Source organism: Streptomyces scabiei 87.22, assembly GCF_000091305.1.
GTDB classification, from domain to species: Bacteria; Actinomycetota; Actinomycetes; order Streptomycetales; family Streptomycetaceae; genus Streptomyces; species Streptomyces scabiei.
The window spans coordinates 7,449,716-8,361,056 of record NC_013929.1 but is presented as its reverse complement, the minus strand read 5'-3'; the positions used below and the strand labels follow the sequence as shown (position 1 = coordinate 8,361,056).

Below are 911,341 nucleotides of genomic sequence, written 5' to 3'. Positions count from 1 at the left end.
AGCGGAGGATGGTCGCGGTCGCCACCGCCGCCGTCACCGCCTCGTGGCCCTTGTCCTCGTTCGAGCCCTCCAGGCCCGCGCGGTCCAGGGCCTGCTCCTCGGTGTCGCAGGTCAGTACGCCCATGCCGACGGGAACGCCGGTGTCGACGGAGACCTGGGTGAGACCCTGGGTGACGCCCTGGCACACGTACTCGAAGTGGGGCGTGCCGCCGCGGATGACGACGCCGAGGGCCACGATGGCGTCGTAGCCGCGGCCGGCGAGGACCTTGGCGACGACCGGGAGTTCCCAGCTGCCGGGGACCCGCAGGAGGGTCGGCTCGTCGATGCCCAGGTCGTGCAGGGCGCGCAGAGCGCCTTCGACGAGGCCGTCCATCACCTTCTCGTGCCACTGGGCCGCGATGACCGCGACGCGCAGGTCGCCGCAGTTGCGTACGGACAGTTCGGGTGCGCCCTTGCCGCTCACGTTGCTCCTTGATGCCTGTGGTTCCTGGGACTGTTGTTGCGTGGGTCGTTCGTGCCGCTGTTCGTTACTGGTTGCCGCAGGTGGACGCCGTCGCGGTGTCCAGCCAGGGCAGGTCGTGACCCATCCGGTCGCGCTTGGTACGCAGATAGCGGAGGTTGTGCTCGCCCGCGCGGACCGGCATCGGTTCGCGGTCGGTGACGCGCAGGCCGTGCCGGACGAGGGCGTCGGTCTTCTCGGGGTTGTTGGTCATCAGGCGCAGGCTGTGGACGCCCAGGTCCGCCAGGATCTGCGCGCCCGCGCCGTAGTCCCGGGCGTCGGCGGGCAGGCCCAGTTCCAGGTTGGCGTCGAGGGTGTCGCGGCCGCGTTCCTGCAGTTCGTACGCGCGCAGCTTGGACAGCAGTCCGATGCCGCGGCCCTCGTGGCCGCGCAGGTAGACGACGACGCCGCGGCCCTCGGCGGCGATGCGTTCGAGGGAGGTCTGCAGCTGGGGGCCGCAGTCGCAGCGCAGCGAGTGGAAGATGTCGCCGGTGAGGCATTCGGAGTGGACGCGGACCAGGACGTCCTCGCCGTCGCCGATCTCGCCGTGGACGAGGGCGACGTGCTCGACGCCGTCGGCGGTGGAGCGGTATCCGTGGGCCGTGAAGTCGCCGAAGGCCGTGGGGAGCCGGGTCTTCGCCTCGCGCCGGACGGTGGGCTCGGCGGAGCGGCGGTAGGTGATGAGGTCCTCGATGGAGATGATCGTCAGGCCGTGCTTGCGGGCGAACGGGATCAGTTCGGGCAGGCGCAGCATCCGGCCGTCCTCGCCGGCGATCTCGACGATCGCCCCGGCCGGGCGCAGACCGGCGAGACGGGCGAGGTCGACGGCGGCCTCGGTGTGGCCGTCGCGCACGAGCACCCCGCCGGTGCGGGCGCGCAGCGGGAAGATGTGGCCGGGGCGCACGAAGTCGCCCGGTTCGGCCGTGCCGCTCGCCAGGAGCTGGAGGGTGGTGGCGCGGTCGGCGGCGGAGATGCCGGTGGTGACGCCGTGCCGGGGGGCCGCGTCGACGGTGACGGTGAAGGCGGTGCGCATGGACTCGGTGTTCTGCTGCACCATCTGCGGCAGTTCGAGCCGGTCCAGCTCGTCCCCCTCCATGGGGGCGCAGATCATGCCCCGGCACTCGCTCATCATGAAGGCGATGATCTCGGGGGTGGCCTTCTCCGCGGCGATGACGAGGTCGCCCTCGTTCTCGCGGTCCTCGTCGTCGACGACGACGACCGGGCGGCCCGCCGCGATGTCGGCGATGGCCTGCTCGACGGGGTCGAGGGCGAAGTTCTCGATGTCGCTGGTGCTGTAGAGGATCGGCGCCGTGGTCATGCCGGGGCTCCTTCCAGAGCGGGCTTGCGGGAGCGCAGCCACCAGTCGCGCATGCCCCACAGGACGAGCGCGCCGTAGATGATGTAGACGAAACCGGAGAAGGCGTAGCCGTTGGCGAAGTTGAGCGGGACGCCCACCAGGTCGACCAGCAGCCAGGCGAACCAGAACTCGACCATGCCGCGCGCCTGGGCGTACATGGCGACGATGGTGCCGGTGAAGATGTACGCGTCCGGCCAGGGGTCCCAGGACAGGGTCGGGTACGCGGTGAAGATCCCGCCGACGGCGAGGGTGCCGAGCACGGCGCCGGCGATCAGGCCGCCGCGCTCGCGCCAGGTGGCGAACCGCGGGGTGATGGCGCCGTCCGCGGACTGCCCCTTCGTACGGTTCCACTGCCACCAGCCGTACGCGGCGACGGCCATGACGATGACCTGCTTGCCGGCGCTGCCGGTGAGGTGGCCGACGAAGGCGCCGAAGAGGACGAGGCCGGAGAGGAACTGCACGGGCCAGTTCCACAGGGAGCGGACCGCGCCGAGGGCGAGGGCGATCAGGCCGAGGATGTTGCCGATCATGTCCGACCAGAGGATCTGCTGGCCGAAGGCGGTGAAGGCGACGGTGTTCAGCGCGTTCACTGTCCCGCTCCCGGCGTGCCGGCCGTCCCGCGGTCGCCCAGCAGGCGCTCGACGTACTTGGCGATGACGTCGACCTCGAGGTTGACCGGGTCGCCGGGCTGCTTGCGGCCGAGCGTGGTCAGGTCGAGGGTGGTCGGGATGAGGCTGACCGTGAAGTGGTCGGGGCCGGCGTCGACGACGGTGAGGCTGATGCCGTCGACGGTGATGGAGCCCTTCTCGACGACGTACCGGGTGAGGTCCGCGGGGAGCGAGATCTTGACGATCTCCCAGTTCTCGGACGGCTTGCGCTCGATGACCTCGCCCGTGCCGTCGACGTGCCCCTGGACGATGTGGCCGCCGAGGCGGTCGCCGACGGCCATGGGGCGTTCGAGGTTGACGCGGGAGCCGACGGTGAGGGCGCCGAGGCTGGAGCGCTGCAGGCTCTCCGCCATGACGTCGGCGGTGAACCAGTCGTCCTCGTGCTCCACGACCGTGAGACAGACGCCGTTGACGGCGATGGAGTCGCCATGGCGCGCGCCCTCGGTGACGACGGGTCCGCGCAGTCGGAAGCGGGAGGAGTCGCCGAGCTTCTCGACGGCGGTGACCTCACCCAGCTCTTCGACGATTCCGGTGAACACTTCCCGGGTCCTCCTGCCTCATAGGGCACGGACTCCGGGGCTGTCGAAGACGACAGACATGAGCGGACAGCGGCACAGGGAGCGACGCCGTGTGAAGGCCCACCCCTGCGGGGGTAGGCCAAAAACAGACGGCAGCGCGCACGAATGCCCGCCCGCCGCGCACTGCCTCCCATCCGGACTTTAACCGTCGGTCCAGGAATTTCACCTGGTCAACCGGCCGCTGGAAGCGACCGGGTCGCGGACTGTAACCGCCGGTTCGGACTTTCACCGACCCCGGAGTGCGCTGCTTCTGGTACAGAGCCAGTGTGCCACGCCCGGTCGACGCCCATGCGGGTGAGAACTGTGGGGTGGCTCACAGGCCGTGTCGCTGGACTTCTTCGGCGACACCGGTACACCTCCGCATCTCCCTGACCAAGGGTCAACTTCCGCGCCGACGAACCCACTCGAAAGGGACGAGACCCATTGACCGGCTTGGTCTAGTCCTTTTAAAGTCTGCGGTCGCGGTACCCGCCCGGAACGGCCCGGCGACGGTGACGACGGCCCTTGCCCCGTCGCCGGGTCCCTCGGGGCACTCCCCCGCGGCGGGCACGCGCCTCCGACGGCACGCGCGGCCCGGCGAAGCCGGCCGTCACCGGGCGGGCGGCGCGAACACCTCGTCCTGGGCGGACTCGCGGGCCATGAGCAGCGCGCCGCGCAGCACGGCAGCCCCGCCGAGCCCGCTCGCGCGCACCTTGGTCGGCAACGGCGACATCGCCGCCAGCCGCCGCTCCACCCGGACGGCCAGTTCCTCCCCGCCGGCCTGTCCGACCTCGCCCCCGAGCACCACACAGCCGGGGTCGAGCACGGCGACGACGGAGGCCGCGCCGAGGGCGACACGGTCGGCCAGGGCGTCGAGGAAGGGCGCACGGGTGTCGCCGGGTACGGCTCGCCCGGCGGAGGTGCCGCCCGACAAAGGCCCGGCCGCCGCCCGTACCAGCGTCGCCGCGTGCGGCTCGCCCGGTACGGCCTCGGCGGTGAGACCGTGCGCCCCGGCCAGGGCCCCGACCGCCGCCGCGCCGGCCAGGGAGTGGAAGCCGCCCTCGCAGTCGGTGGCCGAGGGGAGCGTGGCCGGACCCGGCACCGGCAGGAAGCCGATCTCACCCGTGCCGCCGGAGGCGCCCCGGCGGAGGTGGCCGTCGAGGACGACGGCGGCGCCGGTGCCCAGGCCGAGCCAGAGCAGGACGAAGGTGTCGCGGTCGCGGGCGGCGCCGTCCCGCTGCTCCGCGAGAGCGGCGAGGTTGGTCTCGTTCTCGACGAGCACGCGGGCCGGCAGCCGTTCACCGAGGGCGGCGACCAGACGGCGGTGCCATGCGGGCAGGCCGCTGGAGTCGCGTAGTTCGCCCGTGGCCGGGTCGATCAGGCCGGGGGCGCCGACCACCACCGTGTGCAGCCGGTCGGCGCCCGCCTCCTTCGCGGCGCGCTCCACCAGGGCGACCGCCTGCTCCACGGCGGGCCCCGTGCCGGTGTCGTCCGCGATCGGGACCGACGCCCGCGCCAGCTCGCGGCCGAGCAGGTCGGCGACGACGACGGTGACGCCCTCGGTGCGCACATCGAGCGCGGCGAGGTGCGCACGGTCCGCGACGATGCCGTAGAGACGGGCGTTGGGCCCGCGCCGCTGCTCGCCCGACTCCCCCACGACCCCGATCAGCCCGGCGGCGGCGAGGCGCTCCACGAGGTCGGCGACCGTGGGCCGGGACAGACCCGTCAGCTCCTTCAACTGCCCGGCCGTCAGCGGTCCTTCCTGCTGCAGCAGCCGCAGGGCGAGCCGGTCGTTGATGGCTCGGGCGGTGCTGGGTGATGCGGGCATGCCGGGATCCTCCCAGATCTGCTGTGCCGCACGGCCGGTGGCCTCGGCGACCGCTCCCTATCTATCAGGCAGGGTTCCTGATAGTTTACTGCGCGCGGCGAAACGGGTGGGCGCGGGGCAGCGGGGAACCGGACGTCCGAGGGGCGGTCGCGCGGCGGACGGACCCGGATGCCGCCGTGCGCGCCGACGGCTCGGCGCATCGGGTGCACAGGGAGGCGGAGGAATGGGCGTGACGGTCTACGAGCAGCGCGAGGTGAGGCGGGCGCGGTACGCCGTGGCGGCCGTGTTCGCCGTGCACGGCGCCGTCACCGGCTCGTTCGCGACGCGCGTGCCGTGGATCCAGGACCACGCGGGGGTCAGCGCGGGCCGGCTGGGTCTCGCCCTCGCCTTCCCGGCGATCGGCGCGTCACTGGCGATGCCGCTCGCGGGCCGGATCAGTCACCGCTTCGGCGCCCGGACGGCGCTGCGCGGGCTGCTCTCCCTGTGGACGCTCGCCCTGGTCCTGCCGTCCCTGTCGCCGAACCTGTGGACGCTCTGCTTCGCGCTGTTCGTGTACGGCGCGTCGGCGGGCATGGCGGACGTGGCGATGAACGCGCTCGGCGTCGAGGTCGAGAGCCGTATCGGCAAGTCGATCATGTCGGGCCTGCACGGCATGTGGAGCGTGGGCGCCCTCGTGGGCTCGGCGGGCGGCACCCTCGCCGCCCACCTGGGCTCGGACGCCCGGCTGCACCACGGGCTGGCGGCGGCCGCGCTCACCCTTCTCGGCCTGGTCGCCTGCCGATGGGTACTGGATCTCCGGCCCACCGAGGACGAGGAGCCGCCGCCCCGGTTCGCGCTGCCTCCGAAGTCGGCGCTGCTGATCGGCGCGGTCGGGTTCTGCGCGGTGTTCGCGGAAGGGGCGGCGCTGGACTGGTCGGCGGTCTACCTGCGGGACCAGCTGGAGGCGTCGGCCGGACTCGCGGCAGCGTGCACCACCGGCTTCATGCTGACCATGGCGGTGGCCCGGCTCGTGGGCGACGCGGTCGTGAACCGTTTCGGCGCCGTCCGCACGGTGCGGGTGAGCGGCGCCCTGGCCGTGCTCGGCGGGCTCCTGATCGTCGTCTCGGACCAGCCGGCGGTGGCGATGGGCGGCTTCGCCCTGATGGGCCTCGGTATCGCGGTCGTCGTCCCGCTCTGCTTCGCCGCGGCCGGCCGCAGCGGGCCCAACCCCAGTCTGGCCATCGCGGGCGTCGCGACCATCACGTACACCTCCGGGCTGGTCGCGCCGAGCGCGATCGGTGGTCTGGCGGAACTGACCAGCCTGGTCGTGTCGTTCGGCCTGGTCACCGTGCTGGCGTGCGGGCTGGTCGCTTTCGCGGGGGTGCTGCGGGCCGGCGAGCGGCACCACCCCCGGGTACCCCGCACCGACTCGGCCGTCCTCGACCCGAAGCCCTGACACCGGCGCCGGAAACCGGCCTGGGCGGGCGCGGACGGAGCCGCTCCGGTGCGTCGCGTTACCCCGTTCCGGGGACGCGCCGGGCACGGCGGGGGCCGAGGCGGGCCCGGCCTGGGACCCTGCCCCCTATGGCGCAGTCGGAACAGTTCACCCCTGCCGTGGACGCAGTGGACACGGTCGTCTCCCGTATGCGCGCCCTGGACGCGGTCCTCCCCGCGCGGGACGGGATCGCCGTCTTCAACCGCGTCTACCTCACCGTCACGGAGGACATCGGCCGGCGGCTGGAGTCCGGTCACTTCCCGGACACGGAGGCAGCCGTCACCCTGGACGTGCTCTTCGCCGAACGCTATCTGCGGGTCGCCGAGGGCGAGCACGCACCCGCCTGCTGGCGGCCGTTGCTGCAGTTCCGGTGCCATCCCGGCGTACGGCCGCTGCAGTTCGCCCTCTGCGGCATCAACGCGCACATCGGGCACGATCTCGCGCTGGCCGTCGTGGACACCTGCCGCACGCTCGGCTGCGAACCCGCCGATCTGGAGGACGAGTTCGAGCATGTGGGCGATGTCCTCGTGTCGCTGGAGGAGCGTGTGCGCGAGGAGCTGATGCCCGGGCCGGACCTGCTCCAGATCGCCGATCCGCTCACCCATCTGCTGGGCGCGTGGAGCCTGGAACGCGCCCGCGAGGCCACCTGGTCGACGGCACGCGCCCTGTGGGCACTGCGCGGGCTCCCCGATCTCGCCGAGGAGTCCGCCCGGCGCCTGGACGCGGCGGTGGGCCTGACGGGCCGTCTGCTGCTGACCCCGCTGCCCGACTGCCCGTACCCGATGGCCTCCGACGGGCCCCGGGCGTACTGATCACGAGCGTGGTCGACGCCGGGCCTGGCGGGCGGGGTCCCCGTCCGGGTCGTCGGTATCCGCCTCGATCTGCAGTTCCTCCAGGACGGCCTTCCCCGTTCCGTCCGCGGACCAGCGGCGATGCCGCTCGTTCCAAGTACGGGTGACCCACAGGGCGTTCGGGCGGTACCGGCTCACGCCAGCCCATGTCGACGCGCGTACAGCGTAGCCGCCGCGCGGTCGCGGGAGCGGGTCTTGGCGAAGACGCGGTTGATGTGCGTCTTGACGGTGTTGCCGCTGAGGAAGAGCCGGTCGGCGATCTCGGCGTTGTTGAGGCCCTGAGCAATGAGCGTGAGGATCTCGGCCTCGCGGCGGGTCAGACCGTCCGGGAGTTTCCGCGCGGGCCGGTCGGACACGGCTGTGCCCGAAGCGGCGGCGAGGAGGGTTGCCTGCACCTGAGGGTGCAGTACGGACAGGCCGGCCGCCGCGCTGTGCAGGGTGGCCGCGATGTGCATGCGGTCGGCGTCCTTGGTCAGGTAACTGCGCGCGCCGGCCCGGAGTGCGTCGAGCACGGAACGGTCGTCCGCGTACGTGGTGAGGACGACGATGGCCACCTCCGGGTGTTCGGCCGTCAGCCGCCGAGTGGCCTCGATGCCGTCCATCACCGGCATGTGCAGGTCCAGCAGGACGGCATCGGGGCTCAACTCGGCCACCAGGTCGAGTACTTGCCGTCCGTCGGCCGCGGAGCCCACGACGTCGATGTCGGGGAGGAGGTCCAGCATCAGGGACAGTCCTTCGCGGACACTGGCCTGGTCGTCGGCGACGACGACACGCAGTGGGCGTCCGGTCTCCCGGGGTCGGTTCACCGCGGTACCCGTGCCGTGACCGTCCACAGCTCACCGGCCCCGCCGGGGCTCCGTGCTTCGACGGCACCCGTGGTGAGGGTTCCGCCGAGGAGCAGCAGACGTTCGCGCATGCCGGTCAGCCCGTAGCCGCCGTCGACGGTGGCGAAGCCGTCGTGGGATGTGCCGCCCAGCGGGTTGGTGATCTGCAGGGTCACGTCATGGTCCTCATAGGTCAGCGTGAGAGTGACGGGGCGGCGGGGCGCGTGTTTGGCCGCGTTGACGAGCGATTCCTGGGCCGTGCGGACCAGGGCGAGGGTCTGCTCCGGCGGCAGGGACGCAGGAGTGCCGTCCACCTGGAGGTCGACGGCGGCCGCGTGCCGCTGCCGGTGGGCGTCGGCCATCGCGGCCAGTTCCTCGTTCAGCGGCCGGGTGCCGGATCGCAGGGCGTGTACGGCACGCCGGGTCTCCTGCAGCCCTTCGGAGGCCAGCCGATGTGCCACCGCGAGTACGGCATCGGCGCGGGCCGGATCGGGTCGGGTCGGGTCGCGGTGTCGAGGGGCTCGGCGAGCAGCGCGCGGGCCGTCTGGATCTGGATGCTCAGGGCCCCCAGAGAGTGCGCCAGCACGTCGTGGATCTCGCGAGCGATACGGGTGCGCTCGTCGAGGACGGCGCCGCGCTCCTGCTGGGCGCGCAGCTCCCCGGCCTGGGCCAGCAGGACCGCGTTCTGCTCGGCCCGGACCCGGTACGAGCGACGGTTGAGGCCCGCCAGCAGTCCCACGGCCAGCATCAGCATGATCTCCAGTGCTGCGTGTCCGGCGGACCGGGTCAGGAGTGAGGTGGCGGTCACGGCGATGGCTCCCGCGGCGAACACCGTCCAGCCGACGGCCAGCCGGGGATCCGCGGCGGCGGCGATCACCGTCACGACGGCCAGACCGGCCATCCACATGATGCCGCTCTGCGCACTCACCACGCAGGACAGTACCGTGATGACACCGAGGACGACCGGTACCGCCCGGCGGCCGGCCGTGTGCCGCCGCTCCAGGACGGCCCACCCGACCATGAGGACCCCGCACAGGACGTACACGGTGACGGCGACCGGCAGCGCGACGGGGTCGAGCGAGGACTGGAGGAAGACGCCGACCCCCGCGGCGGCGAAGACTCCCGCTCTGATGAGCCAGGTCATGGCGAACAGCACATGCTCACGATATTCCTCCGCCGGACCGTCCCGAAGAAAGCGGATCACGACTGTCCACGTCGCCTCGAGGCCCCGGGGGATTGCGGGTCCCGGCCGCCCATGAACACCGAGCCGTCCTTCTCCGGAGCGAAGGGGATGCCGGACCGGTGCGCACGGAGGGTGACGACTGCGGCCTGGCCGAGCCGGTTGAGGCCGAGTGTCAGCAGAATCGGCTCGGTCGAGGCCGCGACGTGTGCTCCCGCCGCCCCTGCCATCAGCATCAGGGCGATCCGTGTCGCGATCAGGGCAGCCCACCACCAGAGCCCGCCCAGCGGCATCCGGCCCCAGAGGCCGCCGTCGCGGTGCTCCAGACGGAGCGTCGCGCCCTGGCCGATCCCGATCACGGCGGCACCGACAGCGCCGACGACGATGAACCCGATGTCGGCCCGGGTGACGTCCCCGCTCAGCGTTTTCGCCCCGATCGCCGTCAGAATGACAGGAAGCAGGATCACCCGCTTGCCCCGCAGCGGTTCCCCGAACAGTTGCCGCCCCACGACGTAGACGACGATCGCGACGACGGCCAGTGCTTCCAGCATGACGCAGATCTCCCTGGTGTTCCCCGGCGTGGACCGGATGCCCCGCCGGGATTCGACGTGAGGAAGCAACGCCGAACGGCACGTCACACCGCGGGGTGACGAACGGGGTGACATCGCGGGTGACGGATCTGCTCAGGGAAGGGGCCACCAGGTGCCGGAGGCCCAGTCGTGGTCGGCCCACAAGGACTGGAGCTGCGCCTAGTCCTCCGGGAGTTCGACGGGCGCGATCGCGTCGTAGACGTCTCCGGGTCCGGGGTTGGTGGTGTCGGTGGTGCCGCCGAAGTGGTGCATGACGCCCCAGACCGCGTTGAGCGCGGTCTGGATCGCGCCCTCGGCCCAGCCGGCCGTCCAGGAGATGTCGTCGCCGGCGAGGAAGATGCCCCGCTTGTCCTCGGGCAGCCGGTCCTGCATGAAGTGGGTGAACAGGCGCCGCTGGTAGCGGTAGTGGCCGGGCAGGTTCGCCTTGAAGGCGCCCATGAAGTAGGGCTCGTTCTCCCAGGAGACGGTCACCGGGCTGCCGATGATGTGGCTGCGGATGTCGACGTTGGGGTAGATCTCGCCGAGCGACTTCAGCATGACCTCCATCCGCTCGTTCGCGGACAGCGGCAGCCACTTGAGGCTGTCGTCGCACCAGGTGTAGGAGAGGCAGATGACGGCGGGCTTGTCCGGGCCGTCGTCGAGGAGGTACGTGCCGCGCGTCATACGGTCGGTGAGGGTCATCGACATGACGTCCCGGCCGGTGTGCTCGTCCTTGTCCAGCCAGAACGGCCGGTCGACGGGCACGAACAGCTTGCTGGACTCCATGTAGTGGGTCCGCTCGATCGCCGTCCAGTGGTCGATCGGGAAGAGCGAGTCGTCACAGGCGATCTTCGACAGCAGCATCCAGGACTGGGCGGTGAAGATCGCCGCCCGGTAGGTGCGGATGTCGCCGTTCGCGTCCGTCACCGTGATCCGGTTGCCGGCGGTCCGGTGCAGCCGGGTCACGGCGGGCCGCGGCTCACCGTCGACGTGCAGGGACCGCAGGGACGTCCCGTACGGCCAGTGCACGATCTTCTCCGGCTCGCGCTCCCACAGCCGCAGCGGGAGCTGCTGGCTGCCGCCGACGATGCCGCGGTGGTGGTCGTCGGCCTCGGTGTAGACGACCCGCAGGATCTCCAGGATGGAGTTGGGGAAGTCGGTGTCCCAGCCGCCCGTGCCGAAGCCGACCTGGCCGAAGATCTCGCGGTGGCGGAAGGACTTGAACGCCTCGGAGTCGCAGAGGAAGCCGTAGAAGGTCTGGTTGTCGAGCCGCTCGACGAGCTTCGCCCAGATCTCCCGGATGCGCGGCACGTCCCGCTCGCGCAGGGCGCGGTTCATGTCGGAGAAGTCGGCGCCCCCTTCGAGACAGGCGTTCCAGGCGGCGGCGACGTCCCGGTAGACCTGCGGCAGGTCGTCGATCGTCTCGGCGTAGTGGGACTCGCCCTTGAGGTCGACGACGGTCGAGGGCGTGGCCTCGGCCAGCGGGTTGGGGAAGGGCCGGGTCTCCAGACCGGCCAGGTCGATGTAGTGCTGGAGCGCGGTGGAGGACGGCGGGAAGCGCATCGCCCCCATCTCGGCGGTGAGCGAGGGGTCGCACCCGTCGAACCCGACGGTCCGCAGGCGCCCGCCGATCCGGTCGGCCTCGTACACGACCGGCTTGAGCCCCATCTTCATCAGCTCGTACGCCGCCACGATGCCGGACAGCCCGCCGCCGATCACCGCGACCTCGGCGCCGTGCTCGGTGGCGGGGATCTGGCCGAGCCCGGCCGGGTGGGCCAGGAAGTCGTCGTACGCGTACGGGAAGTCCGGACCGAACATGGTGATCGGCGGCTGCTGCTCGTCTGCGTGCTCGATGGCGTTGGGCACGGTGGACGTCATGGGGTACGAACTCCTAGCGGAAAAAGGGGTGTGCGGGCGGGGCGGGTCTCAGACGAGGGACCCGTACAGAGCGGGGCGCCGGTCCTGGAGGTAGGGGTTCGCCGCGCGTGAGGCCGCGAGGAAGGCCGGGTCGGCGTCGGCGAGGACGAGGTCCTCCTCGCGGCCGGCGCGGGTGCGGGCGACCCCGTCGGGACCGGCCAGCGTGGACAGCCCGACGAACTCGAACTCCCCTTCGCGGCCCACCCGGTTGACGTAGGCGACGTACATCTGGTTCTCGAAGGCCCGGACCGGGATCATGGACTCGGCGACGAACTGGAACGGATGCATCTGCGCCGTCGGCACCACCAGCAGGTCGGTTCCGGCGAGGGCGTGGGCGCGGACGTTCTCCGGGAACTCCACGTCGTAGCAGATCAGGAGCCCGACGCGGAGTCCGTTCAGTTCGGCCTGGACGACGGAGCGCCCGCCCGGCGTGAAGTGGTCGCGCTCGAAGCAGCCGAAGAGATGGGTCTTGCGGTAGTTCGCCAGCCGCTCGCCGTCGGCGGAGACGAGCTGCGCCGAGTTGAAGACCACGTCACCGGCACGCTCGGGATATCCGTACACGATCGCGACCCCGTGCCGCCCCGCGATCTCGGCGACCGCGTCGGCCGAGTCCCCGTCGGCGGTCTCGGCGAGCCTCGCGATGTCGTCACCGATCGCGTACCCGGTGAGGAACATCTCCGGCGCCACCACCAGCCCCGCCCCGGCGGCGGCCGCCCGCCCCGCGGCCTCGTCGAGCACCTTCAGGTTCCCGACGACCGAGCCGGGCCGGCCGGAGCTCTGGAGCAGGGCGGTACGCATGCGTGTTCCTCACCGGGACGAAGGGGGGTCGGGGGCCTGCCCGGGACGGTTCGGGGGCCACCTAGACCGTACGGTCGGCGCGCCGAGCCGGACAAGCGGCGGCCATTGCGCGCCGATGGGTGATTCGTTGCGTGCGGCCGGGCCCGCACGACGATTCGTTGCGCCGCCGAGAGAGGGCGTCACCCGCGTCCGTCAGGGCCGCGGGGGCCGCGCGATCAGCCACGCCGAACCGGCAGCCGCCCGCGCGTCCCCCGCCCCGCCCCCTACGCGCGTCTGCGCGCCACCAGCACACCCGCCGTCACGAGATACGGCACAGCGAGGACGGCGAACGAGACTCCGTGCCCGTACCCCGCACTCCCCAGTGCGGCGTACGCGGCGAAGACGGCGACCGTCGCCGTCTCGGTCCCTATGCTCGCGACGGATGTCACCGTCGCCCGCCGAGCCCCGTCGATCCGGTTCTGGAGCCGCGCGTCGGCGAGCACGTTGACCAGCTGGAAACCCCCGAAGGCGACCGCCACCAGCCCGATGCCGGCCGGGGTCCCCAGCAGCACCCCGACGGCCAGCGCGACCGCCGAGCCGGCGAGCACCACCCCCAGCCGTGCCGTGCCCCACCGCTCCCCCACGCCGGTCAGCAGGCTGCCGATCGCCGGCCCCACCCAGATCACCAGCAGCAGGTACGGCACCGTCTGCTCGGCCACCCCGGTGTCCCGGACCAGCAACGGCGTGTACTCGTCGAGTGCGCCCCAGACCGCCCCCACGGCCGGCACGAGAAGCAGTGCGCCCTGTACGGAACGGTCCCTGCGGACCTCGGTGAGCCCCGTCCGCAGGGTGGCGAGGGTGGAGGCGTGCTTCGGGCCCGGCACCGCCTCCCGGTGTTCGGGGAACCGCGTGGCCACCACCGAGGTCAGCACGCACACGAGCACGCTCGCGGCGCCCACGGCCGGATGGCCGCCGAGGTCGAGGACCGGTCCCGCCAGGCCCATCGCCGCCATCACGGCGACCATGCCGACCGCCTGGGCCCGGCCGATGACCCGCGCGTAGCGGTCGGCCGCGCCGAGCCGGTCCAGTTCGTCGTAGACCAGCGCCTCCAGCGCGCCGGAGCCGAGGGCGCCGCGCACGCCCCACAGGACGAAGCCGGCGGCGAAGGCCCCGTACGACGGGACGGCCACCCACAGGGTGAAGCCGACCGCGGTGAGCAGCGGGCCGAGCCACAGCAGCATCCGCCGGGAGACGCTGTCGGCCCAGGCGCCGGAGGGGACCTCCAGCACGATCGCGGTGATCGACCACAGGGCGAACAGGGAGGAGATCTGCCAGAGGGACAGTCCGGCGTCGCTGAACAGCAGCGCGTACACGGGGTAGAGCAGGACGAACTCGTCGAGGAACGCGTAGCCGTACAGCGTGGCCGTCAGCCGTCGGACACCGCTGGTCCGGGCACCGGGCACACGTGCGGGTGAGAGAGTCATGGGGCCTTCCCGAGGGGGCGGATCGGACGTCGTCGCTGCGGCGTCCGAGGCGGCCCTCGGGAGCGGGCACGGCTGGTGGATCAATGTCGCCAGGTCATGGCACCGATGTTAGTCCGGCGGGACCTTCCGGCCCACAGGAATATCGGAGGGCGTCATGTCCCGGCGGCGGTGACCGGCGCGAAGGTGGTGATCACCGCCGCGTGGTCCGACGGCCAGTCGTTGTCCTCGACGTCCGGCCAGGGGCGGGGGGTGCCGCTGACACAGGTCCGGGAGTCGAGGACCGTGAGGCCCCGGTGCAGGACGAAGTCGATGCGGTCCTGGGGCTCCGGCCGGCCGCTGCCGTCCTCGTGCTCGACGTGGATCGGCGACCAGGTGTGGCCCGGCTGCCGTACGGGGTCGGGGTGGGCCTCCCGGTAGGAGTCGCGCAGCCCTGCCGTCTCGGCGGCGAGGGTGACCGGCCAGTCGACGTCGGGCCGGTCCAGGTGGGACGGGCTGTTGAAGTCGCCCACGAGGACGACCGGCACGCTGCCGTCGATGCGCCGCAGGCAGTCCCGCAGCTGGGCGAGCCGCACCTCCTCGTGCGCGATCAGCTCGGCGGCCTCCAGCCCGTCGAAGGCGGCCTCGTAGGGTCCGTAGGGCTTGTAGTCCAGGTGGACCGTCCAGACGTCCACCTCGGCGCCGGAGCCGGTGCGGACCCGGACACCGGCCGCCCCGTAGAAGCCGACGTCCGGGTCGCCGAAGCGGGCCGTGATCGGGTGGCGGCTGATGATGCCGAGGTTGTCGCCCGCCTGGTGGTGGTACCAGCCGAGGGCGTCGGCGAGTTCGCGCGCCGCGGTGCCGTACGTCTCCTGGAGGCCGACCACGTCGGCGCCGGTCTCGGTGATGACCTCGAGCTGTTTGGCGCGATGGTCGCGGACCCTGGTGCCGCCGTGCCAGAGGTTCCAGGTCATCACGCGCAGGGCGGGTCCGTCGGGGTCGACCAGCCGGCGCAGGCTCGCCGGTGTCACGGACTCCAGGCTCTCCCGCACGGTCCGTCCCGGGGCCTCCTCGATCGGCGCGAGCGAGGGCACGGCGAGCACCACACAGCCCGCCGCCTCGGCCGAGGTGACTCCGGTGCGGGTGTCCTCGACGGCCACACAGGCGGCGGGCTCGACACCGAGGGCGCGGCAGGCGGCCAGGTAGGGGTCGGGGGCGGGCTTGGTGTGCTCGGTGTCGTCGGCGGTGACGGAGACGGCGAACAGGTCACGGCCGAGGGCGTCGATGACGGTGTCGGCGACGGCCCGCGGGGACGCGGTGACCAGGGCGGTGGGGACGCCCTCACGGACCAGGGCCCGCAGCAGCTCCAGCGCGCCCGGGCGGGGCACGATGCCGGTGCGGACCCGGTCGGCGAACTCCCGGTGCAGGTCGGCGGCGAGTCCGTCCGGCGCCGCGCCGGTGATCCCGGCGAGCCATGCGGCGGTGTACTCGACCGGACGGCCGAGGACGTCCGGCTGGTCGGCCTCGGTCAGTGCGCGCCCGAGGCCGGCGGCCACCTCCTCCACCGCGTCCCACCAGAGCCGCTCGGTGTCGACGAGCGTGCCGTCCATGTCGAACAGGGCGGCCTGGAGCGGCAGTCGGGACAAGGGTCTCCCTTTCCGTGGGGGTGTCGGGGTGTCGTCCGGCCGTGGGGGCCGGGCGGGGCCGGTCAGCGGGTGGTGCGGGCGGCGACCAGCACCGGGCGTTCGGGGAGGCTCACGGTGACGGCGGCGCCGGCGCCCACGCCGGCCGCCTCGTGGGTGGGCAGGTCGGCCTTGACCTCGGTGCCGTCGGCGAGCCGCACGGTGAGGCGGGTGGCGGCGCCGAGGAACGCGGTGGCGACCACCCGGGCGTCACCGGTGTCGTCGGCCCGCACCCCGACCGCCTCCGGCCGCAGGAGCACGTCCACCTCCGTGGCGGCCGGCGCGGCACCGTCCACGGGCAGCCGCCGGCCCAGCACCTCGACCGTCGTGCCGTCCAGCCGGCCCGGGATGCGGCTCATCGTGCCGACGAACTCGGCGACGAAGGCGGTGGCCGGGCGGCCGTACAACTCGACGGGCGCGGCGCACTGTTCGAGCCGCCCGGCGTGCATCACGGCGACCCGGTCGGCCATGGACAGCGCCTCCTCCTGGTCGTGCGTGACGAACAGAGTGGTGATGCCCAGTTCCTGCTGGAGCCGGCGGATCTCCTCGCGCAGCGTGAGCCGCACCTTGGCGTCGAGGGCGGAGAGCGGTTCGTCGAGCAGCAGCACGCGGGGGCGCAGGGCGAGCGCCCGGGCGAGGGCGACACGCTGCTGCTGGCCGCCGGAGAGCTGGTGGGGGTACTGGGCGCCCTTGTCGGCGAGGCCCACGAGGTCGAGCAACTCGGCCGCGCGGGACCGTCGTTCGGAGGTGCGCACCTTGCGCATGCGCAGCCCGAAGGCCACGTTGTCGAGTGCGCTGAGGTGCGGGAAGAGGCTGTACGACTGGAAGACCATCCCGGCGTCGCGCCGGTGGGCCGGGACGCGGGTGACGTCCTCGCCGTCGACGAGCACCTCGCCGGAGTCGGGGTGCTCGAAGCCGGCGAGCATCCGCAGCGCGGTGGTCTTGCCGCAGCCGGACGGGCCGAGCAGCGCGAGCAGTTCACCGGGCCGGACGGTCAGGTCGAGGCCGTCGAGGGCCACGGTCGTGCCGAACTGCCGCCGCAGGCCCCGGAATTCGACGGTGGCGGCGGTGTCGGTCGCTGTTTTCTCAAGCACGGTCATCGTTCATCCCCGGGAGGCGGAGGCGGTTGGGGTACGGCCGCCGAAGGAGGCGAGCGCGAGGAGCATGGCCCAGGTGACGAGCAGACTGAGCACCGAGACGGCGACGGAGAGCTGGGCCTGCGAGCCGCTGACGTTGACGATCCACACGGCGAACGGCCGGAAGCCCAGCAGCTGGGCGACGGTGAACTCGCCGAGCACGAGCGCCAGGGTGAGGAACGCGGAGTTGAGCAGCGCCCCGCGCAGATTGGGCAGGACGGCCCGCACCAGCGCCTGCGGCCAGCTCGCGCCGCAGCTGCGGGCGGCCTCGACGAGGGTGGGTACGTCCATGGCCCGCAGGCCCGCGTCGAGCGCCCGGTACACGAAGGGCAGCGCCATCACGACGTAGGCGAGGACCAGCACCACGGGGAAGTCGGGGTTCTGGATCGCCACGAAGGTCTGGAACAGCGGGGTACGGGAGAGGTGTTCGGGCCCCCACTTGAGCACGGTGCCGAGCCCGGCGACGAAGGCGATCGGCGGCACCACCAGCGGCAGGGAGCACACGACCTCCACGACGGGCCGCAGCTTCGGCGCGCCGAGCCGCAGCGCGACCATGGCGGGCACCATCAGCAGCAGGACGACGGCGATGGTCGCGGCGGCCAGCTCCAGCGAGAGCAGCAGGCTGCTGACGAAGCCGTCGGTGCCGAGGATCTGGCCGTAGGCGTCGAAGGTGATGCCCTCGCCCGGCACGTCGACCGTGAAGACCACGGAGGCGGCGAGCGGCACGAGGAAGTAGAGCCCGGCGAGGGCGAGGACGAGCGGGCGCCACAGGGCGGGGCGCCGGAGGGCCGGGCGCCCGGGGTTCAGGCCAGCCATCGGGCGCTCCGTCGTTGCAGGGGCAGGTACACGGCCATGACCAGCCCGGCGATCAGGACCATGTCGAGGCTGAGGGCGAGGGCCACGTTCTCCTGGCCGACGAGGACGTTGCCGGAGATGGCGTCGGCGATCTGCAGGGTGACCAGCGGGATGGAGCTGCCCACCATGGCGGCGGCGGTGGCGTACGCGGCGAAGGCGCTGCCGAAGAGCAGCACGAGTCCGCCGAGCAGCGAGGGTGCGAGCACGGGTAGGGCTACATGGATCCAGTACTGCAGGCCGGTGGCGCCGTTGTTCTGTGCGGCCTCGCGCCACTGGACGCGCAGTCCGTCGAGGGCGGGGGTGATGGTGAGGACCATGAGGGGGATGAGGAAGTACAGGTAGACGATGACCAGGCCCCAGAAGCTGTAGAGGTCCCAGCCCTTGTCGGTCAGACCCAGCCGCCTGGTCAGCACGCCGGCGTTGCCGAGCGTGGCGACGAAGGCGAAGGCGAGCGGGACCCCGCCGAAGTTGGCGAGCACCCCGGAGGCGGTGAGCACGGCCTCGCGCAGCGCCGGGAAGCGGGAGGTCACCACGGCCTGGGCGAGCGGCAGCCCGAGGAGGGCCGCGAGGCCGGCCGAGACGGCGGACAGCTTCACGCTGCCGAGCATGGCCGTGAGGTAGGCCCCCTGCACGGAGGCCGTCATGTTCGCCGTGCTGTACGAGGAGGCGCCCGTCGCCTGGTCCTTGACGGTGAAGGCGCCGTTGAGCATGGCGATCGCCGGCAGTCCGAAGGCGATCGCGACGAAGACCAGCAGCGGCAGCACGGCGAGCAGGCCCCCGGGGCGGGGCCGCCGCTTCACGGAAGCGGCGGCCACCAGTGCGGGGTCGGCCCCGGTGACGACGGCGGTCACCCGGAGACCGCCTTGGCCCAGCCCTGTCCGAGGACGTCCTTGGCCTTGGTCTGCTGGTCCTCGGTGGGGAACTCGGGGGTGCCCTCGACCTCGGGCAGCTTGTCCGCGGCCGCCTTGTCGAGCGTGCCGGCCTTCTCCATGGCGATCATCAGGGCGGGGCGGGCGTATCCGGCGAGCCACAGGTTCTGGCCCTCGGCGCTGTAGAGGTACTCCTGCCAGAGGCGGGCGGCGGCCGGGTGGGGCGCGTCCTTGTTGATGGCCTGGGAGTAGTACTGGGAGAACTTGCCGTCCGCGGGCACGACGACCTTCCAGTCGACGCCCTTGGACTTGAACTCGTCGGCGTACCCGGCGTTCAGGTAGTCCCAGTCGATACTGATGGGCGTCTCGCCCTTCTCGACGGTGGCCGGCGTCGACTCGACGGGCGTGTAGTTGCCGTTCTTCTTCAGCTTGGCGAAGAAGTCGAGGCCGGGCTGGATGTCGTCGAAGGATCCGCCGCTCGCCAGGGAGGCCGCCCAGACGCCGCCGAAGGCGGAGCCGGACTTGGTGGGGTTGCCGTTGAGGGCGACCTGTCCCTTGTACTGCGGCTTCAGCAGGTCGGCGAAGGTCTGCGGGCACTGCTTCACGCGCTTGGCGTCGCAGCCGATGGATATGTAGCCGCCGTAGTCGTTGTACCAGCGGGCCTTCGGGTCCTTCTGGACCTCGGGGATGTCGCCGAACGCGGCCACCTTGTAGGGGGCGAGAAGGCCCTGCTGGGCGGCGCTCAGCGCGAAGGAGCTGCCGAGGTCGAGCACGTCGGGCGCCCGGTCCTGTCCCTTGCGGGAGGTGACGGCGTTGATCTCGTCCTGGCTGGCCCCGTCCGGGTTCTCGACCTCGATCTTGATCCCGTACTTCTTCTGGAAGCCGTCGATCAGCGCGCCGTAGTTGGCCCAGTCGCGGGGCAGGGCGATCGCGTTGAGCTTGCCTTCCTTCTTGGCCGCCGCGACCAGCGCGTCCATGCCGCCGAAGTCCTTGGCCGAGGTCGCGGTGGCCGCGTTGACGCCGTCGTCGGTGGTCTTGGTCTCGGGGGCGGCGCCACAGGCGCTGAGGGTGAGTGCGGCGGCGACGGCGAGACCGCCGCCGATCACGGCGGTTCTTGTCAGGAAGAGGGTCACGAGCTCTCCAGGGGTGCGCGCGGCGGGACGATCTGGGTGGAGCACTTGTCTGAACAAGTTGGCCTCATTACGTCCGCGCTTCATATCACGCAGGTAAACTCCCGCGAAATACTCGTGCACGTTTTCCCGCACAATCGCTGCTCTTTGCCGGGGTCCGGCACTTCCTGGCTCCGCTCGCTAGGCTGGGCGCGCTGTGCACAGCCGGCGAAGGACGAGCGGAGGGGGACCATGGCGGCGCGACACGAGGAGATCGCCGAGGAGCTGCGACGGGCGATCGACCGTGAGGACCACACGGTCGGGAGTCTGCTGCCGCCGGAGACCGAACTCGCGGCCCGCTACGGCGTCTCGCGGGGCACCGTCCGGCAGGCGGTGGCGACCCTGACCGCCGAGGGTCTCATCGGCTCACGCCAGGGCGCCCGCCGCGTGGTCCTGGCCGGCCGCCGCAGCCAGAGTTTCGCGGAACTGCGCAGCTTCGCCCAGTGGGCGCGCGCGATGGGCCGCGAGGCGACGGGCCGGGTGATCTCCCAGGAGTACCGGACGGCCACCGCCGAGGACCGCGTACGCCTCCAGGTCGCCACCGGCGCCCGTGTCCTGCACGTGCTGCGGCTGCGCGGGCTCGACGGCCGGCCCGTCCTGCTGGAGCGCACGGTCTACGCCGACTGGATCTCCCCCGCCGTCGAGCCGATCGAGGCGGACTGCCCCTCGGTCACCCAGCGCCTGCTCGACGACACGGGCCTGGTCTTCGCCTACGGCGAGCACGTCATCGACGCCGTGGCCGCCGGCGCCCAGGACGCCGAGTTCCTGGCCGTGCGCCGCACCAGCCCGCTGCTGCGGGTCCGGCGCGTCACCACCACCCGCGAGGGCCGGCCGGTGGAGTGGTCCGACGACCGCTACCGCCCGGACTCGGTGAGTTTCAGTGTGCACAACTCGATAGGGAACAACGCCCTGGCGAGGAAGACCGCGGCCCCCTGAGGCCGGGCGGGCCCCTGAGACCGGGCGGGCCGCTCAGCCGGGCGCCCCGGAGGAGAACCGTCGCAGCAGCGGCGAGAGCACCAGCACCGACTTGGTCCGCTCGACGAACGGCTCTCCGGCGATCCGCTCCAGCACCCGCTCGAAGTGCCGCATGTCCGAGGCGAAGACCTGCACCACGGCATCGGCCTCACCGGTGACGGTCGAGGCCGCGACGACCTCCTGATAGCGCTCCAGCCCTCGCTGGATCGTCTCCGGCGAGGTGTTGCGCCTGCAGTAGATCTCGACGAACCCCTCGGTCTCCCACCCGAGCGCGGCGGGATCGACCCGGACCGTGAAGCCGGTGATCGCCCCGGTCGCCCGGAGCCGGTCCACCCGCCGTTTGACCGCGGGCGCGGACAGCCCGACGATACGGCCGATGTCGGAGAAGGAACGGCGGGCGTCCTCGGCGAGGGCGTGCACGATGCGTTCGTCGAGATGGTTCAGCACTGCGGGTGGATCACTTCTCTGGAGTCGACGGGGACGTGGACGGGGGAGCCGGCGGGGACGTGGGGTCGGCGGGGGCCGGGGCCGCAGCCAGACGCGAGCGCCGGTGGCCGTAACTGAAGTAGAACACGAGCCCGGCGGCCATCCAGACGCCGAAGACGACCCAGGTGACGGTGTCGAGGCTGCCCATCATCCAGACGCAGAACGCCAGTCCCAGCCCGGGCAGCACCGGCGACAGCGGCACGCGGAACGTCCGCGGCATCTCCGGCCGGGTCCGCCGCAGTATCACGACGGCCACGTTGACCAGCGCGAACGCGAACAGCGTCCCGATGCTCGTGGCGTCCGCGAGCTGTCCGAGCGGTATGGCGGCGGCGAGCACACCGCAGAACAGCGAGACGATCACGGTGTTGACGCGCGGCGTCCCGGTCCTCGGGTGCACGCGGGAGAACACCTTGGGCACCAGACCGTCCCGGGACATGGCGAACAGGATCCGGGTCTGCCCGTACAGCACGGTCAGCACCACACTGGCGATGGCGATGACGGCCCCGGCCGCCAGCAGCGTCCCCCAGAACGCGTCGCCGGTGACGTCCTTCATGATCCCGGCGAGGGCGGCCTCCGACTCGCCGAACGCCTTCCAGGGCCGCGCGCCGATCGCGACGGCGGCGACCAGCACGTACAGCGCGGTGACGATGAGCAGCGACAGCATGATCGCGCGCGGCAGGTCGCGCTGCGCGTCCTTCGCCTCCTCTCCGGCGGTCGAGGCCGCGTCGAACCCGATGTACGAGAAGAAGAGGGTCGCCCCGGCCGCACTGACCCCGGCCATGCCGAGCGGCATGAAGTTCTCGTAGTTGCCGGACCGGAAGCCCTGCACGCCGATGAGGCAGAACAGCAGCAGGGCGGCGATCTTCACCACGACCATGATCGTGTTGGCGCGTGCGGACTCCCGGGCCCCGCCCAGCAGGAACGCCATCGCGAGCAGGACGACGATCAGCGCGGGCAGGTTGAAGACGCCCCCGTCGCCGGGCGGCGCGGACAGCGCGTCCGGGATGGTGACACCGATCGTCCCGTCCAGCAGCTCGTTGAGGTACTCGCCCCAGCCGACCGCGACGGCCGCTACCGACACCCCGTACTCCAGCACCAGGCACCAGCCGCAGACCCAGGCCACCAGCTCGCCCATCGTTGCGTACGTGTACGAGTACGAGGACCCGGAGACCGGGATGGTGCCGGCCAGCTCCGCGTACGACAGGGCGGAGAACAGCGCGGTGAGACCGGCTATCACGAAGGAGACGGTGACGGCGGGCCCCGCCTTGGGCACGGCCTCGCCGAGGACGACGAAGATGCCGGTGCCGAGGGTGGCGCCGATGCTGATCATCGTCAGCTGCCACAGTCCGAGGGACCGCCGCAGCGATCCGCCCTCGCCCTGGCCGCCCTCCGCGACCAGGCGTTCCACGGGCTTGCGGCGCATCAGCCGCGCCCCGACGCCGCCGGACGGCGGGGCGGACCGATTCTCGTGGTGCGGGGGTGCGCCTTGGTCGAGCACGCGTGGCTCCTTCATCGCTGCCGGTCAGGGCGGGTGAGGACCGACAGCACCGGACAGCAGGGGGCCACCGAGCAGGAGGTCCCCGCCACGCCACGTACAGCGCCTGACCCTATGAGCCGGAGCTTCACGAGCGTAATGCGGCAACCTTGCGCGCCGACGCAAGATCATTGCGTTACTCGCGGGTGCGCGGAGCTTCGTTGCACGGCCGTCCGCGACCGTTGCGCCACGCCGACGGAGTCGCGGGCACGGGGCCGCATGAGGTATGCGGCCCCGTCACGTGGGCGCGACGAGCCCTAGCTCCAGCTGGCGTGCAGCGGCTTGCCCTCCGCGTACCCGGCCGCGCTCTGCACGCCCACGACGGCCCGCTGCGCGAACTCCTCCAGCGACCCGGCGCCCGCGTACGTGCAGGAGGACCGCACCCCCGCGATCACCGAGTCGATCAGGTCCTCGACCCCGGGCCGGGCCGGGTCCAGGAACATCCGCGACGTCGAGATGCCCTCCTCGAACAGCGCCTTGCGGGCCCGGTCGTAGGCCGACTCCTCGCTCGTACGGTTGCGCACGGCCCGCGCCGACGCCATGCCGAACGACTCCTTGTAGAGCCGCCCGCTCGCGTCCTGCTGCAGGTCGCCCGGCGACTCGTACGTCCCGGCGAACCAGGAGCCGACCATCACGTTGGACGCGCCCGCCGCCAGGGCCATGGCGACATCGCGCGGGTGCCGCACGCCTCCGTCGGCCCACACGTGCTTGCCGTACTTCTTCGCCTCGGCCGCGCACTCCAGGACCGCGGAGAACTGCGGCCGCCCGACCCCGGTCATCATGCGGGTGGTGCACATCGCGCCGGGACCGACACCGACCTTGACGATGTCCGCGCCGGCCTCGATCAGGTCCCGCACGCCCTCGGCGGCGACGATGTTGCCCGCCACGATGGGCACCCGGGGGTCGAGGTCGCGCACCAGCTTGATCGCGTTGATCATCGACTCCTGGTGGCCGTGCGCGGTGTCGATGACGAGCGTGTCGACGCCCGCGTCGAGCAGCTGCCTGGCCTTGCCCACGAAGTCGCCGTTGACCCCGATGGCGGCGGCGACGCGCAGCCTGCCGTGCGCGTCGACGGCGGGGGTGTAGAGCGTGGCGCGGAGCGCGCCCTTACGGGTGAGGATGCCGGCGAGACGGCCGTCCCCGTCGACGGCGGGCGCGTACCGGCGGTTGGCGGCGTCGAGCCGGTTGAAGGCCTCGCGCGGGTCGATGTCGGCGTCCAGGAGCAGCAGGTCCCGGGACATGACGACTTCGAGCTGGGTGAAGCGGTCGACGCCGGTCAGGTCCGCGTCGGTGACGACGCCGACGGGCCTGAGCGCCTCGTCGACGACGACGCCCGCGTTGTGCGCCCGCTTGGGCAGCAGGGCCAGCGCGTCGGCGACGGTCTGGTGCGGGTTCAGCACGATGGGGGTGTCGAGGACGAGGTGGCGGCTCTTGACCCAGGAGATGACGTCGGTGACGACCTCGTTGGGGATGTCCTGCGGGATGACCACGAGGCCGCCGCGGCGGGCGACCGTCTCGGCCATGCGGCGGCCGGCGATGGCGGTCATGTTGGCGACGACGAGCGGGATGGTGGTGCCCGTACCGTCCGGCGAGGCCAGGTCCACGCCCTGCCGCGACCCGACGGCGCTGCGGCTCGGGACCATGAAGACGTCGTCGTACGTCAGGTCGTAAGCGGGCTGGATGTCATTGAGGAAACGCACGTGCCGCACATCCCGGTCGATCAGAGGTGACCCCCTGACAGGACCGCCAGGGGGAAGAGCACGTACCTCATTGTCCCATGTCGGCGGGTGTGAACGCCCCCGACGGATCGTCCAGAGGGGCGGTGGCCGCTCTGGGAGGATCCTCCGAGAGCGAGCACGGTCCGGCGGCACGGGAGGCCGGTGCCGGGCCCGGCGGACGCCCCTTGCGCCCCCTGCGCCCCTGTGGATCACGGACCCCCGGGGCGGCCGGGCCGCGCCCGGGAACGCACGAGCGGCTGCCGCGCATCCCCGGTCGCACCACCCGGACCGGGCCGAGCGCCTCACCCCGTGAGCGACGGCAGGGCGCGCGGCCGGCGCTGTTCAGACGCCGTCGGGATCCGCCCGGTTGAGCGCCGGCCGGGGCGTCTGGCCGGCCGTCAGCAGGTAGTCCGCCGCCGAGGTGTCGGTGACGAGGCTGGTCACCAGACCCGACCGCAGCACCGCGTCGATCGCGGCGGCCTTGCGCTGCCCGCCCGCGATCGCGACGACCTCGGGGATACGGCGGAGCTGGTCGGCCTTGACCGTGATGCACCGCTCGCCCAGGTCCCGCCCGACGCGGCGGCCCTCGGCGTCGAAGAGGTGCGCGGACATCTCGGCGGCGACACCGAGCGAGGCGTAGTGGGCGCGCTCCTCGTCGCTGAGCATGTCGTGCACCGTGGAGATGCCCGCCTCCCACGAGCCGATCGAGACACAGGCGACGGTGACCTTGTCGAAGTACTCGAAGGCCCGCGCGATGCCGGTCTGGTGGCGCAGCGCGCTCGCGGTGGCCGCGTCGGGCAGCAGCATCGGCGCGTAGATGGGGTGGGCGTCGCCGCCCGACACCTGCGCGGCCCGCCGGACCGCCTCCACCGAGCCGCGCTCGGCGGTTCCGGCGTCGTACACCCCCGTCAGCTGCACGACCGTGCAGGGCGGCAGCCGGTCGAGGGCGGCCGCCATGTGGATGGTGGACCGGCCCCAGGCCAGGCCGAGGATGTCGCCCTCGTCCACCAGTTCGCCGAGCAGGTCCGCGGCGACCTCGCCGAGGTTCTCCGGGTCGGTCGTCTCCTCGGCCTCGGCCGGGGACTCGACGACCACGGCGTGCCGCAGGCCGTAGCGGGCGCGCAGCGCGTCGGAGCGCTCGGCGTCCAGTTCCGCGGGGACACGGATCTCGATGCGTACGAGATCCCGTTCGAGGGCGGTCTCCAGGACCCGGGCCACCTTGAAGCGGCTCACGCCGAACTCCTCGGCGATCTGGATCTTCGACTTGCCCTCTAGGTAGAAACGGCGGGCCATGGCCGCCGCCTGAACCAGCTCAGCGGGTCCCATCCGCATGGCTGACCGGCCCGCCGACATACCCGACACGGTCATCTCCTCACTGCTCTTCACACATGGATACGCCGTTCATCCTTGCAGATCCGACGTTTTCGATCAGCCCGAAGGAACGTCGTTCACGTTTCCTTGGCCCTCTATACGCACGACGTGCCACGATCGCCTCGGCGTTCGCACGGCCGTGCCCCCGCGGCTCAGTGGCCGCAGGCCCAGCCCGCGGCCGCCGTCGCGGCCTCCGCCTGCGCCCGCAGCGCACGCACCGCCTCGGCCGGGTCCTCCGCCCCGTACACCGCGGAACCGGCGACGAAGATGTCCGCGCCCGCCTCGGCGCAGCGCTCGACGGTGGAGGCGGAGACGCCGCCGTCGACCTGGAGCCACAGGTCGAGGCCGTGCTTGCTGATCAACTCGCGGGTCCGGCGGATCTTGGGGAGCATGATGTCGAGAAAGGCCTGGCCTCCGAAGCCCGGTTCGACCGTCATGATCAGCACCATGTCGAGTTCGGGCAGCAGGTCCTCGAACGGCTCGATCGGCGTGGCCGGCCTGAGCGCCATGGAGGCCCTGGCTCCCTTGGCCCGGATCTCACGGGCGAGCCGCACCGGTGCGGCGGCCGCCTCGACGTGGAAGGTGACGGAACCCGCACCCGCTTCCACGTACTGGGGCGCCCACCGATCGGGGGCCTCGATCATCAGATGACAGTCCAGCGGCGTCTGCGTCGCACGGGCCAGGGACTCTACGACCGGCACACCGAGCGTGAGGTTCGGCACGAAATGGTTGTCCATCACGTCCACATGGAGCCAGTCGGCGCCTTCGACCGCCTTCGCCTCGTCGGCGAGACGGGCGAAGTCGGCGGACAGGATGCTGGGGTTGATCTGCGCGGCCATGGGCCAAGCCTGCCATGTCCTCCGGGGGTTGCGGGCATCGGTCCGTCCCGGGGACCGTTGTTTTCCGGCTGCGGACCGTCGTCGGCCGCGCGTGCCCGCGCGGCGGAGCCGCAGATGTCACTGACCCGCGCCTCTCGCGGGGCGCTGTTCCGGAGGTCGGTATGACAGGGAACCGGGGAATCGGGCACCTCGTCTGCGGGCGGCGGGCCAAGTGGGTCGTGCTGGGACTGTGGCTGGTGGTGCTGTTCGTGGTCGCGCCCTTCGCCACGAAACTCACCGACGCACAGGACAACGACGCGGCCTCGTGGCTGCCCGGCTCGGCCGAGTCGACCCAGGTCCTGGAGATCTCCGAGGGCTTCCGGCCCGAACAGATCCCGGCGGTCGTCGTCTACGCCCGGGAGAGCGGTCTGACCGCCGAGGACCGGGCGGCGATCCAGGCGGACGTACGGGAGCTCAAGGGGCTCACCGCCCACGGGATCATCGGCGACCAGACCCGGGGGCCCGTCTACGACCGGGCCGTCGACCCGAGGGCGGCCCAGGTCCTCGTCCCGATCACGATGGACGAGAAGGGCTGGGAGCGGATCGCCCCGGCGGTCGACTCGATCCGGGACGAGGTGGGCGAGGGCGGTGACGGGCTCGCCGTGCACATCACCGGGCCGGGCGGTACGTCCGCCGACTTCTCCGAGGCGTTCGAGGGCATCGACTCCACCCTGCTGATGTCCGCGATGGCCGTCGTCATCGTGATGCTGCTGCTCACCTACCGCAGTCCGACCCTCATCCTGGTCCCCCTGCTGGGGGTCATCGCGGCCCTGTTCACGGCCCAGGCCCTGATCTACCTGCTGGCGCAGCACACCGGTCTGACCGTGAACGGTCAGAGTGCCGGCATCCTCACCGTCCTCGTCTTCGGCGCGGGCACCGACTACGCCCTGCTGCTGGTGGCCCGCTACCGCGAGGAGTTGCGCCGTCACGAGGACCGCCACGAGGCGATGGCCCTCGCCCTGCACCGGGCGGGGCCCGCGGTGCTGGCGTCCGGGGCGACGGTCGTGCTGAGCATGCTGGTGCTGCTGGCCGCCGAGATGAACTCCACGAGCGGTCTGGGCCCGGTGGCGGCCATCGGTGTCGCGGTCGCGCTGCTGGCGATGATGACGCTGTTCCCCGCCCTGCTGGTGATCTTCGGCCGCTGGATCTTCTGGCCGGTGATCCCGCACCTCGGCAGTGCCGATCCGACCGAGAGCGGTGTGTGGGCCCGGATGGGCCGCCGTTTCTCGCGCCGCCCGCGCACGGTCTGGGTCGCCACGGCCGCCGCCCTGGCCCTGTGCTCGCTGGGCCTGATCCAGCTGCGCGCGGAGGGCATCGGCAACGCGGACGCCTTCACCGGGAAACCGGACTCGATCGTCGGCCAGGAGGTCTCGGCACGCTACTTCCCGGCGGGCAGCGGCGACCCCCTGGTGATCGTCAGCAACCAGGCACAGGCCCGGGAGGTGGGCCGCGCGGTCGCGGATACCAAGGGCGTCGTGCCGGACTCGCTCGGCCTGCCGCCCGGCACGAAACCCGCCCACGAGGGCCGGGTCCTCTTCGAGGCCACCATGTCCGACCCCGCCGACAGCGAGGCCGCCAAGCAGACCGTGGAACGGGTCCGGGACGCCGTCCACGCGGTGCCGGACGCCGACGCCCAGGTGGGCGGCGGCACGGCGGCCCTGCTGGACATGGACGAGGCGACGACGCACGACAACATCCTGATCATCCCGCTGGTGCTGCTCGTGGTCCTGCTGATCCTCTGCGCCCTGCTCCGCGCCCTGATCGCACCGTTGCTGCTGATCGGGACGGTGATCCTGTCCTTCGCCGCCGCGCTGGGCATCAGCGCGCTCGCGTTCAGACACCTCTTCGACTACGCGGGCGAGTCGACCGACTTCCCGCTGTTCGTCTTCGTCTTCCTGGTCGCCCTGGGCATCGACTACAACATCTTCCTGACCACCCGCATCCGCGAGGAGGCCGCCCGCCAGGGCACCCGCAAGGCCGTGGTGACGGGCCTCGCGACGACCGGCGCGGTGATCACCTCGGCCGGCCTGGTCCTCGCCGGCACCTTCGCGGCCCTCGGCACGCTCCCCATGGTCGCCTTCGCCGAGATCGGCTTCGCGGTGGCCCTGGGCGTGCTCCTGGACACCTTCGTCGTACGGTCCGTCCTGGTCACCGCCCTGTTCCTGGACGTCGGCCCGAAGGTGTGGTGGCCCCACCGGCTCGCCCACGAGGACGGCGGGGCGCCGCCCCCGAAGGAACGCGTGGCTACGCGACCCGGCGGATGAGAGCCAGGTACATCGCGTCGGTCCCGTGCAGATGCGGCCAGAGCTGGATGTCGGGGCCCTCGCCCAGCGCCGGTACGCCCTCCAGCAGCGGCCGGGCGTCGATGAGGTCGGCCGCGTCGCCGTAGCTCTTGAGCACGTCGTCGACCACCGCGCGGGTCTCCGCGAGGTGGGGCGAGCAGGTCGCGTAGCCGACGACCCCGCCGACCCGTACGGAGTCCAGCGCGGTCCGCAGCAGCGCGCGCTGGAGCGGGGCGAACCCCTCCAGATCCTCGGGCCGCCGCCGCCAGCGGGCCTCGGGCCGCCGCCGCAGGGCACCCAGCCCCGTGCAGGGCACGTCCATCAGCACCCGGTCGAACGCGCCGGGCCGCCACGGCGGACGGGTGCCGTCGGCGGCGATCACCTGGTACGGGCCCGGGTTGCCGTGCAGCGCCTTCGCGACCAGCCCCGCCCGGTGCGGCTGCTTCTCGGAGGCGAGCAGGACGGCCCCGCGCTCGGCGGCGAGTGCGGCGAGCAGCGCGGCCTTGCCGCCGGGACCGGCGCACCCGTCGAGCCACGCCTTGTCGGGTCCCTCCAGCGGGGCGTTGGCGAGAGCGAGCGCCACGAGCTGACTGCCCTCGTCCTGCACCCCCGCGCGGCCCTCCCGTACGGCGTCCACGGCGCCCGGCTCACCGCCCTCGGAGAGCCGCACGGCGTAGGGCGACCAGCGCCCCGCCACCGCCGCCTCCTCGCGGAGCAGTTCCTCGGTGGTGGCCCGGCCGGGCCGGGCGACCAGGGTGACCTCGGGCCGCTCGTTGTCGGCCTCCAACAGATCCTCGATGCCGGCCCGCCCGCCGCCGAGGGAGTCCCAGAGCGCGGAGACCACCCAGCGGGGATGCGAGTGCACGACGGCGAGGTGGTCCTCGGGATCCTCGTCGTAGGGCGGTGCGACGCGCTCCAGCCAGCCGTCGAGGTCGTGCTGTGCGATCTTGCGCAGCACGGCGTTCACGAACTTGGCCCGGCCGTCGCCGAGCACGACCCGCGCGAGGTCCACCGAGGCGGAGACGGCGGCATGGGTGGGGATCCGCGTCCCCAGCAGCTGGTGCGCGCCGAGGCTCAGCACGTCGAGCACCGGTGGGTCGACCTCGCGCAGAGGCCGGTCCACGCAGCTCGCGATGACCGCGTCGTAGGTCCCCTGCCGGCGCAGCGTCCCGTAGACCAGCTCGGTCGCGAGCGCCGCGTCCCGCGCGTCGAACTTCTCGGGCCCCTCCTTCTGACGCGCCCGGCGCAGCAGGGGCGGCAGGACGAGGTTCGCGTACGCGTCCCGTTCGTCGACCGCCCGGAGCGCCTCGAAGGCCAGCATGCGGACGGGGTCCTTCTGAGGACGGCGGTACGGCTTGCCCGGCTTGCCCGGACGACGGGACTGCTCACTCACGAAAAAGGTGCTCCGGATATGGGTCGAGATGCCACGTCCAGCCTACGCCGGGGTGACGAACCGCCGGACGTCGGCCGGGCGCGGCCCGCGGACAGGAGGGTGGGCGGCGATGCCGGTCGCCGGCCCGGGGTTTCAGTCGCCTACGGTCTCACCGGCGTCGATCCGGGCCCCGCGCGCCCAGTCGGCGGCCCGCATCGGCTTCTTGCCCTGCGCCTGCACCCAGAGCAGCTCCACCGCGTACGACCCGGTCCCGACGTGGACGCTGTTCTTGCCGATGTCGAGCGCGCCCGGGGCGAGTCCGGTCCGCTCGGGCACCGGCGTCACGTGGACGAGCTTCAGCCGCTCACCGCGGAACGTCGTCCAGGCGCCCGGCGCGGGTGTGCAGCCGCGCACCACCCGGTCGACGCGCAACGCGGGCGCGGCCCAGTCGATCCGGGCATCCTCCACGGTGATCTTCGGCGCGTGGGTGATCCCGTCGGCGGGCTGCGGCACGGCCTTGAGGGTGCCGTCCTCGATCCCGTCCATCGTGGCGGCCAGCAGCCCGGACCCCGCGAAGGCGAGCCGGGTCAGCAGGTCGCCGCTCGTGTCCGTCGGCCGGATCTCCTCGGTGACCGTCCCGTACACCGGCCCGGAGTCGAGCCCCTCCTCGATGAGGAAGGTGGAGGCCCCGGTGATCTCGTCCCCCGCCATGATCGAGTGCTGCACGGGTGCGGCGCCCCGCCAGGCGGGCAGCAGGGAGAAGTGCAGATTGACCCACCCGTGGGCGGGCACGTCGAGGGCGATCCGGGGCAGCAGGGCACCGTAGGCGACGACGGGGCAGCAGTCGGGGGCGATCTCCCGCAGCCGCGCGAGGAAGTCCTCGTCCCGCGGCCGGGCCGGCTTCAGCACCTCGATGCCCGCCTCCTGCGCCCGCTGGGCCACCGGGCTCGCGACGAGCCGCCGCCCCCGTCCCGCGGGGGCGTCCGGCCGCGTCACGACCGCGGCCACCTCATGCCTCCCCGACGCGATCAACGCGTCCAGTGCGGGAACAGCGACCTCTGGGGTACCGGCGAAGACTAGCTTCATGGATGACTGACGGCCTCTCACACGTAAATTCGTCCGCCCCGCACACGACGCCGCACACGCGACGACGCGGGACAACGCCCCAGTCTATGGTCCGCGTCCGGGCCGTGGACGGCGGAGCACCCCGGCCGTCGGCGGCGGGGGCGCATCCCCGCCCGCGCGCCCCGCGCATATGCCGCCACGCCCCCACACCGTGACCAGCGGAGCGAATTCGCGTTGGTCAAGAAAGAGTTGACCACTACGGGCCGCAATCGCGGCACTGCCCCTTTTCACGCCGGTTCGAGAGGCTTGTTCATGGCCGACCACGCAACCCACGACGCCCAGGCTCGGGCCAGCCTGCACTTGCTGGTGCGGGACATCGAGCGGGTCCGCCGGCAGGTGGACGCACTGCGCACCCTCACCGCCCAGTTGGGCAACGTCTACCGCCCGCGCCGCTCCGGCCCCTCCACGGGCTTCGTCGTCTACGGACGCGCCCCCGCCCCGACCGTCCGCCTCGCCCAGGAGCTGCGGGACAGTGTCGAGACCCTGGTCACGGCCGCCGTGGACTTCGACCGCTCCCTCGGATTCTCGTGGGACGCGGTGGGCTCGGCCCTCGGCGTCACCAAGCAGGCCGTGCACCGCCGTTACGGCGCCCGGCGCGCGGCCGCCCAGGCCGCCGCGGAGGCGGAGCGGACGGGCGATCCCCAGGGCCCCCGCCCCGTCAACGTCGCCTCCGGCATCCCCACGGTCCCCGCGGCCCGCTCGATGCCTGCCCCGATCCCGGCCCCGATGCCCGCGCACATGCCGACCCAGCCGACAGCGGGCAGCCCCACCCTGCGCGAGGACGTCAGACCCACGGCCTTCCCCGGCCCGCGCAACGGCTGACCGACCCACTGCCTCCCGGCTCCCCGCCGGGAGGCAGCCCCGTGCCGGGTGGCACCACGCCGTCCCCAGTGCGCCCCACCCCGTTCAGCCGATGTCGGGCGGATCCACGCGAATTCGCACGCGCGCACTCTCGCTCACTCCCCGCGCCATCCGCGCCGCCTGAGCGGCCTTCAGCGCGGCGGCCAGCGCGGCCCCGCTCCCCGGCGGCACCCGGACCAGCGCCCGCTCCCACCGCTCCCCCGGCGTCGGCGCCCCCGCCCGCCGCGCCCTGCCCGAGTCCGGCCCCGGGGCGGGCCCGGCCCCGGAGACCGGTCCGGCCGTCGGCACGGGTCCCAGCACCTCGGCATCCGACGGCAGTTCGACCGCGGCCAGAAAGTCGACGACCGCCTCGGCGGTCCCGGACACGGCCGCCATCCGGGAGACCGGCGGGAACCCCAGCTCGGCCCGCTCGGCGAGTTCCCGCACGGCGTGCCCCACCGGATCCCACCGCACGAGCGCCTGGACCGGCCGCAGCGTCGGCTCGGCGACCACGACGACCGTGCCGCCCGCCCCCTGGTCCCGTACCAGCGCTGCGGCACCGATCCAGCGCCGCAGCGCGTCCTCTCCGGCCCGCAGATCGGGCCTGCCGAGCATGGCCCACCCGTCGAGCAGCAACGCGGCCGCGTACCCGCCCTCGGCGACGGGCTCGGCCCCCGGCGTACTCACGACCAGCGCGGGCGTCCCCGGCACGGTGTCCAGCACCTGCTCCCGCCCGGAGGTCCGTACGGGTACGGCCGGAAAGGCGCGCCCCAGTTCCTCGGCGGTCCGCCGCGCCCCCACGACCTGGGCCCGCAGCCGGTGGCCGCCGCACTCGGGGCAGTGCCAGCCGCCCTCCTCACGCCCGCACCACCCGCACACCAGTGCCCCGGCACCGTCCCGCGCCTCCAGCGGCCCCGCGCAGTGCCGGCACCGCGCGGGTTCGCGGCAGCGCGCGCAGGCCATCCGCGGCACATACCCCCGCCGGGGAACCTGTACGAGCACGGGCCCGTCCCTGAGGCCCTCGCGCGCGACCTGCCAGGCGAGGCTGGGCAGCCGCGCCGCCCGGGCCGCCTCGTCCCGCGCGAGATCGCCGTCCCCCACCGTCCGCACCAGCGGCGCGGCGGCCCGCACCCGCTCCCGCCCGGCCACGATCGGCGCGGCCCACCCGCTCTCCACGAGCTGGGCGGCCTCGACCGTACAGCTCCAGCTCCCCAGCAGGAAGGCGCACCTGTCCCGCGAGGACCGCAGCTCCAGCACCTCGCGCACATGCGGGAAGGGAGCGTTGTCGTCGCTGTGGCCGCTGTCGCCGTCGTCCCAGACCACGACCAGCCCCGGATCGCGCACGGGCGCGAACATGGCCGCCCGGGTCCCGACCACCGCCCGGACGGCCCCCCGCCGCACGGCCAGCCACTCCCGGTACCGCCGCTCCTGCCCGGCGTCGGCCGTCAGCAGCGCGTGCCGGCCCTCCCCCAGCAGCGCCCCGAGCGCCTCGTCCACCCGGGTCGCGGGCCGCCCCGCCGGTACGACGACGAGTGCCCCCCGCCCGGAGGCGAGCGTCGCCTGCACGGCCCGGGCGATCTCCTCGGCCCACTCCGGCCCCGGGAGCGCGGTCCACACCGCCCGCGGCGCGCCCCCGCCCGCCAGGGACCGGAGGAAGTCCGGGCCTCGCCCGTACCGCGCCCACGACCCGGGCTCGGGAGCGGCCGGGGGCGGCAGTGGCTCGCCCGACTCCACCGCCTCGGCCCGGGCGTGCCGAGGCGGGACGGCCAGCTGCAGCACGTCCGCGAGGCTTCCCGCGTACCGGTCCGCGACGGCCCGTGCGAGCCCCAGCAGCTCCGGGCTCAGCACCGGCTCCGGCGAGACGACCTGGGCGAGCGCGGCCAGCGCCCCGGGGTAGTCCGACTCGGCGACCCGCTCGACCAGGAACCCGTCGATCAGCGAGCCGCCCTCGCGCCGCCCTTCCCGGACGGTGCGCCCCCCGGCCCCGAACCGCACCCGGACCCGGACCCCGGGCCGGGCGACCTCGTCCAGCTCCTCCGGCACCGCGTAGTCGAAGTACCGGTCGAGATGGAGCACGCCCTTGTCGACCAGCACCCGGGCGACGGGCAGCTCCTTCGCCAGCGCCGCGCCCCGCCAGGTCCGCGGCTTGGCGCGCGGCGCCTTGGCCTTGCGCACCGCCTCCCGGACCAGCGCGAGCTGCTCAGGCCCCGCGTCCCCCGCCGCGCCGCCGTCCCTCGTCCCGTCCTCGCCGCTCACACCGGCATTCTTCCAAAGACCACTGACAACCGACGCCGCCCGCGATCATCGAGGCGCGATCACACACACGGCGAGGCCCGGCGCCCCCGAAGGGACACCGGGCCTCGCCGGAGAACGGAGGAACCGTGGGACCTACAGCCCCGCGGCCGTGCGCAGCGCCTCGACGCGGTCCGTGCGCTCCCAGGTGAACTCGGGCAGCTCACGGCCGAAGTGGCCGTACGCGGCGGTCTGGCCGTAGATCGGGCGCAGCAGGTCGAGGTCGCGGATGATGGCGGCCGGGCGGAGGTCGAAGACCTCGTCGATGGCCTTCTCGATCCGGTCGGTGTCGACCTTGGCGGTGCCGAAGGTCTCGACGAAGAGACCGACGGGCTCGGCCTTGCCGATGGCGTACGCCACCTGGACCTCGCAGCGGGAGGCGAGGCCGGCCGCGACGACGTTCTTGGCGACCCAGCGCATCGCGTACGCGGCGGAGCGGTCGACCTTGGACGGGTCCTTGCCGGAGAAGGCGCCGCCACCGTGGCGGGCCATGCCGCCGTACGTGTCGATGATGATCTTGCGGCCGGTGAGGCCGGCGTCGCCCATCGGGCCGCCGATCTCGAAGCGGCCGGTCGGGTTGACCAGCAGGCGGTAGCCCTCGGTCTCCAGCTTGATGCCGTCGTCCAGCAGGGCCTTCAGCTCCGGCTCCACCACGAACTCGCGAATGTCGGGGGCCAGCAGCGACTCCAGGTCGATGTCGCTCGCGTGCTGCGAGGAGACGACGACCGTGTCCAGGCGGACCGCCTTGTCACCGTCGTACTCGATGGTGACCTGGGTCTTTCCGTCGGGACGGAGGTAGGGGATCGTGCCGTTCTTGCGGACCTCGGACAGGCGCTTCGACAGCCGGTGCGCCAGGAAGATCGGCAGCGGCATCAGCGTCGGCGTCTCGTCCGTCGCGTAACCGAACATCAGGCCCTGGTCGCCGGCGCCCTGGCGGTCCAGCTCGTCCTCGTCGCCCTCGACCCGGTTCTCGTAGGCCGTGTCCACACCCTGCGCGATGTCCGGGGACTGCGAGCCGATCGACACCGACACACCGCAGGAGGCGCCGTCGAAGCCCTTCTTCGACGAGTCGTAGCCGATGTCCAGGATGGTGTCGCGCACCAGCTGGGCGATCGGCGCGTACGCCTTGGTCGTGACCTCGCCGGCCACGTGCACCAGGCCGGTCGTGATGAGCGTCTCCACCGCTACACGGGACGTGGGGTCCTCGCGCAGCAGCGCATCGAGAATGGCATCGCTGATCTGGTCAGCGATCTTGTCGGGGTGGCCCTCGGTCACGGACTCCGAGGTGAACAGACGACGGGACACAACGCTCCCTGGGGTTGCAGCGGCTGCTGGCTGATCATTGGCGGACGTGCTCGGGGGCTGCGCCCGGCGTCGTCCGAGAACAGTTTATCGGTCGGGCTCGGCCACCGGCCCACCTGTCTCGCCTCTCGGGAGCCTTGTGACCTGCGGCACGTGCATTCTGCCCAATGGCCGTAGCTGTCCGCCAGGGTCGCCACGCCCCAATGTGCGAGGTTCGAGGCAGACGTGACGCGAATGGCACTGTCAGCGGAGGCGGTCCGCGACCAGGTCCCACACCGTTTCGGCCAGGGCCTCCTTCGGGCCGTACGGCACCGGCGTCTCACTTCCGTCGGCTCCCAGCACCACGGCCTCGTTCTCCTCGGACCCGAAGGTCTTGCGCTCCCCCACCTCGTTCACCACCAGCAGGTCGCACCCCTTGCGTGCCAGTTTGGCGCGGCCGTTGGCAAGGACGTCGTCGGTCTCCGCGGCGAAGCCGACGACCACCTGACCGGGGCGGGGGCGGTCCGCCGAGATCTCCGCGAGGATGTCCGGATTACGCACCAGGACGAGGGGCGCGGGCTCCTGACCGTCCTTCTTCTTGATCTTCCCGGTGGCGTAGGTGTCGGGGCGGAAGTCGGCGACCGCCGCCGCCATCACCACGACGTCGGCGTCCGGCGCCGCCTTGAGCACCGCCTCGCGCAGCTGCACGGCCGTGCCGATCCGTACGACGTCCACGCCCGCGGGGTCCGGCAGTCCGGTGTTGGCCTCGATCAGGGTGACGCGGGCGCCCCGCGCGGCGGCGGTGCGGGCCAGGGCGTAGCCCTGTTTGCCGGAGGAGCGGTTGCCGAGGAAGCGGACCGGGTCGAGCGGCTCGCGGGTGCCGCCGGCGGTGACGACGACGTGCCGTCCGGCGAGGTCCGGCTCGGCGACGCCCCGGGCCAGCACCCGGCGGCAGACCTCGAAGATCTCCCCGGGGTCCGGGAGCCGGCCCTTGCCGGTGTCGGCGCCGGTCAGTCGGCCCACGGCGGGGTCGATGACGAGAGCGCCCCGGCGGCGCAGCGTCGCCACGTTCTCCTGGGTGGCCGGGTGTTCCCACATCTCGGTGTGCATGGCGGGGGCGAAGACGACGGGACACCGGGCGGTGAGCAGGGTGTTGGTGAGGAGGTCGTCGGCGAGGCCGTGGGCGGCCTTGGCCAGCATGTCGGCGGTCGCCGGGGCGACGACCACCAGGTCGGCGGCCTGGCCGATGCGGACGTGCGGCACCTCGTGGACGCTCTCCCAGACCTCGGTGGAGACCGGGTTGCCGGAGAGCGCGGACCAGGTCGCGGCGCCCACGAAGTGCAGCGCGGAGTCGGTCGGCACGACCCGGACGTCATGTCCGGACTCGGTCAGCCGACGCAGCAGTTCGCACGCCTTGTAGGCGGCGATCCCGCCGCTGACCCCCAGAACGACCTTCGGCTTGCCCACCGTGCCTCCCCGCACTCGGATGTGTACGCGCTCCATGACACACCACAGGCCCGACAGTCGCTCCCCCAGCTGACGCTGGGAGGTGCCCTCTGCCGGGCCTGTGGAAAAACCTACCGCGATCCGCTGATACGACTTACGCGGGGCCTTCGACGGCCTCGGACGTCAGCAGACCCGCGTTGATCTCGCGCAGGGCGATCGAGAGCGGCTTCTCGTGCACATGGGTGTCGACGAGAGGACCGACGTACTCGAGGAGACCCTCGCCGAGCTGCGAGTAGTACGCGTTGATCTGGCGAGCACGCTTGGCCGCGTAGATCACGAGGCTGTACTTCGAGTCGGTTGCCTCGAGGAGCTCGTCGATCGGCGGGTTGATGATGCCCTCGGGCGCGGAGATGGAAGAGGACACGCTCTACCTTCCGATGGATGGGAAAAGATCGGTCGTGATCACAGAAAACGGACAGAACCCGTGATCACACAACATCCACCAAGGCTAGCAGCTCGCGAGCCACGTCCTCGACGGAGGTGTTGACCAGGGTGACGTCGAACTCCGGCTCGGCCGCCAGCTCGATCTTGGCCGCCTCCAGGCGGCGTTCGATCACCTCGGGCGGTTCGGTGCCCCGCCCGGTGAGCCGGCGCACCAGCTCGTCCCAGGAGGGAGGCGCCAGGAAGACCAGCTGGGCGTCCGGCATGGTCTCGCGGACCTGCCGTGCGCCCTGGAGGTCGATCTCCAGCAGAACCGGCTCACCCTTCTCCAGGCGTTCGAGCACGGCGGCCCGGGGAGTGCCGTAGCGGTTGCCGGCGAACTCGGCCCACTCCAGCAGCTCGCCGTTGGCGATCAGCTTGTCCATCTCCTCGTCGGTGACGAAGAAGTAGTGGACTCCGTTCCGCTCACCGGGGCGCGGCTTGCGGGTCGTCGCCGACACCGAGAGCCAGACCTCGGGGTGCGCCTTGCGCATATGGGCGACGACCGTGCTCTTGCCGACCCCGGAGGGGCCGGAGAGCACGGTCAGCCGCGGACGTACGTCCGGGGGCTCGGGGGTCGTCCCCCGGAATGTTGCAGCCATGCAGCGATTATTCCAGCAATCCCGGAGTGCCCGGGACTCCCTTCCCGTCAGGGGACGGGATCAGGAACCGGTGCTGCCGAACTCACGCTCCAGGGAGGCGATCTGGTTGGAACCGAGGCCGCGGACACGACGGCTCTCGGAGATGCCCAGTCGCTCCATGATCTGCTTGGCGCGGACCTTGCCCACGCCCGGCAGGGACTCGAGCAGGGCGGAGACCTTCATCTTGCCGATGACGTCGTTCTCCTGGCCCTGCTTGATGACCTCGTGCAGGGAGGCGCCGGAGTGCTTGAGTCGATTCTTGACCTCGGCCCGCTCCCGGCGAGCCGCGGCGGCCTTTTCGAGCGCGGCTGCGCGCTGTTCAGGGGTAAGGGGCGGAAGAGCCACGCCTACGTCACCTCGGATGTCGAACTGTCGGATACGGACCGGTGAGGAACCTAGTCGCCCCTCACCTGGGGTGCCACGAGCAACACGCTTGCCCGTCGACCCTGCTCGGAGACTAGCGGCCAAGTCCGCCGGAGTCAGCGAGAACAGCGGAAAAGTCCTGGTCAGCCTCCATGGAGTCGGACATAAGCCGCATAATGCCCCGGATTTGAGAATGTATTCAGACTCAAGCCGTCCGGGAACCGCCTCCCGGCACTCATCGGAGGTCTCGGGCGGCGGCGGTCGCGGTGCGGATCTCGTCCGCGAAACGATCCGAGGCGTCACGCAGAGCGACGATGGCGGGACCGTGACGAAGGACACCCCGGCTGACGTTCGGGACGACCTGACGCACGGCGCTCCCGAAGACCGCCGGAAGATCGGCCGGGGTGGCTCCCTGGGCACCGATCCCGGGTGCCAGGAGGGGACCGCCGATGTTCAGGTCGTAGGACGAGAGGTCACCGAGCGTGGCGCCGACGACGGCGCCGAAGGACCCCAGCGGCGCCTCGCCGGCGTTCTCTGCCGCCAGGTGCGCCAGCATGGTCGCGCCCACGTTCCGTCCGTCGCCGCGCAGGGCGTGCTGGACCTCGCCGCCCTCCGGGTTCGAGGTGAGGGCCAGCACGAAGAGTCCGGCCCCGTTCTCGCGCGCCAGGGCCACGGCGGGCTTCAGGGAGCCGTAGCCGAGGTACGGCGAGACCGTCAGCGCGTCCGAGAACAGGGGCGCGTCCTTGTGCAGGAAGGTCTCGGCGTACGCGGCCATGGTGGAGCCGATGTCGCCCCGCTTGGCGTCCATGACGACCAGCGCGCCGGCGGACCGCGCCTCCTGGACGGACCTCTCCAGCACGGCGACGCCCCGGGACCCGAAGCGTTCGAAGAACGCGCTCTGCGGCTTGAGGACGGCCACCCGGTCCGCCAGGGCCTCGACGACCGTGCGGCTGAAGCGCTCCAGGCCCGCGATGTCGTCGTTCAGGCCCCAGTCGGCCAGCAGGGAGGCGTGCGGGTCGATGCCCACGCAGAGCGGCCCGCGCTCGTCCATGGACCGGCGCAGCCGTGCGCCGAAGGGCTCGGTCATACGGTCTTCCTCACGTCGGCGCCGACGGCGTCGGCGAGAGTGGCGTACGGGCTGGTGCGCAGGCGGGCGGCCAGGCCCTTGTGCACGGCGCGGGCCCAGAAGGGGCCCTCGTAGACGAAGGCGCTGTAGCCCTGGACCAGCGTGGCGCCCGCCAGGATGCGCTGCCAGGCGTCCTCGGCGTTCTCGACGCCGCCGACGCCCACCAGGGTGATCCGGTCGCCCACGCGCGCGTAGAGGCGGCGCAGGACCGCGAGGGAGCGGGCCTTGACGGGGGCGCCGGAGAGACCGCCCGTCTCCTTCACGAGGGCGGGGTCGGAGGTGAGGCCGAGGCCCTCGCGCGCGATAGTGGTGTTCGTGGCGATGATCCCGTCCAGGCCGAGTTCCACGGCGAGGTCGGCGACCGCGTCGACGTCCTCGTCGGCGAGGTCCGGCGCGATCTTCACCAGCAGCGGGACGCGGCGGGTGCGGACCGTGCGGTCGGCGGCCTCGCGCACGGCGGTGAGCAGCGGCCGCAGCGCCTCGGTGGCCTGGAGGTTGCGCAGGCCGGGCGTGTTGGGCGAGGAGACGTTGACGACGAGGTAGTCGGCGTACGCGGCGAGGCGCTCGGTGGACTTCACGTAGTCCTGCGCGGCCTCCTCCTCCGGGACGACCTTGGTCTTGCCGATGTTGACACCCACGACCGTCCTGAACACGGGCGTCCGGGAGGCCAGGCGGGCGGCGACGGCGAGGGAGCCCTCGTTGTTGAAGCCCATGCGGTTGATCAGGGCGCGGTCGGCGACCAGGCGGAACAGCCGCTGCTTGGGGTTGCCGGGCTGGGCCTCGCCGGTGACCGTGCCGATCTCGACGTGGTCGAAGCCGAGCATCGACATCCCGTCGACAGCGACGGCGTTCTTGTCGAACCCGGCGGCCAGCCCGAAGGGGCCGTGCATGCGCAGCCCGAACGCCTCGGTGCGCAGCTCCTCGTAGCGGGGCGCGAGCGCGGCGGCGACGAAGGTGCGCAGGACGGGGACGCGGGCGGCGAGGCGGATCCAGCGGAAGGCCAGGTGGTGGGCCTGCTCGGGATCCATCCGTCGGAAGACGAGCCGGAAGAAGATCTTGTACATGTTCCTGTCCTCGAAGGAGCGCCTCACGAAGAGGTCTCGCGAAGAGGGGGACACCGTTTCCGGTGTCCCCCTCAGGGCTGCTAGTCGCGGGCCGCGATCAGGTGTTCCGCGTGTTCCTGGAGCGAGCGCACGCCCACGTCGCCGTGGTTGAGCGCGTCGATGCCCTGGACGGCCGCGGCGAGCGCCTGGACCGTCGTCAGGCAGGGCACGGACCGGGCCACGGCCGCCGTACGGATGTCGTAGCCGTCGAGGCGGCCGCCGGTGCCGTACGGGGTGTTGACGATGAGGTCGACCTCGCCGTCGTGGATGAGCTGGACGATGGTCTTCTCGCCGTTCGGGCCGGTGCCCTCGGACTGCTTGCGCACGACGGTGGCGTTGATGCCGTTGCGCTTGAGGACCTCGGCCGTGCCGGACGTGGCGAGCAGTTCGAAGCCGTGCGCGACCAGCTCGCGCGCCGGGAAGATCATCGAACGCTTGTCGCGGTTGGCGACCGAGATGAACGCGCGGCCCTTGGTGGGCAGCGGCCCGTAGGCGCCGGCCTGCGACTTGGCGTACGCCGTGCCGAAGACCGAGTCGATGCCCATGACCTCGCCGGTGGAGCGCATCTCCGGGCCGAGGATGGTGTCGACGCCGCGCCCGTGGATGTCGCGGAAGCGCGACCAGGGCATCACGGCCTCCTTGACGGAGATCGGCGCGTCGAGCGGCAGCTCCCCGCCGTCGCCGTTGGCCGGAAGCAGTCCCTCCGTCCGCAGCTCGGCGATGGTCGCGCCCAGCGAGATCCGGGCGGCGGCCTTGGCCAGCGGCACCGCGGTCGCCTTCGAGGTGAAGGGGACGGTGCGGGAGGCGCGCGGGTTGGCCTCCAGGACGTAGAGGATGTCCCCGGCCATCGCGAACTGGATGTTGATCAGACCGCGTACGCCGACGCCCTTGGCGATCGCCTCGGTGGAGGCCCGCAGGCGCTTGATGTCGAAGCCGCCGAGGGTGATCGGGGGCAGGGCGCACGCCGAGTCGCCGGAGTGGATGCCGGCCTCCTCGATGTGCTCCATGACGCCGCCGAGGTACAGCTCGTGGCCGTCGTACAGGGCGTCCACGTCGATCTCGATGGCGTCGTCGAGGAAGCGGTCGACCAGGACCGGCCGGGAGGGGCTGATCTCGGTCGACTCGGCGATGTACGACTCCAGGCGGGCCTCGTCGTACACGATCTCCATGCCGCGTCCGCCGAGCACGTAGGACGGGCGGACGAGGACCGGGTAGCCGATCTCGTCGGCGATGGCCTTGGCGCCGGCGAAGGTGGTGGCCGTGCCGTGCTTCGGCGCGGGCAGGCCCGCCTCGGCGAGCACCTGGCCGAAGGCGCCGCGGTCCTCGGCGGCGTGGATGGCCTCCGGGGAGGTGCCGACGACGGGGACGCCGTTGTCCTTGAGCGCCTGCGACAGGCCCAGCGGGGTCTGGCCGCCGAGCTGGACGACGACACCCGCGATCGGCCCGGCCAGCGACTCGGCGTGCACGATCTCCAGCACGTCCTCCAGCGTCAGCGGCTCGAAGTACAGGCGGTCGGAGGTGTCGTAGTCGGTCGAGACGGTCTCCGGGTTGCAGTTGACCATCACGGTCTCGTAGCCCGCGTCGCTCAGCGCGAAGGAGGCGTGGACGCAGGAGTAGTCGAACTCGATGCCCTGGCCGATGCGGTTCGGGCCCGATCCGAGGATGATCACGGCCGGCTTCTCGCGCGGGGCGACCTCCGTCTCCTCGTCGTACGAGGAGTAGAAGTACGGCGTCCTCGCGGCGAACTCGGCGGCGCAGGTGTCGACCGTCTTGTAGACCGGGCGCACGCCCAGCGCGTGCCGCACCTCGCGCACGACGTCCTCGCGCAGCCCGCGGATCTCGGCGATCTGCTGGTCGGAGAAGCCGTGCCGCTTGGCCTCGGCCAGCAGCTCCGGGTCGAGCTTGTCGGCCTCGGCCAGCTCGTCCGCGATCTCCTTGATCAGGAAGAGCTGGTCGACGAACCACGGGTCGATCTTCGTGGCCTCGAAGACCTCCTCGGGCGTGGCGCCCGCGCGGACGGCCTGCATGACGGTGTTGATCCGGCCGTCGGTCGGCCGGACGGCCTCTTCGAGGAGGAGGGCCTTGTCGCCGGGCTCGCCGACGAAGGTGAACTGGCTGCCCTTCTTCTCCAGCGACCGCAGCGCCTTCTGCAGCGCCTCGGTGAAGTTGCGGCCGATCGCCATGGCCTCGCCGACCGACTTCATGGTCGTGGTCAGGGAGGAGTCCGCGGAGGGGAACTTCTCGAAGGCGAACCGCGGGGCCTTGACGACGACGTAGTCGAGCGTCGGCTCGAAGGAGGCCGGGGTCTGCTCGGTGATGTCGTTGGGGATCTCGTCGAGCGTGTAGCCGACGGCCAGCTTGGCGGCGATCTTGGCGATCGGGAAGCCGGTCGCCTTGGAGGCGAGGGCGGAGGACCGCGACACGCGCGGGTTCATCTCGATGACGATGACCCGGCCGTCCTCGGGGTTCACCGCGAACTGGATGTTGCAGCCGCCGGTGTCGACGCCGACCTCGCGGATGATCGCGATGCCGACGTCACGCAGCACCTGGTACTCGCGGTCGGTCAGGGTCATCGCGGGCGCGACCGTGATCGAGTCGCCGGTGTGCACGCCCATGGGGTCGAAGTTCTCGATGGAGCAGACGACCACGACGTTGTCGTTCTTGTCGCGCATCAGCTCCAGCTCGTACTCCTTCCAGCCGAGGATGGACTCCTCCAGGAGCACCTCGGTGGTCGGCGAGAGGGTGAGGCCCTGGCCGGCGATGCGGCGCAGTTCCTCCTCGTCGTGCGCGAAGCCGGAGCCGGCGCCGCCCATGGTGAAGGAGGGGCGGACGACGACGGGGTAGCCGCCGAGGGTGTCGACGCCCTTGATCACGTCGTCCATGGAATGGCAGATGACCGAGCGGGCGGACTCGCCGTGCCCGATCTTGGCACGGACGGCCTCGACGACGTCCTTGAAGAGGTCGCGGTCCTCGCCCTTGTTGATGGCCTCGACGTTGGCGCCGATCAGTTCGACGCCGTACTTCTCCAGCGTCCCGGCCTCGTGCAGCGAGATGGCCGTGTTGAGGGCCGTCTGACCGCCCAGGGTGGGCAGGAGCGTGTCGGGGCGCTCCTTGGCGATGATCTTCTCGACGAACTCCGGGGTGATCGGCTCGACGTAGGTGGCGTCGGCGATCTCCGGGTCGGTCATGATCGTCGCCGGGTTGGAGTTGACCAGGACGACGCGCAGGCCCTCGGCCTTGAGCACGCGGCACGCCTGGGTGCCGGAGTAGTCGAACTCGGCGGCCTGGCCGATGACGATCGGGCCGGAGCCGATGACCAGGACGGACTGGATATCGGTGCGCTTAGGCACGCTGGCCCTCCATCAGGGATACGAAGCGGTCGAACAGGTAGGCGGCGTCGTGCGGGCCCGCTGCCGCTTCGGGGTGGTACTGGACGCTGAAGGCCGGGCGGTCGAGGAGCTGGAGCCCCTCCACCACGTTGTCGTTGAGGCACACGTGGGAGACCTCGGCGCGGCCGAAGGGGGTCTCGGAGACCTGGTCGAGCGGAGCGTCGACGGCGAAGCCGTGGTTGTGCGCGGTGACCTCGACCTTGCCGGTCGTACGGTCCTGCACGGGCTGGTTGATGCCCCGGTGGCCGTACTTCAGCTTGTAGGTGCCGAAGCCGAGGGCGCGGCCGAGGATCTGGTTGCCGAAGCAGATGCCGAAGAGCGGGGTGGAGCGCTCCAGGACCGCCCGCATGACGGAGACGGCGTGGTCGGCGGTGGCGGGGTCGCCGGGGCCGTTGGAGAAGAAGACACCGTCGGGGTTCACGGCGTAGACGTCCTCGGCGGTCGCCGTGGCCGGCAGGACGTGCACCTCGATGCCGCGCTCGGCCATGCGGTGCGGGGTCATGCCCTTGATGCCGAGGTCCACGGCGGCGACGGTGAACTTCTTCGTGCCGATCGCGGGGACGACGTACGTCTCCTTGGTCGCGACCTCCGCGGAGAGGTTCGCGCCCTTCATCTCGGGGGCCTCGCGGACCTCGGTGAGCATGACGCCCTCGTCGGGCAGCGCGTTGCCGGAGAAGATGCCGACGCGCATCGCGCCGCGCTCGCGCAGGTGGCGGGTGAGGGCGCGGGTGTCGATGCCGGAGATGCCGACGACGCCCTGGGCGCGCAGTTCGTCGTCCAGGGAGCGGCGGGAGCGCCAGTTGGAGGGCACGCGCGCGGGGTCGCGGACGACGTAGCCGGAGACCCAGATCTTCCGGGACTCGGGGTCCTCGTCGTTGACGCCGGTGTTGCCGACGTGCGGGGCGGTCATGACGACCACCTGGCGGTGGTACGACGGGTCCGTGAGGGTCTCCTGGTAGCCGGTCATCCCGGTGGAGAACACGGCCTCGCCGAAGGTCACCCCCACGGCCCCGTAGGCACGGCCGCGGAAGATCCGGCCGTCCTCCAGGACGAGTACGGCGGGAACCCTGGTGGCTCCCCGGGTGGAGGTCGTCATCGTGCGCCTTCCGTTTCCGTCGTAGTGATCATCTGGTTCAGGGTCTCGACCCACTCGTTGTGCTCGGCCGCGCGGTCGGAGCGGAACCCGGAGTCGAGCAGCTTGCCGCCGTGCTCCCAGGTGACGACCAGCAGTCCGCCCTCGGTGAGGACCTTGCCGGCGATGCCCTTGTCGAGGCGGGCCTCGCGCAGGGCGCCGGCCGGCACGAAGAAGTCGGTCGCTCCCGGGCGGACGACGTCCAGGCCGGCGTCCGTCAGCGTCAGCTCGACCCGGCTGCGGGCGCCCAGGCCGTGCGCCACGATCCGGTCGAGCCACTGCCCGGCGGTGGTGGAGCCGTGGTACCGGCCGCTCATGCCCAGTCTGGCCTCGCCCGGCTCGTCCGGCGCGTCGGGCAGCTCGGGCAGATCGCCCTGGAGCGTGCCGCGCCAGCTCCAGCCCTCGCGCATCAGCCAGTAGACGAGCGCGACGAACAGGGCGAGTCCGACGACCCAGCCGATACGCGCGGCCCAGTCGGTGACCTCGGCCGATTCCTTCTCGGCGGCCAGCAGAATTACAGGTGTCACGTGAGCTTCCCGTCGACGAGCGTGGCCTTGCCCCGCAGCCACGTGTGCGTGACACGGCCCGGCAGCTCGCGGCCCTCGTAGGGGGTGTTGCGGCTGCGCGAGGCGAAGCCCGCGGGATCCACCGACCCACGGTATGCCGTGTCGACGAGCGTGAGGTTGGCGGGCTCACCTGCCGAGACGGGACGTCCGTGCCCGGCCGCCCCGCCGATCTTCGCGGGCTTGACCGACATACGGTCCGCGACGCCCGCCCAGTCGAGCAGACCGGTGGCGACCATCGTCTCCTGGACCACGGACAGCGCGGTCTCCAGGCCGACCATGCCCATGGCCGCGGCGGCCCACTCGCAGTCCTTGTCCTCGTGGGGGTGCGGGGCGTGGTCGGTGGCGACGATGTCGATCGTGCCGTCGGCGAGCGCCTCGCGCAGGGCCAGCACGTCGCGCTCGGTGCGCAGCGGCGGGTTGACCTTGTAGACCGGGTTGTAGGAGCGCACCAGCTCGTCGGTGAGGAGGAGGTGGTGCGGGGTGACCTCGGCGGTGACGTCGATGCCGCGGGACTTGGCCCAGCGGACGATCTCGACGGACCCGGCGGTCGACAGGTGGCAGATGTGGACGCGGGAGCCGACGTGCTCGGCGAGCAGGACATCCCGGGCGATGATCGATTCTTCGGCCACCGCGGGCCAGCCGCCGAGGCCCAGCTCGGCGGAGATGACGCCCTCGTTCATCTGGGCGCCCTCGGTCAGCCGGGGCTCCTGCGCGTGCTGGGCGACGACCCCGCCGAACGCCTTCACGTACTCCAGGGCCCGGCGCATGATCACCGCGTCGTCGACGCACTTGCCGTCGTCCGAGAAGACGGTGACCCCGGCGGCCGACTCGTGCATCGCGCCCAGCTCGGCGAGCTTCCTGCCCTCCAGGCCGACGGTGACGGCGCCGATGGGCTGGACGTCGCAGTAGCCGTGCTCCTGCCCGAGCCGGTAGACCTGCTCGACCACACCGGCCGTGTCGGCGACGGGGAAGGTGTTGGCCATGGCGAAGACGGCCGTGTAGCCGCCGGAGGCCGCCGCGCGCGTGCCGGTCAGCACGGTCTCGGAGTCCTCGCGGCCGGGCTCGCGCAGATGGGTGTGCAGGTCGACCAGGCCCGGCAGGAGCACCTGGCCGTCGGCCTCGACGACCTGGGCGTCCTCGGCGGACAGCCCGGTACCGATCTCCGCGATGATCTCGCCGTCGATCAGGACGTCCTGCGGCTCGCCGCCCAGCACCTTCGCACCACGGATCAGGATCTTGCTCATGGTCTTACTTCTCCTCGGTGGTGCGGGTGTGGGTGACGGCCGGTTCGTTGCCGCCGAGCAGCAGGTACAGCACGGCCATCCGGATGGAGACGCCGTTGGCGACCTGCTCGACGACGGTGCAGCGGTCGGAGTCGGCGACCTCGGCGGTGATCTCCATGCCGCGGACCATCGGGCCGGGGTGCATCACGATGGCGTGCTCGGGCATGCGGGCCATGCGGTCGCCGTCGAGGCCGTAGCGCCGCGAGTACTCGCGCTCGGTGGGGAAGAACGCCGCGTTCATCCGCTCCCGCTGGACGCGCAGCATCATCACCGCGTCGGACTTGGCGAGGGTGCTGTCGAGGTCGTAGCTGACCTCGCAGGGCCAGGTGTGGACGCCGACCGGCACCAGGGTGGGCGGGGCGACCAGGGTGACCTGGGCGCCGAGGGTGTGCAGCAGGTCCACGTTGGAGCGGGCGACCCGGCTGTGCAGGACGTCGCCGACGAGCGTGATGCGCTTGCCGGAGAGGTCCTGGCCGAGTCCGGCGTCCCGGCCGACGAGGCGGCGGCGCATGGTGAAGGCGTCCAGCAGGGCCTGGGTGGGGTGCTGGTGGGTGCCGTCGCCCGCGTTGATCACGGCGGCGTCGATCCAGCCGGAGGTCGCCAGCCGGTACGGGGCCCCCGAGGCGCCGTGCCGGATGACGACGGCGTCGACGCCCATGGCTTCGAGGGTCTGGGCGGTGTCCTTCAGGGACTCGCCCTTCGACACGCTCGATCCCTTGGCGGTGAAGTTGATGACGTCGGCGGACAGACGCTTCTCGGCTGCCTCGAAGGAGATCCGGGTGCGGGTGGAGTCCTCGAAGAAGAGGTTGACGATCGTCCGGCCGCGCAGGGTCGGCAGTTTCTTGATCGGCCGGTCGGCGACCCGGGCCATCTCCTCGGCGGTGTCGAGGATCAGGACGGCGTCGTCGCGGGTGAGGTCGGCGGCCGAGATGAGATGACGCTGCATCTTTCAGGCTCCGTAAGGCAGTTCGGGAGATTACGGGCAGTCAGGGGCATCGCGAAGGGACGTACGGCGCGGGGCCGTACGCGCGCGTGCTACTGCTGGGCGGTCCGCTTCGCACCGAGCAGGACGGTGTCCCGACCGTCTTCCTCGGCGAGCTGGACCTTGACCGTCTCCCGCAGCGACGTGGGGAGGTTCTTGCCGACGTAGTCGGCGCGGATGGGCAGTTCGCGGTGGCCGCGGTCGACGAGGACCGCGAGCTGGACGGCGCGCGGACGGCCGATGTCGTTCAGCGCGTCGAGTGCCGCGCGGATCGTCCGGCCGGAGAAGAGCACGTCGTCGACGAGGACGACCAGCCGGCCGTCGATGCCGTCACCGGGGATCTCGGTGCGGGCCAGCGCACGCGGCGGGTGCATGCGCAGGTCGTCGCGGTACATGGTGATGTCGAGCGAACCGACCGGGATCCTGCGGTCGGTGATCTCCTCCAGCTTGGCGGCGAGCCGCTGGGCGAGGAAGACACCGCGCGTCGGAATGCCGAGGAGCACCACGTCGTCGGCGCCCTTGGCGCGTTCGACGATCTCGTGGGCGATGCGGGTCAGTACGCGCGCGATGTCGGGGCCTTCGAGAACGGGCCTGGCATCGGACGTCTGCGCGTCCTGGCGGGGGTCTCCTTGCGGAGTCTCTTGCGTGTCCATATGAAACGGACCTCCTTCTCCGCCTCACGGGACGGACCTTAAAGGACGTCGGAATTGCGCCGTCCACGGTAGCAGGCCCTCGCATCGCCCCAGATCACCCCCCTGGCCCAACGGATCTCGGATACCACGGAAGAGTCGGTCCGGACCATTCGGCTTGACGGAGCAGAGTCACGCTGCGTAACCTCACAGTGAGTCACCAGCCTTCGTCCGGGGAGCTATATGTCCAGCGAATACGCCAAACAGCTCGGGGCCAAGCTCCGGGCCATCCGCACCCAGCAGGGCCTTTCCCTCCACGGTGTCGAGGAGAAGTCCCAGGGACGCTGGAAGGCGGTCGTGGTCGGTTCGTACGAGCGCGGCGACCGCGCCGTCACCGTGCAGCGCCTCGCGGAGCTGGCGGACTTCTACGGGGTCCCCGTGCAGGAGCTTCTTCCCGGTACGACCCCGGGCGGCGCCGCCGAGCCGCCGCCGAAGCTCGTGCTGGATCTTGAGCGCCTCGCCCACGTGCCGGCCGAGAAGGCGGGCCCGCTGCAGCGCTACGCTGCGACGATCCAGTCCCAGCGCGGCGACTACAACGGCAAGGTGCTCTCGATCCGCCAGGACGACCTGCGCACACTCGCCGTCATCTACGACCAGTCCCCCTCGGTCCTCACCGAGCAGCTGATCAGCTGGGGCGTCCTGGACGCGGACGCGCGCCGCGCGGTCACCCACGAGGACGCCTGACCCCTCCGGGCGGAGCCCAGCAGAAACGTGCCGCCGGGGTGGCCCGAACCAGTCGGTTCGGGCCACCCCGGCGGCTTTTCGCTTTCCCCGTTGTTCCTGCCTGCTCGACTGCCTACTCGGTTTCCCGGCGGAGCGAGGGCTTGAGGTCCTTCAGCCGGCCGAGCAGACCGTTCACGAAGGACGGCGAGTCGTCCGTGGAGAACTCCTTCGCCAGCTGCACCATCTCGTCCAGCACCACCGCGTCCGGGGTCGCGTCGACCCAGATCAGCTCGTACGCGCCGAGCCGCAGGATGTTGCGGTCGACGACCGGCATCCGGTCGAGCGTCCACCCCACCGAGTACTGCGCGATCAACTCGTCGATCCGCCTGGCGTGCTCCGAGTACCCCTCGACCAGCTGCATGGTGTACTCGCTGACCGGAGGCTGCCGGGTGTCGTTGTGGGCGTGCCGGATCCAGTCCGCGAGGACGGTCAGGACGTCGGCCCCGCGCTGGTCACCCTCGAAGAGGATCTGGAAGGCACGCTTGCGGGCCGTGTTACGGGCAGCCACGGTTAGCTGTTCACCCGGCCGAGGTAGTCGCTGGTGCGGGTGTCGACCTTGATCTTCTCGCCGGTGGTGATGAAGAGCGGCACCTGGATCTGGTGACCGGTCTCCAGGGTGGCGGGCTTGGTGCCACCGGTGGAGCGGTCGCCCTGGACGCCCGGCTCGGTCTCCTGGATCACGAGCTCGACGGCGGCCGGCAGCTCGACGAAGAGCACCTCGCCCTCGTGCTGCGCGACGGTGGCGGTGAAGCCCTCGATCAGGAAGTTGGCGGCGTCGCCGACGGCCTTGCGGTCGACCATGAGCTGGTCGTAGGTCTCCATGTCCATGAAGACGAAGTACTCGCCGTCCATGTAGGAGAACTGCATGTCGCGCTTGTCGACAGTGGCCGTCTCGACCTTGACGCCGGCGTTGAACGTCTTGTCGACGACCTTGCCGGAGAGCACGTTCTTGAGCTTGGTGCGCACGAAGGCCGGGCCCTTGCCGGGCTTGACGTGCTGGAACTCGACGACGGACCAGAGCTGGCCCCCGTCGAGCTTGAGCACCAGGCCGTTCTTGAGGTCGTTCGTGGAAGCCACGGTTGCGGAATCTCCTGGACTGACGTGGACGACCCCGGGCCACGCGCCCAGCCGATGAGCTAGAGCGCGAGCAGCTCCTTGGTCGTGATGGTGAGTAGCTCGGGTCCGCCGTCCGCCTCTGGGCGTACGACGAGCGTGTCATCGATCCGGACTCCGCCCCGGCCCGGGAGGTGGACCCCCGGTTCGACGGTGACCGGCACGCAAGCGTCCAGTTTACCCATGGCCGCGGGGGCCAACTGCGGGTCCTCGTGGATTTCGAGTCCGACCCCGTGCCCCGTCATCACCGGCAGCCCTTCTCCGTACCCCGCGGAGTCCAGGACCTGCCGAGCCGCGCGGTCCACCTCGCGGTAGGCCGCGCCGGGGGTCAGGGCTTCTCGTCCGGCCCGCTGGGCTGCGAAGACCAGGTCGTACAGCTCGATCTGCCAGTCGGCCGGAGAGGTGCCGATCACGAACGTACGGCCGATCTCGCAGCGGTAGCCGCGGTAGGTCGCCCCGAGACAGACGGAGAGGAAGTCGCCCTCCTCGACCCGGCGATCGGTGGGGCGGTGACCGGGCCGGCCGGAGTTCGGGCCGGCGGCGACGGAGGTGGCGAAGGCCGGACCGTCGGCTCCGTGGTCGACGAGCCGGCGCTCCAGTTCCAGGGCGAGGTGACGCTCGGTGCGGCCGACGAGGATCGATTCGAGCAGTTCGCCCAGCGCCTGGTCGGCGATCTCCGCGCCGATGCGCAGACAGGAGATCTCCTCCTCATCCTTGATCACCCTCAGCTGCTCCACCGCGCCGCCGAGGTCGGCGAGCCGCAGCCGGGGCGTGACGGAGCGGATGGCTCGGTGCCGGGCCATGGTGAGGTGGTGCTCCTCCAGGGCCAGACAGTCGGCGCCCAGGGCGGTGGCCAGGTCGGCGGCCGCGACCGCGGGGTCGCCACCGGGCCGCGGCAGCACCTGCACGCGTACGGCGTCGTCGGGCCGGCCCTCGCCGATCTCGCCGCTCGGCGGTGCCTCGCAGAGGAGGACGTCCTCCCTCCTGCCGAGCAGCAGCGCCGCGCCTCGCGGTGCCGCTCCGGCGAGGTAGCGCACGTTGGCGGGGCGGGTCACGAGTGCGGATTGGCTGCCGCCGGCCTGGCAGCGTTCTCTCAGCCGGGCTCTGCGGGCCGCGTAGACCTCAGACATGTCCCGAGCGTATGAGCTTCGCTGGGCGGGCGCTGGTTGGGCGGGGCCGAGTGGGGGCGCGGGGTGGGGGGCGGGGCGTGTGGGTGGGGTGGGAGGTTGAGTGCCGGCTGCGGGCTGGTGGGGGCTTGTCGCGCCGTTCCCCGCGCCCCTGGACGGCGTCGGGGCGGACCGGCGGGTGCTGGCTGAGCGGGGGCCAGTGGCCTCGTGGGCGGAGCAAGTGAGCCGGCCGCGCGTCGGTGGGGGGGTCGGTCGCGCCGTTCCCCGCGCCCCTGGACGGCGGCGGGGCGGACCGGCGGGTGCTGGCTGAGCGGGGGCCAGTGGCCTCGTGGGCGGAGCAAGTGAGCCGGCTGCACGTCGGTGGGGGGGTCGGTCGCGCCGTTCCCCGCGCCCCTGGACGGCGGCGAAGCGGACCGGCGGGTGCTGGCTGAGCGGGGGCCAGTGGCCTCGTGGGCGGAGCAAGTGAGCCGGCCGCGCGTCGGTGGGGGGCGGTCGCGCCGTTCCCCGCGCCCCTGGCGGGGGCGCATTCGGCGTCGTTCAGGTGGTTACCACTTGGGGGGGCTTGCTATCGATCGGGCCAGGACCTCGTCCAGGACTCGGGCCGTGGCCGGGACGTCCAGCTGGGAGTTGTCGATGATCGGGAGGCCCGAGCCGTACCAGCCCGCCATTCGGCCGTGGATGCGGGCGACCTCCTCGTCGGTGAGGCGGCGGTTGCCCGAGCGCTCGGCGTTGCGTTCCAGGACAATCTCCAGGCCCGGCAGGAGGACGACGGGCAGCAGCCCGGGGCCGACGTGCCGCTTCCAGCCGCCGAGGCCGACGACCGGGCGGTCGGGGAAGACGGCGTCGTCGAGGATGCAGGAGATGCCGTTGGCCAGGAAGTTCCGGGCGGAGAATCCGCAGGTACGGCGGGCGAGGCGGTACTGCGCCTCGGAGTTGTCGTTCCAGCCGGACTGGGGGTCCGCGAAGCCCGAGCGCACCCACTCCCGTACGTCGTCCAGGCTGATGTGCGCGGTGGGCACCCGGCGGTGGTCCGCCCAGTACTTGGCGACGCTGGTCTTGCCGGCTCCGGCGGGGCCGATGAGCAGCACCGCGAGCGTGGTGCTGGTGACGTCCGGCGCGCCGGTGGCGGGCGGCGGCATGGTGACCGGCCCGCCCGGCGGCAGTGGCACGTGTCCGGTGGTGGTGTCACGCGGCACCCCGGGGCTGCCGGTGAAGCCCGGTGCGGGCGGGGCGGCGGGGCCGGCGGGCGCGGCCGGTGGCGGGGCCATGGGCGCGGGCGGGGGCGGCGGCACCGGGCCCGGGTGACCGCCCGGGGGCATGGGATGCCGGGGCGGATGGGGGCCGGGGGCTCCCGGGTGAGGGGGGGCCGGGCGTCCCTGCGGGTTCGCGGCCGGCGGCCAGGGGGCCGCCGGGTCCTGCCCCGGCCGGTGGGGCGGCGGCAGCGGAGCTCCCACTGCGTCCTGCATCCGGTGCCACTCCGTCTCGTACAGTCACATCGACACTGGCGGGCGGGGCCTGTCGACCCCGCCCCTACCGAACGGTACCGTCCCCGGCCGTCGTTTGGTGAACGGCCGGGGACAGCCCGAAGTGCCCAAGTGGCCAGGGACACAAGGCGAATCGGGCAAGAGCGGCCCGAGTGGGTGTTACTGGCCCACTTCGCCGTAGGCGGCGAGGAGGATCGCCGGATCGGGCCCTTCCAGGACGGTCGGCTTGGCCAGGCCGTCCAGGACGATGAAGCGGAGCAGGTCCCCCCGCGACTTCTTGTCGACCTTCATGGTCTCCAGGAGCTTCGGCCACTGGTCGTAGCGGTAGTGCAGCGGCAGCCCGACCGCTTCGAGGACCGTGCGGTGGCGGTCGGCGGTCGCGTCGTCCAACCGGCCCGCCAGTCGGCCCAGTTCGGCGGCGAAGTGCATGCCCACGGACACGGCCGCGCCGTGCCGCCACTGGTAGCGCTCGTTCTTCTCGATCGCGTGGGCGAGCGTGTGCCCGTAGTTGAGGATCTCGCGGCGGCCGGACTCCTTGAGGTCGCCGGAGACGACCTCGGCCTTGACCCGGATCGACCGCTCGATCAGCTCCGAGGTGTGCGGCCCGGCCGGCGTGCGGGCCGCCTGCGGGTCGGACTCGACCAGGTCCAGGATCACCGGATCCGCGATGAACCCGGCCTTGATGATCTCGGCGAGCCCGGAGACGTAGTCGTTGACCGGCAGCGAGTCCAGCGCGGCAAGGTCGCACAGGACACCGGCCGGCGGGTGGAAGGAGCCGACCAGGTTCTTGCCCTCGGCGGTGTTGATGCCGGTCTTGCCGCCGACGGCCGCGTCCACCATGGCCAGGACGGTGGTGGGGACGGCGATCCAGCGGACGCCGCGCAGCCAGGTCGCCGCCACGAACCCGGCGAGGTCGGTGGTGGCGCCACCGCCGACGCCGACGATCACATCGGTACGGGTGAACCCGGACTGCCCCAGCGCCTTCCAGCAGTAGGCGGCGACCTCGGCGGTCTTGGCCTCCTCCGCGTTCGGCACCTGGATGGCCACGGTCTCGAAGCCCTGCCCGGCCAGATCGGCCCGCAGGGCCTCCCCGGTGTCCGCCAGCGCCTCGGGGTGGATCACGGCCACCCGCTTGACCCGGTTACCGATCAACCCGCCGAGTTCACCGAGGAGTTGACGCCCCACCAGGACCTCGTACGGCTCGGTGCCCGCCGTACCGCCGACCTGGATACGGGTCACTGTCTCGCTCATGCTTCCTTCAACTCCAGTGCGTCCAGCGCCGCTCGGGTGACTTCCTCGGGCGTACGGCCGTCGGTGGCGACGACAGCCGTGGCGACCTCCTCGTACAGGCTCCGCCGGGCGTCCATCAACTCCCGCCACTGCTTGCGGGGGTTGACGGCCAGCAGGGGGCGGGCGGCGTTGAGGCCGGTGCGCTTGACCGCCTCCTCGACATCCATGGAGAGGTAGACGACCCGTTGCCCGGACAACAGGGCGCGCGTGTCCGCGTCGAGGATCGCACCGCCACCGAGGGCCAGGACGCCGTCATGAGACGCGAGCGCCGTACGCACGGCCTGCTTCTCGATGGCGCGGAAGGCGGCCTCGCCCTCGTCGAGGAAGATCTCCGCGATCTCGCGGCCCTGCTCGGCCACGATGTCGTCGTCGGTGTCGCGGTAGGCGACACCGAGCCGCTCGGCGAGCAGCTGTCCGACGGTGGACTTGCCGACACCCATGGGGCCGACGAGAACCACCAGAGGCACCGGGCTCATCGGATCGCGAGGTGGTCGAGGTAGGAACGGACGTTGCGGGCGGTCTCGGCGACGCTGTCGCCGCCGAACTTCTCGGCCACCGCGTCGGCCAGCACCAGGGCCACCATCGCCTCGGCGACGATGCCGGCGGCCGGCACGGCGGAGACGTCGGAGCGCTGGTGGTGGGCCTGCGTGGCCTCACCGGTGGTGACGTCCACGGTCTGCAGGGCGCGCGGCACGGTCGCGATCGGCTTCATCGCGGCCCGGACCCGCAGCAGCTCACCGGTGGTGAGACCGCCCTCGGTGCCACCGGAACGGCCGGAGACGCGCCGGATGCCCTCGGGGGTGTTCACGATCTCGTCGTGCGCCTTGGAGCCGGGCACCCGCGCCAGCTCGAAGCCGTCGCCGATCTCGACGCCCTTGATCGCCTGGATGCCCATCAGCGCGCCGGCGAGGCGGGCGTCCAGCTTGCGGTCCCAGTGGACGTGCGAGCCGAGGCCCACGGGCACGCCGTACGCCAGGATCTCGACGACGCCGCCGAGGGTGTCGCCGTCCTTGTGGGCCTGGTCGATCTCCGCGACCATCGCCTTCGACGCGTCCGCGTCCAGGCAGCGCACGGGGTCCGCGTCCAGCTTCTCCACGTCGGCGGGCGTGGGGTACACGCCCTGCGGAGCCTTCGCGGCCGCCAGCTCCACGACGTGGCTGACGATCTCGATGCCGGTCGTCTCCTTGAGGTACGACCGGGCGACGGCGCCGAGGGCGACCCGGGCCGCGGTCTCCCGGGCGGAGGCCCGCTCCAGGATGGGCCGGGCCTCGTCGAAGCCGTACTTCTGCATGCCCGCCAGGTCGGCGTGACCGGGGCGGGGACGGGTTAGTGGGGCGTTACGGGCGAGGCCGGCGAGGATCTCCGGGTCGACCGGGTCGGCCGACATGACCTGCTCCCACTTCGGCCACTCGGTGTTGCCCACCATGATCGCCACCGGCGAGCCCATGGACAGTCCGTGCCGCACACCGCCGAGGAAGGTGACCTCGTCGCGCTCGAACTTCATCCGCGCCCCGCGCCCATAGCCCAGGCGTCGCCGGGCCAGGTGGTCCGCCACCAGCTCCGTGGTGATCGGCACGCCGGCGGGAAGACCCTCCAGCGTCGCGACGAGTGCGGGACCGTGGGACTCCCCCGCGGTCAGCCAGCGCAACCTGCTCAACGGTGCTCCTATGCTCGCGTCCGGTACTTGCGTCGTCCTGTCTGCGTGTACGCGTTTCCTCGCGTACGGCGACGGCTACCGGTGCGCGGCCCCGGCCCGCCGCCTCCGATCCTCCCACGTCCGGGGCGGGACCCCGGCCGCAGGTCCATCAGGCGGACGGCACGTACGGCGGTTCCTCGCCACCGGCCGCCCCCTCGGACCGGCCCTTCTCCGCGTGCCCGTAAAGCTTCAGCCGCGCTCGGCCAGCGCCCGTTCCCCGGCCCGCCTCATCGCGCTCACGGGAGCCGTTTTGCACCCGGTCATCTGCTCGACCTGCAGCACGGCCTGGTGCACCAGCAGATCGAGCCCGCTGACCACCGCCCCGCCGTACGCGGACCACCGCGCGGCCAGCTCCGTGGGCCAGGGGTGGTACAGCACGTCGAACAAGGTGGCCGGCATCTCCGGCACCGCACCGGACAGCGCGTCCGTCGCCCCGGCCGGGGTCGTGGCGATGACGAGGGGGGCGCTGAGCGCGCGCCCGCCCTCCGCCCAGTCCGCCGTACGCACCTCGACCTCCAGCCGCTCGCCCCACTGCCGCATCTCGGCGGCCCGGGCCTCGCTGCGGACGTACGCCACGACCTCACCGGTACAGATCCGGGCGAGCGCGGCCAGCGCGGAGGAGGCGGTGGCTCCCGCGCCGAGGACGGCCGCCGACTCCACCTGCTCGATGCCGCGCTCCCGCAGGGCGGCGACCATCCCGGGGATGTCGGTGTTGTCGCCGACCCGCCGCCCGTCCTCCGCGAACACCAGCGTGTTGACGGTCTCCACGGAGGCCGCCGTCTCGCTGATCTCGTCCAGCAGCGGAATGACCGCCCGCTTGAGCGGCATCGTCAGCGACAGCCCGGCCCACTCCGGCCCGAGCTGCTCGACGAAGCCGGGCAGCGCCTCCTCGTCGACCTCGAAACGGTCGTACGTCCGGTCGGTGAGCCCGAGTTCGGCGTACGCGGCCCGGTGCAGCACCGGCGACAGCGAGTGGGCGATCGGCGAACCGAGCACGGCGGCCCGGTACTTGGTGGAGGTGCGGCTCATCGTCCGTTCTGGGCTTCCTCGTACTTCTTGCGGTTCCTGTTGTGCTCTTCGTTGGTCACGGCGAACAGCGTCTCTTCCTTGCTGATCGACACGAAGTAGTACCAGTCGCCCTTGGCCGGCTTGAGTGCCGCCTTGATGGCCACTTCGCCCGGGTTGTCGATCGGGCCGGGCGGCAGACCTTTGATCTTGTACGTGTTGTACGGGTCGTTGATCTGCCGGAGCGAGTTGACCGAGCCCGTGGCCAGCTTGGACTCCCCGCGCAGGTAGTTCACGGTGGAGTCGAAGTCGAGCAGTCCGTAGGTCTCGGTGTTGTTCTTGTCGAGCCGGTTGTAGACGACCCTCGCGACCTTCTCGAAGTCCTTCCTGCTGAACCCTTCCGCCTGGACGAGGCTCGCCACGGTGAGCACCTGGAGCGGATTCTCCAGCTTCAGCCCCTTGGCCCTGCCCTCCAGGTCCATCGCCTCGTACTTCGCCTTGGCGAGGTCGACCATTTCCTTCAGGACGGCCTCGGGCTTCATGCCCTCGGCGACCGGATAGGTGGACGGGTAGAGGAATCCTTCCAGCGGATCCTTGATGTCCTTGTTGTCGTTCGCCCAGTCGGGGAGACCGAGGGTCTCCCACTTCTTTTCGGCGACGTCCTGAGTCGTGCCCTTGTCAAGACCCAATTCCTTGTCGATCTTGACGTAGACGACGTTGTTCCGCTCGCCTTCGGTGACTGTGAAATTGCTCTGGCTCTTCGGATCGAGCATCAGAGCGATGGCCTTTTCGGCGGACATCTCCTTTTTCAGGAGATAGACGCCCGCCTGGATCTGGTCCTTGTCGGGAAGCTGCGCCAGGGCGTTCGTGAAGGCATCCACACTCTTGACGACCCCAGCCCTCTTCAGTTTCTGTCCGATCGCCGAACCGAATTCACCCTTGTCGACCGTGATCGTCACGGTCTCGTTCGTACCGTCCCCCTCGTAGTCGGGGGTCTCGGCGAAACGGCTCTGGTAGAACTGATAGCCGAAGTAACTGACACCCGCGAAACCGCCGCCGAAGACCATGACGACCACCAGGCAGGCGCAACCGCTGCGGCGCTTCTTCCCGCCCTTGCCCGGCTTCCCGCCTTTGCCGGACTTACCGCCGCGGCCTTTCCGGTCCGCCCGGCTCCGGCCCTCGGACTCGTCGTCATCGTCGTCACCGCCACCGGCGAAGAACGCGTGCTCGCCCTGGTCCGGGCCGGGATCCCAGTCGGTCCGCTCGGCGGCCGGCTGCTCCTCGGGTTCGGGCGCGGGCTCCGGTGCGGGCGCGGGCGCTGCCGCGGATTCCGTCCCACGGCGTGAGGGCGGCTCCGGCGGCGGATACGCGTCCGGCGTGCCGTAGAAGTCCTGTTGGCCGCCGCCGTAGGCCATGGCCTGCTGCTGTGCCGCGTAGGGGTCGGCCGGGTCCGCGACGTAGGCGCCCTGTGTGTGCTGGTGTGTTCCGTCGTCCCAGCCGTTGTGGCCCGTGTGGTCGTACTGCTGCTGGCCGTGGCCGGCGTACTGCTGCTGATGCTGGTTCTGGTCGGCGTACTGCTGCGCGGGGTCGCCGTACTCCTGCTGGTACTGCTGCTGGGCATAGGCGTCCTGGTGGCCCTGATGGCCGTTGTTCCAGGCGGCGTTGCCGTTGTCGTACTGCTGCTGGTACTGCTGCTGCTCCGGGTAGTGCTGCTGCGGCCGGCCGCCGTAGGAGGACGGCTGGCCCTGGGCCTGCTGTCCGTCCCATCCGGCGTCCCCGTACAACGGGTCGTCCGGATGCCACGGTTCGGAGCCCGGGCCCCGGCCATACTCAGTCATCGATCCCCTAGAGCCGCGAGGCGGCGGTCACGCGGGGCCTGTGGCTCGGCGTTCGTCCCCGCCTCTTTTTGTGCGGTGGCTGTTCGAAGGCCACCGCATCGCGCGGAACGTTACCGTATCGCGATCAGATGACCACTTCGACGCCCTCGCCCGGAGCTTTACCTGACATCCGTTCGGATTCCAGCGCCTGTTGCAGGATGATCACCGCCGCCGCCTGGTCGATGACCGACCTGCCCTTCTTGGATTTCACTCCCGAAGCGCGCAGACCCTGACCGGCCGTCACCGTGGTCATCCTCTCGTCGAGGAGTCTGACCGGGACCGGCGCGATCATGCGGGCCAGTTCCTGGGCGAATCCCCGTACCTTGACTGCGGCGGGCCCCTCGCCCCCCTTGAGGGAGCGAGGGAGTCCGACGATTACTTCCATGGGTACGTACTCGTCGACGAGTTGTCTCAATCGCCGCTGGGCTGCGGGGACGTCGCGTCCGGGAACGGTCTCGACCGGGGTGGCGAGGATCCCGTCGGGGTCGCAGGAGGCGACCCCGATCCGGGCGTCGCCGACATCGAGCGCGAGCCGACGGCCGCGGCGCATGACCGGGCCGTCGTCCCCGCTCGTGTGATCGGTCGTGTTCACTTGGCCGTCTCGGCGACCAGGCGCTCCACCGCGTCCACGGCCTCGCCGATGGCGGCCGGGTTCTGGCCGCCGCCCTGGGCGACGTCCGGCTTGCCGCCACCGCCGCCGCCGAGGGTCTTGGCGGCCGTGCGGACCAGGTCGCCGGCCTTCAGGCCGCGCTCGCGGGCGGCCTCGTTGGTGGCGATGACCGTCAGCGGCTTGCCGTTCACGGCGGTGAAGAGGGCGACCACGGCGGCTCGGCCGCCCTGGATGCGTCCGCGCACGTCGAGCACCAGCTTGCGGAGGTCGTCGGCGGTGGTGCCGTCCGGGACCTGGCCGGTCACCACGGCGACGCCGGACACGTCCTTGGCGGACTCGGCGAGGCCCGCGGCGGCCTGCAGCACCTTCTCGGCGCGGAACTTCTCGATCTCCTTCTCGGCGTCCTTCAGCTTGCCGAGCATGGCCGAAACCTTCTCCGGGAGCTCCTCCGGACGGCCCTTGATCAGCTCCTGGAGCTGGGCGACGACCGTGTGCTCACGGGCGAGGAAGTTGTAGGCGTCCACGCCGACCAGGGCCTCGATCCGGCGCACGCCGGAGCCGATGGAGGACTCGCCGAGCAGCTTGACCAGGCCGAGCTGCGAGGTGTTGTGGACGTGCGTGCCGCCGCACAGCTCCTTGGAGAAGTCGCCGATGGTGACGACGCGGACCCGCTCGCCGTACTTCTCGCCGAACTCGGCGATGGCGCCCTGCTTCTTGGCCTCGTCGAGGCTCAGGATCTCCGCGTGGACGTCCAGGTCCCGGGAGAGCACCTCGTTGATCTTCTGCTCGACGTCGGTCATCACGGCCGTCGGCACGGCGGACGGCGAGCCGAAGTCGAAGCGGAAGCGGCCGGGCTGGTTCTCGGAACCGGCCTGGGCGGCCGTCGGGCCGAGGGCGTCGCGCAGGGCCTGGTGGGTGAGGTGGGTGGCCGAGTGGGCGCGGGCGATGGCGGTGCGGCGGCGTCCGTCGATCGAGGCCTGGGCCTTGGCGCCGACGGTCACCTCGCCGACCTGGACGACGCCCTTGTGGACGTAGACGCCCGGGACCGGCTTCTGGCAGTCGCGGATCTCGATGACGGCACCGGAGTCGACCCTGATCCGGCCGGTGTCGCCGATCTGGCCGCCGCCCTCGGCGTAGAAGGGGGTGCGGTCGAGGACGATCTCGACCTCGTCGCCCTCGGTGGCGGCGGGCGAGGAGAGCCCGTCGACGAGGATGCCGACGACCGTGGACTCGCCCTCGGTGTCCGAGTAGCCGATGAACTCGGTCTCCCCGGCGGCGTCGGCGATCTCGCGGTAGGCGCCGAGGTCGGCGTGGCCGGTCTTCTTGGCGCGGGCGTCGGCCTTGGCGCGGTCCCGCTGCTCCTTCATCAGGCGGCGGAAGCCGTCCTCGTCCACGGAGAGGCCCTGTTCGGCGGCCATCTCCAGGGTGAGGTCGATCGGGAAGCCCCAGGTGTCGTGGAGCAGGAACGCCTTGTCGCCGGAGAGGACCTGGCCGCCGGCCTGCTTGGTCTCGGTGACGGCGGTGTCGAGAATGTTGGTGCCGCCCTTGAGGGCCTTGAGGAAGGCGGCCTCCTCGGCGAGGGCCACCGTCTCGATGCGCTTGCGGTCGGTGACGAGCTCCGGGTACTGCTGCCCCATCATGCCGATGACGACGTCGATGAGGTCCTGGACGACCGGGCCGGTGGCACCGAGCAGGCGCATGTTGCGGATGGCGCGGCGCATGATGCGGCGCAGGACGTAGCCGCGGCCCTCGTTGCCCGGGGTGACGCCGTCGCCGATGAGCATCACGGCGGTGCGGATGTGGTCGGTGACCACGCGCAGGGAGACGTCGGAGGCGTGGGCGTCGCCGTAGCGGACACCGGTGATCTCGGTGGCCTTGTCGATGACGGCCATGGAGGTGTCGATCTCGTACAGGTTCTGCACGCCCTGCAGAATCATGGCGAGGCGCTCCAGGCCGAGGCCCGTGTCGATGTTCTTGCTGGGCAGCTCGCCGAGGATCTCGAAGTCCTCCTTGGAGGTGCCCTCACCGCGCTCGTACTGCATGAAGACCAGGTTCCAGATCTCCACGTACCGCTCGTCGTTGACGGCCGGGCCGCCCTCGACGCCGAACTCGGGGCCGCGGTCGTAGTTGATCTCGGAACAAGGGCCGCACGGGCCGGGAACGCCCATGGACCAGTAGTTGTCCTTCTTGCCGAGGCGCTGGATGCGCTCCTTCGGCACGCCGATCTGCTCGTGCCAGATGCGCTCGGCCTCGTCGTCGTCCTTGTAGACGGTGATCCAGAGCTTCTCGGGCTCCAGGCCGTAACCGCCCTTGTCCTGGGGGCTGGTGAGCAGCTCCCAGGCGTGCTGGATGGCGCCTTCCTTGAAGTAGTCGCCGAAGGAGAAGTTGCCGCACATCTGGAAGAACGTGCCGTGCCGGGTGGTCTTGCCGACCTCTTCGATGTCCGGCGTCCGGACGCACTTCTGCACGCTGGTGGCGCGGTCGAAGGAGGGCTTGACCTCACCGAGGAAGTACGGCTTGAAAGGGACCATGCCGGCGTTGACCAGGAGCAGAGTCGGGTCGTCCGCGATGAGCGACGCCGAAGGGACAACGGTGTGACCGCGCTCCTCGAAGAAGCTCAACCAGCGGCGACGAATCTCGGCCGACTCCATCAGTGGTCCTCATTCCGGTTGTGCGGGTACGACGAGCTGTCGACGTACCTCGGATTCCTGCTGTACTTCGGGGGGTTGCTGTTCTCGATGGCGACGACACGCCTCGGGGCGGGCAGTTCCGGGTGGCGGTCGGGATCGGCCTCGATGCCGAGTGCCTCGCCGAGTTCGGCCTCCCGCCGGGCCATGTTGTCGCGGACGTCGAGCGCGAAGCCGACCGCCCGGTCCTTGAGCCTGTGGCCCGCCTCGACCGCCTTGTGCGCGGCCTGGCCGGCGAGGTGCTCCGGGGTGAGCTGCTTGAGCTTGCGGTTGACCTTGGTGGTGGCCCACACTCCGGCGGCGACCCCTGTGGTGAACCAGAACGTACGGCGGAACATCGCTCGGTCAGTCCTTCTTTCCACGGGTGTCACGCCTGCTCCGGCGGGGGCCCGCGACGGTGCGTCCCACGATCACGGTACGACGCCGCTCCTCGGCGGACTCGCCCTCCCGGCGGCCGCCCATGGCCCGGCGTACGCCGTAGCCGAAGGCGGCGACCTTGACGAGGGGGCCGCCGAAGGTGGACGCGACGGTCGTGGAGAGCGCCGAGGCGTTCGACGTGACCTCCTGGACGTCCGACGCGATGGCGTCGACCCGCTCGATCTGGGTCTGCGCGGAACGCACCGCGGTGGACGCGTCGGCGAGGAGGGGGACGGCCTGGTCGGTCACGTCCGCGACGAGCTTGGTGGTCGCCCTGAGCGTCTGGGCCAGCCTCGCCAGCGCGACGGCGAGGAAGGAGACCAGGATCGCCCAGAAGACGGCCACCAGGATCCCGGCCACCTCTCCACCGGACACTGTCTGCACCCGCTCCCTGGAACATGCCTGAACGTCGGAAACTCGTGTCCCGAGCCTATCGCGCCGCAGCGATCGCTCAGTACCGCATTAATGCCTATCGGCACGCCCTCGGTGCCACTCCGCCACGGGAAGGCGAGAGCCCGCCGCCCCGCCCGCCACAAGGGCGGGGGGACGACGGGCTGACGCTCGGTGCGTGTGTCCTACGACCGTCGAAGACCCTGGGAGGGGATCAGCGGGCGTAGTACTCGACGACGAGCTGCTCGTCGCAGATGACCGGAACTTCCTTGCGGTTGGGCTCGCGGTCCAGGCGGAACGCCAGGGCCTTGAGGTTCACCTGCAGGTAGCGGGGGGTCTCACCGTCCGCGGCGAAGCCACCCTCGCGGGCGACCTCGAACAGCGGCTTCTGGCGGCTGCGCTCACGGACCATGACGACGTCGTCCGGCTTGACGCGGAAGGACGGCTTGTCGACCTTGTGGCCGTTGACCTCGATGTGGCCGTGGACGACCATCTGGCGGGCCTGGTAGATCGTGCGGGCGATGCCCGAACGCAGGACCAGGGCGTCGAGACGACGCTCCAGCTCGATGATCAGGGCCTCACCGGTCTTGCCCTGGACCTTGGAGGCACGCTCGTAGGCGCGGACGAGCTGACGCTCGGACACGTCGTACTGTGCGCGCAGACGCTGCTTCTCCAGCAGACGGACCTTGTAGTCCGAGTTCTGCTTGCGGCCGCGGCCGTGCTCACCCGGCGGGTAGGGGCGGGCCTCGAAGTACTTGACGGCCTTCGGGGTCAGCGCGATGCCGAGGGCACGCGACTTCTTGACCTTGGGGCGGGACTGGTTCGCCACTTCTTTTCCTTTTCCTTCAATTCGGCTGCCTCAGGGTTACGGGAGGTCGCATCCGCAGCCGGGGAATCCCGTCGGGTCCGCTCGGGACCTGTCGGGTAGCCGCTCCCCTGGTCTGGGCACATACGTGCAGCACACGAACGGCCCACCGACCGGTCCCGGAACTCCGAGTGGTGGTGGGCGGCCCGCGACACCTACGACGGTGCGCGACGCTCCTGGATCGTGAAGATCCGGCTGGATGTCCCGCCTGAGGCGCCGACCGGAGCCGGACACGGGACGCAGCACTGGGAGGAGTCTACAGGGGGTTCAGGACTGCTTCCGACCGAGGTTCTTCCTGGTCCACTCCACCGCGTCGGCGTACCGGGCCTCGGCTCCGTGCCTGGTCGGGGCGTAGTACTCCCGCCCCTGGATCTCGTCCGGCGCGTACTGCTGGGCGGCGATCCCTTCGGGGAGGTCGTGCGGGTACACGTATCCCTGGGCGTGGCCCAGTTTGGCCGCGCCCTTGTAGTGCCCGTCCCGCAGGTGCGGGGGCACGGGACCGGCCAGGCCTTTGCGCACGTCCTCCATGGCGGCGCCGATGGCCGTCGTGGCGGCGTTCGACTTCGGGGCCAGGGCGAGGGCGATGGTGGCGTGGCTGAGGGTGAGCGCGGCCTCGGGAAAGCCGATCATGGCGACGGCCTGGGCGGCGGCGACGGCTATGGGCAGGGCGTTCGGATCGGCCAGGCCGATGTCCTCGCTGGCGGAGATCATCAGCCGGCGGGCGATGAACCGGGGGTCCTCGCCGGCCTCGATCATCCTGGCCAGGTAGTGCAGCGCGGCGTCCACGTCCGAACCCCGGATGGACTTGATCAGGGCGCTGGCCACGTCGTAGTGCTGGTCGCCGTCGCGGTCGTACTTCACGGCGGCGCGGTCGACGGTCTCCTCCAGGGTCTGGAGACCGATCTCGCCCTCCCCCTTGTCCAGGGCGGCTCCGGCGGCGGCCTCCAGCGCGGTCAGTGCCCGGCGGGCGTCGCCGCCCGCGATCCGCAGCAGGTGCGCCTCGGTGTCCTCGGGGAGGGTGACGGCGCCCTTGAGGCCGCGCTCGTCGGTCAGCGCGCGCCGCAGCAGGCCGCGCAGGTCGTCGTCGGTGAGGGGTTCGAGGGTGAGGAGGAGGGAGCGGGACAGCAGGGGGGAGATCACCGAGAAGTACGGGTTCTCCGTGGTCGCCGCGATCAGGGTGACCCAGCGGTTCTCGACGGCCGGGAGCAGGGAGTCCTGCTGGGCCTTGCTGAAGCGGTGGATCTCGTCGAGGAAGAGGACGGTCTCCTTGCCGAAGCCGCCGGTGGCGCGGCGCGCGCCCTCGATGACCGCGCGGACCTCCTTGACCCCGGCGGTGATCGCGGAGAGCTCGACGAAACGCTTGTTGGTGGCCTTGGAGACCACGTACGCCAGGGTCGTCTTGCCGGTGCCGGGCGGGCCCCAGAGGATCACCGAGGAAGGGCCGGCCGGTCCGCCGCCGGACTCGCCGACCAGTCGGCGCAGGGGCGAGCCGGGCTTCAGCAGATGCTGCTGGCCCACGACCTCGTCGAGGGTGCGCGGACGCATCCGTACGGCCAGGGGGCTGGCGGCCGGGTCCTTCTCCTGGCGTTCTTCTGCGGCGGCGGTGAACAGATCGGGCTCCACACGCAAAACCCTATGTCACGCCACCGACAGTCCGGCCGGCCCGGCGGCCGCTCCCGGAGGAGCCGACGTCAGCTGGTCCAGAAGTCCCACCAGCGGGTCAGGATCAGCATGCCGATGATGCCGATGTGCATCACGGGCAGGACCCAGGTGAACTCGCCGAAGAAGCCCTTCAGCCAGCCGGGGGCGGGCAGGAAGCCGTTGCGGACGTTGGAGGAGGTGACGTACCAGAACATCAGGATCGTGGCGACCCAGGCGAGGCAGCACCACAGGCAGAGCGAGTTGATGTTGTACAGCGACTGGTACTGCAGCCAGGTCACGAAGCCGACGCCGAAGGCGGTGCCCGCGTTGAAGGTCAGCCAGTACCAGCGCGGGAAGGTGGCCCGGGCGAGCAGGCTCACACCGACACAGATGACGATGCCGTACGCGACGAGCCCGAGCATCGGGTTGGGGAACCCGAAGACGGACGCCTGGTCGCTCTTCATGATGTTGCCGCAGGAGACCACCGGGTTGAGACTGCAGCCCGGCGTGAAGTTCGGGTCCTCCAGCAGCTTGAACTTGTCGATCGTGATGACCCAGGACGCGAGCAGCCCGGCCGCGCCGGTGATCAGCAGCAGGATCGCGAAGGCGCGGCTGCCGCCCACCGTGCGAGGGGCCTCGGTGTGTGCGCGGTCGGTGGTCGAGACGTCCCTGACTGTCGTCTTGCTCATCACGTCGATTCCGTCGATTCCGTAGCGTCGAAGGGGCCGCTGGGGCACGGTCATTGTGCCGTACACCCTCGCGCCCGGACCGTTCGCTGGACATAAAAGTCGCCCCTGCCACCCGTACAGGGAGGCAGGGGCGACAAGGGTTCGACTCAGCCGAGCCGGGCCTCCAGTTCGGCCACGATCTCGTTCACGCCGACGGCGACCTGCTCACCGGACTCCATGTCCTTGAGCTGGACGACACCCTCGGCGAGGTCGCGCTCCCCGGCCACGACCGTGTAGCGCGCGCCGCTGCGGTTGGCGTTCTTCATCGCGCCCTTGAGGCCCTTGCCGCCGTAGGCGAAGTCGGCGGCGATGCCCACCTTGCGCAGTTCGGTGACCTTGGCGAAGAGCAGGCGGCGGGCCTCCTCGCCGAGCGGGACCGCGTACACGCTGGTGGTGGCGGGGAGTTCGAGTGCGACGCCCTCCGCCTCCAGGGCGAGGACCGTGCGGTCGACCCCGAGGGCCCAGCCGACGGACGGCAGGGCGGGGCCGCCGATCATCTCGGAGAGGCCGTCGTAGCGGCCGCCGCCGCCCACCGCGGACTGGGAGCCGAGACCGTCGTGGACGAACTCGAAGGTCGTACGGGTGTAGTAGTCGAGGCCGCGCACCAGCTTGAGGTCGTCCTCGAAGGCGACGCCCGCCGCGGTGATCAGCTCACGGACCTCCTCGTGGTACGCCTTGCAGGCGTCGCACAGGTAGTCACGCAGCAACGGGGCGTCCCCGAGCTGCTTCTGCACCGCCTCGCGCTTGTCGTCGAGGACGCGCAGGGGGTTGATGTCGGCCCGGCGCAGGGTGTCCTCGTCGAGGTCGAGGCCGCGCAGGAAGTCCTGGAGCGCGGCCCGGTAGACGGGACGGCACTCCTTGTCGCCCAGGCTGTTGAGCAGGATGCGGAAGTTCTGCAGGCCCAGCGAGCGGTACGCCTGGTCGGCCAGGATGATCAGCTCGGCGTCCAGCGCCGGGTCCTCGGCACCGATCGCCTCGGCGCCCACCTGGGAGAAGTGGCGGTAACGGCCCTTCTGGGGGCGCTCGTAGCGGTAGTACGAGCCGGAGTACCAGAGTTTGACCGGCAGGTTGCCCGTCTTGTGCAGGTTGGCCTCCAGCGCCGCGCGCAGCACGGAGGCGGTGCCCTCGGGGCGCAGGGCGAGCCGGTCGCCGCCCTTGGTCTCGAAGGCGTACATCTCCTTGGTCACGATGTCGGTGGACTCACCGACCCCGCGGGCGAACAGCTCGACGTTCTCGAAGCCGGGCGTCTCGATGTAGCCGTAGCCGGAGTCGCGCAGCGGGGCGGCGATGGCCTCGCGGACGGCCAGGTACGTGGCGCTGTCCGGCGGGATCAGGTCGTACGTGCCCTTGGGGGCCTGAAAGGTGCTCACGGGAGGTCTCTCGTCACATTCCTCGTCGTGGAGGGGTCGTCGGACCCGCTCCCTGGCCGCCGGCGGCCACCTGCCGCAGATACGGATTGGTGGCGCGCTCCTGGCCGATGGTCGTCTGGGGGCCGTGGCCGGACAGCACCACGGTCGAGTCGTCGAGCGGCAGGCACACACGCGCCAGCGAGTCGAGCATCTCGGCCATGTCACCGCCGGGCAGGTCGGTGCGTCCGACGGAGCCGGCGAACAGCAGATCCCCGGAGAAGAACACCGAGGGGATCTCCGTGTTCTCGGGCATCCGGAAGGTCACCGACCCCTTGGTATGGCCCGGCGCGTGCGAGACGGCCAGTTCCAGCCCGGCCAGCTCCAGCTTCGAGCCGTCGGTCAGCTCCCTGACGTCACCGGGCTCCCCCACGGTCAGCTCGCCCATGAGCGGCATGCCGATGGAACGGCCGAGCGCCTTCTCGGGGTCGCTCATCATGTACCGGTCCTCGGGGTGGATCCAGGCCGGCACGTCGTGCGCGCCGCACACCGGGACGACCGAGGCCACATGGTCGATGTGGCCGTGGGTGAGGACGACGGCGACGGGCTTGAGCCGATGCTTCTTCAGCGTCTCCTCGACTCCCTGGGTGGCCTGGTGGCCCGGGTCGATGATCACGCACTCCTCACCGGCGGCGGGGGCGACCAGATAACAGTTGGTCCCCCAGGCCCCGGCGGGGAACCCGGCAATGAGCACGATCGTCCTTCTTGTGGCCTACGAGGGTGGTGGGTTGCTGTGGATCAGAGCCTACCGGCGCTGCCGTTTCCTCAGCGAACCCATATACGGTACGGGTCACACGCAATCAGTCGACTCGACGGACGCGCGGCAGATCTGTCGGCGGACGAGACGTATGAGGAGAGAACCCCGTGGTCAGCCAGGATCAGCGGCGGCGTCAGCTCGCCCGGGAGAAGTTCTTGCGGCAGCAGCAGCGGCGTACGTCCGCGCGGCGCAAGGCCCATGTCCGCAACGCCGTGATCGCCTCGGTGCTCGGTGTGATCCTGGTGGGCAGCGTGGCGCTGTACACGACCGACGTGCTCAAGGGCGACGACAAGAAGGACAACGCGGGCGCGGAGGTGTCGCAGAGCCCCTCGCCGAGCCCCAGCAAGGCGCCGGATCCGTGCGAGAAGCCGGCCGCGGGCAAGGTGGAGAAGCTCACCTTCAAGAAGGAACCCGCGATCACGATCGACAAGACCGCGACGTACACGATGGATCTGCGGACGACCTGCGGTTCCATCCCCATAACGATGGACGCGGCGAAGGCCCCGCACACGGTCAACTCGTTCGACTTCCTGGTCAACAAGGGCTACCTGGACCACACCAAGTGCCACCGCCTGACGACGCAGGGCATCTACGTGCTGCAGTGCGGTGACCCGCAGGGCACCGGCATGGGCGGCCCCGGCTACACGATCCCGGACGAGAACCTCAAGGACCCGCGTCTGAAGGGCGACACGTACCCGGCGGGCACGGTCGCGATGGCCAACCAGTTCAACGGGCAGACGGGCGAGGGCAAGAACAGCGGCGGCAGCCAGTTCTTCCTGGTCTTCCAGGACAGTCCGCTTCCGGCCAACTACACACCGTTCGGCACCATCTCCAAGGCCGGGATGAAGGTCCTGACGAAGATCGCCAAGGCCGGTGAGAACACCGGCCAGGGTGATGGGACGCCCAATGCGACCGTCGTGATCAACAAGGCGACTGTCAAGAAGTCCTGACCACCGACGGTGAAATTTCGGTCGCGCGGGATGCGGACAGGCAACCCGCCGGTCGCCTATGTTGGCCGTGACGAAACTGTGGACGATGCCCGGGGGTGCTGAGGCCCCTTGCAGGCATCATGTGGAGGAGGCGCTGTGAGCAGCGACCCGTGGGGCCGCGTCGACGAGACGGGGACCGTGTACGTGCGTACGGCCGACGGCGAGCAGGTCGTCGGTTCCTGGCAGGCCGGCTCCCCCGAGGAAGCGCTGGCCTACTTCGAGCGCAAGTACGAGGGCTTGGTCGTCGAAATCGGCCTCCTCGAGAAGCGGGTGAAGACCACCGATCTGTCGGCGAAGGACGCATCGGTCGCGATCGACCACATCCGCGAGCAGGTGGACGCGCACCACGCGGTCGGCGACCTGGACGCGCTCAAGGTGCGGCTGGACAAGCTGGTCGAGACGGTCGACGCGCGCCGCGAGGAGCGCAAGCAGCAGCGGGCGAAGCAGTCCGACGAGGCCCGGCACGCCAAGGACGCCCTGGTCGCCGAGGCGGAGGAGCTGGCCCAGTCCGACCAGTGGCGCTCCGCCGGTGAGCGGCTGCGGGCGCTGGTGGACACCTGGAAGGGTCTGCCCCGGCTGGACCGCAAGTCCGACGACGAGCTCTGGCACCGCTTCTCGCACGCCCGCTCGGCGTTCTCCAAGCGTCGCAAGGCCCACTTCGCGCAGCTCGACGCACAGCGCGAGGACGCCCGCAAGACCAAGGAGAAGCTGGTCGCGGAGGCCGAAAGCCTGTCGAACTCGACGGACTGGGGTCCCACGGCGGCGCGCTACCGCGAGCTGATGGCCGACTGGAAGGCAGCGGGCCGCGCCCAGCGCGAGCACGAGGACGACCTGTGGAACCGCTTCCGCGGCGCCCAGGACGTCTTCTTCGCCGCCCGCAGCTCGGTGTTCGCCGAGCGGGACGCGGAGCAGTCGGAGAACCTGAAGCTCAAGGAGGAGCTGGCCGGGGAGGCGGAGAAGATCCTTCCGGTGACGGATCTGAAGTCGGCCCGTGCCGCGTTCCGCTCGCTCAACGAGCGCTGGGAGGCCATCGGCCATGTCCCGCGCGACGCCCGCCCGAAGGTCGAGGGCCGGATGCACGCCGTGGAGCGGGCCATCCAGGAGGCCGAGGAGGCGGAGTGGCGCCGGACCAACCCGGAGGCCCGCGCCCGTGCCGCCGGTCTCACGGGCCAGCTGCAGGCCGCCGTGGACAAGCTGCGCGGCCAGATCGAGGCGGCCCGCGCCCAGGGCAACAACGCCAAGGCAGACAAGCTCCAGCGTGAGCTGGACGGCCGTCAGGCCCTGCTGGACCAGGCGCTGAAGGGTCTGCAGGAGTTCGGCGGCTGACGCCTCCGACGGCAGGCATGTGAGAGGGGCTCCCGTACGGTCCGTACGGGAGCCCCTCTCACATGTGCGGTGCGGTGCCGTGCCTACGGCCGCCGCGCCGAGGTCACCCGGTACACGTCGTAGACGCCCTCGACGCCGCGTACGGCCTTCAGGACGTGGCCCAGGTGCTTCGGGTCGCCCATCTCGAAGGTGAACCGGGAGGTGGCGACGCGGTCGCGGGAGGTCTGCACGGCGGCCGACAGGATGTTGACGTGCTGGTCGGACAGGACGCGGGTGACGTCCGACAGCAGCCGGCTGCGGTCCAGGGCCTCGACCTGTATGGCCACCAGGAAGACCGAGGACTGGGTGGGCGCCCACTCGACCTCCAGGATCCGCTCCGGCTCGCGGGAGAGCGACTCGACGTTGACACAGTCGTTGCGGTGGACCGAGACGCCGCTGCCGCGGGTGACGAAGCCGATGATGGGGTCGCCGGGGACGGGGGTGCAGCAGCGGGCGAGCTTGACCCAGACGTCGTCGACGCCCTTGACCACGACACCGGGGTCGTTGCTGCCGCGGCGTTTGCGGCTGCGGCCCCGGGTGGGCGGTACGGACTCGTCGATCTCCTCGGTGGCCGCCTCCTCGCCGCCGAGCGCCTGGACGAGCTTCTGCACGACGCTCTGCGCGGAGACATGACCCTCGCCGATGGCCGCGTAGAGCGCGGAGATGTCGGGGTAGCGCATCTCGTGGGCGAGGGTGACGAGCGAGTCGCCGGTGAGGATGCGCTGGATCGGCAGGTTCTGCTTGCGCATCGCGCGGACGATGGCGTCCTTGCCCTGCTCGATGGCCTCGTCGCGCCGCTCCTTGGAGAACCAGGCCCGGATCTTGTTGCGGGCCCTCGGGGACTTGACGAAGTTCAGCCAGTCCCGGGACGGTCCGGCGCCGGCGGCCTTGGAGGTGAAGACCTCCACGAGGTCGCCGTTGTCCAGGGTCGACTCCAGCGGGACGAGCCGTCCGTTGACGCGGGCCCCTATGGTGCGGTGGCCGACCTCGGTGTGCACCGCGTAGGAGAAGTCCACGGGTGTCGCGCCGGCCGGCAGCGCTATCACGTCGCCCTTGGGCGTGAAGACGAAGACCTCGTTGCGGGACAGGTCGAAGCGCAGGGACTCCAGGAACTCGCCGGGGTCCTCGGTCTCCTTCTGCCAGTCCAGCAGCTGGCGCAGCCAGGCCATGTCGTTGAGGTGGTCGTCCTTGCCGGTGGTCCTCGGCTGGTCCGACCGCACCTTGGAGGCGCCGGCGACGGCCTCCTGCTTGTACTTCCAGTGCGCGGCGATGCCGTACTCGGCACGGCGGTGCATGTCGAACGTACGGATCTGGAGTTCGACGGGCTTGCCGTTGGGTCCGATGACCGTCGTGTGCAGCGACTGGTACATGTTGAACTTGGGCATCGCGATGTAGTCCTTGAACCGCCCCGGAACCGGGTTCCAGCGGGCGTGGACGGTGCCCAGGGCCGCGTAGCAGTCGCGGACCGTGTCCACCAGGACGCGGATGCCGACCAGGTCGTAGATCTCCGCGAAGTCGCGACCGCGGACGATCATCTTCTGGTAGACGCTGTAGTAGTGCTTGGGGCGGCCGGTGACGGTCGCCTTGATGCGGGCGGCCCGCAGGTCCTGCTGGACCTCGTCGGTCACTATGGCGAGGTATTCGTCGCGCTTCGGTGCCCGCTCGGCCACCAGCCGGACGATCTCGTCGTACATCTTGGGGTAGAGGATCGCGAAGGCGAGGTCCTCCAGTTCCCACTTGATGGTGTTCATGCCCAGGCGGTGGGCGAGGGGCGCGTAGATCTCCAGGGTCTCGCGCGCCTTCTTCTCCTGCTTCTCGCGCTTGAGGTAGCGCATGGTGCGCATGTTGTGCAGGCGGTCGGCGAGCTTGATGACCAGGACGCGCGGGTCCTTGGCCATGGCGACGACCATCTTGCGCACGGTCTCCGCCTGCGCGGCCTCGCCGAACTTGACCTTGTCCAGCTTGGTGACGCCGTCGACGAGCAGTGCGACCGAGTCGCCGAAGTCGCGGCGGAGCTGGTCGAGGCCGTACTCGGTGTCCTCGACCGTGTCGTGCAGCAGCCCGGCCATCAGGGTGGCCGGATCCATGCCCAGCTCGGCGAGGATGGTGGTGACGGCGAGCGGGTGGGTGATGTACGGGTCGCCGCTCTTGCGCTTCTGGCCGCGGTGCCAGCGCTCGGCGACCTGGTAGGCCTTCTCGATCTGGCGGAGCGTCGACGTCTCGATCTTCGCGTCGTTGCCGCGCACGATCCGCAGCAGTGGCTCCAGGACCGGGTTGTACGGGTTGGAGCGCTGCACGCCGAGGCGGGCGAGGCGCGCGCGTACGCGGTTGGAGGAGCCGGAGCGCGCGGGCTGGCCCGTGGCCGCGGGGCGGGGCGCGGGCGCCGGGCTCTCGGCCGGGTCCGGCTTGGGGCGCGAGGGGCCGGCGGCCTTGTCGGCGGGCGCGGACTGGGCGTGCTCGACCGGGCTCTGCGCGGACTTCGCCGTCGCGGGGGTCGCGGGCTCGGTCGCGTCCGGCGCGGGCTCGGCCGCGGGGCCCGAGGCGGACTCGGGCTTGGCGGCGGTCAGGTGCTGGGCCTCGTCTGCCAAGAGGGCTCCTCGTGCGCGATCCGGGTCCCCCGGTCAGGCTCCGGAGCACCCATGGTAGCGATCCCGCGTCCCGGGATCGCCTTCAGGCCACCGGGAGGGCTGTGTACTGGAGAAACACCAGAGGCGGGCCCCTGAATTCCAGGGGGCCCGCCTCTGTGGGATGCCGGGGTGGTCACGGGTGCCGGCCGGGTCCGCGGGACCCGGCGTCGGCGGTCGTGTCACCCTTCGGACACCGCGCCGGTCAGGCGACGGTGTCGTCCTCCTTGCAGTTCTTCGGCGTGTGGCCGGCCTTCGTGTTGCAGGCCTTGAGCGTCACCGGGGTGTTCTCCGTGAGGTTGCCGGTCTTCCAGTCACTGCAGTAGCCCGCGGGGTGGCCGGAGGTCGTGGAGGTACGGTCCCAGGTTCCGTTGCGGTTGACATCCAGCCAGACCGTCACGCCCCACCCGTCCTCCTTGGCGTCACAGGCCCGGATGGCATCGCCGGGGACGTCCCCGAACTCGCCGGGGTGGTCCACCGGGTCCTGGTTGAAGTTGCCCCAGTCCTTGAAGTCGTTGATCTTCACCGCGAGAAGAAGGCCCGTGCCCGCCTGGGCGGGGCTGGCCGCCGCGCCGAGGAAGGTGGCGGCGGCGATGGCGGTGATGATCGGCAGAGTGCGCAGGCGCATGAAATTTCCCCCTGTGTTCCGTGGCACGGGTCCGTCGGGGGAGCACGGAGGCACGCCTCGGTGAGACGCACTGTGTATGGCCGGCTGTTCCCCCTGCGCCGGGACCATGGTCATGTGGTCGGTGTGGCGCGTGATCATCCCACCGCAATGATCCGCACATGTCAATCATGATTCCCGAACGGGAACGATCTCCGCCGGCCGCCACCGTGCGCCCGTGCCCGCGTCGTGGCGGAGCATGGAGCGGAACGGCGAACGGTGCCTCCGTGACACGCCGTTGCCGGCGCGCCTCGGAGGCACCGTGGACGTACTCCCGGACCCGGTCCGCGTTCAGACCTGGATCAGCGACTCCAGCGGGGCGCCGGCCAGAGCGTGCTCCAGCCGTGCGCGGCCGCCCAGGAAGCCCAGCTCCATCAGCACCGCCACGCCCGCGACCTCGGCGCCCGCCCGCCGGATGAGCTGCAGGGACGCCTCGGCCGTGCCGCCGGTCGCGAGGACGTCGTCGATGACCATCACGCGGTCGCCCTCGATCAGGTCCTCGGCGTGCACCTCGATCTCGGCCGAGCCGTACTCCAGGTCGTACGCCTGGCTGAGCGTGGCCCCGGGGAGCTTGCCGGCCTTGCGTACGGGGATGAAGCCGACGCCCGCGCGGACGGCGGCCGGGGCGCCCAGGATGAAGCCCCGGGCCTCCAGGCCGACGATCTTCGTGGCGCCGTGCCGGAGGGTCAGCTCCGCCAGCGCGTCCGTCAGCGCGGTGAACGCCGCAGGGTCGGCGAGCAGCGGGGTGATGTCCTTGAACATCACCCCCGGCTCGGGGTGGTCGGCGACGTCACGGATGCGGCTGAGCAGCAGCTCCTTGATGTCGGTCATCGCCGCTTGCCGCCCCGGCCGCGGCTGCGGCCCCCGGACTGGGCGCGCGGGCCGACCACCGCGGGAGTGGCCTCCGCCTGCTCGTCGTCGTACGGTCCGTCGGCCGCCGGCTCCGGGCCGTCCTGCCCGGCCTGGGCCCGCTTGGCGAGGACGCGCTTCTTGAGGGCCTTCAGCTGCGGCTCGCGCTCCTTGAGGTCGGCGACGAGCGGCGTGGCGATGAAGATCGACGAGTACGCACCGGCCGCGAGGCCGACGAACAGCGACAGCGAGATGTCGTTGAGCATGCCCGCGCCGAGGACACCGCCACCGATGAACAGCAGACCGGCGACCGGCAGCAGCGCGACCACCGTGGTGTTGATCGACCGCACCAGGGTGCTGTTGATCGAACGGTTGGCGATCTCGGCGTACGTCCAGCGGGTCTGCTTGGTGATGTCCTTGGTCTGCTCCTTGAGGCTGTCGAAGACGACGACCGTGTCGTAGAGCGAGTAACCGAGGATCGTGAGCAGACCGATCACCGTGCCCGGCGTCACCTCGAAGCCGACGAGGGCGTAGATGCCGATCGTGATCGTGATGTCGTGGATCAGGGCGACGAACGCGGCGATGGCCATCCGCCACTCGAACGCGATCGCCAGATAGATCACCACGAGGACCAGGAAGATGACGAGGCCCTGCCAGGCCTTGCTTGCGATCTGGTCACCCCAGCTGGGGCCGACCAGTTCACCGGCGACGTCCTCCGGCTTCATGTTCATGTCGTCGGCCAGCTGCGCGGAGACCTTGTCGGCCTGGGCCGTCTCGATGCCCGAGATCTGGATGCGGAGGCTGCCCTCGCTGCCGGTGCCGAGCTTCTGGACGATCGCGTCGTGGCCGGACGCCGATTCCGCGTACTTCTCGGCCTGGGCGACCGAGATGCTCGTCTTCGGTGTGGTGAAGACGGCACCGCCCTGGAACTCGATACCCATCGACAGACCGCGGATCCCCAGGCCGGCGATGGCCGCGATGGTGATCAGGATGGATACGCCGTACCAGATCTTGCGGTGGCCGACGAAGTCGTAGCCGACCTCGCCGCGGTGGAGACGGGCTCCGAGGTCGCCGAGCTTCGACATCTCAGGCCTCCTTCGGGTCGGCGGGGACGGCGGGACGGCGGGTACGGCGCAGCGGGGGCCGGGCGCCCAGGCGCTGCGGATCGAGGCCGGACCACTTGTGGCCGCCACCGAAGAACTTCGTACGGGCCAGCAGTGTCAGCAGCGGCTTGGTGAAGAAGAAGACCACCACGACGTCGAGCACCGTGGTCAGGCCGAGCGTGAACGCGAAGCCCTGCACCTTGCCGACGGTGACCACGAAGAGCACCGCGGCGGAGAGGAACGACACGAAGTCGGAGACCAGGATGGTGCGCCGGGCACGCGGCCAGGCCCGCTCCACGGCGGGGCGCAGCGTGCGGCCCTCGCGGATCTCGTCCCGCACGCGTTCGAAGTACACGATGAACGAGTCCGCGGTGATACCGATGGCGACGATCGCGCCACAGACCGCGGGCAGGTTCAGCGCGAAGCCGATGGCCGGGCCGAGCAGTGCCATGAGCACGTACGTCAGTGCCGCCGAGATCAGCAGGGAGGCGATGGCGATGAGGGACAGGCCGCGGTAGTACACGATCAGGTAGATCATGACCAGGGCCAGACCGATCGCGCCGGCGATCAGGCCGGCGTGCAGCTGTTCACCGCCGAGCGCGGGGCTGACGGTGGTGACGCTCGCCGTCTTGAAGGTGAGCGGGAGGGCGCCGTACGACAGCATGTTGGAGAGGCTCTCGGCCTCCTGCTGGGTGAAGCTGCCGGAGATCTCGGCCTTGCCGCCGGTGATCGCGCTGGTCACCTGGGGATGCGAGACGACGTCGTCGTCGAGGACGATCGCGAACTGGTTCATCGGCGAGGTCTGGGCCGCCAGCGCCTTCGTGACCTCGGTGAACTTCTTGCCGCCGGCGTCGTTGAAGTCCATGACGACCTTCCAGCCGCCGCCGTTCTGGGTGTCGAGGACCGCCTGCGCCTTGGTGACGTCCGTGCCGTCGACGCCGACCGGGCCGAGGACGAACTTGCTCCAGGCGCCGTTGTCCTGACCGCACGCGATGATCGTGTCGGTCGTCTTGCCCTTGCCGAGCCCGGCGCGCTGCTTCGGGTCGGAGCAGTCGAGGGCGTTGTACCGGTCGATCAGGGCCTGCGTGGCCTTGTCGGGGGTCGGGCTCGGCGAGGCACCGCCGGTGGCCTTGGCGGACTCCGATGCCTTGGCCGAGCCGGAGGCGCTGGAGGACGGCGTGGGGTCGGCCTTCAGCGCGTCGGTCACCGCGCGGCCCTGCGAGGTGGCGGTGGCCGTCGGGGAGGAGGACCCGGGCGAGGTCGCCTTGTCCGGCTCATCGGCTGCCTTGTCACCGGAGGAGCTGGGCGAGGCGCTGCCGCTGGAGGACTTGCTCGGCGTGGGGCTCGGTGTCGGCGTGCCGCTGTCGGTCCGCAGCAGGGGACGGAAGTAGAGCTTCGCGGTGGTGCCGACCTGGTCCCGGGCCTCCTTGGAGTTCGTGCCCTTGGGAATGTTGACGATGATGTTGCGATCGCCCTGGGTCTGGACCTCGGCCTCGGAGACACCCAGACCGTTGACACGGCGGTTCATGATCTCGACCGCGGTGTCCATGTTGGTCTTGTTGATCGCCGATTCCTGGCCGCTCCTCGCCTCGAGCGTGATGCTCGTACCACCGGCGAGGTCGATGCCGAGACGCGGAGTGGTGTGTCCGGAGGCGAACATTCCCCCGGTGAGCGCCACTAGGGCGATCAGGATGAGGGCCAGCGCGCGCCCAGGCTTGCCCTGGGCGCTCGCGCTCCGGCCCTTCTTCGGTGCTGCCACCTTCTCGTACTCCCTCTCGGGCCGCCGTGCGGGGTCAGCGCGGCGGCGGCCATGACTGGTGTCGGGAGTCCGGGCGAAAACGGCACGTACCCGGGGCGCGGGCGGTTGTCGCTCGCGCTCCCGGGACGTGACTACTTCGCGTCGGACTCGCCGTCGGTCTTCTTCGGCTCTGCTTCGACGGACTTGGCGTCGTCGGCCTCGACCTCGTCGGCCTTGACCTCGTCGGCCTTCGCCTCGGCGGTGTCGTCGGCCGCGTCGTCGGACGCGTCCTTCTTGCCGAGGTCGATGGGCTTGTCGTCGGAAGCGGCGGAAGCGTCGTCGGAGGGCTCGTCGGTCTCGGTGAGGGAGGAGGCGTCGTCCGGGACGACGTCGGACTTCAGGTCGTGCTCGATGCCGTGGACGATGCGGTTGTACTCCTCGTCGGTGAGGACGGCACCGATGGAGTTCTTGGCGAACAGCAGCTCGACGCCCGGCCCGGCGTCGAGGAGGACCGTGTCCTCGCTGACCTCCTTGACCGTCGCGTACATACCCCCGATCGTGCGGACGCCGGAACCGGGCTGCATCTGGTTCCGCATGTCGGCGGCCTGCTGCTGCTTCTTCTTGGCCGATCGGGTCATCAGGATCATGGCCCCGATGAGCACGATGAACGGGAGGAGGGTCACGAGACTCACGGGTCGGAACTTCCTTCACACGACCGCGATGGCGAGCGGCCTGATGGTTGGGGGTGTGTGCGCTGCCGTCAAGGGCGGCATCGGCGGAGTCTAAGCGAGTCCACCGTGATGGAACAACGCACAGCATGTCACCGGGGTTCCATGCCGGGCGAGTACCGCGCCGTCACGAGAGGGTCACGCCCCGAACAGGTCCTGTTGTCCGTTTCCCCCGGTCGTACCGCGTGGCGGGGTGAGTCCGAGGTGGGCCCAGGCGGCGGGGGTCGCGACCCGGCCGCGGGGGGTCCGGGCGAGCAGTCCCTCCCGGACGAGGAAGGGCTCGGCCACCTCCTCCACGGTCTCACGCTCCTCCCCCACCGCGACCGCGAGCGTGGAGAGACCGACCGGTCCGCCGCCGAAGAGCTTGAGCAGGGCTTCGAGGACGCCCCGGTCCAGGCGGTCGAGGCCCCGGGCGTCCACCTCGTAGACGGCGAGGGCGGCCCCGGCGATGTCGCGGGTGATGAAGCCGTCGGCCTTGACCTGCGCGTAGTCCCGTACGCGGCGCAGCAGGCGGTTGGCGATACGGGGGGTGCCGCGGGAGCGGCCCGCGATCTCGGCGGCGCCGTCCGTGTCGATCTCGACGTCGAGGAGGTTCGCCGAGCGATGGATCACCCGCTCCAGCTCGGCGGGCTCGTAGAACTCCATGTGCGCGGTGAAGCCGAAGCGGTCGCGCAGCGGCGGGGGCAACAGTCCCGCGCGTGTGGTGGCGCCGACCAGGGTGAAGGGCGGCAGTTCGAGGGGGATGGCGGTGGCGCCGGGGCCCTTGCCGACGATCACGTCGACACGGAAGTCCTCCATCGCCATGTAGAGCATCTCCTCGGCGGGCCGGGACATGCGGTGGATCTCGTCGAGGAAGAGGACCTCGCCCTCCTGGAGGGAGGAGAGGATCGCGGCGAGGTCGCCGGCGTGCTGGATGGCGGGGCCGGAGGTGATCCGGATGGGGGCGCCCATCTCGGCCGCGATGATCATCGAGAGGGTGGTCTTGCCGAGGCCGGGGGCGCCGGAGAGCAGCACGTGGTCGGCGGTGGCACCTCGCGCGCGTGCGGCCCGCAGGACCAGGTCGAGCTGTTCACGGACCTTCTCCTGGCCGATGAACTCCCCCAGGTCCTTCGGGCGCAGGGCGGCCTCGACGGCCTGGTCCTCACGGTCGGCGACGGAGCCCACCAGCCTCTCGGCGGCGGTGTCGTCGGTCGTGTCGTCCCAGTTCATTGCGTGTGCCTCGTGGTCGTCGTCGCGGTCGGACGGTCGGAGCTGCGGTGCGCGGGCCGGCGGGCCCGGACGGCGGTGTTCAGCGCGTTCTGTTGAGGGTCTGGAGGGCGGCCTTCAGCAGCTGCCCGACCTGGGGCGTGCCCGGGGCGGCCTCCGCCTGGGGGGCCACGGCCGCCACGGCCTCGTCGGCCTCGCGGGTGGCGTAGCCGAGGCCGATCAGGGCGGCGTGCAGCTGGTCGCGCCACCCCTGGGTGACCGGGGTGCCGACCGCGGGAGCGCCCACGGGCTCACCGAGGCGGTCCTTCAGTTCCAGCAGCAGCTTCTGGGCGCCCCTCTTGCCGATGCCGGGAACGGCGATCAGTGCCTTCTCGTCAGCAGTGGCCACCGCCCGGCGGAGCGCGTCCGGGGTGTGCACCGCCAGCATCGCCTGGGCCAAGCGGGGTCCGACCCCGCTCGCGGTCTGCAGCAGTTCGAAGACCTGGCGCTCGTCGTCGTCCACGAAGCCGTAGAGGGTGAGCGAGTCCTCACGGACCACCAGGGACGTGGCCAGCTTGGCCTGCTGTCCCCTGCGCAGCCCGGAGAGAGTGTTGGGCGTGCACTGGACCGCGATGCCGATCCCGCCCACCTCGACCACCGCGGAGTCGGGGGCGAGGGCGGCGACCGGGCCGGAGACGAAGGCGATCATGGCGTACGGCCTTTCGAGGCGTGCAGGGCGACGGCCTGCTGGAGGCGGTTCTGCGCGGGGGCCCGCCAGATGTGGCAGATGGCGAGGGCGAGGGCGTCGGCGGCGTCCGCCGGTTTCGGGGGTGCGTCGAGCCGGAGGAGGCGGGTGACCATGGCGCCGACCTGGGCCTTGTCGGCCCGGCCGCTGCCGGTGACGGCGGCCTTGACCTCGCTGGGGGTGTGCAGGGCGACGGGGATGCCGCGGCGGGCGGCGCACAGCATGGCGACGGCGCTGGCCTGGGCGGTGCCCATGACCGTCCGGACGTTGTGCTGGCTGAACACCCGTTCCACGGCGACGCATTCGGGGCGGTGCTCGTCGAGCCACTGCTCGATACCCTGCTCGATCGCGACGAGGCGCCGGCCCAACTCGGCGTCGGGGGGCGTCCGTACGACCCCGACACCGAGCATGGTGAGCGGCCGTCCGGCGACTCCCTCGACGACGCCCACGCCGCACCGCGTGAGTCCGGGGTCCACCCCTAGTACGCGCACGCGCCCCCTCCCACTCCCTCGCCTGTTCGTGCAGGCTATCTGCTGCCACCGACAACGGCGGCGGGCCGGTGGGTGTGTCCCACCGGCCCGCCGGAGCTGCCGTGTCCGCGGAGCGTTACGCGTCGACCTTGGCCATCACGTCGTCGCTGACGTCGAAGTTGGCGAAGACGTTCTGGACGTCGTCGCTGTCCTCCAGGGCGTCGATCAGCTTGAAGATCTTCCGGGCGCCCTCCTCGTCCAGCTCGACCTGCATGGTCGGGACGAAGTTGGCCTCGGCGGAGTCGTAGTCGATGCCCGCCTCCTGGAGGGAGGTGCGGACCGCGACCATGTCGGTGGCCTCGCTGAGCACCTCGAAGGCCTCGCCCAGGTCGTTGACCTCCTCGGCGCCCGCGTCGAGCACGACCTCCAGGACGTCGTCCTCGGACAGCTCGCCCTTGGGGACGATGACGACGCCCTTGCGGTTGAAGAGGTACGAGACGGAACCCGGGTCGGCCATCGAGCCGCCGTTGCGGGTCATGGCGACGCGGACGTCGGAGGCGGCGCGGTTGCGGTTGTCGGTGAGGCACTCGATGAGCACGGCGACACCGTTCGGACCGTAGCCCTCGTACATGATCGTCTCGTAGTCGGCGCCGCCGGCCTCGAGGCCGCCGCCGCGCTTGACCGCGGAGTCGATGTTCTTGTTCGGGACCGACTGCTTCTTCGCCTTCTGGATGGCGTCGTACAGAGTCGGGTTGCCCTCGATGTCGACGCCGCCCATCCGGGCCGCGACCTCGATGTTCTTGATCAGCTTCGCGAAGAGCTTGCCGCGCTTGGCGTCGATCACGGCCTTCTTGTGCTTCGTCGTAGCCCATTTAGAGTGGCCGGACATCTGCCTGTCTCCTTCGCGTAACCCATCTCTGCAACGAACCCCAGAGATCCTACAAGGACTCCGCGGCCTTGTTCGCGCGCACCATCTCGACGAACAGCGCGTGCAGCCGGTGGTCGCCGGTCAGCTCCGGGTGGAAGGACGTGGCGAGGGCGTTGCCCTGGCGCACGGCGACGATGTGGCCCTCGTGCTCGGCCAGCACCTCCGTCCGGGCGCCCACGGACTCGACCCAGGGGGCGCGGATGAAGACGCCCTCCACGGGGGCGCCGTCCACGCCCTCGACGTCGACCGCCGCCTCGAAGGACTCGTTCTGACGGCCGAAGGCGTTGCGGCGCACGATCATGTCGATGCCGCCGATGGTCTCCTGGCCCGAGCGCGGGTCGAGGATCTTGTCGGCGAGCATGATCAGTCCGGCGCAGGTGCCGTAGACGGGCATGCCGTCGCGCACGCGCGCGCGGAGCGGCTCCATCACGCCGAACAGCACGGCCAGTTTGGAGATGGTGGTGGACTCGCCGCCGGGGACGACGAGGCCGTCCACCTCGGCGAGTTCCTCGGGGCGCCGCACCGGCCTGGCCACGGCGTCGGCCGCGGCCAGGGCGACGAGGTGCTCCCGTACGTCGCCCTGGAGAGCCAGGACGCCTATGACGGGGGTGTCGCTCATGGGTGCTTACCAGCCCCGGTTCGCGTAGCGCTCGGCCTCGGGGAGGGTGTCGCAGTTGATGCCGACCATGGCCTCGCCCAGGTTGCGGGAGGCGTCGGCGATGATCTTCGGGTCGTCGTAGAAGGTGGTGGCCTTCACGATGGCGGCGGCGCGCTTGGCCGGGTCGCCGGACTTGAAGATGCCGGAGCCGACGAAGACGCCCTCGGCGCCGAGCTGGCGCATCAGCGCGGCGTCGGCGGGGGTCGCCACGCCACCGGCGGAGAAGAGGACCACCGGCAGCTTGCCCAGCTCGGCGACCTCCTTGACCAGCTCGTACGGGGCGCGCAGCTCCTTGGCGGCGGCGTACAGCTCGTTGTTGTCGTAGCCGCGCAGGCGGGCGATCTCGTTCTTGATCTGGCGCAGGTGGCGGACGGCCTCGACGACGTTGCCGGTGCCGGCCTCGCCCTTGGAACGGATCATCGCGGCGCCCTCGGCGATGCGGCGCAGGGCCTCGCCCAGGTTGGTGGCGCCGCACACGAACGGGGTCGTGAACGCGAACTTGTCGCTGTGGTTGACCTCGTCGGCCGGGGTGAGGACCTCGGACTCGTCGATGTAGTCCACGCCGAGGGACTGCAGGACCTGGGCCTCGACGAAGTGGCCGATGCGGGACTTGGCCATGACCGGGATGGAGACGGCCTCGATGATGCCCTCGATCATGTCGGGGTCGGACATCCGGGCCACGCCGCCGTCCTTGCGGATGTCGGCAGGGACCCGCTCCAGGGCCATGACGGCGACGGCGCCCGCGTCCTCGGCGATCTTGGCCTGCTCGGGGGTGACGACGTCCATGATCACACCACCCTTGAGCTGCTCGGCCATGCCGCGCTTCACGCGGGCGGTGCCGGTCTCGGGGGTCTGGGCGGAGTTGGAGAGCGTGCTGGACACGGGTTTGACCTCGCTCGGGGGAAGCTCGGGGAAGGGTTTCTGCAATCCCCGAGGAAACGCGAGGGGAACAGGCCACTGCAAGGGCCAATGGGGAGGCGGTGGATCGTTTTGTGGGGGTGCGTCGTCGGGTGCGGGTGCGTGGGGGGTGCTCGCGCAGTTCCCCGCGCCCCTGAAAAGCCGGGGCTGCGCCCCGCGCTTTCCAGGCCCGCAGGGCCGTTGGCTTTCAGGCCCGCAGGGGCCTGGGCTTTCAGGGGCGCGGGGAACTGCGCGAGAAGCCCCACCGGAGCCGCACCCGCCGACGAACCTCGCACCCCGCCACCCTCAGGCGTCCGAAGACCTCACGAGGTCGCCCGGTCCGCCAGCGCCGCCGGCGGCTCGTCGTCCATCTCGAAGGCGAGCGGGAACGGGGCATGACCGGCGAGCCGGAACCACCGCACCTTGCGATGCCTGCGCAGCGCCCGTGCCGCCCGCACCGCGTCGTTGTGGAAGCGCCGCGCCATCGGCACCCGGCGCACGGCCTGGGCCAGTTCGTTCGCGGCGTCCTCCCCGCCCGGCGCCTCCCGCACCACCTCCACCTGCTGCGCGTCCGCGAACACGGCCCGCAGCGCCTGGCTCAGCTCGCTCTCGGCGACCTCGCGCTGCTCCTCCTCGGCCTGCCGGGCCGCGTGCGCCGCCTCGTAGAGGACGATCGAGGCGGCCGGGTCCAGCACCCCGGAGGTGGCCAGCTCCTGGGCGACCGACGCACGGCGCAGCAGCTGCGCGTCGAGCGCGGCGCGGGCGGCGTCGATGCGCGCGTGCAGTCGGTCGAGTCGTCCCGCGGTCCAGCTCAGATAGAGACCGATCGCGAAGAGGACGACGGCGATCCAGATGAGTGTCGAAGTCACGGGCGGCAAGGCTACTACCGGCGCCCGTCACCGCCGCGTACGACGTCGGCGCCCCGCGCCGGGCGCCGCGTGCTCAGTCCCGGGCCAGCCCCAACCGCGCTCGCAGTCCCCCTCGTTCGTCCGCCGCCACCGAGGCCGCCCCCTCCGTGACCGTCTCGTAGACGCCGAGGATGTCGGCCCCGACGGTGGACCAGTCGAAGCGCCGGACGTGGGCGCTGCCGCGGGCGCGGAGTTCGGCGCGGCGGTCCGGGTCGCCGAGCAGGCGTACGGCGGCCGTCGCGAGGGCGTCCGCGTCCTCGTTGGCGAAGAGCTCGCCCGCGTTGCCCTGGTCGAGGACCTGGGCGAAGGCGTCGAGGTCGGAGGCGAGGACGGGGGCGCCCGCGGACATGGCCTCGACGAGGATGATGCCGAAGCTCTCGCCCCCGGTGTTGGGGGCGACGTAGAGGTCGACGCTGCGCAGGAAGCGGGCCTTGTCCTCGTCGCTGACCATGCCGAGGAACTCGACGCGGGAGCGCAGCTCCTTCGGCAGCGTCTCCACCGCCTCCTCCTCGTCCCCGCGCCCGGCGACCAGCAGCCGGGTCTTCGGGCGCTCGGCGAAGATCCGCGGGAGCGCCTTCATCAGGACGGGCAGCCCCTTGCGGGGTTCGTCGATGCGGCCGACGAAGCCGAGGGTGTCGCCCTGCCACTCGGGCCGGGGCTTGGCGCGGGCGAAGAAGTCGACGTCGACGCCGTTCGGGATGACCACCGCGTCGCCGCCCAGGTGTTCGACCAGGGTGCGGCGGGCGTACTCGCTCACGGCGATCCGCGCGCTGATCTTCTCCAGCGCGGGCTGCAGGATCGGGTACGCCGCGATCATCGCCCGGGAGCGCGGGTTGGAGGTGTGGAAGGTGGCGACGATCGGGCCCTGCGCGGCCCAGCAGGCCAGCAGACCGAGCGAGGGGGAGGCCGGCTCGTGGATGTGGATCACGTCGAACGTGCCGTCGTGCAGCCAGCGCCGTACGCGCGCCGCCGACAGGAAACCGAAGTTCAGACGGGCCACCGAGCCGTTGTAGGGCACCGGGACCGCCCGGCCCGCCGAGACGACGTACGGCGGCAGCGGCGTGTCGTCGTCGGCGGGGGCGAGGACCGACACCTCGTGGCCGAGTCCGATGAGATGGTCGGCCAGGTCGCGGATGTGGAACTGGACTCCCCCGGGTACGTCCCAGGAGTACGGGCAGACGATCCCGATCCTCACGGGCGCCCCTTCTCGGATCCCGTGGCCTCGGAGCCGGCGTCGGGACCGGCCTCGGGGTTCTTCGCGGGGTCCAGGTCCGCGAGCCACAAGCGCTGGAGCATGTGCCAGTCCTCCGGGTGGTCGGCGATGCCGGTGGCGAAGGCGTCGGCCAGCGCCTGTGTCATGAGGGACGTCTTCTCGGCGCGGGTACCTGACTCGGGTACCTCGATGGGTGCGTGCACCTGTCCCCGCATCACCGGCGAGTCGTCGTACCAGAGTGTCACCGGCAGCAGCAGCGCGCCGGTCTGCTGGGCGAGGAGGGCCGGTCCGGCGGGCATCCGGGTGGGCTCGCCGAAGAAGCCGACCTCGACGCCGGACGCGGACAGGTCGCGGTCGGCGACCAGGCAGACGAGGCCGCCGTCGCGCAGCCGCCGGGCGAGGGTGCCGAAGGCGGAGCCGCCGCTGTGCGGCAGGACCTCCATGCCGAGGCCCTCGCGGTAGGCGACGAAGCGGTCGTAGAGCGTCTCGGGCCTGAGGCGTTCGGCGACCGTCGTGAACGGGGTCTTCAGCTCGGTGGTGACCCAGGCGCCGGCCAGGTCCCAGTTGGCGAGGTGCGGCAGGGCGAGTATGACGCCCCGGCCGGAGGCGAGGCCGTCGGTGAGGTGGTGCAGGTCCTTGGGCGTGAAACCGGTCCGGACGCGCTCCTCGCTCCAGGCCGGCAGCCGGAAGGACTCCATCCAGTAGCGCAGGTAGGAGCGCATGCCCGCGCGGGACAGCTCGGCGAGGCGCTCGGGGCTCGCGCCCGGCACCACGCGCGCGTAGTTGGCCTCCAGCCGGCGCACGAGAGGGCCGCGCCGCTTCCAGGTGGCGTCGGCGATCGTCCGGCCGAGGCGTACGGCGACGGGTTCCGGGAGCTTCTTGACGGTGGCCCAGCCGAGGCCGTACAGCCCGTCGGCCGCCCGCTCCCGCAGAGCGCTCACGGGGTCGCCTCGCTGTTGCGGGCGGCGTCCGGCGACTCCTGCGCGGGCGCGGCGACCGCCTCGGCCTCGGCCGCGGCCTCCGCCTCGGCCGACTCGCGACGGACGGTGACGACGCGCTGGATCAGGGTGACGAGACTGCCGACGGCGACGATCCACAGGGCGACGGGCAGCAGGACCTCGATGCCCGGCACACCGAACGCGTGCAGACCGGAGAGACCGGCCGCGACCAGCGAGATCACCAGGCGCTCGGCACGCTCCACCAGTCCGTTGACCGCCACCGGCAGCCCGATCGACTCACCGCGCGCCTTGGTGTACGACACGACCTGGCCGCTCGCCAGGCAGAAGATCGAGACGGCGCACAGCGCGAGGTCGTCGCCCTTGCCCGCGTACCAGAGGGCGAACCCACCGAAGATCGCGCCGTCGGCGACCCGGTCGAGCGTGGAGTCGAGGAACGCGCCCCAGCGGCTGGAGCGGCCCATCTGACGGGCCATGTTGCCGTCGACGAGGTCCGAGAAGACGAAGAGCGTGATGACGATCGTGCCCCAGAAGAACTCGCCCCGGGGGTAGAAGACCAACGCGCCCGCGATCACTCCGGCGGTGCCGATGAGGGTGACCGTGTCGGGGCTGACACCCCTGCGGATCAGAAACGCGGCGAACGGTGTGAGGACACGCGTGAAGAATGCACGCGCGTACTTGTTCAGCATGGCCTTCCCGAGGGTCGGTGTCGCCGCGTGGCCCCTGCTGGCCATCCGGCTGGCCCATCGTAGCCACGCGCGCGCGTGGCTGACCGTCGGGCACCGGCCCGCCGTGTCCCGGGGCCGTGGGGAGCGATCCCGTCCCCCGTATGGACGCGCGGTGACGCGAGTGGAAAGCTCGAAAGACACCGCGGGCGTCACCGGAGTCGACACCGCTGGGGTCCCCCGCCGACGAAGGTCCGGGGAGGATCCGCGTGTCCGCGCCCACAGTGACCTCACCGTGCACGGGAGGCAGACCATGGGCGACAAGGCGAACGCACATCCCGGAGCCGCCGGCAGGGCTACGGCGGCCGACCACCCCGCGTCCGTACGGAATGTGGTGCTGGTCGGCCACTCCGGTTCGGGCAAGACGACTCTGGTGGAGGCTCTCGCGCTGACGGCGGGGGCGGTGAACCGGGCGGGCCGTGTGGAGGACGGCGGCACCGTCTCCGACTACGACGAGATCGAACACCGGCAGCAACGCTCGGTGCAGCTCTCGCTCGTCCCCGTCGAATGGGGCGAGTACAAGATCAATCTGTTGGACACCCCCGGATACGCCGACTTCGTCGGGGAACTCAGGGCCGGTCTGCGAGCGGCGGACGCGGCCCTTTTCGTCGTCTCGGCCTCCGACGGCGTGGACGGCTCGACCCGCATGGTGTGGGAGGAGTGCGCGGCGGTCGGCATGCCCCGGGCGATCGTGGTGACCCACCTGGAGGCCGCGCGGGCGGACTTCGAGGAGATGACCCGTATCTGCGCGGAGACGTTCGGCGGGGACGACCCCGACGCCGTGCTGCCGCTCTATCTGCCGCTGCACGGCCCCCAGGGACCGGACGGGCACGCGCCCGTGACCGGGCTGACCGGTCTGCTGTCGCGGAAGCTGTTCGACTACTCCTCCGGTGAGCGCAAGGAGGCCGAGCCGGGCCCCGAGCAGCTGCCGGCCATCGAGGAGGCCCGCAACCGGCTCATCGAGGGGATCATCGCGGAGAGCGAGGACGAGACCCTCATGGACCGCTATCTCGGCGGTGAGGAGATCGACGTCACGACCCTCGTCGACGACCTGGAACGGGCCGTCGCCCGCGGAGTCTTCCATCCCGTGCTGGCCGCCGCCCCCGCCGCCGACGGCGCGCGACAGGGCCTCGGCACGGTCGAGCTGCTCGAACTGGTCACCGGCGGCTTCCCCACCCCCCTGGAGCGCGAGACGCCCGCCGTCACCACTCCCGAGGGCGCGCCCCGGGAGATCAAGGCGGCCTGCGACCCCGACGGCCCGCTGGTCGCCGAGGTCGTGAAGACCGCCAGCGACCCCTACGTGGGCCGTATCTCGCTGGTACGGGTCTTCTCCGGCACCCTGCGGCCCGACGCGACGGTGCACGTGTCCGGGCACGGGCTCGCCGACCGGGGGCACGAGGACCATGACGTCGACGAGCGGATCGGCGCCCTGTCCACGCCCTTCGGCAAGCAGCAGCGGACGCTCACGCACTGCATCGCGGGCGATCTGGCCTGTGTCGCGAAGCTGAGCCGCGCGGAGACCGGGGACACCCTGTCGGCCAAGGACGACCCGCTGCTCATGGAGCCGTGGGAGATGCCCGACCCCCTGCTCCCCCTCGCCATCCAGGCACACAGCAAGGCGGACGAGGACAAGCTCTCCCAGGGGCTGGCCCGGCTGGTCGCCGAGGACCCGACCATGCGGCTCGAACAGAACCAGGACACCCACCAGGTCGTCCTGTGGTGCCTGGGCGAGGCGCACGCGGACGTGGCCCTGGAACGGCTGCGCGGCCGGTACGGCGTCCAGGTCGACGTCGTACCGCACCGGGTCTCCCTGCGCGAGACGTTCGCCGACAGGTCGGCCGGGCGCGGCCGGCACGTGAAGCAGTCCGGCGGCCACGGGCAGTACGCGATCTGCGAGATCGAGGTGGAGCCGCTGCCCGGTGGCTCCGGCATCGAGTTCGTCGACAAGGTCGTCGGCGGAGCCGTGCCGAGGCAGTTCATCCCGTCCGTCGAGAAGGGGGTGCGGGCCCAGGCCGCCAAGGGCGTCGTGGCCGGCTATCCGCTCATCGACGTACGGATCACGCTGCGGGACGGCAAGGCCCACTCGGTGGACTCCTCGGACGCCGCGTTCCAGACGGCGGGCGCGCTGGCGCTGCGCGAGGCCGCGACGGACGCGAGGATCCATCTCCTGGAGCCGGTGGCCGAGGTGTCGGTGCTGGTCGGCGACTCGTACGTGGGCCCCGTGATGAGCGATCTGTCGGGGCGGCGCGGCCGCGTCGTCGGGACCGAGCAGGCGGGCGGCGGGCGCACCCTGGTCCGGGCCGAGGTACCGGAGATCGAGATCGACCGGTACGCCGTCGATCTGCGCTCCCTCTCCCACGGCACCGCGCGCTTCGGCCGCCGGTACACGCGGCACGAGCCGATGCCCTCCCACGTGGCCGAGAAGGTGCGCGAACAGATCAAGGAGCACTGACGGGCCGGGGCCGCGTCGAAGGTCCCGGTCCCCGGGGTTTGATCCGGGCATGAATCCGGCGGTGTGCCGGCGAACGGTTTCCGGCCGTTCTTCCGGCCGCCGTCGGCGGGACGGTCGTGGGGCCGCCGCCGGGCGATGACGGGAGAACACCGGTCCACGGTCGGCGGGTTCCGTGAATGTCCGTTCTCGCACCGCGCGGTGTCCGTCGCTGCGGATACGCTGATCACCTGATCGACAAGTATGGCTCGATCGGGCTCGGATCGGGCGATGACCTGATCAACAGGTGTGCGGAGCACGGAAGTCGGGAAGAGCCGCAGGAGCGAGTGTGCGGCGATGGGGGCGGCGGCGGTGGCGGACAATTTCGATTTCACTCCCGGGGCACAGGTGCCGCTGATGGGCACCGCGGGCCAGACGGCGGCCACGTACGCCCTGGCGTCCGCGGCCTACCGGGACAACGAGATCGCGGAGATCCTCAAGGCCAACAACGACTGGCACAAGTCCGCGGTCAAACCGGGCCGGAAGTGGGCGACCATCTTCCGGCCGAACCTCGGGGAGGCGTTCTCCCTCGCGGTGCGGGACCGGATGGTCGGCGCGGGCCGCAAACCCCTCATCCAGTCCTTCGGCATGGAGCCACAGGTCGTCGTCGAGCACTGCCTCGCGGCGAACAACATCCGCCGGGAGCGCGACAACTGGCTCTCGGCGGTGATGGTCCTGTGCGGCCTGCTCTTCCTGCCCGGCCTGCTGCTCTGGCTGCTCGTCTTCCAGATCCGATCGACGGTCGCCAAGCGCGACAAGCGCGCCGGCGCCCTCGGCACCACCCTGCTGGTCGCCGTGGGCGCCCTCGCCGTGATCTTCCTGCTCCGGATGCCGTTCGACGGGATCTGGGCCTGGTACGCGCGGGCCTGTGTGGTGCTGCCCGTGGCCGGCTGGTTCTGGGCCAAGCAGATCTGTGAGCGCGCCGCCGCAGACCTGCGGGACCGGTGGGCCGGCCTGCTGGCCGGCGGCGGGGTCGGCGCCAAGATCCCCGAGGCCGTGCCCGGCAGCCCCAACGAGACCAAGGCCGAGCAGCTGCGCAAGGAGCTGGCCCGGCTCAGCGCCGAGCAGCGGTCCAACCTCGTGTTCTACGCCGGGCCCAAGGGCATCCTCGGCATGGGCACCCGCTGGGGCGCCTGGCAGCTCGCCGAGGATCTCGTGCCGGCCGAGTCCGGCAAGGAGATCCACCCGTTCCGCAGCTGGGACGTCATACGCGCCATCCACGACCAGCTGCGCATGCTGGAGCGCACCCCCCTCAACACCGGTGGTTTCACGGCGCCCTCCATCAAGCACTGGGTCGTCAGCCCCATCGGCGAGGGTGCCGGCGCCGTGGCCCGCCCCGAGAGCACCGACGTGGACGCCTACCAGTTCAAGTCGCACGCGATACAGGAGATCTGCAACAAGCAGCACTTCGGCAGCGGCAACCGGCACTACCTGGGGGTCCAGTGGACGCTCTGGGACGGCCAGTTGATCATCACCATGATGGTCACGGTCACCGTGCTGCACCAGACGCTCCGCATCGAGGTGACCGGACACGCCCTGGGCCCGGTGCACGGTCTGTTCACGACCGGGCCGGCGGCCAAGGAGAAAGAGGTCCAGAAGTCGCTGAGGTTCTGGGAGACCCGCAAGGTGAAGCTCCCCCTCGTCGACGCGGACGAGGTCGTACGGCTCGCCGCGCGCGCCCCGCTGACCTGGTATCCGCCGCTGCTCAACTGGCTCGGCGGGTCCATCGGCCTGCCCGAGCCGTTCGGTCTGCGGCACGCCTGGGCCGACCAGCCCTGGCGGCACCGCTTCATGGCCGACGACGCGCTGCGCGCCGCCACGCCGGTGCTCCGCGTGGTGCACAACGCCGCGATCAAGGTCCTGAAGGACAACGGCGTGGACACCGAGAAGTTCGGCTCACGGGCCGGGTTCCTCAGCGGGGCGGTGCAGGACGTGTCGCCGCGGAAGGCGGACCTCTACGACGCGTGAGCGCTGCGCTGGCTTGGGCCGGGGGGTGCGTGGAGTGTGGGGCGCCGTATTCGTCCGCGGCCCGGTGGGGCTTCTCGCGCAGTTCCCCGCGCCCCTGAGAAGCAGGGGCTGCGCCCCTTGCTTCTCAGGCCCTACCCCCTGGCGGCTACGCCGTCGGCCATGCCTCCGCGAGCATCTTCCTGGTGTCGGCCAGGAGTTGGGGCAGGATGCGGGTGTGGCCGACGACCGGCATGAAGTTGGTGTCGCCGCCCCAGCGGGGAACGATGTGCTGGTGGAGGTGGGCGGCGATACCGGCGCCCGCGACCGTGCCCTGGTTCATGCCGATGTTGAACCCGTGCGCACCCGACGCGGCGCGCAGGGCGGTCATGGACTGCTTGGTCAGCTCGGCCAGCTCGGCGGTCTCCGGGCCGGTGAGGTCCGTGTAGTCGGCGACGTGGCGGTAGGGGACGACCATGAGGTGGCCGCCGTTGTACGGGTAGAGGTTGAGCACCGCGTACACATGCTCCCCGCGCCTGATGATCAGGCCGTCCTCGTCCGACTTCGCCGGGATCGTGCAGAACGGACAGCCGTCGTCGGCCCCAGGACCGGTCGGCTTGTTCTCACCCTGGATGTACGCCATCCGGTGGGGTGTCCACAGGCGCTGGAACGCGTCCTGCGTTCCCACTCCGATCTGCTGCTCCGGCTCACTCGTCATGCAGTGCAGCATATTGCTTCGCCCGTTCGCGGCGTGTCGGCGGGTACCGGAGCGGGACGGGCGGGGCCAAGCTGAGGCGATGGACCTCGACAGCCGCGCGCTCCGCTGGGAGCAGCGCACCGGACGCGTCCTCGCCGGAGCGTCGGCCCTCTTCCTCGGCTCGTACGCGGTACGGGTGCTCGCCCACGGCCTTCCCCAGGTCTGGCTCGACCTCTGTCTCGCGGTGACCATGGCGTGCTGGGCGGTCTTCGCCCTCGACTACGGCGTGCGCTGGCGGCTGAGCGGGCTGGGCCCGAGGTTCGTACGCGTCCACTGGCTGGACACCGTCGTACTGGTGCTGCCGCTGCTGCGGCCGCTGCGCGTCGTGCAGATCCACGACGCCGTTCAGCGTCACCACGAGCGGCCGCGGCTCTCCCTGCACGCGCGCGTGGCCGTCTACGCGGGCCTGTCGGTGACCCTGCTCGGCTTCACCGGTGCCCTCGCCGTCTACCAGCAGGAGCACGACGCACCGGGCGCGACGATCCTGACCTTCGGGGACGCCGTGTGGTGGACCTGCTCGACGCTCGCCACGGTCGGGTACGGGGACGTCACCCCCGTGACGCCGATGGGCCGGACGATCGCCGTGTTCCTGATGGCCTGCGGTCTCGCCCTGCTCGGCACGGTGACGGGGTCGTTCGGGTCGTGGCTGATCCAGGTGTTCGCGCGGGAGGACGAGGGGAGGCCCCCGGCGAGCTGAACTCTCCGGGGGCCTCCCTCGACCACGGGGCGCGGGTGCGCATCAGATCTGGACGCGGTCCTCCACGACCTTGGCGATCTTGGCGATGGCCTCCTCGACGGGGATGCCGTTCTCCTGGGAGCCGTCGCGGTAGCGGAAGGAGACGGCACCGGCGGCCATGTCCTCGTCACCGGCGATGACCATGAACGGCACCTTGGCCTTCTGGGCGTTGCGGATCTTCTTCTGCATGCGGTCGGAGGAGGCGTCGACGTCGACGCGCAGACCCTTCCTCTTCGCCTCGGCGGCAAACTTCTGCAGGTACTCCACGTGCGCGTCGCCGATCGGGATACCGACCGCCTGGACGGGCGCCAGCCAGGCCGGGAACGCGCCCGCGTAGTGCTCAAGGAGGACGGCGAAGAACCGCTCGATGGAGCCGAACAGGGCGCGGTGGATCATGACCGGGCGCTGCTTGGAGCCGTCCGGGCCGGTGTACTCCAGGTCGAAGCGCTCGGGCAGGTTGAAGTCGAGCTGCACGGTCGACATCTGCCAGGTGCGGCCGATCGCGTCCTTCACCTGGACGGAGATCTTCGGTCCGTAGAAGGCGGCGCCACCCGGGTCCGGGACCAGCAGCAGCCCCTGCTTCTCGGCCACCTGACGCAGTGTCTCCGTGGACTCCTCCCAGATCTCGTCCGAGCCGACGAACTTCTCCGGGTCCTTGGTCGACAGCTCCAGGTAGAAGTCGGTGAGGCCGTAGTCGCGGAGCAGGTTCAGGACGAAGGTGAGCGTCTTGTCGAGCTCCTCCGCCATCTGCTCCTTGGTGCAGTAGATGTGCGCGTCGTCCTGGGTGAAGCCCCGGGCGCGGGTCAGGCCGTGTACGACGCCCGACTTCTCGTACCGGTACACGGTCCCGAACTCGAAGAGGCGCAGCGGGAGTTCACGGTAGGAACGGCCGCGGGCGTCGAAGATCAGGTTGTGCATCGGGCAGTTCATGGGCTTGAGGTAGTAGTCCACGCCCTCGTCGAGCTGCATGGGCGGGTACATGCCGTCGGCGTACCAGTCCAGGTGACCCGAGGTCTCGAAGAGCTTCCCCTTCGTCGCGTGCGGGGTGTAGACGAACTCGTAGCCCTCCTCCTCGTGCCGGCGGCGCGAGTAGTCCTCCATCACCCGGCGGATGATGCCGCCCTTGGGGTGGAAGACGGCGAGGCCGGAGCCGATCTGGTCCGGGATGGAGAACAGGTCGAGTTCGTTGCCCAGCTTGCGGTGGTCGCGCTTCTCGGCCTCGGCGAGGAAGTCGAGGTGCGCCTTCAGCTCCTCCTTGGAGGGCCAGGCGGTGCCGTAGATGCGCTGGAGCATCGGGTTCTTCTCGCTGCCGCGCCAGTACGCGGCGGCGTTGCGCATCAGCTTGAACGCGGGGATGTTGCGGGTGGTGGGCAGGTGGGGGCCCCGGCAGAGGTCCTTCCAGCACAGGTCACCGGTCTTGGCGTCCAGGTTGTCGTAGATCGTCAGCTCGCCGGCGCCGACCTCGACGTCCGCGCCGTCGTCGGAGGAGGCGGAGCCCTTGAGGCCGATCAGCTCCAGCTTGTACGGCTCGTCCGCCAGCTCCTCGCGGGCGGCCTCGTCGGTGACGACGCGGCGCGAGAAGCGCTGGCCACGCCGCTGGATCTCCTGCATCTTCTTCTCGACGGCCTTGAGATCCTCGGGGGTGAACGGCTTCTCGACGTCGAAGTCGTAGTAGAACCCGTCCCGCACCGGCGGCCCGATGCCCAGCTTCGCCTCGGGGAACAGCTCCTGCACCGCCTGCGCCATCACGTGCGCGGTGGAGTGGCGCAGGATGTTCAGGCCGTCCTCGGAGGAGATCTCCACGGGCTCGACGGTCTCGCCGTCGCGCACCTCGTACGCGAGGTCCTTCAGCTCCCCGGCCACGCGTGCGGCGACGACGGTGCGCTCACCGGTGAAGAGATCGGCGGCCGTAGTGCCCGTCGTCACCACGCGCTCTTCCCGCTCGGAATCGCGTTGGATGATCACACGGACGTCGGACACCGGTCTCTCCTGCCTGAAGGGGACCACTTACGGATTTCCGTAGGTGGTCCCCGAATCGTACCGAGCCGGGGGTGCCCCCTGCGAAACGGTTAACGACGGAGGCCGTCAGTCCCCTCCGCACGCCTCCTCGAAGAAGGCCGTGATCTCCGCGGTCTCCTGCAGCGACTTCATCAGCCGGTCCCGCTCCGCCTCGTCGACCTGCACGGGCGCGATGCCGTCGGCGTCCGTGAGGCGCCGGAACCCGCCGCGGCTCTCCAGCCTCCCTCGCACCCGGACCGGCAGCCCCACGAGATGGGCCTGTCCCGCGATCCGGTACGACTCCTCGTCCAGGGTCATACGGACGTGCGGCACCTCGGCTCCGGCGAGGACCCGCAGCCGTACGGTGCCCTCGCCGCGCCCGGCGGACCGCCGCATCCGCACCACGGCCCCGGTGATCCGCACCGGCATCGAGGGCTCCGCCCGCAGATAGCGGGCCCCGGCCTCGCGCAGCACGGGCAGGTCGCCCGGGGAGAACTCGACGGGCTCGGCCGGTGACGCGCCGCCCTCGGGGACCCCGGCGGCCGGCGCCCAGTCGACGGCGACCCGGGCGCCCTCGGTGCCGCGGACGAGGGCGACGAGCGCCTCGGTCAGCTCATGGCTGACCCCGGCCTCGACGGCGCCGTCGAAGGCGTCCATGCCACCGGTCGCGCGCCGGTAGTCGATGGCCTCGCGGGCGGCGTAGAGAGCCTGGTGCAGGCGCAGGGCGAGGGGGCGGCCGGTGGCCACGGGGACGAAGGCGGTGAGGCGGCGGCCGCCGGGCGCGGCGCCGACGAGGACGCTGTCCAGGGAGGCGGCGGCGGGCAGCCGGTGCCGGGCGCCGTAGTACCCGGCACGCGCGCGGGTGGCCAGCGCGGCCGCGAGGAGCATCTGGCGGGCGGCCGAGCGGAGTTGGTCCTCGACCCCCCAGGAGGCGGTGCCCAGGGCGCCGGTCGGCACGTCCCGCCACCAGTGGATCTCGTCGCTGGGCACGGTGAGGGCGACCAGCACGTCCCGTGCGGCGGGTGACCCGCTGCGGGAGAGGGCCGTGAGGGCCTCGCCGAGCAGGTCGTCGCTGTCGGGGAAGGCCCGGTTCTCGGGCACGAGGAGGCTCATGCCGCGCCCGGCGGGCCCCGGCGGGGTCCAGCGGCCGTACCGGCCGGCGGCTCCGCCGCGCCGCTGCCAGCCGTGCCGGTGCAGCAGGGCGCCGAGGACGGCGGGGTCGACCTGGTCGGGGTCGGGCGGCCGGGTCCAGGTGGGCTCGACGGGGTGGGGGCGCACCGGGCGTGCGGGCTCCCCGAGGGGACGGCGTACGGGCGCGCCCTCCTGGTGGGGACGGGGCGTCCGGTCGTCGTCGATGGGGCCGTGGGTCACGGTCTGCCTCCGGTTCCGACCCGCGTCATGATCTCGCAGAGCGCTCGGTCGTCGAAGATGCGCGAGGTCGGTATGCGCACGGTGGTGCGCCGCCGGCCGGTGATCGGGTGTCCGGCGAGGTTGATCCAGTAGCAGCAGTGCCGCAGGTCGAGCCGGTCGTGGCCGGCGCGCAGCCACTGCTCCTGCGAGCGGGGGACGATCATCACGACCAGGATCTTGTGCACCGAGACGGGGGTGCGGGCCAGCTTCGCCAGGTGCTGGTTGTCGAGGGTGAAGGAGAAGAACCGGCCCGCCGGGTTGGGCGCGAGCTGGTAGGTGGCCTTGAGCTGCACCTTGATGGTGACCTCGTCGTCGACCGTGTGACCGGGCGAGCCGTGGCTGACGTGCCAGTCGATGCCGTTGTCCGGAAAGGGCTGGGAGAGCGAGCAGCCCGCCGCCGCGGCCACCGCGTGCAGATAGCCCACCTGCAGGGTCTCCATGCAGGCGGTGGTGGCGAGGGAGCCGCGGAGCGGTGCCGCGTGCTCGGGCAGCAGCCCGCCCCGCTCGGGCTGCGCAATGGCCATGACCAACAGCCTTCCAGTGCTGGTGTTTCCCCGTACCGAGCCGCTGAACTGCGCAGACCCGTACTTCTGTTGTCTCCTTCCGGCGTACGGCGCAAACAGCCCGGGTATCACCAAACTGGCAGAAGACGGGACGTCAGCTGCCGTGGGTGAACGAGGAGTTGTGGACACATGACGTGTTGGTACGAGGGGCCCTTGGCGGCGTTCGACACGGAGACCACGGGTGTGGACGTCGAGACCGACCGGATCGTGTCGGCGGCCGTGGTCGTCCAGGACGCGCCCGGCACCCGCCCCCGGGTGACCCGGTGGCTGGTGAACCCGGGCGTGCCGGTGCCCGCCGGGGCGACGGCGGTGCACGGGCTGACGGACGAGCGGTTGCAGCGCGACGGCCGGTGGCCGGCGCCGGTGATGGAGGAGATAGCCAGGGCGCTGGCGGAGCAGGCGGTGCGCGGCCGTCCGCTGGTCGTCATGAACGCGCCGTTCGATCTGACGCTGCTGGACCGTGAGTTGCGGCGGCACCGCGCCTCGTCGCTGGACCGCTGGTTCGAGGCGACGCCGTTGCGTGTTCTCGATCCCCGGGTCCTGGACAAGCATCTGGACCGCTACCGCAAGGGCCGGCGCACGCTCACCGACCTGTGCGCGCACTACGAGGTCGTGCTGGACGGCGCGCACGACGCGGGAGCGGACGCCCAGGCGGCGATGGACGTCGTCCGCGCGGTGGGGCGCCGTTTCGCGACCCGGCTGGCCCGCCTCTCCCCCGCCGAACTGCACACGCTGCAGGCCGTGTGGCACGCGGCGCAGGCCCGGGGGCTGCAGGCCTGGTTCGCGCGCAGCGGCTCGGAGGAGGCGGTCGACCCTGCGTGGCCGCTGCGTCCGGATCTGCCGGCGGCGGCATGAGAAAAGCCGGTCCGCGTCTGCGGACCGGCTCTACCCGGTGGGCGATACTGGGTTCGAACCAGTGACCTCTTCGGTGTGAACGAAGCGCTCTCCCACTGAGCTAATCGCCCGGGAACGGACTGAACAATACAGGTCCCGGCGGGTCTGGTTCAAACTGCTTGGCCAGGTGCCGTGAGGTACGCGAGGAGTCCTCGTCGTCCTGCCCGCATCATCAGGGCGTGGTTGGCGCGGAACACGGGCCGTCCCGGTACGGCCAGCCGTCTCAGCAGGGGTTTGGTGACGTCGACTTCCTGGTCGTAGCGGGCGAGGGTGCCGGGCCCGTCGGCGCCGACCGTCCAGCGGGCCCATCCGTTCAGGTCGCCGGTCATCTCGATCTCCAGGACGCCGGCCGCCGCGTCGCGCCGTACCGCCCGCGCGGTGAGGACGAGGGCGTACGGCACGACCGAGCGGATCCGGAGGGTTCCGGTGGTGTCGTCGATCCGCGTCACCTCGCGGACCTGCGGCCACCAGCGCGGATAGTCCTCCGGCCGCTGGAGCACGTCGTACACGGCGGCGGGCGGCACGGGCAGGTTCCAGTGACTGCGGAAGCGGTAGTGGCACCAGTCCATGGTCGGATTGTGCCCGGGCGGGGGTCCTTCGTGGGGGATCTGAGTACCTCGATGAGTACGCGCACTCATGTCGGGCCGCGTGACGCCGACCACACTCCGTGGCATGACGCACTTTCCGTCCCCGGCCGAGGAGCTGCGGGTCCTCGACGCCGAGCTGCGGCAGCTCGACGCCCGCCGCGCCTTCCTGCTGGCCCGCCGCGCGTGGCTGCTGAACGTCCTGTACGCGCCGACGGCCGCACCCACCGCTCCCTCCGTACCGCCCGTGCGGCGCCCCGAGACGACGGCGCCGAGCGTCCAGAACGTGCTGCTGATCCTCGGGGGCGTCCTGCTGACCGTCGCGGCGATCGCGTTCACGCTGGTCAGCTGGGGAGACATGGGAATCGCGGGCCGGGCTCTGGTTCTCGGCGCGGTGACCGTGGCCGCGCTCGGCACCCCGGTGCCGCTCTTGCGTCGCGGCCTGCGCTCGACCGCCGAGACGGTGTCCGGTCTCGGCCTCGCTCTGACGGTCCTGGACGCGTACGCCCTGCACGAGGTCGTGTTCACCGGGGCGGACGGCACGGGGTACGCGGCTGCCGCGTCGGCCGTGCTGGCGGTGATGTGGGCAGCGTACGGGCCGGTACTCGGCGCGCTGGTGCCCCGGGCCGCGGACACCGACTCGGCGATCACCCGCACCGTCCTCGGTCTGCCGCTCCCCCTCGCCCTCGTCGCCGCTCAACTTCCCTGTGTCCTCTGGTCGTTCGCGATGAACGCGGACGTGGAGACGGTCACGGCCGTGGTGCTGGTGACAGCGGCGGCCGACACCGCGATCGCGCTCCGCGTGTCCCTCAAGCCGGTACGGATCGTCGCCGTCGTGGGCGCGATCGGCTGGGGTGCCTGGGGTGTCCTGGCGGCCGGGTGGCTCTCGTGGGCCGCCGCCGGCCCGGGCGCTGCCGCCCGTGCGGCGGCGCTCCTCGCCCTCGCCGCGGCGATCGCCCTGACCACCGCCTGGCTCACCCCGAAGCCGGCCCCGGCCCTCGGCACCGCAGTCGCCGGAGGACTGCTCGCGGTGACGGGCCTCGGCGGCATCGCCCGCGCGGTCCTGCCCGACGTGTGGACGGTCCCGGGCTATCTGCTCTGCGGGATCGCCTTGTTGGCCACCGTACGGACGTCCGCTCCCGAGCCCGTACGTCGAGGCCTCGCCCACGCCTCCGCCGTCGTCCAGGCCCTCGCCCTGGCCACCGCGCTGCCGGTCGTGGCCATCGCGCTGCTCGGCCCGGTCAGCCGGCTGGAGCGCATCTGGTCCGGCGCGCCCGAGGACGCCCGCGCGGCGGTGACGCTCGACGTGCCGTGGCCCCCGAACGCGGCGACCGTGCCCCTCATGTTCGCCGTGGTCGCCGGAGTACTGGCTTTGACCGCGCGCACCGCCTCGTGGCGCACCCAGGCCCTGGTCAGTGCCTTCGTCCTCACCTGGGCGACGGCCCTGGTGCTCCCGGCGGTCCTCGAACTGCCGTACACGGCGGGGCTGGTGGCGCACGGCCTCGTGTGCTTGGCCACGCTCGCCTTCGCGGGCCTCGCACGGTCGACGGAAACCCCCCGGCTCCGGGCACCGCTGCCCCTCACCGGCGCGCTCCTGGCCCTCGTCACGTCCCTGAACCTCGCCCTCCAGTCCCTCGCCTCCGAACCGGTGACCCTCACCGTCCTCGCCGCCTCCACGGTCCTCTTCGCGGCGGCGGCATGGCGCACGGGCCTCGGCCCCCTCACCGCGCCCACCTCCCTCGTCCACGCCACCGCCCTGGCCTGCGCGACCGGCGCCTCGGTCGGCTGGGAGCCGCGCCACACGGCGCTGCTCGTCCTCACCGTCCCGGCCGTCTCGGCCCTGCTCGCGGCCCGCCTCGGCGACTCGCCCCTGACCGTCCCGGTCGAGGCGACCGGCGCCGCCGCCGGCCTGCTTGCCATCGGCCTGTCCGCCACGCACCCGCCCCTGCTGGCCCTGGCCCTCGCGCTCTGCGGAGTCATCGTCACGGGCACAGCCGTACGGCCGGACCGCCGCCGGCTCGGTCACGCGGCCACCGCGCTGTTCGTCCTGGCCGCCTGGGTGCGGCTGGCGGCCTGGGACGTCGGCTCACCGGAGGCGTACACCCTGCCGGTGACCGTCCCGGCCCTGCTCGTCGGCCATCTGCGCCGACGCCGGGACCTGGCCGTCTCGTCCTGGACGGCGTACGGCCCGGGGCTCGCCGTCACGCTCGTTCCGAGCCTCGTGGCGGCCTGGGGCGACACCCACTGGCTCCGCCCCCTGCTGCTGGGCACGGCCGCCCTGGCGGTCACCCTCCTCGGCGCCCGCCACCGCCTCCAGGCACCCCTCCTTCTCGGCGGCGCCACCCTCGCCCTGGTCACCCTGCACGAACTGGCCCCGTACCTCGCCCAGGTGGTCGACGCCCTCCCCCGTTGGGCGCCTCCCGCCCTGGCGGGCCTGCTCCTGCTGACGGCGGGCGCCACCTACGAACAACGCCTGCGCGACGCCCGCCGCGTACGGGACCTCCTGGGAAGGCTGAGCTGAGGCGCGCCCCGTCAGGGGCGCGGGGACCTGCGCGACCGGCCACAACGGTCCCGCAGTTCCCCACCCACCCCAGCCGCCCCGGACCTCCCGCTCAACCCAGCGGAGCGCTACGGCATCTTGTCGCCCACCAACGCCAGGTTCTGAATGGCCGCCAGCCCGTAGAGCGCCGTCGCGTTGGTCGACACCCACGCCGCCTCACTGCCCGGTACGAGCGCCGTCGGTCCCTCGATCTTCTTCGTGGTCCAGTCGGTCGACTCCTTGTAGTCCCAGGTGTCGGCGCTGTTGTAGAACTGCCGCCACGCACGGGCCGCGAGCTTGTCGTCCTTCAACTGCACGGCGGCGTAGGCGTCCTGGCGCGAGTGGCCCTGGAAAAGCAGCAGGGTGCCGAAGTTGGAGCCGTACCGCGCGGCCTGTTCCGCCTTGGTCGCGTTGAAGTAGCGGCAGTAGTCGAGCCAGGCCTCCTTGAACTTGGGCATCTCGATCTGGTCCAGGAGTTCGGCGCACATCTCGACCAGCCCGAACATGGCCGACAGGTGCGAGACCCCGACCACCGGCTTGTCCGCGACCGCGAACTTCCCGGTGTCCAGGTCGTACAGGCCGGTGCCCTGGACGAAGCCGTTGGGCTGGGCGGCGATGGTCTCCATGGTCGACAGGACGCGCGCCCGGGCCTTCTCCCACTTGGGGCCGCGCCGCTCCCACTCGGTCAGCCACGCGGAGACGAGCCCGGACCAGTCGGTGCCGAAGCCGATCGACAGCGCGTTGCGGTCGGGGGTGTAGGGCTCGGTGCGGATCTTGCGGATGGGGTCGAGGACGAGGAACGTCTCGTCGGAGTCGACGTTGGCGTGCATGAGGTCGCCTACGCGTTCGTCGGCGGTGAGGAAGTAGTAGTAGCGGCGGTACGTGGTGTTGGCGATCCGCTGCTGCTTGGCGCTGTCGGCGTAGTGCTGGACACCGTGGCGGGTGCCGAGTCCGGCCCACTTGCCCAGGTGGTAGACGTCGACCTCGCCGGTGTGGCGGGTCATGGCCTCGGCAAAGCGGAAGATGTCCGCGCGGCCGGAGCGCATGTACGCGAACCACAACCACAGGTCGGGCGAGAGTTCGGAGTTGTCCCAGGCGTAGCCGCCGATGTCGTAGCACCACTGGTGACGGCTGGGGTCGTAACTGTGCATGATGTCGCCGTAGTCCCAGAAGCCGTACCACCGGCGCATCTCCACCTGGTCCTTGTAGTAGGTGAAGAGGAAGTCGAGGTGGTCCTCGATCTTCGCCTTGGCGGCGGTGGACCGGTCGGGTTCGGCGAACAGCCCGCCGAAGACGCCCGCCTTGACGAGCTGCTTGGGCGGGGCGGCGAGCTGCGGAGGCGTGCGGACGGCCTCGACCTGCCGGGCCATGGCCTCGGCGCCCGGTGTGGACTCGTGGGCCCAGAAGAGGAGTTCGCTGGTGCGGGCGATGCCGTACGGGGTGCCGAAACCGGGCTCGTAGTCCTCGTAGGTGATGTTGAGGCCTTCGAGCTGCTCGGCGTAGGTGTCCTGTCCCATGCCGTCGTGGTAGAAGCGCAGGTCCATGGGCCGTGCCTCGGGCGACCAGAGCCAGAGGGTGACCTCGGCGGTGTCGGTCTGGGCGTCCCGGATGTCGAGCTGGGCGGGGAACTTCTCCCAGAAGTCCCGCAGGCCGAAGGCGAACCCGCCGGACGCGCCACCGACGTATCCGAAGCCGCTGGCCCGCCGGCCACCGCCGGCCGGGATCCAGCCGTGGCCCTTCCTGGTGCGCTTGCGGACACCGAAGCCGTCGGCGGACAGCTGCGAGAGCGTGTAGTCGCCCCACTCGGGGATGTACTGCAGGCGGGTCGTGACGCGCTGGTCCCAGGTGGACGGGTCGGGCAGCTTCTTCCCCTCGAACTGCGCGGTGCGCACCGCCGTCCCCGGGTCGCGCCGCAGCCCCGTGACGCCCTTGACCGCCTCGCGCAGCAGACCCGTGCCCTCGCCGCCGATACGGATGTGACGGTCGTACGCGGCGTCGCGCATCGGCACCTCGAAGCGGACGCCGATGCCCCGGACGAAGTCGCCGCCGGCCTTTCCGGCCTGCTGGTCGCCGTCGAAGGTGATGGTGTGCACCATGCGGAACGACTCGGCACCCGCGTAGAAGTACAGGCGGATCGAGAAGGGCAGCCAGCTGTGGCTTCCTCTGCGGTGCTTGCCGTCGATGCGGACCACGGCACGCACCGGGCCCTCCTGCTCGACCTCGACCTCGTCGATGAGGCTCTCGTAGCGCTGGGTCTTCTCCGTGCCCTGGTCGCCGTCCTCGACCTCGGGCTGGCGCAGCAGCACCAGACGGCCGCTGTGGGCGATCTCGGTGGAGCCGCGCAGCACGGACTTCACGAGGGTGGCTCCGGACTTGCCGATCTTGGCGGTGATGACGCCGGTCGACACGTCGATGGTGGTGGCGCGCTCGTCGACGGTGACCTTCTTCGCCGGCGCCGCGGGCGTGCCCGCCGCGAGGGTGAGCTTGCCGGAGCCGGCGCCCGCGCCCACCGCGTGCGCGGTCCACTTCACGGAGCCGTCGGGCCAGTAGCCGATCGGCCAGGACTGCACGGCGACGGCCTTGCCGTCCGCGTCCGTCAAAGAGAACGACTGTTCCTTGTCGTACGCTCCCTTGGGCCACGGCACCCCCACGGTGGAGCCGGGAGCGGCGCCGAGCCCGCCGTCCTCCAGCCAGTCCAGGGTCACCGGATCCGCCTTCGCCGCCTCGGCCAGGGGGGCGGCCTGCGCGTCGGCGCTCCCCAGCGCCCAGCTGAACTGCGCGGCGGCTCCTGCGACGGCGGCCGCCTTGAGAAGGGACCTGCGGTCGATCGGGGACATGGCCTTTCCTTTCCGTACGGGACGTCTTGCGTGCTGGTGGTCAGGGGCATGACAGAGAGAGGTACGACGCCTCCGGGACGTCGACCTGGACGGACGGCACCGCCCGCCGCGGTCAGCGGCGGCGGTACCGCTCCTCCACGGCTACGGCCGCCGCCGCGACGGCCCCGAGGACCGGGATCGCCAGCGGCGCGACGAACCAGGCGGAACAGACCACCACGGCCAGTCCGCCGACGAGCAGGAACGACCCGGCGGGGTCGAGCACGGTCCGCCGCCCGGCCGCACCGAGCAGCGCACGCCAGGTGGAGCCGGGCCGCCAGACCGCCGCCGCGCGCAGTCCGGCCACGACGGCGCCGATCAGCGCGAGGACACCGATCGCGCCGACCAGCGGCCCGCCCGGAAGACCGGCGCGGACGGCCCGGACGTCCACCCACACCGCCGCGAGTGCCGCCCATCCGGCGAGTCCGACCAGCCAGCCGCCGCGCGCCGCCGTCCGGAAGTCGGCCCAGAACTCCCGCCACCCGCCGCCCTCATGGGCCGTGCGGCGCCGGAGGTGCCGGGAGCCGGCGGCGAAAGCGGCCGGGTAGGTCAGCAGCGGCAGCGAGGCCAGCGCGATCCACACGCCGGTGAGCAGGCACTCGGCGAACAGCGCGAACCGTTCGGCGAGCACGGACTCCTCGCGGGGAGCGGCGGTCTTCGCCCGGGCACGGGTCTGGGCCATGGCCGGCTCACCTCAGCCCTTCAGGCCCGAGGTGGCCATGCCGTCGATCAGATAGCGCTGGAAGGCGAGGAAGAAGGCGAGCACCGGCAGCAGGGCCACCAGCGACATCGCGATCATGCCGCCGTAGTTGGCCACGCCGTCCTGGTCCACGAACATCTTCAGCCCGAGCGAGACGGTGTACTTGTCGGGCTCGTTCAGATAGATCAGCGGGCCCATGAAGTCGTTCCAGGAGTTGATGAACGTGAAGATCGCGCTGGTGATGAGCGCGGGCCGGCACAGCGGCAGCACGATCGACCAGTAGATCCGGAAGTGCCCGCAGCCGTCGAGCCGCGCCGCCTCGTCGAGCTCCTTGGGCAGGTTCCGCATGAACTGCACCATCAGGAAGACGAAGAACGCCTCCGTGGCCAGGTACTTCGGCAGCAGCAGCGGGGTGTAGGTGTTGATCAGCTCCATGTTGCGGAACAGCACGTACTGCGGGATCAGCAGCACGTGGTACGGCAGCAGCAGCGTGCCGATCATCAGCGTGAAGAGCAGGTTGCGACCGGCGAACCTGATCTTCGAGAAGGCGTACGCCGTCAGCGAGCAGGACACCAGGATCCCGATCACCGAACCCATGGCGAGCGTGAGCGAGTTGAGGAAGAACGTGGAGATCGGGATGTCGGCGATGCCGTCGGCGAGCCGGGTGTAGTTCTCGACGACCGGGTCGCTCGGCAGCAGGTCCAGACTGCCGACGATGTCCTCGCTCTTCTTGAGCGAGCCGCCGACGACCCAGATCACCGGGTAGAGAATCACCGCGAGGATGGCCAGCGACCCGAGGTGCCAGGCGAGGGAGCCGGGCAGCCTGCGCCGCAGGGCTCCCGTCCGCGAGGGTGCCGGGGCCGGGGTGATCTCGGTGGCCTGTGCACTCATCAGGCACCCTCCTCGTAGTGCACCCAGCGCTTCTGGGACCAGAACAGCACGGCCGTCACCAGGGCGACCGCGACCAGCAGCAACCAGGCCATCGCGGAGGCCAGACCCATCCGGCTGTTCTCGAAGCCCTGGACGTACAGATAACAGGTGTAGACCATCGAGCCGTCGGCCGGGCCGCAGGCGTTGCCGCCGGCCCCGCCGCCGACGATGTACGCCGAGCTGAAGATCTGGAACGAGTGGATCGTCTCCAGCAGGACGTTGAAGAAGAGGACCGGGGAGATCATCGGCAGGGTGATGTTCCAGAAGCGCCGCCAGGGGCCGGCTCCGTCGACCTCGGCGGCCTCGTACAGCTCACGCGGGACCTGCTTGAGACCGGCCAGGAAGATGACCATGGGGGCGCCGAACTGCCAGACGGTGAGCGCCACCAGGCTGTAGATGATCATCTCCGGGTCGCCGGTCCAGCCGCCGACGTCGATGCCGAAGATCTGCTGCGTACGGTCGACGATCGCGTCGTCGGAGAAGATGGCCTTCCAGACGATCGCGATGGACACGCTGGCGCCGATCAGCGACGGCGCGTAGAAGGCGGCCCGGTAGAAGGCCTGCCCGCGCCGCTTCTGGGCCAGGAGCAGTGCCACGCCGAGGGCCGCGATCAGCTTCAGGGGCGTGCCCACGGCGACGTACCAGAGGGTGACCCGCACCGAGTGGCGCCAGCGGGGGTCGGCGAACATCTCGGAGAAGTTGTCGAGGCCGATCCACCGGGGCGCGTCGAACAGGTTGTAGTCGGTGAAGGCGAAGTAGAGCGAGGCGATCATCGGCCCTGCCGTGAGCAGCAGGAATCCGGCGATCCAGGGGGACATGAAGAGATAGCCGGCCAGGTTCTCCCGGCGGCCCCGCCGCTTGAGCGCGGCGGGGCGGGGAGCCTTGGCCGGACGCTGCCGCGGCTCGGAGTCCCGGGTCGGGTCCTCCGTCGCAGGGGCGTGTGTCACGGCGGTTCCCATCAGCTGCCGAGAGCCGTCTTCGACTCGGTGAAGAACTGCTTGACGGCGTCGTCCACCGAACGCGTGCCCAGACCGAGCTCCTCGCCGATGCGCAGGAACGCGGCCTCGCAGATGTCCGCGCCGTTCGGGTGCGGGGTGATGGGCTCCAGGACACCGGCCGCGACGAGGGACTCCTCGTACGCGGCGATCGCCTTGTTGACCGGGTCGGTCGGCTGGAACGCGTCGTACTGGGCCTGCGTCGCGGGCACCCCGCGGTCGTAGCCCATGATCTTGGCGACCTCGGGCTCGTGCACCATGAAGTCGATGAACTGCGCGACCTCCTTGGGGTGCTGGGTGCGCTTGGAGGCGCTGAGCATGAGGGAGCCGAGGTACTGGCCGGTCTTCTTGCCGTCGGTGGTGGGGATGGGGGCCAGGCCGTACTCGCTCTTGCCCTCGGAGGTGTAACGGACGGTGAAGTTGTCCCAGGTGAACTCACCGGCGGCGAGTTCCGCGGCCACCGCCGACTTGGGCTTGATCTGCGCGACCTTCTTCGGGTCGGCGTAGAGGCCCTCCTTGATGCCCTTCCTGGCCTTCGTCCACCACTGCTTGAGATCCGCCTCGGTGAAGCCGAGTCCGTCCGCGGTGAAGAACGCCTTGCCGTTCTGGCGCAGGTAGAGGTCGTAGAGGTACATGACGCCGTACATGCCGCTGTCGCCGGCGCGTCCCGTCTTGTCGTGGATCTTCTTCATCGCCGCGTCGAAGTCGTCCCAGGTCCAGCCCTGCTCGGGCTTGATGCCGGACTTGGTGTAGACGGGCTTGTCGATCACCAGGGCCATCGAGTTGGACCCGACCGGGACGCCGAGCAGCTTTCCGTCGACCTCGCCGAACTTCTCCAGGCCCGCTCTGAAGCCCTCCAGCGACAGGTGGCCCGCCTCGACCTGAGGGCTGAGATCCAGCAGCACATTCTTCGCGTCGTATTTCCGCAGGAAACCGACGGCATTCTGGAACACGTCCGGCGGATTTCCACCGGACGCCTGGGTGTTGAACTTCTTCCAGAAGTCGGGATAGGGCTGGAAGTCGGTCTTGACCTTGATCTTCGGGTACTTCTTCTCGAATAGCGCGATGGTCTTCTTGATGCGTGCCGCGCGGTCCTCGGCGCCCCACCAGGCGTAACGGATCGTCACCGTTCCGTCCCCCGAGCCGCTGCCGCCGCCACAGGCCGTGGCGGTCGCCCCCAGCCCCGCGACGGCCAGTGAGGCTCCGGCCGCCTTGAGGACCGTCCGCCTCTCAACGTTCCTGTTCTGCTGCATGGTTGAGCCTCCCCGCGCCGTTGCGTCCGCGCCGTGAATCGTTTCAAGTAAGCGCTTGCTGGCACAAGGTACGGAGCCCCTCAGGAGACGTCAATGATTCGGACAGGAATTGATGGAAAGCGGTGTCACCAGAGCGCCGGGGACCACGAGGCCGCAGGTGACGGCGGGTCAATCGAAAGCGCAGGTCCGGGAGTTGCGGTCGACGGGCCGAACGCGGGGGCGCCCGAGAGGTCGCGAACGGAAGAGGCTGAAAGGAGTCAGTGGGGCGATTCCCGGGCCGCTGGGCGAACCGCCCGCGGACCAAGGCGGACCCGGCGACGACCACCGCGCGAGCAGGGGCGGGAGGGCACCGGATTCGGCCAAATCGAGGTGAAGCCGGAGACCTGCCTCGCACTCCGGGCGTCAGCCGGTCCCACCGGGCCCATGCCGGGACGTCGCCCGACGCTCACGCACGCGCCCGAATTCCCCCGGCCCGGCTCCCGGCTCCCGGCATCCGGCATCCGGCATCCGGCATCCGGCATCCGGCATCCGGCATCCGGCATCCGGCATCCGGCATCCGGCATCCGGCATCCGGCATCCGGCACGGTCGCACGACCACGAAAAGCGGCCCGGCCCACGTTTTCCGTGGACCGGGCCGCCATCATCCGGTGGGCGATACTGGGTTCGAACCAGTGACCTCTTCGGTGTGAACGAAGCGCTCTCCCACTGAGCTAATCGCCCGGACGCAAGAAGAACATTACCCCATGTCAGCGGGTGCCTCCGACCACGTTCCCCGGTCTCGCGCCGGCCCGTCCGCGCTCACTGGTCCTTGATGTTCCAGGGCATCTCGAAGCCGAACTTCCAGACGTAGAAACCGACCAGAACGGCCACGATCACCAGGCCGATCGTCGTCAGGATGATGTTGCGGCGCCGGACCTTCGGATCGAGGGCGCGCTGGGTGGCCTCGGAGACCTTCCGCTTGGTCCAGCGGAGCACCAGCTGGGCCCAGACGAACTCCGTCGCCCAGATCGCCATGCCGCCGAAGATCACGAGCCAGCCCGGGCCGGGCAGCGGGAGCATGATCACGCCCGCCACGACCACCGCGAGGCCGACGACGAAGACGGCCACCTGCCAGCTCATGTGCAGCATCCGCCGCGCCTTGACGAACTCCGGCGCCCGGGATCCGAGCGGCGCCTCGTCCTTGGCCATATCGGCCTCACCGTTCGCTACATCCGTGTCACTCTTCGTTCCGTCGGCCGCCACACCGGCCTCCCCCGTTCCGTGACTCCCCGTGTCCATACGGCCAAACCCTACCGGAGAGAAACCCGTCACCGGAATGGTCGTACCTACCGAAGACGGTCTCGGCCGGATGAGCTACCAAAAGCGACGCAAAACTCCCAGAGGGGTTTACAACGGCACCGTAGGTGGCATGTCGATTTCGCCGACGTGCGAATCCCCGAGCGCACACTGAGCGAAAGGCCTTGGCGCTTATGAACACCACGGTCAGCTGCGAGCTGCACCTGCGCCTCGTTGTGTCGAGCGAGTCCTCACTGCCCGTTCCCGCGGGACTGCGGTATGACACGGCCGATCCCTACGCCGTGCACGCCACCTTCCACACCGGAGCAGAGGAAACGGTCGAATGGGTGTTCGCCCGCGACCTCCTCGCCGAGGGCCTGCACCGGCCCACCGGCACCGGCGACGTCCGTGTCTGGCCGTCCCGCAGTCACGGCCAGGGCGTCGTGTGCATCGCCCTGAGCTCCCCGGAGGGCGAAGCCCTCCTCGAAGCCCCGGCGCGAGCCCTGGAGTCCTTCCTGAAGCGCACAGACGCCGCCGTGCCACCCGGCACGGAGCACCGGCACTTCGACCTCGATCAGGAGCTCTCGCACATCCTGGCCGAAAGCTAGGGCGAGACCCCCTCAGAGCCGCCCGGCGCCGTCCACTCGGGGAGACGGCTCGGGCTCGGACAACCGAATACGGCCCTGGGCCGACCCAACGGCGCCGTCGTCGCGGACCCCCGCGCGGCGGCGTCGCCATGCCGTCACCCTGTGCGACGGAATCCGGGTGCCCCAGGGCCTGCTCCCCCGCCTGCCCTCCTGGCCCGTTCCGCTCTGGGCAGAGCGCTCCCGGCCGGTCGGCACCGGCCCGCCGCCTCGCCGAGCGATTACCATCGGCCAGCATCGGCGGGCGCCCGCCCGACCCACGCAGGCCAGGGAGCGAAACGTGCTGATCACCCACGACACCCGGTGTTCCCTCGATGCCGTGGTGGATCTGGTGAACACCGTGCCGGACGACGAGACGGCGACCGACGGGCTCGCGACCGTCGCGGCGCTCGCCGAGTTCGTACGAAAGCACGACATCAGCGATGTCGGGGTGCTGTCCGAGTTCGACCTCGCGGCCGTGCGACGGGTTCGTGGCCGGTTCGCCGAGATCTTCGCGGCAGCCGACGCCGCCTCGGCCGCCTCGGTCATCAACGAGCTGATCGCCGCGGCGGGCACCACACCCCGCCTCACCGACCACGACGGCTACGAGTGGCACGTGCACTACTTCGCGCCCGGCGCGTCGCTCGCCGACCATCTCTCCGCCGACTGCGGCATGGCGCTGGCCTTCTTCGTGGTCGCCGGGGAGCAGGAGCGACTGCGGCGCTGCGAGGCCCCCGACTGCCGACGCGCCTTCGTCGACCTCTCCCGCAACCGCTCGCGCCGCTACTGCGACAGCCGTACCTGCGGAAACCGCCTGCATGTGGCCGCCTACCGGGCGCGCCGCAAGGAGGCGGCCGGCTGAACCGGCGGCCGTCCGCGCTACGGCCGGGGCCGGGTGAGGGCGGGACACGGGGACTGACGGAGCCCTCGACGGATGACGCCAGGGGCTCCGTTTACGGCTCAGAGCATCAGCAGATCGTGCAGTGACGCCATGAGCAGCAGGCAGCCGATCACCGCTAGGAAGATCATCAGCGGTGGCTGGGAGAGCGCGAAGAGACAACCTCGACGCTCCTCCGGTGGGGCGACAGTGTCGCTCTGTGTTGTGTCCAGCATCTCGCCGCGATGATGACGCAGCGGAGACCCCCCGCGCGATCAACCCACCCGGAATGACGGAGAGTTCGCCAATATCCACGAAGTGTGGAACGAACGTGATCACTTCGCGGTCGCCGCCCGACCTTCTGTGTCGTTTCAGTCAGCGGCCCCCGGCGGCCGGTACACCGGGCTCCTCCGGATCGGATTCCGTGCTTCGCCGGGTCAGATGCCGTGCTTCTTCAGGATCGCCTCGATGTCGCTGAAGTCGTCCCCCGCTGACCCGGCCGAACCGGTCGCCCGGGGTGCCGCGGCCGGACGGGCCGCCGGCCGCGTCCCCTGGCCCAGTGAGGGCGCCGAGGCCGCCGGGGCTATCGCTCCGGTGCGGGACGCCTTGGCCTCCTTGCGCTCCTTGCCCGGGGCTCCGCGGCGCCGCTCCACGGCGCGGGTGGTCATGAAAAGGAACCAGGCGGCGCCGAGCACTCCGAAGCCGGCCCAGGCGGTCGGGCTGAACGCGGTGTCGGCCAGCCATTCGACGACCCCGGTCATCACCAGACCGAGGGGCACGAGGGAGTAGGCCGCGATGCGGGCCGCCCTGAGGAAACGCTTCCGGTAGGCCGTGATCGCGGCGATGCCCAGGCCTGCCGCGGAGACGGCGGCACACACGGTCTCGGCAATCATCGGTCCTCCAGGCGGTGCGCGGTCGGATCGGTCTCGTGGCGTCCCTTCCATCCTGCACCGCCACGCGTCCGATATGCCATGGTCCGGGGAGACCTCAGGGACATCTCCGGGTCACCTCGGGGTCGGCCCCGGCTCCGGAGAGCTGGGAGACTGATCTCCATGAGCGACTCCTCCCCCGTCCCCACGGCCGTCGTCCTGGACGTCTGGTGCGAACTCCAGTGCCCCGACTGCGGCAGCGCCCTCGAAGACATCCGCGCGCTGCGGGCCCGCTACGGCGACCGGCTCGACGTGCGGTTGCGGCACTTCCCGCTGGAGAAGCACAAGCACGCCTTCGCGGCCGCGCAGGCCGCCGAGGAGGCCGCGGAGCAGGGCCGCGCGTGGCCGTACGTCGAGGCCGTGCTCGGCAGGGTCGAGGAGCTGGACCGGACCGGAGAACCGTTCCTCGTCGAGGTCGCCGGTGAACTCGGTCTGGACGCCGAGGAGTTCGACACCGCTCTCATCGACGGCCGGCACATCCTGATCGTCGACGCCGACCAGGCCGAGGGCAAGGCGATCGGTGTGACGGGCACACCCACGTACGTCATCGGCGGCGAGCGTCTCGACGGCGGCAAGAGCCAGGCGGGGCTGCGCGAGCGGATCGAGGAGATCGCCGACCGGCTGCTGGCCGGGGGCGCCTGACCCCGGGCCGGGCACTCGGCCGGGCACCCGACCGGGCCTCGGCGCCGAGCGCGCGGGGAAGCGCCCTACCGTCGCCCCGTCCGCTCTACCGTCGCCCCGCCCGCCGCTGGTCCGTCGTCGCCCCACCGCCTGGTCCGCCGTCCCTCGCGCGGCTTCCGGTGTGGTCGTCAGAGCAGGGGCTTGGACAGGTGGTGGGCCGTGGTCTCGTAGCCGAGGGAGTCGTAGAGGCATTCGGCCCGGGCGTTGCCCGCGAAGACGTTGAGCGCGATGGCGGTCTTCCCCGCCGCCACCGCCTGCGCCTCGGCCAGCAGCATGAGCGAACGGCCGTGCCCCCGTCCCCGGTGGGCGGCGTCCGCCTCCACGTCGTAGACGAACGCGGGGTCGTCGGCCGGCCGCAGCCACAGCGTGCCGACCCTCGTGCCCTCGTGCTCCAGCACGCTGCACAGGTTGTCCGCGGAGGCCACCCCCTGCGGCAGACACCGCACATAGTCCTCGGCGGCCCTGGCGTACGCCTCCTCCTCGGGCACGCCGCGGGTGATCAGGTCCTGGGCGTAGCCCTCCAGCCCGGCCGCCTTCCAGGGTTCGTACTCGGCCTCGGTCATGGGCCGGCCCCTGCTGCCCGCGGGCAGTTCGGGCGGGGTGTCGCCGAGGGGCTTGCGCATGGTCCGGTTGCGCAGGACGTAGCCGAGCGCCTGGGTCAGCCGCAGCGCGGGCCCGGCACCGGCCGGGACGGACGCCTCGATCCGCCGGCAGCCCCAGCCCCGGGCCACCTCCTCGGCGGCGAGCGCGGCGACCGTCGCTCTGCCGCGCCGCCGGTCCGGTTCGTCGATGCGCAGGTCCAGGATCCGGGCGGCCGAGGAGGCCGGGCCTGGACGCGTACCGAGGTGGATCTCGCCTGCGGGACGGCTGTTCACGCACACCTGGTAGCGGCGCGAACGGGAACCGTCGGCTGCGTGCTGGAGCGGCTCGATGGGCCGCAGGGTGGTGGTCATCAGGGGTGTTCTACCCGCCATCGCGCGTGGAGTCCGCCGAATATCCGCCGCGGCCTTCACTTCGGGGAGCGCAGGCTTCGGGGAGCGCAGGCTTCAGGGATCGAGATCGTCGCCGGACCGCTCGTCGAAGATCCGCATCGCCTTGGCCGTCACCGGGCCGGGCGCGGGGACGAGTTCGCGGGCGTCGACGCGGTGCACGGCCTGCACGTCGCGCAGGCTGGACGTCAGGAAGACCTCGTCGGCGCGGTCCAGGACGTCCAGCGGCAGGTCGGTCTCGCGGGCGCCGGTCCATTCGACGACCAGGGCCCGGGTGATGCCCGCGAGACAGCCGGAGGCGACCGGCGGGGTGTGGATCTCGCCGTCGAGGACGACGAAGACGTTGGAGCCCGTGCCCTCGCAGAGCCGTCCCACCGTGTTGGCGAACAGCGCCTCGGTGGCGCCCCGTTCGTGGGCGCGGGCGAGGGCCACGACGTTCTCGGCGTACGAGGTGGTCTTCAGGCCGGTGAGGGCGCCGCGCTCGTTGCGGGTCCACGGGACGGTGATCGCGGCGGTGGTGTCGGCGCGGCGGGCGGTCTCGCCGAGGGCCACGACCAGGGTCTGTCCGTGGTCGCCCCGGTCGGAGCCGAGCGGAGAGACACCACCGGTGTAGGTGATGCGGAGCCGGCCGAGGGCCACCGGGTTGGCCTCCACGACGGCCGAGCAGGCGCGGCGCACCTCGTCGAGGTCGGGCTCGGGCAGACCGAGTCCACGTGCCGAGAGGGCCAGACGGTCGAGATGGCGGGTCAGCGCGAAAGGCCGGCCGGCCACCGTCTTCGCGGTCTCGAAGACGCCGTCGCCCACGGTCAGTCCGTGATCGAGGACGGAGACACGGGCGGAGTCGATGTCCTGCAGTCCGCCGTCGAGCCAGATCTTCACGTAAGGGTCCTCCCACTCGCCTCGTACGTCCCCGACGCTACCGCGAGCAGCCTGGCCGCCTTCAGCTCGGTCTCCCGCCACTCCGCCTCGGGGTCCGACCCCCAGGTGATGCCCGCGCCCGTGCCGAAGCGCAGTTCGCCCGCCGCCCGGTCGATCCAGAAGGTGCGGATCCCGACCGCCAGCTCTCCCGTCCCCCGGTCGGCGTCGACCCAGCCGATGCCGCCGGTGTACGGGCCGCGCGGCGCGGTCTCCAGGGCGTCGATGATGCGCAGGGCGCTGGACTTCGGCGCGCCGGTGACGGAGCCGGGCGGGAAGGAGGCGGCGAGCAGCTCGGGCCAGCCGGCGCCGTCGCGCAGTTCGCCGCGCACCGTCGACACCAGGTGCACGAGGCCCGGGTGCTTCTCGACCACGCACAGGTCGGGCACGGTCACCGACCCGGTGGCGCAGACCTGCCCGATGTCGTTGCGGACCAGGTCGACGATCATGACGTTCTCGGCGCGGTCCTTGTCCAGGAGATCGGCCTCGGTGCGTCCGGTGCCCTTGATCGGGCCCGACGTGACGACCCGGCCGTCGCGGCGCAGGAAGAGTTCGGGCGAGGCGGTGGCGATCTCGACACCGTGACCCGGGAGGCGAATCGTTCCTGCGTAGGGGGCGGGATTGCCGCGGGCCAGCAGCGCGGTCAGGGCGTCCACGTCGGCGTCCGGGGTGACGGGCGCGGACAGCACCCGGCACAGGTTCGCCTGGTACACCTCTCCGGCGGCTATGTGCTCGCGGATCCGCCGGACCCCCGCCGTGTACGCGGCGCGGTCGAGGGACGTCGTCCAGTCACCGACGGCGGGCCCGCACCACTCCCCCGGCACCGGGGCCGGGGCGGGCTCCCGACGTACGTCACCGAAGCGCGCGCACACCAGACCGCCCTCGTAGTCCGCGCACACGGCCCAGAAGCCTGCGGAGTCCAGGGCGGCGGCGTCGCTGGTCACATCGGTGAGACCGGTGGCCACGAGGTCGCCGAAGCGGGCGAGGGGAAGGAGGTCGGACACGCAGTCGAGTCTAGGACGGGTGCCCTGCGGGCGGGCCCGGCCGGGTCTCGGACTGGACGCACCGCAGCACGCTGCACAAACGCGTTTTTGTGCTGGCCCCGGAATCCGCTAGAGTTCAACTCGTCGCCGGGTCGCGCAAGCGGACCGGAAACGACAAGCGGACGTAGCTCAGTTGGTAGAGCGCAACCTTGCCAAGGTTGAGGTCGCCAGTTCGAACCTGGTCGTCCGCTCGCAGGAACATGGGGGATCTTCCCGACCCCCGCACTCCTGGTGGAGTGGCCGAGAGGCGAGGCAACGGCCTGCAAAGCCGTCTACACGGGTTCAAATCCCGTCTCCACCTCCAAGGACGATTAGCTCAGCGGGAGAGCGCTTCCCTGACACGGAAGAGGTCACTGGTTCAATCCCAGTATCGTCCACTGAGGCCCGAGGGCTTCCGGAGCCGGACGGCTTCGACCCGCGCGATTAGCTCAGCGGGAGAGCGCTTCCCTGACACGGAAGAGGTCACTGGTTCAATCCCAGTATCGCGCACGCAGGATGCACCGCCCCCGGGCTGTGATCCCGAGGACGATTAGCTCAGCGGGAGAGCGCTTCCCTGACACGGAAGAGGTCACTGGTTCAATCCCAGTATCGTCCACACGCACCGAGCCCCCGGCCGTCTCGTACGGCCGGGGGCTTCGTCGTGCGGAGGGGCGCTGCGCACCCCCCGCCCGGCTCGGTCAGCTGGAGAACAGCATGTGGCCGAAGCCGCGGTTGTGGTGACCGTGACCGCCGTGGTGACCGCCGTGGTGGCCACCGTGCTGGGCTCCCCAGGCGGGAGCGTTGTGACCGCCGCCCGCGGGGTACTGCGGGGCGGCCGGCGGCGGGGGGACGGCCGGGCCGCCGCCCCACTGGCCCTCCATACGGGTCAGCGCCTCCAGCTCGCCGTAGTCGAGGAAGATCCCACGACAGCCGCTGCACTGCTCGATCTGGACGCCACTGCGGTTGTAGGTGTGCATCGGCGCATGGCACTTGGGACACTGCATGTGCATGGTTCGGGTCAACTCCTCGGCGATCGGTCCTGCTTCGCGTTACGCCTGGACAGACACTGTCCGGCTGCGGTCGGTTGCACCCTACTTCGGGAAAGGGCCGTCCAACTCCGGCGGGATGCCACTCATTCGGTCACATGCGTCCACAACGGACCGCTGGGCCTCGTCCAGGGGCCGGCCGGCCGCCGTGCACTTCGCGATCGCCAGCGCCGCGGTCTGCACGGTGAGTGCGCGGGCCGGTACGTCCAGTGCCGGCCAGGGGTCGTCGTGCGGAGGGACCGCCGGGCCGTCGGCCGACCGGTAGGCGCCCAGGAAGCGGGTCCAGTCCTCGGGCGGGAGGAGGCCGCAGGCGTACCAGGCCGCCGGGCGGGCCAGGTCCCAGGCGGGGACGCCCACGCCCAGGTCGTCGACGTCGATGAGGCGCCAGGCGCCCGTGCCCGCCGGATGCCGGACGAGCTGGCCGAGATGCAGATCGCCGTGGCAGAGCGTGGCCGTCCCGGACATCGGGGCCTCGGCCCTGGCCCAGGCGGGGAGAGCGTGCCAGGCGCGCAGCACGGAGGGCGTCGCGGGGTGATGCGGTGCGGCGGATACGAGGCGGGCGACGGCCTGGGCCGCCTTGACCGGGCCCCGCATCGGCGGCAGGCCCGCAGGTGGCGGCTGTCGGTGGAGGTGCGCGAGGAGCGTGGCCGCCGCCTCCCAGGGAGCGGCCTCCGGGGCCTCGGGGTCGACCGGGGTCCCGTACGGCCAGAACGTGACGAGGCGGTCGTGGAGGGCGGCCGGCGCGGGGGTGAGCGGGGCGAGAAGGGTGTCCGGGCGGGATGCGGCGACGGTCATGCGGAGTGCCAGGTGGGCGGGGTCGGTACCGGGGGCGTGCGCCTTGGCCACGGTGTCGCCGTGGCGGACGACGACGCCGTCGGCGCGTTCCGCGAGGACCGAGTCCGGGTGGGAGCACGGGGCGGCCCCTGGGTGCGCCCTGCCGCGCACCCTGGCCCTGAGGGCGGGGAGCACGTCGGCGTCGGCTGTGGCGGTCATGGGTCCCCCTGCTCAAGTACGGCGCTGCCCCGTGAGCCTACGGTTCGGGAGCGGTGCCCGGGCCGGGGGTGGGCGGGGTGGGCCTGCTCGGGTCGGCTCGGACGGCTCGGCTCGACCGGCCTGACTCGGCCGCGGTCGGCCCGGCTCGGCCGGATCGGCTCAGACGGATCGACTCGGTCGGCTTGGCTCGGCCCGGTCGGCTCGGCTTGGTCGGATCGGCTCGGCTCAAACGCATCGACTCGATCGGCTTGGCTCGGCCCGGTCGGCCCGGCTCGGTCGGATCGACTCAGACGGATCGGTTGGCTCGGTCGGCATGCATCGGCTCAGACGGATCGGCTCCGGTCGGCTCGGCCCGGTCGGCCCGGCTCGGCTCAGACGGAGCGACTCGGCACGGTCGACTCGGCTCAGACGCATCGACTCGGTCGGCTTGGCTCGGCCCGCTCGGCCCGGCTCGGTCGGATCGGCTCAGACGGATCGGTTGGCTCGGTCGGCATGCATCGGCTCAGACGGATCGGCTCCGGTCGGCTCGGCCCGGTCGGCCCGGCTCGGCTCAGACGGAGCGACTCGGCACGGTCGACTCGGCTCAGACGCATCGACTCGGTCGGGTCGGCGCGGATCGGCTGCGGTCGAGGTTTCGGCGGCTCGGCTCAGACGGATCGGTTGGCTCGGTCGGCATGCATCGGCTCAGACGGATCGGCTCCGGTCGGCTCGGCCCGGTCGGCCCGGCTCGGCTCAGACGGAGCGACTCGGCACGGTCGACTCGGCTCAGACGCATCGACTCGGTCGGGTCGGCGCGGATCGGCTGCGGTCGAGGTTTCGGCGGCTCGGCGGCGCAGTCGTCCTCACTCCGCCGTTCACGGGACCGTCCGCGTCGTGCCGTCCGCGGACCTGCCCGCGTCCGAGACCGGAAGCCGTGGCTGCGGGGCCGGTACCGGGCCGGCGGGGGAAGCGGGAAAGACAACGCCCGCGCAGCTCCCCAGCTGCGCGGGCGTCTTTTGCCGTCCGCCGCACCCCCGTCCCCACGGGGTTTCATGGATGGATGTCCCCGCCCGGACCGCTCTTCCGGGCCTGGGGTCGCCGCTCAGCGCCCCAGCATCACACCCACGGACGACGCCTGTGTGACCACTGCTTCCCAGCCGCCGAAGGCGTACACGAGCAGGGCCGCCAGAGGGAGGACCATCGCGGTCGCCACCAAGGGGTGGCGACGGCCCGGACGGCGGTCGGCGGTGAACATCCTGCGCTCCCGTGTGCGGATCGCGGTCCGCGGTGCCGTGTGGGCCATGGTCCCTCCTCTGACCTCGTCGGTCTTGACTTGTTGTTGGCAGCGGCGGGTGTCTGACCTCGGGGGACGAGTGCTGCACCCGCCGCTTGACCTCAAATCTAGGCGCGTGAGCGAACCCGGTCGTCATGCCCTCGTACCGATTGCCGGGCCTCCCGGAGGATGAGCGGAGACCCTCGGTGTACTCCCCAGGGTGGAGACGAGGTCCTAGGTCTCGGGGTCTTCCCGGAGGGGGTGTCCGGTCTGCCCCGTCTGTTACCCGTCCCGCTCCGCGGCGTCCTCGCGGGGCACCGGCTGCTCGACCAGCGCGAGGACCCGGTTCGCCATGAACCTGGCCGTCCGCACCACGGAGCCGTTCCGGGTGACTTCGCTCACTTCCACCACTCCTCGTCGTACCGCCGTCTCCACCCGGCGGCCCGCCCTGCTCGCGATCACCTCGTACGTGCGCGTCGTGTCCCCGGCGTCCACGACTATCTCCACTCGGTCACCCTTCACGGGTTCAATCCCCCTTCTGTGGTGGCTGGTTGGGATCAAGATGCGCCCAACACCGCCTCGAACTCCTGTTCCCTGACCACTCTTCAAGTTTCTCACCCGGCACTGACAATCCATCGGGTCGCGAGGGCGCGGCCTCTGCGCACGCCCGGCCGTGGAAACGTAAGCTGTGGCTCGTCAGACGGAACGGGCAGCGGGGATGAACATGGCGATGATGCGCCTGAGGCGCGAGGACCCGCGCGTCGTCGGCTCGTTCAGGATTCACAGACGGCTCGGCGCCGGGGGAATGGGCGTCGTCTACCTGGGCTCCGACCGGCGTGGACAGCGTGTCGCGCTCAAGGTCATCCGGCCGGATCTGGCGGAGGACCAGGAGTTCCGTTCGCGGTTCGCGCGCGAGGTTTCGGCGGCGCGGCGGATCAGGGGCGGGTGCACCGCCCGGCTGGTGGCCGCGGATCTGGACGCGGACCGGCCGTGGTTCGCCACACAGTACGTGCCGGGGCCCTCGCTGCACGACAAGGTCGCCGAGGAGGGGCCCATGTCGGCCGCCGACGTGGCCGCCGTCGGCGCCGCCCTCTCCGAGGGGCTCGTGGCCGTGCACGAGGCCGGTGTCGTCCACCGGGACCTCAAGCCGTCGAACATCCTGCTGTCCCCGAAGGGGCCGCGGATCATCGACTTCGGTATCGCGTGGGCGACCGGGGCCTCGACCCTGACCCATGTCGGTACGGCCGTGGGATCACCCGGCTTCCTGGCGCCCGAACAGGTGCGCGGGGCGGCCGTCACGCCGGCCACGGACGTCTTCTCGCTCGGCGCCACGCTCGCCTATGCGGCGACCTCCGACTCGCCCTTCGGACACGGCAGTTCGGAGGTCATGCTCTACCGGGTGGTGCACGAGGAGGCGCAGCTGCGCGGGGTGCCGGACGCACTCGCCCCCCTCGTCCGCGCCTGTCTGGCGAAGGATCCGGAGGAACGGCCGAGCACGCTGCAACTGTCGCTGCGGCTCAAGGAGATCGCCGCCCGTGAGGCGCAGGGCCTGTCCGATCTGCGGCCGCCCGCGCCCCGCACCGATCCGGACCGGGCCTCGGGACGGCTCGCGGAGCAGTACGTCGAACAGCGCACGCTGCGGCAGCCGCCGGACACCCGCCGGTCGCAGCCGGGGTCTCCGTCACCGCGAACGGGGGGCGGTTCCCGCACGGGCGGCGGGGTCGGCGGCGCGCGTACCGGCAGTGGGTCGCGGCCCGGTCCGCGGCCCGCGCCGTCGCGCGGCACGACCGGGTCCGGCAGGCGTCCCGCGCCCCGCAGTGGTGCGGGACGGCCGGGGCCGCGGACCAACGGGACCGGGCGGCGGCCCGCCAATCCGCGGTTGCTGCGGCAGCGTCTCTTCGTGTTCGTCGTCGTGACGTTGCTGGCCGCGCTGGGGATCGCCACGGCACAGGGGTGCCAGGGGCCCTCACGGGGGCTCGGCTTCGACGGGGGCCTCCGTTACGAGCGGTCGTTCCCGGAACCGCAGCACGACTGAGCGTCGCCGGGTGGCGGCCGCCCCGTCACCGGGGGCGTCGGCCGCCCGACGAGTCCGCCGGTTCAGGTGCGCGGACGGCCCGTCGCCACCGCGTAGAAGGCCACCGCCGCCGCCGCGCCCACGTTGAGGGAGTCGACTCCGTGGGCCATGGGGATGCGGACCCATTCGTCGGCGGACATCAGGGCCTTGGTGGAGAGGCCGTCCCCTTCTGCGCCCAGCATGAGGGCGACCCGGTCCATGCGGTGCGGGGCGGTCTCGTCGAGGGACTTCGCCTTCTCGTCCGGGGTGAGGGCGAGCAGGGTGAAACCGGCGTCGCGGACAGCGTCGAGACCCTTGGGCCAGGCCTCCAGGCGGGCGTAGGGCACGGAGAAGACCGCGCCCATGGAGACCTTGACGCTGCGGCGGTAGAGCGGGTCGGCGCAGTCCGGGGAGAGCAGGACCGCGTCCATGCCGAGGGCGGCGGCGGAGCGGAAGATCGCGCCGATGTTGGTGTGGTCGTTGACCGACTCCATGATGACGACCCGGCGGGCGGCGCCCAGGAGTTGGTCGGCCGTCGGCAGGGGCTTGCGCTGCATGGAGGCGAGAGCGCCCCGGTGCACGTGGTATCCGGTGACCTGTTCGGCGAGTTCGGGGCTGACCGCGTAGACGGGCGCCGGGAGTTCGTCGATGACGTCGCGCATGACGTCGACCCACTTCGCGGAGAGCAGCATCGAGCGCATCTCGTAGCCGGCTTCCTTGGCCCGTCTGATGACCTTCTCACCCTCGGCGATGAACAGGCCCTCGGCGGGTTCGCGCCGTCGGCGCAGCTCCACGTCGGTCAGGCCGGTGTAGTCGCGCAGGCGCGGGTCGTCGGGGTCGTCAACGGTGATGAGATCGGCCACAGGGTGATACTGCCTTGTCCTGGGTGTGGTGCCAACGGCTGGGGACGGGTCGGGTTACCGGTGGTTACGGTTCCGCTCCCGCACGGTCCGGGGTCGTCGCCCGGGTGTCACGCGTTCGTCCCGGGCCCCACCTTCACGACCTCGCCGATCACGATGACGGCCGGCGGCCTGACTCCCTGCGTACGCACCGTCGCGGCGACCGTGGCGAGCGTGGCGTCCACCCGGCGCTGCGCGGCCGTGGTGCCCTCCTGGACCAGGGCGACCGGGGTGTCGGGGGACTTGCCGTGCGCCACCAGGGTCTCGGCGATCCGGCCGATCTTGTCGACGCCCATCAGGATCACGAGGGTGCCGGTCAGCCGGGCGAGGGCGGGCCAGTCGACGAGCGAACGCTCGTCGTCGGGAGCCACATGGCCGCTGACCACGGTGAACTCATGGGCGACGCCCCGGTGGGTGACCGGGATGCCGGCGGCGCTCGGCACGGAGATCGAGCTGGAGATGCCGGGCACGACCGTGCACGGGATACCGGCCTCGGCGAGCGCGTGCAGTTCCTCCATGCCGCGGCCGAAGACGTACGGATCGCCGCCCTTGAGGCGCACGACCGACTTGCCCTGCTTGGCGTGCTCGATCAGCGCGTTGTTGATGGCCTCCTGGGCCATGAAACGGCCGTACGGGATCTTCGCCGCGTCGATCACCTCGACGTGCGGCGGGAGTTCGGCCAGGAGGTCGCGGGGGCCGAGGCGGTCGGCGATGACGACGTCGGCCTCGGCGAGGAGGCGGCGGCCGCGCACGGTGATCAGGTCCGGGTCGCCGGGGCCGCCGCCCACGAGGGAGACACCGGGGGTGCGGGTGCGGTGGTGAGGGGCCACGAGCGTGCCGTCGCGCAGACCCTCGACGACCGCGTCGCGGATCGCGGCGGTGTGGCGGGGGTCGCGCTCCTGGGCGTTGGCCGTGAGCACGGCGACCGTGACGCCCTCGCTGTGGCCGGTCGCCGGGGTCCAGGCGGTGGCCTCCTCCGCGCTGTCGGCGCGCACGCACCAGATGCGGTGACGCTCCGCCTCGGCGGACGCGCGCGCGTTCGCCACCGGGTCGCCGGTGGCGACCAGGACGTACCAGGCCTCGGCGAGGTCGCCCTCCGCGTACCGGCGCCTCTCCCAGGTCAGCTCGCCCGCGTCCGCCATCGCCTCGACGGAGGGGGTGGCGCTCGGGGACACCAGGACGATGTGGGCGCCGGCCGCGATGAGCGCGGGGAGGCGGCGTTGGGCGACCTGACCGCCGCCGATGACGACCACTCGGCGGCCGGTGAGGCGGAGGCCTACGGGGTAGGCGGGGTGTTCGGCCATGAGGGTGCGGCTCCTCGGGCTGGCGGCGTGCGAGGGGGGCCACTGCGGCTTTGGAGTAGGCCCTGACGTGCGGATTCTAAGGGGCGGACGGGGAGTGCGGCTCAACAGGTTCGCCGGCCGGACCGCGGAGCCGGGTGCGGGCCGGTGGGCGCGAGCGCCCTCCGGGTCCGTGGCGCACCCGGCGCCCGCTCCCTACTTCTCGGTCACCCCCGCTGAGTCGAACGTCGCCACCTCGTGCATCGCCCTGGCCGCGCTCTGGACGACCGGGAGGGCGAGGAGGGCGCCGGTGCCCTCGCCGAGGCGGAGGTCGAGGTCGACCAGGGGCCGCAGGCCCAGCTTCTGCAGTGCGGCCACATGGCCCGGCTCGGCACTGCGGTGGCCCGCGATGCAGGCGGCGAGGACCTCGGGGGCGATGGCCCGGGCCACGAGCGCGGCGGCGCCGGCGCTGACGCCGTCGAGGATCACCGGCGTCCGCAGGGAGGCGCCGCCGAGGAGCAGGCCGACGATGGCGGCGTGCTCGAAGCCGCCGATGGCCGCGAGGACGCCGATGGGGTCGGCGGGGTCGGGCTGGTGCAGCTCGATGGCCCGTCGCACGACCTCGGTCTTGCGGGCGAGGGTCTCGTCGTTGATACCGGTGCCCCGGCCCGTGACCTCGGCGGGGTCCGCGCCGGTGAAGACGGCGATCAGGGCGGCGGACGCCGTGGTGTTGGCGATGCCCATCTCGCCCGTGAGCAGCGCCTTGTTGCCGGCCGCGACCAGGTCGCGGGCGGTCTCGATGCCCACCTCGATGGCCTGCTTGGCCTCGTCGCGGGTCATCGCGGGGCCGGTGGTCATGTCGGACGTACCGGCGCGGACCTTGCGCGGCAGCAGCCCCGGCGTGGCCGGGAGGTCGCTCGCCACGCCCACGTCCACCACGCACACCTCGGCACCCACCTGGGCGGCGAAGGCGTTGCAGACCGCTCCCCCGCCGAGGAAGTTGGCGACCATCTGGGCCGTCACCTCCTGGGGCCAGGGAGTGACGCCCTGGGCGTGCACGCCGTGGTCGCCCGCGAAGATGGCGACGGCCGCGGGCTCCGGGATGGGCGGCGGGCACTGCCGGGACAGGCCCGACAGCTGCGCGGAGATGATCTCCAGCATGCCGAGGGCGCCCGCCGGCTTGGTCATGCGCTTCTGGCGCTCCCACGCCTCGCCGAGCGCCTTGGCGTCCAGCGGGCGGATACCGGCGACGGTCTCGGCCAGCAGGTCGTGCGGCTCGGCGCCGGGCAGGGCGCGGCGGCCGTACGTCTCCTCGTGGACGACCCAGGAGAGCGGGCGCCGCTTGGCCCAGCCCGCCTGCATCAGCTCGGGCTCCGCCGGGAACTCGTCGACGTAGCCGACGCACAGGTACGCCACGACCTCCAGGTGCTCCGGCAGCCCGAGCTCGCGGACCATCTCGCGCTCGTCGAAGAAGCTGACCCAGCCGACGCCGAGCCCCTCGGCGCGGGCCGCGAGCCAGAGGTTCTCGACCGCGAGCGCGGAGGAGTAGGGCGCCATCTGCGGCTGGGTGTGGCGGCCCAGGGTGTGGCGGCCGCCGCGGGTCGGGTCGGCGGTGACGACGATGTTCACCGGGGTGTCGAGGATCGCCTCGATCTTCAGTTCCTTGAACTGCTTCGCCCGGCCCTTCGGCAGCGACTTCGCGTACGCCTCGCGCTGACGCTGGGCGAGTTCGTGCATCGTGCGGCGCGTCTCGGCGGACCGGATGACGACGAAGTCCCAGGGCTGCGAGTGGCCGACGGAGGGCGCCGTGTGGGCGGCCTCCAGCACGCGGAGCAGGACGTCGTGCGGGATGGGGTCGCTGCGGAAGCCGTTGCGGATGTCGCGGCGCTCGCGCATGACCTTGAGGACGGCCTCGCGTTCGGCGTCGTCGTACGGCGGCGCGGCGGGGCCCGTGGGCTGCCGTGCCTCGTCCTCCTGCACGTCGGACACGGGAACGTCGTCGGGCGTCTCGTCCACCGGGTCCGTGCTCTCCTCCGCTGCCGCTTCCACTGCTTCGGCCTCGTGCGCCGCTTCGCCGTCCTCCTGGTCGGCGGCCCGGGTGGCCAGGTCCTCGGCGTTCTGGACCAGCTCGGGTTCCGCGTCCGCGCCGGCCGCCGCGAGCGACTGCGGTACGACGATCGTCTCGTCCTCGGAGTCCCGAGGACCGGGGACCGCGGGCCCGGCCGCCGCTTCCTCCTGCCCCTCGGCGGGCGGGAACTCGGTGACGGCGGGCGCCGACGACGGGGCCGGTGCCGTTCGAGGGGCGGCGGTCGGCAGGGAGCCGAGGAGGGGGACGAACGGTTCCGGCGGACGGACGGCACCGGTCTCCGGTGCGGGCTCCCGGGTCGCTTCGGCGAGCGGTGTGTCCGGCGCGGGCTCGGCCGGGGTCCGGACCACCGCACCCTGGGGGGCGGCGATCCCGGTGGTCACGGGGTGCGGCGCCTCGGCCGGGGAGGGCTCGGCGGTCGCGGCGGCGTCCACGGTCACGGGGACAGCGGTCTCGGGGTCCACGGTCGGCGGGTCGGCCGGTGCTTCGGCGGTCGCCTCGTCGGTGGGCCCGGACTGCGCCTGCGGCTCTCCCTCGGCGGGCTGCTCGTCGGCCGCGTTCACCTCGGTGACCTCGGGCTCGACGACGGCTTCGGCGGGGTCGGGCGTCGGTACGGCCTCCGGCTGCGGAGCAGCGCCGTCGGACGCGGCGGTCTGCTCGGCTGCGGCTTCCTCGGCCCGGCCCCCGTCCACGCTCCCGGCCAGCTCCTCTTCCTCGTCGGCTGCCTCGTCCGTCACTGCCTCGACCGGCTCGGTGGCCTGCGGGCCCTGTGCGGCGGCCTCGGCCTCCGGCTGCGTGGGCTCCAGCGGCCGGGCTTCCGCGGCCTCGGGCACGGGCTCCGCCTCGGGTTCCGGCGTCGGGGCCTGCTCCGCCTCGGCCTCCGGGGGCAGGGGTGGCTCCGCGACCGGGGTCGACGTCGCCTGCCCGGACTCCTGCGCGGGGGCGGGGGTGCTCTCGTCGTCCGACGCGGCGGGGGTCCCCGGCTCGTCGGTCCCGTCGGTCGCGTCGGCTTCGTCGGCCGGCGCCTGCTGCTCCGGGGCCGCAGGCCGCCCGGCATCGGCCGGGTCGGCCGTTCCGGCCTGCTCGGGCAGGGCGGGGTCGGCCAAGGGCAGCGCCTCGGCCTCGTCGGGCACGGCCGGAGCGGACGCGTCGACGGGGTCCGGGGTCTGCGCCTCGGGCTCCTGAGCGACCTGCGAGGCGTCCTGGGCCTCGGCGACGATCCCGGCCGGTACCGGCTCCGGGTCCCCGGCGGCGGGGCCGACGGGCTCGGGCTCCTGGGAGACCGGCGCCTCGGGTGCCTGCGCCTCGGGTGCCGTCTCCACGGGCTCGGGGTCCTGCTGGACCACCGCCTGGGGGGCCTCGACGGCCGGCTCGGTCTCCGGCACGGAAGGCTCCGCGGCAGCCTCGGGGGCAGCTTGCTGCTCCGCGCCCTGCGGCTCGGCCGTCTCCGGCATCTGTGCCTCGGCCGTCTCCGGCATCTGTGCCTCGGCCGTCTCAGGCATCTGTGCCTCGACGGCGACCGGCACGTCCCCGGGCTCCGGGGCGTGCGCCTGCGGCTCGGCCTCCTCGGCGACCACGGCTGCCTGCTCGACGACCGGTGCCCCGACCGCCTCCGGCGCCTGCGGCGCCTGCTCCTCGGCAACGGCCGGCGCTTCCTCGGCCTCCCCGGGGTGCGCCTGCGGCTCGACCGCCTCGGCCGTCTGCTCGACGGCCGGCGTCTCGACGGCCTCCGGCACCTGCGCCTCGACGGCGACCGGCGCTACACCGGCCTCCGGGGCATCCGGCTCCGGCGCGTCCGGCTGCGATGCGTTCGGCTCCGCCGCGTCCGCCTGCGGCTCGGCCGTCTCCGGGGCCTGGAACTGCGCCGCGACCGGCGTCCCCACTGCCTCCGGGTTCCGGAACTGGGCGGCCGCGGCCTCCTGCGCCAGGGCGTAGGCCGCGTCCTGGGCCTGGTGGAGAGCCTCGGCGTCCTGGATGTCCTCGGCCGGTGTCGTCTCGGCCACGGCCACGGAGAGCTGTGCCTCCTGCGGAACGACCGTTTCTGCGGCCGCTCCCCCGGGCGCCACCGCGGGGGTGGCCTGCGCGGGGGCGCCGACCCACTGCGACACGGGCTGCTGGGGCGCGTCGAGGTACTCCGGGCCGGGGTGGCGTACGGCGCTCGGCGGCACGGGGGCACCGGCCGGCCCGCGGTCGGCGAGGGAGCGGACCGGGCTGGCGGAGGCGTCGGGGGTCGGCGGACCGAGGTGCAGCGGGCGGCGGGCCACCGGCGGCTGCGGGACGGGGGTCGCGACGGGGGTACGGACGGCGCTCAGGTCGTGCGAGCCGCTGTCGCGGCCGGACATCTCGTGCGGGCCCGGCTCATGGACGGCGGGCTCGTGGACGACCTGGACGACGGGCTCGGGGGCGGGCGGGGGCATCTCGTTGCCCCACGCGCCCTGGGCGCCCGGCAGCAGGAGATCTTCGTCCTCGGCGGCGGTCTCGGAGAGGTAGGTGTACGCACCCGGCGCAGGGACGCCCGGCTGCTCCACCATGCCTGCGCTCTCCGGCAGTCCCTCGCCCGGGACCTGGCCGGTGTCGGTCATGCGTACCCCTCGCCCATCGGTTAGTGCCTCCATGCCAGCTGGCCCGGGAACGGCGCACCTACCGCCCCACTGTGGAGAACGAGCGTGCGTGCCCAGCGGCACGTGACGACCCGGCTGCATGTCGACAAAGCCATTGAAGGGCCATTGTCCCGGTCGTCCCCCCGTCGCGACAGCTTGATCCGCGACGGTCCACTGTGGACTGCGCCACGTTGCGCGTCCTCCCCGTTTCGCCGTACCACACACGCCCTCAAAACGGGCGTGCTTTTAGGACATTGACCGACGAAAGGCCGGATGTCGAAGTGCGGTACAACAGTCGGCCAGCCTACCGCGCCGGTACGACAACCGGATCACACGGAACGTTCGGGCAGAGTCCCGCTGAGCAGGAACGCGACGCTCCGCTCCCGTTCCGTCCAGGCCCTGGTATCGAGTTCCACGGACTGGACGAAGTCGCAGCGGACCTCGTACCCGTGCTCGGTCAGGTCCCGTCCGACGCGCTCGGCGGCGGGCCTGGTCAGGGCGTGGGTGACGATGCGCCGCGGGCGGCGGTCGGCCACGGCCGAGACCACCCGGGCTCCCCCGCCGCCGACGCGTACGACATCGGGTTCGGGCAGGTTCTCCAGGACGTGCGGGGCGGCTCCGTGCACCACCTGGAGCTGCACGCCGAAGCGGCGGGCGGCGAGGGTGGTCCGGCCGCAGGCTTCGGGGTCGTGGTCCACGGCGATCACGGCGGCGCCGCAGCGGGCTGCCTCGGTGGCGAAGGCACCGCTGCCGGAGCCGATGTCCCAGACGAGGTCGCCCACCCGGGGGCCCAGGCAGGCGAGTTGGGAGGAGCGCAGCAGTTCGGACTCGCCCTCGCCCAGGGCACCGCCGTAGACGGCGGAGGGCAGGGCCCAGCCGCGCGGTCCGGCGGCGGGGTCGCGCCCGGCGAGCCAGCCGCCGCCGGCGGCCGCGCCCGCGTGGCCGCCGATGACGATGACGAGGTTGGGGTCGCGCCAGGTACGGTCCACGGCCTTGTCGGAGCTGAGGACGGTGACCCGCTCGCGTTCCGTGCCGAGTTCCTCGCAGACGACGAAGGTGCGGTGGACACTGTCGAGGAGCAGGCCGAGTTCGGCGGGTCCGGCGCCGGGCGAAGTGAGGACGGCGACCTTGGTGTGGGCACGGCAGACGTTCACCGCGCGGCGCAGCGTACGGCGGTGGGCGACGACGACCTCCGCGTCGTCCCAGGGCATGCCCGCGCGGGCGAAGGCGGCGGCGACCGAGGAGACACCGGGGACGACCTCGACCTCCAGGCCGAACTCGGGGGACCGCAGGGTGCGGACGACACCGAAGTACCCCGGGTCGCCGTCGGCGAGGACGACCGCGGTTCCCCGGTGGCCGGCGATGCGGCGGGCGGCGAGGGCGACGCTGCCGAGGCGGATGCGTTCGGCGCGCGGGGGCACCTCGGGCAGTGCGAGATGGTGGGCCGCGCCGGCCACCAGCGTGGCGGCGGCGAGGGCGGAACGTGCCGCGGCGGTCAGGGGGGAGCCGTCCCAGCCGATCACCGTGACCCGGTCGGCCATCTTCGTCAGTCTCCAGAGGGTCTTCGCAGGTCGTCGGGAATGCCCGCACGGGGTGCGTCGAGACTACCCGGTGGCCCGGTGGGCTCCGGCGGCCGGGTTCGCGGCCCCGCGACGGCCGCGGGGGTTCAGTTCCAGTCCGAGTAGGCCCCGTAACCGCCGCTGTCGGCCAGTTCCTCGCTGACACCCTCGATGTCCTCCGGGAGGAGGCTCCAGACGATGAAGTCCGTACGGACCTCGGTCCAGCCGTCCTCGGCGGTGCGGGTGCGCGCTATACAGGCGTTGCGCAGGACGCCCTCGCTGATACAGCCGATCTTCTGCGCGACCTGCTGGGAGGCGGTGTTGTCGGCGGCCGTGCGCAGCTCGATGCGTTCGAACTTCTGCTCACGGAACAGCCATTGGGCGGTGGCGAGGGCGGCCTCGGAGGCATAGCCCTCGCCGCGCGCCCAGGGGGCGACGACGTACGAGAGTTCCGTCGCTCGTACGTGCCAGTCGGTCTTGGTCAGCCGGATGACGCCGACCAGGCGCTGGGTGAGGAACTCGGTGACCGCGAGGTCCAGGCCCCGTCCCGACGTGCGTTCGGTGGGCGCGTACCCGGTGATCCAGGTACGCGCCTCGCGTTCGGTGAAGGGCTGGGGGACATCGGTCCAGGCCATCACCTGCTCGTCGTTCATCATCTCGGTGAAGGCCTGGATGTCGTCCTCGTCGAACGGGCGCAGAACCAACCGATCCGTGTTGATGGAGATGTCGGGAAAGGTGCTCATCATGCGCCGCTCCGTAACCTTCGAAAACTTTGAGAGCCTGCCGAACTGCCCAGCATGCAGCATGAAAGCACTGAATCGCACCAGGGGGCCGACTCCCCGTGAGGGAGCGGCCCCGATGCGTGGCGATACGCCGTATACGTGCCGTCGGCACGGAAGGACGGGAGCGGGAGGGGACCCGGGTCAGAACGACGGGATGACGGAGCCGTTGCTCCACTTGTCCTCGATGAACTTCCGCACCTCGTCGGAGGTGAGGAGCTCCGCGAGCTTCTTCACGCGCGGGTCGTCCTCGTTGCCCTCCTTGACGGCGAGGAAGTTGCCGTTCGGGTTGCCCTTGGCGGGCTCGACGGCGAGGGCGTCGTCGGCGGGCGAGAGGTCGGCTTCGAGGGCGTAGTTGCCGTTGATCACCGCGGCGTCGACGTCGTCGAGGGAGCGCGGGGTCTGGGCCGCCTCCAGTTCCTTGAACTTCAGCTTCCTCGGGTTCGCGGTGATGTCGGCGGGGGTCGCGTCGGTGCCGGCCCCGTCCTTGAGCGTGATGATCCCGGCGGAGTCGAGGAGCTTGAGGGCGCGTGCCTCGTTGACCGTGTCGTTCGGGACGGCGACGGTCGCGCCGCTCTTGAGGTCGTCCTTGCTCTTGAGCTTGTTCGAGTAGAGGCCGAGGGGCTCCAGGTGCACGGTGACGACGGGCACGATGTGCGTGCCGTTCTTCTTGTTGTAGTCGTCGAGGTACGGCTGGTTCTGGAAGTAGTTGGCGTCGACGGAACCGTCCTGCGTGGCCGGGTTCTGCAGGACGTAGTCGCTGAACTCCTTGACCTCCAGATCCAGTCCGGCGTCCTTGGCCAGCTTGTCCTTCACGAAGTTGAGGATGTCGGCGTGCGGGGTGGGGCTGGCGGCGACGACCAGGGGGCCGCTCGTGTCGGACGCGTCGGTCTTGTCCGCGCCGCAGGCGGTGAGCCCGAGGGTGAGGGCCCCGGCGGCGAGTACGGCGGTGGTGAACTTGGCGGTGTTACGCACGAAAAGTGCCTTTCCTTTTGGGTGGAGCTGTCCCGTCGTGGGTGGGACGGGAAGTCTGCGGGTGCCCGAGCGCGGGCTAGACCTTGGTCATGTCCGCGGTGGCGGTTCCGGCCCCAAGCAGCCGGAGCCGGGGGGCCGCTCCGGAGCGGCCGCCGCGCCGGTGCAGGGCCCGGGCCGCGGAGTCGCCGGCGAACTGGATGACGGAGATGACGACCGCGAGGACCACCACGGTGATCCACATCAGCTCGGTCTCGAAGCGCTGGTAGCCGTACCGGATGGCGATGTCGCCGAGGCCGCCCGCGCCGACCGTGCCGGCCATGGCCGAGTAGCCGATGAGGGCGACGACGGTCGTGGTGGCCGAGGAGATCAGTGAGGGCAGGGACTCCGGGACGAGGACCCTGCGGACGACGGTCCAGGTGGTGCCGCCCATGGCCTGCACGGCCTCGACGAGCCCGTGGTCCACCTCTCGGACGGCCGTCTCGACCAGGCGCGCGAAGAACGGGACGGCGCCGATGGCGAGCGGCACGACGGCCGCCTCACGGCCGATGGTCGAGCCGGTGACCCAGCGGGTGAAGCCCATCAGCGCGACCATCAGGATGATGAAGGGCATCGAGCGGGCCACGTTCACGACCTGCCCGATGACCTTGTTGGCGAGGACGTTGCGCAGCAGCCCGTCCCGGTCCGTGAGGACGAGCAGGATGCCGAGCGGCAGACCGACGACGACCGCGACGAGCGTGGACCAGCCGACCATGTAGAGGGTGTCCCAACAGGCCTGCTCCAGCAGCGGCCGCATCTCGGACCAGGTCACTTGGCACCTTCCTTCACCAGGACGGGCTCCTGGCCCACGACGTCGATCTGGAGGCCCTGTTCGCGCAGGAAGCCGATCGGCACCACGTTGTCCTCGTAGCGGCCGGGCAGCTCGATGCGCATCCGGCCGACCTGGAGGCCGCCGACGGTGTCGATGGCGGCGCCGAGGATCGAGATGTCGATGTTGTAGGTGCGCGACAGCCGGGAGACGACGGGCTGGGTGGCCGCCTCGCCCTGGAAGGTGACGTCGACGACGGTGCGGTCCTCGCCGGTGGCGTCGCCGGTCACCGGGAAGAGGGCGGTGGCCAGTTCGGAACCGGGGGTCGCGAGGAGTTCGCTCACCGTGCCGGACTCGACGATGCGCCCGTTCTCCATCAGCGCGGCCGAGTCGCAGACCGACTTCACGACGTCCATCTCGTGGGTGATCAGCAGGACGGTCAGGCCGAGCTCGCGGTTGAGGTCGCGCAGCAGCGTCAGGATCGAGCGGGTGGTCTCCGGGTCGAGGGCGCTGGTGGCCTCGTCGGACAGGAGCACCTCGGGGTCGCCGGCGAGGGCGCGGGCGATGCCGACGCGCTGCTTCTGACCGCCGGAGAGCTGGGCCGGGTAGGACTTCGCCCGGTCGGCGAGCCCGACGAGGTCGAGGAGTTCGAGGGCCTTGCGGGAGCGCTCCTTGCCGGACCTGCCGAGGATCTCCAGGGGCAGCTCGACGTTGTCCTGGACCGTGCGGGTGGACAGCAGGTTGAAGTGCTGGAAGACCATGCCGATCCGGCTGCGCGCCCGCCGCAGCTCCTTGCCGGCACGGGGGCCGCGCCCGGCGAGGGCGGTGAGGTCCCGCCCGGCGACGGTGACGGTGCCGGCGGTGGGGCGCTCCAGCAGGTTGACGCAGCGGATGAGGGAGGACTTGCCGGCGCCGGACTGGCCGACGACGCCGTACACCTCGCCCTCGCGGACGTGGAGGTCGACGCCGTCGAGGGCGGTGACCTCACGGCCGCGCGAGCGGTAGACCTTGGTCAGGCCTGATGTCGTGATCACTGGGGTTTCCATCACTGTCGAGTACGCGGGGCAGGGGTGTGCCCGGGTACGGGAGGGAAGGCGTGCGCGGGCACAGGGGTCACGTACGGCGTTCAGCGACGCGTACGGACGTGCCGGGGGGTGGGGGCCTCTAGCAGGCGCACATTCGACACATACAACGAGCACCGGGCGTCATCGTCGCCTCGGTCGCAAGGGTGCGGCAGCTCGTCGTGGTCATGAGATCAGTAAAACAGATGTATGCGGCAGGTGAGAGCGGAGCGTCCGCGATACGGACAGCATTACCGGGAATACCAGCAGGTGGAGTGGAGTGGCGTCCACCCTGTGGGCATCCGTCGCTGTGGCCAAGGCCACGGTGCACGCCCGGCGGGCCTCCTGGGGCGGGGCCGGACGTGGCGGGGTTTTGCGCCGTAATAGGGTCGCGGCATGCTTGTTCCCCTGACGGTGACGACCGCCGTCGCCGCGCTTCTGCTCGCCGCCTGGTGCGGCTGGGCCGCGTACCGCGATCAGCCGACCAAGGACTGGCACTTCATCGGCATGGCCGTGGTGTCGGTGCTGGCCCTGGTGCAACTGGTCGTCGGGATCGTGCAGTTGGCGCGCGGGGAGAAGCCGGAGCAGGGAACCACGATCTTCGTCTCCTACCTGCTCGGAGCGTTCGCCTGCGTCCCGGTCACCGGGTTCATGTCCCTGGCGGAGCGCACCCGCTGGGGCAGCGTGACCGTCGCGGCCGGCGGTGTGGTGCTCGCCGTGCTGCAGGTGCGGCTCTACGACATCTGGGGAGGCTGACGTGAGCGCGACGGACGAAGTGCGGCAGGAGACGAAGCGGACGCGGCTGATCAGCGGACCGGGGATGCTGCTGGTCTGGCTGTACGGCGTGATGGTCGTCGGGGCCGTGTCGCGGTCCGCGGTGCAGATCTCCACCGAGTTCGCGCACGCACCGCTCGCGTACACGCTGTCCGCGGTGGCCGGGGTGGTCTACGGGTTCATCACGTACTCGCTGGTCCGGGGCGGGGAGTTCGCCCGGAAGGCGGCACGGGTGTGCTGTGCGGTGGAACTGGCGGGCGTGCTGATCGTGGGGACGTGGACGCTGGTGGAGCCGTCGGCGTTCCCGGACAGGACGGTGTGGTCGGACTACGGGATCGGCTACCTGTTCATCCCCGTGATCCTTCCGGTCACGGCGATGTACTGGCTGCGCAGGAGCGCGCGCCGGGAGGCGGCCGCCTGAGGGACCTCAGACGGCCGGAGAACCGTCGCGGCCGACGCCCTGCTTCCGCCCCCTTCCGGGGCCGCTGTCACGCCGTCGTCGCGTACGCCTCCGCGGGCTTCTCCAGCACCACCATCGGCACCCCGTCCCGGCCCTGGCTGGTCCCCACGGTCTCGTAGCCGACCCGGCGGTAGAGCCGCAGGTTGCCCTCGCTGCGGTGGCCCGCGCTGAGGCGGAACCTGGTGGCGCCGCGCTCTCCGGCGAGGGCCGACTCGGCGGCGCGCAACAGGCGCGCGCCGATGCCGTGGCCCTGGAGGCGCGGGTGGACGCAGAGCTTGCCGATGGCCGCGGTGCCGTCGGCGTCGAGGGCGCCGCGCACGGAGCCGACCACTTCGTCACCGAGCCTGGCCACGAACACGCAGTCCGAGGCGACCTCCTCGCGGACGGAGTCGAGGCTCTGGACGAGCGGGTCGATGCGGTAGTTGCCGTACAGGGCCGCCTCGCCCTGGAAGCACAGGTACTGCAGCCTGAAGATCTGCTCGGCGTCCTGCTCGGTCGCCACCGCGATGGTCACGCTCATGCCCATGTGTGCACGCCTCCCGCTCACCTGCTCACCCGATGTCCTTCACTCCTATCCCCGTGGTTCGTGTGCCGCAACCTCCGTGGCCAGCAATCGCCGAAGACATCCCAGACATCTGGAGCGTTCCGGGCCCAGGCTGCCCTGTGAGATACCCAACTCGCCCGCGATCTCGCGATAGGTGAGGTCGTTCGGGGACAGCAGGGCCGCGAGCAGCCGGGGGCAGCGCCCGGGGAGCCGGCGTACGGCCGCGTACAGCGCGCGGCGGCGGGCGGCGGTCAGGGCCTGGTGCTCGGGGCCGGGCGCGTGCTCGTCGGCGGGCTCGGCGGTGTAGGGCAGTTCACGCCGGGCCGTGCGGCGGCTGAGGCGCGCCTCGAAGCGGACGGCGCCGCGCAGCCAGCCCTCCGGGTCGGCGGGCGGGCCGTCGGCGTCGAGCCGTTCCAGCAGGCGCAGCCAGACCGCCTGCTCCAGGTCCCCCGCCTCGGCGCCGGCCGCGTGGGCCTCGGCCGACGCCTCCGCGGCCAGCAGGGGGCGGAGGACGGTCAGCAGGTCGTGTGTCATATGCCCCGGGACGCCACCGCCCCGGCAGGGGTTGCCGGGGCGGACGGAAGTCACCCCAATCGGGGCAGGGGGTTCATGTGTTGACGGCCGGGATTCCCCCGGCCGGCTCAGTCGCCCACGAAGTCCGCACGGGCCAGCAGGCCGGTGTCGGGGTTGTCGGTGAAGATGCCGTCGATGCCGGTGTCGAAGTACACCTTGAACGCGCCGAACGCGTCGCCGTAGGCGTTGGCGTCCGCGCCCCTGCGGAAGTTCGCGGGCAGGAAGGTGTTCTCGTTGCGCATGGTGTACGGGTGCAGGATCAGGCCCTTGGCATGCGCGTCCGCGACGAGGGTGGTGGGAGTCGTCAGGTTGCCGCCCGCGTCGCGCGGAATGACCAGGTCGAGCGTCGGGCCGATGCCGTTGGCGAAGGACGCGATCCAGGCGAGCCCGGCCGGCTTGACCAGGTCGGCGACCGTGCGCGGGTCACCGGCCTCGACGAAGTCCCAGGGGCGGGTGGCGGCGCCGGAGAGCAGGACGACCAGGGGGCTGTCCACCAGGCCGTTCAGGCGCTGGATGCTGCTCGGTTCGAACGACTGCAGGAAGACCGGCGAGTTCTTCTTGTGCCGGTCGTACTTGCGCAGCAGCGCGGCGAGCGGCTCCTCCAGGCCGAGGCCCAGCTTGCGGAAGTAGGTGGGGTGCTTGGTCTCCACGTGCAGCCAGACCCGCTCGCCCCGCTTCCTGCCCTCCTTCTCGGCCCAGCGCAGCACCTCCTCGAAGGTGGGGATCTCCCAGCGGCCGTCGTAGAGGGTGTTCCTCTGACGGTTGCCCGGGATGCGCTCCTTGGCGCGCAGGGTCTTCAGCTCGGCGAGGGTGAAGTCCTCGGTGAACCAGCCGGTGTACGTGACGCCGTCGACGACCTTCGTGGCCTTGCGGTCGGCGAACTCGGGGTGCGTCGCCACGTCGGTGGTGCCGGTGATGTCGTTCTCGTGACGGCACACGAGGTGGCCGTCCTTGGTGGGCACGAGGTCCTGCTCGATGACGTGCGCGCCCAGGTCGAGGGCGAGCTGGTACGAGCCGAGCGTGTGTTCCGGGCGGTAGCCGCTGGCGCCGCGGTGCCCGATGATCGTCGGCACGGGCAGTCTGCGGTATCCGCCGCCCGACTTCGCGCCCGACGCGGTCTCGGCGGCCGTGGCCGTGCCCGGCAGTCCGAGGACCGCTCCGCCCGCGCCGAGCATCGCGGCGCCGAGCAGCGCCCGTCGGCCCGCTCCGCGTCCCTGCTCGTTCGAGTCCTGCGACTGCCGCGACTCCTGCGTCCCCATGAACGGCTCCTCCACCGTGATGCCCTGCACCTGTCAAAGCGGGACGATCGTAGGTGTCCGGAGGTGACTGCCGGGAGACCTGGGACCGAACACGCGGAAGACGCCTCGTGTCGCACGAGTGGCGCAATTTGACGGGTCGTCCGTTCGCCGGCGCGACGTCCGTCACATGTTTCGGGGCCGTGACACGCCGCCACCCGGGCGTCACCGCAGGTAAAACAGCGTCAACACTTGGTATCCACTCGGTGAACCCGGTGTGCGACACCCCCGGAGCCGGGAGTATCGTCCTCACCTGCACATACTTGTACCGGAACGCTTGACATGGGAGGGCCTGTTGTCCCGCTTCGTGCTCATCAAGGCAGTGCTCGGACCGATCATGCGCCTGATGTTCCGCCCCCGGGTGGAGGGCGCCGAGCACATTCCGGGAGACGGGCCGGTGATCCTCGCCGGCAACCATCTGACCTTCATCGACTCGATGATCCTGCCGCTGGTCTGCGACCGGCAGGTCGTCTTCATCGGCAAGGACGAGTACGTCACCGGCAAGGGGATCAAGGGCCGGCTGATGGCCTGGTTCTTCACCGGCGTCGGCATGATCCCCGTCGACCGCGACGGCGGCCGGGGCGGTGTCGCGGCGCTGATGACCGGGCGGCGGGTGCTGGACGAGGGCCGGATGTTCGGCATCTACCCCGAGGGGACGCGGTCGCCCGACGGCCGTCTGTACCGGGGGCGCACGGGCATCGCCCGGCTGACGTTGATGACCGGGGCGCCGGTCGTGCCGTTCGCGATGATCGGGACGGACAAGATCCAGCCGGGCGGTGCGGGGCTGCCCCGGCCGCACCGGGTGACGGTGCGGTTCGGCGAGGCGATGGAGTTCTCCCGGTACGAGGGCATGGACCGGGACCGGTACGTACTGCGGGCGGTGACCGACTCGGTGATGGCCGAGGTGATGCGGTTGTCGGGGCAGGAGTATGTGGATATGTACGCGTCGAAGGCCAAGGAAGCGGCGTAGCTCCGCTGGTTGGGCGGGTGGGTGCGTGGGGGTGTCCGCTTCCTGGTCGGGTGCCGGTTGGTGGGGGTTTTCGCGCCGTTCCCCGCGCCCCTGAATGGGTGTTCGTTTGATGTCGGGTGACCGGTCGGGGGGGTTCTCGCGCCGTTCCCCGCGCCCCTGAATGGGTGTTCGTTCGATGTCGGGTGCCGGTTGGTGGGGGGTTCTCGCGCCGTTCCCCGCGCCCCTGGAAGGGGCGCGGGGTGCCGGTCAGGTGGGCTTTGGTACGTGTTGGGGGCGTAGGAGGAGCCAGGCTGTGGCTGCTGTTGCCAGGAGTACCGTCGCTCCTGCGCCCGCGGCCAGGGTCAGGCCGTCCACGAAGGCTTCCTGGGCCGCGGTGAGCATGTGCTGTGCCGTGTGCGGGGGCATGCTCGCCGCCGCCTCCACCGCTCCGCCCAGGGACTCGTGGGCCTCGGCCGGCGTGCCCGCCGGGGCCGTGAAGCCGCGGTACACGCCCGTCACGATCGAGCCCAGGACCGCGATACCGAGAGCGGCACCCAGCTCGTACGCCGTCTCCGAGACGGCCGAGGCCGCGCCCGCCTGCTCCTTCGGGACGCTGGAGAGGATGACGTCGGCGGTGACGGTGAAGGAAAGACCCGCGCCGACGCCGACGATCAGCAGGGCCGCGCCGATCAGGGGGTAGCCGGTGGTGCGGTCGACCAGCGTGAGCAGGGCGAGGGCGACGCCGATGGCCCCCAGACCGCCCGCGACCACGGAACGGACCGAGAAACGGCGGGCGGCGGCTCCGGCGATCAGGCCCGCGGCCACCGCGCCGACGGCCGCCGGCAGTTCCGCGAGGCCCGCCTCCAGTGGGCCCCGCCCCTGGACGAGTTGCAGGAACTGCGAGAGGAAGAAGACAAGGCCGGACAGGCCGAGGATGGTCAGCAGGTCGGCGAGGACCGCGCCGGAGAAGCCCCGGTCGCGGAACAGGCGCATGTCCAGCAGCGGATGCGGCAGCGTCAGCTGACGGCGGACGAAGAAGAACAGTCCGGCGAGGCCGAACACGCCCGCGGCGAGCGCGTTGCCGCCCAGGCCGTGGGAGGCGGTCTCCTTCACCGCGTACACGACACCGATCATGCCGACCAGCGACAGGCCGACGCTGAGCATGTCCCACGGGCCCGGGCTCGGGTGGCGGGACTCGGGGAGCAGCTTGATGCCGACGAGGACGAGGACGGCCATCACTGGCAGGTTGATCAGGAACACCGAACCCCACCAGAAGTGCTCCAGCAGGAACCCGCCGACGACGGGGCCGACCGCCGTGCCGGCGGACGCCGTGGCGCCCCAGATACCGATGGCGAGGCTGCGCTCGCGCGGGTCGTGGAAGAGGTTGCGGATCAGGGCGAGGGTGGCGGGCATCAGGGTGGCACCCGCGACACCGAGCAGGGCCCGCGCGACGATCATCGTCTCGGGCGAGGTCGCGTAGGCGTTGAGCACGGATATCGCGCCGAACGCCGTGGCCCCGACGAGCAGCAGCTTCTTGCGGCCGATCCGGTCGCCGAGGCTGCCGGCGGACACGAGCAGGCCCGCGATGACGAACGAGTAGACGTCACCGATCCACAGGAGCTGGTTGCCCGACGGCTGCAGATCCTCACTGATGTAGGGCGTCGCGAGACCGAGGACGGTCGCGTCGACGGCCACCAGCAGCACGGCGAGCACGAGGACGGAGAGTGCGAGCCAGCGGCCCGGCCTCTTCTCCGCCTCCGTCGCGCCGGCCGGCCGCAGGGTGCTGGTCATGATTCCTCTCTCGGTTGTGCGGGATGACGCAGAGCGCCGCCGAGCAGCAGCTCGGCGATCATGTGGGTGAAGTCCTTGGCGGCCACACGGCCGTCCGCGACGGCCCAGGCGCCGGAGGCCAGCAGGCCGTAGAGCGCCTCGGTGAGCCAGGCCGGGGTGAGGTCGATACGGAACTCGCCGGCCGCCTGGCCGCGGGCGAAGAGGGCCGCGATGCGGTCGTCGATCCGGGACCAGCCCTCGTGCTGCCCCTCCCCCTCGAACAGCTGCGCCTCGCTGTAGAGGAAGGCGAGGAGCCCGGCGGCCGGTTCGATCTCCCGCACGAGCCGTCGTACGGCCTCGGGTGCGGAGCCCTCGGCGGGACGGGCCGCGTCCAGGGCGGCCTCGCACTCCGCGATGCCGAGCGCCTCCAGCGCCCGTACGAGCGCGTCGCGCCCCGCGAAGTGGCGGTGCAACGTGGCCCGGCTGATCCCGGCGGCCTTGGCGACCTCGTCCATCGTCGCGGTGGATTTGCGGGTCAGCAGGGCGGCTGCACTGCGCAGCACGTGTTCACGATCGACGGCCATGAGACAACCATAACCCACGTGAGACATTCATGTCTCATAGGGGGCACGCATGTCTCATGGCCGTGGTTCAGGAGGTGTGGTCAGTGCCAGGGCAGCTGTGCGCGCCTGTCCCAGTAGGTCCGCGGGTCCTCGGCCAGACCGGCGAGGCCGGCCAGCTGCTCGTCGTCGAGGTCGACGACCGCCGCGTGCAGGTTGGAGGCGAGCTGGTTGGTGGTGGCGGCGCCGGACAGGACGACACCGGCCCACGGCTGCCGCAGCACCACCGCGAGGGCGACCGCGTCGCAGCCGAGACCCGTCCGCTCGGCGACGGCCCGGAGCGCGTCCGGGGCGTGCGGGCCCGCCAGCCTGCCGTTCGCCATGCCCTCCTTGACGATCACGGTCAGCCCGGCGTCGTGCGCCTCGGCGAGCGCGGGCGCGGCGGAGGTCTCCAGCGCGTTGTACGTCGACTGCACGGTACGGAACAGGGGTTCGCCGTCCACGGTCACCGTGAGGGCGGTGCGGATGGCCTCCGCCTGGGCCGGGCCGCTGGTGGAGAAGCCGATGGTGACGCCCTGGGCGGCGGCCTCCGCCAGCCGGGCGTGGAGTTCCTTGTCGGTGAGGGCCGGGCTGTCCGGGGTCACCGAGTGGATCTGGTAGAGGTCCAGCCGGTCGCCGAGGAGTTCGGCGCTCTCGGCGCGCTGTCGCTCGTACGTCCCGAGGCTGTGGTCCTTGACCTCGTGCCGCTCGGCGTCGGTGGTCCAGCCGGCGGTGTAGGTGTAGCCCCACTTGCTGCCGACGACGATGTCGTCCGGGCCGGGCCGGGCCCTCAGCCAGTCGGCGAGGAACTCCTCCGAGCGGCCGTACGAGCGGGCCGCGTCGAAGTAGCGGACGCCCTGGGCGTAGGCGGCGTCGAGGAGTTCGTGGGTGCGGGTGCGGAGGGCTTCGACGGTGCGGGTCTCCCCGAGGTCGGCGTCGCGGCCGAGGGTGATGTAGCCGGGGCGGGCGACTGCGGCGAGACCGAAGCCGATGTGGCAGGTGGGGGTGGTGGCTGCGGCCAGTCGGGCGAAGGGCATCGCGGGCTCCGTTCGGTCGGCTCCTGGAGGCTCCGACCAACCTAACTCGCGATGACCTTCGTCGTGCGGTGCGGGGGCTCGGGCTCCGGGGAGTTCTCGCCCCCGCCGCCCCTACCCGTCCCTCCCCCGCTCTCGGCTTCGCTCGAGCGGGAGGTGCCTCCATCCAGGGGCTGCGCCCCTTCGACCCCCCTCGCGCTCCGCGTGGGGTGGGGTGCGCATCTGCGCGTCCGGTGGGGGTTCTCGCGCAGTTCCCCGCGCCCCTTACGGGGCGCGCCTCCGCAGCCCCACGCCTGCCCCCGTCTCAGCTCTTCTTCGCGGTCGCCCACGCGTGCTGAGCGGCCACGTCCTGCTTGATGTCGGCCAGTTGGACCGCCACCGCGCTCGGGGCCGTGCCGCCCCGGCCGTTGCGGGAGGCCAGGGCGCCCGGGACGTTCAGGACGGTGCGGACCTCGGGTGTCAGGTGGGCCGAGATCTTGGCGAACTGCTCGTCCGTCAGGTCGTTCAGCTCCTTGTCCTCGGACTCGGCGACCTTGACGCACTCACCGGCGACCTCGTGGGCGACACGGAAGGGGACGCCCTGCTTGACGAGCCACTCGGCGACGTCGGTGGCGAGGGAGAAGCCGGCCGGGGCCAGTTCCTCCATGCGCTCGCGGTGGACGGTGAGCGTGGCCATCATGCCGGTGAAGGCGGGGAGCAGGATCTCCAGCTGGTCGATGGAGTCGAAGACCGGCTCCTTGTCCTCCTGGAGGTCGCGGTTGTAGGCCAGCGGCAGGGCCTTCAGCGTCGCCATCAGGCCGGTCAGGTTGCCGATCAGACGGCCGGACTTGCCCCGGGCCAGCTCCGCGATGTCCGGGTTCTTCTTCTGCGGCATGATCGACGAGCCCGTGGAGAAGGCGTCGTGGAGGGTCACGAAGGAGAACTCCTTCGTGTTCCAGATGATGACCTCCTCGGCGATCCGGGAGAGGTTCACGCCGATCATCGCGGTGATGAAGGCGAACTCGGCGACGAAGTCACGGGAGGCCGTGCCGTCGATGGAGTTCGCGGAGCTGCCGTGCTCGAAGCCCAGGTCCCTGGCCACCGCCTCCGGGTCCAGACCGAGGCTGCTGCCCGCGAGGGCGCCCGATCCGTAGGGGGAGACGGCCGTGCGCTCGTCCCACTGACGCAGCCGCTCCGCGTCCCGGGAGAGGGACTGGACATGGGCGAGCACGTGGTGGGCGAACAGGACCGGCTGGGCGTGCTGGAGGTGCGTACGGCCGGGCATCGCCACGTCCGGGTGGGCCTCCGCCAGACCGATCAGGGCCTCCTGCAGCTCGGCGATCAGACCGCCGACCGTACGGGCGTGGTCGCGCAGGTACATCCGGAAGAGGGTCGCGACCTGGTCGTTGCGGGACCGGCCGGCGCGCAGCTTGCCGCCCAGGTCGGGGCCCAGCCGCTCCAGGAGGCCGCGCTCCAGGGCGGTGTGCACGTCCTCGTCGGCGACCGTACCGACGAACTCGCCCGAGGCCACGTCCGCTTCCAGCCGGTCCAGGCCCGCGATCATGCGGGTCAGCTCGTCCTCGGTGAGCAGGCCCGCCTTGTGCAGCACACGCGCGTGGGCGCGGGAGCCCGCGATGTCGTACGGGGCCAGACGCCAGTCGAAGTGGACCGACGCGGACAGCTTCGCCAGGGCCTCCGCGGGACCGTCGGCGAAACGGGCGCCCCAGAGCCGTACGTCACCGCTGTTGCTGCTCACTCGCGTTGCTCCTCGATCTCCGCGTACTGCGCTGTTCGCTGTCATGCATGAGTATGCAGAACTCTGCATGAATCGTCAATCTGAGAGAACTTTGGGAGATGCGGAGAAAGCTTTGAACAAACGAAACCGCTTGCTCGTAACTCTCACCGAACGCAGGCGCCGCGTTAGTTCACACCGACCACACCCGACTCGAGTGAGGCATCCGCATGTCCAGGGCTCTTCCGAAGTACAACAAGCGTCGCGTAGGGATCATCGGCGGCGCCGCCGCGGTCGTGCTCTCCGGAGCGGTCATCGCGGGTTCCGCTCTTGCCGGTGAGGGTGCCAACAACAACGGGCAGGACGCCGCAGGGGCCGCCGGCCCCGGCACCATCTCCTGCCCGGCGGTCGAGGGCAGCCTGCCGGCGATCCCCGCCTCCGCGCAGGCCGAGGTCGACAGCAACCTGGCCCTACTGCAGACGCAGATCCAGGAGGCCAACAAGCGCCTCGTCGACACGGTCGGCCAGGGTGGTGCGAACTTCGTCCAGAACGCCATCCTCGGCCCGCTGGAGGACAAGCGCGTCGCCGCGCTGAACCGCATCGAGACCGCCATCGGCCGCGCCGCCGCCAAGCCCGAGGGCCTGGAGAAGCTCGCCCCCTGCCAGCTCAACCAGGGCGGCGCCGCCGGCGCCGGTGACCAGGCGGGCGCCGGTGCCGGAGCGGGTGCGGGTGCGGACGCCGGGGCCGGAGCGGGCAACGCCGGCGCCGGGAACGAAGCGGGTGCCCCGGGCACCATCTCCTGCCCGGCCGTCGAGGGCAGCCTCCCGGCCATCCCCGCCTCCGCCCAGGCCGAGGTCGACCGCAACCTCGCCCTCCTCGACACCCAGATCCAGGAAGCCAACAAGCGCCTCGTCGACACCGTCGGCCAGGGCGGCGCGAACTTCGTCAACAACGCCATCCTCGGCCCGCTGGAGGACAAGCGCGTCGCGACGCTGAACCGCATCGAGACCGCCATCGGCCGCGCCGCCGCCAAGCCCGAAGGCCTGGAGAAGCTCGCCCCCTGCCAGCTCAACCAGGGCGGCGCCGCCGGCGCCGGTGACCAGGCCGGCGCCGGTGACCAGGCGGGCGAGGAGGCCGGAGCCGGCACCGAGGCCGGTGCGGGCGAGGACGCGGGCAACGCCGGTAACGCGGGCAACGCGGGTGCCGAGAACAACGCGGGTGCCCCGGGCACCATCTCCTGCCCGGCCGTCGAGGGCAGCCTCCCGGCCATCCCCGCCTCCGCCCAGGCCGAGGTCGACCGCAACCTCGCCCTCCTCGACACCCAGATCCAGGAAGCCAACAAGCGCCTCGTCGACACCGTCGGCCAGGGCGGCGCGAACTTCGTCAACAACGCCATCCTCGGCCCGCTGGAGGACAAGCGCGTCGCCGCGCTGAACCGCATCGAGACCGCCATCGGCCGCGCCGCCGCCAAGCCCGAGGGCCTGGAGAAGCTCGCCCCCTGCCAGCTCAACCAGTAGTCCTCCGGCTCGGCCGGAGTGACCTCCTGCGCCCCTGATCGGGGGGCGGCAGGGGCCGTGGCCGCCCCGCGCGCCGGCCGGGGCGGCCACGGAAGACCCGGTTCCGGGTGGATCCCCACAAGGGGAACCACCCGGAATTCGCTTTCCCGCCCTCGGTCCGCATCCCCGACTTCGCGCCGACCCCTCGAAGAATTCCTTAGACAGGCGAAGTTTTTCCGTCAATAATCGTTAGACATGGGAAAGACTTACGAGCGCATCGACGGCCGCCTCCGTACCTTCATCGAGGCCCAGCCCCTCTTCTTCACCGCCTCGGCGCCCCTGTCGGCCGACGGCACGGTCAACCTCTCCCCCAAGGGCCTGCGCGGTTCGTTCGTGGTCCTCGACGAACTCACCGTCGCCTATCTGGACTTCGCGGGGTCCAACGCGGAGACGATCGCCCACCTGCGCGAGAACGGCCGGATCACCCTCATGTGGTGCGCCTTCCAGGGCCCGCCCACCATCGTGCGGGTGCACGGCACCGGGGAGGCCGTCTTCCGCGACGATCCGCGCTTCGCCGGGCTCCTGGCCCGCTTCCCCGGCATCGACCCCGCTCAGCACGGCCTGCGCGCCGTCATCGTGGTCCGGGCCGAGCGCATCCGCGACAGCTGCGGCTACGCCGTGCCGTTCATGGCGTACGAGGAGGACCGCGACCTGCACGGCAGGCGCTTCGCGCGCGAGGACGACGACTCGCTCAGCGCCTACTTCGGCTCCAAGGAGCACATAGCCACCAGCCTGGACGGCCTTCCCGGGCTGCCGCTGCCCCTGCCGCCCTCCGGCGGCTGAGGCTGGTCCGACGCGCGGGCGGCACGCGGGTGGCGCGGCCGTCCCCGCGCCACCGGTCCTGCCGCGCGGCGAGTTGTTCACGCGGTTGAACACACGGCACTCCCTGCACGTACGTGTGGGCCAAGGGTCCAGCCCACCACGGAGGAACCGTGTCCACGATCGCCGGAGGTCGCGCCGCGCGCCGCCAGACGATGCGCCGCATCCGACCTCGTCGTTCTCCCGCCGTCCCGCTGCTGATCGCCTTCTGGGCGGGCGCGGCGGCGGTGGTGTGGCTGTGGTGGGACAACACCGCGTCCATCGCGGACCAGGGCAGCAAGATGGTGAACGCCGGGCGGATCACGGGCCTGCTCGCCGGTTACCTGATGGCCCTGGTGGTGCTCCAGATGGCCCGGGTGCCCGCGCTGGAACGGCGGGTCGGCTCCGACCGGGTGGCCCGCTGGCACGCGATGACCGGCCGCTACACGCTCTGCCTGGTCGTCGCGCACGTCGTCCTCACGATGTACGGGTACGCCCTGCAGGCCGGCCTCACCCACACCGCGATCCTGCAGCAGACGATCGACTCGATCAACCAGCTGCCGGACATGGGCAAGGCGGCCATCGGCACCGGTCTGCTGGTGTTCATCGGGCTCATCTCGATCGGCCCGGTGCGCAAGCGGATCCCGTACGACCTCTGGTACCACACGCACCTGCTGACGTACGCGGCCACGTTCCTGACCTTCTGGCACCAGATCACCACCGGCAACGAGTTCGCCGCCACCCCCGCGGCGAAGACCGGCTGGTACGCGCTGTACGGCACGGTGACCGCCCTGGTCGTCTGGTACCGGATCATCTCCCCGGTCAAGCTGAACCTGAAGCACCGGCTGCGGGTCGAGGCGGTCATCGAGGAGTCGCCCGGCATCGTGTCGGTGCTGATGAGCGGACGCAAGCTGCACCGGATGGGAGCGGAGGCCGGGCAGTTCTTCCGCTGGCGGTTCCTCGCGCCGGGCATGCGGTTCAGCTCGCACCCGTATTCGCTGTCGGCGGCGCCCCGCCCGAACATGCTGCGCATCACGGTCAAGGCGATCGGCGACCACAGCTCGGCCCTGCGCGAACTGGAGCCCGGTGTCCGGGTGTGGGCTGAGGGCCCGTACGGGGCGCTCACGGCCGGCAAGCGCAGCAAGGGCAAGGTGCTGCTGGTGGCCGGCGGTGTGGGCATCACGCCGATGCGGGCCCTGTTCGAGACGCTGCCCGGCGCGGCCGGCGACCTGACGCTGCTCTACCGGGCCAACAGCACCCAGGACCTGGCCCTGTGGGACGAGCTGGCGCAGATCGCCGAGGAGCGCGGGGCGCGGCTGATGTACGCGGTGAACAGCCCGGAGGGCGAACGCCCGGACATCTCGCCGGACTCGCTGCGCCGCAAGATCCCGGACATCGAGAGCCACGACGTCTTCCTGTGCGGGCCGCCCGGCTTCGCGCAGGGCGTCTACGAGGCGCTGCGCGGTGCGGGTGTCCCGACCCGCCGTATCCACCACGAGTCGTTCGAGATGTGAGCGAGTCGGCCGGCCGAAGGGCGTGATCGCGTCCGGCCGTCCGTCCCCGCCGTCCGACCCCGGACCGGACCAGCCCAGGTCCGGGGACCGTCCCAGCGGCAGGTCATCAGGATCTGCCCACCCCGACTTTCTGGCCATGGGTTTCCCCACGGGTTCGCCCCACGGGTCTCCCCCGCGAGACTTCACACCTCAGGAGCTGAAGGAGCGATGAAGAAGAGCCACCCCATCCGGCGGACCCTGCTCGCCACCGCCGCCACCGTGTCCGGCATCGTGCTGCTGCTGTCGCTGAAGCCGGCCTCGGACGCCGGGTCGGTACAGGCAGGCGCGGCCGGGGGCGTCCCTTCGGCGCAGGGCGGGGTGGCGGCGGGCGCGCAGACCCTGACGGGTTCCGCCGTCGACACCGAGTACGGCCCCGTCCAGGTCCGGATCACCGTCGACGGCGGCAAGATCACCAAGGCCGAGGCGGTGCAGCAGCCCAGCGGCGGCCGTTCCACCCAGATCAGCGGCGACGCCATCCCCAAGCTGAACCAGGCGGCGATGACGGCGAGCAGCGCCGACATCGACGCCGTCTCGGGTGCCACCTACACCAGCGCCGGCTACAAGGAGTCCCTCCAGTCCGCCCTGGACCAGGCAGGCAAGGCGCAGGACTCGGGCGCCCAGGTGCTCACGGGGACGACCGTCCAGACCGACTACGGGCCGGTCCAGGTCCGGGTCACGGTCAGCGGCGGCAAGATCACCAAGGCCGAGGCCGTACAGGCGCCGAGCGGCGGCCGCTCCACGCAGATCACCGGCGACTCGGTGCCGAAGCTGAACCAGGCGGCCGTGGCGGCGGGCAGCGCCGACATCGACGCCGTCTCCGGCGCCACCTACACCAGCGCCGGCTACAAGGAGTCCCTCCAGTCCGCCCTCGACCAGGCCGGCAAGGCGCAGGACTCGGGCGGCGGCGAGGTCGAGGCGGGCGGCAAGGCGCAGGACGGGGGCGGCGACGCCGACAAGTCCGGGGCCGGGCAGGTGACGGGCACGCAGGTGCTCACGGGCTCCGCCGTCAAGACGGACTACGGGCCGGTCCAGGTCCGGGTCACGGTCACCGACGGCCGGATCACGAACGCCGAGGCGCTGCAGCAGCCCACCGGCGGCCGTTCCACCCAGATCAGCGGCACCGCCATCCCGCAGCTCAACAAGAACGCCGTCTCGGCGGGGAGCGCCGACATCGACGCCGTCTCCGGCGCCACGTACACCAGCGGCGGCTACAAGGAGTCCCTCCAGTCCGCACTGGACCAGGCAGGATGACCCCATGAGCGAACCCGTCGGAGCCCCCGCGCCCGCCCCGCTGCGGCACGTCGAGGAGGTCATGGGCACCGTCTTCTCGTTCGACGTGCGGGGAGGCGAGCCCGCCGCGGTCAGGGCGGCGCTGGACGAGGCGGTGGCCGGGCTCCACGCCGTGAACGAGGTGTTCAGCACCTACCGCGAGGACAGCCAGATCTCCCGGCTCGCGCGGGGCGAGGTGACGATCGAGGAGTGCGCTCCCGAGGTCGGCGAGGTGCTCGACCTGTGCGCCGAGGCCGAGCGGTCGAGCGGTGGCTGGTTCAGCGCCACGTACGAGGGCCGCTTCGACCCGACCGGGCTGGTGAAGGGGTGGGCCACCGAACGGGCGGCCCGGCTGCTGGTCGACGCCGGCGCGACCGGGGTGAACGTGAACGGGGGCGGTGACGTCCAGTTGTACGGCGTCCCCGGCCCGGAGCGGCCGTGGCGCGTCGGCGTGGCGGACCCGCTGCGGCCCGGGGGGCTCGCGGCCGTCGTCACCGCCGCCGGGGCGGACCGGCTGGCGGTGGCCACGTCCGGCACGGCCGAACGGGGCGCACACATCGTCGACCCCCGCACCAGGAAGTCCGCGGTGACCGACCTGGTCTCGGTGACGGTGGTGGCGCCCGGCCTCACCTGGGCCGACTGCTGGGCCACGGCCGCCTTCGCCATGGGCTCCCGCGAGGGCCTGGCGTGGCTGGAGTCACTGGAGGACACCGAGGCCCTGCTGATCACGGCGGGCGACGAGGTCCGCTGCACGGGCGGGCTGGCCGCGCGGCTGGGCTGAGCGGGGAGGCACCGGGCCGGGCCGACGCCGGCCGGGCTTCGCTCACCGGCGCTCACGGGGTGCCGCGCCCGCCTTCCCTCACTCCCGGCCTCGCCGAGCGGAAGATGCCCCGTCGGCCCGGCGGCACGGGTGGGCGGGGACACGGGAAACCGCGGGCCGCCAAAGGGGCGCGGGGAACTGCGCGACCGGCCGTGCGCCACCCGCACCCGGCGTCCCCTCGCGAACCCGCCTCCCCGTAGCCGCCCCGCCCCCCGGCGCGGGCCTCAGTGTCCGTTCTGGGCGAGCCTCAGCAGGTGGTCGGCCAGCGCCTGACCGCCCACGGGGTCCCGGCTGATCAGCATCAGTGTGTCGTCGCCCGCGATCGTCCCCAGGATGTCGTGCAGTTCGGCCTGGTCGATGGCCGAGGCCAGGAACTGGGCCGCGCCCGGCGGTGTCCGCAGCACCACCAGGTTCGCCGAGGCCTCGGCGGAGATCAGCAGCTCCGCGGAGAGCCGCCGCATCCGCTCCTCCTTCGCCGACCCCCCGAGCGGCGCCCGAGGGGTCCGGAATCCCCCCTCGCTCGGCACCGCGTAGATCAGGTCGCCGTCGGTGTTGCGGATCTTCACCGCGTTCAGCTCGTCCAGGTCCCGGCTGAGCGTCGCCTGGGTGACGCTCAGCCCGTCGTCGGACAGCAGCTTCGCCAACTGGCTCTGCGACCGCACGGGTTGCCGGTTGAGGATGTCCACGATCCGCCGGTGGCGTGCGGTGCGGGTCTGCGGCACGGCGGGCCCCGCCTGGTCGTGCTCCTGCGCCTGGCTCATCGTCGTCTCATTCTCCGGCTCGTCCGTCCCCGCTGGCTTCATGAGCCGCCCGTGCCGCGTCGAGGATGCCGGGCAGTGCCCGGAGGAGGGCGTCCACCTCCGCGTCCGCGACATTGAGCGCGGGCATCAGCCTCACGACATCGGGTGCGGGCGCGTTCACCAGGAAACCGGCGTCCTGTGCGGCCTGTTGCGCCAGTGGCGCGAGCGGCTCGGTGAGCACGATACCCAGCAGCAGGCCCGCGCCACGGACGTGGTCGATCATCGGGTCCCCGAGCGACTCGATCCCCTCGCGCAGCTTCTCGCCCTGCCGCTTGACGTTCTCCAGCAGCCCCTCCGCCCGGATGGTCTCCAGGACGGCGAGTCCGGCGGCGCAGGCGACCGGGTTGCCGCCGAAGGTGGTGCCGTGCTGTCCGGGCCGGAGCAGCTCGGCGGCCCGCCCGAAGGCGACGGTCGCGCCGATGGGCAGTCCGCCGCCGAGGCCCTTGGCGAGGGTGACGACGTCCGGCAGGACGCCCTCGTGCGCCTGGTACTCGAACCAGTGCCCGGTCCGGCCGACGCCGGTCTGCACCTCGTCGAGGACGAGCAGCGAGCCGGCCGCGGCCGTGATGGCCCGCGCCGCCTTCAGATAGCCGGCCGGCGGGACCACCACGCCCTTCTCGCCCTGCACGGGCTCGATGATGACGAGGGCCGTGTCCTCGGTGACGGCGGCGGCCAGAGCCTGCGCGTCGCCGAACGGGACGTGGGTGACGTCGCCGGGCAGCGGGTGGAAGCCGGTCTGTTTGCCGGGCTGGCCGGTCAGGGCGAGCGCGCCCATGGTGCGGCCGTGGAAGCCGCCCTCGGTCGCGACCATGTGGGTCCGCCCGGTGAGCCGGCCGATCTTGAAGGCGGCCTCGTTGGCCTCGGCGCCCGAGTTGCAGAAGAAGACCTTGCCGTCGCGGCCGAAGAGTTCGAGGAGCCGTTCGGCCAGGGCGACCGGCGGTTCGGCGACGAACAGGTTGGAGACATGGCCGAGGGAGGCGATCTGGGTGCTGACGGCCTCGACGACGGCCGGGTGGCCGTGGCCGAGCGCGTTGACCGCGATCCCGCCGACGTAGTCGACGTACTCCGTGCCGTCGGCGTCCCACACCTTGCTGCCGGCGCCGCGGACGAGCGAGAGCTTCGGGGTGCCGTAGTTGTCCATGAGCGACCCGCGCCACCGCTGGGTCAGCTCCTCGTTGGCGGTCATACGGCGTCCCCCTGTTCCGGGTCCGGCACGACCATCGTGCCGATGCCCTCGTCGGTGAAGATCTCCAGCAGGATCGAGTGCTGGACCCGGCCGTCGATGACACGGGCCGTCTGGACGCCGTTGCGTACGGCGTGCAGGCAGCCCTGCATCTTCGGCACCATGCCCGAGGACAGGTCCGGCAGCAGCTTCTCCAGCTGGGTGGCGGTGAGGCGGCTGATCACCTCGTCGCTGTTCGGCCAGTCCTCGTAGAGGCCCTCGACGTCCGTGAGGACCATGAGGGTTTCGGCGTCAAGAGCAGCAGCGAGTGCCGCAGCCGCCGTATCAGCATTGACGTTGTAGACATGTCCGTCGTCCTGGCTACGGGCGATCGACGAGACGACCGGGATGCGGCCGTCGGCGAGGAGTGCCTCGATCGCGCCCGTGTCGATCGCGGTGATCTCGCCCACCCGCCCGATGTCGATCAACTCTCCGTCGACCTCGGGCCGGTGCCTGGTGGCGGTGATGGTGTGCGCGTCCTCGCCGGTCAGTCCGACGGCGAGCGGTCCGTGCTGGTTGAGCAGGCCGACCAGTTCGCGCTGGACCTGCCCGGCGAGCACCATGCGGACGACGTCCATGGCGTCCTCGGTGGTGACGCGCAGGCCGGCCCTGAACTCGCTGACGATGCCGTGCCGGTCGAGGGCGGCACTGATCTGCGGGCCGCCGCCGTGCACGACGACGACGTCGAGCCCGGCGTGCCGCAGGAAGACGACGTCCTGGGCGAAGGCAGCCTTGAGGTCCTCGTCGACCATGGCGTTGCCGCCGAACTTGATGACGACCGTCTTGCCGTTGTGACGGGTCAGCCAGGGCAGCGCTTCGATGAGGATCTGGGCCTTGGGGAGGGCGGTGTGCTTCCGCGTGCCGCTCATGAGGAGTACGCGCTGTTCTCGTGGACGTAGTCCGCGGTGAGGTCGTTGGTCCAGATGGTGGCCGTCTCGGAGCCCGCGGCGAGGTCGGCGACGATGTGCACCTCGCGGTAGCGCATGTCGACCTTCTCGCGGTCCTCACCGACACCGCCGTTCTTGCAGACCCAGACGCCGTTGATGGCGACGTTGAGCCGGTCGGGCTCGAAGGCGGCGGACGTGGTGCCGATCGCGGAGAGGACCCGGCCCCAGTTGGGGTCCTCGCCGTGCAGGGCGCACTTGAGGAGGTTGTTGCGGGCGACGGAGCGGCCCACCTCGACGGCGTCGGCCTCGGTCGCGGCGTTCACGACCTCGATCCTGATGTCCTTGCTGGCGCCCTCGGCGTCCCGGATGAGCTGCTGTCCGAGGTCGTCGCAGACCTGGCGTACGGCTTCGGCGAACTCCGCGTACTCCGGGGTGACTCCGGCGGCGCCGGAGGCGAGCAGCAGCACGGTGTCGTTGGTGGACATGCAGCCGTCGGAGTCGACCCGGTCGAAGGTCGTGCGCGTCGCGGCGCGCAGGGCCCGGTCGAGGGCGTCGCTCTCCAGGTCGGCGTCGGTGGTGAGGACGACGAGCATGGTGGCGAGGCCGGGCGCGAGCATGCCGGCGCCCTTCGCCATCCCGCCGACCGTCCAGCCGTCCTGCGTCACGACGGCCGTCTTGTGCACGGTGTCGGTGGTCTTGATGGCGATGGCGGCCTTCTCACCGCCGTGCTCGGAGAGCTGGGCGACGGCCTTGTCGACGCCCCGCGTCAGCTTGTCCATGGGCAGGAGGACGCCGATGAGACCGGTGGAGCACACCGCGACCATCCCGGCCGCGTGACCGCCCAGGTCGTCATGTCCCGCCGAGTTGAGGGAATCGGCCACCTTCTCGGCGGTGGCGTGCGTGTCCTGGAAGCCCTTCGGACCCGTACAGGCGTTGGCTCCGCCGGAGTTGAGGACGACGGCGGAGACCTCGCCGCTCTTCAGCACCTGCTCGGACCAGAGAACCGGTGCCGCCTTGACACGGTTGGAGGTGAAGACGCCCGCGGCGGCGAGGCGGGGCCCGTGGTTGACCACGAGGGCCAGGTCCGGGTTTCCGTTCTCCTTGATCCCGGCGGCGATGCCCGCCGCTGTGAACCCCTTGGCTGCCGTCACGCTCACGGTGCGACTCCGATCGTCGAAAGCCCCGTCGTCTCGTGGAGTCCGAGGGCGATGTTCATGCTCTGGAGGGCGCCACCGGCGGTGCCCTTGGTGAGGTTGTCGATGGCGCTGATCGCGATGATGCGGCCCGCGGCCTCGTCGTACGCGACCTGGATCTGTACGGCGTTGGAACCGTGGACGGACGCCGTGGCGGGCCACTGCCCCTCGGGGAGCAGATGGAGGAACGGCTCGTCGGCGAAGGTCTTCTCGTAGGCGGTGCGCACGGAGTCGGCGGTGACGCCGGGCCTCGCCTTTGCGCTGCACGTGGCGAGGATGCCGCGGGACATCGGGGCGAGGGTCGGGGTGAAGGACACGGTGACCGGCTCGCCGGCGACTCCGGTGAGGTTCTGGGTCACCTCGGGCGTGTGCCGGTGTCCGCCGCCGACGCCGTACGGGGTCATGGATCCCATGACCTCGCTGCCGAGCAGGTGGGTCTTGGGTGCCTTGCCCGCGCCGGAGGTGCCGGAGGCGGCGACGATCACGGCCTCGTTCTCGGCGAGGCCCGCGGCGTAGGCCGGGAACAGCGCCAGGGTGACGGCCGTGGGGTAGCAACCGGGTACCGCGATGCGCTTGGACCCCTCCAGCGCGGCGCGGGCACCCGGAAGTTCGGGGAGGCCGTAGGGCCAGGTGCCGGCGTGGGGCGAGCCGTAGAAGCGCTCCCAGTCGGCGGGGTCCTTGAGCCGGAAGTCGGCGCCCATGTCGATGACGAGCACCTCCGGGCCGAGTTGCTCGGCCACGGCCGCGGACTGCCCGTGCGGCAGCGCGAGGAACACGACGTCGTGCCCGGCCAGGGCCTCGGGCGTCGTCTCCTGCAGCACCCGGTCGGCCAGGGGCAGCAGATGCGGCTGGAGCCCGCCCAGCCGTCGGCCCGCGTTCGAACTGCCGGTCAGCGCACCGATCTCCACTTCGGGGTGTGCGAGCAGCAGGCGCAGCACTTCGCCGCCCGCATAACCACTCGCTCCCGCCACCGCCACACGTACCGCCGCCATGGAATCCTCCTCCTGGATGGCATGACTATACGTTTCGCTGCACGTTTATGCAATCTTTGTGGAGGCGGTGCAGGGGTCTCGGCCGAAAAGCACGGGGTCCCACCCGGCCCGATACGGCATGGGCGCCCTCACCGGGCCCTGCATAGGATCGCCGCCATGGCTCTGCGACCTGTTCAGGTGAACATCAAGGCTGTGGACGATTCGGCGCTCGGCCGGTTCTGGGCGCGTGCGCTCGGCTGGGGTGTCTCCGGCTCGGGCTCGGGCGCGACCGCCGTCCAGCCCGCCGGCTTCGATTGGCGTGATCCGGTCGGCCTGGCTGTCGACGTCATCGCCGTACCGGAAGCCGGGTCGACGGCGAAGAACCGGATGCACCTCGATCTGGCCACCACCTCCGCGGCCCATCAGCGGGAGCTGGTCGATCGCCTGCTGGCTCTCGGTGCGAGGCCCGCCGACGTGGGTCAGGGCGAGGTGCCGTGGACGGTCCTCGCCGACCCGGAGGGGAACGAGTTCTGCGTGCTGGAACCCCGGGAGGTCTACCGCGACACCGGGCCGGTCGCCGCGGTGGTGGTCGACTGCGTGGATCCGCGGGCCATGGCGCGGTTCTGGGACGCGGCCACGGACTGGACCCTGCGCGAGGTGAGCGACGACAGTGCGGTGCTGCGTTCCGCCCAGGACGTCGGCCCGTATCTGGAGTTCCTCCGCACGCCCGGTGCGCGGACCGGGCAGGACCGAGTCCATCTCGACCTGCTGCGGTTCCCCGACGACGACCACGAGACAGAGACGGCCCGGCTGCGGGCCCTCGGCGCCACCGATCTCGACGTCGGCCAGGGCGAGGTGTCCTGGAGGTGCCTGGCGGACCCGGAGGGCCACCCGTTCTGCGTGCTGGCCCGCTCCTGACGCAGAAGGGCCTTAGGGCAGCAGTTCCTCCGCCAGCCTCCGCATCTCGGCCCGCGGGAGCGCGGGGTTGGCGGCCGCGGACTCCGCGACCTGCGGGTCGGGGTCGGCCAGCAGGGCCGTGACGGCCTGGGGCGGAAGGGCCGGATGGCCGGCGGCCAGGGGTTTCGCCCGCTCGTCCGCGAGACAGGCCAGCAGGGCCGGTGCCGTCGCACGGGAGTGGCGGGCGATCTCGCGCAGGGCCCTGCGGGCCGGAGGGCTGTGCCGGGACACGTGTTCCAGCAAGGAGGGCGTGGCGTCGGGGTTGGCGGCCACCCCGGCGACGACCCGGACACCGTGCCGGTCGACCATGGCCCGCAACCGCGCTTCACCGAGGCCGGGGTGCGCGGCGACGGCCGCGACGACCTTGGCGTCGCGGTCGTCGGCCAGTACGGCACCGATCCCGGCCGGCAGATCACGCCGTCGCGCCAGGAGCAAGCGGACGACCGGGTGCGGCGACCGCGCCAGCTCCTCCACCTCGGCGGGCGTGGCCGCGGCGATCCTCGGCAGCAGGGTGCCGCCGATCCGGGTGCCGGCGGCCACGCGGGTGAGCACGTCGAGCGGCACCCGCGGGTTGTGCGCGAGCGAGCGCCGCACCTCGGGGGAGGTGTCCTCGGCGAGTGTGCGCATCAGGGCGCCGTCGATCGCGGGGTTCCCGGCGAGGTCGGCGCGGACGCCCGGCATGGGGTCCTCGGCGAGCCGGGCATACGTCTCCGAGGGCAGACCGGGGCGGGCGGCGAGGGCCTGGCGCAGCACCATCGAGGGGTGTCCTGCGTGGCCCGCGACGGCGTGGGCCGGTGTGGCCGGGTTCTCCAGGGCTGCCCACAGGGTGTCCAGTGCGGTGGATTCGTGGGAGCCGTCGCAGGAGGCGCCCGGCCGCAGGTCGCAGTCGTCCCGCGGGCAGTCCGGGGCGTGGGTGAACGGCGGTTCGTCGCGGTCGCAGACCAGGCAGTGCCGCGCGGGCGGCAGCCCTTCGCCGCCGACGAGTGCCGCCAGCACCTCCGGCGGCGCCGACTCGTTGGCCGCCACGGCCAGGCGGACCTCGGCGTGCGGATGCCCGGCGAGCCGGGCGGCCACGTCCGGCGGGGCGCACAGGGCCAGCTCGACGACGACCCGTATGTCCTGATCGGCCGCGAGGGTCTCCACCACGTCGTCGGGCAGACCGGGGCAGGCGGCCAGCTTCTCCCGGTGTTCGGCCTCCGGATCCGCCGCGAGGAGCCGGGCCCACGCGGGGTCGCCGGCACCCTCGTCGAGCAGGGCGAGGGCGGTACGCGGCTGGGCCCCGGGGTCGACGTCGGCTGCGGTCAGCCGGCCCCGGTACGCCAGAGGCACCCCGTTCAGCTCGCTCCGCGAGGCCAGCGTGAGGGTCTGCGCATGGCTGAGGTCGTCCCGGCCGGTGAGGTGGTGGTCGACGTCGTCGTCCGCCAGGGCGACGAGCCGGTCGACCAGCTCGGCCGGCAGGGCCGGATTGGCGGCGAGCCCGCACAGGAGATGGTTCACGGGGGCATCCTGCCCCGGGCCCCTGCCGGACGGCTCACGAATTTCCGCGGGCAGCGGCAGGAGGGCGGTGGGCAGGACGGAGAGTCGGGGAGCGACGGGTCAGGAACGGCTGTCGTCCGGCCGGGCCGCCCGCTCCGCGTTGCGCCGCTTGATGCGGGCGCCTTCCTTGCGGACCTCGGCCTGGGTGGCCCGCTCCTTCTGCAGCCACTCCGGGCTGTCCTGCCGGAGCGCCTCGATCTGCTCGGTGGTGAGGGCCTCGGTCACTCCGCCGCGCGCGAGGCCCGCGATGGAGATTCCCAGCCTCTCGGCGACCACGGGACGCGGGTGCGGGCCGTTGCGGCGCAGCTCCTCCAGCCAGGCGGGCGGGTCGGTCTGGAGCGCGGTCAGCTCGGCGCGGGTGACGACGCCCTCCTGGAACTCGGCGGGCGTGGCCTGGAGGTACACACCCAGTTTCTTCGCCGCGGTGGCGGGCTTCATGGTCTGGGTGGTCTGGTGCGACGTCATGGGTCAAGGGTATCGACCGCGTGCACGCCCGCCGACCACGGCCGCCCCGGTCACCGCCCGCCATGACCGGGCCGGTGCCCCCGCCCGTTAGCCTGGTGCTGTGACAGGCTCGGAAGCACCTTCTTCGTTCCGGCTCGCGTACGTCCCGGGAGTGACGCCCACCAAGTGGGTGCGGATCTGGAACGAGCGGTTGCCCGACGTCCCCCTGACCCTCCTCCAGGTCTCCCCCGCCGAGGCGTTCGGCGTGCTGCGGGACGGCGGCGCCGATGCCGGTTTCGTACGGCTGCCGGTGGACGGTGACGACCTCAGCGCGATTCCCCTGTACGCCGAGACCACGGTCGTCGTGGTTCCCCGGGACCATGTCGTGGCGGCGGTCGAGGAGGTGACCACCGAGGACCTGGCGGACGAGGTGGTCCTGCATCCGCTCGACGACACCCTCGGCTGGGAGCGGCCGCCGGGAGAGCCGGCGTTCGAGCGCCCCGCCACCACGGCGGACGCGATCGAGCTGGTGGCGGCCGGGATCGGTCTCCTGATCGTTCCCCAGTCGCTGGCCCGGCTGCACCACCGCAAGGACCTCACCTACCGCACGGTCACGGACGCCCCGGAATCCCGGGTCGCCCTGTCCTGGCCCCAGGACGCGACCACCGACCTGGTCGAGGACTTCATCGGCATCGTCCGGGGCCGTACGGTCAACTCCTCCCGGGGCCGCGCCAAGCCCGCGGAGGAGAAGAAGCCGCCACAGAAGCCCAGGCGTCCCGCGGCGAACACCGCCCGCCGCCAGCCCACGACGGCCCGGGGCCAGCGGAACGCGAAGAGCGGCGGCAAGCCCGGAAAGCCCCGCCGCCGCTCCTAGGGCCTCCTCACCACTGCCCCGGAGGCCGCGCTCCCCTCACCGCTTCTTGATCCGCAGGAACGTCACGGAGTTCGCCGGGAACGTGTAGCTGAACTTCTCGGCCACCCCGCCGAACGTGGACCTCACCGGCGCGACCGGTGTGGCGGTCTCCGTGTTCACCGCATCCGGCGCGGCCGTCAGCGTGGTCACGTGGGCGGTGGACCGCACTCGCGCGGTCCCGAGGTCGATGGACGTACGCGCCGCCGACGGCTGGGCGTTGACGACCTTGACGATCAGCTCACCGGTCTCCGCGTCCCGCGTCACCACCTGGCGGAACGGCTCGGCCGGCTTGTCGTCGGTGAAGCTGCCCCACTCCTTGCCGTCGAGGAGCAGGGTCACCTTCCGCCCGCGCACCTCGACCTCGATGTCGTAGGCGCGGCCCGTCTCGATCGTGCCCGGCTTGGAGATCAGTGAGGACTTGCCGCCGTCCACGGCCTGCTCGACCGCGCTGGTGGTGTTGTTCCAGCCGCCGAGGTTCCACCAGTAGTAGTTGCCGGTGTCCTTGACGCCGAAGGCGACGAGGAAGCCCTCCTTGCCCGCCTTCTTGGTGGCCTTCACCTTCAGGTCGTAGTCGTGCCAGGCGGTGTCGCCGGCCGAGACCATGGTGTTCTCGGCGGCCACGTCGGTCTGGGTGTACTGCCCGTCCTGGATGCTCCAGCTGCCGCGGCCGGTGTGGGTCCACTGCGAGGCGTCACCGCCGAAGTCGTCGGTGAGCAGGGTCGTGCCGTCGGCCGCGGTCACCTTCACGTCGTCGTACGCCGCCGTCGTCGCCCAGGTCGACAGGCCCACGGCGCCGGTGATGGGGCCGGAGAGGGCCGGTGTACCGGTGGCCGTCGACGGCACCACGCGGTCGCCGACGTTGTTCATGAACAGCTTCTGGTTCTCGTAGTTGGCGGAGTTCCAGGACGCGTGGTTGTTGAACCAGATCATGTCGGGGCTCCACTGCACGTAGTCCTCGTTGGCGAGGAGCGGCGCGTAGGAGGCGAGTTTCACGATGTCGGCGTTGCGCTCCAGGCCGGTCATGAAGGCGGCCTCGGAGAGGGCGTTCTTGAAGGCGTTGCCCTGGGAGGCGTACTCGCCGAGGAAGACCTTCGGGCCGCTCCGGTCGTAGGAGTCGTAGCGGTCGTTGTTCTGGAGGAACCACTGCGGGCTGTTGTAGTAGTGCTCGTCGACCATGTCGACCTTCGCCTCGCGGTTCAGCTTCCACGCGGTGTCGAAGGTGGCCCCCGTGTCGTCGGGGCCGGAATTCGAGATCACCGTGATGTCCGGGTACTTCGCCGCGATGGCGGCCCGGAACTTCTTGAAGTGGGCGAAGAACTCGTTCGGCAGGTTCTCCTCGTTGCCGACGGCGAGGTGGGTGAGGTGGAAGGGCTCCGGGTGGCCCATCTCGGCGCGCTTGGCGCCCCACTCGCTGGTCACGGGGCCGCCTGCGAACTCGATGAGGTCAAGGGTGTCCTGGATGTGCCGCTGGAGGAGGGCCTCGTCCTCGGTGGCCCGGTTCTGGCCGCAGCCGGTGACCAGGGCGGGCACGACGGGCAGCGGCATCGCGCCGATGTCCTCGGAGAACTGGAAGTACTCGTAGTAGCCCAGTCCGTAACTCTGGTTGTAGCCCCAGAAGTTGGAGTTGGTGGCGCGCTGCTCGACGGGGCCGATGGTGTCCTTCCACTGGTAGGAGCGCTTGCGCTCCCAGTTCGAGGCCGCGCTGTAGTCCTGCATGGAGCCGGTGTTGACGAGGCAGCCGCCGGGGAAGCGGACGAAGCCGGGCTCCAGTGCGGCGATCTTCTCGGCGAGGTCCGCGCGCAGGCCGTTCCTGTGGCCCTTGTAGGTGTCGCGCGGGAAGAGGGAGACCTCGTCGAGGGCGGCGGCACCGGCGGCGGCGACGGTCAGCCGGCCCGTGGAACTGGTCCGCGTCGCCCTGAGACGGACCTTGTACTTGGCCCAGCCGCCCTTGACCGTGACCTCGGCGGCCTCGGCGAGGGCGCCGTCCGCGTCCTGGAGCATGACGGTCAGCGCCGTACGGCTCTCGGCGCGCGCCCACACCGAGAAGTCGTACCGCTCGCCCTTCTCGACGCGGACACCCGTGTTGTAGCCGGCGTTGGTGACAGCCGAACCGGCGCCCAGGGAGAGGTAGTTGCGGTTGCGCTCGTTGAGGCGGCCGGCGTCGTTCACCACCCGCGCGGTGCCGTCGACGGACCAGGAGGTGAGGGGGGTGTAGGCGCGGTTGTCGGCGGTCGAGTACTCGAAGGACCGGTTCTGCACCAGCTCGGCGTACAGACCGCCGTCGGCGGCCCGGTTGATGTCCTCGAAGAAGACGCCGTACATCGTGTCGTCGATCTTCGCCCCCTCGGTGGAGGGGTCGACGGTGATCGCGTAGTCGGTGACGTCCTCGGCGTGTGCGGGTGCCGGGATCAGCGCGGCCGTCGTCAGGAGGGCGGTGGCGGTGAGGCCGAGTCGCCAACGGGCGCGGGTGTTGCGTGACATGAATACTCCGCGGCTCGGGGTGGGGGCATGGGGGCGTGAGAAACAGGGAGTGGTTCGAAATATCAGACAATGATCAGCACATCGAACGGCAAGATAGGGAGGTGACGAGATCAGCGTCAACGGGTCGCGCGGTACCGAAAGTGTCGGAAGTGAAGGACCGATGAGCGATTTCCTGCCAGTTCCCGATGCCCTGGCGTATCTCTCCGGCGGCTGGCGGGTCGTGCGATCCGTGCGGGACCTCGCGAGCGGGGCCGAGGGGGTGTTCACGGGCCAGACCGTTTTCGGCCTACTGGACGACGGCGGACTGCTCCACCGGGAGACCGGAACTTTCGTGTGGCAGGGCGTCCCCCGCCCCGCCGAACGCACCCTGCGCTTCCTGCCGGGCACCGCTCCCGGCACGGCCGACGTCCGCTTCGGCGACGGCCGCCCCTTCCACGACCTGGACCTGACCACCGGCCACTGGCGTACGGACCATCCCTGCGCCGCCGATCTCTACCGGGGCACGTTCGAGGTCCACGACGAGAACCGCTGGCGGACGCTGTGGCGGGTAGGCGGCCCCGCGAAGGACCTGCTCCTGGTCACCGACCTCACCCGCGAGCGAGCGCGCTGACAAGCGGGCGCCCGCCTGGCGCGCGGCGCCCAGCCGCAGGTTCCAGCGTCCGGCGTGACCCGCGACCGTGACCGTCGACAGGGGGCCGATGTCCATGTTCCAGTACGACGACGGCGGGGCCTTGAGCGCGTAGACCAGGGCGGCCCGCAGGACCGACGGCTCGGCCACGGCGACGATCCGGCAGCCCTCCTCGGCGGGCCGGGTCTCCAGCCAGCCGCCGATGCGGGAGATGAAGGTGATCAGCGACTCCCCGCCGTGCGGTGTGGAACGGGGGTCGGCGAGCCAGGCGTCCACGGCCGAGGGCTCCCGCGCCATGGCCTCACCGAGGGTGAAGCCGCGCCAGCGGCCCATGTCGCAGTCCCGCAGCGCGGGCTGGGCCAGCGGGGCGTAGCCGAGGGCGTCCCCGGTGGCCCGGCTGCGGGGTGTGGGCGAGCAGTAACGCAGCTCGGCCGCCGCCAGGGGCACCAGCTCATGGGCGGCGCGCTGTACTTCGTCCCAGCCGGCCTGGTCCAGCGGCCGGTCGTCCTCGAAACGTTCCGCGAGCAGCGAGGAACAGCGCGCGGCGGCGACGAACGTGACCCGAAGTGGCATGCGGCGATGGTGGAACGAGGGACTGCGCAGGTCAAGAGGCGTTACTCAGGAGTTACCAGGGGTATCGCCACGCGTACCGGTAAGCGGTCGTCACCGCGCCCGGGGCTCACTCGGAGACCAGCGCCATCCACCGGCCGGGCTCGGCCAGCGGCTGGAAGCCGAGCTTGGCGTAGACCCCGTGCGCGTCGTGCGTGGCGAGCAGGACGCGCCGCAGCCCGTACGGCCCCAGGTGGTCGCGGACGGCCGCGACCATGGCGGTGCCCAGCCCCTTCCCGCGCACCGACGGGTCGACGTAGACGTCGCAGAGCCAGGCGAACGTGGCCCGGTCGGTCACCACCCGGGCGTATGCGACCTGCTTCCCCGAACCCTCCTCGTACACCCCGAAGTTGAGGGATCCGCGGATCGCGCTCTCCAGCTTCTCGCGGGGGCGGCCGAGGGCCCAGTACGCGTCGGTGGACAGCCAGTGGTGGACCCGGGCCACGTCCAGGCGGGCGGGGTCGTCGGACATCTCGTAGCCCCCGGGGAGGGCCGCACCGTCGTTCATGGCTGGACGTTCGCAGGTCAGAGGCCCACTGTCGAACCGTTTACCGCGGTCGCCAGCCGCCGGACCCCTTCCGCGATCTCGCCCGCGCCCGCGACGCCCGCGAAGCTCAGCCGCAGGTGTCCGGCCGGGGGTTCGGCGCTGAAGTACGGGCGGCCGGGGGTGACGGCGACGCCCGCGCGGAGGGCGGCGGCGACCAGGGCGGGCTCTCCCCCAGAGCCGAAAGCCTGGGAGGTGCCCCCAGTGCCGTCGGGCAGACGCAGCCACAGGTGGTAGCCGCCGGAGGGGATGTGAGGCAGGGCGAGTTCGGGCAGGCGCGTCCGCAGCTCGGTGGTCAGCGTGTCCCGGCGGTTGCGCAACTCCCGGGAGACCGCCCGCAGATGGCGGGGCCAGGCGGGAGAGCCGACGAGTTCGAGGGCGGCTTCCTGGAGGGGGCGGGGGACGAAGAAGGTGTCGACGACCTGGATGGCGCGCAGCCGTTCCAGGACCGGCCCGCGGGCGGCGAGGGCGCCCACCCGGAAGCTGGGCGAGGTGGCCTTGGTGAGCGAGGAGACGTGCACGACCACGCCGTCGGGGTCCTCGGCAGCCAGGGGCGCGGGCAGAGGGCCGGCGTCCTCGTGCACGAGCCGGCGGACGAAGTCGTCCTCCACGACGAACGCCCCCGCCTCTCGGGCGATCCGCAGCACCTCGCCCCGGCGCTCCACCGAGAGGGCGGCGCCGGTGGGGTTCTGGAAGAGCGGCTGGCAGACGAAGACCCGGGCGCCGGACGCCCTGAACGCGTCGGCGAGCAGGGCGGGCCTGACCCCGTCCGCGTCCACGGGCACGGGCACGGGCCGCAGTCCGGCGGCCCGGGCGATCGCCAGCATGCCCGGATAGGTGGGCGATTCGACGAGCACCGGCGCTCCGGGCGGCGCGAGGGCACGCAGGGCGGTGGTGAGGGCGGACTGGCCGCCCGCCGCGACGATCACCTCGGCGGCGGTGATCGCCCCGCCGATGCTCCGCGCGAACCACTCCCGCAGTTCGGGAACGCCCTCGACCGGCGGCCGGGCCCATACTCCGGGCCGGCGCCCGGCTCTCGACAGGGCCGCGCCCATGGCCTGCTCCGGCTGCAGGGAGGGGTGCAGATAGCCGCTGTTGAACTCGATCACGCCGGGAGGCGGAGAGGCGAGGGAGACCAGCACCCCGGAGGCGTCCACCGTGCGGGGCGACGGCTCGGCGCTCCCGTCCGCGCTCAGCGCGACCTCCTGCCAGGAGGTGTCCCCCACCGGTGTGCCGCGGTCACGCGGCCGGGCCCGGAAGGCGCCCGCCCCCGGCCGGGTCACCACGAGCCCCTCGGCGGCGAGCTGCGCCAGGGCCCGCGAGACGGTCACCGGGCTCACCCGGAACCGCTCGACGAGCGCCCGGCTCGACGGCAGCTTTCCGCCCGGTGAGTAGCGGTCCAGCTCCTTCTTCAGCTGTTCCGCCAGTTCCGCACCACTGCTACGCTCTTGCATGAGAGCAGAGAGTAGCGCTATCGCCAGCCCTTCAGTAGCGGTGGACCGCGAGAGCCCTTCACTACCGGTGGACCGCGAGCCGCAGACCGGCGGGCAGCAGCCCCGACCCGCCGGGACCCGGCCGGCGGACACGACCGTGGCCGTCCCGCGCACGGGCGGCACCCTCCAGGCCGCCCTCGGTGTCACCGCCTTCTCCCTCACTTTCCCGGCCACCGCCTGGGGCCTGGAGAGCTTCGGCCCCTGGTCGCTGGTCGCCGTGCGCAGTGTCCTCGCCGCCGTCCTCGCGGGGGGCTGTCTGCTGGCCCTGCGGGTGCGGCCGCCCGCCCGCCGGCACTGGGCGGGGCTCGCGGTCGTGGCCGCCGGTGTCGTCCTGGGCTTCCCTCTGCTGACCACGCTCGCGCTGCGGACCTCGACCACCGCGCACGCCGCCGTGGTGGTCGGCCTGCTGCCGCTGACGACGGCCGTGTTCTCCGCGCTGCGCACGGGCACGCGCCCCTCGCGCACCTTCTGGACCGCCGCGCTCGCCGGAGCCGCCGCCGTCATCGCCTTCACCGTGACGCAGAGCGGCGGCGCCCTGACCACCGCCGACCTGTACCTCTTCGCCGCCCTGCTGGTCTGTGCGGCCGGCTACACCGAGGGCGGCCGGCTGGCCCGGGTGATGCCCGGCTGGCAGGTCATCGGCTGGGCGCTGGTGCTGTGCCTGCCGCTGAGCGTGCCGGGAGCCCTGCTGGCACTGGCCCAGGAGCCGGTCCGGCTGAGCGCGCACGGGGTGGCCGGGCTGCTGTGGGTGGCGGCCGGGTCCCAGTTCCTGGGGCTGGTGGTCTGGTACCGGGGCATGGCGGCGATCGGCATACCGAAGGCCAGCCAGTTGCAGCTGGCGCAGCCGCTGCTCACACTGGTGTGGTCGGTGCTGCTCCTCGGGGAGCAGCTCACCCCGGCCGCTCCCCTGACGGCCGCCGCCGTACTGGTCTGCATCGCGGTCACCCAGCGTTCCTCGGCCTGAGGACGCCCGGGAGCCGTTCGCCGCACACCGGTCCGACCGGCGCCGCCCGCACCGGACCGCGGTCATGGAACGCCACTCCCGTGCGAGACGAGGAGGCCCCCGATGCAGGCAGCTGTAGGCGACACCCTGCTGGTGCACGGCAGGACCGTCGGGCACCACGACCGGACCGCGCGGGTCCTGGAAGTGCTCGGCCACGACGGCAACCCGCCCTACCGGGTCCGGTTCGAGGACGACGGGCACGAGGCGCTGATGTCTCCGGGCCCGGACACGGTCGTCCGTCACCCCGGCGAGCCCGGGTAACGGGTCCGCGCCCGCCCGGCCCCGTCAGCGCGGTGGTTCCGCCGGCCGTTGGTAGTGGTCGGCGACCACGCGTGCCATGGCCCCGATCTTGTCCTCCTCCACCTCCTTGGCGGAGAAGAACACATGTCCCCGGACCTCTGCGTGCTCCTTGGCGAGGGTGAGGTGCCGCGACAGCTCGGCCGGGTCCTGCCAGGCCGCGGGCTGCGCCGGGTCGCCCGCCTTGTACAGGGCCTCCCCGATGTACAGCCGCGTCCCACTGCCCCGGGCGGTCTCCTCCCACCAGGGCAGCAGCTCGGCGTAGTCGGCGGCCGCGAAGCCGATGTCCCAGTACAGCTGCGGAACGATGTAGTCGATCCAGTTCTCCCGGACCCAGGTCCGTGTGTCCGCGTACAGATCGTCGTACGTCTGTACGCCGGCCCGCGTGGCCGAGCCCCGTGCGTCGGTCTCGGCGTTGCGCCACACCCCGAAGGGGCTGATCCCGAACTGTGTGCCGGGGCGGATCGTCCTGATCTCCGCGGCGGTCTCCCGGACCAGCCGGTCGATGTTGTCCCGCCGCCAGGCGGCCCGGCCGGGGAAGCTCCCGCCGTACCGGTCGTACGCCGCGTCGTCGTCGAAGACCTGGCCGGCCACCGGGTACGGGTAGAAGTAGTCGTCGAAGTGCACGGCGTCGACCGGGTACTTCCGCAGGGCGTCGAGCATGGCCTCGCGCACGAAGGCGCGGACGGCGGGGATGCCCGGGTTGTAGTAGAGCTTGCCGCCGTAGGGGACGACCCAGTCGGGGTTCTTCCGGGCCGGGTGCGAGGCGACGAGACGGCTCGGGTCGGCGTGGACGGCGATCCGGTACGGGTTGAACCAGGCGTGCAGTTCCAGGCCCCGGGCGTGCGCCTCCTCGACCGCCGTGCCGAGGGGGTCCCAGCCGGGGTCCTTGCCCTGGGTGCCGGTGAGGTACTGGGACCAGGGCTCGTGCGGGGAGGGCCAGAGCGCGTCGGCGGTGGGACGGACCTGGAAGATCACCGCGTTGAGGCGGCGGGCCACGGCGGTGTCGAGGTGGGAGCGGAGTTCGGCGCGCTGCTCGCCGGCGGACAGGCCGGGGACGGAGGGCCAATCCCGGTTGAGGACGGTGGCCAGCCACATGCCGCGCAGCTCGCCCTCGGCCGCCCTGCGGCGGCGGGGGCTGGGCCTCCCGCCGGCGACGGCGGTACCGGCCGCCGCACCGCCGGCCGCCACGAGTGTCGCCGCCGCGGTCGCCCAGAACGCCCGTCGTGACATGCGTGGCTTTCGGTACATGGGGCTACCTCCGCGTCCCGCTTCCCGCGTGTCCGCGCCGTCGCGGACCGGTCCCGGCCAGCCTTCCATGGACACCCGGAATACTGATCAGTAGACGCCACGGGTAACGTGCGGGTTTGGCGCAGGACCGAACCAGGGGTATCTGCCAGGTACGTGGACCAGTGAAAGGGACGATGTGACGGACTTCCCGACAGGCGATCTCGCACGAGTCGGAGTCGTGGGCTGCGGCCAGATGGGAGCGGGCATCGCCGAGGTGTGCGCCCGCGCCGGACTGGACGTGAAGGTCGCCGAGACCAGCGGCGAGGCTCTGGAGATCGGCCGTACCCGGCTGTTCAACTCCCTGTCCAAGGCGGCGGAACGCGGCAAGATCACCGAGGCGGAGCGGGACGGGACGCAGGCGCGCCTCAGTTTCACGACCGACCTCGGCGAGTTCGCCGACCGTGATCTCGTCATCGAGGCGGTCGTGGAGAACGAGCAGGTGAAGACGGAGATCTTCCAGGTGCTCGACCAGGTGGTGACCCGCCCCGACGCGATCCTCGCCTCCAACACCTCCTCCATCCCGCTGGTGAAGCTCGCGGTTGCCACCTCCCGGCCCGACCACGTCATCGGCATCCACTTCTTCAACCCGGCCCCGGTACAGAAGCTCGTCGAGCTGATCCCGGCCCTCACCACCTCCGAGGGCACCCTCAGCCGGGCACAGCTGTTCGCCGAGAAGGTGCTCGGCAAGCACGCCGTGCGCGCCCAGGACCGCTCGGGCTTCGTCGTCAACGCGCTGCTCGTGCCGTATCTGCTCTCCGCGATCCGGATGTTCGAGTCGGGCATCGCGGGCCGCGAGGACATCGACAACGGCATGGAGCTGGGCTGCGCGCATCCGATGGGCCCGCTGAGGCTCTCCGACCTGATCGGTCTGGACACCATCGTCTCCATCGCCAACAGCATGTACGACGAGTACAAGGAGCCGCTGTACGCCGCTCCCCCGCTGCTCCAGCGCATGGTGGACGCCGGACGGCTCGGCCGTAAGACGGGGTCCGGCTTCTACTCGTACGCCTGACTACGGACGGTCAGTCTCCTTCGGTGCCCACGGGCCCGGTACCTGGAAAGGTGCCGGGCCCGTCGTATTCACACACCGTGTGCGCGGCGGACACGCATATGCCGTTCGCACACTCTCCCCGCGCGCCCACCAGGGGAGTTGACTGCACGTGCACATGCAAGCGATGACACGACTACAGAGAGGAGCGGACTCGTGGCCATCGACCCCGAGCATCCCGTGCACCACGGCGAACTCGCAGAGTTACGCCGCCGCCTGGATGTGGCGCACACACGCGTCGAAGGAGGGCTGACCCTGCTGAGCCACCGCGCCGAACAGAGCGCCAAGGAACTGGACGACCTGCACACCCGGGTCGTCACCCTGGAGCACGCCCGCTGGCCGCTGCCCGCGGTGGCGGCCCTCACGTCCCTGGGCGCCCTCGTGGTGTCCGTCTGGCAGGCACTGGGCCGCTAGGACCCCGGGGCGGGACGCCCGGAGGCTTTCAGGGCCTGGTGTCCTGCCCGAGACGCAGATGGTGCAGCAGGAGCAGGGCGGCCGCCATGTTGGCGGCCGGGACCTCGCCGCGGGCGACCATGTCGGGCACGAGCTTGAGGGGGACCCATTCCCTGCGGTCCGACTCGAAGTCGTCCACGGGATGACCGACGTACGCGCCCTCGTCGGCCCAGTAGATGTGGTGCCGGGCGTCGGTGAGCCCGTTGGACGGCTCGACGCTCATCAGGTGGCGCAGGGGTCCCGGCCGCCATCCGGTCTCCTCCTCCAGTTCGCGGGCGGCGGCCTCGGCGACGGCCTCGCCGTCCTCGACGACACCCGCCGCGAGCTCCCACCCCCAGCTGTCGGTGATGAAGCGGTGCCGCCACAGCAGCAGCACCTCGTTGGCCTCGTTGATCACGGTGGCCACGGCCACGGGCCGCAGCCGTATCAGGAAGTGATCGAGGTGTCGCCCGTCCGGCAACGCGACATCTGCGAGATTGACGCTGAACCAGCGGTTCGAGTACACAGTTTGTTCGCTCTGTTTCGCCCACTGCATGGTTCTGCCACCTTCCTCCGAGTAAGTGGCAATATCGCAGCAGGAGCTGAGGGACAGCAGGCGCACGGCCGGTGCACGGCCGCACCCCGGGCACCGCGTCAGATCGGTACGCGCAGTGCTCCGTCGATGAGTTCGGCGGCTTCGGAGGTCCCCGCGCAGCCGCTGCGCACGAGGTGTTCACGCACCGCCCGCAGTCGGTCGCGCAGGCGCATGGACTCCATACCCCGTGCTTGTTCGGCCATTTCCACGGCGGTGGCCACCGCCTTGTCCGCGTGGCCCTGCCGCAGCTCGATCTGGCTGAGCATCGCGAGCCGGTGCACCCGCCCCCGGTCGTGCGCCGGGGTGCCGACGGCCGCCGCCGCGTGCTCCGCCGCGGCCGTCAGCTCACCGAGGCTGAGCAGTGCCTCCGCCACCTGTACGTTCACCAGACCGGGCTGGACATAGCCGGTCTCATCGGGTTCGTGGCCGCGCCGGATGTGCTCGGCGGCCTGCTCGGCCCGCCGGATGCAGGACAGGGCACTCGTACCGTCGCCCAGGTGCGCGTACGCCTTCGCCTGCATCGCGTAGAGGTCGGAGGAGAGCGCGGGGGTGATGTGCCGGCCCGCGGTGCGCAGCGCCGCCTCGGCGAAGGCGACGGCCTGCCGGTGCTCGCGCATGAACAGCGACTGGTTGACGAGGAGTGCGATCACATAGGCGCCCAGCCCTCGGTCCCCGCTGGCCTTGGCCAGCCGCAGCGCCTGGTGGAAGTACCGCTGGGCCAGCCCGTGGGCGTCGGCGTCGTAGGCGCAGATCCCGGCGATGGCCACCAGTCCCCCGGTGGCCCGGTGCAGTTGGCGCCCGGTGGCGTCGGTGTAGGTGCCCCGCAGCAGCGGCGCGGCCTCCGCGTTGAGGAACCCGACGATCCGGGTGCGCGTGGCGACACCACCGGCCTTGCGGTACATCTGCTCGTAGTGGGTACGGGCCGCGCGCAGCATCTCGATGTCGGCCATGCTCACGTGGTGCCGCCCGCCGCGGGACACGTCGACGTCCTCCGGCGGGTTCTCCCACTCCCAGACCGGCATCACGGCGGGTGTGCCGGTGACGGCGGGGGCACCGAGGACGTGCGGGCGCTGCTGCTCGTCGGAGCGCCACAGGGCGGTGGCGCGCTCCACGAACCCCGAAAGCCCGGCCCCGTGCGAGGAGACCGGCTCACCGGGCACGCCGAGTCCGATGTCGTCGAGGGTGACCGTCCGGCGCAGCCGTCCGGCGAGCACCTCGCAGATCAGGTCGGGCACCTGGCCGCGCGGCCGCTGGCCCTTCAACCACCGTGCCACGGCGGTGTGTTCGTATCTCAGGGCGAGTCCCCGGGCCCGCCCCGCCTGGTTGACGTGGGCGGCGAGACCGGCGTGGGAGACACCGGCTTCGTCGAGGATCGCGTCGAGCAGGGTGTTGGGCTGCATGAAGGCCCTCCGGTGGCTCGGTGCCGGCGCATCGCAGCGTAGCGCCTCCGGTTTCACACGGGGTGTGAAAGGAATGCCCGGATTCGGACGGTGCGCGCGCTGTCGCGGAGAGTTCCGGACCGGTTGACTGAAAGGCCTCGCAAGAGGCCGGCCGGGCCGCCGGCTCCCCCTCGTACAGTGCGGTGGCCCTGCCGGGCGGAACGGCGCGGCTACGGGGCGGGGGCGACCGGTGGGGTGTCGGGCGCGGACCATAGGTGGCTGGTCGCGCCCCCCGGCGAAGCCGCGGATGTATGCAGCCCCGCGCCCCTGAGAACCGCCGTGCGTACACGGTCGTTGCGGAGGACCAGCATCGCGATGTCGTCCTTGGGCCGTCCCCCGGCGTGACGCAGGAGCTGCGTGAAGACGGAGCGGAGTACCGCCCGGGGCGGGACGGGGCGGCCTCGTACGGCTTCCGTCAGCGCGGCGGCCAGGGGGAAGAAGCGGCCCTGGCCGTCCCTGGCGTCCTCCACACCGTCCGTGTGCAGGAACAGGGCCTCGCCCGGGAGCAGTCGGCCGCAGGCGGTGACCGGTAGTTCGGCGGGCAGCGGGAAGAGTCCGAGCGGGGGCATGGGATCCGCGCGGGCGACCGGTGTCGCGCGGCCGACGCCGAGCAGGTACGGCCAGGGATGCCCGCAGTTGAGGGCGTGGAGGGCGCCGTCGGGGGCGATCTCCAGGAGGAGGACGGTCACGAAGTCCTCGGCGTCCTCGGTGTCCCCGGTGCTCGCGGTGTTCCCGGGACGGGCGCGGTCGCGGTCCCGCAGGTGCCGGGCGAGGGCGCGGTCGAGGCGGGAGAGGACCCCGGTCAGCTCGGCCTCGTCGTGGGCGGCCTCACGGAAGCCGGCCAGCACGGCGGCGACGGTGCCGATGGCGGCGACTCCGTGTCCCCGTACGTCGCCCATCACCACCCGGACGCCGTGCTCGGTCGGGATCACCTCGTACAGGTCGCCGCCGACCCTCGCGCCCCGGTCGGCGGAGAGCAGCGCGGCGGCGGTGGCCAGTCCGTCGATCCGCGCGGGCAGCGGCCTCAGCAGAGCGCCGCGCACGGCGGCCGCGGCCTCGCGGGCCTGCCGCGTCTCCCGCAACAGCACCCGCCCGACGTGCAGCAGCAGTCCGGTACCGGCCGCGAGGCACACGGCACCGCCGGCGATCCGGACCCCGACACGGGGGGACCGCCGGCCGAACGGCCCGCGTCCCCGGGACCATGTCCTGCGGGGAAGCCCAGCCCTGACTCGAATCATGCCGTTGGCCCCCCATCAGGCCCGGACAGCGCGTAGGCCCCAGAGAGGCCGGTCCGATTCTGTCCACTGCCCGCCCCGACTGGGGTGCCCACCCCTGATTCTCACCCGAACGAGTGAGGTGCCCCCGGGCGTCCCCGGACGGATGGCCGAGCATCCGTCCGGGCACGCGGGGAACAGGGGTGCGGGGCGGGGCCCCAGGGCCCGTCGTTTGGATCACGCCTGGGCCGCGGGGCTTGGCACGCCCATCTGCGGCGTTGTCGTCAGTTGCCGACGCTCCGCGTCGACGCCTTCCTCCGCCTTGCAGCTGCACGCACCAAGTCCCGCTCACCGGCAGTCATCAGACACTGTGCCCGAAGCCGGCATGATCCAAACGACAGGCCCTAGCTGCGCAGCACCGCGCCCGTGCGCTCGCCCGCGAGGGCGACCGCCGCGTCCCGGGCCGCCGTGGCCTCGTCCACGGTCAGCGTCCGGTCCTCGGCACGGAACCGCAGCGCGTACGCCAGGGACTTCCGCCCGTCACCGAGCTGCTCCGCGTTCTCGTAGACGTCGAACAGCCGGATGCCCTCCAGCAGCTCGCCCGCCCCCTCGCGCAGCGCGGCCTCCACGTCGGCGTGCGGCACGAACGCGTCGACCACGAGCGCGACGTCCTGCGTGGCCACCGGGAACGAGGAGATGCGCGGCGCCTGCGGGGTGGTGTTCCCCGCCTGCTCCACGGCATCCAGGTCGAGCTCCATCGCGGCGGTGCGGGCCGGCAGCCCGAGCGCCTTGATCACCCGGGGGTGCAGCTCACCGGCGTGACCGACGACCCGCTCGGTGCCGTCCGCCACGATCACGAGCTCGGCGCAGCGGCCCGGGTGCCAGGGACCGTACTGGCCCTTGCGGACGATCAGTTCGGCACCGGCCTCGCGGGCGACGGCGCGGCCCGCCTCGACGGTGTCGGCCCAGTCGGCCGGACGGCCCCGGCCCCACCAGCCGGCCTGCTCACGGGCCCCGGCGACGACCACGGCGACATGGCGCGGCTGCTCGGGCAGCGCGGCGTTCAGCGCCGCGATCTCGTCGTCGGTGGGCCGGCGGTCGACCGGCGGCGCGACGGCGACGCGCTGCTCGGCACGCGGGAGGAACACCAGCCCGGTCTCGAACAGGGCGAGGTCGTGCGTGCCCCGGCCGTCGTTGCGCCGCAGCGCGCCCAGCAGGCCCGGCAGCAGCGAGGTGCGGAGCGCGGGCTCCTCGTCGTTGAGCGGGTTGGTGAGCCTGACGACACGGCGGGCCGGGTCGTCGGCGTCCAGACCGAGCTGGTCGAAGACCTGCTCGCCGATGAACGGGTAGTTCGGCGCCTCGACGTACCCGGCGCCGGCCAGCGCGCGGCCGACCCGGCGGTGCAGCCGCTGCCGGTGGGTCAGGCCGCGGCCCGAGGGTGGCTTGGGCAGGGTGGAGGGCAGGTTCTCGTAGCCCTCCAGGCGGATGACCTCCTCGGCGAGGTCGTTGACCTCGGCGAGGTCGGGCCGCCAGGACGGCACGGTGACGATCAGGTCGTCCGTCCCGTACACGTCGCAGCCGACCTCCTGGAGGCGGCGGACGACGGTCTCACGCCCGTAGTGGACGCCCGCGACCTTGTCGGGGTGGTCCGCAGGGACGGTGATGGTGTGCGGCGCGGACGGGGTGACCGCCTCGGTGACGCCCGCGTCGGCCGTGCCGCCCGCGAGGAGCACCAGCAGGTCGACGGTGCGCTGGGCTGCGGCGGGCGCGGCCAGCGGGTCGACGCCGCGCTCGAAGCGGCGGGACGCCTCCGACGACAGCTTGTGCCGGCGGGCCGTGCGCGCGATGGCGACCTGGTCGAAGTGGGCGGCCTCGATGACGACGTCGCTGGAGGCGTTCCCGCCGTTCTCGACGGCATCGTGGTCGGCGATCTCGGTGTCGGCGCCGCCCATGACCCCGGCGAGGCCGATGGGGCCGCGCTCGTCGGTGATCACCAGGTCCTCGGCGTGCAGCTTCCGCGTGACACCGTCGAGGGTGACGATCTTCTCGCCCTCCTCGGCCCGGCGCACGCCGATGGTGCCCTGGACGAGGGAGCGGTCGTAGGCGTGCAGCGGCTGGCCCAGCTCCATCATCACGTAGTTCGTGACGTCGACGGCGAGGGAGATCGGGCGCATGCCGACCTTCTGCAGCCGGCGCTTGAGCCAGATCGGGGAGCGCGCCTCGGGGTCGAGACCCGTGACGGTGCGGGCGGTGAAGCGGTCGCAGCCGAGCGGGTCGGAGACCTGGACGGGGTGGCCGAACGCGTTCGGGCCGGGGACGTCGAGGAGCGCCGGGTCGCGCAGCGGCAGGCCGTAGGCGATGGCGGTCTCGCGGGCGACGCCCCGGATCGACAGGCAGTCGCCGCGGTTGGCGGTGACGGCGATGTCGAGGACCTCGTCGACGAGTTCCAGCAGCTCGATGGCGTCCTTGCCGACCTCGGTCTCCGGCGGCAGCACGATGATGCCCTTGGTGCCGTCGTCGCCCATGCCCAGCTCGTCGCTGGAGCAGATCATGCCGTGCGAGTTGCGGCCGTAGGTCTTGCGGGCGGAGATGGCGAATCCGCCGGGCAGTTCGGCGCCGGGCAGGACGACCACGACCTTGTCGCCGACGGCGAAGTTGCGGGCGCCGCAGACGATCTCCTGGGGCTCGCCGGTGCCGTTGGCGGTGCCGACGTCGACGGTGCAGAAGCGGATGGGCTTCTTGAACTCCGTCAGTTCCTCGATGGTCAGCACCTGGCCGACGACGAGGGGGCCCTTGAGGCCGTCGCCGAGCTGTTCGACCGTCTCGACCTCCAGACCGGCGGAGATGAGCTTGGCCTGGACGTCACGGCCGGTCTGGGTGGCGGGCAGGTCGACGTACTCCCGCAGCCAGGAAAGCGGGACGCGCATCAGATCTCCATCCCGAACGGCCGGGTGAACCGGACGTCACCCTCGACCATGTCTCGCATGTCTTCGACGTTGTGGCGGAACATCAGCATCCGTTCGATGCCGAACCCGAAGGCGAAGCCGCTGTACTTCTCGGGGTCGACACCGCAGGCGGTGAGCACCTTGGGGTTGACCATGCCGCAGCCGCCCAGCTCGATCCAGCCCTCGGAGGAGCAGGTGCGGCAGGGGCGGTCGGGGTTGCCGACGGACTCGCCGCGGCAGACGTAGCAGACCATGTCCATCTCGGCGGACGGCTCGGTGAACGGGAAGAAGTTCGGCCGCAGCCGGGTCTTCATGCCCTCGCCGAACAGGGCCTGGACCATGTGGTCCATGGTGCCCTTGAGGTCGGCCATGGTCAGGCCCTCGTCGACGGCCAGCAGCTCGACCTGGCGGAAGACCGGGGTGTGCGTGGCGTCCAGCTCGTCGGTGCGGTACACGACGCCGGGGCAGATCACGTACACCGGCAGCTCACGGTCGAGCAGCGAGCGGATCTGCACGGGCGAGGTGTGCGTGCGCAGCACGACGCCGGACTCGGTGCCGCCCGAGCCCGCGGCGGAGCCGCCATGGGACTCCGTCCGCACGAAGAAGGTGTCGGCCTCTCCGCGGGCCGGGTGGTCCGGGCCGATGTTGAGGGCGTCGAAGTTGAACCACTCGGCCTCGACCTGGGGGCCCTCGGCGACTTCGTAGCCCATGGCCACGAAGACGTCCTCGATGCGCTCCGACAGGGTGGTGAGGGGGTGGCGGGCGCCGGCCGGTACGCGGTCGTACGGCAGGGTGACGTCCACCGCCTCCTCGACCAGTACCCGGGCGTCGCGCTCGGCCTCCAGCTCGACCTGGCGGGCGGCGAGTCCCTTGTTCACCGCGCCCCGCGCCTGGCCGACCAGCTTGCCGGCGGCGGCCTTGGCCTGCGGGGGCAGTGCGCCGATCTCGCGGTTGGCGAGGGACAGCGGGGAGGTGCCGCCGGTGTGGGCGACCTTGGCCTCCTGGAGCGCTTCGAGGGAGTCCGCGGCGGCGAAGGCGGCGAGCGCCTCGTCCCGCATGCGCTCGATCTCTTCCGGTTTCAAGGCCTCGACCTCTACCGGGTCGTACGACTTATTCGGTGCCGACATCTCTTCCCGTGCTTCCGATTGGCTGACTGAAGGTCCCCGTGACCGGCGCTCAGGGCCGTGTGCAGGACACAAAGGTGCCAAAGGCCGAGTCTAACGGGGTGGTGGTGTCCGGATGCGCCCGCAGGCTGCTCAGGCCAGGTAGGCCGGAGCGCTCACGGGCAACGTAAATCGGAACTCGGCGCCGCCGAGCGGGGCGCGTCCGACGGTGATGGTGCCGCCGTGGGCTTCGACGATGCCCTTGACGATGTACAGCCCGAGGCCGGTGCCGCCGCGCTTGCTGCCCCGCCAGAAGCGGGTGAAGACGCGGTTCATGGACTCCTCCGGGATGCCGCTGCCCTCGTCGCTCACCGTGACCGACGTTCCTGTGTCCTCCCCCTCGCGGGGGGACGCCGTGGGCGTGACGTCAATCGTGACCGTTCCCTCGCCGTGCCGCACCGCATTTTCCAGCAGGTTGCTCAGCACCTGGTCGATCTTGTCGGGGTCGGCCCACAGGTCGGGGAGCGGCTGCCCGATCCGCAGCAGGAACCGGTCGGCGGGCTGCCCGGCGGCGACGTAGGCCTGGATGTGCCGCCCGACGGCCGCGCCGATGTCGACGGGCTGCCTGCGCACTTCGAGCCGCCCGGAGTCGATCCGTGAGATGTCCAGCAGCTCGGCGATGAGCCGGGTGACCCGGTTGGCGTCGGCGTCCACGGTCTCCAGCATCAGCTTCTTCTGGTCGTCCGTGAACCGCTCCCACTTCGCCAGCAGGGTGGCGGTGAACCCCTTGACCGAGGTGAGCGGCGACCGCAGCTCGTGGGCGACGGTGGCGATCAGCTCGGCATGGCTGCGCTCGGTGCGGCGCCGGGCCTCGGTGTCGCGCAGGGAGACGACCACCCGGCGCACGGGTCCGGTCGGCCCGGTACGCAGGTAGCGGGCCGAGACGAGGATCTCGCGCGCGCCGGGCAGCAGCAGGTTCCGCTCGGGCTGCCCGACGCGGATGGCGAGCCCTCCGTACGGGTCGGTCAGCTGCCACCAGCGGCGGCCTTCGAGGTCCTCCAGGGGCAGGGCCCGTTCCAGGGGGCGGCCGAGGGCCTCGGCGGCCGGGGTGGCGGTGATCCGTGCGGCGGCGGCGTTGAAACAGATCACGCGGCCGTTCTCGTCGGCCACGACCAGGCCGTCGGGGAGGTCGTCGGGGTCGATGCCCAGCTCGGCGAGATCATCGTGCCGGGCCGCCGTCGGGGCGAGCACGTCCCGTGCCTCCCGTGTGCCGCTCGTGCCGACCCTCATCCCCGTACCCCACCTCTCGCGTTGTGCAGTGGGCCCCCGAGCCCGTCACCCTACTAGCTGGGCGTGACGGTGCGGCACCCTCCGAAGGCGCGCTGTGCACGGGCGGACGCGTAGAGACATACGGCGGCGGCGGTCGCGAGGTTCAGGCTTTCCGCCTTTCCGTGGATCGGCACCCGTACGACGGCGTCGGCCAGCTCCCGGGTCTCCTCGGGCAGCCCCCACGCCTCGTTGCCGAACACCCACGCCGTGGGCCCGCCCATCGTCCCCTTGTCGAGCTCCGCGTCGAGGTCGTCCTCGCCCGCGCCGTCGGCGGCGAGGATCCGCACCCCGGCGTCCCTGAGCCCCGCCACGGCCTCCTCCACGGGCACGCCGACGGCGACGGGCAGATGGAACAGCGACCCGACCGAGGCGCGTACGGCCTTGGGGTTGTAGAGGTCGACGGAGGCGTCGGTGAGTACGACCGCCTCCGCCCCGGCGGCGTCGGCGCAGCGCAGTACGGTGCCGGCGTTGCCGGGGTCGCGGACGTGGGCGAGGACGGCGACGAGCCTCGGGCGGGCGGCGAGGATCTCCGCGAACGGGGTGTCGAGGAACCGGCAGACCCCGACGAGGCCCTGCGGGGTGACGGTGGTGGAGATGTCGGCGACGACGGTCTCGTCGGCGAGGTGCACGCGGGCGCCGGCCGCGTGGGCCTCGCTCACGATGTCGGCGTAGCGCTCCGCGGCCTCGGCGGTCGCGAACAGCTCGACCAGGGTGTCTCCGTGGCCGGCGGCCTCCCGTACGGCCTGCGGGCCCTCCGCCAGGAACAGGCGGTCCTTCCCCCGGAAGTTCCGCCTCGCGAGCCGGCGGGCCGCGGTGACGCGGGCGGACCGGGGGGAGATCAACTCGGGGGTGGGCATGGGTCACCTTTTGGGTCTTGGGTCGGAGAGCTCGGGGGGTTCGGTGGGTCGGCGACTGCGGGTCCGGTGGGGGCTGGTCGCGCAGTTCCCCGCGCCCCTGAAGAGCAGGGGCTGCGCCCCGCGCTTTTCAGGCCCGCAGCCGTCGCTTTCAGGCCCGCAGGGCCTGGGCTTTCAGGCCCGCAGGGGCCTGATGCTTTTAGGGGCGCGGGGAACTGCGCGAGAAGCCCCACCGGACCCGCACCCGAAAACGCACCTACAAAACACCCGGACCCGCAGGCGGCAAGCACCTGCGGGTCCGGGCCACATCTCACACGGCTGAGGCCAGCGCGAGCGTCACGCCGCCTTGGGCGCGTTCACGTCCGCCGGCAGCGCCTTCTGCGCGACCTCGACCAGCGCGGAGAACGCCGTGGCGTCGTTGACGGCCAGCTCGGCGAGGATCTTGCGGTCGACCTCGATGTTCGCGGCCTTCAGACCCTGGATGAGGCGGTTGTACGTCATGCCGTTCTGGCGGGCCGCAGCGTTGATGCGCTGGATCCACAGCTGACGGAAGTCGCCCTTGCGCTTCTTGCGGTCGTTGTAGTTGTAGACCAGCGAGTGGGTGACCTGCTCCTTGGCCTTGCGGTACAGGCGCGAACGCTGACCGCGGTAGCCGGAGGCCGCCTCGAGGATCGCCCGGCGCTTCTTGTGGGCGTTGACTGCCCGCTTGACGCGTGCCACTTTTTACTCCTTGTAGCGGGGCCGTGGTTGTCGTCACACGACCCGAAATCGATGGGGTCCCGGTCCTGACGTACGTACGGCGCGCTGCGACCGGCCGGTCAGCCGGTCAGGCGCCGCCGCGTCACTTGCCGAGAAGCTTCTTGATCTTCGCGGCGTCGCCCGGGGCCATCTCGGCGGTGCCGGTGAGGCGGCGCGTCACGCGGGACGACTTGTGCTCGAGCAGGTGGCGCTTGCCGGCGCGCTCACGGAGCACCTTGCCGGAGCCGGTGATCTTGAAGCGCTTGCTGGCACCGCTGTGCGACTTGTTCTTCGGCATAGCGCCGTTCTCTCCTCGTCAGTGGCGCTCCGGTGCCCGGTCGCGAAACCGGGCACGACGGAACGTCATTTCTTTCGGTTGACACCCTGGACGGGTGTCCAGGGCTTCCCCCGGACTCGCGTCCCGGGGACTTACGCCTCCGCAGGCTCCTCGGCCGGCACCGTCTCGACGTGTTCCACGTCGGACTCTCCGGCGTCGGTCTGCTCGGCGGCGTTCTGCGACTTGCCAGGGTTGGCCTTCGCTTCCGCCTTCCGTGCTTCCTGCGCCTGACGGGCCTCGGCCATCGCCTCGGTCTTCTTCTTGTGCGGACCGAGAACCATGATCATGTTTCGGCCGTCCTGCTTCGGGTTCGACTCGACGAACCCGAGATCCTCGACGTCCGAGGCGAGACGCTGCAGCAGTCGGTAGCCCAGCTCGGGCCGGGACTGCTCGCGACCACGGAACATGATCGTGATCTTGACCTTGTCGCCCTGCTTGAGGAACCGGACGACGTGACCCTTTTTGGTGTCGTAGTCGTGCGGGTCGATCTTCGGCCGGAGCTTCATTTCCTTGATGACCGTGTGCGCCTGGTTCTTGCGCGCCTCACGGGCCTTCATGGCCGACTCGTACTTGAACTTCCCGTAGTCCATGAGCTTGCAGACCGGCGGGCGCGCGCTCGCCGCCACCTCGACCAGGTCGAGGTCGTACTCCTGTGCAAGCTCCAGGGCCTTGGCAAGCGGAACAATCCCGACCTGCTCGCCGCTGGGACCGACAAGTCGCACTTCGGGAACGCGAATCCGGTCGTTGATGCGGGGCTCGGTGCTGATGGATCCTCCTCGGTAGCACCACACGCCGGTCTGGCGGACCGCCGTGTTATGTCTGGTTGACATAGAGACCAACCGTCAGAGGCCATAAAAAATGCCCCGGACGGGACACAGGCGGGGCTCCATGTACTGCCGGAGCACCGCCGCGGTGTCCCGCGGGGCGCAATATCGGACGGCTCCACCGTCCGTACGGAACGGTGGTGGCCGTCTGACCGGGTGACCTGCCGTCCCGGAGGGCGGTCAGGTGGGAGTTCGGAGCCTCCACTTGCGGGCCGGGCACACAAGTGTCCAGCCGGTCGTTGACACAACCATACCGGGTTGAAACCCGGCGTGCCAATCGAGGTGCGGCGGCCTCCCGCAGGTCGGGGCGTACGCGCCGGGGCCTATCGTGTGGGGCATGAGTGAGACCCCTCCTGAGAACCCCGACTTCGACTCGATGACCCGCGACATCGCCGAGGTCCCCGCGGTCGAGGTGATCGTGACGGTCGCCGTCAACCTGATGAGCGCCGCCGCGGTGAAGCTCGGCCTGACGGAGGAGGGCGACAAGTACAAGGACCTGGACGAGGCCCGCAAGCTGGTCTCCGCCCTCGCCGGTCTGCTGGACGCGTCCGCGACCGAGATCAGCTCCTTCCACGCGGCACCGCTGCGCGACGGTCTGAAGTCGCTGCAGCTGGCGTTCCGCGAGGCGTCCGTCGTCCCGGACGAGCCGGGCCAGGGGCCGGGCGAGAAGTACACGGGCCCGGTCTACGGCTAGAACCCGTCCCCCGGTGCCCGCGCCTGGGACGAGCGCGGGTACGGGCACCGGTGCCCGACCGCTACTCCCGAACGTACAAGGGCTCGCCCGGTGGCGTCGCCCCGGCCGGCAGCAGTGCCAGGTCGAGGCCGCGGACCAGGCGGGCCCGCAGTGTCTCGTCGGCGGCGAGGCGGCCCGCCACGGACCGTGCGGCCCCGGCCGGGTCCGCGGACGGGTCGAGGACGAGGGCGAGGGTGCCGTCGGCCTGTCCGGGGCCGAGGTGGGCCCGGAGCACGGCCGGCTCGGCGGCGACGGCGGACCGTACCGCGTCACGGACGGCGGGGTCGGCGAGCGGGTCGGTGCTGGTGCGCCCCTCGGCGAGCGCGCGCAGGGCCGGGCCGGTCAGCTCGTAGGGGACGGGCCCCGCGAGGTCGAGGACGATCGTGTCGGCCTGCTCGTGCACGGCGGCCCGCAGGGCCTGGTGCAGGGGCACGGCGACGGGGCGGGCGGCGGGGTCCCAGCGGGCCAGGGAGTCGGTGGAGGTGAAGGCGGGCAGGGCGGTGCGGCCGCCGGCCTTCAGGGTGGGGACGGCCATGTCGCTGGTCTTCTCGCGGCGCAGCCCGTTCTCGTCCGTCTCGACCTCGCCGAGCACGGCCACGACGGGCACGAGCAGCCGGGCTCCCCCGAGGGCTTCGAGGACGGGGCCCACGGCCGTCCGGTCCTCGGCCCAGGCGGCGAGCGCGGCGCTCAGCCGGGGGTCCGCGGAACCGTCGTCGTCGGAGAAGCCGGGGTCGGGGATGTTCTTGTTCGCCACGGTCGTCGACCCTATCGGGGCAGGTCCGCCGGGCGTCCGGCAGGCCGGAAACACGGCGGTCACCTCCCTCACGGTTTTCTCAGCTCTCCCTGACCGGGATTTAACAACCGGCTCACCACACGCACAGCGCGGCACAGAACCATCGCGGCATGCCGTCCTTCCGAGCCCGTCGCCGAGACCGTCGCCGCGCCCGCCCTGCCGTGCGTCGCCGCGCCGTGCGCCGTCCGCTCCCGCACCTCGCGCTCGCCGCCCTCGTCCTGGTCGGCGGCACGGCCGCCGGGTCGGTGTACATGAGGGCCCGGGCCCTGGACGGCGCGGGTTCCGCCGTATCGTCGTCGGCGTCATCGCCGGTGACGGCGACGGCCTCCGCCTCGGCCGTGCCGGAGGCGGACACGGTCGCTGAGGAGGCTTCGGTGGAACCTGTCGCGGCGCCCGCGGTGGACCACGACGCGCTGCTCGCGACGGCGCTGGCGGAGGTGACCGTCGAGGACGGGGCGGCCGTGTCGGTGGCGGTGCTGGACATGGCGTCCGGGGAGTCGGCCCGGTACGGGGACGCGCGCTTCGAGACCGCGAGCATCGTCAAGGCGGACATCCTGGCGGCCCTGCTGCTGCGGGCCCAGGACGCGGACCGGCACCTCACCGCGCAGGAGCGGACGTACGCCTCCGCGATGATCCGGGACAGCGACAACGCGTCCGCGACGGCCCTGTGGAAGGCCGTCGGGCAGGCGGACGGCCTCGACGCCGCGAACGAGCGGTTCGGGCTGACGGACACCGAGGGCGGCGACGGCCTGTACTGGGGCCTCACCCGGACCACGGCGGCCGATCAGCTCATCCTGCTCCAGCAGGTGTTCGGTGACGACGCCACCTCGGAGCTGAGCGCGGCCTCGCGGGCGTACGTCCAGCAGCTGATGGGAGGCATCGCCCAGGGGCAGGACTGGGGCGTGTCGGCGGCGGCGTCGGGCGGGGTCACGGGGTCCGGGTTCGCTCTGAAGAACGGCTGGTTGCCGCGTACCGCCACCGGGCTGTGGGTGATCAACAGCATCGGCCGGGTGATGGTGGACGGCCGGGCCCGCCTGGTCGCGGTGGTGTCGCACGGCAACACCACGAAGGCGAAGGGGATCTCGCTGGTGGAGGCGGCGGCACGGGCGGCCGTCTCCGTGTTCGAGGACGCAACGGGCGGGGCGGGTGCGGCGGGCGGGGCCGGGGCGGGTGCGGGCGGCACCTCGTAGGCGCCGGGGTCAGACCACGTACTCGTCGGGCCGGCCGCGACCGCGTCCCCGCCACACCATCACGGCGACGACCAGCAGGAACGCTCCGAGTCCGCCGGCGGCGGGGGCGACCCAGCCGGCCGTCGGGTCCTCCTTCTCCACCGGGTCCGGCCCGGAACCGAAGTACTTGCCGCCGTACGACGCGGTCTTGAGGTCGTCGGAGGTGAGCGCGGCGCCCTCGCGGATGGCGGCCGCCGGGTCGACGAAGCCGAACCCGCGGGAGTCGTCGCGGCCGCCGACGGGGGCCTCGCGGGCGGTGTCCTCCAGGAGACGTTTGACCTGGGCGGGGGTCAGGCTCGGGTGGGCCGCCTTGACGAGGGCGGCGGCACCGGAGACGAAGGCCGCGGCGGCGCTGGTGCCCCAGCCCTCGTAGTACTTGCGGTCCGGGTCGGCGATGACGACGTCGACGCCGGGGGCGCTGACGGTGGCGTACCAGCGGCGGGTGGAGAACGGGGCGCGGTCGCCGTCCTCGTCGACGGCGGCCACCGCGATCACTCCCGGATAGGCGGCCGGGTAGGAGATGTGGTCGCCCTTCGCGCCGCCGTTGCCGGCCGAGGCGACGACGATCGAGCCCTTCGACAGGGCGTACTGGACGGCGGCGTCCTCGGAGGGTTCCGGGTGCGCGGACTCGGAGTCGTCGCCGAGGGAGAGGTTGATGACGTCGACGTCCTGGTCGGCGGCCCAGCGGATGCCTTCGGCGAGGGCGTTGCCCCGGGTGCTGCGGGCCTTGGAGCGGGCCGGGTCCTTGTCCTCCAGGATGACGCGGACGGGGAGGATCTTCGCCTCGGGCGCGATGCCGAGGACGCCGTCGGCGTCGTTCACGCCGTGTCCGTGTCCGGCGATGATCCCGGCCATGGCGGTGCCGTGCCGGGCCCACGGCCGGTCGCCGCGCGAGGCGCCGAAGCCGACCATGTCCTTCGTCGGCAGGATGTTGCCGGCCAGGTCGGGGTGCTCGTCGTCCACGCCGGTGTCGAGCACCGCGACGGTGATGCCCGCCCCCTTGGTGGTCCGCCACGCCTCCTGGGTGTGCATCGCGTCCAGCGCCCACTGCTGGTCCCGGATGCCGTCGGCGTGCGCGGCGGTGGACGGCAGGAGGGCCAGGGAGGCGGCGAGGGGGATGCTGAGCAGGGCCAGGCGCGGGCGCCGGGCCCGGGGTCCGGGACGGGCGGGCGTCGCGGGCTGTCCGGTGTCCCGCGCCGTCGCGGGGGTCCTGGTGGTCCCGGGTTCACCGGTGTTCATGAAGGCTGCTCCGTGGCGGACGCGGCGGTCGCGCGCAGACCGCGTTCGATGCGGTCGGCGAGGCCCTTCGCCTCGTGGCCGAGACCGGACTGGGCGGGGGCGGTGGTGGCGCCGGCCTTCATCGCGTCCTCTGCGGGCTGGGGTTCGGTGACGGTACGGCCGTCGGCGAAACCGGAGACGGCGTAGACGACGACGGGGACGTCGGTGAGGACGGAGACCGTCCAGGAGGCCCGCTGGTCGTCGCCGAAGCCGGCCGCCGCGGTGTCCTCGGCGGCGTACGGCCGCGGCATCAGGTCGGTGCGGCGGTCGAGTCCGTCCTTCGCGAAGCGGTTCCTGAGGGCGGCCATGGCGGCGGCGTCGGACTTGGTGAACATCAGGCCGACGGTGGTGACGTTGCTGCTGGTCGCGTCGGTGTAGGTGGCGCGCAGCAGGCGCAGGCAGCCGACGGGGGCGAGGACCTTGCGCAGGAGGGGGTCGAAGGCGTCCGCGCAGCCGCTGTCGGGGGCGACGGCGATCCGGGTCCAGATGCGGTCGGTGCCGCCGGGTCCGGCGCCCTCGCCCCGCACGGTGGGCGGGAACAGTTCGTCGACGGGTACGCCGTGCCACAGCTGTCCGGCGACCGCGAACGTGTCACGGGAGCCCTCGGTCCCGGAGTCGCCGGTGAGCCAGCTCCCGGCCGCCGCTCCGCCGATGAGCCCGGCGCCGAGCACCACGCACAGCGCCACGGCGGCGGCCCGCGCCGCGGTGGGCCGGGGCTTGCGGGGCTGTGCGCCGTACGGCTCCGGCGGGGTCCACGGCGAGGTGTCGGGCTGGGCGAACGTCACGTAGGGCCGCCCGGGGGGCGTACCGAGGACGCCGTCGAGGGCTTCGGCGGAGCGCCGGGACGAACCCGACGGGGGCTGCCAGGTGCCGGGGCGCTCGGGTGTGAGGGGCCGCGGGTGCGGAGTGCCCTCGGGGCCCCGCTCCTCGGGCAGGGGACGGCGAAGCGGTGGCGCGGCGGGGGGTGGGCCGGAGGGCGGGACGGCACCGCCGGATGCCGTCACACCGTCGCGGGAGGCCGACGGGCCGGAGGAGCGAGGGGGCGCGCCGTCGGTGAAGGAGCCCACCTGCCGGGTGGGCGCGTCGCCGGACGAGCGCGGTGGTGCCCCGCCGGCGGAGGCGCCGGCGGCCCGCCGGGTGCCCGCGGCGTCGGAGGACGGGCCGGAGGAGCGAGGGGGCGCGCCGTCGGCGGGAGGGCCGGAAGGCCGGGGCGCGCGGCCGGGAAATGCGTCGGCAGCCGGGGCCGGGTCGGCGGCCCGCCCGCCCGGGAGCCGTGCGGAGCCGGAGGACGGGGCGGGGCCGGAGGGCCGTGCGGAACCCGGGGACGCCGCGGGACCGGAGGGGCGCGCGGGAGCCGTCCGCCGTGTGGTGTCTCGTGTCGACGGCGGTGCGTCGGGGAAGCGGGCCGAGGCCGGGGGCGGGCCGTCCTCCCGGCGGCCGGCGGACGGGGGGCCGTCGGGAAAACGGGCCGAGGCTACGGGCGGGGCGTCCGGGAAACGTGTCGGAGCGGCCGGAGGCGTGTTCAGGAAGCGGGTCCACGCCGGGGGCGGGGCGTCCGGGAAACGGGCGGAGGCGGCCGGGGGCGGCGGGGTGGCCGGGGTGCCGCCGTTCTGGCCGGTGGTGCGCCGGAAGTCGGAGAACCGCGGGTGCTCGCCGCGACGCGGGGCGGTGCCGCCGTCCGCGGCGGCGTCACGGGCGGGGCTCCGGTCGGCCGACTGGGCGGCGTCGCGCGCCGGGCTCGGCCCGCCCGGCCGTCCGTCGGTGCCGCGCGCCGAGGTGCGGCCGGGCCTGGCCCGGTCGGCACCCCGGGCGGCATCCGGGCCCGCGGCCGCCTCGCCCGGCCCCCGTACGGGGTCGGGCCCGGGCGCCGCGCCGGAGCCGCGCACGGGGCCATGGCCGGCCGGCCGCCGGGAGCCTCGCGGGAAGCCGTTCTGACGGGTCGTCGGGGCGGCGTCGTTCTGACGAGCCGTCGGGGCGGCGTCGTGCGGACGGGTCGGGGCGGTGCCGTGCGGACCGGAGGACCTGGGCGCGTCGGCTGAACTCCGTTCGCTGTCCGGGGTGTTCGGGGTGTCCGCCGTGCCGGGGCGTCGTCCGTCCCGGAGCGCGTCGGGCGTCGGCGCGGGCGCCGAGGACGGGCGGGGCGGAGTGCCGGGCCGGGCGGGCGTCACGGGGGGCCGCTGCGGGCGGCGGGGCACGGTCGGGCCGTTCCCGGCCGACGGCGCGCGGTCCGGGCGGGGCGGGGGGACCGGGGAGCCCCCCGTCGGGCCGGGCCGGAACGGGGAGCCGGAGCCGGACGCGCGCGTGGTCGTGCCCTGCGGACGTGCGGTCGGGGCGGAGGTGCCCGGGGCCGACGGACTCGTGTCCGTGGCCCGGCCGTCGGACCCGGGTTCCCTCGACGGAGGCCGGGGCGGAGTGTTCGGCGGTGCGGCCGGTGGCGTGGCCGTCGGCTCGTGGTCCGGCGGTATGGACGGGCGGGGCGGGACCGGTGGGCGCGGGGGGATGGAGGCACGACGTGCTTCCGTGCTCATGCACCCCCCGTTTCCTCGTCCCGTGCGACCCGGAGGTCGTCCGGGCGTCCGACCGCCCGTGGGGAGCGGTCGTCACGCATAACCGGGACACGCCCGCCGGCAGCCGTCGTCACCACGGGCAAGCCATACCCGCGGCAGCGGATCGGCATCCCCGTCGAGGTCGTCCCTGCGTGCGCGTCACTCTACGGGCTGGGCCCCGTGGAACGGGAACCAGTCCGCCGGCCCGTGGCTTCTGCCCGGAACGTCCCCCTACCCTGCGGTAATCATGTCTGGCAGGCTTCGTGCATGACTGCGCGCGCCGCCGACCGGGCCCGGTACGACCGGGCCACAGCTCATCTCGACGCCCCTCTGGCGATCGTCGACCTCGACGCGTTCGACGCGAACGCCGACGACCTCCGGCGCAGGGCCGGCGGCAAGCCGATCCGCGTCGCGAGCAAGTCCGTTCGCTGCCGGGCCCTGCTGGAGAGGGTCCTGGCCCGGGACGGCTTCGAGGGCATCATGTCGTTCACCCTCGCCGAGTCCCTGTGGCTGGCCCGCTCCGGATTCGAGGACGTGCTCCTCGCCTACCCGTCGGCCGACCACGATGCCTTCGCCGAACTGGCGGGCGACCCCAAGCTGGCCGCCGCCGTGACCGTCATGGTCGACGACCCCGCCCAGCTCCAGCTGATCGACGACGCCCGGCGCGGCGGCACCGAAGTGGTGCGGGTCTGCCTGGAGTTGGACACCTCGCTGAAGCTGCTCGGCGGCCGGGTGCGGGTCGGGGCACTGCGCTCCCCGCTGCACTCCCCCGCGCAGGTGGCCGACATGGCCCGCGCGATCGCGGAGCGCCCGGGGTTCAAGCTGGTCGGGATCATGGCGTACGAGGGTCATATCGCCGGTGTGGGCGACGCGGTGGCGGGGCGGCCGCTGCGGTCGCGTGCCATCCGGCTGATGCAGGCCACCGCGAAGAAGGAGCTGGCCGCGCGGCGGGCCGAAGTGGTGCGTGCGGTACGGCGGGTGGCCCCGGACCTGGAGTTCGTGAACGGCGGCGGCACGGGCAGTGTGCAGCACACGGCGGCGGAGGACTCGGTGACCGAGATCGGCGCCGGTTCCGGGCTCTACGTGCCGCGTCTCTTCGACAACTACACGTCGTTCAGCGGGCGTCCGGCCGCGCTGTTCGCGATGCCCGTCGTACGGCGTCCCGGTGTCGGGGTCGTGACGGTCCTGGGCGGCGGCTACCCGGCCTCCGGCGCGCCCGGCCCCGACCGGCTCCCCGTGCCGTACCTGCCCGAGGGGCTGAGGTACGACCCGCAGGAGGGTCCGGGCGAGGTGCAGACACCGCTGCTGGGGGCGCCCGCCGACGACCTGCTGCTCGGCGACAAGGTGTGGTTCCGGCACGCCAAGGCCGGCGAACTGTGCGAGCGGTTCGACGTGCTGCACCTGGTCGAGGGCGACGAGGTGACGGCGGCCGTGCCGACGTACCGCGGCGAGGGCCACACGTTCCTGTAGCCGGGGGCGGCGGGAGCCCCGGGCGGGCTCAGGAGGGGCCGAGGCTGCTGCCCACTCCCCCGCCCGTCCCGGAGCCTGTGCCCTTGTCCGTGTCCTCGCCCGCGTCGCCCACCGCGCGGATGCCCTCGACGATCTCGTCGATGTCGTCGAGCGGCGGGCCGTCCTCGCCCGCGTCGAGGGCGAACCGGACGAGGACCGGGGCCTCGGAGCCGCTGCTGGACGGGAAGACGAGGGACTGGACGTACCCGCCGGGTCCGGCCCCGGTCGTCACGCGCCAGCGCACGTAGTAGCCGGCGCGGCCCGCGACGGCGACCGAGCCGGAGCCGACGACCTCGTGGCCGGTGATGCCGTCGTAGGGGCGCCGGTCGAGTCCGTCGCGGTCGTAGGCGTCGTCGGCCGCGTCCTCGATGTCGTTCTCGGCGAGGACCTTCGGGGAGGTCTCGGCGCTGCCGGTGACGGTCCGGGAGACGACCGTGCCGCGGCGGCACAGGCCGTTGTCGCCGGGGCAGTCGTAGAGGCCGTCGTCCGTGACGAGGACCGCGTCGTCCTCGGCCGATCCGTCGCCGTTCTCCCAGCCGTCGGGGACGGGGAACGTGATGCCGTTGAGGTCGTCGGTGACGACGTCCGGGTCGCCGGTGGGCGACGCGTCGGCGGGCTTCGTCGGGGTGGGGCTGCCGTCGGGGCCGGAGGTCGGTGAGGTGGTCGCGCTCCTCGTCTCCCGGCCGCCGTCCTCGCCGTCCCCGTCGCCGCCGAGCAGGAGGACGCCGCCCGTGACCGCCCCGGCGACCAGGACGGCACCGGCGGCTGCCAGGGCCACGAACCCGGTGCGGCCGAGGCCCCCGCGCGCGGGCGGTCCCGGCGGGAGCACCGGCGGCACGGGCTGCTCCGGCTGGCGCCGGTGGTCGGTCCACGCGGTCCCGTCCCACCAGCGTTCGGTGAGCGGGTAGGACGGGTCGCGGTACCAGCCGGGCGGCGGCGAACTGCTCATCCCGGCACTTTAATCACACCGGGCGGGACCGGTGTTCCGGTCCCGCCCGGTGTGCTGTGCGAAGGGCGCCTAGAGCGGGGTGACGTACGCGCCCGAGATACCGCCGTCGACCAGGAAGTCGGTGGCGTTGACGAACGACGAGTCGTCGCTGGCGAGGAACGCCACGGCGGCCGCGATCTCGGTGGCCTCGGCGAACCGGCCGACCGGGATGTGCACGAGCCGGCGCGCGGCCCGCTCCGGGTCCTTCGCGAACAGCTCCTGCAGCAGCGGGGTGTTGACCGGTCCCGGGCAGAGCGCGTTGACACGGATGCCCTCGCGCGCGAACTGCACGCCCAGCTCCCGTGACATGGCCAGCACACCGCCCTTGGAGGCCGTGTACGAGATCTGGGAGGTCGCCGCGCCCATACGGGCCACGAAGGACGCGGTGTTGATGATCGAGCCCTTGCCCTGGCGCCGCATGTACGGGATCGCGGCCTTGCAGCACAGGTACACGGAGGTGAGGTTGACCTCCTGGACCCGCTTCCACGCCTCCAGTCCGGTCTCCAGGATGGAGTCGTCGTCGGGCGGCGAGATCCCCGCGTTGTTGAAGGCGATGTCGACGCTGCCGTAGGTGTCGAACGCGGTCTTGAACAGCGCGTCGACCTGCTCGGCGTCGGTGACGTCGACCTTGACGAAGAGCCCGCCGACCTCCTCGGCGGCCGCCTTGCCGCGGGCCTCGTCCAGGTCGCCGCAGACGACGTGCGCGCCCTCGGCGGCGAGCCGGCGTGCGGTGGCGAGGCCGATGCCGCTGCCGGCACCGGTGATGACGGCTGTGCGGCCGACCAGGCGGCGGCAGATGTTTTCTGAGGTCACTGTGCGGAGCCCTCCGTGCTGATGAAGACGTTCTTGGTTTCGGTGAAGGCGGTCAGGGCGTCCGGGCCGAGTTCACGGCCGATGCCGGACTGCTTGAAGCCCCCGAAGGGGGTCCAGTAGCGGACGCTGGAGTGGGAGTTGACGGACAGGTTGCCCGCGCGGACGGCCTGGGAGACGCGCAGCGCGCGCCCGACGTCCCGGGTCCAGATGGAGCCGGACAGGCCGTAGGGGGTGTCGTTGGCGAGGCGGATCGCGTCGGCCTCGTCCTCGAAGGGGAGGACGACGGCGACGGGGCCGAAGACCTCCTCGGCGGCCACCGGCGCGTCGGACCCGACACCGGTGAGGACGGTCGGCGGGAACCAGAAGCCGGGTCCCTCGGGGGCCTTGCCGCGGATGCCGGGCGCGTCCGGGTCGACGTACGCGCGGACCCGGTCCAGCTGGACCCGGGAGATGAGCGGGCCCATCTGCGTGGCCTCGTCGGCCGGGTCGCCGACCCGGACGGACTCGATGCCGGGGGCGAGGAGGTCGAGGAAGCGGTCGTAGGCGGAGCGCTGGACGAGGATGCGGGTCCGGGCGCAGCAGTCCTGGCCGGCGTTGTCCAGGAACGCCATGGGGGCGGCCGCCGCGGCGGCCTCCAGGTCGGAGTCGGCGAAGACGATGTTGGGGCTCTTGCCGCCGAGTTCGAGGGTGACGCGCTTGAGCAGGGCCGAGCCCTTCGCCAGCACCTGCTTGCCCACGGCCGTCGATCCGGTGAACACGATCTTCGCGACGCCGGGGTGCTCGACCAGGGCGTTGCCGGTGACGCGGCCGTGGCCGGGCAGCACCTGGAACAGGCCCTCGGGGAGCCCGGCCTCGCGGGCCAGCTCGGCGAGACGCAGCGCGGTGAGCGGCGTCGTCTCGGCGGGCTTGAGGAGTACCGCGTTGCCCGCCGCGAGCGCCGGGGCGACGCCCCAGGCCGCGATGGGCATCGGGAAGTTCCACGGGGCGATGACACCGACGACGCCGAGCGGTTCGAGGATGGTGACGTCGAGACCGCCGGCCACCGGGATCTGCCGGCCGGTGAGCCGCTCCACGCCGCCCGCCGCGTAGTCGAGCAGGTCCCGGACGTTGCCGGCCTCCCAGCGGGCGTTGCCGAGGGTGTGTCCGGCCTCCCGGACCTCCAGCAGCGCCAGTTCCTCCAGGTGCTCGTCCACGGTCACCGCGAAGCGGCGCAGCAGCCGGGCACGGTCGCCGGGAGCCAGGGCGGCCCACTGCCGCTGGGCCTTCGCCGCCAGGGTGACGGCGGCGTCGACGTCCGCCGCCGTGGCGGCCGGGACGGTGGCGACGACCTCCTCGGTGGCGGGGTTCAGTACCTGCAGCTCATGCTCGGACAAGACGGGGCCTCTCACGGCGGGTGGGTCACGGGCGGGCCCGGTGACGCGGTGGCTCGGGGATGCGCTCGGCGCTTCAGGGCGTACGTGGGGGCTGAGGGCGTGCGCGGGGGCTCACAGACGTTCGAAGGATCGGCGCAGCTCCCAGTCGGTCACGGCGGCGTCGAAGGCGGCCAGCTCGACGCGGGCCATGTTGGCGTAGTGCGCGACGACCTCCTCGCCGAACGCGGCCCTGGCGATGGGGCTGTTCTCCCACAGCTCGGCGGCCTCGCGGAGGGTGGTCGGCACCTGGTCGTACCCGGCGGCGTAGGCGTTGCCCGTGCACACCTCCGGCAGTTCGAGCTTCTGCTCGATGCCGTACAGCCCGGCCGCGATCAGCCCGGAGACGGCGAGGTGCGGGTTGACGTCACCGCCGGGGAGCCGGTTCTCGAAGCGCATCGAGCGGCCGTGGCCGACGACGCGCAGCGCGCAGGTCCGGTTGTCGTACCCCCAGGCCACAGCTGTCGGCGCGAAGGAGCCCGGCTGGAACCGCTTGTAGGAGTTGATGTTGGGCGCGTAGAGCAGCGAGAAGTCGCGCAGCGCGGCGAGCTGGCCGGCCAGGAAGTGGCGCATGACCTGCGACATGTCGTGGCCGTCGGCCATGACGTTGGTGCCGTCGGCGTTCGCGAGCGAGAGGTGGATGTGACAGGAGTTGCCCTCGCGCTCGTTGTACTTCGCCATGAAGGTGAGCGAGACGCCCTCCTGCGAGGCGATCTCCTTGGCGCCGGTCTTGTAGACCGCGTGCTGGTCGCAGGTGACCAGGGCCTCGTCGTACTTGAACACGATCTCGTGCTGGCCCGGGTTGCACTCGCCCTTGGCGGACTCGACGGTCAGCCCGGCGGCCTCCATCTCGTTGCGGATGCGCCGCAGCAGGGGCTCGATCCGGCCGGTGCCGAGGACCGAGTAGTCGATGTTGTACTGGTTCGCCGGGGTCAGGCCCTTGTACCCGGCGTCCCACGCCTGCTCGTAGGTGTCCTTGAAGACGATGAACTCCAGCTCGGTGCCCACGTTGGCCGTGTAGCCCAGTTCGGCGAGGCGTTCCAGCTGGCGGCGCAGGATCTGGCGGGGCGCGGCGACGACCGGCGAGCCGTCGTTCCAGGCGAGGTCGGCGATCAGCATCGCCGTGCCCGCGTTCCACGGCACCCGGCGCAGGGTACTCAGGTCCGGGTGCATGGCGAAGTCGCCGTAGCCGCGGTCCCAGGAGGACATCGCGTAGCCGTCGACGGTGTTCATCTCGGTGTCGACGGCAAGGAGGTAGTTGCAGCCCTCGGTGCCATGGGCGAGCACGTCGTCGAGGAAGAAGCGCGCGGCGAACCGCTTGCCCTGGAGGCGCCCTTGCATGTCGGGGAACGCCAGGACGACAGTGTCGATCTCACCTGCCGCGACGAGGGCGTGCAGCTCCTCGACGGTGAGCGGGGGTGTGCGGTCTGCCACGGGAAAGCCTCCTAGGGGCTTCTTCGGCCACCCCGGAGGCATTCAGCCATCCGGGAGCCATAAGGTATTACCCGTAACCATTAGTTGGGAAGGGGCAACGTCCACATGTCGCAGACAGGGGCGGAACCGGGCACTCCCTGGGCCGACGACCGGCTGGCGTCGGTGCTGCGTCCGGTGCGGGCCGGCAACGGCTTCGAGGAGGCGCTGGAGCAGATCCTCCAGGTCGTCCGGCTCGGCCTGGTGCCGGGCGGCGAACGGCTCCCGGCGGAACGCGAGTTGGCGGAGCGGCTCGGGATCAGCCGGGTGACGCTGCGCGAGGTGCTCAAGGTGCTGCAGGACCAGGGCCTGATCGAGGCGCGGCGCGGACGGTACGGCGGCACCTTCGTCCTGCCGCGCGTGGCCACTCCGGGCGAGGACGAGCTGCGCCGCCGCCTGAAGGGCATCGACGTCGAGGACACGCTGCGCTTCCGCGAGGTGCTGGAGGTGGGCGCGGCGGGGCTGTGCGCGGCACACGGTCTGACCAGCGAGGAGGTCGACCGGCTGCGGACGGCCCTGACCCGCACGCACAACGCGCCGCTCACCGACTACCGCCGCCTGGACACCCTTCTGCACCTCACCATCGCCGAGCTGTCCGGCTCCCCCTCGCTGGCGGGGCAGTACGCGGCCGTCCGCGCGGGCGTCAACGACCTGCTGGACTGCATCCCGCTGCTGGTGCGCAACCTGGAGCACTCCCAGCAGCAGCACACGGCCCTGGTGGAGGCCGTGCTGGACGAGGACGCAGAGGCGGCGCGGGAGATCATGCGGGAGCACTGCTCCGGCACGGCGGCACTGCTGCGCGGCTTCCTCGGATGAGCGAGTCCGCGCCGCTCGGCCTCCTCCGATGAGCACGTATTTACGCTCGCTTAACGCAGGGGTATTGCTTTTCGGCCACCCACCCCACAAAGGTATGGATCCATTCCTTTGAGTGGGGAGAGCGCCATGTCCTTGAAAGACGCGGACACCGCCGATGCGGCGGACGACTACCTGGAGCGCCGGACGCTCCGCCGGGGCAGAGCCGGCTGGGTACTGCTGACCGGCCTCGGCGTCGCCTATGTCGTCTCCGGCGACTTCTCCGGCTGGAACCTCGGTCTGGCGAAAGGCGGCTTCGGCGGTCTGGCGATCGCCACGGTGCTGATGGGCACCATGTACGCCTGTTTGGTCTTCGCCCTCGCCGAACTCTCGGCGATCCTGCCCACGGCGGGCGGCGGCTACGGCTTCGCACGCCGGGCGCTCGGCCCGTGGGGCGGCTTCCTGACCGGCACGGCGATCCTGATCGAGTACGTGCTCGCCCCGGCCGCCATCGTGATCTTCATCGGCGACTACGTCGAGTCGCTGGGCCTGTTCGGCCTGACGTCGAGCTGGCCGGTCTATCTGTTCTGCTTCGCGTTCTTCATCGCCATCCACCTGTGGGGCGTCGGCGAGGCGCTGATCGCGAGCTTCGTCGTCACCGGCTTCGCGGTCTTCGCCCTGATCGTGTTCGCCGTGGGCGCGCTGCCCGACTTCAGCGTGGCCGCGCTCGACGACATCCCGGTCGACACCTCGGCGTACGGCGCCAATTCATGGCTGCCGATGGGGTTGCTCGGCATCTGGGCGGCGTTCCCGTTCGGCATGTGGTTCTTCCTGGGCGTCGAGGGCGTGCCGCTGGCCGCCGAGGAGACCAAGGACCCGGCCCGCGCGCTGCCGAAGGCGATCCGCTGGTCGATGGGCGTCCTCGTGGTGCTGGCGGTGATCACCTTCTTCGCCGCGGCCGGCGCGCGCGGGTCCGCCGCCATCCAGGACGCCGGCAACCCGCTCGTCGAGGCGCTCCAGCCGGACGGCAAGGCCACCGCGCTCAGCCGGTTCGTGAACTACGCCGGTCTGGCCGGCCTCGTCGCCTCGTTCTTCTCCCTGATCTACGCGGGCTCCCGGCAGCTGTTCGCCCTCTCCCGGGCCGGCTACCTGCCCCGCGTGCTGTCGCTCACCAGCAAGCGCAAGGCGCCCTACCTGGGCCTGCTGGTGCCGGGCACGATCGGCTTCGCGCTGGCCACCGCCACGGGGGACGGCGGCCGGATGCTGAACATCGCCGTCTTCGGCGCCACGATCAGCTACGCGCTGATGTCCCTGTCGCACATCGTCCTGCGCCGTCGGGAGCCGGAGCTGGAGCGGCCGTACCGTACGCCGGGCGGGGTGCTGACCTCGTCGGTGGCGCTCGTCCTCGCGTGCTCGGCGCTGGTGGCGACGTTCCTGGTGGACGTGACGGCCGCGATCATCGCGCTCGTCGTGTATGCGGTGGCGGCGGCCTACTTCGGTCTCTACAGCCGCAGGCACCTGGTGGCGAAGGCGCCGGAGGAGGAATTCGCCGCGCTGGCGGCCGCCGAGGCAGAGTTGGCGCGGGACTGACCGGGTTCCCGCGTTCCACGGGCGCCCCGGGCGCCCTCAGTCCCACGAGTCCCACAGGTTCCACAGGTTCCACGAGCAAGGAGCAAGCCGGCGTGACCAGGCCGCTGATCGGTGTGAGTACGTATCTGGAGTCCGGCGCACGCTGGGGCGTGTGGGAGCTGGAGGCGGCGCTGCTGCCGGTCGGCTACCCCCGGCTCGTGCAGGCGGCGGGCGGCATCGCCGCGATGCTGCCGCCGGACGACCCGTCGTACGCCGCCGACGCGGTCGCCCGCCTCGACGGCCTGGTCATCGCGGGCGGGCCCGATGTGGACCCCGCCCGCTACGGCGCCGAGCGCTCCCCGCGCTGCGGCCCGCCCGCGCCCGCGCGCGACGCGTGGGAGCTGGCGCTGATCCGGGCGGCGCTGGACGCCGGCACGCCCCTGCTCGGCATCTGCCGGGGCATGCAGCTCCTGAACGTCGCGCTCGGCGGCACGCTCGTCCAGCACATCGAGGACCACGTCGTCGCGGCCGGCGTCGTCGGCCGCCACGCGGTGAAGCCGGTACCCGGCACGCGGTACGCGGACATCACCGCCGAGGAGGCCGAGGTCCCGACCTACCATCATCAGGCGGTCGACCGCCTCGGCGCCGGTCTGGTGCCCTCGGCCCACGCCTCGGACGGCACGATCGAGGCCATCGAACTCCCCTCCCCCGCCTGGGCCCTGGGCGTCCAGTGGCACCCCGAGATGGGCGAGGACACCCGGGTGATGCGCGCCCTGACGGAGGCGTCGTCCTGCCGGGTGGGCTGATTCCCCGGCGCCTGCCGGCCTCAGTCGGCCGCGGGTGCGCGGGTCAGGCTCAGGAGGTCCCGGGCCGGGCCCGTGGGGCGGTGGCCGGTGGGCCAGACCGCGCGGAGGGATCGTCGCAGGCGTACGCCGTGGACGGGGATGGGGACCAGACGGCGGGCGGAGAGTTCCTCGCCGAGGGCCAGCTCGCTCAGGACCGCGGGTCCGGCGCCGCTCAACGCGGAGGACTTGACCGCCGTGGTGGAGGACAGCTCGATCAGGGGGCGCGCGAGGCTGCCGAGCGCCCCCTCCAGGACCTGCCGGGTCCCGGAACCCTTCTCCCGGAGGATCAGCGGCGTGGCGGCCAGTTCGGCCGCCTCCACGGGCTTGCGGCGGCGGGCCCACGGATGGCCTGGCGCGGTCACGACGATCAGGTGGTCGTGCGCGATCACGGCCGCGTCCAGTCCGGCCGGCACCGTGGGCCCCTCCACGAACCCCAGGTCGGCCTCGTCGGCGAGCAGCCGCTCCGCGACGACGGTCGAGTTGCCCGCGAGGAGCGACACCGCCGTGTCGGGGCGGGCGGCGCGCAGCGCGAGGAGCCAGCCGGGCAGCAGGTACTCGGCGATCGTCATGCTCGCCGCCACCCGCAGCCGGGAGTCGCGCCGGTCCCGCAGCGCCTGCGCGCCGGCGTCGAACGCCTCGGCCGCCTCCACGATCCGCCGGGCCCAGTCCGTCACGAGCGCCCCCGCGTCGGTGAGCCGGGACCCGCGCGGCGACCGGTCGACGAGGGCGACGCCCAGCTGCCGTTCCATCGAGCGGATCCGGCTGCTGGCGGCGGGCTGGGTGATGCCCAGCTCCCGCGCCGCCCGCCCCAGCGAGCCCAGCCGGGCCACGGCCAGCAGCAGTTCGAGGGCCCCGAGATCCGGCACCCGATGGGCCAGCCCGCCCCGACCCTCACGCTCGCTCATAACCCCAGCTTATGTCCCCATACAACGGGACTCCCTGGTGGGCCCCGCCGGACTTCGCGACGCTCGGCACATGGCCACCGCAGTCCGCCCAGCCCGGTCCACCCGCCCCTCCACGACACACCCCTCCGCGCCCCACTCCGGCACACGCCTCGGCGCACGCCCCCGCTACTCCGCCCTCCGCCACCTCGGCCCCCACTGGTACGCCCCGGTCATGGGCACCGCGATCGTGGCCTCCGCCGGCGCCGGGCTTCCCCTGGACCTCCCTGGCCTGCGGACGGCCTGCGCGGCCGTGTGGGCGCTCGCGCTCCTCGCCCTGGTCACCGTGCTCGGCGCCCGCGCGCTGCACTGGACCCACCACCGTGACCAGGCCCGCGCCCACCTCCTCGACCCGGCCGTGGCTCCCTTCCACGGCTGCCTGTCCATGGCCCTGCTCGCCGTCGGCGCCGGCGCCCTCGTCGTCGGCCGGGACTGGATCGGGGTCCGGGCGGCCCTCGCGCTGGACGTGGTCCTCTTCGGCGCCGGCACGGTCACGGGTCTGGCGGCCGCCGCCGTGGTGCCGTATCTGATGATCGTCCGGCACCGGATCGACCCGGCCGGGATCACCCCCGTCCTTCTTCTCCCCCTGGTCGCGCCCATGGTGTCCGCCGCACTCGGCCCGCTGCTGGTCCCGTACCTGCCGGCCGGTCAGGCGCGGCAGACTCTGCTGCTCGGCTGTCTCGCCCTGTTCGGGCTGAGCCTGCTGGCCACCCTGCTCGTGCTGCCGCTGGTGTTCGGCCGGCTGATCACGGCGGGGCCGCTGCCGCTCGCTCTCACACCGAGCCTGTTCCTGGTCCTCGGCCCGCTCGGGCAGTCGGCCACCGCCGTCGCCCACCTCGCCGACGCGGCCCCCGGCGCCGTACCGGCCCCGTACCCGCACGGCCTCACCGCGTTCGCCGTCCTCTATGGGGTGCCCGTCCTGGGCTTCGCGATGCTCTGGCTCGCGCTGGCCGGGGCGATGGTCGTGCGCGCCCTGCGGCGGGGCATGGGCTTCTCCCTGGCGTGGTGGGCCCTCACCTTCCCGGTGGGCACCTGTGCGACCGGCGCGCGGGGGCTGGCCCGGCTCACCGGGCTCGTCGCCCTGGACGTCCTCGCAGTGGCGCTGTACGCGCTGCTGCTGGCGGCGTGGGCGACGGCGGCCGTGGGCACCGTGCGCGGACTGGTCAGCGGCGGGCTGCTCGCAGCGCCGCGCCCAGCACCCGCGGAGCCTCGGCCAGCGACGGCCCGTACCAGGTGAGGTGGCGTCCGCTGACCAGGGCGCACGGCACTCCGGGGAACGCCTCGGGTCCGTCGTCGGCGGTGAAGCGGTACGGCTCGTCCGGCAGGACCACGACGTCCGGCGCGGCGGCCCGCAGTTCCTCGACGGGGACCCGGGGATAACGCTCCGCGTGCCCGGCGTACAGGTGGTCCACACCGAGGCGTGCGAGCACGTCGCCGGCGAAGGTGTCCCGGCCGAGGACCATCCAGGGCCGCCGCCAGACGGGCACCACGGCGGTCGCACGAGGGCCGGCACCGGCCACCGCGTCCGGCGGCGCGGACCACGCCGACTCCGCCGCGTCCAGCCAGCCCGGCCGGGAACGGGCTCCGCAGGCCCGCAGCACCCGGTCCAGTTCGCGGAAGGCGCCCGGCACGTCGCGCACCTCGGTGACGAGGACCTCCACACCCGCCTCCCGCAGGGCGGCGAGATCGGGCTCGCGGTTCTCCTCCTCGTTGGCGATCACCAGGTCGGGGCCGAGGCGGGCGATGACATCGGTCTTCGGGTTCTTGGTGCCGCCGATGCGTACGACGTCGAGATCACCCGGGTGGGCGCACCAGTCGGTGGCGCCGACCAGCACGCCGGGCAGCGAGGCGGCGACGGCCTCCGTCAGCGACGGGACGAGGGAGACGACACGGGACACGGAGCGCACGCCGGCCTCACGAGCCCCGGCGGTGACGGTCTTCCAAAGCCTCGATGTGGTCCGCGACGGCCACCACGACCACCCGGGTCTCCGGTTCCGTGGCCCGCCAGCGATGCCGTACGCCACCGGACATGTACAGCGTGTCGCCGCGGCCGAGGCGGTGGGCACGGCCCTCGGCCTCGACCTCGACCGCGCCGTCGACGACGTACATCAGTTCGTCGTTGCGGTGCTGGACCTCGCGGCCCTCGTCGTGGTCGCCGGTGAACTCCATGGCGTGCAGCTGGTGATGACCGCGCACCAGGGAGCGCGCGTAGGAATCGGGGGGCGTGAAACCGTCCTCGTCGGCCGCCCGTACGACGTCGACGCTGCACGCCGGGTCGGCCGCGGCGAGGAGTTCGACGGCGGTGGTGCCGAGGGCGTCGGCGATGCGCTCCAGGGAGGGCCTGCTGGGCCGCGCCCGCTCGTTCTCGACCTGGCTGAGGAAGGGGACCGACAGACCGCTGCGCTCGGCCACGGCGGCGAGGGTGAGCTGCTGTGCCCGACGCCGCCGCCGGACGGCCGCGCCCACCCGAAGGGGCTGTTCTTTGTGGTCGCCCATCGCTCCGGCTCCCTCCTCAGCTCGTCGGTCGGCTCACGGACGCCCACCGCCGGGCTCGCGAGCGCTCACTGGTCCGGTGACGGATGTCCACCCGTCCGGCACTCGTCGGGAGCACTTCTCCTGAGGAGTTCTCTGCACCCTACGCATGTTCGGCAAACCGTTTCACGCGCCCGCCACATCCCCGTGCACGGGCGGAGGGTCCATGCTCACACTTCGCGCCAGCCCCGTCACCGTCCCGCCCGGGTTTTCCCGGACCTCTCGGGCTTCCACGGGGAAGCGGGCGCCGGCTCGGCGACCGCGCCGGGTCGCCGCGCCGGTACATCCCGTCACCGGACCGGTGGCACGCACTCCCGCGCCCGCCGGAACCGTCCCGTGCAGCCACGACACGGTCCGCCGGGCCGCCCGCTCTCTCCTCCGGCCGTGAAGTCGCCCACCGGGCAACGCAGTTGACGGTCCGCATACGACCCATCCCACCTGCATGAAGGGGCGCCCGAACCGGGGCGGCCGGGGCCCCTGAAGGGTTGTCCGGATCTTTCCCGTACTCCTGTACGGAACCACGCCGGTCCGTTCGGGGCGACCGCGCACGGCAGCGCAGGGCGGCGCCCGGCGGCGCACGGCGGCCGTCGCAGCCGGCGCGCGCGCCCGGCCCCCCGCGTCGCCGGGGGTGCCCGGCCGGTGCGTGCCGGTTGCGCCGGGAGCCGGGTGTCGGTGGTGTACGGCATGATGCGGGGCGTGACCCGACGCCTGATGCTTCTCGACACCGCCTCGCTGTACTTCCGCGCCTACTTCGGGGTGCCGGAATCCGTGAAGGCCCCGGACGGCACCCCGGTGAACGCCGTGCGCGGGCTGCTCGAATTCATCGACCGCCTGGTCAAGGACCACCGGCCGACGGACCTGGTGGCGTGCACGGACGCGGACTGGCGGCCGCAGTGGCGGGTCGACCTGATCCCCTCCTACAAGGCGCACCGCGTCGCCGAGGAGCACGAGGCCGGACCGGACGAGGAGCAGGTCCCGGACACCCTGTCGCCGCAGGTGCCGGTGATCGAGGCGGTCCTGGACGCCCTCGGCATCGCGCGCGTGGGCGTCGCCGGATACGAGGCGGACGACGTGATCGGCACCTTCACCGCCCTCGCGAAGGACCCCGTCGACATCGTCACCGGCGACCGCGACCTGTACCAGCTGGTCGACGACGCGCGCGAGGTGCGGGTGCTGTACCCGCTGAAGGGCGTGGGCACCCTGCAGCTGACCGACGAGGCGTGGCTGCGCGAGAAGTACGGAGTCGTCGGGCGCGGGTACGCGGATCTGGCCCTGCTGCGCGGCGACCCGAGCGACGGGCTGCCCGGCGTGCCGGGCATCGGCGAGAAGACGGCGGCCAAGCTGCTCGACCAGTTCGGCGACCTGGCCGGGATCATGGCGGCGGTCGACGATCCGGCGGCGAAGCTCACGCCGTCGCAGCGCAAGAGGCTCGACGAGGCGCGCCCCTATGTCGCGGTGGCGCCCAAGGTGGTCCTGGTGGCGGCGGACGTCCCCCTGCCGGACGTCGACACGGCCCTGCCGCACGCACCGAAGGACCCCGCGGCGCTGGAGGCTCTCGCGGAGCGCTGGGGGCTCGGCGGATCACTGCAGCGGCTGCTCGGTACGCTGCAGGCATAGGCGCGCGTCCCGCAGCTGGGGCGTACGCCGGAGGGTTGGGGGCACTTCGGTGGTGAGGACTCTGAGGCGCGATTCACCTCGTGAAGTCCTCGCACACGCCACGTGCGTGAGGCTTCAACGAGGGGGAGATGCTAACTTAGGCAAGCCTTAGCCAGGGAGGCCGTCATGGCAGAGCGTCCGGTACGCAGGACCCCGAAGCCCCACTCCGCGCGAGTCGTCCGCACCGAGCGGCTCACCCCGCACATGCAGCGCGTCGTACTCGGTGGCGACGGCCTCGCCGAGTTCTCACCGCGCGGCAGCACGGATCACTACGTGAAGCTCCTGTTCGGCCCCGAGGGTGTCACCTACCCGGAGCCGTTCGACCTCGAGCGGATCCGCGCGGAGTTCCCCCGGGAGCAGTGGCCCGTGACCCGGACGTACACCGTGCGCGCCTGGGACCGCGAGCTGGGCGAGCTGACCCTCGACTTCGTGCTCCACGGCGACGAGGGCATCGCCGGCCCCTGGGCCACCCGTGTCCGGCCGGGCGAGCTGATCCGTTTCCTCGGCCCCGGTGGCGCCTACGCGCCCAACCCGGAGGCGGACTGGCACCTGCTCGTCGGCGACGAGAGCGCCCTGCCCGCGATCGGCGCGTCCCTGGAGGCCCTCCCCGACGGCGCCCGCGCCCACGCGATCGTCGAGGTCGCGGGCCCCGAGGAGGAGCAGAAGATCAACTCCGATGTGGACGTCGTCTGGCTGCACCGCGGCGACCGTCCCGTCGGCGCGGCGCTGGTCGAGGCCGTGCGCGCGCTCAGGTTCCCCGAGGGCCGGATGCACGCCTTCGTGCACGGCGAGGCGGGCTTCGTGAAGGAACTGCGCCGCCTGCTCCGCGTCGAACTCAGCGTCCCCCGCGAGGACTTGTCGATCTCCGGCTACTGGCGGCTCGGCCACGACGAGGACGGCTGGCAGGCGTCGAAGAAGGAGTGGAACGCACGGGTGGAGGCGGAACAGGAGGGCACGCCGACGGCGTGACCCCCGGGCCCGGCGACCGCCGCGTCCCACGGGACCCGCACACGACACCGGCGGCCCCGGAACCGTGCGGGACCGACCGACCGCCCGACCGCCCCGCCTTGTCCTGTCCTGCCCTGCCCTGGCGACGCGGGCGGCAGGGCCGCGCGGGTGACCGTCGAGGTGTGCGACGGCCCTGGGCGCCCTCAGCCGTTCGTGAGCACGTCCACCAGCACGGCCAGCGCATCCCCCAGCGCCCCGACCCCCGGCCCCGCCGCCCCGCCCGGCTCGGCCATGTAGACGTCGCGCCGGATCTCGATCATCAGCGCGCTCACCCGCGGATCCTTCCCGTAGTACTTCAGCGGGACGTACGTGCCCGCGAACGGGCTGTCGACACCCGTGCCGCCGAAGCCGGCGAACGCCTCCTCGGCGGCGGCCAGCACATCCGCCGGAGTGTGGAAGGGATCGGTGCCCAGACAGACAGGCGGGCGGGGGCCGTCGCCGTGCAGCTCGTAGGGCAGCGGCTCACTCGGATACGAGTGGACGTCGACGACCACGGCCCGGCCCACGGCCTCCAGCCGGCCGGTCACCGCGGCGGTCACGGCGTCGGCGTAGGGACGGAAGCAGCGCTCGACGAGCGGCCGCCCGTCGTACCCCGGTTCGCGAAGGGGTTCCTTGTGTGTGGTCCGCGTGTAGACGGCCCCCATCCCCACCGCCAGCATCTCCTCACGCTCGTCCGGGAAGCGCTCGGGGTCGACCACCAGCCGGGACAGCCCGTTGACGAACCTCCAGGGCCGCGCGAGCGACCGCCCGGCGGCCCGCTCGGCGATCCGGTCCGTGTACGCGTCGGTGATGTGGTCCAACTCCCGCTCCAGCGCGGCGTCGTCGAGCACGATCTCGGCCCGTACCTCGGCCGGGACGACCCGTGAGCTGTGCGGCACGTGCAGCAGCACGGGCGATTCGGGCGCGCCCGGGAGGAGGCGGTGGGGGAGCGGCGCGTGCGTCATCCGGGGATCCTCGCACGACATCGCGACACCCCTGACGGCGATGCACGCGGCCCCGATGGTGCGGCGGGCGCCCCCGACGGTGCGGCGCGCGCCCCGGCGCGGGCGTGAGGATTTGGGCCCCCTGCGGACACGGTCGTGTGACACGCGCGACACAGGTCTCCCCTAATTTCTGTCGCCCGACAGGAATTCGCGCCGCTCGTGCGCGAAGGCTCGCGCCGCTCGTGCGAAAGCAGGTTGCCGCCATGACGAGCACCGCCCCCGACGTCCGCCCGGAGCCGCCCCGCTCCCCCGACGACGCCTCCCTGAACGAGTTCGGCTACCGCCAGGAACTGCACCGCAGCCTGGGCAGGTACGCCTCGTTCGCCGCCGGCTTCTCCTTCATCTCCGTCCTGACGACCGTCTTCCAGTTCTTCGCCTTCGGCTACGCGTTCGGCGGCCCGGTCTTCTTCTGGACCTGGCCCGCCGTCCTGGTCGGCCAGTTGCTGGTGGCCGCCTGCTTCGCGGAACTGGCCGCGCGTTACCCGATATCGGGCGCGATCTACCAGTGGTCGTCCCGGCTGTCGAACCCGACCTTCGGCTGGTTCGCCGGCTGGATCATGGTGATCGGACAGATCGTGGTGGTCGCGGCGGCCGCGCTGGCGCTGCAGATGGTGATGCCCGCCATCTGGCCGGGCTTCCAGATCGTGGGCGGCGACCCCGCGCCCACCACGGCGACGGGCGCGGCCAACGCTGCCGTGCTGGGGGTGATCCTGCTGGCCCTCACCACGTTCGTGAACATCCTCGACAACCGGGTGCTGTCCGTGATCAACCGGGTCGGCGTGACCGCGGAGATCATCGGCGCGATCCTGATCGTCGTCCTCCTCCTCACCCACTCCGAGCGCTCCCCCGGCATCACCTTCCACACGGCCGGAGAGGGCACCGACCTCCTCGGCGCCCTGCTGGTCGGCTCGTTCACGGCCGCGTACGTGATGATCGGCTTCGACAGCGCGGGCGAGATGAGCGAGGAGACCCATCACCCCCGCCGGGTGGCGCCCCGCACGATCCTCACGGCGCTCGGCGCGGCCGGTCTGCTCGGCGGCCTCCTCGTGCTGGCCGGTCTGCTCGCCGCGCCCAGCCTGACCGACGGCCGTCTGGGCGTGGACGGTCTGAGCTACGTCCTGACCAGCAGTCTCGGTGACGGAGTGGGGCGGCTGCTGCTCGCCGACGTGGTGGTGGCGATCGCCGTGGCCACGCTCGCGATCCAGACGTCGGCCGGCCGCATGCTCTTCTCGATGGCCCGCGACGGCCGCCTCCCGTTCGCCGCGCGGCTCGCCGAGGTCAACCCGCGCACGGGCATGCCGACCGCCCCCGCCCTGGTCGTCGGCGTCCTCGCCGCCGCCCTGCTGCTCCTCGACCTCGCCTCGCCGGAGGCGTTCCTGGCGATCGGCACCACCTGCATCGTGATGCTGTACCTGGCGTACGCGATGGTCACCGGCCCGCTGCTGATCCGGCGTCTGAAGGGCACCTTCCCCTCCCCCGGCACGGACGAGACCGGCCGCCCCCTGTTCTCCCTCGGCCGCTGGGGCATCCCCGTCAACGCCCTCGCCGTGCTCTACGGCCTCTTCATGACCGTCAACCTGGCCTGGCCCCGCGCGGAGGTCTACGACCCGGCGGGCGGCCACTGGTACTTCCAGTGGTTCACGGTCCTGTTCCTCCTCCTCACGGTGACCACCGGCCTCCTCCATCACCTGACCCGGAACCGCCGGGCGCGCTCGGTGTAGCGCTCGGCCCGCCCGGCATCGTCAAATCCTGTCCGCGTCGTCAAGTCCCGCCCTGCGTCGTCGTGTCCCGTCCCGGAGGCGTACTGCTCCCCCGGCCGCCGCACCGGCCAGGCACGGGCGGCGCGCCGGGCGGAGTGAGACGCGGGGCCGCTCCGTGCGCGGGCGCGCGCGCCCTTTCGGACGACCTCGGCACACCGCATGGTGCGAAGTGGTGCGCCGACGGGGCGCGTTGACACCGGGGAAGCCTGGCCGGTTTCCACCTTCCAGGGCCCTCACGGCGACGCGAACTGTTGACAAATCCGTTTTGTACCGCCTCCTCGGCCCCGACGGCCGTACGCCGAGGTTGACGCAGGACAGCGCTCAGCGGATGGTGGTTTGGAAGGTCAATTCCCCGGAGAGCGTCCAGAGGAAGGTGGGGTCGTCTCCTGACCTTGTCGCCGACGGCATGATCGCGGCGATGGTGACCCACGGACTCCCTGCACCGTCTGTCGGCCGCCTCGAAGATCATGGCCGACGACACCGCCCGGCACACAGGCAACTGGTTTCGGTCCGACCGGCTCCCGCCGGCCGCCCGAAAGCGTACGCAAGTCCACGGCGCCGCGGCGGCGGCGCAGGGAGCACAGCGCGTGGTTCATGGACCTGGTGGCGGCAGCGCGCCGTCGGCCCGGGTCAGAGGGCGGTGCAGAGGCCAGTCGTCACAGACAGGAGGCAGCCGTGGCGGACACCTTCCAGATACCCTCGTTCTACATGCCGTTCCAGGCCCGGGTGAACCCTCATCTGCGGGAGGTCCGTCCGCGCGTTCGCGCCTGGGCGCACTCCATGGGATTACTCGAGCCGCAGCACACCGAATCGCACCACGGCGGGTGGAGTGCCGAAACCTTCGACCGGGCGGACTTCACCCGCTTCACGGCCTTGACCTATCCCCACACCTCCGCCCGCGAGCTGGAGTTGCTGTCCAGCTGGCACAGCGTGATCTGGTGCCTGGACGACATCTTTCTGCCCTGGTGCGAGGCCCTCGGCAAGCGGGAGCAGATCCTGGACCGCATCGAGCGGCTGATGGACTTCCTCCCGGTCGGGACACACCCCGCCGGCGCGGGACCGGTCCCGAAGGAACCGTTGGAACACGCCTTGTCGGACCTGTGGCGCCGTACGGCACCTTCGGCCTCGCTCGCGTGGCAGTTCCTCTACACCAGGTCCGTACGGCAGTTCCTCCAGGCGTCGCTGTGGGAGACGGAGAACCTCACACGACAGCGGTACCCCGACGTCATAGAGCAGACGGAGATGCGACGCGACTACGGCGCGGCCGGCTGCAGCGCGCTGCTGATGGAGCACTCGCTCGGCTGGGAGATCACCGAGGACATCCGCGCGACCCGCTCGTTCCGCGTCCTGACCGACGCGTTCCGTGACACCGTCGATCTGCACAACGACATCGTGTCCTACCCCAAGGAGGTCCGTGAGGGTGTCGCCAGGAACAACATCGTCCGCGTGACGCAGGAACTGCACGGCCTGCCGCTCCATGAGGCGGTCTCGTTCGTCAACCGCATCCTGACCGGCCGGGTCAGGACCCTGGACGAGACGGTCAGGACGGACCTTCCGCAAACACTGCACGATCTGCGCACCAGCCAGCACACCCAGCGCGCCGTGCTCCGCCACGCCCGTGCCATCCAGGGCTGGGCGGCGGGCTCCTACCACTGGCACGAGGACACCGACCGATACCGGTGCGCCGCCTGACCCGGTACGGCACACGACCGCGGGACCGTGACGGGGACCGTCGGCCCTCCGGCCGGCCGTCCCCGTACGCTTGATCGTGATGAGACGCAGAAGCCCGGCTCCCCCCGCGCCCCTGCCGCAGCGCGACGGTATCGACCCCGTGCGGGTCAGGCTGCCGCAGGGGTCCGCGTGGGCGACCGTGCGCGATCACCTCGTGGAACGCCTCGCGGCCGGGGCCGGGGTGATCGACGGCATGCTCGACGCGGGACTGATCGTGGACGCCGACGGACGCGCGGTGTCACGCGAGAGGGCGTACGTACCCGGCATGTCGGTGTGGTTCCACCGGGACCTCCCGCACGAGGTGCCGGTCCCCTTCCCGTTGGACATCGTGTACCGCGACGACCACATCGTCGTCGTCGACAAACCGCACTTCCTGGCCACCACACCGCGGGGCAGCCACATCACGGAGACGGCACTCGCCCGGCTGCGCCGGGAGCTGGCGGTGCCCACGCTGAGCGCCGCCCACCGTCTGGACCGGCTCACCGCCGGACTGGTGTTGTTCACCGTCCGCCCCGGGGAACGCGGCGCGTACCAGTCGCTGTTCCGCGACCGGCTCGTCACCAAGGAGTACGAGGCCGTCGCCCCGTACGACCCGTCGGTCGTCCTGCCGTGCACCGTACGCAGCCGGATCGTGAAGGAGCGCGGGGTGATGGCGGCCCGCGAGGTGGAGGGCGAACCCAATGCCGTGAGCGGTGTGGAACTGCTGGACCGGCGGGCGGGCGGACCGGCTCGTTACCGGCTGCTGCCCCGCACCGGGCAGACACACCAGCTGCGGGCGCACATGGCGTCGTTGGGCCTGCCGATTCTCGGCGATCCGCTGTATCCGCTGGTGCGGGACCCCGTGCCGCCCGGCGACTTCCGGCGCCCGCTGCAACTGCTGGCACGCGCGCTGGAGTTCACCGATCCGGTCACGGGGCTCGCCCACCGGTTCGTGAGCGGGAGGGTGCTGCAGGCCTGGTCGTCGTACGAGACGTGGGCCGAACCGGCCCCGAGGACCAGGCCTGACGGCATCTCCTAGCGGCCGCTCAACCACCGCAGCGCGCGGCGCAGGAGACCGGGACGGCCCTTCGGTTCCGCATCCGGGGCCGGTGTCGCCGGCCGGGGCTCGGGGGAGGCGGCCTGGAGCGGGGTGTCCGGGGTGACGGTCTGCCGGCCCTCGCGCTGCGCCGGCACCGGGCGGCCGACGGGCCGCAGTTCGAGAGCCTCCCGCTCCTTGGGCTCGAAGCGCACCGGGAGCCTGACCAGGTGCCGGGTCGAGATGGAGGCCCGCCAGCGCAGTTCGCTCTCCTCGCAGTTGAGCCGGATGTCGGGGAGACGTGCCAGCAGCGCGTCGACGCCGACGTCGGCGATGGCACGGCCGGTGTCCTGGCCGGGGCACTCGTGCGGGCCGCCGCCGAAGGCGAGGTGCGACCGGTTGCCCTGCATGTTGGCGGTGAGGTCGGGCCGCACCCGCGGATCGACGTTGCCGGGCGCGATGCCGAACAGCAGACCGTCGCCCTTGCGCACACGCTGACCGCCCAGCTCCGTGTCCTGCTTGGCGAAGTAGGCGAGCTGCGTGCTGAACGGCGGCTCGTCCCACAGGGACTGCTCGACCGCCTCGGGCACGGTCATCTGGCCGCCCTTCAGCTGGGCACGGAATCCGGGGTTGGTCAGCACCACGCGCAGCACGTTGGCGAGCAGGTTGGTGGTGGCCTCGTAGGCGGCGATGAGCACGACCCGCAGGTGCTGGCCCACCTCCTCGTCGGTGAGCCGCGCCGGGTGGTTGATCAGGTGGCTGGTGAAGTCCTCCTGCGGCTCGGCCCTGCGGCGCACGGTGAGCCGCATGAGGGCTTCCATGATGTAGGCGTTGCTGGCGATCGCGGTCTCGGTGCCCTTGAGCATGTCCCGGGCGGCGTGCACGATCTGGTCGTTGTACTCCTCGGCCATGCCGAGGATCTCGCACATCACCGCCATCGGCAGATGCTCGGCGAACTGGCCGACCAGATCCGCCTCGCCCTCCTCGCAGAACTCGTTGACGAGTTGCTGGGTGTAGCGGTTGATGCTGCGCCGGATGCCCCGGAAGTTGATCGTCGACATGGCCCCGGTGACCGCGCCGCGCAGCCGCAGATGCTCGTCGCCCTCGGCGTGGCAGCAGATGGGCTGCCACGCGATGTGCGGCATCAGCGGGTTGTCGGGCTTGAACGTGCCGTCCTGGAGCTTGTTCCACAGACGGGTGTCTCGGGAGTACTGCGACGGCGTACTCACCATGTGCATGTTCTCCCCGTGCCCGAGCACCACCCAGATCGGCACGTCGTCGTGGAGCAGGGCCGGAGCCACCGGGCCGTGCTCCGCGCGGAGCTTCTCGTACACGGCTCCCAGGTCCTCCGCCTCGGGGCCGTAGAGGCGGCGGATCCCGCCGGGGCCCGTGCCGTGGGCGGGGCAGCCGGGGGGCGGCCCGAGGGTGGGGTCGTCCGTGCCGGTGAGGGAGTGTGATTCAGGCGTCACGGTGATCGCTCCGAGCTGAGGTGGATCCGGTGTCTGTGTCGGGAAGGCCGCCGGGGGCGTACGGCGTGCACGGTTCGTACGGGGCGTAAGAGATGCCTGGGATGTACGGGGCGTACGGGGATCGGGCGCGAGTCATGCCGACGCCGCCCCCGACATCGCCAGGGAGTGCAGGAAGGTCGTGAGGGTCATCAGGACGTCCCGGCTGGACGCCCGGCGGCGCGCGTCGCAGCGGATGATCGGGATCTCCGGGGCCAGGTCGAGGGCCTGACGCAGTTCGTCGAGGGCGTAGCGCGGCGCGTCGGGGAAGTCGTTGACCGCCACGACGAAGGGCACGTCCCGCTCCTCCAGGCGGCCCATGACGTCGAAGCTGACCTCCAGCCGCCGCGTGTCGACCAGGACGACGGCGCCCAGGGCACCCTCGAACAGGCCGTTCCACAGGAACCAGAAGCGCTCCTGGCCGGGGGTGCCGAACAGGTACAGCACCAGCTCGTCGGTGATGCTGATGCGGCCGAAGTCCATGGCCACGGTGGTGGCCGTCTTGGACTTGGAGCCGTAGTTGTCGTCGACGCCGACACCGGCCTGCGTCATGGTCTCCTCGGTCGTCAGCGGCCTGATCTCGCTGACGGACCCCACCATGGTCGTCTTGCCGACGCCGAAACCGCCCACGATCACGATCTTCGCCGCGGCCTGCGCGGTGTGCGGCAGGTGGTCCTCGGTCCGTGGACCCGTGATGGTGTCAGAGCTTTTGAAGTCCATGCATCACCGCTTCGAGGAGGGAACGGTCGGCCCGCGCCTGCCGGACGACCGGTGCGCGTGCCTGGACCAGTTCGGCCGTCAGCAGCTCGGTGAGCAGGACGGTCACCACGCTGATCGGCAGGTTGAGGTAGGCCGAGATCTCGGCCACGGACAGAGGTGCCTCGCAGATCCGCAGCAGCGCGGACTGCTCCGGGGCGGCGGACGGCGGCGGGTCGGCGCGCGCCACGATCAACGTGACGAGGTCGATCGGGGCCCGTTCGCCGTCCTCGCCGGTGAGGATGTAGAGCCGCTCGGGGGCCCGGCGCTCCCCCGCCCCGCTCGGGGGACCGTCCTCGGGCGGCGGCGGAGGCGGCGGTTCGTGCTGGGGCTGGCGCCGTTGGCGACGCGGAGGCGTCATACGGTCTGGCCGTTCCGCCGGGGCGGACTGGTGAGGTGGGAGCCGATGCGGTCGACGAGGTCGCGCATGCGGTTGCTCATCAGTCCGGGTTCGGCGACCTCGTTGGCGAGCACCGCGAGATAGGCGTTGGAGCCGGCGGCCATCATGTAGAAGTAGCCGCCGTTGATCTCGATGATGACCATCCGCATGTGGCCGTCGCTCTGCGGGATCTCACCGGCCACGGCGCCGGCCAGGCTCTGCAGTCCCGCGCACGCCGCGGCGACCCGGTCGGCGGCGTCCGGGTCGCCGCCGTGGCGGGCGATCCGCAGGCCGTCGGCGGAGAGCACGACGATCTGCTGGATGCCGGGTACGCCGTCGGCCAGATCCTTCAGCAGCCAGTCGAAATTGGCCCGTTGCTGGATCACTTGAGGTCCCCCTCGTCGTCGGCCTCGGTGCGGGCCGGCTCGGTGTTCGCGGTGCGTGCGGTGGACGGCCTCGGGTCGTCCGGGTGGTTCCTGAAGGCGTTCGGGTCGGGGTCGCCCTTGAGTCCGGCCATGAACGCCTCGACCCACATGCCGGGCGGAGGCTGCTCCTTCTCGGGTACGGGCTCCTGCCACACGGGGGCGGCGGCCATGGCGGCCTCGGCCGCGGCCTCCGCGGCGGCGGCCTCGGCGTAGCGCTGGCTGAGCGGGATCTTGCTCCGGCTGCGGCGCTGCGGCAGGCCGTTGGCCGTCCACTCGGTGACGACGGGAACGTCGTCGTCCGTGCCCTGGCCCATGTCCTCCGCGGAGCTCGGGATGCGCGGTCCGGTGGTCGGGCGGCGGCGCTTGGCCTTGCGGTTGGGGCCTTCGACGCCGTCGGTGTCCATGGTCGTCACGGCGCCGGCGCCGATGCCGTGGGCGAGGCCGGGGGCGGGCTCCTCGGTGAGCAGGTTGCGCGGTACGACGACGACGGCGCGGACACCGCCGTAGGCGGACGGCCGCAGCGAGATCTGCATGTTGTACATGGTCGACAGCCGGCCGACGACGGCGAGGCCGAGGCGCGGGGTGTCGCCCATCTCCTGCATGTCGATGCCCTGCTGGGCCTTGGCGAGCATGTCCTCGACCTTGGCGCGGGTCTCCTCGCTGAGGCTGATCCCGCCGTCCTCGATCTCGATGGCGATGCCGGTCTGCACCTCCACGGCGGTGACGTGCACCTTGGTGTGGGGCGGCGAGTAGCGGGTGGCGTTGTCCAGGAGTTCGGCGCAGGCGTGGATGACGGGCTCGACGCCCACACCGTCGACGTTGACCTTGGCGATCGAGTCGAGCTCGATGCGGCGGTACTCCAGGATGCGGGACATGGCACCGCGCAGCACGCTGTACAGCGGGACGGGCCGGGACCAGACGCGGCCGGGGCGGCCGCCGCCGAGGACGGCGATGGAGTCGGCGAGGCGGCCGATCAGGGCGGTGCCGTGGTCGATGCGCAGCAGGTCGTCGAAGACCTCGGGGTTGCGCCCGTGGTCCTCCTCCATCTCGCGGAGTTCGTTGTTCTGCTGGTGGACGATCGCCTGGACGCGGCGGGCGATGTTCACGAAGGACCGCTGCGAGGAGTCCCGCAGCGCTTCCTCGCGGTCGACGATGGTGAGCAGGGTGCGCAGCAAATCTCGCTGGGAGGCCGGGAGTTCGCGCCACTCGGTGTCACCGTCGACGACGTGACGAATCACCTCTGAGGGGGATTCTCCGGTGCGCAGCCGGTACAGCGTGGCGGGCAGGATCTCCTTGCCCAGCCGGGTGAACTCCTGGTCGTGGGCGGCGATCCGCTGTTCGAGGAGCGCGGTCCGCCGCTGCTGTTCGGCGCGCAGTTCCCGGACCGCGCGACGGCCGCCGCGCACCGCGAGGACGGCGACCGCGGTGAGCAGGAGCGTCGCGGCGGCTCCGCACAAGCCGACGGCGAGCCGGACCGGCCCCGTCACCAGCGGGACGGTGGTTCCGGTCGCCGCGGCCATCAGTATCGCCGGTAGCGGAAGCAAGCGTGCGTAGGGAAGTTCACGGCCACCGGGAGGCGATTGAACACTCACCATGTATGCCCTCTAAAGACGGTTCGGCTGATGGTCGGGTGACTTGCGGGGAGTTGCCGGAGGTTGCTCGGGTTCATCCGCGAATCAAACTGCGTCTTCGGTATTTTTTGGAACAAGCGCCCGAATACATCTCAACTCGGTGCGCTGCGGGCGAGCTTAGTCCGACCGGATCATCGCTGTGTCATATTCAGCAACCGCCTGAAATCACCCTCGCGACAGGAGTACGCTCTGGTCATTTACACGCTGGGGCATCATTCGCACACAGTGCGTGATGACGTACGGGCGTACGGGCCCGGCCTCTTGACAGGGTGAACCGGTGCCGGGGAACGGGCCTCCGGGGACGCCTCGCTCAGACGCCGACGATCCGCAGGGCGGCGTCCGCCGTTGCCTCGGCAAAGACCGAGACGGGCCGGTCGGGGTCGGACCGGTGGACGAGGATGACTCCCTCGATCAGCCCGAAGACGAGGTCCGTCCGCAACTCCAGTTCACCTTTGGCGAGCACCCCGCCCGCGGCCGTGGCCGCGATCAGCTGCCGGTAGGCGTCCTTCAGTTCGGCCCGTACGGCGTGGAATCCCGCGAAGCGTTCGGCGCGGACCTCCGGGAGGAGATACAGACCACCGAGATTGTGGGTGCCGCCGCACAGGAGGGTGACATCGGCGCGGCACAGCTCCCGGAGCCGGTCCTCGGCACGGACGCCGTCCCGGGCGAGGAGTTCACGGGCGTACGCGAGCGAGGGGGTGACGGTGGACTCCAGCAGCTCGGCGAGCAGCTCCTCCTTGCCGGAGACGTAGTGGTACATGGACGCCTGCCGCATCCCGGCCCGCTCGGCGACGGCTCGGGTGGTGGTGGCCGCGTAGCCCCGCGTCGTGAACAACTCGGCCGCGGCCGCGAGCAGTTCGTCGCGGGGCGGCAGACCGCTCTCCGCCCGCCCCTGGGCCCGGGGCCTGCCGACCCGCCGCCCACCGGTGCCACCCGCGCTTCCCATGCGTTCGATCCTCGCACACGGTGTCCGCGCGACCCGGCGACCGGACGCGGCCCGCCGGTGAGACGGACACCCGTGAGGGCTCGGTAACGGCACCGCAACGCACGGGACATGGTGCCGACCCGCCCGGCGCCTAATTTCTGTCGCGCGACAGAAATCCATGACGGACGTCCATGACGGGCATCCATGACGGACGTCCGTGACGGGCATCCATGACAGAGATCCATGACTGAGATCCACGCCGCACCCGGAGGTCCCCCGATGGCGACATCGACGACGTACGGAGCACGCGACCACGCCCGCGCGCAGGAGGGCGCCCGGGCCGAGGCCATGCCCGTGGTGCCCGCCGCCCACTGGCCGGAACCGCCCTGCGCGGCGGAACGGCTGGTGTGGGCGGAGACGGTGGCGGGCGGGAACTACACCCACAGGGTGCTCGCCCGGGGCACCGAACTCCGGCTCACCGACGTCCGCGGCGACGCGTGCGCCCATCTGCTGCTGCACCACGCCGACCGCCCCTGGGAGCGGCTGAACGTCGCCGACACCGTCAAGGTCCAGTGGAACGCCTACCTGGGCGAGGGCGTCCTGCTCCTGTCCGACCAGGGCCGCGTCCTCGCGTCGGTGGTCGCGGACACCTCGGGCCGGCACGACGCGCTGTGCGGCACCAGCACCCTCGTCCGCAACACCGAGCGGTACGGGGACGGCACCCCGCAGTCGCCCTCCCCCGCCGGACGCGAACTGTTCAAGCTGGCCGCCGCCAAGAACGGCCTCGAACCCCGGGACCTGCCGCCTTCCCTCTCCTTCTTCCAGGGCGTGGAGGTACGCGAGGACGGCACCCTCGACTTCACCGGCTCCGCCGGCCCCGGCGCCGCCGTGACCCTGCGCACCGAGCAGGACGTGACCGTGCTGATCGCCAACGTGCCGCACCCGGCCGACCCGCGCCCCGCGTACGTCAGCACCCCGCTGGAGGTGCTCGCGTGGCGCGCCGCCCCGACCCGCCCCGGCGCCCCCCTCTGGGAGGCCACGCCCGAGGGCCGCCGCGCCTTCCTGAACACCGCCGAGTTCCTCGCCACGAGGGGGATCGCATGAGCACGAGGACCGTGGTCCCGGCCCGCGCCGCCTGGTCGTCGGTGATCCGCGCCGGCCAGACCCTCACCCTCACCGACCTGCACGGCAACCAGGCCGTCGACTTCCTCGTGTACGACGCCCACGACACGGCCGTCCGCTACAGCGCGCCCGACACGATCCACGCGCAGGGCGGCATCTTCCTCACCACCGGCAGCGTGCTGATGTCCAACGAGCACACCCCGCTGATGACCGTGACCGCCGACGACGTCGGCCGCCACGACACGGTCGGCGGCGCCTGCTCCAAGGAGTCGAACACCCTGCGGTACGGTCACCACACCTGGTCCCAGCACGCCTGCGTCGACAACTTCCTCGCCGAGGGCGCGAAACACGGGCTCGGCAAGCGCGACCTGGTGTCGAACGTCAACTGGTACATGAACGTGCCGGTCGAGAAGGACGGCACCCTCGGCATCGTCGACGGCATCTCCGCCCCCGGTCTGGCCCTGACACTGCGCGCCGAGTGCGACGTGCTGGTGCTGGTCTCCAACTGCCCCCAGATCAACAACCCCTGCAACGGCTTCGACCCGACGGCCGTACAGATGACGATCACCGGGACGGGCACATGAGCTTCGACACGCTGCTGGTCGCCAACCGCGGCGAGATCGCCGTCCGGATCATCCGCACGGCCCGCGCGCTGGGCCTGCGCACGGTCGCGGTGTACTCCGACGCCGACCGCGCCGCCGCCCACGTCCGGCTCGCCGACGAGGCGGTACGGCTCGGCCCGGCACCCGCGAAGGAGTCGTACCTCGACGCCGACCTGGTCCTCAAGGCCGCCAAGGACACCGGGGCCGGAGCGGTGCACCCCGGCTACGGCTTCCTCTCCGAGGACGCGGCCTTCGCCCGCCGCTGCGAGGAAGCGGGCCTCGTGTTCGTCGGCCCGACCCCCGACCAGCTCGACCTGTTCGGCGCGAAACACACCGCGCGGGCGGCCGCCGAGGCGGCCGGCGTCCCTCTCCTGCCGGGCACCGATCTGCTGCCCTCGCTCGCCGACGCCCTCGACCGTGCCTCCGCCCTCGGCTACCCGGTGATGCTCAAGGCCACCGGCGGGGGCGGCGGCATCGGCATGTCCGCCTGCCGGTCCGCCGCCGAACTGACCGAGGCGTGGGAGCGGGTGCAGCGCGTCGCCGCCGCCTCCTTCTCCTCCGCCGGCGTCTACCTCGAACGTCTCGTCGAACGGGCCCGCCACGTCGAGGTGCAGGTCTTCGGCGACGGCGACGGCCTGGTCGTCACCTTCGGCGACCGCGACTGCTCCCTGCAGCGCCGCAACCAGAAGGTCGTCGAGGAGGCCCCGGCCCCCGGCCTGCCCGACCGGGTGCGCGCACGACTGGCCGCCGCCGCCCGCGACCTGTGCGCGAGCGTGGAGTACCGCTCCGCCGGAACCGTCGAGTTCGTCTACGACGCCGCCCGCGAGGAGGCGTACTTCCTGGAGGTCAACGCCCGCCTGCAGGTCGAGCACACCGTCACCGAGGAGATCCACGACGTCGACCTCGTCGCGTGGATGCTGCGCCTGGCCCGCGGCGACTCCGCGGTCGTGCGGGCCCCGGCGCAGCCCCGCGGCCACGCCGTAGAGGCCCGGATCTACGCCGAGGACCCCTCGCGCGGCCACCGGCCGAGCGCGGGCCTGTTGACCCGGGTCGCGTTCCCGCCGGGCGTCCGCGTCGACGGCTGGGCGGAGACCGGCACCGAGGTCACGACCGCGTACGACCCGCTGCTCGCCAAGGTCGTCGCCCACGGCTCCGACCGCACCGAGGCGCTGCGCCGGCTGGACGAGGCGCTGGCCGGGACCCGGATCGACGGCATCGAGACCAACCTGGGCCTGGTCCGGGCCGCCCTCGCCGACCGGGACGTCCGGCACGCCACCCACTCCACGGCCACCCTCGCCGGCGTGACCGACCCGACCCCCCGGATCGAGGTGGTCTCCGGCGGCACCCTCACCACCGTCCAGGACTGGCCGGGCCGCACCGGCCACTGGCAGGTCGGCGTCCCGCCCTGCGGTCCCATGGACGACCTGTCGTTCCGGCTCGGCAACCGGGCCCTCGGCAACCCCGAGGGCGCCCCCGGCCTCGAATGCACCCTCCAGGGACCGGCCCTGCGCTTCACCCACGCCACCACGGTCTGTGTGACGGGCGCCCCCGCCGAGGTGACCGTGGCCGGTGCACCCGTCGCGCAGTGGGAGCCGGTGACCGTGCCCGCCGGAGCCGTCCTGACCGTCGGCGCCCCCGCGGAACACGGCCTGCGCACCTACGTGCTGTTCGCGGGCGGCGGCCTGGACGTGCCGTCGTTCCTGGGCAGCGCCGCCACCTTCACCCTCGGACGCTTCGGCGGCCACGGCGGCCGGGCGCTGCGCACCGGCGACGTGCTGCACGGCGGCGAGGCCACGGCCGAGGGCCGCCCGGTCCCGCCGCGGGACCGCCCGTCCCTCACCTCCGCCTGGCGGGTCGCCGCCCTCGAAGGCCCGCACGCGGCACCGGAGTTCTTCACCGAGGAGGACATCCACGAGTTCTACACGGCCGACTGGACGGTCCACTTCAACTCGGCCCGCACCGGCGTGCGCCTGGTCGGCCCCAAGCCCCGCTGGGCCCGCGCCGACGGCGGCGAGGCGGGCCTGCACCCCTCCAACATCCACGACACCCCGTACTCGGTCGGCGCCGTCGACTACACCGGCGACATGCCGGTCCTCTTGGGCCCCGACGGCCCCTCCCTCGGCGGCTTCGTCTGCCCGGCCACGGTCCTGTCCACCGAGCGCTGGAAGCTGGGCCAGCTGCGCCCGGGCGACACGGTCCGCTTCCTCCCGGTCGCCGACGACACCTCGCCCCGCCCGGCGATCGTCGACGGCGGCGTCCTGGCCCGCGACGGCGACGTGACGTACCGGCGCAGCGGCGACGACAACCTCCTCGTCGAGTTCGGGCCCATGCAGCTCGACCTCGCCCTGCGGATGCGGGTGCACGCCCTGATGGAGGCGGTCGGCGGCGCGGCCCTCGACGGCGTCACGGATCTCACCCCCGGCATCCGCTCCCTGCAGATCCGGACGGACCCGGCCGTCCTGCCCCAGCACGGGCTCCTCACCGCGGTCCGCAAGGTCGTGGCGTCCCTCCCCTCTACGGACCGGCTCGTCGTCCCGTCCCGCACGATCCACCTCCCCCTGTCCTGGGACGACCCGGCGACCCGTGAGGCCATCGCCCGCTACATGGCGGGGGTCCGCGACGACGCGCCCTGGTGCCCCTGGAACATCGAGTTCATCCGGCGCGTCAACGGCCTGGCCTCGACGGCCGACGTCCACGACACGGTGTTCGCCGCGGAGTACCTGGTCCTGGGCCTCGGTGACGTCTATCTGGGCGCCCCGGTCGCCACGCCGCTGGACCCCCGCCACCGCCTGGTGACGACGAAGTACAACCCGGCCCGCACCTGGACGGCGGAGAACTCGGTCGGCATCGGCGGCGCGTATCTCTGCGTCTACGGCATGGAGGGCCCCGGCGGCTACCAGTTCGTCGGCCGCACCACCCAGGTCTGGTCCCCCTGGCAGCAGCGCGGCGCCTTCGAGCCCGGCTCCCCGTGGCTGCTGCGCTTCTTCGACCGGATCCGGTGGTACCCGGTGGACGCCGACGAACTCCTGTCCCTGCGCGAGGACATCGTCTCCGGCCGCTTCGTCCCACGAGTGGAGCCCGGCACGTTCTCGCTGGCCGAGTACCAGACCTTCCTCGCCGAACACGCCGACTCCATAGCCGAGTTCAGGGCCCGGCAGCAGACGGCCTTCGCGGCGGAGCGGGCGGCCTGGGAGGAGGCCGGCGAGTTCACCCGGGCGGAGACGGCGTCCACGCCTCCGGCCGCTCCGGCGCGGATCCCGGTCCCCGAGGGCGGCCACCTGGTCGAGGCCGAGTTCAGCGCCTCCGTCTGGCAGGTGAACGTACGCCCGGGCGACCGGGTGAGCGCCGGCCAGCCCCTGCTGACCCTGGAGGCGATGAAGATGGAGTCCCGTGTCCCCTCCCCCGCGGACGGCGTGATCGACAGCGTCCTGACCACCCCGGGCACTCAAGTGTCCCCAGGCACCCCCCTGATCATCCTGACCCCGGACAACACCTGACCCGCCCCGCAAGGGGCGCGGGGAACTGCGCGAGGACCCCCCGCCCACCCGCACTCGCCACCGCACCCCACCCCCCATCCCCGATGGCGCAAGGGGGTCGAAGGGGCACAGCCCCTGGAGGACGGGACGGGTAGGGGCGGCGGGGGCGAAAACCCCCGCACCCACCCACGGCACCCCACCCCCAGGAGCGAAGATGCCCTCCCCCACCCTCACCAGAGTCCGCACGGCCTACGCCCGTATCGAAGCCGTGGACCGCCCCGAGATCTGGATCGGCCTACGCCCCCGCGCCGACGCGGAGGCCGAGGCCGAGGCCATCGACGCCCGCCTGGCCGCCGGCGCCCATCTCCCCCTCGCCGGCCGCCTCCTCGCCGTGAAGGGCAACATCGACGTCCACGGCCTCCCCACCACCGCGGGCTGCCCCGCGTACGCGTACGCCCCCGACGCCGACGCCCCCGTGGTCGCCCGGCTGCGCGCGGCCGGCGCTCTCGTCCTCGGCACCACCAACCTCGACCAGTTCGCCACCGGCCTCGTCGGCACCCGTTCCCCGTACGGCGCCGTGCGCGGCGCCCACGACCCGTCGCGCATCAGCGGCGGCTCCAGCTCCGGCTCGGCCGTGGCGGTGGCTCTCGGCATCGTGGACCTGGCGCTCGGCACCGACACGGCCGGCTCCGGGAGGGTCCCCGCCGCCTTCAACGGCATCGTCGGCCTGAAGCCCACCCGGGGCCTGGTCCCCACCGCCGGCGTGGTCCCGGCCTGTGCCTCGATCGACTGCGTCACGGTGTTCGCGCGCACCCTGCCGGAGGCCGAACAGGCCCTCGCCCACATGTCCTCCCCGCCCGGGCGCCCTCTCCCGCCGCTCGCCGCGCGCCCGCCGGGCCCCTGGCGCGTCGCCGTGCCCCCGCGCGAGCAGCTCGGCGAACTGGACGAGGGCTGGGCGGAGGCGTACGAGTCGGCGGTCTCCCTCCTCAGGGCGGCCGGAGCGGACGTACGCCCCCTCGACCTCACGCCCTTCACCGAGGCCGCGGCCATGCTGTACCAGGGCGCGTTCGTCTCCGAGCGCTACACGGCCGTCGGCGCCTTCGTCGACAAGGCGCTCGCGGACGGCGTCGACTCCCTCGACCCCACGGTCGCCGGGATCATCACCCGGGCCCGGGACGTCCCGGCCCACCGGCTCTTCGCCGACCAGGACCGGCTGGCGGTCCTGCGCGCCCGCGCCCTCGCCGAACTGGGCGACGCGGACGCCCTGTTGCTGCCGACGGCGCCGGGGCACCCGACGCTCGCCGAGGTCGCCGCCGACCCGCTCGGCGCCAACGCCCGGCTCGGCCGCTTCACCAACTCCACCAACCTCTTCGACCTCGCGGCCGTCGCCGTCCCGGCGGGCGAGGTGAACGGCCTGCCCTTCGGCGTCATGCTGATCGGCCCGGCCTTCACCGACGACCGCCTGGCCCGCGTCGCCGCCCTCCTCCGGCCGGAGGCCCGCCTGGCGGTCGTCGGAGCCCATCTCTCGGGCCAGCCCCTGAACCCCCAACTCCTGTCCCTGGGGGCCCGGCTGGAGCGCACGACCACGACCGCGCCCGTCTACCGCCTGCACGCCCTGCGCACGACCCCGCCGAAGCCGGGGCTGGTTCATGTGGGCGAGGGCGGCGCCGCCGTCGAGGCCGAGATCTGGCGCCTCCCGGCGGAGGGCCTCGGGCGCCTCCTGGCCGCGCTCCCCCGCCCCATGGCCCTGGGCACCGTCGAACTGTCCGACGGCACACGGGTCCCGGGCTTCCTCTGCGAGCCGGCGGCCCTGCGGGACGCCGAGGACATCACGGCGTACGGGGGCTGGCGAGGCTACCTGTCCCGCTGAACGGCGGCCCGCCCCGGCGGCGAGGCGGACCTGCCCACGAAGCCCCCTGCACCCGGGTCCGGACCCGGACCCGGACCCGGACCCGGACCCGGACGAGCCTCACCCCACCGAGGAGTAGGCCACGACTCCCCTCAGCAGCTCGTCCACGGCCTTCCGCGCGTTCTTCCCCACGCTCGACCCGGCAGGCGCCGCCGCCGAGATCTGCCCCAGCACGTCGATCACCTGCTTGCACCACCGCACGAAGTCACCGGCCGGCATCTCCACCTCCCGCAGCACCTCGTCGAGCCCCGACCCCGAGGCCCACATGTACGCGGCCCAGGCGAAGCCGAGGTCGGGCTCGCGCTGCCCCACCCCTTCGCTCTGCGTGATCCGGAACTCCTCCTCCAGCGCGTCCAGCCGGCCCCAGATCCGCACCATCTCGCCCAGTGCGGCCTTGGCGTTCCCGGACGGCAGCTTCGGCGCCATCGCGTCGTCCGCGGCCCGTGCCTCGTACACCAGGGCGGAGACGCACGCGGCCAGCTCGGCCGGGCCGAGGCCCTCCCAGACGCCCGCCCGCAGGCATTCGCTGGCCAGCAGGTCCAGTTCGCCGTAGAGCCGCGCCAGCCGCTTGCCGTGCTCGGTGACCTCGTCCGCCCGCAGGTAGTCCAGCTCGGTCAGCAGGGCCACGATCCGGTCGAAGGTCCGCGCGATGGTGTTCGTGCGGCCCTCGATACGGCGTTCCAGCTGCGCGGTGTCCCGCTTGAGCCGGTAGTAGCGCTCGGCCCACCGCGCGTGGTCCTCGCGGTCGCTGCACCCGTGGCACGGATGGGCCCGCAGCTCCGCCCGCAGCCGGGCGATCTCCCGGTCGTCCGCGGCGGCGGCCCTGCGCTTGCGGTGCCGGTCGGGCACCAGATGCCCGGCCTTGGTGCGCAGCGCGGACGCCAGGTCCCGCCGCGACTGGGGCGAGCGCGGGTTGAAGGACTTCGGGATGCGCATCCGCTCCAGCGCCTCCACCGGCACCGGGAAGTCCATCGAGGCCAGCCGTTTGACCTGCCGCTCGGCGGTCAGCACCAGCGGACGCGGCCCGTCGTGCTGCTCGAACCCGCGATGGCCGTTGGACCGCCCGGCGGGCAGCCCCGGGTCCAGCACCAGCGCCAGTCCCGCGTACTTGCCGGTGGGCACGTGGATGACGTCGCCCGGCTTCAGCCTCTCCAGGGCGACGGCCGCCTCGACCCGCCGCTGGGCCGCGCCCTGCTTCGCCAGATCGGTCTCACGGTCCTTCAGCTCCCGCCGCAGGCGCGCGTACTCCTCGAAGTCCCCGAGGTGGCAGGTCATGGACTCCTGGTAGCCCTCCAGGCCCTCCTCGTTGCGCTGGACCTGACGGGAGATCCCGACGACCGACTTGTCCGCCTGGAACTGGGCGAACGAGGTCTCCAGCAGCTCCCGCGAGCGGTGCCGCCCGAACTGTTCGACCAGGTTGACCGCCATGTTGTACGACGGCTTGAAGCTGGAGCGGAGCGGGTACGTGCGCGTGCCCGCGAGTCCTGCGAGGTGGTCGGGGCTCAGGCCGCGCTGCCACAGCACCACCGCGTGGCCCTCGACGTCGATGCCGCGCCGGCCCGCGCGGCCCGTCAGCTGTGTGTACTCGCCGGGGGTGATGTCGGCGTGCTGCTCGCCGTTCCACTTGACGAGCTTCTCCAACACCACCGAACGGGCGGGCATGTTGATGCCGAGCGCGAGGGTCTCGGTGGCGAACACGGCCTTCACCAGGCCGCGTACGAAGAGTTCCTCGACGACCTCCTTGAACGTCGGCAGCATGCCCGCGTGGTGGGCGGCGATTCCGCGCTCCAGGCCCTCCAACCACTCGTAGTAGCCGAGGACATGGAGGTCCTCGTGGGGGATGGAGGCGGTGCGCTCCTCGACGAGGGCGCGCACCTTGAGCCGGTTCTCGTCGTCGTTCAGCCGCAGGCCCGCGTACAGGCACTGCTGGACGGCGGCCTCGCAGGCGGCGCGGCTGAAGATGAAGGTGATGGCGGGCAACAGGCCCTCGGAGTCGAGCCGTTCGATGACCTCGGGCCGGCTCGGGATCCAGATCCTCGACCGCTGTCTGCGCTCGCGCTCACGGTCGGCCTCGCGCATGGCACGGCCGCGCCGGCGGTCCTGGTAGGAGGGCCGGCTGGCCTCCATGCGCGCCATCCGGGTCAGGTCCGGGTTGACGGCCTTCCTGTTGCCCTCGCCCTCCTCGAAGAGGTCGTACATCCGCCGTCCGGCGAGCACGTGTTGGAACAGCGGCACGGGCCGGTGCTCGGAGACGATCACATCGGTGTCGCCGCGCACGGTGTCCAGCCAGTCGCCGAACTCCTCCGCGTTGGACACCGTGGCCGAGAGCGAGACCAGGGTGACCGACTCGGGAAGGTGGATGATCACCTCTTCCCAGACGGCGCCCCGGAAGCGGTCGGAGAGGTAGTGCACCTCGTCCATGACCACGTACCCGAGGCCCAGGAGCGTCCGGGAGCCCGCGTAGAGCATGTTCCGCAGCACCTCGGTGGTCATCACGACCACCGGGGCATCGGAGTTGACGCTGTTGTCGCCGGTGAGCAGACCGACCTTGTCGGCGCCGTAGCGGCGGCACAGGTCGGAGTACTTCTGGTTCGACAGGGCCTTGATGGGGGTCGTGTAGAAGCACTTCTTGCCCTGTTCCAGGGCGAGGTGGACGGCGAACTCGCCGACGATCGTCTTGCCCGAGCCGGTGGGGGCGGCCACCAGGACGCCCTTGCCCGACTCCAGCGCCTGGCAGGCCTCGATCTGGAAGGGGTCGAGACCGAACTCGTACATCTCGCGGAAGGAGGCGAGCGCGGTGGCCTGCTCGGCAGCGCGCCTGCGTGCTGCCGCGTACCGCTCGGCCGGGGAGAGGTCCTCTGTCATCGTGCTTTCGAGCGTACCGGGCCCCACTGACAACAGGACGATCATTATCCGGATCAAATCCCGGTAAACCTGGGAAAGCGCAGCTCATGCCGCCCGGCAGGTGCGACTCGGTAACAGCAAGCGCTTTCGGAAATTCTCTTGACATTGCATGTACACAGCGACAACGATCTTCGTCGTCCGTCTGCAGACGGTGACCATCTCATCGCATGTCTTCATTACACGGGGAGTTCTCTTGAAGCGTTGGAGCACGCGCGCGGCAACCACCGGTGCCGCCCTGGGGCTTGCCATCGTCGGCCTCGTCGCCGTACCCGGTACGGCCTCCGCCGCCGCGGCCAGCAAGTGCACGGGCGAGCAGCACAAGACGTACGACACGATCGGGGCCGACCTCGACGTCTACGTCAACCTGTGCGTGTCCCGGACCTCGGGCAACGACTACCAGGCCACCGTGAAGTTCCGGTGGTCGGACGGCGGCGGTGGCCTCAGCACCGGCATGGACAAGCTCAAGGTCAATCTGCGCCTGGAGCGCAACGACGTCACCCAGCGGAGCGGCAGCGCCGACTGGGCCGAGGCGACCAACTTCGCCCAGTCCGGCAACCGCGGTTTCTCGACCACGACCTTCCACAGCAACACGACCGGTGGCTGGACGGCCGACGGCGACATCAACTGGGACATCAACAACGACGGAACCGGGGGCGGCACGACCCCGCTGCAGGGCTCGCCCGAGATCTAGCGGCACCCCGGCGTCGTCCGCCGAACAATGACAGAGGGCCTACCGGTTGACCGGTAGGCCCTCACTCACGTGCGAGTCCTAGGTGACGTCGTCGTACCCGTTGATCCGCTCCCGCTCGGGCTCGGCCTGCGCGGGCAGCGCCCGGCTCGCCGAGACCGACTCGATCTCGCCGATGCCCTCGGGCGTGAGATCCAGTTCGGAGGCCTCGTCGTCGTCGGGCTTCAGCGCCTCGACGCGGGCCCGGCGCCGGTCATTCGCCAGCGCGACGCCACAGGCGCAGAAGTACAGGACCCAGATGGGACCGGCCAGCGCCATCATCGAGATGGGGTCGGTGCTCGGGGTGGCGATCGCCGCGAAGAGCGTGATGCTGATGATCATGCCGCGCCACCAGCCGAACATCTTCTTGCCGGAGAGGACCCCGCCGAAGTTCAGCATCACGAGCAGCAGCGGCAGCTCGAAGGAGAGACCGAAGACGACGATCATCCGCATGATCAGGTTCAGCAGATCATCGAGCGGCAGCTGGTTGTCGCTTCCGATGATCGAGAACTGCAGCATGACCGAGGCCATCTTGGGCAACGACCAGTAGGCGAAGTACGAGCCCATGAGGAACAGCGGGAAACCCGCCGCCACGAAGCCGAGGCTGTACTTCTTCTCGTTGCGGTGCAGACCCGGCGCGATGAACGCCCAGAGCTGGTACAGCCAGACCGGGGCGGCGAGTACCACGCCCGATGACAGCGAGACCGTAAGGGCGAGCGTGAACGGGCTCAGCAGACCGTTCTGCACGATGCGCGCACACTTGACCGTGCTGGTGTCCTTCGCCAGCTCGGCGAAGCTGTGTTGGCATCCCACCGCCTGGAGAATGGGATCCGTGAAGAACTGGATGATGTTCTTGTAGAACATCACCGCGACCACCGTCGTGACGACGATGGCCAGCAGGCTCTTGACAAGGCGATTTCGCAGCTCGCGCAGGTGCTCCGCGAGGGGCATCCGCCCCTCGGGATCCTTGTCCTTCTCCGTCTTGCGGGCAGACTTGAGCAACCCACGTCCTCATCTCGTGCGGCAGGCCGGAAACCTGGTCCGGCCTTGCGTCAGCGCTTGGTCGTGTCCGTCGGCTCGGCGACCGGGCGAGCGGTGGTCACGTCGCCGGGAGAGGCCTGGATGGTGCGCTGCGCCGGGGTCTCGCCGGCGTGCGGGGGCGCGGCCGCCGGGGTCGTGTCGTCCTGGCCGTCGGACTTCATGGCCTTGGCCTCGCTCTTGAGGATGCGGGCGGACTTGCCGAGCGAGCGCGCCATGTCGGGGAGCTTCTTCGCCCCGAACAGCAGGACGACGACGACAAGGATCAGAATGATCTCGGTGGGGCCGAGGTTACCCATAGCTGTCTTCCTTCTTCACCGAGGCGGCGGGGTGGGGGCTGTCCGACCGGTCGGACAGGTGTCCGAACGATCGTGCTGGCAGCGATCGTAACGCTCAGGGGTAAACGTCAGGCAATCCCCCTGCGTACTCCCGATTCGCGACCCGGGCCTCGTTCTCCGTGCCGCGACAGGCAGCGTACCTGCCGAAGGTGAGAAGGCGACAGGGCGAAGTGGCGCAAAACGCACTCACCGGGCAAGTCACAGGAGCCTCTTCCGGAACTCACAGAGCGTCCGCGGAACGGGCCGCGCTCGCCGCCGCCCGCTCCAGGTCCTCCGCCGCCCGGCTGATCCTGCGCCCCGACTCCGCGACCTGCGCACCCAGCCGCCGGGCCTCCAGGAAGACCCGCGCGGCGAACACCCCGAGCACGACCAGCCCCACGAAACCCACAGCCACCGCGAACATCGCCCAGAACATGAGCCGACCCTAACGCCTGGTTCCAGGGCCCTTCTGACGGGTCTCCGTGGAAGAAGGAGCGGCGTTCGGTGCGTGCTCTCGGCGTGCCGGGCGGAAGACCTCGTACTGGACGTACTCGGGCTTTCGCCCGGTGCGGCGAGAGGGCGTGCCGGGCGTCGCGACGCCGCGGAGATCCGTCAGAGGGGCCCTAGTAGTGCTTCGTTACGTTGGGTGATCTCGGCTGTTCGTGGGCAGCTTCCCGGGGTGAGGTTGGGGGAAGTGGAAGGGCTCCGGGGTGAGTTGGCGGAGTTCGTTGCCGATGTGTTCGGGTCGTTTCCGCGGCGGGATCAGCGGCGGTGGGGCGAGTGTTATCTGCGGGGTCTGATGCTGGACGGCAGGCGCAAGTCGGTGCAGCCGATGGCCGAGCGGCTGCCGGACGGGAACATGCAGGCTCTGCAGCAGTTCGTGAGCCAGTCGCCGTGGGATCCGCTGCCGGTCCGGCGGCGGATCGCCGGGCGGCTGTGCGAAGTTGTCAGGCCCGAGGTGTGGGTGATCGACGACGTGTCGTTCCCCAAGTGCGGGAAGGCGTCGGTCGGGGTGGCCCGCCAGTACTGCGGAGCGGTCGGCAAGCGGGCGAACTGCCAGGTCGCGGTCAGTGTCCATGCCGCCACCGACACCGCCTCGTGCCCGTTGCAGTGGCAGTTGTATCTGCCGCGGGAGTGGACGGACGAGCCGGAGCGGTGCCGCAGAGCAGGAGTCCCCGACGACGTGGTGCACCGGGAGAAGTGGCGCCTCGCGCTCGGCCTGCTGGACACGCTCGCCGAGTGGCAGCTGAAGGCGCCGGTCGTGGTCGCCGACGCCGGCTACGGCGTCAGCACTCTGTTCCGGCTCGGTCTTGAGGAGCGGGGGCTGTCCTATGTCCTGGCCCTGACCGGGAAGGAAGTCGCCCACCCGGACGAAGCCGAGCCGCACCGGCCTGCTTACGGCGGGCTCGGACCGCCCGCCCTTCCCCGCTACCGCATCCCACCCCAAGCCGTTTCCGTCCTCGCGGCGCACGCGGGTGCACGGCAGTTCACCGAGGTGACCTGGAGGCAGGGCAGCAAAGGCGCGATGACCTCACGGTTCGCGGTGCTGACCATGCGGCCCGCGGGCAAGCAGTCCCTGGCCGCAGCTCAGGAGGCGGGCGGCGGCCGCAACCGGTGGGACGGCATCCTGCCCGTCCGGACACTGCTCGTCGAATGGCCCGACGGGCAGGACACTCCGACCAACTACTGGATATCGAACCTGCCTGCCACCACACCGACCGCTGACCTGGTGCGGTGGGCGAAGATGCGCTGGCGGATCGAGCACGACTACCGCGAACTCAAGCACGGCCTCGGCCTGGACCATTTCGAGGGCCGCACCTGGCGCGGCTGGCACCACCACGTCACCCTCGTCACCGCCGCACAAGCCTTCCTCACCCTGCGGCGGCTCGACCCAAAAGTCCGCACACCGGCCTGACCCTCTACCAGGTCCTCGACGTCCTTCAGGACCTGCTGAGGTGCTGGACCGGTACCTGCACCACCTGCGGCCGCCCCCTGCCCCGCCCTCGAAGCCGCCACAGACAGCCCAGAACCTAACGAAGCACTACTAGCGCACCGAATGCAGCCGCAGGGTCCGCACCCCGCCCCCGGTCAGCAGTTCCACGATCCGCTCGCCCGCGGGCTTGCGGACGGCGATGCCGCACTCCGGGCAGGTGAAGGAGTAGAACGTGGTCTTGCTGGTGGCGCCGATGGCCAGCCGCAGCGCGCTCGCGCCCAGCTCGACATGGGCCCGGCAGTCGGGGCAGCCGGCCCGGAACACCACGTCCACGGCCTTCCTCATGCCCGCGAAGGCGACCGCCACGGTCATCTCCCTGATCTCCTGGATCTCCTGCACCCCGGACTTGACGCCCGACTTCACGCCGGCCTTCACACCCGACACAACCGAACCGCCGCTCACAGCCCTCGCATCTCCTTGTTCCGGTCGTACGCCGTCGTCACGGTCCCGTCGTCACGGTCCCGTCGTCGGGGACTCGCGTCAGGGACTCGCCGTCACCTCGTCGCGGCCTCGTCATAGGCCGCCAGCGCCTCGCGGGCCGCCCTGCGGGCGCTGTCCGCCAGATCCTGCGGGGAGACGATCCGGCCGTCGCGCCCGAGCCGCAGCGCCAGGCGGCGCAGCGAGGCCGGGTCGGGGGTGCGCAGGCTGATGCGCAGCCCGCCCTCGGGCAGCTCCTCGGCGGTGTCGTGCGGGTAGTACTCGGCGACCCAGCGCCCGCCCGGCCCGACCTCGACGACGACCTCGGGATCCTCGGCGGCGGGCTGCACCAGCGCCTGGGACAGGTCCCGCAGCTCGACCTCGGGCGGCGCGGACGGCTCGTCGAGGATCTTGATCTCGGCGACCCGGTCGAGGCGGAACGTCCGCCGCGCCTCGGAGCGGCGGCACCACGCCTCGACATAGGTGTGACCGACGCTGACCAGGCGGATCGGGTCGATCTCGCGTTCGGTGAGCTCGTCCCGGGCGGGCGAGTAGTAGCGGATCCACAGCCGCCTGCGCTCCGAGATGGCCCGGTCGACGTCCGCGAAGACCCCGCCCTCGGCCTCGAAGGTCACCGACAGCCGCGAACTGGCACCCGCCGCCTCCCCGGCCGCGCCCTCGACCTTGGCGGTGGCCCGCAGCAGGGCCTGCCGGTCGCTCTCGCGCAGTCCGGGCAGGGTGGCCACCGCGCGGGCGGCCACCAGCAGGGCGGTGGCCTCGTCGGCGGCCAGCCGCAGCGGCTCGGCGGCCTCGGCGCCGAGCGCGGCCGGGTTGTGCCACCAGATGCGCTCGCCGTCGGTGTCGATGTCGAGCAGATCACCGCCGCGGAAGCTGGTCCCGCACATGGGCAGCACATCGAGGTCCGAGACCAGTTCGTCCTCGGTGATCCCGAAGGCGCGCGCGACGTCCTCGATCCGGGCGCCGGGCCGCTCCCGCAGATAGGTCACCAGGGAGAGCATCCGCCGGGTCTGGTCGATGGCGTTCGCCGGCCGGGCCGGTTTTCCCACCACGTTCTTAACTCCCCCTCAACCCTTGGCCACGGCACGCAGCCGGTCCACCACGTCGGCCCGCAGCTCGGCGGGCTCCAGGACCACCACGTCGGGCCCGAACTCGACCAGCCAGGCATCCAGCCCGTGACCGTACGGAATCTCCAACTCGTCCCAGCCGTCCCCGAGTTCCCGCACGGCGGAGGCCTTCGCCCGCAACGGGTAACCGGCACCGGAGCGCAGCCGGATCAGCGCGGACCGGTCGGCGGTCTCCCCGGCCCAGCTCGCGACCGTCTCCCGGACCGTGACGACGTCCGGCACCTCCGCGGTGAAGGCACCCGCGCGGCTGCGGACCCTGCCGGTGATCCGGGAGAGCCGGAAGACCCGCTCCGCGCCCCGGTCACGGTCGAACCCGGCGAGATACCAGTGACCGCGCCAGCACTCCAGCGCCCACGGCTCCACATGGCGGGGCTCGGGACGCGCGGCGGTCGCCTTGCGGTAGTCGAACACCACCGGGCGCCGGTCGCGGCAGGCCAGCATCAGCGGTTCGAAGGCGGCCTCGTGCACCGGGATCCGCGGCTCCAGCGCGCCATGGGCCTCATAGGGGTCGACCTCCTCGGGCAGCCCGGCCGCCCGCAGCTTCTGCAGGGCGCCGCTCGCGGCTCCGGCCAGACGGGCCTGCTGCCAGACCTTCGCGGCGAGCCCGAGGGCCGCTGCCTCCTCGGCGTCGAGGGTGATGGGCGGGAGGCTGTTGCTGTCGCGGCGGGCCAGATAGCCGACCTCGCCGTCGAGGTTCTCCACCGTCTCGATGACCAGGCCGAGTTCGCGCAGATCGTCCTTGTCGCGCTCGAACATGCGGTTGAAGGAGTCGTCGCTTCCCGCCGCACCGTGTTCCGGCCTGACGGCCTCGACGTACGCCTCGATCGAATCCCGCAGCTCGCGCTTGCTGAGCGGCCGGCGCGTCCCCAGCAGACACAGCGCCAGGTTCATCAACCGCTCGGCCTTGGCAATGGCCATCGACGCCCTTCCTCCGGGTGTTTCCGCGGCACGAACCTACCGCTACGAAGCGTCGCGGCAAAAGCCGAGGGCCCATGCCCGAACAGGCATGGACCCCAGACAGTCGAGACCGGTCACAACACGGTCGGCCCTGACACGGCTTCCGGCAGATCAGACCCCGAGCAGATCGACCACGAAGATCAGCGTCTCACCGGGCTTGATCGCCGGCGTCGGGCTCTGGTTGCCGTAGGCGAGGTGCGCCGGAATGGTCAGCTGACGGCGGCCACCGACCTTCATGCCCTGCACGCCCTGGTCCCAGCCCTTGATGACACGACCGCCACCGAGCGGGAAACGGAACGGCTGGCCGCGGTTCCAGCTGGCGTCGAACTCCTCACCGGTGGAGAAGGACACACCCACGTAGTGCACGGTCACGGTCTGGCCCGCCTGGGCCACCTCGCCGTCGCCCTCCCAGATGTCCTTGATCGCCAGGTCCGCCGGCGGCTCGCCCTCGGGAAAGTCGATCTCGGGCTTGTCAATGCTCACGTCTTCAGGCTCCTGCTTGTGTATGTACGGAACAACGCCGGACAGTCTCGCATCCCCGGGCCTCACATCTTGGCGAGGATGTCCACGGTGAACACCATCACGGAGTCCTTCTTGATGTCGCTGCCGCTGGGCGGCGTGTCCCCGTAACCCAGCTTCGGCGGGATGACGATGAGAAGGCGACTGCCCACCTTCTTGCCGGTCATGCCCTGCGACCAGCCCTTGACGACCTGCTTCAGCCCGAACGAGCTCAGCGCCCCCCGGCTGTACGAGGAGTCGAACTCCTTGCCGGTGTCCCAGAGCACGCCCTTGTACTGCACGAGGAGGCTGTCTTCCGCGCCGACCTCGGGGCCGTCGCCCTCGATGATGTAGTTCGCCACCAGCTGCGTCGGCGGGTCGACCTTCGGCACCTCGATGGAGGGGGCCTTGCCGTCGGTGTTGGTGCCCACCTTCGGCAGCTTCGCATCGTTCTGCGCGGCCTTCGTGCCCTTCGCCGAACTCTTGGCGTTGAAGGTGTCCTGGACGTCCACCACGAAGACCAGCGTGTCGGTGCCCTTGATCCCCGCCTGCGCGTTGCCGTCCTTGCCGTAGCCCCAGGTCGGCGGCACGGCCATCTCCACCCGGCTGCCGGCCTTCTTGCCCGTCAGCGCGTACCGCCAGCCGTCGATGATGCCCTGCGGGGAGAGCTGGATGACCAGCGGCGTCTTACGGTCGTAGGAGTTGTCGAAGACCTTCGCCGTCGACCAGATCTGACCCAGGTAGTTCGCCTGGATGTAGTCGCCCTCGGCGACCGTCTTCCCGCTGCCCGCGATGACCGTCTTCACCGCCAGGTCCTTCGACGGCTCACCGCTGCCCTTGGCCACGGTCGGCTTCTCGTCGAACTTCACCCCGCCCGTGATCGCCGGCAGCGGACCGTCCACGATCTTCGGCGGCTTCGCCGCACCGCTCGCCGACGCGGACGGGCTGCTGCTGGCCTTGGCCGAGTCGGAATCGCCGTCACCACAGGCGGCGAGCGTGACCAGTCCAGCGGGAACAGCGATGAGAAGGGAGCGTCGGCGCACGATGAAGGCCTCGTATCGGTCGATCTTGTCGGATGGCGTGCGCGCAACTCTACGGCGTGCGAAGGGCGCCGTACGGCAAACGTACGGCGCCCCGCGTTGCGTTCCGGCAATCCGGGCCGGAACAATCGGACTCACATTCCGGCGATCAGCTTCTCCACCCGGTCGTCCACCGAACGGAACGGGTCCTTGCACAACACCGTCCGCTGCGCCTGGTCGTTGAGCTTCAGATGCACCCAGTCGACCGTGAAATCCCGGCGCTGTTCCTGCGCACGCCGGATGAAGTCACCGCGCAACCGCGCCCGAGTCGTCTGCGGCGGAACCGACTTGCCCTCGAAGATCTTCAAGTCATTGCAGATCCGAGTGGCTTGACCTTTCCTCTCCAACAGGTAGTAGAGGCCACGACGGCGGTGGATGTCGTGATACGCGAGGTCTATCTGAGCGACCCGCGGATGCGACATGGTCATGTTGTGCTTGGCCCGGTACCGCTCGATGAGCTTGTACTTCATCACCCAGTCGATCTCGGTGCCGATCCGGTCGAGGTCCTCGGCCTCGATCGCGTCCAGCGTGCGGCCCCACAGCTCCAGGACCTGCTCGACGGTGCCCGTACGGATGCCGCGGCGCTCCACGAAGTCCACGGCCTTCTCGTAGTACTCGCGCTGCACCTCCAGCGCGGACGCCTCCCGGCCACTGGCCAGCCGCACCTTGCGACGGCCCGTGATGTCATGGCTGACCTCGCGGATCGCCCGGATCGGGTTCTCCAGGGTGAGGTCACGCATGACCGTGCCCGCCTCGATCATGCGCAGCACCAGGTCGGTGGCCCCGACCTTCAGCAGCATGGTCGTCTCGGACATGTTCGAGTCACCCACGATGACGTGGAGACGGCGGTACCGCTCCGCGTCGGCGTGCGGCTCGTCGCGGGTGTTGATGATCGGCCGGGAGCGGGTGGTCGCCGAGCTGACGCCCTCCCAGATGTGCTCCGCGCGCTGGCTCACGCAGTACACCGCACCACGCGGGGTCTGCAGCACCTTGCCCGCGCCGCACAGCAGCTGCCGGGTGACGAGGAACGGAATCAGGATGTCGGCGAGCCGGGAGAACTCCCCGTGCCGGGCCACCAGATAGTTCTCGTGGCACCCGTACGAGTTGCCCGCCGAGTCCGTGTTGTTCTTGAAGAGATAGACGTCGCCCGCGATTCCCTCCTCGTGCAGGCGGCGTTCGGCGTCGACCAGCAGTCCTTCGAGAATGCGCTCGCCGGCCTTGTCATGAGTGACGAGTTCGGTCACGTTGTCACATTCGGGTGTCGCGTATTCCGGATGTGAGCCCACGTCGAGATAGAGGCGGGCCCCGTTCCGCAGAAACACATTGCTGCTGCGGCCCCATGACACGACACGGCGGAAGAGGTACCGCGCCACCTCGTCAGGAGACAGACGGCGCTGTCCCCTGAACGTGCACGTGACGCCGTACTCGTTCTCCAGCCCGAAAATGCGGCGGTCCATGACTGAACATTACGCCCGATCCACCGAGCTGAAACGGGGTTCGGCAGCACGGTTCGGATCATTTTCCGATGAGACCGCAACCACAGCACCCCCGGAGGGAACAGCGAGAACCCGTCCGGTGGCCAGCAGAACCAGCAACGACACGGCCCCCGCCGCACCCGGCACCACGAACCCCCACAGGGTCCCGCCCCACTCGACCACCGGCCCCGCGACCGCCGTTCCGGCCGACTGGCCCACCGTGAACGTCGTCACGATCCACGAGAACGCCTCCGTCACCGTGCCACGCGGCGCGTGCCGGTCGACAAGAACGAACACACAGGCGATGGCCGGCGCCAGGAACACCCCCGCGAGCGCCGTCAGCCCCGTCATCCCCACCGGACCCGGCATCAGCGTCAGCGGCACATAACAGACCGCCAGAAACGCCACCAGCACCTGCAGACGCCGCTCCGGCGCCCCGCGCCACCGCCGCGCCCCGTACACCGTCCCGCCCACCAGCGCACCCAGCCCGACCCCCGCCATCAGCCACCCGTACACCGCGTCCCCACCGTGACCGTCCGCGTACGACACCGCGGCCACCGTGATCGAACCCAGCGCGATGCCCACGAAGAAGAACGCGCCCAGCAGCGCCAGCAGCCCCGGAGAACGCAGCGCGCCCAGCCAGTGCGCCTCGCGCGGCGCCGAACGCCACGCCCGCGAAGGCGGCGACACGACCACCCACAGCGCACCGAGCACCCCGACGGCACTGAGCACGACGAGCGCCGCCGACGCCGACCACAGCGCCACGCACAGGGTCACCAGCAGCGGCCCGACCGTGAACATGACCTCCTGCGCCACCGCGTCCATCGCGTACGCCGTGTGCACCTGCTCCTCCCCGCGCAGCACCGAGGACCACAGCGCCCGCAGCCCGCCCTCCAGCGGAGGCGTGAACAGCCCCGCCACCGCCATCGCGAGATACGCCACCGGCAGCGGATCCAGCCCGGACAGGGCGAAGACGGTCATGGCGAGCGCGGAGACGACGGCCGCCGGGAGCTGCACACGCGGCTGGCCGTACAGATCCACGAGCCGCCCCAGCAGCGGCTGCCCCACGGCGTTGGCGAGGCCGTACACGGCCGCCAGCGCGCCCGCGAGGCTGTAGCTGCCGCCCTCCGCCCGGACGAAGAGCACGACCGCGATCGCCGCCGTGGCGTTCGGCAGCCGGCCCACCAGCGTTCCGGCCAGCAGCCGCGCGGCGTGCCGCGTCCTGAGGATCCCGAGATATCCGGCGGCCATGTCCTGCCTCTCGAAGGGCGCTCGACGAGCGACGTGTTACGTATAACGTCTCCCGTCATACGTACCATGTGCCCAGCCCACCAGTCCATACGAAGGAGCACGCCGACCGTGGCACGAGGTAGCACCCGGCCCACGAGCCGTGACGTCGCCCAGGCCGCGGGCGTCTCCCAGGCCGCCGTCTCCCTCGTCCTCGGCGACAAATGGCGCGGCCGCGTCTCCGAGACCACCGCCCAACGCGTCCGCGACACCGCACGCGACCTCGGCTACCGCCCCAACCTCGCCGCCCGCAACCTCCGCCTCGGCCGCACCCGCACCGTCCTGCTCGTCGTCCCCGCCCTGACCACCGAATTCTTCGCCGGCGTCTACACCGGAGCCGCCCGCGTCGCAGCCCGCCACGGCTTCGGCGTCGTCCTCTACCCCTCCCCCGAAGGCGTCGGCCCCGCCCGCGACCCCTTCGCCTCCGCCCAGGCCGCCCTCGACGGCGTCATCGCCTCCTCCATGGCCGCCGACGCCCTCACCGCCATCCGCGGCGACCAACTCCCCCTGGTCATGCTCGACAGCGACCCCGACGGCAGCCTCGGCGCCGCCACCGTCAACCTCGACATCCGCGACGGCGTACGCCAGATCGCCGACCACCTCCTCGGCCTCGGACACCGCCACTTCCTCCACCTCGCCGCCGACATCCCCTCCTGGACCTTCCGCGTCCGCGCCCGGGAACTGGCCACGAGAGTGGAATCGGTACCGGGCACGACCCTGCGCACGGCCCCCGCGCCGATCTCCATCGAGGGCGCGCTGGCCGCGGCGGAAGCCGCCCTGAGCAGCACCGGCGCCCCCGAAGGACGCCCCACCGCCGTGGTCTGCGACGACGACAAACTGGCCGCAGGCGTCTACAAGGCCGTACGACGCCTGGGACTGCGCATCCCCGAGGACATCTCCGTCACCGGCCTCGACGACCTCGCCCTCGCCACGGCCCTCGACCCCGAGCTGACCACCGTACGACTGGACGCGGAGCTGTTCGGCGAGCGCGGAATGGAGGCCCTGCTGGCCGTCCTGGAAGGACGCACACCGGCAGAAGGGGACATCCCGGTGGAGTTGGTGGTCCGGGCCTCCACGGCACCGCCAGGAGCCTGAGCGCGCGCCCGTCCGAGCACCCTGGGCAGCCCGGCTCCGCACAGCCACCGAACGCCGCGCGCCCCGGCCTGTGCCGGCCGGGGCGCACTACGGGCTGGGTCCTACGAGGGGACTACTCGTCTTCCTCCTCCGCGGAGCTCTCCGCCTCCGTCGTAGCGCCGTCCGCCTCCAGCAGACGGTCGAGCTGACGGCCGACGATCCGCTTGAACTTGCGCTGCTGCGGACGCGTACGGTCCAGCACCGCCACCTCCAGACGCTCCGCGGGAATCTCCCGCTGCGTGCCGTTGGTGTCACGCGACAGCGCCTGCACCGCCAGCTTCAGCGCCTCCGCCAAGGACATCCCGTCCTGATGACGCTGGTCCAGATAGCTGCTGATCTGCTCGGCATTGCCACCGACCGCCACCGAACCGTGCTCGTCGACGATCGAACCGTCGTGCGGCAGCCGATAGATCTGATCGCCCTCCGGGGTCTCCCCCACCTCCGCCACGACCAGCTCCACCTCGTACGGCTTCTCGGCCGCCGAGGAGAAGATCGTGCCCAGCGTCTGGGCGTAGACGTTCGCCAGACCACGAGCGGTCACATCGTCACGGTCGTAGGTGTAGCCGCGGAGGTCCGCGTACCGCACACCACCGATCCGCAGGTTCTCGTACTCGTTGTACTTACCGGCGGCCGCGAAACCGATCCGGTCGTAGATCTCGCTGAACTTGTGCAGCGCACGGGACGGGTTCTCGCCGACGAACACGATGCCGTCGGCATACTGCAGCACGACCAGGCTGCGGCCACGGGCGATGCCCTTGCGGGCATACTCCGCCCGGTCGGCCATCGCCTGCTGGGGTGAGACATAGAACGGAGTCGACACCGGTTATCCGTCCCTTTCTGTCGGAGTCACTGGATCACCTGGACAAAAGAGCCCTCGCGGGCCGGACCGGCTAGAGCAGCGCGGCCCGGGGACCGTCCGGCTGCTCCAGACGCCGCTCCAGGATCGAACGGGCGATCTCGGAGGACTCCTCGTCGGTGAGCCGGCGGAAGCCGTCCTCGGTGATCACGGTGACGATGGGATAGATCCGGCGGGCCACATCGGGACCACCGGTCGCCGAGTCGTCGTCCGCCGCGTCGTAGAGGGCCTGGACGACCAGGGTCGTCGCGTCGGCCTCCGAGAGGTCCGCACGGAACAGCTTCTTCATCGCACCGCGCGCGAAGATCGAGCCCGAACCGGTCGCCGCGTAACCGCTCTCCTCGGAACGGCCGCCCGTCACGTCGTACGAGAAGATCCGCCCCCTGTTCCGGTCCACGTCGTAACCGGCGAACAGCGGGACCACGGCCAGACCCTGCATGGCCATGCCCAGGTTGGAACGGATCATGGTCGACAGCCGGTTCGCCTTGCCCTCCAGCGACAGCTGCGCGCCCTCGACCTTCTCGAAGTGCTCCAGCTCCAGCTGGAACAGCTTCACCATCTCCACGGCCAGGCCCGCCGTGCCGGCGATACCGACGGCCGAGTACTCGTCGGCCGGGAACACCTTCTCGATGTCCCGCTGGGCGATCATGTTCCCCATCGTGGCCCGGCGGTCACCGGCGAGCACCACACCACCGGGGAACGTCACGGCCACGATCGTCGTGCCGTGCGGAGCTTCGATGACACCCTGGGTCGGCGGCAGCTGCCGCTTGCCGGGCAGCAGCTCCGGCTGGTGGTCCGACAGGAAGTCCATGAAGGACGACGACCCAGGCGTCAGGAAGGCAGCTGGTAGACGCCCGGTGCTACGAGTGTTGGCTTCCACGCGTTTCCTTCCACATATGTCGCAGCCCGCCTCATGACGTCGGGCCGATCCTTGAACTGCCCCAGCGCCGCGTTGCAGCTGAAGCACAGTACGCCTCGGACCCTACCCGTCTCGTGGCAGTGATCCACATGCGCCGGCAAAGCAGCCAAACAGATACAGCAGACGCCCCCTTGAGAGGCGATCAGATGGTCGCGCTCGGCTTCGGTGATGCCGTACTGACGCTTCAGGTGGCCCTGCCTGCTCTGGATTGCACGGCACGCCTTGCAACGGGTCGACAGGCCGTCGGACGCCGTTGCGATGCCACTCACCGTGCGGCTTGATCTCGCCGCATGTGCGGCAGAGTTTGTGCCCCGCGGGAACGTCCACTTTTTCCCGCGCGGGCTTTCCCATGGCCTCGCGGCGACGACGGTAGTGCGCGGCGCTGTACTCGGCCACGCACTCCCGACACCTCACCTGAAGGCCGTCGCCACGGTTCCTGTCCTTGGCGAAGGCGGTGACGGACAGCCTTCGCCCGCACCTGCTGCACTGCTTCTCGGCCTCTGCCATCCCCCGCAACCCGAACCTTCAATTCGAAGGTGAAATCAGATCCGAGCCTCTACTCTCCGCCCTTTTGCACGAAGGAGCGCACGAAATCCTCTGCATTTTCCTCGAGTACATCATCGATTTCGTCGAGTACAGAGTCCACGTCGTCGCTGAGCTTCTCCTGTCGCTCCTTGAGGTCCTCCGATGCCTGCGCCTCCGGCGCCGCCTCGGTCTCCTCGGTGGAACGGGTGGCCTTCTGCTGGCCGCCGCCGGTGTCCTTGGTCGCCATAACCCTCACCCCGCTCTGTTGCCCGACATGGTCGACAGGTCGGCATTCCTGCCGATCGGTGATGATCAGACCCTACAAGCCGGGTCCGACATTGGCCCCGTTGTTTCCACAACGTCCGGGGGCCACCTCGATGATTCCCGGACGGCGGTGTTTCCACCCTGCCCGGCTGATCACGATTGAACCCCGGTTCAGTGCCCGGAGAGCACCCTGACCAGGTCTTCTGCCGTGCGGCAGCGGTCCAGGAGCTCCTTGACGTGATTTCGCGTTCCGCGAAGCGGTTCGAGGGTTGGGACGCGCTGGAGCGAGTCCCGGCCCGGCAGATCGAAGATCACCGAGTCCCAGGAGGCCGCCGCGACGTCGTCCGCGTACTGCTCCAGGCAGCGGCCGCGGAAGTACGCCCGGGTGTCCTCCGGCGGCTTCGTGCGCGCCCGGTCGACCTCCTGCTCGGTCAGCAGCCGCTTCATCCTGCCGCGGGCCGCCAGACGGTTGTAGAGGCCTTTCTCGGCGCGTACGTCGGCGTACTGGAGGTCGACGAGGTGGAGGCGGGCGGCGTCCCAGTCGAGGTCGTCGCGGCGCCGGTAGCCCTCCATGAGTTCCCGCTTGGCGACCCAGTCCAGCTCGCCGGCCAGGCTCATGGGGTCGTTCTCCAGACGGTTGAGGGTGTCCTCCCACCGGGCGAGGACGTCCTTGGTCTGATCGTCCGCGTCGGCCCCGAAGCGCTCCTCGACGTACTTGCGCGACAGCTCGTAGTACTCCATCTGGAGCTGTACGGCGGTCAGGGTGCGCCCGCTGCGCAGCGTGATGAGGCGTTGCAGGGTGGGGTCGTGGGAGACCTGGTGGAGGGTGCGTACGGGCTGGTCGACGGCGAGGTCGACGGCGATGAAGCCGTCCTCGATCATCGAGAGCACCAGGGCCGTCGTGCCCAGCTTCAGATAGGTCGAGATCTCCGACAGGTTCGCGTCGCCGATGATGACGTGGAGGCGGCGGTATTTCTCCGCGTCGGCGTGGGGTTCGTCGCGGGTGTTGATGATGGGGCGCTTCAGGGTGGTCTCCAGGCCGACCTCGACCTCGAAGTAGTCGGCGCGCTGGCTGAGCTGGAAGCCGTGTTCGTGGCCGTCCTGGCCGATGCCGACGCGGCCTGCGCCGGCGAAGACCTGGCGGGAGACGAAGAAGGGGGTGAGGTGGCGCACGATGTCCGAGAAGGCGGTTTCCCGCTTCATCAGATAGTTCTCGTGCGTGCCGTAGGACGCGCCCTTGTTGTCGGTGTTGTTCTTGTAGAGGTGGATCGGCTGGGCGCCGGGGAGCTGGGCGGCGCGTTCGGCGGCTTCGGCCATGATGCGTTCGCCGGCTTTGTCCCACAGGACGGCGTCGCGGGGGTTGGTGACCTCGGGTGCGCTGTATTCGGGGTGGGCGTGGTCGACGTAGAGCCGCGCGCCGTTGGTGAGGATGACATTGGCGAGGCCGATGTCCTCGTCGGTGAGCTGGCTGGAGTCGGCGGACTCACGGGCGAGGTCGAAGCCTCGCGCGTCCCGCAGCGGGTTCTCCTCCTCGAAGTCCCAGCGGGCCCGGCGGGCCCGGTGCATCGCCGCTGCGTAGGCGTTGACGATCTGGGACGAGGTGAGCATGGCATTGGCATTGGGGTGGCCGGGGACGGAGATCCCGTACTCCGTCTCGATGCCCATTACTCGCCGTACGGTCATGCGGCCCTCCTTGCCCGGCGGCGTCCTCGGTCGGGGACGCCGCTCAAGTACCGCTGGCGCTCCGGTGCGTGTGCGGTGCCCGTCCCCGCACTGCGCGACTCGGCGGTACGAAAGAGCCTAGAACGGCTCTGCGCTGGTGGGGAGATCATTTGCGTCTTTGCCTTGCTCCGGCCTGTGCCTGGAAAGCACTCGGCTGCGGGTACCCGGTGAGGGCACCCGCAGCCGCCCTGTGTTTTACAGGTACTGTCCGGTGTTCGCCACCGTGTCGATGGAGCGTCCCGTGTCCGCGCCCTGCTTTCCGGTGATCAGGGTACGGATGTAGACGATCCGTTCACCCTTCTTGCCGGAGATTCGGGCCCAGTCGTCCGGGTTGGTGGTGTTGGGCAGGTCCTCGTTCTCCTTGAACTCGTCCACGCATGCCTGGAGGAGGTGGGAGACGCGCAGGCCCTTCTGGTTCTTGTCGAGGAAGTCCTTGATCGCCATTTTCTTGGCGCGGCCGACGATGTTCTCGATCATGGCGCCGGAGTTGAAGTCCTTGAAGTAGAGGACTTCCTTGTCTCCGTTGGCGTAGGTGACTTCCAGGAAGCGGTTCTCCTCGGATTCGGCGTACATGTGTTCCACTGCCGTCTGGATCATGCTCTGGACGGTGGTGGCCTTGGAGCCGCCGTGTTCGCCGAGGTCGTCCGTGTGGAGCGGGAGACGCTCGGTGAGGTACTTCTGGAAGATGTCCTTGGCCGCTTCGGCGTCCGGACGCTCGATCTTGATCTTCACGTCGAGCCGGCCGGGGCGCAGGATGGCGGGGTCGATCATGTCCTCGCGGTTGGAGGCGCCGATGACCACGACGTTCTGCAGGCCTTCCACGCCGTCGATCTCGGCGAGCAGCTGCGGGACGATGGTGTTCTCCACGTCCGAGCTGACGCCGGAGCCGCGGGTGCGGAAGAGGGATTCCATCTCGTCGAAGAAGACGATGACGGGGGTGCCCTCGCTGGCCTTCTCTCTCGCACGCTGGAAGACGAGGCGGATCTGTCGCTCGGTCTCGCCGACGTACTTGTTGAGGAGCTCGGGGCCCTTGATGTTGAGGAAGAAGCTCTTGCCCTGGGCCTGGCCGGTGACTTCGGCGACCTTCTTGGCCAGGGAGTTGGCGACGGCCTTGGCGATGAGCGTCTTTCCGCATCCGGGGGGTCCGTAGAGCAGGACGCCCTTGGGCGGGCGCAGTTCGTGCTCCTTGAACAGGTCCGGGTAGAGGTAGGGGAGCTCGACCGCGTCGCGGATCATCTCGATCTGGTTGCCGAGGCCACCGATCTGCTCGTACCCGATGTCGGGGACCTCTTCGAGGACGAGTTCCTCGACCTCGCTCTTGGGCACGACCTCGTAGACGTAGCCGGAGCGGGGTTCGAGCAGGAGGGCGTCGCCGGGGCGGATGGTGATGTCCAGCAGGGGCTCGGCGAGCCGCACCACCCGTTCCTCGTCGGTGTGCCCCTGCACGAGTGCGCGTTCGCCGTCCTCGAGGATCTCCTTGAGGGTGACGATGTCGCCGACGCTCTCGTACTCCATGGCCTCGACCACGTTGAGAGCTTCGTTGAGCATCACTTCCTGGCCTCGCCGGAGCTCTTCCAGGTCGACGCTGGGGCTGACGTTCACGCGGAGTTTTCGGCCTCCGGTGAAGATGTCGGCCGTGCCGTCCTCGTTCGCCGTGAGGAAGACACCGAAGCCGGCCGGCGGCTGTGCGAGCCGGTCGACTTCCTCCTTGAGGGCCACGATCTGGTCGCGGGCCTCGCGGAGGGTGTTGGCGAGCCGCTCGTTCTGCGCGGACACGCCGGCCAGATTGGTCTGCAGCTCGACGATCCGCTCTTCGAGAATCCTCGTGTGTCGCGGAGAGTCGGCGAGCTTGCGCCGCAGGACGGCGATCTCCTGCTCAAGGTAGGCAATCTGCCCGGACGGGTCGTCGGACCCTCGTCCCGGGCGGATGCCGCGGTTCATGTCGTCGTCGTGGGCTGCCACGGTCCTCACCTCCTCCAAGGGGAGCTGGACGCTTCCAGACCCTACCTGGGTGGGTGTCGATTGAAACCCCTAGATCACAAAGACGGTCGGGGTGTGTCCGATCTTCACCCTTGCGCTCTCCCTCACGTCAAGGGGATACCCACCGAACATGGCGGGGAAGCCGCCCCGGGTAGGGTCGAAGTGTTCAACACCCGTCAGAGCCTGCATCGTTCCCGAGCGGCTCGGCGATCGAGGCGGACAGGAGAGGGATGACCGTGCAGCAGGAGGCCGTGGCCGAGGGTGAGGCGCTGGAGGTCTGGATCGACCAGGATCTCTGCACCGGTGACGGTATCTGTGTGCAGTACGCGCCCGAGGTCTTCGAGCTGGACATCGACGGGCTGGCGTACGTGAAGGGCTCGGGCGACGAGTTGTTGCAGGCTCCGGGGGCGACAACGCCCGTTCCGCTGCCGCTTCTCACGGATGTGGTGGACTCCGCGAAGGAGTGTCCGGGTGAGTGCATCCATGTACGTCGCGTTTCGGACAGCGTCGAGGTGTTCGGTCCTGACGCGGAGTGACCGGACGGGCACTCCGCGTCTGCGGGTGTCTGCTTTCTCACAGCGGGTTTGCCGGGTGATCACTTCTCGTTCGCCCGGAGGCGGGCGGTGTCAGACGTTTTGTGCGCCGGCGGGCGTCGAGCGTACGAACGTCCCGTTGCGCCACTGCCACTTGACGGGGTCGGTGACGTCGGGGCAGCAGTTGGGTACGTCGGCCGACGAGTAGCCGTGCAGGGTGGCGGTGACGGCGGCGTCTCGGACGGCCAGGTCGGACACGGTCTCGCGGTTCTTGGGGTTCACGAGGGTGGCGACGACGCGGGGCCGGGCGGCGTCGGTGGAGCGGGTGAGGACGTAGACGCCGTCGGGCGGGGTTCCCATGCTGGCGTCGCAGTGCACGACGGCCACGGTTTCGGGGCGGCCGTCTCCGTCGAGGTCCCCGGAGGACTTCTTCTTCACGACGATGCCGACGGGTCCGCAGTCGAGGGGGAGGTCGGCCTCGGTGGGCTCGGGTGCCGCCGCCACGGCGGGTGCGGGGTCCGCCTTGGTGACGGGCTGGGCCGCGCGTGCCGCGTCGGGCTGGAGGGCGGACGACAGCGCGACGACTCCGGCGAGGGCGGTGGCCGTGGCGAGCCAGTGGATGGGGCGGGTGCGTGCGTGTGCCAGTTCCGGGACGGCGGATTGCTGCACTAGGAGCGTCTCCTGGGGGTGCTGTGCCGGTGGGGGTGACCCGCATGGTGCCACACGTCACAGCGGGGGTGGAACGGCGGGGTGGGTGGTTTCCGCGGCTTCCCGGTGGCGCTTCAACGGGTGAGCGGCGTGCCGGAGTTCGCGGGCGCCTCCTGGAAGTCCGGCAGGCCGGGAGCGCGTTGTCCGGCGGGCCGCGGTCCGCGGCACCGGGGGGACGGTGTGGGCCGTCCCCCCGGTGGCCGGTGGTTCAGCGGCCGGAGCCGCCGTCGGCGTTGGGGCCGGTGTAGTCCTCGCCGTAGGCGCCCTTGGAGGGGCGGCGGCGGCGCATGGGGGGCTCGACGCCGTCGGCGAGGCGGCGGGCGGTGAGCAGGAAGCCGGTGTGGCCGATCATGCGGTGGTCGGGGCGGACGGCGAGGCCCTCGATGTGCCAGTTGCGGATCATCGACTCCCAGGCGCTCGGCTCGTTGAAGCAGCCGATCTCGCGGATGGACTCGACGGTCCGGGCGAGCTGGGTGGTGGTCGCCACGTAGCAGCAGACGATGCCGCCGGGGACGAGGGCCTTGGAGACGGCTTCGAGGCACTCCCAGGGGGCGAGCATGTCGAGGACGACGCGGTCGACCTCGGTGTCGCTCAGGTTGTCCTGGAGGTCGCCGACGGTGAGCTGCCAGGCGGGGTGGGGGCCGCCAAAGTAGCGTTCCACGTTGGCCTGCGCGATCTCGGCGAAGTCCTCGCGGCGCTCGTAGCTGTGCAGCATGCCCTGGTCGCCGATGGCGCGCAGCAGGAAGCTGCTGAGCGAGCCGGAGCCGACGCCGGCCTCGACGACGCGGGCGCCGGGGAAGATGTCGGCGAAGGCGAGGATCTGCCCCGCGTCCTTGGGGTAGACCACGGCGGCGCCGCGGGGCATGGACAGGACGTAGTCGGGGAGCAGGGGGCGGAGCGCCAGGTAGGCGACGTTCCCCGTGGTGCGGACAACACTGCCCTCGAGAGCGCCGATCAGCTCGTCGTGCGGGAAGGAACCCTTGTGGGTGTGGAAGTTCTTTCCCTCTTCGAGCGTGAACGTGTAGTGGCGTCCCTTGGGGTCGGTGAGCTGGACCTGGTCCCCGACCTTGAAGGGCCCGCGACGGCGGGCGGCACCGGTCGGTTCGGACATGTGACCCACCCTACCGGCGATTGCGGGGGTCGCCGACCACGGTGGGCGGGAGGTCAGCTGGGCCTGGCCATCGCTTTGACGAAGGCGCGTTCCACGTCGGCGGCGGAGAGGACGCCGTAGATCTCACCGGAGTCCTCGATCACCAGGTACTCGGTGGCGGGGGCGGCGCGGAGGGCGTCGAGGAGTTCTTCGCCGGCGAGTTCGGCGGAGACGCGCATGCCGTCGGTGAGGTCCTGGGCGAGGCCGCTGACGGCGACCCAGGGGCGGCGGTGTTCGGGGACGCCGACGATGGCGGCCTCGCGGACGAGGGAGAGGGGTTCGCCGTCGGGGTCGACGACGACGAGGGCGCGGGCGCCGGCCTCGTTGGCGCGTCGCAGTGCCTCGGAGAGGGGGGTGTCGGTCTCGACGGGGACCGCGCGGCGGGTGAGGGCGCGGGCCTGGAGTTCGGGCAGGTGTTCGCGCAGGCGGGCCATGCGGAGGCTGTTGCCGGCGCCGGTCCAGATGATCGCGGCGAGGATGGCGGCGAGCAGGGCGTCGAGGACGGTGTCCATGCCGACGCTGTCCTCGGCGGCGGAGCCGAGCAGGCCGGACTGGGTGAGGAGCGGCAGTCCGATGAGGACGGAGAGGGCGAGGGCGCGGCCGACCCAGGCGGCGGCGACGGTGCCGCTCATGGGGCTGCCGGTGATCTTCCAGACGACGGCGCGGAGCATGCGACCGCCGTCGAGGGGGAGGCCGGGGAGCAGGTTGAACGCGGCCACGATCAGGTTGGAGACCATGAGTCCGGCGAGCAGGACGCCGGGGACGGTGCCGGGCTCGACGGCGAGCAGGGCGAGGTAGAAGACGCCCGCGAGGACGAGGGAGAGCAGCGGTCCGACGAAGGCGAGGACGAATTCGCGGCCGGGGGTCTCGGACTCCTTCTCGATCTCCGAGACGCCGCCGAAGAACTGGAGCTGGATGCGGCGGACCGGCAGTTTGTAGCGCAGGGCGGCGATGGTGTGGGCGAGTTCGTGGACGAGGACGGAGGCGTAGAAGGCGACCGCGAAGAAGAGGGCGACGAGGTAGCGCAGGGCGCCGAGCTCGGGCAGGACGCGGTCGAGCTGGCCGCCGAAGACCCAGGTGATCAGGGCGGCGACGAGGAACCAGCTGGGGGCGACGTAGACGGGCACTCCGAAGGGGCGGCCCATGAGGATGCCGCCGCCGGGGCCCTTGGGGCGGCGCCCGGCGGGCTTGGGGGCGTCCGTGTGGGCGTGGGGGCGCGTGAATGCCGCTGTGCGCTCCTGTTCGTCCTCGGGCGCCTTGTCCAGGTCGACGGGGGGCGGGGGCGGCGACGCGGGGTCCGGGTCTCGGTCCGGATCGGGCTGCGACTGGGGCTGGGGCTGGGGCTGCGAGGAGGGCTCGGGCGCCGGGGCCGCCGAGGGGTCACCGGCGGCGGGGGACGGCTCCGGAGTGCCGTGCCGGCCGGTGGTGTCCTGTGCGTCGGCGGGGTCGGCGGGGTTCTGGCCCGTGGTGGCGTCCTGGTCGGCGGGGGCGTCGCCGGGCCGGGCGGCTGTCGGCGTGCCGGGAGTGCCGGTCCGCTCGGGGGCAGGCGCTCCGGGGGCGTCGGCGGGGGCGGGGGGCTCGTCGGGTGAGTGCGGGGCCGGGGCGGGGGCGCCGCTCGTCGCCGGTGGCTCGGCCGCGTCGCGGTGCGCGCGCTCGCGCGTCTCGTCGCTGTCGGACCGCGGGTGCCCGCTCCCGCCGCTCGTCTCCACGATGTCCCCTCGTTCGAAGCGTCTTCCGCGCCCGGTGGCCGGGCGGAAGGGTCTGCCGTTGATGCTATGCGGTCACCGGGGCGTGTTCCGCCCCGGCACCCCCTCTGTTCTCCCCCGCGTCGCCCCGGGCACACGGGTTGCGCGGCAGGGGCACGTCGGCCGGCGGCGGCGCGGACCCGTGGCTGTCACTGTCAGTGGTGGGCCGTATGGTCTGAGGTCATGGAAACCAGCACCGACGGCACCGTCCCCGCCCCCGTGGGCGGCGAGGACGCCCGTCCTGTCGAGCGGGCCGCCGCCCCGCCCGCCTCGCTGTCGCCGTCGCGCGCCAGTGACTTCATGCAGTGTCCGCTGCTGTACCGGTTCCGGGTGATCGACCGGCTGCCCGAGAAGCCGAGCGAGGCGGCGACGCGCGGGACGCTGGTGCACGCGGTGCTGGAGAGACTCTTCGACGCGCCGGCGGCGGAGCGGACGGCGCCGCGCGCCAGGTCGCTGGTGCCCGGGCAGTGGGACCGGCTGCGGGAGACGCGGCCGGAGGTCGAGGAGCTGTTCGCGGACGACGAGGAGGGCGAGCGGCTGGCGCGCTGGCTGGCCGAGGCCGAGCAGCTGGTGGAGCGCTGGTTCACGCTGGAGGATCCGACGCGTCTGGAGCCCGCCGAGCGGGAGCTGTTCGTGGAGGCGGAGCTGGAGTCGGGGCTGAGGCTGCGCGGGATCATCGACCGGGTGGACGTGGCGCCCACCGGGGAGGTGCGGATCGTCGACTACAAGACGGGGAAGGCGCCGCGGCCGGAGTACGCGGAGGGCGCGCTGTTCCAGATGAAGTTCTACGCCCTGGTGGTGTGGCGGCTGAAGCGGGTGGTGCCGCGCCGGCTGCAGCTGGTGTACCTCGGCAGTGGTGACGTTCTGACGTACGACCCGGTGATCGCTGATCTGGAGCGGGTGGAGCGCAAGCTGCTGGCGCTGTGGGAGGCGATCCGGATGGCCACGGAGAGCGGTGACTGGCGGCCCCGGCCGACGAAGCTGTGCGGCTGGTGCGACCACCGGGCGGTGTGTCCGGAGTTCGGCGGCACTCCCCCGCCGTATCCGCTCCAGGTGAGGCCGCCCGGGTCGGAGGTCGGCGGACAGGGCAGAATGGGGCCGGACTAGGGCCCGCCGCGGAGATCCGTCACAAGGGCCCGGGGCCTGTTCGGTGATCAGGTCCGGGCCGCGGGGGCCCGAAGCCGGTCTGATTCCGCGTCAGGCCCTAGCGAAGGAGACGTTCGTGGCCGTCCGGGTCCTACTGGTCGACGATCAGCCGCTGCTGCGCACCGGCTTCCGGATGATTCTGGAGGCGGAGCAGGACATCGCGGTCGTCGGGGAGGCCGGTGACGGTCTGCAGGCGCTCGACCAGGTACGGGCACTGCAGCCCGATGTGGTGCTGATGGACATCCGGATGCCCCGGATGGACGGGGTGGAGGCGACGCGGCAGATCACGGGCCCCGGGCGGGACGGTCCGGCGAAGGTGCTGGTGCTGACGACGTTCGACCTGGACGAGTACGTGGTGGAGGCGCTGCGGGCGGGGGCCAGCGGGTTTCTGCTCAAGGACGCGCCGGCCAACGAGCTGGTGCAGGCGATCCGGGTGGTGGCGGGCGGGGAGGCGATGCTCGCGCCGAGCATCACGCGCCGGCTGCTGGACAAGTATGCGGAGCATCTGCCGTCGGGCGACGAGCAGGTGCCGGACACGCTGCACACGCTGACCGACCGTGAGGTCGAGGTGCTGAAGCTGGTGGCGCGGGGTCTGTCGAACGCGGAGATCGCCGCGGATCTGTTCGTCAGCGAGACCACGGTCAAGACGCATGTGGGTCATGTGCTGACCAAGCTGGGGCTGCGCGACCGGGTGCAGGCGGCGGTGTACGCGTACGAGAGCGGGCTGGTGCGTCCCGGCGCCCAGTAGCGCGTCGGCCGCTGCGGTGCACGCGCCGAGGGCGCCCTCTTCCGTCGGAGGAGGGCGCCCTCGGTGTGTGGGGCGGTGGTGGGGTGTCAGCCCTTGCTCAGCTCCCAGAAGCGGAAGACGGTGGAGGCGTCCAGGCAGTACTCCAGGCCGTAGACGTCGTCGCCGACGACGGCGTACTGCTTGGCCTGCCAGATGGGGAGGAGGGGGACGTCGGTGGCGACGATGTTCTGCAGTTCGGCGTACTCCTTCTCCGTGGCGGAGCGCTCGGTCTCGGCGGCGGTCTTGGGGAGGAGGTCACCGGTGATGGTGGCGTTGCTGTAGTTGTTGTCCAGCACGTTGCCCTTGCCGAAGAAGGGGCCGGTGAAGTTGTCGGGGTCCGGGTAGTCGGGGACCCAGCCCTTGACGTAGACGCCGTACTTGCCGGCGGCGATGTCCTTCTCGTACCGGGCGAAGGGGACGGACTTGACGTCGGCGTCGAACAGGCCGCTGGCGTTGAGCTGCTTCGCGATGGCCTTCAGCTCCTGGTCGGTGGAGGGGCCGTAGCGCGAGGGGGTGGACCAGAGGGTCAGTTCGACCTTGTCGGTGATGCCGTCGGCGCGGAGCGCGGCCTCGGCCTTGTCCTTGGAGGGGCGGGCGCCGTAGGTGTCGAAGAACGCCGTGTTGTGGCCGGTGATGCCGGCCGGGACGATCGAGTACAGGGGCGTGGCGGTGCCCTGGTAGACCTCGTCGACGAGGGCCTCTCGGTCCAGGAGGTAGGCGATGGCCTGGCGGACGCCGAGCTTGCCGGTGACCGGGTCGTCCATGTTGAAGACGAGGTGCTGGACCTCGGCGCCGGTGCCGTCGACGATGTCGATGCCGCTGGCGGTGGAGGTGTCGGTCTCGATGTCGGAGATGTCGGAGGCGCTGAGGCCGCGGTAGGTGACGTCGAGGTCGCCCTCCAGCAGGGCCTTCTTCAGGGCGTCCTGGTCGCCGTGGAAGAACCTGAGGGTGACGCCGGTGTTCTCGACGTCGGCGGGGCCCTTGTAGTTGTCGTTGACGGTGAAGACGGCCTCGTCCTCGCCGAAGGACTCCAGCTTGTAGGGGCCGGAGCCGACGGCCTCGCCGTCCTTGCGGAGTCCGTCGGCGTCGTAGGAGCTCTCGTCGACGATCGAGCCGGCGCCGGAGGCGATCTTGCTGGGGAAGGTGGCGTCGGCGTACTTGAGGTCGAAGCGGACGGTGTGGTCGTCCGGGGTCTCGACCTTGTCGAGCATGGGGAACATGATCGCGGGGCCGGCGTCGTCGTTGATCTTCATCATGCGGTCGAAGGAGAACTTGACGTCCTTCGCGGTGAGCGCCTCACCGTTGCTGAACTTCAGCCCCTTCTTGAGGGTGCACTCGTAGACACGGGTGCCGCTGTCCGTGAAGTCGCATTCCTCGGCGAGGTCGGGTTCGGGCTCGGTGGCGCCGTTGGGGAAGCTCAGCAACGACTGGAAGACGTTGTTGAACAGGAGCCAGGATCCGGGGTCGTAGCCGGAGGCGGGGTCGGTGGCCAGGACGTCGTCGGACATCCCCATCACGATGTCGGATCCGGAGCCCCCCGGGCCCCCCGAGTCGGAGCCGCAGCCGGTCAGCAGGCCGGCGGCCAGCCCTGTCGCGATGGTCAGGACGGACCACTGGGTGCGTATGTTCACGTATGGATGCCTTGTGTCGTCGGTGCATTGCGGGCGCTCCGGGCTCCCCCGAGGCCGACGGGCCTCTGTCCGGAGAGTGGTGAGGTCCGGTCAGTCGGCCCGGCCGCGGGCGAGCTCCCAGAGCTGGAGCGTCGAGGCGGCGTTGAGGGCGTACTGGGCACCGGTGATGTCGTCCCGGGTGGCGACGTACTGCTTGCCCTGCCACAGCGGGAGGATCGGCACGTCGTCGGCGACGATGTCCTGGATGCCGGTGAGGCTGTCCTCGGCGGCGAGGCGGTCGGCCGCGCGGCGGGACTCGGGGATCAGCTTGGCGCGGATCTCGCTGTTGTCGTACGGCGAGCCGAGGAAGTTGTCCTTGTCGAGGAAGGGGGCGAGGTAGTTGTCGGCGTCGGGGAAGTCCGGGAACCAGCCCATGCCGTAGACCCCGTACTCGCCCTCCTGCTCGGCGGGGCGGAACGTGGACCAGGGGGCGCCCTTGATGGTCACGTCGAACAGGCCGCTGTCGTCGAGCTGCTTCTTCAGCAGCTCGAACTCCTTCTTCGTGGCCGAGCCGTAGTGGTCGGTGGTGTAGTGGAGGGTCAGCTTCACCGGGGCGGTGACGCCGGCGCTCTGCAGGGTGGACTTCGCCTTGGCGACGTCCGGGTCGCCGTACTTGTTGAAGAACGAGTTGGAGTGGCCGGTGATGCCGGCCGGGACCAGCGAGAAGAGGGGTTCGGCCTGGGCGCCGTACACCTTGGCGACGAGTTCGCCGCGGTCGATCACCTCGGCCATGGCGCGGCGGACGGCCGTGCTCTTGACGGGGGCGGCGTCGGTGTTGAAGGCGAGGTAGCGGATCTCCAGGCCGGGGGACTCGATCAGGTCGATGTCGCCGCCGGGGGTGTCGGAGAGCTTGGTGATCTGTTCCGGTGTCATGGAACGGGTCATCAGGTCGATGTCGCCGTCCTTCAGGGCGGTGCCCATGGCGTCGGCGTTCGCGAAGGAGCGCAGTTCGACCTTGTCGTTCTTGGGGTCCAACTGGCCCTTGTAGTGGGGGTTCTTGGTGAACACGGCCCGGACCAGTTCGTTGTGCTCGACCTCGGCGTCCAGGGTGTAGGGGCCGGAGCCGTCGACCGAGAAGCCGTCGCGCAGCCTGCCCTTGTCGTAGTCGGCCGGGTTGACGATGCCGGCGACCGGGGTGGACAGCTTGTACGGGAGCGTGGCGTCGGGGCCGTTGAGGTGGAAGATCACCTCTTTGTCGCCCTTGGTCTCGACGAGGTCGATGGTGGACAGCAGGGCGAAGACACCGCTGTCGGCCTTGAGGGAGCGGGCGCGGTCGATGGAGAACTTGACGTCCTCGGCGGTGACCGGGGAGCCGTCGGCGAACTTCAGGCCGGAGCGCAGTGTGCAGACGTAGCGCTCGTTGCCGCTGTCGGTGAAGGAGCAGCTGGAGGCGGCCTCGGGTTCCGGCTCGCCGTCGCCGCGGGGCTGGACCAGGAGGGTCTGGACGGTCTGGCGGAGGATGTTCCACGTGCCGACGTCGTAGGCGTAGGCCGGGTCGATCGGGGCCGGGGCCTTCTTCGAGGCGGTGAACCGGTCGGTGGTGCCGACGACGATCGCGTCGCCGCTCGCGCCCGCGCCGTCGGTGGCGCCGCAGGCGGCGAGCACCGGGGCGAGCAGTCCGATCACGGCCGGCAGCACCAGGGTCTTGCGGTTCATGCTCGGTTTCTCCAGAGCTGTGGTCCGGGACGGGTGCCTGCGGGGTGGTGCGAGCGCGTCACGGGAAGTACGGCGATGTTCTCGGATCGAGATTAGCCCGCACCGCCGAAGGGGCCCGCGTACACCGGAGTTGAGTTCCCATCACGCTGCGGAACCGGGTGTGGACACAAACGGTGTAGTGCGCACGGAATGTTTGGGTGCAGCCTTCGCCAATCGGGACACAAGGGCGTGCCGAACAGCCCTGAATGACGGGATTGGCCATGTCCCCGGTGCGCGCCGAGCGCCTCGGGGAGTGGTAAACGTCACAGCCGGAAAGGGGTTCCCGGGCCGGGGAATTCAGTCGTGCGGAACACATCGAATTCCCCGGCCCGGGCACTGTTCGTGATCTTGGAATTTCTAGCGCTTTCCGTCGGCCGTCGTCGTCATCAGGCCGTGCAGGAATGGCAGGTCGACCTCTTCCAGGGAGGTCACGACGGTGCGTCGCACGGCGGGGGCGATGGGGGCGACGGACGGGACGGCGACCACGTGGCAGCCGGCGGCCTCGGCGGCGGCGACACCGGTCGCGGTGTCCTCGATGACGGCGCAGCGGGCGGGCTCCGCGCCGAGGCCGGAGGCCGCGAGGAGATAGGGGTCGGGGAACGGCTTGGTCCGCTCGACCTCGTCGCCCGCGACGGTCAGCGCGAAGTGCTGGGGGCCCAGGGAGGCCAGGACGCGGTCGATGATGCGCCGGTGCGAGGCGGAGACCAGGGCCGTGGGGACACCGTGTGCGGCGAGTTCGGCGAGGAGTCTGGAGGCGCCGGGCATCAGGGGCAGCGCGCGTCCGATGCGGGCCTCGAAGCCGTCGTTGAGCAGCCCGCTCAGCTCGGCGAAGGTGATGTCGGCGCCGGTGGCCTCGATCAGGAAGCCCGCGCTGCGGCTCATGGGGCCGCCGACCACGACATGGCGCCAGGAGTCGTCGAGGGTGTGGCCGAGGCCGGCGAAGACCTCCACCTCCACGTCCCACCAGAAGCCCTCGGTGTCCACCAGGGTGCCGTCCATGTCGAGGAGCACGGCCTGCAGCGCGGAGCCTTCGGCCGTACGGGTTCCTGGCGCGGGAATCGTCGTGGTCATCCGGCGCACCTCCTTGGGGGACGAGCAGGCCGGTTCCCGGGTGGGGAACCGGCCTGCGGTGGACCGACCAGTCTACGACGCCGCGCGGAGGAACGCCTCGCGGAGCAGTGGTGCCGGACCCGGCGGGGGGTGCGACCGGCCACGACGTGGCGCGGGGGCCGCCCGGGGCCCGGCCGGGCGGGGACTACCGCGCGTTGAAGTACTTCGCCTCGGGGTGGTGGATGACGATCGCGTCGGTGGACTGCTCGGGGTGGAGCTGGAACTCCTCCGAGAGCCGGACGCCGATCCGCTCGGGCTCCAGCAGCTCGGCGATCTTGGCGCGGTCCTCCAGGTCGGGGCAGGCGCCGTAGCCGAGGGAGAAGCGGGCGCCCCGGTACTTGAGGTCGAACATGTCCTCGATCGCGGCGGGGTCCTCCCCGGCGAAGCCCAGCTCGGAGCGGACGCGGGCGTGCCAGTACTCGGCGAGGGCCTCGGCGAGCTGCACCGACAGTCCGTGGAGTTCGAGGTAGTCGCGGTAGGAGTCGGCCTCGAAGAGCTTGGCGGTCTCCTCGCCGATCCGGGAGCCGACGGTGACGACCTGGAGGCCGACCACGTCGGTCTCGCCGGACTCCTCCGGGCGGAAGAAGTCGGCCAGGCACAGCCGGCGGCCGCGGCGCTGGCGGGGGAAGGAGAACCGGGTCCGCTCGTTGCCGTCGTCGTCCAGGATGATCAGGTCGTCGTCCTTGGAGACGCAGGGGAAGTAGCCGTAGACGACGGCTGCTTCGAGGAGGTTGTCGGTCTGCAGCCGGTCCAGCAGCCCGCGCAGCCGGGGCCGGCCCTCGGTCTCGACGAGCTCCTCGTAGGTGGGTCCGTCTCCGGTGCGGGCCTGCTTCAGTCCCCACTGACCCTTGAAGAGGGCGCCCTCGTCGAGCCAGGTCGCGTACTCCTTGAGCTGGATGCCCTTGATGACGCGGGTGCCCCGGAAGGGGGGCGCGGGGACCGGGTTGTCGGTGGCGACGTCGGAGCGGACGTGGCCCTCCTCCGGGCGTTCCTCGACCGCGGTGACGCCGGCCGCGGCCCGGACCCGGCGCTGCCTCAGCTCGGGCAGGACGGCCCCCGGGACACCGCGCTTGACGCCGATGAGCGCGTCCATCAGGCGCAGGCCCTCGAAGGCGTCGCGGGCGTAGCGGACCTCGCCCTCGTAGATCTCGTGCAGGTCCTGCTCGACGTACGCCCTGGTCAGTGCGGCGCCGCCGAGGATGACCGGGTAGTCGGCGGCGAGGCCCCGCTGGTTCAGCTCCTGCAGGTTCTCCTTCATGATCACCGTGGACTTGACCAGGAGGCCGGACATGCCGATGACGTCGGCCCGGTGTTCCCTGGCCGCGTCGAGGATCGCGGAGACCGGCTGCTTGATGCCGAGGTTGACGACGTTGTAGCCGTTGTTGGACAGGATGATGTCGACGAGGTTCTTGCCGATGTCGTGGACGTCGCCGCGGACGGTGGCCAGCACGATGGTGCCCTTGCCCTCGTCGTCGGACTTCTCCATGTGCGGCTCCAGATGAGCCACCGCCGACTTCATGACCTCGGCGGACTGCAGCACGAACGGCAGCTGCATCTGGCCGGAGCCGAACAGCTCGCCGACGACCTTCATGCCGTCCAGCAGGGTGTCGTTGACGATGTCGAGGGCGGGACGGGTCTGCAGGGCCTCGTCGAGGTCGGCCTCCAGGCCGTTCTTCTCGCCGTCGATGATGCGGCGCTTGAGGCGCTCCTCCAGCGGGAGGGCGGCCAGTTCCTCGGCCTTGCCGGCCTTCAGGGACTTGGCGGTGGCGCCCTCGAACAGAGCCATCAGCTTCGTCAGGGGGTCGTAGCCCTCGGCGCGGCGGTCGTGGATGAGGTCGAGGGCGGTCTGCACCTCCTCCTCGCTGAAGCGGGCGATGGGCAGGATCTTGCTCGCGTGGACGATCGCCGAGTCCAGGCCCGCCTTCGCGCACTCGTCCAGGAAGACGGAGTTGAGGAGGATGCGGGCGGCCGGGTTGAGGCCGAAGGAGATGTTGGACAGGCCCAGCGTGGTCTGCACCTCGGGGTGGCGGCGCTTGAGTTCGCGGATCGCCTCGATGGTGGCGATGCCGTCCTTGCGGGACTCCTCCTGCCCCGTGCAGATAGTGAAGGTGAGGGTGTCGATGAGGATGTCCGACTCGTGGATGCCCCAGTTGCCGGTGAGGTCGTCGATGAGGCGTTCGGCGATCTCGACCTTCTTCTCCGGGGTGCGGGCCTGGCCCTCCTCGTCGATGGTCAGCGCGATCAGCGCGGCGCCGTGCTCCTGGGCGAGGGCGGTGACCTTGGCGAAGCGGGACTCGGGGCCGTCGCCGTCCTCGTAGTTGACGGAGTTGATGACCGCGCGGCCGCCGAGCTTCTCCAGACCCGCCCGGATGACGTCGACCTCGGTGGAGTCGAGGACGATCGGGAGGGTGGAGGCGGTGGCGAAGCGGCCGGCGAGTTCGGCCATGTCGGCGACGCCGTCGCGGCCCACGTAGTCGACGCAGAGGTCGAGCATGTGGGCGCCCTCGCGGATCTGGTCGCGGGCCATCTCCACGCAGTCGTCCCAGCGGGCCTCCAGCATGGCCTCGCGGAACTTCTTGGAGCCGTTGGCGTTCGTCCGCTCGCCGATCGCCATGTACGAGGTGTCCTGGCGGAAGGGGACCGTCTGGTAGAGCGAGGCGGCGCCGGGCTCGGGGCGCGGGTCGCGGACGGTGGGCGTGAGGTCGCGGACGCGTTCGACGACCTGCCGCAGGTGCTCTGGGGTGGTGCCGCAGCAGCCGCCGATCAGGGAGAGGCCGTACTCGCGGACGAAGTTCTCCTGCGCGTCGGCCAGCTCGGGGGCGGTCAGCGGGTAGTGGGCGCCGTCCTTGGTGAGCACCGGCAGGCCGGCGTTGGGCATGCAGGACAGCTGGATGCGGGAGTGGCGGGCCAGATAGCGCAGGTGCTCGCTCATCTCGGCGGGGCCGGTCGCGCAGTTCAGGCCGATCATGTCGATGCCCAGCGGCTCCAGTGCCGTGAGCGCGGCGCCGATCTCCGAGCCGAGCAGCATGGTCCCCGTGGTCTCGACCGTCACCGAGACGATCAGGGGGACGTCGTAGCCGGCCGTCTCCATCGCGCGGCGGGCGGCGATGACGGACGCCTTGGTCTGCAGCAGGTCCTGGGTGGTCTCCACGAGCAGGGCGTCGGCGCCGCCCGCGAGCAGGCCCTCGGCGTTCTGCCGGTAGGCGTCCCGGATGGCGGTGAAGGTGGTGTGGCCGAGGGTGGGCAGCTTGGTGCCGGGGCCGATCGAGCCCAGCACCCAGCGCGGCCGGCCGTCGCGTGCGGTGTACTCGTCCGCCGTCTCGCGGGCGATACGGGCGCCCGCCTCGGACAGCTCGGCGGTACGTTCGGAGATGTCGTACTCGCCCAGGGCGGTGAGGTTCGCACCGAAGGTGTTGGTCTCCACGCAGTCGACGCCCGCGTCGAAGTACGCGGCGTGCACCGAGCGGACGATGTCGGGGCGGGTGGCGTTGAGGACCTCGTTGCAGCCCTCCAGCTGCTGGAAGTCCTCCAGGGTGGGGTCCTGCGCCTGGAGCATCGTGCCCATCGCGCCGTCGGCGACCACCACTCGGGTGGCGAGGGCCTCGCGCAGGGCGTCGGATCGGGCCCGGCCGGCGGCGGCGGACGAGGGGGACGGGTTCGGCAACGAGGCCATGGAGCTGCTCCCTGGAGTGCGACGGCTGTCGGCTTTGCGGCCTCCCGGGGAGGCCGCACGCCGCAAGGGTAGCCCGGAGAGCCCCGGATGGTCAGGGCGGTCCACGGGGCGGACGGGCGTGGCGTACACGGCCGAGTGCGGTTTACTCCGACGACGCGATCAACGCCGGACACCGCTCCGACACCACACGTACACCTCTCGATCACAGGGTCGCCGAAGGCGCACCGGAGGGACACGGGACGGGCACAGGGGTGGCCCCGCGCGGGGACCGTGTCCGAAAAGCTGTTGACGGCCATTAGCGGGAGGTCGGCAACGACCGGTAGTGTTCGGCATTGCCGAACGGTGGAAGTTCAGTCGCGTACGGCGGCCGAAGGGGACGGAGGCAGGACGGCGATGGCACGGAACATCCAGTCGCTCGAACGGGCGGCCGCGATGCTGCGCCTGCTCGCGGGCGGCGAACGGCGGCTCGGCCTGTCGGACATCGCCTCGTCGCTGGGCCTCGCCAAGGGCACCGCCCACGGCATCCTGCGCACGCTCCAGCAGGAGGGGTTCGTCGAGCAGGACGACGCCTCCGGGCGCTATCAGCTGGGTGCGGAGCTGCTGCGGCTGGGGACCACGTACCTGGACGTGCACGAGCTGCGGGCGCGCGCGCTGGTCTGGACGGACGACCTGGCCCGCTCCAGCGGCGAGAGCGTCCATCTCGGGGTACTGCACCAGCAGGGGGTGCTGATCGTGCACCACGTCTTCCGGCCCGACGACAGCCGGCAGGTCCTGGAGATAGGCGCCATGCAGCCCCTGCACTCCACGGCCCTCGGCAAGGTCCTCGCGGCGTACGACCCGGTGGCGCACAGCGAGGTCCTGGAGGCCGAGCGCAAGCCGTTCACGGACCGGACCGTCCACGCCCTGGAGGACTTCGAGGGGGTTCTGGACCTCACCCGCGCGCGGGGGTACGCGGCCGACGTGGAGGAGACCTGGGAGGGCGTGGCCTCCGTCGCCGCCCCCATCCACGACCGCCGACGCATGCCCGTCGGCGCGGTCGGCATCACCGGCGCCGTGGAGCGGCTGTGCCGCGCGGGCGAGCCGCGCCCCGAGCTGGTCGCGGCCGTGCGGGACTGCGCCCGCGCGGTGTCGCGGGACCTGGGCGCCGCCCGGTTCTGACCGCTGCCCGTCCACGCACACGGCGAGGGCCGGGCCACCCCGCGGGGTGGCCCGGCCCTCGCCGTGTGCGCGCGCGTCCCGCGCCCGCCCGTCCGGCCCCCGCGCGGTCGCTCACAGTGCCCTTGAGCAGCAGTTTCAAGATCGATGGGCCCGTTCGATCAATAACGATCGCGTTTTAGACAACAGAGCTCTTGACGCACCTCAGACACCGAGCAAGACTCCCGTCCATCGGTCGACATTGTCGAACACCTACCGGCAATACGCGCTAGAGTGTGACAACGCCATGGGCCGAACTCTTTCCCCCTGGACGAAGGACAAAGGAGTCGCGGGTGTCCAGCTCCGACATCTTCATCGGCGAGACCATCGGTACCGCCCTACTCATCCTGCTCGGCGGCGGCGTCTGCGCGGCCGTCACGCTGAAGGCCTCCAAGGCCCGTAACGCCGGTTGGCTCGCCATCACCTTCGGGTGGGGTTTCGCCGTTCTGACGGCCGTCTACACCTCCGCGCCGCTGTCCGGCGCCCACCTCAACCCGGCCGTCACCCTCGCGCTCGCGCTGAAGAAGGACGGCATCCCCTGGGGCGACGTCCCGATCTACTGGGGCGGTCAGCTGCTCGGCGCCATGATCGGCGCGGCGCTGGTCTGGGTCGCCTACTACGGCCAGTTCCACGCCCACCTCACCGACCGCGAGATCGTCGGCGAGCCGGCCCCGGCCAAGTCCGTCGAGGCCCGGGAGAAGGGTGCGGGCCCCGTGCTCGGCATCTTCTCCACCGGCCCCGAGGTCCGCGTCGCCTGGCAGAACGTCGCCACCGAGGTCATCGGCACCATCGTGCTCGTCCTCGCGGTCCTGACGCAGGGCCTGAACGGCGACGGCAAGGGCCTCGGCACGCTCGGCGCCCTGATCACCGCCCTCGTCGTGGTCTCCATCGGTCTGTCCCTCGGTGGCCCGACCGGTTACGCGATCAACCCGGCCCGTGACCTCGGCCCGCGCATCGTGCACGCCCTGCTGCCCCTGCCCAACAAGGGCGGGTCGGACTGGAGCTACGCCTGGGTCCCGGTGGTCGGCCCCCTGATCGGTGCCGCCATCGCCGCAGGCCTCTACAACGTCGCATTCGCCTGAGAAACACGTTGAGCCGCCGTTCCGCGGGCCCGTCCCGCGGAACGCTCAGCACGCGCCGTACGTACAGCCCGTTGACCAGTCGACCTTTCAGGAGCACACCGTGACCGACGCCCACACCGCCGGCCCCTTCATCGCCGCGATCGACCAGGGCACCACCTCGTCCCGCTGTATCGTCTTCGACCGCGACGGGCGCATCGTCTCCGTCGACCAGAAGGAACACGAGCAGATCTTCCCGAAGCCGGGCTGGGTCGAGCACGACGCCACCGAGATCTGGACGAACGTCCAGGAGGTCGTCGCCGGAGCCGTCGAGAAGGCCGGCATCACCCGTGACGACATCAAGGCCATCGGCATCACCAACCAGCGCGAGACCACGCTGCTCTGGGACAAGAACACCGGTGAGCCCGTCCACAACGCCATCGTCTGGCAGGACACCCGCACCGACGCCCTCTGCCGCGAGCTCGGCCGCAACGTCGGCCAGGACCGCTTCCGCCGCGAGACCGGCCTGCCGCTGGCGTCGTACTTCGCCGGCCCGAAGGCCCGCTGGCTGCTCGACAACGTCGAGGGCCTGCGCGAGCGCGCCGAGGCCGGCGACATCCTCTTCGGCACCATGGACTCCTGGGTCATCTGGAACCTGACGGGCGGTGTCGACGGCGGCAAGCACTACACCGACGTCACCAACGCCTCCCGCACCATGCTGATGAACCTGCACACGCTGCAGTGGGACGAGAAGATCGCCGAGTCGATCGGTGTCCCGCTGTCGATGCTCCCCGAGATCCGCTCCTCCGCCGAGGTGTACGGCGAGGTCACCGGCGGCCGCCTCGGCGACCTGCTCGGCGGCATCCCGGTCGCCTCCGCGCTCGGCGACCAGCAGGCGGCCCTGTTCGGCCAGACCTGCTTCGAGGAGGGCGAGGCCAAGTCCACGTACGGCACCGGCACGTTCATGCTGCTGAACACCGGTGAGAAGATCATCAACTCCTACAGCGGCCTGCTGACCACGGTCGGCTACCGGATCGGCGACCAGAAGCCGGTCTACGCGCTGGAGGGCTCGATCGCCGTCACCGGTTCGCTGGTGCAGTGGATGCGCGACCAGATGGGCCTGATCTCCACCGCCGCCGAGATCGAGACGCTGGCGCTCTCGGTCGAGGACAACGGCGGCGCGTACTTCGTACCGGCCTTCTCCGGCCTGTTCGCCCCGTACTGGCGCTCCGACGCCCGCGGTGTGATCGCCGGTCTCACCCGGTACGTCACCAAGGCGCACCTCGCGCGCGCCGTCCTGGAGGCCACCGCGTGGCAGACCCGTGAGATCACGGACGCCATGACCAAGGACTCGGGCGTGGAGCTCGCGGCCCTCAAGGTCGACGGCGGCATGACCTCCAACAACCTGCTGATGCAGACCCTCTCGGACTTCCTCGACGCGCCCGTGGTGCGCCCGATGGTCGCCGAGACCACCTGCCTCGGCGCCGCCTACGCCGCCGGTCTCGCCGTCGGCTTCTGGAACAGCACCGACGAACTGCGCGCCAACTGGCGGCGGGCCGCCGAGTGGACCCCCCGCATGGACGCGGAGACCCGCGACCGTGAGTACAAGAGCTGGCTCAAGGCCGTCGAGCGGACCATGGGCTGGCTCGAGGACGAGAGCTGAGCCAGAGCCCTCGACGGCTCCGACACCGGCTCTGATGAGGAGTAATAACCCGACATGACCAGTCAGACCACCCTGCAGACCCTGCCTGCCCTGGGGACGCGCCCGGCGTCCGGCTCGAACCCGAGCCGTGCCGAGACCCGGGAGCAGCTCTCCAAGGCGTCGTACGACCTCCTCGTGATCGGCGGCGGCATCCTGGGCATCTCCACCGCCTGGCACGCCGCGCAGTCCGGGCTCAGGGTGGCTCTGGTCGACGCCGGCGACTTCGCCGGCGCCACCTCCTCCGCCTCCTCCAAGCTGCTCCACGGCGGTCTGCGCTATCTGCAGACCGGCGCGGTGAAGCTGGTGGCGGAGAACCACTTCGAACGCCGTGCGGTGTCCCGCCAGGTGGCCCCCCACCTGGCGAACCCGCTCACGTTCTACCTCCCCGTGTACAAGGGCGGGCCGCACGGCGCGGCGAAGCTCGGCGCGGGCGTCTTCGCCTACTCGGCGCTGTCGGCCTTCGGTGACGGCGTGGGGCATCTGCTCTCGCCGTCGAAGGCCGCGCAGGACGTGCCCGAGCTGCGCACCGACAACCTCAAGGCCGTGGCCGTCTACGGCGACGACCAGATGAACGACTCCCGGATGGCCCTGATGACGGTCCGCGCGGCCGTCGAGTCGGGTGCCGTCGTCCTGAACCACGCCGAGGTCACCGGACTGCGGTTCACCCGCGGCCGGGTCACCGGTGCCGAGCTGCGCGACCGGCTGTCCGGCGACGAGTTCGGTGTGAACGCCCGGCTCGTGCTGAACGCGACCGGGCCGTGGGTCGACCACCTGCGCAAGATGGAGAACCCGGACGCGGCCCCCTCGATCCGCCTCTCCAAGGGCGCGCACCTGGTCCTGAAGCGGACCGCCCCCTGGAAGGCCGCGCTCGCCACCCCCATCGACAAGTACCGCATCACCTTCGCCCTCCCCTGGGAGGACATGCTGCTGCTCGGCACGACCGACGAGATGTACGAGGGCGACCCGGCGGATGTCGCGGTCACCGAGAAGGACACCGCCCAGATACTCGACGAGGCCGCGTTCTCCATCCGCGACCAGCAGCTCGACCGTGACCTGATCACGTACTCCTTCGCCGGACTGCGGGTGCTGCCGGGCGGTCCCGGCGACACCGCGAAGGCCAAGCGCGAGACGGTCGTCACCGAGGGCCGGGGCGGCATGCTGTCCGTCGCGGGCGGCAAGTGGACGACCTTCCGGCACATCGGCCGCACGATCATGAAGAAGCTGGAGGCGCTCCCCGGCCACCCGCTGGGCGAGGACTTCGAGCCGGTCGCCTCCCTCCCCAAGAAGCTGCCGCTGCCGGGCGTCGCCAACCCGCGCGCAGTGGCCCACCGCCTCCTCGTCGACCGCCCGGCGCCCGGCCCCCGCATGGGCGCCGACACGGCCCGCCACCTGGCCACGCACTACGGTTCGCTGGCCTTCGACATCGCCCGCCTCGCCAACGAGAACCCCGAGCTGGGCGAGCGCGTCCACCCGGACGCCCCCGAGATCTGGGCGCAGGTCGTCTACGCCCGCGACACCGAGTGGGCCGAGACGTCCGACGACGTCCTGCGCCGCCGGACGACGCTGACCATACGCGGCCTGGCGACGGACGAGGTCCGGGCGAAGGTGCAGGACCTGCTCGACAAGAAGTGACCGACTCTCGGTCCGGCCCCTCCCCCTGACCGGGGCCGGACCGGGCGCACCAGGGCGGGCCCCGAGCCGATACGGCACCGGGGCCCGCCCCCTCTGTGTCCGGCACCCGGCGCCGGAACTGCCCCGGCCGGGATCACGCGGCCCGGCGCTCACAGGGCGCCGCCTGCGCCCACCCTCCCCCACTCTCGGCTTCGCTCGAGCGGGAGGTGCCCCCATCGCCCCAGCGGCACGACTGCGCGCAGCCGAAGCAGGGGAGGTGGGCGGCCCGAACACTCCCGCACTCGGCTCAGCCCTACCCGGCCGCACTCGACTCCACGACCGCCCGGACGGCCGCAACATCCCGCAACTCCTCGCGCCGCACTATCAGTTCACGCCCCAGCAGCAGGGCCCGCCGGGACGCCGGGACCGGATCGTCCAGCGTCGTCAGGTCCGTGAGATGGGCGAAGCCGATGACGCGCCGGACGAGTTCCGTGCCGGCGAAGCCCAGGGACTCGGTCCAGACCCGGGCCAGGAAGCGGTCCAGGTAGGCGTCGTCGAAGAAGGTGTCGACGCGGGTGGGCCAGAGGCGGCGGAACTCGGTCTCGAAGGCGTCCCAGGACAGCCGGAGCTGGTCGCCGTGGTCCGTGAGGGTGCCGAGGGCGCGGGCCCGTTCCTCGGAGACGAGGGCGTTGGCCCAGTACAGGCCGAGGTCGAAGCCGATGGGGCCGACGAAGGAGAACTCGGGGTCGAAGACCCGTACGACGGGGGCGCCGTCGCGGGTCCCGACCATGACGCTGCCCGAGTGGAGGTCGCCGTGCAGGAGGGCCTGGGCGCTCGTCATGAAGACATGGCGCAGGTCGGCGACCTCGGTGCGCAGGGCGCTGTCCGCGCGGAAGGCGGCGGCCAGGTCGTCGAGCGCCGGGTGCCAGTGGTTGTGTTCGTGCTCGATGTACGGCTCGGAGAGGACGACGTCCTCGGTGATCCTGCACAGCTCGGGGTTGACCGAGACGGCGATCAGCGCCTTGCGGTCGGCGGAGTCCATGCCGAAGTCGCTGGTGGCGAAGGAGAGCCGGGCGACGAGGCGGCCGATCTGCGGAGAGGTGTGCGGACCGTAGGAGGCGCCCTCGTTGAGGAGGGTGCGCAGGACCTCCAGGTCGGAGAGGTCCTCCATGACGAGGGCGAAGTTCTCGGGGTCGTAGCCGTGGATGCCGGGGATCTCGTCGGGGGCGACCTTCGCGAGCTGCTCGTAGGCGCGGGCCTCGGCGTCGGCGCGGTCGGGGCTCAGCGGCCAGGACGGGCCGGCGACGCGGACCCAGGGCAGCGCCTGCTTGAGGGCGAGGCTGCGGCTGCCGTCGCGGTTCGAGGCGAGGAAGACCCGGTTGACGTTGCCGTCCGAGACCTCGCGGACGGTGATGTCGCCGGTGTCCTCCCAGTGGCCCCGCTCTCGCAGGTACGCGGGGATGTCGTCGGTCTCCAGGATGCGGTAGCCCATGGTCGGTGAACTCCCTTATGCGGTACGGCGCTTGGACAACGTGAAGCTGAAGACCAGGGCGAGGATGAGGACCGCGCCCTCGACGACGTCCTGGGTGTAGTACGGCAGGCCCTTGATGGTCAGGCCCGTGGTGATGATGCCGATGAGGACGGCACCGAGGGCGGTGCCCCAGACGTTGGGGCGGCCCCGGCCGAGGACCGACGTGCCCACCAGGGCCACGGCGACCGCCTCCAGCAGCTGGGAGGTGCCGGCGCTCACGTCGCCCTGCCCGATGCGTGAGGCGAGGATCAGGCCGCCGACGGAGGCGAGGACGCCGGAGAGGACGTACGCCAGCGCGCGGTACGCGCCGACGCGGATGCCGGCCAGGCGGGACGCCTCGGGGTTGGCGCCGATCGCGTAGAAGACGCGGCCCCAGCGGGTGCGGGCGAGGAAGACCCAGGCGGCGACCGTCAGCGCACCGAAGATCAGGACGGAGACGGGGATGCCGAGGACCGTGCCCCGGTCGATCTTCAGGAAACCGGCGGTGAACCTGCCGGGGGCGGTGGAGCCGTCCTCCAGGGTCATGCCGGGGGTGATCGACTGGCCGTCGACGAGGATCAGCTTGGTGCCCTGGATGACGAACATGGTGCCGAGTGTGGCCAGCATGTCGGGGATCTTCATGACCACGATCAGCAGGGCGTTGAGCAGGCCCGCGAGGGCGCCCGCCGCGAGGACGGCGAGGATCGCGACGGTGCCGATCTGGTTGAACACGACCATGCTCTGGGCGGCGACCGAGACGCCGAGGCCGGCGACCGCGCCGACGGACATGTCCATGCCCCCGACGGCCATGGTGAGGGTGACGCCGAGGCCGAGGATGGCGGCGACGGAGACGTACCGGAGGGTGTCGAGGAGGGTCGCCGACTCGCGGAAGGAGCCCTCGCTCAGCGCGAAGTACGCGAACAGCGCGACCGTGACGAAGATGAAGCCGTACTTGATGACGGCGTTCTGGACGCGTACGGCGGTGCCGGCGGCGGGCGGGAGCGTCGCCTTGGTGGGGACTTCCGTGCTCTGGGTGGTGGTCATGGCGTAGTTCCTCAGGGGGCCGGGGTCACACGGACGCCGAGATGGTCTGGATGACGCGGTCGCGTTCCGCTTCCGCGCCGTACGCGTCGAGGTGGATCTCTCCGGCGGCGAGCACGACGACCCGGTCGGCGACCTCCAGGACCTCGTCGACGTCGGCGGACAGGACGAGGACGGCGGCGCCCTCGGCTGCGAGGGCACGCGCGCGGCGGCCGATGTCGCGCCGGGCGCCGATGTCCACGCCTCGGAACGGCTCGTCCAGGATGAGGACGCGCGGGGTCTCGGCGAGCCAGCGGCCCACGACGACCTTCTGCTGGTTGCCGCCGGACAGTTCCTCGACGGTGCTGTGCTCGTCGCGGGCGACGACGCCGAGGGCGTCGACGGTGGCGCGGCCGAGGGCGTTCTCCCGGGCCGTGTTCATCAGGCCCAGCCGGGACAGGGACCTCAGGAACGGCAGGGAGATGTTCTGGGCCACCGACCAGCCGGGGACGAGGGCGTCGGCGTGCCGGTCCTCGGGGACGAGGTGGACGCCGCCGCGGATGGCGTCGGCGGGGCGGCGGGGCGTGTACGGCCTGCCGTCCAGGGCGACCGTGCCGGTGGTGAAGGGTTCGGCGCCGAAGAGGCCGCGGGCCAGCTCGGTCTTGCCGGCGCCCAGCAGACCGACGACGCCGGTGACCTCGCCGGTGCGCAGGTCGAGGTCGAGCGGGGTGCGGCCCTCGAAGAGGCGTACGCCTCGCAGGGAGAGGACGACGTCACCCTGGTCGCCCTCGCGGACCGGGCGGGCGGTGGTCGCCCCGTGGGCCTGGGCGAGCATCGCGCGCAGGGCGGCGTCCCAGTCGAAGGGGCGGACCTGGTCCTCGGTGAGACGGCCGTCCCGCAGGACGACCAGGCGGTCGGCGACGGCGTCGATCTCGCCGAGGCGGTGGGAGACGTAGAGGACCGCGATGCCGTCGTCGCGCATCCGCTCGACGAGCGCGAACAGGCGCTCGGCCTCGGCGGCGGAGAGCGCGGAGGTCGGCTCGTCCAGGACCAGCAGGCGGGGGCGGGTGGCGAGGGCGCGGGCCAGGATGAGCAACTGGCGGTCGGAGATGCCGAGTTCGGTGACGTCCCGCTTGAGGACGGCGTCGCTCCAGTCGAGGCCGAGGCCGGCCTGGATCTCCCGGGCGCGGGCCAGCAGCCTGCCGCTGTTCAGGAACGGGTTGCCGCGGCTCTGGGCCAGTTCCTCGAAGACGAGGTTCTCGGCGACGGTGAGGCCGGGGACCACGCCCTCGCCGATGCGCTGGTGGACGGTCTGGATGCCCAACTGCCGTGCGGCCAGGGGGCTCTGCAGGGCGGCCGGGGCGCCGTCGACGAGGATCTCGCCGCCGTGGTCGGCGTGCACCCCGGAGAGGATCTTGATCAGCGTGGACTTGCCGGCCCCGTTCGCGCCGAGCAGCGCGACCACGCTGCCCGGCGCGATGTCCAGCGAGACGGAGGCGAGCACCGTCCTGCCGCCGAAGGACTTGCTGACGTCCCGCAGGCGGACGGCGGGGACGTTCCCGCCGCCGTCCGCCCGCCCGGCGCCGGTGTCAGTGGGCGACATTCGCGATCCAGTCGGCGGTCGAGACCTGCGACAGGTTCAGCGCGGGCAGCGCCTTGCGCAGCTGGTCCATGTTCGCGATCTTCTTCTCGCGCAGGAAGTCCTGGGTGATGGCGACGGCCGGGAACTCGACGGAGGTCTTGTTCAGCTGACCGGCCAGCTCCAGAGCGGTGGTGCGGACCACCGCGGCGCCGACGGCGGACGGGTCCGTGCCGGCGGTGGCGACCCAGGGGCTGCCCTCGGCGGTGATGGCCTGGATGTCGGCGTTGGAGACGTCCGCGCCGAAGACCTTCACCTTGTCCTGGAGCTTCTTGTTCTGCACGGCGAGGACGGCTCCCTTGGCCAGCTCGTCGTAGGGGGCGAACACGCCCGCCACGTCGGGGTGCTGGGTGAGGGCGGCGGAGACGAGGGGAACGTTGTCGGTGGCCGTGGAGTCGGTGACCTTGCCGACCTTGAACTCCTGCTTCCAGCCCTGGCCCCCGACCGTGGACTTCCAGACGGTGTCGCGCTTGTCGAGGGCCGCGTAGCCGGCGACGTTGACGTAACCGACCTTGGCGTCCTTGCCGACCTGCTTCGCCATGACGTCGAGGACGGCCTTGGCCATGCTCGCGTCGTCCTGCTTGGTGGAGACGACGCCCTTGGTGGCGGTCTCGACGTCGTAGACGACGACCTTGACGCCCTTCTTCACGGCCTTGTCGATCTCCGGCTGGATCGTCGCCGGGAAGCCGTGGTCGATGATGATCGCCTTGGCGCCGGAGTTGATCGCGGAGGAGAGGTCGGTCGCCTGCTTGGCGTTGTCGGCCTGGGCGTCGTAGACGGTGAGGTCGATGCCGAGGGCCTTGGCCTGGGCCTTGGCGCCGTTGCCCCACTGCTCGAAGTAGTCGCCGGCGCCGCTCTGCCGGACCAGCGCGACCTTGACCGGGCCGTCGGCGAAGGGTGCGGGCTTCTTGCCGGTGGCCGCGGCGGCCTTGGCGGCGGTGTCGCCGGTGTCCTTGGAGGCGTCCGTGGACTGCGCGCAGGCCGACAGCAGCAGGGCCGAGGCGGAGGCGAGGGAGAGGGCGGCGAGGGGGAGGCGGGTACGACGGGGCGAGCGGGGCATGACGGCTCCAGGTGCGGTGCGGTGCGAGGGGAGAAAGGGAGTACTCGACCCGGAGCGGGGGCGGAAATGCGCCACCGTGCGGTGCACGGCGAACGCCCGGGACATCAGGCCGTGCCGGGGCGCGCCGGGGCTCCGGGAGTGGTCAGCGACAGCTGGCCGTGGTCGACCGGAGCAGGTCCACGTACAGCCGCCGCACGAGCAGCAGCGTCTTCATACGCAGATCATGAGAACGATTTCAGCCATGCGTCAAAGAAATGAGAGCGGTTTCTCAACACGTGAGACAACGACTACGTCACACATGGCCGGTACACGGACCGGAGTTACGATCGCGGTACCGGCACCCGGCCGGCACCCCGGTGAGGCCCCCATGACGACGATCGACGCGACGGCGCAGCGCCTGCCCGCCGGTACGCGCCGGTGTCCCGGCGCCCTGTGTCACCGCTGACCGGTCGCTCGCCCCTCGCTCGCCCCTCGCTCGCGCTTCCCTCAGCCTCCCGGGTACTTGTCTCGGTATCCGGACATCCCTTCCAGATTCACGGAGTTGCTCTCATGACCCTGCTGACCACCTGGCCCGAGTCCGGACCGGAGACCCTGGTGCGCCGCACCAGCGACCCCGTCGAGATCGCGGCCGCGCTTGCACCGCTCGGGGTGCGCTACGAGCAGTGGCCGATCCGCGAGGACGTCCCGGCCGACGCCGACAGCGAGACCGTGTTCGCCGCGTACGGCCCGGAGATCGACCGGCTCAACGCCGAGGAGGGCTTCACCACCGTCGACGTCCTCGGACTGCACCCGAGCGACGACCCGGAGTTCCCGGCGAGGGCCGCGGCCGCACGCGCCAAGTTCCTGCAGGAGCACACGCACGACGACGATGACGAGGTCCGCTTCTTCGTCTCCGGCTCCGGCATCTTCTATCTGCATGTGAACGGCGAGGTGCACGCGGTCTACTGCGAGAAGGGCGACCTGCTGGGGGTGCCGCGCGGGACGACGCACTGGTTCGACATGGGCACCACCCCGTCGTTCACCGCGATCCGCTTCTTCCACGAGGAGGACGGCTGGATCGGCAACTTCACCGGCTCCGCCATCGCCTCCCGCTTCCCGGACTACGACACGATCGACGCCGGGTACCGGCAGGACAGGGCAGCGGCGTGAGCCAGGCCCTCGGCCTCCACGCCGTCGACTCCGTGGTGCTCGACATCGAGGGCACCACGAGCGCCACGGGGTTCGTGGTGGACGTGCTCTATCCGTACTCCCGCTCTCGCTTCGGAGCGCTGCTCTCGGAGCGGAGCGGTGATCCGGAGGTGGCGCGGGCGGTGGCGCAGGTACGGGACCTCATCGCCGAGCCGGACGCCGACGTCGTACGCGTCGAGCAGGCCCTCCACGCATGGCTCGACGAGGACCGCAAGGCGACCCCGCTGAAGACCCTCCAGGGCGTCATCTGGTCCGAGGGCTTCGCCCGCGGCGACCTCGTCTCCCACTTCTACGACGACGTCCTCCCGGCCCTGCGCGCCTGGCACGCGGCGGGCGTACGCCTGCACGTGTACTCCTCGGGTTCCGTGGCCGCCCAGCGCGCGTGGTTCCGGTCGAGCCCCGAGGGCGATCTGCTGCCGCTGGTCGAGGGGCTGTACGACACCGAGAACGCGGGCCCGAAGCAGGAGGCCGCCTCGTACCGCGCGATCGCGGGGGCCCTCGGACTCTCCGCGACCCCGGAGCGCATCCTCTTCCTCTCCGACCGGCCCGGCGAGCTGGACGCGGCGCGGGAGGCGGGCTGGCGGGCCGTCGGCATCCGCCGGCCCGGGGAGCCGTACTACGAGCCGGGCGTCGGCGACCACGCCGAGGCGAGGACGTTCGACGAGATCACCATCACGAGGAGCAGCGCATGACCACCGAGATCTCGGCACTCGACCTGGAGGAGGCCGGTGCCGTCCTGGCCGCCGAGTCGGCCCGCTTCGCCTCCTTCGGCTGGATGCGCGGCACCTCGGGCAACCTGTCGGTGGTGCTGTCCCGCGACCCGCTGCGACTGGCGGTCACCGCGAGCGGCCACGACAAGGGTGAACTGACGGCGGCCGACGTGGTGCTGGTCGACGGTGCCGGTGCCGCCGTGCGGGGCGGCAGGCCGTCCGCGGAGGCCGAGCTGCACGCGCGCGTGGCCGCGCTGACGGGGGCCGGCGCGGTGGTCCACGTGCACACCGTCGCCTCCGTGGCGATGGGCCGCCGCGAGCCCGGCGGGATCGTCTTCCGGGATCTGGAGATGCTCAAGGGCATCGGCCGTCCCGCCCACGACGTGGAGGTCACCCTCCCCGTCATCGCCAACAGCCAGGACATGAAGGTCCTCGGCGACCGCCTGGAGGCCGCCCGCGACCCGCACATGCCGGCGGTGGTCGTCGCCGGCCACGGCCTGTACGTCTGGGGCGCCACGCCCCGCCAGGCCCGGCACCACACCGAAGTGGTGGAGTGGCTGCTGGAGCTGGAGCTCACCCAGCGCTGACCCACTGGCAGAAGGGCGGCCCGGTCGCGACGACCGGGCCGCCCCTCTGCTCTGCCTGCCTACCGCAGCCGCTCCCCCGGCAGCTCTCCCGCCGAGACCTCCCACACGCCCTGCTCGGTGACCAGGCCCGTCACCAGGCGGCCCGGGGTCACGTCGAACGCCGGGTTGTGGCCGCGCGAGCCGACCGGGGCGGTGCGGACGCCGCCCCACTCCAGCACCTCGTCCTCGCCCCGCAGTTCGATGTGGATGTCGGCGCCGGTGGCGGTGGCGACGTCGACCGTGGTGGTGGGAGCGGCCACGAGGAAGGGGATGCCCGCGTCGGCGCAGGCCAGGGCGACGCCCACGGTGCCGACCTTGTTCGCCGTGTCGCCGTTGGCCGCGATACGGTCCGCGCCCACGATCGCCGCGTCGACCTCGCCCCGCAGGATGGTGCCGGCGGCGGCGCCGTCGACCTGGACGTAGTGGGGTATCCCCTCCTGGAGCAACTCCCAGGCGGTCAGCCGGGATCCCTGGAGCAGGGGGCGCGTCTCGTCGGCGTAGACCACGTCGAGGCGGCCGCGCGCGTGCAGTTCCCGGACGACACCGAGAGCCGTGCCCCACCCGGCGGTCGCGAGCGCCCCCGTGTTGCAGTGCGTCAGCACCCGCAGCGGACGGTCGACGTCCACCCGCTTCAGCAGCCAGTCGGCGCCGTGCGCGCCCATCGCCCGGTTCGCCTCGACGTCCTCGCGCTGGACGGCGGCGGCCTCCTCCAGCACCGCCTCCAGCCCCTCGTCGAAGCGCGTCATGACACGGTCCACGCAGACCATCAGGTTCACGGCGGTCGGGCGGGCCGCACGGACCCGGGCCACGGCGGCGCGCACCTCCTCGGTCGGCCAGCCCTCGCGCCGTCCCTGGAGCAGCGCGATCGCCACGCCGTACGCTCCCGCCGCCCCGATCGCGGGCGCGCCGCGCACGACGAGGCGCCGGATGGCGGATATCAGCGCGTCGACCTCGCGGATCTCGACCGTCTCGGTGCGCTGCGGCAGGACCGTCTGGTCGATGAGCGCAAGGCTGTTTCCGGTCCAGTCGACGGCACGCAGTTCCTGGGGCATAGCGGGGCACTCCTGGTGTTCCGACGGTGCCCGACACCGTACATGACCTCGGAGAATCGACGGGAACCGCAGTTCGAAGCCGGGAGGCGGGCGGGCCGGAATCCGCTGGTATCCCGCCCACACCGTCCGCGCGGCCGACCGCCGTGAGCGGGCCCTCGGCCGATCCGGAGACTTTGGCCTGATAGAGGTAGGGAAGCCGCCATAATGGCCTGAGACATCGGATGTCTGAACGACCAGGGAGGGGTCCACCATGGCAGTCACCGACGAGGCGATCGAGAAGATCAAGGGAATGATCGTCTCCGGCGCCCTGCGCCCCGGCGACCGGCTCCCGAAGGAGAGTGAGCTGGCCGCCGACCTGGGGCTGTCCCGCAACTCCCTGCGCGAGGCCGTACGCGCCCTGTCGCTGATCCGCATCCTCGACGTACGGCAGGGCGACGGCACCTATGTCACCAGCCTCGACCCGCAGCTCCTCCTCGAAGCGCTGAGTTTCGTCGTGGACTTCCACCGCGACGACACGGTCCTGGAGTTCCTCGCCGTGCGCCGCATACTCGAACCCGCGGCGACGGCGATGGCCGCCCTGAGGATCAGCGAGCAGCAGCTGGACGCGCTGACCACCCAGCTGGACAGGCTCGGCACCGCGCCGTCGGTGGAGGAACTGGTCGCCTGCGACCTGGAGTTCCACCGGGGCATCGTGCAGAGTTCCGGCAACTCGGTGCTGTGCTCGCTCCTCGACGGCCTGTCGGGGCCGACCACCCGGGCCCGCATCTGGCGCGGTCTGACCCAGGAGGACGCCGTCAGCCGGACCCTGCACGAACACCGCGCCATCCTGGCCGCCCTGCGCGACCGGGACGCCGACGCCGCGCGGTCCTGGGCCACGGTGCACATCGCGAGCGTGGAGCAGTGGCTGCGCTCCACGCTCTGAGAGGGCGATCCGAGAAGTCGATCATTCGCGGCCCTCGTCGCCCCCGAGGGTTTGTGCCGTGCGAACGGGGCATTGATCCGTTCACTCCCCCGTGCAAGGGGGCTGCGGAGGCTCCCGCCGCACGCCGTAAGGTTGGGGCGTACGCGAGGGCACGTCGGAAGGAGGCGCTGGGTGATCGAGCTGGAGGGGGTTCCCGAGCTGATCGACCCAGTGATGGTGGCCGCGTTCGAAGGCTGGAACGACGCCGGCGACGCCGCCTCCACCGCGGTCGCGCATCTGGACAAGGAGTGGAAGGGCGAGGTGTTCGCGGCGCTGGACGCCGAGGACTACTACGACTTCCAGGTGAACCGCCCCACGGTGTGGCTGGACGGCGGCGTGCGGAAGATCACCTGGCCGACGACAAGGTTGTCGGTGGTGCGGGTCGGCGGCGACAAGCCCCGCGATCTCGTGCTCGTCCGGGGCATCGAACCGTCGATGCGCTGGCGCTCGTTCTGCAACGAGCTGCTGGGCTTCGCCCACGAGCTGGGCGTGGAGCTGGTGGTCATCATGGGCGCGCTGCTCGGGGACACCCCACACACACGTCCGGTCCCGGTCAGCGGGGTCACGTCCGACCCGGACCTGGCGCAGCGGATGGACCTGGAGGAGACCAAGTACGAGGGCCCCACGGGCATCGTCGGCATCCTCCAGGAGGCGTGCACACACGCGGGCGTCCCGGCCGTCTCGCTCTGGGCGGCGGTGCCGCACTACGTGTCGCAGCCGCCGAACCCGAAGGCGACGCTCGCTCTGCTGAACCGGCTGGAGGACCTGATCGACGTGCGCATCCCGCTGGGCGAGCTGCCCGAGGACGCGCGCGCCTGGCAGGTGGGGGTGGACCAGCTGGCGGCGGAGGACAGCGAGGTCGCCGAGTACGTGCAGACGCTGGAGGAGGCCCGGGACACGGCGGAGCTGCCGGAGGCGTCGGGAGAGGCCATCGCGCGCGAGTTCGAGCGGTATCTGCGGCGCCGTGACGGGGGCGGTCCGACGCCGGGCGGTCACGCCACGGTCGACGGCGGCGACGGGCCCGGCGGGGCGTGGACCCCCAAGGACAACCCCGGCGGGCGTGCGCGGCCGCCGAAGCCGGCGCGGCCCGAGGCCGACACCGAGGCGGGGTCCGGGACCGAGGCGGGTACCGAGGCCGGATCCGAGGACGAGGATTCGTCGGACGACTGAGGCCCCTCCGGCCGTGCGGTCCCCCGCGCCCGTCGCTGGGCGCGGGGAAACCGGGCGGCGGTCACCGCGCGCTCAGCGCTTCACGGCCACCACCGCGTACGCCGTGTCCGGGGTCGGGGTCGTCGTGAAGCGGGCGTTGGGCAGGTAGAGGCGGTTGCCGTGGGCTGCGGCCGTGGTCGGGACGTCGAAACCGGCGTCGATGAGACGGTCCTCGAAGATGCCGCTGCGTCCGTCCGCGGAGAGCTTGAACACGTCGATCGCGTTCTGGCGGTTCTGGACGACGTAGAGCCGCCGTCCGAGGAGCAGCAGCCCGTCACCGTTGGTGAGGGGGGCCGCGTCACCGAGGTCGACGAGTTCGGTGACGCCGGTCCTGGGGTCGACCCGGTGCAGGCCGCCCGCGCCGGACTGGACGACGAGGAGTGCCTTGCCGTCCGGGGTGCCGGTGATGCCGTTGGCGTTGACGACCTCACCGGGAGTCTGGGACCAGGCACCGCTCAGGGTGAGCGTCACGACCTTGTCCGGGGCCGGCAGTCGCCCGTGGGCGCCGAGCGGCAGGGCGTACAGGGCGGGCTGGAAGGAGTCGGTGAACCAGGCGGCGCGGGGGGTGAGGAAGACGTCGTTGGCGAAGGTCGGCGTCTTCGTGGTGAGTCGGTACGAGGCGAGGACCGCGCCGGTGCGGGCGTCCACCACCCGGGCGCCCTGGGCCCGTCCGGCGACGAACAGCCGTCCCCGGTCGTCGAGTTTGAGCCCGACGGAAGGCGTGCCGGGGCCCGCGGAGATGATGCCGCCCTGGCCGGTGCGCAGGTCGGCACGGTAGATCGAGCCGTCGCCGAGGGAGCCCAGGTAGGCGCGGTGGCCGCCGATGGCGATGCCCTCGGGGCGGAAGCCGGGCGGCAGCGGGATGCGGTCGGGCCACGTGTTCCTGGAGGCGGCGGAGGCGGTCGCGGCGGACGATCCGACGAGCAGCGCGGCCGCGCCGGCGGCGGACGTCGTGAGCAGGGTGCGCCGACTGAGGTGACGGGCCGAGGGGAGGTGCGGGGGTTGCGGGGGTGCCACTGATCGTCCCTTCCACGAAGGGACCGGCAGCTGGCCGGTCCGGCCTTTCGACTGACGTGTGTCATGCCATCACATGCCGACCGGCCCCGCAGCCCTTCACCGGTCGGCCGACAGGGCTTTGACAGCCCCGGAGCGGCTTTCGGCCGGATGGTGCCGGTCCGGCCCAAGCGCCGCTCAGGTAGGGGCGGTTGCCCGGGCCCGGGGGCCCCGAGCGCCGTCCCGCACCCGCGGAAGGCCGGAGGGAGCGGCGCGCGACGACCGGACGGTTCGGTGTCCGGGGGACGGTCGGGTACGGCGTGCCGGGGTCGCGGGAGCGGCGGGGTCAGGGCCGGGGACGTCCTCGGTCGCGGGCCTCCCGGAGCCTGTTCGCCTCCGGCTCCGCGGCGGGTGGCTTTCGTGAACTCCCGCCCGGGCCGGGCCTCTTCGTGCCCCCGACGGAGCCGGGACCGGAGCCCGGGAACGCCGAAGGGGCGCCTTCCCCGGGCTGGAGGAGGCACCCCTTCGTCGCCGACCCGTGTCCGAGGCACGGGACGCGGGTGTCGGCTGCGACACCCGTGCAGAGTCGTTACTTCAGGTGGGTCACAGGGCCACGCCGAGAAGCGCGTCCACGGCGCGGGACACGACGCCGGGCGCGCCCTCGTCCGTACCGCCCCGCTCCTCCTGGAGCGCGGCCCAGCGGTCGACCGCGGCCAGCGCGGCGGGCGCGTCCAGGTCGTGCGCGAGGGCCTCGCGGATCTCCTCGACGAGGGCCTCGGCGGGCGGCCCGTCGGGCCGGGAGACGGCGGCGCGCCACCGGCCCAGGCGGTCGACGGCGTCCTGGAGCACCTGGTCGGTCCACTCCCAGTCGGCCCGGTAGTGGTGGGCGAGGAGCGCGAGCCGTATCGCGGCGGGGTCGACGCCGTCGCGGCGCAGCGCGGAGACGAAGACCAGGTTGCCCTTGGACTTCGACATCTTCTCGCCGTGCAGCGCCACCATGCCCGCGTGGACGTACGCCTTGGCCATGGGGAACTCGCCGGTCAGCGCCTGGGCGTGCGAGGCGCCCATCTCGTGGTGCGGGAAGGCGAGGTCGGAGCCGCCGCCCTGGACGTCGAAGCCCATGCCGAGGTGGTCGAGGGCGATGGCGACGCACTCGATGTGCCAGCCGGGCCGGCCGCGGCCGAGGGAGCCGCCGTCCCAGCTGGGCTCGCCCTCGCGCGCGGCCATCCACAGCATCGGGTCGAGGGGGTTCTTCTTCCCGGCCCGGTCCGGGTCGCCGCCCCGCTCGGCCGAGAGCAGCCGCATCGTGGCCGCGTCCAGGCGCGAGACCTTGCCGAAGTCGGGGTCGGCCTCGACGGAGAAGTAGACGTCCCCTTCGAGTTCGTACGCGGCACCGGAGGCGAGGAGCCGCTCGACGAGCGGAACGATTCCGGGGATGGCCTCGACCGCGCCGATGTAGTGGCGCGGCGGGAGCATCCGCAGGGCGGTCATGTCCTCGCGGAAGAGGGCGGTCTCCTTCTCGGCGAGGGCCACCCAGTCGATGTCGTCGCGCGCGGCCCGCTCCAGCAGGGGGTCGTCGACGTCCGTGACGTTCTGGACGTAGTGAACCTGCCGCTTGGTGTCGAGCCACACGCGCTGGACGAGGTCGAACGCGTTGTAGGTCGCCGCGTGACCCATGTGGGTCGCGTCGTACGGGGTGATGCCGCAGACGTAGATACGGGCGACGGGACCGGGGTCAAGGGTGATGAGCCCATCGGTCGCGGTGTCGTGGATCCGAAGGTCGCGGCCCTTGCCGGGCAGGACGGGGACCTCAGAAGCGGGCCAGGCATGCATGCCACGAGCCTAACCCGATCGACGCGCGGCTATGCGGGCTCCCTCCGGGGGATCGGCGGGGCGCCTGCCCGCTCGGAGGTACGCCCTGGACTGCGGCCGCGGCGGGCAGGTGGCTGACCGCGCCTCCGACGGGGTACGGGGCACGCCCCCGCCCCGTCAGACCGGGGGCCAGGGGATCGCCGGCCAGTCGCCGCTCGGCTCCGGGTGGCGTCCGCTCTTCAGCAGGGCGGCCACCCGCTCCCGCGTGGCGTCCAGCTCGGCGGGTGTGATCAACGCGACGAGCTTCGCGGCGAGCGGGCCGCCCTCGCCGAGGGCGTGCCGCAGCCGTTCCAGGACGTCCACGGCCTCGTCGGTGAGCGGCTCCCCCGCCCAGCCCCACAGCAGCGTCCGCAGCTTGTTCTCGACGTTGAAGGTCACTCCGTGGTCGATGCCGTAGAGCCTCCCCTCGGCGGCGGGCAGCAGGTGTCCGCCCTTGCGGTCGGCGTTGTTGACGACCGCGTCGAGGACGGCGAGCCGCCGCAGCCGCTGGTCGTCCGCGTGCACGAGGAGCGCGGTCTCACCCTCCCCGACCTCGGCGAAGCCGACGGCCTTCCAGCCCTCCCCGGCCTCCTCGCCCTCCACCAGGGCCAGCAGCTCGGAGCCGGGCTCGCCCTCGATCCACAGCTGGCACATGCCCTGCCCGTACGGCCCGTCCCGCAGGACGGTGGGAGGGACCAGCCCCCAGCCGGTCGCCTCGGACACCTCGTAGGCCGCGACCTCCCGCTGGGCGAGCGTGCCGTCGGGGAAGTCCCACAGGGGCCGCTCCCCGGCGACGGGCTTGTAGACACAGGCGGCCTCGCTGCCCTGATGGGCGACCGTGCAGTACAGCACGGCGTTGGACGCCTCCCGCACCTGTCCGCGCACGGTCAGCTCGCCCTCGGCGAGCAGCAGCTCGGCGGAGGGCGGGTCGGGCGGGGACGAGCCGGCGGGGGCAGCGGAGGCGGAGGGGGTCACGCCCCGCGCCGGTATCCGTTCTGGCGCGGACATACGTGTCCCTCCGGATCGAGCGGCAGGCTGCACAGCGGGCACGGCGGCCGGCCCGCGTTGACGACGTCGAGGGCGCGCTTGGCGAAGGCCCGGGCCTGCGAACCGGTGAGGCGGACGCGGAGCATCGGCGGGCCGTTCTCCTCGTCCTGGAGCATCCGCTCCTCCGCCTCGGCGAGATCCTCCTCGGAGTCCGCGTCCAGCTCGACCAGGGCCTGGGCCTCGACGATCATCCGCTCCTCGTCGCCGTCCCAGGCCAGCGCCATGGTGCCGACCCGGAACTCCTCCTCGACGGGGGCCTCCAGCGGCGCCGTGTCCGACACCTCGCTGGGCGCGACGGCCGGTACCGCGGCGCTGCCGCCGCTGCGCCGCACGACCTCGTCCAGCAGTTCGTCCATGCGCTCGGCGAGCGCGGCGACCTGCGTCTTCTCCAGTGCGACACTGGTGACGCGCTGCCCGGAGGAAGCCTGCAGGAAGAAGGTCCGGCGCCCGGGCAGCCCGACCGTACCGGCCACGAAGCGGTCCGGGGGGTCGTAGAGGAACACCTGACGGGACACGTCCTGTCTCCATTGGAATCGACGTCGGGACCGGCCGCGCCGGCTGCTGACTGGTTTCAGCGCCGCCGCGACCGCTTCACCCTACTGCGGTTGACGATCACGGTGCCCCCGCACCGCCCCCGACGGTGGCGTCACCGCTCGGGGGCTGCTCTCGCGGCGCCAGGGACGCGAAGTCCCCGGTGTCGCCGAGCCGGACGAGAAACGGCCTGAGCCGGGTGTAACGGATCGCGGTGATGGAACACGGTTCGACAGAGATCCGCTGGAAGAGGTCCAGATGAAGTCCGAGTGCGTCGGCGACGAGCGACTTGATGATGTCGCCGTGCGAGCACATCAGATACACGGCGTCGGCCCCGTGCTCGCGCTCCACGCGCGCGTTCCACTCCCGGACCGCCTCCGCGGCCCGGTGCTGCATGGTCCTCATCGATTCCCCGCCGGGGAACTCGACGGCCGTCGGATGCGTCTGGACGATCCCCATCAGCGGCTCGTCGTTCAGCTCGGCGAGCTTGCGGCCGGACCAGTCGCCGTAGTCGCACTCGCCGATGCGGTCGTCGGTGTGCGGGTCGAGGCCGGGCCGGGCGTCGAGGAGCGGGCGGATCGTCTCCTGGCAGCGCTGGAGCGGGCTGGTGACGACCTCGGCGATCGGCAGCCCGGCCAGGCGGCCGGGCAACGACGCGGCCTGCGCGGCGCCGCGCTCGTCGAGCGCGATCCCGGGCGTCCACCCGGCGAGCACGCCCTCGGTGTTGGCGGTGGAACGTCCGTGCCGGACAAGGATCAACGTGGGCATGCGTCCCAGCGTAGACGTCCGCCCGACGGCCCCTCGCGGACCTGTGGACAAAGCCTGCGCGCACGCGGCGGCTGTGGACGAAGTGCCCGAGAAAGGAACCCCCTGTGATCGTCGACTGTGCCGTCTACCGCGACGGGCACCGCGCCGAGGGCCCCGAGGACCTCTCCGACGCCCTGGCCGCGGCCCGCGCCTCGGGCGGCTTCGTGTGGATCGGCCTGCACGAACCGTCGGAGAAGGAGTTCGCCCTGGTCACGGAGGAGTTCGCGCTGCATCCGCTGGCCGTGGAGGACGCACTGAAGGCGCACCAGCGGCCCAAGCTGGAGGTGTACGACGATTCGCTGTTCATGGTCCTCAAGCCGGTGGGCTACGAGCCGTCGACCGACGCCGTGACCACCGGTGAGGTGATGGTCTTCCTCGGCGACGCCTTCGTGGTGACCGTCCGCCACGGGGAGGGCTCGCCCCTGGGCGTCGTACGACGTCGCCTGGAACAGGAGCCCGAACTGCTCGGCAAGGGGCCCACGTCCGTGCTGTACGCGATCACGGACGCCACCGTCGACCACTACCTCGACGTGGCGACCGAACTCCAGACGGACCTGGAGGAGCTGGAGGCGGAGGTCTTCTCGCCCGACGTGGGCGGCTCACGCAACACCGCCTCCCGGATCTACACCTTCAAACGCCAGGTCCTGGAGTTCCGCCGGGCGACCGGACCGCTCGCCGCACCGCTCAACCGGCTCTCCTCCACGGGGAACGCCGCCGCCGTGCCCTTCGTCGACGAGAAGGCCCAGCCCTTCTTCCGTGACGTCAACGACCACCTCACCCGGGTCAACGAGTCCGTGGAGGGGCTGGACCGGCTGGTCTCCGACATCCTCTCCGCGCACCTGGCGCAGATGAGCGTCCGCCAGAACGACGACATGCGGAAGATCTCCGCCTGGGCGGCCATGGCCGCGATCCCGACGATGGCCGCCGGGGTCTACGGCATGAACTTCGAGCACATGCCGGAACTGCACTGGGGGTGGTCGTATCCGGCACTGATGGCGCTGATGGTCGTGGCGGAGGTGCTGGTGTTCCGCCTGTTCAAGCGCCGGGGCTGGCTGTAGCCGCGGGACGTCCCTGTCCGTGTCCACGCGCGCGTGGACACGGACAGGGACGTCAGGCGAACTCGGGGGCCGCCGTCGCCGGTCCGCCCAGGGCGTCGCGACGGACCGGCATCTCCAGGCTGACCATGCGGCGCCAGCCGAGGGCCCGCTCGTAGGCGTACACCGCGTGGATGCCCGCGGCGAGAACGGCCGCCTTGGCCTTCGGCCAGCCCAGAATGCGCCCCATGTGGTCCATCACGGCGAGGCTGACGTCCCGGTAGACGGCGATCTCCGCGAGGGCGCACTCGCGCAGGGTCCGCTGGATGAAGCGGCCGTGTCCGGCCGCCGCGTAGCGCAGCAGTTCCTCGTGGGTGTAGGCGAGGTGGTTGTCCTCGTCGGCGGAGATCATCCGGACGGCCGTGCCGATCTCGGGGTGACGTGCGAAGTGCTTGCGGAGCATCACCATCTGGTCGGCGGCGCGCTGTTCGGTGACGCGGCTGTGGCACAGGTAGACGATGACGTCCCGCACCGAGAGGGGGTCCTCGGCCTTGAGCTTCTCGTGCGCGAGCCCGATGCCGCCGCGCTCCAGGAGCATCGTGTAGTCGGTCTCGGCCGGGACCTCCACGGGCTGGAGGCCGCGCTTCTTCATCAGGGCGTTGAAGATCCGCCCGTGCTTGTCCTCGTCGGCGCCATGGCGGGTGATCTTGGGTGCGAGCGCCCGCTCGCTCGGCGGGACGAGCGCGGCGATGCGCGCGTTCTCCCAGCCGCCCTGGGTCTCCCCGCCGGCGGCGATGGAGCAGAACAGCCGGAACGACTCGTCGTCGTCGACGATCTCCTGGAACAGACTCTTGGCCGAAAGCATCGAAGGACACCTCTCTGCAGGGGCCTGGCAGGGTCCTGCAGAAAACGAGTCAAATGGGGTGACACGAGCCGGGCAACAGCTGTGTCGGACAAATCCGCCGAACGAATGACTACGGGGCGGGGCGGGGGGCGTAACCGGGAGGAGCGTCGCCGCGTTGTCCCGGGTGACGGCCGTGGCGGGGAAGACCCCCGAGCCCCCACCACGGCCGTAGTACTTTCGGATCGGTACGCCGTGCCGATTCCCGCCGCTTCGCGGCTCTCGTCGGCCACTCGGCCGTTCGGGTTACGCGAGCCCGGCCAGCTCCATGGCCTGCGAACCGGCCCGCAGCGAGGCGATCCGCTCGTCGAGGGTGAAGCCCGCCGGGGCGAGCGTGAGGGTGGTGACCCCGGCCGCGGCGTAGGCCGTCATCCGGTCGGCGATGCGCTCCACGGACCCGAGCAGCGTCGTCTGGTCGATCAGCTCGTGCGGGATGGCGGCCGCGGCCCCGGCCTTGTCGCCGGCCAGGTACTTGTCCTGGATCTCGGTGGCCTCCTTCTCGTATCCCATGCGCCGGGCGAGCTGGTTGTAGAAGTTCTGCTTGCGGCTGCCCATGCCGCCCACGTACAGCGCGGTGTACGGGCGGAAGGTGTCGGCGAGGGTCGTGACGTCCTTGTCGTCGCCGACGGCGAGCGGCAGCGTCGGGCAGATGTCGAAGCCGTCGAGGGTCTTGCCGGCCTTCTCCCGTCCCGCCCGCAGGTACGTGACGGCGGTGTCCTCCAGGTGCGCGGCCGAGGGGAAGATCAGCAGGGCGCCGTCGGCGATCTCGCCGGTCTGCTCCAGGTTCTTGGGGCCGATCGCGGCGATGTACAGCGGGATGTGCTCACGGGTGGGGTGGACGGTCAGCTTCAGCGGCTTGCCGGGGCCGCCGGGCAGCGGCAGCGTCCAGTGCTCGCCGTCGTGCGACAGGCGCTCGCGGGTCATCGCCTTGCGGACGATCTCCACGTACTCGCGGGTGCGGGCGAGCGGCTTGTCGAACTTGACGCCGTACCAGCCCTCGGAGACCTGCGGTCCGGAGACGCCGAGGCCGAGCCGGAAGCGGCCGCCGGAGAGCGAGTCCAGCGTCGCGGCGGTCATCGCGGTCATCGCGGGCTGGCGGGCCGGGATCTGGAAGATGGCCGATCCCACGTCGATGCGTTCGGTCTTGGCGGCGACCCAGCTGAGCACGGTGGCGGCGTCCGAGCCGTACGCCTCCGCCGCCCAGCACACCGCGTAACCCAGCCGGTCGGCCTCCTGGGCCACGGCCAGGTTGTCCCCGTCCATACCGGCGCCCCAGTAGCCGAGGTTGATCCCGAGCCTCATTGAGACCCGCCTTCCCTTACCGATCAGTAACGTCCTTGTCGCCGCCGACCCTACCGGGCCGGGTCGTGTGAGAGCCCGGGAGGCCGGGGTCGTACGGCGAGCGCGGGCGGGGCTGGGGTTTTCTCCCGCGGCTCCTGGGGAAATCGGTTATCCACAGGCCACCACGTGACCAACCGTGGCCAGTAATGTCGCCGTTCATGGAGCAGAGACATCTCGGCCGTACCGGCCTGCGTGTGTCCCGGATCGGGCTCGGCACCCTGACATGGGGCCGTGACACGGACGAGCATGACGCCGCGGACATGTTGAAGCTGTTCTGGGAGGCGGGCGGCACGCTCGTCGACACCGCCGACGTGTACGGGGACGGCGAGGCGGAGTATCTGCTCGGGCAGTTGATGGACGGGCTCGTGCCCCGCCGTGACCTCGTGATCTCGACGAAGGCCGGCAGCGTCCCGGACCCCGACCGCCGTTTCGACGGCTCCCGCGGCCATCTCCTCGCCGCCCTGGACGCCTCCCTGGCCCGGCTCGGCACCGACCACGTCGACGTGTGGCACATCCACGCCTACGACCCCGAGACCCCGTTGGACGAGACGCTCCAGGCCCTCGACCTGGCCGTCAGCAGCGGCCGGGCCCGTTACGCCGGGGTCTCCAACTTCTGCGGCTGGCAGCTCGCCAAGGCCGCCACCTGGCAGCTCGCGGCCCCCGGGATACGCACCCGCCTGGCCAGTACGCAGCTGGAGTACTCCCTGCTGCAGCGCGGGGTGGAGCGCGAAGTGCTGCCCGCCGCACTGGATCTGGGCATCGGTCTGCTCCCGTCCTCCCCGCTCGGCCGGGGCGTGCTGACCGCCAAGTACCGCCACATCACCCCCCCGGACTCGCGGGGCGGCTCGGAGCACATGGCCCCGTTCGTCGCGCCGTACCTCGACGACACGGCGACCAGCATCGTGGACGCGGTACAGACCGCCGCGGACGGCCTCGCGGTGACCCCGATCCAGGTGGCCCTCGCCTGGGTCCGCGACCGGCCCGGCGTGGCCGCGCCCATCATCGGCGCGCGCAACGCGCTGCAGCTCACGGGGGCACTGTCAGTGGAGAGCCTTACTCTTCCTGACGAGATCTGCCGGGCTCTCGACGACGTGTCGGCGCCCGTGCACCGCTATCCCGATCACGACTGGAGCACGCTGTGAGCACGGAGCCCGCGACCACGGAGCCGGACGAGCCGGGCGGACGGGGCGACGGAACGCCCGCCGACGGCGCCGACGCGCCCGGCGGCCGGGAGGCCGGGGGCGAGGGTGAGGTCACCGCCGAGGGCGGGACCGACGGGAAGGACGACACCGACGCCGGGGACGAGGCCGCCGACGGCGACACCGGCGAGTCCGCGGGCGACACCGGCGGAGCCACGGCCGACGGCGCCGAGGCCGCGCCCGAAACCTCCGAGGCACAGGCCGAGTTGGCGGCACAGCGGCTGGAGCGGGAGCGGATCGAGCGGCGCAAGGCGGAGAAGAAGGCACCGATCGCGAGCGGGGCCGGGCTCAGCGGCACGGCCGCCGATCTGCTGGCCGCCGTACGGGCCGTGGAGGGCGGGCAGAAGCCCACGGCCACCGCCTTCGCGGAGCCGGACCCGGCTCCGCGAAGGCCGGCGCCGGAGGCCGTGCGGCGGCCGCAGCCGGTGACGCCCGCGGCCGGTGCGACGGCTCCCTCGGAGGAGACCGTCGAGGACGTCCGCGCGGTGCTGGCCGAGGGCGGCGCCCCCGAGGCGCTGGTGGCCCAGATCGCCGAGGCGCTGGGCGAGGGCGCCGGAGCCCGGCTGCGCGCGGATCCCTGGCAGTTGCTGCGGGTCGCCGGTGTACGGCCGGAGCAGGCCGACGGGTTCGCGCGGGCGCTGCTCGGCGCGGAGTGCGGCCCGGACGACGAGCGGCGGGGCCGCGCGGTCACCGGGTGGCTGCTGGAGCAGGCGGCCCTCGCCGGGCACACGGCGCTGGAGGCACCGGCGCTGGAGTCGGCGCTCGCCCAGCGTTCCGTGCCCGACCCCGACGAGGCCGTCCAGAGCGCCGTCGCCGAGGGCGAGGCCCTGGTCTTCCAGGACGCGCTCGACGACACCCCGGCCGCGGCCCCGCCCGCGCGCCCGGCCCACGGCACCGAGGACGACGAGGCCGACGCGGCGGAGGAACGCCCGGTGCGCGTCCTGGTCGGCCTGGAGCGTTACGCCCTCGCCGAGGAGAGCCTCGCCGACGGACTCGCCCGCGTCATGAACGCCCTGCCCAAGCAGGACACGGCGGACTGGGCGTCGGCGGCCGCCTCGGCACCGCGCTCCGCCGCGGAGCTGATCCGCGCCGTCGCCGGACACGGACTCGTGCTGCACACCGGCGGCGAGGCGGCCCGCGCGGAACCGGCGGCGCTGCTCACGGCCGCCCGGGCCCTGGGACTGCGGGCCTACGCGGCGACGCACGCCGCGGACGGAAGACGGCGCCTCGTCTCCCCGTCGGAGACCGCCGAGGGGCCGGGGACCGCCGGCGGGGTCGACCCCGCCGCCGTCACGACCCTCGCCGGGCTGCTGTCCGGCGCCGAGGGACCGGGCCGCGACGGGGACGGGGCCCTCGCCCTCGACCTGCTCGTGGTGCTGGACGCGCCCCAACTGGACGTCGAGACCGCCGCCCTGCTCGTCGAGTCGCTGCCCGACGGGGCCCGGCTGGTCCTCAGCGGCGACCCGGGGGTGCTCTGGTCCGCCGGGCCGGGCCGGGTCTTCGCGGACCTGCTCGCCGCGCGCGTCTGCCCGCAGATCGCCTCGCGGACACCCGACCCCGGGCCCGTAGGCGAACTGGTCTCCGGGATCGGCATCGGGGAGCTGAACCAGGTCGAGGCGCCCGGCAAGGAGGTGGTGATCGTGCCGGTGCGGGACGCGGGCGAGGCGGTGCACCGGACCGCGCAGCTCGTGGTGGACTCGGTGCCGAGGGCGTTCGGGATCCCCGCCGAGCAGGTGCAGGTGATCACCCCCGGGCACGGCGGGGCGGCCGGCACGCGCGCGCTCAACACCGCGCTCAAGGAGCGGCTGAACCCCGGGCCGGGCCGCTTCGGCGGGTTCGATCCGGGCGACCGCGTGGCCTACTCCCCCACGCCGGGCCGTTCGACGCCGGGCCGGGTGGTGAGGGCCGACGCCGAGGGGCTGCACCTGGAGTGCGCGGGCACGGCCGTCGTCGTACCGAAGGAGCGGGTCGAGCAGACCGTACGGCACGGGTGGGCGCTCACCGCGCACCAGGCCGTGGGGCAGCGGTGGCCGGCCGCGGTCGTGGTGCTGCCCGGCGACGCGGCACGGCTGCTCACCCGCCCATGGGTCTACACCGCGTTCGGGCGGGCCGAGCGGCATCTGTCCGTGGTGCACGGCGTGGAGCAGGCGCTCCCGCGCGCGGTGGCCGAGACGCCGGCGAAGCCCCGCACCACGAGGCTGCCGGCGTTGCTGCGGGCCCAGGTGCCCCCGGCGGGCTGACGGGTGCCGGAACGGGGCGCCCCGCGCATCGGCGGGCGCCCCGGGTACCCCTGGGCCCTAGCGGTCCGCGTCCGGCGGCTCCAGGTCATCGTCGTCGTCCGGCTCGTCGTCGAAGACCGCGCTGACGTCGAAGCGGCAGACGACGCGCTGCGGATCGACCCCGTCGAAGGGTGCCTCCAGCCACTCGCCGGGGTCGGCGCTGTCGTCCGCGGCGGTCACCCAGAGCGTGGAGTCGCCCTCCTCCAGGCCGAACTCCTTGTGCCGGGAGACGATCTCGTCCGGTTCGAACTCACCGAACAGCAGCCCCAGCGCGCCGTGCACGGTGCTCGCCGCCCCCTCGGAGCCGGCAGGCTCCTCCGCCGCCTCCACGCGCTGGGCCTGGGCCAGCAGCCGCTGCGGCTCGGCCACCGTGTAGTCCCGGCGGATCAGCACGCTGAGCGCGCCGGGCTCCTCGGGGCCGGTGTACGGCGGCATGTCCTCGGTGCCGGGGATCTCGAAGGGAGTGACCTCGTCGTAGCGGTCGTAGAGCAGTTCGTCGTACTCCTCGGCGGCCGCGGCCAGCTCGTTGAACGCCTCGTAGACGGCCGGGTCGTCCTCCCCCGACCGGCGTTCGACCGCGGCCAGGTGGCGGTCGAGCGCGGTCTTGACCGCCTCGGCGGCGGCGCGTACCTCGGCAGCGGTGGGCTGCGCAGCATCAGACATAGTGCAGACGCTATCCGTACCGGGCCCCAGCCCGCACAATAGATACCGATGCCGGAATACGAATTTGTCGACGTGTACGTACCGCGCGGGGTTTCCCGCAAGGACGCCACACGCCTGCTGACGGACCATGCCGAGTACGGACACTGGGAGTTGGACCGACTGAGTCTGCTGCGTGACGGCAGCCGCAGGGTGCGGTTGCGCCGACGGATCATCCGCCAGGTACGCGCCACCTGGTGATGCGCGCGGTATGACGGAGGCGGGCCCCGCACATGCGGGGCCCGCCTCCGTCATACCCGGGCGGTGCCGGTCACAGAGCGGCGGCCCGTGCCTTGCGGTAGATCAGGGCGCCCCCGATCAGAGCGCCCGCGCCCATCGGGAGGGCGAGGCCCAGCGGCAGGTCGCTGCCGGTCTGGGCGAGCTGCGCGAGGCCGTCGGGCCGGTCGACGGTCTGCGTGCCCGGGGTGTTGGTGTCCCCGCGGGGGATCTCGTCGCCGGGCCGCACCGGCTTGTCGGGCGTCTGCGGGGACGCCTCCTCGGAGTCGCCGCCGCCCGGGTTCTCGTGCGCTCCCGCGCCGCCCCCGTTCCCGCAGTCGTTGCCCGTGACGCCGTTGCCGAGTCCGATCACGGAGATGCTGTTGCCGCACAGGTTGACCGGTACGTCGATCGGGACCTGGACGCTGTTGCCGGAGCCCACGCCCGGCGATCCGCCGGTGTGGCCGTCCGCGTGGGAGCCGTCGTACGACGGACCGTGGCCGCCGTGGCCGTGGTCGCCGTAACCGCCGCCGCCCCCGCCGTTGGAGCAGTCGTTGCCGGACGCCGGGTTGGCGACGCCGACCACGTCGACGCTGTTGCCGCACACGTTGACCGGGGCGTGCACCGGGACCTGGACGTGGTTGCCGGAGGCCACACCCGGCGAGTCACCGGCGTGACCGCCCGCGTGGGAGCCGCCGTACGACGCACCCTGACCGCCGCCCTGGCCGCCGCCCTGGCCGCCGCGGGCGTGCTTGCCGCCTCCGCCGTTGGAACACTTGTTGCCCGCCGCCGGGTTGAGCAGTCCGACCACGCTCACCGTGTTGCCGCAGACGTTGACCTCGGACTCCACCGGCGCCTGCACGGTGTTGCCGGAGAGCACGCCGGGCGAGTGGGTGGCGGAGCCCTGCGCACCGGCGTCGGCGTGCGCGGCACCGCCCGCCGCGGCGAGCACACCGGACGCGGCCGCCATCGTCATGAGGCCTTTGCGGGTGACCTGTCGCATTGCTGAATTACCTGCCTTAGCCCTGATGTTCTGAATTCTGCGCCTGGGGGAATACCGGTCGGCCCCGGAGTGCATGGCGCGCACTCCGGGGCCGGCGGTTGTGTCAGACCCTCACCTGGTGAGGTACGACGTCACTTGTTGATGCAGGTGTTGCCGAAGGCGGGGTTCAGCAGCCCGATCACCGAGATCGTGTTGCCGCACACGTTCACGGGGACGTGAACCGGCACCTGGACGACGTTGCCGGACGCGACACCCGGGGAGCCGATGGCGGCACCCTGAGCCCCGGCGTCGGCGACGGCCAGACCCGCGCCCGCGAGAACCAGACCACCGGTGGCAGCCGCAGCGGCGACGACCTTCTTGAGCATTATTCCTCCTTGTTGGCAAAGCGACCCCAAGTAGCGAGTCACACCACCTGTAACGAGGAGGAGCAATTGGAGCTACGAGCTTATGGTCCGATTCACTCGACCCGGTCGGCCTTCGTACGCGCTGCCGAATAAAAGCCGAACGCGTCAGGACGCGTCGATGAAACGGTCGAGGACGCGTACGCCGAACTTCAGGCCGTCGACCGGCACCCGCTCGTCCACACCGTGGAACATGCCCGCGAAGTCCAGCTCCGGCGGCAGCTTGAGCGGCGCGAAGCCGAAGCCCCGGATCCCGAGGTCGTCGAAGGACTTGGCGTCCGTACCGCCGGAGAGCATGTACGGGACCGCCTTCGCGGCCGGGTCCTCGGCGAGCAGCGCGGACTGCATGGCGTCCACGATCGCCCCGTCGAAGGAGGTCTCCAGCGCCTTGTCGGAGTGCACGTCCTCGCGCCGCACGTTCGGGCCGAGGATCTTGTCGAGATCGGCGAGGAACTCCTCCTCGAACCCGGGCAGGAACCGTCCGTCGACGTGCGCGGTGGCCTCGCCCGGGATGACGTTGACCTTGTAACCGGCGCCGAGCTGGGTGGGGTTGGCGGTGTTGCGCAGGGTCGCGCCGATCAGCTTGGCGATCCCGCCGAGCCGGGCGAGGGTGCCCTCCATGTCCTCCGGGTCGAGCGTGGTGCCGAGCGCGTCGCCGAGTTCGTCGAGGAAGGCCCGGGTGGTCTTGGTGACCCGTACCGGGAACTGGTGGCGGCCGAGGCGGGCGACGGCCTCCGACAGCTCGGTGATGGCGTTGTCCCGGTGGATCATCGAGCCGTGCCCGGCCGTGCCGGCCACGGTGAGCTTCATCCAGTGCATGCCCTTCTCGGCCGTCTGGATCAGATAGAGCCGCCGCTGCTCGTTCACGGTGAACGAGAACCCGCCGACCTCGCTGATCGCCTCGGTGACGCCCTCGAAGAGATCGGCGTGGTTCTTCACGAGGTGCTTGGCCCCGTAGGTGCCGCCGGCCTCCTCGTCCGCGAGGAAGGCGAGCACGATGTCGCGCGGGGGCCTGCGGCCGCTGCGCAGCCGGTCACGGACGACCGCCAGCGTCATCGCGTCCATGTCCTTCATGTCGACGGCGCCCCGGCCCCACACACAGCCGTCCGCGACCTCGCCGGAGAACGGGTGGTGGGTCCAGTCCGCCGCGTTGGCCGGGACGACGTCGGTGTGGCCGTGGATGAGCAGTGCGGGCCGCGACGGGTCCTCGCCCTCGATGCGGGCCACCGTCGAGGCGCGGCCGGGGTGCGACTCGAAGATGCGCGGCTCCAGCCCCACCTCGGCCAGCTTCTCGGCGACGTACTCGGCGGCCTTGCGCTCCCCGGGCCCCGAGTGGTCGCCGAAGTTGCTGGTGTCAATCCGGATCAGCTCGCGGCAGAGGTCGACGACCTCGTCCTCACCGGTCACGTGCCTGCCCGTGTCCGTCTCGTTCACGCTGGTTCCTCCCGCTGTCGCTGCTGGTGGTTCCCCCTCATCCTCCCCCTGCCCCACCGCCCGCCCCAAGACCGGGACCGGCCGGGTCACACGCCGTTCACACCCCGCGGCCCGGGGCCGGGGGGTGATCGGGGGCCCTGGAAAGCCTGGTAATGTTTCCTTCGTCGCCGCGGGGGAAACCCGCACGGCACACACCCTGTCCGGGTGGCGGAATGGCAGACGCGCTAGCTTGAGGTGCTAGTGCCCTTTATCGGGCGTGGGGGTTCAAGTCCCCCCTCGGACACAGAGTGGCGAAGGCCGCGACCCTCGGGTCGCGGCCTTCGTCGCGTTAGACTGACGAAATGTGGGCGACATCTCCCCCCACCAGGAAAACCCCAGGTCACGGCCCGCCCCCTTGCCCCTCCGGGCCACCCGGTGGACGCCCCCGCTTGGCCGACACGACAGGCCGTAGTCACCCGAGCACTAGAGTATTGGGCTTGTTCGGTGCCGATACGGAAATATCCCCAGGCAGACCTGCGGGCCCGTCGGCGCCCCCGGATGGTCCGGGTTCGAGAGGCGAGGATCCGATGGCCGCCGTGCACGAGAGTCCTGATCTGGCGCTGCTCGACGGGGAGCTGGCGGAGGCGACCGGGGGGTTCGACGGGGCGGCGCTGTTCTCGGCCGGACCGGCGGCCTCGCCGCGCACGCTCGTGGACGTCTTCGAGGCGTCCGTGCGGTCGTACCCGGACGAGCCCGCGCTGGACGACGGGAAGCGGCGGCTGACCTACCGCGCGCTGGCGGTCGAGGTGGAGCACCTGCGGCAGCGCCTCGGGGCGGCCGGGGTCGGTCGGGGCGACCGGGTCGGGGTGCGGGTGCCGTCGGGCACGAACGACCTGTACGTCGCGATCCTCGCGGTACTGGCGGCCGGTGCCGCCTACGTGCCCGTCGACGCCGAGGACCCCGATGAGCGGGCCGAGCTGGTGTTCGGGGAGGCGGAAGTGCGGGCCGTCGTCGGGGCCGGGCACGAACTGACCCTCCACGGCGCGTCCGAGGTGCCCGCCGCCCGGCCCGGGGCCGGTGACGACGCGTGGATCATCTTCACCTCCGGGTCGACCGGGAAGCCCAAGGGCGTGGCCGTCACCCATCGCAGTGCCGCCGCGTTCGTGGACGCCGAGGCGGAGCTGTTCCTGACCGAGGAGCCGATCGGGCCCGGGGACCGGGTGATGGCCGGGCTGTCCGTGGCCTTCGACGCGTCCTGCGAGGAGATGTGGCTGGCCTGGCGGTACGGGGCCTGTCTGGTGCCGGTGCCGCGCGCTCAGGTCAGGAGCGGCGCCGATCTGGGGCCCTGGCTGGTCGAGCAGGAGATCACGGTCGTGTCGACCGTGCCGACGCTGGCCGCGCTCTGGGAGCCCGAGACCCTCAACGACGTCCGGCTGCTGATCTTCGGCGGTGAGGCCTGCCCGCCCGAGCTGGCGCAGCGGCTGGTGACGGAGGGCCGCGAGGTCTGGAACACCTACGGGCCGACCGAGGCCACCGTCGTCGCGTGCGCCTCGCTGATGTCCGGCGAGGAGCCGGTCCGGATCGGGCTGCCGCTCGACGGATGGGACCTGGCCGTCGTCGACGAGGCCGGGGAGCCGGTGCCGATGGGCGGCAGCGGGCAGCTCGTGATCGGCGGCGTGGGGCTCGCGCGGTATCTCGACGCCGAGAAGGACGCGGAGAAGTACGCGCCGCTGGAGTCGCTGGGCTGGGAGCGCGCGTATCGCAGCGGCGACCTGGTGAAGGCCGAGCCGGAGGGGCTGGTCTTCCTCGGGCGCGCCGACGAGCAGATCAAGCTCGGCGGACGGCGGATCGAGCTGGGCGAGGTCGACGCCGCGCTGCAGGCACTGCCCGGCGTCGCGAGCGCCGCGGCGGCCGTACGGACCGCGCGGAGCGGGAACCAGCTGCTCGTCGGCTATGTGGTCACCCAGGACGGATGGGACCAGGCGGCGGCCGTGGAGAAGCTGCGGGCGGAGCTGCCGGCCGCGTTGGTGCCGCTGCTGGCGCCGGTGGCGGAGCTGCCGACCCGGACCTCGGGGAAGGTGGACCGCAACGCCCTGCCGTGGCCGCTGGCGGAGCTGGAGAGCACCGGTCCGGCCGAGGAGCTGTACGGGACCGAGGCATGGCTCGCCGAGCAGTGGGCCGGGGTGCTGGGCGTCCCGGTCGGCGGCGCGGGCGACGACTTCTTCGCGATCGGCGGGGGCAGCCTGGCGGCCGCGCAGCTGACGACCCGGCTGCGGACCCGGTACCCGAGCGTCGCGGTGGTGGACATCTACCAGCGGCCCACCCTGCGCAAGCTGGCCCGGTATCTGGAGGAGTCGGGCGAACAGGACGGTCCGCGCCGGGCGGTGGAGCCCGTCCCCGTGCGGGCGCGGCTGGTCCAGTTCCTGCTGCTCCTGCCGCTGTTCACGCTGCTCGGGCTGCGGTGGGTCGTCCCGCTGGCGGCGCTCGGGAACCTGCTCGGGCCGTACGCCTGGCTGCCGACCGCGCCCTGGTGGGCCGTGGTGGCGGGGGCGGTGCTGCTGCACACCCCGCCGGGGCGGCTGGCGGTCGCGGCGGGCGGGGCGCGGCTGCTGCTGCGCGGCGTCGCGCCCGGGCGGTACGCGCGCGGCGGGAGCGTGCACCTGCGGCTGTGGGCGGCGGAGCGGCTGGCCGAGTTCAGCGGGGCGACCTCGCTGACCGGGGTGTGGCTGGAACGGTACGCGCGGGCGCTGGGCTGCCGGGTCGGTACGGACGTCGACCTGCACGCGCTGCCGCCGGTGACCGGGATGCTGAAGCTCGGACGGGGCGCGGCGGTGGAGTCCGAGGTGGACCTCTCCGGGTACTGGCTCGACGGGGACCGGCTGCAGGTCGGGACCGTCAAGGTCGGGGCCGGCGCGGTCGTGGGGACGCGCAGCATGCTGCTGCCGGGCGCGAGGGTCGGCAAGCGGGCCGAGGTGGCGCCCGGGTCTGCGGTGGCCGGGCAGATCCCCACGGGGCAGCGCTGGGCCGGGGCGCCGGCGGGCAAGCTGGGCAAGGCGAAGCGGAACTGGCCCAAGGAGCGGCCGCAGCGTGGCCTGTTCTGGCGGGTCTCGTACGGCGTGACGGGGTTCGGGCTGACCGCGCTGCCGGTGCTCGCCGGATGTGCCGCGCTGGCCGTGCTGGGTCTGTTCGTGGCCCCGGACGCCGGGCTCGGTGCGGCGATGCGGGGCGCTGCCCTCGGGCTGGTGCCGGCCACACTGGCGTTCGGGGCGGCGTACGCGCTGCTGCTGCTCGCGGCCGTACGGCTGCTGAGTCTGGGGCTGCGGGAGGGCACGCATCCCACGCACAGCCGGGTCGGGTGGCAGGCGTGGACGGTCACGCAGCTGATGGACCGGTCGCGGCAGACGCTGTTCCCGCTGTACGCCGGGCTGGTGACGCCGGTGTGGCTGCGGCTGCTGGGGATGCGGATCGGCAAGGGCGCCGAGGTGTCCACCGTCCTGGCGCTGCCGAGTCTGACGACGGTCGGCGACGGGGCGTTCCTCGCGGACGACACGCTGACCGCGCCGTACGAGCTGGGGGGCGGATGGCTGCGGATCGGGCGGGCGGAGATCGGGCGGCGGGCGTTCCTCGGGAACTCGGGGATGACCGCGCCGGGGCGGTCGGTGCCGGACGGCGGTCTGGTGGGGGTGCTGTCGGCGACGCCGAAGAAGGCCAAGAAGGGCAGCTCGTACCTCGGGCTGCCGCCGGTCAGGCTGCCCCGGTCGGCCGCGGACGGTGACCAGAGCCTGACGTACGAGCCGCCCAAGCGGCTGCTGTGGGCGCGGGCGCTGGTGGAGCTGTGCCGGATCGTGCCGGTGTTCTGCTCGGCGGGTCTGGCGCTGCTGACGGTGGCGGCGCTCAGCACGCTGGGCGGCTGGGCGTGGCTGCTGGGCGGGGTGGTGCTGCTCGGCGCCGGCGTTCTCGGATGTGCGCTCTCGATCGTCGCGAAGTGGCTGCTCGTGGGGCGGCACCACCGGGGCGAGCATCCGCTGTGGAGCGGTTTCGTGTGGCGCAACGAGCTGGCGGACACCTTCGTGGAGGTGCTGGCCGTGCCGTGGCTGGCCGGGGCGGTGCCGGGGACGCCGGTGCTGAACGTCTGGCTGCGCGGGCTCGGGGCGACCATCGGCCGGGGCGTGTGGGTGGAGAGTTACTGGCTGCCCGAGACCGACCTCGTCACGCTCGGCGACGGGGCGACGGTGAACCGGGGGTGCGTGCTGCAGACCCACCTCTTCCACGACCGGATCTTGCGGACGGATACTGTGGAACTCCGTGAGGGTGCCACCTTGGGCCCGGGCGGAATCGTCCTGCCCGGCAGTGTGGTCGGGGCCCGCACCACGCTGGGGCCGGCGTCGCTGGTCATGGCCGCGGAGTCCGTTCCCGACGACACCCGGTGGCTGGGCAACCCGATCGAGGCGTGGCGCCGCTGAGTGCGGCTCGTGCGGCGGCGGGGAACTCGGGGGACGATGGACGTCGTACGAATGCGGAGCGGGGAGCAGAAGCGGCAGTGGCGGTTCAGCAGTCAGTGGGTCCGGACCCGTACTTCCCGGCGAACGGTGATGCCCGTTACCGGGTGCATCGGTACGAGCTGGCTGTGGACTACCGGCCGGGGCCGAACCGGCTGTCCGGCACCGCGCGGCTCAATGCCATAGCGGGCCGGGCGGCGCTCACCGAGTTCCAGCTGAACCTCGCCGACTTCAAGATCGGCCGGATCCGGGTCGACGGCCGGGCTCCGCACTACACCCACCGGGGCGGGCGGCTGCGCGTCCGGCCCGCGAAGCCGGTCAGGCCGGGGGCCGCGTTCACCGTCGAGGTCCACTGGTCGGGCAATCCCAGGCCGGTGAACAGCCCCTGGGGCGGGCTCGGTTGGGAGGAGCTGACGGACGGGGCGCTGGTGGCGAGCCAGCCGGTCGGGGCGCCGTCCTGGTATCCGTGCAACGACCGGCCCGCCGACAAGGCCTCGTACCAGATCTCGGTGACGACGCCGTCCGCGTACCAGGTGGTGGCGGGCGGGCGGCTGCTCACCCGGACGGCGAAGGCGTCCACGACGACGTGGGTGTACGAGCAGTCGGCGCCGACGTCGAGCTATCTGGTGGGCCTGGCGATCGGCAAGTACCAGACGGTGCTGCTCGGCGACCCCGGGCCCGGCGGGGTGCCGCAGCACGGGCACATCCCGGCGCACCTGCTGACCGAGTTCTCGCGGGACTTCGCGCGGCAGCCCGCGATGATGGAGCTGTTCGAGGAGCTGTTCGGGCCGTATCCCTTCGGGGAGTACGCGGTCGTGGTGACCGAGGAGGAGCTCGATGTCCCGGTCGAGGCACAGGGGTTGTCGCTGTTCGGCGCCAACCACGTGGACGGGGCGAGGGGTTCGGAGCGGCTGGTCGCGCACGAGCTGGCACACCAGTGGTTCGGCAACAGCGTGTCCATCGCCGACTGGCGGCACATCTGGCTGAACGAGGGGTTCGCCAAGTACGCGGAGTGGCTGTGGTCGGAGCGCTCCGGCGGGCGCAGCGCGCAGCAACTGGCCGCCGCCGCGCACCAGAAGCTCGCCGCGCTCCCCCAGGATCTGCGGCTGGCGGACCCGGGCCGCAAGCTGATGTTCGACGACCGGCTCTACGAGCGCGGCGGTCTCACCGTCCACGCGGTGCGCTGCGCGCTGGGTGACGAGGCGTTCTTCCGTATGCTGCGCGGCTGGGCGGGCGTTCACCGCGGCGGCGCCGTCACGACGGCCGGCTTCACGGCCCACGCCGCCCGCTATGCGGACGGGCCGCTGGACGCCCTGTTCCGGGCCTGGCTCCAGGAGCCCGCGCTGCCGCCCCTGCCGTCCCCGCCGTCCGTCAGGGCTCCCGGGGTCCCGGCGCGGCCGCCGTATCCGCCGACGAACGCCGGGCCGGCGTAGGCGGGGCACAATGGCTGCCATGTCGTCGCGCCGCAGTGGTTCCAGGGCCGGGTCGAAGAGTGCCGCACGGGTCCCTTCGCCGGTCCCCCGCGCCTGCCCCTGCGGGCTGCCCGAGGCGTACGAGAGCTGTTGCGGGCGCCGGCACTCGGGGGCTGCCGCCGCGCCGACCGCCGAGGCGCTGATGCGGTCGCGGTACAGCGCGTTCGTGGTGCGCGACGAGGCGTATCTGCTGCGCAGCTGGCACCCCCGGACGCGGCCCGCCGCCGTCGACTTCGACACCACCATGCGCTGGACCGGTCTGGAGATCCTGGACACCGGGGACGGGTCGGCCTTCCACAGCACCGGCACGGTCACCTTCCGCGCCTCGTTCCGGGGCGGCTCGCTGCACGAGCGGAGCCGGTTCGAGCGGGTGGACGGGGCGTGGGTGTACGTGGACGGGGAGTTCCTGGACTAGGCGGCCTCGGCCCTTGCCCTGGCCCCGGTCAACCGGCGGCCGGGGAGCGGCCGCCCGGGGCCAGGATGTCGAGTTCCTGGAGGGCGCCCGCGGTGATCTCCCGGGTGAGGCGTTCGGCCCGGGGGGCGTCGTGTTCGCGGATGGCCTCGGCGACCTGGACGTGGAGGCTGACGGCGGCCGGGTCGGGGTCGTGGAACATGACGTCGTGGTGGGTGCGGCCGGCGAGGACCTCCTCGACGACGTCACCGAGACGGGCGAACATCTCGTTGCCGGAGGCGTCGAGGATCAGCCGGTGGAAGGCCACGTCGTGGTGGAGGTAGCCCTCCAGCTTGTGCCCGCGCGAGTGGGCGACCATCCCGATGGCGCACTCGGTGAGCGCGGCGCACTGCTCGGCCGTGGCGTGGCGCGCTGCGAGGCCCGCGGCGATCGGTTCGACGGCACCGCGCAGCACGGTCAGTGAGCGCAGCTGGCGGGGGCGGTCCGCGCCGGCCAGGCGCCACCGGATGACCTGCGGGTCGTAGACGTTCCACGCGGCGGACGGGCGGACGATCACGCCGACCCGGCGGCGGGACTCGACCAGGTGCATGGACTCCAGGACGCGGACCGCCTCCCGCATCACCGAGCGGGAGACCTCGAAGCCGTGGGCGAGTTCATCCGTGCGCAGCACGCTCCCGGGCGGGTACTCGCCCGCCGTGATCGCCGGTCCGAGGGTGTCCAGTACTCGGCCGTGCAGCCCCCGGCCCGCTGTGGTCATGGGGATCAGGGTACGAGGAGGAGAGGGCGAAGAAAAAGTCAGACTTATTTGGGTCCAGGGCTTGAATTCGTCGTACCTAATGGGCTTCAGTGGCGTCGACGTCGGGTGACGTTCAGATGTCGACGAAGACAGCGAGGTAGTGATGCGTACCCCTCATGTCGTCGTGGTGATGGGCGTGGCAGGAACCGGGAAGACCACGATCGGCCCCCTGCTCGCGTCCCGGCTCGGCGTTCCGTACGCCGAGGGCGACGACTTCCACCCCGAGGCCAACATCGCCAAGATGTCGGCCGGGACACCCCTGGACGACGCGGACCGGGGGCCGTGGCTTGACGCCGTCGGCGCGTGGGCCCACGGCCGGGACGGGCTCGGCGGGGTGGTCAGCTGTTCCGCGTTGAAGCGCGCCTACCGGGACCGGCTGCGGGCCGCCGCGCCCGGTGTCGTCTTCCTGCATCTCGCGGGTGACCGGGCGCTCGTCGAGGACCGGATGTCCCACCGGCAGGGCCACTTCATGCCGACGGCGCTGCTGGACTCGCAGTTCGCCACGCTCCAGCCGCTGGAGGCGGACGAGGCGGGCGTCGCGGTCGACGTGGCGGGCTCGCCCGAGGAGATCGCCGAACGGGCGGTCGAAGCGCTGCGGGAGATCGGTACGGCCGTGCCGTAGGGCCGCGGTCACCGGTTTCCCTCCGTTCCCCTCTCCACCTCCCCCACTTTCCACCTTCCCCACCTTCCCCACCTTCCCCACGCAAGGAATCACCGTGACCAGACTCAATGTCGAGCTGCTGGCAGCGGACCCCGTCGAGCCGATCACCTCGGCGGGACACGCGCAGCTGGGCCTGGCCGTACTGGCCGGCATCGCCGTGATCGTCGTCCTCATCACCAGGTTCAAGGTGCACGCCTTCCTGGCGCTGACCATCGGCTCGCTCGCGCTCGGCGCGTTCGCCGGGGCACCGCTGGACAAGGCGATCCTGAGCTTCACCACCGGGCTCGGGTCGACCGTGGCCGGGGTGGGTGTGCTCATCGCGCTCGGTGCGATCCTCGGCAAGCTGCTGGCGGACTCCGGGGGCGCCGACCAGATCGTGGACACCATCCTCGCCAGGGCCGGCGGGCGGGCGATGCCCTGGGCGATGGTGCTGATCGCCTCCGTGATCGGGCTGCCGCTGTTCTTCGAGGTCGGGATCGTCCTGCTGATCCCGGTGGTGCTGATGGTCGCCAAGCGCGGCAACTACTCGCTGATGCGCATCGGCATCCCGGCCCTCGCCGGTCTGTCCGTCATGCACGGGCTGATCCCGCCGCACCCGGGCCCGCTGGTCGCGATCGACGCGGTGAAGGCCAACCTGGGGGTCACGCTGGCTCTGGGGCTGCTGGTGGCGATACCGACCGTGATCATCGCCGGACCGCTGTTCTCGAAGTACGCGGCGCGCTGGGTGGACGTGCCCGTCCCCGAGCGCATGATCCCCGCGCGGGCCTCGGAGGAACTGGAGAAGCGGCCGGGGTTCGGCGCGACCATCGCGACCATGCTGCTGCCGGTGGTGCTCATGCTGGCCAAGGCGCTGGTGGACATCGTCGTGGACGATCCCGAGCAGCCGGTCCAGCGGGTCTTCGACGTGGCCGGTTCGCCGCTGATCGCGCTGCTCGCCTCCGTGATCGTGGGCATGTTCACGCTGGGGCGGGCGGCCGGGTTCACCAAGGAGCGGCTGGGCGCGACGGTCGAGAAGTCCCTCGCACCCATCGCGGGCATCCTGCTGATCGTGGGCGCCGGCGGCGGCTTCAAGCAGACCCTCATCGACTCCGGGGTCGGGCAGATGATCCTGGAGATCTCCGAGGACTGGTCGATCCCCGCGCTCGTGCTGGCCTGGCTGATCGCGGTCGCGATCCGGCTGGCCACCGGCTCGGCCACGGTGGCCACGATCTCGGCGGCGGGGCTGGTGGCCCCGCTCGCCGCGGACATGTCGACCACGCACACGGCCCTGCTGGTCCTGGCGATCGGCGCCGGCTCGCTGTTCTTCAGCCACGTCAACGACGCCGGGTTCTGGATGGTCAAGGAGTACTTCGGGATGACCGTCGGCCAGACCATCAAGAGCTGGTCGGTGATGGAGACGATCATCTCGGTGGTGGCGGGGGCGATCGTGCTGCTGCTGTCGCTGGTGATCTAGGGCCCGGCGTTCGGGCCGTGCCGGCTTCGGGCCGGGGAGGTGCGGTACCGGGGGCTCCCGGCCGTGTGCGGCGCTACGGCCGCCACAGCGGGTGTTCCCGGTCCGCCCATTCCCGGCTCACCGACCCGGTCCGCAGCCCCCGCCGTGCCTCGGGGTCGCCCAGGGCCATGCCGATGTGGCCGGCCAGGACGATGCCGATGGTCAGGGCCAGCCAGTCGTGGACGAAGGTCGCGCTGGTGCGCCACATCAGCGGGGTGAGGTGGGTGAACCACATCATCAGGCCGGTGGCGAGCATGACGAGGGTGGCGCCGGTGATCCAGGAGGCGTAGAGCTTCTGGCCGGCGTTGAACTTCGCGGCGGGGCGTGCGCCCGGGGTGCGGCGGCGGGCGGCGCGGAGCCAGACGCGGTCGTGCGGGCCCCAGCGGTTCAGCCGGCCGAGGTCCGCGCGGAACGCGCGGGAGGCCAGGCCCGCCAGGACGGGGAGCGGCAGGAGCAGCCCGGCCCACTGGTGGACCGTCACCACGAGCGCCCGGCGGCCGACCAGTTCGGCGAACGCGGGGATGTACAGGCAGGCCGCCGTGGCCACGCAGATGCCCATCAGGGCGGCCGTCGTGCGGTGGATCCAGCGCTCGGCGGCCGTGAAACGCGCGACCCGGGTCTGCGCCAGGACGGGGGGCTCCTCAAGTCGTCGGTGCATCGTCCCGCCCGTTCGATCGGCCGACCCACGCGTCGATGTCGTAGCCCCGCTCCTCCCAGTAGCCCGGCTCGACCTTCTTCGTGACCTCGATGCCGGAGAGCCATTTGGCCGACTTGTAGAAGTACATGGGGGCGACGTACAGCCGGACCGGACCGCCGTGGTTGTGGCTGATGTCCTTGTCCTGCATGCGCAGGGCGACGAGGACGTCGGCGCGGCGGGCCTGCTCCAGGGTGAGGCTCTCGGTGTACGCCCCGTCGAAGCAGGTGAAGCGGATCGCGCCCGCCGAGGCGCGTACCCCGGCCGCGTCCAGCAGCGTGGAGAGCCGTACGCCCTCGAAGGGGGTGTCCGGGACCCGCCAGCCGGTGACGCACTGCACGTCCTTGACCATCCGGGTCTGCGGGAGGGCGCGCAGGTCGGCGAGGGTGTAGGAGCCGGGCCTGTCGACCAGGCCGCCGACCGTGAGGCGGTAGTTCTTCGCGGTCCTGCGGGGGACGGACGCCGTCACCGAGTAGTAGCGGAAGCCGCCGCCGTTGGGGAGCAGACCGGTCAGACCGGTGGGGTCCTTCTCGGCCGCCTCGCCGAGGAACGCCTCCATGCCGCGCTGGAGGACGGGCGCGGCGACCACGCCGAGGGCGCCGAGTCCGAGGGTGCCGAGGAGGACCCGGCGGCCGACGGGCGCGCCGCGCCCCGGGTCCCTGTCCACGTCTTCGGGGTGTTCCGCCGGCGCCTGCCGCGCCACGGGATGTTCGGGGTTCACGTACTGATTCGAACATCCGCCGCCCCCGTCGGGCCAGCGACGGCGGAGATTCGTCAGAATTCCGTAAGCCTGCCGGGCCCTCGGCGCCCTTTTCCCGCGTGCGCCTCAGCCGGTCGCCTCAGCCGGTCGCCTCAGCCGGTCGCCTTCGCCGCCGCCCGGCCCGCCGTACGGCCCGAGAACAGGCAGCCGCCGAGGAACGTGCCCTCCAGCGAGCGGTAGCCGTGGACACCGCCGCCGCCGAAGCCCGCGGCCTCGCCCGCCGCGTACACGCCCTCCAGCGGGTCGCCGCCCTCGGTGAGGACGCGGGAGGACAGGTCGGTCTCCAGGCCGCCGAGGGTCTTGCGGGTCAGGATGTTCAGGCGGACGGCGATCAGCGGGCCGGCCTTGGGGTCGAGGATGCGGTGCGGGGCGGCGGTGCGGATGAGCTTGTCGCCGAGGTAGTTGCGGGCCCCGCGGATCGCCATCACCTGGAGGTCCTTGGTGAAGGGGTTGGCGACCTCCCGGTCCCGGGAGACGATCTCGCGGCGCAGCTCGGCCTCGTCGATCAGCGGTTCCTTCGTGAGGGCGTTCATCCCGCGGACGAGGGAGCCGAGGTCCTTCTCGACGACGAAGTCGACGCCGTGGTCCATGAACGCCTTCACCGGGCCGGGGACGTCCGCGCGGGCCCGGATGAAGACGTCCTTGACGGACCTACCGGTGAGGTCGGGGTTCTGCTCGGAGCCGGAGAGGGCGAACTCCTTGCCGATGATCTTCTGGTCGAGCACGAACCACGTGTAGTCGTAGCCGGTCTTCATGATGTGTTCGAGGGTGCCGAGGGTGTCGAAGCCCGGGAACAGCGGGACCGGGAGCCGCTTGCCGCGGGCGTCCAGCCAGAGCGAGGACGGGCCGGGCAGGACGCGGATGCCGTGGTTCTCCCAGATGGGGTTCCAGTTCTGGATGCCCTCGGTGTAGTGCCACATCCGGTCGCGGTTGATGAGGTGGGCGCCCGCCTCCTCGGCGATGCCGAGCATCCGGCCGTCGACGTGCGCGGGCACGCCGGAGATCATCTTCTCCGGGGGGCTGCCGAGCCGCTCGGGCCAGTTGGCGCGGACGAGGTCGTGGTTGCCGCCGATGCCGCCGGAGGTGACGATCACGGCCTGGGCCTTGAGTTCGAAGGCGCCGGTGACGGTGCGGGTGCTCGGCTGCCCGCGTTCGATCGCCGACGGCTCCAGGATCTCGCCGGTGACGGTGTCGACGGCGCCCGCGCTGCGCGACAGGCCGGTCACCCGGTGCCGGAACCTCAGCTGGACGAGCCCTCGGGCCACCCCCTCGCGCACCCGCCGCTCGAAGGGTTCGACGAGGCCGGGGCCGGTGCCCCAGGTGATGTGGAAGCGGGGGACGGAGTTGCCGTGTCCGTTGGCGTCGTAGCCGCCGCGCTCGGCCCAGCCGACGACCGGGAAGAACCGCACGCCCTGCCCGTGCAGCCAGGACCGCTTCTCACCGGCGGCGAAGTCGACGTACGCCTCGGCCCACTTGCGCGGCCAGTGGTCCTCCTCGCGGTCGAAGGCGGCCGTGCCCATCCAGTCCTGGAGGGCGAGCGCGTGGCTGTCCTTGATCCGCAGGCGGCGCTGCTCGGGCGAGTCGACGAAGAAGAGCCCGCCGAAGGACCAGTGCGCCTGGCCGCCGATCGACTGCTCCGGCTCCTGGTCGAGGAGGATCACCTTGCGGCCCGCGTCGACGAGCTCCGCGGTCGCCGCGAGCCCCGCGAGGCCCGCCCCGATCACGATCACATCTGCGTCGTACGACATTCGAGGACGTCCTCTCGGGAACGGGTCGGTCGAAGAAAGACAGGCCGAAGCAGGCCGGGCACGGCCTCGCGCCTTGTTACCGGCCGGTCAGCAGCGCTGGCCTCAGATCCTTCGGCAGAAGGAGCGACCTAGTCAACTGCCAAGGTGGGTCCGCTCCCGCCGACAGGTTCCGGCCGGGGCGGTTACAGTCGGTCCAATACGTATCGGTCCGCCCGCCGGGGCACAATTCGCTCCCCGGCCGGGATGCCTGGCGGATGCCCCGTGGCATTCCGCCGCGGCCCGCCCGACGACCCGAGGTACTCCGCGTGTCGGTTCTCGTTCTCCTCCTCGCCGTGGGCGCCGCCTGCTGTCTGGGCTTCGGCTTCGTCCTCCAGCAGCAGGCCGCCGCGCACGCCCCGCTGGGCGACTTCCTCTCGCCCCGGCTGCTGCTCGACCTGATCCGGGTGCCGCGCTGGCTCGGCGGGATCGGGCTGATGGTGTGCGGGATGGCGCTGGGCGCGGTCGCGCTCGGCCGGGGCGAGGTCACTCTCGTGGAGCCGATCCTCGCGACCAACCTCCTCTTCGCGCTCGCCCTCTCCCGCCGGCAGACCCGTCAGCCACTGGGCCGGCAGGGATGGGCGGGGCTGGTGCTGCTCGCGGGCGGGGTCACCGCGTTCATCGTCGCCGGGCAACCGGAGGGCGGGGCGGCGGTCGGCGGTGCCTTCCGGCAGTGGCTGATCATCGGTGTCATGGTGGGGCTCGCCCTGCTGCTCACCGCCTATGCGAAGCGGTCCCGCAGGAGCGCCGCACCGGTCCTCCTGGCGGTCGCCGCCGGGCTCCTGTACGGCGTCCAGGACGCGCTCACCCGGATCAGCGGGCAGCTGTTCGGCGCGGGCGGCTGGAGCGGGCTGCTCACCTCGTGGCAGCCGTACGGGGTCGTCCTGCTCGGGGTGACCGGGCTCCTCCTCGTGCAGAGCGCGTTCGAGGCGGCCCCGCTGCGGATGTCGCTGCCGGCGCTGACCGCCGCGCAGCCGCTGGCGGGGATCGCGTGCGGGGTGGGGTTCCTGGGGGACCGGCTGCGGACGGACCCGGGGGCGCTCGCGTGGGAGGCGGCCGGGCTGGCGGGGGCCGTGGTGGGAGTGGTGCTCCTCGGGATGCATCCGGCGATGCCGTGCGGCTCCGCCGGGGCACGGGAGGGCGTGGTGGGGGCGGGCGCGAGCGCCGTGTAGGCCGGGGGTGCGATGCGCGCGCCGGGTGCGACCGGGTGGGGTCGTGCGCGCGGAGGGGCTGCGTCGTCCGGTTCCCCGGGCGCCCACAATGGGGCCATGAGTGCCGCCGACGAGATCCTCGACATCGTGGACGAGAGCGACCAGGTCATCGGGCAGCTTCCGCGGGGGGAGGTGTATGCCCGGGGGCTACGGCATCGGGCCGTGTTCGTACTGGTCAGGGACGGTTCCGGGCGGCTGTTCGTGCATCGCCGGACCTCCACGAAGCTGGTCTTCCCCTCGCTGTACGACATGTTCGTGGGCGGGGTGGTGGGAGCCGGCGAGTCCTACGACGACGCGGCGCTGCGCGAGGCCGAGGAGGAGCTGGGTGTCTCGGGGCTGCCCCGGCCCGACCCGCTGTTCCGGTTCCTGTACGACGACGGGGCCGGGCGTACCTGGTGGTCGGCGGTGTACGAGGTGCGCTGCGAGCTGCCGGTGGACCCGCAGGCGGAGGAGGTCGCCTGGCACGGCTTCCTGACCGAGGCGGAGGTGCGGCGGCGGCTGGGCGAGTGGGAGTGGGTGCCGGACGGGGTGGCGGCGTACGAGCGGCTGAGGGCGCGGGAGAGCGCGGGATGACGGGCCTGTCCGCCGGATGACGGGCGGGGCCGCCGGGTGAGGGGTGGGAGGGCGACCTGCCCTCCGAAGGCGACCGGTAGTGTCCTGTACGTGATCGAATTTGCACGGAACGTCCGCCTCTGGTTCGTCCCCGAGGAGGTCCGGGCGGAGGGCCGGACCCCGGACTACCGGTTCTCCCTGGCCAACGAGCGGACGTTCCTGGCCTGGCTGCGCACCTCGCTCGCCCTGATCGGCGGCGGTTTCGCGGTGGACCAGTTCCTGCCGGACCTGCGCTGGGGCTGGCGCGTCGGGCTCGCCCTGGTCCTGCTGGGCTCCGGGGTGCTGTGCGCGTTGCGGGCGGTCAACCACTGGGTGCGCTGCGAGCGGGCGATGCGACGCGGGGAGGACCTTCCGGTGTCCCGTTTCCCGGCCGTGCTCGGCATCGTGGTCGCCGTGGTCGCCGTCGCCATGGTCGTCGTGGTCCTGCTCCGGCGGGAGGGGTGAGCCCGTCGTCCGCTCCCCCGGAGTCCGCCGACCGCGACCCCGGCCTGCAGCCCGAGCGGACCCGGCTCGCCTGGCGGCGTACGACCCTCACGGGTGCCGTGGTCGCCGTCCTCGCCGTCAAGTCCGCGCTGCACGGCGGGCCGTCGGCCGCCGGCATGGTGGCCGCGGCGCTGTGCGTGGTGGTGTGGCTGGGCTCCCTGGCGCTCGCCCATCGCCGTATCCAGGCCCTGGCGGCCTCCCGCCCGCCCGTCCTCACGACCCGGATCGCCACGACGGCCGCCCTGTGCGTGATCGCCCTCGCGGTGTGCGGCGCCGCCCTGGTGTTCTGACCGCGCGGGCGCGACGAGGAGCGGCCGGGCCCGTCGAAGCCCGGGCAGATCTTGGTCCTGTGCAGGGAGTTTCCAAAGGGATAATTGGGGCTTGTGTGACTAGCCTGGACGTGTCACCCCCTGTCCCACCGAAGGTGAGCGCGATGACCACCCTGCACCAGGAGCACCCCGTCCACGACCACGACCACGGCCCCGCCTGCGGGCACACCGCCGTGTCGCACGGGGACCACACCGACTACGCGCACGACGGGCATCTCCACCGCGAGCACTCCGGCCACTGGGACGAGTGCGAGCCGAGCGGGCACACCGCGCACGACGGGCACGGCCACGAGCACGGCGAGGACTGCGGGCACCAGGCGGTCACGCACGGGGACCACGTGGACTACGTGCACGACGGACACCGCCACGCCGCCCACGACGGGCACTGGGACGACCACTGACCGACGGCGCGTACGGCACATACGGCACGGGCGCCGCCGCCCGTGCCGCTTCCGTACCCCCGGTTTCCACCGGTTCGTCGCCGACTGGCAGGCTCTGACCACCAGTTGGCGACGACCGGGGGGACGAAAGGGGTCACGATGACCGCGGAAGAGCCGTACACCGTCGAGCTCGCGAGCGACGTGTACGCGTATGTGCAGCCGGACGGCGGCTGGTGCCTGAACAACTCGGGTTTCGTGAGCGACGGGACCACCACGCTGCTCGTGGACACGGCGGCGACCGAGCGCCGGACCCTCGCCCTGGGCGCCGCGCTGGACGCGACCGGCGTCCCGAGGCCCCGCCTCCTGGTCAACACCCACCACCACGGCGACCACACCTACGGCAACGGCCACTTCACCCCCGCCGCCACCCTCGTCTCGCACACGGCCTGCCGCCGCGAGGCGCTCGCCAGCGGACAGCACCTCCATCTGCTGTGGCCGGGCACCGACTTCGGCGATGTGGAGATCCGGGGCGCCGACCTGACGTACGACGACCGGGTGACGCTCCACGTCGGTGACATCGAGGCCGAGGTGATCCACCCCGGCGTCTCTCACACCGTCGGCGACTCCGTGGTGTGGCTGCCGCACCGGCGGGTGCTGTTCGCGGGGGACCTGGTCTTCGAGGGCGGGACGCCGTTCTTCCTGATGGGCTCGCTCAGCGGTTCGCTGCGGGCGCTGGCGCGCTTGCGCGAACTGGGCGCCGAGACCGTCGTCCCGGGGCACGGTCCGGTCACCGACCCGTCCGCGTTCGACCGGGCCGAGCGGTACATCCGGTTCGTGGCCGAGGTCGCGGGGAAGGCGCACGCGGCGGGCCTGACACCGCTGGAGGCCGCCCGGAGCACGGATCTCGGCGAGTACGCCGCGCTGCCCGAGAGCGAGCGGCTGGTGGCGAACCTGCACCGGGCCTACGCCGAACTGGACGGGCTGCCCGAGGGCGAGGGCGTCGACCCCTTCGCCGGGTTCATGGACATGGCCACCGTGAACGGCGGGGAGATGATGACCTGCCACGCCTGACGGCGGGTGGGCCGGGGGTGCGGACGTCCGGCGAAGGGTCCGATCGCGCCGAGACTCCGATCACTTTCGGGTCACCCACTGGACGACATACCGACCGGTCGGCATCATGGACGGGTCCCGGTACGCCGCGTGGAGGAGCGATGATGCACCCAGACCACCCGCCAGGTCTCGATCCCGACCGGCTCCGCGTCCTGCTCGACGCCGAGCGGCCCGGACTCGTGCGCGGTCCGCTCACCGGCCGGCTGATCGAGGGCGGACGGTCGAACCTGACGTACGAGGTCACGGACGGCACCGCGAAGTGGGTCGTACGGCGGCCCCCGCTGGGCCATGTGCTGGCGACCGCGCACGACATGAGACGCGAGCACCGGGTCATCAGCGCGCTGCACGCCACGGACGTGCCGGTGCCGAGTCCCGTGCTGTTCTGCGACGACGAGGACGTGCTCGGCGCGCCCTTCTACGTCATGGACTTCGTCGAGGGCACCCCCTACCGCACCGCCGAGCAGCTGGCCCCGCTCGGCCCGGAGCGCACCCGGGCCGCCGTGCTGAGCCTGGTCGACACCCTCGTCGAGCTGCACGCGGTGGACCCCGCCGAGGTGGGCCTCGCCGACTTCGGGCGCCCGGAGGGCTTCCTGGACCGGCAACTGCGGCGCTGGGGCAAGCAGTTGGACGCGTCCCGCAACCGCGACCTGGCCGGCATCGACGAACTGCACGCGGTGCTGGGACGCCGACTGCCCCACTCCCCCGCCCCCACGGTCGTGCACGGCGACTACCGCCTGGACAACGTGCTGCTCGGCGACGACGACCGGATCAGGGCCATCCTCGACTGGGAGATGTCCACGCTCGGCGATCCGCTCACCGACCTGGGCCTGCTGGTGATGTACAGCGTCCCGCTCGCCATGCCCGACTCCCCCGTCTCCACGACCGCGGCGGCCGCCGGACACCCGGACCCGTCCGAGATCGTGGAGCGGTACGCGGCCCGGTCGGGGCGTGACGTCTCCTCGGTGGCCTGGTACACGGCGTTCGCGTGGTTCAAGCTCGCCGTGATCCTGGAGGGCATCCACTACCGGTACACACTCGGCCAGACGGTCGGCCGCGGCTTCGACCGCATCGGCGACCTGGTCCCCGTCTTCATCGACCACGGCCTGACCACGCTCGGCGCCGGCACCCAGGAAGGCTGACCCGCCATGGACTTCGCATTCGACGCCCGCACGGAGGAGCTGCGCGCCAGGCTCCTCGCCTTCATGGACGCGTACGTGTACCCGGCCGAGGCTGTGGCCGAGGAGCAGCGGGCCCGGCTGGCCTCGCCGTGGGACACGCCCGCCGTGGTGGAGGAGCTGAAGGCAGAGGCCCGCCGGCAGGGCCTGTGGAACCTCTTCCTGCCCGACTCCGAGTACGGGGCGGGGCTCACGAACCTGCAGTACGCGCCGCTCGCCGAGATCACGGGCCGCTCCCCGCAGCTGGCGCCGACCGCGCTGAACTGCGCCGCGCCCGACACGGGGAACATGGAGGTGCTGAGCCAGTTCGGCGACGAGGCGCAGAAGAAGCAGTGGCTGGAGCCGCTGCTCGCCGGTGAGATCCGGTCGGCGTTCGCGATGACCGAACCGGAGGTGGCCTCCTCGGACGCCACCAACATCACCACGCTGATCGAGCGGGACGACGACGGCTCGGGCGACTACGTCGTCAACGGGCGCAAGTGGTACATCTCCGGGGCCATGAACCCCGACTGCAAGATCTTCATCGTCATGGGCAAGACGGACCCGGACGGGGCCGACATCCGCCGCCAGCAGTCGATGATCCTGGTCCCGCGCGACACTCCGGGTGTCACCGTGAAGCGGGCGATGCAGGTGTTCGGGTACGAGGACCACTCGCACGGCGGCCACGCCGAGGTGGTCTTCGAGAACGCGCGGGTGCCGGCCGCCAATCTGATCGGCGAGGAGGGCGGCGGTTTCGCCATCGCTCAGGCGCGGCTCGGTCCGGGCCGTATCCACCACTGCATGCGACTCATCGGGATGGCCGAACGGGCGATCGAGCTGATGTGCCGGCGCGCGGTGGCCCGGGAGGCGTTCGGCAAGGCGCTGGCGCAGCAGGGGGTCGTGCACAACTGGATCGCCGACGCGCGGGTGGCGGTGGAGCAGCTGCGGCTGCTGGTGCTGAAGACGGCGTGGATGATGGACACGGTGGGCAACAAGGGGGCCCACACGGAGATCCAGGCGATCAAGATCGCCACCCCGCGGACGGTGGTGGGCATCCTCGACCGGGCGATCCAGCTGCACGGCGCGGGGGGTGTCAGCCAGGACTTCCCGCTGGCCGAGCTGTACGCGGCGGCGCGGACGCTGATGATCGCGGACGGGCCGGACGAGGTGCACCAGCGGTCGCTGGCGCGGCGGGAGCTGAAGCGGTACGTGTGACCTGCGGTGCGGGGCCGGGCGCCTAGTGACTCGGGGGTGCGGGTTCGTCGGCGTGTGCGGGTGAGTGGGGGTTTCTCGCGCAGTTCCCCGCGCCCCTGAAGGCATGGGCCTGGCGGCCCAGCCTTCATGAAAAGCACGGGGCGCCGCCCCGGCGGCTTTTCAGGGGCGCGGGGAACTGCGCGACCAGCCCCCACCCACCCGCACCCGGCAACGCACCCCTACGGCCGGAGCGCGCGCAGGAGCAGGTCGGCCAGATGGTCCGCGACCTCCTGCGGGCCCATCGGCCCGTCGGGGCGGTACCACGTCGACAGGTGGTGGACCGAACCGAAGTGGTAGTCGACGACCAGGTCGGCCGGGGTCGCCCGCGAGAAGACGCCGGCCTCCTGCCCCTCCTCCACCAGCGCCCGGAACCGCTCGTGGTACCGCCGGCGTTCCGCGCGGACCTGCTTGTTCTTCTCCGGGCTCAGGTGGTGCATGGACCGGAAGAAGATCATCGCGTCGTCGAGGTTGTCGATGGTGGTGACGACGACATCGGCGGCGGCACCCCGCAGCCGTTCCTCGACGGGCGCGTCGGCACCCGCGAACGCGTCGAGCCGCTCCTGCTGGATGCGCAGCACGCGCGCGTACACCTCGTGCAGCAGATCGTCCTTGGAACCGAAGTAGTGGTACAGCGCACCCTTGGTGACGCCCGCCGCCTCGACGATCTCCTGCACCGAGGTGCGGTCGTAGCCCCGCTCGGCGAAGAGCCGGGTGGCGGCGGCGAGCAGCCGCTGCGGGACGGGCGTACCGTCTCCGTCCGTCGTCCTGGGCACTGCCGCCACCTGCCTTCCGAGGTTCTGTCGTCGCCTGCCGGTCGCCCGTCGGCCTCCGGCCGGTTCCGGACCGGCCGGAATCGGGCGCTTCCGCCGGAGGATCATCCCACCCTCCGGCCCGCGCCCGCCGGGCAGGGCGGTCAGCCGGTCGTCTCCCACTTCTGCTGGATGTGGTTCATGTTCGTCAGCCAGCGGTCCGGGTCGGCCGCCCTGGCCTGGTAGAAACCGGCCACCTCGGGGTGCGGCAGGATCAGGAAGCGGTCCTGGTCGATGCCCTCGAAGAGCGCGTCGGCCACGTCCTCCGGGTCGATCGCGGTCGGCGCGAGCACCAGGTCGCCCGCGCTGCCGGAGGCCGTCAGCATGTCGGTGCGCACACCCTGCGGGCAGATCGCGTGGACCTTGACGCCCCGGTGGCGGTAGGTGAGGGACAGCCATTCGGCGAAGGCGTACGCCCCGTGCTTGGTGACGCTGTAGGGCGCCGCGCCGATCATGGTGAGCAGCCCGGCGGCGGAGACCGTCGAGACGAAACGCCCGCTGCCCCGCTCCAGCCACGCCGGCAGCAGCTCGTGGGCCGCCCGGACGTGGGCCATGACGTTGACGTCCCAGGCCCGCGCCCAGACCTGCTCGTCGGCCGCCTCCGTCCCGCCGGAGGCGAGTCCGGCGTTCGCGCAGTACACGTCCACGGTGCCGCCGAGGGCCTCGCGCGCCGCCGGGACGACGGCGGACGCGTCCCCGGGGACCGCGATCCCGCCGATCTCGTCGGCCACGGCCTTCGCGCGGTCGCCGTCCAGGTCGTTCACGACGACCCGGGCGCCCTCCGCCGCGAACCGGCGGGCCAGGGCGGCCCCGATCCCGCCACCGGCGCCCGTGACGACCACACCCGCACCCTGCACGGCTCCCACGATCGGTCTCCTTCGCCTTCGCCTTCGACACGACGTATCGAGAATCGGTCCACCAGGACGACCAGACTAACCGGTCGGTATGTCCGTGAGGAAGGGTGGCGCCCACGCCGTCCCGAAGGGGCGCGGGGAACCGCGCGACCGGCCGCCCACCGCCCGCGCACGACAAACCGCCCACGGAACCGCTTAGCTTGCACCGAGCACCGAGCACCGAGCACCGAGCACCGCTTCCCGCGACCGCGTCCGCGACCCGGAGGTCACCCCCATGCGCCTCTCCCGCCGCACCTTCCTCGCCGCCTCCACGGCCACGGCTGCCACGGCGGCCACGGCCACCACCGCCGGCCTCACCGCCTCACCCCCGGCCGAGGCCGCCCGCCCAGGGCTCCGCACCGGGTTCGAACGCCTCGTACGGGACGGCTACGACGTCCTGGACGGCCAGAAGGTCGGCATCGTCACCAACCCCACCGGCGTCACCCGGGACGCCCGCCACATCGTCGACGTGATGCACGCCGACGACCGCGTGGACCTCAGGGCCGTCTTCGGCCCCGAGCACGGCTTCCGGGGCACCGCCCAGGCCGGCGGCTCCGAGGGCCGGTACGACGACCCGGCGACCGGGCTGCCGGTCTACGACACGTACCTGAAGAGCGGCCGCCCCCTCGCCGAGGTCTTCACCGCCTCCGGCGTGGACACGATCGTCTTCGACATCCAGGACGTCGGCGCCCGCTTCTACACGTACATCTGGACGCTGTACGACTGCATGGAGGCGGCCCGGCTCGCGGGGAAGCGTTTCGTCGTGCTGGACCGGCCGAACCCGGTGACCGGGCGGAGCGCCCAGGGACCCGTGCTGCACAAGGAGTTCGCGACGTTCGTCGGGCGCCAGCCCATCGCGCAGGCGCACGGGATGACGGTCGCGGAGCTGGCACGGCTGTTCAACGGGGAGTTCCTCACCTCGCCCGTACCGCTGGAGACCGTACTGATGTCGGGGTGGAAGAGGTCGCGGTTCTTCGACGACTCCGGGCTGCCCTGGGTGCCGCCGAGCCCGAACATGCCGACACCGGACACCGCCCTCGTGTACGCGGGGACGTGCCTGTTCGAGGGGACGAACCTGTCGGAGGGGCGCGGCACCACGCGGCCGTTCGAACTGCTCGGCGCGGAGGGCGTCGACCGGAAGTGGGCGGCCGCCGTGAACGAACTCGGCCTGCCCGGAGCCCGCTTCAGGGAGGCGTACTTCGCGCCGACGTTCTCCAAGTTCCAGGGGAAGACCGTCGGCGGCGTACAGATCCATGTCCACGACCGCGCCGCGTACGACCCCGTGCGCACCGGGATCGGCCTCCTCGTGACCGCCAGGCGGGTGTGGAGCGGGTTCGCCTGGCGGCCGGACAACTGGATCGACAAACTGACCGGCTCGGCGCGGGTGCGGACCATGATCGACGCGGGGGCGGACACCGCCGAGGTCGTGGCGGGCTGGCAGGAGGAGCTGACGGCGTTCCGCAGGGTGCGCAAGGAGTATCTGCTGTACCGGTAGAGAGGGCGCCGAAGCCCCCCGTACGTGACGTATGGCCATCCTTCGCCGGCTGCAGGACCATGCGCGTGAGCGCAGGACCAGCGGGGCCGAAGGGGGCTCGTCATGGCGGATCCGGTAATGAGCGTGACTCCCTACTGGGAACTGACCTTCGACGCCGACGGCGACGTCGACACCGGCCGGCGGGACCGGCTGTTCGCCGGGGTCCGCGGCCGCGGAATCGCCGACCTGGTCGTCTTCGCGCACGGCTGGAACAACGACCGGTCCGGCGCGACCGCGCTCTACAGCCGTTTCTTCGCCCCGTTCCCGGACCTCGCGCCGCACGCGCGGCTCGGGTACGTGGGCGTGCTGTGGCCCTCGATGCGGTTCTCGGACGAGCCGATCCCGGACATCGAACCGGCCGCGGCCGTGGCACCCGGCCGCCCCGCGCTCGACAAGCGGACCCGGAACGCGCTCGTGGAGGTGTTTCCCGGGCGGTCGGTCGTCGTCGAGCGGCTCGCCGGGCTGCTGGAGAGCCGCGCGGACGACGGTCCGTCGCTGGCGGAGTTCGGGCGGCTGGTACGGCTGCTGGTGGAGGTGCCGCCCCAGGGGCCGCAGGGCGCGTGCGCGGGGGACACCGTCGGGGCGGGGGCGCCGGAGGGTCCGCCCGGGATGCTGTGCGGGGACACGGCGGCCGTGTGCGCGGACTTCGCGGCGGCGCTGGCGGAGGTCGGCACCGCGGGGGTGATGACCGGGACCGTGCCGGCCCCTCCCCAGATGTGGGACGGGGCGCACGAACTCCTGCGTCAGGCCACGTACTTCGCGATGAAGCGGCGGGCGGGGGCGGTCGGCGAACGAGGGCTCGGACGGCTGCTCGGGCAGCTGGCTCGGACGGCACCGGACGTACGGGTGCATCTGGTCGGGCACAGCTTCGGCGCGCGCCTGGTGTCGTTCGCGCTGCGCGGGCTGCCCGAGGGCGTGCGCACGGTGAAGTCGGTGACGCTGCTCCAGGCGGCCTTCTCGCACTACGCGTTCGCGGCGCGCCTGCCCCACGACCGGGGTGCGAGCGGGGTCCTCGACGGCCGGTACCGGCGGGTCGACGGGCCGTTGGTGTGCTGTCACTCCCGGCACGACTCGGCGCTCGGGACCATCTACCCGCTGGCCTCCCGGATGGCGGGCGACGCGCGGACGGTCCTGGGGCTGAGCGTGAACAGCCTCCTCGGCACCAAGTGGGGTGCCCTCGGCTACGACGGGGTGCGGGCGGTCGAGGGCACGCGGTCGTTCACCCTGGCCGACGCCCTGCGGACCCGGCTGCCGGTCTCGGGGTGCGTGAACGTCGACGCGTCGGCGGTGGTGCGACGCGGCGGGGCGCCGTCGGGAGCGCACGGCGACATCTGTCACCGGGAGCTGGCGCGGGTGGTGCTGGCGGCGGGCCGTATCGCCTGATCCCGGCCCGCCGCCGTCACACGGACTCGCTCACACCGGTGTGCGCACCGGCACGGTCACCCGTGCGCACACCGGTTCGTTCACCGGTTCGTTCTCGGTTCGCTCACCGGTTCGCTCACCGGTGCGAGGTGAACTCCACGACCTGCTGGAAGGTCGGCCGGTTCTGCCAGCTGATCTTGTTGTGCTTGATGCCGCCCAGGGTCCGCTGGATGATCGAGTCGGCGCACCACTGGTCGCCGGCCGAGCAGTTCGCGTCGCCGGGGTAGACCTGTGCGGCGGTCTTGCCGGCCGCCGCCTTGAGGGTGTCGATCAGGGCGGTGCGGCACGCGCCGAGGCTGCCGCCGCCGCAGTACTGCTTCGCCAGCGGGCCCCGCACCGTCTCACCCAGCACCGAGCGGATGTCCTTGTCGACGTAGCTCCACCAGCCGTACTGGAAGGAGCTGCCGGCGTGGGAGCCGGTCGGGCCGTGGGCGGCCGACGGGGACTCGTCGACGGGCAGGTTGGCGGTGATGGCGTCGTACAGGCCGGTGCCGAGGCCGGGTTCGAACTCGGCCTTCACCAGCAGCGGCCACCAGGCGTCCAGGATGCGGATCGCCTCGGCGTGGGCGTAGGTCTTGGAGCCGGCGGAGGTCTCCGTGCGCTTCGACCCGGAGGTGACCCAGGCCTGGAGCTTGGTGACCGCCGCGGCGGCCGCCGAGTCGGTGACCGTGCTGCTGTTGACGACCTTGAGCAGGTCGGGGACGACGTCCTCGGCCCGCAGGTCGGCGAGGCCCGCCTCGGCCATGGCCTTCGTCAGCGAGGCCCGGGTGACGCCGCCCGCGGCGACCAGCTTCTTCACCCGGTCGTCGAGGAGGTTGCCGCGGTGGACGGAGCCGTTGCCCCAGGGGGCGGTGGTGTAGTCCGCGGCCTGCTTGTTGTTCCAGGAGATGTAGTACTCCTGGTCGATGGAGTTGGGGTGCTGGGCGGGCGGGGTGTAGTCGGCGGTGTTGGTGGCCGGGTCCCAGCCCCGCCACTCGTACGCGGACCGGGCCCAGGCCGGGAACTCGGGGTCGACGCTCGCGGGGCGCACCGGGTTGTCGCCGCTGTTGTAGTAGGCGGTGTGGGTGGAGTCCGCGTAGAACCAGTTGAAGGTGTAGTTGATGTTCTGGACGGCCTTCTGGAAGGTCTCGGGGCCCTTGACGTAGTCCGGGTCGTTCAGCATCTGGAAGCCGATGATCGACTCGGCCTCGTTCATGTACGAGGAGCGCAGGGTGGTGTAGGCGACCTTCTTGCCGCCGACGGTGGCGCGGTGGGTGACGGGGCCGTACTTGGTGCGCCAGACCTGCATCCGGTAGGAGCCGGCCGCGGTGGAGTCGGCGGTGGTCGGCTTCCAGGCGTTGGTCTGCTCGATCTTCTCCATGGCGGTGCAGGTGCCGTGGTAGAGGTAGTGGACGTCGTCCTGGCACAGCTCGACCGCGTACGCGTCGATGATGTCCTGGCCGGAGGTGGTGGCGCTCCAGGCGTAGTCCTGGCCGCGGCCGAGTTCGACGTACATGCTCAGGCCGGCGAAGGAGGCGCCGCGGGCGCTGATGCCCGGGCCCTGGATCTCCTGGAGCATGAGCAGCTGGGGGGCGAAGTAGCCGGTCTGCGGGCCGAAGACGGCGACGGGGTGTCCGCTCGCGGTGTGCTTGCCGCTGACGACGAGGGCGTTGGACATACCGCGCCGGGCCGAGCTGAGGGCGTTGTCGGTGGCCTTGGCGGACAGGCTCTTGGAGGACGAGGTGGCCGCGCTGCCGGTGCGGTCGTACACCAGGGGCTCCTCGGCCACCGTGCCGGTGTCGGGCAGGGCCATGCCCTGCGGGTCCGCGGGCTTGGTGGCGTACGGGAAGCTGCCGTCGTGGACGGTGAGGGCGGCCTCGGGGTCGTTGCGCTCGCGGAAGGACTCCCAGACCTTGGTGCCCTCGGTGACGCCGTACTTCTCCTGGGCGGCCAGCAGGGAGAGGGCGTTGTTGACCTCGCCGCCGCCGCCCGAGCCGAAGAGGGCGCCGATGACGGAGGCCAGGGCGACCAGGTCGGTGGGCTTGAACTTCTCGATGGTGCCGGCGTTGGTGACGGAGTCCTTGTGGCCGGTCAGGACGTACTCGCCGGGGAAGTAGCGGCCGCTGTCGGAGGCGTCGATGTAGGCGTTGATGCCGGCGACGTAGGCGTTGACGTCGCCGAGGGCCGTCTGCCCGCGCTCGCCGTTGGCGGCCACCGCCTTGTCGATCTGGGCCTGCAGGTCGGCCTCGGTGTAGGGGGCGTGGCGCCAGAACTCCTGCTCCAGGCCCTGGTTGGAGGGGGCGCCGCCGGCGAACGGGGTGAGCTTGCCGCGGCCGACGTGGCGGAAGACGTCCATCAGCCACAGCCGGTCCTGGGCCGCCGCGTAGCCCGCGCCGAACTCGGTGCCGTACCGGGTGGTGCCCGTGATGTGCGGCACACCGGTCTTCTTGTCGCGGACGATCGTGACGTCCGTGCGGCCCGCCGGGCTCAGGGTGGAGGCGACCTGGCCGGAGGGGACGCCGAAGGAGGCGTCGTTGAAGAAGGTGTTGATGGTGGAGTTGGTGAGGCCCGGGTAGCCGGTGGCCAGGTTGTTGTAGGGGCCCAGCTGGTTGCTCGCGTTCTCCGGCATGGAGCCGAAGGCCTGGTTGAGCAGGATCTGGGCCAGGGTGGCGTTGCCGTTCTGGCCGGGCGGCAGGATGTCGGAACACTGTCCGCCGCAGTAGTCGGTGGCCGCTGCCGCCGCCTCGGCGGACGTGTCGGCCGAGGCGGCCTGGGCAGCAGGGGAAAGAGGCGACAAAAGACCGGCAACGAGTGCGCATATCGAAGCGGCCTTGAGGAACTCCGGGAATCTGCGAGGAGTTCTCAGTCTGTCGAGGGCGTTGCGTGAGGTGCGTGGGATACGCCGGTGCATGGCAGCTCCTGCCGACGAGGGTGGGCCGGATGTTACCGCCGGTATCCCCGGCTTAGAAGATGAACATGCGTCACGTTTTTTGGATCATCACCCTCGGACAGGCAACGCACAGCGTGAACGGGTACTCAGAAGTAGTCGTAAGCAGACAAGAAGAAGTGCAAGGCAGTCAGACGTAGGCAGGAACGGCCCATGAACGACTCGGTAGACGACTTATGGAGGTCATCGGAAATCGGATGGAGCCGAATCGTGTGTCGATACGTCTATTCGGCGACGTCCCGACGACGACGCCGAAGTGACCGAAGTACAGGTGCAGGTGTGACGGAGGTGCAGGGCGATGGCTGGTTTCCGGAGTCTGGCAAGACAGGTGCGAGATCCCAGGTGCGATCTGGCGCTGCGGCGCTATTCGCTGCGCAAGTGCCTTGAGCGCTTCGCCCCCTACGGGCATCGGGCGACCTGGGACCACCTGTGCTCACGGGCCGGGTTCGGACCCGAGGACCGCAACCCCGACCCGGCGCGGCTCGTGGCCGCACTGGAGGAGTTGGAGGAGGCCCGCTCCGTGTGGCTCGACTACGAGGTGGAGTTCGCGAGGCGCCGCAAGAAGGAGAAGCACGACGGGCTGCGCAGGCCGGGCAGCGTGGACGACTGGCACCGCCTGACCTGGGGCGGGTTCGGGGTCGCCTGGTGCGACGACCCGGGGGTCCACCCCCGTGAACCGCTGGCGGAGGTGCTGCGCCGGCTCATCGCCGCACTGGAGCGCGAGCCGGGCTCGACCTGCCCGGTGTGCGAGGGCGAGCGGCTCGTCTGGAGGTACGACCTGGCCCACGAACCGTCCTCGGGCCCGGTCTGCACGGAGTGCGGAATCGTGGTGCCGCGTCCGGTGCTCACGCCCGAGGCCCTGGCGGACTCCAGGCGCGGACGGCTGCTGATCTCGGCGTAGCGCGACGGGGGTGCGCCGGGGATGCCGCACCCCCGTGCAGGTGCGGACACGACCGCGCGGGCCCCGGTCCGCCGGCGTGCAGAGCGTGGAGTACGGGCGGGGTGCCATGACCCCGGGTACGGCCCGGCGTCTACGGCTCGGCCACGTCCGTGTGGATGGCGAGCTTGAACTCGGCGAGGATGAGTGCCGTGGCCCGCCTGGTGTCCCTGGGCCCCCGCGCGGTCACCTTCAGCCCGAGCGGCATGCCCTGGTGCACGAACATCTGCCACAGGAAGGTGCGGTACTGCCCGCCCCGGGTGGAGACGCTGTCCGTCGTGCCCGTCGAGTCGTACCTCTCCTGCGTCAGGTTCAGCGGATCGCGTACGAAGCGGGCGCGGTACTCCACCGCTTTCGGGTCCGCGTCCCAGAAGACCATCGCCGAGAGCACGCCCCAGCCGTCGTGGCTGGGCCAGATCAGCCCGGAGCGCGGATCGGGGAACGCCGACGCGGCGGCGCCGCCGTTCGCCGGATCGTGCATCTTCCAGGGGTCGTAGGACTCCCCGGTCCGCTCGTACGGGAAGCGCACCAGGTGGTAGCCGTCGGAGTCGTAGGTGATCCGCTGCCGGCCCGCGTGCGCCTTCTCCCACTTCAGCGAACATACGACGACGCTCATCGCCGCCCCTTCCCCTTGCCGGAGGATGCCGTTCCACCCCCTCGTGTGCAGGACACGGTCACGGGGCAAGCGGTTGCGGCACAGGGCGAGAACACGTCGGGGCGCCGGGGATTCACCGGTTCGCGCCGGGCAGGCCCGAGCGCCTGCCGGCGACCGGGGGCGGGACTGTACCAGCGCCAAATCCCCTCGCTCCACCCCTTTCCCCTGACGACAGTTGAGGGCGATGACACCGCCCTGAGCGACCCAGGAACCGAGGGAGAGCCCCGATGTCGACGCTGCGCGTCACCGCCGAAGTGCTGACGATCCACGACCACCCGAACGCCGACGCGCTCGAACTGGCCCAGGTCGGGCTGTACCGGGCCGTCGTGGCGAAGGGCGTGTACCGCAGCGGGGACACGGCGCTCTACATCCCCGAGCAGTCCGTGCTCCCGGCCGAACTGATCGAGGAGCTGGGGCTGACGGGGCGGCTCGCGGGAAGCGGCGCGGACCGGGTGAAGGCGGTACGGCTGCGGGGCGAGCTGTCGCAGGGCATCGTCTGCCTGCCCCGGGCGCTCGCGGACGTGGACCTCACGGCCGCCGTCACGGACGGCACGGACTTCGCGGAGCGGCTCGGCATCGTCAAGTGGGTGCCGCCGATCCCGCCGACGATGAGCGGCGAGGTCGAGTCGGCGCCGGAGCTGCTGCCCTGGGTCGACATCGAGAACATCCAGCGCTACCCCGACATCTTCACGCCCGGCGAAGCAATCGTCCTGACGGAGAAGCTGCACGGCACGGCCTGCCTGGTGACGTACCTCGCCGAGGACGGCCGCGTACACGTCTCCTCGAAGGGCTTCGGCGCCAAGTCCCTCGCGCTGAAGGAGGATCCGCGGAACCTGTACTGGCGTGCGGTCCACGGCCACGGGGTCGCCCCGGTCGCGGCCCGGCTCGCCGAGCGGCTGGGGGCCCGCCGGGTCGGGATCTTCGGCGAGGTCTACGGCGCCGGGGTGCAGGACCTGTCGTACGGCGCCGACGGCCGTCGCGACACGCTCGGGTACGCCGTCTTCGACGTCTGCGCCGACGTCGACGGCCGGGTCCGCTGGCTGGACCCGGCCGAGCTTTCCGGACTGCTCGACGGCCAACTGCCGCTGGTACCACGGCTGTACGAGGGGCCGTACGCCATCGAGCGGGTGCTGGAGGTGGCCACCGGCCGGGAGACGGTCTCCGGGAGCGGTCTGCATCTGCGCGAGGGTGTCGTGATCCGGCCGGCCACCGAGCGGTACAGCCCGGTGACCGGCGGGCGGGCCGTCGCCAAGGCGGTCAGTCCCGCGTATCTGACCCGCAAGGGCGGCACCGAGTACGAGTGAGGACAGCGGCGCCCGGGGCCCGGGCGCCGCGGCTCAGCAGCGGCTCCCGGGCTCCTCGCGCGCCGGCCCGGCCGGCCTCCGGGGCTCGACCAGCAGACGGGAGCCGCTCCGCCGCTGCCCGAAGGCGTCGTCGGGGTTCGACAGCACACAGGTGGCCAGGGAGAGACAGCCGCAGCCGATGCAGTCGGTCAGGTGGTCGCGCAGCCGGTTGAGCCGCTGGATCCGTTCGTCCAGTTCGGACCGCCACGCCTCGGAGAGACGGGCCCAGTCCTCGCGGGTCGGCGTCCGCTCCTCGGGCAGCTCGGCCAGCGCCTCCCGGATCGTCGCGAGCGGGATGCCGACGCGCTGCGCGGCCCGGACGAAGGCGACCCGGCGCAGGGCGTCCCGGCTGTAGCGGCGCTGGTTGCCGGTGGTGCGGCGGCTGCTGATCAGCCCCTTGGACTCGTAGAAGTGCAGCGCCGAGACGGCGGCACCGCTCCGGGCCGACAGCTGGCCGACGGTCAACTCGTGGATCTTCTCAGGGATCTGGGGCACCCCTCCGACCCTACCCACACCCGAAAGGGTCAGGGTCCGTTGACAGGGACCCGGACGCCGACCATGCTAAGCAGTCGCTTAGAGATTTGGATCAGGGAGGCCGGGACATGGCAGAGCCGAGGATCTTCACGTCCGCCGAGGAGCTGAAGGCGGCGGTGGGCGAGCAGCTGGGGCACAGCGACTGGCTGGAGGTCGACCAGAAGCGGATCGACCTCTTCGCCGAGGCCACCGGCGACCACCAGTGGATCCACGTGGACCCGGAGAAGGCGGCGGCCGGCCCCTTCGGCACGACCATCGCCCACGGCTATCTGACCCTGTCGCTGCTCCCGCTGCTGGTGCCGCAGATCCTCCGGGTCGAGAACATGAAGATGGGCGTCAACTACGGCACCAACAAGGTCCGTTTCCCGGCGCCGGTGCCGGTCGGTTCACGGCTGCGCGCCACGGCGACCCTCCAGGACGTCACGGAGGCCGGCGGCGGCGTGCAGGTCACGGCCGCGGTCGTCGTGGAGCGCGAGGGCGGGGACAAGCCGGTCTGTGTCGCGGAGTCGGTGTCCCGGTACTACTTCTGAACCGAGCGGCGCCCCCACGGCCCCGTCGCCGGGTGCCGCGACCGCGGCATAGGGCCTGTCGTTTGGATCACGCCTGGGCCGCGAGGCTTGGCACGCACATCTGCGGCGTTGTCGTCAGTTGCCGACGCTCCGCGTCGACGCCTTCCTCCGCCTTGCATCTGCACGCACCAAGCCCCGCTCACCGCCGGTCATCAGGCGCTGTGGCCCGAAGCCGGCATGATCCAAACGAAAGGCCCTATGCGGGTGCCACGGCCCGGCCGGTCTGCGGTGAGATCATCCCGGCACACAGGCCCCGGGCCGCCAGGCCCCGCGCGATGCGCGGGATGGCGGCGAGGGTGTTCGCGGGCCAGTCGTGCATGAGGATGACCTGGCCGTTGGTGAGCCGGGCGGCGGCCTGCACGATGGCGTCCGCGGACGCTCCGTTCCAGTCCTGCGAGTCGACGTTCCAGAGGATCTCGGTCAGTCCGTACCGGGCGGCCACCGACCGTACCGTCGCGTTGGTCTCGCCGTACGGCGGCCGGAACAGCTTGGGCGTGCCGCCGCCCGCCGCGGCGATCACCTGCTGGGTCCGGGAGATCTCCGAGTCGATCTGCGCCTGGCCCAGCTGGGTCAGGTGCGGGTGGGTGTAGCTGTGGTTGGCCACCCACATGCCGGCGGCGACCTGCGCCCGGACCTGGGCGGGGTTGCCGGCGGCGTTCTGGCCCTGGTTGAACATCGTGGCCCGCAGCCCGTTCTGGCGCAGCGAGTTGAGCAGGGCCGACGTGTTCCCGGACGGACCGTCGTCGAAGGTGAGACCGACGTACCCGCTGCAGGCGGCGGGCCGCGCCGGGGCGGCCTCGGCGGCGGTGAGCAGGAGCGGCACGGTGCTCGCGAGGGCGGTGGCGACGACGAGCGACCGCTTCCCCGCCCTGCGGAGCGAGCGGCGCGGTCCGCCGGTCACGGGGCCACCGTGATCGAGGAGTTGCCGCTGCTCCGGTACCCCTCGGTGGCCATGATCATGTAGTAGCGGAAGGCGCCGAGGGGCATGCCCGCACGGCCCCAGGCGTCGAAGTGGTTGCCGGTGGTGATGGTCCCGCCCGTCCGGCGCGACTGACGGACGCTCCAGTACTGGTCGAAGGTGCGGACCCCCTCGACGGAGGGAGCGTTGTACCGCGTCGTCCGGTAGATGTCGTACGTGCCGCCGTCGCTGTTGACCGTGCCCCGGTAGGTTCCGGTGGGCCGGTAGTTGCCCCAGTTGTCGACGATGTAGTACTCGACGAGCGGGTTGGCCGTCCAGCCGTAGAGGGTCAGATAGGCGTTGCCGGACGGATTGAACGAGCCGGAGTAGCTCACGGTCCTGCGGGAGCCGTTGCTCCAGCCCTTGCCCGCGACGAAGTTGCCGGTGTTGCTCCAGGAGGTCCGGTAGGCGCCGCCGGAGGCCAGGGTCATGGAGACCGTGCCGGGGGCGTCGGTCCAGAAGGAGTAGTAGAACCCGTTGTCGGTGCCGGTCCGGTTGCTGGTGATGACCGTGTCCGCGTGGGCGGTGCCGGGCAGGGCCACCGTGGTCGCGGCGGCCAGCGCGGTCGTGCAGAGTCCGCCCAGGAAGAGCCGGCGGCTCGGGGGCGGGGTGGGAGTGGGTGCGGATGCGTCGTTCATGCGCGCGTCCTCCTCGGGCTGTCGGGGGTTCGCCCTGTCACCCCCGGAGTGTTGGCCTGCCCCTGTCAACTGTCAATGCTTTCGGCAATGAAACCGAAACATTCGCGGGCTGTACCAGCCATGATCCACCCCATGCGAGGAGCACCGATCGCTTTCGAGCCTCAGATCCTCGAATGTTTCGAAGACTCCGCCGACCGAAGAAACCGGGGGATGAGCAGGGGCGGCGACGACAGGGAGGAGCGCGAGGACAGCGGGTCCCGGGCTACTTCGGCGCGGTCACCATGCGCAGGACGAGGTCCGCGTAGAGGGAACCGACCTCGTCGGGGGTGCGCGAACCGTTGACGTTGAACCAGCGGGCGACGTCGATGCAGAGGGAGAGGATGGCGACGGTGGTGCCCCGGACGTCGGGGACGTCGAAGTCACCGGCGGCGACGCCGTCCTCGATGATGCCGCGCACGGCCGCGTCGTTCTGACGGCGCAGGGTGACGATCTCGGCGCGGGCGTCGGGGCCCAGGGCGTCCAGCTCGTACTGCACGACGCGGGCCACGGTGTGCTGCCCCGCGTGCCAGCGGACGAAGGAGCGGACGGCCTCGGCGAGGCGGTCGGCCGGGCTGCCGTCGCCCCCGGCCGCCGTGCGCAGCACGTCGAGGGCCTTCTCGTGCCCGATGCGGCTGATCCGGTGGAGCAGCTCTTCCTTCGTCTTGTAGTGGATGTACAGCGCGGCGGGGCTCATGCCCGCGCGGCCCGCGATGTCACGGGTCGTCGTCGCGTGGTAGCCCCGCTCGGCGAAGGCCTCCACGGCGGCCACCAGCAGCCGCCGGGCCGCGTCCGGGTTGACCTCGCCCCACGGCTGCGGCTCGCCGCCCGCCGTCTCCTCCGCCGTACTCATCGCTCGTGCGCCCCTTCCCATGGCTGGTCACCACCATACCGTCGAAGGTGAGCGGGCGCTTAGAAGGCCCGTTCAGGGCGGTGCCGTACGGGCCGCGCCCCGACGCAGGGACGGGGCGCGTCAGAGCTTTTCGAAGGGGTCGTGCTCCGCGAGGAGCTTCTCCAGTCTGGCCTGGTCGACCCGGCTGACGATGCGCCCGGCCTCCTGCCGGTCACGGATCACCTTGGCCAGGGTGAAGGAGGAGGTGACGAGGTAGAGGACCGCGACGGCCAGGAAGGCACGGACCCAGGTGTCCGCGTCGAGGTGGTAGATGCCGACGGTGGTGGCCGTGATGGCGACGGCGAAGGACGCGACGGACTGGCCGTAGAAGGCGGCCGTGTTCTGCTGCTTGACCGGTGTCTCACTCATGGGGACATGGTCCGGCGGCTGTGGCCCCCGCCACATCCGTCGGGATACTCAGACAGCGGCCCCTTGTACTCAGACCGGAGCGGACCCGGATCCACGCGGACCGGTGCGCACCCGGGTCTGCTCAGCACGGTGCGGACCCGGGTCCGCCCAGACCGGAACACACCCGCATCAGAACGCCGAGACTCCCGTCAGCGCCCGGCCGATGAGCAGTTTCTGTATCTGGCTGGTGCCCTCGTAGAGGGTCATCACGCGGGCGTCGCGCAGGAGCTTCCCGGCCGGGTACTCGTCGATGTAGCCGTACCCCCCGAAGACCTGGAGGGCGTTGTTCGCCGCGCGGACGGCGGCCTCGGAGGCGAAGAGCTTGGCCTTGCTGGCCTCGGTCGCGAAGGGCTGCCCCCGGTCGACGAGGTCGGCGACACGCCAGGTCAGGAGCCGGGCGGCGTCGACGTCGACGGCGATGTCGGTGATGAGTTCCTGGACCAGCTGGTGGTGGGCGATCGTCCTGCCGAACTGCTCGCGCTCCCCCGCGTACCGGACCGCCGCGTCCAGGGCGGCCTGGGCGATGCCGACGCAGCCCGCCGCGACCGACATGCGCCCCTTGGCGAGCGCGGACATGGCGACGGTGAAGCCCTTGCCCTCCGGCCCGAGCAGGGCGGAGGCGGGGACGCGGACCTCTTCCAGCACCAGTTCGGCGGTGGTCTGGCCGCGCAGTCCGAGCTTGCCGTGGATGGCCCGGCGGCGCAGGCCGGGGGTGTCGGTGGGGACGAGGAAGGCCGAGATCCCCTGGTGGCCGGGGGCGTCGGTGGAGCGGGCGAAGAGGAGGACGACGTCGGCCCAGGTGCCGTTCGTGATGAACGTCTTGGTGCCGCTGATGACGAAGTCGCCGCCGTCCCGGACCGCCCGGGTGGTGAGGTTGCCCGCGTCGGAGCCGGTGCCGGGCTCGGTGAGGCCGAAGCAGCCGACGTACTCCCCCGCCGTGAGCCCTGGCAGCCAGCGGCGTTTGTGCTCCTCGTCGCCCCAGGCCGCGACGGTCTTCGCGACCAGGCCGAGGGAGACGGAGACGATCCCCCGCACGGAGGAGTCCCCCCGGCCCAGCTCCTCGGTGACCAGGCAGTACGCGAGATGGTCGCCGCCGGAGCCGCCGTACTCCTCGTCGAGCGTGAGCCCCAGGAAGCCGACCTCGCCGAGCTTCTTCACCAGGGCCCGGTCGACCTGCTCCGCCCGGTCCCAGGCGATGACGTGCGGGGCGATCTCGCGCTCCACGAAGTCCCGCGCGAGCCGGCGTACGGCGGTCTGCTCCTCGCTCAGCTCCAGGTTCACGGGACCCGCCTCTCTTTCGTCACCCATTAAATTACCACTGCTAGTTTTAGGCTCGCAGCCCCTACTATGTGCGCCATGGCCAGACCGCGCAAGCCCCTGCTGAGCACCGACCGCATCGTTCAGACGGCGCGGGCACTGGTGGACGAGGAGGGGCTGGCGGCGGTCTCGACGCGACGGCTGGCCGCCGAACTGGGCGTGAGCGGACCCTCGCTCTACAACCACTTCCGCACCATGGACCAGATCCTGGAGGCCGTCGCCGACTCGGTGAGCGCGCAGGTCGACCTGTCGATGTTCGAGGACGGACGGCCGTGGCGGACCGCGCTGCACGACTGGGCGGTCTCGTACCGGGCCGCGCTGCGCGACCATCCGCACATCGTGCCGGTCCTCGCGCGGGGGCCCGGACGGCGGCCCGCCGGGCTGAAGGTCGCCGACGTCGTGTTCGGGGCGATGGTCGAGGCGGGCTGGCCGGCGGCGCAGGCCACCTCCATCGGGGCACTGATGCGGTACTTCGTCATGGGCTCCGCGGTCGGGTCGTTCGCCGGGGGCTTCGTGGACGACGAGAGCGCCTACGACCCGGCCGACTATCCGCATCTCGGGCAGGCACACCTGCTGGCCGAGCAGCAGGAGAAGATCGACGAGCGGGCGTTCGAGGTGGGCCTGCGGGCGTTGCTGGACGGGCTGGAGCAGCAGTACGAGGCGGCATCCGGGCGGCGGGACGCCTGAGCCGCGTCCGGCGCGGGCCCGCGTCGGAAAACCGCGAGCCCCGACAGGGTCCCCGCACCTAGCCTCGACCCATGGCGAACACCTCCCGGCCCGCACCCACCCGCAAGGTCGAACTGCTCGCGGCGGGGGCGGCGACCGTCACCGTCGTGCTGTGGGCCTCGGCCTTCGTGTCCATCCGCAGCGCCGGAGAGGCGTACTCCCCCGGCGCGCTGGCGCTCGGACGGCTGTTGGCCGGGGTGGTGGCGCTGGGGGCGATCTGGTGGTGGCGCGGGGAGGGGCTGCCGCCGCGGAGCGCGTGGCGGGGCATCGCCGTTTCCGGGGTGCTGTGGTTCGGGTTCTACATGGTCGCCCTGAACTGGGGCGAACAGCGGGTCGACGCGGGAACGGCGGCGCTGGTCGTGAACATCGGGCCGATTCTCATCGCGCTGCTCGGCGCCCGGCTGCTGGGCGACCCGATGCCGCCCCGGCTGCTCGCCGGCATGGCGGTGTCGTTCGCGGGGGCGGTCGCCGTGGGCCTGTCGATGTCCGGCGAGGGCGGCGCCTCCGTCCTGGGTGTCGTCCTGTGCCTGCTCGCGGCCGTCGCCTACGCGGCCGGGGTCGTCGCGCAGAAGCCCGCGCTGGGCGCGGCCAGTCCCCTCCAGGTGACCACCTTCGGCTGTCTCGTGGGGGCCGTGGTGTGTCTGCCGTTCGCCGGGCAACTGGTGCGCGAGGCCGCGACGGCGCCCCTCCCGTCGACCCTGAACATGGTGTACCTGGGCGTGTTCCCGACCGCGCTGGCCTTCACGATCTGGGCGTACGCCCTGGCCCGTACGACGGCGAGCCGGATGGGCGCGACCACGTACGCCGTGCCCGCGCTGGTCGTGCTGATGTCCTGGCTGGCGCTGGGCGAGGTGCCGGGACCGCTCACCCTCGCCGGTGGCGCGCTGTGTCTGGCGGGGGTGGCGGTGTCGCGGTCCCGGGCGCGTACGCGGCGGGTGGCACCGGACGCCGGGACCGCGGCCCCGGATGTCGTCCCGGAGCCGCGGCCCGGGCCGTCGGCGTGAGGCCAGGGGGTCGTCGGCGTGGGGCTAGGCCCCCGCGTCCCGGCCCTCCCCCGGTGAACCCGCCCTCCCGGCGAGGATCTTGATCGACACGAGGGCGACGACCGAGAGCCCGATGATGTACGCGGAGACCGCCATGGACGTGCCGGTGGCCTCCAGGAGCAGGACCATCAGGAACGGGGCGAGGCCGCCGCCGAGGACCGCGGCGATCTGGTAGCCGAGGGACGCGCCCGTGTAGCGCATCTCCGGGGTGAACAGCTCGGCGAACAGGGCGGCCTGCGGGCCGTACATGATGCTGAGGAAGCAGCTGGCGACGAAGGTGCCGACGGCGAGCCACAGCAGCGAGCCGGTGTCGATGAGCAGGAACAGCGGGACGGCCCACAGGGCGATGCCGGCCGCGCCGAACGCGTAGATCCGGATCCGGCCGACCCGGTCGGACAGGGCCGCGGCGGCGGGGATCAGCACCAGCTGGGTGAGGCTGACGCAGAGCGACACCGCGAGGACCGCGCCGCGTTTCATGTCGAGTTCGCGGGTGGTGTAGTCGAGGACGCCGGTGATGAGGATGTAGAACGTCGCGGTGTTCACGGCGAAGGAGCCGCCGGCCAGGAAGACCGTGCCGAGATGACCGCGCAGGATCGTCCTGAGCGGGGAGGTCTTCTCCCCCTTCTCCTGCTCCGCCAGTTTCCGTTCCGCCGCCCGGAACTCGGGGGTCTCCTCCACGTGACGGTGGATGTACCAGGCGAGGCCGAGGACGAACAGGCCGACCAGGAAGGGCACGCGCCAGCCCCAGGCCGTGAACGCCGAGTCGTCGGTGGTCGCGCCCACCACGAGGAACATCGTGTTGGCGCTCACCACGCCGATGGGGACGCCGAGCTGGACGAAGCTGCCGTACACCCCTCGTTTGCCCTCGGGAGCGTACTCGGTGGCCAGCAGCATCGCACCGCCCCACTGGGCGCCGACGGCGACGCCCTGGGCGACCCGCAGGAGGACGAGCAGGACCGGAGCGGCGATCCCGATCGTCTCGTACGTGGGCAGGAGGCCGATGGCCGTGGTGGACAGGCCCATCAGAGTGAGGGCCAACACCAGCATGGGCTTGCGGCCCCGTTTGTCACCGAGGTGACCGGCGACGATGCCGCCGAGGGGGCGGGCGAGGAAGCCGACGGCGAAGGCGGCGAACGCGGCGAGCACGCCCGCGGAGGAGCTGCCGGCCGGGAAGTAGAGATCGCCCAGGACGAGGGCGGCGGCTATGCCGAAGACGAAGTAGTCGTACCACTCGACGGCCGAGGCGAGTGCCGCGGCGGTGGCGACCCTGCGATGGCTCTGGGGGCGGGAGGTGGTGGTGGGGGAGGAAACGGGAGCGGTGTCCATACGAGCACACTCCGGTGGGGACGGGGACGTTCCGGGGAACGTACTGACCGGACGGTATGGAGGTCAACGGTCGTGCGCGGATGGATTTACCGGGCGGGGGTTGGGTGCTTCGGGTGCGGGTGGGTGGGGTTGGGTGCTTCGGGTGCGGGTGGGCGGGGGTGGCGCGGGTGCGGGTGGGCGGGGCTTGCGCGCGCGGTTCCCCGCCCACCCGCAGCCGGATCAGAAGGTCACCAGGGCCCTGCCACCCTTGCCCGCCCGCATGTTGTCGAAGGCCCCCGGGATGTCGTCCAGGGCGATGCGGTCGGTCACCAGGACGGACAGGTCGAGGCGGCCGGCCCTGATGTGCTCCGCGAGGACCGGGAGGTCCCGGGCCGGGTCGGAGTTGCCGTAGACGCAGCCGGACAGCGTGCGGCCCCAGTGGAAGATCTCCAGCGCGTTGAAGGTGACCTGCTGGTCCTTGCCGCCGATGCCGACGACCGTGGTGCGGCCGCCGCGCCGGGTCGACTCCCAGGCGGTGCGGATGGTGACCGCGCGGCCGACGCACTCCACGGCGACGTCGACCCCCTGCTTGCCGGTCAGGCCACGGATCTCGCGGGCGGTGTTCTCGGAGGCGATCACGTAGTCCGTGGCTCCCGCCGCGCGGGCCAGCTCCTCCTTCGCCGGGGAGACGTCCACGGCGACGATCCGGGACGCGCCCGCGATCCGCGCGGCCTGCAGGGCGGCGAGCCCCACACCGCCCACCCCGAACACGGCGACCGTCTCGCCCTCGCGGACCCGTGCCGAGTGGTGGACGGCGCCGTATCCGGTGAGGACGGCACAGCCGAGCAGGGCCGCGTCGGCGAGCGGGACGCCGTCCGGGGCGGGCAGCACGCACCCGGCTGCGACCACCGTCTCCTCCGCGAAGGCGGCCACGTTCAGACCGGGGTGGAGATCCGCGCCGTCGGAGGCCCGGCGGGCGTACACCTCTCCGGTGCCGAGCAGCGCGTTCGCGCACAGCCACACCTCGCCGAGCGAGCAGGCGTGGCATGTCCCGCAGGAGGGCGCCCAGTTGAGGACCACGCCGTCGCCGGGCGCGACATGGGTGACCCCGTCGCCGACCGCGAGGACCGTGCCCGCGCCCTCGTGGCCGAGCACGGCGGGCACCGGCACCCGCATGGTGCCGTCGGAGAGCGACAGGTCGGAGTGGCAGACCCCGGCGGCGGCGAGCCGCACCCGGACCCGGCCGGGCCCGGGGTCCGGCAGTTCGATCCCGGTGATCTCCAACGGGGCACCGACGGCGGGCAGTACGGCGGCTCGGACGGCCATGAGGGACGACTCTCCTACGTTCGCGGGGGTGACGGTTCGCGTGGAACCGGTCGGCTCGGAACCGGTCGGCTCGGAACCGGTCGGCTCGGAACTGATCGGTTCAGAACTGGAGGGACTTGGTCTGCAGGTACTCCGCCAGGCCATGGGCGCCGAGTTCGCGTCCCACGCCCGACTGCTTGTAACCGCCGAACGGGGCCAGCGGGTTGAAGCGTCCGCCGTTGATGTCGACCTGGCCGGTGTCCATCCGGCGAGCGAAGGCCACGGCCTCGCCGTCGTCGCCGGCCCAGACCGCTCCGGCGAGCCCGTACACCGTGCCGTTGGCGATGCGCAGGGCCTCCTCCTCGTCGCCGTAGCGGAGGATCGACAGGACCGGGCCGAAGATCTCCTCCTGGGCGACGGTCATCTCCGGCGTCACGTCGGCGAGGACGGTGGGGCTGACGTACCAGCCGTGCTCACGCGGGGACTCGGGGCCGCCCGCGACCAGCCGGGCGCCCTCGGCGACCCCCTTCTCGATGTAGCCCCGCACCCGCTCCCGCTGCCTGGCGCTGACGAGCGGGCCGATGCGGTCGCCGTACTTCGCGGCGGCCTCGGCGGCCAGCCCGACGGCCTCGTCGTACTGGGAGGTGTGGACGAGCATGCGGGTCCAGGCGCTGCACGTCTGGCCGGAGTTGGACATGACGTTGGCGACGCCGGTGGCGACCGCCCGGCCCAGGTCCGCGCTCGGGAGGATGACGTTGGCGGACTTGCCGCCGAGCTCCAGCGCCACCTTCTTGACGGCGGCCCCGGCGGTCGCGGCGATGCTCCGGCCCACGGCCGTGGAGCCGGTGAAGGAGACCAGGTCGACGTCCTCGTGCTCGGCGAGTGCCTGCCCGGCGACCGGGCCCAGGCCGGTGACCAGGTTGAACACCCCTGCGGGTACGCCCGCCTCGTGGACGGCCTCGGCGAAGAGCTGCGCCACGAGCGGGGTGTCCTCGGCGGGCTTCAGCACGACCGTGCAGCCGGCGGCGAGAGCCGGGGCGACCTTGGCCACGATCTGGTGGAGGGGGTAGTTCCAGGGAGTGATCGCGCCGACGACGCCGATGGGCTCATGGTGGACGGTCGAGTTGCCGATCCGCTCCTCGAAGACGTGCCCGGCGGCCAGTTCGGCGTACGAGCCGGCGACCGCGACCGGCAGGTCCGCGTGCACCCGCTGGGAGAACGGCAGCGGGGCGCCCAGCTCGGCCGTCACCGTCTCGGCGATCTCCTGCCGGCGCGCGGCGAGCACGTCGCGCAGCGCGCCGATGAGCGCGCCCCGGGCGGCGGGCGGGGTCGCCGCCCAGCCGGGCAGCGCGGCGCGCGCGGCGCGTACGGCGGCGTCGACGTCCTCGGCGGTGCCCGCCGGCACCCGGTCGATCACCTGCTCGTCGGCCGGGTTCACGACCTCGATCGTGCCGGTCCCGGCGGCGGGCCGCCAGGCGCCGTCGATGTACATACCGTCGTGTGCTTTCATCGCGCTGCCTTCCGAGCGGGCATGGTCGTCCGCCCAAAAACTAGCCCTGATAGTTTTCCGGCACCAGAGCCCCGGGCCGTGAGGCAGGACTCAGAGATCGAGGAACCCTGGGGTGACCTCGGGGTCGACGAGCGCGAGGAACGGCTCCGCGGTGAAGGCCGGACCGCCGCCCGGGCGCTCGGTGCCGGAGAACAGCCGCGTCTCGATGTACGGCGTCCCGCGCGCCGGGGCGACCACGGGACCGGCGGGGGCTTCCTCGGCGAGGGCGGCGTACGCGGCCGGGGCGGCGACGGCCAGCAGGCAGACGGCGAGCCCGAGGGGCACGCGGGCACGGGTGGGGCTGGAGTGCTGGGTCATGCGTTCAGCTCTAGCGGTGCCGCCGGTTCCGGATCGGTGGGCCGCGCCGGTGCCGGGCCGTGTGTGCGCCCGTACGCCCCCGGGGTTCGCCGGGGGCGTGCGGGCATATGCTCCGCGCCGTCGGGTTCACGGCCCCCGAGGGGGCTCCCGGGTCGCGGTGAGGTGGGCGAAGACGACGACGTTGCTCGCGTACCCCTTGCGCCGGTCGTAGGTGCCGCCGCAGGTGATCAGACGCAGCTCGGGCCGGCCGCGGTGCCCGTACACCTTCTTGTCGGGGAAGCGGCTCTTCTCGTACGTCCGCACGGCGTCCACGGTGTAGACGGCGGTGCGGCCGTCGGCCCGCAGGACCTCCACGATCCGGCCGGGCCTGATCATGTCCAGCGCGGCGAAGACGGCGGGGCCGGTGCGGGTGTCCCGGTGGCCGACGACGACCGCCGTGCCGGGCCCGCCGGGGGCGGGCCCCTGCGTGTACCAGCCGACCAGCGTGGGCTTGTCGTCCGGCGGTGCGGGCAGCCGTCGCCGGCTGTCGAGCCGGAGCCCGGTCACCGGTGCCTCGATGCCGAGGTACCGGATGGTCAGGGTCCGCGCCGGGGAGGGCGGCAGCGTACGGGGCCCGGCGGGCCGGCTCGGCCCGCCCGCCCCGCCGGCGGGGGCGGGCCGCTTCGCATCGGCGGGAGCCCGGCCCGCCCGCCCCGCCAAGGTCGTGCGCCCGCCCGGGTCGGGCGTCGTGGCCGGGGGCGCGCCGGAAGGCGGGGGGTGCGCGGGCTCGTCCGGTGGCGGGGGCGTGACGTACGGGGGCGGCTGTGCGCCGGGCGCCCCCGCGGCGCGCGCCCCGGAGCCGGGCGGGGTGGAGGGAGCCTCCGCGGCCGTCGCCCGCTCCCTGTGCTCCGCCAGGTGGACGCCGCCCACCACCAGCACCGTGGTCATCACGACCGTCCGAGCCAGGCGGTAGGCGCGCGTCCGGTACCAGGGCCTCGGCCGGCGTCTACGCGGCGCCATCGGCGCGGCGACGGCGCAGCCGCAGGTAGACCACCCCGCCGGCCGCGGCGAGGCCCACGGCGGCCGCGCCCGCGACCGGCGCGAAGTCCTGGGTCAGGGCGAGACCTCCGGCGCCCGCCGGGACGGCACCCTCGGGACCGGCGAGGCCGGGGGGCGGGCAGTTGACGGTGATGCTCCTGCGCCCTTCCTCCAGCGTGCCGCCGATGGTCCGCCAGGTCAGCACGTACTCCCCGTCGGGAAGCCGCGCCGCGTTCTCGGGGGCCACGGGGGTGCTGTGTCCGGTGCCGTCGGCGGCGAGCGTGATCTCGCCCGTGGCGACGGGGTCGGTGCGCGGGGCCGGGGGCTGGTTGTCGATGGTCCAGCTGATGCGCTGCGACGGCGTGGGGTCCGCGGGGAAGTTGAAGGCGGAGAGATAGAAGTCGCAGACCAGCGGCTGGTTGCGCTGGTTGTCGAACGGGAAGCCCACCTTGTGGATCACGACGTCGGGGTCGCCCGGGGCAGCGACGGCGGCCGGTGCCGTGATCAGGCTGGCTCCCGTGACGGTGAGTGCCGCGAGGACGGTGGCGGCACTCGCGCGCACTCCGGCGGGGCGCGGGCGGGACGAGGTGGACATGCAGAACCTCCGAGTCAGACGATTTTCACACAAATCGTTCTTTCGCCTGACTCTCTGTCACATCCCACCGGGCGCGGGAGGAGCCGCGCCCGACGCCCCGTCAGATGTCCCCCTTCCGGCCCAGGCGGGCGCCGCACCGGGCAGCCCTCCCGCCCCCCTTCGTCCTCCCCTCGCGGGTCCCGGCCTCCGGCGCGCCGCTCCCCCGTCCCGGCTGGGCCGGTGAACGCAGGGCGATGCCCGCCGACACCAGCAGCAGCGCACCAAGCATCACGAACGGCGCGGCCACACCGGCCGCACCGGCGATCAGACCGGCGGCGGCGGGTGCCCCGGCCTGCCCGAGCCGGTTCCCCGTCAGCCGCAGCGCGAGCGCGGTGGAGCGGGCCTCGTCCGGAGCGGCCTGCACCACCGTCGTCATGGACAGCGGCTGTCCGACCCCGAGGCAGAAGCCGAGCGCGGCGAGGATCAGGGCCAGTCCCCACACCGGCACCGGCAGCGCGATCCCGGCGCACAGCACGGCCCCGAGCACACAGGTGACGGTGAGCAGGGCGGTCCGGCCGAGCAGGCGCAGCATCGGTGTCATCACCAGACGGCAGGCGATGGTCGCCGCCGCCCGCAGACTGAGCAGGACACCGATCGCCGAGGGCGCGATGCCCCGGTGCTCGCCGACGACCGGCAGGTACGCGGTGAGGATGTCGGTCGCCGACAGCACGGCCAGGCTGATGAAGATGCCGCCCGGCACGCCCCGGGTGCGCAGGATCCGGTGTACGGGCACCCGGCCCCCCCGCCCGGCACGGGACGTGGGCTCGACCGGGCGCTCGATCCGCCACAGCGAGGTGAACGCGACCGCGGCCCCGGCGCCCGCGACCACCAGGGCCAGGGCGCTCGTGCGGGCCATGTCCGGGCCGCCGATCAGGGCGCCCGCGGCGATCGGGCCGACCAGTTGGCCGAGGGACGCGCCGATCGTGAAGTGACCGAAGTTGCGGTCGTGTTCGTGCGGCGCGGACTGGCGGGCCACCAGCGACTGGGCGCCGATCACGAAGGAGAGGTGGCCGAGGCCCATCACCCCGCTCCACACGGCCATCGTCGGCAGCGAGTTCGCCAGGCCGCTCAGGACACAGCCGCCGGCTATGAGCACGACACCGATCGGCAGCAGGGGCCCGCACCGGCCGTGGTCGGTCCGGCGGCCGAGCGGGACCGCGGCGAACAGCGGGAGCAGGGCGTAGACCCCCGCGATCACACCGACGGCGCGCTCGTCGGCGCCCAGCGCGAGGGCCCGGTAGGAGACGGCGGGCCGGGCCATCGACACCGCCCCCTGCGCGAAGCCGAAGGCGATGACGAGACGGAGCAGCCAGCCGCGGTTCCTGCCGGGCCTCACGATGCGGTTCCTCCTGGGGGACGTGCCCTCCCGCGCGCGGCGCGTACGCGCCGGACGGGGGCAGTCGGACCGACGGGGTTCAGATGATGCCGAACAGCACACCGGAGCCGAGGATGATGAGCGAGGTCACCGCCGCCCACTTCACCACGAACTTCGTGTGGTCGCCGAACTCGACCTTCGCCATGCCGACGAGCACGTACACGGCCGGCACCAGCGGGCTGGACATGTGCAGCGGCTGGCCCACGAGGGAGGCGCGGGCGATCTCCAGCGGCGAGACCCCGTGGGCGGCACCCGCCTCGGCGAGGACCGGGAGGACACCGAAGTAGAAGCCGTCGTTGGACATGAAGTAGGTGAGCGGCAGGCTCAGGAAGCCGGTGACGAGCGCCATGTGCGGGCCCATGCCGCCGGGGATGCCGTCGACGATCCACTTGGCCATCGAGTCCACCATGCCGGTGCCCTGGAGGACGCCGGTGAAGACGGCGGCGGCGAAGACCATGCCGGAGACGTTCAGGACGTTGTCGGCGTGGGCCGCCAGCCGTTCCTTCTGGTCGGGGATGTGGGGGAAGTTGACCGTCAGGGCGAGCGCGGCGCCGAGCAGGAAGAGGACCGGGATCGGCAGCCACTCCATGATCATGGCGGTGAGCAGCGCGACCGTGAGCAGCGCGTTGAACCAGTACAGCTTGGGGCGCAGCGTCGGGCGGTTGGGGTCCAGGCCCTGGAGGCGGACGTCGTCCGCGTCGTCGTCGGCCTCGTCGGCGTCGGTGCCGGAACCCGCGCCGCCGGTGGTCTTCGCCGTACGGACCTTGTCGTCACCGGAGCCGGTTCCCGCGGCGGAGGCGCCGGCGCCGACGAGCACGGTCTCCTCGGAGCCGGACGTCTCCTCGTCCTTGACGATCTTCTCCTGCTCCAGCACCTCGTCGAGGCTCAGCACACCGAGGCGCTTGCGCTCCCGCAGGCCCAGGAAGTAGGCGAGGATGAAGACGAAGAGCAGGCCGACGAGGAGCGCGGGGATCATCGGGACGAAGATGTCGGCGGCGTCCAGCTTGAGCGCGGTGGCCGCGCGGGCGGTCGGGCCGCCCCAGGGCAGCGTGTTCATCACGCCGTTGGCGGTGGCGGCGACACCGGTCATCACGACCAGGCTCATCTTCAGGCGCTTGTAGAGCGGGTACATCGCCGAGACGGTGATCATGAAGGTCGTCGAGCCGTCGCCGTCCAGGGAGACGATGGCGGCGAGCAGGGCCGTGCCGACGACGATGCGCAGCGGGTCGGCCTTGCAGAACTTCAGGATGCCCCGGACGATCGGGTCGAAGAGACCGACGTCGATCATCAGGCCGAAGTAGACGATGGCGAACATCAGCATCGCGGCGGTGGGCGCGAGGTTGCCCACCCCCTCGATGACGTAGTCGCCGAGATGGGCGCCCTTTCCGACGAACACGCAGAAGAGCGCGGGGATCAGTACGAGTGCCGCGATCGGCGACATCTTCTTCATCATGATCAGGACCAGGAAGGTCGCGATCATGGCGAAGCCGAGGATGGTCAGCATGTGGATACCTAACGTTCGCCCTTGAACTCCCACCAGGGCACCGGCGGTGCGTCGACGTTAGGGCGGCTCCACAAGTCTTAACAAGGAGTTGACATGCGAGCAATAAGAGCAGAACTCCTGGTCACAGCGTTGCGCCTGCTCGGGCGGTGACGGGGGCCAGCTCCACGGGGACGCCGTTGAGGACCGCGTTGCCCGACAGGGGGTCCAGCAGGGACCCGTCGAGGAGCTGGTTCACGTTCACACCGGGGTCGATCGCGGCGTGCCGCATCCGGGTGCCCGGACGGTCGTGCCCCCAGCCGTGCGGAAGGCTCACGACTCCGCGCCGTACGACGTCGGTGACCTCGACGGGTGCGGTGACCTCTCCCCCGGCGCCCTTGATCCGTACGGCGTCGCCGTCGGTGACCCCGAGGCGGCCGGCGTCGTCCGGGTGGATGTGCAGGGTGCAGCGGTTGGTGCCGCCGGTGAGGGCGGGGATGTTGTGCAGCCAGCTGTTGTTGGAGCGAAGGTGCCGGCGGCCGATGAGGACCAGGCCGTCGGGGCGCTCGCGCAGGGCCGTGCGGAGCCTCGGCAGATCGTCGACGATCGGCGCGGGCAGCAGTTCGATACGGCCGCTGACCGTCTTCAGCGGCTGCGGCAGGCGCGGCCGCAGCGGGCCGAGGTCGATGCCGTGCGGGTGGTCGAGCACCTTCGCGAGGGTCAGTCCGTCGGTGTCGGCACCGAAACCGTCGCCGTACGGGCCGAGGCGCAACATCATGTCGAGGCGGCGCTCGGGGCCGCCGTCGCCGGTGAGCAGGCCGGCGAGTTCCTTCGGGTCGCGGCCGTGGACGGGTGAGTGGGGGTCCTTGACGGCCTTGCCCAGGGTCTGGCCGATGACCAGGTCGTCCACGGCGGAGGGGTCGGCGCCGTGCATGCCGGTGGCGGCGAGGACGAGACGGGCGAGGATCTCGGTCTCGGCCATGCGGCCGTCCTCCAGGGGGACGGCGGCACGGTTGTAGCGGACCTGGTTGTGCACGGCGAAGGAGTTGAAGGCGAAGTCGTAGTGCGGGGCCTGTGAGGGCGGGGGCGGCGGCAGGACGACGTCGGCGTGGCGGGCGGTCTCGCCGAGGTAGGGGTCGACGCTGACCATGAAGTCCAGGGAGTCGAGCGCCTTGTCGAGGCGGTCGCCGTCGGGGGCGGAGAGTACGGGGTTGGCCGCGATCGTGATGAGGGCGCGGACCGGGCTGCCCTCGGGAGTGGCGGTGTCGATCTCCTCGGCGAGCGCGGACAGCGGCAGTTCGCCCTTCGCCTCCGGGTGGCCGCCGACCCGGCTGCGCCAGCGGCCCAGCGCGAAGCCGCGGCCGGGTCCGGCGGGCCGGGCCGGCTTGTCGGTCGCGGACCGCGGGAAGAGGGCGCCGCCGGGCCGGTCGAGGTTGCCGGTGAGGATGTTGAGCACGTCCACGAGCCAGCTGGCGAGGGTGCCGTGCGGGACGGTGCAGCTGCCGATGCGGCCGTACACGGCGGCGGTGGGCGCGGCGGCCAGTTCGCGGGCGAGCGCGCGGACGGTCCCGGCGTCGACGTCACACGCCTCCGCCACGGCCTCGGGTGTGAACTCCCCTATAGCGGCGGCCAGTTCCTCGGTTCCCAACACCAGCGGGGCGAGGTCGCCGAGGTCGACGAGGCCCTCCTCGAAGAGGACCTGCGCCATCGCGGCGAGCAGCAGCGCGTCCGTGCCGGGGCGGATCGCCACGTGCCGGTCGGCGAGCTTGGCCGTACGGGTGGTGCGGGGGTCGACGACGGTGAGGGTGCCGCCGCGCGCCCTGAGGGCCTTGAGCTTGCCGGGGAAGTCGGGGGCGGTGCACAGACTGCCGTTGGACTCCAGGGGGTTGGCGCCGAGGAGCAGCAGGTGGTCGGTGCGGTCGAGATCGGGGACGGGGATGGAGTTGGCGTCGCCGTAGAGCAGTCCGCTGGAGACGTGCTTGGGCATCTGGTCGACCGTGGAGGCGCTGAACAGGCTGCGGGTGCCGAGCCCGGCGATGAGGGCGGGCGGGTAGAGGGCGCCTGCCATCGTATGGACGTTCGGGTTGCCGAGGACGATACCGACGGCGTTGGGGCCGTGGGCCTCGACGACGGGCCGGAGTCCTGCCGCGACGGCGTCGAACGCCTCCTGCCAGGTGGCCTCCCGCAGTTCGCCGTCCACGCGGACCAGCGGCGTGCGCAGCCGGTCGGGGTCCGCGTCGGCGGCCCCGAACGAGGCGCCCTTCGGGCAGATGAACCCCTTGCTGAACACGTCGTCCCGGTCACCGCGGGCCTTGGTCACCCGGGTGCCCTCGATGGTGAGGACGAGGCCGCAGGTCGCCTCGCAGAGGGGGCAGACGCGCAGGGCGGTGCGGGAGTCGGTGGTGGTGGACACGGGTCCTCCGAAGGGGCGGCGGCGACGGTGACGCTCGGACAGGCACGGCGGACGGTGAGACCCACGGCACCGAGGCCGAGCATACCGACCGGTATGCGCCGAGGGGAGGGGCCCCGGGGTCTTGCCGAGAATCCGCGAGACCGCCGGCCTCGGGGCGGGGCCCTTGCCGCCCGTGGCCGGAGGGGCGTGGACCGGACGACTTCGCCCCCAGGGGCCGCACCGGGTGCGGGGCCCTCACGGGCGGTCGGCGCGGGCTCGCGGGCGAGCCGTCACGGTCGGGCGGCCGGCCCGGCACGTCGACGGCCGGTGCGGCACCTCGGCGGCCGGTGCGGCACGTCGGCGGCCGGTGCGGGAGCATGGGCGAGCGGTCAGGCCGTCGGGTCGGCGCGGCATCGTCGGCCGGGCGGCCGGGCGGCCGGGCGGCCGGGCCGACAGGTGCATCGTCGGTCGGCAGAGCGGTCCGGCAATCGGGCCGACGGTCCGACACGCGAGCCGTCGGTCGGCCGGGCGATCCGGCACGCAGCGGTCGGTCCGTATGCGCACGCGACCGGTCAGACCGCCGGGCCGGCACGCGAGCCGCCGGGCGGGCGGTCGGGCCGGCACGCGCAGGCTGTCGGTCCGGCGGTCGGGCCGGCACTCCAACGGTTCGGTCCGCCACGCGCAGGAGAGCGGTCAAGCCGTCGGGCCGCCGCGGGCGCCGTCGGCCGGGCAGGCGGTCCGGGGCGGAGGCGGAGGCGGAGGCGGAGGCGGTGAGTCAGTCCAGCACGCGCGCGAGATACGCCCGCAGCAGTTCCCGCATCTCCTCGATGATCCGCGGGTCGCCCTCCGGGGCCACCCGGAAGGCCAGGTGGACGAGGGTGTCGGCGGTTTCGACGGCGATGAGGAACGTGCGGCGGAGGTCGTCGTCGGGGGGGCGGTCGATGAAGGCGGAGAGCAGTTCGGACAGCCGGTCGGCGACGAGGTGGTTGGGCTGCTGCCGGCTGCCGCCGACCGGGATCTGGTTGCCGAAGTCGATGAGGGCGAAGCCGGGGGCGTTGCGCTTCATGTCGAGGTACTCGTCGAGGACGGCGTCCATCGCGGTGCGCCAGTCCCGGCCTCCCGTGTCCCGGAGGCGGCGGGTGACCCGGTCGGTGAAGCGGTCCAGGTTGCGTTCGGCGAGCGCGTCGGCCATCGCGCGCTTGTTGCCGAAGAAGCGGTAGACGGAGCCGATGGGCACCCCCGCGCGCAAGGCCACGGCACGGGTGCTCAACGCGTCGTAGCCCACCTCGTCGAGGAGGTCGGCACAGGCGTCGAGGATCCTGGTCAGTCGTTCGGCACTGCGCCGCTGCACGGGTGCGCGGCGCAGGGAGGTCGCCTGGGACACGGGCTTCATGATGCCTTTCCGCCGAGGTCCGATGAACTGTCCGAATATCAGTACGGCCGGTACCACCGCTCCCGCTCAGCCGTGGCGCACGACCGGCCACGGACATCCGCGCGTCCATGGCCTGCCGGGAGACTAGAGCACCGCACTGACAGGACGGATCCCCCGGCGATCCGGTTCTCCCCCCTCCACCCGAAGAACCCGATGCATCCGGGTGCACCCCTGGGACGCCCCCTTGCGCCCGCCCCGACGGAATCCTACGGTGAAGCATAGGAATCGAGAACGGTGAGGGAGCGGGCATGAGCGGGGACGCGAGGAAGACGGCCGAGGGACTGGAGTACCTCACCGGATTCGGCAACGAGCACGCCTCGGAGGCGGTCCCCGGCGCCCTGCCGCACGGCCGCAACTCCCCCCAGCGCGCCCCGCTCGGGCTCTACGCGGAGCAGCTCAGTGGCACCGCGTTCACCGAGCCGCGGTCCCACAACCGCCGTTCCTGGCTCTACCGCATCCGCCCCTCGGCCGCCCACCCCGCCTTCACCCGTGCGGACAACGGCGCCCTGCGGACGGCCCCTTTCACCGAGACCGTCCCCGACCCCAACCGGCTGCGCTGGAACCCCCTCCCGGAGCCGCCGGCCGGCACGGACTTCCTCGCCGGCCTGTGGACCCTCGGCGGCAACGGCGACGCGGCCCAGCGCTCCGGCATGGCCGTGCACCTGTACCACGCCGATTCCGCGATGGAGCGGGTCTTCAGCGACGCGGACGGCGAGCTCCTGATCGTCCCGGAGCGCGGCGGCCTCCTCCTGCACACCGAGTTCGGCCTGCTGCACGCCGAGCCCGGCGAGATCGCCCTGATCCCGCGGGGCGTCCGCTTCCGCGTCGCCCTCCTCGACGCCTCCGCCCGCGGGTACGTCTGCGAGAACTACGGCGCCCCCTTCCGCCTCCCCGACCTCGGCCCGATCGGCGCCAACGGCCTGGCGAACGCCCGCGACTTCCGGGCACCGGTGGCCGCGTACGAGGACACCGAGGGCCCGGTGGAGGTGGTGAACAAGTACTGCGGCAACCTCTGGAAGGCCACCTACGACCACTCCCCCCTCGACGTGGTCGCCTGGCACGGCAACTACACGCCGTACGTATACGACCTGCGCCGTTTCAACGTCATCGGGACGATCTCGTACGACCACCCGGACCCGTCGATCTTCACGGTGCTGACGTCGCCGAGCGACACCCCCGGGCTGGCCGGGGTGGACTTCGTCGTCTTCGCGCCGCGCTGGCTGGTCGGTGAGGACACGTTCCGGCCGCCGTACTTCCACCGGAACGTGATGAGCGAGTACATGGGCCTGATCGAGGGCGCGTACGACGCGAAGACGGCCGGGGAAGGGGGTTTCGTGCCCGGGGGCGGCTCGCTGCACAGCATGATGTCGGCGCACGGACCGGACCGGGAGACCTTCGACCGGGCGAGCGCGGCGGAGCTGGAGCCGCAGCGGGTCGACGACGGCCTCGCCTTCATGTTCGAGACGCGCTGGCCGATCCTCGTGACCGGGCAGGCGGCCAGCGCGGAACACCTGCAGCAGGGGTACGACGACGTGTGGTCCGGGCTCCAGCGCCACTTCGGCCCGTTGCACTGAACGTGTCGCGCCGGGTACGGATAGCGTCGTGACCTCATTCGCTCCGGACTCGATCGTCCTGAACCGCAAACTGCCGCTCTGGTATCAGGTGTCGCAGTCCCTGCGTGCCTCGATACTCGGCCGGTCGCCCCAGGACCCCCTGCGGCTGCCGACCGAGGAGCAGCTGGCCGGGCACTACGGGGTGAGCGTGCTGACCATGCGGCAGGCGCTGAAGGAGCTGGAGGACGAGGGGCTGATCACCCGGCACCGCCGGCGCGGCACGTTCATCGAGCCGAGCGCCCGGCGGGGCTCGCCGGTGCGCCTGCTCGGTTCGGTGGACGCGATCGTGGCCCAGCAGTCGGGCATGACGACCGAGCTGCTGGACCAGGGCAGCACCCCCCTGTCGGGTGAACTCGCCGAGTACTTTCCGGACTTGACCGAGGTCGCCACGTACCACCGGCTGCGCGGCGACGAGAAGACGGGCGAGCCCACCAACCACGCCCGCAACTACGTCCGTCCTGAGCTGGCCGCCCGCATCGACCGCGACGACCTGCTCCGCTGGCCCATGACGAAGGTCCTGCGCGATGTCGTGGGCGTGGCCATCGGCCGGATCACCGACACCGTCGAGGCGCGCATCGCCGACCCGGAGACGGCCCGCCTCCTCCAGGTCCCCCTGCTCAGCCCGATCCTCCATTACACGGGTGTCACCTACGACGACTCCGGCCGCGTCCTCGACGTGGCGGTCATCCACTACCGCGGCGACCGCTTCTCGTTCACGGTCACCCTCGACGCCCACTGACCCGGAGGACCAGGTCGTACGATGCCCCCCGTGACGCTCGACGACACCCCGCTCCTCGCGGACCTCATGCCGTGGTCGGTCGCACCGCCACGGCTGGGCCGGGGGTGGCCGGCGGCCCCGGACACGGCCTCCCTGAAGGCCCGCTGGGACGCGCTGATGAAGGCGGAGGGCCCGGACCGCGAGGCCCTGTTCGCCCCCACCCGCTCCCGTACCCCGGCCTCGGCCGTGGCCCAGCTGCCGGGCCGGTCCGGCGGCACCGGCCGGCTGGCCCGCGAGTCGGGCCCCTGCGCCGAGCCGGTCCGGGTCCTCGCCGCCCCGTTCGACGAGCAGTGGCTCATCCCCGACCACCGGCTGATCGACGCCGCCCGGCCCGAGCTGTGGCGGGTGGCGGACGAACGGCAGGTCTTCGTGGTCGAGCAGACGGCCGCCCCGGACACGTCCGGCCCCGTGCTCCTCGCGTCGGGCGTCCTGCCGCTCGCCCCGGCGCACGGCCCGCGCGCCGGCCGTGTCCGTCCGCTGTACCGCCGCCCGGGGGCCGTCGAGCCGAACCTCGCGCCGGGCCTGCCCGAGTACCTCGGCGGGCGGCTGGGCACCGGCCCCCTCGACCCCGTGGACGTCCTCGCCTGGATCCTGGTCGCCGCACGCTCCGGGCCGCACGGCCTCGGGGTTCCGCTGCCCGCCGAACCGGAGGTCTGGTCCCACGGCGTGGAGCTGGGCCGGCGGGCCCTGCGGCTGATGCGCCGCGACGGCGACCGTCCCAAGCTCCCGGGCGGCCGCCGCCCGTATGTGCGCGCGCCGCTGCCCGCCCGGCCCGTGGAGATCCGCTACGACCGCGAGGAGGAGACCCTCTTCGTCGACGAGGGCCGCATCTCCCCCGTCCCGTCCGACGCCTGGGACCTCCACGTCGGCGGTGTCCGGGTGCTGGAGGAGTGGCTGGCCCGCAGAACGGAACAGGGGGAGCCGGGCACGCTGGAGGCGATCCGCCCGACGACCTGGCCGCAGACCTGGACGTCGGAGCTGCTGGAGCTGATCACGGTGCTGGCGCTGCTGACGGAAGTGCGCCCCGCGCCGGAGGAGTTGACGGCCGGCCGGCCGGTCACGGCCGCGGACCTGCGGGAGGCCGGCGTGCTCCCGGTCCCGGAGCCGGCCCGCAGGCCCGCCTCGGTCCTGGACCACCGGGAGGAGGGCCCGGAGGGCCAGTTCACGCTGCTTTAGGGCCGCGCTACGGCAGGCCCCGGGGCGCGAACGAATCCAGGACCTTCTCCACCATCCACCCGAACACGGCCTCCAGATCGATCGGCCCCGGGTCCTCCATGAACGCCGCCGCCAGGCGGGGATAGGCGCCGCTCGCGATCTGCGTCCCGAGGTACGCGATCCGGATCTCGTTCTCCCGGTCCTCCGACCACGGCAGCGACCGCGCGCGCTCGGCCGTCGCCAGCTCGTTCGCCACATAGGTCGTCACGCACCCGTTCAGCATGCCCAGGAGCTGCATCTTCGTCCCGTAGGGCGCGTCGAGCGGGTCCATGCAGGCGAGGCAGTGCTCCAGGTACCGCATCGCCTGGGGGCTGAACCCGTAGACCGGCGACATCAGCCGGGGCATCCACGGGTGCCGGCGCAGCAGATCGCGGGTCTGGTACGCCACCCGCCGCATCTCGGCCCGCCAGTCGTCGCCGGGCTCCCACAGCTCGTGTTCGCCGCCGACCGCGTCGACCATCAGCTCGTACAGGTCCTCCTTGCGGGGGACGTAGTTGTACAGCGACATCGTGCCGCAGCCCAGTTCGGCCGCGACGTGGCGCATGGACACCGCGTCGAGACCGCCCCCGTCGGCGAGCCGGACAGCGGCCGCCGCGATGTCCGCGCGCGTGAACGCGGGTCTGGGGCCCCGGCCGGTGCGCTCGGGGCGCGCCCAGATCACCGCGGGTTCGTCCGCTCGGCCAGCCATCGATCATCACCTCGGTCACCATCCTAGTTACGTACGGCGTACGTAGTGCGCTATGGTCACCCCATGACAACTACGTACGCTGTACTTAGTGAAGGGCTGGAGAAGCGCTTCGGAGACGTCCGTGCCGTGCGCGGCCTCGATCTGGCCGTGGCGGCGGGCACCGTGGTCGGGATGCTCGGCCCGAACGGGGCGGGCAAGACCACGGCCGTACGGCTGCTGACGACGCTGCTGCGGCCGGACGCGGGCTCGGCGCGGATCGCGGGTCACGACCTGGTGCGGGAGCCGGGCGCGGTCCGGCGGGCGATCGGCGTGACGGGGCAGTACGCGTCGGTGGACGGCGATCTGACCGGGCGGCAGAACCTGCGGCTGTTCGCGCGGCTGCACCGGGTCCGCGACCCGGCGGGCCGCGCGGGCGACCTCATCGACCGCTTCGGCCTGACCGAGGCCGCCGACCGTCCGGTCTCCACCTACTCGGGCGGTATGCGCCGCCGGCTGGATCTGGCGGCCAGTCTGATCCGGCGTCCGGCGGTGCTCTTCCTGGACGAGCCCACCACCGGGCTGGACCCGGTCAGCCGCAACCGGATCCGGGACGCCGTGCGCGACCTGCGGGAGGAGGGGACGACCGTGCTGCTCACCACGCAGTACCTGGAGGAGGCCGACCAGCTGGCCGACCGGATCGTGCTGATGGACCGGGGCCGGATCGCGCACAGCGGCTCACCGCCCGAGCTGAAGGCGCTCGTCGGCTCGTACGCGGAGGCCGTCGTCGCCCACGCGGGCGCGATGCCCCGGGCGGCGGCCGTCCTCGACCAACTCACCGGCGCGTGCCCGTCGTTCGACGACGAGCGGCACGCGGTCGGTGTGGTCACCCTCGACCCGACGCTCACGCTCCCCCGCCTGGTGCGCGAACTCGACGCGGCGGGCGTGCCGTTGCTGGACGTCAGCCTGCGCCCGCCGACCCTCGACGACGTGTTCCTGCGCCTCACGCAGGGCCCGGACCTGAGCCTCGCCGACCACAAGGAGCGTGCCGCGTGAACGCGTTGGCGTACGACGGCACGGCGATGCTGGGCCGGCAGCTGCGGCGGCTGCGGAACAACCCGGGACTGCTGATCCTCACGCAGACCATGCCCGTGTCGATGCTGCTGTTCTTCGGCTACGTCTTCGGCAGCGCGCTCGCGGTGCCGGGCGAGGAGTACCGGCGGTTCCTCGTGCCCGGCCTGCTGGTGGCGACGGCCGCCGGCGGGATCATGACCGGCATGTTCGAGGCCGCCCGGGACACCCACCGGGGCGTGATGGACCGCTTCCGCGCCCTGCCGATGAGCAGGGCCGCCGTGCCGCTCGGGCAGGCGCTGGCCGACGTGCTCGTCACGGCCGCCGGTACGGTGCTGTTCCTGCTGGTCGGGCTCGCGGTGGGCTGGCGCGTGGAGGGGAGCGCCCCGGCGGCGGTGGGGGCGTTCGGACTGTTGCTGCTGTTCCGGTTCGCCGCCGTGTGGACGGGCATCTTCCTGGGCCTGCTGACCCGCAACGAGGAGGCGGCCGGACAGCTGGGCGGGGCGACGTTCCTGCTGCCGCTGCTGTCCACCGCGTACATCCCGGCCGAGGGTCTGCCGGGCCCCCTGCGGACGGCCGCCGAGTGGAACCCGATCAGCGCGGTCGCCACGGCCCTGCGCGACCTCTTCGGCAACGCGCCCGTCCCCGAGGGCGCCGCCTGGCCGGTCGCCCACCCGGTCGCCGGGTCGCTGCTGTGGTGCGGCGTCCTGCTCGCGGTGTTCGTGCCGCTCGCGGTCCGCACCTACGCGGCCGGGCCCCGGGGCACGTGAGACGCGGCACGCCTGATGACAACGGCGCCCCCGCGGGGACATGATCCACGGCATGAGCCCACTCCCCCGCGATCCGCTGCCCCTGGACGGCATCACCGTCGTCGCCGTCGAGCAGGCCGTCGCCGCGCCCTTCGCCACCCGGCAGCTCGCCGACCTGGGGGCGCGGGTGATCAAGGTCGAGCGGGTGGACGGCGGTGACTTCGCCCGCGGCTACGACACCGCCGCCCGGGGCCTGGCCTCGCACTTCGTGTGGTGCAACCGGGGCAAGGAGTCCCTGGCAGTGGATCTGAAGGACCCGCGGGGCCTGGCCGTCGTCACGCGACTGGTGGCGGACGCGGACGTGTTCGTGCAGAACCTCGCGCAGGGCGCCGCCGCCCGGCTCGGCCTGGACGCGGCCACGCTGTGCGCGGCGCATCCCCGGCTGATCGCGGTGGACATCTCGGGGTACGGGGCGTCGGGGCCGTACGCGGACAAGCGGGCGTACGACATGCTCGTGCAGTGCGAGGCCGGTCTGGTGTCGGTGACGGGGACACCGGAGCAGCCGGTGAAGGCGGGCATCCCGGCGGCGGACATCGCCGCCGGGATGTACGCGTTCTCGGGGGTGCTGGCGGCGCTCGTGCGGCGGGGGACGACCGGGCGGGGCGGGCCGGTGGAGGTGTCGATGCTGGAGGCGCTTGCGGAGTGGATGGGGCATCCGCTGCACCACACCCTGCACGGCGGGACCGCGCCGGCGCGCACGGGGCTCGGGCACGCGGTGATCGCGCCGTACGACGCCTACGCGACGGCCGACGGCGGGCGCGTGCTGCTGTCCGTGCAGAACGACCGGGAGTGGCGGCGGCTCGCCGAACAGGTGCTGGGGCAGCCGGAGTTGGCCGACGACCCGGCGTTCGCGACGAATCCGGCGCGGGTCGGGCGACGGGAGCGTACGGACGAGCTGGTCGCGACGGCGCTCGGGGCACTGGACACCGACACGGCCCTGGAGCGCCTGGAGGCGGCGGGGATCGCCTGTGCGCGGCTGAGGGACCTCACGGAGGTGGCGGAGCACCCTCAGCTGGCGGCCCGGAACCGGTGGCGCGATGTGGCGTCACCGGTGGGTCCGCTCAGGTCACTGCTGCCGCCCATCACGCTGCCGGGCGGGGACGAGGCGCGGATGGGAGCGGTGCCCGCGCTCGGGGAGCACACCGGTTCGCTGCTCCGTGCCGCGGGGATGACGGACGAAGAGATCGCAGCGTTGCGCCGGGACGGTGTGGTCGCCTGAACGCGGGCCTCTGCGGAAAAGGCCCTTGAGGTGCGAGGAGGGGCTAGCGACTGCCGAACAGCGAGCGGCGCAGCCTCTTCAGCGGGGCGAACAGCGAGACGCGGCCGACGCGTGTGTCCTTGCGGCTGCTGCGCTCCTGCGGGGAACGTGACGTCAGCTCCCGCATCAGCGAGGTCGCCTCGGCCGCCTCGCGCTGCGGCACGGCGGGGCCGCTCAGCACCGAGAGATGGCGGTCGAGCCGCGAACTGGTCGCGGTGCTCCCGCACGTGATCGCAGGGACTCGCGCCCTACGCACTGCTATCTGTTCCATGTCACTCCCCACCCGTACGAGTCCACCCGGCCCGGGCAGCGTAACCATATCGCCCCGTTGGAGCACTGGGGAATCACGGCCCCGCTATTCCTCTACCCCGTAAGGGGGTTGTTGACTACTCTCCGAATCCGACCGATTCCAGGGCGAGTTGGACAACCGGCTGGCCGGTGGGCTGCGCTGACCCACCGTCGGGCTCGACGGTCACCGCGAGTGACGTCGCGTCGGTGTTCATTCCGTCCGCGACCAAGGGCGTGTCGCCGACGAAGAGCCCCAGGGAGCGTGGTTGCACGTCGGGGCGCATGAGCCAGAGCTGGTGCACCCGGTTCTTCGGGAGGCCCTCGAATCCGCTGAGGGTCACGACCGCGCTCCCCTCCTCCGCGGAAGCGATCACTCCGATCGCATGTCCCTCCGCGTCCCGGTCGCTGCTCGCCCGGACGTCCGGCGCGGCGAGAACGTGGGCGATCTCACTGGCCCGCGCCTGCTCGGAGGCCAGTTCGTCCCGGGTGCGGTCGGCCTGGACGGCGAAGAGGGAGGCCACCACGAGCGCGGCGGCGGCCGTGACGGTGGCCAGCGGAACGAGCCAAGAGCGCAGACGGGGCGCACGGGCGCGCGACTTCGGCGGCGGCTCGGTCCCCCACACATGACGCGGCAGATGCTGCGGCCGCGCGGGCTGCGCGCTCCAGGACCGGTTCTCCTGGGGGGTGTTGCGGACGGCGGCGAAGACCCGGTCGCGCATCGCCGCCGGCGCCGGGGCGGCCGTCGACCAGGCGAGGCGCACGGCGTCCTCGGACAGGGCGCGCACCTCGGCGGGGCAGCGGTCGCAGCCCTCCAGGTGGCGCTCGAAGCGGCGCCGCTCGTCGGGGTCCAGGGCGTCGAGCGCGTAGGGAGCGGCGAGCGAGTGGAGGTCCTCGCGGCGGAAGAGGCTCATGCCGCGCCTCCCCTCGGCGCACCTGCCCGGCAGGCCGCGCGGGCGCGCGGACCTCCGGATCCCGCGCGGTGGATCAGGGCGCTCATGCGACTCCTCCCAGGCATTCGCGCAGCCGAGTGAGTCCGTCGCGCATACGGGTCTTGACCGTGCCGAGGGGGCAGGAGAGCCGCTCGGCCACTTCACGGTAGGTGTAGCCGTCGTAGTAGGCGAGGGTGACGGACTCGCGCTGGAGGGTGGTCAGCTTGTCCAGGCAGTGGCGCACCCACTGGCGTTCGAGGCCGGCCTCGACCTCCTCGGCGACCTGGTCGAAGGCGGGGTGGTGGTTGCGCCGTCCCTCGCGCTGCTCGCGCTCGGTGGCGGCACGGGCGCTGCGCACCCGGTCCACCGCGCGCCGGTGCGCGAGGGTGAGTATCCAGGACAGGGCGCTGCCCCGGGCCGGATCGAAGCGGCCCGCGGAACGCCAGAGTTCGAGCAGCACCTCCTGAGCCACCTCCTCCGACTGCGCGGGGTCGCGCACGACCCGGCGGACCAGTCCGAAGACCGGGCCCGACACCACTGCGTACAAGTCCTCGAACGCCCGCTGGTCGCCCCCGGCCACCCGGACCAGAAGCCTGTCCGCCTCCACACGCTCCCCCTCGTCTCCGGCCGAGCACGGCCATCCCCGCGCGTAAGGCATTCGCAACCGACCCACCTCCGGATGGGGTTACGGATCAGGCTGCCCGAAACGCGGGTCTCCGGTCGACCGATCCGAACTTCGGATCAACGAATCGTGCTCTCCGCTGAGACAACCTTTCAAACGCTCCGTAAGAACGTTTGGGATTCGACCAATCCACCCTGCCGACCGCACCGAATGGCGTTCGTCAGGCAAGTTGGGACAGAGGACGGACGGCATGACGACACCTACTTCCAGGAGCGGCTCGGGACGGCGCAGCATCGCGTCCCTCATCTGTGCTTCGCTGGCCGCCGGAGGGCTCGCAGCCGCCGGCGTGACCGTGCTGGAGCCGGGGGCCGCCTCGGCCTCCAGCCACCGCGAGGCACCGCTCATCTCGGGGCAGCCCCAGTTCGACAACACCGACGTCTACGCCTTCGTCAGCCCCGACAAGCCGGACACGACGACGGTCATCGCGAACTGGATCCCCTTCGAGGAGCCCGCGGGCGGTCCGAACTTCTTCACCTTCTCCGAGGACGCGCAGTACGACATCCGCGTCGACCAGGACGGCGACGCGCGGGAAGACCTGATCTTCCGGTACACGTTCGACACGAAGACGAAGAACGACAAGACCTTCCTGTACAACACGGGCGTCGTGGAGAGCCTCGACGACCCGGACCTCAACATCACGCAGACCTACGACATCGATCTCTTCAAGCTGAAGAACCGCCGCGTGGTCTCCAAGACGAAGCTCGCGGACGACGTGTGGGTGGCGCCGTCGAACGTCGGCAAGGCGTCGATGCCGAACTACAAGAAGCTGCGCGACGAGGCGGTCTACAAGACGGCGAGCGGGGTGACGACGTACGCCGGCCAGGCCGACGACCCGTTCTTCCTGGACCTGCGCGTCTTCGACCTGCTGTACGGCGGCGACCTCTCCGAGGTCGGGCGGGACACCCTCAAGGGCTACAACGTCAACTCGATCGCCCTGCAGGTCCCGAGCGCCGCGCTCGTGCAGCACAAGAACCAGCCGATCGTCGGTATCTGGTCGACGACCCAGCGGGTGGGCGCCGACGGCCAGTACCGCCAGGTCTCGCGCCTCGGCATGCCGCTGGTGAACGAGGTCGTCAACCCCATCGGCGACAAGGACAAGTTCAACGCGTCCTCGCCCGCGGACGACGGCCAGTTCCTGAAGAACGTCACCGAGCCGGAGCTGCCCAAGCTCATCGAGGCGATCTACAAGATCCCGGCCCCGAAGGAGCCGCGCAACGACCTCGTCGACGTGTTCCTCAAGGGTGTCGAGGGCCTCAACCAGCCGCCGCGCGTGACCCCGTCGGAGCAGCTGCGCCTCAACACCTCCATCAAGCCCACCGCGAAGCCGAAGCGGCTCGGTGTGCTGGACGGTGACAACCAGGGCTTCCCGAACGGACGCCGGCTCACCGACGACGTGATCGACATCGCGCTGCAGGTCGTCGAGGGCGAGCTCGTCGACGCGCCCAACGACCTGGGTGACGCGGTGAACAAGAACGACAAGAAGTTCGGCCACTCCTTCCCGTACGTCGGTCTGCCGACGGCCGGTTCGCGTGGCAAGACCGTCAAGGGCAACACCACCAACAGTGTCCGCAGCGCGATCGGCACCGGCGTCGAGAGCGCCGGTTCCGACACCACGCTGATCGCCGCCTCGGCGGGCGCGGGCGCGGCCGGTGTCCTGCTCATCGGCGGTGGCCTGCTGTGGTGGCGTCGTCGGAACGACCGCGCCTACTACTAGGCCGCTCCGACCGGGCCCTCCCCCAGGGGGCCCGGTCATCGAGGCCGGCGCGGCCCGCCCGTATCCATCCCCCACGGTGCGGGCCGCGCCCCACGCTCACGAACACCCCGCTTGGCAAGGATGTTGAGGAGAGGGCATGTCCCCGCGTACGAACGACAGCGCGTCGCAGGACGGGCGTCCGCGTCCCGGCGCAGGGGCCCCCGAGACCGAGGCCGGCGACCGCGCCCCCGCCGCGTCCGCCCCCGCCGCCGGACCCGACGGGTCCTCCGCGGACGTGTCCTCTCCTGACCTGTCCTCTGCCGACGTGTCCTCTGCCGGCACGCCCTCTGCCGGCGTCTCCCCTTCCGATGCCACCGGGGCCGACGCCGAGTCCGACGCCTCCTCGCCCGATCTCTCCGCCGCCGGCGCCGAGCCGGACACCGTCCCAGCGAAGGCCACCGCCGCCCACGCCGGGCCGGACACGGCCTCAGCCGACGCCACCGCCGCCCACGCCGAGCCGGACACGGCCTCAGCCGACGCCACCGTTGCCGACGCCGGGGGCCGCAGCGATGCGCCCGCGGCGGCCTCCGACGCCGGGCCCGGGCCGGCGCCCGTCGGGTCCGGGCGTGGACGGCGGCCCGAGTCCGCGCGGCGGCGGGCGGCGCGGCTCACCGCGTGCGCGGCCGCGCTGGCCGTCGCGTTCACCGGGTTCGCCGTGGCGCTCGGGGCCCAGGACGACGACCGGGCCACGGTGGCCGTCTCCACCTCGCCGGGGGTCTCGGCCGCCCAGCTCTCCCACGGCGACCTCGACTCGGGCGTCAAGCTGCTCCAGGCCCACCTGAAGCAGCAGCCCAAGGACTTCGGCTCCTGGTCCACGCTCGGCCTCGCCTACGTCGAGCAGGCCCGCGTCAAGGGCGACTCCTCCCGCTACCCGCAGGCCGAGAAGGCCCTGCGGCGGTCGCTGAAGCTGCGGCCGGACAACGACCCGGCGCTCGCGGGCCTGGCCGCCCTCGCCGCCGCCCGCCACGAGTTCGGCGACGCGCTGAAGTACGCGGACCGGGCCCTGAAGGAGAACCCCTACAGCGAGCGGGCGTTGTGCAGCCGTGTCGACGCCCTGGTCGAACTGGGCCGCTACGACGACGCGCTGAAGGCCGTGAAGCTCGCCGACGCCCGCCGTCCCGGCATCCCGGTGTTCACGCGGTACGCCTACGTCCACGAGCTGCGCGGCGACGTGAAGACCGCCCGCCGGGTCCTGAACCTGGCCCTGGACTCGGCGGCCGGCCGGGGTGACATCGCCTACGTGGCCACCCAGCTCGGCCAGCTCTCCTGGCGGCAGGGCGACTACAAGGCGGCGCTCGCCCACTACGCACGCGCCCTCGGCGCCGACGACACCTATCTTCCCGCGCTGGAGGGCCGCGCCCGCGCGCAGGCCGCGAGCGGCGACACCGCGGAGGCGATCCGCGGTCTGGAGCAGGTCGTGGCCTCCTATCCGCTGCCGGGACCGCTCGTCGTCCTCGGCGAGCTGTACGAGGCGAAGGGCGACAAGGCCAAGGCCCGCGACCAGTACGCGCTGGTGGACGCCTACACCGCCATCGCCCGGTCCTACGGCGTCAACGCCGACCTCGACACCGCGCTGGCCGCCGCCGACCACGGCGACCGCAAGGCCGCGCTCAAGGCCGCCGAGGCCGAGTGGAAGCGCCGCGAGACGGTCCACACCGCGGACGCCCTCGCCTGGGCCCTGCACGTCAACGGCCGGGATGACGAGGCGCTGCCGTACGCCCGCCGCGCCACCGCCACCGGCTACCGGGACGCGACGTTCCTGTACCACCGGGGCATGGTCGAGAACGCGGCCGGCGACCGGAAGAAGGCCAGGGCCTCGCTGAAGGAGGCGCTCGATCTCAACGCCGGCTTCTCGCCGCTCGGCGCGGCACAGGCACGTAAGACCCTGAAGGCTCTGGAGACCGCCAAGTGATCACTGCCCGGCGCCTGTTCGCCTCCGGCACGGCGGTCCTCACGGCCGCCTGCGCGCTCGTCCTCGTCCCCACCGGGGCGGCGAGCGCGCACCCGCTCGGCAACTTCACCGTCAACCGCTACGACGGGCTGGTCGCCGCCCCCGGTCAGTTGCGGATCCTCCATGTCGAGGACCTCGCGGAGATCCCGGCGACCCAGGCCGCGCCCGCCATCGAGCGGCAGGGCACGGGCGACTGGGCCCGGGAGCGGTGCGAGAAGGCCGCCGCAGGCAGCGAGGTCACCGTCGACGGGAACGCCGTCGACGTGCGGGTCCGGTCGAGCCGCGCCGAGGAACGGCCCGGCCAGGCAGGGCTGAAGACGCTGCGTGTGGAGTGCCGGCTGACGGCCGCGCTGCCCGACCGGGCCGTCGACGTGCGCTTCCACGCGGCCGTCGACTCCGGGCCCGGCTGGCGCGAGGTCACCGCGCAGGGCGACCGGACGACCCTGACCGGGTCCGACGTGCCCGAGGAGTCGGTCTCGAAGCGGCTCACCAGTTACCCAGAGGATCTGCTGCAGTCGCCGGAGGACACGGCGACGGCCTCGCTCCAGGTGAAGCCGGGCGGCCCGGCGCTGGCCGAGCAGCGCGGCGACGCGCCCGGCGCCTCGATCCTGCCGCGGGGTGCGGACCGCTGGACCAGGGCCCTGGACGACCTGGTCTCCAGCCACGACCTCACCCTCGGCTTCGGAGCCCTGGCCTTCGGCATCGCCATGTTCCTGGGCGCCATGCACGCGCTCGGCCCGGGGCACGGCAAGACCCTGATGGCCGCGACGGCCGCCGCCCGCGACCGGGCCCGGATGCGCGACGTGCTGCCCATGGCCGCGTCCGTGACGGTCACCCACACCCTGGGCGTCGTCGCCCTCGGCCTGCTCGTCCTCGCCGGCTCCGCGGCCGCCCCGTCCGTGATCACCTGGCTGGGCATCGCGAGCGGCCTGTTCGTGATGGGCGCGGGGGTCACGCTCGCCCGACGCGCCTGGCTGAACCGCAAGCTGACGCTCACACAGGCGAAGGCCCCCGGTCACGACCACACGCACGACCACGACCACACGCACCCGCACGGGCACGACCACGAGCACCACCACGACCACGGCCACTCCCACAGTCACGGCGAGGGCCACTCCTCCCCGCACGACCACGCGCCCGAGCCCGACCGCGAACTCGTCCTGGCCGCCCCCTCGGCCGCCCACGCGCACACCCACGCATCGGTCGCGACCCACACCCGCTCCCACGAGCACGCACCGGCCGAGACCCCCACCCACAGCCATGACCACGGCCACGACCACCCGCACAGCCACGACCACGAGCACGACCACGACCACCCGCACAGCCACGACCACGAGCACGACCACGACCATCCCCACAGCCACGAGCACCCCCACGCCTCCGGCCAGAAGCGCTCCCTCTTCGGCGGCGGTGTCACGCACACCCACGGCGGCTTCACCCACACCCACCCCACCGCCCCCACCCTGCGCGGCACGATCCTGCTCGGCTTCGCGGGCGGCATGGTGCCGAGCCCGTCGGCCGTGGTCGTCCTGGTCGGCGCTGCGGCGCTGGGCAAGGCGTGGTTCGGGCTGCTGCTCGTGGTGGCGTACGGCATCGGACTGGCCCTCACCCTGACGGCGGCCGGGTACGCCGTCGTGAAGGCGGGCGGCTGGGTGACGCGGGTGATGGACCGCGGCGAGGGCCGGCTCGGCGGGCCGACGGCCGCGCTGGTGCGCCGGACGGTGCCGCTGGCGTCGGCCCTGCTGGTTGTCGCCCTGGGGGCTGGTTTGGTGTTCAGGGGGGCAACATCCGCCCTCGGCTGAGCTACTTTTGTGGGGATATCGCTCGGAGTGGAGATGTCGGACGGATGCGAGTGACGGGGGATGGCCGTGTCCGAAGAACCGGGCAGTGAACGGGTGATCGCGGGCCGGTACCGGCTGCTGACGCCGCTGGGCGAGGGCGGCATGGGAACCGTGTGGCGGGCCCGTGACGAGGTGCTGCACCGCGAGGTCGCCGTCAAGGAGGTGAAGGCGCCGGGCGGGATCCCGGTGTCCGACGTCGAGCGGATGTACGCCCGGCTGGAGCGCGAGGCGTGGGCGGCCGCCCGGGTCGCCAACCGCAATGTGGTCACCGTGTACGACGTGGCCATGGAGGACGGCCGCCCGTGGATCGTGATGGAGCTGGTGCGCGGGGTGTCGCTCGCCGACCTCCTGGACGCCGAGGGCCCGCTCGACCCCCAGCGCGCCGCGCACATCGGCGCCGAGGTGCTGTCCGCGCTGCGCGCCGCGCACGAGGCCGGGGTGCTGCACCGGGACGTGAAGCCGGCCAACGTGCTGATGTCCAACGACGGCCGGGTCGTCCTCACCGACTTCGGTATCGCGACGGTCGAGGGCAGCTCCGCGCTCACCATGACGGGCGAGGTCATCGGCTCCCCCGAGTTCCTCGCCCCCGAACGCGCGCTCGGCCGCGCCTTCGGCCCCGAGTCGGACCTGTGGTCGCTCGGCGTGCTGCTGTACGCGGCGGTCGAGGGCAACTCCCCCTTCCGGCAGAACACCCCGCTGAGCACCCTGCGCGCGGTCGTCGACGAGGAGCTTCCGCCGCCGCACCGGGCCGGTCCGCTGGCCCCGGTGATCGAGGGACTGCTGCGCAAGGATCCGGCCGAGCGGCTCCCCGCCGAACAGGCCGAGCGGGACCTGCGGATCGTCGGCGCCGGCGGTACGCCCTCCGGCACGGGCACCACGCGCTCCGACACGCTCACGTCGGCGCCGTACGACCCGACGGTGGCCGCCTTCCCCGCCGCGGGCGCGGGACGGAGCACGAACCGGTACGGGGCGCCGACTCCGCCCGCTCCCGTCCCGGCCGCCGCGACGCACCCCTCCGCGGTGCCGGCCGGCGGGCCGGGGCGCGACCGCCGCGCCCTCGTCTTCCTGATCGCCGGTGTCGCGGCGATCGCCCTCGCCGTCGCCGGACTGACGTACGCCTGGGTCAACCGTGACGACAACGCGAAGGACGGCAACCCCACCAACGGGGCGGGCACGGTGGGCGGGACCGACGGCGGGACGACGGACGGCGGCACGGGCGAGGAGGAGCCCGGCGGCGGGACCACGGACGACGAGAGCGAGACCCCGTCCGAGACGCCCGAGGAGAAGCCGACCACCAAGCCGCCCGCGCAGTCGGTCGACGTGACGGTGACGGGCACGAACACCGACTACTCCGGCACCTGTCCGCCCCCCGAGGGCCAGGTGCCCGGCTTCACCGCGACGTTCACCGTGGGCAGCGTCCCCGTGGAGGTCCAGTACCGGTGGGTGGCGAAGAACGGCCGGATCGACGACAGCGGCTGGAAGACGCTGTCCTTCCCGGCCGGCGGCGAGAGGACCAGACGGGACCAGGTCGTCGTCTCGGCGAACGAGAGTCACGAGGACGAGATCAGCGTCGAGGTCCGCGGCCCGGTGAACAAGAAGTCCAACTCCGTCGCGTTCTCGGTGACGTGCGAGTCCGAGCCCCCGGCCACGGGCGGGACCTCCCCCGACGACGGGGAGAACCCCGGCGAGTACAGCGACTCCGACGCCGACTACGACGACGAGGCCGGTGCCCTCACCGGGGCCCGGGACGGAGCGGTCAGACGGCGTTCCTGAAGACCGGCAGATAGCCGCCCGACTGCCCGGCGGCCTTCGGGTGGTAGGACTCGCCCACGTTCAGCAGGTTGAGGCTGTGCAGCCACGCGCTGCCCGAGCACAGTTCGTGCCCGGTGAACGCGGAGCGGACGTCGCCGAAGGTGAAGCCGTGGTCGGCGGCGCGCTTGGCGAGCGCGGTGTTCAGGTAGTCGGCCGCGTTGTTGATGGCGGACCGCTTGGCCTGCGAGAGGCCGGGGCAGGTGCCGCCCAGCTGGTAGAAGCGGGGGTAGCCGAGCACCACCACATGGGCGGCCGGTGCCTTGGCGCTGATCGCCGAGTAGACCTCGTCGAGCCGGCCGGGGAGCGTCGAGTCGACGTACGCCTTCGCGGTGTTGATGCGTGCGAGGCAGGAGCTGTCGGACTGCAGCACGCAGGTGGTCATCACGTCGGAGAAGCCGGCGTCGTTGCCGCCGACGCTCACGGAGACCAGCCCCGTGCCCGGGCCGAGCGGTCCCAGCTGGTTCGCCAGAACATCACCCGTTCGGGCGCCCGAGCAGGCCGTGAAGTTGAAGGACGAGGGTGAGTTCGCGGCCGCCCAGAGGTACGGGTAAGCCTTCGTGCTGCGCTTGCAGTCGCCGCTGGAGGAGAGGTAGCTCCCCGCGCCGACGCCCGAGGAGTAGGAGTCTCCGAGCGCCACATAGCCGGTGGCGGCGGCCTGTTGGGACGCGTGCGCCGTCGCGGCCCCGGTGAGGGCGGCGCCGGCGGCGAGGAGGAGTGAGGTCAGGTATGCCGCAAGTCGGGAACGTCTCATGGAACCTCCCTTTAGCAGGATCTCTGCCTCAACCGTCGTAGCAACTACGCGTGTTGATCGGAAGTGTTCATGTCAATACTTTCCCGTCCGCAACCGGACACACCCACCCCGCCCCACGTCCGCGCGATTGCATGCGCGCGACAGAAACATGACAAGACATCAACTCTCCCCCGTGTGAACGGGAGTTCCCCGGAGGAGGCGCGCGCCTCCTCCGGGGAACTCCCGTGCCCGGCGGCGCGCCGCGGAAAGCGGGTGCGCGGGGAGCCCCCGGTGACGGATCATGGCGCCATGTCTGCCAACCCGCACGACGCACTGCCGATCCGGCTCAACGTCGACGACAGCGACTCACCGTCCGATGTCGTCGACGCGCTGTTCCTCGGCCGTTTCGCGACGGGCGAGCAGCCGTACGCGCACGCGGCGAACATCGACCGGGTACGGTCCGGCGCCACCCTGCTGCCGCCGGGCGCCCGTGTCCTGCGCGTCGCGCGGGACGACGACCGCAGCGCGACCCTCGCCGAGGGCGACGGCTGGACCGTCCTGGTCTCCCGCTGGAACAGGGGCGCCGACGTCACGGTCACCGCGACCACCGCCGAGCTGGCCCAGAAGGTGCTCGGCCAGGCCACCGACGGCGCGGCCGACGAGCCCGAGCCGCAGCCGGAGAACGTGACGATGGGCTTCTGGTACGTCTCACCGCGCCGGGGCCCGCACCGCACGACCCGGCAGATCTCGGCGGGGACGTGGGAAGAGGTACGGCCGAACTACACCGCGCCCGTGGCGGACGCGATGGACCGGCTGATGAAGACGACCCCCGAGGACATCGCAGGCCGCCTCCTGCTGCTGCACGGCCCGCCCGGCACGGGCAAGACCTCCGCCCTGCGCACGCTGGCCCGATCCTGGCGGGACTGGTGTCAGGTCGACTGCGTCCTGGACCCCGAGCGGCTCTTCTCCGACGTCGGCTACCTGATGGACATCGCGATCGGCGAGGACGACTCGAACGGCAAGGGGCGCTGGCGGCTGCTGCTCCTGGAGGACTGCGACGAACTGATCCGCGGCGAGGCCAAGCACACCGCGGGCCAGGCCCTCTCCCGGCTGCTCAACCTCACCGACGGCCTCCTCGGCCAGGGCCGCAACGTCCTGGTGGGCGTGACGACCAACGAGGACCTGGAGCGTCTGCACCCGGCGGTCGTACGCCCCGGCCGCTGTCTCGCCCGGATCGAGGTGGGCGCCCTGACCCGCGCGGAGGCGGTGGGCTGGCTCGGCACGGAAGAGGGCGTCGGCCGCGAGGGCGCGACCCTCGCCGAGCTGTACGCGCTGCGCCGCGGCACGTCACCGACGTCGCTGCCGGAGCCGAGGGGCGGGGCGGACGCGGGCCTGTATCTGTAGCCGGTCGTCTGCGGCCGTCGCCGCGAGCGGTCGCACTTCGGTGTTTTCATGGATGTATGACCTTGTTCGTCGGCACGTCGGGGTGGCAGTACAAGGACTGGCGCGGCGCCCTCTACCCGCAGGGCTGTCCCACCCGGCTGTGGCTGGAGGAGTACGCGGCCCGCTTCGCCACGGTCGAGCTCAACAACGCGTTCTACCGGCTGCCGACGCGGGAGAACTTCGAGGCCTGGCGGGAGAGGGTGCCGGCGGACTTCGTGGTCGCGGTCAAGGCGAGCCGGTACCTGACCCACATCAAACGGTTGCGGGACCCCGAGGAGCCGGTGCACCGCCTGATGAGCCACGCGGAGGGCCTCGGCGACCGGCTGGGCCCGGTCCTGCTCCAGCTGCCACCGACCCTGCGGGCCGACGCGGACCTCCTGAGCGCCTGCCTGGACCGCTTCCCCTCCGGCACCCGGATCGCGGTCGAGCCCCGCCACGACTCCTGGTGGACCCCCGAGATCCGGGAGGTGCTGGAGTCCCGCGGCGCGGCCCTGTGCTGGGCCGACACCCGGTCCCGCCCGGCGACCCCGCTCTGGCGCACCACCGACTGGTGCTACCTCCGCCTGCACCAGGGCCGGGCCCGCCCCTGGCCCCACTACGGCCGCCAGGCCCTGACGACCTGGGCGCACCGCATCGCCGACACCTGGCCCGCCGACGCCGACTCGTACGTGTACTTCAACAACGACCCCCACGCGGCGGCCGTGCGGGACGCGACGGCGTTCGCGAGCGCGGCGCGGGCCTGCGGCCGACCCGCACACCGGAACCGCGAAGGACGGCGCGGGCCTGAGCCCCCGTCGCCGACCACGCCCCGCCCCGCCCAGCCAGCCCCAAAGGGCCCTACTCCGCGTACGCGGCCCGCAGCGCGTCCCGGGCCACCGCCAGCGCCTCCGCCTCGCCGAGGCCGAGGCGGCGCACACGCTCCGCGTACACCCCGGCGGCCGCCGCCGCCTCGCGCTCCGCAGCCGAGCCGGCGGCCGCCACGAACGTGCCGTTGCGCCCCCGTGTCTCGATCACCCCGTCCGTCTCCAGCGCCCGGTACGCCTTGGCGACGGTGTTGGCCGCGAGCCCGAGCTGCTCGGCGAGCCCCCGTACGGTCGGCAGCCGGTACCCCACGGGCAGTACGCCGGAGCGGGCCTGCTCCGAGATCTGGGCGCGCACCTGCTCGTAGGGCGCGCCCCCCTCCACGATGCGAATCTTCAAGGTCACGCGGCGATTGTCCCGTACCCGGCGGAAATTCGGAGGCAGCCCACCGTGCGGCCCCGTAGCGTGCGCACCCATGACAGTGATCGTGCGCGCCCTCCGCGCCGCCGACCCCGTGGACACCGAAGCCTTCGTCGAGGTGCGGCGCCGGGCCCTGCCCTTCATGGTCAGCACCCCCGAGTCCCTGCTCCACGACGTGACCCACGCGGCCCCCGAGGCCCACTACCGGCAGCTGGTCGCCGAGGCGGACGGCGAGGTGATCGGCACACTGCAGATGGGCATCGCCCACGACAGCCCCGTACCGGGCCAGGGGTACCTGAACGTGTACGTGCACCCGGACCATCTGCACCGGGGCGCCGGCGGCCTGCTGGCACGCACCGCCGTGGAACGGCTCACCGCGGCCGGGGCGCGGCGGCTCCTCACCTGGGTGCTGGACACCCCCGAGAACCGCGCGTTCGCCGAGCGGCGCGGCTACACGCCCGGCCGCTCCGCGCACTTCCTCCGGCTGAACCTGGCCCACGGCACCCTCCCGCCGCTCGCGGACCCGCCGCCGGGCGTGGAACTGCGGACGGCCGCCGACTTCGCCGACGACCCGCGCCCCCTGTTCGACCTGGACGCGGAGGTCTCGGCGGACGAACCCGGCGACCTCGACGCGCAGTTCGACGACTACCCACGGTGGATCGCGGAGACCTACCGCCACCCGCTGCTGGACCACGCCCTGAGCACGGTGGTCGTCGTGGACGGCGCACCCGTCGCGTTCACCGCGGTCCGCACCGACGGCCGGGACCGCTACTTCACGGGGATGACGGGCACCGCCCGCGCCTTCCGCGGCCGGGGTCTGGCCAAGCTCGCCAAGAACGCCTCCCTGCACCGCGCGCGGGCCGCCGGCTGCACGGAGGCGTTCACGGGCAACGACACCGGCAACGGCCCGATGCTCGCGGTCAACACATGGTTCGGATACGAGGTCTGTGCGACGGAGGTGCGGTATGTCCGTGAACTCGGCTGAGCCGGCGGTGGAGGTGGAGGTCGTCCTGCTCAAGGCGGGCCGGACGAAGATCCGTTACCCCGCGCGGCTGGTGAGCGACGACGGCACCCGGGTGGTGGTCCGCGCCGCCTGGGCGAGCGCGGGCGTACGCGACTTCGGCTTCGTACGCTTCGAGCCCGGTGACGTGTTCACCGAGTACTACTGGCGCGACCGGTGGTACGCCGTGAAGGAGGTCAGGGACGCCCGGGGCGTGCTGAAGGGCTGGTACTGCGACATCACCCGGCCCGCCGCGCTCTCCGGCGGGGAACTCGTCGTCGAGGACCTCGACCTGGACCTGTGGCGCTCCGCCGACGGCGCGGACGTCCTGCGGCTGGACGAGGACGAGTTCGAGGAGAGCGGGCTCGAGACGAGCGACCCGGAGGCCGCGGCGGCGGCCGTGGCGGCCCTCGACGAACTGGAGGTGTCCGCCACCGTGGAAGGCGGCCTGGAATCGCTGCTGGCATAACCGGTCACAGCCGGGCCACCACCGCGTACCGCTCGTCCTCGACCTCCCTGCCCCACAGCGCGGAGTCGTGCCCGAGCCGCACGACCTCCGCGTCGGCGACCAGCGGGGCCACCAGCCCGTGCAGCCGCCCGGCGGGTATGCCGACGGGGGAGAGCGTGCCCCACACGCCCTCGACCAGCACGAGGCGGCCTCCGGGCCGCAGCAGGCCGCACCAGTGGCGCAGGGCGCGGCCCGGGTCGGGCAGCGTCCACAGCACATGACGGACGAGGACCACGTCGAAGCGTTCCTCCCCCACGGGCGGGGCCGCCGCGTCCCCGACGAGGAACACCGCGGGGCGTCCGGCGAGTTTGGCGCGGGCGAGGGCGACCATGGCCCGGGAGGCGTCGACACCGGTCACCCGGTGGCCCTGCTCGGTGGCGAGGAGTGACAGGCTCCCGGTGCCGCAGCCGAGGTCCAGCACGTCGCAGCCCCGGCGCGGCAGCCAGTCCCGCAGGCGGGCCGCCCAGGCCATCCGGACGGCGGGTTCCCGCAGGCCGTGATCGGGTTCGTCGTCGAAAGAGGGGGCTTCCGCGTCCCAGTCGACGGCTCCCGGAGGGTCATCTGCCGCCGCGTCGTCCGGTGTTCGCAGGGCCGGGGAGGTTTCACCGTCGTCGATGTTGGTCATGCCGCCAGAGTGACACCTGCCACTGACAGTCCCGATGGTGACAGCCGCCACTGACACAGCACGAACGATGAGTAACGCTCCCGGAAAGGGTCTACCTCCGTGAAAACGCGGAACCCGGTAGACGCAAGGAGGCAGCCATGCGCCGTACGACCGTGCAGAAGCCCCTGAGGAAGTCCACCTCCCGCCAGGTGCGGGACGAGGCCGAGGAACGTCCCGTCGAGCGCCGGGAAGTCCGCAAGGACATCGCGCGCACCTGGTGGCCGGACGGCTGACCGCCCGTCGCTGCCCCCCGCACCACGTCTCCGCGTCACCGCTGACCGCGTCGGTGCCCTCGGCCCGGGCCGAGGGCACGCTCGTGCGCGGCCCGGGTCCGGGTCAGGCCCGCTTCAGGTTGCGGTCCAGCAGGTCCAGCAGCGCGGTCCAGTGGCGTGCCGTCGCCTCGGCGTCGTAGGCGGCGGTGTCGGCCTGGGTGTAGCCGTGCGAGGCACCCGTGTAGACCTCGGTGCGATGGCGGACCCCCGCCTCGGTGAGCGCCTTGTCGAGCAGGTCGATCTGCTCCGGCGGCAGGGACGGGTCCTCGTCGGCGTGGCCGAGGTACACCTCGGCGGTGATCCGGGCCACCGCCAGGTGCGGGCTGTCGGGTGCGTCGGTGGCCAGGCCCCCGCCGTGGAAGCCGGCCGCGGCGGCGACCCGCTCCGGGAAGGCACCGGCGGTGTGCAGGGCGAGCCGGGTGCCCATGCAGTACCCCGTGATCCCGACGGGCCCGGCGGCGGCCCGCGGGCTGCCGGCCAGCGTGTCCAGGTAGGCCGGCGCGTCGCGCAGCGCGAGCTCGGGTGTCAACGCCTGCATGGCCGGGAGGATCTGCCCCCATATCTCCGGCCGTGCGGCCGGGTCGATGAACTCGGGCAGGTCGAACACCGGGGTCCGCCCCGACCGGTAGAAGACGTTCGGCACGAGGACCGTGTACCCGGCACCGGCCAGCCGGTCGGCCATCCCCCGCAGATGGGGCCGCAGCCCGAACGCGTCCATGTAGAACAGGACCGCCGGATGCGCGGCGTCGTCGTCGGGGTGGACCAGGTAGGCGTCGGCCGTGCCGTCCTCGGTGGTGATGTCCACGGTGGTTCCGCGTACGGCGGTCATGGGCGCTCCTCATTCTTCTGGGCGACTGGTCCTCGACCGGTCATCAACTGACGCGAGCGACCGCATTGTTCCGCGCGGAGGTAAGAGAAGGATCACCGGCCGGTCCGGAACCCCCTTTCCTGAGCCCTCGGTTAGCCCCTCCTTAACGCCACCATAAGGATCGGCCGCACCCGCCTCCGACAGGCGATTCCACGGTTCCCCGCGGCTAGTTTGCTGATCGTCCCCGACGCTCGGGACCGGTCCCGGAGCCGGTTCCAGGACCGTGTGAACCTCCGGGGCCTGTCGGGCGGCTCAGGCCGGACAGGCCCCGGCAGCACGCGTACGCACCGCCGGGCGGCCCCGGCGGTGCGTACGCACACGTGTCAGCCGGCGACCGAGAGGCAGGTCGTCGGGGTGGCGTGGGCCGGGTCGAGGGCGTTGACGACCTCGTGGAACGCGATGCGGTCGAGGAGTCCGATCGCCGCGTGCTCGGAGAGGTCGAGCGCGCAGAGGTCCTGGATGACGATGTTGCGCACGTTCGGTCCGCTGAGGAACTGGGACCGGTAGGGGGTGACCACCTCGTCGTACTTGGTGGCGAGGACCGTGTACGTGACGCCGGGGACGGTGTCGCCGCCCGCGTTGAGCTTGGTCAGGAACGGGGAGCCGACCACTTGGTCGGCGAGGGCCGGGGTCGCGCCGGACAACAGGTCGCCGGCGCCGGGGAAGTACTGAAGGAGTCCGGTGAGGCCGTTCAGGGTGGTGCCGTGGTTGGAGGGGGCGATGCCGACGAGGGCGTTCACCTCCGCGGCTCCGCCGAGGAACTTGAGGTAGTAGCGGGGCATCATGCCGCCCTGCGAGTGACCGACGAGGTCGGTCTCGGCGGCGCCGGTGGCGGCGAGCACCCGGTCGACGAAGGCGTCGAGCTGTTCCGCCGACTTCTCGATCGGGCCGAGGCCGTTGAAGAAGGCGACGCCGGGGAGTTGGCCGTAGTCGAGGGAGTAGACGCAGTAGCCCCGGTTCACGAGGTAGGGGGCGAGGCCCAGCCAGTTGTCGACGGAGTTCGCGAACGTTCCGTGGACGAGGACGACGGGGCGGGGGTGGGCGCTGGAGGGTTTGCAGGAGTAGTCGTTCCAGCCACGGCTGGGTGCGGCGGCCGTGTCGGCGGCCCGGGCGGCGGTGGCGGGGACGACGGTCGCCGCGGCGGCCAGGCACAGGGCGGCCAGCGGTCTGATCAGGCGCTTCCAGGGCAGCATCGAGTGATCTCCTTGCGGCTCAAGGGATGTGCGACGGCGTACGCCCTGTGATCCGGATCACGAGGATGCTGTTCTTCTTCGCCAAGTTACGGGCGAGTAGGAAAAGTGGGAAGTTACGCGTCAGTAAAAACTTCAAGTGAAGGTCGGGAACACTGACACGTGACGCGGGACCGTCACCAGGTGGGCCTGATCGGACCGTACGGCGCGATCCTCGCCAGCCGGTCGCGCAACGCCCGCACCTCACCCTCCCCGCCGAGCGATTCGGCCCAGTCCGCGACGACCTCGGCCGCCGCCTCCTCCGCCGCCCGGGTGCAGGCCCACCCGTGTTCGGTCAGCACGACGAGGCGGGCCCGCGCGTCGGCGGGGTGCGGCCGCCGCTCGACGTACCCCTTGCGCACCAGCTCCTCGACGAGCTGACTGGCCGCCTGCTTGGTCACCCCCAGATGGGCCGCGAGGTCGGTGACCGTCGCCCCGTCCGGGGCGAGCCGGGCGAACGCGAAGCCGTACGAGGGCCGCGCCTCGAAGCCGCGGGCGGCGACCCTCTCGTCGATGCGGCGCGTCAGGTCGCCGGCGGCGGCCAGCAGGACGGCGGCCAGGGCCAGGGCTTCGGAGTTCTGCACGCCTGCATTGAAACACCCTTGACGCATTGGTCAAGCTGCTTGACCATATGGACAGATGGTCAAGCAGCTTGACCATCCAGTCACCTTCCATGACCCCGGAGGCCCGTATGCCTGTCGTCCGTCCGTCCGAAGCCGTCACCCACGAGATCCACGGCGCCCGTTTCGTCTCGTACGCCACCCCGCGCACCGGCAGCCGGGAACTGGCCGCCTGGCGGGGCGAGATCCCGCCGGGGACCAAGGCGCCCGCGCACACCGTCACCAGGGAGGAGATCCTGCATCTGCTCAGCGGCGAGCTGGTCGTCACCCTGGACGGCCGCACCGAACGGGTCGCGGCCGGTGACACCCTGATCGTCAACGCGGGGGCCACGCTCACCGTCGAGAACCCGTCCACGGAGACCGCCGTCACCTGGGTCGCCACCTCCCTCGGCCTGGAGGCGGAGCTGGCCGACGGCACCCGGATCGTGCCCCCGTGGGCCAACTGACCTCCACGCGAAGGCGGTCACGCGGCCAGCGTGCCCGGCATCACCGCGTGGGGGCCGAACTTCGCCCGGGCCCGGTCGGCGACCTCCTCGATACGGCGGACCTTCTCGTCGACGGGGTCGAAGGCGAGCTGGTGGGAGGCCCGGTCGGCGGGGGTGAGGCCCTCGGCGCGCAGGGCGACCGCGCGGACACGGGCCCGCTGCAGGCCGAGGGCGTCGTACAGGGCGTAGGCCGTCGAGGTCAGCGCCGGGGAGTGCGCGGTCGGCTCCCTGAGCGTGCGGGTGCGGGTGGTCGAGGACCGGTCGGCGTAGCGGACGGTGAGGGTCAGGGTGCGGCAGACCTTCTCCAGGGCGCGCAGCCGGGAGCCCAGTTCCACGGCGCCGGCGAGCAGGGCGCGGCGGTGCCGGTCCGGGTTCAACTCATCGCGGGAGAAGGTCTGTTCGGTCGCGAGTGAGCTTGCGACGGCGTTCGGTACGACCCGACCCCGGTCGACTCCGTTGGCCTTCTCGTGCAGGTCGCGGCCGGTCCTCGCCCCGACCAGGCGCTGGAGCGTGGACAGGGGGGCGCGGGCGACGGCGCCGAGGGTCTCCAGGCCGTACTCGCCCAGGGTGCGGGCGGTCGCGGCGCCGACGCCGGGCAGCGCGGCCACGGGCAGTTCGGCGAGGAAGTCCACGACCAGGTCCCCGGGCACCGCGCACGGCGACCCGGGCACCGCCGCCCCCAGCGCCAGCCGCGCGGTCAGCGGCCCGGGTCCGGCGCCGATCAGACAGTCGACGCCGTACAGCGCGAGGGCGCGGACCCGGATCAGCCGGGCCAGCTCCTCGGCGTCCCGGCCGAAGTACCGTTCGGCGCCCCGCAGGTCGGCCAGTGCCCCGTCCGGCGGCAGCGCCTCCACGACCGGGGTGAAGTCCTCGACCACACCGAGGAGACCGGGCAGGGCGGCCTCGTACTTCGGCGGCAGCTGGAAACGTACGCAGAGGATGGTCATCCCGCACTCCCTGGACTCTGGTGCCACAACTTCCGTATCCGAGAAGGACCTTGTGAGGGCTCTTCGCCCGCGGGCCGCAGATCGGCCCATGGATTCATCCGGTAGCCGGTGGACATACGGATCCGCCGGCCGGGGTCACCGCGCCGGCCGCCGTCGGAGGCCGCGTACTCGGGGGCGGCACCGGTGTCCACGGGTTCCGCCAGCCGGGGTGCCACCGCGTCGAGGCCGCCCTCGCGCCGCAGCTCCACCAGTTCGGCGAGGTTCCAGGCGGCGGCGCCCACCACGCTGAGGCTGCGCGGGCCGCGCCGCTGCACCACCCCGCGCACCAGCAGCAGCCAGGAGTGGAAGACGGTGTGGGCGCAGGCGTCGTGGGAGTCGTCGAAGAAGGCGAGGTCGACCAGGCCGGTGCCGTCGTCGAGGGTGGTGAAGACGACCCGTTTGCCCGAGCGGATCGGCGGGGTCTGGGTCGCCGCCTTGGCGCCCGCGACCAGGACCGTCTCCCCGTGCCGCGTCTCGCGCAGCCGCCGCGCCGACACCACGCCCAGCTCGTCGAGGAACGCCCGGTGGTCGTCCATCAGATTGCGGGAGACGTCCATCGAGAGCACGCCCAGCTCGGCGCTGAGCCGTTCGGCGGAGGACAGGTCCGGCAGCCCGGCGGGGGCGGTCCTGCGACCGCCGGCCAGCGGCAGCTGCCCGCCGCCCGCGCCCCGGGCGCCCCGGTGCAGCTCGGTCAGGTGCAGTTGCAGATCACGCCGGTTGGCACCGAAGGCGTCCAGTGCGCCGACCTGGGCGAGCCGCTGCGCCAGCGGCCTGCTCGGCCGCGCCCGCTCCCAGAAGTCCAGCAGCGAGGCGTAGGGCTGCCCGCCCGCGATCCGCGCCGCCTCGGCCTCGCTGATGCCGTGCACGTCGGAGAGGGCGAGCCGGATCCCCCAGGTCCGTTCCTCCCCCGACCCCTTCGATTCAGACACCAGTTCGATACAGTGAGCGACCGCCGACCGGTTCACGTCCAGCGGCAGGACCGGCACCCCCCGCCGCCGCGCGTCCGCGAGCAGCAGCCGCTTCGGGTACATCCCGGGGTCGTGCGTGAGCAACCCCGCGTAGAACGCCGCCGGATGGTGCGTCTTCAGCCACGCCGACTGGTACGTCGGCACCGCGAACGCCACCGCGTGCGCCTTGCAGAAGCCGTACGACCCGAAGGCCTCGACGATCCCCCAGGTCCGCTGAATCGTCTCTGCGTCGTACCCCTTCGCGGCGGCGTGCTGCGCGAACCAGACCCGGATCCGCCCCTGCGACTCCGGGTCGGACAGCCCGCGCCGCACCCGGTCCGCCTCGTCCCGGCCGCAGCCGGTCATGAGGTGCACGATGTCGATGATCTGCTCGTGGAAGACGACCACGCCGTACGTCTCCCGCAGCGGCTCCGCCAGATCCTCGTGCGGATAGCGGACCGGCGCCCGCCCGTGCCGGGCCGCGATGAACGGCCGCACCATGTCGGCGGCGACCGGACCGGGCCGGAAGAGGGAGATGTCGACCACGAGGTCGTGGAACGTGGCCGGCTGGAGCCGCCCCACCAGATCCCGCTGCCCCGGCGACTCGATCTGGAAGCAGCCCAGCGTCTCGGTGGAGCGGATGAGTTCGTACGTCGCCGGGTCGCCCGCGCCGCGTTCGAAGTCGAGCGCGTCCAGGTCGACCCGCTCCCCCGTGGCCCGCGCCACCTCCGCCACCGCGTGCGCCATCGCCGACTGCATCCGCACGCCCAGCACGTCGAGCTTGAGCAGCCCGAGATCCTCCACGTCGTCCTTGTCGAACTGGGACATGGGCAGCCCCTCGCCGCTGGTCGGCATCACCGGCGTACGGCTCAGCAGGGACGCGTCGGACAGGAGCACCCCGCACGGGTGCATGGCGACTCCGCGCGGAAGGGCGTCGAGGGCCTCGACCAGCTCCCACAGCCGGCCGTACCTCTGCTTCTCCCCCGCCAACTGCCTCAGCTCGGGCAGTTCTTCGAGCGCCGCCCGCGCGTCGCGGGCCCGGATGTGCGGGAAGGACTTGGCGATCCGGTCGATGTCGGCGGGGTCCAGGGAGAGGGCCGCGCCCACGTCGCGGACGGCGTGGCGGACGCGGTACGTCTCCGGCATCGCGACGGTCGCGACCCGCTCGGTGCCGAAGCGGCCGATGATCGCGCGGTAGACCTCCAGGCGGCGCGCGGACTCCACGTCGATGTCGATGTCGGGCAGCGCGACCCGCCGTTTGGACAGGAACCGCTCCATCAGCAGGCCGTGCTCGACGGGGTCGGCGTGCGCGATGTCCAGGAGGTGGTTCACCAGGGAGCCCGCGCCCGAGCCGCGCGCGGCGACCCGGATGCCCATCCTTCGTACGTCGTCGACGACCTGGGCGACCGTCAGGAAGTAGGAGGCGAAGCCGTGGTGGGCGATCACGTCCAGCTCCTGGTGCATCCGCTCCCAGTAGGCGCGCCGGGCGCCGTAGCCGTGCCGCACCATCCCGGCCGCGGCCCGTGAGGCGAGCGCCCGCTGGGCGGTGCGGCGGCCGGCGCCGACGAGGCGCGGCTCGGGGAAGTGGACGGTGCCGAGACCGAGGTCGTCCTCCGGGTCCACCAGGCACTCGGCGGCCGTGGCCCGGGTCTGCTCCAGCAGCCGGTGCGCGGTGTCGCGGCGGAACCCGGCGGCCTCGACGACCCGCTCGGCGACGCCCAGCATGGCGTCCGCGCCCTTCAGCCAGGCCTCGCCGGAGTCCAGCTCGCCCCGGGGGTCGACGGGGACGAGCCGCCGGGCCGCGTCCAGGACGTCGGCGACCGGGCCCATGCCGGGGTCGGCGTACCGGACGGCGTTGCTGAGCACGGGCCGTACGCGCTGCTCGGCGGCGAAGCCGACGGTCCGGGCGGCCAGCCGCAGCGAACCGGGACCGGTGCCCTCGCGGCCGTGCCACACCGCCTCCAGCCGCAGCGCGTCGCCGTACCTCTCCCGCCAGGGCACCAGGAGCTTCGCGGCACGGTCGGGGCGCCCGGCGGCCAGCGCGCGCCCCACGTCGGAGCCGGGGCCCAGGAGCACGGTCAGCCCCTCGGCGGCCGACTCCGACCAGGGCAGCAGGGGCGGGACCTCGCTCCCGCCGCCGCCCGGGCCGCTGTCCGCATGCGCCGCCGAAACGATTCTGCACAGCTCGGCCCAGCCGGTCGCGCCCTCGCGCGCGAGAAACGTCACCCGGGGGGTCGACTCGTCGATGAAGGCGCCCCCGCGCACGGGAGCGCGCCGCCGCGCCCGGCGGACGGCGGCCTCGGGCACCTCCACCGCCAGCTCCGCCCCGAACAGCGGACGGATCCCGGCCCCGGCACACGCCTTGGCGAACCGGACGGCACCCGCGAGGGTGTCCCGGTCGGTCAGCGCGAGGGCGTCCATGCCCCGCTCGGAGGCGCGCTCGGCCAGCCGCTCCGGATGCGAGGCCCCGTGGCGCAGCGAGAACCCGGAGGCGGTGCGCAGATGCGTGAACCCCGGCACACACACCTCCCGCACTCGATCCACCACTCGACCGGCCACTCGCCCGGTCCCCGGTCAGCCACTCGGCTCGAACATCAGTTCACAGCCCCCTCGTCTCCACCATAGACCACTTTTCGAACTTCTGTACGACAACCATTCGGCCCTGTCCCACCTGCGCAAACACCGCCCGCCCCGGACCGTGGGGACATGACACAGACGGCCGGTCCCGCCCCGCGATCCTTCGTCGAGGAACTCAAGGACGGGATCACCCCGCGGGCCACCCTGCTCGTCGTCGGGGTCCTCGCCCTGCAGCTGCTCTTCATCGCCTCGTACGTGGGAGCGCTGCACAACCCGAAGCTCAGGGACGTACCGTTCGGCGTGGTCGCGCCGCGGGCCGCGGCGGCCGAGCAGGCGGTGGACCGGCTGGAGCGGCTGCCGGGCGAGCCGCTGGACCCTCGCACGGTGACCGACCGGGCGTCGGCGCGCGAACGGATCCTGGACCGGGAGATCGACGGCGCCCTGCTGATCGACCCGGCCGGCACCACCGACACCCTGCTGGTCGCCTCCGGGGGCGGCCGCTCCCTCGCCACCGCGCTGGCCACGCTCGTCACCGCGCTGGAGCGCTCCGAGGGCCGCACCCTGCGCACGGTGGACGTGGCCCCGGCCGACCTCGGGGACGCCAACGGGCTCACGTCCTTCTACCTGGTCGTGGGCTGGTGCGTGGGCGGCTACCTGTGCGCGTCGGCGCTGGCGATGAGCGCCGGGGCGCGGCCCACCAACATCCGGCGCGGCATCATCCGGCTGGCCGCCCTGGCCGTGTTCGCGATCGTCGGCGGACTCGGCGGCGCGGTCATCGCCGGGCCGGTCCTGACCGCCCTGCCGGGCAACGTGGCGGCGCTGTGGGGGCTGGGGGCGCTGGTCGTCTTCGCGGTGGGCGCGGCCACGCTGGCGCTCCAGTGCGTCTTCGGGATCGCGGGCATCGGCGTGGCCGTCCTGCTGGTGGTGATCGCGGGCAACCCGAGCGCCGGCGGCGCGCTGCCGCCGCCGCTGCTGCCACCGTTCTGGGCGGCGATCGGCCCGGCGCTGCCCCCGGGCGCGGGTGTCTGGGTGGCCCGCTCGATCGCCTACTTCGAGGGCAACGACACCACCGGCCCGCTTCTGGTGCTCTCCGCCTGGGCAACGGCGGGGGCCGCCATCACCGTGGTGATGGCGGCCCTGAAGAAGAGGCCGGTGGATCCGCCGGCCTCCGGTCGACCGGACGACCGACCGGCCGACCGGCTGACGGGCTGACGGGCTGACGGGCTGACCTGACGGCCTGCCGATCGACCGACTCTGACCCGCCGTCAGCCGATCTGGGTTCCGGTCGCCGACAGCGCCTCGGTGACGGGCTGGAAGAAGGTCTCGCCGCCCGAGGTGCAGTCGCCGCTGCCGCCGGAGGTGAGGCCGACGGCCTTGTCGCCGGAGAAGAGCGAGCCGCCGCTGTCGCCGGGCTCGGCGCAGACGTCGGTCTGGACGAGGCCGTTGACGATGTCGCCGTTGCCGTAGTTCACGGTGGCGTCGAGACCGGTGACCGTGCCGCTGTGGACCTGGGTCGTCGAGCCGCTGCGGGTGACCTTCATCCCGACGGTCGCCTCGGCGGCCCCGGAGATGGCCTGCGCGGAGCCGTCGTAGAGGTTGACCTCGCTCGGGTGGGCGACGTCCGCGGTGTACTTGACCAGGCCGTAGTCGTCGCCCGGGAAGCTGGAGTCCGCGTTCTCGCCGATGACCCGCCCGCCGGCCGACCAGGTGGAGATGCCCTCGGTGCAGTGACCGGCCGTCAGGAAGAACGGCTCGCCGCCCTTGACCACGTTGAAGCCGAGGGAGCAGCGGCCGGTGCCACCGGTGATGGCGTCGCCGCCCGCCACGAAGGGCTTGTACTCGCCCTCGGTGCGCTTGAGTTCGGCCTTGGCGCCGAGGCCGTCCACGACCTCGGTGAGTCTCGCCAGTTCGGCCTTGGAGACGGTGCGGTCCGCGGTGACGACGACCTTGTTGGTGGTCGGGTCGGTGGCCCAGGCGGTGCCGGGGATGGTGGCGTCCGCCTTGAGGGTGGTCCGGGCGCTCTTCAGCTCGGCGAGGGAGTTCTCGACGACGCGGGCCTTGGCGCCGGCCGCCTCGACCGTCTCTGCGGCGGCCTCGTCGAGCACGTTCACCACGAGGAGCTTGCTCTTCGCGTCGTAGTACGTTCCCGCCGCGTCGGCGCCGAGGTCCGTGCCGAGCGTTCGGGCGAGCTTTCCGGCCGCCAGGACGGAGAGCGCTTTCGGCTCGGCGGTCGGCGTGGTCTCGCTCGCGTTCGCAGTCTGGAAGGTCACTCCCGCGGCGACCAGTGCGGCGATACCGGCACCCGTCACCACGGCACGGCGCCTGGATATGCGTCGGTGCTTCAACTCGTGTCCTCCTGTGGGGGGTTGGCCGAGAGGGGCGTGGGGGCCCGGTCCGGCCGGAATTCGTGCGGGCAGGGAGGCGGCGGACGAAAGAAAACGCCGCGTCCATGCCAACTGTGCGGCGCCCACTATTCCTAGGCGCAGAGGGGGCACACAAGGTCGACTTCCGGCCCCCCGCACCACGAGGGCGCACGCCCCCTATGTCATTACCGTCCGGTAACGCACCGTCCCGCCCCACAGAAATTCACACTGCAAACACAGGAAGCAACGACCTCCTTCGCACCGAGCGAGGTCTAGTCCTGTCTTGAAACAGCCCCTCCGAAGGCCGAACCGGACGGGACACAACGGCCCGCAGGGCCGTTGTCCTTGGCGGTCGCACGGATGGGCGCGTGGAACTCAGGCAGTGCACAAAGTCGCGGCGGGGCGCCGACCCGCGGTGAACGCGGCCGGTGGGACACCCATGAAGTGGCGGAACTCGGCCGTCATGTGGGACTGGTCGTAGTAGCCGGCCGTCGCGGCGATGTCCGCCCATCGGCCGGCATCGGCCGCGAGCACGGTGCGGACGCGGTCGATGCGTGCGAAGCGCTTGGGGGACAAGCCGGTGGCGTCGGTGAACAGGGCGTGCAGGCGGCGTTCACTGATGTGCAACCGGGCCGCGGTCGCGGTGACAGTGGCGCGGACCAGTAGACGTGCCGCCTCGTCGAGCCGCTCCGACGGCTCCGGGCGGTCGGCCAACGCTCCTTCGAGAGCGGTGACCGGGTCGGCGGCGAACTGGTCGACGTCCAGACCCGGTAGTTCGCGGAGCGGCAGGGCACCGTCGGCGAGACCGTTCAGCGAACGTCCGAGCAGGGCTTGGGCACGACCCGGCCGCATACGAACCCGCACGCACGAGTGGCCGGGCGCGGCGACGTGATAGGCGGCCCGAGTGCGGGGGCCCATGACGATCAGCTCGCGCGTGTCAGTGCGCAGGAGAAGCGTGGTGGCGTGATCGGGCACGTCGACCGCCGCCGAAGCACTCGCCGTAGCGACATCGATCCCGGCCACCCACCGCAGAAGGGCAGGCGGCACGAGGAGAGAACTCACGCGGTTCACGATAGTGCCGAAACTTCCTATCCCGAGGTGTGAGAGCGCTGTCACCGTCGGGACATGATCCTTGTTACCGGTGCCACCGGCACCATCGGTAGTCACGTCGTCCGTCTGCTCACCGAGCGGGGCCTGCCGTTCCGGGCGATGTCCCGCCGTGAGCGGGCCGGCGGGGTGCGGGCCGACTTCGACGACCCGGCGTCGCTGGCGCGCGCGGTGGCCGACGTCGACACGGTCTTCCTCGTAACCGTGCCCCCCGTACCGACCGCGGACCACGACATCGCCCTGGTCACGGCCGCGCGGGCGGCAGGCGTCCGTAAGATCGTCAAGCTGTCCGCCATCGGCAGCGGCGAGCGGTTCGACGGGGCGACCGTCGGCGCGTGGCACCTCGCCGCGGAGGAGGCGATCGAGGCCGGTGGGCTCGTGTGGACGATGCTTCGCCCGCCGAGCTTCGCCTCGAACTTCTTGTGGTACCGGGCGCTGATCCGGGCCGGAGAGCCGATCCCGAACCTGGCCGGCGACTCCCGGCAGGCCATCGTCGACCCGAGGGACGTGGCCGCGGTCGCCGTCGCCGCCATGACCAGCGATGCGCACGACGGTCGGCGGTACGACCTGACCGGTCCGGAGCTGCTGACGTTCGCAGACCAAGCGGCGATCCTGGAGGGCGTGCTGGAACGGCCAGTCAAGATCACCGACACGACTGCGCTCGACCAGTTGCCGGCCGGGATGAGCACGGGCATCGGCTGGGCGCGCGCCGGCGGTGCGGCCTACGTCACCGACCACGTGCCGCAGGTGCTCGGCCGACCGGCGGGCACGTTCGAGCGGTGGGCACGCGACCATCGGGAGGCATTCGCGGCAATGCCGTGACCCACCGCCGCCGCCGGCCGCCAGGCTCTCTTGGCTCAAGGGACAGAGCCGTTGGGGCAGGGGCGCAGCCCCGCCCTTTCAGGGGCGCGGGGAACCGCGCGAGAAGCCCCACCGCCCCGCGGCCGCCCACCCGTCCGCACGCGTGCCGCACGCATCCCGAAGGTGACTCCGCCCCCGAACGAGGACGAGCCCCCGCACACATGGTGTGCGGGGGCTCGCCCGTGATGGCCGGCTGCCGCCGGGTGGGGGGGCCGGCGCCGGGGGGAAGAGCGCCGGTTCCGTTCGGCCTGGATCCCGTTCGGCCTAGTAGACGCTGACCCCGTACGCGCTCAGGGCCTCGGTGACCGGCTGGAAGAAGGTCGTGCCACCGGAGGTGCAGTTGCCACTGCCGCCGGAGGTCAGACCGTACGCCACGCCGTTGCTGCCGTAGAGCGGACCGCCGGAGTCGCCGGGCTCGGCGCAGACCGTGGTCTGGATCATGCCGTAGACGATGTCGCCGCCACCGTAGTTCACGGTCGCGTTGAGGGCGGTCACCCGTCCGGTACGGGTACCGGTGGTGGAGCCGGTGCGGATGACATTGGTGCCCACGCTCGGGGTGGCCGCGCTGGTGATGTCGACGCTGCCCGCGGTGCCGTCCTTGACGATGGACGTGTTGCTGTAGCGCACGAGACCGTAGTCGTTGGTCGGGAAGCTCGACCCGGCGGTCGACCCGAGGACCGTGGTGCGGCCGGAGTTGGAGTACCAGGTGCCCGCACCGTCGGTGCAGTGACCGGCCGTCACGAAGTAGTAGGTGCTCCCGCTGCGGACGTTGAAGCCGAGGGAGCAGCGCCAGCTACTCGCATAGATGGCGTCGCCGCCCTTGATCAACTTGTTGAACTTGCCAGGTGTCCGCTTGATCGTCAGGGCGCCGGCGTTCTCGCCCGCCGCCTCCTTGATCTTCGCCAGCTCGCCCTGGGAGACGGTGCTGTCGATGGTGACGACGACCTTGTCCGTGGCCGGGTCGATCGCCCAGGCGGTACCCGGGATGTCAGCCTTGAGCACCGATGAGCCGGCACTCTTCAGCTCGGACGCGCTGAACGTCTGGGTGCCTGCCGCACTGGCGGTGGGGACCGTGACGGCGGCCGCGGCGACGAGTCCGGTGGCCACGGCGATCAGCCGGGTGCGTCTCGTTATGCCGCTGCGGGGGATGGTGCGCTTGATCCTCACTGTTCGTTCCCTCCAAAGGGAAGTCGGGGGCCCGCGTGGGGTCGGGGCCCGTGAGGCGCAGATCAGGGCGACGGTCCGGATTCCGGACACGCCGTGTCCCTGACAAGGCGCTGGGGGGAAGTATTCGGCCGTACCGCCGACCCACGCAAGGGTGCCTTTCGGCCTCTCGGAAGCCCAACCGGCGCGCCCTCCACTCCAGTTGACCCCGTCAGGCCATATGTGCGGGTTATGTGCAGATCCTCATCGGCTCCCGGCGGGGCCGGATGACGGGTCGTCGGAGCAGGCCGCAGGGCCCGGGAGCGTCGAGCACCACTATCGTCGGCCGCGGCGCTGGACACCCTCCGGGGCGCCCGGTCGGAGTACGCGGGTCCACCGCGCGGGGGTGTCCGGAAGTCATCCGTTGGGCCGTTCAGCCCTTCGCCGCCCCCGTCACCCTCGCCGCCCCGCCTCCGGCCGCTCTCCCCCTGACGCCGTACGGGTCGGCGGGCCGGGCGAGGCCCAGGTGCTCGCGGAGCGTGCTGCCCGGGTAGAAGGTCCGGAACAGGCCACGGTGCTGAAGGAGCGCCACCGTCCCGTTGACGAGCCGTTCCAGGTCCCGGCGCGGCTCGACGGGGACGAGGTGGAAGCCGTCGACGGCCCCGGCCCGGTGCCAGGCGGCGACCAGCTCGGCGAGGTCGACCGGTCCGCCCCGGTACAGCGGGCCGTCGGCGGTCTGGCGCGGTCCTCCCCCGCCGTGGCCCGGCTCGGCCGCGTGCTCGCCGCCACCGAGATCCACTCCGAGACTCGCCAGAACCCGCAGTTCACCGGGGTCCCGCCCGAACCGGACCGCCGTGTCCCGCAGTTCCACCCGTACGGCGTCGGCGCGGGCCGGATCGGCGACCCGCAGCAGGGCCACGTCCGCGTGACGGGCGGCAATGTCACGGCTCTCCCCCTCGGTCGCGTCGACGACCCGTACAGGGTGGCCCTGCGGCGACCGGGGCCCGACCGAGGGCCACCGGACGGAAGCCGCAGCACCCTCAAGGCCCGCAGGACCCTCGACTCCCTCGACTCCCTGGACGCCCTCGACGGCGAGGCGGTGCGTCTGCTCCCGGCCGTCGGACCTCCCGCTCCCCTCGGGGCGGGCACCGGCACCGGGCCGGCCCTCCCTTGGACCGGACGCCTCGGTCCACCATCCGGCCCGCCCCCGGCTGACCCAGTCGAGCGTCGCCACCGCGTCCGGTGCCCGCGACGGCTCGGTGTACGCCGTCGCGACGGCCGGCACCAGTCCGATCCGGCCCGTCTCCGGCGCCACCCGCGCCAGCACCGCGGACGCGTCCGGCCCCGCCCGCCCGGCCACGTCCTTCAGCGTCACGAAATCCAGCACGCCCCGCTCCGCGAGCCGGGCGAGTTCCACGAACGCGCCCGCGTCCCGTCCCGGACGCTGATCCATGGCAGCGGCCAGGTGCAGCCGCCCCCGACCGTACGACGACCCCATACCGACCGACCCCTCTCCGTTGCTCCGCCGTCCCGCCCGACACCCCCGGCCCCCTCACGCGGCCGCGCGGTACTCCAGGTCGCGCAGGAACGCGAGGACGGCCCGGGCCGTGGCGTCGTTCTGCCGGAAGGCGGGCCCGCCCGTACGCGGGCGGGTGAAGGCCCCAGGGGTACGGCTGTTCGTGTAGGGCCCGAGCGCGAAACGCCGGGGGTGGGGGCGTCCGGCCCGGTCCAGCACACGTCCGTCCGCGGGATCGACGGCGACCAGCCCCTCCGCCGTCTCGACGATCCCCCCGTCGTCGTACAGCTCGCGCAGCAGCCCGTCGCGGACCCGCGCCACCGTCGGCTCCGGCAGCCGTGCCTCGACCAGTGCCCGCGCCTCGACCGAGGCCCCGGGCACGGTGGGGCTGGACGCCCGGAACACCCCGCCCTCGGCGGTCACGGCCATGTCCGCGCCGACGAAGTTCAGGACGCCGGCCCGCGACAGGGCGAGCAGCTGCCGCAGCCGGGGGCCCGGCGGTCCGGAGGCGAGGAAGCTGAAGAACCCGTGCCACCAGGTCCCGACGTCGCCGAGCCGGATCAACTGCCCGTAGACGGACAGCAGCCCGAAGAAGACGCCCAGGTCGGCGCTGAAGGAGTCGTCGTGGCGGCGTGCCAGGTCGGCCTCGACACGGCCGCGCAGCCCGGCCTGGAACTCCTCGTGCGAGGCGTACCGCACGCCCTGCAGGGGACGGTCCAGCGCGGCCAGGTCCAGCCGGTCGGCGGGGTCCGGTACCGCCGACGCCACCAGCACCGCCCGCTCGCCCGCGTCCGCCGCCGCGTACTTCTCCTCGAAGTCCGCCCAGGCCATGGCCGTCCGCCCGGGATGAGCCGTGAACAGCCGGTGGTAGTGCGCGAACCCCAGCTCCTTCTCCACCAGCGGCCACACATCGCTCCGGAAGTCGAACCCGGCCGCCCGCGCCAGCAGTTCGTCGGCCTCGGCCGGTCCGAAGAACCTCGGCAGGGGCGGCCGTTCCCCGTCCAGGTCGTACCCGATCTTCGAGTGGTACGGCACCCCGCGCCGCGACCCGACGTACAGCACGGGCTCCCGTCCCGAGGGGAGGTACGTCAACTCCCCCTCGCCGTCGGCCTCGTACCGTCCGCCGCGCCCCTCCGTCAGCAGCACCAGCAGGTCGACGAACGCGAGCCCGAAGCCCCGCACGAGAACCCGTTCCCCCGGGGCCAGCGGCGACAGGTCGCTGTCGGCGGTGAAGTCCGGGGGCATGTGGACCAGCCCATGAGCGCGGGCGTATTCCGCCAGTTCCCGCTGTTCGTCGTCGAGTTCGGCGTCCAGATGGCCGAGCGCGAGGATGACGAGGTCCGCGGGGAGCGGGCGCGGACGCCCTTCCAGCCACACCTGCTGACGTCCTTCGGCCGGTCCGCCCACCCGGACGGCCCGCCGCGGATGATGGTGGACCACGACCCCCTCGGGGAGGTCGGCGACGGCGTTCCGGTGCACCCAGCGCAGATACTCGCCCTGGATGCGCCGGTCGGGAAAGAGCCGCCCGTCGAGCCCCGCCCACTCGTGCAGCGTGGGCCCCTCCCGGACGGGCCCGTCCATCCGCACCGTCTCGTCGGTGAACATGGTGATGTCCTCGGCCTGCGAGTTCATCCACAGCAGCGGCGACTGGTCCGCCCGCCAGATACGCCCGGCCCCCGGGGGATGCGGGTCGACGAGGTGGATGTCGAAGCCCGAGCCGGCGTACAGCGCACCGGCGTTGGCGGCGATCCGCTCGATCAGTCCGGTGGCGCGCGGTCCGGCCCCGACGATCACCAGGGACGGGCGCGAAGAGGGCAGGGCGGAGTGGGAGGAAGAGGCAGACGGCATGCGAAAGGCTCCGTGAGTCCGAGTCGAACACGGGTGCCTTCACACGAGCGCGTCCGGTGGGCCGGACGCGGGCGACCGAGCCCCTCAGCAGCGGTCTGCGCCGAGAGTACGGCTGTCTTTCCCCTCGCTGTCAAGGTTGTCCGAACTGTGGGCGTCACGTCTCAGGCCGGTTGACTCGCTTTCGGATGCCTGTTCCACTTGCTCCATGCATCCGCAGCAGTGGCTGGTCAAGCGCTCCCACATCGACCTCGGTCGCGTGTGGTCCTCCTCCTGTTGAGCTGAGCCGACCCCACCGCGCGCCCCGATTCCCGAGGGGCGCCGTTCGTGTTCTCCCCCTTGGCCTTCACACGCGCACCCCTCCCCTCGCGTTCCCTCTTTCTTCTCAGCAGTCGCAACCGCAGCACTCGCACGCATCGCAGCAGTCACAGTCGCAGTCCCGGCAGCAGCCCTCGCGCTTCTTCCGGGACCAGGGACCCTCGTATTCCTTCGCACAGCACAACCGGCAGGTGCAGCACAGCAGGGTGAACATCCCGCACCCCGCCCAGAAACCCCGACGCCGCGGCGGCTGCGGCTGCGGCTGCGGCTGCGGCGGACCGAAGCCACCGCCACCGCCACCGCCGCCACCGCCGAAGGGGTTCCCCCCGCCGCCGGCGTACGGATTCCCACCGGCTCCGGCATACGGGTCACCGGCGCCGCCCGCGTACGGATTCCCCGGCCCCGGCACTCCGCCGTGCCGATGGCTCGCACACACCGGCACCGCCCCGAACGCCCGGTCCACCGACCTGCGCACCTCGTGCACCAGCAGCAGATGGACGAGCCCGCCGTCGACGAAGTCGGCCTCGCGCAGGGCGAGCCGGATGCCGTGCAGGGCGTCGTCGGCGAGCCGCCGGGCCTCGGCGAGCGGGGTCCCCGTGGCGGTCAGCGGGTTCCAGGCCCCGGCGGCGGCGTCGGCGGCCCGGTCCTCCACCGCGTCCAGCAGATGGGCGAGGCGCCCGAAGAGGCGTCCGGCCTCGGCGAGCGGTGCGGCGTTGCCGGGCCGTCCGGCCAGGACCGCGGTGTGCGCGAAGGCCGCCGCCGTGGCCGTCTCGGTCGGTTCGGTGACCGCGAGCAGCGGGGTGCCCGGCCCGGCCAGCGCCTCCACTCCGGTCTGCCGGTCGACCGCGTCGACCAGTACGGCCGTGTCGAACCCGATGTCCGATCCCGTACGCGCCCCCGCGCGCCCCCAGTTCGTCGCGATCCGGCGCGCGGCGCGCGCCACCGGCTTGCGCGCGAGCAGTCCGTCCCCGTCGGCGACGTGGTCACGGACCTTGGCGGAGGCGAGCACCAGCGAGACGGCGGCCGCGAGTCGCGCGCCCTCGCCGTGTGCGACGGAGGCGGTGCGCATCCCGCGCAGCGGGCAGGGCCCCGCGGTGCGCCGCCCGACGGTGGTGCTCCCGGTCTGAGCCTCCGTCAGAACCGAGACCAGCAGGCCGTCATAATTGGTGACGAACCGGGCGAACTGCCCGTGGTCCGTGCGCAGGGCGAGGCAGAGACCGCACAGATGCGCCATCCACTGGGCGCGCAGTCCTTCGCCGAGGCGATGACCGCAGGGCCTCACGATTCCGAACACGACACTCCCCCGTGTCTCGCCCTGTCGCCGCGGGCTCGTCGGCGTCGCGGCATCGTAGCCGCCGGAACGTTCACCCGGACGGCCCCCGACTCACCCAAACGCCATGAACAATATTATTTCACTCCCTGTCAGCGAGTGTGTACAGCGGAGCCCTTGGGGCACATGGACTCTCGACGAATTCGTTCTGCACCAGTACCGTCACGAAACCCCCGTGCGGCGTCTATCCACTTGGCGAGACATCCGCATCATGGACGACGATAGGGATGCGGAAAGCACGAAAGACCGCTGCGAGAGGAGGCGTCCATGGGATCGGTGCGCAAGGCGAGTGCCTGGCTTGGCCTCGTCGACGACAACGATGACGAGCGTTACTACGACGACGACTACGCCGACGAGCGGGAGTCCGGCTCCGGCGAGGCCTGGGTCACCGACCCTCGCGTCAAGGTGGCGTCCGAGTCCGCGCAGGACCACGGCCGCCGGATCGGCACGGTCACGCCGGACAGCTTCCGTGACGCCCGGCACATCGGTGAGCTCTTCCGGGACGGCGTCCCGGTCATCATGAACCTCACGAACATGGACGCCGCCGACGCCAAGCGCGTCGTCGACTTCGCGGCCGGCCTGATCTTCGGTCTGCGCGGCTCGATCGAGCGGGTGTCCAACCGCGTGTTCCTGCTGACCCCGGCCGACACCGAGATCGTCAGCGGCGAGGTCGCGAGCCGTCCGGTCGACGGTTTCTTCAACCAGAGCTGAGGCAGGGCCGCTCGTCGGCCCTGCCTTGCGGTGCCCGGTCGGCCGTCGCGGCTCACCGGAAGGCGTCGAGACCGGTGAGCGCCTTGCCCAGCACCAGTTGGTGCATCTCGACGGTGCCCTCGTAGGTGAGCACGGACTCCAGGTTCGTCGCGTGCCGCATCACCGGGTACTCCAGGGAGATCCCGTTCGCGCCGAGGATCGTCCGGGCGGTACGGCAGATCTCGATCGCCTCCCGCACGTTGTTCAGCTTGCCGAAGCTGATCTGCTCGGGCCGCAGCCGTCCCGCGTCCATCCGCCGCCCCAGATGGTGGGCGAGCAGAATCCCCTTGTGCAACTCGACCGCCATGTCGGCGAGTTTGGCCTGGGTGAGCTGGAATCCGCCGATCGGCTTCCCGAACTGCTCGCGGGTCCTCGCGTAGGCGACGGCCGACTCGAAACTGGCCCGCGCGGCGCCCATCGAGCCCCACACGATTCCGTAACGGGCGTGCGAGAGACAACTCAGCGGGCCTTTCAGTCCCTTGACCTCCGGCAGTACGGCGTCCGCCGGCAACCGCACGTCGTCCAGCACGAGTTCACTGGTGACGGAGGCACGCAGGGACCACTTGTGCTTGATCTCCGGCGCGGAGAACCCGGGCGTGTCCGTGGGGACGACGAACCCCCGCACACCGTCCTCGGTCTGCGCCCACACCACGGCGACCCCGGCGACGGACCCGTTCGTGATCCACATCTTCCGGCCGTTCAGGATCCAGTCGCCGCCGTCCCGCTTGGCGTACGTGCGCATCGACGCCGGGTCGGACCCGTGGTCGGGCTCGGTGAGCCCGAAGCAGCCGATGACCTCACCGGCGGCCATGCGCGGCAGCCACGTCCGCTTCTGCTCCTCGCTGCCGAAGCGGTGGATCGCGTACATCGCGAGCGACCCCTGCACGGAGACCAGCGACCGGATCCCCGAGTCCGCCGCCTCCAGTTCCAGACAGGCCAGCCCGTACTGCACGGCACTGGCTCCCGCGCATCCGTAGCCCTCCAGCGACATCCCCAGGGCCCCGATGGCGCCCAGCTCCCGGGCCAGTTCCCGGATGCCGGGCAGCTCCCCCCGCTCGTACCAGTCGGCCACGTGCGGCAGGACCCGGTCGGCCGCCCAGCTGCGCACGGTGTCCCGCACGGCGAGGTCCTCGGGGTCCAGCAGCTCGTCGAGGCCGAGGAAATCGGCGGGGTCGAAGGACGGCGACTTCGCGGGCGCGGCCATGGGACAACCTCCGGCTCGTAAAACTAGCGATGCTCAGCACACTACTCATGCTCCGACGCCCTGGCTGTACGGACCGGTCACACCGGCAGTCCGGGGACGCCTCAGTGGAGCGATTCCGCGCGCACGGACGGCGCGGCCTTGGCCTCCCGAGGCCCCGGCACTTCCGCGGCGGCCCCGCACTCCATCCCCCGGGGCAGCCTCAGTGCCATCACCGCGCCGAGCACCAGCAGTGCCGCGCTCACCAGCAGCGTCATGTGCAGCCCGTGGACGAAGGAGTCCCGGGCGGCGTGCCGCAGCGCCTCTCCCGAGGGGCCGCCCAGCCGGTCCGCGACCTCGTACGCCTCGCCGAGCGAGTGCCCGGCGGCGGCGGAGGCCGACGCCGGCACCCCCGGCACGGTAGCCAGCCCCGGCGCGTACGCCGCGTTCATCACGCTCCCGAGGAGCGCGATCCCGATGCCGGCGCCCAGCTGGTACGAGGTCTCGCCGATCGCCGCCGCCCCGCCGGCCGAGGACGCCGGGGCCTCGCTCAGCATCGACTCGTACGCGCCGAAGAGGGTCGTCTCCAGGCCGAAGCCCAGCAGCACGAACCCGGTCAGGAGCAGCGCCGCGTTGTCGTGCCGTCCCATGGCCGTCAGCAGGACGACGGCGAAGGCCGTGAGGCAGAAGCCGAGGCCGACCATGCGGCGCGGCCCGAAGCGGTGCAGCAGGGAGGAGCCGACGAGTCCGGCGGCCATGGCGGCGACGGTCAGCGGCAGCAGGCGCAGCCCGGTCTCCAGCGGGGACAGCCCGAGGACGAGTTGCAGGTACTGGGCGGCGATCAGTTCGAGGCCCACCAGGGCGAGCATCGCGAGGACGATGCAGCCGACCGAGGTGCTGAACGCGGGCCGCGCGAACATCCGGAGGTCGACCAGCGGATGCGTCCGGCGCCGCTGCCGTCGTACGAACGCGGCCAGCAGCCCGCCGCCGCCGAGGAGGGCGAGCGCGGTGCCCGGGTCGAACGGGGGGTGCCCGCCGCCGAGCCGCTTGACCGCGAGGACGACACCGAAGAGACCGGCTGCCGCCATCAGGGCGCCGACCACGTCCCAGGGGCCGTCGCGGTCGCCGGTCGACTCGGGCAGCAGCAGGCGCCCGATGGGCAGGCTCACCAGCATCAGCGGGATGTTGACCAGGAAGACCGAGCCCCACCAGAAGTGTTCCAGCAGGAACCCGCCGAGCAGCGGTCCCACGGCCGCGCCGACGGCGGCGACCGCGCTCCAGACGCCGATGGCGAGCGCCCGTTCGCGCCGGTCGGGGAAGACCTGGCGCAGGATCGACAGCGTGGCGGGCATGATCATCGCGCCGCCGACACCGAGCAGGGCGCGGGCCCCGATCAGGACCTGCGGGTTGTCGGCGAAGGCCGCGAGCCCGGAGGCGACGCCGAAGAGGGAGTATCCGAGCAGGAGGATGCGTCTGCGGCCGACCCGGTCGCCGAGCGTGCCGAAGAGGATCAGCAGCGAGGCGCAGACCAGCGGGTAGACGTCGACGATCCAGAGCAGCTCCATGCCGCTCGGCCTGATGTCCTCGGTGACGGCGGGGACCGCCACGTGCAGCACGGTGGCGTCGACGGCGACGAGCAGCAGACTGACGCAGAGGACGACGAGGACGACCCAGCGGTGGGCACCGGCCCCGGTGCCCGGACGGCGTCGTGCGGCGGCCGTGGGCGTCCCGGACATGTACGTACCTCCCAGAATGCTCTCGCGTTCGGCGGAACCACGGGGCGGGGACTCCCCTGCGGCCACGGCCCGGGAGGGGCGGCGTCCCGGACCCGCGCAACGAAAGGCGAGCGAGCCGACAGCGTACGCGAGTCCGGGCGGGCGCAGCGTGGCGGGTGTCTCATGGACGCCTCGTGCACGATGTGGCGTGCGCCACGCACCGGGCCGTCCACCGGGCTGTCCACCAGGCTGCCCACCGGTCCTCCACGGCTCCTTCATCACCTGTCCGTGGGTCGTCCGTGGGTCGTCCGCCCCTCTCCGTCCCGGATCCACCACGCGGCCACGTCCCGGCCGGTTCCCGGCTCCGCCGATAATCGAGCGCGTGACCGCTCTTGCCACGCGCCCGGCGCCGCCTTCCCTGCGGCGGGCCGCCCCCGCGCTCCTCGGGTACGCCGCCGTGCGCGCCCTGGGCCTCGTCGCCCTCGCCGGGTGGAGCGCGGCGCGCGACAAGAGCGCCCTGACCCTGCTGTCGGCCCGCTGGGACTCGCTCTGGTACACCCGCGTGGCCGAACTCGGTTACGGCTACGAGGTGCGGCTGCCGAACGGCGACGTCCACTCCAACCTGGCGTTCTTCCCCCTGCTCCCCTGGCTGGAGCGGACGGTGTCGGCGGTGACCCCGCTGTCCCCCGCGCACGCCGGCCTCGCCGTCGCCACGCTCGCCTCGCTCGCCGCGGCCTGGGGGATCTTCGCGGTCGCCGACCGGGTGTACGGCGGGCGGGCCGGTGTGTGCGCCGTGCTGCTGTGGGCCGTACTGCCGGTGGGGATCGTGCAGTCGATGGCGTACACGGAGTCGCTGTTCACCGCGCTGGCCGCCTGGTCGCTGTACGCCGTCCTGACCGGCCGCTGGGTGACGGCGGGCGCGCTGGCGGCCCTGGCCGGGCTGACCCGCCCGGTGGGCCTCGCGGTGGTCGCGGCGCTCTGGGCGGCCGCGATCGGATCGTACGTACGGCAACGGCGGCCCGCGTCCCCTCCCCCGTCCGAACGGAACCGGAGTGCGCAGGCGCCGGTCGGCGCCCGCCCCTGGTCACGCGCCCTCGGCATGTTCCTCGCACCTCTGGGGGCCCTCGGTTACGTCCTGTGGGTCGGCCGGCGCACGGGCGGGGGCCCGCTCGGCTATCTCGACGTGCAGGCCGGCTGGCGCAACGGCTTCGACGGGGGCTACGCCTTCGCGCGTTTCGTCACCGGCAAGTTCACGTCGTTCCCGTCGGCCCTGGCGGGCGTCGGACTGATCATCGGAGTGGCGCTGATCATCTGGCTGTACGTCGTGTGCGTACGGCAGGGGCAGCCGCTGCCGCTGCTGGTCTACGCGGGGGTCGTCACCGCGCTGGCGCTGTGCGCGTCGAGCTACTTCGGCTCCAAGCCCCGGCTGCTGATGCCGGCCTTCCCCCTGCTGCTGCCGCTCGCCCGGGCGCTCGCCCGGGCCCGTGTGTCCAGGTCGGCGGCGGTCGTCGGGGCCGCCGGGGTGGTGTCGGCGCTCTACGGGGCGTTCTGGCTGAACGGCTCGGGTCCGCCCTGACCGGCCGGTGACGGACCGCGAGCGAACGGGTAATTCCACGCAAGCATTCGGTGAACGAATTCAAAAGGGCCGTAAAATGGCCGCTCAGCATACGGTCATGGAATTGAAGGCCGAGCGGCACAACGATTCGCCATTCAGTAGAAATAAACATCAATATGAGAGGAATCCCACATCACGGCGTCATCACAAAGCCGGTGATTCACGTCGCGCCGGAGCTCACTCGCTGTAACGTCGATTGAGTGCGTACCGAACCAAAGCCGACCCGTCTGGACCGGGTCTTCTCCAGGCTGGACCGTGAGCCGGAACGACCGGCTCACATCGACGTGCCGGTGATGACCCGCCACCGGGTGGTCCTCTTCGCCTCCACCCTGGCCTTCTACGTGGCCATCGTGTGGGCCGTCGTGATCACCTCGTGGCTGGTCCGCCTCGACTGGCAGATCATGTTCTTCCGGCCGTACCAGCAGTGGCAGCAGATCCACGCCTTCCTGGACTACTACGTCGTCCTGGGCCAGCGCGGCCCCACCGCCGTGATGGTCGCCGCCTGGCTGGGCTGGCGCTCCTGGAGACAGCACACCCTGCGCCCGCTGCTGGCGCTCGGTGTCTCGCTGCTGCTGCTGAACATCACGGTCGGCGCCGCCAAGCTCGGCATGGGCCGGCTCGGCCCGCACTACGCCACCGAGATCGGCGCCAACGAGATGTGGCTCGGCGGCGACATATTTCCTTCGGGCCACACCGCCAACGCCGTGGTGACCTGGGGCATCCTGGCCTATCTGGCGTCGACGCCGAGAGCCCGGCGCTGGCTCTCCGCGCTGTCCGCCGTGATCTCGCTCGGGGTGGGCCTCACCACGGTCTACCTCGGGACGCACTGGCTGAGCGACGTGCTGCTGGGCTGGGCCGCCGGCCTGCTGATCATGCTGGCGCTGCCCTGGTTCGAGCCGCTGATCGCCCGCGCCGAGGCCCGGATCCTCTCGCTGCGCGACGCCTTGCGCGACCGTCGCACGGGCCCCGCCCCGGCACCGGCACCGGCCGCCGCGGGAGCGGCCGTGGCGCGCGGACCCGTCGAGGAACCCGCGGGCCTGCGGGAGACCGGCATCGCGGCCCGCACCGCGCATCCGTCGATCGTGCCGCTGCATCTGTCCACCGGACCGCATCTGACCAGGTCGGAGAGGGCTCCGGTCACCCCGGCCGGCTCCCGCCGGCCGCCCCACGCCGACCGGGTCGCGCACAACGCGGCCCCGGCCCGCCCGGTCGCGGGCGGCTGACACGAGACAGCGGGGCCGGTACGCACAGCCCATGCCCCGCACGGACGAAGGCCCGGCTCGCCATGAGCCGGGCCTTCGTCGTCCGTCCTTCCGTCCGTGCCGCGTCCGGAAGCCGTCTCCCTGTCCGCGGCCCCTCCGGGCGGGCCTCCCGGCCGTCTCCAGCCTCCGGGCGCGCTTCCGGGCCGTCCCTCAGCCCTTCCAGGCGCGCCTCACCCGGCCGTCCTCGACCTCCAGGTTCAGCCGCCCGAAGCGGTACTCCATGGTGACGATCGCGCCCGGCGGCAGCTGTCTGACGGTGGACCAACCGCGTTCCACGGCTCGGCGCTCGGCGTCCGGCGCCTGGAGTCCGACGTACGCGTCGGGGTCGTCCCGGGGCTCTTCGGAGGGGGTGGGAATCGGTGCCATGGCCGCCACGGTAGGCGGCCGGGGCGTCCCTGTCCTCCCGCAGTCACGCTTCTGTCACAGAACCACGACACCCGTTTCGCCCCAACGCAGTCACACGTTCGAGCGGTTCCTTACGCGTCGCCCGCGCTGCCGGACGGAATTCCGGGCGGCTTCGGCACCATCGCGAATAGCCCGTCGGAAAGCAGTCCGGGCCGTGTGTGTCCGGTGCATGTCCAGCCTTTTCCCACCGATTCCCGGACGGCTGCCGGAAGCCCCCACCTCATGGGAAATACACGGTTCCCGCACACTTCCCCCGTACGCCCCCTGTCGGAGCCGCGGGGGCCGCGAGCATCATGGCGTGCGGTACGGGCCCGGGACGCGGCGGCGAAGGGACGAGCGATGGGGACCGAGACCGCGCAGGCGGTGGCACGACCCGTCCGGGCGAGGACGCCGGGACGGCTGGCGGCCGACTGGCTGACCACGACCGACCACAAGAAGATCGGCCACCTCTACCTGGTCACGTCGTTCCTGTTCTTCCTGGCGGCCGGCGCGATGGCGCTCGTCATGCGGGCCGAACTGGCCCGGCCGGGCACCCAGATCGTGGACAACGAGCAGTTCAACCAGCTGTTCACGCTGCACGGCACGATCATGCTGCTGCTCTTCGCGACACCGACCTTCGCCGGGTTCGCCAACGAGATCATGCCGTTGCAGATCGGCGCGCCCGACGTCGCCTTCCCCCGGCTGAACATGCTGTCGTACTGGCTGTTCCTGTTCGGCGGGCTGATCGTGATGGGCTCGCTGCTGGTGCCGTCCGGGCCCGCCGACTTCGGCTGGTTCGCCTACGCGCCGCTGAACGGCCTGGAACGGTCACCGGGCATCGGGGCCGACATGTGGATCATGGGGCTGGCGCTGTCCGGGTTCGGGACGATCCTCGGCGCGGTGAACTTCCTGACCACGATCATCGCGATGCGCGCGCCCGGGATGACGATGTTCCGGATGCCGATCTTCACCTGGAACACGCTGTTCACGTCGATCCTGATCCTGATGGCGTTCCCGGTGCTGGCCGCCGCGCTCCTGGTGCTGGAGGCGGACCGGCGGTTCGGCTCGCAGGTCTTCGACGCGGCCAACGGCGGCGCGCTGCTGTGGCAGCACCTGTTCTGGTTCTTCGGGCACCCCGAGGTCTACATCATCGCCCTGCCCTTCTTCGGGATCATTACGGAGATCATCCCGGTCTTCAGCCGCAAGCCGATCTTCGGCTATCTCACGCTGGTCGGGGCCACGATGGCGATCACCGGGCTGTCGATCGTGGTGTGGGCGCACCACATGTTCGCCACCGGCGCGGTGCTGCTGCCGTTCTTCTCGTTCATGAGCTTCCTGATCGCCGTGCCGACGGGGGTGAAGTTCTTCAACTGGACGGGGACGATGCTGAAGGGCTCGCTGTCCTTCGAGACACCGATGCTGTGGGCGACCGGCTTCCTGGTCTCCTTCCTGTTCGGCGGCCTGACGGGGGTGATCCTGGCGTCGCCGCCGATGGACTTCCACGTCACCGACTCGTACTTCGTGGTCGCGCACTTCCACTACGTCGTCTTCGGCACGGTCGTCTTCGCGACCTTCGCGGGTTTCTCGTTCTGGTGGCCCAAGTTCACCGGGAAGATGCTCGACGAACGGCTCGGCAAGATCCACTTCTGGACGCTGTTCGTCGGCTTCCACACCACCTTCCTGGTGCAGCACTGGCTGGGCGCCGAGGGCATGCCCCGGCGGTACGCCGACTACCTGGCCGCCGACGGCTTCACGGCCCTGAACACGGTCTCGTCGATCGGCGCGTTCCTGCTGGGCCTGTCCACGCTGCCGTTCCTCTACAACGTCTGGCGGACGTCCCGGTACGGGGTGCGGGTCGACGTCGACGACCCCTGGGGCTACGGCCGGTCACTGGAGTGGGCGACCTCGTGTCCGCCGCCGCGCCACAACTTCGTGACGCTGCCCCGGGTCCGCTCCGAGGCGCCGGCGTTCGACCTGCACCATCCGCGGTTCGCGGCGATCACGCCGCCCCAGACGCGGAGCGGTCAGGAGCGGACGCCGCATCCCCGGTTCGGTCAAGAGCGGCCGACAGACGGTCCCGGAGGGTCCTGATGGTTCCGGTCAGCTCCGCCGGTTCGACGACCTCGAAGTCGACGCCGGTCATCATCACGTGAATGGCCATCACGTCCAGGCTCGGCGCCCCGGTGCGCAGCAGACAGCTGTGCTCGTCGTACGCCTCCAGGGTGCCCGCCGAGGGCGAGATCAGTTCGGCGGCCTCGTGCAGGGGCACCAGCAGCCGTACGACGGCGTGCGCGGCGTACGCGGTGGTGGAGACCCCGCGTGAGACGTACGCGGCGAGGTCCTCGGCGGGTGGTTCGCGCGGGGTGAAGCGCGGGCCGTGCGGCGGTGTGGGCGTGACCCGGTCGACGCGGAAGGTGCGCCAGCCGGCGCGGTCGACGTCCCAGGCGACCAGGTACCAGCGGCGTTCGGTGCACACCAGGCGGTGCGGCTCGACGGTACGGCGGGTCGCGGTGCCGCCGTGGTCGCGGTACTCGAAGCGCAGCCGCTCGGCGTCCCGGCAGGCGTTGGCGAGTTCGGTGAGCACCGCGGGGTCGACCGCGGAGAGCTGCGGGCCGCGCAGCAGCGGCACGGTGAAGGCGTTCAGGGCGCCCACCCGGCGGCGCAGGCGGTGCGGCAGCACCTGTTCGAGTTTGGCGAGGGCGCGGACGGAGGACTCTCCGATGCCGTCGATGCCCTGCCCGGCGGCCGAGCGCAGCCCGACGGCCACCGCGACGGCCTCCTCGTCGTCGAGGAGCAGCGGAGGGAGTTCGGCCCCGGCGCCGAGCTGGTAGCCGCCGCCCGTGCCGGGACTGGCGTTGACGGGGTAGCCCAGCTCGCGCAGCCGGTCCACGTCGCGGCGGACCGTGCGCGCGGTGACCCCGAGGCGGCCGGCCAGTTCCGAGCCGGACCATTCGCGGTGGGCCTGCAGCAGCGAGAGCAGGCGGAGCAGCCGTGCCGATGTCTCCAACATGGCAGGAGTCTCGCAGGGGTCGAGGACAGGTCGTGTCCTCGACCACCGCGGAACATGCCGCCTGTTCCCGGCCCGGCCCCCGCCCGCCTACACCCCGGCCCGGTTCAGCTCACGGCGACGACCGTGACCGACAGGTCGTTGTCGGCCGTGTAGAACGGCGTCGCCCGCACCGGGCCGTGTCCGGTCTCGACCCGCTCGCCGGGATAGACGAGGACGGAAGGCTTCTCGACGATGTCGTCGAGCAGCCGGGCGACACGCGCCCGCGGGCCGGTCTCCCCCCGCGGGCGCAGCCACAGGTCCCAGGTTCCGGGCCGCAGTGCGCCGTAGGGCACCGTGAAGCGGAGGCCGCCCCGGTCGTCCGGGACGAGGCCGGCCAGGACGGCGGGCGAGCGCCCCGCCCGGTCGGTCAGCTCGGCGTACGCCTCGGGCGTGGGCGCGGCGCCGTACACGCGGGCGGTGACCTCCAGTCCGCCCTCACCGATGTGGAGCGCCCCCGCCTCGGCGTGCGGGGAGCGCTCCCAGCTGCGGACGCTGAGGTTGCCGTGCTTGGTGCCGTACGGGATGCGAACGGCGACCCGGGCGGCGGGGGCCGGGCCGCGGTCGACGAGGGAGCGCAGGTCGTTGAGGCCGGGGGCCAGCCGGTGCGGCTCCTCGTCGGCGACCTGGAGGTAGACGTCCCAGCGGCCCTCGGGGAGGTCCGTGCCGATGGGCAGCGCGGCCCGCAGCCTGCCGTGGCCGGCCGGGGTCAGTGGCAGACGCGTCCGGTGATCGCCGCCGCGCAGGCGGAGGACGAGGTGGGCGGCGTCGGTCACCCCCGGGGCGGCGAGGTCGAAGGTCAGACCGCCGGCGAAGTCGGCGACACAGTCGGCGCGCGACGGTGTGCCCACGTCCCCCGGGTCGTCGCGGCGGGTGGGCTGCCGTGGAGGCGACATCATCATGCCGTGCGGCCCTTCCCGATCGCGGAGCGCGCGGAACGTCCGGCATCCCGGACGGCGTACGCGCTGCCGAGCAGGGCGCCACGGGTGCGGTGCAGTGAGCCGCGGACCCGGCCCATCGGCGAGGCGCCGCCCCGGGCGAGCAGGTCGCCGAAGAGCGTCTCGTACCGTTCGGCGATACGGGCCGGGTCGAAGCGCTCGGAGTCCTGGAGCGCGGCGTGCGCCATCCGCCGCCGCTTGTCGTCGTCGTTGATGAGTTCCAGCAGACCGTCGGCGATGGCCTCGACACTGCCGACCTCCACCAGCCGGCCGTCGACGCCGTCGTCGATGATCTCGCCGGGGCCGTGCGGGCAGTCGGTGGAGACCACCGGCAGCCCGCAGCGCATGGCCTCGACGATCGTCATGCCGAAGGACTCCAGGCTGGAGGTGACGGCCGCGATGGACCCCTTGGCCCACTCGGGCTCGATGGGGGTGGCGGGGCCCATCAGGTACACGTGGTTGTAGAGGCCCATGGTGTCGACGAGCGAGCGGAGCTTGTCCTTCTGCTTGCCGCTGCCGTAGATCCGCAGGCGCCAGTCGGGCCGCTCCCGGCGCACCTTGTCGAAGGCCCGCACGAGCAGGTCGTAGCGCTTCACGGGCGCGAGCCGCCCGGCGGCGACGACCCACTTGCCGGAGCCGTCGGCCGGTTCGACGCCCGGGGCGGGCACCGGGTTGGGCACGGCCTGCACGCGTACGCCGGGCAGGCGCAGCCTCCCGTAGGAGCGCGCGTCGGCCTCCGTGGTCGTGGTGAGGGCGTCGAGCCGCGGGTAGACGCCGCGCAGGGTGGCGCGCAGGGCCGGGGAGTGGCTGTCGAGCGTGAGGTGCTCCTGGCCGACCCGGACCGGGCCGCGGCGGGTCTGCCGGGCCATGTGCACGTTCAGCCCGGGACGGGTACCGACCACGACGTCGGCGTCGACCGTGGAGAGGTACTCGGCGATGCGGCGGTCGGTCAGGGCGCTGTACTGGCCGTAACGCCCCTCGGCGCGCGGGAAGACCTTGGCCGGGCGCTCCAGGTCGGCGTGCCCCTGGTCCGCGCCGCCCTTGCGGATGTCGACGAGGCCGCGCAGCCGGACCCTCGGATCGATGTCGAAGACCGGCCCGTCACGGTGGCGGAAGACGGAGACGATCTCCACGTCGTGCTGTTCGGCGAGGGTGTTCGCGAGGTTGTACGTCGTGCGGATCGTTCCCCCGATGTTGTACGCGTTGTGCAGAAGAAAGGAAATGTGCATGCGTCCCCCGGATCCCCTGATGTCGCTGTTCATCCGCTGATTTCCCCGGTCATCCGTCCATGGCGGTGCTGGTCCACCACCACCCGGTTAGATCCGTTATCCCTGGGGAGGGTTGGAAGGCATCATCAACTTGTGCCGGAACGGTTGCCCGATCGATAGCCGGACGAGGGAACCTGTTCGCCGCTCAACGCATCAGGGGCTGTAGGGAAGTTGCGGGACGTCGAAGCAGTTCTCGTTCATGTCCCCCTGGGTCACCCAGCCCTTCCCGTCCTGCCAGCGGGCCACGGACACGCAGCTGCGGCGGGTGCGCGGGGGCTCGGTGAGCCGCTCGAAGCGGACGGGCAGGAGGAGGCCGTCGGCGGTGTAGGGCTCGTCGCGGTTCATGAACCGGTCGACGCACGCGCGGGTGACGCCGTCCCGGTTTCCGGCGCACGAGCGCGCCGCGTCCGTGAACCACATCGCGGCCGCCCAGCCCTCCAGCTGCCACTGGGAGTGCGTCTTCAGGGTCTTCGTCGCCTCCCGGAACTCCCGCACGGCCTCGTCCCGGAGGTCCGCGTGGTTGCGGCTGGAGCCGGTGGCCCACAGGGCGTTGCGGCAGCGCGGGGCGTCCGCGTGGTCCTCGGCGATCGTGGAGGTCCAGTTCTGCACGTTGGTGACCTTGGCGGTGAGGCCGACGCCCGCCGCGTCCAGCGCCGCGCACAGCCGGGCGTTGCCGTGGCCGTCGATGGCGTCGAAGACCAGGTCCACGCCCCGATCCCCGATGTCGGCGGCGACCGCGCGGAAGTTGGGCAGCGCGAAGTCGACCTGCTCGGTGACGACCTCGTACCCCTCGGCCCTGAGCCCCCGCACGACCAGACGGGCGTACGCGGCCGACGCGGGCTGGTTGTACGAGACGACGGCCGCGGTGCGGGCGCCGTGCTCGCGCCGGAAGTAGCGGTAGACCTCGGTGCCGCCGTACTGCTTCCCGTCCCAGCCCGTCGTGCCGTTCCGGGGCGCGAGGCTGCCGTAGAGGCTGTAGAGGTACGGGTAGGTGTCGTAGGCCGGGCCGATGGGCTGGCCGCCGATGTCGGGCACCCGCGCGCGGGCGACGCGGGAGGCGCCCGCGTAGTCGAGGGCGGTGGTGGCGACCAGCGCGACCACGCCCTCCTCCTCGACGAGCCGGTGCACGCACTCGTTGTTGCCGACCCCGCTGCCCCCGTCGTCGCACTCGCGCACCTCGACGCGGCGGCCGTCGATGCCGCCGCGCGCGTTCAGCGCGGCGAAGTAGGCCCTCGCCCCGTCGCGCGGCCCGGTGAACGCGCTCCCGCCGACCGGGCTGGTGACACTGGTGATGATCCCGACGCGCAGCGGCCCGGCGCTCGCGGACGCCGTGCTGCGCCCCCGGTGCTCGAAGTCGCTCTCCGGGAGCCGGCTGCCGCAGGCCGTCACCAGCAGGAGCAGCAGACCCGCGGCGGCCGTCTCAGCAGCCCGGACCCGGTGTCGCATTGCCGCTCAGCGCGACCAGTCCGCACAGCGTCTTGACGGAGAGCTTCCAGGTGCCGTCCTGCTCCACGGCCGTGCCCGCCGCGTCCGGCAGCGCCGTGGCACCCTCCAGCAGCAGGGTGTACGTCACGTCGGCGCCGGTCGCCGAGGTGAACGTCACCTTCTTGACCTCGGCCTCCACCTGCCCGCCGCGCTTGTCGCCGCTGAACGCGGCGAGGACCGGGCCCATCTCGTCGCCGTTCTCCAGCACGGCCTGCTTCTCCTTGGTGGAGGTGGACGGGTCGAAGAACGTCTTCCAGTTCTTCTCGATCTGCTTCTCGGCGGCCGCCACGTCCGCGGGTCCGCTCACGGACACGGTCGTCTCGCCGGGCTCGGCCGTCGTGCGTTCCACGGTCGGCGTGGGCGGCGCCGTGTCGCCGCCTCCCCCGCTCTCGTCGCTGCACGCCGCGAGGGCCGGGGCGAGGAGGAGGACCAGGGCGGCCGCCAGGGCCGTACCCCGTCCCGCCGCCGCGGGCCCGCGCCCGTTCGCCCGCCTGAGGTCGCTCCCGAGAACCATCTGGCTCACCACCGGGTGTCGGTCCGGGCGGTGCGCGCCCGGTGCTTTCAGGGTCAGGTTGCAGGGGGCATAGTGCAAGCCATCGGCTGAGATGGACAGACACACGACGTGTGGAGGCCCTGATGCGGACAGCCCGACCGCGCGACGCGCACCCCGTTCTCCGGGCCGCCTGGGCCGGCTGGGCCGCGCTCGCCGCCGGCGCGGCGCTGTGCGTCGTCGGCTGGTACGGCGTCTCCGGCGAGCGCTTCGCCGAACGCCAGCTCCCCTACCTGGCCTCCTGCACGGTGCCCGGCGCCGCGCTGATCGTCGCGGGTGCGGTCCTCCTCGCCGGCGGCCGGGACGCCCTGGCCGCCTCGCGCGTCGAGGAGCTGTACGGCCTGCTGGTCGCCGCGGAGCCGTCCGGCGCCGAGGCCCGGGCGGCCGGGCGGGCGGCCACCGCGCCGCTCGCCACCAGCGGCAGGCTGCTGATGGTGCCCGGGGGCACCCTCTGGCACCGCGCGGACTGCCCGCTGGTGGCGGGGAAGGCGGAGGCGGTGCCGGTGGACTCAAGGGTCCTGACCAGCGGTGACCTGCGCCCCTGCCCGATCTGTGAAGCCCCGGACGGAAGCGGCACCGCCGAGCCCGCGGAGGGCTGATGGCCTCGCTGACGTACGACCTCACGCTGGCGGGGCTGTCGGTCGGCAGCGCGGCGGCCCTCACCGGAATCGGCCTGATCGTGACCTACCGGGCGACGGGCGTGCTCAACTTCGCGCACGGGGCGATCGCGATGGTGTGTGCCTATCTGCTGCGCCAGTGCACCGTGGAGTGGGGGTGGCCGCTCTGGCTCGGCACCCTCGTGACCCTGCTGCTGGCCGCCCCCGCCCTCGGCCTGGCCCTGGAACGCCTCGTCTTCCGCCCACTCGCCGTGCTCGGCGGCGACCCCGCGCAGACCCTCGTCGCCTCCCTCGGCGTCTTCGTCCTCCTCGTCGGCGGGGCCGTGCTGGTGTGGGGGCCGGGGGCGCGGGACGACGCGCCGACGCTGGTGCCGGGCGACCCGTGGGGCCAACTGGCGGTGGTCGTGGCGGTCGCGTCGGCGGTGGGCGCGGTGACCCGCCGGACGCGCTTCGGCCGCGAACTGCGGGCCGTCGTGGACGACCGTTCCCTCGCCGTCCTCGCCGGTGTCGACGCGGACCGGGTCGCCGCCGCGGGCTGGGCGTTCGGCTCCTTCACCGCGGGCCTGACGGGGGTGCTCCTGGCCCCCTACGTCCGCCTCGACCCGTACGGCATGCCCCTGCTGGTGATGGAGGTGGTGGCCGTGGCGGTCGCCGCCCGGATGCGCAGCCTCCCGGTGGCCGTGCTGGTCGCGCTGGGCATCGGGGTGGCCCAGAGCCAGCTGACCCGGTTCCACCCGCCGGGGTGGGCGGAACCGCTGCTGCAGGCCGTGGGCGCCAACCTCTTCGTGGTCGCCCTGCTGGTCGCGGCGCTCGTCCTGCCCGGCGTGGGCGGCCGGGACACGCTGCCCCGCCCGGCGACCGCGCGGGGCGGCACCCCCGCCGGCGCCTGGATCGTGGCGCTCACGCTGTTCCTGCTCCCGCTCGGCTTCGCGGGCGAGGACCTGCACACCGCCGTCCAGGTCCCGGCGCTGGGCGTGGTCCTGCTGTCCCTGGTGGTGGTGACGGGCCGGGGCGGCCAGATCTCCCTGGGCCAGGCCGCGTACGCGGGTCTGGGCGCGCTCTTCACGGCCCTGCTGTCGGCCGGCCGCCTCCCCTTCCTCCCTGCCCTCCCCGAGCTGACCGCCCTCCTCGTCGCCGTCCTCCTGGTGGCCCCGCTCGGCCTGCTGACCGGGGGGCCGGCCATCCGCCGCCACGGTCTGGCGCTGGCCCTCGCCACCTTCGCCGTGGGCGTCGGCGTCAGCCGCTTCGTCTTCGCCCAGCCCTACGCGGCCTCGGGCCCGGCCCCGACCCGCCCCGCGGGCTTCGAGGGGGACCGCGCCTACTACGCCCTGGAGCTGGTCCTGCTGCTCCTGGCCCTGCTGGCCACCCGCGCCCTGCGCCGAGGCCGCACCGGCCGGGCCCTCGCCGCCCTGCGGGACCACGAGCCGGGCGCGTCGGCGGCGGGCGTGCCGGTGCCGTCGCTGAAGGTGGCCGCGTTCGTGGCGGGCGCCGCGCTCGCCGCCCTCGGCGGCGGCATGCTCGCCATGGGCGTCCGCGCCTTCGACCCGGCCGCCTACGACCCCGTCCGCGGCCTTCTCTGGTTCGCCGCGATCGTCGTCCTGGGCGCCGACAGCACCCTCGGCGCCCTCGCGGCGGCGGCCCTCCTGGTGGGCCTGGACGCGGGCACGAAGGGCGGTGTGGCGGCGGCACTGATCGGCCTGCTGACGGCCCTGGTGGGCCGCTTCCCGGGCGGCCTCCAGGAGGCCCTGGCGCGACTGCGTGCCGGGCCGGACCGCCGGACCGCACTGACGCCGACGGGGGTACGGGCCCGGCAGCGGGTGCGGGCGGGCAGGGCGAGCGGCGGGGAGGCCGCGCGGGCGGACCGGGGCGGTCCACGCACGGCGGAGGCGGACCGGGGCGCGCTCGGCACCCCCGAGGCGGGCCGGGGCCTGTCCGGGGCTCCACGGCCGCCACGGGCCGGGAACGAGCCCGGCCCGGCCCGCGCCGAGGGACCGGCCGGGACCGGTCCGACGGGAACGGCCCCAGGCACACCCGCCACGCCGGAGGCCGACCAGGGTGAGCCACGTACGGCCGGGGCGGGCCGGGGCGGATCCGACGCGCCACAGCCGCCACAGCCGCCACAGACCGGGAACACGCGCGGCCTCGCCCGCACCGCCGGACCGGCCGGCACCGAACCCGGCACGGATACGGGCGCGGATGCGGATGCGGGCGCGGATGCGGATGCGGATGCGGGCGCGGTCGGGTCGCCGACGGACGGGCCGGGCGCCCCCCGGCCCGCGGCTCGCGGCGGGGAGCGCCCCGGCACCCCGTCCCCGCCGCCCCCGTCCGGGACGGACCCCAGCACCGGCACCGGCACCGGCGTCGGCGTCGGCGTCGGCACCGGACCCGCCCCGCCCGGTGCCCGCCCAGGTGCCCCGTCCTCGGCGGTCGCCCTCCAGGCCCGCCGGCTCCGCGTGGGCTACGGCGGCTTCGTCGCGCTCGACGGGGTCGACCTCGACGTGCTTCCCGGGCGGGTCAGTGCGGTGGTGGGCCCCAACGGGGCCGGGAAGAGCACCCTCTTCCACTGTCTCGCCGGGACGTTGCGGCCCGGGCAGGGGCGGGTGCGGCTCGGCGGACGGGACATCACGAGGCTTCCGGCGCACGCGCGCACACGGCTCGGTATCGCCCGGACGTTCCAACAGCTCGCGGTCTTCCCGTCGTTGACCGTGGCGGAGAACGTACGGGTGGGCGCCGAACAGGGGTGCGTGGCCGATCCCGCGGCCGCGGAGCGGGCGTTGCGGCTGTTCGGGCTGGACGGGGCGGTACGGACGGCACCGGCGGCCGGGCTGCCGACGGGGACGCTGCGGCGGGTCGAGCTGGCGCGGGCCCTCGCCGGAAGCCCCCGGGTGCTGCTGCTCGACGAGCCCGCCGCCGGACTCGACACGGCCGAGGTGGCCGCCCTCGCCCGCATCCTGCGCGCCCTCGCCGACGACGGCACGGCCCTGCTGGTCGTCGAGCACGACCTCGACCTCGTCGCGGACCTCGCCGACGTCGTGCACGTCATGGCGGCGGGCCGGATCGTCGCCTCCGGTCCCCCCGGCCACATCCTGCGCGCATCGGGCCCGCTCGACGCGCTCGACCCGGCGGTGGACCGATGACCCTCCTCTCCCTGCGCCGCGTCCGCGTGCGCTACGGCCCCCTGGAGGCCCTGCACGGCATCACCCTCGCCGCCCCGGGCCCCGGTCTCACCGTCCTGCTGGGCCGCAACGGCTCCGGCCGGACGACGGCACTGCGGGCCCTCGCCGGCACGGTCCCGCTCTCCGGCGGCGCCGTGGTGTGGGACGGGGCCGACGTGACCCGGACACCGGCGTACGAGCGGGCCCGGCGGGGGCTCGTCCTCGTCCCCGAGCGGCGGGCGGTCTTCGGTTCGCTCACCGTGCGCGAGAACCTCGAACTGGCCACGCCGGACCTCTCGTACGCCCTGGCCGCCTATCCGCCGCTCGGCGCCCTGCTCGCCCGCCGCGCCGGCACCCTCTCCGGGGGCGAGCAGCGCATGCTCGCCCTCGCCCGTGCCCTGTCGGTGCCCACGCGGCGGGTCGTGCTCGTAGACGAGCCCACCCAGGGGATGTCACCGGCGGTCGCGGCCCGCACGTACCACCTGCTGAGCGGCCTCGACGCCTGTGTGGTCGTCGCCGAACAGCGCCTGCCGCCGGGGCTGCGGGACGTGCCGGGCGTCCTCGTGCACGAACTGCGGCGCGGGGCCGTGGTCTTCGCCGGCGAGGCGGCCGAACTCGCGTGACGGGCCCGGCGGACGGGTCAGAGGTCGAGCCGCTGGCCCGGCACGATCAGGTCGGGGTCGCCCCCGATGACGGCCCGGTTGGCGGCGTAGACCTGCCGCCAGGTGGTCCCGTGCCGGGCGGCGATGCCGTTCAGCGTGTCGCCCTGCCGAACGGTGTAGTCGCCGCGGGACGAGCCCCGGTCCGCGTGGCCGACGGGCCGTGACGGGGGCGTTCCGGCGGACTTCTGCGGCCGCGCGGGGGTGGCCCGGCCCGATCCGGTCGTGGCCGCGCCGGCGGAGGGCGCGCCGGGCGCGCTGCCGGTCGCCCCGGCCCGGCGGGAGCAGGTGGGCCACGCTCCCCAGCCCTGGGCCCGCTGGACCTTGGTGGCGATCTCGATCTGCTGGGACCGGGAGGCCCGGTCGGCGGTCGGCGCGTAGGCGGTGCCGCCGTAGGCACGCCAGGTGGAGGCGGCGAACTGCAGGCCGCCGTAGTAGCCGTTGCCGGTGTTGATGTGCCAGTCGCCGCCGCTCTCGCACCTGGCGATGCGGTCCCACACCCCGCTGTCGGCCGCCGAGGCGGTGCCGGTCAGGGTCAGCAGTCCCAGTGGGGCGAGCAGCGCCGCTCCGGCGAGGACGGCGGTCGTACGCGACCCGCGGAAGCCGGCGCGCGTGGTATCGGCGCATCCAACACGTTCGGACATGAAGATCCCTCTCCACGGACCCGGGGTCCCCCGGAGCGGGGCGCTTCCCGCGCATGGACGCGGGTGTCGCGCTCCGCCCCGTCCGCCGGAGACGGTACTGCGCGCTGTCTGGCTCTGCGCGGCCGGCGGACGTACCCGAGCGGTGCTCGTTGCACACGGCCGGGAATGTAGGGAGGTTGACGAGCTGTCAGCAAGCGATCGCCCGTCCTGGGAGGCCAGTTCACCGTTACCGTGAGTAGCAGCCAGATCAAGCCACCCATTTCATTCCCTGATTTCCGGATATGTCGACCAGGCGACCCGACAGCCTGTGACTCACCTCACCGGATCAACGCGCCCGGACCTCGCGGAAGTTGGCGCGGAGTAACTGATTCCGCCCAAGGATTCACGCTGCGCTGCGGTTGGTTCGATTCCGATCGTCGTCGGGCGTGACTCCGGCCACAGATCGCCCGTTGTCTTCTGCATGGGCCGGAACCTCCGTGCTCATGGGCCGGGCGCCACCCGGCACCGACACGCACCGCATCCCGAGGAGCCACCGTGCCGCGCATGCTCGACGTCAGCGACGAGGTACGCGCCGAGATCGGCGACGAAGAGGCCGACCGGCTGCTCGCCGGAGAGAACGCCCCCGGCGGCTACGACTGCACGTCGTGCCGCACCCCCGGCGACTCCGAGCAGGAGCGCACCAGCACCGTCCTCTTCGTGGGCGACGAGACAGCCGTCCTCGCCTTCGCCCACTCCACCTGTCTGCCCTCCCAGGTCGTCCAGGTCACCGAGGAGCAGTTGCAGGGCGCCGCCCGTTCCATCGCCGGGGACAGCCCGGCCCAGGCCGCGCCCGAGCAGGCCGTGCTCGGCGTCACCAGCGGACTGATCCTGCTCAGCGGCGAGCTGCACCCGGCGCTGGTCGTCGAACCGACCGCCCCCATCGCCCGCCCCGGCAGCACCGGCGCCGGTGACGACTTCCTGCCGCTGCTCATCGAGCAGGGCTTCATGCCGCTCCCCCAGATCGACTCCGTCCCGCCCGTGCTGCACGGCTGGTCGGTCCTGCTCGCCATGGGGCAGCTGCACGCCATCCTGCAGCCGGGCACCACCGGTGGTTCACCGGTCGCCTGGTGGCAGGCCCACCAGGCACTGCAGGTCGCCGACGCGTGGCGGGCCGCCGCCAACAAGCACCAGCAGGTCCTGATGTTCGCGGCGCCGGTGGGGTCGATCGGGCGGCAGCCGCGGGAGGACCTGCTGCGGGACGCCCTCGACAAGGCCGCGGCGAACGGGAAGCTGGTGGCGGCGACCCTGCCGCTGGCCGGCACCTGAGCGGCCCCGCCCGCCGGAGCCGTCCCGCCCCGCCCCTCGGGGCGCGATCCCTTCCCGGAGTCCGACTTCCCGGAGGCCGAATGGTTGAGGCAGCGCATCCCTTCCGGGGCGGGGTCGTTGGCACAGGCGTGCACGCATACGACGCTCCCCGCCGCCCGTCCTATCAGTCGATCCCGTCCATGCGGCCGACCCAGGATCCTTCGGCCACGCCCATCTACGACACGCTCTACGCGGAGTGGGTCAGGAGCTACCGGACCCTGCCGGGCGACCGGCACGGGGAGGAGGATCTGGGGTTCACCGGCTTCGGCACCCCGGCGCACGGCTCCGGCGGACCACGCTCCACCGGGTTGTACACCTCCGGTTCGTACGGCTCCCGGCACGCGGCGGGGCATCTCGCCACCCAGCGCGAGACCCAGCCCGGTCACACGTCCGGGACGACGGCCGTGTGGCAGCCGGTCGGCCGTATCCCCACCGGGCACACGGGGATGCACCACATCCCCTCGCCGCTGCCCCCGAACCCGCGCCGGGGTCTGTGACGACGCGGAGACGCGAAGCGGCGAGCAGGGACACTTGAGGAGGGCGGCCGCCCGAAGGTCCGATGACCTCGGGCGGCCGCCCTCCTCACGCGCGTGCCGTGGGCGCGGACGCTACTTCTTCTTCTGGCCGCCGCGCTTCTCGCGCACCCGGACCGAGATGTGGATCGGGGTGCCCTCGAAGCCGAACTCCTCCCGCAGACGGCGCTCGATGAAGCGCCGGTAGCCCGCCTCGATGAAGCCGGAGGCGAAGAGGACGAAACGCGGGGGCTTGGTGCCGGCCTGCGTCCCGAACAGGATGCGGGGCTGCTTGCCGCCGCGGATCGGGTGCGGGTGGGCGGCGACCAGTTCGCCGAGGAAGGCGTTCAGCCGGCCCGTCGGGACGCGGGTCTCCCAGCCGGCGAGCGCCGTCTCGATCGCGGGGACCAGCTTCTCCATGTGCCGGCCGGTACGCGCCGAGACATTGACCCGGGGCGCCCAGGCGATCTGGGCGAACTCGGTCTCGATCTCCCGCTCCAGGTAGTAGCGGCGCTCCTCGTCGAGGGTGTCCCACTTGTTGTACGCGACGACCAGCGCGCGGCCGGCCTCGACCGCCATGGTCACGATGCGCTGGTCCTGGACCGAGATGGACTCGGAGGCGTCGATGAGGATGACCGCCACCTCCGCCTTCTCGACGGCCGCCGCGGTGCGCAGCGAGGCGTAGTAGTCGGCGCCCTGCTGCAGGTGGACCCGCTTGCGGATGCCCGCGGTGTCGACGAACTTCCAGGTGACACCGCCGAGTTCGATCAGCTCGTCGACCGGGTCACGGGTCGTGCCCGCGATCTCGTTGACGACGACGCGCTCCTCGTTCGCCACCTTGTTCAGGAGCGAGGACTTGCCGACGTTCGGACGGCCGATCAGCGCGATGCGGCGGGGACCGCCGACCGCGGTGCCGAAGCTCTGCTCGGGCGCCTCCGGCAGGGCCTCCAGGACGGCGTCCAGCATGTCGCCGGTGCCGCGGCCGTGCAGCGAGGAGACCGGGTGCGGCTCGCCGATGCCGAGGGACCACAGGGCCGTCGCGTCGGCCTCGCCGCTCGGGCCGTCGACCTTGTTGGCGCACAGCACCACGGGCTTGTTGGCCTTGCGCAGCAGCCGGACGACGGCCTCGTCGGTGTCGGTGACGCCGACCTTGGCGTCCACGACGAAGACGACGGCGTCGGCGGCCTCGATGGCGTACTCGGCCTGCGCGGCGACGGAGGCGTCGATGCCGAGGACGTCCTGCTCCCAGCCGCCGGTGTCGACGACCTTGAAGCGGCGGCCCGCCCACTCGGCCTCGTAGGTGACGCGGTCACGGGTGACGCCGGGCTTGTCCTCGACGACCGCCTCGCGGCGGCCGATGATGCGGTTCACGAGCGTCGACTTGCCGACGTTCGGACGGCCGACGACGGCGAGGACGGGCAGCGGGCCGTGCCCCGCCTCCTCGATCGCGCCCTCGACGTCCTCGACGTCGAAGCCCTCTTCCGCGGCGAGCTCCATGAACTGCGCGTACTCGGCGTCGCCAAGCTCTCCGTGCTCGTGCTCGGAGGGAAACTGGTCGTTCATGAAGTCCGTACCTCGTAGTTCATCGTGGTGATCGGTGGAGCACCCGGCTCGTCCGCCGGATGGTCCACTACTCAGTGTCGCCCAGCGCCCGACCGGACGCCCGGCGTTTTACCGACGGCCGGTGAGCCGCCGGGCATGCTCCAGGTGTGCGCCCAGCTGCTGCTGGATGCGCACGGTCGCCTCGTCGAGCGCCTTGCGGGTGCGCCGTCCGCTGCCGTCGCCCGCCTCGAACGGGTCGCCGAAGACCACGTCGACGCGGGAGCGCAGCGGGGGCAGTCCCTTGATCAGCCGTCCGCGCCGCTCCGTGCTTCCCAGCACGGCCACCGGCACGATCGGCGCTCCGCTGCGCACGGCGAAGTAGGAGAGCCCGGCGCGCAGCGAGGCGAAGTCGCCCTCGCCCCGGGTGCCCTCCGGGAAGATGCCCAGCACACCGCCGCCCGCCAGGACGGCCAGGGCGCGGGTGACGGCGGTGCGGTCGGCGGTCGAGCGGTCGACCTCCACCTGGCCGACGGCGCGCATGAACGGGCCGAGCGGCCCGACGAACGCCTCCTTCTTGACCAGGAAGTGCGAGGGCCGGGGGGCCACGCCGATGACCATGGGACCGTCGACGATGTGGGAGTGGTTGGGGGCGAGGATCACCGGACCGGTCGTGGGGACCCGCCAGGCGCCCAGCACGCGCGGCTTCCACAGCCCGTACATCAGGCCGACGCCGATACGCCGCCCCACCTCGGCGCCGAGCGCCGTGGGGGCTTCGTATGCGGCGGCCCGGTCCGTGGCGGCCTGGCTCACTTGCCCGCCCGCTTCTCCTCGACGAGGGTGACCACGCACTCGATGACCTGCTGGAGGGTGAGGTCCGAGGTGTCCACCTCGACCGCGTCGTCCGCCTTGGCGAGCGGCGAGGTCGTACGGCTGGAGTCGGCCGCGTCCCGCTTGAGCAGGGCCTCGCGGGTGGCCTGGACGTCGGTGCTCTTCAGCTCGCCGCTGCGGCGGGCCGCGCGGGCCTCGGGGGAGGCGGTGAGGAAGATCTTCAGGTCGGCGTCCGGCAGCACGGTCGTGCCGATGTCGCGGCCCTCGACGACGATGCCGCCGGCGGCGTCCGCCGCGATGGACCGCTGCAGCTCGGTGATCCGCGTCCGCACCTCCGGCACGGCGCTGACCGCGCTGACCTGGGAGGTGACCTCCTGAGTGCGGATCGGCCCGGCGACGTCCATGCCGTCGACCGTGATGGTAGGCCCGGCCGGGTCCGTCCCCGACACGATCTCCGGCTTGCCGGCCACGGCCGCGATCGCCGAGGGGTCGTCTATGTCGATGCCGTTGTTGACCATCCACCAGGTGATCGCCCGGTACTGGGCGCCCGTGTCCAGGTAGCTCAGCCCGAGCTGCGCGGCCACGGCCTTCGAGGTGCTCGACTTGCCCGTGCCGGAGGGGCCGTCGATGGCAACGATCACTGTGGCGCGTTCCACTGGGGAGCACCTTTCCTGGTCCGAGGTGGTGGGGCGGGACGGAAAGCGCCCCGGACAAGGGTACTGGTTGCGCGTACCCCGCCCGGCCGGGCCCACCACCCCGCCCCCACGGCCCCACCGCAGGACCGCCCGGTCCCTCCCCTCCCGGGCAGCGGGACGGCTGCGCCGGCCTCCGACCGGCGACCCACCGGATCCACCCCCTACTGCCGGATCGCCCAGCCCCGCTCCCGCAACGCCCCCGTCAACACCACCGCCGCCTTCGGCTCCACCATCAACTGCACCAGACCCGCCTGCTGCCCGGTGGCGTGCTCGATGCGTACGACCCGTCCCCGACGCCGCCCTCGCACCACTCGGCGCCGAGGCGCCTCCCGGGCAGCGGGACGGCTGCGCCGGCCTCCGACCGGCGACCCACCGGATCCACCCCCTACTGCCGGATCGCCCAACCCCGCTCCCGCAACGCCCCCGTCAACACCACCGCCGCCTTCGGCTCCACCATCAGCTGCACCAGACCCGCCTGCTGCCCGGTGGCGTGCTCGATGCGGACGACCCGTCCCCGACGCCGCCCTCGCACCACTCGGCGCCGAGGCGCCTCCCGGGCAGCGGGACGGCTGCGCCGGCCTCCGACCGGCGACCCACCGGATCCACCCCCTACTGCCGGATCGCCCAACCCCGCTCCCGCAACGCCCCCGTCAACACCACCGCCGCCTTCGGCTCCACCATCAACTGCACCAGACCCGCCTGCTGGCCAGTGGCGTGCTCGATGCGGACGTCCTCGATGTTGATGCCGACGGCACCCGCGTCGGCGAAGATGCGGGCCAGCTGGCCGGGCTGGTCGTCGATCAGTACCGCGACGACCTCGTAGACCCGTGGTGCGGACCCGTGCTTGCCGGGGACGCGGACCTGGCCGGCGTTGCCGCGGCGCAGGACGCCCTCGATGCCCGTCATGCCCTCGCGGCGCTTGGCCTCGTCGCCCGCCTGGAGGGCGCGCAGGGCCTGGACGGTCTCGTCGAGGTCGGCGGAGACGTCGGTGAGGAGATCGGCGACCGGGCCGGGGTTGGCGGAGAGGATGTCCATCCACATGCGCGGGTCGGAGGCCGCGATCCGGGTCACGTCCCTGATGCCCTGCCCGCACAGGCGCACCGCCGACTCCTCTGCGTGCTCCAGCCGCGCGGCGACCAGGCTGGACACGAGGTGCGGCATGTGGGAGACGAGGGCCACGGCCCGGTCGTGGCTGTCCGCGTCCATGACCACCGGGACGGCCCGGCAGTGCGAGACCAGTTCCAGGGCGAGGTTCAGGACCTCGGTGTCGGTGTCCCGGGTCGGCGTGAGCACCCAGGGGCGGCCCTCGAAGAGCTCGGGCGTGGCGGCCAGCGGGCCGGACTTCTCCCGGCCCGACATGGGGTGCGAGCCGATGTAGCAGGAGAGGTCGAGGCCCAGCTCCTCCAGCTCGCGGCGGGGCCCGCCCTTGACGGAGGCCACGTCGAGGTAGCCGCGCGCGAGGCCCCGGCGCATGGCGTCGGCGAGGGTCGCGGCCACGTGCGCGGGCGGGGCGGCGACGATCGCGAGGTCCACCGGGCCCTCGGGCGCCTCGTCCGTGCCGGCGCCGAGCGCGGCCGCCGTACGGGCCTGCTCGGGGTTGTGGTCGACGAGGTGGACGGTGACACCGCGCTGGGCCAGGGCGAGGGCGGCGGACGTGCCGATCAGCCCGGTGCCGATGACGAGGGCCGTTCTCACTGGGCGATGTCCTTGCGGAGCGTGGCCGCGGCCCCCAGGTACACGTGCGCGATCTCCGAGCGCGGCCGGTCGGACTCTATGTGCGCGAGGATCCGCACGACCCGGGGCAGGGCGCCCTCGATGTCCAGCTCCTGCGCGCAGATCAGCGGTACGTCGACGATGCCCAGCTTGCGGGCGGCGGCGGCCGGGAAGTCGCTGTGCAGGTCGGGGGTGGCCGTGAACCAGATGCTGATCAGGTCGTCCGGGGTGAGTTCGTTGCGCTCCAGGACCGCGGTGAGCAGCTCGCCCACCTGCTCGTCCATGTGCCCCGCCTCGTCCCGGTCGAGTTGGACGGCGCCCCGGACCGCTCGTACCGCCACGGCTGTGCTCCTCACTGCTGGACATCCCGGCTGGTTGTACGAACAGCCTAGTCACCCGCCCCGGACCACCGCGCGACGCCCGCCTGCCGAAACGCCTGGCCGAAAGACGTCCACAGGGGACGGACCACCGCCGCGAATCGCCACAAGATCACGCGAACGTCACCGGCCCCGCGCTCGGGGCGGATCAGCCCCGCACACCGCCGCACCGCCCACCCTCGACTGTCGGACGCACGAAACGCACGTTTTGTGGCACTCTCTCCTGAGTTGCCTCCCCTCCGGGGTTCTTCCGCACGTACGGAGTGACGACATGACGATGGGTTCCACGCGGCGCACGGTGCTGGCCGGCGGCGCGGCCGGCACGGCGGCGCTGCTGGCGGGATGCGGCGGGCAGGGCGGCAGCGACGACGGCGGGGACACCGCGGAGAAGTCCTCGCCCGCGGGCACCGGCACGGACGGCGGCGAGGAGCTGGCGACGACGGCCGACATCCCGGTGGGCGGGGGAAAGATCTTCGACGAGCAGAAGATCGTCGTGACCCAGCCCGCGGAGGGCGACTTCAAGGCGTTCTCGGCGATCTGCACCCACATGGGCTGCGTCGTCAGCAGCGTCTCGGACGAGACGATCAACTGCGCGTGCCACGGCAGCAGGTTCGGCATCACGGACGGGGCCGTGGCCCATGGACCGGCCACCCGCCCGCTGCCCGCCGAGAAGATCACGGTCGCCGGAAATTCGATTCTGCGCCCCTGATCCACCCCGTACGCTCCGGCCTATGCAGCCCCCGCACCCGCACGACCTGGTCCGCGACCACACCGTCTACGCCTGTGTGATGGGGTCGCGGGCCTTCGGTCTCGCGACGGACGGCAGCGACACGGACCGGCGGGGGGTCTTCCTGGCCCCCACCGAGCTGTTCTGGCGCTTCGAGAAGCCCCCGACGCACGTGGAGGGCCCGGAACGGGAGCAGTTCGGCTGGGAGCTGGAGCGCTTCTGCCATCTGGCGCTGCGCGCCAACCCCAACATCCTGGAGTGCCTGCACTCCCCGCTGGTGGAGCACGTCGACGACACGGGCCGTGAACTGCTCGCCCTGCGGGGGGCGTTCCTGTCCCTCCGGGTCCATGAGACGTTCGCCCGTTACGCGCTCGGCCAGCGCAAGAAGCTCGACGCGGACGTCCGTACGCACGGCGCCCCCCGCTGGAAGCACGCGATGCATCTGCTCCGTCTGCTGATGAGCTGCCGGGACCTGTTGCGCACGGGCGAGCTGACCGTCGACGTGGGCGAGCAGCGCGAGCCTCTGCTGGCGGTGAAGCGCGGCGAGGTGCCGTGGGCCCGGGTCGAGAGCTGGATGGCGCGGCTGGCCGCGGAGACCACCGAGGCGGCGGACCGCAGCCCTCTGCCGCCGGAACCGGATCTGGCCAGGGTCGAGGACTTCCTCGTACGGACCCGACGCGCGTCGGCGCTCCGGGCCTGAGCCGCAGCCCTTCAGCCCTTCAACCCTTCCAGCCGGACGCGGACCACGAAGTCGTGCAGGGCGTCGTAGGCGGCCGGGTTCTCGGGCAGCGCCGACAGGGCCTGTTCCTCGTCCAGCACGCGGTGCAGCCGCTCCACGTCCGCCGCCACACGCTCGGGGTCGACGTCCGCCTTGCCGTGCTCCTCGGCCGCCTTCGCCGCGACGAGGTCCGGCAGATAGGCGGGGGCCTCCTCGGTCTGCGGCACCAGGGTCGGCAGATGGGCCTGCACCTCGCCGCTGCGCATGAGGTGGATGCCGGTGAGCAGCACCCGGAACGTGTAGAGCAGCGGCTTGAGTTCGCCTGTCTTCTCGAAGAGCCGCCACTGAGTGGTGGCGAACCCCCGGTAGTGGTGGGCGTGGTGGCGGGTGAGGACCCCGGGGGCGAGCGCGACCAGTTCGCGGTGGGTCTCGCCGGTGTGCACGACGAGCGGGGAGAGCAGCTGCTCCAGCACATAGCCGTTGCGTCGCAGCATCAGGCGGGCGAACTTGCGCAGGTCGTGCGTGACGAGGTCCATCTCGACGCCGTCCCGGTCCCACATCCTCGACCGGGTCTCCTCCGGCTCGCGCAGCCCGACCAGTTCGGCCGCGGGCAGCAGGTGCACACCGCGCAGGTCGACGTCCGAGTCGCGCGAGGGGAAGCCGTACAGGTGGGCTCCGGAGACGGTGGCGAACAGCAGCGGGTCGGGCTGTTCGGCGACCACGGGGGCCAGGTCGATGGCGGGGGCGTCGGTCAGGGCGTCGGTCATCCCTCAAGCGTCCCAGAGGGCCCCCAGCGAGACGAGGTCGCCCTGGTACTCGATCCGGTCGGCCCACTCGACGGGCCAGGCGTCCGGCCCGTGGTAGGCGCCCGCGAAGGCACCGGCGAGGGCGGCGATGGAGTCGGAGTCCCCCGCGGTGCAGGCCGCGCGGCGCAGCGCGGTGACGGGCTCGTCGACGAAGAGCAGGAAGCACAGCAGCCCGGTGGCGAGCGCCTCCTCGGCGATCCAGCCCTCCCCCGTGGCCGTGCAGGGGTCGGTCTCGGGCGAGGGGAGCCGCAGGGCCGCCTGTACGCGGTCCAGGGCCTCCAGGCAGTCGTCCCAGCCCCGGGCGATGTAGTGCTCGGGGCTGGGGTCCTGGCCGTAGGTCCACAGGTCGCCGAGCCAGCGCGTGTGGTAGTGGGAGCGGTTCTCGTAGGCGTACGACCGCAACCGGCCGACGAGGCCCATCGGTTCGGCGCCCTGGGCGAGCAGCCGGACGGCGTGGGCGGTGAGGTCGGACGCGGCGAGGGCGGTGGGGTGGCCGTGGGTGAGCGCGGCCTGCAACTGGGCGGCGCCCGCGCGCTGTTCGTCGCTGAGCGGGCCGATCAGTCCGAGCGGGGCGACCCGCATGTTGGCGCCGCAGCCCTTGGAGTGGATCTGGCTGGCGAACTGCCAGGGGTGGCGCTCGACTGCCAGGAGGTCGCAGGCGACCAGGCAGGTGTGGCCGGGGGCGCGGTTGTTCTCCGGGGAGCGGGACCACTCCACGAACTCCTTGCGCACGGCCCTCTCCAGGGCCTCGGGGGCGAGCACCCCACGGTCCATGGCGGCCCGCAGTCCGTGCCCCAGCGCCAGCGTCATCTGGGTGTCGTCGGTGACGATCGCGGGCTTGGGCAGCGCCATCTTCCGCCAGGGGCCGCACTTGGCGAGGATCGCGGGGACGTCGTCGAACTCCGTCGGGTGGCCGAGGGCGTCGCCGAGGGCGAGTCCGATCAGGGAGCCGGTGGCGGAACGTTTCGTGCGGAGCGTCGTGGTCATCACGACCGTCCTTCCGTGGTGGGTCGCAGCAGGGGCGGGTGCAGGGCGGTGGCCCCACCCGCGCGGTACAGCGCGGCGGGCTTGCCGCGACCGCCGGTCAGGCGGGCGGCACCGGGCACCTGTTCGACGAAGCCCGGCGTGGCCAGCACCTTGCGCCGGAAGTTGGGCCGGTCGAGCGGAGTGCCCCACACCGTCTCGTAGACCTGCTGCAGCTCGCCGAGGGTGAACTCGGGAGGGCAGAAGGAGGTGGCGAGACAGGTGTACTCCAGCTTGGCGCCGACGCGTTCGTGGGCGTCGGCGAGGATGCGGTCGTGGTCGAAGGCGAGCGGGCCGATGGCGCCGAACCGCAGCCACTGGGCCTGGGCCGCGTCGCCGCCGCCGTGCGGGACCGGCGGGTCGGGGAACAGCGCGGCGAACGCGACGGTGACGACCCGCATCCGGGGGTCCCTCCCCGGCTCACTGTAGGTCCGCAGCTGCTCCAGGTGGAGCCCGGCGACGTCCTTGACGCCGGTCTCCTCCGCGAGCTCCCGCCAGGCGGCCTCCTCCGCGGACTCGTCCGGCAGCACGAACCCGCCGGGCAGGGCCCAGCGGCCCTCGTACGGCTCCTGGCCGCGTTCGACGAGCAGCACCTGGAGGGTGCCCGCGCGGACGGTGAAGACGGCCAGGTCGACGGTGACGGCGAAGGGCTCGTAGGCGTACTTGTCGTATCCCGCCGGGGAGCTCATCGCCGCCGTCCTCCTTTATGGTCACCATGACTAATAGTCAGAACGACTATAAAAGAGCGGAGCGGGCGGCACAACCCTTTTCCGGGGAAGGGAACGCCAAGACCGGCACCGGGAACGGCAAAGGGCCGGTCCCGGAGGCAAACCCGGAACCGGCCCCTGCGCGCGGGCGACGGACGACCCTAGAGGTCGACCTCCTGCATCAGCATCCCGACCTCGGTGTTGGACAGCCGGCGCAGCCAGCCCGACTTCTGGTCGCCGAGGGTGATCGGTCCGAAGGCCACGCGCACCAGCTTGTCGACCGGGAACCCGGCCTCCGCCAGCATCCGGCGCACGATGTGCTTGCGCCCCTCGTGCAGGGTGACCTCGACGAGGTAGTTCTTGCCGGTCTGCTGCACGACCCGGAAGTGGTCCGCGCGCGCGTACCCGTCCTCCAGCTGGATGCCGTCCTTGAGCTGCTTGCCCAGGTCACGCGGGATCGGGCCCACGATGTGCGCGAGGTAGACCTTCTTCACGCCGTACTTGGGGTGCGTCAGCCGGTGCGCCAGCTCGCCGTGGTTGGTGAGCAGGATGACACCCTCGGTCTCGGTGTCGAGCCGCCCCACGTGGAAGAGCCGCGTCTCACGGTTGGTGACGTAGTCGCCGAGGCACTGACGGCCCTCGTTGTCCTCCATCGTGGAGACGACACCGGCCGGCTTGTTCAGCGAGAAGAACTGGTACGACTGGGTCGCGACGGTCAGCCCGTCGACCTTGACCTCGTCCTTCTCCGGGTCGACCCGCTTGCCCTGCTCCAGCACGATCTCGCCGTTGACCTCGACGCGCGCCTGCTCGATCAGTTCCTCGCAGGAGCGCCGGGAGCCGTAGCCCGCGCGCGCGAGGATCTTCTGCAGCCGCTCGCCCTCCTGCTCGGCGCCCGGGAAGGTCTTGGGCAGCTTGACGTCCTTCTTGCCCGCGTACCGCTCCCGGTTGCGCTCCTCCGCCCGCGCGTCGTACTCGCGGGAGGTCGCCGGGGCCCACCGGCCCCGCCCGCTGCCCGGGGACTGCTTGGGGCCGCCCTTGGCGCCACCGCGCGCGGACGCGCCGCGGCCCGACTTCGGTCCCTCCGGGGAGGCGCCGGGGCCCACGTCGTAGCGCCGCTCCTCCGGGCGCGGGTTCTTCGGCCGGCCGCCCTGCCTGTCGTCGCGGTCGTTCCCGGCACCGCGGTTGTTACCGCGGCCACCGCTGTTCCCGCCGCGTCCACCGCCGCTTCCGCCGCGTCCACCGCTGCTCCCGCCGCGGCCGCCGCTGTTGCCACCACGGCTCCCGCCGTTGTTTCCGCTGCTGTTCCTGCCGCTGCTGCTTCGCATCAAAGTTCCGTCTTGTCGTCTGCGTCCTCGGAATCCGGAGCGTCCGGATCGAACGACGGTACGGCCTCCTGGGTCTCGGCCTCGATCGCCTCAGCCTCCGGGAGGAAGGGCGCGAGTTCCGGAAGCTCGTCCAGGCCGCGCAGGCCCATCCGCTCCAGGAAGTAGTTCGTCGTCCTGTACAGGATCGCACCTGTTTCGGGTTCCGCGCCCGCCTCCTCGACCAGACCCCGCTGCAGGAGGGTGCGCATGACCCCGTCGCAGTTGACTCCTCGCACGGCGGAGACCCTGCTCCGGCTCACCGGCTGCCGGTAGGCGACCACCGCCAGTGTCTCCAGCGCGGCCTGGGTCAGCCGGGCCTGCTGGCCGTCGAGCACGAAGCGTTCGACGGCGGCGGCGTACTCGGGCCGGGTGTAGTACCGCCAGCCCCCGGCGATCCGCCGCAGCTCGAAACCGCGCCCCTGGACCGCGTAGTCGTCGGCCAGTTCCCTGAGCGCCTTGGCGATCTGCCGCTTGGGCCGCTCCAGGATCTTCGCCAGGTGCTCCTCCGTCGCGGGCTCGTCCACGACCATGAGGACGGCCTCCAGCGCGGGCTTGAGGTCGAGGCCGGCGACGGTACGCGCACCCTCGGGCCCCACGACTGTCTCCTCGCTCATGCCTTCTCCTCCTTGGCCGGCCGGGCCCGGCTGTCCGACGGGGGCGGCTCGGGCGGCCGGTCGAACTCGTCCGTCACCACGGGCTCCGCGTCCCCGTCCCCGCCGGTCCAGCGCACGAGCAGATCCCCGAGCGCGGTCTCCTGGTCGAGGGCCACGGCCTTCTCCCGGTAGAGCTCCAGCAGGGCGAGGAAGCGGGCGACGACGGTGAGGGTGTCGTCGGTGTCCTCGACGAGCACCCGGAACGACGCCTCCCCCAGCACCCGCAGCCGTGCGACGACGATCCCGGCCTGCTCCTGCACGCTCACCAGCGGCGCGTGGATGTGGTCGACGTACACCTGCGGCTTGGGCCTGGGCTGCATCGCCTTCACGGCCAGCCTGGCGAACCCTTCCGCCCCGATGCTGATGACCACCTCGGGCAGCAGCTCCGCGTGCTGCGGCTCCAGCCCCACGGTCCGCGGGTACCGCCGCGCCTCCTCCTCCAGCCGGCGGTTGAAGATCTCCGCGATCCGTTTGTACGCGCGGTACTGCAGCAGCCGGGCGAACAGCAGGTCCCGGGCCTCGAGGAGCGCGAGGTCGGCCTCGTCCTCCACCTCGGCGGCGGGCAGCAGCCTGGCCGCCTTCAGGTCCAGCAAAGTGGCCGCGACCACCAGGAACTCGGTGGTCTCGTCGAGGTCCCAGTCCGGTCCCATGGCCCGCAGGTGCGTCATGAACTCGTCGGTGACCTTGGAGAGCGCGACCTCGGTGACGTCCAGCTTGTGCTTGGAGATGAGCTGGAGGAGGAGATCGAAGGGGCCCTCGAAGTTGGCGAGCCGCACCGTGAAGACCCCGTCGTCGGCGTCCTCGGCGTTTCCGGAGTCCTCGGAGTCTTTGGTGGGGTCGGAGCCCTCGGAACCGCCGGGGGCGTCGGGGGCGTCGGGGCCACCGGCCGTCCGCTCGGCCGCGTCCGGCACATCGGCACTGCCGGCTTCGGCCCGGGCTTCGGCTTCGGCGGAGGGCGGCGCCTCGTCGCTCTCGGGCGGCGCCGGTACGGCCGGGGGCGCGGCCGCGGGCCCCTTCCCCAGCGCACGCCGACGGCCGGCAGAACCACCGGAAGCCGGGCCAGAGGTGTCGAACGAGGTCATAGCCCCCGCAGGCTACCCCTACCGCCCGCGCAGTCGTCGGACGAGGATGCTCGCGTCCCCGCGGGACTCCAGATCCGCCAGCACCACGGCGACGGCCTCCCGCACGATCCGCCCGCGGTCCACGGCCAGCCCGTGCTCACCGCGCAGCACCAGCCGCGCGTGTTCGAGGTCCATCAGCTCCTCGGCGGAGACGTACACGGTGATCTTCTCGTCGTGCCGCTCCCGCCCGCTGGGCCGGCGCCCGGAGGCCCGCCCCTTCTTGCGGGGCGCGGCGGCGGCAGAACCTTCCTGCGGCTTCGGCAGGCGCCCGGCGGCGCCGGCCCGCTCGGCTCCGACGGCGGCGGAGCGGCTGCGCGGCTGTTCACCGTCGGACTCGGCGTCCGCGGCCACATGCTCGGCCCCCTCGCCGTCGCCGCCGCGCACGGGCATGGACGGCGGCGCGTCCTCCGCTCCGGCGGCCCCGTCGCTGTCCCCGGCGGGAGCGGGCACACGGACTTCCCCGTTGGCCCCCCGCCGGGGAGTGGACGGCTGCAGCGCCATTCCCCCTGTCGTACGGAAGAGTTCGTCGGCCCCCGGCAGACTCACTCGGCGTGACACCGGGCGAGCACCTCCCTGGCGAGCTGGCGGTAGGCGGCGGCACCGACGGAGTTGGAGGCGTACGTGGTGATCGGCTCACCGGCGACCGTGGTCTCCGGGAAGCGGACCGTGCGCCCGATGACCGTGTGGTAGACGTGCTCGTCGAACGCCTCGACGACCCGCGCGAGAACCTCGCGGCTGTGCACGGTGCGCGAGTCGTACATGGTGGCGAGAATGCCGTCGAGCTCCAGGTCGGGGTTGAGCCGCTCCTGGACCTTCTCGATGGTCTCCGTCAGCAGCGCGACACCGCGCAGTGCGAAGAACTCGCACTCCAGGGGCACTATCACCTTGTGGGCGGCCGTCAGGGCGTTCACGGTGAGCAGACCGAGCGAGGGCTGACAGTCGATCACGATGTAGTCGTAGTCGGCCATCAGCGGCTTGAGCGCCCGCTGCAGCGTGGACTCGCGCGCGACCTCGGAGACCAGCTGGACCTCGGCGGCCGACAGGTCGATGTTGCTCGGCAGCAGGTCCATGTTGGGGACCGCGGTCTTCAGCAGGACCTCGTCGGCCGACATGCCCCGCTCCATGAGCAGGTTGTAGACCGTGAGGTCGAGCTCCATCGGGTTCACGCCGAGGCCGACCGAGAGCGCGCCCTGCGGGTCGAAGTCGACGAGCAGGACCCGGCGCCCGTACTCCGCGAGCGCGGCACCCAGGTTGATGGTCGACGTCGTCTTGCCGACGCCGCCCTTCTGGTTGCACATCGCGATGATCTTCGCGGGACCGTGGTCGGTCAGCGGGCCCGGGATCGGGAAGTACGGCAGCGGGCGACCGGTCGGGCCGATGCGCTCGCGGCGCTGACGGGCCGCGTCGGGCGCGAGCGTGGCCGCGTACTCCGGATCGGGCTCGTACTCGGCGTCGGGGTCGTAGAAGTGCCCGTCGGGCAGCTCGTCGTAGTCGGCGAAGTGGTTGTGGACTCCGCCACTTCCGTCGCCGGCCATGGCGTTCACGTGTTGGCCATCCATGCTCTGGTGTGCTGGGGAAGTGAGCCCGGCCGGCTGCTGACCCTGGTGGGCCGCGAAGGTGCGGACGGCGACCGAGCCGACAGCCGCGAACCCCGTGGGACCCGAGACCGGCGCAGGCATTCCTGGTTGACCACCCCCGGGAGTAAATGTCGACTCATTCACAAGTCGTCTTACCTCCTTGGTGACCAGGAAACTTCTAGATAGGTCAGCGTGGCACCATGCCGACAGCTGGCGACTCTATGGCGTGTCGGCGGTCCGCAGCAACACAATCCGCCGGACCCGGCCCGATGTGTCGGCAATGAAACATGCGGCTGTCAAGGGCGTAGGGCCGTCGCACGGCAGGTTTCACCGGTGCACGAAACATACGAACGGTTACGTTCGAGGCGAGTTGCGCGAGTGTCGCAAAGTGACCATACACACATCCGGCCGGACCTTGTCGGGCAAGATCCGGCCGGTAAAGCGCTGTTGACGACCTGTGTTGACGTATCGCCTTTTACCGAAAGGTGACTTGAAGCAGCCGGTCGACGGCTCGCCGGAGGGGTCAGACGAGCAGCGACGCCAGCTCGACGTGCTCCAGTCCGTGCGCCTCGGCGACCTCGCGGTAGACGACCCTGCCGTCATGGGTGTTGAGTCCCCTGGCCAGGGCGGGGTCGCGGCGCGCCGCCTCGGCCCAGCCGTGGTCGGCGAGCTCCACGATGTAGGGCAGCGTGGCGTTGGTCAGGGCGTAGGTGGAGGTGTTGGGCACCGCGCCGGGCATGTTGGCGACGCAGTAGAAGACCGATCCGTGGACGGGGAAGGTCGGCTCGGCGTGAGTGGTGGGCCGGGAGTCCTCGAAGCAGCCGCCCTGGTCGATCGCGATGTCGACAAGGACACTTCCGGGCTTCATCCGCGAGACCAGCTCGTTGGTGACCAGCTTCGGGGCCTTGGCGCCCGGGATGAGGACCGCGCCGATGACGAGGTCGGCCTCCAGGCACGCCTTCTCCAGCTCGAAGGCGTTGGAGACGACGGTCTGGATCTTCGTGCCGAAGATCTTGTCGGCTTCCTTGAGCTTGTTGATGTCCTTGTCGAGCAGGGTCACGTGGAAGCCCATGCCGATGGCGATCTGCGCGGCGTTCCAGCCCGACACGCCGCCGCCGATGACGACGGCCCGGCCGGCCAGCACTCCCGGCACGCCCCCGGGCAGCACACCGCGGCCGCCGTTGGCGCGCATCAGGTGGTAGGCGCCGACCTGCGGGGCGAGCCGGCCCGCGACCTCGGACATGGGCGCGAGCAGCGGCAGCGCGCGGCTCGGCAGCTCGACGGTCTCGTACGCGATCGCGGTCGTGCCCGACTCGACGAGGGCGTCCGTGCACTCCTTGGAGGCCGCCAGGTGCAGGTAGGTGAAGAGCGTCTGGTCCTTGCGGAGGCGGTGGTACTCCTCGGCGATGGGCTCCTTGACCTTGAGCAGCAGGTCGGCGGTGGCCCACACCTCGTCGGCCGTGGCCAGGATCCCGGCGCCCGCGGCGACGTACTCGGCGTCCGGGATCGACGAGCCGACTCCGGCGCCCTGCTCGACGACGACCTGATGGCCGTGGCGCACCAGCTCGTGCACACCGGCGGGGGTGATGGCCACCCGGAACTCGTTGTTCTTGACCTCGCGGGGGATGCCGACCTTCACGTCGATCACGGTCCTTGGCTCGGAGGGGTGTGGGGGCTCGCCCTTACAGCGGCACATGCCCACGCAGTGCAGGACATACCCGTACGCACAGGAACGCATCGGGAGACACCGCAGGAGAACCGGCGGCACAGCCAGTCTAATGAAGGCGTCCCCGCTGTCTAGCCTTTCAATGCATCAATCTTTCGCGGATGCACTACGGATTTCGCAGGCGTTAGCGTCCTGTTCCGGCTCGGTCTCCTGGGTTTCGGGCTCCGGGGCCCCTTCGTCGAGGAGTCGCTCGGCGGCCGCCCGGTGCAGCCGGGCCGCCGCCGGGTCGCCGAGCCGCTCCAGCGTGTCGGCGGTCCGCAGCTGGATCGCGGCCTGCAGCCGGGTGTCGTCGGCGCGCCGCGCCCACTCGGCCGCCTCCTCGCAGGTGCGCAGCGCCTCCTCGGGCCGCCCCGCGTACTCCTGGACGCGCGCCATCTCGCTCAACGCCCTTGCCTGGCCGCCCACATCGCCGAGTCTGCGATGGCCGGTGAGGGCCGAGCTCCAGTTGCGCAGCGCCTCGCCGTAGCGGCCCGCGTAGGTGTGCGCGGCGGCGATCCGGCCGTACAGCCGGGCGGCGTCCTCGCGCTCGTCCCGGGCGAGCCGCTGGGCGAGCGCCCGGCCGTACCAGTCGGCGGCCCGGTCGTAGTCCTCCAGCTCCTGGTGGGCACCGCCTACGGATTCCATCGCGCGGCCGGTCGCGTACGGGTCGTTCGACCGCCGTCCGGCGTCGAGCGCGGCCCGGTAGCGGACCAGCGCCGCCCTGGTACGGCCGGTGCGGGCGTCCAGGTCGCCGAGGTTCAGCAGGGCGGCCGCCTGCTCGCGGGGCAGGTCGCGGCGCTCGGCGACGTCGAGGACGAGCCTGTGGACGCCGTACAGGTCGGGGGCCGCGGCCTGGGTGCCGAAGTGCGCGACCATGGCCCGCACCAGCTGGGACATCAGCCGTCGGGCGAGGGTGTCCAGCTCCCCGTCGGCGACCGCGAGCCGCGCCGCGGCCAGCAGCGCGGGCCGCCGGGCGCGCAGCCACTCCTCCGCGGCCCGCGGGGTGGGGAACCGCAGCGCCTTGGGCATGGCGAGGAGCCTCTCGCGGGCCTGTGGGCTGTCGGTCTCGGTGACCGCCCGGCAGGACTGCAGCAGCCGTACCGTCCGCTCCAGCATCCGTGCCCGGGCGAGCCGCAGCTCACCGGGCCGCTCCTGGCTCTCGGCGAGGGACCACAGCAGCGGCTGGAGGCAGCCCGGGACCTCGTACTGCGGGAGCGCCGGGTCGGCCTGGTGCAGGAAGCCGAGAGCGACGAAGTCGTCCAGCGCGGTGCGGGCCGCGCCCACCGAGCAGCCGGCGAGCCCGGAGGCGATGTGCGGGTCGACCAGGCCCGCCGGGGCGAGGGCGAGCAGGCGCAGTGTCCGGGCGGCGGCGGCCGGCAGCGAGGCGTGCGCCAGCCTGAGCATCCGGGCCAGCGGCGGGCTGTCGTCCTCCTCGGCGCGCAGCTGTTTCGCCAGGTCGGAGACGGCCACGGTGGGCCGGGCGGCCAGCCAGCCGCCGGCCAGCCGCAGCGCGGCCGGCTGGGCCCCGCACACCTCGGCGAGCCCCTCGGCCGAGCGCGGGTCCACGGTGATGCGCACCGAGCCGCTGAAGCGTTCCAGCAGCTCCACGGCGGACTTGGTGTCCAGTCCGCCCAGGGTGCACGGGCGGACGTCGGAGATGCCCGTCAGCGGCCCCCCGGAGACCGCCACGACCAGGGCGTCGGGGGTGTCCGGCAGCAGTGCGTCGACCTGCTCGGCGTCGGCCGCGTCGTCCAGCAGCAGCACCACCCGGCGGTCGGCCAGCGCCTCCCGCAGGGCCTCGCTGAGGTCGTCCTCGTCGGCACCGGCCGGCGCCGGCAGCCCGAGTTCCCCGAGCAGTTCCCGCGCCGCCCGTTCGACGGGCACCCGGGTGCCGTCGGGCTCGGTGAGCCGGGTCCGCAGCACTCCGTCGGGATAACCATCGGTAACCTGCCGGACGAGTTCCTCGGCGAGCGCGGTCCGTCCGAAGCCGGGGCGGCCGGCGATGAGCAGCACGCGCGCGTGGGGCGCCTTGCGGCCCGCGAGGGTGTTCAGTCCCGCCCGGTCGATGTCGGCCCGCAGTTCCTTCAACTCGCGTGTCCTGCCGAGGAACTGGCTCTCCGTGGGGGCGGCCTCGACAGCCCGGGGCCGCCCTGTTCCGGACGCCCGGGCACCCCCGAGATCCACCGCCTGATCCGCCACGGGTCACTCTCCCGTCCCACCGCACGAGCAAGCCCGCCGGGACTCCGGTGCGGGCGATTCCCGAGCCTAGTTCACGCTCTGCGACGATCCGGGCGGAGCCGGGCGGTGAGGTCGCTCGATCGGATCAGCAGATCGTACGACCGGCATCGTCGGGGTGCCGTGAAGACGTCCGTGCCCCGCAACGGGCGCGGGGGACTGCGCGACCGGCCGCAGCGCGCCCGCGGCTCGCTCCGACCCCGGGCACTCCTAGATCTCGAACGGCCGCGCGGGCCACGGCGCCTCGGCCGGCCGCAGCGACTCCACCCCGCCCTCGCCGCGCGCCGCCACCAGCGACAGCACGCCCACCACCAGGCAGTTGTTGTGCAGCTCCCCCGCGAGCACCCCCCGCACCAGCTCGTCCAGCGGCACCCGGGCCAGCTCCATGTCGGCCTCCTCGTCCTCCACCTCGAACTTCCGGCCCTCGGCCTCGGAGAGGTCCCGGGCCAGGAAGATCCGCACGGCCTCGTCGCAGCCGCCGGGCGTGGTGTAGACGTCGGTGAGGACCCGCCACTCCTCCGCCTTGACGTGCGCCTCCTCGTACAGCTCGCGCTGGGCGGCGTGCAGCGGGTTCTCCCCCGGCACGTCGAGCAGCCCCGCCGGGATCTCCCACAGCTTCTCGCGGACGGGGTGGCGGTACTGGCGGATGACCAGCACCCGGTCCTGGTCGTCCACGGCGAGGACGGCCACGGACCCGGGGTGCACCTGGTAGTCGCGGCGGACGACCGATCCGTCGGGCATGACCACGTCGTCGGTGCGGACGGAGGTCTTCTTGCCGACGAACGGCGTCTGGCTCGCCCGGACCTCCCACTGCTCGGCGATGTCCTTGATCGTCATGTCGCGTCGTCCTCCCACACGTGCAAAAAGAAACCGGGGCGCACGTCCCGAAGGACGCGCACCCCGGTCACCGTACAGCTCGGGCGCCGCTCGGCTTTCTACTTGCCGGTCTTGCGCTCCACGGCCGCCTTGACCAGCCCCGCGAACAGCGGGTGCGGGCGGGTGGGACGGGAGCGCAGCTCGGGGTGCGCCTGGGTCGCGACCAGGTACGGGTGGACCTCGCGCGGGTACTCGACGTACTCGACGAGCTTGCCGTCGGGCGAGGTTCCGGTGAACTGCAGACCGGCCTTCTTCTCCAGTTCCCCGCGGTAGGCGTTGTTCACCTCGTAGCGGTGGCGGTGGCGCTCCTCGACGTACTCCTTGCCGTCGTACACCTCGCGCACGATCGAGCCCTCGGCCAGCTTGGCCGGGTACATGCCGAGCCGCATGGTGCCGCCCATGTCGCCCTCACCGGCGACGATGTCGAGCTGCTCGGCCATGGTGGAGATGACCGGGTGGGCGGTGGCGGAGTCGAACTCGGTGGAGTTGGCGTCCGGGATGTCGGCCAGGTTGCGCGCGGCCTCGATCACGATGCACTGCAGGCCGAGGCAGAGACCGAGGAGGGGGATCCGGTTCTCGCGGGCGTACCGGATCGCGCCGACCTTGCCGGACACGCCCCGGTCGCCGAACCCGCCGGGGATGCAGATGGCGTCGACGTCGGCGAGCTGGGCCGCGGCGCCGGCCGGGGTCCGGCAGTCGTCCGAGGTGACCCACTTGATCTTCACGCGGGCCTTGTTGGCGAAGCCGCCCGCGCGCAGGGCCTCGGTGACGGAGAGGTAGGCGTCGGGCAGGTCGATGTACTTGCCGACCAGCGCCAGGTTGATCTCGTGGAGCGGGTTGTGGACGCGGTCGAGCAGGTCGTCCCAGGTCGTCCAGTCCACGTCACGGAACGGCAGGTCCAGCTTGCGGACCACATAGGCGTCCAGGCCCTCGCGGTGCACGGTCTTCGGGATGTCGTAGATCGAGCGGGCGTCCGGGCACGCGACCACGGCGTCCTCGTCGACGTCGCACATCAGGGAGATCTTGCGCTTGATCGCGGCGGGCACCTCGCGGTCGCAGCGCAGCACGATCGCGTCCGGCTGGATACCGATGTTGCGCAGCGCCGCGACCGAGTGCTGGGTCGGCTTCGTCTTCAGCTCTCCCGACGGCCCGATGTACGGCAGGAGCGAGATGTGGACGACGAAGACGTTGTCCCGGCCGACCTCGTGCCGGACCTGCCGGACGGTCTCCAGGAACGGCAGCGACTCGATGTCGCCGACCGTGCCGCCGACCTCGGTGATGACGACGTCGACCTCGTCGGAGGCCATGCGCCGGATGCGGTGCTTGATCTCGTTGGTGATGTGCGGGATGACCTGGACGGTGTCGCCGAGGTACTCGCCGCGCCGTTCCTTGGCGATGACCGTGTTGTAGACCTGGCCGGTGGTGACGTTGGCCGAGCCGTCCAGGTCACGGTCGAGGAAGCGCTCGTAGTGGCCGATGTCCAGGTCGGTCTCGGCGCCGTCGTTGGTGACGAACACCTCACCGTGCTGGAAGGGGTTCATCGTGCCCGGGTCGACGTTCAGGTAGGGGTCGAGCTTCTGCATGACCACGCGCAGACCCCGGGCCTTGAGCAGCATGCCGAGGCTGGAGGCGGTCAGCCCCTTGCCCAGCGAGGAGGCGACACCCCCGGTGACGAAGATGTGCTTGGTCGTCGTGTTTCGAAAAGCAGCGGGCGGCATGGCCAAGAGGGGGCTCCCGTGGTCGCGGTTCGGTGTGCGGGTCGGCCGCCGCCCGAACTCATCCGTCGGGGGTGCCTTCGCTGCGGTTCGGGGGTCCCTGCTTGCGTCGGGGCGCCCACCGGTCCACGGGCTACCAGGGTATCAGCGACACGACACGATCGCTTCCGGCCACGCTCCGCGCACGGGCCGACACGGACCTCGTACGACAGTCGGCGGATCTTCGCCGATCTTCACCAGGGGCTCACCCGTTCGGCCCACTCGTGTTGCCGGGAGCGGGACGCGCAGCCCTCCGCTGCGTCGTATCCTCTTCGGACACTCGCTGCCGAGCGCGGCCGGCGCGACGGCACCACCCCCGCCCGTCTCCGGCAATCATGAGAGCTCGTCAGTCCGTTGAGCAACGACCGCCTCATTTGCGTTGAGGATCGTTGAGCGACATCGCATGACACCGTCCCTTGGATCACTCTGGAAACATGGTTCCTTTGCCGATCCCATGGGTCCCCTGACCGCACACCGCACAGCGACCGCCCCTCGGGGGGCGACGACGTGGCCGTTCGACTGGAGTTGCACGTGGCCGGGCGCATCGAAGACTACGCACTCATCGGAGACATGCAGACAGCGGCGCTGGTCTGCCGGGACGGCACGGTCGACTGGCTGTGCCTGCCCCGCTTCGACTCCCACGCCGTCTTCGCGGGACTGCTCGGCACCGAGGAACACGGATTCTGGAGACTGGGACCCGCGCACGCCGCGGACGCCGAGCCGCCGACGGCCTCCCGCCGCCGGTACCGCGGCGACTCGCTGATCCTGGAATCCGAGTGGGACACCCCGCGCGGCACGGTCCGTGTGACGGACTTCATGCCGCCGCGCGACGGCGCCCCCCAGCTGATCCGGATCGTGGAGGGCGTCAGCGGCCGGGTGCCGATGCGCTCGGCCCTGCGCATGCGTTTCTCGTACGGCCGGGTGGTGCCCTGGGTGCACAAGCACGAGGGGCGCACGGTGGCCGTGGCCGGGCCGGACTCGGTGTGGTTCGACACCGAGTGCGAGACGTACGGCAAGGCGCTGACCACCTACGCCGACTTCACGGTCACGCCCGGCGACCGGATCGCGTTCACGATCTCCTGGGAGCCCTCGCACAAGCAGCCCCCGGCGCTGCCGGAGCCCGAGCCCTCGCTGCGGGCCACGGAGGAGTTCTGGCGCGACTGGGTGGACCAGTGCACGTACCACGGCCCCTACCGTGAGGCGGTGGTCCGCTCCCTGATCACGCTGAAGGCCCTGACGTACGCGCCCACCGGCGGCATCGTCGCCGCGCCGACCACCTCGCTCCCGGAGCACATCGGCGGCGTCCGCAACTGGGACTACCGCTACACCTGGCTGCGGGACGCGGCCATCACCCTCTCCTCGCTGCTGCGCACCGGCTACCGCGACGAGGCGCGCGCCTGGCGCGAGTGGCTGCTGCGGGCCGTCGCCGGCGACCCGGAGAACCTGCAGATCATGTACGGCATCGCCGGTGAGCGGGAGCTGGGCGAGGCCGAGCTGGAGTGGCTGCCCGGCTACGAGAACTCCGCGCCGGTCCGGGTCGGCAACGGCGCCGCGCACCAGCTCCAGCTGGACGTGTACGGCGAGGTCACCGAGGCCCTGCACCTGGCCCACATGACGGGCCTGGCCCGCAACGACTACGCCTCCCTGCTCCAGCTGAAGCTGATCCGCTACCTGGAGGACCACTGGGACGAGCCGGACGAGGGCATCTGGGAGGTGCGCGGCCCGCGCCGCCACTTCGTGCACTCCAAGGTCATGGCCTGGGTGGCGGTGGACCGCACGATCAAGCTCATCGAGTCCGGGGACGCGGACGGCCCGCTGGAGAAGTGGCGCGAGCTGCGCGACGACATCCACCGGGACGTGTGCGAGAAGGGGTACGACAAGGAGCGCAACACCTTCACCCAGTCGTACGGCTCCAAGGAGCTGGACGCCTCGCTGCTCCTCATCCCCCAGATGGGGTTCCTGCCGCCGGACGACAAGCGGGTCATCGGCACCATCGAGGCGATCCAGCGCGAGCTGTCGACCCCGGACGGCTTCATCCTGCGCTACCCGACCTCCGGCGAGGAGGAGGGCGTGGACGGACTGCCGGGCGACGAGGGAGCGTTCCTCGCCTGCTCGTTCTGGATGGCCGACGACCTGGCGATGATCGGCCGCGTGGACGAGGCCCGCAAGCTCTTCGAGAAGCTGCTCTCCCTCCGCAACGACCTGGGGCTCCTCGCCGAGGAGTGGGACCCGGTCCTCAAGCGCCAGGTCGGCAACTTCCCGCAGGCGTTCAGCCACGTCCCCCTCATCGACACGGCCCTGCGGCTGACCGCCTCGGGGGCGTACGGCGGCTGAGCGCGCGCCCTCCGGTCCGGCGCGCACGGCGGCGGACCGGGGCACGGGGCGGCGGACCCGGGCGCGGGCAGGCGCGAGCGGCAACCGCTTGCGCTCACCGGTACGGGTGGCCCGCACCCCTCGCCCGTACCTCTCTCCCGTGCCCTCGCCCGCGACCCTGGCCGGTCCTCGAACAGGCCCGATCCGGCACCTCCGCCTAGCCTGGAAGGAGCCCTGTCCCCCGACCGAAAGGGGGCGGCTCGCCATGGCTCCCCTCTCGAAGGCGCGCGCGGCTCTCACCGCGCTGCGCGAGGATCTGACCGGCGACGTGTTCGCGCCGGAGGATCCGGGGTACGACGAGGCCCGCACCGTCTTCAACGCCATGATCGACCGGCGTCCGGCCGTGATCGCGCAGTGCGCGGACGACAGCGACGTCATCCGTTCCGTGCGCTTCGCCCGTGACCTGGACCTGCCGATCGCGGTGCGCGGCGGCGGTCACAGCGTGGCCGGAATGGCCCTCAACGACAACGGACTCGTCATCGACCTGCGGCGGATGCACGCCGTCACGGTCGATCCCGGCTCCCTGAGCGCCCGGGTCGAGGGCGGCGCCACGATGAGCCACCTCGACCGCGCCACCGAGCCGCACCACCTGGCGACCACCGGCGGCCGGGCGTCGACCACCGGGGTCGGCGGTTTCGTCCTCGGCGGCGGCAGCGGCTGGCTGGACCGCACCTTCGGGCTCGCCGTCGACAACCTGCTCGGCGTCGACCTGGTGACCGCCGACGGCCAGGCGGTCCACGCGAGCGCCGAGGAGAACCCGGACCTTTTCTGGGCGCTGCACGGAGGCGGCGGGAACTTCGGCGTGGCCACCGCCCTCACCCTCCGGCTCCACGAACTGCCCGCGTTCGCCGTCGCCCTGCTGCTCTTCCGCCCGGAACACGGCCCCGAGGTGATCCGCGTGTACCGCGAGGTCATCGAGACGGGACCGCGGGAGGCGAGCGGCGGTGTCCTGTACTTCACCGGCCCGCCGGAGGAGTTCGTGCCCGAGCACCTGGTGGGCGAGCTGGTCTGCGGTGTCCTGCTGACGTACGCGGGCACCGAGGACGACATGCGCAAGACCGCCCAGCCGCTGCTGGCGATGGCGCACGAGGCCGAGATCGTCGGCGCGATGCCGTACGCGGACGTGCAGTGCATGATCGACGATCCGCCCGGCATGCGGAACTACTGGTCGGCGGAGCATCTGACCGGTCTGCCGGACCCGTTGGTGGACGTGTTCGCCACCCGCGCCTGGTCGATGCCCGTACCCACCGGCACCCAGCACGTGCTCTTCCCGCTGGGCGGCGCGATCGCCGACGGCCCCGCCCAGTACCCCGTGCCGTACCGGGACGCCCCCTGGGTCGTGCATCCCTTCGGCGTCTGGGCGGACCCGGCCGACGACGAGCGGTGCATGCGGTGGGTGCGGGACGTGCGCGCGGACGTACGGCCGTGGAGCACCGGGGCGGTCTACCTCAACTTCGTCGGCGACGAGGGCGCCGACCGGGTGGTGGCCGGCGTCGGCGTCGACAACCACCGGCGGCTGACGGCGGTGAAGGCCCGGTTCGACCCCGACAACGTCTTCCGCTTCAACCACAACATCCCGCCGGCCTGAGGACCGGGTACCGTCCGCTGCATGGACACCCGTGACAGCCGCGCACCAGGTGACGGCCGCGAGGCCCAGGGCGGTATCACCGTGCGGCGGGCCCTGGAGCTGCCCGGGCTGCGCGGCGGGCTGCCGGAGGTCCTGGCCGGTGCCGACCGGCTGCACCGGACCGTGCGCTGGGTGCACGCGGGCGAGGTCCCGAACATCGCCTCGCTCCTCAAGGGCGGCGAGCTGCTGCTGACCACCGGCTACGGGCTCGGCACCCGCCCCGCCGATCAGCGCGCGTTCGTGCGGACCCTCGCCGAGCGCGGCATCTCGGCCCTGGTCGTCGAACTGGGCCCGCGCTTCGCCCGGTTGCCGGCGGCCCTGGTCGAGACGGCGCGCTCGGCCGGGCTCCCCCTCGTCCAGCTGCACCGCGAGGTGGCGTTCGTGACGGTCACCGAGGAGATCCACACCGAGATCGTCAACGGCCACTACGCGCTCCTGCAGCAGGCCGAGGAGGTGCACCGCCGCTGCACCGAGGCGCTGCTCGGCGGGGGCGGGATCCCCCAGGTCCTCGACATCCTGGCCGACTTCAGCGGCAACCCGGTGTTCCTGGAGACCGCCGACGGACAGCTCCTGTACGCCGCCGGGGCGGGCCCGGCGGACACCGATCCGCTCCAGGTGTGGGAGGGGGTGCGCGACCGGCACCAGGACGCGCCCCCGGCCGGGACGACCCTCGTCGACGTCCCGGGCGGCGGTCCGGGCACCGGCTCGGTACGGGCCCGCCTGGTCCTGCTGCCCGTCGTCGGCCCCCTGGCGCCCGTGCACCGGATGGCCGCCGAGCGCGCGGCCGGGGTCCTCGCCGTGGTCCTGATGCAGGCCCGCCAGGAGGAGGAACTGGCGGCGCGCGGACGGGGCGACTTCCTCACCGACCTCGCCGAGGGCCGCGTCCGGGCCGAGGACGCGCCGGCGCAGGCCCGCGTCCTGGGCTTCCGGCCGGGTGCGGGCCCGCTGCTCCCCGTGGTCATGAAGCTCGCCGACGGGCTCGCCCCCGACGGGGGCGGCTGGGCCGTCCTCGCCCGCGCGGTGGCCGAGGAGCTGGCCTCGGTGGGCGCACCCCTCCTGCTCGGCGTACGCCCGGTGGAAGGCCGTGTACCGCTGCTGCTGGGACTGCGCGCGGAGGCGGAGCGCCCGGCGGTCGCCGAGCGGGCCGCGGCGGCCCTGCGGGCCGGGGCGGAGCGGGCCGGGATGCGGCGGCCGGGCGGGCGGCCGCCCGTGGTGGTCGTGGGCGTGCCCGGGGGCTGGGCGGCCGCCTCGGCGGGGCTGCGGCACGCGGCGGAGACGGCGACGGCCGCGCAGGGCCTGGCCGACCGCCCCTGGTACGACGCCCGGCGCCTCGACATCGACCTGCTGCTGTGGCGGCTGCGCGACCACCCCGACCTGGCCGCGTTCGTGGACCGCGCGATCGGCCCCCTGCGCGAGCACGACGACCGGGCCAAGCCTCCGCTGCTGCCCACCCTGGAGACGTATCTCGCGCACGCGGGCCGCAAGGCGGAGACGGCCCGCGAGCTGCATCTCAACCGCCAGACCCTCTACAACCGCCTCGCCCGCATCGGCGAACTGCTCGGCACCGACCTGGACGACCCCCAGGCCGTCCTGGCCCTGAGCCTGGCCCTGCGGGCCCGCCGGCACGTCTCCTGAGACGTGCCGGGGGCCGGGGGTCAGCCGAGGGGCCGCGGCCGGGTCAGCTCGTCGTAGACGCTGAGCACCTGGGCCACCGTGTCGTCCTCGGTCGGCCAGGTGGCGGCCTGCCGCGTGCCCCGCTCCCGCAGCCGCGCGCAGCGGACAGGGTCGTCGAGAAGACGGACGACGGCCCGGGCGAGCGCCCCGGCGTCGCCGTGGGGGACGAGTTCGGCGCCGTCGCCGACCAGGTCGGTCACCGCTCCGACGGCGGTCGCGACGAGCGGCACGCGCGCGTGCAGCGCCTCCTGCGCGAGGGCGGGGCGGGCCTCGGGGCCGCCGGGCAGCACCGCGAGGTCGGCGGCCTCGATCAGCTCGGGGACGTCGTCGCGCCGCCCGGCCAGCCGTACGGGCAGTTCCTCCTGCGTGATACGGCGCTGCAGCACGCTCCGCAGTGGTCCCTCGCCCACGACGACGAGCAGCGGTGCCGGGTCGAGGGCGCGCCAGTCGCGGGCGGCGTCGAGCAGGGTCTCGTAGCCCCGGTGGCGTTCGAGCGCGCCGACGGCGATCAGCAACGGACGTGCCGTGGCACCCAGTTCGGCCCGGACCTTGCTGGCGGGACGGTCCGGGTCCTCGCCGGCGGCGGCCCGGCGCGGTGCGGGCAGGGCGACCGCGGCGAGCCGGGCGTCGCGTGCGCCCCGGCTGCGGGCCCGGTCGACCAGGTCGGAGGAGGTGCCGAGGACCACGGCGGCGGCCTTCGCGACCCGGCGCTCCAGCAGCCGCAGCAGATGCGCCCGCGCCCCCTCGGCGTGCGCACGCGTGTGCCAGGTGACGACGAGCGGGGTGGTGCGCCGGCCGAGCGCGAGGGTGGCGCGGAAACCGGCGTGCAGGCCGTGCGCGTGCACCAGATCGGCGTCGGCGCAGGCGTTGCGCAGATGGGTGATGGAGGCGGGGTCGCTGCTGCGGGGCACGTGGACGTGGTGGGCGCCGACGCCGGTGAAGTCGTACAGCCCGTCGGCCTCGCCGGGGGCGCACACGGTGACCCGCACGCCCCGGGCGACCAGCCCCGAGGTCAGCGACCGCACATGCGCGCTGCTCATCGCGCTGCCACCGCCGAGCACTTGTACGGTTCGCAGCGGCGACTGGCCGTGCGGTGAGTGGCTGCTCACGTGGCTCACGTGGCCGGGGCTCCTGGCTCGGGGTCGGACGGTCACGAAGAGACGTACGAGGGATGCACCGGTGGGGGTGAACCGTTCGAGGCCCTTCCGCACGGTCCACGCGGCACGTCCCGCTACGTCGCTCCTGTCCAAGGATGCCAGGCCGCAAGGGTGTTCCGGCACAACGGGACGCGGCGGGAACCGGAGCGGCGGGCAACCCCGGACCCAGGGTCACCCACACGAGTGAACTCCCGTACGGGGTTGCCCCTCCGCGCCACTCCCGCCCCGCTCCTGCCCGCCGTGTCCACCGCCCTGTTCGCCGAGGGCCGACGAAGCGGCGGCCGGGAACCCGCTCCTAGGCGTCCGCGCGGGCCGCCGCGAGCAGCTCCTCCGCGTGCGCCCGTGCCGTCTGGGAGTCCTCCAGACCGGCGAGCATGCGCGACAGCTCCCGCACCCGCTCCTCGCCCTCCAGGACCTTCACCCCGGACCGGGTCACGGACCCGTCGTTCGTCTTCTCCACCAGCAACTGCCGGTCGGCGAAGGCGGCCACCTGCGGCAGATGCGTGACGACCACGACCTGCGCCGACCGGGCGAGCCGGGCCAGCCGCCGGCCGATCTCGACGGCGGCCTTGCCGCCGACACCGGCGTCGACCTCGTCGAAGAGATAGGTCGGCACGGGGTCGGTCCCCGCGAAGACCACCTCGACGGCCAGCATCACCCGCGACAGCTCACCGCCGGACGCGCCCTTGGCGATGGGCCGGGGCGGCGCCCCCGGATGCGGCGCGAGCAGCAGTTCGACCTCGTCCACCCCGGACGGCCCGTACGCGACCGTACGCCCGCCCACCTCGACGCCCTCGGCATCGTCGCTCTGCCGGATCTCGAACGACACGCGCGCGTGCGGCATGGCCAGCGAGGCCAGCTCCGCCGTCACGGCGGCGGCGAACCGCTCGGCGGCCTCCGTCCGCGCGTCGGTCAGCGCCTGCGCGAGTCCGCCCAGCTCCGCCCGCAGCGCGTCCCGCTCGGCGGTCAGCTCCTCGATCCGCTCGTCGTCGCCGTCGAGTTCGGTGAGCCGCCGGGCGCCTTCCGCGGCCCACGCCAGCACGGAGGTGATGTCCTGCCCGTACTTCCGCGTCAGCGCGGTGAGCGCGGCCCGCCGCTCCTCCACGGCGGCCAGCCGCAGCGGGTCGGCGTCCAGGTCGTCGGCGTACCCCGCCAGCTCCCCCGCCACATCGCCCAGGAGGATCCCGATCTCCCCGATGCGCTCGGCGAGTGCCGCGAGCGCCGGGTCGTGCGACCGCACGGCCTCCAGCGCCCGGTGCGCGCCCGCGACGAGCGTGGCGGCCTCCACGCCCTCCGGGTCCTCGGGGTTGCCCGCGAGCGCGGCGTGCGCGGCCGTCGCGGCGGAGGCCAGCGCCTCCGCGTGCCCGAGCCGCTCGGCCTCCTCGGCCAGCTCCACGTCCTCACCGGCCCGCGGCTCGACCCCCGCGATCTCGTCGAGGCCGTACCGCAGCATGTCGGCCTCCTGGGCCCGCTCGCGCGCCCGGGTGACGATCTCGTCGAGTTCGCCGGCCACGGCCCGCAGCCGCCGGTAGGCCTCGCCGTACTTGGTCAGCGGCACGGCCACCGCGTCCCCGGCGTACCGGTCGAGCGCCGCCCGCTGCCGGGACTGCTTCAGCAGCCCCTGCTGGTCGGTCTGCCCGTGCACGGCGACCAGTTCGTCGGCCAGCTCGGCGAGCACGCCCACCGGCACCGAACGCCCGCCCAGGTGGGCCCGCGACCGTCCCTCGGCGGAGACGGTACGGCTGATCAACAGCGCCCCGTCGTCGAGTTCGGCCCCGGCCTCCTCGGCCCGGACGACCGCCGCCGCGCCCTCGGGCACGGCGATCCGGCCCTCGACGACGGCGTTCTTCGCACCGATCCGCACGAGCGCCGGGTCCGCCCGCCCGCCGAGCAGCAGGCCGAGGCTGGTGACCACCATGGTCTTGCCCGCGCCCGTCTCACCCGTCACGGCGGTGAAGCCGGGCGACAACTCGACGACAGCGTCGTCGATGACTCCGAGCGACCGTATCCGCATCTCCTCCAACACGGACACGACCATACGAGGTCCGGAGAGGGAAGTGCGACGCCCCCCGTCCCCAATGTCACTCCGGAGAGCTACAGCGCGCCGTTCCGGGGACACGGGGCCGCCCCGGCAGGCGGCCCCGCCGGGCTACTGCCGCGCCCCCCGCCACCCGGAGACGGGCAGCGCGAACTTGGCCACCAGCCGGTCCGTGAACGACGCGTGGTGCAGCCGAGCCAGCCGCACCGGCACCGCTCCCCGCCGCACCTCCACCCGCGCCCCCGGCGGCAGTTCGACGGTCCGCCGCCCGTCGCACCACAGCACTCCCGGCGGAACGTGCGGCAGGACCTCGACCGCCAGCACCGAGTTCGGCGAGGTCACCAGCGGCTTGGCGAACAGCGCGTGCGCGGAGATCGGCACCATCAGCAGCGCCTCGACCTCCGGCCACACCACGGGCCCGCCCGCCGAGAACGCGTACGCCGTGGACCCGGTCGGCGTCGACAGGACGATCCCGTCGCACCCGAACCCGGTCACCGGGCGGCCGTCGATCTCCAGGACGACTTCCAGCAGCTTCTCGGCGCCGGCCTTCTGCACGGCCGCCTCGTTGAGCGCCCAGTCCGTGTGGACGATGTCCCCGTTCCGGTGAACGACGACATCGACGGTCATGCGCTCCTCGACCTCGTACGCCCGGGTCACCACCCGGTCGACGACCTTGTCCAGGTCGTCCCGCTCGGCCTCCGCGAGGAAGCCGACGCTGCCGAGGTTGACGCCGAGCATCGGCACCCCGGACGCGCGGGCGAACTCGGCGCCGCGCAGCAGCGTGCCGTCACCGCCGAGGACGATCAGCAGCTCGCACCCGTCGAGGCACTGCGGGGTGGCCTCCTTGACGAGTTCCACCTCCTCCGGCACGGGGATGTCCTCGGCCTCGTGCTCCAGGACCCGCACCGTGATGCCGTGGTGCAGCAGCCCCTTGACGACGAGTTCGGCACTGCGGATCGCCGCCGGCCGCCCCGTGTGGGTGAGCAGGAAAACGGTTCGCGATCGGTCCTGAGTCAACGCGGCCCCTCCGCCACTGCTCGGTCGACGTCGGCCGGGTCCAGCGCGGGAGCCCCGGCACGCAGCCACAGAAAATACTCGACATTGCCCGAGGGCCCGGGCAGCGGACTGGCCGTCACACCCTTCACCCCGAGCCCCAGCTCCCCCGCCCGGCGGGCCACCCCGCGCACCGCTTCGGCGCGCAGCTCCGGACTCCGTACGACTCCCCCACTGCCCAGCCGCTCCTTGCCCACCTCGAACTGCGGCTTGACCATCATCACCAGGTCGGCGTCCGGCTTCACGCACCGCACCAGCGCGGGCAGTACCAGGCCGAGCGGGATGAAGGACAGATCCCCCACGACTAGATCCACAGGCTCCCCATCGATCGCTTCGAGCGTCAACTCGCGTACGTTCGTACGGTCCTTGACGGTGACGCGTTCATCGCTGCGCAGAGTCCAGGCGAGTTGTCCGTATCCGACGTCCACGGCGACGACGTGCGCGGCTCCGGCGCGCAGCAGGACGTCGGTGAAGCCGCCGGTGGAGGCCCCGGCGTCCAGCGCCCGCCGCCCCTCGACCGCGAGGCCCTGCGGGACGAAGACCGCCAGGGCGCCCGCGAGCTTGTGCCCGCCCCGGGACACGTACTCCGGGTCGCCGTCGTCGGCCGTGACCACGATCGCGGCGGCGGTCTCCACCTGGGTGGCGGACTTGGTCGCGACGGTCCTGCCGACGGTGACCCGCCCGGCGGCGATCAGCTGGCTCGCGTGCTCGCGCGAGCGCGCGAGCTTGCGCCGGACCAGTTCGGCGTCCAGACGGCGGCGTGCGACTCCTGCCACGGTGGGTTCAGCTCCTGCTCTCGTAAGTCCGCGGGGGCACCGGTGGTCCCGGGCGGGCGTCGAGCGCGGTGAGCGCGTCGCGCAGCCCCCGGTGTACATCCTCGTACACCTCCCCGTGGCCGTCGGTCGCCAGGTGGTCGGCGTCGGCCAGCCGCTCCAGGGCGGTGTCGACCTCGGGGTGGCCGGTGGGCGTGCGGGGCACGTTCAGCGGAGCCGGGCCGGCGGGGTCGTCCTCGGGTTCGGCGACCGGGGGCTCCGGCCGGGGGACGACCGTGCCCGCCGCCGGAACCGCTGCTTCCGACCCGGCCTCGACCTCGGGCAAAGAGTCGCTCATAGCCAGACGCTACCGCGAAGCTCTGGGGTACCGTCGACCGCGATGGCAACGATTGAGGAGTGCCGCGCCGCACTCGAAAAGCTTTCGGACAACATGGCAGGCGCCCAGGGACACGTGGGCGAGGCGACGGCCCTCGACCGCTCGGTGAGCTGCCACGTCAAGGATCTCGACGTCACCTTCGTGGGCCGGATGCGCGAGGGACGCATCGAGGTGCACGACACCCTGCAGGGCCCGCCGGCCGAGAAGGCCCAGATCCGGCTCGCCATGACGGGCGACGACCTGGTGGCCCTCGTCGCCGGCGAGCTGAACTTCGCCAAGGCATGGGGTTCGGGCCGGGTGAAGCTGGAGGCGGGCTTCCGGGACCTGCTCCAGCTCAGGAAGCTGCTGTAGCGGCCGCCCGCACGGTCCGCTCGGCGCCGGCCCGTGCCCCGCGTGCCGCGGGCACCACCAGCGGCGTCCCCGTCTCCGGGTCGTCGATGACCTGACAGCGCAACCCGAACACCTCCTCGACCAGCCCGGCCGTGACGATCTCGGAGGGCGCGCCCTCGGCGATCACCACGCCGTCGCGCAGGGCGATGAGGTGGGTGGCGTAGCGGGCGGCGTGGTTGAGGTCGTGCAGTACCGCGACCAGGGTGCGGCCCTGTTCCTCGTGGAGTTCGGCGCACAGGTCGAGCACGTCGATCTGGTGCTGGATGTCCAGGAAGGTGGTCGGCTCGTCGAGCAGCAGCAGCGGGGTCTGCTGGGCCAGCGCCATGGCGATCCAGACCCGCTGGCGCTGACCGCCGGACAGCTCGTCGACGTACCTGTCGGCCAGTTCGGCGACCCCGGTCGACTCCATCGACTCGCGCACGATGCGCTCGTCCTCGGCGGACCACTGCCGCAGCAGCCCCTGGTGCGGGTACCGGCCCCGGCCCACCAGATCGCCGACGGTGATCCCGTCGGGCGCGATCGACGACTGCGGCAGCAGGCCGAGCGTCCGGGCCACCTTCTTGGCGGGCATCGACTGGATGACCTGCCCGTCCAGCAGCACCCGTCCCCGGGACGGCTTCAGCATCCGCGACAGGGCCCGCAGCAGCGTGGACTTGCCGCAGGCGTTGGGGCCGACGATCACGGTGAACGAGTGGTCGGGTATCTCCACCGACAGCTGCTCGGCGATGACCCGCTGGTCGTAGGCGAGGGTGACGTTCTCGGCGGACAGACGGTTCACGGTGCTCCTCTTGTCGTTCGCGTGCGCCGGCGCGCGGTCATTCGCACGGTGGTTCGCATGCGCCGGCGCGCGGTCGTTCTCGTTCATGTCCGCCCGGCGTGCATGTCCCACCCGGCGTTCGTGGGCGCCCGGCTTCATATGCGCCCGGCCTTGCGCTCGGTGACCAGCAGCCAGAGCAGATAGACACCGCCGAGGACCCCGGTGACGACGCCGACGGGCAGCTGGTCGGCGCCGAAGGCCCGCTGTGAGGCCAGGTCGGCGACGACCAGCAGGGTCGCGCCCATGCACATCGCGGCCACCAGGTTCGGGCCGGGCGAGCGGGTGAGCCGCTTGGCGAGCTGGGGCGCGGTGAGGGCGACGAAGCTCACCGGTCCGGCGGCCGCGGTGGCCCCGGCGGTGAGCAGCACGGCCGACACCATCAGCAGCAGCCGTACGCGCTCGACGCTCACCCCGAGCGCGTACGACACGTCGTCGCCCATCTCCGTCATCCGCAGCCCGCGCGCGTTGCCGAGCACCAGCGGCACGAGGATCACGCACATGACCAGCAGCGGCCCGACCTGGGCCCAGTCGCGGCCGTTGAGCGAGCCGGTCATCCAGACGACCGCACGGGCCGCGTCGACGAGGTCGGCCTTGGTGATCAGATAGCCGTTGACCGCCGTGACGATCGCGGAGACACCGATGCCGACCAGCACGAGACGGTAGCCGTGCACGCCCCGCTTCCACGCCAGCGCGTAGATCGCGAGGCCGGTGACCAGTCCGCCGGCGAGTGCGCCGAGGGCGACCTGGTTCGCGCTGCCGGAGAACAGCACGATGACGACCAGCGCGCCGGCGGTGGCGCCCTGCGAGAGGCCCAGCACGTCCGGGCTGCCCAGCGGATTGCGGGAGAGGGACTGGAACAGCGCCCCGCCGAGCCCGAGCGAGGCCCCGACGAGGAGCCCGACCAGAACCCTGGGCAGCCGCAGTTCCCGGACGATGAACTCCTGGCCGGGGTCGCCGTCGCCGAGCAGTGTCCGCAGGACGTCGCCGGCCGGGATCGGGAAGTCGCCGGTGCCGATCAGGACGACACTCGCGGTGAGCGCCACCGCCAGCAGCGACAGGACGACGGTGAACGCCCGCACGTCCAGGCGGACCGACAGCCCGCCGGGGGTGCGCAGCGTCCGGGTGCGTACGGCGGGCCTGCTCATGACTCGCGTCCTCACTCGCGTCTTCACAGCTGCGCCGTCCTTCGCCGTCGTACGAGAAAGATGAAGACCGGTCCGCCGAGGATCGCGGTGACGATGCCGACCTGCAGCTCCGCGGGCCGGACCACCATGCGGCCGACGACGTCGGCGCCGAGGAGCAGCACGGGTGACAGGACGGTCGCGTACGGCAGGATCCAGCGCAGGTCGGGTCCGGTGAAGGAGCGCACGGCGTGCGGGACCATCAGCCCGACGAACACGATCGGCCCGCAGGCGGCGGTCGCGGCGCCACACAGCACGGTGGCGGCGGCCATGGAGAGCACCCGGGTGCGGTTGAGGTCGGCGCCGAGCGCGCGAGCGGTGTCGTCGCCCATGGCCACCGCGTTCAGCGGCCGGGCGAGCAGCAGGGCGACGGCCGTGCCGACGGCCAGGAACGGCAGCACCTGCGTGATCGTCTCGTCGGTCGCCGACGCGAGCGAACCGACCGTCCAGAACCGCATCTTGGAGAGCGCCGCGCCGTCCATGATCATCACGGCCTGCAGATAGCCGTAGAGGGCGGCGCTGACGGCCGTGCCGGCGAGCGCGAGCCGTACGGGTGTCGCGCCGCGGCTGCCGCCGAGGAACCAGACCAGCGCCCCGACGGCGGCGGCACCGGCGAACGCGAACCACACGTACCCGCTCAGCGAGGTGACGCCGAAGTAGGTGAGGGCGGTGACGACCGCGGCGGAGGCGCCCGCGTTGATGCCGAGCAGTCCCGGGTCGGCCAGCGGGTTGCGGGTGAGCGCCTGGAGGACGGCCCCCGCGAGCCCCAGCGCGGCGCCCGCGAGGAGTCCGAGCAGGGTGCGCGAGATCCGTTCCCCGACGACGGCGTCCCCGTACGTCCCCGTGTCCGCGGACAACCCGTGCCAGACCTGCCCGAGGGACAGCTCCTTGGCACCGATCGCGATACTCGCCAGGGCGACCGCGACGAGGATCAGGAGGGACACGAGGAGCCCGACGACGCGGACCGCCCGGCGGTTCGATGGCGCGGGGGCGGTCTCCGCGCTCGGTTCAGGAGGACTGTCGACCAACACCCGGTTAGGTTAGCCTACCCTCTCTTTTTCGCCTCGATCGGGTCCGCGTCCGCGAGGCGGGCCCATCCCCCGGACCACGGGGAACCGGGTCGCCGGGCGCTCACAGCCCCAGCCGGGCCAGCGCCTTCCCCCCGTCCAGCTCGCACGAGCCCTCCCCGGCAGCCGTCCAGGCCGCCGCGCACAGCGCTCGCAGCCCGTCCAGGGCCGTGCCCTCACCGTCCAGTTCCAGCCTCCCCCACTCTCGGCTTCGCTCGAGCGGGGGGACCCCCATCGCACCCGCCGTCGCCGTCCAGCCACCGCAGCGGAAGCCCGCGCCCGCCTCGACGACCTCCGGCTGTCCGGTGAGCATGCCCCGCAGATCGGCGTCGACATAGGTGGGCCGGTGCTGCGGGGGCGCGGCCAGCAGCTGCGCGCCGTCGGTCACGCCGGTCAGCACGAGCAGCGAGTCGACCTCGCCGTTGAACGCGCCCTCGATGTCCGTGTCCAGGCGGTCCCCGACCACCAACGGCCGCTCCGCACCGGTCCGCAGGATCGTCTCCCGGTGCATCGGGGGCAGCGGCTTGCCCGCCACCTGCGGTTCGGCCCCGGTCGCGATCCGCACGACCTGCACGGCCGCTCCGTTGCCGGGCGCGATGCCCCGCGCACCCGGGATCGTCAGGTCGGTGTTGGAGGCGTACCACGGCACCCCGCGCGCGATGGCGTAGCTAGCCTCCGCGAACCGCCCCCAGGGCAGATCGGGCCCGCCGAACCCCTGCACCACGGCCGCCGGATCGTCGTCCGCCGACTCGACCGGCTCCAGACCTCGCTCCCGCAGGGCCACCCTCAGCCCCTCGCCACCGATGACCAGCACCCGCGCACCCGCGGGCAACTGCTCGCTGATCAGCCGGGCGACCGCCTGCGCCGAGGTGATGACGTCTCCCGCCACGGTCGGTATCCCGAGCGCGGTGAGGTGCGCGGCCACGGCGTCGGGCGTCCGCAGCGCGTTGTTGGTGACGTACGCCAGGTGCATACCGCCCGCGCGCGCCGTCCCCAGGGACTCCACGGCGTACGCGATCGCACTGCCTCCCGCATACACCACCCCGTCGAGATCGAGCAGCGCCGTGTCGTACGCCTCGCTCAGGGCCTGCCCACAGCCGTCGGGCCGCGTCCTGACTGTCCGGCTCATCGCACTCCGCTCCTCGCTCGGCCCACCGGCCGGCCGGTCACCCGGTGACGCCCGGGCGACCGCCGATGGGTCAACAATCGGTTAGGTCACTTTCCCCGATCATCCCTCACCGCACCGGCACCCCTACGATGCATCAATGAACTATGCAGGTCCCGCGGAGGAGACCCCGGCGCGCAGCGGCCTGGAACTGACCCCGTTCCGGGGGCTTCGCTACGACCCCGACCGGGTCGGCAGCCTGGCCGCCGTGACATCACCGCCGTACGACGTCGTCGTCCGGCCGGACGGTCTGCTCCATCTCGAATCCGCCGATCCGCACAACATAGTCCGCCTGATTCTCCCCCAGGCCGGAACACCCGCCGCCCGCGACGAACAGGCGGCGGACACCCTGCGCCGCTGGCTCGCCGACGGCGTCCTCGCCCCCGACCGCGAGCCCGGCCTCTATGTCTACGAGCAGGCGGACGGCAGCATCCTCCAGCGCGGCCTGATCGGCGCCCTGCGCCTGTCGGAGCCGGACGCCGGAGTGGTCCTCCCGCACGAGGACGTCATCCCCCATGTGATCACGGACCGCGCGGCCCTGATGCGCGCCACCTCCACCAACATGGAGCCCCTGCTGCTCACCTACCGCGGCGACGGCGCGGCGGCCGGGGCGACGGCGGTGGTCGAGCGGATGGCGCAACGGGCTCCGCTCCTCGCCACGACCACGGAGGACGGCTTCCGCCACCGCCTGTGGGCGGTCACCGACCCCGCCGACCTCTCCGAGATCCAGGCGGACCTCGCCCGCCACCAGGCCCTGATAGCCGACGGCCACCACCGCTGGGCGACCTACCTCCGGCTCCGCGCGGAACACCCGTCCCCCAGCCCCTGGGACTACGGGCTGGTCCTCCTCGTGGACACCGCCCGCTACCCGCTCCGCGTCCGCGCGATCCACCGCCTCCTGCACCGCCTTCCACTCGCCGACGCGCTCGCCGCCCTGGACGGCCGGTTCCGCGTACGCCGACTGCGTGTCCCGCTCCCCGAGGCGCTGGAAGCCCTGGCGGAAGCGGCCGCCGCCGGCAACGCCTTCCTCCTCGCGGGCGACGGCTCGTTCCACCTCGCCGACCGCCCGGACCCGGAGCTCCTCGCCCGTACGATCCCCACCGACCGCCCGGCCGCCTGGCGCAGCCTCGACGCGACGGTCCTGCACGCGACCCTCCTCGATCATGTCTGGCGCATCCCCGAGGACTCACCGGCCCACGTCGCCTACATCCACGACACCGCCGCGACCGTCGAGAAGGCCGAACGCGACGGCGGTACGGCCGTCCTGATGCACCCGGTCCGCGAGGAGGTCGTGCGCGACCTCGCCCGCCAGGGCGTCACCATGCCCCGCAAGTCCACCTCGTTCGGCCCGAAACCGGCGTCGGGGCTGGTGCTGCGCTCGCTGGACCTCTGATCTCCCAGGGCCCGGAGGAGGGCATGCGAAAGGGCGGGACCCGTGTCGGCACGAGTCCCGCCCTCACCGTCTCACCGTCACCGCCGGACGTCAGTCCTTGTCGTCCCGGACCTCGACGACGTCGCCGGACACGTGGTCCTTCACGTCCTCGTCGGTGTCCTTCACGTCCTCGTCGGTGACATCGTCCTCGTCGTCGACGCTGTCCGAGCCGGCGTCCGGGGCGGGGGCGCCCTGTGCCGACGCCTCGTCGCCCTCGGACCCGTTGCCGCCCTCTTCGTCACCGAGGGCGTCGACGAACTCGACTCCGTCCATCTCGGCGAGCCGGTCCGACGCGTCCGTGCTGCCGTCCTTGTCGGCCTCGACGGCCTTGGCGAACCACTCCCGCGCCTCGCCCTCACGCCCGGCCTCGAGCAGCGCGTCGGCGTACGCGTACCGCAGGCGTGCGGTCCACGGCTGGACGGAACTGGAAGCCAGCTCCGGGCTCTGCAGGGTCACGATGGCCGCGTCGAGCTGGTCCATGTCGCGCCGCGCACCGGCCGCCACGAGCCGCATCTCGACCTGCCCGGCCTTGTCCAGCTTGTGCACCTCGGGCGCCCCGGCCATGTCCAGCGTCTTCTCGGGCCGCCCGAGACCACGCTCGCAGTCGGCCATGACGGGCCACAGGTCGACGTTGCCGGTCATGCGCCGGGCCGCCCGGAACTCGGCGAGGGCCTCGCTGTACTTCTGGGTGGCGTACGCGGCGAAGCCGGCCGCCTCGCGCACGGCGGCGACACGCGACGCCAGTCGCAGGGCCACCCGGGAGTAGCCGTAAGCACCCTCGGGGTCCTCGTCGATAAGCCTCGCAACCATCACGAGGTTCTTGGCGACATCGTCGGCGAGCGTCTTGGGCAGGCTCTGCAGCTCCTGCCTTACGTCCTTGTCGATCTCCTCGCCGGTGACGTCCTCCGGGATCGGCAGCCGCTTGATCGGCTCCCGGTCCCGGTCCCGCTCGTCACGGAACCGGCCGCCACCGCGCCGGTCGTCGCCGCCCCGCCGGTCGTCACGGTCACGGAACCCGCCGGGGCGGCCTCCACGATCGTCCCGACGAGGCCCGCCGCGCCGGTCGTCGCCACCGCGTCGGTCGTCACGGCCCCGGTCGTCGCGACGGAACCCGCCGGGGCGGTCGCCTCCGCGGCTGTCGTCGCGCCGGAAGCCGCCGGTGCGGTCGCCACCGCGGCTGTCGTCACGGCCTCGGAAGCCGCCGGTGCGCTCGCCGCCACGGTCGTCGTCACGACGGTAGGAGGGACGGTCACCCTCACGACGCTCAGGGCGCGCGGGACGGTCATCGCGGCGGTCGTCGCGGCGGAAGGCCGGGCGGTCACTGCCTCCACGGTCGTCACGCCGGAAGTCGTCACGTCGGTCATCCCGCCGGAACGGCGGACGGCCGCCCCGGTCGTCACGGCCACGGTCGTCACGGCCTCGGAAGCCGCCGGTGCGCTCGCCGCCACGGTCGTCGTCACGACGGTAGGAGGGACGGTCACCCTCACGACGCTCAGGGCGCGCGGGACGGTCGTCACGGCGGTCGTCGCGGCGGAAGGCCGGGCGGTCACTGCCTCCACGGTCGTCACGCCGGTCATCCCGCCGGAAACCACCACGGTCCCCGCTGTCCCGGCGGTCGTCGCGGCGGTCGTCACGCCGGAACGCGGGACGGTCATCGCGGCGCGCGAACCCGCCACGGTCGTCACCACGGCGGTCGTCACGCCGATCATCTCGGCGGTCGTCACGCCGGTCGTCGCGGCGGAAGGCCGGCCGGTCACCGTCACGGCGGAAGCCACGGTCGCGGTCCCGGTCGTCACGACGCGGACCCGCACCGGCCGGGCGGTCGTCACGACGCGGACCAGCACCGGCGGGGCGGTCGTCACGCCGGAAGGCGGGGCGAGGCCCACGGTCACCCTCTCGACGGTCGTCCCGTCCCCGGAAGCCACCGCCGCCACCGCGCTGCTCACCACGGTTGTCGTCGCGCCGGAAGCCACCACGGTCGTCCCGGCGGTCATCACGCCGGAAACCGCCACGGTCACCGCGGTCGTCACCACGGCGGTCGTCGGGACGACGGTCGTCCCGACGGCCGTAGCCGCCACGGTCGTTGTCGCGCCGGTCGTTGTCGCGCCGGTCGTTGTTGGGACGCGGGCCACCGCGGTAGCCACCACGATCACCACTGTCCCGTCGCCGCTGGTCGCGCTCCGGTCGATCGTCGGGAGAGTTGGTGGACATGGTGACTCCTGTCTTCGGTACCGCAAGTCATTCTCGCGCAGCCGGATAGCCGGCGCGCTCCGGAAAAACAAAAAAGGACCCCTGGTCCCAGCTGTACGCTGGTGACCAGGGGTCCTTCAAAGATTGTTCGGCGGCGTCCTACTCTCCCACAGGGTCCCCCCTGCAGTACCATCGGCGCTGTAAGGCTTAGCTTCCGGGTTCGAAATGTAACCGGGCGTTTCCCTCACGCTATGACCACCGAAACCCTATTGGTTTCGAGCGAACAAGCACACTTTTCAGTTTGATGTTCTGCTCTGAGCCGACAACTGTTCGTTGTCTCAGAACTAACACAGTGGACGCGAGCAACTGAGGACAAGCCCTCGGCCTATTAGTACCAGTCAACTCCACCCATTACTGGGCTTCCATATCTGGCCTATCAACCCAGTCGTCTACTGGGAGCCTTACCCCATCAAGTGGGTGGGAATACTCATCTCGAAGCAGGCTTCCCGCTTAGATGCTTTCAGCGGTTATCCCTCCCGAACGTAGCCAACCAGCCATGCCCTTGGCAGAACAACTGGCACACCAGAGGTTCGTCCGTCCCGGTCCTCTCGTACTAGGGACAGCCCTTCTCAATATTCCTGCGCGCGCAGCGGATAGGGACCGAACTGTCTCACGACGTTCTAAACCCAGCTCGCGTACCGCTTTAATGGGCGAACAGCCCAACCCTTGGGACCGACTCCAGCCCCAGGATGCGACGAGCCGACATCGAGGTGCCAAACCATCCCGTCGATATGGACTCTTGGGGAAGATCAGCCTGTTATCCCCGGGGTACCTTTTATCCGTTGAGCGACGGCGCTTCCACAAGCCACCGCCGGATCACTAGTCCCGACTTTCGTCCCTGCTCGACCCGTCGGTCTCACAGTCAAGCTCCCTTGTGCACTTACACTCACCACCTGATTGCCAACCAGGCTGAGGGAACCTTTGGGCGCCTCCGTTACCCTTTGGGAGGCAACCGCCCCAGTTAAACTACCCATCAGACACTGTCCCTGATCCGGATCACGGACCCAGGTTAGACATCCAGCACGACCAGACTGGTATTTCAACGACGACTCCACCCGAACTGGCGTCCGAGCTTCACAGTCTCCCAGCTATCCTACACAAGCCGAACCGAACACCAATATCAAACTGTAGTAAAGGTCCCGGGGTCTTTCCGTCCTGCTGCGCGAAACGAGCATCTTTACTCGTAGTGCAATTTCACCGGGCCTATGGTTGAGACAGTCGAGAAGTCGTTACGCCATTCGTGCAGGTCGGAACTTACCCGACAAGGAATTTCGCTACCTTAGGATGGTTATAGTTACCACCGCCGTTTACTGGCGCTTAAGTTCTCAGCTTCGCCACCCCGAAGAGTGACTAACCGGTCCCCTTAACGTTCCAGCACCGGGCAGGCGTCAGTCCGTATACATCGCCTTACGGCTTCGCACGGACCTGTGTTTTTAGTAAACAGTCGCTTCTCGCTGGTCTCTGCGGCCACCCCCAGCTCAAGCAGCAAGTGCTATCACCGGTGATGGCCCCCCTTCTCCCGAAGTTACGGGGGCATTTTGCCGAGTTCCTTAACCATAGTTCACCCGAACGCCTCGGTATTCTCTACCTGACCACCTGAGTCGGTTTAGGGTACGGGCCGCCATGAAACTCGCTAGAGGCTTTTCTCGACAGCATAGGATCATCCACTTCACCACAATCGGCTCGGCATCAGGTCTCAGCCTTGTGTGATCCGGATTTACCTAGATCACGGCCTACACCCTTACCCCGGGACAACCACCGCCCGGGATGGACTACCTTCCTGCGTCACCCCATCACTCACCTACTGCAAGTCTGGTTCGTCGGCTCCACCACTCCCCTTTGCCCGAAGGCTCCGGGGCGGCTTCACGGACTTAGCATCGCCTGGTTCGATGTTTGACGCTTCACAGCGGGTACCGGAATATCAACCGGTTATCCATCGACTACGCCTGTCGGCCTCGCCTTAGGTCCCGACTTACCCTGGGCAGATCAGCTTGACCCAGGAACCCTTGGTCAATCGGCGCAAACGTTTCTCACGTTTGTATCGCTACTCATGCCTGCATTCTCACTCGTGAACCGTCCACCACTGCCTTCCGGCGCGGCTTCACCCGGCACACGACGCTCCCCTACCCATCCCAGCAGGCGTTGGCCCTATACGCTGGAATGACACGACTTCGGCGGTACGCTTGAGCCCCGCTACATTGTCGGCGCGGAATCACTAGACCAGTGAGCTATTACGCACTCTTTCAAGGGTGGCTGCTTCTAAGCCAACCTCCTGGTTGTCTCTGCGACTCCACATCCTTTCCCACTTAGCGTACGCTTAGGGGCCTTAGTCGATGCTCTGGGCTGTTTCCCTCTCGACCATGGAGCTTATCCCCCACAGTCTCACTGCCGCGCTCTCACTTACCGGCATTCGGAGTTTGGCTAAGGTCAGTAACCCGGTAGGGCCCATCGCCTATCCAGTGCTCTACCTCCGGTAAGAAACACACGACGCTGCACCTAAATGCATTTCGGGGAGAACCAGCTATCACGGAGTTTGATTGGCCTTTCACCCCTAACCACAGGTCATCCCCCAGGTTTTCAACCCTGGTGGGTTCGGTCCTCCACGAAGTCTTACCTCCGCTTCAACCTGCCCATGGCTAGATCACTCCGCTTCGGGTCTTGAGCGTGCTACTGAAACGCCCTGTTCGGACTCGCTTTCGCTACGGCTACCCCACCCGGGTTAACCTCGCAACACACCGCAAACTCGCAGGCTCATTCTTCAAAAGGCACGCAGTCACGAGGCAAGCACAAGTGCTTGCCCGACGCTCCCACGGCTTGTAGGCACACGGTTTCAGGTACTATTTCACTCCGCTCCCGCGGTACTTTTCACCATTCCCTCACGGTACTATCCGCTATCGGTCACCAGGGAATATTTAGGCTTAGCGGGTGGTCCCGCCAGATTCACACGGGATTTCTCGGGCCCCGTGCTACTTGGGTGTCTCTCAAACGAGCCGCTGATGTTTCAGCTACGGGGGTCTTACCCTCTACGCCGGACCTTTCGCATGTCCTTCGCCTACATCAACGGTTTCTGACTCGCCTCACAGCCGGCAGACTGTGAAAGAGAGATCCCACAACCCCGTATACGCAACCCCTGCCGGGTCTCACACGCATACGGTTTGGCCTCATCCGGTTTCGCTCGCCACTACTCCCGGAATCACGGTTGTTTTCTCTTCCTGCGGGTACTGAGATGTTTCACTTCCCCGCGTTCCCTCCACTTGCCCTATGTGTTCAGGCAAGGGTGACAGCCCATGACGACTGCCGGGTTTCCCCATTCGGAAACCCCCGGATCAAAGCCTGGTTGACGACTCCCCGGGGACTATCGTGGCCTCCCACGTCCTTCATCGGTTCCTGGTGCCAAGGCATCCACCGTGCGCCCTTAAAAACTTGGCCACAGATGCTCGCGTCCACTGTGCAGTTCTCAAACAACGACCAACCACCCGTCACAACCCGCTTCACGCGAATTTTTACCGGGGTCGGCACTGAAGGCAGCCATACGGCCATACCCTCAGACACCCAACAGCGTGCCCGACCAGTCTCTCGTCCGGAGATCATGCTTTCCACACCCACAAGGGGTAGTACTCACAGCCTCCAGCCCGACGAACCGGCCGAATAATCAACGTTCCACCCATGAGCAACCACCGTCGAACATTCGCCGACGTTGTGGCCCTGGCTGCCTTGCGGCAGCTAGATGCTCCTTAGAAAGGAGGTGATCCAGCCGCACCTTCCGGTACGGCTACCTTGTTACGACTTCGTCCCAATCGCCAGTCCCACCTTCGACAGCTCCCTCCCTTACGGGTTGGGCCACCGGCTTCGGGTGTTACCGACTTTCGTGACGTGACGGGCGGTGTGTACAAGGCCCGGGAACGTATTCACCGCAGCAATGCTGATCTGCGATTACTAGCAACTCCGACTTCATGGGGTCGAGTTGCAGACCCCAATCCGAACTGAGACAGGCTTTTTGAGATTCGCTCCGCCTCACGGCTTCGCAGCTCATTGTACCTGCCATTGTAGCACGTGTGCAGCCCAAGACATAAGGGGCATGATGACTTGACGTCGTCCCCACCTTCCTCCGAGTTGACCCCGGCAGTCTCCTGTGAGTCCCCATCACCCCGAAGGGCATGCTGGCAACACAGAACAAGGGTTGCGCTCGTTGCGGGACTTAACCCAACATCTCACGACACGAGCTGACGACAGCCATGCACCACCTGTACACCGACCACAAGGGGGCGACCATCTCTGGCCGTTTCCGGTGTATGTCAAGCCTTGGTAAGGTTCTTCGCGTTGCGTCGAATTAAGCCACATGCTCCGCTGCTTGTGCGGGCCCCCGTCAATTCCTTTGAGTTTTAGCCTTGCGGCCGTACTCCCCAGGCGGGGAACTTAATGCGTTAGCTGCGGCACCGACGACGTGGAATGTCGCCAACACCTAGTTCCCACCGTTTACGGCGTGGACTACCAGGGTATCTAATCCTGTTCGCTCCCCACGCTTTCGCTCCTCAGCGTCAGTAATGGCCCAGAGATCCGCCTTCGCCACCGGTGTTCCTCCTGATATCTGCGCATTTCACCGCTACACCAGGAATTCCGATCTCCCCTACCACACTCTAGTCTGCCCGTATCGAATGCAGACCCGGGGTTAAGCCCCGGGCTTTCACATCCGACGCGACAGACCGCCTACGAGCTCTTTACGCCCAATAATTCCGGACAACGCTCGCGCCCTACGTATTACCGCGGCTGCTGGCACGTAGTTAGCCGGCGCTTCTTCTGCAGGTACCGTCACTTTCGCTTCTTCCCTGCTGAAAGAGGTTTACAACCCGAAGGCCGTCATCCCTCACGCGGCGTCGCTGCATCAGGCTTTCGCCCATTGTGCAATATTCCCCACTGCTGCCTCCCGTAGGAGTCTGGGCCGTGTCTCAGTCCCAGTGTGGCCGGTCGCCCTCTCAGGCCGGCTACCCGTCGTCGCCTTGGTGAGCCGTTACCTCACCAACAAGCTGATAGGCCGCGGGCTCATCCTTCACCGCCGGAGCTTTCCACACTCATCGGATGCCCGAGAGTGTCGTATCCGGTATTAGACCCCGTTTCCAGGGCTTGTCCCAGAGTGAAGGGCAGATTGCCCACGTGTTACTCACCCGTTCGCCACTAATCCCCACCGAAGTGGTTCATCGTTCGACTTGCATGTGTTAAGCACGCCGCCAGCGTTCGTCCTGAGCCAGGATCAAACTCTCCGTGAATGTTTACCCGTAATCGGGTCGACACCACGAGAGCGGAACCACCGGAGGAATAGTCCGATGATTCACAGCGTCCTCGCTGTGTTTTACTTCAAAGGAACCTCGTCCCAGCAGATGCTGGAGACGGGGTATCAACATATCTGGCGTTGATTTTTGGCACGCTGTTGAGTTCTCAAGGAACGGACGCTTCCTTTGTACTCACCCTCTCGGGCTTTCCTCCGGGCTTTTCCCTTCGGTCTTGCTGTCTTGCGTTTCCGACTCTATCAGACCGTTTCCGGTTCCGATTCCCAGTCGGGAGGTTTGCCTTTCGGCTGTCTTTTGACCTCTCGGTTTCCCTTGCGGCCTTTCGACATTCACTACGTTAGCCGACTCCCTCGGCAAACTCATAATTGAGTTCCGCGGGCTGGAATCAGGGCATGCCTGATTCGCCCCCGCTGAGGGGATGTCGTAGGTAGTGGGTTGGCCGCTCTCGGCTGCTGGCTGATAGCCGTAACCGGTTCAAGCGGCTCGGGCTACATTACGGACCCCCCAGGGGCGAGTCAAGTTGAGCGCCGCCGGGGGGCGTGTGCCCTGTAGGGGCTGACCGTAGGGTCGCCGACGATCCAGAAGCGCCAGGGGTGGACTCCGCCGTCGCCGGCGACACCGGTGCGAGGACCGTTGAGTACCTGGTCGGGACCGGCGGGGGTGCCGGTCAGGACGGTGATGGGCGAGGCGTCCGGCGTACAGGCGTCCGTACCGTCCAGGGCGCGATCCACGCCCAGGGCCGTGGCCAGACGCGCGGGCCCTTTGGCCAGTTCCTTGTCATTTCGGGCCGCGATTCGACGTTTGCGGGCGAGGTCGACGCCCTGAGTGATCTCGCCCGCGCGCAGCAGGACGTATGTCGTTGGTCCGTCGGCACCAGCAAAGCGACGACAAGCAGGAGACAGGCAGTGCGAGCGATCATCTACGACAGGCTCAGTCCCACCCCGAGGAGCGAGGAATCCAAGGGTGGGAACCTGACACATCAGGTGGAGCCGAGTCAGGCGCTGTGCGACCGGAGAGGCTGGTCGGTCGTAGCCACGCTCGTGGAGACTCGTGGAGAAGGACACGTCGGCTTCGACGAAGCGGGGAACCAAGCGGAGACCCGAGTGGGAGCGCGTCAAGGCTCTGGTGGAGGACGGCAAGGCGGACGCCATCGTGTCCCGCCACTACGACCGTATGTACCGCACTCCCTGGGACCTTGAGGATCTGGTGGACCTGGCCGAGGCGACCGGTGTCACGCTGGCCGCCGCACGAGTACTCGCCCCTCCGGCTTCGAGCGGGATGGCAGGCACCGGGAAGCAGAGGCGGAAGCCCTGCGGCAGGCGTACCGGGATGTATTGGCCGGCGTCACCCTCTGGTCCATCGCGAAGGACTGGAACACACGTGGACTGCTCTCGCCGCACGGCAAGGAGTGGCGCAGCTCAAACCTTCGGAGCGTCTCGAAGCCGAGGAACGCAGGAATCCAGACCTACTCGCAGTGGGTCGAGAAGCCGGACGGGAAGCGGGTGCGGCGGACCGAGGAGACCGGCGCGGGCAATTGGGAGGCAATCGTCTCCAAGGGCATATTCCGGGCCCTGGTCCGCCACCTGAGCGACCCCGAGCGCAACACGAGCGGTGGCGGCAGGCGCAAGGCACTGTTGTCCGGTGTGGTCCGCTGCTCGAAGTGTCAGGCCGTCGTCGCTCAGGGGTGGAGCAAGAAGAACGCGGCAGGAGAGCGGTACCGCATCTACACCTGCTCGGGTGGCCGATGCATCACCTGCCCCGCGGACGCTACTGCCCTGGGCCGAATAAATAAGAGAGCACGCGAACGTTTCCGCAGTTCAGACCCTGTGCCGCTACACGCCAGACGTGCTCCGCCCGTCCGATGGCAGCGAAGTGAACGCGGTAGGCGAGTGAGTGTCCGAGGTGCTTGGCCATGCGCCGGTACCCGTGTTGGGAGACTCCGCCCCACGTGCGGTCATGGCTGAAGCTGATAGCCACTGGGGGGTAACTCCCTCCCGTGCGGCGCGCAGGACCGCGCCGGTGTCCCCCGCAGGATGGCGGGACATGTGCCTCCCCTCGGGAACGACGGCGGCGACCTGGCCGAGGGATCCTGTGCTAGCGGCCCACTGTGCTCCAGTCGGCGGGGGCAGGCGGCACCGTACGGCCTGCCGCGTGTTCGCCGAGGCGCCGGGTCAGTTCCGACAGATCGTAGGCAGGGAAGCTGACCTGCAGGAGGCGCAGGCCGAAGTCCGACGGCTGGTCCTCCTGAAACATCGCCGCGTCCATCGGTTTGATCTTCACGTCCCAGGCGTCGGGGGCGGCCCAGTGGGTCATCCGCACGTAGAACGCGTCTCGCGGTCCGGCACCTGCGACGGCTGAAAGGAAGGCGAGCCCACTGTCCACCGGGAAGTCGATCAGCATCCAACCGCGGCGGGACTCCACCCACTCCGCCATGTGCGGCAACTTCGCCGGCCAAGCCGCGTTGCTCTCGGCCAGGTCCTGGCAGCAGGTGAACGTGTCGATGCCACACTCCCAGATCGCCTGGACAGCTGGTGCGAGCAGCTCGTCGATCTGGGCCTGGCGGTTGCCGACCCGGACGAGAACGGTGGGATGCGTTCCTTCGTAAGACGTCATCGCAGGAGCATAGAAGCGGAGTACGACATCAATCCGGCGGGCACCCGCCGGTTGTCACTCGACCGGTCAGGGACGCGTCTCGGGCCGCACTCGCGGACGATCACGTATCGCCTGACCCGACTTTCCGCACCGACTCACCGGCGGGCCGTCAGCAGGCGCCCAGCACGTCAGGCGCCTGTGGTCGGTTTGGCTCGCGGGCTCAGTCGGTACGCCGAGACCGTCGGGTCACCGGCGAGGTAGAACCGATGTTGCCAGTCGTGGGCCTTACTCACGCCTACCCGGGGACCAACCTGGATGAGGGCGGCAGGTACTGGCTCACCGTCGGACAACACGACCGAGGCACCTGCCAGCAGGTCCGCGCCGTTGTGCTCCGCCGTGATGCCGAGTGCCTGGCAGAAGTTCCCAGGGCCTCGGGCCAGCCGTGCACTCTCGACCCTCTCCCCTCGCCGCTCGCGTGCCAGGTCCTCCCCCTCGATGACCCTGCCTGCGCGGATGAGGACGGCCGAGGCGATGCCGTCCGTCCCGGTGACGACGTTGGCGCACCAGTGCAGGCCGTGGGACCGGTAGACGTACAGGTGTCCTGCGGGCCCGAACATGACCGTGTTACGGGGTGTCCGGCCGCGGTAGGCGTGGGAAGCCGGGTCGGCCGCGCCGGAGTACGCCTCGGTCTCCGTGATGGCGATGCTCACGGTTCCCTCGGGGGACTTGCAGGTGAGTACACTCCCGAGCAGCTTGCGGGCGACTTCTTCCGCAGGGTGGGCGAGGAAATCGACGTTCATGCTGACTGCCTTGACATGCCGTAGGTGAAGTAGACGTACACATGACCGGGCGGGCCGAACATCATGTCGTTGCGGGCCGTTCGGCCCCGGTGGGCGTGGGAGCCGGGGTCGTTGGCGCCGTCGTAGGCCTCGACCTCCGTGAGGCGCAGTTCGATCGGTCCGTCGGGGGTGACGCGGACGAGGACGCGTCCCAGGAGGTCCGGCGCCACCTCCAGTACGGGGCGGTCGAAGAACTCGCGGGCCAAGGGCGTACGGTCGGTGCTCGCGATCATGGCGTCCGAGCGTAGTCCAGACGGGTGCGTGCCGATGGGTGGCGGGAGGGCGTCCGCCTTGGAAGGGTGTGGGGCTGGAGGTCGCGGAACCGGTCGACGCCGGTTTGCGTTGGTAGGGATCAAGGATCCACGCCATGCCGAGCGATCCACACCACACAACACAGCAGAGCCACACAGATATGCAGGCATTGCCTGACGGGAGGAACAGACATGGGGTTCAAGCGGCTGCTCGCGAGCCTGGGAGCCGGCGGGGCTTCGGTCGAGACGGTGCTGACCGAGGTCAATGTCGTCCCGGGCGGCGTCGTCCAGGGTGAGGTGCGGATCCAGGGCGGTTCCGTGGACCAGCAGATCGAGGGGCTGTCCGTCGGCCTGCAGGCCCGGGTCGAGGTGGAGGGCCAGGACGCGGAGTACAAGCAGGACATGGTGTTCACCAAGCAGCGGCTCGGTGGTGCCTTCGAGCTGAAGGCCGGGGCGGTGCACGTGGTGCCGTTCGGGCTGGAGATCCCGTGGGAGACGCCGGTCACCACCATCCAGGGCCACAGCCTGCCGGGGATGCACATCGGTGTGACCACCGAGCTGGAGATCGCGCGCGCGGTCGACTCCGGTGACCTGGACCCGATCAACGTGCACCCGCTGCCGGCGCAGCAGGCGATCCTGGACGCCTTCATCCAGCTGGGCTTCCGCTTCAAGAACGCGGACCTGGAGCGCGGTCACATCCGGGGCACCCGGCAGAAGCTGCCCTTCTACCAGGAGGTCGAGTTCTACCCGCCGCAGCAGTACCACGGCCTGAACCAGGTCGAGTTGAGCTTCGTCGCCGACGACCGTGAGATGGACGTCGTGCTGGAGATGGACAAGAAGCCGGGGCTGTTCAGCGAGGGCAGCGACTCGTTCCGTTCGTTCCGGGTGGGGCTGCACGACTACCAGGGCACGGACTGGGCCGCGTACCTGAACCAGTGGCTGTCGGAGGTCGGCAGCAAGCGCAGCTGGTTCTAGGCTCTGAGCACACCCACCCCGGATCCATCAGGAGGTACTGAGGTGACCGAGCCGAAGAGGCCGCCGCTCCCCCACGATTTCCACCCGGTCGTGCCGTCCTTCACGGTCGCGAGCGAGGACGTCGAGGCGGGTGCGACGCTCAAGGAAGCTCAGGTCCACGCGGCGGGGAACACCTCGCCGCAGCTGAGCTGGGCGGGCTTCCCGCCCGAGACCAAGAGTTTCGCCGTGACCTGCTACGACCCGGACGCCCCCACGGGCAGCGGGTTCTGGCACTGGGTGGTGTTCGACATCCCGGCGTCGGTGACGGAGTTGCCCACGGGCGCGGGCTCGGGGAAGTTCGAGGGACTGCCCGAGGGCGCCGTCCAGGTGCGCAACGACTACGGGACGAAGGACTTCGGCGGGGCCGCGCCGCCGCCCGGGGATCCCGCGCACCGCTATGTGTTCACGGTGTACGCCGTGGATCAGGACAAGCTCGGTCCCGACTCGGACGCCTCACCCGCGGTGGTCGGCTTCAACCTGCGGTTCCACACCTTGGCTCGTGCTCATCTCATCGGCGAGTACGCCGCTGAGGCGGAAAAGTAACGAAGCCGGACGTTCATTGAACGTTTGCCCGTCTCTGGTCTTGGAAGTGATCAGAGACGGGCATTTTTTATTGCGTTGTCCATCTCGGCGTGCCCGGCCAGAGTTGATCCAAGCCCGCCGGGGGGTGGGCTGGCACAGGAGGTGGGCTGGGATGCGGGACACGCTGGTACTGAATGCGAGCTTCGAGCCGCTGTCGACGGTGACGCTCAACCGCGCCGTCGTTCTGGTGCTGCAGGCCAAGGCCGTCGTGGAGCAGACCCACCCCGAACTGCGCATGCGCGGAGCCGAGGTCGACATACCGGCGCCCCGGGTGATCAGACTCTGCAGGTATGTCAGGGTGCCGTTCCGAAGACAAGCGCCCTGGTCCAGGCGGGGTGTCCTGGTACGGGACAGGCACAGGTGCGCGTACTGCGGGAGGCGGGCCACGACCGTGGACCACGTGGTGCCGCGCTCGCGGGGCGGCGGCGACACCTGGCTGAACACGGTGGCCTCGTGCGCCGAGGACAATCACCGCAAGGCCGACCGGACGCCGGAGCAGGCGGGTATGCCGCTGCTTCGGCAGCCGTTCGAGCCGACGCCGGCCGACGCCATGCTGCTGTCGCTGGGACACGAGGACTACGACGCGCTGCCGGCCTGGCTGTCGCAAGGGGCCGCGTAACGCCGTTGGGGTCGGTGTTGTTTGCGGACTGCGGGTAGGTCATGGCTTGTCGCGCAGTTCCCCGCGCCCCTCACAAGCAAAAGACTTGGGGCCCGTCCTTCTTCGGAAGGCGGGCCCATTGTCGTGTGCTCTAGTCGATCGCCGGCTTCTCGCGGCGGTCGCCGTTGCCGTCGGTGGGGCGGGGGACGGACGGGCCGCCGCCCAGGTTGCCGAAGTTGCCCATGGCGCCGGAGAGGCCCTTGAGGGCGTCGCCGATCTCGCTGGGGACGATCCAGAGCTTGTTGGCGTCGCCCTCGGCGATCTTCGGGAGCATCTGGAGGTACTGGTAGGACAGGAGCTTCTGGTCCGGGTCACCGGCGTGGATGGCCTCGAAGACCGTACGGACGGCCTGGGCCTCGCCCTCGGCGCGCAGCGCGGCGGCCTTGGCCTCACCCTCGGCGCGCAGGATCTGGGACTGCTTCTCGCCCTCGGCGGTGAGGATGGCCGCCTGGCGCGTACCTTCGGCGGTGAGGATCGCGGCGCGCTTGTCGCGGTCGGCGCGCATCTGCTTCTCCATCGAGTCCTGGATGGAAGTGGGCGGTTCGATCGCCTTCAGTTCGACGCGGTTGACGCGGATGCCCCACTTGCCGGTGGCCTCGTCGAGGACGCCGCGCAGGGCCGCGTTGATCTCCTCGCGGGAGGTCAGGGTGCGCTCCAGGTCCATGCCACCGATGATGTTGCGCAGGGTGGTGACGGTGAGCTGCTCGATCGCCTGGATGTAACTGGCGACCTCGTAGGTCGCGGCCCGGGCGTCGGTCACCTGGTAGTAGATGACAGTGTCGATGTTCACGACCAGGTTGTCCTGGGTGATCACCGGCTGGGGCGGGAACGGCACGACCTGTTCGCGGAGGTCGATGCGGTTGCGGATCGAGTCGATGAACGGGACGACGATGTTGAGACCCGCGTTGAGGGTGCGGGTGTAGCGGCCGAACCGTTCGACGATGGCCGCGCTGGCCTGTGGGATCACCTGGATGGTCTTGATCAGGGCGATGAAGACCAACACCACCAGAATGATCAGGACGATGATGATCGGTTCCATCGTTGCTCCCCGTGCCCTTCTCCGCCGTGGCGCTTCCGGAAGATCTTATGCCTGTTCGGACTGTTGAAGATCTTGCTGGTCGAGTCTGGCAGAACACCGCCTGCCAGGTGGGTCGTTCAGGTCATTGCGTCATCGCCTCGTGACCGCGTCGTGCGAGGTCACATGACGATGGCCGTGGCTCCCTCGATCTCCACGACGTCCACTTCCTGACCCACCTCGTAGGCCGTGCCGGTGTCGAGTGCGCGGGCGGACCAGACCTCGCCGGCCAGTTTGATGCGGCCGCCCGAGCCGTCGACCCGTTCCAGGACGACGGCCTGTCTGCCCCTCAACGCGTCGATACCGGTCGCGAGTTGGGGCCGCTGGGACCGGTGCCGGGCCGCGATGGGCCGTACGACCGCGATGAGCGCGACGGAGACGACCGCGAAGACGAGGACCTGGAGGACCACCCCTCCGCCCAGCCCCGCGGTCGCGGCGCCGGCGACCGCGCCCAGGGCGAGCATGCCCAACTCGGGCATCGCGGTCACGACGAGGGCGATCCCGAGCCCGGCCGCGCCGATCAGCCACCACACCCATGCGTCGATGCTGTCCACGTCGGCCATGGTAGAACCGCGATCGGGCCGCCGAACAGAGCGCACGGTCAAAGATCACGTCCAGAGTGCGTCCAAGTCGGTTGCGTCTGGGGCCGGTTGTGACCCCAGGGCATGCGACTGGCCGATGATCGCGGGAACTTGGCGGTCAGGTGAGTGGCAGACCGTGGGCGGTCCAGCGCTCGCCGAGCTGGTCGACGACGAGCGGGAGGCCGAAGCAGAGGGAGAGGTTGCGGGAGGTGAGCTCCAGCTCCAGCGGGCCCGCCGCGAGGACCTTGCCCTGACGGATCATCAGGACGTGCGTGAAGCCCGGCGGGATCTCCTCGACGTGGTGCGTGACCATGATCATGGAGGGGGCGATCGGGTCGCGGGCGAGACGGCCGAGACGGCGTACGAGGTCCTCGCGGCCGCCTAGGTCGAGGCCGGCGGCCGGCTCGTCGAGGAGAAGCAGTTCGGGGTCGGCCATCAGGGCGCGGGCGATGAGGGTGCGCTTGCGCTCGCCCTCGGAGAGGGTGCCGAACTTGCGGTCGACGTACTCGGTCATGCCGAGGCGGTCGAGGAAGGCGCGGGCGCGCAGCTCGTCGATCTCCTCGTAGTCCTCGTTCCAGCTGGCGGTCATGCCGTACGCGGCGGTCAGCACGGTCTGCAGGACCGTCTGGCGCCGGGGGAGCTTCTCCGCCATGGCGATGCCGGCCATGCCGATGCGGGGGCGCAGTTCGAAGACGTCGACCTTGCCGAGGGTGTCGCCGAGGATCGTGGCGGTGCCCTTGCTGGGGTAGAGGTAGCTGGACGCGATGTTCAGGAGGGTGGTCTTGCCCGCGCCGTTCGGACCGAGGATGGCCCAGCGCTCGCCCTCCTTGACCGACCAGGAGACCTGGTCCACCAGAGCCCGGCCCTCGCGGACCACGGATACGTCCTCCAGCTCCAGAACATCGCTCATGAGCGCGCTGTCTCCCCTTGCAGTGTCGGCCTGTCTCGGCTGTCGCGTACGCCTGTGGTCGGAGCCACCGCCGGGTGGGCGCAGCCCATGGGGAAATCTACGCCACCGGTCGGGCCGTCCATCCCTCGGTCGGTCCTTAGGGTGGGGGCATGCTCTCGGAACCGCGCTCTGGACGCCTCGCCTCGTGGGGAAACGCCCTTCTTGCCGGACTTGTCTCACCCGATGACGCGGTGCTCGCGATCGTCGGGGAGGACGCCGTGCACCGGGTGGAGGGGCTGCCCGGTGAGTCGGGGCCGGTCGGGCTGACGCTCGCGCTGGGGCGTCTGCGGGCGCTGGGGGCGCGCGGGCTGCGGGTCGCGCTGCCCGCGGCGGGGCATCCGCTGGGGCTGAGCGGGCCGCCGGAGTTCAACAAGCGGGCGCTGGAGGCGGAGGAGGCGGTCGTCTGCCACGGGGGTGCGCTGGGGCTGGTGCCGGAGGTGTACGCGGCCGGGCCCGCCGGTGACGAGCATGTGGAGGTCGTGTGGCACTGCCTGGAGGTGCGGGAGGCGCCGCCGGCCGATGTGCCGTCCCTGGGTGAGGCCGAGCGGGAGTTGGCGGAGGCGTTGCGGGAGGCGACGGCGGTGTTGTCGCAGCTGGACGTGGCCGCGTCGGGGCCGGTGGCGGAGGCGGCGATCGACGCGTACCGCGCGCGGGCCGAGCGGGGCCGGGAGGTGCTGGCGCCCGGGTATCCGCCGCGTGCGGTACGGGTGCTGGAGCTGGCGCAGCGGGTGGGGCTGCTGATCTCCGTGGCGTACGAGAACGGGCACGGCGGGGCCGTGAGCGCGTCCGAGATGGCCTCCCGCAGTGCCGCACTGCGGCCGGTGGAGCGGACGGCCCGGCGGGCCCAGGTGGCGGCGTACAACGCGTTCGTGGAGGAGCGGGAGCGGGAGCCCGGGCGCTAGCCGGGCGGGGGGGGTGAGCCTTGACCGCGCGTTGCCCGGCGGCTGCGGCTGTGGCTGAGCCCGGGGGCTTCTGGACCGCAGGCTGTGGCTGGGCACCGGGAGGCGTGCGTTCCTCATGCGTCGGACGTGCCGGCCCGCCCGCGGGCCGTGCGCCGATCAACGCCCCGCGGTGGCGGGTGGCACGCAGGAGCGGCGCGAACGGTCCGTTCGGCGCAGTGGCGCGACAGCCCGACCGGCCCTCCAGGGATGCCTGGAGGGCCGGTGGTCACGGGTGCTCCGGGGCCGGCACGTCAGTGGTTGACGCCCAGGTTGCCGAAGGCCGGGTTCAGGACGCCGATGACGTTCACGCTGTTGCCGACCACGTTCACGGGGACGTGGACGGGGGCCTGGATGACGTTGCCCGAGACGACACCCGGCGAGCCGATGGCCTTGCCGTCGGCGTGCGCCCCGCCGTCGGTGGCGGAGGCCATGCCGGCACCGGCGGCGACGAGGCCACCGGCCACCATCGTGACAGCGGCGGCCTTCTTCAGGTTCTTCACGGTGAGCCCTTCCTTGCGGTCACTGCGGCGGTCGCACGCAGTACGCACTGAAGAACGGCGGGGCTCCCCCGAGGATGCGCCACCCGGGGGACATACACCCGACAGTATGAATCTCAGCTCGGAGCGGAACCTTTCGTATTGCCGGACGATCCGATCCTCATCCCGCCATGCCGTGGCGTACCGCCCACAGCGCGGCCTGTGTGCGGTCCGCCAGGTCGAGCTTCATCAGGATGTTCGAGACGTGGGTCTTCACCGTCTTCTCGGAGAGGACCAGCGCCCGGGCGATCTCGCGGTTGGAGCGCCCGTCGGCGATCAGGCCGAGCACCTCCTTCTCCCGCTCGGTGAGGGAACCACCCCTGCCCTGGCCCGAGTTGGCCTCCTCCTGGGACAGCAGCGCGTCGGCGACCTCCGGCTGCAGCAGGATGTGTCCGGCGTGCACCGAACGGATGGCGCCGGCGAGGGCGTCGGGGTCCACGTCCTTGTAGACGTAGCCGGCGGCGCCGGCGCGCAGGGCCGGGACGACCGTGCGCTGCTCGGTGAAGCTGGTGACGATGAGCACGCGCGCGGGGTTGGCGAGTTCCCGGAGCCTGCGCAGGGCGGCGACGCCGTCCATGCCCGGCATCTTGACGTCCATCAGGACGACGTCGGGCCGGAGCTCCTCGGCGCGGGCGACTCCCTCGGCGCCGTCGGCGGCCTCCCCCACGACCTCTATGTCGTCCTGCACCTCCAGGAAGGTGCGCAGGCCGCGTCGTACCACCTGGTGGTCGTCGACCAGCAGCACCTTGATCGTCTCAGCCACCGGGGACCTCCATCTCGATCGTGGTGCCCTTTCCGGGCGCCGATTCCACGGTCAGCCGGCCGCCGACCCCGCTCGCCCGGTCGCGCATGGAGACCAGGCCGAGGTGGCGTCCCGCGCGGCGCACGGCCTGGGTGTCGAAGCCGATGCCGTCGTCCGTGACGCGCAGGACGGCTCCGCCGCCCCGGCGGTCGAGGGTGACGTCCACCCGCTCGGCCTCCGCATGCCGCAGGGCGTTGTGCAGGGCCTCCTGGGCGACCCGCAGCATGGCCTCCTCCTGGGCGGCGGGCAGCGCACGGGCGCCGCGGCCGGAGAAGGTGACGCGGGCGCTGTGGGCACGGTCCAGGACGTGGATCTGGGTGCGCAGGGTGGCGGCCAGACCGTCCTCGTCGAGCCCGGCGGGGCGCAGCTCGACGACGGCGGCGCGCAGCTCGTCGGCGGCCTCGGCGGCGAGGGCGGCGACCTGCTGGAGTTCGCCCTTGGCCCGGGAGGGGTCGCGGTCCACGAGGGCGGCGGCGGCCTGGGCGGTCAGTCGCAGGGAGAAGAGCTTCTGGCTGACGGCGTCATGGAGCTCGTGGGCGAGCCGGGAGCGCTCCTCGGCGATGGTCAGTTCGCGGCTGCGCTCGTAGAGGCGGGCATTGGTCAGGGCGATCGCGGCGTGCTGGGCGAGGATCGACAGCAGGTCCTCGTCGTCCTCGGTGAAGCCGCAGCCGCCCTCGGGCCTGGGGCACCGCTTGTTGGCGAGGAAGAGGGCGCCGATGACCTCGTCGCCGTCGCGGATCGGCAGGCCCAGGAAGTCGACCAGGTCGGGGTGGGCGCTCGGCCAGCCCTCGAAGCGGGGGTCCTCGCGGACGTCGGCCAGCCGCTCGGGGGTGGCTTCGTGGAGCATGGCGGCGAGGATGCCGTGCTGGCGCGGGAGGGGGCCGATGGCCTTCCACTGGGCGTCGCTGACCCCGTCGACGACGAACTGGGCGAAGCCGCCGTGGTCGTCGGGGACGCCGAGCGCCGCGTACTCCGCGTCGAGCAGTTCCCGCGCGGAGGCGACGATCGTCTTGAGGACGTCGCGCATCTCCAGGTGCCTGCTCATGGCCAGCAACGCGGCGCTCACCGCGGCGAGGCCGGATCGTGGACCGTGACTCATGAGCTCACCGTACCGGCGGGGTCCGGCACCGCGGATCGGACCGCCGGGGGCCTCGTGCGGGGCCTCGGACCTAGGCCGCGGTCCTACGACCGTGCCTAGGTCCCGGGGTCGGGCCGGCGACCTAGGGCGAAGGGCCCCGGCGCTCTGCGGCCCGCGCACGAGGCGGCGGGGACGGTCCCGTTCCTACGTTGGGATCACCGCCGCCCGGGTCGGGTGGCGGCCGAGGACGAGGGGACGGATGTCATGCCCGTAGCGATCATCACGGGGGCTTCGAAGGGGCTGGGCCGGGCGCTGGGCTCGGCGCTGGCGGAGCGCGGCTGGGATCTGGTGCTGGACGCCAGGACCCCCGGGGCCCTGAAGGAGGCGGCGGCCCGGCTGTCGGCGTACGGGACGCGGGTGGAGGCACTCCCGGGCGACGTGACCGACGCGAGTCACCGGGCCGAGCTGGTGGCGGCGGCCCGGGCGCTGGGCGGGGTGGACCTGCTGGTGAACAACGCGAGCGCGCTGGGTGCCGAGCCGCTCGTACGGCTGGAGGAGCTGGACCTGGACGGGCTGCGGCGGGCCCTGGAGGTCAATGTGGTCGCGGCGCTGGGGCTGGTCCAGGAGGCGCTGCCGCTGCTGCGGGCGTCGGGAGCGGGCTCGGTGATCGACGTCAGTTCGGACGCGGCGGCCGAGGCGTACGGGACGTGGGGCGGGTACGGGGCCTCGAAGGCGGCGCTCGACCAGTTGTCGGCGGTGCTGGCCGAGGAGGAGCCGGGGCTTCGGGTGTGGGCCGTCGATCCCGGGGACATGGGCACGGATCTGTACGCGGCGGCCGTACCGGACGACGACGACCCGCGGCCCAGCCCGGAGAGTGTGGTGCCGGCGTTTCTGCGGCTGCTGGACGAACGGCCGGTCAGTGGCCGCTACGCGGCTCCGTCCCTGCTGGAGGGGCGATGACGACGGCGGCGGTACGGGTGCCGGAGGGGCTGCACGCGCGGGTGCCCGCCGAGCAGCGCGGTCCGGGGCTCGACCGGGACGGTGTACGGCTGATGGTCTCGCGGGGCACGGAGGTGTCGCACCACGTGTTCGCGGAACTGCCGCGGCTGCTGGGGGCGGGGGACCTGCTGGTGGTCAACACCTCGCCGACACTGGCGGCGGCGGTGGACGGGACGGTCGGGGACGCGCGCGTGGTGGTGCATTTCTCCACGCGGGGCGACGACGGGCGGTGGGCGGTGGAGCTGCGGGATCCGGACGGGCACGGCACCACGCGCGTGCGCGCGGGCGGTCCGGCGGGGACGCGGGTACGGCTCCCGTGCGAGGTGCGGCTCGTCCTGGAGGAGCCGCTGAGCGCGCGCGGCGAGCGGCTGTGGTGGGCCAGGGTGTCCCTGCCGTCGCCGGAGTTCCCCGCGTCCCCCGCGTCCTCCGCGTCGCCGGGGCCCTCGGAGGCCGTCGCCGAGGTGCTGCGGGAGCACGGGCGGCCCATCCGGTACTCCTATACGGAGCGTGACCAGCCGTTGTCCGTGTACCAGACGGTGTTCGCGTTGCCGTCGCAGGACGGGGCGGGCAGCGCCGAGATGCCGAGTGCGGGGCGGCCGTTCACGGCGCGGATGGTGGCGGAGCTGGTGAGCCGGGGGGTGCAGTTCGCTCCGGTGACACTGCACACCGGGGTGGCGTCGGCGGAGGCGCACGAGCCGCCGTATCCGGAGCGGTTCTCGGTGCCCGAGGCGTCGGCGCGGCTGGTCAACGCGGCGAGGGCGGGCGGGAGGCGGGTGATCGCCGTGGGGACGACGGCGGTGCGGGCCGTGGAATCGGCCGCGGGGCCCGACGGTGTCGTACGGGCCCGGGACGGCTGGACGGACCTGGTGGTGACGCCGGAGCGCGGGGTGCGGGTGGTGGACGGGCTCCTGACCGGGCTGCACGAGCCGGAGGCGTCGCATCTGCTGATGCTGGAGGCGGTCGCCGGGCGGGCGGCGATCGACCGCTCGTACGAGGCGGCGGTCGAGGGGCGTTATCTGTGGCACGAGTTCGGGGACGTGCACCTGGTCCTGCCGGGGATCCCGCCTGCGCACGGCCCTCACGGAGTGCATTGCGACAGCAACTGCCCGTGAAGTGCGGGGCGGGCCCGTGTGAGCCCGCCCATAGGGTGCGCATCACGTACGAACCTGCCTAGGAGAGGGATAAGGGCGGTTTGAGCGGGAAGGACGCGTTGGTCTGTCCCGTTTTGCCCTTTCCGGTTCAACTAAGCAGCATCGTACGTCACACCTTTGCCACACGATTTTGCGGCCGCTAAGAATTGCTGCTGTCGCTCGACGCCGCGGGTCGCCCCGCGGCGTTTGTGCTGGAACAGCAATGTCCCCACCCGGCACGAGAGCGACCTCCGCGCTATTCGAAGAGGTCCCTCACTCATGATCAAGAACGCCAAGAACCCCGGCCACAGTCTCGCGCTGACCAAGACCCACAAGCTCTCGCTCGCCGGTGTGGCCACCTTCGGTGTCGCCGCCCTCGCGTTCTCGCTGGTGCCGGCCGAGGCTCAGACCGCCACGCAGACCGTGTCCGCGGCTCCGGCGGCGTTCAGCCAGAACCCGGCCCAGGCCGCGAAGGTCAGCGTCACGAACCAGGCCGCCGACGCCGACAAGAAGGCCGCCGTGGCCGCCGCGCAGAAGAAGGCCGCCCAGGAACGCGCCAAGAAGGAGGCCGCGAGCCGGGCCGCCCAGCGCGCCAAGATCGCCAAGGCCGCCGCCAAGTCGTACCCGGACAACCTCGACGGCTGGATCCGCGAGGCGCTCGACATCATGAAGAAGCACAAGATCCCGGGCACGTACCACGGCCTGCACAAGAACATCATGCGGGAGTCCTCGGGCAACCCGCGGGCCATCAACAACTGGGACATCAACGCCCAGAACGGCGTCCCGTCGATCGGTCTGCTGCAGGTCATCAAGCCGACCTTCGACACGTACCACGTGCCGGGCACGGCCAAGAGCCAGTACGACCCGGTCGCCAACCTGACGGCCGCGGCCAACTACGCCGCCCACCGCTACGGCTCGATCGACAACGTCAACAGCGCGTACTGAGGCCCGCGCGGGACCTCTGAGAACGTGGAAGGGCGGCACCCGGTGCGGGTGCCGCCCCTCGTTCGTCAGTGTCCGCCGGTCACTTCCGCATGACCTCCGGCTCGTGGCGGCGCAGGAAGCGGGCCACGAGGACTCCGCAGATCACGCCGAGCACGATGAGGGCGATCATGTCGAGGCTGTAGGCGCCGACCGTGTGGTTCCACAGCGGGTCGGTGTCCCCCGCCTCCTTCGGCGGGCTGATGTTGTTGAAGTCCAGCGTGGCACCGGCCGCGGCCACCGCCCAGCGCGAGGGCATCAGGTACGAGAACTCGTTGACGCCGGGGCTGCCGTGCAGGGCGAAGAGGCAGCCGGTGAAGACGACCTGGACGATCGCGAACATCACCAGCAGCGGCATCGTCTTCTCGGCGGTCTTCACCAGCGAGGAGATGACCAGGCCGAACATCATGGACGTGAAGCCGAGGCCCATGATCGGGATGGAGAGTTCCAGCATGACGGCGACCTTGCCCTCGCCGAAGATCAGGGACTCGTCCGGGATCGTGCGGCTGGAGAACCCGATCGCGCCGACCATGGCGCCCTGGAACACGGTGACCGCGCCCAGGACGATCACCTTGGACATCAGGTACGCCGAGCGCGACAGGCCGGTGGCCCGCTCCCGCTCGTAGATCACCCGTTCCTTGATCAGCTCTCGGACGGAGTTGGCGGCCCCCGCGAAGCACGCGCCGACCGCGAGGATCAGCAGCACCGTGGTGGCCGTGCCGTTCGGGAGAGGCAGGTTCGTCACCTTGTTCACCGGCCGGACCAGCAGGTCCTTGTCCGGGTCGATGAGCAGGCTGACCGCGCCGAGCACGGCCGGCAGGATCACCGTCAGCGCCAGGAAGCCCTTGTCGGACGCGATGACGGCGACATAGCGCCGGACCAGGGTGCCGAGCTGCGACATCCAGCCCTGCGGCTTCGGCGGGCGCATCGCCTGCGGCGGCGGCATGTGCACCGACTGCGGGGCGACGGCGTCGATGTCCGCGGCGTACATCTGGTAGTGCTGCGAGCCCTTCCAGCGGCCCGCCCAGTCGTAGTCGCGGTAGTTCTCGAAGGCGGAGAAGACGTCGGCCCAGGTCTCGTAGCCGAAGAAGTTCAGCGCCTCCTCGGGCGGACCGAAGTACGCCACCGAGCCGCCCGGGGCCATCACCAGGAGCTTGTCGCAGATCGCCAGCTCGGCCACCGAGTGGGTGACCACCAGGACCGTACGGCCGTCGTCGGCGAGGCCGCGCAGCAGCTGCATGACGTCGCGGTCCATGCCCGGGTCGAGACCGGAGGTCGGCTCGTCCAGGAAGATCAGCGACGGCTTGGTCAGCAGCTCCAGGGCGACCGAGACGCGCTTGCGCTGGCCGCCGGAGAGCGAGGTGATCTTCTTGTCCCGGTGGATGTCGAGCTTCAGCTCGCGCAGCACCTCGTCGATACGGGCGTCGCGCTCCCTGGCCGTGGTGTCGGCCGGGAAGCGCAGCTTGGCCGCGTACTTGAGGGCCTTCTTGACGGTCAGCTCCTTGTGCAGGATGTCGTCCTGCGGGACCAGACCGATGCGCTGCCGCAGCTCGGCGAACTGCTTGTACAGGTTCCGGTTGTCGTAGAGGACGTCGCCCTGGTTGGCGGGGCGGTAGCCCGTGAGCGCCTTCAGCAGGGTGGACTTGCCGGAGCCGGAGGGGCCGATGACCGCGATGAGCGACTTCTCCGGGACGCCGAAGGAGACGTCCTTCAGGATCTGCTTGCCGCCGTCGACGGTGACCGTCAGATGGCGCGCGGAGAAGGAGACGTCACCGGTGTCGACGAACTCTTCGAGCCGGTCGCCGATGATGCGGAACGTCGAGTGGCCGACGCCGACGATGTCGTTCGGGCCGAGGAGGGCCGTGCCGCCCTTGGCGATCGGCATACCGTTGACGAACGTGCCGTTGTGCGAACCGAGGTCACGGATCTCGAAGCGCCCGTCAGGCGTCGCGTGGAACTCGGCGTGGTTGCGCGAGACCTGGAGGTCGGAGACCACCAGCTCGTTCTCCAGCGCACGGCCGATGCGCATGACCCGGCCGAGCGACAGGTGGTGGAACGTGGTCGGGCTGCGGTCGCCGTAGACCGGCGGCGCCCCCGCGCCACCACCGGGGCCCTGCTGGTGCGGGACCTGTGCCTGCGGCTGCTGCCAGCCCGCCTGCGGAGCCTGCTGCTGCGGGGCCTGCTGGCCGGCGTATCCGGCGTTCGCCCCCTGCGCCGCGTACGGCTGCTGCTGGGGCTGCGCCACGGACGCGGCGGTACCGGAGAGGCCGAGTCTCGGGCCGTCGGTCGCGTTGCCCAGATGCACGGCCGAGCCGGGACCGATCTCCAGCTGGTGGATCCGCTGCCCCTGCGCGAAGGTGCCGTTGGTGCTGCCGTGGTCCTCGATCACCCAACCACGGCCGCTGAAGCTGATCGTGGCGTGACGCCAGGACACCCTGGCGTCGTCGAGCACGATGTCTCCCTGCGGATCACGTCCGAGGGTGTATGCCCTGGACGGATCGAGCGTCCAGGTTTGTCCGTTCAATTCCAGTACGAGTTCCGGCACTCCATGCCCCACTGAGTTGTCCCCCGAATTACCCCCGTCACAGGGAGTCTAGGGATGGCGAACATCGGGGGGAACTATTTCAGGCTCGGCCCCCTGACCGAAAGTCGGGCCTTGTGAAGAGTGCGTACGGGGGTCGTCGGCCGGTCCCGTTGACGGGGTTGAAACCGGGCCGGAGAGTGGTAATCCCACATGAGAGGGACATCGGCGGTCCAACGCCGCGATGCGGATCGGGGGGTCCGACCATGAGCGACCGAAAGGCCGGCCGGAGCGGAGAGGTGCCGTGGGGAGACGTCCTGTTCTCCGCGATCGCCGCCGTGAGCTGGGCGTTGATCGGAATGGCGGGCACAGCGGCGCTGGGTCTGCATCTGCTGGAGGCCGACACCGCGGGCGAACTCGGGCCCATGACGGCGGCGGTCGTGGCGCTGGGGGCCGGTGGGTCGGTGACCCCGTCCGGCGACGTGTCCGTCTTCGGCCTGGAAGGCGCGCAGGCCACCACCTCCCTCGAGATCACGCCACTGGGTGTCGCGCTGGTGGGAGCACTGCTGCTGGCCTGGTTCTTCCTGCGGTCCCTGCGGGGCGCGGGAGTTGTCGTCGGCGCCGGCGAACTCCTCGCGCGGGCAACGGCGGTGCTCGCGCTCTTCGTGGCGCTGATGGGCGGGCTGGCCTGGGCCGGGCACGCCGTCGTCACCCTCGACGGTGACCGTCTGGGGCTCGACGGAGCGCTGCCGGGCGGCGGCGCCCTCGACGACGTGGGCATCCCCGGGCTAGGCGACATGGGGGACATCGGCGGCGGCCTGCTGCCGGACCGGCTGGGCGACCTGGCCGACGCGCAGGCCCATGTCGGCTTCACCGTCGACGCCGTGCCGACCCTCCTCGGTGGTCTGACCTGGTGCGCGGGCGTGCTGCTCGTCGCCCTGCTGGCCTCGCGGCACACCCCGCTGCCGCCCGCCCTGGACGCGCTGCACCGCGTCGTACGGCCCGCCGTGTCCGCCGTGGTCTCCGTGCTGCTGGTGGCGGTCCTGGCCGGGCTCGCGGCGGCGGCGTACGCGGCGACCGGCGACCCGCACCCCGGCCGGATCGCCGGCGCGGCCCTCCTCGGCGCGCCCAACGGCGTCTGGCTGGGCGTCCCCCTCGGCCTCCTCGTCCCCTGGGACGGCAGGGCCACCGGCGCGCTCGCCGCCCTCCTGCCCGACCCGCTCGACGAGCTGCTGCGCGTCGACGCGGGCGAACCCGTCACGCTCGGCCGCCTCGCGGAACTGGACGGCAGGGTCTGGCTGTTGGGCCTCGCGGCCGCGCTGACGATGGTGTGTGCGGGAGTCCTCACCGCCGTCCGTACGCCTTTCGTACGGCGGACCGCTGCCGTCGCTGCCGGTGACGGGTCCGGTGCGGATGTACGGGGTGGGGGCACGCTCGGCTTCGTGGGGAGCTGCGCTCTTCGGCTGGGCCTCGCGACGGCGGTGGCGCTGCCGCTGCTCGTACGGCTGACGGAGGTGTCGGTGGACGCCTCGCTGGGTCTGTTCGGCATCGACGCGTTCGACGCGGGCATCGAGCTGCGCGGGCGGCCCGCGGCGGCGCTGGTGCTGGGTGCACTGTGGGGCGCGGGTGCGGGGGCCGTCGGGGCGCTGCTGGCCTGCGCGACGCGAGCCGCCGGGCTGCGGGCGTCGCCGTGGGCACGCGGGGAGGCCGGTGCCGGGCGGGCCGGGGGCTCCGCGGCCGCGGTGGCCGGCTCCTTCTCGGGACCGTACACGCCGGGCATGCCGTACCGGCCGCCCAATCCCGACACCAATCCATATCTGCGGCTGCCGGACGAGTTGCGGGAGCCCCGGGAGACGCGAGGGGGTCGGGAGGTACGGGAGGCGTGGGGGCCGGGCGGTGCCGAGAGCGGTGCCGGGGGGCCGGGCGGGGGCGGGGGTCCGGCGGGCTCCGGGGGCCGGAGCCGTCCCGGGGGTCCGGGGGCGCCGCCGCCCGATGTGTACGGGGCGCCCACGGTGGCGCGGCGGTTCACGCCTCCGCCGCGACGGCCCGGGCAGCGGCCGGGATCAGGGGCAGGACCGGGGCCGGGGTCGGGGTCGGGGTCGAGCGTCTGGCCTGCCCCGCCACCACCACCGGAGGAGGGGCCGCCGCCTCCGCCGCCACCGTCACGGGGGCCTCAGGGGCCCCGGGGACGGTGAGATGCCGGGGACGGGAGTGGTCCGGGCGGGCGCTCCTGGGTGTCGTACACGATCCGGGCGGGCGTCGACCGCCCGTAACCCAGTGTTCTCCGTCCGCTGGGCGGACCTCAGGGGCAAAAGGCCCGGGACGCCGGATACGGTGGGCACATCATGAGCGCTTCGCAGATCTCCTCTGACGTCCCCACTCTCCTCGTCAAGATCTTCGGCAAGGACCGGCCGGGCATCACCGCCGGGCTGTTCGACACCCTCGCCGCGTACTCCGTCGACGTGGTCGACATCGAGCAGGTCGTCACCCGTGGCCGGATCGTGCTGTGCGCGCTCGTGACCGAGCCGCCCGCCGGGCAGGAGGGCGACCTGCGGGCGACCGTCCACAGCTGGGCGGAGTCGATGAAGATGCAGGCGGAGATCATCTCCGGTCTGGGCGACAACCGTCCCCGCGGACTCGGCCGCTCGCACGTCACGGTGCTGGGCCACCCGCTGACCGCCGAGTCCACCGCCCGCATCGCCGCCCGGATCACGGCGACCGGCGGCAACATCGACCGTATCTTCCGGCTCGCCAAGTACCCGGTGACGGCCGTCGAGTTCGCGGTCTCCGGTACGGAGCCGGAGACGCTGCGGACCGCGCTGGTCACCGAGTCGGTCGCGCTGGGCGTGGACGTCGCCGTGGTCGCGGCGGGGCTGCACCGGCGGGCGCAGCGGCTGGTGGTCATGGACGTGGACTCCACCCTCATCCAGGACGAGGTGATCGAGCTCTTCGCCGCGCACGCCGGGTGCGAGAAGGAGGTCGCCGGGGTGACCGAGGCCGCGATGCGCGGCGAGCTGGACTTCGAGCAGTCGCTGCACGCGCGCGTGGCGCTGCTGGAGGGCCTGGACGCCTCGGTGGTGGAGAAGGTGCGCAGCGAGGTGCGGCTCACGCCGGGGGCGCGCACGCTGATCCGCACGCTGAAGCGGCTGGGTTTCCAGGTCGGTGTCGTCTCGGGCGGGTTCACCCAGGTCACGGACGATCTCAAGGAGCGGCTGGGGCTCGACTTCGCGCAGGCCAACACCTTGGAGATCGTGGACGGCAGGCTCACCGGTCGGGTGGTCGGGGAGATCGTGGACCGCGCGGGCAAGGCACGGCTGCTGCGCCGGTTCGCCGCCGAGGCGGGTGTGCCGCTGGCCCAGACCGTGGCGATCGGTGACGGCGCGAACGACCTCGACATGCTCAACGCGGCCGGTCTGGGGGTCGCCTTCAACGCCAAGCCGGTGGTCCGCGAGGCCGCGCACACCGCGGTGAACTTCCCCTTCCTCGACACCGTGCTGTACCTCCTCGGCGTGACCCGCGAAGAGGTCGAGGCCGCGGACACGCACGACGAGTAACAGGGCGTACGCGGCATGGAGGCCCGGCACCGAAGGAGTGCCGGGCCTCGGCCGTGCCGTGTGCCGGGTGCGATGTCCAGGGCCCCGGTGGGCCGCGGGGGTGGGGTTACTCCGTCGGCGCCCAGTAGTCGGCGAGGGTGGCGACGCCCGGCTCCAGGCTCTTCCAGACGCCCTCGAAGGAGAGCACGGCGAAGGCGGCGGCGGGGAATCCGTGGCGGTTCAGGCGCGCGCGGGTGTCACCCTCGGCGCTTCCCGCGAGGATGTCGGCGAGGCTCTGGATCCCGGGGTTGTGTCCGATCAGGACCACGTTCCGCACGTCGTCCGGGGTCTCGTTGAGCAGGGCGATCAGCTCGCCGGGCGAAGCCTCGTAGATCCGCTCCTCGTAGACCGTTTTCGGCCGCTCGGGCAGCTCGTGGACGGCCAGCTTCCAGGTCTCGCGGGTTCTGACGGCGGTGGAGCAGAGGGCAAGGTCGAGGGCGATGCCGGAGTCGGCCAGCTTGCGCCCGGCGACGGCGGCGTCCGTACGGCCCCGGTCGGCGAGCGGCCGCTCGTGGTCGGAGACCTGTGGCCAGTCGGCCTTCGCATGCCGGAAGAGGACGATCCTGCGGGATTCTGCGACGCTCATGCGTCCCAGCTTCGCACGAAACAGGCCATGGGGCGCAGGGAGTTGAAGTGTGGATACCCGGCACCGGTACACGTGGTTCCGGTGGGTCGGCCGGTCGTCACCGCGCGTGGCCCGGAAGCACCTGGCGTATGAGCTCCAGAAGGTGGGTGAGGGCGGGATCGCCGCCCGCCGCCTGGGCCTGGGCGGGGTTGAGGATCATCAGCAGGAGGGTGACGAAGCCGAGGGCGGGCAGGGCGAGCGCCCACCAGGGGAGCCGGAAGGCGACACCGCCTGCGGGCGCCGGGTGGGGCCGGGTGTGCGTACGGGCCGACATGCCGCCTCCGTGGTCTGCGAGTCCTCGTGGCCCGGTCCTCCGTGGGCCCTCGCGGGTCCCCTGCGGCCACATCTCGACGTTACGGACCGCGAGCGGTCCGGCCCATCAGGTGATCCACCCACTTCACCCTGAGACTCACCCCCTAGGGGACGGGGGGTTAACCCCACCCCGCGGCGGGGTCACGGTGACGCGATGGCGGCGATGATCCCGATGACGACGAAGATGGCGAGGAACGAGCCGAAGACCAGGAGCATCTTCTTCTGGCCGTTCTGGGGGTTCGGGTCGAGCACTGGCATGGGCCCAGTCTCGCACCCCGGGTCCCGGCCCGGGCCGCCGGGGGCGTGCGTCAGCGGGCCGCCTCGTCCTCGACGACCCGGTCACGGCCCGCGAGGAGGCCCGCCGCCATCTGCGGGATCATCAGGGCGGCCATGAGGGCGAGGGGCAGCCCCCAGCCGCCGCTGTGCTGGTAGAGCACGCCGACGAGGAGCGGGCCGGGGATCGAGATGAGGTACCCGGTGCTCTGCGCGAAGGCGGACAGCCGGGCCACCCCCGCACCGGTCCTGGCCCGCATGCCGACCATGGTGAGGGCCAGCGGGAAGGAGCAGTTGGCGATGCCGATCAGTACGGCCCAGGCCCAGGCTCCCCCGGCCGGGGCGGCGTACAGGCCGGCGTACCCGAGGAGCCCGCAGGCTCCCAGGCCGACCACGATGGGCCCCTGATGGGGCAGCCGGGTGGCGAGCCGGGGGATCACGAAGGCCAGCGGTACGCCCATCACCATCGTGACGGCCAGCAGCAGCCCCGCCTCGCCGGCCGGGACCCCGGCGTCCCGGAAGATCTGCGCCATCCACCCCATCGTGATGTAGGCGGCGGTGGCCTGGAGCCCGAAGAACACGGCCAGGGCCCAGGCGGTGCGGCTCCGGGTGACCCGGACGGTCCCCTCCTCCCGCGCGGGGGCCGGCCCGGCGGTGTGCGTGGACCGGTCCCGGACGAAGGGCAGCCAGGGCAGCACCGCGGCCGCCGCGAGGCCGGCCCACACCGCGAGGCCGGTCTGCCAACTGCCGCCCAGGGACGCCGTCATGGGCACGGTGACGGCCGCGGCGGTGGCGGTGCCGAGGGAGAGTGCCATGGAGTAGAGGCCGGTCATGGAGCCGATCCGGTCCGGGAACCAGCGCTTGACGATGACCGGCATCAGGACGTTGCTGACGGCGATACCCATCAGCGCGAGGGCGCTCGCGGCCACGAAGCCGGCCGTGCCACCCGCGTACGGCCGCAGCAGCAGACCTCCGGCGATCGCGGCCATGCCGGCGCAGACGACGGCGGCCGGGCCGAAGCGGCGGGCGAGCCGGGGCGCCATGACGCCGAAGACGGCGAAGCAGAGCGACGGCACGGACGTGAGGAGACCGGCGACGCTGCCGCTCATGCCGAGCCCGGCGCGCACCTCGTCGAGGAGGGCCCCGAGGCTGGTGATGGCGGGGCGGAGGTTGAGCGCCGTCAGGACGATGCCGGCCACCAGCAGCCGTGCGGTCCACGCGCGCGTACCGTGCGCCGGGCCCTCGGGTGCGGGACTGCCGTCCGGCGCGGGGCGTGCGGGCGCGCCGCGTTCGGTTGCCGTCCGTCCCCGTGCCGCCGCCGGCACCGACGCCGATGTCGCTGCCGGGATCGGTGCCGCTGCCGGTCTCAAGGTTTCCTCGCTCGCCATGACACCCATCATAGAATCATAGGATGATTGGTTGTCCATGGGTCGGCCTCCCCCGGTCGGCCCGCGCGTGCGAAGGTGTGCCATGCCGCTGAGCCATCCCCGCCGATCGGCGCTGTCCGAGCAGGTCATCGCCGCCGTGCGGAACCAGATCACCTCCGGCGAGTGGCCGGTCGGCTCCCGTATCCCCACCGAGCCCGAACTGGTCGAACAGCTGGGGGTCGCCCGGAACACGGTCCGCGAGGCCGTCCGCGCGCTCGCGCACAACGGGCTGCTCGACATCCGTCAGGGCTCCGGTACCTATGTCGTCGCGACCAGCGAACTCGCGGGCGTGATGCACCGCCGCTTCGCCGGCGCCGACCCCACCCACATCGCCGAGCTGCGCTCCGCGCTGGAGTCGAGCGCCGCCGGGCTCGCCGCCGAGCGGCGCACCGAGAAGGACCTCAAGCAGCTCGACGCGCTCCTCGTGCGCCGGGAGGAGGCGTGGGCGTCGGGGGACGCGGAGGCGTTCGTGGCCGCCGACGCGACCTTCCACATGGCGGTCGTGGCCGCCTCCCACAACGACGTCGTCACGACGGTCTACGCGGACCTGGGCGAGGTCCTGCGGGACTGGCTGCGCGGTGACGTGGGCGGGGAGCTGAGGCCGGAGACGTACCTGGACCACTCCCGGCTGGTGGACGCCGTGCGCGCGGGCGACGCCGGGACCGCGGCGGCGGAGGCGGCCGGGTACCCCTTCCACTGCCGCCCGGGGCGGGTCAGCCCTCCCCCCGCTGGTGGCTGAACCACACCGAGCGGACCTCCTTCCAGCAGCGCCCGGCGAGCCGTACGTTCTGCGCCGGCCCCGCCGCGACGGCGGCGCTGTCGCTGTCGATGTCCCACCAGCGCGCGCACTCGATGTGCAGCCGGACGCGGTCGACGGAGGCGTAGGGGTTGTAGCAGTGCGCCGTCACCCGGGAACCGGTGACGGTACTGCGGCAGGCCGCGCCGAACGGGTCGGGCCTGTCGGCCGGACGCGCCGCGGACGGGAGGGCGGGGAGGAGAGCCAGGGCGAGGGCGAGGACCGCCGGGGCGATGCTACGGAAGACGCGCACAAGGGAACCTCCTCAGGCCGAGCGGCTGAGCGGTACGGCTCCAGCGTGCGCGGCACCGGGCCCCGGCGCCCCGCCGGCTGAGCCGAACGAGTGATCGTCCCCGGGAAGAGGAGTACGGCGAGGGCGCACACCCGAATGGATGCGCGCCCTCGTACGCCGGTGGAGCCGGGCGGCGGTGCTACGCGCCGATCGCGTGCAGTCCGCCGTCGACGTGGATGATCTCGCCGGTGGTCTTCGGGAACCAGTCGCTGAGCAGCGCGACGACACCGCGGCCGGCCGGCTCGGGGTCCTTGAGGTCCCACTCCAGCGGCGAACGGTCGTCCCACACGGCGGCCAGCTCGCCGAAGCCCGGGATGGACTTGGCGGCCATGGAGCCGATGGGCCCGGCGGAGATGAGGTTGCAGCGGATGTTCTGCTTGCCCAGGTCACGCGCCATGTAGCGGCTGGTGGCCTCCAGTGCGGCCTTGGCCGGGCCCATCCAGTCGTACTGCGGCCAGGCGTACTGCGCGTCGAAGGTGAGGCCGACGACGGACCCGCCGTTCTGCATCAGCGGCAGGCAGGCCATGGTCAGCGACTTCAGGGAGTACGCCGAGACGTGCATCGCGGTGGCGACGGACTCGAACGGCGTGTTCAGGAAGTTGCCGCCGAGGGCGTCCTGCGGGGCGAAACCGATGGAGTGGACCACGCCGTCGAGGCCGCCCAGCTCCTCGCCGACGATGTCGGCCAGCCGCCCGAGGTGCTCGTCGTTGGTGACGTCCAGCTCGATGACCTTGGTCGGCTTGGGGAGCTTCCTGGCGATGCGCTCGGTCAGCGTGGGCCGCGGGAACGCGGTCAGGATGATCTCCGCGCCCTGCTCCTGCGCCAGTTTGGCGGTGTGGAAGGCGATGGAGGACTCCATCAGCACACCGGTGATCAGGACGCGCTTGCCTTCAAGGATTCCGCTCATGGTGATCAGTGACCCATTCCCAGTCCGCCGTCTACGGGGATGACGGCTCCAGTGATGTACGAGGCGTCGTCCGAGGCGAGGAACCGCACCGTCGCGGCGATCTCCTCGGGCTGTGCGTAACGGCCGAGCGGCACCTGCTTCACGATGCCCGCGCGCTGCTCGTCGGTGAGCACCTTGGTCATGTCGGTGTCGACGAAGCCGGGCGCGACGACGTTGAAGGTGATGTCACGCGAGCCCAGCTCACGGGCGAGGGAGCGCGCGAAGCCGACCAGGGCGGCCTTGGAGGCGGCGTAGTTGGCCTGCCCGGGCGAGCCGTAGAGGCCCACGACCGAGGAGATGAGGACGACGCGCCCCTTCTTGGCCCGCAGCATGCCGCGGTTGGCGCGCTTGACCACCCGGAAGGTGCCCGTGAGGTTGGTGTCGATGACCGAGGTGAAGTCCTCCTCGGACATGCGCATCAGGAGCTGGTCCTTGGTGACGCCGGCGTTGGCGATCAGGACCTCCACGGGGCCGTGCACGGCCTCGATCTCCTTGTAGGCCTGCTCCACCTGCTCGGAGTCGGTGATGTCGCACTTGACCGCCAGGCAGCCCAATTCGGTGAGGGCGGCCGGCGGCTCCCCGGAGCGGTACGTGATGGCGACCTTGTCGCCGGCGTCGGCGAACGCGCGGGCGATGGCGAGGCCGATGCCCCGGTTGCCTCCGGTGACGAGAACCGAGCGGCTCAACGGATCACCCTTTCCATAGCGGTCGGAACGCCTGCCCACATGCCTGGACGGCAGGCGCCTTCCTCGAAAACCTATCGGTCCGGTCCGCCGGGCGGGCATTCGAGCTGTGACAGTGGCTCGGGGACGGCGCTGTGGGGTCCCTACAGAACGCACGCCACACAGCATGGCGACCGCAGGCCGAAAAATGTGGTCCCGGTGCCCGTGGGCGCGACATGATCGGAACCGACAGGCCACGACAACCGTTCGGCAACAGGGAGACCTCGGTGCCTCATTCCATCGACGAAGCCTTCACGGCACTACCGCTGAGGGCCTTGGCCGACGCCGCACTCGCCCGCGCGCGTGCCCTCGGGGCCGATCACGCGGACTTCCGGTTCGAGCGGGTGCGCAGTGCCTCCTGGCGGCTGCGGGACGCCAAGCCGGCCGGGTCCTCGGACACCACGGACCTCGGGTACGCGGTGCGGGTGGTGCACGGCGGGACCTGGGGGTTCGCCTCCGGGGTGGACCTGACGATGGACGCCGCCGCGAAGGTCGCCTCGCAGGCCGTGGCCATGGCCAAGCTGTCCGCGCAGGTCATCAGGGCCGCCGGGTCCGACGAGCGGGTGGAGCTGGCGGACGAGCCGGTGCACGCGGACAGGACCTGGATCTCCTCGTACGGGATCGATCCCTTCACCGTCCCCGACGAGGAGAAGACCGCGCTGCTCACGGAGTGGAGCACGCGGCTGCTGGCGGCCGACGGGGTCGACCATGTGGACGCCTCGCTGCTCACGGTGCACGAGAACAAGTTCTACGCGGACACCGCCGGAACCGTCACCACCCAGCAGCGCGTCCGGCTGCACCCGTCGCTGACGGCCGTCTCGGTCGACGAGTCCAGCGGTGAGTTCGACTCGATGCGGACGCTGGCACCGCCGGTGGGGCGCGGCTGGGAGTACCTCACGGGCACCGGCTGGGACTGGGACGACGAGCTGGCGCGGATCCCGGAGCTGCTCGCCGAGAAGATGCGGGCGCCGAGCGTGGAGTCGGGCGTGTACGACCTGGTCGTCGACCCCTCCAACCTGTGGCTCACCATCCACGAGTCCATCGGCCACGCCACCGAGCTGGACCGTGCGCTCGGCTACGAGGCCGCGTACGCCGGCACGTCCTTCGCCACCTTCGACAAGCTGAACAGACTCCGGTACGGCTCCGAGCTGATGAACGTCACCGGAGACCGCACCGCCGAGCACGGGCTGGCGACCATCGGCTACGACGACGAGGGCGTGGCGGGCCAGAGCTGGGACCTGGTGAAGGACGGCACCCTCGTCGGGTACCAGCTCGACCGGCGGATCGCGAAGCTGACCGGTCTCGGCCGCTCCAACGGCTGCGCGTACGCCGACTCCCCCGGGCACGTGCCGGTGCAGCGCATGGCCAACGTGTCGCTGCGGCCGGACCCGGCCGGGATGTCCACCGAGGACCTGATCGGCGGGGTCGACCGGGGGATCTACGTCGTCGGGGACCGGTCGTGGTCCATCGACATGCAGCGCTACAACTTCCAGTTCACCGGTCAGCGGTTCTTCAGGATCGAGAACGGGCGGATCACCGGGCAGCTGCGGGACGTCGCCTACCAGGCGACGACCACCGACTTCTGGGGTTCCATGGCGGCCCTGGGCGGTCCGCAGACCTACGTCCTGGGCGGCGCCTTCAACTGCGGGAAGGCCCAGCCGGGCCAGGTCGCCGCCGTGTCGCACGGCTGCCCGTCGGCCCTCTTCAAGGGCGTCAACATTCTGAACACCACCCAGGAGGCCGGCCGATGAGCGCCCGTACGAACAAGCCGCACGAGGTCGTCGAGCGGGCGCTGCAGCTGTCGCGGGCCGACGGCTGTGTGGTGATCGCCGACGAGTACTCGACGGCGAACCTGCGCTGGGCCGGCAACGCGCTGACCACGAACGGAGTCACCCGGGGCCGGTCGGTGACCGTGATCGCCACCGTCGACGGCAAGGAGGGCACCGCCTCGGGAGTGGTGTCGCGGTCCGCCGTCACCGCCGAGGAGCTGGAGCCGCTGGTGCGGGCCGCCGAGGCCGCCGCGCGGGGCGCCGGACCCGCCGAGGACGCCCAGCCGCTGGTCACGGGCGTGGCGCACTCCCCCCACTTCGAGGACGCGCCCGCCGAGACCTCCTCCGCCGTGTTCGCCGACTTCGCGCCGGCGCTCGGGGAGTCGTTCGCCCGCGCGCGGGCCGGCGGCCGTGAGCTGTACGGCTTCGCCAACCACGAGATGGTGTCGAGCTACCTCGGTACGTCCACGGGGCTGCGCCTGCGGCACGACCAGCCGAACGGCACGCTGGAACTGAACGCCAAGTCGCCGGACCGCCGGCGTTCGGCCTGGGCGGGGCGCTCCACACGGGACTTCCGGGACGTCGACCCGGCGGCCCTGGACGCGGAGCTGGCCGTGCGGCTGGGCTGGGCCGAGCGGCGGGTGCCGCTGCCGGCCGGCCGGTACGAGACGCTGCTGCCGCCGACGGCGGTGTCCGACCTGCTGATCTACCAGATGTGGTCGGCGTCGGCGCGGGACGCGGCGGAGGGCCGCACGGTGTTCAGCAAGCCCGGCGGCGGTACGCGGATCGGCGAGCGGCTGACCGACCTGCCGCTGACCCTGCGCAGCGCCCCGGACGAGCCGGGCCTGGAGTCCGCGCCCTTCGTGCTGGCGCACTCCTCCGGCGGCGACAGCTCGGTGTTCGACAACGGCCTGCCGCTGCGGGAGACCGAGTGGATCAGCCGGGGCGAGATCGCGCATCTGCCGACCACCCGGCACAGCGCGGGCCTGACCGGGCTGCCGGTGGTGCCCACGATCGGCAATCTGATCCTGGACGGCGGCGAGGACCGCTCCCTGGAGGAGATGGTCGCGAACACCCGGCGCGGGCTGCTGCTGACCTGCCTGTGGTACATCCGGGAGGTCGATCCGGCGACGCTGCTGCTGACCGGGCTGACCCGGGACGGGGTCTACCTCGTGGAGAACGGCGAGGTCACGGGCGAGGTCAACAACTTCCGGTTCAACGAGTCGCCGGTGGACCTGCTCGGCCGGGCCACGGAGGCCGGGCGCACCGAGAAGACCCTGCCGCGCGAGTGGAGCGACTACTTCACCCGGGCGGCGATGCCCGCGCTGCGGGTGCCGGATTTCAATATGAGTTCTGTCAGCCAGGGCGTATAACCTCGTACCTGATTACGACCCACCCGAGGAGACAAGAGAACCGTGACGGACATCGTCGACGAGCTGAAGTGGCGGGGGCTGTTCTCCCTGTCCACCGACGAGGACGCTTTGCGCAAGGCTCTCGCGGACGGTCCCGTCACGTTCTATTGCGGTTTCGACCCGACCGCGCCGTCCCTGCACGTCGGGCATCTGGTGCAGGTGCTCACCGTGCGCCGGCTCCAGCAGGCCGGGCACCGGCCGCTGGCACTGGTCGGCGGGGCGACGGGCCTGATCGGCGACCCCCGCCCGACGGCGGAGCGCACGCTCAACGACCCGGAGACGGTCGCGGGCTGGGTCGGCAGGCTGCGTGCCCAGATCGAGCCGTTCCTCTCCTTCGAGGGGGAGAACGCGGCCGTCATGGTCAACAACCTCGACTGGACCGAGGGCCTGTCGGCCATCGAGTTCCTGCGGGACATCGGCAAGCACTTCCGCGTCAACAAGATGCTGGCGAAGGACTCGGTCGCCCGCCGGCTGGAGTCCGAACAGGGCATCAGCTACACCGAGTTCAGCTACCAGATCCTCCAGGGCATGGACTTCCTCCAGCTCTACCGCAGGTACGGCTGCACGCTCCAGCAGGGCGGCAGCGACCAGTGGGGCAACCTCACGGCCGGTCTGGACCTGATCCACCGGATGGAGCCGGGGGTGGAGGCGCACGCGCTGGCCACACCGCTGATGACCAAGGCGGACGGCACGAAGTTCGGCAAGACCGAGGGCGGTGCCGTCTGGCTCGACCCGGAGATGACGTCGCCGTACGCGTTCTACCAGTTCTGGCTGAACGTGGACGACCGGGACATCAGCGGGTACATGCGGATCCTGTCCTTCAGGTCCCGTGCGGAGCTGGAGGAGCTGGAGCGGCAGACCGAGGAGCGGCCGCAGGCGCGTGCCGCGCAGCGCGCGCTGGCCGAGGAGCTGACGACGCTGGTGCACGGGGCGGAGCAGACGGCCGCCGTGATCGCCGCGTCCCGTGCCCTCTTCGGGCAGGGTGAGCTGGCGGAGCTGGACGAGCGGACGCTGGCCGCGGCCCTGTCCGAGCTGCCGCATGTGAAGGTGCCCGAGCCGGCGCCGGTCGTGGATCTCCTCGCGGAGGCCGGTCTGGTGCCGAGCAAGTCCGCGGGGCGGCGGACCGTGAAGGAGGGCGGGGCCTACGTGAACAACGTGAAGGTCACCGCCGAGGACGCCGTGCCGGCGGCGGAGGACCTCATTCACGGGCGGTGGCTCGTGCTGCGGCGGGGGAAGAAGAACCTGGCCGCGGTCGAGGTGACCGGGGCCTAGCGTCGTAGGGGCGGGGGGTCCGGCGAGTGCCGCTGCGGTGTGGTCGCTCGCGCTGTTCCCCGCGCCCCTCACGGGGCTCAGGTCCGCCGTTGTTTCCTCTTGCCCAGGGTCGCCACGTAGGCCATGTCGCCGAAGGCCACGATGACGATGGCGGCGACCAGCTGGAAGATGTGGCGGCTCCAGTCGATGCCGGCCGTCTCCTCGACGCCGAAGCCGCGCGCGATCGCGTTGCCGATGACGGCGCCCAGCATGCCGAAGATCGTCGTCAGCCAGAGCGGGCTGTGCTGCTTGCCCGGGAGGATCGCCTTCGCCAGCAGGCCCAGGATGAATCCCACGATGATCGCCCACAACCAGCCCATGGCTGCCTCCTCGTACGGCTCGACGTGAGCAGTACGCCCAGTGTCGGCCCGCCCGCGATACGCCGCATGTCGGGCCCTGCCGTACGCGCGGCGGCGCAGGGGCTCCGCTCTCCGTCGGGGGCGACCCGGTCTCGTGGGCGGCGCAGTCGCGGCGTACCGTGGACCGTGTCCGGACCGCGTTCCGTGGGGCGGCGCGGACGGGCACGGGCCGGGAGCGTCCGAGACAGGCGGGTGGTGGAACGTGATGCGGAAGCAGGGCGACGTCGAGGTCTTCCGGATCACGGGCGCCCGGCAGAGCCTCGCCGACGACGTCCGCGGCCGGCAGCGCCGCTACATCATCTCCATGTCCGTCCGTACGCTCGCGGTGATCGCCGCCGCGGTCCTGTGGAACGTCGAACGGCACGTCGCGGTCGTCGCACTGGTGCTCGGCGGGGTGCTGCCGTACGTGGCCGTGGTGATCGCCAACGCGGGACGGGAGAACGCGCCCTCGCTGCCGTCCACGTTCGTGCACGCCCCGACGCGGCCGATGATCACACCGCCGCGGGAGACGGATGCCGCGCCGCCGGCCGGTTCCGGGGCCGGGGAGCCCTTCGCGGAATCCGTCCCGGAGGACGTCACGGCCGACCCGGCGGGCGGCCGGCACGGCGAGTCGCGCGAACACATCTGAGCGCCGGGAGGCCGGCGGAAGCGGAATCCGGCCACCCGCCAAGCTCAAGAAATGCTCAGATCAATCATGTAGTTCCTGTGCCGGGTGGAGGCCCACCCGTGACATACTTCGTACGCGCTCCGCATCCCCCGTCGGAGCGACAGACCGACGCCGGGCAGCTCCCCCCGTGGCTGCTCGGCGTCGCCTTTTCTGCGGCTAGGACCTGTCGTTTGGATCACGCCTGGGCCGCGGGGCTCGGCACGCACATCTGCGGCGTTGTCGTCAGTTGCCGACGCTCCGCGTCGACGCCTTCCTCCGCCTTGCATCTGCACGCACCAAGCCCCGCTCACCGGCAGTCATCAGACACCGTGGCCCGAAGCCGGCATGATCCAAACGACAGGCCCTAGGGTCGACGTGTGAACATCCTCGACGCCGCCGGTTCCGATCCGTCCTCCCCCATCTGTTCGGCCAAGGGCTGCCGGGCCGACGCGGTCTGGGTGCTCGCCTGGAACAACCCGAAACTGCACACGCCGGAGCGCCGCAAGACGTGGCTCGCGTGCGACGAGCACCGGGAGCATCTCTCGCAGTTCCTCGGGGTGCGGGGCTTCCTGAAGGACGTCGTCGAGCTGGGCGAGTGGGAGGAACCGGCGCCGTAGCGCGCCCGGTCCTTCCGGTCAGCCGCCGATGGCCGACATCGGACGGTCCGGCTGGACGAAGGAAGGGTCGTCCAGGCCCGCTCCCGCCTTCTTGCCCCACATCGCCAGGCGCCAGATCCGGGCGATCTCCTCGTCCGGTGCGCCCGAGCGCAGCGCGGCGCGCAGGTCCGTCTCCTCGCGGGCGAACAGACAGGTGCGGACCTGGCCGTCGGCGGTCAGGCGGGTGCGGTCGCAGGCCGAGCAGAACGGGCGGGTGACGGAGGCGATGACGCCGACGCGGTGGGGGCCGCCGTCGACCAGCCAGCGTTCCGCCGGGGCCGAGCCGCGCGCGTCCTGGCCCTCGGCGGTGAGGTCGAAGCGGGTGCGCAGGGAGGCCAGGATGTCGCCCGCCGTCACCATGCCGTCGCGCTTCCAGCCGTGCTGGGCGTCCAGGGGCATCTGCTCGATGAAACGCAGCTCGTAGTCGTGCTCGACGGCCCAGGCGAGGAGGTCCGGGGCCTCGTTGTCGTTCAGGCCGGGCATCAGGACCGAGTTGACCTTGACCGGTGTCAGGCCCGCGTCACGGGCGGCCTCCAGACCCTCCAGGACGTCCTTGTGACGGTCGCGGCGGGTGAGGGTCTTGAAGACGTCGGGGCGCAGGGTGTCCAGGGAGACGTTCACCCGGTCCAGGCCCGCCGCCTTCAGGGCCGTCGCCGTGCGCTTGAGGCCGATGCCGTTGGTGGTCAGGGACATCTGCGGGCGGGGGGCGAGAGCAGCCACCCGCTCCACGATGCCGACCAGGCCGGGGCGCAGCAGCGGCTCACCGCCGGTGAAGCGGACCTCCGTGATGCCCAGGGTGCGCACGGCTATGTCGATCAGGCGGACGATCTCGTCGTCGCTGAGCAGGTCGGGCTTGGCCAGCCACTGCAGACCCTCCTCGGGCATGCAGTACGTGCAGCGCAGATTGCACCGGTCGGTCAGCGAGACCCTCAGGTCGGTGGCCACTCGGCCGTAGGTGTCGATGAGCACGTGGGCCCCCTCCCTCGAAGCGATCACTGGTGTGCCGACACTTGCGAGCCTACGTGACACCACCGACAACATGACCGGCCCGATCCCACGAGATGTGGCGCACGATCGCCGTAGATCCCTACGACCGGACACGGCGCGGGGCCGCCGTAGGGATCTACGGCGGCCCCGGGCGCGGTGGGCCGGGTCAGTGGGCTCCGGTGCCCGTGAGGGACCGGACCTCCAGCTCGGCGTACTTGGCCTCGTCGGGCTTCTCCTTGGACAGGACGGTGCCGAGGAAGCCCATGAGGAAGCCGAACGGGATGGAGATGATGCCCGGGTTCTTCAGCGGGAACCAGTGGAAGTCGACGTCCGGGAACATCGCCTTCGGGTCGCCGGAGACGACGGGTGAGAACAGCACCAGGCCGACGGCGACGATCAGACCGCCGTAGATCGACCACAGCGCGCCCTGGGTGGTGAACTTCTTCCAGAAAAGGCTGTAGAGGATCGTCGGGAGGTTGGCGGAGGCCGCGACCGCGAAGGCGAGCGCGACCAGGCCGGCCACGTTCAGGTCGCGGGCGAGGGCGCCCAGGCCGATGGAGACGATGCCGATGAAGACGGTCGCCCAGCGGGCCGCCCGGACCTCCTCGGCGCCGGACGCCTTGCCCTTGCGGATGACGTTGGCGTAGATGTCGTGCGCGAAGGACGACGACGAGGCGAGGGTGAGACCGGCGACCACGGCGAGGATCGTCGCGAACGCCACCGCCGAGATGGTGGCGAGCAGGATCGCGCCCCAGGCCGAGTCGACGCCGCCGAGGTGCAGGGCGAGCAGGGGGGCCGCGGTGTTGCCGGACGGGTTGGAGGCGATGATCTCGTCCTGGGAGATCAGCGCGGCGGCGCCGAAGCCGAGGGCGATGGTCATCAGGTAGAAGCCGCCGATGATGCCGATGGCCCAGTTCACGGACTTACGGGCGGCCTTGGCGTTGGGCACCGTGTAGAAGCGGATCAGGATGTGCGGCAGACCGGCGGTGCCGAGGACCAGGGCGATGCCGAGGGAGATGAAGTCCAGCTTGGAGGTGCCGGTCGCGCCGTACTGGAGGCCGGGCTCCAGGAAGGCGGCGCCCTTGCCGCTGTTCTCGGCGGCGGTGCCGAGCAGGTCGGAGATGTTGAAGTTGAACTTCAGCAGCACCAGGAAGGTGATGAGGATCGTGCCGCCGATCAGCAGGACGGCCTTGACCATCTGGACCCAGGTGGTGCCCTTCATGCCTCCGATGGAGACGTAGACGATCATCAGGAGGCCGACGAGGGCGACGATGAGGATCTTGCCCGCGTCGGAGGTGATGCCGAGGAGCAGGGAGACGAGGACGCCCGCTCCCGCCATCTGGGCCAGCAGGTAGAAGATCGACACGACGATCGTGGAGGTGCCGGCGGCGGTGCGCACGGGGCGCTGGCGCATGCGGTAGGCGAGGACGTCGCCCATGGTGTAGCGGCCGGAGTTGCGCAGCGGTTCGGCGACCAGGAGGAGGGCGACCAGCCAGGCGACCAGGAAGCCGATGGAGTAGAGGAAGCCGTCGTAGCCGAAGAGGGCGATGGCGCCGGCGATGCCGAGGAACGAGGCGGCCGACATGTAGTCGCCGGAGACCGCGAGGCCGTTCTGGAAGGCGCTGAACTGGCGTCCGCCCGCGTAGAAGTCGGCGGCGTCCTTGGTCTGGCGGCCGGCCCAGATGGTGATGGCGAGGGTCGCGAGGACGAAGAGGCCGAACAGGGTGATGATGAGCGGCCGGTGCTGGCTGGCCTCGTTGGCCGCGAGGAACGTCTGCTGTGCGGGGCTCATGCGCCGCCCTCCATCCGGGACTTGATCGCCTCGGCCTTGGGGTCGAGCTTCGCGGCGGCGTGCCGCGAGTACCACCAGGCGATGAGGAACGTGGTGACGAACTGGGCGACGCCGAGGACGAAGGCGACGTTGATGTTGCCGAAGAGCTTGGTGCCCATGAAGTCGCCCGCGTAGTTGGAGAGCAGGACGTACAGCAGGTACCAGGCGATGAATCCCACGGTCAGCGGGAAGGCGAACGAGCGGTAGGAGCGGCGCAGTTCGGCGAACTCGGCGCTCTCATGGACCGCGGCGTACTCCTCGGACGAGGGGAGGTGATGCTCGGTCTTCGAGGGGGGCGGTGCGTCGGTTGCCACGGAGTCTCCTCGCGTCTGCGCCGCCGTCGCGACGGCGGACGGTGGCTGCTTCGCCGTCGGGTCGGGGGACGGCTGGGGTACGGACATGGGGTGGGCTCTGTTCCTTGGGTGACGGGATGCACGATCGTGCTCGGGCTCCCTGCACAACGTCACGGCGGCGCGGTGGGACCGGTTCAACCGTGTGTGGTTCTTTCGAAAACCGATGCGGAACCGGCCGGGACGTGCGGTGACTTCGAGGGTTACCCCTCTACTTCGGCCTCCCGCCCGTGAAGTCGTTGCTGGCCGACGACGACCAGGGATAGCTTCGGGCTGCACCACCAACGTCATGTACCTGCCCAGGCACCCGTGTGCCTCGGGCCGGTTTCTTTGAAGCTGATGTGGAGAACCCATGGCTCATCTGCGCTCCAGACGACGGCTCGCTCTCGCGGTGCCGGTCGTCCTGTCGCTGACCGCCTCGCTCGGTTTCCTGCCGGGTGTCGCCTCGGCGGCCCCGGTCGCGAAGTCCACCGCCGCGACCGCGGAGGGCCCGAACCTCTCGTACGTCGTGAACACGAAGACGAACAAGCGCACGATAGCCGCGGTCCAGGAGGCGATAGCCGAGGCCGGCGGCAAGATCGTGATCACGTACGACGAGATCGGCGTGATCGTGGTCCACTCGACCGACCCGGCGTTCGGTGCGAAGATCCGCGCCGTGCGTGGTGTGCAGTCCGCCGGTGCCACCCGGACCTCGCCGCTGACGCCGGCCGGTACGACCGAGGTGGGCGGTGTCGACTACCTGACGGCCAAGGAGGCCGCGAAGGTCAAGGCCGCATCGGCCGACATGCCCGGCGCCGAGCCCCTCGAGGCCGACCAGTGGGACCTGCGCGCCATCGGCGCCGACAAGGCCGCGACGATCAACCCGGGCAGCAGGAACGTCACCGTCGCCGTGATCGACACCGGCGTCGACGACACCCACCCGGACCTCGCGCCGAACTTCTCCAAGTCGCAGTCGGCGAACTGCAACGGCGGTGTCGCGGACACCAGTGAGGGCGCCTGGCGTCCCTACACCGCGGACGACTACCACGGTACGCACGTGGCCGGCGAGATCGCCGCGGCCCGCAACGGCGTCGGTGTCGCCGGTGTCGCGCCGGGCGTGAAGGTCTCCGGCATCAACGTGACCGACCGCGCCAGCGGCCTCTTCTACGCGGAGAGCGTCGTCTGCGCGTTCGTGTTCGCCGCCGACCACGGCGTCGAGATCACGAACAACAGCTACTACGTCGACCCGTGGCTCTACAACTGCATGGACGACCCGGACCAGAAGGCGATCGTCGACGCGGTCAACCGCGCCCAGGAGTACGCCACCAAGGAAGGCACGCTGAACCTGGCGTCGGCGGGCAACTCCAACCACGACCTCGCCTCCGACGCGATCGCGGACGCCTCCAGCCCCAACGACACCACTCCGGTCCCGCGCACCATCGACCCGAGCGAGTGCTTCGACGTACCCACCCAGCTGCCGGGTGTCGTCACGGTCAGCGCGACGGGCGTGAAGAACGAGAAGTCGTACTACTCCACGTACGGCAACGGCGTCGTCGACATCGCGGCCCCGGGTGGCGACGCCCGCTACCAGATTCCGGACACGCCGTCGAAGAACGGCCGCATCCTGTCCACCATGCCGAACGGCGGATACGGCTTCCTGCAGGGCACGTCGATGGCGTCGCCGCACGCCGCCGGTGTCGCCGCGCTGCTGAAGTCCACGCACCCGGGGGCCAACCCGGGCCGGCTGCAGCGGCTGCTGAAGGCCGAGGCGGACAAGCACGCCTGCCCGACCTCGTACGACCAGAACGGTGACGGCACGCAGGACGCGGTGTGCCAGGGCACCCTCGACCAGAACGGCTTCTACGGCTTCGGCATCGTCAACGCTCTGAAGGCCGTCGAGAAGTAATAGGCGAGAAGTAGTCGACGAGAAGCAGTCGACGAACAAGAGTCGTCGAGCAGGAGCGCAACCCTCCTCACGGAGGCCGGGCCGGGCGGTGGCACACCGCCCGGCCCTCGCGTTGCGTAGGTTCGGATCATGACTGACATGGACTGGGTGTGGGCGGCCCTGGGCGGCGGTCCCGCGCTGCCGTCGAGGGTCTCGACCGTCGAGCGGGACGGGGTGCTGCGGGCCCGGCTGCCGGTACGGGAGCTGGCGCGGACCTGCGTCGGGGTGTGCGCGCTGGCGGCGGCCGAGCTGGGGGCGCGGCGGGCCGGGCTCGCGGAGGTGCCCCGGGTGCGGGTGGACGACGGGGCGGTCGGCACCGCCTTCGTGAGTGAGCGTCATCTGCTGGTCGACGGACGGGCGCCGGTCAGCTTCGCGCCGCTGTCACGGTTCTGGCGGACGGCGGACGGCTGGGTGCGCACGCACGCCAACTATCCGCACCACCGGGAGCGGTTGCTGTCCGCGCTGGGCGTGCCGGAGACCTCGCCCGACCCGGTCGCCGCGATCGAGGCGGCACTCGCCGGGCGGGCGTCCCTGGAGGCCGAGGAGACGGTGTACGCGGCCGGGGGCCTGGCGGTCGCCCTGCGGACGGCCGCGCAGTGGGCGGCGCACGAGCAGGCGCGGGCGGTGGCGGCCCGGCCGCTGGTGGAGCACGAGCGGCTGGACACGGCACCCGCGCGCGTGCTCGCGCCGATCGGGGACGCATCTCCGCTGCTTCCCGCGGCCGGACTACGGGTCCTGGATCTGACCCGGGTCATCGCGGGGCCGGTCGCCGGCCGCGCCCTCGCCCTGCTGGGCGCGGACGTGCTGCGCGTGGACCCGCCGGGGCTGCCGGAGATCCCCGACCAGCACACCGACACCGGTTCCGGGAAGCGGTCGGCGCTGCTCGACCTGGGCCGCGCCGCCGACCGGCGCGCCTTCGAGGAGCTGCTGGCCGCGGCGGACGTCGTCCTCACCGGCTACCGGCCGGGCGCCCTCGACCGCTTCGGGCTGTCACCCCACGCGCTGGCCGCCCGGCGGCCCGGCCTGGTCGTGGCACAGCTCTCGGCGTGGGGCGCGTACGGGCCGTGGGCCGGGCGGCGGGGATTCGACAGTCTGGTGCAGGTGGCGACGGGCATCGCGGCGATCGAGGGCACCCGGGAGCAGCCGGGCGCGCTGCCGGCCCAGGCGCTCGACCACGGGACGGGGTACCTGCTGGCGGCGGCCGTCCTGCGGGCCCTCACCGAGCAGGCGGAACAGGGGTACGGCCGCGTCCTGCGGCTGTCCCTCGCGCGGACGGCTGCCTGGCTGACCGGCGGGATCGGGCAGACCGCCGAGGCCGACGCGGAGGCAGCGACGGACAGGGACGAGGGCGTGGCGTACGACGGACCGGAGGCATGGCTCGCCGAGCGGGACAGCCCGCTCGGGCGGCTGCGGTACGCGCTGCCTCCGCTGTCCTTCGAGGGCGGGCCCGGCGACTGGGCACGGCCGCCGGGGCCCTGGGGCGCGGACGAGCCGCGCTGGACCTGAGTCACCCGGGCCGCTCACCCGTACGTATGGGGGCAATGTCGAACTGCCAGTTGTTTTCGGGCACTTGCACGGTTCCGGTGCGACTGGTGAACTTTTCGGGGTGAGCCTGACGAGTGGGACCGCTGAGTCGACGGAGGCAGGGGCGGACGACCCCGGACGGGATGCCGGACGGGATGTCGGACGGGATGCCGGACGGAATGTCGGGCGGGATGCCGGACGGCGGGCGGGGCGGCCCGGAGGCGGTGCCGCCCGGGCGGTCGTCGTGCTCGTCCTGGTGGGCGCGGGCGCTCTGATCCCCCTGCTCGGGCCGCGTGCCGCGCTGGCCGGTACGGGAGAGGCCGGGGCGCCCGGCGCCGGGTTCGTCGCCCTGTCGCGGACGGTGGCACTGGCGGCGCTGTGCGTGCTGCTGGGCGAGCTGTTCGTGGGGTGGCTCGCCCGGCGGGTGCCCGGCGGGCACGGGGAGGCGCCGCGCAGTTGGGCGCCCTGGGCGGCGGGGGCCGGTTTCGTGGCCTCCCTGGGGCTGGCCTCGGTCGTGGCCACGGGCAATCTGATACCGGGCTCCCCCGCCGACCTGGACGTGGGCGGCCTCCACGACAGCCGGGACGGCCGACTGGCGCTGCTGGAGGTGAACGCCTTCGCGGCGGCCGGGCTGCTCGCGCTCTCCCGCCGGCCTGCCGCCCGGGCGGTGCCCGTGGCCGCGCTCGTCGTCGCCGAGGCGCTGCGGGCGCATCCCCCCGGCGAGGACGGTCCGCTCGTCGGCACCTGCCTGACCCTGGTGCATCTGACCTGCGCGGCGCTGTGGGCGGGCGGCCTGCTCCACGTCCTGCGGACCCTTCGCACGCGCGCGTGGCGCTCGACCCGGGCGGGCACCGCGCTGCTGGGCCTCTACGCGCGCGTGGCCACCGTGCTGCTCGCCGCCGTCACCGCCACCGGGGTGTGGAGCACCCTGCGCCGGATGCCGCCGGAGACGGTCGGGGACCAGTTGACGCAGACGGCGTACGGGCGCGCCCTGTTGGCCAAGGGGCTCCTGGTGGCCGTCGTCGCCGCCCTCGCCCTGCGGGCCCGGCACCGACTGCGCCGCACGACCGGGAACCCGCTGGACGCCTGCGCCCCCGCGCGGGCCGAGGTGGCCGTACTCGGCACGGTCGTCGCGGTCTCGGCACTGCTGACGGCCCTGCCGCTACCGATCCGCTGGTGAGCACACCCTGCCGGACAACGGGCGATCGGACCGCCCGGCAGGGACGGACCCAGTCCGCCGGTGAGCACGGCTCACGGGTCAGTCGGTGGTCACACCGTCCGGCCCGGGCGGACCGGGTGGGCCGGGGTGGGTGGCCCGCCGGCGCCGGGGTGGGCAAGGGTGCCCCGGACCAGGAGGTACTGGGCGGCCAGATAGGTGAGCATGATCCACAGGTCGGGGCGGGGTGGTTGCGGCCAGTCGGCGACGCCGGTCGCGATGAGCAGGTCCGACAGCACGAAGAGCGCGCCGCCCAGCGCCGCGACGGGCCCGAGCCGTGTGGCGGACCACGCCATCGTGGTCAGCAGCGCGCTGTAGCCGGCCACGGGGAGCCGCAGGTCCGCCGGCAGGCCGGGCCACAGACTCGCGACGGCGGCGACCAGGGCGAGGCCGTACGCGCCGGCGTACGCGAGCCGTGCGGGACGGCCGGACCTGTGGAACAGCACGAGCCAGCAGACGTGTCCGGCGGCGAAGGACGCCATCCCGGCGAGGAAGGCCGGCTCGGCGTCGGACAGGAGCAGGACGTCACCGCCCCAGCCGAACAGCAGGGCCGCGAGCAGCGGCCGGGGCGCGCCGCGCGTGTACGCGTACGCCGCGAGCAGCGGCATCAGCAGCGGCTTGGCGACGGTGTGCCCGGGGGCGAGACCGAGGGCGAGGGCGCCGAGGTCGGCGACGGCGGCGATCCCGAAGGCGACGAGGAGGACGGACGCCCGGTCCGGTCTCACGCGGCGGTCCCCTCGACGGCGGCCGTGCCCTTCCCATCCGGCGCGCCCTCCCCGGCGGGCGCGGCCCGCTCGGGCGGCCGTACGGGCTGCCAGCCGGGCCCGCGCAGCACCCGGCCCGCCCGTTCGCCCCAACCGCTCGCCCGCTTCAGGTCCTTGGCGATGGCGAGGTACTCGTGCGTGGCGACCCGCAGCGGGTTGTACGTGTCGATGTTCTTCGTCAGCCCGTACACCGGACGCTCGGTCTCCTCGACGAAGGACCCGAAGAGCCGGTCCCAGACGATGAGGATGCCGCCGAAGTTGCGGTCCAGGTAGCCGCCCTGGGAGGCGTGGTGGACCCGGTGGTGCGAGGGCGTGTTGAACACGAACTCGAACGGCCGGGGCAGCTTCCCGATCCGCTCGGTGTGGATCCAGAACTGGTAGACGAGGTTGGCGGAGGAGCAGAACGCGAGCGCGGCCGGATGCACGCCGAGGGCGATGAGCGGGACGTAGAAGGGCCAGACGGTCCAGGTGGTCCAGGGCTGCCGCAGAGCGGTCGTCAGGTTGAACCTGCGGCTGGAGTGGTGGACGACGTGGCAGGCCCACAGGATCCGGATGACGTGGTGGCCGCGGTGCGACCAGTAGTAGAAGAAGTCCTGCGCGAGCAGCATCAGCGGGATCGTCCACCACAGGACGGGGACGCGCAGCGGGGTCAGTTCGTGGACGGCCGTGTAGACGGCGAGGATCGGGATCTTCCAGAGGAAGTCGAAGGCGAGGCTCCCGAGCCCCATGCCGACGCTGGTCGCGGCGTCCTTCGTCTCGTACCCGGCGGCATCCTCGTCCGGATGGATCCGGACACTGATCACCTCGATCACGGTGAGCAGTACAAAGGCGGGTATGGACCACAGCACGACATCGGGCAGGTTCGGCATGGGGGCACGGTAGATCCGCCGGTCGGTGAGGGCTAGACGTTGTTACTGACAAGTATTTCCGGTGGCACGCGCTTGCTTCTTGGCGCCCTCCGCCAATCCGGGCGGGGCGGGACGGCACTGTCGCTCCGTCACCCGTCCCTCGTCGGCGCCGGGTAACAGGCTGTCAGTCGCGGCCCGTATCCTCAGGGACCATGCTCGAAGACCATACGACCGCAGCGCCGCAGGCGCCTTGGCCGACCGCGTATCCCCAGGGGTACGCGGTCGTCGACGTGGAGACGACCGGTCTGGCCCGGGACGACCGGATAATCTCCGCGGCCGTGTACAGACTGGACGCGCGGGGCGAGGTCGAGGACCACTGGTACACGCTGGTGAACCCGGAGCGGGATCCGGGACCGGTGTGGATCCACGGGCTGACCAGCGACGTGCTCGAAGGGGCGCCGCTCTTCCGGGACATCGCGCAGGAGTTCTCCGCACGGCTCGCGGACCGCGTACTCGTCGCGCACAACGCGGTGTTCGACTGGTCGATGATCGCCCGGGAGTACGCGCGCGCGGAGACCGAGGCGCCCGTGCGGCAGCGGCTGTGCACCATCGCGCTGTCGAAGGAGCTGGGCCTGCCGCTGCCCAACCACAAACTGGAGTCGCTGGCGGCGCACTTCGGGGTCGTCCAGCAGCGGGCGCACCACGCGCTGGACGACGCGCGGGTGCTGGCGGAGGCGTTCCGGCCGAGTCTGCGGGCCGCCGCCGCGAGCAACGTACGGCTGCCGCTGCACGAGTGCCGGCCGCTGACCGAGTGGCGGGAGAGCCCCGCGGCGCCCCGGATCGGACAGCAGGCGGGCCCCGGCGGCTACGGCGCGTACCGGCCCACCAGTTGGCGGCCCTCGCGGAAGCGGCCCGCCTGCCCGCATCCCAACCCGGGGCGTTACGAAGACGGCAAACCGCTCAAGCAGGGCATGCGGGTCGCCTTCTCCGGGGACACCTCGGTCGAACGCGACCTGCTGGAGGACCGCGCGATCGAGGCCGGACTGCACGTGGCGACGAGTCTGTCCCGGGTGACCAGCCTGCTGGTCACGAACGACCCCGACTCGCACACCTCGAAGGTCGTCAAGGCCCGGCAGTACGGGACGCCGGTCGTGGACGAGGCGGCGTTCGGGCAGCTGCTCCGCGACGTCGAGCCCGCCGACGGGTGAGCGGCGGGACGGCCCGTGCCGACGGGCCGTACGGATGGGTGATTGGCGTGCGACTCGCCCGCCGCCCGCTCGCCCGGGCGGTGGTGACGGCTCACCCTGTGGCGCATGGCGAGATGCGAAGTTTGCGGCAATGACTACGGAATGACCTTCGAGATCCACGCGCAGGGCGCGGTGCACGTCTTCGACTGCTTCTCCTGCGCGATCCACCGCATGGCCCCCATCTGCGAGCACTGCCGGGTGCAGATCATCGGCCAGGGTGTCGACGTCGACGGCCACTGGTACTGCGGCGCCCACTGCGCGCGGGCCGAGGGGAGGGCGGGCATCGTCGACAAGGTGTGAGCTGACACGTAACCGTCTCGGGCGATCCGTCGTTGCCTCAGTCAGCCGCGACCATGTGAGCGGTCGTGTCCCCGCCGATGCGGGGGTGGCCCGCGGTAGACCCCGTGACCGTGCAAGTCGGCGATGTGCTCTCCGCAACCGCGGAGGTGACGGCCCTCGACGGGACCCTCCCGCCGGGGGCCGAATGACGCGAGGTACGGTCAAGACGTGTACCGCTTCCTGTTGTCCCGGCAGTGGGTGATCCTCACGCTGCTCTCGCTCGTCCTGATCCCGACCATGGTCAGGCTGGGCATCTGGCAGATGCATCGCTACGAGGAGCGCAGCGCCCGGAATCAGCTCGTCGCCGACGCGCTGACCGCGAAGCCGGTGCCCGTGGAGCGGCTGACCACGCCCGGCCACACCGTCACCAGCGCCGAGCGCTACCGCACGGTGACCGCCAAGGGCCGCTTCGACACCGACGACGAGGTCGTCGTCCGCCGTCGCGTCAACGCCGACGACGAGGTCGGCTTCCACGTCCTGACCCCGTTCGTGCTCGACGACGGCAAGGTGCTGCTCGTCAACCGGGGCTGGATCCCCGCGAACGGCCCGAGCCAGACCGCGTTCCCCAAGATCCCCGCGCCCGCCGCCGGCGAGGTCACCGTCACCGGGCGGTTGATGCCCGACGAGACGACCGAGGCGAGCGGCATCAAGGATCTGCAGGGCCTGCCGGACCGGCAGATCATGCTGATCGACAGCGAGCGGGAGGCGGACCGCCTCGGCGTCCCCGTGCTCGGCGGCTATCTCGTGCAGACGGCTCCGGACCCGAAGGGCGACACCCCGCAGCAGCTCGGCAGCCCCGGTGACGAGAACGCCGCACTGAACTACGCCTACGCCCTGCAGTGGTGGCTGTTCGCCCTCGGTGTCCCGATCGGCTATGTCGTCCTCGTCCGCCGTGAGCGCCGCGACCGCGCGGAGGCCGCGACCGCCGCGTCGGAGGAGAAGGAGACGGCGCCCGCGTCGGCGTAGCCGGGCCCCGGGACGGGGTCTCAGGTCCGGCCGCGGCCGTCGGCCGCTCTCTTCCGCCAGTACGCGAACGTGCGGTCCGGTTCGGGCAGCAGGTCCCACGGGTGACGGGTCATGTGGCGGCCGAGGCGCCGGAAGACGGGGGCGGTCTCCACGGGGCGGTGGGCGCGGGTCAGGGCGAAGGCCAGGATGTTGAGGTCGGTGACGGCTTCGGCGTGGGGCGCGGTGCCGGCGTCGAACCAGTTCCCGAGGGCCAGGTCGATCTCGTGGACGGCCCGGGGCTCGTGCCAGTTGCCGCCGCCCGAGCCGAGCGCGTCGAGCGGCGCCGCGTCCTGGCGGTGGGCCATGAGTTCGACACGGGCCGCCACCGGGAGCAGGGCGAGCGGTGAACCCTGCGGGGCCCGGGCGGCGGCCTGCCAGGCGAAGTCCATCATGTCGGGGACCGTGCCGTGTCCGCGCGGCGACAGGTAGCGGAGCAGACGGTGGTGGGCCGTCCGGAGCCAGGGCGCCCGGTCGACGGCCTCGGTCCACACCGGCACCGCGTCCCTGACCGGTACGGCGCACGTGTGCATCAGGGCCAGCAGCGCCAGCCAGGGGCTGGGGTCCTCGGGGCGGGCTTCGGCGGCGCGCAGGCAGGAGTGCTCGGCCCGGCGGACGGCGGTCCGGTCGGTGGCGGGGGTGCGGTACGACTCGACGAAGGCGTGCAGGGTCAGGGCGTCGCCGTCCTCGGGGCGGTCGGCCGTCCAGCGTTGGGGGACGGCGGCGGGGAGGTGTCGGGCCAGTACGGCGAGGCGGTGTGCTCGGCGGTCCCAGTCGCGGCCGGTGTCTCGGAGCAGCTCGGCCACGGGTTCCCACGGGGGGCGGGTGCGGCCGGCTCCGAGGCCGTGGAGCTGCGGGGCGGGGCGGAGTTCGGTGAGGGTCCTGTGCAGGGGGTCGTCGTCGAGTTCGGGACGGATCAGGAGGGCGGGTCGGCGTCTCAGCATCTCTGGATCCGGGGTCGGGGGTCGGGGGGAATGGACGGTGGGGGTGGGTTCGGGTGCGTGGTCGGGTGCGGGCCGGTGGGGCTTCTCGCGCAGTTCCCCGCGCCCCTGAAAAGCAGGGCCTGGTGCTTCTAGGGGCGCGGGGAACTGCGCGATCAGCCCCCACGCACCCGCACCCGACCACGCACCGGACCACGCACCCCCGGCCCGCACGACGCGCTCAGCAGCAGCGCCCCTCCGGGTGCTCCTCCCTCCGCCGCGTCCGCAGGGCGTCGTACTCCCTGCGGGTGGGCACCGGGGCCTCGGGGTGATGGCGGCGACGGCGGTCGCAGTAGCGGTCGTACTCCGCCTCGCCGGTCAGCTCCCGCAGGTACCAGCGCACCCCGCGCACCCAGTTCCGGAGGGTCACCGGCGAGCCCCCACCAGCTCCTTCTCGGAGTCCCCCGCGTCGATGCGCGACTCCACGTACGGCGCCTCGGTGGACGGCAGCGGGACCGGCGAGCGGACGGCGCGGACGCACACCACGGCGCAGTTCACGAGGACGGTGAGGACCAGGATCAGGAAGACCGCCATGATCACGCCGTCGACCGTGTTGTTGGTGACGATCGTGTGCATGTCGTCCATGGTCGTGGCGCCGGGCAGGAGTTCGCCCCGGTCGATGGCCGCCGCATATTTGTCGCGCAGGGCGAAGAAGCCGATGGCGGGGTTGTCGGAGAAGATCTTCTGCCAGCCGGCGGTGAAGGTGACGGCCACGTCCCAGGCCAGCGGGATGCCGGTGACCCAGGCCCAGCGCAGCTTCCCGGACTTGATGAGCACGGTGGTGGTGACGGCGAGGGCGACCGCGGCGAGCAGCTGGTTGGCGATGCCGAAGAGGGGGAACAGCTGCTTGATCCCGCCGAGGGGGTCGGTGACACCGGCGTAGAGGAAGTACCCCCAGGCGCCCACGACCAGGGCACTGGTGATCCAGATGCCGGGCTTCCAGGTGACGCGGCCGATCGGCTTCCAGACGTTGCCGAGCATGTCCTGGAGCATGAAGCGGCCGACGCGGGTGCCGGCGTCCACGGTGGTGAGGATGAACAGGGCCTCGAACATGATCGCGAAGTGGTACCAGAACGCCTTCATCCCGGCGCCGCCGAAGACCCCGGCGAAGATCTCCGACATGCCCACGGCCAGGGTCGGCGCGCCGCCCGAGCGGCCGACGAGGGTCTGCTCCTCGACCGCCTTGGCGGCAGCCGTGAGCTGGTCCGGGGTGATGGTGAAGCCGAGGTTCTTGACGGCCTCGGCGGCGGTGTCGACGGTCGGGCCGAGCAGGGCGGCCGGGGAGTTCATGGCGTAGAAGAGGCCGGGCTCCAGCACGCACGCGGCGATGAGGGCCATCACGGCGACGAAGGACTCCGTGAGCATGGAGCCGTAGCCGATCAGCCGGACCTGGGACTCCTTCTGGATCAGCTTCGGCGTGGTGCCGGAGGAGACCAGGGCGTGGAAGCCGGACAGGGCGCCGCAGGCGATGGTGATGAAGAGGAAGGGGAAGAGGGAGCCGGCGAAGACAGGTCCGGCGCCTGTGTGGGCGAACTCGGTGATCGGCTCGGCGCGCAGGTTCGGGGCGGCGATCACGACACCGACGGCCATCAGGGCGATGGTGCCGACCTTCATGAAGGTGGAGAGGTAGTCGCGCGGGGCCAGCAGCATCCACACGGGGAGCACGGAGGCGACGAAGCCGTAGCCGACCAGGCAGAAGACCAGGGTCTCGGGGCTCCAGACGAAGTACTCGGCGAGCGAGGAGTCCTGGATCCAGCCGCCGCCGAGGATGGCCAGCAGCAGGAGGGCCACGCCGATGAAGCTGGTCTCCACGACCCGGCCGGGGCGCAGATAGCGCAGGTAGAAGCCCATGAAGAGGGCGATCGGGATGGTCATGGTGACCGAGAAGGTGCCCCAGGCGGACTCGGCGAGGGCGTTGACGACGACCATCGCGAGGACCGCGAGCAGGATGATCATGATGGCGAAGACGCCGATCAGCGCGGCGGCGCCGCCCACCTTGCCGATCTCGTCGCGGGCCATCTGGCCGAGGCTCTTGCCGTCCCGGCGCATGGAGAGGAAGAGGACGATCATGTCCTGTACGGCACCGGCGAAGATCACGCCCGCGATGATCCAGATGGTGCCCGGCAGATAGCCCATCTGGGCCGCCAGCACCGGTCCGACCAGCGGGCCGGCGCCGGCGATCGCCGCGAAGTGGTGGCCGAACAGCACCCGCTTGTCGGTCGGGTGGTAGTCGACGCCGTCCTCCAGGCGTTCGGCCGGGGTGGCCCGGGTGTCGTCGGCCTGGAGGACGCGGCGCACGATGAAGCGGGAGTAGAAGCGGTAGCCGATCGCGTACGAACCGAGGGCCGCCATGAGCAGCCAGACGGCCGAGATCTCCTCGCCCCGGGACAGCGCGAGCACGGCCCAGCCGATCGCGCCGACGAGGGCCACGGATATCCACAGCGCGATCGATTTCGGCGACATACGGGATTTCTCCGGGGCCTCGGGACCGGATTCGGGCATGGCTGACACAGACATGGCGGCTCCTGATTTCAACGGGTGTGCGGCGGTGTGCGGCAGGGAGGAACGGGGGCGGTGCGGTTCAGTGAGGTCGGCCGGGGCGCCGCCCGTCCGAGCGGCGGCCGGTCAGTGCGTACGCGGCGAGCAGGCAGAGGCCGCATCCCGGGACCCAGGCGAGCTGGTACCAGTAGAAGAACGGCGTTCCGGCGAGCCGTGGCTCCGTCCCGGCGTACCAGGGGACCCAGAGCAGTCCCGCGGCGGGGGCGAGGAGCAGGACGGCACGCGCGACGCGTCGTGGTCGCTGGTGAGCGTGGTGTGCCGGGGTCCGTGTCACGGGCCGTTCTCCTCTCCCGGTCGCTGCGGGTCTGTGCAAGAGTTGCCCACCCGACGGATCCGGTTGACAGCGAATTCCAGAAGATTCCCCGAAGATTTCCCGCCGCCGCGTGTCCTCCGAACCGGCCGTCCGCGCAACCAACACGCGAGGGCCGAGGTTCACCCGGGGCCCCGGCACACCAAGGACGGTGACCCATGGCGGACGCAGCCATGACCACGACGTTCCTCGCCGTGATCGGCGGAGCGTCGCTGCTCGCCGTCACCGCGCGCCGGCTGCGCCCCTCGGACCGGCTGCCGTCGCTGGAGGGGTGGGCGCTGGCCGACCGGAGCCTCGGCCCGGTGTGGACCTGGCTGCTGCTCGGCGGGACGATCTTCACCGCGTACACCTTCACCGCCGTGCCGGGCCTCGCGTACGGCAACGGGGCGCCCGCCTTCTTCGCGGTGCCGTACACGGTGATCGTCTGCCCGCTGGCCTTCGTGCTGCTGACCCGGCTCTGGGAGGTCGCCCGCCGGCACGGCTATGTGACGGCCGGGGACTTCGTGCGCGGCCGGTACGGTTCGGCGCCGCTGGCCCTGGTGGTGGCGCTGACCGGGATCCTCGCGACGATGCCGTATCTGGCGCTGCAACTGCTGGGCATCAGGGCGGTGCTGACGGCCGGGGGCGTCTATCCGAGGGGCGCGGCCGGTGACCTCGTGATGGTGGCGCTGTTCGCGGGGCTCGCGGTGGCGACGTACCGGCACGGGCTGCGGGCTCCCGCGGTGATCTCGGCGCTGAAGGCGGTGGCCGTCTTCGTGTCGCTGACCGCCGTGTGCTGGCTGGTGCTGGAACGGTTCGGCGGGCCGGGCGCGGTCTTCGAGGGGGCGGCCCGGCGGCTCGGCGGCACCGGGGTGGAGGGGTCCGCGCTCCTGCTGGCCCCCGAACAGCAGCCCGCCTACGCCACCCTGGCGCTCGGTTCGGCGCTGGCCCTGCTGATGTACCCGCACGTCCTCACCGCCGGGTTCGCCGCCGACGGGCCGCGGACGGTCCGCAAGGTCTCGGTGGCGCTGCCCGCCTGGACGGGACTGCTGGCCCTCTTCGGGTTCCTCGGCATCGCGGCGCTCGCGTCGGGGGTGCGAGCACCCGAGGGCGGCGCCGAGGCGGCCGTGCCGATGCTGGTGGACCGGCTGATGCCGGGACCGCTGGCCGGACTGGTGTTCGGCGCGATCACGGTGGGCGCGCTGGTCCCGGCGGCGGTGATGTCGATCGCGGCCGCCACGGGCTTCGTCCGCAACGTGTACGTCGAGTACTTCCAGCCCACCGCCACGCCCAAGCGCCAGGTGCGCATCGCCAAAGCGGTGTCCCTGACCGCGAAGGTGGGGGCGGTGGCGTTCGTGTTCGGGCTGCGGGACCAGGACGCCATCAACCTCCAGCTCCTCGGCGGGGTGTGGATCCTGCAGATCTTCCCGGCGGTGGCCGTCGGCCTCTTCACCGGACGGCTGCACCCCCGGGCGCTGCTCGCCGGATGGGGCGTGGGCATGCTGACCGGCACGTTCCTGGTGGTGCGCGAGGGCTTCTCGTCCATCGTGCTCCTGGGCGGCGGCTCGCTGGAGATCTACGCCGGCCTGCTCGCGCTCCTGCTCAACCTGACCGTCGCCGTCGTCGGCACCACGGTCCTCGAACGGCTCGGTGTCCCGCGTGGCGCCGACGCGACCGACCTACCGTCCCGCCTGACCGTCAGGCGGCGCCCCGAGACGGGAGCGAGCAACCCGTGAGACGCAGACAGCACCTCGGTGTGCCGGTGCCCCCGGCCGCATCCGCACCCCTGGCCGCCGGGCAGCCCCGGAGCCGGATACCGGCCCCGGCGGAACCTCTCGCGGCGCACTCCGCGACGGTCCCGGGCCCCGCCCTGCCGCCGGGCGCCCTCGGTGATCCCGTCGACGTGGAGCGCGAGGCGGGCGTCGCCCGGCTGTTCGAGCTGCACTACTCCTCGATGCTGCGGCTCGCGGTGCTGCTGGGCGCCGACGACCCCGAGAACGTGGTGGCCGAGGCGTACTACCAGATCTACCGCAAGTGGCGGCGCCTCAGGGACGCCGAGGCGGCGGAGGCGTATCTGCGGTCGACGGTCTGCAATCTGACCCGGATGCGGATACGGCACCTCCAGGTCGCCCGCAGACACGTGGAGGCACCGGCGGCCGAGGAGCCGGTCGCCTCCGCCGAGAGCACCGCGCTGCTCCACGACGACCAGCGGGTGCTGATCGACGCGCTCCAGCACCTGCCCGCCCGGCAGCGGGAGGCCCTCGTGCTGCGCCACTGGCTGGGGCTGAAGGAGAGCGAGATCGCGGCCGCGATGGGCATCTCCTGCGGCTCGGTCAAGACCCACACCGCACGCGGCCTCGCCGCCCTGACCCAGGCGATGGAGGCCCGGCGATGAACGACACCACCGGCAACGACACCGGCCGGGACCGCACCGAGCGGGAGCTGGCCGAGGCACTCGCCGCACTGGCGGGCGGGGTGCATGCCGCCCCGGACGCGTACCGGTCGGCGCGCGGGGACTGGGTGCGGCGCGAACGCCGCCGACGGCTGGTGCTGGCCGTGCTGGTCCTCGTCGTCTTCGCCCTCGCCACCCTGCTCGGCCTCTGGGTGCTCAACCAGGCCCCCTCCGGCTCGGGGGTGATCTTCTCGGGAGTGGGCGGGACCACGGCGGGGGCGGGGCCGGGCTGACGCTCTCCCTCCGCATCCCGCCGGATTGATCACCCCGGGCTCCGGGAACCCGCACCTCGTGCACCCCCGTATCGAGGACTACGCGCTGATCGGCGATCACCAGACGGCCGCGCTGGTGAACCGCCACGGTTCCATCGACTGGCTCTGCCTGCCCCGCTTCGACTCGGCGGCCTGCTTCGCCGCGCTGCTCGGCGATCAGGAGAACGGGCACTGGACGCTCGCGCCCCGAGGAGGCGGGACCTGCGCGCGGCGGGCGTACCGGCACGACTCGCTCGTCCTCGACACCGAGTGGGAGACCGACGAGGGCGCGGTACGGGTCACCGACCTGATGCCGCAGCGGGACCGGTCCCCCGACGTCGTACGGATCGTCGAGGGGCTGTCCGGCCGCGTGACCATGCGCAGCACGGTGCGGCTGCGCTTCGACTACGGCTCGGCCGTGCCGTGGATGCGCAGGTCGGACGGTCACCGGGTGGCGGTCGCCGGGCCGGACTCGGTGTGGCTGCGCAGCGAACCCGGGGTGCGGTCGTGGAGCGAGGACCGCGCCACGTACGCGGAGTTCACCGTCGAGCCGGGCGAGAAGGTCGCGTTCGTCCTGACCTGGCACCCCTCGCACGAGCCCCGGCCCCGCCTCGTCGACCCCCACGAGGCACTGCGGTCGAGCCTGCACGACTGGCGGGCCTGGGCGGAGCGCTGCCGGTACGACGGCCCGCACCGGGACCTGGTGGTCCGCTCGCTGATCACCCTCAAGGCCCTCACCTACGCCCCGACCGGCGGGATCGTCGCGGCGGCCACCACCTCCCTGCCGGAGGAGATCGGCGGGGTCCGCAACTGGGACTACCGCCACTGCTGGCTGCGCGACTCCACCCTCACCCTCGGCGCGCTGCTGTCCTGCGGCTACCAGGAGGAGGCGGAGGCCTGGCGCGACTGGCTGCTCCGCGCGGTCGCGGGCGACCCGGCCGACCTGCAGATCATGTACGGCCTGGCCGGGGAGCGCCGTATCCCCGAGTACGACCTGCCCTGGCTGTCCGGCTACGAGGACTCGCGTCCGGTCCGGGTCGGCAACGACGCGGTACGGCAGTTGCAGCTGGACGTGTACGGCGAGGTCATCGACTCGCTGTTCGTGTCCCGGCGTTCGGGCCTCCCGGACAAGCCGGACATGTGGCGGATGCAGTGCGCGCTGATGGACTACCTGCGCTCGGCCTGGCGCAAGCCGGACGAGGGGCTGTGGGAGGTGCGCGGGCCGCGCCGCCACTTCACGCACTCCAAGGTGATGTGCTGGGTGGCCGCCGACCGGGCGGTGCGCACCCTGGAGGCCGACCCGGAGCTGACCGGCGGCGACCTGGAGGGCTGGCGGGCCCTGCGCGACGAGATCCACCGCGAGGTCTGCGACCGCGGCTACGACCCGGAGCGGAACACCTTCACCCAGTCGTACGGCTCCCGCGAGCTGGACGCCGCCCTGCTGCTCATCCCCCTCATGGGCTTCCTGCCGCCGGACGACCCCCGGGTCGTCGGGACCGTCGACGCGATCCGTGCGGAGCTGAGCCACGAGGGGCTGGTGCGCCGCTACGGACTCGATCACCGTACGGCCGCGACCACTTCCGTCGACGGTCTGCCGGGCGGTGAGGGCGCGTTCCTCGTCTGTTCGTTCTGGCTGGCGGACGCGCTGCACCTGACCGGCCGCACGGCCGAGGCACGCGAGCTGTTCGAACGGCTCGTGGGGCTGGCCAACGACGTGGGCCTGCTGGCGGAGGAGTACGACCCGGTGGCGGGCCGGCAGCTCGGGAACTTCCCGCAGGCGTTCAGCCACGTCGGACTCGTCGGGACCGCCCTCGCCCTCTACGGCGGGCAGGAGGCAGGATAGGGCCATGGATCTTGGGCTGAAGGACCGTGTCTACATCGTCACCGGGGCGACCCGCGGACTGGGCCACGCGGTCGCGCGGGAACTCGCCGCCGACGGCGCGAAGGTGGTCCTCACGGGCCGCGAGGAGGAGAGCGCCGGGGCTGCGGCGGCCGCGCTCGGGGCGAACGCGGTGGGTGTAGCCGTGGACAACGCCGACCCCGGGGCCGCCGGGCTGCTGATCGCCGCCGCGCGCGACCGCTTCGGGCGCTTCGACGGCATCCTGGTCAGTGTGGGCGGGCCGGCGCCCGGGTTCGTCGCCGACAACACCGACGAGCAGTGGACGGCCGCGTTCGAGTCGGTGTTCCTGGGAGCCGTCCGTCTGGCGCGGGCCGCGGCCGAGGAGCTGGGCGAGGGCGGAGTCATCGGGTTCGTGCTGTCCGGGTCCGTGCACGAGCCGATTCCCGGGCTGACCATCTCCAACGGGCTGCGGCCCGGGCTCGCCGGGTTCGCCAAGTCGCTCTCCGACGAGCTGGGGCCGCGGGGCATCCGGGTCGTGGGTCTGCTGCCGGCCCGCATCGACACGGACCGGGTGCGCGAGCTGGACGGGATGTCGGCGGATCCGGAGGCGACGCGGGCCGCGCACGAGTCGCGCATCCCGTTGCGGCGGTACGGGCGGCCGGAGGAGTTCGGGCGGACGGGCGCGTTCCTGCTCTCCCCCGCCGCCTCCTATCTGACGGGGATCATGCTGCCGGTGGACGGCGGGATGCGGCACGGGTTCTGACGCCTCCGCCCGGCGGGGCGGGCCTCAGCTGACCCGCTCCGCCCGGTGCCGGGCCGCCCGCAGCCTGACCTCCGCCGGGAGTTCGGCCAGTCCCGCCGACTCCCTGGCGTGCGCCAGGGCCTGCGAGGTGAGGGTGTGCAGGGCCTCGCCCGGATCCACATGGGGCTGGAGGAGGAGGCGGATGCGGGCCTCGGGGGCGTGGCGGCGGCCCGTCAGGCGGGTGCGGGCCCGTTCGACGCCGTCCGCCTCGGCCGCCTCGGTGGTGAGGACGCCCTCCATCGCCCGCCCGCGCAGCAGCGCGCCCTCGCCGTCGCCGGTGTCGACGAGCACCTCGGCGAGCCGGTGGCGGCGCAGGACCGCCGTCAGCCACCACAGGGCGAGCAGCACGAGCACGGCGAGCACCGCGATGACGGTGGGCCACCACCAGCCGGAGTCGTGCCACCGGGTCCGTTCGGCGTCGCTGAGCAGCACGTCCTTGCGGCCGTCGTGCGGCCACCACGAGGGCGGGTGCACGCCGAGTCCCACGGCGAGCACGGCGCCGCCGACCACCACCAGCACGAGCCCGACCAGACCGAGCAGCACCCGGTTCACGGTTCTCAGCATCACGCCTCACCCCTTCCGGCCGGGCCGGCGGACATGCACCGACAGGGCGGGCGGCCGGGACAGGCCGAGCCCCCGGATGCCGTCGGCGAGCGTGACGTCCAGGTCGGCGCGTACCTCGTCGAGTTCCCGGAAGTGCGACACCGCGCGGACGTCGACCCGCTTGCGGCCCGCCCGGACCCGTACGGACCGCACGCCGGAGACCTCCATGGCCCGGTCGCGCAGGGCCAGCGCGGCGGCGCCCCGGTGCAGCCCGGCCCGGACCCGGGGGTGGACGCGCCGCATCGGCAGGACGTCGCGCAGCCCGGGGGTCGCGGCGAGCAGCAGCAGCCACAGCCCGAGCAGCACGGCGACGGCGGCGCCGGTCAGCACCCAGGGGTCGTCGAGCGGGCGCTCGGCGAGTTCCCGGGCCAGCGAGCGGCGCCACTGCATGGCGGGCCGTCCGGCGCGGACGGCGACGACGTCGTACAGGAGCAGGCCCGCGCCCCCGAGGAGCAGGACGGCGAGGATGCCCGCCGGGATCCTGCGCGCGGACCAGAAGCGCTTCTCGCCTCCGCCGTCGTCCTCGCGCGGGGGCGGCGGATCGTAGGCGGCGGCGGACGCGGACTGGTCGGCGGCCGTCCCGCCCGTGCCCGCCGCGTCCGGGTCGTCGGTCTTCTCGATGACGGGTAGTCGTCGCGTGGTGCCTTCGGAACGCCGGGGTTCGCTCATCGCGTCCTCCCCTGTGCCACGTCGTGTGCGTGCGCCGGGTGCAGCCGTTCCACCGTGACGGCCACCTCCGACACGTGCATTCCCGCCAACGTCCCTACCCGCTCGATGACATGACGACGCACCGCAGCGCATTGGCCACCGATGTCCGAGGGGTACGGGAGCCCGAGCATCACATGGACGCGCGCGGTCTCGTGGGCGACCAGGACGGTGGCGTTGGGGGGCGCGGAGTCCGGCGCCGGCGCCACCAGTGCCTCGCGCGCCGCCTGCGCGGCGATCTTCGCGACCACCCGGTCGGCGATCCGGACCGCCCCGCGCTCACCGGGGTCGACGGCGCCGCGCACCGCGGGCCGGCCGCTGTCCACCGGGTTCACCGGCGTCGGTCGTCGCGCGGGCGGAAGAAGTCGCCCAGTTCCAGGTCGCCCTCCAGGAACCGGCCGACGACGAGGCCGACGGCGCCCAGCGCGGCCACCAGCAGGAAGGCACCGAAGCCGCCGAAGTACCCGGCGAAGCCCAGCGCCATCCCGGCGATCATGCCGATCATGGCCAAGCTCATCCTGCGCTCCTAGACACTCGCGGACTCCTGACGTACGGGGTGGGCCGGGTGCTCAAGGCTCGGGCCCGCGCCTACTGCAGCCGGGAATCCGGCTCCTCGTCCTCCTCGTCGGGCAGCTTCACGTCACTGACCGCGATGTTGACCTCGACGACCTCCAGGCCGGTCATCCGCTCGACGGCCGCCACGACGTTCTCGCGCACGTCACGGGCCACGTCACCGATGGACACCCCGTAGTCGACGACGATCTCCAGGTCCAGCGCGGTCTGCACCTCGCCGACCTCTACCTTCACACCCCGCGTCACGGACTTGGCCCCGCCGGGCACCCGGTCCCGCACGGCCCCGAACGTCCGGGACAGTCCGCTGCCCATGGCATGGACGCCCACGACCTCCCGTGCGGCGAGTCCGGCGATCTTCTCGACCACGCCGTCGGCGATGGTGGTACGCCCCCGGCTCGCCGGATCTCCGCCGCCGCGCCGGGTGGCCCTGCGGCCGGCCTGCGGCGATTCCTTGGTGGTGTCGGGCCCTTCCGTCCGGTTCCGCTCCGTCATGTCAGTCATGCCGTACGTCCCTTCCGGTCATCCCCCTCAACCCACAGTAAGCGCGGTTGCGATGCCGCGCGCCGGGGATGCGGCAGGCTGGAGGAATGACGGCGGACGGTTGGACCAAGGCGGTACGCCGGCAGCTCGGGCCGGGCCGTGTGCTCCCCCTGGGCGGCCCGCGGGACGGTGCGTGGATCACGGAGCGGGCGGCCGAGTCGGTGCTGCGCCGCGCGGCCGCCGGGTTGCGGGGGCTCAGTCTCGGCACGCTCCGCATCTCGGTGGCGGACCCCGACGGGCAGGAGGCGGCGGTGCCCCCGCCGCCGAGCGCGCTCCCGTCCGGTCCGCTGCGTGTCACGGCCGACTTCGCGGCCCTGGCGGACCTGGCCGCGGAACCCTTCCCGGCGTCGGCGGCCCGGTTGCGCGCCGTCCTCGCCACCGCGGCCGAGGCGGGGCTCGGCCTGCGGGTGGCGGAGGTGGACCTCCGGCTGACGCGCCTGCTGGACGGCGGGGACGAGCGGACGGGCCCGGCGGCCGGTCCGGCCGCCGCGCCGCCGGACCCGCCTGCGCCCACCGGCGACGACGAGCGGGCGCGTGCGGCCGCCGCGGGGCTCTCGGTTCCCGGGGTGAGCCGTCTGGCCACCGTCCTCGGCGCCGCCGGGACGACGGCGCCTGTCCTCCCCCGCCGCCATGTGCTGGTGGACCTGGGGGTGACGCAGGAGCGGCGGGCCCTGGACGTGGCACGCGAGGTGCGGGCGGCGGTGGGCGCGGCCCTGCCGGACCACCCGTCGGTGGCGGTGCTCGTCACCGCGGTGACGGGCGGAGCCGCCCTGCTCTGACCGGCACGGGCCTCGGTGCAGGGCCGCTCCTGGTGGACCCCGGTGCAGAACCGGCTGTCGTGGACCGTCGGCTACTCCGCGATCCCGGCGAGGTCCCGCAGGCGCCGCGTCTGGGCCGCCCGCTCCGCCGCGCGCTGCTGGTCGTAGTCCCGGTCCACCGCTCCCCGCAGCAGCGCCTTCGTCTCGATCACCGCGTCCCGCGGGGCGGAGACCAGCGCGCCGGCGAGATCGCGTACCGCGTCGGCGAGCCCGTCACCGGGCACGGCGAGGTTCGCGAGCCCGATCCGCTGCGCCTCGTCCGCCTGGACGAAGCGTCCGGTGAGGCAGATCTCCAGCGCGCGGGCATACCCGACGAGGCCGACCAGGGGGTGCGTGCCCGTGAGGTCGGGCACCAGTCCGAGGCTGGTTTCGAGCATGGCGAACTGCACGTCGTCGGCGACGACGCGCAGATCACAGGCGAGGGCGAGCTGGAAGCCCGCACCGACGGCGTGTCCCTGCACGGCGGCGATGGACACGATGTCGTTGCGCCGCCACCAGGTGAAAGCCTCCTGGTACTCGGCGATGGTCGTGTCGAGCCCGGCGTCGTCACGGCGCGCGAGATCGACGAAGGACGGCTCCCCTTCGATGCCTTCGGGCGTGAACATCTGCCGGTCGAGGCCGGCGGAGAACGATTTGCCCTCGGCACGCAGCACGACCACACGGACGGAGCCCGGCACCGACCGCCCGGCCTCGGTGAGCGCCCGCCACAGAGCGGGGCTCTGCGCGTTGCGCTTGGCCGGGTTGGTCAGCGTCACCGTGGCGATGGCGTCGTCGACGGTGAGCCGTACGCCGTCCTGGTCGAGCAGCGGTTCGAGCGAAGCCATGGGGCGCCTCCGATGAGTGCGGTCAGCCGAGCGATGAAGCATGCTAAGTGACTGCACAGTAACCACCCGGCCGATCGGGGCTCCCCCCAGGTCCCTCACGGGTCCTGGGGGACGACCGACCGGATGGCCCGCCATCGAAGCCGATGGACCGCCCGGCGCGTCAGGCCGAGGCGGCCTTCTTGCCCCGCGTCGCGCCGCCACGCCCTCGGAGCGTGACACCCGATTCGCTGAGCATCCGGTGCACGAAGCCATACGAGCGGCCGGTTTCCTCGGCCAGCGCCCGAATGCTCGCACCGGAGTCGTACTTCTTCTTCAGGTCTGCCGCGAGCTTGTCGCGCGCGGCGCCGGTAACCCGGCTGCCCTTCTTCAGAGTCTCGGCCACCCGGTCCTCCTCATGGGAAGTGCGCTCTGGTCTCCTCATGATCACCCCTCCGGGGCGTGATGGCCACCCATTCGGCAAGGTCCGTGGGACAAGGTTGTGACGACAGGAGCGCGCACTCACGAGCGGAACCTGTGATTCCACCCGGGCTTGTCCGTACACCCGAACGGACCGCTCCGTGAAGTGCCTGGTCAGAGACGCACGACGGCCGAGCCCTGCACACACAGGGGCTCGGCCGTGAAATCGATGGAGGACACACCCCGGTACGAGGAGATCTCACACAGATGGTGGATCACGGATGGGCCGAATGATCCAGAGGCAGTTGATCAACCCGGACTGCCGGCCCCTCCGATCGGCTGTTCGCTCAGGCGAGCGCCACGAGATCCGCGTAGTCCGCGCCCCACAGGTCCTCGACGCCGTCCGGCAGCAGGATGATCCGCTCCGGCTGGAGCGCCTCGACGGCTCCCTCGTCGTGGGTGACGAGCACGACCGCGCCCTTGTAGGTGCGCAGCGCGCCGAGGATCTCCTCGCGGCTCGCGGGGTCGAGGTTGTTCGTCGGCTCGTCGAGGAGGAGGACGTTCGCGGAGGACACCACCAGGGTCGCGAGCGCCAGCCGGGTCTTCTCGCCGCCGGACAGGACCCCGGCGGGCTTGTCCACGTCGTCGCCGGAGAACAGGAACGAGCCGAGCGTCTTGCGGATCTCGACCAAGTCCAGGTCGGGGGAGGCGGAGCGCATGTTCTCCAGGACCGTGCGCTCGGGGTCGAGGGTCTCGTGCTCCTGGGCGTAGTACCCGAGCTTGAGGCCGTGGCCCTCGATCACCTCACCGGTGTCGGGCTTCTCGACCCCGCCGAGCAGACGCAGGAGGGTGGTCTTGCCGGCGCCGTTGAGGCCGAGGATGACGACCCGGGAGCCCTTGTCGATGGCCAGGTCGACGTCGGTGAAGATCTCCAGCGAGCCGTACGACTTGGACAGACCCTCGGCCATGAGCGGGGTCTTGCCGCAGGGGGCGGGCTCAGGGAAGCGCAGCTTGGCGACCTTGTCGGAGACCCGGACCGCGTCGAGGCCCGCGAGGAGCCGGTCGGCGCGCTTGGCCATGTTCTGCGCGGCGACCGTCTTGGTGGCCTTGGCGCGCATCTTGTCGGCCTGCGAGTGCAGCGCGGCGGCCTTCTTCTCGGCGTTCTGCCGCTCGCGCTTGCGGCGCTTCTCGTCGGCCTCGCGCTGCTGCTGGTAGAGCTTCCAGCCCATGTTGTAGACGTCGATCTCGGCGCGGTTGGCGTCCAGGTAGAACACCTTGTTGACGACCGTCTCGACCAGGTCGACGTCGTGGGAGATCACGATGAAGCCGCCGCGGTAGGTCTTCAGGTAGTCCCGCAGCCAGACGATCGAGTCGGCGTCGAGGTGGTTCGTCGGCTCGTCGAGGAGCAGGGTGTCGGCGTCGGAGAACAGGATCCGGGCCAGCTCGATCCGGCGGCGCTGACCGCCGGAGAGGGTGTGCAGCGGCTGGCCGAGCACCCGGTCGGGCAGGTTCAGCGCGGCGGCGATGGTGGCGGCCTCGGCCTCGGCGGAGTACCCGCCCTTGGTGAGGAACTCCGTCTCCTGGCGCTCGTACTGCTTCAGCGCCTTCTCGCGGGTGCCGCCCTGGCCGTTGGCGATCCGCTGTTCGTTCTCGCGCATCTTGCGGATCAGTACGTCGAGACCGCGCGCGGACAGGATCCGGTCGCGGGCGAGGACGTCGAGGTCGCCGGTGCGGGGGTCCTGCGGGAGGTAGCCGACCTCGCCGGAGCGGGTGATGGTGCCGCCGGCCGGGATGCCCTCGCCGGCCAGGCACTTGGTGAGGGTGGTCTTGCCGGCGCCGTTGCGGCCCACCAGACCGATGCGGTCGCCCTTGGCGATGCGGAAGGTGGCGGACTCGATGAGGACGCGGGCACCGGCGCGCAGCTCGACGGCGGAGGCGGAGATCACGGACAGACTCCAGGGCGGATCGGGTGGCGGGTGGGCGGCTGAGGACGTTCCCGCCGTCTAATGCGCGAGGAGAATGGCCATGGGCCGATTCTAACTGGGGGCGGCAAGCGGTTTTCCGCCCGTGTGACAAGGGATCACGTGGTCTCGGTCACCGGCGCGCCGGGTCCCGCCGCGGCCCGTCCGCCGCCCGGGCGTTGTCGGTGGCCGGTGCGAAACTGGGCAGCGGGTCGTATTCCGGACGACGGAGAGGTCGTGATCGGTATGGCGGGCAGGAGCGCGGGACGTCCGAGCATCTATCCGACACTGCTGTACGCGGACGCCAGGGCCGCCATCAGACAGCTCACGGAGGCGCTGGGCTTCACCGAGCTGTCGGTCTACGAGGGCGAGGACGGCGTGGTGCAGCACGCCGAGCTGACGCAGGGCAACGGCGCGGTGATGATCGGCTCCAAGGGCAGCGGCAGCGTCTTCGACGGCGCGATGAAGGGCGCCGGGCCCGCCGGGGTGTACATCGTCGTGTCCGCCGACGAGCTGGACGCCCACCACCGGCGGGCCGTGGAGCACGGCGTGGAGATCCTGACGCCCCCGACGGACCAGGAGTACGGCTCGCGGGACTACATGGCACGGGACGCCGAGGGCAATGTGTGGAGCTTCGGCACCTACGCCCCCGAGACGGGCGGCTGAGGCGCCCTCCCGCCTCTCCCCCGCGCCTCTCCCCCGGTCAGCTGCCTCCGGTGTGCACCTGGAAGGCGGCGCGCCGGACGGCCTTGGCGAGGGCCGGGTCGGGGTGGGCGGCGGCGAGGGCGACCAGGACCTGCACGGTGCGGGGGTGGCCGACCGCGCGGACCTCGGCCAGCAGCGCGGGGACCGTGGGCTGGACCGCGGACTCCAGGTGCCGGACCAGGAGCGGGGCCTCGCCGTGGTCGGCGACGGCGGCGGCGGTGTCCACCCAGAGCCAGGTGGACTCCTCGCGGGTGAGGACCTCGTGGGCGTCCTCGGGGTCGGCGCCGTCGTGCTCGGCGAGCCAGAGCAGGGCGTAGGGGCGCAGCGGGGTCTCGTCGGCGACCGTGCGGACGTCGGGCTCGGCGGGAGCGCCGACGACCCGCAGGGCCTCGAAGGCGAGGCCGCGGATGAGGGCGTCCTCGCCGCGCGCGGCGGCGATCAGTTCGGTGACGGCGCCGCCCACGGGGCGGGCGGCGAGCCAGGCGCGGTACTCGGCGCGGGCCGCGTTCGGACGGAGCTGGGCGCAGCCTCTGAGCATGTCCTCGGCGGAGACCTCGATGTTCCCGGCGGGGCTCTGCGCGGCGACGCAGATCTGCTCCAGCTTGACCCAGACCGCCCAGCTGCCGAGCGGGGTGAGGGTGGCGTGGGCGTCGCCGTAGGTGAGGGCGCCCACGGAGGCGAGGGCGCGCAGGGACCAGTCGAGGAGCGGGGCGAGGGGGGTGTCCTCGGCGGGCTCGGGGCTCGGCTCCGGATCAGGAGGTGCGGCGCGCAGCGCCTCGTCAGAAGGGTGGTGGTGGGCGACGGGTGGGACGTAGGGGATCTCGCAGCGTTCCGTGCGCAGTTCGGTGACCCGCTGTTCCAGGAGGTCCAGGAGCTGCTCGACGGGGACGGGCCCGGCGGAGAGCTGGAGGAAGGAGAGCACCTGGGGCATGGCCGACACGACCTCGGCGACCGCCGCGGGCTCGCGGTCCTCGGGCTCGGGGTAGGCGATGGACCAGGCGTCGAAGAACGCGACCCAGCCGCGCAGCACGGCGCTGTCGTCGCGGTGCCAGGCGCGCAGTCGCCAGCCGGGGCGCGCGCTGTCGCCGTGCACCTCGACGAGGCCGGCCAGCCGTGCCGTGTCCCAGTCGTGGCGGACCTGATCCGGGGTCAGCCCCAGGTCGGCGGCGGCCCGTTCCGCGGTCGCGGCGGAGAGGGTGCCCTTGCCGTCGGGGTTGGCGCCCTCGCGGCCGGGGCGCAGGGCCGTGTCGGCCCAGTGGGCGACGCGGGCGGCGTCCGCCAGGACGGCGCGGGCCATGCGGGCGAGCTCCGCGGGCGGTGGGGTGCCCTCCGGGGGCCGGGGGGCCGGTCGGCGGCGCTGGGTCACTGCTGCTCGGGGAGCGGCGGCCAGGGTTCGCGGGCCGACGAGGCGGAGCCTGGAGTCGCGCGGGTTACGGGACGTCACGGGGGCAGTCTTCCGGTTGACGGTCCGAAAACCCAAACGGAATGTCACAGCGGGCGACAGGGGTGGCCAACGCACCGGGTCTTCACGGGCTCCCCGGGGGTCGGGGCGGACGGGGATCGCGTCGACGCGCCGCTAAGCGGAATGTGGCGTACCTCTCAGTCGCGAGCGGGGTTCCGGCGGGTTTCCCGGCGGCCCGCGGCCGCCTAGCCGAGCGGGGTGAGGAAGCGGCGGAGGCTCTCCTCGTACGCCTTCGGGTCGGCGTTCCACATGGCGCCGTGCGGGGCCTGGCGGACCGTGCGGAGGGTGACCCGGTCGGGGCGCAGGGCGGCGAGGCGGCGGGAGGGGGCCCAGGGGGCGACGGTGTCGTCGGGGCCGTGGAAGAGCAGGGTCGGCACCCGGAGGTCCGACGGCGCGGCGTCGTGGCCGGCGGGGGTGGCGCGCAGTCCGGTGCGCCCCTGGGCGGCGCGCACCGCGAGGGGCAGCAGGGGGCCGGGCGTGCGGCGGGCGGCGGCGAGGGCCCGCAGGGTGGCGGTCCAGTCGAGGACCGGCGAGTCCAGGACCAGTCCGGCGACGCGGCCGCGCAGCGCGGAGTGCGTGGCGGCGCGCAGGGCCATGGTGGCGCCGGTGGACCAGCCGTACAGGACGACCCGCCCGGCGCCGTTGCGCACGGCGTACCTGAGGGCGGCGTCCACGTCGCGCCACTCGGTCTCGCCGAGGTGGTGCAGGCCGTCCGGGGAGCGGGGGGCGCCCGGGTCGCCCCGGTATGCCGGGGCGAGGACCGGGAAGTGGTGGCGGTGCAGGGACTCCATGACGTTCAGGGTGTGCTCGCGGGTGGCGCCGAGTCCGTGCACGGCGATCACCCAGGTGTCCCGGGCCGCGGGCACGAACCAGGCGGGCAGGGTGCCGAGTTCACCGGGGATCCCGACGTCGTCGTGGTCGAGGCCGAGCGCGGTGCGGGGGTCGCCGACGTGGAGGCCGGGGGTGAGCCACACCTTGTCGCCGGGCTCCAGGGTGCCGCGGCTGACGCGCTCCAGGCGGCGGACGACCGCGTCCGGGGCGTGCGGGGCGCCGCTCAGCACGCCGCCGACGACCGCGTGGGAGCCGTTGCCGGTGAGGCCGTAGGTGCCCGGGCGCCGGGAGGCGAAGGCCCGGGTCAGCGCGATGCGGCCGGCCGCGGTGGAGTGCACGGTCAGCCGGGGTTCGGTGGGCAGGGGTGCGCCCGGCGGCGCCTTCAGCGCGACGTCGCTCGCCAGCCGGCCGGCGGCGACACTGGCCGCTCCGGCGGCGAACGCGACCCCGAGGGCCGATGCTGCCGCTCTCACTCCACGCACGGCTCCAGTGTCCCGGCGGACCGCGCCGGGGGCCAGTGGGCGTGCGCCCCGGGGGTGACCGGGACCGCCGGCCGGGGCGGGACGGCCGGCCCCCTGGGAGCGGCTCGCGATCACCGCCGGTCGGGGCCCCGGTGGTCAGCCCGGCTGCCCGTAGCCCTTGAGGCGTTCGCCCGTCTCGGCCAGTTGTCCGAGGGTGAGCAGATGCGGGGTGAGGTGGGGGACGGAGGACGCCTTCAGCCAGACCTGGCACATCCATTCGAGCTGGGTCGTGCGGTCGTAGGCCTCGTCGAGGCTGTCGCCGTAGGCGATCGTGCCGTGGTTCCGGAGGAGGCAGGCGGTGCGGCCCCTCAGGGCGCGGAGCATGTTCTCGGCCAGCTCCGGGGTGCCGTAGGTCGCGTAGGGGGCGACCCGGACGGGACCGCCGAGCGCCGCGGACATGTAGTGGATCAGCGGCAGCTCGTCCACGAGGGTGGAGACGGCCGTCGCGTGCACGGCGTGGGTGTGGACGACGGCGCGGGCCCCGGCCGTGGTGTCGGCGCGGGCCCCGGCCGTGGTGTCGGCGCGGGCCCCGGCCGTGGTGTGGATCGCCAGGTGCATGGGGAGTTCGCTGGTGGGGCGGAGCGTGCCGAGGACCTGTCGGCCGGTGAGGTCGACGCCCGTGACGTCGTCCGGCGTCAGGCGGTCGTACGGCACTCCGGTCGGTGTCACCAGGAGGGTGTCCCCCACGCGCACGGACACGTTGCCGGAGGTGCCGACGACCAGACCGTCGGCCACCGTCCGCCGGGCGGTGGCGACGAGTTCGTCCCACGCCCGCGCCACCTCGTCCGGCATCTCCCGCCGCCCCGCGCCCCGCGCGTCCCGCGCGTCGTCGTCCGCCTCGTTCACCTCGTCCACGCCCCGCTCGTCCCGGACGTCACGCCGCTGCTCAGCCATGCCGCGATCCTGCCAGGCGCGGTCACCCCGATGGCCAGAACTTTTCCCACAGCCGTGCGAGCCGACCGTACGGAGTCCACCGGGAACAGGGGGTGAGCAGAGGGGGGCGAACAGAGCCCGGACCTGGGCATTCCGCCTGCGTTCGAACGCCGGGCCGCCGCCCCGCCGGGGCCGGTTCCCTCACGCGCGCACAAGCGGAGGGACCACCCCTCATTCACTACACCCGCGCGCCCGCCCCAGTTCATCTTCCGTTCACCCAGCTTGCTTACGGTCCTCATGCCAATGACGTCCGAAAGAAGCCCGGGTAAATGGAAAACTTCTCGCTGATCCTCGCGATCGTGGTCATCACCGCGCTTGCGTTCGATTTTACGAACGGTTTCCACGACACCGCCAACGCGATGGCCACCACCATCTCGACAGGCGCGATGAAGCCCAAGGTCGCGGTGGCCATGTCCGCCGTGCTCAACCTTGTCGGCGCATTCCTTTCCATCGAGGTCGCCAACACCATCTCCAAGGGGCTCGTCGACGAGTCCGGCATACAGCCAGAGGTCATATTCGCGGCGCTCGTGGGCGCCATCCTCTGGAACCTGTTGACCTGGCTGGTCGGACTCCCCTCCAGCTCCTCGCACGCCCTGATGGGCGGCCTCATCGGTGCCACGATCGCCTCGGTGGGCGTGGGCGCGGTGCACGGGGACGTGCTCGTCACCAAGGTGCTGATCCCGGCCGTCGCCGCCCCGCTGGTCGCCGGTCTCGCGGCGATGCTCGCCACCCGGCTGACGTACAAGCTCGGCAAGCACACCAACGAGAAGGCCAGCGGCAAGGGTTACCGCGCCGGTCAGATCGCCTCGGCGGGTCTGGTCTCGCTGGCCCACGGCACGAACGACGCCCAGAAGACGATGGGCATCATCACGCTGGCCCTGGTGGCCGGTGGCACCCTGGCACCCGACTCCGACCCGCCGGTGTGGGTCATCGTCTCCGCCGGTACGGCCATCGCGCTCGGTACCTACCTGGGCGGCTGGCGCATCATCCGCACGATGGGCAAGGGCCTGACCGACCTCCAGCCGCAGCAGGGCTTCGCCGCCCAGACCAGCGCGGCCACGGTCATCCTCGCCTCCTCGCACCTCGGTTTCTCGCTCTCCACCACGCACTCGGTCTCGGGTGCGGTGATGGGCGCGGGTCTGGGCCGCAAGGGCGGTGTGGTCCGCTGGTCCACCGCGACCCGGATGTTCGTCGCCTGGGGTCTGACCCTGCCGGCGGCGGCGCTGGTCGCCGCGCTGGCCGAGTGGGTGACGTCCTTCGGCACCTGGGGCACGGCCGTCGTCGCGGTCTTCCTCATCGCCTCCAGCGTCGCGATCTGGCTGGTCTCCCGCCGCGAGGTGATCGACCACACCAACGTGAACGACACCGAGGAACCGCCGGGGGTGGTGACGACGGCGATGGCCGCCGTGACCCCGCCGCCGGCCGGCACCGTGACCGAGGACCTGACGGCGACCATCCCGGCCCCCGCCGCAGAGACCACGGCAGCGGCGGGCTCGTCCACGCCGACGCCCGCGGTCTGAGCCCCACGACTCCCTGAGGAAGATCACCACCATGCACATCGACTGGGCAGCTCTCGGCTCCGTCTTCGGAGTCAGCCTCGTGGTCACCGTGGCCCTCGTCGGCCTGTTCACCCTCGGCATCGTCGGCCTCTCCAAGCGGGAGGAGGCGTCGGCCCGGGGCGACTCGGTGGCGATGGCCACCACGGGCGCGTACGCGTGCTTCGCGCTGTGCGCGGCGGCGGTGGCGTACGGCATCTCCCTGATCATGGCCTGATCAGCCGCTGATCCGGCCCTGGGGCCGGACCGAACGAGAACCCCCGTGCGCGTCCCACGACGCTCACGGGGGTTCTCCGTGCCCGAGGACGTGATGCCGGCGGTGTGGGGCTGAGCACACCGTCGCGTCGCAGGTCAACGGCAAGTTGACGGGTCTTCCGGGGGCGTGGTGGACTGCCGGGGCCATGTACGACGGCAGGAGAGGAAGCCGGTGCGAGTCCGGCGCGGTCCCGCCACTGTCACCGGGGAGCGGCTGTCGAACGCCTCCCGGGAGCCAGGAACTCTCGCCGTCGGTCTCGTCGAACCAGGGCGTGGACACCCTGAGTGAGGACATATCGCCATGCGCGTCCTGTACGGCTGCCCCCCGGGGACCGGCGTCCGGCCCCCGACCGACCCCGTGAACGGCTGAACGGGTGCGTGCCGATCGCGTCTTCGCGTACGGCGCCGCCGCCGGGCTCCTCGGTGATCTGCTGCTCGGCGACCCGCGCCGGGGGCATCCGGTCGCCGCGTTCGGCCGGGCCGCCGGGGCCGTGGAGCGGGTGCTGTGGCGGGACCACCGGGGGTGGGGCACGCTGCACACCGCGGTGTGCGCGGGCGGCGCCGTCGCCCTGGGGGCCGTCGCCTCGGCCGCCGTACGGCCGTCGCGGGCCGCTTCCGTCGGGCTGACCGCCGCCGCCACCTGGGCCGTCGTCGGAGGGACCTCGCTCGGGCGGGAGGCGCGAGCCGTCGGACGGTCCCTCACCGCGGGCGATGTCGAGGGCGCGCGGGCGCGGTTGCCCCATCTGTGCGGGCGGGATCCCCAGGCGCTGGACGCGGACGGGATCGCGCGGGCCGTCGTGGAGTCCGTCGCCGAGAACACCTCCGACGCGGTGGTGGGGGCGCTCGTGTGGGGTGCCGTCGGCGGGGTGCCGGGACTGGTGGGGTTCCGGGCCGTCAACACCCTGGACGCCATGGTCGGGCACCGCTCGGAGCGGTACCGGCGCTACGGCTGGGCCTCCGCGCGGCTGGACGACGTCGTGGGGTGGCCGGGTGCCCGGCTGACGGCCGTGCTGGCCGCGGCCTGCGGCGGGGACGCCCGGGGTGCCGTACGGGCCTGGCGGGCGGACGCGGGGAGGCATCCCAGTCCCAACGCGGGGCCGGTGGAGGCGTCGTTCGCGGGGGCGCTCGGAGTGCGGCTGGGGGGCACGTTGTCGTACGGGGGGCGGGTCGAGCACCGGCCCGTGCTGAACGGGAAGGGACGCGCGGTCGCCGTGGAGGACATCGAGCGGGCCGTCCGGCTGTCCCGGCGGGTGAGTTGGCTCGCGCTGGGCGTAGGCGCGGGTGCGGCGGCGCTGCGCGGAAGGATCGCGAGCCGGTGGAGGAGTCAGGGATGAGTGGCGGGTTGCTGGTCGCCGGGACCACCTCCGATGCCGGCAAGAGCGTGGTGACCGCCGGGATCTGCCGGTGGCTCGTGCGGCAGGGCGTCAAGGTCGCACCCTTCAAGGCGCAGAACATGTCGCTCAACTCCTTCGTGACGAAGGAGGGCGCCGAGATCGGCCGGGCGCAGGCCATGCAGGCACAGGCCTGCCGGGTGGAGCCCACCGCGCTCATGAACCCGGTCCTGCTCAAGCCCGGGGGCGAGCGCAGCAGCCAGGTCGTGCTGCTGGGGAGGCCCGTGGGCGAGATGAGCGCGCGCGGCTATCACGGCGGGCGGCAACAGCGGCTGCTCGGCACCGTGCTGGACTGCCTCGCCGAGTTGCGGGGCACGTATGACGCGGTGATCTGTGAGGGGGCCGGCTCCCCCGCCGAGATCAATCTCCGGCGGACCGACATCGTCAACATGGGGATCGCCCGGAACGCCGGGCTCCCCGTGCTCGTCGTCGGCGACATCGACCGCGGCGGGGTCTTCGCGTCCTTCTTCGGGACCGTGGCGCTGCTCTCCCCCGAGGACCAGGCCCTCGTCGCCGGGTTCCTCGTCAACAAGTTCCGGGGCGACGTCTCCCTGCTGGAGCCCGGGCTCGACATGCTGCACGGGCTCACCGGGCGGCGGACGTACGGGGTGCTGCCGTTCCGGCACGGGCTCGGGATCGACGAGGAGGACGGGCTGCGCGTCTCGCTGCGCGGGACGGTCCGGGAGTCGAACGTGGCGCCGCCCGTCGGGGAGGACGTGCTGCGGGTCGCCGTGTGCGCGGTGCCGCTGATGTCCAACTTCACCGACGTGGACGCGCTCGCCGCCGAACCCGGTGTCGTGGTGCGGTTCGTGGACCGGGCCGAGGAACTGGCCGACGCCGACCTCGTCGTCGTGCCGGGGACCCGGGGGACGGTGCGGGCGCTGGAGTGGCTGCGGGAACGGGGACTCGCCGAGGCGCTGCTGCGCCGGGCCGCCGAGGGGCGGCCCGTCCTCGGCATCTGTGGGGGCTTCCAGCTCCTGGGGGAGCACATCGAGGACGACGTCGAGAGCCGCCAGGGGCATGTCCCGGCGCTCGGAGTCCTTCCCGTCCGGGTGCGGTTCGCCGAGGACAAGACCCTCACCCGCCCGGCCGGCGAGGCTCTCGGGGAGCGGGTCGAGGGGTACGAGATCCATCACGGGGTCGCCGAGGTCCTGGGCGGGGAGCCGTTCCTGGACGGATGCCGGGTCGGCCAGACCTGGGGCACGCACTGGCACGGGTCGCTGGAGTCGGACGGGTTCCGGCGGGCGTTCCTGCGCGAGGTGGCGGCGGCCTCGGGGCGCCGCTTCGTCCCGGCCCCCGACACGTCGTTCGCGGCGCTGCGTGAGGAGCAGTTGGACCGGCTCGGCGATCTGATCGAGGAGCACGCGGACACCGACGCGCTGTGGCGGCTCATCGAGTCGGGGGCGCCTGCCGGGCTGCCGTTCGTTCCGCCGGGGGCGCCGGGGTTGCCGGGGGTGCCCGGATGAGGGCGCCGGGTCGTCCCCGCCGGGAGAGGGAACGTCGTCCGTCGGCCGGTGGTGTTTCTCGCGCCCACGCGGCGGAGCCGCAGATGTCACAGCCCCGCGCCCCCGAACGGCAGGGGCTGCGCCGCCCCGTGCTGTTCGTCCCGCCGGTCCGCACTCGTCTCATTCATTCACTTGCAGGAGGGACCACCGCGTGAGCACGCACTTCCCCTTCACCGCCGTCGTCGGGCAGGGCGACCTGCAACTCGCCCTGCTCCTCAACGCGATCGCGCCGAGAATCGGCGGCGTGCTCGTGCGCGGCGAGAAGGGCACCGCCAAGAGCACCGCGGTGCGGGCGCTCGCGGCGCTGCTGCCGCCGGTGGAGGTCGTCGTCGGGTGCCGGTTCTCCTGCGACCCCGTCGAGCCGGACCCGGCGTGCCCGGACGGGCCGCACGAGCCGGCGTTCGAGACCCGGCCCTCCCGCATGGTCGAGCTGCCCGTAGGCGCCTCCGAGGACCGTCTCGTCGGCGCCCTCGACATCGAACGGGCCCTGTCGGAAGGCGTCAAGGCGTTCGAGCCCGGTCTGCTGGCGGACGCCCACCGGGGCATCCTCTACGTCGACGAGGTCAACCTGCTCCACGACCACCTCGTCGACCTGCTGCTCGACGCGGCCGCGATGGGCTCCTCGTACGTGGAGCGCGAGGGCGTCTCCGTACGGCATGCCGCGCGGTTCCTGCTCGTCGGGACGATGAACCCCGAGGAGGGCGAGCTGCGGCCGCAGTTGCTCGACCGGTTCGGGCTGACCGTGGAGGTCGCGGCCTCGCGGGAGCCGGACCAGCGGGTGGAGGTCGTACGGCGCCGGCTCGCCTACGACGACGACCCGGCGGGTTTCGCGGCCCGTTGGGCGGCCGAGGAGGCCGAGGTACGGCAACGGGTCGTCGACGCAAGGGAGTTGCTGCCGTCCGTGGTGCTGGGCGACGGGGTGCTGCGGCAGATCGCGGCGACCTGCGCGGCCTTCGAGGTGGACGGGATGCGCGCCGACATCGTGATGGCCCGTACGGCGACCGCGCTGGCCGCCTGGGCCGGGCGGACCGAGGTGCTCGCGGAGGATGTGCGGCAGGCGGCGCTGCTGGCGCTGCCGCACCGGCGGCGGCGGAACCCGTTCGACGCGCCGGGACTCGACGAGGACAGGCTCGACGAGACGCTGGAGGAGTTCGCGGAGCCGCCGCGCGACCCGCAGGAACCCCAGGACCCCCAGGACCCTCAGGACCCGCAGGACGACGATCCTGATCCCGGGCCCGACGGCCCCGGTGGCGGTGGGCAGCCCCCCGCTCCCGAGCCGGAGGGGCCGCAGGGCGGCGACGGCGACGCCCGGCCCGAGTCCGGCGAGGGCGTGCCGGCGCAGGCTCCGGCCGCCGGGGAGCAGTCCGCCGTACGGGCCGCCGAGCCGTTCCGGACGAAGGTGCTCAGTGTGCCGGGGCTCGGGGAGGGGGCCGCCGGGCGGCGCTCGCGGGCCCGGACCGAGCACGGGCGCACCACCGGGGCGCGCAGGCCACGTGGCGCGCTGACCAAGCTGCATCTGGCGGCGACCGTGCAGGCCGCCGCTCCGCATCAGCGGACGCGCGGGCGCTCCGGGCCGGGCCTGGTGGTCCGGCGCGACGATCTGCGGCAGGCGACCCGGGAGGGGCGTGAGGGCAACCTCGTGCTGTTCGTGGTCGACGCCTCCGGGTCGATGGCGGCCCGGCAGCGGATGAGCGCCGTGAAGGGCGCGGTGCTGTCGCTGCTCCTCGACGCCTACCAGCGGCGGGACAAGGTGGGGCTGGTGACCTTCCGGGGCGCGTCCGCCGAGGTGGCGCTGCCGCCGACCTCGTCCGTGGACGCGGCGGCGGCCCGGCTGGAGTCGCTGCCGACGGGCGGGCGGACACCGCTCGCGGCCGGTCTGCTGAAGGCGCACGACGTGCTGCGGGTGGAGCGGCTGCGCGACCCCGCGCGCCGGCCGCTGGTCGTGGTGGTGACCGACGGGCGGGCGACCGGCGGGCCCGAGCCCGTCGCGCTCGCCGGGCGGGCGGCACGGCTGTTCGCGGCCGAGGGCACCGCGTCCGTGGTCGTCGACTGCGAGTCTGGCCATGTCCGGCTGGGTCTCGCCGGGCGGCTGGCCGGTGAACTGGGCGGTACGGCGGTGACGTTGGACGAGCTGCGGGCGGACTCCATCGCCGGGCTGGTACGGGATGTGCAGGGAACGCAGAGGACTTCAGGGAGGGCGGCGTAGATGCCTCAGGGACAGCCGAGTGTCGTACCGGACGACGGACTGACGACGCGTCAGCGGCGCAACCGTCCGCTGGTGTTCGTGCACACCGGGATCGGGAAGGGCAAGTCCACCGCCGCGTTCGGGCTCGCGCTGCGCGCCTGGAACCAGGGGTGGCCGATCGGGGTGTTCCAGTTCGTCAAGTCGGCGAAGTGGAAGGTGGGCGAGGAGAACGCGCTGCGCGTGCTCGGGGCGTCCGGGGAGGGCGGGTCCGTCGACTGGCACAAGATGGGCGAGGGCTGGTCGTGGGTGCAGCGCGACGGTCAGATGGACAACGAGGAGAAGGCACGCGAGGGCTGGGAGCAGGTCAAGCGGGACCTCGCGGCGGAGACGTACAAGCTGTACGTGCTGGACGAGTTCGCGTACCCGCTGCACTGGGGGTGGATCGACACCGACGAGGTCGTCGAGGTGCTGCGCGACCGGCCCGGCACCCAGCATGTGGTGATCACCGGGCGGAACGCGCCGGAGAAGCTGGTGGACTTCGCGGACCTCGTGACCGACATGTCGAAGGTCAAGCACCCCATGGACGCGGGCCAGAAGGGCCAGCGGGGCATCGAGTGGTGACATCGTGACGTCTCACTCCTCCGTGGCCTCCGTCCCCCGGCTGGTGATCGCCGCGCCGTCCTCGCGCAGCGGCAAGACCACCGTGGCGACGGGGCTGATGGCCGCGCTCACCGAGCGGGGACTCGCCGTGTCCCCGCACAAGGTGGGGCCTGACTACATCGACCCCGGGTACCACGCGCTCGCGAGCGGGCGGGTGGGCCGCAACCTCGACGCGTACCTGTGCGGACCGGACCTGGTCGCGCCGCTGTTCGCGCACGGGGCCCACGGGTGCGACATCGCCGTCGTCGAGGGCGTGATGGGGATGTACGACGGGGCCTCGGGGCAGGGGGAACTGGCCTCCACCGCGCATGTGGCGAAGCTGCTGCGGGCGCCGGTCGTGCTGGTCGTGGACGCCTCCTCGCAGTCGCGGTCGGTGGCGGCGCTCGTGCACGGGTTCGCCTCCTGGGACCCCGGGGTGCGAATCGGGGGCGTGATCCTCAACAAGGTCGCCTCCGACCGGCACGAGGAGCTGCTGCGGGACGCCCTGGAGTCGACCGGGGTGCCCGTGTTGGGGGTCCTGCGGCGGGCTCCTCAGGTGGACACGCCGTCCCGGCATCTGGGGCTGGTGCCGGTCGCCGAGCGGCAGGCCGCGGCGGTGGAGGCGGTCGCGGCGATGGCCGCGCAGGTACGGGCGGGGTGCGACCTGGACGCGCTGGTCGCGCTCGCCCGGAGCGCCGGGGCGCTGTCGGGTCCGGCGTGGGAGCCGCCCGTCGTCGCACCCGTGGGCGGGCGGCAGGTGGTCGCCGTGGCCGGCGGGCCCGCGTTCACGTTCTCCTACGCGGAGCACGCCGAGCTGCTGACCGCCGCCGGCGCCGAGGTCGTCGTCTTCGATCCCCTGCACGACGAGGGGCTGCCGGAGGGGACGGGCGGGCTGGTGATCGGCGGCGGGTTCCCGGAGATGTACGCGGCCGAGCTGTCCGCCAACGAGCCGCTGCGCAAGGCGGTCGCCGAGCTGGCGTTCGGCGGGGCCCCGGTGGCCGCCGAGTGCGCCGGTCTGCTGTATCTGTGCCGGGAGCTGGACGGGCGGCCCATGTGCGGGGTGCTCGACGCGACGGCCCGCATGGACGAGCGGCTGACGCTCGGCTACCGGGACGCCGTGGCCGTCGGCGACAGCGTGCTCGCGCCCGCCGGGACCCGGATGCGCGCCCACGAGTTCCACCGGACGGTCGTGGAGCCGGGGGCGGGGCCGGCGCCCGCCTGGGGCGTACGGACTCCCGGGCCACGGGTCGAGGGGTTCGTCCAGCGGGGGGTGCACGCGAGCTATCTGCACACCCACTGGGCGGCCGAGCCCGGGATCGCCGCGCGGTTCGTGGAGAGATGCCGGACGTCATGACCGCTCGCCCGGGCGGCGCCGCGCACGGCCCGGCGTCCGGTCCCTCACTCCGCCACGCCCACCACCAGCCAGATGAAGGCCGCCCCGGCGATCGTGCACAGCAGGGTGGAGCGGGCCGGGTGGGTGTGGTGGGCCTCGGGCAGGATCTCGGCGGCGGCGAGATAGAGCAGCGCGCCCCCGAAGAACCCGAGGTAGCAGCCGAGGGGGCCCTCCGGGATCGTGAACAGCAGGGTGGACGCGGCCCCGAGCACCGGGGCCGCGGCGTCGGCGAACAGCATCGCGAGCGCCCGGCGACGGGCGTTGCCGTACAGGCTGGTGAGTGTGTAGGTGTTGAAGCCGTCCGCGAAGTCGTGGGCGATGACCGCGAGCGCGACCGCGACGCCCATGCCCTCCCCGACCTGGAAGGCGGCGCCGATCGCGACACCGTCCATGGCGCTGTGCCCGACCATCGCGGCCGCGGCCGTCAGACCCACCTGGGGCGAACGGCCGTCGTGCTCCTCGGCGCCGTGCGCGGCCTGGCGTGCGGCCAGCAGACGCTCCACGAGGTGGGCCAGCAGGAAACCGGCGACGAACAGCAGCAGCGCGGCCGGTACGCCGAAGACCTCGTCACCGGCGGCCTCCAGGGCCTCGGGGAGCAGGTCGAGGCCGACCACGCCGAGCATCAGGCCGCCGGCCAGGCCCAGCACCAGATGACGGCGGTCCGTCACCCGTTGTGCCGTCCAGCCGCCGACCAGCGTCATCAGGAACGCGCCGAGTGCCACGAAGACCGCCATGCGTCCTTGCTACCGGATCGGCGGGGTCTGCCGGCCGCGGCACCCCGAACGAGTGAGGAGCGGCCCGCGCGGCGGGGTCTCCTTCGCTCCCCCGCGGGGCGCGGCCGTGGGTGAGCACGCGCCCGGCCCCGTCGTCGTGGGGGTGGGCGCCTCCCGGGGCGTGCCGGTGGCGGAGGTCGTCGGCCTGATCGAGGACGTGCTGCGGGAGGCCGGCCTTCCGTCCGGGGCGGTCGCCTTCCTCGCCACCGTGGACGGCAAGGCAGGCGAACCCGGCCTCGTCCGCGCCGCCGCGCGACTCGGCGTGCCCCTCGTGACGTACTCCGCGCGGGAGTTGGCCGCGGTGGAGGTGCCGCACCCCTCCGACCGGCCCCTGGCCGCGCTGGGCACCCCGTCCGTCGCGGAGGCCGCCGCGCTCGTGGGCGGGGGCGAACTCCTCGTGCCCAAGCGGAAGTCGGCCCCGACGGACGGCCGGCCGGCGAGGGTCACCTGTGCCGTCGCCTCGGCCGGGGCGGGCGCTCCGGGGACCCCTGGTTGCGCCGGACCCGCCGCCGGTCGGCATGATGATCATCATGCACGGGGCACCTACGCTCCCGTTGCAGGACCGAAACCACCCCCGCCGCCATCCGCATCCGCATCCGCATCCGCATCCGAGGAGACATCGTGACCACCCCGCCGCCCGCCCTGCTCGTCGCCGGTGATGACCCCCGGGGCGAGGCCGGGGCCGAGGCGTTCCGCGGCTTACTGCGCGAACTGGGGCGCCGTCACCCCGGGTTGTCCGTCGGGGGCGGCTTCGCCGGGACGTCCCGGCCGTCGCTGGGCGCGAGCGTGGACGAGCTGGTGGGCCAGGGGGTACGGCGGTTCGCCGTGGTCCCGCTGACCTCGGAGCGCACCGAGCGGGCCGGCCGGGACACGGCGGCGGCACTGGCTCTCGCCCGGGAGCGGCACCCGGGGACCGCGTTCACGTACGGCAGGCCGCCGGGCCCGCACCCGGCCCTGCTGGACCTCCTGGAGCGGCGTGCGGAGGAGGCGCTGGCGTCGGCCGCGCCCCGGACGCCGGGCGACCGGGCCGGGGTGACCGTGCTCCTCGTGGGGCACGGTTCCACCGACGCCGGCGCCAACGCCGAGGTGTCCCGGGCGGCCCGGCTGTTGTGGGAGGGGCGCGGATACGCGGGCGTGGAGACGGCGTTCGTGTCACTGGCGGCGCCGGACGTGCCCGGCGGCCTCGACCGGTGCGTGCGGCTGGGCGCGCGGCGCGTCGTCGTGCTGCCGTACGTCCCGCTCGCCGGCGGACCGGCGGACCGGGCACGGATGCAGACCGAGGGCTGGGCTGCCGCTCACCCGGAGATCGAGGTACGGTCGGCCGATGTCATCGGACCCGAGCCGGACCTGCTCGACCTGGTCGTGAAGCGGTACCGGGAGGCGCTGGAGGGCGACCCGCACATGAACCGCGCACCCCTCGAACCCTCCGTCCACGACGCCGTCCCGTCCGGCGCCGGGGGCACCACCGGGCTGCCGCGGCAGCCGCGCGTCCAGCCGGACGAGGACGGGCACCACGGCCACGATCATCACCATCGGGGACACACGAACTCCCATGCACACTGAACCCGGCACCGAGAACGGACACGCCCCCCGGCACGCGGGGCACGACCTTCGGCATCACGGCGACGCCGAGGTGCGGGACGACGGCGCGCGACTCGTCGACCTCGCCGTGAACGTCCGGGCCGGCACCCCGCCCGCCTGGCTGCGGGAGCGGATAGCCGGGTCGCTGACCGGGCTCGCCGCCTACCCCGACGGGCGGGCTGCCCGCGAGGCGGTGGCGGCCCGGCACGGGGTGCCGACGGACCGGGTGCTGCTCACGGCGGGGGCCGCCGAGGCGTTCGTGCTGCTCGCCCGCGCCCTGCGGGTCCGCCGCCCGGTGGTCGTGCACCCGCAGTTCACGGAGCCGGAGGCCGCGCTGCGGGACGCCGGGCACACCGTGGACCGGGTGCTGCTGCGGGCGTCGGACGGCTTCCGGCTGGACCCGGCGGACGTGCCCGGGGACGCGGACCTCGTCGTCATCGGCAACCCGACGAACCCGACGTCGGTGCTGCACCCGGCGGAGGCCGTCGCCCGACTGGCCCGGCCGGGGCGGACGTTGGTGGTCGACGAGGCGTTCATGGACGCGGTGCCCGGGGAGCGTGAGGCGCTCGCCGGGCGGACGGACGTGCCCGGCCTCGTCGTCCTGCGCAGCCTCACCAAGACCTGGGGTCTGGCCGGCCTGCGGATCGGCTATGTCCTCGCCGCCGCCGGCACGATCGACGAGCTGCAGCGCGCCCAGCCCCTGTGGCCGGTGTCGACGCCCGCCCTCGCGGCGGCCGAGGCGTGCGTGTCGGACCGGGCGCTCGCGGAGGCCGCCGACGCGGCCCACCGGATCACCGCGGACCGGGACCATCTGGTCGCCGGGCTCCGGGAGTTCGCCCCCGACGGGCTCGTCGTGGCCGAGCCCGCCGAGGGCCCCTTCGTGCTGATCCGGCTGCCCCGCGCCACCGCCGTACGGCGGCATCTGCGCAGCCTCGGCTACGCCGTCCGGCGCGGCGACACCTTCCCGGGGCTGGACGAGGAGTGGCTGCGCCTGGCGGTCCGCGACCGGGTCACGGTCAACGGTTTCCTCCAGGCGCTGGACCGGGCGATGACCCTGGCGGACCGCTGAGAAGCGCGGGGCTCCACCCGAGGGGGCCCTACCCGACCACCCGTCCGTTCAGGACCACCCTCGACGGGGCCGCCAGCACGCGCACGTCCGCGCGGGGGTCCTCCGCGTAGACCACCAGGTCGGCGGGGGCGCCCTCGGTGAGGCCGGGGCGGGACAGCCATGCGCGGGCGGCCCAGGAGGTGGCCGAGAGCGCCTCGACGGGCGGGATCCCGGCGGTGACCAGCTCCGCGACCTCGGCGGCGACCAGGCCGTGGGCGAGGGAGCCGCCGGCGTCGGTGCCGACGTAGACGGGGATGCCGGCGTCGTAGGCGTCGCGGACGGTGTCGTAGCGGCGTTCGTGCAGGCGGCGCATATGGGCGGACCAGCGGGGGAACTTGGCCTCGCCGCCGTCCGCCATGGACGGGAACGTGGCGATGTTGACGAGGGTGGGGACGATCGCGACCCCGCGGGCGGCGAAGAGCGGGATCAGGTCCGCGGTCAGCCCGGTCGCGTGCTCGATGCAGTCGATGCCCGCCTCGACGAGATCCCGCAGGGAGTCCTCCGCGAAGCAGTGGGCGGTGACCCGGGCGCCGAGCACGTGCGCCTCGGTGATGGCCGCCTCGACGGCCTCCCGGGGCCAGCACGGGGCCAGGTCGCCGACGCCCCGGTCGATCCAGTCCCCCACCAGCTTGACCCAGCCGTCCCCGCGCCGGGCCTCCTGCGCGACGTGGGCGACGAGTTCGTCCGGTTCGATCTCGTGGGCGAAGTTGCGGATGTAGCGACGGGTGCGGGCGATGTGGCGGCCGGCCCGGATGATCTTCGGGAGGTCGTCGCGGCCGTCGATCCAGCGGGTGTCGGAGGGGGAGCCCGCGTCGCGGATCAGCAGGGTGCCGGCCTCGCGGTCGGTCAGCGCCTGCTTCTCGGCGACGTCCTCGGGGACCGGGCCGTGGGGGCCGAGGCCGACATGGCAGTGGGCGTCGACCAGACCGGGGAGGGCCCAGCCCTCGACGGTACGGATGTCGCCGACGGTGAGGGGACGGTCGTAGGAGACGCGGCCGTCGACGACCCAGAGTTCGTCACGGACGTCCTCCGGGCCGACGAGGATGCGTCCCTTGACGTGCAGCACCGCGTGGTCGTTCATGCACCGCACGATACGGCTCCGCCGGGGCGTCGTTTCCACTGCGGGTCCGTCGTGGCTCGTCGCGCGGTTCGCCGCGCCCCTCAGGGGGCGGTGCCGTCGTTCTCCTCCACGTTCGCCATCGCCGGGTCGAGCAGGCGGGAGAGGAAGTGACGGGTTCGTTCGTGCCGGGGGGCACCGATGACCTGGGCGGGGGTGCCGTCCTCGACGATCACGCCGCCGTCCATGAAGACCACGCGGTCGGCGACCTCCTTCGCGAAGGTCATCTCATGGGTGACGACCATCATCGTCATGCCGTCGTTCGCGAGCATCCGCATCACCGCCAGGACGTCCCCGACCAGTTCCGGGTCGAGTGCCGACGTCGGCTCGTCGAAGAGCATCACCTCGGGCCCCATCGACAGCGAGCGCGCGATGGCGACCCGCTGCTGCTGGCCGCCGGAGAGGGAGGCCGGATAGGCGTCGGCCTTCTCGGACAGGCCCACGCGCTCCAGGTTCTCGGCGGCCACCTTCGCCGCCTCGGCCTTGCCGCGCCGGAGGACCCGGCGCTGCGGCAGCGTGAGGTTCTCGGTCACCGTGAGGTGCGGGAAGAGGTTGAACTGCTGGAAGACCATGCCGATGCGGCGGCGTACGGCGTCGATGTCGACGTCGGGGTCGGTGAGTTCGGTGCCGCCGACGAAGACCTGGCCCCCTGTGGGTTCCTCCAGCAGGTTCACGCACCTGAGCAGGGTCGACTTGCCCGACCCGGACGGGCCGATCACACAGACGACCTCGCCCCGGGCGATCTCCAGGTCGATGCCCTTGAGGACCTCGTTGTCGCCGAACGACTTGTGCAGGGCGCGGACCTGGATCTCGGGGCCGCCCCGAAGCGACTTCTCGCTCATTTCACGGCCTCCTGGGCCTTCGCCTCCATACGGCGCACGACGAAGCCGAGCGGGATGGTCACCAGCAGGTAGCACAGGCCGGCGACCAGGATCGGCGTGGAGTTGGCGGTGGTGCTGGCCAGGTCCCGTCCGTACTTGGACAGTTCGCGCTCCTCCAGCGTGACGCCGAGGAACAGCACGAGCGAGGAGTCCTTGAACAGCAGCACCAGTTCGTTGGTGAGCGGCGGCAGGATGATCCGGAAAGCCTGCGGAACGATGATCGAGACCATCGCGCGCGCGGGTGAGAAGCCCAGCGAACGGGCCGCCTCCAGCTGCCCCTTGGGGACCGCCTGGATGCCCGCGCGGATCGTCTCCGCCATGTACGCGGCGGCCACCAGACCGAGCGCGAGGGCCACCTTGCCGTAGGTGCCGCCGGGGATCTGGGTGCCGGGGAAGGCCAGGGGCACGGCGACACCGATGAAGATGAAGATCAGCAGGGCGGGCAGGCCCCGGAAGATCTCGATGTAGACACCGGCGAACCAGCGGTACGGGCCCACCGACGACAGCCGCATCAGCGCGATGACCATGCCGAGGACGAGCCCGAACACGAAGCCGGACAGGGTGTAGAGCACGGTGTTCTTGAGCGCCAGCGTGATGACGTCCGGGAACATCTGCTCGGCGATGTCCCACTGGGCGAACTGGTTCTTCAGCCGGGCCCAGTCCGCCGACACCGCGAAGGCGACGACGGCGGCCACGAAGACGGCGTACTGCGCGCCCCGGGACAGGGCGCGCTTGCGGCTCCGGCTGAGGCCCTTGCGCTTCGGCTGGAGCGGTGTGTCGGGGTCGGTCACGCTCATGAGGCGGACGGGGCGGCGGAGGCGGCGCTCTCGTCGTACGGGCCGATCCACTGCTCGTACAGCTTCTTGTACGTGCCGTCGGACTTCGCCTTCGCCAGCGCCTTGTCGATCGCGGCGAGGAGCTTGGTGTTGCCCTTCCTCACCGTGAAGCCGTACTGCTCACCGGTGTTGATCTGCTCGGCGACCTCGAAGGCGGCGGCGTTCGCCTTGTCCTTCAGCCAGCCCTGGACGACCGGGTAGTCGATGATCACGGCGTCGACCTGCCGGGTGCGCAGGCCGTTGAGGACGGCGTCGGAGGACTCGAAGGAGACGGAGTCGATGCCCTTGCTCTTGGCGTAGTCCTCGCCGGTGGTCTGCGCCTGGGTGCCGACCTTCTTGCCCTTGAGGTCCGCGAAGGAGGAGATGCCGGCCTTCTTGTCCGCGAGGACGGCCTGGGTGGCCTCGAAGTAGGGGTCGGAGAAGTCGACGTTCTTCTTGCGCTCGTCGGTGATGGTCATACCGGCCGCGGCGAGGTCGCACTCGCCGGAGTTGAGGAAGGCGCCCGTCTTGAAGTTCTCGAAGGGGGTGTCGAGGATCTCCTGCTTCACCCCCAGGTCCTGGGCGACGAGGTCGATCAGGGAGACGTCGAAGCCCTGCACCTTGCCGTCGATCTCCGACTGGAACGGCGGGTACGGCAGGTGCGTGCAGGTCGTGAGTTGGCCGGCCTTCACCAGCTCGACCCCGCCGGCCGCGGTCTTGGTGGCGCCGCTGCCGCCGTCGTCCGAGCCACAGCCGGCCACGAGCAGCAGACCGGCCGCGGCGGTGGTGGCGGCCAGGGTGCGCGTCCGGCGTCCGAGGACCGAGTTCACGGGGAGACCTCCTGTGGGGGGACTTGAGACAACCGATTATAAGGAGATGTTTGACTTTCCCAAACCAATCCGATGGTCATCGAGCTGCTTGACCTCGGATGTCTCCGGTGAGGGGCGCGGGGGCGCCGTCGGTACCCTCGACACCATCTACCCCATCGGTGAAGAGAGCACCCCGTGACACACCCGTTCCTGGATCTGGCCCCGCTGAGCGCGGCGCACTTCGCGTCGATCGAGGACCGGGTGGCCCGGCTGCTCTCCACCGCCCAGGACGTCGTGATCACCCAGGGCGAGGCGCTGCTGCCGCTGGAGGGTGCGATCCGCGGGGCCGCCGGGCCCGGCACGACCGCGCTGAACGTGATCACCGGCCCCTACGGGCAGACCTTCGGGAACTGGCTGCGGGACTGCGGGGCGACCGTGATCGACCTGGCGGTGCCCTTCCACACGGCGGTGACGGCCGCGCAGATCCGGGACGCGTTCGCCGAGCACCCGGCGATCGACTTCGTGTCGCTGGTCCACGCGGAGGCGGCGACCGGCAACACCAACCCCGTGGCGGAGATCGGCGAGGCCGTCCGCGCGCACGGCGCCCTCTTCTACCTGGACGCGGTGGCCTCCGTCGGTGCCGAGCCGGTGCTGCCGGACGCGTGGGGCGTCGACCTGTGCGTCATCGGGGCACAGAAGGCCATGGGCGGGCCCGCCGGGGTGTCGGCGATCTCCGTGAGCGAGCGGGCGTGGGCGCGGATGGCGGCCAACCCGCGGGCACCGCGCCGCTCGTACCTCTCCCTGCTGGACTGGAAGGAGCGCTGGATCGACGGCGGCCGCCGCGCGCTCCTGCACGCGCCGGCCCAGCTGGAGATGCTGGCGCTGGAGGCCTGCCTGGAGCGCATCGAGAAGGAGGGGCTCGGCACGGTGACGGCCCGGCACGCGTCGGCCGCCGCGGCGACCCGCGCGGGGGTGCTCGCGCTGGGCGGGGGCCTGGAGCCGTACGTCCACGAGGCGGCCGACGCGGCGCCGGTCGCCACGACCCTGCGGACACCCGCCGGGGTCGACGCCGCGGAGCTGGTGGCCGAGGCACTGGCCGTGGACCCCGCCCTGCCGCTGGCCGCGGGCGGCGGCGCCCTGGCCTCGGAGATGATCCGGGTGAACCACTACGGCCCCGACGCGGCCCAGGAGGCCGTGGACGCGTGTCTCGCGGCGCTGGGCACGGCGCTGGCCGGGCGCGACGGGACGGCCGACCCGGAAGCGGCCCGTCGCGCGGCGGCGGACGTCTGGGCGCGGGCATAGGCACAAGAACTCCCGCCGGAGCAATTTCCCCGCCCTTTTATCCACCATAGAATTCATGAATTCAGCGGGTAGAGCCCCGTATTCTTCTGCCCGCTGATCCCTTCCCTAAACGCAAAGATTTCGCGAACGCGACGGGGCGCAATCCGAGCAGATCCTGTGAGGGTCGCATGCGTGTGACCGACTCCACAGCGCGCCCTTTTCGTCCGGTAATTTCCGGACGAAACCCATCAGAACATCCTCGCCTCGGCAGGGCACTCACGCCTGCGTGATAACACGGGTCCGGCGCATACGTAACCCCGCGGGGCGATGCAATTCGAAATTTCGCTGGGTAAATTCAAGCCGTATGACTGCCGCACAAGCAGACCTGCACACCCAGCCTCTGGAAGCCCCCCAGGAAATCGCGGAAGGGATTCGGATCGACCGCCCGGACGTGGCGGACGGCGCGGCGCTGTGGCGCATCGCCGGGGAGTCGAAAGCCCTGGACCTGAACTCCTCGTACAGCTATCTGCTGTGGTGCCGGGACTTCGCGGACACCTCCGCCGTGGCGCGGGACGAGTCCGGGGAGCCGGTCGGTTTCGTCACCGGGTACGTGCGGCCCGGGCGGCCGGACACCCTGCTGGTGTGGCAGGTGGCCGTCGACGAGGCGCACCGGGGGCTCGGCCTCGCGGGGGCGCTGCTGGACGGGCTCACCGAACGGGTCGCGCGACGGCACCCCCTGACCACCGTCGAGACCACCATCACGCCGGGCAACACCGCCTCCGAGCGTCTGTTCGCCGCGTACGCCGCACGTCATGGCGCGGACATCGAGCGCACCGTGCTGTTCGAGACGGCGGACTTCCCGGACGGCCCGCACCCGCCCGAGATGCTCCACCGCATCGGCCCCCTCTCCCCCTGAGCCCCACCCGCACGCCCCCTCCCCTCACCCTCCCCTCCCTCACTCCCTCCCCCACGCACCGAGGAGCGATTCGACGTGACCATCACCCAGCCCGACCTGAGCGTCTTCGAGACCCTGGAGTCCGAGGTGCGCAGCTACTGCCGCGGCTGGCCCACCGTCTTCGACCGCGCGCAGGGCAGCCGGATGTTCGACGAGGACGGCCACACCTACCTCGACTTCTTCGCCGGAGCCGGCTCACTCAACTACGGCCACAACAACCCCGTACTCAAACGCGCGCTCATCGACTATCTGGAGCGGGACGGCGTCACCCACGGGCTCGACATGTCGACGACCGCCAAGCGGACGTTCCTGGAGTCCTTCCAGAACCTGGTGCTGCGGCCGCGCGACCTGCCGTACAAGGTGATGTTCCCGGGGCCGACGGGCACCAACGCGGTGGAGTCGGCGCTGAAGCTGGCGCGGAAGGTGAAGGGCCGTGAGTCGGTCGTCTCCTTCACCAACGCCTTCCACGGCATGTCGCTCGGCTCGCTCGCCGTCACCGGCAACGCCTTCAAGCGGGCCGGCGCGGGGATCCCGCTGGTGCACGGCACCCCGATGCCGTTCGACAACTACTTCGACGGCACCGTCGAGGACTTCCTGTGGTTCGAGCGGCTGCTGGAGGACCAGGGCTCCGGACTCAACAAGCCCGCCGCGGTGATCGTGGAGACCGTGCAGGGCGAGGGCGGCATCAACGTCGCCCGCCCCGAGTGGCTGCGCGCGCTCGCCGAGCTGTGCGAGCGGCAGGACATGCTGCTCATCGTCGACGACATCCAGATGGGCTGCGGTCGTACGGGCGCCTTCTTCTCGTTCGAGGAGGCGGGCATCACCCCCGACATCGTCACCGTCTCGAAGTCGATCAGCGGTTACGGACTGCCGATGTCGCTGTGCCTGTTCAAGCCGGAGCTGGACATCTGGGAGCCGGGCGAGCACAACGGCACCTTCCGCGGCAACAACCCGGCGTTCGTGACGGCGACGGCCGCGCTGGAGGCGTACTGGGCCGACGGCTCCGCCATGGAGAAGCAGACCCGCAAGCGCGGGGAGCAGGTCGAGCAGGCGTTCATCTCCATCACGGAGGAGAACCTGGCCGACGTGAAGGAGTACCGGGGCCGCGGCCTGGTGTGGGGCCTGGAGTTCCACGACAAGGAGCGCGCGGGTCGGGTCGCCAAGCGGGCGTTCGAACTCGGCCTGCTGATCGAGACGTCCGGCCCGGAGAGCGAGGTCGTCAAGCTGCTGCCCGCGCTCACCATCACCCCCGAGGAGCTGGACGAGGGCCTGCGCGTCCTCGCCCGCGCCGTACGGGAGACCGTCTGATCCGTTCCGTACGGAAACCATCCGACAAGGCTGAGAAGGAGGCCTGGAACCACCGTGATCGTCCGTTCTTTCAAGGACCTGGAAGGCACCGACCGGCACGTCAAAGCGGCGTCCGGCACGTGGGAGAGCAAGCGCATCGTCCTCGCCAAGGAGAGGGTCGGCTTCTCCCTGCACGAGACGGTCCTCTACGCCGGCACGGAGACGTCGATGTGGTACGCGAACCACGTCGAGGCCGTGGTGTGCGTCGAGGGCGAGGCCGAGCTGACCGACGACGAGACCGGGCGGACGTACACGATCACGCCCGGGACCATGTACCTCCTCGACGGGCACGAGCGGCACACCATGCGGATCAAGGAGGACTTCCGCTGTCTGTGTGTGTTCAACCCGCCCGTGACCGGCCGGGAGGACCACGACGCGAACGGCGTCTATCCCCTGCTGACGGAGGAGGGCTGACCACCATGACCACCATGACCACACGCACCGATCTCTACCCGACCCGCGGCGCCACCGAGGTCTCGGTCCCGCGTCAGGACCCGGTCGTCTGGGGCTCCCCCGCCACGCCCGGCCCGGTCTCCCTCGCCGAACTCCAGGCGTACGAGCGCGACGGCTTCCTGCCCGTCGAGCAGCTCATCGCGCCGGACGAGGTGGCCGTGTACCGGCAGGAGCTGGAGCGGCTCGTCGCCGATCCGGCGATCCGCGCGGACGAGCGCTCCATCGTCGAGCCGCAGTCGCAGGAGATCCGCTCGGTCTTCGAGGTGCACCGGATCAGCGAGCTGTTCGCGCAACTGGTGCGCGACGAGCGGGTCGTCGGACGGGCCCGGCAGATCCTCGGCTCGGACGTCTACGTCCACCAGTCGCGGATCAACGTCAAGCCGGGGTTCGGCGCGTCCGGTTTCTACTGGCACTCCGACTTCGAGACCTGGCACGCCGAGGACGGTCTGCCGAACATGCGGACGGTGTCCGTCTCGATCGCCCTGACCGAGAACCACGACACCAACGGCGGTCTGATGATCATGCCGGGGTCGCATCGCACGTTCCTCGGCTGCGCGGGCGCCACCCCGAAGGACAACTACAAGAAGTCCCTGCAGATGCAGGACGCCGGCACCCCGTCCGACGAGGCGCTGACGGCCATGGCCTCCGAGTACGGCATCAAGCTGTTCACCGGCAAGGCCGGTTCGGCGACCTGGTTCGACTGCAACTGCATGCACGGCTCCGGCGACAACATCACGCCGTTCCCGCGCAGCAACGTCTTCATCGTCTTCAACAGCGTGGAGAACACGGCCGTCGAGCCCTTCGCGGCGCCGATCCGGCGTCCGGAGTTCATCGGCGCGCGGGACTTCACCCCGGTGCCCTGAACACCGGGTCCGGGCCCGTGCGGTGACCTCACCGTCACCCGGGCCGGGCCGGGCGGCCGCTGCCCCCGAGCGGCCGCCCGGCCCTTTCGCGCGTTCACAGCCAGGCCAGTGACGCGGCCCGCTCCAGGACGTCCCGGGCCGCGGCCTCGTCGCCGGTGACGCGCCTCGGGACGTCCGCCGGGGCGTGGCGGCCGCCGACCAGGAGGCAGAAGTCCACCGGGTCCAGGGTGAGGGCGGCCCGTACGGGACCGCTGTCGTCGCCGAGGGTCCAGCCGGTGGCGGCGGGACCGGTGACCTCCAGGCGCACGGGGGCCGCGTCGTGCAGGGCCAGGCCGAGGATGCGGACGGCCAGGCGGACCAGCGACCACAGGTGCTCGTCCGGCGGCGGGGGGACGGAAAGGCCGAGCGCGCGGCCGATGTCGTCGGTGTGGATCCACGCCTCGAAGGCGCGCACCAGGAAGTGGTCGGCGACCGGCAGCCGCAGGCCCATCACCGTGACGGGGCGGGCCGCGAGTTCGGGGGCGCCGGCCTCGGGGGTGGCCAGCAGCGCCGCGGCCTGCGCCGCCCAGGCGGCGACCGTCTCCCCCGGTGCCCGCCCGTGCTCGTGCGCGATGACGTCGGCGGTGCGCCGGGCCCAGGCGTCCGCCAGGGGCGTCCCCTCCGGGATGCGCGAGGCGGGCAGCGGCGTGTCCAGGCCGAGAGGTGCGGCGAGGTGTTCGTCGGCGGCGAGGAGGTGCGCGACGGTGGCGTGCGCGTCCCAGTCGTGCACCACCGGCGTGCCCCAGCGGCCGTCCAGTTCCGGTACCAGCGCCTGGAGTCCGGCCACGGCCGCGGCGTAGGGGGCGGCGTGGTGGGCGAGCTCGGCGGCGCGGGGGCGGCGGGAGCCCAGCGCGAGCGCGAGGACGCCGTCGGCGTTCCCGGCCGGGGCGGCGGCGTCGCGGGCGGGGGCCGGACCGCCGTCCAGCAGGCGTACGGTGTCGCGGAGCCGTTCGGCCTCCGCCGCGCACGACTCGCAGCCGGCCAGGTGCAGGGAGACCGTCCACCGGTCGGCGGGGGGCAGCGCGCCGACCGCCCAGGCGGCCAGCAGCTCCCGTACGCCGTCGTGGTCGTTGGTCATCGCGCGCCGCCCTTTCGCCCTGCCGCGTCCACGATACGCACGCCCGGCGCGGTCCCGGCGGTCGCGTACGCCCCCATCACGCGCCCCTCACCGCCGCCGGGTCCGGTGGGTCGGCGAGGGACCGGGCCAGGGTGCGCAGGGCGGAGCGCAGCCGTGTCTTCGCGGTGCCCTCGGGTATGCCCAGTTCGACCGCGGCCTGGCGGTAGGTGCGGCCCGCGAAGTAGGCGAGGTGGACCACCTCCCGCTGCGGGCGCGGCAGTCCGGCGAGCGCGGTGTGCAGCAGCAGGGAGCGCTCGCGGTCGACGACCGCCTCGTCCGGGCCCGGCCCGGCGTCGGGGATGGCGTGCAGCTCGGAGTCGTCCGCGCGGGCGTCCTTGCGGTGCCGGGCCTCACTGCGCACCCAGTCCACGGCCCGCCGGTGGGCGACCATGGAGAGCCAGGCGCGCAGCGAGCCCCGGCGCGCGTCGAAACCGTACGGTCTGCTCCAGAGCTGGGCGAAGACCTCCTGCGCCACGTCCTCGGCGGCCACCGGGCTGCGGGTGACCCGGACGGCCACCCGCCGGACGAGCCCTCCGTACGCCGCGTACGCCTCACGCAGCGCGGACTCGTCCCCGTACACCAGCCGCCGATGCAACTCCACATCGATGGACGGCTGTTCGAGCGTCGGCTCCACCGGCACCACCACCTCGTGATGCCTTCCTAGCGCCCCCGCCCGGTCCCGCGCCAGTGGGTCCGGCCAAGTCAGCCGGACAGGACGTCCAGCAGACGGTCGACATCCGCGGGCGTGTTGTACAGGTGGAAGGCGGCCCGCAGATGGCCGGCGCGGTCGGAGACCTCGACGCCCGCCCGGCTCAGCTCCGCCTGCCGGTGGCCGAGTCCGGGCACCGAGACGATCGCCGATCCGGGCGCCGGCACCGGCTCCCGGCCGAGGCGGCCGAGGCCGGCGCGGAACCGGTCGGCCAGCGCCAGGTCGTGGTCCCGCACCCGCGTCACGCCCAGTTCCTCGATCAGCGCCAGGGACCTGCGGGCGCCGGCGTACGAGAAGAGGCTGGGGCTCTCGTCGAACCGGCGAGCGGTCCGGGCGAGTTCCTCGACCGGGCCGTAGCAGCTGTCCCACGGTTCCTGTCCCGCGACCCAGCCGGCGAAGAGGGGGGTGAGGCCGCCGAGGTCCTCCGGGACGACGAGGAAGGTCACCCCGCGCGGGCAGACGAGCCACTTGAAGGCGACGGAGACGACGTAGTCGTACGCGTCGGCCCCGACCGGCAGCCAGCCGGCGGACTGCGACGCGTCGACGTACGTCCGCGCCCCGTGCGCCCGCGCGGCCTCCCGGATCGCGGCCAGGTCGGCGATCCGGCCGTCGGCGGACTGGGCAGCGCTCACCGCGACTAGGGCCGTGCCGGGGCGCACCGACTCGGCGACGCGCTCCAGCGGCACCTGGCGCACCTTGAGGTCGCCGCGCACGTGGAAGGGGTTCACGAGGGAGGTGAAGTCGCCCTCGGCGGTCAGCACCTCGGCGCCCTCGGGCAGCGAGGCGGCGACCAGTCCGCTGTAGACGGCGACGGAGGCACCGGCCGCCACCCGGCTGTCGGGCACCCCGACGATCCGCCCGAAGGCCGCCCGCGCGGCCTCCACGTCGGCGAACATGTCCTGCGGCCGGCCGGCCGCGACCGACTCCACGCCGGCCTTCATCGCGGCCACCGTGCGGGCCGGCAGCAGTCCGGTACTCGCGGTGTTCAGATAGGTGTTCTTCGGGGCGAACTCGGTCCTGACGAGGCTCTCGAAGGTCTCCATGGCACCACTGTGGGGTCCGCGCGCACCCCACGTCCATGGAGATGTTCTGCGCGTTTCCCCCAAGCAATGCTTATGGATGCCCGCTGACCTGCGCGGTTCGTCTCCTACGCCTGCTGCGGGACGGCACACCCGTCCGGGCCGCAGACCTCCGCGTCCTCGGCCGCGACGGTCCTCAGGGGCGCGGGCCTCTCGCCCCACGCCTGCGTGAGCGCCTGCTCGAACACCTCGGCGGGCTGGGCGCCGGAGACGCCGTACTTGCGGTCCAGGACGAAGAACGGCACCCCGTTCGCCCCCAGCTCCGCCGCCTCGCGCTCGTCGGCGCGGACGGCGTCGGCGTACGCGTCGGAGTCGGCGAGCACCCCGCGCACCGTCCCCTCCTCCAGCCCCGCGCCCACGGCCAGCTCGACCAGGTACTCGTCCGCGTCGGCGTACACCGACCGCTCCTCGGCGAAGTTCGCCCGGTAGAACGCCTGGAGCAGCTCGCTCTGGCGTCCCTCCTCCTTGGCGAGGTGCAGCAGGCGGTGCATGTCGAAGGTGTTGCCGTGGTCGCGGCCCTCGGCCCGGTAGGCGAGGCCCTCGGCGCCGGCCTGCTCGCGCAGGTTGTGCTCGCCCGCCTGCGCCTGCGCCTCGCTCATCCCGTACTTCTTGCTCAGCATGGTGAGGACCGGCTGGATGTCGTCCTTGGCGCGGCCCGGGTCGAGCTCGAAGGAGCGGTGCACCACCTCGACGCCGTCGCGGTGCGGGAAGGCGGCGAGCGCCTTCTCGAAGCGGGCCTTGCCCACGTAGCACCAGGGGCAGGCGATGTCGCTCCAGATCTCGACGCGCATGGTTCAGCTCTCTCCAGGTCGTACGGGACGGAGTCGGCCTCCGCTTCTACGCTGGATGAACGTTCAAGCAGCCCGGCTCATTCCCGGTCGCGTCCGTTCCCGGTCGCGTCCGTTCCCGGCTCAGCTGCCGTTGCGCAGGTCCTCCGGCCAGTTGGGGCGGAACTCGATCTCGTCGTAGGTGACCACGCAGCCCTCGCCCATCGGGGACTGGGTCATGAAGCCGACGAGGGCGGCACCGCTCTCGTAGGGGTCGGAGAGGGTGAAGAGGCGGACGAAGATCCAGCGCTTGCCGTCGCGCGAGGCGTGGAAGGCGAAGGCGCGGCCGGTGCGGCTGACCCGCAGCCAGACCGAACTGCCGTCCACGGTGAAGGAGTTGGCGTCGTCCGAGTGGCCCCGGGTGACCACCGTGCACACGGTCGGCACGTCGGGCGAGTACTCCAGGCAGAGCTTCGCCCAGGCCCGCGGCCCCACGTGCACGTAGAGGACGCCCGCGTCGAACCCGGCGGCGAAGCCGACGGTGACCTTCGCGATGAGCTGGAAGTCCCCCTCCGGCGCCCCCAGCAGCCGGGGCGCGTCCGACGCGGGGTCCAGCCCGTCACCGGTGGGCGGCACGAACCGGTCCTGCCGGGCGCCGGCCCACCCGGTGAGCACCCCGTCCTCGTAGGACCAGTGCCCGTCGGGGCCGTACGTACGAAGGGGGAAGGGGAGTTCGGGAATCTCGACGTCCATGGGGGGATTCTCGCAGCTCCCGGCCCACTGCCGCGCCCCGATGGGGGTGCGGGGAACTGCGCGAGCAACCACAACGCTCGCGCAGTCCGGAACCGAACCGAACCCCTACGGCGCTACCGCACAGAACTAGCGCTCGAGAACCCCGTTGAACCGCCGCGGCAGCCCCAGCGGGTTCTCGTCCCGCAGCTCCGGCGGGAGCAGCGCCGAGGGCGCCCCCTGGTAGGCGACCGGCCGCAGCCACCGCTCGATGGCCGTACCGCCGACGGAGGTGGACGTCGAGGTGGTGGCGGGGTAGGGACCGCCGTGGTGCTGGGCCGCGGCCACGGCCACACCGGTCGGCCAGCCGTTCACGAGCACGCGCCCGGCCAGCGGCGTCAGTTCGGCCAGCAGCTCCGGTCCGCGCCCGCCCTCGGCGGCCTCCTCGCCGGACACGTGCACGGTCGCGGTGAGGTTGCCGGGCAGCCGCGACAGCACCGACTTGGCCTCGTCCTCGTCCGCGTACCGGGCCACGACCGTGAGCGGCCCGAAGCACTCCTCCAGGAGCAGGTCGTGCTCGCCCTCGGCCGCCAGCTTCCCCGCGGGGACGGTCAGGAATCCGGGGCTGACGGTGTGGTCGCCGCCCGCGCCGGCGGTCACCGGCGACTCCACCTCGGGCAGTTCGGCACGCTCGGCGACACCGGCGAGGAAGTTGTCGCGCATCCGGTGGTCCAGCAGCACCCCGGAGCCGACGTCGCTGACCGCGTCGGTGAGCGACTTGAGCAGGCGGTCACCGGCGTCACCGGCGGGCGCCAGCACCAGGCCGGGCTTCACGCAGAACTGGCCGACGCCGAGGGTCATCGACCCGGCGAGTCCGGCGCCGATCGCCTCGGCGCGCTCGGCGGCGGCGGCCTCGGTGACGAGCACGGGGTTCAGGGAGCCCAGCTCGCCGTGGAACGGGATCGGCACGGGCCGGGCGGCGGCCGCGTCGAACAGGGCCCGGCCGCCGCGTACCGAACCGGTGAAGCCGGCGGCGGTGACGAGCGGGTGCTTGACCAGCTCGACGCCCGCCTCGAAGCCGTGCACGAGGCCGAGGACGCCCTCGGGGATGCCGTGCTCGGCGGCGGCCCGGCGCAGCACGATCGCGACCAGCTCGGACAGCGCCGGGTGGTCGGGGTGGGCCTTGACGACCACCGGGCAGCCGGCGGCCAGCGCGCTCGCGGTGTCGCCGCCGGGGACGGAGAACGCGAAGGGGAAGTTGGACGCCGAGTAGACGGCGACGACGCCGAGGGGGACCTTGTAGCGGCGCAGGTCCGGGATGGGCGGCGTGGCGGTGTCGTCGGGGTGGTTGATCACCACGTCGAGGAAGGCGCCCTCGTCCACGATGTCGGCGAAGGCCCGCAGCTGGTAGCAGGTGCGGGCGAGTTCGCCGGTGAGCCGGACCGGGCCGAGCGCGGTCTCCGCGTCGGCGACCTCGACGAGCTGGTCCTTGGCCGCCTGGAGCTGGTCGGCGGCCGTGCGCAGGAAGGCCGAACGGACGGTCCGGTCGGCGAGGGAGGCGCGGGCGGCGTGCGCCGCGCGGACGGCGGCGTCCACCTCCTGGGCTGTGGCCTCCACCGCAACCTGCTCGCGCTGCTTCCCGGTTCGGGGGTCGACACTCCAGACTGGTGCTGCTGCCACCGCGGGTTCCTCCACGTATATCTGGGTCAATTCCCAGAGGTGTTTCTGGGTCACTCACCAGGGTCGTTCGATATGCTGAACGCTGTCTCTGATGATGAATACTCGGTATCGGAGACTATTTCCCGTCCAACGAAGGGGTCAAGGGCGATGTCGGCAGTCGAGACGGGCGGCGGAGCGCAGGTCAAGTCGGCGGTGAGGACCGTTGAGCTGCTCGAATACTTCGCCGGGCGCCCCGGAATGCACTCGCTGGCGGCCGTCCAGGAAGCCGTCGGTTACCCCAAGTCCAGTCTCTACATGTTGCTCCGCACCCTCGTGGAGCTGGGCTGGGTCGAGACGGACGCGACGGGCACCCGCTACGGCATCGGGGTGCGGGCGCTGCTCGTGGGCACCTCGTACATCGACGGCGACGAGGTGGTGGCGCTGGCCCGGCCGACGCTGGACCGGCTGTCGGACGACACCACGGAGACCATCCACCTGGCCCGCCTCGACGGCACGAACGTCGTCTATCTGGCCACCCGGCAGTCGCAGCACTATCTGCGCCCCTTCACCCGGGTGGGCCGCCGGCTGCCCGCGCACTCCACCTCACTGGGCAAGGCGCTGCTGGCCACCCACACCGACGAGCAGGTCCGCAAGATGCTCCCGGAGACGCTGCCGGCGCTGACCGAGCACACGATCACCGACCGGGAGCGGCTCATCGAGGAGCTGCGCCAGATCCGCGAGCAGGGTTTCTCCGTGGACCGCGAGGAGAACACGCTCGGGCTGCGCTGCTTCGGCGTGGCGATCCCGTACCGCACGCCGGCCCGTGACGCCATCAGCTGCTCGGTCCCGGTGGCCCGGCTGACCCCCGCCCACGAGCAGCTGGTCAAGGACGCCCTCTTCGACGCGCGCGACCGGCTGACGCTGGCGACGCGCCGCCTCTGAGCGGCCCCTGGACACCGAACCCGGCCGGGCCGGGGACGGTCCCGGCTCCATGAGGAGCCCATGAGAAATCCGGGCGAAGGGAACGACCGGCCCGTTCCCGCTCGTCCTTCCGGGTGCCATGAACAAGACGATCAGGCGCTCCGCCGTCTTCTGCCTGCTGCTCGTGCTCGCCCTGCTGGTGCGGGCGACCTGGGTGCAGTTCTACGAGGGAACGGCTCTCGCGGACTCCCCGGACAACCGGCGCAACGCGATCAGGACGTACGCGGCGCCGCTCGGGAACATCATCGTGGCCGGCGACTCGATCACCGGCTCGGCCCGGACCAGGGACAGCGACCTCGCGTACCGGCGCACGTACACGGACGGCGAGCTGTACGCGGCGGTCACGGGCTATGCCTCGCAGTCCTATCTGCCGACGCAGCTGGAGGGCGTCTACAAGGACCTGCTCGACGGCACCGACCTGCGGCTGAAGACCGTGATGGACACGGTCACCGGCGAGCGGGCCGAGCCGGGCGACGTGATCACCACGATCGATCCGGCGGTGCAGAAGGCGGCGTTCAGGGCCCTCGGCGACAAGAAGGGCGCCGCCGTGGCGATCGACCCGGCGACCGGGCGGATCCTCGCGGTGGTGTCGACCCCGTCGTACGACCCGTCCGCGCTCACCGCCGCGGGCACCGCCGGCGCGGCCTGGAAGAAGCTGAACGCCGACCCGGACAAGCCGCTGACCAACCGGGCGCTGCGTCAGCCGCTGCCGCCGGGGTCGACGTTCAAGCTGGTCGTGGCGGCCGCCGCGCTGGAGGACGGGCTGTACGCGTCGGTGGACACGAGGACGGTGAGCCCGGACCCGTACACCCTGCCGGGCACCACCACGGAGCTGTCGAACGAGAACCCGAGCGCGCCCTGCGAGAACGCCACGATCCGTACGGCACTGCAGTACTCGTGCAACAACGTCTTCGCGAGGATGGCGGTCTCCCTCGGCCAGGACAAGGTGCGGGCGATGGCGGAAAAGTTCGGCTTCGACGACAAGGCGCAGGACGTGCCGGTACGGGCGTACGAGAGCGTCTATCCGACGGGCATGGACAAGTCCTCCACCGCCCTGACGGGCATCGGTCAGTACGACGTCACCGCGACGCCACTGCAGATGGCGATGGTGTCCGCGGCGATCGCCGACGGCGGCAGGCTGGTGGCGCCGCACATGGTGGCGCAGATCACCGACGGAAGCGGTGACGTCCTGGAGGACTACGACTCCGAGGCCGGCTCGAAGCAGATCATGAGCGCCCGCACGGCGGAGCAGCTGCAGTCGGCGATGCGGACGGTCGTCGAGGACGGCACGGGCACGAACGCCCGGATCAGCGGGGTGACCGTGGGCGGCAAGACCGGTACGGCCCAGCACGGCGAGAACAACAGCAAGACGCCGTACGCCTGGTTCACGTCGTACGGGAAGGCCGGCGGCAAGGCGGTCGCCGTCGCGGTCGTCGTGGAGCAGTCGAACGCGGCGCGGTCGGAGGTCAGCGGCAACGGGTTGGCTGCGCCGGTCGCGAGGGCTGTGATGGAGGCGGCGTTGAAGGGGTGAGACCACCTGAAGAGAAGGGCCGCCCTCACTCCCCCCGGAGGGCGGCCCTTCGCCGTCAGCGTGCGAACGACGTCACCGCACCCCGAACAGCTGCTGGACCGGGTTGATCGCGAAGTAGACCAGGAACAGCGCCGAGGTGGCCCAGAGCAGCCAGTGGATCTCCTTGGCCTTGCCCAGCACCGTCTTGATCAGGACGAAGGCGAGGAAGCCGGCGCCGATGCCGTTGGTGATGGAGTAGGTGAAGGGCATCACCGCGATGGTGAGGAACGCCGGGATGGCGATCTCGTACTTGTCCCAGTCGATGTGCTTGACCTGGGTCATCATCAGGAAGCCGACGGCGACGAGCGCGGGCGCGGCGGCCTGCATGGGGACGATGGTCAGCAGCGGGGTCAGGAAGAGCGCCACCGCGAAGAGGCCGCCGGTGACCAGGTTGGCGAAGCCGGTGCGGGCACCCTCGCCGACGCCGGCCGCGGACTCGATGTAGGAGGTCGCGGAGGACGAGGAGGAGGCACCGCCGGCGACGGCCGCCGCGCCGTCGATGAGGAGGACCCGGCCGAGGTTCGGGACCTTGCCCTCCTCGTCCAGCAGCCCGGCCTCGGCGGTGATGCCGACGACCGTGCCCATGGTGTCGAAGAAGTCCGAGAGCAGCAGGGTGAAGATGAGCAGGACGACCGTGATGACGGTGGTCTCGCCGAACGAGCCGAAGAGGCTGAAGTCGCCGATCAGTCCGAACTCGGGGGCGGCGACGAGGTCGCCGGGGACCTTCGGGGTGGTGAGGCCCCAGCTCTTGCATGTCGGCCACCGAGTTGATCACGATCGCGACGACCGTCATCGTCAGGATGCTGATGAGGATGGCGCCCCGCACCTTGCGGGCGAGGAGGGCGACGGTCAGCAGGACACCGGCGCAGAAGACCAGGATCGGCCAGCCGGACAGCGCGCCGCCGGCGCCGAGCTGGACCGGCACGGTGGTGTTCGCGATGTCCGGGATACGGGTGACGAACCCGGCGTCGACGAAGCCGATGAAGGCGATGAACAGGCCGATGCCGACACTGATCGCCTGCTTGAGCGGCTGCGGTATGGCGTGCATGACGGCCTCGCGCAGTCCCGTGACCACCAGGACGCAGATCAGCAGACCTTCGAGGACGACCAGGCCCATCGCGTCGGGCCAGCTCATCAGCGGGGCTATCTGGAAGGCGACGACCGCGTTGAGCCCGAGGCCGGCGGCGAGGGCGAGCGGCAGGTTGCCGCCGACGCCCATGACGACCGTCATCACCGCGGCCACGAGGGCGGTGGCGGTGACGAGTTCGGCGCCGTCGAGGGTGTGGCCGTACTTGTCCTTGGCGTTGCCGAGGATGATGGGATTCAGGACAAGGATGTACGCCATCGTGAAGAACGTGGCGAGGCCGCCGCGTATCTCACGGGCGAAGGTGGATCCCCGGGCGCTGATCCTGAAGAAGCGATCGACGCTGTTCGCCCCGGACGGTTCGGGTGCGGGCCGGTCGGCAGCCTTCTGTGCCTCGGACATGAACGGTGCTCCTAGTGGGATGTGTTGACGACGCGCGGATGCTGGCTGGATTGTTCCCCCGCTGAACCCGGTTCAGGTTTTCTCCGTGTTACGAAAACGGAGTTCTCCCTGCAAGACGGCGTTCGAAGCCGCGTACGAACCCGTTTCACGATCACTGCTACTCTTCCGGATCTCGTCGGGGGTCGACCTCGGACGATCACATGTCGTTCACCCGACACGCACAGCCGGCCGCCTCGGCCGCTGTGGCCGCAGCGAGAAGAGAGGTCCCCGTGGGCACTGTCGTCGACGACGCAGCCTCCGTGGAGTTCCACGCCTTCTTCGAACGGCACTATGCCGAACTCTCGCGCCTCGCCCACCTGTTGACGGGTGAGGCGGACGCCGCCGACGACCTGGCCGCGGACGCGCTGCTCGCGATGTGGCACCGCTGGGACCGGGTCCGCGCGGCGGACCATCCGGTGGCGTACGCCCGTGGCGTCGTCGCCAATCTGGCCCGTACCCGGATCCGCAGCGCGGTCCGCGAGCGCCGCCGGATCACGCTGTTCTGGTCGCAGCGCGAGGAGAAGGCCGACAATCCGGATGTGCCCGGCGTGGTCGATGTCCAGTCGGCGCTGCGCAGACTGCCCTTCCGCAAGCGGGCGTGCGTGGTCCTGCGGCATGCTTTCGACCTCTCGGAGAAGGACACGGCGCTGGCTCTCGGTGTCTCGGTCGGTACCGTGAAGAGCCAGACGTCCAAGGGGATGGCCGAGCTGCAGAAGCTGCTCGGCACCGAGGACGCGCCACGGCGGATGCACGCGGGCATCACGGGCGGGGGCGTGCGGGGCGCGAGTGTGACCGGTGCGGCTGCGCCGGGCAGCGGAGGAAGGGACCGATGAGGGACGTGCACGAGGACCTGCGCGCCCGGCTGCGTGAGTCGGCCGAGGCGCACGAGCCCGACCGCGCCCGCATCCTGGCCCGGATCGAACGCGGTATGGCGGCCCCCGCGGAGCGCCGGAGCCGCAGGGCGGCGACGCGGCCGCCGCTGTGGGGCTGGGTGCGGGTGGTCACCGCCACCGCCGGTGTCGCGAGCGTGCTCGCGGTCGGCGGCTACGCGGTCGCCTCCGCGGTGAAGGGCGAGGAGACGGCGCCGGCCGACCGGGGGACGGTGGTGGTCTCCCCGACCCCGCTGGACTCCCCGGCCGCCACCAGCCGGGCCCCGCTCCCGCCGGACCGGCCGGGCCCGAGCGCCGGCGGCAAGCAGGAGACGAAGCCCCGCTCGACCCCGTCGCAGAGCCCTTCCGCCAAGGCCACGCCCGCGCCGGAGCTGCCCTCCTCGGGCAAGGAGCAGGACGGTCCGCTCTGGTCGGACGGCTCGGTCGACCCGCACAGCAACGACTTCTGGGCGCAGAGCAACCTCACCCTGCGGACGGGCGAACAGCTCACCGAGCTGACCGTGCAGCTGCGGATCGCCCGGACCGGCGGCGTCACCTCGGCGGGTGCCTGGCGCTCGCTGCCGGAGCAGGACTTCGACCTCACCGTCGCCACGGACGACGGCTTCCTGGTCTACACGTGGGTGCTCAAGGACGGCCGAACGGTCCCCAAGGGCGAGTTCGTCTTCGCCGGGCAGTACAACCACGAGCGCGGCGGCCGGGACGCGGGCGGCGACCGCTACGCGATGACCGCGAAGGCGGACGGCGACGACCTCGCGGTGGCGGGCGACTTCGAGGCCCCTGACGACAAGGGTTCCTCCGGCGGGGACGAGAACGAGGACGGCTCGTAGGAAGATCCGCGGCGGATCCGTTCGGACCGGGAGCACAACCCCGCGTCCGCGTCCGGCGTCTTTGTCAGTGCGTGGCAGTCGAACGCCAGACGGACGAACACCAGTAGGTGCGAGCTTTCCGGTCCCGGCGTCCGGCCCGCCGCGAGGACCTGCCGGCCCGAGCCCCCCTCGGCCGGCAGCGGTGCCGACCGGAGCCCCCCTCGGGGTCGGCACGCACAGCGCCCCCCGCCGGTGACGACCGACGGGGGGCGCGCCCCTCGATGACATCCGTGACTGTGACGCACGGTGTTCGTTCCCGAGGCGAGGCGTCTCGGCCGCAGCGGGGAACGAAGCGGACCGGAGGGGCCGCTCCGGCCCGCTTCAGATCACTGGTCGCCGCCCGGCGGGAAAGGGTTGCCGCGCGCCGCCTCCCCCGGCCGCCGTCGGTCCGACATGGCGGCCGACTCAGTCCATGGTCGCGCCGATCGTCGTGCTGCCCGTGGTGAGGAAGGTGGTCGCGGGCAGGGTGCCGCTCGACGAACGGGCGTTGAACGTCGTCGAGGCGCTGGTCGAGCGGAAGGCCGGGGTCGGGACGCCCGCGTCCCAGTTGTTGCCGGAGGACACGACCGACGAGCCCTTGTTCACCGAGCCGCCGCTGTTGCCCACCGCCAGGTTCCTGCCGAGACGGGCCGCGCCGGTGGCGAAGTAGTACCCCCACTTGGCATTGGCGTAGGCGGTGGTCCGGTTGATGACGATGGCACCCTTGTTGCTGTTCTCGGTGAAGCCGTTGCCCGCGTTGTCCCAGGCGGCCGAGTTGTTGATGACATGGGCGACGGTCTCGCCGTCGCCGCCCAGCTTGTAGCCGTTGCCGTCGCCCGCGAACGCGGAGTCGCCCCAGCGGTTCCTGCCGTTGCCCATCGCCCAGGTGTGCTCGACGGTGACGGGCGAGGAGAAGGACCAGAAGTCCAGACCGTCGTCCGCGTTGTTGTAGAGACGGGCCCCGGTGATGAGGTTGCCGCCGCCGGAGCCGAACTTCACGGCGATGCCGTCGGCGTTCTCCCCGTGATTGGCCCGGTCGTAGTGGCCGTAGGAGTCGATGTTGCGGACGGTGTTGTTGGTGGTGCCGTCGCCGGTGAGCGTGAAGCCCGAGTCGCCGCCGTTGATCGTCTTGATGTTGTCCCAGACCGTGGAGGCGCAGGACTGGCAGACGACCGCGCTGTCCGGGGAGTTCTGGAAGGTGATCCCGGAGACGGTCCAGTAGTCGGCGGTCAGCTTGAAGATCCAGCCGCCGGCGGGGAGGTTCGAGCCGTCGATCTTCACGGTCTCCGAGCCGTACGGCTGGAGGTGTATCCGGCTGGAGGAAGTGCCGTTGGCCGTCGACTGGAGGGTCGCCGTCGGGGAGTACGTGCCGCCGCGCACCTGGATGACGGTGCCGGGGGTGGCGTTCTTGATGGCGTTGGACAGGGCCGTGGTCGTGTTGACGACCACGGTGGCGGCGTGCGCCTGGGTGGGGAGCACGGCCAGGCCGGCACCGAGGGCGAGGGCCGTGCCCAGGGCGAGAGTGGTAGGACGAGACATGGAGAGCGGTTCCTTTCTCGTGCGGGTGGGGTGGTTCACAGGACGGAGCCGAGCCAGTCGAGGACCTCGTCCTGCAGGGGCGCGGTGAAGACGTGACCGAGGTCCGGCCAGGTCTTCAGCCGCAGCCGCTCCTCGGCGTGACGGGAACGCCAGACGGCGCGCAGCTTGTCGTGGGCCACGCGGACCCCGTCGGCGGGGAACAGCGGGTCGAGGCCGCCGTTCAGGAAGAACATCGGCTTGGGGGCGCCGATGCTCGCCACGTCGGGGAAGTCGAGATGCCGGGCGAGCCCGGGGTGGAGCATGTAGTAGGAGGACTGGCCGCGCAGGATGTTGTTGCCGGGGACCATGACCTCCTTGAGCCCGGTCATCCAGCAGACGCTCACGGCGGCCGCGATGTCGTCGCTGAGCGCGGCGGTCTGCCAGGCCCGGAACGCGCCCATCGAGAAGCCGAGGGCAGCGACCCGGCGCCGGTCCACCCGGTCGAGTCCGGCCAGGAAGCCCGCCGCGCGCACGTCCTCCCGGGCCATCAGTCCGGCGAGGGAGGAGCCGAGGTGGTAGAGGTTGCTCGCGAGGGCCTGCTGCTCCTCGTAGGCGACAGGGCCCCGGTCGCCCCAGCCGAGCGCGTCCACGGCGAGGACGACATGGCCGCGCCGGGCGAGTTCGTCGCCGACGAACCGGCCGCTGAAGTACCGGTCGGCCCAGGCCCGCGCGGACGGCAGGCGGCTCTCGTCGTACCAGGGCTCGACCAGCTTCTCCTTCCCGATGTCGAACCTGGCCCCGTGGTCGTGCAGGAGGAGGACGGCGGGGAAGGGTCCGGTGCCGTGCGGGGTGAGCAGGGCGCCCCGGACCCGGCCGTACCGGGTGAGGGAGAAGGTCACCGTCTCGCGGGTGAAGCCGTCGCCCTCGGCCCGCTGTCCGCCGAACTCCGGCGCGTACGGGGTCTCGTCCCGTCCGGCCACCAGATGCTCCTCGACCTTGGCCCGGGCCGCCCGCCGCCAGGTGCGGAAGTCCCGGATCGGTGAGGTGCCCCAGGCGAGCGGGAAGCGCAGCTCGTCCTTGAGCAGGGGGTGGAAGTCGGGGAGGGCACCGGCCGGGGCGGCACCGGCGGCGCCCGGGGGCTCCGCGCCGGCCGCCGGTGATCCCGCGCCGGTGCCGAGCGCCGCCGCCCCCGCGCCCGCCACGAAGGCCCGGCGTCCCACGGACCGGCGGGTCCCCGGCGGGTCGGGAACGCCCGCCGGTTCACCGGCCGGCATACGGCCTCCAGTCGCCGAGGTAGGTCCGCCGTGAGTGCTCCCTCGCCTCGGCCGCCGTCAGCTGCGGCCGGTTCTCCGGTACGGAGACGACCGCGCCCGGACCGGAGTTGGCGTGCTCGCGGAAGCGCATGGTCTGCCAGGGGTAGGTCGCCCGCATGTCGGTGTACGGGGCGGCCGCGTCGATCCCCGGGCCGATCCAGGTGTCCCGCACGACCAGCGAGGGCCAGGCGGTCGTCTCGTACGAGGGCACCCAGGGCCGGGCGATCTTGTAGGCGGCGTCCTCGGCGCCGGAGGTGATCCGGCCGCGCACGGCGAGGAAGCCGTAGGGGTTGGCGCGGGCGGTGGCCGGGGCGAAGACCATGCCCTTGGGGGTGAAGGGCACGTCCCGCTGAAGGGTGCGGAAGTGGCACGTGTCGAAGACGGCCCTGGCCCGCCCGAACACGAAGTCCACGTCGCCCTCGATGTGGCAGTGCCGGTAGTACTGCCGGTCGAAGGCGTCGAGCGCGGTGGTGTCCGCGAAGAGGGTGTCCTGGTGGGCGAGGAACCGGACGTTCTCGAAGTGCGAGCGGTCGCCGGTGACGTACGCGGCGACGGCCTGGGTCCCGGTGTAGTCCGGATGGTCCGCGCGCAGCCAGTCGTTGGCGAGCGTCAGGTCCCGTACGGTCAGGCCGGGCGCCGCCGAGGTGAAGGTGGCGGAGCCCGCGGTGCCGTACGTGCCGCCCTCGGGCCTCGGGGTGCCGTTCGCCCGGGCGAAGACGACGACGGCGGCGCGGGGGTCGCGGGACGCGCCGCGCAGGGTCAACTCCCCTTTTTCCGCCGGGACGTCGACGACCTCCCGGTACGTCCCCGGGTGGACGACGATCGTCCACCCGGGGCCGGTGACGGCGTCGACGGCGGCCTGGACGGACCCGCCGGGCCGCACGTGCAGCACCCGGCGGGGTCCGTGGGCGAGGGCGGGGGTGGTGCCGGCGGCCGTCAGGCCGCCGGCGAACCCCGCCAGGCCGGTGAGCAGTGTGCGCCGGCGCATGTCAGAACGCCTCCCACGGGGTCCAGTCGCCGAGGTACGCCTCGCGGGTGGCCGCCCCGGCCTCCGCGCGGGTGAGCTGGGGCCGGTTCTCGGGGACGGTGACGGCGGCGCCCGGCCCGCTGTTCCGGTACTCGGCGAACCGCTGCTCCTGCCAGGGGAAGCCGGACGACATGTTCGTGTACGGCGCGACCGCGTCGATGCCGGCGTCGAGGCGGGTCCGGCACACGGTGAGCATGGGCCGGGCGGTGGTGTCCGAGCTGGGCACCCAGGGGCGGGCCAGCTTGTAGAAGGCGTCCGGGGCCTCGCTGGTGATCCGGCTGCGGGTCACCAGATAACCGCGCGGGTTGGCGCCCGCCGTGGAGGGCGCGAACACGAACCCGTACGGGGCGGACCCCAGATCGGTCCTGGTCAGCGTACGGAAGCGGCAGCGTTCGAAGACGGCCGTGGCCCGCCCGAAGACGAAGTCCACGTCCCCCTCCGCGTAGCAGTCGCGGAAGTACTGCCGGGCGAAGGTGCCGAGGGCCGTCGAGTCGGCGTACAGGGTGTCCTGGTGGCCGAGGAAGCGGCACCGCAGGAACGCCGACCGGTCGCCCTGCACCTTGAGGGCGACGGCCTGTGTGCCGGTGATCCCGGGGTGGTCGGCGCGCAGCCAGTCGTTGGCGAAGGTGATGTCCCGCGCGGTGAACCCGTCGGCCTGCACCAGGGTCGTGGCGGACCCGGTGGTGCCGTAGGTGCCGCCGCCCGGCTTCGGCGTACCGGCCGCGTTGTCGTACATGACCACCACGTCCCGGGCGTCCCCGGAGGCCCCGATCCAGGTCATCCCGGTCCGGGCGACACCGACGGCGACGGTCTCGCGGTACACGCCGGGCGCGACGACCAGGGTGTATCCGGTGCCCGTCGCGGCGGTGACGGCGGCCTGGACGGTGGTGAAGTCGCCGGCGCCGGCGGCGTCCACGTACAGGGTCCGCTCGTCGAGGCGGGCGGCCGGTGATCCGTAGGGCCCGAAGACGCGGCGGCGGCCCGCCCGGGCCGCCTCGGCCCGGGGCGCGACGGCGAGCGCGAGCACGCTCCCGGCCCCGGCGGCCAGCAATGACCGTCTGCCCGGGCCCGGGGGGCGCCCGGTCATCAGCAGACCTTCCCTGCGCCCGCGCCGTTGCCGACGATGCCCGGCACGGCACGCGGGGAGTCGACCCTGGTCCGCAGGGTGGGTGTCCACCCGGCGCCGGACTGCAGGAACTCCTCGGGGATCTCGGCGTTGTGGACGGCGATCAGGTCCGTCCGCTTCCCGTTGACGTAGTTGTTCTCGGCGGTGAGCGGAGCCTCCTTCCACTTCTTCAGCACCTTGCCGACACCGGCGCCGGCCGGCAGCGAGATGGCGTTGTCGGTGGCGTGGAGCTGCGAGGAGATGCCGATGCCGAAGAGGTAGTAGTCGGACTTCTGCGCCTCGCCGACCACGTAGTGGTTGTTGTAGACGTCGACCTGGCCGAACCGCACGCGCGGGGAGCGCTGGAGGATCCCGTCGAAGCGGTTGTGGTGCAGGGTGACCTTGAGCTTGCCCGAGTCGGTGGCGGCGGTGCTGTCGCTGTTGCCGATCAGCATGTTCTTGTCGTGGTTCTGGAAGCGGTTCCAGGACACGGTCACGTGGTTGGCGCCGCGCACGATGTCCGTCAGCCCGTCGTGCTGCTGGAACACCTTGCCGAAGTACACCGGCCGCTCGCTGTCCGGGTAGCGCCCGTCGGTGAACGTGTTGTGGTCGAGCCACACGTGGTCGGTGCCGTAGACCACCACGGCGTCGTACTCGGAGTTCCAGTTGCCGGTGTTGTTGTCGTCGGTGGGGTCCCACTTGGGGAAGCAGTCGAGCGGCGCCTCGACGGTGAGGTTGCGCATGATGACGTTGGAGACGCCCTTGATCTGGATGCTGCCGCCGAGGATGCCGGAGTTCCTGCCGACGCCGACGATGGTGGTGTTGCTGGGGATGTTCGCCTTGATCTCGGAGTCCTGCCGGGCGGCGGAGGCGACCCGCGCGTCCTCCTGGGGGCCCTTGGCGACCTCGTCGTTGCCGTAGACGGCCGGGTCGTAGTCCTTGAGGTACTGCTGGAGGTCGTAGCCGCCGGTGACGAAGGCGTCGCAGCCCTCGGAGACGGCGTCGATCATGCCCTTGACCTTGATGATCTTCGGCGCGTCACCGCCGTCCCGCAGGGCGGCCTTGAACGCGGCCCAGGTCGTGACGGTGTAGACGCGCTCGGCGGTGGCCGCCGAGCCGCCCGTGGTGCCGCCTTCCGCCGAGCCCCAGCCGTCACCCGCGCCGAGGACCTGCCGGCCGAGGTCGCGCTCCTGGGACTGGGCGACACCGGTGCCCGTGACGCCGAGGACGAGCGCGGAGCAGCCGACGAAGGCAGTGATGGCATGGGCATGCCAGATACGGGGACGCATGGATGCGGTTCCTTTCGGAGCGGAGCGAGGGGATGAGGAAAGTTCTCGGGACAGCGCTGGGTGCTGCTACGCCTCGGGCCAGGTGATCCAGGACTCCGGGATCACCTCGACCAGCCGGCGCACGTCGAGCCGCGACAGGACCCGGCGGCGCAGCAGCTCGGAGGCGACCAGCCGTGCCACGGCGATGGCGCCGGGCGGGTTGAAGTGCGTGTTGTCCTGCTCGGTCGCGGTCCAGTTGAAGTACTTCTTGGTCTCCTCGACGCCGAGCTTCTGCCACAGCGCGAGGGACAGTGCCTGGATGTCGAGCAGCGGGACACCCTCCTGCGCGGCGAGCGCGATCGCCGCCGCCGGGTAGTCGCCGTGCGTGGGCACGGCCTTGCCGGCCGCGTCGAACTTCCTGCGCTCGACGGAGGTCGCGAGCACCGGCCGGGCTCCCCGGTCCCGGGCACCGTCCAGGTAGCGGAGCAGATGCTCCTGGTAGGTCGTCCAGGGCTCGGTGTAGCGCGTGGGGTCGGCGATCTTGGAGTCGTTGTGCCCGAACTGGACGAGGAGGAGGTCCCCGGGCCTGATCGCGGCGAGGACGACGTCCAGCCGCCCCTCGTCGATGAAGCTCTTGGAACTGCGGCCGTTCACCGCGTGGTTGGCGACCTTCAGCCCCGGGGCGAGGAAGAACGGGAGCGCCATGCCCCACCCCGTCTCGGGGGCGGCGTCGGCGTACTTCTGCGCGGCGGTGGAGTCACCGGCGATGTAGAGGGTGCGTTCGCGGCGGGGGCGGTGGAACGGGGCCGCGGCGGACGCGGGGCCCGTGGCCGCGACGGTGAGGGGAACGGCGGCGAGCGCCGCGGTGGTGACCTGTCTACGGGTGAGGGACACGTGCGGGTGCCTTTCCAGTAGGGCCCCGCGCCCCGTTCTCGGGGGCGCGGGGACTGTCACATGTGCGGCTCCGCCGCGTGGGCGCGGCCGGCCGCGACGAACCTGCGGCCGGCCACGGACGACCGGCCCGAGCTGTCAGCCCTTCTGCTCGTTCCACTCGGCCTGCGCCTCGTTCAGCTGCTCGGCCATCGTGTCCAGGAACTCCTTCGCCGTGCTCTTCCCGTCCATCACCTTCTGGAAGGCCGGCTCGTTGTCGGCCTTCGAGATCGTGTTCCAGTCCGGCAGGTAGTACGGCAGCTGCACGATCGTCGTCGACCCGTCGGTCAGCGCGGCGGCGGCCAGCTTGGTCGGCTCGGCCTCCGCGATCCACGTGTCCTTCGCGGCGTCGTTGTTCGACGGCACCTGCCCGGCCGACTTGTTGAACTTCGAGTTCTCCTCGCGCGAGGTGGCGAACTCGATGAACTTCCAGGCGGCGTCCTTGTTCTTGGAGCTCTTGAACACACCGAGCCCGTCGACCGGGTTGGACACCTGGACCCGCTTGCCACCGGGCCCGGTCGGCTGCGGGATGCCGCGGAACTTGTCGCCGAACGCCTTCACATGGTCCTGGTAGGAGCCCAGGTTGTGGTTGAGCATCCCGATCGTGCCGGAGTCGAACTGCGCGACCATCTTGGTGAAGTCGTTGTTGAGGTCGGCCGCGGGCGTGACCTTCTTGTAGAGGCCGACGTACTTCTCCAGGGCCGCCACGTTCTTCGGGTCGTTCACGGTGGTCTTCTCACCGCTCGCGTCCCAGAACGAGGTGATCCCCGACTGCCCGTACATGGCGTCCAGCGCCTGCGCGATGGAGCCGGCGCCGCCGCGGATGGTGTAGCCGAACTTGTTCTTGTCCTTGTCGGTGAGCTTCTCGGCGGCGTCGTAGAACTTGTCCCAGTCGGTCGGCTCGGGCAGGCCCGCCGCCTTGAACAGGTCCGTGCGGTAGTAGAGGACACCGTTGTTGGCGGAGGTCGGGATCGAGTAGAGGGCGTCGCCGCCGCCGGCGGACTTCAGCGACTCGACCATCGACTCGTTGAGCTTGCCGCTCAGGGAGGACTTGGAGAGCCGGCCGTCGAGCGGCTCCAGCGCGCCCTGCGCGGCGAATCCCGCGGCCATGGCCGCGCCGATACCGCCGACGTCCGGCAGGCCGCCGCCCTGGATGGCCGTGTCCACCTTGGACTGGTACTCCGTGGAGGCGATCCCGACGTACTGGACGTCGATGTCCGGGTTGGCCTTCTCGAAGTCGGCGATGACCTCCTTCCAGATCTCGGTGCGGACACCGCCGTTGTTGTCCCAGAAGACGATCTCGCCCTTGCCGCTGCCCTCGGAGCCCTTGTCCCCGCCGGTGCCGCTGCCGTCGTCACCGCAGGCGGTGGCGGTCAGGGCGAGGACGGATCCGAGGGCGACGGCCGCGGCGGCGCGCCTGCTTCTGCGCATGCTGATCTTCATGGAAGGGCTCTCTTCTTCTGGATACGAGGGTGATGAAGTTGTGGCGGTGCGTGCTGTCTCCGGGGCGGGACTCAGTGGCCGGTGCGACCGCGGTGCGGTGCCCAGCCGTCCTTCCCCGCGAGGTACTGGGTGACCGTGTGAGTCGATGCGTCGGCGCGGTCGAGCTGCGGCCGGTCGGCGGTGACACCCGATCCCGGCCCGTACGTCCGGTACTCCGTGAACCGCGCGTCCTTCCAGGAGAAGCCGCTCATGTCCGTCCACGGCGAGGACTTGACCGCGGCGGGCAGTTCGGTCTCCCGGAACAGCACCTGGGCGACGGCGTCCGGCTCGCCGCCCGGGTGCCAGGGCCTGCCGAGGTGGTACGTCCCGGAGGGCGCGTCGCTGACGACCTTCGACCGGGTGATCAGGAACCCGTAAGGGTTGTCCTTCCAGGTCGAGGCGGCCGTGATGTAGCCGTTGTTGCTGTCCGAGCCCCTGTTGAGCGCCTTGATCAGGGAGCGCTCGACGACGGTGGTGGCCCGGCCGTAGAGGAAGTCGACATCGCCCTCGATGTACGAGTCACGGATGTAGACGCGGCTGACGACGTCGAGCTTGGGGCTGTCGGTCATCAGCGTGTCCTGGTTGCCCAGGAAGGCCGTGTTCTCGAAGACGATCCGGTCGCCGGTGGTCTTCATCGCGAGGGCCTGCTCGCCCTTCAGCTCGTGCGCGGCCTCGTCGAAGTCGTTGCTGAAGGTGAGGTTGCGGGCGGTCACGTCACTGGCGAGGATCCGCACGGTGGCGCTGCCGTTGGAGCCGCCGTACTCGGCGGGCGTGTCGAAGACGAGGACGGTGTCCGAGCGGTCCCGTCCGGTGCCGCGCAGCACCAGGTTCGGCCTGTCCGCCGGGATCAGGACCTTGGCGCGGTAGGTGCCGGGCGCGATGCGGATCGTGACCGTGCCGTCGTTGCCGGCGGGCACCGCGTCCACGGCGGCCTGCACGCTCGCGTAGTCGCCGGGGACGTTCAGCACGGTGTCCGTGCCGAGCGTCTTCTGCGGGCCGGAGAACCGGGTGACCAGCGCGGGCACGGCGGCGGCCGGGTCGAGCCGGTAGCGGTAGAAGTCCCTCGGCCGGAAGGCGTCGCCCCAGGCGTCCTGCCGCCCGCCGGCGTTCTTCAGGATCGACCCACGTTGCACCAGCTCGGCGGTGGCGTCGGCCTGGTAGGGGTGCTGGACCCCGTCGTAGTAGCTGTTCTCGATGACCATCTTCGTGCGGCCGCGCGCCCAGTTCCCGTACGTCCACACCGGGTCGCCGTCGGCCACCTGCGCCGAGAGGTAGTTGTTGTAGAGGTGCGCGTAGGCGCAGTTGTCGGCGGAGGGGTTGCGCTGTTTGGTGCCGGTGAACCAGTTGTGGTCGATGGTGATCTCGGTCCGGACGTTCGTCGTCCAGCCGATGCCGAGGGCCTTGTTGTGGTTCCTGAACTGGTTGTGGGAGACGGTGACGTACCGGCTGTCCTTGCGGATGTCGAGCAGCCCGTCGCCCATGTGCTCGAAACGGTTGTGGTCGATCCAGATATGGTCGGCGGAGTCCATCTGGATCGCGTCGAAGTCGGTGGTCTTGCCGTCCCAGTCGCCCTCGACGTAGGAGTCCCGGATCGTCAGGTTGCGGATGATGACGTTGCTGGTGCCGGGGTTCAGGTGCAGTTCGCCGTGGACGATCTCACCGGTGTCGCCGACCCCGATGATCGTCTTGTCCGAGGCCACGTCGATGTCCGAGCCGAAGGGCGCCACGTCGATGGACCCGGCCACCCGGATGACGTAGGGCTCCTCGGCGGACGCGTACCGCGCCAGCGCGGCCTGGTCGGTGACGGTCACGACCTTGCCGCCGGCGCCCCCGGTGGTGCCGCCGTCGAGGGAGGCGAAGCCGTGCGGCCGGTCGCTCCAGCGGGGCGCCGCCTGGGCGGAGGCGGTCCCGGCCGGGGTCGCGGCCTCGGCCGGGGTGAGCGCGCCGGCCACGGACGAGGCCAGCAGGGCGGTGACGGCGGCCAGGGCTCCGCCACGGTGCGGTAAGCGCTTGCTACGGAGGTGCGTCATTGCGGCTCCCAACAGGCGTACGGAAGACGGGGTCAGGCGGTGGTGGCGCGTGCGGCGGCGGTGGTGGCGCGTGCGGCGGTGATCCGGAACCGGGTGAACGTGGCCGCTCCGGCGTGTCCCCCGCCGGTGGGCGCGACCGCGAAGAGGCCGAGCAGGGCGCCGACCCAGCGCCAGGGGGCGGCGGCGAAGACCTGTCCCGAGGACTCCCACCCCTCCCCCACGTCGTAGGAGAACCGGCAGCGTGCCCCGGCGGCGGTCTCGATCCGCAGCCGGGCGCGCCCTTCGGGTGCCGGACGCGGAGGGCCGGCGTCCCGCTCCCCCACGGCGACGGTCTCGGCGAAGCGGTGGACCAGACGCACGCTCCCGTCGGACTCCCGCTGGAGTCCGATCCAGCGGAACGCGTCCCCGAGCACGGCGAGTCCGGCGCGCGCCCCGGGTTCCTCGCTGTCGAGTCGCAGTCCGACCTCGATGGAGGCCGGGATCCCCGGCAGCCGCTGTGTGAGCACATTCGCCAGTTTCCGCAGGTCGTGCGCGTGCACGGAGCGCACGCACGTGAGCCGCAGCCCGTCCCCGGAGTGCTGGGTGGCCCAGCCGTCCTGGGGGTTCGCGGTCCACTGCCACTGGCGTCCGAAACGGCCGCCGGGGAAGTCGTCGTCGGTCGCGGGCGCGGCCGCCGGCTGCGCGGGCAGCGCCGGCTTGCGGTGGACGGCGACCGGGGCTCCGTCGTCGCCGATCACCGGCCAGCCGTCCGCGCGGTCCCAGCGCATCGGCTGGAGGTGGACGACCCTGCCGTACGCGCCCCGCTGCTGGAAGTGCAGGAACCAGTCCTCGCCGGCCGCCGTGCGCACCCAGCCGCCCTGATGCGGCCCGTTGACCTCGGTGTCCTTCTGCTCCAGGGCGATGTGTTCCTCGTACGGGCCGAAGAACCCGCGGGAGCGGAAGACGCCCTGCCAGCCGGTCTCCACGCCCCCGGCGGGGGCGAAGATCCAGTACCAGCCGTCGTGGCGGTAGAGCTTGGGGCCCTCCAGGGTGAACCAGCCCGGCAGTCGGTCCGCGTCGACGACGACCCTGCCCTCGTCGAGCAGCCCGGTCCCGTCGGGCCGCATACGGTGCCCGGTGAGCCGGTTCTTGATCCCCGAGCGTGACTTGGCCCAGGCGTGCACGAGGTACGCCTCGCCGGTCTCCTCGTCCCACAGCGGGCAGGGGTCGATCAGCCCCTTGCCCTCCTTGACCAGGTGCGGCCGGGTCCAAGGGCCTCTGATCCCGGGGGCGTTGACCTGGAAGACGCCCTGGTCCGGGTCGCCCCAGAAGATCCAGAAACGGTCGTCGAAGTGCCGCAGCGAGGGTGCCCACACCCCGCAGTCGTGGCGCGGGGCCCGGAACTCGGAGGCCGGCTCCAGGAGTTCGAGCGCGTGGCCGACGAGCGTCCAGTTGACGAGGTCCCGGGAGTGGAGCAGGGGAAGACCCGGAGCCCGGCCGAAGCTGGAGGCGGTCAGATAGAAGTCGTCGCCCACGCACAGGACGTCGGGGTCGGACCAGTCGGCGTCGAGGACGGGGTTGCGGTAGGTGCCGTCTCCCCGGTCGGCGGAGAAGGCGGCCGCGGTGACGGCGCCGGCGGCGGTCGCGGTGGCCGTGTCGCTCACGCGTTCACCGCCTTGCGTGCCAGGGCCGCGGCCTCGTCCCGGTCGAGGGTGCCGTCGGCGACGACGGTGACGATCCGGCGTACGGCGGTCTCGCCCGGCCCGATCGGCAGCCGCTCGCTGTGGGCGAGGGAGGACCCGACTCCCGGGTACTCCTCGGCGCGGACGAACCACGGGTCGCGGCGCGTGGTCCCGGTGGCCCCCGTGAAGACGAGCGTCCAATTGCCGCCGGACAGGGCCACCCAGTCGGCGCGGCGCCCGTGGACCGCCGGCTCGCCCTCCGCGTCGGCGGTGAAGACGCGGGGCGCGGCGGCCTCCTTGCGGGCCCGCCAGAAGAAGCCGCCGTACGCGGCGCCGGGGCGGCCGTTGGTGGCGGGGCTGCCGATGGACACCGGGGCTTCGGTGATGTTGGTGAGGGAGAAGGTGAAGTCCAGCGCCCAGGCGGACGCGGTGAGTTCGGTGGCCGCGACCGTACGGCGCTCGCGCAGCAGCTCCCGGGAGGAGGCCACCCAGCGCAGTTCCTCGACGAAGCCGTCGGGGTCCCGCAGCTGGAAGGAGGTGTGGCGCTGGGAGCCGTGGTTGGCGAGTTCGGTCGGGCCCTGATCGCGGACGTAGGTGCGTCCGCCCCAGAAGTTGTGCCCCTCGACGTCGGGAACGGCGACACCGACGCCGAGGTGGTGGAGGTGGTCGGCGGGGCTCAGCTCGGTGACCGCCGTACCGGACAGGGTGGTGACGGGGTGCAGATAGGGGCGGGGCGAGTGCCGCTCCGGCAGTTCGGGCCGGGTGAGGTAGCGGCCCACCGGACGGCCCGCCACCCGCAGGACGAGGGACCCGTCGGTCATCATGTGCTCACCTCTTTCGCCGGTGGTGCGGGAAGCGCCCAGGGGGCGCCGAGTTCGGAGTAGAGGGCGAGGTCGTCGGCGGCGGCCGCGACCAGGCCGTCGATGCCGTCGACGACCCGGCGCTCCTCGTCGGGCAGCCGGTGCCAGGCGTCGGCAGGCAGCGCGACCGGGTCCGGGGCGACCCGGATCGCCTCGACGACCCTCATGAACGCGCCGGTCACCTCCGGCGGTGCCAGCAGCTCGGTGCCGTCGACGAGGTGGTCGACGAGGTTCTCCAGCAGGTCGGTGCGGCCGTACTCGGTCTCCTCCGGGCCGTGCCCGGCCCGCTGGACCAGGACGCGGTCCTGCTTGTACCAGAAGGTGATCCGGCCGCTGGTGCCGTGGACGACGTTGTACGGCTCGTCCGGGTCCTCGGCGCACAGCGTGGCGGCGACGGTGATCCGGCCGCCGTCGGCGGTGGTGACCCGGACGCACGAGGTGTCGTCGGACTCGATGTCGTTGGCGCGCAGCAGTTCGGTCTCGATGGCGGCGACGTCCTCGGCGCGGTCGGCACCGGCGAGCGCGAGCCCGGTGGCGACGGCGTGCGCGAGGGGGTTGGTGAGCGCCCCGTCGATCACGTCCACGCCGTTCATGCGCCGCTTCCCTGCCCAGGGCGCACGGCGGTAGTACGCCTCGGCGCGCGCCCAGGCGCCCGCTCCGCCGATGCCGACGACCTCGCCGATCAGCCCGTCGGCGACCATCCGCCGGATCGCGGGCAGGGCGTGCGATCCCAGTGACTGGAAGCCGATCTGGCAGACCGTGCCGGCGTCCGCGACGCCGTCCGCCATCCGGCGGAACTCGGCGTACGACGGGGCGGGCGGCTTCTCCAGCAGGACGTGCACGCCCCGCCGGGCCGCCGTCAGCGCCAGGTCGGTGTGGGTCGGGATCGGGGTGCAGATCACCGCGATCGCGGCGCCGGTGGAGTCGAGGAGCGCCCCGAAGTCGGCGGACTGCTCGGGCGTGCCGAGGCCGTCCGGGATCTCGTCCGCGCGCAGCGGGGTCAGCTCGCAGATCCCGGCGAGCCGGACGATCCCCTTGTCCGCGAGGCGGCGGATGTTCTCCAGGTGCCAGCGGCCGTGGCCGCGCGCTCCCGCGAGGACGAGCGGAAGCGGGCTCTCGTACGTCGTGGTGTTCATCTGATCCTCCCTGCGCCCGCGCCGCGGGCCACCTCTCGGTCGGTCCTCCCGGCGCTGTCGATCTTCTGGTGCAGGGTAGGCGTCGAGCCGACGTCGGCGGTGAGATCACGCTCGCCGCCGGAGTGGTAGGCGTGGTGGATGGCCAGGAGATCCACCGGACAGCCGTGGAATCGGGTGCCCGTCCGGTGCGGGGCGCCGCCGCCGTCCAGGGCGCGGACCGGCTCGCTCCGGGTCCGGACGGTGAGGACATGGGCGTCGCCCGCGGTGGAACCCCCCGTGGCACCACCGTCGGCGGCCGCCGCTCTCCGGCGTGCGGTCATCCCTTCACCGCCCCCGCGCTGAAGCCCGTGATCAGCCACTTCTGGATGAAGGCGAAGACGATGACCACCGGGACGGCGGCGATGATGCCGCCGGCCGCCAGGGCGCCCAGGTCGACGCTGTCCGCGCTGAGCAGGGTGTTGAGGCCGACGGGGATCGTCTGCTTCTCCTGGTTGCTGAGGAACATCAGGGCGAACAGGAAGTGGTTCCAGGAGTGCACGAAGGCGAAGGAGCCGACCGCGATCAGGCCGGGCCGCAGCAGCGGCAGCACGACCACCCGGAACGCGGTGAACCGGTTGCAGCCGTCCACCCAGGCCGCTTCCTCCAGCGTGTACGGCACGTTCTTGATGAAGTTGCTGATCAGGATGATCGACAGCGGCAGCTGGAAGACCGTCTCGGCGAGGATGACACTGCCGAGCGAGTTGATCATCCGCAGCTCGGCGAAGATCTGGAACAGCGGGACCAGGAGCAGCGCGCCCGGTACGAACTGGGAGCAGAGCAGCGCCAGCATGAACCCGCGCTTGATCCTGAAGTCGAAGCGGGCGAGGGCGTAGCCGCCGGCGAGGGCGACGAGCGTGGTCATCAGCAGGGTGACGACACCGACGAGCACGCTGTTCTGGAAGTAGGTGCCGAAGCTGCGCTCGTTCCACACCTTCTCGAAGTGCTCGAAGGTGACGGGCCAGGGCACGAGCGAGGTCGAGCCGGGCTTGCGCAGGGCGAAGAGCAGGATCCAGTAGAAGGGGACCAGGGTGAAGACGAGGTAGATCGACAGGGGCAGGTAGATCTGCCAGCGCGGGACCTCGTCCCAGGCGCGGCGGGTCTTGTGCGGGCGCTGCGGGGGCTCCTCGGCCGCGGGCGCGGGCCGCACGGGGGCGACCTTCTCGACGTCCTTGGTGATCACTTGGACTCGCCTCCGAACTTGCTGAGCCGCAGATAGACCATCGAGCAGAAGAGGAGGATCACGAACGCGACCGTGGTCAGGGCGGACGCGTAGCCGAAGTTGTGGGCGTCGACCGAGGTGTTGGCGATGTAGAGGGGGAGCGTGGTGGTCACTCCCGCCGGTCCGCCGCCGGTCAGGGTGTAGAGGAGGTCGACGTTGTTGAACTCCCACACCGCGCGCAGCAGCGTGGAGAGGATGATCGCGTCCTTCAGGTGCGGCAGCGTGATGTGCAGGAACTGCCGGACCCGGCCGGCCCCGTCGACTTCGGCGGCCTCGTACAGGTCCTTCGAGACGGACTGGAGGTCGGCGAGGATGAGGATCGCGAAGAAGGGGACACCGCGCCACAGGTCGGCGACGACCGCCGCCGAGAAGACGGTGGAAGTGTCGGAGAGCCAGCTGGTGCCGTACTCGCCGATGCCCATGTCCGCGAGGTAACGGGTGATGCCCGTCTGGGAGTTGTAGAGGAGCACCCAGATCGCGGAAGTGAGCACGCCGGAGACGGCCCAGGGCGAGAAGACCATCGCCCGGCCGACGGCCCGGCCGACGAAGGTCTGGTTGACGATGAGGGCGAGCGCCAGACCGAACAGCAGCTGCAGCGAGACCTCGACGACCACCCACTTGGCGCTGAAGACGAGGGTGTCCCAGAAGAGGGGGTCCTCGGTGAAGGCGTGGACGAAGTTGTCGAAGCCGGCGAAGCCGTTCCGCCAGGGTTTCGTGGGGTTGTAGTGCTGCAGGCTGTAGTAGAAGACGCTGATGACCGGGTAGGCGATGAAGCCCAGCATGAGCAGGGCGGCCGGGGCGATCAGCAGGTAGGGAAGCCTGCGCGGGGTCGCGGAGGCACGGCGCGCACGGCTCCGCGCACGGCTCCGCCGGGGCGGGGCGGGGGGTTTCGCCACGGCTGCGGCTTGGGCCATGACTGGGGCTCCGTTTCTGGGTACGTCGTGGTGCGTTGTCGTGCAGGAAGCGCTTTCTCGCTGTGCAGAGGTGTGCCTGATCTCGCAGTACGGGGTGCCGCTTGCGGTGCGTCGGCGGGTGGGGGTGCGTGGGGGCTTGTCGCGCGGTTCCCCGCGCCCCTGGAATACCCGGGCCCCAGGTCGGGTCGATTACCCGGCGTACGGGTCCGGGACCTTGCCCGGTCTGGCCAGGAACTCGAAGTCGCAGCCGGTGTCGGCCTGGGTGATCTGGTCGTTGTAGAGGGCGCCGTAGCCGCGTTCGTAGCGGGCCGGCGGCGGGGTCCAGTCCGCCCGGCGGCGCTCCAGCTCCTCGTCGTCCACATGCAGCCGAAGGGACCGGGCCCGCACGTCGAGGGTGATGGAGTCGCCGGTGCGGACCAGGGCGAGGGGCCCGCCGACGTACGACTCCGGGGCCACGTGCAGGACGCAGGCGCCGTAACTGGTGCCGCTCATCCGGGCGTCGGAGATCCGCACCATGTCCCGTACACCCTGCTTCAGCAGGTGATCGGGGATGGGCAGCATCCCGTACTCGGGCATGCCCGGCCCGCCCTTGGGGCCGGAGTTGCGCAGCACCAGCACGCTGTCGGCGGTGATGCCGAGCGACGGGTCGTTGATCGTGCGCTGCATCGTCCGGTAGTCGTCGAAGACGACCGCGGGACCGGTGTGCTCGAGCAGGTGCGGTTCGGCGGAGATGTGCTTGATGACCGCGCCGTCCGGGCAGAGGTTGCCGCGCAGCACGGCGACGCCTCCCTCGTCGGCCACCGGGTTGTCGCGGGTGCGGATCACGTCGTCGTCGTGCACGCGCGCGCCGTCGAGCTGTTCGCGCAGCGTGTCGTGGGAGACGGTCGGCCGGTCCAGGTGCAGCAGGTCGGTGATCCGGGACAGGAAGCCGGGCAGGCCGCCCGCGAAGTGGAAGTCTTCCATCAGGTACGTCCGGCCGCCGGGCCGGACGTTGGCGAGCACCGGCACGGTCCGGGCGACACGGTCGAAGTCGTCGAGGGTGAGCTTGACGCCCGCGCGGCCGGCCATGGCGATGAGGTGGATGACGGCGTTGGTGGAGCCGCCGAGTCCGAGGACGGTGGTGACGGCGTCCTCGAAGGCGTCCGCGGTGAGGATGTCACTCAGCTTCCGGTCCCGGTGGACCAGTTCGACGATCCTGAGACCGGCGGCGGCCGCCATGCGGTCGTGGCCCGAGTCGACGGCCGGGATGCTGGACGCGCCCGGCACCGTGACGCCGAGCGCCTCGGCGGCGGCGGTGAGCGTGGAGGCCGTGCCCATCGTCATGCAGTGGCCCGGCGAGCGTGCGAGGCCGGACTCCAGTTCGGTCATCTCGCAGTCGCCGATGAGCCCGGCGCGCTTGTCGTCCCAGTACTTCCACATGTCGGTGCCGGAGCCGAGGACCTCGCCTCGCCAGTGGCCCGGCAGCATCGGCCCGGCGGGCACGAAGACGGCCGGGAGGTCGACGCTCGCCGCGCCCATGAGCAGCGCGGGGGTCGACTTGTCGCAGCCGCCCATGAGGACGGCCCCGTCCACCGGGTAGGAGCGCAGCAGCTCCTCGGTCTCCATCGCGAGCATGTTGCGGTAGAGCATGGGGGTCGGCTTCTGGAAGGTCTCGGAGAGGGTCGAGACCGGGAACTCCAGCGGGAAGCCGCCCGCCTGCCACACACCCCGCTTGACCGCCTGGGCACGGTCCCGGAGGTGCACATGACAGGGATTGATGTCGGACCAGGTGTTGAGGATCGCGATGACCGGCTTGCCGAGGTGCTCCTCGGGGAGGTAGCCGAGCTGACGGGTGCGGGCGCGGTGGCTGAAGGAGCGCAGCCCGTCCGTGCCGTACCACTGGTGGCTCCGGAGTTCCTCCGGCCTCTTCGTGCGCTGCTCGTGCTTCATATCGACCACCCGGCGGCGATGGCGGCGACCTCGGCGCGTTCGTCCTCGGGCAGCTGCCTGCTGGGGGCCCGGACGTCGCGGCGGCACAGGCCGAGGGAGGCGAGGGCCTCCTTGACGACGGTGACGTTGTTGGCGGAGCCGTCGGCGGCTCGCAGTTCCTCGAAGCGGCGGATCTGCTCCCAGATCTTCATGGCACCCGGAAAGTCACCGGACCGCAGCGCCTCGATCATGTTCAGCGAGACGGCCGGGGCGACGTTCACCAGGCCCGACGTGAAGCCGGTGGCCCCGGCCGAGAAGTAGGAGGGCGCGTACGGCTCGGCGAGCCCGGCCACCCAGACGAAGCGTTCCAGGCCGGCGTCGCGGGCGAAGGCCGCGAACCGGGCGGCGTCCGGTACGGCGTACTTGACCCCGACCACGTTGGGGCAGGTGTCGGCGAGCCGGGCGAGCCGTTCGCCGGTGAGCTGCGCGTTGCGGATGTAGGGGACGACGCCCAGCTCGGGCACGGCCCGCGCGATCGCCCGGTGGTAGTCGACCCAGCCGTCCTGCGACACGTACGGGTGCACCGGCTGGTGGACCATGACCATCTGCGCCCCGAGCTCGCGGGCGTGCCGGGCGGAGGCGACGGCGGTGGGCAGGTCGTGCCCGACGCCGACCAGGATCACGGCCCGGTCGCCGGTCTCGTCCATCGTCAGCTCGGTGACCAGGCGGCGCTCTTCGGGGGTCAGGGCGTAGAACTCGCCGGTGTTTCCGTTCGGGGTGAGGGTGGTGATCCCTCCGTCGAGCAGCCGGCGCAACAGGGCCCGGTGGGCACCCTGGTCGACGGTGCCGTCCTCGGCGAACGGAGTCACCGGGATCGCCACCACGTCGGCCAGGGCCGCCCGTTGGGTCTCGAACGACACGCTGCTCATGGATGACCTTCCTCTGCTGGAGCTGGAGGACTGCGGAGGCCGGCGGGTCCGCCGTGCCGGGCGGGTTCGCCGTGCCTCGTGGACTCGGGGGCTTACTGGGCCTGCTGGGGCCGCCGGGGCTGGTGGGACTGCTCGTCCTCCCGCGCCCCGGGGAAGGCCCGTTCGACGAACGAGGCGATGTGGGCGTGCAGGGCGGCCGCCGCGCCCTCGGCGTCTCCGTCGAGGGCGAGACGCAGGATCTCCCGGTGCTCCGCGGCCTCCCGTTCCCAGGAGGGGTCGGCGGCCCAGGCCACGGCCGACACCAGGGCGGCCTGGTCGCGCACCTCGTCGAGCATCCGGCCGAGCAGCGGGTTGCCGCAGGGCACGTACAGGGCGCGGTGGAACTCCCGGTTGGCCAGCGATCGCTCGGCGGTGTCCGTGGCCGCGTCGGCCCTGGTCAGCGCGTCGCTCGCCGCGTCCCACGGGGCGCCGCGGCGCACCGAGCGCCGCAGGGCCTCCGGCTCCAGGAGCAGCCGTACGTCATAGACCTCGCGCGCCATGTCCGCGTCCACCATGCGCACCGTGACGCCCTTGTACTGGCTCATCACGACGAGCCCGGTCCCGGCCAGCGTCTTGAGGGCCTCGCGCACGGGTGTCTTGGACACCCCGAACTGCGCGGCCAGCTCGGTCTCGACCAGGGCCTGACCGGGCGTCAACTGCCCGGTGAGGATGCGGTGCTTGATCCCCTCCAGCACGAACTGCGTGCGGGACGGGATCGGCATGGGCACAGAGGTCATGCGCGCCTCTCGGTTCTCACGTGCGGGATCTCGGATACGGGATCTCGCATATCGCGTCTCATATATGACGTACGAAGTACGACGCGTTGAAGGTAGGGAGGGGCGTGATGTTTCGTCAATGCTTCTGACAGAAGAAGATGTGCCCGCCGTCACATGATCTTGAAATCACACGGTCCTGGTGTCGCCCTCGCGTGCGCTCTCGGTGGGCCCGCCGAAGACGACGGCCGCCCGGCCGGTCGCCCCCTCCCGGGTCAGGGTGGGCCCCACATGGGTGATCAGCAGCCGGCTCGCGCTCTTCGCGTACGTCCCGGCCTCCTCCGGCGTGAGATGCACCCGGGGTTCACCATCGCGATGGGTGTCGACGTCCGCCTCGCACAGGAACAGGTCCGCGCCGCCGGCGAGCCGGCTCAGCGCCTCGCACGGGCCGCTGTCCCCCGAGTACGCGAAGACCCGCCCCTGGCATGCGGCGCGCAGCCCGTACGCCTCCACGTCGTGGACGACGGCACGGGCGGTGAGGGTGAGGTTCCAGTGCCGCACGGTGTGGCCGTCGTACAGGGGGCGGAAGTCGAAGACGCTCTTCAGGAACGTCGTGTCCGGCCGCCCGAAGAACCCGGCGAGGCGCTCCGCGCAGCCGTCGGGCGCGTACACGGGCAGCGGCGCGGGCAGGGTGAGGCCGCCGAACGCGAAGCCGTACGCCGCGGCCGCCAGGTCGGAGGTGTGATCCGCGTGCAGATGGGAGATCCAGATCGCCGTGAGCCGCGTGGGATCCGTGTGCCGCTGCAACTCGGCGAACGTCCCGAACCCCGCGTCCACCCATATCTCGGCGCCGCCGCCACGCAGCAGATACCCGGAGGCGGGCCGGCCCGGGCGGGGATACGGAGAGGCGGTGCCGAGGACGGTGAGACTCAGGGACATGCCGGGGAGCGTACGGAGCGGCAGGGGGCGCGCGCCGCGTTTCGCGGGTTCTGTCCTGGATGCGCCCCTGAGGGGCAGCGCGGCAGAGCGAGGGCCCGCCCCGCCCCGACGCAGGGACCGTTCCGCCCCCGAAGGCGCCTACCGAACGGCACCGGCGCACGACGCCGTCGCACGACGCGCCGCCACCACTGCCCCGCGCCCCCCCAATGCGCCGCCCGCCGCCGTAGCAAGCCGTGGCCGGCTGGGGGGGCATCCCACCACGCGGGCCCGTCGGCGGTCCCGACCGCCTGTCATGGCCGTCGCGCCGGGCCGCTCGCGGCCGGCGGTGCCCCCGGGGCCGCCCCCGCCGCGCGGCCTACGGCTTCCAGAGCGGGTCGCGGCCGCTCAGGCCGATCGCTCGGTCCAGGAGGGGTGCCTCGTCCGGTACGGGCTGCACGGGGCCGAAGATCTGGCCGCGTGAAGGGTCGTCGGCCGAGGCGGCGAGGAAGGCGTGGGCCGCGGTGAGGGCCGCGAGGTCGGGTTCGTACGCCTGGCCGGTCGCCCGCGCGAGGTCCCAGCCGTGGACGACCAGCTCGTCCACCGCCACCGCTCCCGCGATCTCCCCCGGCAGGGACACCCCGCCCGCCCGGGTCTCCCCCGTCCACGCGGCCGGGTCCCGCCAGGCCCCGGCGAGTTCGTCGAGCACCCCCGGCAGCGCCTCGCGCCAGCCCGGCCCGATGTCGGGCAGCGCCGCCTGCGGATCGGTGTCCGTCGTGGGACCCAGCTCCTTGCGGCCCGCGTCGCGGAAGGCGACGGCCAGGCCGAGCAGGTGCCCGAGGAGGTGGCGCACCGCGTACTCCGGGCACGGGGTACGACCGGTCAGCTGATCGTCGCGGACACCTCGGGCGAGGCGGGCGACCACGCGGGCCTGTGCGGTGAGGTCGAGGGGGGCCGGTGCCTGGTCGGTCATGCGGAACTCCTTGGGTGCGTCTCGAAGGTGCGTCGGCGTGGAGCCTCGGATGTGCGCGGCCGTGGCCCGTTGCGTCGGGCTTCCTGTCTGTAGACCCCCGGCGCCCCGAGAACTCATCGCTCGGCCTTCGTCCGTCCCTCCCGGCGACGATTTCTAGGGCATCCGCCCGATCCGCGGGGCCGGGCCTCAGCACCACGATCGACGGACATGAGCACCTCACCCGGCCCCGGCCCCGGTCCCGAACCCGCGCCCCTGCCCGCACCCACGCCCTCACGCCGCCCGGCAGGGCGGACCGTCCGCGTTCTCAGGGACCGCGACGCGGGGCCGTACCTCGCGGGGGTGGTGGTCTCGGGCCTGGGCTCGTCCGCGATGTGGCTGATGGCGGGCGTCTGGGCCAAGGACCTCACCGGCTCGAACACCCTGGCGGCGCTGTGCACGCTCGCCCTGTGGGCCCCGCTGCTCGCCGGCCCGCTCCTCGGCACCCTCGCGGACCGCCCCCGCCGCCGCGCCGTCCTGATCACCGCCAACCTGGTCCCGGCCACCGTCCTCCTCGCCCTCTTCACCGTGGACGGCCCGGGCGACCTGTGGCTCCTCTACGCGGTGCTCCTCGTCCACGGCGCGGCAGGCGTCGTCGCCGACGCGGCCGAGTCGGCCCTGATCGCCGGCGCCGTCGACCCGTCCCTCCTCGGCGACTTCAACGGTCTGCGCATGACGGCCAACGAGAGCATGAAGCTGGTGGCCCCCCTGGCGGGAGCCGGTCTGTACGCGGCGTACGGCGGGGCCACGGTGGCGCTGCTGGACGCGGTCACGTTCGTCGCGGCGGCGGGGCTGTACGGGCTGGTGCGGGAGCGAGGGGCGCGCCCCGTCCCCTGCGAGGACCCGACCCGGGGGCTGTACGCCCGCACGGCCGAAGGCGCCCGCCACCTCCTGGCCGACCCACGCCTGCGCCCCCTGGTCCTGGCCGGCGGCACGACGATGCTGCTCTCCGGAGTGAACGGCGCCCTGATCCACGCGGTGGTGGAGTCCCTGGGCCGCTCCCCCGCCCACGCCGGCCTCCTCTTCCTCGCCCAGGGCGCCGGCTCGGTCGCCGTCGGCCTGGCCACGGGCCCCCTCCTGCGGCGCCTCGGCGAAGTCCCCTTCGCGGCCTACGGCATCGCCCTGACGGGAGCGGCGGTGGTGGCCCGCACCGTCCCCGACGACCTCACCGTCCTGGCGTCGAGCGCGGCGATCGGCGTCGGACTCCCCTGTGTCCTGACCGCCACGCTCACCGCTGTCCAGCGCGAGACCCCGCCCGACCGACTGGGCCGCACCACGGCCACCGCCCACACCCTCCTCTTCGCCCCGACCGCGGTGGGCATGGCGATCGGGGCGGGCCTGGTCGGCGTGGCCGGCCTCCCGGTGCTGCTGCCGGCCGTGGGCATGCTCCTGCTCGTGACGGCGGCCCGACTGCTGCGTCGTCGCTGAGCGGTGGGGAACCCTCGGATGTTCGACACCCACTTGGTCACCGGCTCCGCCACCGGCACCGGCACCGGCTCACCCCACCGCCGTCAGCGCCTCCCGCACCGCCGCCAGGTCCTGGTCCGACGCCAGCCCCGCGTGGTACAGCCGGAGTTCCGTGGCCCCCAGCTCGACCGCCCGCCCCGTGTCCTCCGCCAGGGTCACCGGGCTGCCGCCCATCCCCGACACGATCGGGAAGTTGGCGGCCAGCACGGCCCCGTCCGCCCCGGCCTCCGTGAACGCCGGCAGCAGCCCCGGCCCGCCCCCGCACGGCACGACGACCCCGTCGGCCACGCCGAGGATGTGTCCGGGGTCCACGCCGGGGTTGGCGCCGCAGTGGTACGTCACCGGGTCCGCGTGCAGCAGCACCTGGAACCCGGCGGGCGCGGCGGCCCGTACGGCGGCGACGGCCTCCTCCTGCAGCGAGCGGGCGATCGCGTCCCGCCACACCCGTGTGGCCGCCGCCCGGTCGGTGCCGAGCAGTTTCTCCACGGCCGGCCAGCCCTCGTCGACGCTCTCGCCGCGCCACAGCGGTTCCAGGCCCGTGCGGACGGCGGCCGCCAGCTCCTCGGGGTCCTGGCCGACGCCGGCGTACCCGTCGCGGCAGGTGGCGCAGAAGCACAGCGACATCAGGTACTGCCCGGCGTCGCCGAGCCCGACGCCGCCCGTCTTGTCGTGGGCGTGCAGATGGGAGACGCCGTACCAGCCCAGCGACTCCAGCTCCGTGCCGCGCGCGCCCGGCCGGACCGCCGCCTCCACCGCGAGATCGACGAGGTACTCCCGGGTGTCCGGCTGCGCGATGCAGGGCGCCCACGGATACCGGTCCCCGTAGGCGTTGACCACGGAGGTCGAGGGATGCTCGGCGCCCAGCCGGGAGTTGTGCGCGAGGACCACCCAGGTGTGCACTTCGAGCCCGGCGTGCGCGAGCGCCGTCGCCGACTCGCCGAACGCGTCGCCGAACGCCCAGTCCCCCGCCGCGTACGGCCGCAGCGTACGGCCCTCCCACCGGGCGCCCGGCGGGTACAGCACGGCCGCGTGCTCGGCGGTGACGATGCGCTGCCGGGGGTGTCGGGGGGTGAGCGCGCGGGTGGAGTGGTACGCGGAGGCGAGCGTGGCCTGCCCCACCCCCAGCCCCGCGACGCGCTCGGCGGCGGCCGGATCCCCGATGACGTCCCACGGATAGACGAACGTCGACGCCTTCACTTGCCCTCCTGGCACTCTTCGAGCAGCGCGTGGCCGCGCTCGATCAACTCACCCAGCCGCTTGACGTGTTCCCCGGCCGGCTCGTGCAGCGGCGGCCTCACCTCTCCCACGTCCAGCCCCCGTAGCCGTACCCCTGCCTTGACCAGTGACACCGCATAGCCGCGTCCCAGCGAGCGGAGTTCGACGAAGGGGCGGTAGAAACCGTCGAGCAGCCGCCGCACGGTCGCCTCGTCCCCCGCGCCGAGCGCCCGGTGGAACGCGAGCGCGATCTCCGGTGCGAAGCAGAAGACGGCCGACGAGTACAGGGGCACCCCGACGGCCCGGTACGCGGGCTGGGTCAGCTCGGCGGTCGGCAGGCCGTTGAAGTAGAGGAAGTCGTCCGGGCTGGGAACCTCCTCGCGCACCGCGCTCACGATCCGCGTCATCAGGTCCAGGTCGCCGAGGCCGTCCTTGAGGCCGACGATCCCTTCCGTGCGGGCGAGTTCGACCACGGTGTCCGGGGTGAACACGGCGTTGTCGCGCTGGTAGACGACGACGGGGAGCGAGGTCGCCGCGGCGAGTTCCCGGTAGTGGCGCAGCAGCCCCTCCTGGGCGGCCACGACGAGGTAGGGCGGGAGGGCGAGCAGTCCGTCGGCCCCGGCCTCCTCGGCGAGACGCGCGTAGCGCACGGCGAGGGCGGTGCCGTAGCCGGCGCCGGCCACCACCGGCACCCGGCCCGCCGTCTCCGCGACGGCGGCCCGTACGCACTCCTGGAACTCCTCGGGCGTGAGCGCGTGGAACTCGCCGGTGCCGCAGCAGACGAAGACCGCGGCCGCTCCGGCCTCGACGCCCCGGCGGACGTGCGCGCGGCAGGCGGCAAGATCGACCGCGCCGTCCGGGCCGTACGCCGTGACGGGGAAGAACAGCGGTCCCCCGGGGACCCTGAGCCGGGCGGCGAGCGAGGCTGACGTCACGGGCTCTCCCAAGTCCACGGGTTCTCCCAAGTCCACGGGCTGTCCCGACTCCACGGGCTGTCCCGACTCCACGGGCTCCCCCAGGTCCATGTCACTGATCGATGTTTACATTTCTGAACGACACCACGCTAGGACGCCCGCTCGGGACCGGTCAAGCCGGGCAACCCGCTCCGCACCAGCGATTTCGCGCCTCCGCACCCCACCGGCGCCCCACTTGACGCACGGGGGGCACGCTCCCTAGCGTGTCCATGAATGTGAATGCCGGACGCCCATGTGCACGGCTGGCGATGCAAGGAGATCCTGGATGCCCGCTCCCCGCACCGTTCTGCTCACCGGCGCCGCCGGCGGGCTCGGCACCCTGATGCGGGACCTGCTCCCGGCCCACGGCTACAAGCTTCGCCTCCTGGACCTGCTTCCCGTCGACGGCGCGCCGGACGCGATCACCGCCGACCTCGCCGACAGGAAGGCCCTGCGCGAGGCCGTCCGGGGCGTCGACGCGATCATCCACCTCGCGGGCATCTCCCTGGAAGCCTCCTTCGAGAAGATCCTCGCGGCGAACATCGAGGGGACGTACAACCTGTACGAGGCCGCCCGCGCGGAGGGCGTGCCCCGTATCGTCTTCGCGTCCTCCAACCACGCCGTGGGCTTCACCCCCCGCCCGCTGGGCCAGGATCCGCTGATCCCGGTCGACACCCCGCACCGCCCCGACACCTTCTACGGCCTGTCCAAGTCCTTCGGCGAGGATCTGGCACAGCTCTACTGGGACAAGTACGGCCTGGAGACCGTCTCCGTACGCATCGGCTCCTGCTTCCCCGAGCCCACCAGCGTCCGGATGCTCTCGCTCTGGATGAGCCCGGCCGACGGCGCCCGCCTCTTCCACGCGGCCCTGACCGCCGAGCACGTCGGCCACACCGTCGTCTACGGCTCCTCGGCCAACACCCGTCTGTGGTGGGACCTGTCCACCGCCCGCGCCCTCGGCTACGACCCGCAGGACGACTCCGAGCCGTACGCCGAGAAACTGATCGCCGAACAGGGTGAGCTGGACCCCGAGAACGTGGCCCACGCCAACCTCGGCGGCCACTTCGTGAGCGACCCGCCGATCTGGCCGTACTGACCGCACCGGCTCGGACCCCGACAGCTCGTGCGCCGTACGGGAAACGAGGGCCGTACGCCGTGCGGAGGGAGCGGGCGGGCACCGAACGGGCCCGCCCGCTCCCGTGTTCGGGCACGCCCGTTGCCCGTTCCGCCGCCCGCCCCAGGTCCGTGACGGACCCGGGCACCGCGAAACGGTCAGGGACGGGCATCATCCGTCGCGGAACAGACCTGGTCGGCGCCGCGCACCGGCTGTAGAACTTCCCCCAGGGCCCGCACCGGGCCCGAACGGGCAGCACTACGGCAAAGGAGAGCGGGTGTCGGCCATGAGCGCGGCGGAAAGGCAACGCGAGATCGTCCGGGCCGCCCGCCGCACGGGCGCGGTCGACGTCGCCGGGCTCGCGGCCGCCCTGGGCGTGGCCAAGGAGACCGTACGACGTGATCTGCGCGCCCTGGAGGACCACGGGCTGGTCCGCCGCACGCACGGCGGGGCGTATCCGGTGGAGAGCGCCGGGTTCGAGACGACGCTCGCCTTCCGCGCCACCAGCCATGTGCCCGAGAAGCGCCGGATCGCCACTGCGGCGGCCGAGTTGCTGGGCGACGCGGAGACGGTCTTCGTCGACGAGGGCTTCACCCCGCAGCTCATCGCCGAGGCGCTGCCCCGGGACCGGCCCCTGACCGTGGTCACGGCGTCCCTCGCGACCGCCGGGGCGCTCGCGGAGGCCGGCAACACCACCGTGCTGCTGCTCGGCGGCCGGGTCCGCCCCGGCACCCTCGCCACCGTCGACCACTGGACGACGAGGATGCTGTCCGGCTTCGTCATCGACCTGGCGTACATCGGCGCCAACGGCATCACCCGCGACCACGGCCTCACCACCCCCGACCCGGCCGTCAGCGAGGTCAAGGCCCAGGCGATCCGCGCCTCCCGGCGCACGGTCTTCGCGGGCGTCCACACCAAGTTCGGCGCCGTCAGCTTCTGCAGGTTCGCCGAGGCGGGCGACCTGGACGCGATCGTCACGAGCACCCTGCTGCCGGCCTCGGAAGCCCACCGCTACTCACTGCTCGGCCCCCAGGTCACCCGGGTCTGACCAGCCCCACCGGCCCCTTCCGTACCTCCGCCCCACCTTCCGACATCCCTTATCTCCCGAAATCCCCCACATATGCAGGAGTGATCCATGCGCATCGCGAGCCGACGGAGGCCGCGCGTACTCGCCGCGGCCGCCGCGGGGGCGCTGCTCGCCCCGCTTCTCTCCGGTTGCTGGACCGGAGCGGGCGGGGCGGGATCCGGCGGCGACACCATCAACGTACTGATGGTCAACAACCCGCAGATGCAGGAGCTGCAGAAGCTCACGGCCTCCCACTTCACCGAGGAGACCGGAATCGGGGTGAACTTCACCGTGCTGCCGGAGAACGACGTCCGCGACAAGATCAGCCAGGACTTCGCCAACCAGGCGGGCCAGTACGACGTGGCCACCCTCAGCAACTACGAGATACCGATCTACGCCCGCAACGGCTGGCTGGAGGAGCTGGACCCGTACGTCGCGAAGGACCCGGGCTTCGACCAGCAGGACATTCTCGAACCCATGCGCCAGTCCCTGACGGGCGACGACGGCAGGCTCTACGGGCAGCCCTTCTACGGCGAGTCGTCCTTCCTGATGTACCGCAAGGACGTCTTCGCCGAGCACGGGCTGACGATGCCCGAGCGACCCACCTGGCGGCAGGTCGCCGACCTCGCCGCGAAGGCGGACGGCGCCGAGGAGGGCATGAAGGGCATCTGTCTGCGCGGCCTGCCCGGCTGGGGCGAGGTCATGGCGCCCCTCACCACGGTCGTGAACACCTTCGGCGGCACCTGGTTCGACAAGGACTGGAAGGCACGGCTGGACTCCCCCGAGTTCGAGCGGGCGACCGGGTTCTACGTGGACCTCGTGCGCGAGCACGGCGAATCCGGCGCCGCCCAGGCCGGCTTCGCCGAGTGCCTCAACAACATGACCCAGGGCAAGGTGGCCATGTGGTACGACGCCACGTCGGCGGCCGGTTCGCTGGAGGCCGACGACTCCCCGGTGAAGGGAAGGATCGGCTACGCACCGGCCCCGGTCGAGCGGACCGCGTCCTCCGGCTGGCTCTACACCTGGGCCTGGGGCATCCAGCAGGCGTCCCGGAACCCCGACAAGGCGTGGAGGTTCGTCTCCTGGGCGTCGAGCAGGGAGTACGAGGAACTGGTCGGCGAACGGATCGGCTGGTCGAACGTGCCCGCCGGCAAACGCGCGTCGACGTACACGAACGCGGACTACCGCGAGGAGGCCGCCGCCTTCCAGGAGATGACCCGCGAGGCCATCGAGGGCGCCCGGCCCACCGACCCCGGCCTGCAGCCGCGCCCCGCCCCCGGCATCCAGTTCGTCGGCATCCCCGAGTTCACCGACCTCGGCACCAAGGTGTCCCTGGAGATCAGCGCGGCCATCGCCGGACACCAGTCCGTGGCGTCGGGCCCTGCGGAAGGCCCAGGCGCTCGCCGAGCAGACCTCCGAGGAGTACGAGGGACGATGACCGCGACCACGACGGCGCCGAGGACGGCGACCCCCGTCCGCACCCTGGGCGCGCCGAACGCCCGGCTGCGCGCCTGGGCCACCCGCGCCCCGCTCCTGCCCGCCCTGATCTTCATGATCGCCGTGACCCAGCTCCCTTTCGTGGCCACGCTGGTGATCTCCTTCTTCGACTGGAACTCCCTCTACCCCGACGCCCGCGCGTTCGCCGGCCTCGCCAACTACGGCGAGGTCCTCACCGACCCCGACCTGCGCCGCTCGGTGGGGACGACGATCCTGCTGACGGTCGCCGTGGTCCTCACCAGTCTCGTGCTCGGCCTGCTGCTGGCCCTGCTCCTGGACCGGAGGTTCCGGGGCCGGGGCATCGTCCGCACCCTCCTCATCGCCCCCTTCCTGGTGGTCCCGGTGGCGGCCGCCCTGCTCTGGAAGCATGTGCTCTACAACCCCGAGTACGGCCTGTTCAACGGGCTGTTGCACTACGTGGGCGGCCCCCAGCCGGACTGGATCTCGAAGACGCCGCTGCTCGCGGTCGAGGCCTCCCTGGTGTGGCAGTGGACGCCGTTCATGATGCTGATCCTGCTGGCCGGGCTGCAGTCCCGGGACCAGCAGCAGATCGAGGCCGCCCGGGTCGACGGCGCGAGCGACTGGCAGATCTTCCGCCATCTGACGCTCCCCCACCTGCGGCGCTATCTCGAACTGGGCGCGCTGCTGGGCTCGATCCACATCGTGCAGAACTTCGACGCGGTCTTCACGATCACCTCGGGCGGCCTGGGCACCGCGAACCTCCCGTACACCGTCTACCAGACCTTCTACCAGGCCCACGAGAACGGTCTCGCCTCGGCCGCCGGGGTCCTGGTCGTCATCGGTTCGCTCGTCATCGCGACGTTCGCGCTGCGCGTGGTCTCGTCGCTGTTCCGTGAGGAGGCGGGGCGCTCATGAACGCCGTACGACGCAAGGGGGCCGGTCTGCTGGCCTGGTTCGCCGGGGTCGTGTTCTTCCTGCCGATCGCCTGGATGGCGCTGACGTCCCTCCACTCGGAGTCGGACGCGGCGACCAACCCGCCGTCCTTCGCGGCGGCGCTGACCCTGGACGGCTACCGCGAGTTCTTCGGCGTGGACGGCGGGGCGAGCCCCTGGCCCGCGCTGATCAACTCCACGGTGGCCTCCCTGGCCTCGACCCTGCTCGTCCTCCTCCTCGCCTTCCCGGCGGCGTACGCGCTGTCGATCCGCCCCGTGAAGAAGTGGACGGACGTCCTGTTCTTCTTCCTCTCCACCAAGATGCTGCCGCTGGTGGCGGGCCTGCTCCCGATCTACCTCTTCGCCAGGAACACGGGTCTCCTCGACAACATCTGGCTGCTCGTCGTCCTGCACACCTCCATGAACCTGCCGATCGCCGTGTGGATGATGCAGTCCTTCCTGGCGGAGGTGCCGGTGGCGGTCATCGAGGCCGCGCACCTGGACGGCGCCCGGCTGCCGACCGTGCTGGCCCGTGTGGTGGCGCCGATCGCGGCCCCCGGGATCGCCGCCACGGCCCTGATCTGCTTCATCTTCAGCTGGAACGAGCTGCTGTTCGCGAGGGTGCTGACGGGCGTGGTGGCGGAGACCGCCCCCGTCTTCCTGACCGGCTTCATCACCAGCCAGGGCCTGTTCCTGGCGAAGGTGTGCGCCGCGTCGCTCGTGATCTCCCTGCCGGTGCTCGCCGCGGGGTTCGCCGCCCAGGACAAACTCGTCCAGGGCCTCTCCCTGGGAGCCGTCAAATGAAGGCCGCCGTCATCGAGTCCCCGGGCAGGGCCGTCGTCACCGAGGTCCCGGACCCGGCACCGGGCCCCCGTGACGTCGTCGTCGAGGTCGCCGCGTGCGGACTGTGCGGGACCGATCTGCACATCCTCCAGGGCGAGTTCGCCCCGAAGCTGCCGATCGTGCCGGGGCACGAGTTCGCGGGCGAGGTGGTGGGCGTGGGCGGCGGGGTCACCGAACTGTCCGTCGGCGACCGGGTGGCCGTCGACCCGTCCCTGTACTGCCACGAGTGCCGCTACTGCCGTACCGGCCACAACAACCTGTGCGAGCGGTGGGCCGCGATCGGGGTCACCACGGCCGGCGGCGCGGCGCGGTACGCGGTGGCACCGGTCGCGAACTGCGTACGGCTGCCGGACCACGTCCGCACCCAGGACGCGGCGCTTGTGGAGCCGCTGTCCTGCGCGGTACGGGGCTACGACGTGCTCCGCGCCCGGCTGGGCGCCCATGTCCTGATCTACGGGTCCGGGACGATGGGGCTGATGATGCTGGAGCTGGCCAAGCGGACGGGTGCGGCGAGCGTGGACATGGTGGACGTGAACGCCGCGCGTCTGGAGACGGCGCGCCGGCTGGGTGTCTCGGGAGCCGCCGCCGGCCCCGACGAACTGGACCGGCCGCAGGGCTGGGACGTCGTCGTGGACGCGACGGGCAACGCGGCGGCGATCCAGGACGGCTTGGGGCGGGTGGCCAAGGCGGGCACGTTCCTGCAGTTCGGGGTGGCGGACTACGCGACCCGGGTCACGATCGACCCGTACCGGATCTACAACCAGGAGATCACCATCACCGGGTCGATGGCCGTGCTGCACAGCTTCGAACGGGCGGCGGAACTCTTCGCGGGCGGGGTCCTGGACCCGGACGTCTTCATCAGCGACCGGGTGCCGCTGGAGCGCTATCCCGAGGCGCTGGAGCAGTTCGCGTCGGGGGTGGGACGGAAGATCGTCGTGGTGCCGTGAGGCCGTAGGTGCCGTGAGGCCGTAGGTGCCGTGAGGCCGTAGGTGCCGGGGTGTCCGGGGAGGGAACGGGGCGGGGGGCGGAGACGGAGGTGGCCGGGCGACTCGGCGGGCGACCGAAATTCGCTGGGCCGCCGGAGCTGCCGCCCCTACCATCCGGGACATGCCACGCCCCAGCGGATTCACCTACACCGAGCACTCCGACCAGACCGTGACGATCGACCACCACGGCCGCGCGGCCACGACGCTGCGCGGCCCCCGAGCTGCCCAATTCCTCGCCGAGGTGGCGGCGGGCGACCCGCAGCTGGTCATGGCCCGCTGGACCGGGAACTACCGCCGGGGCAACGAACGCACGGCCCGGGAGCACCCCCGCAACCGCCGCTGACCCGAACGGCCGCCGGGCGCGCCCGGGTAAGGGAACGGTAAAGCGGCCTGAATCGTTCATCACGCATGACCGCTATGACCCCCGGCTCGAACATCCCGCTGCCCGTCACCCGCGTCGCGGTGGACGTCTCCGCCCCCGTGCGGCTCGACGTGTCGGGCCTGCTGCTCACCGCAGACGGCAAGGTGCGCTCGGACGACGACTTCATCTTCTACAACCAGCCGTCCGGTCCGGGCGTGACGTACCGCTCCGGCGGCGGCGCCACGCCCGACTCGATCACGGTGGACACCTCGGCCGTGCCCCCGGGGATCGAGAAGATCGTGGTCACGGCCAGCCCGGACGCGGCGGGCCAGACCTTCCAGGGCGTCGAACCGACGGCGACGATCCGCGACGCGGCGAACGGCTCCGTGATCTCCACCTTCACCCCGCCCCAGCTGGGCACGGAGACCGCCCTGGTGATCGTCGAGATCTATCTGCGCAACGGCGCGTGGAAGGCCCGCGCGGTCGGCCAGGGATACGCGAACGGTCTCGCGGGCATCGCGACGGACTTCGGGGTCACGGTGGAGGAACCCGCCCCGGCCGCCCAGCCGGCTCCCGTCCCGCCCTCTCCCGCCCCGCATGTCCCGGCGGCCCCGCCCGCCCCCGCCATGGACCCGCGTGTCATGGCTCCCCCGGCGCCGCCCGCCCCGCCGGCCGCACCCCCGGCCCCCGCCCCGGGCACCGGCAAGATCAACCTGGACAAGGGCCGCGTCAGTCTGCAGAAGAACCAGACCGTCTCCCTCGTCAAGGGCGGCCGCCCGCTGCTCTCCCAGGTCAAGATGGGGCTCGGCTGGGAGCCGGCGTACCGGGGCAAGGACATCGACCTCGACGCGTCGGTCATCGCGTACGGCCCGCAGCGCAACCACATCGACAGCTGCTACTTCGGCAAGCTGTCGATCGTGAACGGCGCGATCAAGCACTCCGGTGACAACCTCACCGGCGAGGGCGGCGGGGACGACGAGGTGATCGTGGTCGACCTCGGACGGCTGCCGCAGGAGGTCACCGGGCTGGTCTTCACGGTCAACTCGTTCTCCGGCCAGAAGTTCACCGAGGTCGCCAAGGCCTACTGCCGGCTGCTCGACGCCGCGTCCGGCGAGGAGCTGGTCCGCTTCGACCTGACCAACGCCGAGGCCCAGACCGGCGTGATGATGGCCAAGCTGATCAAGCAGTTCAGCGGTGAGTGGGAGATGACCGCGATGGGCGACTTCGTGAAGTCCCGCACGGTCAGGGGGATGGTGAAGCCGGCGGCGCAGGCCCTCTGAGACGCGCGGACGCGACGCCGGGCGCCTCCCGCGTACGGAGGGCGCCCGGTCGGCCGGCGAGCGGTGGGGCGGAGCCCCCGCCCCCTATTGGATCACTCCGCTGTACGCGTTCAGCGCGGGCTGGCCGCCGAGGTGGGCGTAGAGCACGGTCGACTCCGGGCCGATCTCGCCCCGCTCGATCAGGTCGATCATCCCGGCCATCGACTTGCCCTCGTACACGGGGTCGGTGACCATGCCCTCGGTGCGGGCGGCGAGCTGCATGGCGACGAGGGTGGCGTCGTCCGGAACCCCGTAGATCCCGGCGTGGTAGCGCTCGTCCAGCTCGACATCGTCCACGGTCAGCTCCCGCTCGACGCCGATGAGCTTGGCGGTGTTCCGGGCGATGCGGGCGACCTGCTCCCGGGTGGTGGTCGGCTTGGCCGAGGCGTCGATGCCGATCACCCGACGCGGCCTGCCGCCCGCCTCCTCGAGCGCGGCGAAGCCGGCGACCATGCCGGCCTGGGTCGAGCCGGTCACCGAGCACACGATCACCGTGTCGAAGAAGACGCCCAGTTCGCGCTCCTGATCGGCGACCTCGTACGCCCAGCCGGCGAAGCCGAGGCCGCCGAGGGGGTGGTCGGAGGCGCCGGCCGGGATGGCGTACGGCTTGCCGCCGCCCTCCTCGACCTCCCTGAGGGCCAGCTCCCAGCTCTCCTTGAAGCCGATGCCGAAGCCGGCCCGGACGAGCCGTACGTCGGCGCCGGCCAGCCGGCTGATCAGGATGTTGCCGACCTTGTCGTAGACGGAGTCCGGCCAGTCGACCCAGCTCTCCTGCACGAGCACGCACTTGAGCCCGGCGCGGGCGGCGACGGCGGCCACCTGGCGGGTGTGGTTGGACTGCACGCCGCCGATGGAGACGAGGGTGTCGCAGCCCTGGGCGAGCGCGTCGGCGACGAGGTACTCCAGCTTGCGGGTCTTGTTGCCGCCGTACGCGATACCGGAGTTGCAGTCCTCGCGCTTGGCCCAGACGGAGGCTCCGCCGAGGTGCGCGGTCAGCCGCTCCAGCGGGTGGACCGGCGAGGGCCCGAAGAGGAGGGGGTAGCGCTCGAAGGAAGACAGGGACACGGGTTCTCCCGGGTGGGGTGCGGCGGAGCGGGGACGGACGGGACGGGGCGAGGGCGCGGACCGGTCGGGTCAGCGGTCCGCTCGACGCACGGGCGCGTCGCCCGGTTCGCCGGCGGGCTGGTGGGCGGGCTCATGGGCGAGCGGTCGCGCGGACGCGTCGGCGGCCTCCTCGACGGACGCGGCGGAAGCGGCGGAAGCGGCGGAAGCGGAAGCGGTGAGAGAACCGCCCGCCGCCTCGGCGGGCACGGGGGACGCATGGCCCGCCTCTTCGGCGGACCCGGGGAACACACCGGCCGCCGCCTCGGTGGACGCGGCCGACGCACCGCCCGCCGCCTCGGCAGAGACGGCAGACGCACCGCCCTCCGTCCCGGCGGATGCGGGCAACGCACCGCCCGCCTGCTCGACCTGCTCGCGCTGCTCGTCGGGCCCGTTCGGTTCATCCGGTTCGTCCGGTTCGTCGGCGAGGGCGGCCAGGCCGCGCCAGATCTCCGCCGTGACGCGGACCGCCCCGTCCGTGTCGCCGGCCGCGCAGGCGGCGATCAGCTGCTCGTGCAGTCCGGCCGAGCGGCAGTTGCCGCCCTCGCCGAAGCGCCGCCGCTCCAGCCGGCGGATGAGCGGGGTGTAGCGGGCGACGGTGGCGGCGGCCGCGCGGTTGCCGCTCACCCGGACGAGCACGTCGTGCAGTTCGTCGTCGGCGACCAGGGCCGCGTCGACGTCGCCGGTGCGGACGGCCGCCGCGAACCGCTCGTTGGCCGAGCGCATCATCTCCACGTCCGCCGCGAACAGCCGGGGCACGGCGGTCCGGGCGACAAGCTCGTGCATGGCCCCGACCACGGCGGCGGCGTCCCGCACATCGGAGGCGACGACGGCCGTGACCCGGGTGTAGCTCTGCGGCTTGCTCTCCAGGAGCCCCTCGTCCACCAGCCGGGAGAACGCCTCCCGCACGGGCGCCCGGGACAGTCCCAGCAGCTCCGCGAACTCGGCGTCGCGCACCACCGCGCCCGGCTCGATCTCGCCGGCCACGATGGCGTCCCGGATGGCTTGGTAGGCGCGGTCCCTCAGCAGGGTGCGCGCGACGGGTCGTATGGCCTCCATGAACTGAAATGTTAGATGCCAGTCCCGTCGCCGAACAAGAGTGTGGCCCGCGTCCTCCTTGGGACACGGGCCACACTCATCCCCCGTTCTCGTGGACCGCCGGTCCGCGGACCGGCGTCACCCGGCCGCCCACGGCCACTGGGCCCTCCGGGCTCCCTCCAGCAGCGGCACCATGCGGAAGGCCGCGTCGGAGAGGCCGCCGAAGGTGTGGCGGTTCGCCGTGCCGGAGGGGCCGTGGCCCGCCCGGTACCCGGCGAGGTTCCAGGTGTAGACCGGGACGTCGGCCGGGATCTGCGCGGTCGGATCGCCGTAGTGGCTGTAGGTGGCCTGCTCGTCGGTGACGATCAGCACCCGGTCGTGCCTCTTGTAGTGGCGGCGGACGGCCTCGGTGGTGTCGGTGCCGCCCAGGTCGCCGAACCGGCCGACGATCTTCAGCACCGACTCCCCCGCGCCGAACCGCACCACCCTGCTCGTGCTCCCGAACTCGACGAGATCCGCGTTCGCCGCCCGCAGCGCGAGCGCCGTGCCGAAGACCGCCGCCGCGTCCGCGTAGGTGAGCGAGGAGCGGTCGGTCAGCCGCGAGTGGAACATCGAGCCCGAGCGGTCGACCAGGACCAGGGTCCGGCCGGGCAGCGCGGGCACGTTGGCCAGCGAGTGGCCGAGCGCCTGCTCCAGCGGGTACGCCCAGCGCAGCGAGGGCGCGTGGCGGTAGGCCGAGAGGTAGCGGAAGGGGAACTGCCGCGAGCGCGCGACCTCCGCCGGATCGCTGATCCGCGCCGCGACCCGGGCCGCGACCTCGTCGCCGACACCGGCCTCGTCGAAGTTCCGCAGGTTCCGGGTCAGCGCCATGGTGCCCATGGACGGGATGACGGCCTCCCAGGCCGCCCTGTCCATCGGCCCCTGCAGCCAGCCCGCGAGCGCCTCCCAGGTGAGGCCCGCGTCCGCGAGCCGCTGGGCGCCCCCGGAGCCGGTCACGACCCGGCGCCGCTTCGCGGGCCGCAGCTCCATCAGGTCACGGTGCGCAGCGAGCATGGGCAGCGACCGGGGCACGACGGCCGTGTCCGGGTTGTGGCGCCGGTCGAGGGCGTACCGGAACAGGTCCCCCTGCCACGGCTTGTCCGGGTCCGGCGCCGCGTGCACCAGGTTCAGGATGTCGCCGAAGCGGTAGCCCTTGGACGCGGTGTCGTACTTCAGCAGCGTCTTGGGGCTGTAGAGCCGTCGTACGGCGTCGGCGACGCCCCGCTTCACGGGCTTGGGAAGGTTGCGGCCGTACCGCGAGGTCCAGTAGGCGAGCAGTTCACCGGGCTCGTCGGGGCGTCGCAGCACCGAGGCGACGACCTCACGGTTGGTGGGGCCGTCGGTGACGCCCGCGTCGAGGCGCGCCTTCACGTACTCGGCGGCGCCCACGAGGGAGGCCGTACGGAGGTTGCCCTCGCCGCGCAGCCAGCCGAGCAGCCCGGCCGTCCACGCCGGGTCGGTGACGGCGAGCCGGCGCACCAGCCCTGCGAACCGCTCGTCCCGGTCCTCGCCGCTCTCGTAGAAGGTCTTCTGCGCGACGAAGTTGGCGATCGACAGCAGGAAGAGCTCGGAGCGCTCGTCCCGCTCACGTCCACGGCCGCCCTCGTACGTACGGAGCACACGGCCCGTGGAGGTGACACGGGAGGTGGGCTGGGCCTTGCCTGCCTTCGTGTTGAATCGCGCCATGATGAACTCCCCCGAATTCCGCGGCACATCACACTTCGTGCGTGGAATCCCTGTTCCTGATTTCTGAATTCCGGTTCGGGGGAGGCGCGGCAGAAGGAGGGTGCCCGAGGTCGAAGTCGGCGGCGGTGCTTATGACTGGCGCGTCTTCCGTTCCGCCACACCGACCGGACGTCGATGACGGGATTCGAACCCGCATGAGGATCTCTCCCCACCAGTTCCCGAAGTATCCGCTGCCTGCGCACCGGGCATCCACCATCTGCCGCGCCTCCCGAGATCGGATCGCACCGGGAGGTGCGTGAAGCTTTGGGTGTCCAGAGATCGAAGCCGGCGGAACCGACGTAGGTGCTCTAACCCCTGAGCTACACCGGCGTGTTGGTACCGGTGGCGGGACTCGAACCCGCGGCCGCCCCATTATCAGTGGAAGTAGGTCCTGCCTTCGCACCTGGACAGGCATCACTGTAGGAGGCGTACCACGGGCCGGGCCAATGAATTAACCACCGCTTCTCAGGACCGCTTCTGCCGCTTCCAGGGGCCGGTGATCGCGAGCAGAATGCCCGGCGTCTGGATGTTGGCGTACAGGGTCTTTCCGTCGGGTGAGAAGGTGACGCCGGCGAACTCGCTGTATTCCGGCTGCTCCTCGGTGCCGATATTGAGATCGTTGCGGGCGATCGGGTAGGTCCGGCCGCTGTCGGTGGCGCCGAAGAGATGCGAGATCCCCTCGCCGTCCTCGGCGAGGACGATGCCGCCGTACGGGGAGACGGTGATGTTGTCGGGACCGTCGAAGACACCGTCGACGGACGGGTCCGGGTTGACGCCGAGCAGGACCTTCAGGGTCAGGGTGCGGCGCTTGGGGTCGTAGAACCAGACCTGGCCGTCGTGCCGCACGGGGCTCTCGGCACGGGCGTACGAGGAGACGACGTACACGCCGCCGTCGCCCCACCACATGCCCTCCAGCTTGCGGGCGCGGGTGATCTCGGAGTCGGCGAACTGCTTGCGGACGGCGACGGTCCTGGCGTCCCGGTCGGGCACGTCGATCCAGTCGACGCCGTACACCGTGCCGATCCGCGTGGCGCGGGACAGGTCGTCGACGAAGCGGCCGCCGGAGTCGTAGCAACGGGGGGCCCGGAGGACGCCCGCGTCGTCGGCGAGGGTACGGAACTTCCCGGGCCCGTAGGCGAATCCCCTGGGCGGGGTCCAGCGGTAGAAGAGGCCGTTGGGGGCGGCCGCGTCCTCGGTGAGGTAGGCGTGGCCGCGCCTGGGGTCGATGACGACGGCCTCGTGGTCGTAGCGTCCGAGGAACTTCAGCGGCTTCGGGGCGCGGTTGGCGCGGCGGTCGCAGGGGTCGACCTCGAAGACGTAGCCGTGGTCCTTGGTCATGCCGTTGACGCCGGCCCGGTCGGAGTTCTCCTCACAGGTGAGCCAGGTGCCCCACGGGGTGCTGCCGCCCGCGCAGTTGGTGGACGTGCCCGCGATGCCGACCCACTCGGCGACCCGGCCGCCCGGCCGTACCTCCACCACCGTGCAGCCGCCGGCCGCCGCCGGGTCGTACACGAGCCCCTCGGTGAGCGGCACCGGGAACTCCCAGTTGGCCCGGGGGCCCTTCAGCTCGTGGTTGTTGACGAGGAGAGTGGTGCCGCGGGGGCCGGGGAAGGCGGCGGTGCCGTCGTGCTTGCCGGGGGTGAACTCGCCCGACTCCAGCTTGGTCCTGCCGCTGTACGTGAGGATGCGGTAGGTGAAGCCGGCGGGCAGCGCCAGGATGCCCTGGGGGTCGGGCACGAGGGGGCCGTAGCCGACTCGTGCCGCCGCGCGGTCGGTGCGGTGGGCGGTCTCCGGGTTCGAGTCCGGGTTCGAGTCCGGATCCGGGTCCAGGTCCGTGTCCGTGTCCGTCGACGCGAGGGCGTTCGGCGCGGTGGCCAGGGCGCCCACGCTTCCGGCCAGCACGACGCCGGCTCCGGTGGCCGCGGATCGTCCGGCGAAGTCCCTGCGGGTGAGCGGCATGCTGTCTCCTGTGTGGCGGTGGAGGACCGTGGGGGCGGACCCGAGGTGTCGCGCCACGGTCGCGCCCGCGCCTGAACACACCCTGAACGCGGGGAGAAGGACGCCCGGTGCCTTCGGTGAACCACCGGCCCCGCAGCCGCCCACGCACCCGAACCCCCGACCCCCCAGGCGCCCGAACCACCGGGCACCCCAAAACCACCAGGCGCCCGGAACTACTGCGCGGTCCCCCCCGTCCCCTTCTGCGACCGCGCCTTGAACGCCGCCTTACGGGCCTCCTTCGCCACCCTCTTGTCGGGATGGATCCGCCCCATCGCCTCAAGGACATCGGGCGTGGCGGGATGATCCACCCGCCACGCCGCCGCGAAGAACGAGCCGTGCTGCGCGGCCAGCCCCTCCACCAGCGCCCGCAGCTCCGCGGAGTTCCCCTCGGCCGCCAGCTGCGCGGCGACCGTGTCGATGGTCAGCCAGAAGACCATCGCCTCGGACGGCACGGGCACATCGGCGGCCCCGTTCTCGGTCAGCCACACCCGGGCGAGCCCGCCCAGCTCGGGGTCGTCCAGCACCTCCCGGAGGGCCGGCTCGGCCACGTCCCCCACCAGGGACAGCGCCTGCTGGCAGCGCAGCCGCCGCAGCGGGGCGCCGGCGTCGGTGCCCCGCGCGGCGGCCAGCAGCTCACGCGCCGCGGCCGACGGCTCCCGGCGGGCGAGCCACTGCTCGGTCTCGGCCTGGGCGGCGGCCGGCGGGAACCCGGCGGTGCCGTCCAGCAGCGCGTCGGCACCCTTGTCGACGAGGTCCCCGACCGCCGGCGCCGGCACGCCGGCCTCCAGGAGCCGGGCCCGCACCCCGAACAGCCCGAGCGGGGTGAGCCGGACCATGCCGTACCGCGTGACATCGGTGTCGTCGACCGCGGCCGCGCCGCCCTGCCCCTCGGCGGCGGCCTCCTCCGCGTCCGTCATCAGCGCCTCGTCCACCGGCTGGTACTCCACCAGGCCGATCGGCTCCAGCACCCGGAACTGGTCGTCGAGCCGCATCATCGCGTCCGAGACCTGTTCCAGCACGTCGTTGGTGGGCTCCCCCATGTCGTCGGGGACGATCATCGAGGCGGCGAGGGCGGGCAGCGGCACGGGCCCGTCGGGACCGTCCTCGCTGACGGTGAGGAGGTACAGGTTGCCGAGCACCCCGTCGAGGAACTCCGCCTCGGCCTCGGGGTCCCAGTCCAGCTCGGAGAAGTCGATCTCGCCGCCGGCCTCCATGGCGTCGACGAGGCCGTCGAGGTCGGGCACGGCCGCGTCGGCGAGGACGGTCTCCAGGGCGGTGAGCCAGATGCCGAGCACGTCCTGCGGCCCGCCGGAGGTGAGAAGGGCGAGTTCCGCACCCACGGCGACCGTCCCCTCCCCCGATCCCCCGGGCACGTCGGTCCCCTCGGGTCCGCCGGGCACGTCGGGTCCGTCGGGTCCGTCGGGGTTGACGATCTCGACGAGCCCGGTGTCCACGGCCACCCGCCAGGCCTCACTGGCCGACGCCGCCGCGTCGTCGTCGCCGCCGTCCCCGGCGCCCGCTCCGACGAGTCCGAGCGCCTCGGCGGCGGCGGGCAGCTGCTCGTCGACGAGTTCGCCCCCGGCACCGACCCGCGTGTCGGGCCCCGCCCAGCGGGCGAGCCGGGCGGCGCGCGAGAGCAAGGGGGTGGCGAGTGCCTCTCGCGCCAGCTCCGCTGCGGGGAGAAGCCGCACCGGCGGCAGTGGCGAGCTGTCTGACATCGGCGGGGATCTCCTCGGAACGGGTGCTGACGAACGACTGCCGAGCGACGGGTGCACCCCCGCGAGGGGGCTTCCGTACGCGCTCCGCGTACGCCTACGGCTACGCGAACGCCTACCGGTACGGGCACGAGTACGCAGCCGCTCAGCCTAGACGGATTTGGACCCATGCCGCCCGGTTCATGTACCTGCCAGGAGTTGGACATGGCCGAAACCTTGACAACTGGCCTGACCAGGCAGGAGATTGACGCGCGTAGAAACTCACGGGTAGCTCTGGGACGATTCCGGGGCTCCCACAGGCACGACTGTCGGAGTTCATCGGGTCCGCCGGCTTCTACGCGCGTCGCACCGCCCCACCGGTCGCAGGCCACCCCGTCCACTCTCGTCCCGGCGCCACGTACGTCCCCGGAGGGATCCCCTTGCCGAGCAAGAGAACCGCGCGCATCGGCGCGCTGACCGTCGCCACCATCTGCTCCACCGTGTCCGCCGTGGTCCTGACCTCGCCCGCCGAGGCGGACTCCATCCGCATCCACGACATCCAGGGCACCACCCGGACGTCCCCGCTCGTCGGCCAGCAGGTCGCCGGGGTGCAGGGCATCGTCACGGGCGTGCGCACCTACGGCTCGCGCGGCTTCTGGATCCAGGACCCCGAGGCGGACGCGAACCCCGCCACGAGCGAGGGTGTCTTCGTCTTCACCAGCTCCCGGCCGACGGTCTCGGTGGGCGACGCGGTGACGGTCGCGGGCACGGTCGGCGAGTTCATACCGGGCGGCACTTCGTCCGGAAACCAGTCTGTGACGCAGATCTCCCGCCCGACGGTCACGGTCGTCTCCGCGGGCAACGCCGTCCCGGCCGCGACCGTCATCGACACCAAGTCCGTGCCGAAGAAGTACGTCCCGGCCGGCGACCCCGCCGCCGCCGGCTCGATCAACGGCCTGAAGCTCGCCCCGGCCACATACGCCCTGGACTACTACGAGTCCCTGGAGGGCATGAACGTCCAGGTCGCCGACACCCGTGTGGTCGGCGCCAGCGACCCGTTCACCGAGCTGTGGGTCACGGTGAAGCCCCGGGAGAACGACAACCGCCGCGGTGGCGCGCTGTACGACTCCTACACCTCGCAGAACACCGGCCGGCTGCAGATCCAGTCGCTGGGCGCGGTCGCCGACTTCCCGAAGGCGAACGTCGGCGACGTACTGAAGGGCACGACGGCCGGCCCGCTGGACTACAACCAGTTCGGCGGCTACACCCTCGTCGCCAACCGGATCGGCACCCTCAAGCAGGGCGGTCTGGAGCGCGAGACGACCGACAAGCAGGCGCGCGGCGAGCTCGCGGTGGCGACGTACAACGTCGAGAACCTGGACCCCTCGGACGCCTCCTTCGGTGACCACGCGGCCGCGATCGTGCACCACCTGCAGTCGCCCGACATCGTGGCCCTGGAGGAGATCCAGGACAACAACGGTGCCACCAACGACGGTACGGTCGCCGCCGACAAGACCGTGAAGAAGCTGATCGACGCGATCAAGGCGGCCGGCGGTCCGGCGTACGACTGGCGCTCCATCGACCCGGTGAACCTCGCGGACGGCGGCGAGCCCGGCGGCAACATCCGCCAGGTCTTCCTGTTCAACCCCGCGCGGGTCTCCTTCACCGACCGCCCGGGCGGCGACGCGACGACCGCCGTCGGCGTGACGAAGGCGAACGGCAAGGCGCGGCTGACGGTGTCCCCGGGCCGCATCGACCCGGCGAACGCGGCCTGGACGAACAGCCGCAAGCCGCTCGTCGGCGAGTTCTCCTTCCGCGGCAAGTCCGTCTTCGTGGTCGCGAACCACTTCGCGTCCAAGGGCGGCGACCAGGCGCTGCACTCGGAGTTCCAGCCGCCGAAGCGCAGCTCGGAGACCCAGCGCCACCTGCAGGCGAAGGCCGTGAACACCTTCGTCAAGCAGGTCCTGGCGAAGGACAAGAAGGCGTCCGTCATCGCTCTCGGCGACATCAACGACTTCGAGTTCTCCGACACCGCGAAGCAGCTGGAGGACGGCGGCGTCCTGTGGTCGGCGATCAAGTCGCTGCCGAAGCGGGAGCGTTACTCGTACGTCTTCCAGGGCAACGCGCAGGTCCTCGACCAGATCCTGGTCAGCCGTTCGGTCCGGCGCGCCACCGGGTTCACGTACGACAGCGTGCACATCAACGCGGAGTTCAACGACCAGATCAGCGACCACGACCCGCAGGTGGTCCGGTTCGAGCCGTAGCACCCTCGCCGACCGGTTCTCAGGGCTGGCTGAACACTCCGTTCAGCCAGCCCTTCCACGCGGCCTCGCCGACTTCGGCGTCGGCGCCCGGCGCGAAGCCGTGGACGCTCATGCCGACGCGGTGGCCCCAGTGGTTGCGGCCGAAGATACGGATGAGGGCGTCGTCGGTGCGCAGACCGATGAAGTAGGGGTCGCGGTAGTCGACCACGACGTCGACGAGCCGCCCGCCGGGTCCCTCCACCTGGACCCGGGCCCCTTCCTCGGTGTCGTCCGCGAGACCGAGCGCCCGTTCGACGACGGCGAGCGCGTCGGTGCCACCGGACGCCTCGGGGCCGTCGAAGGTGATGAACGCGGTGACCTTCCGGCCTCCGAAGTGCGTCAGGTACTGGCGCAGGGTGTGCAGATAGAAGCCGGTGTGCTTGGCGGCGCCGTCGTACTGGTTGTCCCAGTCGTCGACGAACACGCCGCTGTGCACGTACCGCACCCAGGCCCGCTTGCCCTCGTCGCGCGGTTCGATCGTGTAGTCCAGCTGGTTGAGGGTCTGTTCGGAGATGCCCTCGACGTCCTCGACCCGGTTGGTGTACCGGTGCGGCGGATCCCAGGCGATGACGTCGGAACCGAAGGGTCCCTTGCCGCCGACGCGCGGTTCGGGCGCCTCCATCGGCCACAGCCACCCGCCGGTCCCGGCGGTGACGGCCTCCCACACTTCGGCGGGGGTGGCGTCGACCTCGAACTCCCGGGCGATCTCGAATTCCTTGGGCATGACGTGCTCCTCGACAGGTCTCACCGACCGGACGGTTCGGTCCGGTCGGGCAGGGGGGTCTGGGTGGTCCGGTCGGGCAGGGGAGCCTGCGGCGGCCGGTCGGGCGATGGGGCCGGCGCGGGCCGGTCGGCGGACTGCGGCTTGACCGTCGGGTGGAGGGCGACGACGATCCGGTGCGCCCGCCCGGTCTCGGCGCCGGGCGCGTCGTACTTGCGCAGGAGCGCGCTCACCCCGGCCGTCAGCTCCTGGACGAACGCGGCCCGGTCGGCGGCCGAGGCGAAGGTGACCTCGCCGTCCAGCGCGTAGGTCGCGAGCCCCTTGCGGGCCCGGGCCGCGCCCGTGATGAGCGACCCGACGTCCCGGACCAGCCGCGCGCCGAGCGCCAGCAGCCAGCGCGCGGAGAGCTGGTCCCGGAAACGGTCCGGATCGGGCTGGACGGCGGCGAGCGCGAGCGGCGAGATCACGTACGACGCGGCGGTGGCCCGCATCAGCCGCTCGGTGACGTTGCCCTTGCGCCGCTCTCCCGCCAGCTCGACGAGGCCGTGCCGCTCCAGCGCCTTGAGGTGATAGTTCACCTTCTGGCGCGGCAGCCCGACCTTCCCGGCCAGCATGGCGGCCGAGGCGGGCCCGGCCGCCAGCTCGGCCAGCAGCCGGGCACGTATCGGATCCAGCGAGACCGCCGCGGCCTCGGGGTCCTCGATGACGGTGACGTCCAACATGACCTCACTCTCTCACCGAAAACTTTTCTTGTCCAGGCGAATCGAGTGTTCGGTGACGGACGGCGGCGGTCGGCGCCTGCCGGCCCGGCAGTCATGTCAGCCCGGAAGCCGTGTCAGTCCGGCAGTCATGTCAGCCCGGAAGCCGTGTCAGCCCGGAAGGAGACCGAGGGCGTACGCGTACCGAGTGACCGTGCTGCTCCGCAGTCCGGGCCAGGTCTGCACGCGCTGCCAGTGCGCCGAGGGCGACCCGACGCCGTCACCGGGGGCCGCCATGGCATCGACGTGGTGCCGTGCGGTCTCCCACTCGGCGTAGTTGAGGACACGGGTGCCGTCGGTACCGAGGTGGAAGTGGGCGGAGATGCCGCCGGGATGCGGGTCGGGCTCGGCCGCCAGGGCCTGTTCGACGGCGTCCACCCAGGCACGCTGCCGCGCCGGATCCGGTCCCTCGAACGCGACGTCGACGATCACGACGCATCCCGGCACCCGCGCGGCCCGGTCGCCGCTCCCGGTGAGGCTGCGGTGGCGCCGGTAGCGCCCGAACCCCACCCGCTCGATGCCGGCCACGGCGGTGTCGACGGCGTCGTCGCGCTCCTGCCGGCGCGTCCGTGCGAAGGACTCGTAGGCCGCCTCGTCGGTCCACTGGGAGTAGTGCAGCAGGCCGGAGCCGTCCTCCGCCGTGTAGACGAAATGGCCCAGCAGCCCGTCGGAGGGCCAGGGGCGGCGCTGCCAGGTGTCGGCGACGGCCTCGACGGTCAGCCGCTGCCGCTCGGGCGTACCCACCTGCCACGTGCTGAAGAAGGACGCCCCGACGTCGGGGCGGTCGAGGTCGGGATGGAGGTTCGTACGACGGGTCATGCCAGGCTCCCCTGATCGGCGCTCGGTGTGTGCGCACCGACCACCTTTCAACCTCGACCATGATTCAGGTCAACTCCGCGATTCGGGCCCCGGTTTCGGGAGACCCGCCCGGTCATGGACGAGAAGCGGCCCGAGGCCGAGCGGGTGGGGACGGAACCGGATTCCGGGGCGAAGGACGGGACGAGGGCCGGGGCCGGGGCGGAGGAGGGCACCGGCGTGGACGGCCCCACCGGGCTGCCGAAACGGTCGTGGTGGGCGGTGGTGCGGCGCACGGCCAAGGAGTTCCAGGACGATGAACTCTCCGACCGGGCCGCCGCGTTGACGTACTACGGCGTCCTGTCGCTGTTCCCCGCGATCCTGGTGCTGGTGTCGATGCTGGGCGTCGTCGGGCAGCGCGCGACCGACAGGATCCTGGACAACATCGGCGACCTGGCGCCCGGCCCGGCGCGGGACATCCTGCGCGACGCGGTGGTCCAGTTGAGCGACAGCGGCGGCACGGGCGGACTGCTGGCGATCGTCGGCCTGCTGGCGGCGGTGTGGTCGGCGTCGGGGTACGTGGCCGCGTTCATCCGTACGTCCAACGCCGTGTACGACCTGCCGGAGGGCCGGCCTGCGTGGAAGGTGACGCCGCTGCGGATCGGCCTGACCCTGGTGCTGATGGTGATGCTGGCGGCGAGCGCGCTGATCGTGGTGTTCACCGGCCCGCTGGCCGAGCGCGCGGGTACGACGATCGGGCTCGGCGGCGCGGCGATCGCGGTGTGGAACATCGCGAAGTGGCCGGTGCTGCTGGTGCTGGTGACGCTGATGATCGCGCTGCTGTACTGGGCGGCGCCCAACGTCCGCGGCCGGGGCTTCCGCTGGGTCAGCCCCGGCGGCATCGTGGCCACGCTGATCTGGCTCGCCGCGTCCGCCGGTTTCGCCGTCTACGCCGCCAACTTCGGCTCCTACAACAAGACGTACGGCACCCTCGCCGGTGCCGTGGTCTTCCTCATCTGGCTCTGGCTCACCAACCTGGCGATCCTGCTGGGCCTCGAATTCGACGCGGAACTCTCGCGCGAGCGGGCCATCGCCGAGGGCCGCTCCGCCACCGACGAGCCGTACGTGGAACCCCGGGACACCCGCAAGTGGCCCTCCCGGCTGCGGGCCCTGCGAGAGGCCCGCGCCAGGACGGACACGGCCCCGAGGGGCCGGGACCCGCTGACGAAGGGCTGAACCCGGGAGTCCCCCACCCGCGGCCGGGGAATCGGCCGCGGGTGGGGTACGGGCTTCGGGAGGCCGATCCCGGACGCGCCGGGCCATGGCCGGCGGGCGGAACCACGCGGCCGGGTGGCAGCTGTCCCCAACGACTGTGCGATGCCGGATGCCGGGCGGTAGCCGACCGCCGTGAACATGGGGCGCCAGGTGTGGCCGATCCCGCCGACGTCGAACACCGATCGGCCGTCCGCCCCTGGCCCCGCGCACACGAACCGGGCCGCCCGCGGCTGCCGCGCGCGGACAGGCCGATGATCCCCCTGGCTCCCTCCGAGCCCCTCCCCCACCCGTCGAGCGGCCCTCGCGTGCGCCGGGACGACGACCCCGCGCGCCTTCCTGACGGTGCTAGCGGTGGTGGCGCCAGACCAGCACTCCCACCGTGGCCACGGCGACACCCGCCCCGCCCACGATCAGCATCTCCCGGGGCACCCGCTCCCACGCCGAGTGGGCCTTCGCCCGCACATCGGCCTGGGCCGCGTGCACCCTGGCCTTCACGTCCGCCTTGGCGGCCAGTTCCTCGACCGTGTCGCCGAGCTGCGCCCGGGTCTGCTCGATCTGCCGCCGGAGTTCGTCGGGACCCTTCGCACCCACCGCACCGTCGGTGCTGCTCGATGCCTGTGTCATCGCCGGGCCCTCCCCTTGATCTCGTCCACGTCCGCCTTCACGCTGTCCATGGCCCGCTCCGGCCTGGGCGGGGTGGCCCGGCGCAGCTGTGCACGGCCGAGCGCGGCCAGCACGCCCGCGATCACGAACAGCACGGCCATGACGATGAGCGCGGCGGCCCACACGTCCAGCACCAGGGAGAGCGCCACGACCGCGGCGGCGGCGAGGGTCATGAACCCCACATAGGCGACCGCGCCGGCCGCGCCGAGCAGTCCGCCGCCGCGCCCGGCGCGCCGCCCCTTCTCGGCCAGCTCCTCCTTGGCGAGGGCGACCTCCTGTCGTACGAGCAGGGAGAGCTGTTCGGTGGCCTGCCCGACCAGCTCGCCCACGGAGTGGTGGTCGTGTTCGCCCGGCCCCGGACGCGCGGATCGCGCGGAGCGCACGAATCGCGTGGGCCTGGTCTCGGTGGTCCCGGTCACGGTGTCGCCTCCTCACACATCGGGACGCCCCGAGTACCCGCCCCGCCCCCCGCTACCCCTGCGACATCACTCCATCCTCGTAGCAGTACTTCCACACATCTTGTAGAAAATTTAAGTGGAGCTTCACAATGGAGCCCCCGAGACTACCCGTATGACCCGCACCCGTACTCACCCGCACGCCCACGCCCACGGCCCCACGCCCGCCTCCGTGGCGCGCTCCGCCCCCTTCGGTCGCGCCCTCTGCGCGATGATCACGCCTTTCACCCCCTCCGGCGCACTCGACCTGGACGGAGCCCAGCGGCTGGCCGACCGGCTGGTGGCCGAGGGATGCGACGGGCTGGTGCTCTCCGGCACCACGGGCGAGTCTCCGACGACGACGGACGCGGAGAAGACGGACCTGATCCGGGCCGTGCGCGGGGCGGTGGGCGACCGCGCCGTGATCGTGGCCGGGGTGGGCACCGCCGACACCCGGCACACCGTGGAACTGGCGCTGGCGGCCGAGAAGGCGGGCGCGGACGGTCTGCTGGCGGTCACGCCGTACTACAGCACGCCCCCGCAGGACGCGGTCGAGGCACATTTCCTGGAACTCGCCGACGCCTCGGGGCTGCCCGTCGCCCTGTACGACATCCCCGGCCGCACCGGCACCCGCATCGCCCCGGAGACCATGATCCGCCTGGCGGACCATCCGAGGATCGTGGCGGTGAAGGACTGCGCGTACGACCTCCTGGGCACCCAGAAGGTGCTGGCGCGGACGGAGCTGGCGTACTACACGGGCTGCGACGAGTACGTCCTCGCCCTGTACGCGCTCGGCGGGTCCGGTTATGTGAGCACGGTGGCGAACGCGGTCCCGCGCCAGGTCCGGGCGGTGATCGACGCGTTCGACGCGGGCGACACCGCAGGGGCGGCCCGGCTCCAGCGGCGCGCCGTCCCGCTCATCGAGCTGATGATGGCCTCGGGCCTGCCCGGCACGGTCACGGCCAAGGCGCTCCTGGGACGGCTCGGCCTGCCCGCCGGCCCGGTCCGCGCACCACTGCGGCCCGCCGGTCAGGAGACGACCGACGGGCTGCTGGCGGCGTACGAACGAGTGGTGGCCGGCTGAGGGCGGACGGTCAGCGGGTGGCGAAGACCGGGTTCCAGCGACCGGGAGCCCCGTCGTTGCCCTTGAGGGCTCCGCTGAGCCTGAGCGTCGTGTCGCTGCCGATGGTGACGAGCACCAAGGCGCTGTGGAACTCGTTGTCGCCGGGCTTGATGTCCCAGGCGATGAGCCGCTCGTTGTCGACCCAGGTGAGCAACTGCTGTCCACGAACCTTGTGGAGCCGCTTGCCGGTGTAGGGGTCGATGATCTCGGAGCCGGTCGTCCTGGCGCCGCCGGCGAACCTACCGGCCGCGAGCTTGCCGTCCGGGGAGAGCCGTGCCTGCACCGACCAGGTCAGGTACTTCTCGTTCGCCGGCTTGGCCACCTTGTTGCCCTGGAAGTCGTAGTACTGGTCGTGCGGCTCCACGGCGAGCCCTGACCGGACCAGCGTGCCGTCGCCGCTGAAGGAGAAGTCCTGACGGGAGTTGACGATCGCCAGCTCATCGTCCTTCTCCGGTGGGGTCTCGCTCCACTTGGTCCGGCCGGAGTCGACATCGACGAGGTAGAAGCCGGTCCGGTACGACTCGGAGAACTGGGGCACGAAGTCGTTCTTCTTGCCGTCGCCGTCGACGTCGTTGGACGCTTTGGTCAGCTCATCAGGGTTCTTGCTGTAGGTGGTGGCGACCAGCCTGGCGCCGTCGGACGAGAACGAGACGGCCGCTACACCCCGATCGACGGAAATCCAGCGCTCGATGTCACCGGTGAGCAGGTCGAGGAGCCCGATCCGCCGGGCGGGCAGGTCCTTCTCCAGGACGGCGGCGGTCCGCATGCCGGGGGCGACCGAGATTTGGGACCAGCGGGTGTCCTTGACGTACTTGCCGGTCTCCTGGTCGAGGATGTGGTAGGCGCGCGTGCGGACCGCGGTGTCCTTCGAGGTCTTGACGGTGTCGAGGGTGTAGTAGCCGGCCAGCGCCACGTCCCCCGCCGCGATCAGATCGCGCGGCGGCGACTGGTCGGGGTGGGCGATGATGTCGCTCCGGTTCATCTCGGTGGCGAGCCGCACCTCGTGCTTGCCGGAGTCCAGCAGGGGGACGGCCACCGCGACGGCGACCACGGCGGCGGTGGCCGCGGCGACGGTCGCGATCGACCGGTTGCGGCGGCGGCGCCGGGCGGTCAGGACCCGGTCGGCGAAACCGGGCCCCAGGGGCGGCTGTTCGGCGGCCTGCTCCCGCAGGGAGTCGCGCACCAGTTCGTCGACGTTCACGGACGCACCTCCACGGGTGAGAAGTCACGGGTCGGGGTCTGCTCGGCCGCGGCGGGCCCGAGCATGCCCAGTTCGGGCGCGAGTTCACGCAGCCGGGCGAGCGAGCGGTGGGTCGTGGACCGGACGGTCCCGACGGAACACCCGAGGATCCGGGCCACCTCTCCCTCGGGCAGGTCCTCGAAGTAGCGGAGGACGAGCACGGTCCGCTGCCGGGCGGTGAGCCGGGCCAGTGCCCCGCGCATCACGAGCCGCAGCTCCACCCCGGCCGCCCCGTCGGCGGCGCCGCTCTCGGGCGGCTCGGCGACGGTCAGCTCCCGGCGCCGCCACTTCAGCCGCCATCGGCTGACCTGCTGCCGGTAGAGGATCCGCCGTACGTACGCCTCCGGCTCGTCGATGCGCTGCCAGCGCCCGGCCGCCTTGATCAGCGCGTTCTGCAGCAGATCCTCGCCGGCGTGCCGGTCCCCGCCGCTCAGCAGCACGGCGGTCTTCAGCAGAGCCGACGACCGCCCTGCCACGAATTCCCGGAAACTCTCCTGCCCTGCGGCATCCATCGTCACCTTCTCTTCCCCGGCGGGCCCCGTGTCCCGCCCCTGTGCCCCTAGTGACGCGCGGACCCGCACCCGGCTATGCCGCCCCGGGGAAGAAAGTCGTGCGGGCACCGAGAACGGCACCGGGCCCGTACGCGCATCTGCGCGTACGGGCCCGGATCCCCGACGACGGCCGGGTCAGCCCCAGCGGTACCCGTCACCGAACAGCAGGGTGTGCTCCAGCACGTCCTCCATCGGGTCGTCGACCTGGCCGACGTTGACGAGCCCGATGCGGGGGCCGTTGTGCGAGGAGGTGTTGCTCTCGTCCGCGTGCGCGGCCCCGGCCGGAAGCCAGCACAGCGTCGCCCCGGCCAGCACCCCCGTGACCACGCGCGCCGCGCTCCTCACCCGGTCGTTCCTCATCCCTCGGCCCCTCATCTCGTCGGCCCCTCATTTCGTCGGCTCGGCAGCTGATCGGACTCCGTGTCCGCCCGTTCATCTGCCGAAACAGCCGGAAGGTCACGCCGAGTAACCCGTACGTGGGGCCGTGGGGGTCAGTTGTGGCTGTGCAGGATCTCGTTCAGGCCGCCCCAGACCGCGTTGTTCGGGCGGGCCTCGACCGTGCCGGTGACGGAGTTGCGGCGGAAGAGGATGTTCGAGGCGCCGGAGAGGTCGCGGGCCTTGACGACCTGTCCGTCGGGCATGGTGACGCGGGTGCCGGCGGTGACGTAGAGGCCGGCCTCGACGACGCACTCGTCGCCCAGCGCGATGCCCACGCCCGCCTCGGCGCCGATCAGGCAGCGCTCGCCGATGGCGATGATGACGTTGCCGCCGCCGGAGAGCGTGCCCATGGTGGAGGCGCCGCCGCCGATGTCCGAGCCGTCACCGACGACGACTCCGGCGGAGATCCGGCCCTCGACCATGGACGTGCCGAGGGTGCCCGCGTTGAAGTTGACGAAGCCCTCGTGCATGACCGTGGTGCCCTCGGCGAGGTGCGCGCCGAGACGGACACGGTCGGCGTCGGCGATCCGGACGCCCTTGGGGGCGACGTAGTCCGTCATGCGCGGGAACTTGTCGATCGAGGTGACCTGGAGGTGCAGGCCCTCGGCGCGGGCGTTGAGGCGCACCTTCTCGATGTCGTCGACGGCGACCGGGCCGAGCGAGGTCCAGGCGACGTTGGCGAGAAGACCGAAGACGCCGTCCAGGCTCTGGCCGTGCGGCTTCACCAGCCGGTGGGAGAGCAGGTGGAGGCGCAGGTAGGCGTCGTGCGTGTCGAGCGGCTTCTCGTCGAGCGAGGAGATGACCGTGCGGACCGCGACGACCTCGACGCCCCGGCGCGCGTCCTGACCGAGCGCGGCGGTCGCGCCGCCGCCCAGCAGCTCCGCGGCCCGCTCGGCGGTCAGCCGCTCGGTGCCGGAGGGGCCCGGCTCGGCGGCCAGCTCGGGCGCGGGGAACCAGGTGTCGAGAACGGTGCCGTCGGCGGCGATCGTGGCGAGGCCGGCGGCCACGGCGCCGGTGGAGCGGGGAGCAGTCGTGTCGGTCATGAGGGCAACCTAACCGCCCGGAGGCGGTACGGGCCAACCCATGGCACGGCCGTCTCAGGGGCCGGGCACTTTACGGACATACGGTGCCGGCCGGCACCCCGACCGCGCGGGAAGGCGAGGCACCGGCGGCCCGCCGGCCCCGTGAGCGGGCCGCACGGAGACGAGAGGACGAGGTCGTGTGCGCCGGGCCCGTCCCCGACGACGCCGACCGATGACCGCGGCCGGTCGCCGGCGGCTGCGGCCTGCGGCAGACGGCCCGCGACTGCAGCAGACGGCAGACGGCCAGCGGCTGCGACTGACGGCAGACAGCAGACAGCAGACGGCCAGGGACTGCGACTGACGGCAGACAGCAGACAGCAGACAGCCAGGGACTGCGACTGCGGCTGCGGCTGACGACCAGCGGTTCACGACCGACGACCACACCGCCTCTGCCGCCCGTCGCCCCTCTCCGCCAAGACTCCCCGCCCACCGAGAACCCGGCACGGCCGGCGACGCCGGTCGCTCAGGGAATCACCCGCGCCAGTACCTCCCGCGCGTACTCCTCGTCGTAGGGCGCCCCCGTCAGCAGGACCTGCAGACAGATGCCGTCGACCAGGGCGACCAGAGCCCGCGCGGTCACCGGGTCCGTGCGGTCGGCAAGGCAGTCGGCGAAGGCGCGGCCCCATTCGTCGGCGACGGGGCGCAGCGCGGGCCGGCGCAGCGCGGCGAGGTACAGCTCGTACTCCACCTCCAGGCCCGTCCGGTCGCCGGTGAACCATTCGCCGCCCAGCGCGGCCAGTTCGGCGGCGAGGTCGGTGCCGGGGTCCCGCAGGGCCTCGCGCGCCGCGACGCTCTTCGCGAAGCGCTCGTTGGCCTGGCGCAGGGCGGCGACCATCAGGTCGTCGAGGGTCTTGAAGTGGTACGTGGTCGAGCCGAGCGGCACGTCCGCCTCGGCGGCCGCGCTCCGGTGGCTCAGCCCGGCGATACCCCGCTCCGCGACGACCCGGATCGCCGCGTCGATGATCCGCTGCCGCCGCTCGGGGTCGTAACGCCGGGCCATCAGTGGGCGCCTCCCAGGTTCAGCACCACGACTCCCGCGACGATCAGCACGATCCCGGCGACCTTGGCGACGCTCAGATGCTCCCCGAAGAGCATCAGCCCGAGCGCGGCGACGGCCGCGGTGCCGACGCCGGACCAGATCGCGTACGCCGTGCCGATGGACATCGACTTCAGCGCCTGGGCGAGCAGAACGAAGGAGACGAGGTACCCCACACCGGTCACCACCGACGGCCACAACTTGCTGAAGCCCTCGCTGTACTTCATGGCGGTGGTGGCGGCCACCTCGGCGGCTATGGCGCCGACGAGCAACAGATATCCCATGTGTACGAGCGTACACATCATATGTACGGTTGTACACATCGGGTGTACAGGCGTGCTTATGGGCGGAATTGGCCGCCGGCAAGGCTCAAGAGCCCCTCGTTTCGGGGCCGTTCCGTTATGGAAGCGCTCACTGAAAGGGCTCCCCGCACATCACTTGGTGAACTACTGTTTCAACGGTCAATCTCCCGGATGCGTGACGACCGCCAGGGTTTGCACACACCGGTGACACGTACCACCCTCCCTGATCCGCATGACGAATTTGCGTCCGCCTGTGGCGACGCCGAGGGAACCGCGCATGCCGCCGACTAAGCCCGGACCAGATCCGGACCAGACCCCGCCCAGCCTTCCGATGCTCAGATCCGCGAAGGTGTGGGAGACCGGGGTCGCCCCGAACGACACCCGCATACCGGGCACCCGCCGCCTCTGGCTGGCCGGTGCCCTCGCTCTCGCCGTGGTCTCCTCCTGCGTAACGGCGATCACCCTGCAGGGCTCGGGGCCTGACGACTCGTCGGAGAAGAACGGCCGCACCACCGCCGCCGACGACCGCGTCCCCACCGTGTCCCTCCCGCCCACGTCGCCCGCCGCGACCTCGGCGCCGGACGGCAAGAGCGGTCTGTCGGAGCCGCAGGGCGCCGACGGCGACGGCAAGAAGGACGCCGACGGGAAGGACAAGAAGGGGGGGAGCAAGGACAAGGGCAAGGACGACAAGGAACCCGACACGTCGGAGAGCCAGCAGGGCGGGGCGAAGTCCCCGAAGCCCACCAAGAAGCCGAGCGCCACCACCCGCCTGAAGTCCGTGCAGTCCGCCTCCTTCCGGGACCGGTACTGGCACCTGCGCGACGGCATGATCCAGCTGGACCAGGTGAGCAGCAGCAGCGACCGCTGGACCCGGCAGGACTCCTCCTTCACGGTCGTCTCCGGCCTCGCGAAGTCCTCCTGCTACTCCTTCCGTCTGAAGGACGGCCGCTACGCGCGGCACCAGAACTTCGTGCTGCGCGCGTCCCAGGACGACGGCTCCCAGCTCTTCAAGCAGGACGCCACCTTCTGCCCCCGCAACGAGCAGACGGACGTGGTCGGGCTGGAGTCGGTGAACTACCCCAACCACTTCATCCGCGTCCGCTACAACCAGCTCCGGCTGGAGCGCTACGAGCACAACCAGCAGTACTGGATGGAGACCGGCTTCCGGCTGGTCAAGGGACTGGCCTGAGCGGCCGGTCCAGCGCGCGGACAGGGGTGTGGCCCCCGGCGAATGTCTCATTCGCCGGGGGCCACACCCCTGTCACGGACCGGATCTCAGACGTTGAACCCGAGCGCCCTCAGCTGCTCACGGCCGTCGTCGGTGATCTTGTCGGGGCCCCACGGGGGCATCCAGACCCAGTTGATGCGGAGTTCGTTGACGATGCCGTCCGTCGCGGACTTGGCCTGGTCCTCGATGACGTCCGTCAGCGGGCAGGCCGCCGAGGTCAGGGTCATGTCGATCGTCGCGATGTTCGCGTCGTCGATGTGAATGCCGTAGATGAGGCCGAGGTTGACGACGTCGATGCCCAGCTCGGGGTCGACGACGTCGTACAGGGCCTCGCGGACCTCCTCCTCGGAGGCCGGCTTCATCTCCAGGGTCTCGCTCATGCCGTCTTCCTTTCGACGTCGGCGTCGGCGCCCAGCGCCTGGGCCGTCGCGTCCTTCCACGCCATCCAGCTCAGGAGGGCGCACTTGACCCGGGCGGGGTACTTGGAGACACCGGCGAACGCGACCGCGTCCTCCAGCACCTCCTCCATCGCGTCGTCCGGCTCGATCTTCCCCTTGGACTGCATCAGCTCCAGGAAGGTCTCCTGGATCTTCCGCGCGTCGACAAGGTCCTTGCCGACCAGGAGGTCGTTCAGCACGGAGGCCGACGCCTGGCTGATCGAACAGCCCTGGCCCTCGTACGACACGTCCTGAACCGTGGTGCCGTCGTACTTCACTCGCAGGGTGATCTCGTCGCCGCACGTCGGGTTCACGTGGTGCACCTCGGCGTCACCGTCCCGCAAGCCCCGGCCGTGCGGGTGCTTGTAGTGGTCCAGGATGACTTCCTGGTACATCGAGTCCAGCTTCATGCGATCGCTCGTCCCCTCAGCCGAAGAAGTTCCGTACGTGCTCCAGGCCGTCGACGAGGGTGTCGATCTCGGCCGGGGTGGAGTACAGATAGAACGACGCCCGGGTGGTCGCGGGAATTCCGTAGCGCAGGCAGACGGGACGGGCACAGTGATGACCGACCCGGACCGCGATGCCCTGCTCGTCGAGAACCTGGCCCACGTCGTGCGGGTGGATGTCGCCGAGCGTGAAGGAGATCGCCGCGCCCCGGTCCTCGGCCGTGGCCGGGCCGATGATCCGGAGGTCCGGGACCTCCGTCAGCCGCTTCACCGCGTACTCGGTGATCGCGTGCTCGTGGGCGAGGATCTTGTCCATGCCGATCGCGTTCAGGTAGTCGATCGCCGCTCCCAGTCCGACCGCCTGCGCGATCGGCGGGGTGCCCGCCTCGAACTTGTGCGGGGCGGGGGCGTACGTCGACGAGTGCATCGACACCGTCTCGATCATCTCGCCGCCGCCGAGGAACGGAGGCAGATCCTCCAGCAGCTCCTGGCGGCCCCAGAGCACACCGATGCCCGTCGGAGCGCACATCTTGTGGCCGGTGAAGGCCACGAAGTCGGCCTGGAGGGCCTGGACGTCCAGCGGCATGTGCGGCGCGGCCTGCGAGGCGTCGATGCAGACCAGGGCGCCGACCTCCTGCGCCCGGCGCACTATCGCCTCGACGGGGTTGACCGTGCCGAGGATGTTGGACACCAGCACGAAGGAGACGATCTTCGTCTTCTCCGTGATGATCTCGTCGATGTTGGAGAGGTCGAGGCGGCCGTCGTCGGTCAGCCCGAACCACTTCAGCTTCGCGCCCGTGCGCTGCGAGAGCAGCTGCCACGGCACGATGTTGGAGTGGTGCTCCATCTCCGTGATGACGATCTCGGTCTCGGAGTCCACCCGGTAGGGCTCGTCGGCCCAGCCGAGCATGTTGGCCACGAGGTTGAGCGACTCGGAGGCGTTCTTGGTGAAGATCACCTCGTCGCGGCTGGGCGCGTTGATGAACGCGGCCGCCTTGTCGCGCGCGCCCTCGTACAGCGCCGTGGCCTCCTCGGCGAGCACATGCACACCGCGGTGGACGTTGGCGTTGTAGCGCTCGTAGTACTCGCTCAGGGCGTCCAGCACCTGGCGCGGCTTCTGCGAGGTCGCCGCGTTGTCCAGGTACACGAGCTTCTTACCGTCGTGGACCTGGCGGTCCAGGATGGGGAAGTCCTTGCGGATCGCCTCGGTGTCGAGGAGGCCCGGCAGCTGTGTCACGCGGATGCGCCACCCTTCACGTACTTGTCGTAGCCCTCGGCCTCGAGCTGGTCCGCGAGCTCCGCGCCGCCGGACTCGGCGATACGGCCGTTCGCGAACACGTGCACGTGGTCGGGCTTGATGTAGCGCAGGATGCGCGTGTAGTGGGTGATCAGCAGGGTGCCGACCTCGCCGGACTCGCGGACGCGGTTGACGCCCTCGGAGACGATGCGCAGCGCGTCGACGTCCAGACCGGAGTCCGTCTCGTCGAGGATCGCGATCTTCGGCTTGAGCAGCTCCAGCTGGAGGATCTCGTGGCGCTTCTTCTCACCGCCGGAGAAGCCCTCGTTGACGTTGCGCTCGGCGAAGGCGGGGTCCATGTTGAGGCGCTGCATGGCCTCCTTGACCTCCTTGACCCACAGGCGGAGCTTGGGGGCCTCGCCGCGGATGGCGGTGGCGGAGGTGCGCAGGAAGTTGGAGACCGAGACGCCGGGGATCTCGACCGGGTACTGCATCGCCAGGAACAGGCCCGCGCGGGCGCGCTCGTCGACGGACATCTCCAGGACGTCCTCGCCGTCGAGGGTGACGGTGCCGCCGGTGATCGTGTACTTCGGGTGACCCGCGAGGGAGTAGGCGAGCGTCGACTTGCCGGAGCCGTTGGGGCCCATGATGGCGTGCGTCTCGCCCTGCTTCACGGTGAGGTCGACGCCCTTGAGGATCTCCTTCGTGGCGTTGTCGGCCTCGACGGTGACGTGCAGGTCGTGGATTTCAAGCGTTGCCATGGGTGCCTCAGGACTCCTGGGAGAGGGAGACGAGCACGTCGTCCCCTTCGATCTTTACGGGGTATACGGGAACAGGGCGCGTCGCGGGAAGGCCGGACGGCTTGCCGGTTCTGAGGTCGAACGCGGAGCCGTGCAGCCAGCACTCGATCTGGCAGTCCTCCACCTCGCCCTCGGAGAGCGAGACGTTCGCGTGGGAGCAGATGTCGTGGATGGCGAACACCTCGCCCTCGGTCCGTACGACCGAGACCGGCGTGCCGTCGAGTTCCACCCGCTTCGGGGTGTCCTCCTCCAGCTCGCTCAGCCCGCAGGCGCGTACGTAGGTGGTCATCGGCCGGATCCAGTCACAGTCTCCAGCTCCTCGTCGATCTTCGCGAGGAGGCGGTCCTGGATGTCGTCGACGCCGATCTGCTGGACCAGCTCGGCGAAGAAGCCGCGGACGACGAGGCGCCGGGCCTCGTCGGCCGGGATGCCGCGGGCCATCAGGTAGAAGAGCTGCTCGTCGTCGAAGCGGCCGGTCGCGGAGGCGTGGCCGGCGCCGACGATCTCACCGGTCTCGATCTCCAGGTTCGGCACCGAGTCGACCCGTGCGCCGTCCGTGAGGACCAGGTTCCGGTTCATCTCGTAGGTGTCGGTGCCCTCGGCCTTGGCCTCGATGAGCACGTCGCCGATCCAGACGGCGTGGGCGCCCTCGCCCTGGAGCGCGCCCTTGTAGACGACGTTCGACTTGCAGTGCGGGACGTTGTGGTCGACCAGGAGGCGGTGCTCCTGGTGCTGGCCGGCGTCCGTGAAGTACAGCCCGAACAGCTCGGCCTCGCCGCCGGTGCCGGCGTAGGACACGCGCGGGTGGAGACGGACGACGTCGCCGCCGAAGGTGACGACGACCGACTTGAAGCTCGCGTCCCGGCCGACGAGGGCGTTGTGCTGGGCCACGTGCACGGCCTTGTCGTCCCAGTCCTGGACGGAGACGACGGTCAGCTTGGCGCCGTCACCGAGGACGTAGTCGACGTTGGCCGCGAGGACGGCGTCACCGGTGTGGTCGATGACCACGACGGCCTCGGCGAAGGCGCCCAGCTCGATCACCTGGTGGGCGAAGGCGGTGCCGCCCTCGCCGTGCACGGCGATCCGGATCGGCTCGGTGAGGACCGTCTCCTTGGGGACGGTGATCACGCCGGCCCTCTCGAACGCCGAGTAGGCCTGGGCGGCGACGCGGTCCACGGGGGTGCCCGCCCTGCCGAGGCGCGCGTCGTCGCGGCCGACGCCCTCGACGGTGACGCCCTCGGGGGCCTGCACGTCGACCTTCAGGCCGCCGTCGCTCGCGACGGCGGTGCCGTCGTGCAGCCCGCGCAGCCGCTCCAGCGGAGTGAACCGCCACTCCTCCTCGCGGCCGTGCGGGACCGGGAAGTCCGCCACGTCGAAGGACGGGGGCGCGCTCATGCGCGTGGCGACGGTGGACTCTGCGGCCACCGCGATCTGGCCGGCGGTGGTGGAGCCCACCGGGATGTTCTGAGCCTCAGCCATGGCTGTCGGTCTGCTCTCTTCCTACGTTTCGAACGTCGGCCCGCCCGGGGAGGCGGGCCGCTAGCCGCTGATCCGGTGGCGCGTCAGCCGACCGCGCCTTCCATCTGCAGCTCGATCAGCCGGTTGAGCTCCAGCGCGTACTCCATGGGCAGCTCCTTCGCGATGGGCTCGACGAAGCCGCGCACGATCATCGCCATCGCCTCGAACTCGGTCATGCCACGGCTCATCAGGTAGAAGAGCTGATCGTCGCTGACCTTGGAGACGGTCGCCTCGTGGCCCATGGACACGTCGTCCTCGCGGACGTCCACGTAGGGGTAGGTGTCCGAGCGGGAGATGGTGTCGACGAGCAGCGCGTCGCACAGCACGTTCGACTTGGAGCCGGGCGCGCCCTCGCCGATCTCGACCAGGCCGCGGTAGGAGGTACGGCCGCCGCCGCGCGCCACCGACTTGGAGACGATGTTGGAGGAGGTGTTCGGCGCCATGTGGACCATCTTGGAGCCGGCGTCCTGGTGCTGGCCCTCGCCCGCGAAGGCGATGGAGAGCGTCTCGCCCTTGGCGTGCTCGCCCATCAGGTAGACGGCCGGGTACTTCATGGTGACCTTGGAGCCGATGTTGCCGTCGATCCACTCCATGGTCGCGCCCTCGTACGCCACGGCGCGCTTGGTGACCAGGTTGTAGACGTTGTTCGACCAGTTCTGGATGGTCGTGTAGCGGCAGCGGGCGCCCTTCTTGACGATGATCTCGACGACGGCGCTGTGCAGGGAGTCCGACTTGTAGATCGGGGCCGTGCAGCCCTCGACGTAGTGGACGTAGGCGTCCTCGTCGACGATGATCAGCGTCCGCTCGAACTGGCCCATGTTCTCCGTGTTGATACGGAAGTAGGCCTGGAGCGGGATCTCCACGTGCACGCCCTTCGGCACGTAGATGAAGGAGCCGCCGGACCACACCGCGGTGTTCAGCGACGCGAACTTGTTGTCGCCGACCGGGATGACCGTGCCGAAGTACTCCTTGAAGAGCTCCGGGTGCTCCTTCAGGGCGGTGTCGGTGTCGAGGAAGATGACGCCCTGCTCCTCCAGGTCCTCACGGATCTGGTGGTAGACGACCTCGGACTCGTACTGGGCCGCGACGCCCGCGACGAGACGCTGCTTCTCCGCCTCGGGGATGCCGAGCTTGTCGTACGTGTTCTTGATGTCCTCGGGCAGGTCCTCCCAGGACTCCGCCTGCTTCTCCGTGGACCGCACGAAGTACTTGATGTTGTCGAAGTCGATGCCGGAGAGGTCCGAGCCCCAGTTCGGCATGGGCTTCTTCTCGAACAGGCGCAGGCCCTTGAGACGGAGCTTGGTCATCCACTCCGGCTCGTTCTTCTTGGCGGAGATGTCTCGGACGACGTCCTCGTTGATACCGCGCTTGGCAGAGGCACCGGCCACGTCGGAGTCGGCCCAGCCGTATTCGTAGTTGCCCAGACCCTCGAGCTCGGGGTGGGCGGTCTCCTCGATGGGGAGCGTCATGCGGGGTTCCTCCCGGCGGTACGTGCAGATGCGGTGTCGGTGGCTGTCTTGGGAATTCTGGGGATGAACGTCGTGCAGACGCCGTCGCCGTGGGCGATGGTGGCCAGCCGCTGGACGTGCGTGCCGAGCAGTTCGGCGAACAGCTCGGTCTCGGCCTCGCAGAGCTGCGGGAAGCGCTCGGCGACATGGGCCACCGGGCAGTGGTGCTGGCAGAGCTGCTCCCCCTGGTGGGGGTGGGGCGCGCTGCGCGCCGTAGCAGCGTACCCGTCGGCGCTCAGGGCCTTGGCCAGTGCTTCGGTCTTCTCTTCGGGGTCCGCGGCCTCGACGGCCCGGCGGTAGGCACCGGCCTCGGCGGCGACCCGGGCGCGGGCGAAGGCGGCGACGGCCTGCTCCCCGCCCTCGCGGTCCGCGATCCAGTGGAGCGCGTCCACCGCGAGCTTGTCGTAGGACTGGTCGAAGGCGTCCCGTCCGCAGTCCGTCAGGGCGAACACCTTGGCGGGGCGCCCACGCGTGCGCGCGCCGTACACGCGCTGCTCGCGGGGCTGCACGACGTCGTCGCCGACCAGTGCGTCGAGGTGCCGGCGGACGGCGGCCTGGGTGAGCCCGAGGCGTCCGGCGAGGTCGGCGACCGTGGACGGGCCGTGGGACAGGATCGACCGCGCGACCCGGTTGCGGGTGGACCGCTCACCGGTCGCGAGTTCCTCCTGCGGAGCCTCGCCGACGTTTTTCACAACGCCATTGTTGCGTAATTCCTCGGAGAGGGGCAAGCCGCGTCCGGACGGGCGGCCGGTGCCGTACATCACTTAGGCAAACCTAAGCTGACCTGGGGGAACGATCACTGATCGATCAACTCGGTGGCGTCGCGCGAGCCGCTCCGGAAGACTGCCACACCATGCCGACAACCCCTCCCACCGGCCCGCTCGTCACCCGCGCCGGCCTGGCGGCGGACCTGCGCGCCGCCGGTGTCGAACCCGGCGAGACCCTCCTCGTGCACTCCTCGCTCAGCGCGCTCGGCTGGGTCTGCGGAGGCTCCGTCACGGTGGTCCTGGCGCTGCTCGACGCGCTCGGTCCGGACGGCACCCTGGTCGTCCCCACCCAGACCGGCGACCTCTCGGACCCCGCGCTCTGGGCCCGTCCGCCGGTGCCCGAGGAGTGGTGGGAGCCCATACGGGCCGCCATGCCGGGCTACGACCCCGCGATCACGCCGTCCCGCGGGATGGGAGTGATCCCCGAGACGGTACGGACCTGGCCCGGCGCCCTGCGCAGCGCGCACCCCCAGACGTCCTTCGCGGCGGTCGGCCCGGCCGCGGCCGGGCTCCTCGCCGACCACGCCCCGGACTGCAGCCTCGGCGAACGCAGCCCGCTGGCCCGGCTGGAACGGGCGGGCGCCCGGGTGCTGCTGCTCGGCGCGGGCTGGGACAGCTGCACCTGTTTCCACCTGGCCGAGTACCGCACGCCCGCGCCGCTGGTCGAGATGGGCCGTCCGGGTGCGGAGGGCTGGGAGGTGGTGACCGAGGTGTCGGTCGACTCGGACCGGTTCGACGAGCTGGGCCACGACTTCGAGCGCGACCGTGAGGTCCGCCGGGCCAGGGTGGGCGCGGCGGACGTACGCCTGTTCCCGGTGGCCGACGCGGTGGCGTACGCCGAGCGCTGGCTCCCGGTGCACCGTCCCCGTGAGGAGGAGATCTCCGGACCCGGCCGCCTCGTCGCCCGGCCGCGTCCCTAGACTCGGGCGCATGCGAAGTGACCCCGTGGTCCAGGTCCGCTCCCTGGTGAAACGGTACGGCGACAAGACCGCGGTGGACGGCCTGGACCTGACGGCCGGAGCGGGCGTCACCGCCGTGCTCGGCCCCAACGGCGCGGGGAAGACGACCACGATCGAGACCTGCGAGGGCTACCGGAGCCCGGACTCCGGCTCGGTGTCCGTCCTCGGTCTCGACCCGGTCCGCGAGGCCGCCGCCCTGCGCCCCCGGATAGGCGTGATGCTCCAGTCCGGCGGCGTCTACTCCGGCGCCCGCGCCGAGGAGATGCTCCGGCACGTGGCCCGGCTGCACGCCCACCCGCTCGACGTCGACGCCCTGATCGAGCGGCTGGGTCTCGGCGGCTGCGGCCGTACGGCCTACCGCCGGCTCTCCGGCGGCCAGCAGCAGCGGCTCGCCCTCGCGATGGCCGTGGTCGGCCGCCCCGAGCTGGTCTTCCTCGACGAGCCCACCGCCGGCCTCGACCCGCAGGCCCGCCGGGCCACCTGGGAGCTGGTCCGGGACCTGCGCGCGGACGGCGTCGCGGTCATCCTCACCACGCACTACATGGACGAGGCCGAGCAGCTCGCGGACGACGTCGCGATCATCGACGGCGGCCGGGTCGTCGCCCAGGGCTCGCCCGAGCAGCTGTGCCGGGGCGGCGCCGAGAACACCCTGCGGTTCACCGGCCGCCCGGCCCTCGACGTCGGCTCCCTGCTCAAGGCCCTCCCGGCGGACTCCGCCGCCGTCGAACTGACGCCCGGTGTCTACCGGGTGACCGGCAAGATCAACCCGCAGCTGCTGGCGACCGTCGCCTCCTGGTGCGCCCAGCACGGGGTGATGCCGGACCGCATCTCGGTGGAGCGGCACACCCTGGAGGACGTCTTCCTGGAACTGACCGGCAAGGAGCTGCGTTCATGAGCGCGACCACCGACAGGGGCGCCGGGACCTACGCGCCGAAGCCGGGCGCCGCGCCCCTCCCCCGCATGATCGCGGCGCAGGCGGCCCTGGAGACACGGATGCTGCTGCGCAACGGCGAGCAGCTGCTCCTCACCGTGGTCATCCCGACCCTGCTGCTGGTGCTGTTCGGCTCGGTGGACATCGTCGACACCGGCGAGGGCACGACGGTCGACTTCCTGGCGCCGGGCGTGCTGGCGCTCGCCGTGATGTCGACGGCGTTCACCGGACAGGCCATCGCCACCGGCTTCGAGCGCCGCTACGGCGTGCTGAAGCGGCTGGCGGTCTCGCCGCTCCCGCGCTGGGGCCTGATGACCGCGAAGACCCTGTCCGTGCTGGTCACCGAGATCCTCCAGGTCGTCCTGCTCACGGTGATCGCCTTCGCGATGGGCTGGAACCCGCACGGCAACCCCTTCGCCGTGCTGCTCCTGCTGGTCCTCGGCACGGCCGCGTTCTCGGGGCTCGGGCTGCTGATGGCGGGCACGCTCAAGGCGGAGGCGACGCTCGCGGCGGCGAACCTGGTGTTCCTGCTGCTGCTGGTGGGCGGCGGTGTCGTGGTCCCACTGGAGAAGTTCCCGGACGCGGCGCAGAGCGTGCTCGGGCTGCTGCCGATCGCGGCCCTGTCGGACGGGCTGCGGGACGTCCTCCAGCACGGCGCCGGCGTGCCCTGGGGCGACCTCGGGATCCTCGCGGTGTGGGCGCTGCTCGGGCTGGGCGCGGCCGCCCGGTACTTCCGCTGGGAATAAGCCCAGGTCAGCACCCCGTCCGCACCCTCGTGAACGCGTGCACAAGCGACGGGCCTACCATGGTGCGCGTGCCGAAACCGACCCGCGACGACCTCGTCTCCGCTGCGCGCAACCCGCTCGCCTTCATCGCCGACCGCTGGACCCCGGACCCCAGAACGGTCCGGCGGGCGGCTCTCGCCGCCCTCGTCATGGCGGTGGTGATCGTGGTGACCGGCGGTGCCGTGCGGCTCACCGGGTCGGGCCTCGGCTGCCCGACCTGGCCCAAGTGCACCGACGACTCGCTCACCGCGACCCGTGAGATGGGCGTCCACGGCTACATCGAGTTCGGCAACCGCATGCTGACGTACGTGCTGTGCGCGGCGGTCGGCTGGGCGATCGTCGCCGCGCGCTCGCAGAAGCCGTACCGGCGCAGCCTGACCCGGCTGGGCTGGGCGCAGTTCTGGGTCGTCATGAGCAACGCGGTGCTCGGCGGCATCGTGGTCCTGGTCGGCCTCAACCCGTACACGGTGGCCGCGCACTTCCTGCTCTCCACCGCCCTCATCGCCGTCGCCGCCGTGATGTGGCACCGCACCGGCGAGGGCGACACCGCCCCGCGTCCGCTGGTCGGCCAGGCGGTGCGGCAGCTGGTGGCGATCCTGGTCGGCGTCACGCTGCTGCTGATCGCGGTGGGCACGGTCGTCACGGGCGCCGGCCCGCACGCCGGTGACTCCAGTGAGGTCCATCGCATCCCGCTGAACTGGGAGAACGTCACCAAGCTGCACGCGGTGCTGGCCTGGATCGTGGTGACGCTCACCTTCGCCCTGTGGTTCGTCCTGAAGGCGGTGGACTCCCCGCGCGAGCCGCTGCACCGCACCCGTGACCTGTTCCTGGTCCTCCTGGCCCAGGGCGTCGTCGGCTACGTCCAGTACTTCACCGACCTTCCCGAGGTCCTGGTCGGCGCGCACATGCTGGGTTCCTGCCTGGTGTGGATCGCCACGCTCCGCGTCCTGCTGTCGCTTCGCGAGCGGCCGGCGGACCAGGTGGACGGGGCGGACGTGCCGGGTCCGGCCGTCTCCGAGACACCGGTCGCCGCGCGGGGCTGAGGCAGGCCGGGCCGGGCCCGCGTCAGCCGTACGTCCGTACGAGGTCGTCGATCGCCGGGCCGAGGAACCGCCGGGTCCGCTCGCCCCGGTGCGGCACCGGCTCGGCCCGCCGTCCGTACCGGCGCCGCCGGATGTCCTCGACGATCTCCTCGGGTGCGCCGAGGGAGGGCAGCAGGTCCAGGGCCTCGCGCTTGGAGATCAGCCGGCCCTCGCGCAGGGTGGCGGTGGCGCGGGCCAGGGTGAGCAGTCCGAGGTCGACCCAGACGTCCTGCTCCCACAGACGGGCCCGGTCGACCGCCGGGCGCCAGAAATCCCGCTGGTCGCGCACGACGAAGGCGCGCAGTTCGGTGTCGGAGACCGGCGGCAGCAGCGCCCCGGGCGGTTCGCCGTGCAGGACGAGCCCGAAGGTGTGCAGCTCGCGCCGGGTGACCGGGGTGACCGTCCGCCGGAACAGCTGCTCGTGCGCCCAGGTGAGGTGGGTCCGGCCCGGGTCGGACCCCGTGCCGGGCGTCAGATAGGTGCAGTGCAGGTGCGCCGCCAGGGGCGCGTGGCGCAGCCCGGCGTGCAGGCGCCCCACCCGCCAGGCGGTCCGGGCCGTGACCGTGCCGTCCAGGACGGCGATCAGGTCCAGGTCGCTGCGGCCCTCCTGGTAGTCACCGCCGCCGAGGGAGCCGTGGGCCCAGACGGCGAGCGGGGCGAGATCCCGCAGTCCGTCGAGGAACCGTCCGGCCAGGGCCGCGGTGTCGGAGGCGGAGGCGGGTAAACCGCCCGGCGCGTCGCTGTGGGTCATACGGCCAGTCTCACCGGCTATCCCAGCCCGTACACCCGCCGCGCGTTGCCCGCCGCGACCAGTCCCGCCACGCGCTGCGCGTCCGCCGGCGACCAGGCGCCCTCCGCCACCCAGGTCCCCAGCACCCGGGCCAGCGCCTCCCGGAACAGCCGGGCCCCGACCACGTGCAGCTCGGGCAGGCCGTGCGCGCCGCTGGAGAAGAGGATCTTGCCGAAGGGGGCGAGTTCCAGGACCTCGGCGAGCACGGCGCCGGCGCGTGCGCCGGTGCGGACGAGTTCGGCGCCCAGGTCGACGTGGACGTGCGGGAAGACCCCGGCGAGATGGGCCGCGTGGCGGTGGTACGGGTAGCCGTGCAGCAGGACCAGGTCGGTGCCGAGGCCGGCCGTGGCGCGGGCGAAGTCGGTCAGCAGGACGGGGTCGGCGGCGTCGAGGCGCAGGCCCGGCTCGCCGAGACCCGCGTGGAGCTGGAGGGGGCGGCCCGAGGCGACGGCGATCCACAGCAGATGGCGCAGGAGGACGGGGTCGGTGAGCGCCCCGCCGACCGGCCGGTGCGCGAGCCAGCGCCCCACCGCGCCGCGCACCTCCCCCGGCCCGGGCGGCTCGGGCGCGAACGCCAGGCCGTGCCGTACCCCCGCCACCGAGGTGAAGGCGACGGCGTGCGCGGCGGCCGCGTGCACCGACTCGGCGAGATTGGCCAGGAACGCGTCGACGGTGCCGGAGGTGTCGGCGACCTGTTCGGCGAGGAGTTCGAGGCGGACGATCTCATGTGCGTCGGCGTCCGCGGTGGAGGCCAACTCGCCCGGACCGGTGAGGTCGCCGGGCAGGCCCGTGTCGACGAGGTAGGTCGTGATGCCGCTGCCCCGCAGGAGTCTGCGGCCGGCCTCCAGTACGCCCAGTTCGCGGCGCCGGGCCAGATAGCGGGCCGGTGGGCAGTGGGGCTCCAGGCCGAGCAGGGGCGGGCACCAGCGGCGTACCGCGAACCCCGTCTGGGTGTCGAAGAAGGTGGTGCCGGGCGCGGGCGGGCCCTCGCTGCGCGCGAGGTGGGCCTCGAAGGTGCCGAGGCCCAGCTCCGTGCGCAGTACGCCGTGGCAGTACTGGTCCACGAGGGACGGCGTTTCGATCATCCGGGCTCCCCGAGGACGACTCCGTCGTTCACGGGGCCTAACGGGTGAGCCGGGCTCAGGTGTTGCTGTTCTTCGGACCGCCGAGCTGGATTCCGGCCATGCGGGACCATTCGTAGGGGCCGGTCGTGACCTTGGCGGCGAACTCGCCGTCGAAGTCCTCGTGGACGGTGACTCCGGCCTTGGCGACGGCCGCCTCGGCGATCGCGTAGGACGGTGCCACCAGGTCGCCCCAGCCGCCGTCCTCGCCGACGAGGACGATGCGGGCGCCCTGTTCGCCGATGTAGGCGACCTGGGCCTCGGCTCCTCGGTGCTCCTTGGCGAAGGCGCCGATCTGCCTGGCCAGCCGGGTCGCTCGGCGCTCGGCCTTCGCGGCGGCCTTGATCGCCTTGGCCTCGTCTGCCTGCTTGGTGTCTGCCATGGTCAGGATGCTACCGATGGGTAGAGCGGGCGGCGACGGTGGGGTTTGTGGGCTTGGCCACTCGCCGTCAGCGCAGGAAGGGATCCACCGCCACCGCCACGAACAGCAGCGACACGTAGGTGATCGACCAGTGGAAGAGGCGCATCTCCTTGAGCTTGGCGCCGGTGGAGCCGTTCTTCGCGCGGTTCTGGAGGGCGTGCGCCTCCCAGAGCCACCAGCCGCCCGTCACCAGGGCGACCGAGGTGTAGAACCAGCCCGTGTAGCCGAGGGGGGTCAGCAGCAGGGAGACGGCGACCATCACCCAGCTGTAGAGGACGATCTGCCGGGCGACGACCTTGTTGGAGGCGACCACGGGGAGCATCGGGACGCCGACGCGGGCGTAGTCGTCCTTCACCTTCATGGACAGGGGCCAGTAGTGCGGCGGGGTCCAGAAGAAGATGACGAGGAAGAGGATGACCGCGGCCCACGACATCGAGTTCGTGACGGCGGACCAGCCGATGAGGACCGGCATGCAGCCGGCGATGCCGCCCCAGACGATGTTCTGCGACGTACGCCGTTTGAGGATCATCGTGTAGACGACGACGTAGAAGAGGAGCGCCCCGAGCGACAGCCACGCGGACAGCCAGTTCACGAGCAGGCCGAACCAGGCGGTGGAGACGGCCGCGAGGGTGAGGCCGAAGACCAGGCCCTCACGCGGGGTGACCATGCCGGTGACCAGCGGCCGCTGCGACGTGCGCTCCATGAGCGCGTCGATGTCGCGGTCGATGTACATGTTGAGCGCGTTGGCACCGCCGGCCGAGAGATAGCCGCCGACGCAGGTCGCGAGCACCAGCCAGAGGTCCGGGACGCCCTGCTCCGCGAGGAACATCACCGGAACGGTGGTGATCAGCAGCAGCTCGATGATCCGTGGCTTGGTGAGCGCCACGAACGCCATGACTCGGGCCCCGATCGGCCGCTGACCCCGGCTGCTGCTCGTGCTGCTCGCGCCCAGCACGCCCGGTGGACGGGATTCGACGGCCGTCACGCACACCCCTGACAGAGACTCCTCAGCAAGCCTTCGGTTGTGAACTCCCCGTGACGGCTCGCGCGTACCACGCCACTGTAGACGTTGCCCAGAGCCAGCCTTTCAAGGGGGTGGGGTCGTGTTGGCGGGTGCTCCGGGGCGAGCCGGACACACGTGCGTTGAGCAGTCGGATGAGCGGCTGCGTATTCACATGTCGAACAGCGGAACCCCCTGGTCTCAGCATGCGAACCACTGGTCGGGAGGCGGACGGGACCCAGTCCCGGCAGTCTGGAATGACTCGAAAAAATGCGCGTTCCTACGGGGGTAGGCTCGACAACGGCCGGTGCCGTGAAGAACACCGGCACGAGACATGTGGAGAGGAGCCCTGACCCAGGGTGAGCACCAAGCCGACCACTACAGACCTCGCGTGGAACGAATTGGACCAGCGGGCCGTCGACACCGCACGGATCCTGGCCGCCGACGCCGTCCAGAAGGTCGGCAACGGCCATCCGGGTACGGCGATGAGCCTCGCGCCCGCCGCGTACACCCTCTTCCAGAAGGTGATGCGCCACGACCCCGCCGACCCCGACTGGGTGGGCCGTGACCGGTTCGTCCTGTCCGCCGGCCACTCCTCCCTGACCCTCTACATCCAGCTGTACCTGGGCGGCTTCGGCCTGGAGCTCCAGGACCTGGAGTCCTTCCGCACCTGGGGATCGAAGACCCCGGGTCACCCCGAGTACGGGCACACCAAGGCCGTCGAGACGACGACCGGGCCGCTCGGCCAGGGTGTCGCCAACGCGGTGGGCATGGCGATGGCCGCCCGCTACGAGCGTGGCCTGTTCGACCCGGAGGCCGCTGTCGGCGAGTCGCCGTTCGATCACCACATCTTCGTGATCGCCGGTGACGGCTGCCTCCAGGAGGGCATCTCCGCCGAGGCGTCCTCGCTGGCCGGTCACCAGAAGCTCGGCAACCTGGTCCTGCTGTGGGACGACAACCACATCTCGATCGAGGGCGACACCGAGACCGCCGTGTCCGAGGACACCGTCAAGCGGTACGAGGCGTACGGCTGGCACGTGCAGCGCGTGGAGCCCCAGGAGAACGGCGACCTCGACCCGGCGGCGCTGCACGCGGCGATCGAGGCCGCGAAGGCCGTCACCGACCGGCCGTCGTTCATCGCGATGCGTTCGATCATCGCCTGGCCGGCCCCGAACGCGCAGAACACCGAGGCCGCGCACGGCTCGGCGCTCGGCGCGGACGAGGTCGCCGCCACCAAGCGGGTCCTCGGCTTCGACCCGGAGAAGAGCTTCGAGGTCTCCGACGAGGTCATCGCGCACACGCGTGCCCTGGGCGAGCGCGGCCGTGAGGCCCGTGCCGTCTGGGAGAAGCAGCTGCAGGAGTGGCGTGACGGCAACGCCGAGCGCGCCGCCGAGTTCGACCGGATCAGCGCGGGCGAACTGCCCGAGGGCTGGGAGTCGCACCTGCCCGAGTTCGAGACGGGCAAGGGTGTCGCGACGCGTGCCGCGTCCGGCAAGGTGCTCCAGGCGCTCGGCGCGGTGATCCCCGAGCTGTGGGGCGGCTCCGCCGACCTCGCCGGCTCGAACAACACGACGATCGACAAGACGTCGTCGTTCCTCCCGGCGGACAACCCGCTGCCGGAGGCGAACCCCTACGGCCGCACGATCCACTTCGGTATCCGCGAGCACTCCATGGCCGCGGAGATGAACGGCATCGCGCTGCACGGCAACACCCGCATCTTCGGCGGCACGTTCCTCGTGTTCTCCGACTACATGCGCAACGCCGTCCGCCTGTCCGCCCTGATGCACCTGCCGGTGACCTACGTCTGGACGCACGACTCCATCGGTCTCGGCGAGGACGGCCCCACCCACCAGCCCGTCGAACACCTCGCCTCCCTGCGGGCCATTCCCGGCCTGAACGTCGTCCGCCCGGCCGACGCCAACGAGACGGCGATCGCCTGGCGCGAGATCCTCAAGCGGTACACCAAGGAGTTCGGCAAGGGTGCCCCGCACGGTCTGGCGCTGACCCGTCAGGGTGTGCCGACGTACGAGGCCGACGAGGCTGCCGCCAAGGGCGGTTACGTGCTCTTCGAGGCGTCGAACGGCGCGCCGGAGATCGTTCTCATCGCCACGGGTTCCGAGGTGCATGTGGCCGTCGAGGCCCGTGAGCGGCTGGAGGCCGACGGGGTGCCCACCCGCGTCGTGTCCATGCCGTGCGTGGAGTGGTTCGAGGAGCAGGACCAGGGGTACCGGGACAGCGTTCTGCCGCCGTCCGTCAAGGCGCGTGTCGCGGTCGAGGCCGGCATCGGGCTCACCTGGCACAAGTACGTCGGTGACGCCGGCCGCATCGTCTCGCTGGAGCACTTCGGCGCTTCGGCCGACGGCAAGGTCCTCTTCCAGGAGTTCGGCTTCACCGCCGAGAACGTGGCCGCGGTCGCGCAGGAATCCCTCGCCACCGCCCGGCGCTGACGCTCACAGACGCTTCCATCCACACGTAGGAGATGTAATTCCATGACAGACGCACTCAAGCGCCTCTCCGAGGAGGGCGTCGCGATCTGGCTGGACGACCTGTCGCGCAAGCGCATCACGTCCGGCAACCTCGCCGAACTGCTCGACCAGCAGCACGTCGTGGGCGTCACCACCAACCCGTCGATCTTCCAGAAGGCCATCAGCAGCGGTGACGGCTACGAGCAGCAGGTCTCCGACCTCGCCGCCCGCAAGGTCACCGTCGAAGAGGCCATCCGCATGATCACGACGGCGGACGTCCGTGACGCCGCCGACATCCTGCGCCCGGTCTTCGACGCGACCGGCGGCCAGGACGGCCGGGTCTCCATCGAGGTCGACCCGCGCCTGGCGCACAACACCAAGGCCACGGTCGCCGAGGCCAAGCAGCTGGCGTGGCTCGTGGACCGGCCCAACACGCTGATCAAGATCCCGGCCACGACGGGCGGCCTGCCGGCCATCACCGAGGTCATCGGCCTCGGCATCAGCGTCAACGTGACGCTCATCTTCTCGCTGGAGCGCTACCGCCAGGTCATGGACGCCTACCTGGCCGGCCTGGAGAAGGCCAAGGAGCGGGGCCTGGACCTGTCGAAGATCCACTCGGTGGCGTCCTTCTTCGTGTCCCGCGTGGACACCGAGATCGACAAGCGCATCGACGCGCTCGGCACCGACGAGGCAAAGGCCGCCCGCGGCAAGGCCGGTGTCGCCAACGCGCGGCTCGCCTACCAGGCGTACGAGGAGGTCTTCTCGGACGGTCGCTGGGCGGCCCTGGAGAGCGCGGGCGCCAACAAGCAGCGTCCGCTGTGGGCCTCGACGGGCGTCAAGGACCCGGCGTACAAGAGCACGCTGTACGTCGACGAGCTGGTCGCGCCCAACACGGTGAACACCATGCCGGAGGCCACCCTGGAGGCGACCGCCGAGAGCGGTGAGATCCGCGGCAACGCGATCGCCGGCACGTACGAGCAGTCGCGTGCCGAACTGGACGCGGTCGAGAAGCTCGGTATCTCGTACGACGAGGTCGTCCAGCTGCTGGAGGACGAGGGCGTCGAGAAGTTCGAGGCGTCCTGGAACGACCTGCTCAAGTCGACCGAGGCGGAGCTGCAGCGCCTCGCACCCTCGGAGGGCTGAACACCTTGTCGAGCAGCAATCCGCTGCGTGACGCCGCGGACCGACGGCTCCCGCGTATCGCGGGGCCGTCGGGCCTGGTCATCTTCGGCGTCACAGGCGATTTGTCACGTAAAAAGCTGATGCCTGCCGTGTACGACCTCGCCAACCGCGGACTGCTGCCGCCGGGCTTCTCGCTCGTCGGCTTCGCGCGCCGGGAGTGGGCCAACGAGGACTTCGCGCAGGAGGTGCACGACGCGGTCAAGGAGCACGCCCGCACGCCCTTCCGCGAGGAGGTCTGGCAGCAGCTCATCCAGGGCATGCGGTTCGTCCAGGGCACCTTCGACGACGACGAGTCCTTCGAGCGGCTGCGCGACACCATCGAGGAGCTGGACAAGGCCCAGGGCACGGGCGGCAACTTCGCGTTCTACCTGTCCGTGCCGCCGTCCGCGTTCCCGGTCGTGATCCAGCAGCTGAAGAAGCACGGCCTGGCCGACCAGAGCAGCGGCTCCTGGCGGCGCGCGGTCATCGAGAAGCCGTTCGGGCACAACCTGGCCTCGGCGGAGGACCTCAACAAGGTCGTGCACGAGGTCTTCGCCCCGGACCAGGTCTTCCGCATCGACCACTACCTGGGCAAGGAGACCGTCCAGAACATCCTGGCGCTGCGGTTCGCCAACACGATGTTCGAGCCGATCTGGAACCGGTCCTTCGTGGACCACGTGCAGATCACGATGGCCGAGGACATCGGCATCGGCGGCCGGGCGGGCTACTACGACGGTATCGGCGCCGCCCGTGACGTCATCCAGAACCACCTGCTGCAGCTGATGGCGCTGACCGCGATGGAGGAGCCCGCCTCCTTCGACGCGGACGCGCTCGCCGCCGAGAAGACCAAGGTGCTCGGCGCGGTGCGGCTGCCGAAGGACCTCGGCCGGGACACCGTGTTCGCGCAGTACGCGGCCGGCTGGCAGGGCGGCGAGAAGGTCATCGGCTATCTCGAAGAGGACGGTATCGACCGCAGGTCGAAGACCGACACCTACGCGGCGATCAAGGTCGAGGTCGACAACCGCCGCTGGGCGGGCGTGCCGTTCTACCTGCGGACGGGCAAGCGACTCGGCCGCCGGGTGACCGAGATCGCGGTGGTCTTCCAGCGCGCCCCGCACTCCCCCTTCGACTCCACGGCCACCGAGGAGCTGGGCCAGAACGCGATCGTCATCCGCGTCCAGCCCGACGAGGGCGTGACGGTCCGCTTCGGTTCCAAGGTGCCCGGCACGTCGATGGAGATCCGTGACGTGTCGATGGACTTCGCGTACGGCGAGTCCTTCACGGAGTCGTCGCCCGAGGCGTACGAGCGTCTCATCCTCGACGTCCTGCTCGGCGACTCGAACCTCTTCCCGCGCACCGAGGAGGTCGAGCTGTCCTGGAAGATCCTCGACCCGATCGAGGAGTACTGGGACAAGAGCGGCAGGCCCGCGCAGTACCAGGCGGGCACCTGGGGTCCCGTCGAGGCGGACGAGATGCTGGAGCGAGACGGACGGAGCTGGCGCCGGCCATGAAGACGGACCTCACGGACACCACGGCCAGCAAGATCAACAAGGCGCTGGTCAAGGCCCGCCGGGAGATAGGCACTCCGGCGGTGGGCATGGTGCTCACGCTCGTCATCGTGACGGACGAGGAGAACGCGTACGACGCGCTCAAGTCCGCCAACGACGCCTCCCGCGAGCACCCTTCGCGCACGATCGTGGTCATCAAGCGCGTCTCCCGTTCCCCCCGCGACCGCACGAAGTCCCGCCTCGACGCCGAGGTGCGGGTGGGCGCGGACGCCGGCACCGGTGACACGGTCGTGCTGCGGCTGTACGGCGAGGTCGCGGACCACGCCCAGTCGGTGGTGCTGCCGCTGCTGCTGCCGGACGCGCCCGTGGTCGTCTGGTGGCCGGTCAACGCGCCGCTCGACCCGGCCCGTGACCCGCTGGGCGCGCTCGGCCAGCGCCGGGTGACCGACAGCTACGCCGCCGAGAAGCCCATCGAGGAGCTGCGGGCCCGCGCCGACAACTACGAGCCCGGCGACACGGATCTGGCCTGGACCCGGATCACCCCCTGGCGTTCCATGCTGGCCGCCGCGCTCGACCAGGTGGACTGCGAGGTCATCTCCGCGGAGGTGCAGGGCGAGCAGTACAACCCGAGCGTGGAGCTGCTGGCGATGTGGCTGGCGGACCGGCTGCACGTCCATGTACGGCGTGGGGTGTCGTCCGGGCCCGGCCTCAACGAGGTGCGGATGCTGACCAGCACCGGACCCATCCGGCTGTACCGGCCCAACGGGGGGCTCGCCCTCCTGACGCTGGAGGGCCAGCCGGACCGGGCGGTCGCGCTGAAGCGCCGCGAGACGTCCGAGCTGCTGGCCGAGGAGCTGCGCAGGCTCGACCCCGACGACACGTACGCGTCCGCGCTGCGGTTCGGGGTGGACCGGCTCGGCGGGGCCTTCGGGAGCGCCTCGGGCAGTGCGCCGACGGCCCCCACGGCCGCGGCGACGACCGCTCCGCCGGCCGCGGGTGGCGCTTCGGCTTCGGGCGCCTCCTCGGTTCCGGGTTCGGGCGCCTCCTCGGTTCCGGGTTCGGGCGCCTCCTCGGTTCCGGGTTCGGGACCCGGCTCGGTCTCCGGTTCCGGTCCCGGGCTGGGGTCGGCCGTCGCGTCGGCCGCCGCGGCGGCCCGCGCGTCCGCGGCCTCGTCCGCGCCCGCACTGCCGCCGGCCGCTCCGTCGGGTCCGGTCGCCTCCTCGTCCTCGGCCGGGTCCACGGGGGCCGCCGGTGAGGACGACTCCGAGCGGCCCACGCCGGCGCAGATGCCGCCCGTGAAGAAGGCCACGCCATGAGCACCCCCCAGCTGGTCGTGCACCGCGACAAGGAGCTGATGGCGCGGGCCGCGGCGGCCCGGCTGATCACCAAGGTCGTGGACGCGCAGGCCTCGCGCGGGTACGCCTCGGTGGTCCTCACGGGCGGCCGCAACGGCAACGGGCTGCTCGCCGCGCTGGCGGCGGCGCCCGCCCGGGACGCGATCGACTGGGCGCGACTGGACCTGTGGTGGGGCGACGAACGGTTCCTGCCCGAGGGCGACGCCGAGCGGAACGTCACCCAGGCCCGCGAGGCGCTGCTGGACTCGGTGCCGCTGGACCCGAAGCGGGTGCACGCCATGCCCGCGTCGGACGGGCCGTGGGGTGCCGACGTGGGCGCGGCCGCCGCGGCGTACGCGGAGGAGCTGGCGCGCGCGGCGGGGCCCGAGAACCACGGGTCGGTGCCGACGTTCGACGTGCTGATGCTCGGGGTCGGGCCGGACACCCATGTGGCCTCGCTGTTCCCCGAACTGCCGGCCGTGCGGGAGACCGAGCGGACGGTGGTGGGGGTCAGCGGCGCGCCGAAGCCGCCCCCGACACGGGTCACGCTGACGCTGCCCGCCATCCGGGCCGCGCGTGAGGTGTGGCTCCTCGCCGCGGGTGAGGACAAGGCGCGGGCCGCGGCCATCGCCCTGTCCGGCGCGGGGGAGATCCAGGCACCGGCCGCGGGCGCGTACGGACGGTCACGGACCTTGTGGCTGCTGGACGCTGCGGCGGCGTCGCAGCTGCCCCGGTCGCTGTATCCGCCCGCCTCGCCCTGAGTCCGTCCGGGCGCGAGTCCGGTGAGGGTGGTCGCGCAGGTCCCCTCGTCCCTGAAATCAGGGGCGGGGGGATTATCGCTTTTCAGGCCCGCAGGGCGTGGGCTCTCAGGGCGCGGGGACCTGCGCGAGAAGCTCCACCGGACCCGCAGCAGGCTCAGTTTAGGCCGGTGAATTCGTCCCCCACAAGGAAGTCGCACCGAACGACTGCCCGGAGACCTCATCGAATTCTTTCGACGGAAGACCGGACTCTCCGACGACACGCGACAACGACATATTTATAGCGTCCCAGGTGATCCCATGTGATCTCCCTATGCGTGCGGGCAGATCACCCCGAGACACCACGAACACCACCCTCCGTCGCCGTCAACCCGCTCGGCCCTGTCGATTCGCTATCAGATAGCCATGTACGCGTCCGCATAAAAATTTACGCGCGGCCACCGCTTGCCAACGCGCGATCACGCAGGAATGCTGGGCCCCCTGGCAGAACTTGAAAGTTCTACGACCATCGTTTTTCGGACATGGAGACCGCGCCGGGTTGCCGCGGTTCGACTTTCTGAAATGCAGCCTCGGAGCTGGGAAGGCGCATTACCCATGCTGAAAACCGGCAAGCCATTACGTTGGAGAAGGCTTTCCCGGGCCGGTGATGACCGGCATTTGCTCATACCTCTGGACCACAGTGTCTCGGACGGCCCGGTCGCCCCTCCGGGACGGTGGGAGGACCTGCTGCGGGAGCTGGTGGCCGGCGGGGCCGACGGGATCGTCGTCCACAAGGGCCGGGCCCGCACCCTCGCGCCCGACCTCCTCGGCGACTGCGCGCTGGTCGTGCACCTGAGCGCCAGTACGGCCTGTTCCGCCGACGTGGACGCCAAGGTGCTGGTCGGCGATGTCGAGGAGGCGGTGGCACTCGGCGCGGACGCGGTCAGCGTCCATGTGAACATCGGCTCGGACACCGAGGGCCGTCAGCTCGCCGACCTCGGCGCGGTGGCCCGCTCGTGCGACACCTGGGGCATGCCCCTGATCGCGATGGTCTATCCGCGCGGCCCCCGGATCGAGAACCCGCACGATCCCGCCCTGCTCGCCCACGTCGTGAACGTCGCCGCCGATCTGGGCGCCGACATGGTGAAGACCACCGTCGCCCTGCCGCTGGAACGGATGTCCGAGGTGGTGGCCCACAGCCCCATCCCCGTCCTCGCGGCCGGTGGCCCGCCGGACGGCTCCGACCTGATCGAGTACGGCACCGCCGTGATGGCGGCCGGCTGCCGGGGACTCGCCGTCGGCCGTCGGGTCTTCTCCTCCCCCTCCCCCACCTCCCTGGTCTCCCGCCTCGCCGCGGTGGTGCACGGCACCGCCGGCGACGGCCTCCCGGACGGCAGGGGCATGTCCAACCAGTCCTCTTCCTCTTCCCGTTACTCGACGATCGTGGCAGGTGTCGCATGAGGTTCGCGTGGATCGATCTCCGTGAAGTCCCCCGTCCACAGCTCCAGGCGGTGGTGGACGCGGCCGTCCACGCCCGGATGGCCGGAGTGGTCTCCGCGGACGCCGAGCTCCTGGGGACCCTGCCGCCGACGGTGACCCGGGTGCTGGCCTCCGAGTCCCGGACCGCGGCCCCCGCGAAGAAGCCCGCGGACAAGAACGCCAAGGGCGACAGGAGCGACGCGGGCCAGGGCGGCGGCAAGGACACGCAGGCTGCCGACGGCGCCGGGCCCGCGAGCGGCGCCCCTGCCGGCACCGGATGCGACCTGCTGCTGCGGAAGTTCACCACCCAGGACGAACTGGACGCGCTCGCCGCCGAGAACCGGGGCACCACCGGCACACCGGTGCCCCGTACGCCCGTCGCCGGCTTCGTCGACGTACGGGACGACCGCACGCTCCGGCTGTCGTGCGTCGGCGCGATGGCACTGCCGTACACGGTGATCCATTTCGCCGACCCGACGAAGATCCCGCTGGAGATCGTGCTCGCGGCGGCCGAGTCGGCCGAGGGGAAGCTGGTGACCGTCGTCGGGGACCTGGAGGAGGCGGCCATCGTCTTCGACGTGCTCGAACGCGGCTCCGACGGCATCCTGTTCACCCCCCGGAGCGCGGACGACGTGTTCGCGCTGGCCCGGCTGCTGGAGGCGACGACCCCGCAGCTGGAGATGTCCACGCTGACGGTGGAGAGCATCCGGCACGTCGGGCTCGGCGACCGGGTCTGTGTGGACACCTGCTCGCACTTCGAGGAGGACGAGGGCATCCTCGTCGGCTCGTACTCGTCCGGTTTCGTGCTCTGCTGCAGCGAGACGCACCCGCTGCCGTACATGCCGACCCGGCCGTTCCGGGTCAACGCCGGCGCCCTGCACTCGTACACGCTGGGCCCCGACAACCGCACCAGCTACCTCAGCGAGGTCGGTTCCGGCAGCGCGCTGCTGGCGGTCGGTGCCGACGGCCGTACCCGGCGGGTGGTCGTCGGGCGGGCCAAGCTGGAGTCCCGGCCGCTGCTGGAGATCCGCACGCACGCGGAGGACGGGCGGCTGGTGAGCCTGACCGTGCAGGACGACTGGCACGTCCGGGTGCTCGGGCCGGGCGGCAAGGTCCTCAATGTCACCGAACTGCGGGCCGGGGATGAGCTGCTCGGCTATCTGGCGCAGGACAAGCGCCATGTGGGCCTGCCCATCGGCGAGTTCTGCAAGGAGGTCTGAGGCCCCATGGGCGAACTCGTGGCGGCCGCGGCCGGCGAGGACGGGATGCCCGTCCTGGTCCAGCGGCTGTTCGACGCACGGGACGACGGCCTGCCGTATCTGACGCACCAGCGGGAGACCGTCGCCCGGGGCGGGTTACGGGAGCGGGTGGCCCGGCAGGCCGCCGTGTTCACCGGCTACGACATCGGCCCCGGCAGCACGGTGGGACTGCAGACACCCCCCAGCTTCACCCAGGTCGAGGTGCTGCTCGCGCTCTGGCGGCTGGGCGCCCAGGTGATGCTGTTCGACTTCCGGCTGAAGCCCGCCGAGGTGGACGCGCTGTGCGCCGGCTGCCGACCGCAGTTCATGGTACGGGCCGGGTCCAACGTCCGGGCGGCGTTCGGTTTCCGGCCCGAGTACGAGGTCGCCACCGAGTGCCGCAGGGCCGGCCGGCCCGCCGCGGGCGCGCACCGGCTGGTCCAGTTCAGCTCGGGCTCCACCGGGCGGCCGAAGGTGATCGGCAGGACCGCCGGGTCCATCGCCGCCGAGATCGAGTCGTTCGCGGCGGTTCCCGGGATGCCGGGCGAGGGCGACCGGCTGCTGCTGCTCAGCTCCACGGCGCACAGCTTCGGCCTGATCGGCGGGCTGCTGCACGCCCTGGCGGCCGGGGTCCGTGTCGTCTTCGCGCCCCGGGTCTCCGCCCGCGAGATCCTGCGGACCTCCGCCGACCACCGGGTGACCCACCTGTTCGGGGTGCCGCTGCACTACGAGCTGCTCTCCGCCGCCCTCGACCCGCCCGGGCTGCCCGAGCTGCGGGCCGCCGTCTCCGGCGGCGAGCTGATGCCGCCCGAGGTCGCCGCGCGGTTCGCGGAACGGTACGGCGTGCGGGTCGGCGAGGCCTACGGCACCACCGAGACCGGCATCGTCGCCATCGACGTCGGCGGCAAGCTCCGGCCCACGGTCGGACGGCCCGCGCCGGGCGTGCTCGTCCGGGAGCACAAGGGCGAACTGGACGTCGCGCTCGACGCGTCCCCGTATCTCTTCGACTCCGGCGGCACCCAGTACGAGGACGGCTGGCTGCACACCCGCGACCGGGCCGCGGTGGGCGCCGACGGCACGGTCACCGTGGGCGGCCGCGCCGACTCGCTCGTCGTCGTCGGCGGCCTCAAGGTCGACCTCACCGAGGTCGAGCACGTCCTGCGCGCCCACCCGGCCGTCGAGCAGGCCGTGCTGGTCCACGAGGACGTGACCGAGGCGTACGTGGCGGTCGCCGCCGGAGCCGCGAGCCCGTCGGCGGAGGAACTGCTGCGCTGGTGCCGGGAGCGGCTGGCCGACCACAAGCTGCCCCGCGTGATCCGGCTACTGGACACCCTGCCCCGCACGTCGAACGGGAAGCTGGTCCGCCGGGCGGCCACGCTCCAGGCGGCGGCGAGCGGCGCGTAGCGGCCCGCCGGGCGTCCGCCGCGACGGGCGGCCCCCGCACGACTTTTCGCATGACCTTCTCACGACCTTCCCCCCCTGGAGATGGCGATCATGAGCACGTCCACCCTGGACAACGAGATCCGCGAGTTCGTCCTGACCACGGTCATCGACGAGATGAACATCCTGCTGAGCCGCGACGGCATCACGGACGAGAGCCCGGTGACCGTCGGCGGGCTGGAGCTGGACTCCCTCAGCCTGATCGAGCTGACGCTGCGGCTGGAGTCGCGGTTCGGCGTGGAGATCCCGGACACCGACATCGAGCCGCTGGCCTCCCTGACCCTCGGCGGGCTCGTCTCCGAGGTCGTCGGGCGCGGGGCGAAGGCATGAGCGCGGAGGTCTCCGCACCGTCCGCCCCGCAGGCGTCCGCCCCACAGCCGTCCGCACCGGCCGTCATCACGCTCGGCACGGTCCGGGAGCTGCTGTCCGACCGGAAGATCTTCCCCGGCGTCCCGGACGACCTCGGTGACGACTCCGAACTGGTCCTGGACTCCCTGGGGTTGGTGTGGCTGCTGCATGTGGTGGAGGAGCGGTACGGGCTGGTGGTGGAGCCAGGCGACGACGACATCGCGAACCTGACCTCGCTGCGGCGGCTCACGGAGTTCCTGAGCGCGTCCGCGGCGGGCGCGACGGACGGGGGTGACCGCGTTGACCGGTGACGTGACGGTGACCGGGTTCGGTGTGCGCACCGCCTTCGGCGCGGGCGCGGACGCACTGCGCCGCGGTGTCTTCGCCGGTGTTCCCTCCTTCGCCCCCACCACCCGCTTCGACACCGGCCCGTACCGCACGCCGATGGCCGGGGCCGCACCCGACGGCGCCGACGCGGCCGAGCACCGGGCCCTGCGCCCGGCCCTCGCGCACTGCGGAAGGGAGGCCCTCGACATGGCGGGCCTGCCCACGGGCACCCAGGCGGCGGTCCTGCTGGGCATCGCGGGCGACTGCACGGGCATCACGCGCTTCTGGCGGGAGGCGGCGGGCCCGCGAGGCGGCGCCGGACCGGCCGACCCGGAAGGCGGCGCGGACGCGCCCGCGTCGAACGGGAACGGCGACGGCGACGCGGTCGCGCAGCTCGCCGACGCCGTCCCGGCGCACCTCGCCGAGTCGCTGGCCCACAGCCTCGGGCTGACCGGACCCCGGCTCACGTTCACCAACGCCTGCGTGGCCTCCGCCGCCGCGATCATCCACGCCTGCCGGCTGATCTCGTCCGGGCGGGCCGACGTGGCGGTGTGCGCCGGCGGCTACCTCGTGGAGGAGGAGACGTTCGGGAAGTTCGACTCGGGGCGGGCGCTGTCCCGCGACGGGCTGGTGCGGCCGTTCAGCGCGGACCGCACCGGGCTGCTGCTCGGCGACGGGGTCGCGGCGGTCGTACTGGAGTCCGCCGAGCACGCGCGGCGGCGCGGGGCCCGGCCGCTGGCGGGCGTGACCGGCTGGGGCGCGGCCACCGACGCCCACCACATCGCCCAGCCGCACCCGGAGGGCGTGGGCCTGGCCCGCGCCGCCCGGCAGGCACTGCGGCTGGCCGGCGACCCCGACGGGGCGGCCCTCGGCTACGTCAACGCGCACGGCACCGGCACCAGGTACAACGACGGCGCCGAGACCCGGGGGCTGCGCGCCGCCCTCGGGGAGCGGGCCGAGTCGGTCCCGGTCAGCTCCACCAAGGGCACCACCGGCCATCTCCTGGAGGCGGCCGGTGTCGTGGAGTTCGTGATCACGGTGCTGGCCCTCATGGACGGCGTCCTGCCGCCGACCGCGAACCTCACGCGGCCGGACCCGGAGTGCGACCTCGACTACGTGCCGAACCGGCCCCGGCAGGCCGACCTGCGCCGGGCCCTCACCATCAACGCCGCCTTCGGCGGCGCCAACACCGCACTCGTCCTGGAGCGGCCGTGACGACGACGGACCACGGCGGCGCGACCGCGCCGCCCGGCACATCCGCGGACACGGAGGAGACCGGGCCGGCCGGGAAGGGGCCGCTGCGCTCTCCCCTCGGTCTCCTCACCACGGCCACCGCGACCCACGGCACCGGACGGCCCGGCGACATCCCGCTGCCGCGGCTGCCGGGGTTCGTGGAGTCGGCGTTCAGCCCTCTGTCGTACGAGGTCACCGCGCGGTGTCTGACCGAGCGGCCCGGGGACGGCTCGCGCACGGCCGTCGTGCTGGCGAGCCTCCTGGGGGACACCACCACGGCCGATCTGGCGAGCCGGCGGGTGGTGTCCGGGCGGGTCCACAACCCGCTGCTGTTCATGCAGGCCACCCCGAACTCCGTGCTCGGGCACCTCAGCCGGGAGTTCGGGATCACCGGCCAGATGTTCAGCCTCTCCACCCTCGACGACCCGGTGGCCGAACTGCTGGCCATGGCGGACCTCCTCCTGGAGGACCCGGAGCTGGACCGCGTCCTGGTGGCCGGCGTGGAACTGGGCGGCGGAGCGCGTACGGCGGCCGTGCACCGGGAGCTGTCCGCCGGGACCGGCCGGCCGCTCCCGGATCTCCCGGAGGCCGCCGCCCTGGCGGCGGCCGTCCTCCTCGGCCGCCCCGGCGCGGGCGCGCCCGTGACCGTCGGCGCGGCGCGGCCCCAGGACGGCGGGCCGCCGACGGCACCCGTGCACGCCGGCAGTGTCCAGGGCCTGTTCGACCTGGCCGACGCCCACCGGCGGCTACTGCGGGACGGCGGCACCCATGTCCTGGCCACCACGCCCGGGGCGGCCGCGTTCCTCCTCGACGCCGAACGGTTCCCGGACCGGGACGAGACGGAAAGAGACGAGACGGAGACCCATGCTCATCAGTAGGCAGGAGCGGGCGCGGATCTGCTCCGACACCGCACTCGGCGCCGGCAACATCCTCGGGCGGCTGCGCGCGTACGAACGTCCGCTCGACGAGCCGGTGCTGCGGACCGACGGCACCTGGCGGGCGCCGGACGGCAGCCACCCCGAGGTGCTGACGCTCGGGCAGCTGTACGAGGCGGTGGAGACGTACGCGGGCTGGTACGCGTCCCGGGGCGTGCGCCCCCGTGACCCGGTGGCCGTCCACTCCTTCTCCGCCGTCGAGTTCGCGGTGAACTTCCTGGCGCTGACCTCGCTCGGCGCCGTCCCGTCGTTCGTCAACGGCAATCTGGCCCCGGAGACCGCCCGGGAGTACGTCCGCCGCCAGGGCGCGGTGGGCGCCTTCACCGACAAGGCCCACCGCGAGGTGCTGCCCGGCGGCCCGGCGGACGTGGCGGGCCCCGGCTTCCGGGTGACCGCCGCCGACATCCGGCCGGAGCACCGGGCGTCGCTCCCGGCGTCGTACCCCTACCGGCACGACGCGAGCGACCCGGTGCTCATCTCCCACTCGTCCGGCACCACCGGCATGCCCAAGGGGGTGCCGCACACCCACCGGACGCTGATGTACGCCCAGGTGCACCGGCTGCGGTTCTCCACCGGCGCCGACATGGAGCGGACGCTGGTGGGACTGCCCGGCGCGCACAACGCGATGGTGGCGACCCTGCTGTACTGCCTGCTGCTGCGCGCGGACATCAAGCTGCTGTCCAGCCAGCGCGGGGCGGACGTGCTCGACGCCGTCGAGGAGTTCCGGCCGACGACGGTCCTTGCCTTCGCCGGGACCTTCGGCGAGATGGCGGCGGAGGACCTGACGGTACGTGACCTGTCCAGCGTGCAGGTGTGGTTCAACACCGGGGACGCGGCGCACGAGGCGCACATCCGGGCGCTCGTGGAGCACGGGAGCCATATCGAGATCCGGCGCGATCTGAGGCGTGTCCGGGTCGACGGTTCGGTCTTCGTGGACGGTCTCGGTTCGTCGGAGGCCGGCTACTCCGTCTTCCACAACCGGCACACCAAGGACACCTCGGCCTACTCGCGCCGCGTCGGCAGGCCGATCAGCTTCGCCGAGGCCGCGGTGCTGGCGGAGGACGGCACCCCGCTGCCGGCCGGGCAGATCGGCCGCCTCGGTCTCAGGTCGCCCACGCTGACGCCCGGTTACTGGAACGACTCGCTGACCTGGAACCGGATGCGGCTGGGCGGCTACTGGCTCACCGGCGACCTCGCGCACCAGGACGAGGAGGGCAACTTCTACCACCTCGACCGGGTGCCGGACGCCGTCCGCACCCGCGCCGGGATCGTCTTCAGCACCCGTACCGAGGAACTGCTCCTCGCCGAACTGCCCCGGCTCGCCGACTGCACGGTGGTCGGGGTCGCCCCCGACGGGGTCCGCGCGGACTGGGACGGCGACGGCGAGGCCGAGGCGTACGCGCTGCTCCAGCTCACCGGGGAGGAGGGCGAGGACGGCGACGAGGTGTGGACCGGGCGGGTCAACGCCGTGCTGACGGCCGCCGGTTTCCCGCCGGTCACCCGGGCGCTGCGGATGCGGCCCGAGGACGTCGCCAAGGGCGCCACCGGAAAGGTTCTCAAACGAGTGATGCGCGACCGGCTCGCCGCCGCCCCGGCCGCCGCGGACACCGCTGAGGAGCAGCAGGCATGAGCACGCACAGCGACGCCGACGGCGTCAACCACCGCGCCCGCGCCGGTGAGGCGTACCGGCTGTGGTGGCAGCACGACGCCCACTGGTACCAGGGGGTCGCCGCGCGGTACGGCCAGGAGGCCGCGAACGAGATCAACGCGGAGGCGATGGGGAGGATCGCCCGGCACGTCGGGCAGCGTGTCGCCCGGCTGCACGGACCGCTCCCGGACACCGGGGACGCCCGCAAGGACCTGGAGGAGCTGCGCCGCCGCTACGACGACTGCGGTGACCGGATGTTCCCGCCGGAGCTGCGCAACGCCTCCACGGAGGTCGAGGACGACGGCACGATCGTGCTGACCCTGAAGCGGAGCTTCGCGATCACCATGGTCCGGATGGCCGGTTCGCTGGAGGGCTACCGCTGTCCGTGCACGGCCGTCCACGCCGGCTGGTCCGAGGGGCTCGGCGCGACCCTCGCGGAGAACCGGGCCGAGAGCTGTCTGCGGGACGGGGACCCGGCGTGCCGTCTGATCATGCGGGTGTGCGGCACCGCCGCGGCCGGTACGGAGGGCTGAGCGGTGCGGGCACTCGTCGCCGGGGCCGCCGCAGTGGTGGGCCGTCCGCCGGCGGACGCGTCACCGGCTCGGGGCCACCGGCTCACCGCCGCGCACGGTACGGCCGACGAACGGGCCCGCCCGGTCCCGGGCCGGAAGCCGGCCGGGCCGAGCCGGCGTGACGGGCTGGGCCGGCGTGACGGGCTGGGCCGGGAATGACCCGGGCCGGGGACGCGCTCGCGATCTGTGTGATCGGCGCCGGTCCGCGTGGCCTGTCCGTGCTGGAGCGGATCTGCGCCAACGCGGACGCGGCCGGACGGCCGGTCGAGGTCCACCTGGTCGACCCGTACCCGCCGGGCCCGGGCGCGGTGTGGCGCACGGACCAGCCGGGCGAGCTGCTGATGAACACGGTCGCCTCCCAGGTGACCCTGTTCACCGACGACAGCGTGGACTGCGCCGGACCGCCGGTGCCGGGGCCGAGCCTGTACGCGTGGGCGTGCGCGGTGCGCGACCAGGCCGCCGGGCGGGAGCTGCGGCGGGCGCTGCCGTCGCGGGCCGTGGAGGAGGCCCGGCGGCTGGGCCCCGACACCTATCCGACCCGCGCGTTCCACGGTCACTACCTGGCATGGGTGTTCCGGCACCTCACGCGCACGGCCCCCGCCCGGGTGACGGTCCGCACCCACCGGACGACGGCGGTCGCGCTGGCCGACGACACCGGGCCCGGGCGGGGCGAGAACACCGCGGGACGGTACAGCGCCGAGGTCCCGGCCCCGCCGCAGCGGGTGACGCTGGCGAACGGCGACCTACTGGCGGGGCTGGACGCGGTGGTGCTGGCCCTCGGCCACGGCGCCCTGACACCGTCGCCGGAGGAACGCGCCCTGCGCGCCTTCGCCGACCGCCACCGTCTCGTCCACGTGGGCCCCGCCAACCCGGCCGACGCCGACCTGAGTCGCATCGCGCCGGGCACCCCGGTGGCCCTGCGGGGGCTGGGCCTGAACTTCTTCGACTGCCTGGCCCTGCTCACCGAGGGCCGCGGCGGCACCTTCAAGGAGGGCGAGTCCGGCCTCGTGTACCTGCCGAGCGGCAACGAGCCCGTGCTGTACGCCGGTTCGCGGCGCGGAGTCCCTTACCACGCCCGGGGCGAGAACGAGAAGGGTGCGCTCGGCCGCCACGAGCCGCGCTTCCTGACCCCGGACGTCATCGCGGGTCTGCGGCGCCGGGTGGCCGGCGGGCGGCCGCTCGGCTTCCGGCAGGACCTGTGGCCGCTCGTCGACCGCGAGGTACGGACCGTCTACCACGAGGCGTGGATCCGCGCCGCCCGCGGACCGGAGGCGGCCGGGGAGTTCGTACGGTCCGCGCTCGCGGACCCGCGGGGACGGGACGAGACGGCCCTGCTGGACCGGCACGCGGTCCCGCCCGGCGAGCGCTGGGACTGGACCCGCGTCGAACGGCCCCACGGCGGGCGGCGGTTCGCCGGCCGCGCCGGCTTCCGGGACTGGCTGCTGGCGTATCTGCGCCGGGACGTCGCCGAGGCCCGGCGGGGCAATGTGAGCGGACCGCTGAAGGCGGCGCTGGACGCCCTGCGGGACCTGCGCAACGAGATCCGGCTCGTCGTCGACCACGGAGGTGTGTCCGGCGAGTCGTACCGTGCCGAACTCGACGGCTGGTACACCCCGTTGAACGCCTTCACCTCGATCGGCCCGCCCGCCTTCCGCGTGGAGCAGCTGATCGCGCTGATCGAGGCGGACGTCGTGCGGGTACTCGGCCCGGGCATGCGGGTGCGGGCGTGGGCGCCCGGGCCCGGGGACGCCGGCGAGGGCGGTTTCCTCGTGGACGCGGAGTCGGTGGACGAGGCTCCGGTGCGGGTGCGCGGCCTGATCGAGGCCCGGCTGCCCGCCGTGGACCTGGGGCGGAGCACCGACCCGCTGCTCCGGGGGCTGCTCGCGTCCGGCGCGTGCGGCTCGTACCGGCTGCCGGGCGATCCGGGGTACGAGCCCGGCGGACTGGCGGTCACCGACGGCCCGCCCCGGCTGGTGGACGCGGCCGGCCGGGCGCATCCGCGCCGGTTCGCGTTCGGGGTGCCGGTGGAGGGGGTGCGCTGGGTGACGGCGGTCGGCGTCAGGCCCGGTGTCGGCTCGGTGACGCTGGAGGACTCGGACGCGATCGCCCGGGCGGCGCTGGGGCTGGGACCGGGGAAGGGGCCGGGGTCGGGGGGCCGTGAGGGCACGGTCGTTCCCTCCCCGCGTCCGGCATCGGACACAAGGAGTCGATGAGCATGAACGCGATGTCCGTGGGCACCGACTCGGGTCTGCTCGCCCCCACGTGGGCGGGCACACCCGTGGCCGCCGAGGTGACCGACGAGGCGTGGCTGCAGGCCATGCTGGACGCCGAGGTGGCGCTGGCCCGCGCGCAGCACGCGGTCGGGCTGACACCCGCCGGCGCCGTGGCGGTGATCGCCGCGGCGGCCCGGGCGGAACGGCTCGACCTGGTGGCCCTGGCCCACGCGGCCCGGGCGGCCGCCAACCCGGTGGTCGCGCTGGTGACCGTCCTCACCGAGGCCGTCGCCGCGAAGGATCCCGCCGCCGCGGAGTATGTGCACCGGGGGTCCACCAGCCAGGACATCCTGGACTCGGCGGCGATGCTGATCGGCCGCCGGGTGCTCGGCCTGATCGCGGCGGACCTGCGCCGGGTGGCGGCCGCCCTCGCCGCCCTGGCCGACACCCACCGCCGCACCGTCCTCGCCGGGCGCACCCTCGCCCAGCACGCGGTGCCGACGACCTTCGGGCTGAAGGCGGCGGGATGGCTGGAGCTGGTCGCCGGCACGTGGGTGCGGGTGCGGGCGGTGGCCGCACGGCTCCCGGCCCAGCTGGGCGGGGCGGGCGGGACGCTGGCCGCGTACCGGGAGTACGCGGTGGTGGACCGGGGCGGCCCGGACGCGCCGGAGGGCGGACCGGACGGCGGCCCCGGCGAGGGCGGGCTGGAGCTGGTCAAGCCGTTCGCCGAGGCGCTGGGACTGGCCGAGCCCACCCTCCCCTGGCACACCGTCCGCACCCCGGTCGCCGACCTGGGGGGCGTGCTCCAGCTCGTCACCGGCGCGCTCGGGAAGTTCGCGCTCGACGTACAGACGCTGTCCCGTACGGAGATCGGTGAGCTGTCCGAGCCGGCCGGGGCCGGGCGCGGCGCCTCCTCGGCCATGCCGCAGAAACGCAATCCGGCGCTGGCCACGCTGATCGTGTCGGCCGCCCGGCAGGTCCCCGCGCACGCCCTGGTGCTGGCGCAGTGCCTGCTCGCCGAGGACGAACGGCCCGCCGGGGCCTGGCACGCCGAGTGGCAGCCGCTGCGGGAGGCGTTGCGGCTGACGGGCGGGGCCGCGCACACCGCGGTCGAGCTGGCGGAGGGGCTGATCGTGCATCCCGGCCGCATGCGGGCCAACCTCGAACTGACCGGCGGCGCCATCGTCAGCGAACGCCTGAACGTGGCGCTGGCCCCGGTGCTCGGCAAGGTCCGCGCGAAGAAGCTCCTGACCGCCGCCGCGGCCGAGGCGGCAGCCACCGGCCGGCCGCTGCGGTCGGTGCTGGCCGCCGACCCGGACCTGTCCGCCCGGTTCTCCCCCGACCGCATCGCGGGGCTCCTCGATCCGGCCCGCTACACGGGCGCGGCCGAGGCCCTGGTCGACCGGGCCCTGCGCAGATACGGCGAGCTGACCGCGGAGCCGTGAGCCGGACCACCGCGCTCGTCAGGGGCGCGGGGAACGGCGCGAGAAGCCCCACCGGAGCCGCACCCAGCCGCACCCAGCAAACGATCCCCTCCCCATACGCACGCAGACCCGCACGCACGCACGAAGAGGGAACACTCCATGACACAGCCCACGCCCCGCTCGGTCCTCGTCACCGGTGGCAACAGGGGCATCGGACTCGCCGTGGCCCGCCGGTTCGCGGCGGCCGGGGACCGGGTCGCGGTGACGTACCGCCGCGAAGAGCCCCCGGCCTCGGAGAACCTTCTCGCCGTACGGTGCGACGTGACGGACGGCGCCCAGGTCGACCAGGCGTTCAAGGAGGCCGAGACCGCGCACGGCCCGGTCACCGTCCTGGTGGCGAGCGCGGGCGCCGCCCGGGACCGTCTGCTGGTCCGGATGACCGAGGAGGACTTCACCTCGGTCGTCGACACCAACCTCACCGGGGCCTTCCGGGTGGCCCGGCGCGCGGTGCGGGGCATGCTGCGCACGGGCCACGGCCGTATCGTCCTGGTCTCCTCGACGGCCGCCCTGCGCGGCGCCCCCGGCCAGACCAACTACGCGGCGGCGAAGGCGGGGCTGGCCGGCTTCGCCCGCGCCCTCACCCAGGAACTCGGGCCCCGCGACATCACCTGCAACGTCGTCGCCCCCGGCCTCACCGAGACCGACATGAGCCGCGCCCTCACCCCGGACCAGCGCGGCGCACTGCTGCGCACCACGCCCGCGGGACGCCCGGGCACCCCCGAGGAGGTGGCCGACGCGGTGGCCTTCCTGGCCGGCGCCGGATACGTGCGCGGCGCGGTGATCCCGGTCGACGGGGGCGCCGGGCTGGGGCACTGAGACCCGGCGGGGCCGGCCCGCCACTGGAGGGGGCGGGGAAGTGGACGTCGCGCGGCCGCCCGCTTCCCCGCCCCGGGTACGGCTACCGTCCGCGCAGCGCCCGGTAGGTGGCGACCAGCGCCTGTGTGGACGTGTCCAGGCCCGGCACCTGCGCCCCTTCCGTCAGCGCCGGCTCCACGCGCTTGGCGAGGACCTTGCCCAGCTCGACGCCCCACTGGTCGAAGGAGTCGATGTTCCAGACGGCACCCTGGACGAACACCTTGTGCTCGTACAGCGCGATCAGCTGGCCGAGGACCGACGGGGTCAGCTCCTTCGCCAGGATCGTGGTCGTCGGGTGGTTGCCGCGGAACGTCTTGTGCGGCACCAGCTCGTCCGGCACGCCCTCCGCGCGGACCTCGTCCGGCGTCTTGCCGAAGGCCAGCGCCTGGGTCTGGGCGAAGAAGTTGGCCATGAGCAGGTCGTGCTGCGCCTTCAGCGGGTCGCTCAGTTCGGCGACCGGCTCGGCGAAGCCGATGAAGTCCGCCGGGATCAGCTTCGTGCCCTGGTGGATCAGCTGGTAGTAGGCGTGTTGCCCGTTCGTCCCCGGCGTGCCCCACACCACCGGCCCGGTCTGCCACGTCACCGGCTCGCCGTCGCGGCCCACGTACTTGCCGTTGGACTCCATGTCCAGCTGCTGCAGGTAGGCCGTGAACTTGGACAGGTAGTGGCTGTACGGCAGCACCGCGTGGGACTGGGCGTCGTGGAAGTTGCCGTACCAGATGCCCAGCAGGCCGAGGAGCAGCGGCACGTTGGACTCGGCGGGTGCCGTCCGGAAGTGCTCGTCGACGAGATGGAACCCGTCGAGCATCTCCCGGAAGCGGTCCGGGCCGATCGCGATCATCAGGGACAGCCCGATCGCCGAGTCGTAGGAGTAGCGTCCGCCGACCCAGTCCCAGAACTCGAACATGTTGTCCGTGTCGATTCCGAAGTCCGACACCTTCCCCGCGTTCGTCGACAGGGCGACGAAGTGCTTGGCGACGGCGTCGGAGCCGGCCTTCAGTTCGCCGAGCAGCCACTCGCGCGCGGAGGTCGCGTTGGTGATCGTCTCGATCGTGGTGAACGTCTTGGAGGCGATGACGAAGAGCGTCTCCGCCGCGTCCAGGTCGCGCACCGCCTCGTGCAGGTCGGCGCCGTCCACGTTGGACACGAAGCGGACCGTCAGGTCGCGGTCGGTGTAGGAGCGCAGCACCTCGTACGCCATCGCCGGGCCCAGGTCGGAGCCGCCGATGCCGATGTTGACGATGTTCTTGATGCGCCGCCCGGTGTGGCCGGTCCACTCCCCGGACCGGATGCGCTCGGCGAAGCCACTCATCCGGTCGAGGACGGCGTGCACGGCTGGCACCACGTTCTCGCCGTCGACCTCGATCACCGCGTCGCGCGGGGCGCGCAGCGCGGTGTGCAGGACGGCGCGGTCCTCGGTGGTGTTGATCTTCTCGCCGCGGAACATGGCGTCCCGCAGCCCGAACACGTCGGTCGCGGCGGCCAGCTCGCGCAGCAGCCGCAGCGTCTCGTCGGTGACCAGATGCTTGGAGTAGTCGACGTGCAGATCACCGACCTCCAGCGTGTACCCGGCGCCGCGCCCGGGGTCCGCCGCGAACAGCTCGCGCAGCTGGACCTCACCCTGCTGCTCCCGGTGCTCGGCCAGCGCGGTCCATGCGGGCGTCTGGTCGAGCCTGGTACGGCTTTCTGCGTTCATCTCGGACTTCAGCCTTCTTTCCTACCTGGTCCTGCGTACCTTGCCCCGCTGCCGGTCCCAACCTAATTGATCACAGCGGAACACGAGCCGTCGTCCCGCGGTCGTCCGGGGCAACAACAGATACGTCCGTCCCGGGCGCCCGTGTCAGCGCGGCGCGGGACGGAACGGGAAGGCCGAGGCGACACGCCCGGGCGGCCCGCGACGGGAGACCGCCCCGGAACAGCTCCGGCCGGGCACCCAGGGTGCCCGGCCGGTGTCGACTTCTAGATCTCGCCCCGCAGTTTGGCGAGCGCCTCGGCGAGGATCGCCTCGCCGTCCGCGTCGCTGCGGCGCTCCCGCACATAGGCGAGGTGCGTCTTGTAGGGCTCGGTGCGGGGTGGGGCCGGGGGGTTGTCCCGGTCCTGTCCGGCCGGGAAGCCGCAACGCGGGCAGTCCCAGGTGTCGGGGACCTGTGCGTCGCTGGCGAAGCTCGGCTGGGTCTCGTGTCCGTTGGAGCACCAGAAGGAGATGCGCAGCCGGGGTGCGGACTCGCCGCGCTCGGCTTCGCCCATCGGCCCCGCCCCGACCCGGCTTCCTCGGATCGCGTTGCCACTTGCCACGGTCGTAACTCCCTGCGTGATGGTGCGACGAAGCGAGTCGGCGTTTCGCTTCGCTGCGAGCGCCACAGTCTACGTAAGGCCCAACGCGCGTCCAGTGATGGGAGTTACATCCCGCACACAGACGCAAGCCCCATGATAGGCCGCGTTCGAAGTCGCGTACCCGTCATGGGGCTTTACGTGCGGATTGGTGCGTCCGTGACGCGTTGTCTCACCGGCTCGGCCTGACGGTCAGTTGTTGACCTTCATCAGGATGCCGAGGACGACGATGCACGCGAACCACAGCAGACCGACCACGACGGTGATCCGGTCGAGGTTGCGCTCGGCGACCGAGGAGCCGCCGACGGAGGACTGCATACCGCCACCGAACATGTCGGAGAGGCCGCCGCCCTTGCCCTTGTGCATCAGCACCAGCAGCATCATCAGCAGGCTGAAGACGATCAGGGCGATCGAGAACCCCATAACCACGGCTGGACCAACTTCCTCGGATTCTGATGGACTGCGGGGACCGGCCGCGTGGCCGGTCCCCGCAAGAGTACGACGTTACGCCGTCAGGGCCTACTCACTGGTCGCGGAAGCGCACGATCTTGACGAACTCGTCGGCGTCCAGCGAGGCACCGCCGACGAGGGCGCCGTCGATGTCGGCCTGGGCCATGATCTCGGCGACGTTGCCGGCCTTGACCGAGCCGCCGTACTGGATGCGGACCTTGTCGGCCAGCTCCTGACCGTACAGCTCGCCGACGAGGGCGCCGTCGATGTCGGCCTGGGCCATGATCTCGGCGACGTTGCCGGCCTTGACCGAGCCGCCGTACTGGATGCGGACCTTGTCGGCCAGCTCCTGACCGTACAGCTCGGCGAGCTTGGCGCGGATGGCCGCGCACACCTCCTGGGCGTCCTCGGCGCCGCAGACCTTGCCGGTGCCGATGGCCCAGACGGGCTCGTAGGCGACCACGACGGTCTCGGCGTGCTCGGCGGAGACGTCCTTCAGGCCGCCCTCGACCTGGGCGAGCGTGTGGGAGACGTGGTTGCCCGCCTCGCGGACCTCCAGCTCCTCGCCGACGCACAGGATCGGGGTCAGGCCGTGCTTGTAGGCGGACTTGACCTTGGCGTTGACGATCTCGTCGGTCTCGTCGTGGTACTGACGGCGCTCCGAGTGGCCGATCGCCACGAACGTGCACTTGAGCTTGGCCAGCATCGGCCCGGAGATCTCGCCGGTGTAGGCGCCGGAGTCGTGGGCCGAGAGGTCCTGGGCGCCGTACTTGATCTTGAGCTTGTCGCCGTCGACCAGGGTCTGGACCGAGCGCAGGTCGGTGAAGGGCGGCAGGACCGCGACCTCACACGCCTCGTAGTCCTTGTCGGCGAGGGCGAAGGCGAGCTTCTGGACGTGCGCGATGGCCTCGAGGTGGTTGAGGTTCATCTTCCAGTTGCCCGCCATCAGGGGCGTACGCGTGCTCATTGAGGGTCAGTCCTCCAGTGCGGCGAGGCCGGGGAGCGTCTTGCCCTCGAGGTATTCGAGGGAGGCGCCGCCACCGGTCGAGATGTGGCCGAATGCGTTCTCGTCGAAGCCCAGGATGCGCACGGCCGCGGCGGAGTCGCCGCCGCCGACGACCGTGAAGGCCTTGGAATCGAGGAGGGCCTGGGCGACCGCCTTGGTGCCCTCGGCGAAATCGGGGTGTTCGAAGACGCCCATGGGGCCGTTCCAGAAGACGGTGGCGGCGTCGGCGATCTTCGAGGCGTACAGCGTGGCGGACTCCGGACCGATGTCCAGGCCCATCTGCCCGGCCGGCATGGCGTCCGCGGCGACGGCGGTGGCGCCGGCCGGAGCCTTGGTCTTCAGGTCGGGGAAGGCGGGCGCGACGACGGCGTCCACGGGCAGGACGATCTCGACGCCGGTGCGCTCCGCGCGCTCCAGGTACTCGGTGACCGCGCCCAGCTGGTCCTCCTGGAGGAGGGAGCTGCCGACCTCGTACCCCTTGGCCTTGAGGAAGGTGAACGCCATGCCGCCGCCGATGAGAATGCGGTCGGCCTTGCCGAGCAGCTGGTCGATGACCGCGAGCTTGTCGGAGACCTTGGCGCCGCCGAGCGCGACCACGTACGGGCGCCGGACGTCGTCGGTGAGCTTCCCCAGGACGCCGACCTCGGTGGCGATCAGGTACCCGGCGTAGTGCGGCAGCCGGGCCGGGAGGTCGAAGACCGAGGCGTGCTTGCGGTGCACGGCGCCGAAGCCGTCGCCCACGTACACGTCGGCGAGGGCGGCCAGCTGGTCGGCGAAGGCGCCGCGCTCGGCGTCGTCCTTGCTCGTCTCACCGGCGTTGAAGCGCAGGTTCTCGACGACGGCGACCTGGCCGTCACCCAGGGCCGCGACCGCGGCCGTGGCGGAGTCGCCGACCGTGTCCGTCGCGAACGCCACGTCGGTGCCGAGGAGTTCACCGAGGCGGGCGGCGGCCGGGGCGAGGGAGAAGGCGGGGTCCGGGGCGCCCTTGGGGCGGCCCAGGTGGGAGGCGACGACGACACGCGCGCCCGCCTCGGCAAGCGCCTTGACCGTGGGCAGCACGGCGCGGATGCGGCCGTCGTCGGTGATGGTGGTGCCGTCGAGCGGCACGTTGAGGTCGGCGCGGACGAAGACCCGCTTGCCGGCGACTGACTCGGCGAGGAGTTCGTCGATCGTCTTCATGAAGGAGGGCTCCCGGGGAGGACTGGTGGTGCTCGTGATCGTAGGAGGGCCTTTTCCTGCGTGAGTCAGGGCCCGGGCGGCGCGTCCCTGCGCCGCCCGAGCCCTGACTTCACATCGAGGTGCCTGCTCTGTCGGTCAGAGCTGCTCGCCGACGAAGACCGTGAGGTCGACGAGGCGGTTGGAGTAGCCCCACTCGTTGTCGTACCAGCCGAGGATCTTCACCGTGTTGCCCTCCTGGACCATGGTCAGGGAGGAGTCGAAGGTGCAGGAGGCCGGGTCGCTGACGATGTCCGAGGAGACGATCTCGTCCTCGGTGTAGGCCAGGAAGCCCTTGAGGGCGCCGTCCTCGGAGGCCTTCTTGAACGCGGCGTTGACCTCGTCCTTGGTGACCTCGCGCTGCAGCGTGACGACCAGGTCGGTGGCCGAGCCGGTCGGGACCGGGACGCGCATCGCGATGCCGTCCAGCTTGCCCTTGAGCTGCGGGAGGACCAGCGCGGTGGCCTTCGCGGCACCCGTGGTGGTCGGGATGATGTTCTCGGCGGCGGCGCGGGCGCGGCGCAGGTCCGAGTGCGGGAAGTCCAGGATGCGCTGGTCGTTGGTGTACGCGTGGACCGTCGTCATCAGACCCTTGACGATGCCGAAGTTCTCGTCGAGGACCTTGGCCATCGGCGCCACACAGTTGGTGGTGCAGGAGGCGTTGGAGATGACGTGGTGGTTGGCCGCGTCGTACTTGTCCTGGTTGACGCCCATCACGATGGTGATGTCCTCGTCCTTGGCCGGAGCCGAGATGAGGACCTTCTTGGCGCCACCGGCGAGGTGCTTCGCGGCGTCGGCCTTCTTCGTGAAGATGCCGGTGGACTCGATGACGATGTCGACGCCCAGCTCGCCCCACGGGATGTCGGCGGGGTTGCGCTCGGAGAGGACCTTGATGGTGTGGCCGTCCACGGTGATCGTGTCGGCGGTGTGCGACACCTCGGCCTTGAGACGGCCCAGGATGGTGTCGTACTTCAGGAGGTGTGCGGTGGTCGCGGTGTCACCCAGGTCGTTGACAGCCACGATCTCGATGTCAGCACCCTGCTCCAGCAGCGCGCGGAAGTAGTTACGACCGATGCGGCCAAAGCCGTTGATGCCTACGCGGATCGTCACGAACCGATCTCCTCGTTGGTACGCCGGCTCAGTGCCGGCGAGCTGTATGGGATGTCCCCGACCGCCTACGACCCTACCTCCCCGGCGCCCGTCGGGTGACATCGAGATGCCCTATACATGCCGGTGCGGTCCGTACTCGCCGGTAGGGGTACGGACCGCCCTGGTTTTACAAGGTGATTACCTTTTGAGCGGCCCCCCGATCATCTGATTCCAGACGTCCGGAGGGCCGCTCACGAGGGCTTTCGCCACCCGTTCGGCGCAGTCGGCGGTCAGTTCTTCAGGGCCGCCAGCGCCTTGCCGAGCAGTGCCTTGCGGTCGGCCGCCGCGGGGACCTGCTCCAGACCGAAGCCCAGCAGCACGGTGTCGTCCGTGGTGACCGCGCCGAAGGTCTTGAACAGTTCACCCGACAGGCCCCAGTCCTTCACCACGGCGGGGCTGCCCGCGGGCGGGCCGGGCGTGCTCCAGGCGCCGAGCGACGTCTCGAAGCCCTCGACCGTGCCGGCCGTGCCGCCGATGACGACGGTGGCGTTGTCGGCGAGGACGCCGCGACCGCCGGAACCGGGGTCGGTGACGTAGCTGAGCGAGACCTCGACCTTCTTGCCGGCGTAGGCGGAGAGGTCGAACTCGACCTTCTGCCAGCCGTCCGAGGCCCCGGTGAAGCTGTTCCAGGCGCCGCTGGTGCCGGTGGGCGTGCAGCCCCCGGAGCCCAGGGTCAGGTACCGCTTCAGGGCCGGGTGGCCCTGGATGAAGTACCCGGCCTCGCACTCGACGGGCACGGCGCTGGAGGTGGCGCCGCCGGCCTCCGGCAGCGTCGTCCAGTCGTCCGCCCCCACCGTGTGCGCCTCGAGGAGAGCGTGGTCGTAGCCCTCCTCGGTGTTCCACAGGAGCTGGGTGCGCAGGGTGGGCTTGTCGGCCGCGGCCACCGAGGTGAGGTCGATGGTGCGGGTCAGGCGGTTCCACGCGTAGTCGGTGTGCGTGGCGGCCGTCATCGACGCGCCCTCGTACGGACCGTACGGGTTGACGGTTCCGGGGTACTGGCCCGCGCCGGCGCTCTTGAACTGCGGGAAGGTCTCCACGGGCAGGGCGTCCGAGGTGCCCCCGAAGGAACCGGCGGTGTTCAGCGGGTTCCCGGGCGCGTCGCCGAGCTTGCCGCTGAAGCCGCCCAGCTTGCCGAGGCCCGCGAAGGCGGTGGCGTTCGGCAGGGAGGTGCGGGTGTAGGCGCCCAGGTAGTACTGGCTGAAGTCGTTCGACAGGGTGCCCCCGCCGAGGTCGACGGAGCCGCCGGCGCTCTCGCCCGCCTCGATCAGCTTGCCGCCCTCGTTGAGGTAGGCGCGCAGCGCGAGCTGGGTGGCGACGCCCGGACGGACGGCGCCCGTGTAGTGCACGACGGTCTTGAAGTGCTCCAGTACGCCGAGCGCGTCGGGGGCGCCCTGGGTCGCCACGTCCCAGACGAGCGCCCTCTTGTTGTTGGCCTTCAGCGCGTCGACGTAGGCCTGCGTCTGGGTCGCGGTCGCGCCCTCCTCGGCGACGACGAGGATGTCGCCCTTGGGGCGTTCGGCCACGGTGTAGGTGAAGCGCTCGCTCCTGGTGGGCTTGCCCTTCTTCGTCTCACCGGTGAACCAGACCTCGACCTTGTCGCCGGGCTCGCCCTCACGCACCCGGGCCCGGTACTCGTCGAACCAGAGGTTGTCCTCGCCGCCGTAGGTCTCGCCGCCCTTCCAGGGCTTGAGCCTCTCCTCGTAGGTGCGGCCGCGGCCGTTGATCCGGTAGTTCAGCTCCTTGTCGGTCACCGACCTGCGCGCGACGACGGAGACCTCCTGCTTCTTGCCGCGCGAGTACGACGTGGCGAACGTGGCAGGGGTGAAGTCGGGGGCGTCGATGCCGACCGAGGACTTCGGACGGTCGGGCGTGACGGCGGACTCGGCGACGGAGAGCGCGAACGGGATGTTCTTCGCGAACTCCTGCTGGATCAGCTTCTCGTCGTCCGGGAACGTGAAGACGGAGGCGCAGTCCTCGGGCTTCCAGGCGTCGTTCGGGTCGATGTTCGACGCCGTCTGGCAGGTCGACATCTCGGGGGTGAACATCGCCGTGCCGTTGACGTTGGCCGCGTGGCCGTCCGCCTCGCCGTTGGTGGTGTACAGCTCGGAGGAGAGCTGGGGGTGGTATCCGGGGACCGCGGGCTTCTCCGGGGTGCCGGCCAGCGACTTGTAGAGCACGTCGTCCGGGCTGGGGGTGGCCACCTGCCAGCCGACCCCGTAGAGGATGAGTTCGGCGGCCGAGTGGTAGTTGATGCCGTACTCGAAGCCGATGCGCTTCTCGAAGGCGTCCAGGGCCTTGGTCTCGGGCTCCGAGCCGGGGACGGCGCCGCGGTAGGTCTCACTGGTGGGGAACGGGGAGGAGCCCTCGTTGTCGTAGCCCCACTTGTAGGCGAAGTTGCGGTTGAGGTCGACACCGTCACCGACGGTGATGGCGTTGTCTCCGTTGACGTCCCGCAGGTTCTTGCGCCACTGGCGGTTGGCGGCGTCGCGGTGGGTGAAGTCGTAGCCGTCGGGGTTGGCGGAGATCACGAACCACAGCTCGGTGGAGTCGACGATCTTCTTGATCCGCTTGTCCGTCTTGTAGTTGTCCAGGTAGTGGTGCAGCAGGCGCCGGGTCATCTCCGGAGTGATCCACTCGCGCGCGTGCTGGTTGGACATGTACAGCACGGACGGCTTGGCGCCGTCCTTGGTCTTCTTCGCGTCCTTGGTCAGCTTGACCGCGAGGATGTCCTGCCCCTGGAGGGACTTGCCGATGGAGACCACCTTGGTCAGGGAGGGGTTCTCCTGACCGGTGCGGAGGATCTCCTCCTTGATGTTCCCGGCTCCGCCGTAGGGGCGGTAGACCCCGTCGGCGGCGGCGTCCACACGCGCCTCCGCCTTCCGCGTGAGCTGGTGCTCCCTCAGCTTGACGCCCTGCTCCTCCAGGGCGTCCGCCTGCTTGTCGGTGAGGTAGACCTCGACCGACGCGGTGCCCTTCTCCGGCGCCTGCTCGCTCAGTTCGTGGCCGTCCTGCCCGGCGGCGAGCAGCAGCGGTATCTGCTTCTTCGTCACCTCGGCCCGGAAGACCTTGACCTCGTCGGTGTCGGAGCTGTCGTTCTCGGCAGCCTGGGCCAGCGGCGCGAGACCCGCGCCACCGCCCAGCAGGAGCGCGCCGGCAGCGAGGATCGATCTCGCTCTTCGTCTCATGAGCCCCCCTTGCGTGATTCGCCCCAGTAGCGAACAGACGCCAGGCTCATGTCAGATCTGGGCCAAGTCAAGGAGGCGACACAGGCCAATCACATAATTCACGCGGAAAGCAGAAAGCCGGTGCCGACAGGCCCAAGTAGGCGTCGGCACCGGCGAGTTGGGATCTCCTGGCGGTCTGTCACCCCACCAGGTTTTCGGCCATCTCCTCGGTGATGCTGGACTCGGTCCCCGGGATCCCGAGGTCCGAGGCGCGCTTGTCGGCCATGGCCAGCAGGCGGCGGATCCGGCCCGCGACGGCGTCCTTGGTGAGCGGCGGGTCGGCGAGCGCGCCCAGCTCCTCCAGGGACGCCTGCTTGTGCTCCATCCGCAGCCGCCCGGCGGCCGCGAGGTGCTCGGGGACGTCGTCGGCGAGGATCTCCAGCGCCCGTCCGACGCGGGCGCCGGCGGCGACGGCGGCACGGGCCGAGCGGCGCAGGTTGGCGTCGTCGAAGTTGGCGAGCCGGTTCGCCGTGGCCCGGACCTCGCGGCGCATCCGCCGCTCCTCCCACGCCAGCACCGACTCGTGGGCGCCGAGACGGGTCAGGAGCGCGCCGATGGCGTCCCCGTCCCGGACGACGACCCGGTCCACGCCCCGCACCTCGCGCGCCTTCGCCCCGATCGACAGCCGGCGGGCAGCGCCGACCAGCGCGAGGGCGGCCTCCGGCCCCGGGCAGGTGACCTCCAGGGAGGACGAGCGGCCGGGCTCGGTGAGCGAGCCGTGGGCGAGGAAGGCCCCGCGCCACGCCGCCTCGGCGTCACAGGTGGCCCCGGAGACGACCTGCGGGGGAAGGCCCCGGATGGGGCGGCCCCGGCCGTCGACCAGACCGGTCTGGCGGGCCAGCTGGTCGCCGCCCGCCACCACGCGTACGACGTAGCGCGAGCCTCTGCGCAGGCCGCCGGGGGCCATCACGATCAGTTCGGAGCTGTGGCCGAAGATCTCCAGGATGTCCCGCTTGAGTCTGCGGGCCGCCATCGCGGTGTCCAGCTCCGCCTCGATCACGATGCGGCCGCTCACCAGGTGCAGCCCGCCGGCGAACCGCAGGATCGCCGAGACCTCCGCCTTTCTGCAGCAGGTCCGGGTGACGGGTAGCCGGGAGATCTCGTCCTTCACCGCTGCCGTCATCGCCATGGGCCGATCCTTCCATGCATCCGAAAAATACGGTCGTACGCGGCGGCCAACAGCTCCGGGTCGTGCCGCGGAGAGCCGTCGGTCCGGGCCACCGGCGCCAGCTCGACCACGGCCCCGAACCGTTCGGCGGCCTCGGTCAGGGAGTCGCGGTCGGGCACGGCGGCCTCGTCGGCCAGCACCACGTCCAGGGCGAGTTTAGGGGCGTGTCGTGCCAAAACCTCCAAATGACGCTGCGGGGAGAAGCCATCGGTTTCTCCCGGCTGCGGTGCGAGGTTCAGCGACAGCACGAGCCGGGCCTTGGTCTCGGTGAGCGCGTCGAGCAGCTCGGGCACGAGCAGGTGCGGGATCACGGAGGAGAACCAGGAGCCGGGGCCGAGGACCACCCAGTCGGCGTCCCGGACCGCCGCCACGGCCTCGGGCACGGCGGGCGGGTCGCCGGGCACGACGTGCACGGACTGCACCTCGCCGGGGGTGAGCGCGACGTTCGCCTGCCCCCGTACGGTCCGTACCTCTTCCGGGCGGGCCGGGTCGTGCCCCTTGACCAGGGCCTGGAGCTCCAGCGGTACGGCCGACATGGGCAGCACCCGGCCCTGGGCGCCCAGCAGCCTGCCGACCAGGTCGAGGGCCTGGACGTGGTCGCCGAGTTGCTCCCACAGGGCGACGATCAGCAGATTGCCGACCGCGTGCTCGTGCAGTTCGCCCTGGGACTGGAAGCGGTGCTGGATGACGCGGGCCCAGGTCTGGCCCCAGTCGTCGTCGCCGCACAGCGCGGCCAGCGCCTTGCGCAGATCGCCGGGCGGCAGGACGCCCAGCTCGTCCCGGAGGCGTCCGCTGGAGCCGCCGTCGTCGGCCACGGTGACGACGGCGGTGAGGTCGCCGGTGATCCGGCGCAGCGCGGCGAGCGAGGCGGACAGGCCCATGCCGCCGCCGAGCGCGACGACCTTGGGCTGGGCGCCCCGGCGGCGGGGCCGGGCCCCGCGGATCTCGGCGGGCCTCTCGGTGCGGCCCTCCGGGACGACCCGGCGCAGTCTGCTCAGCCGGCTCAGCCGCGACGAGGTGGGTCCGGTCACTCCCGCCCCATGTCCCGGTGCACGACCACGGTCTCGACGCCCTGGGAGGCGAGGCGGGCGGCGAGCTTCTCGGAGGTGGCGACCGATCGGTGCTTGCCGCCGGTGCAGCCGACCGCGATGGTCACGTACCGCTTGCCCTCGCGGCGGTAGCCGGCGGCGATCATCTGCAGCAGCTCGGTGTAGCGGTCGAGGAACTCCTTGGCGCCGGGCTGGTTGAAGACGTACGCGGAGACCTCCTCGTTGAGTCCGGTGAACGGGCGCAGCTCCGGGACCCAGTGCGGGTTCGGCAGGAAGCGCATGTCCACGACCAGGTCGGCGTCGACGGGCAGGCCGTACTTGAAGCCGAAGGACATGACGGTGGCCCGCAGCTCCGGCTCCTCCTCGCCGGCGAACTGGGCGTCCATCTTGGCGCGCAGCTCGTGCACGTTGAGGCTGGAGGTGTCGATGACCAGGTCCGCGTCGCCGCGCAGTTCGCGCAGCAGTTCCCGCTCGGCGGCGATGCCGTCGGTGATGCGGCCGTCGCCCTGGAGGGGGTGCGGGCGGCGGACCGACTCGAAGCGGCGCACCAGGGCGTCGTCGGAGGACTCCAGGAAGACGATGCGCCGGGTGACGTTCTTGGTCGCGAGGTCGGCGAGGGAGTCGCGGAGGTTGTCGAAGAAGCGGCGGCCGCGGACGTCGACGACGACCGCGATCCGGGCCACGTTCCCCTGGGAGCGGGCGCCGAGCTCCACCATGGTGGGGATCAGCGCGGGCGGCAGGTTGTCGACGACGAACCAGCCGAGGTCCTCCAGACACTTGGCGGCCGTGGACCGTCCGGCGCCGGACATGCCGGAGATGATGACCAGCTCGGGGATGGCCGCCTCGGGGACCCCGGCTGTTTCGTTGCCCGTACTCACGTGTGCTCCGTCTTCCTGTGCCGCTGGGTGCCTCGGGGCAGCGTCGCCCACCGCGCTGTGGGCCGCCCCGTGCTCCGCCGTGTGCTCGTGCTGCTGTTCTTCCGGACGCTCCGCGCGCTCCGGCAGTTCTGGCTGCTCCGGGGGATCCGGTCGCTGCTCGTGCTCGGTCATGTCTCCTGCCCTCGCCGCCGGTCCGGGGTGCCCGCGGCCACGGGCTCCCCAGAGGGGTCCGCGGTCGTACCGGGCTCCTCTTCCTCCATGATCTCTCCCGTGGCCGTGTTCACGGCGGGTGCCGCCGGAGCCGCCTCGGCGAGGGCCACGGCGATCGTCTCGGCCGTCTTGCGGCCTATGCCGGGGACCTCGCAGATCTGGTCGATCGTCGCGGAGCGGAGCTTCTTCAGCGAGCCGAAGTGCTTCAGCAGGGCCTGCTTGCGAGCCTCCCCGAGGCCGGGCACGTCGTCCAAGGGGCTCGCCCGGAAACGCTTGGCGCGTTTGGTGCGCTGGTAGGTGATCGCGAAGCGGTGGGCCTCGTCGCGGACCCGCTGCAGGAGGTAGAGGCCCTCGCTGCTGCGGGGCAGGACCACCGGGTCGTCGTCGCCCGGCACCCAGACCTCCTCCAGGCGCTTGGCGAGGCCGCAGACGGCGATGTCGTCGATGCCCAGTTCGTCGAGGGCCCGCCGGGCGGCGGCGACCTGCGGCTGCCCGCCGTCGACGACGACGAGCTGGGGCGGGTAGGCGAACCGCCTGGGGCGGCCGTCGTCGTCCTTGAGGCCGCCCGCCGGGCCCTCGGCCCCCGCCGCGTCCTCCTCGACCCACTCGCCGGTCTTCTCCTTCTCCGCGAGGTAGCGCCGGAAGCGGCGGGCGATGACCTCGTGCATGGAGCGGACGTCGTCCTGGCCCTCGCCGTGCCAGACCTGGGTGTCCCCGACCCGGCCCTTGATCTGGAAGCGGCGGTACTCGCTCTTGCGGGCCAGCCCGTCCTCGAAGACGACCATGGAGGCCACCACGTCGTCGCCCTGGAGGTGGGAGATGTCGTAGCACTCGATCCGCAGCGGGGCGCTGTCCAGGTCGAGGGCCTCGGCGATCTCCTCCAGCGCGCGGGAGCGGGTCGTGAGGTCGGAGGCCCGCCTGGTCTTGTGCAGGACGAGCGACTGCTGCGCGTTGCGCTCGACGGTCTCCATGAGCGCCTTCTTGTCGCCGCGCTGCGGGACGCGCAGGGAGACCTGGGCGCCGCGCCGCTCGGTGAGCCACTCCTGCACGGGTCCGACGGGGTCGGGCAGCGCCGGGACGAGGACCTCCTTGGGCACGGCGTCGCCGGTCTCCTCGCCGTACAGCTGCTGGAGGGCGTGTTCGACGAGGTCACCGGTGGTGACGGCCTCGACCTTGTCGGTGACCCAGCCGCGCTGGCCGCGCACCCGTCCGCCGCGGACGTGGAAGATCTGGACGGCCGCCTCCAGCTCGTCCTCGGCGAGGGCGATCAGGTCGGCGTCGGTGGCGTCGGCGAGCACGACCGCGTTCTTCTCCATGGCCTTCTTCAGGGCCTCGATGTCGTCGCGCAGCCGGGCGGCCCGCTCGTACTCCATCTCCTCGGCCGCGTCCGTCATCCGCTTCTCCAGACGGCGGATGTAGGTGCCGGTGCGCCCCGCCATGAAGTCGCTGAACTCGTCGGCCAGTTCGCGGTGGTCCTCGGCGGAGATCCGCTCGACGCAGGGGGCCGAGCACTTGCCGATGTAGCCGAGCAGACAGGGCCGGCCGGTGCGGGCCGCGTTCTTGAACACCCCGGCCGAGCAGGTGCGGACGGGGAAGACGCGCAGCAGCAGGTCGACCGTGTCGCGGATCGCCCAGGCGTGCGCGTACGGCCCGAAGTACCGCACGCCCTTCTTCTTGTGGCCGCGCATCACCTGCACGCGCGGGTACTGCTCGTTCATCGTGACCGCGAGGTACGGGTAGCTCTTGTCGTCGCGGTACTTGACGTTGAACCGGGGGTCGAACTCCTTGATCCAGGAGTACTCCAGCTGCAGCGCCTCGACCTCCGTGGACACCACGGTCCACTCCACGGAGGCGGCCGTGGTGACCATCGTGCGGGTGCGCGGGTGGAGGCCGGTCAGGTCCTGGAAGTAGTTGGCCAGGCGCTGACGCAGGCTCTTCGCCTTCCCGACGTAGATCACCCGGCGGTGCTCGTCACGGAACTTGTACACCCCGGGAGAGTCCGGGATCTGCCCCGGACTGGGGCGGTAGCTGGAGGGATCGGCCATGCTCCACACCCTACTGGCGGGGAGTGACAGCCCGGGGCCCGGTGGACGGGCCAGATGCCCTCCGGCCGGGAGCCGCACGCGCCCGCCCGGAGGGCTCTAGCGTGTCTCCAGGAACGTCAGCACCGCCAGCACCCTGCGGTGGTCGTCCGGCTCCTCGGGCAGCCGCAGTTTCCCCAGGATGCTCCGCACATGCTTCTCGACGGTGCCCTCGGTCACCCACAGCCGACGGCCGATGCCGGAGTTGGACCGGCCCTCGGCCATCAGACCGAGCACCTCCCGCTCACGGTTGCTGAGCATCGACAGCGGGTCGTCACGGCGCTGCGCCGCCACGAGTTCCTGCACCAGCGACGGGTCGACGACCGAGCCGCCCCGGCGGATACGGTCGAGGCTCTCCAGGAACTCGTCCACGACCGTGATCCGGCTCTTGAGCAGATACCCGATGCTGCGTCCGCCGGCCAGCAGCTCCAGCGCGTCCTCGACCTCGACGAACGCCGACAGCACCAGGATCCCGACCGCGGGATACCGCTCCCGGATGGTGCCGGCGGCCTTCAGTCCCTCCGTGGACTGCGTCGGCGGCATGCGGATGTCGACGATCGCGATGTCCGGCAGCTCCCTCTCGACGAGGTCCAGGAGCCCGTCGCCGTCACCCGCCTGTCCCACCACCTCATAGCCGACGCGCTCGCACAGGCTCGCCAGCCCCTCCCGCAGGAGCACGTCGTCGTCCGCGAGCACCACCCGTCCGCGTACCGGATGCTGATCGGCCTCCATGGCCCCGGCCTCCCCCTTGCCCGACCTGTCCGTTCGTTGCGACAGCCTGCCCGAACCGGGGTCTTACGGCTAGCAGGAAGCCTAGTTGGGGGAGGGCCGTGAAGACACCGGAACGTGTGTCCGTCATGCTCACGGATGTGCGGCCGCGGGTGGACCGACGCCTCCGACGGGAGACGGCGAGTCATCCGCCTGCCCAGGGACCGGACGGCCGTCTCCGCCGTCCGATTCGGCCGCCCGGAACGTACGCCCGTACCGAGTCCCGAACTCCCCCCTTTGAACGGGCCTCACCGCGTACGCTTCGGGCGGTCATGAACGCGGCAGGACGGCCGCCGCGACCTCCTCGGGCGGGGTCGGCGGCAGCCGCACGCTCAGCGTCGTACCGCCGCCGGGCGGGCTGGCGATCGTCAACCTGCCGCCGATCGCCTCCACCCGGTCGATGAGCCCGATGAGCCCCGAGCCCTTGTCGGGTTCCGCTCCCCCGGTGCCGTCGTCACGGATGACCAGTTCCAGCACGCCCGAGCGCTCCTGGCCGGCCACGGTCACCACGCTCGCGCGCGCGTGCTTGACGGCGTTGGTGAGGCTCTCGGAGATGACGTAGTAGGCGGCCACCTCGACCTGTTCCGGGAAACGCGTCTTACCGAACGCGAGATCGAGTTCCACGGGCACGGCGCAGCGGCGGGCCAGGGCGCGCAGGGCGGGCCCGAGGCCGCCCCGGGAGAGGATGGACGGGTGGATGCCCCGGGCCACCTGCAGCAGGTCCTGGAAGGTGTCGTCGAGGCCCTTGGCCAGCTGGTCCAGCTGCCGGGCGAGTTCCGAGGAGGGGTCCTGCGCGAGGGTCTGCGTCATCCGCAGCTCCAGCTGCAGGGAGACCAGGCGCTGCTGGACGCCGTCGTGCAGATCGCGTTCGATGCGCCGGCGTGAGGCGTCCCCGGCGGCGACCACGCGCGCGCGGGACGCGGCCAGCTGGGCACGGCTGTCGGCGTTGGCGATCGCGGTGGCGATCAGTTCGGTGAAGTCGGCGAGCCGGGACTCGGTGCCGCCGGGCAGCGGGTCGAGGAGCGAGGCGGCCACGACGACGCCCCACAGACAGCCCTCGACGACGATGGGGGCGCCCACACAGGTGCCCGACCGGGCGGAGCGCCGGGTGCGGGCCACCGCGGCGATGGTCCTGCGGGCCGCGTCGCGGCGGGTGGTGCGGACGACCTCGGCGGCCGCGTCCCCGCGCGCGTGCGCGATCCCGAGGACCTTGACGTCGCCGTCGGGCTCGTAGCGCAGGACGGCCGCCGCGGTGCCGAGCAGGGACGCCACCTCCTCGGCGACCCTGCGGAACACGTCGGCCGGCGGCTCCCCGCGCGCGACCGAGGTGGCGACCCGGCGCAGCGCGCTCTGTTCGAGCGCGGCCCGGCGGCTCTCGGTGACGTCGCGGGCGGCCGCGTAGATGAGGCCCTCCTCGGGGACCGGCCGGGCGCTCCACTGCAGCCAGCATTCGGTGCCGTCGGCGCGGAGGTACCGGTTCTCGAACTCGGCGACCTCGGTGCCGCTCGCGAGCAGCGCCACGGCCTCGCGGGTCTTGTCCCGGTCCTCCTCGTGGACGAAGTCGAGCAGGGGCCGGGAGGTCAGTGTCTCGATCGGATAGCCCAGTGTGCGTTCGAACGCCGGATTGACGCGTTTGAAGTAGCCGTCGACGCCGCTGATGCAGAGCAGGTCCATGGAGAGGTTGAAGATGCCCTCCAGTTCCTGTTCGGCCCGTCTGCGCCGGCCGTGGGCGGCCGCGAAGGAGGCCATGGTCCCGTTCATGCCGCCGAGCAGCTGGGCCCAGGTCCCGTCGAAGGAGTCGACGTCCGCCCGGTGTCCGAGGCGGCCCGCGTCGATCGCGGTGTTCATGGCCCGGATCTCGTCGGCCAGCCGTTCCCCGGTCACCCGCAGCTCGCGGAACGTGTCCGCCACGTCCCCGAGTTCGTCGCGTCCCGTGTAGCGGATGTCGTACGAGAGGTCACCCTCCGACAGGGCGCGGGCTCCCTCGGAGACCTGGCCGAGAGGGCGGGTGATCGAGCGGCGCAGGGCCAGCGCGAGGAGGGTGACGAAGGCCAGGACGGCGAGGGAGATGCCGAGTTCGGTGAGGGCGCGGACCCGTATGGCGTGCAGATCGCGGTGGGCGGTGTCGTCGAGTTCGCGGGCGGCCCGGTCCTGGATGCCGCGCAGGGCGTCGACGTAGCGCTCGGAGTGGGCGAGCCAGCCGTCGTACGAGGGCCAGTCGGCGGGCCGGGGGTCGGTGTCGGCGAGCAGGTCGCGGACCGCGCGGACCTCGCGGCCGGGGGCCTCGAAGATCGCGGCGTGCAGTTCGGCCTTGAGTCCGTCGGAGGCGGTCAGCTGGAACCTTCTGAGCTGGGACTTCTCCAGTTCGGTCCAGCGGCCCGCGCCGGCGGTGGTGCGCCGCTCGCCGGGAGTGTGGAAGAGGATGGCGAGTTCCGCGCGTTCGCTCTCGGTGGCGGCCACGGCCCGCAGCATGGCCATGTGGGCGTCGGCGGCGCGGCCCGCGGCACGTGTGGGGCGTCCGGCTTCGAGGCCGGCCACCGTGTCGAGCGTCTTGTTCTGGATGACCTCGTACCGCCGGGTCAGGGTCTGGGCGTCCAGCGAGCCGGTGCCCGTCTGGACCCGCAGCGCGTGCAGTTGACGGCGTACGGAGTCGAGGACCCCGGCGACGTCGGATCCCACCTCCCGGTCGACGGCCTGGCCGAAGGCGTGCCGCAGCGCGTCGTCGGTGACGCGCTGGGCCGCCGCCCGGCCGCGCAGGGTGTCCGGTCCGGGGCTCAGCCGTGCCTCGACCGCGGCGATCCGCTCCCGGGCCACGGCGCCGACGACCTCGCTGGTCGCGAACGACACCTCGATCGCGGTGTCGAAGTCGCGCAGGGTCCGCGCCTCCTGCCACTGGGTCATGGCGGTGAACGCCGTGAACGACAGCAGGACGGTGACCGGCAGCAGCACGAGCAGCATCAGCTTGGGTCCGACGCGCAGTCGCGCCAGGAACGGGACGGTGGCCGCGCCCGCGTTCGCATGCGCGCTCGTATTCGTGTTCGTGCTCGCGTTCGTGCCCGCGTTCGTGCTCGCGTTCTCGGCAGGCCGGCGCTGCACGGCGGAGCGTGGGGCGGGGGTTCGTCCGGCGGACGTCGGGCGGAGCACGGCCGGGCCTCACGGTCCGGTCGGGGGGTAGTGGCCGTGGTCCGCCAGGTCCTGGTCGACGGCCCGCACCGCCTCGTCCAGCGCGGGCCGTACGGCCCCTCCCCGCATGATCTTCGCGAAGGCGTGGGAGAAGGCCTCGGTGATCGCCGGGTAGGCGGGGGTCTGCGGCCGGGGACGCGCGGTCCCGGCGCGCAGCTGTTCTATGTAGAGGTGTGCGCGGCCGCCCTCGGCGAAGGCGTCGGTCCGCTCGATCGCGGTGGTGGTGGCGGGGATCGCGCCGTTGGCCCCGGTCATCCGCAGGATCTCCTCGGGGCGCAGCAGGAACTCCAGGAACCGCCACACGGCGTCGCCGTCCGCCGGGCCCGCGGGGATGCCCCACTGCCAGGAGCCCATGCCCGTGGCGCTGCCCGTGCCGAAGTCGGGCAGCGGCACGATCGCCACGTCGCCCGGGTGGGCCTCGGTGTAGCGCCCGTACGACCAGTGACCGGCCCAGGACACCGGGGTCCTGCCTTTCTGGAAGGCCGCGAAGTCCTTGTTCTCGTCCACGTAGCCCGCCTTCACCCAGCTCTGCAGCGTGGTCAGCGCCTCGGCCGACCGCGGCCCGTTGAGCACGCCGTCGGCCGTGCGGTAGGTGGAGCGGTCGATCAGGTCGCCGCCCGCCGACCACAGCACCGGTGCGAAGCCGTACGTCCCCCACTCGGTGTCGGCCCACTGCAGCTGGAGGTCCAGCGGCCGCTCGTGGCCGTGGGCGCGCAGCTTCTTCAGGACGCCGGTGAACTCGTCGGCGGTCCAGGCGTCGCCGATGCCCCGCGGGATGCGCACGCCCGCCTTCTCCAGCTCCGACGGCCGTACGTACAGGCCGAGTCCGGAGTCGAAGGTGCCCAGGCCCCACAGCCTGCCCCGGTAGGTGCCCTGTTCGACGACGGAGGGCAGCAGGTCCGCGCGCAGGGCGTCGGGGACGCAGGAGTCGATGGGCCGGAGGTCGCCCGCCCAGGCGTGGCTGAACAGTTTCGGGGCGTCGAAGTCGAGCAGGTCCGGCAGTTCACCGTCGGCGGCCGCCTCGCGGACCAGTTCGTCGTGGTCGCCCTTCGGGTGGCGCACGAGGCGGACGGTGACATCGTCCTGGGCGGCGTTGAAGGCCCTGACCTGGGCGCGCAGCGCCTTCAGCTCGCCGCGTGCCGACGGCCGGTGGTACCACATGGTGATCTGCGCGGGGGCGTCGATCCGTCCGTCGCAGGTCGCGTCGGAGCTCCGCCGGATGCCCTGGCCGCCGCCTCCGTCCGCCTCGCAGCCCGCGAGCAGCAGGGCCGTGCAGAGTAGGAACACCCACGGGGCCCGGCGGGCCGGCCTCGGCGTGCCGGGCCGGGCCGTCGGGCGGGGCGGGCGCCGGGCCGCGGCGGCTCGCGTCACGGTCCGCTCTTCGGATAGCCGTCGTGGGCGGCGAGATCCTGGTCGATGGTCTCGACCGCCTTGTCCAGGGTCCGTTCGACGGGGGCGCCGGAGAAGACGATGTCGGCGACCGCGTGCGAGAACGCGACGGTGACCGCCGGGTACGCCGGTGTCTGCGGCCTCGGCCGGGCGGCGCCGCTGCGGAGCTGTTCGATGAACAGCCGCTCCGCGCCGTCCTCGTCGTACAGCGGGGACAGCTTCACGCCCCCTTCCGTCCCCGGGATCGCGCCGTTGGCCTCGCTCATCCTCGCCACCTGTGCGGGCCGCAGCAGGTACTCCAGGAAGCGCCACACCGCGTCGCCGTCGGCGCCCCCCGACGGGATGCCCCACTGCCAGGACCCCATGCCGGTCATACTGCCCGTGCCGAAGTCGGGCAGCGGCACGATCGCCACGTCGCCGGGGTACGCCTCGTTGAACTCGCCGTACTTCCAGTGCCCCATCCAGGAGATGGGGCTGCGGCCCTTCACGAACGCGCTCCTGTCCTTCTTCTCGTCCCGGTCGACATAGCCCTCCTCCACCCATTTCTGCAGGGTGGTGAGCGCCCCGACGGCCTGAGGGCCGTTGAGGAACCCGTCGGCCGTACGCCCACCGGGGTCGATGAGGTCACCGCCCGCCGACCACACCGCAGGCGCGAAGGCGTAGGTGTTCCACTCGTCCGCGCGGCGGGAGTCGGTGAAGTTCAGGTCGAGCGGCGCCCGGTAGCCCTGGGCGCGCAGCTTGCGCAGGATGCGCGTCAGCTCGTCGGCGCTCCAGGCGTCGTCGACGCCCTTCGGGATGCGCACGCCCGCCTTCCGGAGCACCGACGGCCGCACGTACAGCCCCAGTCCGGAGTCGAACGTGCCGACGCCCCACAACCGGTCGTCGTACGTGCCCTGTTCGCGGATGGAGGGCAGCAGGTCCTCGCGGGTCCTGGCGGGTACGCAGGAGTCGATCGGCTTGAGGGTGCCGGACCAGGCGTAGCTGTAGAGGTTGGGGCCGTCGAAGTCGAGCAGGTCGGGCAGGTCGCCGCTGGCCGCCGCGGACAGGACGAGCTCGTTGTACGGGCGCTGCTCGGGCAGGGTGACCAGTTCGACCCGTACCTGCCGCTGGGACCTGTTGAACTCCCTGACCTGGCTCTTGAGCGTGCTCTGTTCACCGCTCTGCCCCGCGTGGAACCACATCGTGATGTGGGCGGTGCCCTCGATCCGCCCGTCGCAGGTGGTGTCGCCCGCCGCCCTGCCCTTCTCGTCCGTCCGTCCGCCGCCGTCCTCGCCGCTGCATCCGGCCAGGAGCAGCGCGGCGGCCGCCGCACCTGCCGTCAGGGCACGGCGTGCGGGACGTCCTCCGAGGTCCCGGCGCTGCCTGTTCATCGCACACTCCCACTCCACGGGCCTGTTCGGCCCCAGGGCAGCGACATGCTACTCCTCGTGTCGCCGCCGACTCCCAGGGTGAGAGTGAACCCGTCGTTCCGGCACGGGACATGGGCACATTCCGGCGGACGGGGTCTCCCGGCGGCGAGTCTTTCCCGCTAGCCGCAATGTGCGCCCATGACCGCCTTGGGAGGCTGTGCGCATGTCCACGCGCTGTCTCATCGTCGACGACAGCACCCGGTTCCTGGAGGCTGCCCGTACGCTGCTGGAGCGCGACGGGATCCGCGTCGTCGGTGTGGCCCGCTCGGGCACGGAGGCGCTGGCACGGGCCGCGGAGCTGGTTCCGGACCTCGTCCTGCTGGACGTCTTCCTCGACGGCGAGTGCGGTCTGGAGCTCGCGCCGAGGCTCGCGGGCACCGCCCCGACCGTCGTCGTGCTCACCTCCACGCACCCGCTGGACGACATCGAGGAACTCGTCACCGCCAGTCCGGCCCGGGGGTTCCTGCACAAGTCGAAGCTCTCGGGGCAGGCGCTGCGGGACCTGCTGCGGCCCGACCACGGGCCCGGGACGCGTTGAGGATCTTGCCGATGGTGTCCGGCCATGTCACGCGTCAGGTGTTGTCGGGACCTGGTCAACACGCTTCAATGCGGGGGAACTCGGGGCAAGAGGCCCTCTCCCGTGGATGTACGGACGGACGGAGGCCGCCGACTACGCCCCAGCCCCGGGGACCCGCCGGGCGCCCCCTCGGCCCCGCGGTCCGGCCACCCGTCGCGCCCTCCTCTACAGAAAGGTCTCTGCATGCGGCACGCCACAGAGCACGCGGACATCGCGGCGGTCCGGGACGTCTCCACGGCGCAGCTGGAGTCGGTCCTGCGGGGCGGCCCCTTCCATGTCGCGCTGCGCGCCGCGATCGCCGCCCGCGGTCTGCCGCTGCAGCGCGTGCAGCACCATCTCTCGCGCCACGGGGTCAAGGTCGGCGTCACCAGCCTCAGTTACTGGCAGCAGGGCGCCCGGCGTCCGCAGCGTCCCGAGTCGCTGCGGGCCGTGCGGGCCCTGGAGGAGATCCTCCAGCTCCCGGACGAGTCCCTGATCCGGCTGCTCGTCGGGGCCGACGAGCAGCCCGGCCCGGAGCGCCCCGCCGGCCGTTCGTATCGCTCGGTCGTGGAGGCCTCCGGTGTCCTGGAGCGCCTCTTCGACGAGCTGCGGATGCCGCTCGACGGCGGTGTGCACACCGTCGGCCACCACGAGCGGGTGCGGGTCGGCGCGCGCCGGGAGCTGCTCGGCCGCGAGTCCCAGCACATCGTGCGCGCCCACAAGGACGGCGTGGACCGCTATGTGGCCGTCCACCACGGCGACCCGGGCTGCTCGCCGGAGCGGATCACCGTCCGTGCCCTGGAGAACTGCCGCAGCGGCAGGGTGCGCTGGGACCGGGAGACCGGTGTCCTCGTCGCCGAGCTCCTCTTCGACACCCGGCTGCGCGGCGGTGACACGTACCTCTTCCGCTACGGCTTCGACGACGGCACGGCCGGTGAGTGCACCGAGTACGTCCGCGGCTTCCGTTCCACCGGCGGCCAGTACGCCCTCCAGGTCCGCTTCGACGAACGGGCGCTGCCCCTGCGCTGCCACCGTTTCAGCCAGCCCTCCGCCGCGGCCCCCCGCGGCGGGCGGCAGATCCTGCCGCTGAGCGCCCCGCACCGCTCGGTGCATCTCGTCGAGCCACGGGTGCGGACGGGGGTCGTGGGGATCGGCTGGGACTGGGAGTGACGGCCCCGCGCACCGGGGCCCGGCCGGCGACCGCCGTCCGTCGTGGTGCGCGCGCCTTTGCGATACTTTCCGGCCGACAGCCCCCGAGAAAGGATCCGCCTCGTGATCGTCGTCGCCGGTGAAGCCCTGATCGACCTGGTCCCGCGGGGTGCGGGCACGCTCGTGGATCTGCGGCCGGCGCGCGGCGGCGGCCCCTACAACACGGCCGTGGCGCTCGGCCGCCTCGGCTCCCCCACCGCCTTCTGCTCCCGGGTCTCCCAGGACGTCTACGGGGAGGCCCTGCTGGCCGGGCTGCGCGAGGCGGACGTGGACGTGACGTCCGTGCAGCGCGGGCCCGAACCCACCACCCTCGCCCTGGCCTCGATCGGCGAGGACGGCTCCGCCCGGTACTCCTTCTACGTCGAGGGCAGCGCCGACCGTCTGTTCGAGACGCCCGAGCGGTTGCCCCTCGGTACCCGTGCCGTCTCCTTCGGGACCTGCTCCCTCGTGCTGGAGCCCGGCGCGAGCGCCTACGAGAAGCTGCTGCACGCCACCGCCGCCCAGGGGGTGTTCACCGCCCTGGACCCCAACATCCGGGCGGGGCTGATCCCCGACGCGGACGCCTACCGGGCCCGGTTCATGAGCTGGCTGCCCTCGGTGTCGCTGCTCAAGCTCTCCGAGGAGGACGCCCGCTGGCTGGGCGGCACCCCGCGCGCGTGGCTGGACCGCGGGCCCGCCGCGGTCGTCGTCACCCGGGGCGGCGACGGCCTGACCGTCCACACCCGCGCCGGCGCGGAGCACTCCGTACCGGGCGAGAGCGTCGACGTCGTCGACACCATCGGCGCCGGTGACACCGTCAACGCGGCCCTCCTGCACGGCCTGTCGGCCCGGGAGGCCCTCTCCGCCACCGCCCTCGCGGCCCTCGGCGCCGACGACTGGACCCGCCTGCTCCGCTTCGCCGCGCGTGCGGCGGCGATCACCTGCTCCCGGGCGGGCGCGGAGCCGCCGTACGCGGCGGAGGTGGGGGAGGTCTAGGTGTATTGATCACGAGTGTCAACAACGCTCGTGATCAATACACCTAGGCGTCCCCCGGGGTGCGGCGGCGGCCGGACCGGACGGCGGCCGGGGTTCCGCACGCCCCTCGCGTGCCCCCGGATGCCCCGCGTGTGCGCGTCCGTTCAGCCGGCGACCGGGCTCGGGGCCTCCTGCGCGCGGCCGTGCAGGGGGTCGAGGCGGGCGAGGGCGGCGGCCGTGGCAGCGTCGGCCGGGAGGTGGACCACCAGGCGCCGGCCGTCGTCCGGCAGGGCGAGCGTCTCGTAGGCCAGGCGCAGCCGGCCCGCCTGCGGATGCTCGACGAGATCCGTGCCGTTGCGCAGCGGCATGGCCGGTACGCCCTTGAGCCGCAGGGTGAACCTGGCTCCCGCGGTGACCGTCAGCTCGTCGGTCAGGGCGGCGACGCACGGGTCGTGCGGCGGGGCCTCGTGGCGCAGGTGGGCGACCTGCTCGTCGGCGAGCCGCTCCCAGCCCGGGTAGACCGTGCGGGCCCGCTCGTCGGTGAACAGATACCGCGTGATGTTGGGCGGGTCGCCGTCGAGCAGTCCGAGCGGGCGGGCGAAGCGCTCGTAGCCCGCGGTGTGGGCGACGATGTCGCCGAGCCAGTTGAGCAGCACCGCGGGGGTGGGTTCCAGCCTGTCGAGGAGGGCCCGGACGGTGGGCCGTACGTTCCGGGCGGGCGGAGCGGCCGCCGGGCGGGCCGTCGTGCGCTCGCCGCTCCGCTCGGCGAGCCGGCGCAGCAGGAGCCGGTCCGGCACGGGCAGGCACAGCGCGTCGGCGAGGGCGCCGAGCACCTGGGGGGAGGGGCTGAGGTCGCGGCCGTGTTCGAGCCGGGTGAGGTACTCGACGCTGATCCCGGCGAGCGTGGCCAGCTCGGCACGGCGCAGGCCGGGGTCACGGCGGCGGGGCCCTGCGGGCAGGCCCGCCTCGACGGGGGTCATGGCTTCGCGGCGGCCGCGCAGGAAGGCGGCCAACTCGTTGTCGCTCACGCGTCGAACGTACAGGGTGCGCCCCGCCCGGGGTGACCCTTCCGCCACCCCCTCGGCCGGTGTGCGACGCGCGGTGGCCCGCGGGGAGTTCCCGCGGGCCACCGCAGGGTCCGGGAGATCGCCGGCCCGGCCGTCCGGGCGCCTGGGCGCCCGGGGTCTCCTTGCGTCCCCGGGTCTCCTTGCGTCCCGGGGACGCCCGGGGTTCCCGGGCTCGTCGGTCCCCGGGCTCGTCGGTCCTCTCAGTCCTCGCGGGCCCGCGTGGTCCGCTTCGCGGGGGTCGCCTTCTTCGCGGGGGCGGCCTTCTTCGTGGCCGTCTTCCCGGCCGTGGCCGTCTTCGCGGCAGCCGTCGTCGTGCGGGCCGACGCCGTCGTCGTGCGGGCCGACGCCGTCTTCTTCGCCGTCGCACCGGCGGCGACCGCCCGCTTGGCGGCGGCCTTGCGCGGGGCCTTCACCTGGGCCGCGTCGCTGATCCGGTCGGCGCCCAGGATCTCCCGCAGGAACTTGCCCGTGTGGCTGGCCGGCACCCCGGCGACCTGCTCGGGCGTGCCCTCGGCGATGACGAGGCCACCTCCGGCGCCGCCCTCGGGACCCATGTCCACGACCCAGTCGGCTGTCTTGATCACGTCGAGGTTGTGCTCGATGACGATGACCGTGTTGCCCTTGTCGACCAGGCCGGACAGCACGGTGAGGAGCTTGCTGATGTCCTCGAAGTGCAGACCGGTGGTCGGCTCGTCCAGGACGTAGACCGTGCGTCCGGTGGAACGGCGCTGCAGCTCACTGGCGAGCTTGACGCGCTGCGCCTCACCGCCGGACAGGGTGGTCGCGGACTGCCCGAGCCGGACGTATCCGAGACCGACGTCCTTCAGCGTCCGGAGGTGGCGGGCGATCGCGGGGACGGCCTCGAAGAAGTCGGTCGCCTCCTCGATCGGCATGTTCAGCACGTCGGCGATGGACTTGCCCTTGTAGTGGACCTCCAGGGTCTCCCGGTTGTACCGGGCGCCGTGGCAGACCTCGCACGGGACGTAGACGTCCGGGAGGAAGTTCATCTCGATCTTGATGGTGCCGTCGCCCGCGCAGTTCTCGCAGCGGCCGCCCTTGACGTTGAAGGAGAAGCGGCCGGGCAGATAGCCGCGGACCTTCGCCTCGGTGGTCTCGGCGAACAGCTTGCGGACGTGGTCGAAGACACCGGTGTACGTCGCCGGGTTGGACCGGGGCGTCCGGCCGATCGGCGACTGGTCGACGTGCACGACCTTGTCGACGAGGTCGTCGCCGTCCACGCGCGTGTGCCGGCCGGGCACGCTCCTCGCGCCGTTCAGCTCGCGGGCCAGGTGCGTGTACAGGATGTCGTTGACCAGCGTGGACTTGCCGGAGCCGGACACCCCGGTGACGGCGGTGAAGACGCCGAGCGGGAACGAGACGTCGATGTCCTGGAGGTTGTTCTCCCGGGCGCCGTGCACCGTGAGCTGCCGCGAGGGGTCGAGCGGGCGGCGGATGTCGGGCAGCGGGATGGCCTTGCGGCCCGAGAGGTACTGCCCGGTCTGCGACTCGGCGTTGTCCAGCAGCTCCTTGAGCGAGCCGCTGTGCACGACCTTGCCGCCGTGCTCGCCGGCGCCGGGACCGATGTCGACGATCCAGTCGGCCATCTTGATGGTGTCCTCGTCGTGCTCGACGACGATGAGCGTGTTGCCCATGTCGCGCAGCCGGACCAGGGTCTCGATGAGCCGGTGGTTGTCACGCTGGTGGAGACCGATGGACGGCTCGTCGAGGACGTAGAGCACGCCGACGAGACCGGAGCCGATCTGGGTGGCCAGCCGGATGCGCTGGGCCTCGCCGCCGGAGAGCGTGCCGGCCGCGCGGTTCAGCGAGAGGTAGTCGAGGCCGACGTCGACCAGGAACCGCAGCCGTTCGTTGACCTCCTTCAGCACGCGCTCGGCGATCTTCTTGTCGCGGCTGTTGAGCCTGAGCTTGCCCAGGAAGTCGGCGCAGTCGCTGATGGACATGGCGGCGACCTCGGCGATCGACTTCTCCATGACCGTGACCGCGAGGACGATCGGCTTCAGCCGGGTGCCCTCGCACGTGGGGCAGGGCACCTCGCGCATGTAGCCCTCGAAGCGCTCGCGGCTGGCGTCGCTCTCGGCCTCGCCGTGCCGTCGCTTCACGAAGGGGACGGCCCCCTCGAAGGCGGTCGTGTAGACCCGCTCGCGCCCGTACCGGTTGCGGTAGCGCACCTCGATCTGCGTCTTGTGGCCGTACAGCAGCGCCTTCCGCGCGCGCTGCGGGAGTCCGGCGAAGGGGATGTCGGTGCGGAACCCCAGCGCCTCGGCGAGCGCGCCGATGAGACGGCCGAAGTAGTCCTTGGTGTGGCCGTGCGACCAGGGGTGGATGGCTCCCTCGTCGAGCGACTTGTCCTCGTCCGGGACGATCAGCTCGGGGTCGACCTCCATGCGCGTGCCGATGCCGGAGCAGTCGGGGCAGGCGCCGAAGGGCGAGTTGAACGAGAAGGAGCGGGGCTCCAGCTCCTCGAAGGACAGGTCGTCGTACGGGCAGTACAGGTGCTCCGAGAACATGCGCTCGCGCTCGGGGTCGTCCTCGGGGAGGTCGACGAAGTCGAGCACGACCATGCCGCCGGAGAGGCCGAGGGCCGTCTCCACGGAGTCGGTGAGGCGGCGCTTGGCGGAGTCCTTCACGGTCAGGCGGTCGACGACCACCTCGATGGTGTGCTTCTCCTGCTTCTTCAGCGTGGGCGGGCTGGAGAGCTGCACGGTCTCGCCGTCCACCCGCGCGCGGCTGTACCCCTTGGTCTGCAGATCCGCGAAGAGGTCGACGAACTCGCCCTTGCGCTCGCGCACCAGCGGCGAGAGGACCTGGAAGCGGCTGCCCTCGGGCAGCTCCAGCACCCGGTCGACGATGGCCTGCGGCGACTGGCGGGAGATCGGGCGGGAGCACTCGGGACAGTGCGGCTTGCCGATGCGCGCGAAGAGCAGCCGGAGGTAGTCGTAGACCTCGGTGATCGTGCCGACCGTCGAGCGCGGGTTGCGCGAGGTCGACTTCTGGTCGATGGAGACCGCCGGGGACAGACCCTCGATGAAGTCGACGTCCGGCTTGTCCATCTGCCCGAGGAACTGCCGGGCGTAGGAGGAGAGCGACTCGACGTACCGGCGCTGCCCCTCGGCGAAGATCGTGTCGAAGGCCAGCGAGGACTTGCCCGACCCCGACAGGCCCGTGAAGACGATGAGCGAGTCGCGTGGCAGGTCGAGCGAGACGTTCTTCAGGTTGTGCTCGCGCGCGCCACGGACGATGAGACGGTCGGCCACGCCGGTCCGCACCTTTCTTGAGTGAGTGACAGGGGCCGGAGCCCCCGTCCTCCACAGACTAGGGGGAGCCACTGACAGCGCCGGTCCTGTTTCCCCGTTCCAGAACAATTCCCGGGTCTTCCAGCATGCCCGACGCCACACCCGACCATATAGCACGTGCATTCGATTTGCGGGCGTGGCCGGACTCCTTCACCCGAAGGTGTGGCCGGGGCTAGGGTCGACGGCATGATGGATCACGCGCGTGACCTGGCCTCTGTACGAGAAGCGACGGACCGGCTGCTCACCGCGGCCGCCCGACTGGACAACGCCGCTGTGACCGAGGCGTCACGGCTGCCCGGCTGGACCCGGGGACACGTCCTCGCCCATCTCGCGCGCAACGCCGACGCGCTGGTGAACGTCTTCGAGGGCCGCCCCATGTACGCCTCCGCCGAGGCCCGGGACGCCGACATCGAGCGGGACGCGCCGCGCCCCCTGAAGGAACAGCTCGCCGACGTGCGCGACAGCGCGGACCGCTTCGAGGACGCCGCCGCGCTCCCCGCGGACTGGACCCGCACGGTCGAACTGCGCAACGGCGTCACGGACTCCGCGGCGCGGGTGCCCTTCCGGCGCTGGATCGAGGTGGAGATCCATCACGTGGACCTCGGCATCGGCTACGAGCTGGAGGATCTTCCGCCGGAGTTCACGGAGCGGGAGATCGGCTTCCTCGTCGACCGGTTCACCGGGCACCCCGGCGTGCCGCACACCCGGGTGACGGACGGTACGCGCGCGTGGACCACCGGTGGCGCCGCTTCCGGATCCGTGGTGACGGTGACCGGCACCGCGCCGGCGCTCCTGGGCTGGCTCGCGGGCCGCACCGAGGGCACCGCACTGCGCGCGGAAGGAGGGACTCTCCCCTCGCTGCCCCCGCTATAGGCTGCTCCCATGACGTACAGCGGAGCGGTGAAGGTCGGCGGTCCTGCGGATGTGCACGAGCTGCGGGACCTGATGATCTCCAAGGTCGCCGTCGGCCCGATGGACAACAACGCGTACCTGCTGCGCTGCCGGGCCACCGACGAGCAGCTGCTGATCGACGCCGCCAACGACGCGGGCACCCTGCTCACCCTCATCGGTGACGACGGGATCGCGTCCGTGGTCACCACGCACCGGCACGGCGATCACTGGCAGGCCCTCGCCGAGGTCGTGGCGGCCACCGGCGCCCGCACGTACGCGGGCCGGGACGACGCCGAGGGCATCCCGGTGGCCACCGACGTCCCCGTCGGCGACGGCGACACCATCCGGGTCGGGCACGTGGAACTCACCGCACGCCACCTGGTGGGCCACACCCCGGGCTCGATCGCCCTGGTCTACGACGACCCGCACGGGCACCCGCACGTGTTCACCGGGGACTGCCTCTTTCCGGGCGGGGTCGGCAACACCCGCAAGGACCCGGAGGCGTTCGCCCGCCTCATCCACGACGTGGAGACGAAGATCTTCGACGCTCTGCCGGACGAGACCTGGGTCTACCCGGGCCACGGCAACGACACCACGCTCGGCGCGGAGCGCCCGCACCTGCCCGAGTGGCGCGCACGGGGCTGGTGAACTCCCGGACGGCGTAAGGCAGTTGGTGAAGCGGCGGACAAAGGGGCGTGCACCCGACCGCGCGCGCCCCGTGTGAATCGAGCACACACGCCGACATCCCGCGCGCGCTCCCGGCGTACGCCGTGGCGTAGTCCACTGGAAGCAGGTCCGCACGGGATGACGGCTCCCGCGTGGACGGGCCGCCGGCCACCCATCCCCGCCCTCGGCCGGCGGCCCCGCCCGGCAGGTGCGGGAACGGCGTTCACAGAAATGCAACACGCGTTCCCACAATGCGGACAGTTACCGAGGTGACCTCGACAAACGGGACGTCCCGCTGTCAATCTCACGCCATGTCTCCCGTCCTGCGAGCCTCGCGCACCCCGCGCCGTGCCGCCTCCGCCGCCCTAGCCGCCCTGCTCGCCGCCGTCGCGGTGGGCTGCGCCCCGCAGCCGGAGGGGGACACCTCCGGCTCGGCCTCCGCCTCGGCGTCCGGGGCGTCCTGCGCCAAGGGTGAGTTGGACACGAAGACCCCGGGCAAGCTGACCGTCGCCACCGACGAACCCGCGTACGAGCCCTGGTTCAGGAAGGACGACCCGAAGAACGGTGAGGGCTTCGAGTCGGCCGTCGCCTACGCCGTGGCCGAGCGGCTCGGTTACGCGAAGCAGGACGTCGTCTGGCAGAGCGTGCCCTTCAACAAGGCGTTCGCGCCGGGGGCGAAGACCTTCGACCTCGACATCAACCAGGTCTCGATCAGCGACGAGCGCAGGAAGGCCGTGGACTTCTCCTCGGGCTACTACGACGTGCGCCAGGCCGTCGTCGCGCTGAAGGGCTCCGCGGCCGCGAAGGCCAGGAGCATCGCCGACCTCAGGAAGCTGCATCTGGGCGCCCAGGTCGGCACCACCAGCCTGGACTACATCGACGACGTGGTGAAGCCGTCCCAGGACGCCGCCGCGTACGCGAAGAACGACCAGGCCAAGTCCGCGCTGAAGAACGGCCAGATCGACGCGATCGTGGTCGACCTGCCGACCGCGTTCTACATCACGGGGGCCGAGGTGACGGACGCGAAGGTCGTCGGCCAGTTCGAGAACCAGGGCGGCACGCCCGAGCAGTTCGGGCTCGTCCTCGACAAGGGCAGTGCCCTCACGTCCTGCGTGACCTCCGCCGTGGACGCGCTGCGCGAGGACGGCACGCTCGCGAAGACCGAACAGCGGTGGCTCTCCGAGGCCGTGGACGCCCCGGTGCTCAAGTGACGGTCGTCGAGAAGGAGTCCGGGCAGGAGGACGCGGGCGGCGACGGCGACATGGCCGGCGGGGACGACGGCTACGTCCCCTCACCGCGGCGCCTGGACCGGGAGCGCTACCGGCGCGACCGGGCCCGCCGCGCCACCGGGGTCGCCGCCCTGTCGACCCTGGCCACGGCCCTCGTCCTGTATCTGGTCGTCGTCAACGCTCCCGGCTGGCCGCGCACCAGGGAGACGTTCTTCAGCGCCGAGTACGCGCGCGAGGCGCTCCCGAAGGTGCTCGAAGGGCTGTGGCTCAACGTCCGGCTGCTGCTGGTCTGCGGTGTCGCCGTCCTGGTCCTCGGGATGCTGATCGCCGTCGCCCGCACCCTGCGCGGCCCGGTGTTCTTTCCCGTGCGGGCGCTCGCCGCCGCGTACACCGACTTCTTCCGCGGTCTGCCGCTGATCATCAATCTGATGATCGTGGTGCTGGGCGTCCCGGCGCTCCGGCTCCAGGGGGTGACCGTCGACCCGGTGCTGCTCGGCGGCACGGCGCTGACGCTCACGTACTCGGCGTACGTGGCCGAGGTGTTCCGGGCCGGCATCGAGTCGGTGCACCCCTCGCAGCGCGCGGCGGCCCGCTCGCTGGGCCTCACCAACCGCCAGGCGCTGCGGCACGTGGTGCTCCCCCAGGCGGTACGCCGCCAGGTGCCGCCCCTGCTCAACGACCTCGTGTCGCTCCAGAAGGACACCGGACTGGTCTCGATCGGCGGCGCGATCGACGCCGTACGTGCCGCCGACATCATCGTCGGACGCAGCCTCAACTACACGCCCTACATCGTCGCGGGACTGGTCTTCGTCGCCCTGACCATCCCCATGACCCGCTTCACCGACTGGGTCACGGCCCGGATGGACCGGCAGCGGGCGCAGGGAGGAACGACATGAGCGACACCGCGGAGATCCGGGACGCCCGCGCGGTCTCCCCCGTGCTGCGGATGGAGGCCGTGCGCAAGACGTTCGGCGGCTCGGTCGTGCTGCGGGACGTCGACCTGGAGGTCGCCCCGCACACCGTCACCGCGCTGATCGGCGCCTCCGGATCCGGCAAGTCGACGCTGCTGCGCTGCGCCAACCTGCTGGAGGACATCGACGACGGGGCGATCTGGCTGGACGGCGAGGAGATCACCGACCCGCGCGTCGACCAGGACGCGGTACGCCGCCGCATCGGTGTGGTGTTCCAGTCGTACAACCTGTTCCCGCACATGACGGTGCTGGACAACATCACCCTCGCTCCGCGGCGGGTGCACGGCGTGGGCCGGGCGGAGGCCGAGGAACGCGCCCACGGCCTCCTGGACCGGCTGGGGCTGACCGGCAAGGCGGGCGCGTACCCCGACCGGCTCAGCGGCGGCCAGCAACAGCGGGTGGCGATCGTGCGCGCCTTGGCCGTACGCCCCCGGCTGCTGCTGCTCGACGAGATCACCGCGGCCCTCGACCCGGAGCTGGTGGGCGAGGTCCTGAACGTCGTCCGTGACCTGAAGGCCGACGGCATGACGATGGTGCTCGCGACCCACGAGATGGGCTTCGCCCGTGACGTCGCCGACCAGGTCTGTTTCCTGGACGGAGGCGTGGTGCTGGAACACGGCACCGCGGAACGGGTCTTCGGCGACCCGCGCGAGGAACGCACGCGGCGGTTCCTGCGCCGGATCGTGGAGGCGGGCCGTCTGTAAGGGGCGCCCGCCTGGAGACCGGGCATGACCGCCGGCCTCGGGCGCCGTCAGACTCAGGCGTCCGCCCGGCCCGCCCCGGCGAGCGCGGCGACCCGCTCCACACCGAACACATAGCCCTGCACCCCGCACCCGGCGATCACCCCGTCGGCGCGCAGCGAGACGTACGAGTGGTGCCGGAACGTCTCGCGCCGGTGGATGTTGGAGATGTGCACCTCCAGGACGGGCAGCCCGTCGCAGGTGTTGAGGGCGTCGAGGATCGCCACGGACGTGTGCGAGTAGGCGCCGGGGTTGATGACGATCCCGCTGTGGTTCAGCCGTGCCTCGTGGATCCAGTCGACCAGTTCGCCCTCGTGGTTGGACTGCCGGAAGTCCACCGTGCCGCCGTGCGCGGCCGCCGCCTCGGCGCACATCGCCTCGACGTCGGCGAGCGTGTCGGAGCCGTAGATCTCGGGCTGCCGCTGTCCCAGCAGGTTCAGGTTGGGGCCGTTGAGAATCATGATCGGGGCGTGGGCCAGGCTGCGGGGCACGGTTCCTCCGGTCCGTTCGGGGTGCGCGGCCCGTCGCGGACCACTGCTCGACCCCGGTTTATCACGGTGAAACGGCACGGCAGGAGGCCGTACCCTCCCTCCCATGACCCAGCCCTCGTACCCGCCCAAGCCCGCTCCCGGTGATCGTGTCGCCGTCCTGTCGCCCGGCGTCGGCCTGCCCGGACTCTTCCCGCGCCCCTTCGAACTGGGGCTGCGGCGGCTGCGCGAGGAGTACGGCCTCGAACCGGTCGAGTACCCGACGACCCGGAAGATGGACGCCACCCCGCGGCAGCGGGCCGACGACGTCCACGCCGCCTTCGCCGACCCGGACGTCAAGGCGGTGCTGACGTCGATCGGCGGTGACGACCAGATCACCGTGCTGCCGCTGCTGGACCGGGAGTTACTGCGGGCCCACCCCAAGCCGTTCTTCGGACTGAGCGACAACACCAACCTGCTGGCGTACCTGTACGCCACCGGGATCGTCGGCTACCACGGCGGCACCGTCATGACCGCGCTCGGCAGGTCGGTCGCCATGGACCCGCTGACCGCTCACTCCCTGCGCGCCGCGCTGTTCACCTCCGGCCCCTACGACCTGCGGCCGGCCGACCGCTTCAACGACGTCGACCGGGACTGGGCCGACCCGGCGACCTTCGACGCGGAGCCGGAGACCGTGCCCGGCACCGGATGGACCTGGGTGAACGCCGACCGTGTGGTGGAGGGCCGGAGCTGGGGCGGCTGTCTGGAGATCCTGGCGTGGCTGCTGATGGCCGACCGCGAGATACCGCGCGACCTGTCCGTGTTCGACGGCGGTGTGCTCTTCCTGGAGACCTCGGAGGAGCTGCCGAGCGCCGAGGAGGTATTCCACACCCTGCGCAACATGGGCGAACGCGGCCTGCTCCACCGGTTCTCCGCCCTGCTGATGGGACGCCCCAAGGCATGGTCGCTGGAGCGGCCCACCACCCCGGAGGAAGCGGCCCGTTACACGGCCGGACAGCGGGAGGCCGTCCTGCGCGCCATGCGGACGTACGCCCCCGACGCCACGATCGTCTTCGACGTGGATCTCGGACACACCGACCCGCAGGTCGTCATCCCCTACGGCGGCGTGATCCGGGTGGACGGTCCCGCCCGGCGCATCACCGTGACCTACTGAGGCCGTCGGCACCTCCTGACGCACAGTGAGCTCGCGCGAGCCTCCGCACGCCCCCGTAACCGCCCGTCACCGTGGGTAGTTGACGTGGCATGCACCCCGCACGCACCGTGAGCCCGCCGTCCATGCTGCGGCTCGCGTCCGCCTCGCTCGCCGGGACGGCCATCGAGTTCTACGACTTCTTCGTGTACGGGACGGCGGCGGCGCTCGTCCTCGGGCCGCTGTTCTTCCCGACGTTCTCGCCCCTGGCCGGGACGCTCGCGGCCTTCGCCACCTTCGGGGTCGGGTTCGTGGCACGGCCGCTGGGCTCGGTGCTGTTCGGGCACATCGGGGACCGGCACGGGCGGCGCCCGGTGCTGGTCGCCTCGCTGCTGCTGACCGGGGGCGCGACCGTGGCGGTCGGCTGTCTGCCCACGTTCGGCTCCATCGGCGTGACGGCTCCCCTTCTCCTGCTCGTGCTGCGCTTCCTGCAGGGGCTGGGGCTGGGCGGCGAGTGGGGCGGTGCGGTGCTGCTGACGGCCGAGCACGCGCCGGCCGAGCGGCGCGGGCTCTGGTCGAGCTTCCCGCAGGTCGGGCCCGCGGTGGGGTTCCTGCTGGCCAACGGCGTGATGCTGGCGCTGTCGGCGACCCTGACGGAGGAAGAGTTCGCCGCCTGGGGCTGGCGGGTGCCGTTCTGGGCGGCGGGCGTCCTGGCCGTGGCGGGTCTGTGGCTGCGGTCCTCGCTCACGGAGAGCCCGCAGTTCCTGCGGATCGAGGAGCCCGCGCGCGTGCCGTTCGCCGAGGTCGTACGCGGTCACTGGCGGCTCGTCCTGCTCACGGCCGGGGCGCTCGCGATCGGGTACGCGGTGTTCTACACGGTGACGACCTGGTCCCTCGCGTACGGCACCGAGCGGCTCGGCGTCAGCCGTACGGTCATGCTGACCTGCGTCATGGCGGCCGTGGTGGTGAAGGGTGCCCTGACGCCGGTGGCGGCGGTGCTGGGCGACCGGTACGGGCGGCGCCCGATGTGTCTGATCGGCTGTGGTGTCACCGTGCTGTGGATGTTCCCGATGGTCGCGCTGCTGTCCACCGGTGAGCCCGTGCTGATCTTCTGCGGTTTCCTGGTGGCGATGCTCGCGTTCGTCACGATGTTCGCCGTCGTCGCCGCGTATCTGCCGGAGCTGTACGAGCCCCGGGTGCGTTGCACGGGCGCCGCCGTCGGCTACAACCTCGGCGGAGTGCTGGGCGGCGCCCTGACCCCGATCGTGGCCACCGCCGTGGCGCAGGACGGGCGCGTGCCCTGGGGGGTGGGCGCGTATCTGACCGGGATCGCGGTGCTGAGCCTGGGCTGCTTCGCACTGCTCCCGGAGACGCGGCCGGTTCCGACGGCGGCGACCGCGCAGGCCGAGGCCGCCGCGGCGTGAGCCCGCCCGGCCCGAAAGGACCCCGTAGACCCGGGTCTACGGGTTCACCGCCAGCTCCAGGTACGCCGCGAACAGCACCAGATGGACGCCTCCCTGAAGGGGCGTGGCGCGTCCGGGGACGACGGTCAGCGAGGCGACCACGACGGTGAGGGCGAGCAGCACCATGTGGGTGGAGCCGAGGCCGAGGACGAGCGGGCCGGAGAGCCAGACGGAGGCCAGGGCGACGGCGGGGATGGTCAGGCCGATGCTGGCCATGGCGGAGCCGAGGGCGAGGTTGAGGCTGGTCTGGACGCGGTCGCGGCGGGCCGCGCGCAGGGCGGCGATGGTCTCGGGCAGCAGCACGAGCAGCGCGATGACCACACCGACGACGGCGTGCGGCATGCCCGCGGCGTCCACACCGGACTCGATGGTGGGCGAGACGCCCTTGGCCAGGCCGACCACGCCGACCAGGGCGAGACCGAGCATGCCGAGGCTGATCTTCGCGGTGCGCGCCGAGGGTGCCTCGGCGTGGTCGTCCTCGGCGATCACCTCGCCCATGCGGGTGATGGGCAGGAAGTAGTCCCGGTGCCGCACGGTCTGGGTCGCGACGAACAGCCCGTACAGGGCCAGTGAGGACAGTGCGGCGAAGGTGAGTTGCGCGGTGGAGAACTCCGGGCCCGGCTTGCTGGTGGTGAAGGTGGGCAGCACCAGACTGAGTGTGGCCAGCGTCGCGACCGTGGCGAGGGCGGCGCCGGTGCCCTCGGGGTTGAAGACCGCGAGTCCGTGGCGCAGTGAGGCGACCAGCAGACAGATACCGACGATGCCGTTGCAGGTGATCATCACGGCGGCGAAGACGGTGTCGCGGGCGAGGGTCGCGCTCTTGTCACCGCCGTCGATCATCAGGGTGACGATCAGGGCGACTTCGATGATCGTGACGGCGACGGCGAGGACGAGGGAGCCGAACGGTTCACCGACGCGGTGGGCGACGACCTCGGCGTGGTGGACGGCGGCCAGTACGGCTCCCGCGAGCACCAGTGTCACCAGCGCGACGGCCCCGGGGGGAAGGTCACGTCCCCAGGTGAGAGCGAGCAGGACGACCGCGGCCACCGGGACGACATCGGTCCATCGTGTCGTGAGCGACCGGAGCCGAGCGAGCATACGGTGATCCTTTCAGACGCGATGGGGCCCCGCACTCCGGTGGACGCCTGGGAACTGCGTCTCCGTCGTACGGGGCCCCATCAGAGAGTGCTGTGCGGTACGGGCCTGTGTCAGGCCTCGATGCTGTCCTTCTCGGTGCCTTCGGCCTTCTCCGGCACCGCTTCGGCCGCCGCCTGCTTCTTGGAGGCGATCAGGCTGGTGATCGTGGTGACGACCAGAACCGCGCAGATCACGCCGAGCGACACGGGGATGGAGATCTCCGGCACGTGTACCCCGGACTCGTGCAGGGCATGCAGCACCAGCTTCACCCCGATGAAGCCGAGGATGACCGACAGGCCGTAGGACAGGTGGACCAGCTTCTTCAGCAGTCCGCCGATCAGGAAGTACAGCTGTCGCAGGCCCATGAGCGCGAACGCGTTGGCCGTGAACACGATGTACGGGTCCTGGGTCAGACCGAAGATCGCCGGGATGGAGTCCAGCGCGAAGAGGATGTCGGTGGTGCCGATGGCGAGCATCACGACCAGCATCGGCGTCATGACGCGCTTGCCGTTCTGCTCGATCCACAGCTTGGTGCCGTGGTACCGGTCGGCGACACCGAAGCGCTTCTCGACGGCCTTGAGGAGCTTGTTCTCCTCGTACTCCTCCTCCGCCTCGTCGGCCCTGGCCTCCTGGATCAGCTTCCAGGCGGTGTAGATCAGGAACGCGCCGAAGATGTAGAAGACCCAGGCGAAGCTGGCGAGGATCGCCGCGCCCGCGGCGATGAATATCGCGCGGAGCACCAGGGCTATCAGCACACCGACCAGCAGCACGCGCTGCTGGTACTGCGTCGGCACCGAGAACTTCGCCATGATCAGGACGAAGACGAAGAGGTTGTCGACGCTCAGGGACTTCTCGGTGATGTAGCCCGCGAAGAACTCTCCGGCCGGCTGACCGCCGGAGAAGACGAGCAGCCCGAGTCCGAAGAGGGCGGCCAGGACGATCCAGACGATCGTCCAGATGCCGGCTTCCTTGATGGACACATCATGGGGCTTGCGACCGATGAAGAAGTCGACCGCGATGAGGGCGGCGAGGCCCACGACTGTGAGGACCCAAAGGGTCGTCGAAACATCCACTGCGCCTCCGGCAGTACGTAACGGCAAATTTCAGCGTCGTCGCTACCGGAGGTCTCTTCCACCCGGTCCTCCAGGGCGTTCCTCAACGCCTGGTGCCGCCGGGCCGACGCCCCGGGATCAGGATTGATCCGTATTGACGGGTACGCCGCAGCATGTAGGGAGTACTCCCCTCCGCACCAAAAGAGTACCCCAATCACCAAGAACAGGTAAAGGGGTAGGCAAAGGAAGAATCAAAACCGCAGGTCACCGGGCTTTGCAAGGGCTTGGTATGGAGTGGTCCTCACCGATTCCAGGAGCGCCGGGCGTCCGCGACGCGGGCGAGGACGTCCTGCATGACCCGGCTGCCGGCCGGGATGTTCGACGGCTCGTAGGTCCAGGCGTGCCCGACCCACGGGTCGGCGAGGTGGTCGTCGGGGGTGGGTGTCAGTCGCATCAGCGAACGCCACAGCGGGTCCAGCAGCGGCCCGTAGGCGGCGGCTTCCTCGCGGTCGGCGACCATCATCAGGTGGACGCCGAAGGCCGGGCCCTCGTCCGCGAGATAGCGGAGCTGGGTGACGGCGCGGTCGTCGAAACCGTGCGGGAAGTCGTTGACGATCAGCAGTTGTTCGGCCGTGTCGAAGCCGGGGGGCAGGGCGTCGGCCGCGCCGCCGCGCACCGCCATCTGCACGAGGTCGACGCGCTGGGTGAGCCGCCCGAGGAGATCGGAGACGCCCGCGGCTCCGGCGGCGGGCGGTCCGGCGAGCACACCGGCGCCCACCAGTGGCGCCAGCGCGGACACGCCGGCCCCGGCCGCGTCCGCGACGTGCACGGTGAACTCGCCGGGCGGGTAGACCGCGAGCAGACGTGCGGCAAGCGCCACGGCCGTGTCCAGCGCCCGGCGGCGCAGTTCGTCGGAGTCGGCGAGCGAGTCGCGGGAGCCGGAGCGGCCGCTGTCGACCCACAGGCCGCGTTCCAGCGGCAGCCGGACCAGCATCGGTATGCGCACGTCCTCGCTCTCCGGGAGACGCAGGTCGCCCAGGCGCAGCGCCATGGGGATCTCCATCGGCACCCGGTAGCCGTGCCAGACCGGGTTGTCCCAGCTGGCGAAGGCGGGCGGCAGCGCGGGCTCGACCACCTCGGCCTCGGCCCGCAGCTGGGCGAGGTCGCGGTCGAGGGCCTCCCTGGCCCGGTCGACGAGCTGGGCGTGCTTGGCGCGGGCGGCCTCGCGCACCGCCTCGCCCTGGCCGCCGATCCTGCTGCGTGGGTCGGACAGGGCCTTGTCCAGCTCCTGTTCCATGCGCGACTCGGCGAAGTCGACGGCGCTGCGATAGGCGGCGGTGGTGCGGGCGAGGTCCTCGAACATGCCCCACACCTGGTTGTAGAGGCGCTCCTCCATGGACCAGCCGGTCGCGTCACCGGCGACGGGCCGCGCGGGCTGTCCCGGCGGGGCCGGTGGCGCGGTCGGCGGCGGAGGCGGTGGCGCGGTGGTCTGGCGGCCGGGGTGGCTGTAGTTGACGGGGCCGCCGGTGCCGGTCGCGGCGGGCTGGGTCCCGGCGGACGGGTCGGCGGGGGCGGGGCCGCCGAGCTGCGGCGACGCGTGGTCGGGCAGGGTGGCGTCGGGCGAGGAGCCGTACGGGGGCGTGGCGCCGTACGGGGAGGCGGGCGGGTGTCCCTGCTGCGGAGGGGTGGTCCCGGGCAGGCCCTGGGGTGTCGGACCCCCATGGGTCTGGTCGGGGCCCTGCGCGGGGGTGGCCGTCCGGCGGGGGCGGTCCGGCTCCGCGAGGCGGGGCGGCGGCGCGGCCACGGAACGGGCGAGGCCCTGGAGCACGGCCTCGTGGATGCCGCCGGCGAGCTGCTGGGCCTGCGGCAGACCCTGGTCGGCGAGCAGCTCGGCGAGGCCGCCCGCGTACCCCTGGCCGACCGCACGGACCTTCCACGCACCTTGTCTGCGGTACAGCTCCAGGGCGATGACCGCCGACTCCGACTCCAGGTCGGTGATGGTGTAGCTGACGACCTCCGTGCCGTCGAGGCCGGTGACCGCGACGAAGGGGGCGGCGACGGCGCCGAACCGCGCCGGGCCGCCGCTGCCGGACGGCAGGGCGAGCAGCACCGTCGCCCGGTGCACGGCCGGCGTCAGGGCGTCGAGATCCACGGCGAGGCGATGGTCTGCCGCCGCCTGTCTCGGCACCTCGACGCCCGGGAGGGTGGGCGCGCCCGGGTGGGCGACCCACTCCACGCCCTGCACCCGGCCGCCCTCGTCGCCGAGGGTGACCCCGGCCACGATCGGCGTGCCGGCCGAGACGCGGATCTCCAGTCGGGCCTCGGGCAGCGGATGGTTCTGCCCCCGGACCAGCTCGGCCGTCATCGACTTCGTCCCCCTGTGTCGCTCACCGCGTGCCGCGTCGATCTCGCCTAGAGAACCGGCAGGATCGCCGGCATCAGGTCCTGGAAGGTACGCCCGTTGGCGGGTGTGCCGATGGCGGTCATCTGCCATCCCGCGCCCGCGCGGTGCACCTTGGCCATGATCTGGGCCGTGTACTGGCCGCCGCCCGCGAGGGTGTAGCGCGCGAGCTCCTGGCCGTTGGTCTCGTCGACCAGACGGCAGAACGCGTTCTGCACCTCCTGGAAGGTCTGGCCCGTGAAGGAGTTCACGGTGAAGACGATCTGGTCGATGTGGACCGGCACCCGGGCCAGGTCGACGAGGATCGCCTCGTCGTCGCCGCCCTGTCCCACGCCGCCGACGAGGTTGTCGCCGGTGTGGCGGACGGAGCCGTCGTCGCTCACCAGGTGGCGGAAGAAGACGACATCGACGGGCTGCTTGTCCGCGAACAGCACGGCGGAGGCGTCGAGGTCGATCTCACGGGTGCGGGATCCGAACAGGCCGCGCCTGGGGGCAGCCTGCCAGCCGAGACCCATGCGTACCGCGGTCAGGCTGCCTCCGTCGTTCTTCTGCAGACTGATGGCCTGACCCTTGGTCATGTTGACGGTCACGCGCTGTTTCCCCTCTCGAACTGTCCCCTGTTTCCGCGGAGTCCGCGGATGTGCAGCACCTTACGCAGCGGCACCGGCATCGCCGCAGCCTGTGTGGCACTTTGTGTCGGTCTTGCAACACATCGCGTCCGCGCCGGGGGTGTGCCCCGCGCCTCGGCGTCCGGCCCGGCCGTCAGGCCTGTCCCGCCTCCCTCATCTGCCGCAGTTCCTTCTTCATCTCGGAGACCTCGTCACGCAGCCGGGCGGCGATCTCGAACTGCAGGTCGGCGGCGGCCGCGCGCATGCGCTGCGTCATCTCCTCGATCTGCTGGGCCAGCTCGGCGGCAGGCCGGTCGGTCGGGCCGGCGTCCTTCGCCGCGCCCCTGGCCGCCCCGGCCGCCCTGCCCTTGAGGGCGGGGACGGGGGCCTTGGCGGCCTTGCCGTCCTTCTGCTGCCGGTAGCCCGTGCCGAGGAGCTGCTCGGTGTCGACGTCCTCGCGGGCGATCCGCGCGACGATGTCGTTGATCTTCTTGCGCAGCGGCTGGGGGTCGATGCCGTGCGCCTTGTTGTAGGCGACCTGCTTCTCCCGGCGGCGGTTGGTCTCGTCGATGGCCTTCGCCATCGCCGGGGTGATCCTGTCGGCGTACATGTGGACCTGCCCCGACACGTTGCGCGCCGCGCGGCCGATGGTCTGGATCAGTGAGGTCCCGGAGCGCAGGAAGCCCTCCTTGTCGGCGTCGAGGATCGCCACCAGGGAGACCTCGGGGAGGTCGAGGCCCTCCCGCAGGAGGTTGATGCCCACCAGGACGTCGTACTCACCGGCCCGCAGCTCGCGCAGCAGTTCGACGCGGCGCAGGGTGTCGACATCGCTGTGGAGGTAGCGGACCTGGATGCCCAGTTCCAGGAAGTAGTCCGTGAGGTCCTCGGCCATCTTCTTGGTGAGGGTGGTGACCAGGACCCGCTCGTCCTTCTCGGTGCGCTGCCGGATCTCGTGCACCAGGTCGTCGATCTGGCCCTCGGTGGGCTTGACGACGACCTCCGGGTCGACCAGGCCGGTGGGGCGGATGATCTGCTCGACGTGGCCGTCGGAGCGGGACAGTTCGTACTGTCCGGGGGTCGCCGAGAGGTAGACCGTCTGGCCGACGCGCTCCTGGAACTCCTCCCACTTCAGGGGACGGTTGTCGAGGGCGGAAGGCAGCCGGAAGCCGTGGTCCACGAGGGTGCGCTTGCGGGAGGCGTCGCCCTCGTACATCGCGCCGATCTGGGGCACGGTCACATGGGACTCGTCGATGACGAGGAGGAAGTCGTCCGGGAAGTAGTCCAGCAGCGTGTTCGGCGGGGAGCCGGGCTCGCGGCCGTCGAAGTGCATCGAGTAGTTCTCCACGCCGGAGCAGGAGCCGATCTGGCGGAGCATCTCCAGGTCGTACGTCGTGCGCATGCGCAGCCGCTGGGCCTCCAGGAGCTTGCCCTGCTTCTCCAGCTCGGCCAGGCGCTCCCCCAGCTCCTTCTCGATGTCGTTGGCGGCGCGCTCCAGACGCTCGGGGCCGGCGACGTAGTGCGAGGCGGGGAAGACGTACAGCTGCTGGTCGTCGCTGATGATCTCGCCGGTGAGGGGGTGGAGCGTGGAGAGGGCCTCGATCTCGTCGCCGAACATCTCGATGCGGACGGCGAGTTCCTCGTAGACCGGGAAGATCTCGATGGTGTCGCCGCGGACGCGGAAGGTGCCGCGGGTGAACGCCAGGTCGTTGCGGGTGTACTGGATGTCCACGAAACGGCGCAGCAGCTCGTCCCGGTCGAACTCCTCGCCGACCCGCAGGGGGACCATGCGGTCCACGTACTCCTGGGGCGTGCCGAGGCCGTAGATGCAGGAGACCGAGGCGACCACGACCACGTCCCGGCGGGTGAGCAGCGAGTTGGTCGCGGAGTGGCGCAGGCGCTCCACCTCCTCGTTGATCGAGGAGTCCTTCTCGATGTAGGTGTCCGACTGCGGGACGTACGCCTCGGGCTGGTAGTAGTCGTAGTACGAGACGAAGTACTCGACCGCGTTGTTCGGCAGCAGCTCGCGGAACTCGTTGGCCAGCTGGGCGGCCAGGGTCTTGTTCGGCGCCATCACCAGGGTGGGGCGCTGGAGCTTCTCGATCATCCACGCGGTGGTGGCGGACTTGCCCGTACCGGTCGCGCCGAGCAGGACGACGTCCTTCTCACCCGCCCCGATGCGCCGGGCGAGCTCGGCGATGGCGGTGGGCTGGTCACCGCTCGGCTGGTAGGAGCTGACGACCTCGAGGGGCGCCACCGTGCGTTCGATCTTGGAAACGGGCCGCATGAACCCACCGTACGACCCCGCACTGACAACGGGCTCCGATCAGCGGTTCTGCGGGGTGCGGGAACCGCGCTCGCGGTGCTCGCGGGCGAGGCGGGACTCCGGGTGCCGGCAGGTGTGGGCGGTGGCCTGGGCCGGAATGCCGGGCCGCCGCTCGACCGGAACCGTGTGGAACCTTCCCATGATCATGAACGGGTCGAACATCACGACGACGCCGGCGAGCAGCAGGAAGACCAGCGGGCCGATGATCAGCGGGGCGAGCAGACCGGCGGACGAGGCGCCGTCGGCCGGGGCGGTGGTGGTGCCGTGGACGTGGACGTCGAGGGCGGCCATGCCCGTGTAGTGCATGCCGCTGACGGCGATCCCCATCACCAGTCCGGCGCCGACGCTCCACAGGAAGCCGCGGACCTGCCCGGCGGCCCACAGGGCGGCGATGGCGGCCACCACGGCGATCACGACGGACGCGGCCACGGTGACCGTGTCGTATTCCAGCGTCCCGTGCAGACGCAGTCCGGCCATGCCCAGGTAGTGCATGGAGGCGATGCCCAGTCCGGTGATGGTGCCGCCGGTGAAGAGCGCGGCCCCCGTCGCCCCCTTGGAGGTGACCATGAAGATGCCGATACCGACCATGACGATCGCCACCGCGAGACTCGCGAAGGTCATCAGGGGGTCGTAGCCGACCGGGGCCTGCAGAACCTTGAACCCCATCATCGCCACGAAGTGCATCGTCCAGATGCCGGAGCCGATGGCCGCCGAGCCCAGGGCGAGCCAGCCGATCCGCCGGCCCCCGTCCACGAGCATCGATCTGGTGGTGCAGCGCAGACCGAGCGAGCCACCGAGGCAGGCCATGAGATAGGCCACCACCGGTGTGACGAGTCCGTAGCTGAAGCCGTCGACCGTGCCCTGCATTCGCGGCTGCCTTTCCCGCCCTGTCGCGTCCCTGTCGGTTTCCCTGTCGTGCCCCGCCCCGGGACCGCCAGGACGGTCAGGGTGTCGCAGAGAGTATGACCCCCACCGGAATGGTCGAACGATTTTCCGGCAAAGAAACACGTCCTTGCCTCACTTGTGCGGTGCCCGTGAGCGGACTTGGGCAACTCCATTCAATTCGTGGTCATCCTGCGCCCCTCTGTCGTTGACCCTCTGCTGTCACTCTTGAGCTGACCGTGATCGTTCGACGCGAGGAGTACGCATGCACGTGCGCGCAGTTGCCGCCGCGACCACAGCGTTCTTGGGGGCCACCGTCCTCCTGCTCCCCTCTTCCGCCGCCCATGCGGCCGCCGATGCCGAGAATCCGCTGGTCGTCGTCGCCCACCGCGGAGCATCCGCCTACGCGCCCGAGAACACCTTGGCCGCCGTCGACAAGGCCGACGAGATGGGCTTCGAGTGGGTCGAGAACGACGTCCAGCGGACGAAGGACGGCAGACTCGTCGTCCTCCACGACGCGACGCTGACGCGGACGACCAACGTCGAGGAGCTCTACCCCGAGCGCGCTCCCTGGAACGTGGCGGACTTCACCGCCGCGGAGATCGCCCGCCTGGACGCGGGCAGCTGGTTCGGCAGCGACTACGCGGGCGCGCGCGTGCCGACACTGGAGCAGTACATGAGGCGTGTGACGCGCAACCACCAGAAGCTCGTCCTGGAGATCAAGAACCCGCAGCTCTATCCGGGCATCGAGCAGCAGACCCTGAAGGTCCTCGGCAACGAGGGCTGGCTCGGCCCGGAGCAGCTGGAGCGACTGGTGATCCAGAGCTTCGGCGCCGACACCGTCCGGCGGGTGCACGAACTGCGCCCGGCGGTGAAGACCGGCCTCCTCGGCACCCCGGACATCGCCGACCTGCCCGAGTACGCGACGTTCAGCGACCAGATCAACTCGTCGTACACGACCGTCTCCGAGTCGTACGTCGCCACGCTCCACGCGCTCCAGGGCCCGCACGGCAGACCGCTGGAGATCCTCACGTGGACCGTGAACGACGCGGCCAACGCCCGCCGGGTGGCGGGCTACGGCGTGAACGGCATCATCACCAACAAACCCGACGTGGTCAGAGAGGCCACACAGGGCTGAGGGAGTCCCGGCGGCAAGGGCGTGCGGACCGGAACGGAACGTACGTCGGCGCCGTTGTCGGTGGCGCCCCGTACGGTGGTCGCATGAACAGCCATGCGCAGGACGAGCAGCGGGTCGTGTGGGCCGTCATCGGCACGGACATCGGACCGCTGCTGCTCGCCGCGACGGACGAGGGCCTCGTGCACGTCGCGTTCCACGCCACGGACGCGGTGCGCGAGCGGACCCTCGACCGGCTCGCCTCCCGCCTGGGCACCACCCCCGTGGAGGCGCCCGGCGCCCCCCGGCTGGCCGAGGCGATACGCCAGGTCGAGGCGTACTTCGCGGGCGAACGCCATGACTTCGACCTGCCGCTGGACTGGTCGCTGATCTCGGGGTTCAACCGTCAGGTGCTGCGCGAGCTGGCGTCCGGCGTCCGCTACGGCTCGGTCGTGGGCTACGGCGACCTCGCACGGCGTGTGGGGCAGCCGGGCGCGGCCCAGGCCGTCGGGATCGCCATGGGTTCGAATCCGCTGCCCGTGGTCGTGCCGTGCCACCGTGTGGTCGAGAGCGACGGCGGCATCGGCGGGTTCGGCGGCGGGCTGGAGACCAAACGGAAGCTGCTGGCCCTGGAGGGCGTGCTTCCGGAGCCCCTGTTCTGAGTCCGAGCCGCGGCGACGGGCCGCTTCGTACGTCCGTGTAAGGCCCGTACCGAGGTGTCAGAGGGCGCCGAGGACGGGGGCCATGGCGCGAATCGGTCATCGGGCACTGTTCCGGTCACCGCAGAGTGGCCGAAAACCGATCATGATCAGTCGTAGTGGCGAGCCTCCAGGACGTTGCCGTCCGGGTCCCGGAAGTAGAAGCTGCGCCGGGCCGCTCCCCGTGCGCCGAAGGAGTCGTGGGAGAAGGCGGAGACGGGAACCTCCCTCTCCTCCAGACGGGCGCGCAGTTCGTCGAAGGCGTGCCCGGGCAGGGCCAGGCAGACGTGGTTGACCGGGTGGCCCGCACTGTCGGCGGCGCCGGGCACCATGGTCAGGGTCTCGGCCATGGCGAGCGGCATGAGGTCGAACAGGGTCTCGTCGTTGAGGCGCACGGAAGGGAAGGGAGCTCGTCCCTCCGCGTACGCGCTCACCCTCACGGGCTCCAGGCCGACGGCCTCCTCGTAGAAAGCGGCCGCGGCGACCGGCTCCCGCACCCAGAGGACCACGTGGTCGAGACGTGTCGTGTTCTCCTTCATGCCCCTCAGGCTGGTGTCCTGCGCCACAGGGCGCAAGGGTTTGGCCGGGCGCGCCGTCCGCCAGGGATGAGGGAAGAACGACAGACAGGAGGCGAGCGCGTGCTGGTGGTGTCCGAAGAGGTGCGGGAAGCGGTTGACGCGCGTCGACCCGTGGTGGCGCTGGAGTCCACGATCATCGCGCACGGGCTTCCCCGCCCGCGCAATCTGCAGGTGGCACGGGAACTGGAGGAGGTCGTCCGGCAGGAGGGTGCCGTCCCCGCGACGATCGCCGTGCTCGACGGACGGCCGCACATCGGCCTCGGCAAGGACCAGTTGGAGCGGGTCGCGAACGAGGACGGCATCCGCAAGCTCGGACACCGGGACCTGCCCCTGGCGGTGGCCTCCGGGGTGAGCGGCGCGACCACCGTGTCCGCGACCGCCCAACTGGCGGCCCTGGCAGGCGTACGGGTGTTCGCGACGGGCGGGCTGGGGGGCGTGCACCGGGAGTGGACGTCGACCCAGGACGAATCCGCCGACCTGGGGCTCCTCGCCCGCACCCGGATCACCGTGGTGTGCGCCGGCGTGAAGTCGATTCTGGACGTCCCGGCCACCCTGCAGCGCCTGGAGACGCTGGGCGTCGCCGTCGCCGGTTACGGCACCGACCGTTTCCCCGGCTTCTACCTCTCCGACTCGGGCCATCCGGTGGAGTGGACGCTCCGTTCCCCGGGCGAGGTCGCGGACGTCATGCGGGCACAGGACACGCTCAAGGGCCCGGAGTCGGCGCTGATCGTCGCCAACCCCGTACCGGAGGAGGAACAGCTCGACCCCGCGCTGCACGCGCGCGTGCTCGCCGAGGCGCTGCGGGCCTGCGAGGCGGAGGGCGTCACGGGACAGGGTGTCACGCCGTTCCTGCTGAGCTACCTGGTCAGGCACACCGACGGCGCCTCCCTCACCGCCAACCTGGCGGCGGTGCGCGGCAACGTACGGCTCGCGTCACGGATCGCGACGGCCTGGGCCGGGGCGTGACATGAGCGGGGCGCTGCTCGTCGTGGGCGACGTCGTCACGGACGTCGTCGCCCGGCACCGCGGACCGCTCGCCGCGGGCACCGACACGGCCTCCGCGATCCGGACACTGCCGGGCGGGGCGGGTGCCAACGTGGCCTGCTGGGCGGCCCACTGGGGCTGCGCCGACGTACGGCTGCTGGGGCGCGTGGGCACGGACGGGGCCGAGTGGCACGAGCGGGAGCTGCGGGCCTCCGGGGTCCGGCCGCATCTCGTCGTCGACCCGGACGCGGCCACGGGTACGGTGATCTGCCTGGTGGACACGGGCGACGCGGCCGAACGCACGTTCCTCACCGACAGTGGCGCGGCGCTGCGGTTCGACCTCGACGACTGGTCGCCGTCGCTGCTCGACGGGGTCGCGCGGCTGCATCTGTCGGGCTATCTCTTCTTCTCGGAGCCGAGTCGCGCCCTGGTGTCCGTCGCTCTGCGGTCCGCCCGCGCGCGTGGCGTCCCGGTCAGTGTCGATCCCGCGTCGGCGGGGTTCCTCCGGCGGCTGGGCGTGGCCCGTTTCCTCTCGCTCGTCGAGGGGGTCGACCTGTTGCTGCCCAGCCGCGACGAGGCGAGCCTGCTGACCGGACTGCCCGATCCGGCCGACGCGGCGGCCAAGTTGAGCCGTCTCGTGCCCCTGGTCGTGGTCAAGCAGGGCGCGGAAGGCGCGCTGGTCGCCCGGAACGGGGACGGTGCCGTGTCACGGATTCCGGCGACTCCCGCGATGCCCCTCGACACCACCGGCGCCGGCGACGCCTTCACCGGGGCCTTCCTGGCCACGCTGCTCGCGGGCGCCGAGGCCGAGGAGGCGGCGGCGGAGGGGTGCGGGGCGGGGGCGCGGGCGGTGGAGAAGGTGGGAGGGAGACCGCCGGTGGCGGGTTGAGGTGTTTGCGGTGCCCGTGCGGTTCCCGTGCGGGGCGGGTGGGGTGCGTGGGGCGGATGGGTGCGGCCGGGTACGGACGGGTGACGGGTCGGTAGGTGGGCGGTGCGGGTTGCGGTCCGGTGGCGCGCGGGCGGGTGGACGGTAGGGCTGTGGTCCGTGGCTCACGGGTCGCGGGGCGCGGGGCGCCTCCGGGGCGCCGGGTACGGGACCCGGCCGTTTCGCTATGCCTTCCGGCCCCAGGCCGAGATCAGCGGCGGGGCGGCGATGTCCAGGGCGCCGGAGGCGACGTCGGCCAGATGCCGGTCGATCTCCTCCTCCGTGGCGAGGTTCGCCGTGACGAGCGCCCCCCGCAGCCGGCCGACGGTCGTCGACTCCAGCGCGGCACAGGCGGGTGAGGCCACCGGGAAGTACGCGTCGGCCCCCACGCCGCGCAGCCCCGCCGCCCGTAGCAGGCGCGGGAGCCGGCGGCCGTGCGCCGGGTCGATACCGCGTTCGACGAGCAGCGTGCGGACGGCCTCGTGGAGCCGGTTGGCCAGCTGCTGCTCGGGGCCGGACTCCTCCAGGCAGGCCAGGGGCTGGAGAGCCGGGTCGGCGTCCTCGATCAGGAGCCGTCCGCCGGGTCGCAGGGCCCTGATCATCGACAGCAGCGCGCTCTCGCGGTCCGTCGCATGAGCCAGGGCGAGGCGGGCGTGGACGAGGTCGAAACCGTCGGCCGGAGGCTGGTCGACGCCCAGGTGGTGGACGAGGGCCTCCACCGGTGGGCGGGTGACCGAGGGAACGGCCCAGGAGATGTCGGTGTCGGTCGCGATGACCTTGCCGGTCGGTCCGACCTTCTTGGCCAGCCAGGAGACCACGGTGGTGCCGCCCGCGCCGACCTCCCAGCAGCGCCAGCCCGAACCCAGGCCGAAGCCCTCCATGTGCCGGAACGTCGTGGGATCGAAGAGCGTGGCGAAGGCGTCGGGGCCCTGGCCCGTCTCGGCCTGCCGTTGGTCGAGGAGATACCCGTCGGTTCGCATCATGGGGAGATCATCCCATTTGACCGACTTATCACCGATGGCGACGCTCCAGCGGCACGCGAGGGAGGCCGACGGCGACCGGATCCGGCGGGCCGGACGAGGACCGCCGAACAAGGGCGGCCGGACGAGGACCGCGGGACGAGAACTGCCGGACGAGACCGGCAGACCGGAACGGTCGGACCGGCAGGCCCGTCTACAAACGAAGTGGAGCGTTCCGTTCCCACAGCCTTACCCGGCACTCGTCCGGCCCTGGCAAACTGGCGCGACAGGGCACGAAGTGCGGTGCGAGGGGATTCACGCGAGGAGATCCAGATGTCCATGGCAGGGAATCTGCGGAAGGTCACCGGCCTCGACAAGGTCGGTGGCCTCCGCAGGATGGCACGGCTGGCCCGACGGCGTCCCCGCGTCGACCTCAGCCATCCCGCCCGCTCCCCGCTGGGCACCTCGGTGGTGAACTGCGTGACCTACCACAAGGGTGTCCGGTCCCCCGGCGGCCGCGATGTGGTCGAGGCCGTCAAACAGGTCCGCAAGCACGACCACGGCTTCGTCTGGCTCGGACTGCACGAACCGACGCAGCGGGAGTTCGCCGGCATCGCCGAACTCTTCGACCTGCACCCACTGGCGGTCGAGGACGCGGTCGAGGCACATCAGCGTCCCAAACTGGAGCGTTACGGCGACACTCTGTTCGCGGTGTTCAAGACGGTCTGCTATGTCGAGCACACGGAACTGACCGCGACCAGCGAGGTGGTGCACACGGGCGAGATCATGGTGTTCGTCGGCGCCGACTTCGTGATCACGGTCCGGCACGGGCGGCACGGCTCACTCGGTCCGCTGCGGGAGGAACTGGAAGCGAACACCGAGCAGTTGTCGAAGGGACCGGCCGCGGTGCTGCACGCGATCGCGGACCACGTGGTCGACGACTATCTGAACGTCACGGACTCGGTCCAGACGGACATCGACCAGGTCGAGTCCGATGTGTTCGCCGCGAACGGCGCGCGCGTCGACCCGGGGCGGATCTACCAGCTCAAGCGCGAACTGCTCGAACTGAAGCGGGCGGTGGCCCCGCTCGCCCGTCCCCTGCTGGAACTGACCTCACGGCCGATCCGGGTGGTGGAGCCGGAGATACAGGCCTACTTCCGGGACGTCTCCGACCACCTGCTGCGGGCCACGGAGCAGATCGCCGCGTTCGACGAACTGCTCAACTCGATCCTGCAGGCACACCTGGCGCAGGTCAGCGTCGCGCAGAACGAGGACATGCGAAGGATCACGGCCTGGGCGGCGCTGATCGCCGTGCCGACGATGGTGTGCGGGGTCTACGGCATGAACTTCAGGTACATGCCCGAACTGCACTGGAAGTTCGGCTACCCGCTCGTCCTGGGAGTCATAGCCATGGCCTGCGCCACCCTCTACCGGGGGTTCAAGCGCAACGGGTGGCTGTGACCCTCCGGCGCAACGGGGACGGCGCGGCGGCACGTAGGTCGTCGGGCGGCCGGATCGGAACCTCGGTGGGTTCGGACGGTCGGATCGGAACCTCGGTGGGTTCGGACGGTGGGTTCGGACGGTGGGTTCGGAACCTCGGTGGGTTCGGACGGTGGCTTCGGTTGGATCAGGGCGCCGTGGTCTTGGCGTACACGCTCTCGACCCACGCGGCGATCTGGTCGTCCGACAGATGACGGGCGAGGTCGGCCTCGCTGATCATGCCGACGAGCCGCTTGTTCTCGATCACCGGAAGCCGGCGGATCTGGTGCCCCTTCATCTCCTCCAGCACCTCGGCGACGTCGGCGTCGGCGGCGATCCAGCGCGGGGTTCCCTTGGCCATCTCGCCCGCCGTGATCGTCGACGGGTCGTGGCCCAGGGCGACACAGCCGACGACGATGTCGCGGTCGGTGAGGATGCCGCAGAGCCGTTCGTTCTGGTCACTGATGGGGAGTGCCCCGACGTTCAGCTGACGCATCAGCTGCGCGGCGCGGTCCAGGGTCTCGTGGGCGGGGATCCACTGGGCTCCGCGGTGCATGATGTCTCCGGCGGTGGTCATGTGGTACCTCCCGGTGCCGGACGGCCGGCGCGGCGCAGGAGGCACCGCTGGTCCCGGCGCCCTTCATTCTTGCCGCGACCGGAGCGAAGCGCACTCGCAGAGGCTCACTCCTGCCACGTGGGACGGGTGCCTCACCCCTTCCAGGCCGGGTGGCGGGGGTCGTCCGCGCGCACCAGCACATCCGCGGTGGCAGCGGGGTCCGTCTTGGCCTCGTAGCGCTCGAACGCGGGGAGCGTCCAGTGTTCGTGCTCGGGGGTGCGGCGGCGCAGGGCGCCGGAGGAGAGGAGGACGTGGACGGTCAGGTCGAAGGGGAACCAGTGCTTGAGGAGGAGAGGTCCGTGCGTCAACAGGATCGCGCCGGGCGGGAGTTGCACGTAGGGGCTCCGGGTCGCCCGGTCGGTGGTGGGATCCCAGAGATCGGGCAGGACCCGGCCCGTGCCACCGGGGTCGAGGGGGCCGAACACCTCACGCCACAGGGCGGCGGTGTCGAACCAGCCGTCGTAGTAGGCCTCCACGTCCTCGTGGCCGTACTCGAACCGGAGCGAGGCGGGCCGGAGGAACCCCTCGGTGCCCACGACGAGCGAGGACCTGCCGCGTATGCGCAGTGCCTGAGACACCCGGTCGGCGAGATCTTCCGGGCGGGAGGCCGGGGCTCCGTCGAAGGCGATGCGTGGCCAGGGCGATCCGTCGTCCGGCTCCAGGTCGACGATGCGGTCGGCGAGGAGGTCGCCGAGCCGTTCCCAGGTGATCGCTTCGAAACGCACACGGCCCATGATGCCGCGCCCGGCAGACCGCACTCGGGCCGGCCGGGACCCCGGGCTGTGCGCCGGGCGCGACGCCGCCTCGACAACGGCGTGACCGTGCGGCCACCAGCGGGAATGAACCGCGTATGGCAGCGCTCGCTACTCCCCCGCACCGTACCGGGATCGTCGTCGTTCAGGCACTCAGGAGGAAGCACTGCGCCGAGTGCCGGAGCGGACCGGTGGCGCTGCTGGTGCTGGAGGAGGGGGCGCCGCGCTGCCTGGACTGCGCGGACCTGGGGCACCTGGTGTTCGTGCCTCGCGGTGACACCGCGCTCACGCGGCGGGCCCGGGAGGAGAGTGCGCTGTCGGCGGTGGTCGTACGGTTCAACCGGCGCCGGAGCCGGTACGAGCGCCAGGGTGTCCTGGTCGAGGACGCCGCGCTCGCCCGCGCCGAGGAACGGTGCCTGGCGGACGCCGAGGTGCGGCGCCGGCGTCGGCTGCGGGACGCGCGGCGGCGGGCGGTGGAGGACGTGCGTTTCACGGACGCGTTCGCCGCGGAGATACGACGGTTGTTCCCCGCGTGTCCGGCCGGGCGCGCCGAGGAGATCGCCGCCCACGCGTCGTTGCGCGGCAGCGGCCGTGTCGGTCGCAGCGCGGCCGGCCGCGCGCTCACACAGGTCGCGGTGACCTCCGCCGTCATCGCGTCCGTACGGCACGTGGACACGCCCTACGACCGGCTGCTGATGACCGGCGTGCCCCGGCACGAGGCGCGACGACGGATCGCGGGGGCGGTGGAGGCGAGGCTGCGGGAGTGGCGGGGGGTGGGGTGAGGGGGCGGGGTGGGAGGGGAGGGGAGGGGGAGGGGGAGGGGGAGGGGCCCCCTCCCACCCCGCCCCGCCTGTGGCCGTGGCTGTGGCCGTGGCTGTAGCCGTGACTGTGGCTGTGGCCGTGGCCGTGGCCGTACGGATGTTCACTTGTGGTGACACTGGGTGCGGGGCAGGATCTTGGGGATTCGGGGGATCGAGGTGGGAGCGGACATGATCGATGGGCCGTACTTCGTGCTGACGGTGCTGGGGCTGCTCGGGACGGCGATCGTGGCGGGGGTGTTCTGCGGTTTCTCGACGTTCGTGATGAAGGGGCTGGCGTCGTTGCCTCCCGCGCAGGGTGTGGCGGCGATGCAGGCGATCAATGTGAGCGCGTTGACTCCGGCGTTCATGCTCGTGTTCGTGGGTACGGCGGTGCTGTGTGCCGTGCTGGCGGTCGTGACGTTCGTGCTGTGGCCGGACGAGGGCAGGGTGGAGTTGCTGCTGGGGAGCGCGCTGTACCTGTTCGGCTGTTTCGGGGTCACGATGGTGGCGAACGTGCCGCGCAACGAGACGCTCGCCGGGCTGGACGCGGATACCGCGGAGGCCGCGTCGTACTGGCGTGAGTACGTGAGCCGATGGACGACGTGGAACACCGTTCGGGCGGTCGCGTCGGCCGGGTCCGCCCTGGCGTATCTGCTCGCGCTGGCCTGAGGCGGGGGCGGCGGGCGCGTCGTATCGTGGCGGGAAGAGAGTGCCGCCCGACGGCGTACGGCCTCGCGCTTCACGCCCCCCAGCCCCTCATGCCGGTCCAGTCCGCCGGCCGCTGCCGTGCACGGCCGCAGCCGTACGCGTACGTCATACGTGAGGGAGACGGCCATGGCCGATCCCAAGGGTTTTCTGACCACGTCGCGCGAGGAGTGGCCCCGTCGTCCTGTGGAGGAGCGGGTGCGGGACTGGGACGAGGTGTATGTCCCGGGGGCGCTCCTGCCGATCGTGAGCAGGCAGGCGGACCGTTGCATGGACTGCGGGATCCCGTTCTGTCACGACGCCTGTCCGCTGGGGAATCTGATCCCCGAGTGGAACGACCTGGTGTCGCGGGAGGACTGGCGGGCGGCGAGCGACCGGCTGCACGCCACGAACAACTTTCCGGAGTTCACCGGACGGTTGTGTCCCGCGCCGTGCGAGGCGGGTTGTGTGCTGGCGATCAACCAGCCCGCGGTGACCATCAAGAACGTGGAGGTCGCGATCGCGGACCGGGCCTGGGCGGACGGTTTCACGACGCCGCGTCCGCCGGACCGGCTGTCGGGGAGGACGGTCGCCGTCGTCGGCTCCGGGCCCACCGGGCTGGCGGCGGCGCAGCAGCTGACGCGGGCCGGTCACACGGTGGCCGTGTACGAGCGGGCGGACCGGATCGGAGGGCTGCTGCGGTACGGGATCCCGGCGTTCAAGATGGAGAAGCGGCATCTGGACCGGCGGTTGGAGCAGATGCGGGCGGAGGGCACGAAGTTCCGTACGTCGACCGCGGTGGGCAGGGATGTCGGGGCGGCCGAGCTGCGGGCCCGGTACGACGCGGTGGTGATCGCCACGGGGGCCACGGCTTGGCGTGAACTGCCTGTTCCGGGGCGGGAGTTGGGCGGTGTTCATCAGGCGATGGAGTATCTGCCGCTGGCGGACCGGGTGTGCGAGGGGGATCTGGAGGTGTCGCCGCTCTCGGCCGCCGGGAAGCATGTGGTGATCGTCGGGGGTGGTGACACGGGGGCGGACTGTCTGGGGACGGCGGTGCGGGAGGGGGCCGCGTCCGTGACGCAGTTGGACATCTATCCGCTGCCGGAGGCGGAGCGTGACGAGGATGTGGAGCCGTGGCCGACGTATCCGAAGGTCTACCGGCTCTCGGCGGCGCACGAGGAGGCGCGTGATCTTCGGTCGGCGCCGGCGGCGGACGCGGACGCGCGGCTCTTCGCGGCGTCCACGCTCCGGTTCACGGGGGACGCGTCGGGGCGGGTGAGCGCGTTGCACCTGGTGGAGGTCGACGGAGGGCGGCGGGCCCGCCCCGGTACCGAGCGGACGCTGCCCGCCGATCTGGTCCTGCTGGCGCTGGGGTTCTCGGGGCCGGACCGTGATGACGGGCTGGTGGAGCAGCTGGGGCTGACGCTCGATCCGCGCGGGACGATCACGCGGGGGCCGGATTTCGCGACCACCGTGCCCGGTGTGTACGTGGCCGGGGACGCGGCGCGTGGGCAGTCGCTGGTCGTCTGGGCGATCGCCGAGGGGCGTGCGGTGGCGGCCGCGGTGGACCGGAGACTGACGGGTACGGCACGGCTGCCTGCTCCGATAGGACCGTACGACCGGCCCATGACGGCGTAACGGCGTGCGCGTACCGGCGTAACGGCGTGTGCGTACCGACGTGACGGCGTGACGGCCCGACCGGGTGGAGGCCGTGCACGCCGGGACCGGGCTGTTCAGCGGGTGTCGGTGCCGGCTCGTTTGGCGGTGGCGAGGGCGATGCGGTTCCACGTGTTGATGGTGAGGATCAGGGCGATGACGTGGGCCAGTTCGGTGTCGTCGAAGTGGGCGGCGGCTTCCGCGTAGACGTCGTCGGGGACGCCGGTGTCGGCGACGAGCGTGACTGCTTCGGTGAGGGCGAGAGCGGCCTGTTCGCGGGCGGTGAAGAAGTGCCGGGCCTCTTTCCAGACCGGGATCATGTGCAGCCGGTCCTCGCTCTCGCCGGCCTTGCGGGCGTCGGTGGTGTGCATGTGGAGGCAGTAGGCGCAGTGGTTGAGGTGGGAGGCGCGGATCTGGATGAGTTCCACCAGGGCCGGGTCGAGGCCCTCGCGGGCCGCCGCGTCGAAGCCGACGAGGGCGCGGAAGGCGGTTCGGGCGGACTTCGCGAAGTCGAGGCGGGGAAGTGCGGTGGCGGGGCCCGTCGTGTTCGTCGTCATGACCATGAATCTACGGCGTGGAAAGACCTCTCGTAGGGTGCATTTCCATGGTGGATTCGTGGGTCAATTCGGCGGAGCGGATCGGGGCCGATCTGCATCTGGAACTGTCGCGTGGGGGTGGGCGGCGGGCGGCGTTGATCCGGGCGTTGCGGGACGCGGTGCGGGGTGGGCGGCTCGCTCCGGGGACCCGGTTGCCTCCGTACCGCTCGCTGGCCGCGGATCTGGGGGTCGCCCGGAACACGGTGGCCGACGCGTACGCGGAGCTGGTCGCGGAGGGCTGGCTGACGGCGCGGCAGGGCTCGGGGACGCGGGTCGCCGAGCGGGCCGAACCGTCGGGTGTCGGCGCGCGCCCGCCGAGGGAGGTTCTGGCCCGGTCGCGTGGGCCTCGGCACGACCTGCGGCAGGGTGCGCCGGACGCGTCGGCGTTTCCGAGGGCGGCCTGGGCGGCGTCGTATCGCAGGGCGTTGACGCGGGCGCCCAACGAGGTGTTCGGGCCCGGTGATCCGGCCGGGCGGGTCGAGCTGCGGGAGGCGCTGACCGAGTATCTGGCGCGTGCGCGGGGCGTGCGGACCGGGCCGTCGCGGATCGTGGTCTGTTCCGGTTTCGCGCACGCGTTGCGGCTGCTGTTCCACGGGCGGGTGCTGCGGGGGCCGCTGGCCGTGGAGTCGTACGGTCTGGGTTTCCATCGTGAGCTGCTGTCGGCGGCCTCGGTCCGGACAATTCCGTTGCCGCTCGACGAGGACGGGGCCGGGGTGGACGGGCTGGGCCGGGAGCGGGCCGTGCTGCTCACTCCGGCGCATCAGTTCCCGACCGGGGGTCCGCTGCATCCGGTCCGGCGGGCGGCTGTCGTGGACTGGGCACGCGCGCGTGGCGGGCTGGTGCTGGAGGACGACTACGACGGGGAGTTCCGTTACGACCGCAAGCCCGTCGGGGCGTTGCAGGGGCTGGATCCGGAGCGGGTGGTGTACATCGGTTCGGTGAGCAAGAGCCTGTCGCCGGCGTTGCGGCTGGGGTGGATGGTGCTGCCGGAGCGGTATGTGGGTGCCGTGCTGGAGGCGAAGGGGGAGCGGGAGGCGTGGGCGAGTGTGCCGGAGCAGTTGGCGCTGGCGGACTTCCTGGTCTCCGGGGCGTACGACCGTCATGTGCGGCGGATGCGGCAGCGGTATCGGGCGCGGCGGGACCGGCTCGTCGCGGCCCTCGCCGCGCAGGCGCCGCACATCGAGGTCACCGGGATCGCGGCCGGGCTGCACGCCGTGCTGCGGCTGCCGCCCGGGACCGAGCGGTCCGTGGTGAGGGCGGCGGTCTGGCGGGGGGTCGCGCTCGACGGCCTCGCGGAGTTCCGGCATCCGGGGGCCGTGGGGGACGCGCCGGACGGGCTGGTGGTGGGGTACGCGACGCCGCCGGAGCATGCGTACGGGGCGGCGGTGGAGGCGTTGTGCGGGGTGTTGCCGCCGGGGTGAGCGGGCGCTGCGGTGTGCGGGGCGCCTCCGGCGTGCGTGTGCGGGGCGGCTCCGGCGTGCGGGGCGCTCCCATGTGCTGCGCGCCCCCGGCACCCCTGCACCTTCCACGCCCCCAGGCACCCACTCCCCCACGCACCCGTGCGCGGCGGTCACGTCCCCGGCGGCGGGCGATCGCGTGCCCGCCGATCACGCTCCCGGCGATCACATGCGCGCGCGGCGCGTGCCTCCCGGCGCGCGCCGCGCTCGTCACAGCGGGGTCCGTCGAGTCCTACGGCTTGCGCGCCACCGCTCCGTAGCCAGGGATGATCCCGTCGTCCTGTCCGGGGACGGGTTCGCCGAGTTCGGGGTGCCAGTGCTGGGGGACCTCGACGCCGGGGTCGATCAGTTCGAGGCCGTCGAAGAAGCGGGTGAACTCCTCGCGGGAGCGCAGGGCCAGGGTGACGCCGGCGGCCTTGAGTTTCTCCGTGGCCGCCTTGGACTCCTCCGGGGTGAAGTCGGCGGTGGCGTGGGTGACGACCAGGTAGCTGCCGGAGGGCAGGTGGGACATGAGTCGTCGGACGAGGGTGTGTGCGCCGTCCTGGTCGGGGACGAAGTGGAGCAGTGCGATGAGGGAGAGCGCCACGGGCCGGGTGAGGTCCAGCACCTTTGCGGCGCCCTCGATGATGGCGTGCGGGTCGCGCACGTCGGCCTGCAGGTATTCGGTGCGCCCCTGGGGGGTGCCGCGCAGCAGGGCGGCGGCGTGGGCCAGCACGATGGGGTCGTTGTCGCAGTAGACGACGGTCGCGTCCGGGGCGACGCGCTGGGCGACCTGGTGGAGGTTCGGTTCGGTCGGGATGCCGGTGCCGATGTCGAGGAACTGGCGTACGCCGTTCTCCGCGAGCCAGCGTGTGGAGCGGTGCATGAAGGCCCGGTTGACCTGTGCCATCACCGGCACCCGGGGGTCGAGGGCCAGCATCTGTCTGCCCATGGCCTCGTCCACGGGGTAGTTGTCCTTGCCGCCGAGATACCAGTCGTACATGCGTGCGGGGTGTGGTCTGCTCGTGTCGATCTCGACGGGGGGACTCCCGTTCATGACGGACTCCAGGGGAGGGTGCGGCGGCAGGTGATCAACTCAAGGCCAACTCAGTGAAAACGGCTGAACAACAGGGAGTGCGCAACGGGCCTCAGGAGAGGAGGAAGTCGGCCACCCCCGCCTTGGCGCCCTGGATGAAGGCGTTCATCTCGTCGGGTGTGTAGATCAGCGCCGGTCCGTCGGGGTCGGTGGACTGCCGTACGGCGATGCGGCCGTCGGCGAGTTTCATGGCCTCCAGGCAGTTGCCGCCGTTGCCTCCGCTCCAGGGCTTGTGCCAGCCCTCGCTGCCGAGTTCCCGGGCGGGCATGCCGTTGTAGACGCGTGTGCGCGACTGCTTGCGCGTGCGCGGCTGCGACTGCGGCTGCGACTTGATGTATTCCATTCGGTGTCTTCAGAGCTCCTTGCGGAGATCCCGGAGGATCTCCTTCGTGCGTTGTGCCGTGGCGGCCTGCGCCGCCATGCGGTCCATGACCTCGAGGTGGGTCGCCACCTCGGAGCGGTCGTCCAGATAGACGGCGCCGGTCAGGTACTCGCTGTAGACCATGTCCGGGAGTTCGGGCATGGCGAAACGGAACAGGACGAACGGCCCGTAGGTGCCGGGGTGCGGTCCTGTGTCGAAGGGGGCGACCTGGAGGGTCACATGCGTCAGTTCCATGGCCTCCAGCAGTCGGTCGATCTGCGCGCGCATGACGGCCGGTCCTCCGACGGAGCGGCGCAGGACGGTCTCGTCCATGACGCACCACAGCCGGGGTGCGTCGTCACGGGTGAGCAGTTCCTGCCGTTGCATGCGCAGGGCGACGTGGCGTTCGATGTCGTCGGGCTTGGTCTGGCCGATCGCGCCCGAGGTCATGACGGCACGCGCGTAGTCCTCGGTCTGCAGCAGTCCGGGGACGAAGTGGGGGTCGTAGCCGCGGATGAGGCCGGCGGCGCCCTCCAGGCTGACGTACATGGAGAACCAGCCCGGCAGGATGTCGTGGTAGCGCTGCCACCAGCCGGGTTTGTTGGCGTCCTCGGCGAGCCGGACGAAGGTCTCGGCCTCCTCGTCGGCCACTCCGTACGCCTTCAGCAGGAGCTGGAGGTAGGGGATCTTGAGGGCGACCTCGGCGGTCTCCATGCGGCGGACCGTGGCGGCGGTGACGTGCAGGATGCGTCCGGCCTCCTCGCGCCGGATGCCCGCGCGCTCGCGCAGGTCCAACAGGCGTCGGCCCAGCACGACCTGGCCGACCGTCGGCGCGGACCGCGGCTCGCTCATCTCGCCCCTCTCCGTCTCTGAACTCTGCGCCGGCCGGTGTCCGGCGGGCGGCGTGTCCGGTCCTGCGGTCCCGGCAGCCGGGCGGCGCCGTTCGGGGGTGGCGCGCCACGCGGGTCCGTGTGCACGCATGAACACTGTGCGTGCTTATGAATGTTGTGCGAGGGATTTCCAACTGGCGCCGCTACACGTGCTGTTGCGTGCAGTGTGCCACGAGCGTTCAGAGAGTCATACGGCACTCTGCAATTTTCAGAGTGACACTTGCCAAGTGTTCACGGCGGGGCGATAGTGGCAAGCGTGATTCCGCCCCCTGCGCCGTTAGGAACAGACGCCGCCGGAGACCGTGTCGGTCCCGGTCCGGCCGCCGGGGCGCGCCCCGAGACCATCGCCGAGCGCCGGTTCCGCTTCGAGCTGGCCGCGCACCCGGGTGCCGTGGCCCAGGCCCGGCGTGTGACCCGCACCCAGCTCACCGGCTGGGCCGTCTGTGAGGACGCCTGCGACACGGCCGCGCTGGTCGTGTCGGAGCTGGTGACCAACGCGATCGTGCACACCGCGAGCGCCCAGATCATCTGCGAGCTGGTCGACGGCGACGAACTGGTGCGCATAGCGGTACGGGACGAGGGCTGCGCGCCCGGTGAGCCGCACCCCTCACCGCAGCGTCCGGAGGAGGAACACGGCAGAGGGCTGCTCCTCATAGAGTCGATGTGCCGTTCCTGGGGGGCGCAGCCGGTGGGTCTGGGCCTGCTGGTGTGGGCGGACGTGCCGCGCGGGCTGGTCCCCGACGCGGTCTCCCCCGGCCTGGGCGCGAGCGCGGTCGTCGTCACGGGTCCGGCCGCGGGCGTGGACACCGCGGCACGGTCCGATCTGGGCTGGGGCGCGAAGAAGCCGCCGACGGAGGACCGCGACGGTGAGCCGGAGGCGTTCCGGCTCCCGGGTCCCGGCGGCCCCGATGACGCCGGGGCCCGCGGAGGCACCGCGCCCCGCCGTGGTGCCGAGGTCCGCAGGAGCACCGAGTCCTGTGCGGCGGGCGACGCCCGGCGAGGCGCGGAGGCCCGTGGGGCCGGCGACGTCCGCAAGGGTGCGGAGGCCCTTGCGGGGAGCGAGGCCCGCCGGGGCGCCGAGGTCCGCAGGGGCATCGTCGGTCTCGCCGTGGCCGGGGGCCGCGCGGGTGCGGACAGTCGTACGGAAGTCGAGGTCCGGCCGGAAGTCGGACGGTGGTCGGGGGCCGAATGGGTGTGAGCGCGTCGATCGGTCCCGCTCTGCCCCCCGGTGGGGGCAGAGTGGCTCGCGTGGTGAGCCTCGACACCCTGACCCGACTGCGCCGCGCCCAGCGAACCGCTGCGACGCCCCGCCCCCGCCCCCTTGCCCTGCCCGAGGGCATGACCGCGCCGATGGGCTGTGACGCGGTGGCCGTCCCGGCCCGCTTCGGGCCGCTGGTCCTGCCCCGGCTGCCCCGCGTGGGCTGCGTCTACGCCGACCGGGCGCACTGGTGGTGGATCGTGCCCGCCGACTCCGACTACGCGCTGCAGTGGCCCGCGCCGGTGCGCTACACCACCGGGGCGCTGGTTCCCGACGGCGCGGACGTGCCCGGGCTGATCCTGCGGCCGGAGGGTGCCATTGCGTACACCCCGCCGATACCGCTGTACCTGGCGTTGTGCCGCGTCACCGGGACGACTCCGTCGTGGTCCCGGACGATGACCGCGTAGCGCCCCGGCGGCCTGGCCGCGCTCCGCCGGCCGAGCGGCACTCCTCCCGCATCCCCGCTCCTCCCGCATCCCCGCTCCTCCCGCATCCCCACGTCTCCTCTCCCTCTCCCTCCCCTCTTCGCGCCCCGCGTGCTCCGGGCGGGTGGGGTCGCTTCGTCGTGCGCCCTGGCCGGGGACCGGGCACGCCGGGATAGTGGCCTGTCGGCGACGACTCGGGGGAGGCCGCGGGTGGGCACAGCGCGTGACGGGGACATGCCGGAGACATCGGAGTCGGAGCTGCTGCTGTTCGGGGGGCCGCTGCGGTACGACATGGGCTGGTCGCAGCATGCGAACGCGTTTCTGGAGCTGAACTTCCGCGCGATGGTGCGGCGGCTGCCGTCGCTGCTCGCGTCGAGCTTCCGGCTGGCCTGGCAGGCGGACCGGTGGGCCGCCCGGACCGTACTGGCGTCCGAGGCGGGCCGCGGCCTCGCCCAGGCGGTGAGTCTGCTCGCGATGAACTCGGTCCTGGCCCGGCTGATCGCGGACGGCACCGTCGAGCAGCGGCTGCGGGGGGCGGCCCCCGCGCTCGTCACCATCGCCGCCGTGATGCTGGTGTCCACCCTGCTGCGGGCCGCGTCGACGTACGCGACGGGCCGGCTGGAGCCGAAGGTGGAGCGCGTCGCGACCGAGCTGTATCTGGAGCGGGCGGCGGCCGTGGAGCTGTCCGCGATCGAGGACGACGGTTTCCACAAGCTGCTCGACACCGCGAAGTACGGTGCCCAGTCGGCCCGCAGGATGATCAGCTACTCGGCGCGCGTGGTGAACGCGCTGATCTCGCTGATCGCGGCGGCCGGTGTGCTGACCGTGCTGCATCCGGCCCTCCTGCCGCTGCTGGTGACGATGACGCTGCCGAGCGCCTGGAGTTCCCTGACGATCGCCCGGCGCCGCTACACGTCCTTCCACGCCTGGGTGCAGCACGCGCGCGCGGGGTATCTGATCGGTTCCCTGCTGATCGAGCCGGAGGCGGCCCCGGAGATCCGGGTGCACGGCGTCGGCCCGTTCCTGCTGCGCCACTTCCGCTCGATGTCGGAGACGGCGGAGGCCGAGCAGGCCCGGCTGGCCCGGCTGGCGGCCCGTACGGGCCTGTACGCGGCGCTGTGGACGGGGCTGGCCACCGTGGCGACGTACGCGACGCTCGGTGCTCTGCTGCTCGGCGGCGCGATGGCACTGTCGGTGGCGGGGACGGCGGTCATCGCCATCCGCACCGGTTCCGCGAGCCTCGACACCCTGGTGCTGGAGGTGAACTCCCTGCACGAGGAGGCCCTCTTCGTGGGCGACATGCAGCGGCTGTACGTGGAGGCCGCCAAGCGGGCGATCCCGGAGGGCGGTGAGCCGCTGCCCGAGGACCCGCGGGAGATCCGGGTGGAGAAGGTGACCTTCACCTATCCGGGCAAGTCCGCGCGGCCCGCGCTGGACGACGTGACCCTGACCGTGCCGCTGGGCAAGATCGTGGCGCTCGTCGGGGAGAACGGTTCGGGCAAGACGACCCTGGTGAAGCTGCTCGCCGGGCTGTACGCCCCCGACCGGGGCAGGATCATGTGGGACGGTGTGGACGCGGCGCGCGTGGACCGGCGGCGGCTGGCCGAGCGCATCGCGATGGTCGCGCAGGACTTCAAGCGGTGGCCGTTCACGGCCCGCGTCAACCTGGCGATCGGCCGCCCCTCGGCTCCGCTGACGGAGGAGCGGCTCGCCGCGTCCGTGGCGGAGGCCGGGGCTCAGGACGTCGTGGAGGATCTGCCGCGCGGGCTGGACACGCTGCTGGGCAGGGGGTTCAGCGGCGGGCACGAGCTGTCGGGCGGGCAGTGGCAGCGCCTCGGGATCGCGCGGGCGGCCTACCGGCGCGGGCGCGTCCTGATCGTGGACGAGCCGACGGCCGCTCTCGACGCCCGCGCCGAGCTGGAGGTCTTCGAGAAGATCCGCGCGCTGGCGGGCACCGGTCAGACGGTCGTCCTGATCACGCACCGGCTGGCGTCGGTGCGCCATGCCGATCTCGTGCACGTCCTCGACCAGGGCCGCCTCGTGGAGTCCGGCACCCCGGACGAGCTGCTGGCCACGGGTGGGGTGTACGCGGAGCTGTACTCGCTCCAGGCGGAGCAGTTCGCGGCGAAGGTACCCGCGCCCGCGCGGGTCGCCACGTCGGCGCCGGCCGGGGCCTCCGCGACGAAGGTACCCGCGCCGAAGCCGGGGTGAGGTCAGGCCGACGCGGTCACGGCGGTGTCGGCGCCGCGCACGATGACCAGGAACATGTCGGTCGCGATGTCCATCACGACCTCGGCCTGCTGCCCCTCGAGGCGGGCCGCGTGCGCCAGCTCCTCGGCCGGCCACGAGCCGCGCGGCCCACCGGCGGGAAAGCGCCCCAGCACCGTTCGCCCGTTCACGCTGCACCTCCATGTCCCGCTGCACCCGTGGTTCCGTGATCACGGCCGGGCAGCTTGTAGATTTAAACGCCAACCACGGGGTGAACGGCTCGGGAAGTGACGGTACTGAGACGTAGTTGACACGAGGTCAACGGCGGATCGTGAGGTACCTCTCGGAAACCACACATTCCGGTGACGCTACGTGCCGAATCTTGCGCTTATAGTCACTCCTCGCACTCGTCGCGGGTGGCCGACTCCGGATCCCGGCCGCCCGGCACTCCGGCCATGTCCGGCGCCTCGGGAAGGCTGGGGCCGATGTGCCTGCGGTGGCGGGTGAGTTCGTCGAGGAGTGCGCTGAGGCGGTCGGTGTGGTGGCGGCTGAGGCGGCCCGCGTCGTCCAGATGCACGGCGCAGGCGGTGGTGGTGTCGACCAGTCGTTCGAGGGCGGCGGCGACCTCGTCGGTGCCCTCGGTGTGCCGGGCCAGGGCGGGCAGTTCGGCACCGGAGAGAGCGATCGCCCCTCGGGCGCGGGCGAGCGCGCGGTACGCCTCGCGGCGCAGGGCCCAGCGTGCCGCCCGCTCGTCGGCCGCGTCCGGCAGGGCCGCGCCCACGGACACGGTGACCCCGTTGGGGGTGGCCGACCCGCGCGCCGGGGACGCCGCGTACGCCCCGGAGCGGGCGCCCGGCGCGCGCGACTCGTCCAGGACGTGCGCGAGATAGGCGTACGCCGCGGTGCCCGCTTCGGTGAGCCGGGTGCGCACGCCCCCGCCGCGCTGCCCCTTCGGCATCGGCAGATGGCCGACGACGAGGACGATGGCGCAGGCCAGCAGCGTCTCGCCGATCCGGCTCCAGGAGGCCTGGGAGTCACCGCCGGCCATGACGAGGGCGAGGACGAGGACGGTGACGACGGCTGTCTGGGCGGCGAAATGCCGGGTGGCGACGGGGATCAGCGCCCCGCTGACCGCGACGAGCGCGACGAGCCCTTCGGGCCGGGGCAGTACGGCGGCGAACCCGGCGAAGAGCACCGCGCCGAGCACGGTCCCCGCGGCCCGGCACAGCACCCGGGACACCAGCGGCCCCAGGTCGGGCTTGACCAGGAAGACGGCGGTCGCGGGCAGCCAGTACCAGTGCTCGTGGTGCAGCGCCTGCGCCACGGCCGCGGCCGCACCGAAGGACAGGGCGACCCGCAGCCCGTACTCGCGGCCGCCGGCCCCGAGACCGAGCCGGAACAGGGAGCCGAGCGTGCGGCGGCGGGTGTGCAGGGCGCGGGGGTCACCGCCCCGGTCGAAGGTCTCGGCGGCGCGCAGGAGCGCGTCGTCGAGGGCGCGCAGCGCCGGCTCGACGGGGGCGCCGGCGGGCGGACGGGGAAGAGCGCGGGGCAGGACGGGCGCGGGCAGCGGTCCGGTCGTGGTGTTGCCCCGTACGGCCGCGGCGAGCCGCCGGGGTCCTTCGGAGGCGCGGCCGACCACGGCGTCCCCGGCCCAGGCCAGCGCCGTCGCCGCCTCCGCCAGGGGCAGCGCGGCGGCGTACTGGGCGTGCAGCCGCCACTCGGCCGACGAGCCGGCGTGGCGCCGCAGCCGGGGGCCGGCGAGCGCGTCCTGGGCATGGTCGAGGGCGGCGGTCAGCTCGGCCCGCCGGGTGGGCGCGCCGGGGGTGCCGACGGCGTCCAGCAGTGCGGCGATCGCGTCGTAGACGGCGGCGACGGCGTCCCGTTCGCCGTCGAAGCGGTAGTCACCGGCGGTGAGGACGGCGGGTGTGGGGAGGGCGAGGCGCAGGGCGAGCAGCCATCCGGCGCCGGCCAGGTAGGCGAGCGCCCGCTGCCAGCCCGGCTCCGGCAACGGCATGCCCGCGCCGACGGCGGCCGCGACCAGCAGTTGGGTCCCCGCTCCGGAGGCCACGAGTCCGACCGCGCTCATCCCGCCGGCGAGGAGGCCGAGTGCGGTGAGCAGCAGGGTGAGGACCACGGCGCCGGTGTACTGCCCGGCGTAGGTGCCGGCGAGCAGGCCGACGGCTCCCGCGAGCGCGGGCACCCCGAGGCGCTGGACGGCCACGCGGCGGCTTCCGGGGCGGTCGTTGATCCCGGCGAGCATGGCGCCGAGCGCGGCGAGGACCCCGGCTGAGGGCCGGCCCAGCAGCACGGCGGCCAGCAGCAGCGGCCCGCCTGCCAGTGCCCCGCGCACCATCGCGTTCCAGGGCACCGGTCCGCTCTGCGCGCGCAGAGCGTGGGCGAGCCAGGGTGGCAGGGCGGGGGCGGCGGGGCGGGACACGGGGCTCCTGTCGTCGGGTGAGGGCGGGGGTGTGCCTTCGGGCGACGGTGGCCGGGGCGTGGGCGGGGGGCGTGGACGCGGCGTGTGCGGTGCGGCGGCACCGGGGGGAGCGCGCCGCACGCACGTCGTACCGGTCTTCGGTGCCCCTACGGTAGGTGCCCAGCCTGGAGGATGTGGAACGCTCGTATTGCCGCGATGTGACGATCGCTGCAGATGCCACGTTCTTTATGAACGCAATCGGGGCGCGCGGACGCGGGCCGTCCCGGAACGGCGGCACGGGTCATCACGGGGAGGGACGGGACCATGGGTGGCCCGGAATTCGGATGCGGCCGTGGCGGGAGATCCGCATCATCGACGGGTCGTCCACCACGAGGAGCCTTCATGATCCAGCGCACCACCGTCCCCGGTCTCTTCACGCCGCCCGTGTACGCGCACGCGTCCGTCGTCGAGGCCGGGACGAAGCTCGCGTTCCTCGCCGGCGCCGTTCCGCTGGACGCCGACGGGAAGCTGGTCGGGGAGGGGGACCCGGTGCGGCAGGCCGAGCAGGTGCTGGCGAACCTCGGGGAGCAACTGCGGGCGGTGGGCAGCGACTTCGAGCACGTCGTGTGCACCGATGTGTATGTCGTCAGCGGTGAGCCCGCGGCCCTCTCCGCGGTCTGGGACGTCGTGGAGGCGTCCGGCCTCAGCATCGGCCCCCACTCCTCGACCCTCCTCGGCGTGGCCTGCCTGGGCTACACGGGCCAGCTGGTGGAGATCACGGCGACGGCGGTGGTGCCGGAGCCCCCGGCCGCGTAGGCGAGGGCTCCGTGCGGTGAGCAGCGCGCTTCCGCCCCGCTCTGCTCACCCGCTCCCCGGTTCGGCCGGTTCGGCCGGTTCGGCCGGTCCCGCGGCCCCCCAGGTCCTGCGTTTCGGCAGCGGCTTCGCGTACCCGCCCACGCGGCTGGTGGTCAGTCCCAGCGTCACCAGCGACTCGGCGAGCTTCACGGCCGCCGCGACCCCGTCGACGACGGGCATCCCCAGCTTCTCCCCCACGGTCCGCTGCAGTCCGGTCATACCGGCGCAGCCGAGGACCAGCACCTCGGCCCCGGCGTCGCGGGCGCGCTGTCCGGCCGCGAGGAAGGCGCGGGTGGTGCGGTCGGCGTCGGCGAGGTCGAGGACGCCCAGGCCGGTGCCGACGACCGCCGCGCAGTTGCGGCCCACTCCGGCGGCGTCGAGGCTGTCCTCGATCTGCCCGCGGGAGCGTTCGAGGGTGGTGACGACGCCGTAGCGGCGGCCGAGGAGGCATGCGAGGTGGGCGGCGGCCTCGGTGATGTCGACGACGGGGACGTCCACCAGTTCGCGTGCGCCCTCGCGCCCGTGTTCGCCGAACCCGGCCATGACGACCGCGTCGTAGGGCATGTCGTAGGTGCGCAGGGTGTCGAGGACGGCGGCGGCGGAGAGGTAGCTGTCGAGCCAGCCCTCCGCGGACTCGGGGCCCCAGGCCGGGGTCAGTCCGGTCACGGTGGTGCCCGGGCCTGCGGCGGCCCGGGCACCTCGCACGATCTCCTCGGTCATCCCCTGCGTCGTGTTGCAGTTCGTGACGACGATGCGCACGCTCAGCCCTCCACGGCTGCCGGTTCGGACGGGGCCGGGGCGGCGGCCCGCTCGTCCCGGCAGAGCACCGCGTACAGACCGGCGGACAGCGCGGTGCCGATGAACCAGGAGTAGGGGGCGACGTCACCGAAGGTCGGCACCAGGGCGAGGACCGCCGAGACCGCGGCGGCCGGCAGGAACGCCCACAGGGCCTTGGGGTTGACGCCCTTGCGGTAGTAGTAGCGGGAGCCGGGCGTGGCGTCGAAGAGCTCGTCGACGTCGATCCGGCCGCGCTTGACCCAGAAGTAGTCGAGCATGATGACGCCGAACAGCGGGCCGAGGAAGGCGCCCAGGCCGCCGAGGAAGTACTGGACGACGGTGGGGTTGGAGAAGAGGTTCCACGGGGTCACGACCAGCGCCGCGACCGTGCTGATCATGCCGCCGACCTTGAAGGTGATCTTCTGCGGCCAGACGTTGGCGAGGTCGTACGCCGGTGAGACGAAGTTGGCGACGATGTTGACGCCCATGGTGGCGATGGCGAAGGTCAGGGCTCCCAGGACGAGCACCCAGGTGTTGCCGACCTTGGCGACGAGTTCCGCGGGGTCGGTGATGGCCTCGCCGAAGACCTCCAGTGAGCCGGCCGTGACGATGACGGACACGACCACGAAGGCGGTCGAGTTGATCGGCAGGCCCCAGAAGTTGCCGCGCTTGACGGTCCTGTAGTCGGGCGCGAAGCGGGAGAAGTCGCAGAAGTTGAGCATCAGGGTGCCGTAGGTGGCGAGGACGAGTCCGATCGCGCCGAACCACTGCCGCCACTGCTCGCCCACGGAGACCGGGTGGGGGGTGGTGGTGAGGGAGATGGTCCAGCCGGCCTTGGCGAGGACCCAGACCGCCAGCGCGATCATGACGAGCCAGATCGCGGGTCCGCAGAAGTCCTGGAACTTGCGGACGGACTCCATGCCCTGGCTGATGATCAGTGCCTGGATGAGCCAGAGGGCGACGAAGGTGCACCAGCCGAGCTGGTGCAGGCCGAGGAAGGAGTGGTGCGTCCAGGACTCCAGGCCCGGCCAGGCGGCCATCAGCATGATGTTGACCGCGACGGACGCGAGGTAGGTCTGGATGCCGTACCACATGATGGCGATCACGGCCCGGATGATGGCCGGGATGTTGGCGCCCCAGACGCCGAAGCTGATGCGGCTGACCACGGGGAAGGGCACGCCGTGGCGCTGCCCGATCTTCCCCATCCAGTTCATCCCGATGTAGATGATCACGAAGCCGACGAGCAGCGAGGTGAACACCTGCCAGACGTTCATGCCGAGGACGAGCAGGCCCGCGGCGAACGTGTAGTTTCCGAGGTTGTGGACGTCGGACATCCACAGGGCGAAGAGGTCGAAGACCTTCCAGTTCCGCTTCTTCGCGGGGGCGAGGTCTTCGTTGGTGAGCCGGGGATCGGGGACGAACGCTGTGGTGCCGGTGACTTCGGCACGGTCGGCGAGGGACACGGGGCCTCCAGGAGCGTCAGGAGACGGGGTCGGGTGACGGGGAGGGGCGGCACCGGAGTGGGGGAACCAGGGGAGCACCTCGACTGTTTGGTATACCAAACTGCGCTCATCGTCCCCCCGTCAACAGTTCTGACCGATGTCGTTGTGGTTAACGGTCGGTAAAAGCCCGCCGGAGTCGGCGAAGATTGCCCCATGAGCTCCCTGGCTCCGGAAGGAGCGAAGATCGAACCCCTGGGCGCGGTGCGTGAACGTGTCCTGGGCACGCTGCGGCAGGACATCATCGCCGGACGCCTGCGTCCGGGCGACCGGCTCGTCGAGCGCGAGCTGGCCGAACGCTTCGGGGTCTCGCGCGTCCCGGTCCGTGAGGCGATCCGCGCGCTGGTCGCCGAAGGCTTCGTCCACTTCGAGACCCCGCGCCGCACGGTCGTCCGCCGGCTGACCCGGGCGGACGTGGCCGAGCTGTTCGAACTGCGCGAGGCGCTGGAGGTGTACGCCGCCGGGCTCGCCGCCTCCCGCGCCACCCCGGAGTCCCTGGCGGAGCTGGCGGCGCTGCTGGACCGGGCGGCGGAGGCGACCCGCGCCGACGACGCCGAGACGATCACCGACATCAACACCCGATTCCACGACCGCGTCCTCGCCATGGCCGGCAACAGCCTGCTCATCTCCGTCATGGAGCCGGTCGACGGCCGACTGCGCTGGCTGACCAGCCAGAACACCGAATGGCCGCAGCTGCTCACCGAGCACCGCGAACTGTACGACGCCATCGCCTCCGGCGACCCCGCCCGCGCCCGCGCGCACGCCCTCACCCATGTGCGGACCAACTACCGGTCGACGGTGCGGCATCTGTTCGGCGAGGACGGCACGGACGACGACGGCTCCGGGGAGAGCGGCCTCGGCGCGCGGGGCGAGGACGGCACGGGCACCACCGGCCGCGCGGGGAACGCGCTCGGCGGTCCGTGACCCCGACGGATCAGCCCCTGGCGTACCGGTCCGTCGCCGCCACCAGCGCCTCGGCCAGGTCCGGGGCGCCCGCGTCGTGCCCCACGTCGTCGACGAGCACCAGCTCACTGCCCGGCCAGGCGTGGTGGAGGCGCCAGACGATGCCGAGCAGGTTGCCGGGGTCCAGGCTGCCCTGGACGAGGGTGCCCGGGATGCCCGTGAGCAGCGGCGCGTCCCGCAGCACCACACCGTCGCCGCTGCCGTCGAGGAAGTGGCCGTTGCCCCAGTAGTGGGTGACGGTGCGGGCGAACGCGTAGCGGAACACGGGGTCCTCGTAGCGGGGGACGGAGCGGGGCGGCTGCGCCGCGATGGCCGTCTCCCAGTCGGTCCAGGCCCGTGCGGCCCGCGCCCGCACCGCCGCGTCGGGCGACTCGATCAGCCGGTTGTAGGCGGCCGCGAGGTTCCCGTCCCGGTCGTCCTCGGGCAGTTCGGCGAGGAACCGTTCGAACGCCTCCGGGAAGTACTGTCCGAGCCCCCGGGTCAGCAGGGCGACTTCGGCGTCGGAGGCCGAGGTGACCCCCGTCAGCACCAGCTCCGTCACGGCCTCCGGATGCGTCTGCGCGTACCGCAGACCGAGCGCCGCCCCCCACGACACGCCCCACACCAGCCATCGCCCGATCCCCAGGTGCCGCCGCAGCAGCTCCAGATCGGCGATCAGGTGCTCCGTGGTGTTGACGCCCATGTCGGTCTCGTACGCGCTCGCGGGCGGCGTCGAGCGCCCGCAGCCGCGCTGGTCCAGCAGCACGATCCGGTACGCCTCGGGGTCGAACAGACGCGGGAACCATGCGTTGGCCCGGGACCCCGGACCGCCGTGCAGCACGACCGCCGGCCTGCCCCGCGGATTCCCGCAGACCTCCCAGTACACGCGGTTGCCGTCGCCGACGTCGAGCAGGCCGTGGTCGTACGGTTCGATCTCGGGGTAGAGGGGCATCGCGCGACCCTAACCGGCCCGGGGTGCGGTCGGCAGCCGGTTTTCCCGGCTCCCGGACAACGCGGCTACGGGGTGACGGCCAGCCCCGCGGACCGTGCCGCCGTCCGCAGGACCTCGCGCAGCATGGCCGGGGTCAGCCGGCCGGTGAAGGTGTTGCGCTGGCTGACGTGGAAGCAGCCGTAGAGGTCGAAGCCGTCGAGCCGTGCGTGGGTGCCGTGCCCGAAGAGCGGTCGCGGCCGGGGGACGTCCCAGCCGGCCTCGCCGAGCGCGGGCAGCGCGGCCTGCCAGCCGAACGCCCCGAGCACGACCACGGCCCGCAGCGTCGGCCGCAGCAGCTCCAGTTCCCGGACCAGCCAGGGCCTGCACGTGTCCCGCTCCTCGGGCGTCGGCTTGTTCGCGGGCGGCGCGCAGTGCACGGGCGAGGTGATCCGCACCCCGTACAGTTCCAGGCCGTCGTCCGCGCCGACCGCCGTGCCGCGCGAGGCGAGGCCCACGTCGTGCAGGGCCGCGTACAGCACGTCGCCCGAGCGGTCGCCGGTGAACATCCGGCCCGTCCGGTTCGCCCCGTGCGCGGCGGGGGCGAGTCCCACGATCAGCAGCGCGGCGTCCGGCGGTCCGAAGCCCGGCACCGGCCGCCCCCAGTACTCCTGGTCGGCGAACGCGGCCCGCTTGGTGCGCGCGACCTCCTCCCGCCACTCCACCAGCCGGGGACAGGCCCGGCACCCGCTGATCCGCGCGTCCAGCGCGGCCAGTCCGGCCGCCCCTCCGTCGCTGCTGCCGCTGCCGTCGTCGTCACCGCTGCCGCCGCCCATGTCCCCACGGTACGTCCGGTGATCGCCCGCCCCGCACGGCCGGCCGGGGGCTAAGGTCGGGGCATGGCTTCTGAAGGTACGGAGGAGCGGACGAGCGGTCCGGACACCGCGGGCGGCGGCGTCCCCGGGCCGGGGGCGGCGTCCACGGCGGCCGAGGCCGCCCGGGCCGCCGGTCCGGCGAGCGGCGAGACCGTGCGCGTGGACAGCTGGATCTGGTCGGTCCGTCTGGTCAAGACCCGCTCGACGGGCGCCACCGCCTGCCGCGGCGGGCACGTCCGTGTCAACGGCGAACGTGTCAAGCCCGCCCACGCGCTGCGGGTCGGCGACGAGGTGCGGCTGCGCGAGGCCGGGGGGCACGAGCGGGTCGTCGTCGTGCGGCGTCTGATCCGCAAGCGGGTCGGGGCGCCCGTCGCCGCCGAGTGCTACGTCGACAACTCCCCGCCTCCCCCGCCCCGCGAGGCCGTCGCCCCGGCGGGCCTGCGCGACCGGGGAACCGGCCGCCCCACCAAGCGCGACCGCCGTGACCTCGAACGCCTCCGGGGGCTGGCCGAGGCCGCGAACGCCGACCGTCACCGCCGCCCGACGTAGACCACCCGGATCGCCGCCGGGCCGCGCCTCTCACACGTCCCGGCTCGGCCGGCGCAGCCACTGCGCCGGCCCCGCCACGTCCCGGCGGCGCGTCCAGGCGATCAGGGCGAGCGGGACCATCAGGATGAGCGGGGTCGCCGCGTACTCCCCGTCGAAGGCGGTGATCTGGGCGATGAACGCGCCCACCATCAGCGCGCCGATGGTGTACATGCCCGCGCTGCCCCACCCGAGCGTGTCGAAGGACTCAACGGCCGACGGGTGGGCGATCAGCTTCGGCAGCGCGCTCGCGCCCGCGTAGAACAGCGCGAGCGCGATCTGCAGTGCGCGCAGCGAGACGCGTGCGGCCCTGCCGCGTGCGGTGCCTCGCGTGCCGGCGGAGGGTGCGGGGCCTGTGGTGCCGGCGGCGGGAGCGGTGGTCTCGGACATGGGATCTCCTGGGGAGGGGAAGCGGTTCGGGGTGCTGTCGCAGAGGTAGACCGGGCCTCCGCCCCGAACTCATCGCCGCCCGCGGGAGATTACGCCGGGCCCCGCGCCCGCCCTCACCCCGCGGGCACGGCCGGCACCGCCTTCGCCCACGTCCGGTCCTGCGTCGGATACCGCTCGACCCGCAGTCCCGCCTCCGCCAGCGCCTCCTCGAACTGCTCCTCGGTCAGCGGCCGCGCCCGGAACGTCTGGGTCCACTCCCCGTCCGGGAAGAGATACTCCACGAACACCGAGTCGACCCCGTCCCCGACCGGTTCGGCCGAGACCACACGGACGGTGAAGCCCCGGGGATCGACCCGCTCTCGGGGCACGTTCGTGTGGTAGTCCTCCCCCTCGCGCTGGATCAGTACGAAGCCGTCGTCCTCGACATGCCGCAGACAGGTCGCGAGCAACCCCCGCCGGACCTCCGGGTCCCCGGTGTGGACGAGGAACGACGCGAGCAGCACCACGTCGAACTTCTCGCCCAGGTCCAGTTCCTCGATCGGGCCGCATATCGTGCGGGCCCCGCGCACCCGCTCCAGCATCTGCGCCGACTCGTCGACGGCCGTGACGGTGAACCCCCGCTCGATCAGGGGGTGGGTCATACGGCCCACGCCGCAGCCCAGTTCGAGAATGCGCGCGCCCGCGGGCGCGACGCCCGCGATCACGTCCGGCTCGTCCCCCACCGGCAGCCGCGTGTACAGCTCGACCGCGCAGCCGTCCGGGGTGATCGCGCCGGGTCCGGTGCCCTCGTGTCCCTCACGCATGCGTGTGTTCATATCCGTCCAACGGCCGGGCGGACTCGGGCCGTTCCTGTCACGCTTCACCCGATGGGGTGAACATGGGTGACCCGGGTCTACCAGGCGAACCAGCCGTGCCCGCTGTACCAGTGACCGCCCGCCCGCAGATGATCGGCCACGGCCCGTTCGAGGGTCGTCCGGCGGGGCAGGGCCTCCACCGGCAGCTCCGGGTCCCCGAACACGAAGCGGACCGGCAGGTCGTCCTCGGGTTCGCCGGTGCCGCAGGAGACCTTGAACCGCTCCTGGAACCGGACGATGTTGGCGTCCGCGGGCAGGTACCGCTTCAGCTGCGGGTCGAGGAGCCAGGAGTGGCAGCAGCCCGCCGTGTAGCGCTCCCGGGGGAAGTACCGTGCGAGGAACTCCCGGGCGGACGCCAGCGAACGGTCGATCGCCCGCGGGGTCAGGGGTCCGGCGTAGTCGGGGACGTGCAGGTCGACGCACGGGTCCCCGGGGCCCAGCGGCAGGCCCGCCGCCGCCAGCGCGACGCCCTCCCGTCCGCTCGCACGGGAGCGCTGGTACTGCAGCCGGCCGAGCTGGAACAGCTCCCCGTGGAAGTGCAGCGAGTACCAGCCCGGTGCCACGAGCCCGCCCACCCCGTACCGTCGGCGGTGCAGCACCAGGCCGCGGCCGAGGTCCGCGAGGGTGCGCCGGGAGATGTCGTCGGGGATACCGCGCTCACGGTGGTAGGCGCGCACGTACGGCAGGGCCGCGACGAAGACGTAGACGTGGAAGTAGCGGCCGAGCGGGCCGGAGTCCTGGGGCAACGGCAGGAGTCTGGGGCCCTTGCCGATCCTCCCCATGTCCCGCACGAGTCCGTCGGCGCACCGCCCGAGCAGCCAGGTGGCGCCCTCGTCGGCGGCCAATGCGCCGCGCAGCGCGACCAGGTCGTTGATGTCCTCGTAGGGCACGGCGAGGTCCACCAGCACGTCCGGCAGGTCGTCGGCGTCCGGCACCCGGGCCTCCGTCGCCGGGAGGCTCGCGTCCTCCTCCAGGCCGTTCAGCCAGTCGGCGAGCCTCTCGTCCGCCCGCACCGCGTCCAGCAACACCGTCGTCTCCCCCGTCGCACCGCCTCGGTCCCCTGGAGAACGTACGGGGCGGGGAGTACGTTTCCGAGTAGGACGAGGGAGGGAACGACGAGGACGGAGCGTCGATCCGATGCGTACCGGCAGTGAACCCGTGACAGCGCGCAGTCCTCTGCGGATGCGGTTCTGGCTGAGTGTCTGGGGGCTGGTCTGGTCGGTCGCGGGGACGGCCGCCTTCGCTCTGGCCGGCCGCCCCGGCTGGGCCGCCGCCTGCGGGGTGCTGTGGCTGATCGTCACCGTCGACCTGGCCGTGGTCCTGCGTCACATCCGTCAGGGCCCGCACTACCAGCCGGGCCGCGACGTCCCGCCCTACGAGCCACCGCGGCCGCCCGGCCGTCCCTAGACGACAGCGCGCGCCGGAGTGCGGCGACGGGCCCGGTCGTCAGGAGTCGAAGCGGGCGGCTTCCAGGTACTGGGGGTTGGGGTCGAGGGCCGCGGCGAGCCGGAAGTGACGCTTGGCCTCGTCGTCGCGGGCCTGGCGCTCGTAGGTGCGGGCGAGCGCGAAGTGCGCGAACGCGTTGTCCGGCTCGCGCTCCAGGACGATGGTGAACTCCAGTTCGGCGGGCCGCAGTTGGGCGGCCGCGAAGAACGCGCGGGCGCGCAGGAGCCGGGCCGCCGTGTTCTCGGGGTGCTCGGCTATGACACGGTCGAGCAGCTTGACCGCACCCCGCGGATCGCGCGCGGCGAGCAGGTGCTCGGCGGCGCGGAAGTCGATGACGTGCGTCTCCGGGGTACGTCCGGTGGAACCGCTGGTCTCGGGCACGGCTGAGTCCTTCCCTTGCAGGACGGGTTCAACGCGCCCCGGGACCCGGCTATTCCTGTGTGTGTTCGGATCGTTCCCCGGCCGGGTGGGCCCGCCGGGTGAGATCCGCCCAGACCTCGCGCACCCGCCGCCGGAGTGCGTCCAGGGGGACGTCGTTGTCGATGACGATGTCGGCGATCTCCAGACGCTTCTCGCGGGTCGCCTGGGCGGCCATGCGCGCGCGTGCGTCCTCCTGCGTCATCCCGCGCAGCCGCAGGAGACGGTCGAGCTGGGTCTCGGGGGCCACGTCCACGACGACGACCAGGTCGTACAGCGGGGCGAGGCCGTTCTCGGCGAGCAGGGGGACGTCGTGGACGACGACGGAGTCCCCGGCGGCGGACTCCTCCAGCTCTCCGGAGCGGGCACCGACCAGGGGGTGCACGATCGCGTTCAGCGCGGCGAGCTTCTCCGGGTCCGCGAAGACGAGGGAACCCAGCTTCGGGCGGTCCAGGGTGCCGTCCGGCGCGAGCACGTCCTCGCCGAAGGTCTCGACGACCGCCGCGAGGCCGGGGGTGCCCGGTGCGACGACCTCACGCGCGATGCGGTCCGCGTCGATCAGCACGGCGCCGCACTCCACGAGCAGCCGCGACACCTCGCTCTTGCCGGCGCCGATACCGCCGGTGAGACCCACTTTCAGCATGCCCGGCAGCTTAGGCCCTGCCGCCGGCGGAGCCGAGGCCGACCCGGGCCGGCGGGGGCTCAGCCCTCGCCCTCCCGCTCGGCCAGGAACTTCTCGAACTCGCGCCCGATCTCGTCGGCGGACGGGATGTCGACGGGCTCGGCGAGCATGTTGCCCCGCGTCTCGGCACCCGCGGCGGCATCGTACTGGTGCTCCAGGCCCTGGACGAGGGCGACCAGTTCCTCGTCGCCCTCCCGGATCTGCCGGTCGATCTCCGTCTGGGTGCGGTGGGCCTCCGTGCGCAGGGCGTGCGCGACGGAGGGGAGCACCAGGCCGGTGGCGGCCGTGACGGCCTCCAGGACGGTCAGCGCCGCGTCCGGGTAGGGCGAGCGGGCGATGTAGTGGGGGACGTGCGCGGCGACACCCAGCACGTCGTGCCCGGCCTCCATGAGGCGGTACTCGACGAGGGCCTCGGCGCTGCCGGGCACCTGGGCCTCCTCGAAGGGGCTGCGGTGGCCGGGGACCAGTTCGGCCCGGTTGCCGTGCGGGGTGAGGCCGACCGGACGGGTGTGCGGCACGCCCATGGGGATGCCGTGGAAGTTCACCGACAGGCGTACGCCGAGCCGCTCCACGATCTGCTGGACGGCGGCCGCGAAACGCTCCCACTCCACATCCGGCTCGGGGCCGGACAGCAGCAGGAAGGGCGCTCCGGTGGCGTCCTGCACGAGCCGCACCTCCAGGGACGGCTCCTCGTACTCGGTCCAGCGGTCGCGCTTGAACGTCAGCAGCGGGCGGCGGGCCCGGTAGTCCACGAGCCGGTCGTGGTCGAAGCGCGCCACCACCTGGTGGGGCAACGAGCCGAGGAGCCGTTCGACGATCTGATCGCCCGTCTCACCCGCGTCGATGTATCCGTCGAAGTGGTAGAGCATGACCAGTCCCGCCGACTCCTGGGCGAGCGCCACGTCGACGACGGCCAGGCCCTTCGGCTCCCATGCGTACAAACCCTGCGGATCAAGCACTGTGACCGCTCCTCCTCGTGTTCCTTCTCCTCAACGCGGATCGGGGGCGGGGCATTCCCCCCGGCCGTTCCACGCATGCGGAGTGCCCCGCCAGGAGGGGAGTTCGGGTGTTCCCGGCGGCAAGTCTCGGAGGTGACAGTGGGGTTGAGGCCCGGTGCGGAAGCGGCGGCGGAATCGGGGGCCGGAGCCGGAGCCGCCCGGGAACGCACGTCGGGCCCGCGTCCTGATGGACGCGGGCCCGACGTGCTATCGGCTAGCGCTCAGCCGTGCGTGCGTTCAGCTCTGGCCGCCGGCCAGCTTCTCGCGCAGCGCGGCCAGGGCCTCGTCCGAGGCGAGGGCACCGGAGGTGTCCGCACCCTCGGAGGAGTACGAGCCACCACCCGCGGCCGGAGCCGCACCCGCGGCGTCGCCGCCCTCGGCGGCAGCGGCCTCGTCGGCCTCGCGGGACTTGATGACCTGGGCCTGGTGCTGCTCGAAGCGCTGCTGCGCCTCGGCGTACTGGCCCTCCCACACCTCACGCTGGGACTCGAAGCCCTCGAGCCAGTCGTTGGTCTCGGGGTCGAAGCCCTCGGGGTAGATGTAGTTGCCCTGGTCGTCGTACGACGCGGCCATGCCGTAGAGCGTCGGGTCGAACTCGACCGAGGCCGGGTCGGAACCGAAGGACTCGTTGGCCTGCTTCAGCGAGAGGCTGATGCGACGACGCTCGAGGTCGATGTCGATGACCTTGACGAAGATCTCGTCGTTGACCTGGACGACCTGCTCCGGGATCTCCACGTGGCGCTCGGCCAGCTCGGAGATGTGGACCAGACCCTCGATGCCCTCGTCGACGCGCACGAACGCACCGAACGGAACGAGCTTCGTGACCTTACCGGGCACGACCTGCCCGATCTGGTGGGTCCGGGCGAACTGCTGCCACGGGTCTTCCTGGGTCGCCTTCAGCGACAGGGAGACGCGCTCGCGGTCCATGTCGACGTCGAGGACCTCGACCGTGACCTCCTGGCCGACCTCGACGACCTCGGAGGGGTGGTCGATGTGCTTCCAGGACAGCTCGGAGACGTGGACCAGACCGTCGACGCCACCCAGGTCCACGAAGGCACCGAAGTTGACGATCGAGGAGACGACGCCGGAACGGACCTGACCCTTCTGGAGGGTCGTGAGGAACGTCTGGCGGACCTCGGACTGGGTCTGCTCCAGCCAGGCACGGCGGGACAGGACCACGTTGTTGCGGTTCTTGTCCAGCTCGATGATCTTCGCCTCGAGCTCCTTGCCCACGTAGGGCTGGAGGTCGCGGACGCGGCGCATCTCGACGAGGGAGGCCGGCAGGAAGCCACGGAGGCCGATGTCGAGGATGAGACCACCCTTGACGACCTCGATGACGGTACCGGTGACGATGCCGTCCTCTTCCTTGATCTTCTCGATGGTGCCCCAGGCGCGCTCGTACTGGGCGCGCTTCTTCGAGAGGATCAGGCGGCCTTCCTTGTCCTCCTTCTGGAGAACAAGGGCTTCGATCTCGTCGCCGACCTTGACGACCTCGTTCGGGTCGACGTCGTGCTTGATCGAGAGCTCGCGGCTCGGGATGACACCTTCGGTCTTGTAACCGATGTCGAGCAGGACCTCGTCCCGGTCGACCTTCACGATGACGCCGTCGACGATGTCGCCGTCGTTGAAGTACTTGATCGTCTCGTCGATCGCGGCGAGGAAGGCTTCCTCGTTACCGATGTCGTTGACCGCTACCTGCGGGGTGGTAGAGGTGGTCTCGGTGCTGCTCGTCATGTGGGAAAGGGCTCCGGTACGGACAGTGAGTCGTAGGTACTGCTACGCCGGGAGCCCGTATCGCTCTGAAGAAGCCGGACAGCCTAGGAAGCGCCACGGAAATCCGATGGCGCCTCGACAACCGAGGGGACATACGACAGATGCGAGCGCAGCCTGCTACGTCTGAGGTGCGCAGGCCCGCAGCGCAACTTGTAGCATACGGGGGCAGCCAGGCAGGGTCAATGCGCGAAGGCGCACACCCGGGGCGGAACGCCGCAATCCCGGCACAAATCATGTCCCCTGAGGCCACGCAGGCCTGGGGGACCCCTTCCGTGACACCACCGGAGCCGGTCGCGCCACGCGGGTTACGGAAGAGTACGACGAGGGAGCCGATCATCCAAGAGCCCGAAGTCCACGAAACCCCCGAGGTCCACGGGGCCCCCGGCGCATCCGGGGCCGACGAGGCGGAGGCCACCCGGCGCGAGGCCGGCGTGACCGAGAGTTCCCGGGCCAACCGGGGCTGGTGGGACCGCAACGCCGACGAGTACCAGATCGAGCACGGCACCTTCCTGGGCGACGACCGCTTCGTGTGGGGCCCGGAGGGGCTCGACGAGGTGGAGGCGGAGCTGCTCGGGCCGCCCGAGGACCTGAAGGGCAAGGACGTCCTGGAGATCGGGGCCGGCGCCGCGCAGTGCTCGCGCTGGCTGGCCGCCCAGGGGGCCCGCCCGGTCGCCCTGGACCTCTCCCACCGTCAGCTCCAGCACGCCCTGCGCATCGGCGGACCGTTCCCGCTGGTGTGCGCCGACGCCGGCGATCTGCCCTTCGCGGACGGCTCCTTCGACCTGGCGTGCTCGGCGTACGGGGCGCTGCCCTTCGTCGCCGACCCCGTGCGCGTGCTGCGGGAGGTCCGCCGCGTGCTGCGCCCCGGCGGCCGCTTCGTCTTCTCGGTGACCCATCCGATCCGATGGGCGTTCCCCGACGAGCCCGGCCCCGAGGGCCTGTCCGTCTCCGGCTCCTACTTCGACCGCACTCCCTACGTCGAACAGGACGAGAGCGGCCGGGCCGTGTACGTCGAGCACCACCGGACGGTCGGCGACCGGGTCAGGGACGTCGTGGCGGCGGACCTCAGGCTGGTCGACCTGGTCGAGCCGGAGTGGCCCGCCTGGAACACCTCCGAGTGGGGCGGCTGGTCCCCGCTGCGCGGGAACCTGATCCCGGGGTCGGCGATCTTCGTGTGCGAGCGGGACTGAGGCGAGGCCGGGGGGCCGCGTTCCGGGGGCGTACGACACTGGGGGCGTGATCCGTTACGACGCCCTGGACGCGCTGCCCGTGCGCGACGCCCTGCCCGCGCTGGACGAGGCCCTGGCCGGGCACGGAACGGCGGTGCTGGTCGCACCGCCCGGCACCGGCAAGACGACGCTGGTGCCCCTGGCCCTGGCGGGGCTGCTGGACGGCGGCCCGGTACGGCGGGTGGTCGTCGCCGAGCCGCGGCGGATCGCCGCGCGGGCGGCGGCGCGGCGGATGGCCTGGCTGCTGGGCGAGGAGGTCGGCGCGCGCGTCGGCTACACCGTGCGCGGCGAGCGGGTCGTCGGGCGGGACGCGCGCGTGGAGGTCGTCACGACCGGGGTCCTGCTGCAACGGCTGCAGCGGGACCAGGAGTTGCCGGGCGTCGACGTGGTGGTGCTCGACGAGTGCCATGAGCGGCATCTGGACGCGGACACGGCGGCGGCGTTCCTGCTCGACGTGCGTGCGGCGCTGCGGCCCGGGCTGCGGCTGGTGGCCGCGTCGGCGACGACGGACGCGCAGGGCTGGGCCCGGCTGCTGGGCGGGGCGCCGGTGGTCGCGGCGGAGGGCGTCTCCCACCCCGTCGAGGTGGTGTGGGCGCCGCCGTCGCGGCCGGTGCGGCCGCCGCACGGGATGCGGGTGGACCCGGCGGCGCTGACGCACGTGGCGTCGGTGGTGCGGCGGGCGCTGGCCGAGCGGGAGGGCGATGTGCTCTGTTTCCTTCCGGGGGTGGGGGAGATCGCGCGGGTGGCCGGGCAGTTGGGGGACCTCGGTGACGTCGAGGTGCTCCAGGTGCACGGGCGGGCACCGGCGGCCGTGCAGGACGCGGTGCTGGCGGGCGGGAACGGGCGCCGGGTGGTCCTCGCGACCTCGGTGGCCGAGTCCTCGCTGACCGTGCCCGGGGTGCGGGTGGTCGTCGACTCCGGGCTCGCGCGGGAGCCGCGCGTCGACCACGCGCGCGGGATCGGCTCGCTGACGACGGTACGGGCCTCACGGGCGGCCGGCCGGCAGCGGGCCGGACGGGCCGGCCGCGAGGCCCCCGGCGCCGTCTACCGCTGCTGGACGGAGGCCGAGGACGGCCGTCTGCCCCGCTTCCCCGCCCCGGAGATCAAGGTGGCCGACCTGACCGCGTTCGCCCTCCAGGCGGCATGCTGGGGCGATCCGGACGCCTCCGGGCTCGCGCTGCTGGACCCGCCGCCGGGCGGGGCGATGGCGGCGGCCCGGAACGTCCTCTCCGCGATCGGCGCGGTCTCCCCCGCCGGGCACGCCACGGAACGGGGCGCCCGTATGTCCCGGCTCGGCCTGCACCCCCGGCTGGCCCGTGCGCTCCTGGACGCGGCACCGCTGGTGGGGGCGGAGCGGGCCGCCGAGGTCGTCGCGCTGCTGAGCGAGGAGCCCCCGCGCGCGTACGGCGACGACCTCGGCGGGGCGCTGCGGACCGCCCGGCGCGGGGGCGACGCCTACGCGGCCCGCTGGCGCACGGAGGTGCGGCGGCTGCGGACCGCGGCGGCTGCCGGGTCAGCGGCGGCGGGGGCCGGCGCGGGTGGCGGTGCCGGTTCTGGTGCCGGTGAGGAGTGGGGCGTGGGGGTGGTGGCGGCGCTGGCGTTTCCGGAGCGGGTGGCGCGGGAGGACGGGGGCGCGTATCTGATGGTGTCCGGGACGCGGGCCGAGGTGGGCGAGGGGTCCGGACTGCGCGGGGCGCCCTGGATCGCCGTGGCCGTCGCCGACCGGGCGGCGGGGGCGGGGCACGCGCGCGTGCGGCTCGGTGTGGCGGTCGACGAGGGGATCGCGCGGGAGGCGGCCGGGAGTCTGTACGGCCGCGGCGAGGAGGTCGGGTGGCGGGACGGGGACGTCGTCGCCCGGCGGGTGGAGCGGCTGGGGGCCGTGGAGCTGGCGGTGCGGCCGTTGCGGGAGCCGGCCCCCGGGCTCGTACGGGAGGCGTTGCTGGAAGGGTTGCGGGTCGAGGGGTTCGGGCTGCTGCGGTGGTCGCAGGACGGTACCCGGCTGCGGGAGCGGCTGGCGTTTCTGCACGCGCGGCTCGGCGCGCCCTGGCCCGAGGTGTCCGACACCGCTCTGTACGCGCGCGCGGAGGAGTGGCTGGAGCCGGAGCTGGGCCGGGCCCGGCGGCGGGCGGACCTGGGGCGGATCGACGCCGGGGAGGCGCTGAAACGGCTGCTGCCGTGGGCCACGGGGGACGCCGTACGGCTGGAGGAGCTGGCGCCCGAGCGGATCGAGGTGCCGAGCGGGTCCCGGATCCGGGTCGACTACGCGCGGCCCGAGCAGCCGGTGCTGGCGGTGAAGCTGCAGGAGATGTTCGGGCTGCGGGAGTCGCCCGTGCTGGCGGGGGTGCCCGTGCTGGTGCATCTGCTGTCCCCCGCCGGGCGGCCCGCCGCCGTCACCGCCGATCTCGCGTCCTTCTGGAAGGACGGGTACCGGGCGGTGCGGGCGGAGTTGCGCGGGCGGTATCCCCGGCACCCGTGGCCGGAGGACCCGGCGACGGCCGAGCCCACCCGGTACACGAACGCGCGGCTCAGGCGTTGACCGGTGCGGGCGCCGGGGGCCTGCTGGACTCGGCCGCGCCGGGCCGGCGGCCGCGGGCCTCGACCCACAGGGAGAGGGCGAGGAGGGCGATGCCGAGGCCGAGGAAGCCCCAGGGCAGGTAGGAGGTCATGAGGAGGACGATCCGGCGCTGGGACGTCACCAGGTCGACGGTGTGCTCGATGTAGTCCTCGCGCATCTTCACGTGCCCGGCGAAGGCGGTCACCTTCTCGCGGTCGCCCAGGAGGGTGCCGCCGCGGAGTTCCTCCTTGTGGATCTCCTCGCCGTAGACGGGGGCGCCGGTGACGGGTTCCACCCAGAACTTGCGGACCGTGGTGTACCAGCGGGTCGTGCCCGTCTGGGCGACGGTCTCCCGGGTGATGCCCTTCACGGGCATGGTCCGGGGGAAGGGGACCCGGGTCCAGGGGACGGTCTGCTCGAAGTAGTAGACCTCGACGCCCCGGAAGTCCTGGGTGCCCTTGTAGTGGATGGGGGCGGTGATCCGGGCCTGGGCGTCGAAGTACTCGTAGTCCCTCTTCTCCGTGAGGAAGGGCCACTTGAATTCCAGGCCCTCCCGTTTCACGGGGTCGCCGTCGACCGACTCGCCCTTGGCGTGCACGGGTTCCTGGGTGTGGGCGTCGAAGATGTAGCGCTCGGGGATGCGGGAGACCATCTCGCCGTCGGGACCCTGGACGTACGACAGGCCGTCCCAGACGACGACGTCCCGGTCGGTGTGCTTCTCGATCTCCTCGGACGCCTCCACATCGCCCTTGAGGGTCTGCACGATGGTGACCTTCGGGACCGTGCGGGCCGTCATGGTGGCGTAGTCGAGGAGGGTGGCGTCCTTCGCCTCCAGGACCATGTCCTGGTACTGGTTCGCCGGGATCTTGGCCAGGCGCGGGAAGGCGTACCAGCGCGTCAGCGGGGACAGAGCGGTGAAGAACACGGCGAGCGCGAGCAGGATCAGACCGGCCCTACGACGCATCTCGGCCTCCCTCCCAGGCGGTTGCGGGCGTGCGGCCGCCCTCGGCCGTGCGGCCGTGGGCGTGCGGCTACGGATGTGCGGGGACCGTCGTCAGCAACGGCTTCGGTGAGGTCTCGCCCGTCGGTGAGCCCAGCACGGTGACCGTGAACACCAGGGCGAAGGCGAGGACGAGACCGGTGGCGGCGGCGATCAGGGCGCGCATACGGACCTCCCGACTACGGCCTGACTGATACGGCCAGACGAACAGGGCCTGACGAACAGGGCCTGACGAACAGAGCCTGACGGCGAAGGAAACTGATGCTTCGTCAGGTCCGGCACGGTAGCAACGGCCGGGCGAGATGAGAACACGTTGCACACACAACGACGGCGGCGCCCCTCCGGCAGGAGGGGCGCCGCCGTCGTGGCCGCGGGACGGCCGTAGGGCTCAGGACTCGCCGGCGCTCGGCGTCGCGGGCTCAGCCGGTTCGGTCGGCTCGTCCGGCTCGGTCGGCGCGGACGTCCCGGCGGGCGCCTGCACCGTCAGTTCGAGGGTGAGGGTCGCGCCGCCCTCGGTCTCGATGCGGAGCAGGAACGTGCCGGTGGCGTCGTCCGCGTACAGCCTCGGGAGCTTGAGGACGCCGTCCTTGTCGGTCTCCAGGGCGAAGGTGCGCACGGGCTTTTCGGCCGCGTCCTTGAAGTAGGGGCCCTTGTCGTTCTCGGTGGCGTCGACGAGCGAGGTGACGAGGGTCGCCCGGGCGGCGACCTTGTCCGCGATCTCGCCCCGGTAGGTGGCCTTCACCGCGATCCGCTCCGCGAACTCCCCGCCCGGCACGCAGGTCAGCGCGGTGGTGCCGACGCGGGCGAGGGCGTCCGCCGCGCGGGCGGTGACGGTGGCCGTGCGGTTCAGGGCCGGCACGGTGCGGCCCACGACGGTGGCGCGGATCGTGACGTCGCCGGTCTTCTCGCCGGCCACGAGCGCGGGTGCGGTGGCCTTGCCCGTGCTGTCGGTGAGAACGGTCGCGACCTTCTCGCCGCCGGTGAAGGTGGTGTCCGTGTCGCCGACGACGGTGAAGCGGACCCGGACCTTCGCCACGGCCTTGCCCGCCTTGGTCTCCGTGCGGGCGGCGAGCTTGCCGGTGAAGGTGTCGCCGGCCATGGCGGTCAGGCTCGCCGCGCCCGCGTTCTCCAGGTGGTGGACCGAGTCGGTGGGGGTGCCCGGCTTGGTGGGCGGGTTGGTGCTCGGCGGGGGCGGGGTGGTGCCGCCGCCGCCCGGCTGGCCGGGCTTGGGCTTGCCCGGCTTGCCCGGCTGGCCCGGCTTACCGGGCTTGGGCGGGGTGGGCTTGGGTGTCGGCGTGATGCCGCCGGTGCCTCTGCCGTTCCCGGTGCCGCCGGTGTTGTTGCCGGTGCCGGGGCTGCTCGGGGTCTGGGGCAGGGAGCCGGTGCCGTCCGGGATCTCGTGGGTGCCCTTGCGGTAGTGCGACAGCCACGACATGACGGTCTTGTAGTACTCCGTCGAGTTGTTGTAGCTGAGGATCGCGCTGCGCAGGTTCGCGGCGTTCGACAGGTCCCAGTCGAAGCGGCACAGGTAGTGGCCGGCGGCGAGGGCGGCGTCGTAGACGTTGTTGGGGTCCTCGACGCCGTCGGCGTTGCCGTCGCGGCCCGCCCACTTCCAGGTGGACGGGATGAACTGCATGGGGCCGACCGCGCGGTCGTGCGTGGTGTCGTCGTCGTGCACGCCGTTGTCGGTGTCGCTGATGTTGGCGAAGCCGTTGCCGTTGAGCGGAGGGCCGAGGATCTTCTTGCCGATCGTGGTGCCCTCGGCGTCGACACGGCCGCCACCGGCCTGACCGGACTCCACCTTGCCGATGGCGGCGAGGAGCTGCCAGGGCAGGTTGCAGCCGGGCTTGGACTCCCGCAGGGCCGCCTCGGCCTTCTTGTAGGCGTCGAGGACGGTCGCCGGTATCCCGCTCTCGCCGGCGCCGGCCGCATCCGGGTCGCCACCCGGTTCCGTGGTCGGGGTGGGGCTGTCCAGGGGCGGGAGGTCGGTGTAGTACTGCGAGTTGCCCGTGGCGGTCTCGTCGGCCTGGGTGCTCATCTCCGGCGAGGGCGAACCCATGGTCTGTCTGCCCGAGTTGTCGGTGGTCACCCCCGGGGCCTGGGAGGCGGCGAGCGCCGCCACCGTGGCCGCGGCCAGGGCGGTCGTGGCCGCCCCCTTGCGGAGCCTCAAACCGAACTGCGCCGCCATTGAGTGAACCCCTCCCCGGTGGTCGAACGCGTCAACGTTCATTCCGCTTACTGCCGTGCATTACCGCTTCTTGGCGTCTTGGGCGTTTTTCCGGTTTCGACGGACCGGCTTTCCCGCACAGGTACACCGACTCCCAAGTTCCGGTCTTGGTTGCCCTGTTCCGGCATTCCTTTTCCAGAACTCCGGCGGTCAACCCTGCGACCGGGGCGACGACCCAGGCGACCCTACGACAACTTCCGTTGCCCGGACACCCGTTCGCGTCCGATATTCACCTATTGGCCACATCGGCTTGCTGTCACGCGGGCGCGCTTCGGGCGGGCGGGGACAGGTCACGCATACTGGCGACCGGTCATCGCCGGACCGGCACGTCCGGCCAGAGTCCGTCACAGGGGGACGACTTGCCCTTCACGCTCAGCCACGCGGCCGCCGTACTGCCCGCCCTGCGGGGGAACGGGACCGGGCGTGGGCCTCTGGTGCCGTCGGTGCTCGTCGCCGGTTCGTTCGCGCCCGACATGACCTACTACGTGGCGAGCGTGCTGCCGGAGGCCATGGAGTTCGGCGACGTCACGCACTCCTTCGCCGGGGTGTTCACCGTGGACGTGCTCGTCACCTGGGCTCTGGTGGGGCTGTGGCTGGTGCTGCGGGAGCCGCTGGTCGCCCTGCTGCCGAAGGGGCGGCAGGGGCGGGTGGCCGCGCTGGTGCGCTGCGGAGCCCGGGCGCGGCGGTTCGGCCCCTCGCGGGCCCTGTGGTGGTACGTCTCCGCGGCCCTCGGCTCGCTGACCCATGTGGTGTGGGACGCGTTCACCCATCTCGACCGGTGGGGGATGCGGCTGTTCCCCGTCCTCGGCGAGGAGATCGCGGGCTCGCCGCTCTACTGGTACCTCCAGTACGGCGGCTCCGCGGTCGCGGCGGTCGTGATCGCCGTCTTCGTCGTGGTCGCCCTGCGCCGGCAGCCGTCGGCGGACCCCGTGGGCGTGCCCGTGCTGTCCTCGGCGGACCGGTGGGTGGCGGGTGCCGTCATCGGGGGCTGCGCGCTGGTCGCGGCCGTCCAGCGGGTGGCCCGCTGGTGGGCGGTCTGGGGGTCGGTCGCCCAGCCGTACGAGGTGATCCCGACCGTGTGCTTCGGGGCGGGCGCCGGGCTGGTTGTCGGCCTGGTCCTCTACGGCGTGGGCGTCAGGGCGCGGCGCCCGGTTCCTGCCGCTGCGGCGCCCGCGGGGGACGCGGAGGCGGAGGCGGGCAGCCCGGTCCGCCGCTGACCGCCGGGCGCCGGGCCGGGGCGCCGCTGGGAACGCGGGGCCTGGCGGCGCGGGCCGCGTACGGCGGGACGTGACCGAGGAGGGCCGCGAGAGGGTGGGTCAGCGGCCAGGGGTAGAGGCTGTGCGGCCGCCGGACCCGCGGGCGGGCCCATGGGCCCTGGGTGAGACGGGTTCGCATCCCTGACAGGCGGGTGGCAGCTGTCGCTGTACGGCGGCGGAGCGTGCGTATGCCCATGCGGGCATCCTTGCGGTTGGGCTCCGCCGGGGGCGCGGTGGTGAGGGCCGGTCGGGTGACCGTGGGGTGGGCCGGGAGTGGGGGCGGGACTGCGGATTCGGGTGCGTGTGCGGGTGCGTGCGCGTGTTGTCGGGTGCGGGTGGGTGGGGGCTGGTCGCGCAGTTCCCCGCGCCCCTGAAAAGCAGGGGCTGCGCCCCGTGCTTTTCAGGCCCGCAGCCCCTCGGCCTTGGCCCACCGCGGACCCCGTCGGCCTAAGGCACCGCAGGCCCGGTCGGCCTCGGCGCCCCGCAGGGCCCGGTCTTCCTGGGGGCGCGGGGTAGTGCGCGCCCCCGACCGGATCCCAGTCGAACACGCGCGCCCACCCGCGCCGTGCTCAGAGGTGTCAGTGGGCCGCCGATTCCCAGTCCGGACCGTGGCCCACCGAGACGTCCAGCGGGGCCCTCAGGTGCACCGCGTCGGCCATCTCGTGGCGCAGGAGCTGCTCGGTGCGGTCGCGTTCGCCGGGGGCGATCTCCAGGACGATTTCGTCGTGGACCTGGAGGAGCATCCGGGACGCGAGACCGGCCTCGTCCAGGGCGCGGCCGACGTTCAGCATGGCGATCTTGACGATGTCGGCGGCCGTGCCCTGGATGGGCGCGTTGAGGGCCATCCGCTCGGCGGCCTCGCGACGCTGGCGGTTGTCGCTGTTCAGGTCGGGCAGATAGCGCCGGCGTCCGAACAGCGTCGCCGTGTACCCGGTCTCCCGTGCCTCGTCCACCACCCGGCGCAGATAGTCCCGTACACCGCCGAAGCGTTCGAAGTACGCGTCGATCAGGGCACGCGCCTCGCCCGCCTCGATGTTCAGCTGCTGGGAGAGGCCGAACGCGGACAGCCCGTAGGCCAGGCCGTACGACATCGCCTTGATCTTGCGGCGCATCTCCGCGTCCACCGCCGACTGCTCCACCCCGAAGACCTGGGCGGCCGCCGTGGTGTGCAGGTCCTCGCCGGAGGTGAACGCCTCGATCAGACCCTCGTCCTCGGAGAGGTGCGCCATCACCCGCAGTTCGATCTGGCTGTAGTCCGCCGTCATCAGGGACTCGTAGCCCTCGCCGACGACGAAACCGCGGCGGATGGCGCGGCCCTCGTCGGTGCGGACCGGGACGTTCTGGAGGTTGGGGTCCGTGGAGGACAGGCGGCCCGTGGCGGCGACCGTCTGACTGAAGCTCGTGTGGATCCGGCCGTCGGCGGCGATCGTCTTGATCAGGCCCTCGACCGTGACGCGCAGCTTCGCCTGCTCGCGGTGACGGAGCATGATCACCGGCAGTTCGTTGTCCGTCTGGCCGGCGAGCCAGGCGAGGGCGTCCGCGTCCGTGGTGTAGCCCGTCTTGGTCCGCTTGGTCTTGGGCAGGCCCAGCTCGCCGAAGAGGACTTCCTGGAGCTGCTTGGGCGAGCCCAGGTTGAACTCGTGCCCCGCCGCCGCGTGCGCCTCCTTCACCGCCTGCTGCACGGCGCCCGCGAACATCTGCTCCATGGCCTCCAGATGGGGCCGGTCCGCCGCGATGCCGTGGCGCTCCATCCGGGCCAGCAGCGCGGAGGTGGGCAGCTCCACGTCCCGCAGGAGGCCGGCCGCGCCGACCTCCTCCAGGCGCTCGCCGAAGGCCGCGCCGAGATCGAGGATCGCACGGGCCTGCACCATCAGCGCGTCGGCCTCGGCACCCTCGTCCGCGCCGAAGGCCAGCTGGCCGTCGGCCGTGGCGGCGGGGGCCAGCTCGCGGCCCAGGTACTCCAGGGTGAGCGCGTCCAGGTCGAAGGAACGGCGGCCCGGCTTGACCAGGTACGCGGCGAGGGCGGTGTCCATCCCGACGCCCTCGACGGTCCAGCCGTGCTCGGCGAAGACCCGCATCGCGGACTTGGCGTTGTGGAACACCTTCGGCCTCGCGGGGTCGGCGAGCCAGGCCGCCCACGCGGTCTCGTCCGCCTCGTCCAGCGCGGTCGGGTCGAACCAGGCGGCCGCTCCCCCGGCCGCGGCGAGCGCGATCTCGGCGACCGAGCCCGCGCCGAGCGCCCAGGTGTCGACCGTGGCGACACCGAGGATCTCCGTGCCGTGCTCGGCGAGCCAGGGGGCCAGTTCGCCGGAGCCGAGGGCCGTGCCGTCCACCTCGACGCCCGGGGCGGCCGGCGGGCCGGCCTCGGCCTCCTCCGCGCCCGGGTCGACGGCCAGCAGGCGCTCGCGCAGTGACGGGTTGCGGATCTCCAGGGTGTCCAGGACCATCGCGACGGCCTTGCGGTCGTACGGCGCCCGCTCCAGGTCGGCGACGCCCTTGGGCAGGTCGACCGTGCGCACCATCTCGGTGAGGCGGCGGTTGAGCTTGACGGCCTCCAGGTGGTCGCGGAGGTTCTGCCCGGCCTTGCCCTTGACCTCCTCGACACGCTCGACGAGGTCGGCGAACGAACCGAACTGGTTGATCCACTTCGCGGCGGTCTTCTCGCCGACGCCGGGGATGCCGGGGAGGTTGTCGGACGGGTCGCCACGCAGGGCCGCGAAGTCCGGGTACTGGGCCGGGGTGAGGCCGTACTTCTCGAACACCTTCTCCGGGGTGAACCGGGTCAGCTCCGAGACGCCCTTCGTCGGGTAGAGCACGGTGGTGTGCTCGCTGACGAGCTGGAAGGAGTCGCGGTCGCCGGTGACGATGAGGACCTCGAAGCCCTCCGCCTCGGCCTGGGTGGCGAGGGTGGCGATGATGTCGTCGGCCTCGAAGCCGTCCACGGCGAAGCGGACGGCGTGCATCGCGTCGAGCAGCTCACCGAGCAGCTCGACCTGGCCCTTGAACTCGTCCGGGGTCTTCGAGCGGTTCGCCTTGTACTCGGTGAACTCCTCGGAGCGCCAGGTCTTGCGGGAGACGTCGAACGCGACCGCGAAGTGGGTGGGGGCCTCGTCGCGCAGCGTGTTGGCCAGCATCGACGCGAAGCCGTAGATCGCGTTGGTCGGCTGGCCCGTCGCCGTCGTGAAGTTCTCCGCGGGCAGCGCGAAGAACGCGCGGTAGGCCAGCGAGTGCCCGTCCATGAGCATGAGCCGGGGACGGCTGCCGCCGGGGGTGCTGTCGGTCTTCTTCGATCCAGTCTCTGCCACGAACCCGATCCTGCCACGTACCACTGACAGCCGGACCCCAGGGACGTACCGAGCCCCGCTCCGGACACCGGCGCCCCGAAGCCGGGGCCGGTCGTACGCCGCCGGGCGGGCCGTCCGCGGCGCACAGCCCGAACGGACAACAGCCCCGACCGAGACGTTCGCGGCAACCACCGGCAGGCGGGCCGCGCCGTCACCCCCGACGAGCCCACGCCTGCGAACCGCCTCCGCCGCCCCGCCCCCATGTCGAGACTCGGCGCCCGTCGCGCCCCACCCCGGGCAACGACCGCACAGGCATCGCCATGACAAGGCCGCCCGGCACCGGCGACGACCCCACGCCGGCGCCCACGGCTCCGCAGCACCGGGCGGCCCGCCCCACCCCGCACCCCATGACGACTCGGCGCCACCGGAGCCGCCACCCCCACCCCTGCGAACCGTCTCCGCAGGGGCGGACTCCTCAGGCCCCCGCGGCCGTCGGCCGCCCGCCGTCCCGCCCCTCTCGCCGTCGCTGACACGTGCGAGGATCGAAGGCGTAGCCTCACGCCCGAACAGCACGTGTATGCGAATGGGGAGCAATGATGGCCGGCAAGGCGCCGAAGAGTGATCCGGTTCAGGACGCGCCGCAGGTCGCGGAGCCCCAGCACGCGGCCGCCGGCCTGCCGGCGATCGGGCACACCTTGCGGATCGCCCAGCAGCAGATGGGGGTGAAGCGGACCGCGCTGACGTTGCTGCGGGTCAACCAGAAGGACGGCTTCGACTGCCCGGGCTGCGCCTGGCCGGAGCCGGAGCACCGGCACGCCGCGGAGTTCTGCGAGAACGGGGCGAAGGCGGTCGCCGAGGAGGCCACGCTGCGCCGGGTCACCCCCGAGTTCTTCGCCGCCCACGGCGTGGCCGACCTCGCCACGCGCAGCGGCTACTGGCTCGGCCAGCAGGGGCGGCTCACCCACCCCATGTACCTGCCCGAGGGCGGCGACCGGTACGAGCCGGTGACCTGGGAGCGCGCCTTCGACATCGTCGCCGAGGAGCTGAAGGCCCTCGCCTCCCCCGACGAGGCCCTCTTCTACACCTCGGGCCGGACCAGCAACGAGGCCGCGTTCCTGTACCAGCTGTTCGCCCGCGAGTTCGGCACCAACAACCTGCCGGACTGCTCCAACATGTGCCACGAGTCCTCGGGCTCCGCCCTGTCCGAGACCATCGGCATCGGCAAGGGCAGTGTCCTGCTGGAGGACCTGTACAAGGCCGACCTGATCATCGTGGCCGGGCAGAACCCGGGGACGAACCACCCCCGGATGCTCTCCGCGCTGGAGAAGGCCAAGGCGAACGGCGCGAAGATCATCACCGTCAACCCGCTGCCCGAGGCCGGCCTGGAGCGGTTCAAGAACCCGCAGACGCCGCAGGGCATGCTCAAGGGCGCCGCCCTCACCGACCTGTTCCTGCAGATCCGCATCGGTGGCGACCAGGCCCTGTTCCGTCTCCTCAACAAGCTGGTTCTGGAGACCGAGGGCGCGGTCGACGAGGAGTTCGTCCGCGCCCACACCCACGGGTACGAGGAGTTCGCCGAGGCGGCCCGCGCGGCCGACTGGGACGAGACGCTCACGGCGACCGGGCTGACGCGCGAGCGGATCGACGAGGCGCTGCGCATGGTCCTCGCCTCGAAGCGGACCATCGTCTGCTGGGCGATGGGCCTGACCCAGCACAAGCACTCGGTGCCGACCATCCGCGAGGTGGTCAACTTCCTCCTGCTGCGCGGCAACATCGGCCGTCCCGGCGCCGGCGTCTGCCCGGTGCGCGGGCACTCGAACGTGCAGGGCGACCGCACGATGGGCATCTTCGAACGGCCGGCCCCGGCCTTCCTGGACGCCCTGGAGCGGGAGTTCGGCTTCGCCCCGCCCCGCGAGCACGGCTACGACGTGGTCCGGGCCATCCGGGCCATGCGCGACGACAGGGCGAAGGTCTTCTTCGCCATGGGCGGCAACTTCGTGTCCGCCTCCCCCGACACCGAGGTCACCGAGGCGGCCATGCGCCGCGCCCGGCTCACCGTGCACGTGTCCACGAAGCTGAACCGCTCGCACGCGGTCACGGGCGCGCGGGCCCTGATCCTGCCCACCCTCGGCCGCACCGAGCGCGATCTCCAGGGCGGCGGCGAGCAGTTCGTGACCGTCGAGGACTCCATGGGCATGGTGCACGCCTCCCGCGGCCGGCTGGAGCCCGCGAGCGGACAGCTGCTGTCCGAGACGGCGATCGTGTGCCGGCTGGCCCGCCGGGTGCTCGGCGAGGACAGCCGTACGCCGTGGGAGGAGTTCGAGAAGGACTACGCGACGATCCGCGACCGCATCGCGCGCGTGGTCCCCGGTTTCGAGGACTTCAACGCGCGCGTGGCCGACCCCGCCGGCTTCGCCCTCCCGCACGCCCCGCGCGACGAGCGGCGCTTCCCCACCGCCACCGGCAAGGCCAACTTCACGGCCGCGCCCGTGGAGTACCCGCGGCTGCCCGAGGGCCGTCTGCTGCTGCAGACGCTGCGCTCGCACGACCAGTACAACACCACGATCTACGGCCTGGACGACCGCTACCGGGGCATCAGGAACGGCCGCCGGGTCGTCCTGGTCAACCCCGAGGACGCGCGGGCGCTGAAGCTGGCGGACGGCGCGTACGTGGATCTGGTGAGCGAGTGGCGGGACGGCGTGGAGCGCCGGGCCGACGGCTTCCGGGTGGTGCACTACCCGACGGCCGCCGGCTGCGCGGCCGCCTACTACCCGGAGACCAACGTGCTGGTGCCGCTGGACGCCACCGCGGACACCAGCAACACCCCGGCCAGCAAGTCCGTCGTGATCCGTCTGGAACAATCGTCGACCGACTGAGCGTTTGCTCAGGGGCCGGCACCCGACGCCGGCCGCGCTTTCGACCGACGACGGACGGATCCCCATGGGCGAGCAGCACGACGTGAAGTTCCCGCAAGAGGTCATCGACGAGTACGCGGCCCTCGGCGTCGACCTGGTGGCGATGTTCTCCGCCGGGCACCTGGGCACGCGCATGGGCGTGCGGATCGTGGAGGCGTCGGCGGACCGGGTCGTCGGGACGATGCCGGTGGAGGGCAACACCCAGCCGTACGGGCTGCTGCACGGCGGCGCGTCCGCCGTGCTGGCGGAGACGCTGGGCTCGGTCGGCTCCATGCTGCACGCCGGCAGCTCCAAGATCGCCGTGGGCGTGGACCTGAACTGCACGCACCACCGGGGCGCGCGCTCCGGGCTGGTGACCGGTGTCGCCACCCCGCTGCACCAGGGGCGCTCGACGGCCACGTACGAGATCGTCGTCAGCGACGAGGCCGGCAGGCGGGTGTGCACGGCCCGGCTGACCTGCCTGCTGCGCGACGCCCCGGCGGCCGCGGACGGGCGGACGGGGACGTCCGGCTGATGCGTGCGGGCGGGGGGCGGGCCGCGGCGAGGGCGACGTCGCCTCTGGCCCCGCACGGCGGGCAGGCTCTAGCGTCGGGGCATGGCAACGGGAAGAGCACCCTGGCCGCGGGCGGCGCTCGCGCCGGCGCTGCTGGCCGGCGTCCTCGCCTCCGGGTGCACGGCGCCGGACACCCCGGACGCGGCTGCGTCCGCGCGGACCGAGGGGGCACCCTCGCCGTCCGCCTCCTCGCGCGAGGAGGTGTGCGCGAAGCTCGTGACGTACTGGGCGCGGGAGGCGCTGGACAGCGGCACTTACGGCGACTACCAGTCGATGGGGCTGTCGAACGGGCAGTACGAGATCCTGCGGACGGTCGTGGACGCGGCACGGGCGGAGCGCCGGCGCACCGACGCCGTGGCCGCGGACCGGCTGGTCGAGCGGCGGGCCCGCACGGACTGCGAGGCGTGGTACCGCTCGGGCGGGCCCGGCGAGGAACCCTGGCGGTGAGCGGGATCGGTCCCGTGGAGCCGGGCGAGGGGACGCACCCCCTGGACGTCCACGAGACGGACACCGCGCCCGCGCCGGCCCCTGTCGACGGGCGGTGCGCGCGGGCGTACGCCCGGCACCGCCGTGCCGTGCTCCCGGTGGCGGCGGCCGTCGTCGCGCTGGCGGGCGGCGGCTACCTGTACGCCACCCGGCCCGAGCCGGCACCACGGCCCGAGCCGGCGCCGCGGCGCGGGACGGCCCCGCCCTACCCCTCCCAGGCGGTCGGCCTGCGCTATCTGGGCCGGGTGACCCCGCCCGCAGGAGCACCGCGCACGCGCTTCCGCTTCGAACTGGAGCTGCGCGTCCTGTCCGGCCCCCCGGTGACCGTCGAGCGGATGACCCAGCCCTACGCGGGACTGTCCCTGCGCACGGACCCACACACTCCGGTACGGATCGGGACCAACACCCCCCGGCGGATCGTCGTCACCATGCGCGTCACCGAATGCGGGAAAGCGCCCGAGAACCCCGGGCTACCTTTCCTGGACGTAACTCTACGTAATACGCGCGCAATGGAAGCGCACAGTTTCGCGCTGGGCGAGCGCTACGCACAGGACCTCTCGGACACCCTTGAAGTCGCCTGTAGCAACGATTCCGCGTCATCACCAAAAACTTGAACACTCCTGAACCTACCCGCGTCGACCCTGCACATTCTCACTATGTGGACAGGGCGAATCGGCCTGAATTCCGCGCATCCACCCACTGAGTACCGCTCTGCATTACCTCGTGTCATAACAAGAGCGTCACAGCCTTGGCCAGACTCTCCTCCACATTCCCTACACCCGCTTAGAGTCACGGCCAGTCACCGCGCCACAGGAATCGAAGTCACGTCTTCGGCCCAGCGCTCGACTCGGCCACTTTCAAACAGGAAGGGCCGTGCCAGGGAAAGGACTGATCGTGCGTCAACGTTCGCTCATAGCCATCACCGCCGCGCTGGCGGCGGGAGCACTCACTCTCACCGCCTGTGGTTCGCGCGACGAGGACAAGGGCGGCTCGGACACCGGCAGTGGCACCACTGTCGTCATCGGCGTCGACGCCCCGCTCACCGGCGACCTGTCCGCGCTGGGCCTCGGCATCAAGAACTCCGTGGACCTCGCCGCCAAGACGGCCAACAAGGACAAGTACGTCGAAGGCGTCACCTTCAAGGTCGAGGCCCTCGACGACCAGGCGCAGCCCTCCTCGGGCCAGCAGAACGCCACCAAGCTCGTCGCCGACAAGGACGTCCTCGGTGTCGTCGGCCCGCTGAACTCCTCCGTGGCCGAGTCCATGCAGAAGGTCTTCGACGACGCCAAGCTCGTCGAGATCTCCCCGGCCAACACCAACCCGGCGCTGACCCAGGGCCCGGACTGGCAGAAGAGCAAGGTCCGCCCGTACAAGTCGTACTTCCGCACCGCGACCACGGACGCCATCCAGGGCCCGTTCGCCGCGCAGTACGTCTTCAACGACGCCAAGAAGAAGAAGGTCTTCGTCATCGACGACAAGAAGACCTACGGCGCCGGCCTGGCCGCCACCTTCTCGGCCGAGTTCAAGAAGCTCGGCGGCAAGATCGCCGGCACCGAGCACATCGACCCCGACACCAAGGACTTCTCCGCGGTCGCCACCAAGGTCAAGTCCTCCGGCGCCGACGTCGTCTACTACGGCGGCGAGTACCCCCAGGCCGGTCCGCTCAGCAAGCAGATCAAGGCCGCGGGCGCCAAGGTCCCCGTCGTCGGCGGTGACGGCATCTACAGCGCCGACTTCATCAAGCTCGCCGGCGCCAGCGGCACCGGCGACCTCGCCACCTCCGTCGGCGCCCCGGTCGAGGAGCTCGACTCCGCCAAGGAATTCGTCGCCAACTACAAGACCGCCGGATACAAGGAGGCCTACGAGGCCTACGGCGGCTACTCCTACGACTCCGCCTGGGCGATCATCGAGGCCGTCAAGAAGGTCGTCGAGGACAACAAGGGCAAGCTGCCCGACGACGCCCGCGCCAAGATCACCGAGGCCGTGCAGAACGTCTCCTTCGACGGTGTGACCGGCAAGGTCTCCTTCGACGAGTACGGTGACGCCACCAACAAGCAGCTCACCGTGTACGCCGTCGAGGGCGGCGAGTGGAAGGCCGTCAAGTCCGGCACCTTCGAAGGCTGACACCTACCCGCACCACCCCCAGAGCCGCGCGGGGCGCCGCACCACTGGCGCCCCGCGCGGACTCACATCCGGTCACATCCCTCGATATATCCGAAGTCTCGGAGGACATGCGGTGAACGAACTGCCGCAGCAGCTGGTCAACGGCCTGCTACTGGGATCCATGTACGGGCTGGTCGCCATCGGCTACACGATGGTCTATGGCATCGTCCAGCTCATCAACTTCGCCCACGGTGAGATCTTCATGGTGGGCGGATTCGGCGCCCTCACCATGTACCTGTACGTGCTGCCCGACGGCACGTCCATGTGGGTGGCACTGCCCCTCATGCTCATCGGCGGCATCCTCGTCGCCGTGCTCGTCGCGGTCGGAGCGGAACGATTCGCCTACCGCCCCCTGCGCACGGCACCCCGCCTCGCACCCCTCATCACGGCCATCGGCCTCTCCCTCGCCCTCCAGCAGGCGGTATGGGCCTGGTACCCCAACGCCCGGTCCGCGATCACCTTCCCCCAGATCGAGGGCGGCCCCTTCCAGATCGGCAACGTCACCATCCAGACCGGTGACATCTTCCTGCTGCTCGCCGCCCCCATCAGCATGGCGATCCTCGCCTACTTCGTGATGAAGACCCGCACCGGCCGCGGCATGCAGGCCACCGCCCAGGACCCCGACACCGCCAAGCTCATGGGCATCAACACCGACCGCATCATCGTGGTCGCCTTCGCCCTCGGCGCCGCCTTCGCCGCCGTCGGCTCCGTCGCCTACGGCCTCAAGTACGGCGAGGTCCAGTTCCGCATGGGCTTCATCCTCGGCCTCAAGGCCTTCACCGCGGCCGTCCTCGGCGGCATCGGCAACATCTACGGCGCCATGCTCGGCGGCCTGGTCCTCGGCGTCGCCGAAGCCCTCTCCACCGCCTACATCTCCGACATCCCCGGCATGGACCAGTTCGGCAGCCAGTCCTGGGCCAACGTCTGGGCGTTCGTACTCCTCATCCTCGTCCTCCTCGTCAGGCCACAGGGCCTGCTCGGCGAGCGCGTGTCGGACAGGGCGTGACACCGATGACCACACAGACCACCGCACCCCAGGCCACCGGCACCACCACCGCCGGCACCCAGCACAGCCTCGTGGGCATCCCCCCGCACATCGGCCGCGCCCTCGCCACCGGCGGCGGAGCACTCACCATCGTCTCCACCTTCCTCGCCTGGACCTGGACCTCCGCCTTCCCCGGCGACCTCACCGTCTACGGCTACCCCGGCGGCCTCCAGGTCCTCGTCCTCATCGGCGGCGCCCTCACCACCCTCATCGGCCTGTCCTCCTACGGCATCACCGGCCTGCGCTGGCTCACCCCCGCAGGCGCCGACAGCGCCCTCAAACTGGCCGCACTCGGCACCTTCGCCACCGCCTGGTACACGATCATCGCGATCAGCGCCAAGCTCGGCGGCGCCGTCAACCTGGAGCCCGGCGGCTGGATCGCGGGCATCGCGACCCTCCTCGCCCTCCTCGGCGCCCTCTCCCTGCCCTACACACGGCCCGAGACCGAGCCCGGCGACCCCGACGACACCGGCTGGGACCAGTACCGCCACAGGGCACGCAACCAGCGCACCGTCATCAAGGCGGCCTTCGCCTCCGGCACCGCCACCCCCGCGCGCCAACTGCCCCCGTACGCCGAGATCCTGATCATCGTCGCCGCACTCGCCCTCGGCCTCACCGTCTTCACCTACGGCATCGGCACCGAGTACGACGAACTGTTCATCGGCTTCCTCATCACCGCGGGCTTCAGCTTCGGCGCAGCCGCAAAGGCCGGCCTCGTGGGCCGGATCTCGGCGCTCACCGCCAAGCACCGCAACGTCACCATGATCGGCGCGTTCGTCGCCGCCGCCGCCTTCCCCTTCACCCAGTCCGACGACCAGTACGCGACCATCGGCGTCTACATCCTGATCTTCGCCACCGTCGCCCTCGGCCTCAACATCGTCGTCGGCCTCGCCGGCCTCCTCGACCTCGGATACGTCGCCTTCCTCGGCGTCGGCGCCTACACCGCGGCCATGGTCTCCGGCTCCCCCTCCTCCCCCTTCGACATCCACCTGCCGTTCTGGGCCTCCGCCATCCTCGGCGCCGCCGTCGCCATGATCTTCGGCGTCCTCATCGGCGCCCCCACCCTGCGCCTGCGCGGCGACTACCTCGCCATCGTGACGCTCGGCTTCGGTGAGATCTTCCGGATCACCGTCCTCAACATGGACGGCACCTCCGGCCCCGACATCACCAACGGCTCCAACGGCATCTCCTCGATCCCGAACCTCAACATCCTCGGGTTCGACTTCGGCCAGGAACACACCTTCCTCGGCTTCACCATCGCCCGCTTCGCCAACTACTTCCTGCTGATGCTCCTCATCACACTGGTCGTGGTCATCGTCTTCCGGCGCAGCAGCGACTCCCGCATCGGCCGCGCCTGGATCGCCATCCGCGAGGACGAGACCGCCGCCCTCGCCATGGGCATCAACGGCTTCCGCGTCAAGCTCATCGCCTTCGCCCTCGGCGCCGCCCTCGCCGGCCTCGCCGGCACCGTCCAGGCCCACGTCACCTACACCGTGACACCCGAGCAGTACCAGTTCGCCGCGGTCGTCCCGCCCAACTCGGCCTTCCTCCTCGCCGCCGTCGTCCTCGGCGGCATGGGCACCATCAGCGGCCCCCTCGTCGGCGCCGCACTGCTCTACCTCATCCCGTCCAAGCTCCAGTTCCTGGACGACTACCAGCTCTTCGCCTTCGGACTCGCGCTCGTCCTCCTGATGCGCTTCCGCCCGGAGGGCCTCATCCCCAACCGGCGCCGCCAGCTCGAATTCCACGAAGAGGCCGAAGCGCCCGCAGTGCTCAGCAAGGCAGGGGCCTGACCACCATGACTACCGACACCACCACCAAGGACACCGCCCCCGGCTCCGACGCCACCGGCGAGACCGTCCTCGACGCCCGCGGCGTCACCATGCGCTTCGGCGGCCTCACCGCCGTACGCAACGTCAACCTGACCGTCAACAGCGGCGAGATCGTCGGACTCATCGGCCCCAACGGCGCCGGCAAGACGACCTTCTTCAACTGCCTCACCGGCCTCTACATCCCCACCGAGGGCGAGGTCCGCTACAAGGGCCAGGTCCTGCCGCCCAAATCCTTCAAGGTCACCGCGGCCGGCATCGCCCGCACCTTCCAGAACATCCGTCTCTTCGCCAACATGACGGTCCTGGAGAACGTCCTCGTCGGACGCCACACCCGCACCAAGGAAGGCCTCTGGTCCGCCCTCCTGCGCGGCCCCGGCTTCCACAAGGCCGAAAAAGCCTCCCGCGAACGCGCCATGGAACTCCTGGCGTTCGTCGGCCTCGACGCCAAGGCCGAACACCTCGCCCGCAACCTCCCCTACGGCGAACAGCGCAAGCTGGAGATCGCCCGAGCACTCGCGAGCGAGCCCGGCCTCCTCCTCCTGGACGAGCCCACCGCCGGCATGAACCCCCAGGAGACACGCACCACCGAAGAACTCGTCTTCGCCATCCGCGACCAGGGCATCGCCGTCCTCGTCATCGAGCACGACATGCGGTTCATCTTCAACCTCTGCGACCGCGTCGCCGTCCTCGTCCAGGGCGAGAAACTCGTCGAGGGCGACAGCGCCACCGTCCAGGGCGACGAACGCGTCGTCGCCGCCTACCTCGGCGAACCCTTCGAGGACGCACCCGGCCAGGACGAGGTCGCCGAGGTCGAAGCCGCCGAAGCGAACGCCGAGAACACGACGGACACCGTGCCCGGCAAGGAGAACGACCGATGACCGCACTGCTCGAAGTAGAGGACCTCCGGGTCGCCTACGGCAAGATCGAAGCCGTCAAGGGCATCTCCTTCAAGGTCAACGCCGGCGAGGTCGTCACCCTCATCGGCACCAACGGCGCCGGCAAGACCACCACCCTGCGCACCCTCTCGGGCCTCCTCAAGCCCGTCAGCGGCCAGATCAAGTTCAACGGCAAGTCGCTCAAGAAGATCCCCGCGCACGACATCGTCGCGCTCGGACTCGCCCACTCCCCCGAGGGGCGGCACATCTTCCCGCGCATGACCATCGAGGACAACCTCCGCCTCGGCGCCTTCCTGCGCAGCGACAAGCCCGGCATCGAGAAGGACATCCAGCGCGCCTACGACCTCTTCCCCATCCTGGGAGAGCGCCGCAAGCAGGCCGCCGGAACCCTCTCCGGCGGCGAACAGCAGATGCTCGCCATGGGCCGCGCCCTCATGTCCCAGCCCAAGCTCCTCATGCTGGACGAGCCCTCCATGGGCCTCTCCCCCATCATGATGCAGAAGATCATGGCCACGATCGCCGAGCTGAAGTCCCAGGGCACCACCATCCTGCTCGTCGAACAGAACGCACAGGCCGCGCTCTCCCTCGCCGACCAGGGCCACGTCATGGAGATCGGCAAGGTCGTCCTCTCCGGCACCGGCTCCGACCTGCTCCACGACGAGTCCGTCCGCAAGGCGTACCTCGGCGAGGACTGACCCCGCCCCCGTACGACGACGAGGCCCGCACCCCCCGTTCAGCCGGGGGTGCGGGCCTCGTCGTAGGTATGCGTACCGGGCCGGTCAGCCCTTCGCGGCCTTCTTCTCGTCCGCGTCCTGAATGACCGCCTCCGCGACCTGCTGCATCGACATCCGACGGTCCATCGACGTCTTCTGGATCCAACGGAACGCCGCCGGCTCCGTCAGCCCGTACTCCGTCTGCAGAATCGACTTCGCCCGGTCCACCAGCTTCCGCGTCTCCAGCCGCAGCGTGAGGTCGGCGACCTCGTTCTCCAGCTCCTTCAGCTCCGTGAACCGCGACACCGCCATCTCGATCGCCGGCACCACGTCACTCTTGCTGAACGGCTTCACCAGATACGCCATCGCCCCCGCGTCCCTGGCCCGCTCGACCAGGTCGCGCTGCGAGAACGCGGTCAGCATCAGCACCGGCGCGATACGCTCCTCGGCGATCTTCTCCGCCGCCGAGATCCCGTCCATCTTCGGCATCTTCACATCGAGGATCACGAGGTCGGGCCGGTGCTCCCGGGCCAGCTCGATGGCCTGCTCCCCGTCACCGGCCTCGCCCACGACGGAGTAGCCCTCCTCTTCGAGCATCTCCTTGAGATCGAGACGGATCAGCGCCTCGTCCTCGGCGATGACGACACGGGTCGTCAGCGGAGGCACGTGCGACTTGTCATCGTCGTCGGCGACGGGCTGGGGCGACTCGGGGGCGGTCACGGGGGCTCCTTGTTCGGGGCAGGGGTACTGCTGACATGAGGGTACCTAGCTGCGGCGTAGCGCGGTGAACCGGTACACTCTGCGGAGCACCAGCCGGGTTGGTGGAACGGTATACACGGAGGTCTCAAACACCTCTGCCCGTGAGGGCTTGCGGGTTCGAGTCCCGCACCCGGTACTCTCGAAAAAGCGGATGTCCACGTTCTCGTGAACATCCGCTTTTTGCTGCGCGCCGTCGCGATCGGTGACACAGAGTTTCCGCATGAACTTCCATGGCACTGAAGTGCGACACGAAGCACTCACTCTCCTGCGCGACGGTGTGAGGAACGTGGACGTGGCCCGCAGGCTCCACGTACCGCTGGGGACGATCAGCTACTGGAAGCACAGGGACAGGGCCAAGCGAGGCGAGTGCCCCGGACGGCACGGCCCTTCCTGTCCCCGCTGCGATGCACGAGAACTCGACGAGTCGGCCTACAGCTATCTGCTCGGGCTGTACCTCGGTGACGGCCACATCGTCCAGAACCGCGCCATGCGCGTGCCCAGTCTGTCCATCTCCTGCACTGAGGCGCACCCCGGGCTCATGGACGAGTGCGAGCAGGCCATGCGAGCGGTCTTCCCTGCCAACTCGGTCTGCAGGGTCCGCCGGAAGGGTTGCCGAGAGCTGAAACTGACCTCCATGCATCTGCAGTGCCTGTTTCCTCAACACGGCCCCGGCAAGAAGCACGAGCGTCGGATCGTCCTCGAACCCTGGCAGCAGACCATCGTCGACGCCCACCCATGGGACTTCATCCGAGGCCTCATCCACTCCGACGGCTGCCGCATCACCAACTGGACGACCCGACACGTCGGGGGCGAGCGCAAGCGGTATGAGTACCCGCGCTACTTCTTCACCAACAAGTCCGACGACATCCGGCAGCTCTACACCGACACCCTTGACAAGCTGGGCATCGAGTGGACGCACTGCACCCGCGACGGCAACCCGTACAACATCTCTGTCGCCAAGAAGGCATCCGTCGCCCTCCTCGACACCCACGTAGGCCCCAAGTACTGACCCCCTACCTCGAACCGCCGCCCTCCCCGATGTGGTGCACCCGCACCATGTTCGTCGTGCCCGCCACCCCCGGCGGTGAGCCCGCCGTGATGATCACTACGTCGCCCTTCTCGCAGCGGCCGTACTTCAGCAGCAGCTCGTCCACCTGGTCGACCATCGCGTCCGTGGAGTCGACGCGCGGGCCCAGGAAGGTCTCCACGCCCCACGTGAGGCTCAGCTGCGAGCGGGTCGCCGGGTCCGGGGTGAAGGCCAGGAGCGGGATCGGGGAGCGGTAGCGGGAGAGGCGGCGGGCGGTGTCGCCGGACTGGCTGAAGGCGACGAGGAATTTGGCGTCGAGGAAGTCGCCGAGTTCGGCGGCGGCGCGGGCCATGGCGCCGCCCTGGGTGCGGGGTTTGTTGTGTTCGGTGAGGGGCGGCAGGCCCTGGGCCAGCATGTCCGACTCGGCGGCCTCGGCGATGCGGCTCATCGTGCGGACGGTCTCGGCCGCGTACTTGCCGACGCTGGTCTCGCCGGAGAGCATCAGCGCGTCGGTGCCGTCGAGGACGGCGTTGGCGACGTCGCTGACCTCGGCGCGGGTGGGCCGGGAGTGGTGGATCATCGAGTCGAGCATCTGGGTGGCGACGATGACGGGCTTGGCGTTGCGTTTCGCCAGTTTGATCACGCGTTTCTGGACCAGGGGGACCTGTTCCAGGGGCATTTCGACGCCGAGGTCGCCGCGCGCGATCATGATGCCGTCGAAGGCGGCGACGATCTCGTCGATGGTGTCGACGGCCTGGGGTTTCTCGATCTTGGCGATGACGGGGAGGCGGTGGCCTTCCTCGTCCATGATCTGGTGGAGGCGTTCGATGTCGCGGCCGGAGCGGACGAACGACAGGGCGATGACGTCGAAGCCGGTGCGCAGGGCCCAGCGGAGGTCTTCCTCGTCCTTGTTCGACAGTGCGGGGACGGAGACGGCGACGCCGGGCAGGTTGAGGCCCTTGTGGTCGGAGACGATTCCGCCTTCGGTGACCCGGGTGTGGACGCGGGGGCCGTCGATGGCGGTGACTTCGAGGGTGACCTTGCCGTCGTCGACGAGGATGTGGTCGCCGGGGCTGACGTCTGTGGCGAGGCCGGCGTATGTGGTGCCGCAGCCTTCGCTGTCTCCGGTGGCGCCCTCTTCGACGCTGATGGTGAAGGTGTCGCCGCGTTCGAGGAGTACGGGGCCTTCGGTGAAGCGGCCGAGGCGGATCTTCGGGCCTTGAAGGTCGGCGAGGGTGCCGATGCTGCGGCCGGTCTCGTCGGCGGCCTTGCGGACGTGGCGGTACCGCTCGTCGTGTTCGGCGTGGCTGCCGTGGCTGAGGTTGAAGCGGGCGATGTCCATGCCGGCCTCGACCAGTGCCTTGATCTGGTCGTACGAGTCGGTGGCGGGCCCGAGGGTGCAGACGATCTTTGCTCGGCGCATGTCTTCGACCCTAGGGCTTACCGGTGGGTAGCGATGTGGTGAGGGGTTACTACTCAACGGCCTGCAAGTGAAGGGTATTTGACAAGTAGTCACCAACATGTGAAGGGTGCCCCGGCCGGTGCCGGCCGGGGTGTCGCCGTGGTCGGGTCACAGGCGTGGGGGGTGCATGGTGAAGCGTGCGTTGACCTGTGCGTAGACGTGCTGGCGTTGGGGTTCGAGGTCGAGGGGTGGGGCGTCGGTGTCGTCGGCGCTCTTGGCCCGGGCGGAGCGCATGAGGCCGCCGGGTGCTGCGGGGCGGAGGGGTTGGGGGGCTTCGGCGCCGATGTCGGCGAGTTCGACGAGGGCGGCGAGGGTGGTGTCGAGGGCTTCGGCGTATTCGCGGGCGCGTTGGACGGCTTCCTTGACGGCTTGTTGTCTGGCTTTGCGGTGGGCGGGTGAGGCGGGGCGCAGGGACCACCAGGGGCCGTCGACGCGGGTGAGGTCGAGGTCGGCGAGGCGGGTGGTGAGTTCGCCGAGGGTGGTGAAGTCGGTGAGGTCGGCGGTGATGTGGACGCGGCCGTGGTAGGCCTGGATGCGTTCGCCGCGGCCTTTTTCCTTGAGTTCGGGGGTGAGGGAGAAGGCGCCGGTCTCGAGTCGTTCGACGGCTTGGCCGTAAGTCTTGAGGAGGTCGAGGACGGTGGTGTTGCGGCGGGTGAGGTCGTCGAGGGCGGTGCGTCGGTCCTTGCCGCGGGCGAGGACGGTGACGGTGATGCGGGCTATCTCGGGGTCGACTTCGAGGTGTGCTTCGCCGCGGACGGCGATGCGGGGTGCGTCGGGCGTGCCGTAGGGGACGGGGGTGGGTGGGGCTTCCTCTGGGCTGGTGGTCATACGCCCCACTCTGTCACTGATGGCCTGGTGGCAGGGTTGTGCAGGTCACCAGATCGAAACACTGGGGGTCTGTTGCGGTGGGGGTGGTACGGGTCAGAATCTACGCGCGTCGTCCCCTTTGGCCCTGTGTTCCGTTGTTGATGGTTCACGCTGGTCCTGCTGGTCTACGCGCGTCGAGATCGTCCCGTTCCTCCGAGGAGTACCTGAGATGCCCCTGAACCGCCGGAAGTTTCTGAAGAAGTCGGCCGTGACCGGTGCGGGCGTGGCCATCGCCGGTTCGGCCATGGCTCCGAGCGCGCAGGCGGCGGAGGCGAAGGCCGTCGGCGGGAAGAAGGCCGCCGACCGGTACAGCTTCACGGTGATGGGGACGACCGACCTGCACGGGAACGTCTTCAACTGGGACTACTTCACGGACAAGGAGTTCGACGACAAGCAGCACAACGACGTCGGGCTGGCGAAGATCTCCACGCTGGTGAACCGGATCCGCAAGGAGAAGGGCCGCCGGAACACGCTGCTGATCGACGCGGGCGACACGATCCAGGGCACGCAGCTGTCGTACTACTACGCGAAGGTGGACCCGATCACCGCCAAGGGCGGTCCGGTGCACCCGATGGCGCAGGCGATGAACGCGATGGACTACGACGCGGCGGCGCTGGGGAACCACGAGTTCAACTACGGCATTCCGGTGCTGCGGAAGTTCCAGAAGCAGTGTCGTTTCCCGCTGCTGGGGGCGAACGCGCTGGACGCCAAGACGCTGCTGCCGGCGTTCCCGCCGTACAGCATGCACCGGATGCGTACGCCGCACGGGCCGGATGTGCGGGTGGCGGTGCTGGGGCTGACGAACCCGGGGATCGCGATCTGGGACAAGGCCAATGTGCAGGGGAAGATGACGTTCCCGGGTCTGGAGGAGCAGGCGGCGAAGTGGGTGCCGAAGCTGCGGTCGATGGGTGCGGACGTCGTGATCGTGTCGGCGCACAGCGGTTCGTCGGGGACGTCGTCGTACGGTGACCAGCTCCCGTACATCGAGAACGCGGCCGGGCTGGTGGCCGAGCAGGTGCCGGGGATCGACGCGATCCTGGTGGGGCACGCGCACACGGAGATCCCGGAGTACTTCGTCACCAACAAGGAGACCGGCAAGCAGGTCGTGCTGTCGGAGCCGTTGAAGTGGGGGCAGCGGCTGACGCTGTTCGACTTCGAGATGGTGTGGAGCAAGGGTTCCTGGAAGCTGGAGAAGGTCGGCGCGAAGGTGCTCAACTCCAACACGGTGGAGGAGGACCCGAAGATCGTGTCGATGCTCGTGGACGAGCACAGGAAGGTCGTGGCGTACGTCAACCAGGTGATCGGGACGAACGCGGCGGAGATGACGTCGGTGGAGGCGCCGTACAAGGATGTGGCGATCATCGATCTGATCAACCACATCCAGGCCGACACGGTGAAGCAGGCGCTGGCGTCCACGGAGTACGGGTCGCTGCCGGTGCTGTCGCAGGCGGCGGCGTTCTCGCGGACTGCGGTGATTCCGGCGGGCAATGTGACGATCCGGGACGTGGCGGGTCTGTACGTCTTCGAGAACACGCTGGAGGCGCGTCTGATGACGGGTGCGCAGATGAAGGCGTATCTGGAGTTCTCGGCGAACTACTTCGTGCAGACGGCGGCGGACGCGGTGGTCGATCCGGCGAAGCTGACGAACGCGAACGGGACGCCGGACTACAACTACGACGCGGTGAGTGGTCTGTCGTACGAGATCGACATCGCGAAGCCGGCGGGGTCGCGGGTGACGAACGTGCGGTTCGAGGGTGCGGCGCTGGCGGACGACCGGAAGTTCGTGTTCGCGGTGAACAACTACCGGGCCAACGGCGGCGGCAACTTCCCGCATGTCGCCGCGTCGCCGCTGCTGTGGTCGAACTCGGACGAGATCCGTAACACGATGATCGCGTGGGTGAAGGCGAAGGGGTCGATCGATCCGGCGGCGTTCGCGTCGGTGGACTGGAAGCTGACGCGGAACGGTACGCCGGTCTTCTAGGGTGCGTTTTGAAAGTGCTGGTCATAGCCACTCGTTGATGGCTGCGACCAGCACCGTCGCTTCGTAGCGGACGGCGAGCTTGTCGTATCTCGTGGCGACCGCACGGTGCCGTTTCAGGCGATTGATTCCGCACTCCACTGCGTGGCGCTGCTTGTAGTCGTCCTTGTCGAACTTGGGCGGGCGGCCGCCGTGGGAACCGCGTTTCTTGCGGTTGGCAATCTGGTCGCGCTTCTCCGGGATCGTGCAGCGGATGCCACGTTTGCGCAGGTAGTCGCGGTTCGCGCGGGAGCCGTACGCCTTGTCGGCACGCACCTTGTCCGGCCGGGTGCGCGGGCGGCCCTGCCCGAGCCGGGGCACCCGGATACGGCCCAGGACCACCTGGAACTGCGGCGAGTCACCACGCTGTCCAGCCGTGATGACCAGCGCCATCGGCTTCTGGGCCTGCTCGACCGCCAGGTGCAGCTTGGTGGTCAGCCCACCCCGGGATCGTCCGAGCCCGTGGTCATCGGGCTCGATGAACACGCCACCTGGCGGCTCGATCTGCAGATCCCCTTTTTGCGGGCACCGGCCGCATGCTGGTGGGCGCGGGCGATGGTGGAGTCCACCGAGACGTCCCAGGTGATCAGCCCCTCGGCGTCGGCCCGGGCCTGCAGCTGCTCGAAGATGCGGTGCCAGGTGCCGTCCCGCTGCCAGCGCCGGAACAGACCGTAGACCGTCTCCCACGGGCCATACCGCTCGGGCACGTCCCGCCACGGAGCACCGGCGCGGGTGCGCCAGCGTATGCCGTCTATCAACTGCCGCTTGGTGTGCACCGGTGGCCGTCCGGGCTTCTTGCCGGCCGGGAGCAAGGGCTCCAGCTTCGCCCATTGTGCATTCGTCAGATCATGCCGTCCCACGAAGTGGATCTTGACACATCAAGATCCACTTCTGAAACGCACCCTAGGACGCGGGTCGGGTGGGGGTGTCGTCGCCGCTGTCGGGGTCGTCGCGGATACGGATGCGGGGTCGCGTCCGGGTTCGTGACGGCCACGGCGGCGGCGATGTCGCGTTGTGGGTCAGCGCACGTCGACGAGGGGGGTCAGTGGGGTGGGGGTGGTGGCCTGCCGGGCGGCCGGGATCCGGGGTCGGGGTTCGAGGCCGAAGGTGGTGAAGGCGGTGCGGCCGGGCAGGGGGTAGGGGTCCTTGCCGGTGAGGGTGTTGAGGATGGTGGCGCTGCGCCAGGCGGCGAGGCCGAGGTCGGGGGCGCCGACGCCATGGGTGTGCAGTTCGGCGTTCTGGACGTAGACGTGGCGGTCCGCGGCGGTGACGGAGGGGTCGAGGATCATCCGGAAGTTCTCGTCGACGCGGCATCGTTCGCGGTGGTCGCGCCGCATGTAGGGGTCGAGGCCGGCGAGGACGCGGTCGAGGGGGCGTTCGCGGTAGCCGGTGGCGAGGACGACGGCGTCGGTGGTGAGGCGGGAGCGGGTGCCCTGTTCGCTGTGTTCGAGGTGGAGTTCGACTCTGGTGGTGGCGAGTCGGCCGGCGGTGCGGACGTGGACGCCGGGGGTGAGGACGGTGTCGGGCCAGCCGCCGTCGAGGGTGCGGCGGTACAGCTCGTCGTGGATGGCGGCGATGGTGTCGGTGCCGATGCCCTTGTGGAGCTGCCACTGGGCGGCGACGAGCCGGTCCCGGGTGGGTTCGGTGAGGGCGTGGAAGTAGCGGGTGTAGTCGGGTGTGAAGTGTTCGAGGCCGAGTTTCGAGTACTCCATGGGGGCGAACGCCTCGGTGCGGCCCAGCCAGTGGAGTCGTTCCCGGCCGGGGGGCCGGTGGCGGAGCAGGTCGAGGAAGACCTCGGCTCCGGACTGTCCCGCGCCGATGACGGTGATGTGTCCGGCGGCGAGGAGGCGGTCGCGTTCGTCGAGGTAGTCGGCGGCGTGGACGACGGGGACGCCGGCTGCTTCGACGAGGGGTTTGAGGGGTTCGGGGACGTGGGGTTCGGTGCCGACGCCGAGCACGATGTTGCGTGCGTAGGTGCGGCCGAGTTCCTCGGTCCGTCCGTCGCCGCCGAGGCGGGTGTGGTCGACCTCGAAGAGGTCGCGTTCGGGGTTCCAGCGCACCGAGTCGACCTGGTGGCCGAAGCGGAGTCCGGGCAGGTTCTCGGCGACCCAGCGGCAGTAGGCGTCGTATTCGGCGCGCTGGATGTGGAAGCGTTCGGCGAAGTAGAAGGGGAAGAGCCGGTCGCGGGTTCTGAGGTAGTTGAGGAACGACCAGGGGCTCGTGGGGTCGGCGAGGGTGACCAGGTCGGCCAGGAAGGGGACCTGGAGGGTGGCGCCCTCGATGAGCAGTCCGGGGTGCCAGTCGAAGCCGGGGCGCTGTTCGTAGAAGACGGCGTCGAGTGCGGTGAGGGGCTGGGCGAGGGCGGCGAGGGAGAGGTTGGCGGGGCCGATGCCGATGCCGACGAGGTCGCGGGGGGCTTCGGGGTCGGGCTGGTCGTGTGCGGGGGTCGGGCTCATGCGGGGGTGTGTCCTTCGGCGGCTGTGGCGAGGTCTACGAGTTTCAGCAGGGTGGCGAGGTCGTCCGGCCGGGTGTGGGGGTTGAGCAGGGTGGCCTTGAGCCAGAGCCGGCCGTCGAGTGCGGCGCGGCCGATGACGGCCCGGCCGTCGTGGAGGAGTCGGCGGCGGACGGCTGCCACGGTGGTGTCGGTGGCTCCGGTGGGCCGGAAGAGGACCGTGCTGATGGTGGGCCGGTCGTAGAGCTCGAAGCCGGGGTGCGCTTCGACGGTGGCGGCGAACTCCTGGGCGAGGGCGCAGACGTGGTCGACGAGTCTGCCGAGTCCGCTGCGTCCCAGGGTTTTGAGGGTGACGGCGGTCTTGAGGATGTCGGGCCGTCTGGTGGTGCGCAGCGAGCGGCCGAGGAGGTCGGGCAGGCCGGCTTCGGTGTCGTCGTCGGCGTTGAGGTAGTCGGCGTGCTGGTCCAGTGCGGTGAGGTCCGTGGTGTCGCGTACGGCGAGGAGTCCGGCGGCGACGGGCTGCCAGCCGAGTTTGTGCAGGTCCAGGGTGATGGTGTGGGCGTGGGTGAGGCCGTCGAGCCGGGGCCGGTGCCGGTCGCTGAACAGGAGTCCTCCGCCGTAGGCGGCGTCGATGTGCAGCCGGGCTCGGTGGTTGCGGCACAGGTCGGCGAGGGCGGGCAGGGGGTCGATGAGTCCGGCGTCGGTGGTGCCGGCGGTGGCGGCGACGAGGAGGGGGCCCTGGAGGTGGGTGAGGGCGTCGTCCAGGGCGGTGGGGTCGAGGGTGCCGGCGGGGGTCGGGATGACGACGGGGTCGGGCAGGCCCAGCAGCCAGGCGGCGCGGACGAGGGAGTGGTGGGCGTTGGCCCCGCAGACGAGCCGGACGCCCGGGTGCGCCTCGCGGGCGAGGAGGAGGGCGAGTTGGTTGGATTCGGTGCCCCCGGTGGTGACCAGCGCGTCGGCGGCGCCGGTCTCGGCGGCGAGTGCCCGGGTGACCAGGGCTTCGAGGGCGGAGGCGGCGGGGGCCTGGTCCCAGGAGTCGAGGGACGGGTTGAGCACGGAGACGGCGAGGTCGGCAGCGGCGGCGACGGCCAGGGGTGGGGTGTGGAGGTGGGCCGCGCACAGGGGGTCGGCCGGGTCGGCGGTGCCGGCGGCGAGGGCTCGGACGAGGCGGTGGAGGGCGTCCGGTTCGCCGTCGGCGGGCAGCGGTTCGCCGAGTGCGTCCCGCATCAGGGCCGTGATCGTGTCCGGGCCGCCGGCGGGGAGGGGGCCGCCCCGTGCTCCGGCCCCTTCTCGTAGCGCGTCGAGGACGGTGTCGAGCAACGGCCGGAGCGCGTCGGGACCTTGGGGTCCGGAGGCGAGGGGCGCAGCGGTCATGGATTCCTCCGAGCACGGGGAATCCCATTTTGTACGCCGATCGGGTGCCGGACCCGAAAAGGCCGTTCTTTACAGCCGAAAGAGGGTACGGGAGGGCACCTTCAACGGCGGTGCGCCCCGAAAGGGGCGCGGGGCCGTATCGATATGCGGCTCCGCCGCGGGGCGCGACCGGCCACGCACGACCTCGAGCCCGCAGAAGCCCCGAGCCCTCGCGGCGGATCTCGGTGAACGGCCCTACGCCTCCCGCACCCGCAGCGCACGCGCGAGGTCGTCCAGCTGGTCCACCAGCTTGCGGCGCAGCGCCGGAATCAGCTCGTCGTCCTGGAGGCACCGCTCCCCCAGCCCCAGTGTCTCCGGGTCGACCGCGTACACCGGGAACGCCCAGCGTCCGGCGGCTTCCGCGATCGCCGGTCCGCGCCGGGCGGCCAGGGTCACCGCGTCGGCCCAGTACCGCTCGACGTACTCGGTGAGGAGTGCGGCCTGTTCGGGTTGCCAGAAGCCCTGGGCGGTGGCGGTGAACAGGTAGTTGGAGAGGTCGTCGGTGGTGAACATGGCCTCCCAGGCGGCCTGTTTGGCCTCGGGTTCGGGCAGTGCGGCCCGGCAGCGGGCGGCGCCCTCGCGGCCGCTGGCGCTGGGGTCGCGTTCCAGTTCCTCGTCGACGGTGGCGGTGTCGACGGCGCCGAGGACGGCGAGCCGGCCGAGGACGCGCCAGCGCAGTTCGGGGTCGAGTTCGGGGCCGCCGGGGACGGTGCCGTCGGCGAGCCAGGCGGCGATGGTCTCGGGGTGGGCGGCGACGTCGATGAAGTGGCGTACGGCGGTGAGGCGCAGGCCGGGGTTGTCGCCGTCCTCGGTGCGGCGGATGAGGTCGCGGCACAGGGAGCCGAGGGTGGCGAGGCCGGCGGGGCGCTGTTCGGGGGTGAGGTAGCGGTCGGCGACCTGGGTGGTGGCGAACGAGAGGACGCCCTGGACGATGGCGAGGTCGCTCTCGTGGGGGAGGTGGGTGCGGGCGGCCTCCAGGTAGGCGGCGGCCGGGAGTTCGGCGTCGCGTACGGCGTCGCGCAGGGCGTTCCAGACGACGGCGCGGGTGAGCGGGTCGGGGAGGCCGCTGAGGTGGGCGGTGACGGCGGCGGCGGATTCGGTGTCGAAGCGGATCTTGGCGTAGGTGAGGTCGCCGTCGTTGAGGAGGAGGAGTGCGGGGCGCTTGCCGATGGGCTGCTCGGCGGCCTGGGGGAGGTCGAGTTCGACGCGGTCGCGGAGGGTGAGGTGGCCGTGGTCGTCGCCGGGGTCCCGGTCGTAGACGCCGACGGTGATGTGGTGGGGGCGGCTGCCGGTGCGGTCGACGGTGAGGGTGTGGGTGCCGTCGGCGGCGCGGGTGATCTTCGGGGTGAGGGTGTCGACGCCGGTGGTGCGCAGCCAGGCGTCGGCCCAGGCGTGGACGTCGCGTTCGGTGGCGCCGGCGAGGTTGTCGATGAAGTCGGCGAGGGTGGCGTTGCCGAAGCGGTGGCGGGTGAAGTGGGCGTTGATGCCGGCGAGGAAGTCCTTCTCGCCGAGCCAGGCGACGAGTTGGCGCAGGGCGGAGGCGCCCTTGGCGTAGGAGATGCCGTCGAAGTTGAGGAGGGCGGCGGCGGTGTCGTCGACGTTCTCGGGGGCGACGGGGTGGGTGGAGGGGCGCTGGTCGGCGTCGTAGCCCCAGGCCTTGCGGGCGACGCCGAAGTCGACCCAGGTGTTCGTGAAGCGGCTGGCCTCGGTGAGGGTCTGGTAGCCCATGTACTCGGCGAAGGACTCGTTGAGCCAGATGTCGTCCCACCACCGGAGGGTGACGAGGTCGCCGAACCACATGTGGGCCATCTCGTGGGCGATGACCATGGCGCGGGTCTGGCGTTCGGTGTCGGTGACGGCGGAGCGGTAGACGAACTCGTCGCGGAAGGTGACGAGGCCGGGGTTCTCCATGGCGCCGGCGTTGAACTCGGGTACGAAGGCCTGGTCGTAGGAGTCGAAGGGGTACGGCTCCTCGAACTTGGCGTGGTAGCGGTCGAAGAGGGCGCGGGTGATGTCGAGGAGTTCGTCGGCGTCGGTGTCGAGGTGGGGGGCGAGCGAGCGGCGGCAGTGGATGCCGAAGGGCAGGCCGCGGTGTTCGGTGCGTACGGAGTGCCAGGGTCCGGCGGCGACGGCGACGAGGTAGGTGGAGATCGGCGGGGTGGTGGCGGCCTGCCAGGTGCCGTCGTGCTGTCGTTCGGTGATGCCGTTGGCGAGGACGGTCCAGCCGTCGGGGGCGGTGACGGTGAGGTCGAAGGCGGCCTTGAGGTCGGGCTGGTCGAAGGCGGCGAAGACGCGTTGGACGTCGTCCATGAAGAGCTGGGTGTAGACGTAGGTCTCGTTGTCGGTGGGGTCGGTGAAGCGGTGCATGCCCTCGCCGGTGCGGGAGTAGCGCATGGCGGCGTCGACGCGGAGTTCGTGGTCGCCCGGGGTGAGGCCCTTGAGGGTGAGGCGGTTGCCGTCGAGGGTCCCGGGGTCGAGGGGTTCTCCGTCGAGGGTGACCGAGCGCAGTTCGGCGGGCTTCAGCTCGACGAAGGTGTCCGCGGCCTTTTTCTTCCCCCGTACGGTGAAGTGGATGACGGTACGGGAGTCGAAGGTCTCGTCGCCGCGCGTGAGGTCGAGTGCGATCTCGTAGCGGTGGACGTCGAGGAGCCGAGCACGGGCTTGCGCTTCGTCGCGCGTCAGTACGGACATGAGGGACATGCTGCCTGATGGCCCTGGCGCAGGACAGGGGCGGGCCTGGTACGCGACCTATGTCCGGTCGCGTGCGCCGCGTGTCCGGCCGTATGCGGCCTATGCCCGGTCGTTCGCGCCGTCGTGCTGGGCGGGGACGCGCCCCCGTTCGCGGTGGTCGGCGTCGGCTGCCTGGAGGTTCTCGTGTTCCTTGAGGCGGGCGCGGAGGTCGCGGACCTCGCGTGCGAGGGTGTCGGAGCGGGCGTGGGCGTCGTAGAGGTAGCGGACCTTGGTCCGCAGGGCCCAGGGGTCGACGGGTTTCATGACGAGGTCGGCGACGCCGAGGCGGAAGGCGGCGGCGGTGAGTTCGGCGTCGGGGCCGAAGCCGGTGAGGAGGATGACGGGGATGTGCTGGGTCTGTTCCACGCCGCGCATGTAGCGGACGACGTCGAGGCCGCTGACGCCGGGCATGCGGACGTCCAGGAGGAGCAGGCCGACCTGGCCGCGGAGGACTTCCTTCAGTGCCGCGTCGCCGCTGGTGGCGCGCGTGAGCCGGTGGCCCAGCGGGGCCAGGGCGCTCTCCAGGGCGTACAGCGTGTCCTCATGGTCGTCGACGATGAGGATCGTGGCTTCGGACGGCATGACCTCTCACCGCGTGTAGTCGTTCCCTGACAAGGAGTGTGCACGCAGGATGCCCGTCGGCGGGCCGTATGTCACTCCCCCGTGTCCGGCGCCGTGCCGGTGGTGTCCGTCGTGTCCGTCGTGCCGGTGGTCCCGGCGGTGCCGTTCAGGGCGTCGTCCGCGATGCGTTCGTGGTGGCGGATGACCTCGGCGATGATGAAGTTCAGCAGCTTCTCCGCGAACGCCGGGTCCAGCTTGGCACTTGTCGCGAGCCCGCGCAGCCGGTTGATCTGCTGGGCCTCGCGGCCGGGGTCGGCGGGCGGCAGTCGGTGCGCGGCCTTGAGGTGGCCGACGCGTTGGGTGCACTTGAAGCGTTCGGCGAGCATGTGGACGACGGCGGCGTCGATGTTGTCGATGCTGTCGCGCAGCCGGGTGAGTTCGGCCTGCACGTCCGCGTCGATCTGCGCGTCGTTCTCGGCGGCCGGGGTGGTCGTGGTGTTCGCGCCGTCGGTGTCGCTGGTGGTCATGATCGTCACCCTAACGACGCGGTGGCCGGGTGCGCGGTCGGGGGGCGCGGGTGGGCACCGGCTTAGAGTGGAACGTATCGAGGCGTCTTGGGGGGTACGGACGTGGCGGACGGCGGACCTGTCGAGCACGGTTACCCGCATCTGGACATCGTGCGGGCGTCGATCACCGCGCTGTACAGGCGTCTGTCCTACGACACGGTCCAGCTGTTCGCCACGAGTGTGGCGCCGGTCGACGTGGCGTTCCACGACGGCGACGATCTTCATCTGGGTGCGCAGCGGGTGGCGCGGGAGCTGGTGCGGCACTACCGGCTGCCGCAGGCGCGGATGGTCGTCGGTTTCCGGGAGATGACCCATGCGGCGAGTGTGGAGCTGGCGGCGGGGCCCGAGTACTTCGTCGAGCTGAACGACCGTTTCCGGACGCATCGGCGGGACATCGGGGCGGCGCTCGCGCACGAGGTGATGCATGTGTATCTGCACCGGCTCGGGCTGTCGTTCCCCGGCACCCGTGAGAACGAGATCCTCACGGACACGGCGGCGACGTATCTGGGGGCGGGGTGGCTGCTGCTGGACGCGTACCGGGAGGATGCCGCGTCGTCGCAGAAGCTGGGGTATCTGACGCCGGAAGAGTTCGGGTACGTGCTGGCCAAGCGGGCGCAGATGTTCGGGGAGGACCCTTCGGTGTGGTTCACCAGCGCCCAGGCGTACACCGCGTTCACCGAGGGCCGGGTGCGGGCGCTGCGGGACGGGCGGCAGCCGCCGCTCACGGCGGCGGGGTGGGCGGGGCGACGGCGGTACGCGCGCGACCGGCGCCATGCGCAGGAGGACCCGCGGTCGGCCTCGCCGCACGAGGGGGTGCCGTATGTGTTCTCGCCGGAGGAGCGGGGGTCGGGGCGGGGGGCGTTGCGGGTGTCGTTTCCCTGCCCGACGTGTCATCAGCGGATTCGGGTGCCGGTGCGGGGGCGGGTGCGGGCTCGGTGCGGGCTGTGCCGGACGGTGTTGGAGTGCGACACGTAGTTCTGGGGGTGCGCGGCGTGGGGGGGCGCGGGAGGGGCGGGGCGGGTCGGTGCGTCGGCGGGTGCGGGTGGGTGGGGGCTTGTCGCGGCGTTCCCCGCGCCCCTTTGAAGCTCCGGCCCGGCCATGGGGCGCCGCACACCGGGTGGGGGCGCGGGAGAGGCAGGGGCGGGGTCGGTGCGTGGGCGGGTGCGGGTGAGTGGGGGCTTGTCGCGGCGTTCCCCGCGCCCCTTTGAAGCTCCGGCCCGGTCGTGAGGCGCAGCACACCGGGTGGGGGCGCGGGAGAGGCAGGGGCGGGGTCGATGCGTCGGCGGGTGCGGGTGGGTGGGGGCTTGTCGCGGCGTTCCCCGCGCCCCTTCAGAGCTCGGGCGCGGTCATGGGGCGCCGTACACCGGGTGGGGTCTGGCGGCCTCGGCCAGGAGTTTGCGTACCGTCTCGCCCGCCTCCTCGGGGGTGCGGCGGGCGCCCTTGTCCTCGGTCGGGCCCGGGTGCCAGCCCTCCATGACGGTGATGCGGCCCGCCTCCGTCTCGAAGACGCGGCCGGTGACGCCGTCGCTCGCGGCGGAGCCCAGCCAGACCACCAGGGGGGAGACGTTCTCGGGGGCCATGGCGTCGAAGCCCGTGTCCGGGGCGGTCATCGTCCCGGCGAAGACCGTCTCGGTCATCCTGGTGCGGGCCGCGGGGGCGATGGCGTTGACCTGGACGCCGTAGCGGGCGAGTTCGGCGGCCGCGACGAGGGTGAGGCCGACGATGCCGGCCTTGGCGGCGCTGTAGTTGCCCTGGCCGAGTGAGCCCAGCAGGCCCGCGCCGCTGCTGGTGTTGACGATCCTGGCGGTGGGGGTGCGGCCGGCCTTGGTCTCGGCGCGCCAGTGGGCGGCGGCGTGCTTCAGAGGGAGGAAGTGGCCCTTGAGGTGGACGCGGAGGACGGCGTCCCAGTCGTCCTCGTCGAGGTTGACGAGCATGCGGTCGCGCAGGAATCCGGCGTTGTTGACGAGGGTGTCGAGGCGGCCGTAGGTGTCCAGGGCGGTGCGGACGAGGGAGGCGGCGCCGTCGGTGGTGGCGATGTCCCCGCCGTGCGCGACCGCTTCCCCTCCCCGGGCTCGGATCTCCTCGACGACCCGGGCGGCCGGGCTGTCGGGGTCCGGCGTGCCGTCGAGTCCGACCCCGAGGTCGTTGACGACGACCCGGGCGCCCTCGGCGGCGTACGCGAGCGCGTGCGCCCGCCCGAGCCCTCGCCCGGCGCCGGTCACGACCACGACCCGTCCTTCGCAGAGCGGATGCGTGCTGCTGGTCACGCTCATCAGGGTTCGCCTTTCTCGCCGTGCTGGTGGGAGGGGAGGGGGTGCGGGACGGATCCAGGGGCGTCGGCCGCGGTCCCCGGCGCGTCGGCCGTCGTCGCGTCGAGGAAGGCCGGGCGTTCGCCGCCGCCGTGGACGTGGAGGGACGCGCCGGTGATGTAGGCGGCCGCGTCGGAGGCGAGGAAGACCGCGGCGTCGCCGACGTCGGAGGGGGTGGCGAGGCGGCCGAGGGGGACCGTGCGGGCCACGGCGGCGATGCCCTGCTCGTCCCCGTAGTGCAGGTGCGAGAGTTCCGTGCGGACCATGCCGAGGACGAGGGTGTTGACCCGGATGTCCGGGGCCCACTCCACCGCCATGGAGCGGGCCAGGTGTTCCAGGCCGGCCTTGGCCGCGCCGTAGGCCGCCGAGCCGGGCGACGGGCGGCTGCCGCTCACGCTGCCGATCATGACGATGGCGCCCCGGGCCCGCCGCAGGTGTGCGTGCGCGGCGAGGGAGACGGTCAGCGGGGCGGTGAGGTTGAGTTCGAGGACGCGGGCGTGGTGGCGTGCGTCGGCCTGGGCGAGGGTGCGGTGGGGGGTGCCGCCGGCGTTGTTGACGAGGACGTCCACGCGGGGCAGTCCGGCGAAGAAGGCGTGCACGGCGTCCGGGTCCCGGACGTCCAGGGGCATGAACTCGGCTCCCTTGAGCGGTACTTCGGGCGGGCGGCGGGCGCAGGTCACGACCTCGGCGCCGGCGTCGGCGAAGGCGCGGGCGATGCCGGCGCCGATCCCGCGCGTGCCGCCGGTGACGACGGCGAGCTTCCCGTCGAGCCGCATCCGCTGCTACCTTCCACCCAAGAGACGTACCTAACAAACGTTAGGTGGAAGGTAGCCGATGCGCCGATGAGTGTCTCCACCTCGTCCCCGGAAAAGGGGATTTCCGTCGTCACGGTCGACCACCCGCCGGTGAACGCGCTGCCGGTGCGCGGCTGGTTCGAGCTGGCCGGTGCCGTGCGCGACGCGGGCCGCGATCCGGAGGTCCGCTGTGTGGTGCTGGCGGCCGAGGGGCGCGGATTCAACGCCGGCGTCGACATCAAGGAGATCCAGGCGGCGGGCCACGACGCGCTGATCGGCGCCAACCGTGGCTGCGCGGCGGCCTTCGCCGCGGTGTACGAGTGCGAGGTGCCGGTGGTGGCGGCCGTGCGGGGTTTCTGCCTGGGCGGCGGCATCGGGCTGGTGGGCAACGCGGACGCGATCGTGGCGGGCGAGGACGCGGTCTTCGGGCTGCCCGAGCTGGACCGGGGCGCGCTGGGGGCGGCGACGCATCTGGCGCGGCTGGTGCCGCAGCATCTGATGCGGACGCTGTACTACACCTCGCGGACGGTGACGGCCGCCGAGCTGCGGTCGCACGGCTCGGTGTGGCGGGTGGTCCCGCCCCCGGAACTGCCGGGTGCGGCACTGGAGTTGGCGCGGGAGATCGCCGCGAAGGACGGCCGGCTGCTCCGGCTCGCCAAGGCCGCCATCAACGGCATCGACCCGGTCGACGTCCGCCGCAGCTACCGCTTCGAGCAGGGTTTCACCTTCGAGGCGAACCTCAGCGGGGTGGCCGGGGAGGTCCGCGCCTCCTTCGGGACGGCCGGGGCACGCGAGCGGGTCGACGGTGACGAGGTCGTATCGGAGGAGCCGGGTGAGTGACAAGACGATGACCGCCGACGAGGCCGTCTCGCGGCTGGCGAGCGGGATGACCCTGGGCATCGGCGGCTGGGGCTCGCGGCGCAAGCCGATGGCTCTGGTGAGGGCACTTCTCCGGTCCCCGGTCACCGATCTCACCGTCGTCTCGTACGGCGGGCCGGACGTGGGCATGCTCGCCGCCGCCGGGCGGGTGCGCAAGCTCGTCGCCGCCTTCGCCACCCTCGATTCCATCCCCCTCGAACCGCACTTCCGCGCGGCGCGCGAGCGGGGCGCGTTCGAGCTGATGGAGGTCGACGAGGCGATGTTCATGTGGGGGCTGCGGGCCGCCGCGCACCGGCTGCCCTTCCTGCCGGTGCGGGCGGGCATCGGCTCGGACGTGATGCGGGTCAACCCCGGTCTGCGGACGGTCACCTCGCCGTACGACGACGGCGAGACCTTCGTCGCCATGCCGGCGCTGCGCCTGGACGCCGCGTTCGTGCACGTCAACCGGGCCGACCGGCAGGGAAACGGCCAGTACCTGGGCCCCGACCCCTACTTCGACGACCTCTTCTGCGAGGCCGCCGACACCGCGTACGTCTCCTGCGAACGGATCGTGGACACGGCCGAGCTGACGAAGGACGCCCCGCCCCAGTCGCTGCTGGTCGGCCGCCATGTGGTGACCGGCGTGATCGAGGCCCCGAACGGCGCGCACTTCACGTCCTGCGCTCCCGACTACGGCCGGGACGAGCCCTTCCAGAAGGTGTACGCGGGCGCGCCCTGGGAGGACTTCGCGGGGCGGTTCCTGGCGGGCGACGAGCCCGCGTACCAGTCGGCCGTGCGGGCGTGGCACCGGGAGGACTCATGAGCGCACCGGCCGTGCACGGGGTCACCCGCGCCGAGTACTGCGTGATCGCGTGTGCCGAGACCTGGCGCGGCGCCGGGGAGATCCTCGCCAGTCCCATGGGGCTCGTTCCGTCGCTGGGCGCGCGCCTCGCCCGGTGGACGTTCTCACCGGACCTGCTGCTGACCGACGGCGAGGCGCTGCTCGTCGGCCTCGACGGCACCGTCGAGGGATGGCTGCCCTACCGGCGGCACCTGGCCCTGGTCACGGGTGGCCGCCGGCACGTGATGATGGGGGCGAGCCAGATCGACCGGTACGGCAACCAGAACATCAGCTGTGTCGGCGACTGGGAGCGGCCGCGGAGGCAGCTGCTCGGGGTGCGGGGCGCCCCGGTCAACACCCTGAACAATCCGACCAGTTACTGGGTCCCGAAGCACTCCCGGCGGGTCTTCGTGGAGAAGGTCGACATGGTGTGCGGGGTCGGCCACGACCGGGTGGCCGCGTATCCGGCCGCCGCCCGCTTCCACCACCTGGCCCGGGTGGTGTCCGACCTCGGGGTCTTCGACTTCGCGACGCCCGACCGCACCATGCGGCTGGTGTCGCTGCATCCGGGCGTCACCGTGGAGCGGGTCGAGGAGGCGACAGGGTTCGCGCTCACCGTCCCGGACGAGGTGCCGTACACCCGTGATCCGACCGGGGAGGAGCTGCGGCTGATCCGCGAGGTGATCGACCCCGGGAACACGCGGGCGCGGGAGGTGGCCGGCTGATGGAGACGGCCCTGACCCGGCTCGTCGGCGTCCGCCGCCCGATCGTGCAGACCGGGATGGGCTGGGTGGCCGGCCCCCGGCTGGTCTCCGCGGCGGCGAACGCGGGGGCCCTCGGCGTGCTGGCCTCGGCGACCATGACGACCGGGCAACTCCGTTCTGCCGTACGGGAGGTGAGGTCCCGGACGGGCGGGGCGCCCTTCGGGGTGAATCTGCGGGCCGACGCGGGGGACGCGCGGGAGCGGGTGCGGATCATCGTGGAGGAGGGCGTGCGCGTGGCGTCGTTCGCGCTCGCGCCGTCGCGGGAGCTGATCGCCGAGCTGAAGGACGCGGGCGTGGTCGTGATCCCGTCCGTGGGTGCCCGGCGGCACGCCGAGAAGGTGGCGGCGTGGGGCGCGGACGCCGTGGTCGTCCAGGGGGGCGAGGGCGGCGGGCACACCGGGGAGGTGGCGACGACCGTCCTGCTGCCGCAGGTCGTGGACGCCGTCGACATCCCGGTCGTCGCCGCGGGGGGTTTCCACGACGGGCGGGGGCTGGTGGCCGCGCTGGCGTTCGGGGCGGCGGGGGTGGCGATGGGCACCCGGTTCCTGCTCACCTCGGACTCGACGGTGCCCGACGCGGTGAAGGCCCGCTATCTGGCGGCGACGGTCAAGGACGTCACCGTCACGCGGGCCGTGGACGGGCTGCCGCACCGGATGCTGCGCACGGAATTCGTGAGCGCGCTGGAGGCGTCCGGCCGGGCGCGCGCCCTGGTGCGCGCCGTGCGCCACGCGGCGGGATTCCGCCGGCTCTCCGGGCTGACCTGGCGGCGTATGGTCCGCGACGGTCTCGCCATGCGGCACGGCAAGGACCTCACCTGGAGCCAGGTCCTCCTCGCCGCCAACACACCCGTGCTGCTCAGGTCGGCGATGGTCGACGGCCGTACGGACCTCGGGGTGATGGCGGCCGGGCAGGTCGCCGGGGTGATCGACGACCTGCCGTCGTGCGCGGAGCTGGTGGACCGGATCATGAAGGAGGCCGAGGAGACGCTGGCCTCCCTGGGACGGCTCGACACCCGACGGTGACCGTCACGCCCGACCGGGTCCCGACCCTCCCCCGCCCGACCCCCCACCGCCGCCCGGCGGCCGTCACGGCCGCCGGACCCCGCCTCCCCTCACCCCCGCACGCCGGCCGTCACGGCCGTTCGATGATCGCTACAGCCGTTCGATGATCGTCACGTTCGCCTGCCCGCCGCCCTCGCACATCGTCTGGAGGCCGTACCGGCCGCCGGTGCGCTCCAGTTCGTGCAGGAGCGTCGTCATCAGCTTGGCGCCGGTCGCGCCCAGCGGGTGGCCGAGGGCGATCGCGCCGCCGTTGACGTTGACCTTCTCCGGATCGGCGCCCGTCTCCTTGAGCCAGGCGAGGACGACCGGCGCGAAGGCCTCGTTGATCTCGACGAGGTCGATGGCGTCGAGGGTGAGGCCGGTCTTCTTCAGGGCGTGGGCGGTCGCGGGTATCGGCGCGGTGAGCATCCGGATGGGGTCCTCACCGCGCACGGAGAGGTGGTGCACGCGGGCGCGCGGGGTCAGCCCGTGCTCCCGTACGGCGCGTTCGGAGGCGAGGAGGAGCGCGGCGGCGCCGTCGGAGACCTGGGAGGAGCAGGCGGCGGTGACGGTGCCGCCCTCGATGACCGGTTTCAGGGCGGCCATCTTCTCCAGGGAGGTGTCCCGGCGCGGCCCCTCGTCGACGGTGACGTCGAGGTAGGGCACGGTCTCGCGGGCGAAGCGGCCCTCGTCCACGGCCCGTACCGCCCGCCGGTGGGAGCGCAGCGCGTACTCCTCCTGCTCACCGCGGCCGATGCCCCACTTGGCGGCGATCATCTCGGCGCCGGCGAACTGGTTCACCGGCCGGTTCCCGTACCGCGCCCGCCATCCCTCGCTGCCCGCGAAGGGCCCGTCGGTGAGGCCGAGGGGGACGGCGGCCTGGCGGGAGGCGAAGGCGATGGGGATCATCGTCATGTTCTGCACGCCGCCCGCGACCACCAGGTCCTGGGTGCCGGAGAGCACTCCCTGCGCGGCGAAGTGCACGGCCTGCTGCGAGGAGCCGCACTGCCGGTCGACGGTCGTACCGGGCACCTCCTCGGGCAGCCCGGCCGCCAGCCAGCTGGTGCGCGCGATGTCGCCGGCCTGGGGACCGACGGTGTCCAGGCAGCCGAAGACGACGTCCTCCACGGCGGCGGGGTCCACGCCCGCGCGCGCGACGAGCGCGGTGAGGACGTGCGCGCCGAGGTCGGCCGGATGGACCCGGCCGAGCCCTCCCCCGCGCCGCCCGACGGGCGTCCGGACCGCTTCGACGATGTAGGCCTCGGCCATGTCGACTCCCTCGATGTCAGAGGATGTTCACGTCACGTACCGCTCTCCCGTACGGCGATCCCGTCCAGGACCATGGACAGGTACTGGCGGGCGATCTCCTCGGGGCCGTACTGTCCGCCGGTCCGGTACCAGGACGCGGCGACCCAGACCGTGTCGCGCACGAACCGGTAGGTGACCCGCGTGTCGAGGTCGGCCCGGAAGTCCCCCCGGGCGACTCCGTTCTCCAGGGTGGTCAGCCACGCCTTCTCGAACTTGGTCTGCGACTGCTCCAGGAAGCGGAAGCGCGGTTCCCGGGCGATCAGCTGCTGGGCCTCGTTCTGGTAGATCCGGACGGCGTCGCAGTGCCGGCCGATGGCCCGGAAGGACTCGGTGACCAGGGCCTCGAAGGTCTCCCGGGGGCCCGTTCCGGCGTCCAGGACGGCGTCGTAGCGCTCCCAGAGTTCGTCGAGGAAGGTCCGCAGGATCTCCTCCAGCATCGCGTCCTTGGACGAGAAGTAGTAGTAGAGGCTGCCCGCGAGCATGCCCGCGTCGTCCGCGATCCGGCGCACGGTGGTGGCGTTGTACCCCTGGTCGGCGAAGACCCCGGCGGCCTTGTCGAGGAGCTCGCGCCGACGGGCGAGCCCGGCGGCGGGGACCTGGGGGTTCTTCTTGGTCGGCACGCTGTTCGTCGTCCTCACGGGTGCTGGTTGCTGACGGAGACGGTCTCGCCCGTCATGTACGAGGAGTAGCCGGACGCGAGGAACACGATCACGTTGGCCACCTCCCAGGGTTCGGCGTACCGCCCGAAGGCCTCCCGCGCGGTCAGCTCGGCCAGCAGCTCGGGGGTCGTGACCTTCACCAGGTGCGGGTGCATGGCGAGACTGGGCGACACGGCGTTGACCCGGACCCCGTACGGGGCCGCCTCGACGGCCGCGCACCTGGTCAGTGCCATGACGCCCGCCTTGGCCGCAGCGTAGTGCGCCTGCCCGGCCTGGGCGCGCCAGCCGACGACGGAGGCGTTGTTGACGATCACGCCGCCGTCACCTTCTGCGTCCTCCCGCATCAGCCGCAGGGCGGCCCGCACGCACCGGAACGTGCCGTTCAGGGTCACGTCCAGCACTCTGGACCACTGCTCGTCGGTCATGTCGGCGACCTCGGCCGTGCCGCCGAGACCCGCGTTGTTGACGACGATGTCGAGCCGCCCGTGCAGTCGGGCGCCCGCCTCGAACAGCGCCCGCACCTGGTCGTCGTCGGTGACGTCGCACGGCACCGCCTCGACGGACCGCTCGCCGAACTCGGCGGCCAGCTCGGTCCTCGACTCCTTGAGCCGGCGCGTGTGGGCGTCGCTGATCAGCACGCGGGCGCCCTCCTCCAGGAAGCGCCGCGCGGTCGCTCCGCCGATGCCCGCCCCGGCCGCGGCGGTGATGACCGCGGTGCGGCCGGCGAGGAGGCCGTGGGCCGGGGGACACGCCGGGGGGTCGACGTTCTTCATGGGGGCACGCTAACCTACCAAACACTTGTTAGGGAAGGCCGGGCATGCGTCCGGTACACCGCCCCCGCGTCCGCCGCACCGGCCGGACGCGACACGGACCCGCGCCCTCCACGGACCCGCACCCTCCACCCCCGGCCAGGCAAAGAGGCGCGCCCCCATGGACCTCACCGACTCCCCCGCCGACGAAGACTTCCGCGCCGAGGCCCGCGCCTGGCTGCGCGCCCATGTCCCGGCCGAGCCGCTGCCCTCCCTGGAGACGGCGGAGGGCTTCGCCGCCCACCGCGTCTGGGAGGCCGAACTGGCCGCCGGCCGCTGGTCGGTGGTCGACTGGCCGGCCGCGTACGGCGGCCGGGACGCGGGCCTGCTGGGCAGGCTGGCCTTCGAGGAGGAGTACTACGCGGCGGGCGCCCCGGGCCGTGTCGGCCAGAACGGCGTCAGCCTCCTCGCCCCGACCCTCTTCGACCACGGCACGCCCGAGCAGCGGGCCCGGGTGCTGCCGCCGATGGCCTCCGGCGAGGTGGTGTGGGCGCAGGCGTGGTCGGAGCCCGGGGCCGGATCCGACCTGGCCGCGCTCACCTCCCGGGCCAGGCGTACGGACGGGGGCTGGCTGCTGACCGGCCAGAAGACCTGGTCGTCGCGGGCCGCCTTCGCGGACCGGGCGTTCGGCCTGTTCCGCAGCGAGCCGGGCACCCCGAAGCCCCATCAGGGCCTGACGTACCTGATGTTCGACCTGCGCGCGCCGGGGGTGACGGTCCGCCCGATCGGCCGCCTGGACGGCAGGCCCGCCTTCGCCGAGCTCTTCCTCGACGACGTGTTCGTACCGGACGGGGACGTCATCGGCGAGCCCGGCCAGGGCTGGCGCATCGCCATGTCCACCGCCGGCAACGAACGCGGACTGACGCTCCGTCCGCCGGGGCGCTTCCTCGCCTCCGCGGACCGGCTGCTGGACCTCTGGCACGCCCAGGGCAGCCCGGCCTCCGCCCGGGACCGGGTGGCCGACGCGCTGATCGGCGCCCGCGCCTACCAGCTGTTCACCTGCGCGGCCGCCTCCCGCTTCCTGGACGGCACCCCGGTCGGCCCCGAGTCCAGCCTGAACAAGGTCTTCTGGTCCGAGTACGACCTGGCCCTGCACGAGACGGCACTCGACCTGCTCGGCGAGGAGGGCGGGCCGGCGGACGCCCACTGGTCGGAGGGCTATGTCTTCGCCCTGGCCGGCCCGATCTACGCCGGCACCAACGAGATCCAGCGCGACATCATCGCCGAGCGCCTCCTCGGCCTGCCGAAGGGCCGCCGCTGATGCGTTTCCTCCTGGACACCGAGCAGCGGGCGTTCGCCCGGTCGCTGGACGCCATGCTGACGGCGGCGGACACCCCGAAGGCCGTGCGCGCCTGGGGGCGGGGCGAGCACCTGGCCGGGCGGGCGCTGTGGTCCCGGGTCGCGGAGGCGGGGGTCTTCGCGCTGGCGGCGCCGGAGGCGTACGAAGGGGTCGGCCCCCTCCCGGTGGAGCTGGCCGTCGCCTTCGTGGAGCTGGGGCGGCACGCGGTACCGGGCCCCCTCGTGGAGACGGTCACGGCGGTGGTCCTGCTGTCCGGTCTGCGGGACCCCGGCCCGGCCGAACGCCTCCTGCCGGCGCTGCTGTCCGGCACGGCGATGGCGACGGTGGCGCCGTCACCCGAGGCGTACGCGCTGGACGGGGACGCGGCGACCACCCACCTCTCGCTCGACCCGGAGCGGGGTGAACTGCGCCTCCGCCCCGGCCACGGCCCGGTCCGCCCCTGCCTGGACCCGGCCCGGCGCCCGACCCCGCTCACCCCCGGCGGCACGCTCCTCGCCACCGACCCTGCCCTCCTCGCCCGGGCCCTCGTCTGGGCCAGGCTTGCGGTGGCCGCGCAGGCCCTCGGCGTCGGACTGGCCCTCCTGGACAGGACGGTGGCGTACGTCCGGCAGCGCACCCAGTTCGGGGTGCCCATCGGCTCGTTCCAGGCGGTGAAGCACCGGCTGGCGGACGCGAAGGTGGCCCTGGAGTTCGCGCGTCCGCTGGTCTTCGGGGCGGCGGTCACGCTGGACCCGGCGGACGCGGCGGCGGCCAAGGTGACGGCGTGCGAGGCGGCGTACACGACCGCGCGCACGGCGCTGCAGCTGCACGGCGCGATCGGCTACACGGCGGAGTACGACCTGTCGCTCTGGTTCACCAGGGCCCGGGCCCTGCGGACGGCGTGGGGCACCCCGGCCGCATGCCGGGCCACCGTGCTCGACGGCGCCCGCCATCGCTGATCCCCGGGCACGCCCTCAGGCGACGATGCCCTCGGCGCGGGCCGCCGCCAGCCACTGCGGGAACTCCCCCACCAGCCGGTCGTACAGCTCGGCGTCGGACACGGTCCGCGGGTCCGCGCCCGCGTGGAAGAAGCCGGCGTTGTCGACGACCCGCTTCCCCGGCACGGCCAGGTCGTCGAGCCGCCGCAGGAAGTCGAACTGCTTGCTGCGCGGATCGCCGAAGCCGATGAACTGCCAGAAGAGGGGGAGCCGGGCGGCCTTGCACATGTACCGTTCGGCGGCGAGCCTGCTGGTGGGTCCGCCGTCGGTCTGGAAGACCACGAAGGCCGGGTCCTCGGCGCCGCAGTCGAGGTAGTGGTCGATGACGGCGTCCATGGCCAGGTGGTAGTCGGTCCTCCCCATGTGCCCGAGCCCGGCCACGATGCGGTCGATCCGGCCGTGGTGGTCGGCGAGGCCGATCTCCGTGACCGCGTCGACCCCGGTGGAGAAGAAGACGACCGGAACGGTGCCGTCGTCGTCGAGTTGCGCGGAGAGTCCGAGCACCCGGTCGGCGAGGGCCTGCACACTGCCGTCCTTGTAGTAGGGCCGCATGGAGCCGCTGTGGTCGATCACGAGATAGACGGCGGCCCGCTGTCCCCGGAGCCCGTGCCGGTCGAGGGAGTGCCCGGCCGCCTTGTAGAGGTCAACGAGCGCGGGGGCGGTCTCCATCATCTTGGTGAGACTGATCGCGGGCATACGGCGGTCCTCCTGACCCCAGGGCTCTGCGAAGCCCCGAGGTTAGGGCACTCCCCCTGTCCCCTCCACCCTGATCGTTCGCTACTTTGTTCGCCGCCGCCCTCACCGGCTCGTCATCAGTCCCGCACCCCCAAGGAGCCGGCCGTGGAACCCGAGTCCCCGTCGTCGTCCGAGCCCGTCGTCACCACCTGCTACCGCCACCCGAAAGTGGAGTCGTACGTCCGCTGCACACGCTGCGAGCGGTTCATCTGCCCGGACTGCATGCGGGACGCGGCCGTGGGCCACCAGTGCCCGGAGTGCGTGAAGGAGGGCGCGAGAACCGTCCGGCAGGCCCGCACCGCCTTCGGCGGCCGGATCTCGGCCGTCCCGCTGGTGACGTACGTCCTGATCGGCCTGAACGTCATGGCCTACGTCGCCGAAGTGCTCCGTGAGCGGGTCGTGGACGACTTCGCGATGCTGGGCCGGGGGCTGCTCGGCCCGGACGGGCTGCACTACGTCTGGCAGAGCTCCTACCCGTCCGACTTCCGCCTCGAAGGCGTGATCGACGGCGAGTGGTACCGCCTCCTCACCGGCGCCTTCCTCCATCTCCCGCCCACCGAGGGCACGTTCGGCATCCTGCACATCGTGATGAACATGGTCACGCTGTGGAACGTCGGCAGGATCGTCGAGGCCCAGCTCGGCCGCGCCCGCTACCTCGCCCTCTACCTCCTGTCCGCCCTCGGCGGCTCCGTCCTGGTGCTCCTGCTCGCCCCCGACACCAGCACGGTCGGCGCCTCCGGCGCCATCTTCGGCGTGTGCACGGCGTACTACGTCCTGGCCCGCCGCCTGGGCGCCGACCCGGCCGGGATCAACCGCTTCATGGCCGGCCTGCTGGTGTGGCTGGTCATCTCGGCGGTGGTGACGTCCTGGCAGGGACACCTCGGCGGCCTGCTGACCGGCGGCCTGATCGCCGCGGGCTTCGCGTACGCGCCCCGGGACCGGCGGCGGGTCCTCGTACAGGCGGGGGTGTGCGCGGCGACGGCGGCGCTGCTCGTGGTGCTGGCACTCGCCAAGGCCGCGCAGATGACGACCTGATGGGCGGCGGGGCCGGCGGTCCCCGGACGTGCGACGGCGCCTGCCCAGTCGTCCGGTCGGGGACTGGCGGGCAGGCGCCGTCACGGGGGGTCTGGGGGGAGTACCCCCAGATGACCCGCCCGTACGCCGTTGTACGGGACGTGTGTGGCGGTCCGAGGGATCAGACCATCAGCGAGCGGTCGGTCGGCCGGATCGGGGCCGGCAGGTCGCTCGCGCCCGTCAGGAAGCGGTCGCAGCCCCGGGCCGCCGAGCGGCCCTCGGCGATCGCCCAGACGATGAGGGACTGGCCTCGGCCCGCGTCACCGGCGACGAAGACGCCGGGCACGTTGGTCTGGAAGTCGGCGTCGCGGGCGATGTTGCCGCGCTCGTCGAGGTCCAGGCCGAACTGGTCCACGAGACCGTTCTCGCGGTCGGTGCCCGTGAAGCCCATGGCCAGCGTCACGAGCTGGGCGGGGATCTTCCGCTCCGTGCCCGGCTTCTGCGTCAGCTTGCCGTCGACGAACTCGACCTCGACGAGGTGCAGGAACTGGACGTTGCCGTCCTCGTCGCCCTCGAAGTGGGTGGTGGAGACGGAGTAGACCCGCTCGCCGCCCTCCTCGTGCGCGGAGGTGACCTTGTAGAGCATCGGGAAGGTCGGCCACGGCTGGTTCGGGGCACGGTCCTCGCCCGGCTGCGGCATGATCTCCAGCTGGGTGACCGAGGCCGCGCCCTGACGGTGGGCGGTGCCCACGCAGTCCGCGCCCGTGTCGCCGCCGCCGATGACCACGACGTGCTTGCCCTCGGCCGTGAGGGGGGGCGCCACGAAGTCGCCCTCCTGGACCTTGTTGGCCAGCGGCAGGTACTCCATGGCCTGGTGGATGCCGGCCAGCTCGCGGCCGGGGACCGGCAGGTCACGGGCGGTGGTGGCGCCCGCGGCGATGACGACGGCGTCGTACCGCTTCTTCAGGTCCGTGGCCTTGAGGTCGCGGCCGATCTCGATGCCCGTCCGGAAGCGGGTGCCCTCCGCGCGCATCTGCTCGATGCGGCGGTTGATGTGCCGCTTCTCCATCTTGAACTCGGGGATGCCGTAGCGCAGCAGACCGCCGACGCGGTCCGCGCGCTCGTACACCGCGACCGTGTGACCGGCCCGCGTCAGCTGCTGCGCCGCCGCGAGGCCCGCCGGGCCGGAGCCGATGACCGCGACCGTCTTGCCGGACAGCCGCTCCGGGGCCTGGGCCGCGACGTCGCCGCTGTCCCACGCCTTGTCGATGATGGAGACCTCGACGTTCTTGATGGTGACGGCCGGCTGGTTGATGCCGAGCACGCACGCCGACTCGCACGGGGCCGGGCACAGCCGCCCGGTGAACTCCGGGAAGTTGTTCGTCGCGTGCAGCCGCTCCGACGCCGCCGCCCAGTCCTCGCGGTAGGCGTAGTCGTTCCACTCGGGGATGAGGTTCCCGAGCGGACAGCCGTTGTGACAGAACGGGATGCCGCAGTCCATGCAGCGGGACGCCTGCTTCGAGATGATCGGGAGCAGCGAGCCCGGGACGTAGACCTCGTTCCAGTCCTTCAGTCGTACGTCGACGGGGCGGGACTTGGCGACCTCGCGCCCGTGGTTCAGGAAGCCCTTCGGGTCAGCCATTGATCGCCGCCTCCATCATCTTCTCGGTGATCTCGGTCTCGGAGAGACCGGCCTGCTCGGCGGCGGCCTTGGCGGCGAGCACTGCCTTGTACGTGCTGGGGATGATCTTGCTGAAGCGCGTCACGGCGACGGGCCAGTCGGCGAGCAGCTTCTCGGCGACCGTGGAGCCGGTTTCCTCGGCGTGGCGGCGCACCACGTCGTGCAGCCACTGCTTGTCGGTGTCGTCGAGGGCCTCGACGGCGCCCAGGTTGCCGACGTTGACGTTGTCGCGGTCGAGGTCGATGACGTAGGCGATGCCGCCGGACATACCGGCCGCGAAGTTGCGGCCCGTCTCGCCGAGGACGACCGCGTGGCCACCGGTCATGTACTCGCAGCCGTGGTCGCCCACGCCCTCGGACACCACCAGGGCGCCGGAGTTGCGGACACAGAACCGCTCGCCCGTACGACCGCGGAGGAACAGCTCGCCGCCGGTGGCGCCGTAGGCGATGGTGTTGCCCGCGATGGTGGAGTACTCGGCGAGGTGGTCGGCGCCCCGGTCGGGACGGACGATCACCCGGCCGCCGGAGAGGCCCTTGCCGACGTAGTCGTTGGCGTCGCCCTCCAGGCGCAGCGTGACACCGCGCGGGAGGAAGGCACCGAAGGACTGGCCCGCCGAGCCGGTGAAGGTGATGTCGATGGTGTCGTCGGGCAGACCGGCCCCGCCGAACTTCTTCGTCACCTCGTGGCCGAGCATGGTGCCGACCGTGCGGTTGATGTTGCGGACCTTGACCTGGGCGCGGACCGGCTGGGCGTCGGTCGCGTCGTTCGCGGCCAGCGCGTCGGCGGCGAGCTTGATCAGCTCGTTGTCGAGCGCCTTCTCCAGGCCGTGGTCCTGCTCGATCAGCTGGTGGCGGACGGCGCCCTCGGGCAGTGCGGGCACGTGGAACAGCGGCTCCAGGTCCAGGCCCTGCGCCTTCCAGTGCTCGACCGCGCGGGCCACGTCGAGCGTCTCGGCGTGGCCGACGGCCTCCTCGATGGAGCGGAAGCCCAGCTCGGCGAGGATCTCGCGGACCTCCTCGGCGATGAACTCGAAGAAGTTCACGACGTACTCGGCCTTGCCGGAGAACCGGTCGCGCAGCGTCGGGTTCTGGGTGGCGATGCCGACCGGGCAGGTGTCCAGGTGGCAGACGCGCATCATGACGCAGCCGGAGACGACCAGCGGAGCGGTCGCGAAGCCGAACTCCTCGGCGCCGAGGAGCGCGGCGATGACGACGTCACGGCCGGTCTTCAGCTGGCCGTCGGTCTGCACGACGATGCGGTCACGCAGGCCGTTGAGCAGCAGCGTCTGCTGGGTCTCGGCGAGGCCGAGCTCCCAGGGGCCGCCCGCGTGCTTCAGCGAGGTCAGCGGGGACGCGCCCGTACCGCCGTCGTGGCCGGAGATGAGCACGACGTCCGCGTGCGCCTTGGAGACACCGGCGGCGACCGTGCCGACGCCGACCTCGGAGACCAGCTTCACGTGGATCCGCGCCTGCGGGTTCGCGTTCTTCAGGTCGTGGATGAGCTGGGCGAGGTCCTCGATGGAGTAGATGTCGTGGTGCGGCGGCGGGGAGATCAGACCGACACCCGGCGTCGAGTGACGGGTCTTGGCGACCCACGGGTAGACCTTGTGGCCGGGCAGCTGGCCGCCCTCGCCGGGCTTGGCGCCCTGGGCCATCTTGATCTGGATGTCGTCCGCGTTGACCAGGTACTCCGAGGTCACGCCGAAGCGGCCGGAGGCGACCTGCTTGATCGAGGAACGGCGCGCCGGGTCGTACAGGCGGTCCGGGTCCTCGCCGCCCTCACCGGTGTTGGACTTGCCGCCCAGCTGGTTCATGGCGATGGCGAGCGTCTCGTGCGCCTCGCGGGAGATCGAGCCGTACGACATGGCGCCGGTCGAGAACCGCTTGACGATCTCGGTGACCGGCTCGACCTCGTCGATGGAGATCGGCTGCCGGTCGCCCGACTTGAAGCCGAACAGGCCGCGCAGCGTCATCAGGCGCTCGGACTGCTCGTTCACGCGGTCCGTGTACTTCTTGAAGATGTCGTAGCGGCGCGTGCGCGTGGAGTGCTGGAGGCGGAAGACCGTCTCCGGGTCGAACAGGTGCGGCTCGCCCTCGCGGCGCCACTGGTACTCGCCGCCGATCTCCAGGGCGCGGTGGGCCGGCGCGATGCCGCTGGCCGGGTACGCCTTGGCGTGGCGGGCGGCGACCTCCTTGGCGATGACGTCGATGCCGACGCCGCCGATCTTGGTGGCCGTGCCGTTGAAGTACTTCTCGACGAACGCGTCCGCGAGACCGACGGCCTCGAAGACCTGGGCGCCCCGGTAGGAGGCGACCGTGGAGATGCCCATCTTCGACATGACCTTCAGGACGCCCTTGCCGAGGGCGTAGATCAGGTTGCGGATGGCCTGCTCGGACTCGATGCCGGAGAGGAAGGTGCCGGCGCGGACGAGGTCCTCGACGGTCTCCATCGCCAGGTACGGGTTGACGGCGGCGGCGCCGAAGCCGATGAGCAGGGCGACGTGGTGGACCTCGCGGACGTCACCGGCCTCGACGAGCAGCCCCACCTGGGTGCGCTGCTTGGTGCGGATGAGGTGGTGGTGGACGGCCGCGGTGAGCAGCAGCGACGGGATCGGCGCGTGCTCGGCGTCGGAGTGGCGGTCGGACAGGACGATCAGCCGGGCGCCGTTGGCGATGGCGGAGTCGGCCTCGGCGCAGATCTCCTCGATGCGCGCGGCGAGGGAGTCGCCGCCGCCGGAGACCCGGTAGAGACCGGAGAGCGTGGCCGCCTTCATGCCCGGCATGTCGCCGTCGGCGTTGATGTGGATGAGCTTGGCCAGCTCGTCGTTGTCGATCACCGGGAAGGGCAGGGTGACGCTGCGGCAGGACGCGGCGGTCGGCTCCAGGATGTTGCCCTCGGGGCCCAGCGACGAGCGCAGCGAGGTGACGAGCTCCTCGCGGATGGCGTCCAGCGGCGGGTTGGTGACCTGTGCGAACAGCTGGGTGAAGTAGTCGAAGAGCAGCCGCGGGCGCGAGGACAGCGCGGCGATGGGCGAGTCGGTGCCCATGGAGCCGAGCGGCTCGCCGCCGGTCTTGGCCATCGGCGCGAGGATGACGCGCAGCTCTTCCTCGGTGTAGCCGAAGGTCTGCTGGCGGCGGGTGACCGAGGCGTGGGTGTGCACGATGTGCTCACGCTCGGGCAGGTCGGACAGCTCGATCTCGCCGGCCTCCAGCCACTCCGCGTACGGGTTCTCCGCGGCGAGCTGGGCCTTGATCTCGTCGTCCTCGATGATGCGGTGCTCGACGGTGTCGACGAGGAACATCCGGCCGGGCTGCAGCCGGCCCTTGCGGACGACCTTGGCAGGGTCGATGTCGAGGACGCCGACCTCGGAGCCGAGGACGACGAGTCCGTCGTCGGTGACCCAGTAGCGGCCGGGGCGCAGGCCGTTGCGGTCGAGGACCGCGCCGACCTGGCGGCCGTCGGTGAAGGTGACACAGGCCGGGCCGTCCCAGGGCTCCATCATCGTGGAGTGGAACTGGTAGAAGGCGCGGCGGGCGGGCTCCATGGAGTCGTGGTTCTCCCACGCCTCCGGGATCATCATCAGCACGGAGTGCGGCAGGGAGCGGCCGCCGAGGTGAAGCAGTTCCAGGACCTCGTCGAAGGACGCCGAGTCGGAGGCGTCCGGCGTACAGATCGGGAAGATCCGGTCCAGCGTCTCCTGCGGGCCGAAGAGGTCCGAGGCGAGCTGGGACTCGCGGGCGACCATCCAGTTGCGGTTGCCCTTGACCGTGTTGATCTCGCCGTTGTGCGCGACGAAGCGGTACGGGTGGGCGAGCGGCCACGACGGGAAGGTGTTCGTGGAGAACCGGGAGTGCACGAGCGCGATCGCGGAGGCGAAGCGGCGGTCGGACAGGTCCGGGAAGAAGGGCTCCAGCTGGCCGGTGGTCAGCATGCCCTTGTAGACGATGGTCCGCGCGGACAGCGAGGGGAAGTAGACGTCGACCTCGCGTTCGGCGCGCTTGCGCAGCACGAAGCTCTTGCGGTCGAGGTCGATGCCCGTGGCGGGCGCGGCCGATCCGTCGGCGACGAAGATCTGGCGGAAGGCAGGCATCGTCGAGCGGGCGGTGGCGCCCAGCAGCGCGGGGGCGACGGGCACCTCGCGCCAGCCGAGGACGGTCAGGCCCTCCTCGGCCGCGACGGCCTCGATACGGGCCGCGGCGTCGTCGGCGCCCTGCTCGGGCAGGAAGGCGATGCCGACGGCGTACGCGCCGGCCTCGGGCAGCTCGAATCCGGCCACCTCGCGGAAGAACGCGTCGGGGACCTGCGAGAGGATGCCGGCGCCGTCACCCGAGTCGGGCTCCGAACCGGTCGCCCCGCGGTGCTCCAGGTTGCGAAGAACCGTGAGCGCCTGCTCGACCAGCGCATGGCTCGCCTCGCCGGTGAGGGTGGCCACGAAACCGACGCCACAGGCGTCCTTCTCGTTGCGGGGGTCGTACATACCCTGCGCAGCAGGGCGAGCATCCATGAAGGACCACTTCTGGCCGTTCGCGGAGTGCTGGGACGGCTGGCGCGGCGTACGCATCGGCTCTCCCGTCGTCGTCATCTGGCATATGCGTGTGCCGAGGGACGACGCTGGCCCTCTGCGTAAGGTGCAAAATTTCGTGCAGGTTACATGATGGAACGGTTCTCGGGAAGCGGATACTGCGTCCCAACATGCGGACGCCACGGGCGCGGAGGGGTGCCGCGCACAGTGGCGCGGACAGGCGTCGACAGGCGTGGAACTGGGGGCCGGCCGGACAGATTTGTGTCGGCAGACCGCGAGGCGCAGAAGGCGTCGTCGCCACTGCTTCAGGTGCTAGGCAGGCGTCATTGCCTGCGGCGCTTACGGCTCATGCCCAGCGGTTAAGCGTTCGAAACCGCCTGGTAACGACTACTTATGCGGTCCCGCGCATACGTAGCCATCCGATCCATCATACGGCCGCCCCGATCAGGCTGCCCAGGGCGTACGTCACACCCGCCGCGGCACCCCCGAGGGCGAGCTGCCGAAGACCACTGAACCACCAGCTCCTGGCCGTCACCCTGGCCACCACCGCCCCGCAGCCGAAGAGCCCCAGGAGCGCCACCAGCACCGCGGGCCACAGCGCCCCCGCGCCGAGCAGATACGGCAGGACGGGGAGCAGGGCACCCAGCGCGAAGGAGCCGAAGCTGGACACGGCGGCCACGGTCGGTGACGGGAGGTCGCCGGGATCGATGCCCAGCTCCTCGCGGGCGTGGATCTCCAGGGCCTGCTCGGGATCGCGCGAGAGCTGGCGCGCGACCTCCCGGGCGAGCCCCGCCTCGACGCCACGGCTCTCGTAGAGCGCGGCCAGCTCTCGCTCCTCGTCCATGGGGTGCTTACGCAACTCCCGTCGCTCCACGTCGAGTTCGGCCTCGACGAGTTCCCGCTGGGAGGCCACCGAGGTGTATTCGCCGGCGGCCATCGAGAAGGCACCGGCGGCGAGTCCCGCGAGCCCGGCGACGACGACCGCCTCCCGGCCGGCCGAGCCGCCCGCGACACCGGTCATCAGGGCCAGGTTGGACACGAGCCCGTCCATCGCGCCGAACACGGCGGGCCGCAGCCAGCCTCCGTTCACGTCCCGGTGGGTGTGGTTGTCGCGATGCGCCTCGTGCAGCGCGGCCTCGGTGTCGATGATCGCCATACCGGTCCCCCAGGGAAGCCAAGCCAAAGCTAACTTTGGACAGAATCTAATCTTTAACAACGCCCACAGTACGTTGGGGCATTCCCGTCCGCCAGCAAGGAAAGGCTGGACTAACCTGCGGTTTTACCGTCGAATGCGCAGACGATCACGGCACCGCTCATATGTCGACCGGGTGACGTTGAGGGCTCGCAGGCTCAGGTCAACCGCCGATGGTGGGACACATCCGCAAAGGTGTCCCTGTGGAAAGGCCCGCGTATGGCATCCGTCGCCCGCATCCCCTCGGTCCCGGCGCCCCAGGACGCCACCGAACTCCGCGAGCGGGCGCGCGGCGCCCTGCTGGGCCTGGCGGTCGGAGACGCCCTCGGCGCCCCCGCCGAGAACCTGAAGCCGTCGGAGATCCGCGCCCGCTGGGGCCGTATCGAGGGCTACGTCGTGGACGAGCCCACCGGCACGGACGACACCGAGTACGCGATCTTCTCCGGGCTGCTGCTGGCCCGGCACGGCTCGGCGCTCACCGTCGCGCATGTGGAGGCGGCCTGGCACCAGTGGATCGCGGACCGGGACGAGGGCCCGTTCCGGGGCGCCGGCTTCAGTGAACGCGGCACCCTGGAGAACCTCCGCCGGGGCCTCGCCGCGCCGATCTCCGCGCAGCACCGGCACGCCTGGAGCGACGGGCTGGCCATGCGCGCGGCCCCGTTCGGCGTCTTCGCCGCGGGCCGCCCGGCGGAGGCCGCCCGGCTGGTCGCCGTCGACGGCTCCGTCAGCCACGACGGGGAAGGCATCTACGGCGGTCAGGCGGTCGCGGCCGGAGTCGCGGCGGCGATGGCGGGCGCCCCCACCATCGCGGTCGTGGCCTCCGCGCTCGCCGTGATCCCCGACGACTCCTGGACCGCCCGCTCCCTGCGCCGGGCGGTCGCCGTCGCCCACCGCGGCGAACGCGCGGTCCGCTCCGCCGTCGTCATCGGCGGCTACCCCTGGACCGACCTCGCCCCCGAGGCCGTCGCCCTCGCCTTCGGCGCCTACGCGGCGGCCGACGGCGACTTCACCGAGTCGGTGCTGACGGCGGTGAACATGGGCCGCGACGCCGACACCACCGCCGCCGTCGCCGGCGCGCTGGCCGGGGCGACCCGGGGCGCGTCCTCGATCCCGTCCGCGTGGGCGGCGGCCATCGGCCCGGCACGGGGCAGCTGCCTGCCCTCCATGGCGGGCCACCACGTCCTGGACGTGGCCGAGCTCCTGGTCCCCGGCGAGGGCGGCAAATGGACCACCGGCACGACCCGCCTCCCCCACGACCACCGCCCCCTGCCACCCAGACCCGCCCCCGCCCCGACTCCAGCCACCTTCAGCCCGACCGCCCCGACTCCGGCCACCTTCAGCCCGACCGCCCCGACTCCGGCCACCTTCAGCCCGACCGCCCTCAACCTGGTGGCCGCCACCCCGGCCGCCCCCACGCCGACCGACTTCACTCGAGTCGCACCCGCACCGGTCGCCGCCGCCCCGGCCGCCCGCGCTCCTGCCGTGCACACTCCGGCCGACTCCACCCCGGTCGCCCCTACTTCGGGCGCCCCCGACCCGGCGGTCTTTTCTCCGACCGCCCTCGACCCGGTCACCCTGACTCCGGCCACCCACACTCCGGCCGTGCACACTCCGGCCGACTTCACCTCGGCCGCCCCCACCCCGGTCACTCCCGACCCGGCCGCCACCACTCCGGCCGACTTCACCTCGGCCGCCCCCACCCCGGTCGCCCCCGACCCGGTGGTCTTCACTCCGACCGCCCTCGACCCGGTCACCCTGACTCCGGCCACCCACACTCCGACCGTGCACACTCCGGCCGACTTCACCTCGACCGCCCCCACCCCGGTCGCCCCCGACCCGGTGGTCCTCACTCCGACCGCCCCCGCCCCCGCCCCCGCCGCCTTCACCCTCACTGCCCCCATCCCGACCGACTTCACCCCCACCGCCTTCGCCCCCGCCCCGGCCGACACGACGGAGACCCCGGTATGACCCCGCCCACCCCGTGGGACGACACCACCCCCACCGCGCCCTCCGCACCGCACGACGAGCCGCCCCGCCGGAGACCGGCCGCACCGCGCGCGACCCCGGCGCGCGGGACCGCGGCCGCACCCCTCGCCCCCGAGCACGTCGAACCCGCACGCCCGGTGTCGGCGAAGCCGCTCACCCACGGAGCCGCGGCCGCCGATGGTGAGGGAGCCCGACAGGGGCCACCCGCACCCGACGACGAAAGCCGCACGGGCGGTGCGGGTGGGACGACGACGGCCGACGGCGAAGCCGAGGCCCGTCGGGCGGCGCCGACGGCAGCCGGTGGCGAAGCCCCGGCCCGTCCGGCGGCGCGCCCCCCGACGCGCACCCGGGTCGAGGGCCTCCTCCTGGGCCTCGCCGCGGGCGACGCCGCCGGCTGGCCCGCCGCCCGCCACCGGGCCGCCCGTATGCCGGAGTGGACCCGCCGCCTCACCCGCGAACTGGACACGTTCGCCGAGCAGAACGCCACCACCACGCTCCCGGTCCCCATCGCCCTCAACCAACCCCCCGAGCCCCTGCGCCTCGGCCCCTCCGACGACGCGGAATGGGCGGCCTTCGCCGCGGAGGCCCTGCTCCGCGCCGGTGACGCCACCGCCCTCGGCGACCTCAGCCTCGAACGCCGCACCCGCGCCTCGATCGACCTCTCCTGGAACGCCGTGGCCAGCGAGATCGCCGCCGCCGCCGAACGCGCCCCCGAGGTCGAGTCCGCCGTACTCCCCCTGCGCGCCCGTATCTCCGTACGCGCCGGCCTCGGCAACCTCGCCGCCGGCCTCCGCCCGCCCGCCACCGGCCACGACAACCCGCACTACTTCGACGACGCGGCCTGCGTACGCGCCTGCGTGCTCGCCGTGGCCCACCCCGGCGACCCACGGGGAGCCGCCGAACTCGCCGAGTTCGACGCCCGCTACACCCAGGACGGCGACGGCGTGCACGGCGCACGCGCGATGGCCGCCGCGCTCGCGCTGGCACTCGTCGGCGCGAACGTCGACGACTGCACGGCGGCGGCCCTGGCCGAACTCCCCGCCGCAACGGAGATCGGCCGCAACGCCCGCCACGCCCTGGACCTCGCCCACCGCCACCGAGGCGAAGGAACATTCGCTCTGGTGCCGCTCCTGGAACACCAGATCGTCGACCACGTCTACAGCTACGGCATCGCCGCCGCCGAGACCGTCCCCGTGGCCCTCGCCCTGGCCATCGCCGCCGAGGGCCGGATCGCGGAGGCCGTCCCCGCCGCCGCCTGCCTCTCCCGCGTCGCCGACTCCGCCCCGGCCCTCGCCGGCGCCCTGACCGGCGCGCTCGGCGGCGGCACCGCCGTCCCCGCCTCCTGGCGGGACGCCTGCCGCACCCTCTCCGGCTGCGCCCTCCCCCGCCTCACCGGCACCGATCTCGTACACCTCGCCGAACTTCTCGCAACCACGGAACTCGCCACCCCGGGGGGATGATTCGGGCATGACGCCCTCGAAGGAACCCCCCACCTCGATGACCCTCGAAGAACGCATCACCGGAGCCCTGGTCGGCGCCGCCGTCGGTGACGCCCTCGGCGGCCCCGTCGAGGGCTACACCCCCGAGCAGATCACCGAACGCCACGGCGGCCGCGTGCACGGTGTCGTCGGCCCCTGGAGCGGCGACGACTGGCGCACCGCCCGCCCCATCGCGCCGTACCACAAGGGCGACGGCCACGTCACCGACGACACCCTCATGACCCATGCGCTGGTCCGGGTGTACGACCGCGTCCGCGACCACCTGGACGCCTACGCCGTCGCCGAGCACCTGGTGCCGGACATGATGACGACCCCACGCTGGATCCCCGAACTGGAGGCGGAGGCCCTCCCCCTCCATCGGGTCTTCCTGGCCGAGAAGTGGCTGGTGGCCCGTCTCCACTACGGCCACGTCGACCCGCGCGAGGCCGGCACCGGCAACATCGTCAACTGCGGCGCCGCGATGTACATGGCCCCGGTCGGCCTGATCAACGCGGCCGATCCGTCCGGCGCTTACGCGGAGGCACTCGACATCGCCGGGGCCCACCAGTCGTCGTACGGCAGGGAGGCCGCGGGCGTGTTCGCGGCGGGGGTCGCGGCGGCGTGCACGCCGGGCGCGACCGCCGCGTCGGTGGCCGAGACGTGTATCGCCCTGGCCAAGGACGGCACCCGCGCGGCGATCGAGGCCGTGTGCGAAACGGCCGTCCGCCACACGGACTTCGAGTCGGCGCTGCGCCCGCTGCGTGAGGCGGTGGCCCCGTTCGACACGGTCGGCCCGGACTACCGCGCCCCCTCCCTGGGCGCCCGCCGCCCCTCCCGACTCCACTCCATCGAGGAACTCCCCGTCGCCCTGGGCATGTTGCTCGTCGGCCGCGGCGACTACCGCCACGCCGTCCTCGGTTCCGTGAACTACGGCCGCGACTGCGACTCGATCGCCACCATGTCGGGCGCCCTCGCGGGCGCCCTGGGCTCGGACGTCCCGTCCGACTGGGCCAAGACGGTCGCCGAGGCCAGCCGCCTGGACCTGCACGCGCCGGCCACGGCCCTGGCCGAGGTCGCCCGCGAGATCCACACGCGGGACGTACGGCGCCGCCGCGCCCACGAGTCCGCCTTCGCCACGCTCGCCTCCCTCCGGTGACCCCGCTGCGTCTGACCTGGGTGCAGCCGGAGGACCTCCTGGGCCACGAACTGCGGCAGGCGGTCCAGGACGGCCGCGCACCGTCGGCCGTCGCCGCCCGCTGGCGAGCCGCGGGCGGCCCCCCTGCCCCCGCGCGCGCCGGCGCCTCCCCGGGGCGCGTCTCCCGCTACCTGCGGCAGCTCGCCGAGGACCTGCTGGACGAACTCGCCGATCTGCCGAGCGGGTTGAGCGAGGCCGAGCCGACGGCCCTGAGCGGCATCAAGGCACTGTGCCCCCACTGGCCGGCGCCCCCGCCCGCCCCCGGCGCCCCGGGCGCGCCACCCCGCTCCACCCCGGCCGCGTACCTCCCCCGCCTGGAGGCCGCGTGGCTGGGGCGGGCCGCCGGCTGCCTCCTCGGCAAGCCCGTCGAGAAACTGCCCCTCGCCGCGCTCCGCGACCTCGCACGGGCGTCCGGCAACTGGCCCCTCACCACCTGGTTCACCGCCCGGGGCGTCCCCGCGGAACTCCTCGCCGCCCACCCCTGGAACCGCCGCTCGGCCCCCACCTCCCTGGCCGAGAACATCGACGGCATGCCCGAGGACGACGACCTCAACTACCCCCTCCTCAACCTCCTCCTGCTGGCCCGTCACGGCCGCGACTTCACCACCACCGATGTGGCCACGCTCTGGCTGGACGAACTCCCCGCGGGCCGCACCTTCACCGCCGAGCGGGTCGCCTACCGCAACCTCCTCTGCGGCATCGACCCCCCGCACACCGCCCGCCACCGCAACCCGTTCCGCGAATGGATCGGCGCCCTCATCCGTGCCGACGTCCACGGCTGGACCAACCCCGGCGACCCGGGCGCCGCCGCCGAACAGGCCCACCGCGACGCCACCCTCACCCACACCGCGAACGGCGTCTACGCGGCGATGTTCGTCGCGGCCACCATCGCGGAGGCGGCCACCGGTACCCACGACATCCACCACTGTCTGCGCACCGGCCTGACGGTCGTCCCCCCGGGCTCCCGCCTGGCGGGGGCGATCACCCACGCCGTCCGTCTCGCCGGCCGCACCCGGGACTTCGAGGCGGTCGTCGACGCACTCCACACCACCTACGCCGACCACCACTGGGTGCACGCCCTGCCCAACACCGCGCTGCTCGCCGCCGCCCTCACCCACGCCGACGGCGACTACACGGCCTCCGTCTGCCGTGCGGTGTCCGGCGGTTGGGACACCGACTCGAACGGCGCGACGGCGGGCAGCATCGCCGGCCTCCTCACCGGCTCCCCCGACGCGCTTCCCGAGCGCTGGACGGCCCCCCTCAAGAACCGTCTGGCCACCTCGATCGCCGACTTCAACGGCGTCGGCTTCGACACCCTGGCCCACCTCACCCTCCGGGAGACCCCCCACCCATGACCCAGGCGTACGACCCTCCGCTCTCCCATCTGCGTGTCCTCGACCTCGCCACCCTCTTCGCCGGTCCCCTGGCCGCCACGATGCTCGGCGACTTCGGCGCGGAGGTCATCAAGGTCGAGCACCCCACGAAGCCGGACCCGTCCCGCGGCCACGGCCCGTCGAAGGACGGCGTGGGCCTGTGGTGGAAAATGCTGGGCCGCAACAAGCGCACCCTGACGCTGGACCTCTCCACCCCCGGCGGCCGGGACACCCTCCTGCGCCTGGCGGCCACCGCCGACGTGGTCATCGAGAACTTCCGCCCCGGCACCCTGGAGCGATGGGGCCTGGGCTGGAAGGAACTGTCGGCCGCGAACCCCCGCCTGGTCCTCGCCCGGGTCACCGGCTTCGGCCAGTTCGGCCCGTACGCGCACCGTCCCGGCTTCGGCACGCTCGCCGAGGCGATGAGCGGCTTCGCCGCGATCACCGGGGAGCCCGACGCCCCGCCGGTCCTGCCGCCCTTCGGGCTCGCCGACTCCATCGCCGGTCTCGCGACGGCGTACGCGGTGATGACCGCGCTCGCCGCGCGTGACCGGACCGGTCAGGGGCAGACGGTCGACATGGCGATCATCGAGCCGATCCTCACCGTCCTCGGCCCCCAGCCCCTCTGGTACGACCAGCTGGGGCACGTCCAGCCGCGCACCGGCAACCGCTCCGCCAACAACGCGCCCCGCAACACCTATCGCACGGCGGACGGCTCCTGGGTGGCCGTCTCCACCTCCGCCCAGTCGGTCGCGGAACGGGTGATGCGGCTGGTGGGCCGCCCCGAGCTGATCGACGAGCCCTGGTTCGGTTCGGGGGCGGAACGGGCCCGGCACGCGGACGTCCTGGACGAGGCGGTCGGCGCGTGGATCGCCCGGCACACCCGCGAGGAGGTCATCGAGGTGTTCGAGAAGGCGGAGGCGGCCGTCGCCCCCGTCCAGGACATCACCGACGTGATGGCCGACCCGCAGTACCGGGCCCTGGACACGGTCACCACCGTGGACGACCCCGACCTCGGACCGCTGCGCATGCAGAACGTCCTCTTCCGGCTCTCCGCCACCCCCGGCGCGATCCGCTGGGCGGGCCGCGCCCACGGCGCCGACACGGACGCGGTCCTCACCGAGCTGGGCCTGTCGGGGCCGGACATCGCGGCCCTGCGTCAGGAGGGCGCCCTGTGACCCCCCGGCCGGCCACCCCGTTCCCCCTGACCTGGCTGTACGTCCCCGGTGACCGCCCCGAGGTGGTCGCCAAGGCCCTGGCCTGCGGCGCCGACGTGGTGATCGTGGACCTGGAGGACGCGGTCGCCCCGGACCGCAAGGGGTACGCCCGGGCCGCCACCGCCGACCTGCTCTCGGTCCCTCCGCCCGTGCCGGTCCACGTACGGGTGAACGCGCTGCACACCCCGGAGGCCGAACAGGACCTCAAGGTCCTCTCGCCCCTGCCCGGTCTGTCGGCGCTCCGCCTCCCGAAGGTCACGTCACCGGCCGAGATCGTCGCCGTCGCGGAAGGGACGGCCCTCGCGGAAGGGGGCGCGATCCCCCTGTACGCCCTCCTCGAATCGGCCCTGGGCGTCGAGCGCGCCTACGCCATCGCCGGCGCCCACCCCGCGCTGCACGGCATCACGCTGGGCGAGGCCGACCTCAGGGCCGACCTGGGCGTCCATCACGACCGGGCCCTCGACTGGCCCCGCTCCCGGGTGGTCGTCGCCGCGCGCGCCGCGGGGCTGCCGTCACCGGCCCAGTCGGTCCACCCGGACACGAAGGACCTGGACGGCCTGGCCGCCTCCTGCGCGCACGGCCGCTCCCTCGGCTTCCTGGGCCGCGCCGCCATCCACCCCCGTCAGCTCCCGGTCATCGAACACGCCTACGCCCCGACGCCGCAGGAGGTGGAGTCGGCCGAGGAGACCCTGCGGGCCGCGACCGCCGCACCCGGCGCCCAGGCCCTGCCCGACGGCCGCTTCATCGACCCGGCGATCGTCGCCGCCGCCCACAGAACCCTCTCCCTGGCCAGCCGCCCCACCCAGCAGTGATGCGTTCGCCCGTGGGGGCTGGTCGCGCAGTCCCCGCGCCCCCCGCGACCGTGCGAGGCGACCGGCGGCGCCCCTGAAAAGCAGCGGGCGCAGCCCCTGCTTTTCAGGGGCGCGGGGAACTGCGCGACCAGCCCCCACCGGAGCCGCAGCCAAAAACCCACCCGCCCCGAAGGGACAGGTGGGCAGGCATCACATCGAGCGAACCGGCTGTCGCGTCAGCTCTTCTTAGCCGACTCGGGCTCCTTCTTCTCGCCCCCGCCGCCGGAGGCCCCCGCATCGCCCTCGGCCTTGGCCTCGGACTCCCCCGGCTTCGCCTTCGACTCCGACTTGGTCTCCGAGTCCTCCACCGGCGCGGCAGCGCCCGCGCCCTCGTCCCCGTCACCGTCGGAGACACCCGGCTCGACGACCTCTTCGCGCCCCGGCCGCTTGCGGGCCGACAGGACCATGTAGATCACGGCGAGGACGAAGACGAACAGCGCCGTCCAGTTGTTGAGGCGCAGCCCGAGGATGTGGTGGGCCTCGTCGACCCGCATGTACTCGATCCAGAACCGCCCCGTGCAGTACGAGGCGACGTACAGCGCGAACGCCCGCCCGTGCCCGAGGGTGAAGCGGCGGTCCGCCCAGATGACGAGAAGCGCGACGCCGATGCACCACAGCGACTCGTAGAGGAAGGTCGGGTGGTAGGTACCCGGCAGCCGCCCGTCCGTCGAGGACGTGATCTCCACGGCCCACGGCAGATCCGTCGGCTTGCCGTACAGCTCCTGGTTGAACCAGTTGCCCCACCGCCCGATCGCCTGGGCCAGCGCGATACCGGGTGCGACGGCGTCCGCGTACGCGGGCAGCGGGATACCGCGCCGGCGGCAGCCGATCCACGCGCCCACCGCGCCGAGCGCGATCGCGCCCCAGATGCCGAGTCCGCCCTCCCAGACCTTGAAGGCGTCCACCCAGTCACGGCCCTCGCTGAAATACAGCTCGTAGTCCGTGATCACGTGGTAGAGCCGCCCGCCGACCAGGCCGAAGGGCACGGCCCAGACGGCGATGTCGGCGATCGTGCCGGCCTGTCCGCCCCGTGCGACCCAGCGTTTGTTGCCGAGCCAGACGGCTACGAAGACACCGATGATGATGCAGAAGGCGTAGCCGCGCAGCGGGACGGGACCGAGGTAATACACCCCGTGCGACGGGCTGGGAATGTAGGCAAGTTCCATGGCAGGGTCGACGCTACCCTGTCGGGCCCGGCCGACGGCGGGCGGCCCGGCAACGGGTCCATAACGCCGCGTCACACCCGCCTTGACACCCCACGGCCCCCCGCAGCCCCTCCCGGCTCACCCGCGGCTCACCCCTGGGCCTTCGCCTCCACCATCTGCTTCAGCTTGGCGGGGGTCATGGACTGGTCCGCGTAGATGTTGGTGCCGTTGAGGAAAACGCTCGGCGTGCCGGAGAAGCCGCCCTTCTGGAACGCCTTGTTCGACTTGGCGACCCAGCTGTTGTGCCTGCCCTCCTGGACACAGCTGCGGAAGGGGGCGGTGTCCAGTCCGTCCACCTTCTTCGCGAGGTCGAGCAGCTTGGCCTCGCCGGCGAAGTCGTCGTTCGTCTCGGGCGGCTGGTTCTCGTAGAGCACGTCGTGGTACTCCGGGAACTTGCCCTCGTTCTGCGCGCACGCGGCGGCGTTGGCGGCCTTGCGGGAGCCGCTGCCGCCCATGTTCCCGTCGATCAGGGTGGCGAGGTGGTACTCGACCTTCAGCTTCCCGGCCGCGGTCAGCTCGTGGATCGTCGCGCGGTAGGCGTCCTCGAAGGACTTGCAGGCCGGGCAGCGGAAGTCCTCCCACACGGAGAGGGTCGACCTGGCTCCGGCGTCCCCGACGGGGATCGCGAGGCTGTCCTCGCCGTTCGCCCCCGAGGGCACCACGACCGGGCCCGAGGCGGAGGACTCGTCGTCCTTGCCCGCGTTCGCCGCCACCACGCCGATGACGGCGGCCAGCCCCAGGACGCACACCACGGAGGCGCCCACGATCAGGACCCGGCGGCGCTTCTCGGCGGTCTTCTGCTTCTCGCGCTCCTCCGCCAGCCGTTCACGGGCGGTGCGCTTTCCCTCACGGTTCTTCTCGCTCACATCCCGCAGAACGAACCGGGGAGGCGCACCGCGCCTCCCCGGTCCCACTTCCACCCGTTCGAGTGAGCGGATCGCCCGTGACGTCCAGCGACCCCCGTACGACAAACGGGTGAACGTCACACGCGTCCGACGCGCCGGGTCACACGCCCCGGCGCACACCCTTGGCGAGGTCTCCCGCGAGGTCCCGGACGGCCTCCAGGCCGGCCGCCTCGTCGGGGGCGTCCAGCATCAGCTTCACGAACGCGGAGCCGACGATCACGCCGTCGGCGAACCCGGCGACCTCGGCGGCCTGCTCGGCGTTGGAGACGCCGAGACCGACGCAGACCGGCAGGCCGGAGCCCGTGGCCCGGGTCCGTTCCACCAGGTCCTGGGCCTGCGCGCCCACCGACTCCCGGGTGCCGGTGACCCCCATCAGCGAGGCGGCGTAGACGAAGCCGCTGCCCGCCGCGGTGATCTCGGCGAGCCGGGCGTCCCTGCTGCTGGGCGCGACGACGAAGACCGTGCCGAGGCCGTGCTTCTCGGCGTGCTCCCTCCACAGCGCCGACTCCTGGACGGGCAGGTCGGGCAGGATGCAGCCCGCGCCGCCCGCCTCGGCCAGCTCGGCCGTGAAACGCTCGACGCCGTAGCGGTCGATGGGGTTCCAGTACGTCATGACGAGGACGGGCTTGCCGGTGGCCTCGAACGCCTCCCGGACCGTCCGCATCACGTCCGCGATCTTGACACCGCCGCGCAGGGCGATGTCGTCGGCGGTCTGGATGACGGGTCCGTCGAGGACGGGGTCGCTGTGCGGCAGCCCGACCTCGACGACGTCGGCGCCGCCCTCGAAGACCGCCTTGATCGCGGCGATGCCGCCGTCGACCGTCGGGAACCCGGCCGGCAGATAGGCGATGAGCGCGGACCGGCCCTCCGCCTTGGCGGCGGCGAGGGTGTCGCCCAACAGCTGGATGTTGCCGCTCACTTGGCGTCCCCCTCGATCTCGGCGAGATCGGCCGCGTCGGCCGCGACCTCGGCGTCGGTGTCGTACAGGCCGAAGTAGCGCGCCGCCGTGTCCATGTCCTTGTCGCCGCGACCGGACAGGTTGACGACGATCAGCCCGTCCTTGCCCAGTTCCCTGCCGACCTCCAGGGCGCCGGCGAGCGCGTGGGCGCTCTCGATGGCCGGGATGATGCCCTCGGTGCGCGACAGCAGACGCAGTGCCTGCATGGCCGCGTCGTCGGTGACGGCGCGGTACTCGCCCCGGCCGCTGTCCTTGAGGTACGCGTGCTCGGGGCCGATGCCCGGGTAGTCCAGGCCCGCCGAGATCGAGTACGGCTCGGTGATCTGGCCCTCCTCGTCCTGCAGGACGTAGGAGCGCGAGCCGTGCAGGATGCCCGGTTCACCGGCGGTGAGCGTCGCCGCGTGCTCACCGGTCTCGACGCCGTGGCCGGCGGGCTCGCAGCCGATGAGCCGTACGGAGGCGTCGGGGATGAAGGCGTGGAAGAGGCCGATGGCGTTCGAACCGCCGCCCACGCAGGCCACGGCCGCGTCGGGCAGCCGCCCGGCGCGTTCGAGGATCTGGCGCCGCGCCTCGACGCCGATGACCCGGTGGAAGTCGCGGACCATCGCGGGGAAGGGGTGGGGCCCGGCCACGGTCCCGAACAGGTAGTGCGTGCGGTCGACGTTGGCGACCCAGTCCCGGAACGCCTCGTTGATGGCGTCCTTGAGGGTCCGCGAGCCGGACTTGACCGCGATGACCTCGGCGCCCAGCATGCGCATGCGGGCGACGTTCAGGGCCTGCCGCTGCGTGTCGATCTCGCCCATGTAGATGGTGCAGTCGAGGCCGAACAGCGCGCAGGCCGTGGCGGTGGCGACGCCGTGCTGGCCCGCTCCCGTCTCGGCGATGACCCGGGTCTTGCCCATGCGCCGGGTGAGCAGGGCCTGCCCGAGCACGTTGTTGATCTTGTGTGATCCGGTGTGGTTCAGGTCCTCGCGCTTGAGGAACACCCGCGCCCCGCCGGCGTGCTCGGCGAACCGGGGCACCTCGGTGAGCGCGCTCGGCCGGCCGGTGTAGTGGACGAGCAGATCGTCGAGCTCACGCGCGAACTCGGGGTCGTGCTTCGCCTTGTCGTACTCCACGGCGACCTCGTCCACGGCGGCGACCAGCGCCTCCGGGATGAACTTGCCGCCGAACGCGCCGAAATACCCCTCGGCGCTGGGAACCTGACCCTCGGGGTCGGGAATGAAGAACTCACTGGACATGCGCATACCTCGCAGGGGCGTCGCCCCGTCGTTGGTCGGACTCCGGCTGACAGCGATCACGTACGCGCGCTGCCGGGCACCTCCGTCGACCCCGTCCGCACTCCCCCGCCGCGACGGCGAGCGAGCACGACGGCGTCGACCGGCGGTGCCGAACCGGCCGTCTCCGCTCCCGCCTGCCGCCGGGGACACGACGCCCGGCGTTCAGCGGAGGGAAACGCGGCTCAGCTGCCCGCAGGGCGCCGCGTACGTGTCCTGGGCCATCGCATGCCGTTCACCTGACCCGGCTCGTCACCGATGACATAGCGGACCCGGCGCCCGTGGACACGGCGGGCGGGGGCCCGGCAGCCACGGGGACGGCACCCGCGCGCGAGGCGGGCGTAGGGGTCCCTGGGAGTCATGGTGATCGAGAACATCGGGGCACAGCCTACCGGCCCCGGCTCACCCGTGTGGGTGACCACGACCGATACGGCGACTCGGCCGCACCCCGGCGCCCCGGCCGGGAGGGGTCCCGGCCGGTCGGCGGTGGCGGTACGGCCGGTCATGGCCGGGTCAGCCCCGCCCGTGCCGCAGCGCGGGGTGCTCGCCCGCGGCGACGAGGTCGGCGACGGCGGTCCTGGGGTCCTTGCCGGTGACGAGGGACTCGCCCACGAGGACGGCGTCGGCGCCGGCGTTGGCGTAGGCGATGAGGTCGTGCGGGCCCCGGACGCCGGACTCGGCGATCTTGACGATGGAGTCCGGGATCTCGGGGGCGACCCGCTCGAACGTGGAGCGGTCGACCTCCAGGGTCTTGAGGTTGCGGGCGTTGACGCCGATCACCCGCGCTCCGGCGTCGACCGCGCGCTCGACCTCGTCCTCGTCGTGGACCTCGACGAGCGGGGTGAGCCCGATGGACTCCGCGCGCTCGATGAGCGATTCCAGCGCCGGCTGGTCGAGCGCGGCGACGATGAGCAGGACGACGTCGGCGCCGTAGGCCCGTGCCTCCCACAGCTGGTACGAGGTGACGATGAAGTCCTTGCGCAGGACGGGGATGTCCACGCGCGCCCGGACGGCCTCCAGGTCGGCCAGCGAGCCGCCGAAGCGGCGCTGTTCGGTGAGGACGGAGATGATCGCCGCGCCGCCCGCCTCGTAGTCGGCGGCGAGACCGGCCGGGTCGGCGATCGCGGCGAGCGCGCCCTTGGAGGGGCTGGACCGCTTGACCTCGCAGATCACCTTGACGCCGTCGCCGCGGAGCGCGGCCGCGCCGTCCTTGGCCGCCGGAGCCTTCGCCGCGCGCTCCTTGAGCTCGTCGAGGCTGACGCGCGCCTGCCGTTCCGCGAGGTCGGCACGGACTCCGTCGATGATCTCGTCGAGCACACTCACGCGAGCGGCCCCCTTTCAGACGGTGGGAACGATGAAAACGGCAAAAATCAGTGACAACGTTTGACGGTCATGTATTGACAGTCGGGCGGTCTCAGTGTTGAGGCAGTTCACTGCGATGGTATCCGCAGGAGGGCGTGGGCCTCGCATCCGGTTGACGGCGATCCCTCCCGCACCCTCGAACCGGCTTCGCTCGGCTCGGGCGGGAGGTGCCCCCGTCCTGGACCTTCGCGGTTCGATCAAGGATGGAGCCAGCCACCGAACGGCAGGTTCCGGACAACCGTGAAGACCAGCGCCGATGCGCCGAGGGACCACAGGTGGAGGGGGCCGAGGCGCAGGCGCAGCGGCCGTCCGCGCGCCGCGCGGACCACCCAGACGGTCCACAGCACCGCGAAGCCGAGGAAGCCCGCGACGGCCAGCGCGTTGTCGGTGAGGGCGGTCGCGATGTCCCCGTGCGAGAAGGCGTGTGCGCTGCGCAGACCGCCGCAGCCGGGGCAGTACAGGCCGGTGAGGCGCCACAGCGGGCAGACCGGGTAGTGGCCGGGCTCGTTGGGGTCCACGGCCGCGACGTACGCGAAGGCACCGGCGACGGCCGCGAGCACCCCGGCGGGCACCGCGAGCGAGCGGAGCGCGCGGCCCGTCGTCGGGCCGGTCACGCCGGGGGGCGGTGGCGCGGTCGGCTGGGTCTCGGCGTTCACACCCCGCATTGTGCCCCGCGCGGGGCACGCGCGCGCCGGAGGGACGGCCCGCGGTGAGGCGGAACCGTCCCTCGGGCGGGTGTCAGCCCTTGGCGCCGGCCGGCTCGGGGGTCGTCCCGGTCTGCGCGCGCACCGCCGCCGTCTCGTACACGGCGTGCGCGTCCTTCGGCTGGCCCATGCCCATGGCGCGCATGATCATGCCGACGACGCCACCGAGGACCGTGATGACCATGCCGGCCCAGAATCCCAGCGGCTCGGCCATCACCATGAAGGCGCCCGAGACGCAGAAACCGATGAAGGCGATGGTGACGCCGGTCCAGGCGGCCGGGGTGTGACCGTGGCTGCTGCCCGCCATGACTTGCTCCTCGTTGTCCATTGCGTGGTGCTCGATGCGTGTCGCTCGATGCCTGTGCTGAGTCGGACGCTCGTCGTCCATTGTCCCGTACGGGTACGGGTGCCTTGAGCGGGGGTGTCCACTCCCGCGTTCGGGGGGTCGTTCGGTGTCTGCGACCCGGGTGGTGGCCTAGGCGGGGCCGGGTCCCGTCGGGTCCTCGCCGCGGTCCAGGGCCTTCCACATGTCCTCGGGCCGGTCGGGGTCGACGGGCCGGGCCCGGCGCGGCCGGGGGGTGCCGTCGCGTTCGTAGCGGCCGGACATCGCGGGCCACCGCCGTCCGTGGCGCAGCGCGAGCAGTCCGGCGAGCAGGATGAGCGCGCCGCCGACGGCCGCGACGTACGGCCAGCCGGTGTGACCGAGCGCGTCGACGGTCGCCGCGGTGTCGCCAGAGGCCTCGGCCGCCTTGTCGTCGAGCGCGGCGCCGTCCTGGGCTCCGAGCAGTGCGGCGGCGATCGTGCCCGCCCCGGAGAGGGCGAGCAGCGCGGAGACCAGGACGCGCCCGGAGCGGCGTACGGCGAAGACGGCGACGAGCGCGGCCAGGCCCACCACGGCGAGCGCCGCGGGCACGCCCGTGACGTCACTGCCCTGGGCGGTCAGCGGGAAGTCGCCGCCCGCCACCGAGATGGTGCCCTGCGACCAGCGCTGCCGGCTGGCGAGCAGCACGACGGCCGCGCCCAGGGCGCCGCTGAGCAGCGCCAGAGCGAGACTGCGCCGGCCGGCGCGGACGGACGCGGGTTCGGAACGGGGGTGGTCAGGTGCTGCGGTCACGTACTCCACTATCGCCTGCTCCCCGGGCGGGGCGTCACCCGGGGCGACGTGAGAAGCGCCCTACTCGCCCAGCCGGTTGGCCGTGTGCACCGCGCGCAGGACGGCCGCCGCCTTGTTGCGGCACTCGGTGTCCTCGGCGAGGGGGTCGGAGTCGGCGACGATGCCGGCGCCGGCCTGGACGTACGCCGTGCCGTCGCGCAGCAGTGCCGTGCGGATGGCGATGGCGGTGTCGGAGTCCCCGGCGAAGTCGAGGTAGCCGACGCAGCCGCCGTACAGGCCCCGGCGGGACGGCTCCAGTTCGTCGATGATCTGCATCGCGCGCGGTTTGGGGGCGCCGGAGAGGGTGCCGGCGGGGAAGCAGGCGGTCAGGACGTCGAAGGCCGTGCGGCCCGCCGCGACCCGGCCGGTGACGGTGGACACGATGTGCATGACGTGGGAGTAGCGCTCGACGGACATGAAGTCGACGACCTCGACCGAGCCCGGCTCGCAGACCCGGCCCAGATCGTTGCGGCCCAGGTCGACGAGCATCAGGTGCTCGGCGCGCTCCTTGGGGTCGGCGAGCAGTTCGTCGGCGAGGGCCTGGTCCTCCTGCGGGGTCGCGCCCCGGTGCCGGGTGCCGGCGATGGGGTGGACCATGGCCTGGCCGTCCTCGACCTTGACCAGGGCCTCGGGGGAGGATCCGACGACGTCGAAGCCGTCGAAGCGGAACAGGTACATGTACGGGGAGGGGTTGGTCGCCCTCAGGACGCGGTAGACGTCCAGCGCGCTCGCCGTGCACGGGGTCTCGAAGCGCTGGGAGGGGACGACCTGGAAGGCCTCGCCGGCCCGGATGCGTTCCTTGATGTCCTCGACGGCGTCCTGGAAGTCGGGGCCGCCCCACAGCGCGGTGTACTCGGGCAGTTCGGAGGGTGGGAGCGCCGCCGGGGGCTGGGCCACAGGCCGGGCGAGGTCGGCCTCCATGGCGTCGAGGCGGGCGATCGCGTCGGCGTGGGCCTCGTCGACGCCGGTGTCGAGGTCGTTGTGGTTGATGGCGTTGGCGATCAGCAGGACCGAGCCCTCCCAGTGGTCCATGACCGCCAGGTCGCTGGTCAGCAGCATGGTCAGCTCGGGCAGCCGCAGGTCGTCCCGGCCGCCGGGGCCGATCTTCTCCAGGCGGCGCACGATGTCGTAGCCCAGGTAGCCGACCATGCCGCCGGTGAAGGGGGGCATGCCCTCCTGGTGGGGGGTGTGGAGGGCCTCGATGGTGGCGCGCAGGGCGGCGAGGGGGTCGCCGTCCACGGGGACGCCGACGGGCGGGGTGCCGAGCCAGTGGGCCTGCCCGTCGCGGGCGGTGAGAGTGGCATGGCTGCGGACGCCGACGAAGGAGTAGCGGGACCACGAGCGGCCGTTCTCCGCGGATTCCAGGAGGAAGGTGCCGGAGCGCTCGGCGGCGAGCTTGCGGTAGAGCCCGACGGGGGTGTCGCCGTCGGCGAGGAGCTTGCGGCTGACGGGGATGACGCGGCGGTCGCCGGCCAGCTTGCGGAACGTCTCGAGGTCCATGGCGGCTGACCTTACTGATCCAGTGACGGTACGTCGGAATCGGCGCCGCCCGGGGTGCCTTCCTCGGCCTTGAGGACGTCCTCGTCGAAGCAGGTGCGGGCGCCGGTGTGGCAGGCGGCGCCGACCTGGTCGACCTTGACGAGGACGGTGTCGGCGTCGCAGTCCAGGCTGACGGACTTCACCCACTGGACGTGGCCGGAGGTGTCGCCCTTGACCCAGTACTCGCGGCGGCTGCGCGACCAGTAGGTGCAGCGGCCGGTGGTGAGCGTGCGGTGCAGGGCCTCGTCGTCCATCCAGCCGAGCATGAGCACCTCACCGGTGTCGTACTGCTGGGCGATGGCGGGCAGGAGCCCGTCGGCGCCGCGCTTGAGGCGGGCGGCGATCCCGGGGTCCAGCGCGCTGGGCGTGCCGGGGCCGGCGGGGGCTCCGGGACGGTGGGGGCTGCTGGAGGACGGCGTGCTGGTCATGCGTGCCATTGTGCCGCGCCGCACCGGCCGGCCTCGCCGGTTGTCCACAGGCCGGACCCTCTTGTCGTACGTATGACCGGCCCGCGGGACGACCGTCCGGGTACCGACCGTCCGGGTACCGGCGGGCCGGATCGGCGCGACCTGTGCTGGGCCGGGTGGCGGCGCGGTCGTAGGCTGGCCGGCATGTCTACCCATGCCAAGCGTGAACGGCTTCTCTTCGCCGACCTGTTGGAGACCGCCGGCCCCGAGGCCCCCACCCTGTGCGAGGGCTGGACGACCCGTGATCTGGCCGCACACGTGGTCGTGCGCGAGCGTCGCCCCGATGCCGCAGGCGGCATACTCATCAAACAGCTCGCGTCGCGCCTCGACCGGGTGATGCAGGAGTTCGCCGCCAAGCCGTACGAGGAGCTGGTCCAGCTCGTGCGGACCGGTCCGCCGCGTTTCTCGCCCTTCAACCTCAAGCAGATCGACGAGGCGTCGAACACGATCGAGTTCTACGTCCACACCGAGGACATCCGCCGGGCCCGGCCCGAGTGGACCCCGCGCGAGCTCGACCACGTCTTCCAGGACGCGCTGTGGTCCCGTCTGGAGCGCACGGCCCGCCTGATGGGCCGCCGCTCCCCCACCGGTCTGGTCCTGCGCCGCCCCGACGGGCGGACGGCGGTGGCCCACCGCGGCGCCCCCGTCGTCACCGTCACCGGCGAGCCCGCCGAGCTGCTGCTGTTCCTCTACGGCCGCCAGCAGGTCGCCGATGTGGAGCTGGAGGGCGAGAAGGAGGCGATCGCCAAGCTGCACGAGACGAAGCAGCTCGGGATCTGAACCTGGTCGGCGGAGCCCCGGTCACCGGGTGACCGGGGCCCGCGTCCCAGCGTCCGACGGCGTCAGCGCACCGGGTGCCCGGCCGTCCGCAGCGCGTTCTTGACCTCGCCGATGCGCAGGTCGCCGAAGTGGAAGACGGAGGCGGCGAGGACGGCGTCGGCGCCCGCCTCGACGGCCGGGGGGAAGTCGGCGAGCCGGCCGGCGCCGCCGGAGGCGATGACGGGGACCGTGACGTGCTTGCGGACTGCGGTGATCATCTCCAGGTCGTAGCCGTCCTTGGTGCCGTCCGCGTCCATGGAGTTGAGCAGGATCTCGCCCGCGCCCAGTTCGGCGGCCCGGTGGGCCCACTCGACGGCGTCGATGCCGGTGCCCTTGCGGCCGCCGTGGGTGGTGACCTCGAAGGATCCGGCCTCCGTACGGCGGGCGTCGACCGACAGGACCAGCACCTGGCGGCCGAAGCGCTCGGCGATCTCGCGGATGAGGTCGGGGCGGGCGATCGCCGCCGTGTTGACGCCGACCTTGTCCGCGCCCGCCCGCAGCAGCTTGTCCACGTCCTCGGCCGTGCGGACGCCGCCGCCGACCGTCAGCGGGATGAAGACCTGCTCGGCGGTGCGGCGCACCACGTCGTACGTCGTCTCGCGGTTGCCCGACGAGGCGGTGATGTCCAGGAACGTCAGCTCGTCGGCGCCCTCGGCGTCGTAGACCTTCGCCATCTCGACGGGGTCTCCCGCGTCGCGCAGGTTCTGGAAGTTGACGCCCTTGACGACCCGGCCGTTGTCCACGTCCAGGCAGGGGATGACTCGGACCGCCAGGGTCATGAAATCCACGGCTCCTTAGGAATGGCCAGATGGCCTCGGGAGGGCCGGCGAAGGCCCGCGAGCGCCTAGCCTCTGAATGCTTCGATCTCTACTTCGACGAGGATGCGGGGGTCGACGAAACCCTCCACGACCAGCAGCGTCGCGGCGGGACGCACCGGGTCGAAGATCTCCTTGTGTGCCCGCCCCACGGCCTCCACGTCCCGCATGTGGGTCAGGTACATCCGGGTACGGATCACCGACTCGGCGCCGAGCCCGAACTCGCCGAGCGCCTCGACCGCGTGGGTGAAGGCCGCCTTGGCCTGTTCGTAGGGGTCGCCCTCCCCGTGCAACACCTCGCCCCGGAAGGCCGTCGTACCCGCCACCAGGACACGGTCGCCCGCCGCGACGGCGCGCGCGAAACCGAAGGACTCCTCCCAGGGACTCCCGCTCTGCACCCGCCGCACGGCTTCGGACGTCATGACGACACAACCTCCAGGGCCTCTTCCAGGGTGAACGCCTTCGCGTACAGGGCCTTGCCGACGATGGCCCCCTCGACACCGAGGGGTACCAGCTCGGCGATGGCCCGCAGGTCGTCGAGGGACGACACGCCGCCGGACGCCACGACCGGGCGGTCGGTGGCCGCGCACACGTTCTTCAGCAGCTCCAGGTTGGGGCCCTGGAGGGTGCCGTCCTTGGCGATGTCGGTGACGACGTAGCGGGCGCAGCCCTCCTTGTCGAGGCGCTCCAGCGTCTCGTAGAGGTCGCCGCCGTCGCGGGTCCAGCCGCGGCCCTTCAGCGTCGTGCCGCGCACGTCGAGGCCCACGGCGATCCTGTCGCCGTGCTCGGCGATGACCTTGGCGACCCATTCGGGGGTCTCCAGGGCGGCCGTGCCCAGGTTGACGCGGGTGCAGCCGGTGGCCAGGGCCTTCGCCAGGGAGGCGTCGTCCCGGATGCCGCCGGACAGTTCGACCTTGATGTCCATGGCCCGGGTGACCCCGGCTACCAGGTCCCGGTTGTCGCCGGTGCCGAACGCCGCGTCCAGGTCGACCAGGTGCAGCCACTCGGCGCCCGCGCCCTGCCAGGCCAGGGCGGCCTGCAGCGGTGAGCCGTAGGAGGTCTCGGTACCGGACTCGCCGTGGACGAGCCGGACCGCCTGGCCGTCACGGACGTCCACGGCGGGCAGGAGTTCGAGCTTCGAAGCCATCAGAGGGTTCCGATCCAGTTGGTCAGCAGCTGCGCTCCGGCGTCGCCGGACTTCTCGGGGTGGAACTGGGTGGCCCAGAGCGCACCGTTCTCCACGGCCGCCACGAAGGGCTTGCCGTGCGTCGACCACGTGACCTTCGGTGCGGTGAGCGCGGGGTTGTGCGTCTCCAGGGACCAGTCGTGGACGGCGTAGGAGTGCACGAAGTAGAAGCGGGCGTCGGCGTCCAGGCCGGCGAACAGCCGGGTGCCGGCCGGGGCCTCGACGGTGTTCCAGCCCATGTGCGGCACGATCTCGGCCTGGAGCGGCTCGACCGCGCCGGGCCACTCGTCGAGCCCCTCGGTCTCCACGCCGTGCTCGATGCCGCGGGCGAAGAGGATCTGCATGCCGACGCAGATGCCCATCACCGGGCGGCCGCCGGACAGGCGCCGGTCGATGATCCAGTCGCCGCGCGCCTCCTTGAGGCCCTTCATGCAGGCGGCGAAGGCCCCGACGCCGGGGACCAGCAGCCCGTCGGCGTTCATGGCCCTGTCGAAGTCACGTGTTATCTCGACCTCGGCGCCGGTGCGGGCGAGGGCGCGCTCGGCGGACCTCACGTTGCCGAAGCCGTAGTCGAAGACGACGACCTTCTTGGGGGCGCTCAATTCCACACCTCCAGCCTCATGACACCGGCGACCAGGCACATCGCGGCGCCGACGGAGAGCAGCACGACGAGCTGCTTCGGCATGCCCTGCTTGACGAAGGAGATGATCCCGCCGACCAGGAAGAGGCCGACGACGATCAGGACGGTGGACAGGCCGTTCACAGCGCGCCCTTCGTGGAGGGAAGGATGCCGGCCGCGCGCGGGTCGCGCTCGGAGGCGTAGCGCAGGGCCCGCGCCAGCGCCTTGAACTGGCACTCGACGATGTGGTGCGCGTTGCGCCCGTAGGGCACGTGCACGTGCAGCGCGATCTGGGCCTGGGCGACGAAGGACTCCAGGATGTGCCGGGTCATCGTGGTGTCGTACTCGCCGATCATCGGCGCCATCTTCTCGGGCTCGGTGTGCACGAGGTAGGGGCGGCCGCTCAGGTCCACGGTCACCTGGGCGAGCGACTCGTCCAGCGGGACCGTGCAGTTGCCGAAGCGGTAGATGCCCACCTTGTCGCCGAGGGCCTGCTTGAAGGCGGCGCCCAGCGCGAGCGCGGTGTCCTCGATGGTGTGGTGGGAGTCGATGTGCAGGTCGCCGTCGGTCTTCACGGTCAGGTCGAACAGGCCGTGGCGGCCGAGCTGGTCGAGCATGTGGTCGTAGAAGCCGACCCCGGTGGAGATCTCCGTCCGGCCGGTGCCGTCGAGGTTGATCTCGACGAGGACCGACGTCTCCTTGGTCGTCCGCTCTATGCGTCCTACGCGGCTCATGCGTTCTGCTCCTTCTTCAGTTCACGGACCGCGTCGAGGAACGCGTCGTTCTCTTCGGGGGTGCCGGCGGTGACCCGGAGCCAGCCCGGTACCCCGTTGTCCCGGACCAGGACACCCCGGTCGAGGATCTGCTGCCACACGGTGTGGGAGTCGTCGAAGCGGCCGAACTGCACGAAGTTGGCGTCGGACGCGGTCACCTCGTAGCCGATCGCCAGCAGCTCGCCGACCAGCCGGTCCCGCTCCGACTTCAGCTGCTCGACGTACTTCAGCAGCGTGCCGGTGTGCTCCAGGGCGGCCAGGGCGGTCGCCTGGGTGACGGCGGAGAGGTGGTACGGCAGGCGGACCAGCTGGACCGCGTCCACGACCGCCGGGTGCGCGGCGAGGTAACCGAGGCGCAGGCCCGCCGCGCCGAACGCCTTCGACATCGTGCGCGAGACGACGAGGTTCGGCCGGCCCTCGATGAGGGGCAGCAGCGAGTCTCCGTGGCTGAACTCGACGTACGCCTCGTCCACCACGACGAGCGAGGGCTTCGCCGCCTGCGCGGCCTCGTACAGCGCGAGGACGGTCTCGCCCGGGACGGCGGTGCCCGTGGGGTTGTTGGGGGTGGTGATGAAGACGACGTCGGGCCGGTGCTCGGCGATCGCCTTCTCGGCGGCGGCGAGGTCGATCGTGAAGTCGTCGTTGCGGGGGCCGGAGATCCACTCGGTGCCGGTGCCGCGGGAGATCAGGCCGTGCATCGAGTACGAGGGCTCGAACCCGATCGCGCTGCGGCCGGGCCCGCCGAAGGTCTGCAGCAGCTGCTGGATGACCTCGTTGGAGCCGTTGGCGGCCCACACGTCGGCGAGACCGACCTGGTGCCCGGTGGTGTCCGTCAGGTACGCGGCGAGGCGGGTCCGCAGCTCCACCGCGTCCCGGTCGGGGTAGCGGTTGAGGTCGCGCGCCGCCTCCCGTACCCGCTCGGCGATCCGGTCGACCAGCGCCTCGGGCAGGGGGTAGGGGTTCTCGTTGGTGTTCAGTCGTACGGGGACGTCGAGCTGGGGCGCGCCGTAGGGGCTCTTGCCGCGCAGTTCGTCCCGTACGGGGAGGTCGTCGATTCCGAAGCTCACTTGCCGGGTACCTTCCAGCCGAACCTTGCCTTGATCGCCGCGCCGTGCGCGGGCAGGTCCTCCGCCTCCGCCAGCGTCACCACGTGGTGCGCGACCTCGGCCAGCGCGTCCTCGGTGTAGTCGACGATGTGGATGCCGCGCAGGAAGGACTGGACGGACAGACCGGAGGAGTGGCAGGCGCAGCCGCCGGTCGGGAGCACGTGGTTGGAGCCGGCCGCGTAGTCGCCCAGGGAGACCGGCGCCCAGGGGCCGATGAAGATCGCGCCGGCGTTGACGACGCGCTCGGCGACGGCCGCGGCGTCGGCGGTCTGGATCTCCAGGTGCTCGGCGCCGTAGGCGTTGACGACGCGCAGGCCCTCGTCGACGCCGTCGACCAGGACGATCGCGGACTGCCGCCCGGCCAGGGCGGGCCGGATGCGGTCCTCGATGTGCTTGGTGGCGCCGACCTGCGGCTCCAGCTCCTTCTCGACCGCGTCGGCGAGGGCCACGGAGTCGGTGACGAGCACCGCGGCGGCCAGCGGGTCGTGCTCGGCCTGGCTGATCAGGTCGGCGGCGACGTGCACCGGGTCGGCGGTGTCGTCCGCGAGGACGGCGATCTCGGTCGGGCCCGCCTCGGAGTCGATGCCGATGACACCGGTGAAGTACCGCTTGGCGGCCGCCACCCAGATGTTGCCCGGCCCGGTGACCATGTTGGCGGGCGGGCAGGACTCGGTGCCGTACGCGAACATCGCCACGGCGGTGGCGCCGCCGGCCGCGTACACCTCGTCGACGCCGAGCAGCGCGCAGGCCGCGAGGATCGTGGGGTGCGGGAGTCCGTCGAACTCGGCCTGCGCCGGGGAGGCCAGGGCGATCGAGGGGACGCCGGCCTCCTGCGCCGGGACCACGTTCATGATCACGGAGGAGGGGTACACCGAGCGGCCGCCGGGGGCGTAGAGACCGACGCGCTCGACCGGTACCCACTTCTCGGTGACCGTGCCGCCGGGGACGACCTGGGTGGTGTGCGTGGTGCGGCGCTGCTCACGGTGGACGATACGGGCGCGGCGGATCGACTCCTCCAGGGCCGCGCGGACGGCCGGGGCGAGCTGCTCCAGGGCCTCGGTGAGAGCCTTCGCCGGGACCCGCACGGAGGTCAGGCGCACCCCGTCGAACTTCTCGGCGAAGTCGATCAGCGCCGCGTCGCCCCGATGATGCACGGCCTCGCAGATCGGACGCACCTTCTCCAGGGCGGCCGAGACGTCGAAGTCGGCTCGGGGCAGCAGGTCGCGCAGGGCGGGTCCCTCCGGGAGGGCGTCGCCGCGCAGATCGATTCGGGAGATCACGTTCCCAATTCTCTCAGACCCGCGTCGGCCGACATCCGCGCGTTCCACTGGCTGATACAGGACGGCCCGGGAACCCGGAAGATCACCTTCACGTCTTGCGTTCAGGACGTCACGCAGCGGGCATCACCAGCGTAACCAGTTGCGCGATACACGTGAGTGCACTCGGGTGCGCCCGAGTGGCACAGGACGGGGGAAGGAAGAGCTGTGAGCGAGGGGCCCGGCATCCGGGACGAAGGAGAGCTGCCGGACGACCTGACGGCCGCCGAAGCGGGCATGTGGCAGGCGTTCCGCAACGGCAGCGTGTACGACCTGCGCGACGGCGACCTCGCCGTGGACGACCCGCACGGGGGCCACCCCTGGGGGCCCGAGCGTTCCGTACGGGCACGGATCGTGGCCTGGCTGCTGCTGGACGGGCCGCCCGCGCTGGCCGGGCGGGTCTCGGCGCTGAAGCTGGTCGGTGTCCAGGTCAAGGGCGTCCTGGAGCTGGCGGGCGGCCAGGTGGTGCCGTACGTGGAGATGAAGGGCTGCCGGTTCGAGAAGGAGATCCTGCTGCCGGAGGCCCGGTTCACGACCGTGCGGCTGGTGGACTGCTCGGTGCCCCGGCTGGAGGCGGCCCGGCTGCACACGGAGGGCGACCTGCATCTGCCGCGCTGCCGGTTCCACAACGGGGTGCGGCTGGCGGACGCCCACATCGGCACCGATCTGCTGCTCAACCAGGCGGTCGTCTACCGCGACCGGCACGGCCGCTCGCTCTCCGCCGACGGGCTGACCGTGGCCCAGGACGTCCAGGCCGAGATGCTGGAGTCGCACGGGGAGCTGAGCCTGCGCGGCGCGACCGTCGGCGCCTCGCTCAGCCTGCGCGGCAGCCGTCTCGCCAACCCCTACGGCCGCCTCGCGCTGAACGCGCCCCAGCTGACCGTCGAGCGCACCCTCTATCTGACGCCGGCCGGCATCGGCAATCCGCTGCACACCAGCGGCAGTACGCCCGCGCGCGGGACCCGCGTGCAGCGGTTCGAGTGCACGGGCGGCATCCGGCTCGACGACGGGCGGTTCGGTGACTCCGTCGACCTGGAGCGGGCCCGCTTCACCTTCACGGACGAACAGGAGCTGTCGCTGCGCCGTGTCCAGGTGCCCGAGCTGCGGTTCCTCGGCGACCGGCCGGAGCGCGGCAAGGTGGTCCTGTCGGGGGCGCGCGTCGGCGTGCTGATCGACAGCTCGGAGAGCTGGCCCGGCCCCGGCAACCTCCACATGGGCGGCTTCCAGTACGAGTCGCTGGTGCCGCGCGACCGGTTCCCGCTGGCCAGGCGGCTGGAGTGGGTGGCGGCGGCGACCGCCGAGTACAGCCCGGAGCCGTACGAGCGGCTGGCGAGCGTGCTGCGGGCCGGCGGGGACGACGAGGGGGCCCGCGAGGTGCTCCTCGCCAAGCAGCGCCACCGGCGGCAGGGCCTGCCGCTCGCGGCCAAGCTCTGGGGCCACGCGCAGGACTGGACCGTCGCCTACGGGTACCGGCCGGGCCGGGCGGCGGTGTGGATGGCGGTGCTGTGGGCGCTCACCTCGCTGGCCTTCTCGCAGTCGGACCACCCGCCGATGAAGAGCGGCGAGCACCCGCACTGGAGCGCCTCCCTGTTCGCCCTGGACCTGCTGCTGCCGATCGTCGACCTCGGCCAGGTCGGGTACTGGCAGCTGGACGGCGGCTGGCAGTGGCTCGCCGCGGTGGTGATCATCCTGGGCTGGATCCTCGCGACGACGGTGGCGGCGGGCGCCACCCGGCTCCTGAGCAGGAACTGAACCCGTTCCTCCCGCAGGCCGCCCGGTGCCGGGGACCTTAATGTGGGCAGCACACAACCGGAGTCGTCGTCCCGTCGTCTTGCTGGCAGAACCGCCGGTCGCGACAGCGCCGACCGCGCGGCACGACCGCGGGAACCCGGTCCGCGCGAGCGGGGCCGGTGCGAGCGCAAGGGGGTGTCATGGGGCCGCTGCGCGCGTTCGTGCGTACCGTCCGGATGGCACGTCACACCTCCCGGCTCGCCGCCGGGCTGGTGCCCGACGACGAGGTGCTGCTCGACGCCCCGGACGAGCGGCTCGGGCCCGCGCTGGTGGCGGCCGGCCGCGGCGAGTACGCGCCCGCGGCGAAGCTGCTGGCGACCACCCGGGAGGCCGCCGAGTGGGAGAACCGGGACCGGTACGCCCTACGCCTCGCCGCCTTCGCCCACGCGCGTGACGGGTGGCTGCGGTCCTGGCACGCGGCGGCCCCGCACGACCCGGACGCCCTGCTGCTCCGGGCCGAGCTGGCGGTGACCCGCGGCCGGCACTCCCCCGCGCGCCTCGAAGTGCTGCGCGAGGCGCGTCCGTTGATCGCCGCCGCCGCGGAGGCCGAGCCGCGCGACCCGGTGCCCTGGCGGATCGCCCTCGACCACGCCCGGGGCACGGGCCTCGGCCACACCGGGTTCGCGCGACTGTGGGCGGAGGCCGTCCGCCGCTCCCCGCACCACTACGGATGTCATGTATCCGCCCTGAAGTACCTCTCGGCCGCCTGCTGCGCCCGGTGGCGGGACACCCCTCACACCCCCGGGTGCTCGCACCGTGAGGGTTTCGACTTCGCCGAGCGGGCCGCCGAGGACGCGCTGCCCGGCTCCCTCGTACGGGCCCTGCCGGTCCGGGCGGCCCTGGCGTACCTCACCGAGGACGGCGGGGCCGTGATCCCCCGCGCGCGGCTGGACGCGGCGGCGGACGGCGCGATCGCGCTCTCCGCCGAGTACGCGCCGGGCGACCCCTGGCCTGCGGAGGTCCGCAACCTGCTGACGTACGTCCTGGTCCGCCTGGAGCGCTGGCCGGACGCGCTGGCCCAGCTGCGCATGATCGGCCCGTACGCCACGTCCTTCCCGTGGGACGGGATGTCGGGCGATCCGCTGGGTCAGTTCCTGCAGTTGCGGGACGGCGTACGGCTGGAAGTGGCGTGCTCGATCCCGCTGCGCGCACGGCCCGAGCGGCCGGGACGGGCCGCAGAATAGCGTCCGCGGGAGGTCACCAAACGAGTACGGACGAACGCGCGCGCCCCGACGACCATTAGGCTCTGGCCTCGTGACCACCGTCCGGCTGCCGCTCTTCCCCCTGAACTCCGTGTTGTACCCGGGGCTCGTGCTACCTCTGAACATCTTCGAGGAGCGCTATCGCGCCATGATGCGCGAGTTGCTGAAGACCCCCGAGGACCAACCCCGCCGCTTCGCCGTCGTCGCCATCCGCGACGGCCACGAGGTCGCGCCGAGCGCTCCCGGCATGCCCGATCCGACCGCCCGGCCCGACCGGGGCCCCACCGCGGGCTTCGGCGGCGAACCGACCAAGGCGTTCCACTCCGTGGGCTGTATCGCGGACGCGGCGACGATCCGGGAACGCGACAACGGCACCTACGAGGTGCTCGCGACCGGGACGAGCCGGGTGCGGCTGCTCTCGGTGGACACCTCGGGCCCGTTCCTCGTGGCGGACCTGGAGGAACTGCCGGAGGACGCCGGTGACGAGGCGGGCGCGCTCGCGGAGGGCGTGCTGCGGGCGTTCCGCCAGTACCAGAAGCGGCTCGCGGGCGCCCGCGAGCGTTCGTTGTCCACGGGTGCGGACCTGCCGGACGAGCCGGCCGTCGTCTCGTACCTGGTCGCCGCCGCGATGATGCTCGACACGCCCGCCAAGCAGCGGCTGCTGCAGGCCCCCGACACGGCGTCCCGGCTGCGGGACGAGCTGAAACTCCTGCGCGCCGAGTCCGCCATCATCCGTAGTCTGCCGTCGTTGCCCGCGTCGGAGCTGACGCGGAGCCCGACGAGCCTCAACTGACGTACACGGATAGGCCGATGGCGAAGAAGTCGAAGAAGCAGCAGGCGGGCGGCACGCCCGCGACCGTAGCCCTGAGCGCGGCGGGCGTGGATTTCACCGTGCACGCCTACGAGCACGATCCGGCGCATCCGTCCTACGGCGAGGAGGCGGCCGAGGCGATGGGCGTGTCCCCCGAACGGGTCTTCAAGACCCTGGTGGCGGACGTCGACGGCGCGCTCGTGGTCGCGGTCGTGCCGGTGGCGGGCTCGCTGGACCTGAAGGCGCTGGCGACGGCGGTCGGCGGCAAGCGGGCGGCGATGGCCGATCCCGCTCTGGCGGAGCGCACGACGGGCTATGTCCGGGGCGGTATCTCCCCCCTCGGCCAGCGCAAGCGGCTCCGCACGGTGCTGGACGCGTCCGCGGAAGGCCACGAGACGATCTGCGTCTCGGCGGGGCGGCGCGGTCTGGAGGTCGAGCTGGCCCCTCGGGACCTGCGGAAACTGACGGAGGCGGTCGCTGCGCCGATCGGCCGCGGGTGACTCTCCGAGGTGCGGGTGGGGTGCGTTTTCGGGTGCGGGTGAGTGGGGGCTGGTCGCGCAGTTCCCCGCGCCCCTGAAAAGCAGGGGCTGCGCCCCACGCTTTTCAGGCCCGCAGGACCGTTGCTTTCAGGCGCGCAGGGCCTCGGCTTTCAGGCCCGCAGGGCCTGGTGCTTTTAGGGGCGCGGGGAACTGCGCGAGAAGCCCCACCGGGCCCGCGCCCGACGACGCACCCCTAACGCGTGCCGAGGGCCTCACCGTGCCCGTCCTCGAACACCGGCGGCTCCGGATCCCGGGGCCCGAACACCGCCGTCAGGCACAGATGCACCAGCATCGCCGCCATCGGCCACACCAGCAGCGCCCCCTTCGCCGCCAGCTTCAGCGGCGCGGAGAACGTCACCCCCTGCCCGACCTCCTTCGCCCGCGCCGCGACGTCCGTCTCGGGCCCGAGCCAGACCCCGAGCCGCCACGCCAGTACGCCGCCCAGCAGGCCGCCGACGGTGAGCGCCACGACGAGCGGCACCCCGCCGTGCCGGCGCAGCAGGAAGACGACGAGCGCGGACAGCGCGCCGGCGCCGAGGGCCAGGAGGACGAACGTTCCGTCCACCCCCACGGCCTGTTCGCCCTCGGTGTCCTTGAAGTAGACCGCCGACCCGTCGGAGACGAGCGGCACGTGCGGCGCGAGCCACCACCACAGCAGACCGAGCAGCACCCCGCCGACCAGCGCGGTGACCACGGTGACGACGGCGGCCTCGGTCAGCTCGGTCCGCAGTCCGGGACCGGCCGGCTTCTGCGGCTCGTACCAGAGGTCCGCCCCGCCCCCGCCGCCCGCGGGCGGCGGACCCCAGGGGTCGTTCGGGGACTGGTTGTGCGGCGGCGGAGGAGGAGTCAACGGTGCGGTCACCCTGCCATCGTGCCAGGCCCGGCAGCGCGCCGCGTCACCGGACGGCGGCCCGCCGGTACGCCCAGGTGGCGACGGCGAGCGAGACGACGCCGACCCCCGCGCACACGGCGAGGTCCCCGAGCACGAACGCCCAGTCGGGGTGCGGCCCGAAGGTCCGCGCGAGGGCCTCCACGCCGTACGTCGAGGGCAGCAGGTCCCGTGCGAACCGGATGAAGCCCGGCATCCGGTCGGCCGGCAGCACGCCCAGCAGCAGCGCCGCCGACATGCCCAGCTGCCCGAGGACGGTGGCCAGTTCCGGACGCGGGGCGAGCAGGCCCAGCGCGGCGCCGAGCCCGGCGAGCGCGGCCCCGGCGAGCGGGATCACCGCGGCGAGCACCCAGAGGTGGGCCACCGGCAGCCCGAAGAGCACACAGCCGAAGACGGCGGTCACGACGGTCCCCGGCACGGTGAACGAGGCGTACGCCCCCGCGGCGCCCAGCACCACCGCGGCCGGCGGCACCGGCAGCGTCGCGTAGTGGTCGAGGCCGCCGCTGGAGCGCAGCTGCCCGAAGTACTGGGCCAGCAGGTTCAGGGCGACGAAGGCGACGACCAGGACCGCAGAGCCGGCGACCACGGCGTGGGCCTCGGCCCCACCGTCCACCACTCCGCGCATCAGGATCATGATCCCGACGGACTGGAACGTGGCCACGAACAGCAGCGGGATCCGCGCGACCCGTGCCCGGGACAGCTGCGCCCGGTACACGGCGCAGAGCGAGGGCCACAGGCGCGCGCGGGGCCCCAGCTCGGCGGCCGCGCGCTCCACGCGCCCCTCTGCAGCCAGGGCCTGACCCGGCAGGATCTCGGCGGGTACGACACTCACGTCGAGCTGCTCCTCTGCGCTTCGGCTGTCGCCCATTGTCGTACGGCCGCGGCAGCCCTGCCGTTCACGTCCGCACCGGCCCTGCTCCGGTCCACGCCCGTGTCCCTCACCCCTTGACCAGTCCGTGTGCGCTGCCCGCGCTGCCGCCGAGGGCCAGGTAGACGTCCTCCAGGCTCGGCGTGGCGAGGGTGAAGTCGTCGAGCGCCACGAAGGCGGCGCCGCCGGTCACCGTGGCCACCACCGCGCGTGCCTCCTCGGGGGCGAGCCGGAGCGTCCAGCGGCGCCCGGACTCCACGGCGCGCGGGCGCAGCGCGGCGACCTCGGGCACGTCCAGCGGGGCGGTGTCCCGCCACACCAGGTCGACGCGCACCTCGCCCGCGACCCGCTCCTTCAGTCCGGCCGGGGTGTCGCAGGCGATGACCCGTCCCTGGTCGAGGACGGCGACGCGGTCGAGCACGGTCTCCGCCTCGATGACGTTGTGGGTGACCAGCAGGACGGTCGTCCCGGACTGCGCCCGCCGGCGGTCGACGGCGGCCCACACGGCCCGCCGGGCCACCGGGTCCATGCCGCTGGTCGGCTCGTCGAGCACCAGCAGGGGCCGCTCCCCGACGAGCGCGGTGGCGAAGCAGGCGAGCCGCCGCTGCCCGCCGGACAGCTTCTTCAGCGGCCGTGCGGCGAGCCCGGTCAGCCCCAGCTCCTCCAGCACGGCGTCCCGCTCGGCCCGGGCCCGTCGTACCTCCAGCCCGCGCAGCCGCCCCGTGGTCTCCGCGGCCAGCGCCACGGTCAGCTCGTCCAGGGCGGTCGACTCCTGCCCCAGGTAGGCGAGGATGCGCGCGGCCCGCTCGGGATGGCGCACGATGTCGTGGCCGAGGATCTCGACGGTGCCGTCGTCGGGCCGCATCAGTCCCGTGAGCTGCCGCACGAGCGTGGTCTTGCCCGCCCCGTTGGGGCCGAGCAGTCCGAAGATCTCACCGCGCCGGATCTCCAGCGCCACCGCGTCGTTGGCCCGCACCTCGGGAGTCCCCGGTGTCCCGCGGCGTCCCCGGGTCGCCGGATACGTCTTGGTGAGCCCTCGCACGGCACACACGACATCCCCGCCATGCCGGACCGCCTGTGCCGTACGCGTACTCACGAGGAACGAGCCTACGGGGTCCGGGGGGCCGTCATGTCTCCGGGGCGGTGCAGCGCCCCCCTCCAGGGGCGCGGGGCCGTCACCCATGCGGCTCCGCCGCGTGGGCGCGACCAGCCACGACGAACGCGCACTCGCCCTCCACCAGTCCTCCCCGAGCTGCCGGGCGCCCTACCGCTCCCCCGCCGGGGCGTGCTCGACCCCCGTCCGCACGTCGATCTCCCGCCAGAACCCGGCCCTGATCGCGTACCGGTCGTGCTCGTCGATCTGGTCGTCCTTGTGCGCCAGCAGTCCGAACCGTGCCGCGTACCGCAGCAGCTCCCCGTCGACCCGGTGCGGCACCCGCGGGTACATCCCCGACAGCTTCTGCAGATGCGTCTGGTCGGTCAGCCGGGCCATCCATCGCCGGGCGAACACCTGCCCGACCTCGAAGGGGTCGCCGCCGACCGTGGTGATGTCCTCCTCCCGGTCGGCCCACCGCTGCTCCGCGCTGGTCAGCTGCGCCAGGGTCGGCATCGCCGCCGCCTCGGGCGGCTCCGCCGCGCCGCCGGGCCGGTCCACCCAGCCCTTGTCGGAGGACCACCGCAGGGTGGCCGTCGCCGGGTGCTGGGCGGCGTGCGCCCCCGGTCCCCGCATCGCCGCGAGGTCCTTCGGCGTCGGTACGCCCTTGTGCGGGGCGGCCCGCTCCTCGGTCCCGTTGCGCGCGGCGTCCGCGGCCGAGGCGTGCTCGGCCTCCCCCTGCGGCCGCTCGGCGGCGGCCGCGAGGGCCGACTCGGGCAGCGGCGCCGACAGGATCGCGGCGATCTCCGGCCGCGGCACCGGCTGCGGCGCGCAGACCCCGCCGAGATCCTTGGCCCGCACGGCCTTGGTGATCCACATCCGGTCGAGCACACGCCGCTCGTCGGCCTCGGCGACCAGGTCCTCGGACTGGTTGTAGTCCCCGTCGGCGGCCTGGACGGCCCACAGGTGGACGGCGACGCCGTGCTCCTTGGCGGCCATCATGCCCGGCAGCAGATCTCCGTCGCCGGTCACGAGGACCACGTCGGAGCAGGCACGGTTGCGGGCCAGCTCGGTCAGTTCGGCGTGCATGGCGGCGTCCACACCCTTCTGGGCCCACCGCCCGTCGCTGCGGGTCAGCGCGCCGAGCCGCACGGTCACCCGGGGCATCACGCGCAGCCTGCGGTGCTCGGGCTGCGGGACCCGGTCGGGGGCGCCGTCGAACCAGTAGATGCGCAGCAACGGCCGCTCGGTGTCGGCCTCGGCGCGCTCGCGCAACCCCTGGATGAGGGCGGCGTGATCGACGGTGATGCGGGAGCGGGAGGGTTCCCCGGCGAGGAGGCTGGCGGCCGCGCCGAGCAGATACCCGGCGTCCACCAGGACGATGCAGCGGTCCACGCGATCCACCCTCTTTCCGGGAGGTTTGCTTCGGGCTTCCTTCGAGTCTGCCCGACCGCGCGGAGGTTAACGGCCGGAACTCGATCTTCGGCGTGGCGTCTTCGCCGTACGCCCTCCCGTGACACGGCACACGGTCCGACAACTCTCGTCACGGACGGTGATTTTCCGAAATGCGCGCCTTGTCATGCTATGTGAATCTGGTCGCGGCCCTGGCCCCGAGACCCCCTTCAGGAGGCAGATCCCCATGGCCAAGAACAAGAAGCAGGACCGTAAGCAGCCGCAGTCCGAGCGTGGTCAGCAGGAGGCCCAGCACTCCTCGATGGAGTCGCAGACCGAGACCCGCATGACGCAGGTGACACCCGGCGACATGGCCCGCAAGGGCCGGCAGAAGCGTTTCGGTCACAACTGACATCGGCGGGACGGGCTGTTGCAGCCCGGACACACCGAGGGGCGCGTCCGGAACTCCGGATGCGCCCCTCGCGCGTTCACGCCGCCGCGGCCCGCCGGGGTCCGCTCAGCCGGCCAGGCAGGACGGGCCGAGCAGCACCTTCAGATCGCCGAACAGGGCCGGATCCGGCTTCACCCGGTGCCGGTCCAGGCGCAGCACGGTCGTCTTGGTGGGGCCCTGGAGCCTGATCCGGACCTCGCTGTCGCCCTTGTGGTGGGTGAGGATCTCACCGAGCCGGCTGACCATGGGCGGGGTGACCCGGGTGGCCGGGATGGTGAGGATCACCGGCGCGTTGGTGCCCGCGTTCGACAGGTCGGGGACCTGCATCTCCATGGCGACCAGCCGCGGGACCTCCTCGCGCTTGTCGAGGCGGCCCTTGACGAACACGACCGCGTCCTCGACGAGTTGGGTCGACACGAGCTGGTAGGACGCGGGGAAGAACATGCACTCGATGGAACCGGCGAGGTCCTCCACCGTCGCGATCGCCCAGGCGTTGCCCTGCTTGGTCATCTTGCGCTGCAGGCCGGAGATGATGCCGCCGATGGTGACGACCGCGCCGTCCGCGTGCTCGCCGCCGGTGAGCTGGGCGATGCCCGCGTCGGCCTTGTCGGAGAGCACGTGCTCCAGTCCGAAGAGGGGGTGGTCGGAGACGTAGAGGCCGAGCATCTCCCGCTCCTGGGCGAGGAGATAGGTCTTCTCCCACTCGTCGGTGGTGAACTCGACGTCGAGCCCGAAGCCCGGCTCGCTGCTCTCCTCCTCGCCCATGCCGCCGAAGAGGTCGAACTGGCCCTCGGCCTCCTTGCGCTTGACCGCGACCACGTTGTCGATCATCGAGTCGAAGTGCGCGGTGAGGCCCTTGCGGGTGTGCCCCATCGTGTCGAACGCGCCCGCCTTGATCAGCGACTCCGTGGTGCGCTTGTTGCAGGCGACGGCCTCGACCTTGTCGAGGTAGTCGGGGAAGGAGGCGTACTTCCCCTTGGCCTTGCGGCTGCGGATGATCGACTCGACCACGTTGGTGCCGACGTTGCGCACGGCTTCGAGGCCGAACAGGATGACGTCGTCGCCCTGGGCGGCGAAGTTGTGCTCCGACTCGTTGACGTTCGGCGGGAGCACCTTGATCTTCATACGCCGGCACTCGTTGAGGTAGACGGCCGACTTGTCCTTGTCGTCCTTGACCGAGGTGAGCAGCGCGGCCATGTACTCGGCCGGGTAGTTGGCCTTGAGGTACGCGGTCCAGTAGGAGACGAGGCCGTACGCGGCGGAGTGGGCCTTGTTGAAGGCGTAGCCGGCGAAGGGCACCAGGACGTCCCACAGGGCCTGGATGGCCTCGTCGCTGTAGCCGTTCCTCTTGGCACCGGCCTGGAAGATGGTGAAGTTCTTCGCCAGCTCCTCGGGCTTCTTCTTGCCCATCACGCGGCGGAGGATGTCGGCCTCGCCGAGCGAGTACCCGGCGATGATCTGGGCGGCCTTCTGCACCTGCTCCTGGTAGACGATCAGGCCGTAGGTGACCGCGAGGACCTCTTCGAGCGGCTCCTCCAGCTCCTTGTGGATCGGTGTGATCTCCTGGCGCTTGTTCTTGCGCTCCGCGTAGTTGATGTGCGAGTTCATGCCCATCGGGCCCGGCCGGTAGAGGGCCGAGACGGCGGAGATGTCCTCGAAGTTGTCGGGCTGCATCTGGCGGAGCAGGGAGCGCATCGGGCCGCCGTCGAACTGGAAGACGCCGAGGGTGTCACCGCGGCAGAGCAGTTCGAAGGTCTTGGGATCGTCCAGCGGGAGCGCGAGCATCTCCAGGTCGATGCCCTTGTTGGCCTTCACCATCTTGATGGCGTCGTCCATGATCGTGAGGTTGCGCAGGCCCAGGAAGTCCATCTTCAGCAGGCCGAGCGACTCGCACTGCGGGTAGTCCCACTGGGTGATCGTGACGCCGTCGGTGTGCCGCACCCAGATCGGGGCGTGGTCGACGATGGGCTCGCTGGACATGATCACGCCGGCCGCGTGCACACCCATCTGCCGGACCAGGCCCTCGACGCCCTTGGCGGTGTCGATGACCTTCTTCACGTCCGGTTCGTTCTCGTACATCGACCGGATCTCGCCCGCCTCGCTGTAGCGGGGGTGGGAGGGGTCGGTGATGCCGTTGAGGTCGATGCCCTTGCCGAGGACGTCGGCGGGCATCGCCTTGGTGAGCCGGTCGCCCATCGCGTACGGGTAGCCGAGCACGCGCGCGGAGTCCTTGATGGCGTTCTTCGCCTTGATCTTGCCGTAGGTGCCGATCATGGCGACCTTGTCGGCGCCGTACTTCTCGGTCACGTACCGGATCACCTCGACGCGCCGGCGCTCGTCGAAGTCGATGTCGACGTCGGGCATGGAGATGCGCTCGGGGTTGAGGAACCGCTCGAAGATCAGTCCGTGCGGGATCGGGTCGAGGTCGGTGATGCCCATGGCGTACGCGACGATCGAGCCGGCCGCGGAGCCACGGCCGGGGCCGACCGCGATGCCCTGCTTCTTGGCCCACATGATGAAGTCGGCGACCACGAGGAAGTATCCCGGGAAGCCCATCGAGATGATGGTGTCCATCTCGTACTCGACCTGCTTCATGCGGTCGTCCGGGATGCCGTCCGGGAAGCGGCGGTGCATGCCGCGCATGGTCTCCTCGCGGAACCAGGTGACCTCGGTGAAACCCTCGGGGATGTCGAACTTCGGCATGAGGTTCCTGGCCTCGAACATGCCGGAGGTGTCGATCTGCTCGGCCACCAGCAGGGTGTTGGCGCAGCCCTCCTGCCAGGCGTCCGAGGAGTCGACGGCGTACATCTCCTCGGTGGACTTGAGGTAGTAGCCGGTGCCGTCGAACTTGAAGCGGTCCGGGTCGGAGAGGTTCTTGCCGGTCTGGATGCACAGCAGCGCGTCGTGCGCGGTCGCCTCGTGCGCGTACGTGTAGTGCGAGTCGTTGGTGACCAGCGGCGGGATGCCGAGCTTCTTGCCGACCCGGAGCAGGTCCTCGCGGACCCGGTGCTCGATGTCGATGCCGTGGTCCATCAGCTCCAGGAAGTAGCGGTCCTTGCCGAAGATGTCCTGGTACTCGGAGGCCGCCTTCACCGCCTCGTCGAACTGGCCGAGGCGCAGCCGGGTCTGCAGCTCGCCGGAGGGGCAGCCGGTGGAGGCGATCAGCCCCTCGGACCACTGGGAGATGGTCTCCTTGTCCATCCGGGGCCACTTCTGCAGCCAGCCCTCGGCGTACGCGTCCGAGGAGAGCTTGAAGAGGTTGTGCAGGCCCGTCCTGTTCGCCGCCCAGATCGTCTTGTGCGTGTAACCGCCCGAACCGGACACGTCGTCCCGCTTCTGGTGCGGCTGGCCCCACTGGATCTTGCGCTTGTTGCGCCGGGACTCGGGGGCGACGTACGCCTCGATGCCGATGATCGGGGTGACGCCGGCCTTCTTGGCGGTGTGGAAGAAGTCGTAGGCCCCGTGGAGGTTGCCGTGGTCGGACATGGCGATGTGGGTCATGCCCATCTCGTTGCACGCGTCGAACATGTCCTTGAGCCGCGCGGCACCGTCCAGCAGCGAGTACTGGGTGTGGACGTGCAGGTGCGTGAACGGCGGCTTTGACACGGCTTCGGCCTCCAAGGGACACAACAGGGGAAACAGGCGTGAACGACTTCCCCACCGGCTACGGACAGTCTGGGGGACAGCGTCGAAGTCTATGCCTCGGGACTGACACCGGGAGGGGTGTCCCCCGTACCTTTCGGGGAGGAGCCGCGGGCACTCGCGCGCGCCCTCGCACGTTCAGAAGTCGACCCACCCGTGATCACCAGGAGGCACCCCGCGATGTCGGTCCCCCAGCTCGACGACGAGCGCCGCGGCGACGAGATCCTCGCCGTCTTCGACACCGCCTTCGGCCAGCTCCTGGCCGCCGACCCGGCCGCGTTCCGCGTGAAGTTCCGGAAGATGGCGGCCTCGGCCTTCGCGTTCTACCGGGGCACGGCGTGCCTGTTCTACAAGGACCTGGACGACGAGAAGGGCTCCGGTCCGTACCTGGACGAGCGCACCTCGCGCGTGTGGATCCACGGCGACCTGCACGCGGAGAACTTCGGCACGTACATGGACTCCACGGGCCGCCTGATCTTCAACGTGAACGACTTCGACGAGGCGTACGTCGCCCCCTTCACCTGGGACCTGAAGCGGTTCGCCGCCTCCGTGGCGCTCATCGGGTACGCGAAGGCGCTGAGCGACGAGCAGATCACGGAGCTGGTGGAGACCTACGCGGCCGCCTACCGCGAGCGGATCCACGCCATAGCGGCCGGCGCCAAGCGGGACGAGGTCCCTCCGTTCACGCTGGACACCGCCCAGGGCCCGCTGCTGGACGCGCTGCGCGACGCCCGCTCGCTGACCCGTTTCGGCCTCCTGGACTCGATGACGGAGATCCGTGACTTCGAGCGCCGGTTCGCGCCGGGCGGCGGTTCCATCGAGCTGGACGCGGCCACGCGCTACAAGGTGCTGGCCGCCTTCGACGGCTATCTGGAGACGCTCCCGGAGTCCTCGCTGACCCGCCCGGACTCCTACCGGGTGAAGGACGTCGTCGGCCGCCGGGGCATCGGCATCGGCTCGGCGGGCCTGCCGTCGTACAACATCCTGCTGGAGGGCGCCACCGACGCCCTGGAGAACGATGTGGTGATCTACATCAAGCAGGCGCAGACCCCGGCCGTCTCCCGGCACGTCACCGACCAGCGCATCCGGGACTACTTCCAGCACGAGGGCCACCGCACGGTCATCTCCCAGCGGGCCCTCCAGGCGCACGCGGACCCGTGGCTGGGCTGGACCGAGCTGGACGGCGCCGGGCAGCTGGTCGCCGAGGTGTCGCCGTACGCGGTGGACCTGGACTGGAGCGACATCGACGACCTGGAGGAGATCGCGGCGGTCGTCGCCGACCTCGGCCGGGCCACGGCCACGATGCACGCGGCGGCGGACGACCTGACCGGGCAGTCCCTGGTGCCGTTCTCCACGGAACGGGCCATCGACGCGGCGATCGCGGCCGACGAGGAGGGCTTCGCCCCGCTCCTGGTGGACTTCGCGCACGCGTACGGGGCACGCGCGCGCAGGGACCACCAGATCTTCGTCGACCTCTTCCGCAACGGCCGGATCCCCGGCCTGCGCAACCACTGAGGCCGCCGGGAAGGACTTCGGCGGGGACGAGACCTCGCACACTCACAGGGACCTTTTAGCGGTCCCTTACGTGCCCGCGTGGGACACTCTCCGACGGCATGGACATATCCGGGACCCCCTTCAGAGCCGTACGCGCGGCGCTGTTCACGGCTGTCGTCGTGACGCTCAGCACCGCGTCGCACGTCCTGCTGTCCGGGGTCCCGCTGCCGTTCACCACCGTCGCCGCCATCACCGCGGCGGTCTTCCTCGCCGCCTTCGCCCTGGCCGGCCGCGAGCGCGGCTTCGGGCGGATCGCCGGAGTGCTGATCCCCCTGGAGCTGGCCGCCGACACGGTCTTCACCACGGGTCAGCACGCCTGTTACGGCGAGGCGGGCGGCCCCGTCACGGGTCCGCTGCGGCAGGTCGGACTGGACGTACTGTGCGGCGGCGGGGGCGTCGGCGCGCCGCTGGCGCGGGTCGCCGGCGGCTCCGAGCGGGCGGCCTCGCTGCTCGCGGGCGCCGGTCCGGGGGCCGCCTGGCTGCTGCTCGCCGCGCACGTCGGCGTGGGCCTGCTGGCCGCCGCCTGGCTGCGGCGCGGTGAGCGGGCGCTGGCCCGGCTGCTGGACGCGGCGGTCGCCACCGGCTTCCGCCCGCTGCTGATCGCGTTCGCCGCGGTCCTGGTACGGCCCCTGCGGGCGCAGCACCGGCCGAGGCGCACCGCGCACCGTACGGCCGGCGCGCGCCCCCTCCTCCACACGCACTCCCTGGGGCGGCGTGGACCGCCGTGCTCGGTCACCTTCGCGTGACCACCTCCTGAGCACGAGCAGGTCCCCCTCACACCCCATCGCGCACCCCGTGTGCGCGTTTTCCCAGGGAGTTCATCCACATGAGCAAGCGGAACAGCAGCGCGGCGAAGTCGGCGGCCCGTGAGCGGCTGCGTCTGGAGCGCGAGCGTCAGGCCAAGCGCGCGAAGGTCAGGCGGCAGGCGATCGTCGCCGCCTCGATCGTCGCGGTCCTCGCGATAGCCGGCGGCATCGGCTACGCCGTGGTCCAGAACAACAAGCCCGGCAAGTGGGAGGAGGCCGCCGAGGCCACGGTGGTCGCCCCGGCGAACACCTCGGGCAAGAACGGCACCACCGTGCTGGTCGGCGACTCCAAGACCAAGAACGTCGTCCACCTGTACGAGGACCCGCGCTGCCCGGCCTGCGCCGCCTTCGAGCAGACCGTCGGCGAGACGGTCAACAAGGGCATGCAGGACGGCGACTACAAGCTCTCCTTCACGATCGGCACCTTCCTCGACGGCAACCTCACCGGGGAGGGCTCGAAGAACGCGCTGAGCGCGCTCGGCGCCGCCCTGGACGTCAGCCCCGAGGCGTTCCTCGACTACAAGACCGCGTTGTACTCGGTGAAGTACCACCCGGAGGAGTCGACCGACGAGTTCGCCCAGGACAGCTACCTGATCAAGGTGGCGAACACGGTCGACGCGCTGAAGAACAACAAGAAGTTCCAGGACGCCGTGAAGAAGGGCACCTACGACGCCTGGGCGATGCGGATGAGCAAGTCCTTCGACGACGCCGACGGGGTCAAGTCCACCCCCACCATCAAGATCAACGACAAGGTGATCACCAACCCGTCCACGGTCGCGCAGTGGCAGACGGCGCTCAAGGACGCGGGCGTCACCAAGTAGCCGCCGCGGGGCGCACGTGAGCGGGCGAGCGCCCCCGGAGAACGGCTCCGGGGGCGCCCGCCCGACGCTGCGGCAGCAGCCGCCGAAGCGGCTACGGCGCGATGTACGGCTTGACCCGCTTGCGGTAGTCCTCGGGGCGGACCTCGTTGTAGTACTTGTCGGCGTCCTCGTCGTCCGAGGTGAAGATATAGGCCGGGCACTCGTCCGACTCGGCCTTGCCCTTGTACCCGAACTGCTCCTTGCCCGTGCGGGCCTCGACGACCCGCACCCGGTACGAGGTGTTGTACGTCCGGATCTTCAGCGGTTTGCCGTCGGCCTCCATGTCGCAGACCTTGCCGGTCGCGGTGGCCTTGGTGCGCTCGACGCAGACGACCAGCTCCGCCTTCTCCACCTTGTCCTCGTAGTCGAGGAACCAGCCCTTGGGGAAGTCGCCGTCCACGGGCACGCTGCTCGTCCACCCGTCGCCGGTGCTGTTCATGAGCTGGGCCGGGTGCACGGTCTTCTTGGCGCGGTCGTAGGCCGGCAGCCCCTTGAAGCCGAGGTTGTCGGCACAGACCCGCTCCAGGTCCTGGGTCGTCACCGGGACCTCCGGCTCGTCCGCGGCGGCTCCGCCCGACGACGATCCGCCGCCGCTCCCGGCCCCGGTGGTCGAGGCGGGTGACGAACACCCGCACAGGACCGCGCCCAGCACTCCCGCGGCGACCCAGATCCGGGCACGCTGCATGACGACCTCCCTGCCGAAAGAAAAAGAGGCAGGCAGGGCATGTCCCCCCGGGTCATGCCCTGTCCCCCCTGCCCTGCCGAACACCAGCCTGCCGGGCGCCGGGCCCCCGGGCATCGGGGAAGATCCCCCATGTAGTGGTGCGACCCCCGGGGACGTGGGGGCTACCCTGTACGCGCCTCGAAGGTGCTTTCGAGGGATGCCCGGCGGGGGTGCGTACGCGCGCGTACGAGGGCGTACGAGGGTTGTCACGACCATCCCGACAGGGCGCAGGGGGCCTGCAGTTGTCGTTCTCTTCGGTGCCGTCGCCGTTCTCCCCGACGCCGTCCTCGCCGGCCGCTTCGTCCGCGCCGTTCGCGTCCCCGTCGAACGACCCTTTCGCGTCGCTGTCGTCGCCCGCTCTCGTCGGCCGGCGGGCCGAGCGGGAGCTTCTGGCGGCCGCCGTCCGGGCGGCCAGGGACGGGCGGGGATCGTCCGTCTTCGTGCTGGGCGAGCCCGGTATCGGCAAGTCCCGGCTCGTCGAGGACACGGCGTCGGCCGCCGCGGGCGCCGGCGCACGGGTCCTGCGCGGGCGCGCCGCGTCCGCCGGGCGCGCGGTGCCCCTGCGCCCGCTGGCGGAGGCGGTGTTCTCAGGCTTACGGGGCGAGGGGGCGCCCTCGGACGGGGACCTCGGCCTCTACGAGCCGCTGCTGTCCCGGCTGTGCGGATCGGCACCGCAGGACGGCGCGCCCCTGGTCGGGTACGCCGAGGCGGTGCTCCGGCTCCTGCACGTCCTCGGCCGTGACGGCGGCTGTGTCCTGGTGCTGGAGGACCTGCACGACGCGGACGCCGACACACTCGCCGTCGTCGACTATCTGACGGACAACCTCACCGCTCAGCGGGCCGTTCTGCTGGCCACCCTGCGCGGCGGGTCCGGCCCGGCGCTCGACCTCGCCGAGGCCGCCGCGTCCCGTCGTACGGCCCGCACGGTCCGCCTCGCCCGCCTCGGGCCGGCCGGCACCGCCGAGCTGGCCGCCCGGTGCCTGGGCCACGACACCGCCGAGGAGGTTCCGGCGGCGGTCCTGGAGCGGCTGCACACCGTTTCCGAGGGCGTTCCCTTCGTGGTGGAGGAGCTGCTGCGGGCCATGGTGGACGGCGGCGGTCTCGTCCGGGACGAGGGTTCCCGCTGGACGGTGGCGGGCTCGCTGGACGCCGACGTGCCGGACACCGTCGCCGCCGCCGTGCTGCAGCGCGTGGACCAGCTGCCCCCGGCCGGCATCGCCCTGCTGGAGGCGGCGGCGGTCCTCGGCCGGCGTTTCCCCGTCGACATCGCCGCTCGCGCGGCGGGCCTGGACCACGCCACCGCCCTCACCCAGCTCCGCCACGCGGCCCGTGCCCACCTCGTCTCCGGCGCCACCGCCGCCTCGGACCCCGGCTGGCACACCTTCCGCCACGCCCTCACCGCCGAGGCCATCACCCGGCGCCTCCTCCCTCCGGAACGCGCGGCCCTGTGCCTGGCGGCCGCGGACGCGATCGAGGCGGCGAAGGGGGTGGGGCGAGAGGGGCGAGAGGAGGACACAGCGCGTCCCGCCGCGACGGGCCTCGACGGCGCGACCGCCGACGGGGACGGTCCGACACGCCCGGGCACGCCGGACGGAACGTACCCCGGCACGCCCGCCGCCGCTCCGTCCTCGGCCCCGGGCCGTCCGCGCCCGCCCCTCGGCGCGGAGGCGGGCGACGATCTGTACCGGCTCGCGGCGGAGCTGTGCGTGGCCGCGGGGCGGCCGGCACGGGCGGCGGTGCTGCTCGTCCGGGCCGGGCGGCAGGCGGTGGCGCGGGGTGCGCTGCTGACCGCCGTCGAACTCCTCGACCGGGGCCTGGAGCTGACCGCCGGCGCCCCGGACGCGCCGCCCGAGGCCGTGGCCCGGCTGCTGGAGGAACTGCTCGGCACGCTGGTCCTCACCGGTGACGTGCGGCGCGTGCCCGAGCTAGGGGACCGGCTGGACCGCGTCCTGACGGTGTGGGGCGCGCCGGCCGCGCGCCGGGCGGCGGGGTTCCTCACTCGGGCGCGGGCCGCCGCGACCGCCCAGCAGTGGGAGGAGGGCCTGACCGCCGTACGGCGGGCGCGGGAGCTGCTCGGTGAGCTGCCCGACCCGGCGGCCCGCGCCGCCCTGGACGCGGTCGCCGCCCACCTGGTGCTCAACTCGCAGCGCCCGGACCGGCTGGAGAGCGCCCGCGCACTCGCCGAGGGGGCCGTCGCGACCGCCGAGGAGGTGGGACTGCCGGAGGTGGCGTGCAAGGCGCTGAACATGCTCGGCTACTGCCTGCGGCCCCGGGACCTCGGTGCGGCGGAGGAGGCGTTCGCCCGGCTGGTGGCCACCGCCGAGGCCCACGCGCTGCCGGTCTGGCGGATCCGCGGTCTGCTGGAGCTGGGCGTGCTGGACCGTGTCCGGTTCACCGGCACGGACCGGCTGCTCGCCGCGCGGGGAGCGGCCGAGGACACCGGCGCCGTGCTCATGACGGCCTGGGCCGACATGCATCTGACCCTCGCCCACATCCTGCGCGACGAACACGAGCGGGCGGCGGAGTCCGCGCGCCGGCTCCGGGCGACGGCCCGCAGACTGCGGCTGCGGGAGGTGGAGCTGATCGGTGCCGGCGTGGACGGCATCCTCGCCGCCTCGCTCGGGGAGCGGGAGAAGCTCGACACCACGCTGCGCACCCTGGAGCGCGCGCTCGCCGGGCGGAGCGCCGGAGCGCTCTGGGGCTACGCCGACACCTCGGTGTGGGGCTGGGCACAGGGCATCTGCTCCCTGCTGCGCGAGGAACCCGACCGCGCGCTGGCCGAGTTCACGGAGGCGGACGGCGTCATGCGCGCGCTGCCCAGCACCGGCGGCGTCACCGGCTTCCTCGGCCCGTACCTGCTGTTGCGCACCCTGCGCGGCGCGACCGGCTGGGATGAACTGGACGGCCCCGGCACCGAACGGCTCGCCCAGGTCCAGTGGGACCGCCCCTTCGCCGGCTGGTCCCGGGCCGTCCTGCTGGGCCGCGAGGGCCGCGCCGCCGAGGCCGCCAAGACGGCCGAGGAGGCGCTGACCGGGACCTCCACGGTCCCGCTGGCCGCGCACCTGTGTCTGCGCCTGGGGGCCGAGGCCGCACTCGCCGACGGCTGGGGCCGGCCCGTCGCATGGCTGCGCACCGCCGAACAGTTCTTCCACGAGCGGGGCACCACGCGGGTGTCCGCCGCGTGCCGGGCCCTGCTGCGCGAATCCGGCTCGCCGGTGCCCCGCCGCCGGCAGGGCCACGACGCCGTCCCGGGGGAACTCCGGCGTGCGGGGGTGACCGCGCGGGAGTACGAGGTGCTGCGTCTGCTGGGCGCCCGGCTCGGCAACCAGGAGATCGCCGAGCACCTGTTCCTCTCGCCCCGCACCGTGGAGAAGCACCTCGCCAGCCTCCGGGACCGCACCGGTCGCCCCGACCGTGCCGCGCTGATCGCCCTGGCCAGGAAGTACGCCGACGACAGGTGACCCACGGCCTGCGACGGGCCGGCCGACGCTCCCTCAGCGGCCTCCGCTCGCCCCCTCAGCGGTCCCGGCTCGCCCCTGCTCACCCGACGTGCGGCGAACAATCGCCGAACTTCGCACGGAATTCAGGCTTCTGTCTTACCCGTGGCCCTACCGATCAGTAATCTCATCGGCCGTGACCAGTCGCAGATCTCACTCCAGCCCCGACTCCCCCGCCCAGCCCATGGGTTCGGCCGCGCCGAGCCGCCGTACGGTCGTCAAGGCGGCCGCCGCCGGGGCCGTGCTCGCCGCGCCGCTCGCCGCCGCCCTGCCGGCCCTCGCGGCGGAGTCCCCCGCCTTCCTGCACGGAGTCGCCTCCGGTGACCCGCTGCCCGACGGTGTCCTGCTGTGGACCCGCGTGACGTCCACCGCCGCCGCCACACCCGGCTCCGGTCTCGGGCCGGACGTCGAGGTCGGCTGGACCGTCGCCCTGGACAAGGCGTTCACGAACATCGTCGCGAAGGGGTCGACGACCGCTACCGCCGCCTCCGACCACACCGTCAAGGCCGACGTGCGCGGCCTCGCGCCCGCCACCACCTACTGGTTCCGCTTCTCGGCCGGCGGCACCGACTCGCCCGCCGCCCGCACCCGCACCGCCCCGGCCGGCGAGGCCGCCACCGCCAACCTGCGCTTCGGCGTGGTCTCCTGCGCCAACTGGGAGGGCGGCCACTTCGCCGCCTACCGCCATCTGGCCGCGCGCGGCGACCTGGACGCCTGGCTGCACCTCGGCGACTACATCTACGAGTACGGCACCGGAGAGTACGCCACGCGCGGCAAGGTCGTCCGGCCGCACGCGCCGGCCCACGAGATCGTCTCCCTGGCCGACTACCGCGTCCGGCACGGCCGTTACAAGACCGACCCGGACCTGCAGGCCCTGCACGCGGTCGCGCCGGTCGTCGCCATCTGGGACGACCACGAGTTCGCCAACGACGCGTGGTCGGGCGGCGCCGAGAACCACACCGAGGGCGCGGAGGGCGCCTGGGCGGCCCGGCAGTCGGCGGCCAAGCAGGCGTACTTCGAGTGGATGCCGGTGCGCCCGGCGGTCGCGGGCACCACCTACCGCCGCCTGCGCTTCGGCAAGCTCGTCGACCTCTCGCTGCTGGACCTGCGGTCCTTCCGCTCACAGCAGGTGGGCATAGGCGACGGCAAGGTCGACGACCCCGACCGCACCCTGACCGGCCGGGCCCAGCTCGACTGGCTGAAGGCCGGGCTGAAGTCGTCCGACACGACGTGGCGGCTGGTCGGCAACTCGGTGATGATCGCGCCGTTCGCGCTCGGCAACCTCACGGCCGACCTCTTCGAGCCCCTCGCGGAGCTGCTCGGTCTGCCGAAGGAGGGCCTCGCCCTCAACCCCGACCAGTGGGACGGCTACACCGACGACCGCCGCGAACTCCTCGCCCACCTGCGGCAGAACGCGATCGGCAACACGGTCTTCCTCACCGGCGACATCCACATGGCCTGGGCCAACGACGTGCCCGTGAACGCCGGGACGTACCCGCTGTCGGCCTCCGCGGCCACCGAGTTCGTCGTCACCTCGGTCACCTCCGACAACCTCGACGACCTCGTGAAGGTCCCCGAGGGCACCGTCTCCGCGGTGGCCTCCCCACTGATCCGCGCCGCCAACCGGCACGTGCACTGGGTCGACACCGACCGGCACGGCTACGGCGTCCTGGACATCACCGCCGCGCGGGCGCAGATGGACTTCTACGTCCTGTCCGACCGCACGAAGGCCGACGCGACGTCGTCCTGGGCACGCTCGTACCGGACCCGGAGCGGGACGCAGAAGGTGGAGCGGACGTACGACCCCGTGTAGGACGTACGACCCCGTGCAGGACGCGGGAGCGGGCCCCGCGGCCCTGGGGCCCTTCTGACGGGCCCTAGATGAATGAGTCCAAGGGGTGTCGTTGCGGTCAGTGATCGTAGGCGGTGAGTGACCGTTTGATCGGCTGTCCGGTCTTGTCGTTGTGCCAGATCGCCGCTGTGAGCGCGAGGATCCGGCACAGGACGCGGGCCGCCACCCCTGCCGGGCTCTTGCCGCCGTGTCGTTCCAGGTCGAGCTGGGCCTTGAGGGTCTGGTTGATCGACTCGATGACCTGCCGCAGCGGCTTGAACAGGTGTGCCCCGGCCCGTTCGGCCTCTCCCTTGCGGGCCGGCCGCAGCAACTCAAGGTGACGCTCGGCCAGGTCGTGCTCGAACTCGCGGCCGTAGTAGTTCTTGTCCCCGATGATCGTCTGGCCGGGGCGGGCCGCTGTGACATCGGGCGCGGTGTCGAGCATGTCGCGCAGTGTCTCGCGCTCGTCGGCCTTCGCACCGGTGAGGGCGAACAGGACCGGCAGCCCGCCAAGCGTGCATACCAGATGCAGCCGCAGTCCCCAGAAGTACCGTGAGTGCGACGCGCAGTAGCCGTACTGGGCCCAGCCCGCCAGGTCCGAGCGTTTGGCCGTCTCGCGGGAGCATCCGCAGCCGACCGGGGTGGAGTCGACCAGCCACACGTCATCGCTCCACAGCGAGGTGTCCCGGGCGAGGATCCGGATCATGCTGGTGAGCAGCGAGGAAGCGGCGCGCAGCCGCTTGCTGTAGCCGGACTGCTGGGGCACGTAAGGGAAGAGGCGACCGAAGTCCTTCCCCACACGGCGCAGCCAGCGCCGCTCGGAGGTGTAACCGAGCAGCGCCGACATGACCGCGAGGGTGACCAGTTCGGCGTCACTGAGCGTGGGCGCGATCCCGACGACGGGCCGGTACGGGGCCAGCCACGGCGAAGCCTTCAACTCGTCGTCGATTCGGGCATAGAGTGCCGTTGCGAGGGTGTCCAGGTCTGTCTTCACACACTGACATTGGACGCCCTCGTCCTATGTTCGCAGGCCAACCCTTGGACTCATTCATCTAGAGGGTTTCGAGGAAGCCGAGCGCCACCCGCCAGGTGGCCTCGGCGGCCTCCGCGTCGTAGTCCGGCAGCTCGGGGTCGGTGTAGAGGTGGCCCGCCCCGGCATACCGGTAGACCTCGACGTCGGCGCCGGCCCTGCGCATCTGGAGGTACCAGGCGCTCAGCCAGTCGTCCGGCTCGAAGGGGTCGGGCTCGGCGACGTGCAGCTGGACGGGCAGGTCGTCCACGGTCGCGGTGGCGGCGATGTCCGAGGTTCCGTGCAGAAGCAGCAGCCCCCGCGCGTTCTTGTCGCCCAGGGCCAGGGTCTGGGCGGTCGCGGCGCCCAGCGAGAACCCGGCGTAGACGAGCCCTCGCTCCGAGTAGGGCGCGGCGGCCAGGACCGCCCGCTTGAGAAGCTCCTCCCTGCCCAGCTCCTGGTTGAAGGCCATGCCGTCCTCGACCGTGTCGAACGTCCGCCCGGCGAAGAGGTCGGGGGTCCACACCTCGTGTCCGGCGGCGCGCAGCCGGTCCGCGGCCTCGCGCACCGCGGGCCGCAATCCGTAGGTCGAATGGAAGAGCACGATGTTCATGAGGCCATCGTGCCAGCCGGGTCGGACGACCGGTCGCCCGGCCGGTCCGCGGGCCCGCCCCGGCGCCCGTACCCCGAGGGCGTCGGAAGTCACATGTTCATGACCCCGCGAGGCCGGTTACGTTCGAAGGCATGGAGAATCTACTCCGTCCATTGATCGTCATCGGTGGCTCGGTCGTCCTCACGCTGCTCATCGGCTGGACGACCGACCTGCTGCTGCGCAAAGCGGACCAGCGGCACCACGAGACACCTCTGTGGGGCCTGCTGCGCCGCGGTCGCATCCCCTACCAGCTGGTCCTGTGCGCGGCCTTCCTCAGAGCGTCGTACGACGAGGCGCAGCTGCTGGAGCAGCACCGGACCGCCATCGGCCGCAGCCTGACGTTGGTGCTGATCGGCTCCACGGCCTGGCTGGTGATCCGGATCGCGGCGGCGGTCGTGGAGACCACGTACAGCCGCTACGCCCGCGTCCACCGCGATGCCGCCCGCGTGCGCCGCGTGCGCACGCAGGTGACGCTGATCATGCGGGTGGTCTCGGCGATCGTCGGGGTGGTGGCCGCGGCCTCGATGCTGCTGACCTTCCCGGCGATGCGCGCGGCCGGCGCCTCGCTGCTGGCCTCGGCCGGGCTGCTCGGCATCGTCGCCGGTATCGCCGCCCAGTCCACCCTGAGCAACCTCTTCGCGGGGCTGCAGATCGCCTTCGGCGACATGGTCCGCCTCGGCGACGTGGTCGTGGTGGAGGGTGAGTGGGGGACGGTCGACGAGATCACCCTCACCTTCCTGACGGTCCGCACCTGGGACGAGCGCCGCATCACGATGCCGGTCTCGTACTTCACCTCGAAGCCCTTCGAGAACTGGTCCCGCGGCGGTGCCCAGATGACCGGCACGGTCTTCCTCCACGTCGACCACGCCGCACCGCTGCCCGCGATGCGCGACCAGCTCCGCGACATCCTGCGGTCCTGCCCCGCGTGGGACGGCCGCCACTACGACCTGACCGTCACGGACGCGACCCCCTCCACCATGGAGGTCCGCGCGCTGGTCACGGCCAAGGACCCGGACGACCTGTGGACCGTCCGCGTCACCGTCCGCGAACAGCTCATCCACTGGCTCACCGAGACCCACCCGTACGCCCTCCCGCGCGTCAACACGGCCGACGCGGTGCTTCCCCCGAGCCATCCGAACGGCCACGCCGACGGCCGCGTCCCGCGCGTGCCCCGCAGCCGCGTCCACGAGGCGCCGAGGTCGACGGGCCGAGGATGACCGGTGGCGGGTGCGGACCCGGCCGGAGGCCACGGCCCCCGGGTCCGCACCCGCCGACGGCGGGAAGCCCACCCGCGCGCACCCGCACCTCAGCGCAGGCTGCGCACATCCAGATGCCGCAGTACCCGGTCCACCACCTCGGGGTTCGCCCCCGGCTCGCTCCGCGCGGCCAGCACCTCGTGCCGGGCCGCGCTCAGCATCTCCCCCTGGATCCGGCGCATCCGCCGCAGCCGCCGCACGCGCTGCTCGTGCCCCTCCCGGCGCTCGTCCTCCCCCACCTCCGGGCTGATCCGCACCCCGATCTCGAAGGCCCGCCGCAGCAGCCGCTCGGACATCTCCTCCGGCAGCTCCTCCGTCTCCTCGATCTCCTTCAGCCGCCGCTTCGCCGCCTTGGCCGCCCGCACGGCCAGCGCCTTCTCGAACTCCTTCTCGGCCCCCTCGTCCGCCCGCACCCCCAGCCGCCGCACCAGCGCCGGCAGGGTGAGTCCCTGCAGCACCAGCGTCGCCATGATCACTCCGAACGCGATGAACACGATCTCGTCCCGGTCGGGGAACGGCGCCCCGCTCTCGGTCTCCAGCGGAATCGCGAGTGCCAGCGCCACCGACGCCACGCCCCGCATCCCCGACCACCACATCACCACGGTCTCGCGCCACGACACCGGGATCTCCTCGTCGTAGTCCCGTTTCGCGTGCAGCCGCCGCGCCAGCCAGGTGGCCGGCAGCAGCCAGGCCAGCCGGACGAGCACGACGACGGCCACGACGGCCGCCGCCCAGCCGAGCATCTCCTGCCAGCGCCCGGACGCCGTACGGATCGCGTTGTGCAGCTCCAGCCCGATCAGGCCGAAGGCGACCCCGGTGACGAGGGTGTCCACGACGTCCCAGACGGTGTGCCCGGCCAGCCGCGTCAGGACGTCGTCCGCCCCGAGCGCGTACTCCGCGAGGAACAGCGCCGTCGTGAGCACCGCGAGGACCCCCGACCCGTGCAGCTCCTCGGCCGTCACGTACGCGGCGTACGGCACGAGCAGGGTCAGCCCGATCTGCAGCGTCGCGTCCTCCAGGAAGTCCATCAGCTTGTTGGCGGCCCAGCCGAGCCCGATCCCCACGGCGACGGCCACGACCCCCGACAGCACGAGCTGGAGCGCGGCCTGGGGCCAGGAGAAGGATCCGCTGACGGCCGCGGCGATGGCGACGTGGTACAGCACGATGGCCGTGACGTCGTTGAAGAGGCCCTCGCCCTCCAGGATGGACACCAGCCGGCGGGGCAGGCCCAGTTGTCCCGCCACGGCGGTCGCCGCCACCGGGTCGGGCGGTGCGACGAGCGCGCCGAGCGCGAGGGCCGCCGCGATCGGCAGCCCCGGCACGATCGCGTGCGCCACGGCGGCCACCGCGGCGGTGGTCACGAACACCAGCGCGACTGCCAGCAGGAAGATCGGCCGCAGATTCGCCGTGAACTGCCGCCAGGAGGTCCGCCGCACCGCCGCGTACAGCAACGGCGGCAGCAGCAACGGCAGGATCAGCTCCGGCGGGATCTGCACATTGGGCACGAACCCGGGTACGGCGAGCGCGATGCCCAGCAGGGTCATCAGCACCGGCGCGGGCAGCTTCAGCCGCTCCCCCACCGGCACACTGACCACGGCTCCGACCAGCAGGACGAAGAACAGGGCCAACTGATCCATGGGGGTGCTCCGCTGGTGCTAGACGATCAAGACCGGCCGGTTCTCAGGGTGCCCCACCCGCACCGCCGCACGCTGAAGGGACCGGCGCATCGCCCGGTGCGGTATCCCGGCGTCCAGGAACTCCGCCCCGTACGCCGCGTATCCCAGCCGTTCGTAGAACCCGAGCGCATGGGTCTGGGCCCCCAGGTCGACCGCGGTCAGCCCGCGTTCGCGCGCCGCGTCCTCGACGGCCCGCACCAGCGCGACGCCGACGCCCAGTCCCCGGGCCTCCGCCACGACCGCGAGCCGCCCGAGGGAGCCCACACCCGGAGCGCCGCCGGTCTTCCCGGCCGCGGCCTCCCCGTACAGCAGCCGCCCGGCCCCGAGGGGCGTTCCGTCGTCCCGCACGGCGAGCACGTGCACGGCCCCGGCGTCGTACGCGTCGTACTCCAGGTCCTCCGGCACCCCCTGCTCGACGACGAAGACCTCCTTGCGCACCGCGAAGCAGGCCGCGCGGTCGCCGGGACCGTCGGCGACACGGACCGCGTAGGACACGGGCACGGGCACGGAAACGGGGACGGGTTCGGAAACGGGGACGGGTTCGGAAGCGGGGACCGGTTCGGGACTCACGCGTACGTCTCCTCCCGCACCTTGTCGAGGGCCTTCTGCAGGTCCGCGGGATAGTCGCTCTCGAACTCGACCCATTCGCCGTCCCCGGGATGCTCGAAGCCGAGCCGCACGGCGTGCAGCCACTGGCGGGTGATGCCGAGCCGCTTGGCGAGCGTGGGGTCGGCGCCGTAGGTCAGGTCACCGACGCACGGGTGCCGGTGGGCGGACATGTGGACGCGGATCTGGTGGGTGCGGCCGGTCTCCAGCTTGATGTCGAGCAGCGAGGCGGCGCGGAACGCCTCGATCAGGTCGTAGTGCGTGACCGACGGCTTGCCCTCGGCGGTGACGGCCCACTTGTAGTCGTGGTTGGGGTGCCGGCCGATGGGCGCGTCGATGGTGCCGCTCGTCGGGTCGGGGTGCCCCTGGACCAGCGCGTGGTAGCGCTTGTCGACGGTGCGCTCCTTGAACTGGCGCTTCAGGGAGGTGTACGCCCGCTCGGACTTGGCGACCGTCATCAGTCCCGAGGTGCCCACGTCGAGCCGGTGCACGATGCCCTGGCGCTCGGCGGCGCCCGACGTCGAGATCCGGTAACCGGCGGCGGCGAGCCCGCCGATGACGGTCGGCCCGGACCAGCCGGGGCTGGGGTGCGCGGCCACGCCGACCGGCTTGACGATCACCACCACGTCGTCGTCGTCGTGCACGATCTCCATGCCCTCGACCGGTTCGGCGACGATCTGCACCGGCGCGGGCGCCTGGGGCATCTCGACCTCCAGCCAGGCCCCGCCGTGCACCCGCTCCGACTTGCCGACCACCGACCCGTCGACCGTGACCTTCCCCGCGGCGGCGAGCTCGGCCGCCTTGGTACGGGAGAAGCCGAACATGCGGGAGATGGCGGCGTCGACACGCTCGCCCTCCAGGCCGTCGGGCACGGGCAGGGTACGGATCTCGGGAATCGTGCTCACCCGTCGAGTATGCCGGACGGGTGAGAGGCGCCCGACCGTGCCTGTGGACAACCTCCCCGGCGCGGCCCGGACGTCCTCAGCCCTTGTGGACGGTCCCGTCCGGGTCGAGCCCCCGGAACGACAGCAGCACGATCAGGATGCCGCCGCACACGATGGCCGAGTCCGCGAGGTTGAACACCGCGAAACCCTTCGGCGCGATGAAGTCGACGACCGCTCCCTCGAAGACGCCCGGCGCCCGGAAGATCCGGTCGGTGAGGTTGCCCAGCGCACCGCCGAGCAGCAGGCCGAGCGCGATCGCCCAGGGCAGGCTGTAGAGCTTGCGGGCGAGGCGGGCGATCACCACGATCACGATCGTCGCGATGACCGTGAAGATGATCGTGAACGCCTCGCCGAAGCCGAAGGCCGCACCCGCGTTGCGGATCGCCTCGAACTTCAGCCACTCCCCGATGATCTCGATCGGCTCGTGGTGCTCCAGCCGGGCGACCACGATCATCTTGCTGACCAGGTCGAGCGCGTACGCCAGCGCGGCGACCCCGAACAGCACGGCGATGCGGCGCCTGCCGCGCGGCCGGGCGGCCGCGTCGGCCGGCTCCGCCGTCGCGGCACCGGCCCCGTCGTCGGACTGCTCCGGGCCGGCCCCCGTCGCGTCTGGGATGTCCGGCGTACCGATGATGCGCTCCGCCTCTGCCACGTGAGTCCCTCAACCTAGGTTCCTGACTGAGGACAAAGGTACGACACGACCCTCACGGACCAGGGGCTCAGGCCGTGATCGCTACCGGCGTTCCTGCTTCTGCTTGCACTCCACGCAGAGCGTGGCCCGGGGGAACGCCTGCATCCGTGCCTTTCCGATCGGATTGCCACAGTTCTCGCAGAGGCCGTACGTGCCCGAGGCCAGCCGGTCCAGGGCGCGCTCGGTCTGGTCGAGCATCTCGCGCGCGTTGTGGGCGAGCGAGAGCTCGTGCTCTCGCGTGATGTTCTTCGCCCCGGTGTCGGCCTGGTCGTCGCCGGCGCCGTCCCCCGAGTCCCGCATCAGGCCCGTGAGCGAGCGCTCGGACGCCTCCAGCTCGGCCCTCAGCCGCTCGGCCTCGGACTGCAGCTCCGTACGGGCCTCGGCGACCTCGTCCGGGCTCCAGGGGTCCTCGCCGGGCCGTACCGCCAGCTCGCCGGGCTCCACCGCCGCGGGCCGCGCCTTCGGGACGGCGGAGGGCTTCCTCTTCGCCGCCGTAGCCGTACCAGGAGTGTTCTTCGCAACCACTGTCGTGGCTCCCGTCGTCTCGGCGGCCTCGGCCGCGTCCGCCTTCATTTCCGTGCTCTTCTTCGCAGAGGGGCTCTTGGCCGCGCTCTTCGCCGTGCTCTTCCCGGCCGTGGCCTTCTTCCCGGCCGTGGCCCTCTTCACGGCTTTCGTCACGGCCTTCTTCACGGCCGTCTTCCCGGCCTCCGTCTTCTTCGCCACCGCCTTCTTCGCCACCGTCTTCCTGCCGGCCGCCTGCACCGCCGCGGCCTTCGGGCCCTCGCCTCCGCCGCCGGAGGCCACCGTGGATCTGCCGGACGCCGGCTGCTGTACGGCGGTCTTCTTCGCCACCATGGCCGCGGCCCCTTCACATATGGTGATCTTGCACGCGAATCGTGCTGGGACGATAAATCGACCAGAGCCCCCGGGCAACGGGACAGACCACCCGATTCTCCCACCTCACGACCGCCGTGCGACGAGCCTGCAAGCGTTGTGCCCAGCTCCCCGCCGGGTATTCCGCCCCGGCGGACGTCCCAGGATCCGGACGCGCGGCCCGCTCCATTCGGGTCACCCCGCAGGTCACCGGGGCCCCGGCCGCGGCCCCGGAAATCCGGTCGGCCGCGGCCCGCGCGGCGCCGTACACTGGGCGCAGCGAGAAGCGTGGATGGGGACGAGTAGCGTCGTACGCAGCCCAGAGCGACCCGGGGACGGTGGAAGCCCGGGGGCGAGCGCGATGTGAAGATCACCCCGGAGCCGCCGGAAGAAAGCCGCACCCCCTGCCGCCGCGCACGGGCCACGGCGAGTAGACCCGGTATCGCGACCCCAATGAGGGGGCTCATCGGCGCGTACGGCGCGCGGGGGAGCCAAGGAGGGTGGTACCGCGGGAGCGCGCCGCACACGGCGTACGAAGGATCGAAGCTCTCGTCCCTCCGACGGAAGGCAGCAAGTCCGTTGGAGGAAGCCCGCTCATGACAGAGCCGACGTACCGCCAGGTGCCCGCCCAGGTCGATCTGCCCGCGCTCGAGCACGCGGTGCTCGACTTCTGGCGCGAGCAGAAGATCTTCGCCAAGAGCCTGGAGCAGTCCGAGGGCCGCCCCGAGTGGGTGTTCTACGAGGGCCCGCCCACCGCCAACGGCATGCCGGGCGCCCACCACATCGAGGCCCGCGTCTTCAAGGACGTCTTCCCCCGCTTCCGCACGATGCGCGGCTACCACGTGGCCCGCAAAGCCGGCTGGGACTGCCACGGCCTCCCGGTGGAGCTGGCGGTCGAGAAGGAACTCGGCTTCAACGGCAAGAAGGACATCGAGGCGTACGGCATCGCCGAGTTCAACGCCCGGTGCCGCGACTCGGTGACCCGGCACACCGACGCCTTCGCCGAGCTGACGACCCGCATGGGCTACTGGGTCGACCTCGACGACGCCTACCGGACCATGGACCCCGAGTACGTCGAGTCCGTCTGGTGGTCGCTCAAGGAGATCTTCAACAAGGGTCTGCTGGTCCAGGACCACCGCGTCGCCCCCTGGTGCCCCCGCTGCGGCACCGGCCTGTCGGACCACGAGCTGGCGCAGGGCTACGAGACGGTCGTCGACCCATCGGTGTACGTCCGTTTCCCGCTCACCTCCGGTCCGCTCGCCGGTGAGGCAGCGCTCCTGGTGTGGACGACCACGCCGTGGACGCTGGTGTCCAACACCGCGGTCGCCGCCCACCCCGAGGTCACCTACGTGGTCGCCACGGACGGCACGGAGAAGGTCGTCGTCGCCGAGCCGCTCGTCGCCAAGGCGCTCGGCGAGGGCTGGGAGACCACCGGCCGGACCTTCACCGGCGCCGAGATGGAGCGCTGGACCTATCAACGTCCGTTCGAGCTCGTGGAGTTCCCGGAGCCCGCGCACTATGTGGTCAACGCGGAGTACGTGACGACCGAGGACGGTACGGGTCTGGTCCACCAGTCCCCCGCCTTCGGTGAGGACGACCTCAAGGTCTGCCGCGCGTACGGCCTGCCCGTGGTGAACCCGGTCCGCCCCGACGGCACCTTCGAGGAGGACGTCCCCCTCGTCGGCGGCGTCTTCTTCAAGAAGGCCGACGAACAGCTCACCGCGGACCTCCAGAGCCGCGGCCTGCTCTTCCGGCACATCCCGTACGAGCACAGCTACCCGCACTGCTGGCGCTGCCACACCGCGCTGCTCTACTACGCGCAGCCGTCCTGGTACATCCGCACCACCGCCGTCAAGGACCGTCTCCTCCAGGAGAACGAGAAGACCAACTGGTTCCCCGACTCGGTCAAGCACGGCCGCTTCGGCGACTGGCTGAACAACAACATCGACTGGGCGCTCTCCCGCAGCCGCTACTGGGGCACCCCGCTGCCGATCTGGCGCTGCGAGGAGAACCACCTGACCTGTGTGGGCTCCCGCGAGGAGCTGAGCCGGCTCTCCGGCACCGACCAGTCCGAGCTGGACCCGCACCGCCCGTTCATCGACGCGATCACGTTCGCCTGCCCCGAGGCCGGCTGCGGTACGACCGCCACCCGCGTCCCGGAGGTCATCGACGCCTGGTACGACTCGGGCTCGATGCCGTTCGCGCAGTGGGGCTACCCGTACAAGAACAAGGAACTCTTCGAGTCCCGCTACCCGGCCCAGTTCATCAGCGAGGCCATCGACCAGACCCGCGGCTGGTTCTACACGCTGATGGCGGTCGGCACCCTGGTCTTCGACAAGTCCAGTTACGAGAACGTCGTCTGCCTCGGCCACATCCTCGCCGAGGACGGCCGCAAGATGTCCAAGCACCTGGGCAACATCCTGCAGCCGATCCCGCTCATGGACCAGCACGGCGCCGACGCCGTCCGCTGGTTCATGGCCGCCGGCGGCTCCCCCTGGGCGGCCCGCCGCGTGGGCCACGGCACCATCCAGGAGGTCGTCCGCAAGACCCTCCTCACGTACTGGAACACGGTCGCCTTCCAGGCCCTGTACGCCCGCACGTCGAACTGGGCGCCCAGCGCGGCGGACCCGGCCCCGGCCGACCGCCCGGTCCTGGACCGCTGGCTGCTGTCCGAGCTCCACGCCCTCACCGACCAGGTGACCGGCGCTCTGGAGGCGTACGACACCCAGCGCGCCGGCAAGCTCCTCTCGGCGTTCGTGGACGACCTGTCGAACTGGTACGTACGCCGCTCGCGCCGCCGCTTCTGGCAGGGCGACAAGGCCGCGCTGCGCACCCTGCACGAGGTGGTCGAGACGGTCACCAGGCTGATGGCCCCGCTGACCCCGTTCATCACCGAGCGGGTCTGGCAGGACCTGATCGTGCCGGTCTCCCCGGAGGCGCCCGAGTCCGTGCACCTGGCCTCCTGGCCCGAGGCCGACCTCTCCGCGATCGACCCCGGGCTGTCGAAGCAGATGGTCCTGGTCCGACGCCTGGTGGAGCTGGGCCGCGCCACGCGCGCGGAGTCGGGCGTCAAGACGCGCCAGCCCCTCTCGCGCGCCCTCGTGGCGGCCACGGGCTTCGACTCCCTCGACCCCGAACTGCACGCGCAGATCACGGATGAGCTCAACGTCAGCTCGCTCGCCTCGCTCTCCGAGGTCGGCGGCTCCCTGGTGGACACGACCGCCAAGGCCAACTTCCGCGCGCTCGGCAAGCGCTTCGGCAAGCGCGTCCAGGACGTGGCCAAGGCCGTCGCGAACGCCGACGCGGCCGCGCTCTCCCTCGCCCTGCGCGAGGGCACGGCGTCGGTCGAGGTCGACGGCGAGACCGTCACCCTCGCCCCCGACGAGGTCATCATCACGGAGACCCCGCGCGAGGGCTGGTCGGTGGCCTCCGACTCGGGCGCCACGGTCGCCCTCGACCTGGAGATCACGGAGGAGCTGCGGCGGGCGGGCCTGGCCCGTGACGCGATCCGTCTGATCCAGGAGGCCCGCAAGAACAGCGGCCTCGACGTCGCCGACCGTATCGCCCTGCGCTGGACCGCCACCGACCCGGCGGTCACCGCGGCCCTGACCGAACACACGCCGCTGATCGCCGACGAGGTCCTCGCCACGGACTTCGCCGCCGGTGAGGCCGACGCCGCGTACGGCTCGCCCTTCACGGACGAGGCCCTCACGCTGACCTTCCGTCTGCGCAAGGTCTGACCGACAGCACCGGTCGACAGCACCACCAGGCACCCGGAAGGCCCGGGGCACCGGATCCGTTCCGGCGCCCCGGGCCTTCGGCGTCCCGGCCGCGCTCGGACGCGCAGAGGACGGCCCACGGGAGGCGCACGGCAAAAGGGCGGGGCCCCGGAGGAAATCCGGGGCCCCGCCCTGAACGCTGCCGACGCCTACGGCGTACCAGTAGTCGTCAGTTGTCGTCCTCGTCGATCAGGAACCCGCGCATCGGCGAGGGAGCCTGTCCCATCGGAGACGGACCCTGCGGCCGGACCGGAGCCATCGGCTGGGTCATGGCGGGCGACATCTGCTGCTGACCGCCGTAGGAGGGGGCGGCCGGAGCGGGAGCACCGCCCATGCCTCCACCCATGCCTCCGCCCATACCGCCCGGGTTGCCGCCGTACGACGGGGCGCTCGCGCCGGCCGGAGCCATGGAGGGCGCCGGGGACGGCGGCAGCGACGCGGCGGCCGGGGTGCGCGGCGGGGCCAGCGAGTCGTCCGCCTGGGTCTCCAGCTGACGCAACTGCGACTCCAGGTACGACTTCAGACGCGTGCGGTACTCGCGCTCGAAGCCGCGCAGGTCCTCGACCTTGCGCTCCAGCGTGGCGCGGGCGGACTCCAGGGAGCCCATCGCGACGCGGTGCTTCTCCTGCGCGTCCCGCTCCAGCGCGTCGGCCTTGGCGCGGGCGTCCCGCTCCAGACCCTCGGCGCGGCTACGGGCCTCACCGACGATCTTGTTCGCCTCGGAACGGGCCTCGGCGATCGCCTGGTCGGCGGTCTGCTGGGCCAGCGAGAGCACACGCGCGGCGCTGTCGCCGCCGGGACCCTGACCGGGGCCTCCCATCGGACCACCCATGGGACCGCCCATCGGGCCGCCCATCTGCTGCATGGGGGGCTGGCCGCCCATGGGACCCTGGCCCATCTGGCCCTGGCCCATCTGCTGCTGCATCTGGCCCTGACCCATGGGGCCCTGGCCCATCGGTCCCTGCCCCATCGGGCCGGGACCCTGCTGCCCACCCTGGCCACCGGGGCCGGCGGGCAGCTGCGGAGCACCGCTCGGCAACTGGGGCGGGCCACCCATGGGGCCCCCCATCTGCTGCGGCGGGCCCGATATGCCGGCGGGTACGGGTCCACCGGGACCGCGCATACCCTGCTGCTGCATACCGCCTTGCTGCATACCGCCCTGCTGCATGCCACCTTGCTGCATACCGCCCTGCTGCATACCGCCCTGCTGCATGCCACCAGGCTGCATGCCACCCTGCTGCATACCGCCCTGCTGCATACCGCCCTGCTGCTGGTCCTGAGGCTCCGGGGGCTTGCGCATGTTCTGCTGGTTCTGGGCAGCAGCACGCGTCGCCGCGGCCAGTTTGGCGCGCAGGTCCTCGTTCTCTCGTAGCAGGCGCGTCAGTTCGGCTTCGACCTCATCGAGGAAGGCATCGACCTCGTCCTCGTCATAGCCTTCTCGGAGGCGGACGGTCGTGAACTGCTTGTTCCGCACGTCCTCGGGGGTCAACGGCATCTCTTCACCTCAACGTAGTCATCGGCAGTCGGCAAGACCGGGTCGTCCACAGTCACCTCGCGAGTCCACCCACGATGTTGATCAGGATGTAGACGATGATCATCAGTACGAAGAAGGACAGGTCGAGCGCCACGCCCCCGAGACGCAGCGGCGGGATGAACCGCCGCAGAAGCTTCAGCGGTGGATCAGTGACAGTGTAGGTGGCCTCCAGAACGACCACCATCGCCTTGCCGGGTTGCCACGAGCGGGCGAACTGGAACACATAGTCCATGACCAACCGGAAGATCAGCACGATGAGGAAACACATCAGAGCGATCCAGAGCACCTGCCACACCACGCTCATGATCCGTGCTTCCCTCTCCCCTGTCCCACGTCTTGATCCGGTCCTGCGTCTCAGCTCTGGTTGAAGAACCCGCCCTCTGCGATACGGGCCTTGTCCTCCGCCGTGACATCGACGTTAGCAGGCGACAACAGGAACACCTTCTGCGTCACCCGCTCGATGCTGCCGTGAAGACCAAACACCAAACCGGCCGCAAAGTCGACAAGTCGCTTCGCGTCTGTGTCGTCCATCTCAGTCAGATTCATGATCACCGGGGTGCCCTCACGGAAGTGTTCCCCGATGGTACGGGCCTCGTTGTAGGTCCGCGGGTGCAACGTGGTGATCCGGTAAGGCTCCCGCTCGGACACGACCTTGGGCATGATCACCGGTGCGTTCTTCTCCAGACTCGAACGTTCTTGTGTGATGGACGCCACGGGCGCGATCCGGGCGGGTCGCACCGATTCCGCGGGAAGCGAAGTGGCGTGCGACACCGGTTCACGCTGGACGGGGGGCTGCACCACTCGCACCGATTCATCCCTTTGGGACTGGTGTGACTGATGTGCCTGGTGCGCCGACTCGTGCCGGCGGTGGTCCCGCTCGGGCTCCGGGTCGAGCTCGGGCTCGAAGTCGTCATCGGGGTCGAATCCCCTGCCGTCGTACCCATCGTCCTCCACGAGGCCGAGGTAGACCGCCATCTTGCGCATCGCGCCGGCCATGCTCTGAGTCCTCCGCTCTGTGGTGGATCCACCGACGACTTCCAAGTGCCCGCGATCCACGAGGTCGTTGCGCCCGCCCCTCGGCGGAATGACCATATTTTCTGCTGTGGTCCGACTTCTTGGCGACGTTACCCGAGCCCGGGACGGACTCCGAGTACCGCGGTGCCGACGCGCACATGTGTCGCTCCGGCCGCCACGGCCTCCTCGAGGTCCGCACTCATCCCGGCGGAGACCATGGTGGCAGCCGGATGGGTTCGGCGCAGGTCGGTCGACAAATCCATCAACCGCTCAAATGCGGCACGTTGCCGTCCGGCGTACTCCCCGGTGAGCGGCGCGACGGTCATCAGACCATCGACCCGCAGCCCCGGCGCCTCCGCGAGGAGGTCGGCCAACTCCCCGATCCCGTCCGGCCCGACACCTCCGCGCTCCCCCCGGCCGCTCGCATCGGCGTCGAGCGCGACCTGGACCAGACAGCCCACCTCGCGCCCGGCCCGGACGGCCTCCTTCGACAGCGCGGTGACGAGCCGGGAACGGTCGACGGACTGCACGAGATCCGCATAACGCACCACAGAGCGGACTTTGTTGGTCTGCAACTGCCCGACGAAATGCCACACAAGGTGCAGGTCCGAACATTCCGCCGCCTTGGGGGCGGCGTCCTGGTCCTTGTTCTCGGCGACGTGCCGCACACCGAGTTCCGACAGGATCCGCACATCGTCCGCCGGGTAGGTCTTGGTCACCACGACCAGGGTGACCTCGTCCCGGCCGCGCCCCGCGGCCGCGCACGCGGCCGCGATACGACTCTCCACCTTCGCCAGGTTCGCGGCGAGTTGCGCCTTACGGTCCGTCATGCCCATCAGTCCAGCCAGACATATCCCGCGAGTCGCCCTGTGGCGCCGTCGCGACGGTACGAGAAGTGGTCGCGCGACTCCAGCGTGCACACGGGCGACTGCTCCCGGTCGCGCACCCCGAGGCGCTCCAGCTGTGCGTGCACTCCGGCGCACACATCGACCGAGGGCGTGCCCCAACTGGTGTCGGCGTACGCCGCCGGCTCGACGGTGGCCACCTCGGCGCGCATCGCCTCGGGCACCTCGTAACAGCGGCCGCAGACGGCGGGTCCGGTGCGGACGACGATCCGGGCGGGGTCGGCGCCGAGTCCGGTCATGGCCCGTACGGCGGCGGGAACGACCCCGGCGACCATGCCGGGGCGGCCCGCGTGGGCGGCGGCCGCGACCCCGGCGACGGGGTCGGCCAGCAGGACGGGTACGCAGTCGGCGGTGAGGACGGCGAGCGCGAGGCCGCGCCGGGTGGTGACGACCGCGTCGACGGAGGGCAGGTCGCCGGCACCCCAGGGCCCGTCGACCACGGCCACGTCCGCGCCGTGCACCTGGTTCATCCAGACGACCCGGTCCGGCTCCAGACCCAGCGACTTGGCCGCCAGCTCCCGGTTCGCCGTCACGGCGCCGGCGTCGTCACCGACCGCCCCGCCGAGATTGAGCTGCTCATACGGAGCGGCGCTCACCCCGCCCCACCTGTCGGTGAAGGCGAAGTGCGCGCCGCTCACGGATCCGCGCCGTTCTATCACTTGAGGAAGTCCGGCACGTCCAGCTCCTCCGCCGCACTGTCCGAGTAGGACCGGGACGGCGGGACGGGCGGGGCGACGGCCACGTCGTTCGCCGGCTCCGGGGCGGGCGCCGGCTCCTCCTTCGGCTTGACGCTGCCGAGCGAGCCGAAGGACGGCCGGGTCTCGGCGGGCCGGACCGGCGCCGGCTCCTCGCGCTTGGCCGCGGCCGAGCCGAGGATGTTGTCCCGCTTGGCCGGGGGCTGGCCGCCGTCGAAGCCGGCCGCGATGACCGTGACCCGGACCTCGTCGCCGAGCGCGTCGTCGATGACCGCGCCGAAGATGATGTTGGCCTCGGGGTGGGCGGCCTCGCTGACCAGCTGCGCGGCCTCGTTGATCTCGAAGAGGCCGAGGTCGGAGCCGCCGGAGATGGAGAGCAGCACACCCCGGGCGCCGTCGATGGACGCCTCCAGGAGCGGCGAGGAGATCGCCATCTCGGCGGCGGCCACCGCGCGGTCGTCGCCGCGGGCCGAGCCGATGCCCATGAGGGCGGAACCGGCCTCGGACATGACCGACTTGACGTCGGCGAAGTCGAGGTTGATCAGGCCGGGGGTGGTGATGAGGTCGGTGATGCCCTGGACACCGGAGAGCAGGACCTGGTCGGCCGACTTGAACGCGTCCAGCACCGAGACCTGGCGGTCCGAGATGGACAGCAGCCGGTCGTTGGGGATGACGATGAGGGTGTCGACCTCTTCGCGGAGCTCCGCGATGCCGTCCTCGGCCTGGTTGGCGCGGCGGCGGCCCTCGAAGGTGAAGGGGCGGGTGACCACGCCGATGGTGAGGGCGCCGAGCGAGCGGGCGATGTTGGCCACGACGGGCGCGCCGCCGGTGCCGGTGCCGCCGCCCTCGCCGGCCGTCACGAAGACCATGTCGGCCCCCTTGAGGACCTCCTCGATCTCCTCGCGGTGGTCCTCGGCCGCCTTGCGGCCGACGGCCGGGTTGGCACCGGCGCCGAGTCCGCGGGTGAGTTCGCGGCCGACGTCGAGCTTGACGTCGGCGTCGCTCATCAACAGAGCTTGCGCGTCGGTGTTGATGGCGATGAACTCGACGCCCTTGAGACCGACCTCGATCATCCGGTTGATGGCATTGACACCACCGCCGCCGACACCGATGACTTTGATGACTGCGAGGTAGTTCTGCGGTGCTGCCACGTCGAAGGCCTCTCGCCTCGAGTTACGTGTCGCCGCTTCCCGGGGTACCCGTGATGCGACGACTGATGCCGAAGTGGGACGGTCCGAACGCCGACCCGAACCCTAACGCTGAAGTTTAGGGTTACCAGTGTGACTGTTCCTTGGACTCTTCCGAACAGGACACTAAGTCGACAAGTGGCGCGCGTTCAACGAACACGCCGAACCTCCCGTTTTTCTTTTCACCCTATGTGATCAGCCATAGCGATGCCCAACCAGGGTGCTGGCCTGCGGTGATGTGCGTCAACTCCCTGATGACGCGGGGGCGGTGGGAACGCTCACGTCGAAGTGCCCCGCGTCCGGGGCGGCTTTGATCAGGGCGGTGAGCGCACGGCCCTTCGCGCGCCCCTTCTCCGCGCTTCCCCACGCGACCGTGCGGGCCCCGGTCAACTCCAGCGAGATGGCGTCGTAGGAACGGACCTTGACGACCAGGGTGTCGTGCGCGATCACGGCCGGAACGGCACCGGCGACCCGCACGGCCTCCCGCACGAGCCGGGCCTCTCCGAATCGCCGCGGACCGGGGGCCGACGAACCGGAACGGGATACCGCCATTTCCAGTACGGGCACCCCTTCCGGAGCACGCGAAACCGTGGCGAAACGCACCCCTTTCGCGTCCACTTCGACGTACTTGCCCGCATTTCCGGCGGCTTCGACAATGAGGACCGGAGTACGTTCGCGCACTTTCAGCCCGATTCCGTGCGGCCAGGAACGCGTCACCTCGACGGAGTCGATTCGGGGCAATTCCCGGAGCAGTCGTGACTCGATCCCGTCGAGGTCGACGGAGATCAGCGGATCGCCGAGGGGGACGCCGGCGGCCTCGCGCACCTGCGCCTCGGTGAGCACGCGGGTGCCCGACACGGACACCCGCTCGGCCCGCAGCCACGAGGAGCCGTACAGGGCCCAGAGCGAGGCGCCGAGGAGCAGCACCAGCGCGACCCCGGCGGCGATCAGCGCCCGGGGGCCGGGGAGCCGCCGCCGGGGCGGCGGGCCGGGGTCCAGATCCTCGTCTGCGCCGCGTTCGGCGGTGGTCGGTCCGGCCACGCTCCCCTGCCTCCTGCCGCGCCCTTAACGGCGCGACGCGATCGCCTCGTACACCATCCCGACGAGCAGGTCGTCGGCGTCCCTGCGGCCGAACTCGCTGGCCGCGCGGGACATCTCGTACAGCCGGTGCGGGTCGGCGAGGACGGGCAGCACGTTCTGCTGCACCCACTGGGGGGTCAGCTCCGCGTCGTCGACCAGCAGTCCGCCGCCGGCCTTGACCACCGGCTGGGCGTTCAGCCGCTGTTCGCCGTTGCCGATGGGCAGCGGGACGTAGGCGGCCGGAAGTCCGACGGCGGAGAGTTCGGCGACGGTCATCGCACCCGCGCGGCAGAGCATCATGTCAGCCGCCGCGTACGCGAGGTCCATCCGGTCCACGTACGGTACCGGGATGTACGGGGGCATCCCCGGCATCTGGTGCACCTGCGGCAGTTCGTTCTTCGGGCCCACCGCGTGCAGGATCTGGATCCCGGCCTGCTGGAGGTAGGGCGCGACCTGCTGGACGACCTCGTTGAGGCGGCGGGCGCCCTGGGAGCCGCCGGAGACCAGCAGGGTCGGCAGGTTCGGGTCGAGGCCGAACATCGCGCGGGCCTCGGGACGGGCGGCGGCCCGGTCCAGGGTGGCGATGGCGCGGCGCAGCGGGATGCCGATGTAGCGGGCGTCGCGGAGCTTGCTGTCCGGGGTGGAGACGGCGACCTGGGCCGCGTACCGGGAGCCGATCTTGTTGGCGAGGCCGGGGCGGGCGTTGGCCTCGTGGACGATGATCGGCACGCCGAGGCGCTTGGCGGCGAGATAGCCGGGCAGGGCCACGTAGCCGCCGAAGCCGACGACGGCGTCGGCCTTGGTGCGCTCCAGGATCTGCTCGGTCGCCTTGATCGTGCCGCGCAGCCGGCCGGGCACGGTGATCAGCTCGGGGGTGGGCTTGCGCGGCAGGGGTACGGCGGGGATCAGCGCGAGTTCGTAGCCGCGCTCGGGGACGAGGCGGGTTTCGAGGCCGCGCTCCGTGCCCAGGGCCGTGATGCCCATGGTCGGGTCCTGCCTGCGCAGGGCGTCCGCGAGCGCGAGCGCGGGCTCGATGTGACCGGCGGTTCCGCCACCGGCGAGTACGACATGCACCGAAATTCACCGCTCTCCGGACGGACGTGCCGAGACACGCCGTCGCATCGTGTTCCATCTCCCTGGCCCCGAAGGGCCGCCGCCACGCTTTCTACCAAAGCGGGGTTGCCGCATGGCGAGCGCCGCCCGCGCAGCGGGTTCGTCGCGCGCGAAGGCGATCAGCAACCCGATGGCGAACATGGTCGGCAGCAGGGCGGATCCTCCGTAGGAGAACAGCGGGAGCGGGACTCCGGCGATCGGCAGCAGACCGAGCACCGCACCGATGTTGATCACCGCCTGAGCGGTGATCCAGGTGGTCACGCCTCCCGCGGCATACCTGACGAAGGGGTCCTCCGTGCGTCCGGCCACGCGGATACCCGCATAGCCTAGAGCCGCGAAGAGGGCGAGCACCGACAGCGTCCCCGCGAGGCCCAGTTCCTCACCGGTGACGGCGAAGATGAAGTCGGTGTGCGCTTCCGGGAGTTGGCCCCATTTTTCCACACTGGCGCCCAGTCCCGAGCCGAAGATACCGCCCGAGGCGAGTGCGTAGATGCCGTGCACGGCCTGCCAGCAGTCGGCGCCGTCGGTACGGGGTTCGGTGGCTCCGATGCAGGCCAGGCGGGCCATGCGGTTCTCGCTGGTCCTGATCAGGACGAACCCGATGAGCCCGGCGACGGAGAGCACACCCACGAACAGGCGGGTCGGCGCCCCGGCCAGCCACAGCAGGCCGAACAGGATGGCCGTGAGAATGATCGCGGTGCCCATGTCGCCGCCGAGCATGATCAGCCCGAGGAGCATGAACGCCACCGGCACGAGCGGCACGAGCATGTGCTTCCACTGTGTCAGCAGCCGCTTGTCCTCCTTGCGGGCCATCAGGTCGGCGCCCCAGAGCACCAGCGCCAGCTTGCCGAACTCGCTGGGCTGGATCTGGAAGGAGCCGCCGATGGCGATCCAGTTCTGGTTGCCGTTGATCGACTGCCCTATTCCGGGCACCTGAACCAGGGCCATCAGGAACACGCAGCCGGCCAGCAGCGGATAGGCCAGCGCCCGGTGCAGCTTGACCGGCATCCGGGAGGCCGCGAGCAGCAGCGCGGTGCCGATCGAGGCCGCGAGGAACTGCTTGCGGAAGAAGAACGTCCCCGGCAGCGACTTCTGCAGTGCCGTGATCTGCGAGGCCGAGTAGACCATCACCAGGCCCAGCACGGTGATCAGCAGGCTGCCGCCGAGGATCAGGTAGTACGCGGTCAGCGGCCGGTCCCAGGCCTTGCGCGCCCGCGTGAGGAACCGGCGCACGGGGTTCTCGCGCGGCGGCCGGGAGACGGGCGGCCGCCGGGTGACGCGCTGGAGGGGCGCACGGCTCGTACGGCTACCGGGCATCGGGGGCACCCTCGCCGCCGACCGAACGGATCCGTGTCACGCGTCCCTCCCAGGGTCACCCGGCGCCGCCAGGCGAGGCCGGGCCGGGTCAGCCGTCCGCGGAGGAGAGTTCGCGGACAGCCTCCGCGAACGCGTCCCCGCGCTTGTTGTAGTTGACGAACATGTCCATCGACGCACAGGCCGGCGCCAGGAGCACGGTGTCGCCCGCCCGCGCCAGCGTCCGCGCCTCGCGGACGGCGGCGGGCATCGCCCCAGTGTCGGTCCGGTCGAGGTCGACGACCGGCACCTCGGGCGCGTGTCGCGCGAGCGCTTCCCGGATCAGCGCGCGGTCCGCGCCGATCAGCACGGCGCCCCGCAGCCGCCCGGCCGCACCGGCGACGAGCTCGTCGAAGGTGGCGCCCTTGGCGAGGCCGCCCGCGATCCACACGATCGACTCGTACGCGGCCAACGAGGCCTGCGCCGCGTGCGTGTTGGTGGCCTTGGAGTCGTCGATGTACGCGACGCCGTCCACGTCGGCCACGTGCGCGATGCGGTGCGCGTCCGGTGTGAAGGCCCGCAGGCCGTCCCGTACGGCCGCGGCGGGCACCCCGTAGGCGCGGGCGAGGGCGGCCGCGGCGAGGGCGTTGGCGATGTTGTGGGGGGCCGGCGGGTTCACGTCCGCGACCTCGGCGAGTTCCTGGGCGTTCTTCTGCCGGTTCTCGACGAAGGCGCGGTCGACCAGGATGCCGTCCACGACGCCCAGTTGGGACGGTCCCGGGGTGCCGAGCGTGAATCCGACGGCCCGGCAGCCCTCCTCGACGTCCGCCTCGCGCACCAGGTCCTCGGTGGACGGTTTGTCGGTGGCATCCACGTTGTAGACGCAGGCCACCCGGTTGCCCTCGTAGACGCGGCCCTTGTCGGCGGCGTACGCCTCCATGGAGCCGTGCCAGTCGAGGTGGTCGGGGGCGAGGTTGAGGACGGCGGCGGAGTGGGCGCGCAGGGAGGGCGCCCAGTGGAGCTGGTAGCTGGACAGCTCCACGGCCAGCACGTCGTAGGGCTCGTCACCGAGGACGACGTCCAGCAGCGATACGCCGATGTTGCCGACGGCGGCCGTGCGCAGGCCCGCCGCCGTCAGGATCGAGGCGAGCATCTGGACGGTCGTGGTCTTGCCGTTGGTGCCCGTGACGGCCAGCCAGGGGGCGGCGTCCGGCCCCCGCAGCCGCCAGGCCAGCTCGATGTCGCCCCAGATCTCCAGACCGGCCGCGCGTGCCGCGTCGAACAGCGGCTTGTCGGGCTTCCAGCCGGGGGCCGTGACGACGAGTTCGGTGCCCTCGGGCAGGGTGGCGCCGTCGCCGAGGCGCACGGTGATGCCGAGCGCCTCCAGGTCGGCGGCCTGCGCGCGGGCGCGTTCGTCGTCGCCGTCGTTGACGACCGTGACGGCGGCGCCGAGGCCGTGCAGGACCTTGGCCGCCGGGATGCCCGATACGCCGAGTCCGGCGACGGTGACGCGCTTGCCCTGCCAGTCGGTCACTTCTCGGCCGCCCATCCCGCGTAGAAGAGGCCCAGTCCGACGATCACACAGATGCCCTGGATGATCCAGAAGCGGACCACGACGAGGACCTCGGACCAGCCCTTGAGTTCGAAGTGGTGCTGGAGCGGGGCCATCCGGAAGACCCGCTTGCCGGTCAGCTTGAACGAGCCGACCTGGATGACGACCGACATGGTGATGAGGACGAACAGGCCGCCGAGGAGCGCGAGGAGCAGCTCGGTGCGGGAGCAGATCGCGAGACCGGCGAGCGCGCCGCCGAGGGCCAGCGAACCGGTGTCGCCCATGAAGATCTTGGCCGGCGAGGTGTTCCACCACAGGAAGCCGAGGCAGGCGCCCATCAGCGCGGAGGCCACGATCGCGAGGTCCAGTGGATCGCGTACCTCGTAGCAGGCGGAGGGGTTGGTCAGGGTCTGCGTGTTGGCGCAGGACTCCTGGAACTGCCAGACGCCGATGAAGGTGTACGCGCCGAAGACGAGGACGGAGGCGCCGGTGGCGAGGCCGTCGAGGCCGTCGGTGAGGTTCACGCCGTTCGACATGGCGAGGATCATGAACAGCGCCCAGATGACGAACAGCACCGGGCCGATGGTCCAGCCGAAGTCCTGGACGAAGGAGATCTTGGTGGAGGCGGGCGTCTGGTCGCGGGCGTCCGGGAACTGCAGCGCGAGCACCGCGAAGCCGATGCCGACGATCAGCTGGCCGGCCATCTTCGCCTTGGCCCGCAGGCCGAGCGAGCGACGCTTGACGATCTTGATGTAGTCGTCGAGGAAGCCGACGAGGCCCATGCCCGCCATCAGACCGAGCACCAGCAGCCCGGAGAAGGTGGGCGGCTGGCCCGAGATCACCTTGGCGAGGAAGTACGCGACGATCGTCGCCAGGATGAAGGCGATACCACCCATGGTCGGCGTACCGCGCTTGCTGGCGTGCTCGCGCGGGCCGTCGTCGCGGATGTACTGGCCGTAGCCCTTGCGGGCCAGCAGCTTGATCAGCAACGGGGTGCCGACCAGGGTCAGGAAGAGACCAATGACTCCTGCGAACAGGATCTGATTCATCATCGGGCGGCGACCTCACCCTCGTTGCCGCTGTCGAGCAGCGCCTGCGCCACGCTCTCGAGCCCGACCGACCGGGACGCCTTCACGAGCACGACGTCCCCCGGGCGCAGCTGACTGCGCAACAGGTCGATCGCCGCCTGTGCGTCGGACACGTGCACCGACTCCTCACCCCACGAACCCTCGTTATATGCGCCCAGTTGCAGCCAGGACGCTTCCCTGCCCCCGACCGCGACGAGCTTGCCGACATTGAGCCGGACGGCGAGCCGTCCGACCGCGTCGTGCTCGGCGAGCGCCTCGTCCCCGAGCTCGGCCATCTTGCCGAGCACCGCCCAGGTCCGCCGCCCCTTGCCCATGGCCGCGAGCGCGCGCAGAGCGGCCCGCATGGACTCGGGGTTCGCGTTGTAGGCGTCGTTGACGACCGTCACGCCGTCCGGGCGCTCGGTGACCTCCATGCGCCAGCGGGAGAGGGAGCCCGCCTCGGAGAGCGCGGTGGCGATCTCACTTACGGACATGCCCAGCTCATGGGCGACGGCGGCCGCGGCGAGCGCGTTCGACACGTGGTGCTCACCGTACAGGCGCATGGTCACATCACTTGCACCGGAGGGTGTGTGAAGCCGGAAGGCGGGCTGTCCGGCGTCCGTGAGCGTCACGTTCTCGGCCCGTACGTCCGCTTCGCCGGACTCGCCGAAGAGGATCACGCGGGCCTTCGTACGGGACGCCATGGCCCGCACGAGGGGGTCGTCGGCGTTGAGGATCGCGGCGCCGCCCTCCTCCGCGGACGGCAGGGCCTCCACCAGCTCGCCCTTGGCCTGCGCGATCTGCTCGCGGCCGCCGAACTCGCCGATGTGGGCGGTGCCGACGTTGAGCACGAGACCGATCTTCGGCGGTGTCAGCCCGGTGAGGTACCGGATGTGGCCGATGCCGCGGGCGCCCATCTCCAGGACGAGGAAACGGGTCTCCTCCGTGGCGCTGAGGGCGGTGAGGGGCAGCCCGATCTCGTTGTTGAGGGAGCCGGGCGTGAACACGGTCGGCGCCTTGCGCCGGAGCACCTGGGCGACGAGGTCCTTGGTGCTGGTCTTGCCCGCGGAGCCGGTGAGGGCCACGAGGGTGGTGCCGAGCTTTCGGACGACGTGCCGGGCGAGGGCGCCGAGCGCCGCCTGGACGTCGGGCACGACGATCGCGGGCACGCCGACGGGACGGGACGCCAGCACCGCTGCCGCACCCGCCTCGACGACCGCGGCCGCGAAGTCGTGACCGTCCACGCGCTCGCCCGCGAAGGCGACGAAGAGGCTGCCGGGCACCACCTCACGGGAGTCCCGGACGACCGGTCCGGTGACCTGCGCCGACGGATCCGGTATGTCGTGCGTCTGCCCGCCGACGACGTCTGCGATCTCGGCGAGGGAGAGGGCGATCACAAGTTCATCCCTGGGTCTGCTGGATAGCTTCGCGAAGCACCTGGCGGTCGTCGAAGGGACGGACCACGCCGGCGATGTCCTGGCCCTGCTCGTGGCCCTTGCCCGCGACGAGGACGGTGTCGCCCGGCCGCGCGCGCGCCACCGTCGCGGCGATCGCGGCGGCACGGTCCTCGAAGAGGAGGACCTCGCCGCGCTCGTGCGCCGGCACGGACGCCGCGCCCTCGAGCATCGTCGCGAGGATCGCGAGGGGGTCCTCGGAGCGGGGGTTGTCGGAGGTCAGTACGGCCGTGTCGGAGAGCCGGGCCATGGCGGCGCCCATCGGCGCGCGCTTGGTCGTGTCCCGGTCGCCGCCGCAGCCGAGCACGATGTGCAGGCGGCCCTCGGTGACCTTGCGCAGCGCCTTGAGGACCGACTCGACGGCGTCCGTCTTGTGGGCGTAGTCGACGACCGCCAGGTAGGGCTGCCCGGCGTCCACGCGCTCCAGCCGGCCCGGCACGCCCGGTACGGCGGCGACGCCGTCCGCGGCGGTCTGCGGGTCGATCCCGGCGACGGCCAGCGCGGCGACGGCCGCGAGGGTGTTGGCGACGTTGAAGGAGCCCGGCAGCGGCGACCTGGCGGAGATCCGCTCGCCCTTGGGCCCGACGACCGTGAACGTGGAGTCCAGCGGGCCGACGCGGACGTCCTCGGCGCGCCAGTCGGCGTCCGGGTGCCCCTCGGCGGAGAAGGTGACGACGGGAACCGTGGCCTCGTCGACGAGCCGGCGGCCGTACTCGTCGTCGAGGTTGACGACGCCGAGCCGACTGCGCTCCGGGGTGAACAGCTGCGCCTTGGCCTGGAAGTAGTCCTCCATGCCGGAGTGGAACTCCATGTGCTCCGGGCTGAGGTTGTTGAAGACCGCCACGTCGAAGACGCAGCCGTCGACCCGGCCGAGGACCAGGGCGTGGCTGGACACCTCCATCACGACCGAGTCGACACCGCGTTCGCGCATGACCGCGAACAGGGCCTGCAGGTCGGTGGCCTCGGGGGTGGTCCGCTCGGACTTGATGCGCTCGTCGCCGACGCGCATCTCCACCGTGCCGATGAGCCCCGTGGAGCGCACGGTCCGCAGGCCGCCCTCGACGAGGTAGGCGGTAGTGGTCTTGCCGGAGGTGCCGGTGATGCCGATCTGGAGCAGGTCGCGGCCCGGGCGGCCGTAGATGGTGGCCGCCAGCTCGCCCATCCGCGCGCGCGGGTCGTCCACCACGAGCGCGGGGAGTCCCGCGGCGGCGGCGCGCTCGGCGCCGCTCGGGTCGGTGAGCACGGCGACGGCGCCCAGGCCGGCCGCCTGGTCCGCGAAGTCGGCTCCGTGCAGACGGGCACCGGGCAGGGCGGCGTACAGGTCGCCGGGGCGGACGGCGCGCGAGTCGTGGGTGATGCCCGTGACCTCCGCGGCGCTTCCCGGCTGCTCGGCGCCCAGCTGGCCGGCGAGGTCCGCGAGGGATGTGGCGGAGACCTGGAGCGGCCTGGGCGGTCCCGGGTAGGTCACGGGAACGTCCTTCTGGGTGGTTTGGGACTGATCAGCGTGTGGCACGGCGGTGAGCGTACCGGGCGCACCCCCGGCGGGGCGAAGCGAGGGTTTGTGCGAGCGGGGCCGCGGCGGGTGGTCCCCCGGGCCGGGAGTGATCATGGTCACGAGGCGGTTCCTGGCTGGTTGCGCTGATCGGCGGACGGATCGGGTGGGGGACGGAAGGCGGGTCGGGGGGCGGGTCAGGGAGTGAAGGCGACCGGCAGGTTCGCCGGCTTCGCCCCGGTGGGCGGGACCTGGAGGGTCTTCAGGGCGAACTCCATGACCTCCTTGTAGATGGGGCCGCAGATCTGGCCGCCGAAGTAGTTGCCCTTGGTGGCGTTCTGGATCGCGCAGTAGACGGTGATCCTCGGCTTGTCGGCGGGCGCGAACCCGGCGAACGACGAGGTGTAGCCGCGGTAGCGGCCGGTGGCCGGATCCACACGGTTGGCCGTACCCGTCTTGCCCGCGACCCGGTAGCCGGGGATGCGCGCCTTGGTACCGGTGCCCTCCTCGTCGTCCACCACGGACTCCAGCATCCGGGCGAGGGTCTTCGCGGTCTTCTCGCTCACGACCCGGCTCTTACCGGGCCGGGGGGAGGGAGTGAAGCGGCCGTCCGGTCCCTTGGTGCCCCGTACGAGGGTCGGTTCGACGCGTACGCCGCCGTTGGCGATCGTCGAGTAGACGGAGGCCGCCTGCATGGCGTTCATCGACACGCCCTGGCCGAAAGGAATCGTGTACTGCTGCGAGGTCGACCAGTCGCCGGGCGCGGCCAGGATGCCCTTGGTCTCGCCGGGGAAGCCGAGGCCGGTGTAGCTGCCGAGGCCGAACTTGCGCAGGTACGAGTAGAGGATCTTGTTGGACTCGCGCTGGTTCCTGCCGAGTTCGCCGGTGGCGAGGATGGTGCCGATGTTGCTGGACTTGGCGAGGACGCCGTTGAGGGTCAGGTACCAGGTCGGGTGGTCGATGTCGTCCTTGAACAGCCGGTCGCCGCGGTGCAGCCGGTTGGGCACGGTGACATGGGTGCCGGGGGTGGCGACGTTCTCCTCCAGCACGGCCGCCATCGACATGACCTTGGCGGTGGAGCCGGGCTCGTAGGCGTCCTGGAGGGCCGCGTTGCCGAGCGCGTCCGGGTTCGCCTTCGTGAGGTCGTTGGGGTCGAAGCCGGGCGAGTTGGCCATGGCGAGGACCTCGCCGGTGCGGGTGTCCTGCACGATCACGTAGCCGCGGTCGGCCCGGGACTTCTTCACCTGCTCGCTGATGGCGTTCTGCGCGGCCCACTGGATGTCGCGGTCGATGGTCAGCTCCACGTCGGAGCCGGCCACGGCGGGGGTCTCGGTGGAGCCCGCGGTGGGCACGAGACGGCCGCCGGACTGGGCGTAGCGGATCTTGCCGTCCTTGCCCGACAGCCGGCTGTTCAGCTGCTGCTCGATGCCGCCGCCGCCCTTGCCCTCGGCGTTGACCCAGCCCAGTATCCCGGAGGCGAGGCCGCCGTTGGGGTACACGCGCTGGCTGCTGGGTTCCTGGAAGACGCCGGCCAGGACGTTGACCGTGCCCTTCTCCTCGCCGGACCGCTTGAGGAGGGCGGACCGCAGGTCGCTGATCTGGTTCCAGACCTGGGGGGTCTGGCGGCGGGCGAGGACGACGTAGCGCGTGTCGCGGGTGCTCAGTTTCTCGGTGAGCGCCTCCTGGTCCGCGCCGAGGATCGGCGCGAGGAGGGCGGCCGCCTGCTCGGGCCCGTCGTCGATCTTCAGCTGGTCGCGCGTGAACATCGTCGGGTCGGCCGTGATGTCGTTGGCGTCGGTGCTGATCGCGAGGTCGACGCCGTTGCGGTCGGTGATCCCGCCCCGCTCGGCGGCCAGCACCCGGCCGACGTACCGGTTCCGGTCGGCCTTGGAGGCGTACTCGCTCGCGTCGACGGCCTGGACCTGCAGGAGCCGTACGACGAAGGCGATCATCACCAGGGTCAGCGCGAGGCTGACCATGCGCAGCCGGGGGCGGGGGCTGCCCAGCCGGATGGTGCGCCCGGCCTGCTGCCGGGGCGGGGCGGGGCGGCGCTGCGCGGCGGGCCGCGCGCCGGGGCCCGGCCGGGGCTGCCGGCCCCCCGGACGCGCCGGCCGGGCGGGTCCGGGTACGCGGCGGCGGGGGGGCTGCCTGCCTGAATCGGCCACTTCCGTCACCTGCCGGGGGTCGTCGGGAGCTGGGGGGACTGTACGGGCGGGCTGGTGGGCGTGAGGGGCGGGGCGGGGGTGCCCCCGGCGGCCGGGGTCCGCGTGGGCGGCTGCGACGGCGACGGGGTCGGCGGCTGCGACGGCGTCGCGGAGGCCGGGGGGCTCGTGGTGGGGGACGGGCTCGCGGGCGGGCCGGGGTCCAGGATCTCGGGCGCGAGGACGAGCGGCATACGGGCCACGGTCTGCCGGGCGGGGCTCGGTACGCCCTCGACCGTGCCGTCGGGGTTCAGGAAGGCCGGGTCCCCGCCGGGGACCATGCCCAGTTCGCGGGCGCGGCGCTGGAGGGCGTCGGGTGCGGAGTAGGCGTCCACGTCGCGCTGGAGCGCCTGTTCCTCGTCGGTGTAGCTCTTGACGTCGTCCTGGAGGTCGTCGAGCTTGAACGACCCTTCACTGAGCGCGGAGTTCAGTACGAGGAGACCGATCAGGCCGCCGCCCAGCAGCAGGACGACGAGGAGGACGAAGGGCGTGCGCGCCGCCCCTTTGGGCCGCACGGGCAGGAGCCGCGCGAGACGGGCGGCCCTGCCTCTCAGTTCGGGTTTCCTGCTCACGCGTCCTCCCAGTGAGTTCGGTTCCCGGACTCACTCGCCGTCCCCGCGAGTTCGCTTGTCGGACTCACTCACCGTCACCCTTCACGCACCGTGTACGGCCGCCTCGTGGGCCTCGTGCGGCTGGTTCGCCTCACGCACCTCATTCAAGGTGCTCCCGCACGCGCTCCGCACCGCGCAGACGCGCGGGGGCGGCGCGCCGGTTCTCGGCGACCTCTTCCTCGGTGGGAAGTTCGGCACCGCGGGTGAGGAGCTTGAGCCTCGGCTGGTAGCGCTCGGGGACCACGGGCAGTCCGGGGGGCGCGGTGACGGCGGCGCCGGCGGCGAACACCTGCTTGACGAGGCGGTCCTCCAGGGAGTGGTAGGACAGCACCGCGATCCGGCCGCCGACCGCGAGGGCCTTCACGGCGGCGGGGACCGCCCGCTCCAGGACGGTGAGTTCGCCGTTGACCTCGATGCGCAGCGCCTGGAAGGTGCGCTTGGCGGGGTTGCCGCCGGTGCGCTTGGCCGCCTGTGGCAGGGAGTCGCGGATCAGTTCGACGAGACGGGCGCTGTTGGTGAAGGGCTCCTTGTCGCGCTCGCGCACGATCGCGGAGACGATCCGCTTGGCCTGCTTCTCCTCGCCGTACGCCCGCAGGATCCGGACGAGTTCGCCCGCCGGGTAGGTGTTCAGGACCTCGGCGGCGCCGATGCCGGTCGTCTGGTCCATCCGCATGTCGAGGGGGGCGTCCTGGGCGTACGCGAAGCCCCGGTCTGCCTCGTCGAGCTGCATGGAGGAGACGCCGAGGTCGAACAGCACGCCCTGGACGCGCGGGAGGCCCAGGCGGTCCAGTACCTCGGGGAGTTCGTCGTAGACCGCGTGTACGAGGGTGGCGCGTTCACCGAAGGGGGCGAGCCGTTCACCGGAGAGGCGCAGGGCCTCCTTGTCGCGGTCGAGGGCGACGAGCCGCGCCTCGGGGAACCGGGTGAGGAGGGCCTCGCTGTGGCCGCCGAGGCCGAGCGTGCAGTCGACCACCACCGCGCCGGGCTCCGTGAGGGCCGGGGCCAGCATGTCCAGACAGCGCTGGAGCATGACGGGGACGTGGCGGCTGTTGCTCAAGGGGCCCTCTCAGGTCCGGCGCGAGCCGCACGTACGCGCCGCGCACGCGGGGAGACGCCGGGATCTCGCCGGTTCTCCTGGGGATTCAAGTCCAGCAGGGGGCCTCGCCCCCGCTCCGCGTCACTCTAGTCCACGGCCTGTCGCGGTCAATCAACCGGCCTGCGCGTCGTGGCGCCTCCTGCGGGTGAACCGGTGATGCCGGAGAAATCACCTGGACGGTCGAGATTCGGCCACTCCTGTGGGTTACCTCACAACAAGCCTCGATGACGTTCTTTGTCCTCTCTCACAGAGGGCCCCCGGCGGCCGTGACCAGTACCGTCATGGTTATGACGACCTCCGCAGCAATTCCCACCGGCCCCGAAGGCGCCATATCCGACGGCACCGTCACCGACCGTCTCGTCGAGGCGAACCAGCGTTACGCGGCCGCGTTCACCGACCCCGGGATGGACGCCCGTCCCGTCCTGCGCGTCGCCGTCGTGGCCTGCATGGACGCCCGGCTCGACCTCCACGACGCGCTCGGCCTGGAGCTGGGCGACTGTCACACCATCCGCAACGCGGGCGGTGTGGTCACCGACGACGTGATCCGCTCCCTCACCATCAGCCAGCGCAAGCTCGGCACCCGCAGTGTCGTCCTCATCCACCACACCGGCTGCGGTCTTGAGGCCCTCACCGAGGACTTCCGCACCGAGCTGGAGACGGAGGTCGGGCAGCGTCCGGCCTGGGCGGTGGAGTCCTTCCGGGACGTGGACCAGGACGTACGGCAGTCCATGCAGCGGGTGCGCACCAACCCCTTCCTGCTGCATTCCGACGACGTGCGCGGCTTCGTCTTCGATGTGAAGACGGGCCTGCTGCGGGAGATCGACCCGGCCTGAGCGCCGTCGAACCGGGCCGTGCGGGGACCTGCTCCTACCGCCGGAGAGCGGTCCCGCGCAGCCCCGGCTTCCTGTCAATCTGCTGGCATCTCGACCGACAAAAGCCCACAGATCCGACATATCGCGGACCGTTGTCCACAGGCGAGTGACACGGATTGGTAACGGCAGCAAGAATGCGGATGTGACGTCACGCTGAGCAGTTCTCGCGTGGTGTCCGTGTTTCGGGGTGGGCCGGTCCGCATCGCAGAGCGACGGCCCGGAGAAAGAACGGGCCGAGGAGGGCCGGGTGACGACCTATGACGATCGAGCGAGCCTCACTGATCTGACCAGCACTGTGGAGCGAGTCCGCAGTTCGGTCGAACGAGTGATCGAGGGCAAGCCTGAGGTCGTACGGCTTTCGCTGACAGTGCTGCTCGCCGAGGGACATCTTCTGATCGAGGATGTGCCCGGCGTCGGCAAGACCATGCTGGCCAAGGCACTGGCGCGGTCCATCGACTGCTCGGTGCGGCGTATCCAGTTCACGCCGGACCTGCTGCCGTCGGACATCACGGGCGTGTCCATCTGGGATCAGCAGCGCAAGGAGTTCGAGTTCAAGCCCGGCGCGATCTTCTCTCAGATCGTGATCGGCGACGAGATCAACCGTGCCTCGCCGAAGACGCAGTCCGCGCTGCTGGAGTCCCTGGAGGAGCGCCAGGTCACCATCGACGGCACGACCTACGAGCTGCCCCACCCCTTCATGGTGGTGGCCACGCAGAACCCCGTGGAGATGGAGGGCACCTACCCGCTGCCGGAGGCCCAGCGCGACCGCTTCATGGCCCGCGTCTCCGTCGGCTACCCGAGCCCGGAGGCCGAGCTGCAGATGCTCGACGTCCACGGCGGCGTCTCCCCGCTGGAGGACATGCAGCCGGTGGCGCACGCGCACGAGATCGTGAAGCTGATCGAGGCCGTCCGGGGCGTGCACGTCGCCGAAACGGTCCGGCGGTACGCGGTGGACCTGGTCGGCGCCACCCGCAACCACCCGGACCTCAGACTCGGCGCCTCGCCGCGCGCCACGCTGCATCTGCTGCGTGCGGCGCGGGCGACCGCCGCCCTGAGCGGCCGGGAGTACGCCCTGCCGGACGACATCCAGTCGCTGGCCGTGGCCATCCTCGCCCACCGGCTGCTGCCCACCGCCCAGGCCCAGCTCAACCGCCGCACACCGGAGCAGGTCGTGCAGGAGATCCTGCAGCACACGCCCGTACCCCAGGCACCCCAGGCGCAGAGCGGCTTCGGCTCGGTCCACTCCACGCCGGCGTATCCGCAGCAGCCGCCGCGGAGGCTTGGATGACCACCCCCGGGCCGGCGCCCGCCCCGGAGCAGGACAAGGGCGGGCTGCGGACGGCCCTCGCGGGCCTCACCACCCGCGGGCGCTCCTTCCTGGCCGCCGGCGTGGCGGCCGGCGTCTGCGCGTACGTCCTCGGGCAGAGCGATCTGCTGCGGGTGGGCCTGCTGCTGGCCGTGCTGCCGCTGGTCTGCACGACCGTGCTGTACCGGACGCGCTACCGGGTCGCGGGCAGCCGCCGGCTGTCGCCCGCGCGGGTGCCGGCGGGCGGCGAGGCCCGTGTGCACCTGCGGATGGACAACGTCTCCCGGCTGCCCACCGGGCTGCTGATGCTCCAGGACCGGGTGCCCTACGTGCTCGGTCCGCGCCCGAGGTTCGTGCTGGACCGGGTGGAGGCGGGCGGCCGCCGCGAGGTGTCGTACCGCGTCCGTTCCGATCTGCGCGGCCGGTATCCGCTCGGCCCGCTCCAGCTGCGCCTGACCGACCCGTTCGGCATGTGCGAGCTGACCCGCTCCTTCTCCACGTACGACACCCTGACCGTCGTCCCGCGGGTGGAGGCGCTGCCGCCGGTCCGCCTGGGCGGGGAGGCGAAGGGATACGGCGACGGCCGGCAGCGCTCCCTGGCGCTGGCCGGCGAGGACGACGTGCTCCCGCGCGGCTACCGGCACGGCGACGACCTGCGCCGGGTGCACTGGCGCTCGACCGCGCGCTACGGCGAGCTGATGGTGCGCCGTGAGGAGCAGCCGCAGCGGGCCCGCTGCACGGTGCTGCTGGACACCCGGGCCGAGGCGTTCCTCGGCGCGGGCCCGGACTCGGCCTTCGAGTGGGCCGTCTCCGGCGCCGCCTCCGCGCTGGTCCACATGCTCGAACGGGGCTTCTCCGTACGGCTGCTGACGGACACCGGCAGTTCGGTGCCCGGCGAGGGGGCGGACGGGTTCGCGGGTGCCGGCCAGGGGTCCGCCGACGCCGCGGGGCTGATGATGGACACCCTCGCGGTGATCGACCACTCCGAGGGCTCGGGCCTCTCCTCCGCCTACGACGCGCTGCGCGGCGGCAACGAGGGGCTGCTGATCGCCTTCCTCGGCGATCTCGACGAGGAGCAGGCGACGGTGATCGGCAAGATGCGCCGGCGCGGCGGCGGCGCGGTCGCCTTCCTGCTGGACAGCGAGACGTGGACGACCGAGACGGGCCAGGTGCCCGGTGCCGGGAGTGCGAGCGAGGAGTCGCTGCGGCTGCTGCACGAGGCGGGCTGGACGGCACTGACCGTCCCGCGCGGCGCCTCGCTGGCGGAGTTGTGGCGGCAGGCGGACCGGCAGCGTCTCGGTGTGCTGTCCACGAGCGGCCCGGAGGGACGGTCATGAGCGGGCGGGCGAGGCTGGCGCTGTGCGCCTGGGCGGCGACGATCATGGCGGCGTGCGCGCTGCTGCCGCTGGTCGATCCGGCGACGTGGATCTTCCAGGCGGCCCTGATGCTGGGTGTGCTGACCGCCGTGGGAGCGCTCACCCGCCGGGTCCCGCTGGCGCGGCCGCTGACCGTGGCCTCGCAGGCGCTGGCCGCGCTGATGATGCTGACGCTGGTCTTCGCCCGGGAGCAGGCGGTGGCCGGGATCGTGCCCGGCCCGGAGGCGTTCCGGCACTTCGCGGAGCTGCTGCGCTCGGGCGCCGACGACGTCGGGCGGTACGCCATCCCGGCGCCGCTGAGCGACGGCATCCAGCTGATGGTCATCGGCGGTGTGCTGCTGATCGGTCTCATGGTCGACGCGCTCGCGGTGACGTTCCGCAGCGCGGCCCCGGCCGGCCTGCCGCTGCTCGCGCTGTACTCGGTCGCGGCGGGCCTGTCCGACGGCGCCGCGTGGCTGTGGTTCCTGATGGCCTCCGCCGGCTATCTGCTGCTGCTCCTGACCGAGAGCCGCGACCGGCTCTCGCAGTGGGGCCGGGTCTTCGGCGGCGCGCCGCACGGCCCGCGCGCGGAGTCCGCGGGCGGCGCGGTGGCCCCGGTCCGCACGGGGCGGCGCATCGGCGCGGTCGCGCTGGGCATCGCCCTGGTGGTGCCGCTCGGACTGCCCTCCCTCGACGGGGGGCTGCTGAGCGGCACGGGCACCGGCATCGGCGGCGGCTCCGGCGGCGGCACGATCTCCGCGGTGAACCCCGTGGTGGCGCTGAGCGGCAGTCTGAACGTGGACGAGGACCGCCAGGTGCTCTCCTACCGCACCAACACGGACGACACGCAGGAGATGTATCTGCGGATCGTGTCCCTGGACAGGTTCGACGGCACGTCCTGGACGCCGACCGAACGCTCCATCACCGAGGTGCCGGACGAGTTCGGCGCGCCCACCGGACTCGCCGCGGACGTGAAGCGGACCTCCATCGAGACCCGGATCGTCGCGGCGGGGGACTACGAGCAGAACTGGCTGCCGATGCCGTACCCGGTCTCCCGGGTCGACATCGACGGCGACTGGCGGTACGAGCCCGTCGGGCGCACCCTGGTCGGTGACCACGGCCAGGACACCAAGGGCGCCCGGTACACGGTCGAGAGCCTCGTCGTGCAGCCCACGGCGGAGCAGCTGGCCTCGGCGCCGGAGCCACCGCCGTCCCTGCGGCGGGAGTTCACCAAGGTGCCGGCCTCGCTGCCGCCGGTGGTGGCGCAGACCGCGCTGAAGGTGACCGAGGGCGCGGCGAACGACTACGAGCGGGCGGTGAAGCTGCAGGACTGGTTCGCGTTCAGCGGCGAGTTCACGTACGACACCGAGGTGCGCTCGGGGACGGGCGCGCGGGCGATAGCCCGGTTCCTCCAGGACAAGGAGGGCTTCTGCGTCCACTTCTCGTTCGCGATGGCGTCGATGGCCCGCACCCTGGGCATACCGGCCCGGGTGGCGGTGGGCTTCACTCCCGGCACCCCGCAGACGAACGGCACGATGTCGGTGGGTCTGCGGGACGCGCACGCCTGGCCCGAGCTGTACTTCGAGGGGGTGGGCTGGACCCGCTTCGAGCCGACCCCCAACCGGGGCTCGACTCCCCCGTACACGGTGGCGGAGGACACCGGCCCGGGTGGTGTGCCCGACGTGCCCCGGCCCTCGCAGTCGGCGTCCACGGCCCCGTCGGCCGCGCCGTCCCAGAGCGAGAGCTGCACCCCGCAGGAGGTGAAGCTGGAGGCCTGCGCGAGCGAGTCCGCGGCGGCCGTGGCGGGTCCCGGTGACGAGGAGCGTTCGTTCTGGGGGCTGCTGTTCCTCTCCCCCTGGACCCTGTTGATCCTGCCGGGGGCGCTCCTGCTGCTGGCGATCCCGCTGCTGCCCATGCTGTGGCGGATGCGGGTCCGTGCCGTGCGGCTGGGCGCGCATGACGGCGCGGCCCCGAACGGGGCCCGCGCGCCCGCCGGCACGCGGGAGGTGACCTCGGAGGCGGACGGGCCGCGGGGCTCACCCGCGCATCCGGGCGGAGCCGGTCACGGCCGTACGGAGGCCGCGGCGGCGCACGCGCTGGCCGCCTGGCAGGAGGTGACCGACACGGCCTGGGACTTCGGGATCGCGCCGGACGAGTCGCAGACGCCTCGCAAGGCCGCCGCGCGGATCGTGCGGCTCGGGGAACTCGAACCGGCGGCCGCGGACGCGGTGCACCGGGTGGCGGCGGCGGTGGAGCAGGTCCTCTTCGCTCCGCGTCCGCAGGTACCGGCCGGTCTGGCCCGGGACGCGCACCAGGTCGGGGCGGGCCTGCGGGCCCACGCCGACCGGGGGACGAAGCTGCGGGCGCTGCTGCTGCCGCGTTCGACCGTTCGGGTGGTCTGGGCCCTCACCGCACGCTGGGGCCGGGCCCTGGACGAGCTGCTGACCCGCGTCCAGACACTGAGGCTGCCCCGGCGGCGCCCCTCGCCGGGCAGGCCCGGCTAGCGGCGGCCGGCCGACGCTCCGCACGTGTCCGCCCCCGCCGGGTTCGCCCGGCGGGGGCAGACGTGCGTCAGGGGCAGACGTGTGTCAGGGACGGACGTGTGTCAGGGACAGAAGGGCGCGGGGACAGAAGGGCGCGGGGACAGAGGGTGCCGGGGCAGCGGCGGGTGAAGGGGGCGCCGTACAAGGCCGGGCGCGGCCGGCCGGAAGCGGCCGGGCTGTTCGAATTTCGGGCATGCGCGAAGGGTGACCGCCTCCGAGGTGGTCACCCTTCGTCCGTGTTCAGTTCAGCCGAGGCTGTCGGACCTGCGATCCGGCGCGCTCAGTGGCCGCCCTGCTCGTCACGACGACGCTGCCAGCGCTGTTCGATTCGGTCCATCATGGAGCGGCGCTGTCGGGCCTGACGACGCCCACCGGCGGAGCCTGTGGCACCCGCGGGCTGCTCACCCGGCTTGGGGGCCTTGCGCCAACCGGTGACGGCGAGCACGGCGCAGCCCAGCATGACGAGGAAACCCACCACGCTGACCCAGATCTGCTGTGCGACCATTCCGGCCATGAGGAGCGCGATACCCACCAGAAAGCCCGCGACCGCCTGGTAGACCCGCCGCCGGGTGTACGTACGCAGCCCGCTTCCCTCGAGCGCTGACGCGAACTTGGGATCTTCGGCGTACAGCGCTCGCTCCATCTGCTCGAGCATGCGCTGCTCGTGCTCTGAGAGCGGCACGGAGTCCTCCTCATCGTGCGGTCGCCGGGGCGACCCGGGGGGTCCTCTTCAGGATAGGCAGGGAATCGCCCCCTTGAAACCCGCCCCTCTACGCCAATTCACCAACCGGGCCCCGCCATGGCACCCCGACTCGCTGAGGTGTGAATTCCCCAGCGGACGGCCCGTCATGCCGGAACGGTCTCCCTCGATCATACGGCTCCCGGCGCCCGATCGGGGGGCCTGTGGCGTACTCCATCCGCCGTCGAGCCCCTGATCAGGGGGTCACCCCATTCGTCCCGGAGGGCGGATCAGGACCCGGCGGCCCCTCGCGTCTCGCCCAGCACATGCAGTTGGGTGGCCACGGAGTGGAAGGCGGGCAGTTCGGCGACCGCGGCCTCCAGCTTGAGCAGGGCGTCCATGGCACCGGGCTCGGTGTCCACGAGGACGCCGGGGACCAGGTCGGCGAAGACCCGCACGCCGTGCACGGCGGCGACCTCCAGGCCCGCGCCCTCGACGAGCGCGGTGAGCTGCTCGGCGGTGAACCGGTGGGGAACCGGATCACCCTCGCCCCAGCGTCCGTCCGGGTCGTCGAGCGCCTGCCGGGCCTCCTTGAAGTGTCCGGCGAGGGCTCGCGCGAGGACCGCGCCGCCCAGGCCGGCGGCGAGCAGGCTGAGCACACCCTCGGGCCGCAACGCGGCGACCGCGTTGCCGATGCCCTCGGCGGGGTCGTCCACGTACTCCAGGACGCCGTGGCAGAGCACGGCGTCGTACCCGCCGCGCTCGACGACGTCGAAGAGGCCGTGGGCGTCGCCCTGGACGCCGCGCACCCGGTCGGCGACGCCGGCCTCGGCGGCCCGGCGCTCCAGCGCGAACAGCGCGTTCGGACTGGGGTCGACGACGGTGACGCGATGGCCGAGACGGGCCACGGGCACGGCGAAGTTGCCGCTGCCGCCCCCGGTGTCCAGGACGTCGAGCGACTCGCGTGCCGTGGCCTTCACCCGGCGGTCGAGGGCGTCTTGCAGGACCTCCCAGACCACGGCGGTACGGAGGGAGGCGCGGGGGCGCATCGGGTCCGACACGGCAGTTGACTCCTCGGCGCGGCTCCGCCTGGTGTTCGGCGGAGCGATGGGCTTGCGCTCCGCCGGGCCGGGGCCGCGGCGGAGGTGGCGACTGCCCCAACCCTAATGGGCGGCGCCGGGGCGGTCGGTCAGCCCGCGTCCGGAACCCCAGGACCGCCGTCCCGCCGGGGCTGGGGCAGCACCGGCTGGAGCACCAGCATCCGTTCGACCAGGCGCAGGAACATCGCCACGTCGCGTATGAGGTCGTCCGCGTCCCGGGCGCTCGCCGCGCCCCGGATGCCCGCCTCAGCCCGCGCCCTGCGGGCGGCGCCGGAGGCGAACAGCGCGCTCCACTCGGCGAGTTCCGGGGCTATCTCGGGGAGCACCTCCCAGGCGCTGCGGATCTTCGCGCGGCGCTTCGGGGTGGGTTCCGGGCGGCCCCGGGCGGCGAGCACCGCGGCGGCGGTACGCAGGGCGGCGAGGTGGGCGGTGGCGTACCGCTCGTTGGGCGCCTGGTGGGCGTACGCCTCGTCGAGTCCGGAGCGGGCCTGGGCGAGCAGGTCGAGGGCGGCGGGTGGGGCCGTCGCCCGGCGCAGCACGGGGTGCACGTCGCTCGCCGGGCCGGTCAGTGAGGGGGCAGGGCCGGTGGCGCGGCGCCGGTTGGCGGCTGCCGCGTGGTGGTTGGCCATGACGAACCTCCTGTCGTCTTCGGACGGCACGCTCTGATAGGAGGTGCCGTATGGGCTCATCGTGCGGTATGCCACTGACAATCCGTTCTGACCTGCCCTTTTGCTTCGAGCAGAAGTTCGGAGTAGTTTTTGCACTGACCAGTCAGTTCAAAGAAACACAGAGGGGCTTGAGGGCATGGGAGAGCCGCGGGAGGCGGACGCCCGGCAGGGGACGGCCGAGGGCGTCGCCGTCGGTGCCGAGGGGTTCGGGCTGAAGGGGCCGCGCGGGTGGGCGTTCCGGGGTGTCGGGTTCGACGCCGAGGCCGGTTCGCTGATCGCGATCGAAGGGCCGTCCGGGTCGGGCCGCACCTGTCTGCTGCTCGCGCTCACCGGCCGGATGAAGCCGAGCGAGGGCCACGCCACGGTCGGCTCCCTGCGGCTGCCGAAGCGGATGGCGGCCGTACGCCGGGTCAGCGCCCTCGCCCACGTCCCCGGCGTGACCGACCTGGAACCGGCTCTGACCGTCGGCGAGCACCTGCGTGAACGGGCGCTGCTGCAGCGGCGGTTCGACGGCTCCCTGCGCGGGCTGCTGCGGCCCCCCGCCGAGCGCGCCGCCGAGGCCGAGGGCCGGATCGAGGCCGCCCTGACCGCGGCCGGGCTCGACCGCGCGACCCTGCCCAAGGGCTCCCGGACCGCGGTGCGCGACCTGGACCGGATGGAGGCCCTGCGGCTGTCCGTCGCCCTCGCCCTCGTCGGCCGGCCCCGGCTGCTCGGGATCGACGACACCGATCTCAAGCTCTCCGACGCCGAACGGGACGCGATGTGGGCCCTGTTGCGGTCCCTGACCGAGTCGGGCATCACGGTGGTCGCGGTCTGCAGCGAAGCGCCCGCGGGAGCGGTCGTGGTGTCCACGGCGCCGGAGAAGCGGGCACGCACGCGTACGGACGCCGATACGGCTGCGGCTGCGCACGCGGACGCGGAGGACGGCGACGACACCACCAGCCACACCGTCACCACCGACGACACCGAGACCGAGACCGCCCCCGACACCGACACCGACACCGACACCGACAAGGAGACGGCCGATGCGCTCGCCGAAACTCGCCGCGCTTGAGCTGAGGCGCTTCGGCCGCGGAAAACTGCCGCGCGCCGCGCTGGTCTCGCTCCTGCTGCTGCCGCTGCTGTACGGCGCCCTGTACCTGTGGTCCTTCTGGGACCCGTACGGGCGGCTCGACCGCATCCCCGTGGCCCTGGTGAACGACGACAAGGGGGCGTCGGTCGGCAAGGAGAGGCTGACGGCGGGCGACGACATCGCCGAAGGGCTGCGCGAGAGCGACACCTTCGCGTGGCACCGGGTGAGCGCCGCCGAGGCCCGCGCCGGTGTCGAGGACGGCACGTACTACCTGTCGCTGACCATGCCGAAGGACTTCAGCGAGCGGATCGCGTCGAGTTCCGGGGACGTTCCGGAGACGGGCGCCCTGCAGGTGCGGACGAACGACGCGAACAACTACATCGTCGGGCAGATCTCGCGGACCGTGTTCTCGGAGGTGCGGACGGCGGCGTCGACGAAGGCGTCGCGGTCGTTCCTGGACCGGATCTTCATCTCGTTCTCGGACCTGCACGGCAAGACCGAGGAGGCGGCCGACGGCGCCGACGACCTCAAGGGCGGCATCGACAAGGCCGAGAAGGGGTCCAAGGACCTCGCGGACGGTCTGCGGACGGCCAAGGAGGGCAGCGGAAAGCTGTCCGGCGGCCTCGGCGACCTGGACAAGGGCGCCGGCGACCTGGAGGACGGCGCCCAGCAGGTCGCGGACGGCACCGGGAAGCTCGCCGACAAGGTGGGCGCCGCGGCGGACCAGGTGCGGCCCTTCCTCGCGAAGAACGGCGACACGATCGCCGACACCGCCACCCTGGTCGCCGACTCGGCGGCCACGATCCGAGAGCACCTCGACGCGTTCGTGACGACGGCACCGGCCGCCGCGACCGGCACCCGTACCGCCTCGGACACCCTCGACGACGTCTATCAGCGCCGGTGCGAGGAGGCCACCCTGCCCGACCCCGCCTGCGCGGACCTGAAGAAGGCCAAGGACGCGGCGGCGAAGGCGGCCACGCTCGCCGAGGACGTCAACACCGTGGTGAAGAACTACGGCGGTGACATGAAGACCTTCGACAAGGACCTGCAGACCCTGGAGAAGCAGGCCCGAGCCCTCGCGAAGGCCGCCCCCACCCTGTCCACCGACCTCGACAACGCCGTCGCCAAGGTGAACGCGCTCGACACGGGTGCCACGAAGGTCGCCAAGGGGGCCAAGACCCTGCACACCGGCCTCGGCACCGCCAAGACCGGCGCGGCGGACCTGGACACGGGCGTCGGCGCGCTGAAGACAGGTGCGACCGACCTCAAGGGCGGCATGTACAAGCTGGCCGACGGCTCCGGGAAGCTGGCGGGCGGCCTGCACGACGGGGCCGCGAAGATCCCCGACTACGACGAGCAGGACCGCGACAAGCGCACCGAAGTGATGGCCGATCCCGTGCAGTTGGCCACCCAGGACCTGCACAAGGCTCCCAACTACGGCACCGGGTTCGCCCCGTACTTCATCCCGCTGTCCCTGTGGGTGGGCGCCATGGTGGCCTACATGCTGATCCAGCCGCTCAACCGGCGGGCCCTCGCGGCGGGCGCCTCGGCCTGGCGGATCGCGCTGGCGGGCTGGCTGCCGGTGGCCGCGCTGGGCGTGCTGCAGACAGTCGCGCTGATGGCGGTGCTGCACTGGGCGGTCGGCCTGCAGATGGCCCGGGCGGCCGGGACGGTGGGCTTCCTGTTCCTGGTGACGGCGTGCTTCGCGGCGATCGTGCAGTGGCTCAACGCGCGGTTCGGGGCGGCGGGCCGGATCCTCGTCCTGGCCTTCCTGATGCTCCAGTTGACGTCCGCGGGCGGTACGTACCCCGTGCAGACCAGCCCCGAATTCTTCAACGCGGTCCATCCGTACCTGCCGATGAGCCATGTCGTCGACGCGCTCAGGAGGCTCATCACCGGCGGCGGCCTCGGCCCGGTCTGGCAGGCGTGCGCGGTACTGGCGGCCTTCACCGTCGGCTCCCTCGCGCTGACCGCCGTGTCCGCCCGCCGCAAGCAGGTGTGGACCCTGGACCGGCTGCACCCGGAGCTGAGCCTGTGACCGCGCACGGCACGGCTCCTGTGACAATCAGGGCCATGGAAAGCAGCAACTCCCCCGGCGGTGCGGGCGGGGGCCGTCGCGAGGCGACCCGGCAGAAACTCTACGAAGCGGCCGTCACCCTCATCGCGGAGCAGGGGTTCTCCGCGACCACGGTCGACGAGATCGCCGAACGCGCCGGTGTCGCCAAGGGCACGGTCTACTACAACTTCGCCAGCAAGTCGGTCCTCTTCGAGGAGCTGCTGCGGCACGGCGTGGGACTCCTCACCGCCTCCCTCCGCGAGGCCGCCGAGCGGACCGCGCAGGCGGGCGGCAGCAGGGTCGACTCGCTGGACGCGATGATCCGGGCCGGGCTCCTCTTCATCGACCGCTACCCCTCCTTCACCCAGCTCTACGTGGCGGAGCTGTGGCGGACCAACCGTGCCTGGCAGTCCACGCTGATGGTCGTCCGGCAGGAGGCCGTCGCGGTCGTCGAGGGGGTGCTGCGCGAGGGCGTCGAGAGGGGCGAGCTGAGCGACGAGATCGACATCGGCCTGACGGCGTCGGCCCTGGTCGGGATGGTCCTGGTGGCCGCGCTGGACTGGAAGGCGTTCCAGCCGGACCGTTCCCTGGACGACGTGCACGCGGCGCTGTCCCGGCTGCTCCAGGGCCGGGTGGCCGGAACCCGCTGACCGGGGCGGGGCCGGCGGACGGGACGCCGGGCCGGGCGGGCGGGAACACCGGGCGAGCCGGGCGGGCCGGGCGGGCGGGCGGGCGGGCGAACGGAAACGCCGGTCCGAACTGGCAGCGTCCCCCGCGTGCCACCTCGGACCGGCGCTCTCCCCGTTCCCCGTGCTCCCCCGTGCCCCGTGCTCCCCCGTGCCTCGCTCCCGTCGACCGGTGTCGGCGGAAGGAGCGGTGGGGGCGCGCTTGCCGTTCCGCCGCCCCGTGTCGGCGGTACCGCGGCCGCGCCCCTTCCCGTGTCTCCACCTTCTCCTTCGCGCAGGTGGGAGCCCATCCGCGCGCGTACTCATCTCACCGGCTGAGTACGTGTACTCAGCCCTGGGTACTCAGTCCCGGCCCCGGCTGTCGCCGACCGGTGACGATCACGCCCGCGGGGCTCCCGGGAAGCGACGCCCGATAGGGTCGCCGGCATGGCAAGAATCGCGGTGATCGGCGCCGGTCTCGGCGCCATGGCGGCCGCCGCCCGGCTGGCCGTCGCCGGCCACGGCGTGGTGGTGCACGAGCGCACACAGACCTACGGCGGGGCCGTGGGCCGCTTCGAGCGCGACGGCTTCGCGTTCGACACGGGCCCCGGACTGCTGCCGCTGCCCGCCGTGTACCGCGATCTGTTCCTCAAGACGGGCAAGGAGCCGCTGGAGAGCCGCGTCGAGCTGGTCCAGGTGGACCCGGCGGCACGGCACGTCTTCGCGGACGGCACCGATCTGCTGCTGCCCAACGCCTCGCGCGCGGGCGTGGTGACCGCCCTGAACGCCGCGCTCGGCCCGGGCGCCGGCGACCGCTGGGGCGACTTCCTCGTGCGGGCCCGCGAGGCCTGGGACCGCACCCGCCGGCCCCTCCTGGAGGAGCCCCTGTGGCCCGACTGGCGGGTCCTCGCCGAGCGCGAGCCGTACCCCTCGGTGCCCCACAGGCGTCTCCTGCGCACCCGCCGCGCCACCACACTGGCCGAGGTCGGCGCGTGGGAGCTGCGCGACCCCCGGCTGGCGGCCCTGCTGGAGAGCCACGCCCTCGCGTACGGCCTGGATCCCCGGACCGTGCCGGCGAGCGCGGCGGTCCTGCCGTACATGGAGCACGCCTTCGGGACCTGGTACGTCCGGGGCGGCATGCGGGAGCTGGCTCGGGCGCTGTACGAGCGGTGCCTGGCCCGGCGGGTCGCGTTCGCCTTCGGCGCCGAGGTCACCGGGATCGTCGAGAAGGACGGCCGGGCGGCCGGGGTGGAACTGGCCGACGGCACGGTCGCGGAGGCCGACTTCGTGGTCGCCGGGGTCGCGCCCGAGGTACGGGGCCGATGGGTACGGCAGCCGGACGTGCCGAGCGAGGGTGAGGTCCCGGCGCAGCGGGGGGCGACGAGCCGCCTGACCGTGCTGCTGGCGCTGCGCGGCGCTCGCCCGGACGGCGTCCCCCACCGGACGGTGGTGCACACACAGGACCGTGACACGGAGCTGGACCTGCTGTTCGGCGCCTCCGCCGGGGCGGCCGCGCGGCCCACGGTGACCGTGCTGCGCCCCGACGACCCGTCCCTGGTGCCGGACTCCGGCCACGAGGCGGTCACGGTCACCTGCGCGGTCCCGGCCGGGCACGGGGCGAGCGGGGCGGAGGCGGTGGAGGGGTACGCGCAGCGGCTGATCACCGCGGCCGAGCGGGCCGTCCCCGATCTGCGGGAACGCCTCGCCTGGCACGAGGTCCGCACCCCGGCCGACATCGCGCGGACGACGGGTGCCGAGGGGGGCGCGGTCCCGGCGCCGGCGCTCGCCGCGGGCGAGGGGCGGCTGCTGCATCCGTCCAACAGCACCGCCACACCGGGCCTGTTCACCGTGGGCGGCTGGTCCCACCCCGGCGGCGGGCTGCCGCACGCCGGGATGTCGGGCGCGCTGGTGGCCGGGCTGATCGTGGAGGGGCCGGGTTTCCGCGGCTCACAGTGAGAAGCCGGGCCTCACCAGAGGCCCGGCCTGTCCTGCGAGAACGTCTGCGGGAACGCCTTCAGAAACGGTACTGCTGCTCGTCGTAGCCGTTCTGGCCATTGCCGTTGCCGTTCCCGTTGCCCTGGTACGGGTACTGCTGGTCCGCCGGGAGGTCGGAGCCGAACGGGTCGTCGGTGTTGCGCTGCTGCGGGACCCACACACCGCCGGGCGGGGTCTCGCCGCCGTAGCCGCCGTTGCCGTACTGGTCCTGGCCGTAGCCCTGCTGCCCGTACCCCTGCTGGCCGTAGGACTGGTCGTACGAGGCCGTGGCGTCGTACGTCTGCGTGCCGATGTACGGGTCGGAGTAGGCGGCGTACTGCTGCTGGTTGGGGTCGTAGCCGTACCCCTGCTGGTCGTAGCCGTAGTAGGCGAAGGCCTCGTCCTGCGCGGACCGGTCGGCCGTCGCGTGGGACTGGTCGCCCGCGTCCGCGTAGGTGTTGCCGTCGCGGTAGACGCCGTACGTGCTGGTGTCGTCCGGCATGGGCTCCGGCGAGTACACGGTGGCCGCGGCGGGGGTGGACTGCGGGCGGACGAACACGTCGTCCTCGTGGTCGTCGTCGAGGGGGTCGTCGCCCCGGCGGTACGTTCCGGCAGCCGTCGCGTCCAGGTCCATGGGCTCCAGGGCCGGGTCCTGGCGGTCCGGCTCGCCGCGCCGCCGCTTCTTGCCCGCCTTCGGGAGACCCGCCCGGGGCGGCTTGGCGCCGCCCTCGCCCTCGTCGGAGCGCGGGCGGACCGCCCAGCCGGCCTCGAAGCCGCGGCGGAACGACAGGGTCACGTACGTCTGACCGACCGCGAACGTGATGGCGCCCAGCGCGATGACGATCACGTTCGGGATGAGCACACCGAGGACCACGCAGAGGAAACCGGCGAAGGCAAGCAGTCGCCAGCGCAGCCGCGCCTTGTACTGCAGCAGCACCTCGCCCAGCAGCCACAACGCGACGACACCGAACGCGATGTAGAGGACCGTCCAGCCCATGTACGCCCCTCTCCCTGTGGCCGCACCGCAGTGTCTCGTACGCGAGTGCGACCGGTCTAGGCCCGTGGTGGATGGTGCGGGCCCAGGTTCTCGTAGATTTCCAGAGTCGCGGTGGAGTTGTTCAGGGTGATGAAGTGGAGCCCGGGGACTCCCTCGTCCAGCAGCCTCGCGCAGAACTCCGTGGCGAACTCGATGCCAATGGAGCGTACAGCGGCCGGATCGTCTTTGGCTGTGACGATCCGCTCTTTCAGGGCGTTCGGGATGGCGGCGTTACTGAGTTGCGGCAACCGTTCCAGCATCTTCACGCTGGTGACGGGCATGACCTCGGGAATGACGGGCGTCTCGCAGCCGGCCTTCGCCACCGCGTCCCTCAGACGCAGGTACGACTCCGGCTGGAAGAACATCTGCGTGATCGCGTAGTCGGCGCCGGCGCGGCACTTGTCGACGAAGCGCGCCACGTCGCTGTCCCAGTCCGGGGAGCGCGGGTGCATCTCGGGGAAGGCCGCGACACCCACGCAGAAGTCCCCCGACTCCTTGATGAGCCGGACGAGTTCGGCGGCGTACGTCAGGCCCTGCGGGTGCGCGACCCAGTCGGCCATGGGGTCGCCGGGCGGGTCGCCGCGGACCGCGAGCATGTTGCGGATCCCGGCGTCGGCGTACTGGCCGATGATGTTGCGCAGTTCGGCGACGGAGTGGCTGACGGCCGTGAGGTGCGCGACCGGGGTGAGCGTGGTGTCGGCGGCGATCTGCTCGGTGGCCTTCACCGTGCCGGCGCGGGTGGAACCGCCGGCGCCGTACGTCACGGAGACGAAGCTGGGTGCGACCGCCTCGATCCTGCGGAGGGCGTTCCACAGGTTCCGCTCGCCCTTCTCCGTCTTGGGCGCCCAGAACTCGAAGGAGTACGTGGTCCTGCCCGTGGCGAGCATCTCCCGCACGGTGCGTGCGTGATCAGTCCTGGTCGAAGCGGTTCCTAGGGCCATACCGGCAGGTTAGTCAGATCGGGGCCGTCCCCCAACCAGAGCGAGGGATTTTGTCCGGTTTGCCGACCCGCTGTCCACGCCTTGGACAGACGTGGGCAGGGCGGGGCCGGTCAGAGCGCGCGCAGGCGCTTGCCGAACTCCGCCGCGGCGGCCCCGGGGTCGTCGGCCTCGGTGAGGGCCCGGACGACGACGACCCGGCGGGCGCCCGCCTCGACGACCTCGTCGAGATTGCCGAGGTCGATGCCGCCGATGGCGAACCAGGGGCGGTCGGTGCCCAGGCGGGCGGTGTACCGCACGAGGTCCAGGCCTGGGGCGTGGCGGCCGGGCTTGGTGGGGGTGGGCCAGCAGGGGCCCGTGCAGAAGTAGTCCACGCCCTCCTGGACGGCCGCGGCGGCGGCCTCCTCCTCGGCGTGCGTGGAGCGGCCGACCAGGACACGGTCACCGAGGACGGCGCGGGCGGCGGGGACCGGGAGGTCTCCCTGGCCGAGGTGCAGCACGTCCGCGCCGATGGCGTGGGCGACGTCCGCGCGGTCGTTGACGGCGAGCAGCCTGCCGTGCCGGCGGCAGGCGTCCGCGAGGACCTGGAGGTGCTCCAGCTCCTCGGCGGCCTCCATGCCCTTGTCGCGCAGCTGCACGATGTCCACACCGCCGCCGAGGACCGCGTCCAGGAACTCCGGGAGGTCGCCCTGGCGCTTGCGGGCGTCCGTGCAGAGGTAGAGCCGGGCGTCGGCGAGCCGGGCGGCTGCGTCGGGCATGCGAGGGTCCCCCGTCGAGCGGTGCGCCGCCGGCACGGCGGACGGGGGCCGCGCCCCTCGCGGGCCATGGCTCCCGTACGCCGTCCGGGCGACTGCTTCGGTGTCTGTCCAGGTGTCGCGCGTTCGGCTGCCGCGCGTCTCAGGTGGTGCGAGCGTTCCCGGTGGGCCGGGTCAGACGGCGAGCGCCTGGGCGCGGCGCTTCACCTCCGTGCCGCGATTCTCGCTCAGGGCCTGGGCCGGCGTGCCGGGCAGGCTCGGGTCCGGAGTGAAGAGCCACTCCAGCATCTCCTCGTCGGTGAAGCCGTCGTCCCGCAGCAGGGTCAGGGTGCCGGTCAGGCCCTTGACCACCTTGTCCTCGTCGATGAAGGCGGCGGGGACGTGCAGTGCGCGGTTCTCGCCCCGGCGTACGGCGATGAGCTGGCCTTCCTTCACCAGCTGCCGCACCCGGGTCACCTCGACGTCCAGCATCTCTGCGATGTCGGGGAGGGTCAGCCACGCGGGGACGAGAGCATCGATCTTTGCGTCAATCTCGGTCACATCCCCAAGACTGCCATCTGCGACTGACAGTGGGTAGCCGGGGCGCCCGGGGGCGGCCCTAGAGCACCGCCGTCTTCAGGGGCCGGGCCGGGTCCCGGAGCAGCTCGGGGTCCACCGGCGTGCCCGCCTCGATCAGGCGGCGGCCCTGGGCCAGGTCCCGGGGGCGGCCCACGGCCAGCAGGGCGACCAGGCGGCCCTCCCGGAGCCAGCACACCGACCAGGCGGCACCGGCGGGGTCGCCGCGCCGGACCGTGGTGTCGGCCGAGGCGTGGTCACCGGCGTACTGCACGAAGCGGCCGAACTGCTCGGACCAGAAGTAGGGAACCGGGTCGTAGGGCCCGGGGGTCTCGCCGACGATGTTCGCGGCGACCGTGCGGGGGCCCTGGAGGGCGTTGTCCCAGTGGTGGACGAGGAGGCGCCGGCCGTACCTGCCCGAGGGGAAGGATGCGCAGTCGCCGACCGCGTAGACGTCCGGCGCGGAGGCGCGCAGATGGTCGTCGGCCACCACCTCGCCTTGCGCGCCCAGCTCGATGCCGGAGCCCTGCAGCCAGGCCGTGGCCGGGCGGGCACCGATCCCGACGACGACCGCGCCGGCCGGCACGCGGGTGCCGTCGTCCAGGACCACCGTCCCGGGCTCGACGCGCGCCACGCGCGCGTGGGTGCGCAGAGTGGTCCCGCTGTCGGCGTACCAGGCGGTCATCGGCGCGGCCACCTCCGCCGGGAGCGCGCCCGCGAGCGGGCGGTCGGCCGCCTCGACGACCGTCACGGCGCAGCCCGCCTCGCGCGCGGCCGTGGCGAACTCGGCGCCGATCCAGCCCGCGCCGACGACCACGATGTCGTGCTGCCGGGCCAGCACGGGCCGCAGCCGTTCGGCGTCGTCCAGGGTCCGCAGCAGATGCACCCCGGGCACGCCCTCGGCGCCGGGCAGCATGACCGGTTCCGCGCCGGTCGCGAGGACGAGGACGTCGTAGGGGACGGGTCCGGCGGGCGTGTCGAGCGCGTGGTCGGCGGGGCGCAGGCCGGACACCTCGCGGCCCAGCAGGAGTTCGATGCCGAGTGCCTCGAAGTCGACGTCGAAGGCGGAGCCCTCGGCCTTGCCGAGCAGGACGGCCTTCGACAACGGCGGGCGGTCGTACGGCTGATGGGGCTCGGCCCCGATCAGTGTCACGTCACCGGTGAAGCCCTGTTCGCGCAGCGCGACCGCGGTCTGCACACCCGCCATGCCCGCACCCACCACGACCACGCGCCGCGCCGGCGCCCCGCCCCTGTGCCGCATCTGCTCGCTCACCCGGTCACCATAGACAACCGGCATCCGCTCGGTCAGCCGGTGGGGCGACGGTCACGCCCCCACGACCTCCTCCCCCCACGATCTCCTCCACCACGCTCGTCCCGCTGCCCGGCCGCGACTCCCACTCCCAGGTCTCCTCCAGCCGGACGCGCCCGTCGGGCAGTTCGACCACCGATGAGGCGCAGTGCCCGGACGCGGTGGTCCCGTCGGTCTTGAGCTGCACGTACCGGAAGTCCAGCCGGTCCCCCGCGCGCGTGCCCACGAGCCGGCCGCGCACGACGTCGCCGCCCGCGTACTCGGCCCAGATCTCGCCGTCCCGCTCGTGGTAGACGAACCGGGTGCGGGTGCCCACCTGGCCGGGGGCCTGGTCGGCGACGGGGGCGAGGACGAGACCGTCGAGCGAGCGGGCCATGGGACGAGGCTCCCTTTCTGAGGCGAACGGCGAGGGCTAGGGTGGGCCACCGTAGAGCACTCGCGGGAGCCCGGACGCACCGGGCTGAGAGGGAGGCTGGCGGCCTCCGACCGTACGAACCTGATCCGGGTCATGCCGGCGAAGGGAGGGGCTGGACGCCCATGTCGCGTACGCACACGTCAGACGTCCTCGTCGTGGGGGGCGGAATCATCGGGCTCGTGACGGCGTGGCGGGCCGCGCTGCGCGGGTTCGCGACGGCCGTGGTCGATCCAGAGCCGGGCGGCGGGGCCGCGCAGGTGGCGGCCGGGATGCTCGCCGCCGTCACCGAACTGCACTACGGCGAGCAGACGCTGCTGGGGCTCAACGTGGAGTCCGCGCGCCGCTATCCGGCGTTCGTGGCCGAGCTGACGGAGGCGACCGGTCTCGGCCTCGGCTACCGCCGCTGCGGCACGCTCGCCGTCGCGCTGGACGCCGACGACCGCGCCCATCTGCGCGAACTGCACGCCCTGCAGCGCCGGTCGGGCCTGGACCCGGAGTGGCTGAGCGGCCGCGACTGCCGCCGGCTGGAGCCGATGCTCGCGCCGGGGGTGCGGGGCGGACTGCGGGCCGACGGGGACCACCAGATCGACCCGAGGCGGCTCTCCAGGGCCCTCGTCGCGGCCTGCGGGCGGGCCGGGGTGGTCTTCCACCGCACACGGGCCGAGGAGCTGACGGTGGACCGGGAACGGGCCACCGGGGTCCGTACCCGCGAGGACGACCGGCTGTCCGCGGGACGGGTCGTCCTTGCCGCCGGCAGTCTCAGCGGGCGGCTCGCCGGGGTCCCGGACGACGTGGTGCCGCCGGTCCGGCCGGTGAAGGGACAGGTGCTGCGGCTGACCGTGCCGGGGTCGTACGCGCCCTTCCTGAGCCGTACCGTGCGGGCCGTGGTGCGCGGCAGCCACGTCTATCTGGTGCCGCGCGAGAACGGCGAACTCGTCGTCGGCGCGACCAGCGAGGAACAGGGCTGGGACACCACGGTCACCGCGGGCGGGGTGTACGAACTGCTGCGGGACGCCCATGAGCTGGTCCCCGGGATCACCGAACTCCCGCTCACCGAGACCCGCGCGGGCCTGCGCCCCGCGTCCCCGGACAACGCGCCGCTCCTCGGACCCACCGGGCTCGACGGCCTGATCCTCGCCACGGGGCACCACCGCAACGGGGTGCTCCTCACCCCGGTCACCGGCGACGTCCTGGCCCATGTGCTGACCACCGGCGAACTGCCGGAGGAGGCCCGCGACTTCACACCGCTGCGGTTCCGCTCCGGCGCGGCCCGCCGACTCATGGAGCAGCCCGTATGAACACCACCGGGACCCTGACCGTGCTCGTGAACGGGGAGCGCCGGCTGATCGCTCCCGGCACGGCGCTGGACGCCCTGGTGCGCACGCTCGCCCCGTCGCCCTCCGGTGTCGCCGCCGCGCTCAACGAAACCGTCGTCCCGCGCGCGCGATGGACGACCACCGCCCTCGCCGAGGGGGACCGCGTCGAGGTCCTCACCGCCGTCCAAGGAGGCTGACCGCATGGCAGACGACCCCTTCGTCCTCGGCGGCACGACCTACTCGTCCCGTCTGATCATGGGCACCGGCGGGGCGGCCGGGCTGGACGTGCTGGAGCGCGCGCTGGTCGCCTCCGGCACGGAGCTGACGACCGTGGCGATGCGCCGCGTGAACGCGTCCGTGCACGGCTCGGTGCTGTCCGTGCTGGACCGGCTGGGCATCCGGGTGCTGCCCAACACGGCCGGCTGTTTCACGGCGGGCGAGGCCGTGCTGACGGCCCGCCTCGCACGGGAGGCGCTCGGCACGTCCCTGGTCAAGCTGGAGGTGATCGCCGACGAGCGCACGCTGCTGCCGGACCCCATCGAGCTGCTGGACGCCGCCGAGACGCTCGTAGACGACGGTTTCACCGTGCTGCCGTACACGAACGACGATCCGGTGCTCGCGCGGAAGCTGGAGGACGTGGGCTGTGCCGCGATCATGCCGCTCGGTTCGCCGATCGGGTCGGGGCTCGGCATCCGCAACCCGCACAACTTCCAGCTGATCGTGGAGCACGCGGGCGTGCCGGTGATCCTCGACGCGGGCGCGGGGACGGCGTCGGACGTCGCTCTCGCGATGGAGCTGGGGTGCGCCGGGGTGATGCTCGCCTCGGCCGTGACCCGGGCCCAGGAGCCGGTCCTCATGGCGGAGGGCATGCGGCACGCGGTGGAGGCGGGCCGGCTGGCGTACCGGGCGGGCCGCATCCCCCGCCGGCACTTCGCCGAGGCTTCGTCGCCGGGCGAGGGGCTGGCCCGGCTCGATCCGGAGCGCCCCTCGTTCTGAGCGGGATCCCGCTCCGGCCCCGCCGTCACCCGAACAGCCGAACGAATACCGTCGCGCGGACGCCAGTCACGGGCCTTCGGCGCGGGTCACAGCTCTGCTGCAGTACGGCCCCGGTGCCGTGCGGCCCGTGGGCCCGCGGGCGGCTGCTCGTACACTCGCCTGCGTGGACACGACCCTTCAGGACCCGCTTGTCGGCCAGGTGCTCGACGGCCGGTATCGAGTCGAGGCGCGGATCGCGGTCGGCGGGATGGCCACGGTCTACCGGACCGTGGACACCCGCCTCGACCGCGTGCTCGCGCTCAAGGTGATGCATCCGACGCTGGCCGCGGACCGGACGTTCGTCGAGCGCTTCATACGCGAGGCCAAGTCGGTGGCCCGGCTGTCCCACCCGAACGTGGTGGGGGTCTACGACCAGGGCACGGACGGCTCGTACGTCTATCTCGCGATGGAGTACGTGGCCGGCTGCACCCTTCGTGACGTGCTGCGCGACCGGGGGGCGCTGCAGCCCCGGGCGGCGCTGGACATCCTGGAACCGGTGCTCGCCGCGCTCGGCGCCGCGCACCGCGCCGGGTTCGTGCACCGGGACATGAAGCCGGAGAACGTGCTGATAGGGGACGACGGCCGGGTCAAGGTCGCCGACTTCGGGCTCGTACGGGCCGTGGACACCGTCACCAGCACCACCGGCAGCGTCCTCGGCACCGTCTCCTACCTCGCACCCGAGCAGCTGGAGCACGGTACGACCGACGCCCGCGTGGACGTGTACGCGTGCGGGGTGACGCTCTACGAGATGCTCACCGGCGGCAAGCCGCACGCCGGGGAGTCCCCCGCCCAGGTGCTCTACCACGCGCTGCACGACGACGTGCCGCCGCCGTCGGCCGCCGTGCCGGGGCTGCCGTACGCGCTGGACGCGCTGGTCGCCTCCGCGACCGCGCGCAATCCGGAGCTGCGGCCCTACGACGCCGTCGCGCTGCTCGCGCAGACGCTGGAGGCGCGGGCCGGGCTGAGCGAGGAGCAACTGGACGCGGTGCCGCCGCAGGCGACGGCCGGCGGGCACGACACCGCGGAGGACCGGACGAGCGTGATTCCGCGCTCGCTGACCGTGTCGCGGTCCGTGGGGCTGGACCCCGACCCGGTCGACCGTACGAGCCGCTTCCAGTCGCCCCCACCGCCGCCGTCCCGGCGCCCGCGCGGTGTCTCGGCGCCCCGGCGCGGGGTGCTGGCGGCCGTCGTGGCGGTGCTGCTCGTCCTCGGTGTGGGCGGGGCGGTCTGGTACATCAACTCGGGTCAGTTCACGCAGGTCCCGGCCGTGCTGCGGCAGAGCGAGGCGGACGCCACCGAGCGGCTGGAGGGCGCGGGGCTGGACGTCGACGTGAAGCAGGCGTACAGCGACACCGTCAAGCGCGGCAAGGTGATCAGCACCGACCCCGCCCCCGGGGAACGGATCCGGGACAACGACTCCGTGACGCTGACGGTCTCCAGGGGCCCGGAGACCGTGAAGGTGCCCGATCTGAAGGGCCTGCGACTGGACCTCGCGAAGGACCGGCTGAAGAGCGACGGGCTCGAACCGGGCCTGGTGACCAGGGAGTTCAGCGACGAGGTCGTCCGGGGCCAGGTGATCAGCACGCGTCCGGGCATCGGCACCGAGGTCGCCTCCGGGACGGTCGTCAGGATCGTGGTCAGCCGGGGAGCCCCGGTGGACGTGCCCGACCTCTCCGGGTCCTCGGTCGAGGACGCCACCTCCCAGCTGGAGGCGGAGGGCCTCAAAGTGAAGATCGCCCCGGGGCGGGTCAACTCCGAGTTCGACAAGGGTCTGGTGGCGGAGCAGTCGCCGGGCGTGGGCAAGCAGATCGGCACGGGCGACACCGTCACCCTGACGCTCTCCAAGGGCCCGGTGCTGGTCGAGGTCCCCGACGTGGTGGGCGACAGCGTCGACGAGGCCACGAACCGCCTGAAGGCCGCCGGTTTCGAGGTCGAGGAGGACCGGGGCATCCTCGGCTTCTTCGCCGACGAGGTGAAGGGCCAGTCGGTCGACGGCGGCGACACGGCACCCAAGGGCTCGAAGATCACGATCGAGATCGGCTGACGGGCGGCCCGGACCTACGAAACCGCCGCGCGGGACGGGCCGTCGACACGGCCGGGGTCGCCGCCTGTGCGAGCCCGCCCCGCAGGTCCGGGCTCGGCGGGTTCGGCGGCGGCTGCGCGTAGGTGGTGGTCGGGGGTCGGCGGGTGCATGGGACCCTGGGTGCCGTGAGCACGCAGCAGTCCCCCAGCCTCCCCGGCTCCGCCGCCGCCTCCCCCGGCCTCCCCGGCCCTTCCGGTCCCTCCCGGGCGGCCCGGAACCCCGTCGGCGGGCATGTCCCCGTCGCCGGAGGGCTGAACTCCGTCGGGCTGGCGTACGCGCGTGATCTGCGGGCCGAGACGGTCCAGGTCTTCGTCGCCAATCCGCGGGGCTGGGCCACTCCGGCGGGCAACCCCCGGCAGGACGAGGAGTTCCGGGCGGCCTGCGCCGAGGAGTCGATCCCCGCGTACGTGCACGCGCCGTACCTGATCAACTTCGGCTCGCACACCGAGGCGACGGCGGAGAGGTCCGTGGAGTCGATGCGGCACTCGCTGCGCCGGGGCCGGGAGATCGGCGCGCTCGGGGTGGTCGTGCACACGGGGAGCGCGACCGGCGGGCGGGACCGGTCGGTGGCGCTGAAGCAGGTGCGGGAGTACCTGCTGCCGCTGTTGGACGAGCTGACCCACGACGACGACCCGTTCCTGCTGCTGGAGTCCACGGCCGGCCAGGGGTCCTCGCTGTGCTCGCGCACCTGGGACTTCGGCCCGTACTTCGAGGCGCTGGACGCCCATCCGAAGCTGGGCGTCTGCCTGGACACCTGCCACATCTTCGCGGCGGGGCACGACCTGACCGGCCCCGACGGCATGCACCGGACGCTGGACCTGCTCGTGGACACGGTCGGCGAGGGCCGGCTGAAGCTGATCCACGCCAACGACTCCAAGGACGTGGTCGGCGCCCACAAGGACCGCCACGAGAACATCGGCTCCGGTCACATCGGTGAGGACCCGTTCCGCGCCCTGATGACCCACCCCGCCACCGAGGGCGTCCCCCTGATCATCGAGACACCCGGCGGCAAGGAGGGCCACGCGGCGGACGTCGAGCGTCTGAAGAAGCTCAGGGACGGCTGAGGGGCCGGGAAAGGACCCGGTCAGAGCTCGGGGCCGTCCCCCGGCTCCTCCTGGTACGAGTAGCGCTGCTCCTGCCAGGGATCGCCGATGTTGTGGTACCCGCGCTCCTCCCAGAAGCCGCGGCGGTCGGCGGTCATGTACTCGATGCCGCGGACCCACTTGGGGCCCTTCCAGGCGTACAGATGGGGGACGACCAGGCGGAGCGGGAAGCCGTGCTCGGCGGTGAGGAGTTCGCCGTCCTTGTGGGTGGCGAAGATCGTGCGGTCGTCGGCGAAGTCGGCGAGGCGGAGGTTGGAGCTGAAACCGTACTCGGCCCACACCATCACATGGGTGACCTCGGGGGCGGGCGGCGCGGTCCGCAGGATCGTACGGGCCGGGATGCCGCCCCACTCGGCGCCGAGCATGCTGAACTTCGTCACGCAGTGCAGATCGGCGACGACCGAGGCGTACGGCAGGGCGGTGAACTCGTCGTGGTTCCAGGCGTGCTTCTCGCCGTCGGCGGTGGCGCCGAAGACCCGGAAGTCCCAGCGCTCGGGACGGAACTTGGGGACGGGCCCGTAGTGGGTGACCGGCCAGCCGCGCTGGAGCCGCTGTCCCGGCGGAAGCTGCGAGGACGCCGCGTTCTCAGCTGCGCGATCTCCTGATGCGCGTTCCACCGGCTGACCCATGACTCCATCCTGACAGACCCCGGCCGGTGCACATGACCAGGGTCCACCCGACTCGGACATTTAGAACTAAGGATGCACTTACTTACTAAGCCCGCACTTACTGGACGATCTTCGACGGCGGTGCAATCATCGCGGCGCAACCTCCCAGTTCCCCCGCTTGGAAGGAGCTTCTGCGATGCAGGGCGACCCCGAGGTCATCGAATTCCTCAACGAGCAGCTGACCGCGGAGCTCACCGCGATCAACCAGTACTTCCTGCACGCGAAGATGCAGGAGAACTTCGGCTGGACGAAGCTCGCGAAGTACACCCGCCACGAGTCGTTCGACGAGATGAAGCACGCGGAGATCCTCACCGACCGGATCCTGTTCCTGGACGGGCTGCCGAACTACCAGCGGCTGTTCCACGTCCGGGTGGGGCAGACGGTCAAGGAGATGTTCGAGGCCGACCGGCAGGTCGAGGTCGAGGCCATCGACCGCCTCAAGCGCGGCATCGAGGTGATGCGCAACAAGGGTGACATCACCTCGGCGAACATCTTCGAGTCGATCCTCGCGGACGAGGAGCACCACATCGACTACCTCGACACCCAGCTGGAACTTCTGGAGAAGCTGGGCGAGGCGCTCTACATCGCCCAGCTGATCGAGCAGCCGGAGAGCTGAGCCGGGCCGCGCCCCTGGACTAGGCCGCTTCCCCGAGATCGGCCGTTTCCCCGAGATCGGCGTAGACCGCCACTCCGCGGCCGGCCGGCTCCGGGCGCGGGTACGCGCCCCTGCCGAGGATCGCCTGGATCCGGCGCACGCACGAGCCACAGTCCGTGCCCGCCTTGCAGGCCGACGCGATCTGGCGAGGTGTGCAGGCGCCGTCCGCCGCATGTTTCTTGACCTGCTGCTCGGTGACACCGAAGCAACTGCAGACGAACACGCGGTCCACCTCCCGCCGGGATCGAGTACGAGGCGCCGTCCCGATGATCGGTGAGGCTAACCTAACCTTACCCGGCGGGTGGGAACGGCAAAAGTGGAGTGGGGCGCGGATCGTATGTGATCCGCGCCCCACCTCGCGCTCCGGTAACAGGCGCAACCCCTGCTGATCAGCTACTAGTCCCGGTACAGCTCCGCGACGAGGAACGCCAGGTCCAGGGACTGGCTGCGGTTGAGCCGGGGGTCGCAGGCGGTCTCGTAGCGCTGGTGCAGATCGTCGACGAAGATCTCGTCGCCGCCGCCCACGCACTCCGTGACGTCGTCGCCGGTCAGCTCCACGTGGATGCCGCCCGGGTGGGTGCCGAGGCCCTTGTGGACCTCGAAGAAGCCCTTGACCTCGTCGAGCACGTCGTCGAAGCGGCGGGTCTTGTGGCCGGAGGCCGCCTCGAAGGTGTTGCCGTGCATCGGGTCGGTGACCCAGGCCACGGTCGCGCCGGAGGCGGTGACCTTCTCGACCAGCTCGGGCAGCTTGTCGCGGACCTTGTCCGCGCCCATCCGCACGATGAAGGTGAGCCGGCCCGGCTCGCGGTCCGGGTCCAGGCGCTCGATGTACCGCAGCGCGTCCTCGGCCGTGGTCGTCGGGCCGAGCTTGATCCCGATCGGGTTGCGGATCTGCGAGGCGAACTCGATGTGCGCGTGGTCCAGCTGCCGGGTGCGCTCACCGATCCACACCATGTGCGCCGACACGTCGTACAGGCGGCCCGTGCGCGAGTCCACGCGGGTCAGCGCCGACTCGTAGTCGAGCAGCAGCGCCTCGTGCGAGGAGAAGAACTCGACGGTGCGGAACTCCTCCGGGTCGGTCCCGCAGGCGTGCATGAAGTTCAGCGCGTTGTCGATCTCGCGGGCGAGCTGCTCGTAGCGCTGGCCGGACGGGGACGACTTCACGAAGTCCTGGTTCCAGGCGTGCACCTGGCGCAGGTCGGCGTAGCCGCCGGTGGTGAAGGCGCGCACCAGGTTGAGCGTGGACGAGGAGGCGTGGTACATCCGCTTCAGGCGCTCGGGGTCCGGGATGCGGGCGGCCTCGTTGAAGTCGAAGCCGTTGACCGAGTCGCCGCGGTAGGTCGGCAGGGTCACGCCGTCACGGGTCTCGGTGCCCTTGGAGCGCGGCTTGGAGTACTGCCCGGCGATCCGGCCGACCTTCACGACCGGCACGGAGGCCGCGTACGTGAGGACCGCGCCCATCTGGAGCAGGGTCTTCAGCTTGTTGCGGATGTGGTCGGCCGACACGGCGTCGAAGGCCTCGGCGCAGTCGCCGCCCTGGAGGAGGAACGCCTCTCCCTTGGCGACGGACGCCATCCGGGCGCGCAGCTGGTCGCACTCGCCCGCGAAGACGAGCGGCGGATACGACGCGAGCTCCGCAACGACTGCGCGCAGAGCCTCGGTGTCGGGGTACTCGGGCTGCTGCGCCGCGGGCAGGTCTCGCCAGGTGTTGCCAGCGCTCGCGCTGGACTTAGCGTTCACGGTCACGACCTCCACATTACGGGGTCGTGTCGGGCGTCCATCCCCATGCTCATCAAGTGAGACGAACCCCGCTCGATCGGGAGCGGGGTTCGTCGGACCGGTGACGGCGGGGCGCCGGGGTCAGTGCAGGTTCATGACCGCGCTGTCGTCGAAACCGACGGCGAAGACCGTGCGCAGCGAGAGGTTCGCGGCGGCGTCGTAGCCGTCACAGGCGTTCTTCTTCTCGTCCGGCTCCTGCACGGCCTGGAACTCGTGGGGGAAGCTGCCGCGCAGTGTCGTACCGGCGCAGATGTGCTCGGTGAGCCCCCACAGCTCCTCCACCTGGTCCGCGCCGAGCCTCGGCCAGTAGCTCAGGGCCTGGGGTGTGCCGACCGCCCAGTTCCCGTTCGCGTACACCGTCGTCCCGACCGTGCGGTTGCAGGCGGTGGTGGCCCGGGTGTCGCCCACCCAGGTGTGCGAGAAGACGGCGGGCTGCAGGGCGCAGCCCTTGTGGAAGGCGAAGTTCAGCAGTCCGGTGCTGTCGGTCCAGGTCATGCCGCCCTGCAGGCCGACGTAGCGGGACGCGGCGTAGGCGTCCTGGATCACGGTCTTGCCGCCGGACATGTTGAGCAGCCCCGGGTAGGTCGAGGCGCTCGTCGGGTTGAGCTGGTAGCGGACCACCCGGCCGCCCGCGGCGGTGCCGAACCACTCACCGGTGACCAGCTTGTACGGGCTGCCGCCGGACTTGTCGAGGGAGAGCCAGGAGTAGCACAGGGAGTCGGCGTCGGGCGTGCCGTTGACGGCGTCCGCGTCGCACGCGCCGGAGGGCGGCGGGGAGGTCTGCTTGTAGTAGTGGACCTGCGGCAGCACGTACGGGTAGCCGCAGGCGCTGGACTTTCCGGAGCCGTCGATGCCGTAGGAGTTGATGCCGGAGCCGTAGGTGTCGACCTTGCCGAGCTTGTCGATGTCGAAGACGCGGATGCCGCCCGAGGTGTCCGTGACGTAGAGGTAGTTGCCGTACCAGACGATGCCGCCGCCGTGGCCGGTGACGAACTTGAAGTCCGCGCCGCCCTCCGTGGGCTCCGCGAGGAGGATGTGGCGGTACTTCTTGGTGTCACGGTCGATGAGGGTGAGCTTGAGCAGGTTGTTCGTCCTGCACTTGTCGTTGGCCTCGTAGTCGCCGGCCGCGTTCGTCCTGAACGTCTCGTAGTGCCAGGCGACCGCGGTGACGCGCTTGCCCTGGATGGCGCCGTCGGCCCCGTCGGCGGCGCCGGTGCTGCTCATGCCCTGCGGCCACCAGCGCGGGGTGGTGTCGTCGCCGTGCGCGGAGGACCAGCACCAGGAGACCTTCCGGCTCACCGGCGGCAGTGCCTTCGTCTCGTCGCCGGCGCACGCGCGCATGGTGCGCAGGTTCATCCAGGGGTCGCTCGCCCCGGCGGAGTTCTTGGTGTACTCGGTGGTGACGACGTCGGCGAGGTCGGCGTCCGCCAGCTTGCCGTCGAGGGTGGTGGCCGCCGACACGGTGCTGGTGTCGGTCATCTTGAACCGGTCGCCGCTCAGCGTCAGCTTCGTCATCACCGGCTCGTCCACGGCCGCCGCAGGCTGCCCCGTGAGCCCGGTGAACAGGACGGCCGCCGCCGCGACGAAGGCCAGGGGCCTCATTCTCCCTATCGGTGACACACTCGCCCTTCCGTATCCACAAATCGACTCGAACATGTCAAGACTGAATCCGTAGAGGATCTTAGGACGAACACCCGCGCGGATCACATGAGTTCTCGCGGGATGTCCGGTAGGGTGCGGCGCATGTTCGCGCACTCGATCCAGAACTGGTGGTGGACCGCTCATCCGGCGGCCCACTGACTGCGCGTACGCAAGACTTCGCGAAGGCCGCCCGAGGGGCGGCCTTCGGCGTTTCCAGGGCCCGGCCGCTCCTCCCCGATCACCGCGACGACCGTGATCCGCAAGGGAAGAGGAACCCATGGACCTGACCCGGCTGCTGTCCGACGACCGCCCGTTCGCCCTGCTGCGCCGCCGCACACCCGGCCTCGACGACCACGACAGGGTGGAGTTGCTGATCGGCCCGGTGACCACCTGTGAGCGGCTCGCCGACCTGCCCGACGAGGGGCTGGCGCTCGTGCCCTTCCGGCAGATCCGCGAACGCGGCTTCGACGTCCGCGACGACGGGACGCCCCTGTCGGTGCTGGTGCCGGAGGAGACCTGGGAGCTGCCCCTGGACCGGGTGCTCGCGGAGCTGCCCGCCCATGACGTCCGGGTCGAGGACGGGGGCTTCGACGTGGACGACGAGGAGTACGCGCGGATCGTGGACCGGGTGCTGCGCGAGGAGATCGGGCGCGGTGAGGGCGCCAACTTCGTGATCCGGCGGACGTACGAGGGCGAGGTCCGCGGTTTCGGCCGCGCCGACGCGCTGGCGCTGTTCCGGCGCCTGCTGGAGGGCGAGCGGGGCGCGTACTGGACGTTCGTGGTGCACACCGGTGAGCGCACGCTGGTCGGCGCCAGCCCGGAGGTGCACGTCCGGATGTCCGGCGGCACGGTCGTGATGAACCCGATCAGCGGGACCTACCGCTACCCGGCCGAGGGGCCGACACCGGAGGACCTGCTGGCCTTCCTCGCCGACGGCAAGGAGATCGAGGAGCTGTCGATGGTCGTCGACGAGGAGCTCAAGATGATGTGCACGGTCGGCGACATGGGCGGGGTCGTGATCGGGCCCCGGCTGAAGGAGATGGCCCACCTCGCGCACACCGAGTACGAGCTGCGGGGGCGGTCCTCGCTGGACGTGCGGGAGGTGCTGCGGGAGACGATGTTCGCCGCCACGGTCACCGGATCGCCGGTGCAGAACGCCTGCCGGGTGATCGAGCGGCACGAGGTCGGCGGGCGCGGGTACTACGCGGGGGCGCTGGCGCTCCTGGGACGGGACGCGGGAGGGGCGCAGACCCTGGACTCGCCGATCCTGATCCGTACGGCCGACATCGCCGCGGACGGGCGGCTGAAGGTGCCGGTGGGGGCCACCCTGGTACGGGGGTCCGACCCGGCGGGCGAGGTCGCCGAGACGCACGCGAAGGCGGCGGGGGTACTGGCCGCGCTGGGGGTGCGGCCGGGGCGTCCCGGCCCCGGCCGGGTGGGGCCGGCACTGGCGGACGACCCCCGGGTGCGGGCCGCGCTGGACGGGCGGCGGGAGGCGCTGGCGCCGTTCTGGCTGCGGATGCGGGAGCGGACGGCCGAGCTGACCGGGCACGCGCTGGTGGTGGACGCGGAGGACACCTTCACCGCGATGCTCGCGCATCTGCTCAGGTCCTCGGGGCTGGAGGTCACGGTACGGCGGTACGACGAGCCGGGGCTGCGGGCCGAGGTGCTCGCGCACGAGGGGGTGGTGGTGCTGGGGCCCGGCCCCGGGGACCCGGAGGACGTGCGCGACCCCAAGATGCGGTTCCTGCGGTCGCTGACCGCCGCGGTGCTGCGGGGGCACCGGTACGGGGTGCTCGGGGTGTGTCTCGGGCACGAACTCATCGCGCTGGAGCTGGGGTTGGAGATCGTGCGCAAGGAGGTGCCCTACCAGGGCGCGCAGACCGGGATCGATCTGTTCGGGCGCTGCGAGACCGTCGGGTTCTACAACAGCTTCGTGGCCCGCTGCGACGACGGGGCGGCCGGGGAGCTGGCGGCCCACGGGGTGGAGGTCAGCCGGAGCGGGAACGGTGAGGTGCACGCGCTGCGTGGGCCCGGGTTCGCGGGGGTGCAGTTCCATCCGGAGTCGGTGCTGACGCTGGACGGGGTGAGTGTGGTGCGTCGGCTGGTGGCGGGGGTCGGGTCGCTGAGCGCGCGTTAGGGGGCGCCCAGTAGCTCGGGGGTGCGGGTCGCCTGGCGGGTGCGGGTCCGGTGGGGCTTCTCGCGCAGTTCCCCGCGCCCCTGAGAAGCAGGGGCTGCGCCCACTGCTTCTCAGGCCCCGCGCCGATCGCCTGTCAGGCCGCGTAGAGCTGGTCTCCAGGCCCGCAGGGCCTGGGCTTTCAGGGGCGCGGGGAACTGCGCGACCAGCCCCCACCGGGCCCGCGGTCGCAGACGAACCCGCACCCCCGAGCCGTGACGCGCCCGCCTCAGCCGAAGAAGACCCCGACCTCCTCGTACAGCTTCGGGTCGACCGTCTTCAGCTTCGCCGTCGCGTCGGCGATCGGGACGCGGACGATGTCCGTGCCCCGGAGGGCGACCATCTTGCCGAAGTCCCGGTCGCGCACCGCGTCGATCGCGTGCAGCCCGAAGCGCGTGGCGAGCCAGCGGTCGAACGCGGACGGGGTGCCGCCGCGCTGGACGTGGCCGAGGACGGTCGTCCGGGCCTCCTTGCCCGTCCGCCGCTCGATCTCCTTGGCCAGCCATTCGCCGACCCCGGAGAGCCGGACATGGCCGAAGGAGTCGAGCGAGCCGTCCTTGAGGACCATCTCCCCGTCCTTCGGCATGGCCCCCTCCGCGACGACCACGATCGGCGCGTAGGAGGCCTTGAAACGCGACGTCACCCAGGCGCACACCTTGTCGACGTCGAAGCGCTGTTCGGGGATGAGGATGGCGTTGGCGCCGCCGGCCAGGCCGGAGTGGATGGCGATCCAGCCGGCGTGCCGGCCCATCACCTCGACCACCAGCACACGCATGTGCGACTCGGCGGTGGTGTGGAGGCGGTCGATGGCCTCCGTGGCGATGCCGACGGCCGTGTCGAAGCCGAAGGTGTAGTCCGTGGCGGAGAGGTCGTTGTCGATCGTCTTCGGAACGCCCACGCACGGCACCCCGTACTCGTCGGACAGCCGCGCGGCGACCCCGAGCGTGTCCTCGCCGCCGATGGCGATGAGCGCCTCGACCTCCTGCTTGGCGAGGTTGTCCTTGATGCGGCGGATGCCGTTCTCCTCGTTGAGCGGGTTGGTGCGCGAGGAGCCGAGGATGGTGCCGCCGCGGGGCAGGATGCCGCGGACGGCGGGGATGTCGAGGCGGACGGTGTCGTTCTCCAGCGGACCCCGCCAGCCGTCCCGGAAGCCCACGAAGTCGTAGCCGTACTCCTGCACGCCCTTGCGGACGGCGCCCCGGATGACGGCGTTGAGCCCGGGGCAGTCGCCGCCTCCGGTGAGTACTCCGACGCGCATGGAAAAGTCCCTTCGCCGCGGTTGCCTGGTGAGGGTCACGCTAATAGTGATCCAGGTCACTCCGACATGTACGGGAAGGTCAATTCCGGCGAATTACCGTTGATAGAGGGTGAGTTGATCGTAGTTGATCAAATCGCCTTCACTCTATGGGGTGATTCGCGGCGTTTACTCGTCGTCGAGGCCGCGCTCTATGGCATAGCGGACCAGTTCCACCCGGTTGTGGAGCTGGAGCTTGCCGAGGGTGTTCTGCACATGGTTCTGGACCGTGCGGTGCGAGATGACGAGGCGTTCGGCGATCTGCTTGTAGCTCAGCCCCTTGGCGACGAGCCGGAGCACCTCGGTCTCCCGGTCGGTGAGCTGCGGGGCCTTGGGCTCGTCGGCACCCGGCGCCGGGGCGGGCTCGGAGGCGAGGCGGCGGTACTCGCCGAGGACCAGGCCCGCGAGACCGGGGGTGAAGACGGGGTCGCCGACCGCGGTGCGGCGTACGGCGTCGATCAGCTCCTCCGTCGAGGCCGACTTCAACAGGTAGCCCGTCGCACCGGACTTCACCGCCTCCAGGACGTCCGCGTGCTCCCCGCTCGCCGACAGGACCAGCACCCGCAGCGCCGGGTTCGCGCCGACCAGTTCCTTGCAGACCTGGACCCCGGGCTTCGCGGGCAGGTTCAGGTCCAGGACGAGGACGTCCGGTGCGGCGGCGCGGGCGCGCCGCACCGCCTGCTCGCCGTCGCCCGCCGTGGCGACCACGTCGAAGCCCGACTCGGCCAGGTCGCGGGCGACGGCGTCACGCCACATGGGGTGGTCGTCGACCACCATGACCCGGAGCGGACCGTTCCCCCCGGGCCGCGCGCCCGCGTCCGCCGGCCCGCCGCTCTCCCCGACCCTCTCGCTCATGACGTTCTCTTCGCTCCGCACGTGCTCCGTCACCGCTTCTCCGCCTTCCCCCGTACGCCCTTGGGCCGTTCCTCGGCCCTGGGCACCTTCAGTTCGACTTCGGTGCCCTGGCCGGGCACCGAGATCAGTTCGGCCGTGCCGCCGATGTCACGCAGCCGGCCCCGGATGGACAGCGCCACACCGAGCCGCCCCTCGCCCTCGGCCTGGACGAGCCGGCCCTCGGGGATGCCGGGGCCGTCGTCCCGTACGGTCACGACGATCTCCTCCGGCCAGTCCTCGACCAGGATCCAGGCCCGCGCCCCGTCGCCCGCGTGCTCGCGCACATTGTCCAGGGCCGCGCCGACCGCCGACGCCAGCTCCCGCGCGGCCCCCGGGGCGAGCGGCACCGGGCCACCGGGCTCCGAGAAGGTGACGCTCGCGCTCGCGTAGGGCGCCAGGAGGGCCCGCAGGTCCACGGGGGCCTTGCTGTCGCCGGCCTCGTCCGGTTCGTCCACGGCCCGCACGAGCGCCCCCTCGGCCGCGTCCTGCGAGACGCGCGAGACGGGGACCAGGCCGCCGGAGACCAGGGTGCGCAGCGCCACCTCCTGCTCGCCCGCCATCCGGCCCAGCTCGGCCGCCTCGCCGCCGAGGGCACTGCCGCGCCGCTGGACCATGGCGAGGACCTGGAGCACACCGTCGTGGATGTCCCGGGCGAGCCGCTCGCGTTCACGGGTGGCGGCCTCGATCTCCAGGGCGCGGGCGAGGGTGCGCTCGGAGGCACGGGCGACCTCGACCACGTACCCGATGGCGATGGAGGCGACCCAGACCAGGAGCACGTTGTGGACGGTGTCGCGGGTGGGGGCGCCGCGGTGGATCAGGTTGGCGACGGCGACGAGGGTGGAGGCGAAGGCGGCCCAGCGCCAGCCGCCCTTGATGGCGAAGGCCAGCACGGCGCCGGCCGTCCATATCGACGGCAGGGTGGGGCCACCGGCCTCGACCCGGGCGGCGGAGTCGGCGAACCGGGTGAGCAGGATGCCGACGATCGCGACGGTGAGGTCCGCCGCGAGGAACCGCTTGGTGCAGCCGGCCGCGCTCGCCACCCTCGGCAGGGTCAGCAGCGTCCAGGCGGCCAGCACCGCCAGGTAGGCGATGGCCAGCCAGGGGCGCTGGAACTTGCCGTACGCGCTGGCGAAGAGGCCGACGGCGTAGATCACCGTCAGGATTCGGTAGCCGGTGAGGGCACGCCACAGCGGCTGCTCGACCGACATGCGCATGACTCGTTCACGCTCAGGCATATCCCCCACCCCACCCCGCGACGATCGCGTCCGGGAACGCGACCGTACCCGGGAAAGCGGCCGTTACGAAGCCGGCCGGTCCCGGTCCGCCCGGGTGTCCTCCGCCTGTTCCCGCTGCTCCCCGGCCGGCCGGCCCCGGCCCGGCTGGTCCTTGCCGGCCTTGGCGAGGGCGGCCCTGGCGGCCTTGTCGGCCTCCTTGCCGGCCTTCGCCGCCTCCGCGATCTGCCGCTTGGCGGCGGTCGCGTAGATGTCGACGTACTCCTGGCCCGAGAGCTTCATGATCTCGTACATGACCTCGTCGGTCAGCGCCCGCAGGACGAAGCGGTCGTGCTCCATGCCCTGGTAACGGCTGAAGTCGAGGGGCCTGCCGATCCGGATCCCGGGGCGCATCACCTTCGGCAGGACCTTGCCGGGGGGCTGGATCTTCTCCGTGTCGATCATGGCGACGGGGATGACGGGCGCGCCGGTGGCGAGGGCCACGCGGGCCAGACCGCCGGGCTTGCCCCGGTAGAGGCGGCCGTCGGGCGAGCGGGTGCCCTCGGGGTAGATGCCGAACAGCTCGCCGCTCTCGATGACCTGTATGCCGCTGTTGATGGCGGCCTCTCCCGCGCCCCGGGCCCCGGAGCGGTCCACCGGGAGCTGGCCGACGCCCTTGAAGAAGGCCGCCGTGAGCTTGCCCTTGATCCCGGGGGTCGTGAAGTACTCCGCCTTCGCGATGAACGTGACCTTGCGGTCGAGGACCGCCGGGAGGAAGAACGAGTCCGAGAAGGACAGGTGGTTGCTGGCGAGGATCGCCGCGCCCTCGGGCGGAATGTTCTCCAGGCCCTCCACCCAGGGCCGGAAAGTGACCTTGAGCGGTCCCCCGATAGCGACCTTCATCGCGCCGTACAACACCCGAGTGCCTCTCTTCGTTCCGTGGATCAGACCTTAACCCGGACGCCCGCCGGAAGAGTCCCGCACCCCTGGCCGGTGTCGGCCCCCGCCGCGCGAAGCCCCTGGTCGGTGTCGGAGCGGTCGCGTACGGTGAACCACATCCGGACTGTCTTCACACCCTTCTCACGAACAGGAGACCGAACCGTGCCGGTCCTTCCTGGAGCCGAGCCGTACCACCACGAGGGCGGGGAGGTCGGTGTCCTCCTCTGTCACGGGTTCACCGGGTCCCCGCAGTCGATGCGCCCCTGGGCCGAGTATCTCGCCGCGCGGGGGCTGACCGTCGCGCTGCCCCTGCTGCCGGGGCACGGCACCCGCTGGGAGGACCTGCGGCCGACCGGCTGGCAGGACTGGTACGCGGAGGTGGACCGCGAGCTGCGGGCCCTGCGCGAGCGCTGTGCGCACGTCTTCGTCGCGGGGCTGTCCATGGGCGGCGCGCTGGCGCTGCGCCTGGCCGCCAGGCACGGGGACGCGGTCGACGGCGTGGTGGTCGTCAACCCGGCGAACAAGGTGCACGGCCCGGCCGCGCACGCCCTCCCGCTGCTCCGGCACTTCGTCCCCACCACCAAGGGGATCACCAGCGACATCGCAAAGGAGGGCGTCGAGGAGGTGGGGTACAGCCATGTGCCGCTGCACGCGGCGCACTCGCTGCGCAACTTCCTCCGTATCGTCGACGGCGAACTGCCCCAGGTGACTCAGCCGTTGCTGCTGTTGCACAGCCCGCGGGACCATGTGGTGCCGCCCGTCGACTCCGAGCGCGTCCTCGGCCGGGTGTCGTCCACGGACGTCACGGAGATCCTGCTGGAACAGAGCCACCACGTCGCGACGTTGGACCACGACGCGGGCCGGATCTTCGAGGAGAGCCTCGCGTTCGTCACGCGGCTCGTCCCGGAGTCCGGGGCGGCGCGGGTGAAGGAGTCCGACGCGGAATCCGTACAGCAGTCCGACCCGGGTTCCGCGGAGCGGACCGGCCCGGGGACCTGGGAGCAGAGGGAAGGGACGGCCACTGGTGGCTGAGCACGACTCCGAGCGTGAGCCGGAGGAGAAGGGAGCGCCGCTCGGCGCCACGCCCGGTGACACCCCGGGCGGCTCCTCGGGCGGCTCCGCGGGCGCCTCGTCCGGCGAGTCGCCGGGCGGGTCCGCCGGTGAGGAGCGGCACGCGGGTGAGGAGCAGCACGTGCCGTTCGACGAGGACGCCGCGTGGCGGGCCATCGTGGCCGGGTTCGGCACCGAGCCGCCGGACCCGCCGGGCGCCAAGCCGTTCCGGTCGGTGGAGGATCTCGCGCTGCTGGAGGCCGAGCCGGAGGACGCCGAGGACACGTCCCCGGGCACCGGCGGGCCCGCGGCGCCCCGGCCGCTGGGCAGCTCGGTCGCGTTCGCACCCGGCGTCGGCGCGGGTCCGCGTGACTACAGCGTGCCCGACCCGGTCGGCGAGGACCCGGACCAGGACGACCCGGACGCCGACGACGAGGACGGGGAGGGCCACTTCGTGCCGCCCGAGCCGCCCCCGCTGCCGGAGGCCGACACCACCGCCAAGTTCGCCTGGCTGGGGGTGATCGGCGGCCCGGTCCTGCTGCTGCTCGCCGTCCTGCTCGGCTGGGACATGACCTGGTGGCTCACCACCCTGGGCATCGGCGGTTTCCTCGGCGGTTTCGCCACCTTGGTCATGCGGATGAACGGGGGCGACGAGGACGAGGACGACCCGGGCCGGGGAGCGGTCGTCTGACCCCACGGCCACCGTCCTGCGAGGGCCCGTCCGGGAGTGTTCCGGGCGGGCCCTCGCCCGTGCCGCGGACAGGTCCGGGGCACGGGCCGCCGTGGCGGTGCCCGCCCGCCGTGTGTCAGGACCCGGCGGGGACCCTGAGGGCGGCCAGGACCGGCAGGTGGTCCGTGGCCGTCCTCAGGTCGTCCTCGCTGACGCCGGGGTGGTCCAGGGGGACGCCGCAGCCGAGGACCTCGATGCCGGAGGTGGCCAGGATCGCGTCGATGCGCTGGTGGGGGTCGGTGGGCGTGGAGCTGTGCTCGCCGCCCCAGGGCGCGGTGGTCCAGCAGTCCTGGAGTTCACCGGCGAGGCGGCGGAAGGTGCGGCCGTCCGGCCGCTCGTTGAGGTCGCCGCCCGCGACCGCGTGGGTCACGCCCAGACCGGCCAACCGGTCCAGGAGGAGGCCGCCCTGCTCGTACCGCTCGTCCTTCTGCAGGGAGAGGTGGCAGGACAGGACGCCGAGGCGGGCGCGGCCGAAGCGGACCACCGCCGTGGCGAAGCCGCGCCGGTGCAGCCCGGGGGTGAGGGGCAGCAGCACGTCCTCGGTGCGTTCGACCGTGGCGCGCAGGCCGCACAGCAGCGCGGGGCCGGACGCGGTGGCGCCGCCGGAGAGGGTGACCAGGCCGGACGCGGCGGCGAGCCGTGCGAGCTTCTTGCGCCAGCGGAAGAACCGGGGGGCTTCCTGGATCAGGACCAGGTCGGGGGCGCAGGCGGTGATCACTCGGGCGAGGGCGTCCGTGTCGTCGCGCATCGAACGGATGTTGTAGCTGAGGACGCGGATGATCGCCGAACCGTCGGGTTCGGTGCGGGAGTTGGGCAGCGGGGTGGTCGCCATATGGATCAAGATACGCCCAGGAGCGCGGGGTATTTGTCCGTTTGTGGCTACAGGTGCGACAGGTGCGTCGTGCTTTCCCGCGCCCACGCGGCGGAGCCGCACATCGACACAGCCCCGCGCCCCTGAAGGGCGCGGGGCCACCGCTGCCGGTGTCTACATGATCGGGTCGGGTTCTCTCGCCAGGTCCGCCGCGCCCACCAGGCCCGCGTCGTTGCCGAGCCGGGCGGCGACGACCTCGGCCACCGGACGCCAGTTGCCGCCCACGAGCCAGCGCTTGTAGGACTTGCGGATCGGGTCCAGGACCAGTTCGCCCTCGTCCGAGAGACCGCCGCCCACGATGAACGCCGACGGGTCGAAGAGGGAGGCGAGGTCGGCGAGACCGGCGCCGGCCCAGCGCGCGAGTTCGCGGTAGGAGTCGACGGCCACGGGGTCGCCCTGGCGGGCGGCCATGGAGATGTGCTTGCCCTCGATGCCGTCGGGGGTGCCGTCACCGAGGCCGAGGAGGAGCTCCGCGTTCTCGGGGGTGGCGTTGGCGCGCTGCTGGGCGTACCTGACCAGGGCCCGCCCGGACGCGTACTGCTCCCAGCAGCCCTGGGAGCCGCAGCCGCACATCAGCCCGTCGGGGACCATCCGGATGTGGCCGAACTCGGCGGCGACGCCGTAGTGACCGCGCCGCAGCTTGTTGCCGATGATGATGCCGCCGCCGAGGCCGGTGCCGAGGGTGATGCAGATGACGTTGCGGTGGCCCTTGCCGCCGCCGAACTTGTACTCGCCCCACGCGGCGGCGTTGGCGTCGTTCTCCACGACGACCGGCAGGCCCACCCGGGCCTCGACCTTCTCCTTGAGCGGCTCGTTGCGCCAGTCGATGTTGGGGGCGAAGTAGACCATCGACCGCTGCCGGTTGACGTAACCGGCAGCGCCGATGCCGACACCGACGATCTCGTGTCCGGCTCGCGCGCCCTCGACGGCGGCGGCGATGGCGTCCACGATCGCCTCGGGCGTGCCCGGGGTCGGCACCTTGTGGGTCGAGAGGATGTTGCCTTCCTCGTCGACCACACCAGCCGCGATCTTGGTACCGCCGATGTCGACGCCGATGGTGAGTCCCATGAATCCCTCAGTTTCGGTCGAGCCCCGCTACGGCCAACCGTACCCGAGGCCCTGCCCCCGCAGTCCCGGCGTCCGCCGGGCGGACGGCCCGGCGTCAGTCCAGGTCGATGCGCTCGCCGGGGCCCGGATCGTCGCCCTGGCCGCGGTCCTCCCGGTGGGAGGCGTCCCGGCTCGTCCAGCGGTGCTCCTGGGCCTCGACGGCCGAGCGGTACGCGGCGAGCAGTTCGCTGCCCGCGGAGGCGAGGTGGTCGAAGACGTCGGGGTTGCGTTCGATGACCGGTTCGACGGCGGCCTTGGCCTGCCGGACGACCTGGCTGACCATCTGCTGGGCCGCTCCCCCGGCGACCGCGCCGAGCAACGGCGACTGCAGCCCGGACAGCTTGTCCGCGACGGTGTCGACCAGCCTGCGCAGTTCCTCGGCGGCCGAGCCCGGCTGCGGACCGTACCTCGCCCGGCGGCGGGCCTTCTCCGCGGCGAGGTCCTCCTCGCAGGCGGTGGCCCAGGCGTCGGAGTCGGTCGCGCGCACCCGGTCGGTCATGCGGTCCTGCTCGGCCGACCGCGCCTCCTCGGCCGCATCCTGACGACCGGCGTCGGACGTGGGGCGCTCTTCGCTCATGGCGGGCTCCTGCCTACGGTTCGTACTGTCGACGTTACCCGAACGGGCGTATGCGGTTCACCGTGTCCGGGGCCACAACTGCGGGTCCGGCGCGAACCGGATCCTCAGTTCGCCCTCGCGCAGGGCCGCGCCGTCGACCGTGCAGCGGCGCAGTGCCGACGGGAGCGGAACGATACGGCGGAACGGTCCCGCGGTGAGGACCAACTCGTCGCCGCGCCGGACGAGATCCAGCTCGTCCCGTATCGCCCCGGGCAGCGGGATGTGCCACACCAGCACGCCCTCGTCCCCGAGGTTGTCGGTGACCGCCCACGCGACCCGGGCCGGCACGTCACCCGCGCCGGGGACACCGAGGGCGGCGAGATCGTCGGCGCCGCGGGGGTCGTGGCCGAGGTGGGCGACGCGCCGTACGGAACGGGGGCCGCCCGCCGCGGGCCGCTCCTCCCATTCCTCCAGCGCCTTGCGCTGCTGGGCGACGAGACCGGCGAGCCAGGTCTCGTGCGCGCCCTCGGGCAGGACGCGGTTGGCGATCAGCACGTCCACGGGCAGGGCCCGCAGGGCGAGTCCGACACCCGCGAGGCGGACGTGGTCGGCGCCGGCCGGGCCGGGCTCGGCGACCAGCCGTACGGTCGTCGACGGGTCCTCGACGACCGCCGCGACGGCGGCCAGCTCGACGTCCCAGCGGGCGGCCGTCTCGTACAGCCACTCGGAGGGCATCGGCACTCCGGCGAGGCGCCCGAGGACGGGCCGCAGCGCGCGGGCCGCCTGCCGCTCGGGCGGGAGCAGCCGCCGCAGGTACCGCCGCAGCTCCTCCGGGAGGGCCAGCAGCGCGAGGGCCTGCGGGGCGGGCGGCAGGTCGACGACGAGCAGGTCGTACGCCTCCGACAGCGCGGCGTCGCGCAGTGCGCGCAGCAGGGCCAGTTCCTCGGCGCCGGGAAGGGGGGTGAGTTCCTCGGCGTCCAGCCGGGCGGCGCCGAGCATGCCCAGGACGGACGCGGCCCGTTCCTGGAAGGCGACGAGGTCCTCGCGGAACCCGGCCGCGGCGTCGGGCCGCCAGGCGGTGAGGTTCGGCGCCGCGCGTACGGGCTCGGGTCCGGTCGCCACTCCGAGCACCGCCCCGAGGCCGTCGGCCCGGTCCGCGCTCAGCACGAGTGTCCGCGCGCCCTCGCGGGCCGCCTCGGCGGCCGTGGCCGCCGCGACCGTCGTACGGCCGCTGCCGCCTGGCCCGGTGATCAGGATGGTGCGCATGAGGGTGAACGGTAACCCAGCGGAAGGGGGGTCACCGACCCGTCGGCGCGGCGGGAGGGCCGGGCCCGGCCGCCCCGGCCGGACGTGTGTCCGTGACCGGGGCGGCGGCCGGGCGGTCTACTTCCCGGACTCGACGCGCTTCTTCAGGCCCGCCAGGGCCCGGTCGATGATGACCTTCTCGGCCTTGCGCTTGATCATGCCGAGCATCGGGATCTTGACGTCGACGGTGAGCTGGTACGTCACCTCGGTCACCGAGTCGCCGACCGGCTTCAGGATGTAGGAGCCGTCGAGCGACCGCAGCATCTGGGACTTGACCAGCGTCCAGGAGACCTCGTTCGCCCCGGTCCAGGTGTAGGCCAGCGTCTGGTCGTCCTTGATGGCGCCCGCGTCCATGACGAGGCGGACCTGCTCGGCGCGGCCCTGGCCGTCGGCCTGCAGCACCTCCGCCTCCTTCACCTCGCCCGTCCAGTCGGGGTAGCGGGCGAAGTCGGCGATCACTCCCATGACGTCGGCCGCCGCCGCCTCGATCGTGATGCTCGAACTGGTGAATTCCGCCATCGCCGTGGCTCCTCCAGAGACTGTCCGGTGAGGGAGGTGGGTGCGCACGTATGTGCAGCGTGAAGGCTACCGCCTGTCAGGGCTCACCATTCCAGCGCCCACGGCTTCCCGGTCCCCGCGAAGTGCCCCACGTTCACACACTCGGTCGCGCCGATCCGCATCCGCCGTGCCAGGGGTTGGTGGACGTGCCCGAACAGGGCGTACCGGGGCCGGGTCCTGCGGATGGCGTCCAGCAGCGCCCGGCTCCCCCGCTCGAAACGGCGCGCGACCGTGTCGTAGACCAGTTCGGGGACCTCCGGCGGGATGTGCGTGCACAGCACGTCCACCTCGCCCACCGCCTCGATCTTGGCTGCGTACTCCTCGTCGCCGATCTCGTACGGCGTCCGCATGGGGGTGCGCAGGCCGCCGCCGACGAAGCCGAAGACCCGTCCGCCGATCTCCACGCGTTCGCCGTCCAGCACGGTCGTCCCCGGGCCGGCGTAATCGGGCCAGAGCGTGGGCATGTCGACATTGCCGTAGGTGGCGTACGTCGGCGTGGGGAAGGCCGCGAACATCTCGGCGTACTGCTTGCGGACGGCCTTCTCGATCACGGCGGAGCGCTCCTCCTCGAAGCCCGCCCACAGCCGGGCCCCGAGTGCGCGCGCCTCCTCGAAGCGGCGGGCGGTGCGCAGTTCGACGAGCCGGGTGGCGTTCTCGGCGCCGAAGAGGTCGGGGAAGATGCCCCGGGAGTGGTCGGCGTAGTCGAGGAAGAGGACGAGGTCGCCCAGGCACACCAGGGCGTCGGCGCCCTCACCCGCCCTGGCCAGATCGCGTGCGTTGCCGTGCACGTCGCTGACCACGTGGATGCGTGTCCTGCCGTTACCGCCCGGTGTGCGTGCCATGACGATCAAGCGTAGGCGTGTGCGGCATACGTGAACAGAGCCGGTCGGACGTGCGGTTACTGGCCAGTCAGTAAGTTGGGGGATTATTCTGCTCGGGAACCCCCCGTGTGTGACGCGACGAACATCTCGCCCGGCCCCCCTCGCGGAGAGGCCATACCGACGGGTAACGTCCGGGCAGTCCAGTTGTGCTCAGGTTTTCAACCAGTAGGAACAAGACAAGGCGGACCTGAGCGCTCTCCCGTCCTTGGACCGCACCGTCGCAGCACACAGAGTCGTGGCGCCGGCGCCCTATGAGGAGCAGCAGTCTTGCGCGAGTTCAGCCTTCCGGCTTTGTACGAGGTCCCGACGGACGGCAATCTGACGGACATCGTCCGTAGAAACGCCGCGCAGCACCCCGATGTCGCCGTCATCGCCCGCAAGGTGGACGGCGTCTGGCAGGACGTCGACGCCGTCCGGTTCCTGGCCGAGGTGCGGGCGGCCGCCAAGGGGCTCATCGCCTCCGGGGTGCAGCCGGGCGACCGGGTCGCTCTGATGTCCCGCACCCGGTACGAGTGGACCCTGCTGGACTTCGCGATCTGGACGGCCGGCGCGGTGACCGTGCCGGTGTACGAGACCAGCTCGGCGGAGCAGGTGCAGTGGATCCTCTCCGACTCGGGCGCCACCGCCATGATCGTGGAGCTGGACGGGCACTCGGCCGCCGTCGAGTCGGTGCGGGACCGGCTGCCCGCGCTGAAGCACGTGTGGCAGATCGAGGACGGCGGGGTGGAGGAGCTGGGCCGCCTCGGCCAGGACGTCACCGACGCGGCCGTCGACGAGCGCAGCTCGCTGGCCAAGGCCGACGACCCGGCGACCATCGTCTACACCTCCGGCACCACGGGCCGCCCGAAGGGCTGTGTGCTCACCCACCGCAGCTTCTTCGCCGAGTGCGGGAACGTGGTGGAGCGGCTGCGGCCCCTGTTCCGCACGGGCGAGTGCTCGGTGCTGCTCTTCCTCCCGCTGGCCCACGTCTTCGGACGGCTCGTGCAGGTCGCGCCGATGATGGCGCCGATCAAGCTGGGCACCGTGCCCGACATCAAGAACCTCACCGACGAGCTGGCCTCCTTCCGGCCGACGCTGATCCTCGGCGTGCCGCGGGTCTTCGAGAAGGTCTACAACTCGGCGCGGGCCAAGGCGCAGGCCGACGGCAAGGGCAAGATCTTCGACAAGGCCGCGGACACGGCGATCGCGTACAGCAGGGCGCTGGACACCCCTTCGGGCCCGGCCCTCGGCCTGAAGATCAAGCACAAGGTGTTCGACCGGCTCGTCTACAGCAAGCTGCGCGCGGTGCTGGGCGGCAAGGGCGAGTTCGCGATCTCGGGCGGCGCCCCGCTGGGCGAGCGCCTCGGCCACTTCTTCCGGGGCATCGGGTTCACGGTCCTGGAGGGCTACGGCCTCACCGAGTCCTGCGCGGCGACCGCGTTCAACCCCTGGGACCGGCAGAAGATCGGTACGGTCGGGCAGCCGCTGCCGGGTTCCGTCATCCGGATCGCGGACGACGGGGAGGTGCTGCTGCACGGCGAGCACCTGTTCAAGGAGTACTGGAACAACCCGGGCGCGACCGAGGAGGCGCTGGCCGACGGCTGGTTCCACACCGGTGACATCGGCACCCTCGACGAGGACGGCTATCTCAGCATCACCGGCCGCAAGAAGGAGATCATCGTCACCGCGGGCGGCAAGAACGTCGCCCCGGCCGTGATCGAGGACCGGATCCGGGCGCACGCCCTGGTCGCGGAGTGCATGGTGGTGGGCGACGGGCGGCCGTTCGTCGGCGCGCTGGTCACCATCGACGAGGAGTTCCTGGGCCGCTGGGCCGCCGAGCACGGCAAGCCCGCGGGCTCCACCGCGGCGTCGCTGAGCGCGGACGCCGATCTGAACGCGGCCGTGCAGGCCGCGATCGACGACGGCAACGCCGCGGTGTCGAAGGCGGAATCGGTGCGGAAGTTCCGCATCCTGCCCTCCCAGTTCACGGAGGAGACAGGTCATCTGACGCCGTCCCTGAAGCTCAAGCGCAACGTGGTGGCGAAGGACTACGCGGACGAGATCGAGGCGATCTACCAGAAGTAGCAACCCATACCGGCCGTACGGGCCGGTCGGCTCATGGCGCGGTGTCCTCCACGAGGACCCGCGCCACATTGCGTTCCGCGAGCGCGGTGATCGTGACGAACGGGTTCACCCCGATCGAACCGGGCACCAGCGAGCCGTCGGTGACGTACAGGTTCTCGTACCCCTTCACCCTCCCGTAGTCGTCGGTCGCCCTGCCCAGCACGCAGCCGCCCAGCGGGTGGTAGGTGAAGTCGTCGGCGAACACCTTGTTGGACGAGCCGAACAGGTCGTACCGGTACATCGTGGAGTTGGCGGAGTTGATCCGGTCGAAGAGCTTCTTGGCCATGGACGAGGAGACCGCGCTCTGGGCGGCGCTCCAGCCGAGCTTCGCCGAGTCGGTCGCGGCGTCGTAGGTGAAGGAGGCGCGCTCGGTGTTCTTGGTGATCGCCAGATAGAGGCTCACCCAGTGTTCGAGGCCGGTGGGCAGCGGGGCGATCTCTGCGAAGACGGGGTTGGCGGTGTTGGCCCAGTCGTCGATGCCCATGACCGGCATGGTCGACTGGTTCGCCCCGACCGTGTCCCACAGGTGGTTGGCCCGGCCGAGCATGACGTTGCCGTTGGGCCCCCAGCCGGCGCCGACACTGGCGTTCAGCGCGGGCAGGGTGCCCTTCGCCCGGGCGCGGACGAGGAGTTCGGTGGTGCCGACGCTGCCGGCGCCGAGGAACAGGTAGGTGCAGCCGTACTCCTTGGTCTCGACGACCGCGCCGGTGCCGTCGATCCGGTCGGCGGTGACGACGTACGTCCCGTCGCCGAGGCGGCGGATGCCCCGGGCCCGTTCCATGGTGTGGATGGTGACGTTGCCGGTGCCGAGGGCGGCGGCGAGGTACGTCTTGTCGAGGCTCTTCTTGCCGTGGTTGTTGCCGTAGATGACCTCTCCCGCGAGGGCCGACTTCGTCGCGGTGCCGGCGGCCTCGCGCTGCATGTGGTCGAAGTCGTAGACGCTCGGCACGAAGGTGGTCCTGAGCCCCGCCTTCGCGGCGTGGGCGCGGGAGACCCGGCTGAAGCGGTACCACTCCGTGGACTCGAACCACGCGGGGTCGACGGTGTTGACGCCGAGCATGGAGCGGGCGCGCGGGAAGTAGGTGGAGTACATCTCGGCGGTGTCGACGGTCGGGAACTGCTCGGCGAAGTACGACCGGAGCGGGGTGACGGCCATGCTGCCGTTGACCAGGGAGCCGCCGCCGACACCGCGGCCCAGGAAGACCGACATGTTGGCGTGGCGCACACGGTCCAGGACGCCGGGGTAGCGGCTGATGTCCTGGTTGACGACGTCCAGCCAGAGGAAGGTGGCGAGCGGGGCCTCGGTCCGGGTCTTGAACCACATGGACCGCTCGTCGGGTTCCTTCGTCGAGCAGAAGATCTTGCCGTCGGCGCCGGGGGTGGTCCAGGCGCGGCCCATCTCCAGGACGAGGGTGCGGATGCCGGCCTGGCCGAGGCGGAGGGCGGCCACGGCGGCACCGTAGCCGGAGCCGATGACGAGGGCGGGGGCGTTGTCGACCGCGTCGGGCTCGGCCGCCCGGGCGGACTGGAGGCCGATGCGGGTGAGACCGAGGCCGGCCGCGGTCTGGAGAGCGGCCATACCGAGGATGTGACGTCTCGTCAGCTGACGCTGCATCAGTTTTGCTGTCATGTGCGCAGCATGTGCGGATTATCGGGCTCCGGCTAGGGGCTGGTCCGGAGCAGGAGCCCACTATCGGGGCGCGGGGTGATCCCGGAAGACGACTTCCGGTCGTCCTGTGGCTGGTCGCACGCCTTCCCGCGCCCCGCGCGGGGCTACAGCAACGATTTCAAAGTTTCCGCCAACAGGTCCCAGCGCCATTTCTCCTCGACCCACTCCCGCCCCCGCTGCCCCATGCGTTCCCGCAGCTCCCCGTCGCCGAGGAGGGTGGTGATGCGGTCGGCGGCCTCCTCCGGGGAGCCGCCGCGCACGACCCAGCCGGTCTCGCCGTCCAGGACGGCGTCGGGGGCGCCGCCGGAGTCGCCCGCGACGACGGGCAGTCCGGTCGCGGACGCCTCCAGGTAGACGATCCCCAGCCCCTCCACGTCCAGCCCGCCCCGGCGGGTGCGGCACGGCATGGCGAAGACGTCACCGGCGCCGTAGTGGGCGGGCAGCTCGGCCCAGGGGACGGCACCGGTGAAGCGGACGGAACCGCCGACCCCCGTCTCGTCGGCGAGCCGGCGCAGCTCCTTCTCGTACGGTCCGCCACCGACGACCAGCAGGACCGTCTCCGGCTCCTTCGCCAGGATGCCGGGCATCGCCCGGATCAGCGTGTCCTGCCCCTTGCGCGGCACCAGCCGGGAGACACAGACGACCACCGGGCGGTCGGTGAGCCCGAGCCGGGCCCGGACCTCCGCGCCGCCGGAACCGGGATGGAAGGTCTTCTCGTCGACCCCGGGCGGCAGCTGGACCATGCGCCCGGCCGCGTCCGGCGTGAGCGCCGCGGCGATCCGGGAGCGGGTGTACTCGCCCAGGTAGGTGATCGTGTCCGTGCCCTCGCCGATCCGCCGCAGCAGCTGCCGGGCGGCGGGCAGCTGGGCCCAGCCCGCCTCGTGACCGTGCGTGGTGGCCACCAGCCGCCTGGCGCCCGCCCGGCGCAGCGCGGGGGCCATCAGACCGAGCGGGGCCGCGGCACCGAACCACACCGACGTGCAGTCGTGTTCCCGCAGCAGCGAGACCGCGCGGCGGGTGACGGCGGGCGTCGGCAGCAGCATGGTCGTCCGGTCGCGTACGACGGTGAAGGGCTGCTCGGCGTCGAAGTCGGCCGTCGCCCGGACGCCTTCGCGGCTCCGCTTCCACGTCGAGGCGTAGACGACGACCTGCTCGGGGTCCAGCCGGAGCGCCATGTTGTGCAGGAACGCCTGGATACCGCCGGGCCGGGGCGGGAAGTCGTTGGTGACGATCAGGGTCTTGTGCATCGCCGCCGACCCTACCCAAACCGCCGCCGGAGCCCGCCCCCGGGCACCTCGCACCGGCCCGGCCACGCCGCACGGCCGCTTCACAGGCAGGCGGGGGATCATGTCCCCCACAGACGCGGAACGCGGCGCGGACGGACAGGGACTCACGTGGCTCACAGGGACATGACGGGCGCGCTACGGCTCCCGTCGGGACTGCTCACGCTCTGGGCCGCGACCCGGCTGCTCCTGCTGCTGTTCGTCTTCAAGGTGTACGTCTTCCCGGGCCCGGACGTCACCGGCGACGTCTCGGTGATCTACCGCGGCTGGTACGAGACCCTGCGCACGGGAACGTACCCCCAGGGCGACGTCACCTGGCAGTACCCGCCCGCCGCCGCCCTCGCGATCCTCTCCCCCGCACTGCTGCCGTTCCTGGACTACGCGGCGGCGTTCTTCGTCCTCGCCCTCCTCGCCGACCTGACGGTGTTCGCGCTGCTCCTGTACGCGGGCACCCGCCCGGGGAGGACCCTGCGCGGCGCCTGGGTGTGGACGGCGGGCCTGCCCCTGCTCGGTCCGACCGCGTACGCCCGCTACGACGTGATGGTGACGGCGGTGGCGGTCGCGGCCCTCCTCGCCGGGAGCCGCCATCCGCGCGCGATGGGGGCGCTGACGGCCTTCGCGGCCCTGCTGAAGGTCTGGCCGGCGCTGCTGCTCCTGGGCGCGCGCGGGCGTACGGCCTGGGCATGGGCGGTGGGCACCGGTGTCCTGCTGGCCGGCCTGTTCGCCGTCTCCATGCCCGGCGCCTTCGCCTTCCTGACGTTCCAGCGGGACCGGGGCACCGAGGTGGAGTCCCTGGGCGCCCTCGTGTTCCACGTGGCCCGGCAGTTCGGCTGGGACGGCGAGGTGCTGCTCAACTACGGGTCGGTGGAATTCCTCGGCGCGCAGGTGGACACCGTGAGCGACGCGGCCCTGCTGCTCAGCGGGGTGGCGTTCGCCTGGCTGCTGCTGTGGCGGGTGCGGGCCCGGCGGTTCGCGCCGCACACGCTCGCGGACGCGGCGTTCGTGGCGGTGCTGATGTTCACGGCCACGAGCCGGGTGATCAGCCCGCAGTACATGGTGTGGCTGGTGGGCCTCGCCGCGGTGTGCCTCTGCTTCCGGGCGAGCCGTATGGGTGTGCCCGCAGCCCTGGTCCTGGTGGCGTCCTTCGTGACCGTCCTGGAGTTCCCGATCTGGTTCGACCGTGTCGTCGCGAGTGACTGGCTCGGGGTCACGCTCCTGTTCGTCCGCAACGGTCTGCTGGTGCTCGCGGCGGTTCTCGGTGCGGTGGGGTTGTGGCGGGAGGCGGTGCGGGGGGCTGTGCCGGGGGCCGGGTCGGGGCGCGGGGTCGGGTGCGGGCCCGGTGGGAGCTTGTCGCGCAGTTCCCCGCGCCCCTGAAAAACCGGGGCTGGTGGTGTCAGGGGCGCGGGGAACTGAGCGAGAAGCCCCACCGGGCCGCACCCGGCCACGCACCCCGAGGCACCCCGACGCACCCCACCCTCACCCCAGTTGGTCCCGCACATATTCCCGCCACCACCCCGTGAAGTCCCCGGCCGTCGTCCCCAGCTCCTCCCGCAGCGCCCCCTCCACCGCCCCCTCCCGGGACGGGTGCGCACCGACCGCCCGGTAGAACGCGTCGAGGCGGGCCTCGCCCCAGCGGTCGGCGATCATGCGGCAGGCCAGCCAACCCCCCTCGTACGCCTCGGCGAGCCGCCCGGAGTCGTCGGAGAAGCCGAAGTCGGCATCGGCGGGCAGGTCGGCCGGGGCGTCGCCCTCCGCGACGGCGCGCCGCAGTTCGGGGGCCACGTCGGCGGCCGTGCGGCCGGTACCGCGGTAGCCGACCCAGTCCGCGTAGCCCTCGGAGAGCCAGAGCGGGGTGGAGTCGTCGGTATGGGCGCGGGTGGCGACGTGGGTCGTCTCGTGGGTGAGGACGACCTGCTTGCCGAGGTCGCCGAGCAGGGCGTACGCGTCGGGGTTGACGACGATCCGGTCCGCCGGGGCCCTGGCCGCGCCTCCCGCCTCCCCGGTGGTGACCGCCGCGATCCCCCGGTACCCGGACGCGGGCGCCCCGAGCAGCCCCGCCATCTCCCGCAGCGACCCGGGCACGACGACCACGACCCGCCGCGCCCAGTCCCGGCCCCACGCCTTCGTGACGGCGGGGACGGCCCGGTCCGCCAGCGCCGCGTACGGCCGCAGCTCCGCCGCCGGCCGCCCGACGCCCAGCACGAGGCTGTGGGCCCCGCGTACGGCCCGTATCCGCCCCTGCTCCCACAGCTGTTCGGTGCCCTCCCGCGAGGGCTCGTCGGCGGCGACCCGCCACCTGCCGTCCTCGTCCCGGACGAGGCTCAGCGTCCGGGCGGCGGTGACGGGGGCCCGGTCGTAGCCGCGTATCCGGTAGCGGAGGGCGGCCTCGGCCGTGGCCCGGTCGCCGGTGCGGTGGAAGGCGGTGAGGTCGTAGGACCAGGAGGCCAGCGGCAGGCTGCGGAGGTTGGTGAACTCGGCCTCTCCGGTGGCCGGTTCGCCCGGTGCGGGGGTGGCCGCCCCGGTGGCGCGGTAGGCCGCCGCGTCACGTTCCAGCACCGCCGTGGCCCGGCGGTCGAGCATCCGCCCTACATCGGCGCGGGAGGTGTCGGGCGTCGCGGTCCCTCCGCAGCCGGCCAGGAGGGCGAGGGCGAGTGCGACCGCCGGAAGGGCGCGTCCGGGGCCCGGGAGCACCCCGGCCCCGCCCCGTGTCGCGCGCCTTCGACCAGCCACGTTCCGATCGTACGGGGCCCCGGTCGTCGGCCGGCGGGACGGCCGGCGACCGGGTCGCGGTCAGGGGCGGGTGACCGAGGCGATCGGCATCATGCCGACGGGGTCGTAGCGGACCGGGGCGCCCGGGTAGGGGGCGTGGATGACCTGGCCGTTGCCGACGTACATGCCGACATGGCTGGCGTCGGGCCGGTAGGTGACGATGTCACCGGGCTGGGCCTGGGAGAGCGGGACCTGCGTGCCCGCGTACCGCTGGGCCTGCGAGGTCCGCGGCAGGCCGACGCCCGCCTGTCCGTACGACCAGACCATGAGGCCGGAGCAGTCGAAGCCGTGGGGGCCGGTCGAGCCCCAGATGTACGGCCTGCCGAGCGCGGAGCGGGCGGCGGCGACGGCGGCGGCCGCGCGGCCGTTCGGTGCCACGGCACCGGAGGGGTCGGACATGCCGGCCCGGCCCGCGGTGGTGGAGCGGGAGGCTCGGTCGTACGCGGCGCGCTCGTCGTCCGGGAGGGAGTCGAGCAGCCGGCGGGCCGCCGCGAGCTTCCCCTCGACGGCCCGCTTGTGCGCGGCGACGGCCTTGCGGCTCTTCTCCAGCTCGGTGAGCTTGCCGCCGGCCTCGGCACGGTCCTGGGAGAGTTCGCGCATGGCCTGCCGGAGGTCGTGGAGTTGGCCCGCCTGGTGGACGCTGATGCGGTCCAGGGCGGCTGCCGTGTCGAGGTAGTCGTCCGGGTCGTCGGAGAACAGCAGCGCGATCGAGGGGTCCATGGCGCCGGAGCGGTACTGGGCGCCGGCGAGTGAACCCAGCGACTCCCGCATGGTGTTGACGCGGTCCTGCTGGCGGGCGATCGAGTCCTGTGCGGTGCCGACCTGCTCGCGCAGCTCGTCGGCGCGCTCGTCGGCCTTGTTGAACGCCTCGGTGGCCCGTTCGGCCTCCTCGTACAGCCGGTCCACCTCGGCCCGGGTGGTGTCGTGCGGCGCGGCGGCGGCCTGCTGGACGGGGATGGCGCCGAGGGCGGCGGCAGCGGCGGACAGCACACCGAGGGCGGCGGCCGCGCCCCGGTCGAACCCGGACGGTACAAGGCGACTGTGGGACACCACGGGAAGCCGCACTCCCTTCGACGACGGACAGGGCCCTCCCGGGGCCGGGCACGGCCCTTCGAGGGGGCGTGCTCACGGCGGGTGAGGGAGGCGCGGCCGACAGTAGCCGCGCCACCGTGTCACAGCCAAAGACCTCCGCGACCACACAGCGTGACGTCCGGGCTGGAACCCAGGTCACCGGTGGGGGAAGGGGTCAGCACGTGGTGCGGGAATTCGCCCGTTCGGGCGGCACTGTGTCCTGATCTTGAAGAAAAACAGGACCGCCCGTCACGTTGTGTGACGGGCGGCCCTGTTCTTCAGGCGCGGAGGTGTCAGCCGACGACGCGGACACCGAACTGGAAGGAACCGATGGTGTCCATCGACTCGTAGCGGACGACCTTGCCCGGGTACGGGGCGTGGATGACGGTGCCGTTGCCCGCGTAGAGGCCGACGTGGCCGAGGTTGTTGAAGAACACCAGGTCGCCCGGCATGAGCTGGTCGCGGCCGATCTTCGTACCGTCGTTCTGCTGCGTGTACGTGGTCCGGCTGATCGACACACCGGCCTGGGCGTACGCCCACTGGGTCAGCCCGGAGCAGTCGTAGGAGTTGGGGCCGCTGCCACCGGAGACGTAGGGCTTGCCGAGCTGCGTGTCCGCGGCGGCGAGGGCGGCGGCGCCCCAGCTGGAGGCGGGCGCCTCCTTGCCGAGGTCGACGCGGTCCCCGGCGTCGCGGCTCGCGCGGGTCTCCTGCTCGTCCAGGGACGCCTTCTCCGCGGCCGTCAGGCTGTTGAGGAGCCTGTTCGCCGCGGCCAGCTTGTTCTGGACTTCCTTCTTCTTCTTGGCCAGGGTCTCGCGGGTGTCCGCGAGGTCCTCCAGCTTCTCCGTGGCCTCCTGGCGCTGCTGCGCGAGTGCGCGCTGCTTGTCCTGGATCTTCTTGAGCGCGTCGACCTGCTGGCTGGTCAGCTGGTCGAGCGTGGCGGCCTTGTCGAGGTAGTCGTCCGGGTCGGCGGAGAGGAAGAGCTGGATCGAGGAGTCGATGCCGCCCGAGCGGTACTGGGCACTGGCCGCCAGGCCTATGCCCTCACGCAGCTCGTTGAGTTCTTCCTGACCCTTGGCGACGTTGTCCTGGATCGCGGAGATCTCCTTCTCGAGCTTCTCCTGCTTCTCCTCGGCACCGTTGAGCTTGTCCGTGGCCCGCCCGGCGTCCTCGTAGAGCTTGTGGACCTTGGCCTTGACCTCGTCCTTGCTGGGCTTCTCCGAGGGCGCGGCGTTGGCGGCCTGCGAGGAGATGGCCACGGCAGCGGCGGCAGCGGTGGTGAGCACGGTCACGCGCGCACGGCTCGGCTGCTTCGGTCGACGGTGGGACGCCACGGTAGGTGAACTCCTTCATAGGAGCGACCGGCCGGCGGGGACTCCGGCGACGATCACCCGTTCAGAGGTTTGAGCCCAGACCCTAGTGACCCAACGGTGATCACTTCAAATCCCCCACAGGAAAAATCCCACCCCACGGCGCACAATTTACACTCAACACACATCCAGTAATGCTCGGTTGACGCTACGTTGCGCAACAGTTCCGTCAATTCGGGCATAGCGCCTGTTCGTTGCCGTTGCGGGCGGACGGTACCGAAGGGTCAGGAAAGCCGCTTGAGGAGCACCGCGGACGCCACCGGACGGGCGCCCGCCTTGGCGATCCCGTCGGCCACCTCGCGGTCGGTGGAGGCGACGATGACCGGCCGGCCGGGCGGCTCGGCCCGCACCAGCTGACGGATCAACTCGTCGGCGGTGACGCCCGGCTTGGAGAACAGCACCCGCACCCCGCGCGGCGGCGCGAGCAGCACCGGCGCGGCCAGCTCCGCCCCGTCGAAGACACAGGTGACCTCGGCGCCGGTCTGCGCGGCGAGCTGGGAGAGCTGCCCGAGGAGCCTGAGGCGCTGCTTCTCCAGCGGCATCTGCGGATAGCCGGTCTTGGTCACGTTGTAGCCGTCGACGACGAGGTGCGCCTGCGGCAGCGCCAGCAACTGGTCCAGGATCGCCGGGTCGTTCTCCGACAGGGCGCGGGCGGCGATGTCCTTCGGGGTCATCCGCCCCGGCTCGACCGCGTCGACGGTCTCGGCGGGCCGTACGGAGACCGGCGGCAGCGCCAGCTCCCGCCGCAGCCCCTGGGCGGCGTCCAGCACGGTGTCGAGCAGCAGCCGTACGCGCATGTCCTCGACGCTGCGGCCCTCGCGGGCGGCCCGCCGGGCGGCCTCCAGGGCGGCTTCCGCCTCACCGAGCCGCGCCTTGAGACGACGGCTCTCGCTCTCGGCCGCGGACACCTGGGCGTGGCCCTCGGCGCGTACGGTCTCCGTCTCGGCGTGCAGCTTGCGCAGGGCGGCCTCGCCCCGCTTGACGTCACTGAGAGCGGCCCGGAGCTTGCGGTGCAGGGAGTCGGCCTCCTTGCGTGCCGCCTCCAGCTCCGTACGCAGCCGCTCCGTCTCGGACTTGGTGTGGGCGCGGGCCTCGGCGAGCTGCTCGCGCAGCCGGTCCAGCTCGGCCCGGCTCTCCTCGTCGGCGCGCTCGGCGTCGGCCCGGAGGGCCTCCTCACCGGCGGCGGCGACCAGCTTCACCCAGCCGGTGGGCCGCAGCACGTAGGCCGCGGCCGCCACGTCCAGCGGGTCCGCCGCCGGGGGCGGCGCGCCCGTGTCGAGGGCGCCGGCCAGCTCCGGGTGGGCCTCACGGAACCGCTCGCCGATCCGCTGTCTGAACAGCGTGTCGCTCTCCACCGCTGCCGCCATCGCGTTCCCGGCGAACTTCACCCGACGGGTCGGGGTGAACCGGGCGTACTGCCTGAGCTGTGCGGGCAGTTCGGCGACCGTCAGGCCGCCGAACCCGTCCGAGACGATCTGCACGACCCGTCTGCGCACGCCCTCGGGCAGCGGACGGTCGAGCACCTCGGCGGCGCCGTCGGCCGGCCCCCCGCCTGCGGTCTCCACCATCCGTCACCCCAATGTCTGTGCGGACCGGCTCCCTCAGGAGTCGGCGTCCGGCCTGTCCACGAGTTCCACCTGGTCCACGGCGTTGCACCAGCGGCAGCGCACCGACTCGATGGTCTCACTGACCACCTCGCGCTCCTCGACCTTGGGCTGCCCGGCGAGGTCGAGGTGCACGTACTCGACGACCTTCGACGAGCGCGTCACGTCGAACCGCGTGAGATTGCCACAGAGCGTGCAGCGCCAGCGGGTGGTGTCCGTCGGCAGGGGAACCGTCATCGTGGCTGCTCTTCCTTCTTCCAGTCTCCGTGAAGCGCCGGCGTCCCGGTGCTTGTGGCTCGTAACCCTACGGCCTGACCGGCACCGGACGCCTGTTCGCCCACGGTGGGGGCGTCGACCGGTTCCGGAGGGGCGGCCGATCCGCGCGGGCGGCGAGGCGGTCTGTGCGGGTGGGTCCGGTTACGTCATGCTCTGCGCATGATCGGCAAGTGGGTCACCCGGGCCGCCCGGGCCGTACGGAACGAGTCGGCACCCGTCACGTACGGGCTGATCGCCGCCTGCTGCGCGATCTTCCTGATCGGCCCGGCGGCGGGCCTCAATCCCGTGTACGGCACCGGGGACGAGCTGCTCGCGGCGCAACGGGCGTACTTCCACCGCTGGGGCGTCGTCCCCGTGGAACTCTTCGGCGGCGCCCCGCGGGCTGCGCTCACCCCCCTCACCGCGCTCTTCGTCCACGGCAGCTGGCTGCACCTGCTGGGCAACATGCTCTTCCTGTTCGTCTTCGGGGCGATGGCCGAGGAACGCATGGGCCGGGCGGCGTTCGCCCTGTTCTACGTGAGCTGCGGCTACCTCGCGCTGGTGGCGTACGCGGCGGCGCACGCCGGGTCGCCGCAGTCGCTGGTCGGCGCCTCGGGTGCGATCTCGGCGGTCCTCGGCGCGTTCCTGTACCTGTTTCCCCGGGCGCGGGTGACGAGCCTCCTGCCGTTCCTCTTCTTCCTCCCGCTGCGCTTCCCGGCGTGGGTGACCCTGCCGTTCTGGGTGAGCCTGCAATGGCTGGCGGCGGGACGGCAGACCTCGGGGCCGGGCGTCGCCTATCTGGCGCACCTGGTGGGGTTCGGACTGGGGTTCGTCTACGCGTGGGGGCGTTACGGCCGTGGGGCTAGAGTGAAACCGCCAGCGGACGCCTCGAAGAACGTCCCTGCTCCGGCCCCCGAGGGAGAGAACCAGCCGTGATCACCGCGATCGTCCTCATCAAGACCAGCGTGGACCGGATTCCGGAGATCGCGGAGTCGATCGCCGCGATCGACTCCGTGACCGAGGTGTTCTCCGTGACCGGTACGTACGACCTGGTCGCCATGGTCCGGGTGAAGGAGCACGAGGACCTCGCGGACGTGATCCCCGGCCGGATCAGCAAGATCCCGGGAGTCCTCGGCACGGACACGCACGTCGCCTTCCGCGCCTACTCCCAGCACGACCTGGAGGCCGCTTTCGCCATCGGGCTGGACGGCTAGCGGCCTCTCGCGCGGCCGAATGCTCCGGCGGTCAGACCGCCGGGACGCAGCGGCCGTCCTCGGTGCGGTAGTTCCACTTCGCGCCGTCACGCACCAGCTCCTTGACCGCCCCCAGGAACCGCTCCACGTGCTCGTCGGGGGTGCCCGCTCCGAAGCTCACCCGGATCGCGTTGAGGGAGCGCTCGCCGGGGGCCGCCTCGGGGGCTCCGCACTCGCCCTGGGTCTGCGGGTCGGTGCCGAGGAGGGTGCGGACGAGGGGGTGGGCGCAGAAGAGGCCGTCGCGTACGCCGATGCCGTACTCGGCGGAGAGGGCGGCGGCGAAGTGGGAGCTGTTCCAGCCCTCCACGACGAAGGAGAGGACGCCGACGCGCGGGGCGTCGTCCCCGAAGAGGGAGAGGGTCCGCACCTCGGGCACCTCGGCGAGCCCGGCCCGGACGGTGTCGATCAGGTACCGCTCCCGGGCGACGAGGGTGTCGAACCCGGCCTCGGTGAGGGCCTTGCAGGCGGAGGCGATGGAGTAGGCGCCGATGACGTTGGGCGAGCCGGCCTCGTGACGCGCGGCGCTGTCGTGCCACTCGACGTCCACGCCGCCGTCCGTCCGCCGGGTCACCTTGCGGCTGGCACCGCCGCCCGCGAGGTACGGGTCGGCCTCGCGCAGCCAGTCGGCGCGCCCGGCGAGCACACCGGACCCGAACGGCGCGTACAGCTTGTGCCCCGAGAAGGCGACCCAGTCCACGTCCAGCTCCTGTACGGAGACGGGGTGGTGGGGCGCGAGCTGGGCCGCGTCGAGCACGATCCGCGCGCCGTGCGCGTGGGCGACCGCGGCCAGCTCCCGCACGGGCCAGATCTCCCCGGTGACGTTCGAGGCACCGGTGACGCACACCAGCGCCGGCCCGTACGGGTCGCGGGCCGCGAGGGCGGTCTCCAGGGTGGCGACGGCCTGCTCCGGCGTCCGGGGCGCGTCCAGGTACGTCACCCGCGCGTCCCGCCAGGGCAGCAGCGAGGCGTGGTGCTCGGTCTCGAAGACGAAGACCTGGCAGTCGGCGGGCAGGGCCTCGGCCAGGAGGTTCAGGGAGTCCGTCGTCGACCGGGTGAAGATCAGCTGGTCGTCGTCCCGGCAGTCGAGGAACTCGGCGACGGTGTGGCGGGCGTTCTCGAAGAGGTCCGTCGACAGCTGGGAGAGGTACCCGGCACCCCGGTGCACACTCCCGTAGTACGGCGCGTACGCGGCCACGTCGTCCCAAACGCGCTGCAGGGCGGGGGCGCTGGCGGCGTAGTCGAGGGCGGCGTAGGTGACCTCGCCACCGGTGACGAGCGGGACGGTGACATCACGTCCCAGAACGGGCAGCGGGGAGTAAATCGACTGGTCGGCGGCAAGGGTGGAGACACTGGGGACAGACATGGGGAACTCCCGTGAGAGCGCATGCCGAAGAAAGGCACGCTGAAGGAAGGAAAAGGGGTGCGCGGAGGCGGGGCTCGGCGGCCCTATCGCATTCGCTTGCTCACGGAAGAACTCCCTCGAAGCCGCGCTTGCCGTAGACCTCGCTGCCTACGGCCCGGTCTTCACCCGGGGCACCCCGCCACGGAAGGAGGGTTGCCGGACAGCCAGCCGGGGCTATGGGCTGTCACTCATGACCTGAAGCAGAACGTACGCGAGGTGATCGTCGCGCCGCAACTCGTGTCCGGATTCCGGGACGGGACGCCTCGGGGGTGGACAGCGAGGTTCATCGGCGGGTGCGGGTGGGTGGGGGCTTCTCGCGCAGTTCCCCGCGCCCCTGAAAAGCAGGGGCTGCGCCCCGTGCTTTTCCCCGCACCCGCCCCCCTACCTGTTCGTCGCCGCGACCCACCGCTCGAGAGCCTGCCGCGCCGCGCCGGAGTCGATCGACTCCGCGGCCCTCGCCATCCCGCCCCGCAACTGCTCCGCCAGCGGCGCGGACGTCGGCTCCAACGCCACCAACGCGGCAGCCGAGTTCAACAGCACCGCATCCCGCACGGGCCCGGTCTCCCCACCCAGCAGCCGCCGCGCGACATCCGCGTTGTACGAGGCGTCGGCCCCGCGCAGCGCCTCCACGGGCACCAGCTCCAGGCCCACCTCGCGCGGGTCGAACGCCTCCTCGGTGACCTTGCCGTCCCGGACGACCCACACCCGTGAGGTCGCCGTGGTCGTCAGCTCGTCGAGCCCGTCGTCGCCGCGGAAGACCAGCGAGGAGTTGCCGCGTCCGGCGAAGACACCGGCCATGATGGGCGCCATCCGGGGGTCGGCGACCCCGACGGCCTGGGCCCGCACCTTCGCCGGGTTCGCCAGCGGCCCGAGCGCGTTGAAGACCGTACGGATGCCCAACTGCCCACGTGCTGCCGCCACATGACGCAGCGCCGGATGGAACTTCACCGCGAAGCAGAAGGTGATCCCGGCCTCCTCCGCGACCTCGGCCACCCGCTTCGGCGTCAGCTCCAGATTGACGCCCAGCTTCTCCAGGACGTCGGAGGCCCCGGACGCCGAGGACGCGGCCCGGTTGCCGTGCTTGACGACCTTCGCGCCCGTACCGGCGACGACGATCGAGGACATCGTGGAGATGTTGACCGTCTTGGCCCCGTCCCCGCCCGTGCCGACGATGTCGACGGTCTCCCCGGCCACCTCGATCACATTGGCGTGCTCGTAGAGCGCGTCGACGAGACCGGTGATCTCGTCGACGGTCTCCCCCTTGGCCCGCAGGGCCACCACGAACCCGGCGATCTGCGCGTCCGTCGCCTCGCCGCGCATGATCTGGTCCATCGCCCAGAAGGTGGCACCGGCGTCCTGGTCGTGCCCGGACAGCAGCGCGTTCAGGACCGCCGGCCAGGAACGGACCGCCGCGGTGTCGCCTCCAGCGGGGGTCACAGCGCTCATAGCCGCTCCTGGGTGTCGTAGACGAGACGTGGAAGAAGGTGAACCCCACCCTATCCAGCCCCGGGCACGGCGAAGGGCCCCCGTCCGAAGATCGGACGGGGGCCCTTCGACCGTGGTGTGGCGAAGCGGGACGATCAGTGGTGGCCGTGGCCGCTCGTGATCTCCTTGTACTCCTCGACGGTGGGCTTGGCGATCTGGTTGTCCTCGCCGTAGAAGCCCTTGTTCAGCTTGACGCGGGCCTTCTCCAGGCGCGAGACCTTGCGGGCGACACCGTTCTCGTCGACCGCGGCACCGATCTCGGCCGGCGCGTACTGCTCGTGCGCCGTGAGCGTGTGCAGCTGCTCCTGGCTGAGCGGCTCGTGGACCTCGATGAACTCACCGTGCGGCAGGCGCTTGATGATGCCGGTCTCGCGACCGTGCAGCACCTTGTCCTTGTCCCGGCGCTGCAGGCCGAGGCAGATGCGCTTGGTGACGACGAACGCGAGGACCGGGGCCACGAAGAACGCGATCCGGACGAACCAGGTGATCGAGTTGATCGACAGGTGGAAGTGGGTCGCCCAGAGGTCGTTTCCACCACCGATCAGCAGGACCATGTACCAGGTGATCCACGCGACGCCGAAGGCCGTACGGGTCGGGGCGTTGCGCGGGCGGTCCAGGATGTGGTGCTCGCGCTTGTCGCCGGTGACCCAGGACTCGATGAACGGGTAGACCGCGATCGCGACCAGGACCAGCGGGAAGATCACCAGCGGGATGAAGACGCCCAGGACCAGCGTGTGACCCCAGAAGTTGATCTCCCAGCCCGGCATGACACGGATCAGGCCCTCGGAGAAGCCCATGTACCAGTCGGGCTGGGCGCCGGTGGACACCTGGTCCGGACGGTAGGGGCCCATGGTCCAGATCGGGTTGATCGTGGCGATCGCGGAGATGACCGCGATGACACCGAAGACCAGGAAGAAGAAGCCGCCGGCCTTCGCCATGTACACCGGGAGCAGCGGCATGCCGACGACGTTGTTGTTCGTCTTTCCGGGGCCCGCGAACTGCGTGTGCTTGTGGTAGAAGACCAGGATCAGGTGCGCCACCATCAGGCCCAGCATGATGCCCGGCAGCAGCAGGATGTGGACCGAGTAGAACCGGGCCACGAAGTCACCGCCCGGGAACTCCCCGCCGAAGAGGAAGAACGACAGGTACGTGCCGACGATCGGCACGGACAGGACCGCGCCCTCCATGAAGCGGACACCGGTGCCGGAGAGCAGGTCGTCCGGGAGCGAGTAACCGGTGAAGCCGGTGAACATGCCGAGGACGAACAGCAGGAAGCCGAACAGCCAGTTGACCTCACGCGGCTTGCGGAACGCGCCCGTGAAGAACACGCGCATCATGTGCACGAACATGCCGGCGAGGAAGACCAGCGCGGCCCAGTGGTGGATCTGGCGGATCAGCAGACCACCGCGCACCTCGAAGGAGATGTGCATGGTCGAGTTGAACGCCTCGGACATCAGCTGGCCCTGCAGCGGGACGTAGCTGCCGTGGTACTCCACCTCGTTCATCGACGGGTGGAAGAACAGCGTCAGGTACACACCCGTGAGGATGATGATGATGAAGCTGTACATGCAGATCTCGCCCAGCATGAACGACCAGTGGTCGGGGAAGATCTTGCGCATGTTGGCCTTGGCCAGGGAGTAGATCCCGAGCCGGCCGTCGGCCCAGTCGGCGACGCGCTCGCCGGCCGGTGCCTTCTCGCGCTTGTCGCGCGAACCGGTGGTGTTCGTAGTACTCATCCGCGCTCCCAGAAGGCAGGACCGACGGGCTCTTCGAAGTCGCCGACCGCTTCGAGGTAGCCGTCTTCACCGACGGTGATCCTCAGCTGAGGCAACGCGTGACCCGCGGGGCCGAAGATGACCCGTCCGCCGTCGGCGAGGTCGAAGGTGGACTGGTGGCAAGGGCAGAGCACGTGGTGCGTCTGCTGCTCGTACAGGGAGATCGGGCAGCCCACGTGGGTGCAGATCTTCGAGTACGCCACGATGCCCTCGTGCGACCACTCCAGCTCGCGCTTGTCCTTGATGTCGTCCGGCTGGATCCGGACGATCATCAGGGCGTCCTTGGCGATGTTCTTCTGGAAGTCGTGGTCGTGCTCGCTCAGGCCGTCCGGCATGGCGAAGGTCAGAGACCCGACCGCGACGTCCGACGGGCGCAGCGGCTCGTTGGTGTTCATGTTGACGAGCTTCTTGCCCTTGGCCCACGTGGTGTGCCGCAGCTTGGTGCCGGGCGCCGGGCCCAGACCGCCGAGCAGGAAGACACCGGAGAGCGGGAACAGGGACAGCGCGCCGAACATCGTGTTGCGGATCAGCTTGCGGCGGCCGAGCGCGGACTCCTTGGCGCCCTGCTTGAAGTCCGCCAGGACCTTCGCCTTGACCTCGGGAGCGGCCTCGATCGGGTGGCGCTCGTCGGCGATCTCCTCGTCCGACATCAGCGTGCGGGCCCAGTGGACCGCGCCCGCGCCGATGCAGAACAGCGACAGGCCCAGCGTCATCCCCAGCGCGAAGTTCAGCGCGCTGATGTGACCGATCGGCCAGACGTAGATCGACTTGTCCACGTCGATCACCAGGTACGAGGCGATGAAGGCGACGGTGGCCAGCATCGACACCGTGAACAGCAGGGCGACCGTGCGCTCGGACCGCTTCGCGGCCCGCTCGTCGATGTCCTGGACCCGGTGCTCGTGGGGCGGGAGGCCGGGGTCCGCGAAGGGGTTCTTCTCGTCCGCGACCTGGACCGCGCCGTGCGCGTCCTGCTCGATGGGCAGGTTCTCTTCTGGAATCTCTTGGCTACTCATGACTTCTTGGCCTTTGCGGTCCGAGCGGCGACCCAGACGGCGACGGCGATCAGCGTGCCGAGCCCGAACACCCAGCCGAAGAGACCTTCGCTGACCGGGCCGAGTCCGCCGAGGCTGAGGCCACCGGGCTCCACGGTTTCGTCGCCGTTGACCGCGTCGAGGTACGCGATGATGTCCTTCTTGTTCTCCTCCGACAGCGTGGTGTCGGGGAAGGACGGCATGTTCTGCGGGCCCGTCTGCATGGCCTCGTAGATGTGCTTGGGGTCGACACCCTCAAGGCTCGGCGCGTACTTGCCCTCGGACAGCGCACCACCCTTGCCGGTGAAGTTGTGGCACTGCGCGCAGTTGGTGCGGAACAGCTCGCCGCCCTCGGCGATGTCCGCGCCCTCGGGGTCGTACTCGTTCCCGGTCGGGATCTCCGGACCGGCGCCCAGCGACGAGATGAACGCCGCGAGCTGGTCGATCTCGGCCTGCGAGTAGATGACCTTCTTCTTCGGGATCTGCGCGCCCGGCTGCTGGGCCGGCATACGGCCGGTGCCGACCTGGAAGTCGACCGCCGCCGCGCCCACACCCACCAGGGAGGGACCGTCGGAGGTGCCCTGACCGCCGGTGCCGTGGCAGCTGGCGCAGCCTACGGCGTAGAGCTTCTTGCCCTCCTCGATGGTGAGGGTCTGGGCGGTTTCATCGGCCTGCGCCTTGTCCGCGGGGGCGAAGGCGGTGTACAGCCCCGCGCAGGCCGCCAACGCGATGAATAGGACGACGACCGCCGCCAGCGGATGGCGTCGTCGTGCGGAGAGCTTTTTCACGGATTACCCCGGTGTCAGGATCTTCTGCGTCGGTGCTTCTGGAAGGGTCGTTCTCGGTTCGAGGCAGGCGTACGGTCCGCCCGGCCCGGCCGCCCGGTCTACTTGATCATGTAGATCGTGGCGAACAGGCCGATCCAGACGACATCGACGAAGTGCCAGTAGTAGGACACGACGATGGCCGCGGTGGCCTGCTCGTGGGTGAACCTCTTCGCCGCGTAGGTGCGTCCGAGGACCAGCAGGAAGGCGATGAGACCGCCCGTCACGTGCAGGCCGTGGAAGCCGGTGGTCAGGTAGAACACCGAGCCGTACGGGTCGGACGAGAGCGACAGGCCCTCGTGCTTGACCAGCTCGGTGTACTCGAAGACCTGACCGCCGATGAAGATCGCACCCATCACGAACGTGACGATGAACCACATCCGGAGCTTCTTCACGTCCCCGCGCTCGGCGGCGAACACACCGAGCTGGCAGGTGAGGGAGGAGAGCACCAGGATCGTGGTGTTGGTCGCCGAGAACGGGAAGTTCAGGGTGCTGGCCTTCTCGTGCCAGAACTCCGGACCGGTCACCGATCGCAGGGTGAAGTACATCGCGAAGAGGGCCGCGAAGAACATCAACTCGGAACTCAACCAGATGATGGTTCCGACGCTGGTGAGGTTCGGCCGGTTGACCGACGGGTGCGCGTGCCCGGTTTCTACTGTCGTTGCTGTCGCCACGACCGACATTATGTCGGTCGCTTATCCCGCCCTCACTCCGGGGGGTGCCGTTCGGAGTGTTGCTCCCTTCCGTACCGGTGCTGACGTGGTCTTCGAGGGAGTAGCATCCGCGCATCGGGCCTGTCCTTAAAGACGCTGACGTCACGGAGGAACAATGCAGCCGACCGCCACGGTGCTGGTCTACAGCGACGACTCCAACACCCGGGAGCAGGTGCGGCTCGCGACCGGTCGCCGCCCCGCTCCGGATGTGCCGGCCGTGGAGTTCATCGAGTGCGCGACCCCCGCCGCCGTCATCAAGGAGCTGGACAGGGGCGGGATCGACGTCTGCGTCCTGGACGGTGAGGCCGTGCCCATGGGGGGCATGGGCGTGTGCCGGCAGATCAAGGACGAGATCTTCGAGTGCCCGCCCTCGCTGGTGCTGATCGGACGGCCGCAGGACGCGTGGCTGGCGACGTGGAGCAGGGCGGACGCGGCGGTGACGCTGCCGGTGGAGCCGGTGGAGTTCGCGTCGGCGCTGGCGTCGCTGCTCCGCGAGAAGCGGGCGCTGAGCGCCTAGCCGGCTCCGGGGAAGGGCCCGCCGCTACACCGACTCGGGTCTCAGGCGGGCCTGTACCTGGGGGGCGGGCATCTCGTCGGTGCCGCCGACCAGGGCGCTGCCCTCACGCCAGTTCTTCCAGTCGAGGTTCCAGTCGCCGTAGCCGTTGCCGAACGGGGCCATGGTGTCGCCGGCCGAGTTGACGACCTCGACGATGTCACCCTCGTTGATGGTGTCGTAGAACCACTCGGCGTTGCCCATGCTCATGCCGGTGCAGCCGTGGCTGACGTTCGCGTATCCCTGGGACCCGGTCGACCAGGGGGCGGCGTGGACGTACTCGCCGCTGTTGGTGACCCTGACGGAGTGGTGCACGGTCAGGTCGTAGAAGTCCGACGCGCCTATGCTGGCGCTGGTCATGCGGACGGTGCCCTCCTTGGCCAGGACGACCTTGACCCCGTTGCGGGTGTCGTAGCCCGGCATGCCGGTGGTGACCGGTATCTGCTTGATGACCTCGTCGTTCTTGTAGACGGTCATCTGGTGCGAGGCGGCGTCCGTGACGGCGACTATCTTGGCGCCGGTGGTGAGCTGGATGGGGTCGGCCTTCCCGCCCCAGAGCCGGTCGCCGATCTTGAGGCCCTCCAGGTTGCTGTGCACCCGGATGGTGGCCTCGGCGGGCCAGTACTCCTTGGGGCGGAAGTGGAGCTCCTTGTCGTCCACCCAGTGCCAGGCGCCCTCCGCGGCGGGGGTGGAGTCCACCTTCAGGGCGCGTTCGACGACGGCCCTGGCGGCCTTGTCCTTGACGGGCCGGCTCAGTTCGGCGGTGACGGGCTGGCCGACGCCGTACCTGCCTTCCTTGGGCCCGAACGTGACGTTGAGGCGCTTCTTGGTGAGGGGGCGGCCGGTGGCGAAGGCGACGGTCTCGCGGCCGGGGGCGCCGTCCTCGTCCTCGGTGCTCACGCGGACCGTGTAGCGGGCGTTGGCGGCGAGCGGCGAGGTGGAGTGCCAGCGGTCTCCGTCCTCGGAGAGTTCGCCCGCCACATAGCGTCCTGCGGCGTCCACGGCGGTGACGTCGGTGATGCGGCCGTCGTCCTTCGCGGTGATCTCCAGCGGCCTGTCGGGGTCGGCCTTCTCGCCCTGGCCGGTCGGGGTGTTGAAGGAGACCTGGTCGGCCGCGTCGTAGGGCGTGCCCGAGAGCGGGTGGCCACCGGAACCACAGGCGGTGACGCCCGCTCCCAGGGAGACCACCAACAGGGTGCAGCCGGCGACCGTGCGGTTACGGGGTGATGTGCTCATGAGTTCACCGTAGGAACGCCCGTCAAGCGCGGCGCGCCGGGTGACCCGACCGAGCGACGTACGGCGTGGCAAAAGGGGGAAGCCCGGACCTCCTGTCGGAGTGTCCGGGCTTCCGTCCGCTCTGCGCGTGCTACGGGCGCGGTGTCACTGGTTCTGGTTCTCGCCGCGGTAGTACTCGAAGACCCAGCCCCACAGGCCGATCATGATGATCGGGGCCGAGAAGTACAGCAGCCACCAGCCGAAGACGACGCCCATGAAGGCGAGCGCGCCGCCCACGCCCAGGGCGAGGGGCTGCCAGCTGTGCGGGCTGAAGAAGCCCATCTCACCGGCGTCGTCCGCGACGTCGGCCTCCTTGTTGTCCTGCGCGCCCACGTCGACCCGCCGGGCCGTGAAGGCCAGGTAGTAGCCGACCATGATGCACAGGCCGAAGGCGAGGAACAGCGCCGTGGTTCCGGCCGGCTCCTTCGACCACACGCCGTAGACGATCGCCATGGCCAGCACGAAGACGGCCAGCCAGATGAACATCTTGCCTTGGACCTTCACTTGCCGGCCTCCTTGCCGCTGGCCGCGAGCTCATCGGCCGCCGGGCCGCCGTGCGCGAGCTGTTCGAGCGCGGCGATCTCCGGGTGGTGCAGGTCGAACGCCGGGGATTCGCTGCGGATCCGCGGCAGGGTGAGGAAGTTGTGGCGGGGCGGCGGGCAGGAGGTCGCCCACTCCAGCGAACGGCCGTAACCCCACGGGTCGTCGACCTCGACCTTCTTGCCGTACTTGGCCGTCTTCCACACGTTGTAGAGGAACGGCAGGATCGACAGACCGAGAACGAACGAGGCGATCGTGGAGATCGTGTTCAGCGCGGTGAACCCGTCGGCCGCGAGGTAGTCCGCGTAACGACGCGGCATGCCCTCCGCGCCCAGCCAGTGCTGGACGAGGAACGTGCCGTGGAAGCCGATGAACAGCGTCCAGAAGGTGATCTTGCCCAGGCGCTCGTCGAGCATCTTGCCGGTCATCTTCGGCCACCAGAAGTGGAAGCCGGAGAACATCGCGAAGACGACGGTGCCGAACACCACGTAGTGGAAGTGCGCCACCACGAAGTACGAGTCCGAGACATGGAAGTCCATCGGCGGCGAGGCCAGGATGACACCGGTCAGACCACCGAAGGTGAAGGTGATCAGGAAGCCGGTGGCCCAGAGCATCGGTGTCTCGAAGGACAACGAGCCCTTCCACATCGTGCCGATCCAGTTGAAGAACTTCACGCCCGTCGGTACGGCGATGAGGAACGTCATGAAGGAGAAGAACGGCAGGAGCACGCCTCCGGTGACGTACATGTGGTGCGCCCACACCGTGACCGAGAGGCCGGCGATCGCGATGGTCGCTCCGATCAGGCCCATGTAGCCGAACATCGGCTTGCGGGAGAAGACCGGGATGACCTCGGAGATGATGCCGAAGAACGGCAGGGCGATGATGTACACCTCTGGATGGCCGAAGAACCAGAAGAGGTGTTGCCACAGCAGGGCGCCGCCGTTGGCCGGGTCGAAGACGTGCGCACCGAACTTGCGGTCCGCCTCCAGGGCGAACAGCGCGGCCGCGAGGACCGGGAAGGCGAGCAGGACCAGGACGGCGGTCAGCAGCACGTTCCACACGAAGATCGGCATGCGGAACATGGTCATGCCGGGTGCGCGCATGCAGATGATCGTGGTGATGAAGTTGACCGCGCCGAGGATGGTGCCGAAGCCGGAGAAGGCCAGACCCATGATCCACATGTCGGCGCCGATACCCGGGCTGCGGACCGCGTCCGACAGCGGGCTGTAGGCGAACCAGCCGAAGTCGGCCGCGCCCTGCGGGGTGAGGAAGCCACCGACCGCGATGAGCGAGCCGAAGAGGTACAGCCAGTACGCGAACATGTTCAGCCGCGGGAACGCCACGTCGGGCGCGCCGATCTGCAGCGGCATGATCCAGTTGGTGAAACCGGCGAACAGCGGCGTCGCGAACATCAGCAGCATGATCGTGCCGTGCATCGTGAACGCCTGGTTGAACTGCTCGTTCGACATGATCTGCGTGCCCGGGCGGGCGAGCTCGGCGCGCATGAGGAGCGCCATGACGCCGCCGATGCAGAAGAACGCGAACGACGTGACCAGGTACAGCGTGCCGATCGTCTTGTGGTCGGTCGTCGTCAGCCACTTGACGACGATCTCACCACGCCGCTGGCGCCGGACCGGCAGCTCGTCCTCGTAGTGGGAACCCGCTGCCTCGGCACCCTGAGGTTCGTTGAGGATGCTCACAGTACGTTCGTCTCCCGGTTCTTCTCGTGCTGCGTCTGCTCGATGCCGGCCGGGACGTAACCGGTCTGGCCCTTCTCCACGAGCGACTTGAGGTGCTCCTCGTAGCGCTCCGGGGAGACGACCTTCACGTTGAAGAGCATCCGCGAGTGGTCCACTCCGCAGAGCTCGGCGCACTTGCCCAGGAAGGTGCCCTCCTGGTTGGGGGTCACCTGGAAGGCGTTGGTGTGGCCCGGGATGACGTCCTGCTTC

At 71.9% G+C, this 911,341-nt stretch carries 803 protein-coding genes, 9 tRNA genes, 3 rRNA genes, 15 pseudogenes and 4 riboswitches (2 of these 834 cut by a window edge); of the genes and pseudogenes, 302 read left to right on the top strand and 528 right to left on the bottom strand.

The features are described from left to right. The 5 genes from ribH to SCAB_RS36205 form a co-directional block, all read right to left on the bottom strand. On the bottom strand, window positions 1-463 hold the 5' portion of the coding sequence (gene ribH, locus SCAB_RS36225) for a 6,7-dimethyl-8-ribityllumazine synthase (protein ID WP_013005072.1). It extends 23 nt beyond the left edge of the window; the window shows 463 of its 486 coding nt (coding positions 1-463); it begins with the start codon at window positions 461-463; its stop codon lies beyond the left edge, outside the window. 64 nt (window positions 464-527) lie between these two features. Further along, window positions 528-1,817 (bottom strand): bifunctional 3,4-dihydroxy-2-butanone-4-phosphate synthase/GTP cyclohydrolase II, encoded by a 1,290-nt coding sequence (locus tag SCAB_RS36220; RefSeq protein ID WP_013005071.1) that lies wholly within the window; start codon window positions 1,815-1,817, stop codon window positions 528-530. Further along, window positions 1,814-2,446: a nicotinamide mononucleotide transporter family protein gene (locus tag SCAB_RS36215; RefSeq protein ID WP_013005070.1), complete on the bottom strand. Its 633-nt coding sequence runs from the start codon at window positions 2,444-2,446 to the stop codon at window positions 1,814-1,816. Before SCAB_RS36215 ends, SCAB_RS36220 begins: the two co-directional genes overlap by 4 nt. Then, window positions 2,443-3,063 (bottom strand): riboflavin synthase, encoded by a 621-nt coding sequence (locus SCAB_RS36210; RefSeq protein ID WP_013005069.1) that lies wholly within the window; start codon window positions 3,061-3,063, stop codon window positions 2,443-2,445. Before SCAB_RS36210 ends, SCAB_RS36215 begins: the two co-directional genes overlap by 4 nt. Before the next feature lie 155 nt (window positions 3,064-3,218). Then, window positions 3,219-3,349: riboswitch (FMN riboswitch) on the bottom strand. Between the two features lie 342 nt (window positions 3,350-3,691). After that, the gene (locus SCAB_RS36205) at window positions 3,692-4,909 is read right to left on the bottom strand and encodes an ROK family transcriptional regulator (RefSeq protein ID WP_013005068.1); all 1,218 of its coding nucleotides are present in this window, start codon (window positions 4,907-4,909) and stop codon (window positions 3,692-3,694) included. A gap of 223 nt (window positions 4,910-5,132) precedes the next feature. On the opposite strand from SCAB_RS36205, the gene SCAB_RS36200 reads away from it, so the two are divergent. Continuing rightward, window positions 5,133-6,344, top strand: a complete 1,212-nt coding sequence (locus SCAB_RS36200) for an MFS transporter (protein ID WP_037725722.1) — start codon at window positions 5,133-5,135, stop codon at window positions 6,342-6,344. A gap of 128 nt (window positions 6,345-6,472) precedes the next feature. Then, a complete protein-coding gene (locus SCAB_RS36195) occupies window positions 6,473-7,195 on the top strand; it encodes a DUF5995 family protein (protein WP_013005066.1) in 723 nt (240 codons plus the stop codon). Here SCAB_RS36195 and SCAB_RS47460 read toward each other — a convergent pair whose 3' ends face one another. The 13 genes from SCAB_RS47460 to SCAB_RS36140 form a co-directional block, all read right to left on the bottom strand. After that, a complete protein-coding gene (locus SCAB_RS47460) occupies window positions 7,196-7,372 on the bottom strand; it encodes a hypothetical protein (protein ID WP_158512271.1) in 177 nt (58 codons plus the stop codon). After that, a complete protein-coding gene (locus tag SCAB_RS36190) occupies window positions 7,369-8,040 on the bottom strand; it encodes a response regulator (RefSeq protein ID WP_013005065.1) in 672 nt (223 codons plus the stop codon). The genes SCAB_RS47460 and SCAB_RS36190 overlap by 4 nt, the downstream gene beginning before the upstream one ends. Continuing rightward, window positions 8,037-8,420, bottom strand: coding sequence for a sensor histidine kinase (locus SCAB_RS43890; protein ID WP_013005064.1), 384 nt, complete (start codon window positions 8,418-8,420; stop codon window positions 8,037-8,039). Before SCAB_RS43890 ends, SCAB_RS36190 begins: the two co-directional genes overlap by 4 nt. Window positions 8,421-8,437: 17 nt before the next feature. Beyond that, window positions 8,438-9,214 carry a histidine kinase gene (locus tag SCAB_RS43885; RefSeq protein WP_049875803.1) on the bottom strand — a complete coding sequence of 259 codons (777 nt, stop codon included), beginning with the start codon at window positions 9,212-9,214 and terminating at the stop codon, window positions 8,438-8,440. A gap of 44 nt (window positions 9,215-9,258) precedes the next feature. Continuing rightward, a complete protein-coding gene (locus tag SCAB_RS36180; protein WP_049875802.1) occupies window positions 9,259-9,789 on the bottom strand; it encodes a hypothetical protein in 531 nt (176 codons plus the stop codon). 198 nt (window positions 9,790-9,987) lie between these two features. Beyond that, window positions 9,988-11,685 carry a flavin monoamine oxidase family protein gene (locus SCAB_RS36175; RefSeq protein WP_013005061.1) on the bottom strand — a complete coding sequence of 566 codons (1,698 nt, stop codon included), beginning with the start codon at window positions 11,683-11,685 and terminating at the stop codon, window positions 9,988-9,990. 48 nt (window positions 11,686-11,733) lie between these two features. After that, window positions 11,734-12,522, bottom strand: coding sequence for a carbon-nitrogen hydrolase family protein (locus tag SCAB_RS36170; protein WP_013005060.1), 789 nt, complete (start codon window positions 12,520-12,522; stop codon window positions 11,734-11,736). Window positions 12,523-12,785: 263 nt separating this feature from the next. Next, a complete protein-coding gene (locus tag SCAB_RS36165; RefSeq protein ID WP_041670053.1) occupies window positions 12,786-13,985 on the bottom strand; it encodes an MFS transporter in 1,200 nt (399 codons plus the stop codon). Window positions 13,986-14,137: 152 nt separating this feature from the next. Beyond that, window positions 14,138-15,607, bottom strand: coding sequence for an HAD-IA family hydrolase (locus tag SCAB_RS36160; RefSeq protein ID WP_013005058.1), 1,470 nt, complete (start codon window positions 15,605-15,607; stop codon window positions 14,138-14,140). Between the two features lie 62 nt (window positions 15,608-15,669). Beyond that, window positions 15,670-16,743, bottom strand: a complete 1,074-nt coding sequence (locus SCAB_RS36155; RefSeq protein ID WP_013005057.1) for an ABC transporter ATP-binding protein — start codon at window positions 16,741-16,743, stop codon at window positions 15,670-15,672. Window positions 16,744-16,746: 3 nt separating this feature from the next. After that, entirely contained in the window at window positions 16,747-17,595 is an 849-nt protein-coding gene (locus SCAB_RS36150; RefSeq protein WP_013005056.1) for an ABC transporter permease, read from the bottom strand. Further along, the gene (locus tag SCAB_RS36145; protein WP_013005055.1) at window positions 17,583-18,485 is read right to left on the bottom strand and encodes an ABC transporter permease; all 903 of its coding nucleotides are present in this window, start codon (window positions 18,483-18,485) and stop codon (window positions 17,583-17,585) included. Before SCAB_RS36145 ends, SCAB_RS36150 begins: the two co-directional genes overlap by 13 nt. Next, the gene (locus tag SCAB_RS36140) at window positions 18,482-19,636 is read right to left on the bottom strand and encodes an ABC transporter substrate-binding protein (protein WP_013005054.1); all 1,155 of its coding nucleotides are present in this window, start codon (window positions 19,634-19,636) and stop codon (window positions 18,482-18,484) included. The genes SCAB_RS36145 and SCAB_RS36140 overlap by 4 nt, the downstream gene beginning before the upstream one ends. A gap of 228 nt (window positions 19,637-19,864) precedes the next feature. Here SCAB_RS36140 and SCAB_RS36135 point away from each other — a divergent pair, with 228 nt between their 5' ends. Continuing rightward, window positions 19,865-20,608, top strand: a complete 744-nt coding sequence (locus SCAB_RS36135; RefSeq protein ID WP_013005053.1) for a GntR family transcriptional regulator — start codon at window positions 19,865-19,867, stop codon at window positions 20,606-20,608. Window positions 20,609-20,641: 33 nt separating this feature from the next. Here the strand turns inward: SCAB_RS36135 and SCAB_RS36130 are convergent, their stop codons facing one another. The 5 genes from SCAB_RS36130 to rpe all read right to left on the bottom strand — a co-directional run bounded on the left by SCAB_RS36130 (window position 20,642) and on the right by rpe (window position 26,595). Next, window positions 20,642-21,094, bottom strand: coding sequence for an Lrp/AsnC family transcriptional regulator (locus SCAB_RS36130; RefSeq protein ID WP_013005052.1), 453 nt, complete (start codon window positions 21,092-21,094; stop codon window positions 20,642-20,644). Window positions 21,095-21,104: 10 nt separating this feature from the next. Beyond that, entirely contained in the window at window positions 21,105-22,631 is a 1,527-nt protein-coding gene (locus SCAB_RS36125; RefSeq protein ID WP_013005051.1) for an amino acid permease, read from the bottom strand. Window positions 22,632-22,924: 293 nt separating this feature from the next. Then, complete coding sequence (locus SCAB_RS36120) at window positions 22,925-24,367, bottom strand: GuaB1 family IMP dehydrogenase-related protein (protein ID WP_037725713.1); 1,443 nt, start codon at window positions 24,365-24,367, stop codon at window positions 22,925-22,927. A 360-nt stretch (window positions 24,368-24,727) separates the two neighbouring features. After that, window positions 24,728-25,771: a sugar-binding transcriptional regulator gene (locus SCAB_RS36115; protein WP_013005049.1), complete on the bottom strand. Its 1,044-nt coding sequence runs from the start codon at window positions 25,769-25,771 to the stop codon at window positions 24,728-24,730. A 137-nt stretch (window positions 25,772-25,908) separates the two neighbouring features. Next, a complete protein-coding gene (gene rpe / locus SCAB_RS36110; RefSeq protein ID WP_013005048.1) occupies window positions 25,909-26,595 on the bottom strand; it encodes a ribulose-phosphate 3-epimerase in 687 nt (228 codons plus the stop codon). A 161-nt stretch (window positions 26,596-26,756) separates the two neighbouring features. Between rpe and SCAB_RS36105 the strand changes: the two genes are divergently transcribed. Continuing rightward, window positions 26,757-28,898, top strand: a complete 2,142-nt coding sequence (locus SCAB_RS36105) for an MMPL family transporter (RefSeq protein ID WP_013005047.1) — start codon at window positions 26,757-26,759, stop codon at window positions 28,896-28,898. Here SCAB_RS36105 and SCAB_RS36100 read toward each other — a convergent pair. Both SCAB_RS36100 and fmt read right to left on the bottom strand, forming a co-directional pair. After that, the gene (locus tag SCAB_RS36100) at window positions 28,879-30,309 is read right to left on the bottom strand and encodes an RsmB/NOP family class I SAM-dependent RNA methyltransferase (protein ID WP_041670050.1); all 1,431 of its coding nucleotides are present in this window, start codon (window positions 30,307-30,309) and stop codon (window positions 28,879-28,881) included. The two genes, SCAB_RS36105 and SCAB_RS36100, sit on opposite strands and share 20 nt — an antisense overlap. 132 nt (window positions 30,310-30,441) lie before the next feature. Beyond that, on the bottom strand, window positions 30,442-31,374 hold the full coding sequence (gene fmt, locus SCAB_RS36095; RefSeq protein WP_013005045.1) for a methionyl-tRNA formyltransferase: 933 nt from the start codon (window positions 31,372-31,374) through the stop codon (window positions 30,442-30,444). 291 nt (window positions 31,375-31,665) lie between these two features. Here fmt and SCAB_RS36090 point away from each other — a divergent pair, with 291 nt between their 5' ends. After that, a complete protein-coding gene (locus SCAB_RS36090; protein WP_041670049.1) occupies window positions 31,666-32,235 on the top strand; it encodes a hypothetical protein in 570 nt (189 codons plus the stop codon). Window positions 32,236-32,319: 84 nt separating this feature from the next. Here the strand turns inward: SCAB_RS36090 and SCAB_RS36085 are convergent, their stop codons facing one another. From SCAB_RS36085 to pyrR, 14 genes are all read right to left on the bottom strand, one after another. Continuing rightward, entirely contained in the window at window positions 32,320-34,509 is a 2,190-nt protein-coding gene (locus SCAB_RS36085; protein WP_013005043.1) for a primosomal protein N', read from the bottom strand. A 132-nt stretch (window positions 34,510-34,641) separates the two neighbouring features. Continuing rightward, window positions 34,642-35,850, bottom strand: coding sequence for a methionine adenosyltransferase (gene metK / locus SCAB_RS36080; protein WP_037725700.1), 1,209 nt, complete (start codon window positions 35,848-35,850; stop codon window positions 34,642-34,644). Window positions 35,851-36,090: 240 nt separating this feature from the next. Beyond that, window positions 36,091-37,293 (bottom strand): bifunctional phosphopantothenoylcysteine decarboxylase/phosphopantothenate--cysteine ligase CoaBC, encoded by a 1,203-nt coding sequence (gene coaBC, locus SCAB_RS36075; RefSeq protein WP_037725775.1) that lies wholly within the window; start codon window positions 37,291-37,293, stop codon window positions 36,091-36,093. A 133-nt stretch (window positions 37,294-37,426) separates the two neighbouring features. Beyond that, complete coding sequence (gene rpoZ, locus SCAB_RS36070; protein ID WP_005485492.1) at window positions 37,427-37,696, bottom strand: DNA-directed RNA polymerase subunit omega; 270 nt, start codon at window positions 37,694-37,696, stop codon at window positions 37,427-37,429. A 64-nt stretch (window positions 37,697-37,760) separates the two neighbouring features. Continuing rightward, complete coding sequence (gene gmk / locus SCAB_RS36065; RefSeq protein WP_013005040.1) at window positions 37,761-38,354, bottom strand: guanylate kinase; 594 nt, start codon at window positions 38,352-38,354, stop codon at window positions 37,761-37,763. 60 nt (window positions 38,355-38,414) lie between these two features. Beyond that, window positions 38,415-38,738, bottom strand: coding sequence for an integration host factor (locus SCAB_RS36060; RefSeq protein WP_003977346.1), 324 nt, complete (start codon window positions 38,736-38,738; stop codon window positions 38,415-38,417). Window positions 38,739-38,991: 253 nt separating this feature from the next. Beyond that, window positions 38,992-39,843: an orotidine-5'-phosphate decarboxylase gene (gene pyrF, locus SCAB_RS36055; RefSeq protein WP_013005039.1), complete on the bottom strand. Its 852-nt coding sequence runs from the start codon at window positions 39,841-39,843 to the stop codon at window positions 38,992-38,994. Next, window positions 39,840-40,946: a quinone-dependent dihydroorotate dehydrogenase gene (locus SCAB_RS36050; protein ID WP_037725774.1), complete on the bottom strand. Its 1,107-nt coding sequence runs from the start codon at window positions 40,944-40,946 to the stop codon at window positions 39,840-39,842. Before SCAB_RS36050 ends, pyrF begins: the two co-directional genes overlap by 4 nt. 80 nt (window positions 40,947-41,026) lie before the next feature. Continuing rightward, the gene (carB, locus tag SCAB_RS36045; protein ID WP_013005037.1) at window positions 41,027-44,335 is read right to left on the bottom strand and encodes a carbamoyl-phosphate synthase large subunit; all 3,309 of its coding nucleotides are present in this window, start codon (window positions 44,333-44,335) and stop codon (window positions 41,027-41,029) included. Further along, window positions 44,328-45,470, bottom strand: coding sequence for a glutamine-hydrolyzing carbamoyl-phosphate synthase small subunit (gene carA, locus SCAB_RS36040; protein ID WP_013005036.1), 1,143 nt, complete (start codon window positions 45,468-45,470; stop codon window positions 44,328-44,330). Before carA ends, carB begins: the two co-directional genes overlap by 8 nt. After that, window positions 45,467-46,033 carry a PH-like domain-containing protein gene (locus SCAB_RS36035; protein ID WP_013005035.1) on the bottom strand — a complete coding sequence of 189 codons (567 nt, stop codon included), beginning with the start codon at window positions 46,031-46,033 and terminating at the stop codon, window positions 45,467-45,469. Before SCAB_RS36035 ends, carA begins: the two co-directional genes overlap by 4 nt. Then, complete coding sequence (locus SCAB_RS36030) at window positions 46,030-47,316, bottom strand: dihydroorotase (RefSeq protein ID WP_013005034.1); 1,287 nt, start codon at window positions 47,314-47,316, stop codon at window positions 46,030-46,032. Before SCAB_RS36030 ends, SCAB_RS36035 begins: the two co-directional genes overlap by 4 nt. 4 nt (window positions 47,317-47,320) lie before the next feature. Next, window positions 47,321-48,301, bottom strand: coding sequence for an aspartate carbamoyltransferase catalytic subunit (locus SCAB_RS36025; protein WP_013005033.1), 981 nt, complete (start codon window positions 48,299-48,301; stop codon window positions 47,321-47,323). Window positions 48,302-48,390: 89 nt separating this feature from the next. Continuing rightward, the gene (gene pyrR, locus SCAB_RS36020) at window positions 48,391-48,990 is read right to left on the bottom strand and encodes a bifunctional pyr operon transcriptional regulator/uracil phosphoribosyltransferase PyrR (RefSeq protein WP_013005032.1); all 600 of its coding nucleotides are present in this window, start codon (window positions 48,988-48,990) and stop codon (window positions 48,391-48,393) included. A gap of 219 nt (window positions 48,991-49,209) precedes the next feature. Between pyrR and bldD the strand changes: the two genes are divergently transcribed. Beyond that, window positions 49,210-49,710, top strand: a complete 501-nt coding sequence (gene bldD, locus SCAB_RS36015; protein ID WP_005485476.1) for a transcriptional regulator BldD — start codon at window positions 49,210-49,212, stop codon at window positions 49,708-49,710. A 112-nt stretch (window positions 49,711-49,822) separates the two neighbouring features. Here bldD and nusB read toward each other — a convergent pair whose 3' ends face one another. The 18 genes from nusB to SCAB_RS35920 form a co-directional block, all read right to left on the bottom strand. Next, a complete protein-coding gene (nusB, locus tag SCAB_RS36010) occupies window positions 49,823-50,257 on the bottom strand; it encodes a transcription antitermination factor NusB (RefSeq protein WP_013005031.1) in 435 nt (144 codons plus the stop codon). A gap of 2 nt (window positions 50,258-50,259) precedes the next feature. After that, the gene (efp, locus tag SCAB_RS36005; protein WP_005485474.1) at window positions 50,260-50,826 is read right to left on the bottom strand and encodes an elongation factor P; all 567 of its coding nucleotides are present in this window, start codon (window positions 50,824-50,826) and stop codon (window positions 50,260-50,262) included. 59 nt (window positions 50,827-50,885) lie between these two features. After that, a complete protein-coding gene (locus tag SCAB_RS36000; RefSeq protein WP_013005030.1) occupies window positions 50,886-51,992 on the bottom strand; it encodes an aminopeptidase P family protein in 1,107 nt (368 codons plus the stop codon). Window positions 51,993-52,534: 542 nt separating this feature from the next. Beyond that, window positions 52,535-53,455, bottom strand: a complete 921-nt coding sequence (locus tag SCAB_RS35995; protein ID WP_013005029.1) for an AAA family ATPase — start codon at window positions 53,453-53,455, stop codon at window positions 52,535-52,537. Between the two features lie 177 nt (window positions 53,456-53,632). Next, the gene (gene aroB / locus SCAB_RS35985) at window positions 53,633-54,724 is read right to left on the bottom strand and encodes a 3-dehydroquinate synthase (protein WP_013005028.1); all 1,092 of its coding nucleotides are present in this window, start codon (window positions 54,722-54,724) and stop codon (window positions 53,633-53,635) included. Beyond that, entirely contained in the window at window positions 54,721-55,239 is a 519-nt protein-coding gene (locus SCAB_RS35980) for a shikimate kinase (protein ID WP_013005027.1), read from the bottom strand. The genes aroB and SCAB_RS35980 overlap by 4 nt, the downstream gene beginning before the upstream one ends. Then, entirely contained in the window at window positions 55,236-56,420 is a 1,185-nt protein-coding gene (aroC, locus tag SCAB_RS35975) for a chorismate synthase (RefSeq protein ID WP_013005026.1), read from the bottom strand. The genes SCAB_RS35980 and aroC overlap by 4 nt, the downstream gene beginning before the upstream one ends. Before the next feature lie 228 nt (window positions 56,421-56,648). Continuing rightward, window positions 56,649-57,488 (bottom strand): shikimate dehydrogenase, encoded by an 840-nt coding sequence (locus SCAB_RS35970; protein ID WP_013005025.1) that lies wholly within the window; start codon window positions 57,486-57,488, stop codon window positions 56,649-56,651. After that, on the bottom strand, window positions 57,485-59,302 hold the full coding sequence (mltG, locus tag SCAB_RS35965) for an endolytic transglycosylase MltG (protein ID WP_049875799.1): 1,818 nt from the start codon (window positions 59,300-59,302) through the stop codon (window positions 57,485-57,487). Before mltG ends, SCAB_RS35970 begins: the two co-directional genes overlap by 4 nt. 124 nt (window positions 59,303-59,426) lie before the next feature. Further along, window positions 59,427-59,891 carry a Holliday junction resolvase RuvX gene (ruvX, locus tag SCAB_RS35960; protein ID WP_013005023.1) on the bottom strand — a complete coding sequence of 155 codons (465 nt, stop codon included), beginning with the start codon at window positions 59,889-59,891 and terminating at the stop codon, window positions 59,427-59,429. 38 nt (window positions 59,892-59,929) lie between these two features. Beyond that, window positions 59,930-62,602 carry an alanine--tRNA ligase gene (alaS, locus tag SCAB_RS35955; RefSeq protein ID WP_013005022.1) on the bottom strand — a complete coding sequence of 891 codons (2,673 nt, stop codon included), beginning with the start codon at window positions 62,600-62,602 and terminating at the stop codon, window positions 59,930-59,932. Beyond that, window positions 62,602-62,976, bottom strand: coding sequence for a hypothetical protein (locus SCAB_RS35950; RefSeq protein WP_013005021.1), 375 nt, complete (start codon window positions 62,974-62,976; stop codon window positions 62,602-62,604). The genes alaS and SCAB_RS35950 overlap by 1 nt, the downstream gene beginning before the upstream one ends. Before the next feature lie 7 nt (window positions 62,977-62,983). Beyond that, on the bottom strand, window positions 62,984-63,430 hold the full coding sequence (locus tag SCAB_RS35945) for a DUF948 domain-containing protein (RefSeq protein WP_037725681.1): 447 nt from the start codon (window positions 63,428-63,430) through the stop codon (window positions 62,984-62,986). A gap of 229 nt (window positions 63,431-63,659) precedes the next feature. Beyond that, window positions 63,660-64,274, bottom strand: a complete 615-nt coding sequence (gene rpsD, locus SCAB_RS35940; RefSeq protein WP_005485453.1) for a 30S ribosomal protein S4 — start codon at window positions 64,272-64,274, stop codon at window positions 63,660-63,662. Window positions 64,275-64,577: 303 nt separating this feature from the next. Continuing rightward, window positions 64,578-65,933, bottom strand: coding sequence for a replication-associated recombination protein A (locus tag SCAB_RS35935; protein ID WP_013005019.1), 1,356 nt, complete (start codon window positions 65,931-65,933; stop codon window positions 64,578-64,580). A gap of 68 nt (window positions 65,934-66,001) precedes the next feature. After that, entirely contained in the window at window positions 66,002-66,640 is a 639-nt protein-coding gene (locus SCAB_RS35930) for a vitamin K epoxide reductase family protein (RefSeq protein WP_231885168.1), read from the bottom strand. A 146-nt stretch (window positions 66,641-66,786) separates the two neighbouring features. Beyond that, complete coding sequence (hisS, locus tag SCAB_RS35925) at window positions 66,787-68,049, bottom strand: histidine--tRNA ligase (protein WP_013005017.1); 1,263 nt, start codon at window positions 68,047-68,049, stop codon at window positions 66,787-66,789. A gap of 13 nt (window positions 68,050-68,062) precedes the next feature. After that, entirely contained in the window at window positions 68,063-68,779 is a 717-nt protein-coding gene (locus SCAB_RS35920; protein WP_013005016.1) for an MBL fold metallo-hydrolase, read from the bottom strand. A 170-nt stretch (window positions 68,780-68,949) separates the two neighbouring features. Between SCAB_RS35920 and SCAB_RS35915 the strand changes: the two genes are divergently transcribed. Beyond that, complete coding sequence (locus SCAB_RS35915) at window positions 68,950-69,792, top strand: peptidylprolyl isomerase (RefSeq protein ID WP_013005015.1); 843 nt, start codon at window positions 68,950-68,952, stop codon at window positions 69,790-69,792. Window positions 69,793-69,927: 135 nt separating this feature from the next. Continuing rightward, window positions 69,928-71,157 carry a DUF349 domain-containing protein gene (locus tag SCAB_RS35910; RefSeq protein ID WP_013005014.1) on the top strand — a complete coding sequence of 410 codons (1,230 nt, stop codon included), beginning with the start codon at window positions 69,928-69,930 and terminating at the stop codon, window positions 71,155-71,157. A gap of 83 nt (window positions 71,158-71,240) precedes the next feature. Here the strand turns inward: SCAB_RS35910 and SCAB_RS35905 are convergent, their stop codons facing one another. The 16 genes from SCAB_RS35905 to pgsA form a co-directional block, all read right to left on the bottom strand. Then, the gene (locus SCAB_RS35905) at window positions 71,241-73,784 is read right to left on the bottom strand and encodes a RelA/SpoT family protein (protein WP_013005013.1); all 2,544 of its coding nucleotides are present in this window, start codon (window positions 73,782-73,784) and stop codon (window positions 71,241-71,243) included. A 241-nt stretch (window positions 73,785-74,025) separates the two neighbouring features. Then, the gene (locus SCAB_RS35900) at window positions 74,026-74,448 is read right to left on the bottom strand and encodes a hypothetical protein (protein WP_037725677.1); all 423 of its coding nucleotides are present in this window, start codon (window positions 74,446-74,448) and stop codon (window positions 74,026-74,028) included. A gap of 327 nt (window positions 74,449-74,775) precedes the next feature. Beyond that, the gene (locus tag SCAB_RS35895; protein ID WP_013005011.1) at window positions 74,776-75,315 is read right to left on the bottom strand and encodes an adenine phosphoribosyltransferase; all 540 of its coding nucleotides are present in this window, start codon (window positions 75,313-75,315) and stop codon (window positions 74,776-74,778) included. Next, on the bottom strand, window positions 75,312-76,418 hold the full coding sequence (gene secF / locus SCAB_RS35890; protein WP_013005010.1) for a protein translocase subunit SecF: 1,107 nt from the start codon (window positions 76,416-76,418) through the stop codon (window positions 75,312-75,314). The genes SCAB_RS35895 and secF overlap by 4 nt, the downstream gene beginning before the upstream one ends. Window position 76,419: 1 nt before the next feature. Next, complete coding sequence (gene secD / locus SCAB_RS35885; protein ID WP_013005009.1) at window positions 76,420-78,195, bottom strand: protein translocase subunit SecD; 1,776 nt, start codon at window positions 78,193-78,195, stop codon at window positions 76,420-76,422. 131 nt (window positions 78,196-78,326) lie between these two features. Further along, complete coding sequence (yajC, locus tag SCAB_RS35880) at window positions 78,327-78,866, bottom strand: preprotein translocase subunit YajC (protein WP_013005008.1); 540 nt, start codon at window positions 78,864-78,866, stop codon at window positions 78,327-78,329. Between the two features lie 174 nt (window positions 78,867-79,040). After that, on the bottom strand, window positions 79,041-80,111 hold the full coding sequence (gene ruvB, locus SCAB_RS35875; RefSeq protein WP_013005007.1) for a Holliday junction branch migration DNA helicase RuvB: 1,071 nt from the start codon (window positions 80,109-80,111) through the stop codon (window positions 79,041-79,043). Between the two features lie 79 nt (window positions 80,112-80,190). Next, window positions 80,191-80,796 carry a Holliday junction branch migration protein RuvA gene (ruvA, locus tag SCAB_RS35870; RefSeq protein WP_013005006.1) on the bottom strand — a complete coding sequence of 202 codons (606 nt, stop codon included), beginning with the start codon at window positions 80,794-80,796 and terminating at the stop codon, window positions 80,191-80,193. Continuing rightward, window positions 80,793-81,323, bottom strand: a complete 531-nt coding sequence (gene ruvC, locus SCAB_RS35865; protein WP_013005005.1) for a crossover junction endodeoxyribonuclease RuvC — start codon at window positions 81,321-81,323, stop codon at window positions 80,793-80,795. Before ruvC ends, ruvA begins: the two co-directional genes overlap by 4 nt. Window positions 81,324-81,438: 115 nt before the next feature. Beyond that, window positions 81,439-82,191, bottom strand: a complete 753-nt coding sequence (locus tag SCAB_RS35860; protein ID WP_013005004.1) for a YebC/PmpR family DNA-binding transcriptional regulator — start codon at window positions 82,189-82,191, stop codon at window positions 81,439-81,441. 49 nt (window positions 82,192-82,240) lie between these two features. Further along, window positions 82,241-82,849 carry a pyridoxal 5'-phosphate synthase glutaminase subunit PdxT gene (gene pdxT, locus SCAB_RS35855; RefSeq protein ID WP_013005003.1) on the bottom strand — a complete coding sequence of 203 codons (609 nt, stop codon included), beginning with the start codon at window positions 82,847-82,849 and terminating at the stop codon, window positions 82,241-82,243. A gap of 6 nt (window positions 82,850-82,855) precedes the next feature. After that, window positions 82,856-83,770, bottom strand: a complete 915-nt coding sequence (pdxS, locus tag SCAB_RS35850; protein WP_037725669.1) for a pyridoxal 5'-phosphate synthase lyase subunit PdxS — start codon at window positions 83,768-83,770, stop codon at window positions 82,856-82,858. 338 nt (window positions 83,771-84,108) lie between these two features. Then, window positions 84,109-84,654 (bottom strand): LemA family protein, encoded by a 546-nt coding sequence (locus SCAB_RS35845; protein ID WP_037725772.1) that lies wholly within the window; start codon window positions 84,652-84,654, stop codon window positions 84,109-84,111. A gap of 73 nt (window positions 84,655-84,727) precedes the next feature. Then, the gene (locus SCAB_RS35840) at window positions 84,728-85,888 is read right to left on the bottom strand and encodes a glycosyltransferase family 4 protein (RefSeq protein ID WP_013005000.1); all 1,161 of its coding nucleotides are present in this window, start codon (window positions 85,886-85,888) and stop codon (window positions 84,728-84,730) included. Then, window positions 85,885-86,847 carry a phosphatidylinositol mannoside acyltransferase gene (locus SCAB_RS35835; RefSeq protein ID WP_013004999.1) on the bottom strand — a complete coding sequence of 321 codons (963 nt, stop codon included), beginning with the start codon at window positions 86,845-86,847 and terminating at the stop codon, window positions 85,885-85,887. Before SCAB_RS35835 ends, SCAB_RS35840 begins: the two co-directional genes overlap by 4 nt. Beyond that, entirely contained in the window at window positions 86,844-87,596 is a 753-nt protein-coding gene (pgsA, locus tag SCAB_RS35830) for a phosphatidylinositol phosphate synthase (RefSeq protein WP_013004998.1), read from the bottom strand. The genes SCAB_RS35835 and pgsA overlap by 4 nt, the downstream gene beginning before the upstream one ends. 244 nt (window positions 87,597-87,840) lie before the next feature. On the opposite strand from pgsA, the gene SCAB_RS35825 reads away from it, so the two are divergent. Next, the gene (locus tag SCAB_RS35825; protein WP_013004997.1) at window positions 87,841-90,039 is read left to right on the top strand and encodes an elongation factor G-like protein EF-G2; all 2,199 of its coding nucleotides are present in this window, start codon (window positions 87,841-87,843) and stop codon (window positions 90,037-90,039) included. A gap of 333 nt (window positions 90,040-90,372) precedes the next feature. Next, window positions 90,373-92,043: a hypothetical protein gene (locus SCAB_RS35820; RefSeq protein ID WP_013004996.1), complete on the top strand. Its 1,671-nt coding sequence runs from the start codon at window positions 90,373-90,375 to the stop codon at window positions 92,041-92,043. 145 nt (window positions 92,044-92,188) lie between these two features. Here the strand turns inward: SCAB_RS35820 and SCAB_RS35815 are convergent, their stop codons facing one another. Beyond that, window positions 92,189-92,749: an HIT family protein gene (locus tag SCAB_RS35815; RefSeq protein WP_037725665.1), complete on the bottom strand. Its 561-nt coding sequence runs from the start codon at window positions 92,747-92,749 to the stop codon at window positions 92,189-92,191. Between the two features lie 67 nt (window positions 92,750-92,816). On the opposite strand from SCAB_RS35815, the gene SCAB_RS35810 reads away from it, so the two are divergent. Beyond that, window positions 92,817-93,473: a potassium channel family protein gene (locus SCAB_RS35810; RefSeq protein ID WP_013004994.1), complete on the top strand. Its 657-nt coding sequence runs from the start codon at window positions 92,817-92,819 to the stop codon at window positions 93,471-93,473. A 42-nt stretch (window positions 93,474-93,515) separates the two neighbouring features. Here the strand turns inward: SCAB_RS35810 and thrS are convergent, their stop codons facing one another. The 3 genes from thrS to SCAB_RS35795 form a co-directional block, all read right to left on the bottom strand. Continuing rightward, complete coding sequence (gene thrS, locus SCAB_RS35805) at window positions 93,516-95,492, bottom strand: threonine--tRNA ligase (protein WP_013004993.1); 1,977 nt, start codon at window positions 95,490-95,492, stop codon at window positions 93,516-93,518. A 105-nt stretch (window positions 95,493-95,597) separates the two neighbouring features. Further along, window positions 95,598-96,866 carry a hypothetical protein gene (locus SCAB_RS35800; protein ID WP_049875891.1) on the bottom strand — a complete coding sequence of 423 codons (1,269 nt, stop codon included), beginning with the start codon at window positions 96,864-96,866 and terminating at the stop codon, window positions 95,598-95,600. An 11-nt stretch (window positions 96,867-96,877) separates the two neighbouring features. Beyond that, entirely contained in the window at window positions 96,878-97,444 is a 567-nt protein-coding gene (locus SCAB_RS35795) for a DUF4365 domain-containing protein (RefSeq protein ID WP_037725663.1), read from the bottom strand. Between the two features lie 168 nt (window positions 97,445-97,612). On the opposite strand from SCAB_RS35795, the gene SCAB_RS35790 reads away from it, so the two are divergent. Then, window positions 97,613-98,338: a 3'-5' exonuclease gene (locus SCAB_RS35790; RefSeq protein ID WP_037725662.1), complete on the top strand. Its 726-nt coding sequence runs from the start codon at window positions 97,613-97,615 to the stop codon at window positions 98,336-98,338. Window positions 98,339-98,376: 38 nt separating this feature from the next. Here the strand turns inward: SCAB_RS35790 and SCAB_RS35785 are convergent. Together SCAB_RS35785 and SCAB_RS35780 are read right to left on the bottom strand one after the other, a co-directional pair. Continuing rightward, window positions 98,377-98,448 (bottom strand) — tRNA-Val (locus SCAB_RS35785). 39 nt (window positions 98,449-98,487) lie between these two features. Continuing rightward, window positions 98,488-98,946 (bottom strand): SRPBCC family protein, encoded by a 459-nt coding sequence (locus tag SCAB_RS35780; protein WP_037725661.1) that lies wholly within the window; start codon window positions 98,944-98,946, stop codon window positions 98,488-98,490. A gap of 103 nt (window positions 98,947-99,049) precedes the next feature. Here SCAB_RS35780 and SCAB_RS35775 point away from each other — a divergent pair, with 103 nt between their 5' ends. Then, a complete protein-coding gene (locus SCAB_RS35775) occupies window positions 99,050-101,482 on the top strand; it encodes an SCO7613 C-terminal domain-containing membrane protein (protein WP_231885167.1) in 2,433 nt (810 codons plus the stop codon). A gap of 107 nt (window positions 101,483-101,589) precedes the next feature. Here the strand turns inward: SCAB_RS35775 and SCAB_RS35770 are convergent, their stop codons facing one another. The 7 genes from SCAB_RS35770 to SCAB_RS35740 all read right to left on the bottom strand — a co-directional run bounded on the left by SCAB_RS35770 (window position 101,590) and on the right by SCAB_RS35740 (window position 109,529). Beyond that, on the bottom strand, window positions 101,590-104,337 hold the full coding sequence (locus tag SCAB_RS35770) for an exo-rhamnogalacturonan lyase family protein (RefSeq protein WP_013004987.1): 2,748 nt from the start codon (window positions 104,335-104,337) through the stop codon (window positions 101,590-101,592). 112 nt (window positions 104,338-104,449) lie between these two features. Continuing rightward, a complete protein-coding gene (locus tag SCAB_RS35765; protein ID WP_013004986.1) occupies window positions 104,450-105,055 on the bottom strand; it encodes a hypothetical protein in 606 nt (201 codons plus the stop codon). Between the two features lie 12 nt (window positions 105,056-105,067). Beyond that, window positions 105,068-105,964, bottom strand: coding sequence for a carbohydrate ABC transporter permease (locus tag SCAB_RS35760; RefSeq protein ID WP_013004985.1), 897 nt, complete (start codon window positions 105,962-105,964; stop codon window positions 105,068-105,070). Next, on the bottom strand, window positions 105,964-106,962 hold the full coding sequence (locus SCAB_RS35755) for a carbohydrate ABC transporter permease (protein ID WP_013004984.1): 999 nt from the start codon (window positions 106,960-106,962) through the stop codon (window positions 105,964-105,966). Before SCAB_RS35755 ends, SCAB_RS35760 begins: the two co-directional genes overlap by 1 nt. Continuing rightward, window positions 106,962-108,251: an ABC transporter substrate-binding protein gene (locus SCAB_RS35750; protein WP_013004983.1), complete on the bottom strand. Its 1,290-nt coding sequence runs from the start codon at window positions 108,249-108,251 to the stop codon at window positions 106,962-106,964. Before SCAB_RS35750 ends, SCAB_RS35755 begins: the two co-directional genes overlap by 1 nt. Before the next feature lie 648 nt (window positions 108,252-108,899). Next, window positions 108,900-108,971, bottom strand: a tRNA-Val gene (locus SCAB_RS35745). Between the two features lie 78 nt (window positions 108,972-109,049). After that, the gene (locus tag SCAB_RS35740; RefSeq protein ID WP_013004982.1) at window positions 109,050-109,529 is read right to left on the bottom strand and encodes a TIGR02611 family protein; all 480 of its coding nucleotides are present in this window, start codon (window positions 109,527-109,529) and stop codon (window positions 109,050-109,052) included. 191 nt (window positions 109,530-109,720) lie between these two features. Between SCAB_RS35740 and SCAB_RS35735 the strand changes: the two genes are divergently transcribed. After that, window positions 109,721-110,134: an SsgA family sporulation/cell division regulator gene (locus SCAB_RS35735; protein WP_004002642.1), complete on the top strand. Its 414-nt coding sequence runs from the start codon at window positions 109,721-109,723 to the stop codon at window positions 110,132-110,134. Window positions 110,135-110,450: 316 nt separating this feature from the next. After that, window positions 110,451-111,011 (top strand): CGNR zinc finger domain-containing protein, encoded by a 561-nt coding sequence (locus tag SCAB_RS35730; protein WP_013004981.1) that lies wholly within the window; start codon window positions 110,451-110,453, stop codon window positions 111,009-111,011. Window positions 111,012-111,109: 98 nt separating this feature from the next. On the opposite strand, the gene SCAB_RS47895 is transcribed toward SCAB_RS35730, so the two are convergent. Then, a complete protein-coding gene (locus tag SCAB_RS47895) occupies window positions 111,110-111,262 on the bottom strand; it encodes a hypothetical protein (protein WP_013004980.1) in 153 nt (50 codons plus the stop codon). Window positions 111,263-111,463: 201 nt separating this feature from the next. Then, the gene (locus SCAB_RS35725; protein WP_041670036.1) at window positions 111,464-111,919 is read right to left on the bottom strand and encodes a hypothetical protein; all 456 of its coding nucleotides are present in this window, start codon (window positions 111,917-111,919) and stop codon (window positions 111,464-111,466) included. Window positions 111,920-112,078: 159 nt separating this feature from the next. Between SCAB_RS35725 and SCAB_RS35720 the strand changes: the two genes are divergently transcribed. Continuing rightward, complete coding sequence (locus SCAB_RS35720; protein ID WP_013004978.1) at window positions 112,079-112,597, top strand: DsbA family protein; 519 nt, start codon at window positions 112,079-112,081, stop codon at window positions 112,595-112,597. Window positions 112,598-112,764: 167 nt separating this feature from the next. Here the strand turns inward: SCAB_RS35720 and SCAB_RS35715 are convergent, their stop codons facing one another. From SCAB_RS35715 to SCAB_RS35705, 3 genes are all read right to left on the bottom strand, one after another. Beyond that, complete coding sequence (locus SCAB_RS35715; protein WP_013004977.1) at window positions 112,765-113,589, bottom strand: GNAT family N-acetyltransferase; 825 nt, start codon at window positions 113,587-113,589, stop codon at window positions 112,765-112,767. Between the two features lie 93 nt (window positions 113,590-113,682). Next, window positions 113,683-114,504 carry an aminotransferase class IV gene (locus SCAB_RS35710; RefSeq protein ID WP_013004976.1) on the bottom strand — a complete coding sequence of 274 codons (822 nt, stop codon included), beginning with the start codon at window positions 114,502-114,504 and terminating at the stop codon, window positions 113,683-113,685. Continuing rightward, entirely contained in the window at window positions 114,501-115,544 is a 1,044-nt protein-coding gene (locus SCAB_RS35705; protein WP_013004975.1) for a chorismate-binding protein, read from the bottom strand. The genes SCAB_RS35710 and SCAB_RS35705 overlap by 4 nt, the downstream gene beginning before the upstream one ends. 157 nt (window positions 115,545-115,701) lie before the next feature. On the opposite strand from SCAB_RS35705, the gene SCAB_RS35700 reads away from it, so the two are divergent. From SCAB_RS35700 to SCAB_RS35680, 5 genes are all read left to right on the top strand, one after another. Continuing rightward, window positions 115,702-115,774 (top strand) — tRNA-Gly (locus tag SCAB_RS35700). 39 nt (window positions 115,775-115,813) lie between these two features. Then, window positions 115,814-115,887: transfer RNA gene (locus SCAB_RS35695), tRNA-Cys, on the top strand. Between the two features lies 1 nt (window position 115,888). Continuing rightward, window positions 115,889-115,960 (top strand) — tRNA-Val (locus tag SCAB_RS35690). A 40-nt stretch (window positions 115,961-116,000) separates the two neighbouring features. Next, window positions 116,001-116,072 (top strand) — tRNA-Val (locus SCAB_RS35685). 34 nt (window positions 116,073-116,106) lie between these two features. Continuing rightward, window positions 116,107-116,178 (top strand) — tRNA-Val (locus tag SCAB_RS35680). An 82-nt stretch (window positions 116,179-116,260) separates the two neighbouring features. Here SCAB_RS35680 and SCAB_RS35675 read toward each other — a convergent pair. The 4 genes from SCAB_RS35675 to SCAB_RS35660 all read right to left on the bottom strand — a co-directional run bounded on the left by SCAB_RS35675 (window position 116,261) and on the right by SCAB_RS35660 (window position 119,375). Then, window positions 116,261-116,566: a TFIIB-type zinc ribbon-containing protein gene (locus tag SCAB_RS35675; protein ID WP_037725769.1), complete on the bottom strand. Its 306-nt coding sequence runs from the start codon at window positions 116,564-116,566 to the stop codon at window positions 116,261-116,263. An 87-nt stretch (window positions 116,567-116,653) separates the two neighbouring features. Beyond that, entirely contained in the window at window positions 116,654-117,601 is a 948-nt protein-coding gene (locus tag SCAB_RS35670) for a phosphotransferase family protein (protein ID WP_037725649.1), read from the bottom strand. A gap of 1,081 nt (window positions 117,602-118,682) precedes the next feature. Then, entirely contained in the window at window positions 118,683-118,883 is a 201-nt protein-coding gene (locus SCAB_RS35665) for a hypothetical protein (RefSeq protein WP_013004972.1), read from the bottom strand. A 252-nt stretch (window positions 118,884-119,135) separates the two neighbouring features. Continuing rightward, entirely contained in the window at window positions 119,136-119,375 is a 240-nt protein-coding gene (locus SCAB_RS35660) for a hypothetical protein (RefSeq protein WP_013004971.1), read from the bottom strand. Between the two features lie 196 nt (window positions 119,376-119,571). Between SCAB_RS35660 and SCAB_RS35655 the strand changes: the two genes are divergently transcribed. After that, a complete protein-coding gene (locus SCAB_RS35655; RefSeq protein WP_013004970.1) occupies window positions 119,572-120,888 on the top strand; it encodes a serine/threonine-protein kinase in 1,317 nt (438 codons plus the stop codon). A gap of 62 nt (window positions 120,889-120,950) precedes the next feature. Here SCAB_RS35655 and SCAB_RS35650 read toward each other — a convergent pair whose 3' ends face one another. The 8 genes from SCAB_RS35650 to SCAB_RS35615 form a co-directional block, all read right to left on the bottom strand. After that, window positions 120,951-121,769 (bottom strand): TrmH family RNA methyltransferase, encoded by an 819-nt coding sequence (locus SCAB_RS35650; protein WP_013004969.1) that lies wholly within the window; start codon window positions 121,767-121,769, stop codon window positions 120,951-120,953. Window positions 121,770-121,876: 107 nt separating this feature from the next. Next, complete coding sequence (gene cobA, locus SCAB_RS35645; RefSeq protein ID WP_041670034.1) at window positions 121,877-123,109, bottom strand: uroporphyrinogen-III C-methyltransferase; 1,233 nt, start codon at window positions 123,107-123,109, stop codon at window positions 121,877-121,879. Between the two features lie 192 nt (window positions 123,110-123,301). Continuing rightward, a complete protein-coding gene (cobT, locus tag SCAB_RS35640; protein WP_013004967.1) occupies window positions 123,302-127,753 on the bottom strand; it encodes a nicotinate-nucleotide--dimethylbenzimidazole phosphoribosyltransferase in 4,452 nt (1,483 codons plus the stop codon). Between the two features lie 347 nt (window positions 127,754-128,100). Then, window positions 128,101-129,312, bottom strand: coding sequence for a precorrin-6y C5,15-methyltransferase (decarboxylating) subunit CbiE (gene cbiE / locus SCAB_RS35635; RefSeq protein ID WP_013004966.1), 1,212 nt, complete (start codon window positions 129,310-129,312; stop codon window positions 128,101-128,103). Between the two features lie 125 nt (window positions 129,313-129,437). Continuing rightward, window positions 129,438-130,076 carry a GNAT family N-acetyltransferase gene (locus SCAB_RS35630; RefSeq protein ID WP_037725644.1) on the bottom strand — a complete coding sequence of 213 codons (639 nt, stop codon included), beginning with the start codon at window positions 130,074-130,076 and terminating at the stop codon, window positions 129,438-129,440. 177 nt (window positions 130,077-130,253) lie between these two features. Further along, window positions 130,254-131,084 carry a MetQ/NlpA family ABC transporter substrate-binding protein gene (locus SCAB_RS35625; protein WP_013004964.1) on the bottom strand — a complete coding sequence of 277 codons (831 nt, stop codon included), beginning with the start codon at window positions 131,082-131,084 and terminating at the stop codon, window positions 130,254-130,256. Window positions 131,085-131,160: 76 nt separating this feature from the next. Beyond that, window positions 131,161-131,892: a methionine ABC transporter permease gene (locus SCAB_RS35620; protein WP_013004963.1), complete on the bottom strand. Its 732-nt coding sequence runs from the start codon at window positions 131,890-131,892 to the stop codon at window positions 131,161-131,163. Then, a complete protein-coding gene (locus SCAB_RS35615) occupies window positions 131,889-132,923 on the bottom strand; it encodes a methionine ABC transporter ATP-binding protein (protein ID WP_013004962.1) in 1,035 nt (344 codons plus the stop codon). The genes SCAB_RS35620 and SCAB_RS35615 overlap by 4 nt, the downstream gene beginning before the upstream one ends. A gap of 423 nt (window positions 132,924-133,346) precedes the next feature. On the opposite strand from SCAB_RS35615, the gene SCAB_RS35610 reads away from it, so the two are divergent. Both SCAB_RS35610 and SCAB_RS35605 read left to right on the top strand, forming a co-directional pair. Beyond that, window positions 133,347-133,706, top strand: a complete 360-nt coding sequence (locus tag SCAB_RS35610) for a hypothetical protein (protein WP_013004961.1) — start codon at window positions 133,347-133,349, stop codon at window positions 133,704-133,706. 1 nt (window position 133,707) lies between these two features. Then, the gene (locus SCAB_RS35605) at window positions 133,708-134,145 is read left to right on the top strand and encodes a hypothetical protein (protein WP_013004960.1); all 438 of its coding nucleotides are present in this window, start codon (window positions 133,708-133,710) and stop codon (window positions 134,143-134,145) included. Window positions 134,146-134,212: 67 nt separating this feature from the next. Here SCAB_RS35605 and SCAB_RS35600 read toward each other — a convergent pair whose 3' ends face one another. The 3 genes from SCAB_RS35600 to SCAB_RS35590 all read right to left on the bottom strand — a co-directional run bounded on the left by SCAB_RS35600 (window position 134,213) and on the right by SCAB_RS35590 (window position 136,560). After that, window positions 134,213-134,710, bottom strand: coding sequence for a GNAT family N-acetyltransferase (locus SCAB_RS35600; RefSeq protein WP_037725642.1), 498 nt, complete (start codon window positions 134,708-134,710; stop codon window positions 134,213-134,215). Between the two features lie 45 nt (window positions 134,711-134,755). Next, on the bottom strand, window positions 134,756-135,262 hold the full coding sequence (locus SCAB_RS35595) for an RNA polymerase sigma factor (protein WP_037725641.1): 507 nt from the start codon (window positions 135,260-135,262) through the stop codon (window positions 134,756-134,758). Between the two features lie 107 nt (window positions 135,263-135,369). Then, complete coding sequence (locus tag SCAB_RS35590; RefSeq protein ID WP_013004957.1) at window positions 135,370-136,560, bottom strand: glycerophosphodiester phosphodiesterase; 1,191 nt, start codon at window positions 136,558-136,560, stop codon at window positions 135,370-135,372. Window positions 136,561-136,891: 331 nt separating this feature from the next. On the opposite strand from SCAB_RS35590, the gene SCAB_RS35585 reads away from it, so the two are divergent. Continuing rightward, window positions 136,892-137,566 (top strand): lysophospholipid acyltransferase family protein, encoded by a 675-nt coding sequence (locus SCAB_RS35585; RefSeq protein WP_037725637.1) that lies wholly within the window; start codon window positions 136,892-136,894, stop codon window positions 137,564-137,566. A gap of 246 nt (window positions 137,567-137,812) precedes the next feature. Here SCAB_RS35585 and SCAB_RS35580 read toward each other — a convergent pair whose 3' ends face one another. From SCAB_RS35580 to argH, 4 genes are all read right to left on the bottom strand, one after another. Beyond that, window positions 137,813-139,336, bottom strand: coding sequence for an MFS transporter (locus SCAB_RS35580; protein WP_013004955.1), 1,524 nt, complete (start codon window positions 139,334-139,336; stop codon window positions 137,813-137,815). Beyond that, a complete protein-coding gene (locus SCAB_RS35575; protein ID WP_013004954.1) occupies window positions 139,333-139,899 on the bottom strand; it encodes a TetR/AcrR family transcriptional regulator in 567 nt (188 codons plus the stop codon). Before SCAB_RS35575 ends, SCAB_RS35580 begins: the two co-directional genes overlap by 4 nt. 80 nt (window positions 139,900-139,979) lie before the next feature. Further along, on the bottom strand, window positions 139,980-140,951 hold the full coding sequence (locus SCAB_RS35570) for an aldo/keto reductase (protein WP_013004953.1): 972 nt from the start codon (window positions 140,949-140,951) through the stop codon (window positions 139,980-139,982). A gap of 301 nt (window positions 140,952-141,252) precedes the next feature. Then, window positions 141,253-142,683: an argininosuccinate lyase gene (gene argH, locus SCAB_RS35565; RefSeq protein ID WP_013004952.1), complete on the bottom strand. Its 1,431-nt coding sequence runs from the start codon at window positions 142,681-142,683 to the stop codon at window positions 141,253-141,255. Window positions 142,684-142,889: 206 nt separating this feature from the next. Here argH and SCAB_RS47995 point away from each other — a divergent pair. The 5 genes and pseudogenes from SCAB_RS47995 to SCAB_RS35540 all read left to right on the top strand — a co-directional run. Then, window positions 142,890-143,735: pseudogene (locus SCAB_RS47995) on the top strand (hypothetical protein); the annotation flags it as partial. 675 nt (window positions 143,736-144,410) lie between these two features. Beyond that, window positions 144,411-144,998: a pyridoxamine 5'-phosphate oxidase family protein gene (locus tag SCAB_RS35555; protein WP_013004950.1), complete on the top strand. Its 588-nt coding sequence runs from the start codon at window positions 144,411-144,413 to the stop codon at window positions 144,996-144,998. 191 nt (window positions 144,999-145,189) lie between these two features. After that, a complete protein-coding gene (locus tag SCAB_RS35550; RefSeq protein WP_046773582.1) occupies window positions 145,190-146,527 on the top strand; it encodes a ferredoxin reductase family protein in 1,338 nt (445 codons plus the stop codon). Between the two features lie 207 nt (window positions 146,528-146,734). Then, on the top strand, window positions 146,735-147,817 hold the full coding sequence (locus SCAB_RS35545; RefSeq protein ID WP_013004948.1) for an FMN-binding protein: 1,083 nt from the start codon (window positions 146,735-146,737) through the stop codon (window positions 147,815-147,817). A gap of 4 nt (window positions 147,818-147,821) precedes the next feature. Further along, window positions 147,822-148,616 carry an FAD:protein FMN transferase gene (locus SCAB_RS35540; protein WP_013004947.1) on the top strand — a complete coding sequence of 265 codons (795 nt, stop codon included), beginning with the start codon at window positions 147,822-147,824 and terminating at the stop codon, window positions 148,614-148,616. A gap of 263 nt (window positions 148,617-148,879) precedes the next feature. Here SCAB_RS35540 and SCAB_RS35535 read toward each other — a convergent pair whose 3' ends face one another. The 5 genes from SCAB_RS35535 to argC are packed head-to-tail and all read right to left on the bottom strand — an operon-like array spanning window position 148,880 to window position 153,749. After that, window positions 148,880-149,416, bottom strand: a complete 537-nt coding sequence (locus tag SCAB_RS35535) for an arginine repressor (protein WP_013004946.1) — start codon at window positions 149,414-149,416, stop codon at window positions 148,880-148,882. 7 nt (window positions 149,417-149,423) lie between these two features. Then, window positions 149,424-150,641 carry an acetylornithine transaminase gene (locus SCAB_RS35530; protein WP_013004945.1) on the bottom strand — a complete coding sequence of 406 codons (1,218 nt, stop codon included), beginning with the start codon at window positions 150,639-150,641 and terminating at the stop codon, window positions 149,424-149,426. Then, entirely contained in the window at window positions 150,638-151,546 is a 909-nt protein-coding gene (argB, locus tag SCAB_RS35525) for an acetylglutamate kinase (RefSeq protein WP_013004944.1), read from the bottom strand. The genes SCAB_RS35530 and argB overlap by 4 nt, the downstream gene beginning before the upstream one ends. Further along, entirely contained in the window at window positions 151,543-152,721 is a 1,179-nt protein-coding gene (gene argJ, locus SCAB_RS35520) for a bifunctional glutamate N-acetyltransferase/amino-acid acetyltransferase ArgJ (RefSeq protein ID WP_013004943.1), read from the bottom strand. Before argJ ends, argB begins: the two co-directional genes overlap by 4 nt. Next, a complete protein-coding gene (argC, locus tag SCAB_RS35515; protein ID WP_013004942.1) occupies window positions 152,718-153,749 on the bottom strand; it encodes an N-acetyl-gamma-glutamyl-phosphate reductase in 1,032 nt (343 codons plus the stop codon). The genes argJ and argC overlap by 4 nt, the downstream gene beginning before the upstream one ends. Window positions 153,750-153,905: 156 nt before the next feature. Here argC and SCAB_RS35510 point away from each other — a divergent pair, with 156 nt between their 5' ends. Further along, window positions 153,906-154,646: a VOC family protein gene (locus SCAB_RS35510; protein ID WP_013004941.1), complete on the top strand. Its 741-nt coding sequence runs from the start codon at window positions 153,906-153,908 to the stop codon at window positions 154,644-154,646. Between the two features lie 12 nt (window positions 154,647-154,658). Here SCAB_RS35510 and SCAB_RS35505 read toward each other — a convergent pair whose 3' ends face one another. Both SCAB_RS35505 and SCAB_RS35500 read right to left on the bottom strand, forming a co-directional pair. Beyond that, complete coding sequence (locus tag SCAB_RS35505; protein ID WP_013004940.1) at window positions 154,659-156,182, bottom strand: hypothetical protein; 1,524 nt, start codon at window positions 156,180-156,182, stop codon at window positions 154,659-154,661. 99 nt (window positions 156,183-156,281) lie between these two features. Next, window positions 156,282-156,686, bottom strand: coding sequence for a DUF5997 family protein (locus SCAB_RS35500; RefSeq protein ID WP_013004939.1), 405 nt, complete (start codon window positions 156,684-156,686; stop codon window positions 156,282-156,284). A 100-nt stretch (window positions 156,687-156,786) separates the two neighbouring features. Between SCAB_RS35500 and SCAB_RS35495 the strand changes: the two genes are divergently transcribed. After that, the gene (locus SCAB_RS35495) at window positions 156,787-157,539 is read left to right on the top strand and encodes a LysR substrate-binding domain-containing protein (RefSeq protein WP_013004938.1); all 753 of its coding nucleotides are present in this window, start codon (window positions 156,787-156,789) and stop codon (window positions 157,537-157,539) included. A 36-nt stretch (window positions 157,540-157,575) separates the two neighbouring features. On the opposite strand, the gene SCAB_RS35490 is transcribed toward SCAB_RS35495, so the two are convergent. Further along, the gene (locus SCAB_RS35490; protein WP_013004937.1) at window positions 157,576-160,059 is read right to left on the bottom strand and encodes an alpha-L-arabinofuranosidase C-terminal domain-containing protein; all 2,484 of its coding nucleotides are present in this window, start codon (window positions 160,057-160,059) and stop codon (window positions 157,576-157,578) included. A gap of 160 nt (window positions 160,060-160,219) precedes the next feature. On the opposite strand from SCAB_RS35490, the gene SCAB_RS48765 reads away from it, so the two are divergent. Beyond that, window positions 160,220-160,669: a DUF6314 family protein gene (locus SCAB_RS48765; protein ID WP_013004936.1), complete on the top strand. Its 450-nt coding sequence runs from the start codon at window positions 160,220-160,222 to the stop codon at window positions 160,667-160,669. A gap of 18 nt (window positions 160,670-160,687) precedes the next feature. Here the strand turns inward: SCAB_RS48765 and SCAB_RS35485 are convergent. The 3 genes and pseudogenes from SCAB_RS35485 to SCAB_RS35475 all read right to left on the bottom strand — a co-directional run. After that, window positions 160,688-161,260: pseudogene (locus tag SCAB_RS35485) on the bottom strand (histidine phosphatase family protein); the annotation flags it as partial. 106 nt (window positions 161,261-161,366) lie between these two features. Further along, window positions 161,367-161,804 (bottom strand): GNAT family N-acetyltransferase, encoded by a 438-nt coding sequence (locus tag SCAB_RS35480; RefSeq protein ID WP_013004934.1) that lies wholly within the window; start codon window positions 161,802-161,804, stop codon window positions 161,367-161,369. A 17-nt stretch (window positions 161,805-161,821) separates the two neighbouring features. Then, complete coding sequence (locus SCAB_RS35475) at window positions 161,822-163,294, bottom strand: aminotransferase-like domain-containing protein (protein ID WP_013004933.1); 1,473 nt, start codon at window positions 163,292-163,294, stop codon at window positions 161,822-161,824. Between SCAB_RS35475 and SCAB_RS35470 the strand changes: the two genes are divergently transcribed. Continuing rightward, complete coding sequence (locus SCAB_RS35470; RefSeq protein WP_041670030.1) at window positions 163,293-164,297, top strand: DMT family transporter; 1,005 nt, start codon at window positions 163,293-163,295, stop codon at window positions 164,295-164,297. The two genes, SCAB_RS35475 and SCAB_RS35470, sit on opposite strands and share 2 nt — an antisense overlap. 102 nt (window positions 164,298-164,399) lie before the next feature. Then, window positions 164,400-164,597, top strand: coding sequence for a DUF1918 domain-containing protein (locus SCAB_RS35465; protein ID WP_013004931.1), 198 nt, complete (start codon window positions 164,400-164,402; stop codon window positions 164,595-164,597). Between the two features lie 24 nt (window positions 164,598-164,621). On the opposite strand, the gene SCAB_RS35460 is transcribed toward SCAB_RS35465, so the two are convergent. After that, window positions 164,622-165,884 (bottom strand): glycoside hydrolase family 10 protein, encoded by a 1,263-nt coding sequence (locus SCAB_RS35460; RefSeq protein ID WP_013004930.1) that lies wholly within the window; start codon window positions 165,882-165,884, stop codon window positions 164,622-164,624. 175 nt (window positions 165,885-166,059) lie between these two features. Here SCAB_RS35460 and SCAB_RS35455 point away from each other — a divergent pair, with 175 nt between their 5' ends. Together SCAB_RS35455 and SCAB_RS35450 are read left to right on the top strand one after the other, a co-directional pair. Then, on the top strand, window positions 166,060-166,935 hold the full coding sequence (locus SCAB_RS35455) for a 3-hydroxybutyryl-CoA dehydrogenase (protein WP_078580243.1): 876 nt from the start codon (window positions 166,060-166,062) through the stop codon (window positions 166,933-166,935). 192 nt (window positions 166,936-167,127) lie between these two features. Beyond that, complete coding sequence (locus tag SCAB_RS35450) at window positions 167,128-167,385, top strand: hypothetical protein (protein ID WP_037725616.1); 258 nt, start codon at window positions 167,128-167,130, stop codon at window positions 167,383-167,385. Between the two features lie 28 nt (window positions 167,386-167,413). Here the strand turns inward: SCAB_RS35450 and SCAB_RS35445 are convergent, their stop codons facing one another. The 10 genes from SCAB_RS35445 to infC form a co-directional block, all read right to left on the bottom strand. Then, a complete protein-coding gene (locus SCAB_RS35445) occupies window positions 167,414-167,959 on the bottom strand; it encodes an NUDIX domain-containing protein (RefSeq protein ID WP_013004927.1) in 546 nt (181 codons plus the stop codon). Window positions 167,960-168,057: 98 nt separating this feature from the next. Further along, window positions 168,058-169,398, bottom strand: a complete 1,341-nt coding sequence (locus SCAB_RS35440; protein WP_013004926.1) for a hypothetical protein — start codon at window positions 169,396-169,398, stop codon at window positions 168,058-168,060. Window positions 169,399-169,607: 209 nt separating this feature from the next. Further along, window positions 169,608-170,570 (bottom strand): PP2C family protein-serine/threonine phosphatase, encoded by a 963-nt coding sequence (locus SCAB_RS35435; protein WP_013004925.1) that lies wholly within the window; start codon window positions 170,568-170,570, stop codon window positions 169,608-169,610. A gap of 485 nt (window positions 170,571-171,055) precedes the next feature. Then, window positions 171,056-173,578: a phenylalanine--tRNA ligase subunit beta gene (gene pheT / locus SCAB_RS35430; protein WP_013004924.1), complete on the bottom strand. Its 2,523-nt coding sequence runs from the start codon at window positions 173,576-173,578 to the stop codon at window positions 171,056-171,058. Then, window positions 173,578-174,723, bottom strand: coding sequence for a phenylalanine--tRNA ligase subunit alpha (gene pheS / locus SCAB_RS35425; RefSeq protein WP_013004923.1), 1,146 nt, complete (start codon window positions 174,721-174,723; stop codon window positions 173,578-173,580). The genes pheT and pheS overlap by 1 nt, the downstream gene beginning before the upstream one ends. 129 nt (window positions 174,724-174,852) lie before the next feature. After that, window positions 174,853-175,989, bottom strand: coding sequence for a sensor histidine kinase (locus tag SCAB_RS35420; protein WP_013004922.1), 1,137 nt, complete (start codon window positions 175,987-175,989; stop codon window positions 174,853-174,855). Between the two features lie 53 nt (window positions 175,990-176,042). Then, on the bottom strand, window positions 176,043-176,885 hold the full coding sequence (locus SCAB_RS35415; protein ID WP_013004921.1) for a TrmH family RNA methyltransferase: 843 nt from the start codon (window positions 176,883-176,885) through the stop codon (window positions 176,043-176,045). A 333-nt stretch (window positions 176,886-177,218) separates the two neighbouring features. After that, the gene (gene rplT, locus SCAB_RS35410; RefSeq protein ID WP_005485307.1) at window positions 177,219-177,602 is read right to left on the bottom strand and encodes a 50S ribosomal protein L20; all 384 of its coding nucleotides are present in this window, start codon (window positions 177,600-177,602) and stop codon (window positions 177,219-177,221) included. A 121-nt stretch (window positions 177,603-177,723) separates the two neighbouring features. Then, entirely contained in the window at window positions 177,724-177,918 is a 195-nt protein-coding gene (gene rpmI / locus SCAB_RS35405; RefSeq protein WP_006374321.1) for a 50S ribosomal protein L35, read from the bottom strand. Between the two features lie 131 nt (window positions 177,919-178,049). Next, a complete protein-coding gene (gene infC / locus SCAB_RS35400; RefSeq protein ID WP_013004920.1) occupies window positions 178,050-178,748 on the bottom strand; it encodes a translation initiation factor IF-3 in 699 nt (232 codons plus the stop codon). A 370-nt stretch (window positions 178,749-179,118) separates the two neighbouring features. On the opposite strand from infC, the gene SCAB_RS35395 reads away from it, so the two are divergent. Beyond that, window positions 179,119-179,475: a DUF1844 domain-containing protein gene (locus SCAB_RS35395; RefSeq protein WP_013004919.1), complete on the top strand. Its 357-nt coding sequence runs from the start codon at window positions 179,119-179,121 to the stop codon at window positions 179,473-179,475. Between the two features lie 61 nt (window positions 179,476-179,536). On the opposite strand, the gene SCAB_RS35390 is transcribed toward SCAB_RS35395, so the two are convergent. Beyond that, window positions 179,537-180,268 (bottom strand): SseB family protein, encoded by a 732-nt coding sequence (locus SCAB_RS35390; protein ID WP_013004918.1) that lies wholly within the window; start codon window positions 180,266-180,268, stop codon window positions 179,537-179,539. A gap of 149 nt (window positions 180,269-180,417) precedes the next feature. Here SCAB_RS35390 and SCAB_RS35385 point away from each other — a divergent pair, with 149 nt between their 5' ends. Continuing rightward, a complete protein-coding gene (locus SCAB_RS35385; RefSeq protein WP_173402935.1) occupies window positions 180,418-181,497 on the top strand; it encodes a serine hydrolase in 1,080 nt (359 codons plus the stop codon). Window positions 181,498-181,506: 9 nt separating this feature from the next. On the opposite strand, the gene mycP is transcribed toward SCAB_RS35385, so the two are convergent. Together mycP and SCAB_RS48760 are read right to left on the bottom strand one after the other, a co-directional pair. After that, window positions 181,507-182,775, bottom strand: coding sequence for a type VII secretion-associated serine protease mycosin (gene mycP / locus SCAB_RS35380; protein WP_013004916.1), 1,269 nt, complete (start codon window positions 182,773-182,775; stop codon window positions 181,507-181,509). Further along, window positions 182,772-184,982 carry a hypothetical protein gene (locus SCAB_RS48760; protein ID WP_231885166.1) on the bottom strand — a complete coding sequence of 737 codons (2,211 nt, stop codon included), beginning with the start codon at window positions 184,980-184,982 and terminating at the stop codon, window positions 182,772-182,774. The genes mycP and SCAB_RS48760 overlap by 4 nt, the downstream gene beginning before the upstream one ends. Before the next feature lie 645 nt (window positions 184,983-185,627). Here SCAB_RS48760 and SCAB_RS35370 point away from each other — a divergent pair. Continuing rightward, complete coding sequence (locus tag SCAB_RS35370; protein WP_013004914.1) at window positions 185,628-186,830, top strand: amino acid deaminase/aldolase; 1,203 nt, start codon at window positions 185,628-185,630, stop codon at window positions 186,828-186,830. Window positions 186,831-186,858: 28 nt separating this feature from the next. On the opposite strand, the gene SCAB_RS35365 is transcribed toward SCAB_RS35370, so the two are convergent. The 4 genes from SCAB_RS35365 to SCAB_RS35350 form a co-directional block, all read right to left on the bottom strand. After that, window positions 186,859-187,818, bottom strand: a complete 960-nt coding sequence (locus SCAB_RS35365; protein WP_013004913.1) for a DUF2510 domain-containing protein — start codon at window positions 187,816-187,818, stop codon at window positions 186,859-186,861. 69 nt (window positions 187,819-187,887) lie between these two features. Then, on the bottom strand, window positions 187,888-188,670 hold the full coding sequence (locus SCAB_RS35360) for a 3-oxoacyl-ACP reductase (protein WP_013004912.1): 783 nt from the start codon (window positions 188,668-188,670) through the stop codon (window positions 187,888-187,890). After that, the gene (locus SCAB_RS35355) at window positions 188,667-190,043 is read right to left on the bottom strand and encodes an aldehyde dehydrogenase family protein (RefSeq protein ID WP_013004911.1); all 1,377 of its coding nucleotides are present in this window, start codon (window positions 190,041-190,043) and stop codon (window positions 188,667-188,669) included. The genes SCAB_RS35360 and SCAB_RS35355 overlap by 4 nt, the downstream gene beginning before the upstream one ends. 111 nt (window positions 190,044-190,154) lie before the next feature. After that, window positions 190,155-191,513: a glutamine synthetase family protein gene (locus SCAB_RS35350; RefSeq protein WP_013004910.1), complete on the bottom strand. Its 1,359-nt coding sequence runs from the start codon at window positions 191,511-191,513 to the stop codon at window positions 190,155-190,157. A 105-nt stretch (window positions 191,514-191,618) separates the two neighbouring features. Between SCAB_RS35350 and SCAB_RS35345 the strand changes: the two genes are divergently transcribed. From SCAB_RS35345 to SCAB_RS35335, 3 genes are all read left to right on the top strand, one after another. Next, entirely contained in the window at window positions 191,619-192,365 is a 747-nt protein-coding gene (locus SCAB_RS35345; protein WP_013004909.1) for a FadR/GntR family transcriptional regulator, read from the top strand. Between the two features lie 126 nt (window positions 192,366-192,491). Further along, a complete protein-coding gene (eat, locus tag SCAB_RS35340; RefSeq protein WP_013004908.1) occupies window positions 192,492-193,931 on the top strand; it encodes an ethanolamine permease in 1,440 nt (479 codons plus the stop codon). Window positions 193,932-194,023: 92 nt separating this feature from the next. Further along, window positions 194,024-194,716 carry a gamma-glutamyl-gamma-aminobutyrate hydrolase family protein gene (locus tag SCAB_RS35335; protein WP_013004907.1) on the top strand — a complete coding sequence of 231 codons (693 nt, stop codon included), beginning with the start codon at window positions 194,024-194,026 and terminating at the stop codon, window positions 194,714-194,716. A 20-nt stretch (window positions 194,717-194,736) separates the two neighbouring features. Here SCAB_RS35335 and SCAB_RS35330 read toward each other — a convergent pair whose 3' ends face one another. Next, window positions 194,737-195,660: a LysR family transcriptional regulator gene (locus tag SCAB_RS35330; protein ID WP_013004906.1), complete on the bottom strand. Its 924-nt coding sequence runs from the start codon at window positions 195,658-195,660 to the stop codon at window positions 194,737-194,739. Between the two features lie 70 nt (window positions 195,661-195,730). On the opposite strand from SCAB_RS35330, the gene SCAB_RS35325 reads away from it, so the two are divergent. After that, window positions 195,731-196,933 carry a TDT family transporter gene (locus tag SCAB_RS35325; protein ID WP_041670023.1) on the top strand — a complete coding sequence of 401 codons (1,203 nt, stop codon included), beginning with the start codon at window positions 195,731-195,733 and terminating at the stop codon, window positions 196,931-196,933. On the opposite strand, the gene SCAB_RS35320 is transcribed toward SCAB_RS35325, so the two are convergent. Further along, window positions 196,860-197,603: a helical backbone metal receptor gene (locus SCAB_RS35320; RefSeq protein ID WP_037725602.1), complete on the bottom strand. Its 744-nt coding sequence runs from the start codon at window positions 197,601-197,603 to the stop codon at window positions 196,860-196,862. The two genes, SCAB_RS35325 and SCAB_RS35320, sit on opposite strands and share 74 nt — an antisense overlap. 7 nt (window positions 197,604-197,610) lie before the next feature. Then, window positions 197,611-198,192 (bottom strand): helix-turn-helix domain-containing protein, encoded by a 582-nt coding sequence (locus SCAB_RS35315; RefSeq protein ID WP_013004904.1) that lies wholly within the window; start codon window positions 198,190-198,192, stop codon window positions 197,611-197,613. A 723-nt stretch (window positions 198,193-198,915) separates the two neighbouring features. Here SCAB_RS35315 and SCAB_RS35310 point away from each other — a divergent pair. Together SCAB_RS35310 and SCAB_RS35305 are read left to right on the top strand one after the other, a co-directional pair. Next, window positions 198,916-199,845, top strand: coding sequence for a 5'-3' exonuclease (locus SCAB_RS35310; RefSeq protein ID WP_231885295.1), 930 nt, complete (start codon window positions 198,916-198,918; stop codon window positions 199,843-199,845). A 165-nt stretch (window positions 199,846-200,010) separates the two neighbouring features. Further along, entirely contained in the window at window positions 200,011-200,853 is an 843-nt protein-coding gene (locus SCAB_RS35305; protein ID WP_013004902.1) for a siderophore-interacting protein, read from the top strand. 182 nt (window positions 200,854-201,035) lie between these two features. Here the strand turns inward: SCAB_RS35305 and SCAB_RS35300 are convergent, their stop codons facing one another. Continuing rightward, window positions 201,036-201,836 (bottom strand): N-formylglutamate amidohydrolase, encoded by an 801-nt coding sequence (locus tag SCAB_RS35300; RefSeq protein ID WP_037725601.1) that lies wholly within the window; start codon window positions 201,834-201,836, stop codon window positions 201,036-201,038. A 242-nt stretch (window positions 201,837-202,078) separates the two neighbouring features. On the opposite strand from SCAB_RS35300, the gene SCAB_RS35295 reads away from it, so the two are divergent. From SCAB_RS35295 to SCAB_RS35285, 4 genes are all read left to right on the top strand, one after another. Continuing rightward, the gene (locus tag SCAB_RS35295) at window positions 202,079-203,596 is read left to right on the top strand and encodes an amino acid permease (protein ID WP_013004900.1); all 1,518 of its coding nucleotides are present in this window, start codon (window positions 202,079-202,081) and stop codon (window positions 203,594-203,596) included. Between the two features lie 154 nt (window positions 203,597-203,750). Further along, the gene (locus SCAB_RS49460; RefSeq protein WP_408054977.1) at window positions 203,751-204,365 is read left to right on the top strand and encodes a DUF6192 family protein; all 615 of its coding nucleotides are present in this window, start codon (window positions 203,751-203,753) and stop codon (window positions 204,363-204,365) included. Continuing rightward, window positions 204,311-205,327: a terpene synthase family protein gene (locus tag SCAB_RS35290; RefSeq protein WP_013004899.1), complete on the top strand. Its 1,017-nt coding sequence runs from the start codon at window positions 204,311-204,313 to the stop codon at window positions 205,325-205,327. Before SCAB_RS49460 ends, SCAB_RS35290 begins: the two co-directional genes overlap by 55 nt. Before the next feature lie 79 nt (window positions 205,328-205,406). Next, the gene (locus SCAB_RS35285) at window positions 205,407-206,384 is read left to right on the top strand and encodes a pseudouridine synthase (protein ID WP_078580366.1); all 978 of its coding nucleotides are present in this window, start codon (window positions 205,407-205,409) and stop codon (window positions 206,382-206,384) included. Here the strand turns inward: SCAB_RS35285 and SCAB_RS35280 are convergent. From SCAB_RS35280 to SCAB_RS35255, 6 genes are all read right to left on the bottom strand, one after another. Beyond that, entirely contained in the window at window positions 206,381-207,850 is a 1,470-nt protein-coding gene (locus tag SCAB_RS35280) for a cytochrome P450 (protein WP_013004897.1), read from the bottom strand. The two genes, SCAB_RS35285 and SCAB_RS35280, sit on opposite strands and share 4 nt — an antisense overlap. A 132-nt stretch (window positions 207,851-207,982) precedes the next feature. Beyond that, window positions 207,983-208,606 (bottom strand): GTP-binding protein, encoded by a 624-nt coding sequence (locus SCAB_RS35275; protein ID WP_013004896.1) that lies wholly within the window; start codon window positions 208,604-208,606, stop codon window positions 207,983-207,985. Continuing rightward, complete coding sequence (locus tag SCAB_RS35270; protein ID WP_013004895.1) at window positions 208,587-209,003, bottom strand: DUF742 domain-containing protein; 417 nt, start codon at window positions 209,001-209,003, stop codon at window positions 208,587-208,589. The genes SCAB_RS35275 and SCAB_RS35270 overlap by 20 nt, the downstream gene beginning before the upstream one ends. Continuing rightward, window positions 209,000-209,407, bottom strand: a complete 408-nt coding sequence (locus SCAB_RS35265) for a roadblock/LC7 domain-containing protein (RefSeq protein ID WP_013004894.1) — start codon at window positions 209,405-209,407, stop codon at window positions 209,000-209,002. The genes SCAB_RS35270 and SCAB_RS35265 overlap by 4 nt, the downstream gene beginning before the upstream one ends. Then, a complete protein-coding gene (locus SCAB_RS35260) occupies window positions 209,404-211,041 on the bottom strand; it encodes a sensor histidine kinase (protein ID WP_013004893.1) in 1,638 nt (545 codons plus the stop codon). Before SCAB_RS35260 ends, SCAB_RS35265 begins: the two co-directional genes overlap by 4 nt. 346 nt (window positions 211,042-211,387) lie before the next feature. Then, window positions 211,388-212,023 carry a TetR/AcrR family transcriptional regulator gene (locus SCAB_RS35255; protein WP_013004892.1) on the bottom strand — a complete coding sequence of 212 codons (636 nt, stop codon included), beginning with the start codon at window positions 212,021-212,023 and terminating at the stop codon, window positions 211,388-211,390. Window positions 212,024-212,281: 258 nt separating this feature from the next. Here SCAB_RS35255 and SCAB_RS35250 point away from each other — a divergent pair, with 258 nt between their 5' ends. The 4 genes from SCAB_RS35250 (at window position 212,282) to atzF (ending at window position 219,072) form a co-directional block, all read left to right on the top strand. Continuing rightward, window positions 212,282-213,106: an urea amidolyase associated protein UAAP1 gene (locus tag SCAB_RS35250; protein WP_013004891.1), complete on the top strand. Its 825-nt coding sequence runs from the start codon at window positions 212,282-212,284 to the stop codon at window positions 213,104-213,106. Continuing rightward, window positions 213,103-213,708, top strand: coding sequence for an urea amidolyase associated protein UAAP2 (locus tag SCAB_RS35245; protein WP_013004890.1), 606 nt, complete (start codon window positions 213,103-213,105; stop codon window positions 213,706-213,708). Before SCAB_RS35250 ends, SCAB_RS35245 begins: the two co-directional genes overlap by 4 nt. Beyond that, window positions 213,705-217,223, top strand: coding sequence for a 5-oxoprolinase/urea amidolyase family protein (locus SCAB_RS35240; protein ID WP_013004889.1), 3,519 nt, complete (start codon window positions 213,705-213,707; stop codon window positions 217,221-217,223). The genes SCAB_RS35245 and SCAB_RS35240 overlap by 4 nt, the downstream gene beginning before the upstream one ends. 193 nt (window positions 217,224-217,416) lie before the next feature. Further along, window positions 217,417-219,072 carry an allophanate hydrolase gene (gene atzF, locus SCAB_RS35235; RefSeq protein WP_013004888.1) on the top strand — a complete coding sequence of 552 codons (1,656 nt, stop codon included), beginning with the start codon at window positions 217,417-217,419 and terminating at the stop codon, window positions 219,070-219,072. Window positions 219,073-219,171: 99 nt separating this feature from the next. Here the strand turns inward: atzF and SCAB_RS35230 are convergent, their stop codons facing one another. Beyond that, complete coding sequence (locus tag SCAB_RS35230) at window positions 219,172-222,021, bottom strand: DEAD/DEAH box helicase (RefSeq protein WP_013004887.1); 2,850 nt, start codon at window positions 222,019-222,021, stop codon at window positions 219,172-219,174. A gap of 187 nt (window positions 222,022-222,208) precedes the next feature. Here SCAB_RS35230 and SCAB_RS35225 point away from each other — a divergent pair, with 187 nt between their 5' ends. Next, on the top strand, window positions 222,209-222,706 hold the full coding sequence (locus SCAB_RS35225; protein WP_037725594.1) for a hypothetical protein: 498 nt from the start codon (window positions 222,209-222,211) through the stop codon (window positions 222,704-222,706). A 78-nt stretch (window positions 222,707-222,784) separates the two neighbouring features. On the opposite strand, the gene tatC is transcribed toward SCAB_RS35225, so the two are convergent. The 3 genes from tatC to SCAB_RS35210 all read right to left on the bottom strand — a co-directional run bounded on the left by tatC (window position 222,785) and on the right by SCAB_RS35210 (window position 224,533). Further along, entirely contained in the window at window positions 222,785-223,744 is a 960-nt protein-coding gene (gene tatC, locus SCAB_RS35220) for a twin-arginine translocase subunit TatC (RefSeq protein ID WP_013004885.1), read from the bottom strand. A 50-nt stretch (window positions 223,745-223,794) separates the two neighbouring features. Beyond that, a complete protein-coding gene (gene tatA / locus SCAB_RS35215) occupies window positions 223,795-224,079 on the bottom strand; it encodes a Sec-independent protein translocase subunit TatA (protein WP_013004884.1) in 285 nt (94 codons plus the stop codon). A 259-nt stretch (window positions 224,080-224,338) separates the two neighbouring features. Beyond that, window positions 224,339-224,533 carry a hypothetical protein gene (locus tag SCAB_RS35210; protein ID WP_013004883.1) on the bottom strand — a complete coding sequence of 65 codons (195 nt, stop codon included), beginning with the start codon at window positions 224,531-224,533 and terminating at the stop codon, window positions 224,339-224,341. A 243-nt stretch (window positions 224,534-224,776) separates the two neighbouring features. On the opposite strand from SCAB_RS35210, the gene SCAB_RS35205 reads away from it, so the two are divergent. Beyond that, window positions 224,777-226,012 carry an IS701 family transposase gene (locus SCAB_RS35205; protein WP_078580241.1) on the top strand — a complete coding sequence of 412 codons (1,236 nt, stop codon included), beginning with the start codon at window positions 224,777-224,779 and terminating at the stop codon, window positions 226,010-226,012. A 129-nt stretch (window positions 226,013-226,141) separates the two neighbouring features. Here the strand turns inward: SCAB_RS35205 and SCAB_RS35200 are convergent, their stop codons facing one another. The 7 genes from SCAB_RS35200 to SCAB_RS35170 all read right to left on the bottom strand — a co-directional run bounded on the left by SCAB_RS35200 (window position 226,142) and on the right by SCAB_RS35170 (window position 232,912). Beyond that, window positions 226,142-226,402 carry a hypothetical protein gene (locus SCAB_RS35200; protein ID WP_037725763.1) on the bottom strand — a complete coding sequence of 87 codons (261 nt, stop codon included), beginning with the start codon at window positions 226,400-226,402 and terminating at the stop codon, window positions 226,142-226,144. A gap of 182 nt (window positions 226,403-226,584) precedes the next feature. Then, window positions 226,585-227,577, bottom strand: a complete 993-nt coding sequence (locus SCAB_RS35195) for a helix-turn-helix transcriptional regulator (protein ID WP_086022904.1) — start codon at window positions 227,575-227,577, stop codon at window positions 226,585-226,587. 15 nt (window positions 227,578-227,592) lie between these two features. After that, complete coding sequence (locus tag SCAB_RS35190) at window positions 227,593-228,570, bottom strand: helix-turn-helix transcriptional regulator (protein ID WP_013004879.1); 978 nt, start codon at window positions 228,568-228,570, stop codon at window positions 227,593-227,595. 150 nt (window positions 228,571-228,720) lie between these two features. Beyond that, a complete protein-coding gene (locus tag SCAB_RS35185) occupies window positions 228,721-229,092 on the bottom strand; it encodes an FKBP-type peptidyl-prolyl cis-trans isomerase (RefSeq protein ID WP_013004878.1) in 372 nt (123 codons plus the stop codon). 62 nt (window positions 229,093-229,154) lie between these two features. Then, a complete protein-coding gene (locus tag SCAB_RS35180; RefSeq protein ID WP_013004877.1) occupies window positions 229,155-230,150 on the bottom strand; it encodes an FKBP-type peptidyl-prolyl cis-trans isomerase in 996 nt (331 codons plus the stop codon). A gap of 131 nt (window positions 230,151-230,281) precedes the next feature. Further along, complete coding sequence (pafA, locus tag SCAB_RS35175; protein WP_013004876.1) at window positions 230,282-231,643, bottom strand: Pup--protein ligase; 1,362 nt, start codon at window positions 231,641-231,643, stop codon at window positions 230,282-230,284. Between the two features lie 9 nt (window positions 231,644-231,652). Then, window positions 231,653-232,912, bottom strand: coding sequence for an MFS transporter (locus SCAB_RS35170; RefSeq protein WP_013004875.1), 1,260 nt, complete (start codon window positions 232,910-232,912; stop codon window positions 231,653-231,655). 108 nt (window positions 232,913-233,020) lie between these two features. On the opposite strand from SCAB_RS35170, the gene SCAB_RS35165 reads away from it, so the two are divergent. Beyond that, window positions 233,021-234,043 carry a LacI family DNA-binding transcriptional regulator gene (locus SCAB_RS35165; protein ID WP_013004874.1) on the top strand — a complete coding sequence of 341 codons (1,023 nt, stop codon included), beginning with the start codon at window positions 233,021-233,023 and terminating at the stop codon, window positions 234,041-234,043. A 112-nt stretch (window positions 234,044-234,155) separates the two neighbouring features. On the opposite strand, the gene prcA is transcribed toward SCAB_RS35165, so the two are convergent. The 6 genes and pseudogenes from prcA to arc form a co-directional block, all read right to left on the bottom strand. After that, on the bottom strand, window positions 234,156-234,902 hold the full coding sequence (prcA, locus tag SCAB_RS35160; protein ID WP_013004873.1) for a proteasome subunit alpha: 747 nt from the start codon (window positions 234,900-234,902) through the stop codon (window positions 234,156-234,158). A gap of 70 nt (window positions 234,903-234,972) precedes the next feature. Then, window positions 234,973-235,818 carry a proteasome subunit beta gene (gene prcB, locus SCAB_RS35155; RefSeq protein WP_013004872.1) on the bottom strand — a complete coding sequence of 282 codons (846 nt, stop codon included), beginning with the start codon at window positions 235,816-235,818 and terminating at the stop codon, window positions 234,973-234,975. Continuing rightward, a pseudogene (locus SCAB_RS45490) lies at window positions 235,770-236,364 on the bottom strand (endonuclease VII domain-containing protein). The gene prcB and the pseudogene SCAB_RS45490 overlap by 49 nt, the downstream one beginning before the upstream one ends. Before the next feature lie 49 nt (window positions 236,365-236,413). Then, window positions 236,414-236,629 carry a ubiquitin-like protein Pup gene (locus tag SCAB_RS35145; protein WP_005485230.1) on the bottom strand — a complete coding sequence of 72 codons (216 nt, stop codon included), beginning with the start codon at window positions 236,627-236,629 and terminating at the stop codon, window positions 236,414-236,416. A gap of 188 nt (window positions 236,630-236,817) precedes the next feature. Further along, window positions 236,818-238,329, bottom strand: a complete 1,512-nt coding sequence (gene dop, locus SCAB_RS35140) for a depupylase/deamidase Dop (protein WP_013004870.1) — start codon at window positions 238,327-238,329, stop codon at window positions 236,818-236,820. A 234-nt stretch (window positions 238,330-238,563) separates the two neighbouring features. Further along, a complete protein-coding gene (arc, locus tag SCAB_RS35135; protein WP_037725761.1) occupies window positions 238,564-240,330 on the bottom strand; it encodes a proteasome ATPase in 1,767 nt (588 codons plus the stop codon). 248 nt (window positions 240,331-240,578) lie between these two features. Between arc and SCAB_RS35130 the strand changes: the two genes are divergently transcribed. Then, window positions 240,579-240,884, top strand: a complete 306-nt coding sequence (locus SCAB_RS35130; protein WP_013004868.1) for a ferredoxin — start codon at window positions 240,579-240,581, stop codon at window positions 240,882-240,884. A gap of 90 nt (window positions 240,885-240,974) precedes the next feature. Here the strand turns inward: SCAB_RS35130 and SCAB_RS35125 are convergent, their stop codons facing one another. The 3 genes from SCAB_RS35125 to SCAB_RS35115 form a co-directional block, all read right to left on the bottom strand. Further along, window positions 240,975-241,550 carry a hypothetical protein gene (locus tag SCAB_RS35125; protein WP_013004867.1) on the bottom strand — a complete coding sequence of 192 codons (576 nt, stop codon included), beginning with the start codon at window positions 241,548-241,550 and terminating at the stop codon, window positions 240,975-240,977. A 247-nt stretch (window positions 241,551-241,797) separates the two neighbouring features. Next, window positions 241,798-242,700 (bottom strand): tRNA (adenine-N1)-methyltransferase, encoded by a 903-nt coding sequence (locus SCAB_RS35120; protein WP_041670019.1) that lies wholly within the window; start codon window positions 242,698-242,700, stop codon window positions 241,798-241,800. Window positions 242,701-242,753: 53 nt separating this feature from the next. Further along, window positions 242,754-244,448, bottom strand: a complete 1,695-nt coding sequence (locus SCAB_RS35115) for a site-2 protease family protein (RefSeq protein WP_013004865.1) — start codon at window positions 244,446-244,448, stop codon at window positions 242,754-242,756. Between the two features lie 219 nt (window positions 244,449-244,667). Here SCAB_RS35115 and SCAB_RS35110 point away from each other — a divergent pair, with 219 nt between their 5' ends. Together SCAB_RS35110 and SCAB_RS35105 are read left to right on the top strand one after the other, a co-directional pair. After that, window positions 244,668-245,591 carry a RecB family exonuclease gene (locus SCAB_RS35110; protein ID WP_013004864.1) on the top strand — a complete coding sequence of 308 codons (924 nt, stop codon included), beginning with the start codon at window positions 244,668-244,670 and terminating at the stop codon, window positions 245,589-245,591. Between the two features lie 115 nt (window positions 245,592-245,706). After that, a complete protein-coding gene (locus SCAB_RS35105) occupies window positions 245,707-246,378 on the top strand; it encodes a response regulator (protein ID WP_013004863.1) in 672 nt (223 codons plus the stop codon). Window positions 246,379-246,464: 86 nt separating this feature from the next. On the opposite strand, the gene SCAB_RS35100 is transcribed toward SCAB_RS35105, so the two are convergent. The 4 genes from SCAB_RS35100 to metH form a co-directional block, all read right to left on the bottom strand. After that, entirely contained in the window at window positions 246,465-248,048 is a 1,584-nt protein-coding gene (locus SCAB_RS35100) for an ABC transporter substrate-binding protein (protein WP_013004862.1), read from the bottom strand. A gap of 90 nt (window positions 248,049-248,138) precedes the next feature. Further along, window positions 248,139-249,743, bottom strand: coding sequence for an ABC transporter substrate-binding protein (locus SCAB_RS35095; RefSeq protein ID WP_013004861.1), 1,605 nt, complete (start codon window positions 249,741-249,743; stop codon window positions 248,139-248,141). A 396-nt stretch (window positions 249,744-250,139) separates the two neighbouring features. Next, on the bottom strand, window positions 250,140-250,853 hold the full coding sequence (locus SCAB_RS35090; protein WP_041670017.1) for an HAD family hydrolase: 714 nt from the start codon (window positions 250,851-250,853) through the stop codon (window positions 250,140-250,142). Between the two features lie 184 nt (window positions 250,854-251,037). After that, entirely contained in the window at window positions 251,038-254,565 is a 3,528-nt protein-coding gene (metH, locus tag SCAB_RS35085) for a methionine synthase (RefSeq protein WP_013004859.1), read from the bottom strand. Between the two features lie 393 nt (window positions 254,566-254,958). On the opposite strand from metH, the gene SCAB_RS35080 reads away from it, so the two are divergent. From SCAB_RS35080 to SCAB_RS35065, 4 genes are all read left to right on the top strand, one after another. Further along, window positions 254,959-255,723, top strand: coding sequence for an IclR family transcriptional regulator (locus tag SCAB_RS35080; RefSeq protein WP_013004858.1), 765 nt, complete (start codon window positions 254,959-254,961; stop codon window positions 255,721-255,723). A 329-nt stretch (window positions 255,724-256,052) separates the two neighbouring features. Beyond that, window positions 256,053-256,841, top strand: a complete 789-nt coding sequence (locus SCAB_RS35075) for an MIP/aquaporin family protein (RefSeq protein WP_013004857.1) — start codon at window positions 256,053-256,055, stop codon at window positions 256,839-256,841. A gap of 100 nt (window positions 256,842-256,941) precedes the next feature. Beyond that, window positions 256,942-258,480, top strand: a complete 1,539-nt coding sequence (gene glpK, locus SCAB_RS35070; protein ID WP_013004856.1) for a glycerol kinase GlpK — start codon at window positions 256,942-256,944, stop codon at window positions 258,478-258,480. A 54-nt stretch (window positions 258,481-258,534) separates the two neighbouring features. Beyond that, complete coding sequence (locus SCAB_RS35065; protein WP_013004855.1) at window positions 258,535-260,151, top strand: glycerol-3-phosphate dehydrogenase/oxidase; 1,617 nt, start codon at window positions 258,535-258,537, stop codon at window positions 260,149-260,151. Between the two features lie 292 nt (window positions 260,152-260,443). Here the strand turns inward: SCAB_RS35065 and mtnK are convergent, their stop codons facing one another. Genes mtnK through SCAB_RS35045 form a run of 4 tightly spaced genes read right to left on the bottom strand, consistent with a single transcriptional unit; the run spans window position 260,444 to window position 265,359 of the window. Then, the gene (gene mtnK, locus SCAB_RS35060; protein ID WP_013004854.1) at window positions 260,444-261,622 is read right to left on the bottom strand and encodes an S-methyl-5-thioribose kinase; all 1,179 of its coding nucleotides are present in this window, start codon (window positions 261,620-261,622) and stop codon (window positions 260,444-260,446) included. A 15-nt stretch (window positions 261,623-261,637) separates the two neighbouring features. After that, the gene (locus tag SCAB_RS35055; RefSeq protein ID WP_013004853.1) at window positions 261,638-262,684 is read right to left on the bottom strand and encodes an ABC transporter permease; all 1,047 of its coding nucleotides are present in this window, start codon (window positions 262,682-262,684) and stop codon (window positions 261,638-261,640) included. Between the two features lie 25 nt (window positions 262,685-262,709). Further along, window positions 262,710-264,263, bottom strand: coding sequence for a sugar ABC transporter ATP-binding protein (locus tag SCAB_RS35050; protein ID WP_013004852.1), 1,554 nt, complete (start codon window positions 264,261-264,263; stop codon window positions 262,710-262,712). After that, window positions 264,250-265,359 (bottom strand): substrate-binding domain-containing protein, encoded by a 1,110-nt coding sequence (locus SCAB_RS35045; RefSeq protein WP_041670015.1) that lies wholly within the window; start codon window positions 265,357-265,359, stop codon window positions 264,250-264,252. The genes SCAB_RS35050 and SCAB_RS35045 overlap by 14 nt, the downstream gene beginning before the upstream one ends. A 549-nt stretch (window positions 265,360-265,908) precedes the next feature. Between SCAB_RS35045 and SCAB_RS35040 the strand changes: the two genes are divergently transcribed. The 3 genes from SCAB_RS35040 to mtnB are packed head-to-tail and all read left to right on the top strand — an operon-like array spanning window position 265,909 to window position 267,844. Further along, window positions 265,909-266,508, top strand: coding sequence for a 1,2-dihydroxy-3-keto-5-methylthiopentene dioxygenase (locus tag SCAB_RS35040; protein WP_013004850.1), 600 nt, complete (start codon window positions 265,909-265,911; stop codon window positions 266,506-266,508). Continuing rightward, window positions 266,505-267,239 carry an acireductone synthase gene (gene mtnC / locus SCAB_RS35035; protein ID WP_013004849.1) on the top strand — a complete coding sequence of 245 codons (735 nt, stop codon included), beginning with the start codon at window positions 266,505-266,507 and terminating at the stop codon, window positions 267,237-267,239. Before SCAB_RS35040 ends, mtnC begins: the two co-directional genes overlap by 4 nt. Then, window positions 267,236-267,844: a methylthioribulose 1-phosphate dehydratase gene (gene mtnB / locus SCAB_RS35030; RefSeq protein ID WP_013004848.1), complete on the top strand. Its 609-nt coding sequence runs from the start codon at window positions 267,236-267,238 to the stop codon at window positions 267,842-267,844. The genes mtnC and mtnB overlap by 4 nt, the downstream gene beginning before the upstream one ends. A gap of 59 nt (window positions 267,845-267,903) precedes the next feature. Here mtnB and mtnA read toward each other — a convergent pair whose 3' ends face one another. Then, complete coding sequence (gene mtnA / locus SCAB_RS35025) at window positions 267,904-268,935, bottom strand: S-methyl-5-thioribose-1-phosphate isomerase (RefSeq protein WP_013004847.1); 1,032 nt, start codon at window positions 268,933-268,935, stop codon at window positions 267,904-267,906. A gap of 250 nt (window positions 268,936-269,185) precedes the next feature. On the opposite strand from mtnA, the gene SCAB_RS35020 reads away from it, so the two are divergent. Further along, a complete protein-coding gene (locus SCAB_RS35020) occupies window positions 269,186-269,857 on the top strand; it encodes a FadR/GntR family transcriptional regulator (protein ID WP_013004846.1) in 672 nt (223 codons plus the stop codon). A 171-nt stretch (window positions 269,858-270,028) separates the two neighbouring features. Beyond that, the gene (locus SCAB_RS35015) at window positions 270,029-271,066 is read left to right on the top strand and encodes a PAC2 family protein (protein ID WP_013004845.1); all 1,038 of its coding nucleotides are present in this window, start codon (window positions 270,029-270,031) and stop codon (window positions 271,064-271,066) included. 72 nt (window positions 271,067-271,138) lie between these two features. Here SCAB_RS35015 and SCAB_RS35010 read toward each other — a convergent pair whose 3' ends face one another. The 5 genes from SCAB_RS35010 to SCAB_RS34990 form a co-directional block, all read right to left on the bottom strand. Then, window positions 271,139-272,122: an SMP-30/gluconolactonase/LRE family protein gene (locus SCAB_RS35010; protein WP_013004844.1), complete on the bottom strand. Its 984-nt coding sequence runs from the start codon at window positions 272,120-272,122 to the stop codon at window positions 271,139-271,141. Window positions 272,123-272,701: 579 nt separating this feature from the next. Continuing rightward, window positions 272,702-273,931: a cysteine--1-D-myo-inosityl 2-amino-2-deoxy-alpha-D-glucopyranoside ligase gene (gene mshC / locus SCAB_RS35005; protein ID WP_013004843.1), complete on the bottom strand. Its 1,230-nt coding sequence runs from the start codon at window positions 273,929-273,931 to the stop codon at window positions 272,702-272,704. 156 nt (window positions 273,932-274,087) lie between these two features. Next, entirely contained in the window at window positions 274,088-274,957 is an 870-nt protein-coding gene (locus SCAB_RS35000) for an SCO1664 family protein (protein WP_173402934.1), read from the bottom strand. Next, a complete protein-coding gene (locus tag SCAB_RS34995) occupies window positions 274,921-275,511 on the bottom strand; it encodes a DUF3090 domain-containing protein (RefSeq protein WP_013004841.1) in 591 nt (196 codons plus the stop codon). The genes SCAB_RS35000 and SCAB_RS34995 overlap by 37 nt, the downstream gene beginning before the upstream one ends. 97 nt (window positions 275,512-275,608) lie before the next feature. After that, window positions 275,609-276,295, bottom strand: a complete 687-nt coding sequence (locus tag SCAB_RS34990) for a histidine phosphatase family protein (protein WP_013004840.1) — start codon at window positions 276,293-276,295, stop codon at window positions 275,609-275,611. Window positions 276,296-276,399: 104 nt separating this feature from the next. Between SCAB_RS34990 and corA the strand changes: the two genes are divergently transcribed. Beyond that, complete coding sequence (gene corA / locus SCAB_RS34985; RefSeq protein ID WP_013004839.1) at window positions 276,400-277,392, top strand: magnesium/cobalt transporter CorA; 993 nt, start codon at window positions 276,400-276,402, stop codon at window positions 277,390-277,392. Window positions 277,393-277,444: 52 nt separating this feature from the next. On the opposite strand, the gene SCAB_RS34980 is transcribed toward corA, so the two are convergent. Then, a complete protein-coding gene (locus SCAB_RS34980; protein WP_013004838.1) occupies window positions 277,445-278,233 on the bottom strand; it encodes a hypothetical protein in 789 nt (262 codons plus the stop codon). Window positions 278,234-278,515: 282 nt separating this feature from the next. Beyond that, on the bottom strand, window positions 278,516-279,571 hold the full coding sequence (locus SCAB_RS34975; RefSeq protein ID WP_013004837.1) for an LLM class F420-dependent oxidoreductase: 1,056 nt from the start codon (window positions 279,569-279,571) through the stop codon (window positions 278,516-278,518). Window positions 279,572-279,768: 197 nt separating this feature from the next. Between SCAB_RS34975 and SCAB_RS34970 the strand changes: the two genes are divergently transcribed. Both SCAB_RS34970 and SCAB_RS34965 read left to right on the top strand, forming a co-directional pair. Next, a complete protein-coding gene (locus SCAB_RS34970; protein WP_013004836.1) occupies window positions 279,769-280,752 on the top strand; it encodes an aldo/keto reductase in 984 nt (327 codons plus the stop codon). Beyond that, window positions 280,749-283,049 (top strand): helix-hairpin-helix domain-containing protein, encoded by a 2,301-nt coding sequence (locus SCAB_RS34965; RefSeq protein WP_013004835.1) that lies wholly within the window; start codon window positions 280,749-280,751, stop codon window positions 283,047-283,049. The genes SCAB_RS34970 and SCAB_RS34965 overlap by 4 nt, the downstream gene beginning before the upstream one ends. A gap of 57 nt (window positions 283,050-283,106) precedes the next feature. Here the strand turns inward: SCAB_RS34965 and SCAB_RS34960 are convergent, their stop codons facing one another. Then, on the bottom strand, window positions 283,107-283,751 hold the full coding sequence (locus tag SCAB_RS34960; protein ID WP_013004834.1) for a hypothetical protein: 645 nt from the start codon (window positions 283,749-283,751) through the stop codon (window positions 283,107-283,109). Window positions 283,752-283,799: 48 nt separating this feature from the next. Between SCAB_RS34960 and SCAB_RS34955 the strand changes: the two genes are divergently transcribed. Then, on the top strand, window positions 283,800-283,988 hold the full coding sequence (locus SCAB_RS34955) for a DUF5703 family protein (protein WP_005485166.1): 189 nt from the start codon (window positions 283,800-283,802) through the stop codon (window positions 283,986-283,988). A 70-nt stretch (window positions 283,989-284,058) separates the two neighbouring features. On the opposite strand, the gene SCAB_RS34950 is transcribed toward SCAB_RS34955, so the two are convergent. The 3 genes from SCAB_RS34950 to SCAB_RS34940 form a co-directional block, all read right to left on the bottom strand. Then, window positions 284,059-285,006, bottom strand: coding sequence for a chaplin (locus tag SCAB_RS34950; protein WP_013004833.1), 948 nt, complete (start codon window positions 285,004-285,006; stop codon window positions 284,059-284,061). A gap of 131 nt (window positions 285,007-285,137) precedes the next feature. Then, the gene (chpH, locus tag SCAB_RS34945) at window positions 285,138-285,371 is read right to left on the bottom strand and encodes a chaplin ChpH (RefSeq protein WP_005485162.1); all 234 of its coding nucleotides are present in this window, start codon (window positions 285,369-285,371) and stop codon (window positions 285,138-285,140) included. A 144-nt stretch (window positions 285,372-285,515) separates the two neighbouring features. After that, window positions 285,516-286,841, bottom strand: coding sequence for a M20/M25/M40 family metallo-hydrolase (locus SCAB_RS34940; RefSeq protein ID WP_013004832.1), 1,326 nt, complete (start codon window positions 286,839-286,841; stop codon window positions 285,516-285,518). A 198-nt stretch (window positions 286,842-287,039) separates the two neighbouring features. Here SCAB_RS34940 and SCAB_RS34935 point away from each other — a divergent pair. The 4 genes from SCAB_RS34935 to SCAB_RS45480 all read left to right on the top strand — a co-directional run bounded on the left by SCAB_RS34935 (window position 287,040) and on the right by SCAB_RS45480 (window position 293,206). Next, window positions 287,040-287,124 (top strand) — tRNA-Leu (locus tag SCAB_RS34935). Between the two features lie 283 nt (window positions 287,125-287,407). Next, window positions 287,408-291,283: a Pls/PosA family non-ribosomal peptide synthetase gene (locus SCAB_RS34930; protein ID WP_041670011.1), complete on the top strand. Its 3,876-nt coding sequence runs from the start codon at window positions 287,408-287,410 to the stop codon at window positions 291,281-291,283. 77 nt (window positions 291,284-291,360) lie between these two features. Next, window positions 291,361-292,752 carry a M1 family metallopeptidase gene (locus SCAB_RS34925; RefSeq protein ID WP_078580239.1) on the top strand — a complete coding sequence of 464 codons (1,392 nt, stop codon included), beginning with the start codon at window positions 291,361-291,363 and terminating at the stop codon, window positions 292,750-292,752. A 19-nt stretch (window positions 292,753-292,771) separates the two neighbouring features. Continuing rightward, window positions 292,772-293,206, top strand: coding sequence for a YchJ family protein (locus SCAB_RS45480; protein WP_078580365.1), 435 nt, complete (start codon window positions 292,772-292,774; stop codon window positions 293,204-293,206). Window positions 293,207-293,234: 28 nt separating this feature from the next. Here SCAB_RS45480 and SCAB_RS34915 read toward each other — a convergent pair whose 3' ends face one another. Continuing rightward, entirely contained in the window at window positions 293,235-293,960 is a 726-nt protein-coding gene (locus SCAB_RS34915) for a FadR/GntR family transcriptional regulator (protein WP_013004828.1), read from the bottom strand. Window positions 293,961-294,102: 142 nt separating this feature from the next. On the opposite strand from SCAB_RS34915, the gene SCAB_RS34910 reads away from it, so the two are divergent. Together SCAB_RS34910 and SCAB_RS34905 are read left to right on the top strand one after the other, a co-directional pair. Continuing rightward, window positions 294,103-294,621, top strand: coding sequence for a gluconokinase (locus SCAB_RS34910; RefSeq protein ID WP_037725561.1), 519 nt, complete (start codon window positions 294,103-294,105; stop codon window positions 294,619-294,621). A 94-nt stretch (window positions 294,622-294,715) separates the two neighbouring features. Further along, window positions 294,716-296,113 carry a GntP family permease gene (locus SCAB_RS34905; protein ID WP_013004826.1) on the top strand — a complete coding sequence of 466 codons (1,398 nt, stop codon included), beginning with the start codon at window positions 294,716-294,718 and terminating at the stop codon, window positions 296,111-296,113. A 73-nt stretch (window positions 296,114-296,186) separates the two neighbouring features. Here SCAB_RS34905 and SCAB_RS34900 read toward each other — a convergent pair whose 3' ends face one another. From SCAB_RS34900 to SCAB_RS34890, 3 genes are all read right to left on the bottom strand, one after another. Continuing rightward, the gene (locus SCAB_RS34900; protein ID WP_013004825.1) at window positions 296,187-296,810 is read right to left on the bottom strand and encodes a cytochrome b/b6 domain-containing protein; all 624 of its coding nucleotides are present in this window, start codon (window positions 296,808-296,810) and stop codon (window positions 296,187-296,189) included. Then, the gene (locus SCAB_RS34895) at window positions 296,794-297,567 is read right to left on the bottom strand and encodes a molybdopterin-dependent oxidoreductase (RefSeq protein ID WP_037725555.1); all 774 of its coding nucleotides are present in this window, start codon (window positions 297,565-297,567) and stop codon (window positions 296,794-296,796) included. The genes SCAB_RS34900 and SCAB_RS34895 overlap by 17 nt, the downstream gene beginning before the upstream one ends. 131 nt (window positions 297,568-297,698) lie before the next feature. After that, window positions 297,699-299,354 carry an FAD-binding dehydrogenase gene (locus SCAB_RS34890; RefSeq protein ID WP_013004823.1) on the bottom strand — a complete coding sequence of 552 codons (1,656 nt, stop codon included), beginning with the start codon at window positions 299,352-299,354 and terminating at the stop codon, window positions 297,699-297,701. A gap of 305 nt (window positions 299,355-299,659) precedes the next feature. Here SCAB_RS34890 and SCAB_RS34885 point away from each other — a divergent pair, with 305 nt between their 5' ends. The 8 genes from SCAB_RS34885 to SCAB_RS34850 all read left to right on the top strand — a co-directional run bounded on the left by SCAB_RS34885 (window position 299,660) and on the right by SCAB_RS34850 (window position 305,884). After that, window positions 299,660-300,562 carry a DMT family transporter gene (locus tag SCAB_RS34885; RefSeq protein ID WP_013004822.1) on the top strand — a complete coding sequence of 301 codons (903 nt, stop codon included), beginning with the start codon at window positions 299,660-299,662 and terminating at the stop codon, window positions 300,560-300,562. 96 nt (window positions 300,563-300,658) lie between these two features. Continuing rightward, window positions 300,659-301,174, top strand: coding sequence for an NUDIX hydrolase (locus tag SCAB_RS34880; protein WP_013004821.1), 516 nt, complete (start codon window positions 300,659-300,661; stop codon window positions 301,172-301,174). 90 nt (window positions 301,175-301,264) lie between these two features. Continuing rightward, the gene (locus tag SCAB_RS34875; RefSeq protein ID WP_013004820.1) at window positions 301,265-301,657 is read left to right on the top strand and encodes a YidH family protein; all 393 of its coding nucleotides are present in this window, start codon (window positions 301,265-301,267) and stop codon (window positions 301,655-301,657) included. Next, window positions 301,654-301,986, top strand: a complete 333-nt coding sequence (locus SCAB_RS34870; RefSeq protein ID WP_013004819.1) for a DUF202 domain-containing protein — start codon at window positions 301,654-301,656, stop codon at window positions 301,984-301,986. Before SCAB_RS34875 ends, SCAB_RS34870 begins: the two co-directional genes overlap by 4 nt. Window positions 301,987-302,129: 143 nt before the next feature. After that, the gene (locus SCAB_RS34865) at window positions 302,130-302,426 is read left to right on the top strand and encodes a hypothetical protein (RefSeq protein WP_037725554.1); all 297 of its coding nucleotides are present in this window, start codon (window positions 302,130-302,132) and stop codon (window positions 302,424-302,426) included. A gap of 138 nt (window positions 302,427-302,564) precedes the next feature. Further along, window positions 302,565-303,476, top strand: coding sequence for an MBL fold metallo-hydrolase (locus SCAB_RS34860; protein WP_013004817.1), 912 nt, complete (start codon window positions 302,565-302,567; stop codon window positions 303,474-303,476). A 143-nt stretch (window positions 303,477-303,619) separates the two neighbouring features. Beyond that, complete coding sequence (locus tag SCAB_RS34855) at window positions 303,620-304,654, top strand: phosphotransferase family protein (protein WP_037725553.1); 1,035 nt, start codon at window positions 303,620-303,622, stop codon at window positions 304,652-304,654. 6 nt (window positions 304,655-304,660) lie between these two features. Next, a complete protein-coding gene (locus SCAB_RS34850) occupies window positions 304,661-305,884 on the top strand; it encodes an acyl-CoA dehydrogenase family protein (protein ID WP_013004815.1) in 1,224 nt (407 codons plus the stop codon). Window positions 305,885-306,102: 218 nt separating this feature from the next. On the opposite strand, the gene SCAB_RS34845 is transcribed toward SCAB_RS34850, so the two are convergent. Both SCAB_RS34845 and SCAB_RS34840 read right to left on the bottom strand, forming a co-directional pair. Continuing rightward, window positions 306,103-306,696 carry a TetR/AcrR family transcriptional regulator gene (locus SCAB_RS34845; RefSeq protein ID WP_013004814.1) on the bottom strand — a complete coding sequence of 198 codons (594 nt, stop codon included), beginning with the start codon at window positions 306,694-306,696 and terminating at the stop codon, window positions 306,103-306,105. Window positions 306,697-306,836: 140 nt separating this feature from the next. Then, the gene (locus SCAB_RS34840; RefSeq protein ID WP_037725552.1) at window positions 306,837-307,601 is read right to left on the bottom strand and encodes an SDR family oxidoreductase; all 765 of its coding nucleotides are present in this window, start codon (window positions 307,599-307,601) and stop codon (window positions 306,837-306,839) included. A 259-nt stretch (window positions 307,602-307,860) separates the two neighbouring features. Between SCAB_RS34840 and SCAB_RS34835 the strand changes: the two genes are divergently transcribed. Both SCAB_RS34835 and SCAB_RS34830 read left to right on the top strand, forming a co-directional pair. Further along, on the top strand, window positions 307,861-309,120 hold the full coding sequence (locus tag SCAB_RS34835) for an exo-beta-N-acetylmuramidase NamZ family protein (protein WP_013004812.1): 1,260 nt from the start codon (window positions 307,861-307,863) through the stop codon (window positions 309,118-309,120). A 102-nt stretch (window positions 309,121-309,222) separates the two neighbouring features. Next, window positions 309,223-310,542: a serine/threonine protein kinase gene (locus SCAB_RS34830; protein ID WP_041670008.1), complete on the top strand. Its 1,320-nt coding sequence runs from the start codon at window positions 309,223-309,225 to the stop codon at window positions 310,540-310,542. Window positions 310,543-310,657: 115 nt separating this feature from the next. Here SCAB_RS34830 and SCAB_RS34825 read toward each other — a convergent pair whose 3' ends face one another. Next, entirely contained in the window at window positions 310,658-313,471 is a 2,814-nt protein-coding gene (locus tag SCAB_RS34825; RefSeq protein ID WP_013004810.1) for a penicillin acylase family protein, read from the bottom strand. Between the two features lie 334 nt (window positions 313,472-313,805). Here SCAB_RS34825 and SCAB_RS34820 point away from each other — a divergent pair, with 334 nt between their 5' ends. Beyond that, the gene (locus SCAB_RS34820; RefSeq protein WP_013004809.1) at window positions 313,806-314,408 is read left to right on the top strand and encodes a hypothetical protein; all 603 of its coding nucleotides are present in this window, start codon (window positions 313,806-313,808) and stop codon (window positions 314,406-314,408) included. 130 nt (window positions 314,409-314,538) lie between these two features. On the opposite strand, the gene SCAB_RS34815 is transcribed toward SCAB_RS34820, so the two are convergent. Then, window positions 314,539-315,060 carry a hypothetical protein gene (locus tag SCAB_RS34815; RefSeq protein WP_013004808.1) on the bottom strand — a complete coding sequence of 174 codons (522 nt, stop codon included), beginning with the start codon at window positions 315,058-315,060 and terminating at the stop codon, window positions 314,539-314,541. A 266-nt stretch (window positions 315,061-315,326) separates the two neighbouring features. Here SCAB_RS34815 and SCAB_RS34810 point away from each other — a divergent pair, with 266 nt between their 5' ends. Beyond that, window positions 315,327-316,403, top strand: a complete 1,077-nt coding sequence (locus SCAB_RS34810; RefSeq protein WP_013004807.1) for an RNA ligase (ATP) — start codon at window positions 315,327-315,329, stop codon at window positions 316,401-316,403. Between the two features lie 33 nt (window positions 316,404-316,436). On the opposite strand, the gene soxR is transcribed toward SCAB_RS34810, so the two are convergent. Next, entirely contained in the window at window positions 316,437-316,937 is a 501-nt protein-coding gene (gene soxR / locus SCAB_RS34805; RefSeq protein ID WP_013004806.1) for a redox-sensitive transcriptional activator SoxR, read from the bottom strand. Between the two features lie 107 nt (window positions 316,938-317,044). Here soxR and SCAB_RS34800 point away from each other — a divergent pair, with 107 nt between their 5' ends. Then, complete coding sequence (locus SCAB_RS34800; RefSeq protein WP_013004805.1) at window positions 317,045-317,506, top strand: MaoC family dehydratase; 462 nt, start codon at window positions 317,045-317,047, stop codon at window positions 317,504-317,506. Between the two features lie 235 nt (window positions 317,507-317,741). Here the strand turns inward: SCAB_RS34800 and SCAB_RS34795 are convergent, their stop codons facing one another. The 5 genes from SCAB_RS34795 to SCAB_RS34775 form a co-directional block, all read right to left on the bottom strand. Further along, window positions 317,742-318,446: a polysaccharide deacetylase family protein gene (locus tag SCAB_RS34795; RefSeq protein WP_013004804.1), complete on the bottom strand. Its 705-nt coding sequence runs from the start codon at window positions 318,444-318,446 to the stop codon at window positions 317,742-317,744. After that, window positions 318,443-319,141 carry a glycoside hydrolase family 11 protein gene (locus tag SCAB_RS34790; RefSeq protein WP_013004803.1) on the bottom strand — a complete coding sequence of 233 codons (699 nt, stop codon included), beginning with the start codon at window positions 319,139-319,141 and terminating at the stop codon, window positions 318,443-318,445. The genes SCAB_RS34795 and SCAB_RS34790 overlap by 4 nt, the downstream gene beginning before the upstream one ends. Before the next feature lie 262 nt (window positions 319,142-319,403). After that, a complete protein-coding gene (locus tag SCAB_RS34785; RefSeq protein ID WP_013004802.1) occupies window positions 319,404-320,030 on the bottom strand; it encodes a TetR/AcrR family transcriptional regulator in 627 nt (208 codons plus the stop codon). A 120-nt stretch (window positions 320,031-320,150) separates the two neighbouring features. Next, on the bottom strand, window positions 320,151-320,438 hold the full coding sequence (locus tag SCAB_RS34780; protein ID WP_013004801.1) for a YiaA/YiaB family inner membrane protein: 288 nt from the start codon (window positions 320,436-320,438) through the stop codon (window positions 320,151-320,153). 168 nt (window positions 320,439-320,606) lie between these two features. Next, window positions 320,607-321,758 (bottom strand): acyl-CoA dehydrogenase family protein, encoded by a 1,152-nt coding sequence (locus SCAB_RS34775; protein ID WP_013004800.1) that lies wholly within the window; start codon window positions 321,756-321,758, stop codon window positions 320,607-320,609. 75 nt (window positions 321,759-321,833) lie between these two features. Here SCAB_RS34775 and SCAB_RS34770 point away from each other — a divergent pair, with 75 nt between their 5' ends. Both SCAB_RS34770 and SCAB_RS34765 read left to right on the top strand, forming a co-directional pair. Further along, on the top strand, window positions 321,834-322,481 hold the full coding sequence (locus SCAB_RS34770) for a TetR/AcrR family transcriptional regulator (protein WP_013004799.1): 648 nt from the start codon (window positions 321,834-321,836) through the stop codon (window positions 322,479-322,481). Window positions 322,482-322,552: 71 nt separating this feature from the next. Then, complete coding sequence (locus SCAB_RS34765) at window positions 322,553-323,524, top strand: DMT family transporter (RefSeq protein WP_013004798.1); 972 nt, start codon at window positions 322,553-322,555, stop codon at window positions 323,522-323,524. 24 nt (window positions 323,525-323,548) lie between these two features. Here the strand turns inward: SCAB_RS34765 and SCAB_RS34760 are convergent, their stop codons facing one another. The 10 genes from SCAB_RS34760 to SCAB_RS34715 form a co-directional block, all read right to left on the bottom strand. Next, window positions 323,549-324,889 carry an MFS transporter gene (locus tag SCAB_RS34760; RefSeq protein WP_013004797.1) on the bottom strand — a complete coding sequence of 447 codons (1,341 nt, stop codon included), beginning with the start codon at window positions 324,887-324,889 and terminating at the stop codon, window positions 323,549-323,551. A 219-nt stretch (window positions 324,890-325,108) separates the two neighbouring features. Continuing rightward, on the bottom strand, window positions 325,109-326,194 hold the full coding sequence (locus SCAB_RS34755; RefSeq protein WP_013004796.1) for a Zn-dependent alcohol dehydrogenase: 1,086 nt from the start codon (window positions 326,192-326,194) through the stop codon (window positions 325,109-325,111). Window positions 326,195-326,294: 100 nt separating this feature from the next. Continuing rightward, window positions 326,295-327,683: an aldehyde dehydrogenase family protein gene (locus SCAB_RS34750; protein WP_041670003.1), complete on the bottom strand. Its 1,389-nt coding sequence runs from the start codon at window positions 327,681-327,683 to the stop codon at window positions 326,295-326,297. 90 nt (window positions 327,684-327,773) lie between these two features. Continuing rightward, window positions 327,774-328,040, bottom strand: a complete 267-nt coding sequence (locus tag SCAB_RS34745; RefSeq protein ID WP_013004794.1) for a hypothetical protein — start codon at window positions 328,038-328,040, stop codon at window positions 327,774-327,776. 126 nt (window positions 328,041-328,166) lie between these two features. Further along, window positions 328,167-328,967: a class F sortase gene (locus SCAB_RS34740; RefSeq protein ID WP_041670000.1), complete on the bottom strand. Its 801-nt coding sequence runs from the start codon at window positions 328,965-328,967 to the stop codon at window positions 328,167-328,169. Between the two features lie 58 nt (window positions 328,968-329,025). Continuing rightward, on the bottom strand, window positions 329,026-329,652 hold the full coding sequence (locus tag SCAB_RS34735) for a hypothetical protein (RefSeq protein WP_037724121.1): 627 nt from the start codon (window positions 329,650-329,652) through the stop codon (window positions 329,026-329,028). A 100-nt stretch (window positions 329,653-329,752) separates the two neighbouring features. After that, window positions 329,753-331,027 (bottom strand): MFS transporter, encoded by a 1,275-nt coding sequence (locus SCAB_RS34730; RefSeq protein ID WP_013004791.1) that lies wholly within the window; start codon window positions 331,025-331,027, stop codon window positions 329,753-329,755. A gap of 79 nt (window positions 331,028-331,106) precedes the next feature. Next, complete coding sequence (locus SCAB_RS34725; protein ID WP_013004790.1) at window positions 331,107-332,570, bottom strand: CitMHS family transporter; 1,464 nt, start codon at window positions 332,568-332,570, stop codon at window positions 331,107-331,109. Window positions 332,571-332,691: 121 nt separating this feature from the next. Beyond that, a complete protein-coding gene (locus tag SCAB_RS34720) occupies window positions 332,692-334,959 on the bottom strand; it encodes a molybdopterin oxidoreductase family protein (protein WP_013004789.1) in 2,268 nt (755 codons plus the stop codon). Between the two features lie 754 nt (window positions 334,960-335,713). Further along, a complete protein-coding gene (locus tag SCAB_RS34715) occupies window positions 335,714-336,331 on the bottom strand; it encodes a TetR/AcrR family transcriptional regulator (RefSeq protein ID WP_013004788.1) in 618 nt (205 codons plus the stop codon). Window positions 336,332-336,618: 287 nt separating this feature from the next. On the opposite strand from SCAB_RS34715, the gene hmgA reads away from it, so the two are divergent. From hmgA to SCAB_RS34700, 3 genes are read left to right on the top strand one after another with little or no spacing between them, the layout of a single operon-like run. Then, window positions 336,619-337,944 carry a homogentisate 1,2-dioxygenase gene (gene hmgA / locus SCAB_RS34710; RefSeq protein WP_013004787.1) on the top strand — a complete coding sequence of 442 codons (1,326 nt, stop codon included), beginning with the start codon at window positions 336,619-336,621 and terminating at the stop codon, window positions 337,942-337,944. Window positions 337,945-337,972: 28 nt separating this feature from the next. Then, window positions 337,973-338,722, top strand: coding sequence for a GntR family transcriptional regulator (locus SCAB_RS34705; RefSeq protein WP_013004786.1), 750 nt, complete (start codon window positions 337,973-337,975; stop codon window positions 338,720-338,722). A gap of 21 nt (window positions 338,723-338,743) precedes the next feature. After that, window positions 338,744-339,937, top strand: coding sequence for a type ISP restriction/modification enzyme (locus tag SCAB_RS34700; RefSeq protein WP_041669999.1), 1,194 nt, complete (start codon window positions 338,744-338,746; stop codon window positions 339,935-339,937). A 7-nt stretch (window positions 339,938-339,944) separates the two neighbouring features. On the opposite strand, the gene SCAB_RS34695 is transcribed toward SCAB_RS34700, so the two are convergent. Then, a complete protein-coding gene (locus SCAB_RS34695) occupies window positions 339,945-340,664 on the bottom strand; it encodes a TetR/AcrR family transcriptional regulator (RefSeq protein WP_041669996.1) in 720 nt (239 codons plus the stop codon). A 63-nt stretch (window positions 340,665-340,727) separates the two neighbouring features. On the opposite strand from SCAB_RS34695, the gene SCAB_RS34690 reads away from it, so the two are divergent. From SCAB_RS34690 to SCAB_RS34680, 3 genes are read left to right on the top strand one after another with little or no spacing between them, the layout of a single operon-like run. Continuing rightward, the gene (locus SCAB_RS34690) at window positions 340,728-341,696 is read left to right on the top strand and encodes a daunorubicin resistance protein DrrA family ABC transporter ATP-binding protein (protein WP_013004783.1); all 969 of its coding nucleotides are present in this window, start codon (window positions 340,728-340,730) and stop codon (window positions 341,694-341,696) included. After that, window positions 341,693-342,481, top strand: coding sequence for an ABC transporter permease (locus SCAB_RS34685; protein WP_013004782.1), 789 nt, complete (start codon window positions 341,693-341,695; stop codon window positions 342,479-342,481). The genes SCAB_RS34690 and SCAB_RS34685 overlap by 4 nt, the downstream gene beginning before the upstream one ends. Window positions 342,482-342,521: 40 nt before the next feature. After that, a complete protein-coding gene (locus SCAB_RS34680; protein WP_013004781.1) occupies window positions 342,522-343,739 on the top strand; it encodes a CaiB/BaiF CoA transferase family protein in 1,218 nt (405 codons plus the stop codon). 43 nt (window positions 343,740-343,782) lie between these two features. On the opposite strand, the gene SCAB_RS34675 is transcribed toward SCAB_RS34680, so the two are convergent. The 3 genes from SCAB_RS34675 to SCAB_RS34665 all read right to left on the bottom strand — a co-directional run bounded on the left by SCAB_RS34675 (window position 343,783) and on the right by SCAB_RS34665 (window position 345,602). Beyond that, window positions 343,783-344,049, bottom strand: a complete 267-nt coding sequence (locus tag SCAB_RS34675) for a hypothetical protein (RefSeq protein WP_037724129.1) — start codon at window positions 344,047-344,049, stop codon at window positions 343,783-343,785. Window positions 344,050-344,164: 115 nt separating this feature from the next. Then, window positions 344,165-344,977 (bottom strand): anti-sigma factor, encoded by an 813-nt coding sequence (locus tag SCAB_RS34670; RefSeq protein WP_013004779.1) that lies wholly within the window; start codon window positions 344,975-344,977, stop codon window positions 344,165-344,167. 82 nt (window positions 344,978-345,059) lie between these two features. Then, on the bottom strand, window positions 345,060-345,602 hold the full coding sequence (locus tag SCAB_RS34665; protein ID WP_013004778.1) for a sigma-70 family RNA polymerase sigma factor: 543 nt from the start codon (window positions 345,600-345,602) through the stop codon (window positions 345,060-345,062). A gap of 265 nt (window positions 345,603-345,867) precedes the next feature. Here SCAB_RS34665 and SCAB_RS34660 point away from each other — a divergent pair, with 265 nt between their 5' ends. From SCAB_RS34660 to SCAB_RS34645, 4 genes are all read left to right on the top strand, one after another. Further along, the gene (locus SCAB_RS34660) at window positions 345,868-347,391 is read left to right on the top strand and encodes a DUF4331 domain-containing protein (protein WP_013004777.1); all 1,524 of its coding nucleotides are present in this window, start codon (window positions 345,868-345,870) and stop codon (window positions 347,389-347,391) included. A gap of 136 nt (window positions 347,392-347,527) precedes the next feature. Further along, window positions 347,528-349,342: a tetratricopeptide repeat protein gene (locus tag SCAB_RS34655; RefSeq protein WP_013004776.1), complete on the top strand. Its 1,815-nt coding sequence runs from the start codon at window positions 347,528-347,530 to the stop codon at window positions 349,340-349,342. After that, on the top strand, window positions 349,339-351,183 hold the full coding sequence (locus SCAB_RS34650) for a HoxN/HupN/NixA family nickel/cobalt transporter (protein WP_013004775.1): 1,845 nt from the start codon (window positions 349,339-349,341) through the stop codon (window positions 351,181-351,183). Before SCAB_RS34655 ends, SCAB_RS34650 begins: the two co-directional genes overlap by 4 nt. Before the next feature lie 60 nt (window positions 351,184-351,243). After that, window positions 351,244-352,995: a serine/threonine-protein kinase gene (locus tag SCAB_RS34645; protein WP_013004774.1), complete on the top strand. Its 1,752-nt coding sequence runs from the start codon at window positions 351,244-351,246 to the stop codon at window positions 352,993-352,995. Here the strand turns inward: SCAB_RS34645 and SCAB_RS34640 are convergent. Next, window positions 352,979-353,785: an SGNH/GDSL hydrolase family protein gene (locus tag SCAB_RS34640; protein ID WP_013004773.1), complete on the bottom strand. Its 807-nt coding sequence runs from the start codon at window positions 353,783-353,785 to the stop codon at window positions 352,979-352,981. The two genes, SCAB_RS34645 and SCAB_RS34640, sit on opposite strands and share 17 nt — an antisense overlap. Before the next feature lie 288 nt (window positions 353,786-354,073). On the opposite strand from SCAB_RS34640, the gene SCAB_RS34635 reads away from it, so the two are divergent. Then, on the top strand, window positions 354,074-355,168 hold the full coding sequence (locus tag SCAB_RS34635; RefSeq protein ID WP_013004772.1) for a DUF5925 domain-containing protein: 1,095 nt from the start codon (window positions 354,074-354,076) through the stop codon (window positions 355,166-355,168). Between the two features lie 56 nt (window positions 355,169-355,224). Next, a pseudogene (locus tag SCAB_RS45470) lies at window positions 355,225-355,948 on the top strand (DUF72 domain-containing protein); the annotation flags it as partial. Between the two features lie 96 nt (window positions 355,949-356,044). Here the strand turns inward: SCAB_RS45470 and SCAB_RS34625 are convergent. Further along, window positions 356,045-356,413, bottom strand: coding sequence for a GntR family transcriptional regulator (locus SCAB_RS34625; protein WP_013004771.1), 369 nt, complete (start codon window positions 356,411-356,413; stop codon window positions 356,045-356,047). Between the two features lie 70 nt (window positions 356,414-356,483). On the opposite strand from SCAB_RS34625, the gene SCAB_RS34620 reads away from it, so the two are divergent. After that, window positions 356,484-357,413 carry a GNAT family N-acetyltransferase gene (locus SCAB_RS34620; RefSeq protein WP_041669991.1) on the top strand — a complete coding sequence of 310 codons (930 nt, stop codon included), beginning with the start codon at window positions 356,484-356,486 and terminating at the stop codon, window positions 357,411-357,413. Next, window positions 357,394-357,897, top strand: coding sequence for a DUF402 domain-containing protein (locus SCAB_RS34615; protein WP_041669988.1), 504 nt, complete (start codon window positions 357,394-357,396; stop codon window positions 357,895-357,897). The genes SCAB_RS34620 and SCAB_RS34615 overlap by 20 nt, the downstream gene beginning before the upstream one ends. Window positions 357,898-357,901: 4 nt before the next feature. On the opposite strand, the gene SCAB_RS34610 is transcribed toward SCAB_RS34615, so the two are convergent. Next, window positions 357,902-358,561, bottom strand: coding sequence for a class I SAM-dependent methyltransferase (locus tag SCAB_RS34610; protein ID WP_013004768.1), 660 nt, complete (start codon window positions 358,559-358,561; stop codon window positions 357,902-357,904). A 137-nt stretch (window positions 358,562-358,698) separates the two neighbouring features. Between SCAB_RS34610 and SCAB_RS49110 the strand changes: the two genes are divergently transcribed. Then, entirely contained in the window at window positions 358,699-358,833 is a 135-nt protein-coding gene (locus tag SCAB_RS49110) for a hypothetical protein (protein ID WP_013004767.1), read from the top strand. A 103-nt stretch (window positions 358,834-358,936) separates the two neighbouring features. Here SCAB_RS49110 and SCAB_RS34605 read toward each other — a convergent pair whose 3' ends face one another. From SCAB_RS34605 to SCAB_RS34595, 3 genes are all read right to left on the bottom strand, one after another. Then, entirely contained in the window at window positions 358,937-359,701 is a 765-nt protein-coding gene (locus SCAB_RS34605) for a dienelactone hydrolase family protein (RefSeq protein WP_013004766.1), read from the bottom strand. Between the two features lie 362 nt (window positions 359,702-360,063). Next, window positions 360,064-360,933, bottom strand: a complete 870-nt coding sequence (locus tag SCAB_RS34600; protein ID WP_013004765.1) for an esterase/lipase family protein — start codon at window positions 360,931-360,933, stop codon at window positions 360,064-360,066. Between the two features lie 173 nt (window positions 360,934-361,106). Then, window positions 361,107-361,553, bottom strand: coding sequence for a MarR family winged helix-turn-helix transcriptional regulator (locus SCAB_RS34595; RefSeq protein ID WP_013004764.1), 447 nt, complete (start codon window positions 361,551-361,553; stop codon window positions 361,107-361,109). Between the two features lie 107 nt (window positions 361,554-361,660). On the opposite strand from SCAB_RS34595, the gene SCAB_RS34590 reads away from it, so the two are divergent. Next, window positions 361,661-362,035, top strand: coding sequence for a cupin domain-containing protein (locus SCAB_RS34590; RefSeq protein WP_041669986.1), 375 nt, complete (start codon window positions 361,661-361,663; stop codon window positions 362,033-362,035). A gap of 17 nt (window positions 362,036-362,052) precedes the next feature. Here SCAB_RS34590 and SCAB_RS34585 read toward each other — a convergent pair whose 3' ends face one another. Both SCAB_RS34585 and SCAB_RS34580 read right to left on the bottom strand, forming a co-directional pair. Further along, window positions 362,053-363,021, bottom strand: a complete 969-nt coding sequence (locus tag SCAB_RS34585; protein ID WP_013004762.1) for a DNA polymerase Y family protein — start codon at window positions 363,019-363,021, stop codon at window positions 362,053-362,055. Beyond that, on the bottom strand, window positions 363,018-366,527 hold the full coding sequence (locus SCAB_RS34580) for a DNA polymerase III subunit alpha (protein ID WP_041669984.1): 3,510 nt from the start codon (window positions 366,525-366,527) through the stop codon (window positions 363,018-363,020). The genes SCAB_RS34585 and SCAB_RS34580 overlap by 4 nt, the downstream gene beginning before the upstream one ends. A gap of 186 nt (window positions 366,528-366,713) precedes the next feature. On the opposite strand from SCAB_RS34580, the gene SCAB_RS34575 reads away from it, so the two are divergent. Next, the gene (locus SCAB_RS34575; protein ID WP_013004760.1) at window positions 366,714-367,796 is read left to right on the top strand and encodes an ABC transporter permease; all 1,083 of its coding nucleotides are present in this window, start codon (window positions 366,714-366,716) and stop codon (window positions 367,794-367,796) included. A 53-nt stretch (window positions 367,797-367,849) separates the two neighbouring features. On the opposite strand, the gene SCAB_RS34570 is transcribed toward SCAB_RS34575, so the two are convergent. Beyond that, on the bottom strand, window positions 367,850-368,929 hold the full coding sequence (locus SCAB_RS34570; protein ID WP_013004759.1) for a S1 family peptidase: 1,080 nt from the start codon (window positions 368,927-368,929) through the stop codon (window positions 367,850-367,852). Between the two features lie 393 nt (window positions 368,930-369,322). Continuing rightward, complete coding sequence (locus SCAB_RS34565) at window positions 369,323-370,009, bottom strand: helix-turn-helix domain-containing protein (RefSeq protein ID WP_231885164.1); 687 nt, start codon at window positions 370,007-370,009, stop codon at window positions 369,323-369,325. A 63-nt stretch (window positions 370,010-370,072) separates the two neighbouring features. On the opposite strand from SCAB_RS34565, the gene SCAB_RS34560 reads away from it, so the two are divergent. Next, entirely contained in the window at window positions 370,073-370,876 is an 804-nt protein-coding gene (locus tag SCAB_RS34560) for an NAD(P)H-binding protein (RefSeq protein WP_013004757.1), read from the top strand. Window positions 370,877-371,179: 303 nt separating this feature from the next. Here SCAB_RS34560 and SCAB_RS34555 read toward each other — a convergent pair whose 3' ends face one another. The 4 genes from SCAB_RS34555 to SCAB_RS34540 all read right to left on the bottom strand — a co-directional run bounded on the left by SCAB_RS34555 (window position 371,180) and on the right by SCAB_RS34540 (window position 377,031). Further along, window positions 371,180-372,082, bottom strand: a complete 903-nt coding sequence (locus SCAB_RS34555) for a S1 family peptidase (protein WP_037724101.1) — start codon at window positions 372,080-372,082, stop codon at window positions 371,180-371,182. A 409-nt stretch (window positions 372,083-372,491) separates the two neighbouring features. Then, a complete protein-coding gene (locus SCAB_RS34550; RefSeq protein ID WP_013004755.1) occupies window positions 372,492-373,556 on the bottom strand; it encodes an LLM class oxidoreductase in 1,065 nt (354 codons plus the stop codon). 54 nt (window positions 373,557-373,610) lie between these two features. After that, on the bottom strand, window positions 373,611-375,422 hold the full coding sequence (locus SCAB_RS34545; protein WP_013004754.1) for an FAD/NAD(P)-binding protein: 1,812 nt from the start codon (window positions 375,420-375,422) through the stop codon (window positions 373,611-373,613). Between the two features lie 382 nt (window positions 375,423-375,804). Then, the gene (locus SCAB_RS34540) at window positions 375,805-377,031 is read right to left on the bottom strand and encodes a DUF5685 family protein (RefSeq protein WP_013004753.1); all 1,227 of its coding nucleotides are present in this window, start codon (window positions 377,029-377,031) and stop codon (window positions 375,805-375,807) included. Between the two features lie 303 nt (window positions 377,032-377,334). On the opposite strand from SCAB_RS34540, the gene SCAB_RS34535 reads away from it, so the two are divergent. Continuing rightward, window positions 377,335-377,778: a cell division protein SepF gene (locus SCAB_RS34535; protein WP_013004752.1), complete on the top strand. Its 444-nt coding sequence runs from the start codon at window positions 377,335-377,337 to the stop codon at window positions 377,776-377,778. Window positions 377,779-377,830: 52 nt separating this feature from the next. Here SCAB_RS34535 and SCAB_RS34530 read toward each other — a convergent pair whose 3' ends face one another. Beyond that, on the bottom strand, window positions 377,831-379,021 hold the full coding sequence (locus SCAB_RS34530; RefSeq protein WP_013004751.1) for an acyl-CoA dehydrogenase family protein: 1,191 nt from the start codon (window positions 379,019-379,021) through the stop codon (window positions 377,831-377,833). A 101-nt stretch (window positions 379,022-379,122) separates the two neighbouring features. Continuing rightward, on the bottom strand, window positions 379,123-380,733 hold the full coding sequence (locus SCAB_RS34525) for an MFS transporter (RefSeq protein ID WP_013004750.1): 1,611 nt from the start codon (window positions 380,731-380,733) through the stop codon (window positions 379,123-379,125). Between the two features lie 361 nt (window positions 380,734-381,094). Here SCAB_RS34525 and SCAB_RS34520 point away from each other — a divergent pair, with 361 nt between their 5' ends. Continuing rightward, the gene (locus SCAB_RS34520; protein ID WP_013004749.1) at window positions 381,095-382,288 is read left to right on the top strand and encodes a glycosyltransferase family 39 protein; all 1,194 of its coding nucleotides are present in this window, start codon (window positions 381,095-381,097) and stop codon (window positions 382,286-382,288) included. Window positions 382,289-382,527: 239 nt separating this feature from the next. Then, window positions 382,528-383,550 carry a phosphatase PAP2 family protein gene (locus tag SCAB_RS34515; protein WP_013004748.1) on the top strand — a complete coding sequence of 341 codons (1,023 nt, stop codon included), beginning with the start codon at window positions 382,528-382,530 and terminating at the stop codon, window positions 383,548-383,550. 189 nt (window positions 383,551-383,739) lie between these two features. On the opposite strand, the gene SCAB_RS34510 is transcribed toward SCAB_RS34515, so the two are convergent. Further along, window positions 383,740-383,955, bottom strand: a complete 216-nt coding sequence (locus tag SCAB_RS34510) for an I78 family peptidase inhibitor (protein WP_037724099.1) — start codon at window positions 383,953-383,955, stop codon at window positions 383,740-383,742. A gap of 378 nt (window positions 383,956-384,333) precedes the next feature. Here SCAB_RS34510 and ctaD (SCAB_RS34505) point away from each other — a divergent pair, with 378 nt between their 5' ends. Further along, window positions 384,334-386,064, top strand: a complete 1,731-nt coding sequence (gene ctaD, locus SCAB_RS34505; protein ID WP_013004746.1) for an aa3-type cytochrome oxidase subunit I — start codon at window positions 384,334-384,336, stop codon at window positions 386,062-386,064. Here ctaD (SCAB_RS34505) and SCAB_RS34500 read toward each other — a convergent pair. From SCAB_RS34500 to SCAB_RS34480, 5 genes are all read right to left on the bottom strand, one after another. After that, window positions 385,973-386,983 carry a helix-turn-helix transcriptional regulator gene (locus tag SCAB_RS34500; RefSeq protein WP_013004745.1) on the bottom strand — a complete coding sequence of 337 codons (1,011 nt, stop codon included), beginning with the start codon at window positions 386,981-386,983 and terminating at the stop codon, window positions 385,973-385,975. The genes ctaD (SCAB_RS34505) and SCAB_RS34500 overlap by 92 nt on opposite strands. Before the next feature lie 104 nt (window positions 386,984-387,087). Next, the gene (locus tag SCAB_RS34495) at window positions 387,088-387,921 is read right to left on the bottom strand and encodes a hypothetical protein (protein ID WP_013004744.1); all 834 of its coding nucleotides are present in this window, start codon (window positions 387,919-387,921) and stop codon (window positions 387,088-387,090) included. Further along, a complete protein-coding gene (locus tag SCAB_RS34490) occupies window positions 387,918-389,186 on the bottom strand; it encodes a glycosyltransferase family 4 protein (RefSeq protein ID WP_013004743.1) in 1,269 nt (422 codons plus the stop codon). The genes SCAB_RS34495 and SCAB_RS34490 overlap by 4 nt, the downstream gene beginning before the upstream one ends. Window positions 389,187-389,378: 192 nt before the next feature. Continuing rightward, entirely contained in the window at window positions 389,379-390,671 is a 1,293-nt protein-coding gene (locus SCAB_RS34485; RefSeq protein WP_013004742.1) for an ABC transporter substrate-binding protein, read from the bottom strand. Further along, complete coding sequence (locus SCAB_RS34480; protein ID WP_173402933.1) at window positions 390,646-391,224, bottom strand: hypothetical protein; 579 nt, start codon at window positions 391,222-391,224, stop codon at window positions 390,646-390,648. The genes SCAB_RS34485 and SCAB_RS34480 overlap by 26 nt, the downstream gene beginning before the upstream one ends. Window positions 391,225-391,346: 122 nt before the next feature. On the opposite strand from SCAB_RS34480, the gene SCAB_RS34475 reads away from it, so the two are divergent. From SCAB_RS34475 to SCAB_RS34465, 3 genes are read left to right on the top strand one after another with little or no spacing between them, the layout of a single operon-like run. Beyond that, window positions 391,347-391,859 carry a hypothetical protein gene (locus SCAB_RS34475; protein ID WP_037727114.1) on the top strand — a complete coding sequence of 171 codons (513 nt, stop codon included), beginning with the start codon at window positions 391,347-391,349 and terminating at the stop codon, window positions 391,857-391,859. After that, the gene (locus tag SCAB_RS34470; RefSeq protein ID WP_013004739.1) at window positions 391,859-395,014 is read left to right on the top strand and encodes an ABC transporter permease subunit; all 3,156 of its coding nucleotides are present in this window, start codon (window positions 391,859-391,861) and stop codon (window positions 395,012-395,014) included. The genes SCAB_RS34475 and SCAB_RS34470 overlap by 1 nt, the downstream gene beginning before the upstream one ends. Next, a complete protein-coding gene (locus SCAB_RS34465) occupies window positions 395,011-395,655 on the top strand; it encodes an ATP-binding cassette domain-containing protein (protein ID WP_013004738.1) in 645 nt (214 codons plus the stop codon). The genes SCAB_RS34470 and SCAB_RS34465 overlap by 4 nt, the downstream gene beginning before the upstream one ends. 17 nt (window positions 395,656-395,672) lie before the next feature. Here SCAB_RS34465 and SCAB_RS34460 read toward each other — a convergent pair whose 3' ends face one another. Further along, window positions 395,673-396,335 (bottom strand): LysM peptidoglycan-binding domain-containing protein, encoded by a 663-nt coding sequence (locus SCAB_RS34460; protein WP_013004737.1) that lies wholly within the window; start codon window positions 396,333-396,335, stop codon window positions 395,673-395,675. A gap of 534 nt (window positions 396,336-396,869) precedes the next feature. On the opposite strand from SCAB_RS34460, the gene SCAB_RS34455 reads away from it, so the two are divergent. Together SCAB_RS34455 and SCAB_RS34450 are read left to right on the top strand one after the other, a co-directional pair. Then, window positions 396,870-397,640 carry a hypothetical protein gene (locus tag SCAB_RS34455; protein WP_013004736.1) on the top strand — a complete coding sequence of 257 codons (771 nt, stop codon included), beginning with the start codon at window positions 396,870-396,872 and terminating at the stop codon, window positions 397,638-397,640. Window positions 397,641-397,819: 179 nt separating this feature from the next. After that, complete coding sequence (locus SCAB_RS34450) at window positions 397,820-398,176, top strand: hypothetical protein (protein ID WP_041669981.1); 357 nt, start codon at window positions 397,820-397,822, stop codon at window positions 398,174-398,176. Window positions 398,177-398,287: 111 nt separating this feature from the next. On the opposite strand, the gene der is transcribed toward SCAB_RS34450, so the two are convergent. The 7 genes and pseudogenes from der to aroH form a co-directional block, all read right to left on the bottom strand. Next, the gene (gene der / locus SCAB_RS34445; RefSeq protein ID WP_013004734.1) at window positions 398,288-399,754 is read right to left on the bottom strand and encodes a ribosome biogenesis GTPase Der; all 1,467 of its coding nucleotides are present in this window, start codon (window positions 399,752-399,754) and stop codon (window positions 398,288-398,290) included. 108 nt (window positions 399,755-399,862) lie between these two features. Further along, window positions 399,863-400,543, bottom strand: coding sequence for a lysophospholipid acyltransferase family protein (locus SCAB_RS34440; RefSeq protein WP_013004733.1), 681 nt, complete (start codon window positions 400,541-400,543; stop codon window positions 399,863-399,865). Then, complete coding sequence (gene cmk, locus SCAB_RS34435; protein WP_013004732.1) at window positions 400,540-401,217, bottom strand: (d)CMP kinase; 678 nt, start codon at window positions 401,215-401,217, stop codon at window positions 400,540-400,542. Before cmk ends, SCAB_RS34440 begins: the two co-directional genes overlap by 4 nt. A gap of 200 nt (window positions 401,218-401,417) precedes the next feature. Then, a pseudogene (locus SCAB_RS46675) lies at window positions 401,418-401,537 on the bottom strand (prephenate dehydrogenase); the annotation flags it as partial. Window positions 401,538-401,641: 104 nt separating this feature from the next. Beyond that, window positions 401,642-401,761, bottom strand: a pseudogene (locus tag SCAB_RS46670) (prephenate dehydrogenase); the annotation flags it as partial. 104 nt (window positions 401,762-401,865) lie between these two features. Beyond that, window positions 401,866-402,951, bottom strand: a complete 1,086-nt coding sequence (locus SCAB_RS34430; RefSeq protein WP_013004731.1) for a prephenate dehydrogenase — start codon at window positions 402,949-402,951, stop codon at window positions 401,866-401,868. Beyond that, the gene (gene aroH / locus SCAB_RS34425) at window positions 402,948-403,310 is read right to left on the bottom strand and encodes a chorismate mutase (RefSeq protein WP_013004730.1); all 363 of its coding nucleotides are present in this window, start codon (window positions 403,308-403,310) and stop codon (window positions 402,948-402,950) included. The genes SCAB_RS34430 and aroH overlap by 4 nt, the downstream gene beginning before the upstream one ends. 307 nt (window positions 403,311-403,617) lie before the next feature. Here aroH and SCAB_RS34420 point away from each other — a divergent pair, with 307 nt between their 5' ends. Both SCAB_RS34420 and SCAB_RS34415 read left to right on the top strand, forming a co-directional pair. Beyond that, window positions 403,618-404,055, top strand: coding sequence for a Rieske (2Fe-2S) protein (locus SCAB_RS34420; RefSeq protein WP_013004729.1), 438 nt, complete (start codon window positions 403,618-403,620; stop codon window positions 404,053-404,055). Window positions 404,056-404,077: 22 nt separating this feature from the next. Beyond that, window positions 404,078-404,773 carry a nucleotidyltransferase domain-containing protein gene (locus SCAB_RS34415; protein WP_013004728.1) on the top strand — a complete coding sequence of 232 codons (696 nt, stop codon included), beginning with the start codon at window positions 404,078-404,080 and terminating at the stop codon, window positions 404,771-404,773. An 11-nt stretch (window positions 404,774-404,784) separates the two neighbouring features. Here the strand turns inward: SCAB_RS34415 and SCAB_RS34410 are convergent, their stop codons facing one another. From SCAB_RS34410 to SCAB_RS34355, 12 genes are all read right to left on the bottom strand, one after another. Further along, a complete protein-coding gene (locus tag SCAB_RS34410) occupies window positions 404,785-405,558 on the bottom strand; it encodes a nucleotidyltransferase domain-containing protein (protein ID WP_013004727.1) in 774 nt (257 codons plus the stop codon). Window positions 405,559-405,561: 3 nt separating this feature from the next. Further along, a complete protein-coding gene (locus SCAB_RS34405) occupies window positions 405,562-406,584 on the bottom strand; it encodes an ADP-ribosylglycohydrolase family protein (protein ID WP_041669977.1) in 1,023 nt (340 codons plus the stop codon). Then, complete coding sequence (locus SCAB_RS34400) at window positions 406,584-407,309, bottom strand: NUDIX hydrolase (protein WP_013004725.1); 726 nt, start codon at window positions 407,307-407,309, stop codon at window positions 406,584-406,586. Before SCAB_RS34400 ends, SCAB_RS34405 begins: the two co-directional genes overlap by 1 nt. Window positions 407,310-407,488: 179 nt before the next feature. Continuing rightward, window positions 407,489-408,652 (bottom strand): pseudouridine synthase, encoded by a 1,164-nt coding sequence (locus SCAB_RS34395; protein ID WP_037727102.1) that lies wholly within the window; start codon window positions 408,650-408,652, stop codon window positions 407,489-407,491. Next, entirely contained in the window at window positions 408,652-409,305 is a 654-nt protein-coding gene (scpB, locus tag SCAB_RS34390) for an SMC-Scp complex subunit ScpB (RefSeq protein WP_013004723.1), read from the bottom strand. Before scpB ends, SCAB_RS34395 begins: the two co-directional genes overlap by 1 nt. Beyond that, window positions 409,302-410,426 (bottom strand): segregation and condensation protein A, encoded by a 1,125-nt coding sequence (locus SCAB_RS34385; RefSeq protein ID WP_013004722.1) that lies wholly within the window; start codon window positions 410,424-410,426, stop codon window positions 409,302-409,304. The genes scpB and SCAB_RS34385 overlap by 4 nt, the downstream gene beginning before the upstream one ends. 18 nt (window positions 410,427-410,444) lie before the next feature. Beyond that, window positions 410,445-411,023 (bottom strand): hypothetical protein, encoded by a 579-nt coding sequence (locus tag SCAB_RS34380; RefSeq protein ID WP_041669975.1) that lies wholly within the window; start codon window positions 411,021-411,023, stop codon window positions 410,445-410,447. Next, window positions 411,008-412,144, bottom strand: a complete 1,137-nt coding sequence (locus tag SCAB_RS34375; protein WP_013004720.1) for a ParA family protein — start codon at window positions 412,142-412,144, stop codon at window positions 411,008-411,010. The genes SCAB_RS34380 and SCAB_RS34375 overlap by 16 nt, the downstream gene beginning before the upstream one ends. A 421-nt stretch (window positions 412,145-412,565) precedes the next feature. Next, the gene (ald, locus tag SCAB_RS34370) at window positions 412,566-413,690 is read right to left on the bottom strand and encodes an alanine dehydrogenase (protein WP_013004719.1); all 1,125 of its coding nucleotides are present in this window, start codon (window positions 413,688-413,690) and stop codon (window positions 412,566-412,568) included. 165 nt (window positions 413,691-413,855) lie between these two features. Further along, the gene (locus tag SCAB_RS34365) at window positions 413,856-415,946 is read right to left on the bottom strand and encodes a tetratricopeptide repeat protein (RefSeq protein ID WP_013004718.1); all 2,091 of its coding nucleotides are present in this window, start codon (window positions 415,944-415,946) and stop codon (window positions 413,856-413,858) included. 246 nt (window positions 415,947-416,192) lie between these two features. Continuing rightward, a complete protein-coding gene (locus tag SCAB_RS34360; protein ID WP_037723728.1) occupies window positions 416,193-416,819 on the bottom strand; it encodes an NUDIX domain-containing protein in 627 nt (208 codons plus the stop codon). Between the two features lie 98 nt (window positions 416,820-416,917). Beyond that, window positions 416,918-418,576 (bottom strand): CTP synthase, encoded by a 1,659-nt coding sequence (locus tag SCAB_RS34355; protein ID WP_005484920.1) that lies wholly within the window; start codon window positions 418,574-418,576, stop codon window positions 416,918-416,920. 567 nt (window positions 418,577-419,143) lie between these two features. Between SCAB_RS34355 and SCAB_RS34350 the strand changes: the two genes are divergently transcribed. From SCAB_RS34350 to SCAB_RS34340, 3 genes are all read left to right on the top strand, one after another. Continuing rightward, window positions 419,144-420,946 (top strand): glycoside hydrolase family 15 protein, encoded by a 1,803-nt coding sequence (locus SCAB_RS34350; protein ID WP_013004715.1) that lies wholly within the window; start codon window positions 419,144-419,146, stop codon window positions 420,944-420,946. Between the two features lie 244 nt (window positions 420,947-421,190). Beyond that, window positions 421,191-422,573 (top strand): FAD-binding oxidoreductase, encoded by a 1,383-nt coding sequence (locus tag SCAB_RS34345; protein ID WP_013004714.1) that lies wholly within the window; start codon window positions 421,191-421,193, stop codon window positions 422,571-422,573. 21 nt (window positions 422,574-422,594) lie between these two features. Continuing rightward, entirely contained in the window at window positions 422,595-424,247 is a 1,653-nt protein-coding gene (locus tag SCAB_RS34340) for a PucR family transcriptional regulator (protein ID WP_013004713.1), read from the top strand. A gap of 20 nt (window positions 424,248-424,267) precedes the next feature. Here SCAB_RS34340 and SCAB_RS34335 read toward each other — a convergent pair whose 3' ends face one another. The 5 genes from SCAB_RS34335 to SCAB_RS34315 form a co-directional block, all read right to left on the bottom strand. Beyond that, window positions 424,268-425,404: a glycosyltransferase family 4 protein gene (locus SCAB_RS34335; RefSeq protein WP_041671150.1), complete on the bottom strand. Its 1,137-nt coding sequence runs from the start codon at window positions 425,402-425,404 to the stop codon at window positions 424,268-424,270. A 334-nt stretch (window positions 425,405-425,738) separates the two neighbouring features. After that, on the bottom strand, window positions 425,739-427,481 hold the full coding sequence (recN, locus tag SCAB_RS34330; protein ID WP_173402932.1) for a DNA repair protein RecN: 1,743 nt from the start codon (window positions 427,479-427,481) through the stop codon (window positions 425,739-425,741). Window positions 427,482-427,592: 111 nt separating this feature from the next. After that, a complete protein-coding gene (locus SCAB_RS34325; protein WP_013004710.1) occupies window positions 427,593-428,498 on the bottom strand; it encodes an NAD kinase in 906 nt (301 codons plus the stop codon). Further along, complete coding sequence (locus tag SCAB_RS34320; protein ID WP_013004709.1) at window positions 428,495-429,310, bottom strand: TlyA family RNA methyltransferase; 816 nt, start codon at window positions 429,308-429,310, stop codon at window positions 428,495-428,497. The genes SCAB_RS34325 and SCAB_RS34320 overlap by 4 nt, the downstream gene beginning before the upstream one ends. A 7-nt stretch (window positions 429,311-429,317) precedes the next feature. Continuing rightward, window positions 429,318-429,644, bottom strand: coding sequence for a hypothetical protein (locus SCAB_RS34315; RefSeq protein ID WP_173402931.1), 327 nt, complete (start codon window positions 429,642-429,644; stop codon window positions 429,318-429,320). A 42-nt stretch (window positions 429,645-429,686) separates the two neighbouring features. Here SCAB_RS34315 and SCAB_RS34310 point away from each other — a divergent pair, with 42 nt between their 5' ends. Next, window positions 429,687-430,034: an SCP2 sterol-binding domain-containing protein gene (locus tag SCAB_RS34310; protein ID WP_013004707.1), complete on the top strand. Its 348-nt coding sequence runs from the start codon at window positions 429,687-429,689 to the stop codon at window positions 430,032-430,034. Here the strand turns inward: SCAB_RS34310 and SCAB_RS34305 are convergent. The 4 genes from SCAB_RS34305 to SCAB_RS34290 form a co-directional block, all read right to left on the bottom strand. Further along, window positions 430,018-430,938 (bottom strand): ABC transporter ATP-binding protein, encoded by a 921-nt coding sequence (locus tag SCAB_RS34305; RefSeq protein WP_046773563.1) that lies wholly within the window; start codon window positions 430,936-430,938, stop codon window positions 430,018-430,020. The two genes, SCAB_RS34310 and SCAB_RS34305, sit on opposite strands and share 17 nt — an antisense overlap. Before the next feature lie 47 nt (window positions 430,939-430,985). Beyond that, window positions 430,986-432,035 carry a FecCD family ABC transporter permease gene (locus SCAB_RS34300; protein ID WP_013004705.1) on the bottom strand — a complete coding sequence of 350 codons (1,050 nt, stop codon included), beginning with the start codon at window positions 432,033-432,035 and terminating at the stop codon, window positions 430,986-430,988. 23 nt (window positions 432,036-432,058) lie between these two features. After that, window positions 432,059-433,102, bottom strand: coding sequence for a FecCD family ABC transporter permease (locus SCAB_RS34295; protein WP_013004704.1), 1,044 nt, complete (start codon window positions 433,100-433,102; stop codon window positions 432,059-432,061). A gap of 100 nt (window positions 433,103-433,202) precedes the next feature. Next, window positions 433,203-434,267: an HAD hydrolase-like protein gene (locus SCAB_RS34290; protein WP_013004703.1), complete on the bottom strand. Its 1,065-nt coding sequence runs from the start codon at window positions 434,265-434,267 to the stop codon at window positions 433,203-433,205. A gap of 136 nt (window positions 434,268-434,403) precedes the next feature. On the opposite strand from SCAB_RS34290, the gene SCAB_RS34285 reads away from it, so the two are divergent. Continuing rightward, window positions 434,404-435,696 (top strand): DUF1015 family protein, encoded by a 1,293-nt coding sequence (locus SCAB_RS34285; RefSeq protein WP_013004702.1) that lies wholly within the window; start codon window positions 434,404-434,406, stop codon window positions 435,694-435,696. 90 nt (window positions 435,697-435,786) lie between these two features. Here SCAB_RS34285 and SCAB_RS47990 read toward each other — a convergent pair whose 3' ends face one another. From SCAB_RS47990 to SCAB_RS43880, 6 genes and pseudogenes are all read right to left on the bottom strand, one after another. After that, window positions 435,787-436,653 (bottom strand): tetratricopeptide repeat protein, encoded by an 867-nt coding sequence (locus tag SCAB_RS47990; protein WP_197696229.1) that lies wholly within the window; start codon window positions 436,651-436,653, stop codon window positions 435,787-435,789. Then, window positions 436,605-437,882 (bottom strand): hypothetical protein, encoded by a 1,278-nt coding sequence (locus SCAB_RS47985; protein ID WP_162471717.1) that lies wholly within the window; start codon window positions 437,880-437,882, stop codon window positions 436,605-436,607. Before SCAB_RS47985 ends, SCAB_RS47990 begins: the two co-directional genes overlap by 49 nt. A gap of 189 nt (window positions 437,883-438,071) precedes the next feature. After that, window positions 438,072-438,188, bottom strand: a 5S ribosomal RNA gene (rrf, locus tag SCAB_RS34270). Window positions 438,189-438,293: 105 nt separating this feature from the next. Next, a 23S ribosomal RNA gene (locus SCAB_RS34265) occupies window positions 438,294-441,414 on the bottom strand. Between the two features lie 309 nt (window positions 441,415-441,723). Continuing rightward, a 16S ribosomal RNA gene (locus SCAB_RS34260) occupies window positions 441,724-443,249 on the bottom strand. Together the 16S, 23S and 5S rRNA genes form the textbook arrangement of a ribosomal RNA operon. Before the next feature lie 536 nt (window positions 443,250-443,785). After that, window positions 443,786-444,178 (bottom strand): annotated as a pseudogene (locus SCAB_RS43880) (DNA-3-methyladenine glycosylase); the annotation flags it as partial. Window positions 444,179-444,320: 142 nt separating this feature from the next. On the opposite strand from SCAB_RS43880, the pseudogene SCAB_RS48755 reads away from it, so the two are divergent. Then, window positions 444,321-444,458: pseudogene (locus SCAB_RS48755) on the top strand (hypothetical protein); the annotation flags it as partial. Between the two features lie 116 nt (window positions 444,459-444,574). Continuing rightward, window positions 444,575-445,234, top strand: a pseudogene (locus SCAB_RS48750) (recombinase family protein); the annotation flags it as partial. A gap of 130 nt (window positions 445,235-445,364) precedes the next feature. On the opposite strand, the gene SCAB_RS34255 reads toward SCAB_RS48750, so the two are convergent. The 3 genes and pseudogenes from SCAB_RS34255 to SCAB_RS48740 form a co-directional block, all read right to left on the bottom strand. Then, entirely contained in the window at window positions 445,365-445,883 is a 519-nt protein-coding gene (locus tag SCAB_RS34255; RefSeq protein ID WP_013004697.1) for a hypothetical protein, read from the bottom strand. 167 nt (window positions 445,884-446,050) lie between these two features. Continuing rightward, entirely contained in the window at window positions 446,051-446,662 is a 612-nt protein-coding gene (locus tag SCAB_RS48745) for a DNA-3-methyladenine glycosylase (protein ID WP_013004696.1), read from the bottom strand. Between the two features lie 14 nt (window positions 446,663-446,676). Next, window positions 446,677-446,934: pseudogene (locus SCAB_RS48740) on the bottom strand (DNA-3-methyladenine glycosylase); the annotation flags it as partial. A 210-nt stretch (window positions 446,935-447,144) separates the two neighbouring features. Between SCAB_RS48740 and SCAB_RS34240 the strand changes: the two are divergent. The 3 genes from SCAB_RS34240 to SCAB_RS34230 all read left to right on the top strand — a co-directional run bounded on the left by SCAB_RS34240 (window position 447,145) and on the right by SCAB_RS34230 (window position 449,167). Continuing rightward, the gene (locus SCAB_RS34240) at window positions 447,145-447,927 is read left to right on the top strand and encodes a sporulation protein (protein ID WP_013004694.1); all 783 of its coding nucleotides are present in this window, start codon (window positions 447,145-447,147) and stop codon (window positions 447,925-447,927) included. 42 nt (window positions 447,928-447,969) lie between these two features. Further along, window positions 447,970-448,509, top strand: a complete 540-nt coding sequence (locus tag SCAB_RS34235; RefSeq protein ID WP_013004693.1) for a YbhB/YbcL family Raf kinase inhibitor-like protein — start codon at window positions 447,970-447,972, stop codon at window positions 448,507-448,509. A 151-nt stretch (window positions 448,510-448,660) separates the two neighbouring features. Next, window positions 448,661-449,167, top strand: coding sequence for an HNH endonuclease (locus SCAB_RS34230; protein ID WP_013004692.1), 507 nt, complete (start codon window positions 448,661-448,663; stop codon window positions 449,165-449,167). A 130-nt stretch (window positions 449,168-449,297) separates the two neighbouring features. Here SCAB_RS34230 and SCAB_RS34225 read toward each other — a convergent pair whose 3' ends face one another. The 3 genes from SCAB_RS34225 to SCAB_RS34215 all read right to left on the bottom strand — a co-directional run bounded on the left by SCAB_RS34225 (window position 449,298) and on the right by SCAB_RS34215 (window position 451,772). Then, the gene (locus SCAB_RS34225; protein ID WP_013004691.1) at window positions 449,298-450,245 is read right to left on the bottom strand and encodes an SPFH domain-containing protein; all 948 of its coding nucleotides are present in this window, start codon (window positions 450,243-450,245) and stop codon (window positions 449,298-449,300) included. 158 nt (window positions 450,246-450,403) lie between these two features. Continuing rightward, a complete protein-coding gene (locus tag SCAB_RS34220; protein WP_013004690.1) occupies window positions 450,404-450,835 on the bottom strand; it encodes an NfeD family protein in 432 nt (143 codons plus the stop codon). A gap of 145 nt (window positions 450,836-450,980) precedes the next feature. Then, window positions 450,981-451,772 carry an ABC transporter ATP-binding protein gene (locus SCAB_RS34215; RefSeq protein ID WP_013004689.1) on the bottom strand — a complete coding sequence of 264 codons (792 nt, stop codon included), beginning with the start codon at window positions 451,770-451,772 and terminating at the stop codon, window positions 450,981-450,983. Between the two features lie 149 nt (window positions 451,773-451,921). Here SCAB_RS34215 and SCAB_RS34210 point away from each other — a divergent pair, with 149 nt between their 5' ends. Beyond that, entirely contained in the window at window positions 451,922-452,713 is a 792-nt protein-coding gene (locus SCAB_RS34210; protein WP_013004688.1) for a hypothetical protein, read from the top strand. Between the two features lie 290 nt (window positions 452,714-453,003). On the opposite strand, the gene chpE is transcribed toward SCAB_RS34210, so the two are convergent. From chpE to SCAB_RS34195, 3 genes are all read right to left on the bottom strand, one after another. Next, entirely contained in the window at window positions 453,004-453,252 is a 249-nt protein-coding gene (gene chpE / locus SCAB_RS34205) for a chaplin ChpE (protein WP_013004687.1), read from the bottom strand. Between the two features lie 157 nt (window positions 453,253-453,409). Continuing rightward, window positions 453,410-454,051, bottom strand: coding sequence for a response regulator (locus SCAB_RS34200; RefSeq protein ID WP_013004686.1), 642 nt, complete (start codon window positions 454,049-454,051; stop codon window positions 453,410-453,412). After that, window positions 454,044-455,189, bottom strand: a complete 1,146-nt coding sequence (locus tag SCAB_RS34195) for a GAF domain-containing sensor histidine kinase (protein ID WP_013004685.1) — start codon at window positions 455,187-455,189, stop codon at window positions 454,044-454,046. Before SCAB_RS34195 ends, SCAB_RS34200 begins: the two co-directional genes overlap by 8 nt. Before the next feature lie 243 nt (window positions 455,190-455,432). Here SCAB_RS34195 and SCAB_RS34190 point away from each other — a divergent pair, with 243 nt between their 5' ends. The 3 genes from SCAB_RS34190 (at window position 455,433) to SCAB_RS34180 (ending at window position 458,242) form a co-directional block, all read left to right on the top strand. Further along, window positions 455,433-456,128, top strand: coding sequence for an SDR family NAD(P)-dependent oxidoreductase (locus SCAB_RS34190; protein WP_037728382.1), 696 nt, complete (start codon window positions 455,433-455,435; stop codon window positions 456,126-456,128). Further along, window positions 456,125-457,279, top strand: coding sequence for an S-adenosylmethionine:tRNA ribosyltransferase-isomerase (locus tag SCAB_RS34185; protein WP_013004683.1), 1,155 nt, complete (start codon window positions 456,125-456,127; stop codon window positions 457,277-457,279). Before SCAB_RS34190 ends, SCAB_RS34185 begins: the two co-directional genes overlap by 4 nt. A gap of 297 nt (window positions 457,280-457,576) precedes the next feature. Further along, window positions 457,577-458,242, top strand: coding sequence for a transglycosylase SLT domain-containing protein (locus tag SCAB_RS34180; RefSeq protein WP_013004682.1), 666 nt, complete (start codon window positions 457,577-457,579; stop codon window positions 458,240-458,242). A 79-nt stretch (window positions 458,243-458,321) separates the two neighbouring features. On the opposite strand, the gene SCAB_RS34175 is transcribed toward SCAB_RS34180, so the two are convergent. Further along, complete coding sequence (locus tag SCAB_RS34175; protein WP_037728291.1) at window positions 458,322-460,823, bottom strand: ABC transporter ATP-binding protein/permease; 2,502 nt, start codon at window positions 460,821-460,823, stop codon at window positions 458,322-458,324. A gap of 242 nt (window positions 460,824-461,065) precedes the next feature. On the opposite strand from SCAB_RS34175, the gene SCAB_RS34170 reads away from it, so the two are divergent. Then, window positions 461,066-462,994 carry a streptophobe family protein gene (locus SCAB_RS34170; protein ID WP_037728289.1) on the top strand — a complete coding sequence of 643 codons (1,929 nt, stop codon included), beginning with the start codon at window positions 461,066-461,068 and terminating at the stop codon, window positions 462,992-462,994. 150 nt (window positions 462,995-463,144) lie between these two features. Then, window positions 463,145-464,353, top strand: a complete 1,209-nt coding sequence (gene serB / locus SCAB_RS34165) for a phosphoserine phosphatase SerB (RefSeq protein WP_013004679.1) — start codon at window positions 463,145-463,147, stop codon at window positions 464,351-464,353. A 106-nt stretch (window positions 464,354-464,459) separates the two neighbouring features. On the opposite strand, the gene SCAB_RS34160 is transcribed toward serB, so the two are convergent. The 4 genes from SCAB_RS34160 to SCAB_RS34150 form a co-directional block, all read right to left on the bottom strand. Continuing rightward, entirely contained in the window at window positions 464,460-464,978 is a 519-nt protein-coding gene (locus SCAB_RS34160; RefSeq protein WP_013004678.1) for a SixA phosphatase family protein, read from the bottom strand. A 97-nt stretch (window positions 464,979-465,075) separates the two neighbouring features. Beyond that, window positions 465,076-465,291, bottom strand: coding sequence for a hypothetical protein (locus tag SCAB_RS34155; protein WP_013004677.1), 216 nt, complete (start codon window positions 465,289-465,291; stop codon window positions 465,076-465,078). A 179-nt stretch (window positions 465,292-465,470) separates the two neighbouring features. Next, window positions 465,471-465,587 (bottom strand): SGM_5486 family transporter-associated protein, encoded by a 117-nt coding sequence (locus SCAB_RS49105; RefSeq protein ID WP_005477623.1) that lies wholly within the window; start codon window positions 465,585-465,587, stop codon window positions 465,471-465,473. A gap of 50 nt (window positions 465,588-465,637) precedes the next feature. Then, a complete protein-coding gene (locus SCAB_RS34150) occupies window positions 465,638-467,002 on the bottom strand; it encodes a CynX/NimT family MFS transporter (RefSeq protein WP_408054976.1) in 1,365 nt (454 codons plus the stop codon). A 70-nt stretch (window positions 467,003-467,072) separates the two neighbouring features. Here SCAB_RS34150 and SCAB_RS34145 point away from each other — a divergent pair, with 70 nt between their 5' ends. After that, on the top strand, window positions 467,073-467,768 hold the full coding sequence (locus SCAB_RS34145; protein WP_013004675.1) for a FadR/GntR family transcriptional regulator: 696 nt from the start codon (window positions 467,073-467,075) through the stop codon (window positions 467,766-467,768). Here SCAB_RS34145 and SCAB_RS34140 read toward each other — a convergent pair. From SCAB_RS34140 to fabG (SCAB_RS34130), 3 genes are all read right to left on the bottom strand, one after another. Beyond that, complete coding sequence (locus SCAB_RS34140) at window positions 467,743-468,078, bottom strand: hypothetical protein (RefSeq protein WP_013004674.1); 336 nt, start codon at window positions 468,076-468,078, stop codon at window positions 467,743-467,745. The genes SCAB_RS34145 and SCAB_RS34140 overlap by 26 nt on opposite strands. Before the next feature lie 178 nt (window positions 468,079-468,256). Further along, the gene (fabI, locus tag SCAB_RS34135; protein WP_013004673.1) at window positions 468,257-469,024 is read right to left on the bottom strand and encodes an enoyl-ACP reductase FabI; all 768 of its coding nucleotides are present in this window, start codon (window positions 469,022-469,024) and stop codon (window positions 468,257-468,259) included. 5 nt (window positions 469,025-469,029) lie between these two features. Next, window positions 469,030-469,749, bottom strand: coding sequence for a 3-oxoacyl-[acyl-carrier-protein] reductase (gene fabG / locus SCAB_RS34130; RefSeq protein WP_037728284.1), 720 nt, complete (start codon window positions 469,747-469,749; stop codon window positions 469,030-469,032). A gap of 263 nt (window positions 469,750-470,012) precedes the next feature. Between fabG (SCAB_RS34130) and SCAB_RS34125 the strand changes: the two genes are divergently transcribed. The 3 genes from SCAB_RS34125 to tyrS are packed head-to-tail and all read left to right on the top strand — an operon-like array spanning window position 470,013 to window position 474,238. Then, window positions 470,013-471,536 (top strand): TldD/PmbA family protein, encoded by a 1,524-nt coding sequence (locus SCAB_RS34125; RefSeq protein ID WP_013004671.1) that lies wholly within the window; start codon window positions 470,013-470,015, stop codon window positions 471,534-471,536. Continuing rightward, window positions 471,533-472,927 carry a metallopeptidase TldD-related protein gene (locus SCAB_RS34120; protein ID WP_013004670.1) on the top strand — a complete coding sequence of 465 codons (1,395 nt, stop codon included), beginning with the start codon at window positions 471,533-471,535 and terminating at the stop codon, window positions 472,925-472,927. The genes SCAB_RS34125 and SCAB_RS34120 overlap by 4 nt, the downstream gene beginning before the upstream one ends. 42 nt (window positions 472,928-472,969) lie before the next feature. Further along, window positions 472,970-474,238 (top strand): tyrosine--tRNA ligase, encoded by a 1,269-nt coding sequence (gene tyrS, locus SCAB_RS34115; protein WP_013004669.1) that lies wholly within the window; start codon window positions 472,970-472,972, stop codon window positions 474,236-474,238. 77 nt (window positions 474,239-474,315) lie between these two features. Here the strand turns inward: tyrS and SCAB_RS34110 are convergent, their stop codons facing one another. Then, window positions 474,316-474,597 carry a GlsB/YeaQ/YmgE family stress response membrane protein gene (locus tag SCAB_RS34110; protein WP_013004668.1) on the bottom strand — a complete coding sequence of 94 codons (282 nt, stop codon included), beginning with the start codon at window positions 474,595-474,597 and terminating at the stop codon, window positions 474,316-474,318. 244 nt (window positions 474,598-474,841) lie between these two features. On the opposite strand from SCAB_RS34110, the gene SCAB_RS34105 reads away from it, so the two are divergent. Then, window positions 474,842-475,264, top strand: coding sequence for a DUF3099 domain-containing protein (locus SCAB_RS34105; RefSeq protein WP_037728281.1), 423 nt, complete (start codon window positions 474,842-474,844; stop codon window positions 475,262-475,264). A 395-nt stretch (window positions 475,265-475,659) separates the two neighbouring features. After that, a complete protein-coding gene (locus SCAB_RS34100) occupies window positions 475,660-475,899 on the top strand; it encodes a hypothetical protein (RefSeq protein WP_013004666.1) in 240 nt (79 codons plus the stop codon). An 18-nt stretch (window positions 475,900-475,917) separates the two neighbouring features. Here SCAB_RS34100 and moaA read toward each other — a convergent pair whose 3' ends face one another. The 3 genes from moaA to SCAB_RS34085 all read right to left on the bottom strand — a co-directional run bounded on the left by moaA (window position 475,918) and on the right by SCAB_RS34085 (window position 479,070). Continuing rightward, a complete protein-coding gene (gene moaA / locus SCAB_RS34095; RefSeq protein ID WP_013004665.1) occupies window positions 475,918-476,907 on the bottom strand; it encodes a GTP 3',8-cyclase MoaA in 990 nt (329 codons plus the stop codon). Window positions 476,908-477,091: 184 nt separating this feature from the next. Continuing rightward, window positions 477,092-478,717, bottom strand: a complete 1,626-nt coding sequence (locus SCAB_RS34090; protein WP_013004664.1) for a solute symporter family protein — start codon at window positions 478,715-478,717, stop codon at window positions 477,092-477,094. Then, window positions 478,714-479,070, bottom strand: coding sequence for a DUF485 domain-containing protein (locus SCAB_RS34085; RefSeq protein ID WP_037728368.1), 357 nt, complete (start codon window positions 479,068-479,070; stop codon window positions 478,714-478,716). The genes SCAB_RS34090 and SCAB_RS34085 overlap by 4 nt, the downstream gene beginning before the upstream one ends. 388 nt (window positions 479,071-479,458) lie before the next feature. Here SCAB_RS34085 and SCAB_RS34080 point away from each other — a divergent pair, with 388 nt between their 5' ends. The 3 genes from SCAB_RS34080 to SCAB_RS34070 all read left to right on the top strand — a co-directional run bounded on the left by SCAB_RS34080 (window position 479,459) and on the right by SCAB_RS34070 (window position 483,734). Next, on the top strand, window positions 479,459-480,991 hold the full coding sequence (locus tag SCAB_RS34080; protein ID WP_013004662.1) for a S8 family serine peptidase: 1,533 nt from the start codon (window positions 479,459-479,461) through the stop codon (window positions 480,989-480,991). A 129-nt stretch (window positions 480,992-481,120) separates the two neighbouring features. Next, window positions 481,121-482,536 (top strand): CoA transferase, encoded by a 1,416-nt coding sequence (locus tag SCAB_RS34075; RefSeq protein WP_013004661.1) that lies wholly within the window; start codon window positions 481,121-481,123, stop codon window positions 482,534-482,536. A 262-nt stretch (window positions 482,537-482,798) separates the two neighbouring features. Further along, window positions 482,799-483,734, top strand: a complete 936-nt coding sequence (locus SCAB_RS34070; RefSeq protein ID WP_013004660.1) for a CopD family protein — start codon at window positions 482,799-482,801, stop codon at window positions 483,732-483,734. An 89-nt stretch (window positions 483,735-483,823) separates the two neighbouring features. Here SCAB_RS34070 and SCAB_RS34065 read toward each other — a convergent pair whose 3' ends face one another. Both SCAB_RS34065 and SCAB_RS34060 read right to left on the bottom strand, forming a co-directional pair. After that, window positions 483,824-484,495, bottom strand: a complete 672-nt coding sequence (locus tag SCAB_RS34065) for a lysoplasmalogenase (protein ID WP_013004659.1) — start codon at window positions 484,493-484,495, stop codon at window positions 483,824-483,826. Continuing rightward, a complete protein-coding gene (locus tag SCAB_RS34060; protein ID WP_013004658.1) occupies window positions 484,492-485,403 on the bottom strand; it encodes a sterol desaturase family protein in 912 nt (303 codons plus the stop codon). Before SCAB_RS34060 ends, SCAB_RS34065 begins: the two co-directional genes overlap by 4 nt. Window positions 485,404-485,594: 191 nt before the next feature. Between SCAB_RS34060 and SCAB_RS34055 the strand changes: the two genes are divergently transcribed. The 3 genes from SCAB_RS34055 to SCAB_RS34045 all read left to right on the top strand — a co-directional run bounded on the left by SCAB_RS34055 (window position 485,595) and on the right by SCAB_RS34045 (window position 487,934). Further along, a complete protein-coding gene (locus tag SCAB_RS34055; RefSeq protein ID WP_013004657.1) occupies window positions 485,595-486,590 on the top strand; it encodes a DEDDh family exonuclease in 996 nt (331 codons plus the stop codon). 105 nt (window positions 486,591-486,695) lie between these two features. Beyond that, entirely contained in the window at window positions 486,696-486,929 is a 234-nt protein-coding gene (locus SCAB_RS34050; RefSeq protein ID WP_078580232.1) for a hypothetical protein, read from the top strand. 207 nt (window positions 486,930-487,136) lie between these two features. Then, window positions 487,137-487,934, top strand: coding sequence for an SURF1 family cytochrome oxidase biogenesis protein (locus tag SCAB_RS34045; protein WP_013004655.1), 798 nt, complete (start codon window positions 487,137-487,139; stop codon window positions 487,932-487,934). 20 nt (window positions 487,935-487,954) lie between these two features. Here the strand turns inward: SCAB_RS34045 and SCAB_RS34040 are convergent, their stop codons facing one another. From SCAB_RS34040 to SCAB_RS34025, 4 genes are all read right to left on the bottom strand, one after another. Then, window positions 487,955-488,914, bottom strand: a complete 960-nt coding sequence (locus SCAB_RS34040; protein ID WP_037728241.1) for a hypothetical protein — start codon at window positions 488,912-488,914, stop codon at window positions 487,955-487,957. 217 nt (window positions 488,915-489,131) lie between these two features. Further along, complete coding sequence (locus SCAB_RS34035) at window positions 489,132-489,320, bottom strand: CstA-like transporter-associated (seleno)protein (RefSeq protein ID WP_013004652.1); 189 nt, start codon at window positions 489,318-489,320, stop codon at window positions 489,132-489,134. Beyond that, complete coding sequence (locus SCAB_RS34030; RefSeq protein ID WP_013004651.1) at window positions 489,317-491,467, bottom strand: carbon starvation CstA family protein; 2,151 nt, start codon at window positions 491,465-491,467, stop codon at window positions 489,317-489,319. The genes SCAB_RS34035 and SCAB_RS34030 overlap by 4 nt, the downstream gene beginning before the upstream one ends. Window positions 491,468-491,531: 64 nt before the next feature. Continuing rightward, window positions 491,532-491,783 (bottom strand): DUF3311 domain-containing protein, encoded by a 252-nt coding sequence (locus SCAB_RS34025; RefSeq protein ID WP_037728239.1) that lies wholly within the window; start codon window positions 491,781-491,783, stop codon window positions 491,532-491,534. A 194-nt stretch (window positions 491,784-491,977) separates the two neighbouring features. Between SCAB_RS34025 and SCAB_RS34020 the strand changes: the two genes are divergently transcribed. Genes SCAB_RS34020 through SCAB_RS34000 form a run of 5 tightly spaced genes read left to right on the top strand, consistent with a single transcriptional unit; the run spans window position 491,978 to window position 497,104 of the window. Further along, window positions 491,978-493,534, top strand: a complete 1,557-nt coding sequence (locus tag SCAB_RS34020; protein WP_013004649.1) for a sodium:solute symporter family protein — start codon at window positions 491,978-491,980, stop codon at window positions 493,532-493,534. Next, on the top strand, window positions 493,531-494,193 hold the full coding sequence (locus tag SCAB_RS34015; protein WP_013004648.1) for a SigE family RNA polymerase sigma factor: 663 nt from the start codon (window positions 493,531-493,533) through the stop codon (window positions 494,191-494,193). Before SCAB_RS34020 ends, SCAB_RS34015 begins: the two co-directional genes overlap by 4 nt. Further along, on the top strand, window positions 494,190-494,483 hold the full coding sequence (locus SCAB_RS34010; RefSeq protein ID WP_013004647.1) for a hypothetical protein: 294 nt from the start codon (window positions 494,190-494,192) through the stop codon (window positions 494,481-494,483). The genes SCAB_RS34015 and SCAB_RS34010 overlap by 4 nt, the downstream gene beginning before the upstream one ends. Window positions 494,484-494,541: 58 nt before the next feature. Beyond that, window positions 494,542-496,344 carry a glycoside hydrolase family 15 protein gene (locus tag SCAB_RS34005; protein ID WP_013004646.1) on the top strand — a complete coding sequence of 601 codons (1,803 nt, stop codon included), beginning with the start codon at window positions 494,542-494,544 and terminating at the stop codon, window positions 496,342-496,344. 4 nt (window positions 496,345-496,348) lie between these two features. Next, the gene (locus SCAB_RS34000) at window positions 496,349-497,104 is read left to right on the top strand and encodes an SDR family oxidoreductase (protein ID WP_013004645.1); all 756 of its coding nucleotides are present in this window, start codon (window positions 496,349-496,351) and stop codon (window positions 497,102-497,104) included. Between the two features lie 24 nt (window positions 497,105-497,128). On the opposite strand, the gene amaP is transcribed toward SCAB_RS34000, so the two are convergent. The 5 genes from amaP to SCAB_RS33975 all read right to left on the bottom strand — a co-directional run bounded on the left by amaP (window position 497,129) and on the right by SCAB_RS33975 (window position 499,525). Further along, entirely contained in the window at window positions 497,129-497,707 is a 579-nt protein-coding gene (gene amaP / locus SCAB_RS33995) for an alkaline shock response membrane anchor protein AmaP (protein ID WP_037728365.1), read from the bottom strand. A gap of 6 nt (window positions 497,708-497,713) precedes the next feature. Beyond that, window positions 497,714-498,415: a DUF6286 domain-containing protein gene (locus tag SCAB_RS33990; RefSeq protein ID WP_013004643.1), complete on the bottom strand. Its 702-nt coding sequence runs from the start codon at window positions 498,413-498,415 to the stop codon at window positions 497,714-497,716. Beyond that, the gene (locus SCAB_RS33985; protein WP_013004642.1) at window positions 498,412-498,786 is read right to left on the bottom strand and encodes an Asp23/Gls24 family envelope stress response protein; all 375 of its coding nucleotides are present in this window, start codon (window positions 498,784-498,786) and stop codon (window positions 498,412-498,414) included. The genes SCAB_RS33990 and SCAB_RS33985 overlap by 4 nt, the downstream gene beginning before the upstream one ends. Beyond that, a complete protein-coding gene (locus tag SCAB_RS33980) occupies window positions 498,783-498,968 on the bottom strand; it encodes a hypothetical protein (protein ID WP_013004641.1) in 186 nt (61 codons plus the stop codon). Before SCAB_RS33980 ends, SCAB_RS33985 begins: the two co-directional genes overlap by 4 nt. Before the next feature lie 71 nt (window positions 498,969-499,039). Then, window positions 499,040-499,525 (bottom strand): Asp23/Gls24 family envelope stress response protein, encoded by a 486-nt coding sequence (locus tag SCAB_RS33975; protein WP_037728233.1) that lies wholly within the window; start codon window positions 499,523-499,525, stop codon window positions 499,040-499,042. Between the two features lie 86 nt (window positions 499,526-499,611). Between SCAB_RS33975 and SCAB_RS33970 the strand changes: the two genes are divergently transcribed. After that, window positions 499,612-500,343, top strand: a complete 732-nt coding sequence (locus tag SCAB_RS33970) for a hypothetical protein (protein WP_013004639.1) — start codon at window positions 499,612-499,614, stop codon at window positions 500,341-500,343. 71 nt (window positions 500,344-500,414) lie between these two features. On the opposite strand, the gene SCAB_RS33965 is transcribed toward SCAB_RS33970, so the two are convergent. The 3 genes from SCAB_RS33965 to SCAB_RS33955 all read right to left on the bottom strand — a co-directional run bounded on the left by SCAB_RS33965 (window position 500,415) and on the right by SCAB_RS33955 (window position 503,548). Then, window positions 500,415-501,206 carry an enoyl-CoA hydratase/isomerase family protein gene (locus tag SCAB_RS33965; protein ID WP_013004638.1) on the bottom strand — a complete coding sequence of 264 codons (792 nt, stop codon included), beginning with the start codon at window positions 501,204-501,206 and terminating at the stop codon, window positions 500,415-500,417. 160 nt (window positions 501,207-501,366) lie between these two features. Continuing rightward, a complete protein-coding gene (locus SCAB_RS33960) occupies window positions 501,367-501,588 on the bottom strand; it encodes a helix-turn-helix domain-containing protein (protein WP_006123601.1) in 222 nt (73 codons plus the stop codon). 361 nt (window positions 501,589-501,949) lie between these two features. Further along, window positions 501,950-503,548, bottom strand: coding sequence for an ABC-F family ATP-binding cassette domain-containing protein (locus SCAB_RS33955; RefSeq protein ID WP_013004637.1), 1,599 nt, complete (start codon window positions 503,546-503,548; stop codon window positions 501,950-501,952). A 252-nt stretch (window positions 503,549-503,800) separates the two neighbouring features. On the opposite strand from SCAB_RS33955, the gene SCAB_RS33950 reads away from it, so the two are divergent. Beyond that, on the top strand, window positions 503,801-504,229 hold the full coding sequence (locus tag SCAB_RS33950; protein ID WP_037728229.1) for a VOC family protein: 429 nt from the start codon (window positions 503,801-503,803) through the stop codon (window positions 504,227-504,229). Window positions 504,230-504,266: 37 nt separating this feature from the next. Here SCAB_RS33950 and SCAB_RS33945 read toward each other — a convergent pair whose 3' ends face one another. The 3 genes from SCAB_RS33945 to SCAB_RS33935 all read right to left on the bottom strand — a co-directional run bounded on the left by SCAB_RS33945 (window position 504,267) and on the right by SCAB_RS33935 (window position 507,976). After that, the gene (locus SCAB_RS33945; RefSeq protein ID WP_173402929.1) at window positions 504,267-505,712 is read right to left on the bottom strand and encodes a hypothetical protein; all 1,446 of its coding nucleotides are present in this window, start codon (window positions 505,710-505,712) and stop codon (window positions 504,267-504,269) included. Between the two features lie 203 nt (window positions 505,713-505,915). Then, a complete protein-coding gene (locus SCAB_RS33940) occupies window positions 505,916-507,043 on the bottom strand; it encodes an alpha/beta hydrolase (protein ID WP_037728225.1) in 1,128 nt (375 codons plus the stop codon). A gap of 135 nt (window positions 507,044-507,178) precedes the next feature. Next, a complete protein-coding gene (locus SCAB_RS33935) occupies window positions 507,179-507,976 on the bottom strand; it encodes a class II aldolase/adducin family protein (protein ID WP_037728224.1) in 798 nt (265 codons plus the stop codon). A 308-nt stretch (window positions 507,977-508,284) separates the two neighbouring features. Between SCAB_RS33935 and SCAB_RS33930 the strand changes: the two genes are divergently transcribed. From SCAB_RS33930 to SCAB_RS33900, 7 genes are all read left to right on the top strand, one after another. Continuing rightward, entirely contained in the window at window positions 508,285-509,535 is a 1,251-nt protein-coding gene (locus tag SCAB_RS33930; protein ID WP_013004632.1) for an inorganic phosphate transporter, read from the top strand. Between the two features lie 31 nt (window positions 509,536-509,566). Continuing rightward, complete coding sequence (locus tag SCAB_RS33925) at window positions 509,567-509,788, top strand: hypothetical protein (protein WP_013004631.1); 222 nt, start codon at window positions 509,567-509,569, stop codon at window positions 509,786-509,788. A gap of 200 nt (window positions 509,789-509,988) precedes the next feature. Beyond that, window positions 509,989-510,071, top strand: a riboswitch (cobalamin riboswitch). A 129-nt stretch (window positions 510,072-510,200) separates the two neighbouring features. Next, a complete protein-coding gene (locus SCAB_RS33920) occupies window positions 510,201-511,160 on the top strand; it encodes a cobalamin biosynthesis protein (protein WP_013004630.1) in 960 nt (319 codons plus the stop codon). After that, window positions 511,157-512,683, top strand: coding sequence for a cobyric acid synthase (locus SCAB_RS33915; protein WP_013004629.1), 1,527 nt, complete (start codon window positions 511,157-511,159; stop codon window positions 512,681-512,683). Before SCAB_RS33920 ends, SCAB_RS33915 begins: the two co-directional genes overlap by 4 nt. Before the next feature lie 190 nt (window positions 512,684-512,873). After that, a complete protein-coding gene (locus tag SCAB_RS33910; protein ID WP_013004628.1) occupies window positions 512,874-514,928 on the top strand; it encodes a putative cobaltochelatase in 2,055 nt (684 codons plus the stop codon). Then, window positions 514,929-515,528 carry a cob(I)yrinic acid a,c-diamide adenosyltransferase gene (cobO, locus tag SCAB_RS33905; RefSeq protein WP_013004627.1) on the top strand — a complete coding sequence of 200 codons (600 nt, stop codon included), beginning with the start codon at window positions 514,929-514,931 and terminating at the stop codon, window positions 515,526-515,528. Between the two features lie 4 nt (window positions 515,529-515,532). Further along, window positions 515,533-516,900 carry a cobyrinate a,c-diamide synthase gene (locus SCAB_RS33900; RefSeq protein ID WP_231885161.1) on the top strand — a complete coding sequence of 456 codons (1,368 nt, stop codon included), beginning with the start codon at window positions 515,533-515,535 and terminating at the stop codon, window positions 516,898-516,900. Between the two features lie 44 nt (window positions 516,901-516,944). On the opposite strand, the gene SCAB_RS33895 is transcribed toward SCAB_RS33900, so the two are convergent. Then, complete coding sequence (locus tag SCAB_RS33895; RefSeq protein WP_013004625.1) at window positions 516,945-517,673, bottom strand: ZIP family metal transporter; 729 nt, start codon at window positions 517,671-517,673, stop codon at window positions 516,945-516,947. A gap of 106 nt (window positions 517,674-517,779) precedes the next feature. Between SCAB_RS33895 and SCAB_RS48735 the strand changes: the two genes are divergently transcribed. Genes SCAB_RS48735 through cobC form a run of 3 tightly spaced genes read left to right on the top strand, consistent with a single transcriptional unit; the run spans window position 517,780 to window position 520,362 of the window. Further along, a complete protein-coding gene (locus tag SCAB_RS48735) occupies window positions 517,780-518,337 on the top strand; it encodes a cobalamin biosynthesis protein (RefSeq protein ID WP_013004624.1) in 558 nt (185 codons plus the stop codon). Continuing rightward, on the top strand, window positions 518,334-519,275 hold the full coding sequence (locus tag SCAB_RS33885; RefSeq protein WP_013004623.1) for a sirohydrochlorin chelatase: 942 nt from the start codon (window positions 518,334-518,336) through the stop codon (window positions 519,273-519,275). The genes SCAB_RS48735 and SCAB_RS33885 overlap by 4 nt, the downstream gene beginning before the upstream one ends. Continuing rightward, on the top strand, window positions 519,265-520,362 hold the full coding sequence (gene cobC / locus SCAB_RS33880) for an Rv2231c family pyridoxal phosphate-dependent protein CobC (protein ID WP_041669970.1): 1,098 nt from the start codon (window positions 519,265-519,267) through the stop codon (window positions 520,360-520,362). The genes SCAB_RS33885 and cobC overlap by 11 nt, the downstream gene beginning before the upstream one ends. A gap of 28 nt (window positions 520,363-520,390) precedes the next feature. Here cobC and SCAB_RS33875 read toward each other — a convergent pair whose 3' ends face one another. From SCAB_RS33875 to SCAB_RS33860, 4 genes are all read right to left on the bottom strand, one after another. Next, window positions 520,391-521,482 (bottom strand): amidohydrolase family protein, encoded by a 1,092-nt coding sequence (locus SCAB_RS33875; RefSeq protein WP_013004621.1) that lies wholly within the window; start codon window positions 521,480-521,482, stop codon window positions 520,391-520,393. Between the two features lie 80 nt (window positions 521,483-521,562). Continuing rightward, window positions 521,563-522,360 carry an amino acid ABC transporter ATP-binding protein gene (locus SCAB_RS33870; RefSeq protein ID WP_013004620.1) on the bottom strand — a complete coding sequence of 266 codons (798 nt, stop codon included), beginning with the start codon at window positions 522,358-522,360 and terminating at the stop codon, window positions 521,563-521,565. Beyond that, on the bottom strand, window positions 522,357-523,190 hold the full coding sequence (locus tag SCAB_RS33865; RefSeq protein ID WP_013004619.1) for an amino acid ABC transporter permease: 834 nt from the start codon (window positions 523,188-523,190) through the stop codon (window positions 522,357-522,359). Before SCAB_RS33865 ends, SCAB_RS33870 begins: the two co-directional genes overlap by 4 nt. 2 nt (window positions 523,191-523,192) lie before the next feature. Beyond that, window positions 523,193-524,044 (bottom strand): ABC transporter substrate-binding protein, encoded by an 852-nt coding sequence (locus SCAB_RS33860; protein WP_013004618.1) that lies wholly within the window; start codon window positions 524,042-524,044, stop codon window positions 523,193-523,195. A 174-nt stretch (window positions 524,045-524,218) separates the two neighbouring features. Here SCAB_RS33860 and SCAB_RS33855 point away from each other — a divergent pair, with 174 nt between their 5' ends. From SCAB_RS33855 to thpD, 5 genes are all read left to right on the top strand, one after another. Beyond that, window positions 524,219-525,325, top strand: coding sequence for a pyridoxal-phosphate-dependent aminotransferase family protein (locus tag SCAB_RS33855; protein WP_013004617.1), 1,107 nt, complete (start codon window positions 524,219-524,221; stop codon window positions 525,323-525,325). 343 nt (window positions 525,326-525,668) lie between these two features. Beyond that, window positions 525,669-526,220, top strand: coding sequence for a diaminobutyrate acetyltransferase (gene ectA / locus SCAB_RS33850; RefSeq protein WP_013004616.1), 552 nt, complete (start codon window positions 525,669-525,671; stop codon window positions 526,218-526,220). Between the two features lie 75 nt (window positions 526,221-526,295). Further along, the gene (gene ectB, locus SCAB_RS33845; protein WP_013004615.1) at window positions 526,296-527,567 is read left to right on the top strand and encodes a diaminobutyrate--2-oxoglutarate transaminase; all 1,272 of its coding nucleotides are present in this window, start codon (window positions 526,296-526,298) and stop codon (window positions 527,565-527,567) included. Between the two features lie 54 nt (window positions 527,568-527,621). Then, a complete protein-coding gene (locus SCAB_RS33840; RefSeq protein ID WP_013004614.1) occupies window positions 527,622-528,020 on the top strand; it encodes an ectoine synthase in 399 nt (132 codons plus the stop codon). A 5-nt stretch (window positions 528,021-528,025) separates the two neighbouring features. Continuing rightward, window positions 528,026-528,922 carry an ectoine hydroxylase gene (gene thpD / locus SCAB_RS33835; RefSeq protein WP_013004613.1) on the top strand — a complete coding sequence of 299 codons (897 nt, stop codon included), beginning with the start codon at window positions 528,026-528,028 and terminating at the stop codon, window positions 528,920-528,922. A gap of 94 nt (window positions 528,923-529,016) precedes the next feature. Here the strand turns inward: thpD and SCAB_RS33830 are convergent, their stop codons facing one another. From SCAB_RS33830 to SCAB_RS33805, 6 genes are all read right to left on the bottom strand, one after another. Further along, window positions 529,017-530,039: a maleylpyruvate isomerase family mycothiol-dependent enzyme gene (locus SCAB_RS33830; protein ID WP_013004612.1), complete on the bottom strand. Its 1,023-nt coding sequence runs from the start codon at window positions 530,037-530,039 to the stop codon at window positions 529,017-529,019. A 76-nt stretch (window positions 530,040-530,115) separates the two neighbouring features. Then, a complete protein-coding gene (locus tag SCAB_RS33825) occupies window positions 530,116-530,724 on the bottom strand; it encodes an RNA polymerase sigma factor (protein WP_013004611.1) in 609 nt (202 codons plus the stop codon). A 56-nt stretch (window positions 530,725-530,780) separates the two neighbouring features. Next, window positions 530,781-531,830 (bottom strand): aminotransferase class V-fold PLP-dependent enzyme, encoded by a 1,050-nt coding sequence (locus SCAB_RS33820; protein WP_037728209.1) that lies wholly within the window; start codon window positions 531,828-531,830, stop codon window positions 530,781-530,783. Window positions 531,831-531,934: 104 nt separating this feature from the next. Then, complete coding sequence (locus SCAB_RS33815; RefSeq protein WP_013004609.1) at window positions 531,935-532,657, bottom strand: DsbA family oxidoreductase; 723 nt, start codon at window positions 532,655-532,657, stop codon at window positions 531,935-531,937. A 120-nt stretch (window positions 532,658-532,777) separates the two neighbouring features. Further along, window positions 532,778-533,386 (bottom strand): DUF1349 domain-containing protein, encoded by a 609-nt coding sequence (locus SCAB_RS33810; protein ID WP_013004608.1) that lies wholly within the window; start codon window positions 533,384-533,386, stop codon window positions 532,778-532,780. A gap of 126 nt (window positions 533,387-533,512) precedes the next feature. Next, the gene (locus SCAB_RS33805) at window positions 533,513-535,042 is read right to left on the bottom strand and encodes an aldehyde dehydrogenase (NADP(+)) (RefSeq protein WP_078580231.1); all 1,530 of its coding nucleotides are present in this window, start codon (window positions 535,040-535,042) and stop codon (window positions 533,513-533,515) included. Between the two features lie 147 nt (window positions 535,043-535,189). On the opposite strand from SCAB_RS33805, the gene SCAB_RS33800 reads away from it, so the two are divergent. Both SCAB_RS33800 and SCAB_RS33795 read left to right on the top strand, forming a co-directional pair. Then, on the top strand, window positions 535,190-535,963 hold the full coding sequence (locus SCAB_RS33800; protein ID WP_013004606.1) for an IclR family transcriptional regulator: 774 nt from the start codon (window positions 535,190-535,192) through the stop codon (window positions 535,961-535,963). A gap of 118 nt (window positions 535,964-536,081) precedes the next feature. After that, entirely contained in the window at window positions 536,082-537,533 is a 1,452-nt protein-coding gene (locus tag SCAB_RS33795; RefSeq protein WP_013004605.1) for a peptidoglycan D,D-transpeptidase FtsI family protein, read from the top strand. Between the two features lie 72 nt (window positions 537,534-537,605). Here the strand turns inward: SCAB_RS33795 and SCAB_RS33790 are convergent. Further along, window positions 537,606-539,058: pseudogene (locus SCAB_RS33790) on the bottom strand (NCS2 family permease). A gap of 269 nt (window positions 539,059-539,327) precedes the next feature. Between SCAB_RS33790 and SCAB_RS33785 the strand changes: the two are divergent. Both SCAB_RS33785 and SCAB_RS33780 read left to right on the top strand, forming a co-directional pair. Further along, window positions 539,328-539,930: a SigE family RNA polymerase sigma factor gene (locus tag SCAB_RS33785; RefSeq protein ID WP_013004603.1), complete on the top strand. Its 603-nt coding sequence runs from the start codon at window positions 539,328-539,330 to the stop codon at window positions 539,928-539,930. Next, entirely contained in the window at window positions 539,927-540,814 is an 888-nt protein-coding gene (locus SCAB_RS33780) for a hypothetical protein (protein ID WP_041669967.1), read from the top strand. Before SCAB_RS33785 ends, SCAB_RS33780 begins: the two co-directional genes overlap by 4 nt. Window positions 540,815-541,258: 444 nt before the next feature. On the opposite strand, the gene SCAB_RS33775 is transcribed toward SCAB_RS33780, so the two are convergent. The 19 genes and pseudogenes from SCAB_RS33775 to SCAB_RS33685 form a co-directional block, all read right to left on the bottom strand. Beyond that, the gene (locus SCAB_RS33775) at window positions 541,259-542,371 is read right to left on the bottom strand and encodes a right-handed parallel beta-helix repeat-containing protein (protein ID WP_037728192.1); all 1,113 of its coding nucleotides are present in this window, start codon (window positions 542,369-542,371) and stop codon (window positions 541,259-541,261) included. 35 nt (window positions 542,372-542,406) lie between these two features. Next, window positions 542,407-543,624, bottom strand: a complete 1,218-nt coding sequence (locus SCAB_RS33770) for a dienelactone hydrolase family protein (RefSeq protein ID WP_049875798.1) — start codon at window positions 543,622-543,624, stop codon at window positions 542,407-542,409. Further along, window positions 543,611-544,651, bottom strand: coding sequence for a pectinesterase family protein (locus SCAB_RS33765; protein ID WP_013004599.1), 1,041 nt, complete (start codon window positions 544,649-544,651; stop codon window positions 543,611-543,613). The genes SCAB_RS33770 and SCAB_RS33765 overlap by 14 nt, the downstream gene beginning before the upstream one ends. A 1-nt stretch (window position 544,652) precedes the next feature. After that, complete coding sequence (locus tag SCAB_RS33760) at window positions 544,653-545,777, bottom strand: pectinesterase family protein (protein WP_013004598.1); 1,125 nt, start codon at window positions 545,775-545,777, stop codon at window positions 544,653-544,655. Then, on the bottom strand, window positions 545,777-547,084 hold the full coding sequence (locus tag SCAB_RS33755) for a pectate lyase family protein (RefSeq protein WP_013004597.1): 1,308 nt from the start codon (window positions 547,082-547,084) through the stop codon (window positions 545,777-545,779). Before SCAB_RS33755 ends, SCAB_RS33760 begins: the two co-directional genes overlap by 1 nt. Before the next feature lie 66 nt (window positions 547,085-547,150). Next, window positions 547,151-547,957 (bottom strand): rhamnogalacturonan acetylesterase, encoded by an 807-nt coding sequence (locus SCAB_RS33750; protein ID WP_013004596.1) that lies wholly within the window; start codon window positions 547,955-547,957, stop codon window positions 547,151-547,153. A 135-nt stretch (window positions 547,958-548,092) separates the two neighbouring features. Beyond that, window positions 548,093-549,436 carry an ABC transporter substrate-binding protein gene (locus SCAB_RS33745; protein ID WP_013004595.1) on the bottom strand — a complete coding sequence of 448 codons (1,344 nt, stop codon included), beginning with the start codon at window positions 549,434-549,436 and terminating at the stop codon, window positions 548,093-548,095. A 71-nt stretch (window positions 549,437-549,507) separates the two neighbouring features. Next, the gene (locus SCAB_RS33740; RefSeq protein WP_037728188.1) at window positions 549,508-551,505 is read right to left on the bottom strand and encodes a pectinesterase family protein; all 1,998 of its coding nucleotides are present in this window, start codon (window positions 551,503-551,505) and stop codon (window positions 549,508-549,510) included. Between the two features lie 32 nt (window positions 551,506-551,537). Next, window positions 551,538-553,148, bottom strand: coding sequence for a glycoside hydrolase family 43 protein (locus SCAB_RS33735; RefSeq protein WP_013004593.1), 1,611 nt, complete (start codon window positions 553,146-553,148; stop codon window positions 551,538-551,540). Then, the gene (locus SCAB_RS33730; RefSeq protein WP_013004592.1) at window positions 553,145-553,990 is read right to left on the bottom strand and encodes a DUF6807 domain-containing protein; all 846 of its coding nucleotides are present in this window, start codon (window positions 553,988-553,990) and stop codon (window positions 553,145-553,147) included. The genes SCAB_RS33735 and SCAB_RS33730 overlap by 4 nt, the downstream gene beginning before the upstream one ends. After that, entirely contained in the window at window positions 553,987-555,162 is a 1,176-nt protein-coding gene (locus SCAB_RS33725; RefSeq protein ID WP_013004591.1) for a Gfo/Idh/MocA family protein, read from the bottom strand. Before SCAB_RS33725 ends, SCAB_RS33730 begins: the two co-directional genes overlap by 4 nt. Continuing rightward, window positions 555,159-555,362: pseudogene (locus tag SCAB_RS49455) on the bottom strand (pectate lyase); the annotation flags it as partial. The pseudogene SCAB_RS49455 and the gene SCAB_RS33725, both read right to left, overlap by 4 nt. A gap of 116 nt (window positions 555,363-555,478) precedes the next feature. Then, a complete protein-coding gene (locus SCAB_RS33715; protein WP_013004589.1) occupies window positions 555,479-556,381 on the bottom strand; it encodes a carbohydrate ABC transporter permease in 903 nt (300 codons plus the stop codon). Next, window positions 556,378-557,334 carry a carbohydrate ABC transporter permease gene (locus tag SCAB_RS33710; protein ID WP_013004588.1) on the bottom strand — a complete coding sequence of 319 codons (957 nt, stop codon included), beginning with the start codon at window positions 557,332-557,334 and terminating at the stop codon, window positions 556,378-556,380. Before SCAB_RS33710 ends, SCAB_RS33715 begins: the two co-directional genes overlap by 4 nt. Before the next feature lie 189 nt (window positions 557,335-557,523). Beyond that, a complete protein-coding gene (gene araD / locus SCAB_RS33705) occupies window positions 557,524-559,263 on the bottom strand; it encodes an L-arabinonate dehydratase (RefSeq protein ID WP_037728182.1) in 1,740 nt (579 codons plus the stop codon). Next, window positions 559,260-560,171 carry a dihydrodipicolinate synthase family protein gene (locus SCAB_RS33700; protein WP_037728181.1) on the bottom strand — a complete coding sequence of 304 codons (912 nt, stop codon included), beginning with the start codon at window positions 560,169-560,171 and terminating at the stop codon, window positions 559,260-559,262. Before SCAB_RS33700 ends, araD begins: the two co-directional genes overlap by 4 nt. A 92-nt stretch (window positions 560,172-560,263) precedes the next feature. Further along, window positions 560,264-560,947 (bottom strand): GntR family transcriptional regulator, encoded by a 684-nt coding sequence (locus SCAB_RS33695; protein WP_037728179.1) that lies wholly within the window; start codon window positions 560,945-560,947, stop codon window positions 560,264-560,266. Between the two features lie 165 nt (window positions 560,948-561,112). Beyond that, on the bottom strand, window positions 561,113-561,862 hold the full coding sequence (locus SCAB_RS33690; RefSeq protein WP_013004584.1) for an MBL fold metallo-hydrolase: 750 nt from the start codon (window positions 561,860-561,862) through the stop codon (window positions 561,113-561,115). A gap of 355 nt (window positions 561,863-562,217) precedes the next feature. Continuing rightward, entirely contained in the window at window positions 562,218-562,811 is a 594-nt protein-coding gene (locus SCAB_RS33685) for a TIGR03086 family metal-binding protein (protein ID WP_013004583.1), read from the bottom strand. A gap of 207 nt (window positions 562,812-563,018) precedes the next feature. Between SCAB_RS33685 and SCAB_RS33680 the strand changes: the two genes are divergently transcribed. Continuing rightward, window positions 563,019-564,275, top strand: coding sequence for an MFS transporter (locus SCAB_RS33680; RefSeq protein ID WP_013004582.1), 1,257 nt, complete (start codon window positions 563,019-563,021; stop codon window positions 564,273-564,275). Between the two features lie 69 nt (window positions 564,276-564,344). Here SCAB_RS33680 and SCAB_RS33675 read toward each other — a convergent pair whose 3' ends face one another. Together SCAB_RS33675 and SCAB_RS33670 are read right to left on the bottom strand one after the other, a co-directional pair. Continuing rightward, window positions 564,345-565,511 (bottom strand): hypothetical protein, encoded by a 1,167-nt coding sequence (locus SCAB_RS33675; protein WP_013004581.1) that lies wholly within the window; start codon window positions 565,509-565,511, stop codon window positions 564,345-564,347. Next, entirely contained in the window at window positions 565,508-566,464 is a 957-nt protein-coding gene (locus tag SCAB_RS33670; RefSeq protein ID WP_231885160.1) for a 5-dehydro-4-deoxyglucarate dehydratase, read from the bottom strand. The genes SCAB_RS33675 and SCAB_RS33670 overlap by 4 nt, the downstream gene beginning before the upstream one ends. Before the next feature lie 304 nt (window positions 566,465-566,768). Here SCAB_RS33670 and SCAB_RS33665 point away from each other — a divergent pair, with 304 nt between their 5' ends. The 8 genes and pseudogenes from SCAB_RS33665 to SCAB_RS33630 all read left to right on the top strand — a co-directional run bounded on the left by SCAB_RS33665 (window position 566,769) and on the right by SCAB_RS33630 (window position 574,522). Next, window positions 566,769-567,578 carry an NAD-dependent epimerase/dehydratase family protein gene (locus SCAB_RS33665; protein ID WP_013004579.1) on the top strand — a complete coding sequence of 270 codons (810 nt, stop codon included), beginning with the start codon at window positions 566,769-566,771 and terminating at the stop codon, window positions 567,576-567,578. 304 nt (window positions 567,579-567,882) lie between these two features. Next, the gene (locus tag SCAB_RS33660) at window positions 567,883-568,644 is read left to right on the top strand and encodes a DeoR/GlpR family DNA-binding transcription regulator (protein ID WP_247192426.1); all 762 of its coding nucleotides are present in this window, start codon (window positions 567,883-567,885) and stop codon (window positions 568,642-568,644) included. Window positions 568,645-568,731: 87 nt separating this feature from the next. Further along, a pseudogene (locus tag SCAB_RS33655) lies at window positions 568,732-570,100 on the top strand (ABC transporter substrate-binding protein). Continuing rightward, entirely contained in the window at window positions 570,097-571,035 is a 939-nt protein-coding gene (locus SCAB_RS33650; protein ID WP_041669964.1) for a carbohydrate ABC transporter permease, read from the top strand. The pseudogene SCAB_RS33655 and the gene SCAB_RS33650 overlap by 4 nt, the downstream one beginning before the upstream one ends. Next, window positions 571,032-571,856, top strand: coding sequence for a carbohydrate ABC transporter permease (locus tag SCAB_RS33645; protein ID WP_013004576.1), 825 nt, complete (start codon window positions 571,032-571,034; stop codon window positions 571,854-571,856). Before SCAB_RS33650 ends, SCAB_RS33645 begins: the two co-directional genes overlap by 4 nt. Next, the gene (locus SCAB_RS33640; protein WP_013004575.1) at window positions 571,853-572,842 is read left to right on the top strand and encodes a zinc-dependent alcohol dehydrogenase family protein; all 990 of its coding nucleotides are present in this window, start codon (window positions 571,853-571,855) and stop codon (window positions 572,840-572,842) included. The genes SCAB_RS33645 and SCAB_RS33640 overlap by 4 nt, the downstream gene beginning before the upstream one ends. A gap of 160 nt (window positions 572,843-573,002) precedes the next feature. Beyond that, complete coding sequence (locus SCAB_RS33635; protein WP_013004574.1) at window positions 573,003-573,224, top strand: hypothetical protein; 222 nt, start codon at window positions 573,003-573,005, stop codon at window positions 573,222-573,224. Window positions 573,225-573,298: 74 nt separating this feature from the next. Beyond that, complete coding sequence (locus SCAB_RS33630; RefSeq protein WP_013004573.1) at window positions 573,299-574,522, top strand: TerD family protein; 1,224 nt, start codon at window positions 573,299-573,301, stop codon at window positions 574,520-574,522. 84 nt (window positions 574,523-574,606) lie between these two features. Here SCAB_RS33630 and SCAB_RS33625 read toward each other — a convergent pair whose 3' ends face one another. The 5 genes and pseudogenes from SCAB_RS33625 to SCAB_RS33600 form a co-directional block, all read right to left on the bottom strand. Further along, the gene (locus SCAB_RS33625) at window positions 574,607-575,626 is read right to left on the bottom strand and encodes a 1-aminocyclopropane-1-carboxylate deaminase (protein WP_013004572.1); all 1,020 of its coding nucleotides are present in this window, start codon (window positions 575,624-575,626) and stop codon (window positions 574,607-574,609) included. Window positions 575,627-576,082: 456 nt separating this feature from the next. Continuing rightward, window positions 576,083-576,721 (bottom strand): annotated as a pseudogene (locus SCAB_RS49310) (GntR family transcriptional regulator); the annotation flags it as partial. Between the two features lie 117 nt (window positions 576,722-576,838). Then, the gene (locus SCAB_RS33615) at window positions 576,839-578,425 is read right to left on the bottom strand and encodes a TROVE domain-containing protein (RefSeq protein ID WP_037728161.1); all 1,587 of its coding nucleotides are present in this window, start codon (window positions 578,423-578,425) and stop codon (window positions 576,839-576,841) included. Window positions 578,426-578,929: 504 nt separating this feature from the next. Then, the gene (locus SCAB_RS33605) at window positions 578,930-580,423 is read right to left on the bottom strand and encodes an alkaline phosphatase PhoX (RefSeq protein ID WP_013004569.1); all 1,494 of its coding nucleotides are present in this window, start codon (window positions 580,421-580,423) and stop codon (window positions 578,930-578,932) included. Between the two features lie 212 nt (window positions 580,424-580,635). Beyond that, window positions 580,636-582,180: a hypothetical protein gene (locus SCAB_RS33600; RefSeq protein ID WP_037728156.1), complete on the bottom strand. Its 1,545-nt coding sequence runs from the start codon at window positions 582,178-582,180 to the stop codon at window positions 580,636-580,638. Between the two features lie 416 nt (window positions 582,181-582,596). On the opposite strand from SCAB_RS33600, the gene SCAB_RS33595 reads away from it, so the two are divergent. Continuing rightward, on the top strand, window positions 582,597-584,420 hold the full coding sequence (locus SCAB_RS33595; protein ID WP_013004567.1) for an endonuclease/exonuclease/phosphatase family protein: 1,824 nt from the start codon (window positions 582,597-582,599) through the stop codon (window positions 584,418-584,420). Window positions 584,421-584,439: 19 nt separating this feature from the next. On the opposite strand, the gene SCAB_RS33590 is transcribed toward SCAB_RS33595, so the two are convergent. The 3 genes from SCAB_RS33590 to SCAB_RS33580 all read right to left on the bottom strand — a co-directional run bounded on the left by SCAB_RS33590 (window position 584,440) and on the right by SCAB_RS33580 (window position 586,757). After that, window positions 584,440-585,183, bottom strand: coding sequence for an SRPBCC family protein (locus tag SCAB_RS33590; RefSeq protein WP_013004566.1), 744 nt, complete (start codon window positions 585,181-585,183; stop codon window positions 584,440-584,442). 20 nt (window positions 585,184-585,203) lie between these two features. Next, entirely contained in the window at window positions 585,204-585,902 is a 699-nt protein-coding gene (locus SCAB_RS33585; RefSeq protein WP_013004565.1) for an ArsR/SmtB family transcription factor, read from the bottom strand. 147 nt (window positions 585,903-586,049) lie between these two features. After that, a complete protein-coding gene (locus tag SCAB_RS33580) occupies window positions 586,050-586,757 on the bottom strand; it encodes an antibiotic biosynthesis monooxygenase (protein ID WP_013004564.1) in 708 nt (235 codons plus the stop codon). 114 nt (window positions 586,758-586,871) lie between these two features. Between SCAB_RS33580 and SCAB_RS33575 the strand changes: the two genes are divergently transcribed. After that, the gene (locus SCAB_RS33575) at window positions 586,872-587,969 is read left to right on the top strand and encodes a YihY/virulence factor BrkB family protein (RefSeq protein ID WP_013004563.1); all 1,098 of its coding nucleotides are present in this window, start codon (window positions 586,872-586,874) and stop codon (window positions 587,967-587,969) included. A gap of 384 nt (window positions 587,970-588,353) precedes the next feature. On the opposite strand, the gene SCAB_RS33570 is transcribed toward SCAB_RS33575, so the two are convergent. Beyond that, window positions 588,354-588,632 carry a DUF3618 domain-containing protein gene (locus SCAB_RS33570; protein ID WP_013004562.1) on the bottom strand — a complete coding sequence of 93 codons (279 nt, stop codon included), beginning with the start codon at window positions 588,630-588,632 and terminating at the stop codon, window positions 588,354-588,356. Next, on the bottom strand, window positions 588,629-589,090 hold the full coding sequence (locus SCAB_RS33565; protein WP_013004561.1) for a phage holin family protein: 462 nt from the start codon (window positions 589,088-589,090) through the stop codon (window positions 588,629-588,631). Before SCAB_RS33565 ends, SCAB_RS33570 begins: the two co-directional genes overlap by 4 nt. A gap of 115 nt (window positions 589,091-589,205) precedes the next feature. Here SCAB_RS33565 and dapA point away from each other — a divergent pair, with 115 nt between their 5' ends. Continuing rightward, on the top strand, window positions 589,206-590,189 hold the full coding sequence (dapA, locus tag SCAB_RS33560; protein WP_078580230.1) for a 4-hydroxy-tetrahydrodipicolinate synthase: 984 nt from the start codon (window positions 589,206-589,208) through the stop codon (window positions 590,187-590,189). Window positions 590,190-590,199: 10 nt separating this feature from the next. Here the strand turns inward: dapA and SCAB_RS33555 are convergent, their stop codons facing one another. From SCAB_RS33555 to SCAB_RS33530, 6 genes are all read right to left on the bottom strand, one after another. Continuing rightward, window positions 590,200-591,429, bottom strand: a complete 1,230-nt coding sequence (locus SCAB_RS33555; RefSeq protein WP_013004559.1) for a hypothetical protein — start codon at window positions 591,427-591,429, stop codon at window positions 590,200-590,202. Next, entirely contained in the window at window positions 591,426-591,980 is a 555-nt protein-coding gene (locus tag SCAB_RS33550) for a SigE family RNA polymerase sigma factor (RefSeq protein WP_013004558.1), read from the bottom strand. The genes SCAB_RS33555 and SCAB_RS33550 overlap by 4 nt, the downstream gene beginning before the upstream one ends. A 174-nt stretch (window positions 591,981-592,154) precedes the next feature. After that, complete coding sequence (locus SCAB_RS33545; RefSeq protein WP_013004557.1) at window positions 592,155-592,379, bottom strand: hypothetical protein; 225 nt, start codon at window positions 592,377-592,379, stop codon at window positions 592,155-592,157. Window positions 592,380-592,510: 131 nt separating this feature from the next. Further along, a complete protein-coding gene (dapD, locus tag SCAB_RS33540; protein WP_013004556.1) occupies window positions 592,511-593,500 on the bottom strand; it encodes a 2,3,4,5-tetrahydropyridine-2,6-dicarboxylate N-succinyltransferase in 990 nt (329 codons plus the stop codon). A gap of 502 nt (window positions 593,501-594,002) precedes the next feature. Further along, the gene (locus SCAB_RS33535; RefSeq protein ID WP_013004554.1) at window positions 594,003-594,539 is read right to left on the bottom strand and encodes a TetR/AcrR family transcriptional regulator; all 537 of its coding nucleotides are present in this window, start codon (window positions 594,537-594,539) and stop codon (window positions 594,003-594,005) included. After that, on the bottom strand, window positions 594,539-594,859 hold the full coding sequence (locus SCAB_RS33530; protein WP_013004553.1) for a DMT family transporter: 321 nt from the start codon (window positions 594,857-594,859) through the stop codon (window positions 594,539-594,541). The genes SCAB_RS33535 and SCAB_RS33530 overlap by 1 nt, the downstream gene beginning before the upstream one ends. A 349-nt stretch (window positions 594,860-595,208) precedes the next feature. On the opposite strand from SCAB_RS33530, the gene SCAB_RS33525 reads away from it, so the two are divergent. Next, window positions 595,209-596,066 carry an AbfB domain-containing protein gene (locus SCAB_RS33525; protein ID WP_013004552.1) on the top strand — a complete coding sequence of 286 codons (858 nt, stop codon included), beginning with the start codon at window positions 595,209-595,211 and terminating at the stop codon, window positions 596,064-596,066. Window positions 596,067-596,152: 86 nt separating this feature from the next. On the opposite strand, the gene SCAB_RS33520 is transcribed toward SCAB_RS33525, so the two are convergent. The 8 genes from SCAB_RS33520 to SCAB_RS33485 form a co-directional block, all read right to left on the bottom strand. Then, on the bottom strand, window positions 596,153-596,485 hold the full coding sequence (locus SCAB_RS33520) for a metal-sulfur cluster assembly factor (RefSeq protein WP_005477879.1): 333 nt from the start codon (window positions 596,483-596,485) through the stop codon (window positions 596,153-596,155). After that, window positions 596,482-596,952, bottom strand: a complete 471-nt coding sequence (sufU, locus tag SCAB_RS33515; RefSeq protein ID WP_013004551.1) for a Fe-S cluster assembly sulfur transfer protein SufU — start codon at window positions 596,950-596,952, stop codon at window positions 596,482-596,484. The genes SCAB_RS33520 and sufU overlap by 4 nt, the downstream gene beginning before the upstream one ends. Before the next feature lie 16 nt (window positions 596,953-596,968). Next, entirely contained in the window at window positions 596,969-598,225 is a 1,257-nt protein-coding gene (locus SCAB_RS33510) for a cysteine desulfurase (RefSeq protein WP_013004550.1), read from the bottom strand. Beyond that, window positions 598,222-598,986 carry a Fe-S cluster assembly ATPase SufC gene (gene sufC, locus SCAB_RS33505; RefSeq protein ID WP_013004549.1) on the bottom strand — a complete coding sequence of 255 codons (765 nt, stop codon included), beginning with the start codon at window positions 598,984-598,986 and terminating at the stop codon, window positions 598,222-598,224. The genes SCAB_RS33510 and sufC overlap by 4 nt, the downstream gene beginning before the upstream one ends. A 7-nt stretch (window positions 598,987-598,993) precedes the next feature. Next, window positions 598,994-599,314 carry a non-heme iron oxygenase ferredoxin subunit gene (locus SCAB_RS33500; RefSeq protein WP_013004548.1) on the bottom strand — a complete coding sequence of 107 codons (321 nt, stop codon included), beginning with the start codon at window positions 599,312-599,314 and terminating at the stop codon, window positions 598,994-598,996. Continuing rightward, a complete protein-coding gene (sufD, locus tag SCAB_RS33495) occupies window positions 599,311-600,504 on the bottom strand; it encodes a Fe-S cluster assembly protein SufD (RefSeq protein ID WP_013004547.1) in 1,194 nt (397 codons plus the stop codon). The genes SCAB_RS33500 and sufD overlap by 4 nt, the downstream gene beginning before the upstream one ends. Window positions 600,505-600,587: 83 nt before the next feature. Beyond that, a complete protein-coding gene (gene sufB / locus SCAB_RS33490; RefSeq protein WP_013004546.1) occupies window positions 600,588-602,012 on the bottom strand; it encodes a Fe-S cluster assembly protein SufB in 1,425 nt (474 codons plus the stop codon). Further along, a complete protein-coding gene (locus SCAB_RS33485) occupies window positions 602,009-602,743 on the bottom strand; it encodes a helix-turn-helix transcriptional regulator (RefSeq protein WP_013004545.1) in 735 nt (244 codons plus the stop codon). Before SCAB_RS33485 ends, sufB begins: the two co-directional genes overlap by 4 nt. Window positions 602,744-602,904: 161 nt before the next feature. Here SCAB_RS33485 and SCAB_RS33480 point away from each other — a divergent pair, with 161 nt between their 5' ends. From SCAB_RS33480 to SCAB_RS33465, 4 genes are read left to right on the top strand one after another with little or no spacing between them, the layout of a single operon-like run. After that, entirely contained in the window at window positions 602,905-603,738 is an 834-nt protein-coding gene (locus SCAB_RS33480) for an aminoglycoside N(3)-acetyltransferase (RefSeq protein WP_013004544.1), read from the top strand. 10 nt (window positions 603,739-603,748) lie between these two features. Then, window positions 603,749-604,672: an ABC transporter ATP-binding protein gene (locus tag SCAB_RS33475; RefSeq protein ID WP_013004543.1), complete on the top strand. Its 924-nt coding sequence runs from the start codon at window positions 603,749-603,751 to the stop codon at window positions 604,670-604,672. Further along, window positions 604,669-605,454 carry an ABC transporter permease gene (locus SCAB_RS33470; protein WP_013004542.1) on the top strand — a complete coding sequence of 262 codons (786 nt, stop codon included), beginning with the start codon at window positions 604,669-604,671 and terminating at the stop codon, window positions 605,452-605,454. The genes SCAB_RS33475 and SCAB_RS33470 overlap by 4 nt, the downstream gene beginning before the upstream one ends. Before the next feature lie 59 nt (window positions 605,455-605,513). Beyond that, a complete protein-coding gene (locus SCAB_RS33465) occupies window positions 605,514-606,536 on the top strand; it encodes a COX15/CtaA family protein (protein WP_041669959.1) in 1,023 nt (340 codons plus the stop codon). A gap of 22 nt (window positions 606,537-606,558) precedes the next feature. Here the strand turns inward: SCAB_RS33465 and SCAB_RS33460 are convergent, their stop codons facing one another. The 4 genes from SCAB_RS33460 to SCAB_RS33445 form a co-directional block, all read right to left on the bottom strand. Further along, window positions 606,559-607,326 carry a DUF4111 domain-containing protein gene (locus SCAB_RS33460; protein WP_013004540.1) on the bottom strand — a complete coding sequence of 256 codons (768 nt, stop codon included), beginning with the start codon at window positions 607,324-607,326 and terminating at the stop codon, window positions 606,559-606,561. A gap of 17 nt (window positions 607,327-607,343) precedes the next feature. Continuing rightward, the gene (locus tag SCAB_RS33455) at window positions 607,344-608,450 is read right to left on the bottom strand and encodes an amidohydrolase family protein (RefSeq protein WP_013004539.1); all 1,107 of its coding nucleotides are present in this window, start codon (window positions 608,448-608,450) and stop codon (window positions 607,344-607,346) included. A gap of 55 nt (window positions 608,451-608,505) precedes the next feature. Further along, entirely contained in the window at window positions 608,506-608,868 is a 363-nt protein-coding gene (locus SCAB_RS33450; RefSeq protein ID WP_013004538.1) for a hypothetical protein, read from the bottom strand. A 67-nt stretch (window positions 608,869-608,935) separates the two neighbouring features. After that, window positions 608,936-609,892: a heme o synthase gene (locus SCAB_RS33445; protein ID WP_037728357.1), complete on the bottom strand. Its 957-nt coding sequence runs from the start codon at window positions 609,890-609,892 to the stop codon at window positions 608,936-608,938. A gap of 374 nt (window positions 609,893-610,266) precedes the next feature. On the opposite strand from SCAB_RS33445, the gene tkt reads away from it, so the two are divergent. The 17 genes from tkt (at window position 610,267) to fabG (SCAB_RS33355) (ending at window position 630,845) form a co-directional block, all read left to right on the top strand. Beyond that, window positions 610,267-612,354: a transketolase gene (tkt, locus tag SCAB_RS33440; RefSeq protein ID WP_013004536.1), complete on the top strand. Its 2,088-nt coding sequence runs from the start codon at window positions 610,267-610,269 to the stop codon at window positions 612,352-612,354. A gap of 42 nt (window positions 612,355-612,396) precedes the next feature. Next, window positions 612,397-613,515 carry a transaldolase gene (tal, locus tag SCAB_RS33435; protein WP_013004535.1) on the top strand — a complete coding sequence of 373 codons (1,119 nt, stop codon included), beginning with the start codon at window positions 612,397-612,399 and terminating at the stop codon, window positions 613,513-613,515. Continuing rightward, on the top strand, window positions 613,512-615,044 hold the full coding sequence (gene zwf, locus SCAB_RS33430; RefSeq protein ID WP_374194952.1) for a glucose-6-phosphate dehydrogenase: 1,533 nt from the start codon (window positions 613,512-613,514) through the stop codon (window positions 615,042-615,044). The genes tal and zwf overlap by 4 nt, the downstream gene beginning before the upstream one ends. Continuing rightward, window positions 615,041-616,357 (top strand): glucose-6-phosphate dehydrogenase assembly protein OpcA, encoded by a 1,317-nt coding sequence (gene opcA, locus SCAB_RS33425; RefSeq protein ID WP_013004533.1) that lies wholly within the window; start codon window positions 615,041-615,043, stop codon window positions 616,355-616,357. The genes zwf and opcA overlap by 4 nt, the downstream gene beginning before the upstream one ends. Continuing rightward, window positions 616,354-617,136, top strand: a complete 783-nt coding sequence (gene pgl / locus SCAB_RS33420) for a 6-phosphogluconolactonase (protein ID WP_013004532.1) — start codon at window positions 616,354-616,356, stop codon at window positions 617,134-617,136. Before opcA ends, pgl begins: the two co-directional genes overlap by 4 nt. 591 nt (window positions 617,137-617,727) lie before the next feature. After that, window positions 617,728-618,573, top strand: a complete 846-nt coding sequence (locus SCAB_RS33415; protein WP_013004531.1) for a class I fructose-bisphosphate aldolase family protein — start codon at window positions 617,728-617,730, stop codon at window positions 618,571-618,573. Continuing rightward, window positions 618,570-619,811 carry a 3-dehydroquinate synthase II family protein gene (locus SCAB_RS33410; protein ID WP_013004530.1) on the top strand — a complete coding sequence of 414 codons (1,242 nt, stop codon included), beginning with the start codon at window positions 618,570-618,572 and terminating at the stop codon, window positions 619,809-619,811. Before SCAB_RS33415 ends, SCAB_RS33410 begins: the two co-directional genes overlap by 4 nt. Window positions 619,812-619,817: 6 nt before the next feature. Next, window positions 619,818-621,233 carry a class I adenylate-forming enzyme family protein gene (locus tag SCAB_RS33405; RefSeq protein WP_013004529.1) on the top strand — a complete coding sequence of 472 codons (1,416 nt, stop codon included), beginning with the start codon at window positions 619,818-619,820 and terminating at the stop codon, window positions 621,231-621,233. Between the two features lie 81 nt (window positions 621,234-621,314). Further along, window positions 621,315-621,599 (top strand): acyl carrier protein, encoded by a 285-nt coding sequence (locus SCAB_RS33400; protein ID WP_013004528.1) that lies wholly within the window; start codon window positions 621,315-621,317, stop codon window positions 621,597-621,599. Beyond that, complete coding sequence (locus SCAB_RS33395; RefSeq protein ID WP_013004527.1) at window positions 621,596-621,928, top strand: hypothetical protein; 333 nt, start codon at window positions 621,596-621,598, stop codon at window positions 621,926-621,928. The genes SCAB_RS33400 and SCAB_RS33395 overlap by 4 nt, the downstream gene beginning before the upstream one ends. Next, a complete protein-coding gene (locus tag SCAB_RS33390; protein ID WP_037728354.1) occupies window positions 621,918-623,159 on the top strand; it encodes a beta-ketoacyl-[acyl-carrier-protein] synthase family protein in 1,242 nt (413 codons plus the stop codon). Before SCAB_RS33395 ends, SCAB_RS33390 begins: the two co-directional genes overlap by 11 nt. Continuing rightward, window positions 623,156-624,055: a hypothetical protein gene (locus SCAB_RS33385; RefSeq protein WP_013004525.1), complete on the top strand. Its 900-nt coding sequence runs from the start codon at window positions 623,156-623,158 to the stop codon at window positions 624,053-624,055. Before SCAB_RS33390 ends, SCAB_RS33385 begins: the two co-directional genes overlap by 4 nt. Then, window positions 624,042-625,742: a class I adenylate-forming enzyme family protein gene (locus SCAB_RS33380; protein ID WP_013004524.1), complete on the top strand. Its 1,701-nt coding sequence runs from the start codon at window positions 624,042-624,044 to the stop codon at window positions 625,740-625,742. The genes SCAB_RS33385 and SCAB_RS33380 overlap by 14 nt, the downstream gene beginning before the upstream one ends. After that, a complete protein-coding gene (locus SCAB_RS33375) occupies window positions 625,739-626,293 on the top strand; it encodes a hypothetical protein (RefSeq protein WP_013004523.1) in 555 nt (184 codons plus the stop codon). The genes SCAB_RS33380 and SCAB_RS33375 overlap by 4 nt, the downstream gene beginning before the upstream one ends. Before the next feature lie 194 nt (window positions 626,294-626,487). Beyond that, window positions 626,488-628,545: an FAD/NAD(P)-binding protein gene (locus SCAB_RS33365; RefSeq protein WP_013004522.1), complete on the top strand. Its 2,058-nt coding sequence runs from the start codon at window positions 626,488-626,490 to the stop codon at window positions 628,543-628,545. After that, window positions 628,542-629,990, top strand: coding sequence for a nitrosuccinate lyase (locus SCAB_RS33360; protein ID WP_013004521.1), 1,449 nt, complete (start codon window positions 628,542-628,544; stop codon window positions 629,988-629,990). Before SCAB_RS33365 ends, SCAB_RS33360 begins: the two co-directional genes overlap by 4 nt. Window positions 629,991-630,128: 138 nt before the next feature. Then, entirely contained in the window at window positions 630,129-630,845 is a 717-nt protein-coding gene (gene fabG, locus SCAB_RS33355) for a 3-oxoacyl-ACP reductase FabG (RefSeq protein ID WP_013004520.1), read from the top strand. An 82-nt stretch (window positions 630,846-630,927) separates the two neighbouring features. Here fabG (SCAB_RS33355) and pgi read toward each other — a convergent pair whose 3' ends face one another. From pgi to SCAB_RS33280, 15 genes are all read right to left on the bottom strand, one after another. Next, a complete protein-coding gene (pgi, locus tag SCAB_RS33350) occupies window positions 630,928-632,580 on the bottom strand; it encodes a glucose-6-phosphate isomerase (RefSeq protein WP_013004519.1) in 1,653 nt (550 codons plus the stop codon). Window positions 632,581-632,843: 263 nt separating this feature from the next. Continuing rightward, complete coding sequence (locus SCAB_RS33345) at window positions 632,844-633,179, bottom strand: RNA polymerase-binding protein RbpA (protein ID WP_010352468.1); 336 nt, start codon at window positions 633,177-633,179, stop codon at window positions 632,844-632,846. Window positions 633,180-633,407: 228 nt separating this feature from the next. Continuing rightward, window positions 633,408-633,638 carry a preprotein translocase subunit SecG gene (gene secG, locus SCAB_RS33340; protein ID WP_029181151.1) on the bottom strand — a complete coding sequence of 77 codons (231 nt, stop codon included), beginning with the start codon at window positions 633,636-633,638 and terminating at the stop codon, window positions 633,408-633,410. 100 nt (window positions 633,639-633,738) lie between these two features. Further along, the gene (gene tpiA / locus SCAB_RS33335) at window positions 633,739-634,632 is read right to left on the bottom strand and encodes a triose-phosphate isomerase (protein ID WP_013004517.1); all 894 of its coding nucleotides are present in this window, start codon (window positions 634,630-634,632) and stop codon (window positions 633,739-633,741) included. Window positions 634,633-634,638: 6 nt separating this feature from the next. Then, window positions 634,639-635,850: a phosphoglycerate kinase gene (locus SCAB_RS33330; RefSeq protein ID WP_013004516.1), complete on the bottom strand. Its 1,212-nt coding sequence runs from the start codon at window positions 635,848-635,850 to the stop codon at window positions 634,639-634,641. A 135-nt stretch (window positions 635,851-635,985) separates the two neighbouring features. Beyond that, window positions 635,986-636,996: a type I glyceraldehyde-3-phosphate dehydrogenase gene (gap, locus tag SCAB_RS33325; RefSeq protein ID WP_013004515.1), complete on the bottom strand. Its 1,011-nt coding sequence runs from the start codon at window positions 636,994-636,996 to the stop codon at window positions 635,986-635,988. Between the two features lie 269 nt (window positions 636,997-637,265). Beyond that, window positions 637,266-640,220 (bottom strand): M14 family metallopeptidase, encoded by a 2,955-nt coding sequence (locus SCAB_RS33320; protein ID WP_013004514.1) that lies wholly within the window; start codon window positions 640,218-640,220, stop codon window positions 637,266-637,268. A gap of 178 nt (window positions 640,221-640,398) precedes the next feature. Further along, window positions 640,399-641,388 carry a DNA-binding protein WhiA gene (gene whiA, locus SCAB_RS33315; protein WP_013004513.1) on the bottom strand — a complete coding sequence of 330 codons (990 nt, stop codon included), beginning with the start codon at window positions 641,386-641,388 and terminating at the stop codon, window positions 640,399-640,401. Further along, a complete protein-coding gene (locus SCAB_RS33310; RefSeq protein WP_013004512.1) occupies window positions 641,379-642,458 on the bottom strand; it encodes a gluconeogenesis factor YvcK family protein in 1,080 nt (359 codons plus the stop codon). The genes whiA and SCAB_RS33310 overlap by 10 nt, the downstream gene beginning before the upstream one ends. Next, a complete protein-coding gene (gene rapZ / locus SCAB_RS33305; RefSeq protein ID WP_013004511.1) occupies window positions 642,455-643,525 on the bottom strand; it encodes an RNase adapter RapZ in 1,071 nt (356 codons plus the stop codon). The genes SCAB_RS33310 and rapZ overlap by 4 nt, the downstream gene beginning before the upstream one ends. After that, window positions 643,522-645,609: an excinuclease ABC subunit UvrC gene (gene uvrC, locus SCAB_RS33300; protein WP_037728113.1), complete on the bottom strand. Its 2,088-nt coding sequence runs from the start codon at window positions 645,607-645,609 to the stop codon at window positions 643,522-643,524. Before uvrC ends, rapZ begins: the two co-directional genes overlap by 4 nt. A 96-nt stretch (window positions 645,610-645,705) precedes the next feature. Next, the gene (locus tag SCAB_RS33295) at window positions 645,706-646,377 is read right to left on the bottom strand and encodes a response regulator transcription factor (RefSeq protein ID WP_013004509.1); all 672 of its coding nucleotides are present in this window, start codon (window positions 646,375-646,377) and stop codon (window positions 645,706-645,708) included. Between the two features lie 306 nt (window positions 646,378-646,683). Further along, window positions 646,684-649,371, bottom strand: a complete 2,688-nt coding sequence (locus SCAB_RS33290; RefSeq protein WP_106437461.1) for a PAS domain S-box protein — start codon at window positions 649,369-649,371, stop codon at window positions 646,684-646,686. Window positions 649,372-649,566: 195 nt separating this feature from the next. After that, window positions 649,567-650,967: an ABC transporter substrate-binding protein gene (locus tag SCAB_RS33285; RefSeq protein ID WP_106437333.1), complete on the bottom strand. Its 1,401-nt coding sequence runs from the start codon at window positions 650,965-650,967 to the stop codon at window positions 649,567-649,569. Then, a complete protein-coding gene (locus tag SCAB_RS33280) occupies window positions 650,964-652,355 on the bottom strand; it encodes an ABC transporter substrate-binding protein (RefSeq protein ID WP_013004506.1) in 1,392 nt (463 codons plus the stop codon). The genes SCAB_RS33285 and SCAB_RS33280 overlap by 4 nt, the downstream gene beginning before the upstream one ends. 202 nt (window positions 652,356-652,557) lie before the next feature. Between SCAB_RS33280 and SCAB_RS33275 the strand changes: the two genes are divergently transcribed. From SCAB_RS33275 to SCAB_RS33265, 3 genes are all read left to right on the top strand, one after another. Next, window positions 652,558-652,932, top strand: a complete 375-nt coding sequence (locus tag SCAB_RS33275) for a response regulator (protein ID WP_013004505.1) — start codon at window positions 652,558-652,560, stop codon at window positions 652,930-652,932. A gap of 222 nt (window positions 652,933-653,154) precedes the next feature. After that, a complete protein-coding gene (locus SCAB_RS33270) occupies window positions 653,155-654,120 on the top strand; it encodes a hypothetical protein (RefSeq protein ID WP_013004504.1) in 966 nt (321 codons plus the stop codon). Between the two features lie 102 nt (window positions 654,121-654,222). Continuing rightward, window positions 654,223-655,134, top strand: a complete 912-nt coding sequence (locus tag SCAB_RS33265) for a carbohydrate kinase family protein (protein WP_013004503.1) — start codon at window positions 654,223-654,225, stop codon at window positions 655,132-655,134. Between the two features lie 143 nt (window positions 655,135-655,277). Here the strand turns inward: SCAB_RS33265 and SCAB_RS33260 are convergent, their stop codons facing one another. Both SCAB_RS33260 and uvrA read right to left on the bottom strand, forming a co-directional pair. After that, window positions 655,278-656,141 (bottom strand): helix-turn-helix domain-containing protein, encoded by an 864-nt coding sequence (locus tag SCAB_RS33260; RefSeq protein WP_013004502.1) that lies wholly within the window; start codon window positions 656,139-656,141, stop codon window positions 655,278-655,280. A 239-nt stretch (window positions 656,142-656,380) separates the two neighbouring features. Further along, on the bottom strand, window positions 656,381-659,455 hold the full coding sequence (gene uvrA, locus SCAB_RS33255; protein WP_013004501.1) for an excinuclease ABC subunit UvrA: 3,075 nt from the start codon (window positions 659,453-659,455) through the stop codon (window positions 656,381-656,383). A 225-nt stretch (window positions 659,456-659,680) separates the two neighbouring features. Here uvrA and SCAB_RS33250 point away from each other — a divergent pair, with 225 nt between their 5' ends. The 5 genes from SCAB_RS33250 (at window position 659,681) to SCAB_RS33230 (ending at window position 663,955) form a co-directional block, all read left to right on the top strand. Next, window positions 659,681-660,367, top strand: coding sequence for a maleylpyruvate isomerase family mycothiol-dependent enzyme (locus SCAB_RS33250; protein ID WP_013004500.1), 687 nt, complete (start codon window positions 659,681-659,683; stop codon window positions 660,365-660,367). Window positions 660,368-660,376: 9 nt separating this feature from the next. Then, entirely contained in the window at window positions 660,377-661,033 is a 657-nt protein-coding gene (locus SCAB_RS33245; protein ID WP_013004499.1) for an MBL fold metallo-hydrolase, read from the top strand. A 329-nt stretch (window positions 661,034-661,362) separates the two neighbouring features. After that, the gene (locus tag SCAB_RS33240) at window positions 661,363-662,262 is read left to right on the top strand and encodes an ABC transporter substrate-binding protein (protein WP_037728100.1); all 900 of its coding nucleotides are present in this window, start codon (window positions 661,363-661,365) and stop codon (window positions 662,260-662,262) included. Next, a complete protein-coding gene (locus tag SCAB_RS33235; RefSeq protein WP_013004497.1) occupies window positions 662,259-663,176 on the top strand; it encodes an amino acid ABC transporter permease in 918 nt (305 codons plus the stop codon). Before SCAB_RS33240 ends, SCAB_RS33235 begins: the two co-directional genes overlap by 4 nt. Then, window positions 663,173-663,955 (top strand): amino acid ABC transporter ATP-binding protein, encoded by a 783-nt coding sequence (locus SCAB_RS33230; RefSeq protein WP_013004496.1) that lies wholly within the window; start codon window positions 663,173-663,175, stop codon window positions 663,953-663,955. Before SCAB_RS33235 ends, SCAB_RS33230 begins: the two co-directional genes overlap by 4 nt. Before the next feature lie 53 nt (window positions 663,956-664,008). Here SCAB_RS33230 and aroQ read toward each other — a convergent pair whose 3' ends face one another. Then, window positions 664,009-664,482, bottom strand: coding sequence for a type II 3-dehydroquinate dehydratase (gene aroQ, locus SCAB_RS33225; protein ID WP_013004495.1), 474 nt, complete (start codon window positions 664,480-664,482; stop codon window positions 664,009-664,011). Between the two features lie 103 nt (window positions 664,483-664,585). On the opposite strand from aroQ, the gene SCAB_RS33220 reads away from it, so the two are divergent. Together SCAB_RS33220 and SCAB_RS33215 are read left to right on the top strand one after the other, a co-directional pair. Continuing rightward, window positions 664,586-665,632: a S66 family peptidase gene (locus SCAB_RS33220; protein ID WP_013004494.1), complete on the top strand. Its 1,047-nt coding sequence runs from the start codon at window positions 664,586-664,588 to the stop codon at window positions 665,630-665,632. Window positions 665,633-665,721: 89 nt separating this feature from the next. Further along, window positions 665,722-667,032: an MFS transporter gene (locus SCAB_RS33215; RefSeq protein ID WP_013004493.1), complete on the top strand. Its 1,311-nt coding sequence runs from the start codon at window positions 665,722-665,724 to the stop codon at window positions 667,030-667,032. Window positions 667,033-667,068: 36 nt separating this feature from the next. On the opposite strand, the gene SCAB_RS33210 is transcribed toward SCAB_RS33215, so the two are convergent. The 6 genes from SCAB_RS33210 to SCAB_RS33185 form a co-directional block, all read right to left on the bottom strand. Further along, window positions 667,069-668,169, bottom strand: a complete 1,101-nt coding sequence (locus SCAB_RS33210; RefSeq protein ID WP_013004492.1) for a calcium:proton antiporter — start codon at window positions 668,167-668,169, stop codon at window positions 667,069-667,071. 110 nt (window positions 668,170-668,279) lie between these two features. Next, entirely contained in the window at window positions 668,280-669,281 is a 1,002-nt protein-coding gene (locus SCAB_RS33205; protein WP_037728096.1) for a TerC/Alx family metal homeostasis membrane protein, read from the bottom strand. Window positions 669,282-669,561: 280 nt separating this feature from the next. After that, complete coding sequence (locus tag SCAB_RS33200; RefSeq protein ID WP_013004490.1) at window positions 669,562-671,625, bottom strand: TerD family protein; 2,064 nt, start codon at window positions 671,623-671,625, stop codon at window positions 669,562-669,564. 47 nt (window positions 671,626-671,672) lie between these two features. After that, window positions 671,673-672,251 (bottom strand): TerD family protein, encoded by a 579-nt coding sequence (locus SCAB_RS33195; RefSeq protein ID WP_013004489.1) that lies wholly within the window; start codon window positions 672,249-672,251, stop codon window positions 671,673-671,675. A gap of 172 nt (window positions 672,252-672,423) precedes the next feature. Further along, window positions 672,424-674,553 (bottom strand): excinuclease ABC subunit UvrB, encoded by a 2,130-nt coding sequence (uvrB, locus tag SCAB_RS33190; protein WP_013004488.1) that lies wholly within the window; start codon window positions 674,551-674,553, stop codon window positions 672,424-672,426. A gap of 39 nt (window positions 674,554-674,592) precedes the next feature. Next, window positions 674,593-675,459, bottom strand: coding sequence for an MHYT domain-containing protein (locus SCAB_RS33185; protein ID WP_013004487.1), 867 nt, complete (start codon window positions 675,457-675,459; stop codon window positions 674,593-674,595). 280 nt (window positions 675,460-675,739) lie between these two features. Between SCAB_RS33185 and SCAB_RS33180 the strand changes: the two genes are divergently transcribed. After that, window positions 675,740-676,612: a glycerophosphodiester phosphodiesterase gene (locus tag SCAB_RS33180; protein ID WP_037728092.1), complete on the top strand. Its 873-nt coding sequence runs from the start codon at window positions 675,740-675,742 to the stop codon at window positions 676,610-676,612. 83 nt (window positions 676,613-676,695) lie between these two features. Next, window positions 676,696-677,250 carry a methylated-DNA--[protein]-cysteine S-methyltransferase gene (locus tag SCAB_RS33175; protein WP_013004485.1) on the top strand — a complete coding sequence of 185 codons (555 nt, stop codon included), beginning with the start codon at window positions 676,696-676,698 and terminating at the stop codon, window positions 677,248-677,250. A gap of 146 nt (window positions 677,251-677,396) precedes the next feature. Here SCAB_RS33175 and SCAB_RS33170 read toward each other — a convergent pair whose 3' ends face one another. Continuing rightward, window positions 677,397-677,825, bottom strand: coding sequence for a VOC family protein (locus SCAB_RS33170; protein ID WP_037728091.1), 429 nt, complete (start codon window positions 677,823-677,825; stop codon window positions 677,397-677,399). A 66-nt stretch (window positions 677,826-677,891) separates the two neighbouring features. On the opposite strand from SCAB_RS33170, the gene SCAB_RS33165 reads away from it, so the two are divergent. Further along, window positions 677,892-678,830: a pseudouridine-5'-phosphate glycosidase gene (locus SCAB_RS33165; RefSeq protein WP_173402926.1), complete on the top strand. Its 939-nt coding sequence runs from the start codon at window positions 677,892-677,894 to the stop codon at window positions 678,828-678,830. Between the two features lies 1 nt (window position 678,831). Beyond that, window positions 678,832-679,737: a carbohydrate kinase family protein gene (locus SCAB_RS33160; RefSeq protein WP_013004483.1), complete on the top strand. Its 906-nt coding sequence runs from the start codon at window positions 678,832-678,834 to the stop codon at window positions 679,735-679,737. 221 nt (window positions 679,738-679,958) lie between these two features. Here SCAB_RS33160 and SCAB_RS33155 read toward each other — a convergent pair whose 3' ends face one another. Then, on the bottom strand, window positions 679,959-680,756 hold the full coding sequence (locus SCAB_RS33155; RefSeq protein WP_013004482.1) for a class I SAM-dependent methyltransferase: 798 nt from the start codon (window positions 680,754-680,756) through the stop codon (window positions 679,959-679,961). A gap of 309 nt (window positions 680,757-681,065) precedes the next feature. Here SCAB_RS33155 and SCAB_RS33150 point away from each other — a divergent pair, with 309 nt between their 5' ends. Then, complete coding sequence (locus SCAB_RS33150; RefSeq protein ID WP_037728085.1) at window positions 681,066-682,193, top strand: magnesium and cobalt transport protein CorA; 1,128 nt, start codon at window positions 681,066-681,068, stop codon at window positions 682,191-682,193. A gap of 166 nt (window positions 682,194-682,359) precedes the next feature. Here the strand turns inward: SCAB_RS33150 and SCAB_RS33145 are convergent, their stop codons facing one another. Continuing rightward, window positions 682,360-682,788 (bottom strand): CBS domain-containing protein, encoded by a 429-nt coding sequence (locus SCAB_RS33145; RefSeq protein WP_037728084.1) that lies wholly within the window; start codon window positions 682,786-682,788, stop codon window positions 682,360-682,362. A 131-nt stretch (window positions 682,789-682,919) separates the two neighbouring features. Next, window positions 682,920-683,561, bottom strand: coding sequence for a nucleoside/nucleotide kinase family protein (locus tag SCAB_RS33140; RefSeq protein WP_078580228.1), 642 nt, complete (start codon window positions 683,559-683,561; stop codon window positions 682,920-682,922). Between the two features lie 116 nt (window positions 683,562-683,677). Here SCAB_RS33140 and SCAB_RS33135 point away from each other — a divergent pair, with 116 nt between their 5' ends. The 3 genes from SCAB_RS33135 to SCAB_RS33125 all read left to right on the top strand — a co-directional run bounded on the left by SCAB_RS33135 (window position 683,678) and on the right by SCAB_RS33125 (window position 686,701). Beyond that, complete coding sequence (locus SCAB_RS33135; protein ID WP_013004478.1) at window positions 683,678-684,361, top strand: DUF2293 domain-containing protein; 684 nt, start codon at window positions 683,678-683,680, stop codon at window positions 684,359-684,361. Between the two features lie 207 nt (window positions 684,362-684,568). After that, window positions 684,569-685,048, top strand: coding sequence for an anthrone oxygenase family protein (locus tag SCAB_RS33130; protein ID WP_013004477.1), 480 nt, complete (start codon window positions 684,569-684,571; stop codon window positions 685,046-685,048). Between the two features lie 165 nt (window positions 685,049-685,213). Then, window positions 685,214-686,701 (top strand): glutamate synthase subunit beta, encoded by a 1,488-nt coding sequence (locus SCAB_RS33125; protein ID WP_041669949.1) that lies wholly within the window; start codon window positions 685,214-685,216, stop codon window positions 686,699-686,701. Between the two features lie 95 nt (window positions 686,702-686,796). Here the strand turns inward: SCAB_RS33125 and SCAB_RS33120 are convergent, their stop codons facing one another. Next, window positions 686,797-687,276 carry a carboxymuconolactone decarboxylase family protein gene (locus SCAB_RS33120; RefSeq protein WP_013004475.1) on the bottom strand — a complete coding sequence of 160 codons (480 nt, stop codon included), beginning with the start codon at window positions 687,274-687,276 and terminating at the stop codon, window positions 686,797-686,799. Between the two features lie 47 nt (window positions 687,277-687,323). Here SCAB_RS33120 and pdxR point away from each other — a divergent pair, with 47 nt between their 5' ends. Then, entirely contained in the window at window positions 687,324-688,736 is a 1,413-nt protein-coding gene (gene pdxR / locus SCAB_RS33115) for a MocR-like pyridoxine biosynthesis transcription factor PdxR (protein WP_013004474.1), read from the top strand. 268 nt (window positions 688,737-689,004) lie between these two features. On the opposite strand, the gene SCAB_RS33110 is transcribed toward pdxR, so the two are convergent. The 3 genes from SCAB_RS33110 to SCAB_RS33100 all read right to left on the bottom strand — a co-directional run bounded on the left by SCAB_RS33110 (window position 689,005) and on the right by SCAB_RS33100 (window position 691,060). Next, window positions 689,005-689,808, bottom strand: a complete 804-nt coding sequence (locus SCAB_RS33110) for an SAM-dependent methyltransferase (RefSeq protein WP_037728077.1) — start codon at window positions 689,806-689,808, stop codon at window positions 689,005-689,007. 91 nt (window positions 689,809-689,899) lie between these two features. Beyond that, entirely contained in the window at window positions 689,900-690,190 is a 291-nt protein-coding gene (locus SCAB_RS33105) for a DUF397 domain-containing protein (RefSeq protein WP_013004472.1), read from the bottom strand. Between the two features lie 9 nt (window positions 690,191-690,199). After that, window positions 690,200-691,060 (bottom strand): helix-turn-helix domain-containing protein, encoded by an 861-nt coding sequence (locus tag SCAB_RS33100; protein ID WP_037728075.1) that lies wholly within the window; start codon window positions 691,058-691,060, stop codon window positions 690,200-690,202. A 294-nt stretch (window positions 691,061-691,354) separates the two neighbouring features. On the opposite strand from SCAB_RS33100, the gene SCAB_RS49305 reads away from it, so the two are divergent. The 3 genes from SCAB_RS49305 (at window position 691,355) to SCAB_RS33085 (ending at window position 694,992) form a co-directional block, all read left to right on the top strand. Then, entirely contained in the window at window positions 691,355-692,296 is a 942-nt protein-coding gene (locus tag SCAB_RS49305) for an ATP-binding protein (protein ID WP_013004470.1), read from the top strand. 50 nt (window positions 692,297-692,346) lie between these two features. Then, window positions 692,347-692,763 carry a hypothetical protein gene (locus SCAB_RS33090; protein WP_013004469.1) on the top strand — a complete coding sequence of 139 codons (417 nt, stop codon included), beginning with the start codon at window positions 692,347-692,349 and terminating at the stop codon, window positions 692,761-692,763. 252 nt (window positions 692,764-693,015) lie between these two features. Continuing rightward, the gene (locus SCAB_RS33085) at window positions 693,016-694,992 is read left to right on the top strand and encodes an ABC transporter ATP-binding protein (protein ID WP_173403023.1); all 1,977 of its coding nucleotides are present in this window, start codon (window positions 693,016-693,018) and stop codon (window positions 694,990-694,992) included. A 2-nt stretch (window positions 694,993-694,994) separates the two neighbouring features. Here the strand turns inward: SCAB_RS33085 and SCAB_RS33080 are convergent, their stop codons facing one another. Beyond that, window positions 694,995-695,180, bottom strand: a complete 186-nt coding sequence (locus SCAB_RS33080) for a hypothetical protein (RefSeq protein ID WP_037693204.1) — start codon at window positions 695,178-695,180, stop codon at window positions 694,995-694,997. Window positions 695,181-695,383: 203 nt separating this feature from the next. Beyond that, the gene (locus SCAB_RS33075) at window positions 695,384-697,426 is read right to left on the bottom strand and encodes an FUSC family protein (protein ID WP_013004466.1); all 2,043 of its coding nucleotides are present in this window, start codon (window positions 697,424-697,426) and stop codon (window positions 695,384-695,386) included. Window positions 697,427-697,807: 381 nt separating this feature from the next. Here SCAB_RS33075 and SCAB_RS33070 point away from each other — a divergent pair, with 381 nt between their 5' ends. Then, entirely contained in the window at window positions 697,808-698,221 is a 414-nt protein-coding gene (locus SCAB_RS33070) for a RidA family protein (RefSeq protein WP_013004465.1), read from the top strand. A 45-nt stretch (window positions 698,222-698,266) separates the two neighbouring features. On the opposite strand, the gene SCAB_RS33065 is transcribed toward SCAB_RS33070, so the two are convergent. Both SCAB_RS33065 and SCAB_RS33060 read right to left on the bottom strand, forming a co-directional pair. Further along, window positions 698,267-699,019 (bottom strand): aspartate/glutamate racemase family protein, encoded by a 753-nt coding sequence (locus SCAB_RS33065; protein ID WP_013004464.1) that lies wholly within the window; start codon window positions 699,017-699,019, stop codon window positions 698,267-698,269. Between the two features lie 2 nt (window positions 699,020-699,021). After that, entirely contained in the window at window positions 699,022-700,500 is a 1,479-nt protein-coding gene (locus tag SCAB_RS33060) for an NCS1 family nucleobase:cation symporter-1 (RefSeq protein WP_013004463.1), read from the bottom strand. Window positions 700,501-700,692: 192 nt separating this feature from the next. Between SCAB_RS33060 and SCAB_RS33055 the strand changes: the two genes are divergently transcribed. Then, window positions 700,693-701,460 carry a GntR family transcriptional regulator gene (locus SCAB_RS33055; RefSeq protein WP_013004462.1) on the top strand — a complete coding sequence of 256 codons (768 nt, stop codon included), beginning with the start codon at window positions 700,693-700,695 and terminating at the stop codon, window positions 701,458-701,460. Between the two features lie 10 nt (window positions 701,461-701,470). On the opposite strand, the gene pip is transcribed toward SCAB_RS33055, so the two are convergent. Together pip and SCAB_RS33045 are read right to left on the bottom strand one after the other, a co-directional pair. After that, a complete protein-coding gene (gene pip, locus SCAB_RS33050) occupies window positions 701,471-702,430 on the bottom strand; it encodes a prolyl aminopeptidase (protein ID WP_013004461.1) in 960 nt (319 codons plus the stop codon). A 65-nt stretch (window positions 702,431-702,495) separates the two neighbouring features. Then, a complete protein-coding gene (locus SCAB_RS33045) occupies window positions 702,496-703,242 on the bottom strand; it encodes a uracil-DNA glycosylase (RefSeq protein WP_013004460.1) in 747 nt (248 codons plus the stop codon). A 63-nt stretch (window positions 703,243-703,305) separates the two neighbouring features. Here SCAB_RS33045 and SCAB_RS33040 point away from each other — a divergent pair, with 63 nt between their 5' ends. Further along, window positions 703,306-703,830 (top strand): RNA-binding S4 domain-containing protein, encoded by a 525-nt coding sequence (locus tag SCAB_RS33040; protein ID WP_013004459.1) that lies wholly within the window; start codon window positions 703,306-703,308, stop codon window positions 703,828-703,830. Window positions 703,831-703,860: 30 nt separating this feature from the next. Here the strand turns inward: SCAB_RS33040 and SCAB_RS33035 are convergent, their stop codons facing one another. The 3 genes from SCAB_RS33035 to SCAB_RS33025 form a co-directional block, all read right to left on the bottom strand. Further along, window positions 703,861-704,256: a hypothetical protein gene (locus SCAB_RS33035; RefSeq protein WP_013004458.1), complete on the bottom strand. Its 396-nt coding sequence runs from the start codon at window positions 704,254-704,256 to the stop codon at window positions 703,861-703,863. 113 nt (window positions 704,257-704,369) lie between these two features. Beyond that, window positions 704,370-705,059, bottom strand: coding sequence for a class I SAM-dependent methyltransferase (locus tag SCAB_RS33030; RefSeq protein ID WP_013004457.1), 690 nt, complete (start codon window positions 705,057-705,059; stop codon window positions 704,370-704,372). Window positions 705,060-705,148: 89 nt separating this feature from the next. Continuing rightward, the gene (locus SCAB_RS33025) at window positions 705,149-706,138 is read right to left on the bottom strand and encodes an acyltransferase domain-containing protein (protein WP_013004456.1); all 990 of its coding nucleotides are present in this window, start codon (window positions 706,136-706,138) and stop codon (window positions 705,149-705,151) included. Between the two features lie 109 nt (window positions 706,139-706,247). On the opposite strand from SCAB_RS33025, the gene SCAB_RS33020 reads away from it, so the two are divergent. Next, on the top strand, window positions 706,248-706,517 hold the full coding sequence (locus SCAB_RS33020; RefSeq protein ID WP_013004455.1) for a DUF6343 family protein: 270 nt from the start codon (window positions 706,248-706,250) through the stop codon (window positions 706,515-706,517). 39 nt (window positions 706,518-706,556) lie between these two features. Here the strand turns inward: SCAB_RS33020 and SCAB_RS33015 are convergent, their stop codons facing one another. The 4 genes from SCAB_RS33015 to rpsA all read right to left on the bottom strand — a co-directional run bounded on the left by SCAB_RS33015 (window position 706,557) and on the right by rpsA (window position 710,387). Continuing rightward, complete coding sequence (locus SCAB_RS33015) at window positions 706,557-706,937, bottom strand: tetratricopeptide repeat protein (protein WP_013004454.1); 381 nt, start codon at window positions 706,935-706,937, stop codon at window positions 706,557-706,559. A gap of 49 nt (window positions 706,938-706,986) precedes the next feature. Then, the gene (gene coaE / locus SCAB_RS33010) at window positions 706,987-707,616 is read right to left on the bottom strand and encodes a dephospho-CoA kinase (protein WP_013004453.1); all 630 of its coding nucleotides are present in this window, start codon (window positions 707,614-707,616) and stop codon (window positions 706,987-706,989) included. Window positions 707,617-707,675: 59 nt separating this feature from the next. Further along, window positions 707,676-708,614 carry a PAC2 family protein gene (locus SCAB_RS33005; protein WP_013004452.1) on the bottom strand — a complete coding sequence of 313 codons (939 nt, stop codon included), beginning with the start codon at window positions 708,612-708,614 and terminating at the stop codon, window positions 707,676-707,678. A 276-nt stretch (window positions 708,615-708,890) separates the two neighbouring features. Beyond that, complete coding sequence (gene rpsA / locus SCAB_RS33000; protein ID WP_013004451.1) at window positions 708,891-710,387, bottom strand: 30S ribosomal protein S1; 1,497 nt, start codon at window positions 710,385-710,387, stop codon at window positions 708,891-708,893. Between the two features lie 272 nt (window positions 710,388-710,659). Here rpsA and SCAB_RS32995 point away from each other — a divergent pair, with 272 nt between their 5' ends. After that, entirely contained in the window at window positions 710,660-711,616 is a 957-nt protein-coding gene (locus SCAB_RS32995; protein WP_397962042.1) for a class I SAM-dependent methyltransferase, read from the top strand. 46 nt (window positions 711,617-711,662) lie between these two features. Further along, on the top strand, window positions 711,663-714,191 hold the full coding sequence (hrpB, locus tag SCAB_RS32990; RefSeq protein ID WP_013004449.1) for an ATP-dependent helicase HrpB: 2,529 nt from the start codon (window positions 711,663-711,665) through the stop codon (window positions 714,189-714,191). On the opposite strand, the gene SCAB_RS32985 is transcribed toward hrpB, so the two are convergent. The 3 genes from SCAB_RS32985 to SCAB_RS32980 all read right to left on the bottom strand — a co-directional run bounded on the left by SCAB_RS32985 (window position 714,181) and on the right by SCAB_RS32980 (window position 717,397). Continuing rightward, window positions 714,181-715,173: a DUF3068 domain-containing protein gene (locus SCAB_RS32985; protein ID WP_013004448.1), complete on the bottom strand. Its 993-nt coding sequence runs from the start codon at window positions 715,171-715,173 to the stop codon at window positions 714,181-714,183. The two genes, hrpB and SCAB_RS32985, sit on opposite strands and share 11 nt — an antisense overlap. Window positions 715,174-715,240: 67 nt before the next feature. Next, window positions 715,241-715,375 (bottom strand): SPW_0924 family protein, encoded by a 135-nt coding sequence (locus tag SCAB_RS46655; RefSeq protein WP_013004447.1) that lies wholly within the window; start codon window positions 715,373-715,375, stop codon window positions 715,241-715,243. Between the two features lie 222 nt (window positions 715,376-715,597). Continuing rightward, the gene (locus SCAB_RS32980) at window positions 715,598-717,397 is read right to left on the bottom strand and encodes a lytic transglycosylase domain-containing protein (protein WP_041669941.1); all 1,800 of its coding nucleotides are present in this window, start codon (window positions 717,395-717,397) and stop codon (window positions 715,598-715,600) included. 398 nt (window positions 717,398-717,795) lie between these two features. On the opposite strand from SCAB_RS32980, the gene SCAB_RS32975 reads away from it, so the two are divergent. Beyond that, on the top strand, window positions 717,796-718,653 hold the full coding sequence (locus SCAB_RS32975; RefSeq protein WP_013004445.1) for a DUF4184 family protein: 858 nt from the start codon (window positions 717,796-717,798) through the stop codon (window positions 718,651-718,653). A 617-nt stretch (window positions 718,654-719,270) separates the two neighbouring features. Here SCAB_RS32975 and polA read toward each other — a convergent pair. Continuing rightward, window positions 719,271-721,997 (bottom strand): DNA polymerase I, encoded by a 2,727-nt coding sequence (polA, locus tag SCAB_RS32970; protein WP_013004444.1) that lies wholly within the window; start codon window positions 721,995-721,997, stop codon window positions 719,271-719,273. A 575-nt stretch (window positions 721,998-722,572) separates the two neighbouring features. On the opposite strand from polA, the gene SCAB_RS32965 reads away from it, so the two are divergent. The 9 genes from SCAB_RS32965 to SCAB_RS32925 all read left to right on the top strand — a co-directional run bounded on the left by SCAB_RS32965 (window position 722,573) and on the right by SCAB_RS32925 (window position 732,561). Next, window positions 722,573-724,852 carry an FdhF/YdeP family oxidoreductase gene (locus tag SCAB_RS32965; RefSeq protein WP_037728058.1) on the top strand — a complete coding sequence of 760 codons (2,280 nt, stop codon included), beginning with the start codon at window positions 722,573-722,575 and terminating at the stop codon, window positions 724,850-724,852. Window positions 724,853-724,916: 64 nt separating this feature from the next. Further along, window positions 724,917-725,405 (top strand): PaaI family thioesterase, encoded by a 489-nt coding sequence (locus SCAB_RS32960; protein ID WP_013004442.1) that lies wholly within the window; start codon window positions 724,917-724,919, stop codon window positions 725,403-725,405. Window positions 725,406-725,486: 81 nt separating this feature from the next. Further along, window positions 725,487-725,891, top strand: a complete 405-nt coding sequence (locus SCAB_RS32955; protein ID WP_013004441.1) for a hypothetical protein — start codon at window positions 725,487-725,489, stop codon at window positions 725,889-725,891. Further along, window positions 725,888-726,544, top strand: a complete 657-nt coding sequence (locus tag SCAB_RS32950; RefSeq protein ID WP_041669938.1) for a hypothetical protein — start codon at window positions 725,888-725,890, stop codon at window positions 726,542-726,544. The genes SCAB_RS32955 and SCAB_RS32950 overlap by 4 nt, the downstream gene beginning before the upstream one ends. Window positions 726,545-726,824: 280 nt before the next feature. Further along, window positions 726,825-728,054 (top strand): branched-chain amino acid ABC transporter substrate-binding protein, encoded by a 1,230-nt coding sequence (locus tag SCAB_RS32945; RefSeq protein WP_037728055.1) that lies wholly within the window; start codon window positions 726,825-726,827, stop codon window positions 728,052-728,054. A 112-nt stretch (window positions 728,055-728,166) separates the two neighbouring features. After that, window positions 728,167-729,099: a branched-chain amino acid ABC transporter permease gene (locus SCAB_RS32940; RefSeq protein ID WP_013004438.1), complete on the top strand. Its 933-nt coding sequence runs from the start codon at window positions 728,167-728,169 to the stop codon at window positions 729,097-729,099. A 5-nt stretch (window positions 729,100-729,104) separates the two neighbouring features. After that, the gene (locus tag SCAB_RS32935) at window positions 729,105-730,931 is read left to right on the top strand and encodes a branched-chain amino acid ABC transporter permease (RefSeq protein WP_041669937.1); all 1,827 of its coding nucleotides are present in this window, start codon (window positions 729,105-729,107) and stop codon (window positions 730,929-730,931) included. Window positions 730,932-730,936: 5 nt separating this feature from the next. After that, window positions 730,937-731,848 (top strand): ABC transporter ATP-binding protein, encoded by a 912-nt coding sequence (locus SCAB_RS32930; protein WP_013004436.1) that lies wholly within the window; start codon window positions 730,937-730,939, stop codon window positions 731,846-731,848. Beyond that, window positions 731,845-732,561 (top strand): ABC transporter ATP-binding protein, encoded by a 717-nt coding sequence (locus tag SCAB_RS32925; RefSeq protein WP_013004435.1) that lies wholly within the window; start codon window positions 731,845-731,847, stop codon window positions 732,559-732,561. Before SCAB_RS32930 ends, SCAB_RS32925 begins: the two co-directional genes overlap by 4 nt. An 84-nt stretch (window positions 732,562-732,645) precedes the next feature. On the opposite strand, the gene SCAB_RS32920 is transcribed toward SCAB_RS32925, so the two are convergent. Beyond that, window positions 732,646-733,299: an ANTAR domain-containing response regulator gene (locus tag SCAB_RS32920; RefSeq protein WP_013004434.1), complete on the bottom strand. Its 654-nt coding sequence runs from the start codon at window positions 733,297-733,299 to the stop codon at window positions 732,646-732,648. Window positions 733,300-733,391: 92 nt separating this feature from the next. Between SCAB_RS32920 and SCAB_RS32915 the strand changes: the two genes are divergently transcribed. Next, window positions 733,392-733,474: transfer RNA gene (locus SCAB_RS32915), tRNA-Leu, on the top strand. An 84-nt stretch (window positions 733,475-733,558) separates the two neighbouring features. Beyond that, on the top strand, window positions 733,559-734,347 hold the full coding sequence (locus SCAB_RS32910; protein ID WP_013004433.1) for a helix-turn-helix domain-containing protein: 789 nt from the start codon (window positions 733,559-733,561) through the stop codon (window positions 734,345-734,347). 4 nt (window positions 734,348-734,351) lie between these two features. On the opposite strand, the gene pyk is transcribed toward SCAB_RS32910, so the two are convergent. Together pyk and SCAB_RS32900 are read right to left on the bottom strand one after the other, a co-directional pair. Further along, window positions 734,352-735,788, bottom strand: coding sequence for a pyruvate kinase (gene pyk, locus SCAB_RS32905; protein WP_013004432.1), 1,437 nt, complete (start codon window positions 735,786-735,788; stop codon window positions 734,352-734,354). A gap of 147 nt (window positions 735,789-735,935) precedes the next feature. Continuing rightward, window positions 735,936-736,655: an SIMPL domain-containing protein gene (locus SCAB_RS32900; protein WP_041669936.1), complete on the bottom strand. Its 720-nt coding sequence runs from the start codon at window positions 736,653-736,655 to the stop codon at window positions 735,936-735,938. Window positions 736,656-736,863: 208 nt separating this feature from the next. On the opposite strand from SCAB_RS32900, the gene SCAB_RS32895 reads away from it, so the two are divergent. Continuing rightward, the gene (locus SCAB_RS32895) at window positions 736,864-738,675 is read left to right on the top strand and encodes a 5'-nucleotidase C-terminal domain-containing protein (RefSeq protein WP_013004430.1); all 1,812 of its coding nucleotides are present in this window, start codon (window positions 736,864-736,866) and stop codon (window positions 738,673-738,675) included. A gap of 21 nt (window positions 738,676-738,696) precedes the next feature. Here the strand turns inward: SCAB_RS32895 and SCAB_RS45430 are convergent. The 6 genes from SCAB_RS45430 to SCAB_RS32860 form a co-directional block, all read right to left on the bottom strand. Next, window positions 738,697-739,571 (bottom strand): IS5 family transposase gene (locus SCAB_RS45430; RefSeq protein WP_231884914.1). Its coding sequence is split into 2 segments (ribosomal slippage): window positions 738,697-739,179 and window positions 739,182-739,571, totalling 873 coding nucleotides; the frame shifts between segments, so codons are not numbered across the junction. 159 nt (window positions 739,572-739,730) lie between these two features. Then, complete coding sequence (locus SCAB_RS32880; RefSeq protein WP_013004429.1) at window positions 739,731-741,167, bottom strand: lysine N(6)-hydroxylase/L-ornithine N(5)-oxygenase family protein; 1,437 nt, start codon at window positions 741,165-741,167, stop codon at window positions 739,731-739,733. Further along, window positions 741,164-742,537: a pyridoxal phosphate-dependent decarboxylase family protein gene (locus SCAB_RS32875; RefSeq protein WP_037728046.1), complete on the bottom strand. Its 1,374-nt coding sequence runs from the start codon at window positions 742,535-742,537 to the stop codon at window positions 741,164-741,166. The genes SCAB_RS32880 and SCAB_RS32875 overlap by 4 nt, the downstream gene beginning before the upstream one ends. Before the next feature lie 234 nt (window positions 742,538-742,771). Next, complete coding sequence (gene pepN / locus SCAB_RS32870; RefSeq protein WP_013004427.1) at window positions 742,772-745,276, bottom strand: aminopeptidase N; 2,505 nt, start codon at window positions 745,274-745,276, stop codon at window positions 742,772-742,774. A 90-nt stretch (window positions 745,277-745,366) separates the two neighbouring features. Then, window positions 745,367-745,888 (bottom strand): response regulator, encoded by a 522-nt coding sequence (locus SCAB_RS32865; RefSeq protein ID WP_013004426.1) that lies wholly within the window; start codon window positions 745,886-745,888, stop codon window positions 745,367-745,369. Window positions 745,889-745,959: 71 nt separating this feature from the next. Further along, on the bottom strand, window positions 745,960-746,394 hold the full coding sequence (locus tag SCAB_RS32860) for a chorismate mutase (RefSeq protein ID WP_013004425.1): 435 nt from the start codon (window positions 746,392-746,394) through the stop codon (window positions 745,960-745,962). 102 nt (window positions 746,395-746,496) lie between these two features. Here SCAB_RS32860 and SCAB_RS32855 point away from each other — a divergent pair, with 102 nt between their 5' ends. Then, window positions 746,497-747,408 carry a hypothetical protein gene (locus SCAB_RS32855; RefSeq protein WP_013004424.1) on the top strand — a complete coding sequence of 304 codons (912 nt, stop codon included), beginning with the start codon at window positions 746,497-746,499 and terminating at the stop codon, window positions 747,406-747,408. Window positions 747,409-747,779: 371 nt separating this feature from the next. On the opposite strand, the gene SCAB_RS32850 is transcribed toward SCAB_RS32855, so the two are convergent. Beyond that, complete coding sequence (locus SCAB_RS32850) at window positions 747,780-748,706, bottom strand: SDR family oxidoreductase (protein ID WP_013004423.1); 927 nt, start codon at window positions 748,704-748,706, stop codon at window positions 747,780-747,782. Next, complete coding sequence (locus tag SCAB_RS32845; protein ID WP_013004422.1) at window positions 748,706-749,518, bottom strand: SDR family oxidoreductase; 813 nt, start codon at window positions 749,516-749,518, stop codon at window positions 748,706-748,708. Before SCAB_RS32845 ends, SCAB_RS32850 begins: the two co-directional genes overlap by 1 nt. A gap of 66 nt (window positions 749,519-749,584) precedes the next feature. Between SCAB_RS32845 and SCAB_RS32840 the strand changes: the two genes are divergently transcribed. The 4 genes from SCAB_RS32840 to SCAB_RS32825 are packed head-to-tail and all read left to right on the top strand — an operon-like array spanning window position 749,585 to window position 753,021. Further along, window positions 749,585-750,376: an enoyl-CoA hydratase family protein gene (locus tag SCAB_RS32840; RefSeq protein WP_013004421.1), complete on the top strand. Its 792-nt coding sequence runs from the start codon at window positions 749,585-749,587 to the stop codon at window positions 750,374-750,376. After that, on the top strand, window positions 750,369-751,217 hold the full coding sequence (locus tag SCAB_RS32835; RefSeq protein ID WP_013004420.1) for a CoA transferase subunit A: 849 nt from the start codon (window positions 750,369-750,371) through the stop codon (window positions 751,215-751,217). The genes SCAB_RS32840 and SCAB_RS32835 overlap by 8 nt, the downstream gene beginning before the upstream one ends. Continuing rightward, window positions 751,214-751,960: a CoA-transferase subunit beta gene (locus SCAB_RS32830; protein ID WP_037728035.1), complete on the top strand. Its 747-nt coding sequence runs from the start codon at window positions 751,214-751,216 to the stop codon at window positions 751,958-751,960. The genes SCAB_RS32835 and SCAB_RS32830 overlap by 4 nt, the downstream gene beginning before the upstream one ends. After that, the gene (locus tag SCAB_RS32825; protein ID WP_013004418.1) at window positions 751,960-753,021 is read left to right on the top strand and encodes an NAD(P)H-dependent flavin oxidoreductase; all 1,062 of its coding nucleotides are present in this window, start codon (window positions 751,960-751,962) and stop codon (window positions 753,019-753,021) included. Before SCAB_RS32830 ends, SCAB_RS32825 begins: the two co-directional genes overlap by 1 nt. Window positions 753,022-753,150: 129 nt before the next feature. Here the strand turns inward: SCAB_RS32825 and SCAB_RS32820 are convergent, their stop codons facing one another. Genes SCAB_RS32820 through SCAB_RS32810 form a run of 3 tightly spaced genes read right to left on the bottom strand, consistent with a single transcriptional unit; the run spans window position 753,151 to window position 755,779 of the window. Further along, window positions 753,151-754,308 carry an acetyl-CoA C-acetyltransferase gene (locus tag SCAB_RS32820; protein ID WP_013004417.1) on the bottom strand — a complete coding sequence of 386 codons (1,158 nt, stop codon included), beginning with the start codon at window positions 754,306-754,308 and terminating at the stop codon, window positions 753,151-753,153. Between the two features lie 32 nt (window positions 754,309-754,340). Further along, window positions 754,341-754,967 carry a TetR/AcrR family transcriptional regulator gene (locus SCAB_RS32815; RefSeq protein WP_037728031.1) on the bottom strand — a complete coding sequence of 209 codons (627 nt, stop codon included), beginning with the start codon at window positions 754,965-754,967 and terminating at the stop codon, window positions 754,341-754,343. 14 nt (window positions 754,968-754,981) lie between these two features. Next, window positions 754,982-755,779, bottom strand: coding sequence for an SDR family oxidoreductase (locus tag SCAB_RS32810; RefSeq protein ID WP_013004415.1), 798 nt, complete (start codon window positions 755,777-755,779; stop codon window positions 754,982-754,984). A 157-nt stretch (window positions 755,780-755,936) separates the two neighbouring features. Between SCAB_RS32810 and SCAB_RS32805 the strand changes: the two genes are divergently transcribed. Next, window positions 755,937-757,076: an acyl-CoA dehydrogenase family protein gene (locus tag SCAB_RS32805; RefSeq protein WP_013004414.1), complete on the top strand. Its 1,140-nt coding sequence runs from the start codon at window positions 755,937-755,939 to the stop codon at window positions 757,074-757,076. Next, window positions 757,076-758,053 (top strand): acyl-CoA dehydrogenase family protein, encoded by a 978-nt coding sequence (locus SCAB_RS32800; RefSeq protein ID WP_013004413.1) that lies wholly within the window; start codon window positions 757,076-757,078, stop codon window positions 758,051-758,053. Before SCAB_RS32805 ends, SCAB_RS32800 begins: the two co-directional genes overlap by 1 nt. Before the next feature lie 15 nt (window positions 758,054-758,068). Here the strand turns inward: SCAB_RS32800 and SCAB_RS32795 are convergent, their stop codons facing one another. Continuing rightward, entirely contained in the window at window positions 758,069-758,788 is a 720-nt protein-coding gene (locus SCAB_RS32795) for a vWA domain-containing protein (protein WP_013004412.1), read from the bottom strand. Window positions 758,789-758,932: 144 nt separating this feature from the next. Here SCAB_RS32795 and SCAB_RS32790 point away from each other — a divergent pair, with 144 nt between their 5' ends. Next, the gene (locus SCAB_RS32790; RefSeq protein ID WP_013004411.1) at window positions 758,933-759,862 is read left to right on the top strand and encodes a rhomboid family intramembrane serine protease; all 930 of its coding nucleotides are present in this window, start codon (window positions 758,933-758,935) and stop codon (window positions 759,860-759,862) included. 160 nt (window positions 759,863-760,022) lie between these two features. Here the strand turns inward: SCAB_RS32790 and SCAB_RS32785 are convergent, their stop codons facing one another. From SCAB_RS32785 to SCAB_RS32775, 3 genes are all read right to left on the bottom strand, one after another. Then, window positions 760,023-761,483, bottom strand: coding sequence for a glutamate synthase subunit beta (locus tag SCAB_RS32785; protein ID WP_013004410.1), 1,461 nt, complete (start codon window positions 761,481-761,483; stop codon window positions 760,023-760,025). Further along, window positions 761,476-766,083, bottom strand: a complete 4,608-nt coding sequence (gltB, locus tag SCAB_RS32780) for a glutamate synthase large subunit (RefSeq protein ID WP_037728021.1) — start codon at window positions 766,081-766,083, stop codon at window positions 761,476-761,478. Before gltB ends, SCAB_RS32785 begins: the two co-directional genes overlap by 8 nt. A gap of 388 nt (window positions 766,084-766,471) precedes the next feature. Beyond that, complete coding sequence (locus SCAB_RS32775) at window positions 766,472-767,200, bottom strand: VIT1/CCC1 transporter family protein (protein ID WP_013004408.1); 729 nt, start codon at window positions 767,198-767,200, stop codon at window positions 766,472-766,474. 255 nt (window positions 767,201-767,455) lie between these two features. Here SCAB_RS32775 and SCAB_RS32770 point away from each other — a divergent pair. From SCAB_RS32770 to SCAB_RS32745, 6 genes and pseudogenes are all read left to right on the top strand, one after another. Then, window positions 767,456-768,547: pseudogene (locus SCAB_RS32770) on the top strand (ADP-ribosylglycohydrolase family protein); the annotation flags it as partial. A 653-nt stretch (window positions 768,548-769,200) separates the two neighbouring features. After that, window positions 769,201-770,682, top strand: coding sequence for an ADP-ribosylglycohydrolase family protein (locus tag SCAB_RS32765; RefSeq protein ID WP_013004406.1), 1,482 nt, complete (start codon window positions 769,201-769,203; stop codon window positions 770,680-770,682). A 7-nt stretch (window positions 770,683-770,689) separates the two neighbouring features. After that, window positions 770,690-771,856, top strand: coding sequence for an ADP-ribosylglycohydrolase family protein (locus SCAB_RS32760; RefSeq protein WP_013004405.1), 1,167 nt, complete (start codon window positions 770,690-770,692; stop codon window positions 771,854-771,856). After that, a complete protein-coding gene (locus SCAB_RS32755; protein WP_013004404.1) occupies window positions 771,853-773,250 on the top strand; it encodes an ADP-ribosylglycohydrolase family protein in 1,398 nt (465 codons plus the stop codon). Before SCAB_RS32760 ends, SCAB_RS32755 begins: the two co-directional genes overlap by 4 nt. After that, window positions 773,247-774,446 carry a CaiB/BaiF CoA transferase family protein gene (locus SCAB_RS32750; RefSeq protein ID WP_013004403.1) on the top strand — a complete coding sequence of 400 codons (1,200 nt, stop codon included), beginning with the start codon at window positions 773,247-773,249 and terminating at the stop codon, window positions 774,444-774,446. Before SCAB_RS32755 ends, SCAB_RS32750 begins: the two co-directional genes overlap by 4 nt. After that, window positions 774,443-775,297 carry an HpcH/HpaI aldolase/citrate lyase family protein gene (locus SCAB_RS32745; RefSeq protein ID WP_013004402.1) on the top strand — a complete coding sequence of 285 codons (855 nt, stop codon included), beginning with the start codon at window positions 774,443-774,445 and terminating at the stop codon, window positions 775,295-775,297. Before SCAB_RS32750 ends, SCAB_RS32745 begins: the two co-directional genes overlap by 4 nt. Before the next feature lie 215 nt (window positions 775,298-775,512). Here the strand turns inward: SCAB_RS32745 and lgt are convergent, their stop codons facing one another. The 11 genes from lgt to hisI all read right to left on the bottom strand — a co-directional run bounded on the left by lgt (window position 775,513) and on the right by hisI (window position 784,867). After that, on the bottom strand, window positions 775,513-776,502 hold the full coding sequence (gene lgt, locus SCAB_RS32740) for a prolipoprotein diacylglyceryl transferase (protein WP_013004401.1): 990 nt from the start codon (window positions 776,500-776,502) through the stop codon (window positions 775,513-775,515). Between the two features lie 128 nt (window positions 776,503-776,630). Next, window positions 776,631-777,407 carry a DsbA family protein gene (locus SCAB_RS32735; RefSeq protein WP_013004400.1) on the bottom strand — a complete coding sequence of 259 codons (777 nt, stop codon included), beginning with the start codon at window positions 777,405-777,407 and terminating at the stop codon, window positions 776,631-776,633. Window positions 777,408-777,546: 139 nt separating this feature from the next. Beyond that, the gene (trpA, locus tag SCAB_RS32730; RefSeq protein WP_013004399.1) at window positions 777,547-778,365 is read right to left on the bottom strand and encodes a tryptophan synthase subunit alpha; all 819 of its coding nucleotides are present in this window, start codon (window positions 778,363-778,365) and stop codon (window positions 777,547-777,549) included. After that, window positions 778,362-779,645: a tryptophan synthase subunit beta gene (gene trpB / locus SCAB_RS32725; protein WP_013004398.1), complete on the bottom strand. Its 1,284-nt coding sequence runs from the start codon at window positions 779,643-779,645 to the stop codon at window positions 778,362-778,364. The genes trpA and trpB overlap by 4 nt, the downstream gene beginning before the upstream one ends. A gap of 221 nt (window positions 779,646-779,866) precedes the next feature. Next, window positions 779,867-780,043 carry a tryptophan biosynthesis modulator TrpM gene (trpM, locus tag SCAB_RS49450; RefSeq protein WP_369122730.1) on the bottom strand — a complete coding sequence of 59 codons (177 nt, stop codon included), beginning with the start codon at window positions 780,041-780,043 and terminating at the stop codon, window positions 779,867-779,869. 151 nt (window positions 780,044-780,194) lie between these two features. Continuing rightward, window positions 780,195-781,004 carry an indole-3-glycerol phosphate synthase TrpC gene (gene trpC, locus SCAB_RS32720; RefSeq protein WP_013004397.1) on the bottom strand — a complete coding sequence of 270 codons (810 nt, stop codon included), beginning with the start codon at window positions 781,002-781,004 and terminating at the stop codon, window positions 780,195-780,197. 236 nt (window positions 781,005-781,240) lie between these two features. Then, the gene (locus SCAB_RS32715; RefSeq protein ID WP_041669934.1) at window positions 781,241-781,708 is read right to left on the bottom strand and encodes a DUF2752 domain-containing protein; all 468 of its coding nucleotides are present in this window, start codon (window positions 781,706-781,708) and stop codon (window positions 781,241-781,243) included. A 73-nt stretch (window positions 781,709-781,781) separates the two neighbouring features. Beyond that, window positions 781,782-782,054 carry an HGxxPAAW family protein gene (locus tag SCAB_RS32710; protein WP_013004395.1) on the bottom strand — a complete coding sequence of 91 codons (273 nt, stop codon included), beginning with the start codon at window positions 782,052-782,054 and terminating at the stop codon, window positions 781,782-781,784. Between the two features lie 168 nt (window positions 782,055-782,222). Next, the gene (locus SCAB_RS32705) at window positions 782,223-782,870 is read right to left on the bottom strand and encodes a TIGR02234 family membrane protein (protein ID WP_013004394.1); all 648 of its coding nucleotides are present in this window, start codon (window positions 782,868-782,870) and stop codon (window positions 782,223-782,225) included. A gap of 51 nt (window positions 782,871-782,921) precedes the next feature. Then, on the bottom strand, window positions 782,922-784,400 hold the full coding sequence (locus SCAB_RS32700) for an anthranilate synthase component I (RefSeq protein ID WP_013004393.1): 1,479 nt from the start codon (window positions 784,398-784,400) through the stop codon (window positions 782,922-782,924). A gap of 11 nt (window positions 784,401-784,411) precedes the next feature. After that, entirely contained in the window at window positions 784,412-784,867 is a 456-nt protein-coding gene (hisI, locus tag SCAB_RS32695) for a phosphoribosyl-AMP cyclohydrolase (protein WP_013004392.1), read from the bottom strand. Between the two features lie 183 nt (window positions 784,868-785,050). Here hisI and SCAB_RS32690 point away from each other — a divergent pair, with 183 nt between their 5' ends. Next, window positions 785,051-785,686 (top strand): TIGR03085 family metal-binding protein, encoded by a 636-nt coding sequence (locus SCAB_RS32690; RefSeq protein WP_013004391.1) that lies wholly within the window; start codon window positions 785,051-785,053, stop codon window positions 785,684-785,686. A 62-nt stretch (window positions 785,687-785,748) separates the two neighbouring features. On the opposite strand, the gene hisF is transcribed toward SCAB_RS32690, so the two are convergent. From hisF to hisD, 8 genes are all read right to left on the bottom strand, one after another. Continuing rightward, window positions 785,749-786,504: an imidazole glycerol phosphate synthase subunit HisF gene (hisF, locus tag SCAB_RS32685; RefSeq protein WP_037727991.1), complete on the bottom strand. Its 756-nt coding sequence runs from the start codon at window positions 786,502-786,504 to the stop codon at window positions 785,749-785,751. A 65-nt stretch (window positions 786,505-786,569) separates the two neighbouring features. After that, window positions 786,570-786,962 (bottom strand): RidA family protein, encoded by a 393-nt coding sequence (locus tag SCAB_RS32680; protein WP_013004389.1) that lies wholly within the window; start codon window positions 786,960-786,962, stop codon window positions 786,570-786,572. Beyond that, on the bottom strand, window positions 786,959-787,687 hold the full coding sequence (gene priA, locus SCAB_RS32675) for a bifunctional 1-(5-phosphoribosyl)-5-((5-phosphoribosylamino)methylideneamino)imidazole-4-carboxamide isomerase/phosphoribosylanthranilate isomerase PriA (RefSeq protein ID WP_013004388.1): 729 nt from the start codon (window positions 787,685-787,687) through the stop codon (window positions 786,959-786,961). Before priA ends, SCAB_RS32680 begins: the two co-directional genes overlap by 4 nt. Beyond that, on the bottom strand, window positions 787,687-788,328 hold the full coding sequence (hisH, locus tag SCAB_RS32670) for an imidazole glycerol phosphate synthase subunit HisH (RefSeq protein ID WP_037727988.1): 642 nt from the start codon (window positions 788,326-788,328) through the stop codon (window positions 787,687-787,689). The genes priA and hisH overlap by 1 nt, the downstream gene beginning before the upstream one ends. After that, on the bottom strand, window positions 788,325-788,489 hold the full coding sequence (locus SCAB_RS47875; RefSeq protein WP_005478154.1) for a hypothetical protein: 165 nt from the start codon (window positions 788,487-788,489) through the stop codon (window positions 788,325-788,327). The genes hisH and SCAB_RS47875 overlap by 4 nt, the downstream gene beginning before the upstream one ends. Continuing rightward, the gene (gene hisB / locus SCAB_RS32660) at window positions 788,486-789,079 is read right to left on the bottom strand and encodes an imidazoleglycerol-phosphate dehydratase HisB (protein ID WP_013004386.1); all 594 of its coding nucleotides are present in this window, start codon (window positions 789,077-789,079) and stop codon (window positions 788,486-788,488) included. The genes SCAB_RS47875 and hisB overlap by 4 nt, the downstream gene beginning before the upstream one ends. Further along, window positions 789,076-790,185 carry a histidinol-phosphate transaminase gene (locus SCAB_RS32655; protein ID WP_013004385.1) on the bottom strand — a complete coding sequence of 370 codons (1,110 nt, stop codon included), beginning with the start codon at window positions 790,183-790,185 and terminating at the stop codon, window positions 789,076-789,078. Before SCAB_RS32655 ends, hisB begins: the two co-directional genes overlap by 4 nt. Further along, window positions 790,182-791,504, bottom strand: coding sequence for a histidinol dehydrogenase (gene hisD / locus SCAB_RS32650; RefSeq protein WP_013004384.1), 1,323 nt, complete (start codon window positions 791,502-791,504; stop codon window positions 790,182-790,184). The genes SCAB_RS32655 and hisD overlap by 4 nt, the downstream gene beginning before the upstream one ends. Before the next feature lie 204 nt (window positions 791,505-791,708). Between hisD and SCAB_RS32645 the strand changes: the two genes are divergently transcribed. From SCAB_RS32645 to ybaK, 4 genes are all read left to right on the top strand, one after another. Further along, the gene (locus tag SCAB_RS32645) at window positions 791,709-793,292 is read left to right on the top strand and encodes a hypothetical protein (protein WP_013004383.1); all 1,584 of its coding nucleotides are present in this window, start codon (window positions 791,709-791,711) and stop codon (window positions 793,290-793,292) included. A gap of 179 nt (window positions 793,293-793,471) precedes the next feature. After that, complete coding sequence (locus SCAB_RS32640; protein ID WP_013004382.1) at window positions 793,472-794,515, top strand: hypothetical protein; 1,044 nt, start codon at window positions 793,472-793,474, stop codon at window positions 794,513-794,515. A 70-nt stretch (window positions 794,516-794,585) separates the two neighbouring features. Beyond that, window positions 794,586-795,326: an LON peptidase substrate-binding domain-containing protein gene (locus SCAB_RS32635; protein ID WP_013004381.1), complete on the top strand. Its 741-nt coding sequence runs from the start codon at window positions 794,586-794,588 to the stop codon at window positions 795,324-795,326. A gap of 17 nt (window positions 795,327-795,343) precedes the next feature. Further along, window positions 795,344-795,844: a Cys-tRNA(Pro) deacylase gene (ybaK, locus tag SCAB_RS32630; protein ID WP_013004380.1), complete on the top strand. Its 501-nt coding sequence runs from the start codon at window positions 795,344-795,346 to the stop codon at window positions 795,842-795,844. Window positions 795,845-796,076: 232 nt separating this feature from the next. On the opposite strand, the gene SCAB_RS32625 is transcribed toward ybaK, so the two are convergent. The 4 genes from SCAB_RS32625 to SCAB_RS32610 all read right to left on the bottom strand — a co-directional run bounded on the left by SCAB_RS32625 (window position 796,077) and on the right by SCAB_RS32610 (window position 800,128). Beyond that, window positions 796,077-796,745 carry a hypothetical protein gene (locus tag SCAB_RS32625; protein WP_013004379.1) on the bottom strand — a complete coding sequence of 223 codons (669 nt, stop codon included), beginning with the start codon at window positions 796,743-796,745 and terminating at the stop codon, window positions 796,077-796,079. A gap of 34 nt (window positions 796,746-796,779) precedes the next feature. Further along, complete coding sequence (locus tag SCAB_RS32620) at window positions 796,780-797,640, bottom strand: ABC transporter permease (RefSeq protein ID WP_013004378.1); 861 nt, start codon at window positions 797,638-797,640, stop codon at window positions 796,780-796,782. 70 nt (window positions 797,641-797,710) lie between these two features. Continuing rightward, window positions 797,711-798,736: an ABC transporter ATP-binding protein gene (locus tag SCAB_RS32615; RefSeq protein ID WP_173402924.1), complete on the bottom strand. Its 1,026-nt coding sequence runs from the start codon at window positions 798,734-798,736 to the stop codon at window positions 797,711-797,713. Between the two features lie 168 nt (window positions 798,737-798,904). Beyond that, window positions 798,905-800,128: an NYN domain-containing protein gene (locus SCAB_RS32610; RefSeq protein ID WP_013004376.1), complete on the bottom strand. Its 1,224-nt coding sequence runs from the start codon at window positions 800,126-800,128 to the stop codon at window positions 798,905-798,907. A 244-nt stretch (window positions 800,129-800,372) separates the two neighbouring features. On the opposite strand from SCAB_RS32610, the gene SCAB_RS47870 reads away from it, so the two are divergent. Continuing rightward, on the top strand, window positions 800,373-800,537 hold the full coding sequence (locus tag SCAB_RS47870) for a hypothetical protein (RefSeq protein WP_013004375.1): 165 nt from the start codon (window positions 800,373-800,375) through the stop codon (window positions 800,535-800,537). Window positions 800,538-800,642: 105 nt separating this feature from the next. On the opposite strand, the gene dnaE is transcribed toward SCAB_RS47870, so the two are convergent. Continuing rightward, window positions 800,643-804,182 (bottom strand): DNA polymerase III subunit alpha, encoded by a 3,540-nt coding sequence (gene dnaE, locus SCAB_RS32605; protein WP_013004374.1) that lies wholly within the window; start codon window positions 804,180-804,182, stop codon window positions 800,643-800,645. A 216-nt stretch (window positions 804,183-804,398) separates the two neighbouring features. Here dnaE and SCAB_RS32600 point away from each other — a divergent pair, with 216 nt between their 5' ends. The 3 genes from SCAB_RS32600 (at window position 804,399) to SCAB_RS32590 (ending at window position 807,399) form a co-directional block, all read left to right on the top strand. Next, window positions 804,399-805,733, top strand: a complete 1,335-nt coding sequence (locus SCAB_RS32600) for a DUF2252 domain-containing protein (RefSeq protein WP_013004373.1) — start codon at window positions 804,399-804,401, stop codon at window positions 805,731-805,733. 98 nt (window positions 805,734-805,831) lie between these two features. Then, a complete protein-coding gene (locus SCAB_RS32595) occupies window positions 805,832-806,518 on the top strand; it encodes a hypothetical protein (protein WP_013004372.1) in 687 nt (228 codons plus the stop codon). Window positions 806,519-806,598: 80 nt separating this feature from the next. Then, the gene (locus SCAB_RS32590) at window positions 806,599-807,399 is read left to right on the top strand and encodes a DsbA family protein (protein WP_013004371.1); all 801 of its coding nucleotides are present in this window, start codon (window positions 806,599-806,601) and stop codon (window positions 807,397-807,399) included. A 91-nt stretch (window positions 807,400-807,490) separates the two neighbouring features. On the opposite strand, the gene SCAB_RS32585 is transcribed toward SCAB_RS32590, so the two are convergent. Then, window positions 807,491-808,123: a hypothetical protein gene (locus SCAB_RS32585; RefSeq protein WP_013004370.1), complete on the bottom strand. Its 633-nt coding sequence runs from the start codon at window positions 808,121-808,123 to the stop codon at window positions 807,491-807,493. A gap of 281 nt (window positions 808,124-808,404) precedes the next feature. Here SCAB_RS32585 and SCAB_RS32580 point away from each other — a divergent pair, with 281 nt between their 5' ends. After that, window positions 808,405-811,623, top strand: coding sequence for a helix-turn-helix transcriptional regulator (locus SCAB_RS32580; RefSeq protein WP_231885158.1), 3,219 nt, complete (start codon window positions 808,405-808,407; stop codon window positions 811,621-811,623). 220 nt (window positions 811,624-811,843) lie between these two features. Continuing rightward, complete coding sequence (locus SCAB_RS32575; protein WP_086022900.1) at window positions 811,844-813,472, top strand: alkaline phosphatase D family protein; 1,629 nt, start codon at window positions 811,844-811,846, stop codon at window positions 813,470-813,472. Between the two features lie 97 nt (window positions 813,473-813,569). Here SCAB_RS32575 and SCAB_RS32570 read toward each other — a convergent pair whose 3' ends face one another. After that, on the bottom strand, window positions 813,570-814,484 hold the full coding sequence (locus SCAB_RS32570) for an IS982 family transposase (RefSeq protein WP_012998283.1): 915 nt from the start codon (window positions 814,482-814,484) through the stop codon (window positions 813,570-813,572). A 58-nt stretch (window positions 814,485-814,542) separates the two neighbouring features. After that, window positions 814,543-815,112, bottom strand: coding sequence for a dienelactone hydrolase family protein (locus tag SCAB_RS32565; protein WP_013004367.1), 570 nt, complete (start codon window positions 815,110-815,112; stop codon window positions 814,543-814,545). A 131-nt stretch (window positions 815,113-815,243) separates the two neighbouring features. Between SCAB_RS32565 and SCAB_RS32560 the strand changes: the two genes are divergently transcribed. Continuing rightward, a complete protein-coding gene (locus SCAB_RS32560; RefSeq protein ID WP_041669927.1) occupies window positions 815,244-816,368 on the top strand; it encodes a mechanosensitive ion channel family protein in 1,125 nt (374 codons plus the stop codon). A gap of 89 nt (window positions 816,369-816,457) precedes the next feature. Here the strand turns inward: SCAB_RS32560 and SCAB_RS32555 are convergent, their stop codons facing one another. From SCAB_RS32555 to SCAB_RS32535, 5 genes are all read right to left on the bottom strand, one after another. Beyond that, window positions 816,458-818,044, bottom strand: a complete 1,587-nt coding sequence (locus tag SCAB_RS32555) for a Na+/H+ antiporter (RefSeq protein WP_013004365.1) — start codon at window positions 818,042-818,044, stop codon at window positions 816,458-816,460. Window positions 818,045-818,062: 18 nt separating this feature from the next. Further along, window positions 818,063-818,578: a GNAT family N-acetyltransferase gene (locus tag SCAB_RS32550; RefSeq protein ID WP_013004364.1), complete on the bottom strand. Its 516-nt coding sequence runs from the start codon at window positions 818,576-818,578 to the stop codon at window positions 818,063-818,065. Between the two features lie 71 nt (window positions 818,579-818,649). Further along, the gene (locus tag SCAB_RS32545) at window positions 818,650-819,594 is read right to left on the bottom strand and encodes an RluA family pseudouridine synthase (protein ID WP_013004363.1); all 945 of its coding nucleotides are present in this window, start codon (window positions 819,592-819,594) and stop codon (window positions 818,650-818,652) included. A 76-nt stretch (window positions 819,595-819,670) separates the two neighbouring features. Further along, window positions 819,671-820,285 (bottom strand): signal peptidase II, encoded by a 615-nt coding sequence (gene lspA / locus SCAB_RS32540; RefSeq protein ID WP_013004362.1) that lies wholly within the window; start codon window positions 820,283-820,285, stop codon window positions 819,671-819,673. Between the two features lie 81 nt (window positions 820,286-820,366). Beyond that, complete coding sequence (locus SCAB_RS32535) at window positions 820,367-821,179, bottom strand: TraR/DksA family transcriptional regulator (RefSeq protein WP_037727979.1); 813 nt, start codon at window positions 821,177-821,179, stop codon at window positions 820,367-820,369. Between the two features lie 614 nt (window positions 821,180-821,793). Here SCAB_RS32535 and ileS point away from each other — a divergent pair. Further along, entirely contained in the window at window positions 821,794-824,937 is a 3,144-nt protein-coding gene (ileS, locus tag SCAB_RS32530; protein WP_013004360.1) for an isoleucine--tRNA ligase, read from the top strand. A gap of 208 nt (window positions 824,938-825,145) precedes the next feature. Here the strand turns inward: ileS and SCAB_RS32525 are convergent, their stop codons facing one another. The 16 genes from SCAB_RS32525 to rsmH form a co-directional block, all read right to left on the bottom strand. Further along, on the bottom strand, window positions 825,146-826,471 hold the full coding sequence (locus SCAB_RS32525) for a DivIVA domain-containing protein (protein ID WP_013004359.1): 1,326 nt from the start codon (window positions 826,469-826,471) through the stop codon (window positions 825,146-825,148). Window positions 826,472-826,523: 52 nt separating this feature from the next. After that, window positions 826,524-826,814 carry a YggT family protein gene (locus SCAB_RS32520; protein WP_013004358.1) on the bottom strand — a complete coding sequence of 97 codons (291 nt, stop codon included), beginning with the start codon at window positions 826,812-826,814 and terminating at the stop codon, window positions 826,524-826,526. Window positions 826,815-826,864: 50 nt separating this feature from the next. Next, window positions 826,865-827,506: a cell division protein SepF gene (locus SCAB_RS32515; protein ID WP_037727976.1), complete on the bottom strand. Its 642-nt coding sequence runs from the start codon at window positions 827,504-827,506 to the stop codon at window positions 826,865-826,867. Between the two features lie 128 nt (window positions 827,507-827,634). Next, window positions 827,635-828,354, bottom strand: a complete 720-nt coding sequence (locus SCAB_RS32510) for a YggS family pyridoxal phosphate-dependent enzyme (RefSeq protein ID WP_013004356.1) — start codon at window positions 828,352-828,354, stop codon at window positions 827,635-827,637. 5 nt (window positions 828,355-828,359) lie between these two features. Beyond that, the gene (pgeF, locus tag SCAB_RS32505; protein ID WP_013004355.1) at window positions 828,360-829,088 is read right to left on the bottom strand and encodes a peptidoglycan editing factor PgeF; all 729 of its coding nucleotides are present in this window, start codon (window positions 829,086-829,088) and stop codon (window positions 828,360-828,362) included. After that, window positions 829,085-830,275 carry a cell division protein FtsZ gene (gene ftsZ, locus SCAB_RS32500; protein ID WP_013004354.1) on the bottom strand — a complete coding sequence of 397 codons (1,191 nt, stop codon included), beginning with the start codon at window positions 830,273-830,275 and terminating at the stop codon, window positions 829,085-829,087. Before ftsZ ends, pgeF begins: the two co-directional genes overlap by 4 nt. Window positions 830,276-830,554: 279 nt before the next feature. Next, window positions 830,555-831,352, bottom strand: a complete 798-nt coding sequence (locus SCAB_RS32495) for a cell division protein FtsQ/DivIB (protein ID WP_013004353.1) — start codon at window positions 831,350-831,352, stop codon at window positions 830,555-830,557. 24 nt (window positions 831,353-831,376) lie between these two features. Beyond that, a complete protein-coding gene (murG, locus tag SCAB_RS32490) occupies window positions 831,377-832,465 on the bottom strand; it encodes an undecaprenyldiphospho-muramoylpentapeptide beta-N-acetylglucosaminyltransferase (RefSeq protein WP_013004352.1) in 1,089 nt (362 codons plus the stop codon). A gap of 6 nt (window positions 832,466-832,471) precedes the next feature. Then, window positions 832,472-833,821, bottom strand: coding sequence for a putative lipid II flippase FtsW (ftsW, locus tag SCAB_RS32485; RefSeq protein ID WP_037727971.1), 1,350 nt, complete (start codon window positions 833,819-833,821; stop codon window positions 832,472-832,474). 88 nt (window positions 833,822-833,909) lie between these two features. Then, the gene (gene murD, locus SCAB_RS32480; RefSeq protein ID WP_041669925.1) at window positions 833,910-835,346 is read right to left on the bottom strand and encodes a UDP-N-acetylmuramoyl-L-alanine--D-glutamate ligase; all 1,437 of its coding nucleotides are present in this window, start codon (window positions 835,344-835,346) and stop codon (window positions 833,910-833,912) included. Then, complete coding sequence (mraY, locus tag SCAB_RS32475) at window positions 835,328-836,401, bottom strand: phospho-N-acetylmuramoyl-pentapeptide-transferase (RefSeq protein WP_013004349.1); 1,074 nt, start codon at window positions 836,399-836,401, stop codon at window positions 835,328-835,330. Before mraY ends, murD begins: the two co-directional genes overlap by 19 nt. After that, window positions 836,398-837,813 carry a UDP-N-acetylmuramoyl-tripeptide--D-alanyl-D-alanine ligase gene (locus SCAB_RS32470; RefSeq protein ID WP_013004348.1) on the bottom strand — a complete coding sequence of 472 codons (1,416 nt, stop codon included), beginning with the start codon at window positions 837,811-837,813 and terminating at the stop codon, window positions 836,398-836,400. Before SCAB_RS32470 ends, mraY begins: the two co-directional genes overlap by 4 nt. Window positions 837,814-837,817: 4 nt before the next feature. Further along, window positions 837,818-839,485: a UDP-N-acetylmuramoyl-L-alanyl-D-glutamate--2,6-diaminopimelate ligase gene (locus SCAB_RS32465; RefSeq protein ID WP_013004347.1), complete on the bottom strand. Its 1,668-nt coding sequence runs from the start codon at window positions 839,483-839,485 to the stop codon at window positions 837,818-837,820. A gap of 74 nt (window positions 839,486-839,559) precedes the next feature. Continuing rightward, on the bottom strand, window positions 839,560-841,341 hold the full coding sequence (locus SCAB_RS32460; protein WP_013004346.1) for a peptidoglycan D,D-transpeptidase FtsI family protein: 1,782 nt from the start codon (window positions 841,339-841,341) through the stop codon (window positions 839,560-839,562). A gap of 191 nt (window positions 841,342-841,532) precedes the next feature. After that, window positions 841,533-842,135: a membrane protein gene (locus SCAB_RS32455; protein ID WP_013004345.1), complete on the bottom strand. Its 603-nt coding sequence runs from the start codon at window positions 842,133-842,135 to the stop codon at window positions 841,533-841,535. A 139-nt stretch (window positions 842,136-842,274) separates the two neighbouring features. Further along, a complete protein-coding gene (rsmH, locus tag SCAB_RS32450; protein ID WP_013004344.1) occupies window positions 842,275-843,231 on the bottom strand; it encodes a 16S rRNA (cytosine(1402)-N(4))-methyltransferase RsmH in 957 nt (318 codons plus the stop codon). Between the two features lie 326 nt (window positions 843,232-843,557). On the opposite strand from rsmH, the gene SCAB_RS32445 reads away from it, so the two are divergent. The 4 genes from SCAB_RS32445 to SCAB_RS32430 all read left to right on the top strand — a co-directional run bounded on the left by SCAB_RS32445 (window position 843,558) and on the right by SCAB_RS32430 (window position 849,307). Further along, complete coding sequence (locus tag SCAB_RS32445) at window positions 843,558-844,103, top strand: beta-class carbonic anhydrase (RefSeq protein ID WP_037727961.1); 546 nt, start codon at window positions 843,558-843,560, stop codon at window positions 844,101-844,103. Window positions 844,104-844,389: 286 nt separating this feature from the next. Then, window positions 844,390-845,430: an AAA family ATPase gene (locus tag SCAB_RS32440; RefSeq protein ID WP_013004342.1), complete on the top strand. Its 1,041-nt coding sequence runs from the start codon at window positions 844,390-844,392 to the stop codon at window positions 845,428-845,430. Continuing rightward, on the top strand, window positions 845,427-846,785 hold the full coding sequence (locus tag SCAB_RS32435; RefSeq protein ID WP_013004341.1) for a DUF58 domain-containing protein: 1,359 nt from the start codon (window positions 845,427-845,429) through the stop codon (window positions 846,783-846,785). The genes SCAB_RS32440 and SCAB_RS32435 overlap by 4 nt, the downstream gene beginning before the upstream one ends. Beyond that, window positions 846,782-849,307, top strand: a complete 2,526-nt coding sequence (locus SCAB_RS32430; RefSeq protein WP_013004340.1) for a transglutaminase TgpA family protein — start codon at window positions 846,782-846,784, stop codon at window positions 849,305-849,307. The genes SCAB_RS32435 and SCAB_RS32430 overlap by 4 nt, the downstream gene beginning before the upstream one ends. Before the next feature lie 319 nt (window positions 849,308-849,626). Here the strand turns inward: SCAB_RS32430 and SCAB_RS32425 are convergent, their stop codons facing one another. The 3 genes from SCAB_RS32425 to SCAB_RS32415 form a co-directional block, all read right to left on the bottom strand. After that, window positions 849,627-850,028: a DUF3040 domain-containing protein gene (locus SCAB_RS32425; protein WP_013004339.1), complete on the bottom strand. Its 402-nt coding sequence runs from the start codon at window positions 850,026-850,028 to the stop codon at window positions 849,627-849,629. Window positions 850,029-850,315: 287 nt separating this feature from the next. Continuing rightward, on the bottom strand, window positions 850,316-851,086 hold the full coding sequence (locus SCAB_RS32420) for a methyltransferase (RefSeq protein WP_013004338.1): 771 nt from the start codon (window positions 851,084-851,086) through the stop codon (window positions 850,316-850,318). Between the two features lie 128 nt (window positions 851,087-851,214). After that, window positions 851,215-851,754, bottom strand: a complete 540-nt coding sequence (locus SCAB_RS32415; RefSeq protein WP_037727957.1) for an SAV_6107 family HEPN domain-containing protein — start codon at window positions 851,752-851,754, stop codon at window positions 851,215-851,217. 175 nt (window positions 851,755-851,929) lie between these two features. Between SCAB_RS32415 and SCAB_RS32410 the strand changes: the two genes are divergently transcribed. The 4 genes from SCAB_RS32410 to SCAB_RS32395 all read left to right on the top strand — a co-directional run bounded on the left by SCAB_RS32410 (window position 851,930) and on the right by SCAB_RS32395 (window position 857,542). Next, entirely contained in the window at window positions 851,930-852,847 is a 918-nt protein-coding gene (locus SCAB_RS32410; protein WP_013004336.1) for an ATP-binding cassette domain-containing protein, read from the top strand. Next, entirely contained in the window at window positions 852,819-854,903 is a 2,085-nt protein-coding gene (locus SCAB_RS32405; RefSeq protein WP_013004335.1) for a YhgE/Pip family protein, read from the top strand. Before SCAB_RS32410 ends, SCAB_RS32405 begins: the two co-directional genes overlap by 29 nt. 35 nt (window positions 854,904-854,938) lie before the next feature. Then, the gene (locus SCAB_RS32400) at window positions 854,939-855,571 is read left to right on the top strand and encodes a TetR/AcrR family transcriptional regulator (protein ID WP_013004334.1); all 633 of its coding nucleotides are present in this window, start codon (window positions 854,939-854,941) and stop codon (window positions 855,569-855,571) included. Between the two features lie 462 nt (window positions 855,572-856,033). After that, window positions 856,034-857,542 (top strand): phytoene desaturase family protein, encoded by a 1,509-nt coding sequence (locus SCAB_RS32395; RefSeq protein WP_013004333.1) that lies wholly within the window; start codon window positions 856,034-856,036, stop codon window positions 857,540-857,542. A 58-nt stretch (window positions 857,543-857,600) separates the two neighbouring features. Here SCAB_RS32395 and SCAB_RS32390 read toward each other — a convergent pair whose 3' ends face one another. From SCAB_RS32390 to SCAB_RS32365, 6 genes are all read right to left on the bottom strand, one after another. Continuing rightward, window positions 857,601-858,557 carry an SCO2102 family sporulation regulator gene (locus SCAB_RS32390; protein WP_013004332.1) on the bottom strand — a complete coding sequence of 319 codons (957 nt, stop codon included), beginning with the start codon at window positions 858,555-858,557 and terminating at the stop codon, window positions 857,601-857,603. Window positions 858,558-858,613: 56 nt separating this feature from the next. Further along, the gene (gene metF / locus SCAB_RS32385) at window positions 858,614-859,537 is read right to left on the bottom strand and encodes a methylenetetrahydrofolate reductase [NAD(P)H] (protein WP_078580223.1); all 924 of its coding nucleotides are present in this window, start codon (window positions 859,535-859,537) and stop codon (window positions 858,614-858,616) included. A gap of 110 nt (window positions 859,538-859,647) precedes the next feature. Continuing rightward, on the bottom strand, window positions 859,648-860,292 hold the full coding sequence (gene thiE, locus SCAB_RS32380; protein WP_013004330.1) for a thiamine phosphate synthase: 645 nt from the start codon (window positions 860,290-860,292) through the stop codon (window positions 859,648-859,650). Window positions 860,293-860,463: 171 nt separating this feature from the next. Then, the gene (locus tag SCAB_RS32375) at window positions 860,464-860,829 is read right to left on the bottom strand and encodes an Rv2175c family DNA-binding protein (RefSeq protein ID WP_013004329.1); all 366 of its coding nucleotides are present in this window, start codon (window positions 860,827-860,829) and stop codon (window positions 860,464-860,466) included. 58 nt (window positions 860,830-860,887) lie between these two features. After that, a complete protein-coding gene (locus SCAB_RS32370; protein ID WP_086022978.1) occupies window positions 860,888-862,105 on the bottom strand; it encodes an NAD(P)/FAD-dependent oxidoreductase in 1,218 nt (405 codons plus the stop codon). A 16-nt stretch (window positions 862,106-862,121) separates the two neighbouring features. After that, window positions 862,122-862,529 carry a hypothetical protein gene (locus tag SCAB_RS32365; RefSeq protein ID WP_013004327.1) on the bottom strand — a complete coding sequence of 136 codons (408 nt, stop codon included), beginning with the start codon at window positions 862,527-862,529 and terminating at the stop codon, window positions 862,122-862,124. A 52-nt stretch (window positions 862,530-862,581) separates the two neighbouring features. After that, window positions 862,582-862,693: riboswitch (TPP riboswitch) on the top strand. On the opposite strand from SCAB_RS32365, the gene thiO reads away from it, so the two are divergent. From thiO to SCAB_RS32340, 5 genes are all read left to right on the top strand, one after another. Further along, window positions 862,691-863,866 carry a glycine oxidase ThiO gene (gene thiO, locus SCAB_RS32360; protein ID WP_013004326.1) on the top strand — a complete coding sequence of 392 codons (1,176 nt, stop codon included), beginning with the start codon at window positions 862,691-862,693 and terminating at the stop codon, window positions 863,864-863,866. (Overlaps the previous riboswitch by 3 nt.) 14 nt (window positions 863,867-863,880) lie before the next feature. Continuing rightward, entirely contained in the window at window positions 863,881-864,081 is a 201-nt protein-coding gene (gene thiS / locus SCAB_RS32355; RefSeq protein ID WP_037728334.1) for a sulfur carrier protein ThiS, read from the top strand. A gap of 4 nt (window positions 864,082-864,085) precedes the next feature. Further along, the gene (locus SCAB_RS32350; RefSeq protein ID WP_013004324.1) at window positions 864,086-864,880 is read left to right on the top strand and encodes a thiazole synthase; all 795 of its coding nucleotides are present in this window, start codon (window positions 864,086-864,088) and stop codon (window positions 864,878-864,880) included. A gap of 163 nt (window positions 864,881-865,043) precedes the next feature. Further along, window positions 865,044-866,963 (top strand): Stk1 family PASTA domain-containing Ser/Thr kinase, encoded by a 1,920-nt coding sequence (pknB, locus tag SCAB_RS32345; protein WP_013004323.1) that lies wholly within the window; start codon window positions 865,044-865,046, stop codon window positions 866,961-866,963. Between the two features lie 164 nt (window positions 866,964-867,127). Then, window positions 867,128-868,066, top strand: a complete 939-nt coding sequence (locus SCAB_RS32340) for a deoxyribonuclease IV (RefSeq protein ID WP_013004322.1) — start codon at window positions 867,128-867,130, stop codon at window positions 868,064-868,066. A 20-nt stretch (window positions 868,067-868,086) separates the two neighbouring features. Here SCAB_RS32340 and SCAB_RS32335 read toward each other — a convergent pair whose 3' ends face one another. Further along, window positions 868,087-868,734 carry a sulfite oxidase-like oxidoreductase gene (locus tag SCAB_RS32335; RefSeq protein ID WP_013004321.1) on the bottom strand — a complete coding sequence of 216 codons (648 nt, stop codon included), beginning with the start codon at window positions 868,732-868,734 and terminating at the stop codon, window positions 868,087-868,089. Between the two features lie 175 nt (window positions 868,735-868,909). Between SCAB_RS32335 and bfr the strand changes: the two genes are divergently transcribed. Further along, window positions 868,910-869,389, top strand: a complete 480-nt coding sequence (gene bfr / locus SCAB_RS32330) for a bacterioferritin (protein WP_013004320.1) — start codon at window positions 868,910-868,912, stop codon at window positions 869,387-869,389. A gap of 19 nt (window positions 869,390-869,408) precedes the next feature. On the opposite strand, the gene SCAB_RS32325 is transcribed toward bfr, so the two are convergent. The 3 genes from SCAB_RS32325 to SCAB_RS48720 all read right to left on the bottom strand — a co-directional run bounded on the left by SCAB_RS32325 (window position 869,409) and on the right by SCAB_RS48720 (window position 872,809). Next, window positions 869,409-869,651 (bottom strand): (2Fe-2S)-binding protein, encoded by a 243-nt coding sequence (locus SCAB_RS32325; protein WP_162471722.1) that lies wholly within the window; start codon window positions 869,649-869,651, stop codon window positions 869,409-869,411. Between the two features lie 173 nt (window positions 869,652-869,824). Continuing rightward, complete coding sequence (locus tag SCAB_RS32320) at window positions 869,825-871,174, bottom strand: class II 3-deoxy-7-phosphoheptulonate synthase (protein ID WP_037728333.1); 1,350 nt, start codon at window positions 871,172-871,174, stop codon at window positions 869,825-869,827. 114 nt (window positions 871,175-871,288) lie between these two features. Beyond that, complete coding sequence (locus tag SCAB_RS48720; protein ID WP_231885157.1) at window positions 871,289-872,809, bottom strand: hypothetical protein; 1,521 nt, start codon at window positions 872,807-872,809, stop codon at window positions 871,289-871,291. Window positions 872,810-872,914: 105 nt separating this feature from the next. Between SCAB_RS48720 and SCAB_RS49445 the strand changes: the two genes are divergently transcribed. Then, window positions 872,915-873,007 (top strand): trp operon leader peptide, encoded by a 93-nt coding sequence (locus tag SCAB_RS49445; RefSeq protein WP_078580222.1) that lies wholly within the window; start codon window positions 872,915-872,917, stop codon window positions 873,005-873,007. Between the two features lie 118 nt (window positions 873,008-873,125). After that, on the top strand, window positions 873,126-874,988 hold the full coding sequence (locus SCAB_RS32310) for a phenazine-specific anthranilate synthase component I (protein ID WP_013004316.1): 1,863 nt from the start codon (window positions 873,126-873,128) through the stop codon (window positions 874,986-874,988). 265 nt (window positions 874,989-875,253) lie between these two features. Here SCAB_RS32310 and SCAB_RS32305 read toward each other — a convergent pair whose 3' ends face one another. The 4 genes from SCAB_RS32305 to SCAB_RS32290 all read right to left on the bottom strand — a co-directional run bounded on the left by SCAB_RS32305 (window position 875,254) and on the right by SCAB_RS32290 (window position 879,326). Beyond that, window positions 875,254-876,282 carry a 6-phosphofructokinase gene (locus SCAB_RS32305; protein WP_013004315.1) on the bottom strand — a complete coding sequence of 343 codons (1,029 nt, stop codon included), beginning with the start codon at window positions 876,280-876,282 and terminating at the stop codon, window positions 875,254-875,256. 165 nt (window positions 876,283-876,447) lie between these two features. After that, window positions 876,448-877,095, bottom strand: coding sequence for a response regulator (locus SCAB_RS32300; protein ID WP_013004314.1), 648 nt, complete (start codon window positions 877,093-877,095; stop codon window positions 876,448-876,450). A 107-nt stretch (window positions 877,096-877,202) separates the two neighbouring features. Continuing rightward, entirely contained in the window at window positions 877,203-878,447 is a 1,245-nt protein-coding gene (gene macS, locus SCAB_RS32295) for a MacS family sensor histidine kinase (RefSeq protein ID WP_086022898.1), read from the bottom strand. Between the two features lie 63 nt (window positions 878,448-878,510). Further along, window positions 878,511-879,326 (bottom strand): lysophospholipid acyltransferase family protein, encoded by an 816-nt coding sequence (locus SCAB_RS32290; protein ID WP_041669916.1) that lies wholly within the window; start codon window positions 879,324-879,326, stop codon window positions 878,511-878,513. Window positions 879,327-879,524: 198 nt separating this feature from the next. On the opposite strand from SCAB_RS32290, the gene SCAB_RS32285 reads away from it, so the two are divergent. Both SCAB_RS32285 and SCAB_RS32280 read left to right on the top strand, forming a co-directional pair. Beyond that, the gene (locus SCAB_RS32285) at window positions 879,525-880,394 is read left to right on the top strand and encodes an alpha/beta hydrolase (protein WP_013004311.1); all 870 of its coding nucleotides are present in this window, start codon (window positions 879,525-879,527) and stop codon (window positions 880,392-880,394) included. After that, entirely contained in the window at window positions 880,387-881,103 is a 717-nt protein-coding gene (locus tag SCAB_RS32280; protein ID WP_013004310.1) for a hypothetical protein, read from the top strand. Before SCAB_RS32285 ends, SCAB_RS32280 begins: the two co-directional genes overlap by 8 nt. A 115-nt stretch (window positions 881,104-881,218) precedes the next feature. Here SCAB_RS32280 and SCAB_RS32275 read toward each other — a convergent pair whose 3' ends face one another. The 6 genes from SCAB_RS32275 to SCAB_RS32250 all read right to left on the bottom strand — a co-directional run bounded on the left by SCAB_RS32275 (window position 881,219) and on the right by SCAB_RS32250 (window position 886,381). Next, window positions 881,219-881,974 (bottom strand): endonuclease/exonuclease/phosphatase family protein, encoded by a 756-nt coding sequence (locus SCAB_RS32275; RefSeq protein ID WP_013004309.1) that lies wholly within the window; start codon window positions 881,972-881,974, stop codon window positions 881,219-881,221. 153 nt (window positions 881,975-882,127) lie between these two features. Further along, window positions 882,128-883,081: an ROK family glucokinase gene (locus SCAB_RS32270; RefSeq protein WP_013004308.1), complete on the bottom strand. Its 954-nt coding sequence runs from the start codon at window positions 883,079-883,081 to the stop codon at window positions 882,128-882,130. A 94-nt stretch (window positions 883,082-883,175) separates the two neighbouring features. Next, a complete protein-coding gene (locus SCAB_RS32265) occupies window positions 883,176-883,697 on the bottom strand; it encodes a DUF5304 domain-containing protein (RefSeq protein ID WP_013004307.1) in 522 nt (173 codons plus the stop codon). A 57-nt stretch (window positions 883,698-883,754) separates the two neighbouring features. Next, window positions 883,755-884,942 (bottom strand): ArsA family ATPase, encoded by a 1,188-nt coding sequence (locus tag SCAB_RS32260; RefSeq protein ID WP_013004306.1) that lies wholly within the window; start codon window positions 884,940-884,942, stop codon window positions 883,755-883,757. A 117-nt stretch (window positions 884,943-885,059) separates the two neighbouring features. Continuing rightward, complete coding sequence (locus tag SCAB_RS32255) at window positions 885,060-885,500, bottom strand: SRPBCC family protein (protein WP_013004305.1); 441 nt, start codon at window positions 885,498-885,500, stop codon at window positions 885,060-885,062. Window positions 885,501-885,583: 83 nt separating this feature from the next. Further along, entirely contained in the window at window positions 885,584-886,381 is a 798-nt protein-coding gene (locus SCAB_RS32250; RefSeq protein ID WP_013004304.1) for a metallophosphoesterase family protein, read from the bottom strand. Between the two features lie 306 nt (window positions 886,382-886,687). Here SCAB_RS32250 and SCAB_RS32245 point away from each other — a divergent pair, with 306 nt between their 5' ends. Beyond that, complete coding sequence (locus tag SCAB_RS32245; RefSeq protein ID WP_013004303.1) at window positions 886,688-888,484, top strand: AMP-dependent synthetase/ligase; 1,797 nt, start codon at window positions 886,688-886,690, stop codon at window positions 888,482-888,484. Between the two features lie 31 nt (window positions 888,485-888,515). On the opposite strand, the gene SCAB_RS32240 is transcribed toward SCAB_RS32245, so the two are convergent. Next, complete coding sequence (locus SCAB_RS32240) at window positions 888,516-890,153, bottom strand: GMC oxidoreductase (protein WP_455679968.1); 1,638 nt, start codon at window positions 890,151-890,153, stop codon at window positions 888,516-888,518. Window positions 890,154-890,296: 143 nt separating this feature from the next. After that, entirely contained in the window at window positions 890,297-891,439 is a 1,143-nt protein-coding gene (locus SCAB_RS32235) for a glycosyltransferase family 4 protein (protein WP_041669912.1), read from the bottom strand. 162 nt (window positions 891,440-891,601) lie between these two features. On the opposite strand from SCAB_RS32235, the gene SCAB_RS32230 reads away from it, so the two are divergent. Then, window positions 891,602-892,849, top strand: coding sequence for a glycosyltransferase family 87 protein (locus SCAB_RS32230; RefSeq protein ID WP_013004300.1), 1,248 nt, complete (start codon window positions 891,602-891,604; stop codon window positions 892,847-892,849). Window positions 892,850-892,951: 102 nt separating this feature from the next. Here SCAB_RS32230 and SCAB_RS32225 read toward each other — a convergent pair whose 3' ends face one another. The 5 genes from SCAB_RS32225 to SCAB_RS32205 all read right to left on the bottom strand — a co-directional run bounded on the left by SCAB_RS32225 (window position 892,952) and on the right by SCAB_RS32205 (window position 898,523). After that, complete coding sequence (locus SCAB_RS32225; protein WP_013004299.1) at window positions 892,952-894,166, bottom strand: hypothetical protein; 1,215 nt, start codon at window positions 894,164-894,166, stop codon at window positions 892,952-892,954. A gap of 99 nt (window positions 894,167-894,265) precedes the next feature. After that, window positions 894,266-895,297, bottom strand: a complete 1,032-nt coding sequence (locus SCAB_RS32220) for a C40 family peptidase (protein WP_013004298.1) — start codon at window positions 895,295-895,297, stop codon at window positions 894,266-894,268. Between the two features lie 311 nt (window positions 895,298-895,608). Next, window positions 895,609-896,646 (bottom strand): C40 family peptidase, encoded by a 1,038-nt coding sequence (locus tag SCAB_RS32215; RefSeq protein ID WP_061335467.1) that lies wholly within the window; start codon window positions 896,644-896,646, stop codon window positions 895,609-895,611. 260 nt (window positions 896,647-896,906) lie between these two features. Next, window positions 896,907-898,250: an NYN domain-containing protein gene (locus SCAB_RS32210; protein ID WP_013004296.1), complete on the bottom strand. Its 1,344-nt coding sequence runs from the start codon at window positions 898,248-898,250 to the stop codon at window positions 896,907-896,909. 33 nt (window positions 898,251-898,283) lie between these two features. Beyond that, complete coding sequence (locus SCAB_RS32205) at window positions 898,284-898,523, bottom strand: hypothetical protein (protein ID WP_013004295.1); 240 nt, start codon at window positions 898,521-898,523, stop codon at window positions 898,284-898,286. A 198-nt stretch (window positions 898,524-898,721) separates the two neighbouring features. Here SCAB_RS32205 and SCAB_RS32200 point away from each other — a divergent pair, with 198 nt between their 5' ends. Both SCAB_RS32200 and SCAB_RS32195 read left to right on the top strand, forming a co-directional pair. Beyond that, a complete protein-coding gene (locus tag SCAB_RS32200; protein WP_013004294.1) occupies window positions 898,722-899,477 on the top strand; it encodes a rhomboid family intramembrane serine protease in 756 nt (251 codons plus the stop codon). After that, a complete protein-coding gene (locus SCAB_RS32195) occupies window positions 899,474-899,755 on the top strand; it encodes an Lrp/AsnC family transcriptional regulator (protein ID WP_005478309.1) in 282 nt (93 codons plus the stop codon). Before SCAB_RS32200 ends, SCAB_RS32195 begins: the two co-directional genes overlap by 4 nt. 31 nt (window positions 899,756-899,786) lie before the next feature. On the opposite strand, the gene SCAB_RS32190 is transcribed toward SCAB_RS32195, so the two are convergent. From SCAB_RS32190 to ctaE, 6 genes are all read right to left on the bottom strand, one after another. Continuing rightward, window positions 899,787-901,157, bottom strand: a complete 1,371-nt coding sequence (locus tag SCAB_RS32190; RefSeq protein WP_013004293.1) for an aminotransferase class V-fold PLP-dependent enzyme — start codon at window positions 901,155-901,157, stop codon at window positions 899,787-899,789. A gap of 119 nt (window positions 901,158-901,276) precedes the next feature. Beyond that, a riboswitch (SAM riboswitch) is annotated at window positions 901,277-901,392 on the bottom strand. Between the two features lie 185 nt (window positions 901,393-901,577). After that, complete coding sequence (gene trpD / locus SCAB_RS32185; protein WP_037727923.1) at window positions 901,578-902,642, bottom strand: anthranilate phosphoribosyltransferase; 1,065 nt, start codon at window positions 902,640-902,642, stop codon at window positions 901,578-901,580. A 134-nt stretch (window positions 902,643-902,776) separates the two neighbouring features. Further along, window positions 902,777-904,417, bottom strand: coding sequence for a cytochrome bc1 complex cytochrome b subunit (gene qcrB, locus SCAB_RS32180; protein WP_013004291.1), 1,641 nt, complete (start codon window positions 904,415-904,417; stop codon window positions 902,777-902,779). Next, a complete protein-coding gene (qcrA, locus tag SCAB_RS32175) occupies window positions 904,414-905,469 on the bottom strand; it encodes a cytochrome bc1 complex Rieske iron-sulfur subunit (protein WP_013004290.1) in 1,056 nt (351 codons plus the stop codon). The genes qcrB and qcrA overlap by 4 nt, the downstream gene beginning before the upstream one ends. Then, on the bottom strand, window positions 905,466-906,275 hold the full coding sequence (qcrC, locus tag SCAB_RS32170; RefSeq protein WP_013004289.1) for a cytochrome bc1 complex diheme cytochrome c subunit: 810 nt from the start codon (window positions 906,273-906,275) through the stop codon (window positions 905,466-905,468). The genes qcrA and qcrC overlap by 4 nt, the downstream gene beginning before the upstream one ends. Window positions 906,276-906,373: 98 nt before the next feature. Beyond that, complete coding sequence (gene ctaE / locus SCAB_RS32165; protein ID WP_037727920.1) at window positions 906,374-906,994, bottom strand: aa3-type cytochrome oxidase subunit III; 621 nt, start codon at window positions 906,992-906,994, stop codon at window positions 906,374-906,376. Between the two features lie 145 nt (window positions 906,995-907,139). Here ctaE and SCAB_RS32160 point away from each other — a divergent pair, with 145 nt between their 5' ends. Further along, a complete protein-coding gene (locus tag SCAB_RS32160; protein ID WP_013004287.1) occupies window positions 907,140-907,541 on the top strand; it encodes a response regulator in 402 nt (133 codons plus the stop codon). Window positions 907,542-907,565: 24 nt separating this feature from the next. Here SCAB_RS32160 and SCAB_RS32155 read toward each other — a convergent pair whose 3' ends face one another. From SCAB_RS32155 to ctaC, 4 genes are all read right to left on the bottom strand, one after another. After that, a complete protein-coding gene (locus SCAB_RS32155; RefSeq protein ID WP_013004286.1) occupies window positions 907,566-908,813 on the bottom strand; it encodes a L,D-transpeptidase in 1,248 nt (415 codons plus the stop codon). Window positions 908,814-908,957: 144 nt separating this feature from the next. Then, the gene (locus SCAB_RS32150) at window positions 908,958-909,356 is read right to left on the bottom strand and encodes a cytochrome c oxidase subunit 4 (RefSeq protein WP_013004285.1); all 399 of its coding nucleotides are present in this window, start codon (window positions 909,354-909,356) and stop codon (window positions 908,958-908,960) included. Beyond that, window positions 909,353-911,092 carry an aa3-type cytochrome oxidase subunit I gene (gene ctaD / locus SCAB_RS32145; protein ID WP_013004284.1) on the bottom strand — a complete coding sequence of 580 codons (1,740 nt, stop codon included), beginning with the start codon at window positions 911,090-911,092 and terminating at the stop codon, window positions 909,353-909,355. The genes SCAB_RS32150 and ctaD (SCAB_RS32145) overlap by 4 nt, the downstream gene beginning before the upstream one ends. After that, window positions 911,089-911,341: the end of an aa3-type cytochrome oxidase subunit II gene (gene ctaC, locus SCAB_RS32140; protein ID WP_013004283.1), read on the bottom strand. It continues 740 nt past the right edge of the window; only the last 253 of its 993 coding nucleotides appear in the window; the start codon falls outside the window, past its right edge; its stop codon occupies window positions 911,089-911,091. Before ctaC ends, ctaD (SCAB_RS32145) begins: the two co-directional genes overlap by 4 nt.

Bases quoted from the DNA above. Each gene is read 5' to 3' on its own strand.
- SCAB_RS34150 (WP_408054976.1), bottom strand. From the start codon at position 467,002: ATGATGGGTGTCATGGCGAGCGAGGAAACCTTGAGACCGGCAGCGGCA.
- SCAB_RS36105 (WP_013005047.1), top strand. From the start codon at position 26,757: ATGACAGGGAACCGGGGAATCGGGCACCTCGTCTGCGGGCGGCGGGCC.
- SCAB_RS35415 (WP_013004921.1), bottom strand. From the start codon at position 176,885: ATGCCCACCCCCGAGTTGATCTCCCCCCGGTCCGCCCGCGTCACCGCG.
- SCAB_RS35490 (WP_013004937.1), bottom strand. From the start codon at position 160,059: ATGTCACGCAACACCCGCGCCCGTTGGCGACTCGGCCTCACCGCCACC.
- SCAB_RS34240 (WP_013004694.1), top strand. From the start codon at position 447,145: ATGGGGTTCAAGCGGCTGCTCGCGAGCCTGGGAGCCGGCGGGGCTTCG.
- SCAB_RS34530 (WP_013004751.1), bottom strand. From the start codon at position 379,021: ATGGCCGCGCCCGCGAAGTCGCCGTCCTTCGACCCCGCCGATTTCCTC.
- hisI (WP_013004392.1), bottom strand. From the start codon at position 784,867: ATGACCAGCACGCCGTCCTCCAGCAGCCCCCACCGTCCCGGAGCCCCC.
- SCAB_RS34315 (WP_173402931.1), bottom strand. From the start codon at position 429,644: ATGAGCGACTCTTTGCCCGAGGTCGAGGCCGGGTCGGAAGCAGCGGTT.
- SCAB_RS34800 (WP_013004805.1), top strand. From the start codon at position 317,045: ATGGCAGAGCCGAGGATCTTCACGTCCGCCGAGGAGCTGAAGGCGGCG.
- SCAB_RS34560 (WP_013004757.1), top strand. From the start codon at position 370,073: ATGATCCTTGTTACCGGTGCCACCGGCACCATCGGTAGTCACGTCGTC.
- SCAB_RS34055 (WP_013004657.1), top strand. From the start codon at position 485,595: ATGCTCGAAGACCATACGACCGCAGCGCCGCAGGCGCCTTGGCCGACC.
- SCAB_RS32955 (WP_013004441.1), top strand. From the start codon at position 725,487: ATGGCAACGGGAAGAGCACCCTGGCCGCGGGCGGCGCTCGCGCCGGCG.
- SCAB_RS33665 (WP_013004579.1), top strand. From the start codon at position 566,769: ATGCCCGCTCCCCGCACCGTTCTGCTCACCGGCGCCGCCGGCGGGCTC.
- SCAB_RS34215 (WP_013004689.1), bottom strand. From the start codon at position 451,772: ATGAGCGATGTTCTGGAGCTGGAGGACGTATCCGTGGTCCGCGAGGGC.
- metH (WP_013004859.1), bottom strand. From the start codon at position 254,565: ATGGCCTCGTTGCCGAACCCGTCCCCCTCGTCCGCCGCCGCCGGCCGG.
- mltG (WP_049875799.1), bottom strand. From the start codon at position 59,302: ATGACTGAGTATGGCCGGGGCCCGGGCTCCGAACCGTGGCATCCGGAC.
- SCAB_RS35295 (WP_013004900.1), top strand. From the start codon at position 202,079: ATGACGAGCACCGCCCCCGACGTCCGCCCGGAGCCGCCCCGCTCCCCC.
- SCAB_RS32235 (WP_041669912.1), bottom strand. From the start codon at position 891,439: ATGCACAAGACCCTGATCGTCACCAACGACTTCCCGCCCCGGCCCGGC.
- SCAB_RS35230 (WP_013004887.1), bottom strand. From the start codon at position 222,021: ATGATCGTCCTGTTGTCAGTGGGGCCCGGTACGCTCGAAAGCACGATG.
- rpe (WP_013005048.1), bottom strand. From the start codon at position 26,595: ATGGCCGCGCAGATCAACCCCAGCATCCTGTCCGCCGACTTCGCCCGT.
- SCAB_RS32390 (WP_013004332.1), bottom strand. From the start codon at position 858,557: ATGGGCTGGACGGTCCTCTACATCGCGTTCGGTGTCGTCGCGTTGTGG.
- SCAB_RS35810 (WP_013004994.1), top strand. From the start codon at position 92,817: ATGGACCTCGACAGCCGCGCGCTCCGCTGGGAGCAGCGCACCGGACGC.
- pdxT (WP_013005003.1), bottom strand. From the start codon at position 82,849: ATGAGCGACACCCCCGTCATAGGCGTCCTGGCTCTCCAGGGCGACGTA.
- SCAB_RS36090 (WP_041670049.1), top strand. From the start codon at position 31,666: ATGGCCGACCACGCAACCCACGACGCCCAGGCTCGGGCCAGCCTGCAC.
- SCAB_RS32310 (WP_013004316.1), top strand. From the start codon at position 873,126: ATGGACCTGACCCGGCTGCTGTCCGACGACCGCCCGTTCGCCCTGCTG.
- SCAB_RS34255 (WP_013004697.1), bottom strand. From the start codon at position 445,883: ATGACGTCTTACGAAGGAACGCATCCCACCGTTCTCGTCCGGGTCGGC.
- SCAB_RS35500 (WP_013004939.1), bottom strand. From the start codon at position 156,686: ATGACGTCGCACCAGACCACCCAGACCATGAAGCCCGCCACCGCGGCG.
- SCAB_RS34575 (WP_013004760.1), top strand. From the start codon at position 366,714: ATGACACAGACGGCCGGTCCCGCCCCGCGATCCTTCGTCGAGGAACTC.
- SCAB_RS34750 (WP_041670003.1), bottom strand. From the start codon at position 327,683: ATGAAAGCACACGACGGTATGTACATCGACGGCGCCTGGCGGCCCGCC.
- SCAB_RS33105 (WP_013004472.1), bottom strand. From the start codon at position 690,190: ATGGAATACATCAAGTCGCAGCCGCAGTCGCAGCCGCGCACGCGCAAG.
- SCAB_RS35510 (WP_013004941.1), top strand. From the start codon at position 153,906: ATGGCTCTGCGACCTGTTCAGGTGAACATCAAGGCTGTGGACGATTCG.
- SCAB_RS34535 (WP_013004752.1), top strand. From the start codon at position 377,335: ATGGGATCGGTGCGCAAGGCGAGTGCCTGGCTTGGCCTCGTCGACGAC.
- SCAB_RS34400 (WP_013004725.1), bottom strand. From the start codon at position 407,309: ATGAGCTCCCCGGCGGGATACGACAAGTACGCCTACGAGCCCTTCGCC.
- SCAB_RS35755 (WP_013004984.1), bottom strand. From the start codon at position 106,962: ATGGGAACCGCCGTGACACACGCCCCTGCGACGGAGGACCCGACCCGG.
- SCAB_RS33465 (WP_041669959.1), top strand. From the start codon at position 605,514: ATGGTGCGCGTGCCGAAACCGACCCGCGACGACCTCGTCTCCGCTGCG.
- SCAB_RS32800 (WP_013004413.1), top strand. From the start codon at position 757,076: ATGCGTTTCCTCCTGGACACCGAGCAGCGGGCGTTCGCCCGGTCGCTG.
- SCAB_RS32895 (WP_013004430.1), top strand. From the start codon at position 736,864: ATGCCCCTGAACCGCCGGAAGTTTCTGAAGAAGTCGGCCGTGACCGGT.
- SCAB_RS33185 (WP_013004487.1), bottom strand. From the start codon at position 675,459: ATGCAGGGCACGGTCGACGGCTTCAGCTACGGACTCGTCACACCGGTG.
- mycP (WP_013004916.1), bottom strand. From the start codon at position 182,775: ATGAACACCGGTGAACCCGGGACCACCAGGACCCCCGCGACGGCGCGG.
- argC (WP_013004942.1), bottom strand. From the start codon at position 153,749: ATGGCGGCGGTACGTGTGGCGGTGGCGGGAGCGAGTGGTTATGCGGGC.
- SCAB_RS32860 (WP_013004425.1), bottom strand. From the start codon at position 746,394: ATGACCACCAGCGACACCGACGGCGCGAACACCACGACCACCCCGGCC.
- lgt (WP_013004401.1), bottom strand. From the start codon at position 776,502: ATGGAACTTGCCTACATTCCCAGCCCGTCGCACGGGGTGTATTACCTC.
- SCAB_RS32600 (WP_013004373.1), top strand. From the start codon at position 804,399: ATGTCGGTCCCCCAGCTCGACGACGAGCGCCGCGGCGACGAGATCCTC.
- SCAB_RS35750 (WP_013004983.1), bottom strand. From the start codon at position 108,251: ATGCAGCAGAACAGGAACGTTGAGAGGCGGACGGTCCTCAAGGCGGCC.
- SCAB_RS34290 (WP_013004703.1), bottom strand. From the start codon at position 434,267: ATGAGCCGGACAGTCAGGACGCGGCCCGACGGCTGTGGGCAGGCCCTG.
- SCAB_RS33535 (WP_013004554.1), bottom strand. From the start codon at position 594,539: ATGGCCCGGCGTTACGACCCCGAGCGGCGGCAGCGGATCATCGACGCG.
- SCAB_RS35735 (WP_004002642.1), top strand. From the start codon at position 109,721: ATGAACACCACGGTCAGCTGCGAGCTGCACCTGCGCCTCGTTGTGTCG.
- rapZ (WP_013004511.1), bottom strand. From the start codon at position 643,525: ATGACCGAGCACGAGCAGCGACCGGATCCCCCGGAGCAGCCAGAACTG.
- cobC (WP_041669970.1), top strand. From the start codon at position 519,265: ATGCACACTGAACCCGGCACCGAGAACGGACACGCCCCCCGGCACGCG.
- SCAB_RS32965 (WP_037728058.1), top strand. From the start codon at position 722,573: ATGGCCGGCAAGGCGCCGAAGAGTGATCCGGTTCAGGACGCGCCGCAG.
- pheS (WP_013004923.1), bottom strand. From the start codon at position 174,723: ATGTCGGCACCGAATAAGTCGTACGACCCGGTAGAGGTCGAGGCCTTG.
- SCAB_RS35040 (WP_013004850.1), top strand. From the start codon at position 265,909: ATGACCCTGCTGACCACCTGGCCCGAGTCCGGACCGGAGACCCTGGTG.
- uvrC (WP_037728113.1), bottom strand. From the start codon at position 645,609: ATGGCCGATCCCTCCAGCTACCGCCCCAGTCCGGGGCAGATCCCGGAC.
- SCAB_RS34825 (WP_013004810.1), bottom strand. From the start codon at position 313,471: ATGCACCGGCGTATCCCACGCACCTCACGCAACGCCCTCGACAGACTG.
- SCAB_RS34770 (WP_013004799.1), top strand. From the start codon at position 321,834: ATGGCCAGACCGCGCAAGCCCCTGCTGAGCACCGACCGCATCGTTCAG.
- SCAB_RS32395 (WP_013004333.1), top strand. From the start codon at position 856,034: ATGGCAAGAATCGCGGTGATCGGCGCCGGTCTCGGCGCCATGGCGGCC.
- SCAB_RS35170 (WP_013004875.1), bottom strand. From the start codon at position 232,912: ATGGCCGCCGGATATCTCGGGATCCTCAGGACGCGGCACGCCGCGCGG.
- SCAB_RS35715 (WP_013004977.1), bottom strand. From the start codon at position 113,589: ATGACCACCACCCTGCGGCCCATCGAGCCGCTCCAGCACGCAGCCGAC.
- argB (WP_013004944.1), bottom strand. From the start codon at position 151,546: ATGAGCGGCACGCGGAAGCACACCGCCCTCCCCAAGGCCCAGATCCTC.
- whiA (WP_013004513.1), bottom strand. From the start codon at position 641,388: ATGGCGATGACGGCAGCGGTGAAGGACGAGATCTCCCGGCTACCCGTC.
- SCAB_RS34375 (WP_013004720.1), bottom strand. From the start codon at position 412,144: ATGCCTGCGCCGGTCTCGGGTCCCACGGGGTTCGCGGCTGTCGGCTCG.
- SCAB_RS33830 (WP_013004612.1), bottom strand. From the start codon at position 530,039: ATGACCAACGACCACGACGGCGTACGGGAGCTGCTGGCCGCCTGGGCG.
- SCAB_RS34480 (WP_173402933.1), bottom strand. From the start codon at position 391,224: ATGGTTCTCGGGAGCGACCTCAGGCGGGCGAACGGGCGCGGGCCCGCG.
- SCAB_RS32750 (WP_013004403.1), top strand. From the start codon at position 773,247: ATGACCCAGGCGTACGACCCTCCGCTCTCCCATCTGCGTGTCCTCGAC.
- SCAB_RS32875 (WP_037728046.1), bottom strand. From the start codon at position 742,537: ATGACCGCTGCGCCCCTCGCCTCCGGACCCCAAGGTCCCGACGCGCTC.
- SCAB_RS33480 (WP_013004544.1), top strand. From the start codon at position 602,905: ATGCCGACAACCCCTCCCACCGGCCCGCTCGTCACCCGCGCCGGCCTG.
- SCAB_RS33020 (WP_013004455.1), top strand. From the start codon at position 706,248: ATGCGTACCGGCAGTGAACCCGTGACAGCGCGCAGTCCTCTGCGGATG.
- SCAB_RS34605 (WP_013004766.1), bottom strand. From the start codon at position 359,701: ATGACCGCCGTACGCGGAACCACCGTGGACATCACCACCGAGGACGGC.
- SCAB_RS33045 (WP_013004460.1), bottom strand. From the start codon at position 703,242: ATGGGCGGCGGCAGCGGTGACGACGACGGCAGCGGCAGCAGCGACGGA.
- SCAB_RS32155 (WP_013004286.1), bottom strand. From the start codon at position 908,813: ATGAGCACATCACCCCGTAACCGCACGGTCGCCGGCTGCACCCTGTTG.
- SCAB_RS34715 (WP_013004788.1), bottom strand. From the start codon at position 336,331: ATGAAGCCCGTGTCCCAGGCGACCTCCCTGCGCCGCGCACCCGTGCAG.
- SCAB_RS34640 (WP_013004773.1), bottom strand. From the start codon at position 353,785: ATGAGACGTTCCCGACTTGCGGCATACCTGACCTCACTCCTCCTCGCC.
- SCAB_RS34230 (WP_013004692.1), top strand. From the start codon at position 448,661: ATGCGGGACACGCTGGTACTGAATGCGAGCTTCGAGCCGCTGTCGACG.
- SCAB_RS34600 (WP_013004765.1), bottom strand. From the start codon at position 360,933: ATGCTGCCCTGGAAGCGCCTGATCAGACCGCTGGCCGCCCTGTGCCTG.
- SCAB_RS34980 (WP_013004838.1), bottom strand. From the start codon at position 278,233: ATGCTTTCGGCCAAGAGTCTGTTCCAGGAGATCGTCGACGACGACGAG.
- SCAB_RS34060 (WP_013004658.1), bottom strand. From the start codon at position 485,403: ATGCCGAACCTGCCCGATGTCGTGCTGTGGTCCATACCCGCCTTTGTA.
- SCAB_RS33280 (WP_013004506.1), bottom strand. From the start codon at position 652,355: ATGAACAGGCAGCGCCGGGACCTCGGAGGACGTCCCGCACGCCGTGCC.
- fabI (WP_013004673.1), bottom strand. From the start codon at position 469,024: ATGAGCGGAATCCTTGAAGGCAAGCGCGTCCTGATCACCGGTGTGCTG.
- SCAB_RS35760 (WP_013004985.1), bottom strand. From the start codon at position 105,964: ATGAGTGCACAGGCCACCGAGATCACCCCGGCCCCGGCACCCTCGCGG.
- SCAB_RS33745 (WP_013004595.1), bottom strand. From the start codon at position 549,436: ATGAAGATCAGCATGCGCAGAAGCAGGCGCGCCGCCGCGGCCGTCGCC.
- SCAB_RS35050 (WP_013004852.1), bottom strand. From the start codon at position 264,263: ATGTCGCCCACTGACACCGGCGCCGGGCGGGCGGACGGCGGCGGGAAC.
- SCAB_RS34485 (WP_013004742.1), bottom strand. From the start codon at position 390,671: ATGCGACACCGGGTCCGGGCTGCTGAGACGGCCGCCGCGGGTCTGCTG.
- SCAB_RS33575 (WP_013004563.1), top strand. From the start codon at position 586,872: ATGGACGAGAAGCGGCCCGAGGCCGAGCGGGTGGGGACGGAACCGGAT.
- SCAB_RS32160 (WP_013004287.1), top strand. From the start codon at position 907,140: ATGCAGCCGACCGCCACGGTGCTGGTCTACAGCGACGACTCCAACACC.
- SCAB_RS33660 (WP_247192426.1), top strand. From the start codon at position 567,883: ATGAGCGCGGCGGAAAGGCAACGCGAGATCGTCCGGGCCGCCCGCCGC.
- SCAB_RS34420 (WP_013004729.1), top strand. From the start codon at position 403,618: ATGACGATGGGTTCCACGCGGCGCACGGTGCTGGCCGGCGGCGCGGCC.
- SCAB_RS33360 (WP_013004521.1), top strand. From the start codon at position 628,542: ATGAGCATGAACGCGATGTCCGTGGGCACCGACTCGGGTCTGCTCGCC.
- SCAB_RS34590 (WP_041669986.1), top strand. From the start codon at position 361,661: ATGCCTGTCGTCCGTCCGTCCGAAGCCGTCACCCACGAGATCCACGGC.
- SCAB_RS35045 (WP_041670015.1), bottom strand. From the start codon at position 265,359: ATGCCCCGCTCGCCCCGTCGTACCCGCCTCCCCCTCGCCGCCCTCTCC.
- SCAB_RS32595 (WP_013004372.1), top strand. From the start codon at position 805,832: ATGGACATATCCGGGACCCCCTTCAGAGCCGTACGCGCGGCGCTGTTC.
- gltB (WP_037728021.1), bottom strand. From the start codon at position 766,083: ATGCGTACGCCGCGCCAGCCGTCCCAGCACTCCGCGAACGGCCAGAAG.
- SCAB_RS48765 (WP_013004936.1), top strand. From the start codon at position 160,220: ATGAGCGATTTCCTGCCAGTTCCCGATGCCCTGGCGTATCTCTCCGGC.
- SCAB_RS49110 (WP_013004767.1), top strand. From the start codon at position 358,699: ATGCGCCGTACGACCGTGCAGAAGCCCCTGAGGAAGTCCACCTCCCGC.
- SCAB_RS34525 (WP_013004750.1), bottom strand. From the start codon at position 380,733: ATGTCCGGGACGCCCACGGCCGCCGCACGACGCCGTCCGGGCACCGGG.
- SCAB_RS34585 (WP_013004762.1), bottom strand. From the start codon at position 363,021: ATGACCATCCTCTGCGTACGTTTCCAGCTGCCGCCGAAGTACGAGGCC.
- SCAB_RS32765 (WP_013004406.1), top strand. From the start codon at position 769,201: ATGACCCCGCCCACCCCGTGGGACGACACCACCCCCACCGCGCCCTCC.
- SCAB_RS33690 (WP_013004584.1), bottom strand. From the start codon at position 561,862: ATGTCCCTGAGTCTCACCGTCCTCGGCACCGCCTCTCCGTATCCCCGC.
- SCAB_RS34020 (WP_013004649.1), top strand. From the start codon at position 491,978: ATGGCGGACGCAGCCATGACCACGACGTTCCTCGCCGTGATCGGCGGA.
- SCAB_RS33170 (WP_037728091.1), bottom strand. From the start codon at position 677,825: ATGAAGGAGAACACGACACGTCTCGACCACGTGGTCCTCTGGGTGCGG.
- araD (WP_037728182.1), bottom strand. From the start codon at position 559,263: ATGAAGCACGAGCAGCGCACGAAGAGGCCGGAGGAACTCCGGAGCCAC.
- SCAB_RS33605 (WP_013004569.1), bottom strand. From the start codon at position 580,423: ATGCCGCTCACCCGCAGGGACTTCGCCGGACGATCCGCGGCCACCGGA.
- SCAB_RS34010 (WP_013004647.1), top strand. From the start codon at position 494,190: ATGAACGACACCACCGGCAACGACACCGGCCGGGACCGCACCGAGCGG.
- SCAB_RS33405 (WP_013004529.1), top strand. From the start codon at position 619,818: ATGGGCGAACTCGTGGCGGCCGCGGCCGGCGAGGACGGGATGCCCGTC.
- SCAB_RS35260 (WP_013004893.1), bottom strand. From the start codon at position 211,041: ATGGTGAGTGTTCAATCGCCTCCCGGTGGCCGTGAACTTCCCTACGCA.
- SCAB_RS34955 (WP_005485166.1), top strand. From the start codon at position 283,800: ATGCCGGAATACGAATTTGTCGACGTGTACGTACCGCGCGGGGTTTCC.
- SCAB_RS35120 (WP_041670019.1), bottom strand. From the start codon at position 242,700: ATGTCCGAACCGACCGGTGCCGCCCGCCGTCGCGGGCCCTTCAAGGTC.
- mtnA (WP_013004847.1), bottom strand. From the start codon at position 268,935: ATGCCCCAGGAACTGCGTGCCGTCGACTGGACCGGAAACAGCCTTGCG.
- SCAB_RS32820 (WP_013004417.1), bottom strand. From the start codon at position 754,308: ATGGCCGAGGCCTACATCGTCGAAGCGGTCCGGACGCCCGTCGGGCGG.
- cobA (WP_041670034.1), bottom strand. From the start codon at position 123,109: ATGGCCGAACACCCCGCCTACCCCGTAGGCCTCCGCCTCACCGGCCGC.
- SCAB_RS33700 (WP_037728181.1), bottom strand. From the start codon at position 560,171: ATGAGCAGCGTGTCGTTCGAGACCCAACGGGCGGCCCTGGCCGACGTG.
- SCAB_RS33545 (WP_013004557.1), bottom strand. From the start codon at position 592,379: ATGAGGAACGACCGGGTGAGGAGCGCGGCGCGCGTGGTCACGGGGGTG.
- SCAB_RS32520 (WP_013004358.1), bottom strand. From the start codon at position 826,814: ATGAGCGTGGTGTGGCAGGTGCTCTGGATCGCTCTGATGTGTTTCCTC.
- SCAB_RS33375 (WP_013004523.1), top strand. From the start codon at position 625,739: ATGAGCACGCACAGCGACGCCGACGGCGTCAACCACCGCGCCCGCGCC.
- qcrB (WP_013004291.1), bottom strand. From the start codon at position 904,417: ATGAGTACTACGAACACCACCGGTTCGCGCGACAAGCGCGAGAAGGCA.
- SCAB_RS34300 (WP_013004705.1), bottom strand. From the start codon at position 432,035: ATGAGCAGGCCCGCCGTACGCACCCGGACGCTGCGCACCCCCGGCGGG.
- coaE (WP_013004453.1), bottom strand. From the start codon at position 707,616: ATGCTGAAAGTGGGTCTCACCGGCGGTATCGGCGCCGGCAAGAGCGAG.
- SCAB_RS32250 (WP_013004304.1), bottom strand. From the start codon at position 886,381: ATGGCACGCACACCGGGCGGTAACGGCAGGACACGCATCCACGTGGTC.
- SCAB_RS33365 (WP_013004522.1), top strand. From the start codon at position 626,488: ATGACCCGGGCCGGGGACGCGCTCGCGATCTGTGTGATCGGCGCCGGT.
- SCAB_RS35345 (WP_013004909.1), top strand. From the start codon at position 191,619: ATGTCGCAGACAGGGGCGGAACCGGGCACTCCCTGGGCCGACGACCGG.
- SCAB_RS34080 (WP_013004662.1), top strand. From the start codon at position 479,459: ATGGCTCATCTGCGCTCCAGACGACGGCTCGCTCTCGCGGTGCCGGTC.
- SCAB_RS43890 (WP_013005064.1), bottom strand. From the start codon at position 8,420: ATGGCCGACGCCCACCGGCAGCGGCACGCGGCCGCCGTCGACCTCCAG.
- SCAB_RS33400 (WP_013004528.1), top strand. From the start codon at position 621,315: ATGGCGATCATGAGCACGTCCACCCTGGACAACGAGATCCGCGAGTTC.
- SCAB_RS32840 (WP_013004421.1), top strand. From the start codon at position 749,585: ATGAGTGTCTCCACCTCGTCCCCGGAAAAGGGGATTTCCGTCGTCACG.
- uvrB (WP_013004488.1), bottom strand. From the start codon at position 674,553: ATGCGGCCCGTTTCCAAGATCGAACGCACGGTGGCGCCCCTCGAGGTC.
- der (WP_013004734.1), bottom strand. From the start codon at position 399,754: ATGAACGACCAGTTTCCCTCCGAGCACGAGCACGGAGAGCTTGGCGAC.
- SCAB_RS35720 (WP_013004978.1), top strand. From the start codon at position 112,079: ATGAGCGACTCCTCCCCCGTCCCCACGGCCGTCGTCCTGGACGTCTGG.
- SCAB_RS32410 (WP_013004336.1), top strand. From the start codon at position 851,930: ATGGGAGAGCCGCGGGAGGCGGACGCCCGGCAGGGGACGGCCGAGGGC.
- pgsA (WP_013004998.1), bottom strand. From the start codon at position 87,596: ATGGCCAGCAGGGGCCACGCGGCGACACCGACCCTCGGGAAGGCCATG.
- SCAB_RS34970 (WP_013004836.1), top strand. From the start codon at position 279,769: ATGGAGCAGAGACATCTCGGCCGTACCGGCCTGCGTGTGTCCCGGATC.
- SCAB_RS32805 (WP_013004414.1), top strand. From the start codon at position 755,937: ATGGACCTCACCGACTCCCCCGCCGACGAAGACTTCCGCGCCGAGGCC.
- SCAB_RS35440 (WP_013004926.1), bottom strand. From the start codon at position 169,398: ATGCAGCCCAACACCCTGCTCGACGCGATCCTCGACGAAGCCGGTGTC.
- SCAB_RS34465 (WP_013004738.1), top strand. From the start codon at position 395,011: ATGACCCTCCTCTCCCTGCGCCGCGTCCGCGTGCGCTACGGCCCCCTG.
- SCAB_RS34470 (WP_013004739.1), top strand. From the start codon at position 391,859: ATGGCCTCGCTGACGTACGACCTCACGCTGGCGGGGCTGTCGGTCGGC.
- SCAB_RS33410 (WP_013004530.1), top strand. From the start codon at position 618,570: ATGAGGTTCGCGTGGATCGATCTCCGTGAAGTCCCCCGTCCACAGCTC.
- SCAB_RS34830 (WP_041670008.1), top strand. From the start codon at position 309,223: ATGGCGGATCCGGTAATGAGCGTGACTCCCTACTGGGAACTGACCTTC.
- SCAB_RS35190 (WP_013004879.1), bottom strand. From the start codon at position 228,570: ATGGCCATTGCCAAGGCCGAGCGGTTGATGAACCTGGCGCTGTGTCTG.
- SCAB_RS33290 (WP_106437461.1), bottom strand. From the start codon at position 649,371: ATGCTGCTCGTGCTGCTGCCGGTCACCGTCCTGCTGTCGTTCACGGCG.
- SCAB_RS33275 (WP_013004505.1), top strand. From the start codon at position 652,558: ATGTCCACGCGCTGTCTCATCGTCGACGACAGCACCCGGTTCCTGGAG.
- SCAB_RS36200 (WP_037725722.1), top strand. From the start codon at position 5,133: ATGGGCGTGACGGTCTACGAGCAGCGCGAGGTGAGGCGGGCGCGGTAC.
- SCAB_RS35465 (WP_013004931.1), top strand. From the start codon at position 164,400: ATGCAGGCAGCTGTAGGCGACACCCTGCTGGTGCACGGCAGGACCGTC.
- SCAB_RS32255 (WP_013004305.1), bottom strand. From the start codon at position 885,500: ATGGCGGAATTCACCAGTTCGAGCATCACGATCGAGGCGGCGGCGGCC.
- SCAB_RS33230 (WP_013004496.1), top strand. From the start codon at position 663,173: ATGAGCGACACCGCGGAGATCCGGGACGCCCGCGCGGTCTCCCCCGTG.
- dop (WP_013004870.1), bottom strand. From the start codon at position 238,329: ATGACCGTACGGCGAGTAATGGGCATCGAGACGGAGTACGGGATCTCC.
- SCAB_RS34225 (WP_013004691.1), bottom strand. From the start codon at position 450,245: ATGGAACCGATCATCATCGTCCTGATCATTCTGGTGGTGTTGGTCTTC.
- SCAB_RS33930 (WP_013004632.1), top strand. From the start codon at position 508,285: ATGGAAAACTTCTCGCTGATCCTCGCGATCGTGGTCATCACCGCGCTT.
- SCAB_RS32700 (WP_013004393.1), bottom strand. From the start codon at position 784,400: ATGGACCTCGAGACGTTCCGCAAGCTGGCCGGCGACCGCCGCGTCATC.
- SCAB_RS33330 (WP_013004516.1), bottom strand. From the start codon at position 635,850: ATGAAGACGATCGACGAACTCCTCGCCGAGTCAGTCGCCGGCAAGCGG.
- SCAB_RS36025 (WP_013005033.1), bottom strand. From the start codon at position 48,301: ATGCAGCGTCATCTCATCTCGGCCGCCGACCTCACCCGCGACGACGCC.
- SCAB_RS32825 (WP_013004418.1), top strand. From the start codon at position 751,960: ATGGAGACGGCCCTGACCCGGCTCGTCGGCGTCCGCCGCCCGATCGTG.
- SCAB_RS32405 (WP_013004335.1), top strand. From the start codon at position 852,819: ATGCGCTCGCCGAAACTCGCCGCGCTTGAGCTGAGGCGCTTCGGCCGC.
- qcrA (WP_013004290.1), bottom strand. From the start codon at position 905,469: ATGAGTAGCCAAGAGATTCCAGAAGAGAACCTGCCCATCGAGCAGGAC.
- SCAB_RS34655 (WP_013004776.1), top strand. From the start codon at position 347,528: ATGTCCCCGCGTACGAACGACAGCGCGTCGCAGGACGGGCGTCCGCGT.
- SCAB_RS35895 (WP_013005011.1), bottom strand. From the start codon at position 75,315: ATGACCGACATCAAGGAGCTGCTGCTCAGCCGCATCCGTGACGTCGCC.
- SCAB_RS32430 (WP_013004340.1), top strand. From the start codon at position 846,782: ATGAGCGGGCGGGCGAGGCTGGCGCTGTGCGCCTGGGCGGCGACGATC.
- SCAB_RS35570 (WP_013004953.1), bottom strand. From the start codon at position 140,951: ATGCCCTTCGCCCGACTGGCCGCAGCCACCACCCCCACCTGCCACATC.
- SCAB_RS34690 (WP_013004783.1), top strand. From the start codon at position 340,728: ATGACAACTACGTACGCTGTACTTAGTGAAGGGCTGGAGAAGCGCTTC.
- thpD (WP_013004613.1), top strand. From the start codon at position 528,026: ATGACCACCATGACCACACGCACCGATCTCTACCCGACCCGCGGCGCC.
- SCAB_RS34645 (WP_013004774.1), top strand. From the start codon at position 351,244: ATGGCCGTGTCCGAAGAACCGGGCAGTGAACGGGTGATCGCGGGCCGG.
- SCAB_RS35575 (WP_013004954.1), bottom strand. From the start codon at position 139,899: ATGGCCGTCGATCGTGAACACGTGCTGCGCAGTGCAGCCGCCCTGCTG.
- SCAB_RS33125 (WP_041669949.1), top strand. From the start codon at position 685,214: ATGGCCGATCCCAAGGGTTTTCTGACCACGTCGCGCGAGGAGTGGCCC.
- SCAB_RS33100 (WP_037728075.1), bottom strand. From the start codon at position 691,060: ATGAGCGAGCCGCGGTCCGCGCCGACGGTCGGCCAGGTCGTGCTGGGC.
- SCAB_RS33800 (WP_013004606.1), top strand. From the start codon at position 535,190: ATGTCGGCAGTCGAGACGGGCGGCGGAGCGCAGGTCAAGTCGGCGGTG.
- SCAB_RS34310 (WP_013004707.1), top strand. From the start codon at position 429,687: ATGGCAACGATTGAGGAGTGCCGCGCCGCACTCGAAAAGCTTTCGGAC.
- SCAB_RS35300 (WP_037725601.1), bottom strand. From the start codon at position 201,836: ATGACGCACGCGCCGCTCCCCCACCGCCTCCTCCCGGGCGCGCCCGAA.
- SCAB_RS33180 (WP_037728092.1), top strand. From the start codon at position 675,740: ATGCACGTGCGCGCAGTTGCCGCCGCGACCACAGCGTTCTTGGGGGCC.
- SCAB_RS35590 (WP_013004957.1), bottom strand. From the start codon at position 136,560: ATGGGGACGCAGGAGTCGCGGCAGTCGCAGGACTCGAACGAGCAGGGA.
- SCAB_RS33470 (WP_013004542.1), top strand. From the start codon at position 604,669: ATGAGCGCGACCACCGACAGGGGCGCCGGGACCTACGCGCCGAAGCCG.
- SCAB_RS33145 (WP_037728084.1), bottom strand. From the start codon at position 682,788: ATGACCACCGCCGGAGACATCATGCACCGCGGAGCCCAGTGGATCCCC.
- SCAB_RS33695 (WP_037728179.1), bottom strand. From the start codon at position 560,947: ATGACCTCTGTGCCCATGCCGATCCCGTCCCGCACGCAGTTCGTGCTG.
- pheT (WP_013004924.1), bottom strand. From the start codon at position 173,578: ATGCGCGTCCCGCTTTCCTGGCTGCGGGAGTACGTCGACCTGCCCGCC.
- ftsW (WP_037727971.1), bottom strand. From the start codon at position 833,821: ATGCCCGGTAGCCGTACGAGCCGTGCGCCCCTCCAGCGCGTCACCCGG.
- SCAB_RS35145 (WP_005485230.1), bottom strand. From the start codon at position 236,629: ATGGCGACCAAGGACACCGGCGGCGGCCAGCAGAAGGCCACCCGTTCC.
- SCAB_RS34450 (WP_041669981.1), top strand. From the start codon at position 397,820: ATGCGGCCGACCCAGGATCCTTCGGCCACGCCCATCTACGACACGCTC.
- SCAB_RS34340 (WP_013004713.1), top strand. From the start codon at position 422,595: ATGGACACCCGTGACAGCCGCGCACCAGGTGACGGCCGCGAGGCCCAG.
- SCAB_RS34415 (WP_013004728.1), top strand. From the start codon at position 404,078: ATGCAGCCCCCGCACCCGCACGACCTGGTCCGCGACCACACCGTCTAC.
- SCAB_RS35090 (WP_041670017.1), bottom strand. From the start codon at position 250,853: ATGACCACGACGATTCCCGCGCCAGGAACCCGTACGGCCGAAGGCTCC.
- pafA (WP_013004876.1), bottom strand. From the start codon at position 231,643: ATGGACCGCCGCATTTTCGGGCTGGAGAACGAGTACGGCGTCACGTGC.
- SCAB_RS32865 (WP_013004426.1), bottom strand. From the start codon at position 745,888: ATGCCGTCCGAAGCCACGATCCTCATCGTCGACGACCATGAGGACACG.
- SCAB_RS34305 (WP_046773563.1), bottom strand. From the start codon at position 430,938: ATGAACGAGAACGACCGCGCGCCGGCGCATGCGAACCACCGTGCGAAT.
- SCAB_RS33415 (WP_013004531.1), top strand. From the start codon at position 617,728: ATGCTGAAAACCGGCAAGCCATTACGTTGGAGAAGGCTTTCCCGGGCC.
- SCAB_RS34765 (WP_013004798.1), top strand. From the start codon at position 322,553: ATGGCGAACACCTCCCGGCCCGCACCCACCCGCAAGGTCGAACTGCTC.
- ybaK (WP_013004380.1), top strand. From the start codon at position 795,344: ATGGCGAAGAAGTCGAAGAAGCAGCAGGCGGGCGGCACGCCCGCGACC.
- SCAB_RS33975 (WP_037728233.1), bottom strand. From the start codon at position 499,525: ATGACTGACATGACGGAGCGGAACCGGACGGAAGGGCCCGACACCACC.
- SCAB_RS33760 (WP_013004598.1), bottom strand. From the start codon at position 545,777: ATGACCGGGCGCCCCCCGGGCCCGGGCAGACGGTCATTGCTGGCCGCC.
- SCAB_RS35795 (WP_037725663.1), bottom strand. From the start codon at position 97,444: ATGGCCATTGCGCAGCCCGAGCGGGGCGGGCTGCTGCCCGAGCACGCG.
- SCAB_RS35675 (WP_037725769.1), bottom strand. From the start codon at position 116,566: ATGCAGTGTCCCAAGTGCCATGCGCCGATGCACACCTACAACCGCAGT.
- SCAB_RS34180 (WP_013004682.1), top strand. From the start codon at position 457,577: ATGATCAAGAACGCCAAGAACCCCGGCCACAGTCTCGCGCTGACCAAG.
- SCAB_RS32960 (WP_013004442.1), top strand. From the start codon at position 724,917: ATGGGCGAGCAGCACGACGTGAAGTTCCCGCAAGAGGTCATCGACGAG.
- SCAB_RS34460 (WP_013004737.1), bottom strand. From the start codon at position 396,335: ATGTCCGAACGTGTTGGATGCGCCGATACCACGCGCGCCGGCTTCCGC.
- SCAB_RS36170 (WP_013005060.1), bottom strand. From the start codon at position 12,522: ATGCGTACCGCCCTGCTCCAGAGCTCCGGCCGGCCCGGCTCGGTCGTC.
- SCAB_RS32585 (WP_013004370.1), bottom strand. From the start codon at position 808,123: ATGCAGCGTGCCCGGATCTGGGTCGCCGCGGGAGTGCTGGGCGCGGTC.
- SCAB_RS35305 (WP_013004902.1), top strand. From the start codon at position 200,011: ATGGCAGAGCGTCCGGTACGCAGGACCCCGAAGCCCCACTCCGCGCGA.
- SCAB_RS32275 (WP_013004309.1), bottom strand. From the start codon at position 881,974: ATGGCGACCACCCCGCTGCCCAACTCCCGCACCGAACCCGACGGTTCG.
- SCAB_RS33765 (WP_013004599.1), bottom strand. From the start codon at position 544,651: ATGCGCCGGCGCACACTGCTCACCGGCCTGGCGGGGTTCGCCGGCGGC.
- SCAB_RS34500 (WP_013004745.1), bottom strand. From the start codon at position 386,983: ATGTTGGAGACATCGGCACGGCTGCTCCGCCTGCTCTCGCTGCTGCAG.
- SCAB_RS33135 (WP_013004478.1), top strand. From the start codon at position 683,678: ATGGCAGCGCTCGCTACTCCCCCGCACCGTACCGGGATCGTCGTCGTT.
- SCAB_RS34050 (WP_078580232.1), top strand. From the start codon at position 486,696: ATGGCGAGATGCGAAGTTTGCGGCAATGACTACGGAATGACCTTCGAG.
- SCAB_RS33210 (WP_013004492.1), bottom strand. From the start codon at position 668,169: ATGCTCGCTCGGCTCCGGTCGCTCACGACACGATGGACCGATGTCGTC.
- SCAB_RS35780 (WP_037725661.1), bottom strand. From the start codon at position 98,946: ATGGACTGGTGCCACTACCGCTTCCGCAGTCACTGGAACCTGCCCGTG.
- SCAB_RS32710 (WP_013004395.1), bottom strand. From the start codon at position 782,054: ATGGCGGGCAGCAGCCACGGTCACACCCCGGCCGCCTGGACCGGCGTC.
- pyrF (WP_013005039.1), bottom strand. From the start codon at position 39,843: ATGACCGAGCCCTTCGGCGCACGGCTGCGCCGGTCCATGGACGAGCGC.
- SCAB_RS33475 (WP_013004543.1), top strand. From the start codon at position 603,749: ATGCGAAGTGACCCCGTGGTCCAGGTCCGCTCCCTGGTGAAACGGTAC.
- SCAB_RS35950 (WP_013005021.1), bottom strand. From the start codon at position 62,976: ATGTTCCGCCGTACGTTCTGGTTCACCACAGGGGTCGCCGCCGGAGTG.
- SCAB_RS34040 (WP_037728241.1), bottom strand. From the start codon at position 488,914: ATGCTGAGACGCCGACCCGCCCTCCTGATCCGTCCCGAACTCGACGAC.
- SCAB_RS32810 (WP_013004415.1), bottom strand. From the start codon at position 755,779: ATGAAGAACGTCGACCCCCCGGCGTGTCCCCCGGCCCACGGCCTCCTC.
- thiO (WP_013004326.1), top strand. From the start codon at position 862,691: ATGTCGCGTACGCACACGTCAGACGTCCTCGTCGTGGGGGGCGGAATC.
- SCAB_RS32565 (WP_013004367.1), bottom strand. From the start codon at position 815,112: ATGAACATCGTGCTCTTCCATTCGACCTACGGATTGCGGCCCGCGGTG.
- SCAB_RS35540 (WP_013004947.1), top strand. From the start codon at position 147,822: ATGAGCGAACCCGTCGGAGCCCCCGCGCCCGCCCCGCTGCGGCACGTC.
- SCAB_RS34285 (WP_013004702.1), top strand. From the start codon at position 434,404: ATGAACTATGCAGGTCCCGCGGAGGAGACCCCGGCGCGCAGCGGCCTG.
- SCAB_RS36195 (WP_013005066.1), top strand. From the start codon at position 6,473: ATGGCGCAGTCGGAACAGTTCACCCCTGCCGTGGACGCAGTGGACACG.
- SCAB_RS34145 (WP_013004675.1), top strand. From the start codon at position 467,073: ATGCCGCTGAGCCATCCCCGCCGATCGGCGCTGTCCGAGCAGGTCATC.
- bfr (WP_013004320.1), top strand. From the start codon at position 868,910: ATGCAGGGCGACCCCGAGGTCATCGAATTCCTCAACGAGCAGCTGACC.
- SCAB_RS33120 (WP_013004475.1), bottom strand. From the start codon at position 687,276: ATGACGACGAACACGACGGGCCCCGCCACCGCACTTCCCCGCCTCGAC.
- atzF (WP_013004888.1), top strand. From the start codon at position 217,417: ATGCCCTCCCCCACCCTCACCAGAGTCCGCACGGCCTACGCCCGTATC.
- pdxR (WP_013004474.1), top strand. From the start codon at position 687,324: ATGGTGGATTCGTGGGTCAATTCGGCGGAGCGGATCGGGGCCGATCTG.
- carA (WP_013005036.1), bottom strand. From the start codon at position 45,470: ATGACGACCTCCACCCGGGGAGCCACCAGGGTTCCCGCCGTACTCGTC.
- pgi (WP_013004519.1), bottom strand. From the start codon at position 632,580: ATGAACGCAGAAAGCCGTACCAGGCTCGACCAGACGCCCGCATGGACC.
- SCAB_RS34760 (WP_013004797.1), bottom strand. From the start codon at position 324,889: ATGGACACCGCTCCCGTTTCCTCCCCCACCACCACCTCCCGCCCCCAG.
- SCAB_RS35530 (WP_013004945.1), bottom strand. From the start codon at position 150,641: ATGACCGCCAACGAGGAGCTGACCCAGCGGTGGCGCGGGTCGCTCATG.
- ectA (WP_013004616.1), top strand. From the start codon at position 525,669: ATGACTGCCGCACAAGCAGACCTGCACACCCAGCCTCTGGAAGCCCCC.
- SCAB_RS35395 (WP_013004919.1), top strand. From the start codon at position 179,119: ATGAGTGAGACCCCTCCTGAGAACCCCGACTTCGACTCGATGACCCGC.
- eat (WP_013004908.1), top strand. From the start codon at position 192,492: ATGTCCTTGAAAGACGCGGACACCGCCGATGCGGCGGACGACTACCTG.
- SCAB_RS33520 (WP_005477879.1), bottom strand. From the start codon at position 596,485: ATGAGCGAGACCCTGGAGATGAAGCCGGCCTCCGAGGAGGAGGTCCGC.
- SCAB_RS34860 (WP_013004817.1), top strand. From the start codon at position 302,565: ATGACCGCGGAAGAGCCGTACACCGTCGAGCTCGCGAGCGACGTGTAC.
- SCAB_RS32240 (WP_455679968.1), bottom strand. From the start codon at position 890,153: ATGACAGCAAAACTGATGCAGCGTCAGCTGACGAGACGTCACATCCTC.
- SCAB_RS35725 (WP_041670036.1), bottom strand. From the start codon at position 111,919: ATGATTGCCGAGACCGTGTGTGCCGCCGTCTCCGCGGCAGGCCTGGGC.
- SCAB_RS33155 (WP_013004482.1), bottom strand. From the start codon at position 680,756: ATGATGCGAACCGACGGGTATCTCCTCGACCAACGGCAGGCCGAGACG.
- SCAB_RS32370 (WP_086022978.1), bottom strand. From the start codon at position 862,105: ATGCGGCACAGGGGCGGGGCGCCGGCGCGGCGCGTGGTCGTGGTGGGT.
- SCAB_RS33270 (WP_013004504.1), top strand. From the start codon at position 653,155: ATGCGGCACGCCACAGAGCACGCGGACATCGCGGCGGTCCGGGACGTC.
- SCAB_RS34960 (WP_013004834.1), bottom strand. From the start codon at position 283,751: ATGTCTGATGCTGCGCAGCCCACCGCTGCCGAGGTACGCGCCGCCGCC.
- SCAB_RS33460 (WP_013004540.1), bottom strand. From the start codon at position 607,326: ATGACCCACAGCGACGCGCCGGGCGGTTTACCCGCCTCCGCCTCCGAC.
- SCAB_RS35970 (WP_013005025.1), bottom strand. From the start codon at position 57,488: ATGAGCCGCACCTCCACCAAGTACCGGGCCGCCGTGCTCGGTTCGCCG.
- SCAB_RS33810 (WP_013004608.1), bottom strand. From the start codon at position 533,386: ATGGACGTCGAGATTCCCGAACTCCCCTTCCCCCTTCGTACGTACGGC.
- SCAB_RS34790 (WP_013004803.1), bottom strand. From the start codon at position 319,141: ATGAACGACGCATCCGCACCCACTCCCACCCCGCCCCCGAGCCGCCGG.
- SCAB_RS35445 (WP_013004927.1), bottom strand. From the start codon at position 167,959: ATGCAGTGGGCGAAACAGAGCGAACAAACTGTGTACTCGAACCGCTGG.
- SCAB_RS33580 (WP_013004564.1), bottom strand. From the start codon at position 586,757: ATGACCCGTCGTACGAACCTCCATCCCGACCTCGACCGCCCCGACGTC.
- SCAB_RS32350 (WP_013004324.1), top strand. From the start codon at position 864,086: ATGGCAGACGACCCCTTCGTCCTCGGCGGCACGACCTACTCGTCCCGT.
- SCAB_RS32925 (WP_013004435.1), top strand. From the start codon at position 731,845: ATGACCGCACTGCTCGAAGTAGAGGACCTCCGGGTCGCCTACGGCAAG.
- SCAB_RS36175 (WP_013005061.1), bottom strand. From the start codon at position 11,685: ATGACGTCCACCGTGCCCAACGCCATCGAGCACGCAGACGAGCAGCAG.
- SCAB_RS33730 (WP_013004592.1), bottom strand. From the start codon at position 553,990: ATGATGACCGACGGGTCCCTCGTCCTGCGGGTGGCGGGCCGTCCGGTG.
- SCAB_RS32830 (WP_037728035.1), top strand. From the start codon at position 751,214: ATGAGCGCACCGGCCGTGCACGGGGTCACCCGCGCCGAGTACTGCGTG.
- SCAB_RS35900 (WP_037725677.1), bottom strand. From the start codon at position 74,448: ATGCGCCTGCGCACTCTGCCGATCATCACCGCCATCGCCGCCGCCACC.
- SCAB_RS34635 (WP_013004772.1), top strand. From the start codon at position 354,074: ATGTCTGCCAACCCGCACGACGCACTGCCGATCCGGCTCAACGTCGAC.
- secG (WP_029181151.1), bottom strand. From the start codon at position 633,638: ATGGGGTTCTCGATCGCCCTGATCGTCTTCAGCCTGCTGATGATGCTG.
- amaP (WP_037728365.1), bottom strand. From the start codon at position 497,707: ATGCTGAGAACCGTGAACCGGGTGCTGCTCGGTCTGGTCGGGCTCGTG.
- SCAB_RS34835 (WP_013004812.1), top strand. From the start codon at position 307,861: ATGCGCCTCTCCCGCCGCACCTTCCTCGCCGCCTCCACGGCCACGGCT.
- SCAB_RS32760 (WP_013004405.1), top strand. From the start codon at position 770,690: ATGACGCCCTCGAAGGAACCCCCCACCTCGATGACCCTCGAAGAACGC.
- SCAB_RS33980 (WP_013004641.1), bottom strand. From the start codon at position 498,968: ATGAGCTTGGCCATGATCGGCATGATCGCCGGGATGGCGCTGGGCTTC.
- SCAB_RS32795 (WP_013004412.1), bottom strand. From the start codon at position 758,788: ATGCCCGCGATCAGTCTCACCAAGATGATGGAGACCGCCCCCGCGCTC.
- mraY (WP_013004349.1), bottom strand. From the start codon at position 836,401: ATGATGAATCAGATCCTGTTCGCAGGAGTCATTGGTCTCTTCCTGACC.
- SCAB_RS33320 (WP_013004514.1), bottom strand. From the start codon at position 640,220: ATGAGACGAAGAGCGAGATCGATCCTCGCTGCCGGCGCGCTCCTGCTG.
- SCAB_RS32980 (WP_041669941.1), bottom strand. From the start codon at position 717,397: ATGGCGGCGCAGTTCGGTTTGAGGCTCCGCAAGGGGGCGGCCACGACC.
- SCAB_RS33915 (WP_013004629.1), top strand. From the start codon at position 511,157: ATGAGTGGCGGGTTGCTGGTCGCCGGGACCACCTCCGATGCCGGCAAG.
- SCAB_RS34740 (WP_041670000.1), bottom strand. From the start codon at position 328,967: ATGACCACGGTGCTGGTGGTGGGCGGCGTCCACCTGGCGGAGCACAGG.
- SCAB_RS34075 (WP_013004661.1), top strand. From the start codon at position 481,121: ATGACTGACATGGACTGGGTGTGGGCGGCCCTGGGCGGCGGTCCCGCG.
- SCAB_RS33740 (WP_037728188.1), bottom strand. From the start codon at position 551,505: ATGACGCACCTCCGTAGCAAGCGCTTACCGCACCGTGGCGGAGCCCTG.
- SCAB_RS33525 (WP_013004552.1), top strand. From the start codon at position 595,209: ATGCTCAGATCCGCGAAGGTGTGGGAGACCGGGGTCGCCCCGAACGAC.
- SCAB_RS34170 (WP_037728289.1), top strand. From the start codon at position 461,066: ATGAGCGACCGAAAGGCCGGCCGGAGCGGAGAGGTGCCGTGGGGAGAC.
- SCAB_RS36205 (WP_013005068.1), bottom strand. From the start codon at position 4,909: ATGCCCGCATCACCCAGCACCGCCCGAGCCATCAACGACCGGCTCGCC.
- SCAB_RS33935 (WP_037728224.1), bottom strand. From the start codon at position 507,976: ATGGCTGAGCAGCGGCGTGACGTCCGGGACGAGCGGGGCGTGGACGAG.
- SCAB_RS35930 (WP_231885168.1), bottom strand. From the start codon at position 66,640: ATGAGCAAGACGACAGTCAGGGACGTCTCGACCACCGACCGCGCACAC.
- SCAB_RS34410 (WP_013004727.1), bottom strand. From the start codon at position 405,558: ATGACCGACGCCCTGACCGACGCCCCCGCCATCGACCTGGCCCCCGTG.
- hmgA (WP_013004787.1), top strand. From the start codon at position 336,619: ATGAGCGGGGACGCGAGGAAGACGGCCGAGGGACTGGAGTACCTCACC.
- SCAB_RS35330 (WP_013004906.1), bottom strand. From the start codon at position 195,660: ATGAGCGAGCGTGAGGGTCGGGGCGGGCTGGCCCATCGGGTGCCGGAT.
- alaS (WP_013005022.1), bottom strand. From the start codon at position 62,602: ATGGAGTCGGCCGAGATTCGTCGCCGCTGGTTGAGCTTCTTCGAGGAG.
- tpiA (WP_013004517.1), bottom strand. From the start codon at position 634,632: ATGAGCACGCGTACGCCCCTGATGGCGGGCAACTGGAAGATGAACCTC.
- SCAB_RS33530 (WP_013004553.1), bottom strand. From the start codon at position 594,859: ATGGGATATCTGTTGCTCGTCGGCGCCATAGCCGCCGAGGTGGCCGCC.
- SCAB_RS35535 (WP_013004946.1), bottom strand. From the start codon at position 149,416: ATGAGCCAGGCGCAGGAGCACGACCAGGCGGGGCCCGCCGTGCCGCAG.
- SCAB_RS34820 (WP_013004809.1), top strand. From the start codon at position 313,806: ATGGCTGGTTTCCGGAGTCTGGCAAGACAGGTGCGAGATCCCAGGTGC.
- SCAB_RS35825 (WP_013004997.1), top strand. From the start codon at position 87,841: ATGGGCGACAAGGCGAACGCACATCCCGGAGCCGCCGGCAGGGCTACG.
- SCAB_RS32230 (WP_013004300.1), top strand. From the start codon at position 891,602: ATGACGGGCGCGCTACGGCTCCCGTCGGGACTGCTCACGCTCTGGGCC.
- SCAB_RS33635 (WP_013004574.1), top strand. From the start codon at position 573,003: ATGCCACGCCCCAGCGGATTCACCTACACCGAGCACTCCGACCAGACC.
- SCAB_RS34190 (WP_037728382.1), top strand. From the start codon at position 455,433: ATGCCCGTAGCGATCATCACGGGGGCTTCGAAGGGGCTGGGCCGGGCG.
- SCAB_RS33775 (WP_037728192.1), bottom strand. From the start codon at position 542,371: ATGTCTCGTCCTACCACTCTCGCCCTGGGCACGGCCCTCGCCCTCGGT.
- SCAB_RS32785 (WP_013004410.1), bottom strand. From the start codon at position 761,483: ATGGCTGACCCGAAGGGCTTCCTGAACCACGGGCGCGAGGTCGCCAAG.
- opcA (WP_013004533.1), top strand. From the start codon at position 615,041: ATGAAGACGGACCTCACGGACACCACGGCCAGCAAGATCAACAAGGCG.
- SCAB_RS35285 (WP_078580366.1), top strand. From the start codon at position 205,407: ATGAGACGCAGAAGCCCGGCTCCCCCCGCGCCCCTGCCGCAGCGCGAC.
- serB (WP_013004679.1), top strand. From the start codon at position 463,145: ATGAGCGCTTCGCAGATCTCCTCTGACGTCCCCACTCTCCTCGTCAAG.
- SCAB_RS34880 (WP_013004821.1), top strand. From the start codon at position 300,659: ATGAGTGCCGCCGACGAGATCCTCGACATCGTGGACGAGAGCGACCAG.
- SCAB_RS34990 (WP_013004840.1), bottom strand. From the start codon at position 276,295: ATGCCCACGTTGATCCTTGTCCGGCACGGACGTTCCACCGCCAACACC.
- SCAB_RS35550 (WP_046773582.1), top strand. From the start codon at position 145,190: ATGCGCCGCATCCGACCTCGTCGTTCTCCCGCCGTCCCGCTGCTGATC.
- SCAB_RS35980 (WP_013005027.1), bottom strand. From the start codon at position 55,239: ATGAGCCCGGTGCCTCTGGTGGTTCTCGTCGGCCCCATGGGTGTCGGC.
- SCAB_RS33160 (WP_013004483.1), top strand. From the start codon at position 678,832: ATGAGCGGGGCGCTGCTCGTCGTGGGCGACGTCGTCACGGACGTCGTC.
- SCAB_RS33110 (WP_037728077.1), bottom strand. From the start codon at position 689,808: ATGAACGGGAGTCCCCCCGTCGAGATCGACACGAGCAGACCACACCCC.
- hisB (WP_013004386.1), bottom strand. From the start codon at position 789,079: ATGAGCCGCGTAGGACGCATAGAGCGGACGACCAAGGAGACGTCGGTC.
- SCAB_RS33870 (WP_013004620.1), bottom strand. From the start codon at position 522,360: ATGAGCGAGAAGTCGCTTCGGGGCGGCCCCGAGATCCAGGTCCGCGCC.
- SCAB_RS49105 (WP_005477623.1), bottom strand. From the start codon at position 465,587: ATGCCAGTGCTCGACCCGAACCCCCAGAACGGCCAGAAGAAGATGCTC.
- SCAB_RS33965 (WP_013004638.1), bottom strand. From the start codon at position 501,206: ATGGCTTCGCTCGAACCGCTGCTCGACCAGGACGGCGTACGGCTCACC.
- SCAB_RS32510 (WP_013004356.1), bottom strand. From the start codon at position 828,354: ATGACGGACCGTAAGGCGCAACTCGCCGCGAACCTGGCGAAGGTGGAG.
- SCAB_RS34680 (WP_013004781.1), top strand. From the start codon at position 342,522: ATGATCCACGGCATGAGCCCACTCCCCCGCGATCCGCTGCCCCTGGAC.
- cobT (WP_013004967.1), bottom strand. From the start codon at position 127,753: ATGACCGACACCGGCCAGGTCCCGGGCGAGGGACTGCCGGAGAGCGCA.
- SCAB_RS35545 (WP_013004948.1), top strand. From the start codon at position 146,735: ATGAAGAAGAGCCACCCCATCCGGCGGACCCTGCTCGCCACCGCCGCC.
- SCAB_RS32995 (WP_397962042.1), top strand. From the start codon at position 710,660: ATGTCCCCTGAGGCCACGCAGGCCTGGGGGACCCCTTCCGTGACACCA.
- secF (WP_013005010.1), bottom strand. From the start codon at position 76,418: ATGTCGAAGCTCGGCGACCTCGGAGCCCGTCTCCACCGCGGCGAGGTC.
- SCAB_RS33240 (WP_037728100.1), top strand. From the start codon at position 661,363: ATGTCTCCCGTCCTGCGAGCCTCGCGCACCCCGCGCCGTGCCGCCTCC.
- SCAB_RS34185 (WP_013004683.1), top strand. From the start codon at position 456,125: ATGACGACGGCGGCGGTACGGGTGCCGGAGGGGCTGCACGCGCGGGTG.
- SCAB_RS32560 (WP_041669927.1), top strand. From the start codon at position 815,244: ATGGAGAATCTACTCCGTCCATTGATCGTCATCGGTGGCTCGGTCGTC.
- SCAB_RS34160 (WP_013004678.1), bottom strand. From the start codon at position 464,978: ATGAGCGTCGCAGAATCCCGCAGGATCGTCCTCTTCCGGCATGCGAAG.
- SCAB_RS32590 (WP_013004371.1), top strand. From the start codon at position 806,599: ATGAGCAAGCGGAACAGCAGCGCGGCGAAGTCGGCGGCCCGTGAGCGG.
- SCAB_RS32935 (WP_041669937.1), top strand. From the start codon at position 729,105: ATGACCACACAGACCACCGCACCCCAGGCCACCGGCACCACCACCGCC.
- SCAB_RS33570 (WP_013004562.1), bottom strand. From the start codon at position 588,632: ATGACACAGGCATCGAGCAGCACCGACGGTGCGGTGGGTGCGAAGGGT.
- thiE (WP_013004330.1), bottom strand. From the start codon at position 860,292: ATGCCCGACGCAGCCGCCCGGCTCGCCGACGCCCGGCTCTACCTCTGC.
- SCAB_RS34780 (WP_013004801.1), bottom strand. From the start codon at position 320,438: ATGAGTGAGACACCGGTCAAGCAGCAGAACACGGCCGCCTTCTACGGC.
- SCAB_RS35460 (WP_013004930.1), bottom strand. From the start codon at position 165,884: ATGTACCGAAAGCCACGCATGTCACGACGGGCGTTCTGGGCGACCGCG.
- SCAB_RS35480 (WP_013004934.1), bottom strand. From the start codon at position 161,804: ATGAACGACGGTGCGGCCCTCCCCGGGGGCTACGAGATGTCCGACGAC.
- SCAB_RS34745 (WP_013004794.1), bottom strand. From the start codon at position 328,040: ATGACCCAGCACTCCAGCCCCACCCGTGCCCGCGTGCCCCTCGGGCTC.
- SCAB_RS34975 (WP_013004837.1), bottom strand. From the start codon at position 279,571: ATGAGGCTCGGGATCAACCTCGGCTACTGGGGCGCCGGTATGGACGGG.
- SCAB_RS33590 (WP_013004566.1), bottom strand. From the start codon at position 585,183: ATGCCCAAGGAATTCGAGATCGCCCGGGAGTTCGAGGTCGACGCCACC.
- SCAB_RS34890 (WP_013004823.1), bottom strand. From the start codon at position 299,354: ATGTCGTACGACGCAGATGTGATCGTGATCGGGGCGGGCCTCGCGGGG.
- cbiE (WP_013004966.1), bottom strand. From the start codon at position 129,312: ATGGCCGACCGGGTCACGGTGATCGGCTGGGACGGCTCCCCCCTGACC.
- SCAB_RS35020 (WP_013004846.1), top strand. From the start codon at position 269,186: ATGGCAGTCACCGACGAGGCGATCGAGAAGATCAAGGGAATGATCGTC.
- SCAB_RS36165 (WP_041670053.1), bottom strand. From the start codon at position 13,985: ATGACTCTCTCACCCGCACGTGTGCCCGGTGCCCGGACCAGCGGTGTC.
- SCAB_RS33780 (WP_041669967.1), top strand. From the start codon at position 539,927: ATGAGGGACGTGCACGAGGACCTGCGCGCCCGGCTGCGTGAGTCGGCC.
- SCAB_RS33215 (WP_013004493.1), top strand. From the start codon at position 665,722: ATGCACCCCGCACGCACCGTGAGCCCGCCGTCCATGCTGCGGCTCGCG.
- SCAB_RS36030 (WP_013005034.1), bottom strand. From the start codon at position 47,316: ATGAGCAAGATCCTGATCCGTGGTGCGAAGGTGCTGGGCGGCGAGCCG.
- cobO (WP_013004627.1), top strand. From the start codon at position 514,929: ATGCCTCAGGGACAGCCGAGTGTCGTACCGGACGACGGACTGACGACG.
- SCAB_RS34000 (WP_013004645.1), top strand. From the start codon at position 496,349: ATGGATCTTGGGCTGAAGGACCGTGTCTACATCGTCACCGGGGCGACC.
- SCAB_RS35065 (WP_013004855.1), top strand. From the start codon at position 258,535: ATGACCAGTCAGACCACCCTGCAGACCCTGCCTGCCCTGGGGACGCGC.
- SCAB_RS32365 (WP_013004327.1), bottom strand. From the start codon at position 862,529: ATGGCCCGCTCGCTCGACGGTCTCGTCCTCGCCCCCGTCGCCGACCAG.
- SCAB_RS34355 (WP_005484920.1), bottom strand. From the start codon at position 418,576: ATGCCGCCCGCTGCTTTTCGAAACACGACGACCAAGCACATCTTCGTC.
- SCAB_RS35555 (WP_013004950.1), top strand. From the start codon at position 144,411: ATGGGAAAGACTTACGAGCGCATCGACGGCCGCCTCCGTACCTTCATC.
- SCAB_RS32910 (WP_013004433.1), top strand. From the start codon at position 733,559: ATGAACTTCCATGGCACTGAAGTGCGACACGAAGCACTCACTCTCCTG.
- SCAB_RS33140 (WP_078580228.1), bottom strand. From the start codon at position 683,561: ATGGGCCGTGTGCGTTTCGAAGCGATCACCTGGGAACGGCTCGGCGAC.
- SCAB_RS34915 (WP_013004828.1), bottom strand. From the start codon at position 293,960: ATGACCACAGCGGGCCGGGGGCTGCACGGCCGAGTACTGGACACCCTC.
- mtnB (WP_013004848.1), top strand. From the start codon at position 267,236: ATGACCACCGAGATCTCGGCACTCGACCTGGAGGAGGCCGGTGCCGTC.
- SCAB_RS35000 (WP_173402934.1), bottom strand. From the start codon at position 274,957: ATGTCCGCGCCAGAACGGATACCGGCGCGGGGCGTGACCCCCTCCGCC.
- SCAB_RS33085 (WP_173403023.1), top strand. From the start codon at position 693,016: ATGCCGGAGACATCGGAGTCGGAGCTGCTGCTGTTCGGGGGGCCGCTG.
- SCAB_RS33725 (WP_013004591.1), bottom strand. From the start codon at position 555,162: ATGAACACCACGACGTACGAGAGCCCGCTTCCGCTCGTCCTCGCGGGA.
- bldD (WP_005485476.1), top strand. From the start codon at position 49,210: ATGTCCAGCGAATACGCCAAACAGCTCGGGGCCAAGCTCCGGGCCATC.
- ruvB (WP_013005007.1), bottom strand. From the start codon at position 80,111: ATGAACTGGGACGACACGACCGACGACACCGCCGCCGAGAGGCTGGTG.
- recN (WP_173402932.1), bottom strand. From the start codon at position 427,481: ATGGTCGTGTCCGTGTTGGAGGAGATGCGGATACGGTCGCTCGGAGTC.
- SCAB_RS32265 (WP_013004307.1), bottom strand. From the start codon at position 883,697: ATGAGCGAAGAGCGCCCCACGTCCGACGCCGGTCGTCAGGATGCGGCC.
- SCAB_RS48745 (WP_013004696.1), bottom strand. From the start codon at position 446,662: ATGAACGTCGATTTCCTCGCCCACCCTGCGGAAGAAGTCGCCCGCAAG.
- SCAB_RS32260 (WP_013004306.1), bottom strand. From the start codon at position 884,942: ATGCGCACCATCCTGATCACCGGGCCAGGCGGCAGCGGCCGTACGACG.
- SCAB_RS32200 (WP_013004294.1), top strand. From the start codon at position 898,722: ATGATCGGCAAGTGGGTCACCCGGGCCGCCCGGGCCGTACGGAACGAG.
- SCAB_RS33175 (WP_013004485.1), top strand. From the start codon at position 676,696: ATGAACAGCCATGCGCAGGACGAGCAGCGGGTCGTGTGGGCCGTCATC.
- SCAB_RS35250 (WP_013004891.1), top strand. From the start codon at position 212,282: ATGGCGACATCGACGACGTACGGAGCACGCGACCACGCCCGCGCGCAG.
- SCAB_RS35110 (WP_013004864.1), top strand. From the start codon at position 244,668: ATGGAAACCAGCACCGACGGCACCGTCCCCGCCCCCGTGGGCGGCGAG.
- SCAB_RS32680 (WP_013004389.1), bottom strand. From the start codon at position 786,962: ATGACGTCCGAAGCCGTGCGGCGGGTGCAGAGCGGGAGTCCCTGGGAG.
- SCAB_RS35270 (WP_013004895.1), bottom strand. From the start codon at position 209,003: ATGACGCCTCCGCGTCGCCAACGGCGCCAGCCCCAGCACGAACCGCCG.
- SCAB_RS48720 (WP_231885157.1), bottom strand. From the start codon at position 872,809: ATGAGGCCCCTGGCCTTCGTCGCGGCGGCGGCCGTCCTGTTCACCGGG.
- SCAB_RS32535 (WP_037727979.1), bottom strand. From the start codon at position 821,179: ATGGTGGCGAAGAAGACCGCCGTACAGCAGCCGGCGTCCGGCAGATCC.
- SCAB_RS33630 (WP_013004573.1), top strand. From the start codon at position 573,299: ATGACCCCCGGCTCGAACATCCCGCTGCCCGTCACCCGCGTCGCGGTG.
- SCAB_RS32525 (WP_013004359.1), bottom strand. From the start codon at position 826,471: ATGCCGTTGACCCCCGAGGACGTGCGGAACAAGCAGTTCACGACCGTC.
- SCAB_RS35820 (WP_013004996.1), top strand. From the start codon at position 90,373: ATGGGGGCGGCGGCGGTGGCGGACAATTTCGATTTCACTCCCGGGGCA.
- SCAB_RS33455 (WP_013004539.1), bottom strand. From the start codon at position 608,450: ATGATCGAAACGCCGTCCCTCGTGGACCAGTACTGCCACGGCGTACTG.
- SCAB_RS32190 (WP_013004293.1), bottom strand. From the start codon at position 901,157: ATGTCTGTCCCCAGTGTCTCCACCCTTGCCGCCGACCAGTCGATTTAC.
- SCAB_RS35055 (WP_013004853.1), bottom strand. From the start codon at position 262,684: ATGACCACCACCCAGAGCACGGAAGTCCCCACCAAGGCGACGCTCCCG.
- SCAB_RS35655 (WP_013004970.1), top strand. From the start codon at position 119,572: ATGAACATGGCGATGATGCGCCTGAGGCGCGAGGACCCGCGCGTCGTC.
- SCAB_RS32335 (WP_013004321.1), bottom strand. From the start codon at position 868,734: ATGGGTCAGCCGGTGGAACGCGCATCAGGAGATCGCGCAGCTGAGAAC.
- SCAB_RS34385 (WP_013004722.1), bottom strand. From the start codon at position 410,426: ATGACCTCGTTCGACACCTCTGGCCCGGCTTCCGGTGGTTCTGCCGGC.
- SCAB_RS33895 (WP_013004625.1), bottom strand. From the start codon at position 517,673: ATGGCGGTCTTCGTGGCACTCGGCGCGTTCCTGATGACGCTGGTCGGC.
- SCAB_RS32620 (WP_013004378.1), bottom strand. From the start codon at position 797,640: ATGGGCGACAGCCGAAGCGCAGAGGAGCAGCTCGACGTGAGTGTCGTA.
- SCAB_RS33640 (WP_013004575.1), top strand. From the start codon at position 571,853: ATGAAGGCCGCCGTCATCGAGTCCCCGGGCAGGGCCGTCGTCACCGAG.
- SCAB_RS34155 (WP_013004677.1), bottom strand. From the start codon at position 465,291: ATGTCGGCCCGTACGCACACCCGGCCCCACCCGGCGCCCGCAGGCGGT.
- SCAB_RS33500 (WP_013004548.1), bottom strand. From the start codon at position 599,314: ATGACCACCTACGTACGCGCCTGCGGGCTGAGCGAGCTGGAGGAGGAC.
- SCAB_RS35595 (WP_037725641.1), bottom strand. From the start codon at position 135,262: ATGACACACGACCTGCTGACCGTCCTCCGCCCCCTGCTGGCCGCGGAG.
- SCAB_RS32575 (WP_086022900.1), top strand. From the start codon at position 811,844: ATGGGTTCGGCCGCGCCGAGCCGCCGTACGGTCGTCAAGGCGGCCGCC.
- metF (WP_078580223.1), bottom strand. From the start codon at position 859,537: ATGGCCCTAGGAACCGCTTCGACCAGGACTGATCACGCACGCACCGTG.
- SCAB_RS35740 (WP_013004982.1), bottom strand. From the start codon at position 109,529: ATGGACACGGGGAGTCACGGAACGGGGGAGGCCGGTGTGGCGGCCGAC.
- pyrR (WP_013005032.1), bottom strand. From the start codon at position 48,990: ATGGACACGCAAGAGACTCCGCAAGGAGACCCCCGCCAGGACGCGCAG.
- SCAB_RS34210 (WP_013004688.1), top strand. From the start codon at position 451,922: ATGCTCTCGGAACCGCGCTCTGGACGCCTCGCCTCGTGGGGAAACGCC.
- SCAB_RS33990 (WP_013004643.1), bottom strand. From the start codon at position 498,415: ATGAGCGAACCCCGGCGTTCCGAAGGCACCACGCGACGACTACCCGTC.
- SCAB_RS35240 (WP_013004889.1), top strand. From the start codon at position 213,705: ATGAGCTTCGACACGCTGCTGGTCGCCAACCGCGGCGAGATCGCCGTC.
- SCAB_RS32290 (WP_041669916.1), bottom strand. From the start codon at position 879,326: ATGAAGGTCGCTATCGGGGGACCGCTCAAGGTCACTTTCCGGCCCTGG.
- SCAB_RS32210 (WP_013004296.1), bottom strand. From the start codon at position 898,250: ATGGTGGAGACCGCAGGCGGGGGGCCGGCCGACGGCGCCGCCGAGGTG.
- SCAB_RS34405 (WP_041669977.1), bottom strand. From the start codon at position 406,584: ATGACCACGACGCTCCGCACGAAACGTTCCGCCACCGGCTCCCTGATC.
- SCAB_RS36150 (WP_013005056.1), bottom strand. From the start codon at position 17,595: ATGGCTGGCCTGAACCCCGGGCGCCCGGCCCTCCGGCGCCCCGCCCTG.
- trpD (WP_037727923.1), bottom strand. From the start codon at position 902,642: ATGAGCGCTGTGACCCCCGCTGGAGGCGACACCGCGGCGGTCCGTTCC.
- SCAB_RS34195 (WP_013004685.1), bottom strand. From the start codon at position 455,189: ATGAGTCACGGTCCACGATCCGGCCTCGCCGCGGTGAGCGCCGCGTTG.
- SCAB_RS35790 (WP_037725662.1), top strand. From the start codon at position 97,613: ATGACGTGTTGGTACGAGGGGCCCTTGGCGGCGTTCGACACGGAGACC.
- sufD (WP_013004547.1), bottom strand. From the start codon at position 600,504: ATGGCTGAGGCTCAGAACATCCCGGTGGGCTCCACCACCGCCGGCCAG.
- SCAB_RS36220 (WP_013005071.1), bottom strand. From the start codon at position 1,817: ATGACCACGGCGCCGATCCTCTACAGCACCAGCGACATCGAGAACTTC.
- SCAB_RS34620 (WP_041669991.1), top strand. From the start codon at position 356,484: ATGACAGTGATCGTGCGCGCCCTCCGCGCCGCCGACCCCGTGGACACC.
- SCAB_RS32205 (WP_013004295.1), bottom strand. From the start codon at position 898,523: ATGACGGTTCCCCTGCCGACGGACACCACCCGCTGGCGCTGCACGCTC.
- ctaD (WP_013004746.1), top strand. From the start codon at position 384,334: ATGGGGACCGAGACCGCGCAGGCGGTGGCACGACCCGTCCGGGCGAGG.
- SCAB_RS35670 (WP_037725649.1), bottom strand. From the start codon at position 117,601: ATGACCGCCACAGCCGACGCCGACGTGCTCCCCGCCCTCAGGGCCAGG.
- fmt (WP_013005045.1), bottom strand. From the start codon at position 31,374: ATGAAGCTAGTCTTCGCCGGTACCCCAGAGGTCGCTGTTCCCGCACTG.
- SCAB_RS35365 (WP_013004913.1), bottom strand. From the start codon at position 187,818: ATGAGCAGTTCGCCGCCGCCCGGCTGGTACCGCGACCCGTCCTACCCG.
- fabG (WP_013004520.1), top strand. From the start codon at position 630,129: ATGACACAGCCCACGCCCCGCTCGGTCCTCGTCACCGGTGGCAACAGG.
- SCAB_RS34735 (WP_037724121.1), bottom strand. From the start codon at position 329,652: ATGTCCACCTCGTCCCGCCCGCGCCCCGCCGGAGTGCGCGCGAGTGCC.
- SCAB_RS35210 (WP_013004883.1), bottom strand. From the start codon at position 224,533: ATGTTCTGGGCGATGTTCGCGGTGGCTGTGGGTTTCGTGGGGCTGGTC.
- SCAB_RS33150 (WP_037728085.1), top strand. From the start codon at position 681,066: ATGTCCATGGCAGGGAATCTGCGGAAGGTCACCGGCCTCGACAAGGTC.
- SCAB_RS35275 (WP_013004896.1), bottom strand. From the start codon at position 208,606: ATGGACTTCAAAAGCTCTGACACCATCACGGGTCCACGGACCGAGGAC.
- SCAB_RS34855 (WP_037725553.1), top strand. From the start codon at position 303,620: ATGCACCCAGACCACCCGCCAGGTCTCGATCCCGACCGGCTCCGCGTC.
- SCAB_RS33220 (WP_013004494.1), top strand. From the start codon at position 664,586: ATGACCCAGCCCTCGTACCCGCCCAAGCCCGCTCCCGGTGATCGTGTC.
- SCAB_RS34900 (WP_013004825.1), bottom strand. From the start codon at position 296,810: ATGCACCGACGACTTGAGGAGCCCCCCGTCCTGGCGCAGACCCGGGTC.
- SCAB_RS34510 (WP_037724099.1), bottom strand. From the start codon at position 383,955: ATGGCACCGATTCCCACCCCCTCCGAAGAGCCCCGGGACGACCCCGAC.
- SCAB_RS33450 (WP_013004538.1), bottom strand. From the start codon at position 608,868: ATGGCAGACACCAAGCAGGCAGACGAGGCCAAGGCGATCAAGGCCGCC.
- SCAB_RS34910 (WP_037725561.1), top strand. From the start codon at position 294,103: ATGCGTACCCCTCATGTCGTCGTGGTGATGGGCGTGGCAGGAACCGGG.
- sufU (WP_013004551.1), bottom strand. From the start codon at position 596,952: ATGAAGCTGGACTCGATGTACCAGGAAGTCATCCTGGACCACTACAAG.
- pgl (WP_013004532.1), top strand. From the start codon at position 616,354: ATGAGCACCCCCCAGCTGGTCGTGCACCGCGACAAGGAGCTGATGGCG.
- dapD (WP_013004556.1), bottom strand. From the start codon at position 593,500: ATGACCGACACGACTGCTCCCCGCTCCACCGGCGCCGTGGCCGCCGGC.
- SCAB_RS36180 (WP_049875802.1), bottom strand. From the start codon at position 9,789: ATGCTGGAAGCACTGGCCGTCGTCGCGATCGTCGTCTACGTCGTGGGG.
- macS (WP_086022898.1), bottom strand. From the start codon at position 878,447: ATGCCTGAGCGTGAACGAGTCATGCGCATGTCGGTCGAGCAGCCGCTG.
- SCAB_RS35080 (WP_013004858.1), top strand. From the start codon at position 254,959: ATGGCACGGAACATCCAGTCGCTCGAACGGGCGGCCGCGATGCTGCGC.
- SCAB_RS32715 (WP_041669934.1), bottom strand. From the start codon at position 781,708: ATGCGGGGTGTGAACGCCGAGACCCAGCCGACCGCGCCACCGCCCCCC.
- priA (WP_013004388.1), bottom strand. From the start codon at position 787,687: ATGGCTTCGAAGCTCGAACTCCTGCCCGCCGTGGACGTCCGTGACGGC.
- ctaE (WP_037727920.1), bottom strand. From the start codon at position 906,994: ATGTCGGTCGTGGCGACAGCAACGACAGTAGAAACCGGGCACGCGCAC.
- SCAB_RS34550 (WP_013004755.1), bottom strand. From the start codon at position 373,556: ATGGGGTCGTCGTACGGTCGGGGGCGGCTGCACCTGGCCGCTGCCATG.
- SCAB_RS35815 (WP_037725665.1), bottom strand. From the start codon at position 92,749: ATGCTGCACTGCATGACGAGTGAGCCGGAGCAGCAGATCGGAGTGGGA.
- SCAB_RS34695 (WP_041669996.1), bottom strand. From the start codon at position 340,664: ATGGCTGGCCGAGCGGACGAACCCGCGGTGATCTGGGCGCGCCCCGAG.
- SCAB_RS33755 (WP_013004597.1), bottom strand. From the start codon at position 547,084: ATGCGTCCCCGTATCTGGCATGCCCATGCCATCACTGCCTTCGTCGGC.
- SCAB_RS34360 (WP_037723728.1), bottom strand. From the start codon at position 416,819: ATGACGATCAAGGACATCGCCGAGCAGTGGGAGGTCCGGGCGAGCCAG.
- SCAB_RS33200 (WP_013004490.1), bottom strand. From the start codon at position 671,625: ATGACGGCCGAGCTGGTCCGGGGGCAGAACCATCCGCTGCCCGAGGCC.
- SCAB_RS35775 (WP_231885167.1), top strand. From the start codon at position 99,050: ATGACGCACTTTCCGTCCCCGGCCGAGGAGCTGCGGGTCCTCGACGCC.
- sufB (WP_013004546.1), bottom strand. From the start codon at position 602,012: ATGACGCTCCCCATCGAGGAGACCGCCCACCCCGAGCTCGAGGGTCTG.
- SCAB_RS32460 (WP_013004346.1), bottom strand. From the start codon at position 841,341: ATGGTCAGCCTCGCGCTGACCCTGGTGATGATCGCCTTCGTCGTACGG.
- SCAB_RS36135 (WP_013005053.1), top strand. From the start codon at position 19,865: ATGGCGGCGCGACACGAGGAGATCGCCGAGGAGCTGCGACGGGCGATC.
- SCAB_RS33875 (WP_013004621.1), bottom strand. From the start codon at position 521,482: ATGAACGACCACGCGGTGCTGCACGTCAAGGGACGCATCCTCGTCGGC.
- SCAB_RS32690 (WP_013004391.1), top strand. From the start codon at position 785,051: ATGTCTACCCATGCCAAGCGTGAACGGCTTCTCTTCGCCGACCTGTTG.
- ruvA (WP_013005006.1), bottom strand. From the start codon at position 80,796: ATGATCGCCTTCGTCTCCGGCCCGGTCGCCGCCCTCGCCCCCGACTCC.
- SCAB_RS34120 (WP_013004670.1), top strand. From the start codon at position 471,533: ATGAGCGCCCGTACGAACAAGCCGCACGAGGTCGTCGAGCGGGCGCTG.
- aroB (WP_013005028.1), bottom strand. From the start codon at position 54,724: ATGAGCGAGACAGTGACCCGTATCCAGGTCGGCGGTACGGCGGGCACC.
- pepN (WP_013004427.1), bottom strand. From the start codon at position 745,276: ATGTCCCTCATGTCCGTACTGACGCGCGACGAAGCGCAAGCCCGTGCT.
- SCAB_RS34865 (WP_037725554.1), top strand. From the start codon at position 302,130: ATGACCACCCTGCACCAGGAGCACCCCGTCCACGACCACGACCACGGC.
- SCAB_RS32300 (WP_013004314.1), bottom strand. From the start codon at position 877,095: ATGGTGGTCGACGACCACCCCATGTGGCGTGACGCCGTCGCCCGCGAC.
- trpM (WP_369122730.1), bottom strand. From the start codon at position 780,043: ATGACTCCCAGGGACCCCTACGCCCGCCTCGCGCGCGGGTGCCGTCCC.
- SCAB_RS32880 (WP_013004429.1), bottom strand. From the start codon at position 741,167: ATGAGCCCGACCCCCGCACACGACCAGCCCGACCCCGAAGCCCCCCGC.
- SCAB_RS35420 (WP_013004922.1), bottom strand. From the start codon at position 175,989: ATGAGGGTCGGCACGAGCGGCACACGGGAGGCACGGGACGTGCTCGCC.
- SCAB_RS36155 (WP_013005057.1), bottom strand. From the start codon at position 16,743: ATGACCGTGCTTGAGAAAACAGCGACCGACACCGCCGCCACCGTCGAA.
- SCAB_RS34950 (WP_013004833.1), bottom strand. From the start codon at position 285,006: ATGCGACAGGTCACCCGCAAAGGCCTCATGACGATGGCGGCCGCGTCC.
- SCAB_RS35610 (WP_013004961.1), top strand. From the start codon at position 133,347: ATGCTTGTTCCCCTGACGGTGACGACCGCCGTCGCCGCGCTTCTGCTC.
- SCAB_RS32305 (WP_013004315.1), bottom strand. From the start codon at position 876,282: ATGCGCGTCGGAGTACTCACCGGAGGCGGCGACTGCCCCGGGCTCAAC.
- SCAB_RS34490 (WP_013004743.1), bottom strand. From the start codon at position 389,186: ATGCACATTTCCTTTCTTCTGCACAACGCGTACAACATCGGGGGAACG.
- murD (WP_041669925.1), bottom strand. From the start codon at position 835,346: ATGGGCGGCCGAGAAGTGACCGACTGGCAGGGCAAGCGCGTCACCGTC.
- SCAB_RS33645 (WP_013004576.1), top strand. From the start codon at position 571,032: ATGAACGCCGTACGACGCAAGGGGGCCGGTCTGCTGGCCTGGTTCGCC.
- SCAB_RS46655 (WP_013004447.1), bottom strand. From the start codon at position 715,375: ATGCGCGCCCTGATCGCCGCCGCCACCGGTCTCGTCCTCGCCTTCGCC.
- chpH (WP_005485162.1), bottom strand. From the start codon at position 285,371: ATGCTCAAGAAGGTCGTCGCCGCTGCGGCTGCCACCGGTGGTCTGGTT.
- SCAB_RS32515 (WP_037727976.1), bottom strand. From the start codon at position 827,506: ATGGCCGGCGCGATGCGCAAGATGGCGGTCTACCTCGGCCTCGTGGAG.
- SCAB_RS33030 (WP_013004457.1), bottom strand. From the start codon at position 705,059: ATGCGTGAGGGACACGAGGGCACCGGACCCGGCGCGATCACCCCGGAC.
- SCAB_RS35200 (WP_037725763.1), bottom strand. From the start codon at position 226,402: ATGACCGTGGCGGTCGCCTTCGCGGGCATGAGGAAGGCCGTGGACGTG.
- SCAB_RS32555 (WP_013004365.1), bottom strand. From the start codon at position 818,044: ATGGATCAGTTGGCCCTGTTCTTCGTCCTGCTGGTCGGAGCCGTGGTC.
- SCAB_RS34675 (WP_037724129.1), bottom strand. From the start codon at position 344,049: ATGGAACAGATAGCAGTGCGTAGGGCGCGAGTCCCTGCGATCACGTGC.
- SCAB_RS35470 (WP_041670030.1), top strand. From the start codon at position 163,293: ATGAGAGCAGAGAGTAGCGCTATCGCCAGCCCTTCAGTAGCGGTGGAC.
- pyk (WP_013004432.1), bottom strand. From the start codon at position 735,788: ATGCGCCGAGCAAAGATCGTCTGCACCCTCGGGCCCGCCACCGACTCG.
- SCAB_RS34660 (WP_013004777.1), top strand. From the start codon at position 345,868: ATGACGACACCTACTTCCAGGAGCGGCTCGGGACGGCGCAGCATCGCG.
- SCAB_RS33685 (WP_013004583.1), bottom strand. From the start codon at position 562,811: ATGACCGACCAGGCACCGGCCCCCCTCGACCTCACCGCACAGGCCCGC.
- SCAB_RS36050 (WP_037725774.1), bottom strand. From the start codon at position 40,946: ATGTACAAGATCTTCTTCCGGCTCGTCTTCCGACGGATGGATCCCGAG.
- SCAB_RS33770 (WP_049875798.1), bottom strand. From the start codon at position 543,624: ATGCCGGCCGGTGAACCGGCGGGCGTTCCCGACCCGCCGGGGACCCGC.
- SCAB_RS32985 (WP_013004448.1), bottom strand. From the start codon at position 715,173: ATGCGTCGTAGGGCCGGTCTGATCCTGCTCGCGCTCGCCGTGTTCTTC.
- SCAB_RS33250 (WP_013004500.1), top strand. From the start codon at position 659,681: ATGATGGATCACGCGCGTGACCTGGCCTCTGTACGAGAAGCGACGGAC.
- SCAB_RS34810 (WP_013004807.1), top strand. From the start codon at position 315,327: ATGTCGACGCTGCGCGTCACCGCCGAAGTGCTGACGATCCACGACCAC.
- SCAB_RS33925 (WP_013004631.1), top strand. From the start codon at position 509,567: ATGCACATCGACTGGGCAGCTCTCGGCTCCGTCTTCGGAGTCAGCCTC.
- SCAB_RS33615 (WP_037728161.1), bottom strand. From the start codon at position 578,425: ATGGCGCGATTCAACACGAAGGCAGGCAAGGCCCAGCCCACCTCCCGT.
- SCAB_RS34700 (WP_041669999.1), top strand. From the start codon at position 338,744: ATGCCCCCCGTGACGCTCGACGACACCCCGCTCCTCGCGGACCTCATG.
- SCAB_RS34345 (WP_013004714.1), top strand. From the start codon at position 421,191: ATGGCTCCCCTCTCGAAGGCGCGCGCGGCTCTCACCGCGCTGCGCGAG.
- SCAB_RS34615 (WP_041669988.1), top strand. From the start codon at position 357,394: ATGTCCGTGAACTCGGCTGAGCCGGCGGTGGAGGTGGAGGTCGTCCTG.
- SCAB_RS34110 (WP_013004668.1), bottom strand. From the start codon at position 474,597: ATGGGCTGGTTGTGGGCGATCATCGTGGGATTCATCCTGGGCCTGCTG.
- SCAB_RS34495 (WP_013004744.1), bottom strand. From the start codon at position 387,921: ATGATGATGTCGCCTCCACGGCAGCCCACCCGCCGCGACGACCCGGGG.
- SCAB_RS35770 (WP_013004987.1), bottom strand. From the start codon at position 104,337: ATGTCCCCGATCGACCGCAGGTCCCTTCTCAAGGCGGCCGCCGTCGCA.
- SCAB_RS33245 (WP_013004499.1), top strand. From the start codon at position 660,377: ATGACGTACAGCGGAGCGGTGAAGGTCGGCGGTCCTGCGGATGTGCAC.
- SCAB_RS33815 (WP_013004609.1), bottom strand. From the start codon at position 532,657: ATGCGCGTCGAGATCTGGAGCGACATCGCCTGCCCCTGGTGCTACGTG.
- SCAB_RS35995 (WP_013005029.1), bottom strand. From the start codon at position 53,455: ATGCAGGACGCAGTGGGAGCTCCGCTGCCGCCGCCCCACCGGCCGGGG.
- SCAB_RS33795 (WP_013004605.1), top strand. From the start codon at position 536,082: ATGAACAAGACGATCAGGCGCTCCGCCGTCTTCTGCCTGCTGCTCGTG.
- SCAB_RS34610 (WP_013004768.1), bottom strand. From the start codon at position 358,561: ATGACCAACATCGACGACGGTGAAACCTCCCCGGCCCTGCGAACACCG.
- SCAB_RS34785 (WP_013004802.1), bottom strand. From the start codon at position 320,030: ATGAGTACGGCGGAGGAGACGGCGGGCGGCGAGCCGCAGCCGTGGGGC.
- SCAB_RS33040 (WP_013004459.1), top strand. From the start codon at position 703,306: ATGGCTTCTGAAGGTACGGAGGAGCGGACGAGCGGTCCGGACACCGCG.
- SCAB_RS33395 (WP_013004527.1), top strand. From the start codon at position 621,596: ATGAGCGCGGAGGTCTCCGCACCGTCCGCCCCGCAGGCGTCCGCCCCA.
- mshC (WP_013004843.1), bottom strand. From the start codon at position 273,931: ATGCATGCCTGGCCCGCTTCTGAGGTCCCCGTCCTGCCCGGCAAGGGC.
- SCAB_RS35245 (WP_013004890.1), top strand. From the start codon at position 213,103: ATGAGCACGAGGACCGTGGTCCCGGCCCGCGCCGCCTGGTCGTCGGTG.
- SCAB_RS35600 (WP_037725642.1), bottom strand. From the start codon at position 134,710: ATGGGCATGAGCGTGACCATCGCGGTGGCGACCGAGCAGGACGCCGAG.
- ruvX (WP_013005023.1), bottom strand. From the start codon at position 59,891: ATGCGCCGCGGCCGTCGGCTCGCGCTCGATGTCGGCGACGCCCGGATC.
- SCAB_RS35315 (WP_013004904.1), bottom strand. From the start codon at position 198,192: ATGGGCGACCACAAAGAACAGCCCCTTCGGGTGGGCGCGGCCGTCCGG.
- SCAB_RS32775 (WP_013004408.1), bottom strand. From the start codon at position 767,200: ATGGCGATCATCGACACCGAGGCCGCGCTGCACGAGGCGCATCGCGAC.
- SCAB_RS35130 (WP_013004868.1), top strand. From the start codon at position 240,579: ATGACCGTGCAGCAGGAGGCCGTGGCCGAGGGTGAGGCGCTGGAGGTC.
- SCAB_RS34105 (WP_037728281.1), top strand. From the start codon at position 474,842: ATGCGGAAGCAGGGCGACGTCGAGGTCTTCCGGATCACGGGCGCCCGG.
- SCAB_RS34930 (WP_041670011.1), top strand. From the start codon at position 287,408: ATGGCCGCCGTGCACGAGAGTCCTGATCTGGCGCTGCTCGACGGGGAG.
- SCAB_RS35580 (WP_013004955.1), bottom strand. From the start codon at position 139,336: ATGACCAGCACCCTGCGGCCGGCCGGCGCGACGGAGGCGGAGAAGAGG.
- SCAB_RS34090 (WP_013004664.1), bottom strand. From the start codon at position 478,717: ATGAGCCCCGCACAGCAGACGTTCCTCGCGGCCAACGAGGCCAGCCAG.
- SCAB_RS33295 (WP_013004509.1), bottom strand. From the start codon at position 646,377: ATGGAGGCCGATCAGCATCCGGTACGCGGACGGGTGGTGCTCGCGGAC.
- SCAB_RS35860 (WP_013005004.1), bottom strand. From the start codon at position 82,191: ATGTCCGGCCACTCTAAATGGGCTACGACGAAGCACAAGAAGGCCGTG.
- SCAB_RS35630 (WP_037725644.1), bottom strand. From the start codon at position 130,076: ATGATGAGCACCTTTCCCGACATCTCCATCAACACGGATCGGTTGGTT.
- SCAB_RS33070 (WP_013004465.1), top strand. From the start codon at position 697,808: ATGATCCAGCGCACCACCGTCCCCGGTCTCTTCACGCCGCCCGTGTAC.
- sufC (WP_013004549.1), bottom strand. From the start codon at position 598,986: ATGGCAACGCTTGAAATCCACGACCTGCACGTCACCGTCGAGGCCGAC.
- SCAB_RS32400 (WP_013004334.1), top strand. From the start codon at position 854,939: ATGGAAAGCAGCAACTCCCCCGGCGGTGCGGGCGGGGGCCGTCGCGAG.
- hisF (WP_037727991.1), bottom strand. From the start codon at position 786,504: ATGACCCTGGCGGTCCGAGTCATCCCCTGCCTGGACGTGGACAACGGC.
- SCAB_RS32415 (WP_037727957.1), bottom strand. From the start codon at position 851,754: ATGGCCAACCACCACGCGGCAGCCGCCAACCGGCGCCGCGCCACCGGC.
- SCAB_RS32435 (WP_013004341.1), top strand. From the start codon at position 845,427: ATGACCACCCCCGGGCCGGCGCCCGCCCCGGAGCAGGACAAGGGCGGG.
- trpB (WP_013004398.1), bottom strand. From the start codon at position 779,645: ATGTCCAGTGAGTTCTTCATTCCCGACCCCGAGGGTCAGGTTCCCAGC.
- SCAB_RS35095 (WP_013004861.1), bottom strand. From the start codon at position 249,743: ATGAACCGCAAGACCCTGGTGCTGCCGGCCGTGATCGGACTGCTCGCC.
- SCAB_RS36000 (WP_013005030.1), bottom strand. From the start codon at position 51,992: ATGTCTGAGGTCTACGCGGCCCGCAGAGCCCGGCTGAGAGAACGCTGC.
- SCAB_RS33585 (WP_013004565.1), bottom strand. From the start codon at position 585,902: ATGTTGGACGTCACCGTCATCGAGGACCCCGAGGCCGCGGCGGTCTCG.
- SCAB_RS32850 (WP_013004423.1), bottom strand. From the start codon at position 748,706: ATGAGCGTGACCAGCAGCACGCATCCGCTCTGCGAAGGACGGGTCGTG.
- SCAB_RS35325 (WP_041670023.1), top strand. From the start codon at position 195,731: ATGGCCACCGCAGTCCGCCCAGCCCGGTCCACCCGCCCCTCCACGACA.
- SCAB_RS34725 (WP_013004790.1), bottom strand. From the start codon at position 332,570: ATGCTGACCATCCTCGGCTTCGCCATGATCGCGACCTTCCTGGTCCTG.
- SCAB_RS45480 (WP_078580365.1), top strand. From the start codon at position 292,772: ATGTCGTCGCGCCGCAGTGGTTCCAGGGCCGGGTCGAAGAGTGCCGCA.
- rpmI (WP_006374321.1), bottom strand. From the start codon at position 177,918: ATGCCGAAGAACAAGTCGCACAGCGGTGCCAGCAAGCGCTTCAAGATC.
- SCAB_RS33165 (WP_173402926.1), top strand. From the start codon at position 677,892: ATGAGGGAAGAACGACAGACAGGAGGCGAGCGCGTGCTGGTGGTGTCC.
- tal (WP_013004535.1), top strand. From the start codon at position 612,397: ATGACAGACGCACTCAAGCGCCTCTCCGAGGAGGGCGTCGCGATCTGG.
- SCAB_RS35370 (WP_013004914.1), top strand. From the start codon at position 185,628: ATGACTGCGCGCGCCGCCGACCGGGCCCGGTACGACCGGGCCACAGCT.
- SCAB_RS34545 (WP_013004754.1), bottom strand. From the start codon at position 375,422: ATGCCGTCTGCCTCTTCCTCCCACTCCGCCCTGCCCTCTTCGCGCCCG.
- SCAB_RS33130 (WP_013004477.1), top strand. From the start codon at position 684,569: ATGATCGATGGGCCGTACTTCGTGCTGACGGTGCTGGGGCTGCTCGGG.
- SCAB_RS34475 (WP_037727114.1), top strand. From the start codon at position 391,347: ATGCGGACAGCCCGACCGCGCGACGCGCACCCCGTTCTCCGGGCCGCC.
- SCAB_RS34030 (WP_013004651.1), bottom strand. From the start codon at position 491,467: ATGTCTGTGTCAGCCATGCCCGAATCCGGTCCCGAGGCCCCGGAGAAA.
- SCAB_RS33055 (WP_013004462.1), top strand. From the start codon at position 700,693: ATGAGCTCCCTGGCTCCGGAAGGAGCGAAGATCGAACCCCTGGGCGCG.
- SCAB_RS33035 (WP_013004458.1), bottom strand. From the start codon at position 704,256: ATGTCCGAGACCACCGCTCCCGCCGCCGGCACCACAGGCCCCGCACCC.
- SCAB_RS34850 (WP_013004815.1), top strand. From the start codon at position 304,661: ATGGACTTCGCATTCGACGCCCGCACGGAGGAGCTGCGCGCCAGGCTC.
- rpsA (WP_013004451.1), bottom strand. From the start codon at position 710,387: ATGACGAGCAGCACCGAGACCACCTCTACCACCCCGCAGGTAGCGGTC.
- gmk (WP_013005040.1), bottom strand. From the start codon at position 38,354: ATGGCTGCAACATTCCGGGGGACGACCCCCGAGCCCCCGGACGTACGT.
- SCAB_RS34815 (WP_013004808.1), bottom strand. From the start codon at position 315,060: ATGAGCGTCGTCGTATGTTCGCTGAAGTGGGAGAAGGCGCACGCGGGC.
- SCAB_RS33820 (WP_037728209.1), bottom strand. From the start codon at position 531,830: ATGGAGACCTTCGAGAGCCTCGTCAGGACCGAGTTCGCCCCGAAGAAC.
- SCAB_RS35385 (WP_173402935.1), top strand. From the start codon at position 180,418: ATGCCGTCCTTCCGAGCCCGTCGCCGAGACCGTCGCCGCGCCCGCCCT.
- SCAB_RS47895 (WP_013004980.1), bottom strand. From the start codon at position 111,262: ATGCTGGACACAACACAGAGCGACACTGTCGCCCCACCGGAGGAGCGT.
- SCAB_RS32900 (WP_041669936.1), bottom strand. From the start codon at position 736,655: ATGACCACCAGCCCAGAGGAAGCCCCACCCACCCCCGTCCCCTACGGC.
- SCAB_RS33970 (WP_013004639.1), top strand. From the start codon at position 499,612: ATGACGGCGGACGGTTGGACCAAGGCGGTACGCCGGCAGCTCGGGCCG.
- SCAB_RS35665 (WP_013004972.1), bottom strand. From the start codon at position 118,883: ATGGCCCACACGGCACCGCGGACCGCGATCCGCACACGGGAGCGCAGG.
- SCAB_RS35255 (WP_013004892.1), bottom strand. From the start codon at position 212,023: ATGGGAAGCGCGGGTGGCACCGGTGGGCGGCGGGTCGGCAGGCCCCGG.
- SCAB_RS33680 (WP_013004582.1), top strand. From the start codon at position 563,019: ATGAGCACCTCACCCGGCCCCGGCCCCGGTCCCGAACCCGCGCCCCTG.
- SCAB_RS32445 (WP_037727961.1), top strand. From the start codon at position 843,558: ATGACGACCTCCGCAGCAATTCCCACCGGCCCCGAAGGCGCCATATCC.
- SCAB_RS35310 (WP_231885295.1), top strand. From the start codon at position 198,916: ATGCGGGGCGTGACCCGACGCCTGATGCTTCTCGACACCGCCTCGCTG.
- SCAB_RS34670 (WP_013004779.1), bottom strand. From the start codon at position 344,977: ATGAGCCTCTTCCGCCGCGAGGACCTCCACTCGCTCGCCGCTCCCTAC.
- SCAB_RS33650 (WP_041669964.1), top strand. From the start codon at position 570,097: ATGACCGCGACCACGACGGCGCCGAGGACGGCGACCCCCGTCCGCACC.
- SCAB_RS33550 (WP_013004558.1), bottom strand. From the start codon at position 591,980: ATGGATGCCGCAGGGCAGGAGAGTTTCCGGGAATTCGTGGCAGGGCGG.
- SCAB_RS34755 (WP_013004796.1), bottom strand. From the start codon at position 326,194: ATGGCCGTCCGAGCCGCCGTACTGCCCGCCGTCGGTGCCCCGTTGGAG.
- SCAB_RS32270 (WP_013004308.1), bottom strand. From the start codon at position 883,081: ATGGGACTCACCATCGGCGTCGACATCGGCGGTACCAAGATCGCGGCT.
- SCAB_RS47870 (WP_013004375.1), top strand. From the start codon at position 800,373: ATGGCCAAGAACAAGAAGCAGGACCGTAAGCAGCCGCAGTCCGAGCGT.
- SCAB_RS33600 (WP_037728156.1), bottom strand. From the start codon at position 582,180: ATGTCAGACAGCTCGCCACTGCCGCCGGTGCGGCTTCTCCCCGCAGCG.
- SCAB_RS35475 (WP_013004933.1), bottom strand. From the start codon at position 163,294: ATGCAAGAGCGTAGCAGTGGTGCGGAACTGGCGGAACAGCTGAAGAAG.
- ileS (WP_013004360.1), top strand. From the start codon at position 821,794: ATGACAGAGCCGACGTACCGCCAGGTGCCCGCCCAGGTCGATCTGCCC.
- SCAB_RS32845 (WP_013004422.1), bottom strand. From the start codon at position 749,518: ATGCGGCTCGACGGGAAGCTCGCCGTCGTCACCGGCGGCACGCGCGGG.
- pip (WP_013004461.1), bottom strand. From the start codon at position 702,430: ATGCCCCTCTACCCCGAGATCGAACCGTACGACCACGGCCTGCTCGAC.
- SCAB_RS33710 (WP_013004588.1), bottom strand. From the start codon at position 557,334: ATGGCCCAAGCCGCAGCCGTGGCGAAACCCCCCGCCCCGCCCCGGCGG.
- SCAB_RS34395 (WP_037727102.1), bottom strand. From the start codon at position 408,652: ATGCGAAGCAGCAGCGGCAGGAACAGCAGCGGAAACAACGGCGGGAGC.
- mtnK (WP_013004854.1), bottom strand. From the start codon at position 261,622: ATGGGCTACCGCATCCTGGAGACCGACGACATCCCCGCGTACCTGCGA.
- SCAB_RS32640 (WP_013004382.1), top strand. From the start codon at position 793,472: ATGGGGCCGCTGCGCGCGTTCGTGCGTACCGTCCGGATGGCACGTCAC.
- tatA (WP_013004884.1), bottom strand. From the start codon at position 224,079: ATGGGTAACCTCGGCCCCACCGAGATCATTCTGATCCTTGTCGTCGTC.
- SCAB_RS33380 (WP_013004524.1), top strand. From the start codon at position 624,042: ATGCTCATCAGTAGGCAGGAGCGGGCGCGGATCTGCTCCGACACCGCA.
- scpB (WP_013004723.1), bottom strand. From the start codon at position 409,305: ATGAGCGAGGAGACAGTCGTGGGGCCCGAGGGTGCGCGTACCGTCGCC.
- SCAB_RS49445 (WP_078580222.1), top strand. From the start codon at position 872,915: ATGAGTTCTCGCGGGATGTCCGGTAGGGTGCGGCGCATGTTCGCGCAC.
- SCAB_RS32930 (WP_013004436.1), top strand. From the start codon at position 730,937: ATGACTACCGACACCACCACCAAGGACACCGCCCCCGGCTCCGACGCC.
- SCAB_RS35765 (WP_013004986.1), bottom strand. From the start codon at position 105,055: ATGGCCCAGACCCGTGCCCGGGCGAAGACCGCCGCTCCCCGCGAGGAG.